Source organism: Treponema socranskii subsp. buccale (assembly GCF_024181585.1).
GTDB classification, from domain to species: domain Bacteria; phylum Spirochaetota; class Spirochaetia; order Treponematales; family Treponemataceae; genus Treponema_D; species Treponema_D buccale.
This window is the reverse complement of record NZ_CP054258.1, coordinates 2,017,954-2,805,741: the sequence shown is the minus strand read 5'-3', so window position 1 is coordinate 2,805,741 and position 787,788 is coordinate 2,017,954. Positions and strand designations below refer to the sequence as shown.

The 787,788-nt window shown below is 48.7% G+C and carries 668 protein-coding genes, 9 tRNA genes, 3 rRNA genes, 7 pseudogenes and 1 CRISPR repeat array; of the genes and pseudogenes, 460 read left to right on the top strand and 227 right to left on the bottom strand.

The window, feature by feature from the left end:
* The first annotated feature begins 365 nt into the window (after positions 1–365).
* The 3 genes from msrB to gyrA all read left to right on the top strand — a co-directional run bounded on the left by msrB (position 366) and on the right by gyrA (position 6,548).
* Positions 366–1,445 (top strand): peptide-methionine (R)-S-oxide reductase MsrB, encoded by a 1,080-nt coding sequence (gene msrB, locus HRI97_RS12550; RefSeq protein WP_253725856.1) that lies wholly within the window; start codon positions 366–368, stop codon positions 1,443–1,445.
* A 609-nt stretch (positions 1,446–2,054) separates the two neighbouring features.
* On the top strand, positions 2,055–3,974 hold the full coding sequence (gyrB, locus tag HRI97_RS12545; RefSeq protein ID WP_253725854.1) for a DNA topoisomerase (ATP-hydrolyzing) subunit B: 1,920 nt from the start codon (positions 2,055–2,057) through the stop codon (positions 3,972–3,974).
* 102 nt (positions 3,975–4,076) lie between these two features.
* Positions 4,077–6,548 (top strand): DNA topoisomerase (ATP-hydrolyzing) subunit A, encoded by a 2,472-nt coding sequence (gene gyrA / locus HRI97_RS12540; protein WP_253725852.1) that lies wholly within the window; start codon positions 4,077–4,079, stop codon positions 6,546–6,548.
* 976 nt (positions 6,549–7,524) lie between these two features.
* Here the strand turns inward: gyrA and HRI97_RS12535 are convergent.
* The 4 genes from HRI97_RS12535 to HRI97_RS12520 form a co-directional block, all read right to left on the bottom strand.
* A complete protein-coding gene (locus HRI97_RS12535) occupies positions 7,525–7,833 on the bottom strand; it encodes an MGMT family protein (RefSeq protein ID WP_253725851.1) in 309 nt (102 codons plus the stop codon).
* 90 nt (positions 7,834–7,923) lie between these two features.
* The gene (locus HRI97_RS12530) at positions 7,924–8,175 is read right to left on the bottom strand and encodes a hypothetical protein (protein WP_253725850.1); all 252 of its coding nucleotides are present in this window, start codon (positions 8,173–8,175) and stop codon (positions 7,924–7,926) included.
* Positions 8,176–8,257: 82 nt separating this feature from the next.
* Entirely contained in the window at positions 8,258–9,325 is a 1,068-nt protein-coding gene (locus tag HRI97_RS12525) for a threonine aldolase family protein (RefSeq protein ID WP_253725848.1), read from the bottom strand.
* A gap of 199 nt (positions 9,326–9,524) precedes the next feature.
* A complete protein-coding gene (locus tag HRI97_RS12520) occupies positions 9,525–9,956 on the bottom strand; it encodes an Hsp20/alpha crystallin family protein (RefSeq protein WP_180487419.1) in 432 nt (143 codons plus the stop codon).
* 661 nt (positions 9,957–10,617) lie between these two features.
* Between HRI97_RS12520 and HRI97_RS12515 the strand changes: the two genes are divergently transcribed.
* The 10 genes from HRI97_RS12515 to cas2 all read left to right on the top strand — a co-directional run bounded on the left by HRI97_RS12515 (position 10,618) and on the right by cas2 (position 21,495).
* Entirely contained in the window at positions 10,618–11,634 is a 1,017-nt protein-coding gene (locus HRI97_RS12515; RefSeq protein ID WP_253725846.1) for a helix-turn-helix transcriptional regulator, read from the top strand.
* 485 nt (positions 11,635–12,119) lie between these two features.
* Complete coding sequence (locus HRI97_RS12510; RefSeq protein WP_253725844.1) at positions 12,120–12,446, top strand: hypothetical protein; 327 nt, start codon at positions 12,120–12,122, stop codon at positions 12,444–12,446.
* A 76-nt stretch (positions 12,447–12,522) separates the two neighbouring features.
* Entirely contained in the window at positions 12,523–13,551 is a 1,029-nt protein-coding gene (locus tag HRI97_RS12505) for a hypothetical protein (RefSeq protein ID WP_253725842.1), read from the top strand.
* A 217-nt stretch (positions 13,552–13,768) separates the two neighbouring features.
* Positions 13,769–16,069 (top strand): CRISPR-associated helicase Cas3', encoded by a 2,301-nt coding sequence (cas3, locus tag HRI97_RS12500; RefSeq protein ID WP_253725841.1) that lies wholly within the window; start codon positions 13,769–13,771, stop codon positions 16,067–16,069.
* A gap of 16 nt (positions 16,070–16,085) precedes the next feature.
* Positions 16,086–16,847 (top strand): type I-C CRISPR-associated protein Cas5c, encoded by a 762-nt coding sequence (cas5c, locus tag HRI97_RS12495; protein WP_253725839.1) that lies wholly within the window; start codon positions 16,086–16,088, stop codon positions 16,845–16,847.
* Positions 16,844–18,643, top strand: a complete 1,800-nt coding sequence (gene cas8c, locus HRI97_RS12490) for a type I-C CRISPR-associated protein Cas8c/Csd1 (protein ID WP_253725838.1) — start codon at positions 16,844–16,846, stop codon at positions 18,641–18,643. Before cas5c ends, cas8c begins: the two co-directional genes overlap by 4 nt.
* Positions 18,636–19,508, top strand: coding sequence for a type I-C CRISPR-associated protein Cas7/Csd2 (gene cas7c, locus HRI97_RS12485; protein ID WP_253725837.1), 873 nt, complete (start codon positions 18,636–18,638; stop codon positions 19,506–19,508). The genes cas8c and cas7c overlap by 8 nt, the downstream gene beginning before the upstream one ends.
* Entirely contained in the window at positions 19,508–20,146 is a 639-nt protein-coding gene (gene cas4 / locus HRI97_RS12480) for a CRISPR-associated protein Cas4 (RefSeq protein WP_253725836.1), read from the top strand. The genes cas7c and cas4 overlap by 1 nt, the downstream gene beginning before the upstream one ends.
* Positions 20,147–20,160: 14 nt before the next feature.
* Complete coding sequence (gene cas1c, locus HRI97_RS12475) at positions 20,161–21,192, top strand: type I-C CRISPR-associated endonuclease Cas1c (protein WP_253725834.1); 1,032 nt, start codon at positions 20,161–20,163, stop codon at positions 21,190–21,192.
* A gap of 15 nt (positions 21,193–21,207) precedes the next feature.
* Positions 21,208–21,495 carry a CRISPR-associated endonuclease Cas2 gene (gene cas2 / locus HRI97_RS12470; protein WP_016521200.1) on the top strand — a complete coding sequence of 96 codons (288 nt, stop codon included), beginning with the start codon at positions 21,208–21,210 and terminating at the stop codon, positions 21,493–21,495.
* A 183-nt stretch (positions 21,496–21,678) separates the two neighbouring features.
* A CRISPR array of direct repeats spans positions 21,679–27,511; the repeat unit is 31 nt; unit sequence GTCGCTCCCTTACGGGAGCGTGAATTGAAAC.
* A gap of 104 nt (positions 27,512–27,615) precedes the next feature.
* On the opposite strand, the gene HRI97_RS12465 is transcribed toward cas2, so the two are convergent.
* Positions 27,616–27,993 (bottom strand): type II toxin-antitoxin system HicB family antitoxin, encoded by a 378-nt coding sequence (locus HRI97_RS12465; protein WP_253725832.1) that lies wholly within the window; start codon positions 27,991–27,993, stop codon positions 27,616–27,618.
* Positions 27,990–28,175, bottom strand: coding sequence for a type II toxin-antitoxin system HicA family toxin (locus HRI97_RS12460; protein ID WP_253725830.1), 186 nt, complete (start codon positions 28,173–28,175; stop codon positions 27,990–27,992). The genes HRI97_RS12465 and HRI97_RS12460 overlap by 4 nt, the downstream gene beginning before the upstream one ends.
* A gap of 480 nt (positions 28,176–28,655) precedes the next feature.
* Here HRI97_RS12460 and HRI97_RS12455 point away from each other — a divergent pair, with 480 nt between their 5' ends.
* The 3 genes from HRI97_RS12455 to HRI97_RS12445 all read left to right on the top strand — a co-directional run bounded on the left by HRI97_RS12455 (position 28,656) and on the right by HRI97_RS12445 (position 30,278).
* Positions 28,656–29,489, top strand: coding sequence for a hypothetical protein (locus tag HRI97_RS12455; protein WP_253725828.1), 834 nt, complete (start codon positions 28,656–28,658; stop codon positions 29,487–29,489).
* A gap of 214 nt (positions 29,490–29,703) precedes the next feature.
* Positions 29,704–29,901 (top strand): type II toxin-antitoxin system VapB family antitoxin, encoded by a 198-nt coding sequence (locus tag HRI97_RS12450; protein ID WP_021329616.1) that lies wholly within the window; start codon positions 29,704–29,706, stop codon positions 29,899–29,901.
* A complete protein-coding gene (locus tag HRI97_RS12445; RefSeq protein WP_021329701.1) occupies positions 29,898–30,278 on the top strand; it encodes a PIN domain-containing protein in 381 nt (126 codons plus the stop codon). The genes HRI97_RS12450 and HRI97_RS12445 overlap by 4 nt, the downstream gene beginning before the upstream one ends.
* Before the next feature lie 32 nt (positions 30,279–30,310).
* Here HRI97_RS12445 and HRI97_RS12440 read toward each other — a convergent pair whose 3' ends face one another.
* The 3 genes from HRI97_RS12440 to HRI97_RS12430 are packed head-to-tail and all read right to left on the bottom strand — an operon-like array spanning position 30,311 to position 32,179.
* Complete coding sequence (locus HRI97_RS12440) at positions 30,311–31,084, bottom strand: DeoR/GlpR family DNA-binding transcription regulator (RefSeq protein WP_253725827.1); 774 nt, start codon at positions 31,082–31,084, stop codon at positions 30,311–30,313.
* A 16-nt stretch (positions 31,085–31,100) separates the two neighbouring features.
* The gene (locus tag HRI97_RS12435; RefSeq protein WP_253725826.1) at positions 31,101–31,595 is read right to left on the bottom strand and encodes a VOC family protein; all 495 of its coding nucleotides are present in this window, start codon (positions 31,593–31,595) and stop codon (positions 31,101–31,103) included.
* 35 nt (positions 31,596–31,630) lie between these two features.
* Complete coding sequence (locus tag HRI97_RS12430) at positions 31,631–32,179, bottom strand: SIS domain-containing protein (RefSeq protein WP_253725824.1); 549 nt, start codon at positions 32,177–32,179, stop codon at positions 31,631–31,633.
* A gap of 163 nt (positions 32,180–32,342) precedes the next feature.
* Between HRI97_RS12430 and HRI97_RS12425 the strand changes: the two genes are divergently transcribed.
* The 5 genes from HRI97_RS12425 to HRI97_RS12405 all read left to right on the top strand — a co-directional run bounded on the left by HRI97_RS12425 (position 32,343) and on the right by HRI97_RS12405 (position 38,165).
* Positions 32,343–33,281: a sugar ABC transporter substrate-binding protein gene (locus HRI97_RS12425; protein ID WP_253725822.1), complete on the top strand. Its 939-nt coding sequence runs from the start codon at positions 32,343–32,345 to the stop codon at positions 33,279–33,281.
* Between the two features lie 67 nt (positions 33,282–33,348).
* Positions 33,349–34,869: a sugar ABC transporter ATP-binding protein gene (locus HRI97_RS12420; protein ID WP_253725821.1), complete on the top strand. Its 1,521-nt coding sequence runs from the start codon at positions 33,349–33,351 to the stop codon at positions 34,867–34,869.
* Positions 34,870–34,890: 21 nt separating this feature from the next.
* Positions 34,891–35,868, top strand: coding sequence for an ABC transporter permease (locus HRI97_RS12415; protein ID WP_301338893.1), 978 nt, complete (start codon positions 34,891–34,893; stop codon positions 35,866–35,868).
* Between the two features lie 68 nt (positions 35,869–35,936).
* Positions 35,937–37,421 carry a xylulokinase gene (gene xylB / locus HRI97_RS12410; protein WP_253725817.1) on the top strand — a complete coding sequence of 495 codons (1,485 nt, stop codon included), beginning with the start codon at positions 35,937–35,939 and terminating at the stop codon, positions 37,419–37,421.
* 66 nt (positions 37,422–37,487) lie between these two features.
* Positions 37,488–38,165 (top strand): fructose-6-phosphate aldolase, encoded by a 678-nt coding sequence (locus HRI97_RS12405; RefSeq protein ID WP_253725815.1) that lies wholly within the window; start codon positions 37,488–37,490, stop codon positions 38,163–38,165.
* Positions 38,166–38,199: 34 nt separating this feature from the next.
* Here the strand turns inward: HRI97_RS12405 and cls are convergent, their stop codons facing one another.
* Entirely contained in the window at positions 38,200–39,789 is a 1,590-nt protein-coding gene (gene cls / locus HRI97_RS12400; RefSeq protein WP_253725813.1) for a cardiolipin synthase, read from the bottom strand.
* Between the two features lie 28 nt (positions 39,790–39,817).
* Positions 39,818–40,357, bottom strand: a complete 540-nt coding sequence (gene rbr, locus HRI97_RS12395) for a rubrerythrin (protein WP_180487199.1) — start codon at positions 40,355–40,357, stop codon at positions 39,818–39,820.
* Between the two features lie 313 nt (positions 40,358–40,670).
* On the opposite strand from rbr, the gene HRI97_RS12390 reads away from it, so the two are divergent.
* The 4 genes from HRI97_RS12390 to HRI97_RS12375 all read left to right on the top strand — a co-directional run bounded on the left by HRI97_RS12390 (position 40,671) and on the right by HRI97_RS12375 (position 45,306).
* Positions 40,671–42,299, top strand: coding sequence for a LysM peptidoglycan-binding domain-containing protein (locus HRI97_RS12390; RefSeq protein WP_253725811.1), 1,629 nt, complete (start codon positions 40,671–40,673; stop codon positions 42,297–42,299).
* Between the two features lie 21 nt (positions 42,300–42,320).
* Positions 42,321–44,417, top strand: a complete 2,097-nt coding sequence (locus tag HRI97_RS12385) for a flagellar assembly lytic transglycosylase (RefSeq protein WP_253725810.1) — start codon at positions 42,321–42,323, stop codon at positions 44,415–44,417.
* Between the two features lie 105 nt (positions 44,418–44,522).
* Positions 44,523–44,771 carry a NifU family protein gene (locus HRI97_RS12380; protein WP_180487196.1) on the top strand — a complete coding sequence of 83 codons (249 nt, stop codon included), beginning with the start codon at positions 44,523–44,525 and terminating at the stop codon, positions 44,769–44,771.
* Positions 44,772–44,781: 10 nt separating this feature from the next.
* Positions 44,782–45,306: an FKBP-type peptidyl-prolyl cis-trans isomerase gene (locus tag HRI97_RS12375; RefSeq protein WP_253725809.1), complete on the top strand. Its 525-nt coding sequence runs from the start codon at positions 44,782–44,784 to the stop codon at positions 45,304–45,306.
* Between the two features lie 127 nt (positions 45,307–45,433).
* Here the strand turns inward: HRI97_RS12375 and HRI97_RS12370 are convergent, their stop codons facing one another.
* Positions 45,434–46,015, bottom strand: coding sequence for a shikimate kinase (locus tag HRI97_RS12370; protein WP_253725807.1), 582 nt, complete (start codon positions 46,013–46,015; stop codon positions 45,434–45,436).
* 57 nt (positions 46,016–46,072) lie between these two features.
* On the opposite strand from HRI97_RS12370, the gene HRI97_RS12365 reads away from it, so the two are divergent.
* From HRI97_RS12365 to HRI97_RS12350, 4 genes are all read left to right on the top strand, one after another.
* The gene (locus HRI97_RS12365; protein WP_253725806.1) at positions 46,073–46,960 is read left to right on the top strand and encodes a PrsW family glutamic-type intramembrane protease; all 888 of its coding nucleotides are present in this window, start codon (positions 46,073–46,075) and stop codon (positions 46,958–46,960) included.
* Between the two features lie 469 nt (positions 46,961–47,429).
* Positions 47,430–47,502: transfer RNA gene (locus HRI97_RS12360), tRNA-Met, on the top strand.
* A 132-nt stretch (positions 47,503–47,634) separates the two neighbouring features.
* Positions 47,635–47,829 carry a hypothetical protein gene (locus HRI97_RS12355; RefSeq protein WP_253725805.1) on the top strand — a complete coding sequence of 65 codons (195 nt, stop codon included), beginning with the start codon at positions 47,635–47,637 and terminating at the stop codon, positions 47,827–47,829.
* A gap of 155 nt (positions 47,830–47,984) precedes the next feature.
* Positions 47,985–48,830, top strand: a complete 846-nt coding sequence (locus HRI97_RS12350) for a DUF262 domain-containing protein (RefSeq protein ID WP_253725804.1) — start codon at positions 47,985–47,987, stop codon at positions 48,828–48,830.
* Positions 48,831–48,930: 100 nt separating this feature from the next.
* On the opposite strand, the gene rpoN is transcribed toward HRI97_RS12350, so the two are convergent.
* Positions 48,931–50,403, bottom strand: coding sequence for an RNA polymerase factor sigma-54 (rpoN, locus tag HRI97_RS12345; RefSeq protein WP_253725803.1), 1,473 nt, complete (start codon positions 50,401–50,403; stop codon positions 48,931–48,933).
* Between the two features lie 45 nt (positions 50,404–50,448).
* On the opposite strand from rpoN, the gene HRI97_RS12340 reads away from it, so the two are divergent.
* Positions 50,449–51,765: a DUF1015 domain-containing protein gene (locus tag HRI97_RS12340; RefSeq protein ID WP_253725801.1), complete on the top strand. Its 1,317-nt coding sequence runs from the start codon at positions 50,449–50,451 to the stop codon at positions 51,763–51,765.
* Between the two features lie 100 nt (positions 51,766–51,865).
* A complete protein-coding gene (gene radA / locus HRI97_RS12335) occupies positions 51,866–53,221 on the top strand; it encodes a DNA repair protein RadA (protein WP_253725800.1) in 1,356 nt (451 codons plus the stop codon).
* Positions 53,222–53,273: 52 nt separating this feature from the next.
* Here radA and HRI97_RS12330 read toward each other — a convergent pair whose 3' ends face one another.
* On the bottom strand, positions 53,274–53,501 hold the full coding sequence (locus tag HRI97_RS12330) for a YdbC family protein (RefSeq protein WP_253725798.1): 228 nt from the start codon (positions 53,499–53,501) through the stop codon (positions 53,274–53,276).
* A 317-nt stretch (positions 53,502–53,818) separates the two neighbouring features.
* Between HRI97_RS12330 and HRI97_RS12325 the strand changes: the two genes are divergently transcribed.
* The 10 genes from HRI97_RS12325 (at position 53,819) to HRI97_RS12275 (ending at position 71,182) form a co-directional block, all read left to right on the top strand.
* Positions 53,819–55,558: a flavocytochrome c gene (locus tag HRI97_RS12325; RefSeq protein ID WP_253725797.1), complete on the top strand. Its 1,740-nt coding sequence runs from the start codon at positions 53,819–53,821 to the stop codon at positions 55,556–55,558.
* A 456-nt stretch (positions 55,559–56,014) separates the two neighbouring features.
* Positions 56,015–56,923: an arginase gene (rocF, locus tag HRI97_RS12320; protein WP_253725796.1), complete on the top strand. Its 909-nt coding sequence runs from the start codon at positions 56,015–56,017 to the stop codon at positions 56,921–56,923.
* A 792-nt stretch (positions 56,924–57,715) separates the two neighbouring features.
* On the top strand, positions 57,716–59,794 hold the full coding sequence (gene htpG, locus HRI97_RS12315; RefSeq protein WP_253725795.1) for a molecular chaperone HtpG: 2,079 nt from the start codon (positions 57,716–57,718) through the stop codon (positions 59,792–59,794).
* 274 nt (positions 59,795–60,068) lie between these two features.
* A complete protein-coding gene (locus HRI97_RS12590) occupies positions 60,069–62,198 on the top strand; it encodes a sigma 54-interacting transcriptional regulator (RefSeq protein WP_301338892.1) in 2,130 nt (709 codons plus the stop codon).
* Between the two features lie 197 nt (positions 62,199–62,395).
* Positions 62,396–63,568: a MalY/PatB family protein gene (locus HRI97_RS12300; RefSeq protein WP_253725793.1), complete on the top strand. Its 1,173-nt coding sequence runs from the start codon at positions 62,396–62,398 to the stop codon at positions 63,566–63,568.
* A gap of 74 nt (positions 63,569–63,642) precedes the next feature.
* Positions 63,643–64,788, top strand: coding sequence for a M20 metallopeptidase family protein (locus tag HRI97_RS12295; RefSeq protein WP_253725792.1), 1,146 nt, complete (start codon positions 63,643–63,645; stop codon positions 64,786–64,788).
* A 9-nt stretch (positions 64,789–64,797) separates the two neighbouring features.
* On the top strand, positions 64,798–66,345 hold the full coding sequence (locus tag HRI97_RS12290) for an AbgT family transporter (RefSeq protein ID WP_180487071.1): 1,548 nt from the start codon (positions 64,798–64,800) through the stop codon (positions 66,343–66,345).
* Positions 66,346–66,359: 14 nt separating this feature from the next.
* On the top strand, positions 66,360–67,298 hold the full coding sequence (locus tag HRI97_RS12285) for a C39 family peptidase (RefSeq protein WP_253725791.1): 939 nt from the start codon (positions 66,360–66,362) through the stop codon (positions 67,296–67,298).
* A gap of 281 nt (positions 67,299–67,579) precedes the next feature.
* Positions 67,580–69,361: a flavocytochrome c gene (locus HRI97_RS12280; protein ID WP_301338891.1), complete on the top strand. Its 1,782-nt coding sequence runs from the start codon at positions 67,580–67,582 to the stop codon at positions 69,359–69,361.
* Positions 69,362–69,373: 12 nt separating this feature from the next.
* Positions 69,374–71,182, top strand: coding sequence for an FAD-dependent oxidoreductase (locus HRI97_RS12275; RefSeq protein ID WP_253725789.1), 1,809 nt, complete (start codon positions 69,374–69,376; stop codon positions 71,180–71,182).
* A 158-nt stretch (positions 71,183–71,340) separates the two neighbouring features.
* On the opposite strand, the gene HRI97_RS12270 is transcribed toward HRI97_RS12275, so the two are convergent.
* The 4 genes from HRI97_RS12270 to HRI97_RS12255 all read right to left on the bottom strand — a co-directional run bounded on the left by HRI97_RS12270 (position 71,341) and on the right by HRI97_RS12255 (position 76,955).
* On the bottom strand, positions 71,341–74,424 hold the full coding sequence (locus tag HRI97_RS12270; RefSeq protein WP_253725788.1) for a TOTE conflict system archaeo-eukaryotic primase domain-containing protein: 3,084 nt from the start codon (positions 74,422–74,424) through the stop codon (positions 71,341–71,343).
* Positions 74,425–74,525: 101 nt separating this feature from the next.
* Positions 74,526–75,068, bottom strand: coding sequence for a glutathione peroxidase (locus HRI97_RS12265; RefSeq protein ID WP_253725787.1), 543 nt, complete (start codon positions 75,066–75,068; stop codon positions 74,526–74,528).
* Positions 75,069–75,162: 94 nt separating this feature from the next.
* Complete coding sequence (locus tag HRI97_RS12260; protein WP_253725786.1) at positions 75,163–75,738, bottom strand: uracil-DNA glycosylase family protein; 576 nt, start codon at positions 75,736–75,738, stop codon at positions 75,163–75,165.
* Between the two features lie 101 nt (positions 75,739–75,839).
* Entirely contained in the window at positions 75,840–76,955 is a 1,116-nt protein-coding gene (locus HRI97_RS12255; RefSeq protein ID WP_253725785.1) for a DNA adenine methylase, read from the bottom strand.
* Between the two features lie 159 nt (positions 76,956–77,114).
* Between HRI97_RS12255 and HRI97_RS12250 the strand changes: the two genes are divergently transcribed.
* The 3 genes from HRI97_RS12250 (at position 77,115) to HRI97_RS12240 (ending at position 80,708) form a co-directional block, all read left to right on the top strand.
* A complete protein-coding gene (locus HRI97_RS12250; protein ID WP_253725783.1) occupies positions 77,115–77,744 on the top strand; it encodes an ECF transporter S component in 630 nt (209 codons plus the stop codon).
* Positions 77,745–77,807: 63 nt separating this feature from the next.
* Positions 77,808–79,253 (top strand): NAD-binding protein, encoded by a 1,446-nt coding sequence (locus HRI97_RS12245; protein ID WP_253725782.1) that lies wholly within the window; start codon positions 77,808–77,810, stop codon positions 79,251–79,253.
* Between the two features lie 9 nt (positions 79,254–79,262).
* On the top strand, positions 79,263–80,708 hold the full coding sequence (locus HRI97_RS12240; protein WP_253725780.1) for a TrkH family potassium uptake protein: 1,446 nt from the start codon (positions 79,263–79,265) through the stop codon (positions 80,706–80,708).
* Positions 80,709–81,031: 323 nt separating this feature from the next.
* Here HRI97_RS12240 and HRI97_RS12235 read toward each other — a convergent pair whose 3' ends face one another.
* From HRI97_RS12235 to HRI97_RS12215, 5 genes are all read right to left on the bottom strand, one after another.
* Positions 81,032–82,144: an ABC transporter ATP-binding protein gene (locus HRI97_RS12235; RefSeq protein WP_253725779.1), complete on the bottom strand. Its 1,113-nt coding sequence runs from the start codon at positions 82,142–82,144 to the stop codon at positions 81,032–81,034.
* A gap of 478 nt (positions 82,145–82,622) precedes the next feature.
* The gene (locus tag HRI97_RS12230) at positions 82,623–83,063 is read right to left on the bottom strand and encodes a YbaN family protein (RefSeq protein WP_253725778.1); all 441 of its coding nucleotides are present in this window, start codon (positions 83,061–83,063) and stop codon (positions 82,623–82,625) included.
* A complete protein-coding gene (locus HRI97_RS12225) occupies positions 83,060–84,766 on the bottom strand; it encodes an amino acid ABC transporter ATP-binding/permease protein (RefSeq protein ID WP_253725777.1) in 1,707 nt (568 codons plus the stop codon). The genes HRI97_RS12230 and HRI97_RS12225 overlap by 4 nt, the downstream gene beginning before the upstream one ends.
* Positions 84,763–86,499, bottom strand: coding sequence for an ABC transporter ATP-binding protein/permease (locus HRI97_RS12220; protein WP_253725776.1), 1,737 nt, complete (start codon positions 86,497–86,499; stop codon positions 84,763–84,765). Before HRI97_RS12220 ends, HRI97_RS12225 begins: the two co-directional genes overlap by 4 nt.
* Positions 86,492–86,827: a nitrous oxide-stimulated promoter family protein gene (locus tag HRI97_RS12215; protein ID WP_180487399.1), complete on the bottom strand. Its 336-nt coding sequence runs from the start codon at positions 86,825–86,827 to the stop codon at positions 86,492–86,494. Before HRI97_RS12215 ends, HRI97_RS12220 begins: the two co-directional genes overlap by 8 nt.
* 224 nt (positions 86,828–87,051) lie before the next feature.
* Between HRI97_RS12215 and HRI97_RS12210 the strand changes: the two genes are divergently transcribed.
* From HRI97_RS12210 to HRI97_RS12155, 12 genes are all read left to right on the top strand, one after another.
* The gene (locus HRI97_RS12210; protein WP_253725775.1) at positions 87,052–87,447 is read left to right on the top strand and encodes a hypothetical protein; all 396 of its coding nucleotides are present in this window, start codon (positions 87,052–87,054) and stop codon (positions 87,445–87,447) included.
* A gap of 37 nt (positions 87,448–87,484) precedes the next feature.
* Positions 87,485–87,769 (top strand): transcriptional repressor, encoded by a 285-nt coding sequence (locus HRI97_RS12205; protein ID WP_253725773.1) that lies wholly within the window; start codon positions 87,485–87,487, stop codon positions 87,767–87,769.
* 50 nt (positions 87,770–87,819) lie between these two features.
* A complete protein-coding gene (locus HRI97_RS12200) occupies positions 87,820–88,359 on the top strand; it encodes a MotA/TolQ/ExbB proton channel family protein (RefSeq protein ID WP_180487396.1) in 540 nt (179 codons plus the stop codon).
* Positions 88,356–88,763, top strand: coding sequence for an ExbD/TolR family protein (locus HRI97_RS12195; protein ID WP_253725772.1), 408 nt, complete (start codon positions 88,356–88,358; stop codon positions 88,761–88,763). Before HRI97_RS12200 ends, HRI97_RS12195 begins: the two co-directional genes overlap by 4 nt.
* A complete protein-coding gene (locus HRI97_RS12190; protein WP_253725770.1) occupies positions 88,747–89,439 on the top strand; it encodes an energy transducer TonB in 693 nt (230 codons plus the stop codon). The genes HRI97_RS12195 and HRI97_RS12190 overlap by 17 nt, the downstream gene beginning before the upstream one ends.
* Positions 89,440–89,582: 143 nt before the next feature.
* Entirely contained in the window at positions 89,583–91,616 is a 2,034-nt protein-coding gene (locus HRI97_RS12185; RefSeq protein ID WP_253725768.1) for a TonB-dependent receptor plug domain-containing protein, read from the top strand.
* Between the two features lie 11 nt (positions 91,617–91,627).
* A complete protein-coding gene (locus HRI97_RS12180; protein WP_253725767.1) occupies positions 91,628–92,617 on the top strand; it encodes a calycin-like domain-containing protein in 990 nt (329 codons plus the stop codon).
* A gap of 89 nt (positions 92,618–92,706) precedes the next feature.
* The gene (locus HRI97_RS12175) at positions 92,707–93,477 is read left to right on the top strand and encodes a hypothetical protein (protein WP_253725765.1); all 771 of its coding nucleotides are present in this window, start codon (positions 92,707–92,709) and stop codon (positions 93,475–93,477) included.
* A 32-nt stretch (positions 93,478–93,509) separates the two neighbouring features.
* Entirely contained in the window at positions 93,510–95,000 is a 1,491-nt protein-coding gene (locus tag HRI97_RS12170; RefSeq protein WP_253725763.1) for a leucine-rich repeat domain-containing protein, read from the top strand.
* A 636-nt stretch (positions 95,001–95,636) separates the two neighbouring features.
* Positions 95,637–96,356 (top strand): InlB B-repeat-containing protein, encoded by a 720-nt coding sequence (locus tag HRI97_RS12165; protein WP_253725762.1) that lies wholly within the window; start codon positions 95,637–95,639, stop codon positions 96,354–96,356.
* Between the two features lie 397 nt (positions 96,357–96,753).
* Positions 96,754–99,387 carry a cadherin-like beta sandwich domain-containing protein gene (locus tag HRI97_RS12160; protein ID WP_253725760.1) on the top strand — a complete coding sequence of 878 codons (2,634 nt, stop codon included), beginning with the start codon at positions 96,754–96,756 and terminating at the stop codon, positions 99,385–99,387.
* 88 nt (positions 99,388–99,475) lie between these two features.
* On the top strand, positions 99,476–100,114 hold the full coding sequence (locus HRI97_RS12155) for a hypothetical protein (RefSeq protein ID WP_253725759.1): 639 nt from the start codon (positions 99,476–99,478) through the stop codon (positions 100,112–100,114).
* 106 nt (positions 100,115–100,220) lie between these two features.
* On the opposite strand, the gene prtP is transcribed toward HRI97_RS12155, so the two are convergent.
* The gene (gene prtP / locus HRI97_RS12150) at positions 100,221–102,128 is read right to left on the bottom strand and encodes a dentilisin complex serine proteinase subunit PrtP (RefSeq protein WP_253725758.1); all 1,908 of its coding nucleotides are present in this window, start codon (positions 102,126–102,128) and stop codon (positions 100,221–100,223) included.
* Between the two features lie 10 nt (positions 102,129–102,138).
* On the bottom strand, positions 102,139–104,013 hold the full coding sequence (gene prcA / locus HRI97_RS12145; protein WP_301338918.1) for a dentilisin complex subunit PrcA: 1,875 nt from the start codon (positions 104,011–104,013) through the stop codon (positions 102,139–102,141).
* 256 nt (positions 104,014–104,269) lie between these two features.
* Here prcA and HRI97_RS12140 point away from each other — a divergent pair, with 256 nt between their 5' ends.
* Together HRI97_RS12140 and HRI97_RS12135 are read left to right on the top strand one after the other, a co-directional pair.
* Positions 104,270–105,061: a class I SAM-dependent methyltransferase gene (locus HRI97_RS12140; RefSeq protein WP_253725755.1), complete on the top strand. Its 792-nt coding sequence runs from the start codon at positions 104,270–104,272 to the stop codon at positions 105,059–105,061.
* Positions 105,062–105,150: 89 nt separating this feature from the next.
* Entirely contained in the window at positions 105,151–105,774 is a 624-nt protein-coding gene (locus HRI97_RS12135; protein ID WP_253725754.1) for a class I SAM-dependent methyltransferase, read from the top strand.
* A gap of 228 nt (positions 105,775–106,002) precedes the next feature.
* Here HRI97_RS12135 and eno read toward each other — a convergent pair whose 3' ends face one another.
* From eno to HRI97_RS12110, 5 genes are all read right to left on the bottom strand, one after another.
* A complete protein-coding gene (gene eno / locus HRI97_RS12130; protein ID WP_253725753.1) occupies positions 106,003–107,304 on the bottom strand; it encodes a phosphopyruvate hydratase in 1,302 nt (433 codons plus the stop codon).
* A gap of 334 nt (positions 107,305–107,638) precedes the next feature.
* Positions 107,639–108,595: a BsuBI/PstI family type II restriction endonuclease gene (locus HRI97_RS12125; protein WP_253725751.1), complete on the bottom strand. Its 957-nt coding sequence runs from the start codon at positions 108,593–108,595 to the stop codon at positions 107,639–107,641.
* The gene (locus tag HRI97_RS12120) at positions 108,586–110,064 is read right to left on the bottom strand and encodes an Eco57I restriction-modification methylase domain-containing protein (RefSeq protein ID WP_253725749.1); all 1,479 of its coding nucleotides are present in this window, start codon (positions 110,062–110,064) and stop codon (positions 108,586–108,588) included. Before HRI97_RS12120 ends, HRI97_RS12125 begins: the two co-directional genes overlap by 10 nt.
* A 397-nt stretch (positions 110,065–110,461) precedes the next feature.
* Positions 110,462–111,637, bottom strand: a complete 1,176-nt coding sequence (locus HRI97_RS12115) for a MalY/PatB family protein (RefSeq protein ID WP_253725747.1) — start codon at positions 111,635–111,637, stop codon at positions 110,462–110,464.
* Positions 111,638–111,769: 132 nt separating this feature from the next.
* Positions 111,770–112,609: a DUF3737 family protein gene (locus tag HRI97_RS12110; protein WP_253725745.1), complete on the bottom strand. Its 840-nt coding sequence runs from the start codon at positions 112,607–112,609 to the stop codon at positions 111,770–111,772.
* 78 nt (positions 112,610–112,687) lie between these two features.
* Between HRI97_RS12110 and HRI97_RS12105 the strand changes: the two genes are divergently transcribed.
* From HRI97_RS12105 to holA, 5 genes are all read left to right on the top strand, one after another.
* The gene (locus HRI97_RS12105; RefSeq protein WP_253725744.1) at positions 112,688–114,607 is read left to right on the top strand and encodes a sigma-54-dependent Fis family transcriptional regulator; all 1,920 of its coding nucleotides are present in this window, start codon (positions 112,688–112,690) and stop codon (positions 114,605–114,607) included.
* A gap of 72 nt (positions 114,608–114,679) precedes the next feature.
* On the top strand, positions 114,680–115,669 hold the full coding sequence (gene hprK / locus HRI97_RS12100) for an HPr(Ser) kinase/phosphatase (RefSeq protein WP_253725742.1): 990 nt from the start codon (positions 114,680–114,682) through the stop codon (positions 115,667–115,669).
* A gap of 33 nt (positions 115,670–115,702) precedes the next feature.
* Positions 115,703–115,969, top strand: coding sequence for an HPr family phosphocarrier protein (locus tag HRI97_RS12095; protein ID WP_253725740.1), 267 nt, complete (start codon positions 115,703–115,705; stop codon positions 115,967–115,969).
* Between the two features lies 1 nt (position 115,970).
* Positions 115,971–116,582: a transcriptional repressor LexA gene (gene lexA / locus HRI97_RS12090; protein ID WP_180487371.1), complete on the top strand. Its 612-nt coding sequence runs from the start codon at positions 115,971–115,973 to the stop codon at positions 116,580–116,582.
* Between the two features lies 1 nt (position 116,583).
* A complete protein-coding gene (gene holA, locus HRI97_RS12085) occupies positions 116,584–117,597 on the top strand; it encodes a DNA polymerase III subunit delta (RefSeq protein ID WP_253725739.1) in 1,014 nt (337 codons plus the stop codon).
* A 30-nt stretch (positions 117,598–117,627) separates the two neighbouring features.
* Here holA and HRI97_RS12080 read toward each other — a convergent pair whose 3' ends face one another.
* The gene (locus HRI97_RS12080; protein WP_436411280.1) at positions 117,628–118,464 is read right to left on the bottom strand and encodes a C45 family autoproteolytic acyltransferase/hydrolase; all 837 of its coding nucleotides are present in this window, start codon (positions 118,462–118,464) and stop codon (positions 117,628–117,630) included.
* A 417-nt stretch (positions 118,465–118,881) separates the two neighbouring features.
* On the opposite strand from HRI97_RS12080, the gene HRI97_RS12075 reads away from it, so the two are divergent.
* Positions 118,882–119,091: a hypothetical protein gene (locus tag HRI97_RS12075; protein WP_253725738.1), complete on the top strand. Its 210-nt coding sequence runs from the start codon at positions 118,882–118,884 to the stop codon at positions 119,089–119,091.
* Positions 119,088–119,765, top strand: coding sequence for an orotate phosphoribosyltransferase (gene pyrE, locus HRI97_RS12070; RefSeq protein ID WP_253725737.1), 678 nt, complete (start codon positions 119,088–119,090; stop codon positions 119,763–119,765). The genes HRI97_RS12075 and pyrE overlap by 4 nt, the downstream gene beginning before the upstream one ends.
* 134 nt (positions 119,766–119,899) lie before the next feature.
* Here the strand turns inward: pyrE and HRI97_RS12065 are convergent, their stop codons facing one another.
* The 8 genes from HRI97_RS12065 to HRI97_RS12030 form a co-directional block, all read right to left on the bottom strand.
* Positions 119,900–121,072 carry a phosphoribosylaminoimidazolecarboxamide formyltransferase gene (locus HRI97_RS12065; RefSeq protein WP_253725736.1) on the bottom strand — a complete coding sequence of 391 codons (1,173 nt, stop codon included), beginning with the start codon at positions 121,070–121,072 and terminating at the stop codon, positions 119,900–119,902.
* Positions 121,073–121,190: 118 nt separating this feature from the next.
* Complete coding sequence (locus tag HRI97_RS12060; RefSeq protein ID WP_253725734.1) at positions 121,191–121,421, bottom strand: hypothetical protein; 231 nt, start codon at positions 121,419–121,421, stop codon at positions 121,191–121,193.
* A 249-nt stretch (positions 121,422–121,670) separates the two neighbouring features.
* Positions 121,671–122,138 (bottom strand): heavy metal-binding domain-containing protein, encoded by a 468-nt coding sequence (locus HRI97_RS12055; RefSeq protein ID WP_253725732.1) that lies wholly within the window; start codon positions 122,136–122,138, stop codon positions 121,671–121,673.
* Between the two features lie 25 nt (positions 122,139–122,163).
* Entirely contained in the window at positions 122,164–122,820 is a 657-nt protein-coding gene (locus tag HRI97_RS12050) for a DUF2715 domain-containing protein (RefSeq protein ID WP_253725730.1), read from the bottom strand.
* Positions 122,821–122,996: 176 nt separating this feature from the next.
* Entirely contained in the window at positions 122,997–124,088 is a 1,092-nt protein-coding gene (rfbB, locus tag HRI97_RS12045; protein ID WP_253725728.1) for a dTDP-glucose 4,6-dehydratase, read from the bottom strand.
* Positions 124,073–124,672 (bottom strand): dTDP-4-dehydrorhamnose 3,5-epimerase, encoded by a 600-nt coding sequence (gene rfbC, locus HRI97_RS12040; protein WP_436411279.1) that lies wholly within the window; start codon positions 124,670–124,672, stop codon positions 124,073–124,075. Before rfbC ends, rfbB begins: the two co-directional genes overlap by 16 nt.
* A gap of 100 nt (positions 124,673–124,772) precedes the next feature.
* A complete protein-coding gene (rfbA, locus tag HRI97_RS12035) occupies positions 124,773–125,645 on the bottom strand; it encodes a glucose-1-phosphate thymidylyltransferase RfbA (RefSeq protein WP_253725724.1) in 873 nt (290 codons plus the stop codon).
* A gap of 179 nt (positions 125,646–125,824) precedes the next feature.
* Positions 125,825–126,424 carry a flavodoxin gene (locus HRI97_RS12030; protein ID WP_253725722.1) on the bottom strand — a complete coding sequence of 200 codons (600 nt, stop codon included), beginning with the start codon at positions 126,422–126,424 and terminating at the stop codon, positions 125,825–125,827.
* Positions 126,425–126,638: 214 nt separating this feature from the next.
* Here HRI97_RS12030 and HRI97_RS12025 point away from each other — a divergent pair, with 214 nt between their 5' ends.
* Positions 126,639–127,109 (top strand): YbhB/YbcL family Raf kinase inhibitor-like protein, encoded by a 471-nt coding sequence (locus HRI97_RS12025; protein WP_253725720.1) that lies wholly within the window; start codon positions 126,639–126,641, stop codon positions 127,107–127,109.
* A 149-nt stretch (positions 127,110–127,258) separates the two neighbouring features.
* Here the strand turns inward: HRI97_RS12025 and HRI97_RS12020 are convergent, their stop codons facing one another.
* Positions 127,259–127,699 (bottom strand): Dps family protein, encoded by a 441-nt coding sequence (locus HRI97_RS12020; RefSeq protein WP_180487359.1) that lies wholly within the window; start codon positions 127,697–127,699, stop codon positions 127,259–127,261.
* 230 nt (positions 127,700–127,929) lie between these two features.
* On the opposite strand from HRI97_RS12020, the gene HRI97_RS12015 reads away from it, so the two are divergent.
* Positions 127,930–128,850, top strand: a complete 921-nt coding sequence (locus HRI97_RS12015) for a ribokinase (protein ID WP_253725719.1) — start codon at positions 127,930–127,932, stop codon at positions 128,848–128,850.
* Positions 128,851–128,922: 72 nt separating this feature from the next.
* Here the strand turns inward: HRI97_RS12015 and HRI97_RS12010 are convergent, their stop codons facing one another.
* The 8 genes from HRI97_RS12010 to HRI97_RS11975 all read right to left on the bottom strand — a co-directional run bounded on the left by HRI97_RS12010 (position 128,923) and on the right by HRI97_RS11975 (position 138,234).
* Positions 128,923–130,551 carry a response regulator gene (locus HRI97_RS12010; RefSeq protein ID WP_253725717.1) on the bottom strand — a complete coding sequence of 543 codons (1,629 nt, stop codon included), beginning with the start codon at positions 130,549–130,551 and terminating at the stop codon, positions 128,923–128,925.
* 1 nt (position 130,552) lies between these two features.
* Positions 130,553–132,007 carry a sensor histidine kinase gene (locus HRI97_RS12005; RefSeq protein WP_253725716.1) on the bottom strand — a complete coding sequence of 485 codons (1,455 nt, stop codon included), beginning with the start codon at positions 132,005–132,007 and terminating at the stop codon, positions 130,553–130,555.
* Positions 132,008–132,016: 9 nt separating this feature from the next.
* A complete protein-coding gene (locus tag HRI97_RS12000) occupies positions 132,017–133,003 on the bottom strand; it encodes an ABC transporter substrate-binding protein (protein ID WP_253725714.1) in 987 nt (328 codons plus the stop codon).
* 90 nt (positions 133,004–133,093) lie between these two features.
* Complete coding sequence (locus HRI97_RS11995; RefSeq protein WP_253725712.1) at positions 133,094–134,125, bottom strand: ABC transporter permease subunit; 1,032 nt, start codon at positions 134,123–134,125, stop codon at positions 133,094–133,096.
* Positions 134,122–135,210, bottom strand: coding sequence for an ABC transporter permease (locus HRI97_RS11990; RefSeq protein WP_253725710.1), 1,089 nt, complete (start codon positions 135,208–135,210; stop codon positions 134,122–134,124). Before HRI97_RS11990 ends, HRI97_RS11995 begins: the two co-directional genes overlap by 4 nt.
* Entirely contained in the window at positions 135,197–136,726 is a 1,530-nt protein-coding gene (locus tag HRI97_RS11985) for a sugar ABC transporter ATP-binding protein (protein ID WP_253725708.1), read from the bottom strand. Before HRI97_RS11985 ends, HRI97_RS11990 begins: the two co-directional genes overlap by 14 nt.
* Before the next feature lie 134 nt (positions 136,727–136,860).
* Positions 136,861–137,829, bottom strand: a complete 969-nt coding sequence (locus HRI97_RS11980; RefSeq protein WP_253725707.1) for an ABC transporter substrate-binding protein — start codon at positions 137,827–137,829, stop codon at positions 136,861–136,863.
* 204 nt (positions 137,830–138,033) lie between these two features.
* A complete protein-coding gene (locus HRI97_RS11975; protein ID WP_253725706.1) occupies positions 138,034–138,234 on the bottom strand; it encodes a hypothetical protein in 201 nt (66 codons plus the stop codon).
* A gap of 194 nt (positions 138,235–138,428) precedes the next feature.
* Here HRI97_RS11975 and HRI97_RS11970 point away from each other — a divergent pair, with 194 nt between their 5' ends.
* Complete coding sequence (locus HRI97_RS11970) at positions 138,429–139,781, top strand: MATE family efflux transporter (RefSeq protein WP_253725704.1); 1,353 nt, start codon at positions 138,429–138,431, stop codon at positions 139,779–139,781.
* An 85-nt stretch (positions 139,782–139,866) separates the two neighbouring features.
* Here HRI97_RS11970 and HRI97_RS11965 read toward each other — a convergent pair whose 3' ends face one another.
* The gene (locus HRI97_RS11965) at positions 139,867–140,352 is read right to left on the bottom strand and encodes a flavodoxin family protein (protein ID WP_253725702.1); all 486 of its coding nucleotides are present in this window, start codon (positions 140,350–140,352) and stop codon (positions 139,867–139,869) included.
* A gap of 167 nt (positions 140,353–140,519) precedes the next feature.
* Here HRI97_RS11965 and HRI97_RS11960 point away from each other — a divergent pair, with 167 nt between their 5' ends.
* The 10 genes from HRI97_RS11960 to efp all read left to right on the top strand — a co-directional run bounded on the left by HRI97_RS11960 (position 140,520) and on the right by efp (position 152,896).
* The gene (locus HRI97_RS11960) at positions 140,520–142,844 is read left to right on the top strand and encodes an ATP-binding cassette domain-containing protein (RefSeq protein ID WP_253725701.1); all 2,325 of its coding nucleotides are present in this window, start codon (positions 140,520–140,522) and stop codon (positions 142,842–142,844) included.
* Positions 142,841–143,401 (top strand): NUDIX hydrolase, encoded by a 561-nt coding sequence (locus HRI97_RS11955; protein WP_253725699.1) that lies wholly within the window; start codon positions 142,841–142,843, stop codon positions 143,399–143,401. Before HRI97_RS11960 ends, HRI97_RS11955 begins: the two co-directional genes overlap by 4 nt.
* 2 nt (positions 143,402–143,403) lie before the next feature.
* Positions 143,404–143,928 (top strand): hypothetical protein, encoded by a 525-nt coding sequence (locus HRI97_RS11950; RefSeq protein ID WP_253725698.1) that lies wholly within the window; start codon positions 143,404–143,406, stop codon positions 143,926–143,928.
* 81 nt (positions 143,929–144,009) lie between these two features.
* Complete coding sequence (locus HRI97_RS11945; RefSeq protein ID WP_253725696.1) at positions 144,010–145,323, top strand: SH3 domain-containing protein; 1,314 nt, start codon at positions 144,010–144,012, stop codon at positions 145,321–145,323.
* A gap of 11 nt (positions 145,324–145,334) precedes the next feature.
* Positions 145,335–147,338 carry an ABC-F family ATP-binding cassette domain-containing protein gene (locus HRI97_RS11940; RefSeq protein ID WP_253725695.1) on the top strand — a complete coding sequence of 668 codons (2,004 nt, stop codon included), beginning with the start codon at positions 145,335–145,337 and terminating at the stop codon, positions 147,336–147,338.
* A gap of 192 nt (positions 147,339–147,530) precedes the next feature.
* Positions 147,531–148,670, top strand: a complete 1,140-nt coding sequence (ychF, locus tag HRI97_RS11935) for a redox-regulated ATPase YchF (RefSeq protein WP_253725693.1) — start codon at positions 147,531–147,533, stop codon at positions 148,668–148,670.
* Positions 148,671–148,997: 327 nt separating this feature from the next.
* Positions 148,998–150,476 (top strand): phosphohexomutase domain-containing protein, encoded by a 1,479-nt coding sequence (locus HRI97_RS11930; RefSeq protein WP_253725692.1) that lies wholly within the window; start codon positions 148,998–149,000, stop codon positions 150,474–150,476.
* Positions 150,477–150,506: 30 nt separating this feature from the next.
* Positions 150,507–151,142: an SGNH/GDSL hydrolase family protein gene (locus HRI97_RS11925; protein ID WP_253725690.1), complete on the top strand. Its 636-nt coding sequence runs from the start codon at positions 150,507–150,509 to the stop codon at positions 151,140–151,142.
* Positions 151,139–152,272 carry an elongation factor P maturation arginine rhamnosyltransferase EarP gene (earP, locus tag HRI97_RS11920; RefSeq protein ID WP_253725689.1) on the top strand — a complete coding sequence of 378 codons (1,134 nt, stop codon included), beginning with the start codon at positions 151,139–151,141 and terminating at the stop codon, positions 152,270–152,272. Before HRI97_RS11925 ends, earP begins: the two co-directional genes overlap by 4 nt.
* Positions 152,273–152,326: 54 nt before the next feature.
* Positions 152,327–152,896 (top strand): elongation factor P, encoded by a 570-nt coding sequence (efp, locus tag HRI97_RS11915; protein WP_021330369.1) that lies wholly within the window; start codon positions 152,327–152,329, stop codon positions 152,894–152,896.
* Positions 152,897–153,050: 154 nt separating this feature from the next.
* Here efp and HRI97_RS11910 read toward each other — a convergent pair whose 3' ends face one another.
* The 5 genes from HRI97_RS11910 to HRI97_RS11890 form a co-directional block, all read right to left on the bottom strand.
* Positions 153,051–154,601 carry a tripartite tricarboxylate transporter permease gene (locus HRI97_RS11910; RefSeq protein ID WP_253725687.1) on the bottom strand — a complete coding sequence of 517 codons (1,551 nt, stop codon included), beginning with the start codon at positions 154,599–154,601 and terminating at the stop codon, positions 153,051–153,053.
* 12 nt (positions 154,602–154,613) lie between these two features.
* The gene (locus HRI97_RS11905; RefSeq protein WP_180487340.1) at positions 154,614–155,084 is read right to left on the bottom strand and encodes a tripartite tricarboxylate transporter TctB family protein; all 471 of its coding nucleotides are present in this window, start codon (positions 155,082–155,084) and stop codon (positions 154,614–154,616) included.
* A 96-nt stretch (positions 155,085–155,180) separates the two neighbouring features.
* Entirely contained in the window at positions 155,181–156,155 is a 975-nt protein-coding gene (locus HRI97_RS11900; protein WP_253725686.1) for a Bug family tripartite tricarboxylate transporter substrate binding protein, read from the bottom strand.
* A 219-nt stretch (positions 156,156–156,374) separates the two neighbouring features.
* Positions 156,375–158,123, bottom strand: a complete 1,749-nt coding sequence (pheT, locus tag HRI97_RS11895) for a phenylalanine--tRNA ligase subunit beta (protein ID WP_253725684.1) — start codon at positions 158,121–158,123, stop codon at positions 156,375–156,377.
* A gap of 130 nt (positions 158,124–158,253) precedes the next feature.
* The gene (locus tag HRI97_RS11890; protein ID WP_253725683.1) at positions 158,254–159,810 is read right to left on the bottom strand and encodes a phytoene desaturase family protein; all 1,557 of its coding nucleotides are present in this window, start codon (positions 159,808–159,810) and stop codon (positions 158,254–158,256) included.
* Positions 159,811–160,032: 222 nt separating this feature from the next.
* Between HRI97_RS11890 and HRI97_RS11885 the strand changes: the two genes are divergently transcribed.
* The 21 genes from HRI97_RS11885 (at position 160,033) to HRI97_RS12585 (ending at position 178,857) form a co-directional block, all read left to right on the top strand.
* Positions 160,033–160,464: a helix-turn-helix domain-containing protein gene (locus HRI97_RS11885; protein ID WP_180487336.1), complete on the top strand. Its 432-nt coding sequence runs from the start codon at positions 160,033–160,035 to the stop codon at positions 160,462–160,464.
* 189 nt (positions 160,465–160,653) lie between these two features.
* Positions 160,654–160,947: an HPF/RaiA family ribosome-associated protein gene (locus tag HRI97_RS11880; RefSeq protein WP_180487335.1), complete on the top strand. Its 294-nt coding sequence runs from the start codon at positions 160,654–160,656 to the stop codon at positions 160,945–160,947.
* A gap of 192 nt (positions 160,948–161,139) precedes the next feature.
* The gene (locus tag HRI97_RS11875) at positions 161,140–161,397 is read left to right on the top strand and encodes a phosphopantetheine-binding protein (RefSeq protein WP_180487334.1); all 258 of its coding nucleotides are present in this window, start codon (positions 161,140–161,142) and stop codon (positions 161,395–161,397) included.
* 10 nt (positions 161,398–161,407) lie between these two features.
* Complete coding sequence (locus HRI97_RS11870; protein WP_180487333.1) at positions 161,408–161,656, top strand: acyl carrier protein; 249 nt, start codon at positions 161,408–161,410, stop codon at positions 161,654–161,656.
* Between the two features lie 67 nt (positions 161,657–161,723).
* Positions 161,724–163,838, top strand: coding sequence for an AMP-binding protein (locus HRI97_RS11865; protein WP_253725681.1), 2,115 nt, complete (start codon positions 161,724–161,726; stop codon positions 163,836–163,838).
* 75 nt (positions 163,839–163,913) lie between these two features.
* On the top strand, positions 163,914–164,279 hold the full coding sequence (locus tag HRI97_RS11860) for an ApeI family dehydratase (RefSeq protein ID WP_253725680.1): 366 nt from the start codon (positions 163,914–163,916) through the stop codon (positions 164,277–164,279).
* Between the two features lie 3 nt (positions 164,280–164,282).
* A complete protein-coding gene (locus HRI97_RS11855) occupies positions 164,283–165,086 on the top strand; it encodes a glycosyltransferase family 2 protein (RefSeq protein WP_253725679.1) in 804 nt (267 codons plus the stop codon).
* A complete protein-coding gene (locus HRI97_RS11850) occupies positions 165,079–166,077 on the top strand; it encodes a lysophospholipid acyltransferase family protein (protein ID WP_253725677.1) in 999 nt (332 codons plus the stop codon). The genes HRI97_RS11855 and HRI97_RS11850 overlap by 8 nt, the downstream gene beginning before the upstream one ends.
* A 13-nt stretch (positions 166,078–166,090) precedes the next feature.
* Entirely contained in the window at positions 166,091–166,516 is a 426-nt protein-coding gene (locus tag HRI97_RS11845; protein ID WP_253725676.1) for an acyl-CoA thioesterase, read from the top strand.
* Between the two features lie 32 nt (positions 166,517–166,548).
* Positions 166,549–167,178, top strand: coding sequence for a LolA family protein (locus HRI97_RS11840; protein ID WP_253725674.1), 630 nt, complete (start codon positions 166,549–166,551; stop codon positions 167,176–167,178).
* Positions 167,150–169,507 (top strand): MMPL family transporter, encoded by a 2,358-nt coding sequence (locus HRI97_RS11835; RefSeq protein WP_253725673.1) that lies wholly within the window; start codon positions 167,150–167,152, stop codon positions 169,505–169,507. The genes HRI97_RS11840 and HRI97_RS11835 overlap by 29 nt, the downstream gene beginning before the upstream one ends.
* Positions 169,508–169,517: 10 nt before the next feature.
* A complete protein-coding gene (locus tag HRI97_RS11830) occupies positions 169,518–169,943 on the top strand; it encodes a hypothetical protein (protein ID WP_253725671.1) in 426 nt (141 codons plus the stop codon).
* Between the two features lie 164 nt (positions 169,944–170,107).
* Positions 170,108–170,416, top strand: coding sequence for a type II toxin-antitoxin system RelE/ParE family toxin (locus tag HRI97_RS11825; protein ID WP_253725669.1), 309 nt, complete (start codon positions 170,108–170,110; stop codon positions 170,414–170,416).
* The gene (locus HRI97_RS11820; RefSeq protein ID WP_021330949.1) at positions 170,400–170,693 is read left to right on the top strand and encodes an addiction module antidote protein; all 294 of its coding nucleotides are present in this window, start codon (positions 170,400–170,402) and stop codon (positions 170,691–170,693) included. The genes HRI97_RS11825 and HRI97_RS11820 overlap by 17 nt, the downstream gene beginning before the upstream one ends.
* A 139-nt stretch (positions 170,694–170,832) precedes the next feature.
* Positions 170,833–173,379 (top strand): leucine-rich repeat domain-containing protein, encoded by a 2,547-nt coding sequence (locus HRI97_RS11815; RefSeq protein ID WP_253725667.1) that lies wholly within the window; start codon positions 170,833–170,835, stop codon positions 173,377–173,379.
* Positions 173,380–173,650: 271 nt separating this feature from the next.
* Positions 173,651–174,241, top strand: coding sequence for a hypothetical protein (locus tag HRI97_RS11810; RefSeq protein WP_253725665.1), 591 nt, complete (start codon positions 173,651–173,653; stop codon positions 174,239–174,241).
* An 11-nt stretch (positions 174,242–174,252) separates the two neighbouring features.
* On the top strand, positions 174,253–175,170 hold the full coding sequence (locus HRI97_RS11805; RefSeq protein ID WP_253725664.1) for a Ppx/GppA phosphatase family protein: 918 nt from the start codon (positions 174,253–174,255) through the stop codon (positions 175,168–175,170).
* 24 nt (positions 175,171–175,194) lie between these two features.
* Positions 175,195–176,190, top strand: coding sequence for a Bug family tripartite tricarboxylate transporter substrate binding protein (locus tag HRI97_RS11800; protein WP_253725662.1), 996 nt, complete (start codon positions 175,195–175,197; stop codon positions 176,188–176,190).
* 75 nt (positions 176,191–176,265) lie between these two features.
* Positions 176,266–176,844: a tripartite tricarboxylate transporter TctB family protein gene (locus HRI97_RS11795; protein WP_253725660.1), complete on the top strand. Its 579-nt coding sequence runs from the start codon at positions 176,266–176,268 to the stop codon at positions 176,842–176,844.
* A gap of 10 nt (positions 176,845–176,854) precedes the next feature.
* Positions 176,855–178,390 carry a tripartite tricarboxylate transporter permease gene (locus HRI97_RS11790; protein ID WP_253725659.1) on the top strand — a complete coding sequence of 512 codons (1,536 nt, stop codon included), beginning with the start codon at positions 176,855–176,857 and terminating at the stop codon, positions 178,388–178,390.
* Between the two features lie 5 nt (positions 178,391–178,395).
* Positions 178,396–178,857, top strand: coding sequence for a leucine-rich repeat domain-containing protein (locus HRI97_RS12585; protein ID WP_301338890.1), 462 nt, complete (start codon positions 178,396–178,398; stop codon positions 178,855–178,857).
* Positions 178,858–178,926: 69 nt separating this feature from the next.
* On the opposite strand, the gene HRI97_RS11780 is transcribed toward HRI97_RS12585, so the two are convergent.
* The 3 genes from HRI97_RS11780 to HRI97_RS11770 form a co-directional block, all read right to left on the bottom strand.
* A complete protein-coding gene (locus HRI97_RS11780; protein ID WP_253725656.1) occupies positions 178,927–179,190 on the bottom strand; it encodes a DUF2442 domain-containing protein in 264 nt (87 codons plus the stop codon).
* Between the two features lie 10 nt (positions 179,191–179,200).
* Positions 179,201–179,443, bottom strand: a complete 243-nt coding sequence (locus HRI97_RS11775) for a DUF4160 domain-containing protein (RefSeq protein WP_301338917.1) — start codon at positions 179,441–179,443, stop codon at positions 179,201–179,203.
* A 282-nt stretch (positions 179,444–179,725) separates the two neighbouring features.
* Positions 179,726–182,116, bottom strand: a complete 2,391-nt coding sequence (locus HRI97_RS11770) for an efflux RND transporter permease subunit (RefSeq protein ID WP_253725654.1) — start codon at positions 182,114–182,116, stop codon at positions 179,726–179,728.
* A 276-nt stretch (positions 182,117–182,392) separates the two neighbouring features.
* Here HRI97_RS11770 and HRI97_RS11765 point away from each other — a divergent pair, with 276 nt between their 5' ends.
* The 6 genes from HRI97_RS11765 to HRI97_RS11740 all read left to right on the top strand — a co-directional run bounded on the left by HRI97_RS11765 (position 182,393) and on the right by HRI97_RS11740 (position 191,385).
* A complete protein-coding gene (locus tag HRI97_RS11765; protein WP_253725652.1) occupies positions 182,393–183,595 on the top strand; it encodes a dicarboxylate/amino acid:cation symporter in 1,203 nt (400 codons plus the stop codon).
* Between the two features lie 230 nt (positions 183,596–183,825).
* Positions 183,826–185,055, top strand: coding sequence for a TetR/AcrR family transcriptional regulator (locus HRI97_RS11760; RefSeq protein WP_253725651.1), 1,230 nt, complete (start codon positions 183,826–183,828; stop codon positions 185,053–185,055).
* An 87-nt stretch (positions 185,056–185,142) separates the two neighbouring features.
* Positions 185,143–186,585 (top strand): TolC family protein, encoded by a 1,443-nt coding sequence (locus HRI97_RS11755; RefSeq protein ID WP_253725649.1) that lies wholly within the window; start codon positions 185,143–185,145, stop codon positions 186,583–186,585.
* A complete protein-coding gene (locus HRI97_RS11750; RefSeq protein WP_253725647.1) occupies positions 186,582–187,511 on the top strand; it encodes an efflux RND transporter periplasmic adaptor subunit in 930 nt (309 codons plus the stop codon). The genes HRI97_RS11755 and HRI97_RS11750 overlap by 4 nt, the downstream gene beginning before the upstream one ends.
* Positions 187,512–187,608: 97 nt before the next feature.
* Positions 187,609–190,764, top strand: coding sequence for an efflux RND transporter permease subunit (locus HRI97_RS11745; protein ID WP_253725646.1), 3,156 nt, complete (start codon positions 187,609–187,611; stop codon positions 190,762–190,764).
* Positions 190,765–191,073: 309 nt separating this feature from the next.
* A complete protein-coding gene (locus HRI97_RS11740) occupies positions 191,074–191,385 on the top strand; it encodes a PG0541 family transporter-associated protein (protein ID WP_253725644.1) in 312 nt (103 codons plus the stop codon).
* A gap of 484 nt (positions 191,386–191,869) precedes the next feature.
* Here the strand turns inward: HRI97_RS11740 and HRI97_RS11735 are convergent, their stop codons facing one another.
* The 3 genes from HRI97_RS11735 to HRI97_RS11725 form a co-directional block, all read right to left on the bottom strand.
* A complete protein-coding gene (locus tag HRI97_RS11735) occupies positions 191,870–192,637 on the bottom strand; it encodes a class I SAM-dependent methyltransferase (protein WP_253725642.1) in 768 nt (255 codons plus the stop codon).
* Between the two features lie 119 nt (positions 192,638–192,756).
* On the bottom strand, positions 192,757–193,410 hold the full coding sequence (locus HRI97_RS11730) for a cupin domain-containing protein (RefSeq protein WP_253725641.1): 654 nt from the start codon (positions 193,408–193,410) through the stop codon (positions 192,757–192,759).
* Positions 193,411–193,553: 143 nt separating this feature from the next.
* Positions 193,554–194,249, bottom strand: coding sequence for a Crp/Fnr family transcriptional regulator (locus HRI97_RS11725; RefSeq protein ID WP_253725640.1), 696 nt, complete (start codon positions 194,247–194,249; stop codon positions 193,554–193,556).
* Between the two features lie 257 nt (positions 194,250–194,506).
* Between HRI97_RS11725 and HRI97_RS11720 the strand changes: the two genes are divergently transcribed.
* From HRI97_RS11720 to HRI97_RS11660, 13 genes are all read left to right on the top strand, one after another.
* Positions 194,507–194,692 carry a hypothetical protein gene (locus HRI97_RS11720; protein ID WP_253725638.1) on the top strand — a complete coding sequence of 62 codons (186 nt, stop codon included), beginning with the start codon at positions 194,507–194,509 and terminating at the stop codon, positions 194,690–194,692.
* A 394-nt stretch (positions 194,693–195,086) separates the two neighbouring features.
* Entirely contained in the window at positions 195,087–196,037 is a 951-nt protein-coding gene (locus tag HRI97_RS11715; protein WP_253725636.1) for an ABC transporter substrate-binding protein, read from the top strand.
* Positions 196,012–196,770: an ABC transporter permease gene (locus HRI97_RS11710; protein ID WP_253725634.1), complete on the top strand. Its 759-nt coding sequence runs from the start codon at positions 196,012–196,014 to the stop codon at positions 196,768–196,770. The genes HRI97_RS11715 and HRI97_RS11710 overlap by 26 nt, the downstream gene beginning before the upstream one ends.
* Positions 196,748–197,428, top strand: coding sequence for an ABC transporter ATP-binding protein (locus HRI97_RS11705; protein WP_253725632.1), 681 nt, complete (start codon positions 196,748–196,750; stop codon positions 197,426–197,428). Before HRI97_RS11710 ends, HRI97_RS11705 begins: the two co-directional genes overlap by 23 nt.
* 65 nt (positions 197,429–197,493) lie before the next feature.
* Complete coding sequence (locus tag HRI97_RS11700) at positions 197,494–198,228, top strand: DUF3261 domain-containing protein (RefSeq protein ID WP_253725631.1); 735 nt, start codon at positions 197,494–197,496, stop codon at positions 198,226–198,228.
* Positions 198,225–199,433, top strand: a complete 1,209-nt coding sequence (locus tag HRI97_RS11695; RefSeq protein ID WP_253725630.1) for a beta-ketoacyl synthase N-terminal-like domain-containing protein — start codon at positions 198,225–198,227, stop codon at positions 199,431–199,433. Before HRI97_RS11700 ends, HRI97_RS11695 begins: the two co-directional genes overlap by 4 nt.
* An 81-nt stretch (positions 199,434–199,514) precedes the next feature.
* Entirely contained in the window at positions 199,515–200,018 is a 504-nt protein-coding gene (locus HRI97_RS11690) for a hotdog family protein (RefSeq protein ID WP_253725629.1), read from the top strand.
* A 60-nt stretch (positions 200,019–200,078) separates the two neighbouring features.
* Positions 200,079–200,819 (top strand): 3-oxoacyl-ACP reductase FabG, encoded by a 741-nt coding sequence (fabG, locus tag HRI97_RS11685; protein ID WP_253725627.1) that lies wholly within the window; start codon positions 200,079–200,081, stop codon positions 200,817–200,819.
* A gap of 61 nt (positions 200,820–200,880) precedes the next feature.
* The gene (locus HRI97_RS11680; RefSeq protein ID WP_253725626.1) at positions 200,881–202,149 is read left to right on the top strand and encodes a beta-ketoacyl-ACP synthase; all 1,269 of its coding nucleotides are present in this window, start codon (positions 200,881–200,883) and stop codon (positions 202,147–202,149) included.
* A gap of 473 nt (positions 202,150–202,622) precedes the next feature.
* The gene (locus tag HRI97_RS11675; protein ID WP_253725625.1) at positions 202,623–204,002 is read left to right on the top strand and encodes an MATE family efflux transporter; all 1,380 of its coding nucleotides are present in this window, start codon (positions 202,623–202,625) and stop codon (positions 204,000–204,002) included.
* Between the two features lie 144 nt (positions 204,003–204,146).
* Entirely contained in the window at positions 204,147–205,727 is a 1,581-nt protein-coding gene (locus tag HRI97_RS11670) for an HAL/PAL/TAL family ammonia-lyase (RefSeq protein WP_253725623.1), read from the top strand.
* A gap of 125 nt (positions 205,728–205,852) precedes the next feature.
* Positions 205,853–206,827, top strand: coding sequence for a hypothetical protein (locus HRI97_RS11665; RefSeq protein ID WP_180487301.1), 975 nt, complete (start codon positions 205,853–205,855; stop codon positions 206,825–206,827).
* Entirely contained in the window at positions 206,824–207,522 is a 699-nt protein-coding gene (locus tag HRI97_RS11660) for a LysM peptidoglycan-binding domain-containing protein (protein WP_180487300.1), read from the top strand. Before HRI97_RS11665 ends, HRI97_RS11660 begins: the two co-directional genes overlap by 4 nt.
* Before the next feature lie 146 nt (positions 207,523–207,668).
* Here the strand turns inward: HRI97_RS11660 and HRI97_RS11655 are convergent, their stop codons facing one another.
* A complete protein-coding gene (locus HRI97_RS11655; RefSeq protein WP_253725621.1) occupies positions 207,669–208,229 on the bottom strand; it encodes an NUDIX hydrolase in 561 nt (186 codons plus the stop codon).
* Between the two features lie 145 nt (positions 208,230–208,374).
* Between HRI97_RS11655 and HRI97_RS11650 the strand changes: the two genes are divergently transcribed.
* From HRI97_RS11650 to HRI97_RS11595, 12 genes are all read left to right on the top strand, one after another.
* Entirely contained in the window at positions 208,375–209,199 is an 825-nt protein-coding gene (locus HRI97_RS11650; RefSeq protein WP_253725619.1) for a cytidylate kinase-like family protein, read from the top strand.
* A 436-nt stretch (positions 209,200–209,635) separates the two neighbouring features.
* Positions 209,636–211,172 (top strand): 16S ribosomal RNA (locus tag HRI97_RS11645).
* Between the two features lie 142 nt (positions 211,173–211,314).
* A tRNA-Ile gene (locus HRI97_RS11640) sits at positions 211,315–211,388 on the top strand.
* A 143-nt stretch (positions 211,389–211,531) separates the two neighbouring features.
* Positions 211,532–214,476, top strand: a 23S ribosomal RNA gene (locus HRI97_RS11635).
* A gap of 127 nt (positions 214,477–214,603) precedes the next feature.
* A 5S ribosomal RNA gene (rrf, locus tag HRI97_RS11630) occupies positions 214,604–214,714 on the top strand.
* The 16S, 23S and 5S rRNA genes sit together here with 1 tRNA gene alongside, the layout of an rRNA operon.
* Positions 214,715–215,039: 325 nt before the next feature.
* A complete protein-coding gene (locus HRI97_RS11625) occupies positions 215,040–216,059 on the top strand; it encodes a LacI family DNA-binding transcriptional regulator (RefSeq protein WP_253725617.1) in 1,020 nt (339 codons plus the stop codon).
* Positions 216,060–216,294: 235 nt separating this feature from the next.
* Complete coding sequence (deoC, locus tag HRI97_RS11620) at positions 216,295–216,930, top strand: deoxyribose-phosphate aldolase (RefSeq protein WP_253725616.1); 636 nt, start codon at positions 216,295–216,297, stop codon at positions 216,928–216,930.
* A 101-nt stretch (positions 216,931–217,031) separates the two neighbouring features.
* Entirely contained in the window at positions 217,032–217,970 is a 939-nt protein-coding gene (gene rbsK, locus HRI97_RS11615; RefSeq protein ID WP_253725614.1) for a ribokinase, read from the top strand.
* Entirely contained in the window at positions 217,967–218,365 is a 399-nt protein-coding gene (gene rbsD / locus HRI97_RS11610; RefSeq protein WP_253725613.1) for a D-ribose pyranase, read from the top strand. Before rbsK ends, rbsD begins: the two co-directional genes overlap by 4 nt.
* A gap of 14 nt (positions 218,366–218,379) precedes the next feature.
* Positions 218,380–219,873 (top strand): sugar ABC transporter ATP-binding protein, encoded by a 1,494-nt coding sequence (locus HRI97_RS11605; protein ID WP_253725611.1) that lies wholly within the window; start codon positions 218,380–218,382, stop codon positions 219,871–219,873.
* Complete coding sequence (locus HRI97_RS11600) at positions 219,870–220,835, top strand: ABC transporter permease (RefSeq protein ID WP_253725609.1); 966 nt, start codon at positions 219,870–219,872, stop codon at positions 220,833–220,835. Before HRI97_RS11605 ends, HRI97_RS11600 begins: the two co-directional genes overlap by 4 nt.
* 91 nt (positions 220,836–220,926) lie before the next feature.
* A complete protein-coding gene (locus HRI97_RS11595; protein ID WP_253725607.1) occupies positions 220,927–221,913 on the top strand; it encodes a substrate-binding domain-containing protein in 987 nt (328 codons plus the stop codon).
* Between the two features lie 201 nt (positions 221,914–222,114).
* Here the strand turns inward: HRI97_RS11595 and HRI97_RS11590 are convergent, their stop codons facing one another.
* Positions 222,115–222,306 carry a helix-turn-helix domain-containing protein gene (locus tag HRI97_RS11590; protein ID WP_253725606.1) on the bottom strand — a complete coding sequence of 64 codons (192 nt, stop codon included), beginning with the start codon at positions 222,304–222,306 and terminating at the stop codon, positions 222,115–222,117.
* Between the two features lie 81 nt (positions 222,307–222,387).
* Between HRI97_RS11590 and HRI97_RS11585 the strand changes: the two genes are divergently transcribed.
* A complete protein-coding gene (locus tag HRI97_RS11585; RefSeq protein ID WP_301338889.1) occupies positions 222,388–222,552 on the top strand; it encodes an alanine:cation symporter family protein in 165 nt (54 codons plus the stop codon).
* Positions 222,542–222,799 carry a pyridoxal-phosphate dependent enzyme gene (locus tag HRI97_RS12670; RefSeq protein WP_436411266.1) on the top strand — a complete coding sequence of 86 codons (258 nt, stop codon included), beginning with the start codon at positions 222,542–222,544 and terminating at the stop codon, positions 222,797–222,799. The genes HRI97_RS11585 and HRI97_RS12670 overlap by 11 nt, the downstream gene beginning before the upstream one ends.
* Here the strand turns inward: HRI97_RS12670 and HRI97_RS11580 are convergent.
* The 6 genes from HRI97_RS11580 to HRI97_RS11555 form a co-directional block, all read right to left on the bottom strand.
* Positions 222,796–224,325 carry a hypothetical protein gene (locus tag HRI97_RS11580; protein WP_253725604.1) on the bottom strand — a complete coding sequence of 510 codons (1,530 nt, stop codon included), beginning with the start codon at positions 224,323–224,325 and terminating at the stop codon, positions 222,796–222,798. The genes HRI97_RS12670 and HRI97_RS11580 overlap by 4 nt on opposite strands.
* Position 224,326: 1 nt before the next feature.
* Complete coding sequence (locus HRI97_RS11575; RefSeq protein WP_253725603.1) at positions 224,327–225,082, bottom strand: outer membrane lipoprotein-sorting protein; 756 nt, start codon at positions 225,080–225,082, stop codon at positions 224,327–224,329.
* A gap of 237 nt (positions 225,083–225,319) precedes the next feature.
* A complete protein-coding gene (locus tag HRI97_RS11570) occupies positions 225,320–226,654 on the bottom strand; it encodes an ABC transporter permease (protein ID WP_253725602.1) in 1,335 nt (444 codons plus the stop codon).
* Between the two features lie 10 nt (positions 226,655–226,664).
* On the bottom strand, positions 226,665–228,188 hold the full coding sequence (locus HRI97_RS11565) for an ABC transporter permease (RefSeq protein WP_253725600.1): 1,524 nt from the start codon (positions 228,186–228,188) through the stop codon (positions 226,665–226,667).
* A 19-nt stretch (positions 228,189–228,207) separates the two neighbouring features.
* Positions 228,208–228,960 carry an ABC transporter ATP-binding protein gene (locus tag HRI97_RS11560; RefSeq protein WP_253725599.1) on the bottom strand — a complete coding sequence of 251 codons (753 nt, stop codon included), beginning with the start codon at positions 228,958–228,960 and terminating at the stop codon, positions 228,208–228,210.
* 82 nt (positions 228,961–229,042) lie between these two features.
* Positions 229,043–229,606 (bottom strand): hypothetical protein, encoded by a 564-nt coding sequence (locus tag HRI97_RS11555; RefSeq protein ID WP_253725598.1) that lies wholly within the window; start codon positions 229,604–229,606, stop codon positions 229,043–229,045.
* Positions 229,607–229,651: 45 nt separating this feature from the next.
* Between HRI97_RS11555 and HRI97_RS11550 the strand changes: the two genes are divergently transcribed.
* On the top strand, positions 229,652–231,481 hold the full coding sequence (locus HRI97_RS11550) for a hypothetical protein (RefSeq protein ID WP_253725596.1): 1,830 nt from the start codon (positions 229,652–229,654) through the stop codon (positions 231,479–231,481).
* Here HRI97_RS11550 and HRI97_RS11545 read toward each other — a convergent pair.
* Together HRI97_RS11545 and HRI97_RS11540 are read right to left on the bottom strand one after the other, a co-directional pair.
* Complete coding sequence (locus HRI97_RS11545) at positions 231,471–232,022, bottom strand: MBL fold metallo-hydrolase (RefSeq protein ID WP_253725594.1); 552 nt, start codon at positions 232,020–232,022, stop codon at positions 231,471–231,473. The two genes, HRI97_RS11550 and HRI97_RS11545, sit on opposite strands and share 11 nt — an antisense overlap.
* Entirely contained in the window at positions 232,019–232,684 is a 666-nt protein-coding gene (locus HRI97_RS11540) for a pentapeptide repeat-containing protein (RefSeq protein WP_253725592.1), read from the bottom strand. Before HRI97_RS11540 ends, HRI97_RS11545 begins: the two co-directional genes overlap by 4 nt.
* Before the next feature lie 53 nt (positions 232,685–232,737).
* On the opposite strand from HRI97_RS11540, the gene HRI97_RS11535 reads away from it, so the two are divergent.
* From HRI97_RS11535 to HRI97_RS11525, 3 genes are read left to right on the top strand one after another with little or no spacing between them, the layout of a single operon-like run.
* A complete protein-coding gene (locus HRI97_RS11535; protein ID WP_253725590.1) occupies positions 232,738–233,022 on the top strand; it encodes a hypothetical protein in 285 nt (94 codons plus the stop codon).
* The gene (gene murI / locus HRI97_RS11530; RefSeq protein ID WP_253725588.1) at positions 233,019–233,858 is read left to right on the top strand and encodes a glutamate racemase; all 840 of its coding nucleotides are present in this window, start codon (positions 233,019–233,021) and stop codon (positions 233,856–233,858) included. Before HRI97_RS11535 ends, murI begins: the two co-directional genes overlap by 4 nt.
* 9 nt (positions 233,859–233,867) lie before the next feature.
* Positions 233,868–234,644 (top strand): alpha/beta fold hydrolase, encoded by a 777-nt coding sequence (locus tag HRI97_RS11525; RefSeq protein ID WP_253725587.1) that lies wholly within the window; start codon positions 233,868–233,870, stop codon positions 234,642–234,644.
* 46 nt (positions 234,645–234,690) lie between these two features.
* On the opposite strand, the gene HRI97_RS11520 is transcribed toward HRI97_RS11525, so the two are convergent.
* The 3 genes from HRI97_RS11520 to HRI97_RS11510 all read right to left on the bottom strand — a co-directional run bounded on the left by HRI97_RS11520 (position 234,691) and on the right by HRI97_RS11510 (position 238,362).
* Complete coding sequence (locus HRI97_RS11520) at positions 234,691–234,834, bottom strand: hypothetical protein (protein WP_253727340.1); 144 nt, start codon at positions 234,832–234,834, stop codon at positions 234,691–234,693.
* A gap of 32 nt (positions 234,835–234,866) precedes the next feature.
* The gene (locus HRI97_RS11515) at positions 234,867–236,783 is read right to left on the bottom strand and encodes a leucine-rich repeat domain-containing protein (protein ID WP_253725585.1); all 1,917 of its coding nucleotides are present in this window, start codon (positions 236,781–236,783) and stop codon (positions 234,867–234,869) included.
* A 673-nt stretch (positions 236,784–237,456) separates the two neighbouring features.
* Positions 237,457–238,362, bottom strand: coding sequence for an Rpn family recombination-promoting nuclease/putative transposase (locus tag HRI97_RS11510; protein ID WP_253725584.1), 906 nt, complete (start codon positions 238,360–238,362; stop codon positions 237,457–237,459).
* Between the two features lie 465 nt (positions 238,363–238,827).
* On the opposite strand from HRI97_RS11510, the gene HRI97_RS11505 reads away from it, so the two are divergent.
* Entirely contained in the window at positions 238,828–239,034 is a 207-nt protein-coding gene (locus HRI97_RS11505; RefSeq protein ID WP_253725582.1) for a hypothetical protein, read from the top strand.
* Between the two features lie 237 nt (positions 239,035–239,271).
* Here HRI97_RS11505 and HRI97_RS11500 read toward each other — a convergent pair whose 3' ends face one another.
* From HRI97_RS11500 to HRI97_RS11490, 3 genes are read right to left on the bottom strand one after another with little or no spacing between them, the layout of a single operon-like run.
* On the bottom strand, positions 239,272–241,008 hold the full coding sequence (locus HRI97_RS11500; protein WP_253725580.1) for an AMP-dependent synthetase/ligase: 1,737 nt from the start codon (positions 241,006–241,008) through the stop codon (positions 239,272–239,274).
* A 59-nt stretch (positions 241,009–241,067) separates the two neighbouring features.
* Positions 241,068–241,280: a BrnA antitoxin family protein gene (locus tag HRI97_RS11495; protein ID WP_253725578.1), complete on the bottom strand. Its 213-nt coding sequence runs from the start codon at positions 241,278–241,280 to the stop codon at positions 241,068–241,070.
* Positions 241,277–241,567, bottom strand: a complete 291-nt coding sequence (locus HRI97_RS11490) for a BrnT family toxin (protein ID WP_253725577.1) — start codon at positions 241,565–241,567, stop codon at positions 241,277–241,279. Before HRI97_RS11490 ends, HRI97_RS11495 begins: the two co-directional genes overlap by 4 nt.
* A 116-nt stretch (positions 241,568–241,683) precedes the next feature.
* Between HRI97_RS11490 and HRI97_RS11485 the strand changes: the two genes are divergently transcribed.
* Positions 241,684–242,937 (top strand): C40 family peptidase, encoded by a 1,254-nt coding sequence (locus tag HRI97_RS11485; RefSeq protein ID WP_253725576.1) that lies wholly within the window; start codon positions 241,684–241,686, stop codon positions 242,935–242,937.
* A gap of 76 nt (positions 242,938–243,013) precedes the next feature.
* Positions 243,014–244,237 carry a chloride channel protein gene (locus HRI97_RS11480; protein WP_253725575.1) on the top strand — a complete coding sequence of 408 codons (1,224 nt, stop codon included), beginning with the start codon at positions 243,014–243,016 and terminating at the stop codon, positions 244,235–244,237.
* A gap of 191 nt (positions 244,238–244,428) precedes the next feature.
* Here HRI97_RS11480 and HRI97_RS11475 read toward each other — a convergent pair whose 3' ends face one another.
* Both HRI97_RS11475 and ettA read right to left on the bottom strand, forming a co-directional pair.
* Positions 244,429–245,238: a hypothetical protein gene (locus HRI97_RS11475; RefSeq protein WP_253725574.1), complete on the bottom strand. Its 810-nt coding sequence runs from the start codon at positions 245,236–245,238 to the stop codon at positions 244,429–244,431.
* A 188-nt stretch (positions 245,239–245,426) separates the two neighbouring features.
* Positions 245,427–247,187: an energy-dependent translational throttle protein EttA gene (ettA, locus tag HRI97_RS11470; RefSeq protein WP_253725573.1), complete on the bottom strand. Its 1,761-nt coding sequence runs from the start codon at positions 247,185–247,187 to the stop codon at positions 245,427–245,429.
* Positions 247,188–247,849: 662 nt separating this feature from the next.
* Between ettA and HRI97_RS11465 the strand changes: the two genes are divergently transcribed.
* The 12 genes from HRI97_RS11465 to HRI97_RS11410 all read left to right on the top strand — a co-directional run bounded on the left by HRI97_RS11465 (position 247,850) and on the right by HRI97_RS11410 (position 273,478).
* Positions 247,850–249,208, top strand: a complete 1,359-nt coding sequence (locus HRI97_RS11465; RefSeq protein WP_253725571.1) for a tetratricopeptide repeat protein — start codon at positions 247,850–247,852, stop codon at positions 249,206–249,208.
* 6 nt (positions 249,209–249,214) lie between these two features.
* On the top strand, positions 249,215–249,850 hold the full coding sequence (locus HRI97_RS11460; protein WP_253725570.1) for a tetratricopeptide repeat protein: 636 nt from the start codon (positions 249,215–249,217) through the stop codon (positions 249,848–249,850).
* A complete protein-coding gene (locus tag HRI97_RS11455) occupies positions 249,847–251,268 on the top strand; it encodes an Ig-like domain-containing domain (RefSeq protein WP_253725568.1) in 1,422 nt (473 codons plus the stop codon). The genes HRI97_RS11460 and HRI97_RS11455 overlap by 4 nt, the downstream gene beginning before the upstream one ends.
* Complete coding sequence (locus HRI97_RS11450) at positions 251,244–252,749, top strand: Ig-like domain-containing domain (protein WP_253725566.1); 1,506 nt, start codon at positions 251,244–251,246, stop codon at positions 252,747–252,749. The genes HRI97_RS11455 and HRI97_RS11450 overlap by 25 nt, the downstream gene beginning before the upstream one ends.
* 12 nt (positions 252,750–252,761) lie before the next feature.
* Positions 252,762–254,141 (top strand): TolC family protein, encoded by a 1,380-nt coding sequence (locus HRI97_RS11445; RefSeq protein WP_253725564.1) that lies wholly within the window; start codon positions 252,762–252,764, stop codon positions 254,139–254,141.
* Positions 254,132–255,478 (top strand): efflux RND transporter periplasmic adaptor subunit, encoded by a 1,347-nt coding sequence (locus HRI97_RS11440; RefSeq protein ID WP_253725562.1) that lies wholly within the window; start codon positions 254,132–254,134, stop codon positions 255,476–255,478. The genes HRI97_RS11445 and HRI97_RS11440 overlap by 10 nt, the downstream gene beginning before the upstream one ends.
* Positions 255,475–258,519, top strand: coding sequence for an efflux RND transporter permease subunit (locus HRI97_RS11435; protein ID WP_253725561.1), 3,045 nt, complete (start codon positions 255,475–255,477; stop codon positions 258,517–258,519). The genes HRI97_RS11440 and HRI97_RS11435 overlap by 4 nt, the downstream gene beginning before the upstream one ends.
* Entirely contained in the window at positions 258,516–261,446 is a 2,931-nt protein-coding gene (locus tag HRI97_RS11430) for an efflux RND transporter permease subunit (protein WP_253725560.1), read from the top strand. Before HRI97_RS11435 ends, HRI97_RS11430 begins: the two co-directional genes overlap by 4 nt.
* A 199-nt stretch (positions 261,447–261,645) precedes the next feature.
* Positions 261,646–270,354 (top strand): hypothetical protein, encoded by an 8,709-nt coding sequence (locus HRI97_RS11425; protein ID WP_253725559.1) that lies wholly within the window; start codon positions 261,646–261,648, stop codon positions 270,352–270,354.
* A 1-nt stretch (position 270,355) separates the two neighbouring features.
* Positions 270,356–271,171 carry an SH3 domain-containing protein gene (locus HRI97_RS11420; protein WP_253725558.1) on the top strand — a complete coding sequence of 272 codons (816 nt, stop codon included), beginning with the start codon at positions 270,356–270,358 and terminating at the stop codon, positions 271,169–271,171.
* Between the two features lie 221 nt (positions 271,172–271,392).
* Complete coding sequence (locus tag HRI97_RS11415) at positions 271,393–272,511, top strand: hypothetical protein (RefSeq protein ID WP_253725557.1); 1,119 nt, start codon at positions 271,393–271,395, stop codon at positions 272,509–272,511.
* 577 nt (positions 272,512–273,088) lie between these two features.
* Positions 273,089–273,478: an NADase-type glycan-binding domain-containing protein gene (locus tag HRI97_RS11410; protein WP_436411278.1), complete on the top strand. Its 390-nt coding sequence runs from the start codon at positions 273,089–273,091 to the stop codon at positions 273,476–273,478.
* Between the two features lie 116 nt (positions 273,479–273,594).
* Here HRI97_RS11410 and HRI97_RS11405 read toward each other — a convergent pair whose 3' ends face one another.
* The 5 genes from HRI97_RS11405 to HRI97_RS11385 all read right to left on the bottom strand — a co-directional run bounded on the left by HRI97_RS11405 (position 273,595) and on the right by HRI97_RS11385 (position 276,650).
* Entirely contained in the window at positions 273,595–274,419 is an 825-nt protein-coding gene (locus HRI97_RS11405) for a 4Fe-4S binding protein (RefSeq protein ID WP_253725555.1), read from the bottom strand.
* On the bottom strand, positions 274,412–274,594 hold the full coding sequence (locus HRI97_RS11400) for a CD1871A family CXXC motif-containing protein (protein ID WP_021331527.1): 183 nt from the start codon (positions 274,592–274,594) through the stop codon (positions 274,412–274,414). The genes HRI97_RS11405 and HRI97_RS11400 overlap by 8 nt, the downstream gene beginning before the upstream one ends.
* Positions 274,584–275,081 (bottom strand): TlpA family protein disulfide reductase, encoded by a 498-nt coding sequence (locus tag HRI97_RS11395; RefSeq protein ID WP_253725554.1) that lies wholly within the window; start codon positions 275,079–275,081, stop codon positions 274,584–274,586. Before HRI97_RS11395 ends, HRI97_RS11400 begins: the two co-directional genes overlap by 11 nt.
* 102 nt (positions 275,082–275,183) lie before the next feature.
* Complete coding sequence (locus tag HRI97_RS11390) at positions 275,184–275,951, bottom strand: tetratricopeptide repeat protein (RefSeq protein WP_253725553.1); 768 nt, start codon at positions 275,949–275,951, stop codon at positions 275,184–275,186.
* An 18-nt stretch (positions 275,952–275,969) separates the two neighbouring features.
* Positions 275,970–276,650 (bottom strand): tetratricopeptide repeat protein, encoded by a 681-nt coding sequence (locus tag HRI97_RS11385; RefSeq protein ID WP_253725552.1) that lies wholly within the window; start codon positions 276,648–276,650, stop codon positions 275,970–275,972.
* A 515-nt stretch (positions 276,651–277,165) separates the two neighbouring features.
* Between HRI97_RS11385 and HRI97_RS11380 the strand changes: the two genes are divergently transcribed.
* The 13 genes from HRI97_RS11380 (at position 277,166) to HRI97_RS11320 (ending at position 290,314) form a co-directional block, all read left to right on the top strand.
* Positions 277,166–278,200: a TIGR02757 family protein gene (locus HRI97_RS11380; protein WP_253725550.1), complete on the top strand. Its 1,035-nt coding sequence runs from the start codon at positions 277,166–277,168 to the stop codon at positions 278,198–278,200.
* A gap of 58 nt (positions 278,201–278,258) precedes the next feature.
* On the top strand, positions 278,259–280,322 hold the full coding sequence (gene dnaX, locus HRI97_RS11375; RefSeq protein ID WP_253725548.1) for a DNA polymerase III subunit gamma/tau: 2,064 nt from the start codon (positions 278,259–278,261) through the stop codon (positions 280,320–280,322).
* Positions 280,323–280,634: a YbaB/EbfC family nucleoid-associated protein gene (locus tag HRI97_RS11370; protein ID WP_180484906.1), complete on the top strand. Its 312-nt coding sequence runs from the start codon at positions 280,323–280,325 to the stop codon at positions 280,632–280,634. It abuts the gene before it with no gap.
* A complete protein-coding gene (gene recR / locus HRI97_RS11365; RefSeq protein ID WP_180484907.1) occupies positions 280,631–281,221 on the top strand; it encodes a recombination mediator RecR in 591 nt (196 codons plus the stop codon). Before HRI97_RS11370 ends, recR begins: the two co-directional genes overlap by 4 nt.
* 120 nt (positions 281,222–281,341) lie before the next feature.
* On the top strand, positions 281,342–281,806 hold the full coding sequence (locus tag HRI97_RS11360; RefSeq protein ID WP_253725547.1) for a Fur family transcriptional regulator: 465 nt from the start codon (positions 281,342–281,344) through the stop codon (positions 281,804–281,806).
* Complete coding sequence (locus HRI97_RS11355; RefSeq protein WP_253725545.1) at positions 281,794–282,117, top strand: hypothetical protein; 324 nt, start codon at positions 281,794–281,796, stop codon at positions 282,115–282,117. Before HRI97_RS11360 ends, HRI97_RS11355 begins: the two co-directional genes overlap by 13 nt.
* An 88-nt stretch (positions 282,118–282,205) precedes the next feature.
* A complete protein-coding gene (locus HRI97_RS11350) occupies positions 282,206–283,255 on the top strand; it encodes a metal ABC transporter substrate-binding protein (protein ID WP_253725543.1) in 1,050 nt (349 codons plus the stop codon).
* 82 nt (positions 283,256–283,337) lie between these two features.
* Positions 283,338–284,048 carry a metal ABC transporter ATP-binding protein gene (locus tag HRI97_RS11345; protein WP_253725541.1) on the top strand — a complete coding sequence of 237 codons (711 nt, stop codon included), beginning with the start codon at positions 283,338–283,340 and terminating at the stop codon, positions 284,046–284,048.
* Positions 284,045–284,899, top strand: coding sequence for a metal ABC transporter permease (locus tag HRI97_RS11340; RefSeq protein WP_180484912.1), 855 nt, complete (start codon positions 284,045–284,047; stop codon positions 284,897–284,899). Before HRI97_RS11345 ends, HRI97_RS11340 begins: the two co-directional genes overlap by 4 nt.
* Positions 284,896–285,405, top strand: coding sequence for a hypothetical protein (locus tag HRI97_RS11335; protein ID WP_253725539.1), 510 nt, complete (start codon positions 284,896–284,898; stop codon positions 285,403–285,405). The genes HRI97_RS11340 and HRI97_RS11335 overlap by 4 nt, the downstream gene beginning before the upstream one ends.
* Before the next feature lie 718 nt (positions 285,406–286,123).
* Positions 286,124–287,248, top strand: a complete 1,125-nt coding sequence (locus HRI97_RS11330) for a YibE/F family protein (protein ID WP_253725538.1) — start codon at positions 286,124–286,126, stop codon at positions 287,246–287,248.
* Between the two features lie 117 nt (positions 287,249–287,365).
* The gene (locus tag HRI97_RS11325) at positions 287,366–289,273 is read left to right on the top strand and encodes a bifunctional metallophosphatase/5'-nucleotidase (RefSeq protein ID WP_253725536.1); all 1,908 of its coding nucleotides are present in this window, start codon (positions 287,366–287,368) and stop codon (positions 289,271–289,273) included.
* A gap of 204 nt (positions 289,274–289,477) precedes the next feature.
* Positions 289,478–290,314: an NYN domain-containing protein gene (locus HRI97_RS11320; protein WP_253725535.1), complete on the top strand. Its 837-nt coding sequence runs from the start codon at positions 289,478–289,480 to the stop codon at positions 290,312–290,314.
* Between the two features lie 31 nt (positions 290,315–290,345).
* Here HRI97_RS11320 and HRI97_RS11315 read toward each other — a convergent pair whose 3' ends face one another.
* Together HRI97_RS11315 and HRI97_RS11310 are read right to left on the bottom strand one after the other, a co-directional pair.
* On the bottom strand, positions 290,346–291,200 hold the full coding sequence (locus HRI97_RS11315) for an Rpn family recombination-promoting nuclease/putative transposase (protein WP_253725533.1): 855 nt from the start codon (positions 291,198–291,200) through the stop codon (positions 290,346–290,348).
* Positions 291,201–291,397: 197 nt separating this feature from the next.
* Positions 291,398–291,727 (bottom strand): YhbY family RNA-binding protein, encoded by a 330-nt coding sequence (locus HRI97_RS11310; protein WP_253725532.1) that lies wholly within the window; start codon positions 291,725–291,727, stop codon positions 291,398–291,400.
* A gap of 172 nt (positions 291,728–291,899) precedes the next feature.
* Here HRI97_RS11310 and uxuA point away from each other — a divergent pair, with 172 nt between their 5' ends.
* The 6 genes from uxuA (at position 291,900) to HRI97_RS11280 (ending at position 301,855) form a co-directional block, all read left to right on the top strand.
* The gene (gene uxuA / locus HRI97_RS11305; RefSeq protein ID WP_253725531.1) at positions 291,900–292,970 is read left to right on the top strand and encodes a mannonate dehydratase; all 1,071 of its coding nucleotides are present in this window, start codon (positions 291,900–291,902) and stop codon (positions 292,968–292,970) included.
* Entirely contained in the window at positions 292,957–294,576 is a 1,620-nt protein-coding gene (locus tag HRI97_RS11300; protein WP_253725530.1) for a mannitol dehydrogenase family protein, read from the top strand. Before uxuA ends, HRI97_RS11300 begins: the two co-directional genes overlap by 14 nt.
* Positions 294,577–294,590: 14 nt before the next feature.
* Positions 294,591–296,015 (top strand): glucuronate isomerase, encoded by a 1,425-nt coding sequence (uxaC, locus tag HRI97_RS11295; protein WP_253725529.1) that lies wholly within the window; start codon positions 294,591–294,593, stop codon positions 296,013–296,015.
* 158 nt (positions 296,016–296,173) lie between these two features.
* Positions 296,174–297,445 carry a TolC family protein gene (locus tag HRI97_RS11290; RefSeq protein ID WP_253725528.1) on the top strand — a complete coding sequence of 424 codons (1,272 nt, stop codon included), beginning with the start codon at positions 296,174–296,176 and terminating at the stop codon, positions 297,443–297,445.
* Between the two features lie 13 nt (positions 297,446–297,458).
* Positions 297,459–298,382 carry an efflux RND transporter periplasmic adaptor subunit gene (locus tag HRI97_RS11285; RefSeq protein WP_253725527.1) on the top strand — a complete coding sequence of 308 codons (924 nt, stop codon included), beginning with the start codon at positions 297,459–297,461 and terminating at the stop codon, positions 298,380–298,382.
* Positions 298,379–301,855, top strand: coding sequence for a PG0541 family transporter-associated protein (locus HRI97_RS11280; RefSeq protein WP_253725526.1), 3,477 nt, complete (start codon positions 298,379–298,381; stop codon positions 301,853–301,855). Before HRI97_RS11285 ends, HRI97_RS11280 begins: the two co-directional genes overlap by 4 nt.
* A 70-nt stretch (positions 301,856–301,925) precedes the next feature.
* Here the strand turns inward: HRI97_RS11280 and HRI97_RS11275 are convergent, their stop codons facing one another.
* Positions 301,926–302,996, bottom strand: a complete 1,071-nt coding sequence (locus HRI97_RS11275; protein ID WP_253727321.1) for an MraY family glycosyltransferase — start codon at positions 302,994–302,996, stop codon at positions 301,926–301,928.
* 47 nt (positions 302,997–303,043) lie between these two features.
* Positions 303,044–304,690 (bottom strand): hypothetical protein, encoded by a 1,647-nt coding sequence (locus HRI97_RS11270; RefSeq protein WP_253725525.1) that lies wholly within the window; start codon positions 304,688–304,690, stop codon positions 303,044–303,046.
* An 80-nt stretch (positions 304,691–304,770) separates the two neighbouring features.
* On the opposite strand from HRI97_RS11270, the gene aroA reads away from it, so the two are divergent.
* From aroA to HRI97_RS11185, 17 genes are all read left to right on the top strand, one after another.
* A complete protein-coding gene (gene aroA / locus HRI97_RS11265) occupies positions 304,771–306,150 on the top strand; it encodes a 3-phosphoshikimate 1-carboxyvinyltransferase (RefSeq protein WP_253725524.1) in 1,380 nt (459 codons plus the stop codon).
* 132 nt (positions 306,151–306,282) lie between these two features.
* The gene (locus HRI97_RS11260; protein ID WP_180484925.1) at positions 306,283–306,495 is read left to right on the top strand and encodes a FeoA family protein; all 213 of its coding nucleotides are present in this window, start codon (positions 306,283–306,285) and stop codon (positions 306,493–306,495) included.
* Positions 306,496–306,556: 61 nt separating this feature from the next.
* Positions 306,557–306,778 (top strand): FeoA family protein, encoded by a 222-nt coding sequence (locus HRI97_RS11255; RefSeq protein WP_180484926.1) that lies wholly within the window; start codon positions 306,557–306,559, stop codon positions 306,776–306,778.
* A gap of 72 nt (positions 306,779–306,850) precedes the next feature.
* The gene (feoB, locus tag HRI97_RS11250; RefSeq protein ID WP_253725523.1) at positions 306,851–309,037 is read left to right on the top strand and encodes a ferrous iron transport protein B; all 2,187 of its coding nucleotides are present in this window, start codon (positions 306,851–306,853) and stop codon (positions 309,035–309,037) included.
* A 178-nt stretch (positions 309,038–309,215) separates the two neighbouring features.
* Positions 309,216–309,416: a FeoB-associated Cys-rich membrane protein gene (locus tag HRI97_RS11245; protein WP_180484928.1), complete on the top strand. Its 201-nt coding sequence runs from the start codon at positions 309,216–309,218 to the stop codon at positions 309,414–309,416.
* Between the two features lie 3 nt (positions 309,417–309,419).
* Positions 309,420–309,992, top strand: coding sequence for a DUF3793 family protein (locus tag HRI97_RS11240; protein WP_180484929.1), 573 nt, complete (start codon positions 309,420–309,422; stop codon positions 309,990–309,992).
* Between the two features lie 31 nt (positions 309,993–310,023).
* Entirely contained in the window at positions 310,024–310,440 is a 417-nt protein-coding gene (locus tag HRI97_RS11235; protein ID WP_253725522.1) for a flavodoxin, read from the top strand.
* Between the two features lie 277 nt (positions 310,441–310,717).
* A complete protein-coding gene (locus HRI97_RS11230; protein ID WP_180484931.1) occupies positions 310,718–311,092 on the top strand; it encodes a heavy-metal-associated domain-containing protein in 375 nt (124 codons plus the stop codon).
* An 84-nt stretch (positions 311,093–311,176) separates the two neighbouring features.
* Positions 311,177–313,195, top strand: a complete 2,019-nt coding sequence (locus HRI97_RS11225) for a S1 family peptidase (RefSeq protein WP_253725521.1) — start codon at positions 311,177–311,179, stop codon at positions 313,193–313,195.
* Between the two features lie 242 nt (positions 313,196–313,437).
* On the top strand, positions 313,438–314,262 hold the full coding sequence (locus tag HRI97_RS11220) for a YARHG domain-containing protein (RefSeq protein WP_253725520.1): 825 nt from the start codon (positions 313,438–313,440) through the stop codon (positions 314,260–314,262).
* 180 nt (positions 314,263–314,442) lie between these two features.
* Entirely contained in the window at positions 314,443–315,498 is a 1,056-nt protein-coding gene (locus HRI97_RS11215) for an SH3 domain-containing protein (RefSeq protein ID WP_253725519.1), read from the top strand.
* Positions 315,499–315,634: 136 nt separating this feature from the next.
* Complete coding sequence (locus HRI97_RS11210) at positions 315,635–315,868, top strand: CopG family transcriptional regulator (protein ID WP_253725518.1); 234 nt, start codon at positions 315,635–315,637, stop codon at positions 315,866–315,868.
* Positions 315,861–316,133 (top strand): type II toxin-antitoxin system RelE family toxin, encoded by a 273-nt coding sequence (locus HRI97_RS11205; protein WP_253725517.1) that lies wholly within the window; start codon positions 315,861–315,863, stop codon positions 316,131–316,133. The genes HRI97_RS11210 and HRI97_RS11205 overlap by 8 nt, the downstream gene beginning before the upstream one ends.
* Positions 316,134–316,409: 276 nt before the next feature.
* A complete protein-coding gene (locus HRI97_RS11200) occupies positions 316,410–316,604 on the top strand; it encodes a type II toxin-antitoxin system RelB/DinJ family antitoxin (RefSeq protein WP_253725516.1) in 195 nt (64 codons plus the stop codon).
* A gap of 109 nt (positions 316,605–316,713) precedes the next feature.
* On the top strand, positions 316,714–317,271 hold the full coding sequence (locus tag HRI97_RS11195) for a hypothetical protein (RefSeq protein WP_253725515.1): 558 nt from the start codon (positions 316,714–316,716) through the stop codon (positions 317,269–317,271).
* A 260-nt stretch (positions 317,272–317,531) separates the two neighbouring features.
* Complete coding sequence (locus HRI97_RS11190) at positions 317,532–317,780, top strand: BrnA antitoxin family protein (protein WP_253725514.1); 249 nt, start codon at positions 317,532–317,534, stop codon at positions 317,778–317,780.
* Between the two features lie 181 nt (positions 317,781–317,961).
* On the top strand, positions 317,962–318,579 hold the full coding sequence (locus tag HRI97_RS11185) for a hypothetical protein (RefSeq protein WP_253725513.1): 618 nt from the start codon (positions 317,962–317,964) through the stop codon (positions 318,577–318,579).
* A 196-nt stretch (positions 318,580–318,775) separates the two neighbouring features.
* Here the strand turns inward: HRI97_RS11185 and HRI97_RS11180 are convergent, their stop codons facing one another.
* A complete protein-coding gene (locus HRI97_RS11180; protein ID WP_253725512.1) occupies positions 318,776–319,960 on the bottom strand; it encodes an iron-containing alcohol dehydrogenase in 1,185 nt (394 codons plus the stop codon).
* Positions 319,961–320,158: 198 nt separating this feature from the next.
* Between HRI97_RS11180 and HRI97_RS11175 the strand changes: the two genes are divergently transcribed.
* Both HRI97_RS11175 and rlmB read left to right on the top strand, forming a co-directional pair.
* Complete coding sequence (locus tag HRI97_RS11175) at positions 320,159–320,662, top strand: YchJ family protein (protein WP_253725511.1); 504 nt, start codon at positions 320,159–320,161, stop codon at positions 320,660–320,662.
* Positions 320,663–320,755: 93 nt separating this feature from the next.
* Positions 320,756–321,583: a 23S rRNA (guanosine(2251)-2'-O)-methyltransferase RlmB gene (gene rlmB, locus HRI97_RS11170; RefSeq protein ID WP_253725510.1), complete on the top strand. Its 828-nt coding sequence runs from the start codon at positions 320,756–320,758 to the stop codon at positions 321,581–321,583.
* A 57-nt stretch (positions 321,584–321,640) separates the two neighbouring features.
* Here the strand turns inward: rlmB and HRI97_RS11165 are convergent, their stop codons facing one another.
* Both HRI97_RS11165 and HRI97_RS11160 read right to left on the bottom strand, forming a co-directional pair.
* A complete protein-coding gene (locus tag HRI97_RS11165) occupies positions 321,641–322,204 on the bottom strand; it encodes a hypothetical protein (protein WP_253725509.1) in 564 nt (187 codons plus the stop codon).
* Between the two features lie 264 nt (positions 322,205–322,468).
* Positions 322,469–323,371 carry a M15 family metallopeptidase gene (locus HRI97_RS11160; RefSeq protein ID WP_253725508.1) on the bottom strand — a complete coding sequence of 301 codons (903 nt, stop codon included), beginning with the start codon at positions 323,369–323,371 and terminating at the stop codon, positions 322,469–322,471.
* Positions 323,372–323,560: 189 nt separating this feature from the next.
* Here HRI97_RS11160 and HRI97_RS11155 point away from each other — a divergent pair, with 189 nt between their 5' ends.
* The 6 genes and pseudogenes from HRI97_RS11155 (at position 323,561) to carB (ending at position 334,064) form a co-directional block, all read left to right on the top strand.
* On the top strand, positions 323,561–324,928 hold the full coding sequence (locus HRI97_RS11155; RefSeq protein ID WP_253725507.1) for an MATE family efflux transporter: 1,368 nt from the start codon (positions 323,561–323,563) through the stop codon (positions 324,926–324,928).
* A 30-nt stretch (positions 324,929–324,958) separates the two neighbouring features.
* The gene (locus HRI97_RS11150) at positions 324,959–325,456 is read left to right on the top strand and encodes a GNAT family N-acetyltransferase (RefSeq protein WP_253725506.1); all 498 of its coding nucleotides are present in this window, start codon (positions 324,959–324,961) and stop codon (positions 325,454–325,456) included.
* Between the two features lie 530 nt (positions 325,457–325,986).
* Entirely contained in the window at positions 325,987–326,880 is an 894-nt protein-coding gene (locus tag HRI97_RS11145; RefSeq protein ID WP_253725505.1) for an Rpn family recombination-promoting nuclease/putative transposase, read from the top strand.
* Positions 326,881–326,911: 31 nt separating this feature from the next.
* A pseudogene (locus HRI97_RS11140) lies at positions 326,912–327,193 on the top strand (hypothetical protein); the annotation flags it as partial.
* A gap of 365 nt (positions 327,194–327,558) precedes the next feature.
* Positions 327,559–329,490, top strand: coding sequence for a leucine-rich repeat domain-containing protein (locus tag HRI97_RS11135; protein ID WP_253725504.1), 1,932 nt, complete (start codon positions 327,559–327,561; stop codon positions 329,488–329,490).
* A gap of 365 nt (positions 329,491–329,855) precedes the next feature.
* A complete protein-coding gene (gene carB / locus HRI97_RS11130) occupies positions 329,856–334,064 on the top strand; it encodes a carbamoyl-phosphate synthase large subunit (protein WP_253725503.1) in 4,209 nt (1,402 codons plus the stop codon).
* Between the two features lie 232 nt (positions 334,065–334,296).
* Here carB and HRI97_RS11125 read toward each other — a convergent pair whose 3' ends face one another.
* From HRI97_RS11125 to HRI97_RS11100, 6 genes are all read right to left on the bottom strand, one after another.
* Positions 334,297–334,791: a hypothetical protein gene (locus tag HRI97_RS11125; RefSeq protein ID WP_253725502.1), complete on the bottom strand. Its 495-nt coding sequence runs from the start codon at positions 334,789–334,791 to the stop codon at positions 334,297–334,299.
* 305 nt (positions 334,792–335,096) lie between these two features.
* The gene (locus tag HRI97_RS11120) at positions 335,097–336,467 is read right to left on the bottom strand and encodes a sodium-dependent transporter (RefSeq protein WP_253725501.1); all 1,371 of its coding nucleotides are present in this window, start codon (positions 336,465–336,467) and stop codon (positions 335,097–335,099) included.
* A gap of 125 nt (positions 336,468–336,592) precedes the next feature.
* Positions 336,593–337,447 (bottom strand): lysophospholipid acyltransferase family protein, encoded by an 855-nt coding sequence (locus tag HRI97_RS11115; RefSeq protein WP_253725500.1) that lies wholly within the window; start codon positions 337,445–337,447, stop codon positions 336,593–336,595.
* Positions 337,444–338,112, bottom strand: a complete 669-nt coding sequence (locus HRI97_RS11110; RefSeq protein WP_253725499.1) for a beta-ketoacyl synthase chain length factor — start codon at positions 338,110–338,112, stop codon at positions 337,444–337,446. The genes HRI97_RS11115 and HRI97_RS11110 overlap by 4 nt, the downstream gene beginning before the upstream one ends.
* Positions 338,113–338,114: 2 nt before the next feature.
* Positions 338,115–339,251 carry a methyltransferase gene (locus HRI97_RS11105; protein WP_253725498.1) on the bottom strand — a complete coding sequence of 379 codons (1,137 nt, stop codon included), beginning with the start codon at positions 339,249–339,251 and terminating at the stop codon, positions 338,115–338,117.
* Positions 339,252–339,346: 95 nt separating this feature from the next.
* Positions 339,347–339,604, bottom strand: a complete 258-nt coding sequence (locus HRI97_RS11100) for a SemiSWEET family transporter (protein WP_021331602.1) — start codon at positions 339,602–339,604, stop codon at positions 339,347–339,349.
* 329 nt (positions 339,605–339,933) lie between these two features.
* Here HRI97_RS11100 and HRI97_RS11095 point away from each other — a divergent pair, with 329 nt between their 5' ends.
* From HRI97_RS11095 to HRI97_RS11080, 4 genes are read left to right on the top strand one after another with little or no spacing between them, the layout of a single operon-like run.
* Positions 339,934–340,959: an ABC transporter substrate-binding protein gene (locus HRI97_RS11095; RefSeq protein WP_180484961.1), complete on the top strand. Its 1,026-nt coding sequence runs from the start codon at positions 339,934–339,936 to the stop codon at positions 340,957–340,959.
* 42 nt (positions 340,960–341,001) lie between these two features.
* Complete coding sequence (locus tag HRI97_RS11090) at positions 341,002–342,147, top strand: ABC transporter ATP-binding protein (RefSeq protein ID WP_253725497.1); 1,146 nt, start codon at positions 341,002–341,004, stop codon at positions 342,145–342,147.
* Positions 342,144–343,871 (top strand): ABC transporter permease, encoded by a 1,728-nt coding sequence (locus HRI97_RS11085; protein WP_253725496.1) that lies wholly within the window; start codon positions 342,144–342,146, stop codon positions 343,869–343,871. Before HRI97_RS11090 ends, HRI97_RS11085 begins: the two co-directional genes overlap by 4 nt.
* 4 nt (positions 343,872–343,875) lie before the next feature.
* Complete coding sequence (locus tag HRI97_RS11080; RefSeq protein ID WP_021331606.1) at positions 343,876–344,985, top strand: ABC transporter ATP-binding protein; 1,110 nt, start codon at positions 343,876–343,878, stop codon at positions 344,983–344,985.
* Positions 344,986–345,171: 186 nt separating this feature from the next.
* Here HRI97_RS11080 and HRI97_RS11075 read toward each other — a convergent pair whose 3' ends face one another.
* Positions 345,172–346,341, bottom strand: a complete 1,170-nt coding sequence (locus HRI97_RS11075; protein WP_253725495.1) for an ATP-binding protein — start codon at positions 346,339–346,341, stop codon at positions 345,172–345,174.
* A 264-nt stretch (positions 346,342–346,605) separates the two neighbouring features.
* Between HRI97_RS11075 and HRI97_RS11070 the strand changes: the two genes are divergently transcribed.
* The 33 genes and pseudogenes from HRI97_RS11070 (at position 346,606) to HRI97_RS10915 (ending at position 385,268) form a co-directional block, all read left to right on the top strand.
* Positions 346,606–348,873, top strand: a complete 2,268-nt coding sequence (locus tag HRI97_RS11070; RefSeq protein WP_253725494.1) for a helix-turn-helix transcriptional regulator — start codon at positions 346,606–346,608, stop codon at positions 348,871–348,873.
* Positions 348,860–351,034: an extracellular solute-binding protein gene (locus tag HRI97_RS11065; RefSeq protein ID WP_253725493.1), complete on the top strand. Its 2,175-nt coding sequence runs from the start codon at positions 348,860–348,862 to the stop codon at positions 351,032–351,034. The genes HRI97_RS11070 and HRI97_RS11065 overlap by 14 nt, the downstream gene beginning before the upstream one ends.
* 48 nt (positions 351,035–351,082) lie before the next feature.
* On the top strand, positions 351,083–351,661 hold the full coding sequence (locus HRI97_RS11060) for a TetR-like C-terminal domain-containing protein (protein WP_253725492.1): 579 nt from the start codon (positions 351,083–351,085) through the stop codon (positions 351,659–351,661).
* 334 nt (positions 351,662–351,995) lie between these two features.
* On the top strand, positions 351,996–353,369 hold the full coding sequence (locus HRI97_RS11055; protein ID WP_253725491.1) for a radical SAM protein: 1,374 nt from the start codon (positions 351,996–351,998) through the stop codon (positions 353,367–353,369).
* Between the two features lie 15 nt (positions 353,370–353,384).
* Positions 353,385–353,513 (top strand): annotated as a pseudogene (locus tag HRI97_RS12665) (S-adenosylmethionine synthetase N-terminal domain-containing protein); the annotation flags it as partial.
* Between the two features lie 308 nt (positions 353,514–353,821).
* Positions 353,822–354,538 (top strand): MmcQ/YjbR family DNA-binding protein, encoded by a 717-nt coding sequence (locus HRI97_RS11050; protein WP_253725490.1) that lies wholly within the window; start codon positions 353,822–353,824, stop codon positions 354,536–354,538.
* Positions 354,539–354,555: 17 nt separating this feature from the next.
* A complete protein-coding gene (locus tag HRI97_RS11045; protein WP_253725489.1) occupies positions 354,556–355,422 on the top strand; it encodes an NAD(P)/FAD-dependent oxidoreductase in 867 nt (288 codons plus the stop codon).
* An 80-nt stretch (positions 355,423–355,502) separates the two neighbouring features.
* The gene (gene pyrG, locus HRI97_RS11040) at positions 355,503–357,116 is read left to right on the top strand and encodes a CTP synthase (protein ID WP_253725488.1); all 1,614 of its coding nucleotides are present in this window, start codon (positions 355,503–355,505) and stop codon (positions 357,114–357,116) included.
* The gene (lptC, locus tag HRI97_RS11035) at positions 357,113–357,694 is read left to right on the top strand and encodes an LPS export ABC transporter periplasmic protein LptC (protein ID WP_301338888.1); all 582 of its coding nucleotides are present in this window, start codon (positions 357,113–357,115) and stop codon (positions 357,692–357,694) included. Before pyrG ends, lptC begins: the two co-directional genes overlap by 4 nt.
* Complete coding sequence (locus HRI97_RS11030) at positions 357,675–358,490, top strand: LptA/OstA family protein (protein WP_253725486.1); 816 nt, start codon at positions 357,675–357,677, stop codon at positions 358,488–358,490. The genes lptC and HRI97_RS11030 overlap by 20 nt, the downstream gene beginning before the upstream one ends.
* Positions 358,483–359,223: an LPS export ABC transporter ATP-binding protein gene (gene lptB, locus HRI97_RS11025; RefSeq protein ID WP_253725485.1), complete on the top strand. Its 741-nt coding sequence runs from the start codon at positions 358,483–358,485 to the stop codon at positions 359,221–359,223. Before HRI97_RS11030 ends, lptB begins: the two co-directional genes overlap by 8 nt.
* 163 nt (positions 359,224–359,386) lie before the next feature.
* Positions 359,387–360,457: a hypothetical protein gene (locus tag HRI97_RS11020; protein ID WP_253725484.1), complete on the top strand. Its 1,071-nt coding sequence runs from the start codon at positions 359,387–359,389 to the stop codon at positions 360,455–360,457.
* Positions 360,457–363,639, top strand: a complete 3,183-nt coding sequence (locus tag HRI97_RS11015) for a FlgD immunoglobulin-like domain containing protein (RefSeq protein WP_253725483.1) — start codon at positions 360,457–360,459, stop codon at positions 363,637–363,639. The genes HRI97_RS11020 and HRI97_RS11015 overlap by 1 nt, the downstream gene beginning before the upstream one ends.
* 253 nt (positions 363,640–363,892) lie before the next feature.
* Positions 363,893–364,909, top strand: coding sequence for a TRAP transporter substrate-binding protein (locus tag HRI97_RS11010; RefSeq protein WP_253725482.1), 1,017 nt, complete (start codon positions 363,893–363,895; stop codon positions 364,907–364,909).
* A gap of 379 nt (positions 364,910–365,288) precedes the next feature.
* Positions 365,289–365,780, top strand: a complete 492-nt coding sequence (locus HRI97_RS11005) for a TRAP transporter small permease (protein WP_253725481.1) — start codon at positions 365,289–365,291, stop codon at positions 365,778–365,780.
* Positions 365,780–367,066, top strand: coding sequence for a TRAP transporter large permease (locus HRI97_RS11000; RefSeq protein WP_253725480.1), 1,287 nt, complete (start codon positions 365,780–365,782; stop codon positions 367,064–367,066). The genes HRI97_RS11005 and HRI97_RS11000 overlap by 1 nt, the downstream gene beginning before the upstream one ends.
* A gap of 95 nt (positions 367,067–367,161) precedes the next feature.
* Positions 367,162–368,511 carry an electron transport complex subunit RsxC gene (gene rsxC, locus HRI97_RS10995; protein ID WP_436411265.1) on the top strand — a complete coding sequence of 450 codons (1,350 nt, stop codon included), beginning with the start codon at positions 367,162–367,164 and terminating at the stop codon, positions 368,509–368,511.
* On the top strand, positions 368,511–369,473 hold the full coding sequence (locus HRI97_RS10990) for an RnfABCDGE type electron transport complex subunit D (RefSeq protein WP_180484981.1): 963 nt from the start codon (positions 368,511–368,513) through the stop codon (positions 369,471–369,473). The genes rsxC and HRI97_RS10990 overlap by 1 nt, the downstream gene beginning before the upstream one ends.
* Positions 369,470–370,045: an RnfABCDGE type electron transport complex subunit G gene (locus HRI97_RS10985; protein ID WP_253725478.1), complete on the top strand. Its 576-nt coding sequence runs from the start codon at positions 369,470–369,472 to the stop codon at positions 370,043–370,045. Before HRI97_RS10990 ends, HRI97_RS10985 begins: the two co-directional genes overlap by 4 nt.
* A gap of 13 nt (positions 370,046–370,058) precedes the next feature.
* Positions 370,059–370,700, top strand: a complete 642-nt coding sequence (gene rsxE / locus HRI97_RS10980) for an electron transport complex subunit RsxE (protein WP_180484983.1) — start codon at positions 370,059–370,061, stop codon at positions 370,698–370,700.
* The gene (locus tag HRI97_RS10975) at positions 370,697–371,272 is read left to right on the top strand and encodes an electron transport complex protein RnfA (protein ID WP_180484984.1); all 576 of its coding nucleotides are present in this window, start codon (positions 370,697–370,699) and stop codon (positions 371,270–371,272) included. The genes rsxE and HRI97_RS10975 overlap by 4 nt, the downstream gene beginning before the upstream one ends.
* A 17-nt stretch (positions 371,273–371,289) precedes the next feature.
* Positions 371,290–371,571: a (Fe-S)-binding protein gene (locus tag HRI97_RS10970; protein ID WP_253725477.1), complete on the top strand. Its 282-nt coding sequence runs from the start codon at positions 371,290–371,292 to the stop codon at positions 371,569–371,571.
* 149 nt (positions 371,572–371,720) lie between these two features.
* Positions 371,721–373,064, top strand: coding sequence for an APC family permease (locus HRI97_RS10965; RefSeq protein ID WP_253725476.1), 1,344 nt, complete (start codon positions 371,721–371,723; stop codon positions 373,062–373,064).
* Between the two features lie 176 nt (positions 373,065–373,240).
* A complete protein-coding gene (locus HRI97_RS10960) occupies positions 373,241–374,824 on the top strand; it encodes a peptide ABC transporter substrate-binding protein (RefSeq protein WP_253725475.1) in 1,584 nt (527 codons plus the stop codon).
* Between the two features lie 83 nt (positions 374,825–374,907).
* Complete coding sequence (gene oppB / locus HRI97_RS10955; protein WP_253725474.1) at positions 374,908–375,837, top strand: oligopeptide ABC transporter permease OppB; 930 nt, start codon at positions 374,908–374,910, stop codon at positions 375,835–375,837.
* A gap of 18 nt (positions 375,838–375,855) precedes the next feature.
* Positions 375,856–376,905 carry an ABC transporter permease gene (locus tag HRI97_RS10950; RefSeq protein WP_180484987.1) on the top strand — a complete coding sequence of 350 codons (1,050 nt, stop codon included), beginning with the start codon at positions 375,856–375,858 and terminating at the stop codon, positions 376,903–376,905.
* A 7-nt stretch (positions 376,906–376,912) separates the two neighbouring features.
* Positions 376,913–377,929: an ABC transporter ATP-binding protein gene (locus tag HRI97_RS10945; RefSeq protein WP_180484988.1), complete on the top strand. Its 1,017-nt coding sequence runs from the start codon at positions 376,913–376,915 to the stop codon at positions 377,927–377,929.
* Positions 377,926–378,927 (top strand): ABC transporter ATP-binding protein, encoded by a 1,002-nt coding sequence (locus tag HRI97_RS10940; protein ID WP_253725473.1) that lies wholly within the window; start codon positions 377,926–377,928, stop codon positions 378,925–378,927. Before HRI97_RS10945 ends, HRI97_RS10940 begins: the two co-directional genes overlap by 4 nt.
* Before the next feature lie 180 nt (positions 378,928–379,107).
* Positions 379,108–380,229 carry an ABC transporter ATP-binding protein gene (locus HRI97_RS10935; protein WP_253725472.1) on the top strand — a complete coding sequence of 374 codons (1,122 nt, stop codon included), beginning with the start codon at positions 379,108–379,110 and terminating at the stop codon, positions 380,227–380,229.
* A gap of 218 nt (positions 380,230–380,447) precedes the next feature.
* Complete coding sequence (locus HRI97_RS10930) at positions 380,448–382,094, top strand: ABC transporter permease (protein ID WP_253725471.1); 1,647 nt, start codon at positions 380,448–380,450, stop codon at positions 382,092–382,094.
* A gap of 302 nt (positions 382,095–382,396) precedes the next feature.
* The gene (locus tag HRI97_RS10925) at positions 382,397–383,461 is read left to right on the top strand and encodes an extracellular solute-binding protein (RefSeq protein ID WP_253725470.1); all 1,065 of its coding nucleotides are present in this window, start codon (positions 382,397–382,399) and stop codon (positions 383,459–383,461) included.
* Between the two features lie 215 nt (positions 383,462–383,676).
* Positions 383,677–384,966, top strand: a complete 1,290-nt coding sequence (locus HRI97_RS10920) for a leucine-rich repeat domain-containing protein (protein WP_366794087.1) — start codon at positions 383,677–383,679, stop codon at positions 384,964–384,966.
* Positions 384,909–385,268 (top strand): leucine-rich repeat domain-containing protein, encoded by a 360-nt coding sequence (locus HRI97_RS10915; protein WP_366794547.1) that lies wholly within the window; start codon positions 384,909–384,911, stop codon positions 385,266–385,268. The genes HRI97_RS10920 and HRI97_RS10915 overlap by 58 nt, the downstream gene beginning before the upstream one ends.
* Before the next feature lie 130 nt (positions 385,269–385,398).
* Here the strand turns inward: HRI97_RS10915 and HRI97_RS10910 are convergent, their stop codons facing one another.
* Complete coding sequence (locus HRI97_RS10910) at positions 385,399–386,130, bottom strand: hypothetical protein (protein ID WP_253725468.1); 732 nt, start codon at positions 386,128–386,130, stop codon at positions 385,399–385,401.
* A 100-nt stretch (positions 386,131–386,230) separates the two neighbouring features.
* Here HRI97_RS10910 and HRI97_RS10905 point away from each other — a divergent pair, with 100 nt between their 5' ends.
* Both HRI97_RS10905 and HRI97_RS10900 read left to right on the top strand, forming a co-directional pair.
* Positions 386,231–389,110, top strand: coding sequence for a PD-(D/E)XK nuclease family protein (locus HRI97_RS10905; protein ID WP_253725467.1), 2,880 nt, complete (start codon positions 386,231–386,233; stop codon positions 389,108–389,110).
* Positions 389,111–389,124: 14 nt separating this feature from the next.
* Positions 389,125–392,811, top strand: coding sequence for a UvrD-helicase domain-containing protein (locus HRI97_RS10900; RefSeq protein ID WP_253725466.1), 3,687 nt, complete (start codon positions 389,125–389,127; stop codon positions 392,809–392,811).
* 46 nt (positions 392,812–392,857) lie between these two features.
* Here HRI97_RS10900 and HRI97_RS10895 read toward each other — a convergent pair whose 3' ends face one another.
* From HRI97_RS10895 to HRI97_RS10880, 4 genes are read right to left on the bottom strand one after another with little or no spacing between them, the layout of a single operon-like run.
* The gene (locus HRI97_RS10895; protein WP_253725465.1) at positions 392,858–393,541 is read right to left on the bottom strand and encodes an MBL fold metallo-hydrolase; all 684 of its coding nucleotides are present in this window, start codon (positions 393,539–393,541) and stop codon (positions 392,858–392,860) included.
* Positions 393,542–393,571: 30 nt separating this feature from the next.
* Positions 393,572–394,375, bottom strand: coding sequence for a DbpA RNA binding domain-containing protein (locus tag HRI97_RS10890; protein WP_253725464.1), 804 nt, complete (start codon positions 394,373–394,375; stop codon positions 393,572–393,574).
* A 28-nt stretch (positions 394,376–394,403) separates the two neighbouring features.
* A complete protein-coding gene (locus HRI97_RS10885) occupies positions 394,404–395,309 on the bottom strand; it encodes a GNAT family N-acetyltransferase (protein WP_253725463.1) in 906 nt (301 codons plus the stop codon).
* Positions 395,310–395,315: 6 nt separating this feature from the next.
* On the bottom strand, positions 395,316–395,939 hold the full coding sequence (locus HRI97_RS10880; RefSeq protein WP_180487612.1) for an ATP-dependent Clp protease proteolytic subunit: 624 nt from the start codon (positions 395,937–395,939) through the stop codon (positions 395,316–395,318).
* A gap of 353 nt (positions 395,940–396,292) precedes the next feature.
* Between HRI97_RS10880 and HRI97_RS10875 the strand changes: the two genes are divergently transcribed.
* From HRI97_RS10875 to HRI97_RS10850, 6 genes are all read left to right on the top strand, one after another.
* On the top strand, positions 396,293–396,502 hold the full coding sequence (locus tag HRI97_RS10875; protein ID WP_253725462.1) for a hypothetical protein: 210 nt from the start codon (positions 396,293–396,295) through the stop codon (positions 396,500–396,502).
* A 133-nt stretch (positions 396,503–396,635) separates the two neighbouring features.
* Positions 396,636–397,100, top strand: a complete 465-nt coding sequence (gene mntR / locus HRI97_RS10870; protein WP_301338887.1) for a manganese-binding transcriptional regulator MntR — start codon at positions 396,636–396,638, stop codon at positions 397,098–397,100.
* 235 nt (positions 397,101–397,335) lie between these two features.
* Positions 397,336–398,286 (top strand): metal ABC transporter substrate-binding protein, encoded by a 951-nt coding sequence (locus tag HRI97_RS10865; RefSeq protein ID WP_180484996.1) that lies wholly within the window; start codon positions 397,336–397,338, stop codon positions 398,284–398,286.
* A 13-nt stretch (positions 398,287–398,299) separates the two neighbouring features.
* A complete protein-coding gene (locus HRI97_RS10860; protein ID WP_253725460.1) occupies positions 398,300–399,190 on the top strand; it encodes a metal ABC transporter ATP-binding protein in 891 nt (296 codons plus the stop codon).
* 30 nt (positions 399,191–399,220) lie between these two features.
* Positions 399,221–400,102 carry a metal ABC transporter permease gene (locus HRI97_RS10855; RefSeq protein WP_253725459.1) on the top strand — a complete coding sequence of 294 codons (882 nt, stop codon included), beginning with the start codon at positions 399,221–399,223 and terminating at the stop codon, positions 400,100–400,102.
* 175 nt (positions 400,103–400,277) lie between these two features.
* Complete coding sequence (locus HRI97_RS10850) at positions 400,278–401,171, top strand: metal ABC transporter permease (protein ID WP_253725458.1); 894 nt, start codon at positions 400,278–400,280, stop codon at positions 401,169–401,171.
* Here HRI97_RS10850 and HRI97_RS10845 read toward each other — a convergent pair.
* The 7 genes from HRI97_RS10845 to HRI97_RS10815 all read right to left on the bottom strand — a co-directional run bounded on the left by HRI97_RS10845 (position 401,168) and on the right by HRI97_RS10815 (position 410,117).
* On the bottom strand, positions 401,168–402,061 hold the full coding sequence (locus tag HRI97_RS10845; protein WP_253725457.1) for a YitT family protein: 894 nt from the start codon (positions 402,059–402,061) through the stop codon (positions 401,168–401,170). The genes HRI97_RS10850 and HRI97_RS10845 overlap by 4 nt on opposite strands.
* Before the next feature lie 120 nt (positions 402,062–402,181).
* Positions 402,182–403,213 (bottom strand): extracellular solute-binding protein, encoded by a 1,032-nt coding sequence (locus tag HRI97_RS10840; protein ID WP_253725456.1) that lies wholly within the window; start codon positions 403,211–403,213, stop codon positions 402,182–402,184.
* A 62-nt stretch (positions 403,214–403,275) separates the two neighbouring features.
* Positions 403,276–404,934 (bottom strand): ABC transporter permease, encoded by a 1,659-nt coding sequence (locus HRI97_RS10835; RefSeq protein WP_253725455.1) that lies wholly within the window; start codon positions 404,932–404,934, stop codon positions 403,276–403,278.
* Positions 404,921–406,054, bottom strand: coding sequence for an ABC transporter ATP-binding protein (locus HRI97_RS10830; RefSeq protein ID WP_205075770.1), 1,134 nt, complete (start codon positions 406,052–406,054; stop codon positions 404,921–404,923). The genes HRI97_RS10835 and HRI97_RS10830 overlap by 14 nt, the downstream gene beginning before the upstream one ends.
* A 252-nt stretch (positions 406,055–406,306) precedes the next feature.
* Complete coding sequence (locus HRI97_RS10825; protein WP_253725454.1) at positions 406,307–408,253, bottom strand: DUF4139 domain-containing protein; 1,947 nt, start codon at positions 408,251–408,253, stop codon at positions 406,307–406,309.
* A gap of 168 nt (positions 408,254–408,421) precedes the next feature.
* Positions 408,422–409,369, bottom strand: coding sequence for a ParB/RepB/Spo0J family partition protein (locus HRI97_RS10820; RefSeq protein WP_253725453.1), 948 nt, complete (start codon positions 409,367–409,369; stop codon positions 408,422–408,424).
* Positions 409,362–410,117, bottom strand: coding sequence for a ParA family protein (locus HRI97_RS10815; protein WP_016521991.1), 756 nt, complete (start codon positions 410,115–410,117; stop codon positions 409,362–409,364). Before HRI97_RS10815 ends, HRI97_RS10820 begins: the two co-directional genes overlap by 8 nt.
* A gap of 45 nt (positions 410,118–410,162) precedes the next feature.
* Here HRI97_RS10815 and HRI97_RS10810 point away from each other — a divergent pair, with 45 nt between their 5' ends.
* Positions 410,163–411,512 carry a class I SAM-dependent methyltransferase gene (locus HRI97_RS10810; protein ID WP_253725452.1) on the top strand — a complete coding sequence of 450 codons (1,350 nt, stop codon included), beginning with the start codon at positions 410,163–410,165 and terminating at the stop codon, positions 411,510–411,512.
* 147 nt (positions 411,513–411,659) lie between these two features.
* Here the strand turns inward: HRI97_RS10810 and HRI97_RS10805 are convergent, their stop codons facing one another.
* The 3 genes from HRI97_RS10805 to HRI97_RS10795 form a co-directional block, all read right to left on the bottom strand.
* The gene (locus HRI97_RS10805) at positions 411,660–412,394 is read right to left on the bottom strand and encodes a head GIN domain-containing protein (RefSeq protein WP_253725451.1); all 735 of its coding nucleotides are present in this window, start codon (positions 412,392–412,394) and stop codon (positions 411,660–411,662) included.
* 38 nt (positions 412,395–412,432) lie between these two features.
* Complete coding sequence (locus HRI97_RS10800; RefSeq protein WP_253725450.1) at positions 412,433–414,004, bottom strand: hypothetical protein; 1,572 nt, start codon at positions 414,002–414,004, stop codon at positions 412,433–412,435.
* Between the two features lie 107 nt (positions 414,005–414,111).
* Positions 414,112–414,954, bottom strand: coding sequence for a Cof-type HAD-IIB family hydrolase (locus tag HRI97_RS10795; RefSeq protein WP_253725449.1), 843 nt, complete (start codon positions 414,952–414,954; stop codon positions 414,112–414,114).
* Positions 414,955–415,111: 157 nt separating this feature from the next.
* Between HRI97_RS10795 and HRI97_RS10790 the strand changes: the two genes are divergently transcribed.
* From HRI97_RS10790 to HRI97_RS10770, 5 genes are all read left to right on the top strand, one after another.
* Entirely contained in the window at positions 415,112–415,606 is a 495-nt protein-coding gene (locus HRI97_RS10790; RefSeq protein ID WP_180485007.1) for an Lrp/AsnC family transcriptional regulator, read from the top strand.
* Positions 415,606–416,793, top strand: coding sequence for a pyridoxal phosphate-dependent aminotransferase (locus HRI97_RS10785; RefSeq protein ID WP_253725448.1), 1,188 nt, complete (start codon positions 415,606–415,608; stop codon positions 416,791–416,793). Before HRI97_RS10790 ends, HRI97_RS10785 begins: the two co-directional genes overlap by 1 nt.
* A gap of 3 nt (positions 416,794–416,796) precedes the next feature.
* Entirely contained in the window at positions 416,797–418,140 is a 1,344-nt protein-coding gene (locus tag HRI97_RS10780; protein WP_253725447.1) for a tetratricopeptide repeat protein, read from the top strand.
* Between the two features lie 181 nt (positions 418,141–418,321).
* Positions 418,322–421,195 (top strand): peptidase M16 family protein, encoded by a 2,874-nt coding sequence (locus HRI97_RS10775; RefSeq protein ID WP_253725446.1) that lies wholly within the window; start codon positions 418,322–418,324, stop codon positions 421,193–421,195.
* A gap of 733 nt (positions 421,196–421,928) precedes the next feature.
* Positions 421,929–423,185 (top strand): OmpP1/FadL family transporter, encoded by a 1,257-nt coding sequence (locus tag HRI97_RS10770; protein WP_253725445.1) that lies wholly within the window; start codon positions 421,929–421,931, stop codon positions 423,183–423,185.
* Between the two features lie 81 nt (positions 423,186–423,266).
* Here the strand turns inward: HRI97_RS10770 and HRI97_RS10765 are convergent, their stop codons facing one another.
* The 16 genes and pseudogenes from HRI97_RS10765 to HRI97_RS10690 all read right to left on the bottom strand — a co-directional run bounded on the left by HRI97_RS10765 (position 423,267) and on the right by HRI97_RS10690 (position 445,076).
* Positions 423,267–424,892, bottom strand: a complete 1,626-nt coding sequence (locus HRI97_RS10765; protein ID WP_253725444.1) for an alpha-amylase family glycosyl hydrolase — start codon at positions 424,890–424,892, stop codon at positions 423,267–423,269.
* Positions 424,893–424,896: 4 nt separating this feature from the next.
* The gene (locus tag HRI97_RS10760) at positions 424,897–425,784 is read right to left on the bottom strand and encodes a sugar ABC transporter permease (RefSeq protein WP_253725443.1); all 888 of its coding nucleotides are present in this window, start codon (positions 425,782–425,784) and stop codon (positions 424,897–424,899) included.
* The gene (locus tag HRI97_RS10755; RefSeq protein ID WP_253725442.1) at positions 425,781–427,724 is read right to left on the bottom strand and encodes a carbohydrate ABC transporter permease; all 1,944 of its coding nucleotides are present in this window, start codon (positions 427,722–427,724) and stop codon (positions 425,781–425,783) included. Before HRI97_RS10755 ends, HRI97_RS10760 begins: the two co-directional genes overlap by 4 nt.
* Positions 427,725–427,961: 237 nt before the next feature.
* Positions 427,962–429,149, bottom strand: coding sequence for a sugar ABC transporter substrate-binding protein (locus tag HRI97_RS10750; protein ID WP_253725441.1), 1,188 nt, complete (start codon positions 429,147–429,149; stop codon positions 427,962–427,964).
* Between the two features lie 88 nt (positions 429,150–429,237).
* The gene (locus HRI97_RS10745; protein WP_253725440.1) at positions 429,238–429,699 is read right to left on the bottom strand and encodes a hypothetical protein; all 462 of its coding nucleotides are present in this window, start codon (positions 429,697–429,699) and stop codon (positions 429,238–429,240) included.
* A 14-nt stretch (positions 429,700–429,713) separates the two neighbouring features.
* Positions 429,714–431,855 carry a glycogen-binding domain-containing protein gene (locus HRI97_RS10740; protein WP_253725439.1) on the bottom strand — a complete coding sequence of 714 codons (2,142 nt, stop codon included), beginning with the start codon at positions 431,853–431,855 and terminating at the stop codon, positions 429,714–429,716.
* Positions 431,856–432,009: 154 nt separating this feature from the next.
* Positions 432,010–433,767 carry a glycoside hydrolase family 13 protein gene (locus HRI97_RS10735; protein WP_253725438.1) on the bottom strand — a complete coding sequence of 586 codons (1,758 nt, stop codon included), beginning with the start codon at positions 433,765–433,767 and terminating at the stop codon, positions 432,010–432,012.
* 28 nt (positions 433,768–433,795) lie between these two features.
* A complete protein-coding gene (locus HRI97_RS10730) occupies positions 433,796–435,025 on the bottom strand; it encodes a M20 family metallo-hydrolase (RefSeq protein WP_253725437.1) in 1,230 nt (409 codons plus the stop codon).
* 33 nt (positions 435,026–435,058) lie between these two features.
* Positions 435,059–436,045, bottom strand: coding sequence for a UDP-glucose 4-epimerase GalE (gene galE, locus HRI97_RS10725; protein WP_253725436.1), 987 nt, complete (start codon positions 436,043–436,045; stop codon positions 435,059–435,061).
* Between the two features lie 142 nt (positions 436,046–436,187).
* A pseudogene (locus HRI97_RS10720) lies at positions 436,188–436,433 on the bottom strand (hypothetical protein); the annotation flags it as partial.
* A 305-nt stretch (positions 436,434–436,738) separates the two neighbouring features.
* Positions 436,739–436,996: a type II toxin-antitoxin system RelE family toxin gene (locus tag HRI97_RS10715; RefSeq protein ID WP_253725435.1), complete on the bottom strand. Its 258-nt coding sequence runs from the start codon at positions 436,994–436,996 to the stop codon at positions 436,739–436,741.
* A 5-nt stretch (positions 436,997–437,001) separates the two neighbouring features.
* On the bottom strand, positions 437,002–437,232 hold the full coding sequence (locus HRI97_RS10710) for a hypothetical protein (RefSeq protein ID WP_253725434.1): 231 nt from the start codon (positions 437,230–437,232) through the stop codon (positions 437,002–437,004).
* A gap of 259 nt (positions 437,233–437,491) precedes the next feature.
* The gene (locus HRI97_RS10705) at positions 437,492–441,142 is read right to left on the bottom strand and encodes an SUMF1/EgtB/PvdO family nonheme iron enzyme (RefSeq protein WP_253725433.1); all 3,651 of its coding nucleotides are present in this window, start codon (positions 441,140–441,142) and stop codon (positions 437,492–437,494) included.
* Positions 441,143–441,351: 209 nt separating this feature from the next.
* The gene (locus tag HRI97_RS10700; protein ID WP_253725432.1) at positions 441,352–442,320 is read right to left on the bottom strand and encodes a formylglycine-generating enzyme family protein; all 969 of its coding nucleotides are present in this window, start codon (positions 442,318–442,320) and stop codon (positions 441,352–441,354) included.
* Between the two features lie 976 nt (positions 442,321–443,296).
* Positions 443,297–444,523 (bottom strand): YkvA family protein, encoded by a 1,227-nt coding sequence (locus HRI97_RS10695; protein WP_253725431.1) that lies wholly within the window; start codon positions 444,521–444,523, stop codon positions 443,297–443,299.
* Positions 444,524–444,545: 22 nt separating this feature from the next.
* Complete coding sequence (locus HRI97_RS10690) at positions 444,546–445,076, bottom strand: DNA-deoxyinosine glycosylase (RefSeq protein WP_253725430.1); 531 nt, start codon at positions 445,074–445,076, stop codon at positions 444,546–444,548.
* Positions 445,077–445,222: 146 nt separating this feature from the next.
* On the opposite strand from HRI97_RS10690, the gene HRI97_RS10685 reads away from it, so the two are divergent.
* From HRI97_RS10685 to HRI97_RS10645, 10 genes are all read left to right on the top strand, one after another.
* Positions 445,223–445,870, top strand: coding sequence for a TetR/AcrR family transcriptional regulator (locus tag HRI97_RS10685; protein ID WP_253725429.1), 648 nt, complete (start codon positions 445,223–445,225; stop codon positions 445,868–445,870).
* A gap of 345 nt (positions 445,871–446,215) precedes the next feature.
* Entirely contained in the window at positions 446,216–446,737 is a 522-nt protein-coding gene (locus tag HRI97_RS10680; protein WP_180485024.1) for an SRPBCC family protein, read from the top strand.
* A gap of 221 nt (positions 446,738–446,958) precedes the next feature.
* Positions 446,959–448,644: an EAL domain-containing protein gene (locus HRI97_RS10675; protein WP_253725428.1), complete on the top strand. Its 1,686-nt coding sequence runs from the start codon at positions 446,959–446,961 to the stop codon at positions 448,642–448,644.
* A gap of 215 nt (positions 448,645–448,859) precedes the next feature.
* The gene (locus HRI97_RS10670) at positions 448,860–450,695 is read left to right on the top strand and encodes a phosphoenolpyruvate carboxykinase (GTP) (protein WP_253725427.1); all 1,836 of its coding nucleotides are present in this window, start codon (positions 448,860–448,862) and stop codon (positions 450,693–450,695) included.
* Between the two features lie 582 nt (positions 450,696–451,277).
* Positions 451,278–451,351, top strand: a tRNA-Ala gene (locus HRI97_RS10665).
* Positions 451,352–451,914: 563 nt separating this feature from the next.
* Positions 451,915–452,040: a hypothetical protein gene (locus HRI97_RS12580; RefSeq protein WP_301338886.1), complete on the top strand. Its 126-nt coding sequence runs from the start codon at positions 451,915–451,917 to the stop codon at positions 452,038–452,040.
* A 61-nt stretch (positions 452,041–452,101) separates the two neighbouring features.
* Positions 452,102–453,124 (top strand): M23 family metallopeptidase, encoded by a 1,023-nt coding sequence (locus tag HRI97_RS10660; protein WP_253725426.1) that lies wholly within the window; start codon positions 452,102–452,104, stop codon positions 453,122–453,124.
* Positions 453,125–453,127: 3 nt separating this feature from the next.
* Entirely contained in the window at positions 453,128–453,541 is a 414-nt protein-coding gene (locus tag HRI97_RS10655) for a bactofilin family protein (protein WP_180485028.1), read from the top strand.
* Positions 453,538–454,071, top strand: a complete 534-nt coding sequence (locus HRI97_RS10650; RefSeq protein WP_253725425.1) for a YaaR family protein — start codon at positions 453,538–453,540, stop codon at positions 454,069–454,071. Before HRI97_RS10655 ends, HRI97_RS10650 begins: the two co-directional genes overlap by 4 nt.
* Before the next feature lie 60 nt (positions 454,072–454,131).
* The gene (locus HRI97_RS10645; protein ID WP_253725424.1) at positions 454,132–455,058 is read left to right on the top strand and encodes a PSP1 domain-containing protein; all 927 of its coding nucleotides are present in this window, start codon (positions 454,132–454,134) and stop codon (positions 455,056–455,058) included.
* Positions 455,059–455,083: 25 nt separating this feature from the next.
* Here the strand turns inward: HRI97_RS10645 and HRI97_RS10640 are convergent, their stop codons facing one another.
* A complete protein-coding gene (locus HRI97_RS10640; RefSeq protein WP_253725423.1) occupies positions 455,084–455,815 on the bottom strand; it encodes a class I SAM-dependent methyltransferase in 732 nt (243 codons plus the stop codon).
* A 227-nt stretch (positions 455,816–456,042) separates the two neighbouring features.
* Between HRI97_RS10640 and rplM the strand changes: the two genes are divergently transcribed.
* The 4 genes from rplM to HRI97_RS10620 all read left to right on the top strand — a co-directional run bounded on the left by rplM (position 456,043) and on the right by HRI97_RS10620 (position 459,927).
* Complete coding sequence (gene rplM, locus HRI97_RS10635; protein ID WP_253725422.1) at positions 456,043–456,471, top strand: 50S ribosomal protein L13; 429 nt, start codon at positions 456,043–456,045, stop codon at positions 456,469–456,471.
* A gap of 14 nt (positions 456,472–456,485) precedes the next feature.
* A complete protein-coding gene (gene rpsI / locus HRI97_RS10630; RefSeq protein WP_180485033.1) occupies positions 456,486–456,878 on the top strand; it encodes a 30S ribosomal protein S9 in 393 nt (130 codons plus the stop codon).
* Positions 456,879–456,881: 3 nt separating this feature from the next.
* On the top strand, positions 456,882–457,490 hold the full coding sequence (locus HRI97_RS10625) for a regulatory protein RecX (protein WP_253725421.1): 609 nt from the start codon (positions 456,882–456,884) through the stop codon (positions 457,488–457,490).
* A gap of 178 nt (positions 457,491–457,668) precedes the next feature.
* Positions 457,669–459,927 carry an FAD-dependent oxidoreductase gene (locus tag HRI97_RS10620; protein ID WP_253725420.1) on the top strand — a complete coding sequence of 753 codons (2,259 nt, stop codon included), beginning with the start codon at positions 457,669–457,671 and terminating at the stop codon, positions 459,925–459,927.
* 156 nt (positions 459,928–460,083) lie between these two features.
* Here the strand turns inward: HRI97_RS10620 and HRI97_RS10615 are convergent, their stop codons facing one another.
* Positions 460,084–460,821 carry a hypothetical protein gene (locus HRI97_RS10615; RefSeq protein ID WP_253725419.1) on the bottom strand — a complete coding sequence of 246 codons (738 nt, stop codon included), beginning with the start codon at positions 460,819–460,821 and terminating at the stop codon, positions 460,084–460,086.
* Between the two features lie 353 nt (positions 460,822–461,174).
* Between HRI97_RS10615 and HRI97_RS10610 the strand changes: the two genes are divergently transcribed.
* The 5 genes from HRI97_RS10610 (at position 461,175) to HRI97_RS10590 (ending at position 467,630) form a co-directional block, all read left to right on the top strand.
* Complete coding sequence (locus tag HRI97_RS10610; RefSeq protein WP_253725418.1) at positions 461,175–462,404, top strand: dicarboxylate/amino acid:cation symporter; 1,230 nt, start codon at positions 461,175–461,177, stop codon at positions 462,402–462,404.
* A gap of 253 nt (positions 462,405–462,657) precedes the next feature.
* Complete coding sequence (locus HRI97_RS10605) at positions 462,658–463,710, top strand: leucine-rich repeat domain-containing protein (protein WP_253725417.1); 1,053 nt, start codon at positions 462,658–462,660, stop codon at positions 463,708–463,710.
* A gap of 278 nt (positions 463,711–463,988) precedes the next feature.
* Positions 463,989–465,518, top strand: coding sequence for an ABC transporter ATP-binding protein (locus HRI97_RS10600; RefSeq protein WP_253725416.1), 1,530 nt, complete (start codon positions 463,989–463,991; stop codon positions 465,516–465,518).
* Complete coding sequence (locus HRI97_RS10595) at positions 465,515–466,693, top strand: ABC transporter permease (protein WP_253725415.1); 1,179 nt, start codon at positions 465,515–465,517, stop codon at positions 466,691–466,693. Before HRI97_RS10600 ends, HRI97_RS10595 begins: the two co-directional genes overlap by 4 nt.
* 1 nt (position 466,694) lies before the next feature.
* Positions 466,695–467,630 carry an ABC transporter permease gene (locus HRI97_RS10590; protein ID WP_253725414.1) on the top strand — a complete coding sequence of 312 codons (936 nt, stop codon included), beginning with the start codon at positions 466,695–466,697 and terminating at the stop codon, positions 467,628–467,630.
* A 143-nt stretch (positions 467,631–467,773) separates the two neighbouring features.
* On the opposite strand, the gene HRI97_RS10585 is transcribed toward HRI97_RS10590, so the two are convergent.
* On the bottom strand, positions 467,774–468,529 hold the full coding sequence (locus tag HRI97_RS10585) for an RsmE family RNA methyltransferase (protein WP_253725413.1): 756 nt from the start codon (positions 468,527–468,529) through the stop codon (positions 467,774–467,776).
* A 126-nt stretch (positions 468,530–468,655) separates the two neighbouring features.
* Between HRI97_RS10585 and HRI97_RS10580 the strand changes: the two genes are divergently transcribed.
* The 3 genes from HRI97_RS10580 to HRI97_RS10570 are packed head-to-tail and all read left to right on the top strand — an operon-like array spanning position 468,656 to position 472,051.
* Entirely contained in the window at positions 468,656–469,987 is a 1,332-nt protein-coding gene (locus tag HRI97_RS10580; protein ID WP_253725412.1) for a hypothetical protein, read from the top strand.
* A 33-nt stretch (positions 469,988–470,020) separates the two neighbouring features.
* Entirely contained in the window at positions 470,021–470,836 is an 816-nt protein-coding gene (locus HRI97_RS10575; RefSeq protein ID WP_253725411.1) for a CheR family methyltransferase, read from the top strand.
* A 36-nt stretch (positions 470,837–470,872) separates the two neighbouring features.
* On the top strand, positions 470,873–472,051 hold the full coding sequence (locus tag HRI97_RS10570; protein ID WP_253725410.1) for a protein-glutamate methylesterase/protein-glutamine glutaminase: 1,179 nt from the start codon (positions 470,873–470,875) through the stop codon (positions 472,049–472,051).
* Positions 472,052–472,200: 149 nt separating this feature from the next.
* Here the strand turns inward: HRI97_RS10570 and HRI97_RS10565 are convergent, their stop codons facing one another.
* Genes HRI97_RS10565 through HRI97_RS10555 form a run of 3 tightly spaced genes read right to left on the bottom strand, consistent with a single transcriptional unit; the run spans position 472,201 to position 474,246 of the window.
* Positions 472,201–472,617 carry a SoxR reducing system RseC family protein gene (locus HRI97_RS10565; RefSeq protein ID WP_180485063.1) on the bottom strand — a complete coding sequence of 139 codons (417 nt, stop codon included), beginning with the start codon at positions 472,615–472,617 and terminating at the stop codon, positions 472,201–472,203.
* Entirely contained in the window at positions 472,614–473,150 is a 537-nt protein-coding gene (locus tag HRI97_RS10560) for a tetratricopeptide repeat protein (protein WP_253725409.1), read from the bottom strand. The genes HRI97_RS10565 and HRI97_RS10560 overlap by 4 nt, the downstream gene beginning before the upstream one ends.
* The gene (locus tag HRI97_RS10555; protein ID WP_253725408.1) at positions 473,143–474,246 is read right to left on the bottom strand and encodes a polyprenyl synthetase family protein; all 1,104 of its coding nucleotides are present in this window, start codon (positions 474,244–474,246) and stop codon (positions 473,143–473,145) included. Before HRI97_RS10555 ends, HRI97_RS10560 begins: the two co-directional genes overlap by 8 nt.
* A 244-nt stretch (positions 474,247–474,490) precedes the next feature.
* Between HRI97_RS10555 and HRI97_RS10550 the strand changes: the two genes are divergently transcribed.
* Together HRI97_RS10550 and HRI97_RS10545 are read left to right on the top strand one after the other, a co-directional pair.
* Positions 474,491–475,102 carry an RlmE family RNA methyltransferase gene (locus HRI97_RS10550; protein WP_253725407.1) on the top strand — a complete coding sequence of 204 codons (612 nt, stop codon included), beginning with the start codon at positions 474,491–474,493 and terminating at the stop codon, positions 475,100–475,102.
* 156 nt (positions 475,103–475,258) lie between these two features.
* Entirely contained in the window at positions 475,259–476,275 is a 1,017-nt protein-coding gene (locus tag HRI97_RS10545; RefSeq protein ID WP_253725406.1) for a M23 family metallopeptidase, read from the top strand.
* 25 nt (positions 476,276–476,300) lie between these two features.
* Here the strand turns inward: HRI97_RS10545 and HRI97_RS10540 are convergent, their stop codons facing one another.
* Together HRI97_RS10540 and hflX are read right to left on the bottom strand one after the other, a co-directional pair.
* Entirely contained in the window at positions 476,301–476,798 is a 498-nt protein-coding gene (locus HRI97_RS10540) for a flagellar basal body-associated FliL family protein (protein WP_253725405.1), read from the bottom strand.
* Positions 476,799–476,801: 3 nt separating this feature from the next.
* Positions 476,802–478,049, bottom strand: a complete 1,248-nt coding sequence (gene hflX, locus HRI97_RS10535) for a GTPase HflX (protein WP_253725404.1) — start codon at positions 478,047–478,049, stop codon at positions 476,802–476,804.
* Positions 478,050–478,194: 145 nt separating this feature from the next.
* Between hflX and HRI97_RS10530 the strand changes: the two genes are divergently transcribed.
* The 4 genes from HRI97_RS10530 to HRI97_RS10515 all read left to right on the top strand — a co-directional run bounded on the left by HRI97_RS10530 (position 478,195) and on the right by HRI97_RS10515 (position 482,752).
* Positions 478,195–480,546, top strand: coding sequence for a hypothetical protein (locus tag HRI97_RS10530; RefSeq protein ID WP_253725403.1), 2,352 nt, complete (start codon positions 478,195–478,197; stop codon positions 480,544–480,546).
* A gap of 92 nt (positions 480,547–480,638) precedes the next feature.
* Positions 480,639–481,064, top strand: coding sequence for an acyl-CoA thioesterase (locus tag HRI97_RS10525; protein ID WP_016521914.1), 426 nt, complete (start codon positions 480,639–480,641; stop codon positions 481,062–481,064).
* Positions 481,064–482,086 carry a methionine ABC transporter ATP-binding protein gene (locus HRI97_RS10520; protein WP_253725402.1) on the top strand — a complete coding sequence of 341 codons (1,023 nt, stop codon included), beginning with the start codon at positions 481,064–481,066 and terminating at the stop codon, positions 482,084–482,086. Before HRI97_RS10525 ends, HRI97_RS10520 begins: the two co-directional genes overlap by 1 nt.
* A gap of 3 nt (positions 482,087–482,089) precedes the next feature.
* Positions 482,090–482,752, top strand: coding sequence for a methionine ABC transporter permease (locus HRI97_RS10515; protein WP_253725401.1), 663 nt, complete (start codon positions 482,090–482,092; stop codon positions 482,750–482,752).
* A 129-nt stretch (positions 482,753–482,881) separates the two neighbouring features.
* On the opposite strand, the gene HRI97_RS10510 is transcribed toward HRI97_RS10515, so the two are convergent.
* Positions 482,882–484,426, bottom strand: a complete 1,545-nt coding sequence (locus HRI97_RS10510) for a DUF5312 family protein (protein WP_253725400.1) — start codon at positions 484,424–484,426, stop codon at positions 482,882–482,884.
* Positions 484,427–484,987: 561 nt separating this feature from the next.
* Here HRI97_RS10510 and HRI97_RS10505 point away from each other — a divergent pair.
* The 3 genes from HRI97_RS10505 (at position 484,988) to HRI97_RS10495 (ending at position 486,728) form a co-directional block, all read left to right on the top strand.
* Positions 484,988–485,131, top strand: a complete 144-nt coding sequence (locus HRI97_RS10505; protein WP_253725399.1) for a hypothetical protein — start codon at positions 484,988–484,990, stop codon at positions 485,129–485,131.
* A 93-nt stretch (positions 485,132–485,224) separates the two neighbouring features.
* Positions 485,225–486,304: an acyltransferase family protein gene (locus HRI97_RS10500; RefSeq protein ID WP_253725398.1), complete on the top strand. Its 1,080-nt coding sequence runs from the start codon at positions 485,225–485,227 to the stop codon at positions 486,302–486,304.
* Positions 486,297–486,728, top strand: coding sequence for a helix-turn-helix domain-containing protein (locus tag HRI97_RS10495; protein ID WP_253725397.1), 432 nt, complete (start codon positions 486,297–486,299; stop codon positions 486,726–486,728). The genes HRI97_RS10500 and HRI97_RS10495 overlap by 8 nt, the downstream gene beginning before the upstream one ends.
* Positions 486,729–486,845: 117 nt before the next feature.
* On the opposite strand, the gene HRI97_RS10490 is transcribed toward HRI97_RS10495, so the two are convergent.
* From HRI97_RS10490 to HRI97_RS12660, 5 genes are all read right to left on the bottom strand, one after another.
* Positions 486,846–487,160: a TfoX/Sxy family protein gene (locus HRI97_RS10490; RefSeq protein ID WP_253725396.1), complete on the bottom strand. Its 315-nt coding sequence runs from the start codon at positions 487,158–487,160 to the stop codon at positions 486,846–486,848.
* Positions 487,161–487,219: 59 nt separating this feature from the next.
* A complete protein-coding gene (locus tag HRI97_RS10485; protein WP_371922147.1) occupies positions 487,220–487,540 on the bottom strand; it encodes a hypothetical protein in 321 nt (106 codons plus the stop codon).
* Between the two features lie 349 nt (positions 487,541–487,889).
* The gene (locus tag HRI97_RS10480) at positions 487,890–488,825 is read right to left on the bottom strand and encodes an acyl-CoA thioester hydrolase/BAAT C-terminal domain-containing protein (RefSeq protein WP_187381295.1); all 936 of its coding nucleotides are present in this window, start codon (positions 488,823–488,825) and stop codon (positions 487,890–487,892) included.
* Between the two features lie 115 nt (positions 488,826–488,940).
* A complete protein-coding gene (locus tag HRI97_RS10475) occupies positions 488,941–489,315 on the bottom strand; it encodes a hypothetical protein (RefSeq protein ID WP_253725395.1) in 375 nt (124 codons plus the stop codon).
* A 205-nt stretch (positions 489,316–489,520) separates the two neighbouring features.
* Positions 489,521–489,727: a DUF4368 domain-containing protein gene (locus tag HRI97_RS12660; RefSeq protein ID WP_436411277.1), complete on the bottom strand. Its 207-nt coding sequence runs from the start codon at positions 489,725–489,727 to the stop codon at positions 489,521–489,523.
* Between the two features lie 301 nt (positions 489,728–490,028).
* Between HRI97_RS12660 and HRI97_RS10470 the strand changes: the two genes are divergently transcribed.
* A tRNA-Asn gene (locus HRI97_RS10470) sits at positions 490,029–490,101 on the top strand.
* 295 nt (positions 490,102–490,396) lie between these two features.
* On the opposite strand, the gene HRI97_RS10465 is transcribed toward HRI97_RS10470, so the two are convergent.
* The 4 genes from HRI97_RS10465 to HRI97_RS10450 are packed head-to-tail and all read right to left on the bottom strand — an operon-like array spanning position 490,397 to position 495,658.
* Positions 490,397–492,091 (bottom strand): peptide ABC transporter substrate-binding protein, encoded by a 1,695-nt coding sequence (locus HRI97_RS10465; protein ID WP_253725394.1) that lies wholly within the window; start codon positions 492,089–492,091, stop codon positions 490,397–490,399.
* Positions 492,075–493,493 carry a TP0584 family protein gene (locus tag HRI97_RS10460; RefSeq protein ID WP_253725393.1) on the bottom strand — a complete coding sequence of 473 codons (1,419 nt, stop codon included), beginning with the start codon at positions 493,491–493,493 and terminating at the stop codon, positions 492,075–492,077. Before HRI97_RS10460 ends, HRI97_RS10465 begins: the two co-directional genes overlap by 17 nt.
* Before the next feature lie 51 nt (positions 493,494–493,544).
* Entirely contained in the window at positions 493,545–494,720 is a 1,176-nt protein-coding gene (locus HRI97_RS10455) for a DUF8086 family protein (protein WP_253725392.1), read from the bottom strand.
* Complete coding sequence (locus HRI97_RS10450; RefSeq protein WP_253725391.1) at positions 494,717–495,658, bottom strand: hypothetical protein; 942 nt, start codon at positions 495,656–495,658, stop codon at positions 494,717–494,719. Before HRI97_RS10450 ends, HRI97_RS10455 begins: the two co-directional genes overlap by 4 nt.
* Positions 495,659–496,067: 409 nt before the next feature.
* Here HRI97_RS10450 and groL point away from each other — a divergent pair, with 409 nt between their 5' ends.
* The 6 genes from groL to HRI97_RS10420 all read left to right on the top strand — a co-directional run bounded on the left by groL (position 496,068) and on the right by HRI97_RS10420 (position 503,559).
* Positions 496,068–497,696, top strand: coding sequence for a chaperonin GroEL (gene groL / locus HRI97_RS10445; RefSeq protein WP_253725389.1), 1,629 nt, complete (start codon positions 496,068–496,070; stop codon positions 497,694–497,696).
* Between the two features lie 265 nt (positions 497,697–497,961).
* Positions 497,962–499,548, top strand: coding sequence for a pallilysin-related adhesin (locus HRI97_RS10440; protein ID WP_253725388.1), 1,587 nt, complete (start codon positions 497,962–497,964; stop codon positions 499,546–499,548).
* Between the two features lie 56 nt (positions 499,549–499,604).
* Positions 499,605–501,083, top strand: coding sequence for a S41 family peptidase (locus HRI97_RS10435; RefSeq protein WP_353934668.1), 1,479 nt, complete (start codon positions 499,605–499,607; stop codon positions 501,081–501,083).
* 3 nt (positions 501,084–501,086) lie between these two features.
* Entirely contained in the window at positions 501,087–501,887 is an 801-nt protein-coding gene (locus HRI97_RS10430) for an RsmE family RNA methyltransferase (RefSeq protein WP_253725387.1), read from the top strand.
* Between the two features lie 173 nt (positions 501,888–502,060).
* Complete coding sequence (locus HRI97_RS12655; protein WP_366794056.1) at positions 502,061–502,630, top strand: TetR family transcriptional regulator; 570 nt, start codon at positions 502,061–502,063, stop codon at positions 502,628–502,630.
* A 203-nt stretch (positions 502,631–502,833) separates the two neighbouring features.
* Complete coding sequence (locus HRI97_RS10420) at positions 502,834–503,559, top strand: DUF6796 family protein (RefSeq protein WP_253725385.1); 726 nt, start codon at positions 502,834–502,836, stop codon at positions 503,557–503,559.
* Positions 503,560–503,713: 154 nt separating this feature from the next.
* On the opposite strand, the gene HRI97_RS10415 is transcribed toward HRI97_RS10420, so the two are convergent.
* On the bottom strand, positions 503,714–503,992 hold the full coding sequence (locus HRI97_RS10415) for a co-chaperone GroES (protein ID WP_021329442.1): 279 nt from the start codon (positions 503,990–503,992) through the stop codon (positions 503,714–503,716).
* Positions 503,993–504,229: 237 nt separating this feature from the next.
* Here HRI97_RS10415 and HRI97_RS10410 point away from each other — a divergent pair, with 237 nt between their 5' ends.
* The 3 genes from HRI97_RS10410 (at position 504,230) to HRI97_RS10400 (ending at position 506,011) form a co-directional block, all read left to right on the top strand.
* A complete protein-coding gene (locus HRI97_RS10410; protein WP_253725384.1) occupies positions 504,230–504,874 on the top strand; it encodes a 5-formyltetrahydrofolate cyclo-ligase in 645 nt (214 codons plus the stop codon).
* Positions 504,875–504,948: 74 nt separating this feature from the next.
* Entirely contained in the window at positions 504,949–505,575 is a 627-nt protein-coding gene (prcB, locus tag HRI97_RS10405; RefSeq protein WP_253725383.1) for a dentilisin complex subunit PrcB, read from the top strand.
* The gene (locus HRI97_RS10400; protein WP_253725382.1) at positions 505,535–506,011 is read left to right on the top strand and encodes a methylglyoxal synthase; all 477 of its coding nucleotides are present in this window, start codon (positions 505,535–505,537) and stop codon (positions 506,009–506,011) included. Before prcB ends, HRI97_RS10400 begins: the two co-directional genes overlap by 41 nt.
* A 167-nt stretch (positions 506,012–506,178) precedes the next feature.
* Here the strand turns inward: HRI97_RS10400 and HRI97_RS10395 are convergent, their stop codons facing one another.
* Entirely contained in the window at positions 506,179–507,213 is a 1,035-nt protein-coding gene (locus HRI97_RS10395) for a sugar kinase (protein ID WP_253725381.1), read from the bottom strand.
* Between the two features lie 27 nt (positions 507,214–507,240).
* Positions 507,241–508,263, bottom strand: a complete 1,023-nt coding sequence (locus HRI97_RS10390; protein ID WP_253725380.1) for a sugar kinase — start codon at positions 508,261–508,263, stop codon at positions 507,241–507,243.
* Positions 508,264–508,943: 680 nt separating this feature from the next.
* Between HRI97_RS10390 and HRI97_RS10385 the strand changes: the two genes are divergently transcribed.
* The 12 genes from HRI97_RS10385 (at position 508,944) to HRI97_RS10330 (ending at position 522,344) form a co-directional block, all read left to right on the top strand.
* Positions 508,944–509,534: a DUF937 domain-containing protein gene (locus HRI97_RS10385; RefSeq protein ID WP_253725379.1), complete on the top strand. Its 591-nt coding sequence runs from the start codon at positions 508,944–508,946 to the stop codon at positions 509,532–509,534.
* A gap of 18 nt (positions 509,535–509,552) precedes the next feature.
* Positions 509,553–510,284: a hypothetical protein gene (locus HRI97_RS10380; protein ID WP_253725377.1), complete on the top strand. Its 732-nt coding sequence runs from the start codon at positions 509,553–509,555 to the stop codon at positions 510,282–510,284.
* 128 nt (positions 510,285–510,412) lie between these two features.
* The gene (locus tag HRI97_RS10375; protein ID WP_253725376.1) at positions 510,413–511,804 is read left to right on the top strand and encodes a PP2C family protein-serine/threonine phosphatase; all 1,392 of its coding nucleotides are present in this window, start codon (positions 510,413–510,415) and stop codon (positions 511,802–511,804) included.
* A gap of 1 nt (position 511,805) precedes the next feature.
* Positions 511,806–513,959 (top strand): PP2C family protein-serine/threonine phosphatase, encoded by a 2,154-nt coding sequence (locus tag HRI97_RS10370; protein WP_253725374.1) that lies wholly within the window; start codon positions 511,806–511,808, stop codon positions 513,957–513,959.
* Positions 513,960–513,974: 15 nt separating this feature from the next.
* Positions 513,975–514,301 (top strand): STAS domain-containing protein, encoded by a 327-nt coding sequence (locus HRI97_RS10365; protein ID WP_253725373.1) that lies wholly within the window; start codon positions 513,975–513,977, stop codon positions 514,299–514,301.
* 237 nt (positions 514,302–514,538) lie between these two features.
* Positions 514,539–515,687 (top strand): lipoprotein TP_1001-related protein, encoded by a 1,149-nt coding sequence (locus HRI97_RS10360; RefSeq protein ID WP_253725372.1) that lies wholly within the window; start codon positions 514,539–514,541, stop codon positions 515,685–515,687.
* Positions 515,688–515,914: 227 nt separating this feature from the next.
* Positions 515,915–516,433, top strand: coding sequence for a flavin reductase (locus HRI97_RS10355; protein WP_253725371.1), 519 nt, complete (start codon positions 515,915–515,917; stop codon positions 516,431–516,433).
* Between the two features lie 197 nt (positions 516,434–516,630).
* Positions 516,631–517,824, top strand: coding sequence for an ABC transporter ATP-binding protein (locus tag HRI97_RS10350; protein ID WP_180485104.1), 1,194 nt, complete (start codon positions 516,631–516,633; stop codon positions 517,822–517,824).
* Positions 517,821–518,768 carry an ABC transporter permease gene (locus HRI97_RS10345; RefSeq protein WP_253725370.1) on the top strand — a complete coding sequence of 316 codons (948 nt, stop codon included), beginning with the start codon at positions 517,821–517,823 and terminating at the stop codon, positions 518,766–518,768. The genes HRI97_RS10350 and HRI97_RS10345 overlap by 4 nt, the downstream gene beginning before the upstream one ends.
* Positions 518,765–519,637 (top strand): ABC transporter permease, encoded by an 873-nt coding sequence (locus tag HRI97_RS10340; protein ID WP_253725369.1) that lies wholly within the window; start codon positions 518,765–518,767, stop codon positions 519,635–519,637. The genes HRI97_RS10345 and HRI97_RS10340 overlap by 4 nt, the downstream gene beginning before the upstream one ends.
* Before the next feature lie 110 nt (positions 519,638–519,747).
* Positions 519,748–520,812: an extracellular solute-binding protein gene (locus HRI97_RS10335; RefSeq protein WP_253725368.1), complete on the top strand. Its 1,065-nt coding sequence runs from the start codon at positions 519,748–519,750 to the stop codon at positions 520,810–520,812.
* A gap of 206 nt (positions 520,813–521,018) precedes the next feature.
* A complete protein-coding gene (locus HRI97_RS10330; RefSeq protein ID WP_253725367.1) occupies positions 521,019–522,344 on the top strand; it encodes an OmpA family protein in 1,326 nt (441 codons plus the stop codon).
* A gap of 52 nt (positions 522,345–522,396) precedes the next feature.
* On the opposite strand, the gene HRI97_RS10325 is transcribed toward HRI97_RS10330, so the two are convergent.
* Positions 522,397–523,296, bottom strand: coding sequence for a M28 family peptidase (locus HRI97_RS10325; protein ID WP_253725366.1), 900 nt, complete (start codon positions 523,294–523,296; stop codon positions 522,397–522,399).
* Positions 523,297–523,377: 81 nt separating this feature from the next.
* Complete coding sequence (gene rbp / locus HRI97_RS10320; RefSeq protein ID WP_180485110.1) at positions 523,378–523,668, bottom strand: RNA-binding regulator; 291 nt, start codon at positions 523,666–523,668, stop codon at positions 523,378–523,380.
* Positions 523,669–524,079: 411 nt separating this feature from the next.
* On the opposite strand from rbp, the gene HRI97_RS10315 reads away from it, so the two are divergent.
* Positions 524,080–525,579 (top strand): glycine hydroxymethyltransferase, encoded by a 1,500-nt coding sequence (locus HRI97_RS10315; protein WP_253725365.1) that lies wholly within the window; start codon positions 524,080–524,082, stop codon positions 525,577–525,579.
* Positions 525,580–525,675: 96 nt separating this feature from the next.
* On the opposite strand, the gene HRI97_RS10310 is transcribed toward HRI97_RS10315, so the two are convergent.
* Positions 525,676–526,203, bottom strand: coding sequence for a hypothetical protein (locus HRI97_RS10310; protein ID WP_253725364.1), 528 nt, complete (start codon positions 526,201–526,203; stop codon positions 525,676–525,678).
* Positions 526,203–527,171 carry a hypothetical protein gene (locus tag HRI97_RS10305; protein ID WP_253725363.1) on the bottom strand — a complete coding sequence of 323 codons (969 nt, stop codon included), beginning with the start codon at positions 527,169–527,171 and terminating at the stop codon, positions 526,203–526,205. Before HRI97_RS10305 ends, HRI97_RS10310 begins: the two co-directional genes overlap by 1 nt.
* An 811-nt stretch (positions 527,172–527,982) precedes the next feature.
* Between HRI97_RS10305 and HRI97_RS10300 the strand changes: the two genes are divergently transcribed.
* From HRI97_RS10300 to HRI97_RS10290, 3 genes are read left to right on the top strand one after another with little or no spacing between them, the layout of a single operon-like run.
* Complete coding sequence (locus HRI97_RS10300) at positions 527,983–528,762, top strand: ABC transporter permease (RefSeq protein WP_180485115.1); 780 nt, start codon at positions 527,983–527,985, stop codon at positions 528,760–528,762.
* Positions 528,749–529,462 carry an ABC transporter ATP-binding protein gene (locus HRI97_RS10295; protein ID WP_180485116.1) on the top strand — a complete coding sequence of 238 codons (714 nt, stop codon included), beginning with the start codon at positions 528,749–528,751 and terminating at the stop codon, positions 529,460–529,462. The genes HRI97_RS10300 and HRI97_RS10295 overlap by 14 nt, the downstream gene beginning before the upstream one ends.
* A 26-nt stretch (positions 529,463–529,488) precedes the next feature.
* Positions 529,489–530,418 (top strand): ABC transporter substrate-binding protein, encoded by a 930-nt coding sequence (locus tag HRI97_RS10290; protein WP_253725361.1) that lies wholly within the window; start codon positions 529,489–529,491, stop codon positions 530,416–530,418.
* Between the two features lie 440 nt (positions 530,419–530,858).
* Here the strand turns inward: HRI97_RS10290 and HRI97_RS10285 are convergent, their stop codons facing one another.
* The 5 genes from HRI97_RS10285 to HRI97_RS10265 all read right to left on the bottom strand — a co-directional run bounded on the left by HRI97_RS10285 (position 530,859) and on the right by HRI97_RS10265 (position 533,732).
* The gene (locus tag HRI97_RS10285) at positions 530,859–531,755 is read right to left on the bottom strand and encodes a hypothetical protein (protein WP_187420507.1); all 897 of its coding nucleotides are present in this window, start codon (positions 531,753–531,755) and stop codon (positions 530,859–530,861) included.
* A 101-nt stretch (positions 531,756–531,856) separates the two neighbouring features.
* Complete coding sequence (locus HRI97_RS10280) at positions 531,857–532,282, bottom strand: type II toxin-antitoxin system VapC family toxin (protein WP_253725360.1); 426 nt, start codon at positions 532,280–532,282, stop codon at positions 531,857–531,859.
* On the bottom strand, positions 532,275–532,514 hold the full coding sequence (locus HRI97_RS10275) for a DUF6364 family protein (protein ID WP_253725359.1): 240 nt from the start codon (positions 532,512–532,514) through the stop codon (positions 532,275–532,277). The genes HRI97_RS10280 and HRI97_RS10275 overlap by 8 nt, the downstream gene beginning before the upstream one ends.
* A gap of 43 nt (positions 532,515–532,557) precedes the next feature.
* Positions 532,558–533,070 (bottom strand): hypothetical protein, encoded by a 513-nt coding sequence (locus HRI97_RS10270; protein WP_253725358.1) that lies wholly within the window; start codon positions 533,068–533,070, stop codon positions 532,558–532,560.
* 89 nt (positions 533,071–533,159) lie between these two features.
* Positions 533,160–533,732 carry an SAP domain-containing protein gene (locus tag HRI97_RS10265; protein WP_253725357.1) on the bottom strand — a complete coding sequence of 191 codons (573 nt, stop codon included), beginning with the start codon at positions 533,730–533,732 and terminating at the stop codon, positions 533,160–533,162.
* A gap of 102 nt (positions 533,733–533,834) precedes the next feature.
* Between HRI97_RS10265 and HRI97_RS10260 the strand changes: the two genes are divergently transcribed.
* From HRI97_RS10260 to HRI97_RS10250, 3 genes are all read left to right on the top strand, one after another.
* Entirely contained in the window at positions 533,835–534,785 is a 951-nt protein-coding gene (locus HRI97_RS10260; RefSeq protein WP_253725356.1) for a magnesium transporter CorA family protein, read from the top strand.
* Positions 534,786–535,032: 247 nt separating this feature from the next.
* Positions 535,033–535,995, top strand: coding sequence for a formylglycine-generating enzyme family protein (locus tag HRI97_RS10255; protein WP_253725354.1), 963 nt, complete (start codon positions 535,033–535,035; stop codon positions 535,993–535,995).
* Between the two features lie 236 nt (positions 535,996–536,231).
* On the top strand, positions 536,232–537,605 hold the full coding sequence (locus HRI97_RS10250; RefSeq protein WP_253725353.1) for a TDE2508 family outer membrane beta-barrel protein: 1,374 nt from the start codon (positions 536,232–536,234) through the stop codon (positions 537,603–537,605).
* 222 nt (positions 537,606–537,827) lie between these two features.
* Here the strand turns inward: HRI97_RS10250 and HRI97_RS10245 are convergent, their stop codons facing one another.
* Complete coding sequence (locus tag HRI97_RS10245; RefSeq protein WP_180485127.1) at positions 537,828–538,520, bottom strand: metallophosphoesterase; 693 nt, start codon at positions 538,518–538,520, stop codon at positions 537,828–537,830.
* 505 nt (positions 538,521–539,025) lie between these two features.
* Between HRI97_RS10245 and HRI97_RS10240 the strand changes: the two genes are divergently transcribed.
* Entirely contained in the window at positions 539,026–541,134 is a 2,109-nt protein-coding gene (locus HRI97_RS10240) for a methyl-accepting chemotaxis protein (protein ID WP_253725351.1), read from the top strand.
* A 23-nt stretch (positions 541,135–541,157) separates the two neighbouring features.
* Here HRI97_RS10240 and hisC read toward each other — a convergent pair whose 3' ends face one another.
* Entirely contained in the window at positions 541,158–542,306 is a 1,149-nt protein-coding gene (hisC, locus tag HRI97_RS10235; protein ID WP_253725350.1) for a histidinol-phosphate transaminase, read from the bottom strand.
* Between the two features lie 310 nt (positions 542,307–542,616).
* Here hisC and HRI97_RS10230 point away from each other — a divergent pair, with 310 nt between their 5' ends.
* The gene (locus HRI97_RS10230; protein ID WP_253725348.1) at positions 542,617–544,509 is read left to right on the top strand and encodes a hypothetical protein; all 1,893 of its coding nucleotides are present in this window, start codon (positions 542,617–542,619) and stop codon (positions 544,507–544,509) included.
* A 268-nt stretch (positions 544,510–544,777) separates the two neighbouring features.
* Here the strand turns inward: HRI97_RS10230 and HRI97_RS12715 are convergent, their stop codons facing one another.
* Entirely contained in the window at positions 544,778–547,645 is a 2,868-nt protein-coding gene (locus HRI97_RS12715) for an InlB B-repeat-containing protein (protein ID WP_495574011.1), read from the bottom strand.
* A 340-nt stretch (positions 547,646–547,985) separates the two neighbouring features.
* Between HRI97_RS12715 and HRI97_RS10215 the strand changes: the two genes are divergently transcribed.
* The 3 genes from HRI97_RS10215 to mnmE all read left to right on the top strand — a co-directional run bounded on the left by HRI97_RS10215 (position 547,986) and on the right by mnmE (position 552,476).
* The gene (locus HRI97_RS10215) at positions 547,986–548,420 is read left to right on the top strand and encodes a single-stranded DNA-binding protein (protein WP_180485131.1); all 435 of its coding nucleotides are present in this window, start codon (positions 547,986–547,988) and stop codon (positions 548,418–548,420) included.
* A 334-nt stretch (positions 548,421–548,754) separates the two neighbouring features.
* Positions 548,755–551,082 (top strand): putative glycoside hydrolase, encoded by a 2,328-nt coding sequence (locus HRI97_RS10210; protein ID WP_253725347.1) that lies wholly within the window; start codon positions 548,755–548,757, stop codon positions 551,080–551,082.
* 8 nt (positions 551,083–551,090) lie between these two features.
* Positions 551,091–552,476: a tRNA uridine-5-carboxymethylaminomethyl(34) synthesis GTPase MnmE gene (mnmE, locus tag HRI97_RS10205; protein ID WP_253725346.1), complete on the top strand. Its 1,386-nt coding sequence runs from the start codon at positions 551,091–551,093 to the stop codon at positions 552,474–552,476.
* Between the two features lie 128 nt (positions 552,477–552,604).
* Here the strand turns inward: mnmE and prmC are convergent, their stop codons facing one another.
* Together prmC and prfA are read right to left on the bottom strand one after the other, a co-directional pair.
* Entirely contained in the window at positions 552,605–553,594 is a 990-nt protein-coding gene (gene prmC / locus HRI97_RS10200; protein ID WP_253725345.1) for a peptide chain release factor N(5)-glutamine methyltransferase, read from the bottom strand.
* Positions 553,595–553,626: 32 nt separating this feature from the next.
* The gene (gene prfA, locus HRI97_RS10195) at positions 553,627–554,718 is read right to left on the bottom strand and encodes a peptide chain release factor 1 (RefSeq protein WP_253725344.1); all 1,092 of its coding nucleotides are present in this window, start codon (positions 554,716–554,718) and stop codon (positions 553,627–553,629) included.
* A gap of 162 nt (positions 554,719–554,880) precedes the next feature.
* Between prfA and HRI97_RS10190 the strand changes: the two genes are divergently transcribed.
* Positions 554,881–556,311, top strand: a complete 1,431-nt coding sequence (locus HRI97_RS10190) for a prolyl oligopeptidase family serine peptidase (RefSeq protein WP_253725343.1) — start codon at positions 554,881–554,883, stop codon at positions 556,309–556,311.
* A gap of 207 nt (positions 556,312–556,518) precedes the next feature.
* On the opposite strand, the gene HRI97_RS10185 is transcribed toward HRI97_RS10190, so the two are convergent.
* The 5 genes from HRI97_RS10185 to HRI97_RS10165 all read right to left on the bottom strand — a co-directional run bounded on the left by HRI97_RS10185 (position 556,519) and on the right by HRI97_RS10165 (position 562,911).
* On the bottom strand, positions 556,519–557,529 hold the full coding sequence (locus HRI97_RS10185) for an ABC transporter permease (protein ID WP_253725342.1): 1,011 nt from the start codon (positions 557,527–557,529) through the stop codon (positions 556,519–556,521).
* Positions 557,530–557,541: 12 nt separating this feature from the next.
* Positions 557,542–559,041, bottom strand: a complete 1,500-nt coding sequence (locus tag HRI97_RS10180; RefSeq protein ID WP_253725341.1) for a sugar ABC transporter ATP-binding protein — start codon at positions 559,039–559,041, stop codon at positions 557,542–557,544.
* 170 nt (positions 559,042–559,211) lie between these two features.
* Positions 559,212–560,159 carry a sugar ABC transporter substrate-binding protein gene (locus HRI97_RS10175; protein WP_253725340.1) on the bottom strand — a complete coding sequence of 316 codons (948 nt, stop codon included), beginning with the start codon at positions 560,157–560,159 and terminating at the stop codon, positions 559,212–559,214.
* A gap of 303 nt (positions 560,160–560,462) precedes the next feature.
* Positions 560,463–561,704, bottom strand: coding sequence for a nucleoside hydrolase (locus tag HRI97_RS10170; protein ID WP_253725338.1), 1,242 nt, complete (start codon positions 561,702–561,704; stop codon positions 560,463–560,465).
* A 271-nt stretch (positions 561,705–561,975) separates the two neighbouring features.
* Entirely contained in the window at positions 561,976–562,911 is a 936-nt protein-coding gene (locus HRI97_RS10165) for a helix-turn-helix transcriptional regulator (RefSeq protein WP_253725337.1), read from the bottom strand.
* 103 nt (positions 562,912–563,014) lie between these two features.
* Here HRI97_RS10165 and HRI97_RS10160 point away from each other — a divergent pair, with 103 nt between their 5' ends.
* Positions 563,015–563,638 carry a peptidase E gene (locus HRI97_RS10160; RefSeq protein WP_253725336.1) on the top strand — a complete coding sequence of 208 codons (624 nt, stop codon included), beginning with the start codon at positions 563,015–563,017 and terminating at the stop codon, positions 563,636–563,638.
* Positions 563,639–563,778: 140 nt separating this feature from the next.
* Here HRI97_RS10160 and HRI97_RS10155 read toward each other — a convergent pair whose 3' ends face one another.
* Both HRI97_RS10155 and hisG read right to left on the bottom strand, forming a co-directional pair.
* On the bottom strand, positions 563,779–564,402 hold the full coding sequence (locus HRI97_RS10155; protein WP_253725335.1) for an imidazoleglycerol-phosphate dehydratase: 624 nt from the start codon (positions 564,400–564,402) through the stop codon (positions 563,779–563,781).
* A gap of 58 nt (positions 564,403–564,460) precedes the next feature.
* Entirely contained in the window at positions 564,461–565,315 is an 855-nt protein-coding gene (hisG, locus tag HRI97_RS10150) for an ATP phosphoribosyltransferase (RefSeq protein ID WP_253725334.1), read from the bottom strand.
* Positions 565,316–565,636: 321 nt separating this feature from the next.
* On the opposite strand from hisG, the gene HRI97_RS10145 reads away from it, so the two are divergent.
* Together HRI97_RS10145 and HRI97_RS10140 are read left to right on the top strand one after the other, a co-directional pair.
* Positions 565,637–566,290 (top strand): DUF4230 domain-containing protein, encoded by a 654-nt coding sequence (locus tag HRI97_RS10145; protein WP_253725332.1) that lies wholly within the window; start codon positions 565,637–565,639, stop codon positions 566,288–566,290.
* 424 nt (positions 566,291–566,714) lie between these two features.
* Positions 566,715–568,028 (top strand): solute carrier family 23 protein, encoded by a 1,314-nt coding sequence (locus tag HRI97_RS10140; protein ID WP_253725330.1) that lies wholly within the window; start codon positions 566,715–566,717, stop codon positions 568,026–568,028.
* A gap of 121 nt (positions 568,029–568,149) precedes the next feature.
* Here the strand turns inward: HRI97_RS10140 and HRI97_RS10135 are convergent, their stop codons facing one another.
* Entirely contained in the window at positions 568,150–568,848 is a 699-nt protein-coding gene (locus HRI97_RS10135) for a Bax inhibitor-1/YccA family protein (RefSeq protein WP_253725329.1), read from the bottom strand.
* 387 nt (positions 568,849–569,235) lie between these two features.
* On the opposite strand from HRI97_RS10135, the gene HRI97_RS10130 reads away from it, so the two are divergent.
* From HRI97_RS10130 to HRI97_RS10100, 7 genes are all read left to right on the top strand, one after another.
* Positions 569,236–570,372, top strand: coding sequence for an Mbeg1-like protein (locus HRI97_RS10130; RefSeq protein WP_253725328.1), 1,137 nt, complete (start codon positions 569,236–569,238; stop codon positions 570,370–570,372).
* A 69-nt stretch (positions 570,373–570,441) separates the two neighbouring features.
* Positions 570,442–573,540 (top strand): endopeptidase La, encoded by a 3,099-nt coding sequence (lon, locus tag HRI97_RS10125; protein ID WP_253725327.1) that lies wholly within the window; start codon positions 570,442–570,444, stop codon positions 573,538–573,540.
* Positions 573,541–573,790: 250 nt separating this feature from the next.
* A complete protein-coding gene (locus tag HRI97_RS10120; protein ID WP_038081449.1) occupies positions 573,791–574,015 on the top strand; it encodes a DUF6364 family protein in 225 nt (74 codons plus the stop codon).
* Positions 574,008–574,430, top strand: a complete 423-nt coding sequence (locus HRI97_RS10115; protein WP_253725326.1) for a PIN domain-containing protein — start codon at positions 574,008–574,010, stop codon at positions 574,428–574,430. The genes HRI97_RS10120 and HRI97_RS10115 overlap by 8 nt, the downstream gene beginning before the upstream one ends.
* Before the next feature lie 158 nt (positions 574,431–574,588).
* Positions 574,589–574,942, top strand: coding sequence for a PM0498 family protein (locus HRI97_RS10110; RefSeq protein ID WP_253725325.1), 354 nt, complete (start codon positions 574,589–574,591; stop codon positions 574,940–574,942).
* Positions 574,943–574,977: 35 nt separating this feature from the next.
* Positions 574,978–575,403 carry a hypothetical protein gene (locus tag HRI97_RS10105; protein WP_253725324.1) on the top strand — a complete coding sequence of 142 codons (426 nt, stop codon included), beginning with the start codon at positions 574,978–574,980 and terminating at the stop codon, positions 575,401–575,403.
* 197 nt (positions 575,404–575,600) lie between these two features.
* On the top strand, positions 575,601–576,368 hold the full coding sequence (locus tag HRI97_RS10100) for an LD-carboxypeptidase (protein WP_253725322.1): 768 nt from the start codon (positions 575,601–575,603) through the stop codon (positions 576,366–576,368).
* A 119-nt stretch (positions 576,369–576,487) separates the two neighbouring features.
* Here HRI97_RS10100 and HRI97_RS10095 read toward each other — a convergent pair whose 3' ends face one another.
* A complete protein-coding gene (locus HRI97_RS10095) occupies positions 576,488–576,856 on the bottom strand; it encodes an EXLDI protein (protein ID WP_253725321.1) in 369 nt (122 codons plus the stop codon).
* A gap of 240 nt (positions 576,857–577,096) precedes the next feature.
* Between HRI97_RS10095 and HRI97_RS10090 the strand changes: the two genes are divergently transcribed.
* From HRI97_RS10090 to HRI97_RS10020, 16 genes and pseudogenes are all read left to right on the top strand, one after another.
* Positions 577,097–577,390: a S66 peptidase family protein gene (locus tag HRI97_RS10090; protein WP_253725320.1), complete on the top strand. Its 294-nt coding sequence runs from the start codon at positions 577,097–577,099 to the stop codon at positions 577,388–577,390.
* A 40-nt stretch (positions 577,391–577,430) separates the two neighbouring features.
* The gene (locus tag HRI97_RS10085) at positions 577,431–577,946 is read left to right on the top strand and encodes an HD domain-containing protein (protein WP_253725319.1); all 516 of its coding nucleotides are present in this window, start codon (positions 577,431–577,433) and stop codon (positions 577,944–577,946) included.
* 162 nt (positions 577,947–578,108) lie between these two features.
* A complete protein-coding gene (locus tag HRI97_RS12650; protein WP_366794543.1) occupies positions 578,109–578,294 on the top strand; it encodes a type II toxin-antitoxin system RelE/ParE family toxin in 186 nt (61 codons plus the stop codon).
* A gap of 2 nt (positions 578,295–578,296) precedes the next feature.
* Positions 578,297–578,581, top strand: coding sequence for a hypothetical protein (locus HRI97_RS10080; RefSeq protein ID WP_253725318.1), 285 nt, complete (start codon positions 578,297–578,299; stop codon positions 578,579–578,581).
* A gap of 117 nt (positions 578,582–578,698) precedes the next feature.
* Positions 578,699–580,342: a hypothetical protein gene (locus HRI97_RS10075; RefSeq protein ID WP_253725317.1), complete on the top strand. Its 1,644-nt coding sequence runs from the start codon at positions 578,699–578,701 to the stop codon at positions 580,340–580,342.
* Between the two features lie 71 nt (positions 580,343–580,413).
* Positions 580,414–580,999, top strand: a pseudogene (locus tag HRI97_RS10070) (SAP domain-containing protein).
* 24 nt (positions 581,000–581,023) lie between these two features.
* Positions 581,024–581,380: pseudogene (locus tag HRI97_RS10065) on the top strand (tyrosine-type recombinase/integrase); the annotation flags it as partial.
* A gap of 197 nt (positions 581,381–581,577) precedes the next feature.
* The gene (locus HRI97_RS10060) at positions 581,578–582,069 is read left to right on the top strand and encodes an NUDIX hydrolase (RefSeq protein WP_253725315.1); all 492 of its coding nucleotides are present in this window, start codon (positions 581,578–581,580) and stop codon (positions 582,067–582,069) included.
* 56 nt (positions 582,070–582,125) lie between these two features.
* Positions 582,126–582,377, top strand: a complete 252-nt coding sequence (locus tag HRI97_RS10055) for a type II toxin-antitoxin system Phd/YefM family antitoxin (RefSeq protein ID WP_253725314.1) — start codon at positions 582,126–582,128, stop codon at positions 582,375–582,377.
* 3 nt (positions 582,378–582,380) lie between these two features.
* On the top strand, positions 582,381–582,677 hold the full coding sequence (locus tag HRI97_RS10050) for a Txe/YoeB family addiction module toxin (RefSeq protein ID WP_253725313.1): 297 nt from the start codon (positions 582,381–582,383) through the stop codon (positions 582,675–582,677).
* Positions 582,678–583,457: 780 nt separating this feature from the next.
* Positions 583,458–587,075 (top strand): hypothetical protein, encoded by a 3,618-nt coding sequence (locus HRI97_RS10045; RefSeq protein WP_253725312.1) that lies wholly within the window; start codon positions 583,458–583,460, stop codon positions 587,073–587,075.
* Between the two features lie 669 nt (positions 587,076–587,744).
* Positions 587,745–588,590: an Lcl C-terminal domain-containing protein gene (locus HRI97_RS10040; RefSeq protein WP_253725311.1), complete on the top strand. Its 846-nt coding sequence runs from the start codon at positions 587,745–587,747 to the stop codon at positions 588,588–588,590.
* Between the two features lie 3 nt (positions 588,591–588,593).
* Positions 588,594–588,818, top strand: a complete 225-nt coding sequence (locus HRI97_RS10035; RefSeq protein ID WP_253725310.1) for a hypothetical protein — start codon at positions 588,594–588,596, stop codon at positions 588,816–588,818.
* Between the two features lie 105 nt (positions 588,819–588,923).
* Positions 588,924–589,742 (top strand): leucine-rich repeat domain-containing protein, encoded by an 819-nt coding sequence (locus HRI97_RS10030; RefSeq protein WP_253725309.1) that lies wholly within the window; start codon positions 588,924–588,926, stop codon positions 589,740–589,742.
* A gap of 128 nt (positions 589,743–589,870) precedes the next feature.
* On the top strand, positions 589,871–590,815 hold the full coding sequence (locus HRI97_RS10025) for a hypothetical protein (RefSeq protein WP_253725308.1): 945 nt from the start codon (positions 589,871–589,873) through the stop codon (positions 590,813–590,815).
* A gap of 154 nt (positions 590,816–590,969) precedes the next feature.
* Positions 590,970–591,170, top strand: coding sequence for a hypothetical protein (locus tag HRI97_RS10020; RefSeq protein ID WP_253725307.1), 201 nt, complete (start codon positions 590,970–590,972; stop codon positions 591,168–591,170).
* Between the two features lie 132 nt (positions 591,171–591,302).
* On the opposite strand, the gene HRI97_RS10015 is transcribed toward HRI97_RS10020, so the two are convergent.
* The 4 genes from HRI97_RS10015 to HRI97_RS10000 form a co-directional block, all read right to left on the bottom strand.
* Positions 591,303–592,196 (bottom strand): PfkB family carbohydrate kinase, encoded by an 894-nt coding sequence (locus tag HRI97_RS10015; protein WP_253725306.1) that lies wholly within the window; start codon positions 592,194–592,196, stop codon positions 591,303–591,305.
* A gap of 154 nt (positions 592,197–592,350) precedes the next feature.
* Positions 592,351–593,061: a transposase gene (locus HRI97_RS10010; RefSeq protein ID WP_301338885.1), complete on the bottom strand. Its 711-nt coding sequence runs from the start codon at positions 593,059–593,061 to the stop codon at positions 592,351–592,353.
* A 119-nt stretch (positions 593,062–593,180) separates the two neighbouring features.
* Entirely contained in the window at positions 593,181–593,912 is a 732-nt protein-coding gene (locus tag HRI97_RS10005) for a transposase (protein WP_253725304.1), read from the bottom strand.
* 214 nt (positions 593,913–594,126) lie between these two features.
* Positions 594,127–594,588, bottom strand: coding sequence for an IS110 family transposase (locus HRI97_RS10000; protein ID WP_253725303.1), 462 nt, complete (start codon positions 594,586–594,588; stop codon positions 594,127–594,129).
* A 337-nt stretch (positions 594,589–594,925) separates the two neighbouring features.
* On the opposite strand from HRI97_RS10000, the gene HRI97_RS09995 reads away from it, so the two are divergent.
* The 6 genes from HRI97_RS09995 to HRI97_RS09970 all read left to right on the top strand — a co-directional run bounded on the left by HRI97_RS09995 (position 594,926) and on the right by HRI97_RS09970 (position 598,518).
* On the top strand, positions 594,926–595,138 hold the full coding sequence (locus HRI97_RS09995; RefSeq protein ID WP_253725302.1) for a hypothetical protein: 213 nt from the start codon (positions 594,926–594,928) through the stop codon (positions 595,136–595,138).
* A gap of 133 nt (positions 595,139–595,271) precedes the next feature.
* Complete coding sequence (locus HRI97_RS09990) at positions 595,272–595,574, top strand: hypothetical protein (protein ID WP_253725301.1); 303 nt, start codon at positions 595,272–595,274, stop codon at positions 595,572–595,574.
* A 162-nt stretch (positions 595,575–595,736) separates the two neighbouring features.
* The gene (locus HRI97_RS09985) at positions 595,737–596,525 is read left to right on the top strand and encodes a TIR domain-containing protein (RefSeq protein ID WP_253725300.1); all 789 of its coding nucleotides are present in this window, start codon (positions 595,737–595,739) and stop codon (positions 596,523–596,525) included.
* 101 nt (positions 596,526–596,626) lie between these two features.
* Positions 596,627–597,229: a hypothetical protein gene (locus HRI97_RS09980; RefSeq protein WP_253725299.1), complete on the top strand. Its 603-nt coding sequence runs from the start codon at positions 596,627–596,629 to the stop codon at positions 597,227–597,229.
* Between the two features lie 18 nt (positions 597,230–597,247).
* Entirely contained in the window at positions 597,248–597,772 is a 525-nt protein-coding gene (locus HRI97_RS09975; RefSeq protein ID WP_253725298.1) for a DUF1697 domain-containing protein, read from the top strand.
* A 104-nt stretch (positions 597,773–597,876) separates the two neighbouring features.
* The gene (locus tag HRI97_RS09970; protein WP_366794028.1) at positions 597,877–598,518 is read left to right on the top strand and encodes a transglycosylase domain-containing protein; all 642 of its coding nucleotides are present in this window, start codon (positions 597,877–597,879) and stop codon (positions 598,516–598,518) included.
* A 394-nt stretch (positions 598,519–598,912) separates the two neighbouring features.
* On the opposite strand, the gene HRI97_RS09965 is transcribed toward HRI97_RS09970, so the two are convergent.
* Positions 598,913–599,881, bottom strand: a complete 969-nt coding sequence (locus HRI97_RS09965; RefSeq protein WP_253725296.1) for an alpha/beta hydrolase — start codon at positions 599,879–599,881, stop codon at positions 598,913–598,915.
* Positions 599,882–600,011: 130 nt separating this feature from the next.
* Here HRI97_RS09965 and HRI97_RS09960 point away from each other — a divergent pair, with 130 nt between their 5' ends.
* From HRI97_RS09960 to gpmA, 8 genes are all read left to right on the top strand, one after another.
* Positions 600,012–600,386 carry a desulfoferrodoxin family protein gene (locus HRI97_RS09960; RefSeq protein ID WP_253725295.1) on the top strand — a complete coding sequence of 125 codons (375 nt, stop codon included), beginning with the start codon at positions 600,012–600,014 and terminating at the stop codon, positions 600,384–600,386.
* 14 nt (positions 600,387–600,400) lie between these two features.
* A complete protein-coding gene (locus HRI97_RS09955; protein ID WP_253725294.1) occupies positions 600,401–601,054 on the top strand; it encodes an HAD family hydrolase in 654 nt (217 codons plus the stop codon).
* Between the two features lie 139 nt (positions 601,055–601,193).
* Positions 601,194–601,598, top strand: a complete 405-nt coding sequence (locus HRI97_RS09950; protein ID WP_253725293.1) for a rhodanese-like domain-containing protein — start codon at positions 601,194–601,196, stop codon at positions 601,596–601,598.
* An 88-nt stretch (positions 601,599–601,686) separates the two neighbouring features.
* Positions 601,687–603,738 (top strand): elongation factor G, encoded by a 2,052-nt coding sequence (fusA, locus tag HRI97_RS09945; protein ID WP_253725292.1) that lies wholly within the window; start codon positions 601,687–601,689, stop codon positions 603,736–603,738.
* A gap of 30 nt (positions 603,739–603,768) precedes the next feature.
* Positions 603,769–604,995, top strand: a complete 1,227-nt coding sequence (purA, locus tag HRI97_RS09940) for an adenylosuccinate synthase (protein ID WP_253725291.1) — start codon at positions 603,769–603,771, stop codon at positions 604,993–604,995.
* A 213-nt stretch (positions 604,996–605,208) separates the two neighbouring features.
* A complete protein-coding gene (locus tag HRI97_RS09935; RefSeq protein WP_180486758.1) occupies positions 605,209–605,541 on the top strand; it encodes a metal-sensing transcriptional repressor in 333 nt (110 codons plus the stop codon).
* A gap of 13 nt (positions 605,542–605,554) precedes the next feature.
* On the top strand, positions 605,555–608,179 hold the full coding sequence (locus tag HRI97_RS09930; protein WP_253725290.1) for a heavy metal translocating P-type ATPase: 2,625 nt from the start codon (positions 605,555–605,557) through the stop codon (positions 608,177–608,179).
* 210 nt (positions 608,180–608,389) lie between these two features.
* Complete coding sequence (gene gpmA, locus HRI97_RS09925) at positions 608,390–609,136, top strand: 2,3-diphosphoglycerate-dependent phosphoglycerate mutase (RefSeq protein WP_253725289.1); 747 nt, start codon at positions 608,390–608,392, stop codon at positions 609,134–609,136.
* Positions 609,137–609,591: 455 nt separating this feature from the next.
* On the opposite strand, the gene HRI97_RS09920 is transcribed toward gpmA, so the two are convergent.
* The 3 genes from HRI97_RS09920 to HRI97_RS09910 form a co-directional block, all read right to left on the bottom strand.
* On the bottom strand, positions 609,592–611,142 hold the full coding sequence (locus HRI97_RS09920; protein ID WP_253725288.1) for a hypothetical protein: 1,551 nt from the start codon (positions 611,140–611,142) through the stop codon (positions 609,592–609,594).
* Between the two features lie 18 nt (positions 611,143–611,160).
* Positions 611,161–611,976: a hypothetical protein gene (locus tag HRI97_RS09915; protein WP_253725287.1), complete on the bottom strand. Its 816-nt coding sequence runs from the start codon at positions 611,974–611,976 to the stop codon at positions 611,161–611,163.
* A 563-nt stretch (positions 611,977–612,539) separates the two neighbouring features.
* Positions 612,540–612,610, bottom strand: a tRNA-Gly gene (locus HRI97_RS09910).
* A 165-nt stretch (positions 612,611–612,775) separates the two neighbouring features.
* On the opposite strand from HRI97_RS09910, the gene HRI97_RS09905 reads away from it, so the two are divergent.
* Together HRI97_RS09905 and HRI97_RS09900 are read left to right on the top strand one after the other, a co-directional pair.
* Complete coding sequence (locus tag HRI97_RS09905; RefSeq protein ID WP_253725286.1) at positions 612,776–613,525, top strand: RluA family pseudouridine synthase; 750 nt, start codon at positions 612,776–612,778, stop codon at positions 613,523–613,525.
* A gap of 34 nt (positions 613,526–613,559) precedes the next feature.
* Positions 613,560–614,462 carry an omptin family outer membrane protease gene (locus HRI97_RS09900; protein WP_253725285.1) on the top strand — a complete coding sequence of 301 codons (903 nt, stop codon included), beginning with the start codon at positions 613,560–613,562 and terminating at the stop codon, positions 614,460–614,462.
* On the opposite strand, the gene HRI97_RS09895 is transcribed toward HRI97_RS09900, so the two are convergent.
* From HRI97_RS09895 to hisD, 7 genes are all read right to left on the bottom strand, one after another.
* Positions 614,444–615,730 carry a hemolysin family protein gene (locus HRI97_RS09895; protein WP_253725284.1) on the bottom strand — a complete coding sequence of 429 codons (1,287 nt, stop codon included), beginning with the start codon at positions 615,728–615,730 and terminating at the stop codon, positions 614,444–614,446. The two genes, HRI97_RS09900 and HRI97_RS09895, sit on opposite strands and share 19 nt — an antisense overlap.
* Before the next feature lies 1 nt (position 615,731).
* Positions 615,732–617,027: a hemolysin family protein gene (locus tag HRI97_RS09890; RefSeq protein WP_253725283.1), complete on the bottom strand. Its 1,296-nt coding sequence runs from the start codon at positions 617,025–617,027 to the stop codon at positions 615,732–615,734.
* A gap of 3 nt (positions 617,028–617,030) precedes the next feature.
* On the bottom strand, positions 617,031–618,035 hold the full coding sequence (locus tag HRI97_RS09885) for a thioredoxin family protein (protein ID WP_253725282.1): 1,005 nt from the start codon (positions 618,033–618,035) through the stop codon (positions 617,031–617,033).
* A 55-nt stretch (positions 618,036–618,090) separates the two neighbouring features.
* Positions 618,091–622,089, bottom strand: coding sequence for a phosphoribosylformylglycinamidine synthase (locus HRI97_RS09880; RefSeq protein WP_253725281.1), 3,999 nt, complete (start codon positions 622,087–622,089; stop codon positions 618,091–618,093).
* A gap of 60 nt (positions 622,090–622,149) precedes the next feature.
* Positions 622,150–623,214 carry a methionyl-tRNA formyltransferase gene (gene fmt / locus HRI97_RS09875; RefSeq protein ID WP_253725280.1) on the bottom strand — a complete coding sequence of 355 codons (1,065 nt, stop codon included), beginning with the start codon at positions 623,212–623,214 and terminating at the stop codon, positions 622,150–622,152.
* A 183-nt stretch (positions 623,215–623,397) separates the two neighbouring features.
* Entirely contained in the window at positions 623,398–623,976 is a 579-nt protein-coding gene (gene def, locus HRI97_RS09870; protein ID WP_180487674.1) for a peptide deformylase, read from the bottom strand.
* 159 nt (positions 623,977–624,135) lie between these two features.
* A complete protein-coding gene (hisD, locus tag HRI97_RS09865; protein ID WP_253725279.1) occupies positions 624,136–625,503 on the bottom strand; it encodes a histidinol dehydrogenase in 1,368 nt (455 codons plus the stop codon).
* Positions 625,504–625,638: 135 nt separating this feature from the next.
* Between hisD and HRI97_RS09860 the strand changes: the two genes are divergently transcribed.
* Positions 625,639–627,747, top strand: coding sequence for a formylglycine-generating enzyme family protein (locus HRI97_RS09860; protein WP_253725278.1), 2,109 nt, complete (start codon positions 625,639–625,641; stop codon positions 627,745–627,747).
* Between the two features lie 136 nt (positions 627,748–627,883).
* On the opposite strand, the gene HRI97_RS09855 is transcribed toward HRI97_RS09860, so the two are convergent.
* The 3 genes from HRI97_RS09855 to HRI97_RS09845 all read right to left on the bottom strand — a co-directional run bounded on the left by HRI97_RS09855 (position 627,884) and on the right by HRI97_RS09845 (position 632,168).
* Positions 627,884–630,355 carry an AAA family ATPase gene (locus tag HRI97_RS09855; protein WP_253725277.1) on the bottom strand — a complete coding sequence of 824 codons (2,472 nt, stop codon included), beginning with the start codon at positions 630,353–630,355 and terminating at the stop codon, positions 627,884–627,886.
* 97 nt (positions 630,356–630,452) lie between these two features.
* Positions 630,453–631,571 (bottom strand): hypothetical protein, encoded by a 1,119-nt coding sequence (locus HRI97_RS09850; RefSeq protein WP_253725276.1) that lies wholly within the window; start codon positions 631,569–631,571, stop codon positions 630,453–630,455.
* A gap of 9 nt (positions 631,572–631,580) precedes the next feature.
* Positions 631,581–632,168 carry a TP0733 family outer membrane beta-barrel protein gene (locus HRI97_RS09845; RefSeq protein WP_253725275.1) on the bottom strand — a complete coding sequence of 196 codons (588 nt, stop codon included), beginning with the start codon at positions 632,166–632,168 and terminating at the stop codon, positions 631,581–631,583.
* Between the two features lie 112 nt (positions 632,169–632,280).
* Here HRI97_RS09845 and folD point away from each other — a divergent pair, with 112 nt between their 5' ends.
* Complete coding sequence (gene folD / locus HRI97_RS09840) at positions 632,281–633,159, top strand: bifunctional methylenetetrahydrofolate dehydrogenase/methenyltetrahydrofolate cyclohydrolase FolD (protein ID WP_253725274.1); 879 nt, start codon at positions 632,281–632,283, stop codon at positions 633,157–633,159.
* Positions 633,160–633,663: 504 nt separating this feature from the next.
* The gene (gene miaB, locus HRI97_RS09835; protein ID WP_253725273.1) at positions 633,664–635,040 is read left to right on the top strand and encodes a tRNA (N6-isopentenyl adenosine(37)-C2)-methylthiotransferase MiaB; all 1,377 of its coding nucleotides are present in this window, start codon (positions 633,664–633,666) and stop codon (positions 635,038–635,040) included.
* Between the two features lie 111 nt (positions 635,041–635,151).
* Here miaB and HRI97_RS09830 read toward each other — a convergent pair whose 3' ends face one another.
* The 3 genes from HRI97_RS09830 to radC are packed head-to-tail and all read right to left on the bottom strand — an operon-like array spanning position 635,152 to position 638,738.
* Entirely contained in the window at positions 635,152–636,402 is a 1,251-nt protein-coding gene (locus HRI97_RS09830; RefSeq protein WP_253725272.1) for a S1C family serine protease, read from the bottom strand.
* An 18-nt stretch (positions 636,403–636,420) separates the two neighbouring features.
* Positions 636,421–638,055: a PEGA domain-containing protein gene (locus tag HRI97_RS09825; protein WP_253725271.1), complete on the bottom strand. Its 1,635-nt coding sequence runs from the start codon at positions 638,053–638,055 to the stop codon at positions 636,421–636,423.
* Between the two features lie 14 nt (positions 638,056–638,069).
* Positions 638,070–638,738, bottom strand: a complete 669-nt coding sequence (radC, locus tag HRI97_RS09820; protein WP_180487672.1) for a RadC family protein — start codon at positions 638,736–638,738, stop codon at positions 638,070–638,072.
* A gap of 208 nt (positions 638,739–638,946) precedes the next feature.
* On the opposite strand from radC, the gene HRI97_RS09815 reads away from it, so the two are divergent.
* The 7 genes from HRI97_RS09815 (at position 638,947) to HRI97_RS09785 (ending at position 647,119) form a co-directional block, all read left to right on the top strand.
* Positions 638,947–639,594 (top strand): glucosaminidase domain-containing protein, encoded by a 648-nt coding sequence (locus tag HRI97_RS09815; RefSeq protein ID WP_253725270.1) that lies wholly within the window; start codon positions 638,947–638,949, stop codon positions 639,592–639,594.
* Positions 639,595–639,697: 103 nt separating this feature from the next.
* The gene (locus HRI97_RS09810) at positions 639,698–642,463 is read left to right on the top strand and encodes a valine--tRNA ligase (RefSeq protein WP_253725269.1); all 2,766 of its coding nucleotides are present in this window, start codon (positions 639,698–639,700) and stop codon (positions 642,461–642,463) included.
* A gap of 33 nt (positions 642,464–642,496) precedes the next feature.
* Entirely contained in the window at positions 642,497–643,111 is a 615-nt protein-coding gene (locus tag HRI97_RS09805; RefSeq protein WP_180487671.1) for a hypothetical protein, read from the top strand.
* A 98-nt stretch (positions 643,112–643,209) separates the two neighbouring features.
* Positions 643,210–643,281: transfer RNA gene (locus tag HRI97_RS09800), tRNA-Glu, on the top strand.
* A gap of 4 nt (positions 643,282–643,285) precedes the next feature.
* Complete coding sequence (locus HRI97_RS09795) at positions 643,286–643,870, top strand: HAD family hydrolase (RefSeq protein WP_253725268.1); 585 nt, start codon at positions 643,286–643,288, stop codon at positions 643,868–643,870.
* 6 nt (positions 643,871–643,876) lie between these two features.
* The gene (locus HRI97_RS09790) at positions 643,877–646,333 is read left to right on the top strand and encodes an ATP-dependent DNA helicase (RefSeq protein WP_253725267.1); all 2,457 of its coding nucleotides are present in this window, start codon (positions 643,877–643,879) and stop codon (positions 646,331–646,333) included.
* 51 nt (positions 646,334–646,384) lie between these two features.
* The gene (locus tag HRI97_RS09785; protein WP_253725266.1) at positions 646,385–647,119 is read left to right on the top strand and encodes a lysophospholipid acyltransferase family protein; all 735 of its coding nucleotides are present in this window, start codon (positions 646,385–646,387) and stop codon (positions 647,117–647,119) included.
* Between the two features lie 73 nt (positions 647,120–647,192).
* Here the strand turns inward: HRI97_RS09785 and HRI97_RS09780 are convergent, their stop codons facing one another.
* Positions 647,193–647,366, bottom strand: coding sequence for a hypothetical protein (locus HRI97_RS09780; RefSeq protein ID WP_180486733.1), 174 nt, complete (start codon positions 647,364–647,366; stop codon positions 647,193–647,195).
* A gap of 235 nt (positions 647,367–647,601) precedes the next feature.
* Between HRI97_RS09780 and HRI97_RS09775 the strand changes: the two genes are divergently transcribed.
* Together HRI97_RS09775 and HRI97_RS09770 are read left to right on the top strand one after the other, a co-directional pair.
* Positions 647,602–648,729, top strand: coding sequence for a PTS sugar transporter subunit IIC (locus HRI97_RS09775; protein ID WP_253725265.1), 1,128 nt, complete (start codon positions 647,602–647,604; stop codon positions 648,727–648,729).
* Positions 648,730–648,859: 130 nt separating this feature from the next.
* Entirely contained in the window at positions 648,860–650,479 is a 1,620-nt protein-coding gene (locus HRI97_RS09770; protein ID WP_253725264.1) for a Na+/H+ antiporter NhaC family protein, read from the top strand.
* 49 nt (positions 650,480–650,528) lie between these two features.
* Here the strand turns inward: HRI97_RS09770 and HRI97_RS09765 are convergent, their stop codons facing one another.
* Positions 650,529–651,284 (bottom strand): NAD-dependent protein deacylase, encoded by a 756-nt coding sequence (locus tag HRI97_RS09765; protein WP_253725263.1) that lies wholly within the window; start codon positions 651,282–651,284, stop codon positions 650,529–650,531.
* A gap of 449 nt (positions 651,285–651,733) precedes the next feature.
* Here HRI97_RS09765 and HRI97_RS09760 point away from each other — a divergent pair, with 449 nt between their 5' ends.
* From HRI97_RS09760 to HRI97_RS09750, 3 genes are read left to right on the top strand one after another with little or no spacing between them, the layout of a single operon-like run.
* Positions 651,734–652,528 carry a formylglycine-generating enzyme family protein gene (locus HRI97_RS09760; RefSeq protein WP_253725262.1) on the top strand — a complete coding sequence of 265 codons (795 nt, stop codon included), beginning with the start codon at positions 651,734–651,736 and terminating at the stop codon, positions 652,526–652,528.
* A 17-nt stretch (positions 652,529–652,545) separates the two neighbouring features.
* Positions 652,546–653,715, top strand: coding sequence for an ISAs1 family transposase (locus HRI97_RS09755; protein WP_253725261.1), 1,170 nt, complete (start codon positions 652,546–652,548; stop codon positions 653,713–653,715).
* A 12-nt stretch (positions 653,716–653,727) separates the two neighbouring features.
* Positions 653,728–653,961, top strand: coding sequence for an SUMF1/EgtB/PvdO family nonheme iron enzyme (locus HRI97_RS09750; RefSeq protein ID WP_253725260.1), 234 nt, complete (start codon positions 653,728–653,730; stop codon positions 653,959–653,961).
* Between the two features lie 57 nt (positions 653,962–654,018).
* Here the strand turns inward: HRI97_RS09750 and HRI97_RS09745 are convergent, their stop codons facing one another.
* The 8 genes from HRI97_RS09745 to prs form a co-directional block, all read right to left on the bottom strand.
* Positions 654,019–654,717, bottom strand: a complete 699-nt coding sequence (locus HRI97_RS09745; protein ID WP_253725259.1) for an ABC transporter ATP-binding protein — start codon at positions 654,715–654,717, stop codon at positions 654,019–654,021.
* The gene (locus HRI97_RS09740; RefSeq protein WP_253725258.1) at positions 654,710–656,350 is read right to left on the bottom strand and encodes an ABC transporter permease; all 1,641 of its coding nucleotides are present in this window, start codon (positions 656,348–656,350) and stop codon (positions 654,710–654,712) included. Before HRI97_RS09740 ends, HRI97_RS09745 begins: the two co-directional genes overlap by 8 nt.
* Positions 656,347–657,381 carry a thiamine ABC transporter substrate-binding protein gene (locus HRI97_RS09735; RefSeq protein ID WP_253725257.1) on the bottom strand — a complete coding sequence of 345 codons (1,035 nt, stop codon included), beginning with the start codon at positions 657,379–657,381 and terminating at the stop codon, positions 656,347–656,349. Before HRI97_RS09735 ends, HRI97_RS09740 begins: the two co-directional genes overlap by 4 nt.
* A gap of 342 nt (positions 657,382–657,723) precedes the next feature.
* Positions 657,724–657,797 (bottom strand) — tRNA-Arg (locus HRI97_RS09730).
* Between the two features lie 33 nt (positions 657,798–657,830).
* The gene (locus HRI97_RS09725; RefSeq protein WP_252722131.1) at positions 657,831–658,685 is read right to left on the bottom strand and encodes an MBL fold metallo-hydrolase; all 855 of its coding nucleotides are present in this window, start codon (positions 658,683–658,685) and stop codon (positions 657,831–657,833) included.
* A gap of 53 nt (positions 658,686–658,738) precedes the next feature.
* A complete protein-coding gene (locus HRI97_RS09720; protein ID WP_253725256.1) occupies positions 658,739–659,395 on the bottom strand; it encodes an HAD family hydrolase in 657 nt (218 codons plus the stop codon).
* Complete coding sequence (locus HRI97_RS09715; protein WP_253725255.1) at positions 659,392–660,615, bottom strand: xylulokinase; 1,224 nt, start codon at positions 660,613–660,615, stop codon at positions 659,392–659,394. Before HRI97_RS09715 ends, HRI97_RS09720 begins: the two co-directional genes overlap by 4 nt.
* Complete coding sequence (gene prs, locus HRI97_RS09710) at positions 660,612–661,871, bottom strand: ribose-phosphate diphosphokinase (protein WP_180486800.1); 1,260 nt, start codon at positions 661,869–661,871, stop codon at positions 660,612–660,614. The genes HRI97_RS09715 and prs overlap by 4 nt, the downstream gene beginning before the upstream one ends.
* A 112-nt stretch (positions 661,872–661,983) precedes the next feature.
* Here prs and HRI97_RS09705 point away from each other — a divergent pair, with 112 nt between their 5' ends.
* The gene (locus HRI97_RS09705; RefSeq protein ID WP_253725254.1) at positions 661,984–662,907 is read left to right on the top strand and encodes an MBL fold metallo-hydrolase; all 924 of its coding nucleotides are present in this window, start codon (positions 661,984–661,986) and stop codon (positions 662,905–662,907) included.
* Between the two features lie 155 nt (positions 662,908–663,062).
* Here HRI97_RS09705 and rpmB read toward each other — a convergent pair whose 3' ends face one another.
* The 4 genes from rpmB to HRI97_RS09685 form a co-directional block, all read right to left on the bottom strand.
* Positions 663,063–663,317 carry a 50S ribosomal protein L28 gene (gene rpmB, locus HRI97_RS09700; protein WP_253725253.1) on the bottom strand — a complete coding sequence of 85 codons (255 nt, stop codon included), beginning with the start codon at positions 663,315–663,317 and terminating at the stop codon, positions 663,063–663,065.
* 64 nt (positions 663,318–663,381) lie between these two features.
* Positions 663,382–664,284, bottom strand: a complete 903-nt coding sequence (locus tag HRI97_RS09695) for a CobW family GTP-binding protein (RefSeq protein WP_253725252.1) — start codon at positions 664,282–664,284, stop codon at positions 663,382–663,384.
* A 304-nt stretch (positions 664,285–664,588) separates the two neighbouring features.
* Positions 664,589–665,644 carry an NAD(P)-dependent alcohol dehydrogenase gene (locus tag HRI97_RS09690; RefSeq protein ID WP_253725251.1) on the bottom strand — a complete coding sequence of 352 codons (1,056 nt, stop codon included), beginning with the start codon at positions 665,642–665,644 and terminating at the stop codon, positions 664,589–664,591.
* Positions 665,645–665,771: 127 nt separating this feature from the next.
* The gene (locus HRI97_RS09685; protein WP_253725250.1) at positions 665,772–667,118 is read right to left on the bottom strand and encodes an FAD-dependent oxidoreductase; all 1,347 of its coding nucleotides are present in this window, start codon (positions 667,116–667,118) and stop codon (positions 665,772–665,774) included.
* Between the two features lie 102 nt (positions 667,119–667,220).
* Here HRI97_RS09685 and HRI97_RS09680 point away from each other — a divergent pair, with 102 nt between their 5' ends.
* On the top strand, positions 667,221–667,505 hold the full coding sequence (locus tag HRI97_RS09680) for an NfeD family protein (protein WP_253725249.1): 285 nt from the start codon (positions 667,221–667,223) through the stop codon (positions 667,503–667,505).
* A 29-nt stretch (positions 667,506–667,534) separates the two neighbouring features.
* Here the strand turns inward: HRI97_RS09680 and HRI97_RS09675 are convergent.
* Positions 667,535–667,607: transfer RNA gene (locus HRI97_RS09675), tRNA-Thr, on the bottom strand.
* Positions 667,608–667,667: 60 nt separating this feature from the next.
* Positions 667,668–667,901 (bottom strand): hypothetical protein, encoded by a 234-nt coding sequence (locus HRI97_RS09670; RefSeq protein WP_180485135.1) that lies wholly within the window; start codon positions 667,899–667,901, stop codon positions 667,668–667,670.
* Between the two features lie 212 nt (positions 667,902–668,113).
* Between HRI97_RS09670 and HRI97_RS09665 the strand changes: the two genes are divergently transcribed.
* The 3 genes from HRI97_RS09665 (at position 668,114) to HRI97_RS09655 (ending at position 671,544) form a co-directional block, all read left to right on the top strand.
* Positions 668,114–668,830: an AzlC family ABC transporter permease gene (locus HRI97_RS09665; RefSeq protein ID WP_253725248.1), complete on the top strand. Its 717-nt coding sequence runs from the start codon at positions 668,114–668,116 to the stop codon at positions 668,828–668,830.
* Positions 668,827–669,159: a branched-chain amino acid transporter permease gene (locus HRI97_RS09660; RefSeq protein ID WP_253725247.1), complete on the top strand. Its 333-nt coding sequence runs from the start codon at positions 668,827–668,829 to the stop codon at positions 669,157–669,159. The genes HRI97_RS09665 and HRI97_RS09660 overlap by 4 nt, the downstream gene beginning before the upstream one ends.
* Positions 669,160–669,339: 180 nt before the next feature.
* The gene (locus HRI97_RS09655) at positions 669,340–671,544 is read left to right on the top strand and encodes a peptidase U32 family protein (RefSeq protein ID WP_253725246.1); all 2,205 of its coding nucleotides are present in this window, start codon (positions 669,340–669,342) and stop codon (positions 671,542–671,544) included.
* A 133-nt stretch (positions 671,545–671,677) separates the two neighbouring features.
* On the opposite strand, the gene feoB (HRI97_RS09650) is transcribed toward HRI97_RS09655, so the two are convergent.
* A complete protein-coding gene (feoB, locus tag HRI97_RS09650) occupies positions 671,678–673,528 on the bottom strand; it encodes a ferrous iron transporter B (RefSeq protein ID WP_253725245.1) in 1,851 nt (616 codons plus the stop codon).
* Complete coding sequence (locus tag HRI97_RS09645) at positions 673,525–673,755, bottom strand: FeoA family protein (protein WP_253725244.1); 231 nt, start codon at positions 673,753–673,755, stop codon at positions 673,525–673,527. Before HRI97_RS09645 ends, feoB (HRI97_RS09650) begins: the two co-directional genes overlap by 4 nt.
* A gap of 277 nt (positions 673,756–674,032) precedes the next feature.
* On the opposite strand from HRI97_RS09645, the gene amrA reads away from it, so the two are divergent.
* The 16 genes from amrA (at position 674,033) to HRI97_RS09565 (ending at position 694,641) form a co-directional block, all read left to right on the top strand.
* Positions 674,033–675,454 (top strand): AmmeMemoRadiSam system protein A, encoded by a 1,422-nt coding sequence (amrA, locus tag HRI97_RS09640; protein ID WP_253725243.1) that lies wholly within the window; start codon positions 674,033–674,035, stop codon positions 675,452–675,454.
* A gap of 35 nt (positions 675,455–675,489) precedes the next feature.
* Positions 675,490–676,458: a DNA-methyltransferase gene (locus HRI97_RS09635; RefSeq protein ID WP_253725242.1), complete on the top strand. Its 969-nt coding sequence runs from the start codon at positions 675,490–675,492 to the stop codon at positions 676,456–676,458.
* Entirely contained in the window at positions 676,445–677,290 is an 846-nt protein-coding gene (amrS, locus tag HRI97_RS09630) for an AmmeMemoRadiSam system radical SAM enzyme (protein WP_253725241.1), read from the top strand. The genes HRI97_RS09635 and amrS overlap by 14 nt, the downstream gene beginning before the upstream one ends.
* Positions 677,291–677,864: 574 nt before the next feature.
* A complete protein-coding gene (locus tag HRI97_RS09625) occupies positions 677,865–678,986 on the top strand; it encodes an ABC transporter ATP-binding protein (protein WP_187420481.1) in 1,122 nt (373 codons plus the stop codon).
* A gap of 117 nt (positions 678,987–679,103) precedes the next feature.
* On the top strand, positions 679,104–679,340 hold the full coding sequence (locus HRI97_RS09620) for a hypothetical protein (protein ID WP_253725240.1): 237 nt from the start codon (positions 679,104–679,106) through the stop codon (positions 679,338–679,340).
* Positions 679,315–679,734, top strand: coding sequence for a type II toxin-antitoxin system VapC family toxin (locus HRI97_RS09615; protein ID WP_253725239.1), 420 nt, complete (start codon positions 679,315–679,317; stop codon positions 679,732–679,734). The genes HRI97_RS09620 and HRI97_RS09615 overlap by 26 nt, the downstream gene beginning before the upstream one ends.
* A 187-nt stretch (positions 679,735–679,921) precedes the next feature.
* Positions 679,922–681,298, top strand: a complete 1,377-nt coding sequence (locus tag HRI97_RS09610; protein WP_253725238.1) for a hypothetical protein — start codon at positions 679,922–679,924, stop codon at positions 681,296–681,298.
* Positions 681,295–683,193 (top strand): ribonuclease catalytic domain-containing protein, encoded by a 1,899-nt coding sequence (locus HRI97_RS09605; protein WP_253725237.1) that lies wholly within the window; start codon positions 681,295–681,297, stop codon positions 683,191–683,193. The genes HRI97_RS09610 and HRI97_RS09605 overlap by 4 nt, the downstream gene beginning before the upstream one ends.
* Before the next feature lie 396 nt (positions 683,194–683,589).
* Positions 683,590–684,300, top strand: coding sequence for a DNA-binding domain-containing protein (locus HRI97_RS09600; protein ID WP_253725236.1), 711 nt, complete (start codon positions 683,590–683,592; stop codon positions 684,298–684,300).
* Between the two features lie 335 nt (positions 684,301–684,635).
* Entirely contained in the window at positions 684,636–685,745 is a 1,110-nt protein-coding gene (locus HRI97_RS09595) for an IS110 family RNA-guided transposase (RefSeq protein WP_253725235.1), read from the top strand.
* Positions 685,746–685,792: 47 nt separating this feature from the next.
* Positions 685,793–688,339, top strand: coding sequence for a DUF4959 domain-containing protein (locus HRI97_RS09590; RefSeq protein ID WP_253725234.1), 2,547 nt, complete (start codon positions 685,793–685,795; stop codon positions 688,337–688,339).
* A 94-nt stretch (positions 688,340–688,433) separates the two neighbouring features.
* Positions 688,434–688,871, top strand: a complete 438-nt coding sequence (locus tag HRI97_RS09585; protein ID WP_253725233.1) for a hypothetical protein — start codon at positions 688,434–688,436, stop codon at positions 688,869–688,871.
* 380 nt (positions 688,872–689,251) lie between these two features.
* Entirely contained in the window at positions 689,252–690,577 is a 1,326-nt protein-coding gene (locus tag HRI97_RS09580) for an aspartate kinase (protein ID WP_253725232.1), read from the top strand.
* A 63-nt stretch (positions 690,578–690,640) separates the two neighbouring features.
* Positions 690,641–691,414 carry a 4-hydroxy-tetrahydrodipicolinate reductase gene (dapB, locus tag HRI97_RS09575; RefSeq protein ID WP_253725231.1) on the top strand — a complete coding sequence of 258 codons (774 nt, stop codon included), beginning with the start codon at positions 690,641–690,643 and terminating at the stop codon, positions 691,412–691,414.
* Positions 691,415–691,621: 207 nt separating this feature from the next.
* The gene (locus HRI97_RS09570; RefSeq protein ID WP_253725230.1) at positions 691,622–693,097 is read left to right on the top strand and encodes a M16 family metallopeptidase; all 1,476 of its coding nucleotides are present in this window, start codon (positions 691,622–691,624) and stop codon (positions 693,095–693,097) included.
* Positions 693,094–694,641, top strand: a complete 1,548-nt coding sequence (locus HRI97_RS09565; RefSeq protein ID WP_253725229.1) for a M16 family metallopeptidase — start codon at positions 693,094–693,096, stop codon at positions 694,639–694,641. The genes HRI97_RS09570 and HRI97_RS09565 overlap by 4 nt, the downstream gene beginning before the upstream one ends.
* On the opposite strand, the gene nudC is transcribed toward HRI97_RS09565, so the two are convergent.
* Complete coding sequence (gene nudC / locus HRI97_RS09560) at positions 694,638–695,384, bottom strand: NAD(+) diphosphatase (RefSeq protein WP_253725228.1); 747 nt, start codon at positions 695,382–695,384, stop codon at positions 694,638–694,640. The two genes, HRI97_RS09565 and nudC, sit on opposite strands and share 4 nt — an antisense overlap.
* 413 nt (positions 695,385–695,797) lie before the next feature.
* On the opposite strand from nudC, the gene HRI97_RS09555 reads away from it, so the two are divergent.
* The 7 genes from HRI97_RS09555 (at position 695,798) to HRI97_RS09525 (ending at position 700,918) form a co-directional block, all read left to right on the top strand.
* A complete protein-coding gene (locus HRI97_RS09555; RefSeq protein ID WP_253725227.1) occupies positions 695,798–696,853 on the top strand; it encodes an NAD(P)H-dependent glycerol-3-phosphate dehydrogenase in 1,056 nt (351 codons plus the stop codon).
* Between the two features lie 122 nt (positions 696,854–696,975).
* Positions 696,976–698,346, top strand: coding sequence for a signal recognition particle protein (ffh, locus tag HRI97_RS09550; protein ID WP_253725226.1), 1,371 nt, complete (start codon positions 696,976–696,978; stop codon positions 698,344–698,346).
* 52 nt (positions 698,347–698,398) lie between these two features.
* Positions 698,399–698,935 (top strand): YkgJ family cysteine cluster protein, encoded by a 537-nt coding sequence (locus HRI97_RS09545; RefSeq protein WP_253725225.1) that lies wholly within the window; start codon positions 698,399–698,401, stop codon positions 698,933–698,935.
* Positions 698,936–699,063: 128 nt separating this feature from the next.
* A complete protein-coding gene (locus HRI97_RS09540) occupies positions 699,064–699,819 on the top strand; it encodes a hypothetical protein (RefSeq protein WP_253725224.1) in 756 nt (251 codons plus the stop codon).
* A gap of 107 nt (positions 699,820–699,926) precedes the next feature.
* The gene (locus HRI97_RS09535; RefSeq protein ID WP_187420468.1) at positions 699,927–700,256 is read left to right on the top strand and encodes a hypothetical protein; all 330 of its coding nucleotides are present in this window, start codon (positions 699,927–699,929) and stop codon (positions 700,254–700,256) included.
* A 154-nt stretch (positions 700,257–700,410) separates the two neighbouring features.
* Positions 700,411–700,689, top strand: coding sequence for a BrnT family toxin (locus HRI97_RS09530; protein WP_253725223.1), 279 nt, complete (start codon positions 700,411–700,413; stop codon positions 700,687–700,689).
* On the top strand, positions 700,670–700,918 hold the full coding sequence (locus HRI97_RS09525) for a BrnA antitoxin family protein (protein ID WP_215905301.1): 249 nt from the start codon (positions 700,670–700,672) through the stop codon (positions 700,916–700,918). Before HRI97_RS09530 ends, HRI97_RS09525 begins: the two co-directional genes overlap by 20 nt.
* A gap of 111 nt (positions 700,919–701,029) precedes the next feature.
* Here the strand turns inward: HRI97_RS09525 and HRI97_RS09520 are convergent, their stop codons facing one another.
* The gene (locus HRI97_RS09520) at positions 701,030–701,740 is read right to left on the bottom strand and encodes an early set domain-containing protein (RefSeq protein WP_253725222.1); all 711 of its coding nucleotides are present in this window, start codon (positions 701,738–701,740) and stop codon (positions 701,030–701,032) included.
* Positions 701,741–702,157: 417 nt separating this feature from the next.
* On the opposite strand from HRI97_RS09520, the gene flcA reads away from it, so the two are divergent.
* Both flcA and HRI97_RS09510 read left to right on the top strand, forming a co-directional pair.
* Positions 702,158–705,934, top strand: a complete 3,777-nt coding sequence (gene flcA, locus HRI97_RS09515; protein WP_253725221.1) for a periplasmic flagellar collar protein FlcA — start codon at positions 702,158–702,160, stop codon at positions 705,932–705,934.
* Entirely contained in the window at positions 705,931–706,551 is a 621-nt protein-coding gene (locus HRI97_RS09510) for a diacylglycerol/polyprenol kinase family protein (RefSeq protein WP_180485160.1), read from the top strand. The genes flcA and HRI97_RS09510 overlap by 4 nt, the downstream gene beginning before the upstream one ends.
* A 2-nt stretch (positions 706,552–706,553) precedes the next feature.
* Here HRI97_RS09510 and HRI97_RS09505 read toward each other — a convergent pair whose 3' ends face one another.
* Entirely contained in the window at positions 706,554–707,369 is an 816-nt protein-coding gene (locus HRI97_RS09505) for a hypothetical protein (RefSeq protein WP_253725220.1), read from the bottom strand.
* Positions 707,370–707,451: 82 nt separating this feature from the next.
* On the opposite strand from HRI97_RS09505, the gene HRI97_RS09500 reads away from it, so the two are divergent.
* The gene (locus tag HRI97_RS09500) at positions 707,452–708,159 is read left to right on the top strand and encodes a DUF2259 domain-containing protein (RefSeq protein WP_253725219.1); all 708 of its coding nucleotides are present in this window, start codon (positions 707,452–707,454) and stop codon (positions 708,157–708,159) included.
* Between the two features lie 123 nt (positions 708,160–708,282).
* Here the strand turns inward: HRI97_RS09500 and HRI97_RS09495 are convergent, their stop codons facing one another.
* Complete coding sequence (locus tag HRI97_RS09495) at positions 708,283–709,794, bottom strand: IMP dehydrogenase (protein ID WP_253725218.1); 1,512 nt, start codon at positions 709,792–709,794, stop codon at positions 708,283–708,285.
* Between the two features lie 259 nt (positions 709,795–710,053).
* On the opposite strand from HRI97_RS09495, the gene nifJ reads away from it, so the two are divergent.
* The gene (gene nifJ, locus HRI97_RS09490; protein WP_253725217.1) at positions 710,054–713,587 is read left to right on the top strand and encodes a pyruvate:ferredoxin (flavodoxin) oxidoreductase; all 3,534 of its coding nucleotides are present in this window, start codon (positions 710,054–710,056) and stop codon (positions 713,585–713,587) included.
* 241 nt (positions 713,588–713,828) lie between these two features.
* Here the strand turns inward: nifJ and HRI97_RS09485 are convergent, their stop codons facing one another.
* Positions 713,829–714,776 (bottom strand): WD40/YVTN/BNR-like repeat-containing protein, encoded by a 948-nt coding sequence (locus HRI97_RS09485; protein ID WP_253725216.1) that lies wholly within the window; start codon positions 714,774–714,776, stop codon positions 713,829–713,831.
* 155 nt (positions 714,777–714,931) lie between these two features.
* On the opposite strand from HRI97_RS09485, the gene HRI97_RS09480 reads away from it, so the two are divergent.
* The 4 genes from HRI97_RS09480 to HRI97_RS09465 all read left to right on the top strand — a co-directional run bounded on the left by HRI97_RS09480 (position 714,932) and on the right by HRI97_RS09465 (position 720,359).
* Positions 714,932–716,740 (top strand): alanine--tRNA ligase, encoded by a 1,809-nt coding sequence (locus HRI97_RS09480; RefSeq protein ID WP_253725215.1) that lies wholly within the window; start codon positions 714,932–714,934, stop codon positions 716,738–716,740.
* An 86-nt stretch (positions 716,741–716,826) separates the two neighbouring features.
* Positions 716,827–717,930 (top strand): MOSP complex formation periplasmic protein, TDE1658 family, encoded by a 1,104-nt coding sequence (locus HRI97_RS09475; RefSeq protein ID WP_462708935.1) that lies wholly within the window; start codon positions 716,827–716,829, stop codon positions 717,928–717,930.
* 9 nt (positions 717,931–717,939) lie between these two features.
* Positions 717,940–718,422, top strand: coding sequence for a transcription antitermination factor NusB (gene nusB / locus HRI97_RS09470; RefSeq protein ID WP_253725213.1), 483 nt, complete (start codon positions 717,940–717,942; stop codon positions 718,420–718,422).
* A gap of 20 nt (positions 718,423–718,442) precedes the next feature.
* A complete protein-coding gene (locus HRI97_RS09465; RefSeq protein ID WP_253725212.1) occupies positions 718,443–720,359 on the top strand; it encodes a tetratricopeptide repeat protein in 1,917 nt (638 codons plus the stop codon).
* Positions 720,360–720,399: 40 nt separating this feature from the next.
* On the opposite strand, the gene HRI97_RS09460 is transcribed toward HRI97_RS09465, so the two are convergent.
* The 4 genes from HRI97_RS09460 to HRI97_RS09445 form a co-directional block, all read right to left on the bottom strand.
* On the bottom strand, positions 720,400–720,543 hold the full coding sequence (locus tag HRI97_RS09460; RefSeq protein ID WP_253725211.1) for a hypothetical protein: 144 nt from the start codon (positions 720,541–720,543) through the stop codon (positions 720,400–720,402).
* 479 nt (positions 720,544–721,022) lie between these two features.
* A complete protein-coding gene (locus tag HRI97_RS09455) occupies positions 721,023–721,595 on the bottom strand; it encodes a hypothetical protein (protein WP_253725210.1) in 573 nt (190 codons plus the stop codon).
* Between the two features lie 14 nt (positions 721,596–721,609).
* Positions 721,610–722,221 (bottom strand): response regulator transcription factor, encoded by a 612-nt coding sequence (locus HRI97_RS09450; RefSeq protein ID WP_253725209.1) that lies wholly within the window; start codon positions 722,219–722,221, stop codon positions 721,610–721,612.
* A 34-nt stretch (positions 722,222–722,255) separates the two neighbouring features.
* The gene (locus tag HRI97_RS09445) at positions 722,256–723,338 is read right to left on the bottom strand and encodes a sensor histidine kinase (protein WP_253725208.1); all 1,083 of its coding nucleotides are present in this window, start codon (positions 723,336–723,338) and stop codon (positions 722,256–722,258) included.
* A gap of 89 nt (positions 723,339–723,427) precedes the next feature.
* Between HRI97_RS09445 and HRI97_RS09440 the strand changes: the two genes are divergently transcribed.
* The 4 genes from HRI97_RS09440 (at position 723,428) to HRI97_RS09425 (ending at position 727,430) form a co-directional block, all read left to right on the top strand.
* A complete protein-coding gene (locus HRI97_RS09440) occupies positions 723,428–724,051 on the top strand; it encodes a GIY-YIG nuclease family protein (protein WP_253725207.1) in 624 nt (207 codons plus the stop codon).
* A 40-nt stretch (positions 724,052–724,091) separates the two neighbouring features.
* Positions 724,092–726,458 (top strand): InlB B-repeat-containing protein, encoded by a 2,367-nt coding sequence (locus HRI97_RS09435; protein ID WP_253725206.1) that lies wholly within the window; start codon positions 724,092–724,094, stop codon positions 726,456–726,458.
* Between the two features lie 391 nt (positions 726,459–726,849).
* On the top strand, positions 726,850–727,122 hold the full coding sequence (locus HRI97_RS09430; RefSeq protein ID WP_253725205.1) for a type II toxin-antitoxin system Phd/YefM family antitoxin: 273 nt from the start codon (positions 726,850–726,852) through the stop codon (positions 727,120–727,122).
* Positions 727,110–727,430 carry a type II toxin-antitoxin system RelE family toxin gene (locus HRI97_RS09425; protein WP_253725204.1) on the top strand — a complete coding sequence of 107 codons (321 nt, stop codon included), beginning with the start codon at positions 727,110–727,112 and terminating at the stop codon, positions 727,428–727,430. The genes HRI97_RS09430 and HRI97_RS09425 overlap by 13 nt, the downstream gene beginning before the upstream one ends.
* A gap of 23 nt (positions 727,431–727,453) precedes the next feature.
* Here the strand turns inward: HRI97_RS09425 and HRI97_RS09420 are convergent, their stop codons facing one another.
* On the bottom strand, positions 727,454–728,359 hold the full coding sequence (locus HRI97_RS09420) for an alpha/beta hydrolase (RefSeq protein ID WP_253725203.1): 906 nt from the start codon (positions 728,357–728,359) through the stop codon (positions 727,454–727,456).
* A 107-nt stretch (positions 728,360–728,466) separates the two neighbouring features.
* A complete protein-coding gene (locus HRI97_RS09415; RefSeq protein WP_253725202.1) occupies positions 728,467–729,285 on the bottom strand; it encodes a TM2 domain-containing protein in 819 nt (272 codons plus the stop codon).
* 197 nt (positions 729,286–729,482) lie between these two features.
* Between HRI97_RS09415 and HRI97_RS09410 the strand changes: the two genes are divergently transcribed.
* From HRI97_RS09410 to HRI97_RS09400, 3 genes are all read left to right on the top strand, one after another.
* A complete protein-coding gene (locus tag HRI97_RS09410; RefSeq protein ID WP_253725201.1) occupies positions 729,483–729,884 on the top strand; it encodes a hypothetical protein in 402 nt (133 codons plus the stop codon).
* 4 nt (positions 729,885–729,888) lie between these two features.
* Positions 729,889–730,998, top strand: coding sequence for a radical SAM protein (locus HRI97_RS09405; RefSeq protein ID WP_253725200.1), 1,110 nt, complete (start codon positions 729,889–729,891; stop codon positions 730,996–730,998).
* 72 nt (positions 730,999–731,070) lie between these two features.
* Positions 731,071–732,018 (top strand): AEC family transporter, encoded by a 948-nt coding sequence (locus HRI97_RS09400; protein ID WP_253725199.1) that lies wholly within the window; start codon positions 731,071–731,073, stop codon positions 732,016–732,018.
* A 116-nt stretch (positions 732,019–732,134) separates the two neighbouring features.
* Here the strand turns inward: HRI97_RS09400 and HRI97_RS09395 are convergent, their stop codons facing one another.
* Genes HRI97_RS09395 through fliS form a run of 3 tightly spaced genes read right to left on the bottom strand, consistent with a single transcriptional unit; the run spans position 732,135 to position 733,594 of the window.
* A complete protein-coding gene (locus HRI97_RS09395; protein ID WP_253725198.1) occupies positions 732,135–732,653 on the bottom strand; it encodes a dihydrofolate reductase in 519 nt (172 codons plus the stop codon).
* A 6-nt stretch (positions 732,654–732,659) separates the two neighbouring features.
* Positions 732,660–733,139 (bottom strand): flagellar export chaperone FlgN, encoded by a 480-nt coding sequence (gene flgN, locus HRI97_RS09390; RefSeq protein ID WP_180485179.1) that lies wholly within the window; start codon positions 733,137–733,139, stop codon positions 732,660–732,662.
* 14 nt (positions 733,140–733,153) lie between these two features.
* Complete coding sequence (gene fliS / locus HRI97_RS09385; protein WP_180485180.1) at positions 733,154–733,594, bottom strand: flagellar export chaperone FliS; 441 nt, start codon at positions 733,592–733,594, stop codon at positions 733,154–733,156.
* 186 nt (positions 733,595–733,780) lie between these two features.
* Here fliS and ftsH point away from each other — a divergent pair, with 186 nt between their 5' ends.
* From ftsH to clpB, 18 genes and pseudogenes are all read left to right on the top strand, one after another.
* Positions 733,781–735,811 (top strand): ATP-dependent zinc metalloprotease FtsH, encoded by a 2,031-nt coding sequence (gene ftsH, locus HRI97_RS09380; protein ID WP_253725197.1) that lies wholly within the window; start codon positions 733,781–733,783, stop codon positions 735,809–735,811.
* A gap of 162 nt (positions 735,812–735,973) precedes the next feature.
* Positions 735,974–737,119 carry an ABC transporter substrate-binding protein gene (locus tag HRI97_RS09375; protein WP_253725196.1) on the top strand — a complete coding sequence of 382 codons (1,146 nt, stop codon included), beginning with the start codon at positions 735,974–735,976 and terminating at the stop codon, positions 737,117–737,119.
* Between the two features lie 446 nt (positions 737,120–737,565).
* Entirely contained in the window at positions 737,566–738,489 is a 924-nt protein-coding gene (locus tag HRI97_RS09370; protein WP_180485182.1) for a branched-chain amino acid ABC transporter permease, read from the top strand.
* A gap of 53 nt (positions 738,490–738,542) precedes the next feature.
* The gene (locus HRI97_RS09365; RefSeq protein ID WP_253725195.1) at positions 738,543–739,541 is read left to right on the top strand and encodes a branched-chain amino acid ABC transporter permease; all 999 of its coding nucleotides are present in this window, start codon (positions 738,543–738,545) and stop codon (positions 739,539–739,541) included.
* Positions 739,531–740,328, top strand: a complete 798-nt coding sequence (locus HRI97_RS09360) for an ABC transporter ATP-binding protein (protein ID WP_253725194.1) — start codon at positions 739,531–739,533, stop codon at positions 740,326–740,328. The genes HRI97_RS09365 and HRI97_RS09360 overlap by 11 nt, the downstream gene beginning before the upstream one ends.
* A 393-nt stretch (positions 740,329–740,721) precedes the next feature.
* Positions 740,722–741,426, top strand: coding sequence for an ABC transporter ATP-binding protein (locus tag HRI97_RS09355; RefSeq protein WP_253727317.1), 705 nt, complete (start codon positions 740,722–740,724; stop codon positions 741,424–741,426).
* Between the two features lie 412 nt (positions 741,427–741,838).
* Positions 741,839–742,483, top strand: a complete 645-nt coding sequence (locus tag HRI97_RS09350; protein ID WP_253725193.1) for a CBS domain-containing protein — start codon at positions 741,839–741,841, stop codon at positions 742,481–742,483.
* Between the two features lie 52 nt (positions 742,484–742,535).
* Complete coding sequence (locus HRI97_RS09345; protein WP_253725192.1) at positions 742,536–743,993, top strand: hypothetical protein; 1,458 nt, start codon at positions 742,536–742,538, stop codon at positions 743,991–743,993.
* A gap of 31 nt (positions 743,994–744,024) precedes the next feature.
* On the top strand, positions 744,025–745,995 hold the full coding sequence (gene tkt, locus HRI97_RS09340; RefSeq protein WP_253725191.1) for a transketolase: 1,971 nt from the start codon (positions 744,025–744,027) through the stop codon (positions 745,993–745,995).
* Between the two features lie 174 nt (positions 745,996–746,169).
* Entirely contained in the window at positions 746,170–748,032 is a 1,863-nt protein-coding gene (locus HRI97_RS09335; protein WP_253725190.1) for an FAD-dependent oxidoreductase, read from the top strand.
* 237 nt (positions 748,033–748,269) lie between these two features.
* Positions 748,270–748,956, top strand: coding sequence for a hypothetical protein (locus HRI97_RS09330; RefSeq protein ID WP_253725189.1), 687 nt, complete (start codon positions 748,270–748,272; stop codon positions 748,954–748,956).
* Positions 748,957–749,017: 61 nt separating this feature from the next.
* The gene (locus HRI97_RS09325) at positions 749,018–749,473 is read left to right on the top strand and encodes a hypothetical protein (protein WP_253725188.1); all 456 of its coding nucleotides are present in this window, start codon (positions 749,018–749,020) and stop codon (positions 749,471–749,473) included.
* 108 nt (positions 749,474–749,581) lie between these two features.
* Positions 749,582–750,910, top strand: a complete 1,329-nt coding sequence (locus tag HRI97_RS09320; RefSeq protein WP_253725187.1) for a flagellar motor switch protein FliG — start codon at positions 749,582–749,584, stop codon at positions 750,908–750,910.
* 3 nt (positions 750,911–750,913) lie between these two features.
* Complete coding sequence (locus tag HRI97_RS09315) at positions 750,914–753,916, top strand: insulinase family protein (protein ID WP_253725186.1); 3,003 nt, start codon at positions 750,914–750,916, stop codon at positions 753,914–753,916.
* Positions 753,917–753,938: 22 nt separating this feature from the next.
* On the top strand, positions 753,939–754,160 hold the full coding sequence (locus tag HRI97_RS09310) for a hypothetical protein (protein WP_021330761.1): 222 nt from the start codon (positions 753,939–753,941) through the stop codon (positions 754,158–754,160).
* A 20-nt stretch (positions 754,161–754,180) separates the two neighbouring features.
* Entirely contained in the window at positions 754,181–755,350 is a 1,170-nt protein-coding gene (locus HRI97_RS09305; RefSeq protein WP_253725185.1) for a hypothetical protein, read from the top strand.
* A gap of 43 nt (positions 755,351–755,393) precedes the next feature.
* Positions 755,394–755,741, top strand: a pseudogene (gene vapC / locus HRI97_RS09300) (type II toxin-antitoxin system VapC family toxin); the annotation flags it as partial.
* A 317-nt stretch (positions 755,742–756,058) separates the two neighbouring features.
* Positions 756,059–758,644 (top strand): ATP-dependent chaperone ClpB, encoded by a 2,586-nt coding sequence (gene clpB, locus HRI97_RS09295; RefSeq protein ID WP_253725183.1) that lies wholly within the window; start codon positions 756,059–756,061, stop codon positions 758,642–758,644.
* Between the two features lie 376 nt (positions 758,645–759,020).
* On the opposite strand, the gene HRI97_RS09290 is transcribed toward clpB, so the two are convergent.
* Positions 759,021–759,464: a helix-turn-helix domain-containing protein gene (locus HRI97_RS09290; protein WP_253725182.1), complete on the bottom strand. Its 444-nt coding sequence runs from the start codon at positions 759,462–759,464 to the stop codon at positions 759,021–759,023.
* Between HRI97_RS09290 and HRI97_RS09285 the strand changes: the two genes are divergently transcribed.
* The 29 genes and pseudogenes from HRI97_RS09285 (at position 759,463) to HRI97_RS09145 (ending at position 786,607) form a co-directional block, all read left to right on the top strand.
* A complete protein-coding gene (locus HRI97_RS09285; RefSeq protein WP_253725181.1) occupies positions 759,463–759,618 on the top strand; it encodes a hypothetical protein in 156 nt (51 codons plus the stop codon). The two genes, HRI97_RS09290 and HRI97_RS09285, sit on opposite strands and share 2 nt — an antisense overlap.
* 7 nt (positions 759,619–759,625) lie before the next feature.
* On the top strand, positions 759,626–760,231 hold the full coding sequence (locus HRI97_RS09280; protein ID WP_253725180.1) for a transcription termination/antitermination NusG family protein: 606 nt from the start codon (positions 759,626–759,628) through the stop codon (positions 760,229–760,231).
* Positions 760,232–760,562: 331 nt separating this feature from the next.
* A complete protein-coding gene (rfbF, locus tag HRI97_RS09275) occupies positions 760,563–761,336 on the top strand; it encodes a glucose-1-phosphate cytidylyltransferase (RefSeq protein ID WP_253725179.1) in 774 nt (257 codons plus the stop codon).
* A complete protein-coding gene (gene rfbG, locus HRI97_RS09270; protein WP_253725178.1) occupies positions 761,315–762,406 on the top strand; it encodes a CDP-glucose 4,6-dehydratase in 1,092 nt (363 codons plus the stop codon). The genes rfbF and rfbG overlap by 22 nt, the downstream gene beginning before the upstream one ends.
* Positions 762,399–763,727 carry a lipopolysaccharide biosynthesis protein RfbH gene (gene rfbH, locus HRI97_RS09265; RefSeq protein ID WP_253725177.1) on the top strand — a complete coding sequence of 443 codons (1,329 nt, stop codon included), beginning with the start codon at positions 762,399–762,401 and terminating at the stop codon, positions 763,725–763,727. The genes rfbG and rfbH overlap by 8 nt, the downstream gene beginning before the upstream one ends.
* Positions 763,728–763,748: 21 nt before the next feature.
* Positions 763,749–764,777, top strand: a complete 1,029-nt coding sequence (locus HRI97_RS09260; RefSeq protein WP_253725176.1) for a hydroxymethylglutaryl-CoA lyase-like TIM-barrel protein — start codon at positions 763,749–763,751, stop codon at positions 764,775–764,777.
* A gap of 1 nt (position 764,778) precedes the next feature.
* Positions 764,779–766,581 carry a thiamine pyrophosphate-binding protein gene (locus HRI97_RS09255; RefSeq protein WP_253725175.1) on the top strand — a complete coding sequence of 601 codons (1,803 nt, stop codon included), beginning with the start codon at positions 764,779–764,781 and terminating at the stop codon, positions 766,579–766,581.
* A 13-nt stretch (positions 766,582–766,594) separates the two neighbouring features.
* Positions 766,595–768,079, top strand: a complete 1,485-nt coding sequence (locus HRI97_RS09250) for a phosphoribosyltransferase family protein (RefSeq protein WP_253725174.1) — start codon at positions 766,595–766,597, stop codon at positions 768,077–768,079.
* A complete protein-coding gene (locus tag HRI97_RS09245) occupies positions 768,066–768,743 on the top strand; it encodes a cytidylyltransferase domain-containing protein (protein ID WP_253725173.1) in 678 nt (225 codons plus the stop codon). The genes HRI97_RS09250 and HRI97_RS09245 overlap by 14 nt, the downstream gene beginning before the upstream one ends.
* Before the next feature lie 26 nt (positions 768,744–768,769).
* Positions 768,770–769,684 carry an NAD-dependent epimerase/dehydratase family protein gene (locus HRI97_RS09240; RefSeq protein ID WP_253725172.1) on the top strand — a complete coding sequence of 305 codons (915 nt, stop codon included), beginning with the start codon at positions 768,770–768,772 and terminating at the stop codon, positions 769,682–769,684.
* 26 nt (positions 769,685–769,710) lie between these two features.
* The gene (locus tag HRI97_RS09235; protein ID WP_366793984.1) at positions 769,711–770,361 is read left to right on the top strand and encodes an HAD family hydrolase; all 651 of its coding nucleotides are present in this window, start codon (positions 769,711–769,713) and stop codon (positions 770,359–770,361) included.
* Positions 770,362–770,617: 256 nt separating this feature from the next.
* Positions 770,618–771,601, top strand: coding sequence for a glycosyltransferase family 2 protein (locus tag HRI97_RS09230; protein ID WP_253725170.1), 984 nt, complete (start codon positions 770,618–770,620; stop codon positions 771,599–771,601).
* Between the two features lie 59 nt (positions 771,602–771,660).
* Entirely contained in the window at positions 771,661–772,278 is a 618-nt protein-coding gene (locus HRI97_RS09225; protein ID WP_253725169.1) for a CatB-related O-acetyltransferase, read from the top strand.
* A gap of 181 nt (positions 772,279–772,459) precedes the next feature.
* Positions 772,460–772,780, top strand: a complete 321-nt coding sequence (locus HRI97_RS09220; RefSeq protein ID WP_253725168.1) for a hypothetical protein — start codon at positions 772,460–772,462, stop codon at positions 772,778–772,780.
* A 33-nt stretch (positions 772,781–772,813) separates the two neighbouring features.
* Positions 772,814–773,062: a 30S ribosomal protein S16 gene (gene rpsP / locus HRI97_RS09215; protein WP_021330539.1), complete on the top strand. Its 249-nt coding sequence runs from the start codon at positions 772,814–772,816 to the stop codon at positions 773,060–773,062.
* A gap of 18 nt (positions 773,063–773,080) precedes the next feature.
* Entirely contained in the window at positions 773,081–773,314 is a 234-nt protein-coding gene (locus HRI97_RS09210; protein WP_016521604.1) for a KH domain-containing protein, read from the top strand.
* A gap of 6 nt (positions 773,315–773,320) precedes the next feature.
* Positions 773,321–773,905, top strand: coding sequence for a ribosome maturation factor RimM (gene rimM, locus HRI97_RS09205; protein WP_253725167.1), 585 nt, complete (start codon positions 773,321–773,323; stop codon positions 773,903–773,905).
* A 4-nt stretch (positions 773,906–773,909) separates the two neighbouring features.
* On the top strand, positions 773,910–774,701 hold the full coding sequence (trmD, locus tag HRI97_RS09200; protein WP_253725166.1) for a tRNA (guanosine(37)-N1)-methyltransferase TrmD: 792 nt from the start codon (positions 773,910–773,912) through the stop codon (positions 774,699–774,701).
* A 1-nt stretch (position 774,702) separates the two neighbouring features.
* Positions 774,703–775,041, top strand: a pseudogene (gene rplS, locus HRI97_RS09195) (50S ribosomal protein L19); the annotation flags it as partial.
* 237 nt (positions 775,042–775,278) lie between these two features.
* On the top strand, positions 775,279–776,607 hold the full coding sequence (locus tag HRI97_RS09190) for a TP0910 N-terminal domain-containing protein (RefSeq protein WP_253725164.1): 1,329 nt from the start codon (positions 775,279–775,281) through the stop codon (positions 776,605–776,607).
* A complete protein-coding gene (locus tag HRI97_RS09185) occupies positions 776,604–776,855 on the top strand; it encodes an EscU/YscU/HrcU family type III secretion system export apparatus switch protein (RefSeq protein WP_180485364.1) in 252 nt (83 codons plus the stop codon). The genes HRI97_RS09190 and HRI97_RS09185 overlap by 4 nt, the downstream gene beginning before the upstream one ends.
* 123 nt (positions 776,856–776,978) lie before the next feature.
* Positions 776,979–777,254, top strand: a complete 276-nt coding sequence (locus tag HRI97_RS09180; RefSeq protein ID WP_253725163.1) for a phosphohydrolase — start codon at positions 776,979–776,981, stop codon at positions 777,252–777,254.
* Between the two features lie 39 nt (positions 777,255–777,293).
* The gene (locus HRI97_RS09175; protein WP_253725162.1) at positions 777,294–777,662 is read left to right on the top strand and encodes a YraN family protein; all 369 of its coding nucleotides are present in this window, start codon (positions 777,294–777,296) and stop codon (positions 777,660–777,662) included.
* Positions 777,659–777,850, top strand: a complete 192-nt coding sequence (locus HRI97_RS09170; protein WP_180485370.1) for a hypothetical protein — start codon at positions 777,659–777,661, stop codon at positions 777,848–777,850. The genes HRI97_RS09175 and HRI97_RS09170 overlap by 4 nt, the downstream gene beginning before the upstream one ends.
* Positions 777,851–777,860: 10 nt before the next feature.
* Positions 777,861–778,355 (top strand): hypothetical protein, encoded by a 495-nt coding sequence (locus HRI97_RS09165; RefSeq protein WP_253725161.1) that lies wholly within the window; start codon positions 777,861–777,863, stop codon positions 778,353–778,355.
* 92 nt (positions 778,356–778,447) lie between these two features.
* Positions 778,448–779,431: a bifunctional 4-hydroxy-2-oxoglutarate aldolase/2-dehydro-3-deoxy-phosphogluconate aldolase gene (eda, locus tag HRI97_RS09160; protein ID WP_253725160.1), complete on the top strand. Its 984-nt coding sequence runs from the start codon at positions 778,448–778,450 to the stop codon at positions 779,429–779,431.
* Positions 779,432–779,437: 6 nt separating this feature from the next.
* Positions 779,438–780,148, top strand: coding sequence for a tRNA 2-thiocytidine biosynthesis TtcA family protein (locus HRI97_RS09155; protein WP_253725159.1), 711 nt, complete (start codon positions 779,438–779,440; stop codon positions 780,146–780,148).
* A gap of 167 nt (positions 780,149–780,315) precedes the next feature.
* On the top strand, positions 780,316–783,258 hold the full coding sequence (gene uvrA, locus HRI97_RS09150; RefSeq protein ID WP_253725158.1) for an excinuclease ABC subunit UvrA: 2,943 nt from the start codon (positions 780,316–780,318) through the stop codon (positions 783,256–783,258).
* Between the two features lie 7 nt (positions 783,259–783,265).
* The gene (locus tag HRI97_RS09145) at positions 783,266–786,607 is read left to right on the top strand and encodes an LPS-assembly protein LptD (protein ID WP_253725157.1); all 3,342 of its coding nucleotides are present in this window, start codon (positions 783,266–783,268) and stop codon (positions 786,605–786,607) included.
* Between the two features lie 157 nt (positions 786,608–786,764).
* Here HRI97_RS09145 and HRI97_RS09140 read toward each other — a convergent pair whose 3' ends face one another.
* A complete protein-coding gene (locus HRI97_RS09140; RefSeq protein WP_180485381.1) occupies positions 786,765–787,448 on the bottom strand; it encodes a hypothetical protein in 684 nt (227 codons plus the stop codon).
* A gap of 198 nt (positions 787,449–787,646) precedes the next feature.
* Between HRI97_RS09140 and HRI97_RS09135 the strand changes: the two genes are divergently transcribed.
* Positions 787,647–787,719, top strand: a tRNA-Lys gene (locus HRI97_RS09135).
* Positions 787,720–787,788: the final 69 nt, after the last annotated feature.

Below are 787,788 nucleotides of genomic sequence, written 5' to 3'. Positions count from 1 at the left end.
AGAGGTTAATTATAAACGAAAGTTCTCATATCTGTCAATTTTTAAAACGCATTAGAATAACCGCACCGGAAAGTGTGTTCTCTAAAAAATGGCATATAATGTAAAAATTGGCTACACTCCCGGCAGCAGCCCTGCCGTTTGCCGCGGCAGACCGTAATAAGAATCGGACTGCGCAAACTTTTTTATCAAAAAAGTTTGCTTGCCATCGGTCTGAGCGGCTCGGCGGCAGTTCCGCTGCCTCGCGTTCCGCCTTTTTTGTTTCATTTATAAGCTTGTTTTCCGTGTACACATTTTTGCTACGGTTACTCTGTCGACTGTAACTATTATTCTATGTTATTATTTATAAAATAGACCGAGGTATAAATATGAAACGATTACAATGTATTAAAACGACTGTCGCATTTTTATGTGCCTTTGTATTGTGTGCGTCTTGTGCAAAATCGCAGGAACGAACTGTTTTGAAAAATGCTCAAAACAATGTAACATTAGGCGGTAAAACGATGAAACACGAAAAAGAAATCTTCCTTGCAGGCGGCTGTTTTTGGGGCGTCGAAGCCTATTTCGAGCGTCTTCCCGGCGTCGTGCTCACCGAAACGGGATACGCAAACGGAAAGACCGACAAAACTTCGTATTACGAATTATCCGAAACCGATCACGCGGAAACCGTCCGCATCGTCTACGATCCTACGACGATTACGCTGGAAGAATTACTTGCGCATTATTTTAGAATCATCGATCCGACTTCCGTCAATCGGCAGGGAAACGACAGAGGCCGCCAATACCGCACCGGCATTTACTATACCGATGCATCGGATAAAAAAGACGTGCAGGCATTTTTGGATTTTATGCAAAAAAAATATTCCGAACCGCTCGCTGTTGAAACGGGTGCGTTAAAAAATTTTATCCGCGCCGAAGACTATCATCAAAAATACCTCGATAAAAATCCCGGCGGCTATTGCCACATCGATTTACGCCTCGCGGAAAAACCGCTGTACGATGAAAGCCGTTTTGCAGTACCGACAAAAGACGCGCTCAAAAAAAAGCTTTCCCCGCTGCAGTACGACGTAACGCAGCGACAAGCGACCGAACGCCCCTATACGAGCGAATACGACGCTTTCGATGAAAAAGGCATCTACGTCGACATCGTAACGGGAAAACCTCTTTTTTCTTCAACCGACAAATACGACGCGGGCTGCGGTTGGCCGAGTTTTACGAAACCCATAACGACCGATGCCGTCGGCTACGAAAAAGACACGAGTCTCGGCATGCTGCGCACCGAAGTGCATTCCCGAACGGGGGACTCTCATTTGGGACACGTGTTCGACGACGGGCCGGAAGATGAGGGCGGGCTTCGTTACTGCATAAACGGAGCTTCTCTCAAGTTTATCCCCTATGCCGACATGGAAAAAGAAGGTTACGGCGATTATTTACCTTACGTAAAATAAAAAATTCCGAGCGCGTTTCCTACAGCGGTTACATGAGGGGGCAGCCTGAAAACCGAAATTCTCAGGCTGCCCCCTCTTTTTTCCCGCTTCTTGCATTTATCACAATTATTTCACCATTACATATACTCCTCAAATCCCGGCGGAGTTTTATCAAAATCGGGGGCCATCCGTATTTTACCCTTTAAAATCCCGAGTCGGCGTTTCGGCTTTTTAACCTGCGAACCGACAGTTTCGGTTATTTTTATATTTTTAAATTATCCGCAATTATTATATACGTGTGCGCTTACGCGCACGAGTGCGGTAGTTTCGAAAATTGACATTTTCTGCAATACCGCACTATATAGGGATGGTAAGGGGCTGTCTCAAAAGTCGGTTACTTTCTCGACAGCCTGTCGAGTTTAAAATTAAGTCTTTATATTATAATGACTTAATTTTAAACGTCGCACATTAAATCAAGGAAACTTTCCAAAAACTGAAGTTTTTGAAAACCGCGAACGACCACTGCTCGGATTTTCGTGTTCTTTACTTTTTTCTCTTTTTTTGCTATAGTGAAGTATCAATTTTTTCTATAATATATACAAATATACTGAAAATCATTAAAGGTAAAGCATGAGTCAATCACCGGAACATTATTCAGCGGGCAGCATTCAAGTTTTAAAAGGTCTCGAAGCGGTGCGCAAACGGCCGGGTATGTACATCGGTTCGACCGGGCCGCAGGGGCTTCATCATCTCGTATATGAAGTCGTAGACAACAGTATCGACGAAGCGATGGCGGGTTTTTGCGATCGGATCATCGTTGCCCTCGAAAAAGACGATATCGTACGCGTCGAAGACAACGGCCGCGGCATCCCCGTCGGCATGCATCCGACGGAGCACGTGAGCGCGCTGGAACTCGTTTTAACGCGTCTGCACGCCGGCGGCAAATTCGATAAAGGCGCGTACAAAGTTTCCGGCGGTTTGCACGGCGTCGGCGTCAGCTGCGTCAATGCGCTTTCCTCATGGATGGAAGCGACGATCGATTCCGACGGTAAACGCTGGTTTCAGCGGTACGAAATCGGTGTACCCAAGACGAAAGTGCAGGAAATCGGTACAACCGACCGCCACGGTACTCAAATACGCTGGAAAGCCGACAAAACGATTTTTACCGAAACGACGACTTACGATTTTGACGTTCTTGCAAAACGCTTGCGCGAACTCGCGTTTTTGAACAGCGGCATTACGATCGTATTCCGCGACGAGCGGCTCGAAACGCCGAAAGAGGTCGTCTTTAAATTCGACGGCGGCATCCGCCACTTCGTATCCTATCTCAACGAAGGGAAAAATGTCATTCCGGCGGAACCGGCTTTTATCGAAGGCGAAGACAACGGCGTTATGACCGAACTCGCGCTCCAATACAACGACGGCTATAACGAAACGATTTACACTTATGTCAACGATATCAATACGGTCGAAGGCGGAACTCACCTCGACGGCTTTAAAATCGCGCTGACTTTCGTACTCAATAAATTTTTGGAAGCGAATCAAAAACTTTCCAAAAAAATGGACGAAAAGCTCACCGGCGAAGACGTCCGTGCCGGCATTACCGCCGTTTTATCGCTCAAAGTGCCCGAACCGCAGTTTGAAGGGCAGACGAAAACGAAGCTCGGTAACAGTGAAGTGCGCACGATCGTTGATTCCCTTGTCAAAGAAAAATTGACGCTCTTTTTCGAACAGCATCCGCAGGATTTGGAAAAGATCCTCGAAAAAGCGGTCGGAGAAGCGAGCGCGCGGATCGCAGCTCGGCGGGCAAAAGAAGCGACGAGGCGTAAAAGCGGTCTCGACAGTTTCGGTCTTCCGGGCAAACTTTCCGATTGTTCGTCGAAAGATCCCGCCGAATGCGAAGTGTACATCGTTGAGGGCGATTCCGCAGGCGGTTCGGCCAAAAAAGGCCGCGATTCGAAGCGGCAGGCCATCCTTCCGCTGTGGGGCAAAATGCTCAACGTCGAAAAGACGCGGATCGACAAAGTGATCAACAACGACAAACTTGAACCGGTTATCGCGTCTTTGGGCGCCGGGATCGGAAAAGATTTCGACATATCGAAGCTCCGCTATCACAAGATAATCATCATGGCCGATGCCGATGTCGACGGTTCGCACATCCGCACGCTGCTGTTGACGTTCTTTTTCCGCTATATGCCGCAGATCATCGAAGACGGTTATGTGTACCTTGCGATGCCGCCGCTGTACAAAGTGAGCTGGAATAAAAAAGAGTGGTACGTATACGACGACAACGAAAAAGCCGAAGTTTTGAAGCAGCTCGGCGACAATGCGGCAAAGGCTTCCGTTCAGCGCTACAAAGGTCTCGGCGAAATGGACGGTACGCAGCTGTGGGAAACGACGATGGATCCCGCGAGACGAAAAATGAAGCGCGTGACGATTCCCGATGTCGTCGCCGCCGACAAAATGTTCAGCGTGTGCATGGGAGAAGCGGTCGAACCGCGCCGTAAGTTTATCGAAGAAAACGCCGTTTATGCCAATTTGGACGTTTGACGTTTTGCGCTTGTCATCCGCCGGCTCGATCGCTCGCAGCTCGTGTTTTCGGCGGCAAAACGCAAGCATAATGACCCGATAAAATCAATAAGGATTGCAATTATGGAAGAGATACAAACACCGGAAGGCGGTACGCTGATACCGATTCCTATCGATGCGGAAGTCAAACAGGCGTATATCGATTATTCGATGTCGGTCATCACGAGCCGCGCGCTCCCCGACGTCCGCGACGGATTAAAACCCGTTCACCGCCGCATATTGTACGCGATGGACGAACTCGGTCTTCGAAGCAGCGGTGCGACGAGAAAGTGCGCAAAAATCGTCGGAGACGTGCTCGGTAAATTCCACCCGCACGGAGATGCTTCCGTCTACGACGCGATCGTTCACTTGGGTCAGGATTTTTATCTGCGCTATCCGGTGATCACGCCGCAGGGAAACTTCGGTACGATTGCCGGAGATCCTGCCGCCGCATACCGCTATACCGAAGCGAAGATGGCAAAGCTTGCCGAAGAGATGGTCGCGGACATAGACAAAGATACGGTCGATTTTGTTCCGAACTTCGACGAAACGGCAAAAGAGCCGACCGTGCTCCCGTCGAAACTGCCGTATCTGCTCGTAAACGGTGCGTCCGGCATCGCAGTCGGTATGGCGACGAATATGCCGCCACACAATCTCCGTGAAATCGCGTCGGCCGTATCGGCCTATATCGACAATCCCGACATAACGATAGAAGAATTGAGCAAAATCGTGCGCGGCCCCGATTTTCCGACCGGCGGCATTATTTTCGGGAGAGGCGGCATCAAACAGGCGTACAAAACGGGTCGCGGCAAAATAATCGTGCGCGGCCGGTTCAATATCGAAACGGCAAAAGGCGGCCGAGAGTCGATTATCTTTACGGAAGTGCCTTACGGTGTAAATACGAAAGTGCTGTGTGAACGCATCGGCGAACTCGCACGCAACAAAGACATCGACGGTATAACCGGCATAAACGACGAAAGCTCCGACCGCACCGGTATGAGGATCGTCATCGATTTGAAGCGCGGCGCGATTACGAAAATCGTATTGAATCAGCTGTTTACGAAGACAGCGCTTCAATCGAATTTCGGCGTCATCAATCTCGCGCTCGTCGGCGGGCGGCCGCAGATTCTCACGCTCAAACAGCTTGTACAGCACTTTGTCGAACACCGCGATCAGGTCGTCACGCGCCGCACGCAGTTCGAACTCAACAAAGCGCTCGCGCGTGAGCATATTTTGCAGGCGCTCATCGTCGCGATCAACAATATCGACGAAGTGATCAAAATAATCCGCGCGAGCCGCGACACCGAAGAAGCGAAAAACAATCTCAAAAAGCGTTTCGATTTCGATGACGTGCAGGCGCAGGCGATCGTCGATATGCAGTTGAAACGCCTCACACATCTCGAAATCGACGATTTGAAAAAAGAGCTTGCGGAACTTGAAGCGCTTATCGCACACTTACGCGATCTCCTTGCGCATCACGAAAAGCTGCTCGCGCTTGTCAAAACCGAAACGAACGAACTTGCCGAAAAATACGGCGACGACCGCCGCACCGATATCGTTGCGGATGAAATCGAAGAGATCAACGTCGAAGACATGATCAAACAGGAAGACGTCGTTATCCTCGTTTCAAAGCTCGGCTATATCAAGCGACTTGCCGCGACGCAGTATAAAAGTCAGGGGAGAGGCGGCAAGGGCAGCTTCAGCGCAAACCTCGTCGAAGACGATTACATCAACCAGATTTTTATCGCATCGACGCACGACTGTATCATGTTTATCACGAACGAAGGAAAAGCGTATTGGATAAAAGTCCACGAAATTCCCGAAGCGTCGAAGATGAGCCGCGGTTCGCATATCAAAAGCCTGCTCGCCGTTTCCGCCGATGAAGAGATTACGACGACGGTGACGGTAAAAGAATTCAGCGGAGATAATTACGTGCTCATGGCGACGACGAACGGCGTCGTCAAAAAAACAGCGCTCAGCGATTTTGCAAACGCAAAGACAAAGGGCGTCATCGCGATCAGACTCGACGGCGGCGACAAGCTCGTCAGCGCGATTTTGACCGCCGGCAAAAACGACGTATTTTTCGTTTCACGCAGAGGAAAAGCGCTCCGCATATCGGAAGACGACGTGCGGCCGATGGGACGGGCGAGCCGCGGAACGCGCGGTATGAAACTTGCCGAAGGAGACGAGATCGCGGCGGCCGTGCGGGCGGAAGCGGGTAAAAGCATCATGCTCGTCACCGAAAAAGGCTTCGGCAAGCGCATCAATCCCGAAGACTTCAAATCGCACGGACGCGGTACCGGCGGCCAGCGGTGCTACGGCAATACCGAAGAGCGCGGCGAAATAATCGGCGCCCTTGCCGTTGCCGACGGAGATGAAGTGCTGTGCATCACGAGCCAAGGAAAAACGCTTCGGGTTGCGGCGGGCGATATCAAAGAGCAGGGCGCATCTTCAACCGGAGTGTCCGTCGTCAAAGTCGATGCACCCGATTATCTGGTCGGCATCGACCGCGTAGCCGATGAAGAAGCGGATAAAGACGATACAAAAAACACGTAGTCATATGTATTTTCTTGTAATACAAAGAAATAGACGGTTTTATCGGAATCGATCTTTTTAAGAAATTTCGTATTTTTTTTAAGAATATGCTGACAAAAATGCAGTATTGCCGTATAATGTGATAATACGGGACAACCGATGTTGCGCATTTTATACGGTTGCGGGTGGTCATCAGGCAAGAGCCGGATCGCGGAAAGTGGTCCGGCTCTCTTTTTTTATCTACGGGCTTTTGATATTGCCGATACGGACGCTGCTTTCCGCGAATTTGAAATACAGCACAAACCTGTGAACTCGGAACGACCGTAATCCTTGCAGGGTTTTCAACAATGGGCATAACTTGTGGAAAAAGTTTATCGGTTACTTAATGTTTCACGTGAAACATTTTATATGTACTTTATACAGGCAGCGGCAAGCGTGAGCAATTGTTGCCGAATGTTTCACGTGAAACACCCTCTGCGCGCTGAGGCTGCTGTGGGACAGGTAAAGCGTATTCGCCGCGAGCCGTTTTACCGGAGCAGACGGGAATCGGTATTCGGCCGATATGTTTCACGTGAAACAATTGAGAAAGCAAACACGATAATACAAAGTTAGGGGTGAATGTAAGGTCGAAGGTTTTTAAAATACGGCGGGGGGTACAACGCTTTCGGCAGGCACAGGATAGGGTAGTTTTATAAAAGAGGTACCGAACAGCTTTCGGTGTGCGGTAAAACTTTGCCGATGTTTTGATCGGGCGTATCAAATGTTTCACGTGAAACAAAAAACTTATCCACAGGCTTTCAACAATGTGGATAACTAACGAACGGTTGTTTGTATGAAGGCTTTCAAAACCTTCTGTCTTTGGAATCTTTCTTTTACAAATCCAACCGAGTTTTTAAAGATACCTGTATATCTCCAAACGATCGTTCGTTAGTTCCGTTATCACCGAAATCAAATCGGCGATTGAATTATTTACCGTAACGAACGTCCGTAAACGTTTCTATATTTTCCAGCGGTGCTTTTCCAAATCGACGCAGGTGTCGTTTTTGAACGCAACGCCTTCGACAAGGAGGCGATTTTTTTGCTCGGGAAAATTCGGCGCAATGCGGCCCGAATGATTGACGACCCGATGACACGGATAATCGCCGTAATCTTCGGCACGGCTCAACACCTTTCCTACAAGGCGCGCGTTTTTATCCCTGCCGATGAGGCGTGCGATTTGCCCGTAGCTTGCGACCTTGCCTTCGGGGATTTCTTCGACCGCTGAAAGGATTTCGTATACCAAATCTTCCGTTACGATTTTCCGCAAGATGAATGCTCCGTTTATATAATTTGCAAAAACTCGGCCAGCGTATAAACGGCAATTTTAGAAGCAAGAAAATCAACAATGACATTGGTATCAAGCAAGATTTTCATATTTTTTCAATATGGCGTTGCCGGCTTCCGCTTTGTAATCGATATCGGCAGGTAAGCAGCCCGTATAGTTTAATAACTTTCGGTATGCGTCGGCTTTTGCTTTTTTAGAAGACGGAGCCGATATGCCGCTTTGAGATGTTTTTGCTTTGAAGAAAAGATATTCGACGTAATCCTGCACTTCGTTTTGCAGTTGTTTCGGAAGCGAATCGTATTTCCGTAAAAATACATCGTTCATGCATACCTTCTGCTATTTTCAATTATATCACAGCTTTTTGATTTTTATAAGGCTCTATTTGCAAAACCGGCTGTAACTATTATTACGATTTTCCGCAAGGCGAATGTTCCGAAAGCTCTTTCAACAGTCGTTCGACCTGCTCGTCCGTCGTTGCCCAGCTTGTCGCAATGCGGGCGACGGTGTGCGCTTCGTCCGCTTTTTCCCAAAAAGAAAGACCGATTTTTTTAGAAAGCAGGGCGTAATCTTCGTTTTTTAAAACGATAAAAATTTGATTTGTCGGGGAGGCGAAATACTGGCGGAAGCCGTGGGCATCGAGGAATGAGCGGATTTTGTCTGCCGCGCGGATCGCGTTGCTTCCGATACGGAAGTACAGGCCGTCTTCAAAAAGCGTTTCAAATTGAATGCCCAAAAGCCTGCCTTTTGCAAGAAGTGCGCCGTGTTGTTTTATCGTCGTTATAAAATGAGGTAAGCGGTTTTTATCGGGAATGACGATCGCTTCGCCGAAAAGAGCGCTGCACTTTGTCCCGCCTATGTAAAAAGCGTCCGAAACGGCCGCAAGGTCGGAAAGCGTTATGTCGTTTTCCGGAGAGGCGAGCGCATAGGCAAGCCGCGCTCCGTCGATGTAAAGCGGAAGATTATATTCGCGGCATAGGACGGCAATTTCGGAAAGGTCCTTTTTCGAATAAAGCGTGCCGCATTCGGTCGGCTGGGAAATATAGACCATGCCGGGCTGAACCGCGTGCGCTCTGTTTTCATCGGCATAAAAATCGTGCAGATACCGCTTGAGCGTTTCGGCCGAAAGCTTTCCCGCAATGCCTGTGAGCGTGAGCACTTTGTGACCGTCCGCTTCGATCGCACCCGCTTCATGCACGGCGATGTGTCCCGTGTCCGCCGCGACAACTCCTTCGTACGGGCGCAAAAAAGCGTCGATGACCGCCGCGTTCGTCTGCGTTCCGCCGACAAAAAAATGAACGGCGGCATTCGGACAGTCTGCGGCCGTTCGTATCTGGTTCCGTGCGCGTTCGCAGTGTTCGTCCGTTCCGTAGCCGGAAGTTTGCTCCGTATTCGTTTCCGCGAGGCGCTGCAAAATTGCCGGATGAGCACCTTCCAAATAATCCGATGCAAAGTTCGGTTTATTTTTTGTTTGCATAGCGGGTGTATAATATCACAAAAGCTTTGCAAGGGCGAGAGCGGTGTTGACGTTGCGTATCGATAGTATATCGTACGGCTTATTAATAAAAAACACCCGCCGCGCAACGCGCGGCGGGATCTCTCTGAAAATTTTACTCGTACGGCACGATCTGTGTACCGAGGGATGCGTCCGTGCCGTATCTTTCGTTCACCTTTCGTCAGTCGGCGGAGATCGCTATCCGTTTGGGAGCGGAAAGCGCTTTGCGCGGTATGGCTACCGTAAGCACTCCGTTTTTAAAGGACGCGGCAACCTGTTCGCCGTTGACATCGTCGGGAAGCGTAAAGCGGCGGCTGAACTCGCTGACGCGGCGTTCGCGGATGAGCCATTTGCTTTCATCCTTTTTCGCGTTTTTATTCTGCTCCTCTTTTTTCTCTTCGTGATGCGAAGAGATGGTCAAAACGTTGTGATCGAGTTCGACATTTACGTCTTTTTCGTTCATGCCGGGCAAATCCATTTCCAGCGTGTACGCGTCTTTCGTCTCTTTTACGTCGACTTTCGGCACGTTGAAAGAAGTACCGAAATTGAAATCGCCTACCGTGTCGTTCAGCGCGTGATTAAAAAAGCTGTTGAAAAGTGCCAATTCGTTCATATAAACCTCCAAATGTTTTTGTAATTCACGGAAGCCGCTTTGTAGAGCCGTTTCCGAGCGGGCTGCGATCCTTTCGATTTCGCAGCTCTCACCTATCTTTATTGCAATTTTTATGCCAACTGTCTAAAAAAAGGTAAAAGCAGTAAAAAACGCCGATTTTATCTCGGATGAGGCGGTAATAATCGATAAAACGGCATTTTTGTCGGAAATTTCGCATCGAAACGGGATAGTTGCTTTGTGCGCGCGGTAAACGGTACCGATTTATTTGCGGATTCGGAAAAATTCTGTCAAAAATATACATATTGAATCGTTTTGGCGCACTTATATGTGTCAAAAGTATACGCTTTGATGTACCTGTCGGGGACGATTGTGCGTATTCTTAATCGGCAAATTCCGTTTCCACTGCTGCGCGATACGGCCTACGCCGCCGTGAAGCCGTGCCGAAGGCAGCGACCGGAGCGGAGCGAGGACGCCGCGCGTGAGCAAGCGGCGGAAGGGCGGACGGCAAAAAGGTTTCGTCCCGATTAAAAACAAAGAGCCGAAACGACGCGGTAAAGTCTGCGCGCCGCGACATTATCGCGGGCGGGGAAAATCGGCGGGCGGACAGGGGCGGGAAATATTTTCTGCGCGTTTTATAAAGCGGTGCTATACTGATAACGTTATGGCAAAAAAGTTGAAAAAAGACCGTGAAGAAAAAGTAAAAGTTTTTCGCATTCTCAAAATCGACGAAATTATCCGCAGCGGGAAATTTCCGAACGCATCGTATCTGTGTAAAAAGTTTGAAGTGTCGCGCAGTACGATTATGCGCGATATCGATTTTTTGCGCGACCGGTACAACGCACCTCTTGAATACGATGAGGCAAAGCGCGGGTATTATTATACCGATCCGACGTTTTTTATAAAAAGCGTCATGCTTTCCGAAGGCGATCTGTTTGCGGTGTCGGCGGTTATTCCGCTGTTGGAGCAATACCGAAATACGCCGCTCGAATCGTCTATGAAAAATATTTTCGATACGATTATAAATCTTATGCCCGAAGAAGTTTCCGTCGATTCGTTTTTTTTGTCGGGCGATTTAAGCTTTATAAGCGATCCGCTGCCGCAGATAGACAACGGCGTTTTTTATGCGATTTTCGAAGCTTTGAAAATGCAGAGTACGCTTGCATTCGAATACAAATCGCTCGGAGATAAAACCTACCGTGTGCGGCTCGCCCAGCCCTATCATGTGATTTGCCAAAAAGGGAACTGGTATATGCTCGCGTATTGTTTGAAACACAAAAAGTACAGGATATTCGCATTTTCGCGGATGAAAAATCCGAAAACGACGGAAGAGCGTTTTGACCGCCCGAAAGATTTTAATCCGAAAAAATATTTCGACAGCGAATTCGGCGTTTGGAATACCGCCGGCGCTCCGGTAAAGATAGAGCTTTTGTTCGACGAAAAGATAAATACGTATATTTTGGAACGCAGCTGGCACCCGACGCAATGCTTGCGGCACAACAAGGACGGCAGCGTATATCTTTCATTTAAAACGAATCAGCTGCCGGAAGCGCTTCATTGGGTTATGAGCTTCGGGAGCGCGGTTACCGTGCTCAATCCGCCGGAGCTTATCGAAGCGGTAAAAGCGGAAGTTCGAAAGATGGGTAAATTGTATTGGGCATCTCGAAAAACTCACCTTTAGCGACTTTTTCGAGATGCTGACGAGTTGTAACTCGCTGTATTATCGCGAGTTACAACATCGCATTTTCAAAGTTACCTCGAAAAACTGCAGTTTTTCGAGGTTCCCTATTGACGGAACGGAGCAAGTGCGCAAACCGCCGCCCGTGATTTTTTTAGAAAACGCAATGTATTTTTCCTTCGGCTACCGGCCGAAAAATATCCGCTTTTAAAGCGACCTTCGGGAGGGAGAAGTCTCTCCCTTCGAGCGCACACGGTTGCGCTCTACCCTCTCTGCGGGGATACCCCGCAACGCCCCCTTCGCTTGTCATCCGATCGTTATCATCAGATCGATCGAAGCGAAAATCGGATAAAAAAAATAATAAAACGGTTCACCTGTATCACTTGTTGACACACCCCCTGTTGTATACTTTCTTCGTAAAGCTCTTACAGCACTGTTACGGCAATGATCGTGCCGCAGCGATTCGGCACTTTATATCGGAGGTTTGTATGACGCAACAACAGATGAAAAATCGAAAGATGCTTCAGGACGGAGCGGCTCTCACGGCGCTTGAATGCCTGGATGAGTCAGGCGGAGATATGGACTATGCTTGGGAGAGTATTCAAGGTTATTGTCTTACCTATGCGGAAAACACTCATATCATTCACGAAGCAAAAAGAGCGTATAAGCAAGTTCTTAGAATGCGGGAAGAGGAAGAACGGAGCAGAAGGGAATTCGAGTTATCGGCATGGGGCGAACTCATCGGCCTTTTGATTGGTTTCGGCGGCTTTGCCCTCTTTTGTTCATGGGTTTGGCGAGCATGTACTTCTTTTTGAAAAGGCTGCGTATCATCGCTGACGGCAGGCGGAATCGCGTATCCGGAGGGATTGTAATCGACTATCGGAGGTTTGTATGACGGGACTGAAAAATCGAAACGAGGCGGATGTCATCGTTCGGGCGGAAGGAAAGACGGATTCCCTTTATTGGGGTTTTAATCGGACGGGGACGGGACAGCTTGATTTTTGCGGAAAGCTCGAAGACATAACGGACGGACTGCTTGATGCGAGACAGACGCTCGACGGAAGTCCGTATTTTTCGAGCGCATGGTATACGTATGCGGACGAAGCGCTTTGCAGGGATATCCGCGTGTATCTTGCAAACGATTTTGAAATCGCGGATGCCGATACGTTTGCGTTTTTGATCCACGTCGGCGCGCTTTTGCTTGCGGTCGAAAGCGGCGATTCTTTGCTTGCCGCGGAACTGCTTGCACGCCGGACGGCTTTGTTTATGAAGTTTCCGCAGCTTACGCTCTTTATCGTAAAACCGGTTGCGGCGGAAGCGCTTTTTGCGTGGCTATACGGGCGCACGCACAGCGATACGGCCGCCTTTACCGCGCTGTACAAAACGAATGCGCTGCTCGGTGCGGGCAAAACGGATACGGGGTTTTTGCTGTATTGCGCGGCAAAAGATGTTTTAAAACCCGATACCGCAAATGAAACGCCCGAACAGATGTTTATACGTTATTTTAAAAATCGCAATGCGGCGTTTACGATCGGCATTGTCGGGACGAACTTTTACGGTTGGAACGACGGATCGGATTTCCTCGACGATACGCTTTCCGAAAAAATCGGCGACGATATTTTAGTCGGCACGCAAAAAGTACGCGACGCAAAGAAAAAGCTCTATGCTTCGCTCCGTGTGAGCGTTCAAGCCGAACCCTATAATCCGCACGATGCCAATGCGATTTCCGTTTCGGCGGAAGATGTTTGCGCGAAAGTCTTGGGCAATGCGGGGTTACAGCGTGCCGGGTACATCCGTGCGACCGGAGCTGCGATCCTTCGCGCCGCCAAACCGAATACGTTCCGTTTTAACGCGAGCCTTGCGCGTATCGGCGATATGCAAAATGGTCGCGGCGGTATCGTCGTGCGGGTGGAAGTGTGAGAGGGGATGGAAAAAACGAAGGAACGGTAAAATCTGGCGGTATTCGTACTGCGGATACTTTTAAATAAGGGAGACGGTTGCATGATAAATATGTTTTTCTTGCGTTTATACGAGAACGTATTATACTGGTGTTATCTATGAATTTGTGGGCGCGATACCGTGAGTCTGACGGCGGCTATCAAAAACTATATAATGAAAATAAAAAAAGAAGGTTTTCATGGGGTGTACTGAAATCATTGCGCATATTACCGAAAACGGAAAAGTCCAAACATTATCGGAACATGCAAAGGCTGTTGCCGAATTGGCCTCAGGTTTTGCAGCGGAATTTAATAATGCCGATTGGGCTGCGGCTGCGGCTATGTGGCACGATTTAGGAAAAGCGCATCCTTTATGGCAAAAGTATATACGAGGTGAGGGGCAGCGAACGGTAAACCACAGCGAAGCGGGCGCGCAGTATGCATATTGTAACATGCAAACGAGAAAACCGCTTGAAAAAACGATTTCATATTTGATTGCCGGCCATCATGCAGGTTTGCCCGATTGGTACGCGGGTTCGGGTAAAAACCTTAAATCGATTTTCGATCGTAATGATTATGAAGAGATTATAAAAATACCCGAAATTAAAGATATTTGTGATTTTAAGCTCCCTTCATCGATGCCCTTCGGTCTTAATAAACCGTCTCCGGATTTATTCGAACATCTGCATTTGTGGGTGCGTATGCTCTATTCATGTCTTGTCGATGCGGATTTTCTCGATACCGAACGATTTATGAATCCGGAGCAATTTAAACTTCGCGGTAAGTTTGTCGACTTAACTGAGTTAAAAAAAAGATTCGACGTTTATATGAACGAAAAAACCGCACACACACAGGCATCAAGGCTGAATGAAATTCGCGTAGGAGTTTTAGCATCATGCAGAAAAAAAGCTCGATGCAAACCCGGCTTCTTTTCGCTGAATGTTCCTACCGGAGGCGGAAAAACGCTTTCTTCTATGGCCTTCGCATTGGAACACGCGCTTGCACACAATAGGCGGAGAATTATCGTTGCGATTCCGTATACCAGTATCATTGAACAAACGGCAAAGGTGTATAAGTACGGTACCGATGTTGATATGCTTATTGAAGAATATAAAAAGCAAGATAAATATCTTTTCGGCGAAGAAAATGTGCTCGAACACCATTCGAATTTCGATTTTGATAAAAAGAATGAAGCTGACATTTTGCAGCGGCAAAAACTTGCAACTGAAAATTGGGATGCTCCGGTTATTGTAACGACGAATGTGCAGTTGTTTGAGTCGCTGTTCAACGCGCATAGTGCGCATTGCCGTAAATTGCATAACATAGTCAATTCGATAATTATACTGGACGAAGTTCAAATGCTTCCCCCGGATTATTTAAAATCGATTTTATCCGTTCTGCGAGGATTGGTAGAATATTTCGGCGTAACGGTTGTACTTTGTACCGCAACACAACCGGCTTTTGAAGGGACAATAGGTTCCGATACAGTACGCTTTGACGGAATTCCCCGTGATTTAATAACTCCGATTATCGATAACTCTGAAGAATTGGCAAAAGAATTAAAACGGGTAAAGATCAATACCGATTACGTACGCGAAAAAATACCCGACTGGCAAGGCGTTGCCGACAAGTTGTGTTCTTTTGAACAGGTGCTTTGCATTGTGTCAACCAGAAAAGATTGCCGGGCACTGCATACCCTTATGCCCGAAGGAACAATCCATCTCTCGGCGCTTATGTGCGCGGAAGAACGCTCCGAAATTATTTCGGATATAAAAAATAAATTGCGAAACGGTGAAACCGTTCGCGTGGTCAGCACTCAGCTTGTGGAATGCGGCGTTGATATGGATTTTCCCGTAGTATTTAAAGCTTTGTCGGGGATGGATTCTATCGCTCAAGCTGCCGGAAGGTGCAACCGTGAAGGCAGTATAAAAGATTTAGGGGCTGTCTCTGTATTTTCTCCGCCGTCGCGTATTCCTCCGGGATTACTTAGGAAGGGGGCTGATGCAACAAAGTCCATTCTTGAAAAGTATGATTATAAGGTTGAACTTACGCCGGAACTCTATAAAGAATATTTTAAACTGTATTTTGGTTCCGTAAATGATTTTGATAAACCGGATTTTGAGTCCGCCATGAAAAAAGAATCGAAACACGAAAACTTTCAGTTCAGAACTTTGTCGGATGCTTACCATCTGATAGACAGTAGTTATCAAGGTTCGGTTATAATACGGTATACATCGCCGAAGACGGGGAAAAGCAATGCCGCGCTCATAGACAAGTTGATTGCCGACGGACCCGACAGAAAATTGCTGCGGGCCTTAGGCAGGTATTCGGTAAATTTACCTTTAAAAGAAATAACGCAGCTGCTGGGAAAAGGCCGTTTAATTCAACCTTTCGACGATATAGCCGTTTATGTCCAAAATCAAACCGACCGGAATTTATATCAACCGGGACTCGGACTTGTTGCCGATTCGCTCGAGTCGTTCGGTACCTATATATTCTAGCAAAAGGGAGGAAGAGATGCAGGAATATTTTGACAAAACATTTTGTCTTGAAGTGTGGGGTGATTACGCGTGTTTTACCCGACCGGAGATGAAGGTCGAGCGTGTAAGCTACGACGTTATAACTCCTTCCGCTGCACGAGCCGTGTTCGAAGCAATTTTTTGGAAGCCGGCTTTTTACTGGAAAATAAAAAAAATCGAAGTGTTGAATAAAATAAAATGGATAAATCTGCGGAGAAACGAAGTCGGTGCCGTTGCAAGCGATAAAAGCGACGGTATCTACATAGATGAATTGGATAGTCAAGGAAAATTAAAATATCGGCAGCAGCGTGCGGGTCTTTTTTTGAAAGATGTAAAGTATCGTATATATGCGGACTTGGTTTTTATTCCGCCTAAAAAGAGAAAAGAGATTGATAACCCTCTCCCCGAATATCTTGTAGACGCTGATGAAAAAGAGCAGCTTCTTTCTCATGGACTGGCGGAGGAGCACACACACGAAAACCCTGCAAAATACAACGCAATGTTTGAGCGCCGCGTAAAAAAAGGGCAATGTTTTTTTCAGCCGTATTTGGGCTGCAGGGAATTTTCCTGCTTTTTCAAATTGATCGACTTTGAGCACGATACGGCAACCCCTATAGATGAAACGAGAGATTTAGGGTTTATGCTGTACGATATGGATTATTCCGATTGCGAAAATATCAAGCCCGCTTTTTTTCGTGCAAAGCTTGAGCACGGAACCGTCGTCGTCCCAGAATGGAACAGCGAGGAGGTGCGTAAATGATTTTGCAGGCATTGTATGAATATGCGAAGCGCAAAGGAGATGCACTTCCTGAAGACGGCTTTGAGCAGGTTGAAATAAAATATTTGATTAAAATTCGTGAAGACGGTTCTTTTGTAGATTTGGTTTCAACTATAGAAGATAAAAAAGGAAAGGCCTATTTGCTTCCTCAAAAAGTTGGTCGTTCGGGATCGAAGTCGTGGCAGTCGCCATTTCTTTTGTGGGATAATATCGGCTTTGTGTTGCGGGAACCGAAAGAAATAAAAGATGATGAAAAAAAACAAAAAGAAGCCAATGCATATGCGGAAAATCAAAATAATGCGTTTATAAAAAAAATAGAATCGCTGCCGGAAGATGTAAAGGAAGACAGGGGCGTCGCTGCCGTACTGAAATTCTACACTTCAAATAAAGTGAACGGTTTTGATAAAGTTCGCTCGTCGGAATATTGGGAAGAATGCAAAAAATCTAACGGGAATCTTTCTTTTATTTTGAATGCGGAAACGGACTTGGTAGCGCAGACTCCCGCAGTTACGGCATATCAAAAAAGTCTGACGATACAAAATGATGATGTTGAAGATCCCGGAGCAGAAAAGGTTGTCGGAACTTGTTTGATCACCGGAGAAAAATCTCTTATCGCGCGGCTTCATACGGCAACCCCTATTTCAGGCGCAAAAAGCATTGCAAAATTTGTAGGTTTTCAAAAAAACAGTGGATACGATTCATTCGGGAAAGAGCAATCCTATAATGCGCCCGTTTCGGTGTCGGCGATGAATGCATATACGAAAGCGCTCAAATATCTTATAAAAACAAAACACAATCATTTTAGACTCGGTGAAGATACGATTGTGTTTTGGGCGGAAAAAGAAAACAAAGAATACGATTTTGAAGGAGTATTTTCCGTTTTCTTTTCAAAAGATTTTGATTCGGACGATCCTGATAAATCCGTAAAGGAAGTTAAGAATTTATTTGCGGCGATTTATACCGGAAAACTCGAACGTATCGATTCGAATTTTTATGTTCTTTGCCTTTCTCCGAATGCGGCTCGTATTTCCGTTCGTTTTTGGGAAACGGGCAAAGTAAAAGACTTTGCGGAGCGTATTCAGCAGCACTTTGTCGATTTTGATATTGTTCATGCGTCTGGTACTTCCGAATATTTGAATTTATATCAAATACTTTCTGCAACTGCGCTGGAACATAAAATGGATAACGTTGCGCCGAATCTTATCGGTTCAGTCTTGCAATCGATTTTAAAAGGTACACCGTATCCCGTTTCTTTACTGCAGCAGTGTATCCGGCGAATCAGAGCGGAACATAAAGATCCGAAGCGGTCAAAGGTAACCCGTGAACGGGCTGCAATACTAAAAGCGTATATCAATCGATATAATAGATTTCATGGTATAAATGAGGAGGTTACTGTGGCTTTGGACAGAAATTGTAAAAACAAAGGCTATCTTGTCGGACGGCTTTTCGCAGTCCTTGAAAAGGTTCAGCAGGATACGCATCAGGGGTTGAATGCAACAATCACCGATCGTTACTACGGTGCGGCATCGACGAATCCGGTAACGGTTTTTCCACAATTGCTTAAATTGAATCAACATCATTTAAGTAATTACGGGAAGGAAAAGCAAGGTTTGAAAACCGTCAGAGAAAAAGAACTCGGCGAGATTATAAATGCTCTGGATGCTTTTCCGGCACATCTTACTTTGGAAGAACAAGCTCGGTTTGCAATAGGATATTATCACGAAAAACAAAGTTTTTTTGAAAAAAATAATAAATCAGAAGGAGAAACTCATGAGTAAGCTTGAAAAACGCTATGATTTTGTATTGTATTTTGATGTAAAAGACGGGAACCCTAACGGTGATCCCGATGCGGGAAATCTTCCTCGTATCGATGCGGAAACGGGAAACGGCATTGTTACGGACGTGTGTTTAAAACGTAAAGTAAGAAATTATGTTCAAACGGTAAAAGGCTGCGAGGCAGGCTATGATATTTTTGTAAAAGAAAAAGCCGTTCTCAACGATGCAATCAATAAGATGCATGAAGAACTGGGAATCGATGTAACCAAGAACAAGGATAAAAAGGCAAACGGTGGTGATATAGAAAAAGGGCGGGTAGGTATGTGTAAAAAGTTTTTCGATATTCGAACCTTCGGTGCCGTTTTAACTACCGGAGCAAACGCCGGGCAGGTTCGGGGTCCGGTACAGTTTACGTTTGCGCGATCCGTAGAACCTATTGTATCATTCGAATATACTATAACGAGAATGGCCGTAACAACAGCGGATGAAGCAGAAAAGCAAGGCGGTGATAATAGAACTATGGGGCGTAAGTATACCGTTCCCTACGGATTATACCGAGCCTACGGTTTTATCTCGCCTCAGTTTGCTTCAGCTACAGGATTTTCACAAGAAGATCTGGAACTTTTGTGGCAGGCGCTTGAAAAAATGTTTGAATATGATCGTTCTGCTGCGCGCGGGCTTATGACAACAAGACGGCTTATTATTTTTGAACACGCTTCTGCACTCGGTTCAAAACCTGCCGATGAGTTGTTTAATCGGATAAAAGCGGAACACACGGGAAATACTCCCGCACGCGATTTCAGCGATTACACGATTACGCTCGACGGTAAGCCTTTAAGCGAAGTTGTTACCAAAATCGCACTCTAATGTACCTCGAATCCGACTACCTGCTGCTCAGTGGGCTTCAGCATTTGCGCTTTTGTCCGCGGCAGTGCGCGCTTATACACATTGAACAGCAATGGAGCGAAAACTTTTTTACGGCGGCAGGCCGGGTTCAGCACGAAAAAGTTCACGGCAATACGGCGGAGTCGCGTAAAACCGTAAAAACCGAGCGCAATCTGAAAATTGCCTCGGCTCTTCTCGGCGTTACCGGCTGTACCGATGCCGTGGAATTTTATTCCGACGGAAAAATCATTCCGGTAGAATACAAGCACGGAAAACCGAAAGAAAACACAAGCGATGAGGTACAGCTGTGCGCTCAAGTTATTTGCCTTGAAGAAATGCTCGACCGCACAATAGATGAAGGAGCGCTGTTTTATTTTAAAATTCGCCGGCGCATTCTCATACCCATTACCGATGAGCTGAGAAAAGAAACGATCGAGCTTGCCGAGCGCTTCCATCGTTTCGTTGCGGACGGAAAAACGCCTGCGGCCGTCTATTCAAAAAAATGCGAAAGCTGTTCGTTTATCGACGAGTGTTTTCCCGAATCCGCCGGCAAAAACAAATCGGCAGTCGATTATATCAGGGGTAGATTGCGACAGGCTGTTTCCGCGCTCGACGAATAATATACGGAGGATGTATGCAGCGCTTTCTTAACACGCTTTATATTACCACGCAAAAAACATATCTGCATAAAAAGGGGGAAGCGGTGGAAGTCGTTGCCGACCGCAAGGTGCTTGCGCTGATTCCTTTTATAACGCTCGACAGTATTATTTGTTTCGGGAATATTTTCGTCAGTCCGTTTTTGTTGGGCGCTGCGCCGAAGTATAATATTACGATAAGTTTTTTAACGGAAACGGGAAAATTCCTTGCACGCGTGCAGGGGCCTGTTGCGGGAAATGTGTTGCTTCGAAAGGAACAGTACAGAATTTCCGACGATAAAGAAAAGTCCGCTGCGCTTGCAAAATATTTTATTATCGGAAAATTGGCCAATCAAAAAACCGTGCTGCAGCGCTCGCTGCGCGATCACGGTGAAAAAATCGATGTCAAGAGAATGCAAGATGCCGTTGCGCTTTTGGGTTCGAATATCGATAAGGCGGAAAAAGAATGCGACTTGGATGTCTTGCGGGGAATTGAAGGCGATGCGTCGAAAGCATATTTTTCAGTCTTCGATGAATTAATTATTTCTCAAAAAGACGGATTCAAATTTGAAGGACGTAACCGGCGTCCTCCGCTCGACGCGGTAAATGCAATGCTTTCGTATGTGTACACGCTTTTGTATCACGATATGATAAGCGCTCTGGAATGCGTCGGTCTCGATCCTGCCGTCGGCTTTATGCACCGCGACAGGCCCGGCCGTTTAAGTCTTGCCCTTGATCTTGCTGAAGAGTTCCGTTCTTTTTTTGCCGACCGATTGGTTCTTTCGCTCATCAACCGAAATGAAGTTACCCCCGAACAATTTGAAAAAACCGCAAGCGGCGCCGTCAGCATGGATGAAGCGGCTCGCAAAACAGTAATTACCGCGTATCAAAAAAAGAAAGAAACCGTTATACAGCATCCATATGTAGAGAAGAGAATGCATCTCGCAATTTTGTTCCATACCCAAGCGCGGCTTTTGGCCCGGCACATACGCGGCGATATTGATGGCTACCCGGTATATCTTTGGAAATAAAAGAGGGGGCGCGCGATGATGATGCTGGTAAGTTATGATGTGGCAAAAGATGAAAAAGGGGAAAAGAGGCTTCGGCATGTGGCAAAGATTCTTGAAAATTACGGACAGCGCGTTCAATATTCCGTCTTTGAATGCTTGGTCGACCCTGCGCAATGGGTTGCGCTGAAAAGTAAATTGCTCAATGAAATAAATCCGAATTACGACAGCATCCGCTTTTACGCGCTCGGTGCAAATTGGGAGCGTAAGGTCGAACACGTAGGACAAAAAAAGCCGATCAATCCGCAAGGGGTTTTGATTTTATAATCGGATTTCCGGCTTTTCGGCTTTCCGGCCGCGAACGGGAAGCACACATTGGTTATTCATTCCGCTTGAATTTTATAACTTGTTATATTATAGTGAATTAGATATTGGCATTATAGTGTCCGAACTATGTTCGCGGAAATTATAGTGTAAATATCGATATTACAAAAAAATAACTGCTATACCGTCGCTCCCTTACGGGAGCGTGAATTGAAACATAACAGAAACGCCGAGCTGATAAAATTTACCGGGTCGCTCCCTTACGGGAGCGTGAATTGAAACTGATTTTGAGCGCTCCGTTGAGCGTTTGGATCCTGTCGCTCCCTTACGGGAGCGTGAATTGAAACTTACAACGAGGAGATGCTCCGACTGCTGATGTATGTCGCTCCCTTACGGGAGCGTGAATTGAAACCGGCTCTTCGTCTTCTGGTGGTGCCAATATCGGAGTCGCTCCCTTACGGGAGCGTGAATTGAAACTACTATTAAAGAGGTAAAAAATAGTGATAGTACGTCGCTCCCTTACGGGAGCGTGAATTGAAACACGATCTTTACCTTCAGACACCAATTTCGCGGGTCGCTCCCTTACGGGAGCGTGAATTGAAACCGCTGGTCAGACATCTACCCCTATACAGGCAACGTCGCTCCCTTACGGGAGCGTGAATTGAAACATGCGTTTTACTCTCCGTGCCACACGCTTTACAGTCGCTCCCTTACGGGAGCGTGAATTGAAACACGTGAGGATTGAGATGATAAAACCTAATCCGACGTCGCTCCCTTACGGGAGCGTGAATTGAAACGCTTTTTTAAGCTCGAGAGCGTTTGCAAGATCCGGTCGCTCCCTTACGGGAGCGTGAATTGAAACTACCCCTATACTCAGTCGCGCTATTTTGCCGCTCGTCGCTCCCTTACGGGAGCGTGAATTGAAACGCATACATGGCGGCGGCCTACGGGCTCGGAAAGAGTCGCTCCCTTACGGGAGCGTGAATTGAAACGAAACTTCGGCAAGATCAACTCCTTTTTTACGAGGTCGCTCCCTTACGGGAGCGTGAATTGAAACTGAGCTTCCCGTCGGCGCAAAGGCAAAAGGAAGTCGCTCCCTTACGGGAGCGTGAATTGAAACGCGCTCTAATCCTGTCTGCTTGCTAAAGTCCCGCGCGTCGCTCCCTTACGGGAGCGTGAATTGAAACCCGACCGTGCAGTTTCCGCGCTTTTACTTGGTGTCGCTCCCTTACGGGAGCGTGAATTGAAACGTTTATCACCAAAGCGATAGTTACTTCCAGTATCGTCGCTCCCTTACGGGAGCGTGAATTGAAACTAATCAGTTTGCCTCTGACGATCGTACTGTTAAGTCGCTCCCTTACGGGAGCGTGAATTGAAACTTAAAAAACGCTTAACAAGCGCCTTAATAACGAGGTCGCTCCCTTACGGGAGCGTGAATTGAAACTGCTAAGTCTGCTGATGTCTTTAAAGTGATGAGGTCGCTCCCTTACGGGAGCGTGAATTGAAACTGCTAATACTGGCGCTAATAACCTTGCTGCTCCTGTCGCTCCCTTACGGGAGCGTGAATTGAAACGACAATATGCGCTATCGATCCAATACGATACATGGTCGCTCCCTTACGGGAGCGTGAATTGAAACTATTGAAGAAGTTAAAAACAGTGACAGTACCGCGTCGCTCCCTTACGGGAGCGTGAATTGAAACTCAAAATCGTACTATTGAAGTCCCTTGTGGTAACGTCGCTCCCTTACGGGAGCGTGAATTGAAACAACATCGATTGAGCCGATCGAGCAAAGCTCGATGTCGCTCCCTTACGGGAGCGTGAATTGAAACGTATAATGCATCCCAGCAGCAGTTTGTTGAAAAGCGTCGCTCCCTTACGGGAGCGTGAATTGAAACTTTGGTTTATCTGATCGTGCGGTTTCCGCTTTATGTCGCTCCCTTACGGGAGCGTGAATTGAAACTAATCTTTTAGGTGCTACTCCCCCTGTACATTTGTCGCTCCCTTACGGGAGCGTGAATTGAAACAACATCGATAGATCCGATCGAGCAAAGCTCGATGTCGCTCCCTTACGGGAGCGTGAATTGAAACGCCGAATCTTGCGACTGCAACATTGGATATCACCCGCGTCGCTCCCTTACGGGAGCGTGAATTGAAACGCTTACGCTCGCGTCGTTGCGCGGTCTTGTTATGTCGCTCCCTTACGGGAGCGTGAATTGAAACGCCGTCTCAATGAAGTTGTTGAAAAGGATTTGGGTCGCTCCCTTACGGGAGCGTGAATTGAAACCCAAGCTCCAGAAGCCGTGAACGGGCTTTTTTGTCGCTCCCTTACGGGAGCGTGAATTGAAACGTATCAGCAGAACCCGAAGGCCAAGAAGGAGTTGTCGCTCCCTTACGGGAGCGTGAATTGAAACGTGGTAAGCAGGTGTTTGCTTGTTTGCGTCGTGGTGTCGCTCCCTTACGGGAGCGTGAATTGAAACTTATTACATAGTTTGCGACTTGGCTACAAAGGTGCGTCGCTCCCTTACGGGAGCGTGAATTGAAACCCCTTGTCATACTTTGTATAAGAGATGGCGTACGGTCGCTCCCTTACGGGAGCGTGAATTGAAACTCATTTCTAAACTCCTTATAACATTGTAATAAGTCGCTCCCTTACGGGAGCGTGAATTGAAACTGGCAAGTTTTATCAGCTCGGTGTTGCTATTCGGTCGCTCCCTTACGGGAGCGTGAATTGAAACTTGTCTATAGCAGGTTGCGCAACTTGCGTTTGATGTCGCTCCCTTACGGGAGCGTGAATTGAAACTGATAAGACAAATCAAACAACGATCGCGGCGGAGTCGCTCCCTTACGGGAGCGTGAATTGAAACTTAAGACTAAAAATCATGAGTGGTTGCTTGCGGTGTCGCTCCCTTACGGGAGCGTGAATTGAAACAATAGAAGATATTTTAACAAGCGTTTAACAAACGTCGCTCCCTTACGGGAGCGTGAATTGAAACATATTTGGCTTCTCATACTTCGCAAACTGTGACTCCGTCGCTCCCTTACGGGAGCGTGAATTGAAACACCGTCTCAACGAAGTTGTTGAAAAGGATTTGGGTCGCTCCCTTACGGGAGCGTGAATTGAAACGCGGCACCAGTGCCAGCGTCAGCAAGCATATCGGCGTCGCTCCCTTACGGGAGCGTGAATTGAAACTTTGCGTTATATCGCGTGCGGTGAGTACGGCGAGTCGCTCCCTTACGGGAGCGTGAATTGAAACACGACTATACAACGGAACGACCTGAGGAAGCACGTCGCTCCCTTACGGGAGCGTGAATTGAAACTCTTGAACAACTGAAAATGAAACTTGAGGCTCAAGTCGCTCCCTTACGGGAGCGTGAATTGAAACTGGCGGAGCCAATCTCGGAGTTAATATTCTTGGGTCGCTCCCTTACGGGAGCGTGAATTGAAACTTTTGTGACTGGCGGCCGTACTGGCACGGATAGGTCGCTCCCTTACGGGAGCGTGAATTGAAACAATAAAGCGCTCAAAATCAGATCTAATCGGATAGTCGCTCCCTTACGGGAGCGTGAATTGAAACACAAAATCCTGTTGAGATTCATTATACGCATTGGTCGCTCCCTTACGGGAGCGTGAATTGAAACTGAGGCAAATACTCGGGTGCATACGTAAGCGTAAGTCGCTCCCTTACGGGAGCGTGAATTGAAACTTGGTTTGTTGCGTAATCATGAGTTGTACGCTCTTGTCGCTCCCTTACGGGAGCGTGAATTGAAACCGTATCGTGCTGTTGCGTCTTTAGCTACATGAGTCGCTCCCTTACGGGAGCGTGAATTGAAACATATGATCTTCCGATCGGTTTTGATTTGTCTAAGTCGCTCCCTTACGGGAGCGTGAATTGAAACTAGTCCGCTTGTGGCTGCTGGTACCTCTGCCGGGTCGCTCCCTTACGGGAGCGTGAATTGAAACTTAGTCATAACAAAAAACCTCCGCAACAAAATGTTGCTCCCTTACGGGAGCGTGAATTGAAACTTTTTTCCAGATTTTAATAACTTACTACCAAGCGTCGCTCCCTTACGGGAGCGTGAATTGAAACTACGAGATACAGGCAGGGATACACCGGTATCCCGTCGCTCCCTTACGGGAGCGTGAATTGAAACGTTCGGATTTTACTGCCTTGACTTCTGCCGAATTAGTCGCTCCCTTACGGGAGCGTGAATTGAAACATTTTGAGTTGCTCAAGAGAAGCAGATATCTGCTGAGTCGCTCCCTTACGGGAGCGTGAATTGAAACATTTTTATCAGCCATCTGACCGTGTATCGTATTAGGTCGCTCCCTTACGGGAGCGTGAATTGAAACTTTATCGCTTGGTGCGTCGAGTTTATTACATTATGTCGCTCCCTTACGGGAGCGTGAATTGAAACCGTGCGGTAATTGTTGTAACTGTCGTGCTCAAAGTCGCTCCCTTACGGGAGCGTGAATTGAAACTGTTGCTGAACAAAATCAAATTACTCGTGATCGTCGCTCCCTTACGGGAGCGTGAATTGAAACCAAATCAGCAGATATCTGTTGAGACGCAATAGGTCGCTCCCTTACGGGAGCGTGAATTGAAACATTTTCAAACTCCTCACAAAATCAAAATCATTACGTCGCTCCCTTACGGGAGCGTGAATTGAAACTATTTTGGACGGAAACTCCAAGTTGGTAAAATTTGTCGCTCCCTTACGGGAGCGTGAATTGAAACACGCGGCGGAGAAACGTTTTATATTTTCGAAAGGTCGCTCCCTTACGGGAGCGTGAATTGAAACTACATCTTTAAAATTTTTTCTGCTGTGTATTACGTCGCTCCCTTACGGGAGCGTGAATTGAAACCGATTGGTTTTGATCTGTCTAAAACTCATATATGTCGCTCCCTTACGGGAGCGTGAATTGAAACAAGAATAGACTGCGCAATCACGAGACCACGCAAGTCGCTCCCTTACGGGAGCGTGAATTGAAACAAGAATAGACTGCGCAATCACGAGACCACGCAGTCGCTCCCTTACGGGAGCGTGAATTGAAACATTACACATAATAAAATCGGAATCATCATCAGGAGTCGCTCCCTTACGGGAGCGTGAATTGAAACATACGTTGTGTCGTTTAAGGCTCCCATTGTGCGGTCGCTCCCTTACGGGAGCGTGAATTGAAACAGCATTACAAACGGACACGGGGATATAATGCGTGTGGTCGCTCCCTTACGGGAGCGTGAATTGAAACGTCGAACATATCAATCACGACGCCGTGCTGTAAGGTCGCTCCCTTACGGGAGCGTGAATTGAAACTCGCACTCGGCGGGGGAGTATACGCAGGGGTAAAGTCGCTCCCTTACGGGAGCGTGAATTGAAACGCGGTGTCGGTATCGAACTACGATGGCAAATGGTAGTCGCTCCCTTACGGGAGCGTGAATTGAAACCTGCGTCCGCCCGTTTTTGCGGATATACGTTAGTCGCTCCCTCACGGGAGCGTGAATTGAAACTTATACTGGTATTTTATTTTGTTTGATTGTTTGTCGCTCCCTCACGGGAGCGTGAATTGAAACAGAAACGTTAATCTTGCGTATGTTTGACAGAGGTCGCTCCCTCACGGGAGCATGAATTGAAACGCTGTCGGCGAGGGGCGCGCGAAACGGTTTATGTCGCTCCCTCACGGGAGCGTGAATTGAAACCTGCGTCCGCCCGTTTTTGCGGATATACGTTAGTCGCTCCCTCACGGGAGCGTGAATTGAAACTTATACTGGTATTTTATTTTGTTTGATTGTTTGTCGCTCCCTCACGGGAGCGTGAATTGAAACCAGCCACCACTTTGATGTCTGAACGTTCCCGCTTGTCGCTCCCTCACGGGAGCGTGAATTGAAACGTAAATGTCTGAAATTGATCGCACTAGCAAACGTCGCTCCCTCACGGGAGCGTGAATTGAAACGGGACAACGTCGAACGATGCAGGCGTCCATGTGGTCGCTCCCTCACGGGAGCGTGAATTGAAACGCAGCTGGATGCAAAGGATGCGGCACAATTACTTGTCGCTCCCTCACGGGAGCGTGATAGCGATATTGCACCGACAACTATAATGCAGCTTTAAGCATTTATTGTCAAACAACGACATTCAGTTTTTTGCACAATGCGTCTTGTAAGGTCTGACTGAAATTGACTCCGGCTTTCTCCGCTTGAATATTAAGCCAAAACGGAATCGTTAAGGTTTTTTTTACTGCTTTCTCATTTACTTTAAATTCGCCACAAACAAGAGATACGAAACTCTTTTTATCGGTTTTAATTTTGTTTGCCGCCGACACCGTAGGTAAGGTATCGATCGTATAATCATCTTGCAAAAAAAGCTCCATTGTTTCAACAGCGTTTGCATACGCCTCGGATTCCGTATCGCCCTGCGTGAAACAACCGGGCAAATCGGGAAACTCTACCCAAAAACCGCCGTCTTCAGCGTGAAAAATAGCAGGATATATAACTTTCATTTCTTTACCTCCAAACCGGTTTCTTTCAGAATTGCCCCCAAAAGACCTTTCTTGACATCTTTACCGTGTACGGGAACCGAAACGGTTTTTCCGCCTTTTGCGAGTTTATGATGGCTGCCTCTTATTGATACTAACTCCCAGCCGTCTTTTAATAATAACTTCAAAAGGTCTTTGTCTTTCATGCTGAATGCAGTTATAACACGTATAACACGTGTTGTCAATAGGTTTTATGAAGTTAATAATAATACCGGATTATTGCGCAGTGCGGCGCTCGCGCGTATATCTTTATAAGCACGTAAAGCGGATAGGGGTATTTCACTTTTCCGGCAAACGGCAAAAAATACCCGCAATTCGGGCACAGTGGCCACTCGAGGTTATCTATGTTAAAATTATATCATTGTATCCTTTTGGGTGTAACAGCGTCGCTCCCTCACGGGAGCGTGAATTGAAAACATCAAAACTGCCGAAGCGGGAATGCTCGATTTCGTCATTTCCCTCGCTTGATCGTAAATTAAAACTATCCTGAAGACGAGACGACATGACTCGGCACTGTCGCCGGGCGTTTTCAAACTTTTTGACAAAGGCCGCCGATTACGTGTATAATAACTTGAAATTTAATTGATAAAAAGCGATTACAACGATTCGGTAATTACGGGGGCTGTATGAAAAAGATGTTCGCTGCACTGACTGCAGCTGTCATGTGCGTTTCTGTGTTTGCATTCGATGTCACGGAGTATGTTCCGCTCAAAGGTGCGGTGAAAAAGTATACGCGTATCGATTACGGCATTACGGCGAAATTCGGCGAGTATTTCCGTACACCCGAAATGAAAATCATTCACGTATTCGACAGAGCGGGACGGGAAATCGAATCGTCCGAGATGACGGGACGCGGAACGCTCGTCAATAAAATCAAAAATACCTACGACGCGTCGGGAAAACTTACCGCACAGGACGGCTACAATGCGGACAATGCGCTCATTTGGAAAAGTGCCGTCACGTATGGTGCGGCGGGAAATAAAACCGACGAATCCGAATACGGAAAAGACGGCGGATTAAAAAATAAAACGATGTACACGTATACCGGCAGCCTCCTCACCGATGAATCGTACTACGGCGCAGGCGGCGAGCTCGTGTGGAAAATCGTATATGCGTACGACGATGCAGGCAGGCTTTCGGTCGAAAATCATTATTATGCGGACGGTTCGCTTGACGAAGAGATCGACTACGCGTATACGGACGGCGGCAAAATCGACGCGATTACGTTTATCGACGGGACGGGCGCGGTACAAAAGCGCAGTTACTTCCGTTACGGCAGCGACGGCGTGCTCAACGAAATCACGACGAGCGACGCCGAAGGAAAAACGATCGCCCGTGAAATTTACAAATACGACACCGCCGGCAATATCGCACGGATTTCTTCGTATGCAGTCGCAAAAAAATTCGGCACGACGGTTACCGAACTCGTCGGTATGTCGGAACTGACGTACGAGTATTGACGATAAAGCGCCGCATCCGTAAACGGAGCGGAAAACCGTACGACAGGCGGCGGTGTTTTAAAAGCGGGCGCGAACTTCGTTTCCGTCCGCGACGCCGCGGATTACACGACGATCAGCCGTACATTGTTTTCGGATGATAAATCTGCGCAAAGAATACGCACTTATCATAGACAATGCAGATAGTCTGTTTTAATAATATGTAGACGGAGGGTATATGAAAACAACGATTGTACTGGAAGACGTAAAACTTAAAAAGGCTTTTGCCCTTACAAAAATTAAAACAAAAACCGAATTAATCGATGTTGCTTTAGATAATCTTATAAAGAGATATCAAATACAAAATATAAAGAAATATTTCGGAAAAAGCGATTTAAAAATCGATCTTGATTCAATGAGGAAAAGAGAACAATGATTCTCGTAGATACCTCGGTATGGATTAATTATTTTAAAGGTCGTGAAGAAGTAAAACGGCTCGATACGTTTATAGAAACCAATTCTATTGTCGTAAACGATTTAATTTTAGCAGAATTGTTGCCGTTTATAAATCAAAAGAAAGAATATGAATTACGAAATCTACTTTTAAATATTGAAAAAGTCGTCTTACATATAAATTGGAACGAAATTATTAAAATGCAGACGGAAAACTTGAAGAACGGTATCAATAAGGTCGGTGTACCGGATTTGGTTATAGCACAAAATGTAATACAACATAACCTATATCTGTATTCAATGGATAAACATTTTAAATTCATGAGCAAATTATTTCCGATCAAACTGATAGAATTTTAATCTCGTATGTATATTTGAAAACGGTATGACGGCTACACGACGATCAGCCGTACATTGTTTTCGGCGATCTGTTCGGCGTATTCTCGGGGAATTCCCGAATCGGTGATGACCGTCGTAAAATCGCTTATCTTTGCGAACGAACATGTGCTCACCAAACCGAATTTCGACGAATCGATGAGGAGCACTTTTTCTTTGCTCGATTTGATGATCGCGTGCTTGAGCGGTGCGTCTTCGACGTATGCGCATGTCGGCCCCATTTCAAGTTCGTAGCCCGTCGCTCCGATAAAGGCGATGTTTGCGCGGTAGCGCTGTATCGCTTTGATCGATTCCTGATCGTAAAAGACTTTCGGTTTATGCGAAAAAACGCCGCCCGGGGTAATAACGGTGCTGTTCGGCAATTTCGTCAAAATGCTGAGCGCGTTAAAGCTCGACGATATCGCGGTACACGAAAAATCGTTCGGCAGCTGTTCCGCCAAAAGTTGTACGGTCGATCCCGAATCGAAAAAGATGACGTCGTTTTGACGGATAAGCGTGGCGGCTTTTTGAGCGATAAGCAGTTTGAGCGCTTTGTTTTTTTGCTGCTCTTCATCCGCGATATAAGCCGTATCGTTTTGTTCCGCACCTGAAACCGGTACGACGCCGCCGTACACTTGAGAGACGAGGTTGTTTTCGCCGAGCAGCTGCATATCTCTGCGGATCGTCATCTCCGATACGTGTAAAAATTGCGAGAGTTGCTTAATCGTTAAAAATTGTGAATTTTTTATTAATTTTGCTTCTTGTATTTGCCGTTCGTTCAATAGTTTCATAACGTGCCGGTTGCTGTCACGGAAATACGGCTTCCGGCTCGTGTCTGCGAAGCGGCCGCTGTATCAGTTCATAGGTTATGCCGTATACCTCTTCCGTATCAAGATACGCAAAATGACCGTCGCCGTCAAGCCCGAAACCGCCGCCTTCCATAACGACGGAAAAGCCGGCTTTTCGTGCGGCTGCGAGTTCTTTTTGTATGTCGGCGACATAGATTCCCAAATGCTGAACGCCGTATCCGTGCTTTTCGATAAAATCGGTATAAATCGTTTTCCCTTCGAGGTTTTGTATCAGCTCGATTCTCGTTTTGCCGAAATAGCTGAGCGCGATCTTTGCTTTGTAGCGAATCGGTTTTCCCCGGTAATTCATAAACGAAAGCAGCGGTGCGCCGTACGTGTAGACTTTCCAATCGCCGATCCCGAATTTTTCATAATACGCTTTTACCGCCGCATCGACATCCGGTACGACGTAACCGATTTGCCCGATCGACAGATCCAAAAACGACGCTTTCATAATGCCTCCATTGTGATTTTGCGAAACGACAGCCGCTATTCGACGTTCGTATGCCGCTTGATGATTTGTTCGACCGGAATATCGCCGCTCATCTTTTCGATTATCGCCTCTCCGATGATAAAGACGACCTGCTCAAACAGCGTCCGCATCAGCTGCCGGCTGCAGCCGCCCGTTCCGTCGAGCGTATATGCGGTCGGAATGCGCAAAACGGTGTCTGCGACATTTTGCGGGATCGGATTCGGAGAGGCGGTGAATAAAAAGATATCGACGCCGACTTTTTTTAATCGCTCCAGCACGGCAATGATGGAAGGCGTTTCCCCTGAACCGGATGCCGCAACGATGAGATCGCCTTTTTCTGCCGGCGGACAGGGGATATTTCCTGCGACAAAAGCATTGTACCCCAAGTGGTTCAAACGCATGCAAAACGCTTCCAGCATGATTTTCGACCGCCCCGCGCCTATGACGAACACGTTTTTTGCCGATTGTATCTTTTGAATGAGGATGTCCACTTGAGAGATGTCGATTTGTGCGAAGGTATCGCTTATTTCGCCTATAATCGACATACCGCATTGCTGTATCGTCATCGCGGAAGCCTCCTATGATGATAAAGTAATAACATAATTATCACATATAATGATAATTATGTCAATAAAAATATATTTTTGGTATTATTTAAACTTTTTACTTGACAGATTACCATTTTCATGTTTGAATATTAACATAATGGTATAATCCAGGAGGACTACTATGAAAAAACTTCGTATAGCGGGCGTCGTGCTTGCGCTTATTGCGTTCGGTACGGCGACATTGACGGCTACCGGAACTGCGGATTCCGCCAAGAGCGGGAAAAGGGTGTTCGGTTTAACATATTGGGCTGCGAGCGATTTCTTTGAGACGATCGCGAATACCGTAAAAGCCGCGGCGGAAGCGAACGGTGATGAAGTTATCATTATCGAAGCACAGCAAGACAACCTCAAACAGCTTAACATCATAGAAGACTTTATTACTCGCGGCGTTGATGCGGTGTTTTTAAATCCCGTTGATCGCGATGCCATCAAACCGGCGCTTGTCAATTTGCGAAAAGCGGGTATTCCGGTTATCAACTTCGATACTTCTGTTGCCGATTTATCCTATGTCAATTCTTATATCGCATCGGATAACGTAGGAGCCGGCGTTCTTTGTGCACAGGCTATCAACAAGCAGTTTCCCGCCGGCGGAGAAATAGCGATTCTCGATTATCCTGCAAACAGCGCTTGCCTTGATCGCACCCAAGGTTTTATGAAAACGATCAATAAAAACTTTAAAGTCGTCGATCAATTCGACGCACAGGGCAAACCCGATCCGGGTCTTGAAAAAGCGACTGATATTCTTACTGCGCATCCGAATTTAAAAGCGATTTTTTGTGTAAACGATCAGTGCGGCATGGGTGCTTTCGGTGCTATTCGAGCAGCCAATTCCAAAGTGGTCGTTGTCGGTGTCGACGGTGCGCCGGAATCGAAACAGGTTATCGTACAGGGGACGCAGTTTATCGGTACGGCGGCGCAGTCGCCGATCGCGATCGGAAAAAAATCCATAGAAGTTGCATATAATATTCTCGCAGGGAAACCATACGAAAAAGAATTTTATGTTCCGACTTTTTGGATCGATAAAAACAATGCCGGAAAATATTTGAATTCTTGGCAATAAGCGATTGATAATCGGCGGATTTTGTAAAAAGATTCGCCGATTTTTTCAAAATTATAGAAATACGGGCATGGCAATACACGATACGGAAAATCGGCAAATAAAAGGAAAGCTTGTCCTGGAGATGAAAAATATCTGCAAATCATTTCCGGGAGTTAAAGCGCTTGATAATATAAATTTTGATGTACGTTCCGGGGAAGTTCACGCACTGCTCGGAGAAAACGGTGCCGGAAAATCTACGCTCATAAAAATACTCGGCGGCATTTATCCTGCCGACAGCGGTTCGATTTTTATCGAGGGCAAAGAAGTGCATATCGCCGATGCGCATTCCGCTTTTTTGCACGGCGTAAGCATCATCCATCAAGAACTGATGATTTTGCCGGAATTGACGATAGCTGAAAATATTTTTCTCGGCAAGCAGATAATGAAAAATCGTTTCTTTATCGATTCGCGTACGATGAATAAAGAGACGGAAAAGATGCTCGGCGATTTTGACTTGCATTTTTCGCCGACAATGAAAGCCAAAAAATTAAGTATCGCAAATCAACAGATGATAGAGATTATCCGTGCTATTTCCTTCGGAGCCCGCATAATAGTCATGGATGAACCGACTTCCTCCATTTCGGAAAAAGAAGTCGCAGTTTTGTTTGAAACGATTCGAACACTGGTGTCGAAAAACATCGCGATCATTTATATTTCGCATCGTATGAACGAACTCAGCAAAATAACGGATAGAATCACCGTTTTACGCGACGGACAGTATATCGGTACGGTAAATACGAAAGACACTACAAACACCGAACTTATTTCGATGATGGTCGGACGAAAGTTGACAAACTATTATACGAAAGATGCGTCTCATGCCGGAGATGTTATTTTAAAGGTTTCTCATTTGAGCGATGGAGAGCTGGTACGCGACGTAACATTTGATCTGCGAAGAGGCGAAGTGCTCGGTTTTGCCGGTTTAATCGGTGCAGGCAGGTCGGAAACGATGAAGTGTCTTTTCGGCTTGACGGAAAAACGGTCGGGAGAAATCGAACTCGAAGGAAAACCGCTTTATATTCGTAACGTTAAAGATGCCGTAAAATTCGGATTCGGACTTGTTCCCGAAAACAGGAAAACGGAAGGTATCTTTCCCGTAAAAGATATTCTGTTTAATACGACGATAGAAGTGCTCGATTCTTTTATTCACGGAATTTTTGTCGACGCCGAAAAAGAAACGGAAACGGCGGAAAAATACAGTACAAAGATGAAAGTAAAAGCGACTTCGCTTAAACAAGCTGTAAATAAATTAAGCGGCGGTAATCAGCAAAAAGTGGTTATTGCTCGATGGCTTGCCGTAAATCCGAAAATATTAATTTTGGACGAACCGACACGCGGAATCGATGTCAACGCAAAAGCGGAGATCTATTTTATAATCAACGAGCTTGTCAAAAACGGTATGTCTATTATATTGATTTCTTCCGAACTTCCCGAACTTATCAATATGAGCGATAGGATCGTCGTGATGAGCAACGGTTTTGTTACGGGTATTTTGGATACGGATTTTACGCAAGAAAAGATAATGAAGCTGGCTGTGCAGGATATGTAAAACAACGTAGGGGTATATAGTATGAGTGATGGCAAAGTGTCAAAGTTACAGCGCATACCGGGCTATGCGAATATTAAAGAGCAACTCGGGATTATAATCGGGTTATTGCTTTTATGCGTATTACTGAGCGTGCTTTCGAGCGTTTTTTTAACATCGAGAAATTTTTTCAATGTCCTCTTACAGCTTGCGAATAATATGTTTTTATCATGCGGTATGCTGCTTGTTATTTTAACGGGAGGTATCGATCTTTCCGTAGGTTCCACCATTGCGGTTACCGGTTGTTTTGTCGCCGGTTTTATCACAAATTACAATATGCCGGCTGCAGTTGCCGTTTTGCTGGCGCTGCTTATCGGAGTTTTGATCGGTATTATAAATGCAAGCTTGATTTCTTTTACCGGAATACCGGCATTTATTATCACGCTTGCAACGATGAACATCGGGCGCGGCGTTGCGCGGCTGTATACAAGTTCAAAAACGATAACCGTCGATAATGATTTTTTTGCATTTATCGGAACAGGCTATCTTTTTAATGTTGTACCCATCCAAGTGGTTTACATAATTCTCGTTTGCACGGTTACGGGAATTTTATTAAATAAAACGAAATTCGGACGAAGCCTTTATGCTACCGGAGGTAATCCTGTTGCGGCGTCTTTCAGCGGTATCAATACAAAACGGGTAATTTTTACCGTTTACGTATTCAGCTCGCTTATGGCGGCGATTGCAGGCATTTGCCTGGCTTCACGGATGTACAGCGGCACATCAACGTCGGGACAGAGCGCTGAAATGGACGCGATTGCAGCTGTTGTTCTCGGCGGTACGAGTATGACCGGCGGTATCGGTAATTTATTCGGTGTTATCATCGGCGTTTTGCTTATTGCGATTTTGAGTAACGGATTAAATTTGCTCGGCATCGATTCTTCGTGGCAGCTCGTCGTAAAAGGTATCGTTATTATTATCGCCGTGCTGCTTGACTTTTTTAAGAAAAAACGTGAAATCTGATCTGGCGGGCACCGCTAAAAACGTGCCTGTGTTTTCGGAGATGCTGTCACAGCAATAGCGGAGATCGTATGTATTTTTTGGGAATAGACTGCGGTACGCAAGGCACAAAAGCCGTCATCTTCGATTCCGAAAAAGGAACGGTTTTATCAAAGGGCTATGCAAAACACGATATCATTGCGGATGATCGCGGGGTACGTGAACAAAATGCACTTTGGTGGATAGACGCACTTAAGGGCGCTGTTCGCAAAGCGCTTGTACAAGGTAATATCGACGGAAAAAAAATTGCCGCCTGTGCCGTATCGGGACAGCAGCACGGACTTGTTTTGCTGAATAAAAACGGAGACGTGATCCGTAACGTAAAATTATGGAACGATACGTCGACTGCATCGTTTAATGATAAGATCATCGATGAAATCGGTTCCGCCGATGCGGTACGAGCCGAAATAGGTACGTCATTTCCTGTCGGGTTCACGGCAAGTAAGATACGATATGTATGCGAGCAAGAGCCTGATATATGGGGACAGACAGCGCACGTTTTACTCCCGCACGATTATATTAATTATTACTTGACCGGAAAATACGCTACCGAAAGCAGCGAAGCGAGCGGTACCGGTTACTACGATGTCGTACATAAATGTTATTCTGAAAGGATGATGAACGCTGTCGATCCGACAGGTAAACTTGTTCGGTGTATACCGCCGGTTATTCCGTGGGATGTGCCTCTCGGTAAAATCACCGCCCGTGCGGCAAGCGATCTCGGGCTTTCGATGGATACGATCGTTGCTGTCGGCGGCGGTGATAACACGATGGGTGCGGTCGGAACTTCGGCAGTCGTTCCCGGACATTGTACGATGAGCTTGGGAACGAGCGGAACGGTATGTCTCTTCTCTCCGACGGTTAAAACAGGAACCGATAATCTTATCCAAGTGTATGATGTGTTAAACAGCTATCTTGCGACGGTATGCACGCTCAATGCAACATCCGCAGCAAATATCGTGCAGGATTTGTTTAAGCTATCTGTAAAAGAATTTGACGAGCATATCGATAAGGCGCATCCGGGCAGCGAAGACGTTTTCGTGTTGCAATATTTCAACGGAGAGCGGATGCCGCCGCTTCCTCATGCGCGCGGGCATATTAAGCATCTTACGATGCAAAATTGCAAGGCTGAAAATATTATCAGAGCGACGGCGGAATCCGTTATTTATACATTGCGGTGGGGTTACGATAAATTATTGAAAAGCTTTCCTATGCCCGAGAAATTTATTATTACAGGCGGCGGCGGAAATTCGGCTCCGTGGCGGCAGATCGTCGCGGATGTGTTCGATATGCCGGTACACGTCATGAAAAGCGATGAAGGCGGCGCATTCGGAGCTGCCCTTCAAGCCTTGCATATACTCGACAAAAGTAAAACGCTTTCGACATTTTGTGAACAATATATCGCTTTTGATGATGCAAAAAAAGCATTTCCCCGAGCGGATGTCGTCGAAAAATATAAAGACTGTTTTGCGGAATTCAAAGAACTTGTTTCTTCCGAATATTCGATAGCGATGTAGACAAAGTTATATTTTGTACTATCCTAAAATCCGCGTTTCAAGTACAGTGATCTACGGAGGTATGCAATGGAACTCATGCTCGATACGGCAAACATCGACGAAATTACGGAAGGAATCGGCTGGCTTCCGATTTCGGGCATTACGACGAATCCGACGATCCTAAAACGCGAACGGCCTGCGGATTTTTTTGCGCATTTGAAAAAGATCAAAAGCCTATGCAAAAACATCTGTCCGCTGCACGTGCAGGTTTCCAGCGGCCGCTGTGACGAAATGCTTGACGACGCCGAGCGGATTATTCGTGAACTCGGCAGCGACACTTTCGTTAAAATACCGGTTACGCAGGACGGACTCGCGGCGATAAAAGCGCTTTCCGCAACGGGACGGCACGTCACCGCGACGGCGATCTATTCGACGGTGCAGGGCGCGCTCGCGATGATGAGCGGGGCACAGTATCTTGCGGTGTACTACAACCGGATTATGAACATCGGCGGTGATCCCGACCGCGTCATCCGCGAGCTTTCCGGTTTGACCGCGTCTTCGAACGGCGATTGTAAAATTCTCGGAGCAAGCTTTAAAAATACGGGACAGCTTGTCGCCGCGTTCGTAAACGGAGCGGAAAGCTGTACGGCAAGCTGCGATATTTTAAAAGCCGGCGCGAACTTCGCTTCCGTCCGCGACGCCGTGGATGCGTTCAACAGAGATTGGAAATCGATGTACGGCGACAAGACGATCGCAAAATTGTAATATTTATTAATTATTAATTTCTTACCGTGCGCCGCTAGAGAAGCGGCGCGAACACTCTGAATATGCGTCCGATAATGCGGCGGTAGATCGGTGTCTTTTTGTATGTCGCTTTCGTTATTTCGGCACTCTGCGCTTTTGCTTTTTGAAAGTCGGCTTCGATCTCCGCGACGACCGGAAGTTTGTAGATAAACGCCGCATCTTCAAACTGGTCGAAGAGGCTTCGGTAATCGAGATTGATCGAACCGACGACGGCCGTCGTATCGTCGGAGATGAACATCTTCGCGTGAATGAAGCCGGGCGAAAACTCATATACGCGCACGCCGTTTTCGACGAGCGTATTGATAAACATGCGTCCCGTACAAAACGTGACAAAGTGATCGATCGTACGCGGAACGATCAGCGTCACGTCCACTCCGCGCCGCGCGGCAAAGATGAGCGCGTTCATCATTTGGTTGTCGATGATGACGTAGGGCGTCGTTATATGCACGTATCTTTTTGCCTGCGTGACGATATAGTAATAGACGTTTTCCGCGATGTCCTGATTATTGTAAGCATTGTCGCTGTACGGAATGACGATTCCCGGCACGTCGTATTTTTTATAACGCAAGTCGAGATAGGTGTTGATATCCTCTTTCGTTTCGGTGACGATATCCCAGAGTTCCAAAAACATGCCGGTAAACGAGCGCACGGCCGGCCCCGACACGCCGATAACGGTATCTTTCCAGTAGCCGTATTTATGCGTTTCGTTGATATACTGATCGGTCAAATTGATGCCGCCGGTAAATGCCGTTTTCCCGTCGACGATGCAGATTTTTCGGTGATCGCGGTTGTTGAGATATGCGGTGAATATCGGTATGACCGGTGTAAAGATTGCCGCCTGCAAACCGAGCGAACGCAGATATTTTTGATAGCTTCGCGGAGAAAGCGGCGCGCAGCCGAAGCCGTCGTACATGATGCGGATTTCGACGCCTTCATTACGCTTTTCAATGAGAGTATCGAGAATCGTTCCCCACATGAGGCCGGGGAAGATTGCAAAATATTCCATAAAGATGAATTTTTTTGCAGCCTTCATCGCTCGTATCATTTCGGGAAAGGCGTCTTCGCCGCTCGGATAATATGTGATGTCGCTGTGCAAATACGGTAAAAAAAATGCGGAATTTTTCAAATAAGTTACGATATCGCGTATTTCCGGATACGGAAGTTTTTCTTCTTTGTATGTTGAATTAATAATTTTTCGTGCGGCGTTTTTATCCGCGCGGGAAATCTGCTTTTGCATTTTGCTCGTCAGCGTTTGATAGTGTACTAAAATGTAAAAGCAGATTCCGCTTAGGGGAAAGATAAAGATCGGAAGCAGCCATGCGAGTTTGTATTCGTTTTTGCTTTCTCTGTTTATTAAAAAAACAAAAAATACGAGACTCGCACAGAGGCTGACGGCAAGGAAGTATTCTATGGACGAACCGAGCCATAGAAAAAAACCGACAAACAGCAAAAGCTGCAAAACGAGCAGCAGAATCATAAAGACGAGCCTGCCGTAAATCAGCGACTGCACGATCGGCATGGTAAGCCATTTGTGATACTCGCTGTCTTTACTTCGGTCGATTTTTTTTCTTCGTTTTGCCGTCATATACCCCCGATTACCGGCTTTCCGTTAATTAATAATTTTCAGCGCGGATTTCGAAAAAGCTTTGCGGATGCGCGCACACCGGGCAAACATCGGGAGCTTTTTTCCCGACGACGATGTGTCCGCAGTTCCGGCATTGCCAAATCCGATCATCGTCTCTCGAAAACACGATACCGTCTTCGACGTTTTTAAGCAATTTTCGATAACGCTCTTCGTGCGTTTTTTCGATCGCACCGACTCCTTCAAAGAGTTTCGCGATTTTATCGAAGCCTTCGTCTTTTGCGACTTTCGCAAATTCGGCGTACATATCGGTCCACTCGTAGTTTTCGCCGGCTGCAGCGATTTTTAAATTTTCCGCCGTCGTACCGATGCCGCCGTTGAGCAGCTTATACCATATTTTCGCATGCTCTTTTTCGTTGTGCGCCGTCTCTTCAAACAGCGCGGCGATCTGTTCGTATCCGTCTTTGCGCGCTTTGCTCGCAAAATAGAGATACTTCGTGTGCGCTTGCGATTCTCCGGCAAACGCAGTTTTAAGATTTTCTTCTGTCTTTGAACCTTTCAGTTGTGCCATAGCAACCTCGAATAACATATTATGAGCCGCGCGCCGCGACGTTTGCCGAAGCGTTCATCACTGTGCGAACCGTGTTTTGCAACGCAAAAACCGGAAATAATAAAAAATTTTATTACGGCTTCGTCCAATATACATAGCTGTAGTCGATTATACTGTGAAACACGGCATAAGGAAAGAGGCAATGATGCCGACAATATAATAGATTGAATATCGAGTTTCGAAAGTATTTCTGAATAGCCGAACCTGATAGTACGGACGCATTGCGTTATATTCGGTTTCAGTGTATCATAGTTGTGACAGTTGAGGGTGTTTTATGAAGATGATCGGAATCAAACTTGCGGACGGTTCGTTTTATCCGCTGCTCGAAGAAGGCGTATCTGCAAAGAAAACGCTTGACTTGACGACGGCGCGTGACAATCAAACCGCTATCGTGGTCGATTTATACCGCTCGGAAACGAATTCCATGGAAGGTGCGGAGTATGCGGCGACGTTGCGGATCGATAACCTCGTCGCTCACCCGAACGGCGAGCCGGACATATCGTTTACCGTCGCTCTCGACGAAGAAAATAAACTTTTTGCGGAAATCAACGACGGCGAATCCGGGAAGCACAATACGGTTACGGTCTCCCTTGGCGAACGAACCGCCCCCGAGCATACCGGCAGCGATAATCGATACGGGCCTGCGATTACGGCGGGAGCCGCGCTTGCAGCCGGAGGATTGATGCATGCGGCGTCAAATGAAAAATCTGAAGACGATGCGCTCGATTTCAGCGATCTTGATTTGCCGGAAGAATTGGATTTGACAAAACCGGATACGCAGGATTCCGCCGGCGATGCGGTTTCAGCCTTTTCCGATGCGGCAAACGATGCCGCCGATATAATGCCGGAAAGCGATATGTTTACGCCGCCGGTTTCTTCGACGGAAGCGCCGGAGAAAAACGGTTTCGATACGAAATCCTTTGATGCCTCCGATGATGTGCGGTTCGGCGATATCGATATTTCGACCTTCGACGCGGTGCCGCAGACGGAACAAACGCTTGACGGAAGCGGCGACTTTCATTTCGATGCGGTGGATCTGCCGTCGTTTGATGAACTGGCGGCGCAAAAATCAGATGACAACACGTCATTCGAATCTTTTGAAGATAATAGCGTTTTCGGATCCGAGGATATTCCCGTTTCGAAAGACGCATTTTCTGATACGGAATCGACTGCAGATGTACAAGCGGCATCCGACAGCACCGATGACTTTCATTTCGATGCGTCGGCTTTGCCTGTATTTGATGAAACGCCGCCCGCACAAAGCGATGTTTCGGATATCGGTGCGGCATCCGGCAGCGATTCTTTTTCGGATGATTTTTTTGACGGCATCGATATACCGACAAACGAAACGGACGGTGCCGCACGGAATATCGATTCGCTCGATGATTTGGAATTCGGCGAAACCGATGATACAAAAACACAAGAGGGGACTACCGCTACGAAATACCAACCTGAAAAAACGATCAAAAAAAAGACAAAAGTGCCTGTGCTTATCTGCCTGCTGTGCGCGTTAATCTGCGTTATAGCGACGATATTGATTTTGTTTGTGATACCGTCAAAGTACAACGTACTCTTATCGCGGGCGTCTCATCAAAATAATATTTTCGTTTTGCCGCCGAAAGATACGGCAGCAGCTCCGCAGGAGACGCAGGTTTTGCCCGCAAAGCCTGATGAAATCGTCGTTGCACCGAAAGCCGAAGCGCTTGCACCCGTACGTCCTGCCGCCGCTTCGAAATCGACCGGAGACATCGTGTACCGCATCAAATGGGGCGATACGCTGTGGGATATAGCCGACGCGTATTATAAAAATCCGTGGCGCTATCCGCGGATCGCCCGGTACAACAATATCAAAAATCCCGATTATATCATTTCGGGAACGACGATACGCATTCCGGCAGAGTAATCTCCGTTTCGCAAAGCAGCCGTGCGGAATTTTCGTTTATTAAAATTATTAATCTGTTTTATACTCTTTACCTTTGCCGCTGTTTTTTCAGGCTGCGGCGAAAGCGGTTTCGATTCGCTTCGCAGACTGTACGGAGAAGATGCGAATTACTATATCGGGCTTCGAAAAAAAGCGGAAGGTGAAGAAAAAGCGGCACGGCAGCTTTTTCTGCGATGTTTAAAAAAAGGTTCGTATTATGCGGCGCTCCGCAGTGCGGAAGAACTCATGCAGCTCGGTACGGTACAGGAGCGGCTTTCGGCGTGTGAAAAACTCTTGGCGAAATACGGCGATGAAGATGCGATTTTGATTGCACTCGGCGCGTATGAAAATGCGGGCGAATATTCGAAAATTCTTACATTGACCGAATCGATTGATATGACATCGTGCAAAAACGATATCGCACGCATAAGGCTCGGCGCGTTATTTAAAAGAAACAACCGGCAGTTCCAAGACGAAGCATACACATGGTATACGTCGCGGCCCATGACGCTTTCGATGAATCGATTATATCGGGAAACGGTAACCGAAGGCTTACAGTCGGCAAAAAGCAAAATTATTAATTTTAGAATCGACGTATACAACGCGAATTACAATTCGGCGTATGAGCGGTTTTCCGAAATCCGCGAAACCGTAATAAAAAACGGTACGCTGCCGCTTACGGCGCAGATTGTTTCGGATATGGGAAAAGCCTGTCTTTACGGCAGTTCGAGTTATATAAAAAACGCAAAAATTTTTACCGAAATTGCGGCAAAAGAAAAAAACGATAAGGACATCGTTTATAACGCGTATTTTTATGCGGGCAGGCTTTACGATAAAGCCGACTCCGATTACGCAGCGGCGGAATCCTGTTTTGTTCGTGCTATGAATACCGTGCAAAGCGGAATCCGATATGACAACGCGCTGTGGTATTTGCTGAACGGGAGCCTCCGCACGTCGGTCGATACCGCAATGGAAGTGTTCAAAACCTATCGCACAAATATAGACAACCCCGCATACTTTGACGATTTTTTTGAACTTATCGTACCGCTGCTTCTTTCGCAGTCGCGTTGGAGCGATTTTAAAAGAGTGTATGAGGCTATTGACGGTTATGCGTCGGATGTGTCGATCGGGCGTTTCGCGTATTTATACGGACGGCTCGTGCAGGAGGGTCTGATCGCTTCCGCCGCTCCGCGCGATGAAGCCGAAAATGCATTCCGCCGCGTGCTTTCTCTCAATTGCGATACGTATTATAAAACGCTTGCGGCGGTAAAACTCGGTCTCGATGATGAAGCGGCAAAAGACGCAATTCGTCGTACGGGAATTAATAAAAATTTTACAAAGGATGAAGAGGTCGAGCGGCTGCTGCTCGGCTATGCGCTTTTCGGATTGCCGGAAAAAATTTATCCCGAATGGCTTTCGTTTACGTCCGACGGCAAAGCGATAAGCGTTTCGTGTGCCGCAGCTCTTTCGACTTTTTTAAATAAAGGGGCATCAGGCGCGGATGAATATTATGCGCAGAGCCTCAGAATCTTTGCAAAGGCCGCGGCGTCCGCCGATGTGCCGCTCGGTGAAGAGGCGTGGAAACTTTTATACCCGCGCAATTATGCGAAAGAAGTTTCAACTTCGTGTGAAACGTTCGGCATCGATGAAGCGGTTTTGTACGCGCTCATCCGCACGGAAAGTTTTTTCAGCAATAATGTCATAAGTGCTGCGGGTGCGCGCGGTTTAACGCAGCTCATGGATTTGACGGCGGATGAAATCGCGATGCGTTTGAAACGAAGCGATTACGATTTGCTCGATCCTGCGACGAATATCGAATTCGGTGCGTATTATCTCGCGTATCTTACGAAGCGCCTCGACGGTTCACCGCTCACGGCATTTTTCGCATACAATGCGGGAATCGGGCGCGTACGCCGTTGGCTGAACAATTCGCATTTGGAACTCGGCAGGCATGCGGCAAGCGATTTGTTTCTCGAAACGATTCCGTATTCGGAAACGCGCGAGTACGGACGAAAGCTCATCGCCGCGTCGGTGATGTACGGTATTTTATACTACGATACGCCGATTCAAACCGTTGTGAAAAAAATCACAAATCGATAAAATTACAGTATATTTACAGTATCAGGTTGAATGACGAGGTTTGAAAGTATCGGTTACTAAACTCATGCTTTCGGCGATGATCCGTCGGAACCGCTAGGAGATCGTATGGCAAACGAAAGACTTGAAGCTTCGATAAAAGAAGCGCTCGATATGTTCCGCCCGCAGCTGCAGGCAGACGGCGGCGATATGGAATATATTTGCTTGGATGAACAAAATCGTGTTCATTTAAAATTGGTCGGCGCATGCGGCAGCTGTCCCATGGCGCTGATGACGCTTAAAATGGGCGTCGAGCGTTATCTGAAAGACGCCTGTCCCGAAGTGACGGAAGTCGTTCAGGAAGAAGAAACGGAATAAGGAATTGCGTATGTGCATTGCAAAAAACAGGATGGTAAAAATACACTATACGCTGAAAGATTCCGACGGCACCTTGATCGATTCGTCTTCCGGGCTCGCCCCGTTCGAATACCTGCACGGGAACGGCAATTTGATTCCGGGGCTGGAAGCGGAACTTGAAGGCAAAAATCCCGGCGATACGTTTACGGTAACGGTTTTGCCGAAAGACGGCTACGGCGAATACGACCCGAAGCTGCACATAGAAGTACCGCGCGATCAGTTCGACAACGGATCTCCGCTTGAAGTCGGTATGAAATTTCAAGCTCAGACGGCAGGCGGCCCCATGACCGTGACGATACAAAACATAACCGATAAAACCGTCACTGTCGACGGCAATCACGAATTGGCGGGAAAAACGCTCGTGTTCGACGTCACCGTCGTCGATGTGCGCGAGGCGACGGACGAAGAGCTTATGCCGGAGCTGTCCGGCTGCGGCGGGAGCTGCGGAAGCTGCGGCGGCGGTTGTGGCGGTTGCGGACATCACGATTATTGGTAATCAGTAAATGCGATTTTAAATTTAATAATTATATGTTTTATAAGCCGTGCGGTTTTAAATTCGAAGTCGATTTTTTTACTGCACGGTTTTATTTTTTCGCAGTCCCTTCGGGTTTTTCAGAAAGCGTCTATACTATGCCGAGCGCGCCGCACAACGTTTTAAAATTTTCTTCTTCGGAAACGGCGTCGAGCGGGACGATCGTATCGACAAAGGATCGATAGCGCGCCGTCCGATCGGTAAAAACGTCGTGAAAAATCGATCTCACTTCTTCTTCGGTTTTCGGTTCTTTACGCGCGATATATGCGGGCAGATTCGCGATCGAGCCGTCGTCGTTGAACTTTATTTTTTCCAAAATCCTGTCGAATGCGATTTGCTCGGACACTTCAAGAAAAATAAACGTTCCCAAATCGCGTAAACGCATGAGCGCCGGAGCGTTGTCGCATATACCGCCTCCGGTCGCGATGACGATCTTTTTACCGAAACATTTTTTTTCGAGCACGCTGCAAATTTTTTCTTCCGCACTCATAAATTTTTCCGGCCCGTAATCGAAGTATATTTGACGCGGCGTAAAGCCCGTCTGCTTTGTAATGATTTCATCGATATCCACAAAGGGAAAAGAGATCTTTTTTGAAAGGAGACGGCCTTGCGTCGTTTTTCCCGAATGCTTTATGCCGAAGAGGATATATGCCGGATCAGGAACTGTTGTCATGCCGTCAGTATATTGCTTGTAATTGCAAAAGTCCATAACTTACAGTATGCTTTTTGTATGAATATCTATGCGGCGCTTGCCCTTTGCTTTGTTCCCCTTTTTGTCATGTTTTCGGCGATACGTCGCTTCGCTCACGTCGGGATCATCATAATGCTGTATGCGGCACTGCTCGGATTGCTTGCCGTAGCGCCGATTTCAATTTTGCAATTTTACGCAGCGGATATTCCGTTTTTGCATTCGGATCATTGGATCACGCAGCTTTTGCGCGCGATTTTATTTAACGGCTTTATAGAAGAATTTATTAAAATTATCTTTATACTTTTTTTGCCGTCAAAGCGGCTGTCGCTCGGAAAGTTTTTTTTGTGCGCGTGCATCTGCGGCATGAGTTTGGGCTGCTTTGAATCGGCGATTTATTTTTTGCAGCACTTACAGCAGGCCAATACGATCGGCGCGCATCTCATCTATGTTCAAATGTTTGAACGTATGTTCACGAGCGATGCGGTACACGCTTTATGCGCGGGATTGGGAGGTCTGTTTATTCGGTCGGTAAAGCGTATGCGGATCGATATCGCAGCGGTTTTGTTTGCGCCGTTGCTGCACGGTCTGTACGATTTTTTCGCACTCTACGACGACTTCAAACGGTTTTCCGTCGCGGCGATTTTGCTTTTGGCCGTTCAGTGCAGGATCAGCTATAGGATCCAAGCGGATGAAGGGCAAAAGGCGGATGTAAAACAGCCGCCGAAAAATCCGGCGGAAAAAATATCGGAAAAATCGGAGACAAAAAGAACAACCAAAGATAAAATCGAAGGGGAAAAATCACAAAAAGCGTCGAAGGGTGCAGCCGGTACCGGAAAGATACCGAAGGAAAAGAAGGCTGCGGGAAAATCGATAAAACAGGAAAAGAAGGAAAGCTCAAAAAAAAGATACGAAAAGGAAAAGCGGTAAAAACGGAACCTCCGATAGAAAAAAATTGCCGAAAGAAAAATACGAAAGGGAAAGCGGCACGAACCGGCTGAAAATTCGGCGAATTGAGCAAAACGTCGATTGACGCGACGAATGAAGCGCGTTACGCGGAACGTTTTGCGTTTGCGTGCGTATTGCACTTCACGCGGGGGACTTCGCGCTTCGTGCTCGTTGCAAGTTGCGCGGGGAACTTCGCATGATGCACGGCAGGGATGCCGTGTCGCACTTTCGCATAACATTTGCGCATTTTGCGCAGCAAAATGCGGTAGTGAGCGATACAAGGATGTAACGCGAACGGACACTGCTCGGAATTGCTCTAATAAGTCCGGAGTCGAAAAACGCTAAATCGTTTTTCTTTTATAGGAGACGCACGGCAATTCCTGCGCACTGCTCGGAATTGCCGTGCTCTTGACTATTTACCCGATAAGCAATACTATAATCGAACATACGACGCGGGGTAGAGCAGTTGGCAGCTCGTCGGGCTCATAACCCGGAGGCCGCAGGTTCAAGTCCTGCCCCCGCTAAACTGTAAATCTTTGTGTTACAAAGATTTACGACACTACCAACCCTAAAAAAGTAAGGCTTGGCGTGAAAAACATACAGATTTTATGCAACGGTTTTATGCACCCGTTGAAAAGGTCTATGCGAGGTTTTTCATGGCTAAGCCTTATTCATTTTCCACTAAGCGCATCGGCGGAAACAGCTGCGTTCAATTCGTTCTTCCCGGCGGAGGGCGAACCTATCAAAAAAGTACCGGAACAACCAATCGAAAAGACGCGGAAAAAATTGCTAAGGGCTATTTTGATGTAGATTTTAAAAGTATTTTACAATTCGCCATTGGTGCATTATAATAAAACGGTTTGTAAATGAATTTTCTGCAAGATATTCCCAAGAAATGGCCAAATAAACAATTTGATAATTTTAAAGAAAAAAACGGAGCACAGATGTTGCTATTCCATAAGAGATATATTTTTGCGGGAAAAACAACATAACAGGAGACGCTTTAATGACATCGGAAAAATTTACCCTTCAGCAATATTCAATCGGTGCGATTCTTGGACTTATCGAAGCGAATGATTTTGTTATTCCGGAAATCCAACGTCCCTTTGTTTGGAAAAAGACTCAAGTTAGAGATTTAATAGATTCACTTTATAACGGTTATCCGACAGGATATATCATTGTTTGGAAAAATCCCGATGTTCAGACTAAAGAGGGAACTAAAGCAAACGGGAAAAAAGTTCTCATTGACGGACAGCAGCGTATTACCGCACTTATGGCCTCCATTGCCGGCAAAGAAGTTCTTGATTCCGATTTTAACAAGGACAGGATTAGAATCGCATTCAATCCGTTTCCCGAAGATGAAACAAAGCGATTTGCAGTTCAAGATGCCTCACATTTAAAAGATAAACGTTGGATACCCGATATTGCTGAAATTTTCAAATCCGATTTTAAACAAATGAAGTTTTTGTCCGATTATGTAAAAGATAATCCGTCTGCCGATATGGACGACCTTGCAGAAATCATTACAAATCTCAAGGGGATCGGTAATCGTCAGATTGGTGTCATAGAGCTTGATCAGGTAGCAAATTTTACCTATCTTGATACACAGGTCAATAAAGCCGTGGGGGAAAATGCGCCTAATGTTTATTTCGGAAAAGTTTTAAGTCAGTGTAAATCCGGAAATATTGAAATAGGAAATATAAATTCGGAAGAAGAGCTGTATAAGAATTTAGAGGAAAACTGTATTCCGAAAGAAATTGTAAATATGACTGTTAAAGATTATGATGAATACCTTATTGAACGCCGAAAACTGATGGCTAAGCTTATTGAAAAGTATTACAAGGGATTATGATTTTTTATAAGACATCGAATCCTATGCTGAAATTCTTTTTGCGAGGCTCGCGCACTAATTGCACAGCTCCTAAATCCGAAGATTTACTCGCTGTGCAATTTTACGGCTTCGGCATTTTTCCGCGTGTATACGACGAGCCGATCGCAAGCTGCGTGCGGTATTTTGCGACGGTGCGGCGCGCGACGTGTAGTCCCTGGGCGGCGAGTTTTTCGACGAGCTCTCTGTCAGACAGCGGTTTTTTACCGCTTGCGCGATTTTCGATAAGCTGACGCAATGCGAATTTTACTTTGTCCTGCGAATTCGTAAAAAAATATTTCAGCGGAAAAAGCTGTCTCCACGGCGTCTGCATGAATTTTTCGTTCGCCATACGCGACACCGTCGATTCGTTGACGCCGAGTATGCGCGCCGTTTCGCTCTGTGTGAGCTCTTCAAGGTAGCCTTTCCCGTGCGATGAAAAAAAACCGATCTGTGTTTTGACGATGATCTCGCATGACTGCAGAAGGAGCGATTTGCGGTATGCGAGGTTGTCCAAAAATTGTTCTGCGGCTTTAAGATTTTTTTTTAGCTCTTTATGACGCTGCGCGTTGAAACCCGGAACGATCCGAACGGAGGGAATGGCACCTTTTGCAAGCGTTATGCGGAAATACTTTTCGTGCGTATTTTCCACGAACATTTCATTTTCATCGGACGTGTTCGGCACTTCTCCCTCGGCTTCGGTCACCGAGATGTCCGGCGAAATGTAGTGTGTCGGAGCTTTGCCGTAACCCTGCGCGGGATGCGGGTTTAAGCGGGAGATAAAGGCGATCGCATTTTCCACATCGGCTGAAGTTATCGTAAGTGAATCGATTACCCTCTCGCCGCCGAAAGATTCGCGCTTCGACGCTTCCTGCAATTTAATAATTTTTCGTTTGATGCGCTCTATATCGGGTGTCGCGTCGTTCGAATACAGCACGTCGATGTGTCCGTCAAGTATAAAAAGTGCGAGCGGCGGAGCGTCGCCTGCGATTTGTGCCTGCACGTAGAGGCTTTCTTCCATATTGTTGCAGCACGTGCCTTCAGGATCCATGCACCGGATGATGTGCAGCATTTTATCGAGCATAGCCGTATTCTGTGCGGGGCGCGATTTATCGAGCAATGACGCGGGAGCGAGGATGTGCCAGCCGTTTTCGTTCAGGTTTTCGATGAGCGCTTTTCCGAGCGCTTTTTCATCGGGGGAAAGTTTCATTACGTTCAGCTGAAACAAAAGGTGCGCCTGCAGCGTTTCGCGCGTATCGGCGGCGTTTTCGTATGCATCTTGAAATTTTTGCGCCGCTTCGTTGCCTGCCTGAGACGCATAAGAAGTGCGCGTATTGTCGTACGGAAGGGACGCGCGCGACGCGTCAGCGCTTGCCGCAGCTGCAGTATCGCGCACGATTTCGAGTGCGGGATTTTCGTTTACCGCTTTTCGGATTTCGGCGTTCAAATCTTCGCCGCTCATCGCGAGCAGTTTCAGCGATTGAATCTGTTTTTGCGACAGCACTTGCCGCTGCACTTGCGAAGTCTGCTGCACTTGTCCGTAAGAAAAATCGGGCATAGCGTAAGTATAGCACAAAAAAATACTTGGCGGTATACTTTCCATATGAACACATTTTCGGATTTCGCCCTTTCAGTACCCGACATTTTGCTGCCGAAAAATATCGACACGACAAGCTGGTCGTGCATCGCGTGCGATCAATATACGCAGGACAGAAATTATTGGAAAGAGGCGGAAAAAGCGGCGAGCGGAAAACCGAGCGCGTTGAACCTCATTTTGCCGGAAGTCTATCTCGGCGACGGCGATAAAGAATCGCGTATCACCGGCATACAGGCGGCGATGAAGCGCTATATCGATGACGGTCTCTTTGAAGAAAAACACGGCTTCGTCTATGTCGAGCGCACGACGGCGTTCGGCCGTATGCGGCGCGGTCTTATCGCCGCAATCGATTTGGACGACTACGAGTGGAAGCCTTTTTCCAAAGCGCTCATCCGTGCAACCGAAGCGACGATTCCTTCCCGCATTCCGCCTCGCAAAGCGATCAGGAGCGGCGCCCCGCTCGAAGTACCGCACATCATGCTCCTCGTAAACGATGCGTCGGATTCCCTTGTCGGAGGTACGGGAAAAGTCGTCAAAGCGTCCGGAGCCGCTCCTCTTTATTCGGGAAATCTCATGATGAAGGGCGGAAGCATAAAAGGTTGGCTTGTACCGGAATCTTCGGAAGGTGCAATTCTCTCATCTCTTGAAAAAATCGCGGAGGCGAATACCGAAAGCGACGGCAGCGTGTTTATGTTTGCAGTCGGTGACGGAAATCATTCGCTTGCAACCGCAAAAGCCGTGTGGGACGAATACAAACAAAGGCTCGGCGAAGAAGAGCGCAAGACAAGCCGCGTACGTTATGCGCTCGTCGAAATTGTCAACATATACGATGCGGGTCTCACGTTCGAACCGATTCACCGCGTGCTTTTCGGAGCGGACGCGGCGGAATTGATTTTGCGCTTGACTTCTCAATTCGGCGGAGAGGTTGTGCAGTGTCGGTCGTCCGAAGAACTCGAAAATGCGGTAAAAAAATCGAGGGCATCGTTCGGCTTTGCAAGCACGTCCGGCGGAAAAACGTCGTACACGCTTTTAAAAACGAATATTTCTTCGCTCGCGGTTTCCGCTTTTCAACCGGTCGTCGACGATTATATAGCTGAAAAAGCGAAAGCCGGAATCGACATAACGATCGATTATATTCACGGAGATGCGGAAACGATGCAGCTCGGCGCCGAAGAGGGTACGACGGGCATCCTCCTTCCTCCGATCGACAAAGCAAGCTTTTTTGCGACGATCGAAAAAAACGGGCCGCTCCCGCGAAAAAGTTTTTCGATGGGCGAAGCCGACGAAAAGCGCTTTTACCTCGAATGCCGAAAACTGTTTTAGCGGGAATCGCCGCGTTCGGACGGGACATCGCCTCGTACTGACGAAGCGCATGAAAATTAATTAAATCGATATTCGACTTATTGATTTATGAGGAATTGCGATGGCAAAAAAATCCGGTACGATCGTGTACAAGTGCTCATCCTGCGGTTATTCGCAGCCGCGCTGGCTCGGCCGCTGTCCGCAGTGCGGAGAATGGAACACGCTCGAAGAATGCATACTCGACGCGAACGCCGTAAGTCCCTCCCGTTCCGGCGTTTCCGAGCGCGCAAAGCCTGTACCGCTTTCGCATGTGGAAGCAAAGGCCGGTATGCGCCTTGCAACCGGCATCGCGGAATTCGACCGCGTGCTCGGCGGCGGAGCTGCAATGTGTTCGGCGGTTCTTATCGGCGGAGAGCCGGGCATCGGAAAATCGACGCTGCTTTTGCAGACGGCTTCTCTCGCGGCGAAAGCGAACGGCAATGCGATGCGCGTACTCTACGTGTCGGGCGAAGAATCCGCCGCGCAGATAAAAGAGCGGAGCGAGAGGCTCGGCCTTGCTGCCGCCGGCATCGAGCTTTTGTGTACGATGCGTCTCGAAGATATGCTCGCCGCGCTCGATGCGCAAAACCCCGTACTCGTGATCGTCGATTCGATTCAAACGACATATTCGGTGCAGGCCGGTTTGATTCCGGGAACGGTCAATCAATTGAAATACTGCGCGAACGAATTGATAAGCTGGGTCAAAGAGCGCGACGCCGTTTTAATAATGGCCGCGCACGTGACGAAAGAAGGGTTGATCGCCGGCCCGAAATCGCTCGAGCACATGGTCGACACGGTGGTTTCATTCGAACGCAGCAACGACGAATACCGCTTTTTGCGCGCGGCGAAAAACAGGTTCGGCTCGGTCGATGAAATCGGCATCTTCGAAATGACGGAAAAAGGCTTGACCGAAGTCGCCGATCCGTCGGTGCTCTTTATCACGAGGCGCGACGGCAAGCAGCCCGCGGGCGTTGCATGTACCGCCGTGTTCGAAGGCAGCCGCGTGTTTATCGTTGAAATACAGGCGCTCGTCGTGCCGGCAAAGGCGTCTCTTTCCCGCGTCTATAGCGATAAAATCGATTCGGCGCGCGTGGCGCGCGTGGCGGCAGTCCTCGAAAAACGGACGGGCCTGCGTTTTTCCGATCAGGATTTATACATCAATGTGGCAGGCGGTATGCGCTTGACGGAAGGCGCGATCGATGCGGCGCTTGCGGCGGCGCTGTATTCCGCACGTACCGACATCGCACTCGCAGCCGAAACGGCGGTGATCGGCGAGCTGAGTCTTGCCGGAGAAATTCGTCCCGTGCCGCGATTGACGCAGCGCGCAAAGACGGCGCAGAATATGGGCTTTTCGACGGTTATCGCGCCGGAAAAAAGCAAGGGCGTCTCTCAGGCGCGCGACGTAAAAGAGCTCGTAACGCTTCTGTTCGGAGCATAACGAAAGAGCCGATTGCGCGGGGCGGCCGTACTGCAAAGCCGCCGGTGCGGAATCACTCCGCCGGAAGAGATGCGATGAGTTTTCCGAGAGACGTGAGTTCTTCTTTCGTAAGCGTCAAACCCTTGCCCATTTTTTGATGGTCGGGCGACCAGCTTCTGACGTCGTATTTTTCGGGGCGGCCTCCCCATGATACGAGGTTGAGCTCCATCTTCCATCCGCCTTTTCCTTCGGAGACGACGCCGATGTTTTTCGTAATTTCAAAAGTAAAATCATCCGCCATAATTGCATCCTCCGTACATAAGGGATTTCAATGCGTGCCGATCGTTTTGCGTTTCGAATTAACCGGCGCTTTTAATATAATAGCACATTTCTTGCCGCTCGTCGCCTGCGATGCGGAGTTGCTGTAATACACTGTCGTACGGTGGTCCCGTTTTTTTCATCCTGCACCCGTATCGTGTAATATTGCACCCTGCATAAAAATTTGTTATATTTTAATCGAAAAGCGGTATAGTAACACGTACGCAGGAGCGGCTGCGAGATGCGCATCGTCTCGTCCGCTTTTTAATAATTATGCGCACATGCGCAAAGGGAGCTTCTATGAACTCAAAAAAGACTATCGGCATTGCGATCGGCGTTTTTGTCATTGCGGCTGCCGCAGCGATCGTAATCAGCAGCAGAGGGAGAGCGAAGGGAAAATTCGTTGACGGTGAATGGCCCGGAATGGGTGAAGGCCGCAACGGTCCGATCGAGCTGACACTTTCCGTAAAAGGCGGAAAAATTACCGGCGCAAAGGTGACGAAAGAATCTGAAACCGGTTTCGCACAGCCTGCGGAACAGTTCGTCATCGATCAGGCGGTCGCAAAGCAGTCGGTCGAAGGACTCGATATCATGTCGGGTGCGACGATCACGTCGAATGCGACGATGGCTGCGCTTCAAGCTGCACTCAAAGCGTCGAAAGGCGAAACGGCCGCGGCGGAAAAAGCGACGGATACGTCGTGCGATATCGTCGTTATCGGTGCGGGCGGCGCGGGACTTACCGCTGCAACGGAGGCGGCGCATCGCGGCGCGAAAGTTATCGTCCTTGAAAAGATGGGTATCGTCGGCGGCAATACGAACAGCGCGACCGGCGGTTTGAACGCCGCGTATACGAAAGAGCAGGAGAAGCTCGGCATTAAAGATTCGAAAGAACAATTTTTCGAAGATACGATGAAGGGCGGAAAAAATCTCAACGATCCCGCGCTCGTTCACACGCTCGTGGATAATTCCGCAGCGATCGTGGAGTGGCTGCAGTCGGACATCGTCGGTGCGGATCTGAGCGACGTCGGTCTTTTCGGCGGTGCGACGAACAAACGCATCCACCGTCCGCAGGGAGGTGCCGCGATCGGCTCTCACCTCGTTCCGCTTTTATACGCTGCGGCGCAAAAACAGGGCGCGGATATCCGCCTTAACAATAAAGTGACCGATATCTTTGCGGAAAACGGAAAGCCCGCAGGAGTTACCGTCTCGTCTCCGAACGGCGACTATAAAGTCAGTGCGAAAGCGATCATTATCGCGACCGGCGGTTTCGGTGCGAATTCCGACATGGTCGTAAAATATAATCCGAAGCTTGCGGGATTCGGTACGACGAATCATCCGGGCGCAACGGGCGACGCGTTCGAATGGATTAAAAAGTTCGACGGTGCGCTTACGCAGATGGATCAGATTCAAACGCATCCGACGGTCGTCCCCGGCAAGGGCATTATGATCACGGAAGCGGTGCGAGGCAACGGCGCGATTCTCGTAAGCCGCACGGGCAAGCGCTTTATCAACGAAATGGAAACGCGCGACGTCGTATCCGCCGCGATTTTAAAAGAGCCGAACAAAACGGCTTTTCTCGTTTTCGATCAGGACGTACGTGATTCTCTGAAAGCGATCGAAGGCTATGCAAAAAAAGGTTTACTGACCGAAGCCGCGACGCCCGCGGAGCTTGCGCAAAAGCTCGGCATACCTGCGGCAGAGTTTGAAAAGACGCTGAAAACATACGCCGGCTATGTGCACAATAAAAAAGATGCCGACTTCAACCGCAATCCGAACGGCTTGGAGCGCGATCTGACGAAGGGACCGTACTACGCGATCGAAGTCGGGCCTGCCGTGCACCACACGATGGGCGGCATCAAAATCGATACGAAGACGGAAGTGCTCGACACAAAGGGAAATGCGATTCCCGGTCTCTTTGCGGCGGGAGAAGTGACCGGCGGCGTTCACGGTGCGAACCGTTTGGGCGGCAACGCGGTCGCGGATATCGAAGTGTTCGGCAAAATTGCCGGAGACGAGGCCTGCGATTATATTAAAAAATAAACGGAGGGTTAAACGAAACGCTGAAACGGCGCGTTTCGTTTAACGGCGAGTTTGCCGAAAGGCAAACATCGCATATTAACATGTGCGCCGCTCGAAACTTCGCGCTTACGCGCTCGTTGCGGGGCGTGCGCACCAATTGCACATTTCCTAAATCTGAAGATTTACTCATGTGCAATTTTAAGGACGGTTAAACGAAACGCTGAAACGGCGCGTTTCGTTTAACGGCGAGTTTTTGAAAATATCGTTCGGCAAAGGTGCGAACGGGCGGGAGTTCCGTCCGTTCGCGTGCCTGCCGGCGTACAAAAATTAACAACCCGAAATCGACAGCCGGTACGGTTCGTGTATCGGCGCGGTTTCGGTTTTTTTGCTCAGGACTTTCCGTGATGCGCCGATCGCACTCTTCGGCGCCCTGCGTGCGTATTGTCCTAAAGCGCCTCTTCGCATTATACTGCTTTTATGAATATTCACATCATTGAAATGCCGCTCGATTTCGGAGCTTCTCGCCACGGCAGCGATATGGGGCCGTCCGCAATACGGCTCGCGGGTTTACGCGCAAAACTCGAATCGCTCGGTCACACTTTGGTCAAATACAATTCGCCGATGCACATACATCCTCAGGAGTACGAAGAGGTCGGAAACCCGAAAGCGAAATATTTAAAACCGATAGCGGCCGCCTGCACGCAGCTTGCAAAAGAAGCGGATGAGTCTTTTGCCGCGGGAGAATTTCCGCTTACGCTCGGCGGCGATCACTCGATCGTGCTCGGCACGCTTGCCGGAGCCGCCGCGTCCGCAAAACGCAAGGGGCAAAGACTCGGCGTACTTTACGTCGACGCGCACGGAGATTTCAACACGCCCGAGACGACGCTTTCCGGCAACATCCACGGCGAATGCCTTGCCGCTTCGTGCGGACTCGGTCTTCCGGAATTGACGAATTTATATTTTGACGGACGCAAAGTCGATCCGCGCAACGTGTGCTTCGTCGGCATCCGCGATTTGGATCCGGGCGAAAAAGAGCTGATGCGCAAATCCGGCGTCACGGTTTTTACGATGAGCGACATCGAACGGCAGGGCTTTCCGTCCGTCGTCAAACAAGTCGTACTCTTTTTTAAAACGCACGCGGACGTCGTGCACGTGTCTTTCGACATGGACGTGCTCGATCCCATGTTCGCGCCCGGCACCGGCATTCCGCTTCCCGCCGGCATGACGAACCGCGAAGCGCTTTTGCTCATGGAAGAGATGAGCGATACCGGTATCGTAAAATCGGCCGACATCGTGGAAGTGAATCCGATCCTCGACGTGAGAAATCAAACCGCAGTGCTTGCCGTTTCTCTTGCCGCCCGCCTGCTCGGCGAAAAATTGTATTGACGCGCGGAAAATTTTCCGGCACGGAGCGATATAATAATTATTAACTGATATTTTCGAAAATCGGCTTATTAATTAATAATGATGTTTTCTGCCTTGTAGACAATAAGATTATTGTGCTTGCAGAGCACCAATCGACAATAAACGAAAATATGCCCAGTCAAGGAATATACTTCCGTGTACATTCCTTGACTTCGAGTTTTAGGCTTACAGCCTAAAACATCGTGTACTTGCGGCTTTTACGGTGTCCGTGCCGTAATGCCGTAACCTTAATTAAAGAAGACCGGGTTCTTAGGGCGGAGCCCTAAGCAGTGCGGGAAGAAGAGAGAGGGTTTTAGGGAGAGAGAGGAAACCTTGCTCTGAACGAGGTGTCCTCTCTCCCTAAGAGAGCGGCTTTACCAATGCGGTAAAAATTTGTATAGAAAAGGGAATCCTAAAAGAATATTTACAGCGGAAATCGCGGGAGGTACGATAAAAAGCATCGGCTGAAATAGTGCCTCCGCTAAAGTCCGGAGCCGAAAAACGCCGAAGCGTTTTTCTTTTATGGGAGACACTCGCGATTTCTGTGCATTGCTCGAAATCGCAGCGTTCTTATCTCGAGTTTGCGTCGCAAACTCGACTATAGTACGGGTGCGCTCATGCGCACAGAAAAAACTTTTTCGGAAGTTGATACTTCCTGCAATGCTGCATTTTAAGGAATGTTTTCTCGCTTGCCGAAAGCCGCCGTTTATCAGTACATTAGAAGTAATCTGCGAATTTTCCGCACTATTTTTCAATTTCTAAAAAGAGGCTTGTATGGCAACGTATCAATTTCAAACCGAAGTAAATCAGCTTTTAAAACTCATCATCCATTCGATGTATTCGAATAAGGATATTTTCCTCAGGGAAATCGTTTCGAACGCATCGGATGCACTCGACAAACTCAAATACCTCACCGTATCCGACGACGCATTCAAAGACGTGCATTTTGCGCCGCGCATCGACATTTCGTTCGAAGGCGGGGACGAGGGCAAAGAAAGCGTGCTCACCGTACAGGATTCCGGCATCGGCATGACCGATAAAGATTTAACCGATAATCTCGGCACGATCGCGCGCAGCGGCACGAAAGCGTTTTTTGAAAAATTGAACGAAGCGGCGTCGAAAGATTCGGCGCTCATCGGGCAGTTCGGCGTCGGCTTTTATGCGGCATTTATGGCGGCAAAAAAAATCGACGTATACACACGCAAAGCGGCCGATCCGTCCGGAAAAATTTGGCACTGGTCGAGCGACGGCACGAACTCGTACGATATCGAAGAAGTCGCATGCGACAGCGAAGAAGCGAAAAAATACGGTTTCGATAAAAGCGAAAGCTGCGGTTCCGCCGTCGTCATGCATTTAAACGACGACAGCAAAGAGTACGCGAGCCGCTGGAAGATCGAAGAGCTTATTAAAAAATACAGCGATTATATCGCGTTTCCGATCTATCTTCACTATACGCAAAACAAATACGACGACAAGGGTAACGTTACGTCGAGCGAAAATAAAGTCGATCAGGTAAACAGCGCAAGCGCCCTGTGGAAACGATCGAAGAGCGATTTGAAAGAATCGGACTACAACGAATTCTACAAAACGATGAGTCACGACGGCGACGACCCGCTCATGTACGTCCATACGCACGCCGAAGGTACGCAGGAATATACGACGCTCTTTTACGTTCCGAAAACCGCACCCTTTGATATGTATCAAGCCGACTACAAAAGCGGCATAAAGCTCTACGTCAAGCGCGTGTTTATCACCGATGACGACCGCGAACTGCTTCCGGCATACCTCCGTTTCGTGCGCGGCATCATCGACAGCGAAGATTTGCCGCTCAATGTGAGCCGCGAAATCCTGCAGCAAAACCGCATCCTCGAAACGATCAAAGCGCAGTCGGTAAAAAAGCTGCTCGGCGAATTTAAAAAACTCGGAGACGAAGCCGATAAAGCGCGAAAAAGCGAAAAGCCGACCGACGCCGAAAAAAAGGCGATCGAAAAATGGAATACGTTTGTTGCACAGTTTAACCGTCCGATGATGGAAGGCCTGTACTCGGATTTTGCAAACCGCGCGGAAATTGCGGAAATCGTACGATTTAAAACGACGTACAAGCCGGATGTAAAAGACGGTGCAAGCGGTACAAATGCTGCAGGGAAAGATGCGGATGCCGCAAAAAAAGACGCGGGTGCTTCCGGTCAAAATGCGGCGCTCGAAAATAACGGCGACGAATGGACGAGTTTTGCAGACTACGTGCAGCGCATGAAAAGCGGTCAAAAATCGATTTACTATATCACCGGCACGGACGAAAAAAATCTGCGTTCGAGCCCGCTCCTCGAAGCGTATACGAAAAAGGGTTTTGAAGTTTTAATAATCGCAAGCGACATCGCGGATATCGTTATCCCCGCGCTCGGAAAATACAAAGACTTTGAATTGAAATCGGTAAACAGAGCCGGCAGCGACGACGAACTCGGCGTCGATAAAGCCGAAGCCGAAAAAAAAGAAAAAGAATTTAAACCGATCGTCGAAAAAATTAAAGAAGCGCTCGGCGACAAAGTCAAAGAAGTAAAACTCAGCAAGCGCCTTTCGGACAGTCCTTCGTGTATCGTCGTCGACGAAAATGATCCGTCCTTCCAAATGGAACGCATGATGAAAGCGATGGGGCAATCCGGCGTCGACGTAAAGCCTATCCTCGAAGTGAACGGCGATCACCCGATTGTGCAAAAACTCAAAGACACCGACGACAAAGAACGCATCGCCGATATTTCTTTCGTGCTGCTCGACCAGGCGCTGCTCGTGGGCGGTGAAGAGCTGAAAGATCCTGCCGATTTCGTAAGGCGCATGAACAATCTTTTGAGCAAGTAGATCGCCCGTTCGTTATGTAATTCACGTTTTCGGGAGGGAACGTGGATTGCAATCGGTAATAGCATTGCGCGTATCGTGTGCGTTTTAAAGATAAAATAAAAATTAAAAAAGTCGTCGTGAAAATGACGGCTTTTTTTGTATATTTTTCGAGATCTTATTTGACGACCTGATATACATAGGTTATACTTAAAAAACAAAACGGTATGTTTTAAACAATACACTGCATTGGGTATCCATAATAAAAATACAGTATTCGAGTAAAAAGGTTGTTCTTATGAAAACAATCGCGGTTATTGCATATGACAAAGTCTCTGCAGATGTGTATGCGGAGCAAGTACGATATTTTATGGGCGCCAAAGCAAGTGTCTTTTCATACAGTACACGAGAATATTTCAACGATATTCGTCCCGCCGACCTGTATTTGATTTCGACCTGCGCGTGTACGGATCTCAACAATTTACAAAAACAGCTGCCTTCAAACAGCGAAGTGACCATTATCCAAGTAACGATACGAAAAGAAAGTTTAAAACAATTATTAAAAATTCCGCAGGGAACAAAAGCGCTTGTCGTCAATCTCAGCCATAAAATGGCGATCGAAACGATGGCTCTGTTCAATCGCTTCGGCATCGACAATATCGAATGTTATCCGTGCAGTCCGAACGAAACGTATAGACCGGACATTACCTTTGCCGTGACGCCCGGCGAAAGCCGTTATGTCCCGAAAGAAGTGACCGATGTTTTGGATATCGGGCCGCGTCTTTTAAGCGGTGACACTGTTGTCGAACTCCTGCTTAAATCCGACTGCGAAGAACTTCTCGAAGAAGAAAAAATCAAAAAATATCTTAAAGATATCGTCGATGATAATTATAATTTCAACCGTATGTTTTATCGTTCCATACGGATGGAAGGACTTTTCGACAATCTTCAAAATATGCTCGATATCGGCATTATCTGCATCGATGCGGAAGGAACGGTATTTTATTTAAATAAAAAAGCGGAGGAAATACTCGCCGTATCGAAAAAGGCGGTTGTCGGCAAAAAATCCGACGGCGTGCTTCCGTTTATTCCGTTCGGTGATTTTTTGGTTTCACAAAAAGCTGTAAAAGAACACATGCTCAAAATACGCAATGTCGATATGACACTCAATATTACGCCGATCGTCAAAGGCAATTCGTTTGTCGGAGCCATGGCGGCGATTCAGCGTTTCAGTGACGAAGAGTACCGCCAGCATAAACTGCGCCGTCAGCTTATGAATAAAGGACATGCGGCAAAATATACATTCGATTCTATAATCGGAAGCAGTGCCGCCGTGCGTCGTGCAAAGGAAGTTGCCGCGAAAATGGCATGCCGTACCGCTCCCGTTCTTTTAACCGGAGAAAGCGGTACCGGCAAAGAGCTTTTCGCACATGCAATTCATGCGGCATCCGAACGGCACGGATATCCGTTCGTCGCGATCAACTGTGCTGCCATTCCCGACAGCCTTATGGAAAGCGAATTGTTTGGCTATGAAGAAGGCGCTTTTACGGGTGCGAAAAAAGGCGGCAAAATGGGATTTTTCGAATTCGCACACCGCGGTACGCTTTTTCTCGATGAGATCGAAGGCATGAGCAAAGCGCTGCAGCTGAAGCTTTTGCGCGTTATCCAGGAAAAAGAAGTGCTGAGGATCGGCGGCAACAGCGTTATCAACGTCGATGTGCGCATTATTGCCGCAACGAATGAAAATCTCGGCGAATCGGTACGGCTCGGAAGATTCAGAAAAGATTTGTATTACCGGCTGAACGTATTGAGTTTGGAATTGCCGCCTTTGCGCGAGCGGGGAACGGATGTTTTGGAATTGATCGATAATTTTAAAAAACGTCTCCATTCCGATTTTACGCTCGCAAACGAAACGGAGCGGATACTGCTCGATCAAGAATGGGACGGCAATATCCGGCAGTTGAAAAACTGCGTTGAATATCTTGCCTGCTTGAATAAAGCCGAAATCGTACCGGATGATTTGCCGGCGGATTTGCAGATAAAGCGGAAAAAAACGGAAACACTTGAACGCTGCTTTGAAGCACAAGGACGTTCGGAAGTTTCCGTACCGCACCCTGCTTTTTCGTCCGTATCTTCAGCTCCGCATTTTGAAACCGAGAGCGTCCGCTTTTTTCCTTCCGACGGCTCGGTAAAATACGCACAGCTTTTTTTACTCGAACAAATAAAGCGTCGTGCAAAAGAAGGAAAAAGCTGCGGCAGGCGGTTTTTATTGCAGCAAATCAGAGATGCAGGTTATATCGTCGGAGAAAAAGAAGTGCGTGATTTGCTGCAGGATATGGCCGCGAAAAGGTTTATCGATGTAAAAAAAGGCAGAAACGGTGCACGGATAACCGAAAACGGGTTAAAATGGTTTAATGTAAACAAATAATGGGGTAAATGGGTTTTTAAACGAAGATACGAAGAGATGCATCCGTAATGATTTCCTGAATTCCGTAGAATTTCCGTTAAATCTCAAAATACTCTCATAAAAATCATAATTAAAACCAATATCTCTATTATTATTTATTGGCATATAAATTGCATATAGTTAAAAAATCGATACATACCAATATAAGGGAGAACGGAATGATATATGATTTCGATGCGATAACGGACAGAACGCACAGCAATTCGGTGAAATATGACGAGGCCGAAAAAAAATTCGGTACGAAAGATCTTATTCCGTTGTGGATTGCCGATATGGATTTTCCGACCGCTCGGCCGATTATCGATGCGATGGCGGAGCGGAATAAAAACGGGATTTTCGGCTATACGTCACGTCCCGATTCGTATTTTGAATCCGTCCGGGACTGGCAGGCAAAAAGGAACGGGTGGACATTCGATACCGCCCTCGCATCTTTTTGTCCGGGGGTCGTACCCGCTTTAGCTGCTATTGTGGATCGGTTCAGCGGCGAGGGCGACGATATTTTATTTTTGACGCCGGTATATTCGGAATTTTTCAGCGTTACGCAAAACTGCGGCAGAAACCCGCTTACCGTTCCTCTTATTCAAAAAGACGGCGGTGCGGTCGATATCGATTTCGACGCATTCGAAAAAGCGCTGCAAAAAAAGCCTGCGTTATTTATTTTTTGTCATCCTCACAATCCGCTCGGCCGCGTCTGGAAAAAATCCGAACTGCAGAAAATAGCCGAGTTGTGTATCCGCTATAAAGTGCCGATCATATCCGACGAAATTCATGCGGATCTTATGCTGTGGGGGAACAAGCATATTCCCTTAGCTTCCGTCGGTCCGGAGGCGGCTTCCTGTACGATTACCTGTACATCGGCGACAAAAACATTCAACCTTGCAGGCTTGCAGGCATCGACGATTATCTTTCCCGATAAAGCGGCAAAAGAAAAATTTGACGCATTTTGGCACCGCATAGACGTTCATAGAAACAACTGTTTCAGTGTCGTTGCGGTCGAAGCCGCCTTCAGATACGGTGAAGAATGGCTTGGACAGGTACTGCATTACATTGAAGCCAATATGAAATACGTAAAGGAATATATCGATACGAATATTCCCCAAATAAAAACCTATATACCCGAAAGTACGTATTTGATGTGGCTCGACTGCCGCGGACTCGGCTTTACCGGCGACGAACTCGCGGAATTTATGGCGAAAAAAGCGCGTTTGGGATTAAACGACGGACGCGCATTCGGTGCCGAAGCCGGATATATGCGGATCAACGTCGCCTGTCCGCGCTCGATATTAACAAAAGCTTTGGCACAGCTTAAAGAAGCCGTCGAAAGAAAATAATCGGACGCCTTAAAATCCGAAGTTTTCGGCGTCTGCGAATTATACGATGCGGTTTTTCCGCAAAGGGAAATATTATGCTGAAAGATATGGAAGAATACGTTATCGCACTCAGGCGAAAATTTCACAAAATTCCGGAAATTTCTTTAAAAGAAAAAGAAACTTCCGAATATATCCGGCGCGAACTTGAAACGTTGGGTGTTTCGTATGAATCCGTCGGCGAATACGGTACGGTCGCAAGTATCAAAGGCGATCTGCCCGGCAAGATATATGCGTTCCGATCCGATATCGATGCGCTGCCTATAAACGAAGATACGTTGCTCGAATTTAAATCAGAGCATGCGGGCTGTATGCATGCGTGCGGGCACGACGGCCACATCGCAATTCTTTTGACCTTTGCGCGGGAACTTGCGGCTATGAAATCGGAACTCAAAGGAACCGTTTACCTCTGTTTTCAGCAGGCGGAAGAAATCGGCAAAGGGCATCGGGAGATTATCGACTATCTCAAAACCGTCGGAAAAATTGAAACGATGGTGAGCTCTCATCTTTGGGCGGATATTCCCGTCGGAAAAATATCGCTGCAGGCGGGAGCGGTGATGGCGGGAACGACGAGCTTTCACCTGACCGTAACCGGAAAAAGCTGTCACGGCTCGCGCCCCGATCAAGGTATCGACCCCATCAACGCCGGTGCAATGATCGTCGGAGAAGCTTTCCGAATTAAAGACAGGGAATTCAGTCCGCTTCAGCACAATACGCTGAGCTTCGGATTATTTCACAGCGGTACTGCGACAAATATCATTCCCGATCAGGCGGAACTCGGCGGAACGATGCGTTTTTTTTCGGACGCCGAACGCACGCAATTATTTTCTGTCCTCGACAGAAGCTGCAAAGCGGCGGAAATACTGACCGGTGCAAAGGCGGAATGGAAGCCGCTCGTCGGTCTTCCTCCCGTTGTAAACGATCCGGCAAGTATTGCAAAAGCGCTTCCGTCGGCACAGGCCGTTTTCGGAGATAAAAACGTCATCCGATTTGAAAAGATTATGGGAGCCGATAATTACGGTTGTTATCTGCAGGAGTTTCCGGGCTTCTATGCATTTATCGGTATCAGAAACGAAGAAAAAGGAATTTGCCACGCACATCACAGCAGTAAATTCGATATGGACGAATCGGCGCTGCCGAATGCCGTTCGTTTTTATATCGATTTTATACGCAAAAATATGTAGGAGGTATCTATGGATACTGCAAATCGGAAAGCCGAAAATAAGCGACAGCTTTCGGGTATGTTGGGTTTTATCGAAAGGGCGGGAAATAAAATTCCGCATCCGATTTATATGTTTATCGTGTTTTTCTTTTTGACGCTGGTTCTTTCGGCGATCTGCGCCGCGGCAGGAGTCAAAGCGGTTAATCCGGTAAATGATAAAGAAGTCGCCGCCGTCAATCTGCTTACGGCGGGAGGTATTGCCGATATTTTGAAAAGCTTTCCGTCGGTGTGGGCAAGTTTCGCTCCGATAGGCGCGGTGTTTATCGCGACATTGGGACTCGGCGTTGCAAACGGCAGCGGATTTTTAAAAGGCATTCTGTCGCTTGCAAGCAATTTCAAATCGAAATTCATCGTAACGATGATCGTTGTTTTGATCGGCATCAACGGAAACCTGATCGGCGACACCGCGTTTGTCGTATTTCCTCCGCTCATTGCGATCCTGTATATAAATTTGAAACGCAATCCGCTGGCGGGACTCTTTACGGCGTATGCATCGGTGGCTTGCGGATTCGGAGCCGCCTTGGTCGTCGGAAACGGAGACGCCATGCTTGCAGGTATGACCGAAGCTGCCGCGCGTTTGGTGGATCCGGCGATGGTCGTTTCACCGGCGAGCGGATATTATTTTATGCTCATATCGACGATTTTGTTAAGCCCCGCAATCGCATGGGTGTCTATCAAATTCGTAGAGAAAAAACTCGACGACACGGGCATGGGAGTCGAATTCGAACTTAAAGAAGAAGAGCATATAAAAGTTTCGCTTTCAGCCGTGGAAAATAAAGCAATGAAATCGGCGGCATTGGGGTTGGCGGGGCTGGTTTTGGTTCTCGTTGCCATGGGATTCAAAGGAATGCCCTTTGCGCCGCCCGAAGGAAAATCTTTTGCATTCAGCCCGATGCTCCGAGCCATCCCTGCCGTTATCCTGTTTGTGTTCGCCGTTCCCGGCTACGTATACGGAAAAATTACCGGCTCGATTAAGGAATTTAAAGACATATTCGCTATGATGACGAACGAAATAAAAACGATTGCGCCGTTTTTCCTCATTTGTTTTTTTGCGAGCCAATTTATCTCCGTATTTGCAAAGAGCAATTTGGGAACGATCATCGCAATCAAGTGCGGTCTGTTTTTGAAGAACAGCGGCATTCACGGCGTCGGTCTCTTTATCGCCTTCGTATTCCTTATCGCGATCATAAACCTCTTCGTCAGCAGTATGAGCGCGAAATGGGCGGTGCTCTCTACGGTTTTCGTTCCCATGCTTTTGATTGCCGGCATAACTCCTGCAGCAACGCAAATGGCATATCGCATCGGTGACAGCTTGACAAACAATATTACGCCGACGTTCGCATACTTGGGCATTATCCTTACCTATGCGCAAAAATACGATAAACGTGCGCAGACCGGTACGGTTATGGCATATATGCTGCCGTTTTCAATCGCGTTTACGCTCGTGTGGGTTCTTTTACTCGTATTGTGGACGGTTTCCGGTCTCCCGATCGGACCGGGATATCACGTATTTATGTAGGAGGTACGATAAATATGAAAAAGGTAATCGTATTGTTATGTGCCGCATCCCTTGTGTTTGCGGCGGTAACAGGGTGCTCTTCGCCGATGTCTGATAACAACGACGATCGATTTCTTCCTGCGGAAGACATCGACCCGAACGGTGGTGCGGATATTCACGGCGCGAATAATCACAAAAAATCGAAATATTGGCTGCATCCGGATTTTTATAATATGGAAAGCGATGACCAGGTAACGATTATATCGCATTTTAAAACCATGCAGCAAACGACCGAATACAGCTGCGGTCCTTCATGCGTTACGATGGCCCTCATGCATTTGGGCATACCGATGACCGAATGGGAAGCTGCAGTCGGTATGCACTGCAATATGGATGAAGACGATCCGGACGCAAAACCGGGCAGTGCAAACAACTGGTACGAACCCGGTGCAAATGTCGGAAAAATCGTCAAGTTTTTAAAAACGCTTTCCGATGTGAAGATTGTCGAAGCGAATTACAAAGAGCATCCGCAGCCGGACGATTTCGTGACGGAAGAAGATACTAAAAACTTGAAGTATTCTCCGGCTATGGTTGGTAATTATAAAAGATATTTTGAAGCCGTATCCCTTTACTCGAGCGAAAATAAAGCGGATACCGATAAATGGGTTACGGATGCAAAAGATTCGTTTTTTGTAAAATGGCTGACCGGTCATTTGAAAGACGGGCATCCGATTATCGCTCATACCAATCTGTGGAACGGGCATTATGTCGTAATTGTCGGCTATGATAACGGCGGAACACCGCAGCTTGGTGATGACGTTTTAATTATTGCCGATCCTTATGATACATGGGATCACTGGCAAGACGGATTTATCGTACTGCCGCTTGAAAAATTTTTTTATGAATGGAATGATTTTAATATTGCGGCGAAACCGTATCAGCTGCAGCCCTTTGTAGTAGTAGGGAAAAAATAAAAAACAAATTCTTGCACGGTATTGCCGTATCGTATTACATAATATTGCAATACCGTGTATAGAAACTATCCTGTAAAGTATCTTATCAAACAATTTTTATTCCGGAAACAGCAAGATTAACCGGCGATGTCTTACGGTGTGTTATTTTTTTCTATAGCAAGTATATATTCCTCTTTCGGTCGTATACAGGGCCGATGAAGAGCGGCCTACCGCATCATTGACGCGGTATCTCTTTTATCGTATGGTGTTGTTAAGGAGACTTCATTTTTGCGGAGGATTGTATGGAGAACGCGATGAAAAAAATGCTTTTAACCGGATGTGCGGTTTTAGCGTTGTGTCTGGCCGGATGTGCGAAGAGCGCAACGTATACGGCAGGTACGTACACCGCAAGCGCAAAGGGAATGGGCGGAGATGTCAACGTTTCCGTGACGTTCAGCAAATCGGCAATCACTAAAATCGAAATCGGCGAGCACAATGAAACGCCCGGTATTTCCGATACGCCGATAAAGGAAATTCCCGCACAAATTATTAAAACGCAAAGTTTGGCCGTCGATACGGTGAGCGGCGCGACTTTTACGTCCAAAGCGATTTTGGAGGCCGTTGCAAATACTGTTGAACAGGCGGGCGGAGATGTCGCCGCGCTTCAATCGAAAAAAGCAAAAGTTAAAGCGGGAAAAGCCGTAAAAAAGACGACCGATGTTGTCGTTATCGGGGGAGGCGGCGCGGGTTTGACGGCCGCGGTCGAAGCGGCAACGAACGGCGCGAAAGTTATCCTTATCGAAAAAATGCCCATACTCGGCGGTAATACGCTTTTGTCCTATGCCGAACTTGCCTGCCCGAACAATTGGCTGCAGCAGGAAAAAGGGATTAAAGACAGCCCCGAACAATTTGCAAAAGAGATGTATGAGGGCGGCGGTAAATTAGCAAAAAAAGAATTGGTCGATATCGTTGCAAACAACGCGACGGCGGGAGCGCTGTGGCTTCGCGATGTTATCGGCGTAAAATATCAGGATTATCTGGTACACGAAGGCGGACACAGCGTTCCGCGTGCGGTCGAACCGATCGAACTCGGTGCGGGCATGATTACGCCTTTAAAAGAATACGCTGAAAAAATCGGAGTGGAAATTCTTTTGAATACGAAGGGCGAAGAGCTGATAAAAGACAAGTCGGGGAAGATCGTCGGTGTACAGGCGGTGCAAAAAGACAATACCCCGATCGTGCTGACTGCAAAGAGAGCCGTTGTGCTTGCGACCGGCGGTTTCGGAGCGAATGTTGAAATGCGTCAAAAATACAACAAGCGCTGGGAAACGCTCGACGCATCGGTTAAAACAACCAACTCCCCCGCCATCGTCGGCGACGGAATTGTCATGGCCGAAAAAGTCAACGCGAATTTAATCGGCATGGAATACATTCAGCTCTATCCGTTTAACAATCCCGTTACCGGCGTGTTCTACGGCATTGAAGCGCCGAGCTGGTCGGGAGAAGGTTTGATTTACGTCAACAAAGACGGCAAGCGTTTTGTCAACGAAGTCGGCATGCGTGATGTGCGCGCGGAAGGCATTCTCGCACAGGGCGGCGTTGCATACGCGATCTACAATCAGGAAGTCGCCGATCGTCTGCACCTTGAAGAAAAATTTAAAGACGAATACGCAAAGACTTTGGCGGACGGCGTCTTTTTCAAAGCCGACACGCTCGAAGAAATCGCAAATCATTTCGGCATCAACGCCGCAAACCTCGTCAAAACTATGGACGCGTACAACAAAGGCATCGAAAATAACAACGACGAATTCGGCAGAAAGACGAGTATGGTTACGATGAAGAGCGGCCCGTGGTTTATTTTGAAAGGCGTCGTTTCCGTGCATCATACGATGGGCGGTGTTGAAATCAACGAAAAAGCGCAAGTGCTCGACGTCAACGGAAAACCGATTCCCGGTTTATATGCGGCGGGCGAAGTAACCGGCGGCATTCACGGCAATAACCGCGTCGGAACCTGCGCGATTTCCGACATCGTCGTATTCGGCAGAATCGCCGGTACGAACGCTGCAAACACGGCGCAGCAATAGGCGGTACTACATATGAAAAAATATTTTTATGTATTCGGTTCGCTGTTGCTCGCTGCTTTTACGGCGGTCGGCTGCGCAGGGAAAAATGCCGTAAAAGACGGCGATTACGCGGTGAGCGTTACGGGACATAACGGTCCGATCGAACTTACGGTAAACTTTTCGGCTAAAAAAATTTCCGGCATTACGATAACGAAGGAAAGCGAAACTGACGTGCTGTCGGATCCGGCGCTTATCGATTTGCCGAAAAAGATAATCGAAACAAACAGCCTCGCCGTTGATTCGGTATCCGGCGCAACGGTTACATCAAGTGCCGTTAAATACGCGGTCAGACAGGCGATTGCACAAGCGGGCGGCAATCCCGCAGACTTTGAAAAACCGATAGAAAAAGCGCCTGTAAAAACCGAAAATCTCAGCGCCGACGTCGTCGTTATCGGTGCGGGCGGCGCGGGCGTAAGCGCTGCTTTGCGTGCCGATCAACTCGGTGCGAAGACAGTGCTTTTGGAAAAAACCGGCATGATCGGAGGGGCTCTCGTCGTCAGCGGCGGCAATCAGGTTGTCATGGGTTCAAAACTGCAAAAAGAAGCCGGTGTCACAAATGATTCGGTGCAGAGCATGGTTGCCGACTTTATGAAAAACGGCGCTCGCAAAAACAACGAAGCCTCCCTTACGCTTTTTGCGCGGAATGTCGGAGCCGCGAGCGATTGGCTCAACGAATACGCCGGCGTTCAATTCGACATGAAAGGCGGTCTGCACAAACTTGCCGAATATTCGAACGACAGGGAATTGGCCTACCTCGGCGGCGGAAGCGGTTTTATGAAAAGTATTTTGCAAAAGCTTTCGTCAACGAATATCGATCTGCATTTGAATACGAAGGCGACCGAATTAAAACGCGACGGCGGTACGGTTGTCGGAGTAATAGCCGAAGATTCCGGCGGCAACACTTACGACATAACGGCAAAGTCGGTCGTAATCGCAACCGGCGGATACGGCGCGAACAAATCGCTTTTGTCGGAAGATCTGCAAAAATCGCTGTACTACGGCAGATCGAACGCGACCGGCGACGGTTTGATATTGACCGATGCGGTCAATGCACAGCGGCAGCTCATGCAGTACGGAAAACGCTATCCGAACGGTATCGAAGTTGCTTCTGGCATGGCGAAGTCAACGATCGCCGGAAATATCGTTGCGTTTAATTCGGGCAGTGCGATTCTTATCAATAAAGAAGGAAAGCGCGTCGTAAGCGAAAAAGCGTCGAATCGCACGATTCTCGAAACCGAAGTCAAACAAACCGACGGAATGCTCTTTTTATTCATGGATCAAAAAACTTTCGACATGTGGAAGGAAAGGCTTGCAAACGCGGGCATTTCGGAAGAAAATATCGACTCGTGGCTTAAAAACAACGGTTCGCACGAGCCGATTTTCATACGCGGAACGACGGTCGAAGAAGCTGCCGGCGCTTTGAATATGGATGCGGCGGCTCTTAAAGCTACGATCGATACGTACAATTCTTCTGTCGCATCGGGAACCGATTCGGCTTTCGGACGTCCGGCAAACTTTATGAAAGCGAAAATCGAAGACGGTCCTTATTACCTTGTCGAACAAAAGCCGCGCTTTGCAACGACGATGGGCGGCTTGGTTTTGAATGACAGTGTGCAGGTTATCGACACGGACGGAAAAATCATTCCCGGACTTTATGCCGCAGGCGAAGTCGGCGGCGGTGTTATGGGTGACGATTCTCCTTCCGGTGCAAACAATGCATGGGCAATTACGTCGGGAAAACTTGCCGGCGAAAGCGCTGCAAAAAACGCATCGGAAAAATAGCGTTTGACGATTGACGCGGCGGCAAACTGGCGATCAACGTGGCGAGCAATTAATGAGTGACGCGGCGACACCTTGCCGCTTGCCGCGGACACGCCGCACCAAAACCGTGTCCCTTCGATAACCCCGCCGGTATACGTATGTATATCGGCGGAATATTGTCATTTAATAATTTCCGCTTCTACAGCCGACGCAACCTCCGCATTGCAGATACGGATGCTGCAGTCTTCCGCTTCCGAATATCCGAGAAAGTCGATGCTGCCGTACCACAAAATTTTTTCATCGAAAACGGCAAGCCGCTGCGAAACATTTTCTTTCGCAAAAACGACAGCACCCGCAGCTTCGAGCATATCGATATACGGCTGTTGCTTTTTGCGTCGATCTTTATCTTCATGCAACCTTGTCGTGATAAAGATTTTGCACCCGTTTGAAAGTATTTTCGGTACAAGCGGTAAAAATTTTTGTACTTCGGTTTTGGAAAGATACGGCGAGCAAATGACGGCCGATTTTTTTGCGCTTATGCAGTCTTTAATAAAATCGGTTTTACAGTTGTCGACGGAATACAGCTTTGACGGTGCCGCTCCGTTTTGAGCCGAATCGGAATCAGGCTTTATCGTATAACCGAGCTGCTTGTAGCCTTTGAGGCGATTCCGGTACATGTGATCGAAAACTTGAATACGGAAGTCGACGTAGTCATAAATCAATACTTCTTCTTTCCCCGCAAAATTTCTGTGCAGGCGTCCGCAGTATTGTGCAAGCGTGCCCTTCCAGCTGAACGGCATTGCAAGCATAAGCGTGTCGAGCCGCGGATCGTCAAAGCCTTCTCCGGCATACTTTCCCGTCGCAAGCACGACAAGCGATTCGGATGCGGGAACTTTGTTGAGCGCTTCCAACTGTTCTTTCTTTTGCTTTTGTGTTCCTTTGCCGGTAATCACGATGACATGGAGGGCAGCGTCTTTGAGGTAATTTTTTAATAATTTTAAATGTTCGATCCTGTCGGAAAGGATAAGCGGTGTCCGTCCTTCTTTAACGGCGTCTCGTACATCGGAAACGATTAACATATTCCGCGCTTCCGCTTGTACCATTTCGGAATAATAATTTTGAATTGAGGACTTCGAAAGCTCCGCATTTTCTGCAGCGATATGAAAGTTCGTAAAACGCGGAATAAAATAGTGTTCAAAGTTTTGTACGCTGTTCATCTGTTTCGCAGTCGTCGCATAGAGGATCCGCCCGCACTGCATAAAGATAATCTTTTGCCTGCCGTCGCGTCGTATCGGCGTTGCGGTCAATCCGTACACGTATTTTGCACGAAAGCTCTTTACGAGGTTTTCCGTCCCGAATGCCGATACGTGATGACACTCGTCGACGATAAGCATGCCGTATGTATGCCGCCGCGGTTTTACCGCATCGGAATTCTTTTCCGTAAGCGACTTAATAATTGCGATATCGATAATCCCCGTCAACGTATCTTTTCCTGCGGCGATAGTTCCCGCTTCGTAATTCAAAAACCGCTTGACGGCCTTTTTCCACTGTTCCAAAAGCGTATGTGTCTGCACGAGGATCATCGTATTCGTTTTTCGTTCCGCAATGAGAGATGCGGCGGTTACCGTTTTTCCGAAACCCGTTCCGGCGGATAAAATACCGATATCCGATTTAAGCATCGCCTGTAAAGCCGCTTTTTGTTCATCGTACAGTTTTCCGGTAAAATTGATTTCAATGCGTATTCCCTGTTCGCGTTTATCCGTAATTTCGTAATGCGTATTGCAATCATTTAATAATTTTTCGATTTGAGCGAGGTTGCCGCGGGGCAAACGCAAAGCGTTTTCCGTTTTACCGGAGCAATCGATATAACGAGGAATATTATATAACGGAAGCCGCATTTGAAGTTTTTTAAAATATTCGGGATTTAAGAAAACCGCCGTCCGTCTGAAAATCCCCAGAGCCCGCTCCGATATTCCGGCTTTTGCAATTTCGATTTGATTGGAAAATGTAATGTGCACGATCGAAGAAAAATCTTTTTGCGTCAGTCGAGCATTTTGTGCCGGTTGATTGTTTGATTGCGCGTTCGGATCGCTTGAATAAACGTTCAATAATTTATTCCGCGCTGAATTATCGCTCGGCGGATTTTTAATAATCTTATACGTTCTTCCGAATTTAATAATATTGTCTGTTTTATTAATTTCGTCGGTATTGAAATCGTCCGGTTTATTGATCCCGCCGATATCGAAATCGTTCGGTAAAAAACCGGACACGGTCTTTGCAATTTCGGTACAGCGCGCCTGCACGGCTTTTTCGGACAATTTTTTGACGGAACTTAAATATGCCCACTGGTCGTCAAACGGAATAAAATCTTCGTCCACAAAAACGGAACACTTATTTTTTACCGCCTGTCCCTGCAGCGGCAGAGCGATTAAATTACCGTAGCCGCCTTTCGGTATCGTATCCTGATTGGGAAACATACGGTCGAATGATTCAAACGGAAGTGAATGCCGTTCGTTCATCGCAGCCTGTAAAATCAATGTCCCGAAATTGCGCGCACGTTTTGCGGCAATGTTTTCGCTGAAAAAAATCCAAAGGTGAGCGCCTTTTCCCGACCGCGATATTTCAACTGAAACGGGAACCGAAAACGCAGTACAGGTTTTACGTACGGCCGCCGCATCTTTTTTCCACGCATCGGAACTTCCCGTATGCGAGTCGAAGTCAAATGCGAGAAAGCGGCATACGTCTCCTTCCATAAGCGGATATAAACCGACGACATCACGGCAGGCGGAATCTTTTCCCGCCAAGTGATTAAAAATATAGCCGTCGGAAAGCGGAACAGGAAGTTTAAACGGACAGGAGGCGCATGAATATTTTTTCATATCGCATTTCCCGCTCTGCCACTTGTTTTCGCATACCGGCGAATAGCCGCTTTTCTCGGATTTTGCGTTGTACCAGCGCAGCGCAAAGACATCCTGTCGGCCGACAAAGAGCGATGTATATAAATCGATTTTTTCCTGCGGCGTACTGTTTCGAGTAACAAGGACTTGTGATGACGTTGTGGATATGTCCGCTTCCGGCAGTTCCGGTGGTGATTGTGCGAATATATCGGCCGGTTCCGCTTTTGTGCTTACGGCGCCGGCTTTTTTTTCAAGTGTGCATCGAATATCTTCATGTGTCGCGGCGAAATAATTTATTAATTCGATAAGTTTTTCACGAGAAAGCGTTTCCAAATATGATAAAACGGCAGACGATATATCGGACATTGTGTACGAATTATGTATCGGTCGTATGATAGAAAAAGGTAATATAGATAACCGATACCTAAAGCAAATCTTGTCGTTACTTTACATTATAAAGCTGTATTTTACATCAGCTTTGCAACGCACGCTTCAACATCGGCCATAGGAGCAGGCGGTTCAAAACGTGCGACGACAGTCCCGTCACGCGCGACAACGAATTTGGTAAAGTTCCATTTGATGTCGGAATTGTTTTGATAATCGGGATTGCTTTTGGTAATATAATCATGCAGCGTCTGCGCCGTTTTGCCTTCGCCGAAACCTTCAAATCCCTTTTGCGCTTTCAAATATGTATACAGCGGCAATTCGTTTTTACCGTTTACGTCCGACTTTTTCATTTGCGGAAATTTCGTGTTGTAATTGAGCGAGCAGAACTCGCTGATTTGTTCGTTCGTACCCGGTGCCTGCCCCCCGAATTGATTGCACGGTACATCGATTATTTCCAAGCCCTGCTCATGATATTTTTCGTACATTTGTTCAAGTTCTTTGTAGTGCGGCGTAAACCCGCATTTTGTTGCCGTATTTACAATCAGCAAAACCTTCCCTTTATAATCTTTCAGAGGTACATTGCCTCCTTGTGCATCCTGTACCGAATAATCGTAAATTGTCATTTTCTTATCTCCATCGGACTTTAATACTACCGAAAACACACTCTTTGTACTATTCCCGGTGTTCTATTTTAAACAATAGCGATAGTATAAATCTTTAGCCTATCGCTCTTTGTACGGCCTCCTGCAGTACCGGAATTACTTCTTTTTCGAACCACGGATTGCGTTTCCTCCAGCCGAAATTGAGCGGGGAGGGATGCACGAGCGGAAAATACTCGGGCAGATAATTATTAAATTCTTTCACCGTTTCGGTCAGGCTTTTTTTCGCCCGCATTCCCAAATAATATTTTTGGGCGTACGCTCCGACTAAAATCGTCAGGCGGACGTCCGGCATAAGCGCCGAAAGCTTCGGGTGCCATGTTTTTGCAAATTCTTTCCTCGGCGGCAAATCGCCGTGAGCGCCTTTTCCCGGATAATAAAAATCCATCGGCATAATTGCAAACAGATCGGGGTTATAAAACTGTTCGTCCGTTACGCCGAGCCATTTTCGAAGCAGCCGTCCGCTTGCATCGTTCCACGGTTTTCGTGTTTCCTGTGCGATCCGGCCGGGTGCCTGCCCCACGAGCACGATGCGCGATTTCGCCGATGCGGTGTAAACGGGAGCGAAACCTTTAGCGCGCAGGTGAGCATTCATTTCATCGCGGTCTATTTTATTGTAAAGAAGCGGAAGCATAAGCGTATAACTCCGATAATAAACAGCGCCGATTTTATGTTTTTTGGTTTATGTTGTTCAATGCGTTTTCGCAAACTGTCATGTCGGCGCATAACAATTCCTTATTTTTGTAAAATAAATAAATATTCACAAACGTGTATGTCTCTGTTTTTTAAATTTCTGCTTCCGCGAAAAGCGTTGTATCGGATTTCCCGTGTTTTACATTTTCCGTATTTATGCAGCATGGCTCGCATTTCATCAAAGGATATAAAACCTTCCGAATTGTAAGAGATGATCACGAATTTGCTGTCCAAGTTGGCGATTATTTTTTCCATCGCGTGTAATGCGGAATACGGTTTATTAAATACGGAGCGATTCCAGTCTTGCGTTATTCCGCTGACTTTGCTTATTTCCACGTCGAGTTTGTTTATTAAAATAAGGTTCAACATAAAATAATTCGATCCGTACGGATGTTGATTGTACGGAGGGTCGAGATATGCTATATCCAAATCTTTTAACTCTTTGGAAAGCTGTACCGCATCTTTTTGATATACATGCAGCTTCGATTCATAATTACTGAAAACGGGTTCTTTCAATTCTATCTTACCGAAAATTCTGGAGAGGGCATTTTTACCGGCAGCCCCGAAGCAGCCGATCCCCGTATGTTTGTCTTTGTAAAAGCCTTTGAAAACACCGCTCGTATTGACATGAACGGATGCTTCGGTAATTAAAGGTGCTAAAAAAAATTTTTTTAATGTATCTTCTTCGACGACTTCATCGATCAGTTTTCTGTACGTATCGATCAACACGGCATTTTCATGTGTGTAAAAAACTCTTTCACCCGGTAAAATATCATTATCGTTTTTCGGCGCATAATTTTGTGAAATTATTCCGCGGTATTTTTTGTGTATGCTTTGATTTTCAATTTCGCTTCTGAGTGCGGAACATTTTTTTTCGGGATAGTCTTTTTTATTTATTAAATAGCAGCTGTTTATTACGGCGGAATAATTTTCCAAATCGTTTACGATCAGTGTATCGGAATGTTTTTTCAGCATGCGCGCAACGATGCCCGATCCGGAAAAAATATCCGCGCACATCATTTTTTCTTTTTGCAGTTTTTTCGATATCGTATTTACTTCGTTTTCAATATTGCCTATTAATAAGCGCTTGTTTCCGAGATAGGTAATTATTTGCGTGGTGAGAAAATCGTTGTTTTCTTTGTAATTTGCATCTTTCATACAAACTCGGAGATTTCATTACACGTATGACTATAACATATAAACACGTGTAAGTACATATTTTACAATAGAGAGCGCCGCACTGCATATTTTCCGTTTTGTATTTTTATATCTTGCCGCTCGTTGTCAGATATATAACAATTTGCTATGATACAGCATATGGAAAAAACGGTATCGCGAAACAGAAAAATCGCATTGACGGGCGCGCTCTGTGCGCTTGTCGTCGTACTCGGTATGCCGCCGCTCCACCTCGGCATGATTCCTCTCGGCCCGAATGCATCGATTACGATCATGCATATTCCGGTTTTGCTCGCCGTCATGCTGACGGGAGGTGCATCGGCTCTCGCTTCGGGGATCGCCGTCGGCACGGTGTTCGGCGTGTTCAGTTTAATCCTTGCGGCCATAACGCCGACCGGCGCGCTCGATCCGCTTTTTATCAATCCCGCCGTTTCGGTTTTGCCGCGTGCGCTTCTTGCCGTAGCCGCTTGGCTTTTATGGCGGCTTTTGTCGCTCATTCCGCATTTGCCGAAAACGGTTTCCGCCGCGCTTGCCGCGTTTATTTCGACGCTTGCGCATACGTGTTTTGTCGTCGGCGCGCTGTATGTTTTTGCGGGCGGCAGGATGATGAGCGCGATGGGAGGCAAAGGTTTTATCGCCGTGCTGCTTTTACTGCTTCCGAACGCTCTGCTCGAAGCTGCGGCTGCGGCGATCGTGTGTGCGGCGGTGATCGCGTCGGCAACGGTCGTTGCAGGGAAAAAATCGAAATTGTCGCAGGAAGATAAAAATTAATATTATTAATGTCGCTTAATAAAATTCGAAATTATATATAATAATTAATAAGGAATATATTCGATGCGGATCGTTATTATCGGTGCCGGTTTTACCGGCGTGCAGCTTGCAAAATTATTGATCAACGAAAAAAATACCGTCGCGATTATCGACAACGATGAAAACAATGTGCGTCACGTTTCGAATCAGCTTGACTGTACGGTGATGCTCGCCGACGGCAACGATTTGGAAACGCTCGAAGAAGCGGGTATCGCGAAAGCGGACGCGCTCGTATGCGTTACGGAAAACGACGAAGTGAATATGATAACCTGTTCGCTCGTCGATGCGGTATATCCCGATATCGTAAAGATCGCGCGCGTACGCAACTACGCGTACTACGTCAACACGGCGGCTGCAAAAAAGAGTCACGCGGATTCGTTCGGCGGAAAGCATCGTCCGCTGTACGGAATCGATTATATGATCCATCCCGACGTGGAAGCCGGCGAAGCGGTCGTTCAAGCGGTCGAAAACGGCGCGGTGAGCGATGTGCAGGTTTTCGGAAACAATGCGTACGAGCTGACGCGCATGACGGTCGCAAAAGGAAGCAAGCTTGCGGGGCAAAAACTGCAGACCGTCCGTACGCTCATCGATAAGCCGTTCCTCATCGCGTACGTCGAAGAAAACGGCAAAACCTCTCTTCCGAGCGGCAATACGCTTCTCAATCCCGGCGACAGCATCGGCGTGATCGTCGCAAAAGAAAACGTTTCCGAACTGCTCGCGCTCTGCGGTTCCGAGCAAAAAGAATTGAAAAACATCGCGCTTATCGGAGCGGGAAGAATCGGCACGATCATCGCGGAACGATTGATTCCGCCGAAAGAAAAACGCTCGCTCTTCGATCTGTTTTCAAAGCAGGTGATCAAGCGTCCGCAAAAATTCGTCATCATCGACAGCGACGAAGAGCTGACGAAAACCGCATCCGAGCGCTTCCCGTCGGCAAAGGTTTTTTGTGCCGACGCGACGGACGAAGCGTTTTTGCAGGAAGAAGGGATCGCGTCGTTCGATTTGGCGATCTGCGCGACGCACAATCACGAAATGAACATGGTGCTCGCAGCCTACCTCGAGTCGCTCGGTGTCGGCAAATCGATAAGCCTTGTCACGAGTTCGGCCTTTTCGGCGATTGCGCGGAAGCTCGGCGTCGACGTACCCGTTCCGATCCGCGATGCCGTCGTCGATTCGATTATGAGCCATCTGCGGGGAAAATTTGTTAAAGAAATTCACACTGTGACGACCGGTGATTTGGAAATCATCGAGTGCGTTCTCCCCGGCGATTCGAAGGCGATCAATAAAACGCTCCGCGACATCGCAAACCCCGGCGTGTTTTTAATCCTTCTTATCAAAAAATACGATTCGCCGATTTACGAAATACCCGTCGGCGATACGCGCCTCAATGCGGGCGATCACGTTATCCTTATCACCGTCGCGGAAGAAAATGGCAATGTCGTTTCGTTTTTCGGCGGCAGCGTAAAATAGGGGCGCATCATGGCGGTTTTAACGTTTTTAAAAATCATATCGATCATCGTCGCATTTATCGGTGTTTCGTTTTTAATTCCGATCGGAACGGCGCTTGCGCTCGGAGAGACCGCCGTCATCGCTTCTTTCGCCGTTCCGATGATAGCCAGCTGGATTGCGGCGATCGTCATCTTTATCGCCGGTCGAAAGACGGAAATACGCCTTTCGACGCGCGGCACTTTCGTCATCGTCGCACTCGCGTGGATTTGCGGAAGCGTGTTCGGTGCGCTGCCGCTTTATTGCAGCCGCGCGATTCCGCACTTCGCCGATGCTATCTTCGAAAGCGTCAGCGGCTTTTCGACGACGGGGGCGACGATTTTGAGCGAAGTCGAATCGCTGCCGCGAAGCATCAATCTGTGGCGGTGCGAAATGCACTGGCTCGGCGGTATGGGTATCGTCGCGCTCACCGTCGCGCTTTTGCCTCTTCTCGGCGTCGGCGGCTTCCAGCTCATTAAAGCGGAGACGACAGGTCCTGAAAAAGGCAAAGTGACGCCGAAAATTACGACGACTGCAAAGATTTTGTGGCTTTCCTACGGCGTACTTACTGCCGTGCAGACGGCGCTGCTCTTGTTTGCCGGTATGGATTTTATCGACGCGCTTTCGCACGCGTTTGCGACGCTCGGCACCGGCGGCTTTTCGACGAAAAATTCGAGCGTCGGTACATACGGTTCCGTTTCGATCGACGTCATCTGTACGGTGTTTATGTTTTTGTCGGGAATCAACTTCAGTTTATACTACTACGCCGTCACCGGAAAATTTTCCGAGATCCGCGATAACTCGGAATTAAAAGCGTATTTCGCCGTTTTTATTGCGGCCACGCTCGGTATTGCATTCGTTATCGCTAAACAGTACGGTTCGTTTTTGCAGGCGCTCAGATACGGTTCGTTTCAAGTTGCGTCGATTTTGACGACAACGGGATTCGCTACCGCCGATTTTACGACGTGGGCGCCGACTGCACAATTATTAATTTTTATACTCTATTTTTTAGGCGGCTGCGCAGGCTCTACCGGAGGCGGTATAAAAGTCGTGCGCTGGGTCGTCCTCGCAAAACAGCTGCACAACGAAACCGAAAAAATGCTGCACCCGCACGGTATATTCAATATTCGCTTAAACGGAAAAGTTGCCGGCAAAGATTTGGTGCCGAACGTCGCCGCCTTCGTTTCGCTGTATCTTTTGCTCGTGTTTATCACGACGGCGATCGGCTGCCTTTTCGATTTGGATTTGTTCAGCGCTTTGACGGGTGCGCTGTCGATGGTCGGAAACGTCGGGCCGGGTTTCGGAAAATTGGGACCGGCGTGCAATTACGGTTTCCTCCCCGATGCGGTCAAATGGTGGTATTCGTTTGCGATGCTCGCCGGACGGCTCGAACTCTATACGATGATTTTGTATTTCCTGCCCGCATTTTGGAAAAAATAAAACCGGAACGCAAAGCCGCGCTCCGGTCGTTTTAATAATTAGCCGGAATTTCGAGTTTGCCAGAACTCGAAATTTTCCAACCGTTTCGCGCATCAATGAATGGCGAGTTTGGAAAATAAATAAAAGTATGTTTGCGGCGAGGTTCCGGCTGCGTGCCGTTTCGAGCGTTAGGCTTGCGGAAGCCTGTCTTTAAAAGCTCGACCGCGGCTTACACGGCGAGTTTGCAAAGCAAACTCGGTAGTGAGGCGAAGCCGAACGAAGTTCTCGCCGTAAACATAGCGCTATTAGCTGATACTTTCCAAACTCGATATTCAGGTCAATTATTATTTTACCTTGACGGAGCCGAGGCAGATATTTTTTTTCGTTTCGGTATCGAAGACGATGATATCGTCGCCCACGATGTCGAAACGGATCGGCTTATCGACCGCATAATCGATCGAACCGAATACGACGGAAGATAAAATATCGCCCTTGAGGTTGATTTTGACGATCGTTTCCATACCCGACGGAAGCGTCGAATACGCAAGCCCCTCGATTGCGCCGCTGTCCCTGATCGGAAGAAATTCCGGACGGATACCGATGATGACGTCTTCTCTTTCAAGCTGCACGTCTTTTTCGCACGCGAAAACCGCATCGATGCCGAAAAATTGTACCGCGAGTTCGTTTTTCGCCGTCTGCTTCGCTTTTGCCGGAACGAAATTCATCGTCGGGTTTCCGATAAAATCCGCAACGAACAAATTCGCCGGCCGATTGTAGACGACGAGCGGCGGATCGTACTGCTGCAGGTCGCCCTTTTCGATTAAACAGATGCGCGTCGCAAGCGTCATCGCTTCGAGCTGGTCGTGCGTAACGTAGACGAAAGTCGAGTTCGTATCCGAATGCAGACGCTTCAATTCCGTGCGCATTTCGCTGCGCAGTTTTGCGTCGAGGTTTGAAAGCGGCTCGTCCATAAAAAGCACTTTCGGTTTGGGCGCGAGCGTCCGTGCGATTGCGACGCGCTGCTGCTGTCCGCCCGACAATTCGGCCGGATAGCGGTCTTTGAATTCTTCGATTTTTAAAGTCGTTAAAACTTCCCGTACGCGCTCTTCGATTTTGCTTTTCGGCCATTTTAAATTTTCAAGACCGAAGGCGATATTTTTATACACAGTCATGTGCGGCCACAATGCGTAGTTTTGAAACAAAAAGCCGATATCGCGTTTGTCGGGCGAAACGTTGATGCCTTTTTCCGAATCGAAAACGACCGTATCGCCGATGGTGATCCTGCCCTCCGTCGGCGTTTCAAGCCCCGCGATCATGCGCAGCGTCGTCGTCTTTCCGCAGCCGGACGGACCGAGCAGCGTGATGAATTCTCTGTCTTCGATAACGATATTGAGGTGATTGACTCCGACAAAATCGCCCCATCGTTTTGAAACATCGTGTAATTCTATCCGCGGCATATAGTAACCTCCGGTGTTTTAAATAAATTTTTTTTGACCATAATACATTTTCCTCGCAAACTATAAAACGATAAATAGAATACAAGCACGCATCCGTTTGTGTAAAACAGATGCATAAGCGATTGCGCCTGTGTTTTTACCGGATTGTGTTTCAGTATAATTGAGAAAAATCCCGTTGTCAATTGACCGCATTCGAAAATAGTAAAAGCGCACCGCCTTTATGCTCGAATGCAAAGTTACGGTAATCGAACACGGTGTCGGCGGCTTCCGCTTGCCCGGGGCGAAATACGATTAATAATTAATAATTTTCAGGGCGTGTCCCTCGCTCCGCTCGGGTCGGGCTTTTCGAGGTTCCGCGCTCACGCGCTTCATTCCTCCGCTCGCTCATCGCTCGCTCCGGAACTTTCGCCTCTCCAATCCCTCACGCACGACAAGCGAAAGCGGCGTCGGCCTTCGCGTCCGCTGCGTTTCGTTTATTTTAAACGGCTCTATCGTTTTCCGAATCTTGTGCCGTATCGATATCGCCGCATCGGTTTTGCTCTTCGTTACGCAGCGTTTTTACGCCGAACAAAAAGTAGACGATGTGGCATATCCACACTACGGCGAGACAAATCCTTCCGACGGGTACGCGCTTCATCATGATAAAGCCCGTAAGCATCACCGCCGTCACCGTAGCGATAACCGAAATTTTCGTTTTCAGCGTCATCGCTTTATGCTCGACGAAACTTTCCAAATGCTTTTTATACAGCGATGTGCCTATAAACCAGTCGTGTAATCTTTTCGAACTTTTGGCAAAGCAAAAAACGGTTGCCAAATAAAACGGTACGGTCGGAAGAATCGGCAGTGCGATACCGACGGTGCCTAATCCCAGTGAGATAAAACCGAGTATTATCCACAAGATGCGAATCGGGTTTTTCATGTTGATTCCTTTTGCATTTCAAAGATGCTGTGTGCGATATTCAGCGTCGACATTCGATGCGATACGATGACGACGGTTTTACGTTTTGATTTTTCGTTGAGCGATTTTAAGATAATGCCTTCGTTCAGCGAATCGAGGTTGCTCGTCGGTTCGTCCAAAAACATGATCGGCGCATCGTGCAAAAAGGCGCGGGCAAGTCCTATGCGCTGCCGCTCTCCGCCTGACAACGTGCTCCCCAGTTCTCCGACTTCCGTGTCGTATCCGTCGGGAAGCGAAGAGACGAATTCGTCGAGCGACGCTTTTTTCGCGGCATCGATTATCTCTTTTCGAGACGCGCCGATTTTGCCGATTGCGATATTGTTCGCAATCGTATCGCGGAAGAGGGATGTTTCCTGCGTGACGTAGGATTCCGCAGCTCGGAGGGATGCCGTATCAATCGTCCGTATGTCTTTTTTCGAAAGCGAAACGCTTCCCGACTGCACGTCCCAAAAGCGCATGAGCAATTTTAAAAGCGTCGATTTGCCGCAGCCGGACGGCCCGTGAATGCCGAAAATCTTTTGTCCGGGAATTTTGAGCGAAAAATTCGTCAGGATGTTTTCCGCGCCGTAAGAAAAATCAGCGTTTGCAATATCGATGCCGTTTACGGCAAAAGCTTTTTCGGCGGTTTCGTCGTTCGTACTGCCGCTTGTCACTTCTTCGACGACAGGTTTTTCATCGAGCAGGGAGAGGACTCTCTTTCCGCTTGCAAGCGTCTGCATCAAATTATTCGAAAGATTCGACAGCGCGACGACCGGCCCGAACGAACTCATCAAAGCGGTTGTCGTTACGACGACGCTTCCGAGCGAAACGCTGCCGGTAAAAAAAGATCGGAGTAGCAGGCAAAAAGCCGCCGCGTCGAAGGCAAGTATGACGAAATCGGTAATGGCGCGCTGATAGGATTCGAGCGCCGAAAGTTTTTTTTGCGCAGCTGTCAGTTCCTGCGAGCGCTTTATCAATTCGGATAAGCGCTTTTTGCCGCAGCCGTATTGAATCGTTTCGTCCAGGCCGCGAAGCGAATCGAGCACGAAGCTTCCGAGCGCTCCGAACGCGTTTCGAAACTTGAGACCCTCCGCACCTCCGAGCTTTGCGTTCGTGAGCGGGATGACAAAGCCGATCGTTATATACGCACATAGAGCGATGATGCCGGCCGCGGCGCTTCCGTGCCATATAAAGACGGTCATGCACGTCGACACGATGAGCGCGATCGCTACCGGTGAAATCGTGTGCGCGTAAAAGACTTCGAGCAGTTCGATGTCCGACGTTATTATCGAAATGAGATTGCCTTTGTCTCTGCCTTCGAGCTTTGCGGGGCAGAGTTCGCGGAGTTTTGCAAAGATGCGGTGCCTGATGACCGCAAGCAGTTTGAATGCGATAAAGTGATTGCAGTACTGTTCCGCATAGTGGAAGACGCCGCGGCACACTGCAAACGCGATCAAAAAGTACGGCAAGACCCGAAGCGGCAGCAGGGGCGCGCTTTGCCCGGTGATGCCCGCGATTCCGGAAGCTGCCGACACCGTTACGGCTATCGCGCACAAGTGGCCGATGCTGCCGAAAAAGATCGCAAGCAGCATGACGGGAAGGAGCGTTCGTACGAGGACGATGAGGCGCGCCATAATCGAAAATGCGTTTTTTCCGTCCGTGCGGCTGTGAAAATTTCGGTTCATCGTTTTGCCTCCTCCGCATAGGTTTCGAGTTTATGCTGTGCGTTGTACATGGCGGCATAGTTACCCTTTGCTTTTATCAATTCGTCATGCGTACCCGATTCGACTATCGCGCCGTCGTCGAGCATGTATATGCACGAAGCGCCGGTGATATTCGAGAGTTTATGGGAGATGACGATAACGGTTTTCTTTTTTGCCAAAGCTTTGACGACGTCCATAATCATCGCTTCGCTTTCCGCATCGATGTTCGAAGTGGCTTCATCGAATACGTAGACGGCGCTGTCGTGAAGCAATGCGCGGGCGAGTGCGAGGCGTTGGCGCTGACCTCCCGACAAATTGTCTCCCTTTTCCGAAAGCTCCGTTTTAAGTCCCTTTTGCGTTTGCAAAAAATCCCACAAGTTGACTTTTTGCAATGCGTTCTGCATATCCTTTTCCGAAGCGTCCGCATTTCCCATGTGCAGATTGTATTCGACAGTTCCCTTAAACAGATAACTTTCATGCGTGACGAGCGTCGCCGCGTTCATAACGGCGTCTTCGCGTATCGAAGCGAGTTCCGTTTTATTAAAACGGATACTGCCCGAATAACCTTTATTGCGCGTCATAATAAGGGAAGCGATCGTGCTTTTGCCCGAGCCCGATTTTCCGACGATCGCCGTGAGCGATTTCGGTTTGCACGCGAGCGAAATATCTTTCAATATATTCCGCTCGGGAGAATATGCGAACGAAACGTCCGAAAACTCGACGGCGACGGAAGCGCCTGAAAGGACGGCGGGACGCTCGTTTTCTTCCGGCAGATCGAGCAGCGCGAATATTTTATCGGATGCCGCCATACCGTTCATCGCAACGTGAAAAAAAGAGCCGAGCAGTCTCAACGGAATAAAAAATTCCGCAGCGAGCAATACGATCATAAGGCAGCCGCCGAGCGTAACTTCTCCGCGCGCGAATTCGCCGAGAGCGATGATCATGCCGATTGCCGCTCCGCCGTACGCCATAATGTCCATAACGCTCGTGCTGTTCAGCTGCATGGAAAGCACTTTCATCGTAATCCGTCGGAAGTTTTCGGCCTCCCTGTCCATTTCGGCCGCCTTTTGTTCATCGGCGCGATAGATTTTCAATGTCGTCAATCCCTGCAAATTTTCCAAAAAGCCGTCACCGAGTTTTGCATAGAGTCCCCAGTATTTTCGCAAAAGGTATTTTGCGATTTTCATGATGAGTGCGATCGAAAGGGGAATGAGCGGTACGCACAAAAGCAGTACGGCGCTCGCCTTTATGCTGACAAAGGATAAAACCGCAAAGAGCGTTAAAGGCGCGAGCAGACTGTAGCCGAACTGCGAAAGATATTTTCCGAAATAGATTTCGAGCTGTTCGACGCCGTCGGAAGCGAGCTGTACGATTTCCGCAGTCGGCGCGGAGTTTCGATATGAAGCGCCCAAGCGCAAAAGCTTTTCGTACATGTGCTTTCGGAGCGTTATTTTTACATCGGCGCTCGCTTTGTGCGATGCGGCGACGTAGAAGCGGTCGGATGCGAAGCGGATGACAAAGCAGCACAGTGCCGCACCGGCGTACAGCGGGGCGAGAGGGGCGATCGACTCATGAACGAATAGTTTTTGTACGATATCGCTTATAAAAAAGACGATCGCTATTTGGCAGAGCAGCGAAATCCATTGGCAGAGCACTTGCAAAAGCACGAATTTTTTTGCGTGCGACAGCAATTTTATTAAACGAATTTTAATCATGCGTTTTCCTTGTTTGCATACCGACGATCATGTGCTTTATGACGAGGATCGGGTGATATAACAGCATCCGCGGTCCCGAAAACCGCATAACCGTTTTGATTTTATTTCTCATCTCCTGCGAATAACAGTGCACTTTACATGCCGAGCAAAACGTTTTTTCTTTCATAAACGGACACTTGTCGATTTTTCCGAGCGCATACGCATAGAGCGCGCCGCACTCGGAGCACAACGATTTTTTCATGCCGTGTTTTTTTCTGCAATACAGCCGTATCATTTCTCCGACGATTTCTTTTTCATGCGCCGTTTTCGCTTCGATGGAGTTATCCATTGCTAACGATACTAGCGGATAAACATTTGTACGTCAATCGAAAAAAGAGGAAATTCTGTTGACACGAAAAAGATAATGGGATAGCATAGGCTAACTCATTGTATGGATTTACTCGCTGTATAATTTTAAGGAATGACAGTCTTTTATATTCTGTAAAGATTTTCAGGAGGCATCTTATAAAAAAATCGATTTTTTTATGCATATACGCTGCTTTTATTGCAGCGATGCTGTTTGCAGGGAGTGCCGCCGGCGCTGATGCCGACGATATGCCGCCGCAGGAACTGCTCGGCTCGTATTGGGGCACGATGGAAGTATTCGGAAAATCCTACGATATGTGTCTTGTCATAGAAAAAAACTCCGTCGCAATACACAGCGATAAAAGAGGCAGAAGCTATCCGCTTATAAAATATACGGATAAAAAAGACGGTACGTGGCTTGTTTCCTGTTACAATGCGAAGGAAAATAAAAAAAAGCCCGTACCGCGCATGACTGTTACGATAAACCTTGCCGAAAATCCCGCGTCCTGCAAAGTGTGGATACATTTTATGTCGGATGCGGGATTTATGAAATTTCCCGATTGCCGAAAAGGTGAAGATTACGACGACAGATTTACACACTGATCGGGACATAATTGTAAAATAATTTTTTGAGATATGTATGAAATATCTGTTCGATGAAATACTTGCATCTTTCAAAGAAAGGGGGATGCGCATAACGAATCAGCGCAGGCAGCTGCTTTCGCTCATACTGCAAAACCCCGATATATCGCCGAAAGAGTTGTTTTACCTCGCGCATAAAAAAGACAGTTCGATCGGACGGGCGACCGTATACAGAATGGTACGTTCGCTGCAAGAGCTCGGGTATGTTCGGCAGCAGTATGTTAAAATAATTCCGAAACGACAAAACGCGGATGCTCGGATCGCCGCATCGAGCTCTCCTTAAAATGCAGTGTACATAAGCGAATTTAACAATAAGGAAAATCAGGTGTTGTTATGAGATTGGTTGAATTTATTAATTTGGGAGGCCCGATCAACTGGGTGCTCGCCGTAATCTTGTGTTTTTGTTTTTGCCAGTGTCTCGAACGCTGCATATATTTTTTTCAAACGCGAAAAGGTTCGAAAAACGACGTAGTCAAGCGTTTGCAGGAAAAGGCGGCTGCAGTTGCCGCATTGCCGGAGGCGCAGCGCAATGCCGAGCTTACAAAAGAAAGCACGCTTTTGTATTACGAGATGAACCGCGGACTGTGGCTGCTCAATTTTATCAGCGCGGTATCGCCTTCGATAGGGCTGCTCGGTACGGTTACCGGTCTTATCGGCTCGTTTTCGAAGATGGCGGAAGTGGGCGCTGCGGTGAATATTCAGGATCTGTCCGGCGGTATTTGGGAAGCGATGCTCACGACGGCATTCGGCATGATCATTTCGATACCCGCGCTTTTGTGTTATCGCACGTTCAAGCGCATCATCGAAAAGCGCATGATGTTTATGCAGCTGTACGGCGAAGAAACCGATCGGAAAACGACGGAGGGTAAATGATGTTCGCTCCCGGTTCTTTTTCCCGCTACGACGAAGAGCTTGTCGTAAACATCACGTCGCTCATCGACGTCATCTTTATTTTGCTCATTTTTTTTATGGTATCGACCCAATTTAAAAGAAGCTCGCTTCCGCTCGACTTGCCGAGAAGCGAAGACGCGACGCAGGAACGCAATACGACGAAGGTGCTTGCCGTTACCGCCGACAGAATGGAATTGGACGGAGACGCCGTAACGCTTGAAGCGCTCCAGGATACGCTTTCGTCCATGTATGCGCGGGAACCGGAGCTTGCGCTTTCGCTCGAATGCGAGCGGACGGTCGAGTTCGAACGGATCGTACAGATATTGACAAAGGTGCAGGCCGCGGGGATCAGCCGCATAGGTATCGTGCATGAGCCGCTGGATTAGCTCCGCCCTGTGTACGCTCGTGATCGTCGCAGTGCTGTTTTGTCTGCCCTTTTGGGGTATACGGAGCGCTTCGTCGTCTCAAGCGTCGATCGTGTCGGATACGACGGTGTCGAATGTGCGTATCGTGCAGCGGCCGGCAAAAAAAGCGCCGAAAGCCGTGCGAAATAAAAGCGCTCCCGCAGTTCCGGCAACGCCGGTCGAAACGATCCCTTCTCCGAAACCGGAAGCGCCTGCCGAAAAACCCGAGCAAACCGAAGCGCCGGAAGAACCGTCCGACGAAACGGCCGAAGCGGTTGATGAAAGCTCGTCGGCGGATGCGGGCGAAAGTGCGGCAAGCGATGCGGCGAATGCGGGCGGCACAGTCGATTCGTTTTCTCATACGCAGGGAGCGAAGGCGGCAGCAACGTATAAATCCTATGTGCTCGGGCGCATCGCGTCGAAAAAAACATACCCCTACGCCGCCCGTTCAAACGGCTTGGAAGGGAAAGTGCGCGCGCGGATCGTCATCAATCCCGACGGAACGCTTGCCGAAGCCGTCATCCTCGAGCCGTCGGAGTACGAAGTTTTGAACAATGCCTGTCTTGCCGCGATTAAAAAATCGGCTCCGTTCAGAAAAATGACGAGCGGGGCGAGCGCAATGACGCTCTCATTCGTTATGGATTTTTCGCTGCATTGACTGCAATCGAAGCAAGCAGCGAATCTTATTAAAAACACAGCTTATTGATATTTTTTCTCAATAAGACGGGGTTTTCTTGCGTAAAGTAAAAAAATCCTTTAAATATTTTGTTAGCAATATCTAACTAAAATTGAGGTATATTTTTGAAACGGTGTATTTTTTTCTGTATCATAGTTTTTTCGGTACAGCTTTTATTTTCACAGGAAGCGGAAGACGATGTCATCGTCGTCGATGCGGACAAGATCGAACAGAAAATCGATGAGTCGGTCGAACAAAAAAAGACAATCACCGGAGAAGACATACGAAAGTCCGGATCGAAAACCGTCGGCGAAGCTTTAAAAACGCTTCCCGATGTTGCAGTCAGCGGCGCTACGGCGGGCAACGCGAACGAATCCGTCACGATGCAGGGGCTCGGAAACGGTTATGTGAAGATTATGATAGACGGCGTGAGCGTTTCGACCGATATATCCGGTTCCACGCCGATCTTTCAGATTCCCGTTGAAAACATCGAGCGCATCGAAGTCATCAAGGGCGCGGATTCCGTTTTGTACGGCAGCGACGCGATGGGCGGCGTCATCAACATCGTAACGAAGCGCGAGCAGACGGATTCCGAAAAAGAAACTGCGGGCGATTCGAAAAAAAACGATATCAAATTGTCGGGCAGCGTTACCCACGAGATCGGTGTTATGCCGCTCGTACTCGGTTGGAAAAATTATATCGCCGGAAATTTTTCCGTTTCGGGAAAGCATATTTCGAATACGCTGATCGGAAGTTTCGATTTGAATCCCGGCAGAGAAAAGATGACCGAAGACGCTCTTGCCGGAAAAATCAAATATTTTAAAGGGACTCGAAAAATACTCGGCTTTGTACGGGACACGCTTACATGGAAAGATTCGTGGGGGGCGGTCGGCGCATACGGAGTGTACGGCGGTTCGCATCAAATAAGCAATTATACGAAAACGGGATTCGACAAAGGCACCGATATGATTTACAACACACATCGCGGCGAATTCGGTTTTACGGGAAAATATATCTGCAGCGAAAAGTTCTACGTCGACGGTTTTCTTTCCGGAAAATTGTATTTTATGGATACCGTTTACAATGTAAAGGCCGGCGCACACTCTTCGTCGACGGGGACGCATTCGAATTCGTTTGATGTGGAAAACGATGTACGCCTTCACTGGAAGCCGAACAAAATTAACGATATCACGTTCGGGGCGAACGTCGATCTCGAATCGATGAGCGGTACGTCGTTCGAAAAACGGAAATACGCTTTGGAATCAGCGCTCTTCGCGCAGGACAGTATTTCTCTTTTCGATGCGAAACTTACGCTTGTGCCCGGAGGACGATTGGATTTTTCTCCGCCGCTTCAAAAGGGCAGCGTTTTATTTATGGCGACGCCGAAACTCGGAGTCAAATACAATCCGACCGAAAAGACGGCACTCAGGCTCAGCTACGGCATGGGCTATAAAATTCCTACGCTGAAAGAAAAATATTGGATTTTCAAACACAGCTACGCGCCCGGCGCCGGAAACTTTATCCTCTACGGAAATCCGAATCTCGTTCCGGAAAAATCGCACAGTTTCAATATCGGCGTCGAGCAAAACGTAAAAAATCTTTTTAAATTTTCCGTCGGCGGCTATTTTAACTACATACTCGACCTCATCGACAGCGTCGTTACGGACGGCGTTTCTTCGCCGCAGATACGCGAATATCGAAACGTGGACAAGGCGATGACCTACGGAGGCGATATTTTAATAAGCTCGGATATGGACAGGCTCAACGTAAAAGTCGGCTACGCATACACTGGAGCGAAATTTTTTGATAAAGACAACGGGCGATGGGAAGACCTCGCGCTGCGCGTCGCACACAGGGTAACCGCGCACGTCGCCTACCGCATTCCCGTCATCGAAACGACGGCCGCTTTGAACGTGCAGTGGAATTCGCCTCAGCTTTTGACGGCAAAAAGCGGTTATTATACGCCCGATTATTTTATGGTCGGCTTTGACGTTTCGAAAAAGTTTTTGGATGAAAAGCTTGAAGTGTACGCAGGGTTGGACAATATGCTGAACAACGTCCATTTTATAAAAGGAAGCAACAACGAAACGCAGGAATACTATTACGGGCTCGCCGAGGGGATCGGTGTGCGCGTCGGCGGTAAATATAAATTTAATTGATAGGGTGTAGTATGAAAAAAACGGTAAATGCTTTTTTTGTCGCTGCAACGATTGCAGCTTCTTTACTCTTCGTTTCCTGCGACGCGATTGCGGACGCTTTTAGAGACGAAACGCTTGAGAATATCGATATTTCCGAACTGTACGGCTATACGTATTACGGAAACATTACGTCTTCGGGCGGCAGTACGTTGACGCCTTCTCTCACGATTTATAACAAAGAACGAATCGATTGGAATATGAGCGTCAACGGCATGACCGATAACCAGTTTTATTATTATGCCGAAAAAAACTCAAAAAACAATTATACGCTGTATTGGTTCGGCGGCGCGGATTACGGCGCAGCGATGACCAAAGACGCTTCGAAAGCTGCAATGACCGTCCAAATCGGCATAAACAGTACGGACGGGATCATTATTTTGCTTACCGGTGACGGTCTTACCGGAATCGGAGCGATGTCGAATACGCGTGTGCCCATGGCAAAGCAAAAAAAGATTCCGCGCAATACCGATGCGCCTAATGTTGCGTTCGATCCGAGCATTCAGGATGTTACGATCAAAATTCCCGACGGTGCGTCGGATGCCGACTGGGAAGGTGCTGCTTCGTATACCGGAACATTCGACTATCTGGTCGGTAACGACGGAAATATGGCTCGGGGACACGGGTCGTGCGGCGACGGAAGCGAACCGAATATTGTCCTTGTTCCGGACGGCGGCGGAACGCATACGGTAAAAATTAAAACACATCGGTTTGCTTACACGGCAATGATGACGATACTCCCTTTTGTCATTGACGGCATTAAAGTGAAAAAAGACGGCGATGTGTATTATCTTGATCGCGCTGCCGTATCCATCCCTCATGTTAAAAAAGCGGACGGCACGGAAGTCACATTGAACGATGTAACCGTTCGCGGAAAACTTGAAAACGGCAAACTGACGCTGCGCATTTCGTTCAAACCGGGTCTTATGCCGTTTGCTATTGTGGAAGTGTTTAAAAGCAACTAATTACCGGTTACCGTACAAGGAATCGGGCGGGCGGACTTTCCGTTTGCATAATCGTATAAGAACTTCATAAAAAGTGCAAGGAGGTTTTTATGAAAAAAACATTGTTTGTGTTGGCGGCTTTGGCGGCCGTCCTTATCGGGTTCAGCGCATGCAGCAACGGCTCGTCGGATGACAATACGCCGACGGTACCGCGCGAGGTGTTCGCTACGTACTGGGGTACGCTCACCGTTAAAGGGACAGACTATCCGATGTGCGCGATGTTAGGTGAAAAAAATCTTGCAGTATACAGCAAAATGAAGTCGTTTTCATATTCTCAAGTAACGTATGCTCACAAGGGCGACGGAACATGGCTTGTATCTGCGTATGCGGATGGAAAGACGCCCGGTACGGATGCTGCGGATGTGACGGTAACCGTCAAAACGACTGCCGATCCGTATACAGCGGATGTCGAGATCGTCCCGATGAAAGTAACCGTTTCCTGTACAAAAGGGAAAAACTATGACGGGAGCTTTACGAAAGAAGAGGATCTGTACGGTACGTACTGGGGCTATTTAGAGGTCTCAGGGGGAAAATTCGACATGTGTATGGAGATAAAAAAAGACTTTGCCGGTATACACAGCGATCAAATGGGTTTTCCGTACTACGTGATAACTTTTACGGACAACAAAGACGGAACATGGCTTGTCGGCTGTTATAACACAGGCGAAGACACGTCACAGCCGTCAAAGCATGTACGTATTACCGTCGATACGACAAAGCTTCCGTTTTCCTGTAAACCGTACGTCGTGCCGATGGGGGATTTTACGAAATTCAGCGACTGCATAAAAGGCAAACCGTATAATAACGAATTTCAATTTTAACCCAATAGCATACTATAGATAGGAGAAAAACAATGAAGACAGCTATTTTGAGACGGAAAGCGATTGCTTTCCTTGGAGCGGCTGCGGTTTTGTTTGCTGCTGCGGCCTTTACGACGGGCTGCAATGCGAATGCAGGCGGAGACAGCGGCGGCGATATACCGCCTGCGGAGTACACGAAGGTTGCTTTCGGCACAAACGGCGAGGGCTTAAAAAACTACCTTAAAACGAAGGCATCGGCTGCCGGCATAAACTACTTGGAAGTAACCGGTCTGTCTGCAGCAGATGTAAATATAATGCTAACGGGTGAAGCTCTGCTCGGCAAAATACTGAACGGCAGCGAAACAAAAAAAGTTGCGTTCAAATTCGGCAGCGACCTCACCGGTGTTACGGATATGAGCGGCTGCTTTTTCGGGTGCCCAGGTCTTGTGCAGGTGTCCGGAATACCGGCCGGTGTTCAGACTATGATGGGTGTCTTTTACGGCTGCAAAAATCTTGTAGAAGCTCCGGAGATACCAAACAGCGTTACGAATATGGATCGCTGCTTTGCTGACTGCCAAAAGCTTGTAAAAGCTCCTAAAATACCAGAGAGCGTTACTAATCTCGAGAACTGCTTTGACGGCTGCAAAAGCCTTACGCAGGCACCCGTGATACCGGAGGGCGTTACGAGTATGGACGAGTGCTTTAAAGGCTGTAAAAGCCTTACGCAGGCGCCTAAGATACCGGCAAGCGTTAAGGGCATCGGGGGCATAGACAGTTGCTTTGAAGACTGCACGAGTCTTACGCACGCTCCTGAGATACTGGCAAACGTTGAGCAGATGAAGGCCACCTTTAAAAACTGTAAAAGCTTAACTCAAGCGCCTGTGATACCGGCAAGCGTTGAGGCTATGGAGAATACTTTCCTCGGCTGCACAAGCCTTACGCAAGCGCCGGTGCTGCCGACAAACGTTACTATGGTAGGCGGCACTTTTGAAGGCTGCACAAGCCTGACTCAAGCTCCTGAGATACCGGCAACCGTTACGAGTATGATCGGCTGCTTTAAAGGCTGCACAAAGCTTACGCAAGCTCCGGTAATACCCGCAAACGTTATATATATGGGTAGTTGCTTTGAAGGCTGTACAAGCCTGACTCAGGCGCCGGTACTGCCGACAAATGTTGAGCAAATAAGCAGCTGTTTTAAAGGCTGCACAAGCCTGACACAGGCTCCTGTAATACCGGCAAAGGTTACGACGATGCCCAGCTGCTTTGAAGGCTGCACAAGCCTGACACAGGCTCCTGAGATACCGGCAAGCATTACGGAGATGCCCAGCTGCTTTGAAGGCTGCACAAAGCTTACAGCTGCAACGCTCAAGTGCAATTATAATCCTGCAGTGCTGTATGGGGATGTAACAGCTTTTAAAGACGTGTTCAAAGGCTGTACAAGCTTAAAAAACAACAGCGTAAAAGTTCCTTCAGCACAGGTGGCTGCGTATAAAGCCGGTGCAGGAACGATGGGTGCGAACGAGAACTGGTTTGCAGCGGAATAAGTAGGTTAAAAGCGCCGCTAAAATAGCGCGGCGGCTTTTAACTTCGAGTTTTTTTCGAAAACTCGCTCATATACGTGTGCGCGCACGCGCACGAATTGCCCGGCTCCTAAATCTGAAGATTTATTCGCTGGGCAATTTTACGGTAGGTTAAAAGCGCCGCTGAAATAGCGCGGCAGCTTTTAACTTCGAGTTTTCTTCGAAAACTCGCGGATATACGTGTGCGCTTTTGCGCACTAATTGCCCGGCTCCTAAATCTGAAGATTTACTCGCTGGGCAATTTTACGGTAGGTTAAAAGCGCCGCTGAAATAGCGCGGCAGCTTTTAACTTCGAGTTTTCTTCGAAAACTCGCGGATATACGTGTGCGCTTTTGCGCACTAATTGCCCGGCTCCTAAATCTGAAGATTTACTCGCTGGGCAATTTTACGGTAGGTTAAAAGCGCCGCTGAAATAGCGCAGCAGCTTTTAACTTCGAGTTTTCAAAAGAAAACTCGCGGATGTACGTGTGCGCTTTTGCGCACGAATGCGGCATTTTCGGAAATTGATTCGAAGTCCGCGAAAGCGGACACGTAGAATCGATTCTTTGCAGAACGAGTCGAAGGCTCTAATTTCCTGCAAAAGTTTTATAGGAGTGTTTTATGAAAAAAACAGTGTTTGTTTTGGCGGCTTTGGCGGCCGTCCTTATCGGGTTCAGCGCATGCAGCAACGGTTCATCGGACGACAATACGCCGACGGCAAAAGAGTATACCGTTACGTTCGGCGTTGACGGTGAAAACGGCGAGCTTACCGCTGCAGTGGACGGAAAGGCTATAACTTCAAGCGCACGAGTGCGAGAAGGCAAAACGGTAAAATTTACCGCAAAAGCAAAGGCGGGCTATGCCGTCAATACATGGACGATAGCAGGCGGCGCATTTGAAGCCGATACGGGAAAAGACGGAAGCGATACCGCGTCCGTAAAAGTGGATACCGATATAACGGTAAAAGTAAGTTTTAAAGCAGCGGCGCCGGTACCGTCCGTTCAGCAGAGCGATCTGTACGGCTCGTATTGGGGTTCGTTGACTATGATGGGCAAGGATTTTCCTTTGTGCCTCGTCATAGAAGCCGATAAAGTTGCGCTGCACAGCGATGTGATGGGAATGGAGTATCCGCTCGTAAAATATAAAGACGAGGGCAACGGAACATGGACGATCGGCTGTTACGATGATGGAGAAGATACGACGAAGCCTACGACCCATACAACTGTTTCGGTCGACACGAAAGCATCTCCGTTCATCGCTAAGGCGACCATCATACCGATGCATGTCACGTCAGCGCCCTTAAAGAAGGGAAAAGCTTACAACAACGAATACACACACTGAAATCAAAGAAGCTGTGCAAGATATGTAAATACGTTTGCCGCAAAATTGCGGGAGGCGTTGTAAAACTCCCGTGTTTGTAATATACGCATACGTTTGCCTGAAAAAGCGTTCCTTAAAATGCGGCATTGCAGAAAATATCAATTTTCGAAAATGCCGCAGCCGTGCGCACGAGCGCACATGTTAATATGCGACGTTTGCCTTTCGGCAAACTCGCCGTTAAACGAAACGCGCCGTTTCAGCGTTTCGTTTAACCGTTCGTTTTTTCAGGCGGTGTTTTTTACTGAAGCGTAAAAATACCGGACGTTTATTGATTAATAATTAGTTTTTGTAAGGAAATGTATATTATGCAGCTTGCTGCCGAGCAATGAGCTGCAAGGATTATATAATAGGAGCATATATGAAAAAATTGCAAAAATTCTTTTATGCGATTTTACTTTTTTCAGGTATAGCGATGAGCTGTAATCAAAGCATCTCGTCCCCGGGCGGGCAGGAACCGAATCCCGGTAACGCCGGCTGGGAAAAAGTAAAAATTTCCGTACTGGACGGGAACAATCAACCGGCTGCGTTGACCGACAGCGGAAACGAACGGTTTACAACGATAAAAACCGAAAAAGCTACGGTTTCCGTCGGCATTCCTCTCGGCGCACAAGTACAAATAAACGGTGAGGCGACGCGGGCTAAAGAACTTACGTTTACGACAAACGGAGAAGAACAAACGGCCGATATTACCGTTACTTATAACGGTACTTCGCGAAATTATAAGGTAAAAATTCGTTATTACAGAGGCGCGATAAAAAAGGTTACGGTTACGGACGAAGAAAGCAAGCCCGTATCGGTAAGTTCTCCCGATGCGTTCAGTTATTTGGCAAGCGTCGGAACGAAAAAAGCAACCGTTGCCGTTGAAACCTTCGATTCTGCCGACACGGTAAAAATCAACGGCGAAGAAACAAAGACGAAACAAGTTGAATTCGAAGCCGACAACAAACCGATAACGTTGACGGTAAACGTTACTCACGAAGGCAACGAAGAAACTTATACGGTAAAAATTATCTACAGCGATCCGAACGCCGTGCCTAAAGAGCCGGTGCTGAAAAGCATTACCGTAAAAAATGCGGAAAATACAAGCGAAACCTTTGCGCTTGCACCCCGATTTATTCCGTACAATACCGAGTATAAAATTTCGGTTCCGAACAGCGTAAATAAAATAAAAGTGGAAGCCGAGGCGGAAACCGGTATCGATGTTATCGTTGACGGAGGTGCGGAACATACGCTTGCAGTGGGCAACAACAGCATAACGGTAAAAGCGGTACAGACGGGAAATACCGTCAATGCGTTTGAATACAAAATACAAGTCCAAAAAGCTAAAACTGCCGCTTCAAGCGATGCGTTTCTTAAGTCTTTAACTTTGGACAGCAAATGGGGAGGTCAGCATAGAGATTGGAAGAGCGCTCCTGCGCAATTCGCTAAAGAAATATATACGTACACGTGTATGATGGATGCGCACTGCGACGAATTTTTTATTAAAGCCGTACCCAATGAAGCGCATGCCGTTATGACGGTACAAGCAAACGGTGCCGCAGCCGTTCCCTTGACGTCCGGCGAAAATAAAAAGTTTGCGCCTTTAATAAACGGCATCAACACCTTTGTTATTACGGTTACCGCCGAAGACGCTTCCGCCGTAAAAACCTATACTATAAAGGCTGAAAAAAAAGAAGGCAGCCTTGTACTGAAAACCTTTACGGTGAGCGGGGTGCCCGATTTTTATACGGAACGTTACGAAGAGTATAAAAAAACCGGCCGCTTCGGTTCAAAACTTTTTAAGATAAATGTTCCCGAAACGGCAATTCCGGTAACCGTAACGGCGATACCCGAATTTCCCGCAACCACTACAATGAAAATCAAAATCGGTAGCGGAACGGAAGAAGAGTTTAACGGCACGAAGGTCGTCGATTTTACGGATAGCGTACTTCTGACAATAACGCTTGCGTCGTCCGTAACAAGCGGTTGGGATGATACGTACCGTTTGTCGTTGAATAAAACAAAGGCGGGGGGGAGCGACGATAATACGCTCAAAAACCTTGAAGTGCAGTACTACGGAAACGGCTTTAAATTTTATAAGACCGAGCTGGATAAAACTTTTGTGCCCGGTACGACCGACTATTCGATAACGTTGCCGTTCGGAGTTACGGATATCAGAGTGACCGCGACGCCGAACCATGAAAAAGCGTATATAGACGGCTGGAGCGGAAGCGATACAAATGCTTTTTTTGCTCCGTTCGACAAAGTACGGATTCCCGTCATTGCCGAAAACGGTGCGCGAAAAGTGTATGAGATTACGGTTAAACAAAAACCGAAGACGACCGTAAAGATCAATAATATTGCGGAAAATCAGACTATTGACTTGCAGGCGCTGCCGTCGGGTCTTTCCGTAACCGGTGAGTTTGAAGATCCCTCCGGAGATGTGGCTAGTATTTGGGTCGGGTCTTCGGGGCTGCCGATACAAAAAGATAAAGGCGGCAAATGGGTAGAAGCCAGAATAAACGGTAACACATTTACCGCTGTTTTGCCGCCGGAGGCGCTGAAAGACCTTCCGAACGGTTTGCGCGATATAAAAGCGGGCGCTTTTGATCTTAGAGGCGGCACCCTAGCCGTAACCCGTGTGCCGATCACCGTAACGGGAAATACCGTCGCAACTGCTCCGCTTACCGTCAGGATAAAAAAGGCTGCAACGCTTACCGAGTCCATTTCTGCAAACGCTTCGATGAGCATCATCGCTTTGGATCAGGCGTTTTTTGATCAAGGCGAAGACGTTGTCTATGCAAGTAAAGCGTTAACTCCGATCGGCGCTTTGCAGTTCCCCACAAATATACCGCTTGCCGGTGTAAGGGCGGGAACCGAGTGCCGCGTGGAAGTATATGTATACGAGCGAGTGCTTAACAGGGATGTACTGCTGTATTCCGGCGTCGGAAAGGTTCAAGTAACAGGCGGAACAAACAATACGTGTACGGTTGAACTGAAAAGTCCTCAATAAGCGCGGTATTCAACAGTACAAATAGCGCAAAATTATGAGGGCTGCCGAAACGGTAAGAGCCGGCGGCAGCCCTTTTTCAGAGGTAATTATGAAAAAACATACGTCTTTTTTGATCGCCGCATTTTTTACGGCAGTGTTTGCTTCTTTTTGTTTTTCGGCATGCGGAGGACCGAACATCGTTGAAGAAAATAAACAGAACGATGAAGGTTTTCTTCCGCCGCTTCCGCCCGCCGCCGAACGGGAACCTGTAACCGAAGCCGATATTTTAGGCGACTATGACGGAGCCGTTATACCGGTAATGAACGGTATAAAATTTCCGAATGCCGTACCTGAAAAAATCAGGATCCAAAAATCGTCGGCAACTCCTCCGACAATTACGTTTATAACCCGAGAGAAAACTCCGTATCACGCGCTTATGCATAACATGGATTTTAGCTATACATTTAAAGAAATCACGCTTGTTCCCGCTGCGGACGGAAAAGCGTATTTTTTCAGCGGGACCGGCGGTGATTTGCGTATGCATGCACCGACTGAGCCAATCACAAAAGGAAGCAAAATTAGTACAAATACCGCCCTTGAAAAAGGCTCCATTTATAAAAAAGGCGGAAAATTGTATATCAGTTATATCGTCGTATACGATATGGCTGATATACGAGAGATGATTCCCTTGCTGCCGGAGAATCATAAATCATTGGTTGCGGTTATGCAAAAAGGCGAAAAAAAATAAGGAAAAAAACGACGGGCTGTCGAGAAAAAAAAACGACCGCTCAAAAAAAGCCGCCTTTTGCGAGGCGGCTTTTTAGTCGGGGAAAATGTCTTTGATCACTGACGGATTACTTGTTCAGCTCAAAGTCGATATATATGTCGGAGTCGGCCGGTGCGGTAATCGGTTTTGTCTTATAGGTGCCGTTATCGTTTATGCCGACTTCATATTCGGTACCCGTTTTTAATCCGTAAAACCGTATCGTCCCGTTCTTTTCATCGGTCATGCCGGCTGCAGCGCATAAGCCGCTTTGTTTTTCGTATAACCACACTGTTTTATTTTTCTGCACGGCGCCGCCTTTTTTTACGGTTATGATTACCGCTTTTTCCGAATACGTGTGGCCTGGGGCGGGAACGGAACCGTTTTTAATCGCTTGAGCGGCTTTCAGAACGTTTACCCTGCCGTAGCCGTACCACTTCGAAAAACCGCGCGCATCGTATCTGCCGTACGGAGAGCCCCTATCTATTTTGTCGGCGGTATTTTCCAAAAGCGTTTTGATTTGGTACGGGCTCATGTCCGGATTCATTGATAAAAGGTATGTGATCGTTCCGGTGACAAAGGGCGTTGCCATCGAGGTTCCGCTCATCCACGTATAACTTTCGCGCAGCGTCGGAGATAAGGTGTTCGACCAGTCCGTACCGTTGTTATAACAGCTGTAAATGCTTTCTCCGGGAGCGCACACGCTTATCCATGAACCGCCGTTACTGAACGGAGCTTTCGTATCGTCCATAGATGTCGCACCTACGGCCAGTACGCCTTGAAGCGCGGCCGGGTACGATGCGACCGTTTTGCCGTCGTTTGCCATTGCGATAACCGGTAAAATACCCGCGGCGAGCGCCTTATTCATCATTTCCACTTCGTACGGGTGTATCGAATAGCCGCCTAAAGATATGTTGACGGGTACGGTTTTTTGTGTCAGCTTCGGGTAATTTTGTACGTCGGCCGGCAGTCCTGTGAAGACCGATTTGTTGCGCGATGCAGGTTCTTTTCGCAGTTCGGTAATGATTTCGGCAAGGTCGCCGAGGCACGAATACACCGAATATGAAGACCCCCCCGTCCTGCTCAATCCGCGGTATGCGATAAGTTTCGTGTTCGCATGAGAAACGCCGCAAATACCTTTGCCGTTGTTTCCGACTGCCGCAATCGTTCCCGCGCAGTGCGAACCGTGTCCCACGTCGTCCCAATTGTCGTTTATCGGAACGGGCTCGAGCGGATCACATATCACGTCGCTTCCTCTTTTCAGCGACGATTTTGCATACAGGACGATGGAGTGATCGCCTTTGTCATAAAAATCTTCGTGCAGACTGTTTACACCGCTGTCTACAATGGCGGTAAGCACCGGATGTACCGCATCGCTTGCATCGTATGCTTTAAATGCTTCAAGCGCATGGGCTGCGGTTAAGCCCCAATCCGCAAGGTCGGCTTTCGGATCTTCGTTTACGTTACCGTCACCTGTGCCGAACGGTTTTAACGCGCCGGGATGAACGGAAGCACGCGCTTTCGGTGTGCGGTACGGCGGCTTTTCATCTCTTTGTATTGCCTTCGGTGCGTCATATCGGTAGTCCGGCTGCGCATACAAAATGCCGTTCAGTTTTCGTACTGCGGCGCGGAATTGCGCGGCATCGCCATGGGATTTTACCAAAAAGTATACGTAGCCGTCATGTAAATCCTGGCGGGATTCGGCTGCGGTGTTCAGCGCCGTAAAGACATCCGCCGTTACAAAATCGGCAGCTTTAACGATCGAATAGCCTTCGCTTACCGTTTCGTCTTTGCCGCGGCCTTCCTGCTGCTCTGCGATCCATTCGGCTCCGAACGAATGAGCTCCGCCGTCGGAAAAAGCGCCGGCTGTTCCGCCGCTGCCCGTTTGAACAAAGCCTGTCGGACAGCCTGCGAGCAGTACGGCAAAAGCCGCCGCTGCAAGTATCGGTACGGCCGTTTTTAAGGCGTGTTTTTGGTGTATTGTATTTTTTATCTGCATATTGTGCCTCTCATTCATCGGTTACTTTAAAGAAATACTGCCCGTTCAAACTGCTTGCATAGCGGATGGCGTTTGCAAAACTTTCGCTCGAACTGAGCGGTTCAATGTCCGTGCCTATTTCGTTGCCGTCCACGTCTTTGCTTTTCCATGCGGCGGAAAATGCCGCAGGTTCGTCGTCGTATGTTTTTTTGAGCTCTTTTCCCCAGTCGAAGATGTCCCACGCGTAGGTAATGCCCGTTTGAAACGTTTCGTCTTTGCACTGCGGGTGATTGAAGCCCTTCGTTGTATGGAAAAGATATGCCGGTTTAATCGTTATAACACCGTTCTTGTACGAAATAAAATCGTCTTCCGTAAGGCTCGGAGCAATCACACCTCTTTTTTGCAATTCCTTAAAAGAATGTTCTTGCGGATTTCCCGACATGGCATACTGCAAACCGAGTTTTTCACCTTTGCCTTTTTTAAGATAAAAAGTCGCCTTTCCTGCAAAGATAATCTTTTGGTCTGAAGTTTTTTCGGTAATGAACAGTCCGAACGAAAAAGCGTCGGCAAGCTTTTGGTCCCAAATGGCGGCATTCGTCAGCCGGAACGAAAAACTCAAATTGTTGAGTTCCGATTTTTTTACAAAGCCGTTGTCGGCAGGGCTTTGCAGTTCGATAGTATTCGCCGGTAACAGACGCGCGGTTGCCGTCGGGGAATCGAGATGATGTGTGCCGTCGGTAAAAGGGGCAACTTTATATTCGTAGGTTACGTTTTCTTTAAGCGAAGTGTCCGTGTCGTAGCCGAGATGAATCCCTTTATATGACAGCCAGTTCGAATTATTTTCGCCGGCGTAGTCTGCAGCATATTGTCTTTGTCCTACGCGCGTCCATTCCGTTTGTCCCTGAACCCTCCGATAAATATCAAAGCCGCGGATGGGTAAATCTTCCGCTCCGCGATCTTTTACCCTAAAGTACAGCAGCACTTCGTAGGTATTGCTTTCGCCGTTGTGCGTGCCGATACCGAAAGGCCTTATTGCCGATTGTTCCGGCAGGCTGAAAAGCTTTAACGAATGCGGAAAGCGGTGCATTTCAACCCGAAAGTCTTTAACCGAAGCTCCGCTTATATCTTTAATCGCCGGGCGGCGTTCTTTAAATTCGACGGAATTGATATGGCGTTCTACGCGGTTTCCCGCAGCATCGTAAGCGGTAATGATAAAGTCGTCTATTTTATTCGGAAATGAAATTTTGTTGAAATTGAAGCGGGCGGTACACGTCCAGCTGCCGTCGGGCGCTTTTACGCAGTCGGGCGAAACGGAAGCGATGTTGTTGCGTGAAGACGGGGATGAGCCGACCGCAACGGCACATCCGAAATTTCCGCTCGCGTTGGCAACAATTGCGCGTGACGGGCAGTGGAAAACGATTTCCAATCGCATTGGTGCATCGCCCCCTCCTGACCATATGCCGCTGTCTTCAAACGGTATCCCGTTCAATTTGACGGACTGTACGCTCGGAGCTTCCGTCAGTGCGCCTTGCTGCGGTACCCGCTGGATCATCGTAACGGTTTGCCTATCGGATTTAACCCAATAATTTTCAATGACCGATGCGGCGAGTTTGTCTTTTATACCGCTTAAGCGCAAATCATAGCATTGGTCTTTCGACAGGTACAGCCGTGCGGTGCCGCCGACAACCGGAACCGATGTGTATTCCAAAATCGTCGTACCCGCCTTATATGCGGCGAGGGTTGAACTTTCCCTGACGGGAGTGCCGCCTACGGAATCCAGAACAGTAACGGTAACGAGCGTACCGCCGAAAGTACCTCCGGCTCCGTTCGGGCACGATGTAAAAAAACATACGAACAAGCATAATATACACGGCAAGACGTATATCTTAAATAGACGATTATTCATAATTTCTCCCATAAAAAACTATTTAAATATATAGTTAGCTAACGGTAACTTCTTCGATATAGGGCGTATTGTACTGAAGTCGGTATATGAGGTCAAGATACGATATTCGTTTTACAGCGTATTGCAAAGATTTTGACAGCGTACGGCGGTTATATGGAGAATCGGATACGGGTTAAAAAAATTAGTTCTGTCTAACTGATTGAAATTATCAATAGAAATCGATATAGTTTTTACGAATACAATCACGGAGGAATCTATGAAACCCGATTATAAAAACTGGGTGCCGAAAGAAGTGCTCGTCCTTTTTACCGCCTGCACATGCGTTTCGTTTATCTTGCTCGCCGTTTTCGGAATTGCCGGTGTCGGCGTTTCGGGAACATTCAGGACCGTGCTTTCGGTGCTGTTTGCGCTCTTTTTTATCGGCTTCGGTGCCGCTGCGGTATTGTTTTTGCGCTGGTACCGTGCATTCGATTATAACGGCAAGCGGCAGATGGCACGCGGTATTATCGAAGGGACGGCGAAGTATGTGACGCTGCCCTCAGGCGGTACGGGACTCGATGTCGGCTGCGGCAGCGGCGCGCTTACGATTGCGTGTGCAAAGCGGAATCCGCAGGGGACGATGCTCGGCGTCGATCCGTGGGGTGCGGAGTACCGATCGTTCAGCAAAGCGCTGTGCGAAAACAATGCAAAAGCCGAAGGCGTTTCGAATGTACGCTTCGAAAAAGGCAACGCGGTGAAACTCGATTTTCCGGACGAAAGCTTCGATGCGGTTACGAGCAATTACGTATATCACAATATTACCGGTGTAAATAAACAGGAGCTGCTTTCGGAAACGCTTCGCGTGCTGAAAAAAGGCGGCGTCTTCGCGATTCACGATCTGATGTCCCGTTCCCGCTACGGCGACATGGATGCCTTTGTCGCGGACTTAAAAGCGAAAGGCTATGAAAAGATTGAGCTGATCGATACGACGCAGGGCATGTTTATGACGCCGAAAGAAGCGAAGTCGTTGCAGCTTGCGGGCTCGACGTTGCTCGTCGGCAAAAAATAGTTTTCACGTTTTACGCGGACTCTGCCGGCGGCGAAAGCGAACGCGATAAAGCGTACATGCGGAACCGTATTTTATAACGGAGGATGCAAATGGGCATTTTGAAAAAAGTATTCGGTAATACGAAAAAGCCCGAAGGCTTTTGGGGTAAGCTTATGGTCGACGGCATGAACCGCGGACACGCACCGCTTGCCGATTGGGGAATGAGCTTTTTCGGCGACATTCGGCCGAAAGCGATTTTGGACTGCGGCTGCGGCGGCGGACGAAACGTCGCGGAATTGTTAAAACGATACCCGCAGGCGGAAGTTACGGGGCTCGACTATTCGGAAGTGTCGGTTAAAAAATCGCAGGAAGTAAATACCGATGCCGTACAAAACGGCAGGTGCCGCATCGTGCAGGGCGACGTTTCCGCTTTGCCCTTTGTCGACGCTTCGTTCGATTTGGTGAGCGCGTTCGAAACGGTTTACTTTTGGCCGGGTCCCGATCGAAGTTTTTCCGAAGTATTTCGTGTGCTGCGAACCGGCGGCGTTTTCATGGTCGTCAATGAAGCGGACGGCAAAAACAAAGCCGATGAAAAGTGGACGACTATCATAGACGGTATGAAAATCTACGGTAAGGAAGAATTGGAACGCTATCTTCGAGAGGCGGGATTTACGCGAATTGAAACATATCGAAACGAGGGAAAGCACTGGCTCACCGTCCGTGCGGTAAAATAAGCGTTTTCCGATATTCGGCGGAATTTCGAAACGTATCGGAAAATTATTAATAAAAAGGCGCACGGGCGGCTTTGTTATAAGCCGATCCGTGCGCCGTTCGATTGCGGGACGAGCAGCCTACGCCTGCGTGGAGTACCGCGAAGCGTCCGCGCGTGAGCGCGGATGAGGGTTACCGAAGTACGGAAGGCAGGTTCTTCCGTTCCGTGTCGTCCGTACGTTTTGGAAAATTTATCCGTTGCGTTTTACGTTGAATGCGCCGAATCCGGGGTATACCGCGCCGGCTCCGAGATCTTCTTCGATGCGGAGGAGGCGATTGTATTTTGCGACGCGTTCGCTGCGGCTCGGAGCACCCGTTTTAATCTGGCCTGCGTTGAGCGCGACTGCGAGGTCGGCGATCGTCGTGTCTTCGGTTTCGCCGGAGCGATGCGATATGATTGCCGTAAAGCCCGCTTTGTGCGCCATCTTTACCGCGTCCATCGTTTCGGAGATGGAGCCGATTTGGTTCAGCTTGATGAGGATGGAGTTGCCGCATCCGTTTTGAATGCCTTTGATGAGGCGTTCGGTGTTCGTGACGAACAGGTCGTCGCCGACGAGCTGCACGTTTTTGCCGAGTTCTTTTGTCAAATGCTGCCAGCCTTCCCAATCTTCTTCGTCGAGGCCGTCTTCGATGGAAATGATCGGATATTTTTCGACGAGCGATTTCCAGTGCGCGACGAGTTCGCTCGACGTAAACGTTTTGCCGCTTTTGGGCTGTTTGTATTCGCCTTTTTTGCCGCCCTTCCATTCGGAAGAAGCCGCGTCCATAGCGAGAAGGAAATCTTTTCCCGGAGCGTAGCCGGCTTTTTTGATCGCTTCGAGGATCGTTTCGATCGTTTCGTCGTCGCTTGCGAGATCGGGCGCAAATCCGCCTTCGTCGCCGACGGCCGTCGCGAGTTTTTTCGATTTTAAAATGGATTGCAATGCGTGGAACACTTCGGTGCACCAGCGGAGTCCTTCTTTAAAAGACGGAGCGCCTGCCGGCATGATCATGAATTCCTGCGTGTCGACGCTGTTCGTCGCGTGTGCGCCGCCGTTTAAGATGTTCATCATCGGGACGGGGAGATTCGTTGCATTGATGCCGCCGAAAAAGCGGTAGAGCGGAATGCCGATGGAAGCGGACGCTGCACGTGCGCTTGCGATGGAAACCGCAAGGATCGCGTTTGCGCCGAATTTCGATTTGTCTTTCGTGCCGTCGGCAGCGATCATTGCGCGGTCGATCGCGTAGATATCGGATGCGTCTTTTCCGACGAGCGTTTCGTTGATTGCGCGGTTTACGTTTTCAACGGCTTTTAAAACGCCCTTTCCGCCGAAGCGCTTCGGATCTCCGTCGCGCAGTTCGAGGGCTTCATAGGTACCCGTCGATGCGCCGCTCGGTACGGCTCCCGTTCCGACCGTTCCGTCGGCAAGCGTCACTTCGGCTTCGACCGTCGGATTTCCGCGCGAGTCGATAATTTCTCTTCCCGTTATCTTTGTTATAAGGCAAGATTTCATACGAACACTCCTTAAAAATGAATTGCGATTGATAAATTCGGTTTGCAGAATTGCAAAGCAGGTTGAACACCGCTTTATTTACTATATATAAAAACGGAGGCTCGTGTCAATGTGCGGGGAGTGACGCGTGCCGGTTCGAGCGTTAGGCTTGCGGAAGCCTGTCCTGAAAAGCTCGACCGCGGCATACACGGCGAGTTTGCAAAGCAAACTCGGTAGTGAGTGCAACGAACGAAGTTCTCGCCGCAACGTAACTTTATCAGCTCATACTTTCAAAACTCGACATTCGTTTTACTATATATAAAAACGGAGGCGCGTGTCAATGCGGGGATTTTGTTTATTTATGCGTCCCGATAAATTTATCACCGTTAAAGTGAATCATGTGTGTCGGATTATCTGCAATCCATACCTCCGTTTCCCATGCTATGTCGCCGATATAGTGCGCAAATATCTTTTTATCAGGAAAAGCAGAAATATATATTTTATCAATCATGACAGAAGAAAAGAGTTCTTTAAGTTCAATATAGCGTTTGCTGTCAACCGGTCCATGCGAAGTAACGGATTCAATAAGTACAAGCAAGGCTTTTTCTTTCGCGTATAAAATTACGTCCGGCATTTTTCCATGTTGCTGTATATTAAACAATAAATTTCCGGCAAGTTCTTGATCGTAATACCCCCACTTTTCACCGGTATCACCTACGTATACAAGTAAACTTTCGGGTAAAAACCGAGGAGCCATTTGTTCAATAATATCCCGAATTAATTCGCTATGCTTTCCCGGCGAAATCTGAATTGAATGATTTTCTTTTATTTTGATCGAAACCATCTTCATTTGACGTTCATGTGCGTATTGCTGTACAAGTGTCGGTTGTTGTTTTATAAAATTACCGAGCATTTTAGTAAAATCTTTTGTTTTATATAATTTGATTATCTGCAATGCTTCGTCTGATATTTGATATACGGCATTAGGACTATTAACCGGTCGTGCAGGATCGTCCGGATTATAGAGAACTATTCCTGCTTGTACCATTTGATGAGTACTAAATATTCTGAACGTTTCTCGTGTATTTGGAGCATATATTTTATTATAATATTTTTTTGCAAAGCTTATCATTGGGGTGATACCCATTAACGGATTTTCAGCATTTTTCCATTCTTTTTCCGGTGTCATATTTAATAGTGAAAGTAGGCAATACGCTGTCCGTTCATTTTGCTGTGCTTTTGGCATTCCAAACAAAGTAAGAAGATTAATTGCCTCTTCAATTTTTTGTTGTATTTGTTCCTTTAATTGCATAATACGATAGACTCCGCGAGTGAATCAAAAAGTCGTTGATTCCATTGATTTGATTGTTGCAGCCGTTTTCCCAGTTCTTTTAATTTCTGTAGATTAGGATACGGGATATTTCGTAAATCTGTTGCATTTACTTGGGTATGCCCGCTAAATAGTCGGAAATTTCTATCAATATATGTTGAATTAAGCCAGCAAATTAAACCGTATGCAATCTCTTCAGATAAAGAAGCTTTATTTATATGAAAAATATTCAGATGATTTTCAAACGCAATACCGTCAGTGATAAAATCTTGCGGAGTAATGAGTGAAGCAACAATCCGTTTTGTTTCTTCTTTCGTTGAGAATCGCTTTACCGCGACATAAAAACCTTTCGGGAACAGTAATTTAGAAACATCTTCAGAATACAAAATTGCATTCGGCTTTTTTGATTGCTTCGGCCATTCAAGACGGAAATGCCGTAAATGAATAGGATATACCAGCGGATAAGCTCCGGTTTGATAGCCTTGTAGTAAAAAATCCCGTTTCCTAAAATCAACAACCGGTCCGGTAGAAACATTGATATGTAAATCTTTCAAACTGGAATAAGCGGAAAATGTTTCTGTATATATCTTCTTTTCTTCCGGAATACGCAAGTATTTTTCTTTATCCGAAGGATTAAGAATTTGAGTAAAATCTGCATCAAATACTTTAAAATCTACAAATGACTCATCCGTACAATAGGATACTCTTACCGATTCTTGTTTTCCTTTTTTTTGCAGCATAATAATAATATTTTCCTGCAAAACAGCTTCATCCTTAAATGCTTTATTTCGCGATTTAAATAGATGGATATATTTTATTGCACAGTGCTTTAAAATAAACTTACGAAACGGTTTGTAATAAACACCATTACAGAAGCTTCTTGGAATAATAGCAACAATATAGCCTAAGTCTTCAGTAATTGTAATAGCTGCGCCGACAAAGGCGGTGTATGAATTAACTGTTTCAAGTCCAAAGACGCGGGCAGAATGCCGTTCTGCCGAATGAGTTGCTATTTTTTTATAGGGCGGATTCATAATGACATGAGTATATGTTTTATTTATATTCCATGTGAATTCAAATGCCGTTTTTGCAAGGAAATCTTCAGAAACTATTTCATAGTCGGCTTTATTAAAACAGGCAGTTGCCCGTATTATATTTTTCTCTAATGTTTGTAATACGGATTCATCAATGTCGTATGCAGAAACAAGAACTTCCGACGCTTTCCAGTTTTCCTGCCGAATCCGTTCCAGAAAAGAACAGGCAAGTGTCCCGAATCCCGCTCCGGGATCGAGCAGCCGTATATTTTGATCAGTAACCGGAAATAAAGATGCCATAAAGCGGGCGATCGGATAGGGTGTAAAATATTGCCCTAAACGTACCTTGTGCTCTATAACGGTATTTACCGCATGAGTAAGTCTTTCTTTTTCCAATGTTTCTGCAAGTGCAAACATACCACTTTTATAGCATATTTTTTGACTTTCAGGGAGAGTATACTAGCCCTATAAATCATAGTGGGCTTAAAAGCTTGTTGGAAACGACATAATCGAACTGCGATAGAGCGGCGGCCGAAAAGACTGCGGTTTTTTCGGATTTGCTGTGATCGACTATCAGTATGATTTTGTCGGTCGCTTTGATGGCGGCTTTTTGAAATAACGCGTCGTCTTCGTTGTAGGCGGGACGAATATATTTGCACTCAGGACGGTGCTGCTTAAAAACGCTTTGTCGACGCGATTGCTCTACGATTGTCTCTCTTTCCGTGCATATAGCGTCTTCTTGCCGAGCGTATCGATCGCGGAAAATACCACGCACGCTCGCGGAAAATGCAGCGGTCGTCCGGCCCCGTACGCACTATCCTTTCCTGCTGCAATATGCATGCACACCCGCTTTCAGCCGCGCAAGTCCGTCGCTCACCGTCGATCTCGGACAGGCGACGTTCATGCGGAGAAAAGTGCGGCCGTTTCCGCCGTAAATCGCGCCTGCGGTAAGGTAGAGTCCCGTTTCGCTTCTGATAAAATGCGCAAGGTCGTTCGAGTCGTCGGTGATTTTCGAACAGTCGAGCCACAAAAGATAGGTCGCGTTCGACGGAACGGCAAAGATTTCGGGAATTTCATTTTTAATAAATTCGCGCACCGCTTTTTTATTTTCGAAAATGTACGCGCGAAGTTCGTCGAGCCATGCCCCGCCTTTCGTAAATGCCGCAGCAGCAGCGATACATGCGAATACGTTGGGCTCCGCGACTTCATCGGTGTTGAGCTGACGATCGATCTTCGCGTGAAGCTTGGGATTTTTTGAAAATACGGCTGCGGTGTGCAGGCCTGCGATATTGAACGCTTTCGACGGCGCGATGCAGGTGATGCTGTTCATAGCGCAGGTTTCCGAAACCGATGCGAAAGGTACGTAGGAGGCGCCGGGATCGGTGAGGTCGCAGTGGATTTCGTCGCTTATGACGGTGACGCCGTGCTTCGCACAGAGTTGACCGATGCGTTCAAGCGTTTTTGCATTCCAAATTTTTCCGACGGGATTGTGCGGGTTGCACAAAATAAAAAGCGACGTTTGCGGATCGGCGAGCTTTTTTTCGAAATCGGCAAAGTCGATTTCATACGCGCCGTCTTTGTACACGAGCGGGCTTTCGAGAATGCGTCTGCCGTTGTTGACGATCGAATTGAAAAAAATATTATATACCGGCGTCAAAACGACGACGTATTCGGCGGGCGTCGAAAACTTCCGTACGGCGCTCGAAAGAGCGGGCACGACGCCCGTACAAAACGAAAGCCGTTCTTTTTCAATTGCGAAGTTGTGCCGCGTTTTCCACCAGCCGATAAGGGCGTCGTACCAATCGTCTTCGATGATCGGATAGCCGAACACGCCGTGCTTTACGCGTTCCGAAAGTGCATCGATTATTTCCGGCGCGGCCTTAAAATCCATGTCGGCGACCCACATAGGAAGTTCACCGTCTTTTACATCCCATTTATACGACGCCGTATGTTTCCGATCGACGATCGTATCGAAATCGTATGCTGCCATTTTAACCGCTCCTGTATGTATGCGTTTCAGACTGTCAAAAACTTTCGGTTTCGACAGCCGTATTGATTTTATTAATTTTTATTCGATCGGATTATTAATTTTTTGCGCACCGCCGTTTATCGATTGTCAATTTTATTCCTTGCAGATAATTTTCGTTTTTGCCGGATCGACTTTATCTTTTTCGACGATGAGCTTTCCGATGCGCTCGGCGCGTATCGTGCCGCTTGAAGGATTAAAGACGCTGTCTATCGTATTCGTTATGTCGGCATCTACGGACGAGTATTCGAAAGCGAGGGTCGTATTGATGAGTTTGCAGTTTTTCATGATGAGGTTGTCGATGTAACACATACCCTGCAAGCTTTCGATCGTGCAGTTTTCAAACGTCAAGTTTTTCGAATTCCAGCCGAGATATTCGCCCGATATGAATGAATTGCGAACGACGATGTTTTCGGCGTTCCACAGCGCATCTTTTGAAATGAGTTTCGAATTATTGATTTCGATATTTTGCGCGCCGTCGAAGGGATAGTTTCCGTCAAGGATGAAATTGTCGATTTTCATGTTCCGGCTGTTCATTGCAAAGTAGTCACCTTTTGCTCTGACGTTTTCAAATACGACGCCGTCGCACGACCAAAACGTTTCCGCCGCGTTCGGAAAGTCCGCGTTTACGATGCGTACGTTTCGACATCTGCGGAAATTTTTAGGCGCTTCGATGACGCTGTCTTCGACCGTGACAGTATCCGTGTACCATACGCCCGCGCGCGCCGTTTCAAACCACGTGCAGTTTTTTGCAGTGATGTTTTTACCGTACCACAGCGGATATTTCCATTTGAACATACAGCCGTCAAGTTCGATATCCGACGCGTGCTTCAGCGGCGATTCGCCGTCGGCAAAAATCGTGTCTATGATTTTCATGTCGTGCGCTTGGAACAGTGCGCGTTCGCCCGTTAAAAATTTTTGTTTGATTTCTTCCATATCGCAATCCTTATGTGGGTACGTATAAAATATAATGAAACGGAAACGAAAGAGCAAATACGTGCTATACTTGTACGCATGAGCGATATCGTATTGATTGCACCGTATGAAAAAATGCTTTCGGATGCGAAACATGTTATTGAAAAAAGACATTATACGAATATCACTGCGGTGTTCGGCGATTTGTCCGCAGGCCTTATCGCGGCTTCGGATGCCCTTAAAAACGGTGCGAAAATTCTTATCAGCAGGGGAGGAACATATTCTCTCATTCAATACGTTTCACCCGTTCCCGTCGTTGAGATAAAAACGAGTCCGATCGATTTTGCGGAGACGATCAGAGCGCTGCAAAATATCGACGATGTTATCGGAGTCGTCGGCTATGCGAACAGTATGAACGGGTACGAACTGCTGAAAGAATTGGGAAAGCGCGTTATCAGAGCGGAACTGAAAAATAATAATGATTCGGTCGAAGATAAAATAAAAGAATGCGTCGCTTCAGGCGCAAAGGTGATTGTCGGAGATGCGGTCACGTGCCGTACCGGAAGTGCTCTCGGCTATACGTGTTTTTTGCTCGAAAGCGGAGAGCGATCGCTCGAAGATGCGTTCGATGAAGCCGAGCGGGTTCTCGATGCGATAGAACGCGAAGAAGAACTCATCGATCGGTATCGCACACTTATGGATTCCGTTCACGACGGTGTGCTTGCGACCGATGAAAATAACAGGATCGTTGCGGTCAATGCGCCGGCGTGCCGCATCTTCGGTATGGAGCAAAAAGATTTATCGAATATGCCGCTCGGCGTCCTCGATCGGTACGGTGCGGTTATTCGAGAAATCGCGGACAATGTGCCGCTTTCCGACGAACTGCGCCGAATCGGTTCGTCGAAAATAGAAATCAGCAATTATCCGATTCAATCCGGCGGAAAACAACACGGTTCAATCGCGGTATTTCAGGATATTACCGATGTGCAAAGCCGTGAAAAAAAGATACGGCAAAAACTCGTGCAAAAGCGGCTTACGGCAAAGTATTCGTTTGCGACGATAATTTATAAAAGCCGCGTTATGGGCGATTGCATCGCGATCGCTCAAAAAATCTGCAATTACGATTCCGCCGTTTTGATCGAAGGCGAATCGGGCGTCGGAAAAGAATTGTTTGCACAGAGCATTCATAACGGAAGCAAACGCCGGCTTGCACCCTTCGTTGCAGTCAGCTGTGCCGCCCTTCCGCCCGCGCTTATTGAAAGCATGCTCTTCGGATATGCGGAAGGCGCGTTTACCGGCGGTGTCAGGGGCGGAAAAGAAGGTGTCTTTGAAATGGCGCATACGGGGACTCTTTTTCTCGACGAAATCGGAGAGCTGCCGCTTGAATTGCAGGGACGCCTTTTACGTGTGGTACAGGAACGCGAAGTGATGCGTATCGGAGGGGATGCGAATATTCCGCTCGACGTACGGCTCATCTGCGCGACGAATAAAAATCTGCATGAACTCGTCGCGGACGGAAAATTTCGCAAGGATTTATTATATCGATTGAATACGCTGCGTCTGTATATTCCTCCGCTGAACGAACGTGCGGAAGATATTCCCGTTTTGGCGGAATCCTTTTTACGGAAATACAACGGACGCTATACGAAACGATTTGCGGGATTTACCCGTGAAGCGCTTTCGTTTTTGAAGCGCTATGTGTACGAAGGAAACGTACGCGAACTGCAGGGTATGATAGAGAGAGCCGTTATCATCGGCGAGGGGGATTTCATACAAGAAGAAGATTTGTGCGCGGGACTTCCCGATCCGTTTTACGGCAGGCATATGCAATCGAAATTCGATACGGACGGAAGCGAGAGTACCGATCGGCTTTCTCTCGGTGAAAAAAAGGTGTCGCTTAAAGAAGCGGAAGATCGATATATCAAGGAAGTTTTTGCAAAGACCGGCAATTCGGTTTCGGAAACGTGCCGCATACTCGGCATCAACCGTTCGACGCTGTGGCGGAAAATGAAAAAATAATTGATAGGGCGAAAGGCGGGTTTGCCGTTTTTAAACCTTGCGCTTTCATCAATATATGTGTATAGTATAATCATGGCCGATAAGAAATTCACCGTCCTTGATTTGCTTGAGCTTGACCTGCCCGGGCACGACGCGCTGTATTTGACGTGCATCGCGGGACGGCGCGGTTTGCCCCGCGCGATGACGGCTCCCGACATCAACCGTCCGGGTCTTGCGCTTACCGGTTTTTACGAATCTTTCGCTTATCAGCGCGTACAGCTTTTCGGCCGCGGCGAAAGCGCGTATCTGCAAAAGCTCCACGCCGAACACAATCTCTCATCGCTGAAAGAGATTTTCGAATACGATATTCCTTGCTGCGTTTTTTCGTACGGCATACAGCCGCCGGAAGATTTTCTTTCGATAGCGGAAGAAGCCTTTTGCCCCATTTTACAGACGTCGCTCGAATCGACCGAATTTTCAAGCCGCCTCATTCGCGTTTTATCGAATACCTTCGCGCCGAAAAAAACGATGCACGGCGTCCTCGTCGAAGTGTACGGCATCGGTATACTGCTCGTCGGACACTCCGGTGTCGGTAAAAGCGAAACCGCGCTCGAACTCATAGAACGGAGCCATCGCCTCGTTGCGGACGACATCATCGAACTGCGGTGCGTCAACGGCAATATCCTGCTCGGACAGGGTGCAAATCGATTTATCAGCCACCACATGGAAATACGGGGACTGGGCATTATCAACGTATCGCAGCTCTACGGCGTCGGCGCCATCCGCGATCAAAAAGAAGTGCAGCTCGTCGTCGAACTCGAAGATTGGGATCCCGATAAAGTGTACGACCGCCTCGGCACGGATCAAAAATACATGGATATACTCGGCGTCAAAATTCCCGTTCTCGAAATACCGGTGCGGCCGGGGCGGAACCTGCCGATTATCATCGAAGCTGCGGCGATGAACGAACGCTTAAAGCGCATGGGATACAATTCCGCACGTGACTTCAATCAAAACGTGCTCAAATGGATCGAAACGGGAGAAGCGCAGACTGCATACAACAGCAGCGATGATTCCTATTAATTATTAATTTTGTTTTTATTAAAGGATGACGATATGATTGAAAAAACGCTGATCGTAAAAAATCGTGCAGGCATTCACGCGCGGCCCGCTGCGCTCATCGCGCAGACCGCAAATAAATTCAACTGCGAGCTTACGCTCGTTCTCGGCGACACGGAAGTGAATGCAAAATCGATCATGGGTGTCATCACGATGGCGGCGGGTTACAATACGAGCATCACGCTGAAAGCGGACGGCTCCGACGAAAAGGAAGCGGTGCAGGCGATCGAAGCGCTCTTCGATTCGAAATTTGCGGAAGAATAGCATGAAGGAAATTACTGACAGACAAAAACAGGTTTTAACGTTTATCGCCGATTTTGCGGAAGAGAATTCGTATCCGCCGACCGTGCGCGAAATAAGCGATCACTTCGACGTATCGCTGCGCGCCGTGCAGGATCACATAGCGGCTTTACAGCGCAAGGGATTTTTATCGCTGTGTCGAAAACGATCGCGTTCGATCCGCGTGCTTGCCGACGGCGAACTCAAGGATCCACGTCCCTACGTCGACAAAGTGCCGCTTCTCGGAACGGTCGCCGCAGGTAAGCCGCTCCTCGCCGCGGAAAATCTCGACGGCTATGTCAATTTGACCGAACCCTTCGTACGCCCGGGAAAGCGTTATTTTGCCCTTCGCGTGCGCGGACAGAGTATGATCGACGCGGGTATTCTCGAAGGCGATTTGGCGGTCGTCGAGCAGACGTCGGATGCGGAAAACGGACAGATCGTCGTCGCCGTCATCGACGAAGCCATCACTTTAAAACGGTATTACAAAGAAAAGAATCGTATCCGATTGCAGCCGGAAAACCCCGCATTCAAAGCGATCTACAGTCAGGATGTCCGCGTCGTCGGCATCTTATCGAATATCGTCCGCACCTATTGATATGGATACACCGATCTACCTTTACACCGGACCCGAATTCGGCGAACGGAACGATGCTGTTTCCGCCGTAAAAGAGGCGATGCGAAAAGCGCACGGAGAACTCGACGAATACCTTTTTTATGCGAACGAAACGCCCGTTTCGGAGATAGTGACGATTTTGCAGAGCGGCTCCCTCTTTACAAACGCATCGTGCGTCGTCGTACGTTCCGCGGAATCGATCAAAAAAAAGGAAGACGTCGGTGCGATATCCGCATGGGTAAAGACCGCAGGGGAAGGGACGAGCGCGCTCATCCTCGTATCGGATGAAATCGCCGTCGACGCAAAGCTCGAAAAACTTGTGCCTTCCGCGCATAAAAAAATATTTTGGGAAATGTTCGAAGACCGGAAAGTGCCGTGGCTTATAAACTTTTTCCGAAAAAACGGATACCGCATCGGTGAAGAAGCCGCCGAAGATATCCTCGACATGATCGAAAACAATACACAGGCGCTCCGTTCCGAATGCGCGCGATTTTTTTTGCTCTTTCCGAAATCGCACGAAATCACGCCCCAAGACGTCGAAGCGGTGCTTTCGCACAACAGAGCCGAAAGCGCTTTTACGCTCTTCGCGGCGATGGCATCGAGTGAAAGCGCATCGCGAAGGCTCGAACTTTCGCTCGACGTACTGCAAAAAATCCGTCTTTCAAAAGATTCTTCTCCGGTGATGATACTCGCGGGGCTCGCTTCGTGTTTCCGCCGCCTTGCGCTGTGGCACGCGCTCGCGTCGTCGGGACAAATCGACGATTTTACGTTAAAGACGCACGGCTTTTCGAGCAAAAAAGCGAAAGCGCAGTACAGCCGCGCCTCTTCGATTTGGACGGCGGGACAGACTGCGGCGATCCTTGCCGGCATCGCAAGCGCCGACATGGAAATCCGCTCGAGCGGTGCGCTTTTCGAAGACGTTCTTTTGCAGCGCGTCGTCTACGAAACGGTCGTCAAAAAAGGTGCGTCCTGTGCCGCGTATGAAAGCGCGGTGTAATACATCTCAAGGCGTGCGTTGTATAATGTATTAATAAATAAATCGTAACCGCGCGTCCTCTCTGAATCGCTTTCTGCAGGGATTCCCTTCTGCACGATATATTTTTTTATGTTTGATGTCGTATACGACTGACCAAACGGTATCGGCACCGGTCTTCCTGTCATACTGACACATAAATCCGAAGCGCCCTTTTAAAATCGATTCCGCCAATTCGGTTGAAAAACAGCGTCGGTTTTCTTTCAGTGCCGTACGGGCAACTTCATAGCGCTCTTCCGATCTCCAATCGTCGATACCGTGCTTTTCGTACAGTTTCATTTTTCCGGAATGGAAACCGTTCGTCGCTGCAATAAAATTACAATCGGCAGTCGGTTTTATGATTTCGATTCGGCGGCAATTACATTCTATAACTGCCATCGCTCCGGTATTATCGATAACGGAAATTGTCTGTTGAGATGCGATCGGCAAAGTCCGTATACACGCGATCGCTTCTTCCGTCGTTTTGCATTTTTCGAGTATATAGCGTACCAGCATACCCGAATTCAATCCCGCATTTTTTATGACAGGATACACAAAAGTCAGCCCCGCAGCTAAACCGTATTCGTTTATTCCGTCTTCCATTTCGATAAACGCGGTCGTGTTTCCATTAAACGCGTACGCACCGTCGAGCGCATACATGCAGTTCATATACAGCTTTTCCAGTTTGACAAGGAAATCGCTGTTCCGTGCAAATACGATATGCTCGTCATCCTCAAAGGCAAAACATGTACATCGATTGGAAAATTCAAAGCAGTACATACTCAGCAAAAACGTATAAAAATCTTCATGCGGACTGCGCTGCCCGTCCGCAAGCCCTTTGATCTCATCCAGTACTTCGGGATAATATTTTTCATATATCGGAAGGCACGCATCGGCAAATTCTTTCCGTTAAAACAACCTGCACGGAAAACGGCAAAATACTGTTGCCCGACGGGATAACAAAGGTTATACTTAACAGCAGGGCAGCAGCAAAAACGCAGAAACCGGAACTTCAAGCGTTTTTAGAGTATATGAATGGGAAGAAAAGTAACAGTGATTTTATTATCGAACTCGAAAACAAAGTAAACGAGATAAAACAAAACGACAAAAGAAGGCGAATAAAAAATGCCGGCTGCAATAGCGCCGACACTTTTTATCTCGAGTTTGCCTTGCAAACTCGTAGATTGTCTGTGCGCTCGACGCACACGGCTAAAAACTTTTTCGGGAATTGATATTCCCTACAAAAGTTTTTATAGGAGGCGCGAATATATGATAATGAGTGCATTTGAAGCGGATGCTCGGCGTGTAGGAATTCTTGAAGGCAAGCAAGAAGGTATCTCCGAAGGCTCATATCAAGCGAGGCTCGAAACGGCAAAGAACTTAATTGATATGGGGTTGTCGATTGAAAATATCGCAAAGGCAACCGGACTCGCACAAAAAGAAGTGGAAAAACTGCAGCCGAAGTCGGAAGCGCTGTGACCGATTATCAAAAAGAATTTATCGATTTTATGGTTTCGTGCGGCGCACTCGCGTTCGGATCGTTTACGCTCAAAAGCGGGCGGCATTCCCCGTTTTTTATCAACGCAGGCGCATACGTGACGGGTTCTCAGCTTTTACAGCTCGGCAAATTTTATGCGAAAGCGATTCACGACAATTTCGGCGACGATTTCGACGTGCTTTTCGGTCCTGCGTACAAGGGCATTCCGCTCGGCGTCGCGACGGCGATAGCTTATGACGAATTGTACGGCAAAGCCGTTCGCTATTCGTCGAATCGTAAAGAAGCGAAAGACCACGGAGAAGAAGGCATTTTGCTCGGCGGAAAAATTTCCGACGGCGACAGAGTTTTAATAATCGAAGATGTGACGACGAGCGGCAAATCGATCGAAGAGACGTATCCGATTATCAAAGCGCAGAGTGAAAAAGCGAAGATCATCGGTTTGATCGTATCGATAAACAGAATGGAAAAGGGACTTACGACGGACAAAAGCGCGCTCGACGAAATCTCGGCATCCTACGGCTTTCCCGCCCGCGCGATCGTTTCGATGGACGACGTTATCGACGCGCTTTACACGCACGGCGATAAAACGATCATCACCGACGACATCAAAAAATCGCTCGACGGCTACTACGCCCGATGGGGTGCAAAGCGCTGAAAACGCGGAGCCGCCGCAAAAATGCGCGCGCTCTGCATGATCCGTAAAATGTCGAGCGGCGGCCGATCGGCAAAACGGCGATACATCGCCTGCGCGCCGCCGAATCGTACATCGGGAAAAAAGTCGCGCCTTGTTCAGTGGTGAAAAAGGCGCATGCCGGTAAAGGCCATAACCATACCGTATGCGTCGCACGTACGTATGACATCGTCGTCGCGTATCGAACCGCCGGGTTCGGCTACGACGGAAGCTCCGCTTTTATGCGCGCGCTCGATGTTGTCGCCGAACGGGAAAAATGCATCGCTTCCGACGGCGACACCGGTATTTTTCGAAATCCATATGCGCTTTTCTTCTTCCGTAAAAACGGGCGGTTTCGTTTTAAATACTTTTTGCCACACACCGTCCGCAAGTATGTCGCCGGATTCGCTTCCGACGTATACGTCGATCGCATTGTCGCGCTCGGCTCGCTTTATATCGTCGCGGAATTCAAGTGCGAGCGCTTGGGGCGACTGGCGGAGCCACCACGTATCCGCTTTGCCGGCGGCAAGGCGCGTGCAGTGAACGCGCGACTGCTGCCCCGCACCGACACCGATCGCCTGCCCGTCTTTGACAAAGGCGACGCTGTTCGACTGCGTATACTTGAGTACGATGAGCGAAATTAATAAATTCAATGTATCGGTATCGGAAAGCGTTTTGTTTTTCGTTACGATATTTTTCAAACACGACGAGTCGATGACTGCGTTGTTTCGTCCCTGTTCGAACGTAATACCGAACACTTGTTTCCGTTCGATTTCTTCGGGCACATAAGAGCCGTCTATTTGAAGGGCGACGTATGCGCCTTTTTTTTTCGCTTTTAAAATATCGAGTGCGGCGCCGTCGTAGCCGGGCGCGATAACGCCGTCGGACACTTCTTTTGCGATGAGGCGAGCCGTCGCTTCGTCGCAAGGATCGGACAGTGCGATAAAATCGCCGAACGACGACATACGGTCGGCGCCGCGCGCACGGGCATAGGCGGAAGCGAGCGGCGAAAGTTCGACATCTCCCGTAAAATATATGCGCTTGAGCGTATCGGAAAGCGGCAAACCGACGGCGGCTCCCGCAGGCGACACGTGCTTGAACGAAGCCGCGGCGCTTATACCGCTTACGGCACGCAGTTCTTTGACAAGCTGCCAGCCGTTCAGCGCGTCGAGCAGATTGATATAGCCCGGTTTCCCGTTTAAAACGGCAAACGGCAGCTCTCCTTTTTCCACGAACACGCGGGAAGGTTTTTGGTTCGGGTTACATCCGTATTTGAGAAGTAATTCCGTCATAATTAATAATTTTCCTGCCGACGATAAAATAAAAAAACTTCGTCCCCTCGGAACGAAGTTTCCCTTGCGAATCAGTTGCGGAATAAAACAGGCTGCGATCTACCGTTCGAAAGAAAAATCAGCCCCTTTCCGCGTCGGTAAAAATCGATTCCACTTCGTAGTTCGCGATAAAATCCTGTACGTCTCCGTCACTCATCGTAATGCCGTATGCGACATCGCTGCCCGGTTGTATATCACCGCTGACACCTTTGAAATCCGCATAACTTATCGGCGTACCGGCAAGCGCACCTTTGTTGGACGCTCTGCTGAATCCCGATTTTCCGTTATAATTGACATAAATATCACTCATACCCACTGTACCCCAATATAAAATTGATACATTCAGTATACACGATTGCGGACTATAAATCAAGGTGATTTTCAATAAATCAAAAATAAAAATCGGCACAAAAATCTGCCGAAAAAGCGCTTTCGTGCGGCTTCGGACGGACTTTCATGCCGAATTGAGCGGTCGAATCGTTTAAAAAACGTTAAACGGAACGCACTTTTCAACGGCTCGTTCGGACTTTCGTTTTTTCGACCGCATCGATATTCGATTTTACTTTAATTTTACCGCTAAACCGCTTATGTGAACGGAAACCGTTCGCTTGCCTTTGTCATCGGTTATCTTCGTTTTTGTGCGTACGAAAATAACCGCATCGGCTTGGAGTTCGTCGGCGCGTTCGACCATTTTGTATACCGCATTGGCAAGCGCCGCGTCGAACGGCGTCGGCGGAGCGATTACCGTTTTTTCGCTGATGTTAAGGTAGATGGCGTCGAAATTATCCAGGCTGCCGTAATTTCCGGTATCGCCCTCAAATAAACCGGTCGATGTCCGTACGCTTGAAACGCTCCCTTCTCCGCTTACGCGGCCGACTGCCGTATACGCTTCATAAGGAATTTCCGACATTACCGGTTCGTTGTGCCGCATTCTGTTTATTTCACTTACGGAAGGCGGAATGCTCGAACAGGATGCCAAAATCAATATCGTTGCCGCCGCCGAAAAAAGACTGAAAAATTTTTTCATATTAATGCTCCTCAAAATAAATTGATTATAATTTAAAAATCGGTCCGAGTTTTATGCTGAAAGCGTTCATAAAGCCCGGCGAATATCCTACCTTTCCGTATCCCAATCCGTCCGTAATGCAGGCCGTTATGCCGACTTTGCCGTTGAAAAAACACGCATAATCGAAGCGAAATGCGAGTGCTGCGAATTCGGCTAAAACTGCATCTCCGAATCCGAATGCCGTTTGCAGCCCCGCCCCGAAATCGAATTGGTGATTCCTTGCCGTTTTCGAATATCCTAAAAGGAACTCGCCCGCCCAGCCGGATACGAAACCGCCCGCCCTATACCTATCATAATAGTATGTATGTGTATAATAATCGTATGTATATGTGCGAGTCGTATAAATAGCATTCCCTAAAATGAGAGCGTTGTTGAACCAAACGGTAAAGCCCGAATTTCTGCGGTACATAAAATCCAAGCCCAATAACGCCGCATTTGCATTACTTTCACCCGGAACAACATAATTTTCATATCCGATGATCGGCGTAAGAAAACGCTGCCCCCGTATGCCTCCGCCTTTGCTTATTGCGGACATACCGTTTTCAAACGGAGAACGATACGTCCCTTTCGGCAAAAAGTTTTGCGCAAAACAAAACGGCAATACAAACAAGAGCATTGCCGAAACCGCACAGAGTTTTTTCATTTCCTATAGCCCCCTTGTATTATACTTTCTACTATATTACCCCCCCCCCCCCATTTTGTCAAGAAGAAATTTAATAACGATAAAAGAAAATTATCTGCAAAAAAATAAAATTGACAATGTGAAAACTATTGATATGCGAAAATATATTTTTTATTCAGCAGCTTTATATCTTTTTCTCACCGCTTCGTGTAATTTTCCGCAATCCAGGTTTTGTATTCGCCGGAGAGGATATGATCGATCCAATCCCGATGCGAAAGATACCACGACACCGTACGGCGAAGTCCTTCGTCGAACGAAACTTTACGCTGCCAGCCGAGTTCGGTTTTGATTTTCGTGCAGTCGATCGCGTAGCGGAGGTCGTGTCCGGGGCGGTCTTTTACATGGACGATCGTCTTTTCAACGTCGGCGACGTCTTTATGCAGTTCGCCCGCCGTAAGCTCGATGAGTTTTTGCAGCAGTTCGATATTTTGCAGTTCGTTTTCTCCGCCGATATTGTATTTTTGTCCGGCCTCGCCTTTTTGCAAAATAAGCCAAACCGCGCGGTTGTGATCTTCGACGTAAATCCAATCGCGCACGTTCTTACCCTCGCCGTATACCGGAAGCTCCTTTCCGTCTCGGATATTTGCGATCATGAGGGGAATGAGTTTTTCGGGAAACTGATAGGGTCCGTAATTGTTCGAGCAGTTCGAAAGCGTAAGCGGCAAACCGTACGTGTGGCTGTATGCCGACGCGATGTGATCGCTCGACGCTTTGCTCGCCGAATACGGTGAGCGCGGATCGTAGGGCGTCGTTTCGGTGAAAGCTCCCGTCGCTCCGAGCGAGCCGTACACTTCGTCGGTGCTTATGTGATGAAAGAGCACGTCTTCGCGCATCACGCCGTCCGGCTTTTGCCAAAAATTGCGTGCGGCATCGAGCAGCGTAAAGGTTCCCATGACGTTCGTTTTAATAAAGGTTTCCGGTCCCAAAATGGAACGGTCGACGTGGCTTTCCGCCGCAAAGTGCACGATAGTGTCGATATCGTATTGTTTTAAAATACGCTCGATTTCCGCCCTGTCGCAGATGTCGGCCTTTTCAAAAAAATAGCGCGACGAGCCGTACTCGGTTTCGATGTCGGAAAGGCTTTCGAGGTTGCCCGCATAAGTGAGACAATCGACGTTGACGACGCGCCCGGCAAAACCGCTTTCGTTTCCGAGCAAAAAGCGAATAAAATTACAGCCGATAAAACCGGCACCGCCGGTGACCATGATATTCGTTAATTTCCGAGCCATATACCGTCCTTTGAAAAATAGCGTGTATCTTTATCGAATGAGGGATGTTTTTTATCCTTTTCCGAAAGGAGCGGCGTCATACCCGGAGCCGCGCGCTCCCAATCGATTCCGATCGTTTTGTCGTTCCACATAATACCGCCTTCACCTGTAGGATCGTAAAAATCGGTACACTTGTACGCAAAAATCGCCTCACCGCTCAACACGTAAAATCCGTGCGCGAAGCCTTTCGGAATGTAAAATTGATTTTGCTTTTCTCCGTCAAGCACCACTCCGCAATATGTTCCGAAAGTCGGAGAATCGTTTCGTAAATCGACAGCGACATCGTATACGCTGCCCGATATGACGCGCACGAGTTTTCCCTGCGGATGTTTCGTTTGAAAATGCAGACCGCGCAAAACGCTCTTTGTCGATCGCGACTGATTGTCCTGCACAAAGCGCGCATCGATCCCTGCGGCGGCAAAGTCGCGCGCGCTGTAGGATTCGAAAAAATACCCGCGCGCATCTCCGAACACTTTCGGTACTATTTCAAAAAGCCCCTCAATAGGGACTCCGTCAATCGAGCATTGATTAAACGCGAACGACACCGCACTCTCCAAAATTAATAATTTATATCGTATCGCACGAGGCGCATATCAGCAAAAATGCGTATACCTTTCAGCGCCCGCGCCGTGCGTACAGACCGCATCACAAACTTGCGATGTATTCGAGATATCTGCCGTAATCCGTTTTGTAGCCGTCCGCGAGTTTTAACAAATCGTCCCGTGAAACCCAGCCGTTCCGATACGCGATCTCTTCGATGCACGATACGTACAAACCCTGCCGCCTTTCGATCGTCGCGATAAAGTTGCCCGCTTCGAGCAAATCGTTGTAGGTGCCGGTGTCGAGCCAGGCCATGCCGCGACCGAGCAGTTCGACCGACAAAGCGGAGCGTTCGAGATACGCGTTGTTTACCGACGTGATTTCGATTTCTCCCCGCGCCGACGGCTGTACGTTCGATGCAATGTCGACGACATCGTTATCGTAAAAATACAAACCCGGCACCGCGTAATTGCTTTTCGGATGAGCGGGCTTTTCTTCGATGCCGACCGCTTTGCCGTCTGTATCGAATTCGACGACACCGTATGCGCTCGGATCTTTGACGTAGTAACCGAAAATGACCGCACCGCCTTTTGTTTCGACTCGTTCAACCGCGTTTGAAAGATTGCGCGAAAATCCCTGCCCGTAAAAGACATTGTCGCCGAGCACCAGCGCGACCGTATCGTTTTTAATAAAATTCTTTCCGACGATAAAGGCGTCCGCAAGTCCGCGAGGTTTGTCCTGTACCGCATATTCGAAACGCATACCGAGCTGCTTTCCGTCTCCGAGCAGTTCTTCAAAGACAGGCAGATCGCGCGGCGTTGAAATTATTAAAACTTCACGGATTTTCGAAAGCATGAGCGCCGACAGCGGGTAATAAATCATCGGTTTGTCGTAGAGCGGCAAAATCTGTTTTGAAACCGCTTTCGTAATCGGATAAAGGCGCGTACCCGATCCGCCTGCAAGGATGATACCTTTCATAATAAAAAAATATATCACAAGAAGAGCGAATGCGCAACGATAGTATTTTTTTATTTTTTTGAGGGGAAAAGCCTTTCCCCTCGGTTCAGAGCTTCGCTCTTCACCCGACCCCTTTCGAGCGAGGGCGGATTCTATGTGCTCCTGCCCCCGCAACGCCCCGCAGAGAAAAAATTAATAAATTACGGTATAAAGCGCAGCGTCAGCTTGAGCCACGTCGTTACCGCGATATCCGCTTTGTGTCTGTCGTTTTGCGCGACGTGACCGAGCACCGAAATACCGCTGTTTACCGTCGAATGCTTAAACATGCGGCGGAACACGCGGGCGGTTCCCGCCATACCGCTTCCTTCGTGCGTACAAAACGGAATGATCATCTTTCCGTCCATATCGTGTTCTTCGATAAACGTATACACGACCGGCGGCAAGTCGCCCCACCAAATCGGATAGCCGATAAAGATCGTATCGTAAGGCGAGATATCGACATCACCCGTATAGGCGGGACGTGCATTATTCCGCTGTTCGTTTTTTACATATGCGACGCAGCTTTCGTAATCGGCGGGGTACGGTTTTTCCGGTACGATTTCGAATACGTCCGCGTTCATTTTTTCAGCGATGAGTTTTGCAACGATCGCGGTATTGCCTTCGGCTATGTAGCCGACTTTGGAATTTTCGTCCGCGCGGGAAAAATAGACGACGAGCGATTTCCGTTCTTTCGGCTGCGCGTGTACGCCGAGCGCCGCAAAGACGAAAACAAAGGCGGCGATGATTTTCAGTTTATTCATACCCAACTCCCGAATGCGCTGCTCTGCATCGATTTCGTTCGCGTATTTCGTTTCCGCAAGGATAACAAAAGGATACCGAGTATCGGTGTCTTATACAAGCGGTGAGTTTTTTGTGTTTTTTTATCGATATCGTTTTTACGCTGCCCGCGGGATACTGCGGCACAGCGCGTGTGTTGACTTTCCGCGCACTTGCGATACAATGAAAAGCGGAGGTATGGAACGCTTTATGAAATTGACAAGTACGGCCTTTGCCGACGGTAAAAAATTGCCGAAAGAATTTGCAAAAATGGGAGCGAACCGCATTCCGCCGCTGAAAATCGAAGGTGTGCCCGGCGGCGCAAAGAGCCTTGCCGTCATCATGCACGATCCGGATGCACCGATGGCGGGAGGTTTTTATCATTGGACGCTATGGAATATCCCGCCCGAAACGGCAACGATAGGGGAGGGAGCCGTTCCTCGCGGCGCCCTCGAAGGGAAAACGAGTTGGGGTACGTGCGGCTACAACGGCCCGCAGCCGCCGTTCGGTACACACCGCTATATCTTTTACCTCTATGCGCTCGACGCGGTGCTCGATCTTCCCGCAGGCAGCGACGTGCAAGCGCTCAAAAACGCGATTTCGGGGCACGAGATCGAAAGCGCATCGCTTACCGGTATGTTCGGTGTTTTGGATAATTTTCGAAAATAACGTTATCTTACGCGAAGGAATCGACATACCTCGACGCAAAGCGACGGGGTATTAAATCCTCCGTACGAATAAAAAACGCGGCACCGCTTTCAATGAAGCAAATGCCGCGTTTTTTACGTTTTCCCGCATTTTCGCGGAAAAGACCGTTATCAGCTGTTATACGCTTTCAACATCCACGCCAATTTTTGATATGCTTTCGTGTAGCCGTTGAACATATCGTTGGTAACGCTGTCGCCCTCTTTGTCCGCAAGATCGGCGATTTCTTTCGAATCTTTGATCCAATAGTCGGTGTCGGAAATAAGGGCGCGGATCGTTTCGTCGGCGGATTTCGGACCGTCACCGAGTTCTTTGATCGTCGCCATCTCGAGCGCTTCTTTCATATTTGAAACGGGATTGCCTCCGAGGGCGAGAATGCGTTCGGCAACTTCATCGAGGATGTCGCCCGCTTCTTCGTACAACTCTTCGAGTTTTGCATGAAGGGTAAAAAACTGAGTACCCTTTAAGTTCCAATGGAGATTATGTTTTTTGACATAATCGATCATCTGATTTGCAAGATACAGATTTAATTTCGATTCCAATTCCTTTGACATATAGACCTCTTGTTAAAACGTTTGATTTTTGTGCAATCTTGAAAAGACTACATAAACCTGTCTTTATTAAGAATAATAAAAAAAACTCCGGCTGTCAACAAAAAATTTATTGACACAGGGAAAATAAGAAAACACAATTTTAATTAAGAATATCGCGGTATCCTGCTGTTCCAATCGGTACTTCATGCGGTATACTGTAACAAAAAGAGCTGTCGGGTTTCGGAGGAAATATGAAAATAGTCAATTTCGGTTCGTTGAACATCGATTATGTCTATACGGTGCCGCATTTCGTGCGTCCGGGAGAAACGCTTGCGGCCGTGCGGCGCGACATATTTCCCGGCGGCAAAGGATTGAATCAGACGACGGCGCTTACCCGCGCGCTCGGCAAAGCGTCCGGTATTGAAATCTGCATCGCGGGCGGGATCGGTAAAAACGACGGCGCGATTTTAAAACAGGCGATCATCGATATGAACGTCGACACGGCTTTGCTCGGCGAATACGATGCGCCGTCAGGACACGCGCTTATCCAAGTGGACGCATCGGGGCAAAACAGCATCATCTATTACGCCGGAACGAACAAAATGCAGACGAAGGATTTTGTCGACGGCGTGCTCGCTCATTTTTCAAAAGGTGATTTTATTATCCTCCAAAACGAAATAAATATGCTCGATTACATCATCGAAAAGGCGCATGAGCGCGGACTCGTGATTTTTTTCAATCCGTCGCCGTTCGAAAAAAGCATTCTCGATCTGCCGCTGCACTATGTCGATTGTTTTCTCGTAAACGAAGTGGAAGCGGCCGATATCGCGGAAACGCCTCTCGGAGACGGCGATGAACTCCTTCGCGCCGTGACACAAAAATTCAGCAGCGCGTCGGTCGTGCTGACACTCGGAAAACACGGCGTCGCCTACAAAGATGCGAGCGGCACGTACCGCCACGGAGTTTACGACGTGGACGTTGTCGACACGACGGCGGCCGGCGATACTTTTACCGGCTATTTTATCGTGTGCCGCGCACTCGGCATGCCCGTCGAAAAAGCGCTCGAATACGCATCGAAAGCGTCGTCCATTGCGGTGTCACGAAAAGGCGCATCCCCGTCGATCCCGACATTCGACGAAGTTGAACGGTGTACGCTCGCGTTGAAAAAATGATCGCTTCCCGGACAATATGAAAAAAATAATTAGCCGTGCCTTTCCAAGCATCCGACCGTGTTTTAGAAACGCTCAACCGTTGTCCGAAACCGAGCCGGATTGCCGCGGTGCGTATGTATCGTTTGTCGGATCGGCTCGGTATTCGCGCGGCGAAAGCCCGGTCACTTTTTTGAAAATAAAACTGAAGTAGTGCGGATCGTTGAAACCTGTTTTGTATGCGATGTCCGCGCTTTTCATATCGGTCGATTTTAATAATTTTTTTGCGCGGGCAATCCGCACTCCCGTTAAATATTCGATAAACGTCGTATTGCATTCCTGCGAAAATATCGTGCTGAAATGATTCGGACTGAAATGCACCGCGTCCGCAACCGAACGCAGGCAAATGTCGGGGTCTGCAAAATTCGCGTCGATATATTTTTTTGCGCGAAGGATGACGTCGGCGTAGTGTCCGCGTACGTGCTCGTTGCGGTAGCGCAGCACGGAAACGAGCACTTTTTCGATTTCCGCGATAAAGGTTTTTTCGTTCTGCACGGCGGCGTCGATAAACGCGTGCGTGAGGATTTCCGGCATAACGCTTTGAATGTTTCCGCCGAACTGTTCGATTATCTTCGACACCGCCATGATCACGTCGACGAGAAGATAGGATGCGATGATCGAAAAGCGCTCCCGATTGTCGCCGAGCAGCGCTATGTATTCCCGTATGATTTGATCGATTTCGCTTTCGTCGGCATAATTGAGGCGTTCGACCAGCGGATCGTTTTCCTGCAGCACGATGGAATTATTTTGCGATGCGTCGATATCGCCCGCACTTATTATTTTATTTTTGTCCGAAATGCGGCAGCGTTTTAAAATCGACGATGCGTCTTGAAACGAATTGACGATGTGCGATATGTGTTCGGCGACCGAACCGATCGCGGTAATGACCGTGCACGTCGTGTTTTTTGCGATTTCATGCCGGATCGTGTCGGCGATGTTGAACGCCGCCTCTTCGCACGATTCTTTTGCGCCGCTTTTGATGATCGAAACGAAGGTATCGGGCGCGATAAAAAATCCGATGCTGTCGGGCATGCTTGCGCTTACCGACAGGACAATCGATTTTGCGGCGATCAACGCATCGACCGTATCGTCCGCGTTTGCGATCGTGCTGACGCTTACGATATAAAAGCGCGCGACGAGATTGATGCCGAGCGCTTCCGCTTTTTGGATGGCCGTATGCGTATCGAGTGCGCCGAGTACGATATCCGAACAAAGCTTTTCGCGAGCGAGCACGATATTCGATTCGAGTTCCGCTTTCATCCGCGAGATGTCGGTAAATTGCCGGCGCTCCAGGTCGAGCTTTTCGGCAACGCGGTTTAAGCAGCGAAGAATTTCGTCGAGCGTAAACGGTTTTAAAATATAATCTTCCACACCGATCGAAATCGCTTTTTTTGCGTAATCGAATTCGTCGTGTCCGGACAGGATGATGATCGATATTTTCGGCTGCAATTTTTTTACCGCCTGCGCGAGTTCGAGCCCGTCCATAAACGGCATTTTGATATCGGTGATGAGGATGTCCGGCTTTATATCCTGTATCATCGAAAGCGCGATTTCTCCGTCGCCCGCTTCGCCGGCAAACGAAAAGCGCGACTTTTCCCAATCGATTTTTGTACGGAGACCTTCGCGGACGATCATTTCATCGTCGACGATAAAAACGCTGTACATATTATCCCCCGCTCCCGTACGTTTCGACGGGCACCGTAAACGAAACGCGCGTCCCTTTGCCTCGTTCGCTCGTTATCGAAAGCGACACCGACGTATCGTAATACAGATTGAGGCGCTTGTTCACATTGTACAGACCGTATGTGTGCAGGTTTTCCGCAGGAGACGTTTGCAGCAACTCATCGCGGATGATTTTAAGCCGCTCTTCCGTAAATCCTATGCCGTTATCTTCGACGGTAAATCGTATGCGCGTATCGCCGCCGTCCGCTGCCGCAGTTTTTTTTGCCGTTACCGAGATAATCCCCCGCCCTCGTTTATTTTTGATACCGTGATAGATCGCGTTTTCGACGAGCGGCTGCAAAACCAATTTAAGGACGGGGATGTCGCCGATCCCTTCGTCGGCATCGAGCGTATAGTCGAGGATGTCGGCATAGCGGATACGCTGGATCGTCAGGTAATTCCGCACGTGATCGAGTTCCTGCGCGATCGTTATCCACTCGTGTCCCTTGCTCAGCGAAATGCGAAAAAAATCGGAAAACGCGCGCGTTATTTTTATGACGGCGTCTTTTTTTTCCGATTCGGCGAGCCAGATAATCGTATCGAATGTATTGTATAAAAAGTGCGGTGTAATCTGCGCCTGCAGCGTTTTCATTTCCGCCTTTTGCAGATTTTGCTGCTCTTTAATATTTTCATCGATGAGGTCGGTTATCTTTCCCGCCATAATGTTAAGATTGAGCGCAAGGTTGTCGAGCTCTTCTACATAGGGCTTTTCCGCACGCGCGCTCAAGTCTCCGTTCGCGATGCGCGACGACAGTATTTCCATGTCGTGGATCGGACGCCGTATGTTTTCCGATACCGAAGTGAACGCGTACACGGAAATCATAATAATAATTATTATGATGCCGATCTGTATATACATAAGCGTGATCGACGAGTGTTTTAAACTTTCGTTCGTATTCGTCGACGATTCGATTTCCGCGACGATGTAATCCTGCAAAATGTCGTAGATGAGCGATGATACGCCGCGTATTTCATCCATCGTCTTTTCGTTTTCGGCGACCGTTGTGCCCGAGTCTATTTGCCTGCCGAGCATATCGACGTAATTTTCAAGCGTTTTTTCCGCCCGCGAAACGACGACAAGCAGCTGCCGGTTGTCATCGCGTATCGTCGAGCGCGCGATCTCGGCGATGCCCGACCGTATGCGTTCGAGTATGACGTATTGCCGTCCTTCGGCAAAATCGACTTTTCCCGCAACGATGTTCCATATTTCGTCGGAAATTTCGGTTTTGACGATTTGGCTCAGCCTGTTCGCACGGCTCACGTTGGTAATGATTTTATCGTACTGCAGCGTGTACATGCGCTGCGCAATTATGGAATAAGCCGTCGGTATGATCATGAGGACGATGATGAAGATATAGGAAAAGCTCAAGTGCTTTTTTATGCTGTTCGTTTTTTGCATGATCGTATATCAATAACCTCGTGGCGGCACATCATCGAGATTGTCGTTTTCAGTAAACACCCGCTCGGGTATATCGGTACGACGCGGAATGGATTTTCCCGCCGCCAAAAGTTTGACGAGTTCCATAACACGCTCACCGCTGTCGGGATTGCATTCGACGACACAGTTGATCTCTCCCGCCCTCAGCCTATCGAGCGCTTCCTGTTCCGCGTCGTAGCTTACGACGACGATGTCCTTTCCCGTTCGGATTCCGTGTTCGCGGAGCACGTCCAAAAAACCGAGCGTCATCCCGTCGTTGTTGGAGACGATTATATCGATCGGCTTTCCGTCTATTGAAAGGGAGCCGTTCGCCGCTAAAATCGTCTTTGCGATCTCTTTTCCCCGCGACCGGATAAAGTCTCCGCTTTCGCTGTATACGATCGAAAAGCGGTCATCGTCCCCGAGCACTTCCCGAAAGCCGCTTGAGCGGCCGTCCGATGCGGATGACCCGTCGGTACCGCGTATTTCGAGGATATTGAACGGGCCGCCCTTGTTTTTAAATTTACCGAGCAAAAAACGCGCGGCGGCGCGCCCTTCTTCGACGCTGTCCGTTCCGATGTATCCGGCATAGAGATCTTCGTTCGACACGGTGAGCTTTCTGTCGTACACGATGACGGGAATTCCCGCGTCTTTCGCTTCGCGCAATACATTGTCCCACCCGTCCTGCACGATCGGAACGAAAACGATGACATCGACTTGATAAACTATAAACGAACGGATCGCTTTGATTTGATTTTCCTGCTTTTGTTCGGCATTTTCATACAGGAGCCGGATACCTGAGCGCTCGGCGGCAAGGCGCATCGATTTTGTATTGAACGTGCGCCATGCGCTTTCCGCGCCGATCTGCGAAAATCCGAGTATGATACTGCTTTGCGCCCGCTCTTCGTTTGCTTTTTTTGTACAGCCGGAGAGCGCACACAAAAACGCGGCTCCGATACAAAGGCTTATGTTACGCATAATACTTTCCGTATAGCGCATTATACACCGTAACGGCTGCAAATACAAACGATGCGGACATACCGAACGCGCCGATGCGCGCATTTACACTTACTGCCGCTTTTGATTTTTCATCATGATAAATACGCTCTGCAACACGATGAAAAAACAGAGCAGTGCGGACAGCACGATTTTATTCCACCACGACGAAAGCGTTCCGTTGCACCGGATATAGGTTTCGATCGTCGCTTTGATGAGCACGCCGAAAAAGGTTCCGACAACGGTGCCGACGCCGCCGGTAAGCATCGTACCGCCGATAACCGCCGATGCGATGGCATCCATTTCAAAGCCGCGCGCCTGTTCGACGAAACCGCTCGTCGTGTTGAGACAAAAGACGAATCCCGCAAGAGAGGCGAGGAATCCGTTGAGCATATACGCGAGGAATTTCGTTTTGCGCACATTGATACCCATGAGCAGAGCCGACTGTTCGTTGCCGCCGACCGCAAAAAGATTGCGTCCGAATTTCGTATACTTGCAAACGTACCAGATAACGGCCATTGCGGCGAGCGCGATGATAACGCTCGGATGGATAAACGGATACATCTTTACACCGCGTCTGTTTACCGTCGCGCCGATAAGCAGACGGATATCTTTATTCGCGATGGCGAGAAAGGTTCGGTTTTCGGTGATGGCGATTTGGTTGACGCTGATGATCGCCGTCAGTCCGCGGCAAAAAAACATTCCCGCGAGCGTGATGATAAAGGGCTGCAGCTTCATATAGGCGACGAGAAATCCCTGAACCGCTCCGAATGCGACACCGAACAGCAGTACGAAAAAAATCGCAGCCCACGCATTCATCCCCATGTTTTGCATGGAATACGCGAGCATCATACACACAAGACCGACGACCGAACCGATGGAAATATCGATGCCGCCGGTGATCATGATGATCGTCATACCTGAAGCGGCGATTATCAATCCTGCATTGTCGATAAGCATATTGCAAAACGTTTGAAATTTACCGAAACCCGCATCGGCAAAGATGATGCAGCCTGCGATATACATTATGACGAACAGAACGATCGTGACGAAAAGTAAAAAATTGCTGCCGTCGAGTTTTCGTTTGAACAGCTGAGTTTTCATTGTGATGCCTCCATCGTTGCGCTGCGGGCATGTCTGCGCTTCAGCTTATACACCGCACGGATCCGTTTGAACTCCTCCGACTGCAGCGTCACGATGAGAACGACGACGATCGCTTTATATACGGGAAGCTGATCCGCCGAAACGCCCACGGCATAGAGTCCCGTCGTGAGCGCTTGAATCGTAATCGCGCCGATAACGGAACCGGCAAGATTGAATTTACCGCCGCCGAGACTGTTGCCGCCGAGGGCTACCGCGAGGATCGCATCGAGCTCCATGTAGAGTCCGATATTGTTTGCATCGCTCGAATAGATACGGCTCGACGAGATGAGGCCTGCGAGCCCCGATGCGAGTCCGCAAAACACATAGCAAAAAAAGATGACGAGCGTCGAATTGATGCCGACGAGCCGGCCCGCTTTCGGATTTATGCCGACCGTTTCAATATACATGCCGAGCGCGGTTTTTCTGAGCAGCAGCGTCGTCGCGATGACGAAAGCGGCGGCGATAAAAACGGGCGTGGGAATGACGACGCCCGGAATAAAACCTCCGATGTATTTAAACGATTCCATACGCACGTAGAGAATTTGACCGGGCACCATGACGCCGTTGATCTCCCGCGCGCTCAACAACTGCGCGATGCCGCGCCCTGCGGTAAACAGGATAAGTGTGGCGATCATCGGTTGTATACGAAGGCGAGCCACGAGAAACCCGTTGAACGCGCCGCACGCGACGCCTGCAATCAGACATATCACCGCCGCGAATGCGAAAGGGACGGCATACGCGTCGTAGCTTGAACCGAGCAGGCGGACGCAGACTGCGGCCGCGACCGCTTCGACCGCACCTACGGAGATATCCGTACCGCGTGAAGAAGCGACGGCGAGCGTCATGCCGATCGACAAAATGACCAATTCGCACGCACGGTTTAAAATGTCGATCGTATAGCCGTACAGCACACCGTTTTGAATGGATATTTTAAAAAACGACGGCGTAATGATTACGTTTACGCAAAGCATGATGATAAGCGCGGCGACCGGCAGCAGCAGAGGATTGCGCGCTAACGATTGCCGCAGCGATTTATTCGTTGCCATTGTTTTCTCCTCCGGCTATCGCCGCCATAACGTCGTGCTGCGTGAGGTCGTCGTTTTCGAGTTCGCCGACTTTTTTTCCGTCGCGAAGTACACACAGACGGTTCACCGTACGGAGCATTTCGTCGATTTCGGAACTGATAAACATAATAGTCATGCCTTGCCCTGCAAGCTGAACGATAAGTTTTTGAATTTCCGTTTTTGTTCCGACATCGATGCCGCGCGTCGGTTCGTCGAGAATCAAAAAATCGGGATGCGTTATAAGCCATCGCCCGATGATCACTTTTTGCTGATTTCCGCCCGACAGCTGACGAACGAGCGTTTCCGGTGACGGCGTTTTAATATTGAGCGCTTTGATGTACCGTTCGGCAAGTTCGTTTTGCTTCGCCGCCGGCAGCAGTTTGAAAACGCCGGTTTTAGCCTGCAGCGCGATTATTAAATTTTCTCGCACCGACAGATCGGCGATGATGCTTTCATCTTTGCGGTCTTCCGGCAAAAACGCCATTCCCGCGCGCATGGAGTCGATCGGTTCCGACGCTTTCAGTTTTTCGTTTTTGAAAAACAGCGTACCGGTATCGACTTTGTCCGCACCGTACAGGGTGCGCGCAAGCTCCGAGCGGCCGGAGCCGAGCAATCCCGTCAGCCCGACGACTTCACCCTGCTTGATTGCGATATCGAACGGCTTTATCGTACCCGTGTGAGAAAGTCCGACCGCACGAACGACTTCCGCTGCGTGATCGGAACGATCGCTGCCCTGCGTATTGCTGCGGATGGACGCGAGCTCGTCGAATTCGTGGCCGAGCATCGTTGCAACGAGTTTGACACGCGGCAGTTCGCCGATAGGAAATTCGCCTTCGAGCTCTCCGTTGCGAAGCACGGTAATTCTGTCGCACACTTCGTATACTTGTTCGAGAAAGTGCGTAACGAACACGATACCCGTTCCCTGCGATTTTAATTTTTTCATAACCGCAAAGAGATTTGCGACTTCACGGTCGTCGAGCGAACTCGTCGGCTCGTCGAGGATGAGCACTTTGCAGTTGAAGTTGACCGCGCGCGCGATGGCGATCATCTGCTGGATCGCAACGGAGTATTTGCCGAGCGCGCGCGTTACATCGATATGCGAAAGTCCGACATTACCGAGAATTTCTTTTGCCGTCTCGTTCATCTTTTTCCAATCGATGGCAAAATGTTTTTTCGGCTGATGTCCGACGAAAATATTTTCGGCAACGGAAAGATTCGGACAAAGATTTACTTCCTGATATACGGTACTGATGCCGTTTTGTAGCGCTTCTTCGGGCGAACGGTTGTCGATTTCTTTGCCGTCTAGCAGTATCGTCCCTTCGTCCCGCGTATGTACTCCGGTGAGAACTTTGATAAGCGTACTTTTTCCGGCGCCGTTTTCTCCCATCAGCGCGTGTATTTCTCCGCGGCGCAGCGTGAAATCGACATGCTGAAGCGCTTTTACGCCCGGAAATGTTATGGAAATATTTTTCATAGAAAGCATAACATCGCCGTTCATAGTTCCTCCGCTGTTGCGATAAGACATCTCGAAAAACTCGTCTTTAGCGATTTTTTCGAAATTTCGACTAATTGAAAATGCCGGAGACGCGCAGAGTTTCGGCGTTCCGGCAAATTTATTAATATATTGTGCAATTAATATTTGCGGTTCGGTAATTCTTTTGCAGCATTTGTCTGATCGAACACGCCTTCGACGACGTACTGAATCTTTTCAACCTTTTTACCCTTTTCAAGTTTTTGAATGATTTCGGCGATACGCGGTCCGTGAAGCGGATTGCATTCGACCGCGCAGTTGAGCTCTCCTGCGATCATTTTATTAAACGCTTCGTGAACGGCGTCAAACGAAATGATGATGATGTCTTTGCCCGGGCGTTTGCCGGCGGCTTTGATGGCATCGATTGCGCCGAACGCTTCGTTGTCGTTTTCACAGAATACGACGTCGATTTTCGGATACGCTTTTAAGAACGATTCCATCACTTCCTGTCCCTTGGCCTGCGTGAATTCGCCGGATTGTTTTGCAAGCAGATGATATTTGGGATTTTTCGCGAGCCCTTCGGTGATGCCCTGCGTGCGTCCGACCTGTGCGGAAGAACCGATCGTTCCCTGAATGAGGACGACATTCAAATCTTCTTTATCACGGCCGATTTTTTTCAAATATCCGTTGAGCCACGTGACCGCATCGTTTCCTTCTTTGACGAAATTTCCGCCGACCCAGCAGACGTACAAGCTGTTATCGGAAACTTTCATTAAGCGGTCGGAAAGCAAAACGGGGATGCCTGCGCGCTTGGCTTCGTTGAGAACCGTTTCCCATCCCGTTTCAACGACGGGAGCGACGACGATATAATCGACATCCTGTTGGATAAAATTGCGGATCGCTTTGATTTGATTTTCCTGTTTTTGCTGTGCATCGTCGAAGATCAGTTTATAGCCGTTCGCTTTGGTGAACGTGCTTTTAAAAGATTCCGTGTTCGCCATCCGCCAATCCGATTCGGCGCCGACCTGCGCATAACCGACCGTGATGACGCCCTTAGGTCCGGCTGCAAACGCGCCCGCCATGCAGATGCTTGCCGCTACGATGCAGCTTATCGTTTTAATCAATTTCATAAAGTTCCTCCTATAAAACTTTTCTATAAGAACCGATAAATCGATTGTACGGCGGTATTTTAAAAAAGTACATAAATAATTTTATCGATTTCGGTTTAAGTTTTTTTGAACGGAGGGCGGTATCTGTGCGATTGCATTTACGGCGGTGTTGCGCCGACGGAAACGTTTGTTTTTTTCCGAAAAAAGGTAGATAATTTACCGCTCTTACTTCCCCGTCTCCGCTTCTTTTTTCAGCCCCTCGTTTTCGGCTTTATCGAAATCGATCGGTGCGAAAGGCATGGCAAGGGCATCCGTTGCTTCCTGTGCGGTTTTTTCCGACGATTTCGCCGTGCATGCCGCAGGCAGAAATGCGGACATACATATACACAATATCGAAATTGATAAAACGATTTTTTTAATAATCATGCCGGCCTCCGTATTATCATAACACGGATTCGTACGCGCAATCAACGTATGATCTCGGTTGAACGGCGGTTTTTTTTACGGTGAAAAAATACCATTATTAAAATAATATTGCCGCCGCCGGAATCGATTTTTAATAATCGGTTTGACGGATAATCGATTTGACAGAGCGCGCCGTTCTCTATACACTCATAGAAATGCAGGAAAATAAAATGGGCACGATGCCCGTGACCAAGCTCATCTTGAATATGTCGCTTCCGATGATGTTTTCGATGTTCGTGCAGGCGCTCTACAATATCGTCGACAGCGTGTTCGTCGCACAGATAAACGAAAATGCGCTCACGGCGGTATCGCTCGCTTTTCCCGTTCAGGGACTCATGATCTCAGTCGGCGTCGGAACGGCGGTCGGCGTCAATGCCCTCCTTTCGATGCGTCTCGGACAAAAAAAACAGGACGAAGTAAATGCGACTGCCGAAAACGGACTCTTTCTCGCCGTGTGCAGCTTTATCGCGTTTTTCGTTATCGGCCTCTTTTGCATGCACCCTTATCTTACAAGCCAAACGGCTGACAGCGAAATTATCGATTTCGGCATGGAGTATTTGAACGTCGTCGTGCTCGGCTCTTTCGGTATGTTTTCCGCAATCATGCTTGACCGCCTTTTGCAGGGGACGGGGCGCACGGTTTTTACGATGTATTCGCAGACGGCGGGCGCACTCACGAATATCATCCTCGATCCGCTGCTCATCTTCGGCATCGGCCCCTTCCCGCGCATGGGTATGACGGGGGCTGCGCTCGCAACGGTTATCGGGCAGTGGCTCAGCATGTGCCTGTCGTTCGTTTTCAACGTGAAAATCAATACGGAGATTCAATTCCGCTTGTCGCGCTTCCGTCCCGACGCGTTCGTGATACGGCAGATTTATAAAGTCGGCGTGCCGTCGATCCTGCTCAATTCGATCACGTCGGTTACGACGTATTTTTTGAACCTCATTCTCGGCTCGTTTTCGTCGACGGCGATCGCGGTGTACGGCGTGTACTTTAAACTGAACAGCTTTATCTTTATGCCGGTTTTCGGTTTGAATAACGGCATCGTTCCGATCATCGCGTACAACTACGGAGCGGAACACAAAAAGCGTATCGTGCAGACAATCAAAAACGGCACACTCCTCGCCGTCGGCATTATGGCTTTCGGTACGCTTATTTTCGAAGTCTTTCCGGTGCAGCTGCTGAAACTCTTTCAAGCGTCCGATGCGATGCTTGCGATCGGAGTGCCCGCGATGCGCATCGTCGCGTCGAGCTTTGTCGGTGCTGCCGTCGCGATTTCACTGTCGTCGATCTTTCAAGCATTCAGCTCGGCGATGTACAGCATGTTCGTTTCTTTTGCGCGTCAGCTCCTCGTTCTTTTGCCTGCCGCCTATCTTTTGTCGCTCGCCCGCAATATCGACGATGTATGGCTTGCTTTTCCGATCGCGGAAGTCATGTCGGTCGGTCTCTCGTGCTTTTTTATGGTGAAAGTATACCGCACGAAAATCAAGCCTCTTTCGGAGCGATAAGGCGGGCAACCGTTTTTTCGATTATTGTTCTCTCTATATAAACCGAATCCGTTTTTTGCGGTATTTTCCGCGTGCGCTTAAAACTTCAACCGGACAGAGCGGAGACGATCTCGTCGATCGCGTCGTCGACCGCTTTTCCGCTTTTGAACGCGGGATTTATAAAAGATGCCCGGCAGAGAATTTCATTGCCGGCGAGGAGCGACTCCATTTTGTTAAAACAGGTTTCCGCTTGTCCTCCGCCCGAACATGCAAAGAGCGCGATGCGTTTTCCGTCAATCTTTGTACGCCGCAAAAAAGTATTGATTGCCGGAGCGGGACGGCTTGCCCAGACGGGAGTACCGATGACGATGTTGCGGAAAGGCGCAAGATCGGGGAGCGGAGACTTCAATTCGGGCTGCACGCCGCAGAGAGCGTCGCGTCCTCCGATAAAAAATTTTTTGAACCCTTTACGCGGGTACGCCCTTTTCGTTTCAAGCCGTACGAGTTTTGCGCCCGTTTTTTCCGCAATGCGCCGGGCGACATGGTCGGTATTTCCGTCGAGCGAATAATATATGATTACCGTATCTTCCATACCGATAACAATACCGCGAATTCGCTTGCCGGTCAAATGCCGCGCCGAATGCGTGTCCGGTAAGATACGAACCGACGTATGCGCAAATCGGTAAACGTGCGAAAAAATACCGCGCACGCTGAACGCGCGAATTGGCTTTTTCCGCCGTTTCGGATATGATAAACGCGATGCGAGTTCTTTCCGTCGATCACGTAAGCTACACTTATCCGCAGCAAAATATGCCGGCCGTCAACGATGTCGATTTTTCGCTCGAACACGGTTCGTACACGGCCGTCGTCGGATTGAACGGAAGCGGAAAGAGTACGCTTGCGCGGATTTTGTGCGGTCTCCTCGATGCCGACTGCGGCGAAGTTTCGTATGCGAGCGGCGTTCGCTCGGCTCTCGTATTTCAATCGCCGAAAGATCAAATCATCTGCAGCGTCGTTTTCCGCGATACGGCTTTCGGCCCGCAAAACCTCGGCCTCTCACCCGATGAAGTCGAACTCCGCACGATCGAATCGCTTACCGTCGTCGGTCTGCTTCATAAAGCTTCTTCGCCGTCCGTAACGCTGTCTCTCGGGCAAACGCAAAAAGAAGCGCTCGCCGGCATCATCGCGATCGATCCGGACGTGATCATACTGGACGAAGCGCTTTCCATGCTCGACCCCGATTCGAAAAACGATATATTTGCCTTCCTTTCGTATTGGGTTCGAAAAGGGCGGACGGTCGTCCACATCACGCATGATACGGATGCGATCCGAAAAGCGAAGGATGTCATCGCGATGGAAAAGGGGAAGATCGTATATTCGGGAACGACGGATGATTTTTTTACCGATACCGAACTGTGTGAACGCATTACGGGAGAAAAAATCGTAAACTCCGTTTTTAAAAAAAATAATAAAAATGCGATGAAATTTTCCGCCGTGTCGAATATGCCCGATGCCGAAGCGATAAATGCATCATCGCTAAAAGAAGCCGCGCGTCGGACGATTGTGTGCGATGATGCGGCGGAAGCGTATGCGGCACATGCCGTAAAAAAATCCGAAGCCTCTCTTGCCTTTTGCAATGTCGGATTTTCCTACGGTGAAAACGTCATTTTTAACAATATTAATTTTTCGCTTGCAAAAGGAACGCTTACCGCACTCACCGGCGTTTCGGGCAGCGGCAAATCGACGCTGTTGGAAATGGCGGCGGGTTTGCTCGCTCCGTCTTACGGCGAAATTCGCTGCGATTCGCGTCCCGCTTTGTGCAGGCAAAACAGCGACGCCGCCCTTTTCGAACGCTTTGCCGCAGACGATGTCGCCTTCGGACCCGGAAACCGCGGTGTTCGGGGAAAAGCGCTCGTTTCGCTCGTAAAGCGCTCGATGGATGAAGCGGGCATCCCGTACGCCGAATACGCGGAACGCCAGACGGCAGAACTTTCGGGCGGTGAAAAACGGCGGCTTGCCGTTGCGGGGATCATCGCGCTCGACGCTCCGGTGCTGCTCTTCGACGAACCGACTGCGGGGCTCGACGGCCCTTCCCGCGCAAAGACGATAGCGCTCCTTCGCTCGCTGGCCGTTTCGGGACATACGGTGCTGTTCAGCACGCACCGCCCGGACGAAGCCGATTTTGCCGACGAAGAGATATCCGTTCGGGACGGCGAGCTTTTTCTCGTTCGAAGTAACGCGGCTTCATCGAACGGCGAAAAAATTATTAAAAAGGGAAAATCCGATGCGGACGGTGCCGCAGGTTTCGACGCGCAGATGAATCGGTATACGCTTCCCGATACGGTACAGATGCCGCTTGAAGGTGCGAAATTATTAAATTCGATCCGTGCAGCTTCGGCGAATACGGGGAACGTCAAAAAAAACGGCAGTATAGCAGCGAAACTTCCGCCGGCAGTTAAATTCATCGTTTTTATCGCGCTCTTTGCCGCCTCTCTTGCCGTCCGACCGCTTTCGTTATGCGTGTGTATGTTTTTGCTTTCGCTCGTCTACGCGTTCTTGGCAAAGTATCCGAAACGGCGCCTTTTTTTATCGCTCGTAAAGACGGTTCCGCTTTTGCTGTTTTTTTGCATCTTTCAGATGATTTTTTATCCGCCGCTTGAAGGCGAACGGATGCTCCTCGCTTATCGATATTTTACCGTTACGCCGTCGAAGCTTTTGCTTTGCCTTACGACGCTTATCCGCACCGAAGGGGCTATCGCATGTATACTTTCGTTTTCATATACGACGCCGGAATACGATATCGTCGACGGTCTTTCGGTTTTGTTAAAGCCGCTTGCAATATTTCATATTCCCGTGCGATACGTTATCATAATAACGGAAATAGTTTTTCGCTTTATGCCCCTGCTTTTGGATGAAGCGTCGGAAATTATTAAAACGCAGCTCATCCGCGGCGGGCTAAAGGATGCGAAAGGATTTTTCGGCCGCGTGCGTTCGCTTATTCCGCTTTTTGTACCGCTTATCATGCAGACGATACGGAGGTCGGAAGCGCTCGCGGATGCGCTGACCGAAAGGTGTTTTTCATGAACTGCAATAATAATTTTAATTTGTGCCCCATGTGCGGCGGAAAAAATATCGGCTTTGTCGATAACAAAAAATGGTTTTGCTCCGACTGCGCTTTTACGCTGTATCACAATGTCGCCGCCGCCGTGTGCGTCATCGTCGCCGACGGGGAAGGAAATGTGCTGCTTGAAAAAAGGGCAAAAGAGCCGCGCAAGGGATTTTTCGCGCTGCCCGGCGGTTTTATCGATCCGGACGAAAGCGCCGACGAAGCGGCTCTTCGCGAATGCAGGGAAGAAGCCGCTTTGGAAATACGGCGCGTGCAATACCTGTGCTCGTTTCCGAACACGTATGAGTATAAACGCATTTTGTATAAAACCTGCGACGTGTTTTACCGTGCATCCCTTCCGCGCGGCATCGAAACGATCGATGCGTTGATAAAAAATCTTCGTGCGCAAAAGAGCGAAGTCGAAAGCTTTACGGCGGTGCGGATTTCGAACGATGCCGAGCTTGCCGCCGCTCCGCTCGCATTTGAAAATTCGCGCCGCGCGCTCGGCGTCTGGCTCAAGCGGAGGCGGCGGTAAAAATGGACACAACGATAACGAAAGCCGTGTACGCCGCGTCGGCGGTTTTGTACTCGCTGCTCGTTTTAACAATTTTTTTGCGGAAAAAATCGATTTTAAAGCGCGCGGGAAAATGCGTGTTTTCGGCGCGGCCGCGTCCGGCAAAATTCTCGGCGGCGATCATCGTGTGCGCTCCCTTTATCATGCTTTTCAGCGCCTTCGTCGATCTGCGCTTTTATTTTAAGTGGATGCTCTGCGCCGTCGCATTGCTCGCAACGGAAATCGCCGTCCGAGAAGCTTCGACGTTACGTTCGTCGGGCGTGTATGAAAACGGTGTCGTAACGGAAGGCGAAGTCATTTTGTTTAAGGATATCTGCGTCGCAAAAAAAGGCTCGGAAACGGGCGAAATACGGGGAGAGTGCATTATGGAATTGGAAGTCCGCGGAAAAGGGATGCGGCGCATCACCTATGCCGACGAAGGCGAACGGGACGCCGTATTGAAAGCGATATTCGAATGTCGTCCGCAATTAAAACGCGGCACGGTATAAAAATCGAGTGCTGAAAATCCGTGCGTAAAAGCATCCCTCTCACCGATGACTTTTTTACCGTGCTGTGCTATGCTGTATTCTATGATTTGTTTGACGAAAAAATACGGATTGATTGCGCTCTGCTCGATTTCGTTTGCGCTCGCGTCCTGTTCACGCTTTATGGGATACGGCATGCTGCTGTGGGATATCCCCGAGAGAGATCTCCGAGACGGCGATATTCTCCCCGTGTATATCCGTTCAAATATTTCTCATACTTATGCCGTATCTGCGCCCAAATCGAAAGATCGTTTCGATATTCCGCTGTGGCAGATTACGCCGCCCGCTTCCCGCCGCGAAACGAAAAAGATAAAGCTCCGATATGCGGAATTCCTTCATCGCTATGCATCGGTAAAGCTCGACGGGCTTCCGATCAGAGCGGAACCGGTTAACACTGCGAGACAGGTGTACCGTCTCAGAAAAGGCGAAATTATTAAGATTTTGTATAAGGGAGAGGGGCAGGCGGTTATGACCGGATCCGATGCGCTTGAAGGAAATTGGCTGCGCGTTTTGACGTCGAGCGGTACACAGGGCTGGTGTTTTTCATATAACCTCGAACTCTTTGAAATGCAAAAGGGAGGAGAAGCTGCAGCGGGTGAGGGGAGCGGAGATGAAGAAAAAGACGACGCTTTTGAAAAGCTCGCCGGGACGATATGGTATCCCGATTATTACCGCTCGATGATACGCGAAAAGAGAATCGATCCGATTCGTATGAATGCAGCTTATTGCTTTACGGTCGATGCCGAAAATCAAAAAGTGTCGCTGAATCTTCCCGAACGTTACGGTTCGTGGGAATACGGAGCGGCGATGAAAACCGCCGACGGCGAATACACGTTTACCGATACACCCGTAAAGGTTTCCGTTAGGGACAATTATATCGCCGTTACCTGCGCCGACGATGCGGGCAGACCGCGCGATTATAATTTTATCGCACTCGGAGACGATATCGATATAGCAGCCCTCGTTGCCGAAGAAAAAGAGCGGCGCGGCGCCGAATATGCGCGCATCGCAGCGGCGGGACCGAATTTTAAAAGCGCCGCATACGGACAGCTTTCGCTTAAACGCGACGGCTCCTTTACGTGGCGGGGCAACCGAAGGCTCGTTCCGTCTCTCATCGCCGAAAGCGCGAAGGGCGGCGGTACGGTCGGAATCGATTATTTTATCGACGCGTCGCTTTCGCCGCAGTACGACGGTGTGCTTTCATTTTCCTTTGAAGGTATGAAAGCCAAAGTGAATTTTTTGTATAAAATCGAAGCGAACGGCATACGTCTTGAAGATGCGTCCGAAGCGCGCTTCGAAGGCAATACCCTCGTGCGGCGGGGAGCAAGTCCGCTCGTCATCTTTTTCGAAAAAAATTAGCAGCGGTTGTCATGGCTTTCGTTCAGTTTTCAAAAGTATCGCTCGCGTTCGGCGACCGCGACATATTAAAAAACGTTTCGATCAATCTGCAGTCGGGTACCAAAGCCGCTCTTACGGGCGCGAACGGGGAAGGAAAGTCGACGCTCATCAAAGTGATGGCCGGTCTCATTCCCTGCGACAGCGGAACGAGAGTCGTGCAAAAGGATGCGCGCATCGGCTACTTGCCGCAGTCGGGGCTTACGCACGCGGGACGCACGCTGCTTGAAGAAGCGGATACCGCGTTTCAATTCGGCTACGATATGCAGGCGGAAATCGATCGGATAGGCGATGAACTTTCGCTGCACCCGGAAAACGCAGGCGACCTTGCCGAGCGTCAAGCTTCTCTCATTGCCGCGCTCGACGAAAGCGGCTGGCACAGGAGGCGGGCGCAGGCGGAAGCGGTGCTTTCGGGGCTCGGTTTTTCGCGCGAAGATTTTGCCAAACGGACTGAAGCCTTTTCGGGCGGCTGGCAGATGCGCATTGCACTTGCAAAAGTGCTCATGCAAAATCCCGACATACTCCTCCTCGACGAGCCGACGAATTACCTCGACATAGAAGCGCGTACTTGGCTCGAGCGGTTTTTGCAGTCGTTCAAAGGCGGATTTTTGCTCGTCAGCCACGACCGCTATTTTCTCGACGTCAGCGTTACCGAAGTGTACGAACTTTTCGGCGGCGAACTCAAACGCTATCCGGGAAACTTTACGCACTACGAAGCGGTACGCAAAACCGAATTGAAAACGCTCATCGCCTCTTACGAACAGCAGCAAAAGGAAATCCGTCACCTCGAAGAATTTATCAGACGTTTCGGCGCAAAAGCGACAAAGGCATCTCAAGCGCAGGAGCGGCAAAAGCAGCTCGATAAAATACAGCGCATCGAGATTCCCGAATCGATGAAGAAAATACGCTTCGTTTTTCCTCCCGCTCCCCATGCGGGAAAGGTCGTGCTCCGCATAAACGGCGTAACGAAAAGTTATGACGGAGAACACAATGTGCTCGATAAGCTCGACGTGACGATCGAAAACGGGGATCGGCTCGTGGTTGCGGGGCACAACGGAGCGGGCAAATCGACGCTCCTCCGGATCATCGCGGGGGAAGATACTGCTTTTTCGGGCGAGCTCGTATTCGGGAGCGGCGTGCGCACGGGGTATTTTTCTCAGGACAGTTCGGAAGAAATCTCCGGCAGCGAAAGCATCATCGATTATATAGAAAGTGTCGCTCCGCTTGAAATGATTCCGAAAGTGCGCGACATGCTCGGTGCGTTTTTGTTTCGCGGAGACGACGTATTTAAAAGTTTGGACGTGCTCTCGGGCGGGGAGAAAAACCGCATCGCCCTCTTAAAGCTTTTGCTCGAGCCGGTCAATTTTCTCGTGCTCGACGAACCGACGAATCACCTCGATATGCATTCGAAAGACGTGCTCATGCAGGCGCTCAAAGATTTCGGCGGTACCGTCGTATTCGTGAGCCATGACCGCGGTTTTATCGAAGGGCTTTCGACGCGCGTGCTCGCTCTCGAATCGGGACGCTTTCGCATTTTTCCGGGCGATTATGCGTATTACCTTGAACGCATCGAAGCCGAAAAAAACGGAACGGTTGCAGGTATGCCTTTTGCATCTTCGGCCGACGGAAAGGCGCAATCCGTCTCTCGTGCTGCCGGATCGGGGATGGGCGAAAAGCTTTCAGGTACGAACGGTGCGCTCGCGGGAGGACAGCTTTCGTGGGAAGAAGCGAAAAAGCGAAAAGCCGAACAGCGCAAACTCGAACGCGAAGTCGAACGGCTCGAAACGGAAATCGCCGCGCTCGAAGCGCAAAAGGCCGAATGTGAAAACGAACTTGCCAAGCCCGAAGTGTATGCATCGGGAGAAAGATCACGCGTCGTGCAAAAGCGCCTCGCGGATACGGAAGCGCGTCTTACTTTACTCGGCGAAGAATGGGAGGCGGCCGCCGAAAGTGCGGAACGTGTAAAAGCGCAAAGCTGACGATACCCTGATAATTCTTCGAACTGATATAATCCGCAAATAAAAAAACATACCTCGATGTTTTACGTCGGAGATATATTGATTCGTCCGTCTTTGCGATAATGTTTTTGCCTTGTTCAGCGCCGCCAAATCATATATACTGAACACTCGATTTTACAGTGCAATTTTTTTGCACGCTTTTACGGAGGAATCATGTCACTCGATTGCGGAATCGTCGGGCTGCCGAATGTCGGCAAGTCTACGATATTTACGGCGCTGACGGCAGCTCCCGCCGCTGCGGAAAATTTTCCGTTTTGTACGATCGATCCGAACGTCGGCATTGTCGATTTGCCGGACGAGCGCCTCGCTTTTCTCGCAAGCGTTTTTCAGCCGAAAAAGATTACGCCTACGTCGGTAAAGATCGTCGATATCGCAGGTCTTATTAAAGGCGCGGCTCAGGGCGAGGGTCTCGGCAATCAATTTTTGGCGAATATCCGGGAGACGGCGTGCATCGCACACGTCGTTCGCTGTTTTGACGATGCCGATATCATGCACGTCCGCGAAAATGCGAATACCGTCGTGCCGATTGACCCGAAAGGCGATATCGAAACGATCGATATGGAGCTCGCGCTTGCCGATTTGGATACGATAAAAAAGCGGCAGGAAAAAGTGACGAAGGCGAGCCGCGCGCTCGGAAAAGAGGAAGAAAAAAAATATGTGCATTGGACGAGCGCGGTTGCAAAGATCAAACCGCTGCTTGAAGCGGGAAAATGCGCGCGGCTCGCCCTTCTGACGCCGGAAGAAAGGGCGGCCGTGAGCGATATGTTTTTGCTTACGATGAAGCCGACGTTTTACGTCTGCAACGTTTCCGAAGATGCGATCGCTGCAGGTACGAACGACTATGTTGAAGCGGTAAAAAAAATCGCCGCCGAAGAAAACGCGGAAACCGTCGTCATCTGCGGAAAATTCGAATCCGATTTGGCGGAAATCAAAGACGAAAACGACCGCAAAGAATTTATGGAAGCCGCCGGCCTCAAAGAATCGGCGCTTGCAAATCTTGCGCGGACGGCGTACAAGCTCATGGGGCTGCGCACTTTTTTTACTGCGGGAAGCGACGACTGTCACGCATGGACGATCCGCGCAGGAGACACCGCTCCGAAAGCGGCGGGCGTCATACATACGGATTTTGAAAAAGGTTTTATCAAAGCCGAAGCCTATTCGATCGACGATTTGCGTACTTACGGCTCGGAAGCGAAGATCAAAGAAGCGGGAAAATATCGTATTGAGGGAAAAGATTACGTCGTGCAGGACGGCGACGTATTGTTTATTAAATTCAATACCGCAGGAAAATAATAATTAAATTGAATGTCAAGTTTGGAAAATGTTAACTAATAAAGCTATGCTTACAGCGAGAACTTCGTTCACTGCGCTCACTACCGAGTTTGCTCCGCAAACTCGCCGTGTATGCCGCGGTCGAGCTTTTAGGGGCAGGCTTTCGTAGGCATAACGCTCGAAACGGCACGCAGCCGGAACCTCGCCGTAAGTATAATTTGATTTGCTTTCCAAACTTGCCATTCAATCGGTGAGCGAAACAGATGGAAAATTTCGAGTTTAGAAAACTCAAAATTGAACCTATTAATAAAACTTAATAAAACCGTACGCGGTTTTTTTAGGGAAAATATGGCCGATAATGCACTTGAAAAAATCGCGTATGAACTGTTTCACGCTTTCGATATCAGAATCGATGCCGAACGGCTGAGCGATGAAACGGCGTCCCGTCTGTGCAATGCGCAGGCGTGGTATTTCAGAGAATGCCTCGACACCGACGAAATCGTTTTGTGCCGGGATACGCGTAAAAAAGGCGAGCACTTTTTGCAGCTCGCGATCGACACTTTTTCCGCGATGGGATTTCGCGTGTATACGAACGTGCTGCCCGTTTCGACGTGTCAGTTTTATTTCAGCTGTATGCAGCGCCCAAGCTGTGCGGGAATCATGTATACGGCGTCTCATAATCCGAAAAATTATACCGGACAAAAAACGGTCGGGCCGAACGTGAGACCCGTCGCCGAAAACGTCGGGCCGGAAGGCGGACTTACCGCCGTCCGCGATGCGTTTTTAAAAGGAAAAACCGTTTCCGCAAAAGAGGGCGGCAGCGTTACGGTCATCGACGACGGCGATGCATACGTGCGCGCCTGTTTGGATTTGGCACGGATCGGAAAAGACGAACTTTCCGGTATATCCGTCGTCGCCGATTTTTTATCGGGCAGCGCGGGAAGCGAAGTGATGCGTGCCTTCCGCTATGCGGGCATTTCATGCGTTCCGCGAAACGTTGTTCCCGACGGCAATTTTCCGAGCGGCGCGCCGAACCCCATTATTAAAGAGAATATCGAAGGTACGCTCGACTATATACGCGCACATCCCTCATCGGTCGATTTTTGCTTTTTATTCGACGGCGACGGCGACCGCGTCGATACGAGAAGCGGCGACGGTACGGAGATTTCGCCTTCCGTGATTATGACTTTTTTGTCTTCCGTACTCACGTCGATCGTACCGCATACGGGGGAAGCTCGGATCGGAATCGACTCGAAAGCGTCTCCCGTCGTTCACGCGGAACTGAAAAGCGGCGGCAACAATCCGCTGCTCGTTCCGAACGGGCATTCGCAGATAAAGAATATTTTGCTGCAAAAAAAAGCGATCGTCGCCGTCGAAGAAACCGCGCATTATTATCTGAATTTTCCGAACGGCGAAAACACGGTTCCGATGGAAAGCACGCTGCTCTTTTGTCTTTTGTTTTTGAAACGCTGGAAAAACCATAGAGCTGAATTCGATGCGCTCGTCGCCCGTCAAAACAGCGTGCTTCGCGAACGCGAATGGGGCTATACCTATGCGGATGAAAAAGATCGGGACGATGTGCTTTGTGCGACCGAAAATTTTTTTACGAAAAGAGGATACGTGCCGCTTAAAACGCTTGAAGACGGCTCTCCGCTCGGCACGACATTGTTAAAACGCGATTGGGACGGCGATAAGTGGTGCTGGATCGCACAGCGCGCGAGCCAAAGCGAAAAAGGTGTTGCCCGCTGGATGGTGACGTCTTCCGATGCCGATGAATTGCAGCTTGCCGTTGCGGCGATAAACGAAGCGGCGCAAAAAAAATTGTAGTATACTGTAAAAAAACAAAGAGGTACTTTTATGTTTACCTTTTCGGTTATGGGAGATTCCATTTCTTCGTTCGAAGGAACGTCGCCCGAAAATTATGCGGTCGCGTACCCGATGCCCGATTCCGGCGTTTACCGCAGGGACGATATGTGGTGGGCGTATTTTGAACGGCTGACGGGAAACACGATGATCTGCAACGATTCGTACAGCGGAAGCCGCGTTTCGGAAACCGGCTCGCGACCTCTTTGGTCCGCCTTCGTTTCCGATTCGCGTATCGCGCGTTTGAAAGGAGACGCGGTGATCGTGTTCGGCGGTACGAACGATTTCGGTCAGCGCGCGGAAGGCGCTGCGCCGCTTGCGATATTCGAAGCTGCCTATACGCTCCTTATTAAAAAAATACGAAAAGCGCTGCCGCACGCCGTCGCATATTTTTGCGTGCCGCCCGTACGTTTGGATTGGGAGCTGACGGAAAAAAACGACTGCGACTGGACGCAGCTCGATCTGCAGCACAGCGTTCGTTCCGTCGTCGTAGCCGCACATGCTGCCGATCGGAATATCCGTGCGATCGATTTATCGGAAATCGCGGTAGAGGATATGCTCGCCGACCGGCTGCATCCGAATAAAAAAGGCATGGAAGCGATTGCATCCTGTATCGCCCGGCATATATGACGGATAAAACGCGCCCGCTCGATATCGCGATTCTCTGCAAAGTCGTTGACAATTACGGCGATGTCGGATTTGCATACCGCCTCGCGCGCGCTCTTTCGGCGCTTGACGACAGCGTGCACATTCGATTCGTCATCGATGATCTTGCGTCTTTCGCTTTGCTTGCGCCCGGAATCGACTCTCATGCGGCGGTACAGCAGTACGGAAATTGGACGGTTTTCGATTGGAATGCCGGAGATGCGTGTACCGCTTCTTTTTCGAAAGCGATGCCGAAAATCGTTTTGCAGTGTTTTCAATGCCCTTATCCCGAATGGCTTGAAGCGCTTTTATTCGATAAAAAAAATACCGCCGTCGTTCACGTCGTCAATATCGACTACCTTACGGCGGAAGATTACGCCGAAGAATTTCACTGCCTCAAGTCGCTCACGCGCTCGTCGCGCGTACAAAAAGTCAATTTTATGCCGGGCTTTACTTCAAAGACGGGAGGACTTATCCTCGACCGGAAGCCCGCGTACGTGCCGGCAAAAAAAAATCCCGATGAATTTTCGGTTTTGATTTTCGGTTATGTCCGCGATTACGCTCCCGTCGTCCGCGCCCTTTGTGCATTTGAAGCGGAAAAGCGAAAGTCGGACGAGCGCTTTAAGCTTTGCGCCTGCGCCGCTGCGGGGCAGGCGCAGGATGCGTTTATGAAAGCGTACGCGGATTCGAGTGCGCATTTTGCTGCGGAACGGCTTCCGTTTTTAGTGCAAAACGAATGGGACGATCTGCTCCATGCTATGGACGCGCTTTTTATACGCGGGGAAGATTCGCTTTCGCGCGCGTGCCTTTCGGGCATTCCCTTTGTGTGGCAGGCATATCCGCAGGAAGACGATTATCAACTCGTAAAAGTCGAAGCGCTTTTGCATCGCATAAAAGATTTTTTTCCGCGTGACGATTTTGCGATCGTCGAAAATGCGTGGACGTTGTACAATGTTTCCGGCACGGTTTTTTGCGATACGGAAAAAGCGCTCTTCGCCTTTTTGGAAGCTTCCTGTCGGATAAAAAAATATTTTGCCGCATTCGCATCCGCGCTTATTGCAAACGGCGACTTTGCCCGCCGCCTGCTTGATTATTTGCGGCATTTTGCATTATAATCATATACACTTTTCAATTTTGTCAAATCTTATTAATTTATAGAAGGTAGAAATATGGTTACAACATCGGAAATCAAAGTCGGTTCTGCGTTTATGTATGAAAACAATCCGCTTATGGTACAACGTATGCTCGGCCAAAAATCGGGCCGCGGCGGTATGGTGACAAAGCTGCGCGTAAAAAATATCGTTACGGGACAGACGCAGGATCTCGGCCTCGACGCCGGAGAAAAATTCGATGAAGTCGATCTCGACGAAAAAACGATGAAGCTTTCCTACATCGAAGGCGATACGTACGTGTTTATGGATCAGGAAACTTATGAGCAGCTCGAAATGACAAAAGAAGATTTGGGCGACAATGCGGGTTATCTTTCCCCCGACGACGACATCGACATATCGATTACGTTTTACGAAGGAAAGCCGGTCGGCGTCAAACTTCCCGTCAACGTTACGCGCACGATCACGTACTGCGAGCCGGGCGTAAAAGGCAACACGAGCGGCAAAACGTTTAAGCCCGCGACGCTCGATACGGGCATCGAAGTGAACGTTCCGCTTTTTTGCAACGAAGGCGAACGCATCGTCATCGATACGCGCGACGGCTCTTTTGTCGAGCGCGCAAAAGACTGATTCGTGCGGATCATTCGCCGTTTGCGGTATTTTACCGAATCGAATTATTGATTATTAATTTTTAATGATATGACATTTACAAAAAACTGCCGACGCACGCCGGCAGTTTTTTTGTAGCGGCGGCTGCAGGATCGCAGCCGAATGTCTGCAGCGGTTATTCGGATTTTTCCGCTTCCCTTCGTGCGATTTTTCGTTGATTGTAAAATGCGGTAATAAGCGAAACGAGCGCAAGCAGGAAAAATACGATACAGATGGGACGGGAAAAAATCGTGACGAATTTTCCGTCGACAATCTGCATGTAGCGCCTGATATTCGATTCGCTCATCGGTCCTAAAATAAGCGCAAGCAAAATCGGTGAAAGCGGGAAATCGTATTTTTGCAAAAGGTATCCGATAACGCCCATAACGATTGCAAAGTATACGTCGAACATGCTTTGGTTGATTGCGTATGCACCTACGAGCGACAGCACGAGTATGCACGGAATTAAAAAATATTTTTCAACCGAAATGATTTTCGAAAAAAGATTGACACCGAGCATACCCACAATGAGGAACGCGAGATTTGCCGCAAGTATTGCGCCGAATACCGCGTATACGATATCGAGGTGCTCGACGAACATCATCGGGCCGGGTTGGAAACCGTGCATGATAAAAGCGCCCATGAGCACTGCCGTGTTCGAGTCGCCGGGGACGCCGAGCGAAAGCATCGGGATCATGGCGCCGCCGGAACATCCGTTGTTTGCGGATTCGGCAGCGGCAATTCCTTCGGGTGCGCCGTGACCGAAAAGTTCGGGATGCTTGCTGCTGCGTTTTGCTTCGCTGTATGAAACGAACGCCGCGATATCGCCGCCCGCTCCGGGGATCGCGCCGATAAAAGTGCCGATAAGACTGCCTTTGAAGATGTGCGGTAAAATCGTTTTTATGTCGCGCTTTTCGGGTAAAATATTTCCGACAACGGATTTTAAATAGCGCAAAACGGGATTCGATGCGGATGCCGTTTTTACGCGCGTTTTACTTTCCTGTTTGCTTTGCAGCAGATGTTCGAAGTTTGCTATGACTTCGCTGATTGCGAATAAACCGATGAGAGCCGGAATAAACGGAATGCCGTCGTAAAAGCCCTGCAGCTTAAAAAAGCGCAAGTACGCACAGGTTTTATCCATGCCGACTGTTCCGATTAAAAGGCCGAAAGCTGCAGTGATGAGTCCTTTGATGAGCGATTTTCCGGAAATGGAAATGATGACCGACAAACCGAACATCGCAAGCGCAAAGAATTCCGCAGGCCCGAATTTCAACGCCATCTTTGAAATGAGCGGCGATAAAAAAGTCATGACGAGGGCGCCGATGATTCCTCCGCTGAAAGAGGAAAACAAAGCGATCGTCAGTGCGCGGCCGGGTTCCCCCTTTTGTCCCATCGGGTATCCGTCGAGTACCGTCGCCGCCGCAGCGGGAGTGCCCGGAGTGTGGATGAGGATCGCCGCTATGGAACCTCCGTACATACCGCCGCAAAATATACCGAGCAGCATTGCAACTCCCGGAATAAAATCGAGGCCGTAGGTAAACGGGATGAGCAGCGCGATACCCATCGTCGCGGTTAAGCCCGGAATGGCACCGATGAGAATGCCGCCCGTCGCTCCGATAAGCGTATAGAGCAGCGTGGAAGGCGTAAACACTTGTCCGAAACTGGACGCAATTAATCCGAAATCCATACTTCGCCTCCTTTAAAACAGCTCTTCCATAAAGCCGAGCGGCATCTGAATGCCCAGCAGACATTTAAATGCGAGAAAGACGATTGCCGTCGCTCCGACCGCAATGATGATCATCTTTATATACTCCCTTTTTCCGAGCAGCAGCGTCATTAAAAATATTGCAATCGGCGTGATTATTAAAAAACCGAGGACTTCCCACAGCAGCGCATATGCGACGACGATTGCGAGTCCCGCGAGCGCTTTTTGCATACCGCGGTTTTTCAAACTCATCGTCGGAGCCGATTTTTTATTTGCTTCGGACGTTTTTAAATTTGTTAATAATAAAAGTACACAGAATATAAAAAGTGCGATGGCAAGTACGCGCGGAAAAAACTCCGGCCCTACAGGTACGTTTTTGAACTGTTTGAAAGTAAGGGTATATCCGAATGCGGCTGCCGAAACGATCATGCCGATAACCGCCGATATGATATTGGCTTTTTTCACAAGAACCTCAGCGGATTGAACTGTACCGCTTTATTATAAAATGGAAACCGACCGGCGGAGCGCCGGCCGATTTTTGACGGTTGAACTTTTGTATGACTAGTCGATCAGACCGATGGATTTCATCGTCTTCGTAACCGCTTCGAAGTTGCTTTTTAAGAAAGCGGCGAACTCTTGGGGATTTTGATATGCGAGCGTTTGGTTGAGATTTTTTGCGGTCGCAATAAACGCAGGATCGTTTTCCGCTTTTGTAAACGCTTCTACCAATTTCGCTTTGATTGCGGGATCGACGCCTTTCGGCAATGCAAGTCCGCGCCATGTCGCATATTCGATATTGTATCCCTGTTCTTTGAACGTTTTGATATTCGGGTACGCTTCGGGGCGTTTTGCCGCCATAATGCCGAGCACTTTTACATTGCCGGCGTCATATTGTGATTTGACTTCTGCAAGCGAAACCGTAACGGCTTGAATGTGTCCGCCCGCTACTGCCGTAACCGCACCCGCCGCGCCTTCGAACGGAATATGTTTTACTTTGATGCCGGCCTGATCGGCAAGCAATCCCGCACCGATGTGCCACACGGATCCGGGCGCCGAGTTTCCGATGGAAACTTCACCGGGATGCGCTTTGCAGTAGTTGACGAATTCCTGCACGGAATTGTACGGTTCGTTTTTTCCGACCGTAAGCGTCGCAGCGTCGGCGTTGACGCGGATGAGCGGATCGAAATCGGCATACGTGAAATCGATCAAACCCTGCTGCGGCAGCGAATTCAATTCGAAGGTTATCATACCGACCGTATATCCGTCCGGTCTCGCGTTTTTGATTGCAGCATGACCGATAGCGCCCGCACCGCCCGTTTTATTTTCGACGGTGATCGTCGTACCGAGGTACTTTTCCGCAGTCGAACACAGCGCGCGCAAAATCGCATCCGTACCGCCGCCGGCGCCCCACGGACAGATTACCGTAATGCCTTTTTTCGGATAATCCGCAGACTTTTCTCCTTTTTTTGCAAAGGCGGAAGAAATTAAAACGCTTGCAGCGATGATTCCCGCCGCAATCTTTTTTCTTGTTTTCATACTGTCCTCCATAAATTTTAATTGAAAATATAATGATTAGCGTGCACGGCAGTACACGACATTGATATGACTATTCATTATATGTCGAACTTCGAGCTTTGTCAATTTTTTGGATATGTGTGTGTTGAATATGTGTGAAGTTTAAAATCCGTCCGGCCGAGTCGGAGACAGCTCCCCGACCGAACGCCGGTTTCAATGAGCGGACGGCGCTCTTGCCGTTTATACATCGCTCCGCATCAACGCTTCCAAATCGATTTCGCCCGCAGCGCAGGGTACCGTAACCGCCCAGTTTTCGAGCACTTGCGGATTGACTTCGCCGAAAACACCGACTGCTTTGCCACCTACGATAATGGATGCTTGACGGCCGACGATAAAGCGCGGATCGGCGCTTTCTTGTACTTCGTACGTGTGGTCGAGAAAATACAGGAGTGCCGCGACTTCGCTTGCCGCGTCGTTGAAGTTTGCATTTGCCGCCGCCGTCAAAAAGCCCAAGTGCGTTCGTGTGCGCGTGCCGGTGTTTTCTTCGCCGCAGAGATAGGCGACTTTGCCGATTTCGAAAATCTTGTGCGGGAACTGCGCGTTCGCCGATTTGCTTTCCGCGCGGAGCAGCGAAGATATTATCTCCGGTCTGATAAATTGATAATTTTCGCTCATCGGATTTGCGATTTCGATGACGCTCGATTCGTCGATGAGCATATTGTCGATGTAATCGCGGCGGCTTCCGACATAGTTGAAAATCATCTCCTGATAGCCGAGCCCGACCATAAGCGTTTTCGCTTTACGGCTGAACTGCGTTATCGGTAAAAGTCTGCCGATCGTAAAATCGCTCGGGCTTTCCGGTTCGAACGAAGCGATATCGCGCCCGATCATGACGTCTTCGATCACATCGGCTTCGTGTAAAAAATCGTTGCGGTAGGGCGGCGGAAAGAGCGTAAACTCAGCATCGTCTTTTCCGTCGATCGTCAATTTTTTTACCGTCGTTTCATCGCCCATGCGGTAGAGCGCGGCGCACACTTCGTCCGCCGTAAAGGACGAGCCGAGCATTTTGTTGATATGCGAAAGATAAGCTTTTGTCGGAACTTGAAAATAATACGGACACACGACGGTTTTGCCGAATTTCGTTTCATAAGGATAGTCGACGCGCATCGGAAGAATTTCGTAGCCGCTTTCAAAAAAATCGCACGCGACGATGTTCGCCGCGAGCATGAGGCTTTCCATATCGTCGCCGGTCAGCTCGACCATTAAGCCCGTGTCTCCGACTTGCACCGCACCGAGCGTTGCACTGTTGATGATCGGCGCCATCGACATGATTTCGCCTTTGTCGTCGACGAGCAGCGGAAATTTTTTAAAGTCTTTTAAAATCCAACCGTATTCTTTTCCTTTCGGATGTTCGCTCAGGATTTGCCGGCACGTCATCGGCTCTGCGCACTGCAGCGGCACGAAAGAGGTTGCGTCCGGATCGACGGCTTTATAATGCACGGGAAATGCGATATCGGAAATACGGTACACGCCCATCGAAATCGTCTTCCGCTTGCGTCCGAAATTCCACGCGAGTTTTTCCTGCGTTTGGATGATGTCTTTCAGCATCGCCTCGTCGATCGCTTTTCCGGAAATAACGAAGGCGACGATATACGGACGGATGTGCTGCAGTTCGGCGTCCACGGTGACGATGCGGTTGGCCGGATCTTTTATCGCATCGGGAGCCGACATGAATTTTTGATAATCCGCGTGTTTTGCGCCGTCGTGCAGGGCGATCTGCCGCGCGACACCGACCGTCGACCACAAGTCGGGACGATTGGTATCGTTGAGTTCGATTTTAATAACGCGCTCATCTTCAGGCTTGGACGCGTCGGGTTTTTCATCGAGTTCGGCTTTTGCGCACGGCAATTTTGTTTCAAGTGTATCGTAATCGTATTTTTTCCCGAGCAAAGCGAAAAAACTTTTTTCGTTGACTTCGATTTTAGGCATTTCTATCCTCGCAATTCTCGGCGGTTATTATAAAACATCATATCGATTTATTCAATTCGCACTATGCCGCCTCTTGCGCATCCCGTTCATGCAAATCACCGCTGAGCTCAAAAAATTATCGCCGATTTTTTCAATCGTGCGCGATAAATTCGGTACGCGTATCTTTGCAGATTGTCTGCGCCGCGCGTCTGCCCGCCCATCCCGCGATTATAAGGCCTCCGGGCATCATCGAACGCTCGCTTGCAAAGTAGAGCCCCCGTACCGTCTTCGATTTTGCAGGCAGTATGAACATCGGATCTCGGGGTTTCCACACGCTCATCCAGCTGCCTTCAAAGCTCGCCGTATAGCGCTCGTAGGTCAAAGGCGTGGCCATATCGGTTACTTCGATCGCGCCCTTCGTTTCGGGAAAACGGCTTTCGATTATTTTAATAAATTTATCGATAATTTCTTTTTTGCATTGCCGGTATGTGCCGTCGGCTTTTTTCGCTTTCCACCAATCGTAGCTTCCGCCGAGCAAAAGGCAGGTGAGTGCGGTACAGCCTTCGGGCGCATGATTCGCATAGCCCGCGTAATTGTTCAGGCGGATTTCCGTAAAGCGCAGACCCGCCGCTTCCAAGGGTTCGTCGAGCAAAAGTACGGGGCCTGTCGGTCTGTTCGACAAATCGGCTTTTATGCCGAGGGCGATAAACATATTTTGTTCGGTCGTTACGATTTTGCGCATCTGCTTCGCCCATCGCTCTTCAAGCGGTTTTGCAAAAAGCGAATCGACTGCGCGTCTCGTGTCGAAAGCGGCAACGACAAAATCCGATTTAATAATTTCCGTTTCGGAGTTTTCAGCCGGGTGATCGAAGCCGTCCGCCGTATACGGCAATGCGCCGGCTTTCGTGCGCGCGATTTTGACGCCGGAAATTCGCCGTCCCTCCGTTACGATGCCGAGCACTTTTGTCCGGTATACGATTTTTCCTCCGAGCGAGGCGAAGGTGTCGGCAATGTTTTGTGCGAGACGCAGCGAACCGCCTTCGGGGTATCCGCAGTCGCCTGAGGCGAACGATGCAAGCGTATAGACAAGCGACAGCGCGTTGAATCTCGTACCGATGACGGAATGCAGCAACGCGCGCAGTTTTTTGTTTTTAAATCGGGAGAGATAGTCGTCGTATGATACGTTTCTGAGGTAAAGCGCGGGAATCGCGGCGGGCGCCATGGGAAGCAATTCTTTCAGTGTCGGAATTGCGGGAGATTTTGTTTTTATCCACGGTATGTCGCGCAGGACGAAGTGTACCGGCAAAAACGTTTTGATATCGCGGCAGAGCCCTTCGATCGCCTTGCGGTCTTCGGGTGCGGCATCGATAAATTCTTTACGCATTTTATCGATATCGCGGTAGAGGCGGATTTCCGTTTTTTCGTCGATGAGCGTATACAGCGGCTCACGGTAACGGACGGGGTTATTTTCTTTGAGCGCGCCGGTTTCTTTCCACACGCGGTTCAAAACAAGCTTTTCGGACGAACCGGTAAGCCAGTGCATACCCCCTTCGAAAAGATACCCTTTGCGCGACCAGCTTGTCGAAAGGCCTCCGGGAATCTCATGCTGCTCATAAATCGTTACGTCAAATCCCGATCGCTGCAGATAAACGGCAGCCGAGAGCCCTGCGATGCCCGCGCCGATAACAACAACGGATCGCTTTTTCATAAAACGAGTATATCGACAAAAAGGAGAAGGAGCAAGCTGCCGCATCGGAAATTCCGTTTATCTTTTACATCTTGTATAAAAATCGCGCTTTGAACGTGGTATATGCATTTTTCGGATAATACGCAAAGCGATTTTAATCGTACTTAAAACTTTATGTCGTTATTATAACGCAATACGGTAAATAAATCCGTGCGGATATATTTTTTGTGGTAAACCTGTGGTATGCACATATTCTGGAAAAATGTTTACCGGATAATCAATTATAGAGGAATCAATTTAAAAACGCTTGCCGCGCTTTCGGATGTACCGTATTCGACGATTACAAACGGAAAAAATAAAGGGGAAGGACAGCCGTCCGTCGGAACGGCATATAAAATCGCGTCGGCTTTGAACGAATCGATAGAATCGCTTATGCGCGATACGGTACAATCGAAAAGCGGACATATCCTCGAAGTAAAGAATTCCCTGCCGAAAAACGATGCCGCGCGCTACCGCCGATACGAACGCATTATCGATGCCCTTGAAAAACTCCCCGTCAATACCCGCGAATCGATTACGGATTTAATTCTCACCGTCGCTTCGGGAGGCGAAACGGATTCGGAAGTCGAAGTGAAAAAAACTTCCGAAAAGCGAGTATACCGCGTTCGGCACTGATACGCCGTATATGGCGCGGCAGGATTTTTATAATGGAATTTTATAGACACATGTCTGAAACTGCCTCTGAAACTGTGCGCTTATTTTTATTTTGCTTTTTTACACATTCCGCTGTATACTATAAACGACGGCTCAATCGCCGCGGCCTGTGTTTCAGGCGTACCGAAAACACGTACAGAGGAGGGCTGCATGACAAAAAACGTATCGGCAGTCGGTTTCGAGTTTGAAAAAAAACAGTCTGACATGATTGAGACAAAGTTAAAGCGCATCGCTTATGCCGAAGATTTAATCATCGATTTTACTTTGCGGGTAAAATACGATAAAGAGTATTCATTCGATGCGACGTTCAATTTCCGTTGGGGAACACAGGGGCACGTAACAAGCAAAGATTACAGTTTCGATGCCGGTCTCAACAAACTTATGGATACGCTCGATACGAAGATAAAAAAAGAAAAAGATAAAATCCAGGATCACACAAAATAATAAAGGCTCCGGCTGCAGGTGCGGCAGCCGGGCTTCCGCTCATAGTTCAAATTATTACCGTATTTTTTTTCCATAATTCCCGCTTCAAAGCAGGCATTTTCGTTTTGATACTGCCTTGACGTTCTGTTGCTTTTTTTTATATGTTTGTTTATAATTATATAAATTTTGTAATAATCGGGTTATACTATTGTTATGGATGATTTGAAACGACAGATTAAAGAAGTGATTGTATCGTCGTTACAGCTTGAAGACGTAAAGCCGGAAGATATCGACGACGCGGAGCCGCTTTTCGGAACGGGCTTGGGGCTCGATTCGATCGATGCGCTTGAATTGGGCGTAGCGTTGAAAAAGAAATTCGGCGTAAAGCTTTCAGCCGAAAGCGCTGATAATAAAAAGCATTTTGCATCGGTCGATGCATTAGCTGAATATATTGCTGCCGAAAAGGCGTAAGAGGAATTGTATGACTAAAGAAGAGATTTTCGACAAACTGAAAGCGGTCCTTTCAAAAGAATTTGAAATCGAAGAGGATAAAATCACTCCCGCGGCAAAGCTTGCCGACGACCTTGAGCTCGACTCCATCGATTCGATCGACTTGATCGTAAAGATGAAGGATTTTATTCCCGGCAAAGTCGATCCCGCGATTTTCAAAACGGTGAAGACGATGCAGGATGTCGTCGACGCGCTGTATCCGTATACGCAGCAAGCTTAACAAAAGTGAACGCGGCAGGCTTTTGCGGCCGGCCGCTTCGTTTTTTAATCGATACCGTTTTCCGTCGATGAAAAAAATTGTTAAGGTTCTGTTTTATGCGGTTGCGGCGCTGTATCCCGTCCTTGTTTTTACTTTCCTTGTCGTATTAAAGCTTCCGGTCAGGATTTTATCGCTGTGCATCGTCGCACTCGCTTTCGCGTTTTTTTTAAGCGCGACGGGGCGGGCGCGGAGTGCGGACGGAAAGGAAAGAAGGTCGGCGAAACGGAACGGCCGAAATGACGCGCTTCGAAAGGATGAAGTGCGGGAAAACGATGCGCAAATGCGCGGGACAAAAATCGGAACGGCAAAAGTCGGCGCGCTGTCTTTCGATTGGAAGCCGCTTGCGCAGTCCGCACTTTTTCTTGCAGCCGGTTTATTTTGTTTTTTTACGAATCGGACCGTATTTTTAAAATTGTATTCGGTTGCGATCAGCGCAACGCTGCTCGTTGTTTTCGGCAGTACGCTTTTTTTGCCGCCGAACATCATTTTCAGATTTGCGTGTCTGCAGGATAAAACGATACGCGGCTCTGCGGCGGAAAGTTCGATAGAGCGGTACTGCCGCAAAGTGACCCTTGCATGGTGCGTTTTTTTTATCTGCAACGGAAGCGTGTCGGCGTTTACGGCGTTTTTTTGCTCCGATACGGTGTGGTCGGTATACAACGGCGGCATTTCATACGCGCTTATGGGCTGTATGTTTGTCGTTGAATTTATTATCAGAAGGCGGGTACAAAGAAAAATGCCGGAAGCGCATACGATCAGCACATTTACGGCGGATTCCCGCCCCGACGATTTTATCGTCTGTTACGAACGGAAGTGGTCGGACGGCGCGTATAAAACGTGGCGCGATTTTCTTTCCGATTCGGCAAAGCTTCGAAAATTCATTTCCGAAAAATCGGCACAAAAATATATTCTACACTGCGAAGATTATTGGTATTTTTTGTGCACGTTCATTGCGCTTTTGCAGTGCAAAAAAACGGTGCTTTTGACGCAAAACGTTACGAGCGAATTCATCGCGGAAATCAAAACGGACGGCGTCGAATTTTTAACCGACCGCGATATTGCCGATTCGATCTTTATCCCCGATGTCGTCGAAAATGCGGCTTCTCCGTCCGAAAGCGATATGCGCTCGTTTCCGAAAATCGTCGCGGACGATACGGATATTTTGCTCTACACGTCGGGCAGCACCGGAAAGCCGAAAGGTGTCCGCCAGCGCATGACCGAATTTGAACTCGACAATGCATTCGTCTTTTCGAAGTGGGGCGCGGAATTCGCAAAGCGAAAACTCGTTACGACGGTGAGCCAGCACCACATCTACGGTTTTTTATTCGGTATCGCGCTTCCGTTCGGGTACGGCGTTCCGTTTCGCCGCACGCGCATCGAATATCCCGAAGAATTTGAAACGCTTTCCGACGAATCCTATATGATCATCGCGACGCCCGCATTTTTAAAACGCGCCGTTGAAACCGAGCGGAAACTGCCGCTCGACAATTGCTTTATCTTCACAAGCGGAGGAGCCGTTTCGAAAGAGCTTGCCGAAAAGACGGAAGCCGTATTCGGTTTTTGTCCGCTTGAAGTGTACGGTTCGACGGAGACGAGCGGCATCGCGTACCGGCAGCAGACGAAGGACGGACTTACGTGGACGCCCTTCGACAATGCGAAGATTTGGAAAGGGGAAGACGGTTGTCTCGTCATCGTCTCTCCGTATATCAAAGACCCGAAAGGTTTTGCGACCGCCGATTTGGTAGATCTCCTTCCCGACGGCAGATTCGTCATGAAGGGCAGGGCCGACTCGATCGTAAAGATAGAGGAAAAACGCATTTCGATGACGGAAGTCGAAAACAGGCTTTTGCAGAGCGGCTTCGTCTCCGATGTAAAAGTCGTCGCGCTCGAAGATGTGCGCCAGTATCTTGCGGCGGCACTCGTACTCAATGCTGACGGCAAGCGGAAATTTCAAAACGAAAAAAAATTGACGATTAATAAATTCTTTCACGATTATCTTATGAATTATTTTGAAAACGTCGTCATTCCGAAGCGCTGGCGCTATGTCGCGTCTCTTCCGTGCGATGTGCAGGGTAAAAAGCATAAGGAAGATATCGCAGCTTTGTTTGCAACGCGCGATGCGTCGGATGCGGCCGTACGATAAAAACGGCACGGAGGCGTGATGCCGTGCGGGCGGAATACGGCGCGGCGGCGTATATGAAAAGGGGGCATGATACATATGAATGAAAATCTGCACGATATCGTCGATGAAAAGATACTTTCACAGAGCGGAGATTCCGCGGAAATCGAATTTTTTATTCCTGCTTCGAGCGATTTTTTCGACGGGCATTTTCCGGAGTTTAAACTGCTCCCGGCCGTCGCACAGTTTGAAATTATAACGCGGTTTTCAAAAAAATATTTCGGCACGCAGCGTTATGTGCCGGAAATCAAACGCATTAAATTTTCCGCGCCGATCAGACCCGATACGCTTGTCCGCTTAAAGCTCGATTTCAATCGCGAAAAAAAATCGATGTCCTTTTTGCTTCGGGATGTAAAAAAATCCGACAAAGCGTATTCGTCGGGAATCTTCGTCGCTGCGGTGTAATCGATGGATGCGGTACAAAGTTCGTCGCAAAACGATGCGGCGCAGAACGCTGCGATAAAGCTCGGCTTCGTCATCCCCGTGTACAATCACGGTTCGACGGTCGGCTCCGTTATCCGCTCTCTTGCCGTATACGGCCGGCCGATTATCGTCGTGGACGACGGTAACGATGAGGCGAATAAAATGCAGATCCGCGCGGCGGTCGATTCGTGTCCGCTTTCTGTGCTCGTCGAACGGAAAAAAAACGGCGGCAAAGGCAAAGCGATGACGAGCGGCGTTTTAAAAGCGCACGAACTCGATTTGACGCATGTCTTTCAAATCGATTCGGACGGACAGCATGACGCCTCTCGCGCTTCTTTCTTTATCGAAGCGGCGGAAGAAAATCCCTCCTGCCTTATCTGCGGTACGCCCGTGTTCGACGAATCGGTGCCGACTTCGCGAAAAAAAGGCAGAGAGATTTCAAACCGCTGGGCCCGCTTTGTGTCTCTGAGCGATGAAATCGTCGACGCCATGTGCGGCTTTCGAATCTATCCGGTAGAACCGTATTGCCGCCTGCTCACTCACCGCGCGTGGGTCGATGCGCGTATGGGATACGACGCGGACATCCTCGTACACTTCGTATGGAGCGGCGTGCATATAAAATCCTATCCGGTGCGCGTAACCTATCCCGCAGACGGCATTTCGAATTTTCGTATAGTGCGCGACAATATCCGCATATCGCTGTCGTTTACGAAATTGTTTTTCGGCATGATCGTACGCTTGCCGTTTTTGGCGTTCCGCGCGATTTGCAGAAGAAGGGCTCATGGCTGAACTTGCGGAAAGAACGGACGAGCACTGGACGCAAAAGAGAGAAGAAGTATCGAGCAGCCGTCCGATCGTATTTCTTGTGTGGCTCGTTTCGCATCTGCCCTTGTGGTTCGTCGGTTTGCTCGCGTTCCCCATTTCATTTTTTTATTTTGCCTGTTCGAAGCGTGCCCGAAACGAATCGCGCGCGTATCAAAATCGACTGCTGCGGTATACCGCGGGCAAGGATGATCGCATAAGGCGTCCTCATATCTATAGGCACATCGTGTCGTTTGCCTTGTGCATTATCGAAAAGATCGAAGGCTGGTGCGGTAAAATCGATTTTAATAAAATCAAGCTTCACGACGACGACGTTACATTGCTGATCGAAGAGCTCGATCGAAAAAAGGGAGCGCTGCTTATCGGCTCGCATTTGGGCAATATCGAAATGCTGAGGAGTCTTGCAGAATACGGCCGCACCGGCGTGTCGCACTATGTGCCCGTTACGGCGATTTTGAATTTGAATACGACACAAAAATTCAACAATACGATAAAAAAAATCAATCCGCACGTGCAGCTCAATATAATAAATGCGGATGAAATCGATGCCGGAACGATTTCGCTTTTGATGGACAGAATCGACGAAGGCGGGCTCGTCGTTATCGCCGCCGATCGCACCTCTCTCAATACCGTAGACAGGGCGATAACCGAAAGCTTTCTCGGTAAACCCGCGCGGTTTTCATACGGAGCGTTTTTGCTCGCAGCGCTTTTAAAAGCACCGACGTATTTCGTGTTTGCGCTCCGTGAAAAAACGCTCATGCTCACTCCGCGCTATTCGATGCGCGTACATAAAACGGACATTACTTTCGATTGTCCCCGCGCCGAAAGAGAGACGCGGATCAAACGTCTGTGCGGTGAATACGTCGCGCTTCTGGAAAAGTATTGCACAATGTATCCTCTGCAGTGGTATAATTTTTTTAATTTTTGGGTTGAAGACGAAAATCGCAAGGAAGCATGAAAGGAAGCATGATATGAACGGTTCGCTCATTTCGGAAGAGATGACATTTAAAATCGAATTTTACGACGTCGATTCGATGCGCGTTGCATGGCACGGAAATTACGTAAAATTCATCGAACGCGGCAGATGCGCGCTGCTCGATAAAATCGGCTACGGCTATCTGCAGATGGTCGAAGACGGCTATGCGTTTCCGGTGACGGCGTTGAATATAAAATACGTGCGATCGCTCGCATTCGGAGACGAAGCGCGCATTACAGCCTCATTGATTGAATACGAAAATCGTCTTAAAATACGCTATGAGATTTACAACGCAAAAACCGGCGTCCTTGCGACAAAGGCGGAAAGCACGCAGATGGCGGTAAAGATAGAGACGGGTGAAACGTGTTTTGTGTGTCCCGAAAAATTAATCGCCTGCGTTGAAACATTGTTAAAAAAATAACGGCGTCGGACAGGCGCTTGCGGAGGTATTGTATGAAAAAGATAATTATTAATTTTATATGTGTTCTTGTTTTTGCGGCGATGCCGCTCTTTGCGGCGGATGCGACATTCGATACCGTATGTGCCGATCTGGCGCGTCATCCGAATACGACCGGAAACTTTACGCAGGTGCGCACGATTTCGAAAGTGAACCGTTCGCTCACGTCGAGCGGAACCTTTATATTCAGCCTCGACGGCATTATGTGGAAAACGTTGAAGCCCTTTCCGTCGTCGCTCGTCGTCGGTTTGACGAGTGTTATTCAAACGACGCCCGACGGGAAAAAAACCGTCATCGACGCGTCGAACAATCAAATCTTTACGAGCATTTCGACGACGCTCTCTTCGATTTTTTCCGGCAATGCAAAAAAATTGTATGAAAATTTTTCCGTCGCATTTTCTTCAGACGGAAACAAATGGAATGCCGTTCTTACTCCGAAAGACAAAACGGTCGCCGCTGTCATGAAATCGCTCGCACTCGGCGGAACGGGCGCATCCGGCGGAGCGGAATTCGATACGATCGTCATGACCGAAGCGGGCGGCGACACCATCACCTATACGTTTTCGAATCAAAAGTATCCGAAGGAGCTTTCTGCCGATGAAAAAGCCGTCTTTGCCGCGAAATAAAACTTTCGCATTTACGTGGCTCGTTTTTCACGCGCTCATTCTCATTCCGTGCCTTTTTATCATTGCGCGAGCGGGCAGGGTAAACCTCGACGCCGATCTTTTCAATATGCTGCCCAAACCGGATATCGGCAAAGCGATGGGCGTCGCCGACGAGCGTCTCACCGAAACGACGGGTCAAAACGTATTTATCCTCGTGTCGCATAAAGATTTCAATACGGCGAAGGCGGTTGCGGAAACCGTGTACGGAAAGCTCGAATCGAGCGACGGTTTCAAATCGGTATCGCTTTATTCCGATGCGGCGATGCTCGAAGGCGTGAAGAAGTTCGTTCACGAATACCGCTGGAATCTGCTCGACGATGACGCGATCGAAACGCTTTCATCTCCGGGCGGCGCGGAAAGCTTTGCGGAAAACGCACTCGCGAAAGCGTACGGCGCCTTTACGTTTTCTTCTCTTGAAAATCTCGACGACGATCCTTTTATGCTCGACGAATACATATTGCAGTATTATCTTGCGTCGCTCGAAAATTCGGGAACGTCCGTTTCACCGAAAGACGGCGTACTCGCGACGGAATACGAAGGCGTCTGGTACGTGATGATTCAGGGCATTTTAAGCAAAGAGGGAGCGGCGCTCGCAAGCAAGTCGAATGCCGTCGTGCGGATTTATGAAGTCTGCGAACCGCTTGAAAAAGACGGTGTGCGCTTTGTGTATTCGGGTACGCCCTTTCACAGCCACAAAAGTTCGACATCGGCGAGCAACGAAATTTCAATCATTTCGACCGTGACGCTGCTCGGTATTATTATTTTACTGCTGCTCGTGTTTAGAAATCCGCTGCCGATCGTTTTGTCCATCATGTCGATTTTGCTTTCGATTGCAGCCGCATTTGCGATGACATACATGTGCTTCGCCCGGATTCACATACTGACGCTCGTGTTCGGAACGTCGTTGATCGGTTCATGTATCGATTACAGTCTGCATTTTTTTATCCACTGGAAAGCGAACCGAACGCTTGCGAGCGGAGCGGAAATCCGCCGACATTTGATGACCGGTCTTTTGCTGTCGCTTATCTCTACCGAACTCTGCTACCTTATCCTCGTATTTGCGCCCTTCGGATTGCTCAAGCAGATGGCGGTGTTTTCGCTTACCGGCATTTTCAGCGCATTTTTAACCGTCGTAAGTATGTATCCTTTGCTTGCGATTCCGGCCGATGCGAAGCGTGTCATTCCTCTTGTCAATATGATTTCCGCGCCTGCCTGGTACGACAAAAAGAAAATCGGACGGATTGCAGTAGCCGCCGTTTTTACGGTGACCCTTACGACGCTTTTCATCAATCGGAAAAATATTAAAATAGAAAACGATGTCAATAAATTGTACGAAGCGCAGGGGCGCGTCCGAGACGATGCCGTCATTTCGTATAAAGTGCTTAACTACAATCCGACCGGCTGGTTTATCATAGCCGGAGATACGGTTGAAAAAACGCTTGAAACGGAAGAAGCGCTGTGTGCGCGCCTGACCGAAATTAATAAAGGCAAAGAGCTCGGCGGTTACGTTGCGACATCGCAGTATATTCCCTCTGCGGCAAAGCAAAAAAAATCTCATGAAGCGGCGGGAAGGCTTTTGGCGCTCGCGCCTGTCCAATACGAACTGCTCGGCTACGATGCTTCTCTTGCTGCGGGATTGCAAGCGTCTTACGATGCCGACGGTGAAAAATACGTCACGCCGGAAGGCGATATCCCCGAATACCTTAAAAAAGCGATATCTTCCGCGTGGCTCGGCGAAATCGACGGAAGATATTATTCGATCGTGCTTCCCATGTCGATTACCGATGAGGATGCATATATACGCATAGCATCGGAAGATCCGAATGTTTACTTTGAAAATAAAATCAAAGATATCGGACGCGATTTGGACCGCCTGACGAAAACGATTTTGATGCTGTTTGCAATCGCATACGTTGTCATCGTCATCGTGTTGAAGATTTTTTACAATTGGAGACACACTCTGAAAATCGCGTCGATTCCGCTGCTCATCGTGCTTGTCATCGCGTCGATTTTTTCAGCGCGCGGCATACCGCTCGAATTCTTTTCAATCACCGGCATGATTTTGGTTTTCGGACTCGGTCTCGACTACGTCATCTATATGATCGAAAATGAAAAACGCAGCGACACGTCCGTGAACGCGCGGCTCGAACCCTTTGCGATTTTGCTGTCGTTTTTGACGACCGCCGTTTCTTTCGGTGCGCTCGCACTCAGTTCCTTCGTGCCCGTACATATGCTGGGCCTTTCGATCTTTTTGGGTTTGACGACCGCGTTTTTGTGTACGGTGCTGTAGGAGGCGATTTATGAAGCGCGTCGGTATCGTGTTTGCGATATTTTTTATTGCGGTGCAGGTAATTTGTGCGAATGAACCGTTTAAATATTATTCCGATTGGGAAACCGGGTATAAAGGTTATGCGAAAGCAGAGTATATAGGGAAGGGCGATTCTGAGCGATATCTTGAAGAACTTGAAAAAGCTAAAGAGGAATTGCAAAAAGTTTACTTAGACGGAAAATATGATGTTTCCGATATATTAAAACTTACCAAAGAGGATTTATGGCTGTGCCGATCCGCTTTGTCCGAATATGATTTGGAAGACGGAGAAATATACCTCGTATATTGGTATCGTACGCCGGATCAGGATACCGTTAAATTTTTGATAGCCGTTATAAAGGATAACGGAAATTCGTTTGCCTATTATTTTGCAAAAGCTGTAACTGAAAAAGAGTAGTATTATTTTTTCGTTAATCCTCTAACCGAAGCAGGCGACTTTTCTTGCTGTTGCGGCAACCTCATTGATTATTTCATCGGCTGTTTATCTTAAAAGGTTGGTGTTTCGGGCGATTTTTAGAAAAAACTGTTGACGAAGTGTATACTATGCTATACAGTATAATTGTGTATAAGGTATTACAGACAGAAACGTATAAGAAATGGTTTAAAAAACTCCGTGATGAAAGAGCGAAATTCGCCATAGGTCAAAGAATTGCAAGAATGACAGTCGGCAATTTCGGAGACTCAAAGTCGGTCGGCGGCGGAGTTTTTGAGCTGAGGATAGATGTAGGAAAAGGCTACAGGGTTTATTTTACGAACAATGGAAAGCGGATTGTAATACTTCTTGTAGGCGGTGATAAATCAACACAGGATGAGGATATAAAGACCGCCAAGAAAATGGCCGGGGGTATCGATTATGGAAAAATTGACTGAATTTGATATGGCAGAATATCTTGATACCGAAGAATTACAAAAAGGCTATCTTGACTATAATGCCAAAGAGGGGACACCTGAAGATTTACTCCGTGCAATAAACGCAGTGGCAAGAGCAAGGGGAATGACAAAGACGGCAAAGGAAGCGGGCATTACAAGAGATGGGCTTTACAAGGCACTTGCCCCCGAAGCGAACCCCGCTTTTTCAACGGTGTTTAACATTCTCCACGCTATCGGCTATACGCTCACGCCTACACCGATAGCAAAAACGATGTAACGAATCGGAATATTAATCCTCTAACCGAAGCAGGCGACTTTTACATTTTTCGGTACTGCCCCGTACGGCGACGGATACAACGGTTTCGTGGTCGGTAAGCGGTTCCTCCGTTTCGCTGAGCGCATCGACCGGTTCAAGCGTGACCGTAACGGCAAAAGACGGCGGTACGGCGACCGTGACGGCACAGGCGGGGAATAAAACCGCTTCATGCACGATAACCGTAGAAGAACCGCTTTCAGTTCGGGTGACGCGGGCAGACGGTTCTCGTTACACCGTTTCCGAAATAGACAAACTCGATTTAACAAAAGAATCCGATCGTGTCGATATCGCGATCTTCGGTGCGTGGCTGAACAGTGATGTAAGCACGCTCGGCAGCAAAATAAAAGACTCGAACGCAAACGTTTCTCTCGATATGACCGCGGCGATAGGTATAACAAAGATTGTCAGCGGCTTTTTCAGAGGATGTTTTCAAAACTGTGCAAAGCTGACGAATATTCGACTGCCCGTCAGCGTCACGGAAATTCAATCGCAGGCATTTTCGGGGTGTACGGCATTGGGCGAACTTACGCTCGGAACCGGGGTAACGAAAATCGCATACGATGCGCTTATCGGCTGCACAGGGTTGAAAAATTTTTCGATTTCCGACGGTACGCTCATTACGGGTGGTTATTACGCAAGTCGGTTGTTAAAAGATTGTACGAATCTTGAGTCCGTTACGGTTACCCATACCGACGGCAATACGACGGGTATCGTACAAAAAATGTTTGCAGGGAAAAATATAAAAACGCTCGTCGTGTCGGACGGTGTCCCGAAAATAGGAGGCGAAATGTTCGAAAACTGTGTATCTCTTACGACGGTTTCCGTTGCCGGCAGCGTACAATCGATCGGTAGGAGAGCATTTGCAGGCTGTGCCGCGCTTTCGAATTTAACGCTCAATGACGGGCTTGAGACGATAGGATCGAGCGCATTTAATGGCTGTGCCGCCCTTACCGACATAACGATACCGGATTCGGTAAGGGTAATTGATGAAAGCGCATTTAACGATTGCAGCGCGCTTACGAAGGCGACGTTGGCTAAAAATCTTACGGCGCTCGGCAGCAACTCATTTGCAGGGTGCGGAGCGCTTAAAACCGTTGTCTTTTCGGAAGCGGGCGGTTCGGGTACTCTGACCGTCGGAGACAGGGCTTTTGTAAATTGTTCGGCGCTTACCGATATTTCGCTTCCCGCGAGCGTAACGAAGGTAGGTGTCAGGGCGTTTGAGGGATGCACTTCGTTGGAATCGATAAGTATCTACGATTTGTGTACAACGGATGATTTTTATTTGTATGATAATGATGAACCGCTCTACAAGTGTCCGAAGCTGAACAAAGCCGTGGTCCGTCATGCGGAAGGAAATACCGAAGGCCGGCAAACTAAATTCTTTTATCAATCTGCGGTAAAAGAAGTCGTCATAGAAGAAGGAGTTACGAGCATATCTAAGGAAGCTTTTGCGTATTGTAAAAACCTTACGGCGGTTACGATTCCTTCGACTGTAGAGAAGATCGGAGAACGCGCATTTGGTTTTTGTGAAAAGCTCACTGCCGTAACGCTGCCGAAAAAGCTCAGCGAACTGGGCGACAGCGCTTTTTATAAGTGTACGGCGCTTTCTTTATTGAAGATGAACGATTCGCAGCTTTCCGTTTTACATGAATCCGTTTTTGGGGGATGCAGTGCTTTAACCGCCGTAACGCTCCCTGCCGGTATTATATCGATAGGGGCGAATGCATTTTCAAACTGTACAAAGCTGGACATAGAGACGCTTCCGCCGAATTTGCAAACGATCGGGAAGGAGGCCTTTTTGGCGGCGGGACTGAAAAAAGTTATACTGCCCGATACCGTGACGAGCATAGGAGAAAGAGCGTTTTATTGTTGTGAGACGCTTAAAACGGTTTCTATCGGAAAAGGAGCCGTAACCGTCGGAGAAGAAGCGTTCCGCGGATGTCCGGCGCTTGACGATCTTACGATTTCCGAAAGCGCTGAGAACAGAACGCTAGAGGACCACGCATTCGACCACTGTAAGTCGCTTTCCGCCGTCGTTATTCCGAATAAGGTAACGGTAAAAGACAATGTATTTTTATACTGTACCGGTCTCCGCAGCATAACGCTCGGTAAAGATACCGTTGTTGAAGGAAAGTATGGGACTGCAGGATTTCCGGACAATATCGAAGTGCACTTTACCGGAACGCTTGCGGACTGGTGCAATGAAGCGACCCGTATTGATACACTGTCGAGGTCGTATTCGTTGTATGTTATGCGTAATAATAAGGATACGCTCGTTGAAGATATTTCGGACAGTACATTAAAGGATGTTGTATTTATACGAGATTGTGCATTTCAGAATTGTAAGAGCGTGAAGATGTTTAATCATCGTTTGGTTGAGTCGATTACGCATTTCGGTAAGAGCGCATTTGCGAATGCATCATCCATAACGTATTTTGATCTTCAAATGGGTATATCATCCGAGTTTCGTATTACTTATACTTGGTATAAAACAGAGGATAAAGCAGTGTGGAAAGCGTCCGATGTGTCAAAGGCGGAAAAAATCGATTATCTAGCCAATCTCGATTTGGGATCTCCGGAAAAGGCTTTTCCGATTTATAATAAAGATGCCGGCTATTATTGGTTTGCCGTAAAGAATCCCGAATAAAATAAAAAAACCTGCCGCGGTTATAGCGGCAGGTTTTTTTATCAGGCATAGTGTATATGCGGCAAAAAAATCACGGAGCACGGTACGTGCACGTTATCGTATATATGCTGTCGATTTCTGCTGTCGATTTCTTGTTATTTTAATATTTTCATGATATAATTTTCCTGTTCATATTGATAGAATTGTGCATCAATTTTTGCGTCTTGCAAATGAAGTGTTATCATACAAGTGCAGATCTAAAAACCCGAAAATAAAAGAATTGGAGGATACAATGGGAAAGATTATTCCACGTTGGGAATGGAGAACATTCGGAAAGGAATTCGGTGAGGGGGAAGCCAGAATCAAGGCTCATGAGCTGGCGACATTCAAGAAGAGTTCAGAGAAGTACATACTCTCAAAAAACAGCAACGAGAACTGCAAGATACGTGATGATCTGATGGATATCAAGTCACTCAGACAGGTTAACGCAGACAAGCTTGAGCAGTGGTACCCGACCGCAAAGCTCTCCTTCCCGCTTTCAAAGGAGAATATCACAGATCTGTTCAAGAATTATTTCAAGGTTGAAGTCCCGAAGCTCGAGAGAGACGAATACACCTATGAGCAGTACCTTGATGAGCTGGTTGCAAAGACCGAGGATCTCGAGATTGTTGATGTGTACAAGGAGAGATCCATCTATGATATCGAGGGAACCACTGTTGAGATTGCGGAGACGAAGTTCAACGGTGTTCCAAACAGGACGATCTGCGTTGAACACATTGATCCGGAACTGGTTATGAAGGTCGTTCGTGAACTCGGGGTGCAGGGTTATCCGAACATCAATTACCTGCGTGCCATGAAACAGGCTGTCGGTATGGAGAGTTAAAGGAGAAGCCCGTGAGCAGAAAAGCAATCATTGACATTGGGTCCAACTCAATCAAGTTCTTTGTGGGAGAGCTGGCCGCAGACAGAACCATAAAGACAGTGCTGGACACAAATGACATAGCCCGTCTTGGTGAGGGCCTTGATTCCACAGGAGCAATCAGTCCGGAGGCGATGGAGCGTAACGTCGCTTCTGTTGCGGCCTTTGCGAAACAGGCCAAGGAACTTGGTGCAGACCGGATTGTGAGCGTCGGAACAATGGCTCTCAGAAAAGCAAGTAACAGCGCTGAATTCGTGGAGAAGGTCAAGAAAACCTGTGGTATTGAGGTTCAGATCATCCCCGGAGAGGAAGAAGCCAGACTAAGCTACCTTGCGATCCTTTCAGGCCTTCCGCTGGAGAAGGATGCGGATCTGGTGGTCTTTGACACGGGAGGTGGAAGCACAGAGTTCATCTACGGCAAAGGCACACAGATGGTCAAGAGGTTCTCGGTCAACTTGGGTGCAGTCAGGATCACGGAGAACTACCTGAAAGCGGATCCCGTCTCCCCTGCAGATGTTCAGGCGGCCATTGCACAGATAGACAAGGAATTCAAGGAAGCCGGAGTCAACGGGAAACCGGCGCAGCTTGTCGGAATGGGCGGAACAGTCACCAGCATGGGTGCAGTGAAGCATAAGATGGTCAAGTATGACCCGTCGGTCATCCAGGGCTCACGTCTGACAAAGAAGGATATCGAAGAACAAATTGAAGAGTACTCAAAGCGTACAGTGGAGCAGAGAAAGGAGCTTCCCGGACTGCAACCCAAGCGTGCAGATGTGATTCTTGCAGGAGCCTGCATTCTGAAAGTCATTACGGACAGACTCGGCGCAGATGGGCTGACAATCTCAGACAGAGGTCTCCGACACGGTCTGGCCTTCGACCTGTTCCGGAAATAAGCAATGCAAACAAGGAGGTAAAGAATGAGAAAAGCATTAACTGTACTATTGATTTTGATCGTGAGCCTTACAACTCTATTTGCAAATGGCGGCAAGGAGAGTGCAGCAGACGGAAAGGAATGGAAGCCCCGTCAGCCGATTACAATCATGAACCATGTGGCAGTAGGAGGGGCGATGGACCTCTACTCAAGAAAGTGGGTTGAAATCGCCGCAAAGTATACAGATGCCACATTCGTCGTTGATAACAACTCAGGTGCCGGCGGGCTCACCGCCGGTGAATGGGTTCTGAACCAGGATGCGGACGGCTACACCGTCTTCGCACTGGCTCCAACCTACCTCGATGCCGTCATACAGGCAGAGCTTGACTGCTCAGAATATGTCGATGGTTTCATCTACATCTACAATCTTATGGCAGACCCGTACTGCATACTCGTCCCTAAGACTTCACGGTTCAGAACCTTTGAGGAGCTGATACAATGGTCAAGGGCAGGAAACCTCATCACGCTGTCAGAACCCAACTACGGAGCAAAATACATTGATGCGGTACAGGTCTTCGGTTCCATTAAAGGCGTAAACTTCAAAGCCATCTCCTATGAAAGCGCAAAGAAGAATTTCGCTGCACTGCTGGGCGGTCAGACAATAGCATCTGTCGGAAACCCCGGAGACACGAAAAAGTATGAGGTGAGAGCTCTTGTAATCGGAACCCCAACCCCTGTCCCCGGACTTGAGCATGTTCCGAACTATGAGAAGCTCGGCTATTCAAAGGAACTTGATACCATATCCATGTGGAGAGGTTATGCCGTCAAGAAGGGTACACCGGCAGGTATGGTCGCATGGTTCCAGGACATCTGCGACAAGGTTTCAGCTGACCGGGAGTGGATTGACTACATGACAGTAAACAAGCTTACAGTGCTGACCGAGAGGACTAAGGCCTTTACGGCAACAGTTGAGAAAGAAGTGGTCAGCACAATTGAGGTTCTCAAGAGCGTTGGCCAGATCAACAAGGAGTACAAGAGATAATTCTGTCCTGAAACCGAATTATACTTTCACCTGAAGGAGGCTTGTCCTCCTTCAGACCTTTTACAGGGAAAACCTATGGAAAGCTTTTCAAAATGGCTGACCGGCCTTAGCTATTGGTGGATCTTGGCAGCCTTCGCTGCAATCATGGTCGGTCTGTACTTTCTCTTCAACGGCATGAAGATGACAAGGAACGTAAAGTGCCAGTTGCTTGTGCTCTGCGGCATGGATCTTGTCACGCTGCTGTTCTATCTTCTCACCTTCAACCTGAGAATCAGCAAGCTCGCGGCAGAGGCCGGAGTGACACCGAGGACAATGCCTAGGTTCTGGGCACTGTTCATGCTTCTCTGCTCAATCGGAGCATTTTTTGCGATCATAAAACAAGGGGCAAAGGAGGATGAGAAATTCAACAAGTGGGTCTTCTCCCTTCTTGTGGGATTGGGCTCTATCTTCAGTGTGCTCCTGTTCAATTACATCGGCTATTACATCTCAAGCGCAATCTTCATATTCGTTGTGATGGTTGCAATGGGAGAGAGGAACAAGCTCCAGCTGATTCTTGTCCCCATCATCTGGTGCCTGTTCACGTATTTTGTTTTCTACAAGCTGCTGTACATCAAGCTCCCTTTTGGAAGCCTGTTCAACGGATTGGTTAGGTAAGGATGTCCACATGGGTAATATCTTCGGAAATCTTGCAATGGGCTTCGGAACCATCGCCAACATACAGTCTGTCCTGTTCATTTTGCTTGGAGTGATTGTAGGGATTCTGGGAGGGGCAATACCGGGGATCTCACCGTCAATGGCGGTTGCTCTTCTTTTGCCGATCACCTACTCCCTTTCACCGATAACCGCAATGGTCATGCTGATGGGGATTTACATCGGCGCGAACTATGGCGGCTCCATCACAGCGGTGGCAATCAACACCCCCGGAACACCGTCCGCAACCGTTACAGCCTTTGACGGCTATCCAATGCTCAAGAACGGCAAAGCCGGAGAAGCAATGGGGATCTCTCTGTGGTCTTCAGTAATCGGAGGTCTGATCGGGACATTGATTCTGATCTTCTTCAGCGTTCCCTTATCACAGGTGGCCCTAAAATTCTGGCCCTCCGAGTACTTCGCGCTCTGCATAATGGGCCTGACCACAGTAGCCACACTTGGAGGAAAGCACTGGGAGAAGGCTCTTGTGACATGTGTTTTCGGTCTTCTGCTCAATACCATGGGGCTTGACCCGACCTTTGGAATCAAACGTTTCACCTTTGGTGTAACGAAGCTGTTCGACGGCTTTGAGATGGTTCCTGTCCTGATCGGTCTTTTTGCCCTTGGAGAGGTCCTCAACAACCTTGAGCACTATAAGGCAGGACAGAAGTCTACCCATGAGAAGGTTGACTACAAGCTTCCAAAGCTCAGATACTACTGGAAACTGAAATTCTCCATCCTACGCTCCGGTCTCATTGGCTGTATAATCGGGATATTCCCAGGCGCGGGTGGAACGATTGCCTCGTTCCTTGCATATGACGTTGAAAAGCGTATGGGCAAACACCCTGAGGAGTTCGGAAAGGGTGCCCCGGAAGGTGTTGCCGCTGCGGAGGCGTCAAACTCCGGATCCGTAGGCGGTGCAATGGTTCCACTGTTGACCTTAGGCATCCCGGGATCTTCAACCGCAGCGGTTCTGCTCTCCGCACTGATGATCCACAACCTGAACCCCGGACCGAAGCTGTTCACGGACGAGCCGGCGCTGGTCTATGGCCTCTTTGCCTCGATGTTCATCGCAAACGCCCTGATGATTTTCGTAGGAACCTATGGCGCAAAGATCTGGGTAAGAGTCGGATACGTCAAGAAGACCATCCTATATCCTCTGATCTTCGCCTTTGCAATTCTTGGAAGCTATGCAATCAAGAAATCAATGTTTGACGTAGGGACTTGTCTTGCATTCGGACTCATAGGCTGGATGATGAAGAAGTTCGATTACCCTGCCTCCCCTCTTGTGCTTGGAATTGTACTTGGAAAGCTCATCGAGACGAACTACGTCCAGACCTTGATGGTCACCGGGCCGATTGGATTCATACAGAGACCTCTGACGGTCATCCTGTTCGTGGTCTCCATCGCTGCGATAGCATATCCCATCATCGCGGGTAGGCGTAAGGAGAAAAAGCTTCACTTGTTCCGGGAAAAACAAGGAGAATCCGAAGCGGATTTCAAGAACTGAAAGCATTGAGGAATCGTGATACAATACAGAACTGGTGTAACATTAGCTTTGAGGGACCGGATGCGAATCCTCTAAAATACGGACACCGGCTGTATATCGGCAAGAAAGTTAACTGGAATGAATGGTCTTATGAACCGGTTACTGAGCCGGAAGTTCCGATACTGCATACATATAAACACTATGTTTTCTACGGAGCGAATTTTACCAAAGTAACGTTTGCAGCCAGCAGCAAAGTGATTCCCGACTATACTTTTGCCGAATGCAAGGAATTGACGAAGGTTACGATTCCCTCATCTATGAAAACGATAGGACAAAGCGCTTTCAGTAATTGTACGAAGCTTACGACAATCGAATTCGAAGGTACGTCGGCGGAATGGAATGGAATAAAAAAAGCAAAGGAATGGAACATGGGCATTCCCGCGACGGCGGTAAAGTGCCTCGGCGATAACGTCAATGTCCGGTTGTAAAATACCGTAATAACCGCATTGCAAGCTCGAATGTCTCGTCACCCGCACGAAGGCATTCGGTTTGCGTAATTATAATGCTTTCGTTTTTATTAATTTCCCGTTACACGCGACGCTTTCGGCATACAGGGTTTCCGGTGCCATATCGATTTCATCGCTCCAAACGACCGATCCCCGCGCTATTTTTGCCTGTGCGAAAAACGATTTATTTTTGAGTTTTGTTAAAGCTCCGTGCCGTATGTCATTTTGTGCATCATATATTTTTTTTTCGCCGTTTGAAAATGTTATGAGTAAAGTATAATCGTACAGATATTTTACCGCAACGGGAATAATCATAACGTACCTCCTATTTCAACGGGTTTATTTTGAACAATACTTGTTTTTCTTTCGCGAGTTGCCAATTAGCCGAAAGTTCTTCCCGATGTAAAATAATCCATGCTTCGACTAATTTACGTTGTTTTACCGGTAAGTTTCCATCCGTTATATTTCCGTCAAAGTCCATAACGGCATTATATTCGGCGTATTGGATATGAATATGTGGAGGATTATGTTCCTTATAAAACATACTGACAATAATTCCATAAAACATGGATAAAACAGGCATGCGGGTTTTCTCCTTCGTTTTATTTTGATAAGTATATCATAAAGATTCGATTTTTACAAATTTACGTTATCATAATTTTATATAACCGTTGATATATATGAGGCAGTCATGTCGTAAAAATCTGTTATCGTTACTGTCTTCTTTACAGAATCGCGGTAGTTTTTGCGGCGAGTCGTATAAAAGGCGGTTCGTTTTTGCAGGGGTGGGTATTAATTTCTCACGCGCAAACGCTCCGCAAAACTGCGGGGCGTTTGCGTCGATTGTCGATCAGCGCTTTCGTTCGATCCCGTCGAATTCTTTTCCGAACGGTTTCGTCACGTAGATAAGCACGGGTGTCAGAAGATAATCGGCGGCCAAAGCCGTTGTCAAACCGACGATCGAAAGCATTCCTATGCGGTGCATCGTGTTCATCGGACTGAACGCGTAGATGAGGAACATGGCGCAGATGATTACCGTTGTCATGCACATCGTCTTTCCGATTTCAAGATACGTACGCAAAATCGCGTCTTTATAATTTCCGTGCACTTCGTAATAATATTTGACGTGATTGATAAAGTGGATCGTATCGTCGACGGCGATACCGAGTATCATCGGCATAACCGTCATCGTCATCATATCGAGCCGGAAGCGGAAATAGCCCATAATTCCCGCAAGTATGATGACCGGCGTGACGTTCGGGATCATTCCGATAAGCCCCGTTCGAATACTCATAAACACGAGGATGAGCATAGCCGCGATCATAATGAACGATCCGGCAAAGGATTTCAATTCTCCGCGTACGATTTTTCCGTTCATCTCCGCAAATTCGGCTACCGCTCCGATGGCGGAAACTTCAGCGCCGGGGAAAAGTTCTTCGGCGGCTTTTTCCGCATCCGCGACGTTCGATGCGATTTGACTGCTGTCGTATGTTGCGAGATCGACGTTGACGTAGACCATATTGTAATCGGCGTTGAGCCAATCGTAGAGCCGGGAGCCGCCGGTTATTTCGTACAGAAAGAGTTCCTGCGTCAAAAGGTCTTCATCGTCGGGGATCGAATAATATGCCGGGTCGTCCCCGTTCAGCATACGGTTCGTTTCTTTTACGATATCGAGCACCGATTTGACGCGGGGCTTGCCGTTCGATTTTCTCGTCAAACTTAAATTGCCGAGCGTATTTTCGAGCTTTTCGAGTGCGAACATGCGTTCCGGTTTTTTGAATTCATCGACGTCCGGATATTCGATTAAAATCTTATACGAATACACCGAACCGAGCTGCGTATTCTGCAGTTTTGCCAAGCGCGCGATATAGGGAATCTTTAATCCGAGCATTTCGATATAGTCGAGCGTTACGCGGATTTTAAAAATTCCCGGAATAAAGACGATGATCATCGCGAAGCCGACGATGAGGACGGCTTTGCTGTGTTTCAACACGCGCATTCCGAACGACTCGAACGCGAGGTCGGTCTTCGTCGTTTTTTGCATCGTTGCGTTTGGTTCCGTTGTTTTATCTTTTCCGAACGAAAGCAGTACGGGGATCAGGATGATCGCGTAGAGGAATATGACCAAAACGGTCGCCGACGATGTCAAGCCGAGCCATTTGAGCGGACCGATGTCGACGAGGGCGAAAGAGATGAGAGATGCGATCGTCGTGAGCGCGGTAAAGAAAAGCGGCCAGCCGGTTTCTTCGACCGACATGATGACCGATTCTTTTCGAAGCCCCGTCTGTCTGAAATGCAGTTTGAACGAATTGATGTAGTGGATCGAATAACCGACCGACAGCGCCATGCCGAGCAAAATCGGAATCGTCATCATATTCTGATCGGCTACGATACCGAAGTACGACATAAAGCCGAATACGACGCCGATACCGCCGACGGTCGAAAAAAGCGGGACGATGAGGCCGCGCAGAGAACGGACGAATAAAATCAAACAGATGATCATCGCGATAAAACCGCTTATAAGGTTGCGCGACATTTCTTTTTGCATGACGTCGGTTTCTTCGCATTCCGTGTACGGAGTGCCCGCGCAGATCAGATTCCATTTATCGCTTTGCCACTTCGGATCGTCGAGCAGCTTGTGTGCGGCTCTGCCGGCTTTGTACATACCGGTGCGAGCTTTATTGTCTTCATCGCCGTAGCCGTACAGGTAGAGGATAACCCATGTTTCGGTCGAATCTTCGGAGACGAGTTTGTTTGCAATCGCTTCGCGCGAGAGGAGAAATTTTTTGATAGATTCCATCTCCGCTTTGCCTTCGGCCGTGTGCGTGTCGGGTATGCCGTCTTCAAACGGCGTGACGACTTGCATACCGTCATCGGTACCTTTTGCGACCGAAACTTCGACGACGGACATGACATCGCGCGCGTAGGGGATCGTTTCCATCATTTCGTTTCCGAGCCGGTCGATCATGTTGAGCACGTCGGAATCGAACACGTCTTTTGTCTGAACCAAAACCGTGATGACGTCTTCGTTGCCGAACGTCTCTTCAAAGCGGTCGGTTGCGAGTTTGATTTTCTCTTTGTCGCCGAACCAATCTTCCTGCAGATCTTCAGCGACGAATTTTCGCAAACCCGAAAGCCCGACTGCGGTGATGACGAACATCGCGAGCAAAAAAAGCCATCGAAATTTTACTTGGATTTCTCCGAATTTTCGAAACGCTTTGTTTATTTCCAGTACTTTCATAGTTACTCCGTTACTCCTGTTGTGTAGTTAGCTTATGCTAATTCAGCCGCCGTGTCAAGAATCGATCTGTCTCGAGCAGTGCGGCCGCATCGGAAAGGTGCATACGCAAAAGACGGAATACAAGTGCGATGCTTTGTACCGTATCGCAATTGCATAAAAAAATTGACAATAAAAAATTTGACAATTGAAGAAAGCGGGTATATACTTCCTACATATGCGGTTTCGAGCGCTTAAGCTGACAAGCGTTCAGGCATATCGGCTAGGAGGTAAGGTATTATGGAAAAACAAGGCGGTTTTAAACTGGGATTGCTGCCGCAGCTCGGCTTGGGAATTCTTGCCGGCGTACTGCTTGGATTGTTCGTACCCGCTTCGGTGATGGGCATCATTGCGACGATTAAAAAATTGCTCGGCTCGCTCATCTTTTTCGTCGTTCCGCTCGTCATTTTCGGCTTTATCGCTCCGGCAATCTGCGACTTAAAAGCGAACGCCGGAAAGATGCTCGGTTCGTTTTTGCTCATATCCTACGCTTCGGCGGTCGGCGCATCGCTGTTTTCAACCGTGGCGGGCTATATACTGATTCCGTTTTTGCATATTCCGTCGCAGGCCGCCGCACTGCTTGAAGTGCCGGCGACTCCGTTTGCATTGAATATCCAGCCGATCATGCCGGTTATGACGGCTCTGCTGCTCGCAATTTTGGCGGGTATTTCGGTTATTTGGACAAAGGCTGTGACCGTTGAAAAACTTTTGAAAGAAATACAGGCGATGGTACTTGCTGTCGTCAACCGCGTTATCGTGCCGGTATTGCCGTTCTTTATCGCGACGACTTTTGCCGAACTCGCATACAACGGAAGTTTGACGCGCCAGCTTCCGGTATTCTTAAAAGTTATCGTCATCGTATTGATCGGGCATTTTATTTGGATGACGCTGCTCTATCTTATAGGCGGCGCGGTTTCAAAGAAAAATCCGCTGGAAGTCGTAAAGCACTACGGCCCCGCATATGCTACGGCTGTCGGCACGATGTCGAGCGCGGCAACGCTGCCGGTCGCTTTGCGCTGCGCGCATAAATCGAGTGTTTTGCCTTCGGATATCGTCGACTTTGCCATTCCGCTCGGCGCGACGACGCACTTGTGCGGATCGGTTTTAACCGAAACGTTTTTCGCCATGACGATTTCCCAGATGCTCTACGGTTCGGTTCCCCCTGTCGGAACGATGATTCTGTTTTCATTCCTGTTCGGAATTTTTGCCGTAGGCGCGCCCGGCGTTCCCGGCGGAACGGTCATGGCGTCTCTCGGTATCGTTATCAGCGTGCTCGGTTTTAACGAAATCGGTACGGGATTGCTGATCGCGATTTTTGCGCTGCAGGACAGCTTCGGTACGGCATGCAACGTAACCGGCGACGGCGCGCTTGCGCTGATTTTGCGAGGCATCTTTTATAATTCCGATGGGACTGCAAAAAAGGCGGCAAAGGCCGTCGATTGATCGCTTTCGTCGTGTCCGAAGTATTGTCTGTGGTATCGATTTCGGATAGAGTCGATACCGCAGCATCCGCGGATGTCCGATTTTTCCCGCAACGCTGCGTATATAATACGTTTTATTTCTCCTGACATATTTTTTTAATTGCTCTTGACAAAATTTAAACAACTCTCTATAGTCCTGTAAGTTACCGAACAATCGGTAACCTTTTTCATCCGTAACTGTTTGGGAATTGTATGAAGGAAGGCGTTTCGACGCGGGACAAAATAATCGACGCTGCATTTTCGTTTTACCGCAAGCCGGTGTTTACGAATATTTCACTGTCGCAGATCGCGCAAAAAGTCGGTATCAGTAAAGCGGCTATTTTTAAACACTTTCCGAGCAAAGCGTCGCTCAAACAGGCCTTGTTTGAACGTATGTTCGACGGCATCGCAGAAGTCATGCGGCGGATGTTCGGATGCTATCGAAACGGCAAGCGCATCGAAGCGATGTCCGAGGCGGTTGATTTTCTCGTCAATCACCGCGAATACGTCATGTATTTTCAATCGCAGCAATGTATCGTAGACGAAGGCGTCTTCGTACGGGAATTGCGGAAGCGCAGCATACGGGTGTTCGATTCGCTTTTTACACGCGACGGCTCGATTAAAGATATCGACCTCTATGTGACCGGCATCTACGTCGGAACGACGATTTTTATTTTTGCGCTGCTCCGTTTCGACGCGCTCGATACGAATGTACCGGGACTTGCGGACTCCGCCGCTTTTGCCGATAAGATCGCATGGTTGATCGAAAACGGTATCGGAAAAAATATTCCCGAACGGCAACGGCTCACACAGCTCGACGCGCGGTTTAAATCGGCGATGCAAAAAAAAACGCCGCTCACCGACGAAATACTCGCGCTCGCTTCCGTCGTGTCCGAATACGGGGCGGCCGGTATTACGATCGAACGCTTGGCAAAAAAACTGCATTTGGCAAAAAGCTCGCTCTATTCGCGCTATAAAAATAAAAGCGAAATGGTCGAGTCGCTTATAAAAAATGAAGTCGTTCGGATGTACGCTATGATCGCCGAAAATATGAACGATTTGACGACGGGCGAAGAGTGTACGTACGCCGTTTTACAAACGGAACTGCTGTATTTTATACGGTATCCCGAGACAGTCGGTATCTGTTCGAATCTTATCGGTATCAACGATTTTGTCGATCGTGCCGAAGCACCGGATTTTGTCGATACGATATACGATTCGGTTTATTGGAAGCGTTTTATCGCTTCGCTTCCCGATATCGGTATGCCCCCAACCTCTCAACGCGTTCTCGGCTGGTTTTTCGCGATTGTCGTTACGATGTTTATCCATTGCCGGAGGCTCGGTTTTTCGGACAAGCGTATGTTTGCCGCATTGAAAAAATTATACGCGATGACGGAATCGGGAATCGGCAACACTGCCGTTCATAAGAGGGGCGGAAGCTGACGATCGCGGCACTTGCAGAGGCTGTGTTCGAACGGCGCGAAAGTCGGCTGCGGTGAACGCCGGGGCGGCTGCCGTTCGGCGTTTTGTATGCGGTTAATAATTTGTATGTATTTGGGAGCTAAGATGATTCTATATAATAAAAAATACAAAGCGATATTATTAATTTTTTTAAGCGTCGTGCTGCACTCGTTTGCCCAAAGCGGCGAGACGGTAACGTTGACGATCGATGAAGCGGTTGCCTATGCGCGTGCCCACAGCCGCACGCTCAAAAGCGCGGATATCGATTTGGAAATGGCCAAGCGCGCGTCCGACAACGCGTGGAACGTATTTTTGCCCGACGTGCAGGCGACGGGAACGCTTAACCGTACGACTGATATCAGTTCATCGATCGAGCAGCAAAATCTTTTTCGTAGACTCTCCCTTCAGCCGCCGATTTCGGAAACGGAAAGCATGCACTGGGCGGCTGTCGGGAACTTGAGCGCGGGACTGAATTTAAGCCTTGCGTACATCGGTCAAATACGTGCGGCAAAGGCAGGCTACGAAGGCGGCAAAATCACGCGGGAACAAACCGAGCGAAAAACGATTACCAATGTTAAAAAGCTGTTTTTCGGTCTTTTGCTGCAGCGGGACAACCTCGCGATTCAGCGGGAAACGCTCGAAAACGCACGGCGGCGGAGCGTGCAGGCGGCGGTGAATTATCGAAACGGGAGGATTCCCGAACTGCAGCTTTTGCAGGCGCAAGTGCAGTATGAAAATCAAATTCCCGAAACGGAGCAGGCGGAAACTTCTCTCGCGCAGCAGCTCGATATGTTCGTGTTTTTGCTCGGCATGCCTTCCGGCACGAAGATCGAACTTGCGGGTTCGATCGATCCCGCTCTTATCGATGTCGATGCCGACGATTTGATCGCGACGTACGGGAACTCGTCGCTCGCTCTGCGCTCCCTCGACAACAATATCGAAACGCTCGAGCACAATCTTTCATCGCTCGACTTTGCAAGTTTTTCGCCGGCTCTGTCTTTGAATTGGAATTACCAGCCGATGCTGCGCGACGCCTTCGATTCGAATTGGTTCGATAAGGATAATTGGAACGATAACGGCGCGTTCAGTGCGACGCTCGCGTGGAACGTCACGAATATGCTGCCGTTTTCGTCGAACCGCCAAAAAGCGAAAGACCTTCGCGCGAATCTCGAAAAGCTTAAAATCTCGCGCGAACAGCTTACTGAAAATCAAAAGCTCGAAGTGCGCACTGCGATCAATACCCTCGATCAGGCAAAACGCCAGATCGCTTCGATGCAGCGCAACGTCGAACTCGCGCAGCGCTCGTATGCGATGACGCTGCGTTCGTATCAAAACGGTACGACCGAACTGCTCGACCTCCGCGATGCGGAACGTCAGCTCAATCAAGCGCGGCTCGGTTTGGCGAATCAGCGCTATCAATATATTACGGCATTGCTCAATCTCGAAGAAACGTTGAATACGGATTTGACGGTAAAGAGCGCCGCAGCAACGACAAACGGAGGAACTCGATGAAATATTCGAATCGCTTTATACAAATCGCCCGCATCTTATCGCTCGTTTTAATAATCGCTTCGATCGCGGGCTGTAAAAAAAATACGGCTGCCGCCGGCGGTGAAGGAGACGATATCGTTTACGCCGTTAATACGTATAAAATCGAAAAGGGCAACCTCGATCAATATCTCGAATTCGGAGGAGACGTCGCATCGGTTTCGGCAGTCGACGTGCTGCCGGACATGAGCGGAAAAATTTCGCGCGTGCTTTCGAACATCGGCGATACGGTTGCAAAAGATCAAGTGATCGCATACGTCGACGCGAGCCGTCCCGGCATGTCGTACAGCGAAAGTCCCGTGCGCGCTCCGGTAAGCGGAAGGATCATCACATCGATGCCGTCGGTCGGTGCGACGGTTTCTCAGACGATGCCCGTCGTGCAGATCGGCAGCACGGACGATTTGGAAATCCGCGTCAATATTCCCGAACGCTTTGTGAGCCGCATTCAACGCGGCCAGTCGGCGACCGCGCAGTTTGCAGCCTATCCCGGCATCGACTTTACGGCAAAGGTCGTCGAAGTGTCTCCTGTCCTCGATACGACGACGCGGACGATGGCGGTAAAGCTGCATCTTTCTCCGCCCGATGAACGCATTAAAGTCGGCATGTACGGAAGCGTCCGCCTCATCACCGACAGCATACAAAACGCGATCGTCGTCCCGTCGGGAGCGGTCATCACGCGGGCGGGTAAGCCGTACATATTTGCAATTGCGTCTCAGGCGCAAAGCGATAAAACCGCCGTCGTAAAAATGCTGGCGGTAACGGAAGGTATTTCCGTCGACAACCGCACGGAAATTACGAGCGGGCTTTCTGCAGGCGATGAAATCGTCGTAAAAGGGCAGACGCTCTTAAACGACGGCGCAAAGGTAAACATCATCGGTGCCGCAAACTGAAATAAGATTAGGTCAATTTCGAGTTTTCTAAAATTCGGAATTTTCCAAGCGTTTTGTGCATCGATATTCAATTTATTAATTATTAAGGAAGTCGTAAATGACATTATCGGAATACTCCGTCAATAAACCCGTTACCGTGCTGCTCGTATTTATCGCGCTCATCGGGCTCGGCATTTACTGCACGACGCAGCTGCCGGTCGATATGTACCCCGATATGAAGCTGCCCTATATGCTCGTCCACACGGATTATAAAAACGCGGGACCTGAAGAAGTCGAGCAGAGTTTGACTCGCGTATTGGAAAGCGTGCTTTCCGGCGTGACCGGTTTGAAAAAAATGCAGTCGCAGTCGTCGTCCGGTTTGAGCCTTGTCTTTATGGAATTCAATTACGGTACGAACCTCGATGCGGCGGTCGCCGAAATACGCGATAAAATCGATTTGGTGCGGAGATATCTGCCGACGGGTGCATCTTCGCCTACGACGATCAGAGCCGATCCGTCGCTCATGCCGATCATGGCGCTCGCGCTGCAGGGGAACAGAACGCCCGAAGAACTCCGTCGATACGCAAATGATATCGTGCAGCCGCGCCTCGAACAGATCGACGGCGTCGCGTCTGCACGGATCGTCGGCGGCCGTGAAAAATCGATCAACGTCGACATACCGCGCGACCGGCTCGAAGCGTACGGGCTTTCGATCACTTCCGTCGCGCAGATGATTGGTTCGCAAAACGTACAGAGTTCCGGCGGTACGATTACGAGCGGCGATATCAATTACACGATAAAAACGAGCGGCAAATACGCGAGCGTCGAAGATTTGAAAAATACCGTCATTTCGTATAAAGCGTCGGCCGCTCCGAAGTCTGCGAGGCCGCGCATCGCAACGGTACGCCTCCGCGATGTCGCCGACGTGTACGAAGGTTACAAAGACGAAAACACGCTCGCCTATCTGAACGGAACACCCTGCGTTATACTGAACATCCAAAAACAGAGCGGAAAAAATTCCGTAAACGCGGCGCACGCCGTGCGCAAGGCGATCAAGGCTATAAAAGTCGAATTGCCGTCCGACGTCGATGTCATCGAATCGTCGAACTATACGGATATCATCGAGCAGACGATTGCGGAAGTCGTAAAGTCCGTCATACAGGGAGCGCTGCTTGCGATCATCGTGCTGTTTATCTTTTTGCGTTCGATTAAGAGTACGGTCATCATCGGGCTTGCGATCCCCGTGTCGGTCGTCATCACGCTCTTTCTCATGTACTTTACGAAAATTTCGATCAACATGATCTCTATGGCGGGTCTGCTGCTCGGCATCGGTATGCTCGTCGACAACTCGATCGTCGTCCTCGAAAACATCTACGCGTACCGGCAAAAAGACGCAAAGCCGCGCGTTGCCGCGGTGCTCGGCTCTCAAGAGATGATCCTTTCGATCAGCGCGAGTACGTTTACGTCGGTGTGTATTTTTCTTCCGATGCTCATGTTCAAAGGTCAGCTCGGCATTATGGGACAGATTTTCAGCGATCTCGCGTTGACGATCATCTTTTCGCTTTTGTGTTCGCTCGTCGTCGCGATCGTCCTCGTGCCCGTGCTGAGCTCGAAGTATCTCCGCATCGATAAACTCGCGGACAGAGGCGAAGGCGTGCGGTTCGAAATCAACCGCCGGTTTACGCGCTTTTTTTCGCACCTCGACGACGTGTACGCGCGCGGCGTCAAATTCGTTTTGCACCGCCGGAAATTGTGCATCTTTTCGCTCATCGCTCTGTTCGTGCTCTCCGTCGCTGCCGTCAAATTCATCGGCTTTATCTTTATGCCGGAACCAGCATCGAATACCGTTGCCGTCAAATTCGAACTGCCGAAAGGGACGCGGCTCGAAGTCACCGACGATACCCTTCGCGGCTTTCAAACGACTGCGGCACAGGAATTAAAGGGCGTCAAACATTCGTCGACGACGGTCGGCGGTACGGATATATTTTCATCGACGTCGGGGTCGAATACCGGAACCGTGACGTTTACGCTGTATCCGGCGGAGGAGCGAGAGACCGGCTGGGACAACGAAAAGTCGGCAAAGGCGAAGCTTCGAAAATATTTTAATAAAATACCGGGTGTTAAAGTGAGCTTCGCGCAGAATCAAAACGGTATGTCCACCGGCGGTATAAGCATCAATGTCAAGTGCGACGATCTGAACAAACTCCGCACTACCGGCGCTCAGCTTGAAGAGCTTTTAAGAGAGCAGGCGCAGGATGTCGTTACCGAAGTTTCAAGCGATTTGGAAGACGGGCTGCCGCAAGTCGAATTGGTATTTGACCGCGAGCGCATGTACGAACTGGGAGTAAACGTATATACGGTCGGAAACGAAGTGACGGCGCTCATCAACGGTACGACCGCGAGCCGTTATACCGACAACGGCGACGACATCGACGTCATAGTGAGGCTTTCGAAAAAAGACAAAGCGAAGCTCGCCGATTTGGATTTGCTTTCGATCGTAAACGCGTCGGGTGAGCGCATCCCGCTTTCGAATTTCGCGCACTATGAAGAGACGACTTCTCCCGTAACGATTTTGCGCGAAAATCAGGCGCGCGTCGTTCACATCACGGCAAAGCCCGTGGCGGGACTTTCGCTTGATAAAGTGCAGGATACAATTCAAAAGCTTATCAATGAAAATATTCCGAAAGACGAAAACATGCGCATCGGATTTTCCGGCGACTATGAAGATATGATGGAAGCCGTGAGAAATTTCGCTTTGATTATCATGATGGCGTCGATCCTCGTGTTTATCGTCATGGCGAGTCAATTCGAATCCTTTATGGATCCGTTTATCGTTTTGTTTACGATACCGTTGTCCTTTATCGGCGTCATCGCGATCTACGCGCTCAACGGTTCGCGTTTGAGCGTCGTCACCGTTATGGGCGTACTCGTTCTCGTCGGTACGATCGTCAACAACGGTATCGTCCTCGTTGACTACACGAATCTGCTGCGTAAGCGCGGCCTTGCGCTCGAAGACGCGTGCGTCGAAGCCGCGCGAAACCGCCTGCGCCCCATTTTGATGAGTACGCTTACGACCGTCATTTCGCTCATGCCGATGGCGTTTTTTCCCGGCGAGGGTTCGGCAAGTATGCAGCCGATAAGTTTGACGGTGTTCGGAGGCATGACCTTCGGTTCTTTGATGACGCTCTTTGTAATGCCGACCGTGTATTATATCGTCAATTCGAGACGGCAGCGGAAGCTTGAGCGAAAACTGCTTCGTGCGCGCGAAGCGTAACGGAGGTATGATAAAAAGTGTCGTCTGAAATATCGCCGACACTGGAGTCTAAAGCCGAAAAACGCCGAAGCGTTTTTCTTTTATGGGAGACACTTGCGATTTCTGCGCATTGCTCGAAATCGCAGCGTTCTTATCTCGAGTTTGCGCGGATGTTTGCAGAAGACGTGTATGTGGCGTTTCGATAAAAAACGCATGAATACGATACGCTTTATTTTGCAAACTCGACTATTGAACGTGTGCGCTTACGCGCACGGCTAAAAACTTTTTCGGAAATTGCTATTTCCTGCAAAAGTTTTTATGGGAGTCAATATGAACGAAACAAACGGAATACGGCGCGTTCGAATGGAAATCATATTTTCGCAGGCGCTGGAAGAAGATTTTCAACAGGAATTTGCCGAACGCAAAGTCGGATTGCACTTTACGAAAATTCCTTCGGTGATGGGTGCCGGTTACGGTAATCCGCGTCTCGGAGATTCGGTGTGGCCGCAGCTCAATGCGATGTACATCATCTACTGTGACCGCGACGAAGAAGTGGAACTGAAATCGATTATTAAAAAACTGCGCGAAAAATATCCGACCGAATGCGTCGGTTGTTTTATAAGCGAAGCGGAAGAGTTTTAGCGGAAAGAGGAGCGGAGATATTTTTAATAAGGTTGATAAAAATATTCTTCCGTTTCTATGAGGAGATATCCGGTGATTACATTTTGCGATAGATCCGAATACTTTGTAGAAAACTGCAATACATATTTTACCGCCGTGCGCGACGGATTTTATAAAGGGAATAATATTTTATATGACGACTACGAATTTATTTTCGACGGCGATATATATAAAATTAATAAAAAGCGGATTTGTAAAAGAGTGGTTTATGCAAAATCGCAGGTACGAAAGTTGGGCAGCGATCGTGCTGTGATTTCATTTGAAATCGTGATTTCTTTTTCTCAATCCGGGATATTACGATATACATCGTCAAAGAAGCGAAGTAAGAGTCTACGAGATTTTAACGGCCTATCGCGGAGATCGTTCGTTGTGATATGAACCGAACAGAGAGCGGTTTTTTTTCACCGTTCGTGTTTTGCCGCTGTTTCCGTTCCTCCATTTCCGCTTATACTTTATTTTTTGTCCCGAAGCTGCAGATGTAGGCGAGGTCTTTTTTGTGTCCGTTGAAAAAGCGGAACATTTGTTTGAACATCGCCTTGTTTTCTTTTTTCATCGCGTTGCGTATGATTTTCAGCGCACCGGCAAGGCCTTCGTCACGGATCATGCCGCGCGGGCTCATCAGCGTCATCTCTCCGCATTTTTGCGTAACGGAAAACCCGTTTTTGCAAAAGAGCGCTTCCCAGCCGGCGGCATCGAGCGGCTCAACGCTCACGTTTATGGCTTTGCTTAAAGCACTCCGCAGTTTTTTTTGCTCGGCGGAATCGGATGTCCTGAGAGCGACGTCGTGCGTTAAAAGCAGTCCTCCCGGCTTGAGTACGCGAAAATATTCTTTGAGCGCCTTGTCTTTTTTGTCGCCGATAAGCATCGTCAGCATCGCTTCGTTGACGACGATGTCGAAACTTGCGTCTTCAAACGGCAGCGCGAGCGCATCGCCGTGAATCAGCGTCAGCTTATCTTCAAGATGATTTTTTTTGATATTTGCTTCAGCTTTTTTGAGCGCATCTTTATCGAGATCCACGCCGGTGATCTTACAGCCGAATTTTTTCGACAGCTGAATCATCGTCCTTCCCATATTGCACGCGACTTCAAGAATTTTCGTATCGCTTTTTATATTTGCCTGTTCGATGAGCCATGCGGTCGCATCGATTCCTCCGGGACGCAGCGTCGTTTTGCCCAGCCTTGCCAAAAATATATGCCCCGCTTCACCGTACATACTGTCTCCTTTTTTCTGCGCGTACAGCTGCCGCAAAAGCAATCGGTTTTTTTTGACAAATCGCCGAGTTTAAAAGTAAGTCAGCTGTACGCTATACATCTCTGTGGTGCAAACTGCAATCAGTCGCGGACGAGCAGCAAAGCCATTTTGAATTTGCCTTCCGCTTTGACGTAGTGCTTGCCGTTTTTATCGAACTTAAAGTTTTCGCCTTCATGAATACGGTATTCTTTTCCTTCATATCCGATAATGCCCTCGCCGTCCATGCAGAATATAATCGCGTCTCCGGGGGCGGAATGTTCGGGTAATCCCGTTCCCGCGTCGAAAGCCATAATCACAAATTTGGTTTTGTTGCTGTCGACGAGGTCCATGTTTACAATCTTTCCGTCTTTATAGGGGAGAAGATCTTTTAATGCGAAAATTTTTCCGCTTTTTAAAATGTCGTTCATAACACACTCCTTATCTAAAAGTATTTCCGAATATATGCATCCCGTTTTGCTTCGTATGCCGACGGGAATGTTTTGCGGTACGATAAAAATGTCCCCTTTATGAAGAGCCTGCGTTTCCGCCGTCAAATACAGTACTTGTGCATCGCCTTCTTCGATCTTCCAGATTTTCGGATAATCGTAACTTTCAGGACTGATGTTTGTGCCCGCAGCAATCGAAAAAATATTCATGCTGCACGCAGTGCCTTGCAGCACGTTTTCCGATACCGTACACCCTTCTACCGGTACATTGTCTTTTGCGATGGAAAATATATGTTTGCTTTTCAGCATATCACACCTCCGTTGACAGACTCTCGGGTTTGATAGCCCTACGCGTTTAGTCTTATCTAACTTATACCGAATTTTCTCGCCGCCGACTGTTGCTCGGGCAACAAATTATTCAAAAAATAGGGGAATTTACCGCGAAAGCTTGTTTAAAAGTCCGTTTTTTGCTCATCCGTGTCTTTTGGCATAAGCGTTATCGTTTTTCCTTCAATTTGAATAATTCCTTCGCCCTTCATGCGGTTCAGCTCGCGCGAGACGGCGCTCCTGTCCGCCGATATGAATTGCGCGAGTTTTTCGCGTGTAAACGGCAGCGTAAACGAATTGCGGTGCAGCGTGTTTTGCGTAAGATGCAGATAAAACAAAAGCTTGTCGCGGAGCGTCGGCTGCGCCAAAAGCTGAATTTTCGTGTTGAGGTGCTGAATGTCGCGCGCCATTTCGCGCAACAGATTTTCGAGTACGATTATGCGGTAGGGGCAGCCGCACCGATTTGTACCGTCTTCCGAGGGAAGTTGAATAAACAAAACCTTTGTCTTTTCCGCGCTGATAATGCGCAAAAACGGGTTCGCCTGTCTGAGACAGCACAGCGCTTCTCCGAAAGATTCTCCTCGCCCGATTTCTTTGAGCAGCACGGTTTTGCCGTCAACGCCGATTTGTTCGGCGTGAACGCTTCCTTCGACGACGATTCCCGCATGAGAGACTATATCGCCGGAACGGTATATCTCTTGCCCGCACTCGAAAGCGCGGTAAAATCCGCGCAGGCAGGTGATCGCTTTGTCTATGTCTTTGGCGGGAATCCCTTTGAATACCGCCGTTCGCGCTAAAAACGACGTGTAAAAATTCAGCATTTTTTCCCCGTTTGTTGCTGCGGCAACGGAATTTATTATTCGTGCGGAGGATTTAATACCCCGGCGCTCGGCGCCGTAACAAAGGGGATTAAAGCCGACTGCAATACCTTTTGAGAACGACATACCTCACCGGTTTACGGCGAGGTATGTCGATTAGTTTATGCTAACTTTCAGACAGTGTCAATCATTATATAAATCATCCGTAAATTCAGTTTCAAAATATTGACGGATAGCCTATCTCATATATAATATAGATTATGAGCATATCAAAAGAAGATAAAATTTCAATAAATCAGTTTATAGCTTCGGCGATCGGTGAAAAGCTGTCCGCAATGCAAACCGCAGCCTATCTTCAAAAAAGGGCGGAAAAGGGGTCGCGGGAAAAATTTCTGTCGGTTTTAAATAACGCGCCGAATACCGAACCGGAAGAGTGTGATAGATAAACTGATATGAGATTATCGTATAATGCTCCCGTGTCTATATATTCCGTATCAATATATATGAAACGTTTATCGATCCTGAGTACGGTAATATGGCGGTTATTTCAAAAATAAGCGATCAAACAAAACTTATTGCGGTAAACTATGAAATAAAAGACGGTTCACCGAATACTCTGTATACCAGCAAGTATATCGTGCTGCCGGCGGAAGGGAAATTTTTTAAACAAAAGAAGATCGGTCCGAATCCTAAAATAAAATAATAGTTACAAACGGCTTTTCCGACTCTTTATTTTCACAAAAATTCAGCATTTTTTCCCCGTTTGTTGCAGCGGCAACGGAATTTATTATTAGTTTATGCTAACTTTTAGACAGTGTCAATCATCCGGAGGTATCAGAGATGAAAAAAATACTGTCTGCCGCGGCCGCGCTGTTTATTGCGCTGAACTGTGCCGCCTTTGCAAAGGAACAGGTGATCCGCATCGGTATGCCGAAAGCGCCGCCCGCTTTGCCCGTTTTGCGCATGATCGAATCGAATGCGCTCGGCGAAAACGTCAAAATCGAATATACGATTTGGGATGCGCCGGAAAAACTTATCGCGATGGTGCAGAGCGGCGATTTCGATATGTTTGCGTTTCCGCTGACGGTCGTCGCAAAACTGTACAACAAGGGCGTTCCCGTAACGCTGACGAATGTGGACACGTGGGGCGTTTCGTATTTTTTGACGACCGATCCCGCGCTTAAAACCTGGTCGGACTTAAAAGGGAAGACCGTGTACGTTCCGCTGCAGTCTTCTCCGCCCGACGTTATCACGCAGTTTTTTATGAAAAAAGCAGGCCTTACGCCGAAAAAAGACGTAACGATTATCTACTCTTCGCGTCCGGAAATCGCGCAGATGATGGCTGCCGGAAAAATTCAATATGCGACGATGATCGAGCCGCAGGTTACGGCGATTTTAATGCAGAATAAAAATGCGCGTGTCGCGTTTTCGTTCGAAGAAGAATGGAAAAAAGTTACCGACGACAACACGATTATTCCGAATGCGGGCTTCGGCGCAAAATCGAAATTCATAAAAGACAATGCCGACCTTGTCGCACGCTTTGAAGCAGAATACGAAAAGGCGCTGAACTGGGTGCTGCAAAATCCCGACAAGGCGGCAGCTCTTGCCGATTCCAAGCTCGGTATGAAAGCGCAGGTTGTGCAAAGAGCGATTCCGCGCATGGGGCTTATCTATAAAAACGCATACGATGCGAAAGCCGACTTGCAGCAGTTTTGGCAGCTTTTAGTCGATTTTGATCCGGCGACGATCGGCGGAAAAGTTCCCGATGAAAAAATCCTCTATAAAAAATAACTGCATAGCGGCGCTCGCCATGCTTGCACTGTGGCAGGTACTCTCTTTGGTGTACCCGCCGCTTGTAGTGCCGCCGATTCCGGCCGTCGGTAAAATACTTGCGCGTATTTTGTCCGCTCCCGATCTTTTGCACGAAGCGGCAAAAACTTTGGGCAGGCTTGCCGCCGGGCTTTTTTTGGGCATTGCCGCGGGCTGTCTCGTCGGCTATGTGTGCGGCGTGTGCAAAACGTGCCGGGAACTGTGCAAACCGGTTCTCGGCGTACTGCAGGTTGTGCCGCCCGTTGCGCTGCTCGTGCTTGCGATTATCTGGTTCGGTTTTAACGGAAAGCCCGCCGTCCTTATCGTCGCGGTTGCGATTTTTCCGATCATCGCGATTTCGGTGCAGGATGCGGTTTTGCACGTAGACCGAAAACTGCTTGAGATGGGAACCGTCTTCAAATATACGAAAAAGCAGCGCTTTTTTTTAATCACGTGGCCGTCCGTAAAGCCGCAGTTTTATTCGGGCTTGCGGATCGCCTTGGGTACGGCGTCCAAAACGGTCGTTATGGGCGAAGTGCTGACGACTTCTTCCGGTATCGGCGGGCAAATTGTGAACGCGCGTTTGAACATCGAGCCGGAAGCGATTATCGCGTGGACGGTCGTGTCGGTGTGCATGTACTATGTGTTGGAAGCCGCCGTTGCTCTGCTGTTTGTGCCGAAGGAACAAAAATATGCTCAGCGTAAACAATCTTAAAAAAATCTACAACGGCAAAACGGTTATCGACTGTCTTTCTTTTTTTGTGAACGGCGGCGACATCGCCGTTATCGTCGGGCCTTCCGGCTGCGGAAAGTCGACGCTGCTCAATATTGTTGCCGGTCTCGATACGAATTTTGAAGGTTTGCTGCAAACGGGCGGAAAAAAAATCGGCTATGTGTTTCAGGAAGACAGGATTCTTCCCTGGCTGACCGTCGCGCAAAATATCAAATCGGTAAATCCCCAAGGCGACGATAAAGAAGTGCAGCGCTTTATCGATATGGCGGGCCTTACCGGATTCGAGCGCTATTATCCTGACGAACTGAGCGGCGGTATGAAGCAGCGCTGTTCGATTGCGCGCGCCCTTTATTACGGCAGCGAGCTTTTGCTTATGGACGAACCGTTCAAGTCGCTCGACTACGGTATCAGACATAAGATGATTGCCGATTTGCTTGCGATCCATCAAAAAGAAAAAAATACGATTTTATTCGTTACGCACGACATCGAAGAAGCGCTTTCGGTTGCCGACGTTATTTTCGTGTGCAAAAAAAATCCGATGCGCCTTGCCGACACCATCGACCTGCACGACAAAAGCGAACTTACGCCCGCAAAAAAGCAGGAATTAAAAGACGGGATTTTACGGATAATAACGGCGTAAAACCGGTTGCCCTTTCCCTTTCCCCCGAGTTTGACAAAGCGCGCCATACAATTTACAATGGGCGCATGATTACGCAAAAAATGCGCACGGCCGAAACATCGCGTTTCGATGTGTACGCTGCCGAACGATCGTGCGCCCCCGCATACGCTTTCCGCTTGCTCGAAACATCGCGCGAGCATATATGCAGCCGCCGTTTCCGTACGTTTGAAAAAACGCATGCGCCCGTTTTCAAAAATGCGATACTGTGTATGCTCGGGGTATCGCTGCTTGCGATTTTTGTTTCCTGCGCTACGGTACGGCCGCGCGGCATACGCTATCCCGTGCACGTAACGAACGCGCGCGTCGTCGATCTGCTTCCGCCCGATGATATCGCTTTCCCGATCGAAGGGTTGTATATGTTTACCGCGAGTTTCGGCACTTCGTCCTTTTATATGCAGGCCTTTATACAGGCGAACGAGAGCGGTATTTTTATTAATCTGCTGAACGATTTCGGTTCGGATATGGGTACGCTCACGTATACGGGAAGCGAGCTTTCGCTTGCATCGGCGGTGCTGCCGGCCTCTCTCAAAGCGCAGTATATCGTCGCTGATATTCAATTTGCGTATTACGATGCGGACGCGGTCGCCGAATCGCTGCGCCGTGCGGGGCTCGATTTTATCGTTACGAAGGACGGCGATATCGAATTGCGGAGGATCATGAACGGTAAAAAATGCATCGAAGAGATATCGATTACATCTTCTTCGGTGAGTATCATCAACCATCTGCGGGGCTACGAATATCACCTCACGGAGGCCTTGTGACGGATCCGGTGTATCTTTCAAAGCCCGGCGTCGTATGTGCGGCGGGTTCTTCGGCCGATGCATTGTGGCGCTCGTGCGTTGCAGGCGATCGATCGGGCATAAAAAAAGTGCGTTCTCTTTCCGGCAAAGAATTTTTTGCGGGACGGGCGGACGATAAGGTTTTGCATAAAACGGCGGCACGCTTCGATATGCGAAGTATCCGCCTCGAAGACGCGGCGCTCGTACAGATCGAGCGAGATATATTCGCAGCTCTTTCGGCGTACGGTCCCTCGCGCGTCGCCGTGTGTGTCGGTTCGTGCGACAACGGCACGGAACTTTCGCTTCCGGCTCATGCGGCTTTTATCGCGGACGGAGCTTTTCCCGCAGGGTATACGCTTGAAGTGCAGGGCGCCGATTATGCGGCGACGTATGTGTCGGAAAAGTACGGCATACGCGGACCCTCGCTCGCATTCAGCACTGCGTGTTCGTCGAGTGCCGGTGCGATCATCAAAGCTGCGGAATTGTTAAAAAGCGGACTTGCGGACGCGGTGATTGCAGGCGGCGTCGATGTCGCATCTGATACGGTGCTTCTCGGTTTCGATTCGCTCGAAGCCGTTTCGCCGGAGATAACGAACCCGCTCAGCGCAAACAGATGCGGCATCACGCTCGGAGAAGGGGCGGCGTTTTTCGTTATGACGAGGGATGCTTCGAAAGACGGAGAGCCCGTGCGTCTTTTCGGTTGGGGAGAAAGCGCGGACGCCTACCACATGACGTCCCCCGATCCTTCGGGTGCGGGTGCCGCGCGTGCAATGAAAGCGGCGCTCGTTCGTGCGGAACTCATGCCGGATCAAATCGACTATATCAATCTGCACGGAACGGGCACGAAATTCAACGATGCGATGGAAGCGAAAGCCGTTGCCGAAGTGTTTGCAAACTGCGCCGTTTCCGTCGGTTCTACAAAACCGCTTACGGGGCATACGCTCGGCGCGGCAGGTGCATTGGAAGCTGCAATATGCTATACTGCATTGGTTGAAAACGCGGGAAAAGCGGAAGGCGATATCGTGCTGCCGAAGCACGTGTGGGACGGCGTGCGCGATAAAGAGCTGCCGCTTTTGAATATTGCGGGTGCCGTCGGTGCAAAGCAGACCGGGCGCGTAAAAATCTGTGTGTCGAATTCCTTTGCGTTCGGCGGTGCGAATGCGAGCTTAGTGCTGGGTTTGACGTGATTGTGTCCGGTGAACCGCGATCGCGCCGCGCGGCGTGTACGGAGCGATTGCGTGCAGTGTGTACGGGGGGCGAGGAGAACTATGGAAAGCGAAACGATACGTGAAAATTTACCGCAGCGCATCGAGCGCGATGTGCTGATCGATCTCTTGCCGCACAAGGGAAAGATGTTTTTGCTCAGCCGTGTAACGCAGCACGATACGGAAGCGCATACGATTACGAGCGAATACGATATTACGCCGGAGTGCATCTTTTACGAAGGCGCATCCGACGGCGTGCCGACGTGGGCGGGTTTCGAATTTATGGCGCAGGGTATTTCCGCGCTGACGGGCATCACGAATAAAGCGCTCGGCCGCCGTCCGCGTCCCGGCTTTATTTTGAGCGTCAGCAAATTCAAAGCGGCCGTACCGTATCTGAAAAGCGGCACGACGATCGTGATGAAGATAAAAGAAGACTATCGTTCCGAAATGACGTACAGCTACAACTGTGAGCTTTTTGCGTCGGCAGGAGACGACAAGCCTGTCGTTTCTTCGACGATCACCGTTATGGAAACGGAAGATATTACGAATTTGTTTAAAGACGAATAACCGAAAACAAATCAACGATTTGCCGCAAGCGGTGCGGTAAAAATCGAATCAGGAGTTTTTATGGCGGATGAAGCGAAAAAAATAATCGTTACCGGAGCGTCGGGCGGGATCGGCCGTGCGATTGCAGTGGAAGCGGCAAAAGCCGGCTACTATGTTATTTGCCACTACAATCACGGAAAAGAAAAAGCGGAAGAAACGCTTGCTCGGATTACGGCTTCCGGCGGAGAAGGTGAGCTCGTACAATTCAACGTCGCCGACAGGGCGGACTGCAAAGCGAAGCTCGACGCGCTTACTGAAAAACACGGTGCGCTGTGGGGCGTCGTGAGCAATGCGGGTATTACGCGGGACAACACTTTCGTCGGACTGACCGGAGAGGATTGGGATGCGGTGATCCGCACGAACCTCGACAGCTTTTTCAACGTGATCCAACCCCTTGTCATGCCGATGGCGCGCAAAAAGAAGGGACGCATCATCGCCGTGTCGTCGGTGAGCGGTATCATGGGAAACCGCGGACAGACGAATTACAGCGCGTCGAAGGCGGGGATCATCGGAGCGGCAAAAGCGCTCGCGGTCGAACTTGCGAGCCGCCGCATTACCGTAAACACGATCGCTCCCGGCGTTATCGAAACGGATATGACGGCCGCGATCAACGAAGAAGCGAAAAAGATCATCATGCAGACCATTCCGATGGCGAGGGCGGGAAAGCCCGAAGAAGTCGCGTCTCTCGCGGTGTTTTTGCTGTCTGAAGGCGCATCGTATATTACGCGGCAAGTGATCGCTGTCGACGGCGGCCTTCATTAATTAATAATTAATAATATCGTGCCGGAACGAAAATGCGGCGCGGTATTGCGTAGGAGACAATATGACGTATACGAAACCGAACGGAAAGCGGCGGGTCGTCGTAACGGGCGGCGGTATGCTGACCGCTCTCGGCCGCGACTGGCCGACGGCTTTTGCGAAGCTGCAATCCGGCAAAAACTGCATCAAATATATGAGCGATTGGGAACGCTACGAAAAGATGAACACGCGCCTTGCGTGCCCGTACGAAGAAGCGCTCCCGTCGTACCCGAGGAAAAAGATCCGAGGTATGGGACGCGTCGCGCTGCTTTCGCTCGTATCGACCGAAGACGCGCTCAAGATGGCGGGATTGTTAAAAGACGACGGAGATGTCATCGACGAATTGAAAAGCGGCCGCACCGGCATCGCATACGGCACGTGCATGGGAAGTATGGATGCGATCATGGATATCGCCGATATGATGAGGACGGGCGACACGTCGAAGCTTGATTCGCAGACCTATATCAAATCGATGCCGCAGACGAACGCGTGTAATTTGAGCGTCTATTATCAAATTCGCGGCCGCATCATCGTAACCGATACCGCGTGTACGTCGGGAAGTCAGGCGATCGGTTATGCGTACGAAGCGATCGAAGACGGCAGAGCGGAAATCATGATCGCAGGCGGAGCGGAAGAACTTTCTCCTCCCGACGCGGCGATTTTCGATACGCTCGGCGCTACGAGCATCCTCAACAAAACGCCCGAAGCGACGCCGAAACCTTTCGACAAAGACAGAGACGGCCTTGTCATCGGCGAAGGAGCGGGTACGCTGATTTTGGAAGATATGGAACACGCCGTAAAGCGCGGTGCAAAAATGTATGCTGAAGTTGCGGGCTTTGCGACGAATGCGGACGGCACGCACATCACGAGTCCGAACGCTGCAACGCAGGCGCTTGCGCTTTCGATGGCGCTCAAAGACGCCGGTGTCGACGAAAGCAAAATCGCGTACATCAACGCGCACGGCACGGCGACGAGCCACGGTGACATATCGGAATCGCAGGCGGTGTATTCGGTGTTCAATCGGGCGGTACCGATCTCTTCGACGAAGAGCTTTATCGGTCATACGCTCGGCGCGTGCGGCTGTGTGGAAGCATGGCTTACGATCAATATGATGAACGAAGGCTGGTTCCATCCGAACTGTAATCTCGTAAACGACGATCCCGAATGCGCGCCGCTCGACTACATCAAAGGTGCGGGGCGTGAAATCTCGTGCGACTGTGTTATGTCGAACAATTTCGCGTTCGGCGGCGTCAACACATCGCTCGTGTTTAAAAAGATCGAAGGTTTAAATTGAACGTCTGAAATAGCGCCGTTCAATTTAACTTCGAGTTTCCCTTCGGAAAACTCGCGGATATACATGTGCGCTTGCGCGCACTAATTCAACAGTCTCCAAAATTGATATTTTGTTCGACTGTTGAATTTTATGGACAATAAAAGAACATGCAGAGGTTTGCGGGGAAACGACACCGACGGTTTCTTTTCCCCGCGCCCTTATTCGTGCGGAGGGTTTAATACCCCGACGCTTTGCGTCGGGGTTGTTGATGCTTCCCTTTCGCAGGTTAATAATTTTTACAATGTGAGCGACGGCGGCGCATAAGCGCGCGTTTTCAATTCGTTGTCGAGCAAATACGGGGCTTTCGCGTCGGTTTCCGAAAAGATCGTATTTTACAGATACTATTTCTTAATAAAATCCGATATTCGTCGGACACTTAACGTAATCGATCAAAGTCACTATAATACGCCGAATGTTTTCTCAAAGGAATTTATATGTCAAAACATACCTGCTTCGGCACGACGCATTTTTACACTCGCGCGCTTTCGATTGCACTGCCGGTTATGGCGCAGCTTTTGGTACAAAGCTTTGTTTCGCTGATCGACAATTTTATGGTTGCCGGTCTCGGCGATATAAAAATGGCCGGCGTAAATACAGCGGGGATGATTATCTTTGTCTTTATCATCTTCGTAAATACCCTTTGCTCTGCAGGCGGTATTTTTATGTCGCAATTCAGAGGGGCGAAAGACAGTGAAGGCATGCAGCAGAGCCTGCGCTTTAAACTTTTGCTCACCGGTACGGCGGGACTTGCGTTTACGATTATCGGTTTGATTGCACCGCGAGGTTTGTTCCATCTTATGCTGACGGTGAATACCGATGCGGAGCCGATTATCGATCAGGCCGTACGCTACTCGCGCGCGGTTGCACTTTCATGGATACCGATGGTGTTTTCACAATCGCTTGCTTCTTCTTTGCGCGAAATCGAAATCGTCCGCCCTCCGTTGGTTATCTCCGTTATTGCAACGCTTGTAAATACATTCTTTAATTGGGTTTTTATTTTCGGAAACCTCGGTTGTCCGCGTCTTGAAGTTGAAGGAGCCGGAATCGCAACAGTCATTGCGCGATCGGCGGAGCTGATATTGTTTATTGCGTATGTTGTCGTAAAAAAGCCGCCGTTCCTTTTCAATATATTCAAACTCTTCAAAATAAAAGTGCGGCTGTTCGGAACGATTATCAAAAAATCGACTATGATTTTATATTCGGAGCTGACATGGGCTTTGGCGGAAGCCGTTTCAACCGCTTTGTACAATACGCGCGGAGGAGCGGAAGTCGTCTCCGGTATGTCGGCGGGTTTTGCGATTGCAAATCTCTTCTTTATCTGTTTTTCAGGAATCGTAACGGCTTCGTCGGTTATATTGGGACAGGAACTGGGGGCGGGCAGACTTGAAGAAGCAAAAAAATATAAAAATTGGATACTGTCCGGTTCCGTACTCTTCGGTTTTATATTTATGGCAGCCGGATTTTGTACGGTAGGTTTAATCCCCTTTGTGTTTAAAAATTTAAGCGGCGGTTCTCAAGCTATTGCACGCGGTCTTATTATCACCGCAGCTGCATACCTCCCGCTTTGGGCATATTTAAATGCACAGTATGCGATTTCACGCACCGGAGGCGACACGACGATGGGTGTTATCTGCGATACTATTGCCAATATTCTTTTTGTAGGCGGCATCTTTCTTTTAGTACGCTTTACCGCACTCGGTCCCGTTGCGATGTATGCGATCGTTAAAACCTCCGATGCGGTCAAAGCCGTCATCGCGCATTTTTGGCTCAAAAAAGAACGTTGGCTTGTGAACTTGACTTCCGATAAAAAGTAAAATCGCTGCGCGGCCTCTGCATTATTAAACGGGACGCGCAATTTCAGACGTTCAATTTAAACCTTCGAATAAAAATAATTTCCGCATTCGGCAACTTGTGTATTAACGCGATATGGTATACAGTAATTCAAACAAGGGAATACAATGATGAAAACGATAACGGTTGACGGCGGGCATCTTACAATCGACGATGTGTGTGCCGTCGCATACGGTAAAAGTGCGGTTTCGTTTCCGGAGGACGACGCGTTTTTCGAAACGCTCCGCCGGTCGCGCACATTTCTTGAAGAGTATATCGCAAAGGGTTTTCCGACATACGGCGTAACGACGGGTTTCGGCGATTCGTGCGGAAACCAAATCAATCCTTCACGCGCGGCAGAGCTGCAAAAGTCCATCGTGCGCTTTCACGGCATCGGGCTCGGTAAAAAATTTTCGCACGAAGAAGGACGCGCCGTCGTACTGTGCCGATTGAACTCCGACGTAAAAGGCGGGCATTCGGCGATTAGGCCCTCCCTTGCAGAAATGCTCAAAACCCTGCTCGACAAAGATATCGTTCCCGTGATCCCCGAACTGGGATCGGTCGGCGCATCGGGCGATTTGACGCCGCTGTCCTATGTGGCTGCCGTCGTCATGGGAGAGCGCGAAGCGTATTACAAAGGAAAAATTGTTCCGGCTATCGATGCGCTCAAAGCCGAAGGAATCGCCCCTCTTCCGCTTGCGGCGAAAGAAGGACTTGCGATCATGAACGGTACGTCGGTGATGACGGCCGTCGCCTCCCTTTCGTGGAAGCGCGCGCGGAGGCTTGCGAATATCTGCGATTTCGTCACCGCTGCAACTGCGGAAATCGTACGCGGCAACGAAGTGCCCTTCCGAAAAAAAGTTTCGGAGATGAAAAATCATACGGGACAGATCGAAAGCGCGGGCTATATTTACGATATCGTAAGAAACTCGAAGCGCGTGTATCGATACGAAGACCTGCTCGAACGCATCGGATCCATCGGCGACGCGCAGTTTGAAAAGCGCTTTGTCAAAATTCAAGACCGCTATTCCATTCGCTGCTCTCCGCAGATAAACGGCGTTCTGCGCGATACGCTTCGGATTGCGCGGCAATGGATCGAAGAAGAGCTCAACTCCGCGAACGATAATCCCCTCGTCAACGTCGATACGGGAGAGCTTTACAACACCGGCAATTTTTACGGCGGACACATCTGCGCCGCCTGCGATTACCTGCGCATCGCGCTTGCGAACATCAGCGATTTGGCGGATAAACAGGCGGAGATCATAATCGACGGAAAATTCAACAGCCTCACGGAAAACCTGATCCCGTTTACCGACGATACCGACGAACGCGCGGGACTGCGATTCGGCTTTAAGGCGGCGCAGATCACGATGTCGGCGATTCGTGCGGAAGTGCAGCATTGCTGTACGGCCATGAGTATTCAGTCAAGTCCGACGGAAGCGCTCAATCAGGATAAAGTTTCCATGGGTACGATTTCGGCGCGAAAACTGCGCGACCAAATCGATCTCATCTATCTGCAATACGCCGTACACATACTCGCAGTGTGCCAAGCGGTCGATTTGATAGGCGCTTCGGAGTTCGGCGAATTTACGCAACGAGTGCATGCCGAAGTCCGCGCCGTTTCCGCTCCGCTCGTGGACGACCGCCGGCTCGATGAAGACGCGGAAAAAGTCGCGCGGTTGCTCGAAGCGACGGAACTCTTTGAGTAAACGAAGAAATATCCGAGAAAATGTCTTGACATCCGCATTGCGGAAATGCTGAAAATGCGATACAATGATTTCGGTGTATTGCCGTACTAAAGGCAATTTAGCAATGAAAATTATGGAGGCAGAACGTGAAAAAGTGTTATATAATTTTTTTCAGTACTGCGTTGGTACTCGGTTTCGTATCGTGTAAATCAACAAAGCAGGACAAAGCGCCGAGCGTGCCGACTGCGGAACAGCCGGTAACGGACGTGCCTGTCGCGGCGGACAATTCAGCCGCCCTTGATGCGGCGGAGACCGCACGTCGTGCCGCCGTTAAAGCGGGAGCCGATAAAGCGGCACCCGATCAATTCAACGATACGGATGCGCGCTACAACGAACTTATGAAGCGGAGCAAGGCGGGCGAAAACGTAACGGTTGAACTGGCCGACGTAACGGCGCGGTATCGTGCGCTTGAAGAGTACACGAAAGCGGCTGCGCTTAAAAACCGCATCGACGAACTCGGCTTTCAATCTTACGATAAGATGAACTACAACAAGGGTGCGAACGCGCTGAGTGCGGCGGAAAAACTTTCGGCGGATAAATCGTCGACGGGCGCGCAGCTCTATGAACAGGCGCACACGGCTTATGCGTCGCTCGGTACGGCGCTCCAAAATGCATTTAGAACGCGTGCACGTGAAGAGCGGACGGCGGCATTCACCGCGAAACGCAATGCCGACAGCGTGTATGCGGCGGTCGCGGAAAAGAAAGCATATGACGGCGGTGTTGCGGATTTCCGCAGCGGAGACACGAGCTATGCGCAGCAGGATGCCGAAAATGCGTTGAAGCACTACGGTGATGCGCGCAAAACGTTTGAAAAGTTGTATGCCGATATTTCCGAAAAACGTGCGGCTGCGCAGGAAGCGATTGAAAAAGCAAAAGCGAAAGTTGCCGAAACGTCGGAATACGCGGTACAGGCGGATAAAGACGCTCCGCTTTCGGGCAGCAATATCAAAGGCATCGAAGACGAAAATGCGGTTCTGCTTAAGGCTGAAACTTACGATGATCCTGCAAAGGCCGCGCAAGCGGTACCCGAAACGATCAGCGATACGGAGGCTGCAAAATGAAAAAATTATTAATTATTATCGCTTCGATTGCTTTTGTCGGAACGGTTGCGTTCGCTGTAAGCTACAAAAACAATACGTATCAAAAGCTTGCCGACGAATATACGCGTCAAGCGCAAGCCGCGCTCAATGCCGGCCGCTATGACGAATCGATTGAGCTTTCAAAAAAAGCCGAAGAAAACGCGGCGCTTTCCCGCGCATACATCGATATGATGCTCGCAAAAAAGGCGGCCGACGATGAAATGAAAATTGCGCAAAATAAAATCGCGTGGGCAAAGAGCATTGATGCGGATAAAAATTTTCCGATGGCGTTTACTGCCGCGCAAAACAAGTACTCCAGTGCAGAAAAATCCTACGGAGGCGAAGACTATAAAGCCGCTGCGAATTACGCGCGCGAGTCGGTCGCCCTGCTTGACGGTGTGCGAGAAGTAACTCCGCTTCCGGAATTCTATGTCGTTCGTCCGTGGGCGGATACGAAGGATTGCTTTTGGAATATTTCGGGGCGTCCGTATATCTACAACAATCCGCTTCTGTGGGAAAACCTGTATCAGGCGAACAAAACGAATATCCCGCGTCCGGAAGATCCGAATTTGATTTTGCCCGGTATGAAGATGCAGATTCCGAGCTTGAGCGGTGAAATCCGTTCCGGCGTCTACGATCCTGCGAAGGCTTACGATCCGTACAACGTCGCGCGCTGATTTCGCATTCAACGGCTATATTTAAATGTAATCCGGTCGATGTGTGTCTGTACACCGACCGGTTTTTTTATTGCGCTTAATAATTCGGAAATAAAACCGTCTTACAAGTTTCCTTGTTGTGTATTGTAAAAACAGTTCGCTTGCTTTTACGCTTTTTCTTTTCGGCGCTGATAGAGGGCGACGGCTGCCGCCATGAGTGCGTGCGAATATTCTTTTTTTGAGCCGAGGCCGGCGATTACTTCCTGTTGATCGAGTTCGAGGTAATGCACGTATTCGTCTTTATCCAAATGCTGTTTGTGAATATTCGTCAAATCTTCCGCAGCGAAAAAATGCACGTGATTAGACATGAGTGCAGGGTTCGGACTCATCGTCCCGAGATAAATGAGCCGTCCTGCCGTGTGTCCCGTTTCTTCGAGCAGCTCCCGTGCGGCAGCCTGTTCGGGTGTCTCTCCTTCGTCCATGACGCCGCCGGGGAACTCGATACTCAGCACGCATTCGGCGTGCCGCCATTGTTTTACCATCAGAAATTTACTGCCGTGTACCGGTATGACGATCGCCCAATCGTGTCCCGGTTCGATGACCATATAATTTCCTTTTTGTCCGTCGGGTGCAACGCTGTCCGTTTCGGTTACCGTAAATACCGGTGTTTTTAATAATACGCGTTTTCCGTTTTCCTGCCAAATAAGCGCGCTGTCGTCAGTATTCATATCCGATTGCTCCCGTAACATTGATGCATAAAGTTTAACTCCGTCCGTTTCGCATTTGCCCGATAAAATAAATTGCTTTATTTTTCGGTTATGTTGAGTTATACTGTATTTACGAAAATTATAAAAGCGTGTATGGGAGGAGTATATGGCTATTGTTGCAATTTCTCGACAGCTTGCGGCGCTCGGCGATGAAATCGCTGCGATCGCGGCGGAAAAACTGGGGTACGTATTTATCCGCAGGGATGAACTTGAAAAGCGTATCGTGGAGCTCGGATTTCCCGCCGAAAAGCTCGGCAAGTACGATGAAAAAAAGCCGGGCTTTTTTGCGGCGCTCGTCAAAGACCGCGACGAATACCTGCACTATCTGCAGACGGCGGTGCTCGAGGTCGCAAGCCAAAACAACTGCGTGCTTATCGGGCGAGGCGCATATATTATATTGGAAGACGTTCCGAATGTCGTTTCATTTCGTCTTGTCGCGAAAGATTCCCTCAGGCTGCAGCGGCTCGAAAACGAATTCGCGTGTACGTCGAAACAGGCGCAACAAAAAATTGATGAAAGCGATAAAAACAGAAGCGGTTTTCATAAGAGTTTTTTCGATGTCGATATAGCCGATCCGACGCATTTCCATTTTGTGCTGAATACGGGACTTATCGGTGCGGATGAAAGCGGAGCGCTTATCGCCGATTTTGTTAAATCGCATATTTCATCCGAACGCGACGCGCAGGGAGCGGAAAAAATAAAAACGCTTCTTTCGGCACAACGACTTGTCAATACGCTCGTATTTACGCATAAAGTCAATATAGAATTTTTGCATGCCGAGATCGACGGCAAAACGATTGTGCTGCAGGGCGTTGCGGATTCTTCGGCCGTCGTTGAACAAGCCGTCGCGCTTGCAAAAAAAGAGATGTCCGGATACGATGTAACCTCTCGCGTAAGTATCGTGCAGGATTTTAAAGCGCATCCGAAATGATTTTGAATTAATTCTTGCGGTGTTTTTGACAGAAAGTTCAAGCGTGTTTATTAATAATAAATTTGTTATTAATTGATAATAAAGAGTCTTTTTATCCGGGATAAAATTAATAATTATTAAACTGTACTCAAGTGCGCGGTATTCCGTTTTTCGTGCGCGCTGCTTTCGAGGCGGGTACGATGAGCGTGCCGGCGGGCGCGGCAGTGCAGGGTGGTGGTGAAAAGAGCATGAAAAAAGAGTAGCGAGGTACTTGACACGCAGGGGGAAAAAGAAGTAAATTACAAGCTACCCGCTCAAACTGTGGGTATGCTGTTTGACAGGCAAAGGGAAGGAAAGAAAGCAAGACGCATGCGGAGACACAAAAGTCTCCCGAATTAAGCGAGAGCAAGCGGGGACAAACGAACGGAATTAGCCCCGGAGTAATCCGGGAAAAATAATGATGGAGAGTTTGATCCTGGCTCAGAACGAACGCTGGCGGCGCGTCTTAACCATGCAAGTCGAGCGGCAGGCAGCAATGCCGAGAGCGGCGGACTGGTGAGTAACACGTGGATAACGTACCCCGATGCCCGGGACAGCCTGTAGAAATAGAGGGTGATACCGGATAGATCACTGTTTACGGAAGGTAGACAGCGGGAAAGGAGCTTCGGCTCCGCGCCGGGAACGGTCTGCGGCCCATCAGCTGGACGGCGGGGTAACGGCCCGCCGTGGCGAGGACGGGTATCCGGCCTGAGAGGGCGGACGGACACATTGGGACTGAGATACGGCCCAGACTCCTACGGGAGGCAGCAGGTAAGAATATTCCGCAATGGGGGGAACCCTGACGGAGCGACGCCGCGTGAACGAAGAAGGCCGGAAGGTTGTAAAGTTCTTTTCTGTCCGAGGAATAAGTTTTGGAGGAAATGCCAAGATGGTGACGGTAGGGCAGGAATAAGCACCGGCTAATTACGTGCCAGCAGCCGCGGTAACACGTAAGGTGCGAGCGTTGTTCGGAATTATTGGGCGTAAAGGGCATGCAGGCGGGTCGCCAAGCTTGGTAAGAAATACCGGGGCTCAACTCCGGAGCTATATTGAGAACTGGCGAGCTAGAGTTGCCGAAGGGTATCCGGAATTCCGCGTGAAGGGGTGAAATCTGTAGATATGCGGAAGAACACCGATGGCGAAGGCAGGATACCGGCGGACGACTGACGCTGAGGTGCGAAGGTGCGGGGAGCAAACAGGATTAGATACCCTGGTAGTCCGCACAGTCAACGATGTACACTGGGCGTGTGCGCAAGAGCGTGCGTGCCGAAGCAAACGCGATAAGTGTACCGCCTGGGGAGTATGCCCGCAAGGGTGAAACTCAAAGGAATTGACGGGGGCCCGCACAAGCGGTGGAGCATGTGGTTTAATTCGATGGTACGCGAGGAACCTTACCTGGGTTTGACATCAAGAGGGATCATATAGAGATATGTGAGCGTAGCAATACGGCTCTTGACAGGTGCTGCATGGCTGTCGTCAGCTCGTGCCGTGAGGTGTTGGGTTAAGTCCCGCAACGAGCGCAACCCCTACTGCCGGTTACTAACAGGTAGAGCTGAGGACTCAGGCGGAACTGCCTGCGACAAGCAGGAGGAAGGCGGGGACGACGTCAAGTCATCATGGCCCTTATGTCCAGGGCTACACACGTGCTACAATGGCCGCCACAGAGCGGGGCGAAGCCGAGAGGCGGAGCAGAACGCAGAAAAGCGGTCGTAGTCCGGATTGAAGTCTGAAACTCGACTTCATGAAGCTGGAATCGCTAGTAACCGCACATCAGCACGGCGCGGTGAATACGTTCCCGGGCCTTGTACACACCGCCCGTCACACCATCCGAGCAGGGGGTACCCGAAGCCGGCAGTCCAACCGCAAGGGGGACGCTGTCGAAGGTACGCTTTGTGAGGGGGGTGAAGTCGTAACAAGGTAGTCGTACCGGAAGGTGCGGCTGGATCACCTCCTTTTCCAAGGGAAGAGGGACGCGCAGTGTACGCGCGTAACCCGCATGTGTCAGGCTGTTCGAGCCGTATCGGTTTGAACAGTATTCGCTTTCTTTCTTTCCTTGTGCCCCTTGAGCAGCAAGTACGTGCGGCTATTATCAAACACGGGACAGTAGCTCAGTTGGTTAGAGCACCGCTCTGATAAGGCGGGGGTCAATAGTTCAACTCTATTCTGTCCCAGATTCAAAAAGGACAGACGTGAGAGGGCCGTCTCAAAAGTCGATTACTTTTTCGACAGCCTTATGCTCTTTGAAAATATAGGGAAGGGAAGAAGGTTTGAGCGCTGGAGCGGTTGGAAGCTTTAGGCGCGGGAAAGAGAATATGGTCAAGCAAGAAGAGGTTTGCGGCGGATGCCTGGGAGCTGTCCGGCGAAGAAGGCCGCGGTAAGCTGCGAAAAGCTGCGGGGAGGAGCACACATCCTGAGATCCGCAGATAGCCGAATGGGGTAACCCGTATGCCGCAAGGCATACACCGCGCGCGGGAAGAAGATACTGCGGCGGAGCGATACTGCGTGAAGTGAACCATCTAAGTAACGCGGGAAGAGAAATCAAAAGAGATTGCGCAAGTAGCGGCGAGCGAACGCGCAGGAGCCTAAACCCTTTTGTAGGGTGTTGCAGGGCCGCACGGGGATGACCCGTGGAGTTGGTGAGAAAACCGATATTTAGCGGAAGCGTCTGGAAAGGCGCGCGAGACAGCGTGAAAGCCGCGTATGCGAAAGATATCGGACTCCATGGTGCGGTACCTAAGTAGGGCGGGGCACGAGAAACCCTGTTTGAATCCGGGTCGACCACGATCCAAGGCTAAATACGAGACAGCTACCGACAGCGAAGAGTACCGTGAGGGAACGGCGAAAAGAACCCCGGTGAGGGGAGTGAAAGAGAACCTGAAACCGCAAACCGACAAGATGTCACGGCGCGCGAGCGTTGTGGCGTGTCTTTTGTAGAATAAACCTGCGAGTTGCGCTGCGCGGCGAGGCTAAGGGTTGGAAGATCCGGAGCCGGAGCGAAAGCGAGTGTGAAAAGTGCGAAAAGTCGCGTGACGCAGACCCGAAGCCAAGGTGATCTAATTATGGGCAGGCTGAAGGCAGGGTGAAACCTGTTGGAGGGCCGAACAGTAATCTGTTAAAAAAGGTAGTGATGACCTGTGATTAGGAGTGAAAGGCTAAACAAACCTGGAAATAGCTGGCTCTCCCCGAAATGCCTTTAGGGACAGCCTCATGCAAAGCGGAAGGAGGTAAAGCACCGGATGGGATAGGGGGCGTCACAGTCTACCGACACCAATCGAACTCAGAATGCCATCCGCCAACGCATGGGAGTGAGACTGTGTGCTCCAAGGTTCATAGTCGAGAGGGAAACAGCCCGGACCGACGGCAAAGGTCCCAAAATAACGCTCAGTGTGAAATGAGGTGCGTCTGCACAGACAGCCAGGAGGTTGGCTCAGAAGCAGCCATTCCTTAAAAGAGTGCGTAACAGCTCACTGGTCGAGCAGGCGTGCGCAGACAATGTAACGGGGCTAAGCGTTATACCGAAGCCGCGGGCCCGCATTGTAAGAGATGCGGGCGGTAGGGGAGCATTGCGCTAACCGAAGAAGGCGTACCTGTGAGGGGCGCTGGAGGAAGCGGAAGAGAGAATGCAGGCACAAGTAACGAAAAGACGGGTGAGATTCCCGTCCGCCGAAAGCCTGAGGATTCCCGGGTAAAGGCAATCTGCCCGGGGTAAGTCGGCCCCTAAGGCGAGGACGAAAGTCGTAGTCGATGGGAAATCGGTTCAAAATCCGATACCCGGCTCAGTTTTGAAGGCAGGACGCATGAGGTGAAATCCGGCAGAAGAACGGTAGTTTCTGTCCAAGCGGTAAGGTGTTGAGAGGGCGGTTAAAAGAGCCCTTGAGCTGAGCCGTTACGGGGAGCGGAGCGCAGGCGAAGCGAAGCGGATGTAATCAAGGTGCCGGGAAATACTGTCTAAAGCTAGGCTGAGTCGGACCGTACCGGAAACGGACACACGCAGGCAGGATGAGTAATCTAAGGCGCACGAGCGACCCCGCGTTAAGGAACTCGGCAAAAAGCACACGTAACTTCGGAAGAAGTGTGGCTCACGCTGATAAGGATGTGAGCGGCAGAAAGCAGGCCCAGGCGACTGTTTACCAAAAACACAGCCATCTGCGAACCGGCAACGGGACGTATAGGTGGTGACACCTGCCCGGTACCGGAAGGTTAAGGGGAGGGGTTAGCAGCAATGCGAAGCTCCGAACCGAAGCCCCGGCAAACGGCGGCCGTAACTATAACGGTCCTAAGGTAGCGAAATTCCTTGTCGGGTAAGTTCCGACCCGCACGAATGGTGTAACGATTCTGGGCGCTGTCTCAACGCGGGACTCGGTGAAACTTATATTCCGGTAAAGAAGCCGGATACCCGTAATTAGACGGAAAGACCCCGTGAACCTTCACCGCAGCTTATCACTGGGATTCTATCCGCCATGTGTAGGATAGCCGGGAGGCTGTGAAGCGTGCGCGTCAGCGTGCGTGGAGCCGTTGGTGAAATACCGGCCCTGGCGGATGGGATTTCTAACTCCGGTCCGTGAAGCCGGAAGGGGGACAGTGATTGGCGGGCGGTTTGACTGGGGCGGTCGCCTCCTAAAGGGTAACGGAGGCGCGCGAAGGTCTCCTCGCGGTGGTTGGAAATCATCGTACGAGTGTAAAGGCACAAGGAGGCTTGACTGCGAGTGAGACATCACGAGCAGGTGCGAAAGCAGGTCTTAGTGATCTGGCGGCGGCAAGTGGAAGCGCCGTCACTTAACGGACAAAAGGTACTCCGGGGATAACAGGCTGATTTTCCCCAAGAGTTCACATCGACGGGAAAGTTTGGCACCTCGATGTCGGCTCATCGCATCCTGGGGCTGGAGCAGGTCCCAAGGGTTTGGCTGTTCGCCAATTAAAGCGGTACGTGAGCTGGGTTCAGAACGTCGCGAGACAGTTCGGTCCCTATCTGTTACGGGCGTTGGAAGTTTGAGAGGAGCTGCTTTTAGTACGAGAGGACCGAAGCGGACGAACCTCTGGTATACCGGTTATCCTGCCAAGGGTAAGTGCCGGGTGGCTACGTTCGGAAGGGATAACCGCTGAAAGCATCTAAGCGGGAAGCCCGCCTCAAGATGAGACATCCCTGAGGGTATAACCCTCCTAAAGACCCCGGAGACACTATCCGGTTGATAGGCTGCAGGTGCAGGCACGGCGACGTGCACAGCCGAGCAGTACTAATAGGTCGTGAGGCTTGACCATATTATCGTTCCCGTGCTATAGCGCGAAACACTATACATACAGCACATAAAAGCTCGTGTGAAACGACGGCAGGTGCTTTGTTTTACCCCTGCCCCTTCTTCCTTTTCTTTTTTTACGGCAATTATTGCCCGGTGGCCATGGCGGGGAGGAAATACCCGTTCCCATTCCGAACACGGAAGTCAAGCTCCCTTGCGCCGATGATACTGCTTCCAAGCGGGAAAGTAGGTAGCTGCCGGGCTTTTTTTTAACAAAAATCAATCTAAAAAGAACTCGAGTATGTGAACAATGCCGTGCATAATCCGCTACGCGTCTTATGCTGGCAATAAGAATGTCGTCAGTCCCGCTGTCAGTAAGGAAGCTTATCCGGAATTTGGCACCTTCAGTGTCAGCCGGCCACAGTTTTAATACCTCTTTCTTGTCTTCCCAATTGATTCAAGGGCTGCATAAAGGGCTTTGGTGATATTCTTTCCGTCCTGCCTTGAGTTAATATACAGGTGTTTACAAAACAGGAATAATAGTGTAATCTTATATGTGTAACCGGTTACATAAAAAAAGGAAAAAAAATGAACATCAGAGATATTGCAAAAAAAACCGGCGTTTCTTCTACGACAGTTTCCAGAGTTTTAAATCGGTCCGGCTATGTAAAGGAGGACACCAGAAAAAAAATTCTGGAGACGATCGATGAGACCGGCTATGTTCCGAATGCGATCGCAAGAAGCTTGAGTGTAAGAGGAACTTCTAGCATCGCAATCATTGTTCCGGACATTGCCAACGAATTTTTTTCGAGTCTAATCAGCGGAATCGGGGCATTGGCGGAAACCGAAAGCTACAATATGGTGCTGTATGATACCAATGAATCCGGGGAAAAAGAACATAATGCACTGGCCGGGGTAGAGAGCCAGTATATGGCAGGGGTCATCATTACACCGGTATCGGAGCAGGACGGCGATACTAGCCGGAGGCTGATGGAACTGCGGGCGAAGAACATTCCTGTGGTGCTGGCAGACAGGGATATTTTTGGAGCGGAGCTGGATGGCGTGTATACGGACAATATTAAGGGGAGCTATGAAGGGGTTGAGGCGCTGATTCGGGAGGGACACCGACGAATCGCAGTAATCGCGGGGCCGAGCACGTCTCTGCCGGGGCGAGATAGATTGACGGGCTATAAGCAGGCGCTGCGCAGCTATGGGATTTCACTTCGGGAAGAGTACATTGTCTTCGGGGACTTTCGGATTGACAGGGCATATGAAAGAACCGGAGAACTGATGTCGCTCAAAGAGCCGCCGACAGCGATTTTTACCTCGAACAACAAAACAACCCTTGGTGCTCTGAAATATTTTACGGAGCACCGTATCAAAATAGGAAGAGATATTTCTATCGTGGGATTCGATCAGATCGAAGCGCTGAAGCTGATTGAATATCCGCTTTCTACTATAGAGCGAGACGCTCAGCTACAGGGACGAGAGGCCATGAGGCTTCTCCTGAAAAAACTGAAGTACAGAGATGCTGTCGGAGAGAAAAAGCAGGTTTTTGTACCGCACAGCGTAGTTTTGCGCGGATCCGAAAAATACGCGGGGCTTTGACTGAGAAGGGCTACATAAAGGCTCTGCGTGCCAGCATGGAAGAACAATGTAAAGATTTGTTCTTTTAATATGTAACCGGTTACATATTAACGCTGAAAATCCACAAGGGAAGGCACAGCGTCAATGATGCGGAAGATATGAATAGAGGGTATTCACGGCAAAGCGGAAAAAAAGAGAAACTGAAAACATTGTAAGCAAAAACGGAACAGAATAAGGCGAAGCAGGAGGAAAGAAAATGAATATTGCAGGGATGATCGATCACACGATGCTTAAGGCGGATGCAAGCTCGGAAACTATCAGGCGATATTGCAGGGAGGCAAAGGAACATGGCTTTGCATCGGTATGTGTGAATACTTGTCATGTACCGCTTGTTGCAAAAGAACTGAAAGGAAGTCCGGTAAAGGTTTGCTGTGTGGTGGGCTTTCCACTCGGCGCGATGCTTAGCACAGCGAAGGCCTTTGAGACGGCGGAGGCGGTAAAACTCGGTGCGGAAGAGGTGGATATGGTCATCAACATCGGAGCTATGAAGGATAAAAATTATAAGTTTGTCAGAGAGGATATACGGGCTGTAGTGAAAGCTGCCTCAGGGAAAACGGTCAAGGTGATTCTTGAGACCTGTCTTCTTGATAAGGAAGAAATCATAAAAGCCTGTGAACTTTCCGTAGAAGCGGGTGCTGATTTTGTAAAGACCTCTACAGGCTTTTCGACCGGCGGGGCGAATGTGGAAGATGTAGCGCTTATGAAACATACGGTAGGAGAGAAGGCTAGGGTGAAGGCAAGCGGAGGAATCCGCACGCCGGAGCAGGCAGAGGCGCTGATCCGGGCGGGTGCAGATCGGATCGGAGCCGGAAATGGACTGGTGCTGCTGTAAGGAAGGCCGACGCAGGTCACTGAACAAATATTATAGCAGATAGCGCGAGGCACCGCGGTGAGTGTGAAACTGACCGCACGGCTGGTAATCAGGAGGACGGTATGGGAAAAAAGGTCATGGTTTTTGGAAGCTTTGTAGTGGATTTAATGAGTAGAGCGCCGCATTTGCCGGTTCCGGGGGAGACGGTGAAGGGAAGCATCTTCAAAATGGGTCCCGGCGGCAAGGGCTTTAATCAGGGAGTTGCGGCACATAAGGCGGGCGCGGATGTTGCCATGGTGACGAAACTCGGAAAAGATACCTTTGCCAATGTGGCGCTTGACACCATGCATGCGCTGAGCATGGATACTGCGCATATTTTCCAGACAGAGGAAGCGGAGACCGGTGCTGCGCTCATTATGGTTGATGAGAAAAGCAGCCAGAATAAAATCGTAGTGGTGCTGGGGGCATGCAACAGTATTACAGAGGCAGAGGTGGAAAGCCTTTCCGGATTGCTTTCTGAGTCGGAATACCTTTTGACACAACTTGAGACCAATGTTTCCGCAGTGGAGAAATTGGTGAAAATGGCGAAGGAGCGCGGGGTGAAGGTTATCCTGAATACGGCGCCGATTCAACCGATCAGCGATGTGCTGCTCTCCGGAGTGGATCTGATTACGCCGAATGAGGTGGAAGCTGAGATCTTGACCGGAGTACCGATCACGGATGAAGAAAATGCGGGAAAAGCAGCAGATTGGTTTTTTGCCAAAGGCGTTAAGGATGTTATGATAACATTGGGCGGAAGAGGTGTGTACGTTGCGGCTCGGGAAAAGCGCGGGATAGTTCCGGCGTTTCGGGTCAATGCCATAGATACCACCGGGGCGGGAGACGCCTTCAACGGAGGGCTTGTCACTGCGCTCGCTGAGGGGAAGGACCTTTGGGAGGCGGCTATCTTTGCAAGCGCAGTGGCGGCTCTGTCCGTGCAGAAAATAGGTACTACACCCTCCATGCCGACGCGAGAGGAGATTGATGCATTTTTAGAAAAACACAGGGAGGAGATTTTATGATCAGAGATGGGATTTTTCATCCGCAGTTGCTCCGTGTTATGGGAGAGCTGAGACATAGAGATATGTTGGTAATCGGAGATGCAGGACTTCCTGTTCCGAAGGGCGTAGAGCGGATCGACCTGGGTTGGAAGGCGGGAAGTCCCGGATACTTAGAAGTGTTGGAGGAGCTTTTAAAGCATCTTGTGATAGAGGAGGCATTATTTGCAAATGAGGCTAAAAGTGTGTCGCCGGAGTTTCATGAAAAAGCGCTTATGCTTCTTCCTGAAGGATTGAAGGTAAGTTATGTTCCGCATTCAGAATTAAAAAAGGAAAGCGAGCGAGCGAAGGCGATCATTCTGACCGGAGAATTTACGGGCTATACAAATGTAATCCTTACCTGCGGCTGTGCCTACTGACAGGAGAAGTACGAATGGATGAATGTGTATTGAGGGTAGAATCGGTAGTGAAAACCTTCCCGGGTGTAACGGCTCTGAAAGATGCACATCTTGAGATCAACAGAGGTGAGGTGCATGCGATCTGCGGTGAAAACGGCGCCGGAAAATCAACGCTGATGAAGATCATTGCAGGTGCACAGCCCTATACTTCAGGACATATCTATGTTGACGGACAAGAGGTTGTGTTCCATTCCACAAGAGATGCGGAAAAGCATGGGATTGCAATGATTTATCAGGAATTCAATATGGTTCCGGAGCTGACGACGGCAGAGAACATGTATTTGGGACGTCTGCCATTGAAAAAAATGGGAATGCTTGACTGGGAGAGGCTGTACCGGGATGCTGAGGAAACGCTGAAACGTCTCAGGCTTCGGATCGACGCCAAAACAAAGGTGAAGAACCTTAGTGTTGCAGAAGCGCAAATGACGGAGATTGCGAAATGCCTCACAATCGGAGCAAAGATTATCATTATGGATGAGCCGACGGCTGCGCTGACAGATGAAGAAATCAAGGTACTGTTTGAAATTATAGGCGATCTGAAAAAACGAGGCATCTCGATTATCTATATTTCGCATCGTATGGATGAAATCTTTCGGATTGCAGACAGACTGACGGTATTCAGGGATGGCTGCTATATTGACACCAAGGAAATCGAAGCTACAGATTATGCCGAGGTGGTTTCTCTGATGGTAGGCCGGAGTGTGGACTGTCTGTATCCCAAAAGAGAGTATACGCCGAGGGAAATTGTCTTTGAGGCAAAAAATATTATCGGAAGAGGCGTGTACGATGTCAGTATCGCTCTGCATAGAGGAGAAATCCTCGGAATCTCCGGATTGGTGGGCTCCGGTACCATAGAACTGTCCAAAATGATTTACGGTGCGATACCGATGAAAGCGGGAAAGGTTTTTGTCCATGGAAAAGAAATTGACAATTCCAGCCCTGATAAGGCAATCGCCGGCGGAATTGGATTTGTCTCGGATGACAGAAAAAATGAAGGGCTTGTACTCGGACGAAGCATCCTCGAAAACATCACGCTTTCCTCTCTGAAGAAGTTTACAAAGGGTGTGCAACTACAGAAAAGGGAGGAGCAGCGGGCGGTACAGGCAGAGATCGGAAGGTTAAACATCAAAGTCAGCAGTCCGCAGCAGCTTGCGGGACGACTGAGCGGAGGAAATCAGCAGAAGGCCGTATTTGCCAAGGTACTGGAAGCGGATACGGAAATTTTAATTCTGGACGAGCCGACGCGAGGTGTAGATGTCGGCGCTAAGGCGGAGATTTACAGTATCATGGATCAGATGACAAAGGAAGGGAAGAGCATCATCCTAATTTCGACGGACATTCCTGAGGTAATTGGCATGAGCGACAGAGTCGTCATCATGAGAGGGGGAGTTCAGGTTCTGGAACTTGGTAAGGGAGAACTGATTCAGGAGAAGATATTGGCCTATGAATCGGGAGGAGTCGAAGAATGAATAAATTAAATAAGCGAGTGCTGATATCACAGGTCAATATCTATCGCTCGGTATTGATTTTACTGTTCATCTGTGTTGTTGCAACCATTCTGTCAAAGAATTTTTTGAGCGTCAGCAACCTGTTTAATGTAATTCGTCAGGTAGCGGTGGGCGGGCTGGTTGCCTGCGGGATGACTTTTGTGATTCTGACAGGAGGAATAGATCTGTCCGTTGGTTCGATTGTAGGGCTTACGGGTGCTCTGTCCGCAGGTGTTCTTCGGACAACAGACAATATACTGCTGGCGGTTTTTGTAGCAGTGATGGTGGGTGTCCTCTGTGGTATGGTCAACGGCTTCTTTGTTTCATACTGCGGCATCCCTGCATTTATTGCGACGCTTGGCATGATGACCCTGCTTCGGGGCTGCGTACTGGTCTATACGCGGGGCTCTCCGATTGCCGTTAAAAATGCAGTGTATAAGTTTATCGGAAAGGGGAGTTTCCTTGGAGTCCCGCTGCCGATTGTGCTGGTGATTATTTTCTTTCTGCTTGGACACTATGTGCTTACACAGACTCCGTTTGGAAGAGCGGTTTATGCACTGGGCGGTAGCAGAGAGGCGGCGAGGCTTGCCGGAATCCGTATCAGAGTAACAGAGTGGATGGTATATACAATCAATGGACTGATGTGCTCTGTTGCGGGTATCGTGCTTACCTCGCGGCTTGCCTCTGCGCAGTCTACCGGAGGAGAGGGTATTGAAATGGATGCGATAGCAGCAGTGATTTTAGGAGGAACCAGTTTGAGCGGCGGCAGCGGCTTTATTCTGCCGACAGTGGTTGGTGCAATTATCATGGGCATTATTGACAATCTTTTAACGCTGATGAAAATAGATCCGCATGCTACCAATATTGTAAAGGGCATAGTAATTTTGTTGGCTGTACTTGCGGATAAGAAGGTCAATGAGCTTTCCGCAAGAGCAGAGGTGTAATGCATACCACAAGCGGCATGGAAATCATAGATATAACCCTGCGTGCAGGGGAACAAATAAAAGAAATCGAAGGATTCAAAGGAGGATCGAAATGAAAAAAAGGCTTATGACAGCAGCGTTAGCAATGATTATGGCAGTCTCCCTGATCGGCTGCCGTGCCGGAGGAAAAGCGGCAACTCAGGCAAAAAAAAGCGGTACTGCAGACGGGATGATGATTGGGCTTTCCATGAACACACAGACCAATCCCTTCTTCGTATCGGTACAGCAGGGTGTAAAGGATGCGGCTTCGAAGTATGGCATTGAAATTGTGGCAACGGATGCACAGGACAATCCGGCCATTCAGGCAAAGGACGTCGAGAACCTGATCGCTATGAAACCGGCGGCAATCATTGTAGATACCTGTGATTCCGATGCCATCATTCCTTCCATTGAGGCCTGCAATGAGGCAGGAATTCCGGTCTTTACCATGGACAGAAAGTCAAATGGCGGAGAAGTTGTGGCGCATATCGGCTATGACGCGATCAAGTCGGGAGCCATGGCGGCAGACTATCTTGCAAAAGCTCTTGGAGGAAAAGGGAAGCTGGTGGAGCTTCAGGGCATCATGGGCAGCAATGTTGCGCAGGACAGACATCAGGGATTTTCGGAGCGGATCAAAAAGTATCCGGAGATCAAGGTAGTGCAGTCCGAGGTTGCAAACTTTGATAGAGCAACAGCCATGAGCGTGATGGAGAATATCCTTTCTGCAAACCCGCAGATCGACGGTCTGTATGCGGCAAATGATGAAATGGCGCTTGGAGCTGTGGAGGCAATTGAGGCTGCAGGGCGTCTGGGTGAGATCACAATAATCGGTTGTGACTGCATCGACGACACCATTGATGCAATGAAGGAAGGTAAAATCGAGGCGTCCATTTCCGAACCGCCCTATGGACTTGGCGTATCCATTCTGGAAGCTGCGCATACCTACCTTGAGGGCGGAGAGGTTCCCAAGAGCGTCATTCTCGGAAATCAAGTACTGGAGGCTAAGGATGCCGGAAGCTATGATTCGAAGAGAGAAGTCAAGATTGTAAGCCAGCAGTAAGAGAACAACGTCTGAAAGTGGGTTACAGGCAAATCTAAGGAAACACTGATTAATTCGAATGCGAATTAATCAGTGTGAATGGAGTTCGCCTTTCGCCGCCGCACGATTTTTCGTAATACGTTTCTTCGTCGGTATTCGCGGAGATATCGTCGGCGCGTTTACCTGCGCTGTTTATCGGCACAAGAGAATAAAAATGAACTATTATTTGAGATAGTTGTATATGGTATAGCGGGTAAGTCCTAAAAATGCCGCTAGTTTGTTGGCGGCTTTTTTTATCAGAAAGAATCCCTTATTATTTAAATATTGTACGATTTTAATTTTATCTTCTTTTGTCAAATCTTCCTTGGTTTTGCCTATATTAAAGACAGCATCTATCATCATTTCTTCAAGCAAATCGTCTATATTCCCGGAAAAAAATTCTTTTTTATCACTTTCATTTAAGGCGGTAAAAGAGTTTATAAAAGTCCCGAATTTTTGGCATTAAGATACGGCTTGTCCAGAGGAACCGCTTCAAACGAAGCGGGAATGGGTTCCGCTCCCTTTGCCCATGCATCCGCACAAACGGATTTTCCTGCCAGACAGGGATTATGGGGTATATACGATAGCGACTGCCATAGCGGATCCATTATTGTCTTATAACGACGACGACACTCACACTTTGCAGGCAATATATGCATCCCGAGGTGCTGCAATTTCCGTTTCGGAAGAAGATATAAAAAACAGTCGCTCATTGCTTGCAAAGCAGGAGGGTATATTTTGCGAGGCTTCGTCTGCCGTTTCATATGCCGCTTATAAAAAAGATTCGGAAAGCGGTTGTATATCAAAAGATGATAAAACAGTGTGCTTAATAACCGGTCACGGTTTAAAACAAAAGACAAGTTATTAAAACTTTCCGCCGCCCATCTTTACGGTTAGGTTGAAGCCGGCGGTGCTTTTTACCTGGGATTCGCGGCTCAGGGGGTAGGTAAAAGCAGGGCCTATATCGAAGCCGATAAGGCGGTTCGGTTTCCACGAAAAAGTCAAAACGCTCATGCCCTGAAGCTCGGAAATTGCAAACTGCTGAAACAGCCGAGCCCGCAGTTTTTCCGTTCCGATTTTGTTTTGAGAAAGCGTACAAGCGATGTAATGCTGCCCGATATATCCCATGGAAGTGATATTTTCCGCCGCTCGAACGGAGCTATGTAAAAAATTCCCTTTTTGTGCTTCTGCAAAACCGGTTTTTATAATTGACTGCACTTCTTTTGTGTCCCGATAGCCGAAGCCGTTATAAAAATACTGGGCTGCCACGCTTGTGTACGTTTTGGCATTGCTGTACGAAGCTCCGGCCGTTGCCTGAAAAAAGGCTTTGTTTTTTTCCTCGTATCCGCTGTTGTAGTCGCCGTTTTTGTAATACGTGTAATCGCTTCCCCATGCAAAGATGCCTTCGGCGAATACGGCAACCTTTCTCGCAATGCTTCCCGACAGGGTTGTAATCAGTTTCGGCGCCTGCTCGTACCTGTAGCGTCCGCCGATTCCCCATTCCCAGTTTCCGAACACGAATTCCGCCTTTGCCGCCACAGCCGTGTTTTCGATTTTAAAGCCGCTGTCCGTAGGCGGTAAGAGATAGAACCACAAGTTGTGCTGAGTTCCGGGAATCACAATGTGCGTGCGAAGAGAAAGAGGGCCTTCTTTATCGGCTTCCGGATCCTGCGGGTCAATCCGCGAAATATTGATAATATCCGCAGGACTGTAAAAATACCCCGTACCCCATTTTACCGCGTGCTTTCCGAAGCGGAAAAAGGCAATATCTTTAAGCGAAAAGTCGGTATATAATTCGCGGATGGAAATATTTACCGCACCGGGAACATTTACAAAAGCGGGAAGCTGTGCGCCGCCGGGGATGAGTGAGGGCGGAACAGCAATGACTGCCTGTCCTGCAAGGTTTTTTTCAAACGGAAAACCGAAGCGGAATTTACCGTAGATTTTTAAATTTTCGACAGGGCGCGCATCAAAAAAAAGATTTGCATTTAAGGTTGTCTTCAGTGTTGAATCGGGCTTCGGCTCATAGGGTTCCGTCCAGTTACAGCTTAACTTTAAAGACGAATCGAGCGAACCGCCGATACGGAGTTTTTCTCCTTCAAGAGAAAGCATAGCCTTTTGTAAATCGGCTTGAAATTTAAGCGGACGGTCGTCTGTTGGCGAATCGGAATCCGTTGAGCTCGACGCGGTGTGCGCTTTATCGGGGGAAACAAAAAGGTCTTCATCGCCTCCGAACAATTCATCTTCCAAAGAAGCGCTTTCGCTTGCTTTCTGTGTATCTTGTGCATACAAACCGCCCTGTAAAAAAGGCGCGCCGTGCGGTATAAGGACGGGCAATAACAAGAGGACTGCCGGTAAAAAAAGAGCCGGCGGCAAACGTATTGATTTTTTCATATCAGTTTATTTTCTCCAAATAGGCCTTTGTAAAGACGACGTCGGGGATTTTCGAATTGTCGAAGTCTGCAAAAATTTGCGTCGTCTTTTCTCCCTTTACCAATTCGTTTATGTGAATTTGATGGACGGGAAGGGGTACCCCGTTTACCTTTGCATATTTGGGAACGAGGGTAGTCCTCATGTGGCGGCCGCTTGCTCCGTAGCTTTCGACTTTTAAAATCAAGCCTTCGTCTTTTCGCACAAAAAACTTTTCCTGCGCATAAGAAGCGTCTTTATCGAGGGCTTTGGCGGTTACCGCGTATACGTCGAATTTGCCGAGTTTGCTTTCTTCTATGTTAAGGATTTCCCACGAATCTTTAAATTTTTCTTTTTTGTTTACATCCGATATTTTCGCATCGCTGTTGCCCAAATTACGTTTAAGGGACGAGTGCGTAAAACTGCGCGATATGGGGTCGTATGCCCACAGGTTGTTTTTTTCCTGAAGGTAGCCGACACCCTTGTCCGCTTCGGGCGCAATTTGCACAAGGCAGGTTTGATCTTTTACGTCGCGCCGGAATAATTTGAATTGGGCGGCTTCTTTCGGTTCGTTCGGCTTTTCGATAATCAACGAAAGGGTACAGGTAAAGTCTTCCAAAAAGTTGTTGTTAACAAAAGCCTTATCCATAATAGCGTACATCGTTTCGGTATCGGGCACTTGTGCAAAAACGAAAGGCGCGCACAAAAGTGCGCAAAATACAATTATTGTTTTTTTGAACATATCGTCTCCCATAAAAACTTTTGCAGGAAATATCAATTTCCGAAAAAGTTTTTAGCCGTGCGCAAGAGCGCACACGTTCAATAGTCGAGTTTGCAAAATAAAGTATATCGTATTCATTCGATTTTTATCGAAACGGCACGTATACACGTCTTCTGCAAACATCCACGCAAACTCGAAATAAAAAGTGTCGGCGATATTTCAGACGACACTTTTTATCGTACCTCCTGATTATAATTTTTATTTTCCCGCCCGCAATGCTTCGGCCGGAACCATGTTTGCCGCCCGGGAGGCGGAGCCCGCTACCGTCAGCAATGTTAAAACCCACACGGTGAGGAATTTTATAACAACCGGCACAAAGGATAGAATCCATGTAAAATGTCCGTTTTTTGTAAAAACTGCAAACGAAGAATCTTTTGCAATCGGTATAAGGGTAAAAATCTGCATAATAATAAGAGCAAGTACAAAACCCGCGGCGGCTCCGATAATCGATAAAAACGAAGCTTCGGCGATAAAGAGAGCCCGTATACTGCCGCGTCCGACGCCGCAGGAGCGCATAGTACCGATTTCGCCCTTGCGTTCGTGTACGATTATTTTAAAGGTGTTTGAAATACCTATCATCGTAATAAGCAAAAGGGCGGCTAAAACACCGAAGCTTACAAACTGCAATGTGCACATAAGGGTTGCCATTTGCGGTGCAAAGTCGAAAAAGGTGATAACGCCGTATTTTGTACCTTCCCATTTTCCCTCGTCCAGTTGTGAAAACATATAGTTGCCGGGATTTGACGGGCTGGTTTTTTTTGCAAGCGCTCTGTCGATAACCTCGGCAGTTTTTGCAAGTTCTTTTTCAATTTTGTCGGCAAGAACTTCCTGCATATCCGGGTTTTTAAGAAAAAGCGCATACACTTCGACTACCCCTTCAGGAAGCTGACTTATAGTACGTGCATATTCAAAATTGATATAATTCGTAATGCCGCCGAAAGCCGAGCGGTCTACGGCAATACCTTCAATTTGCAATTCGGCAACCGTCAACTGCCCCGATGCCGTTTTTGTTTCATATAAAACTACATCGTGAAGTCCGGCGTTTAAAGCTTTGGCGGTTGTTTCGGAAATTAAAAGGGCGTTTTCCTTTTTCATACCTTCCCAGCTTCCTTCTTTAAATAAAATACTGTCGTGCAGCAGTTTTTCGCTTTCAAAGTCGCAGCCGTCGATTTGCGAACTTGCTTCTTTCCCTTCGAAAATAAGTTTGCCGTCATTGCGCATCCGCTTGATAACGTACTCGGCTTCTATGCCCGTTTGTTTGACAATGCCGTCAATCAGGTCTATTTCTTCGCGGTTTAAAGTTTTAAGCGATTCATCATCCTCATCTTTGTCGGGTCCTTTTTGTGCACCGATTATGTATACGTGGCCGCCCACAATCTTTGCGATTTCTCCGGTCATGCTTTTTAAAGCGCCGGCGGTCATTCCGTCCATAAAAACAACGACTAAAAATGCAAAGGCAACGGCAAGCAGGAGTAAAATACTTCGCCTTTTTTGCCGGTTTAAGTTTTTGAATGCAATTTTCAATATATTCATCTGTTATTCCTTAACGGTTTATCGCTTCAAGCGGACTGATTTTCAGGGCCAGCCGCACCGGATACCAGTTTGCAACGACTCCCGCCGCAAACATCGAAAACATTGTTCCGACAATCGACAACATGGAAATATGTATGCGCATTCTTTTGCCGCCGAACATAGCCGAAAGCGTTCTGTTCAATTCTATGTTCAACGAATTGACAATGAGGGCGGCTATAAGCGCAAGAATCACGCCGATACATACGCCCGCAATGGACATAAAAAAGGATTCGGTAAAAAAGATTTTACGCACAAAACTTTTTTTAGCCCCGAGTGCCCGCATCGTACCGATTTCCGCATTGCGCTGCATAACCGCGACAACCAGCGTATTCATAATCACGATTAAAACCGTAACCGAAAGGATTACCAGCATGGTGATAAACAACACGCGGGTCGCTCCTATTGCCCGAACATATGAATGCATGCCGCCCTTCCAATCCAAAGCTTGCGCACTGATATGTTCTTCGGTAAACCAGATATTTAAATATTTTATAAGGCTTGCGGTTTTTGTCGAATCTTTAAGCTTTATTGCTATGTGATGCCATGCTTCGTTGTCCGCAAGATTCAGCCTGTCGCGCAGTTCCGTACTTCCCAAAAGGTTGTCGAAGTCGGTTTTGTTTTCGGCGGAAGCGTCCGCTTCAAAAATCGAAAAGGCATCGTCGCTTCCGAACAATTCGTCTTCCGATTTTTCCGAAAGACTTAAATCGATTGAATCGGGAATGTTCGAAGCGGTGCGCGCACCGAGGGTCATGCCGGCAAGAATGCGGCCGGTGTCCGTGTCGGTGTACGCAATATCGGATATGGCCGTATCAGGATGCGCGTAAGTAAAAAAGCCCGTTACAAAAAGCCGCTGCTGCTTTGCCTTTTTTCCCATAAGGGCCGTCATAATAATTTCATCGCCGACTTTTAATTCGCGTCCGTAGTATTTTTCATATTTTTCTTTTACTTCCGAAGGAATCAAAACGAATTTTTCATCATCGGAAGAAGGATAAGCGCCCTCATATATGTGAGCGGTTTGAAAAACCCTGCGGTATTGTTGCGGTGCTATGCCCAGTGTATACATATAGGGGCTTTCCCGCATATCGGCGGCCGAAGGTTTCCACGAATCGGGTAAATCGGCCGGTTTGAGAACGCTCAGGGCAACCGTGGAAGAGGTAAAATCCTTTATTTCCGGCATTGTGCGCAGTTTGTCCGTAATTTTTTCAAAGGGCAGTACATAGGGCATTTTCGGTAAATCCATGCTTATAGCGGCGTTTTGATACGCGCCCAAAAGCTCCACAGTGACACCCTTTTGATCGCTTTTTCCCGTAATTAAAATATCGCCGGTAAAATCGCTTATGCAAACATCGCGGGTTTGCTTCATCGCAAAATTTAAAATACCCAAGCCCGATATAACAAAAAAAGTTCCCAAACCTATGAGCGACAGGGTAATAATCAGCTTTGCCTTATTTGCAAAAAGATTTTTTACCGCCATTTTTAAAACTATCGTATTCATCGTATTTCGTTTGTGCCTCTTATGCGTTCATCTTTATATCTTCGATGACAAGACCGTCCAAAATCTTAATGCGGTGGTTTGTCATATCGACAATCTTTGCGTCGTGGGTTGAAAAAATAAAGGTGGTTTTTATTTCTTTATTGACTTCTTTCATCAATTCGAGAATCTGATTTCCCGTTTTCGAATCGAGGTTCGCCGTGGGCTCGTCCGCAAGCACAATGTGCGGCTTGGTAACGAGGGCGCGCGCAATTGCAACACGCTGGCGCTGACCGCCTGAAAGTTCGTTCGACTTGTGATGCTTCCATTCGGTAAGGCCGACCTTTTCGATAAGATAGTCTATCCACTCGCTCATCTGTTTTTTGGTTCCTTTGGGCATACCGAACAAAAGCGGAAACTCGATGTTTTCATACACATTCAATACCGGAATCAGGTTGAACGATTGAAAAATAAAGCCCAAATACTCGTGGCGAAGCGAGGTCATTTTTTTATCGAGCCTGCCGGGAATCTTTACCTTTTTATTTTGGTTTTTCGAAAGCGAGGTAAAATCAGCTTCGCCGTAGATATTTTCGTCGTTGATGATAAGAGAACCGCTTGTGGGCGTGTCGATCAAACCTATCATATTTAAAATAGTGGATTTTCCCGAACCCGAGGGACCCGAAATCGAAACGAATTCGCTCCGTTCAATCGAAAAATCCACACCCTTTACCGCTTCAACCTGCACCTTTCCGAGCGGGTAGGTTTTGCGTAAATCCTTTACCTGCACTATGGCCATATATCCTCCGCTATACATTGAACAATAATTGGAAAATAACGAATAATACTAATATAACAATAATCGGCACCCTTGAATGAAATCATCGCTGTATTCTTTCCGTTTTTACCCAAAGCGATGTGTGTACGCGCCACGTACGAAGTTCCGCATCGTCCGTATCGCCGGAATTTGCGGATGTGTCTTCTGTGCATTTATCGGCGATTTTATCGGCCGCATTTTCATCGTTTGCGGTTTTGCGTTCGCCGATCTCCGCATCCGCGATCCTGAATACGCTGCAGGAGTACGGAAAGCGGGCGAATATTTTTTTTTCATTTTCGCAGGCACAGGGCGAATCGGCATCATCATCCGTTTTTTTTCCGGCGAGTATTTTTCCGCGGACAGTCTCCCCGTTTCGGAAACGCAATACTGCAGGGAAAAAGAATTCTCCGTTTGAAATTTCCGGCACACTGATCGTAAACGATGCGATCGCGTCCCGTATCGTTTTCAGCTGCTGCGTTCGGTAATCGAAATTATTAAAAAACGCCCACAGCGGAAATATCGGAATCCAGCGGGAGTTTCCCGCTTCGGCATTAAGGCGCGAAAGCGTCGCTTTTTGCGTGCGCGACAGGATAAGCGCTTCCGTCGGATGGGGTATAACGGCGAACATAACGGCAGTATAGCTATTTTTATAAAAAAAATGTAGTATTGCCCGATGATGTCTTTTTTTAAAAAATTAACAATAAAGCAAAAAATTCTTTTAAGCGCGCTTACCGTATTGCTCGTCTGCGATATCGGTCTGCTTGCAAAAAAATATCTGTCGAAAACCTCTTCGCTTTTGCTCGCCTTTCCGGAAGAGCTGCAGGTGCCCGCATCGAGACTTACGGCGTTGAACGCAAATGCGAAATCGAAACAGGCGCAGTCGGGCTACGCATATTATCGATTTACGGAGGAGCAAAAGCGGTTTCTCGATTCGTACATTGAACGCTTCGGAGATGCCTCTCTTTCGGTACGCATACGGATCGTGCGTAATGAGGAGGCGGACGCGGATAAAGCGTTTATGCTCGGCTTTTTATTTGCCGACGATTTTACGTTTCGCGGCGCGTTGCAAAAGAAAATTGAAAAGCGTCCGCTCGCAAGCCTCGTCGTGCAGAATCTTTCCGAATTCGCTCTCGCGTTTTCGATTGAAAAAGACGAAATGAAAAACGGCAAGAACATCCCGTGCGGTTTTTTCGTGTACGCCGCCGTCCCCTCTTTGATTGTCTCGGCGGAAATTCGAAGTGCGGCGATAGGCTGGGATAAAAGCGCTTTTGTGCCCCTCTTTGCGTTCGCGCCGAACGGGGGAGTGATGCACGAGACGCCCGATGAAGCGGATTTTTCCGGCGCGTCGCTTGTCTTTCCGTCGCAGAATACGGACACGGCCGTTATGCCGAAGATCGTCGCGGCGTTTTATGCGCCTGAGGATTGGGGGACGGCGCAAAATCCGGTAAAGACGGAACTGAATGCGGGCGGTGAAAAATTAACAATTTTTCGTACGAATAAAGTGCATGTATCGGGTTCCGTAAAAAAAACGTATGCGTACGATATACCGACGGCGCCTCTTGCAAACCCGTTTTCGACGGTTTCCTGTCGTGATAAAATTAATAATATTCCCGTCCTCATGATGACGCGGAACGATGTCAAAAACGAATTGAATGCGGGCGGAAGAATTTTTGCGCCTTTTAGAACCGATCCGGGTTTGATCATTTCGTGGCCGCGGGCGAAGTGGCGCACGAGCGATTATGAACTTTTCGAATGGGACAGATTTCCCGGCGTGCTCTTTATCGATACGAAAGACTTTGCCGTGCAAGACGATTTTTTTAAACGTCTCGCATTTTTTTCCGAAAAGATGGGCTACCGCGGAACGCTCCTTACCGATGAAGAGCTCGAAAGCATGCACGGTTTTAATGCGCACGATTACAGCGCCGCATCTCTTGCAGCGTTCTTTACAAAAACAAAAGCGGATGATTTTCAGCTTAATGAGCGGGAACTTCTTTTACGCGATATCCTGCTTGCAAACGGCGTGATAACAGCCGACGGCGCTTCATTCGCCGCGGGACGGGGAGCTCTCATTTCGATTTCGCAGGAATCGCCCGAATGGCTTCGCAATCGCTATATCGCGCACGAAGGCTGGCACGGTATTTTTTTTACCGATGAAAATTTTCGCAACGCCGCGGCCGCCGTTTTTTATACGACGGATGAAGCTTCGCGCGATTTTTTAGCGGGCTATTGGCATTTGCATCCGAATCTCAACTACGATTTAAATGACGAATATCTCGTACACAACGAATTTATGGCGTACATCATGCAGCAAAACGTTTCCTCCGTCGCCGCATATTTTGTCAATCTCGCGAATTGGACGTCGGTACAAAAAGAAATTCCCGAACTTGCAGCGCACGTACGGCAAACCCGCGGTATTCCGTTTGAAGATGCGGCAAAAGTATTCGACGAATATGCGTTCGACAACTGGGGGCTTTCGTGCGGCCGCGTGTGGCTCATACGATAAACATGCGCTCGGCTCCGACGCAGGTCGGCGGTCCGTGTCCCGGCATGATGACGGTCGCATCGTTTTCCGACAGTATTTTTTGTTCGATGTTCCGTCTGAGCACGAAATCGGAATAGCTGCTGTTCGTGCTTCCGGTTTTTCCCGCAGAGAGGCTGTCGCCGGTAAAGAGGACGTTTCCGATTTTATAGACCATGGAATCTGCGGTATGTCCGGGCAGCGCCATATAGCGCACCGTAAGACCCGCAATGCGGATTCTACCGTCGCCCGTGATGACGTGCGTGTCGTTTCCCGCGACTTCCCAATCGGCTGCATAGACGGCGGGCGTATATATTTTGCGCAGCGTTTTTAATCCGTGCACGTGGCTTCCGTGGTTATGCGTGATAAAGACACCCGCGAGTTTGTACGATTCGTCTTCGATGCGTTTGATGATGTCGTCCGTAATTTTTCCGGGATCGATGACGATCGCTTCTTTAGTAAATTCGTTTTCGATGATGTAACAGTTTGAAAATCCGCCGATATTGAGATGAAAATATATTTTCATACGGGTACCCTGTTTTTCGATTCGATTCCCTGAAAGAGTTCGCTGCCCTTGCGGTCGAAAACGGCTTCCCTCGTGTTCGACATTTTCATTGAAACGTTTTCGCACGTGCATTCGAGAAACAGCGTATTTTTGATATTGCAATTTCTGAGCGACGTGTCGACGAGACGCGCGCCGATAAAACGCGAATTGTACAAATCCGAATCGTCGAACGACGATTGGAAGGCCTGCACGCCGTTGAAATTGTTTTGCACCATGTCGCTGCCGGTGAATATCGTGTGCGAAAACGTACAGCAGGCGAACGAAGTAAACTGCACGGTGGATCCGGTGAGCGTGCAGTCGGCGAAGGTCGCAAAATCGAACATGCACAGTTTGGCGCGCAAACCTTCCGAACGGAGATCGGTAAACGTGCAGTGCTGGAAATTGCAGCCGTAAAATCGTTTGTTCGATAAATCGATGTCGCGGAATATAATGCCTGACGCATTTAAGCCGACGATCGTATCGTGCGTTGTAATATAATCGTAAATCGATTTTTTTGCGCGTCCCGGATCGGGCGTGTGATTGAGACAGTATCCTCGCTCTTCGGTTATGTCGTTTATTTTATTGAAAACGGAAAGCGAAAGATTTTTGCACGAGTGAACGAGGCACTTGTTCAGCGTAAACATGGTTTTATCGTACGCTATTGCGTTTGTTTAGTCAAACGATTACAATCGATTATATGTGCTGGAAATGCAAGCGCGCGATACGCAGTTCCGAAAAAATATTCAGAACGTCGGTATGCGAATTTTGCGGAGCCGATTTGCATGTCTGCCGCAACTGTACGTTTTATTCACCGGGCGCACATTACGACTGCCGGGAAACCGTGGAAGAGCTTGTCGCCGACAAAGAGAGAGCTAATTTTTGCGCATCGTTTTCACCTCGCACCGATTTTGCAACGGCAGACGATAAGGCGGCAAAAGCGCGCGATGCGTTCAACAGTTTATTCGGCGGTATCGTTTTATGAATTTTGCGTTTTTGGATTCGGGTACCGGCGGCATCCCCTATATGCTCCGGCTCAAACGGCTCGCCCCCGACGCGACCTGCGCCTACCTCGCCGATACCGTGCATTTTCCGTACGGAGAAAAAACCGTCCCCGAAATAATCGAATACGCGACGGCTGCCGTTTCGCGCGTCATCGATATGTGGCGTCCGGAAACGATCGTCGTTGCGTGCAATACGATTTCCGTTTCCGCTCTCGCCTCCCTTCGCGAACGGTTTCCTTTCGTTCCGTTTATCGGTACGGTGCCTGCGATAAAGCTCGCCGCTTCGGTGACGAAAAATAAAAAAATCGGTTTGCTTGCGACGAACGCGACCGTGCGTGACGCATACATACGCGAGCTCGAAAAAGGTTTCGCGTCCGGCTGTACGATATATTCGCGCGGAGATGCCGATCTCGTTTCGTTTATCGAACGGAAGCTTGTTACCGCCGACGAAAACGAAAAGATGCGTGCGGTTATGCCCGCACTCGATTATTTTGCGAAAAAAGGCTGCGACACGATCGTACTCGGCTGTACGCATTTTACGCACCTTGCGGATATCATGCAAAAGGCTGCGGGAAAAAACGTAAGCGTCGTCGATTCTCGCGACGGCGTTGCGCGCCGTGCGATCGAAGTACACGACAATCTTATTAATTCGAAAAAAGAAAAAAGCGAAAATATTCTTACCGCGGCCGCCGATTTTCTTTCGGAAGTGCCGGACGAATCGTTTTTCGTTACCGGTATTTCGGACGACAAGGCGAAAGCGTATTATCGGGCGTTTTGCAAAATGCTCGGAATCCCTTTCGGAGGGACGCTCGCATAAGGGGCAAAAATGACCGTTCATGAATTCGGAAAGGGAAATAAAGAACTTCTAATTTTGTTTCACCCGCTCGGCGCGCGGTGGGATATTTTCAATTATGTAACGCCGATATTGGAAAAAGACTTTCATCTCGTTATTCCCGCAATGCCCGGTTTTGATCCGGATGCGCCGAAAACGGATTTTACCGGTGTGGAACGGATCGCCGACGAAACGGCGGCATGGCTTATAAAGCACGGGCATGAAAGCATTACCTGCCTTTACGGCTGTTCCATGGGCGGAGCTGTCGCGGCACGGATGCTTGCGGCCGGAAAGATACGCATCGACTGCGCCGTACTGGACGGCGGCATGACTCCGTATCGGTTTTGGAAGCCGCTGACCTACCTCATCGGCATCCGTGATTTTATAATGCTGGAGATCGGCAAGCATATGAGCGTTAAAGCGCTGCGGAGCATGTTCGACCCGGAAAAATATACGGAAGAGGATCTCAAATACATCAAGACCGCCATGAACGGCATGAGCGCGAAAACAATTTGGCGCTCGTTCTATTCCTGCAATAATTATTCCATGCCGGATCCCGTTCCGCCCGTCAACTGCCGGATAGCGTATTGGTACGGCTCCGATGAAAAAAAAGCGCGGGAATGGGACATCGCGTATATCCGTAAAGCGTTCCCGCATGTGCAGATTGTCGAAAACGCGGGAATGAATCACGCGGAATTTTTTACGCTGCACCCGAAGGAATTTTGTGAAGAGCTGAGTGCATGGATCCGTTTGTCCGATTCAAGTAATTAACTCAACGCTGTTTCGCTTGTCCGTTTATACTTTCCGCAATTCCGGATCAGGGTGCGGGAAATCCGGCTTCGCTGCCGAGTCGGGTTTTCTTCCTCACTTCTTCCACAAAGCAGCTGTATTCTTCAAGAAGTTTGCACGTCGTCAAAACTCGCGGCTGAAAATCCGCTTGCGGATTTTCAGCCGTTTTCAAACCCTCGCCGTATGCCGTTTAGGACGGCACCGTCAATACTCCACAATCGTGCCGAAGTCTTTCCAGCCTTCTGCGGCTTGGTAGAGTGCTTTGGAGCCGGCGGGGACGCGGAGCGTTGCGGAATCGATGGGAGTATTTTTAAACGCGTTGCCGTCAATGACCGGCGGATGTACCGCTTTGCACGTTACCGCCTTCAGTTTAGGATCGTACACAAGGACATCCCCCCTCATTTCGGTAAGCGTTGAGGGGAGCTCGACCGACGTCAATTCAGGACAATAGGAAAGAAATAAGTCCCAAAGCTGCGTTATGTTTTCCGGCACAACCATTGAGCTAACCTTTATAAACCCCAGCGAACGCCAGCCGATAGATTTCAGCGAAGACGGCAGGTTAAGCACAACAAGGTTTTCGCAGTTCCAAACCGCCTTATCTCCAATAGTTTTTAAGCCGTCAGGCAGTGTAAGGGATGTCAGTGCGGCAACTTGGGAAAAAGAGCCCTCTCCCAGTTCTGTTACGCTTGCAGGAACGGTGTAAAAAACATCCGGTTTACCCGGCAGATAGCCTAACAGTACGGTTTTATCTTTGTTAAAGATAACGCCGTTTTCGGCCAAAAGGTAGGTGTTATCGGATGCGACCGTTACGCTTTGCAGCGTAGTTCCCCAAAGGTTGGGGCGCTCTATGCCCGTTACCGTATAGGTTATGCCGCCGTGGGTAACTTCCTTAGGTATGGTAAGCGATGGTACCGTATACGGCTCGTAGATATAATGAGCTGTCTCTGCGGTTACGCTCACCTCTCGGGCGGTTTTGTCCGTTATGCGGTAGCGCATGCCGCCTTCTTCAAAGTAGTCTTCGTCCGGTTTTACGGTGATGAGACCTGAAAAAGCGGTTTGCCCGCTTACTTTGTCGGTTATCTTTATGCGCGTTGAGCCTGCTTGTTTGCACTGTACCCGGATTTTACCCTGACTGTTCAGGTTGTGTAGGATGAGATATAGGATGTTCGGCGTTTCCGCTTCCGCCGTGTAGCTGCCCGATCCTGATGTTATGAACCGGTGTTCAAAACTATTTCCTGCCGTTTTGGTAAATGCCGTTGTATTTACCGTGAGCGCAGGTCCGGTATAGGTACTTTTAAACTTTACTTTGATATTTGCCGCTGCCGTTACGGTGTGGTTGTAGGTTGTGTTTGTTCCCGCTGCGGCGATGGGCGTTCCGTTGTTCGTCCATTGTTCCACTTTACAGCTCGAACCGGCAGGCGTTGCCTTAAAGACGACGGTTTTGCCGTGTTCCACCATATCGCCCGAACTGATTTCGCTGCCGTCAACTTTTGCCGTGAGCGTGCCGCCCGTGCCGTCTACGCCGAAATCGATTTTACACAGTACCTGCTTAAAGGTAACCGTTACGGTAACGGCTTCGGTGATTTTAAGCGTTGCGCTCGTGCTTCCGTCTGTGCCGCCTGCTGAAAATGAGCCCGCCGAAACCGTCCACTTATCAACCGCATAGCCTGCATCCGGTTCTGCCCTAAAGATAAGTTCGGTACCTTCGGGCACTTGGTGATGGCCGAACGGGATTACCGGCACAGTATCTACACTGCCGTGCTCCGGCTCGGTAAGCGTTACCGTGTGCAGGGCAGGAAGCGGCTCACCGTTCGTTTTGAAGAATACCTCAACCTTTGCCGCCCGGGTAACTTTGAGCGTGTAGGTAAGCGCTGTGCCGTTTACCGCCGTGCCGTCAAGCTCCCACTTTTCAAGATCGTAGCCTTGAAGCGGCGTTGCCGTAAAAGTGAGCACGGTGTTTTCGGCTGCCATGCCGTCTTCGCTCAGTGCGGGTGTTACTTTTACATTGCCGCCGACGGTGCGGTCAAGCTCTACTTTGTACTTTGTTACCGGCGGTGTTTCGCCTCCCGAATCGCTGCCGTTGGAACAGCCTGTAAAAACGAGCGCTGCGGCAAAAAGCAAAGCGCCCGCTGTAATCGGTACTTTTTTTAAAAGGGCTTTATCGAGTACCCCCCCCCCCTATACAGATGTACAGGGTTCGATTTTACTTTGTTCATCATAAACCTCCCATAAAGACTTTTGCAGGATGCACGTCTTCCGATGTCGAACACTTCCGCTATCCTATGATTATTATAACATATTCCGCTGATTTTCACAACTTTTATTAATCGAGGACACAGGGCTTACGCATGAGAATCTATATTCCTCAAAAAATAACCATTACCGTAAAAAATCGGCTGCACTCCCGGCAGCAGCCCTGCCGTTCGCCGCGGCAGACCGTGATTGGAATCGGACTGCGCGAACTTTTTTACCAAAAAGTTCGCTTGCCATCGGTCTGAGCGGCTCGGCGGCATTGCCGCTGCCTCGCGTTCCGCCTTTTTTATTTTATATTATGTCTCTTTTCTGTGTATACATTTTTCATGCGTAATCCCTGTCGAGGACACGTGATATTTTTGTTTTATTAATTATTGGAACCTCTAAAACTGCAGTTTTTAGAGCTAACTCTGAAAATGTGAAGCGTTTTCAGAGCGGTTGCACCGGAAATGTATACACGGAAAAAATCATGTAAATGAAAAGAGGTAAAACGAGAGGCGGTCGAAGATGTGACGAATTGCTGCCGCGCGAGCAGCTCGGTTTACAGCTGTTTGATTTCTTTTTCGGTAAGGCCGGTCGCTTGGGCAATCTTTTGTATGGGATCGCCTAGCTGTTTTAAGATTTGAGCCGTTTCAAGCGCTTTTTGATGTGAGCCGGCGGAAATGCCTTCCTGTTTTCCCTGTGCGATACCAAGCGAAAAACCTTTCGCTTCGCCTTCTTGTAATGCTTCCTCCCGCTGCACGGCAATGTCCACGTCGTAATCGTATTCAGCTATGAGCATATTCATCACCTCCCGACTTTTTCTTTGTAAATACTCCCGCAGGATGTCGTTTTGTATGCACTCTTTGATCGCGTTTCGAAAGCCGTTTTCGCTGTCGAGCTTTGTGTGTCTTCTCACGGCATCTACGAACAGCGTGTACTCCTTCAGCGGTTTACACGTATGTAAGATTTCATTACCCTTATTATAATTGATATTCGTCACGCTGACAACGAGTTCGAGGCTCGGTTTTTCGGGCGCCGCTATAAAAGCGTCGGACAGACGGAGGGTCGTGCTTTCCGGGTAATCTTCTTCGCCGTTGTAGAATACGTAGAACTCCGGCGTAGGAATCTTCTTCAGGCGTCTCAGATAGCGGTCGCGCGGGTTTTGAATGCGCTCATAAAGGCGTGCGGCGTACTGCAAAAAGCGGAGCGGCATGTTGGCGTTGATTGTGGATTGGTGTTCGATCAATACGATGATTTTCCTGTCGACGAGACAGGCGACGTCGTTGCGGAACGCCATATACATCACCTGTTCGAGACGGAGCGGTTCGAGTTCCGCCGATGATGCGTCAAGTTCTGTTCCATGCAATGCGTTGTAGAGCGAAAGAAAGTTTGCTTTCGCATTTTTATCTTCGCCGAAAAAATCGACAAAGACCGAATCTTTATACCGACGATTGTGTGTTGCCATAATACCTCTCAAAAAACTTTTGCAGGAAGTTGCAACTTCCGAAAAAGTTTTTTCTGTGCGCGCGCCTCGCAACGAGCGCGTAAGCGCGAAGTTTCAAGCGGCGCACACGTTCAATAGTCGAGTTTGCAACGCAAACACGAGATAAGAACGCTGCGATTTCGAGCAAGGCGCAGAAATCGCGAGTGTCTCCCATAAAAGAAAAACGCTTCGGCGTTTTTCGGCTCCGGACTTTAGCGGAGGCGCTATTTCAGCCGATGCTTTTTATCGACCTCCCTACTTATATATCGCGGAGATGTTGCGATTTCGGAGTTTTTTGAAGCGATTTTGGAGAAGGAGCTGCGGAACCGCCGTTCGTGGCAGTTACGTGTATTTTTCATAAAAAACCGCGGAATTTACAGTTTTACAGGTGATATATATTGCAGAGACTTTCCTGCCGGCTCTATCTCAACAATCGAAGGTATCCCCATGGAATATATTCCTAAACCCGTCGAAGAACTCACCTTTACCGACGACTTTATGTTCGGTACGGTCATGAAGATGAGGTATAAACTTACGCCCGGCCGGAGCGGTGCCGCAGGCAGCCACCGGAGCGAGCGCAAGCGAGCGAGGAGGCCGAGCGTGAGTGAGCCGCGGAGGGCGGGATCGCAGATACGTGTCGTCCGAAAAAATTAATAATTAATTTTATATCGCATTAAAGCCGGTTTCGGATCGCGTCGATAAATTCCCACGAGTTGAGCACGCGCTCGGGAACAGGATTTGCGATGCGCACAGTTGTGTCAAGTAGTTTGCTTTACTTGTATGCGCTTTTATGCGAGGAAGTGTACTGTTTTTATCGGTGCGCTTCTCTATCATCACTAATACAGTATAGCATATTTCATCGCTTTCCACAACTTTTCGAATTATTAATTATTATTTTTTGTAATTCCGTTTTACTTTGAGCGTCGTCGTCATTTCCAGCGGTTTGTCGAGAATCGTTATCTTCGTGATCCGCGCATAAGGCTGCAGCGTGTGATTTACCGCATCGACGTCGGCTTGGATCAGATGCCGTATATCGTCATTCGAAAAAGAATCGCCTCGTTCTATGCCGAGTTTTTTGAACGCTTCGTCGCTCGGATAAATCAGCGCTTCTATACTTTCCGATTTCGATTCGTCGTCTTCGACATAACCCTGCGCCGTGATCTGCTGAATATTGTCGTAGAGCTGAAACGCGTCTTCGATCTCTTCGGGATACACGTTTTTTCCGCCCGACGTGACGATGATGTTCTTTGCCCGTCCGCACAGCGAAATATAGCGTTCGTCGTCGATTTTGCCGACATCGCCCGTTTTGAAAAAGCCGTCGTCGGTAAACATTTTCGCCGTTTCTTCCGGCATATTGTAATAGCCTTTCATTACCATCGGGCCTTTCACGGCGATTTCTCCGATACCGTCTTTATCGGGATTGATAATTTTAACTTCTTCGTACGGATAAAAATCTTTGCCGACGCTTTCGATTTTAAAACGTTCGACCGGATTCAGCGCGATGATGGGACTCGTTTCGGTCAAGCCGTACCCTTGAATAAAATTGATGCCCGCGGCGTTGTACGCTTTGAACACGCTCGAAGAAAGCGGTCCGCCTCCGCAGATTGCGACGCGCAGCGTGTAGATGTTCGCCTGTTGGAGTACCGCTTTGAACAGCACTTTTCCGGGATTTTTTCCGGTGAGTTTTTTGACGAGATAGGAAAACCCCATGAGAAAGCGCATAATGCCTGCGACGAGTACGCCTTTTTCGCGTATGCCTTTTTTTATGCCGGCGAGCAGTTTGTTGTATAAAAGCGGCACACCGAGCATAACGGTAATCTTGCCTTCGCGCAGTTCTCGCATGAGGCGGGAGACGGCCATATTTTTTCCGAATACGATTTCGGCTCCCGTCGACAGCGGATTGATAAACGCCGCCTGCATCGTGTACGCGTGATGAATCGGAAGGAGCGCGTAAAACACGTCTCCGTTGTAGTGCCTGAAATTCAGCTGTGCGATATAGCAGTCGCTTATTAAATTTTCGTGCGTGAGCATGACGCCTTTGGGCGTACCCGTCGTTCCCGACGTAAATAAAATCGCCGCGACATCGCCGCTTTCGGCTTCCCTGTTCGGTTCGATTTTGCCGTCGGCTTTTAAATTACAAACATAGGTTTCCGGGTACTTCGGACTCAGCGACATGACTTTCAAAGAGGCGGCATTGCGTGCGAAGTATTCGTATTTTTCTTCGTCGACGAAGATGATTTTCGGATCCGATACGCGCAAAAGATTGTCGACTTCGTTGTCGCGCAGCGCGTAATCGATCGGGACGACGATACCGCCGGCAAAAAGGATCGCCAAATATGCGATCGCCCACTCGGGCGAATTCTTTCCGGTTACGGCAACCCGATCTCCTTTTTTAATGCCGTTCGCCGTGAGCCATACCGCAAGCGATTCTATATTTTTCAGCGCTTGCGCGTAACTGAAAGACCGTTTTGAAGCGTTCGGGCCGTCGAAATCGGTAAAGCACGGACTGTCCGGAAACCGCTCTGCGGAAATCCGGAACACTTGCGGAAAAGTCGGCCATTCGCCGTCGAAAACTTTGCCTCGGTATGAATCGAGAAACGACCAGGGAAGATTGTTTGTGTTTGTCATATTATACTATTTTATCACACAATTGCGAAATCGGGGGGATAAATTTATGCAACGAACATTTACTTGCTGAACGTCAATTCAAGACGCCGCTTTTCTTTTACACAATCCAAAAGATAATAATTAATGATGTTTTGATATGATATTCCCGTTCTTTTCGCCATATCTTTAAAATAATCGATTACACTGTCATCCAACCTGATCGTGATTTGTTTTTTTAATGTATCTGCATAAGGGTTTTTTATCCCTTTCGAAAAATCATAATGGCTTCTCATATTCGTCCTCCATATTCTTTTGATTCTTTTAAATTCGCTTTTCGGGCAGAAATAATTCTAATTCTATCGTTTTCTTTATAACAGTGACATACCAACAACATATGCAATTCTGTGCTTAAACCGAGTATGATGAAGCGGTCTTCAGCCTGGTTTGAATGATCGGGATCTGCAATCAATATGGCATTTTCATCATAAAATACCGTTTTCGCTTCGTCGAATGTTACTTTATGTTTTGCATAATTTAAATCCGATTTAAGCGGATCCCATTCAAACAGTATTTCATCCATAATTATATTATAATTATACTTCGATGAATCTGTCAACAAAAAATTTGCGATTCGATCATGTTGTCGCATTATAAAAAATCGCTGAAAAAATTCCCTTTTTCGCCTATAATAGAAGTATGGGAATAGTACGAAGCCGTCTGTATTTCGGCATAGTTTTGTTTGCACTTTGCGCGGCGGTATCCGCCGAATCGAAAACGAAAGCGGCGCAGGCGAAGCGCGAAGCGCTTATTGCGGAAGCAAAAAAATATATCGGCTCGCCCTATGCTGCAGGCGGGGTAGGACCGGAATCCTTCGATTGTTCCGGCTTTATCTATTTTATCGCGCGTAAATCGGCGAAGGTGCAGCTTCCCCGCAGTTCACATGCCATATATCGATTTGTCGAGCATATTTCGGACGATGAAATCGAAGCGGGCGATTTGCTCTTTTTTTCCGCATCGTCGTCGGGGCGCATGACGCATGTCGGTTTGTATATCGGAGAGGGTAAAATGATCCACGCGGCGAGCGACGGTCCGAAAACGGGAGTTATCGTTTCGTCTCTCGATGAGCATTATTGGAAAACGTATTATGTCGGCGCGGGGCGATTTGTTCCTTCGGCAAAAAGCGCGGCGGGCGGAAAGACTTCGAACGGTTCCGATAAGCAAAAAACCGGCGCACCTTCTTCCGGTGAAAATTCCGAAAAAAAAACAAACGGCACGACGGCTGACGCGGAAACGGCGGCTTCCGGTAAAAGCGATAAAGAATCGGGCGAAAAAACGGTTGCCGACAGCGGTGAATCGGGCGGGGATGAGTCGTCCGAGTTCATACGTACAGATACGGTAAAAGTCGACGCCGATCCGAAAAAGACCGGATCCGATTCCGGTAAATGTATCGATAATTTTATCTGCAGTTTTTCTATGGCGATAGATTGGTCGTTTTTCGAACCTGAGCGTTTTTTCGCGAATTTTCGAGGCATCGATTCCGGTGCCGACATAACGTTTTCAAAATGGAAGTTCCGTCCGGGAATCGGAACGATGATCAAAGGATATAACGGAGGTGCCGTTTTGGTTCCGCTCGTGTTTATTTTGGAGCTGAACGACAATATTCGCGCTTATGCCGGCCCTGCCGTTACGCTCGGCGCTCCGACGTTTTTCGGCGAACGTACGGCTTCTCCCGCTTTTTCGGGAACTTTCGGTGTATCGTTTTGTACGCCGCCCCATGCCGTAGGCTCTGTCGGTATTCGTTTTATGCAGGATATCTCTTATACGATTTTTAAAAAAAGCGACGGATCGATGTTTTCTTTTGCGAGTGCGTTTTGTGCGGGCTTTGCACTTGTGACGGGCATACGCATAAGTCTTCCGATGCGCGCCTTTGCCGGCGAGCGCGGCACATGATGCGTTTTCAAAATAATTTTTCAATTTTTTTCAAAGCGATAGACGCGGAATTGTGAAATAATTATAATTGTAAGTTATGCGCACGTTTCATATATGGCGGTATCGAATTTTATCCGTGCTCAAAATAGGCGCGCTGTCCTGCGCGGTCGGCGTGTGTTCCGGTGCCGTGTGCGCGGTATTCGGACGAGGCTTATTGTTAATTAATAATTTTCGAGACGCGCATCAGATGATTTTAATTCCGCTTTTACCGCTGCTCGGGCTTTGCATCGTGTTCGTATACGACAAGTGGGGCGGCGGCGCCGAAGAGGGTATGAATCTCGTGTTCGCCGCAGAGTTCGACGACGGACGCACGATTCCGTTCCGCATGGTGCCGCTTGCCGTCGGTGCGACGTGGCTCGGACACGTCGGAGGGGCGAGTGTAGGGCGGGAAGGAGTTGCCTGCCAAATCGGAGCGGTGATCGGATATACCGTCGGAAAGCTCGTAAAAAACAAACGCCTCGCGCAGACGTTTATCATTGCAGGGATGGCCGGCGGTTTTGCGGGTTTGTTCCGTACGCCCGTCGCCGCGGTGTGCTTTGCGCTCGAAGTGATGATCACGGGTCGCCTTTTTTATTATGCGCTCGTGCCGACGATTATCGCAGCGGGAAGCGCGTCGGCCGTTTCGGGGCTCTTCGGCGTTACTCACGAATATTCGCCGCTTCCCGATATGGGCGAAGCGGCTTTTACGCTGCCCTTTGTCGCAAAGCTCACAGTGCTCGCCCTGCTCTTTTGCGCGGTCGGTCAGCTTTTTGCATGGCTTTTAAAATACTGCCATGAGCGTTTTCAAGTTCGGCTACCGAATAAATACAAGCGGGTTTTTATCGTCGGCGCGGTTTTGAGCGCGCTGCTCCTTGTCGTTCATAAGGGAAGATACGCGGGATTGAGTTTTCCGATAACCGATGCGGTTTTTGAGGGCGGAGCCGTGTTTGCCTACGATTGGATTTTAAAATTGCTGTTTACCGTTGTCTGCCTTTCGGCAGGTTTTCAAGGCGGAGAGCTTACGCCGCTTTTTATCATCGGTTCGGCTTTCGGCTATGTCGCTGCCCCGCTTTTCGGCTTGCCCCCGCTTTTGGGTGCGGCGCTCGGTCACGGTGCGGTGTTCGGCAGCGCGACGAATACGCTCCTTGCGCCGATCGCGATTACGGGAGCGGTTTTCGGTTTTCAATATACGCCGCTCTTCGCGTTCGTGTGTGCGATAGCGTTTTACTGCAACGGAAATCACAGCATCTACCGCTTGCAGCGTGCGGCAACCCGCTGGTAGTTTTTCCGCCGGTTTCCGCGTGCCGTGCAGCAGGTTTGACCTGCCGCGTGTTTCGCTCTCCGTGATTTTTCCTGTCCGTATTAAAAAATACTTTCGAAGCTTGTTCGGCTGAAAAAAATCGGGGCTGTCCGTTTTCGGACAGCCCTCGTTGATTTACAAAAAAGTATCGATTTCGGAATTTGCCGAAGCGATTATTCTTCTTCCGCAAAGAGCGCGCCGACCGTAACTTTATCGTTAGACACTTTCCATTTTGCGGTCAGACTGTTTGCGGGATTTGCATTTGTCGGGTAGATGACACCGTACGATGCGATTTTTCCGATGACGCAGCCCTTCGTTTTTGTCTGTACTTTTTCGACATCGACTTTATTTTTGAAACCGTCATAACTGTGCGCACCTGCGGCTTTTGTGATTTTTACTTCCTTGTTGCCGACTTTTACGGTAATATCTCCGTTCGTATCGGATACGACGGAGATTTTTACGGTAAGTATATCTTTTGCGATATCATAGGTATAACTGTTCGCATCGAGTGGCTGCCAGCTTCTTTCCGTCCATGTAGCATCTTCTGTTCCGAGGTTGGGGATTGTGCTTGATGTCAGCTCGGATTCTTGAAAATCCGTAAAATGGCTTACGTAGTATTGTTTTACTCCGCCCGATACCCGAACGGCGGCGACAAAGGCCGACATCTTTTTTGGGTCGTCTTTGTCGGTGTGGATCCCGAACATAAACCCGGCTGCCGCCGCGGACGAAGAGCCCTTTTTGCTTCCCGTAAGCGTTATGTCGCAGTCCGCAGCATACACGTTTTCACTCTTCCCGAACTGCTTATAAAAGCGCGTATACGTTTGGCTGTCGATCGCACCTTTTTTTTCGGTTGCAGACTGTTCGCGCTTTCCTTTGCTTTCGACATCGTCGGCGTTTCCGAGAAGGCCTTTGCATCCGACGAACAGCGTCATCGCTGCAGCAAAGACTGCGGCTGCGGCAATAATTCTTTTGGTAAGTTTCATCTGTACTCCTTTTGCAGCCATCGCTGCAAAATATGTGGTTGTTATACGGACGCTTTGCCGCGTCCGACCGGTGACGAAATAAAAACTTTGCTCTCGCCGTCAGCAGTATAGAAGTTTTTTGTTAAAAATGTCAACGGGAGGATCGGACGTTACAATGCCCCGCACTCAAGCGCTCTTCGCCGCCCGCGCTATCGCGTGAGCTTTCTGTACACGACTCTGCGCGGTACTTCGACATCGTCTCCGAATTGGGCTTTCCGCCACGCCGCGTACTCCGACCAGTTGCCTTCGAAAAAGCGTACTTGACTGTTGTTTTCAAAGGCGAGTATATGCGTACAGATCCTGTCCAAAAACCAGCGGTCGTGGCTGACGACGAGCGCACATCCGGCAAAGTCTTCGAGGGCTTCTTCAAGCGCGCGCACCGTCTGCACATCCAAGTCGTTCGTCGGTTCGTCGAGCATTAAAACATTACCCGCTTCTTTGAGCATCATGCCGAGATTCAGCCGATTTTTTTCGCCGCCGGAAAGTACGCCGATCTTTTTATTCTGTTCCGCGCCGGAAAAATTGAACCACGAACAGTAGGCATGCGCGTTCACTTCGCGAACCCCGCCTTCAAGCGCCCTGCCTTTTTCATCGACCGCTCCCAGCTTGATGATATCCTGTCCGCCGGAAAGCAGTTCGTACACCGTTTTGTCGGGATCGAGCTTCGAGCGGAGCTGATCGACGTAAACCAATTTTACCGTCGAGCCGATTTTGATTTCACCGGAATCCGGTTTTTCTCCGCCCTCTTTACCGTCGAGCCGTTCGGCAGTTTGACCGGCCGCATCCGCGATCAATTTGAAAAGCGTCGTCTTTCCCGCGCCGTTCGGTCCTACGATGCCCACGATCGCGCCCGCCGGAATATGAAACGAAAGATTTTCGAACAGGAGTTTGTCGCCGTACGATTTTGTTAAATTTTCCGCATCGATGACCGCCCCTCCGAGCCTGGGACCTGCGGGTATCGAAATCTGCGTGTCTTTGAGCGCGGTTTTGCCGCTTTGCGAAAGCAGTTCGTTGTAGCGCGTAATGTGTTCTTTGTGTTTTGCCTGCCTGCCCTTCGCACCCATGTGGATCCACTCGAGTTCGCGCTGCATCGCTTTGCGCCGTTCGCTTTCACCCTTTTCTTCCAGCGCAAGACGCGCTTCTTTTTGCTCAAGCCAGCTCGAATAATTGCCTTTAAACGGATAGCCTTCGCCGCGATCGAGTTCCAAAATCCAACCGGCCACGTCGTCGAGAAAATAACGGTCGTGCGTGATCGCGATAACCGTACCCTCGTAATCGTTCAAATGCTTTTCAAGCCACGCGACCGTTTCCGCGTCCAAGTGGTTCGTCGGTTCGTCGAGCAAAAGGATATCGGGCTTTTGCAAAAGCAGCCGGCACAGCGCAACGCGCCTGCGCTCGCCGCCGGAAAGCACGTCGACGATCTGATCTCCCGGCGGACAACGCAGCGCTTCCATCGCGAGTTCCAAATTCGCATCGAGATTCCACGCATCGAGCGCGTCGAGTTTTTCCTGCAGCTCTGCCTGCCGCGCGCCGAGTTTGTCGAAATCCGCGTCGGGATCTCCGAACGCTTCGTTTACTTTATCGAATTCCGCAAGGAGATCGGTAATCTCTTTGACACCTTCGCCGACGATCTCTCTGACCGTTTTCCCCGCTTCGAGTTCCGGCTCCTGTTCGAGATAGCCGATCGAATAGCCCGGCGCGAGATGCGTTTCGCCCGTAAACTCCGTATCTCGTCCCGCAAGTATTTTAAAGAGACTCGATTTACCCGATCCGTTCGGCCCGATGACGCCGATCTTTGCACCGTAATAATACGAAATACCGATGTTTTTCAAAACGACTTTTGTGCCGTACGCGCGGCTCACATCGTCCATCGTGTAGATGATTTTTTTATTGTCAACCGTCTTTGCCATGCGCACATCATATCTGAAAAAATCGAATACTGCAAGTTTTCGATTGCGTTTTCCGATTATTAAAATTTAATAATATCGATTGACAAATTATTAATATATTTCGCCGCCTGCATTTTTTGTATCGTCTGTTCGGGTGTTTATTAATTTTCAGGGCGTGCCCCTCGCGTTTCTCGGGTCGGGCTTTGCGGGGTTCCGCGCTCGCGCGCTCCATTCCTCCGCTCGCTCATCGCTCGCTCCGGAACTTTCGCCCCTCCAATCCCTCACGCTCCGTTCCCTTACACCTTATATTTCTATAAAAAAAACGCTTTTAAATCCGCGTAAAAAATGCATTTGCACACGATATATAGGCGGAATGTCGAGTTTCGAAAGTATTTCTAAATAAAGCTGTGCTTTCGGCGAGGACCCGTCCGCTTAGCCGGGGTCGAGCTTTTTAGGCAGGCTTCCGCAGGCCTAACGCTCGAAACGGCACGCAGCCGGAACCTCGCCTCCGCTCATTTTTATTCATTTTCGAAACTCACCGCTCATTGGACTGTAAGTAAGGTTGGAAAATTTCGAGTTTTCTAAAACTCGAAATTCAGGCTATATAGGCGGGCTGCAAAGTGCCGTGCGGAAGAGCGCGTGATACATGCGTTTCCGCGCGGTATGCGGCTTTGAGGTGCAGTATGAAAAAATCGACGCTTTTCCTTGCGCTGTTTGCATTGTTCGCATGCGGCTGTGCGGAAAAAAAATCCGGCGAATATGCGGCGCTTAAAAATTCCGGCTTAACGGGAGAAGCGCTGTATGAAAAACTTATCGCCTTTGACGAGGAGCATCCCGTCTCTTTCGACTCGAAGCTCGACTTGGCTTCATATTATTTTATTTCGGGAAATCGCGTCGATGCATGGAAATACGCATTGAAAGCCGAAGGTTTGCTCGTATCCGTAAAAAGCGTGGTACCGCAAAAACGGGCGCTACTTTTCGCCCTTCTTTCGGCTTTGTATGCGGCCGATGAAGATGCCGATAAAGCTCGGGCGTATGCGAAAAAAGCTTACGAAGTGCCGAACTCCGGCGCGGAATACGGATATCTCTATGCGAAAATGCAGCTTTTGCACGGCGCCGAAAGCGAAGCGCTCGCTTTGTTCGATAAAACGTACTCGCGTTATCCCGATCGCATTGCACCCGATGAACTGCGTTCGTATATGTATTTGCTTGCCGATGCCGGCGAGTTTCAAAAATGCGCCGAACTGCTCGAACCTTATTTTGAAACCGGCGGTTTTTTCCCGGGGTTGGGTCTTTTCGCATCGACCGTATATGAAAAAATCGGCGATACCGAAAAAGCGGTGCTGTGCGCCTTCCTCGATTACGAATACGCAGCGAACGGAAATACCTCCGCCGATGCGTTTTCGGCAAATCTGCAATCGGTTGAATCGCTGCTTCCGTCAGGCGGCGCTTCCGAAGCGCTTGAAAGCATCAAAGCTTTGTTCGATATGCGGCTCGAAGCGAAAGCGCCTTCTTCGCCGTTTTTCATTTCCGACTACGTTTATTGTAAAGCGAAACTGCTGCGAAAAGATTTTTCCCCCGCCGATTTTTCGGCGCTTTTGCAGCTTGAAAAATATTTTTCGCGCTTTCCTTCGTACTATTGGACGGTGTGGGAAGCTGTCCGTGCGCTCGAGCCTGAAAACCCGAACGATTGGCTTCGTGTACTCGAAAAGACGATCGCGCTTACGCCATCGTCTTCTTACGCGACGCTTGCAAGAGAGGCGCTGGCATCTTGTATCGGCATCGAGACAAAAAACGCGGCCGCTTTGCTCATGCCTCAGGAAGTAAAAGCCGCGCTTGAGGCTTTTGCGTCGACGGCGGACGAGGGCAGGCTTTTTCCTCTGTACGCTTTATTGGATCTCCCCGACTGTTCATATGTCTATGCCGGCGTGCAGATGGTAAAGACGGCGGCTTCCGAACCGATCGTTCGCGCCGCGCTCGTAAAAAAGTTCGACCGGTCGTCGGGGCGGTTAAAAGACCGGCTCGCATTTATTTTATCGTGAGGCGCTATGAAGCGAAAACTTGCATTCCTTTTGACATGTACGGTTTTTTTCTTTTTTTCGTGCAGAGATTCGCGAGGGGCGGAAGCGCTGTACGCACGCGCGACGGATGCGTACATACGCGAAGATTTTTCGAATGCCCTTGCGCTTTCGGATGAAGCTTTGCGCGCCGACGGAAATTGTTTTCAGGCAAAACTGCTCAAAGCGAAAGTATTGATTTTTACGGAAAAAATCGATGATGCGGAAAAGATTTTGCGCAGCCTGTGCAAACGGTATCCCGAATTTACCGAAGCGCGGCTGTGGTATGTGCGCACTTTGATTATGAGCGAACGCTGCGATAAAGCCGAAGCCTTTCTTGAAAGGGAACTCTCGCTCAATCAAACGGACTGGCGTTTTTATTATCAATACGCGCTTTTGGCGCAAAAACAAAATGCGCTTGATAAACGTCTTGCGATATGCAGAAAGGCGGAGCAGGCTCTTTGCGATTCGGAAAAGCTGTATATCGAAACGGCGGATATATGGCTTATGCTCGGCATCCGCGCGAATGCGCTTGCCGCACTCGATAAAGCGCTTGCCGTTTCATCCGAACCGTCCGCGGTCGCGGAAATAATAGATTTTATTAAAAAAGGAGACGACATACGATGAAACCAAGGGTTTTCGGTGCAATGCTGCCTCTGCTTCTTTTTTCATGCGCTTTGATTTCATTCGACGAATACGGCGTTTCGTGCAGCCGAAATCCCGCGGCGCGGTACTTTGAAGGCGAGCGTATCGATTTTTCATTCAACTGCGATGTCGTTCATTATTATGCGGAACAGGCCGTAACGATAAAATCGGGGAACCATCGCTATGATGCCGAATATGTGTGGGACGGACGTTCTTTGTCCGTAAAACCTGAGGCCGGATGGATTCGGGGAAAGCCGTATCTTGTGAGCATCGACGGTCTCATGCACACGGAAAACGATGCGTCGTTTCAAGCGTATGCGGTATGCGCGTTTATATACGGAAACGAAGCTGATCGCTTTTTTGCACTTTCACTTCCCGAACGTCGGTACGATACCGATCTGCAAACAAAACTCGTATTTTCATTTAATAAAAAAATAGAAGAATCGCAGTTTGAAAAAGCCTTTTCCCTTTCACCCGCTGCCGAATATACGACGGCTTTGTCTGATGACGGAAAAACGGTTGTCGTTTCGCCCTCTCCGAACTGGAAGATGAATACGACTTATGCGTGGACGGTAAAACGGCTTTTTTCGTCGGACGGTTTCGAAATGCAGGAGACGCTTTCGAATACGTTTTCGACGAAAGAAGATCCGGAAAATCCCGCACTCGCCGCTTTATGTCCCGTAACGGATATGTCGCCCGATGCTCCGTGGCTTACCGATATTCCTCTCGATAAAAACATTTCGGAAAAACAGGCGATCGGTTTTGTGTTTTCAAAGCCGATGGATTTCGATTCGGTAAAAGACGCCGTTTCGATTTCTCCTCCGATATCGGGTTATATGATCCGCTGCGGTGATTCTTCCGAACGTTTTTTATTCGTACCGGAAGAGCATTATAAAAGCGGCGTCGAATATACGCTTTCGATTTCCGCTTCGGCTCAAGACAAAAACGGCATGCCGCTTTTTGAAAAATATATTCATTGTTTTTATGCCGCTGACGTGCACTTTTCTGTCATCGGTCTTTTGCTGGATGCCGATGCGGTTTCCGATTTTTCCGGCGGCTGTATCGAACACGTGTTTTATAAAAATGCCGACGGCGACGGGGAGTTGACCGCGCATATTCTTTTTTCGCACGCGCTTGCCGACGATTTTTTGACGGCAGCTGCGAATGCGGTAACGGCTTCGCTCCTCTTTCCGTTTACTTCGTCAAGTCCCGTCAAAACCGCTGTGTTTTGGAACGAAGACAGAACGCGGCTTACGGTAACGTGGACGCGCTTTACGGTAAGCACGAGCGATGTATTGTCGTACTATCGATTGAAAATCGCAGGCGGGCCGTCGGGTATAACCGACGGACGCGGCGGCTATATGGAGAAGGATATATGCATAAATCTTTTGGCAAAATAAGAATTGCGGAATTAATAATTTTTTCGGCTATGCTTACGGGCTGCGCTTCGCTTTTGCTTCCCGAAATGCGGGTCGAATCCTGCACGTGGGACAAAGAATCCGTTTCGATCGTATTTTCTCTTGAACCCGATATGACATCGATCGTAAAAGCGTTTTCGCTGACGGAAGACGAACAGCCTTCTTCGGGGATTTTTTCACGTTCGGGAAAAGAAGTGCGCTTTTTTCCGGTCGGCGGCATTAAAACAAATTACGATTATGTGCTTACCGTTTCGTCTTCCGCCGAAAGCGAAAAAGGCTATTCGCTCGGCGCCGATTATTGCAGAACTTTTTCGACCCGTACCGATAGTGTACGTCCCGAAATAATTTCCTTTGCGCCGTCAAACGGCAGTTTCGTTGCCGACGTTCCCGATATAACGATTTCGTTTTCCGAACCCGTCGCTCGGGAATCTTTCGAAGCCGCCGTTTCCGTGAGTCCGCCGTTTTCGTATGCAAAGATTTTTTTTGACGGTGACAGAAGCGTTCGTCTTGTGCCGACTGAAAAACCGAAAGCGAATACGCTGTATAAAATTACGGTTTCGGAAAGCCTTGAAGATTGCGCGCGCAATGCTCTTGCAAAAGAATTTCATACGTCGTTTTATTACCGACACGATTCCGATTTGCCGCTTTGCACTTTTTCGCTCAAAAATAAAAAAGGTTTTCAAACGGAAGTCCTTTCCGGCGGCGTATATTCTTCCGTTCCGAAAGACTGCATTATCGGTATGGATTTTTCGAAAGAGATGAATATCGATTCGCTCTCTTCTTATGTTTCGATCATACCGACCGCATCGTATTCGATAAAAACAAATGCGCTTGATAAAACGCATGCCGAGCTTGTCTTCGATGCTCCCGCTTGGGGAAAGACGTATACGTTCCGCATGCGGAAAGGCGTGCAAGCCGTATCGGGTAATAAAACCGAAAGCGATACAAATTTCGATATATGTTTCAATGCGGAAGGGGACAAGCCGGTCGAATTTGTTAAAGGATTTTTGCAAACCGGAGTTTGGAGTGCGGGTAATCTTTCCGAGGGTGTGCATTATAAAACGATAAACGGCGAATCGAATTTTTCGGCGCTGCTTTTCGATCCCGTTTTCTTTCCGGTTTCGTCGGACACGGCTTGTACGCTGTATCTCGTGTTTTCCGTTTCGCGGGAATCCGCCGGTATCGATATGCTTTCGATGTTCGATTCTCTTTCGATTGCGGCGACGAACGGCTGTTGTTCGGCGGTGATAAAAACATTCGCCGTTCTCTCCCCCGATGACTGCGCTCAATTTCCGGTAAATGAACTTATCGCCCTTACGGACGGTATGAGCATCGTAAAAGCGGGACTCGAAATTAGAAACGGCAGCAAAGCCGGCATAGTTACGATAACGCTCGGAGACGGTATAAAAGATTCGCTCGGAAATACGATGAGGGCGAAACGGGTTTTTACGTTTACGAAGTGACGGGGAGACGGTATGAAAGACGGATTTAAATCGATTGTTCCGCTTCTCTTTTTTTGTACCGCAGCACCGATGTTTTCCGACACGGTTTTCCGTTCGGCTGAAGAAGCGGCTTTGTACGCCGTATCGCATTCGAAAGAATATCTGCTGAAAAAAGAATATGTCGAAGCGGCGTACAAAGCTGCCTGTCGGGCAGTGCAGGATTTTTTACCGTCGCTGAACATGTCGTGGTCGGAAAACGATGCCGTCAAAATCGGAGGGGCTGATTCGCGCAGCAAATCGATACAGCTTTCCGTTCGGCAGCTTGTTACCGACGGCGGCCGCCGTATCGTTTTATACAATATGAATAAAACCGATGCGTATTATGCGGTAAAGGCCTATGAGCAGGAATTGCAGGCGTTTCAATCGTCCGTCATAGATCAATACGGTGCCTGTCTGCAACAAAATGAAATTATTAAAATTAAAAGCGATTTGGAAAAGAACGCTTCCATGCAGCTCGAAATTATTAAAAAAGAGTATGATCTCGGTCTCGCTCTTGAAAACGATTATTTGGAATATCTTATTTCGTTCAAAACGATTCAAAACGACAAAAAGAAAGCCGAGCGTGAGCTTAGGACACGGATGCGCACGCTGAAATCGCTTATCGGTATGGATATCGATGAGGATCTGCGCATCGAAAATACTTCGACGGAACAAAGCGGACTTTCGTATCTCGAAGGGCATATGGCCGAACTGCGGCGTATGACCGACGAGCGCAATCCCGCCGTAAAAAAAGCTGAAGCTGCGCTGCATTATGCCGAACGCCGCTTGGCGTATGCGAAACTGTTTTTTATTCCCGAAGTGAGCGTCGAGGGCGGCGTTTCATTTTCCGGTACTGCTTATCCGCTGAATAAGCCTTCGTATTCGATAAAACTGTCGGTGAGTTTTTCGAATATGCCGTTTGTGCCGACGACGGCCGGCAACGGATACGGTTTTAATAAAAGCGGACTCGGAGGCATCGATAATTCTCTCTCGGCGGGTTTTGTGCCCGACATCGGTTACTTTATTAAAAATAATATTAATAAAATTTCGGTTAAGCGCGAAGCGGAACAGCTGCGTTTGCAAAAGCATGCGTTGTATGAACGGCTTTTTGAAAAAACAGCCGCCTATGACGACGGTAAAGATTCGATCGCCCGTATTTCGGAATCGATCGCTTTGCGCGAACGGCGTATTGCCGTCAGTGCCGAACAGGTTGAAAAAGGTGAAATGAAGCGAATCGATTACCTTGCCGAGTTGATGGAAATCGCGGAAGAAAAAGTCAAACTTGTCGCCGCGCAAACGGCCGTCCGTGCCGCCGCGCGCGATATAGAGATTATGATATGCGTTCCGTTTGGAGGGTTGGAAAAATGTTTTTAATAAAATACGTATGTTGCGCTTTGTTTATTGCGTTTTGTTTTTCGTGCGCGCCTTCCGGTTTGAAAAATGAAAATACCGATAGTGCGGCGGAAGTGTACGTCGTTCGTGCGGATGAGAGGCCACTCGACGATGAGCTTAAAAGCTTCGGTTCGATTTCATATAAAACGAAAACCGATGTTACGTGTATGGTCGGCGGAACGATCGTGTCGTTTTTTGTAAAAGAAGGCGATGCGGTGAAAAAAGGGCAAAGGCTTGCACAGCTTCGCAACGTTCAGCTTGAACTGCAAAAAGAACAAAACATGAGTGCGCTCGATGCGGCGAATGCAGCTCTCAAACTTGCATATGCGAAGCTTCGTGAAGAAACGCTTGCAGCCGAAAGCCGCCTCCTTGCCGTAGAAAAATCGAAAATGAATATAGTGCAAAAAGAGCTCGAATCGGAATTGTTGAAAAATACGCTTTCGAATAAATCGCGGCTTCACGAACTCGGCGGCGTTACCGACTCTTCGCTCGAACAGTTGAAACTGCAAGTCCGCTCGATGGAAACGGAAATCGCAATTTTGAAAAAAGAACTCGACGCGCTGCTTTTGGGTTTTCGCGATGAAGATTTGATAAAAGAGGGGATTGTTCCTTCTCCCGATTCGGACGTGCGGAAAAAACAGCTTATCGCACTCAATACGAAATCGGGCGGCGCGGAACTTGCATCGGTCGAAGCGCAGGTAAAGACGGCAGGGCAGCAGCTTACATCCGTGCAAAAGCTTATCGACGAGCTTACGATACGCGCTCCGGCGGCGGGTATCGTCGGCGCGCGTTATTACGAAAACGGCGAATATGTAAAAGAAAATGAAAAACTCGCAACGCTTATGGATACGTCGTCCGTTTTTGCGGTGCTGTCAGTACAGGAGCAGGACGCCGTCGGTTTTATGCAGGGTACGCGAGTTTCGCTTTTTTTGCCGTCGCTCGGAAAATCCTATGAGTCCGTCATTGCCGAAATATCGCCGGCGGCGGATCCTCAAAGCGGAAACTTTTCGATTAAAACCGAAATCGATAATAAAAACGGCGCAATCAAACCGGGTATGTTTGTACGATGTGAAATCGAACGTTCGGCTGCAAAAGATATGCCGTGTATACCTGAGAGCGCATTGCTCGTGTCCGATGAAAAAAACGGAAAGATTTTTTCGGTTGTAAACGGCTATGCAGTGCAAAAAAATATTTTAATAAAAGCGCATCGCGACGGTTTTGTGTGGGCCGGCGGCGGTCTTTCCGTCGGAGAAATTATTATCGATAAGCCTTCTCCGTTTTTGCGCGAAGGGCAGGCGGTAACGGTAAAAGAATTATGATAAAAAAGATCGTTTCGTTTTCGGTATATCATCCCGTCTCTGTGTTGATGCTTTTTCTTGCATCGGCATTGTGTTGTTGTATAAGTCTTGTCCTTATTCAGTTCGATTTTATGCCGAAAACGGGAGAACGATTTTTGCTTGTCGCAACCGATTTTACCGGAGTGAACGCGGACGATATGCGATCTCTTGTTACGCTTCCGGTGGAAGATGCTGCGGCTTCGCTCAAAGGGATAAAAAATATTTCATCGGTAACGCGCGACGGACTTTCGCTTGTCATCGTCGAACTGCATTGGAACGTCGATGCCGATCTTGCCCTTACCGAATGCCGCGAAATTATCGATCGGTGCTACGAAGCGCTTCCGAACGGATGTGCGAAACCGACTGCATCCGTTTTCAATCCCGTGCATCGGGAACTTCTTACGCTTGCCGTTTTTCCGAACGACGGTGATTTGGAATACGCCCGTCATATCGTCGATTCGGATATACGTCCGCATCTTCAGCGCGTCAAAGGTGTCGCTTCCGTTTCCGTTACCGGCGGCGTAAAGAGCGAAGTGCAAGTGCGGCTCGACAAAGCGAAACTTGAAGCGCTCCCGTTGTCGCTGCAAACGGCGGCCGATATTTTAGCGCAGTCCAATTTCGAATATCCGTCGGGAAATGCGCGCGACGGAAATAAAGAGCTGCTTTTCAGAACTTCGGGTTTGTTCACATCGCTTGACGATATTGCCGATACGCCTGTCTTTTACGGCGACAGCGGCGTGCTGAAAATAAAAGACATCGGAACGGCGGCATTCGGCACCGAAAAAAAACAGAGCTTTTTTATATACAACGGCAGAGAAGCGTTATGTGTAAAAATCTATAAAAAAGCCGATGCGAGTCCGCTTTCGGTTTCAAAAAAATTAATAAAAGAGATTGCGGAGCTTGAAAAGCTCTACGGCGGAAACTTTACATTGAAAGTCATTTTCGATTTATCGGATGAACTTACGGCGTCGATAAAAAATTTATGCGCGTCTGCCCTTGTCGGTGCGGCCATAAGCGCCCTCGTGCTGTTTTTGTTTTTGCGGTCGCTGCGTATTTCCTTTTTGACGGCAAGCGTTATGCCGTTTTCGATTGTTTTTTCCGTATTCGTTCTTTTTCTGTGCGGCAAAACGATAAACGTATTATCCGTTTCGGGTATTACGATAGGCATCGGTATGGTAATCGATCCCGCCGCGGTCGCTATAGAAAATATATCGGAAAAAATAAAGCGACAGCCGACATCCGATGTTTCGAATGCGATTATTCAAGGAGTTTCCGAAACGGCTCTTTCTTCGTCCGGCTCGGCGGTAACGACTATAGCGGCTTTTTCTCCGTTGTTCTTTTTTCCGGGATTGTTCGGAAAACTCTTTTCCGACATGGCTGCAGCCGTTATCGCTTCCATTGCGTTTTCGTTCGTACTCGCTATGACCTATATTCCCGCGATGACGGCATTTCGGCCGAAGCTTTTAATAAAATTATGCAAACCCGATCATCGTATCGCGTATTTTGAAAAAATATACGGCGGCTGCTTAAAAACCGTATTTGCAAAAAAGCATATTCTTTTCGTTTTGCTTTCCGGCTGTATTTGCGTCGGCATATTGAGCGCCGTGTTCTTAAAAAAAGAACTGCTGCCGAGCATGTCGGGCAATGCAGTTTCGGCGACTGTCCGGTACGGCGCTTCTCCTTCACTTGACGCACTTTTTTCCGATGCCGCAGTTATGCACCGGCTCTTATCCGCGGACGCTTCCGTCGATACGGTGTGCATATCGGGCGGAATCGAAAAAGACGATTACGAATTTCTTGCAGATCCAGGAGCGAAAAAGGAAACGCTCCGTATAACGTGCAGCGGAAAACATCCCGAAAAAATCGCTTCTCTCCTTAATAAAATTTTACGGGAAACCGATATGCCCTATACGATCGAAAGCAGGCGCAATCTGCTTGAAGAGACGATCGCATCCGAGGGCGCGCCGCTTATTATGACGGATTCTTCTCCCGAAGCGCTGAGAGAAAGGGCGCTCGCTTTTTTCGATGAGCGGGATGTAGTGCCTTGCGATATTTTGCCGGAAGCCGTTTTTGTTCCCGATCGAAGCGCATGCGCGAGGTTTTCCGTTTCCGCTTCTCAAACCGCTTCCGCAGCCTATGCTGCGCTTGAAGGAGCGCCGTCAAATGTCTTTTATCGAAACGGGAGAAAAATACCGATCCGCGTATCGTTTACCGCGGGGACATATACCGCAGTTGAAGATCTCATGTATACAAGCGTCGTTTCCGGAAATCTTGCCGTACCTCTTTTTGCGCTCGGTACGATCGAGCGCAGAACGAATGAAAAAACTTTGTTCCGTTGGAACAGAAAAGATGCAAAAAAAATTAATAATGTAAAAGGCGGGAAATTAATCGACAGCTTTACCGCAGAGCAGCAGGGTATTAAAGCCTCCGCACGACTTAACAACCTCGACGCAGAGCGCCGGGATATTAAAGCCTCCGCACGAATAAAATCCGTCGGTCTTATCCCGCTTCGGGATATGAGGATGAAAGAACTTTTCAAAAGTGCTGCAGTACTGCTTGTCATCGTATTTCTTTTGCTTTATTGCATTATGGGCGCACAATTCGAATCGTTTATCGTTCCGCTTCTCATGTTCGCTTCGATACCGCCGGCCTTTGCCGGTGCGTTCTTTTTACTTTTTTTGTGCCGCCGTTCGCTCAATATAAACGGGATAATCGCTCTTGTCGTGCTTTTCGGAACGGCGGTCAACAACGCGATCATTCTATATGAAAGCATCGTCCGGCTGAAAAAAATTACGGAAGACGACGTTATTGCGGCAAGCGTTTCGAAACTGCGTTCGATTTTAATAACGACGCTGACGACGATATGTGCCGTTATTCCGTTTGCGTTCGACCCGTTCCGTAAAAACCAACAATCGTCGATGGCCGTTGCCGTTATCGGAGGGCTTGCGGCATCTTTTGTCGTCGTACTCGCCGTTATGCCGCCGCTTTTCCGTGCGGTTTTACAAAAGAGGAGAAAGCCGTGAACGCCCGCTCGTGGTACAAACGTCCGAAGCTCGCATTTTTCGTGTTCGCGGCCGTAACGGTGTGCCTGATCGCATGCGCGATCCGAATCGAACTCGGCGAATCGAATGACAGGCGCACTACCGTGTTTACCGTCGAATTCGATTATTACGGAATGGACGCCGATAAAATCGAGCAGCTCGTGACGATTCCGCTTGAAGAAAAAATATTGCCGCTTTCGGGGCTTTTGGAACTCGACTCTTCGGCGGAAAACGGCAAATCGGTGACGACGGCGTATTTTAATAAAAATATTTCATCGAAAAATACGTATCTTGCTCTCAGAAACGGAGTCGATACTTTGTATGCATCTCTCCCGCGCGATGTGCAAAAGCCGCGCATATATGCATCGGACATGCATTCCGGCAGTGTTTTGTGCGTTGCATTTGAAAAAAAAGACGAGCGTACGAGAGAAGCGATCGAATCGGCATTGAAGAAAAAAATCGAAAGCGTGCGCGGTGTTTCCGAAGTGATTATAAGCGGCGGAGCGCAGAACGAAGTACTCGTGTCATTCGATCCGGAAAAAGCGTCGGCTTCGCTGCAAAATCCGTCCGATTTTTCGGCGGTCGTCCGCGACGGCAATACGGTGAGCCCCTCGTGCACGATACAAAGCGCGAGAAAAAACGAATCGATCGTATTCGACACGAAGCTGAAAAGTCTCGACGAACTCCGCTCTCTTCCGATAAGGGCGGGTAGGGGGTATTCGAATTTCGGTTATCTCGCGGATGTACGAATGCGCCCGCGGGAGCCTGACGGGATCGTGCGAATTGACGGGAGAGAATGTATTGCGTTGAATGTAAAATGCGCATCGGACGGAAACGCCGTCGCGCTTTCTTCGGCTTGCAGAAAAATTCTTTCGACGGCCGACTTGCATGATATCGATTATACGATTTTATACGACAGCGGACGCGAACAGCTCGAACTTATCAAATCGGTTGCATGTGCATTTTTGCAGAGCTTTATCTGCGTCGCTCTTATTGTTCCGTTCTTTTATAAATCGATTTCGATCGGATTCTTTGTTTTATTATTATTAATTACCGACAGCGTATGGACGATCGGTATACTGCAGCTTTCTGGTTTTACGCTGAACTGTCATACGATTGCAGGTATATCGATCGCGCTCGGTCTTATCTCCGATCCGGCTCTTATTATCAGCGAGCTTGCCGAAACGAGTTCGACAAAAGACGAGTTTTTACACAAAGTCCGAAAAACGTACGCGCCGCTTGCCGCTGCCGGATGCACGACGCTGCTTGCCGTCGTTCCGCTTTTCTTTTTCGATGCCGTTGTGCCGGGTACGAAAAATATTGCGGCGGCAATGTGCATAATGATTTCGCTTTCGGTAATTATAACGGAAGTTTTCCTTCCGTGCTGCATTTACGGAAAAAATCGATTTTTTCCGGAACTTATACCGTACCGCAAAATCGAATCGGTCTATGTGCGAGCTTCGTATTACGCTGCACTAAAAAGCGTTTCACACCGTCGTGCGGTATGTATAGCATATATATGCTGTATTGCGATTCCTCCGTTTTTATTTTTGGCGAGCGGAAAAAATCTTTCGTCGGAAGAGCGGGGTGCTATCGTATTTGCATCGGTCGATTACGAGCCGGAACTCGGAGCGGCGTATATAGATGAAAGCATAAAACGGATCGTACCGTATTTAAAAGAACATACGGACGTTTCGTTCATCCGCACGGAAGCGAAGAGGGGTTCGGCGGATATCGAAATCGGATGCAAACGTTCTGCAGATACGGCTCGCATCCGCGAATATGCGGCCTCCTGTTCACGCTTTATTCCCGACGGATTTTTCCATGTGCCCGGAGGAAAAAAAGCGCCGCGTAAAAAATTTGCGCGTTTGAAAATTGCAGCCGTCGGAGACGAATCCGAGATGTGCCGAGCGTATGCCGAAAAAGCCGCCGCCGCACTTGCGCCGTTAAAGCAAGTCGATTCGGTTGTACTCAATTTTAAAAAAGCGGAAAAAGAATACGTCTTCGTTCCCGATAAAACGTTTCTTATTAAAAACGGATTGACGGTCGAATCGGTTGCGTCGAATCTGCGCTGGCTTATGTTCGGTCCCGTTGCGGATAAGTGGCTTCAAGACGGCAGAGAATACGATATCCGCATTGCGGGGAAGAATTTGCAAAAGGCTTCTCTCGCACAAATCGAAAATATTCACTTGCCGATTTCGTCGGGCAGCGTCAAATTCGCTTCCCTCGGTTCGATAAAATCGATTGATAAAATTAATAAAATCTACAGAAAAGACGGAAGACGGTGTGCCTATTTTACGGCGGAACTGAGCGGCGTGAGTACCGGCACGGCCGCATCTCTCGTGTCCGAAAGGCTGGCGGTTTTGCCGCTCGAAAAAGGGTATCGCTTTTCGTTCGAGAGAGACGTCGCCGAATTGAATAGGGATTACGGGACGACGGCAGGGGTACTTGCGCTTTGTGTTGCGGGGATTTTCATATTGCTTACGGCGCTGAACGAGCGGTTTAAATTGTCGGCACTCATCGTTTCGATTATTCCCGTTTCTCTCGTGCTGCCTCTTGCAATCTGTTTTATGTCCGGAGTACCGCTTGAACTCGGCGATATTACGGGGATGGTCGTCCTGTCCGGCCTTGCCGTAAATAACGCGATTTACATAACCGAATCGAAAAAAAAACGGATCGTGTTTTGCGTACGGAAAAAAGCGCGCAGCATTTTGGTTACTTCTCTTACGACGATCGTCGGCGCCGTCCCGCTGTATCTGTTCGGAGGAGATTCCTTTTCGCGCTGTCTCGCGTTTTTTATTATTTTCGGAATTATCGATTCGACGCTCGTATCGTTTGTATTGTTTCCGGGCTGCGTTGCACGGATTTTTGATAATTTTATAGGGGGTACGATCCAAAGCGCCGTCTGAAATATCGCCGTCGCTTTGGATCTCGAGTTTGCGTGGATGTTTGCAGAAAGACGTGTATACGTACCGTTTCGATAAGAATCGTATGAGTACGATACACTATATTTGCAAACTCGATTATTGAACGCGTGCGCGTTTGCGCACGGCTAAAAACTTTTTCGGAAATTGATATTTCCTGCAAAAGTTTTTATAGGAGGTATGTATGAATGAAAAATTGACAAGGGCGACGGCTGCCCTGCTTATGTTCGTGTACTGCGCGAGTATTGTTCCCGCGCACGAAATCGCATCCGGTCTTGCGGCCGGAAAAGTCCGCATCGACTATTATTTGAATCGTGCGGAAAGAACTTACGACGAAAACGAATGGAAACGGCTTGCGGAAGAAGGGGTGCTTGCTTCTCTTGCGGCATGGGAACGTGCGACGCTCGCTCTAAAAGAACAGAATGCCGACGAATGGAATGCATTGCGTACGGAAGCGAAGCAGTATTATGAAAATACGGTTGCAAAGCGATATGCGGATATGATCCGCGCTCGTTATACGCGTTCACATGAAGCGAAAATATCTTCCGAGCTTACGCGCCGTCTTAAAGAAAAAATTAATAATTTCGATTCATCGGGATACACGCTTGCCGAAACGGCAAAGCTCTATGATGATTGGAATGAAGAAAGCCGAAAAATTATCGATGAATATCTTGACGGATACGGTACTGAAAATTTTTCGAAAGCGGTACGGCGCGAAGCGGAGATGCTTTCGATGATTGAAGGAAAGCGCTTTATCTCCCGTTTTATGAAAGACAAACATTCGCTTAAAGCGGAAAAAGCGAAAGAAGCGGCAGCTGCGATTGCGGAAGATTTGACGAAAAAAACGTACGGTGAAACCGAACGGGATATGAACGAACTGTTTGCCGCATTCGAAAAACGAATAACGGCGCCCGATGCGCAATCGGCCGATAAGGATGCCTTTCTTTCGCGATTTAAAGAAGTTTTCAATAAAGGGCTTGCAAAGTGGGAAGATGCCGAACGCGCATTTTTGAAAGACCGCCTTTCGTGGGAAAACGAAGCGCAGCAAACCTACGAAGAGGGTGAAAAAATTTGGGAAGCTGCGAAAAAGACGCTTTCTGACAAAAAGGCGGAATGGGAAAAAAGTATCGAAGAGCGCATACGGAAATTCGAACGGGAAATCGCGGGAAAAAATAAAGAGTATGAAAATGAAATAAACGCTCTGCTTGAAAATTATCGGGCGACGCTCGAAGAAAATGCGTCGAACCGATACGCCGCGATACGGATGCAGGAGTCGATTTATAAAAATATGCGCGATATGCTTGCTTCTTCACACGACGGTATTAAAAATTGGGGCGCGCTGTGGGGAACGAAGTATAACGGCGTTTATTCGTATTGGAAAACGGAAGATGCATCCGGTGTACTCTACAATATTATTAACGGAAATAATAATATAAAAATCGATGTCGAAACCGCGAAGCGCCTTCGCAAAGATGTCTATGATTGGCAGGATTTGTACATACGCCTGCTCGCACGGGAATACGATACCGTTACGGCGCAATATGTAACGAAAATCGAAAATCTGCAGCAACGGATTAACAGCCGTCTTGGAGACGGTATTTCTGATAAAATCGATTATACCAAAGCGAAAGAAGATAACAGAAAAATTATAGAAGAAGCATACGCCTATTCAAGAATATTTAAAACCGGATATTTGAACAATTCCGAAGTACAGGAGTTTTTCGAGTGTTACGATAAAATCGAAGCGCTCAAACAATACGGCAATAACAAAGAAACGTTTTGTGCACTTATGGCATCGGAAAATGTGAGGAATTTGGAAAAAGAACTCATCCTTTACAAAGATGTCGATGAATCGGCCGTCGACGAACAGACGAAGGCGTATATCGATGATATAAAAAAATGGCTTGCAATTCAAAAAGAAAAAGCGGCAGGCGGCAACGGTTCTCAGCAGTTCGGCGCGTATTTGGAAGAGATAAAAGACGCCGACAAAACCTTATCGAAAAATAATAATTTTATCGTACTTGCGGAAGAAATCGAGGCGGGTACGACGCTTTTGGAGCGGTACCGGATTGCGCTTTCCGATAAAATACGTCTCGACAAAACGATGGATAATCTTTTTTCCCTGACACAAGGAGAAGCGATCGGATACGGAGAAGCGGAATCGGCGCTGTTGAAATTGAAAGCGCTCGCTCGGGCGGCGGAAGAAGAATACGAAATTGCAAAAGCGGTCGATGATTATGCGTCGGTGACGGATGCGTCGCGCGAAGCGAAGGCCGAAACGGAGCGGCGTTTGCATAATGCGGAAAATGCATATAAAGCCGCATATAACGAGTATCGAATTCTGTGCGAAAATCTTTCCGACGACGATATACAACGTGCGCGGGAAAAGCTGCAGGCGGCATATAAAAATCTGGAAGATGCAAAAGAAGGCCTTTCCGAAGCGGAAAAAGAAAACGCTTCGCTTGTGTCGATGAAGTCTGCAGCGAGGCGCGATATGATCGAGCGGATGATTTTACTGTTCGCGGATACGTATTTGGAAAAAAATACCGCTGTACTTCAGGCGGCGCGCAATTATTATCTTGCGAAATTTTCGGAACTTGAAGAACGGGATTTATTAAAAATTGAAGGAGAAAATGCCGATGAAATGCGGCGGAATTATAAAGCTGCAAAAAGTGCGGTCGCGGATGCGATTCGGAAAAATGCCGCAGCTCCCGCCCGAGCGGAAAAAGAATCGTACGGTAAAGTTATCGATTACATAAAGGAGCTGAGTGTCCTTTCTTCGGGGCTTACCGACGGTGCGCGCCAAGCGCTTGCCGAATATACGGAGCTGTATTCGGACGCGGAAGCATACAGATATGCGGATCTTTCTGGTACCGACGGAAAGGCAGAAGCGGCGAAGCTTGCGGAGTATTGCGAAAAACTTGCGCAGTATGAAGACGTTTTCGATGTCGATACACTCGATGAAGCGAAGAAAGCGGAACTGCATACGCTCATCTTTGAAAGTAAGTTTTTGGAAAGCGTCGTACGGTATGCGAAAAAAACACGCGGTACGTGGAATGAAAAATTATTAAAAAACGGATATTTGCATTCGACGGTATTTTCTTCGGCTGAAGAAAAGGAAGCGATACGGAAAGTGCTTGTCGAAAGCGATGCTGCCGACTTGCAGATGAAAGCGGATACGGCCGATGCCGCGGCGGCTTTCTTTTTGCAAGCCGATTATACGGCGGGAGAGAAAACGTCGGCGGAATTGTACGGAACGCTTACGCGTGCCTTTGAACAAAAAGACGATTCGACGAAAAAACTCGAACTCTATGCTGAGCTTTTTTCGCTTTCGTATGCGGGTAATATGACGGCACGCATTACCGAAAGTTTTGAAAAAACGGCGGCCGCTCAGCGTGCGGTTGTCGCCGCAAATGAATCGTATGAAAAAGCGCTTTCGGAAGTGAAATACGCGGAAGCCGAATATGCGAAAAAGGTTGACGAGTGCAACGCGTCGTATGCGGCACTTGAAAAATTCCGGACGGCAAAGCGCTGTGCTCAAGCGGTATACGATTGGGCGGCGGGCATCTATCTTGAAAATATCGGAGTCAATACGCATGAAAGTTATATCACGCCGAAAGAGCGGCTTTCAAAAGCGGCATACGCAAAAGAGCGGGCGGCATTTTCGATTCGTGTGTTGGAAAATATAATTGCGGAAAAACGCGGAACGGACGATCTTCCTGCAGAGAACGATGAAATAGAAGCGTATAAAAAAGCCGACCGCGCGTATTATGAGCGCCTTGTCCTTCAGTATGAACTCCACAAAGATTCCCGGGAAAAAGAGAAAAAACTTTTCGATGCGGAAGCTGCCGAACTCGAAGCTCGTTCGGCCGTGAGCGTAGCGTCGGATTATACGAATGAAGAAAAACTCGTACATATTTCAAAAGACGGAAGCGGATGGAACTATGCGCTTTCTCATCGTATCGTTGCCGAAGAAAAAAGCGAAACGCATTTTGAAAAACGCCGGCAGCTCAAAAATTACGTATCCGATGACGAAGAGCCTAAAGAGAGCGATTATGAAGAAATTGAGGTTCCCGTTACCAGAAGATGGACGGAATACAATATCTGTCCGACTTCTTATGCGGACGTCGACAACGATGCCGAACAAAAAAAATATTTTACCGACGGCGACGAAGCGGCTGTAGACACCGTATCGAGAGGAAGAGTTAAGCGGACGGCTGCGGAGAGCGAAGCCGTACGATGGCTTTCATCGCTGTGGAGCAGGGGGCATCGGTACGGTGAAAGCGTGATTCTTGCCGCGATGTATCTGCAGTACCGCTGCGGCAATAAAATAACAATTTTACAAAGCTCTTCCGAACATCGTTTCGCCATACCGAATGTCGGATCTGAACACGGAATCGATGTATATGGAAAGTATAAGCAGTATCGCGAAGATGTTTTATGGGATGCATACGATTCGGTTATCAAAGCCGGAGGCGAAAGCGATATAGCGAAATGTATTTTATTCAGAAACAACGGCAATATCCTCGGTACGGGAATCGAAGAATATGAAGCGAATATTTTAAAAGAGCGCTCCCTCGAACGGCTCGGTGATGCCATGTATCGCATAGAACGCAATAACACTTATTTGAAATGGCTTTTATGGGGAATCTTTTCGTTCCGCAACGCGGTCGGAAAATATGCGTATTCGGTTGTAGGAAAATGCTATTCCTATCGAAATAGTGCGGCGGCGGCCAATATCAAAAAACGCGAAAATATCACCCAAGCGCTCAATATGCTGAAAGAAGCGGAAAATACGCGAAAAGCCGCTTCGGCCGATTATGCCGCGCTTTATAAAGGTACGCCTCAAAACGGAAAACAGGCTGCAAAAGCAATGCGGGATATGTTCGGTGAGAGCGGTACGGTTTCCCGCACGACTCTCGATGAAATGGTCGAGGCGGCGGATGAAAGCGAAAGCTATTCGAACGCCCTCGATTTTATCGATAAAACGGTAAACGCGTATAAAGCGAAAAAAGACGAAGCCGCACTTGTGCTCGCTGAAAAACGGACAGAGCTTTCGGATGCGCAAAAAAAAGCTTCGGCCGTCTATTACGCATACGGTGAAAAAAATAAAACGATAGACGAAGAAACCCGCGCCGAATTGCGGAAACTCGCTTTGGAATCGTCGGATATTCGCTTGAGTGTCGAAGCGCGTAAAAGAGCCGCTGAAAAATATGCGGTATCGGCTGCGGAAAAATTCTCCGTGACGGAAGAAGAAAAACGGCTGCTCGCAGAATATGCCGAAAAGGCATGGGGGAGGGGTACGTACGACAGCATCGGTTTTATTAAATCGCTCGGAAATTATTATAACGATTATCGTGAAAATAACCGGAATGATTTTTCACGTACGGCGGAGACTTACGATGAGTATATCGGAAACGAGCTGCTTCGTTTTGCCGAAGTCAAAATCGGAACGGAAAATGCATGGCGCTACGATGCGTATAAAATCGAATTGACGAAAAACGCGGATGCGGCGAAGACGGAATATAAAAATGCATTGGAACAGCTTAACGATATTGCCGTGCTGGCAAGCGACGAGTGGACAAAAGCGCAGGAAAGAATGAACGTGCAATACAACACGTGGCGGCACGAATTTGTGCAGGCGTATAAAGCCGCTCAAAGCGAGTGGGAATCGAATTACGATACGTTTCTGTCGCAAAAACAGGAATGGATAAACGGAATGTATTCCGATGCCGCAGCCGAAACGGATCTGCGTCAGGATGAGGGAGAACAAAAACGAGCGGAAAAACTTGCCGAAGCGCGGAAAGCCGTGCGGAAGACGCTTCCGAAAGCGTTTGTCGACGGTAAAAAATATATCGAAGCGCTGCTCGGAGAGACGCTTATCGGTAAGCTCGAAGCGCACAGCGGTGTTTTGGAAAACCGCATAGAATCGGTTGCATTTGCCGCCGCTCGCCACGGCCCGCTGTCGTCCGATATCGAAATCGCATATCGTGCGGCGGAAGTGCTTGCCGCAACAAATCGAGATTTGCAGCAGGCGGCTGTCCGCATCGCCGCGCAGCAAGCCGAACAAAATCTTATAAAAAGCCGCGATCGATATGCCGCTCTCGTTCACGAACAGAATCAAAAGATTGAAAATTATGTATTCGATACCGTACTCGATTCGGGATATACGGTGAGCGGTAAAATTATTAAACGGCGTGCGGTTATCGATTCGAATTTTTGGGGCGTTACGGAAGTCGTGCAGACGGTACATCCGTACGAGTGGTATGCAGGTGCGGCTCCGGACATCGGCATAGATACGAAAGCGCTTTTAAATGCCGATACCGCCGTTGCCGATTATCTTATGGCCGCGGCGCATGAAAATCTTTCCGCATGGTATGAGCGCGTTTTCGGTGAAGGCGGCGAATTTGAAAAGCATCGAGGAAAAGCGCCCGTATTTAAAAGCGGTGGCGATTTCAATATTAAAAAAGGCCGGGATGCAAATATTGAAACACAGGGTAGCGGCGAAATCGGCCTTGTCATGCTGGATATTTTATGGAATGATATTGAAGAGAATTATGGCTGGAACGAACTTGCGAAACCCGATTGGGATCAAAAGTTGTGGAGCGGGAATTCCTTTTTAGGTATGGATCCGCCGAGCGTACGGACGGTGACGACGGTTGCCGCAGCCGCCGCGGCGACGATTGTAAGTGCGGTGTGTACGTGGGGTACTGCCGCACCGGTAGTGGCCGCCTTGTGTTCGGCAGCGGTTGCAAGCGTGATAACGATGAGCAACGAGCTTTTGTTTGCCGCCCTCGATTTCGGCGGCGGTTATAAAACTGCGGACGAGATCGGCAAGAGCCTTGCGATGAGCGCGGTTACGAGCGTAATCGGTATGGCAGGAGGAGCCGGTGCCGCGGGAGCCGGAATTTTGGGCGGCTTCGCAGGCGCGGCTCTGAAAACCGGTATCAGCGTGTCGGGCGGACTCACGGGAAAATTCCTTTCCGGCGGGATCGCGACGAATTGGAATTGGAGCGAAATGGGCAAACAATGGGACGATTGGAATGATTGGAAAGGAATGGTGATAGATACGGCCGGAAGCGTGGTGACAAACAGCATGGAAACGGCGATGCTCGGAAATACGATGACAACGAACGGACGGATAAGCGGCTACACGAAAGCGGCGGGATTCAACAGCGCTCAGATCGGACAGATCAAAACGCTTGCGGGGACGGTAGGCAATCTCACAGCAAGCGCGATGGAACTCGGTATAAGCGGTGAAACGACGGTAAACATATTGAATACGAGCGACTTATTCAGGAAAACGAAATTTGCAGGAGCGTCGAGCGGATTGCTTGCATTGACGTTCGGAAAAGACGGCGTTCATACGGAAATAAGTACGGCAGGGCGCAATTACAGTATTACGGAAATTGCGAATACGATAGGCGGTACGAAAGCGGCGGGTATTGCTCTTCGGACAAATGCGTATGAGCGGAAAAACGGAGCGGGTACCGGAACGGCGCTTCGAAGTCAATACGGCTTCGGAGACGGAAGAGCGCGGCAGCAAGCGGATGATATCCTGTACGGCAGAGCCGAGCTGATAAAAGACGACGGTACCGTGACGGCCGGAGGCCGCGCAAAGACCGTATGTGACGGCAGACGAAAAATATATGTCAACGGGAATACTTTCGACGGGACGGTTGAAAGCGCCCTCGCGATGGGTATAGCGCTGCAGCACGAAGCGTATCGGGACGGGGTTACGGGATCGAGTGCGGCACAACAGGCGGAGACGATGCAGACCGTCTACAAGCACACGGAGATGGCGCTTCGGATGACGAGTGACGGCATGGCCGGCAAGATGATGAACGGAGTATTGTCGTATATGCCGGAACTGAAAAGCGATGTCGGAAACTACAATCGATATATGTTTGCAATGGCGCAAGCGGGAGAAGACGAGGCGAAACGGAGGGAAGCGTACGAGCGGTATGCGGCGTATGTGAACGGAGCGTATGATTCGAGCGGGGATTATTGGAAGCTGCTTGATGATGGAACGCTTGTATGGGACGGAAAGAGAGATCTTGTAAATGAACGTGGTGAAATTATAAGACTGGATAAAACTAAGTCTTATAGTAAGTCTTTATTAAATTGGTTAGGTAATGAAGCGGCTATTGCTTTTTTGACGAAACAAGGTATTGATACAACGGGTATGTCTCGGGATAAAATTGCTGAATCTTTGTTCACTAGTCTTGGTATACAGTGGGATAATAATGCTGTAAGCCCATTAACAGGAAAAGCGACTGGAGCCTGGGTTGATTTGAATAATAATACAGATTTATCTTCCTTTATGCGATTCAAATTATCTGAAAAATATGCATTTCATCTTGGTAAAATAAGCCAAGAAAGTCCCGATATCGCTTATTGGGTTGGATCCGATGAAAAGAAAGTTAATGCAATGAAAGCAACCGGTTGCTACTATATGGCAACATTGGGAGCTGTTCAGACTCAGGCAGATAAATTGCTATCAGCGGAAGATATAAATTATATAACAGCAATAGCTCTTGAAAATAATTGGTTACAAACAAATGATGTCAGTATTTGGCCGAATGGAGCGGAAGCCCGCGAATCTATCTCTAAATTAGCGTTTATGCGACTTGGAAAAATCGGGTATGGATTAAAATTTGTTAATCCGAGAAAGGTGGCAGGCAAGATAAATGTTGGCCAAACAATATGGGGTAATAATCATGCGACAGAATGGAATTTAAACCAATTATTATTTGATCCATATCAAGGCATACGTTATTCAAACGAGACGAAAGAATCTTTATATTATTCTGTAACAAAATCGATAAGACATGGTACGAAATCATGGTATGCTTGGAAAGATTCATTTGTAGATAAATACAACAGGAGATAATATGAAACGTTTTATTTTGTTATTTATAGTATTTGTAGTTTGTCGCACAATAAATGCAGGAGATACTATCCGCATCGACAGAAAGATCGACCCGTTTAATATTAATGAGCTGTCCCATTGTGCATGGGTTGGGAGTTTGACGGGTTCCAGAACAGAGCGGAAGTTAATGTTTGGAACTACAGCATTAACACGTTCACCGTATATTATCTTTGAAAAAGATGCGGATATATGGTATCTGTATTACGGCGATTCCGAAGGAGGGCCGGCTTTTGATAAGTTTGTCGGCAAAATCATTGATGTGAAACACGGTAATGCCGGATATACTTTACGATACCGACAAGTTCTGAATCTCGGAGATGCTAAAGGTACATCGTTATATGCGAATAATAAACATATATTTGAATATGCCGATTATGCAGCTGTTATATCATTTAAAATTATTGATCATAATACTATGATACTAACCGATGAAGCAAAATTAGGTTATTCCGTCATAGCAAAGGGTACGACTTTTTACAAAAATATATTCAACGTTAATAAATTTGAATCTCGAATTACGGAAAACGGTGTTAGGATTCGTTCTCAACCGTCACTGTTGGAATCCGTTCTTGCTGTCGGATCCAAAGATGAAAAGGTTCATTTATTATCGAAGTCGATCAGAACGCAGACAATACAACGATGGAATGACTATTGGTATGAAGTTGAAACGCATAAGGGAGTGATCGGTTGGGTATATGGAGCTTTTATCGACAGCAGTTTAAAAGACAGTGTTCCGACAAATGAGCAGGGGATGATGGTATCGGAAAGTGAAAAATGATTACCGCCGTCATTACGCGGCGCGATTAGCGCGACCGAGCGGCGTATCCGCTTGCCGCTCGGTTGCTTTCTTCGGATTTTGATCGGCGTATCCGCCGCATTCGTTTGCGGCGGGAAACCCGCGCGCGATTCAACATCCGCGCCGTCTATTTCAATGCGCCGTATCTGCACCGTGTGCGGCATTCCCCGCAGCGGATGCACTCGCGGTCGTTTACTTTGCACGTGTCCATTTTGCACGAAGCGACGCATGCGTTGCAGTGTACGCATAAAATCATATTCGACGGCAAAAAAGAATTAAGTATCGATTATGTAAATGAAAAAGGAGAAGTAATCAGTACGATGAAACCCGACGGCCAGGATATGAGCGATGTCGGTATGGCAGGTTCGTTGGTAAAAATATTGGGCATAGAACGTGCAGAGCAGCTGCTCGGAAGCAGTTATCGTAACACGGATTTATACAGTGCGCAGACATTGAAGGATGTCCTAAATCTGTCCGACGATCAAATAGCCCGTATACGGCGCAGCGGTTCGCTTGCCGGCATAAAACTGACGAATTCGCAAAAGCAAAGTCTCTTAGGAGAAGCGTTGATGAATAAAGCCGGTGCGTCGTGGGAAGCGGGTAAAGGCTGGCAAAATACGTCGAATATTGCGATGACGATTGTAAACGGTCAAGTTGCCGGTAATATTATGGCGGAAGTACGGAACGGAAAATATCTGTATTCCACCGTCAATGCGACAGTATATCGCAATCCCGATTCATGGAAATCCGTTTCAAGCGATGACGGACAATCATGGAAAGGGAATACCGAGTATTACGGACGTGATTATATCTTATATGAAAAACAGGGAATAAATTACGACGGGTACGATTCGCTGCTTTTGGGTAAATACCAAACCGTCGATAATTTGACAGGTAATGATGATAAACATAATCGAAATCAAGCGTATTATGATGAGGCGAGACAAACATGGATTCAAGGAAATACGGTGAATTCTTCTTTCAATATGGGGTATTATACCGATTGGAGAGGAACTTCGTGCTTTGAAAATAGGGTGCTCGTGTTAAACAATACGTCGACGATTGGCGGAACGATGATCGGAAACTTCGGCTGCGAATATAACCTTTATACCGATAGATGGCTTGCACATGATGATTCGCGTAATCTTGATAATATTTGGACAGCTTGGAAGCATCAATATTCCGACGGCTGTTTTGTAACTACACGCGAAAATCAAAGACGCCTTTTGGAAAAATTGCAAAGATGGGGATTGTCGGGAGGCTATCAAATAGCCGGTACCATAGTGGAACAAAAATACAGAAGATATAACGGGGTGAAATAACATGAAAAAAATGTTTTTGTCGGTAATGTTTATTTCGGTTTTTCTCTGTTTTGCTAATACAGAAAGTACACAGGTACAAATCGATGTATATAATCGCATCGATAAAGAATTCGATTTGGGTAAACGTTGTTTAAGGTATACGGAGATAGGAGCGGTTTCTAAAAGAGATAATATCGTTATTATTAAAACGTGGTCCGATAATTATTATATCAAAAAAATCGATTTGGATAATATCGATAAGGATATGTACGGCTATTGTTTTTTTGAATATAATAAACGGAAATATCTGGCAATCTACGGATCGAATATGTTTTTTTCATTCGATTATTTATCTCCGAATATATCGAATGCTTATGAGCCGGGCTTATCGATTAAAGAAGCACCCTTTGCCTTTATGCAGTATATAAAACCGAATGATTTCGAATCATTTGTAAAAGAGGTGGCTCGATATAAAAGGGATGCTTTGGAATCTTGGAATGCGATACCTAAGTTTTCGATAAAGAAAATTATGGCATCATCATGGTATAATGAGCCGACGAAATCAGGAATTGTTTCTTATAAACCCGATTACTTGAACATGATTTTTCATGAAGAAGCGTTTTTAACTAATTTCCTTCTCCGCAATCCGTGGGTACCGGGAAAGGAAAACAATCCGGCCGGTATCGGAGAATCGCTTACGATCGAATTTGCCGAACCGAAAGATAATATCGTCGTTTTGAACGGTTACGTCGATTTGGAAAAGCGTTACCTTTACAAAGCAAACAACCGCGTCAAAACCGCTGTCGTCACTTCGCTCGATGAAGGCAATCCGTTCGAATTTGAATATCGGTTTGAAGATTTTGTGCATTTTGCGGAGATCGATTTTCCGGCAAAAGTTTCCAAAGTGCGCTTTACAATTAAAGACGTATACAACGGCGAAAAATGGAATGACACGTGCATTACCGCCGTCATTACGCGGCGCGATTAGCGCGACCGAGCGGCATATCCGCTTGCCGCTCGGTTGCTTTCTTCGGATTTTGATCGGCGTATCCGCCGCATTCGTTTGCGGCGGGAAACCCGCGCGCGATTCAACATCCGCGCCGTCTATTTCAATGCGCCGTATCTGCACCGTGTGCGGCATTCCCCGCAGCGGATGCACTCGCGGTCGTTTACTTTGCACGTGTCCATTTTGCACGAAGCGACGCATGCGTTGCAGTGTACGCATTTCGATTCGTCTACGCGGATTCCGAAAATTGCGAATTTATTAAAAAAAGAATAGATCGCACCGAGCGGACAAAAAAATCTGCAAAAGGGGCGGAACATAAAAACCGACCACGTGATAAATACGGCGGCGACTGCAGCTTTCCATGTAAAAAGCATGCCGGCCGCGCTTCGAAGCTGTTCGTTCAGCAAAACGAGCGGTGCGCCGGCTCCGACCGTTCCCGCGGGGCACACGAGTTTGCAAAAGAAAGGCGCGCCGAGTCCGTCTTTAAAATAAAACGCGAGCGGCAGCGCAATGCACAAAACGAGCAAAAGCGCGTATTTGAAAAGCGAGAGCTTTCTCGTAAGCGCGAACGTTCGTTTTGTCTTTTTTATTTTTTTTGACGGGATTTTATACAACAGTTCCTGCACCAATCCTGCAGGGCAGATAAAGCCGCACACGACGCGCCCGAAAAGCGTTCCGACGAGCAAAAAAAAGCCGGTAATAAAAAACGGCAGCTGTCCGTTTGCAAGCGTGTTTTGCAGGGAGCCGAGCGGGCATGCTGCGATCGCGCCGGGGCACGAATAACAGTTTAAACCGGGTACGCATACGGTTTTTAACGGCGAATGCGAAATGCCGCCTGAAAACCAGCGTTTGACATCCGCGTTGTATATGAGCATGGAGATGAATTGAATCGCCTTTCTGCGTCTCGTCTGTTTTTTATCCAATGCCGATACACTCCATGCAGATAAAAACGGCTTTGCGGAAAATCGAATCGTTGTCGCCGCGGAAAACGCCGACGGTAATAAATACGACCGCCGCGGCTATCAGAGCGATGCGCAGCAGCGTATGTTTTTTTTCGGAGCGGCCGTCTTTTACGGAAAGCTTTTTTTCAGTTTGCATATTTTCCGACAAAACGCTGCAATTCCGCGGGGGACATCGCACCGACGCGGATTTTTTCGATTTTTCCGTCCGGCGAAATCAATATGCTCGTCGGAATGCCCTGAATAAAATACGAACCAGCGATGGAACCGTCTTTGTCGAGACCGCCGGGAAACGTATAATTATTCTTTTTCATAAAAGCACTCTGCGATTTTTCCGTGTCGGAAATGCACACTGCAAGGAATGCGATGCGCGAAGACGAGTCGAGTTTTGAAGCGAATGCGTTCATTTCAGGCAATTCGACGCGGCAGGGTCCGCACCACGTCGCCCAAAAATGAAGCAACACCGCTTTTCCTTTGTAGTCGGAGAGCTTTACCTGTTGTCCCGTCGAGAGCGTGAGCGAAAAATCGGGAGCCGTTTTGCCTTCTTTGACGCTTTGCGCAAAGATCGGAGATGCTGCGGCGATCACAATCGCCGATGCGATTAAAAAAGATTTTAAATGTTTCATGTATGAAAAGATAACAAATATGGAACGAAAAAGCAAGTTTAAAATATCGTTTGGACCGGGGATTTATATCATTTTCATTTTAATCGAAAAAACTCACCCATACTATTTACATTCTTTTATCTTTTGTTCACATAATTCTCTATACTCTTTTGTTTTATAAAACTCGTCATTCAATTTTTTGAAATCGACTGACGCTTCCTCATATAATCCGCACGCCAATTCGCTGCGTTCCTTATTATAATAAAAAAGATTATTTGTAATATACCGCTTGTTCTTTTTTGCGACGGACAACGCCGTATTATAATCATGTAATGCGTCACGATATTCTTTTAATTGAAAGTATGCATGTCCTCTAAGAATATATGCGTTTTCATGTTGCCCATACTTCAAATAATCGGTACAGGCACGGATTGCAGCAAGATAATTTTTTTGTTCGAATTCCGCATTTGCAAGCAGATAGTAACAGTACGATTTCAGTTTTCGATTAGCGGTTAAATGCAACGCTTTCTGTATATCACAAATCGCCTCGGAATATGCGCCTCCTTCATATAAAATCTCACCTCGATGAAAAAAGTATTCCGCATTTTTGGGATACAGATCGATCAGTTTCGAAATATCTTTTTCGGCTTCAACATAATTTTCGAGAAAAGAATAACACATACTTCGTTTTAATAAAGCCCATTTATTTCGCGAATTGACTACCAGTATCTCGTTCAGTATTTGAATAGCTTCATCATAGTTTTCATTTGTTATACGGACACTCGCTGCAAATTCCTTTTTTTGTATACTGATACAACTTTGCAAAATAAGCGACAAAGCAAAGATTCTTGCAACCATATGGCCGATTGTATTTTTTTTCATCACTTTCATTTCGCTCCGTCTAAGAAATTATTTATCCGACGCGCCGCTGTCTGTTGACGAAGAGGCTTCTGTAAGTTTCTGCTTGCAAAATTCCTTATATTCCTTCGTTTTATAAAAATCTTCATCCAGCTTTTCAAAATCATCCAAGGCTTCCTTGTACCGGCCGCACATTATTTCGGACATACCTTTATAATAATAAAAAAGGCTGTCTTTGATTTTTCGTTTATTTTTTTGTGCCGTTGCAAGCGCCGTATTGTAATCATCCAATGCGCGCCGATATTCTTTCAACTCGAAATATGCATCGCCGCGCAAGATATATATACCTTCGTGTTCCCGATATTTCAAATATTGTATGCAAGTTTGAATTACCGCCGGATAATTTTCCTGTTCGAATTCCGCATTTGCGAGGGTATTCCAGCAGTATAATTTCAGTTTTATGTTATCGGCGAAGTGCAATGCATTTTGTAAATCGGAAACCGCTTCAGAGTATCTCTCCATCTCATATAAAATTTGGCCCCGATAAAAAAGATATTCCGCATTTTTAGGATACAGATCGATCAGTTTCGAAATATCTTTTTCTGCTTCGCAATAATTTTTCGTAAAACGATAACAAAAAACACGTTGCAATAGCGCTTTTTCATTATTCGGTTCGGCCGTCAATATTCTGTCCAAAATTCGAATTGCTTTATCGTATTCTTTGTTCTTCATACGTAACTGTACCGAACTAAGCGATGCTTGTATTTCTCTTTGCCGTATACTGTTGCAACTCGATAATACACATATAATAATTAACGAAAATAAAATACTCTTTTGTTTTTTCATATTCGTTTCCTCATAAGATAAATTATTTACTTTACAAAAAAATCAGGGCATGCCGCTCGCAAAGCATGTATATCCGCAAAAACATACGTCGACTGCACGCGATATTTGCCGAGCGTCGTCTCAATAATCATACTGTCCGCTCTATGCGTTTGACAAGGGAGAGGCGCTTTATACCCGCTGCTATATCGTTCGCGTCTTCAGTATATCGTGTGCATACCGCGCTCTTCGGTTTTTCGTTTCGATTTTTTCAGGGGCGGCTTTTTTCGATTGCATCGAAAAAACCGGGCTTTTCGGAGTTCCGCCTTTCGGCTCCATTCCTTCGGAACGGCTCCGCCGCTCCTTCAATCCCTGCCGCTTTTACCGGCTTTTGTAAAAGCGGAAAAAAAATTATAATCGCACCGATGGCAAATGTAAAAATCGCTTCCGAAATACACAAGCTTGCCGCAGACTCGAAGCGAAGCTTCAAACGGAGGCGAAGTATTGAAGTTTCCGCTCGAATAAAAAAACTTTTGCGCGAGCTTGCGGACACATACGAAACCCGCGAGTTTTCCGCAGGCGATCCGAGCCGCATAGTGCGGCAGTACCGTTCCGCGCGCGATATTGAAGTCGCCGCGTTTATCACGGCAATGCTGTCGTTCGGAAAGCGTGAACAGTTTTTACAAAAAGCGGGGATGATTTTTGTACTTGCCGGAAAGCATCCCGCGCAGTGGATACGAAGAGGCGCATGGCAAAGCGATTTTCCGCACGGCACTCGGAAATTTTATCGATTTTTTTCATACGACGATATGCGTGATATTTTCGCCGCGCTGCAAAACATATTGGAAAAGCATTCATCGTTCGGTACTTATGTAAAAAAAGCGTACGAAGCGGAATGCGCCGTTCGGCGGGAAATCTTCCGAGTACACGGCGTCGGCATAAAAAGTGCAGATCGCACGGAAAGCGAACATAACGTATCCGCTGCCGGCATAAAACTTGCCTCTTGTAAACTTAACAAAAAAAGCGAAAGCGGCGAGCCGAGCGTTACCGGCATAAAAACTGCAAATCGTAAAGCCCGTCAAGCTGAATTCTTTTCCGCGTCTTCCGCGCTTTTACAGGTTATCGCCGATGCGTTTCCGCAGTGCCGCGCCGTTCCGCAAAAAAGCGCTTCGGCGAACAAGCGTACGAATATGTTTTTGCGCTGGATGGTGCGTACGAACTCCCCCGTCGATGCCGGACTGTGGACGTGGTTTTCACCTGCGGATCTGCTCATACCGCTCGATACGCACGTGCTTCGCCAAGCGAAAAAGTTCGGTCTCATTTCCGAGCGGAGTACGGCAACGGAAAAGACCGCGCGCGAACTGACCGATACGCTGAAACGGATTTGGCCGGACGATCCCTGCCGCGGCGATTTTGCGCTGTTCGGACTCGGCGTATCGGGGGGGAAATATTTCCGATAAGCTTTATTAAAACGTTTTTCCCGTTGCCGATTTCGGCGTTTTATATTACACTCATTTTATGGCTTACGAAGTTACGGCGACGCGTCGGCGGCCCAAGCAATTTGCCGATTTGGTCGGGCAGGAATTTGTTGCGGAAACTTTGAAAAACTCGATCTCGTCGCATCAGATCGCTCATGCGTATTTGTTTTCCGGTCCGCGCGGCTGCGGCAAAACGTCCACGGCGCGCATCCTCGCAAAAGCGCTCAACTGCGAAAACGGACCGACGCCTGCTCCGTGCGGCACTTGCGCACATTGTACGGAAATCACGAAAGGCGCGAGTCTCGACGTTATCGAAATAGACGGCGCGTCGAACACGAGCGTCAACGACGTGCGCCAAATCAAAGACGAAGTGATGTTTCCGCCGAATTCGTCGCGTTATAAAATCTATATCATCGACGAAGTGCACATGCTTTCGACGAGCGCGTTCAACGCGCTTTTAAAAACGATCGAAGAACCGCCGCCCTACGTCGTATTTATCTTTGCGACGACGGAGCTGCAAAAAGTTCCGGCTACGATCAAAAGCCGTTGTCAGCAATTCAATTTCCGTCTCGTTTCCGCCGAAAAGATAAAGGATTTGCTCGCCGATGCGGTACGTGAATTATCGATTCAAGCCGACGACGAAGCGCTTTATTGGATTGCACGAGAGGCGACCGGTTCGATCCGCGACGCGTATACGCTTTTCGATCAGGTTGCGGCGTTCAGCGACGGCGTCATCACGTACGACAAAATCCGCGACAAGCTCGGTCTCGTCGGCGTGGACAGACTCAACGAATTGTTTGAAAAGTGCGCGGCGGGCAAAGCCGACGACGCGATCGGCGTACTCGACGCGTATCTCGAATCGGGCGTTTCGATCGAACAGCTGATCGCAAACAGTACGAATTATATCCGAAGCCTTTTATTAATTAAAAACGGCATTACAAAGGAATCGCTGCTCGGCAGTTCGGCCGAACGCTACAGTTCCGCCGTCATCGAAGCGTGGAATACGGTGCAGGTTGAGCGCGCACTTTCGATTTTTTTGCAGCTCTACCGCGACATCCGTTATTCGCTTTCGCCGCGCTATGAACTCGAACTTGCATTTTCGCGTTTGTGCTGGCTTTCTGAGTACGTGTCGCCGGCCGAAGTCAAATCCGCGATCGATTCCGCCCGTTCATTGTTGACGGCGGGATCTCCCGTGCATTCGGTGCAAGCGGCGGGGCTTCCTCTGCAAAACGATGCGGCGACTGTACGGACTGCGCTTCAATCGATCGAAAGCAATGTCGCGCATACGCAAGCTGCCTCTCCCTTGGTACCTGACGGTATTGCCGGCGGAAACGGAGGAAGTTCGCAAAATACGGCTCAAAACGCTTTTGCGTCTTCGGCGCAAAGCCGTGCCGCTTCGGAACTGCCCAAGACTATGCCGCGGTTTTCAGCGTTGGCGGAACAGGCGCCGGAGAATGAAAGCCCTTTTTATAACGGCGGGGCCGTGCCGCCTGAACAAGCGGCGGAGAAAAGCGGCGGGCGTTCGGCGGCGCAAAGCGATGATCGATCGGAAGTACAGGCGTCGTCTCAAAGCGTCCCTTTATGGGAAGATGACGGTATTTCCGACGATTTTGATGACGGCGATTTCGACGATACCGACGATGCGAATGAAACTTCGGACGATGCGGATGCAAGGGACTCTTCCGGAGTAACGGTTTATATTCCGCCTCTGCATGTTGAGCGTACGGGCGGCGCGGCGGATGAAGCGCAATCCTATGTAACGGGCGGCGGCCGCACGATTAGTTTCGCGCAGCTTCGCGGGAGCGTTATCGCCGAGCTCGGCATATACGATGCGCCGACGGCGGCAGCGCTCATGACGACGACCCCGTGGCAAATTTCAGGCAATGTGATTTCGACGCAGGCCGCAACGGCGTATCAAAAGACGCAGCTTGAACGACAACGCGACGCGATTTTACGGACGCTTGAAAAAGTGTGCGAGCGGCGCATGGATTTTTCGGTGAGCTTAAAAGAAACCGAAGAAGCGGCGGGGCCGGCAGAAGTGCCGCCGCAGATAAAAATTCTGTGCAGTGTTTTTAAGGGAAGCATAGTAGGGGGAAAAATATAGATGAATCCGTTCGAATTATTGCAAAATACGGCAAAGCTCAAAGAAGAAGCGCAAAAGATGCAGGACGAACTCGCCGCTTTATCCGCCGACGGCTCGTCCGGCGGTAAAATGATTACCGTTACCGTGAACGGAAAAATGGAAATGACTGCGATTCACATCGATCCTGTCTGCGTCGACAAGCGCGATGTCGCGATGCTCGAAGATTTGATCGTCGCCGCTCACCACGATGCGATCGCCAATATACAGGAACAAATCAAAGCGAAATCCGGTTCGCTCTTGCAGGGGCTCAATATCCCCGGATTGAATATATGAACGCGCTCGAAGAACTCGTCGATTCGTTTGCGCATCTTCCGGGTATCGGGAAAAAGAGCGCGTCGCGCATCGTGCATTATTTATTAAAATCCGATCGCGCTTATGTGAATCGTTTTGCCGAACAGCTTTCCGTTCTTCAAGATAGAATCAAACAGTGTTCGGTCTGCGGTTCGTGGACGGAAGACGATCCCTGTCCTATCTGCTCGAATCCGCTCCGCGATAAAACCCTCATCTGCGTCGTCGAGCAGCCGCAGGATGTGCAGACGATCGAAAGCGCACACGAATACACCGGTCTGTATCACGTGCTCGGCGGCGTGATTTCTCCGATCGACGGCATCGGCCCCGATCAGCTGCGTATCGCCTCTCTCCTTTCCCGCGTAAAAGACGAACACATCGAAGAGATAATCATCGCGACGAACCCGACGGTCGAAGGCGATACGACTGCATTGTACGTGCAGCAGCTGCTTGCAAAAACCGGCGGCGTAAAAGTGACGCGCCTCGCATCGGGCATTCCCGTCGGCGGCGATTTGGAGTATACCGATAAACTGACTTTAATGCGGAGCTTCCGCGGAAGGATTGCGCTGTAATCGAGTGCACTTCGTCATGCGCGCATACCGCCGTGTGCGAAAACCTCCTCTCCCTCTCCTTGACAGCATCTTGCGGAATTCGGTAAAATGAGAATCGTTCTCATTTTGGGAATTGCGCGTATGAATACGAAAAGTCAATACAAAACAAAACAACACGAAGAATTGCTCGCATTTTTGGAATCGATGAAAGGCACGCACATTACGGTGCATGCGGTCTGTTCGTATTTTAAATCGCACGGCAAAGCGATCGGTACGGCGACGGTATACCGCCGGCTCGAACACATGGTCGAAGAGGGCATCGTCAACAAATACATCATCGACGCCAACAGCCCCGCCTGTTTCGAATACACCGGCGGTAAAAAACGGTACGGCGCGGAACCGTTTTTTCACTGCAAATGCAAAGACTGCGGCAAGCTGATCCACGTGCGCTGTTCGAAATTTTCGGCGATGCAAAGCCATCTGCTGGCATCTCACGGATTTAAAATCGATTCGTATCGGACGGTGCTTTACGGAACCTGCGGCGAATGTTCGGGGCGGAATCCCGCACGGTGTTCGGCGGAAAAACGAAACGTATGCAGAGATTGAGTTACGTTTATGCGCGAAAAGCGGCGCGAAACGATCGGGCGGTATTCGCCTATGCCGTATTATTTTTGATAACGATCGTTTCCGTCGGGTACATAGTTCACGAAAGCGTTCACGTTTGCAGCGGAGAGGATTGTCCCGTGTGCGCGTGTATCCGTTCGGTAAAAAACAATTTATTGCAGCTGAAAATCTATTTGGCCGAAACCGCGTATGTCGATGCTCCCTCGTATGAGCGGGTGGAAGCGGTAATATATTTTTGTGTCTCGGCATTTTGTTTGACGCTCGTCTCGCAAAAGATTAAATTGAATAATTGACGAAAGCTTTCGATTGATTGCCGCCCTCGCTTGTCGATTGTGCGGTTTCGTAAAAAGAAAACAATTTGAAAGAGGTTATAAAATTATTATGAAAAAAAATATTGTTAAGATTGCAGCTGCATTATTTTTTGCAGCGCTTGTTGCAGGTGTCGCGATCGCGGCGCCCGCTAAAAAAAATGCTTCATCAGGTACGGTAAAAATCGTTACCGATATTTTCCCCGTGTACGATTGGGTTCGCGAAATAACGAAAAACAGCGCGGCGAAAATCGATCTCACACTGCTGCTCGATAACGGTGTCGATCTGCACAGCTATCAGCCGGCGGTTGCCGATGTCGCAAAGATTGCCGAATGCGATCTCTTCGTCTATGTCGGCGGCGAATCCGAAGGGTGGATGGACGACGCGTGCAAAGAGATCAAAAATAAAAACAGCGTCGTGCTGAAACTCCTCGATTCGCTCGGAGATGCGGCGAAGGAAGAAGAAGTCGTCGAAGGCATGGAAGCCGATCACGATCACGAAAGCGCGGATGAGCATGATCACGAGCATGAACACGAAAGCGCCGGCGAACATCATCACGAACACGGTGAAGATGAAGAGGGGCCGGAATACGACGAGCACATTTGGCTGTCCGTGAAAAATGCAAAAATTTTGTGCAATACGATTGCCGAAAAAATTGCAGCGGTCGATCCGAAAAATGCGAAAACCTATCGTGCAAACGCGGCTTCTTATGGCGCAAAACTTTCGTCGCTCGATGCGCAGTATCAAAAAATCGTCGATGCGGCGTCGAAAAAAACGGTTCTCTTCGGCGACCGCTTTCCGTTCCGCTATCTCGTAGACGATTACGGTCTTTCGTATTATGCGGCCTTTGTCGGCTGTTCCGCGGAAACGGAAGCGAGTTTTAAAACGATTTTATTTCTTGCAAAAAAAGTCGATGAGCTGGGCATTCCCGCCGTGCTGACGATCGAAAAGTCGGACGGAAAAATTGCCAAGACGATTATTAAAAATACGAAAGCGAAAAATCAAAAGATTTTAACGCTCGATTCGATGCAGTCGACGACGTCGAACGACATAAAAAAAGGCATCACCTATCTGTCGATTATGACGAAAAACGCCGACGTGTTGAAATCGGCGCTGCAGTAAAGCGCTTCAGGCGGAATGCCCTGCGGGTGCGTTCCGTCTGCGGGGCGTTTTGCATTTGCAAACGCGCGTTTTTGGAGGCTGTATGGCATTGCTCGCTTGTCAAAACGTATCGTTGAAATACGACGCAAACGTGATCGTGCGCGATATCACTTTTTCCGTAAACGCAGGCGATTACCTCTGCGTCGTCGGCGAAAACGGTTCGGGCAAAACGACATTGATAAAAACGCTGCTCGGACTTCACGCCCCTTCAAGCGGTACGATTGTGACGGGCGACGGTTTGAAGCGGAACGAAATAGGTTACCTGCCGCAGCAGACGCTCGTGCAGCGGGACTTTCCCGCGTCGGTGTACGAGATCGTTCTTTCCGGCTGTCAGGGAAGGTGCGGTATGCGCCCGTTTTACAACAAAGCGGAAAAGCGCCTCGCATTAGAAAGTATGGAACGGATGGGCATCGCGCGTTTTGCAGGCCGCTCGTACCGCGATCTTTCCGGCGGGCAGCAGCAGCGCGTGTTGCTTGCGCGGGCGTTTTGTGCCACGCAAAAACTTTTGCTTTTGGACGAACCGGTATCGGGGCTCGATCCGAATGCGACGGAAGATATGTATCGATTGATACAGGAATTGCACGACGACGGCGTTACGATCATTATGATTTCGCACGATATCCCTTCGGCTCTGCGTTATGCGACGCATATCCTGCACATAGGGGGAGAGCGTGCAACGTTTCAAACGAAGGAAGCGTTCGTACAAAACGGAGCGGGCGGTTTGTCGCCGGAAGCGAGGAGCGAAGCGCAATGAACGGCATGATAGAAGAAATTTCATTTTACGTAGGCTATCCTTTTGTGCGCTATGCGTTTATCGTCGGCATTTTGATCGCGCTGTGTTCGTCGCTGCTCGGCGTAACCCTCGTGCTCAAGCGCTTTTCGTTTATCGGCGACGGGCTTTCCCACGTCGCATTCGGTGCGATGGCCGTTGCAACCGTTTTGCATTTTTCAAACAATATGCTCCTTATGCTGCCGGTAACCGTTCTCTGCGCGATCCTTTTGCTGCGTACCGGACAAAATACGAAGATAAAAGGCGATGCCGCGATTGCGATGATTTCCGTCGGCGCGCTTGCGATCGGCTATCTCTTGATGAATATATTTTCGACGTCGGCAAATTTGACCGGCGACGTATGCAGTACGCTCTTCGGTTCGACATCGATTTTAACGCTGACAAAATCGGAAGTGATCGTATGCGTCGTGTTGTCGATCATCGTCGTCGTACTGTTTGTGCTGTTTTACCAAAAGATTTTTGCCGTCACCTTCGACGAAAGTTTTGCGCGCGCGGTCGGCACGCAGGCGGGCGTATACAACTTGCTCATTGCAGTCGTTACCGCGATCGTCATCGTGCTTGCGATGAACCTCGTCGGTTCTTTGCTCATCTCCGCGCTCATCATCTTTCCTGCGCTGTCTGCTATGAGGGTTTTTAAAAGCTTTAAAGCCGTTACGATCTGTTCGATACTGCTGTCGGTCGGCTGTGCATTTTTCGGGCTTGCGATTTCGATCGTCGCCGGGACGCCCGTCGGCTCGACAATCGTCGCCATTCACATTATAGTATTTATTGTTTTTTCCTGTATCGAAAATTTGAAACGGAGGCGTGGGGCATGAAAAAAATAATCGATAATCTCGTCGCAGCGCGCCGGTGTATTGTATCCTCCGCACGAATAAAATTCTGTGTTTTGCTTACCGTCGGAATGCTGTCCGGCTGCGCAAAAGCTTTGCCGGCTCAGGCTAAAAACGCGCTGTTTCCCAAAAAGCAAAATACGGGCGTCGTCGATTTGACGCGTTTGAGCGCGACGATGGTGTATGCGGAAGTTTTCAATATGATGGTCGAGCCCGAAAACTACGTCGGCAAAACGATAAAGATGAACGGTTTGTTTTACGTGTATCCCGATGAAAAAAAAGGTACGTATACGTTCGCGTGTATCATCATGGATGCGACTGCGTGCTGTGCGCAGGGAATCGAATTCCGACTGCGCGGAGAACATGCATACCCCGCCGATTATCCCGAACCGAATACGAATATCACCGTGCAGGGGACATTTTACACCTTTGAAGAAGACGGATTTACGCACACGCTTTTGATCGACGCCGATATGACCGTTCGGAAATAGATCGAGCGACGCAAACGAAGCGGCTTTTATACTGTCGGCCGTTTTTGGCGAAGGTTTAAAAGCACCGCTCAAATGGCGCGGCGCTTTTAACTTCGAGTTTCCTCTCGAAAACTCGCGGATATACGTGTGCGCTCGTGCGCACCAATGCGGCATTTTCGAAAATTGATATTTTCTGCAATGCCGCATTTTAAGGAAGGTTTAAATTGAACGTCTGAAATAGCGCCGTTCAATTTAACTTCGAGTTTCGGACGAAGCCGAAACATCGCTTATTAACTGTGCGCTTACGCACACCGATTCAACAGTCTCCAAAATTGATATTTTGTTCGACTGTTAAATTTTAAGGAAGGTTTAAAAGCACCGCTCAAATGGCGCGGTGCTTTTAACTTCGAGTTTCCTCTCGAAAACTCGCGTATGTACGTGTGCGCTTGCGCGCACCAATGCGGCATTTTCGAAAATTGATATTTTCTGCAATGCCGCATTTTAAGGAAGGTTCAAACGAGACGCTGAAATAGCGCGTCTCGTTTAACTTCGAGTTTCGGACGAAGCCGAAACATCGCTTATTAACTGTGCGCTTACGCGCACTAATGCGGCATTTTCGAAAATTGATATTTTCTGAATGCCGCATTTTAAGGATATGTTTTTCGGCGTAGTTTTTCGTTGCCGCAGCGCATAGCGTTGACGGCGCGGCAAATCAGGGTTTATAATTCAACCGTAAAATATGCGTGAAAAAGTTTTTGCAGGGGCGGTGCTGATTGTTACGGCACTCCTGTGCATTTTTATGCCGAAAATTTCAAGTAAACTCAAGCCGAAACCCGTGTTCACGCAGGAATTTGCCGTCGGTGTTGTGGAAGAAGTGTTGGAAGAAGATCTTTTTCCCGACCCCGCCGTGAGGGGAAAATTCCGCGGAACGCAAAAACTGCGCGTCAAAATCATTAAAGGAACGTACAAAAATCGGGAATTCGACATATACAATACCTTGAGCAGTTTGCACAGTACCTACGCATACAAGGGTCTTAAAGCGGTTTTTACGCTGCGCGAAAGCGGCGGCAAAACGGCCGTGTGGTTGTATAATCTGAAGCGCGACACCCATGTCTATGTTTTGGCGGGGCTGTTTTTTGCGGCTCTGCTTATTCTCGGCCGCGCACAAGGGCTCAAGTCCTCTTTGGCTTTGGTGTTTACCTGCGTACTTATCGTTACCGTTTTAATTCCCGCTTTGTTTGCGGGGCTTGCGCCGGTGCCCGTTTCGATTCTCCTTGTGTCGGTTATGACGATTGTGAGCTTTATTTTAATCGGCGGCTTTACGCGCAAAACGTATTGCGCCATAGCGGGCACCGTATGCGGCGTTACGATTGCGGGCATAATTTCGGCGATTGTGTCTTATTCGGCGCAGCTTTCCGGCGTAAATATGGAAGGAGGGGAGCAGCTCCTCAATTTGGCGCCCGATTACGCTTTACGCCTCGACGGGCTTTTGTTCACTTCGGTTTTGGTTGCCTCTCTCGGAGCCGTTATGGATGTGAGCATGTCTATCGCATCTTCGGTTCAGGAAATCGCAAGCGCAAACCCGCGCTTGAGCAAAAAAGAACTTTTTATGTCCGGCCTCACCGTCGGAAAAGACATTACCGGAACGATGAGCAATACGCTTATTTTGGCTTTTGCGGGCACGTCCCTTCCTTTGGTTATGATGATTTGGGGCTACGGCATGAGCTTTATGCAGTTTATCAATATACCGCGCATTGTTATAGAAATTATGCACGGGATTTCGGGGAGCATCGGCATTATCGCGTCCGTTCCGTGTACGGCGCTTGTTTCCGTTTTTGTGCTTAAGCGCCCGCGCGGGCGGTAATTGCGGGTTTTACTCCCGCACAGGGTGTCGGTTAAAAGAGTCGGCGTTTAATATGGCAAGCGCCGGTTTTTTCGGCAGCGTATGCTGTCTTGTAAAATTTTTATCAGGAGACTCAAAATGAAAAAGAGAATCTTGCGGTTTGCCGCTCTTATGGTCGTTGTTTTTTCGCTCATTTCCTGCGTTGAAACAAAGGGCGCGGCAAAAGGCGTGAAACAGCCTGCTGTCCGTACCGCAAAGGCCCGCGGCAAGCAATCGGATGAGGTAAGGCTTACTCATAAGCTTATTCAAAAAGGGCAGGCGGGAAGCGATGAAGTTACGCTCAGTTTCGGCGTAACGGGCGACGTTCACGGCAGACTGTATGCATACGATTATGCCGTGTGCGAAGCGGTTGCCGGCGCGGGCTTTGTCAAAACCTATGTGCTCGCTCAGGAGCTGCGCAAAGAAAACCCGAACGCGGTTTTAATCGACGTGGGAGATACCGTGCAGGATAACAGTGCGGAGCTTTTTAACGATCTTGAAACGCACCCGATGATTCAAGCGCTCAACTATATGAATTACGACGTGTGGGTTTTGGGAAATCACGAATTCAATTTTGAAAAAGAATTCCTTGCGCGCAACATACGCAATTTTAACGGAGCGGTGCTGAGCGCGAATATCAAAAATACAAAAGACGGCAGCGATTTTGTGTTGCCCTATCAGCTTTTTAATATTGAAGGCGTGCGCGTTGCGGTCGTCGGCCTTGTGCCGCCGCATATTCCCATGTGGGAAGCGTCTTCGCCCTCGCACTTTAAAGGTTTGGAATTCCTCGATCCGATCACCGTTTTGCGGGAAACCGTCGATTCGCTTAAAGGAAAATACGACGTGCTTGTCGGCGCCTTTCACCTCGGACGCAACGGCGAATACGGTTCGACCGGGGGCGTTATCGAAATCGCAAAACAAATTCCCGAATTCGATTTGATTTTCGGCGGACACGAACACGCCCGCTATGCAAACGAAGTTGACGGACAAAACGGCGATAAAACATGGATAATAGAACCCGGCTGTTACGGATGGGCTTTGGCGGTCGGCGAAATAAAGGTAAAAAAGCAAAACAATACGTGGAAGGTTGTTTCCGTAAAGGCCGAAAACCGCGAAACCGCGAAGGTCGTTCCCGACACGGTTATGGAAAAAGAATTCGAGTTTGTGCACGATACCTCCGTTGCCGATGCGAACGAAATTGTCGGAAAGGTTACCGAAGACTTTGTTCCGCGCGTGGACTATATTACCGGCGAAGAAAAAGTTACGACCATGCCTACGATTCAGCTGGAAGATTCGGCCTTAATCGATTTAATCAACGACGTGCAGCTGTATTACACCAAAGCCGACATATCTTCGGCGGCGGCTTTCCGTTCGGATATGAATTTGAAAAAAGGCGATTTTAAGAAAAAGGACGTCGCTTTTATCTATAAATATTCGAACACGCTCATGGGCATCAATATGACCGGCGAAAATCTTTTAAAATATATGGAATGGTCGGCATCGTATTACAACACGGCCCAAAAAGGCGACGTAACGATTTCGTTTAATCCGAACGTGCGCAGCTACAACTACGATATGTTCGAAGGCATAGACTACGACATCGATATTTCGCAGGAACCCGGCAACAGAATCAAAAACGTCAAAATAAAAGGGCAGAGCATCGACCCGAAAAAAGTCTACAAACTTGCCGTAAACAACTACCGTTTCGGTACGCTCCAAAGTTTAAAACTTGCGACCCCGCAGGACGTGTACTTCGATTCGTATGAAACGATGCAGGATGCCGGACGCATTCGTGCCTTAATCGGAAAATACGTTAAAGATGTGGACAAAGGCGTCATCAGTCCCAAAGTGAATAACAACTGGAAAATCATCGGTTTTGATCCGGACGTCGAAGGGCGCGATAAGATTTTGGATGAAATCCGTGCAGGCACCATAAAGATTCCCGCCTCTGCGGACGGAAGAACACCGAACGTAAAGTCTATCAATATATACGAGTTGAATAACTGAAGTTAAACCTTCCTTGAAATTGTCCGGCGAGTAAATCTTCGGATTTAGGAGCTGTATAATTCGTGCGCGTAAGCGTACACGTATATCCGCGAGTTTTTTACGTGATGAACGGCTTTTTTCGGTTGGATTTAACGTGATGGAATGCGGCCGTAGTTGCACACGGCCGTAGTTACAATCGGCTGAAAATATGCTATACTCGTCGTCATGGTAGATATAGACGAACAAAAAAAGATCGCAGTGCTCATAGATGCGGAAAATATTCCGCACAATAAATTGCCGGCGATCCTCGAAGAGATGGCGGTGCACGGTCACGTCATCACCAAGCGCGCGTACGGCGATTTTTCGAGCGACAAGCTCCGCGCATGGAAAACCGTTTTAAATGAAAACGCCGTTTTGCCGATACAGCAGTTCAGCTATACGCAGGGAAAGAATTCGAGCGATTCGGCGATGATCATCGATGCGATGGATTTGCTCTATACCGAAAAATACGATACTTTCGTGCTCGTTTCCTCCGACAGCGATTTTACGAAACTCGCATCCCGCCTCCGTGAATCGCAGGAGTATGTGTTCGGTGTCGGCGAAAAGAAAACGCCGGTGTCGTTTGTAAACGCGTGCGACGAATTCATCTACATAGAAAATCTGCACGGCGTTGAAGATTCGTCGCTGCCGGAAAAAATCGATGTCGCGCACAAGCGGCGTGCAAAAGTAAAGCGCGCGGCTCCCGCAGGAGGAACGGCTGCCGCCGGCGCTACAGTCGGCGTCAACGCGGACGGCGACACGATGACCGACAAGCAGTTCCGCCAGATTTACAAGCTGCTTACAAACGCGTACGAAAAGTACGCCGACGATACCGGCTGGGCGCCCGTCGCTGCGGCGGGTTCGCTGTTTAAGCGGCAAAATCCCGGCTTCGACACTCGCGATTTCGGATTTAAAAAGTTGTCGGATTTGATCGCTTACCTCGACGACGATTTTGAAATGAAGGGCTCGGGTTTAGGCGGCCGCGGCGGAAACAAAATATACCGCCCCGTCGAAAAAGAATAATTAATAAACGGGATGTCGGAAGCGAATAAGATCACAGTTTTTTGATTTCCGCTTCCGAGAGACCGGTCATAAGGCGAATTTCAGAAAGCGGGTACTTGCGTTCAGCCATCAGCTTTGCCGTTTCTCGCTTTGCTTGATACGATCCTGCAGCGATACCGTCGCGTCGACCTTGTAAGAGTCCGTCTCTTCTGCCTTTGCGTATCCCCCGCTCAAAACCGATTTTTTCCCCTGCCATGCGTAAGTCATCTTCCCGTATATTTAACGACATATACCAGCTCCTGAACTTTTCGTTCCGTTTCGCTTTTTCGACAAGTGCATCAATCCGCTGCGTAAAACCGCTCGTCGCCCGCCTCTCGCAGAGATACTGCAGCAAGGCGCTCAATTCAGGCTCATCCTCTTTACCGTAGGCACCTACATTATAAAATACTTTATACGATTTGTCATCAAGAAGAATACTGCCGTCCTCACCGCATACACTGCGGAAAGTATATACGGGCAAGCCTTTGCCGAAGGGATCCTGCGTACAGATAAAGATGACATAGCTCTCTTTCAGTTCGGCATAGCTTTGGCCGCGTAAGAGGTTATCGACATCCATGAGACTTTGATAATAACGCGTACGCTTGGGAAGAGAAGGCGGAATCGACGTTTGTATTTCGATATCGAAGACGCGATCGGGGTCTGAGACATAGACGTCGAGGCGTATACCCTTGCTTTCGTAAAACGGAGTGATCGTTTTTTGTAGGGAGGGATATTCTATTTTGCCGACTTTGATATGCAGGAGCCGTTCGATGACGCCCTTACATATAAATTGATTTTTCATGACCGTGCCGAACATAAAGTCATCGGTAAAGGTGAGTTCTTCGACGGGTTTATGGGTATATTTCATGGGGGATATCCTCAGTTGTTGAGATAGTGCAGGCAAGAAAGCCGCTGCAATATATATCGCCCGTAAATTAACAAATTACGCGTTTTTAAAGAAATGTATAAGAGATAGGCTTGTTCTTTCGAAATTTACCTGTCGTTTCGTATATCAACAGAACGATGAACTTTGAAAATGGCAGCGCCGTATCGGTTGACGGTGTTTCAAATGCTTTTTTTCACTTTCGTTTTTTCGAGCGCTTTTTCGTATTTTCTTTCGTCCGCTTTTTCTGCAGGGCGGTACAAAATCGCTTTGTTGCTGATGACGCGCACGAGAACGGCGGAGCAGGCTTCCGACAATGAAGCGGCGAGATCCCGCTTTTCCTCTTTGAATTCGTTGAAGCTGATTTTAATAAGTTCGTGAGCGGCGAGTGCGGCATCGGTCATCTTTTCGACCGCTTCGGTAACGCCGTTTTGTCCGACGATGACGACGCTTTGCAGGGGCTGCGCATATTTTTCAAGAATTTTTCTCTGCTTGCTTGAAAGTTCAATCATATTTGAAATACTAGCGGTATTCTCCCGATTGCGCAACAGCGGAAAAGCGTAAAAAACAGCCGCCCTGCATTATACAAATCGACGGTGCAAAAGGTTTCCCTTGCAATGACATTTATTTTCTTTTATCATAACCTTGTCTTTACATTTCAATTTTTACGGGAGTACAACGGTTATGAAAATGACGATGCGCTGGTACGGAACGAAATTCGATTCCGTCACACTGCAAAACATCAGGCAGGTGCCCGGAATTGCGGGTGTTATCACAACCTTATACGATATTCCTGCCGGCGAATTATGGCCGCTTGAAAGAATCAAAGCGATTAAAAAAGAAGTCGAAGATGCAGGTCTTCAAATATGCGGTATAGAAAGCGTTAACATTCATGACGATATTAAAATCGGTTTGCCGTCGCGCGACGGCTATATCGACGCGTATATCAAAACGCTCGAGCATCTCGGGCAGTGCGGCATCGATATGGTGTGTTACAATTTTATGCCGGTCTTCGATTGGACGCGTACGGATTTGGCAAAAAAGAGAGCCGACGGTTCGACGGTTTTGGCTTACGATCAAAAAGTCGTCGACAGCATCGATCCCGAAAAATTTATCGAAGGAACCGATAAAAGTTCGAACGGTTTTATCATGCCGGGATGGGAACCGGAGCGGCTTGCGCATGTCAAAGAATTGTTTGAAAAATATAAAGACGTCGACAATGAAAAGCTTTTTAATAATCTCGTATATTTTCTCAAAGCGATTCGGCCGGTATGCGAAAAATACGATATAAAAATGGCGATTCATCCCGACGATCCTGCGTGGCCGGTTTTCAATTTACCGCGCATCATCACGGGCAAAGAAGCGATATTGAAAATGCTGCATGCCGTCGATGCGCCTTTTAACGGGCTTACGTTTTGCACGGGTTCGCTCGGTACGAATCCTCAAAACGATTTGCCCGGCATTGTCCGCGCATGCAAAGGCCGCATTCACTTCGCTCATGTGCGGAACCTGCACCATTATGCGCCCGGCGTCTTTGAAGAAGCGGCGCACCTTTCATCCGACGGCTCTTTCGATATGTATGAAATTGTTAAAGCGCTTTATGAAACGGGATTTTCCGGACCGATCCGTCCCGATCACGGGCGTATGATTTGGGGTGAAAAAGCTATGCCCGGTTACGGTTTGTACGACCGCGCGCTCGGCGTTGCATATATCAACGGATTGTGGGAGGCGATTGAAAAAAATGAAACTCACTGAGCGCGGCATTGCCGATACGCATGCATGGAAAGGCTATGCGCTGCCGAAATTCGATCGTGCAAAGATGATTGCGGCGACGAAAAAAAATCCTACGTGGATTCATTTCGGTGCGGGAAATATTTTTCGCGCGTTTCAAGCGATGCTTGCACAAGAGTTGCTTGAAAAAAATCTTACCGATACGGGAATCATCGTCGCCGAAGGTTTCGATTTGGACATTATAGATAAAGCGTACCGGCCGTACGACAATCTGTCGCTGCTCGTTACGCTCAAAAGCGACGGAAGTATTACGAAAACCGTTGCGGCATCGGTTGCCGAAAGTTATAAATGCGATTCCTCTTTTCCGGACGATTGGAATGCGCTTGCGGAAATCTTCCGAAGCAAGTCTCTCGCGCTTGTAACTTTTACGATCACCGAAAAAGGATACGCGGTAAAAAATTCCGACGGAAATTTTCTTCCCGCATACTGCGCCGATTTTGAAGCGGGTCCCGATAAAGCGAAAATGTTTTTATCCCGCTTGTGTGCGCTTTTGTACGGCCGCTATCTTCATGCGGACAAGCATCCCGTTGCGCTGGTGAGTACCGACAACTGTTCGCATAACGGAGAAAAACTTCAGGCGGCGGTTCGAGCGATTGCCGGCGAATGGCAAAAACGCGGCTTCGTCGACGAAGGTTTTATCGATTATATTTCATCGCCCGAGTCGGTGAGTTTTCCGTGGAGCATGATCGATAAGATTACGCCGCGTCCCGATGCCGGCGTGCAGGCGCAGCTTAAAGCCGACGGTTTTGAAGACGCCGAAATAATCGTCACCGACAAACACACGTATACCGCTTCTTTCGTAAATGCGGAATCTCCGCAGTATCTCGTCATCGAAGACGCGTTCCCGAACGGGCGTCCGCCGCTCGAAAAAGCGGGCGTGTATTTTACGACGCGCGATACGGTAAATAAAGTCGAGCGGATGAAAGTGTGTACGTGCTTGAACCCGCTGCATACGGCGCTTGCGATTTACGGCTGTCTGCTCGGATATACGCTCATCGCGGATGAAATGAAGGATGCCGAACTCAATACATTGGTACATCGCATCGGCTATGACGAAGGGCTTCCCGTCGTCACCGATCCGAAAATAATCGATCCGAAAAAATTTATCGATGAAGTCGTTACGGTACGTATTCCGAACCCGTTTATGCCGGACACGCCGCAGCGCATAGCATGCGATACGTCGCAAAAACTTTCGATCCGCTTCGGCGAGACGATTAAAGCATATGCCGCAGATCCCGCGCTGGGTACGCACAAGCTCAAATATATTCCGCTCGTGCTTGCCGGCTGGTGCCGCTATCTTATGGCGCTCGACGACGAAGGTAAAAAATTCGAATTGAGTCCCGACCCGCTGCTCGGCCGCGTATGTCCTTTTGTCGAAAAAATCGAACTCGGCCGAACGTATACGGCGGAAGCTCTCGACGGATTTTTGCACGGACTGCTTTCCGACGCATCGCTGTTCGGTGTCGATCTTTACGCGGCGGGGCTTGCTCCTCTCGTGCTCGAATATTTCGGCGAATTGACGGCAGGCAGGGGTGCCGTGAGAGCGGCGCTGAAAAAACATATACGCTGAAAGGGAGGGCGATTATGCCGTTTATGGATGCCGATTTTTTATTAAAAAATAAAACCGCGCGTATGCTCTTCGACGCATGTGCGTTCGAACCGATTTTCGATTACCACTGTCACCTCGTGCCGAAAGAGATAGCGGAAAATAAACGCTTCGACAATTTGGCAAATCTGTGGCTCGGAACGGGAGGGTGCGGCGATCACTATAAGTGGCGTATGATGCGCGCATGCGGCATCGATGAAAAGTTCATTACGGGAGACGCTCCTCCTTACGAGCGATTTTTAAAATGGGCGGAAACGATTGAAAATCTCATCGGTAATCCCCTGTATCATTGGACGCACTTGGAGCTGCAGCGTTATTTCGATATTGCCGAACCGCTTACCCGTGCGTCGGCGCCCGTCATTTGGGAAAAGGCGAATGCGCTGCTTTCCGACGGAACGGTTACGGTAAAAAATATTTTTAATAAATTCAATATATATGCCGTGGGTACGACCGACGATCCCGCCGATACGCTCGAGTATCACAAAGCAATCGCATCGGGCCTTGCGCCGATCGGAAAGATTGCGACGAAAGTGATGCCTTCCTTCCGCCCCGACAATGCGCTGCATATAACGAAGCCCTCGTTCGCATCCTATATCGGTCGTCTTGCGCAGTCGGCAAAAACCGATATACGCAGCGTCGACGACGTGATTGAGGCTCTTATAAAACGGCTCGATTTTTTCGTTTCCTGCGGCTGCCTTTGTGCCGATCACGGCCTTCCGTATGTGCCGTTCAACGTTCAATCCGATAAAAAAATACAGGCGACCTTTGAAGCCGCACTCGGCGGAAAAGCGATCGACGATTCCGACGCCGAAGCGTATATGACGAAAGTGCTGGCTTCTCTCGCCGAAGCGTACGCGAAACGGAATATCGCAATGCAGCTGCACGTGAATGTGTGCAGGAACCTTAACTCGCGCGCATTTGCCGCTTCGGGCGCCGACTCCGGTTACGATGCGGTCTGCGATTACGGCGTTGCGGACAAACTTGCGAAATTTCTGGACTTTGCAGAAACGCGCGCAGGTCTTCCGAAAACGATATTGTATTCTCTGAACCCGAAAGATTATTATCCTTTCGCAACGATTATGGGCTGTTTTCAAAAAGCGCCCGTTCGCGGAAAAATGCAGCTCGGTTCCGCGTGGTGGTTTTGCGACCATAAAGACGGAATGGAATATCAGCTTTCCGTACTTGCAAGCATCGGCATGCTGAGCGCTTTCGTCGGTATGCTTACGGACAGCAGAAGTTTTTTGTCGTATCCTCGGCACGAATATTTTCGCCGTATTTTATGCAATCTTATCGGTACGTGGGTCGAAGACGGCGAATACCCCGATAATAAAGACGACATCGTCCGTATCGTAAAAGATATTTCTTTCGGCAACGCGCTGCGCTATTTTTCCGATGGAAAATAATAATCGGTTGTATTTGAAAGCCTGAACTCTTTTGAAAAACCGACATTGTCCGCTGAAAAAAAATAACAATTTTTTATCTCGTAATAACAGTTTGTTCTTATGATTTGCTTGTAACCTTGTCATAGTTTAATTTATAATAAATAAAAGAGGATGGCGGTATGGTTTTGAAAAAGATTGCGGCGCTGCTTGCCGCCGGGCTTTGTTTTGCCGGAGTCTTGTCTGCCGAAGAGCTGACGGTCGATCGCGCGGTGAAGTATGCGCTGGAAAACAATATCTCCGTACAAAAAGATAAAATTACGCTCGACGCGCTCAAGCGCGAAAAAAATCATTCGTGGAACGGTGTGAGTCCGAGCGCGTCCGTCAGCGCCAATATGCTTTTTCCCGCTGCGGGCGATGCGCGTCAATACGATTACAATTTTTCGATACAAGGCTCTCTCAACTTTGCGCTTTCTCCGTCGATCTATTCGTCTATAAAGAGCGCTTCGCTCAATTATGAAAACGGACTTCTTACTTATGACGAAGCGCTGCGTTCGATCGAACTCAATGTTCGCAGCGCATTCTATCATCTCCTGTATGAACTTGAATATATAGAACTGCAGCGGCGCAATCTTGAAACCGCCGGTCAGCAGTACGAACAAAACTCGAGAAAATATAAAAGCGGTCAGCTTTCGGAACTGGATATGCTGTCGAGCCAAGTAAAATACGAACGGCTTAAGCCGACGCTCGAGTCCGCCGAGATAACTTTTGCCAACGATTCGGCGTCATTCAAACAGATGCTCGGGATCGATCAATCGACCGAAGTCGTGCTTTCCGGTTCTCTTGCCGACGCGCGTTCTTTCGGCGATATAAGCGTCGAAGTCGATGCCGAAGATACGCCTGTTGTCCGCGCCGGAAAAAACGGCGTAAAGATCGCTCGGGCGGCGCTGCTTGCGCGGCGCTTTGCCGCATGGGGGCCGACGGTGAGCGCGGGGTGGACGTACGGCAAATCGAAAACGAATATCGCAAATGATTTTTCTACGACGAATGCGCTTTCGATCGGCGTTTCGATTCCGCTCGACGGATATCTTCCGTGGTCGAAGGGCGCCGACTCGGTCGCATCGGCAGCGGATAACGTAAAGACGGCGGAGCTTACGCTCGAAAACAGCAGGACGACGGTTGCAATTCAAATCGATAATTACATCAAACAGATACGGCAGATACAATCGCAGATCGCATCGCTTCAGGCAAATGTCGATTTGGCGAAGAAGTCGTACGATATGACGAAAGATGCGTATAATCACGGATCGCGCGATTTGCTTTCGCTGCAAACCGCATCCGATTCGCTTTTGAATGCGCGTACCGATCTTGCGCAGCAGGAGTATACGCTTATCACGAAAATTATTAATCTTGAGTATACGCTCGGAGTTCCGTTCGGCTCTTTAGGTCGATGAGGAGAATGATATTATGAAAAAATCGGCGATGATCGTAATCGTTGTACTTGCTGCGGCTTTGGGTGTCGTCGTTTATGCTGTCTACAGTATGCGGCGTGCGGCAGTTATGCGCGGCAGGGCGCCTTCTCAAACGGTTTTGACCGTGCGCACGCAGATTGCGGCAACGGCGACGCTGCACGACTATATCAATACGAACGGCGACATTGAAGCGGTGAACTCCGTTTCCGTGTATCCCGATATCGGCGGAAAAATCGTGAGTACGAACGTAACGCTCGGCTCGCCCGTCAGGAGAGGAGACGTGATCGCTCGAGTCGATCCGTCCGAGCCGGGTAGCAATTATGCCCTGAGTCCCGTTCTCGCTCCGATCAACGGCAGCATTATTAAAACACCGCTTAAAGTCGGAACGAAGGTTACGACATCGAGTACGATTACAACGATCGGCGATATTGCGAGCTTGCAGATCACCGCGAAGATTCCGGAACGTTACGTCGCTTCTCTTCGCACGGGATTGAAAGCGGAGATATCGCTTGAAGCCTACCCCGGCGTCGTGTTCGGTGCGACCGTGACACACGTGTCGCCGGTACTCGATGTCAGCGCGCGCACGAAAGAGATCGTTTTGACATTTGACGAAAACGATTCGCGCATCAACGCCGGTATGTTCGGCAAAGTGAAGCTGTATACGAGGGACTACGGAGGCGCCGTTGCGCTTCCATCCGATGCGGTCGTTACGAAAGGCGACAAACCGTACCTTTACGTCGTTAAAGACGACGATACCGTCGAACAGCGCGAAATAACGCTCGGGCAATCGGTGGACGGCGTCGTGCAGGTTTTGTCGGGCATAAAAGAAGGAGAACGCGTCGTTGTCGAAGGCGGTCAAGTGCTTTCGAACGGAGCGAAAGTGCGCGATATATCGAATGCGGCCCGAGGTGAAAAATGAGTTTATCGCGGAAAACGCTCGAACATCCCGTTCTCGTACTCATCGTATTTGCGCTGCTCGGTATCATCGGCATATCGAGTTTTAATAATATCGCGATCAGCCTCTTTCCCGATATCGACAGCCCCTATGTTATGGTGTTGACGACTTATTCGAACGCCGGCCCGGAGTCGATGGAAAAATCGGTGACGAAAGTGCTCGAAAGCAGTCTCGTGAGCGTCAACGGCCTCAAAGAGCTGTCATCGTCGTCGTCGGAAGGTTCGAGCATGGTGTTTCTCGAATTCAATTACGGTACCGATTTGGAATCGGCCGTAAACGACGTGCGCGATAAACTCGACAGGGTCAAGCGTTCATTGCCCGACGGCGCATCGACTCCGAGCATCTTTAAAATGGACGCATCGGCTATGCCGATTATGCGCATCGCGATGCGGGGAAACCGTTCGACGGACGATCTTCGGCAGATAGCCGAAGACGACGTTATCGATATTCTCGAACAGACGGACGGCGTCGCCGAAGCGAGCGTTTCGGGCGGACGTGCGAAAATCGTCCGCGTTGAAATTTCGGAAAACAGGCTTGCCGCTTACGGTCTCAATATCTCTACGGTGTCGTTCGCGCTTGCAAAGCAAAACTTCGAACTCGGCGGCGGAAAGATTACCGAAGGAAAAATGAATTACGTCGTGCGTACGACCGGCGAATATTCGACCGTCGATGAAATAGACGATACCGTTATCACAACGGTAAACGGATACGACGTAAAATTGCGCGATATCGGAAACGCGTTTATGGGCTACGAAGACGCATCTTCGACGGTTTACATAAACGGGGAGCCCGGCGTGTACGTTTCGATCACAAAGCAGTCGGGCACGAATTCGGTAACCGTTGCGAATGCGACGTATAAAAAGATCGAACAAGTGCAGGCGACTCTGCCGTCCGATATTACGCTTGAAATCATCTCGGACGATACGACTGCGATCCGCGATACGATCAGTACGCTTGTGACTTCCGCGTGGCAGGGATTGCTGCTCGCGGTTATCATCTTGTTCGTCTTTTTGCAGAATTTTAAAAGCACGCTCATCATATCCATATCGATTCCGCTTTCCCTCGTTATCACGATCATGTGTATGTCGTTTGCGGGGATTACACTCAATATGATGACGTTGACCGGTCTTATACTCGGCGTCGGTATGATCGTCGATGCGTCCATCGTTATCATAGAAAATATCTATGCGTACCGCTCGCGCGGCGCAAAACCGAAAATCTCCGCCGTACTCGGTTCTCAGGAAATGCTCATGTCCGTCATTTCCGGAAACCTCACGACGATCTGCGTATTCGTTCCGTTTTTATTTTTTCTCAAAGACCTTGAAATGATGGGACAGATGTTCAAAGGTATCATCTTTACGGTTGTCATCGCCCTCGTATCGAGCTTGTTCGTCGCGATCTTTCTTGTACCCGTACTCGCCGGTAAATTTTTGCCGCTTTCGAACAGGGCGGAAAAACCGGTACAAAACCGCGTTTTAAAAGCGATGTACGCGTCGTTTCAAAATATCATAAACGCTCTCACGAAAGTGTACCGCAGAGGATTGAAGAGCGCTCTCGATCACAGAGCGGTGACGATCGTCGTAAGCGTAAGCGTTCTCTTTATGGCGCTCGCGCTGTTCCCGACGCTCAAAATCAATATGATGGGGCGGGGCGGCGGAGACGACAGCGTGACGCTCAACGTGACGATGCCGACCGGAACTTCGCTTGCGGAAACGACGAAAGTCGTGCAAGCGTTCGAAACGATCGCAAAGGAAGAAATACGGGGTTACACGACGTTGATCATGAGCGTCGGAACGGGCGGCAGACGGTCGAGCGCGTCGACGTATACGGGCTCGCTTTCGATCCGCCTTCCCGAAACGAGTAAACAGATCGACACATCCGAAACGATTCAGAAAAAGCTTCGCGCGCACTTCGACGAATTTGCGGACGCGCAGCTTTCATTCGGTGCGGGCTGGCGCGGTCAGATTTCGGGAAGCGACATCGTCATAAAGATCCGTTCGGACGACCTTGAAACGGCGCTTTCGGTTTCCGACAAAATAAAAGACGTAATGGAAAAAATCGATGCTATAGGCGAAGTGACGATCGACACAAAAAAGGGTTTGCCGCAAGTCGAAGTCGTCATCGATCGGCAGCGGGCATACGCGTTCGGTGTCGACGTTACGACGGTTGCGCGGGAAATCAATTACGCGATGAACGGAGTTACCTCGACGGTGTTTCGTTCGAACGGCAAAGAATACGATGTCGTCGTCATGTACCGGCCGGAAGACCGCGACAAAGTTTCCGACCTCGAATCGATTTACGTGCGCGGTACGAACGGCATGGTGAGCGTTGCGAATTTCGCTTCGCTTAAAAAAGGACTCGGACCTGTCAGCATCAATCGGGAAAATCAAAGCCGCGTCATAGAAGTGTCGGCAGATATCATATCGGATGAAAATGCGAACGTCGTCGAAAACGAAATCAAGTCGCGCATCGCCGATACCTTTGTCATTCCCGAAAACGTTACCGTAAGCTACGAAGGTTCATGGAGCGACGTGCAAAAACAGAAAAATGTTTACGGTTTGATTGCGCTTATGGCGCTCCTTCTCGTGTTCGGCGTTATGGCTGCGACGTATGAATCATTTAAAGCGCCGCTCATCAATATGATGACGATTCCGTTTTTAATAATCGGCGTCGTCTTTATCTACAAGTTTACGGGACAGACGATGGCTATGACATCGATGGTCGGTATCATCATGCTTGTCGGTATCGTCGTCAATAACGGTATCATCCTCGTCGACTATACGAACCTCCTCATTGACCGCGGCATGAAGATAAAAGAAGCCTGTCTTGAAGCGGGGGCGAGCAGACTTCGTCCCGTACTTATGACGACGCTTACGACGATACTCGGTACGCTTCCTATGTGTTTTCAATTCGAAGGAACCGCTCAAATGGTACAGCCGATCGGCCTTTCGATCGTCGGCGGCTTGACGTCGAGCACTTTCGTCACGCTCTTTATTATCCCCGTGCTCTATTCGCTTGTCATGAAAGAAAAGAAGTCGGTCGATACGGGTGTTGCCCAAGCGCTTGCCGATTTTATCATCGGCGAAGGCGGTGATATCGAAACGGGCGCCGTGCAGACGTCCGCGAATGCGGTTCAAAGCGGCGATGTGCCTGCCGAACAGGATTACGTGCAAGCCGGTATCGTCGCAAATCAATCCGTCGAAGACGATATCATCGAAACGCTTGAACAGGCTGTTCCCGATATCCGCTATACGATCATTCCTACGGTAAACGGGCGAGGCGGCGACAACTATAAACTCGGAACTGCGACATGGCCCGAACAGAATTTTATGATGATCGCGTATATGAAACGAAAAAACGTCGCGACGGTTTCAGCCGCCGTTCGGATGCTGAAGAAAAAATTCCCGAAAGAGGGGATAAAGCTTTTTCTCGTGTGAGCGATGCGCGTGCTCGACGCCGCTGCGTTTGCAGAGCGGATGAGCGCCTGCGCGGACGGCGTACCGAACGTCAGCGCACTTTAAAGAATATGCCGATCAGCGCTACCGTTATGAGCAGCTGCATGATGACGAATTTGATAAGCACTTGCGTCGGCGACCATCCGCGCTTTTTGCGCATTTCGTCGTGCAGCGGAAAACGGATGTCGTTGAATATGCGTATGTGAAAAAAACGCAGCAGCGCGACTTTCAATAATCCCATGCCGCCGTTTACCGACATGATCGTCGATGTCGCCAAAATCAAAAACGGATTGCCGCTGACCATAACGCATACGCCGATAAAAAAACCGAGCGCGCGGCTGCCGGCGTCTCCCATGAGCACTTTGCTCGGATACGCGTTGTGCCAGAGGTATCCCATAAGAGAGCCGGCGAGCGCAAAACTTATGACCGCCCAGCTTGCGCCTTTCGGCAAATGCGGGACGAGCAGGTATTCGGCTATATTGACGTGTCCGAGCACAAAGTAAAAAATCGTTCCCATCGTGATGAGCGCGATGAGCACGAGCGTGCCCGAAAGTCCGTCTACGCCGTCGGTGCAGTTCGTCGTATTGATCGATGCCCACAGCATGACCGTACACACGATCACGTATACGGCGACGTTCACCGAAACCGGATGCGTGATGAAAGGCAGCCAAAAATAGACACGTCCGTCGATCGATGCGCTTTTGGTGCAATAAAAAAGCAGCAGCGCTTCGGCAAAACTTACGATAAAGTCGAGCAGCGCTTTGCGGTATTCGCCCCAGCTCGCCGTGCTTTTGTCGTCGAAAAATCCCGTGAGCATCATAATCCATGTGAGTATAAGCGTGCCGCCCTGTAAAACCGTAAGCGGAGTACATAAAAACGCGATGACGATGAATACCGTGATAAAGACGATGCCCGCGCCCGTCGGCTTTCCTTTTGAAGCCTCTGCGTTGAGCGTAAACTCCCTGCCTCTGTCGTGCGGCAAGCGCGCATAAAAACGCGGCAAAAGACGCATCGAAGCGATAAAGCCCGTATAGAGCGCGAGCGTTATGAGTACCGTGTAGGATTGGAGGAGCCGCGCCGGCCCGAAAAATTGCTGCAGATATGCACCGAAATAATATATCATCACAACCTCGATTTTATTAATTGATCAAATGTCGAGTTTTGAAAATATCAGCTCGAAATTGAACCCGGTCGGCGATCGATTTTTATGCCCGTAAAAACCATCGCAATGCCGTGTTCGTCGCAAAAGGCAATCGATTCGGCATCGGTATCGGTTCTGCCGGGCTGCACTATGAGGCGTATGCCGCTCTTTGCAAAACGGTCGAAACCGTCGTCAAAAGGCAGCGCGCTTGCGCTTACGAGCGTTTCGGCAGGCCTTACGCTTACCGGAATTTCGGCATGCCGAGAGCCGTTCGTCGATTCACTTTGCATATTGTTTGCCGTTCGATTGATTGCGGCAAAACACGCATCCGCCGGTGCGAGCGCCGCGCAGCACATGCCGACAGTCGTCATGTTTTCGATAACGGCGGCCGCGTCGCGTTTTGCGCCGAGCATGACGAGCTGTCCGAAAGCCGCTTCGTCGGCTTGAAGCTGTGTCGGCCGCGCTTTTGTGACGACGTTCCACGAATCGAAGAGTGTAAGAGTATCTTCTTCGACGATGAGACCGCCGTTGAGCGAACGGATAGTGTACGATATCGTCGCAGGCGCCGACATTGTGATGAGGCGGATATCTTTCCGCTCGGCAAGCAGCGCCTTTGCTTCCGCCGTAAAGTCCGGCGCGACGACCGCTGCCAAATTCGATTTTATTAATTCGTTCGCGGCGCTTTCGTCGACGACGGCGCTGAATCCTGCGACGGCGTTATCGAAAAACGCTTTTCTGCAGCCGAACATCTTTCGAAACGATTCGGCTGAGTTCGAGCCGAGTGCGGCGCTGATCGGAATACCGTGCTTCGACGAACACGTGAATACCGATTCTGCGGCGGGCGTAAAGCGCATTTCCGTTTCGGTACCGCTTCCGCTGCGTTCGGTCACTGTCGGGGGATTTTTTAACAATACGGAAAAATTGCTGAGGCTTTCCCATACCGCATCGATATTGACGCAGAGGCTGTATAAAAGTTCTCCGCCTTGATTTTTCCGCAAACTGTCGAGCGCTCCGCCGTGCGAAAGCGTATAGAGGCAGGCCGAACGGTGCGACTGCTCTTTGTTTATGAGCTCTTCGGATTTTTTATACGGCAGCATAAAATAGCGCGGATAGGATTTATCTCCCGTCTCCTGCAAAATCGCGTTTCCCGCCGCAGCGGTGCAAGCCGAAACCATATTGAACGCTTTTGCCGCAAGGTAGAGGCGGAATTCTTCGGAAACGCTCTGCGTCTCTATTTTGACGATCGCTTCTTCATAATCGGCGGGATCGGTGAGCACGAGTATGTTTTTATAATTTTTGCACGCCGCTTGAACGAACGACAAAGCGTGCATATCGATTTTGTCCGCGACGGAATCGGGTGCTTTATAATTTTTATGCGCAGGGGATGCGGGTTCCATATTGATGCACACGAGGCGGATCGCGTCCGTTTCGTCGGAAGGACCGTATTCGTTTTGCCTGCCGCTTGCGACGATCGATTGCAGCATCGCCTCGTAGTCGCCGAAAGTGCGCGGCGAATCGTCGAAAACGGACACCGCCGTATAAGCGATACCGGCGTCCGCGAGCAGCTTTCCGGTTTGTCCCGCAGACAGAATTTCGCAGCCGTGTTTTATAAGGCAATGAACGAGAGCTGTGAGATTGTCGGTGTCGTCGGTATACAAAAGCGCCCGATTTTTCATACTTCAAATAATAACATAAAAAGTATCGGTGCACAACAACGGTATACAATCCGTCCGAACATATGTTAAAATAATAAACTATGGATATCGTGTCGAGTAAACGAAATCTGAGCGGATCGATCACCGTTCCCGGTTCGAAAAGCCATACGATACGCGCGCTTTTGCTTGCAGCCCTTGCAGACGGTACGTCGCATATTTTCAATCCGCTTCCGAGTGCCGACTGCCTGTCGGCGAGCCGTGCGATTCCGCTTATCGGCGCGGATTTTCATTCGGCCGATTCGGTGTGGACGGTTTCCGGCGCGGGGAAGTGCGCACATCTTCCCGACGATGTCGTCGATGTCGGAAACTCCGGATCGCTTTTGTATTTTTTATCGCCGATCGCGGCAACCTTTTCCGGTTGGAGCGTTTTTACCGGAGACGAATCCATTCGGAAGCGCCCCGTTTCCCACGTCGTCGATGCGCTCAAGCAGCTCGGCTGCGAAGCTTACGTTTCGCGTCCCGGTATCGACGCTCCTCCTCTCATCATCCGCGGGCCCATTTCAAAGCGGAACGTCGTCACCGACGGAAGCCTTTCGCAGTATGTGAGCGGCATGATGATGGCGGCTTCCCGCCTTGACGATACGCTTGATATTACGCTTACAAATCCTAAAGAGACGCCCTATCTTTCGATGACGCGCTTGTGGCTCGAAGAACTCGGCGTGAAGGTGAGCGTGTCGGACGATTTCAAACGCATTTGTGTAAAGGGAGGCGTCACGCTTCCGCATTTCGACGAAACGATTCCGTCGGATTGGGAAGCGCTCGCATTTCCTCTCGTCGCTTCTCTCATATCCGACAGCGAAATAATAATTAATAATATAGACGATTCGGGCAGTCAGGGCGACGACGCGATCGTGGATGTACTTGAGTCCGTCGGCGCGGACATCGAACGCGACCGCATCCGGCATACGCTTACCGTGCGCGGCGGAAAGTGTGCGCGTTCCGTAAAAGGAGAAGTGCCCGGCAGGTTATCGGCGGAAAAATTGCCGCGCGGAGAATTGCGCGTGAATATTTCCGGTTTTCCCGATGCGATCTGTGCGCTCGCCGTCGCCGCGTCGTTTATCGAAGGGACGACGATTATAGAAGACGTCGGCGTGTGCCGTAAAAAAGAAACCGACCGCGTCGAAGTGATGAAAAGCGAATTGACGAAACTCGGCGTCGAAATCGAAGCCGAAGCGGATTACCTTGTGATTCACGGACACGCGCCGCTTAAGGCATCCGGCGAAAAAAACGATGCGTTTGCGATTCACGGCGGTACGGTCGAAACATACGGCGATCACCGCGCTGCGATGGCGCTTTCGTGTTTCGGTTTCGGACTGCCCGAAGGAGAAGCGATTACCGTAAAAGACGCCGAGTGCTCGGCCGTTTCGTTTCCCGATTTTATCGATGCGATGAACGGCATCGGTGCGGGCTTCGTCGTATAAGTATCCGGGAGACTGCCGCTTTCGGTTGTCTCTTAAAAGTTAGCACCTGCTATTGACAGTTTCAGCCGGTTAGCGTATATTAACTGTTGGAGGAATGCGTATACTTGAACTACGCGTCCGAACAGGAAAGTTATGATGCCTTTATCGATGTGTGCGATCGGTGAACAATGTACGGTAAAAAAGGTCGGCGGTACGGCGGAAGTCAAACAGCGTCTCAATGAAATCGGTTTCAATGTCGGTACTCCCGTAACCGTCGTCTCTACGACTGACGGAAATATTATCGTACAGGTAAAAGAATCTCGAATTGCATTAAACCGCGCGATGGCTAACCGCATTATGGTGTGAGTGCGAATTTTTTACGGTGTGATTTATTAAGGCCGTCAAGCGGTCAAGGAGTTGTTACTGAATGAAAACATTGCGGGATGTTACCGTCGGTGAAACGGTAACGGTCAAAAGGTTGGATGGGGAAGGTGCATTGAAACGCCGCCTCATGGATATGGGTTTTACCAACGGATGCAGTGTGTATATCCGTAAAGTCGCGCCGCTCGGCGATCCGGTCGAAGTGACGATCAGAGGATACGAGCTGAGCGTTCGCAAAGACGATGCCGAATGCATCGAAGTGGAATAAGCGCTTTCAAACGATTGTGTACGTGTCTTGTATTGAAAACGACGAAAAACTTTTGTAGCTTGTGGAGGAACTATGGCAACAATTAAGATCGCGCTTGCAGGAAACCCGAACTGCGGCAAAACGACGATGTTCAATTCGCTGACGGGGGCGAACCAGTATGTCGGCAACTGGCCGGGAGTAACGGTAGAAAAAAAAGAAGGCCGAATGAAAGGCGAAAGCGATATTATCGTTACGGATTTACCCGGTATCTATTCGCTTTCTCCGTATACGCCGGAAGAAGTCATAAGCCGCGATTACCTTGCGGGAAACGATCCTGCGGCGGTTTTGAATCTCGTCGATTCGACGAACATCGAACGAAATTTATACTTAACGACGCAAATTCTCGAGCTCGGTAAGCCCGTCGTCATTGCGCTGAACATGATCGACGTGCTGAAAAAATCGGGCGATAAAATCGATACTGAAAAACTGAGCGAAGCGCTCGGCTGCAAGATAATCGAAACGTCCGCCTTGAAAGGTACGGGCGTCAAAGAAGCTGCCCGCGCTGCAGCGGAAGCGGCTCGCAACTCGAAGACGATTATGCCGAAACAGTGCTTTTCCGCGAACGTCGAACAGGCGATTTCAAAAATGGAAGCGCTTGTTCCTTCAGATATTCCTGCAGAACTCAAACGCTGGTATGCGATCAAGATGATCGAGCGCGATAGTGTTGTGCTGGAGCGTCTGCACCTTTCGGCGGGAGACGCCGCAAAAGCGGAAGAGATCACAAAAGCGCTTGAAGCGGAGTACAACGACGATTCCGAATCGCTCATCACGAACGAACGCTACGAATACATTACGAAGATGTTGAAAGGCTGCTTAAAGAAATCGGGCAATAAACTGACGACATCCGATAAGATCGATAAAATCGTAACGAACCGATGGCTCGGCATTCCGATTTTCCTTGCCGTCATGTGGGTTATTTATTATATTTCGGTGACGACGGTCGGTACGTGGATGACGGACTGGACGAACGATTCGTTTGTCGCGGGTATTCAGGGTATCGTTTCCGGCTGGATGGAAAATGCAGGCGCAAACGAAGTGCTCACCGACTGCGTCGTCAACGGTTTGATCGGCGGCGTCGGTACGATACTCGGTTTCGTACCGCAGATGGCCGTTCTGTTTTTGCTGCTTTCGATCGTTGAAGATATCGGTTATATGGTACGCATCGCGTTCGTCATGGACCGCGTGTTCAGACACTTCGGACTTTCGGGAAAAAGCTTTATTCCGCTGCTCATCTCTTCGGGCTGCGGCGTTCCCGGTATTATGGCGTCGAAGACGATCGAAAATGATAACGACCGTCGCTTGACGATTATGACGACGACGTGGGTGCCCTGCGGTGCAAAGCTTCCCGTCATCGCGCTCATGGGCGCGGTTATGGTGCAGCATATATCGGGAATGAACTCGGCGTGGCTTGCTCCGGCTATGTATGCAATGGGCGTCGCGTGCGTGCTCATCGCGGCTATTATGCTGAAAAAGACAAAGCCTTTCCACGGAGAAGCGGCACCCTTCGTTATGGAATTGCCGCAGTATCATATTCCGCAGCCGAAGACGGTGCTGCTCCATACGTGGGAACGTTTGAAAGGCTTTATGATCAAAGCGGGTACCATACTCTTCCTCATGTGCTTGGTCATGTGGTTCCTGTCGAGTTACGGTTTCGGAGAAGACGGCTTCGGTCTCGTCGATCCGGCGGAGTCCATGCTTGCCGCGGTCGGCAACGCCCTCCGCTGGATATTCATACCGCTCGGCTTCGGAGGCGAAGTCGGGGGCTGGCAGGCGGCCGCTTCGGCGATTTCCGGTTTCGTTGCGAAAGAAGGTATCGTCAGTACGATGGGCGTTCTCGCAAACGTCGCTGAAGACAGCGTTGAAGAAGCGGATGCGGTTGCAAGCGCAGTCGCTACGTGGTTCCCGACGATTCCCGCAGCAATCTCCTACTTGGTGTTCAACCTGCTCGACTCTCCGTGTATTGCGGCCATTTCGACGATGGCGCAAAACCTGCAGAGCAGAAAGTGGTTTTGGTTTGCGGTTCTGTTCCAAAACGTATTCGCATACGTCATTTCGCTCTGCGTCTACCAGTACGGTATGCTCTTTGTGACAGGTGCTTTCGGAGTCGGAACGGTGTTTGCGATTCTCTTTACGATTGCGATCCTCGTTATGTTGTTCCGGCCGGATCCTTATAAGAAGCAGGAACGCATGATGAAAGGGCGTGCGTTTGCCGCTGCGTAATGCGGTTGTGTATATTATATGGCTGTGTAAAAAGAAAACATACGCAATGTAAAAAAAACTGTATATAACAGGATAATCGGCTGCAGCGCCTGCCCGACGGACGTTGCAGCTTTACGGTGAACGGTTTGCGGGGTGAGCGGCGTTCGCCGGTAAACCGTGTGCGGTTTCGGAGGTTGGTATGATTGCAAATATTATTGCAGTGCTTTGTATCGGTGTATGGGGATTCTTTGCGGTGCGTGCCGTCGTAAAAACCCATCACGAAGCGAAGATTACCGGTAATCCGGGTTGTCTCGGGTGTACGGGTTGGTGTTCGTCAAAAGGCGGCTGTCACGAATTTTCGAACGTGGAAAAATTTTTGGCGGAACACGCAAAGAAATAGACTATGAGCTTTGAAGAGGCCGTCATACAGTGCGGTGCGCCCGCGCTGTGCGGCATTAAACCCTCGTGCCTTTTTTCGATACGGAAAGAAGTGTACGACGCGTACAAAAGCAAAGTGAAGGAATGGCACAGCGCTTTTGCCGGAGAGGGCAAATATATCGTCGCGCTTCCGCGCCCGAATGCGCAGGTACTGTTTTTCGTGTACGATAAAAACCTGCTCGAACGGCAGTGCGGCGATTGTTGTATACGGCGGTATCTGAAAGAAAAAGCGTATCCCGTCGAATCGGGATTTTATGCGATGCTTTCCGAGCTGCTGCATCGCCTTGCGGGGGAAAACGGTTTTCCTCACGAGGTCGGCGTCTTTCTCGGCTATCCGCTTGAAGACGTCGTGCAGTTTGAAAAAACTGCGGGCGGAAATTACCGATATGCGGGTTTTTGGAAAGTATACGGAGACGTGCATTCCGCGCGAAAGCGGATGGAACGGTATAAAATATGCAGCGCGAGCTGCCGTGAATTATTAAAGCAAGGATTATCCGTACCGCTTGCGGCGAAAAGATATGCGCGGGCGATACGTTAATACATAATTATTGTTTTTATGGAGGTATGAAATGACAAAAGCGATCGTATATGCGAGTACGACGGGGAATACGGAAGCGATGGCTCAAGCGATCGAAAAAGGTGCGAAGAGTTCGGGAGCTGCCGTCATAATGAAAAAAGCGGATGAAGCGTCCGCGGCGGATATCTTAAAAGCAGATGTGATCATTCTCGGCAGCCCCGCGATGGGTGCGGAAGTCCTCGAAGACAGCATGGAATCGTTTTTCGCATCGATCGAAGGCAGTTTGAGCGGAAAAAAAGTCGCGCTCTTCGGTTCCTACGATTGGGGCGACGGGCAATGGATGCGCGACTGGGCAGCCCGCGTTAAAAGTGCGGGCGGTACGATGGTAAACGGCGAAGGCTTGATCGCTCACCTCGAGCCGGATGCGGATGCGATCAAAGCGTGCGAAGATCTCGGCGCGAGCGCATAACGAAAATACGGCACCGCTTGTGCTGCATGATTTGCGGCGAGCGGCGAAAAAATCGGAGCGAATTAAACGTGTCGGTGAATCCGATTACGATCATCGGCACAATTTTAACATCGGTTCTTCTGCGTGCAAGGGGGTTGTCAATTCTCTTGTACGGGACATAGCTACAAAGTAAAAGTTTCCAGCTTTTCACAGGGTCTGCTGCGTACGCCACAAGCGCACAGGCCCTGTTTTTTTCGAAAGTCTATCGGAATCGGAAAAATTAACAAGGCGGTTTGCTATGGCGGTAAATATAATTATCGGTTTAATAATCGCAATCGGAGTCGTGTTTGGAGTACGCTCTGTTTTGCGAAGCGCTTCGGGAAAGAGCTGTTGTTCGGGAGGCGATTCCATCGTAAAAATAGAACCCTCCGACACCGATCGTTCGCATTATCCGTACCGTGCGGAAGCGGCGGTAGAAGGCATGACGTGTAAAAACTGCGCGCAGCGTGTTACGAATGCGTTAAACAGCCTCGACGGCGTATGGGCGACCGTACACTTCAGAAGAAAAGCGGTGACCGTTTTGCTCAAGCAAAAGGAAGCGGAAGCGGCGCTCATCGAGGCGGTTTCAAAAGCCGGCTATACGATGAAAGACGTGCACATTTCGGCAGTGTGATAGACGCTCGCGATTTTTCCGCAAACGAACATTGTGCAAAATCGTGCTCTGGAAAAATTCAAAAAAGAGTGCTACAATCATCTTATGAAAAACACACGAAAACTGTATCTTGCCCTTGTCGTTTGGACGTGCGCGTTTGTTTCGGTTTACGCGCAGACTATCTTGGAAAGCGCCGTTTTGCAAAAAGTGCAGGCGGCGGTATTTGAAGTCGTCGTCGAAAAACCGGCGGAGGGAAATCTCACATACGAAAAAAAACTTCCGCTTGAACGTATTCCGTTCGCGATCCGCAACGATGCATACTTGCCGATCGGTACGGCGTTTTTGATGAACGACGGAAAATTTTATTCGGCATCGCACGTATTTTCGCTGTACAAAGAAACGCTGTATACGAATTATTTTTTGCGCGGCAAAGACGGCAAAACGTGGAAAATTTCGTCGGTCACGAAATTTGCAACCGACCGTGATTTTATCTGCTTCGATGCGGAAAATTTCACCGCCGATAAAAACGCAGGTCTTTCCGTCGCGCCGGATGCCGCGCTGAACTCGGCGGTGTTTTCCGTCGGCAACGCGCTCGGTGAAGGCATCGTCATCAGAAACGGCGTGCTTACGAGCCGTACGCCCGAACAGGAAAACGGTGAGTGGCAGTGGCTCCGCTTTTCAGCGGCAGCGAGTCCGGGAAATTCCGGAGGCCCGCTTGTTACCGAAAAAGGCGATGTGCTCGGTATCATCGCGATGAAAAGTCAAAATGAAAATTTAAACTATGCGCTGCCTTTTGCGGAAACGAAAAACGTCGCCGACAACACGGGTGTCGTGCATATTCCCTTTTACTATCGGCTTCCGACGATTTTGACGGAACGCTTTTATCATATTTTCGATGAAAAGCTTTCGCTGCCGCAAAATCTCGGCTCGCTCCGCAAAGAGATCACGACGCGTTACGGAAACAATACCGATAAACTCGTGCACGATTTGAGTGAACGCTTTGCTCCCGATGCGAAAGAAGGTTTTGCCCGAGCAGCGGGCTTTGCGGAAATGCTTTCGAATTCGTATATGGCGAATTTTCCCTATACGATATATCTGTCGGAAGCGGGCAAATGGGATTACACGAAGCCGAAAGATATTTCGACGCATCAGCTCGGCGATAACGGCTTTGTAAATTTCGGCGCTATGCTCGGCTATACGTTCGCGTATGTCGTAAAGCCCGAATCGATCGCACTGAAAGACCTCATCGCCTCTCCGAAAACATATATCGATTATATCCTTTCCGCAAGCAAAATCACGCGGAACGTCGCCGGCGAAAAAATCGCAATCACTTCTCTCGGCGATCCGTGCAAATCCGACCGGCATATCGACCGTTTCAGCCGTACGTGGCTTGTCAACTATTGGGAGCTTCCGTTCGTCGATTATATGGCGATTGCGTATGCGCTCCCGATGCCCGACGGCGTCTACGTCATGCTCAAGTTCGATTCGTACGGCGACGTTTTAAACGGACATCGGCAGGATATGGCGTTCGTCGCCGATTATGCGTACCCGTCGTATTCGGCGGAATTGAAAAATTGGAAAGAATACCTTGCGCTTTCGGAAGCCGAAGCGGGAAAACGGGATCCCGTTGTCGAATCGATTTCGCTCGACTATTCCAAAAAGCACATCGCTCTTAAAACCGGCTCGTATTCCGTCGATCTGCCGTCTTCTCTTTTGGCGTCGTCCGACGACACGACGTTCGCTCTTTCGATCGGCTATGCATTCAAAGACGGAAAACTCGTGCAGGAAGAAAGAACGCTCAGTCTGTCTACGAATAAGCGCGCGGAAAATTATCGCTTTTTATTTATTTCCAAACAACCCAAGCCCGATGCAAGTGCGCTGAAAAATACGACTGAAAGCTGGGAGCAAAAGCGCGACGGTATTGCGCCGTATGACGGAAAACCCTACGACAGCGAACAATACACGTTTATCGATAAAATTATCTATCCGAAAGGCGTCGGCTATAAAACCAGAAGCGCTGCGGACTGCGTGTATATCCTCGGAGGAGGATTGAGCGGACAGGGGAAAAAGAGCGAAGCGCTGCGCTTTATCGCGGCGACGGAAAAGAGCGTCCGTTTGCGCTAAAACCTCCGCTATGTAAGACCTGCCGATTTATTCGCCGGAGGGTTAATACCCCGATGCCGCTTGAAGCTTCGCTGCCGGGCTGCCGTCGGGTTTTTTGATTCGAATGCGGATAGATCGGCATTGCTTGAACTTTCCAATACCGATCATCCCTTGTTGTACTCGGATGCCGCCGGTGCGATTTAAAATAATATTCGGTTGATTGGCTGAAATATAATAATCAGTTTATATGCGGAGGCTGCAGGATGAAAAAAGTATTGGCAGTACTGATCGCATTTATATTAACAAATAATATTTTTGCGGATCGTACTTATTTTGATTTTAAAGATTTTTTTAAAGCAAAATATATTCTTAACGTTTCAAAAAAAATTCTGGATGTATCATTAAATGAATTCTCAATAGCATATTTATCTAATGAAGAATGCAGATTGTTGAGAAATAGTATTTTTTATTATCATGGTTATAAATTTAAATCGGAAGACTTGATTGAATATTTTAATAATTACTATTCTCTCGCTATGGAAGATTCTGAAAAAACTTCTCAAAAGGAGCTGTCTGAAACTGATAATAAAAACGTAAAGCTTTTTCAATTATATGAAAAAAGAGAGGAAAAAACAGAAGCTGAATTACAGAAAACAAATATTTCCGATGAGTATGTAGGAGCATGGTATTTAGAATCATTTATTGTCGGAAATGATACATCCGCTTGTCTTATGATAGAGAAAGATAATACATTTTCTCTTTCCCCTTTGTTCAACGGAGGAAGCAGTAATTTCAGACATTATTCCGGAAAGATTTATATAAGCAATAAAACAATGTATCTTTATATTGATAGTATTATTTTTTGTTCCGAAGGCCGTATGGGATATTTTAATCCTTTATATAATTATAATGCAAAGGAAGATAGTTATACAATGACCTTAGATCATCACATGGTTTTATCCTTTCCAATAACTTTGCCGGAACGCTCTGAAGCAACTATACTTGGTCCCAATGACGAAGAAGTTTTAGTTGATAAATATATTCATATGAATCTTGGTTCTATGATATTTTTTAAAGAAGAAAAATAAATGAGTAAAGAAATCGGACGACAAAACTTCGTAGAAGCTGTTTGCGGTTTAAAATAATGTTATGTCTACAAGCCCGTGGAACCGTTTTTGGGGGAATAAATGCATGATTTCGCCGCTTATAAATAAAAATTGTTCAAAATATCAAGCAATCGAATTGATATTTGAAAAACAGGGGATTGCATGAAACGTTTTTTTATATTATTACCGTTTGCTTTTTTTTCTTTTTTCGCCTTTGCGCAAACAAAATTGGAATTATATAAAGATATGGTCACGACCGATAATTTGCGGCTTAGAACACCCTATGCCGAAAATAAAATTATAACGGTTTTAAATAAAGGAACCAAAGTAAAAATTATCGATATTGAAGATGAAAAAGAAACGATTGACGGGATTACAAGTAATTGGGTAACTGTCGAAGTTCAAAAAAATGCGAAAGACAAAGATGGGAATCCTGTTAAATATGCAGTTGTCGGCAGATGTTTTGCCGGTTATCTGAAAGAAACTCCGCCGATTTCTTATGTTCCTAACTACGAAAACGGAAACGGAACGATAATTGAGCAAACGGGAGATAAAGATTTTTATATTCTAAAAAGAAAGCATCGGCAAAAATTGAAACTCGGAGAAATGGCCGATGATTATAATATTTATAAATATATTAATAAAAATCAAGTTCTGGTCAAAGTAACTTTGGATGACAGGGTTGATGTTGAAGAATTATGGCTGGTACAGTCTAAAAAAGATTTGCTGCATTATGTATGGCTTAAAGTTTCTTATAATGGAGTGCGAGGATTTGTTTATTATTCCGGCGCCTATTACAGTAATTATTATAAAAAATATATTGACGGCTATTCGGATCCGTATCAAAACAACCGTTGGGAAATTCTTGAAAAAATTAACGTCGGAAACAGAACTTGGACTGTAAGAAAGGTTTATCAAGGTCTTTCAATTTTTTCGGAAAATAATTTTATTGAAGTTCGCGATAAGCCGGGGGTAGTAGATACGACGGTAATAGCTGAAATTCCTTCAAGTTATAAAAACGGAAACAGGCAAACAAATATCATAACGGAAGCAATTACGGAAGAATACGATGGTTCATATAGAAATCGTTGGGTAAGAATTACCGTAGACGGCAAAACCGGCTGGATTTCCGGAGCATATCTTTCTGCAGAACGCGGCGGTCCTACTTATTATATCCCGGAAGACTGGATTGCTTTCCTCAAGGGAGATGCACCTTAATCAAATGTCGCTTTATGTTTACGGTTTAAAGCAATGTTAGGTTGATGCTTTCTGTTCGATTCAAAATCATTGAATTACAGAAGTAACCGGTTGACATTTTGAATATAAATGAATACATTTGAAGCAGGGGCGTAAAATGGCAAAAACAATTACCGTTCGTATAGATGACAGTACCTATGACATTTTCAAATTGGCTGCTGCAGGGCAGAAAAGAACGATCTCAAATTATCTGGAATATGCAACGCTCAATTACACTATGAATGAGACATTTGTCGATGATACGGAAATGAATGAAATACTCAAGTATGGGAAAGATATTAAAAAAGGTTTATCCGATATTTCAGCCGGAAGGTATCGAATAATTGACTAAGTATCGAATAGCGGAAACCGAAACATTTGAAAAGAAGATAAAATCTGCAAAATATAAATCTTTATACAAAAAGATTACGGAATATGTATATCCGGTATTACGTGAAAATCCCTATTTTGGCCCCAATATTAAAAGACTCAAAGGAAATTACAAAGACCTATATCGTTTTAGAATAGGGGATTATCGGCTGTTCTATAAAATATTAGAAGATACGGTTATCGTATTTATAGTGAATATAGAAGCGCGGAAAGATGCTTATAAATAATATTTCCTAATACCGTTTCCAGCGCTGACAAACGGGACTGTGCTCGTTTGCAGGTTAAGTGAATGTTATACTCACATGCCGTTGGTATGGTAAAGGAAAATATAAAAATGATAGCTTTGCTTCGCGGTGTAACACCGAGCGGAAAAAATTAGTAGGTTGAATAGTTGATATTTAGACGCGTGTGTAGTATACGTAGTAAGGAGTATTAAGATGACTACAATATCAGCAAAAATTGCAAACGAAGATAAAACAAGGTTTGAATAAATATGCGACTCTATGGGAATAAATATTTCTTTGGCAATAAATTCTTTTGTAAAAGCTACAATTCGGGAAAACGGTCTTCCGTTTGCGCTGAAAGCATCCGAAGATCCGTATATTTATTCGGAAGAAAATATGAAATATTTGCGTAAAAGTATACATCAGATTGAAACCGGGAAATGTCAAATTCATGAATTAAAGGAATCCGATTGATGGTAAAGGTTTGGTCTGATATTGCATGAAAAGATTATTGCGAACTTTTTGATAAACATCAACAAAAATTGATAAAAAGAAAAAGTATTTAACAAAAAGAGGCTATTCTTTGTTAATAATATTTTTTTCATTACTGAGTTGCTTGTTCGGTTCATGTTCAATCCTTTCTGTCTCACAAGAGAAAATTGATGAATTAACGGAAAAATTTGATAATAATTTACTTCAAAAAAACGAAAAAAAAGAAATTAAAAGTATTTATAAAGATATGATATGGGGAGGGAAATTTATTTCCCCGGAAGCATCAAAAATTTTAAAATATTACATATCAGACCATACGGATGATTTATATATTAATTCCGAATATTTTTATAAATCCGAGTATATAAAAAAAATACTGAAAGAAAATGAGAATAAAGAAATCATCGGTCCGGTATATTTGAAAATAAAAGATGATGCAAGAATTGCATATGCGGTTAACGATTTTTATATAGATACAAATAAAAAGACCGTATATCAATATATAGATTTCGCACCAAGAAATGATAAATCCACATATACATATTTTGATCTTCCCAAAAGGAGATTAAAAATAGCCGATAGATTAATCAGGGTGTTTGAGGAAGACGGAGGTTGTAAACCTTTTACGGTTTATATACGGTATGAATAATAAACACATAACACCGTTTTCAAAGCCGACAAACCGCTCAAGCCGGTTTGCGGTTTAAAATATTGTTTGACGGACGTGCCGCCGGCGTACTTGGAGAAAAATGGAATTTACAATGTTTTTTGTAAAACAGTTTGTTGGCATATACATAAAATAGTATGTATAATATATATGTGTATGACCTTTGACGGTGCGTTTTACAATACGCGGTCAGAATATTAGAATTTTCGGCGCAGGATATTGGCGTCAAGGAAAGAAACTCTATGAAGAGCATTTACAGTAATCCCGAAAAATCAGTAATGGAAGCATTGGATTCCGCCGTATTAGTGGCGGATTTCCTTCCTCCTCCGGCAGAGCTTGTAAAAAAATCAACAAAAGAAAAAATAACAATTTCAATTGATTCCGATTGTATTAATTTTTTCAGAACGGAAGCTAAGAAAAATCATACAAAATACCAGACTATGATGAATGAAGTACTTTCGCAATATGCAAAGCATTATGCTGTAAATTGAATTGCGGGATAGAACAATCATCTGACATCGGTTCCAAAGCCGACACGCGGTCAAGCCGCCTGCGGTACAACCGGTTGTTGGTCGGACAGCTCCCCGGCAGGAGAGGAATAGTAAGTACACGATTTTAGTTACTTATTTAAATTAACAAGAATTGAGCGAGATAAAATCCGGAGGTTTAAAGATGAAAAAATTTTTATTTGCAGTTTTTATATTTTGTATCGGAGATGTATTTTATAGTCAGAAAAATCCTTTTCCCAAAAAGATGGAAGTTTATTATTTTCCAACTAAAGATGCGGCTAAAATCATAGAATATGATTTTAGATTTGATTTGAATATAACAGATTATGAAAAAGCGTCTTTGGATTTTAAGAAAAAAATCAAAGCAAAAAAATATTCAAAAGAAAAATATACTTTTAATATTTATAAAGTTGTAAAAGAAAACTACAGATATAAAAAAGATACAAATCAGTCTAAAGTAATTATTTCTCTTGCATGTAAAAAGAAAAATAGTACAGATGTAAATACATATTGTTCAGAAATGGAAGAACTGTTTTCTAATGCCCTTGGAAGGGAAGTACGTGTCTCTATTAAGTTTCCGGATGTTTATGTTTCATTCGATACTAATAATGCAGATTTTTCATTTGGCAGCAGTGCACAAGAAACTTTATATGAAGGAACAACAGTTACTTTAAAATGGATACAGCCGATTTATTACATGGAATTGGTTATACAGTACGATGATGCAAATCCGGATGCTGTGGATGTTTCGAAATATCTAAAAGAAGATATCGGAAAATAAAATAATTACGGAATATCCGCCTGCCGTCCGGCGCACAGCGCTGTCCAAAAACTGAAGCTTTTGGACAGCTTCTTTGATTTTAATTTTGACGGGCTGTCGAAAAAGTAACCGGCCTTTGTGCCGGCCCCGTTTTTTTTGTTATCCGGTTATATTCGGAATGTGAAATATTTTCCGTACGGTCCTTTTAAGGATCGATTTACCGGTCGTTCGCCATTTTATAAATTTCGAACATATCGGCTTCGTATAACACTTTTGCCGAACCGCGCTTTCCTCCCGTTGCGAGACTGCATTTGTGCGCGAGCGTTTTCATCTGTTCTTCGGAAAGACTGATGCCGAGTTCTTTGAGACTTGTCGGCATTTTGATTTTGCGGAAAAATTTTTCCATCGCTTGGATGCCGCGCATTGCGATCTCTTCCGGCGTACCGTCGGCAATCCCCATGACATTGACGGCGAACTTATGGAAGCGCGGAAGACAATCTTTATATACGTAGCGCGCCCAGCTTCCCCAAATAGCCGCGAGTCCTGCGCCGTGTGCAACGTCGAACATACCGCTCAATTCGTGTTCGAGCGCGTGCGACGACCAATCGCCGCCGCGGTCGTTTCCGCAGCCCGTGAGTCCGTTGTGCGAAAGGCTTCCCGCCCACATGATTTCCGCGCGCGCATCGTAGTTCTTCGGTTCTTCGCACAGGATCTGCGCATTTACCATAACGGTGCGCATGAGCGCTTCGGCGATGCCGTCGGTGATTTCCATGTTGCCGCCGTTCGTAAAATAGCGTTCCATCGTATGCATGAGGATATCGGTACAGCCGCACGCCGTTTGATAATCGGGGAGCGTCATCGTCAATTCGGGATTCATCACCGCAAATTTCGGCCGGCAAAAATCCGTATTGCAGCCGCGCTTTATCTGCCCTTCTTCTTTTGTGATAACCGAGCTGTTGCTCATTTCACTGCCGGCGGCGGCTATCGTCACTATGACGCCGATCGGCATACACGCTTCCGGCAGCCGCGTATGTTCATAGAAATCCCACACATCGCCTTCGTTTGCGGCGCCGTAGCCGATCGCTTTCGCCGAATCGATAACGCTGCCGCCTCCGACTGCAAGGATAAAATCGACGTTTTCTTTTTTAACGAGATCGATACCTTGATATACGAGCGAAAGACGAGGGTTCGGCACGACGCCGCCGAGTTCGATATACGAAATCTTTGCTTCGTCGAGCGATTTTTTTACGCGGTCGAGGAGTCCCGACTTTTGTACGCTTCCGCTTCCGTAATGAATGAGGACTTTTTTGCACTTTTGTTCGGCGACGAGCGAACCGATTTGCGTTTCCGTTTCTTTTCCGAAAACGACTTTCGTCGGCGTAAAATATGTAAAATTGAACATACAACCTCCCATACACTCAAAGTAAGACACTGCGATTTCAATGCTTCCAGTATATAGCGATTGGGCGGCGCGCGCAATAAGGTTTTACGATTTCATAGCGTGTTAAGATTGAAAAATTCGGCGATCCGTAACGGCGTTTCGTTCGGCGGCCGATCCGCGATTATTGCTCCGACCGAATGTTCATGCTATACTCGTGCTATGACCAACGAAAAAATTGATATGTGTCCGTGCGGTTCAGGCAAAAAATATGCCGACTGCTGCGAACCCGTTATCACCGGTAAAACAAAGGCCGCTACGGCGGAAGCGCTCATGCGCGCGCGGTACACGGCATACGTTGTACATGAAATCGACTTTATCGTAAATACGTGTAAAGAAGGCGAAGGGCGCGGCGACATAGACCGCAAAGCGACGGAGGATTGGAGCAATCAGTCCGTGTGGCACGGTTTGAAAATTCTGCGTACCGAAAAAGGCGCGGCGGGTGACTCTGAAGGCATCGTCGAATTCGAAGCCGACTATACGCGTCACGGGCTTCGCGATAAACATCATGAAACCGCAGCGTTCGAAAAAACGGACGGCGAATGGCTGTATACGACGGGCAATCTCAAAACGACGACGATTCGGCGGGAAGGCAAAAAAATCGGGCGGAACGATCCTTGTCCCTGCGGCAGCGGAAAAAAATACAAACAATGCTGCGGACGGTAAGCGGAGTTTCGGCGTCCGCCTTTTGCACTTTTTGCAAAACGGCGTACGGCTGCAGGAAGCGCGGATACGGAAAATACGGTGCGGCGGTACGATATGGCTGAAAGAATCGTTACGGGATTTCATGCAATCGAAGAGCGCATACGGAGTGATTCGCGCGGAAGCGGCCGGATGCGCATCTTCTGGAGCAAAGCGGGGCCGCGCGCGAAAAAAATCATCGCGCTTGCAAAGCAGGAAGGCATTCCTTGCGAACAAGCGGACGATGCCGCACTCGATTCGCTTACCGCACGTCTCTCCGAAACCGCACGCGATCACCGCGGCATCGTGCTCTGCGTTTCGGGAGAATCGGAGAATGCACATAATATCGTCGATTTTGACGAATGGCTCGCATCTCTGCCGTCCGATTATGACGCTTCATCGGAACAAAGCGGACTTTTACAAAACAGCGGAGCGGAAAATCTGTGTACGACGGTGCTCGTACTCGATTCGGTGACCGATCCCCACAACGTCGGCGCGATTATCCGGAGCTGCGATCAGTTCGGTACTTCTCTCGTTATCTTACCGCAGGCTAGAAGTGCAAACGACATAGCACACAACGAAGTGGTCGCCCGTTCAAGCGCGGGAGCCGCCGCGTGGGTTCCCGTGAGCATCGTGCCGAATGCGGTGCGCGCGGTTCAGCGATTGAAAGACGCGGGCTTTTGGGTATACGGCGCAGATGCCAGCGGAGAGGCGCTCGGTTCCGTCGACTTTGCACGGAGAACGGTCATCGTCATGGGGAGTGAAGGAAAAGGCATTTCGCCGCTTCTTGCAAAACAGTGCGATGCGGTCGTATCCATTCCGACCTGCGGGAAAATCGACAGCTTGAACGTATCCGTCGCTGCGGGCATTTTGCTGTATGAGCGATACCGGCGTTTTACGTGCTGACGAATGCATAAAAAAAGCGGGCTGCCTGTGCAGCCCGCTTTTGCATACGTAAAACCGTTATTTGTCTCCGATTCTGAAACCGATTCCGACATAGGGTCTGATCGTCAAATACGTTACCTTTTGCTTTTCGACGAATTCGTAAAAGTCATACGAAACGTTGATTCCGCCGACCAGCGCGGCCGATTCGCCGAGTCCGATCTGTACGCTGCCGGTCGTACCGACGCCGATCATTGCCTCTTTAAAGTCGATCGGGAATTTTGCATTCGCGCCGAGTCCGAGCTGAATGGCAAGGATATTGCCGAGCGGGATGCGGAATGCGGGCCCGAGATTGAAATCGAGTATGCCCCACGTGTTGAATAATTTATTTTTCGGAAAAATAAGTGCGGCATTTCCCCACAGACCGGTAAATCCCGACGTATAACTGAAAAACGTTACGTCCGGACCGAAGCTGTAATCTTTGTTGTCGATGCTGTTTCTGATAGCTTCTTTTTTGAATTCTTTGATGTCCGTCCAATACGACAGTTCCGCCGTTCCTCCGAGCGACAATGTCGTTTCGACTGCGGACAATCCTGAAATTGCGATTCCCGCAGCGAGGACTGCTGCGATAATTAATTTTTTCATTTTATACCCCCCGGCAATAATTTTTTATGACCGGTTGCCTCTGCAAACGATTCAAACGATTATTGCCTGTATTTGCATGATTATGCTACCGTATATTATAGCATATTTTTCAAATCAATTCAAATCCGCGCACGAGCGATAGGCGATTTTCCGCAAGTGCGCATTGCGACTCCGCGCGATACGGTATATCGCCTGATAGTGTGTGTCGGGCGATTTTCCGCAAGTGTGTGCTCCGATCCGTGTTTTTTTTCTTCAAACCCTCCTCTATCCGTTCAGGCTGTTCGCGATCAATTCGGGATGATATTCGAAATGCATATTGTCCCAAATCGGCCACTTACCGCCCCAGATAAATCCTTCCGATTCGAACGCTTCGATTACGCCGGCAGGCGGCATCCAGCGTTTTTCGAGCGGCAGCGTCATCCATCCGTCGGGATCGATATCGCGCCGCCATGCCCAGTAGATATTTTTTTGTCCCCAGCCCCGCGGCAGTACATCGAGGGCGATACCGTAGCTGTGAAACGAACGCGATGCGCGGTCGCCGATTTCCCTCCAGTTGTAGCTGTCCACGCGCGCCAATTCATCGATGAAGCGCTGCACGGCGGCATCGGTTTTTGCGCGCTCCCGGATTTTGTTTTCGACGCGTGCAAGCGGTGTAAAAATCCGTTCATGTGCATTCGTATATTTTCCGAGAAACGACACGCGTTTTATATGCGTTTCGGTCGATTGCCGTGTCGCGCAGTCATAAATCGCATTGAAAAAATAGGGCGATGTGCCGGCCTGCCGCGAGCGGTTTTCCGCCGAAGAAAAATTGCGCAGGCGGCGTACATCCTCTTCGGTAAATTTTGCAGGGTCGGGTACTTCTTTTGCGTAGGGGTAGAAGAGCGGCCAGTATGATTCGCGTTCGGCGAGTTTGTCCGCGGGAAGCATTTTTCCGTCCGCCCAATACAATGCCGTCGTTTTTCGTTCCGCGCCGCGGTTTTGTACGATATCGATTTTAAAATCGGCGAGCGCGGAATCGTATGTTGCCGCAAATGCGATATCGGGATATGTGCGCCTGAGAATGCCGAGTTCTTTCGGTTCGGGCGGTGCGGCGAAAAGAAAAGCGGTAAAAAATAAAAGTGCGAGCGTCGCCGCAGCCGGTTTAAAAAAACGTTTTACGGTATGCATCGGTACTCCAAAAAGGCACAGATAAAATACGCTGCAATAACATAAGAAATATAACGGCGGTAAGTTACGCGAGGGCGGTATTGTTTCGATAAATGTTTTGTTATATTGTAGAACAATGCGGATTTTGCATTGTTTGAAATCCGCCGCTGCGCTTTGTTATATGCGAGCGTAATTGCGTGAGGTGCGATTATGACTGCTTTGCCGGGATTTTACAGTACGCTTTTTACGATCGCGCTTCCGATTGTATTGCAGAATTTTCTCCAAACCTTCGTCAATATGCTCGACACCGTTATGGTCGGCAGGCTCGGTGCGGCCGAAATCGTAGCAGTCGGTCTCGGCAATCAGATTTTTTTTATACTCAATATGATACTCTTCGGTATTTCAAGCGGCGGCGCTATCTTTGTCGCGCAGTATTGGGGCAAAAAAGATATTGCAGGAATCCGCCGGACGCTCGGTATTACGCTTGCGCTTTCGTTCGTCCTCTCGCTCGTGTTTACCGCCGCTGCGCTTTTTTCCCCGCGCGAATTGATTGCGCTGTATTCTTCGGACGAACGGGTAATCGCCCTCGGCGGCGCTTACTTGCGCCGAATCGCATTGAGTTATCCCATGCTTTCGCTGAGCTTTGCATTTCAGCTGGCTTTCCGCGCAACCGAGCATGTCATCCTTCCGACGGTGAGTACCGCCGTTTCATTTTTCATCAATGCCGTTTTCAATTATCTTTTGATCTTCGGCGCTTCCGTTTCCGTATTCGGCTCTGTGCTGACCGTACCGGCGATGGGAGTGAAGGGTGCTGCGATCGCGACGCTTGTTTCCCGATTCGTGGAGCTCGCGATTACGGTCGGTTGGGCATATCGGAAAAAATATGAAGCGTGCGGCGGTTTTTCCGAACTCTTTTCGTTCAACGGCGATTTTCTTGCGCGCTTCATCAAAATCGCACTGCCTGTCATTATAAATGAAACGCTGTGGAGTTTGGGCATTACGACGGAAAATTCGATTTTTTCGCACGCGAGTACCGATGCGATTGCGGCATTCAATATAACCGGAACGATTTCGCAGCTGACGTGGGTATTTTTTATCGGTGTCGGAAACGGTGCAGGGATTATCATCGGCAAAAAAATCGGTGAAGGTGCTGAGGCGGAAGCGCGGCTGTACGCGAACAGATTCGCGTGGTTTATGCCCGTGATGGGTGTCGTCATCGGGTCGCTGCTTTTCCCGCTTTCATTCGCGCTTCCCGCTTTATTCAATGTCGGGCCGTACATCATTCGACAGGCGAGGCTTATGCTTCGCATCCTCATGTGCGTCTACCCGGTAAATGCGTTTAATATGTTTTTCATCGTAGGTATGTGCCGATCGGGCGGCGATACCGTTTACGCTGCAGTCAACGACAGCGTGTGGATGTGGTTTGTCGCAATTCCGGCCGCATGCATTGCGGCTTTTGTGCTGCATGCCGACCCGTGTATTATCTATGCCTGTTTGCAGATCGATCAGATTTTGAAAGCGTGCGCAGGCTTCGTCCGCGTGCGTAACGGTAAGTGGCTGCATAACGTTACGCGATGAATTTATTAATTATTAATTAAAGGCAAAAAAATGACGATTCGACAGGCCGAAGAAAAAGATTTTTTCGACATACTGCGCATTTATGCCCGTGCGCGCGAATATATGACGGCGGACGGGAATCCGACTCAGTGGGGAAAATCCTTTCCGCCGGAAAATTTAATAAAGGATGATATCCGTAAAAAACGCAATTATGTCGTCGAAGCGAACGGCGGCGTACACGGAGTGTTCGCCTTTATCCCGGGCGACGATCCGACGTATGCGCGAATCGAAGGCGCGTGGATGAGCGATGCGCCGTACGGCACGATTCACCGCATTGCAAGCGACGGTACGGTCAAAGGCGTTTTTGCCGCTGCGATCGCGTTTTGTAAATCGCGCCTTTCTCACATCAGAATCGATACGCATGCAGACAACAAAACGATGCGGTGCGCGATCGAAAAAGCGGGATTTAAAGAATGCGGCATAATCCGTGTCGCCGACGGTACTCCGCGCATCGCTTATGAGTTGATCGTGGAAAAAGATATACGCTGAAAAATCTAACCGAGCAGGCTGTTTTCCTCGAGCCTGACAAGACCCGCTTTTTCGTCGAGCGTTTTTACCGTAGGCACCGACATTCTAAAATACTTTATACGATTTGTCATCAAGGAAAATACTGCCGTCCTCACTGCATACGTTCCAGAACGTATATACGGGTAAGCCTTTACCGGAAAAACTCCGAAATCGCAATATCTCCGCGATATATATATTTAGTGAAGTATTATCAGGATAACCGCACCGAAAATCGTATTCCTAAAAAATAGCGTATAACATAAAAAATCGGCTGCACTCCCGGCAGCAGCCCTGCCGTTTGCGCGGGGAACTTCGCGCTCCGCGCTCGTTGCAAGTGCCGCGGCAGACCGTAATCGGAATCGGACTGCGCAATCTCTTTTTACAAAGAGATTGCTTGCCATCGGTCAAAGCGGCTCGGCGGCAGTTCCGCTGCCTCGCGTTCCGCCTTTTTTATGTAAGTACGCGCTTCTTTTCTAAGTATCCATTTCCGGTGCGGTTATCCCGGAGGTCTTATGGCAACATACAATCGTCGATATAAAGATTCGGTCTTTGTCGATTTTTTCGGCGAAGATAAAAACGCGAAAGCGAACTTTCTTTCGCTCTACAACGCATTGCATGGAACAGAACTTGACGCATCATCGGCGGAACTCGAACCGCTCCGTCTCGAACAGGTGATGTATATGGCGTTCCGCAACGACGTCGCCTGTCTCGTCGACGGGAAAATCATCGTATTGGTAGAACATCAATCGACTGTCAACGCCAATATGCCGCTGCGCTTTTTACAGTATGCCGCACGCCTCTACGAACGCATTCAAAATCCGCGCGATCGCTATCTCCGCAGACTGAAAAAGATTCCTACGCCGGAGTTCTACGTATTCTACAACGGAGAAGAAGATTACCCGGAATCCGCAACGCTCCGTCTGTCCGACGCTTTTATAACGGTGTCCGAAAAGCCGAGCCTCGAAGTCGTTGCCAGCGTGACGAATATCAATTATAATAAGGGAAGCAGAATCTTACGTACGTGTAAACCGCTTGAAGAATACACGCTGTTTATCGAAGCGGTGCGGAAACATACCAAGCTCGACAGCGAAAACGGCTTTCGGAACGCGATTAAAGAGTGCATACGAAACGACATCCTGCGGGAATACTTACAGCGGAAGTCAAAGGAGGTGATGAATATGTTAATTGCCGAATACGATTACGATGTGGATATAGCTGTGCAAAGAGAAGAAGAAAGAGAAATTGCTCTGCAGGAAGGCATCGCACAAGGCGAAGCGAAAGGTCTTTCCGAAGGCTCATACCAAAAAGCGCTTGAAACGGCGAAGAATTTACTCGTCTTGGGATTGTCGGTCGCAAACATTGCCCAAGCGACCGGTCTCACCGAAGCGGAAGTTGAAGCTCTTTAAAGTAACCGCTGTTAATCATTCCCTGCTTAATAAGAACGCGATCAAAGAGTGCATACAAAACGACATCTTACGGGAATACTTACAGCGGAAGTCAAAGGAGGTGATGAATATGTTGATTGCCGAATACGATTACGATGTGGATATAGCTGTGCAAAGAGAAGAAGAAAGAGAAATTGCTCTGCAGGAAGGCATTTCCGAAGGTTCATACCAAAAAGCGCTTGAAACGGCAAAGCTCATGCGAACGCACAACTATCCGATTGCCGAAATCTGCACGATGACCGGCCTTACCAAAAAAGAAATCAAACAGCTGTAAGCCGAGCTGCTCGCACGCCAACAATTCGTCACATCTTCGACCGCCTCTCGTTTTACCTCTTTTCATTTATATGCTTTTTTCCGTGTATACATTTCCGGTGCAACCGTTCTGAAAACAATAATTAATAAAACGAAAATATCACATGTCCTCGATAAATAATTAATAAAAGTTGTGAAAATCAGCGGAATATGTTATAATAATCATAAGATAACGGAAGTGTTCGACATCGGAAGACGTGCATCCTACAAAAGTTTTCAGAGGAGGTTTATGATGAACAAAGTAAAATCGAACCCTGTACATTTGTATAGGGGGGGGAGCTCGGTAAAACCCTTTTAAAAAAAGTACCGATTACAGCGGCCGGCATTTTGCTTTTTGCCGCAGCGCTCGTTTTTACAAGCTGCTCCAACGGCAGCGATTCGGGCGGCGGAACACCGCCGGTAACAAAGTACAAAGTAGAGCTTGACCGCAATATAGGCGGCAATGTAAAAGTAACACCCGCACTGAGCGATGACGGCATGGCAGCCGAAAACACCGTGCTTACCTTTACGGCAACGCCGCTTCAAGGCTACGATCTTGAAAAGTGGAAACTCGACGGCACGGCGGTAAACGGCACAGCGCTTACCTACACGCTCAAAGTTACGGCAAACGCACAGGTTTTTGTATTCTTTAAACGGAACGGTGAGCCGCCTCCTGCCATGCACACGGTAACGCTTACCGAGCCGGAGCACGGCAGTGTAGATACTGTGCCGGTAATCCCGCCCGGCCATCACAAAGTGCCCGAAGGCACCGAACTTATCTTTAGGGCAGAACCGGATGCAGGCTATGCGGTGGACACATGGTCGGTTACACCCGAAGGCGATCTGGAAGCAGGAGGTAATGCCGGCAGCAGCACGGCAACGCTGAGCGTAAGCAATGACGTTACTGTAACGGTTACCTTTAAGCAGGTACAGTTCAAAATCGATTTCGGCGTAGACGGTACGCTCGGTACGCTTACAGCAAAAGTTGACGGCAGCGAAATCAGTTCGGGCGATACGGTCGAACACGGCAAAACCGTCGTCTTTAAGGCAACGCCTGATTCAAACTGCGCGGTCGAACAATGGACAAACAACGGAACGCCAATCGCCGCGGCGGGAACAAACGCAACCTACAACCATACCGTAACGGCAGCGGCAAACATCAAAGTAAAGTTTAAAAGTACCTATACCGGTCCTGCGCTCACGGTGGATACAACAGAGCTTACCGGAACAGCAGGACATGATTTTGAATACCGGTTCGTAACGGCAGGTTCAGGCAACTACGATGCGCACTCTGAAAATGTGTCCATCCTCTGGGTTGCTAAGACGACGGATCTGAACAGTCAGGGTAAAATCGGGATACGGTGCGTACAAGCCGGTTCAACACGCATAAAGATAACCGACAAAGTAAGCGGACAAACCGCTTTTTCAGGCCTCATTACCGTAAAACCGGACGAAAATTACTTTGAAGAAGGCGGCGTGCGCTACCGCATAACGGACAACACCGCCGGAGCGGAAAAGGTGAGCGTAACCGCAGGTACAGGTCCCCAAACTGACGTGGAGTACACGGGAACATCGCTTACCATACCCAAAGAAGTTACCCACGGCGGCGTAACCTACACAGTAACGGGCATAGAGCGCCCCGACCATTGGGGAACGACGCTGCAAAGCGTAACGGTCGCATCCGATAACGCCTACCTTTTGGCCGAAAACGGCGTTATCTTTAACAAAGATAAAACCGTACTGTTAGGCTATCTGCCGGGTAAACCGGATGCTTCTTACATCGTTCCTGCAAGCGTAAGAAAATTGGGAGAGGCTTCTTTCAGAAATATTTCTGCACTCACTGCCGTTACGCTGCCAAACGGCTTAAAGACTATTGATTGGTATGTATTTTATAAATGCCCCAACCTTGCAACACTTAACTTGCCGTCTTCGCTGGAATCTATCGGCGATGATTCGCTGAGAGAAATAAAAGTGAGTTCGATAGTTGTACCGGAAAACATAACAGCGCTTAATGACAGCTTCCTTTACTATTGCCCCGAATTGACGTCGGTCGAGCTCCCCTCAACGCTTACCGCAATATGGAGGTATTCATTTTCGTACGATCCTAAACTGAAGACGGTAACGTGCAAAGCGGCAACTCCGCCGGTCATTACAGCTGGCCGAGGAGTGTTTGAAGGCACGCCCATCGGTTCTGCAACGCTCAAAGTGCCCGCCGGCTCCAAAGCGCTCTACCAAGCCGCAGAAGGCTGGAAAGACTTCGGCACGATTGTGGAGTTTTGATGGTATCGCACACAGTCGGTTTTCAGCTCGCAATTGTATGAGAATTGCACATCCGTGTGCGGTGGCTAAAGATAACTTCCCGCTTTTCTACGGGGTTTTTAGGGGTGGAACCCCTAAACAGTGCGAGGAAGAAGGATGGGGTTATAGGGGCAGGGAGAAACCCCTGCCCTGAACGGGGGTGTCGCCCTGCCCCTATTTGATTACAAATTAAACTAATCTGACCGCTCTCAAGTTGGAGGAAACTCCGGCTTGAGAGCGGTTTTTTTTGTGCGTGTTGTAAGCGGTGTGCTGCTGTGGAAGTACCGCTGTCGGGGGTATTCATTTTTTTTATAAAAATATATAATTGTATTTTAAGAGGATGCCCTATGCCGTTAAATACATCGATTCGTAAAGTTATGGTTATCGGTTCGGGGCCGATCGTCATCGGGCAGGCCGCCGAATTCGATTACGCGGGTACGCAAGCATGCAAAGCGCTCAAAGAGCAGGGCTTGAGCGTCGTCCTCGTCAATTCGAATCCTGCAACGCTCATGACCGATCGCTCCATGGCGGACGCGGTGTATATCGAACCGCTTATTCCCGAAACGATCCGGCGGATTATCGAAAAGGAAAAGCCCGACAGTTTGCTTTCGACACTCGGCGGGCAAACAGGCCTCACGCTGAGCATGGAGCTTGCCAAATCGGGATTTTTAAAAAGTCACGGAGTGCAGCTTTTGGGCGCGCGGCCGGATACGATCGATAAAGCGGAAGATCGGCAGATTTTCAAAGACACGATGCTGTCCATCGGCGAACCGTGCATTCCGTCAAAAGTCGTGACGACGCTTGAGGACGCCGTCGATTTTGCGGAGCATGAAATCGGATATCCCGTGATAGTGCGCCCCGCATTTACGCTCGGCGGCACGGGCGGAGGCATCGCGGAAACGAAGAGCGAGCTCGAAGAGATTGCGCAAAACGGGCTGCACCGTTCGCCCATCCATCAGATACTCGTCGAAAAATGTATTGCCGGCTGGAAGGAAATCGAATTCGAAGTCGTGCGCGATCACAGCGGTAACGCGATCACCGTGTGCTCTATGGAAAACGTCGATCCCGTCGGCATCCATACCGGCGACTCGATCGTCGTCGCTCCGACGATGACGCTTTCCGATAAAGAATATCAAATGCTGCGTTCGGCTTCTTTCAATATCGTCGGTTCGCTCGGCATGGAAGGCGGCTGTAACGTTCAGTTTGCGCTGCACCCTTCGACTTCCGAATATGCGGTCATCGAAGTGAATCCGCGCGTATCCCGTTCGTCGGCGCTCGCATCGAAAGCGACGGGCTATCCGATTGCGCGCGTTGCGACGCTCATCGCGATCGGCTATAACCTCGACGAGATTCCGAACTTCGTGACGAAAAAAACGTCGGCGTATTTCGAACCCGTCGTCGATTATGTCGTCGTAAAGATGCCGAAATTTCCGTTCGACAAATTCGTATATGCAAAGCGCACGCTCGGCACGCAGATGAAAGCGACGGGTGAAGTGATGTCGATCGGGCGTACGTTTGAAGAAGCGATTATGAAAGCCGTACGCGGCGCCGAAATCGGAACGGATTCGATGCGCTTAAAACAGTTTGTAAACGAAAGCGATGAGCGCATCAAAGAGCGCATCGGAGAATGTACCGACCGCAGAATTTTTGCGATCTACGAAGCGCTCGTGCGCGGCATCATGTCGATCGACGAAATTAATAAAATTACGAAAATCGATATATGGTTTTTGGCAAAACTGCAGCACATCGCGTTCCGTGAACTCGAACTCGCATCGATAAAAACCGGCAAGCAACAGCTTTCGCCTCTTTTGTATCTTGAAGCGAAAAAAGACGGCTTCCCCGATAAAACGATCACCGAGTTGAGCGGAGTTGCGATCCCGGGCGGCTCGGGAATTATTAAAGAAGCGAAAAACGCCGCTGCGCTCGTAAAGCAGGGTAAGCTCGCGCACATTCCCGCAACGTATAAAATGGTCGATACCTGCACCGGTGAGTTCAGTGCGGAAACGCCGTATTTTTACGGCGGCTACTATGAGGAAAACGAAGCGGCGGGTTTTCTCGCCGAACATGCAAAATCGAAAAGCAAAAAAGGTACGATCATCGTGCTCGGTTCGGGTCCGATCCGCATCGGTCAGGGAATCGAATTCGATTATGCGTCGGTGCAGTGCGTGTGGTCGCTGAAAAAACTCGGCTACGATGTCGTGACGATCAACAACAATCCCGAAACGGTTTCAACCGATTTCGATACGTCAGACCGCTTGTACTTCGAACCGCTTACGCCGGAAGACGTGATGAGCGTCATCAATACGGAAAAACCGATCGGTGTCGTCGTCGCTTTCGGAGGACAGACGGCGATAAAATTAACAAAATTTCTCGATGAACAGGGCATAAAAATTCTCGGCACGAGCGCCGAATCGATCGACATCGCGGAAGACCGCGAAAAATTTGAAGCGCTTTGCGTCAAACTCGGTATCAATAAACCCGCAGGGGAAACGGTTTTGACGACGGAAGAAGCGATCGCGTCCGCCCGGCGCATCGGCTATCCGATTTTGCTCAGGCCCTCTTACGTGCTCGGCGGACAAAATATGATCATCGCGTGGGGAGACGCCGATGTGCGCGAATACATGGGCATCATCCTTTCGCAGGGCATCGAAAATCCGGTGCTCATCGACAAATACATGGGCGGCACCGAACTCGAAGTCGATGCGATCTGCGACGGCAAAGACATTTTGATTCCGGGTATCATGGAGCACATCGAACGTGCGGGCATTCATTCCGGCGATTCGATCGCCGTGTACCCGTCGTGGAATCTCAACGATATCCTCCGGCAAAAAATTATTAAGCAGTCGCGCGAACTCGCGCTTGCGCTCGGCACGAAAGGGCTTGTCAATATTCAATATCTCATCTACAACAACGATCTCTATGTGATCGAAGTGAATCCTCGTTCGAGCCGCACGGTGCCCTATATCAGCAAAGTGACGGGCGTGCCGATGGTCGAACTTGCAGTGCGCGCGATGCTCGGCGAAAAGGTAAAGAGCTTCGGTTACGGTACGGGGCTGTACCGCATTTCGCCGTACTTCGCCGTAAAAGTGCCGGTGTTCAGTTTTGAAAAACTCATGGACGTCGATACGCATTTGGGACCGGAGATGAAATCGACCGGCGAAGTGCTCGGCCTTGCCTCGACGATGGAAGAAGCGATTTACAAGGGACTTATCGGCGCGGGTTACCGCATGAAAAGAAGCGGCGGCGTTTTGTTTACGGTGCGGAAAACCGATCAGTTTGAAATCCCCGACCTCGCGCGGAAATTTTACGATATGGGATTTACGCTGTACGCGACCGAAGGTACGGCGGGCGTTATTAAAGACTTCGGCATGGAAGTGACGGTCGTAAACAAAATCCACGAAAATCCCGACGACAATCTTTTGACGCTCCTCGATACCGGTAAAATCGACTACGTGATTTCGACGAGTACGAAGGGGCGCAATCCGCATGCCGACAGCGTGCGGATGCGGCGTCACGCCGTAGAGCGCGACATACCCTGCCTCACCGCAATCGATACGGCGAACGCGATTGCGAACTGCCTCATGAGCCATTACAATGCGGAAAACGTCGAACTCGTCGATATCAATGCGCTGCGCGAATCGAAAGAAAAACTGCGCTTTTGCAAAATGCAGAGTACGGGAAACGATTTTATCCTCATCGATGCGAGGAAGCAGGCGGTATCGAATCCTGCGGGGCTTGCCGTCCGCCTGTGCAACCGCCGCATGGAAATCGGCGCCGATTCGCTCGTGCTTGTCAAAGATTCGGACAAAGCGGACGCGTATATGCAATTTTTCAATCAGGACGGAAGCGAAGGGCGCTTGGCGGGAAACGCGATCCGTGCCGTCGCAAAATATCTGTACGACAACAATATCAACGGCGTAAAAGACCGCGGAGATGCGGCATCCCCGACGGCATCCCTTTCGATCGATACGGCGAGCGGTACGAAGTCGCTCGTGCTGTATAAACTCGACGGAAAAGTTTCTTCCGTCACCGTCGACATGGGGCGCCCGCTTTTCGATGCCGCATCTCTTCCGACGACGCTTTCGCCCGTTCCGACTTCGAGCGAATCGCTTGCCGCTCGGCTTCCTCAAAAAGCGATCGTCAATGTGCCGCTTACCGTAGACGGTACGAACTACGACGTTACGTGCCTTTCCGTCGGTACGCCGCACTGCGTCGTATTTTGCGGCTTTGTCGATAAAGTCGATGTCGAAAAAATCGGGCCGCTCTTTGAAAACAACGCCGCTTTTCCGAATCGGACGAATACGGAGTTCGTGCGTGTCGTCGGCCGGAACGAATTGAAGATGCGGACGTGGGAACGGGGCAACGGGGAAACGCCCGCCTGCGGTACCGGCGCATGTGCGGCCGCGATCGCCGCCGTGCTGAACGGCTATTGTCCGATGGATGAAAACATCACCGTGCAAGTGCGCGGCGGCACGCTCATCGTAAAGTACACCGGCGATACCGTCTATTTGACCGGACAGAGCGACACGGTTTACGAAGGCGAAATCGAGATTTAATCGGCATATCCGAAAAAAGCATCGGATATGTTGTCCTAAAAAGGTGATTGCCGCCGTCGGCAAAGTAGCGGCCGGTAAAACCTTTGCACGAATAAAAAAACGCGGGATGGTTGAACCTCGCGTTTTTTGTTAAATTCGAAATTGAATCGATTGTTAAAATTTTTGCACCGCATCATCGGCCGTTCGGCAAAGGGGGCGGAGACGCTCTGATTTCAGAGCTTACTCAATACGTTTACTTAACGATCTGTGCAAGAATTTTTCCCCAGTCAGCGAAAGAGCCGAGTTCCGTATATTCGTCCGTCGTAAGACATTCCGGCGTACCGGTTTGTTTTCTGGAAAAATTTCTTGCAAGACCGATGGCGCCCCAAAGCGTATCGTTGATCTCAACGGTGACGCCCCCTGCGGTTTGTTTTGAGTCTTTCGGAAAGTTTTTAATAATATACGTTTTGACGGTAGCGCCGGTTCCGAATAATTTTACGGCCGCCTCATCAGACGATGCATTGACTACAATCGTAAGTCCCGGATCGATCCTTGCTTTTTTCGTCGTCGTTCCGCTGTCCGAATAATAGAGGTAGTACATAAGGGAAACGGTTTCGCTTTCGACTTTATAATCGATAGGTTCTTTAATCCACGTGTCTTTCGGCGAGACTTCTTTCAATACATGGTCGCAAGATGCAAAAACGAATACCGCCGCGAGTACCGAAAAAATTGCCAAATTTTTTTTCATACCAACCTCCCATAAAAACTTTTGCAGGAAGTTGCAACTTCCGAAAAAGTTTTTAGTCGTGCGCAAAAGCGCACACGTTCAATAATCGAGTTTGCGAAACTATACCGTATCGTATTCTTTCGATTTTCATCAAAACGATACGTATACATAGCTTCCGCAAACATCCGTGCAAACTCGAGATAAAAAGCGACGGCGATATTTCAGACGGCGCTTTTTATCGTACCTCCTTGGTTCGGATATATTTCTTTGTCTATATATAGTATAGCGTATTTTTATAATATTACCATGGATTTTCCGCGTCGGCATCAGAAAAATTTGTCTTTTATACCGATGATAAATATCGATATGATGATGACCGGCAAAATATACGTCGTATAAAAACGCAGCCAATTCGGCAGCTTCGCTCCGTCTCCCGCGTTCGCTTCTTCGGTAAATTTTTTCCATCCCCAGCCGCTCTTCGATACACAAAACAGCAGATAGATGAGAGAGCCGAGCGGAAGGGCGATATTGCTGACGAGAAAATCTTCCAAGTCGAGGATGCCCGAACCTTTGCCGAGCGGCTGTACGCCCGAAAGCACATTGAAGCCGAGCGCGCACGGCAGAGAAAGAATTATCATAACGAATATATTGACGACGGCGATTTTTTTTCGCGACCGGCCGGTCAAATCGATATTGCACGCGATGATCGTTTCAAAGACGGCGATAACGGTTGAAAAAGCCGCGAAAGCCATAAAGAGGAAAAAGAGGCTGCCCCAAATTCGTCCGCCTGCCATATTGTTGAAGATATTCGGCAATGTGATAAAAAGCAGGTTCGGCCCGCTTCCCGCATCGACGCCGAACGCCGAGCACGCCGGAAATATGATGAGACCTGCAAAAAAAGCGATAAAAGTGTCGAGGGCGGCGACGCGTATCGATTCGCCGAACAGCGAATGTTCTTTTCCGATATAGCTTCCGAAAATCGCCATGGCGCCGATGCCGAGGCTCAGCGTAAAAAACGACTGATTCATCGCGGCGACAACGGTAGCGACGATGCCCGTTTCCTCCATCCGCTTGAAATCGGGAAGGAGATAAAATTTCAAACCGGCGCTTCCGCCTTTTAAAAAGATGCTGTGGATCGCAAGCACGAGCAGGAGCGCAAAGAGCGCGGTCATCATTATTTTGGTGATTTTTTCGACGCCTTTTTTCAAACCCGCGGCGCAGATTGCAAAGCCCGAGACGACGACGACGATCATCCAAAACGTCATAACGCCCGGCTTTGAAAGCATTGCCGGAAAAAACGCGCTCACTTGCTCAACGTTTTTACCGTCGAATGCGCCCGTTACGCTGAGATAAAAATAGTGCAGCATCCAGCCGGTAACCGTCGTGTAAAACATCATAAGCAGGTAATTTCCCGCGAGCGCCATATAGCCGTGCAAGTGCCATTTTTGTCCCGGTTTTTCAAGCACGTTGAATGCGCGGAGCGGACTTTTTCTGCTTGCCCGCCCGACGGCGAATTCCATCGTCAATATGGGGATGCCCATGATGATGAGGAAAAACAAGTATACGAGTACGAAGGCGCTTCCGCCGTGAAAGCCCGTGATATACGGAAACTTCCAAACGTTTCCGATTCCTATTGCGCATCCTGCCGAAAGAAGAATAAATCCGAGCCTCGAGCTGAGGTTTTCACGTTGTTCCATAATGAACTCCAAAATTAATAATTATTATTTTCGATTTTATAAAAATCGATATGAATTTTTCGGTTAATAATCCGCCTTGTAAAATCCGAAAACCGGAGGCTTTCGGCCGGTTTAAGGCGATTGATTTATACCGTGCGATTGTCGACGAGCAGGGCTTTGTCCGCAATCGTTTGATGTATTTTTTCGGTAATGTGTTTCGCTGCAATCTGCGGTTCAAGCGATTCGTAGTCTGCGATTTTGATTTCATCGAGCATATAGATGTTATAGCGGTACACACCCGATCGCGCGTATGAAAAAAATGCGTCGTGTTTACCGAGTCCGTATTTATCGCTGCCGCCTATGTATACCGGCAGGATGTCGCAGTGTGTGTCGAGTGCCATACGGGCGGCTCCTTTTTTGAATGCGTTCGTACCGTTGCGGGGCGTCCGCGTACCTTCGGGAAATACGATGAGGTTCGTGCCGGTCTCAAGCGAATTTTTGCAAAGTTCGATCATCTCTTCATAGCCGAGCGTATTGACGATGTACAGCTGTCTGATGACGCCCGCATACAGCGAATTGGCAAGACTTCCGCGCACGATACAGTCCGCATTCGGAATGAGGGAAATGAGAAACACGACATCGAGCATGGACGGGTGATTTGCGACGACGATTTTCGACGAGAGGCTGCGGAATTTTTCTTTATCCGCCGCTTGAAAGCGCAGGACGCCCAAAATGCGAATGAAATTGATAAAAAATCGAAACGCAAATGAAACCGTTGCCCGCGCCGCTTTTTGAAATCGCGCTTTCGGATGGATCAAAAGCCGTTCGATCGGCAAGACGATGAGACCGAGCAGAATGCTGCCCGTGCCGAAAAATGCATAGAAAAATAATTTTATAACCGCTCCGTATACGTAGAGGAGCGGATTTTTTATCGGCGGTAAATCACCGAGGGATGTGCGGATTTCGTCGGGAGCTGTTTTATTATTTGTTAATTTACTCAAAATGCTGTGTCCTCTAAAATAATATTCTTTAAAAAATCCGCGGCTCGTTCGGGAACTGCGGACACGTCGGAAATAGCGACACCGTTTTTCGAAAGAGAAAGGACGGCTGCAAACGCAAGCGGTTCGAAGTTTTCCGTGCCGAGAGCTTTGTATGCTTCGGGAACGAGTTCGTCCGCGTATACGAGCATGACTTCTTTTTCTTCGCCGGAAAGAATCGGCGCGCAGGCTCCTTCAAAGGCGTTTCGGAAATTGCCGTGAGACGGAAAGATAGCCGAATATCCTCCTCTCAAACCGAAGGCAATCGTTGCAAGCGCGATCGGAGTGTTGAACACGGAAAGCGAAAAAGCCGCAGGTGACACTTCTTTTTCTTCGACGAGTTTTTTGCTCACCGAAAATTCGCGAGCGAGTTCACCTCGGCAGGAGACGAAGGTTTGCGGCATATCTTTTGCCGCTTCGGATTTTTCGAGCAGGTCGTGAATGACTTGAATCGTCATTTTGCTTATTTGGCTGAGCCTTCTTCGGAAAATGGCATCGGTGTATTCGAGCTTCGGTGCGTCGTTTGTCGGTAGAATCGATTTTTCACCGCGCGCCCATTTTTTCCAATCTTCGTTCGACTCGAGTCCGGACGCCCACGCTGTTATGTTTGAAACGACAATCCGTGCCACGTCTAGGCCCTCTTGCGGAACACGAGCAGCGAATAGCTGTTCGATCCGAGATTGTGATGTTCGTGCTTCAGTGCAAAGCCTGCCGCTTCGACGGCATCGACGAGTTCGCGAAAGCGGTACATTTTGCTCGTGCCGTTCGCCATGCACGTAAAGTAAAGCGACGTCGCCTGCAGCGAATACGAGCTCGCTTCAAAGCGCTGTTTGTCCCACAGCGGCTCGAGTACGTACACATTCGTTTCGGGCTTCGCCGCTTTATATACTTTCGTTAAAATTTTCGTCACCTGCGGAAGCGAAAAACAATCGAGGAATTGACTCATCCATACGGCATCGGGCGACGCGGGGAGCGATGTCGTTTCGTCGAGCACGTTGCACGGGTGAACGGCGATCCTGTCCGCGAATCCGGCATTTGCCGCATTTTTTTCGGCGACGGCCGTCTGTCCGGGTAAATCGACGATCGTCACATGTACCTCTTTGTCATAGGCGCAGCATGCAACTGCCCACTTTGCGGTGTTGCCGCCGATGTCGACGAGATGCTGCGGCTTGTCGCCGAATACGATAGGCAGCGCTTCCGGAAAAGCGATGTCGCTGTAAAAGTGGTCGAACGCGAACCAGCTGTGTTTTGCCCGGTCGGGCAGCGAAGAGAGCGCTTCGTAGATCGTCGCCCACTGCGTGCCGAAATATTTCAATCCTGCCGGTTTTCCCGTTCGGATCGATTCATCCAAATCGTAAGCGCCCATATAACAGATATCGTTTGTAAAATTGAAATTCACCTTTGTTAAATCATCTTCGAGCAGCATCCAGCCGATTTTTCCGATGATAAATTTTTCGGTTTTGCCGGCATCGGCGCTGCCGTCCGCTATGCTGTCTTTTGTGAGTTTTATGACATTCATGCCGAGCGCCATTTCGCAGAGCACTCCGACGCCGTATTCCGAAACGCCCGTTTTTTCGGCGAGGGCCGCTCTCGTGATACCTTTGTCTCCGGCGCTTTCGATTGCCCGCAAAATATTTAAGTCGATCATGGTGCGTATCGCTTGAAATGCGAGCGGGGCGAACGCTATCTTTTGCGCTTCGAATTTCGCGTCGACGGCGCGGATATCGTCCGTTGTAAATTTTTCCGCATTATAGAGAGCTTTATCCATAATATGCAAATAATTTTATCATAGGGCGCGGCATGCGTCAATGCAGCGGAATTTATATGCGGTGATGTATGCGAGCCGTAGGCGTACCGGTTCGATTAAAAGGCAGCGAATGTTGCAATTAGTCCGAAGATAACGCCGGGCAGATTTGCCGCCGATAAAGGATAGTCGCGTTTTTCTTTTAAAAGTCCGTAAGCCGTCCATATAGTGCAGTTAACCGCGGCAGCTAAAGGCTGTATAAACGGCGTTTTGTGTCCGTGAACGTCGCCCCATATTTGGGGAATATATGATACATACATAAACACTGAAAGTACCGTTCCGATCCAGCCTAAAATTTTTAATTTTTTTTCGCTCATCCTGTTCCCCTTGCGGATCCTGTACCCGCATATATGCGCCACTATATCGTAATTGTAAAAAAGATACAATCAACAACCCCGACGCGGCATGTGAGATAACCCTCCGCACGAATAAATCGCGTTATCGTTTCGATTCGCACAGGTCGTACTCCGGCAGCGGTCATTCCGTTTGCCGCGGAACCTTTATCATTTGCTGAATTCGCGGTTTAAAAAACGGTTTTTTCGCCCGATATCCGAAATTTACACTGGCAAAATACACGATATGATATATACTGTATTTATTCGTTTTATCATCGGATAAAATATCGATCACATTTCAGGAGAATGATATGCACAAGCGAATCGCAGTCATATTGACGGCAATCATGTTCATCGCGGGATTGATCTCGTGTTCGAAAAAAAGCGCGGAAACTTCCGAGGGTGCGTCGTCGCAGTCCGGATCGGTCATGTTGTATTCGTCGCTGAAAGAAGCGCAGCTCATCGCGGTAAAAGAAGGGTTTACCAAAAAATACCCGAACATCGTTATGGATTATTACGCTGCGGGAACGAGCAAAGTCGCGACGAAGATGGCTGCGGAAAAGCAGTCGGGGCAAATCGCCTGCGATTTGGTATGGGTCGGCGATCCGTCGAACTATATTACGTTCAAAGAGCAGGGCATCCTCGAAGCCTATGCGTCTCCCGAAGCCGCTCACGTCGACGCGTTGTATAAAGATCCCGAAAATTATTATTGCGGCGGCCGCATGGTCGTCATGGGTTTCGCATACAACACGAATACGGTAAAACCGGAACAGGCGCCGAAAACGTGGAACGATCTGCTCGATCCGTTTTATAAAAATCAAATCGTTATGACCGATCCCGGCGAATCGGGAACGACGTTTTACGCGGTTGCGGGCTTGCTCGCCGACGCGAAATACGGCGAAGCCTATTTTAAAAAATTAAAAGCGGCGGGCACCGAACTTGAAAGCGGTACGACGTCGACGCATACGAAAGTCGCTGCGAGTGCATACAAAGTGTGTATCGCCGTCGACTACGTTACTCAGACGCTTGAAAGCGACGGTTCTCCGATCAAATTCGTGTATCCCGAAACCGATCTCGTCGCCATTTCGAGTCCGATCGCGCTCATTAAAAATTCCGCGAATCAGGAAAACGGCAAACTTTTGTACGATTACATCCTGTCGGAAGAAGGTCAGAAGATTTTGAGCGAACACGGCTGTGCGTCGATCAGAGACGACGTTCAAAAAGAGGGCAGTCTCCCTCCGTCGGAAATCGCCAAGCGCGCTATGAAAATCGACGACGCGGAAATTGCAAAGCACAGCGGCGATGTTCTCGCCGTCTTCGACAAAATCTTCAAATAAAAACTGCACGGCGGCGTTGCTCGTTATCGCGGCGGCCGCCGTATGCTGCGGTTTTCCATAAACCGATTCGGTACGTATATGGCTCAGATAAAATTCGATTCCGTTACATTCAGATACGGAACGCACACGATATTCGAGGATTTTTCGCTCACGGTGGACGAAAGCCAAATCCTCGGCGTCGTCGGTCCGTCCGGCTGCGGCAAAACGACGCTCATCCGCTGTCTCTGCGGATTTATTAAACCGGAAAAGGGCGAAATCCACATCGGCGACACATGTGTGTTCAGCGCAAAAAAGCGTATCAATGTTGCGCCCGAAAAACGCAATATCGGCGTCGTCTTTCAGGATTACGCGGTGTGGCCGCACATGACGGTGTGGGAAAACGTCGTCTATCCGATGAAAAAGAAAAAGATGTCGAAAGACGAAATACAAAAAAAAGCGGAGTTCGCGCTTTCTCAAGTACGGATGGAAAAATATAAAAATCACTTGCCGTCTCAGCTGTCGGGCGGACAGCAGCAGCGCGTTGCGATCGCGCGTTCTCTCGTGTCGTCGGACGATGTTATCGTACTCGACGAGCCGATTACGAACCTCGACGCAAAGCTCCGCGAAGAGATGCTCGTCGAAATACGGCAGATCCAGCGGACGGTCGGTACGACGATTTTATATATAACGCACGATCAGCAGGCGGCTTTACAGCTTTGCGATAAAATCGCGGTGATGAATCCCTCCGGTGCTTTAAGTCAAATCGGCACCGACGAAGAGATCCTGCTCACCCCCGCCGATAAATTCGTCTTTACGTTTATCGGCGTATCGAATTTTATTCCGGTAAAGAAAAAATCGGACGGTATGTATTTCGATCTGAACGGCAAAGAGATACGCTACGCCGATGTCCCCGAATCCGCGTTGCCGTCCGATGTGACGAACGGTGAATACGATATGGGCATCCGTCCGTCCGACATCGTTTTCGATGAAACCTCTTCCGTGCGCGGTACCGTAAAGAGTTCGAGTTTTCTCGGAAGCGAAAGCACCTACTTCGTCGATTTCGAAGGCAAGGAAATACGCGTCGAACAGGGTACGCTCGACATGCTCAATTCCCGCGAGTATGCGCCCGGCGACGTTGCGGGGCTGAAGTTCATCAATCCGAAATACTATGCGCGGGAAAAAACCGCCCGGGCGGCGGAGGCTGTATGATGTTTAAAAACCGCAATGCCGATTTGGCAAAGCTTGACGGCAAACGTTTTGCCTTGAATCTCGACGGTGTCATGACGGCGCTCAGCTTTGTGATTTTGTTTATCGTTGTCATCATTCCGATCTTTATGATCATCTACAACGCGTTTTTTTACGAACACCGATTCGACTTGGGTTTGTTTGCACGCGTCATCGGCAACAAAGACAATATCGGCGCTATGTGGAATACGATCGTCATCGCGTTTTGGGTGACGGTGCTCGGTACGATCGTGGGGCTTTTTTATGCGTGGCTGCTCGGCAGAAGCGACATCCCGCTCAAAGGCCTCATGCGCAGCCTCTTTACGATCCCGTATATGTTTCCGCCGTTTTTCGGAGCGATGGCGTGGGACTTGATGCTTTCATCTCGCGGCGGCTATATCAACAATTGGATTATGTCGACTTTCCATTTGCAAAAGGCGCCCGTCAACATCAATTCGGTGTGGGGTATCATATTCGTCGAAGTGTCGTATTATTTTCCGTTCGTGTTTATGCAGGTCGTCAGCGCGCTTGAACGCATGGATCCGACGCTCGAAGAATCCGCGCGCATCGCCGGTGCAAAGCAGGGCTACGTTATCAGGAGGATTACGCTTCCGCTCGTGCTGCCTGCCATATCGTCGGGTGCGCTGCTCATCCTCATTTCATCGCTCGCGCATTTCGGCGTTCCGTCGATTCTCGGGTTTTCGCAAAATATCTATACGCTGCCGACGAAGATTTATCAGTTGATAAACCGTGCGGCCGGCGATTTCAACGGCATCCGCGAAGGGGCGGCTCTTTCGGTTTTGCTCGTCATCGTCGTGTCGGTCGCTCTCGTTATTCAAAAGCTCGTGTTGCGCTCGGGCAGTTACGATATCATCAAAGGAAAGAGCATGCGCCCGACGCTGATCAAATTGCGCCACGGAAAATATCCGTTGCTGGTTATCGCATTTTTGTCGCTCATCGTCATCGTGCTCGTACCGCTCGTCATGATTTTTCTCGTCGGATTTTTGAAAGCGTACGGACTGCCGCTTACGTTTGCAAACTTTACGTTTAAAAATTATGCGAACATATTGTTCGGCAATAAAATGGTGACGGATTCGATCCGCAATTCGCTGTTTCTTTCCGTTTCCGCCGGCGTGTTGAGTATGTTCCTCGGCGTTATGATCGCGTACGTTGTCAACAAAATCAAACCGAAGGGCAAGGGCATTTTGGAAATCGTTTCGGTACTTCCGTATTCGATTCCGGGAACGGTACTCGCCATCGGCGTTATTCTCGCGTGGTCGGGCGTTATTTTCCATATCAATTTATACAATACGATTTGGATCATTCTCATCGCGTACATCGCGCGTTATCTGTCGTTTTCGATGAAGTCCGCGTCCGCATCTCTGCAGCAAGTGCATCCGTCTCTCGAAGATGCCGCGCGTTCGTGCGGGGCGTCTCACAGCGAAGCGCTCAAAGACATAACGCTGCCTCTTATCCGGCCGGCGATGGTGTCGGGATTTTTCCTGATCTTTTTGCCCGCCATGCGCGAACTCACCACATCGGTGCTGCTCTACGGTCCGTATACGCGGACGCTCGGAGTGGCGATTTACTCGCTGCGCAGCGACGGTTATATCCAGAGAGCTTCCGCGCTCGCTTCGGTAGCCATCATATTGATCATCGTGTGCAATACGATCGTCACGCAGATTACAAAAGAGAGAAAAGGAAGGTAGCGCCGTGGCTCAAGTCGTATTAAAACACGTTACGAAAAAATTCGAAGAAAAATCGATAGAGTCGGTTGTCGCGGTAGACGACTTCAATCTCGAAATTGAAGAGGGTGAATGCTTTTCGTTTCTCGGCCCGTCGGGCTGTGGCAAAACGACGACGCTCCGCATGATCGCGGGCTTCGAAGATTTAACCGAAGGCGAAATTCATTTATGCGGGCGGCCGGTGTCGGTCAAAAGCAAAAACTTGTACGTGCCGCCGGAAGAACGCGGATTGGGCATGGTGTTTCAAGCGTTCGCGGTGTGGCCGCACATGAACATTTTCGAAAACGTCGCGCTGCCGCTCAAAGTGCAAAAAGTCGCACGAAACGAAATCAAAGAGCGGGTTGCCGCAGCTCTTTCGTATACGAATTTGGACGGATTGGAATCGCTCTATCCGGGGAATCTTTCCGGCGGACAGCAGCAGCGCATCGCTCTTGCCCGCGCGATCGTGACGAATCCGAAAGTCATGCTGCTCGACGAACCGCTTTCGAATCTCGATCCGAAACTGCGCGAGTCGATGCGTTTCGAAATCAAAGAGCTGCAGAAAAAATTCAATTTTACGATCATTTTCGTCACGCACGATCAGTCCGAAGCGATGGCGCTGTCCGACCGCATGATGGTCATGGACATGGGAAAGATCGTCCAAATCGATACGCCGCGCAATCTCTACAACAAACCGGTGAACAGATTCGTGCACAGCTTTTTGGGAAAATCGACCTTTGTCAAAGTCGAAATCAAAGACGGCAAAGCGTATCCCGACGGCGATTATTCGCAGGCCATTCCGTGCCGGCTTCCCGACGACGCGTCGAACGGGGAAAAGCGTTTTATGGCGGCGCGCCCGAATGCGATCAATCTGAATAAATCGGTCGGATATAAAACGAAAATCGAAAAGCGCGTGTTCCTCACCGATTGCACCGAATACTACGTAAAAGTCGGCGGACAGATGCTCCTCGTGCAGACACCGCACCGCGTCGTATTCAGGCAGGGAGAGGAGTGCCGCGTCGATTTGGTCGGCGTCATGTGGTATAAAGACGACGATAAAAACTCCGAAGAAGAGCGCGCCCGTCGCCAACTCGTATAATTGCGCGGAGTGCTTGCGTAAAGGGGCTGTCGCAGAAGCCGGCCGCTACGGTGTTGTGCAGCGACGGGCATCAAAGGATAATGCTTGCGGGGCGGATGCTTTGTCGTATGCTTTTTGTGCTCGTGCGTGATTGAATGCTGCCGTTACGGTATTTGACGACTTTATAGCCGCTGTTCGGAAAATAAATCAATTAAACACTTTATTCCACGGGATAACCGTTCCGTACTTTGTGGCGAAGCGTTTTTTTCCGGCATAGATAACGGTTTTAGCGTTGCGCGTATTTCCCGGAAGTTTTGCCCATTTTTCCATGTTTGAAAAATAGTCAAAGCTCATCGTTTCGCCCGATTTGATTTCATACGCTTCAATAGTTTCCGTACCGTCTTGTGTGATGCCGGTTTTAAGCAAATCGATTTCAAGCCCCGTTTTATCGCGCCAATAGGAAAAATCGGGTTCGTTGCCTCGGTTGTATTCGTTATAGACAAAGGCGTTGATAACCGTGTTTTCAAAAAGGTTTCCGCGAAGATAATGAAAAGCAAGCTGCTCCGCATTTTTTAATCCCAACAAATAGCACGCCAATCCCGTATCGGTAAAATACAGCTTAGGCGCTTTCATAAGACGTTTGCTGAAATTTCTAAAATCAGGCTTTAACTTGTAAATTATAAAACTTGTTTCAAGTAAAGAAAGCCATCTGGTTGCAGTTGTCGACGAGATTCCGCAATCGTTTGCCAATGAACTTATGTTTACAAGCTGACCGATTCTTCCCGCGCAAAGTTTTATAAATCTTGTAAAAAGCAAAAGGTCTCCTATGTTTTCCAAATTTCTGATGTCACGCTGCACATAGGTTTCAAAATAATCGGCATAATATCTTGCAGGCGGAATATGTTTGTCATAGATTCGGGGATAGCCGCCCGTATATATGTACTCGTAAACATCTTTAGGTAAAAGGCGGGCGCTTTGCAATTCTTTTTGAGAAAAAGGCAGTAGTTTCAGTACGGCGCATCTTCCCGCGAGAGATTGCGAAATCGATTTCATCAGTTGAAAATTTTGAGAACCTGAAAGCACGTATTGTCCGGATTCTCCCGATTTATCTACCTGCGTTTGGAGATAAGAAAAAAGTTCGGGAACCCGTTGCGCTTCGTCAATAATCGAATGTTCCGGATGAGAAGATAAAAATCCTCTGGGGTCGGTTTTGCAAAACTCGCGTATATCGGGGTCTTCAAGCGAAATGTAATTCCAATCCGGCAAACTGTTTTTTAAAAAAGTTGATTTTCCCGATTGCCTCGGTCCGGTAAGAATCGTTATCGGATAAAATTGCAATGCATGTAAAAACGTTTCTTTTATCTTTCTTTGTATCATGGAATCATTATACCGGACAAATCCGATTTTGAAAAGTGAATTTGTCCGAATGTCACAGTTTGAATTTAAAGAAGGCCTCGCGTTCATTGTAAGCGGCACGGGGAACTCCGCGCTCGCCGCAAGTTGCGCAAATGCCCTGCACTCGTTGCAGACTATGCAGGGAACTCCGCGCTCGCTGTAAGTTGAAGCGGCGGGGGTCGAGTGCTGAAAAAGCGGCGCGTTTGTGCTATACTTATTAAAAGCAGGTTTTTGCTTTCGATGAGTATGAAAAGTTCTACTTCGTATTACGCGGCATTTACGTGGCTGTTTCACTTTCTCACTGCAGCTCTGTCCTTTGTCGTCGTCGTTGCGATTTTGAGCGCGGCGCACGAAAAAATGGTACTGCGCGCCATTTCCAATATGACCGGCGAACTCGTGCAGTATGCCGACAGCACGGCAAAACAAGTGCACACGATGCTGACCGCCTGCACATATCAGAACTTTTACAATCCCCAAGTAACGAAACTGCGCACACAGGCCGACGTTTCCAATTTTGACGCGATACTCGCGATCAGGGTATTGAATTCGTTTACGAGCTCGAACGGCTTTATCGATTCGGTGTACGTGTACAACGCTCGCCGCGCATACGTCTATTCGACAAAGGAAACGGGTTCCGATACGTGCGGCGATTTTCCCGACAGGGGGGCCGTCGAATTGCTGACCTCAAAGGACGCGAGGTATCCGTATTTGATTTGGAGGGGCGATGTGTATTCGCTTATCATTTCGGAAACGGACGCCCGTGGCGTATGCACGAATGCGATGATGGTCAATTTCGACGCAAAAGAATTTAATAAATTGTATTTTCAATTTCCGTACGACAACTGCGTGCTCTACCGCCTCGATACCGATGAAATCGTGTTTCCCGATGTCGTTTCCGAAAATACGGCTTCCTGCGATTTTTCGGCGATACGGAACGCTTCGGCACTTTCGGGCTACATAACGGTAAAACCGCGCGCATCGGGGTATGCGGCGGGAAAGAAGGTGAGAGACACATCGTTTATCTATTCGTATCTTGCAGACCCGCAGCTCTACTATATACGCTGCATCGACGCCGATAGGCTTTCGTATGAACTCGAAAGCTTTCGGACGACCGCCGTACAGGTTGCCGCGATTATTCTCGTAAGCTGGCTTTTCGTTTCGCTGCTCATATTGATTCGCTTTTACGTTCCTCTGAAAAAAGTTGTTAATTTTTTAGCCGTGCAGATCGGACAAAACGCTTCGAGCGGTGATGCGGTTTTTAATAATATCGATCAGTATCTTCAAAAAGAGCTCGTAAGCAAAGAAGCATCCGTTTCCATATTGAAGCGCGAATACTTAAAGCAGCTGCTTACCTCTCCCGCTCCGGACGATGCCGATTTGCAAACGGCTTTCGGCGGATTCGAAACCGAACTCGACACATCGCGTCCTTTGTACATCGTTTTGACCGCGTCCGAACTTTTGCCGGGTGTCGAACGAACGGCAGCGCAACCGGCATCGACGGCGGCAGAAAAATCCGCCGCCGAATCTGTAAAATGTGCGCCGGCGGAAACCGCGCGGCAAGGGGATGCTCCGTGTGCGGCGGAACGCGTTGCCGTCGACGATCTCTTTGCGTTTATCGTTCAGTTTTCGAGCGAAGAAAAAGCGTCCGCATATTTTGAGCGCATCGCGGGGAACGAAAAAGCCTTTGCGGTTATTTCCGAAAAAATCTGCGGCGCGTGCGATATGTACCGTTCTTTTACACGGCTTCGGGAATTGTATGCGGCGCGCATCTTTTACCGCGAAAAAGGGGCGGCGTATGAGCGTTATATCGATACGCGGAAAAGCGGCATGCGCTATCCGGAAGCGATCGAAGCGAAATTGATGCAGGCGCTCCGGGCCGGTAACCGTGCGGCGGCGGAAGCCTCTTACGGCGATACGGTACGCGAACTCTGCGAATACCGATACGCCGCGATCGTGTTTAATTTGAAGCGCCTTTATGTAAACCTTACGGCCGCGTTGGACGGTACGTCCTCCGCCGAAAAAGAGGAACGGCTGTACGACAGCGCCGACCGCATCGCTTTAGTCATCGAACAGGCGAAAGATATTTCGGACATAGATACGGAGTATTATGCGCTTATGGAAAAGATCTGCGCGCAGAGCGAAGAGCAACATAAGCAAAAGCAAAAGAAAACGGCCGAGCGGATCAAACGGATCGTCGACGAGCAGTTGTACGATGCACAGCTTTCTTCAAAGGCGATCGCGGACAGTCTCGGCCTGTCCGATACCTATGTTTCGAAATTGTTTAAAGCATCGGAAAATATTTCGATCGCAAATTATATCAATGAAGCGCGGATGGCGCATGCAAAGCGGCTTTTGCTGGAAACCGATTTGACGATAAAAGAGATCGCCGAGCGGATCGGCATATCGAACGGACAATATTTTTACGTGCTGTTTCGAAAATATTTCGGCGCATCTCCGGCGCAGTTCAGGATGCGGCCGGAGCAGCGGACGGAAAAAGTGCATGGCGACGATTAAAGACATTGCAAATCTTGCAGGCGTTTCTCACGGAACCGTTTCGAACGTGCTCAATAAAAAAGGAAACGTCAGCGTACAAAAAATCAATCTCGTCGAAAATGCCGTGCGGCAGCTGGGGTTTAAACCCAATGCGCAGGCGAAGCAGCTGAAACAGGGAAAGACGAACAGAGTCGCAATCATCGTACCGAAGCTGCATATAAAACGATACGGCGATCTGTATGCGGGCGTCGCCTTTGTGCTGAACGATTCCGATTACGATCTTACGATTTACAGTACCGACGATTCCGGCGAAAAGGAAACGAAGCTCGTCGATACGATATGCGCGGAAAATCCGAGCGCGCTCATCGTCATAAGCGCTTCCCTGCAGCGTATTGCACGGTATAAAGATTCGATGCTTTTTTATGTGGAACGCCGCGTGTCCGATCCCGACGCGTTTTTTTACGCTTTCGATTTTGAGCGTGCGGGTACGGAGCTTGCCGAAAGCGCCGTAAAAAACGGACGGCGGAAGGTTGCCGTGTTTTGCGGCCCGGCACGATACAGCTGCAACGAAGACTTCGTCCGCGGCTGCATTTCGGTTTTAAAAAATGCCGGCTGCCGCTGTTCGGTTTTTTATTCGGAAGAGTCGATGTGCGCGAATACGGCGTTTGCGATCGTATCGGATGATGCCGCGTTCGACGCCGTACTCGTTTTCGGACATGAAAACGAAGAATATGTGAAAACCGCTCATGCGTATTACAATCCCGCCTCGCCTTTGCAAATTTTTACCGTAACAAATAAATCGATGATGCGCGGATTCGAAACGTCAGCGTATGAATTGAATTATAAATATCTCGGCTGTCGAATCGCACAGCGTATTTTACATAAAACGTCGGAGGCGGAAAAAGAATGTATCCTTCCGGCCGACGGTTTTTTAAATCCGAGCGAAGCTCTTCGCCGCATCGCAAAGCGCGAGCAGATCAATTTGCTTACGCTGAACAGTCCTACGGCCTATGCGCTGAAAGCTCTCGCTCCCTCTTTTGCCGCGAAGACGGGGATCGCGCTGAAAATCATCACGATGCCGTACGACGAATTGTACAAAGCGGCATTGGAGAGCAGGGACAGCAAAGCGTACGATTTGATACGGCTCGATATGGCGTGGCAGACCGAAATCGGCGGAGCGATTTTTTTGCCGCTCGATCTTTCGTCCGATCCGTATAAAACGATTTCCGAATCTTTTTCGACAAAAATTCCGCGCGATTATTATTATTCGGACAATAAAATCGTCGCCTTGCCCTTCGATATAAGCGCGCAGATGCTGTACTATCGGAAAGATCTGTTTGAAGACAGTCTCATACGCCGCTCTTTTTTTGAAACGACGAAGCGGCAGCTTACCCTTCCGAAAACCTATGCGGAATACGATGAAATCGCGTCGTTTTTTACGAAATCGCGGAATAAAAAATCTCCGACCGATTACGGCACATCGTTGGTGATCGGTTCGTCCGTAACGGCGGCTTGCGAATTTTTGCCGCGCTATCGTTCATACGGCGGACGATTTTACGACGATACGGGACATATAAAGGTTACCGATCCGCTCTTTCGCAAAACCTTGATCGAGCACATAAAAAGCGCCGAGTGTATTCCGAAGCATACGCTGAACTGGTGGTCGGAAGCGATGAACGAATTCGCGTCGGGAAATACGGCTATGACCGTCGTCTTTTGCAATCACGCATCCGCGATCATGCACTATAAAAATTCCGAATTTGTCAATAAAATCGGTTTTTCGCAAGTACCCGGCGGCTTTCCGCTTTTGGGAGGGGGCAGTATCGGCATTTCCAAAAATACCGTGAAGCTCGATGCCGTCCGCGAATTTTTTTTATGGCTGTATTCGGATCACACCGCTTCGATGATTTCGTATCTCGGCGGCTATATCAACAATAAAAAATTATTGTCCGATATCGATATTTTGAGTTTGTATCCGTGGATAGCGGGGGTTGACGCGGCGATGGCCGACGGACGGCGCCACGACGAAGTGCCGAACGCCGCATTTAACGAATATCGATTTGAAAAGATACTCGGCTCGTCGATCCGTTCGGCGCTGTTCGGTATTTTGGACGTCGATTCCGCGATCGCCGAAGCGCAAAAAAATCTCGATGCCGCATTTAATACAAAAATATATAGCTGAGTTTATGGCTAAAGTTTTTCGATAGAAACGATCATAGGAGGCCTCAACGTGAAAAAACTAACTAAGGAAGCCATATCGCGCTCTTTTGAGACCATGCTGGATAAGATGCCGTTCGATAAGATCACGGTATCGGCACTTGTCAAAGAATGTGGCATTAATCACAATACATTTTACTACTACTATCAGGATATTTATCAGCTGCTGAACGAATGGATCACGCAAAAACTGGGCAAATATGCGCAGAATGATACCGCTGACGACTTGGAAGAGGGTATCAAGGCTCTGTTGCACAGCTGTCAATTGCATAAGAAAACCATCTACCATATATTTGATTCTTTGTCCCGCGATCATTTGGAACGGTATTTGTTTTCCTGTGCTGATGATATTCTGTACCGCTTTATCTGTCACCAGGCCAATGGAAAGGAAATCACTGAAGACCAGTTGCAGAATATTGCCAGCTTCTGCCGTTATGCGCTAACAGGTTTTTTTCTGCGTTTTCTTTGGGATGGTATGCAGGCGGATGTCGAACAGAGCATAAACGCTCTGAGCCCAATGTTCCGTGGCTTCATCGCCCAGAGCATTAAGCAGTTTGCTTGCCCAGACTTGGAATCTCCCGCTGCGAACTGAATAGATAATTCGAACCAGACAATTTAATTGTTTTCTCTGTTTTTCAGAGAGATTGCGTTTTTTGTATATACCTTTCCTGCCCGCGAACTGATATATTAATTATTAAGGAAGTACAATAAAAAGTACGGCTGAAATAGCGCCGATACCGGAGTCCGGAGATAAAAAACGCTGAAGCGTTTTTCTTTTATTCGTGCGGAGACTTTCATACTTCATTCTTTCGGATGTAATAAAAGGTATGAAAGCCGACTGCGATTCCTTATGAGAACACACAGTGCGACGTTTACGGCGCGCTGTGTGATAGGAGACACTCGCGATTTTATGGGAGGTAAAAAACATGAACATTTCCGCTACACTAAAGAAATTCGGGTTAGAAAAGACGTTCGACTATCTGTATAAGGAGCCAGAGAAAAACCTGCGCACCCTGCTGAACTGGGGCGACAAGATGGTGGGTAAGATGTTTTCTACGCAGCTTGCCCAAGTGCGGGAAGCGGTTGAAAACCCCAATCATCCTTTCTACAGCTATATCCGTCATCTGATTCACGATGTAGACCCTGACGTTCTCAAGGCAATCGTCGTCAACTTTTTTATCCATCAAAACATGATCGGATGGTCTAAACAGGAAAACTTGAGAAAGAAGTACCGCTGCAATATCCCATGGGCAGTTCTCTTAGATCCGACATCCGTTTGCAACCTGCGCTGTACTGGCTGCTGGGCTGCGGAGTACGGCAACCGTCTGAACCTGACGTTTGATGAGATTGACGACATCATCCGTCAGGGGAAAGAACTGGGCATATACATGTACATCTACACCGGTGGCGAACCGCTGGTACGGAAAAATGACATCATCCGCCTATGTGAGAAACACGACGACTGTACTTTCCTTTGCTTCACCAATGGCACATTGATTGATGAGGACTTCGCAAACGAGATGCTTCGCGTTAAAAACTTCGTGCCGGCCATTTCGCTGGAAGGTATGCAGGAAGCGACGGACAGCCGACGCGGGTCGGGCGTGTTTGATCAGGTGATTCGCGCTATGGATATCCTGAATAAGAAAAAACTGGTTTACGGCGTTTCTTCCTGTTATACCAGCGCCAACTATGATTCTATCACGTCGGAGGAATACTACGATATGCTGATTGAGAAAGGCGCCTGTTTTATCTGGTATTTCCACTATATGCCAGTAGGCAACGACGCAGTGCCAGAATTGCTGCTTTCCCCTGATCAGCGTGAAACGGTATATCGGCGCATCCGGGAATACCGCACCCGTAAACCACTGTTCGCCATAGATTTTCAAAACGATGCCGAGTTTATCGGCGGCTGTATCGCTGGCGGCAGGCGGTATCTGCACATCAACGCCAATGGCGATATCGACCCATGCGTGTTCATCCATTATTCAGACAGTAATATTCGAAAAAAGTCCTTACTTGAAGCCCTTCAGTCGCCGTTGATGATGGCCTATCATGATGGCCAGCCCTTTAATGACAATATGCTCCGACCCTGTCCCATGCTGGAGAATCCGCAGAGCCTTCGGGATATCATAAAAAGAACCGGTGCAAAATCCACCGATCTTCAATCGCTGGAATCCGCCGACCACCTGTGTGCCAAGTGCGACCATTACGCTGCATGTTGGCAGGAAAAAGCAGAGGTACTGTGGGAAGAACGGCTTGAACAGCGCAAGCATGCACAGCACGAGGAGTTTTCAAAATGACAAGTTTATTTTACCTTTGAGTCCGTTACTTGCGGTCACCCAGACAAAGTGTCCGCAAGTATTGCCGATCGCATCTTTGATGAAATACCGGCACAGGATCCTCTTGCCCATGTGGCATGTGGGGTAACCTGTGCAATCAATTAAGTGTATATTTTTGGCGAAGTGACCACGAGTGCCAAGGTGAATTATGCTTCTGCCGCCCGCTGTTTCAGCCGCTCGGTATAGTCATCAAAAGCGCAAGTGATGAAACAGCGACGACAAATGCTGAAGCTATGACATTCGTATATTCGGTTGTGTTGATAATTATTTCATCGGCGGCATTGTATTTCGCTCAGCGATTAATGCAGCGGCATAAAAAAGCGAAGTAAAAACAGCGGTAACTTTTCGCCGCCGCGCCGGTTTTATCGGCGGGCGTTGACGCGCGCGGGAAGAGGGGCGTATACTGATCTTGCATGACGATCGAAGAAGAAATCTTTGCGCGCTCGATTCCCGATTTTGCAAAACTTGTGAAATTCGGTTTTGTTAAAAAAGGCTCGAAGTATTCGTTTTCCGGAAAATTTTTGAACGGCGATTTTACGGCCGACGTCGTTGTCACAAGCGGCGGAGATGTCAGCGCTTCGGTGTTCGATGTACAGGCGGGCGAACGCTATCTTCCGCTCAGGGCGAAAAGCCGGCAAAGCGCGTTCGTAAACGAAGTGCGTGAAAGTTACCGAGCGTTTTTGCGGGAAATTAAAAACGCGTGCTTTGTGCCGCAGCTGTTTTTGACGGATCAGGCGAACCGGATCGCGCGCGAAGCGGAAAAACTTTTCGGCGATAAAATCGATTTTCCGTTTTCGACCGCTCCCGACTACGGCGTATTCAGAAATCCCGAAAACCGCAAGTGGTACGGAATCATTATGAATATACCGAAAAGCAAAATCGAAAAGCAGGGGCGCGCTGCCTCTCTTTCGGCGGACGATGCGATCGTCGAAGTCATCAACGTAAAAATCGATCCTGAAAAAAGTATCGAGCTGAAAAAGCGGCGCGGTTTTTACGATGCGTATCACATGAGCAAAAAAAATTGGATAACGATTGCGCTCGACGGCAGCGTTTCCGACAGCCTTATCGTCGATTTATTAAAAAAAAGCCGTGCGCTCGTATCGCCCCGCCCTTGTCGTGCGCGCTCATAAATACGTATATTTAAAGCATGGAACGATACGACATCGCAATAATCGGGACGGGGCCGGCAGGCTTGTCAGCTGCGCTCACCGTAAAAATCCGCAATAAAAATTTCGTGCTTTTGGGCAGCAAGCGTTTAAGCGAAAAAATCGAAAAAGCGCATGCGGTGCAAAATTATCTCGGTTTGCCGAATATTACCGGAAGCGATATGCAAAAGGCGTTTTATGCGCACCTCGATGCGATGGGGATCGAGGTCACGGAAGCGCGCGTGCAGGCGGTATATCCGATGGGCACTTATTTCGGCTTACAGACGTCGATCGGCATGCTCGAAGCGGAAGCCCTTGTTTTGGCGACGGGCGTCGTCGCGGCAAAGCCGTATCCGGGAGAGGAGCGCTTTCTCGGCAAAGGCGTAAGCTACTGTGCCACTTGCGACGCGCCGCTGTATAAAAATAAAACAGTTGCCGTCATCGCGTTCGGCGCGAATGAAGAGAGCGAAGCGAATTTCCTCGCGGGTCTTGCGGCGAAAGCGTATTATATTCCGATGTACAAAGGAGATGTGCACGTGTCGGATAAAATCGAAATCGTGCGCGAAGTGCCGAAATCGATCGAAGGCGATACTTCCGTGCAAGCGTTGGTAACCGACGCGGGAAAGATCCGCACGGACGGCGTCTTTATTTTGCGCGAAGCGATTTCTCCGAGCCGGCTCGTATCGGGCATCGAAGTCGACAACAACCACGTGCGCGTAAACCGCCGCATGGAAACGAGCGTCGCCGGCTGCTTTGCGTGCGGCGATCTCGTCGGTCCGCCGTATCAGTACAGCAAGTCGGCGGGCGAGGGGACGATCGCCGCCCTTTCTACGGTAAGCTATCTCGATGCGAAAAAACGGGGCGCGTAAATCGTATGTTGAACGCTGTCTTGTAAAATCGGCCGGCATTCTCTATTGACGAAGCGCGGAGTAAATGGGAAAATCGCGCTATGAGCAAATATATACTCGTGACCAGCGGCGTATGTTCCAGTCTCGGTAAAGGGGTTGCGTCCGCATCTCTCGGAAGTCTTCTCGAATGCAGCGGACTTTCGATTTCGATGATAAAATGCGATCCGTACATCAACCTCGACGCGGGAAACATCAGTCCGTTTCAGCACGGCGAAGTATATGTTACCGAAGACGGCGCGGAAACCGATTTGGATTTGGGCAACTTTGCGCGCTTTACGAGCGTCAATGTCGCCGAACACAACTGCATTACGATCGGAAAAATTTACAACCAAGTGATTCAAAACGAACGCGCCGGCAGATACAACGGACGCACGGTGCAGGTCATCCCGCATATTACCGACGAAATAAAGCGCAATATTCTTGCCGTCGGCGAGCGTTCGAATGCGGACGTCGTTATCGTCGAAATCGGCGGCACCGTCGGAGATATCGAATCGATTCCGTACCTCGAAGCCGCCCGGCAGCTCATCCACGAACTCGGCAAAAATGAAGTGTGCGCGATTCACATAACGCTCGTGCCTGCGATCATCGGCGGCGAATTGAAAACGAAGCCGACGCAGCATTCGGTGAAACAGCTGCAAGAGGCGGGAATCCAGCCGGATATTCTTTTGTGCCGTACTGCAAACGAACTCGATATGCCGATCAGAAAAAAAATCGCGTTGTTCTGCAATGTCGCTCCCGACGCGGTTTTTTCTTCGATCGATGTGCAAAAATCGGTATATGAGCTTCCGGTTATTTTTCATAAAGAAGGTTTCGACGCGCGGGTGCTCAAAAAATTCGCGCTTACCGCCGAGCGCTGCAATATCCGCCCGTGGACGGCATTCCTTGAAAAGCTCAATGCCTGCGGTCCCGCCGTGTGCATCGCGGTCGTCGGCAAAAAAGATTACCTTGACGATTGCTATAAATCAGTGCGCGAATCCCTGTTTCACGCGGCTGTGACGCAGTACGGCGCGGAGCTGAAACTCCGCAAAATCGACGCGGAAACACTCGAAAGCTGCAAAAACGAAAAAGAGGTGCGAGCTGCGTTCAAAGATGTCGACGGCATCGTCGTACCCGCGAATTACGGGCAGCGCGGATTTCTCGGTCTTCTCGTCGCGGTAAAATATGCGCGCGAAAACGATATACCCTACCTGGGTATCGATTTGGGTATGCAGCTCATGGCGATCGAGACGGGACGTTCTCTGTGCGGCTGGGCGGATGCGGACAGCACGGAATTTATACAAAACAGCGCCCATGCGATTATCAGTTTGCCGGAAGAGCAGACGGGGCTTTCCGCCGCCGGTACGATGAAGCTCGGCGCGGGAACCGTCCGCATTATTAAAGATACGAAGCTTGCCGGTATCTACAAAAAGCTCACGATAACCGAACGGCATCGCAATAAATATACTTTCGATAAAAAATACACCGCCGATATGACCGAACACGGTCTCATCACGTCGGCCGTCTCCGAACCGGATAATTGCACGGAAGCCTTCGAGTGGAAGGATCACGCGTGGGGTATCGGCGTGCAGTATCATCCCGAATTCGTTTCGCGTCCGATGAAACCGCATCCCCTTTTCGTCTCGTTTATCGGAGCGGCGCTCGGTAAAAAACGATGAAGTCGATTTTTTTCGCCGCGGCGGTTTTATGTTCTTTGCCGTTTATCGCGGCCGGGTGCTCTTTGAAATATTCCGAGGGTCAAAAAAACGTCGATGCGGAAGTTCCGGAATTCGTTTTTGAAAATACCGATTTTTCGCGCTGGGAAAAAAATCAAAAGATGCTTTCGATGCGCGCACAAACGCTCGAACAATATAAAAGCGGCGGTACTTATGCGGATTCGGTTTCGTTTACCGCTTACGCGGACGACGGCAGCGCGGAAACCGAAGGCTCATGCGCTCTTATCGCATTCGATCCGAAACAAAAGATGTATTCGCTTTATGACGGAATCGAGCTTACGAATGCGCCGAGAAACGTAACGATCGCTGCGGACGAACTGCGCTGGGACGGAAATACCGAACAGCTTACGAGCCGCCGCACCGATACGATTACGATGAAAAAAAACGGCACGATTATCCGAGGTTCGGGATTTTCGGCAAGCGGAGTAAGCAACCGTTTCGTATTTACCGGCGCCGTATCGGGAACGGTTGAAACCGATGAAAACGCGGAGGAAGGCGGCAATGCGCAAAATCGTCCGTAACGGACAGATAATCTTTTTATTAATTTTATACGGTATCGCTTCGATGCTTCCGGTATGGGCCGAACGCATTACGTTTTCCGCGAACAGTATGACCGGTACCGCAGGCAATACGTCCGATACGACAACGCTTTCCGGGAGCGCATACGTTCTTACATCGTCTATGGAAATAGCCGCCGACTCGATTACGATGAGCGGAAAAAATTTCCGCTATATCGAAGCGGAAGGAAACATCACCGGAAAAAATATCGAAACGAAAATGGAGTTTACGTGCGCGAGTCTTTCGTATGACCGCCGGACAAAAATCGCAACGCTGAAAGACAATGTGCACCTTGCCGATACGGAAAACGGCGTATCGGTCGAAGCTCAGCTTATCGAGTATAATCAAAATACCGACATTGCACGAATTCAAATCGGTATAACGATCAAACAAAAAGACAATGTCTGTTCGTGCGCGTACGCCGTGTACCGCAAAAAAAATAAAATGCTCGAAATGAGCGGCAATGCCCGGATCACTCAAGGCGAAGATACTTTCCGTGCCCAACAGATTACGCTGAATCTTGATACGCAGGAGATAACCCTCGACGGCCGCGTCAAAGGTTCGGTCGTCGACGATAAAAGCGCCGAGCAGGATAAAGATACGAAAAAAGATTCCGCTGCCGGCATCGATACGTCGGACAAAGACGATGCCCCTTCGAGTGACGGGATGCCTTCCGGAAAAGAAGGCGGCGCGGATCGGAGCGGAGATGCGGAAAGCGGTGCAAACGCTTCGCCCGGCAAACGGAGGACGGATGGCTGACGAAATGCGGCACGTACTGCAAGTTTCAAGTCTGTATAAATCCTTCGGCAAAAAACGCGTCGTGCAAGGCATCGATTTTTCAATGCGCACGGGCGAAGTGCTCGGTCTTCTCGGCCCGAACGGTTCGGGCAAGACGACGACCTTTTATATGATCGTCGGCTTTTATCGTCCGACTTCGGGCGATGTGTTTTTGGACCAAGAGCGGATTACGGCGCTTCCCATGTATAAGCGCGCGAAGCTCGGCATCTCGTATTTGCCGCAGGAGCCGTCCGTGTTTAAAAAGCTGACGGTCGAAGAAAATATTTGGGCGATCCTTGAAACGAGACGCGACCTTTCATTCGATGAAAAAAAGATGAGACTCGAACAGCTCATAAGCGAATTCGATATCGGAAAGATCAGAGCACAGCAGGCGATCACGCTTTCAGGCGGAGAGCGGCGGCGTACCGAAATCGCCCGATCGCTTGCAATCGAACCGAAGTTTTTGCTTCTCGACGAACCTTTTGCCGGTATCGACCCGATTGCGGTCGCCGATATCAAAGGTATGATCAAACTGCTTTCGGAGCGCGGCATCGGTATCCTCATTACCGACCACAATGTGCGCGATACGCTCGAAATCACACACCGCGCGATCATCATCAGTACCGGACAAATCATGATGCAGGGCACGAAACAGGAAATCCTTAATTCATCCGTCGCCCGCGAAATCTATCTCGGTAAAGATTTTTCGATGTAGGCGCGTGCGTAGATTTATTGTGAAAATAACTGTAAACTATCGCAGTTTCGTTTGTTTAATAATAGGTCGGGTGTCGAGTTTTGTTGAAACGCGGCATTGGATTTATTAATAAAAGTATCGTAAGCGGTTTACGGGAGTTTATTGCAGTAGCAAGGAGTGTACGATGAAAAGAATTATGATGACGGCAGGGGCTCTGTGTTTCGCCTCTGTGATGTTTGCCTATAATCCGCCGATCAGCGGAGAAAGTCTCGACAGGCTTGTAAGCCCGACGCAGCTTACGTATGCGTCTTCGAGCGCAGGCGGGGGAATTTTTACCGCCGGTTCCGATGCGATCGTTTTCAATCCTGCGCTTATCGCATCCGAACAGCGCATCACGCTCGATGCCTCATACACCGCGATTTTTTCTTCAAACGGCGGAGCGAATGTTTTCGGTTCGGCTTTTCAGACCGGCATTCTTATTCCGTGGAAATACTTTGCCGTGAGCGGCCTCGTCAAAGGCGTATTTCTTCCGCTCGATAAAATCGATGTCGGCAATACGCTCAGTACGAATATCGGCATTGCAAAAGAAGTGAGCGAGCGTCTGTCCGTCGGACTGGGAATCGCGGGCGGTTTGTATTGGGGATACGGAAGCGATTGGTCTTTGAGTGGAAATATCGGAGCGATGTATCGCATACCGCATGTGGGTTTTATGAAAGATTTCAGAATCGGCGTGTCCGTACTCAATCTCGGCAAAAATTATACGTCGACAAATGTCATCGGCATCGACGGCAAAAATACGTCGGATATCTTTCCGATGCTCGGCACGATGCACATCGGAGCTGCGGCTCTTTTATTTGCGAACGATTATATAAAAGGCGGGGCTTCGGTCGAATTGATTACGCCGGGATTTCAAAATCTCATCGTTGCGGCGGGATTTCACTTTGCCGTAAACGACGCGCTCTATTTGCGCATAGCGGAAGAAATCAATATCCGCGAAGCCGTCGTGCTTGCAGACCGCGGTGCCTACGGCAATTTTATGCCGGCGATCAGTCTCGGCTATCGTTTTACATTTAAAACGAAAAACAACGAATATATGAAACGCAACGGCTGGGGCGAAAGCGATATCACGGTGAATGCCGGATGGCAGCAGCTTTACGAAACGGTACACGCCGTTTCGGGCAACGTCAAATTCAATTTGGGACTGGCGGATACCGATCCGCCGGAAATCGAACTGTGGGCGGGGGAGGATAAATAATGAAACGGATATCTGTGCTTATCGCGGCGGTACTCTTTTTGTTTTCCGCCGCTTCGGTCTTTGCCCAGCGGCAGCCGAAATATATTTCGCCGAATAACGACGGCGTTCAGGATTCGCTTGACGTTCCGCTGCGAATTTCCGACAGGCGGTATGTCGTTTCGTGGAGCTTTGTCGTCGAAAACGAAAGCGGCAGCGTCGTGCGCACGATCGGAAACAAACTCGCGTTTACGGAAAAGCTGACGTTCAAATCGTTTTGGAAACAGCTCTTTTCTGCAAAAAAAACGATCGATATCCCCTCCGTCGTTTCTTGGAACGGTGTTATGGATAACGGCGAAACGGCTCCGGACGGAACGTATAATTATTATTTTACGGCGACGGACGATAACGGTAATGTCGGCAAAACCGGCAAATATACGGTCATCGTCGATACGACGCCGCCTTCCATCGCGCTTACTCAGCCGACCGATAAGATTTTCGGCGAAGGCGCTAAATCCGTATTTTCCGTGCGGCAGTCCGGTTCGAAAGAAGACGAATGGAAAGGCGTTTTCGCCGGAGCCGACGGAAGCGCAGTCAAAACCTATTCGTGGAAAGATACCGAGCCGCCCGCGTTCAATTGGAACGGAACGGGAGACTCGGGAAAGCCGGTTGCCGACGGCATCTATTCGTATACGATTAGTGCGACGGACAGAGCGGGAAACACTTCTCCCGCCGCTTCCATATCGAATATCATCTTTTCTGCGGAAAAACCCGCGACGAATATTGCGATTTCAGGCTCTCCTTATTTTTCTCCGAACACCGAAAGTAAACAAAAAGCGGTTACATTCAACGTAACGATCCCCGTTCCCGACGCGAGCACCGGAAACAAGCTTACCGAATGGGCGGTAAGCATAGTCGATGCAAACGGCAAAGTCTACCGTACATTCGATCAGTCTTCGTCGGCCTTACCGCCTGAAACGATCGTATTCGACGGAACGGGAGCCGACGGCAAAACGCTCCCCGACGGACGCTATCAGGCGCGCGTTACGGCAAAATATCTCAACGGTTACGAGCCTGCTCCGATTACTTCGCCGGTCTGCGTCATCGATACGAAAAAACCGCAGGCTCAGCTGCGCGTATCCGATAAAGTATTCGGCGCGGGTTCGAAGAGCACGATTACAATAAATGAAACGATTGTGCCGAAAACGCTTGCGGCGGTTCCCGCATGGACGGGGCGCATCTACGCTTCGGGCAATATGACAAAAGCCGTGCGTGAGTATTCGCTCGGCGAATTCCCGCCGGAAACGGTTTCGTGGGACGGTCTCGATGATGCCGGAAAAATTGTACCCGACGGTTCATACGTGTACGAGCTTTCGGCAACCGACTTGGCGGGCAATACCGTAGCCGTCCGTTCCGATGCGTTCAATTTCGACACGACGAAGGCGACGCTGCTTCTTGCAATGCAGGACAGCGCGTTTTCACCGAACGGCGATAAAGTCAAAGATACGATTTCCTTTACGCCCGTCACGCATGCGGGAAGCGGCGGTATCGTAAAGTATGCGTTTAAAATTATGAAGGCGGGTTCGAGTACCGCGCTTAAAACGCTGAGCGAAAACAAAGACGTTCCCGCATCGTTTGTGTGGGACGGAAGAGACGACAAAGGCGCTCTCTGTTCCGACGGACAGTATATCGCTTCTCTTGAAATAACGTCCGCAAACGCTTCGACGGCATCGGCTTCGACGCAGGCTTTTGCCCTCGACACGAAAGCACCGTATCTTGCCGCGGAAATTCCGTGGATGTCTTTTTCGCCGTCAGGCGATTCGAGTCAAAGCACTTTGCCGGTCGATGTCCGCGACTGCACGACGGAAAAACTGTGGACTGCCGAAGTGCGCAATGCGCGCGGTACCCTTGTCCGGAAATACACGTGGGCGGGCACCGTGCAGACTGCAGGCAAAGCGGGATTCGCATGGAACGGTGCCGACGAATCGGGCAATACGGTTCCCGACGGCACGTATACGCTTTCCATCGCTTCGACGGATGAAGCGGGCAATGCGTTCGGCACATCGATTCGAGGTATCTCTGTCGATACCCGCGACGTAAAAGCGTACGTGACGACGGCTTACGACGGTATCTCTCCGAACGGCGACGGTATACTTGATTCTCAACGTTTTGATATCCGCACATCGGTCAGCGACGCGATTTCGTCGTGGAATTTCGACGTATGCAGAGAAGACGGAAAAGCGGTGCGCAGCTGGTCGTCGAAAGACGGTGCGAGCCTTCCCGCATCGATTATGTGGGACGGTTTGGACAGCGCGGGAAAAGCCGGTGAAGGTACTTTTATCGGAAAACTCGGCATCGTATATCGAAACGGGCGGAGCGTTTCCGCCTCATCGTCTCCGTTTGTATGTTCGGCCGTTCCTCCCGAACTCAGCGTCCGCACGACGCCTTCATACTTCAGCCCGGACAATGACGGCGTTGACGACGATTTGTTTATCAGATTGAACGGTTCGACAAAAGGTAAAATTACCGCATGGTCGTTTACAATCAACGATCCGAACGGACGCCGCTTTTGGCAGACGGGCGGAACGTCGGCGATTACGGAACGCATCGTGTGGGACGGTTTGAGCAATACGCAAAAGACCGCGTCGGGCATGGCGGAACGCGTTCAGTCGGCGGTCGATTATCCGTGGGTGTTTACCGTTAAAGACAATCTCGGCATGACGTCGACGGTGCGGGGGATCATCCCCGTCGACGTGCTCGTCATCCGCGAAGGCAATGTGCTTAAAATGGCCGTTCCGTCGATCATCTTCCGTCCCGACAACGCCGACTTTAAAGTCGAAAGCGCGCCCGGAAAACGCGACGGCGTTACGGCGGAACAGGCGGCAAACAACGAACGCATCCTCAAGCGCATTGCGGAAATCCTGAATAAATTCAAGGAGTATAAAGTTGCGGTCGTCGGACACGCGAACCGTACGACGGAAAACGAAGCTGAAGAAACGCAGGACAATCCGCGTCAGTGGGGACCTGCGCTGATTCCGCTTTCGCAAAAACGCGCGGAATTCGTAAAATTCTATCTCGTCGATAAAGGCATAAGCGCTTCCCGTCTTTCTACCCAAGGAAAGGGCGGTACGGAGCTTGTCGCCGATTGGCGCGATAAAGATCAGAACTGGAAAAACCGCCGCGTCGAATTTATTCTGCAAAAGTAAGCGTAAAATACGCGAAACGTAAAACGGGGCTGCCGTAAGGCGGTTCCGTTTTTTTTATTTGTGCGGAGGGTTTAATACCCCGATACCGCGTGAAGCTTCGCTGCGAGGCTGCGTCGGGGTTGTTGATTGCGAACGGCGATGTGATTGCCTTATTAATTTTTTTATATTGATTTTAATTTTATTCCATTATATGATATACCGTAAATGTTGTTAAAAACGACGACAACAGAAAATCGCGTTTTTTGGAGGAACTATGAAAAAAATCGTTGTTTTTGCCGCCGCACTGATTATTGCAAGTACGGCATTTGCTATCGGAACGGCGGACTCGAGTGGAAAACCTCTTGAATTGATTGTCGCTCATAATCAAACTTCGCTTGAAAATCCTTATGCTTATGCGATTATTAAATTTAAAGAAGTTGCGGAAGCGGAGTCCGGCGGCAAAATCAAAGTTATCTGCCACCACGGTACGATGGGTGAAAATGAAAATGAATTGGTGGAAAAACTTGATATGGGCGCTCTTCAACTTTGTGTCGCTTCTCCCGGATTTATGGCTGCAATCGGCGTTCCTGAAGTAAATATCTTTGCGCTTCCGTATTTGTTTAACAGCTTTGCGCATTGGGAAAAGTGTCTCGACGGAGAATTCGGTACGGCTTTAAAAGACGTGGTTTTGAAAAAGACAAATAACCGTTACCGCATTATGGGATATTGGACGGCTTCGGTTCGCGATTATTACGGTAAAAAGCCGATTAAAAAACCGGCCGATCTCAAAGGTATGACAATCCGTACGCAGAATTCGCCGGTTCAGCTCGATTTTTGGAAAGGCTGCGGCGCCATTCCGACGAGCGTAGCATGGGGCGAATTATATCAGGCGCTTCAGCAAGGCGTTGTCGATTCTGCGGAAAACGATTACACCAATTTTATGCTTAAAGAGCATCATAAAACTCCCAACGGAAAATACGTTTGTGAAACGCATCATGATTTTACGACGCGTTTATTTCTTATGAACGGAAACTTCTATGATAAACTCACGGAAGAGCAAAAAGGATGGATCAATAAAGCCGCAGCAGCAGCAACGGCCGAAGACCGAAAAGTCACCTACGCTATGTTTAATTCTTCAAAAGCGAAGGTCATCGCCGACGGTGCGGTTGTAACCGATTTTAAAGATATGGATATCGCCGCTTTCAAAGCGATCGCCGTTCCCATTCAGGATAAATTTGCAAAAAACAACGATATGACAAAATACATCAATATGGTACGCAGCGCAAAATAGTTTCGGGTTGCGGGCATCCTTCCGGTAACGCATACGCGATATCGGAAGGTTTAAATTGAACGTCTGAAATTGCGCCGTTCAATTTAACTTCGAGTTTCGGACGAAGCCGAAACATCGCTTATTAACTGTGCGCTCTCGCGCACTAATTATACAGCTCCTAAATCTGAAGATTTACTCGCTGTATAATTTTAAGGAAGGTTTAAAAGCACCGCTCAAATGGCGCGGCGCTTTTAACTTCGAGTTTCCTCTCGAAAACTCGCGGATATACGTGTGCGCTTACGCGCACGAATTGTCCGGCTCCTAAATCCGAAGATTTACTCGCCGTACAATTTTAAGGAAGTTTTTTATATCACAATTTATAGAATGTTCGGGAAATTATATGCGAAAAATTATTGCAGGTATGCAAAAAATTCAAATCCTTATAGGCGGTCTTTTCCTTTTGCTTTTTCTTATCACCGTTGTAATACAGATGTTTACACGATATACGGGAATCATTGCTACGTGGACGGAAGATGTCGAAATGTATTCTTTTATTTGGGCCGTATTTATGGGAGCCGGTGCCATGGTGTATGAGAAAAAGCATTTTGCTTTTACGGCTCTAAGCGATTCTTTAAAAAAAGCGGAGTCGGTAAAAAAATTGTCCATTATTATTTCCGTTATCATGATGATATTTTGCATGCTAATGACATATTACGGCATTCGGTTGACAAAGCAGTTTTGGAATTATACGTGGGTGAATATTCCGAAATTCAAGCGCGGGATTACGTGGATTTGCGTTCCCATTGCGGGAATTACGTCTTCAATCTATTTGTTGGACAGTATCGTTGCGGATTGTATTTCATTGGCAAATTGTAAAAACGGAGTAAAATAATGGCAGCGTTGTTGGTTGTATTATTTATCGTCCTCATAGCGATAGGCGTTCCGATTTCGTTTTCGTTGGGTGTGGTTTCATTTGCGGGAATTTTTGCTCTCCCTCAAATTCCCAACGCCGTTGTGTTCAGCAAAATGTTCAACGGTCTCAACAGCTTTACATTGCTTGCGGTTCCGCTTTTTATCCTTGCCGCAAACCTTATGAATGAGGGTGCGATTACGGATAAACTCATAGATTGTTGTACCGCTCTTGTCGGCCGTTTCCGCGGAGGACTTGCCTATGCGAATATCCTCGTTTCGATGATCTTTGCGGGGATTTCCGGATCTTCGCAGGCGGATACAGCCGGCGTCGGAAAAGTATTTATTCCTGCGATGGATAAACAGGGATACGATATGGAAACCTCCGTGGGTGTTACCGCGACGTCGTCGACGCTCGGTTCGATTATTCCTCCGAGTATCATCATGGTCGTGTATGCCGGCGTCGCAAATGTAAGCACGGGCGCTTTGTTTATGACGGGAATCGTTCCGGGAATTTTACTCGGACTCGCAATGATGCTGGTTGTAAGGTTTTATTCAAAAAAAAAGAATTTCCCTATCGGCGAAAAAGTTCCCCTGACGGCCGCGCTTAAACAAACTGCGATTTCTTTACCGGCGCTTTTTACGCCCATTCTTTTGATCGGAGGGATCGTATGCGGCTGGTTTACGCCGACGGAGTCAGCCGCATTTGCTTGTATGTACGCTCTCGTCATCGGCATTTTCTTTTATAAGTCGATAAAACTTTCTCGGCTTCCTCATATTCTCATCGAAACGATGAAACTTTCTTCGCTTTCGCTTTTTGCGCTTGCATCCGCAAATGCGCTCGGTGAATTGTTAAGCTATTACCAGTTGAATATGATTATCCGCAATTTTTTCGTTGCGCTTCCCGGCGGAAAAATATTCTTTCTTTTTATTGTAATCGTTTTCTTTATGTTTGTCGGAACGTTTATGGACGCAGTCCCTGCCGAAATTTTATTTGTCCCGATTATTCTTCCCGCTGCGGTCAGTCTGGGGATCAGTCCGATAATGCTCGGCTTGATTACGGTTTGTACGCTTTCACTCGGACTGGTAACGCCTCCGTACGGTTTGTGTTTGCTTTTAGCTTCTTCGATCGGAAATCTCAGCATCGAAAGATCTTTTAAAGGCTGTCTGCCGTATTTTATTTCATCGCTTGTAATTCTCGTATTGCTCGCGCTGTTTCCGGATTTTTGGCTGATGATTCCCGCGTCATTATTTCCCAATTTGTTTTGAAATGCTCGCAAGGAATATCGCCGACGTACCGCTTACAACGTACCGTTTACAGTTTGACCATTCCGAAAGAATATCATACAATAGCGGCTATGCGTATGTTTACATTTAAAGGCGGAGTCTATCCGCCGGAGCGGAAGACACACACTCGCGACGGGACCGTCGAGGATGCGTTTCCTTCCTCTAAGCGAGTGACGATCCCCGTCACGATGGGCGGTTCTCCGAACGAATGTACCGTAAACGTCGGCGACCGCGTTGTCAAAGGGCAGGTTATCGCTGCCTCCGACAAATACATGTCCGTTCCCGTACATGCGTCGATCGCGGGGACGATAGCACAGATCGCGCCGCACACTGTGGCAGGCGGCGCGCAAGTTCCCTGTGTTACGATCGAATCGGACGGAAGCGATGAGACGTCGTATATGAGTCCGCTCGATCCGTTTGCGTGCGATACGAAAGATGCGCTCGATCGCATCAGGAACGCGGGCATCGTCGGTATGGGAGGCGCGTCGTTTCCGACCTATGTGAAACTTTCGCCGCCCGACGGTACGAAGATCGAATACGTTATCGCGAATGCGGCGGAGTGCGAACCCTATCTCACGGTAGATTATCATACCGTAAAGGAATCGTGCAAAAAGATGATCGACGGGCTTGCGATCGAAATGCATATCTTGGGGGCACGAGGTATCGTCGCGCTCGAAAACAATAAACTCGATCTGATAAACGTCATCAACGAAGCGATCGCCGAAGCGAATCATACGAACGATATAGAAATCAAAATCGTTAAGACGAAGTATCCGCAGGGCGGTGAAAAAAATCTTATTACCGCTATTTTAAAGCGTGAAGTACCCGCAGGCGGTCTTCCCGCTCACGTCGGCTGCATCGTTTCAAACGTCTGTACGGTCTGCGCAATTTCGGATGCGTTTCGGCTCGGTAAGCCGCTCATCGAGCGCGCGTTTACCGTAAGCGGAGGTGCGTGTGAAAATCCTGCGAATCTGCGGGTTCCGGTCGGTACCCTTGTTGAAGATTTGATCGGAGACGTCATCCGCATAAAAGACGACGAACTCGTGCAGATCCTTTCCGGCGGCCCGATGATGGGTGTCGCTTCGGCTGACGCTTCTTTCCCCGTTGTAAAAGGTACGAGCGGCGTTTTATTTTTAACAAAAAAAGAAATTCATATCGGCGAAGAAGGGCTTTGTCTCGGCTGCGGCAGATGTATTCCGCCTTGTCCGATGCGGCTCTCGCCGGTTATGATGGCGCGTTCGCTGAAAGCGAACGACTACGATGCCGCCGTACGATTCGGACTTATGGATTGTATCGAGTGCGGAAGCTGCGCATACGTTTGTCCCGCGCGCGTCCGTTTGGTGTACCGATTTAAACTCGGCAAAGGCGTCGTCAAAGCGCGCGCTGCAAAGAAAAACGCTGCGGGTAAAGCAGCTGGAGGAAAATAATGAGCGAACCGGTGAAAAAAGAAATGTACGTGTCTCCCGCCCCGCATTTTGTCGAAGGGGTGTCGACGCGCTTCCTTATGTGCATGCTGATTACGGCGCTGCTGCCCGAAACGGTATACGGTGTTATGCTGTTCGGTTTCCGCGCGCTGTTTGTCGTGCTCGTTTCCGTTGCGGGAAGCGTCGTCTTCGAAGCGGCGTTTCAAAAACTGACAAAACAGAATGTCACGGTAAACGATTGTTCGGCCGTCGTCACGGGATTGCTGCTTGCGCTCGTACTGCCGCCGACGGTTCCGCTGTGGCAAGTGCTGCTCGGCGATCTCTTCGCGGTCGTCGTCGCCAAGGGATTTTTCGGCGGACTTGGGGCGAACGTGTGGAACCCCGCGCTTACGGCGCGTGCGTTTTTGTTCGTCAGCTTTTCCGCCGCGATCGGTGCGTCCTGGCTTACTCCGGGAACGGATGCGGTAAGCGCTGCGACTGTCCTTTCCAAGCTCAAAGAGGGAGCCGTCGCCGCAAATGCGGATATGTATCTTGAAAGCTTTTTGGGCAACACGGCCGGCTGTATCGGCGAAACGAATGAATTGCTCATTTTGATTTCATTCGCATTTCTTGCTCTCACGCAGGTGATCGACTGGCGTGCGCCTGTTGCGATGGTCGCGACGGTTGCGCTTTTGACCTTCGTTTCCGGAGGGGACGTCGTTATGGCGCTCACATCGGGAGGTCTCCTCTTCGGCGCTACCTTTATGGCGACGGATTACGCGACGACGCCGGTTACGAAAATCGGACGCGCGGTGTTCGGCGCGGGCTGCGGACTTCTTACCTTTTTAATAAGAAAATTCGGCGGTTATCCCGAAGGCGTTATGTTTTCGATTTTATTTATGAATTCGCTTTCGACATTCCTTAATAAATTGACGCCGAGAAAATACGGCTGGGGCAAAGCGGCGAAAAAGGAGGCAGCACAATGAAACATATTTTAAAACTCGGGCTTACGCTTGCGATCTTCGCATCCGTTTCGTGCTTTTGTCTTGCGCTCGTCAACCACATCACGGCTCCCGTCATCGAACAGCGTCAGGCGGATAAAGCGAGTTCCGGTATGAAAACGGTATTTGCCGACGCGGATTCGTTTGAAGAAGTGACGGATTTTAAAGCGAGCGCGGTGCCGGCGATCAGTATCGACAAAATGTATCTTGCAAAAAAAGGCGGCAGCGTTATAGGCGCCGTCGCGCAAGTGACGGGTCCGACTTACGACCGATCGACGATCATTTTCGGTATAAAAAAAGACGGCGTACTCACGGGTATGCAGTTTCTCGCATCGAGCGATACGGCGGGCTTCGGCTTAAAAGCGAGCGATCCGAACTATACGGTTTCGAGCGGCAAAACGTTTTACGGGCAGTTCGAAGGTAAAAATGCGAACGACGGTTTCGTTCCCGGTCAGACCTTCGAAGCGGTATCGGGTGCGACGATCACGAGTAAAGGCGTTGCCGAACTTTTGACGCAGGGAACGCAGAGCGCGCTCGCCTGTCTTGCTGCGAAATAGGAGTGAAAACGAAATGCAAAAAAAACAAAGCAGATTATCGATTTTTACAAACGGACTCGTAAAAGAAAATCCGCTGCTCGTCCTTTCTATCGGCTTGTGTTCTTCGCTTGCCGTTACGACGAACGTGTTCAACGGCATCGGTATGGGATTTTCGATGATGTTCGTTCTCGTTATGAGCGAATTAATAATCGCGATTTTTCGTAATGTCATTCCGGAAGACATACGCTTGCCGATTTTCATCATAGTCATCGCCGCGTTTACGACGATCGTGCAACTTTTGCTTGAAGCGTATATCCCGTCGCTGTCCGCGTCGCTCGGCGTATTTTTGCCGCTCATCGTCGTCAACTGCATCATCATGGGGCGCGTCGAATCGTTCGCGTCGAAAGAGAGTCCGCTTGATGCGGTGACCGATGCGTTCGGCATGGGCTTCGGATATACGTGGGTGCTCTGCGTTATTTCGATCGTGCGCGAGCTTTTGGGAAGCGGTTCGCTGTTCGGCAAAGTCGTTATCCCCGAAGCGTATACCGTAAAATTTTTATCGGATGCGCCGGGAGGATTTTTCGTGTTCGGTTTGCTTTCCGCGATAACGCTCGCGGCGGAACGTGCGGCGAAGATCAGAAAAGCGAAAGCAAAGACAAAGGGAGGTGCGGCATGAACAATTTACTCGGTATTTTTATTAAATCGATGCTTATAGACAACGTCGTCTTTATTCAATATCTTGCGATCTGTCCGTTTATCGGTATGACTGCGGAGACGGATAAAGCGACCGGCATGGGGATCGCGACAACATTCGTCATCGTGCTCGCAACGGCCGTCACCTATCCGCTCTACTACGGAATCATGGTGCCGTTGAAGCTGCAGTATTTGCAGACGCTCATGTTCATTCTCGTCATCGCCGCTCTCGTACAGCTTGTCGAATTTTATTTGAAAAAATCGATTCCGGGATTGTACAGCGCGATGGGCGTGTATCTTGCGCTCATCACGACGAACTGTGCGGTGCTCGCCGTTACGATTACGTGTATCAATAAAAATTATAACTACATCGAATCGCTTGTATACGCGCTCGGTGCGGCGCTCGGATTTTTAATCGCACTTGTGATCATGTCCGGCGTGCGCGAACGGATCAAAAGTGCTCCCGTTCCGCTTTTTGTTAAAGGAAAGCCGATCCTGTTCATCACTGCGGGTTTGCTTTCGCTGTCGTTTTTAGGCTTCAAAGGTTTGATCTGAAAAGGAAGGGGTGCATTATGATTGCTATACTTACGGCCGTTGCAGTTTCGTTTGTGCTTGCGTTTGTCATCGGTGTGCTGCTCGGCATTTTTAAAAAAATATTTTATATTCCGGTCGATGAAAAAGCGGCTGCGATCCGCGCCGTATTGCCCGGCATAAACTGCGGAGCCTGCGGATATCCCGGCTGCGACGGATTTGCAGCGGCGGTTTCAAAAGGTGAGGCGCCTTCCAACGGCTGCCGCGCCGGCGGTCCGAAAGTTGCGGCTGCCGTCCTGCAGGCGCTCGGCGGCGCTCAGTAAAAATATCTGCGCGCGTCCGGCGAGGCGTTCGGCTTCGTGACGGGAGCGGGGAAGTATACATGCTGTGAAAAAGGGGCTGTCTCCGAAGTTATTCAAAACTTCATAAAAGACAGCCTTTTTTTATCGAAACGGCTTCAACCGGTTTAACAATGAATACGAAAAACGCGAAAAAAGGTTTGTCAAAGTTCGACGTTCTCAATCTCGTAATCGGTTCGATCATCGGTTGGGGTTCGTTTATTTTGCCGGGCACTTTTTTTCTGCCGAAAGCGGGCGTTTTGAGTACGGTAATCGGCCTCGGACTCGGCGGATTTTTTATCGCGATCATTCAAAAAGCATATCAAGTGATGCTCGCCCGCCACGTCGGTGAAGGCGGCGAATTTTCGTATGCGCTTTCGAATCTCGGAAAGATTCACGGTTTTATCGTCGGCTGGTCGCTGAGCCTGTGTTATTTGAGCATGATACCGCTCAATGCGACCGCATACGTTTTGATTTTGCGCAAAATTTTCGGAAGCGCGGTGTTGTGGAAACACCTGTATACGATCGGCGGAACGGACGTGTACGCTTCGGATATCGTTATCGCGTCGGTGCCCATTATCGTTTTTACGCTTGTCAATTTGCGCGGTCTGTCGCTGAGCGCCCGCATTCAAAACATCATGAGCACGTCTCTCGTCGTCATCGTCGTTTCTCTCTTTTTTATCATCCTCGGTAAAAGCGATTTGGAAAATTTTTCACACAATTATTTCGGCGCATCGCAGATTTCGCCCGCAAAAATCGCTTCGGTCGTCGCGATCGTTCCGTTTTTGTTCGTCGGTTTCGACGTGATACCGCAAGTGTCGAACGACCTCCGTTTTTCGCCTGCAAAAGCTCATGCGACGGCGATCGTCGGGATCGCGTTCGGCGTCGTCATCTATGCGCTTTTGAATATGATCGCAGGCTTGAGCTACGGCCCCGAAGAAGCGGAGAGGCTCGAATGGGCGGTTGCATCTTCGGTGACGGAAAAGACGGATACGGTCGGTTTCGTGTTTATGCTTGCCGCACTTTTTTCGGCGGTCACCGGCGGCATCAACGGCTTTATGATCGGCAGCAGCAAACTGCTCGGCGCCGTTGCAAGAGAAAAATTGAGTCCCGCGTTTTTGGGAGAAAAAAACGAAAAAGGCTTGTACCCGAAAGCGATTTTATTTATCGCAGGCATCAGTTTAATCGGCCCGTGGATCGGCAGGGAAGTGATCATCCTCATTGTCGATATGGCGTCCGTGCTTGCGGCTTTAGCGTACGGATACGTAGGCTTCATCGGCATAAAAAAAAGCGTTTCCGTTTTCGAAAAAGCGGTGTGCGCTCTCGCGTGCGGTATCGCGCTGCTTTTCATCGCGCTGCTCTTGTGGCCGACTTCTCCCGCACGGCTGAAAGGCGGGTCGATCGTTTTTTTAATCGTGTGGACTGTATTGGGGATATTGTTTTACCGCTTCGGTACGCAGCGGAGATCGGAGGCATAGCGCAAAAATATCGGCAGGGTATTGTGTCTTTCGACCGATTTTTTGCGTGTGCGCGGTTACGGTTGACGAATTTTGTTTTCGATAAGCGGGCTTTTTTCCTCGACATTTAATCGAATATTTTGTACAATATACTCGCAAAAGTTTTATGGAGATTTATGGAGATCTATGGAGGTTGTATGAAAAAGCTATCGGTATGGGCTCTTGCGCTCTGTGCCGCCGTGCTGTGTTTTTCGGCGTGCGGTAAAAAAAGCGCTTCAGGTGCCGAGTTTACTATCAGCAACGGTGCCGAACCGCAGTCGATCGATCCGACGCAGATTGAAGGCGTGCCCGAGCACCGCATTTTTTTGGCGCTGTTCGAAGGACTTGTCGGCTACGACGTTAAAACATGCGAAGCCGTTCCGGGCGTTGCGGAAAGCTGGGAGCGCAGTGCGGACAATACGGTTGTAACGTTTCATCTGCGCAAAACGACGTGGAGCGACGGTACGCCGATTACGGCGAAAACCTTTGTCGATTCGTGGCTCTATTATATGTCGCCGAAAACGGCTGCCGTCTACGGCTATATGCCGGCATTGGTTATCAAGGGTGCAAAAGAATACAACGAAGGAAAAGCGCCCGAGAGTTCCGTAGGTATCCGCGCCGTCGACGATTATACGTTTGAAGTGACGCTCGTAGGTCCCGTTCCCTATGCGGTCGATATGATGGCGCACTATGCATTCTCGCCGCTTCCGATGCACGCTATAGAAAAATACGGTTCCGAATGGATTAAAAAAGAAAACTTCGTCGGCAACGGTCCCTTCGTACTCGAATCGTGGGTGCCGCAGGATAAGCTCACTGTCGTTCCGAACGATAAGTATTGGAACAAAGAAAATATATTCCTGTCGCGCATTACGTTTTTGCCGATCGAAGACAGCGTTACCTCTTACAATAAATATAAAAACGGTGAAATTGATTGGAACTCTTCGAGCGCTCATATTCCGCCGGATTTAATCGACGAAGTTGCGCTCCGCGACGATTATCAGTGCGCGCCGTACCTCGGTTCGTATTACGCGTTTTTCAACGTAAACAATAAAACGCTCAAAGACGTCCGCGTGCGTAAAGCGCTCATCCTCGCTCTCGATACGAAAGAGCTCGTCGAAAAAGTGACGAAGGGCGGAGAAATGGCTACCGGCACTTTCGTTCCCGAAATGGCGGGCTATACGCCGCCGAAGGGTTTTTCATTCAACCCCGACGAAGCGAAAAAGCTGCTTGCCGAAGCGGGCTATCCCGACGGTAAGGGCTTCCCCGTGCTTACGTATATTTTCAATACGAACGAAAAGCACAAAAAAACCGCCGAATGGGTGCAGCAGCAGTGGAAGAAAAATCTCGGCATCAATGTCGAACTGCAGAACATGGAATGGAATTCGTTCCTGACAAAGCGGCAGGCGAACGACTTCGAAATCGCGCGCGCGGGCTGGATCGGCGATTACAAAGATCCGTCGAACTTTCTCGAACTTTTGACTACGGGCAGCGGAAACAATGACGGACGCTACAGCGTTCCCGAATTCGATAAGCTCGTCAGCGACGCCGCCCGCATGCCGGCGGGACCTGAACGCATGAAAGTGCTTGAAAAAGCCGAATCGATTGCGATCGCACGCGATGCGGCGGTTATTCCGATGTACATCTACGTTTCGCAGTGCCTTATCGATTTGAATAAATGGGACGGCTGGTATTCGAACGTCCTCGATATCCATGCGTATACGGGCATAAAACCCAAAAAATAAATTGCAGAAAATGTAATTTTCTGGTACAATGAACGGAACGGCCTGAAACGGCTGTTCCGTTTTTTTTATGCCGGAGTAATTATATGGGAAAATTTATTATAAAACGTTTGCTGGGTCTCATTCCGACGCTTTTCGTTATCGTAACTCTGAGTTTTTTTATCACTCGGCTTGCACCGGGCGGTCCGTTCGCAAGTGAAAAAAAAGTACCTCCGGAAATCCTCGCCAATCTCGAAAAGCAATATCACATGGATGAACCGCTGTTTAAACAGTATTTGCGTTATGTCGGCAATGTCCTCCACGGCGATTTGGGGCCGTCGTTCAAAAACAAAGATTTTACGGTCAATCAGCTCATCGGTTCGAGTATGCCGAACTCTCTTTTGCTCGGAGTCATTTCGCTTGCTTTTGCGATGCTCTTCGGCATTACGTTCGGACTCATCTCCGCGGTAAAACAAAATACGTGGATTGATTACTCGACGATGTCCTTTGCGAGCGTAGGGCTTTCGGTGCCGCTTTTCGTCGTAGGGCCGGTCGCGGTTTTTGTTTTTGCGCTTACGCTCAAATGGCTTCCGACGTCCGGCTGGATTACGGGGCGCTACGGCTGGAAAACGCTTATCATGCCGGCTTTTACGCTTGCCCTTCCGCGCTTTGCGTCGATCGCACGCTTGACGCGCGCGAGCGTGCTTGAAACGCTCCGTTCCGATTACGTACGTACCGCGCGTGCAAAGGGTTTGAAAAATTCGGTCGTCATGGTAAAGCACGTGCTCAAAGGCGCACTGCTTCCGGTCGTGAGTTATCTCGGCCCCGCGTTTGCAGGCATCGTTACCGGTTCGGTCGTCGTCGAACAGGTGTTTCTCGTGCCGGGTATCGGAAACTTTTTCGTCAAATCGGCGCTCAACCGCGATTATACGCTCATCATCGGTACGGTTATCGTGTATTCGGGCATTCTTATCGTTATGAATCTCATCGTCGATATTTTGTACGGATTCCTCGATCCTCGAATTTCTTATAAATAACGGGAATATTAAAACGCTATGGTTAAAAAAGAAAAAAAGGCGACGAACGAATTTAATCAGGAAATGAAATCGGTGTCGCTGACGGCGGATGCATGGAACCGTCTGCGAAAAAATAAAATGGCATACGCGAGTTTTTGGATTGTCGTCGTTTATGCCCTCGTCGCGCTCTTTGCGCCGGTGCTGCCTTTTTATCCCTATGCACAGCAAAATCTCAACCATACGAATCTTCCGCCGTCGTTTCAAAAAGCGGGAGACATGGAACTTGTAACGCGCAAAGCGTATTTTGCAAAAGTGATGGCAAAAGAAAAGCGCAGTGAATACAATGCCGAAGAGCAGGCGGCGATCGCTTCCATCGAAGAACGCAATAAAACCGATCCCGAACAGAATCGGAGATATTTGTTGGGTACCGATTCTCTCGGCCGCGACATGCTGTCGCGCACGGTGTACGGCGGACGCATTTCCATGATGGTCGGTCTCATCGGTACGGTAACCGCGCTTCTCATCGGTATCGTCATCGGTTCGATTGCCGGTTACGCGGGCGGCAGAATCGATTCGTTTCTCATGCGCTTTGTCGATGTCATGTACGGACTGCCGTATATGCTCGTCGTCATCATTATGATGGCGATCGTCGGACGCAACGTCGCCATCCTCTTTATAGCGATCGCGCTCGTGTCGTGGCTTACGATCGGACGCGTCGTGCGCGGACAGGTGATGAGTTTGAAAAATATGGAATTCGTCCTTGCCGCCCGTTCGATGGGAGCCGGTCCGTGGTATATCATCATGCATCACCTCATTCCGAATACGGTCGGCATCATCATCGTGTATACTGCGCTGTCGCTTCCGTCTTTTATCATGAGCGAAAGCTTTTTGTCGTTTTTGGGACTCGGTATTTCGGCGCCGCTTGCGTCGTGGGGTTCTCTTATCTCCGACGGCGTGCAGGGCATGGCGCTCTATCCGTGGTGTCTGCTCGTTCCGGCAATCGTCATGACGGTGTTTTTGTTTGCAATGAATTTTTTAGGCGACGGCGTGCGCGACGCATTCGATCCGCAGTCGAAAAACAGGGTGTGAGGCATATATGACGGATGAAGTGATTTTACAGGTAAAAGACCTCCGTACCTATTTTTATACCGATGCGGGCGTTGTAAAAGCCGTCGACGGTTTGACTTTCGACCTGCACAAAGGCGAAACGCTCGGACTCGTCGGCGAGTCGGGTTCGGGAAAGAGCGTTACAAATCTCTCCGTTATCAAGTTAATTCAAACGCCGCCGGGAAAAATCGAAGGCGGGGAAGTGCTGTTTAACGGCGAAGATTTATTAAAAATGAGCGATGCGCGCCTGAGAGAAATACGAGGCGACAGGATCGCGATGATCTTTCAGGATCCGATGTCTTCTCTTAATCCGTACCTCCGGATTTCGACGCAGATGATCGAAACGATATGTCTGCATCAGGGCCTTAACAAAAAAGCCGCAAAAGAAAAAGCGATCGAAATGCTGAAGCTTACCGGCATTCCCGCGGCGGAAAAACGCATCGACGGATACCCCCATCAGTTTTCAGGCGGTATGCGCCAGCGCGTCATGATCGCAATGGGCCTGTCGTGCAATCCCGACATACTCATTGCGGACGAACCGACGAGCGCGCTCGACGTGACGATTCAGGCGCAGATACTCGATTTGATGCAGGATTTGACACACCGTCTCGGAACGGCCGTCATTTTGATAACGCATTCGCTCGGCGTCGTCGCCGGCGTGTGCGACACGATCGTCGTCATGTATGCCGGCCGCATCGTCGAACGCGGTACGACCGAAGATATTTTTTACGATACGAAACATCCCTATACGCAGGGGCTTATCAAATCGGTGCCTCGCCTCGACCGCGACGATGAGGACAGACTCTTTTCAATTGAAGGACAGCCGCCGAACGTCGTCGATTTGCCGGACTGCTGTCCGTTTTATCCGCGCTGTCATAAGGCATTGCCCGTGTGCAAAAACCGCTATCCGCCGGTCGTGCGGTTTTCCGATACGCACTGTGCGGCGTGCTGGCTCTATGCACAAAAAGACGGCGGAACGTTTACCGCAGAGGACACGACAAAATGAGCGACAATATCCTTGAAGTACGCGATTTGAAAATGCATTTTTCCGACGGGAGCGAAGGCCTTTTCGGCGGCAAAAAAAAGTATATCTACGCGATCGACGGCATCAGCTTCGACATAGCGAAGGGCGAAACGCTGGGACTCGTCGGCGAATCGGGCTGCGGAAAATCGACCGTTGTGCGGGCGGTTTCGCACTTGTACAAACCGACGGCGGGAAAAGTGCTGCTCGACGGAAAAGATTTGACGAAGATGAAAAGGGCGGAAATGATCGCAGTCCGGCGCGATATGCAGCTCGTATTTCAGGATCCCTATTCGTCGCTCGATCCGCGCATGACGACGTCGGAAATCATCGCCGAACCCATGCGTATCTACAAAAAATACGGACTGCTCGACATAGCCGAAGCCGACATCACCTCTCGCGTCGAACACCTCATGGAACTCGTCGGTCTTTCGAAATTTTTCAAAAACAGATTTCCGCACGAATTTTCAGGCGGTCAGCGGCAGAGGATCGGTATCGCACGCGCGCTTGCGCTGAAGCCGCGCCTCATACTCGCCGACGAACCCGTTTCCGCCCTCGACGTTTCGATCCAAGCGCAAGTGCTGAATCTTTTTAAAGACATTCAAAAAGAAATGGAGCTGTCGTACCTGTTTATCGCGCACGATTTGGCCGTCATCAAATACATTTCCGACAGGATCGCCGTCATGTATCTCGGAAAAATCGTCGAAACGGGCGGCTATAAAGACCTCTATGCAAATCCGCTCCATCCCTATACGAAAGCGCTGCTTTCCGCCGTTCCGATTCCCGATCCGAAAGTCGAGCGGCAGCGCCAGCGTATCATATTGAAAGGCGACGTGCCTTCTCCCGACACGCAGCGTCCGGGCTGTTATTTTTACGATCGCTGTCCGAACCGCATGGAAAAATGCAAACAGTGCCAGCCGAAGTTCGTAAAACCCGCAGGGGCGGCGGCCGATCACAGCGTTGCGTGCTTTTTGTACGAGTGAGGAAAGGCGGGAATACCCGCTTTTTGTGCGGCGGCTGTTCCGGTTTTGCCGGAAGCGATGTCCGTCCGCATGTTAAAAGCGGGAGGAAAACGCTGCCGTTTTTTTACGACGATGTGCATCGGTATGCTTTGCGACACGATTGATAGTTTTTAATAATTAATAATTTTACGGAGGACTGCAATGAGTGTAGCGATTACGGTGCAGAATGCGCTGAAAAAGTTTGAAGACGGCAGCGTCGTTATCCCCGACCTTTCGATCAAGGTTCGCAACGGAGAATTGTTTACGCTGCTCGGTCCGTCCGGCTGCGGTAAAACGACGCTTTTGCGGATGATCGCCGGTTTCAACAGCATTGAAGGCGGTAAAATTTATTTTGACGACCGGGAGATAAACGATGTCGATCCCGGCAAGCGCAATATCGGTATGGTGTTTCAAAACTATGCGATTTTTCCGAACATGACGGTGCGTAAAAACGTCGCTTTCGGATTGCGCACGCGGAAGCTTCCGCCCGACCGAATCAAAAAAGAAACCGACACGTTTTTAAAACTCGTACACGTCGATCAATACGCCGATCGCATGCCCGACAGATTGTCGGGCGGGCAACAGCAGCGTGTCGCACTTGCCCGCGCTCTTGTCATACAACCGGATGTTCTGCTTATGGATGAACCCTTGTCGAATCTCGATGCGAAGCTGCGGGTTGAAATGCGTTCCGTCATAAAAGAAATACAAAAAAATGTCGGTATAACGACGGTCTATGTAACGCACGATCAGGAAGAAGCGATGGCGATTTCCGACAGAATCGCCGTTATGAAAAGCGGTGTCATACATCAGTGCGGCCGTCCGCAGGATATCTATATGCGTCCGGCAGATACCTTCGTCGCGGGTTTTATCGGAAAGTCGAATATGATGGAAGCTTCGTTGAGTTGGAACGGAGAAGACGCGCGGTTGGAATTTGCCGGCGGTTACGCCGTTTCCGTTAAAACGATCGATCCCGCAAAAAAGCTGACGGGCAAAGTGCTCGTTTCCTGCCGCCCCGAAGAGCTGATCATCAATCAAAATAAAGACGACAGCGGCATACCGGCGGAAATCGTCGACAGCGTATTTCTCGGATTGAATACGCATTATTTCGTGCAGTTTGCGACGGGAGAGCGTACCGAAATCATCCGCGAATCCGATGTCAATAAAATGATTCCGGTCGGAACGAAAATATCGCTGAAAATCAATACCGAAAAAATCAATATTTTCAATGCGGATTCCAAAGAAAGCATTATGCAAGGCGTAAAACGAATAGACGAAGGAGAATGATCAAAAGTGACGGCGATATTTCAGACGGCACTTTTGATTTCGAGTTTGCGGGGATGTTTGCGGAAGATATGTACACGTATCGTTTCGATGAAAATCAAATGAATACGATATAGTATGATTTCGCAAACTCGATTTATTGAACGTGTGCGCCTATGCGCACGGCTAAAAACTTTTTCGGATGTCGAGACATCCTGCAAAAGTTTTTATGGGAGATATGCATGCATAGACGGAAAGTGTTCGAATTTTGGAATATTATTGCGATCGTCATATTTTTCCTTTTTGTTTTATTTCTTATCTATCCGATCGGCGGATTGCTTCGTGAAGCGGCGTACGTAGACGGCAGCCTTTCGTTCGATGCGTTTGCCCGTTTTTTTGCAAAAAATTATTATTATTCGACGATATTCAACAGCTGTAAAATTGCTGCGGTAGTCATGCTGTGCTGTCTTTTGCTCGGCATACCCTTTGCGTATTTTTATACGTTTTTCAATTTGCGCGGCAGGAAATTCCTCTTTGTGATGAGCCTGCTCTGTACGATGTCCGCGCCCTTTATCGGCGCATACGCATGGATTTTGCTTATGGGCAATAACGGACTTGTAACGCGCGTATTGCAATCCTTCGGTATTCCGCACGTCACGATTTACGGTTTCGGCGGTATCGTGTTCGTACAGACTTTGAAGCTTTTTCCGCTCGTGATGATTTATATGAACGGCGCTTTCCGCGATATAGATCGCTCGCTTATGGAAGCTGCGGAGAGCATGGGCTGTAAAGGAGTCGATCGTTTTTTCCACGTACTCATGACGCTGACCATGCCGACTATTTTGGCGGCGGCGCTCATCGTGTTTATGCGCTCGTTCGCGGACTTCGGCACTCCGCTCCTTATCGGGCGCGGTTATACGACGTGCCCCGTTTTGATTTACAACGCATACCTCGGCGAAAACGGTGCGGACAATCACTTTGCTGCGGCGATCAGCGTGCTCGTCGTGCTTATAACCGCACTTATTTTTCTCATTCAAAAACTTGCAACGAATAAATTTAAATTTACGATCAGCGCGATGCACCCGATCGAAGTGAAAAATTGCCGCGGCGTTAAAGGGGTGCTGATGCATATCTATTGTTATGTGCTCGTTGCGATCGCCATGCTTCCTCAGTTTTACATCATCTACATATCGTTCAGAAATTATAACAACAGCATTCAGCTGCCGGGTTATTCGCTTATTAATTATCAAAAGGCATTTCAAAAAAATTTGTTTCGCGCTACCGGCAACACGCTGGTAGTCGGTTTTTTTACGCTCGCGATCATAATACTGATTGCGGTGTTGATTGCGTATCTTGTGGTGAGACGCAGCAGTATCATGAGCCACACGCTTGATACGATTTCGATGCTGCCGTATATCATGCCGGGTTCCGTAATCGGTATTGCGCTTGTCATTGTGTTTTCCAAGCCGCCGTTTGCTATTGCCGGTACGCTCGGTATTATGATTGCGGCTTTGGCTATACGGAGGCTGCCGTTTACGAGCCGATCCGCCGCTGCCGCCATGATGAAAATAACGCCGAGTATCGAAGAGGCGGCGCTGAGTCTCGGAGCGAGTAAAGTAAAGACATTTGCGGGAATTACCGTGCCTATGATGTCGAGCGGCATCATCTCCGGTGCGGTTTTAAGCTGGGTATCGATTATTACCGAAATGTCGAGCGGTGTCATTTTGTATAACAACAGAACGATGACGCTTACGATCGGAACCTATGTACAAATCAATAACGGCGTTTACGGAGTTGCCGCCGTGTTCGCATCCGTTACTACGATTTTAACAATTATTTGTTTGGCGGTATATTTGCGTTTTACGAAACTCGAAGATGTGCAAGTGTAACGACCGCTATTTGTTTTTTGTTAATCGATCGGAAGTCTTTTCGATTTATTATGGTAAACGGCATAAGCCGTAATTATGAAGGAGGTGATACAAAGCGCCGTCTGGAATATCGCCGTCGCTTTGCATTTCGAGTTTGCGCGGATGTTTGCAGAAGGTTTGTATACATATCGTTTCGATAGAATCGTATGCGTATGATACAGTGTGTTTTGCAAACTCGTCTATTAAACGAGTGCGCTCTCGCGCACGGCTAAAAACTTTTTCGGAAATTGATATTTCCTGCAAAAGTTTTTATAGGAGGTTTTATGAAAAAAACATTGTTCGCTTTTATGCTGCTTGCAGCGGGAATGTGTGTGTATGCACTGGGGTCGAACGATTCGAAGGCGGCGGAAAACGCAGGTCCTCGTCCCGCATGGGCAAAGAGCGCCGACGAAGTTACCGGTGTCGTAACAATCTATACGACCTTTGAAGAAACGCAGCAGCAGATTATTCTCGATCTCTGGAACAGACTCTATCCGAAATGCAAAGTCGAAATCGTAGCCGATTCCGTCGGTACGCTTGTAACGAAGATACGCGCGGATGCGTCGAGCAAGGCGGACTGCATCGTCGGCGGTATGTTCGCCGCGGACGGTACGAAGTATCACGATGTGCTTCAGCCCTATACATCGACCGTCGAAAACGAACAGCTCTTTCACGACAAGTCCGGCTACTATACGTATTGGGATGTTCAGCTCATGTGTCTCGTCGTGAATCCGAAGATCTTAAAAAATTTGGGTGTTACGGTAAAAGGTTATCAGGATTGTCTCAATCCGAAGCTCAAGGGTAAAATCATCCTTGCAGACCCCGCGGCGGCTTCATCCGGCTGGCGGCAGCTTCAGACCATGCTCGCGTGCATGGGAGATACTTTTGACGATGCGAAAGGCTGGGCCTATGTCGAAAAAATTATGGGGCAAAGCTTTAAAACCAATTCTTCGAAGGACGTGTTCAATCTTGTAAACGAAGGCGAATATGCGGTAGGGCTTTCTTACGAATCGACTCCGGCGGGTATCATTTCGCTCGGCGGCGCGGTTATGGAAATCGTCTATCCCGTCGAAGGAAATACGGCGATGGCGTCCGGCGGTGCGTTATGCAAAAACTCGCCGAACGTTACGGCCGGAAAAGCGATGCTCGATCTGTGCGCATCGAAAGAATTCCAGGATGAACGCGCAAAAATTTTCGGCCGTCCGACCAACAGCAGGTGCAAGCCGACGAATATGCCCCCGACGGACAGCTTTAAGCTTATCGAACTCGATCACGATTACTTGAGTAAAAACAAAGATAAGATGATTGAGCACTGGAACGATTTGTGGGCAAAGGTAAAAGGCCGTTAATTACATACTGCCGTCTCCGATAGTCCGATCGGTTTTCGGAGACGGTATGCCGATCAAGGAAACCGAGTTTTCTTTTGAAAACTCGCATATCAACGGGTGCGCCGATCGAAACTGCGCGCTGACGCACTTGTCACGAGATATGCGTACAACTAAAAACTCTTTCGGAAGTCACAGTTTGCTTGAAGCTTAGCTGCAAGCATCCGTAAAAGTTCTTTATGGAGGAAAATATGAAGCGATTATGGATTGCGCCGGCACTCGTACTGCTGTGCGCGCTGTTTATTACGGGCTGTCCGCAGTCTGCAGAACCGAGCGGTCCCGGCCCGAATTTGAAGATCGAAAACGGCGTACTTAAAGGCGGGCAAACGCCCTCGGGCACTCTCGTCATACCGGCGGACGTTACGGAAATAGCGAGGGAAGCTTTTAAAAACCGCACGGATTTGCAGGCGGTGGATTTTTCTTCGTGTACCCGCCTTACAAAAATCGGCGCCGAGGCGTTTTTCGGCTGTACGGGCTTACAGAGCTTGAGGTTACCTGCAAGTCTTAAAACGTTGGAATACTGTGTTTTTTTCGGATGTACGGAAATAAACGGCACGGTAGTTTTGCCGGCAAATCTTGAGACAATCGGCGATGGTGCTTTTTACCTGTGCAGCAATGTTGACGGCTTTGATTTTTCAAAGTGTACCAAGCTTAGCTCAATCGGCAGTATTACGTTTGCAAAATGTACGAAAATAACGGAGATGAACTTACCCGCAAGCCTTAAAACGATTAAAGGCGACGCCTTTGATGACTGTCCGGAACTTACAAAGCTTACGGTGCATTCCGATAACAAGTCTCTTAAGTCTGAAAATAATATTATCTACACTTACGATGAAAGGCAGGCGTTGTGTTGTGCTCGGACGATACCGTCGGTTGACTTCCCTCCGAGCCTTACGCAAATAGCCGACGGGGCTTTTAAGTATTGTAAAAGATTAAAAGAGTTAAAGTTACCCGATAATGTTGAAACGCTGGGTTTTCAGGCATTTTACGGATGTGACGGAATAATGGGAACGGTGCATCTGCCTAAAAATCTTAAGACAATCGGTATCGGTGCTTTTGATGGGTGCAACAACGTTGCCGGTTTTGATTTGTCAAAATGTAGGGAGCTTACCTCGATCGGCAGTCGTGCGTTTGCAAACTGTATGAAAATAAAGGAAGTACACTTACCCGAAAAACTTGAAGAAATCGTCGGCAATGCCTTTTCGGGCTGTACGGAACTCGCAACGATTACAGTGGATTCTGCAAATGCATCCTTTACGGTTAAAGATAATACCGTTTACGATAAAGGCGGGAAAAAACTATTGTGCAGTGCGCGGGCGATAACATCGTTTAACTTTCCGGCGGATATTACGGAAATAGGGAGAGGAGCCTTTTCGGGTTGTGAGAAGTTAACGGCGGCAAATCTTTCTTCCTGTACCGCTCTCTTAAAACAATCGCTGCCGATGCGTTTTTCTACTGTACGAGCTTAAAGCAGTTGATTTTACCTGCAAGCCTTGAAACGTTGGAAGAGGAGGTTTTTTTCGCCTGTAGGGAAATGAGCGGAACGGTGGTTTTGCCGGCAGATCTTAAGGAAATCGGCGAGAACGCTTTTTTCCAGTGCGGTAAGGTTAAGAACTTTGATTTTTCAAAGTGTACGGATCTTATTTCAATCGCTGGAGGTGCGTTTACTGAATGTAACGCGGCTGCGTTTACGGTAAAAAAGGGCAGCGCAATAAAATCAATGCTTATAGCATGCGGCGTTGCCGAAAGTCAAATATCCGAAGTTGATTGAGCGGTAAAAATGCGCGCATAGTATATTAAGGAAACTGTCCAAAAACTGAAGTTTTTGGACAGCCCCCTAGCGAAAGATTTTAATATACCTAAGCAAAGCGCGTGTTCCGTGCGCTTGTTTACACCACTTGTCAGCGCACCGTAATGATAAAGTCTTTATTCGCTTTTTTAAAATCGTATGCGTATGTTTTTCCGCTGCGCGAAACGACGGCGAAATAAGCGTACGACGGAAGCGAATCTTCGAGCGGAGAATCGACCGTGTCCGTATCGCCGAAGCCTTTTAAAACGGCGACGCCTGCTTTTTGCCACGTACCGTTTTTATCGTTGAACGCGTACAGTGTGAACGAAATATTTTCATCGCGCGTTTCGCTCACGAATTTGACGTTGTCTTTGAAAACGCCGGGAACGCTCCGTATGTCGGCTATCACCGCGTCTTTTTTATAGCTTTCGTCGGTCGATCCGTCAGGCGAATAGACTTTGATGCGCAAGTCGTTGTGCTTTTTTTCGGCTTCGTATCTGTATACACCGCTTCCGTCGGGAACGACGGCGACGTATTCTACTTTGCGTATTTTGCCTTCAAAATCCGAATCGATAGTATCGCCGTCGTAAAATTCTTTAAGCAGCGCTTTGCCGTATAAATTCCACGACGCTTTTTTTGAATCGTAGATGTACACGCAAAACGAAATATTTTCGTCGTCCGACAGATTGATAAGTTTGATGTTGTCTTTCATTTTGCCCGGAACTGCGGCGGACGAAACGTCGATGACGGATGCTTTCGAGTCGTCGAAGGTCGGCGCATTTCGCTGTGCGAACGCTCCGCATGCGATCGCCGCTGCAAGCCCTGCGATTATTAATTTTTTCATAAAACCTCCTTACGGTAATTTATAGCGCGTGACAGGGCACCTGAATCATGCCGTATCTATAAAATGCTTTATGTGCTATACTGGTTACAGCAATATTATTATGAAACGTATTGAACTTGAACCGGCGCGCATTGCGGATGTGCTGAAAGAAAATCTCAAACATAAAGATACGATTTTTGTCTTTTCGACCGATGTCGCCCTCGTTTCGTGGGCGGAATGGTGCGTAAAAAATCCTCAAGCGTCGGGCGTAAAGGCGGTCGCACTCGAGCGCTTTATCGCGTGGGATACTTTTAAAGAAAAATACGCCGTCGCAAAAGAGAGCGGCCGTCATGCCGTACCTGCCGTGCTCCGAAAAGTGTTCGTCCGGAATCTTATCGAAGAAAATGCAGCCGGTGTCCGAAGCGGCAAACCGATTCTTAAAAGCATCGTGAACCCGCAGTTTGCAGACGACGCCGATTCGTTTGCCGATTGGATCGCAAAAAATCTTCCGCTTTTGAAAACGTGGTATGAAAAATTTTCCCGCTATGCAAGCGATCATCCCGAAGCGGCAGACGATGAAGATGAAGACTACCTCACGCTCTACCGGCGCTATGTCGATTTTTTGGGAGAGTCGATGTTCGAGCCTGCATGGCTCATGCCTGATTTTACGGAAGAGCGTAAAAAATTTATTATTTTTTATCCGGAACAGCTTGAAGATTTCGATGAATACAAAGCGGTCTTTGCCGCAGTTGAAAACATAACTTCTTACGTGCTTCCCGAAAAAGAAGTGCATACGGGCGAAGTGTTCGTCTATCCCGATGCGAGGACGGAGCTTCGAAGAACGGCGCTCTGCATTCGGGACATCATCGGAAAAAGCGGCGGAGAGCTTTCGTATGAAGATATCGCGCTGCACGTTCCCGAACTCGAAACTTACCGGCCGTATATCGAACGGGAACTTGCGAACTACCGCATTCCCTTTGTCGTGCGAAGCGGCGAGCGCTTTACGGTCGGCAGCGCCGGAAGCATTTTTGAAGATATCGACGAATGCCGCAAAAATAATTATTCGTACGACAGCGTGCGCCGCCTCGTGCTCGACGGGCGCGTGCCGTGGAAAAACAAAGCGCTCAACGAAAGCCTCGTGCGCGAAGGAAACCGGCTGCACTGCATCTGCAATTACGGTGAAAAAGACGTGTGGCTCGAAGCGCTCGGTAAATCGGGGAAAAGCGAGCGCGAGCTTGAATTGTACAAGCGCTTGAAAAAATCGATCGAAGCCGTTACGGGGGCGAAGTCCTTCGAAGGCTTGCGGACGGCGTGGCTTATATTTAAAAACGAATTCCTTTCCGACGACGAGTTCAGCATCGAAGCGAACAATATCCTCGGTCGCTGCATTGCCGAACTCGAAACGCTTGTCGCTATCGAAAAAGATTATATCGAACCGCTCGGTTTAAAACTGCGCTCGCCGTTTTCTTTTTTTATCAACGAGCTGCGAAGTAAAACCTATCGTCCGCAGGATGCGCTTTCGGGCGTTTCCGTCTTCGATTATAAAGTCGCGGCCTGCGCCGCCTATCCTGTCAACATCGTCATCAACTGTACGCAGGACGCTCTCACCGTCGTCCGTAAGCCGCTCGGTTTTCTCAATACGCAAAAACGCCGTGCGCTCGGCATACGGGATTCCGATGCGGCGTCTACCGCCTTTATCAGACTGTACGGAAAATTTAATAATGCGGGCGGCGCGCGGAGTATCTTTTCGTGCAGCGAACAAACTTTCTCAGGTTTTGCGATCCCGCATACGTATTTCAATATCGCTCCCGTCGAAAAAAATCACACGCCCTTCGACGAACTCGATGCAGACGATTTTATCCTTAACGAAAGAAAATGGTTTTTATCGGAATCGGATGCTCCCCGTGCTTTGAGCGATCTGCAAAAAGCGCAGTATGAAAACTGGAAAGCGTCTTCCGATTTTTCCCTAAACACTCCCTGCGCGCAATCCGTAGATACCGGCGTCAAAAAAATAATCGATTATGTTTTAAAAGAGCGCCGCACATTGAACGGCTCTTCAAGTGAAGATGCTTCGGTAGTAAAGATCACCCAAAGCGATATGCGCGATTTTTTTCCGTGTCCCCGGAAATGGCTGTTCAAATCGGTCGTCAAACTCCGTGAAGATTCCCTCGACGCGTCCTTGTTCGAAAAATACGATCAGGGAAATATCAATCATAAAATCCTCGAACTGCTTTTTAAAAGCTTTGATACGCTGCCGGTTACGAGTGAAGACGGAACGTTCGGAGAGCGTGAAAACGACATACGAAAATTAATAAAAGAAAAAACAGGAGAAGCGATCTGCGACAAGTCGTTCGATTTTTATCAAAGCCCGATCGCGCTCCGCGTACTCGAAGCGCAAAGCGGTAAATTCGAAAAAATCATCATCGATTTTTTGCACGAGTTTTGCAAACAGGGGAAAGGATTCGGCGGCTGCCGCGTCGTTTCGACGGAAGCGTCATGTGAAGCGTGGGAGAGCGGAAAGCGCTATAAGTATTTCGGAAAAATCGACTGCGTTCTTTCCGATGACGCGGGCAGGATTATCATCGTCGATTATAAAAATACCGTTCCCCCGTCGATCGTTTCGTGCCGCGCGGATGAAACGACGGGTACGCTTAAAAATTTTCAATGCGCGATGTATGTAACCTTGTGGAATCTTACCGATCCCGTTAAAGTCGATAAAATGGTCTTCTGTTCGATAAAAAATGCGGGCGACAATACCGTCGTCATCGACTACGGCGACGATAAAAAACTGCCGGAGTCCTATGCGCCGACGCTTTCGGTATTCGACCGCTATGCTTCCCTCTTTTACGAAACCGTCGAAAACGGAAATCCGGAACCGCTTCGAGGAGTGCGGCACGGAGACGACGCGCTTATCGTACCCGACGTGTATTCGGACTGTATGGCATGCGATTTTAAAACGATCTGCCGCACGGCCTATACGGTCGCATCTCACAAACTGTAACTCGGGAGCCTGCGATGAAAAATGATTATGCATACCTTGATCTTTTGGAACATCCGCTCGACGATCAGCAAAAAAAAGTGTGCTGCTCCGTAAAAAACGCCGTCGTCGCTGCGGGAGCGGGTTCGGGTAAAACGCAAGTGCTCGCGACGCGCTTTGCGTGGCTCGTTATGGAATTCGACGATATCAGAGCGCCGGCTGTTTTGACACTGACGTTTACGAAAAAAGCCGCCGCCGAAATGTATGCGCGCATTTACAAAACGCTCGTCTTTTTTTCAAAAAACGAACGGGTACCCGAACGCCAAAGAAAAAACGCCGCACGGGCGGTAAACGAATTTGCCGACGCCCGCATCCAAACGCTCGATTCGTACTGCGGCGCCGTCGTGCGTCAAGCTGCGAACCGTTACGGCATCCGTCCGGATTTTACAACGGGAAGCGCGGACAGCGAACAAAATATTAAAAAAATTGCGCTGCCCTTTGTGTTGAAAAATCTTTCGCGCCCGTGCATCCGCCATTTTGCCGAAGCGGGCAAAGTGCAGGAGTTTTCCGATTCCCTTGTCGCAAAGATTATCGGCGACTACACTTCTCTTGCAACCGAAAGCGGACGGTTTACGCGCTCTCTCGAAACGCAAAAATCGATAATTTCCGATGCGTGGAAAAAAATCGTAAACGATAAAGGGGAGGGCTCCCTCATCGATATCGCTTCAAGCGCGCTTGCGCTGTGCAATGAGGCAAAAAGCGATGCGTCATGCAAGTGGCAAAAAAACGCCGCCGCCGTAAAACTTTTTTCCTTTTTCGAAACAGAGCCGCTTCCCGATTTCGCTTCGACGGTGTTTTCACCCGAAGACGTGGAGGCGAGCGAAGCGTTGTACGAAAAAATTTTTCCCCTTGCGAATTGGGTCGCAGTTTTATCCGCCTTTAAGCCCGGAAACGCATCTGCCCCGCTCAAAGCGATACGAGCGTGTACCGGCGGCTTGCAGCAGTATGCCGACGAACTTGCGTCGCTTGCCGTGTATGTCAAAGAGTTTCCGTATATCAAAGATATGTGCAGTCTCTTCGATGAACTGCTCGAACTTGTAAACCGGCAAAAGCGGACGTCGGGCGCGCTGACGTTTAAAGACGTGAGCGATATGGCGTTGAAAATATTGATCGAACAAAAAGATATCCGCAATCAGGAAAAGGCCGCATTCAATAAAATCATGATCGACGAATTTCAGGACAACAACGGTCGAAATCGCGATCTTCTCTTTCTCCTCGCCGAACGCCTCGACGAATATACTGAAGTCTCCACAGATGATCCGGCTGCGATTCGAAAAGCGCTCGTGCCGAATATTGCCGGCGATACATTATTTTTTGTCGGCGATGAAAAACAGTCGATCTATAAATTCCGCGGAGCCGATGTGTCGGTATTCAATGAATTGAAGCGCGACCTTGCCCGCGGCGAAGACGAAGCGGAACTCCGCATGGTGTACAATTACCGATCGTTTCCGGAACTGCTTACGAGCTTTAATCAAATCTTCGGCGGTTTCTATAAATCAGGCGATGACTATGTTCGTAAAGACGGTGTGCCCTCTCTTTTTCCGCAAATCTTCGGCGCTCCTTATGAAGCGCTGTACACGGAAGATACCGTCGCCCGCCATGTCGATAAAAGCACTCACGAACGCAAAGCTCCGATTGCGCTCGATAAATCGAATATCCGATCTCACTTCGCGCTTTTGCCGTACAATAAAAACGATTACGCTCTCGAAAAGGAATCGGGTCTCGTGCCCGACGTGCAGGAACAGCTCGCGTATTACATCGCGGAAAAAATTGCTAAAATGCATGAAGCGGGGGAGCCCTATGCGTCGTTTGTCGTACTCGACAGGTCGCGCACGCACAGAAATTATTTGAAGCGCCGGCTCGAACGGTTTCACATTCCGTACGTGATTGACCGCCAAATCGACCTCTTTGCCGATGCTCCCGCAAACGATATATACGCATTCCTCAGGCTCTGCGTTTATCCGTCGGACATGAATGCTTTTGCGGCATTTTTGTGTTCGCCCTTCGTAGGCCTTACCGAAAACGATGTGAAAATCATCTTGGCAAACTCGACGGATTATCGCAGTAAAGATTTTATATTCGCCCCGTTTTCGGACGATAAAAAAATTATCGATATATTTGCCGAGGGGTCGATCGAAAGAGAGCGCTATATCCGCGCAGCGGATTTTTTTAAAACGCATAAGGAGCGCGTGCTCGCCGAACCGCTCACGAAAACGCTCAATACGCTGTGGTACGATATGGGCTATCGCTATGAAACGATGCTGAACCGCGCGGTGAGCCTCTTTGCCGAACAGTACGATCTGCTGTTCGAAGCGGCGCGGCAGGCGGATGCGGACGGAAAAGATGCGGCGTATTTTGTCGATATGCTCGCATCTCAAAAAGAAGCGGATAGAGGCTTCGGCAACGACGATACGGGAGTAAGCGACATATCCTATCCGCTCGAAAAAATCGACGCCGTGCAGATAATGACCGTTCACAAAAGCAAGGGCTTGCAGTTCGATCACGTGTTCGTTCTCGGCGCTTTCGACAACGTAAAAAACGACAGCGAAGAAAAATATTTTTTCAGCGAAGAAGCGGGCGTTTCGCTGAAACCCGCCGAAGGGGAGCGAAATTATTTTTTTATCAAACAGCGCGACGAAAACCGTGCGAAAGACATCGCCGAATTCCGCCGCCTGATCTACGTCGCTGCAACCCGCGCGATCAAAGATTATTATTTTGTCGGAACGTATTCGTACGACAAAGATCACAAACACCGCGTAAGCGATGCGTCCGTTTTCGATCCTGTCATCGCATATTATTATCCCGATTTTCTCGACTCGGACGCTGCGGTGCAATATTCAAGCGGCGCGCCCTTCGACCTTGAGCGCATCGAAAAAAAATCGAAGCGGGAAATATACGCGGGATCCCGCATGAGCGAACCGATCGATGCGGTACGGCATCGTAAAATACGGGATGCCGACGCGGTCTTTTCGTCTCCCGATATCGATTTTATTAAAATGCCGGAAGTGCTTTCGAAACGCATTACGCCGAGTTCGTTGGAAAATCTTTATGACGCAGAGACCGGCCGCACGGGAGAACCTGCGCGACCCGAGCTCTATCCCGAAATCGACGAACTGCTTGGAAAACTTACAAAAGAAAACGTGCGCTTCGGTTTCGACGAATTCGGCACGCTCGTTCACGCCTGCCTTGAAAACGCTATGAACGGTTTCGATCCCGCCGAGATAAAACTCTCTTCCGAAAAATATATGCGAAAATTGTCCGAAGCGCAGCGAAACAAACTGAGCGCCGTGTGTGAAAAAATCTGTGCGCGCTTTGCAGCGTCCGAATACGGTGCGCGTGCCCTAAAAGCGCGGGAAGAAGGCGCGTGGTTAAAAACCGAATACGCCTTTAAGATGTGCATCGACGGTTACATCGTCACGGGTTCGATCGATTTGGTTTTCGACAACGGAGAGGGCACGTATACGATCATCGATTACAAAACCGATCACGAAATCGATCCTGCGCGGTATTACCGTCAGCAAGCGTGCTACAGAAAGGCGGTCGCAACTCTCCTCAATGTGCCGGAAAAAAACGTACGCTGCGTGCTCTACTACGTCAGACATGACGAGTTTTCGGAAATTCCGCACGGAGATTTTTCACTCGAAGACATCGCAACCGGCCTGTGAATTGTGCGGGCGCTCGAATCGGCCGGCGGAACTCTCTCAAATTATATTAATAATTTTTCCGAATCGGAAAGCCGCAGTAGTCGTGGCCGGGATATACGAGCGTTTCAGGCGGAATCGTTTTTTTGATCGACACGAGGCTTGCAATCATCGCGCGCTCATCTCCTCCCGGTAAATCGGTACGGCCCGAGCTTCGGTAAAATACCGTATCGCCCGAGATGAGTTCGTTCCGCGCGGCGCTGTAGAGGCAAATCGAACCGGGCGTATGTCCCGGCGTATGCACTGTCTTCCACTGTGAAAGAGAAGCGCGCACGTCCTCTTTTTCGCAGGGTATGACTTCTCCGAGCGTCTCTCCTCCCGAAAACGTCAGATCCGGAGGCGGCATATCGCGAAGGGCAGCGGCTACGGCTTCAAGCCCCATGAGGCGAAGCGATTCGATTTGAACCGAAGCGCCTCCGAGCAGGCACGCATCGTCTTTGTGAACGGCGATCGGACAGGCGGGGTAGGCACGCTTTAAAATCGGAAGCCCTAAAATATGATCGAAGTGCCCGTGTGTCAAAACGATAGCGCGCGGCTCTTTTTTGTGTTCGGCGAGCCATCCGGTAATTTCCGTTTCATCGCCGGAAAGGGCGCAGGCGGCGGGATCGACGATGCATACCGCATTTCCTGCAAGCGGCACGATGTACGTGTTTACACCGAGCGGTCCCGTCCGTAAAATCGTTAATGCTTCCATATGAAGACGATTTTTACGAATGCGATGCAATCAAACGAGGTAGCCGTCGCCTTCCGCATTTTCGTCTTCACTCTTGTATGAAGGAGCGGTAAAAGGCTCTTTGTCCTGAGCGGCCTTTTCCGCAGCGGCGTAGGCTTTCGCGTCTTCGGTCGTTTGCATCGTATCGTGCACGTCATCGGAGGGATATACGTTTCCGCCGTTTTCAGATGCGTCGTCTCTTTGGCGGGAAAAACTTACCGCGAGTTTCCGTCCGCGGTAATCGTAGCCGTTGAGCGCGGCGATCGCTTTTTCCGTGTCGTCTTTGAACAGCTGCACGAACGAATAATTTGCAAGTACGCGGATATCGCCGATTCTGTCCCGATCGAGGCCGGCGACGCTTACGAGGAGGCCTACGAGATCGCGCGGATACACGCGTCTGTTCCGCCCGATGCTGATGAATATCGTCGCGGCAAGCGATTCGTCGATCTGCACGCGCGGGTGCGGGGTATGCGCTTCGGCGCGGAGTTCATCGGAAAGAGATTCTCCGTTTCCCCTCCGGTCGTTGTATGAGGGTCTGCCGTAGGATGCATCTTTAAAATTTCTTCCGCCGCGCACGCCGTGCATGAAAATGTCGTTTCGTCTCGCGTTCGGAGCGCCGTGAAATCTTCCCTGCATCTCTTTTGTCAGATATGCGGCGACGTACATGCGTTTCGAAAACGGAATCGTCCGTTTGAATATTTTCTTCAAATCGTTGAGCAGATCCGGATTTTCTTCGGTCATCACTTTGTTCAGCGCGTTTTTCAAAAAAGACGTTACGCGCTCTTTGTCGATTTCAATCTCTCGTTGGAATGCCATATCATTACCTCTTCAAATCAAAATAAAATTACTGAATCTTCGCTGCAAAACCCGAGCCTGTTTTTTGAAAACCGTTGCGCTCGAACAGAGCGACGAGGCTGTCGGGTATAATCGTGTTTGCAGTCACTACATAACGCTTGCCACGCTTTTGAAGGCCGGCGAGGCACAGTGAAAAAAGTTCGCTTCCGATGCCCAAGCCTCGATAGCTTTCGGGCACGAAAAAACTTGTTAAAACGGCCGTCGTTTTCGTTCGGGACGAAACGTCCGCCGCCGTAATACATCCGGCAAAATCGCCGTCCGGCGTGCGGCAAACGAATCCGATTTGATGTGCGGATTCTCCGAATGCGAAAAGCTGCCGCCATAATTCGTCTGCCGCTTTTTCGATTTCATCGCAATCCGTATCGTCCGGCAAAGCGGAATAAAAACCGCGCACGCATACCGAATGAAGGATGCAATCCGCGTCCCGTGCGGAATCGTATGCCTGAAATGTGAAGTCGTTTCGAAGCAAATCGTCGTATTCTTCAACGATATGATCGAGCTTTTCCAAACCCCATATTTCACGCAAATCGTTGTACCATCCGCCGATGTATTCACGGAGCTTTTTGTTTTTGAATCGATGCCACCGTTTTTCGACTTCAGGAAATTTTTTTAAGACAGTCTTGAAATTTCTGAATACCCCCCTTCCCGAATGCAAAGCATCCTGCAGCTCGGCACGAACAAGCGGCGCATATACGGAAGCGGCGAAAGCTTCCCGCAATGTAAAACCTGCCGCGGAATCCCATTCGGGCAATGCATAGTAGCGTACTTCATCCGCTTCGACCGAAGCCGCATCCGAAAGCTCTTGTTTTTCAGCGTCCACGACGAAACGCCGTTCTTGATTTTCGAGCGCGGATACGATTGCGTCCGCAAGCTCTTCGGTCAAAAGGAATGTCATATCGATTTATTTCGCGCCGGAATCACCTTTGACAATTTCCGCCCGCGTTTTAACGACACGGCTGATAAGACCGTATTGCTTCGCTTCGTCGGCGTCGAGCCAGTGATCGCGGTCGGTATCCTTTGCGACCTGCTCTTCGCTCGTACCCGTTTCTTCGGCGATGATGCGGTTGAGTTTCGCGTGCGTTTTTGCGAGCTCTTTCGCGTGGATTTCGATGTCCGTCGCGACGCCTTTCATGCCGCTCATCGGCTGGTGGATGAGATAGTGGCTGTTCGGAAGCCCCGCGCGCCTGTCTTTCGGAACGGCGAGCAGCACGAGGGCGGCCGCGCTTGCAACCAGTCCCATGCCGATGAGGACTACCGGCGCTTTGATAAAGCGGATCATATCGAAGATCGCAAAACCCGCATCGACATCTCCGCCGGGCGAATCGATATACATATAGATAGTTTTTTTATCGTCTGCCGCTTCGAGCACGAGCAGCTGGCGCACGACTTTATCCGCCAAATCTTTATTGATTTCGCCCGACAGGATAATCTGCCGCGTCTTTAAGAATTTTTCCGTAAGCGGATCGGGCATCTCCGGCATCTTTTTCTTTTCATCATCGTCTTCATCGTCGCATCGAGGCGACATCGTCACATACTTATACACGATTGCTCCTAATAATTCCAACTTTCCGTCAGCGCATCAGCTGAAGGTCGAGTTTTGAAAATAAATAAAATCGTGCGGAGGCGAGGTTCCGGCACACAGGCGAGTTTGCAGAGCAAACTCGGTAGTGAGGCGAAGCCGAACGAAGTTCTCGCCGTAAGCACAGCTTTATCGGTTAACATTTTCCAAACTCGCCATTCAATCTAATAATATACTGAAATAATGCATTGTGAGCAAGGCGGGATTTTCGTCGGGTTCGTACGCCCTGATACTGCAATAGGGGAAAAGGAAAACTTGCGTTATAATCGATATATCCCGATGTAAAGCGAAGGTGAAATATGGCATACGAAACGCTTTTTGAGCAGATAAAGGCGGTACCGCAGGAACACCTTGCGGATATCGAAAATTATGTCGAATATATTTTGTACCGTTACAAAAAGAATACCGAACAAATACGGGGACATGATTTATCGCAATATTTCGGCAGTGTAAACATACGGCGCGACGGTCTTGCAATGCAAAAGGAAATGCGGCATGAATGGGATTGATTGTCTGGCGGACACCAATGCGCTTATTGAACCGACGCTTTCATACGCATACTTCAAAACGACGATGAACCCTCCGCTCTCGGCCTTTTGAAAAAAAACGATTTATAGTGTATAATGCAAAATCCTTTTTACGATGCAGTATGCCGGAAAGGATTCGAACGATACGGAGACGGAGCGCATAATGCCGGAAGAAAAAACGGAAGCATCGCTTGCTTTTTTACGTACCCGCGCCGATCACGCGGCGGAAACACTCGAAGATTACACCGAAGTTATCGCAAAAATAATTAAAGAGGCCGGCGAATGCCGCGTCATGGATCTCGCGCGGTATTTCGGCGTGAGTCACGTATCCGTTATCCAAGTTTTGCAGCGGTTAAAGGCCAACGGTTTTATAGAAACCGAAGCGCGCAAACCGATAGTCCTCACAGCTGACGGCTATGCGCTTGCACGAAAATGTACCAAGCGGCATGGTATTGTCCGAAATTTTTTACTGAAAATCGGTGTGAGCGAAAAAACCGCCGTCATCGATTCCGAGGGTTTGGAACATCACATCAGCGCCGAGACGCTCGAGTGTATGAAAAATTTTATAGCCGAGCATTAAATTCCATATCAATTTTTTATATAATTTTTAAGGTTTACCTCTTGACAAAGTGAGGTAGTATGTACTACATTTATGGCGGGCAGTATGTAGTACATACTACATTATCGGAATACCCCGGCTGCTACGAGTGTCGACAGAGGAGAAGTCCGGCGTTATTATGTAGTATGTACTACGTATATTGCCGGGGGTATGATAAAAAACGGCGCCTGAAATAGCGCTTGTTATAGGAGTTGATATGAAAAAAAACATAGGGTTCACCGCCGCTTCGATTGCCGCGGCGGCAGTGTTGTGCGCCGTCTGTATTACCGGATGCGCAAAAAAAAGTGCGGATGCGGCGAGCGCTCAGGATTCGGCACGTCCCAAGCGTGTCGTAACGACTTTTACGATCTTGCAGGATATGGCGCAAAATATTGCGGGCGATAAGATTCTCGTCGAATCGATTACAAAGCCCGGTGCGGAAATTCACGAATACGAACCGACGCCGCTCGACGTCGTAAAGGCGCAGTCTGCGGATTTGGTTTTGCGTAACGGCTTCGGCCTTGAGCGCTGGTTCGAAAAATTTATGGGAAGCGTTAAAAACGTCCCGAGCGCAACGCTGAGCGAGGGCATAGAGCCGCTGGGTATCGGCGAAGGTCCGTACAACGGCATGCCCAATCCTCACTCGTGGATGTCGCCGAAAAACGCCCTCGTCTATGTCGAAAATATCCGAAAGGCCTTTGTCGCTTTGGATCCTGCCAATGCCGAAACGTTTAACGCAAACGCGGCATCCTACAGCGAAAGCATTAAAAAAATCGACGGCTTTTTGGCGGACAAGCTTTCCGAAATCCCCGAAGAGCAGCGTTGGCTCGTAACCTGCGAAGGCGCTTTTTCATATCTTATCCGCGACTGCAATATGAAGGAATTGTACCTGTGGCCGGTAAACGCCGATGAAGAAGGCACACCGCAGCAAATTCAAAAAGTTGTGGACACGATACGGAAAAATCACATTCCCGTCGCATTTTCCGAAAGTACGATCAGCAATAAGCCGCAGCTGCAAGTGTGCAAAGAAACCGGCGCTTATTACGGCGGTGTTTTGTACGTCGATTCTTTAACCTACGAAGACGGGGATGCGCCGACCTATTTGAAAATGCTCGAATACAATGCGGATACGATTGTAAGGGGATTTCAAGACAGTTTATCAAAATAATGCGAGGCAAAATATGAATACCGATAGGGAGGTTCCCGTTGAACTTGCGGTACAAAACGTAAGCGTCGCGTACAATAACGGCCACGTTGCGCTCTACGATGCGTCGTTCCGCTTGCAAAAAGGAACGATTACGGCGCTCGTCGGCGTAAACGGCAGCGGCAAGTCCACGCTTTTTAAAACGATAATGGGTTTTATTAAACCGATGAGCGGTTCCGTAACAATCTGCAGCGAGCCGGTGAGGGTGGCGCAAAAACATCACTTGCTTGCCTACGTGCCGCAGTCGGAAGAAGTGGACTGGTCGTTTCCGGTAAGCGTATGGGACGTCGTTATGATGGGGCGCTACGGTTATATGAATTTTTTGCGCATACCGAATAGGGAAGACAAAGAAATTGCCGAACGCAGTCTTGAGCGCGTGCAAATGCTCGAGTTTAAAGACCGCCAAATCGGAGAACTTTCCGGCGGGCAAAAAAAGCGGGTCTTTCTTGCGCGCGCTTTGGCGCAGCGGGGAAAAATCATCCTGCTTGACGAGCCCTTTACCGGAGTCGACGTTAAAACCGAAACGGCGATAATCGATCTTTTGCGTGAGCTTAAAAACGACGGACACTTGATTTTCGTGTCGACGCACGATTTGGGTTCTGTTCCCGAATTCTGCGATCACGTCGTGATTATCAACAAAACGGTGCTTGCCGCAGGCCCGACGGAAACGACTTTTACGGCCGACAATCTTATAAAAGCGTTCGGCGGCGCGCTGCGCAGCATTAAACTCGATCACACCGACAATCCCGAAGACAGTACGCACGAGTTCAGAGTGTTTACCGACGATGAAGGCGCCCTGATTACAAAGCGGGAAGGTAAGCCCTATCGGCGCGGCGTCAGAAATATTGAAGCCGCTTTGCCGAAATAATCGGCATAAGGGAATTGCGGAGGAATATGAATGCTTTCGAATTTATTGATTCCGTTTCAATATGAATACATGGTAAAGGCGATCCTCGTCAGCGGCTTTATCGGCGGTGTGTGCGCGCTGCTTTCGTGCTTTGTCGTACTCAAAGGCTGGTCGCTGCTCGGCGATGCCTTGTCGCATGCGGTGGTTCCGGGGGTTGCCCTTGCGTACATAATCGGCATACCGTTTTCGGTCGGCGCGTTTATAAGCGGTATGCTCGCCGCCCTTGCGATGGGCTTTATAAAAAAGCGCACGAGGATCCGAGAAGACGCCGTTATCGGAATCGTGTATACGACTTTTTTTGCCTTGGGCGTTTTGCTTATTTCGCTGTTTCCGAGCAACATAACGCTTTCGACGATCGTTATGGGAAACATTCTCGGCATCGCCGACCGCGACATCGTTCAAACGCTGATCATCGCCGGAAGCAGCCTTGCGATTATTTTGCTCAAGTGGAAGGACTTGCGCCTTTTTTCGTTCGACCCGGCGCAGGCGCGCGCGATAGGACTCAACACGAATGTCTTGTACCTCTTGCTGCTTACGCTGCTTGCCGTTACGGCGATCGCCGCGCTGCAAACGGTCGGCAGTATTTTGGTCGTCGCAATGCTTGTAACGCCGGGAGCAGCCGCCTATTTGCTTACGGATACATTTCCTTCGATGATGCGCCTCGCGTCGATTATCGGCGTGCTTACGTCTTCCGCCGGCGCGTATATCAGTTATTTTTTGAACGGGTCGGCAGGCGGCTGCATCGTTGCGCTGCAGTTTTTGTTTTTTTTAGCCGTCCTCTTTTTTGCGCCGCGTCACGGAATACTTGCCGCAAGGATGAACGCGGCAAAGGCTGTAAGGGATTTTTTTGCGAAAAGGACGATCGAAGGCTGAAGGTACTTTTTGCGGCAGGGATTGGAGCACCGCCGGAGGCGTTCGCCGGATTGCAAAGCTGTGAACCGGCGAATGAAGCGAAAGCGGAAGTGCGGAAAGCCCGGCGGTTTTCGCTGGCGCGAAAACCGCGCCGCCCGAAAAAAAGTAATAAGCGGAAGTCTGTTGGGAGAAAGGTATGTTGTGGACAAAACTTATCGAACCGTTTATGTACGGCTTTATGGTAAAGGCGCTCGTGATTGCGGCTTTGGTCGGCTGCGTGTGCGCAGCCGTTTCGTGCTACCTTATTTTAAAGGGATGGTCGCTCATGGGAGATGCGATTTCACACGCCGTACTGCCGGGAATCGTCGTCGCTTACCTCGGTCATATTCCGCTGGGAGTGGGCGCCTTTGCGGCGGGCTTGCTTAACGCGGCCGCCACCGGTTGGATAAAAGAGCGGAGCCGCATCCGTGAAGATTCGGTTATGGGCGCGGTCTTTACCGGCATGATGGCGCTGGGTTTGATTCTCGTTACGAAGGTGAGTTCGAACATCCATTTTATGCACATTTTGTTCGGGAGCCTTTTGGGAATTGAAAAGCGCGATATGATACAGGCGGTTGTCTGTTCGCTTATAACGCTTGTGCTGGTCGTCGCCAAGCGCAAGGATATTCTTTTGTATTTGTTCGATCAAAATCATGCGAGAGCGATCGGGCTCAACGTAGCGTTTATACATTATCTTTTTCTTGCGCTTACGGCGCTGACGATCGTCGCTTCGCTGCAAGCAGTCGGGATTTTGCTTACGGTTGCAATGCTGATTATACCGGGCTGCATCGCCTATCTTTTAACGGACAGACTTGACCGCATGCTTTGTCTTGCCGCGCTGTCGGCTGCATCGAGTGCGCTCGTCGGCACTTACGCAAGCTATTTTTTGAACGGAGCGACCGGCGCGTGCATTATTTTAACCGAAGCGCTGTTTTTCGTTTTTACGATGATTTTTGCGCCGAAGTACGGCATGATTGTACGCCGAAAATTGCGGAAGCGTTCTTCCCTCTCTCTCGGCATGGGAAAAGCGCCGAACGCCCGATTGTTTTAATCGTTCGGACGAAGGAAAAATCGGCCGAGAATTTGCTTCGAGTGGAGGATATTGATAAAGGCGAGCGTATCGACTTCTTTTATTTTCCGCGCAACTTTTTGCACTTCGTCGGCGGCGACGACCGAATATACCAAATCGCGCTCGGCTCCCAGATAGCACCCCTTGCCTTTGAAGACCGTCGCATCGTGGTTCGTAATTTCGTGAATCGTTCGATACACGTCGTCAGGGCGGTTCGTAATGACAAAGAGTGTCGTCTTTTGATAACGCTTGTATATGGAATTGAGCAGCTGCGTCGCTGAAAATTGGAAAAAGATCGAATAGAGCGCGCGCTCCCAGCCGAAGATAGCGCCGGCGACCAAAAGGATCGCAGCGTTAAAGACGAGCATATAATTCCACGCATCTCTGCCGTATTTTTCGGAAATGAAAATGGCGATGAGTTCCGTGCCTCCGCCCGACGCTCCGGCTCTGAGACACAGATACCCGCAAAACGCCACAATGATACCGCCGAAAACGGCACACAGCAGCACGTCGTCGATAATCGCAAAATCGGGAAAGAGGTCGACGAGTACGGAAGAGGTGACAACCATGAGACAAGTGTACAGCGTAAAGCGTCGGCCGACATATTTAAATCCGATGACGATAGGGATGACGTTCATGACGAGCATGACGGGACTGTACGGAAGATCAAGCGAAAAATACGTGTGCGCAACGTGCCGGATGAGCAGCGTCAAGCCGGTAAAACCGCCGGGAAAGAGATCGCCCGCACGGATAAAGGTTTTCATATTGAGTGCGGAAATGACCGCCGCAATGAGAATGAGCGTTATCCGCCGAAGGTTCGCACCGACGCCTTCGATGCGCTTTTTAACAATTTTATGTACCGCCTGTCGCATAGGCGCAAGCATATAGTATTTTTGCATTCGTGGCAAATGAAAATGAAAAAAGGGGCTGCCCAAAAACTTCAGTTTTTGGGCAGCCCCTCCTCATGTAAAGCGCTTTTCGCAGCGTTTTCCTTATTTATGATTCGACGTGTAAATCGAGTTCCACCGTTCAAGCACCGCTTTTTTATTCGCGATAAGCCAATCGATATCGCGGCTCACCCATTTCACGTCTTTACTTGCGGGCAGATACTTCGACGTATACGTCGCTTTCGTATTCGTCAAGCGCAGCGTCTGCAGCGCGTTGCCGAGTTCCGTTTCGCCTTCCGGGCTCATCAAAAATTCTATGAGTATTTTTGCGCCTTCGGGATTTTTGCAGCCTTTAATCATCGCGCAGCCGAACGCCGATGCGGACGTCCCTTCTGCCGGATACACCATTCTGATGTTCGTTGCACCGGATTTCAGCAGCGTCGAAGCGCCGTCTTCATACGTCAATCCGACGACATATTCGCCCGTCTGTACGCTTTTGAAACACACGGAAGACGACGTCGAAACGACGAGGCCGTTTTTAATAAGTTTTTCGATGTAATCCCATGCCTTCGGGCTGTCGTTTCCGTACACGGACATGATATTGCACACATTGTTCCACGCGGCGGACGACGAATTGGGATCCGAAAAAACGATTTTGCCTTTTAATTTCGGATCGAGCAAATCGGGATAACCTTTGATGTTCAAACCGAGCTGCTTTTCCAAATCGGTGTTGACGCAGAACACGACGGTCGAAAGGTGATCGAGATTGTAAAAACCGTTGTTCGATCGGTAGTCGGCCATGATCTCCGGTTCGTACTTCGTCAAAAACGGTTCGAAGAGATCGGCATTGATTTTACCGTCACTGTTCGAAAGACCGCCCCACATGACGTCGCCCTGCGGATTGTTTTTTTCCGCGCGGATCCGCGCGGTCAATTCGCCGGCAGAACCGTTGACGACTTCGATCGTCATTCCCGGATTTTTCGCTTCGAATAATTTCGTTAAATTGCCGATATCGTTTTCAGTCATCGAAGAATACAAAACGATCCTGTTGTTCTTTTTGTCGGATTCTCCGAGAGAAAAAACCGGAAGACACAGACTCGCCAACAACGCGGCAAAAATTATCGATTTCGTTTTCATAAATACCTCCATATTTTGTAAATTTGAAAACTAATTTGAGAACCTCAAAAGTACAATGTTTTTTATACCTGTATATCCTCTGCGCCGCTCACTTTCAGGTAGACGAGCAGCGATACGAAAGTCAAAACCGTCAAGATGGACGAAAATGCACACGCCATCCCGTAATTTCCCATCGCGATAGAAACGTATGCGGACATCGTCAGCGTGATCGTGCTGTTGTTGTACAGGATGATGGAACTCGACAGTTCCGTTACGAGCGAAACCCAGCTCAAAATCGCACCCGACAAAATGCCGTTCGTCATCATCGGTACGGTGACGGCGCGGAAGGTTTTCAGCTTTGACGTGCCGAGACTGATGGACGCTTCTTCGATGCTCATCGGGATTTGCATAAGGTTTGCCGTCGCCGAACGTATCGTATACGGCATACGTCGTATGACAAACGAAATGATCATGATGAGCATCGTCCCCGTCAGCGCCAGAGGTTTATTGCTGAACGCGATGACGAGCGCAATGCCGATAACCGAACCGGGGATAATATACGGGATCATCGAAATGGAATCGATCAAATTGTTCCAGAGATTGGAACGGCGCACGACGAGGTACGCGATAAAGATCGAAAGCAAAATAATGACGAGCAGTGCAAGACCGCTGATAAGCAGAGAATTGGAAAACGAACGGAACAAGAGCCGTCTGGCCGCAGCACGGTAGCTGTCGAACGAAAAGCCAGGTTTGAACACAGCCATATCGCATTTTTTAAACGACAGATAGATGACATAGAGCTGCGGCAAAAACGAAAACGCAATGATGAGGTAGCAATATGCGTTCATCAAAATACCGCCGAACAATCCGGGATTTTTCTTTTGTACGGGGTGCAGCGCGTTGATCGAAAATTTGAATTTATTCGTGCCCCACTTCTGCAATGCAAACACGAGCGCCGTGATGACAATTGCGATGACGCTGATCGTCGCCGCAAAATGAAAATCGGTTCCGTTTTCGCCGAGGTACTGATTGTATATCTCCACCGGGAACGTCCGGAATCCTTCGCCGAGCAAAAGCGGCGTTCCGAAATCCGCGAACGATCGCATAAACACGAGCAGCGATGCTGCGAGAATCGTCGGCATACAGAGCCGCAGAATGATTTTGAGCAGACGGTTTACGCCGACACAGCCGAGGTTTGCGGATGCTTCGAGCAGACTGTTATCGATGTTTTTAAACGCGCCGTTCATATAGATAAACACGAGCGGAAACAGTTTAAGCGTTTCAACGAGGACGATACCGCCCATACCGTAGATGCTGCCGAACATTTTTATGTGCAGCGTGTTTTCCAAAAAAACGGTGAGCACGCCCGACCTGCCGAGCAGCAGAATCCACGCGTACGCGCCGATAAAGGGAGCCGACATACAGCACAAAATACTCAAAATGAAAATCGTCTTCGCGCCTTTTAATACGTAAAACGAATAAAAGTACGAAAACGGAATACCGATGAGGAGTGAGCACAGCGTAATTAAAACGGCGAGCTCGAAACTGTTTAATATCGTACGACTGTAGTACGGCTTCGAAAAAAACGTCGCAAAGTTCTGCAGCGTAAAGCGTCCGCTTTCGTCGAGCACCGCCAGCCTGAAGATCTTTATCATCGGATAGAGCAGCGTCAATATAAACGCCGCCATGATGACGAGAGACACAAATGTCCAAACATCAACTTTTCGTTTATTGTGCAGCATGTACGCTCTCCGTGTCCGCATTGTCGTCTTTTACGCCGGACAAAATATTGTGTTCTCCGTCGGCGGTAAAAATATTGATCTTATCGATATCGAGACCGAGCTTTATATCGCTGTCTTTTTTTAATAAATCGTCGAGCGCCGAAATTTGAATCGTTTCGATTTCCATGCCGTCGGGCAGCGTGATGACAAAGTGCGTGCTCAAACCGAGGAAAATGCAGTCGAAGATCTTTGCGGATATCCCGTCTTCGCCATGCTTCCGCATAAGGAATTCTTCCGGCCGTATGGAGACGACGACATCCTGATCGTGCTTATACCGATCCTGCACGTTTTTCACTTCGACTTCGTAATCGAATACCGACAAAAAGCACGAGCCGCCGCGGACGGTGAGTTTACCGTTTATTAAATTGCTTCTGCCGATAAACGAAGCGACGAACATATTGACGGGGCGCTGATAGATCGCTTTCGGCGTTCCGATATGCTGGATAACGCCGCCGTTCAAAACGGCGATCCTGTCGGAAACCGCCATCGCTTCTTCCTGATCGTGTGTAACGTAGATCGTCGTAATGCCGATTTTTTTCTGCATTTCGCGGATAACCGAACGCATTTCAACGCGGAGCTTCGCGTCGAGATTGGAAAGCGGTTCGTCCATCAGCAAGACGCTCGGTTCGATGCAGAGTGCACGCGCGATCGCGACGCGCTGCTGCTGACCGCCGGAAAGCTGGCTCGGCATCCGTTCCGCGAACTGATCGATCTGCATCAATTTTAAAAACTTTTCCGCTTGATTATGTATTTCCGTCCTTGTCAATTTTTTATTTTGCAAACCGAATTCGACGTTTTTTCTGACCGTCAAATGCGGAAAGATCGCATAATTTTGGAACACCATACCGATATTCCGCTTCGAAGGATCCAAATCGTTTATGCGCTTATCGTTAAAATAGAAATCGCCGCCTTCGATGGAATTAAAACCGGCGATCATGCGCAACAGCGTCGTTTTGCCGCAGCCCGACGGGCCGAGCAGCGTAAAAAATTCTCCCGCACGGACACCGACATTCAATTTGTCGATTATCGTTTTACCGTCAAAAATTTTTACCGCATCCTTAATGGTAATACTTACACTCATATAATAACTCCACTTATGGTATATTTTTCCATTATATTTCAAAAAGAGCGTTTGTCAAGTTTTTTTAAGATTTAGTAAGATTTAGTAAGCTTTCTTTGCGGATTTGATCGTATTTTATATGAACGGTATTCGCCGCACGTACATTCGCGAGTTACAACATCATATTTTCAAAGTTACCTCTAAAAACTGCAGTTTTTAGAGGTTCCCTTCAATTAAACGGCGCCGTTTCAGCCGCTCAATTCAAACTTCCGTTCAGCCGGCTTTTACCGTTTTCAGATAATCGGAAAAATCTTTTTCGGCTTTGTCGAGATTCGCGCGGGCACCTTCCGTCTTCGTTTTAAGCGAATCGAGTTCGCTTTCGAGGCGCATCAGTTTGTCGAGGAATTGTTTGCCCTGCGCAGTCGAAGAACCCGTCGCTTCGAGGTTTTCGCGCGCGCGTCTTTGCTCGTCGTCGGTATTTTTGCAGTCGGCGGAAAGCTTTTCGTAGGCGCTCTTCGCTTCGTCGAGCTTTGCCTTTTTTGCCGCGATGTTTTCAAACGCTTTCCGCACCTCTTTCGGCATATCGGCATCGCTTGAGCAGGCGATAAAATCGTTTGCGTTCATCTTTATGAGAGCGGCGGTAGTTTCGACGATTTCGCTTTCGCTTACCGTGAGCGTTCCGGTTGCATTTTTATCGACCGAAAGTGTAAAGCGGTAGAGGGCGGGCGTTTTTTCAAGCAGCGCTTTTGTCGCAACGAGGGCGGCATTGCCCGTGATCGGGTGTTCGATGAGGACTTTCCGCGATTTTGCGGCGGAGTTTTTTACCGTATACGTCGAATCGTAAACGCGTTTTTTCGTAGTGCGCAAAAGTCCGCCTGCGATCTTTACCGTATCGATCGATGCCGAAGATTTTTTCGTTAAGCTGCCGTTTACTTCCATATCGTCGCCGTAGCCGATAATGCGCGTATCTCCCGCAGGCAAAAATTCGAGCACGGCGTCTCCCGCATACGCGCCTTCTGACGAAACGGAAACGGGACCTGCCGGGAATTTCATACCGGACGTATTTTCGATGCGGACGCAGAATTTCGGATGCGTGTTTTCTCTGAGGCGCATATTCGAAAAAACGGAAAACTTTTCGGCGGGCAGTTTTACCGCGGCGATAGGAATCATAACGCTTTCCTGTCGGCCGATCGTAACGGGTTTTACCGGCGTAAACGTAAACATTTCGGCGGATGTATCGGATGCCGCGACGTTCCGGTTTACGGTGTCCCGAAACGAACCGTCGTAATCATCGTAACTTGAACCCATTTTCGCTTCGGCGGCGACTTTGTTCATGGACATCATCATGCGCGGAGACGAAGCTTCCGCGTACGTTTCATCGGCTTCTCCGTACGCGGAAGTGTAAGTTTCCGCAGCGGCCGCCGCACCTGCCATGAGAGGCAGCGTCGGACGGTACGTAAAATACGGCGGATAGAGATTCTGTTTAAATCCGACGGGACGTCCGGTTGTCAGCGTCAAGCGCACCGCGTTCCAGTCGATGTCGGTCGAATTGTCGACGATTGCCCACGCTTGAAATTCGGCAGTGCCGGAACCCGCGTCGATGCGGTATGTCGGCTTCCACACGGGGGATTCCATAACGTATGCGAGGCGGACGTCGCGCTTTCCCGCAGCATCGATGAGAATCGAAAGATTTTTTTTCGAAGCGGATGAAGAACGAAGTAAAACGGAAAGTGCGGTATTTAAATCTTCCCCGCGCTTCGGATCGGTAAAGCGAAACGATTTTATTTCTTTGAACGGAATGATGTGAACGCCGTCGGAAGCAAGGAGCGAAAGCGTATCGCCGCCTGATTCGCGCTCGCATCTGTCGACCGTCAGAATTTTTCCGACGATCTTTTCGGCTGCCTTTTCTCCGGTGGCAACTTCGATCTCCGCACCGCGCTGGGCGTACAATATATCGGCCAAATCCGAAACTTCGCTCAGGTTGACGCTCAAGCTTTCAAGGATTTTCCGAAGCGCGTCTTCCGACTGATAGGCGACCGAAATATTTTTTGCCGCCGAATCGGAAACGATAAGCGATTTTAAAACGTCGTTGATCTGTTCCGGCGTAAACGATAAGCCGATGCGGGAAGCGCCCGATGCTTCTCCTTCGTGTTCGTAATAGGCGACGCCCGACGAATACAGCGTCACGTTTTTCAGCGGAACCGTCGTGTCCTTATACATAGCCGCTCCTTGTGCAAAAACAGCTGCAGATGCAATCGATAAAAAAATTAATAAAATATGTTTCACGGCATCCTCCGTAGAAAAACAGATGCGCGCGTATGCAGTTACAAAAAGAGGCCTACGTTTCGGTACCGCAGTTTTCGGCAGCGCCGAACGTAAAACGGAAAATTATGTTCCGGAGATGAGGGCGTACAGTCTGTCCAAATCGGCGCGGCTGAAATAATCGATTTCGATCGAACCCTTTTCAAGCGTCCCGTTGATTTTGCACTTTGTACCGAGCTTTTCGATAAATCTTTGTTCGATTGCGGCGATATCGGTATTTTTTACTCCGCGCTTTTTTTGCTTTTTTTTCGCGTCCGCAGCTCTGCCCCCGCCGTTGAACGATGCGGCACTTTCTTCGGCTTGACGCACGGAAAGACCGTCCGCGATAATTTTATTAAAAAGCACGCGCTGGTCTGCGGGGTTTACGACCGAAAGCAGCGCACGCGCATGACCTGCCGTGAGCTTTCCTTCGATGAGAGAAGCCTGCATATCGTCGGGGAGCTTTAAAAGCCGAAGCGCATTCGCAACGGTTGAACGTTTTTTGCCTACGCGCTGCGCCGCTTCGTCCTGGCTCAACTCTCCCATCTGCATGAGATTGTAATACGCCGCAGCTTCTTCGATAGGATTCAAATCGGTACGCTGTATATTTTCGATGAGCGCGATTTCGAGCTTTTTTTGATCGTTGTAGCGCCGTATCTGCACGGGAACTTTTTGAAGCCCCGCAAGCTTTGCCGCGCGCGTACGCCGCTCACCGGCGATGATAAAAAAGTTTTTTTCACCTGCGGGTTCGACGATGATCGGCTGTACGATGCCGTGCTCTTTGATTGAAGAAGCGAGTTCTTCGAGCGATGCCTGATCGAATTCTTTGCGGGGCTGGCGGGGATTCGGCTGTAAAAGCGCGACGTCCGCCCACAGCGCGCCGTCCGCATCCGATTCTATACCTTCGGGCAATTTTGCACCGGCGGCGATATCCGATACGGATACGATATCCGCGCCGCCGGAAGCGTTTTCTCCGCCCGTTTTCATGAGCGCGTCGAGTCCCCGTCCCAATCCGAGTCCGCCTTTTTTAGCCACGGCGCATCACCTCTTCCGCAAGTTTTTTATAGCTGACCGCTCCGACGCACGACGGATCGTATTCGCAGATGGGCTGACCTCTGGACGGCGCTTCGGAAAGCCGCACGTTGCGCGGGATGATCGTAGAAAAAACGAGATCTTTAAAATACGACTTTACCTGCGTTACGACATCCTGTGCGAGACGCGTGCGCGAATCGTACATCGTAAAAAATATACCGCCGATCACAAGATTTTTGTTGATGCCCTGCTGCACTTTTTTTACCGTCTGGAGCAGGAGCGTAATGCCTTCGAGTGCAAAGTATTCGCACTGCATCGGAACGAGCACCGCGTCCGCGGCGGCAAGACCGTTCAGCGTCAAAATGCCGAGAGACGGCGGACAATCGATGAGAATGTAATCGTATTCGTTCTTTAAGTTTTCGAGCGCTTTTTTGAGGTAAAATTCGCGGTCGCTTTGATCGACGAGTTCTATGGCGGCTCCCGACAAATCGATGGAAGCGCTGACGGCGTCGAGATTTTTTACCGACGCGTGTTTGATGACGTCGGCGGGAGATGCGAGGTCTGCGATGAGTTCGTAAACGGTCGGCTTGTCTTTCGATACTCCGACGCCGCTGGACATATTGCCCTGCGGATCGAAATCGACGAGGAGTGTTTTTTTGCCGGCGAGCGCCATGTATGCGCCGATGTTGATAACCGACGTCGTTTTGCCGACGCCGCCTTTTTGATTTACGAATACGAGACATTTACCCATACGCTTTACTATATCATTTTTTCGGAAAATAGTATACTCGATAGTATGATACTTTCGGCAACGTTTTCAAAACCGGTAAAAAACGTCGAAACGATTTTAGGCAGACCGTACACCCGCATAAAAATAAAGCGGCACGCAGCTTCTTCGGGCAAAGCGTATTTTGCGGAAAAATTTACCGCGACGCAGGCCTTTCAGGAGTATTACACGGAAGAAGAATTCGGCGATTTTTTGAAAGCGCACGCGGGTACGACGTTTAAAAACTGCGTCGAGCGCACGGAAACCGAAATCATCACGATACTCGGAAATAAAAACGGAAAAACGACGGCGCTCCGAAAGTCGATCGAAAACGGAACTCGCCGGCAATTCGGTTCGAAATGCGGTGATACGGAATGCGGCGGCGCGGGGTGCGGAAATTCCTGCGCCGCACAATCGCGTGCGAGAGGACACAACCGTACAAAAAATTACCTCATCCCCGAAGGAAAGCCCGCGCCGTTTTTCGTGCTTCTCGGAGTGATGACGGCCGAAGGAAAAGTCATTGCATCAAAATACGATAAGTTCAGGCAAATAAACCGTTTTCTCGAATTCATCGACGATATCATTCCCTCGGTTATGCGCGCGGCAGGCACTTCGCGCCCGCTGCGCATCATCGACTTCGGTTCGGGAAAATCGTACCTCACCTTTGCGCTTCACTATTATCTCAAAGAGATAAAAAAAATCGACGCGCTCATTACAGGACTCGATTTGAAAAAAGATGTCGTCGCTTATTGCAATAAAACGGCGGCGGCGCTCGGAGCGGAAGGGCTCGACTTTGCCGCAGGCGATATCGCCTCTTATGCGGACGGAGATAAAGCCGACATCGTCATCACGCTGCACGCATGCGATACGGCAACCGATTACGCGCTCGCCTATGCCGTGAACTGCGGCTGCAAAGCGATTTTAAGCGTACCCTGCTGTCAGCACGAACTGAACGCCGCGCTCGATAAAAATACCGCGGACGCCGCGTTCGCTCCGCTTTTAAAATACGGCATCATCAAAGAGCGTTTTGCCGCCCTTGCAACCGATGCGCTCCGCGCAGAATACCTCGAAAAAGCGGGATACGACGTCAAGCTCCTCGAATTCATCGCGCTCGAACACACGCCGAAAAATATTTTGATCCGCGCCGTCAAACGGGAAGCGGGCGGCGGTACAAAAGGAAGTGCGCCGGCAAAAAGAGCAAGCGAAAAAGCGAAAGCTGCCGCCGCTCAAGCGAAATCCCGCGCAAGCGAAGAAGCGAAAACACCGGCAGCCCGCGCAAGTGAAGAAGCGAAAGCGCTCACCGATGCACTGCACGCCGAGCCGATACTGCGGAAGTTACTGCAGGAATCGGGCGCTGCCGAACAGGGAACAAAACACTGAATCCGCTTCGATGCTGCAAAGTGCGGGCGTCACCGATTAGCGCTGCAAGCGGTTACGGCGTCCGCTTGCGGCGGACAGCGTTCAAGTTTATAACCGGCGGCCGCCGAAATGCCGAAGATGATCCGATGAAAAGACGATGTACGCGCTTCAGGGGATTTGGATTATCTTTCCGCTGCCTGAAATATGTGGTGTCAAATTCGGGCTGCCTTTGTAATAGATTGTACCCGAACCGCTTACGACTGCGTTTAATGTATTCTTTGCCCAAACTTCCGCAGAACCCGATCCCGAAATATCGACCGAGGCATCGTTTGCTTCCAATCCGGCGGCTTCCATTTTGCCGGAGCCGGAGATAAAAGCGTTTATGCTCCCCGCTTTGCCCGACACCGAAACGGTTCCCGAACCCGATATTTTCAGCTCTGTTTTTTCTACGGTAAGATTTTCGACTTTGATTTTCCCCGAGCCGGAAACGCTCAGCGCCAAGTTCATTCCTCGCGTATTGCATTTCGGTATAAACGCTTTGGCGGAACCCGAAACGTGCAATCCCTCCAAGTCCGGCAGAGTAACGGAAACTTCTTGTTTGGTACTTTTCAAGTTGTATGTGCTTTTTACTTTGATATGCAGTATTCCGAGTGAAACATATATGTCAAAAAACGGAAATAAATTTTCATCCGATGTAACTTTTACCGCAAAGGTGTCGCCCTGTTCGACGTTTACCGTCCAGCTGCCCGAACAGGAAATTGCAGTAAAATTTTTCAGATCAAAACTTTTCGTTGCAATATTCCCGTTTCCGTCGACGATATGTAAAAGTTCACAACCCGTACAGCTGAGCAAAAAGAACACTGCCGCCGCAAAAATCACAGTACCTATTGATTTCGTTTTCATGGTTAATCTCCCGTTTTCGATTTTTTTTATGTTATACGTTATTCTACCTGTTTGCAATAACCGCTGAATACCCACCCTGTAGTTTCATTTTTATTAATGCCGTAAATTTCTATACCCTCGGTGTTTATTCTTTTTAATTTATTTTCCGGAACTTTTATTGGAATCCAATATCCATGAATACCGTCAATTATATCATCATAACAGCTTTCTGTTTTACCCGTTTGAATTAATTCAGTTTTATTAACAACCCAACCGATTTTTATTCCATAAGGTCTTGAACGGATGTTCAATCCTTCCGGAGTATTTACAATCCACTTAATTTCTTTAAAAGGTTCATATTTATTATTACTTTTATCTTCATAAACTGTATAATTAAAATCCAGTATATGATTATAATCAATTATAGCATTTTCTTCCGAATAAAAATCAATATGAAAGGTCATCTGATTTTCTATAGAGAAAACAAATCGATTCATATTGTTTATTGAAGTCAGAACTTTATAATTTGCAAAAGGGATATTTTGTACATAGGAGCCGTCATATACATAAGTTTGGTTTGAAAAAATTACCGAATCATTTGTATTGCCGGTTTCACGATTTATTTTGGAGAAATATAAAACAAATTTTTCGTTTGTATTTATTGTGCTTCTCGAATAAGCAAACGGATTCATTCTGTTTGCTTTCTTATCTTCTTCTTCGGAGAAAATAACAATTCTATTTGACGGGGCAATTGTGAAGAGTCGTTCTAACAGGCATATATCTTTTTCTTTTGAAACTAATTTTACAGAATAATTAAGAACGGCTTCTTCGTAATAAGAATTACAAAATAAAACATTATATTTACTTCCAAACTGTTTATTCTGTTCATAAAAATCTCTTTCATCATATAATTCTTTTGAAAACTCTTTTTTGAGGACCGAAACTTTTACTATAAATGGACCGTATTGAATAAAATCTTCTGGAGTTACTTGTATTTTCAAGCAATCGTCTTCATAAAATATATCCGTTCGTTCTATCGGTTTTCCCGGTTGGAAATCAGTATCATAATCGTCGTAACACGTATTTATAATACTATGAATTTCTATATTAGACGGAAGTGGTATTTCTTGAGCCGTATTATAAGTTTTTATGCCATGCTTTTCCGTAATCTTAAGTTTTTCAGTTTTCTCTATATTTTCCGTATCGGTTGTCTCCCTTGCCGATTCTACCGGAAGTTTTTTCCCGACAGAATATTCTTTGTTTACCTTTTTATTTTTTATGGAAGAATATGTTCTTTCACTGATTTTATATATGTTTATAAATAAGACAGCGCAAAGAGCCGTCACAATTAAAGCAATTATATTTCTTGCAGGTATTTTCTTTTCACTTATGATTTCTTCTTTCTGATTTATACTATCTGATATATTTGTTTCTATTTTTGATAGTAAATCAAACGCAAAATCGACGCTTTTTTCAGGAACCGAAATTGAATATTTATAAGAATCAAAATCATCTGTACTGTCTTTTTTATTTACAGAGAAATCAATTTTTGAAGTTCTTAAAATTGAAATAATTTCATTTAATTCTTCTTCCGAATTACAGAAATAAATTTCCTTAAAGATATCTATCATTTATATCATCCCTATTAATTTTTTAATTCAAGCGGACTCAGTGATTCGTGTACCTAACATTATTTTAAATCGCACAAAAAATCCTGCGCCGTTTTTTTGCCGAACCGCTACAGTACGAATGCTTCGAGAAAGTCCGCGATGCCGTCTTCGTCGTTCGTTTTCCGCGTTACGTACGCGGCGGCATCCCGAATCGCAGCCAAGCCGTTCAACATGGCGACACCGTGTCCGGACATGCGTATCATGGATTCGTCGTTCATGCTGTCACCGAACGCCATCGTTTCGCTCCGATCTATGCCGAGCATATCCGAAAGAAAAGCGATCGCTTCGCCTTTGCCGCAGCCGGGAGGCATCACTTCGAGAAAAAAAGGTTTGCTGATAAAAAAGTCCGCGGCGCCGGAAAACTTTTCGCGCAGTACGGGGAGAAAGGAATCGACGTCTTTCGGATCCGCCGAAAGGATCATCTTCGCATAACCGTTTTTGACGAGCGACGGAAAATCTCGGACGACTTTGAGCGTCAGTCCGGAAAGATCCGCGTCGATACGCGACCACTTAGTTTCTTCCGAAACGCAGATAATCGATCCGTCGTATATTTCCGCGCACAGTCCGCGATCGTGCGCTTCGGAAAAAATCCGCTCGAGTACATCGCCTGAAACTTTTTTAGAAAAAATCGTCCGCCGCTCATGCAGGTCGAAGATAACCGCTCCGTTGAGGGCGAGGATGTAGCGCCCCGCTTCCAAGCCTGCAATGTCGAGCGCTCTGACAAAGGGCAGAATGGCGCTTTCGGGGCGGCCGGAAGCGATGACGACGAAGATGCCTAGCGCGGCGGCCCGTCTCAGAGCGGAAACCGTGCGAGGAGAGATCTTCAGCTCCGTATTTAAAAGCGTGTCGTCCAAGTCCAGGGCGATGAGTTTGACGGCAAGTTTTCCGTGCGGCAATTTTTCGTGCATCATGAGCAAATGGTATCGTTCAAGTGCGCCCGTGTCAATGTTGCGCTTTTGCGTGTGTTTTGTATGGAAAAACTTTGCGTGTGCCGGTATATTTTCTTCGCACATTGTAAGCCCCGTTCAAATATGCTATAGTTATTTAATACTTTTGAGGAGCCGTGGTATGGATATTGCCGAAGAGATTCTCGATTTGCTGCGGGAAAACGCGCGTCTTTCCGTTGAAGATATTTCCGCGATGACGCGAAAGACGGAAGACGAAGTACGCGCCGTTATTAAAAAACTCGAAGACGGCGGCGTTATCATGAAATATGCGGCTATCGTCAATCCCGAAAAAGACGGCGAATTGAAAGACCGTGTGCACGCCGAAATCGAAATACAGGTAACGCCCGAGCGCGACAGGGGCTTCGATGCGATCGCCGACAGGATATGGCGCTTTCCGCAGGTAAAATCGCTCTATCTCATGAGCGGCGGTTACGATCTCAAAGTGATCATCGAAGGCGATACGCTGAAAGAAGTTGCGCTCTTCGTCGCGAGCAAACTTTCGACGATCGAAGGCGTGCGCTCGACGAAAACGCATTTTATTTTAAAGACATACAAAGAAAACGATATCGTCTACGTCGAGCAGGATCGCGACAGTCGGGAAGGAGTGACCGCCTGATGAACACGCGCGACGACCGCTTTTCAAAAAAAATTCTCGCAACTCCTCCGTCGGGTATTCGCAAATTTTTCGATTTGATAATCGGCAGGAACGATATCATTTCTCTCGGTGTCGGCGAGCCCGATTTTCCGACGCCGTGGCAGCTCCGCGAAGAAGCGTTTTATCATCTCGAAAAGGGGCAGACGTCCTATACGTCGAATTGGGGACTGCTCGAATTACGCGAAGAGATCGCGCGCTATCTTGCGCGTTACGGCATGTACTACAATCCGAAAAACGAAATCATCGCGACGATCGGCGGTTCGGAAGCGGTGGACGCGGTGCTCCGTTCCGTTTTGAATCCCGGCGATGAAATCATCGTGTGCGAACCGTGCTACGTTTCGTATCAGCCGCTTTCCGAACAGTGCGATGCAAGCCTCGTTCACTTGGACACGAGCGAAACGGATTTTATTCCGACGGCGGAAAAAATCGAAGCTGCGGTTACCGAACACACGAAAGCGCTCATGCTGTGCTCTCCGTCGAATCCGACGGGACGCATGATTCCGAGCGACGAACTTGCAAAAATTGCGGAAGTCGTCAAAGCGCACAAGCTCTGGTGTATCAGCGATGAAATTTACGGAGAGCTCGTATACGACGGACGCAAGCACGTTTCGATCGGCAGTTTTCCGGGCATGAAAGATTACGCGGTCATTATCAACGGATTTTCAAAATCCTTTGCGATGACGGGATGGCGTATCGGCTACCTCGCCGCAAATGCTGAATTGACAAAACAAGTGTGCAAGCTGCACCAATACTCTACGATCTGCGCTCCGATCATGAGTCAATACGCGGCGATCGAAGGCTTGAAAAACGGATGGAACGAAGTCGAGAGGATGCGCCGGAGCTATGAGCAGCGGCGGAACCTCATGTATAAAGCGTTTTGCGATATGGGACTCCCGTGCACGGAAGGCGAGGGGGCCTTTTATCTTTTTCCCGATATCCGTTCGACGGGTTTGTCGAGCGAAGAATTTGCGACGCAGCTTATCGAAAATTATCAAGTGGCGGTCGTGCCGGGTACTTGTTTCGGAAAGGGCGGCGAAGGATTTATCAGATGCTGCTATGCGACCGATATTAATAAAATAAAGATTGCCGTTTCGCGAATCGCGGAACTGGTGGCCGAGCTTCGAAAAAAGCGGGAGGCAAATCGTTAACACATGGATGCAGCCATACCGATTTTAGCAGCAATCGTTTTTGCGGCCGTCGTCGTTTCTCTCGTTTCGGTGCTTCGCTCGGCAGCGGCACGGGGTGTCGGCGCGCGCGGCAAACAAAAAGCGAGACGCTTCATTATCCGCGAATGCTCGAAAAAACTCGCGCACGATCCGCGCAACGTGCAGGCGCTTACGACGCTCGGAGATCTGTATTACGACGAGCAGAATTGGGATAAAGCGTTTCCGCTCTACAATCTCCTTTTCGATTTGATACCGACGCACGTCGAAATCGATGCGGGAAAGACCGCGGCGCGGCAGGGCATTTCCGCTTTCCATATAGAAAGATTCGAAGACGCCGAGCGAGGACTTTTAGCCGCATGCAAATTCGAACCCGACAATTTCGATGCAAACTTTTATCTCGGTCGGCTCATGTATCAAAAAAACGAATACGAAAAAGCCGTTCTGTGTCTCAGAAAAGCGAGATCTATCAATCCCGATGCGGCGGAAACGGACGAGCCGCTCGGGCTTTCGTATTTTAAATCGCAGCACTACCGTGAAAGCATTCCGTTTTTGCGCCGCGTGCTCGATGAAAACCCTGCCGACAAAGACGCGCTTTTTGCGATCGCGACGGCGATGGATAAAACGGGTTACGGCGATAAAGCGCTCAAAGTGTTTATGCATTTGCGCCCCGATCCGCAGTACGGCGCCCAATCCTGCCTTTCGGCGGGTTTGATTCACGAGCACGCAAATCAATATCAGCTTGCCGAGCAGGATTACGAAATCGGCTTAAAGCTCGAAAACGTTCCCCTCGACCTGGTGACGATGCTGCGCTACCGGCTCGCAAACGCGCATCTCGCGCAAAAGAATATCGGCAAAGCGCTCACGTATCTCAAAGAGATACAGGATACGGTGCCGGGCTATAAAGACGTGCCCGCCCTGATCCAGCGTTATCAGGAACTCAATACGAACGCAAATCTGCAAACCTATATCATGTCGCCGACGGCCGATTTCGTCGCGCTCTGCCGCCGCTTTGTCACTTCGTATTATTCCGATGCGACGGTAAAGATCGAAGACGCTACGGTGACGCAGGAGTTCGTCGAAATCCTCTGCACCGTCGATACGCCCCGCTGGGAAGATTCCGAGCTGTTCCGTTTTTACCGCAGTACCGGAGCGATCGGCGAATTGTACGTGCGTGAATTTCATTCAAAGCTCCGCGACATAAAATGCGACAAGGGCTTTTGCATAACGGCGGGCGCCTTTACCGAAGGTGCGCATAAATTTTCCGAAGGCCGCCCCATCGACTTGATCGAAAAAGACCGCCTCGTTTCGATGCTGAAAAAACTCATGTGATCGAACAGGGCGGGTGCAAAAAACCGAAGGCGATCGTCGTATTCCGTGTATCTTTATCGCACCGTCATTGTATATATTGTAGGGTATCGTATTCGAATGCGGGGCTTGTGCGAAAAATGCGCGCGGCTGTCGGTCGAAGGCTATGCTGTTGAAAGCATATACGATATGATACAATAGCTTTATGATGTTCCGACAATCGATTCGCTCTTCCGTTTTTATTTTTCTCTTTGCGTTCTGCATTTTTTCCGCTGCAGGCGCCGACGGATTTTCTCCGTCGAACTTTGCCGAATATACGCTTGAAAACGGTATGCGCGTCTTTGTCCTCGAAGATTTTTCGGCGGCTCCGATAAGAATCGAATACGCGGTACGTGCGGGCACAAACGCTCAAACTCCCGAAACGGCCGGTTTTTTCCCTCTGTATGCGCGCCTCTTCACCCGTGCGGGGCAAGCGTCCGATCCGACACGGAGCGGCAGCGATATGCTTTCGGCTGCAAAAGTTTCCTGTACGGTCGATGCCGTCCGCTGTACTCTGACGGCGGCTCCTTCGGATCTTGAAAAAACGCTCGAAGCGCTTGCACATTGCGCGTTCGATCCTTCGTTCGACGACGAACTCATCCGCACGCACTTTACCGCGATGAAAAACGAATCGATGAATTATTCGCTCAGCGCGGCGGGTTTTATCAATTCGAGTATGGATGCGCGTATATACGCCGGCGAACCGTGGAAGCAAAACAGCGGCGTATATCCCGCACTCTTTATGAAAATGCCGCTTGCCGGTGTCCGTTCCGTTCTTATGAATATTGCCCGGTCATATTACGTACCGAACAACAGTGCGCTTTTTATAAGCGGCGGTATGCAAAAGACCGCGATGCTTAAAGCTGCGGAAAAAACGTTCGGTTTACGGCCGTCGCTTACTGCGGAGTACATATCACGCGGGAAAAAGAGTGCGGCGGAATCCGGCGGTAATAAAGCGCGGCAAAAAAAGTTTGTCATAAGCGATCCGCTTTTTTCTTCGGACTTGACGCAGATCGTCGTACAATATACGGAGCTTTCCGCATCGGAAGCCGATATTGCAGGCGCGGCATTTAACGAGCGCGCATCGTCTTTTAAATCGGCGGTGCTGTCTCATAAAGAGCTCGGTATCCGCTCTCCCGACTACATCGATGCGGCTGCCGTTCATAGCGGCGGAAAGGCGCGCCTCGTTTTTCAAGCGCTTTTTGAAAAATCGAAAACATCTCCCGTAAAACAGAGCGCGGCATTTCTTTCATGTATAGAAAACGCCGCGAAAGCGCTTTCAAGCGACGAACTCATATATGCGAAAGAAAATCTTATCGCATCGTATCGGGAGCTCTTCGGAAATCCCGGAGCGCTTATGACGGCTCTTTCCGAACTGTGGGCGGCGGACCTATGCCGTTCCGAGGAAGAAAAAGCGATGCCGCTTATCGAACGGCTTTTTTCACGAACCGATACTATTATTAATTTTGACGTCCGGGCGTTTGAAGATGCGTATTCCGAAGAATCGCCCTTTGTGTTTGTACTCGTCAACAGCGGCATCTACAAGCGTTATGCAAAAGCGTTCGCCGCTGCGGGCTACGAATCGATAACGCAAAAAAACGGATCGTGGTATACGCAGGAATTGTATAAAAACATTCAAAAAAACAATATCGCCGAAGAAACGGCGGATAAAAATGAAAATGAGATTTCCGGTGCGGCATTTTACCGCGCACAAAACCGCGCCGCGTTTTCATCGTTTACGCTTGCAAACGGCATTCCCGTCGTATGCAAACAAAACGATTTTTCATCGACCGCTCTTCTCATGCTTTCCGTAAGCGGCGGCGAGCTCGGTTCCGCGGCGAATCCCGGATTTTTTTCCATACTCATCTATGCGCTTGCGGACAATATTCAAAAAGAAATCGATATGCAAAAAAAACTCGGTACGATCGACGGTACTCCTTCCGTTCGTGCGGAAATCGATTTGACGAGCGGAACGATTTCGGTCGAAAGTTTTGCGGACGATATGAGCGTTATTATTCCGTGCATATCGCACGCGCTCATCTACGGCGATATTCAGCCGTCTCAAGCGGACGGACTTGTGTACAATGCGCGATCGCAAAAAAGACTGCGTGACGGAAACACCGCAAATCAATTGTACAGCCGCGCCGTCGCCGCTCTCTTTCCGGATACTCCGTACACCGCGGTATTCGACAGTAATCGGGATATTCTCGAAGGAACGCAATATGCGGCAGTCCTCGCAGCTTATCCGTCGCTTCTCGATGCCGGGCGTTATACGCTTATCGTTACCGGCAAATTCGACGTTCCCCTTATACGCGACGCTCTCGCTTCGTCGCTCGGTATGCTTGCCGAACAAAAACCGAGAAACGAAAGAACGTCTTTGACAGCGGTTCCGGTTTTTCCGGATAATAAAAAAATTTTCGTCGCGCTCCGCCATCTTTTTTTTACCGATGTCGCGGCAAAAGATGCGGGCCCCCGTCCCGAAACGCTTGTTCCGACGACCGATTTTTCGGATCCCGTACAGTATTGGCTTCCTTCTCCTCCTGCGGGCACGGACGATTGTACCGTATTCAATGCGTTCCTGTATGCGCTGTGCGCCCGTCTCCAAAAAGATGCGCGCCGCATATCAGCCGATACCGCCGTACACGCGGACGGTTCGACGTATGCGATGCAGGCTGCCGTCATAACTTTTTCTCACGCGCGCCGTACTTCCTCAACCGATAAAATGTATGCAAGTGCGGTTGCCGCGTTCGGCAAAGAATTGGAAAACGAAACATCGTTTCCGCAAATCAAAGAAGAGCTGCTGAGAAATTGGGTGATCGAAAAACTTTCGGGGACGCAGACAAACAGGGGAACGGCGCTTCTTATACACGAAGGGCTTGAAGCGGGAGCGAAGGGCGATACGCTCGCCGATGCGCGCTCGTACCTTGACGCATACGAAATTATCGACGAGCTTACGCGGGAAAAAGCGTTGAGCGTGTATAAAGCATATTTTTCCGAAACGGCGCCGCTCGGCCTTTATTCGAAAGATTCGAAGCGGTAACAGCCGATGTTTACGGGTACCGAGGTTTAAACGAGCCGCTGAAATGGCGCGTCTCGTTTAACTTCGAGTTTTCTTTCGAAAACTCGCGGATGTACGTGTGCGCTTGCGCGCACGAATTGCACGGCTCCTAAATCCGAAGATTTACTCGCTGTGCAATTTTAAGGAAGGTTTAAACGAGATGCTGAAATGGCGCGTCTCGTTTAACTTCGAGTTTTTTTTGAAAACTCGCGGATATACGTGTGCGCGCTCGCGCACGAATTGCACGGCTCCTAAATCCGAAGATTTACTCGCTGTGCAATTTTAAGGAAGGTTTAAAAGCGCTGCGCCGCAGACTCTGACATTCCGTATAAGGTTTTTATGAGGAGGTGCGATAAAAAGCGCCGTCTGAAATATCGCCGTCGCTAAAGTCCGGAGACAAAAAATGCCGAAGCGTTTTTTATTTATAGGAGACACTCGCGATTTCTGTGCACTGCTCGAAATCGCAGCGTTCTTATCTCGAGTTTGCGCGGATGTTTGCAGAAGATGTGTATACGTAGCGTTTCGATAAAAATCGTATGAATACGATACGCTTTATTTTGCAAACTCGACCATTGAACGTGTGCGCGGTGTGCGCACGGCTAAAAACTTTTTCGAAAGTTGATTCGAAGTCCGCGAAAGCGGACACGTAGAATCAGTTCTTTGCAGAACGAGCCGAAGGCTCTTACTTTCTGCAAAAGTTTTTATGGGAGGTAATATGAAGAAATCGATCATTGTCGCAGCGCTCATCGCTGCACTTGCCGGAGCCGCGGCTTTTGCCGACGGTGTTGAAAACAAAACGAATATGAACCCCGGATACTTACGAAATCCGAGCCGCAATGCGGAAGCGAAACGCCCCGAAGCGGTCTTTTACAATATCGCGGGTACGGGCTTTTTGGAAGACGGTTTGTACTTCGATGCGGGCAATCAATTCGTATTTAAAAAATACACGAACTCGTTTCCAAAGGGTGCAATTCCGCTCTATCCGAACGGAAAAGATTTCAGCGATAAGACGGCCGTATGGCTCTACCCGAACGCCGATATCGTATACAAACACGGACCCTTTGCCGTATTCGGAAATTTCGGTATCTACGCCGGCGGCGGAAAACTTTCGTACAAAGACGGTACGACCGCAACTGCTGCCGCATTAGCAACACATTTTCCCTCATCCGCACGAAATCATTCGGTAGAGCTTTCGTCCATGACTTACGGAGAGCAGGTCGGATTTACGTACTGCCTGAAAAATTTCATCTCGTTTTCCGGCGCGCTCCGCCTGCTCCAGGCGACGCAATCGATGGAGTTAAAGAGCGATGATGCAACTTTTGTCGGCGTTAATCAGGGAAATAAAATCAGCTACGATGCGAGCGCTTTCGGCATCGGCGGCGTGTTCGGCATCAACGTGCGCCCCTTTCCCGCCCTTACGCTCTCGACGCAGTTCCAACTCCATTCCGATATGAAATACGAAGTGAAAAACGCCAAAGGAATGCTCGGCAGCAACCTCGGAATCGTTGACGGTGAAACGTTCCATACCGATTTGCCCGCGGCGTTGAACATGGGAGCGGGCTATCAAGTGCTGAAGCCGCTGTACGTATCCGCAAGCTTTAACTACTACTTCAACTCGTTCGCTCAGCTCAATTCGGTGTTCGGCAAATCCGACTACAGCGATTCATGGGAATTGGCGGCCGGAGCGGACTACGACATCAACGATAAAGTGACGGCGAGTTTGGGATTGTCCTACGGCAACCGGGGGACAAAGGACACGGTAAACAGCGCTTTTAGCCCCGTGTTGGACAGCCTCGCGATCGGTACCGGTGTCGAATACCGGCCGATCGACAATCTTACGCTCACGCTCGGTCTTATGTACATACAGTATTTTAAGCAGGATTATTATATCGGAGGCGGAGCCGTAGAAACTAAACTCAACAAGCAGGTCTTTATAACGAGCATCGGCGCAGCTTACCGGCTCCCCATATAAGCGATATCAATCGATAAAACCGTTGAAAAAGGGGCTGTCCCGGAAGTGATTGAAAACTTCACAAAGGACAGCCCCTTCCCGTCACCTGTTTTTTGCAAGGACGACCGTACACAGAGGAGGAATCGTAAGGTTTCCCTTGTCGTCGAACACAGTGCCGGGATATGTCGAAAATACGACAGGCATAAGGTATTCGCGCGGAAGGGGAACGGCGGCCGTTTCCGGTGAAAGATTGTGCAGCACGAACGCCGTTTCCGTTTCGCTTTTCATAGCCCACGAAGAAACGAATTCGTTTCCCGTGTTGACGGCGGTAAAGCGGCCGGCGAATAAAGCCGGATGCGCCGTCTTTACCCTGATAATGCGTTTGTAAAATTCAAGCAGCGAATCGGGATCTTTTTTCTGTTCCGCAACGCTGAGCGTATTTTTATTGTAACGCGACGTTTCCCACGTCGTCTGCAGCTTGTCTTTGCCCGCCTTATTCCACAGCATCGGCGTTCGGATCTGTTCGTCGGGCTTTGCGCCCATCATACCGATCTCTTCTCCGTAGTATATAAACGGTATGCCTTCCGCAAATATATACATCGCCGCGGCGAGCTTCAGCTGCGCCGTGTTTCCGCGCAGATATCCTGCAATGCGATTTTGATCGTGATTTGTTAAAAACGGCGCATCGATATAATTCGGATTCGATTCGGCATACCGTTCGTATTCGCTCTGCAGCGCATTTGCGAAATTATTATTCGCAGCGCTCCCGCTTCTCACTTCATCGATAATCTTCGTTCCCATATCGAAATGAAACGTCGATCCCAAACCCGCCATATATTCGGCGCGCGTCGAAGTCGCCTCCCATACTTCGCCCACTATGTACGCGTCGGGCTTTACGCTCTTGTCGTAACCGACGATTTCTTTCCACCACGCGACGCCTTTTGCAACCGAATTCGTACCCGGAAGCGTCTTTGCGCTGTTATACACATGACTTGCGGCATCGTAACGGAAACCGTCAACGCCCTTGTCGAGCCAAAACTTCATCACTTTTTTAAATTCCGCTCGAAGGGCGCCGTCGTCGAGATTGTAATCCGGCATATTCGGAGAAAAAATCCCCGAATAATAATAGCCGTCTGAATAATTCCATACGTTGTGTCCCCAAATCTGCTGACGCATATTATAGCGGGTGTCGTCGGGTGAAATCCATCGATACCACGTGCGGTGACTGTCTGCGGGATTGCGCGAATCGATAAACCACTGATTGTAAACGGACGAATGATTGCACGTCATATCGAGTATCACCGAAATACCGCGCTTTTTGCATTCGGCGAGCAGTTTCTCAAAATCCCCCATCGTGCCGTAATCGGGGTTGACGTTATAATAATCGTCGACGTCGTAACCGTGATACGACTGCGACGGATAGATCGGCAAAAGCCAAATACCCGTGATACCGAGGTCGTCCGTCGTTGCGTCGTCACCGTCGTTCAAATAATCGAGTTTTTTGATAATGCCGGCAAAGTCGCCGATTCCGTCGCCGTTCGAATCGGCAAAGGAGCGCACGAAAAGACTGTAGTACACGCCTTCCGACGGCTTATCCGCCAAGCGTACGATAGGTGAGGATTTTTCGGAAGCGTGCCGCGAGCGGGAAGCGCTTTTCGGAGAAGAGCTGCACGAAAAAAACGGCAGCATACCGCAGAGCGCAAGCGGCAACAGTAATACGCGTTTCATGTGATTATTCCTTCCCGCCCGTTCCGGCGAGGGATTGAATGAGCGCTTTTTGTCCGAGCATAAATAAAACGGTAAACGGCACTGCGACGAGAAGCGCTCCTGCTGCGAACATCGTAAAGTTATCGGCAGCGCGGCCGCTTATCATTTCGTAGAGACCGACCGCAAGCGTTTTTTTGTCGTCGCTTCTGAGCACGAGGCGCGGAAAGATAAAGTCCATCCACGGCCCGGTAAAACTCGTAAGCGTAAGGAATACGAGCTGCGGTTTTGCGGCCGGCAAAACGACACGGGCAAAAGCCGTAAACGGAGAAGCGCCGTCTATATACGCCGCTTCCGCGAGTTCTTTCGGAACCGTATCGAAGTAGCCCTTCATAAGCCACGAATTGAACGGCAGGCTTCCCGCGGCATAGACGAGCACGAGTCCCCACAAGGTATTGAGGCCGTTGATTTTCCACAGGATGACATAGGTCGCGATCATTCCGATAAAGCTCGGAAACATTTGGAGAATGATCATCGACGCCATAACCGTTTTGCGGAACGGAAACGTAAAGCGTGAAAAAATATACCCGACCGTACTGCACAGGAGAACCGTAAGCACGGTATTCATACATGCGATTTGCAGCGTATTCAGATACCAGTGCACGTAATTGGTACCGAGCACGTCCGTCGTACCTTTAACGAATTGATTGGCGGGCGTCAGCAGGCGCCGGAACTGGAACAGCGACGGATTGCGGGGGAAGGGTACGATCGATGTCGCCGCAAGTGAATTCGATTTTGTAAAGGCCGCGCTGATCGTAAACGCAATGGGATACAGCACGACGATGAGCTGAATTACCAATATGATTGTTAAAAAAACGGTTACCGGAGAACGGCTGTTTGTTCTGTCTTGTTTCATATTTCGCTTTCCTTGAACGATTTCGTCCGCATAAAATTGTACAGTGCAAACGGCACGAGTACGATAAAGACCAAAATGGAGAGCACCGATGCGATGTTGTACATATTCGGCGTATTCATCGTCAATTTAAATATCCACGATATGAGGATATCCGTAGATCCCGCCTGCGTCGAAATCGTGTCGGGCAGATTCGGCCCTCCGGCGGTCAGGAAAAACACCGCACCGAAGTTGTTGATGTTTCCTGCGAACTGCATGATGAGAATCGGTTTCAGCTGGTACATCACGAGCGGGAAGGTAATGCTTCTGAACTGTTCCCACTTATTCGCGCCGTCGATAACGGCCGCTTCGTACATCGAATTTGAAATAGCAGTCATACTGCTGGTGATGAGGATCATGCTGTACGGAAATCCGATCCAAATATTGACGAGTATAAGCGTCAACTTTGCCATCATCGGATCGGAGAGCCAGGGTATGCCTTGTGAAATGATTTTGAAAAAGATAAGCGTGCGGTTTATCGGCCCGAAAGTTCCGTTCAGTAAATTCGCCCAGATAAAAAGCGAAAGCATTTGAGGGATCGCATACGGAAGGATAAACACCGTGCGGTACAGTTCCGGAATCTTTATGCGCTTGTCCTGCAGGATGACGGCAAAAAAGAATCCCGTAAAAAAGCAGGTAGTCGTCGAAAGAACCGCCCAAACGAGCGTCCACAGCGCAACGCGGGAAAAAGTGTTCGCCCACTGCCCGCCGCTGCTTCCGTGAGAACTGAACATCGTTACGAAATTTCTGAAACCGACCCAATCGACGAGGCTGTTCGGAGGAATGTGATCCGGCGAAGAATAATTCGTAAACGCGACGAGCGCCGAAAACAAAAGCGGTATGACCGTAAAAAACGCTATGAGGATGATGCACGGCGTAATTCCGATCACCGCAAACGAACGCTGCGAAATATCGTTGCGCGTTTCGCGAAGCGTCGGAAATTTATTGAATTTTATTATTTTTTCGGCATCTTCTTTTGCCGATTTTATATTGTATGCATAGGTGATGAAAAAAATCGCAAGGACGATGAGGCAAAGCAAACCGTTTATCATCATAAAGATCGAATGGTCGGCGTATTTCGCTACCGTCGTCGCCTGCGGAGAACCGAGCGTAATCAAGCCTGCTATTGCGGTAACGATGGGGCCTCGGAAAAATGCGCGATGTCCCTGCGTTCTGCGTCCGGCTGCGGCCGCATGTTTGCAAACGGCGCATCCGTCGTAATTTTCGTCGAACAATTTCATTTCGCCGTTTGCGAGCGCCGTTTTTGCCGTCGCTTTGGAAAGTTTGCGATCGTATTTTGCGGCCGCCGCGGCGTAACGGTCTATGAATTTTTCTCCGGCACGGTCGATTTCATCGGCATAGGCATCGTCCGCTTTATCCGCAAGCTGAGATTGAAAATCATCGACTGCGGTATTGACTTCATCGACAAAACTGAAAACCGCATCTTCGACGGCATAGGGATCATCCCAATCGACCGAAGCGAAAAAGCCGGGAATAAAATCGTCGAAATGATTTTGCACCGCAGCGCCGAGTGCGGCATCTTTCTTTTTGTAATAGCGTACAATGGAACGACTCCACGATTGCACGCTGTTTTGCACATAGGTGCGGATTTTTTCTTTGCGCGCAAGCACGATCTCTGCAAGGTTCGGCCAGTCGTTCGCTTCGAGATAATCGATCATCTCGACGGTATCGGGAGCGCTCTGCATATATTCGTAGGCGCTCTGATCTTTCGGTATGATTTTTTTTGTACCGAAGATAACGCAGCAAAGTATGACAACTTCAAAGAGCGCAAGGATGATACCGCGCAGGTATTGTTTTAAGTACAGGATTTGCCCGAGCCCCATAAAAAAACACGAAGCGACGGGAGCTCTCCTCACTTTGTCAGGGTTTACCCTATTGTTCATTTTTTATATCCCCTTTTGAAACCGAGAACGTACATTCGGAATCGTATCGCAAAATCGTACTGTAAAAAATTGCGGTTTAATAATACGAGGAGCACACCGGTGAAAAATATGCCGTGAAGTCTAAAGCGGAAAAACAAAGCTGCGCAGAAACGGCGAAACGAATGCAAAGCAGCGTACGGACAAGCGTACTTTGCATTCGCCGGACTGCCGGTGCGCTCCCTTTTTATCGATAACCGATCAGCGAGCGGCGTCCATTGCGGCGGCCGCAGCGTTGAGGTCTTTTTCAACGTTATCGCCGTCCCAAATGCCGGCATAGGCCGCATTCATCGCCGACCAATACGTACCCATTTGAGGAATCGTCGGCATGGGAATGGCATACTTTGTCTGCGCCAAAATTCCGTTCGAAACCGGATCGTTCGTCGTGATGTCCATTCGCGGCGGAATCTGTTTGGTGATTTCGAAACGTTTCATAAGCGCTTCTTTGCTCGTAATAAACGCGGCGAATGCGGCCGCTTCTTCCGCATTTTCGGAATACGAGCTGACGAACGCGAGACGTACGCCGGAAAACGAAGTTGCCGGTTTATTTTGTCCCGGAAATTCCGGAAGCGTCGTGATGCCGAAGTCGACACCGGATTTCGTAAAGTCCGAGATCTTCCACGGTCCGGTGATGATCATAGCCGCCTTTCCTTCGATAAACGAAGAATTGCAAAAATCTCCCGTCATATCGGCGGACGGAACGTCGAGGATCTTTTTACGCAGATTTTGCAGATAAGTCAAGCCTTTTATCGCAGCAGGGCTGTTGATATTGTGCTGCCGTCTGTCGCTGCCGTTCGGTCCGAAAAGCTGCGCGCCGAATGCGCTCATAAACATATATTCGTAATAGCCGTCGCCGACCGGCCACACGAGCGCATATTTGTTTTGCGCTTTGTTGTTATACGTCTTTGCAAAGGCGACGATGTCTTCCCACGTTTTGGGAGGCGTTTTGATAATTTTTTTATTATAAAAAAGACCGTAGGTTTCAATGCCGAGCGGATATCCGTAGACTTTGCCTTTATACGTCGCGGCCGTTTTCGCCGCCGAAATAAACGGATCGAGGTAGCCTGCCGTCGTATTCGCAACGACGTGTCCGCCGTTTACAAGAGCCCCGATATGATCGTGGGGAGCGACGAAAACGTCGGCACCCACGCCCGCCGGTCCGTCCAATTCGATCTTTGCACGCGTGTCCGTCGATCCGACGGGTTCGTACGTGATCGTTGTTCGGTTATGCGTTTTTCTGAATTCTTTTATAGCCCAAACGATGAACTCCTGTTCCGGGCCGGCCGATTCCCATACTTTAAGCGAAATACGCTTTGCGGGCGCCGCAGATGCCGCAGCCGTGCACAAAGCCGCCGCTGCGAGCGCACATAAAAATCCTCTATGTTTCATACTGTTTCCTCATTTTTTATAAATGCATAGTAAATTCGGGAAACTGTCCGAAAACTTCGGTTTTCGGACAGTCCGTATACGAAGCCTTTTATTCGAATTTGACTTTTATAATCAGCCCGCTGGCGGTAATCGTGATCTTATACTTCGTGCCGACCGTCAATCCGTCAAGCACGATATTATTGGCGCCTCCGACATCCGTAACGAGCTCCGTGCCCGCTGTGAGCGGCGTAGTGCTGTTCGTCGCCCACGCCGTAGCTCCCGCTTCGTCGAGCAAAAGCTTAAACGATGTTTTACCGGGACCGTTGCCCCATGCGGTCTCTTTTTCCGCCGAATGTGTAAACTCGTATGTCGCTTTTCCCGCGGCAAACGTAATCGGCACGCGCATTGTGCTCCACTGCTCCGTGCCCGCCGCATCTCCTGCCGTCGCGCCCCCGATGATATATGCGGGCTTGACCGATACCGGTAAGTCGGGATCGCCCGTCGTGCATCCCGTAAAAACGAGCGCCGCTATCGCTGCGGCGATAAGTGCCGCTATTGTCATTTTTTTCATCATTTTCCTCCCGATTAGAGATCCCACACGAGACCTATGCGAATTGCCGTTTCACCGTCATAGTCCTTTCGGTCGTCCGTGTTGCGATACCACGTGTAGCTGTCGGTATTGTATCGATAGGCCGTCGGTCCGTCGTTGAATTCTTTGAACGGATCCATACCCGCCAATACGTAGCAATACGCGGTCGGCTTGTAAATGGCCGCAACGTTGAGCTTTTTCCGAGCACCGATAAAGAATGCAAACGGATTCAAAATATCGTCAAAGGTTTTCGTTCCTTCCGTGCGGACTCCGATACCGCAGCTTGCCACGATGTCGCGCAAAAGCGAAACATCCGCCGAAAGCGTATTGAATACGTATTCGCCTCCGAGATTGTCGAACGCGTAGGTCGCAGTCAAACCTTTTACGACTGCCGTATCGAAGGTTTGGTTATAACGCACACCCGCTTCCGCAACGATAAAGGCGCTCTTGTCTTTGCGCACAAATTCGTCGTCGCTTTTCGTAACCGCGTCGAATCTGATATAGCCGTCGAGCTTTGCGGGGAAATCGAAGTACGGATTGAAGTCGTACGCTGCGCGCGGTTTTATTTTAATGAGAGCCGTATCTTTGTTGTTGAATTTCTTTGCTTCATCATAGTAATAATCGTTGTCTTTGTTGAACACCATCGTAAGCTGCGCGTCCAAGCCGACGGTAAGCGCGTTATCGAGCAGCATGACATCGGCGCCGCCGAAGATCACTTGCGTATTGCGGAAACCGAGCTGATCGGTGATATTGCTATGATCGTCCGCTCCTTGTTCGACATACATCATATTCGCCTGAATACCGCGGTACCGATAGCCGACCGTCGCTTTGACCGTATCCGAGCTGTATGAAACGTTTACGTTGGAAGCGGAATTATCGCCGAAGTTTTTATTTTCGTCGTGAACCAAACCGACATCGGATGTCGCCGGTGCGTACAGGGTTTTCGTTCCGTCGCCGTTGTCGTACGAACCGTAGCGGTTCCAAAGAGCGTTCGCTTTTACGGTAACGGGTCCGTAAATACCCTGATAACCGAAGATGATGTCGTGTTCCATCACTTCTTTGAAAATCGTATCATAGGTTTTGCCGTATGCGCCGTTATATTGGAGATCGATATACTGCGGGAAATCGGCGATGTTAAAGCGCGACCAACCGTAGGCGTACATACCGTACTGCGAACCCGCGCGGTCTGCAGAGCGGTTCGGAGCGACGACGACATCCGCTTCAACGCCGGTATCTGCGAGCAGTTTTGCAAACAGCGGTGCAAAATCGAATTGGTTGAAACCGCCGACTTCATTGTAGCCCGCTTCCCATTCTTTATCGACCGTGTTCCAGTTTACGTTTTGATGAGGCGAAAGCTTCGCGTATTTATAGCCGGTCGTCCAGTTTACAATCGGCGTATTCAATCCCATTTTGAGGTGCCCGAGATAGGTTTTCGCCTTATCCTGTCCTCCGTAATAATAAATCGGATCGAAAATCGTGTCGACCAAAAGATTTTTCCAGCCTTCGTCCCAATTTCTGACATTGCGTTTATACAGATTGTCGAAACCTTTTTGTTCGGCAAGCGCCACTTCGATGTAAATAGGCAGCCGCGGAAGCGCTTCGCCGCTTATTTTAAGATACGAAGTGAGATTCAAACCGGCACTGTCGAGGTCGTTTTTGGTGTCTTTCTTACCGTCGCCCCATTTCATCTGATAGCCGAGCATACCCCATGTTGAAAATTTCAGATTACCGGCGCGTTTCGCACTTGCACCTGCAGCGGCATTTTCCGACTTGCTTTGCGCCGCAACCAAAACGTCGACATCGACAAGACCGTTATGTCCGCCGAAACCGTCATCCACTTTGTCCGGCTCGCGTAAGTCTTCCGTCCAGTTTCCGTCTGAAATAAATTTATATTTCATAACGGTTCCCGGCGGAACGATACGGACATAGGTCCATCCCTTTTCACCTTTTGTCATCGGCAGGGCGCCGTTTTGCCAATCGGTAAAGTCTCCTGCGAGGACAACCTCTTGTGCGCGCGGATTTCCATAGAAGAACGTCACTTCTATGTTTCCGTCTCCGAGTTTTTTTACCGATACGTCCGCCGATGCGTGAACGGCGAGTATCAGTAAGACAGAGATGAGAGCACAAAACTTTTTCATTAAAGCCTCCTTCTAAAGCCTTTTTAGTTATAGTAATTATCTTTCGTTATTTTTAATCTGTCAATAAAAATTTTCTTACAAAGCGGAAAAAAATCGGCTTTACGGGCTTTTCAGTACGATATAAGCGGAAAACAAGTGAAAAATAAGCGAAAAATTATGCAATCGTTACGATGAATCCGTCCCTATGCAGTATACCCGATTCGTACGCGCCGCTCATTACCGGTTTTCCGCCTGTATCGGCGATACTGACGTCTTCACATCCGAAATTAAACACGATATCCGCCGTTTCCCCATCGGCAAATTTGCGTATATGCACAAGGCGGGAATCGGCTTTTGCCGCTCCTTCATATATAAAGCGCAGGTCGGCGCTTCGAAGTGCGCGGTGCGTGCGGCGGAGCGCGATCAACTTTTTCGTAAAATCGATTTGCTCGTCGTATTTGCCGCTTTCGATTTCTTTCCACGGCATACACCGTCTGTTGTCGGGATCGTGGGCTCCTTCGAGAAGCACTTCGGTGCCGTAATACATGCATACGCTGCCGGGCATCGCGAACAAAAACACAAGCTGCTGCAACGTTTTGTCGCGGTTTTTCGTCTTTGTAACGAGCCTTACCGTATCGTGGCTGTCCAATAAATTGAACTGTACGCGAGTCGTCTGGCTGTAATACATCGTAAGGCAATAATTGATATTCCTCTCAAGCGTCCGCGTATCCGTTTCAGGCGAAGAGGCGAAATCGAAAACGGCATTCGAAAGCGGATAATTCATAACCGCATCGAATTCGTCGCCGCGCAGCCACGGCATCGAATTATGCCATATTTCCCCGACGATATAAAAATCGCTTTTCAGTTTACGCATACGCTCATGCAGTTCGCGGCAGAAAACGTGCGACAGTTCGTTTGCAACATCCATACGAAGCGCATCGATATCGTATTCTTTCACCCACGTTTCGCACACGTTCAGCAAATATTCCCGTACTTCGGGATTGTTCGTATTGAGCTTGGGCATGCCGTCCGCAAATGCAAACGTATAATAATCGCCGTGCCGCGCTTTACCGCTGCCGGCGAAATTGAAATTATTGACGATATACCACGATGCGTATTTCGATTTGTCGCGGTTTTTAAGCACGTCTTGCCATGCAAAAAAATCCGTGCCCGTATGATTGAAAACACCGTCGAGCATAACGCGGATGCCGCGCCTGTGCGCTTCCGATACGAGGCGCTTCATATCGTCATTCGTACCGAACGATTCGTCTATCCGCAGGTAATCGGTCGTATCGTATTTATGCTGCGACGGAGAGCGGTTGACGGGATTGAGATACAAACCGGTTATGCCGAGCCGCGCAAGGTAATCGAGCTTGTCGGTAATACCCTGCAGATTACCGCCGTATCGCTCTTCATTCGTTACCGTTTTGTCGGGAGGCGCCCATTTGCGATACGCATTTGTATCGGCTTTGCCGCCCCTGCAAAAACGCGACGGAAAAATTTGGTACCACACCGTATTTTCCGGCCATTCGGGCGGCGTACAGATATCGGCTTCGTTCATCCACGGAAATATAAATATGAAAGGAAAAGTTTGCTTTTTCAAATCCGCTTGCGTAAAAAAACCGTTTTCGACATAGCACAGCGTTTGCCCGCCGTCGTCGAGTTCAAAATAATATTGACATCGTTTGAATTCGGGCTTTACCGTGAGAGACCACCACAGGTGATCGGGCAGCTCACGTACGTCCGTCATTTCCGTGCGTTTTCCGATCCAATTCCACGCACCTCCCATGAGGCCGCGGTCAAACGGATCGCCCCAAACAAGCGTTACGCGCCGAATATCTTTTCCGGTGCGTATGTGTATCGAAAGCGTATCTTTATCAAGCGGATAACAGTAATTGTCAAACGAACGGTGTTCAATTGCGGCAAAGTTCATGATTGCTCCTGTAAAAATTGCGTGCCGTTCAGGCGCCGAACAAAAATGCGAGCGTCTGCGCGTCGGAAACGATATTGTCGAGGATGCAGTATTCATCGGGTTGATGAGCCATGTCGTCTAGCGTGCTCCATACGGCGGCGTTGTAGCCGAGCTCCCGAAGCGGAGCTGCGACGGTGCCGCCTCCGATACCGATCGTGCGTGCGGTTTTTCCGTGCACCGCTTTCAGCGCTTCGGAAAGCTTTTGCACGACGGGAGCGTCGACGGGAGTCGCGGGCGATTCGCCTGCCTGCGGCATCGTATATTCGATTTTTACGCCGTATTTTTTTTCTATCGCTTTGCAGCGCGTATCGACTTCAGCGTACACTTCTTTGAGCGTGTAGCACGGGATGATCCTGCAGTCCATGCAGAACACGTCTTCTCCCGGAATGATATTGATGCTGCCGACGTTTTGCATCCGCATCGTCGGCTCGAAGGTCGAACAGTCGGGCGTAAAAAGCGGATCGCGTTTGTTGAACACGTCTTTCATATCGTGGAGCGAAAGCGCAAGGGCATCGGAGGCAAGACAGGCGTTGCATCCGGTGTCTGGACGCGAGCCGTGCGTCTGTTTGCCCGTTACGCGGAAGCGGAGCCATAAAATATTTTTTTCGGCGACTTCGATCGTTTCTCCCTTTGCGTCTCCGCCGTCGGGAATGACGATGATGTCTTCTTTGCGGAAAAGCTTGTGCGCTTTTAATAAATATTTTATGCCGTATTCGCTGCCCACTTCTTCGTCGGCCATAAATAAAAGTTTGACCGTGTGTTCGGGGACGATGCCGCACTTCATATACGCGAGGGCTGCAAAGACGCCGGACGTGAGCCCCTGCTGATTGTCTTCGACGCCGCGCCCGTAGAGCTTGCCGTCTTTTTCGACGACTTTCCACGGATCGGAATGCCACAGCGATTTTTCACCGACGGGTACGACATCCAAGTGCGCCATAACCCACACCGAAAAATCGTCCGATTTGCCGGGAAGGGTCGCGACCGCGTTCGGGCGGATGCCGCTTGCAACGCGCGGATCGGGCGCGTCGTATCGTTCGATATTCGTAAAACCCTGTTCGCGGAGCCACGCGATAAGCGCTTCGCATTTTTCGATTTCGCCCTGTCCGCCGTTTTCCGGAGCGAGGGAGGGATGGCTCGTCAAAAGCGTTTCGAGCGCAACGATATCGCGTTTCGAAGATGCAATATAATCGAAGAGTTTTTGTTTCGTATCGTTATTCATTTTTTTGCCTCATAAGTGTTGCCTAAAAATCGGTTAGTTTTTAACAAGCCCGTTGTATTTTTGATATGCGTTCCACGTCGTTCGGACGAGCGTATCCGTATCGGAATACTGCGCTTTCCAGCCGAGCTTTTCGTACGCATATTTGCTCGTCGCAACGAGAGATGCGGGATCTCCTGCACGGCGCGCGACATAGTCGGCGGGAATCGGGCGGCCTGTGATGCGCCGCGCGGCTTCGACCATTTCCGTCACCGTCATACCTTTTTCGCTTCCGAGATTTACCGAAATGCTTTCGTCGTGTTCTGCGATGTATTCGAGCGCTTTTACGTGGGCGGCGGCCAAATCGCTTACGTGCACGTAGTCGCGGATACAGGTTCCGTCGCGCGTATCGTAGTCGCTGCCGAATATTTTGAGCTTTTCGCGCATACCGCAGGCGACTTCCATGATCACCGGCAAAAGGTTTGCGGGATTTTGTTCGAGGCCGCAGAGTTCTCCGTCGACGTCGTAACCTGCCGCGTTAAAATAGCGGAGCGCTGCAAAGCGCAGGCCTCGCAGTTTTTCGTACCACGCCATAAACTCTTCGATCGAAAGCTTCGTATAGCCGTAATAATTTTCGGGATGTTTCGGATGGCCTTCGTCTATCGGAAGATACTGCGGTTCTCCGAATACGGCTGCGGACGACGAAAACACCATGCGCTTGCAGCCGTGAGAGACGGCTGCATTTAAGATATTGAGCGTGCCGTTGATATTGTTAATAGAATATTTTTCGGGAGCGATCATCGATTCGCCTGCCGCTTTGAAAGCCGCCAAGTGTATAAAGGCGTCAAAGCCTTTTGCAAAGGCCGCGTCCAAATCGCCCGGGATCAAAATCGTTCCGTATATGAATTCGTTTTCTTTAAAAAGATTTTGGCGCAGACCGCTCGAAAGATTGTCGAAAACGGTTACGCGGTGCTTTTGCTTCATCAATTCTTTAACGACGTGGCTGCCGATATATCCGGCGCCGCCGATTACCAATACGTTCATGTATGCCTCCGCTACGGCGGTCAGTATAGCGCATTTTCACCGTCTCTGCCATAGTTGCTACACAAAAAAAACCGCCCCGAAGCCGAAGGTTCTTCCGGCTTGGGGCGGCAGTCTTTGCAAATTGGTAATCGGTACCGTGTAATTACTTCAGTGCTTCCACTTCTTTTTTGCTGAGGCCGGTAACTTGCATTATCTTTTTTACGGAATCGCCGAGTTGTTTTAAAACCCGTGCCGTTTCAAACGCTTTTTGACGGGAACCGTCGGAAAAACCTCGTTCAATTCCTCGTTCAATTCCTTCGGCAAAGGCTATTTCACGTTCTTCAGCTCGTTGTACGGCTATATCAGTTTCATAATCATATTCGGCTAGTAGCATATTAACGACCTCCTTAAAACTTTTTGCAGAAAGTTAGAGCCTCCGGCTCGTTCTGCAAAGAACTGATTCTACGTGTCCGCTTTCGCGGACTTCGAATCAACTTTCGAAAAAAGTTTTAGCCGTGCGCGAGAGCGCACACGTTCAATAGTCGAGTTTGCAACGCAAACTCGAGATAAGAACGCTGCGATTTCGAGCAGCGCGCAGAAATCGCGAGTGTCTCCCATAAATAAAAAACGCTTCGGCGTTTTTTGTCTCAAGACTCCGGCGGAGGCGCTATTTCAGCCGATGCTTTTTATCGTACCTCCCGTGACTTTCTCTGTTCATCGATACACCGTTGAGCGGTGTCCGATTCCGATGACAGTGATAATTAGCTTATCGTCATGGATGCGGCATAAAATGCGGTAATCGCCGATGCGGTACCGCCATAGTCCTGAAAGATTTGAAGTAAGCGCTTTCCCCCGGGAACGCGGATTATCAAGTGAGGCAATTTCACTCATATATTTTTTGATTCGGTTTTGAAGCGGCTTATTGAGCCGTGAAAATTGCTTGCTCGCTGTCGGAGCATATTCGACTTTCATTTTAGTTATAGTCCGAGCTCTTTATACAGAACGTCGGCAGGTATTGCAGCTTCCCCACTTTTTTCAAAGTCAGCCCACGCTTTTTCGGCAAGGTGGGCATCTTCGGCATCTTCTTGCAATTCGGCAAGGTAGCGGCTAAGGGCGTTTTCCAAGACGGTATCTTTTGGCACTCCAGTCATTCGGGCTGCCTGTTCCAATGCTCGATACAGTTTATTTGGCATAGTCATTGTAGGCATATCATACCTCCTGTTTTTTATTATACCACAACTTCCCGGGTTTTATAAGAACGCCCTCAAAAAAAACCGCCCCCGAAGCCGATGGTTCTTCCGGCTTGGGGCGGTTTGACCTTTTCGGTCAGGTATTTTAATCGCTAATCAAATTGGGGCAGCCCCGCTTAGGGGCAGGGTTTTTTCCCTGCCCGCTTTCACTCCTCCCGTACACGGATGTGCAATCCTCATACAATTACCGATTATCCATTGGAATGAACTATAACCCTTACGGCCGCTTTACTACGCGCAAGCCGACATCCTTATCACCATTCCACGACTTGTCTCGGAAGGCACACTTGATCCCGGAGGCGCTGCTGTTATAACTGCCGCCGCGTATAGCGTGCTTGTTTCCCGATTGCGCTCCGGTCGGGTTTATGCCGCCTGCGGGTGTGGTATCGGTGTACCAATCCCAGCACCATTCAGCCACGTTGCCCGACATATCGTATAAACCGGTGTCGGTCGACCGCAGATTTTTCACTTCGCGCGTTTTGGTGCTATTGGTTTGGTGCCACGCGTAAGTGCCGACACTACTTTCGTCGTTCGTGCCCGCCCACGTACGCCGCTTCCCTTGGTCTTGGGCAGCCCATTCCCACTCGGCTTCGGTCGGTAAGCGGAAGCCCCGTTTTTCCATCCTCATTTCAGGCTCTTTTCCATTTTGGAGGGCGTTGAAAGTGTATACTTGCCCTTCACACCAATACACGCACTCGCTTTCCGGCAATCCCGCCTTTTCGGTAAGCTCATTGCAAAAGAGAACTGCCTTGTACCAGGTTACATTTTCTACCGGACGCTTTTCCTGCACGTCGCCTGAAAGAGGATTGTCATTATAGAAGCTCGGGTTATCTCCCATAACCGCCTGATACAACTCCTGCGTTACTTCGGTATCTGCGATGTAATAGGTGCTTAAGCTGATCGTATGCTCATGGTTGTCGTCTACATCGTTTGAGCCGACCGTTCCGTTTTCTACCGGGGCAATACACCTCATCTTGAAGCGTACGCCCGCTGCCGTAAAGAATTTATCCCAGTCGGGTTCGCTAAAGTATACCTTCACGAGCGTTTGCTGCATGTCGGTATGCGCTTCTACGGTACGCGTGTACTCGATGCCCACGCCGGTCTCCGTAAGCTCTGAGCCGTTGAGCTCCCATTTGTCGATCGCACTATGATCGAATGGCCATGCGCTAAAGCGTACTTGCGTGCCGTGAGGTACAGCCGTGCCCGATTGAATTTCGTTTCCGTTTACGTAAGCTTTAACCCGGCCCTTACCGCTTGCTTTACAGAAAACGATCCAAGCATTATTGAGGAGGAAGTGCGCTTTTACATCGACGTCGGAATTTACCGTGTACGTGTACGTCGGCGCAGTTCCGGCGTCGTAGACTTCGTTTCCGTTGCGCGTCCACTTTTTGAGCCGATAGCCTTCGTTCGGCGTTGCGCTAAAGACTACCTGCTTGCCTTCGCGTACTTCGCAAGGCGACGAAATGCTCGTGCCGTCTACCGTTACGCTTACCGTACCGCCGCCTTCCGCGCCGAAGCGCACCGTATAAGTTTTAGCTTTAAACTGTACCCGAATATCCGTATCTTCCGTTGCGTAAAGCTCGTAGCTCCAGCTTGTGCCGTTACAGGTTGCACCGTTGTTTGTCCACTTGTCTACCGTGTAGCCGCTTTCGGGCTTTGCAATAAAGTACACATTACTCCGGAGCGGCACTTGTTCACCCGACAAGATTTCTTCATTTGTGTTCTTTTTATACGCTTTGAGCGTGCCGTGTGCGCCGTCTACGCCGAAGCTTATAACCGGCGGGTCTTGAGGCTTAAAGCTTACTTTTATGTCGGCATCCGCCGTTACCGTATGATTGTACACGACAGCGTTGCTCGCTTCGGCGATAACCGCTCCGTTGTTTGTCCACTCTTTAACCACATAGTCCGATTCGGGATGTGCTTTAAACGTAATGACGGTATCTTTTTCCTGCCGGGTGGAATGTGTCCACTGACTGACGATTTCGCCTGCAACGGTCGCGCTCAGCGAACCGTGCTCATCCGCGGCACCGAACTGTACCGTATACCACGGCTTAAGCGAAGGCGGATTTATAACGCCGTACGCTACGCGGATACCGATATATGAACCTAAATCGGGAGGAAAGCCCGACCGTTTTGCGCATGCGGCATGGTCCGTATCGTATAAAACGCTTCCGCCGCGGCAAATACGATCGCTACCTTCGACAGGGCCTGCATAATCATCCGGCAGCGGATCGGGTAACTCGCCCTTTTTATCCCAGCACCATTCGCCTACGTTACCGCTCATATCAAAAAAGCCTAAAGCGTTTGCGTTTTTCTTTTTTACTTGGTGAGTCAACATGGAACTGGGGTTTACGTAGTACCACGCATAACTTGCAAGAGCGCTTTCGTTGTCGGTACCCGCCCATTTGTGCCGTTCAGAGCCGCCTTGTGCCGCCCATTCCCATTCGGCTTCGGTCGGCAAACGGAAGCCTTTTTTGCTCCACCGCGGCTGGGGTATTTTTTTCGCTCGTGCGTCGTCGGCGTTGTAGATGTGCCCGTCAACCCAATACACGCACGCATCATCGCCGAGCATTGTTTTTTTTGTCAGTTCATTGCAAAAGGCAATCGCATCGTACCAGCTGACTTCTTCTACCGGACGCTGTGCCTGTACTTCGCCGGTAACGGGCGGTTTGCCGCTGCCCTGATAGAAACTCGGGTTGTTCCCCATAACCGCTTCATACAGTTCCTGCGTTACTTCGGTTTCTCCGAGGCAATAGGAGCTCAAATTGACTTGGTGCGGAGGATTTTTGGTAGGGGCAGCGGCTTGGTCGCTGTGCCCGATAGTGCCGTTCGTTACCGCGTCTATCTTTTTCATCGTGAACTTTACGCTGCCGACCTGTCCCGCACCGGTGTCCTTGTTATAACTGCCGGTAAAGGGTTTGCCCTGTTGACGGCACACAAGACGGAAGCCCAGGGTGTTTTCCGCCTTAAAACCTTCAAGACCGCTGCGGAACGCACAGGCGGCATTCGCGGCGTCTTCCTTCCAACTGCCCCCGCGCACCGACCGCTTGGTACCGCCCGCTTCTCCGGTAGGATCCTCTCCGCCGCCGGGCGTAAGATCGCTATACCAATCCCAGCACCACTCTTGTACGTTGCCCGACATATCGGAAAGGCCGAAAGCGTTTGCGCTCTTTTTTCCTGCCGCGTGCGTTTTATCGCCGCCGTTTGCGCGGTACCACGCGCAGCTTGCAAGCGCACTTTCGTCGTTAGCACCCGCCCATTTGCGGCGCGCACTGCCGTCTTGTGCCGCCCATTCCCATTCGGCTTCGGTCGGCAGACGGAAGCCGTTTACACTCCAGTCGGCGGTAACGGCATTCCAGTCTGTATTGTCAGTCGTCGGAATTTGACTTACCGTAAGCGATTCAAAATCGACCGGAGTTCCCCCGACCGTAACCGAATACACCGGAGCGCGGCCGAGCTTTAAGCTGAGCTTGTTGCAAAAGGCAATGGCAGAGTACCAGTTTACCTGCTCCACCGGACGAGCCCCCTGCGTTTCGCCCGAAGCAGGCGGATTTGAGCCGCCCGAAAAAGCGCTCGGATTGCCGCCCATTACCGCTTCCCACAGATCCTGCGTTACTTCGGTTTGCCCGATGTGGTAGGCGGTAAGCGACACCGTCCGCTCGCCGTTGTGCTCCTGATCGGCATGCCCGATCTTCCCGTTCGTTACGGCGGCAATGCCTTTCATCGTAAATTGAATACCCTCCACGTTTTCGGTTTTGTCGGCCAAAGCATCGCCGCCCCCGCCCGCAGCATTCGGGCAGCCGGTCATACCGAATAGCGCAATGAGCGCTAAACCGATAAACAGGATTGTTTTTAATTTGTGTTTCATAAACACCTCCTTACTTTAGGGGGAGAGAGTACCCCGGGTCCCTTACGGGCTTTTTCAAGTCAGAGCAGGGTTCTCTCTCCTTATAACCCCCTCTTTTTCCCGCACTGCCAAAGAGGCCCCCCTTTGGAATCCGGCCTTATTGCTCATGTTCCGACACGGGGCCGGAAACGCTGTATGTAGCGAACTTAAAGCCGGTTATCTGCGAGCAATTAGGGGCGGCAAACCACACGAAAGCCACGACTCGTGCTGGTGTCAAAAGGCTTGTTGCCGTTCCGATAAGCACAAGCGGCCTTATCCTCATTGTCGTACCAGCTGCCGCCGCGGATGATGCGGAAAGTACCGTCTTCTACACCGATCGGGTCAGTCTGTCCACTCGCGGGTGTACTGGCGCTATACCAGTCCCAGCACCATTCTTGGACGTTCCCGCTCATGTTGTATAAGTCGTAGCCGTTCGGTTGCTTCTTCTTTACTTCGTGCGTTTTGCTACCGCTGTTTGCATTATACCACGCATAGTTTTTAAGCTTGCTTTTGGTATCCGTTCCCGCCCATTTGTCGTCCGTGCCGCCTTTGGCTGCCCATTCCCATTCGGCCTCTGTCGGCAGTCGGAAGCCGTTTTTACTTCCGTCAAATGCGGTGTTATTCCAGTCCGCATTATCTATTGCAGGTATAGCGTTGTATGCAAGCGTTGAAAAATCTATCGGATTTCCGCCAACCGTTACCGTATAACACTGCTCAAGTCCCAGCTTCAAGCTCAGCTTATTGCAAAACGCTATACAATCATACCAGCTTACTCTTTCCACCGGTCGTTTTGTCTGTTCCTCGCCGCTTTCAGGATTGTCGTTAAAACTGCTCGGTTTATTGCTCATCACCGCTTGATACAATTCCTGTGTTACTTCCGTCTCTCCTATCAAGTACGCGGAAAGGCTTACCGTATGCGGTGCATTCTTACCGCCGGAAGAAGGATTACTGTAATCGGAGTGCCCCACGTTTCCGTTTGTTACGGCGGCAATACCTTTTATCGTAAAGTTTACGCCGTCAACTGTGTAGGTTTTGTCGGCGGGCGGCAGGGATGGTGTTCCTCCGCCCGCGTTGTTCGGGCAGGCGGTCATGCCGAATAGCGCAATAAGCGCCACCAACGCGGCTGTGATGAGCGCCGCCCCTCTTTTTTTGTGTTCCATAAACACCTCCTTAAAAAATGCTTTATTCTCAAGGGAGAGAGAGGACACCCCGTTCAGGGCAGGGTTTCATCTCTCTCCTTCCCGCACTGCAAAAGGGGACACCTCTTTGAAATCCCCGGCTTTTACGGTTTTAGTCATACATCCTCATATGTGAGCAATTCTTCAGAATTGCGAACTTAAAGTCATATGTCTTGCGAGTTTGCGGAGCAAACTCGGCGCCCAAGCGAGCGGCGCCATTTGAGCCGTGCGCTTGGGTACGGCATGGATGCCGACAGAGTTGTTCGCCCTGCGTCTTTTATGCCCCGTGCAAAAAGCGTACCGACACAGCAAAAAAATATTTGTGCCGAAAGACTTGGCACGAATGTGCGGAAATAGCGTATTGAAATCGGCGGAAGGCGAGGCTCCGGCTGCGAGGCGTTTCCCTCTGCATGTCCCGGCATGTTTGCCGTTGTGCGTTCGTTCGCGTAAAGCGGACACCAAACTGCGTAAAAGCAAGAAAGCGGAGCGGCTGCAGGGTTCCGCTGCGAAAAAAATTCTGCACAAGCGAAGCGCGGAAGCCTTTTTTCGCAGCGGGTTCGTGCGGCCGCGATTGTTTAATTGTTTTACGGATTTTGTGTTTTGGGCATGAGTTACGCGAACGGACGAACGAACGAACGAACGAACGAACGAACGAACGAACGAACGAACGAACGATTATACGGCGCGCGCGGACTTTGTCAAGTACTTGGTCGCTTTTTTGCACATTTTGCGTGAGCGATATACAGGCTGTGCCGGTCTTACCGTACATACGTCCCTCGTCATAAGGATTTGCGGGAAAAACTTGAGATGACTGATATATTTATTATAACCTGTATTCACACAGATTTCAACTTTTAAGAAGGTAAATTGAACGGCACAATGATTTTACTGTTCCCTGATCGGAGAAAATATTCTGAAAATATTGACCGATAGGAAGTGCTGCGGTACGCTCGGCATTTCAGTGAAAAAAATCTCGAATATAGATAAAGGGGTAGGCGAGCAGCTCCGGCAGCGTATAGTCGGTTACGGCGGGCAAAAGGAAATTCCGCACAAATACATGGTACACGATGAGGTAGCCCGAAATCGTTCCGATAAAGATAACGATGCGCGATTTGAGCGCGTTCCACAAGTGTTCGGCCATCGCGCGCTTTCGCGGAATCCATGAGGGCAGTTTACCTTCGTTCCACGTACGGAAAAAAAACGCATACAGCGATTTTTTGTGTTTCGATTCGGCATAGACATCTTCGGCCAGCGCCGTGTAAGCGGCTTCCGCAAAAATATCTTGTACTCGCAGTTTTTTATAGCGCGGATTTGCGAGCGCATTTTGCGCTTCGCGGGTGCGGATTTGCTTGAACGCCGGAAAAAAATTATTAAAAAATTTAATACACGAAATACAAGATAATGAAACGGAGATGATAAACCATACGGCGAGAATTATCAACAGAACGGACGCTGCGATTATACCCGGCGCCCATGAGGGATTCGATACGGAAAGAAGCAGCATCGATACGGTAAAAAGAGAAAGTTTTACAAGCGAATTGAAAAACGTCCGCGTGCAGTACCGTTGGAACTGTTTTCCGATCGACGCGGAAACGGCGTCTTCGGTGATACGCCCTATCTGCTCGGATGCCGCATCTCCGACGCTGCGGATACCGTTTTTTACCTGCGCGGACATTTTCGGAATCGTTTCGGTTATGATGTCTTTGCACTGCGCGTAGATAAAAGCGATGACCGCGGCATCGTCGAGCAAACCGCCCGGCAGTAAAAAATCGGGTACGATATCGAAGGGACTGACGAGGTACGCAAGCGCGCCGATTATCATAACTTTCGTTTCGGTCGGAATATCCGGCGATTTGAAACCCGCCCACAGCGCTTCGACGATGTGCCATAAGTCGGCGACAGGTCCGCGCTTCATTTTTTCAAGGCGGGAGCCGATTTTTTTTACATCGCGTTCTTCGGCCGCCTTTCCGAGTTCGTCCGCTTTTTTTATCGCTTTTTTATTGACGTCGTCCTGCCGCTCTCTGTGCGTTGCAAAACGGTGCCGGACTCCGCAGCGCTCTTGTTCTTTTTTATCGCCGAAACGATTTTGCACCGTGCCGCCGCATCGGCTTTGCGTATGCGATTTCGCATCGTCTACAATGCGGTGCGCATCATTTTGTTTATTAATTTTCCGAAAGAAATTCATTGTACTCCGCGGTTATGTGTTTTCAATCAAATAAAGGACGATACGCCGCAATCAATGCGTCGAGCGGCCAACGGCCGCGGTTCGCGCTGCTCGTCGACGGAAGGCATACCGCGCGTATGCGCGTCGTTTTTTCGCAGAGCTTTGTGTAAAATGTATATGCCGCCCGCCCCGTACAATATATACGCCCGATATGCGACGATGCAAGGATCTTTGAAAAATCGTTCGGCACGGGATTTTTTATGCTCGTGTCGGCGGCTCCCCTTATATCGCATGAAGCAAGTACGTCCCAGAGCGCGATGCCGTGCCGCAGCACAAGCGCTCTCCGTTCATCGACGGCTTTACTTCCTCCGTCGTTCGGATACAGGAACTCTTTTCCGGCAAGAGACGCGATAACCGGCCAAAACCTGTTTTGTCCGTGCATATAGTAAAAGCCCGCCGTTCGGGAGCGCGGAGAAGGCATGGTTCCGAGAACGAGGACGCGGCTTGCGGAATCGTATACCGGTGCAAACGGATGCCGAACCCGTGAAGCGTCGGACGGATTTTCAGTGCGCATGTATATATAGTAATAACAAGCGTTTTGTGCGTCAAGAAAACAAAAATCCGACAGAAAACGAAAATCCGAACGTCCGGCACTTGCATTTTATAGAATAATATTCTATACTGTTTGTAGAATATCGTTCTACAAAACGGGAAGGGCACATGTCCGATAAAAACGAAGACAGAGAGAGCCGGAAAAATCAATTGATCGATGCGGCGACAACGCTGTTCTTTTCAAAAGGCTATACGAACACTTCGGTACGGGATATTTTGGATGCGGCAAACGACCGGACGTCTTCGCCGAGCGTTTTTTATTATTATTTCAAATCGAAGGAAGCGATGTACCGAGCCGTTTTGCGCCGTTATTCCGAGCGCTATGTAAAATCTGTGCAGGATGCAATCGACGCGTACAAAGACGATGCGCAATCTCTTATGACCGAAGTAACGCGCCTGTTTTTAAAAACGGTAAAAGCCGACGCGCACGGAAAAGAAGCCGCCGCTTCGCCCGATAATCTTTTGTACGCATTAAAATTGAAAGAAGAACTGACGCAAAAATTTGTTGAAGTTTGGGAACTGTTTATCCGCTCGCTGGATTGGTACAAAGCGGATGCCGAAACGGTTCACAAAACGGCCGTTTTTATTGCCGGCGGCATCGGAGAGATGGTGTACGATTTCGGCTATGTTCACGAAAAAAAAGAGGGCAGCGCCCGAAAACTCATGGACTGCATGATTGACTTTTGCGCCGGTGTTTTGAACGCTCCGGCTGCGGAAAAAGAAAAATACAGGAGGTATGATAAAAGCGACGTCTGAAATATCGCCGTCGCTGGAGTCTAGAGCCGAAAAACGCTGAAGCGTTTTTCTTTTATCGGAGACACGCGTGATTTCTGCGCATTGCTCGAAATCGCGCGTTCTTATCTCGAGTTTGCGTGGACGTTTGCAGAAGACTTGTATACGTACTATTTCGATAAAAACGGGATAGATACGATACACATTATTTTGCAAACTCGACTGTCTGCCGTGTGCGCTTGCGCGCACGGCTAAAAACTTTTTCGAAAGTTGATTCGAAGTCCGCGAAAGCGGACACGTAGAATCAGTTCTTTGCAGAACGAGCCGGAGGCTCTAACTTTCTGCAAAAGTTTTTATGGAGGATGGTGTATGATAACTTTGCATGAACAGGTTGATATTCCCGCGCCGTTTGAAAAACTGTGCGCATGGGCCGACAATTTCGAAGAGGAATTCGTCAAGTGGAGTCCGTATCATTTGGAGTGCGAACTGTACGACGGAAACGTACATGCGGGCAGTAAAGTCCGCTTTTATGAAATCGTTATGGGACTCGACTACGACGTAACCGGTACCATCGTAACGAGCGAACGCGACGATAATCATTTTCGCTTCGTATTTAAAAGCGACAAGGGAACCGCTTTTATCACCTTTGAAGGAACGCGGACAAAAGACGGCTGCCGCTTTTCGCACACGGAATCCTTCGGCATAACGACGCCCGTCATCGGGCCTATTATGAACTTTTTGCTGTTCAAAATCATTTTCCGTAAAAAATGTAACTGGCAGCTTATCCGCGACGATATGATTTTGGACAATAAGTATTTAACCGAAATTCTTACCGAAGGGAAATATCCCGAGCGCATTCCCGTCGAACGCTTAAAAACCGGAGCAAAATAAAAGTCCGGGGCTGTCCAAAAACTTCAGTTTTTGGACAGCTTCCTTGATTTTATGTGCGACGTTTAAAATTAAGTCATTATAATATAAAGACTTAATTTTAAACTCGACAGGCTGTCGAGAAAGTAACCGACTTTTGAGACAGCCCCTCTGCAGCAAATTCAAAAATCTTGCAATATTGTATAAGGTATTGTATACTATAACAGTACAGCAGGACAAAGAATTTGCCGCACGAAATTGATTTAAATATCGTAAAAAATATCATATCGCTTCTTGAAGTCTGTACCGATTCGTTCGCTTTCGTATACGATATATCTTCCGATCTGTTTTTTATCTCCGAGCGTACTTTGGCTCACTACGATTTGCCCGGCGCGCGGTTTTCCGGCGCGATAGGCAAAATCATTATGTTCATACATGAAGACGAACGCGTTCGCTGTGCCGTCGATATCGAATCGATTATATCAAATAAAAAAGAGAGCATCCGCTCGTCGTACCATATCCGCAACAGATACGGCGAATATGTTCCCGCCGAAGTCAGAATGCGGCGCATGTCCGAGGCGTGGGGAGAAATAGTCGCCGGCTCGATCAATCCTGCGGAAAAGCATGCGTTTTTTGAAGACGACAGCCTTGCCTCCGAACGCGACGCACAGTTCGATTTCGATACGGCACGCATGAACGAAGGTTCGCTGAGCGGTTTTGCCATGCAGATCGAAGTCGATAATTTTATTTCGATAAACGAACATGCGGGTTTTGAAGCGGGCAATGAGATTTTGAGCATCCTTGCGCAGGCGTGTAAAAAGCAATGCGTAAACGGCACAAAAATCTACCTGCTTTCGGACAGAAAGTTTTTACTGATGAATTTTACGGGCGGGAACGCGGACGAAATACGGCGCAGCTACAGCGGCATAAAGCAGAGCATACGTGAAGCCGAATACGAATCGGGCTATAAACGTATGTTTACCGTTTCCGCGGGCGGTATCGCGTTTATCAACGATACGAGTTCGCTTACGGAAATGCTTGCAAAACTCATGTTTACCGTAGAGACGGCGAAAAATAACCGAAAAGATACCTTGTGTCTGTTCAACGCCCGCGAATATGCGCTTTATCTTCGTGCGCTTGAAATCGAAAGCGCCATACGCGATTCCATAAAAAACAAATTTGAAGGATTTTCGCTTTTATTTCAGCCGATCGTAAACGCGAAAAAAGTGCAAAAAAACGCAAGCGGCTCTTTGTCGAAAATCGTCGTCGGTGCGGAATCTCTTTTAAGATGGAAAAACGATCGTTTCGGCACGGTCGGCGCAGGTGAAATCATCCCCATACTTGAACGGAGCGGACTGATTGTTCCGGTCGGGCGATGGATACTCATGAAAGCGTTTGCGCAGTGCGCCGCTTGGAACACGCTCTTTCCCGATCTCTACGTGAGTGTCAATATTTCATTCGTGCAGATTTTGCAGTCGAATCTTGTGAGCGAAGTGCAGATTGCCCTCGAGCGTACCAGAGTCAATCCGAAAAACATCGTGCTTGAAATAACCGAAAGCGGAAATATCGACGATGAAGAAATTCAATCGATGCTTCCCGAGCTGTCGGCGCTCGGCGTCAAAATCGATATCGACGATTTCGGCACGGGCTTTTCCAATCTCCGCTATCTGCAGGATATTCACGCGAATACGCTTAAACTCGATTATACGTTTATCCAAAAAGCGCTCTCGGGCGATATGAAAGATTTGAAGATAATCGAATTTATCGTCGATATGGCGCATGCGCTCGGTATGACGGTATGTATGGAAGGCATCGAATCATACGACAGCGTGGAAAAACTGCTTCCGTTCGCCCCCGATAAATTTCAAGGCTACCTTTTCAGCCGTCCCGTCGATGCGCGTACCTTTGCAAAAGGAAATCTGCATCGGTAAAAATCGGGACTTTTTTGCCGGCGCGCAGCGAGCGCGAAAGGTAAGGCTGCAGCCGATTTGTTTTTAAAGAATACGGTTTCCGGCCGGCTTGGGCTGTACGGTATGAATCGCAGCATTGTCAAAATCCGGTAAATGCGCTATATTTCTTATAAAGTCGGTAAGGAATCATCACCGTTGAATTTTTCGTAAGTATTTTATATTTATAGGAGTTCTTTATGGAAATAAAAGATTTGAAAAACGCTAAAATCAAAGCGTGGGTTGAAGAATGGGTTAAATGGTGCGAACCGGACAGCGTCTATATCTGCGACGGTTCGAAAGAAGAGTACGACAGGCTTATGAAAGAGCTCGTCGATGCGGGGCTCGCGACGGAACTCAAAAAAAAGCCGCACAGCTATCTTTTCCGCTCGCTTCCGTCGGATGTCGCGCGCGTCGAAGCGCGTACCTTTATCGCGTCGAAAAAAGAAGAAGATGCGGGTCCGACGAATCACTGGATAGATCCCGAAGAACTCAAAAAGACGATGAAAGCGCTGTACAAAGGCTGTATGCACGGCCGCACCATGTACGTCATTCCGTTCAGCATGGGGCCGGTCGGTTCGGCGATCGGTAAAAACGGTATCGAAATCACCGACAGCGCATACGTCGTGTGCAATATGGACATTATGACGAGAGTCGGTACGAAAGTCCTTGACAATATCGGATCGGACGGTGCATGGATTCCGTGTATGCATTCGGTCGGAAAGCCGCTCAACAACGGCGAAAAGGATAACGGCATTTGGCCCTGCGCCGACATGGAGCACAAATACATTTCGCAGTTCCCCGAAGAACGCACGATTTGGTCGTACGGTTCGGGTTACGGCGGAAACGCTTTGCTCGGCAAAAAATGCTTTGCGCTTCGCATCGCGACGGTGCTTGCGCGCGATGAAGGCTGGCTTGCCGAGCACATGCTCATCTTGAAATTGACGAACCCGAAAGGCGAAGTAAAATACATCACCGGCGCGTTCCCGTCCGCTTGCGGCAAAACGAATCTCGCGATGCTGCGCCCGACACTGCCCGGCTGGAAAGTCGAAACGGTCGGAGACGATATCGCGTGGATGAAATTCGGCAAAGACGGCCGCTTGTACGCGATCAATCCCGAAAACGGATTCTTCGGTGTCGCGCCGGGAACGTCGGACGAATCAAACTACAATGCGATGCGTGCTGCGTCGAAGAATACGATCTTTACGAACTGCGGCCTGACCGAAGATGGAGACGTTTGGTGGGAAGGCATCGGCTACAAACCGGAAGGCAAAGAGATCGTCGACTGGCACGGAAACAAACGCCCGTGTCCGGAAAACGACAAAACGCCGAAAGACAAAGAACAATGCATCGCGCACCCGAACGCGCGCTTTACCGCGCCCGCACACCAGTGTCCGTGCATCGCGTCGAATTGGGAAGATCCGAACGGCGTACCCATCAGCGCGTTCCTGTTCGGCGGACGCAGACCTTCAACGATTCCTCTCGTGCATCAGGCGAGAAATTGGAACCACGGCGTTTTCCTCGGTTCGATCGTCGGTTCGGAAGTGACGGCCGCCGTCATCTCCGATCAGGTCGGACAAGTGCGCCGCGATCCTTTTGCGATGCTTCCGTTCTGCGGATACAATATGGGCGACTATTTCGCGCACTGGATCGACATCGGTCACAAATCGACCGAAGATAAACTGCCGAAGATTTTCTACGTAAACTGGTTCCGCAAAGACGCCGACGGCAACTTTATGTGGCCGGGCTACGGCGAAAACAGCCGCGTCCTCGCATGGGTATTCGACCGCTGTGACGGCAAAGACAACTACATCGATACCGCGATCGGCTACATGCCGAAAGAAGGCGCAATCGATACGACGGGATTGAGCGACGAGTACAAGAAAAATATGTCCGCGCTTACGTCTGTCGATGTTGACGGCTGGAAAAAGGAAATCAAAGACATCCGCGAAAACCACTATCCCAAATTCGGAAAGCATTTGCCGAAAGAGCTGAGCGAATGTCTCGACGATTTGGAAAAACGGCTGAATAAATAATACGGTTGAATGTCGAGTTTCGAAAGTATCAGCTGATAAAGCCATGCTTTCGGCGAGAACTTCGTTCGTTGCACTCACTACCGAGTTTGCTTTGCAAACTCGCCGTGTATGCCATGGTCGAGCTTTTTAGGTCAGGCTTCCGCAAGCCTAACGCTCGAAACGGCACGCGGCCGGAACCTCGCCTTGAGCATATTTTTATTTCTTTTTGAAACTCGCCGTTCATTTGCCGCGTTAAACATGATTAGGCTCAGCTGTATTTAGAGTGCCAGGGATTACGCATGAAAAATGTATACACAGAAAAGAGACATAATATAAAATAAAAAAAGCGGAACGCGAGGCAGCGGCAATGCCGCCGAGCCGCTCAGACCGATGGCAAGCGAACTTTTTGGTAAAAAAGTTCGCGCAGTCCGATTCCAATCACGGTCTGCCGCGGCGAACGGCAGGGCTGCTGCCGGGAGTGCAGCCGATTTTTTACGGTAATGGTTATTTTTTGAGGAATATAGATTCTCATGCGTAAGCCCTGTTTAGAGTGCGCCGTATCCTTGACAGTGCAGCCGAAATTTTGTTATAGTAAACAAACACGGGGGTGTAGCTCACCTGGCTAGAGCGCTTGCATGGCATGCAAGAGGTAGTCGGTTCAAGTCCGATCATCTCCAAAAAAATAAAGGCTGACCGTTATATGCGGTATATTACGTGCAGCTGTCGATTTGCAAAGAACCGACTACCGAAGTACGCGCCGAGCAGGTGCGAGGGAAAGGCGGCAAGGATGCCGCCGACAGCGTACGGAGGCGCCCTGAGGAAGGCGCAGGAAGCGCCTGAACGAAGGGGTCGGTTCAAGTCCGATCATCTCCAAAAACGCGGAAGCTTGTCCCTTATTCTATCGCATATCAAATTCAACTGTAAATTTGTAAAGAACCGACTACCGAAGTACGCGCCGAGGAAGAGCGAGCAAATCCGAGCAGTGCGCGACTTGCAACGAGCGCGGAGCGCGAAGTTCCCCGCGCAGGATTTGCGAGCGTCTCCTATAAAAGAAAAACGGCTCTGCCGTTTTTCAACTCTCGACTTCAAGAATGATTCCGAGCAGCTGTCGTTCGCGGTACATCCGTGTACCGCTCACTACCGTATTTTTGCTTCGCAAAAATACGCAGCCGTTTTGCCAAGATACGACACGGCATCCGTGCCGTGCAGTACATGAAGCGAAGTTCCCCGCGGAGGATCTATGAAAGAAAAACGTGTCAAGCGTTTTTCGCCTCCAGACTTTTTCAAGGCGGCAGGGATGCCGCTAATGTACTTGCTTAAAAATGGAGATTTTAACTATTTGACACAAAGGCGTCAAATGTGCTAAAATAGAGCGTTGGAGCCTGTATATTAGCAGGCTTATTTTCGGGTGGAACAGGAGCGAGATTGTGGCTCGGACGCAAAAATATAAAAAGCTGGAAAAAAAGGTTGCTTCAAAAACGAGCAGCGCGTTTTTTTCTTTTTTGACTTTCATAAAAGATGCGGTACTCCGCATATTTAAGGTACTCGACGGCAAGCTGACGATAATGATCGTTCCGCATTCGCAGAGTAAAGTTGTTAATTTTCAAACGAACGTTTTCGCGCTCGGTCTCGGCGTCGTGCTTGTCTTCGGTATTGTCGCATCATTTTTTTACTTTGACCGAAAGGCGATCGGTTCACGCGCAGAGATATCGCGCCTGTCATCGCAAAACCGTTTGACGCAGGCGAGTCTCGACGAATTGCGCGACGAAAATATGAATCTCATGCAGGCGGCAAAACGTTTCCAAACGTCCTTGTCGCAGTCGCTTGCGCTGCTCGGCATTACCGACAGTTCGAACATTGCGCGTGCGTCGGTTTCGAACAGCGACCTTTCTTCGCTTTTCGGCACGCAGGAAACGGCAGCGGGTTCCATGCGCGAAACGGAAGATGTCAAGCAGCTTGCATCCTACCTTGAAAATGCGGTACAGCCTGTCGAGCAAATCGGTAAAATGCTCGAAAATCAAAATACGCTTTTTACGGAGATTCCGAGTATCTGGCCGCTGAAAAACGTCAACGCGCATATTTCCATGGCATTCGGTCCGAACGTGCATCCGATTTCGGGGCAGTGGTACATTCATAAGGGTATCGATTTTTCGACCTATCGTTCGGGTGATCCGGTCATCGCGACGGCGAGCGGACAAGTCGTTACGGTAGGTTACGATGCGAGCTACGGCAACTATATTATTATTAAACATAAGCACGGCATCTACACGCGCTACGCGCACCTCATGTCATCTCGCGTGACGAAGGGACAGTTTATTTCTCAGCGCGATGTCATCGGTTATGTCGGCAACACGGGCGTTACGACGGGACCGCATCTGCATTACGAAGTGCACATCGGTTCGGATGTCGTGGATCCCGCAAAATATATCAACGTAAAGCTTTCGAACTGATTTATGGCGCTGCGCTCCGACGACTTTTCGATCAACACGGTTATCGGTGAAGGTTCGGCTGTTTCAGGCGATCTGCGGATAAACGGTTCAGTCCGTTTGGACGGCGACGTGCGCGGCGATCTTTATACCGACGGTAACGTGCAGATCGGCGAGCGTGCTCGGCTGTGCGGCAATCTTACCGCGAAGTCCGCGATTGTCGGCGGCATCGTACTCGGCGATATCATTGCAAAAGAAAGCGTAACGCTGCTTTCCTCGGCCGCCGTCATCGGCGATATCATTTCACAAAAAGTACTGATCGAAGAAAAGGTGATTTTTCACGGTCATTGTATTTCCATCAAAGACGAAGCGAAGTACCTTGCGTCGTCGGAACGCTACCTCGAAGCGAAAGCCATTCGCACAAAGGCGGCGTTTGCATGAATACGGTCGACCCGCTTAATCAATCGCTTTATTTTACCGCAGTGTCTTCGGCTGCGGGAGAGGCGGCGCGGGAAGCGAAAAAAAAAGAAAAATCGGGTGCGCAGCAAAAAGCGGGCATATTTTCCGCAATGCTGAAAAAAAACGAAGAAGCGAATGAACTTGCGTCGGCGGGACTTCCGGCCGAAATTGCGGGTATGTCCGCTGAAGATGCGGTCGTTTTTTTGAAAGACCGTGTGACGACCGCCGGTGACAAGCTTGTCGATTCCATGTCGGAAGATGCCTTTGTCGAATACCGGCGTGCGGTAAGCGCTCTTATGAAATACGTTGTAAAGTACAGCTTTGAGCTTGAAGAATTTCGGATGCCGAATCGGCGGACGAAAAAAGAAAAAGTTGTTGTGCAGCTGCGGATCGTCGATGAAAAACTCAACGATCTTGCGTCGGAAATCCTTGCGAATCAAATCGACAAACTGCTTATTTTGAAGCGGGTTGAAGAGATTCAGGGATTGCTCGTCGATGTATTGGCATCCTGATGTTGCCGTAAAAATTAATAATCAGATTGTTAAAACCGAAAACGTGCGGAAGAGGCTGTCATGAGCGATATTTTTGAAAACGATATAGATGACGAGAGAGAAAATCTTGAAGCGCTTGAAGATGCTGCGGATGAAAGCGAGCAGGGAGAAGCGGATTTTACTCCCGATAAACCGCTGTATCATTTAAAACTCGAATATTCGCGCGAGAGCATCTATGCGACGGCGGAAAACGTGCAGGGCGTAAAAGCGGGTATGCGGGTTATCGTTCCGACGCGGTACGGACGCGATATCGCACTCGTGCTCGGTGAAACGAAAAGACCGCGCGGTGTGCGCCGAAACGATATCGTCGATATAGACCGTATCGTATCGAAAGAGGATGCGAAGCGCGCGGAAGAGCTGCAAACCAAAGAAAAAGAGGCGGTCGCGGTCTTTAAAGAAAAGGTTACGGCACATCATCTCGATATGAAATTGATTCAAGTGCATTTTCTCGTTGCCGAGCAAAAAGCGCTGTTTTTTTTCAGTTCCGACAACCGCGTCGATTTTCGCGAACTTGTCAAAGATTTGGTTTCCGTATTTAAAATGCGCATTGAACTCAGGCAGATAGGCGTACGCGACGAAGCGCGCATCACCGGCGGGCTCGGCGTCTGCGGCCGCCCGTACTGCTGCCATTCCGTTTCCGATAAAATAAGACCGGTGTCCATCCGCATGGCAAAAGATCAAAATCTTTCACTCAATTCGATGAAGATTTCGGGGCAGTGCGGCAGACTTTTGTGCTGTCTTTCGTACGAATTCGATTGGTACAGCGATGCGCGGAGAAATCTGCCGTCCGAAGGTATTCATCTGTTTTATGACGGAACGAATTTTAAAATCACCGAAGTAAATCCGCTTACATCGATTGTAAAAATGCTCGGAGAAGACGGGCGGCTGCTCGAAGTGAACGCAAAACGCTTTACAAAAGATTCGAACAATCGCTGGCGCATCGGCTGACGGCCGCTGTACCGCGCGATCGTTTTTACCGTATGAGACAGACGAGTTCGTTGTCCGCTTCGTTGAATTCGTCCATGCCGTATGAACCGTAAAACGAAAAATCCGTAAAACCCGCTTCCCGCGCGAACAGGATGATTTCGTCTTTTACGAGCGGATACAGTTCTTCGTTTTGCATAACGGGAAGAATTGTGCCGTTTCCGGTTTCGAGCGTTTGATTTAGGAAAAATCTATCGTCTTTTCCTGCCGAAATCGAAGATGAAAGTTTTACTCTGATGCTGCTGCGGTAGGGAAGAGCGGTTGTGCCGCTTTTTAAGACCGTCGAAAAATTATAGAGATGGAGTACGAGCGTACCGCCTTCGGAAAGCAGCGCTTTGCAATCGGAAAAAAATTTTTTCAACAGCATTTTGTCTTTGATAAACGCAATGCGGCTGTTCAAGCACGAGATAACATTGTAAAAATTTTTTCCGAGAAAACGTTTCATGTCGAGCGTTGAAAGCTGAAAAAAACGTATGGGCATAAGCTGCGTTCTTCGGCGCAGAGTCGCTATTTCGATGAGATCTTTTGAAACTTCAATGCCTGTTACATCCGCTCCGTCTTTGACAAGAACGTGTTCCAGTGATCCGGTACCGCAGCCGATTTGTAAAAAACGCACGGGCGCGGGATAGTTTTTTCCGATGCGTGCGTAAAAATCTTTTTGTTCGGCGGTTACGGGGTATAATTCATCGTAGTATTCGGCAACATTTTGTATTGAAGTCATAGCGTTATTATAAACTATCCTGTCGGAAAAGCAAGAAATATTCGGTAAATCGATTTTATGACGAGACGGCAATATACTGTCAACAATATACTTGACTAAGCGATAAAAAATAAGATACAATAAGCTTCCCCGTATTGAAAGACGTCGGCCGCTCACCGCCGTCTTGCGTTCGACGGCGCGATGCATCGTTATCGAACGCGCATACTTTTATTTTGTAGGATTTTATTATGGATACGATTTTTGTAAAAGCGCAGGATATAAAACGCGCATGGTACGTGATCGACGCTGCGGGTAAACCGCTCGGCCGTGTCGCCGCGAAAGCCGCTTCTCTCGCGCGCGGCAAACACAAGGCGGAGTATGCGCCTCACCAAAACACGGGTGATTACGTCGTCATCATCAATGCGGACAAAGTTGCCGTTTCCGGCGGAAAAGAGCAAAAGAAAATGTACTACAACTATACCGGTTTTGTCGGCAACCTCAAGCACTATACGTTTGAAAAATTGCTTGCCCGTCATCCGTCCGAGCCGCTCGAGCGCGCCATCAAAGGCATGCTTCCGCACAACAGACTCGGCCGCGTGCTCTTCGAAAATGTAAAAGTGTATGCAGGCGCGGAACATCCGCATAAAGCGCAGAATCCTCAGCCGCTTGAAGTTTGATCAGGAGTTTCAATATGGTAAAAAATTTGGCAATCGGTACGGGAAGAAGAAAGACTGCGGTCGCGCGTGTTTTCGTGCGCGAAGGTTCGGGTAAAATCGTAGTCAACGGAAAAGAACCGAAAGATTATTTTATCACTGAAGAACAGGTGCAGATCGTCCGCCGGCCGCTGCTCGTCACGTCGAACGACAACAAATACGATATCCTCATCACCGTTGAAGGCGGCGGTATGAACGGTCAGGCTGCGGCTTGCCTCCACGGCATTTCGCGCGCACTCGTTCAAATCGATCAGGATTCCCGCACGGCGCTTAAAGCGAACGGATACCTGACGCGCGATTCCCGTATGCCCGAACGTAAAAAATACGGTCAGCGCGGCGCACGCAGAAGATTCCAATTCAGCAAGCGTTAAGCGGTGGTCGTTTCAAAAACGAAGCAGGTATCCTCCGGTTGTATAAAAATTACGACCGAAGAAGGACCTGCTTTTTTTATCCGCGAAGCGTATTTGACGCGCGTCATCCCTGAAGCGATTTCAGACGGCGGCGTTTTTTCCGGCGAAGATGAAGAAGACATTATCGACGCGGGATTTTGTTATGCGGCGGAATCGAAAGCGCTTTCGTATTTGGCGCGGGCGGAACAGTCGCGCTTTAATTTGACGCGGAAACTCGGTGCAAAAGGTTTCGAAAGGCGCCATATCGAAAAAGTGCTCGATTACCTCGAACGCGAAGGCTTTCTTTCCGATGCGCGCTTTGCGCGCGCGTGGCTCAATGCGCGGAAAATCAATCACTCGGAGGGAAGGGCGAGACTCTCTTCCGAACTTGCTTTTCGCGGCATAGCGCGCGATGTCGCCGATGCGGCGCTCGACGAATTCTTTTCGGAAAATTCGGAAGAGGCGATTTGCAAAAAAGCGCTCGAAAAATGCAAGCGCCGCCGCATGCGGGAAGATAAAATTATCAATTATTTGCGGCAGCACGGCTTTTCGCAAAAAACGATACGGAGCGCTGCGGGTAAAAGCGAGCTTTGACGGGACGCCGCGCGGTGCGTCCCGTATTCGTTTTTAAATGCCGAGTTCTTCGAAGCGGTAGGATTCGCTTTCCGTATTCGCTTTCGTATTCTGGACAAAAATATGCAAAAGACATATAATATCATAAAAATGTGCTCGCGCGTATGTTTTGGCAAGGTTTTATATTAGGAGGCCTTATATGAAAGTATCGGACAATCGCGTTTTATCAAAAATTGCGGTTTTATCTGTGTGCGTTGCAATGATGCTCTCACTTGCTGTGGGCTGCGGCAGCGGCACAAAAGTCAAATGGGACTACCAGGCCGATGTCGTCATCATCGGAGCGGGAGGAGCGGGTTTACCCGCCGGTCTTAAAGCGATCGAAGACGGCGCATCCGTTCTTTTCGTGGAAACGAACTGGGATGTCGGCGGACACGCGGCGGTGAGCGAAGGTCAGCTTCACTCCGGTGGCAGCACGGTTTCACAAAAAGAATGGGGCATCGAAGATTCGGCCGACTTGTACTACTACGATCATACCAGAGGCGAAGCGGTCGATGCGCGCTTTAACGAATTTTCCCAAGTCCGTTCCGTTGCGAACAGTATGGCAAAAGCGTACGACTTTATCTTAAAGAACGGCGTAAAGGTATTGGAAATCGAACCGATGGTCCGCAACTACTACCGCGACGGCGGAACGGATCCGGACAGCGTCGGACGCATGACCTATTCCGACAGCGGCGAATGGAAAAACGAATACACCGGCACGACGGCTGCAGGTGTTGCGGTTACCCGCCCGCTCGAAAAATCGGTTCGCGAAAAGGGTGCGAAATTCCTGCTCAACTATCACATGGACAAAATCTACCGTGAAAACAGTCAGTCGGGAAAAGTGCTCGGCGTGCAGGCTCACTATACGCCCCACGTTCTGCCCGGCGAAAGCAAACCGCTTACAAGCCTTATGTCGGACGGTAATATCGACAGCACAAAAGAAATGCTGAACATCAAAGCCAATAAAGCCGTTATCATCGCAACCGGCGGTTCGACCGGCAACGTGCAGTTCCGCACGATGTTCGATCCGCGCCTCGGTCCCGAATACGACGGCCTCGGCGGTATGCCCTTCTCCGATCAGGATGCGTCCGGTGAAATCGCCGCGATGGAAATCGGCGCGGCTCTTTTGTCGGCGTCGTCCTACCAGATGTCCGAAGGCGGCGCGCAGATGAAAGCGCCGAGCCGCATCGGATGCCAGTACGGCTACGGCCGCGGCTTTATGAAAGACAGCAAACTCTGGGCGCTTTCGAGAGCGACCGGTATCGAAATGGATCTCAACAGCATGATCGTCGTCAATATGCTCGGTCAGCGCTTTGCCAATGAAGACGATTACCGCGGAGTATTCCCCGGTTCCGAATATCAGAACTTCTTTAATAAAGCCGCATCGAGCGTATTTATCGATGCGGACGGCGACGGAAACGCCGAATGCTACGGCGGCCCGGTATGGGCGATCGTCGACGATGCGGCAGCGAAACGCAACGACTGGGTTATGGAACAGGGCGTTCTCGACTTCGACGGCGGCTATGCGTTCAAAGCCGATACGATCGAAGAACTCGCACAAAAAGTCGTCAACAAATACTACGAAAACATCAAGATGGATCCCAAAATCCTCGCCGACACGGTCAACCGCTACAATTCCTTTGTCGCGGCCGGAAAAGACAGCGACTGGGGAAAGAAGACGCTCCAGAACCAAATCAAAACCGGTCCCTTTTACGCGCTGTGGGCGGTGTCGAACATTCACGACACGCTTGCAGGTTTGCGCGTCGATGACAAAATGCAGGTTGTCGACATGCACGGAAAACTTATTCCGAACCTTTTCTGCGCGGGCGAATCCGCCGGCGGTATGAGAGTGCACGGACTCGGCCGCGTCATCACGGCGGGCTACATCGCAGGCCGCTCGGCCGCGTCCGTCGATAAAGACGGATTTGCGACGGCGAGCACGGCGCTCGATCCCGCATTTGCCGGAGACGAAACGAACTACAAAACGAAGACCGACAAAGCTTCGTACTTCAGCGACCGCGGTTCTACGCGTGCGACGAAAACTCAGTCCGAAAAAGAAGCCGAATTGGCGGCAATCGCATCCGGTCAAAAAACCGCCCCTGCCTCCGGTTCCATCTTCAACTATACGACCGCCGTACAGGTCGTCGCAAACAACACCTTTACGGGCGCATCCGACAAGGGTATGGGCGGAACGGTTCGCGTTCAGATCACCGTTAAAGACGGCAAGATGACGGACATCAAAGTGATCAAACACGCCGAAACGCCCGGCATCGGCCCCGAAGCGATCGCAAAGCTGACCGAGCAGGCGCTGCAAAAACAAAGCGCGGATCTCGACACGATTTCCGGTGCGACGATGACGTCAACCGCGTTCAAAGAAGCGCTCGCGACGGCAATGAAAAAAGCCGGTTTAACAAAATAAATTTAATAATTCTCTACGTTCGCTTTGCTCCGCTTTCTGCGGTGTAAAGCGATGTGCGGCGGCTTCGATTCGTTCGGCCGCCGTATTTTTTTTGCATACGAAAAAACCCCGATGCCCGTATAAGGGTATCGGGGTCGTTTTTCCCAAGCGTTTTTGCTATATAAAACGCGATAAAAGTCCCGGCGCTTTCGATCCGGCTTTTATCCAAGAAAGCGACTGTTTTGCACTGCGCCTGCTTTTGGCGCCGTCGAAGACGGCGAGGTAATCGGCGAGCCACGATGCGAGAGCGCCGTCTTTTTCGGCTGCTTCATTTTGGACGTCGCATGAGACGAGTACGACCGAAACGTTTTGCTTGTCTCCGGCATACGCTGCGATATTTTCGGCAAAGGCGATAAACGCGGCTTCGGCACTGCTGACAAAGGGGCCTGCAGCGTTTGCGGTGCTGCTCCGAAGCGCTGAAGAGCGAATGACGTCGGCCATGTTCGGATGATGACGCACGATATATATGAGTTTGCCGTTTGCTTTGCGCTGTTCGATGCGGTTTAAGATTTCCATCGTTACATAGCAATAACCCGCAATCATCGTGTCGATCGCGCGCGTGCATTCTTCGGGCGAAAGCGCCGTAAACTGCTGCGCGTATACGGCTGCATCGAAATAGAGCACCGTTTCATCGATGACCGTAAATGTGTTTTCCGCCTGCAGCACGAGGGAACGGGCGGACACGGACGAAGGTCTGTTCCACGATGCGATGACGATATCGCCTGCCGTAACGGAAGCGCTGTCGCTTTCGGGGTTGCCCGTCACGACAACATTGTATCCCGCAAGCGCCATGCCGTCGGCAAAGTCTCCGCCGTAAGGCAAATCTTTTCCCGCAATTAAAATTGTCTTTTCCATAGATGCGACAGTATACCACACTCTTGTGCAAATAAAAAGCCGTCGTTCGCATGTATCCGCTTGATGTCGTTCCAACCGATAGTTCGGACGGCGCCGTTTTGCCATCCCGCCTTCCGTACTTCGGTAACCCTCATTCCCGCCGCCGCTCCCGCTCGCGGCGGGAACGCTTCGCGGTACTCCACGCGGGCGTAGGCCGGAACGACAACGTACGGTGAACGGAAGGGCTGCTGCCGGGAGTGCCGCCGATTTTTTATATCGCTCTTGTTTTCGTATATATACCGTTTCCGCTACACCTGCCCCGTACGGCGTGCATGCGATTGTACGAAAGGCGGGCGCTGTGCTATACTGGCCGTATGAAACTTTGGCTCAAATATTTGATCGGAGCGCTGCTCGGTATCGCGCTTTCGTTTGCCGTGCCGTCGACTTCGGAAGCGGCGTCTTCCGCGCTCGCTTTTATTACGGAAGTGATCGTCAGATTCGGCAGGTATATCGTCGTGCCGCTTATTTTTTTTACCGCGATGACGGCGGTCAACAAACTGCGCGAATCGAAGATGATTTTAAAAACCGGCATATGGACGGCAGCCGTAACGGTCGTTTCGGCATTGCTTTTGACTTTTATCGGCCTTGTTGCGATTTTGGCGATCCGTCTGCCGCGCATTCCCATCACTGCGGATAAAGCCGCCGAAGCCGCTTCTCTCAACATAAACGATTTGATACGCGCGCTCTTTCCGTCGTCCGCTTTTGAAACGCTCATAAACGGTACGTTTTTGTTTCCCGCATTTTTGTTCGCGTGTTTTTCAGGCGGCGCGTGTACCGGCGATCAGGCGGCGTTTCGTCCGATCGTGACGATTACCGACGCGCTTTCAAAGCTCTGCTACAATATCGTAACGCTCTTTACCGAAGTCCTTTCGATCGGCATGATAGCCGTCATGTGCAGCTGGGCGATTCAGTTCCGCACGGTCGTCACAGGCGGCACTTTCGTTCCGCTCATCCTCCTCCTGTTCGGCATATTCATACTCGTCGCCGGAGGCATCTACCCCGTGCTCTTGCATTATATTTGTCACGATCCGCACCCGTACCGCGTGCTCTATGCGAGCCTCTGTTCGATCATTACCGCGTTTTTCAGCGGCGATACGAACTTCGTGCTGCCGATCAACATGAGAGCGGGTAAAGAAAGCCTCGGCATCAGGCGCAGAATCAACGGCATCGCGTATCCGCTCTTTTCGATTTTTGCGCGGGGAGGAGCGGCGCTCATCGTGACGGTCGGTTTCGTCGTCATCTGGCGGTCATACGCATATCAGAGAATTCCCGTAAGCAATATCCTGTGGATTTACTGCATGTCGATCGGTTTATCGTTTTTGCTCGGCGGACTTCCCTCCGGCGGCCCCTTTATCGCGCTTACGGTGCTGTGCACGCTTTACGGCCGCGGCTTTGAAACGGGCTATCTCCTTTTGCGCCCCGTCGCTCCGATCCTCTGTTCGTTTGCCGCAGCTTTCGACGTTTTAAGCGCGATGTTCGGAAGCTATATCGTCGGTGTGAAAACGAACATGATAGAGCATCATTCGGTACAGCATTTTATTTGACGGAAAAGGGCGGTGTAAAGATACCGAATATTTTACTTGCCGATTTTCGTTCTTTGTCTTATACTAAAGCTATGAGAGAGTACAGACTGCATCTTTCCGCGTATACGCCCGCCCGCCCGTACATAAAGGGCGCACAACATATACACCGCACAATACGCACGAAGGGCATATCGCCCCCGTGTATTTTTTTATATCCCTACGCAAACGGATATCGGAATTGTCCGGTATCAATTAACAAGAAGGAGGTTGTTTTATGAAACACACGATAAGAACGTTTTTTACGTTCGCTTTGGCGCTGGCGCTGTTCGGCATAACCGCATGCAAAGGTCCGAGCGACAACAACAGCGGCGGTACGGACGAAGGCGTAAGGCCATGGACGGCTGAACTTACCCTCAGTTCCGATAAGCTTGGCATTAAAGTTACGGTCACAACCGACGACGGCACTCCCGTTACGGTAGAAGGCTGTACCGAAACGGAACTCAAAAGCGGTATCGAAACCGACCTGAACGCAAACGGCACGACGGTAAAGCTTACGGGGAAAATCACCAAGCTGTCCTGCGGCAGCAATAAGCTTACCGGACTTAACGTGCAAGGCGGTAAAACCGCTTTGAAAGATCTGCGCTGCGATGACAATAAGCTTGCCGCTCTCGACATGCATGGCTGTACCGATTTAACGGGTCTAAGCTGCGATGGAAATGAACAACTTATCTCCCTTAACGTACAAGGTTGTACCGCTTTGACAAATCTGTCCTGCCAAAACAATGGGCTTTCCTCTCTCGACGTGCAAGGTTGTACCGCTTTGACAAGTCTGTCCTGCCAAAACAATGGGCTTTCCTCTCTCGACGTGCATGGCTGCACCGATTTGGGAAGTCTGCGCTGCGATGAAAATAAGCTTACCTCTCTTAACGTGCAGGGCTGTACCGCTTTATTCTGGCTGGGCTGCGCCGGCAGCAAGCTTGAAACTCTTAACGTGGAGGGTTGTACCGCTTTGTCAATGCTGTCCTGTGCGAAAAATAAGCTTACTTCTCTCAACGTACAAGGCTGTACCTCTTTGGGATTTCTGGACTGTTACGGCAACAAGCTTGACGCAGCCGCATTTACAAAGATTTTGAACGCCTTACCTGTACATGCAGGCGGACAATGTACACTGTACACTGAACAAACCGGCGTTACCGAAGGCAATTGTAAAGACTTTACTTCAGCAACTGCCCCGGCGAATCTGAAAGCAGCCTTTACCAAGGCAAAAACCGAAAAGAAGTGGACGATGAAAAAGTATAATGGAAGCGGAGACTCGGTTGAAATTTAATGTAATTAACGGGCACATGTGCGAGGTTCCGGGGACGCGGATGCTTTCAAAATCTCACTATCGGACGGAAGAGAATTCTATCATGATGCCGTCATAACGCAGCAGTTGAATTGCCAAATATGGAGAAAATATTGAGGCGGCATTCGGTGTAAAAGCCGGAGTGCTGCCTCGATTTTTATCTGCCGCATATCACACACAGCCGCAAAAAATCCTATACCGCAATTTCGCAATCTGTGCTATACTGTTATGTATAATCTCTGTACAAACCGGAGGCGTGAATGGACGGCGATAATTACGTAATCGAAATGCTTCACATCAGAAAGGAATTCCCCGGCATCGTTGCAAACGACGATATCACGCTGCAGGTAAAAGACGGTGAAATCCACGCGATACTCGGCGAAAACGGAGCGGGCAAATCGACGCTCATGAGCATTTTGTTCGGGCTCTATCACGCCGACGACGGTACGATAAAAGTACACGGTAAAGAAGAGGCGATCAAAAATCCGAACGATGCGACGAGATTCGGCATCAGCATGGTGCATCAGCATTTTCAGCTTGTGCGCAATTTTACCGTCACCGAAAATATCATCCTCGGAAACGAAGGCGCTTTCGTGCTGCGCCGGAGGGAAGCGTCGAAAAAAATTAAAGCGCTGAGCGAAAAATACGGACTCAACATCGACCCCGATATGAAGATCGAAGACATTTCCGTCGGTATGCAGCAACGCGTCGAAATACTTAAAATGCTCTACCGCGATGCGAAGATATTGATCTTCGACGAACCGACGGCAGTGCTCACGCCGCAGGAGATCGACGATCTCATGCAGATTATGAAAAATCTCGCCAAAGAAGGCAAATCGATTATCCTCATCACGCATAAGCTCAACGAAATAAAGACGGTCGCCGACCGGTGTACGATTATCCGGCGCGGCAAAATGATCGGCGTCGTCGATGTCGCATCGACGAGTATGCAGGACATGGCGGCGAAGATGGTCGGTCGTCCGGTAAATTTTAAAGTCGATAAAGCGCCGTCGCATCCGGGGCGTGCGATCCTTGAGATTAAAAATCTTTCCGTCATGAATGCGAAAAACGTCGCCGGTGTCAAAAACTTTTCGCTTTCGGTACACGAAGGCGAAATCGTCGGGCTTGCCGGCGTCGACGGAAACGGGCAGAGCGAACTCGTCGAAGCGATCACGGGTTTGACGCCGATCGCAGGCGGTTCGATTTTTATCGACGGGGAAGACGCAAGCGCTTTTACAATTCGCGAGCGCAACGAAAGCGGCATCGCGCATATTCCGGAAGACCGGCAAAAGCGCGGTATCATCCCGACCGAATCGATTGCGGAAAATATCGCCGTCAAAGATTTTTACCGCTGGCCTTTCAGCAAGCGGGGCATCCTCGACGACAAATATATCAATTCATACGCCGAAGACGTCGTCAATAATTTTGACGTTCGCTCGGGTGAGGGGATAAAATCGCCTGCGGGAAAACTTTCCGGCGGAAACCAGCAAAAGCTCATCATCGGCCGCGAGCTTTCCGTTAAACCGAAACTGCTCATCGCCGTTCAGCCGACGCGCGGACTCGATGTCGGTGCGATCGAATATATTCACAAACAGATCGTCGCTCAGCGTGACAAGGGAAACGCCGTGCTGCTCGTTTCGCTCGAACTCGACGAAGTGTTCAATTTGTCCGATAAAATCGCCGTTATAAGCGGCGGTGAACTTATCGATATCGTAAAAACACAGGAGACGAACGAACACGCGGTCGGTCTTATGATGGCGGGCGTCAAACACGGAGGAGCGCAGCGATGAAGCACGGGGCAACGCATATCGAAAAACGTGAAAAAGCACAAAAACGGAAGGGTGAAAAAAACGAAGAACGTAAAAGCGGACCGTTTTTAATTGCGCTGAGCGCCGTCGTGCTCGGTCTTGTTGCAGGCGGCATTCTCATGGCGGTTATCGGAGAAAATCCGCTCGAAGCGTATCTCTATATGTTCCGCGGCAGCCTTATGAATTCGGAGCGCGTCGGAAACATGATCGCCGTTTCGACGACGCTGTTTTTTACCGGACTCGCATTTGCGTTCGCGTATAAAACGGGCTTGTTCAATATCGGCTGTTCCGGGCAAATGCTCGCAGGCGGTATAGTCGCGACGATAGCCGCGCATTATCTCTTTTTGCCGCGTCCGCTCTATCTCATTGCATTGATCCTGTGCGCAGTGCTCGGCGGCGCGCTGTGGGCTGCGATCCCCGGTTTTTTTAAAGCGAAATTCAACGTGCATGAAGTCGTATCGACGATTATGATGAATTGGATCGCTTATTGGAGCGTGTATTATTATATTCCCGCATATCTCAAAGGGCCGTCGCTTGAAACGGAAAGTTCCGCAATCGCCGTAACGCAGTCGCTCCGTACTCCGTGGCTTACGAATCTCTTTGCCGGTTCCACGTACATCAATTTAAGCGTTTTTATCGCTATCATCGCCCTCGCCGCCGTGCAGTTTTGCTTGAGTAAAACGACGCTCGGTTTCAGTTTAAAAGCCGTCGGCGCAAATAAAAGCTGCGCGGAATATGCGGGTATCAGCGTCAATTCGAGCATCGTTTTGTCCATGATGATTTCGGGTGCGCTTGCAGGACTGGCCGGTCTTTCCTACTACACGGGCTATTCGCTCAATATGCAAATCGGCGTCATGCCGTCACAAGGCTTCGACGGCATAGCGGTCGCCTTACTCGGCGCTTCGACGCCCGTCGGTGTTTTGCTCGCGTCGATATTTTTCGGCATACTGCAGTCGGGCAAAGGATTTATGAACGCGATGACATCCGTTCCGCCTGAAATCGCCGACACGATCATATCCGTCATCATCTACTTTACCGCGACGAGCATTTTGTTCGAACGGCTGTGGAACGGCGTTTTCCGTGCCATGCGCGGAAAGCGGAAAGCAAATAGTAACAATGCCGATAGCGCGCAGCGTGCGGCGCAGGGAGGCCGCTGATATGTGGGAACTTTTATCGCAGATTTTTCCGTACGTCATCGCATATACGATTCCCATGCTCGTCACGAGCTTGGGCGGGCTCTACAGCGAACGTTCCGGCGTTACGAACTTGGGGCTTGAAGGACTCATGCTTTCAGGTTATTTCGGAAGCGCATTCGTCATCAAACTCACCGAAAACGTATTGCCGCACGGCGCGTATACCGCCCTCGGTTTGGCGGCGGGAGTGCTGTGCGGCATACTCGTCGCGTCGCTTCACGCGTTCGCATCGATCAATCTGAAAGCCGATCAGACGATTTCCGGAACGGCGATCAATATGCTTGCGGCCGCTCTCACCGTGTACGTCGCGCGCCTCGTCACCGGAAGCGGCAATATTCCTATCGTCATGGGCATCGTGCGCGACGACATTCCGTTTCTTTCAAAGATTCCCGTACTCGGCGCGCTGTTTTTTTCGCGCTCGTACTGGTCGACGTGGCTCGTGCTTGCTGTTTGGGGATTTTCGTTTTGGCTTTTATACAGCACGTCCTTCGGTTTGCGTCTGCGCGCCTGCGGCGAACATCCGTCGGCGGTAGAAAGCGCAGGCGTCAACGTGCACAGGATGCGCTGGTTCGGAGTGCTCGCAAGCGGTGCGCTTTCGGGACTCGGCGGCGGCGTTATGCTCGTCACGTACAGCGGCGAGTTCAACGGCAGCGTCGCAGGTCTCGGCTTTTTGTCGATCGCGGCGCTCATCTTCGGGCAGTGGAAGCCGCTCGGTATTTTAGGCGCGACATTCTTTTTCGGATTTTTTACGACGCTTGCAAACGTGTCGCAGGCGATCCCCGCGCTCAACGTCGTGCCGACGGTCATCTTCAAAGTGTTCCCGTACATCGTCACGCTCGTAGCTCTCGTCTTTTCATCGAAGCACATGTCCGCACCTGCAGCCGACGGAATTCCGTATTGATATCTTTGCCGAAAAGGGCGGCGCTTTTTCGGCAAAGCCGCATACGATAAGCTTCCGCGTACAATCGTTTTTTACGTACCGCCGATTCCGTGTACAATTTTTTTTCCGCGTGCCGACGTCTCTGCGTACCGCTGCGTCTCCGCCTATCCCAATATTCCCATTGCCGCCAAAATGATCGAAGCTGCGGTCGTCGTCGCGGTTTCCGTGCGTAAAATCCGCTCGCCCATCGAACAGCGCGTATAACCGCAGTTTTCGAAACGCGCGCGCTCGGCATCCGTCCATCCCCGCTCGCTTCCGATTGCCGCGATAACGGGACACGGAAAAAGTTTTTCACCCTTCTTTTTCGAAAGAAAGGCCGTAAGCGAAAGAAGCGCGTTTACATTATCGAGCGCAATTTTAATCGCACTCTCTTTATCCGCGGCGGCAATACATTCGGCAAGCGTTTTATGCAGCGAGAGGCAAGGCACGTGAGTGCTTCCCGCCTGAGCGCTTCCGTCGAGGAGCATTTTATACGCCGCTCCCCGCTCGACGAGTGACGAGTGCATATAGGATTTTTCACCGAGCTCCGTTCCCGTCAAAAAAATGTGCGAAGCGCCGAGACCCGCGACGTCGCGCAAAAGACGCTTGAGCTGGATAGGGCGCGGAAAGCCGACGATGAGCGTAAGAGGCGAAAGGGGCTTTCCGTCCGTTTCGGGCGTAAACGAAAATCGTATGGCGCCTCCTTCCGTTCCGGAGCTTATATCCGTAATCAAAGCTTTTCCCGCCATTCCGCCGATGACGCCGGCGCTGAATGTGTCGCCCGTTTTTTTGTGAAGGATCTTTACGATATGCCGCGCGCGTTCGTCGCAAAGCGGAAGCGGATTATTGATTTCGTCGGCGGTAAAAAGACAGATATTCATGATTTTAAAAAACGGCGCAAATACACCTCAAAAAAGTTTTTTGGCGTTATTTTAAAAGCCGCCGCGGGAAAATCCTAATTCAATCGGTCGATTTAATCAAGCGCAAAATCGTGCTATAATGACGCCATGCGAAAAAATCGATTCAACGATATGACGTGGCCCCTTATGCTGTCCGCGTTTTCGAAAAATACGGATTTTCCGATCGCATCATATCACCGCATCCTCTCTTCGGATTTTCCCGAATTTATTAATAAGTATGTCGATCTCCCGATTTTGCAGCGGCTTTCGGGCATAGGGCTTTTGTGCGGTACGGATTGGACGCCGCTCTATCGAAATCGATTTTTTTATTCGCGGCTCGATCACAGCGTCGGCGTTGCGCTCATATTGTGGCACTTTACGCACGACCGAGCTGAAACGCTCGCAGGCTTTTTGCACGACGTTTCGACGCCCGTTTTCAGTCACGTTGCGGATTTCAGAAACGGAGACGCGCTTACGCAGGAATCGACGGAAAACGAAAACGAATCGATGATCCGAAACGACGATGCCCTTTACGCTATGCTCAAATCCGACGGTATTTCGATCGATGCAGTCGCCGACTATCACGTCTATCCGCTTGCGGACAACAAGCTCCCGCGTCTTTCGGCTGACAGACTCGAGTACATGTTTCCTTCGGGAGCCGCGCTCGAAGGAAGCTGGACGCTTTCCGAAATCGCAGAAGCCTACGGCGACATCGCGATCTGCATCAACGAAGACGGAGAACGTGAGCTCGGCTTTCGAACGCAAAAAATTGCGGAAACCTACTGTGAAAAAACTTGCCGTACGGGACACATTCTGCAGCTCAACGAAAACAAACTTGCACTCAAGCTGCTTTCGGATATCGTCGACCGCGCGATCGCGATCGGTTTGATCGCCGAAAAAGACTGCTATGAAAAAACCGAGCGCGAAATCGTCGCCCGATTCGATGCTTTCAGTGAAAGCGTGCAAAGCGAAAATGCGGCGAACGATACTGTACACGGCGGAGCTGCGGCAAACGGGGATTTGCACGGCAAAGGTGCGTCCGGATGCAACCGTGATATTGTGTGCGCCGCTTCCCGGAACGTACGTACGCTTTCCGACACGGCAAGTGAAGATTTTCGTGACGCCGCTTCCCGTAACCCGTCGGCTTCCGCTCCGCAAAAAGAATTCGTTAAGCGCTGGCGAACGTTCCGAACGATGACGCGCATCGAACATACGGATGACGCATTGCCCGATCACTTTTGCGTATCGCTCGACGTAAAGATGCGCTATATCGACCCGCTCGTCATCGGCGACGGCGAAAGTGCCGCCGGAGCGCGGCGGCTCACGAGCGTTTCAAAAAAATCGGCTGGTCTCGTCGAAGATTTCCTTTCGTGGCGCGATACGAAATACGGATGCGCCGCGTACGCATTTCCTTTGCGTTTTGCAAAAAAACATTACTAGCTATAAAGCAAAAAATACGGTAAGATAACGTTTATGCCGGATCTATTGAGCGATGCGGAATTTGAAATGTTTCGTAAGGTTATCTACGACGAAAGCGGTATTACATTTTCAGGGACGAATCGTTCCGTTTTGGACAGCCGCATCAGAGAACTTTTACGGCAAAAAAAACTCGATTCCGTAGCAAAATATTATACGCTGATTTTACAGAACAAAGAAGAGATGAAAGAGATGCTCGATTCGGTAACGACGAATCTGACGCATTTTTTTCGGACTCAGCCTCATTTCGATGCGCTTATCAATTATGTCGTACCGCATCTCATCGATTATAAAAAGCAGCACGGATCCGATGTGATACGCGTGTGGAGTGCGGGCTGCTCGACGGGCGAAGAACCGTATACGATCGCCATGATTTTAAAAACGATTTTACCTCCTCCATTCACGTTTAAAATTACCGCGTCCGATATTTCTCTCAAGTCGCTCATGGTGGGACGGCTCGGATTTTATGCGGACAACCGTATGGACGGCGTGCCGGCCGACTACCTTGCAAAGTATTTTACAAAATCGTCGGGCGGATACCAAGTCAATCGAGACATCATGGACACGATCAATTTCGACTATCACAATCTCAGTCACGATTCGGGCAAACGCGATTTCGATATCGTATTCTGCCGTAATGTGCTCATTTATTTCGATGAAGCGGCGCAGGCGGCGGTCATCAAGCGATTTTGGGACGCGATGGCGCCGCATTCGTATCTTTTTATCGGGCATTCGGAATCGCTTTTCGGTATGAAAACGAAGTTTGAATTTTTAAAAACCGACTGGGCGTGCTTGTACCAAAAAATGGAATAACGCTGAACGGGGACATATATAAAACAGGAAGATAAAATGGACGACATCGAAGTACTTATTTGCGATGATTCCGCGTTGATACGCAATTTAGCGACGCGCATCGTTGATGGAATCGAAGGTTTGCACGTTGCGGCGACGGCGATGAACGGACAGTTTGCCGTCGATAAAATTCCGCTCGTAAAACCTGATGTAATTATTCTCGACATAGAAATGCCGGTGATGGACGGCGTCGAATTTTTAAAAGAGCGCAAAAAACGCGGCTGGGATATCCCTGTTGTCATTTTGTCGAGCCTTGCAACGGAGGGAGCGGCCGTCACGATGGAATGCCTCGAACTCGGTGCAAGCGATTTTATCACAAAGCCCGGCGGAACCGTTTCGACGGATTTGACGGCGATTTCCGAACACCTCATAGAACTGATCGCTTCTTACGGCTGCGCATACGCGCGCTCTCACGGAAAAGATACGCACGAGCCCGATTATTTTTTGCATCAGCTGAAGATGCGTGAAGCCGAGCGGTTCGTCGCCGAAAAAAAAGGTATCGACGCTTCGAAAAATCCTGCGATTGCGCCCGCGCTGTGGAATGCGGAAAAAAACAAGGAACCCGCCGTCATTGTGCCGATTCGCGAAGGCGGCCGTATCGAAGTCGTTGCGATCGGGATTTCCACGGGAGGCCCGAATGCGCTCCGCGATATTTTTAAAGACATCGATGTGCACTTTCCGCTGCCGATCCTCGTCGTGCAGCATATGCCGGCGGGCTTTACCGCCGAATTCGCAAACAGTCTCGACCGAATTTGTCCGCTCGACGTTACGGAAGCGAAAGACGGAGATCTTATTTTGCCTGCCCACGTCTACATCGCGCCGGGCAATTATCATATCTATGTCGCACGTCAGGGAACGGACTTTGTTATTAAGCTTTCGCAGGATCCGCTGAGAAACGGGCATCGTCCTTCCGCCGATTACCTTTTCGAATCGGTTGCGAAGGTTTACCAAAATCATGCGCTCGGCGTGATCATGACGGGTATGGGAAGAGACGGAGCTGCGCAGCTTGCCGAAATGCGCAAACAGGGTGCGTGGACGATCGGTCAGGACGAAGCGTCGTCGATCGTATACGGTATGCCGAAAGTCGCATGGGAATTGGGGGCGGTACAGGAACAAGTGCCGCTCGAGCGCATGGCCGAAAAAATAAACGAACTCGTTCGCGCGCATTTGAAGTGAGCGATACGCGCAGAATACGGCAACGTAGGTGTGCCGTCGATAGGGGTGCCGGTGCTATCGATACACGGCGGAGTCCGCGTTATTGATATGCCGGTTCTCGATACATTGTAATCCCTTCGGCTCCGATTCGGAGCACATCGGTATTCGCGTTATCGATACACGGCCGCGATGTCGAGCTTTTCGGGGTTCCGTCTTTTTTTTGCGAAAAGCATGACGGAAAAACCGGCGGCAAAAAGGAAAACGAGTACGCAAAGAGCGCGCAGCTGTTCGGTTGCAGGTATATTGAAAAGGGCCGCGATCGGGGATGCGGCGAAAAACCCCAAAACGGCGGCAAGTACGGGAAGGGCGAGCGACAAAAAGCTCTGCCGAACTTCGTCTTTTGCGGACAGTCCGATACGAACTTTTTGACCGGGCTTTACGTCGAATCGTTTTGTGTTTGCCACAGTGATGTGCAGTGCGCACGATTTGCAGTTTGCGTGACAGGTTGCGCACGCGCTGCCGTTTTCCGCAGGCGTTACGGTAACGGTATTCGAATCCGCTGAGGTGACGATGTATTCCGTGTTCATTTCGGTACTCCGTGTTTTTCGATTTCTTTCATACGTCTTGAGCATTCTTTTGCGCCGTTTTCGTTTCCGAGTTCTTTGTACGTGTCGCGGAGATTGAAAAGCGCGTCGTAATAATAGGGATTGAGCGCGACTGCGTGTTCGAACGCGTCGCAGGCTGCGGTAAGCATTTGCCGGTTAAAGCAGATGACGCCGAGCGTATTCCACAGATGCGGATTTTCCGGATTGTACGCAAGTCCCTCTTCGCAATAATAGAGCGCGGCGGCAAAATCGCCGAGTCCGAAGCACACGAGTGAAAGCGCTTCGACGATTTCTTCGTCGGTATAGTTTTGCGCATAGGCTTTTGTAAGCGCGCCGCGTGCATTTTCCAAATTGCCCGCGTCGCGGTACGTGATGCCGAGGTTGAACCACAAAAGTGAATTGTCGTTTTCTATCGTGAGTGCGCGCACAAAGCATGCGATCGCTTCGGTGTAGTCTCCGTGCGAAGCGAGGATGATCGCCTGATTGTTGAGCTTTTCCGCCGTTTCATTAAGCATGCATTTTCTCCCGTACATAATCCGCTTCCTGTTTTTTTATCATTGAAGCGAATAAATCGATGATCGGCTGCGGCGTTGTATCTTCGCCCGATGCGCCGTAAAGCGAAGCAAGTTCGGCGCTCTTTTCCTTGACAAGCGTTTTCCCTTTTTCAAACGCCTTTTCGACGGCGCCGCTTCGTTCGATGAGCGAAATGCACGCTTCGACCGCAGGCGAATCGATGCCGCCGTCATGCGCTTCGGCAAAAAATCGTGCGATGCGCGCTTTATCTTCGGGGTGCGATTCTATGTGCAGCAGCACCGGCAGACTTTTTTTCCCTTCGACGATGTCGTCGCCTCTTTTTTTACCGGGGTTTCCCGTAGTGAGATTTTGTACGTCGTCGAGTATTTGAAAAGCCTCTCCGATTTCGGCGGCCGTCTTTCCGGCACGTTCGATCTCTTCATCGCTTCCGCCGCCCGCAAATGTGCCCGCTTTTGCCGCGAGAGATGCGAGCGTTCCCGTTTTATTTTGCACCATCGCCGAATACTCTTCGATCGACGGAAAAAGCTCCCGATTTTTGTGCCACAAAATATCGGCTGCCTGTCCGAGATGGAGGCGGCGCACTTCGTTCGCATAAAGCGCGTAGAGTTTCGCCTTTACTTCGGGGGAAGCTGTGAGGCGGTCGATACACACGGGCGCTTCGAAATAGAGCCATGAAGCGGCATTGAGCGCGGCGTCGATACCGTAGGCGATGTGCGCTGCGGGCTTTCCGCGCCGCATATCGGACGAGTCTTCGATATCGTCGTGGATGAGGCTTGCCGTATGCACGAATTCGACGAGCGGCGCAAGCGAATACGTTTCGTCTTCGGTGAGGAGAGAGCGGCTGCCGTAAAAAGCGCGCGCGTGTTCGGCACACAGCACGAGCAAAAGCGGCCGCCAGCGTTTTCCTCCGAGCGCGATGAGGTTTTTGCACGGTTCCGTAAGGCAATCGATGTGTGTGTCCCGAACGCCGCTTGAAAGAGAGCCGAAAGAGGCGAACTTCCATGCCGCATCCGATGCGAGCGCGTTTTCGAGAGAGGTTTCGATCCGTGCAAGGCGTGAAGAAAATACGCTGTCCATACATATAATATACAACATTAACGGGGCGCAAACAACGCCTTCCTTTGGATGCGCGCGGCGGTGCGGCTTCTTAAAAAATGCGCTGTGTTCACGTTACGCCTACGCCCGACCGGAGTAACGCGAAGCGGACGCGAATGCGGCCGGAGCGGAAGCGGAGTTACGGAGGGCGGGATGGCAGATACGCGTCGTCCCTTAGATTGACTTCCCTCATGAAATATCCGTTTTATGCCGAAATTCATATGATATGTCTGCAAAACGATCGAAGGCTTACGCGGAGCCGGATTTTTGGTCGAAAAAAGCGTTTTCCGAAGGATATCCTGCGCGGTCGGTGTACAAGCTGCAGGAGATCGACGAAAAATTCGACTTTATTCGGAATCCGAAAAACTGCACTGCACTCGATTTGGGGGCGGCTCCGGGCAGCTGGACGATGTTTTTACTGCGGAAGTTTAACGGGGAAGGGCATATCGTTTCGTGCGATTTGAACGAGCTTGCAAAAAACGTCAAGGGCGATAATGTAACCTTTATTCAAGGCGATTTGAACGATGCGGCGGTCAGAGAAAAGATACGATCGCTCGGGCCCTACGATATCGTTGTGAGCGATGCCGCCCCGCTTACGACGGGCAACCGCATCGTCGATACGGCTCGCTCGGAACAGCTGGTCGATATGGCGTTGTGGTATGCCGAAACGATGCTGAAAATCGGCGGCAATGCTGCGGTGAAGATTTTTCAAAACGGCAGTCAGCAGGCGCTGCTGCAAAAGATGCGCGGTATGTTCGAATCGGCGAAGGGGTTTAAACCTTCGGCGTGCCGTTCGGAATCGTTCGAAACCTACCTTGTCGGTATCGGGAAAAAGTGACGTGCTGCCGCGGTACTTGCAACGAGTGTGAGGTTTTCCGCGCAAACGGCAGGGTGCTGCCGGAAGTGCGGCGGCGGGCGGATACGCGATTGATATTTGCGGCGATTTGAGGTAAAATCTATGTTCATAGACTGTGTAAAAAAAGCGGCGGACAGTATGATAAAAAAGTTGCGCGATGTATTGTATACGCTCATTCCCTCTCCGCGCGGACGGCTCGTGTTCCGCAGTGTTGCGGCGTTTTGTTTCGGAGCTGCCGTCTGTGCCGCGGGTGCGGCGCTCATCGGCGGAGCTCGAACCGAAAACGGCGTCGGCGGACTTGAAACGCCGGGCGTTCCAAAATTTTCCGAAGATGTCCTCTCTGTTACCGACTCCTCCGCTTCCGACGAAGATATCGCTTCGGCTGCCGCGCTGCTTCCTGAAAGCGAAACGGCGGCAAAGGAACTTACGTATTTTACTTACCGCGTCAAATCCGGCGACATGATCGGTATCATCGCCGATACGTTCGGCGTAACGCAGGATACGATTATCAGCGTAAACGCCATCCGTCAATCGCGTCTTTTGCAGGTTGGGCAATATTTGAAGATCCCGTCGATGCCCGGCATTTTGTATACGGTCAAGAAAACGGGAGAAACGCCCGAAACAATCGCTGCGAAATTCGAAGTGAGCGCGGATAAGTGTGCGCTCGTCAATTCGCTTTCCAAAAATGCGGCGATGGATTCCGGCGTTACGATTTTCGTTCCCGACGCGGAGCTCGATTGGGTTACAAAACAGGAGATCAACGGGGATTTGTTCAGGAGGCCGCTGCACGGACGCTATTGGCTGTCGTCGTATTACGGTTGGCGGAAGAGTCCTTTTACCGGTTCCCGTTCGTTCCATTCGGGTATCGATATGGCCGCTCCTCACGGTACGCCGGTGTATGCATCTCTTCCGGGGCGCGTCGCCGCCGTCGGCTACAACGAAACTTACGGTAATTATGTCATCATCTCTCATCATTCCGGTTATCGAACGCTTTACGGACACATGAGTGCGGTGCTCGTCGTGCGCGGACAAAACGTCGACATGAATACGCGCATCGGCCGCGTCGGCAATACGGGGTTGAGTACGGGACCGCATTTGCACTTTACGGTTTTTAAAGGCGGAAAGACGGTAAATCCGCTCGGCCTGCTGCGATAGGGGCTGTTTCAAAAGTCGATGACGTCTACTCGATAAAAAGATAATCCGAAAAATAGATCGCTTGAATTTTGTTGAGCGAAAGGCGTTCGTTGAGTGCTGCAAGCAGGTCGGCTTTGATTTTTTCTTCACCGCGTGAGAGCAGTTCGTCTTCCGTGTACTTTGAAAAATATTCCGTGATGACGGCTCTCATGATCGTGCTTTTTTGCGAAAGCTCTTCGTAAAAAGCCCTGTCGCCTGCGGGATAGGGAAACCACGGAGTGACGACGAGGGGAGTTCCGCCGGCCGCTTTTTTCGGATCGGGCTTTGTCGCCGCGCGCAGCCTTCCGAGTCCGGTAAAGGCGTCGAGCTTTGTGTTGTCGGGCGCGCTCATCGACGAAACGGCAAGCGGGGACGGGTCGGGAGTGCGGATATTTTTTCCGGGGTGCGCTTTTTTCAGCGCGAACGACACGAGCGTTCCGATGACGATCGCCGCCGCCAAAAGAGAAGCGATGACGGCGAGCACGCGATTTAATATCGATTGCATACGTTACTCTACCAGATACGGCGCGATGAGGGCAAGTGATTTCCCGCGTACATAGGCCGTTACGTGTACGCCGTCTTCGAGCCATTGCTCGCTTAAAATGCGGCCGCTTTTGCGTATGCCGGCAAGGAGCGGGCTTTTGTCCTGAGGCAGTACGCATTCGCAGCGTTTTCCGAACAGTGCGCCCGCAATTTTATCGCCGAGTTCGTCGAAGCCCGTCTTTTCTTTTGCGCTTATGGACAGAGAATCGGGAAATTGCGCGCGCAGTTCGGCAAGTCTTCCGCCGTCTTTTTCGAGCGCGTCGATTTTATTTAATAATACGAGACGCTCGTTTTCGACCGCTCCTATTTCGCCGAGTACGCTGCACACGGTTTCGTATTGATTTTCCGCATTCGCATCCGAAGCGTCTATGACGATGAGCAAAAGATCGGCGCGCACCGCTTCTTCGAGCGTCGATTTGAACGAGTTGACGAGCGTGTGCGGAAGATTGGAGATAAAGCCGACGGTGTCGGTAAGCAAAATCTCGCCCCCGTCTTTTATCCGCATGCGCCGTGTCGTCGGGTCGAGCGTCGCAAACAATTTGTTTTCGACGAATACGTCCGCTCCCGTAAGCGCGTTCAATAAGCTCGATTTTCCGGCGTTCGTGTAGCCGACAAGCGCGCACGACGGAACGGAAACTTTGCTTCTCCGCTTGCGCTGCGTATCGCGCCCTGCGGCGACGCTTTTGAGTTCCCGTTTGACGCGGAAGATTTTTTCGCGCACTTGGCGCTGATCGAGTTCGAGCTGTTTTTCTCCCGAACCTTTCGCGCCGTAATTGCCGCCCCTTTGCCTTGCCAGATCGCCGTACATATGCGCGAGACGCGGCAGCGAATATTCGAGGCGGGCGAGTTCGACTTGCAAAACCGCTTCATGCGTTTGCGCGCGCGAAGCGAAGATGCGCAAAATCACTTCTTCCCTGTCGAAAGAAGGCAAGCCCGAAAGCTTTTCCCAGTTGCGCTGCTTCGTCGGCTCGAGCGTAAAGTCGAAGACGATGCAGTCCGCTTCGCATTCTTTCGCACCCGCTGCGATTTCTTCGGCTTTGCCTTTGCCCATGCCGTATGCCGGCTGTACTTCAAGGCGTGAAAGCGTAATCGCCGAAACGGTTTCCATGCCGAGCGTGTCGATAAGGCTTTTGAGTTCTCGAAGATCGTTGCCCGGCTCTCCGACGAGCACGCAGCGGATTTTTCGTTCCGCTTCTTTTTGCAGTTCTTCCATCGCGCCATTATACGGATAAACGCCGCGTTTTGAAAGTATCGGAGAATACGTAATTACGGCGATGTTTTGCCGTGCGGAACGGACGGGAAATGCCGCTGGATTTTTATCCGTTTTATGCCGATACTGTAAGAGGAGATAGGACGAAGTGACTTCAGGACAAAAAATCGCCGTAAGCATTGTAACGACAGTCGTTATATTTGCATGCTTTGTCGTTGCGGCATTTGCGGGGCTTTTTTCCAAAATCGAAGCGCGGTTTTACGAGCCGGCGAAGATAGCCGATATTCGAAAGCAGCTCGATTCGGTCGCGGAATGCAGCGAAACCTACATCAATACGCTTCTCGAACAATTCGATACGGGAGAAAACGCATATCTATCCGATCGATCGATCGCTTCGTATGCGTTAACCTCTCCGACGGACAGCGACGTGCAGCAGCGTACGCGCAGAACCGCCGCTCTTTTTTCCGAAGTGAGCGGACTCGACGGAATCCGTCTCATCGACGCTAACGGACGCAGCGTTCATTTCAGCACTTATCCGTCGGACATACTCAAGCAAACCGACAGCATGCGCATATATAAAAATTACGATGAACTGCGCACGCCGCTCGGCGACGACGAATTCGCGTTTTTTAAAGTTTCGGTGCCCGATACCGTCGAAGGACAGCGGTATCGTATCGTGTTCGACGGGGAAGACAACCGAATATTGTTCGCGTTTCCGTTTTACGATCCGTACGGTGTATATCGCGGTACGATGATCTTTTACATCAACGCACAGGATTTCAATCGCATGCTTATCGCGCGGAATCTTACGACCGTCGCGAATACGGGCGATCTGATTTCCGACAGCAGCGGAGCGATCGGCGGATTCGTGTTCGGCATGCCCTCCCTCGGACGCGACGACATCGAACGGGAAGCGGTCGCGCGCTGGAGAGACAATTCGACGGGTCCCGATAAGATAGCCGTGATCCCTGCAAGCGGCGGTGAATCGAAAGAATCGTATTGGATTTTGATTTCGAGCAACCGCAGCCGATTTATTAAAACGGCAGGCATTTACCGCGATTCGATATTTATCATGCCGCATACGGTACAGTTTCTTTTACTTACGTGCGTTTTTATTACGCTCTTTCTCACGATCTTTATGCTGTTCAATCTGCGCCGCGACGATATGGTCGTCATCCGCGACAGAGTGAAACGCTTTCAGCTTGCGCTCATCAACGAATATTTTGAAAATAAAGAAAATATAAATTGGGCTGACGTCTCTCAAAAAATCGCATCTCGAAAAAACGACGTTTCCGAAGCTATTAAAGAGAGTCTCGGAAAGCGGGCGAAACGGCATTCCGAAGAAACGAATGCGCTTATCGATAAAAGCTGGGAAGAAATCATCGGTGCGCTGAGCGTCAAAAAGGATGCGTCCGAAACAAGCGCTTTGCAGGATTCGAAAGAGATACGCAGAATGCTCGAAGAGATTTTGCGCAGCGGTGCGGTACGGACTCCGTATAACGCCGCGCCGGAAAAAACGCCCGACGAAAAACCGACGGAAATATCGCTCGGAAGAGAAAGTATCGAAGCGGACGGATTTTTTGAAACGAATACGGAGATAGTAAACGCGGCGACGGAAACGGAAGAAGCGTTCTTTGAAAATGAGAGCGGAGCGCAATCGCGTGAAAAAAACGGATCGGACGAAAAAGCGGCCGCTGAAAACCGAAGCGATGAAGACGTGCACAAAAACTCCGAACGCGAAACTGCGGATACGGCGGATTTTAAAGCATGCGATGAAGAAATCCCCGAAGATGAAAAAATCGATGCGTTCGGTGAAATACGCATGGGTGAAGAAAGTGCGACGAGCGACGATTTATTCGACGGAAATATCGAACCGGTAAACGCTGCGGCGAAAGCAGAAGGCGCCTTTTTTGATAATTTGATCGCCGCGGAATCCGCACCGCTTTCGAAAACCGATACCGTAATGCCCGCAATGGAAGACGTCGATATCGATTTGTTTATGGACGGGGCGGGCGATATTTCCTCACCCGAAGAGGATATATTTGCCGAACCGCTGCAGTTGGGCGAGCCGAAAAAAGCCTGCGTCTCGCAGGAAGAAGCGAAACCGATCGATTTCGATGTCGTTTCCGCGCCGAACTTTTTATTTCTCGATGAAGAACGGAAAGAAGACGAAAGCCGGAACTCTCCGAAAAAAGAAGATGCCGCGTATGCCGGCATTCCCTTTGCCGCGGATGTAAGCGCGGAAAGCCGGATGGCCGCTGACGGCGATGCCGGCGATGCGGAGGATATTCAGCCCTTTGAAAAAGAAAAAGGCGCCGTTCCGTTTTCGTTTACGTCGTTTGCATCGCATGAAGAAAAAATACAAAACCTCTCGCCCGCTTCGGAGAACGTCATCGTCGAAGGAAAAGACGGCGTTTTTTCGATCGCTTCCGGCATAGCCTTCGACGGCGTCGTGCAGGATGAAGCGTTTAAACGCTTGGTCGATTCCGTTATTAAATGATAACGGGGTAACGGATACCGGCCTGATTACCCATTACCAATTACCCATTTTTATGTGTTGTCGCGCGTGCGCTTTTTATTTATACTGTCGGCATGAAATATACGGCACCTCTTGTCGTACGCACTTATGAATGCGATGCGTACGGCCACGTAAACAATGCGGTTTATTTGAACTTCCTCGAATACGGAAGAATGGAATACCTGCATCAAATCGATTTCGATTATAAAAATCTCGTCGCGGACGGCTATTATCTGTATATCACACATATCGATATCTATTATAAAGCGTCGGCTTTTCTCGACGACGAGTTGTTCGTCGATGTCGAACCGGTAAAGCTCGGCGTCATTCAGGGAACCTTTCATCAGGTCGTGCGCAAAAAAGACGGAACCGTCTGCGTCGAAGCCGATGTCACGTGGGCGAGCGTCAAAGACGGCAAGCCTGCGAAGATCCCCGAAAAATATATGGTCGACGGCTTGTATCCGGACGGAGACGCGCGAAAACAAAAGGCGGCGCATTGATGGAAATCCGCTTAAAAAATCTTGTTAAAACCTATGAAGGCGGTGCGCACGGTTCCGAAATAAATGCGGTGCGCGATATAAGCCTTTCGATTCCGTCGAATACGATTTTCGGCATTATCGGAAAAAGCGGTGCGGGAAAATCGACGCTCGTGCGTTTGATAAGCCTGCTCGAAAAACCGGATTCGGGTGAAGTGTTTTACGACGGAAATCGCGTCGACGATCTTTCGCCTTCGGATCTCATTGCCCGGCGCCGGCGGATCGGCATGATATTTCAAAATTTCAATTTATTCAGTTCGCGCACTGCGGGGCAAAACGTCGCGTACCCGCTTGAAATATGCGGTACGCCGAAAGCGGAAATCGCTTCTCGGGTGACGGAAATGCTTTCCATCGTCGATTTGGCCGACCGCCGAAACGCTCCGATCAGCACGCTTTCCGGCGGACAAAAGCAGCGCATTGCGATTGCGCGTGCGCTTGCGGCAAAACCGGATATCCTTTTTTGCGATGAAGCGACGAGCGCGCTCGATCCGCAGACGACGGAATCGATTTTAAATTTAATAAGAAAAATACAAAACCAAATGAATTTCACCGTCGTGATGATTACGCATCAGATGGAAGTCGTGCGCGATGCGTGCAGTTATGTTGCGGTCGTCGATAAGGGGAGCGTCGTCGAAGAGGGCACGGTAAACGATATCTTTTTGCATCCGAAAAGCGATGTGACGAAGGATTTTTTGCTGAACTTGACGCCGACGAAAGAAGCGGGTGCCGACGGCGGCATCGTACGCTGGTCGGAGTGCGGCGGCAAATACGTTTTGCGCTTTACCGACACGCTCACCGACGAGCCCGTGCTGAGCCGCATGGCGCAAAAATTCAACGTCGAATTCAACATACGCGCGGGCGGTATACAAAAACTTTCGGAAAGCCGCGTCGGCACGCTTATAACCGATATCGCAGGCGATGCCGATGAAGTTGCAAAAGCGATCGCGTATTTGAAAAGCGAAGGCGTTTCGGTCGAAGGAGAATGACGGATGAATATCGATAAAATAATAATTCTCGTACGCGATGCTACGGCGCAGACTGCCGTCATGGTCGTTTTTTCGACGCTGTTCAGCCTTTTGCTCGGTTTTCCGCTCGGCATCCTTTTGTGTACGAGCGATCCGCAGTCGGGAATCCGTCCGCGTCCGGCGCTGTATCAGATTTTAACGAGGGTCGTCAATGCGCTCCGCTCGTTTCCGTTTATCATTTTGATGATCGTACTCTTTCCGCTCTCCCGCGTTCTCGTCGGAACGAGCATAGGAACAAAGGCGACGATAGTTCCGCTTTCGATTGCGGCCGCTCCCTTCGTTGCGCGCATTATCGAATCGGCGCTCAAAGAAGTGGATCGAGGCGTCGTACAGGCCGCCCGCGCGATGGGCTCGACGACGATGCAGATCATTTTTAAAGTGCTCATCCCCGAAGCGCTGCCTTCTCTTATCGACGGTGTGACGCTGACGGTCATCAACGTGATCGGTTATTCGGCGATGGCGGGCGCTATCGGCGGCGGCGGGCTCGGAGATTTGGCGATCCGCTACGGCTACCAGCGCTTTCGCTCCGAAATCATGGCGATCGCCGTCATCGTGATTTTGCTGATGGTCGAATTGATTCAAATGCTCGGCACGGCGCTTTCGCATAAAGTGGCTGCGAAGCGGTAAAAGCGCTTTCGTAAAAAGCGATTGCGCACTTGCAGCGTGCGCGAAATTCCCGGCGCCGCTTGCAACAAGTGCGGAACGGCATTTCCGTACCGTTTACGGCGCACTTGCAGCGAGGAGTGAAACGGTCCCTTACTGCGCCGCTCCGCCCATGCAGGTTTGCATGAGCAGTGCAAACACGTAGATTTTTTGATAGACGGCGGCTCCGATCTCATAGGGCGGCTTGTCGGAAACGCGTTCGATTTCTTTCCAGTTCGTGATCACTTCCGGCGATTTTTTCTTTTCGTCTTCGATGAGCCATCTTATCATCTTACCGATAGTGACGAGATTGCGCGTCGCCTTTACGATGTACGCTTTTGCCTGTGCGTTCGATTCGCCGACGAGCCGGTTGATGATCGCCGCCGCATCGGACGCGTGCTGCGTGCGCGGAAGCAGCGTTTTGATTTTCATGCCGACCTTTCCGTCGTCGGCGAGGTCGTCGTCGAAAGCGGAGATCGCTTCGGATGCGGAAAGCAGATCGTTGTATGCGTTCGACATGGGCATCGACACGGGAGTTGATACCCACGCGCCGCGCACGAGGACGAGGTCGCAGTATTCGCGTATGTCTTTTTTAACAAATTCGGTGAGAAAGCCTTTGACGTAATTGAGCGCATCGCAATAGAGATAGCCGGCAAGTTTTTTCTTTTCAAGCGTGGAACTGTTTTCAGCGATATAATTTTTCAAATATGAAACGGATGCCGTATTGAAAAGCTTTACGAGCAGCTCGTTTACTTTGCTGTTTGTCGCAGCCGATTCGAGTTTTTTTAAGGCAGCCGTCGTTTCGAGTTTGAATTTGTTGATAAAGGGTTCGACGATATTCGCCGAAACATCGTTTAAAAGAGGAGTGTAGTCGGGATCCTGCGTGATGAGCCGGACGATCATATCGAATACACCCGTCGCCTGTATGTGCTGCATTTTCGCGGCGATTTTTTTCCATACGCCGATTGGAACGGGTTCGACTCCGCGTATGTCTTTGAGCATTTTTATCATGGGCGCCCAATCGATGTTTCCCGTTATGTTCCACATAAGCGTCGTAAAATCTTTGATATCGTCGGCGATGTATTTGCCGTCGATTTTTTCAAACTGCGGCGGTACGGAAAAATCGCGCTCGATAAGAGACGCGTTGAATTTTTTCAGCGTAAAATAATAATCGTAAGAACAAAAATCTTTAAAGTACATGAGCTCTTTATAACGCCGTTCGATTATCGCGGTGCGTTCGTCGGTAAATCCGTCGATAAACGCTTCGAGCCGCTGCTGCACGTATGCCGTAAATTGAGGAAGCGGCATCGTTTTGCTTTTTTCGGCGATGGCTTCCTGTGTCAGCTCTTCTTCGATTTTGCGCTGAGTGTCGGAAAGAAAGTGTTCGATAACCGCCGTTTTCATGGCGTTCGGGTTTTTTATGTTTTGAAAGAAAACCTGTGCGGGCGATACGGCTTTGTAGATTTCGTAGAGGAGCTTCGGAAACGGCGGAAGCATTTCGCCGCTGTTCGGTTTGTAAAAATGATAGTGCGATTTCGAAAGGCGTTTTGCTATCGCTTTGAGCCGTCGTTTTTTTTCGTATTCGGGATCGTCGGAACCTAAAATGGATGCGAGTATTTTTTGAATGAAATTTCCGCCGGATGATTTTGCTTTTGCCATAGCGTCCGTTTATATCATAACTTGAACGGAGGTTTTTGTAAATGCGCTTGCAGAGCGAGGGTTCCGGAAATGCAGACATTAAAAAATACTATGCAATGTAAAAGAACGGCGGAACTTCCGGCAGCAGCCCTTCCGTTCGCCGCGGCTGACCGTAATCGGAATCGGACTGCGCGAACTTTTTGAAAAAAGTTCGCTTGCCATCGGTCAGAGCGGCTCGGCGTCAGTTCCGCTGCCTCGCGTCCCGCCTCTCTTATTTCATTAAACACTTTTTTCTGCATATACATTTTCGGTTCCCTTGTTCCGAGACGGCTGACACGATAACGGTACAGAAAATCATGCGTTCTGAAAACGGCATGCAATGTAAAGGAACGGTTAAACGAAACGCTGAAACGGCGTGTTTCGTTTAACGGAGGTTTGCCTTTCGGCAAACTCGCATATCGTCATGTGTGCGCTCGCGCACCAATTGCACGGCTCCTAAATCTGAAGATTTACTCGCCATGCAATTTTAAGGAACGGCGGAACTTCCGGCAGCAGCCCTTCCGTCGGGAACGGGGAGCGAGGATGTATGCGGTCACATACGACATACGCCCGGCCGGAGCGGTGCCGAAGGCAGACGCGGAGAGAGCGAAGCGAACGGAGCGGCCGAGCGTGAGCGGGCCGCGCAGGGCGGGATGGCAAAACGGTGCCGTCCGCAACGAAAGCTGACAAAATAATCGCATGGGGTTATGTTCTGTTGATAGACGTGCCGTTGCACTGCGGTTATACTGTGTCAATAATAATTGCAAAGGTGTGAAATGTATGAGAAGGCATTATTTGGACAATATCCGATGGCTGACGGTCGCTTTGGTCGTTCTGTATCACGTGATTTTTATTTACAACGCGGTTATGCCGCCGTATACCCTTATCGGCGCATTTTCCGCAACGCAGGTGCAGGACGCTTTGCTGTATATTTTGTATCCGTGGTTTATGATTTTGCTTTTTATCGTTGCCGGAATAAGTTCGCGCTGCTACCTTGAAACGCATTCGATCTGCGATTTTGTGCGCACGAGGACGAGGAAGCTGCTTGTGCCGTCGACGATAGGCTTGCTCCTTTTCGGCTGGATTCAGGGCCTGCTGAATATGAGCCTTGCCGGCGGATTTGACGGAATTCCCGATACGATGCCGCGCGTCGCCGTATTTGCGATCATGGTCGCATCGGGAACGGGCGTTTTGTGGTTTATACAAATGCTGTGGCTTTTTTCGATGCTGCTTGCGCTTCTAAGAAAATTCGAAAAAGGCGGCCTGTACGAATTGTGCGGTAAAGCGAATGTTTTCGTGCTCCTTCTTTTGGGTGTTCCTCTTTATTTTTCGGGGCTTATTTTAAACACGCCTGTCGTTACGGTGTACCGCTTCGGCATTTACGCTTTTGCCTTTTTCATGGGCTATTTTGTATTTTCGCATGAAAATCTTATCGATCGGCTCGGTAAAATCGACATCGCACTCGGTATTGCGGCGCTGTTGTCGGGAGCGCTGTATCTGTATCTGCATTTCGGTGATAAGTATGCCGTTATGCCGACCGTCAATTCCGTTTCGGCGGTCGCTTACGCGTGGCTTGCTTCGCTTGCGCTTTTAGCTCTGATGAAGCGCCGTTATGACCGCGAGTCCGCCTTTACGCGCTTTATGACAAAACGGAGCTTCGGCTTATATGTGTTTCATTATTTTCCGTTGACGCTTGCGGCGTGGCTCCTTGCGCGGTACGCAAAGATTCCCGCAGTGTCGACATACGCGATTGCGACTTTTGCTTCTTTTTTCGGCGCCTTTGTACTGTACGAAGCGACGGTGCGTATTCCCTTTGTCAGGTGGTGCCTGCTCGGCATAAAAAAGAGGAAATATGCTTAAAGATAATATCGTTCAGCTGCGTAAACTGCGGAACTTTACGCAGGAAGCCCTCGCCGAAAAGGTCGGCGTAACGCGCCAAGCGCTCGCAAAATGGGAAGCAGGCGATACGCTTCCCGATTTGGAAAAAAGCAAACTGCTTGCCGAAGCGCTGGACGTATCGCTCGACGATCTTGCAAACCATGAAGCGAAATCGAATTTCGGGCTTGCCGTTCCGCCGAAAGGAAAGCATCTTTTCGGAACCGTTACCGTCGGCGATAAGGGGCAGATCGTGATTCCTGCAAAAGCGCGCAAAGTGTTCGGCATAAAAGCGGGCGACGCCCTGGTGGTTTTGGGCGATGAAGACAAGGGCCTCGCTCTTTTAAAAGCCGACGATTTTTTGGCGATGGCGGAAATGATCCGCGAGGGAAGAAAAATCGATACGTGATGCAAAAAGAAAAAAGCGTGTCCGCCGGAGTCTATGTGCGCCGTGCCGTTCATATTTAAACTCCTTACTGTTTCGCAAATTGCTATATTCAATTGGATAAACTGAAATGTATCTTTCTCATCTGGCTTTTGCGGGTTTCTTTTCCGGAAGCTCCGTATACATACCATCCAGAAGTTCCAGAACAAGCGCCGTATCTTCAAATCTATCAAATACATGCATCAGTGTCTTTGAGCCTTCATACGGATAACGCAATTCGGAATCCGCAAGCAGCCTGTCCGATGTCGGCGTTCTCTTCAAAAACAGTTCATTATCGCCAATGTCACCTATCAGCTTGCCATTGAGGTATACAAGATATCCGCCCATCATGGATTTTATGACAATATCACCTGCTGCGGAAAAAACCTCACGAACATATTCGTTAAATTCATTCACTATGATTACCTCCTTCAAATTTTAATTTAACGCACCGTAGATTGTCTTCATCTTACACACTATATCTGAAATACCGTTATCCAAAAACATATTCCGGCAATAAGTGAAAGCGGAGTCATAACATATTTTTCTTTCCTACTTTTTGAAATCATGTTCATAATAGTATTCAAAGATAGATAAGCGGCAAAGAAGAAACAAATATATTTAGTAACCTTAAAAGAAAACCACAAGGAGATAAAACCTCCGGCTTGCAAAATAATTATCATTGCAAAAATTTGGATAGCCACCGAAATGACTGCCGCAACTCTCAATTTCTTAGGTAAGATTTTATGTTGTCCGCCCATTGTAAATTCGCCCAAAGGCAAGCCGCATTTTGTTATACGGTGGCCGGCTTTGACACAAACTCCTTACCGAACTTTTTGTTCGAAGAAAAACACTGCCTTCCACCGGCTCCCCAGTCCCGTCAAACTAGGGTATCACTTTTCACTCGTATTTTCTAATCGTAACAACTCCTTTACAAGGGTCATGCCCTTACACAAAATGGCGAACTTATGCCCGGGTTCCGCTGAATCACTTCAGTCCATCACATTACCGCTTGTTCGTTTAGTTTTTATCATGCCTCCTTTCCATTTTTTGAATTTTTGACAACAAAAAAGGAAGTATCGGCAATTTGCTTTTGCTTCCTCTTGGTAATATCCTATTTGATTTTTTACTTCGACAAACCGGGATTTATGAAGCTGAATTTATCCACTGCTTTAGTTCCTCCGATAAGCGCTCATCAACATCAATCCTCGTCTGCTTACACTCTTTCGGATACTGCTTTGCCTCCTTAAAAGCCATGCTGATAAACAGCCCGGAACCCACGGGAAGAATGCCTGTTAACATGGTCTGCGGAAATATAAAATGCGTTCCATGTTCATAGGTCATGAGAACTACACTGTTATCCGCGTCCCTTTCTTTCAGCCTGTTTTCCATTCTACGAATGTATTTGCAGGTATCCCAAAGTACATCATCCTCCGCACCAATCAGCAGAATGCGGCCCTTTATATTCTCCACCTTTATTTTCTCGGCTTCCTGCACGGGATGCCTTTTCTCCGATTCATCGAACAAATCGCGACTGGCAACCATCGCGCCGCGCCGTTTGGATTCCTCAGATATTTTCTGCCAGTATTCCGGATGGCGATACGCATAGGGCAGATAAGGAAGCGGCTTACCGTGATACGAAACAGATGACTCTCCGTCTCCCGGACGTTCGTGAGCCCCGTCTTTCCCATCCTGATAAAAACCTTCCATCACAAAATCAGAAGGAGAAATGGCTATCGTAAGCGTTATTTCCGAAAAGTATGACGCTGCGACAAGCGCAAGCATACCAGTTGTCGAGGCACCCATAATACCGATTTTTTCATTGCCCATCGTCTTCAGAAATGCAAGTGCCTTCTCAAAACGTTCGAGTGGATAGTTATGGTGACCGTAATCTTTTGGGGCCGGTGACATTGTGAGGACGTTCAGACCTTTCTTTTGAAGCCATTTGACGCCACCCTTTGCCATCATGTCTTTTGTATCATCACCAAGCATGGCAATCATGCAATATTTACTGCCGTTCGGATTCGGCCAGTATACGCCGTTATATCCATCTTTCTCTATTGTTTTGATTTCTTTCTTCATGGGAAAGTTTCTCCTCTTCAAATTCAAATTTGTCAATTTCTCGTCCATCCTACTATACCACTTTTCTCATATTTTTCCAATTTGACGCACTGTAGATTATCCTCGTTTTACATATCTATATCTGAAATACCGTTATCCAAAAACATATTCCGGCAATAAGTGAAAGCGGAGTCATAACATATTTTTCTTTCCTACTTTTTGAAATCATGTTCATAATAGTATTCAAAGATAGATAAGCGGCAAAGAAGAAACAAATATATTTAGTAACCTTAAAAGAAAACCACAAGGAGATAAAACCTCCGGCTTGCAAAATAATTATCATTGCAAAAATTTGGATAGCCACCGAAATGACTGCCGCAACTCTCAACTTCTTAGGTAAGATTTTATGTTGCCCGCCCATTGTAAATTCGCCCAAAGGCAAGCCGCAAGCAACAAGAACTGTCATAGTTGCTATAGCTCCAAATAATACTGCACCTAATATTGAAATCATAAATCAATATTCTCCCTTCACAAAACACAAAAAATTTCAGTTACAAATTCTAATTTGTCAGTTTCTTATTCATCCCATTATATCACTTTTCCTATAGGTTTCATCATCTTCTCTTACTTCTGAAGCGTCTATCATATCAAGGAGCGTTGCGAAGTTCTTTTCTTCCTCCTGTTGCTTCATAGACTACTAGGTCGAAACTCACCATTCAGTTGGTGAACGAAACGGATGGAAAAGGGACTGTCTTAAAAGTTACTTGTTTTTTCGACAGTCCTGCGAGTTTTAGAAAACTCGAAATTGGACCTACTACTTTTTCTATATATTCATTTATCATTGGTACTGTAAGTTTTTTAATATCGGTATATTTTTCTATCATTTTTAGAAATTTATCGATGTCAACTTTTTTTCTGCTGATAACTTTCTATTTTTTCTTCAAAATACTGTATTTGTTTTTCTAAGTCTTGTTGCTCCGTATCAATAGATATTGAATAATCTATCAAAGTGTTTTACAGGAATTTTCCCAAGTGCGTGGTCTTCATATAACTTTGTAATGAGGGTGGTTAATTCTTCATTTCTTGATGATGGTTTTTCTAATTTTGGGTTAGATTTTTACGTTATGAACAGCTTTCCCTTCGGTTAGATTTAACGTGAGGCAATGCGGCATATTGACTTTTTTTTACGCTTTCACTACTATTGTTTTTACGTTTGAAAAACGTGCTCCCTTAGCTCAGCTGGTAGAGCAATGGACTGTTAATCCATGTGTCGCAGGTTCAAAACCTGCAGGGGGCGAACAGCTGTCGTAACCCGACAGCTGTTTTTTTTATTTAACAAACAACGGTGTATCGCCGATACGTCAGGTTTTGAACCGGAGCTGCCGCGCGAAGCGGAAAGCGCACAGGATGTGCGAGCCTCAGGGAAAAAGCCTACGCCCGCGTGGAGCGGTGCCGAAGGCAGCCGCCGAAGCGAGAGCAGCGAGTGAGGCGGCCGCGCGTGAGCAAGCCGCGAAAGGCGGGATTCTTCCGACCGTTTCGTCCGTATAAATAATATTTTAAAATTCGATGTGCGAAACGGAGCGAGCGGATTTTTACCGCGAAACGATGTTCGGGAGCGGGCTTGTCTTTCGCTTTTTATACAGATATTTGAACGGGTGAATGTCGAACGCATTCGACGACCAGCCGCCCGTCGTTTCCAAATCGATGACGTTGAGGCTCACCGGATGCGAAACGGGGATCACTTCGCCCGAATCGAGCAAAAGCTGTTCCGCCCGTGCGAGCAGCTTTGTCCGTTCTTCGCCCGTGTAGAGCGCGGCTTCTCCGAGCAGTTTATCGTATTCGGCGTTTTTCCACTGCGCGACGTTGAGCGTCGATGCCGATCGGAAGAGTTCGAGGAATGCGAGCGGGTCGGCAAAATCGCCGATCCACGTATACGAAAAAAGATCTGCGTTCCACGACGGAATGCTTTCGAGGTAGTTCTTTATCGGTGAAGTTTGTATCGACACGTCGACACCGAGCGCCTTCCATGCGTCTGCCAAAATCGCCGCCTGCTTTTTCATATAATCGGTATCCGGAATTCCGATCACGAGCGGGAGTCTCCTGTTTTGCGGAATGCCCGCCTTTTTTTTCGCGTCGGACATAAGGGATGCAGCTTCGTCGGGGTCGGTATAGGTAAAGCCTTCGACCTGCGGGTAACCGTTTATCGGATAGACGAGGGTCGGCGCTTTGACGAACGCTTGCGAACGGAGTTCATCCCACGGTACGGCTTCGAGGAGGGCGGCTCTCAGATCGGGATTGTTCCATACGCTTTTTTTCCGACTTTTGAAAAATAAATATTCCGTTGCGAATTCCGCGTTGATCTGCGCGCAGTCTTTGTCGAGCAGTTTTTGAACGGTGACGTTTCCCGCTATCCAGTCGGCGCTTCCCGTGTTGAATAAAAATGCGTTTTCATCGGCGTCGTCGCTTTGCACGATTGCGATCCGCTCGATGTGCGTGTGTTCGGCGTCCCAATAATTATTATTTTTTATTAAAATCATCTCTCCGTTCGAGTTCCGCTGCATGGAAAATGCGCCGCTTGAAATGCCTGTATCTTTTTTATATACGGAGAACGCACTGTGGCACAGTACGCGCGGCAGATATCCTGCAGGAGAGACGAGCTCGACGACGAGCGTCGTGTCGGAAAGTGCGCGTATGCCGACCGCGCTCCGCTTTCCCTTGCCGTTTCGATATGCGGCCGCTCCTTCTATGATGTCGAGCATGGACGAATAGGGCGCGCGCGGTTCCGCAAGCAAATCGAGCCATGCGTCGCACACGTCCCGGGCCGTGATCGGCGAGCCGTCGCCGAACTTCGCGTTTTTACGGAGCGTAAAAGTCCAGCGCTTTTTATTGCGCGAAATGCGGTATCGGACGGCGAGTGCGTTTTTCGGTTCGAGCGTTGCGGGGTCGTAGGAAAAAAGCCCTTCGTAGAGCGATGAGAGGATTTGCGATTCGGAACTGTAGGAGGCCGTGTGCGGGTTCAAATCGTATTCGTGCACCGGAACGATGATCGTAAAATTGTGCTGCAGTGCGGGATCGATCGTCTCCGTTTCGAAAAAGTCGTCGGAACCGTCGATTCCGGGAATGTCCGTATCGGGGAGGGCATCGTCGTGCGTTTGCGGGAAGAGAGAGGCCGTACAGAGCGCCGCTGCAAAAAGCGCGGTGAGGCATTTTTTTATAAAATAGATTTTATTTCGATAATACTTTCGAAACTCGATATTCGGATTATTGAACTCAACGCGCATCTTCATCGATCCCCAATTTTTCCAGCTGCATTTTTTCTTCGGCGACGGACACGTATTCGGCGCGCTTTTGATTCGCCTTGACGAGCGTATTTTTCATCGTAACGAGTTCCATCTTCATCCCTTTGATTTTGTCTTTATTTGCTGCGGACGCCTGTGATTTGAAATATTCGTCGAGCGCATTGAGCTCCAAAAGAATTTCCCTGTTGTCGGCGAGCTGCCGGTTGATAAAACCGAGCACCGTCTCTTCCTGCGCCGCCGCAATTTTTCGGAACTCGTCGCCCTGCGTATCGGCGAAGGATTGCAAAAACTGCTGTTTCCGCACGAGGAGCGCGAAAAACGTATGGTATTCGATTTTTTTCGTCGTGCGCGCTTCGTTTTTTTGATTTACGATGACCAGTTCGTATTCTTCGGGAGCGGCTTTGAGATTGAACGCTTGCCTGAGCGCGCGTTTTAATTTATCGAAAAAGCCGTTGTGCTCGGAACTCAGGACGGCGTGATTCGATTCGACCTTTGAGACGACCTGCTCGTATTGCGGCGCAAGCGCCGAAAGCGAAAGCACGATATCGAGCAGCATGGCTCTCGTGTCCACTTTTCGCTTTACTTCCCGCACTTTTCTTTCCGCGATGCGCAGACGTGCGAGCGCTTGCTGCCGGAATTGTTCTTTTTCGGGCGCATAATCTTCTTTGACGATTTCCTGAATCAATTCGCTGTAGTATTGCTTTTGGGGAAGCAGTTTCGGAAAGAGGCGTTTGATTTCCGCGAGTTCCGCGCTGAACGAAGTGAGCGTCGTTTTATCGAACGCCGGATTTTCGATTACTTTTTTGCGCACTTCAAACTTATAGGATTCACGTTCGAAATTTACCAAATCGGTCAAGCCCGAATAAATCGCCGAAACGGCCGTACTGCTTTTGTTGAGCGAATCGCTTATGAGACTCAAGACCATCTGCGGTGCATGAATGTGCGCTTCGTTTACGAGCGTCGCGAGTCCCCTCGTGTTTACCTTCGAACTGTTGATAGAAAACGCTCTCCAGTCGATGCAGGTCGCCAAATCGAGCAGGCGTTTTGTCTGCGTCAAATCGAGCCGGTCGGTTGAAAATTTATAATACGTGCACACGAATTCGAGCATACTTTCATAGTCGGAAAAGCGTGTACCCATGACGATGGAACGTTCGTTTTCCATATACGCCGATTCGTCCGGCAGTACGATTTCCGTGATTTTTTTTTCAAGCTTGTACGGATCGGGCTTAATAAGCGCTCTCTGAACGAGCATGGCATACATGTTTTTGACGCAGGTATGGAGCAGTTGAAAATTCGAAAGCACGCCGGGCAGCACTTTTGCATTTAAGTTTTCCGTTTTTTCCGCAATCGCCGTTTCGAGCGCGCCGAAAAAAGTCTGATTATCGCTCATACTTCTATTATCGTAAGTTTTTTATGAAAAATCTACCGGAAATGCGAGTGTTTACCGGGCCGCATCGGAAACGCTTCCGTAGAGGATCGCGTCCAAATCGACGGAGAGAAAACCGCTTTTGCCCGTTTTATAAAAATCGCTTTCTTCCCACGCCGCGTACATCGTCGTGCCGGAAACGGCGAACGCCGTGTATGCGAAGCCCTCGGGAAGTTTCGGCAATCTGAATGCGACGGGTTTTCCGTCGTTTACGATATGCCGTCCGTAGAGCGCGCCGCTTGCGTACGTGGTACCGTCTCGAAACATGAGACACGCGTAAGTGTCGGCGATGAGCGCGTTCGCCGAAAGCGGGGCGGTATCGTCGTTTTGCTTTTGATTCGTGTAGCGCCTCGGCGAGTGTCCGCCTGCCGTTCGGCATTCGACGAAAAACGCCGTATCTTCGTCGACGAGCGATGCGAGTTCCTGCAAACGTTTCGGTGCGAACGTGATATCGACAGGGGTTGCCTGCGAGCGGTATGCGTCGGCGTCCGTTTCGGAGATGAGAAGATCGCTTTTTGCCGAAGCAGGCGAAATCGAAAGAAGCGGAATTTTCGGCTGTACGGAAAGATATGAAAAATCCGTTTTTTCGTCTCCCGATTTTTTTACCGAACACACGAAAACGTTTCCGTCCCACACGAAGTCCGTTATCTCCGATTCTGCGGGAAGGGCGAGAGCCGTGCACGTGATGAGCGGGTAAAAGACGCTCGACGCCGTATCGAAGAGCACGAGGAACTGATGTACGCCGCCTGCAGCATTGTTTGCGAGCGATGCGTTGAAAAAGGTACTTTTATACAGGGAAAAAATAGGCGTGTCGTTTTGGAATACGAGATTGCCGGCCGTTCTGTCTGCGAAGACGGCTGCATCCGTATACAAGCGGAAGGTGCTGCCGGTAAAGACGACCATGCCGAGCCTGTTGACGACGGCGTATGCGCAGGGCATTTCGTTTCCGTCTCCGAGTGCGCTCGATGCCGATGAAATGCGTACGGCTTCCGTCCACGGCTTTTCCGCCTGCATCGGTGCGCGCTTTACGTCGTCGATTTCTTTTATCGCTCCGCCGTCAAAACAATACCACGTGTGAGCTTTTTTCCCCGCCGCGGCGTCCGAAGAAGAGAGCGCGGTTTGCCGATTTTTTCCGCGGCACGAAGCGAGCGAGAGGAGGACGCACAGTACGGCTATGTATCTGCATTTCATTGCTCCCCAGTGTATAGCGGTACGGCCGATATTGCAAGTGCCGGAAAGCCGTCCGCGCTGTACTGTACCGCCGCGATGCTTTGAATCGTGTACAGCCAGCTCGTGACGCCGATTTTTTTGACAAGCGTTTTTCCCGTTTTGCGCTGCGTGCGGTACAGCGGGATATACTGCGGAATAAAAAGCGCATGCGCTGCTCCTTCTTCGGTATGTACTTGGTGCTCGCCGGTTTCCGTACCGCCCGACTGAGCGCCTGCTTCCGCACTGCCGCCCGATTGCCGTTCACCGGTTTCCGTACCGCCCGATTGCTGCGTGCCTAGTTTCTTTGCTTTTTGTTCGAGTTCCGATATTGCAATAAGCGCCGTCTTTTTCATCGAAAGGAGCGACGCGCCGAACGAATGTTCCGCGATCGCAGTGCAGACGGCTTCCGTATCCGCTTTCCACGGATCGTAAGGGCGTTCCGTGTCGGCAGATTTTTCGGCAAGGGCATCGCATAATTTTTTCCAATTGAATGTCGCAAGGTATGCGCCGTTCGCCGCTTCGTTTGACGAGTAGAGCCGCATACACACAAAAGCTGCAAAGCCGCTTTCCCAGCCGAGTTTTCTTTCGTGCGGAAAGATGCAGCCCGCGGGTTTAAAAAATAAGGCGGCCGTTTCGCCGTGACGGCTTACGGGCTGAGCGATTACGGCGAGCGGACGGTCGGCTGCGGCTTCGAGCGTTAGGGTTTTCGCTCCCGCTTCAAGGCGTATGACGCGCCCCGCTTCCGCGCTTCCCGCGTACCGTATTTCCCAATAGGCGAGCGGCGGAAATTCGGTGCACTCGTCCGGCGGCCATGAAGGAAGCGAAAACGAAAAAACTTCCGTTCGGTCGAGCGGATTTTTGCACGACGCTATCCCCGCTCCGAGGAGGATAAGGGCGAATAATATCGATATCTTTTTCACGCACTATAAATCGTCGAAATCTTATCGTTTTACGCGGTTTTTTTATCGATTTTCCGTAAAACCTGTTGCCATATTGAGAAATTTTTTATATCTTTAATTATAAGGTCGAATGTCAAGTTTTGAAAGTATGAGCTGATAAAGTTGTGCTACAGGCGAGAACCCGTCCGCTTAGCCGCAGTCGAGCTTTTTAAGGTAGGCTTCCGTAAGCCTAACGCTCGAAACGGCACGCAGCCGGAACCTCGCCTTTCACACAATTTTATTTACTTGCAAAACTCGTCATTCATTTGGGTGCGAAACGGAAGGAAAATTTCGAGTTTTAGAAAACTCGAAATTGAGCCTATAAGTCAGCATTAATTGTAATTGTGAAAAACGATGCATTAAAGACGATTTAGTAAGGAGTTGCATTAAAATGGCTAAACAGTTGTTATTCAATGAAGATGCCCGCAAAAAATTGCTTGCGGGAGTTGAGCAGATTTCGAAAGCGGTAAAAGTAACGCTCGGACCCTGCGGCCGTATGGTTATGTATGACAAAAAATACGGTTCGCCGGTTATTACGAAAGACGGCGTTACCGTTGCAAAAGAGATCGAACTGCAGGATCCCTATGAAAACATGGGCGCTCAGTTCGTGCGCGAAGTCGCATCCAAGACGAACGACGATGCGGGCGACGGCACGACGACGGCGACCGTTCTCGCTTATGCGATGGTCCGCGAAGGTGTAAAAGCCGTTGCGGCCGGCATGACGCCGATCGAAGTAAAACGCGGTATGGACAAAGCCGTCAAGCTCGTTGTCGACGAAGTCAATAAAAATGCAAAACAGGTAAAAGGCGAGGAAGATATCACGCACGTCGCGACGATTTCCGCAAACAACGACCCCGAAATCGGTAAAATGCTCGCCGACGCGATCGCAAAAGTCGGAAAAGACGGCGTCATCACCGTCGAAGAATCGAAAAACATGGATACGACGGTCGACACCGTAGAAGGCATGGAATTCGACCGCGGTTATATTTCGTCGTATTTCGTCACCGACCGCGAACGCATGGAAGCCTCTTACGACGACGCGTATATTTTGATCCACGACAAAAAAATCTCCACGATGAAAGATTTGCTTCCGATTCTCGAAAAAGTCGCGAATGAAGGAAAGGCACTTATTATCATCGCTGAAGACGTCGACGGAGAGGCGCTCACGACGCTCGTACTCAACACGATCCGCGGCACGATCAAATGCTGCGCGGTAAAAGCGCCCGGTTTCGGCGACAGACGAAAGGATATGCTGCAGGACATCGCGATTTTGACCGGCGGACAGGTTATCACCGAAGAAGTCGGTCTCAAACTCGAAAGCGCCGAACTCAATATGCTCGGCAAAGCGAAAACCGTCAAAATCGACAAAGACAATACGACGATCGTCGGCGGTGCGGGCAAAAAGAGCGCCATCAACGAACGCATCGAAGAGATCAAAATGCAGATCGAAAAGACGACGTCGAGCTACGATAAAGAACAGCTGCAAAAACGCCTCGCAAAACTTTCCGGCGGAGTTGCGGTCATCAACGTCGGCGCGACGACGGAAACGGAAATGAAAGAAAAGAAATTCCGCGTCGAAGACACGATCGCGGCGACCCGCGCGGCTCTCGAAAGCGGCGTCGTTGCAGGCGGCGGTCTTGCGCTGCTCGAAGCGTCGAAAGTGCTCGAAGCGATTCCTTCCGAAATCAGCGAAGATGAAAAAGTAGGCTTTAAGATCGTAAAGCGCTCGTGCGAAGAACCGATCCGCCAAATCGCGGACAACGCGGGCATCGACGGTGCGGTTGTCGCGGAAAAGGCGAAAGCCGAAAAGAAAGGCGTCGGTTACGATGCGGCGAAAGACGAATGGAAGAATCTCGTCGAAGCGGGCATCATCGATCCGGCAAAAGTTACGTGTTCCGCGCTCACGAACGCGGCGTCGATTGCGGGTACGCTTTTGACGACCGAATGCGCAATCACCGATATCCCCGAGCCGAAAGCGCCGCCGGCAGCTCCGTCTCCGGATATGGGCGGCATGTATTGATAAGCGGATGAACCTGTGCGCGCACGCGCACAGGTTGCTTTGTAAACTCGGCAATCCGAAAGGGGCTGTCTCAAAAGTCGGTTACTTTCTCGACAGCCTGTCGAGTTTAAAATTAAGTCTTTATATTATAATGACTTAATTTTAAACGTCGCACATAAAATCAAGGAAGCTGTCCAAAAACTGAAGTTTTTGGACAGCCCCTTTCAAGCTTTGCTTTTTTTCCGAACACTTGCCCCATGCAAGTGTTTTTTTGTATAGTAGCTGTATGGCATCAAAACCCGCTCCGTCCGCCCGACGCGGTGTAAAATCGAAAAACGGAAAACTCAACAAAGCGATCCCCGTGCTTTTTATAATCGCGGCGTTTGTCATCGCTTTTCTCTTCGTCGCACGCATTTTTATCGGGCAGGAGTCAGAGCGTCTTCCGCGCGCGAGAATCGTAACACCCATCGCTCCGGGAGAAGCCGAAAATCAATCGTCGGGCGATGCCGTCTCGTCCGACAACGAAGCGATGACTTCGTTCATACCGCTTTCGCTCAATGAAACGCTTATCAGCACGCTGTCCATCGATTTAAACAACGATATGAAAGAGGATCAAGTCGTCGCCGTTCGCAAAGAGGGCGTTCCTTACCTCGTGCTCATCGTCGGCATCTACGATGCGGAACGGAACGCGTATGTCCGCACGGCCGAAATCACGACGGAGATTTCCCGTACGCGCACCTTTTCCTATACCGGTATCGATATGCTCGGCGAACATCAAAACGCGCTCGTGTATCAAGGCGTCAAAGACGACGGCACGAGCGTTTTGGCAATTTACATGATGCGCAAAGAACGCAGCAAAATCGAACTCGCTCAGATCGGCGATTTCGAATCCGACGGCACGATCTTTATTCAGCAGGACGACCGTTCGATGTCGTACGAACTTTCGCAGTCGCGCGGAGAAAGTTTTCCGGTATGGGTGTACAGTTCCGCAAAGGATTCCGGCAGCGGCGAAAATACGAATTTGAGTCAAATCCAAACCGAATACCGCTGGAACGAAAAGGAGCAAAAGTATGTCGAAACGCGGCAAGTGCGTGTGACGGGAAGCAGGATCGCCGCCCGCGAACTTGCGCGCATTCAAGACGGCACCGTCGAAACCTTTGCCGATTTTCTCGACGGTCTGTGGTATAAGACGTCGTCCGCGCAGTCCGGTATACGCTATCTTTTTTTCGATCATGCGCAAAAAGAAGTGATTTTCCTCTATGACGACACCGAAGAAGTGTACGCATGGGAAGACAGCAATCTGCGAAGAAGCGGTATTTACATTACGACGACGAATAAATCGATTACGAATATGCAGCGTCGCTGCGATATTTCGCTCGCGGGCATCGACGAAGTGCGCATTCACATCATCGACGACGTGCGCATGATTATCAAAGAAAATAATTTATGGGACGGCAGCTACCGCAAGATGACCGCATTCACGTCCTTTACGTCCGACGCGCTGCGTCAAGACGAATACGAAACGGCGTTTGCAAAACGGTCCGAGTGGAAAACCGACAACGGCCTCGTTATCACATTCGGGAAAACGACGTATACCGTTTCGGGCGATAACGCATACGACGAAGGCATCTATGTAATCGGTACCGTCGCGGGAAAGCACGTCGTACAATTCCGATCGTCTTTGAACTCTCAGCTCCTTTCGAGCGCGTATGAAATGCGTTTTAAAACCGTAACGATTCCCGCCTCTTCCCGTCGTCCGGCCGAAGTTCAAACCGACTATCATACGCTCTCTCTCGATCCCGTGCGCATTGCGCCCGACGCGTGTTATCCGGTCGAAGGACGCACGTTTACGCTGACGCGCGAAAAAGATTGATACGCGTGTGTACGCGTGTGTTGCAATTTTTAGCCCGGCGTCATACAATGACGCTTATGGCTATCGTTAAAATACACAATAAAGCAATCCGTTTTGCCGTCTCCGTTATATGTGCATTCATCGTTTCCGCAGCGGCTTCTCAATGTTTTGCCGAATCGCCTGTCGGCGGTGAAGCCGTTTCGAATTTTCAGTACATGAAAAAAATCTCTGCGGTATTCGATTTCGTACAGCAGAATTATGTCGATGAAATCGATCCGAAAGTGCTTTACGAAGGAGCGCTCAAAGGTATGCTCGATGCACTGAAAGATCCCTATACGCAGTACCTCGATCGAAATACGATGCGCCCGCTCTCCGATACGACTGCCGGTAATTTCGGCGGCGTCGGCCTTTCCATCAGTAAACCCCTCGAATCGTCGGTCGACAAACCCGCATACGTCGAAGTCGCTTCTCCGATCGAAGATACGCCCGGTGCAAAGGCGGGCATCCTGTCGGGCGATTATATCACTGCAATCGACGGAGAGGCTACGCCTCCGATGACGATGGAAGAAGTGCTCAACCACTTGCGCGGCAAAGCGGGCACTCCGGTTACCGTTTCGATTTTGCGCGGCAAAGATATCAGATTCGACGTAACGCTCGTCCGCGCGCTCATCGAAGTGCCGACGGTAAAGTACGGCATGATAGGTGCGACGGGTTATCTCCGCATTATCGAATTTACGCCCGATACGCCCAAGCGCGTACAGGAAGCGCTCGACTCGTTCGGAAAAGCGAAATATAAAAATTTAATAATCGATCTGCGCGACAACCCCGGCGGACTCATCACGAGCGTTGCCGATGTCGCGGATAAATTCATCGATTCGGGAACGCTCGTTTCGACGAAGAGCCGTCTCGCATTTGAAAACAAAGTCTTTACCGCGAGCGCGAAAAAAACGACGGTTCCCGCAGGTCTTCCGATAGTAGTTCTTATAAACCGCGGATCGGCGTCGGCATCGGAAATTTTGGCGGGGGCGCTCAAAGACAATCACCTCGCATACCTCGTCGGTCAGCGTACCTACGGCAAGGGATCGGTACAGCAGGTCATCCCGCTCAGCAATGCGGACGGTTTTAAAATTACGATGGCGCGCTATTATACTCCGAGCGATACGAATATCGATAAAGTCGGTATTCCTCCCGACAGAGAAGTGCTCTATCCCGAATTGAGCGAAGCGGAAGAAAAAGCGTATGCGGAACTTATTAAATCGAATGCGATCGCATCCTACGTCGATTCTCACAGCGGCATGACCGAACGCGATATCGCCTCTTATGCGCTCGTTTTGCAAAAAAAATATCCGCTCAACGCGGCTTTGCTTCGCCGCCTCATCCGCGTTCGCGTAAATCGCTTAAAGCCCGCGATGCTTTACGATTCGGATTACGACATTCAATTGAACGCTGCACTTGAAATTTTGAAATCGAACGATTTTAAAAAGCTCGTCCGATCGGCGAAGACCTTGAAAGAACTGCAGGATGAAGCCGAAGCGAAAAAGAAAACGGAGACTTAAAACGTGCGGCAATTTATCGCCGATACCGCACCCGATGACAGGGGACTTCTTTCCGTTTCCGGAAAAGATTTTACGCATTTGTGCCGCGTCCTCCGCGCAAAGCCTGGCGATATGCTCGATGTGCGGATTCCGGGCGGATTTCTTTTTCCCATGACCCTCTGCCGTATCGACGACGTCCGGGGCATTGCCGTATTGCAAAAGTGTGGAAGCGAAGGCGTTTCCGTTTCCCGCGGAGTCGGAGCCTCTGCCGTCGATAAAAATCGCCGTGCCGTCGAATATGCGCTTTTTCAATTTGTCGCAAAGCCTCAAAAAATGGAAATAATTGTGCGGCAGGCTTGCGAGTGCGGAGTGAAGACGATCGTTCCCGTCGCAGGCGAGTATTCGCAAAAGGGCAGCATCGCTTCTCTCGCGGGCAAAACCGAACGATTTACAAGGATCATCAAAGAAGCTCGCGAGCAGAGCGGTTCACCTGTGGAAACCGCCGTCGCCGAAACCGTCGATGTGAAGGGAGCCTGCGAAACGTGGAGACGGGTGAGCGAAAAAGTGCGAAACGCGTCGGCCGCCGTCGTCCTCTCGGAGCGGAACGATTTTTGCGTACCGCTTTCGGATGCGGTTTTTACAGGCGTCACATGCGCGGCGATCGCCGTCGGGAGCGAAGGCGGCATAAGCCCTGACGAAATGACGGCGCTTCGAAACGCGGGATTTACGCCCGTTCACTTTGCGGGAAATATTTTGCGATGTGAAACCGCAGCCCTGTACGGCATCGCTGCTCTTCAAACCGCGCTCGCCGAATTTGCAAAATAATCTCGATACGGCTGCTGTGGATAAGCGATCGAAAAAGGTCTTCCATGATAGGTTGGATTTCGCTTTGCCGATGCGTTCGGCAAATAAGTCGATTGAATATTACTGTATTTTTTGCTATAGTTTTTATACGCAACCGACTTTTACGGCAGTAATAAAAAAGGACGGCGAACGGATTGCAGCGTGATGTAAGGGCGGTTCTTTTGAAGACCGCAACGGAGGAATTCCTTAAAAAGGGATATAAAGGCGCGTCTGTACGGACGATCTGTTCCGGAGCCGGAGTAACTACCGGTGCTTTGTATTTCTTTTTTCAAAACAAAAAAGATCTTTTTGAAAATATTGTAAAAGACACATACAGGCGCCTGTTGGAGATGCTGCGTCAAAGCAGTGAAAGCGAACTGGCGGATATGACTTCCGGGGAGCAAAGAGAACTTGAGATTATAGAATACCTGGTATCGCATCGAAAAGAAGTCAGACTGCTTTTGGAGTGCTCCGAAAAAACGGCCTACGGCAATTTCCAAACGCTGTTGGAAAATAAATTGCGGAAAAGCTTTCGAACGTTCTTTGAAAAATTCAGCCGACAGAAAACGGATCCGGCGTTGATACGGGTTTTGGTGAAAATGAGAATGGCCGGATATCGGGAGCTGGTATACGGGGCGTACTCTTTGACCGAGGCAAAAAAATTGGTACAAAAGATGAGGATATATGCGGATGCGGGATTTTTCGCGGTGCTGAAAAAAAACTGAAGACTGCGAAAATCTCCAATCGATTCGAATGAGAAATGCACGCTGTGTATTTCTCATATTTTTACAACAGAACATAACACTTGTTATGTAAGAAGGAGTAATAAAATGAAAACGTAAATTGTAGTGCAATGCCGTATTAGTGCGCACGCACGTTCGGAGAGATTTTTTAAACTGTCAAAAAAATAATAACGGAGAATAACGCTATGAAAGAAACAATGGAAAAAACAATGCCGGCGATTGCGGACGAGGAAAGAGAAAATCGGCACTATCGATTAGGACTGCTTATCGGTTTGGCGGCAGCCTTGGTCACGCTTGCAGGGGATTTGCTTTTGGGAGCCGTCAGCTTAAACGACGGGGATGCTTCCCGGTATCGGCTGATGGAGTATGCGATACGAATTTCTGAAACCCGAATCATAGTCGGAGGGTTTTTGGGCGTCATAGGCATTGCGGCGGAATGCATCGGATTTTATCAAATCTATCTGCTGATGCGGAAAAACAGCCCGATACTGTCAAGATTGTTTCAGGCGGGAATGTATGCGTATCTGGCATGGGCATGCTGCGGCGTCCATTTGAACTGCAGCGTGCTGATGTTTATCTTTAAGCGGGTATATGTGCTCGATGCCGCCGCCGCTCTTGCCATTGCAAAGGATTTTCAGTATCGTTTTTTATTACCGGTATATGTCATCTTTATGATCGGTTTTATGACGATGAATCTTTCCCAGTTCATTGCATTTTTTTCTAAAAAAACGCCCTATCCCCGCTATGCCGCTTTTTTTAATATTTACGTGGGGATCCTATGTACGTCTCCGATAACCCTTCTGCCGGGGAGTTCCGCCTTTGAAAACGGCATGCTTACCGCAGAGATCAGCATCGGAAATATTTGGATGTTTTTGATGCTCTTGCTTTGCCGGCCGAAGCGCATACGATAGTTCGTATGATAGTAAATTGTTTCCGCCCGATTATTTTAATGTTTTTCCACTGAAATGTTGATGCAACTGTCTTATCTTAAATTTTAAGTTTTACGGCGAAAGCGAAAATAAAAAAACCGGCTTTCGCCGGCTTTACGATGAACGCAGCTTGTAATTATTTGTCTTCGATGACTGCGATGATATCGCTCATTTTGAGGATGAGGTGGTCTTCGTTGTTGATCTTTATCTGCGTGCCGGCGTATTTGTCGTACATGATGCGTTCGCCGACTTTTACGGTGATTTTGTCTTCTTCGGTACCCGGTCCGACTGCGACGACTTTTGCCGTCTGCGTTTTTTCCTGCGCCGCTTCGGGGATGATGATGCCCGATGCCGTTTTCGATTCCGCTTTTTCGTTTTTGACGAGAACCCTGTCCGCTAAAGGTTTGATTTTCATGCTATGCTCCTATGATAAAAGCTGCCGTCAGCTGCGCGCCGAAAAGCGCAAACCGCAGTTTCCGCAACGCAAAAACCGCAGTCGATAAAAAGCATCCGCTTTTTAGACGGCTTTCGTTTGTGTAAGCAGTATATAAAGCCTTACAATCTTTATATATTTATAATATACTTATTTTATGTCCGCATCGTCAACAGGGAGCGGGCGCTTGCTTGCGAAAAGAGGATTTTCCGGCGGATTATGGAACAATCGGACGAAACGGAACTTACGGGAAAAAAACGCATTGTGCGGCAGGCGATGCGGCAGGCGATTTTTGAATTTACCGCCGAAAAAAATCGCGCGGAAGCGGCGTCGAAAAAAATCGAACGCATTTTACTCGGCTCCGAACTCTACGCGGCTTCACATACCCTTTTTATATTCGTATCCGATCCGAGCGAAGTCGAAACGAGGGGCATCATCGCATCCGCGTTGAAAGATAAAAAGCGGGTTGCGCTCCCGCGCTGTATCGATGCGGCAGGTACGATGGAATTTTATTATCTCGATGCAGCTCTTCCGTTTGAAGCGCAGACGGAAATCGGTGCTTACGGCATTACGGAACCGAAAACCGTTCTCGAAAAAGTCGATACGAAGGACTTTCCGCACGCCTCGCTTTTTCTCGTACCCGCTCTCGCTTTTTCTCGCGACGGCAGGCGGCTCGGAAAGGGAAAGGGATTTTACGACCGCTATATCGCGCGGATTTCCTATGCGTTTCCGGTTTTGGCAGGTCTCTGTTTTTCCTGCCAGATCATAAGCGATGTCCCCTCCGGCGTCCGCGACGCGCGAGTTTCGCATATCGTGTGCGAGGACGGTATCTTTCCGTGCGTGCCGCCGCATGACGCGGATTGACATCGTATCGATTGCGCTTTGTACGCCGGTACGAATATTGATAAAAAAAACGATATATGCTACTTTCCGAAGAGATGACAAAATATATCCTTTTGATCGTTTTATCGGCTTTTTTTTCGAGTGCGTGCAAATCGATTCCGGTAAAATTGCATACCGCCGCGGCCGAACCGTCCGTATCGGTCGGACATCTCCGGCGTGCATCCGCACAAAGCGGTAAAAACGCCGATCCCTATCCCGAAACCGTTTTGACCGAGCGGGAAGGGTGTGTGGAAACTTCGTACGAAATCCTTGCAGAAGGAAGTTACGGTGCGGAATTCGTCACTGCGGTAATCGAAAATCAAGCCGATTTGGATAAGCTCTATTCGCTTTTGCACGGCCGCGCGGACGACTCTCCGAAAATCGATTTTAAGCGGAAAAAGGTAATCGCCGTATGTGCAGGCCGTTTTAATACCGGCGGTTACGGCATACGATTGCATTCCGCGGTATACACGAAAGACGGTTTGGAAACGGTGTTCGCGATAAGCGCTCCCTCTCCGTCGCAAATGGTAACGCAAGCTTTTACAACGCCTTACCTCATAATCGGCATAGATACACATCCTTCGGAGCGGGTTTCGGTTGCGGTACGCCGACTCGAAGGGGTTAAACTTGGAGGATCATCGTATGAAACGGAAATTACGGATCGCGCTCGTAGCGCACGATAACCGCAAAGCCGACATTGTCGACTGGGCGTTGAACAATTCCGAAATGCTTTCGGCGCACAAACTTTTTTGTACGGGAACGACGGGCACGCTCGTGCGGGAATCGTTTATAAGGCACGGCATCGCAAGCGATATAACGTGTATGCATTCGGGACCGATGGGCGGGGATGCGGAAATCGCGGCGCTCGTCGTTCGAAAGGAAATCGATTTTGCGGTTTTTTTTATAGACGATTTGAATCCGCAGCCGCATGAAGCCGACATTCAAATGCTTTTGCGCCAGTGCAGGATTCACAATATACCGATCGCGTGCAACCGCTACAGCGCCGATCTGATGATTACGAGTTCGCTGTGGGACGATGCGAGCTATGTGCCGAAGGATCCCATCTACGCGCCCTTCGACAGAAAGGCGTTCGAAGAAAATCTCAAAGCAGGCAAGTGACGTGCAAAGCGGCCGCGGGAAAAGGGATGTCTGCCGCGCCGCCGGTCCGATTTTAAAAGACGGCGTTCCGTATCGATGTTTTTCAATATAGAATTAATAATTATTAATTTTATGGACTGCGTCCGTGCGGCATATCCTGTCCGTGCGGGTAAAAACGGCGGATCGTTTCAGCGCCGGATGCTTCCCGTCGTTTCACCTTTGACGAGAGATTCCAATTCTCCTTTTCGGAAAATCGCGATGTCGCCGGGGATCGTGTGCTTAAAGCTTGCGGCCGCCGTCGCGAAGTCGAGGGTGTACTGCGTGTCTTCGAAGTGATGAAAACCGTGTATGAGTCCCGCCGCAAACGCATCTCCCCCTCCGACGCGATCGACGATATTTTCGATGTGATATTTTTTTGATACGAAAAACGTTCCGTTTTTGTCGTGCAGGAGCGCCGAAAAATCGTTGACGTCCGAAGTGTACGTTCTGCGCCTGGTCAGGGCGACGGTGTGAATATTGGGGTATTCGCGTTTTACGGCGAGCGAAATCTTTTCAAAATATTCGTCGGGCAGTCCTTCTTTCGACGTATCGTAGCCGGGAACCGTGATGCCGAGACAAAAGCGTATGTGCCCTTCATTCGTGATGAGAACGTCAGCCGATTTGACGATTTCTTTTACAGCATCTTCCGCCCGCCGTCCGTAGCGCCACAGTTTTGCGCGGTAGTTGATGTCGAATGAAACGGTGATATTCCGTTTTTTCGCTTGGGCGATCGCTTCGATCGTCGTGCGGTATGCGTTTTCGGAAACGGCAGGAGTGATGCCGCTTATGTGAAACCATGACGCGTCCGCAAAAACAGCTTCCCAATCGAAATCGGACGGAAGCGCCTCGGCGATGCAGCTGTTTTCCCTGTCATAGACGACATTCGACAGACGCCGGTATGCGCCCGTTTCGAGAAAATAGATGCCGATTCTGCCGTCCTTTCGGATCACCGTGGAAAGATCGACGTCGTATTTGCGTACTTCCGAAAGAGCGGCTTCTCCGATTGCGTTGTCGGGGACGGCGGTTACGTAAGAAGCTCTGTTTCCGAGCTGCGCGAGTTCGCATGCGATATTCGCTTCACTCCCGCTGAATGTCGCTTCAAAATTCGGCGACTGGAAAAAGCGTTCGTGCCCCGGCGCGCTGAGCCTGAGCAGCAATTCTCCGAGCGTAACGATTTTTTTCATAACCGCCGTCCTCCGTTGTACGTGATGTCAGCGGCTTACTCTGCCGGACGCATCTCCGCCCATAAGCTTTTCCGCTTCTCCTACGGAAATGTGATTGAAATCGCCTTCGATCGTCTGTTTTAAGCAGCTCGCGGCGACGGCGAAATCGACCGTCTTTTGCGGATCGAAACCTTTTACGTTTCCGTAGATGAGTCCTGCGCCGAAACTGTCGCCGCCTCCGACGCGGTCTACGATGCGGATGAGATATTCTTTGCTGTAATAATAATTTTTACCGTCATAGAGAAGGGCTGCCCATTTGTTGTCCGATGCGCTCAGCGACGTGCGGAGCGTGATCGCAACCTGCCGCAAGTGAAATCGGTCGGCCAACTGTTTTGCGACGTCTTCATAGCCTTTTTTATCGAGCTTACCGCCGGTAACGTCCGTGTTTTTCGCCGAAATGCCGAAAACCTTTTCCGCGTCCTCTTCGTTTGCAATGCACACGTCGATATATTCCATAAGTTCCGCCATGACTTTGCCCGCTTTTTCCGAAGTCCACAATTTTTTGCGGAAATTCAAATCGCAGCTCACCGTGATGTTTTTGGCTTTCGCTTTTTTGCACGCTTCGAGACAGATTGCCGCGACATTGTCTCCGAGCGCGGGCGTTATGCCGGTAAAGTGAAACCACGTTGCGCCGTCGAATATCGCCTCCCAATCGAAGTCCTCAGGCGATGCCGTTTGAAAAGAAGAACCCGCTCTGTCGTAGATGACAAAAGAGCCGCGCTGGCTTGCGCCTTTTTCCGCGTAATAAATGCCGAGCCGCTCTCCGCCGCGCGCAATCAATTTCGTATCGACGCCGAATTTTCGCAGTTCGTTGAGCGCCGCGTCTCCCATCTCGTGTGCAGGAAGCTTTGTGACGAACGAAACCGGCACATCGAAATTTGCCAAAGAAACGGCGACGTTCGATTCCGCGCCCCCGTATACGACGTCGAATTTATCCGCCTGTACGAAACGCTTGTAGCCTTCCGGCGCGAGGCGCAGCATGATTTCTCCGAACGTGATTACCTTAGACATACGATCCTCCAAAAATTGATACGGAACTTCCGTGTGTCAGTAAGTATAAACGTATGCATCGTTTTTTGCAACGCGATTGATTGACGGCGGATAACCCGCTCGATATAATTTTCATCGGAGGAAGATAAAAAGCGATACTGCAAAAGTTTTTATGGAGGTACGATAAAAAGCGCCGTCTGAAATATCGCCGTCGCTTTTTTATCTCGAGTTTGCTTGGATGTTTGCAGAAGACGTGTATACATGGCGTTTTGATAAAAATCGCATGAATACGATACGCTTTATTTTGCAAACTCGACTATTGAACATGTGCGCGCACGCGCACGGCTAAAAACTTTTTCGGAAATTGATATTTCCTGCAAAAGTTTTTATGGAGGTACGATAAAAAGCGCCGTCTGAAATATCGCCGTTGCTGGAGTCTAAAGCCGAAAAACGCTGAAGCGTTTTTCTTTTATCGGAGACACTCGCGATTTCTGTGCATTGCTCGAAATCGCAGCGTTCTTATCTCGAGTTTGCGCGGATGTTTGCAGAAGACGTGTATACATGGCGTTTTGATAAAAATCGCATGAATACGATACGCTTTATTTTGCAAACTCGACTATTGAACATGTGCGCGCACGCGCACGGCTAAAAACTTTTTCGGAAATTGATATTTCCTGCAAAAGTTTTTATGGGAGGAAGATATGGATGCATCATCGATATTGACGACATTGTTGGGTTCATCGAGCGTTTCGAACATCGGTAAACTCTGTGACACCGACAGCGGTACGGTGAGTACGGTTCTCGCCCAAGCGCTTCCGGCGCTTTTAAAAGGTGCCGACAAACAGGCTTCTGATAAAGAATCCGCAAAAGGTTTCGCTTCCGCGCTCGCAGAACATGCCGGCGTGAGTACGGCGAATCTCGGTGCTTTTATGAAAAACGTCGATTTGGACGACGGTGCGAAGATCATCAAGCACTTGCTCGGATCGAGTGCCGCTTCGACGACGAAATCGATTGCAAAAACGGCGGATACCGATACCGGTACCGTATCGGCGATCCTTGCCGCCGCAGCTCCGCTTTTGATGAGCCTTCTCGGAAAAACCGCCGGAAACAATACTTCCGGAGATGCGCTTTCGGCTTTGATAGGCGGCGTTATGAAAAACGTAAATGTCGGCGACGTGCTCGGAGGACTTTTAGGCGTATCGGGTGCGAAAACGCGGGGAAGCACAAAAAAATCCGGCACATCCGGCACTGCGAAGCTCGCAGGCAATTTACTCAAGGGATTGTTAAAATAAATAATTTGAGGAGTGTATATGGCGGTAAAACATAGAATCGTATCGGCGTCGACCGGAAAAACGGTAAAGACGGCGTCGAACACAAAGGGAGAGCGGGGGAGCGCGCTGCCGCTTCGAATAGGTGCTGCGGCGTTGTGGATTTTCGCGATCGTTCTTGAAGTGCTTGCATTGTGCGCGATGACGGAAAAGATCGTCATTCCGTTTTTAGTAAAGCTTTCTCCGCTCGTACAGGGAATCGTCCTTCTCGTCATCGATTTTATTGCGGTTGTTGCGGGTGCGCAGCTTTGGAAAAAAGCGAACCGCATCGCACCGGCATCGGAAGCGAATGCGCTGAAGTTTTGGCTGTGGAACAATATGGGCGTCATTGCGTGTGCGGCGGCCTTCGTTCCGTTTATCGTCCTTTTGCTTTTGAATAAAGATACCGATAAACGCACGAAAGCGGTTGGCATTGCCGCGGCGGCGATCCTGCTCATCATCGGGGGGCTTGCAAGCTACGATTTCGATCCCGTGTCGGCGGAATCCTACGCGCAGGCGGCGGGTACGCAGCAAGTGTATTGGACGCCGCACGGCAAACGCTTTCACACGCACGAAGACTGTCCGGCTTTGAGTCGAACCGAAGAACTTACTGCGGGAAGCGTGCAGGAAGCGATCGATGCGGGCAGAGAAACGATGTGTAAAATCTGTGAAAAGCGCGACGGCGCCTTGATGGAAAAAGTAAAACAGGCGGCAAAAGAAAAAGACGCCGCATAGCGATCGGCGGGCGCTTTTGAAATTTATTCGGTATTTTCGGAAGCGCCCATCTATGCGAATCTCTCGATAATGTGCTATACTATGCGAATAAGAATTACGGAATATTTCATAATGTTATCGAGGTATTTATGTATAAAACGCGCAAGCGGCTGATTTTTCTTTCGGTCAATGCCGCCATTTTAATCCTCTTTATCGGTATTTCGACGATGCTCCTGCCCTCTCGGATAAAAGAGTATTCGTTTTTTTTGCTTATATCCATTCCCTCGGTTATCTTCGTTCTTTTGCTGATCGGCGGAGAGTTCGTGCGTTCCGTGCTCGACGCAAGACTCCATCGCAAGATTTTCGAAAAGGGCGAAACGCGCTATTTGACACGCTTTATCAACAGGCTGCGTTTTTGTTATTCGCTCGACGATCTCTATAAGGTTTTTGCCGATATTCTGGAAAGAGAAGCGGGTTGTTCCGTACTCTTTATCGACAGAGAAAAAAATTATATTTTGTACAACAGCCCCGACCGTTTGACATCTTCTCAATCGGTGCGCGATACGCTCGAACGCAATTTTCCGCTTTCGTGGCCGGAAGGTTTCTACCTTATCGACGATTCGTTCGGTATCATATCGCATTCCAAAGATGCGCGCGGTTTTTTCTTCGTATGCGGCAAACAGCATCTTTTTATTTTTTGCCGGTACACGAAACTCTTCGACGCGGACGCTTTCCGGCAGTTTTATGAAGAGTTTTCGCGCTTTCAGTCGCGTTCCCGTACGATTGCAAGCCTTACCGAAATTTCCGATCTGACAAAGGAATGGCAGCTGCTTGCGGATACGCAGCGTTCGTTCCTTCCTCAAAAAATGCCTTCGATCCGAAAGCTCAAACTCGCCGCGTATTACAAACCGCTCATAAACGTGTCGGGCGATTATTATTCCGTTTTGCAAATCGATAAAAACAAAACGCTCCTTCTCCTCGGCGACGTTTCCGGAAAAGGTCTTGCCGCGGCGCTCATCATGGGACTCGTCGTCAATACGCTGAAAATTATCGACGATAAAGAAAACCTTGAAGCCGTTATCCGCGAAATTGACCGCGCTATAAAAAATATGAAGCTCCAGGATAAATACACGGTATTGTTTATCGGCATCATCGATACCGATAAAATGACGCTGCGCTATATCAACGCATCCATGTCCGACCCGCTCGTTCTTTCGCGTGCGCCCGACGGCTATAAAATAAAATCGCTCGCATCGAATGCGAGTCTCGTCGGCATCATCGATTTGGGCGATATCACCGTCGAAGAGCGAAGGCTTTACCGCGGCGATATGCTCCTTATCGCTTCCGACGGTTTGTCGGAGATCATGGATTCGAACGGTATTCAGCTCGGAAGCAGCGATATTTTTCAAGACACGCTTCGCACAAGCGCCGACAAAATGCCTGAGGAATTTATCGACGATATCGTGCGCCTTATCCCCGAATACAACGGCGGTGCGCGTCTCCATGACGACGTCACGATGATGGCTGCGAAGGTAGGCTGATATGGCGTTTATCATTCTCGATTTCGGATTTGCCGCATTTTTTATCTGGCTTGCCGTCTATACGAATTATCTGCACCGTACAAAGGGTATACACGGTGAACGGTTTATTGACAACGTTTTATTGGGAGCATGCGTTTCGGTGCTGCTCGCCGTCACATTGACGTTTCCGTTCAGCGAAGGCCTGTTCGGCATGATTTCAAAACTGCTTTTCGTTATGGAAGCCTTTTTTTTGACGAATGTTTCGTTTTATTTTATTTTGCGGAAAGTAAAACGTACGCTGCCGTTCGTCGTCGTTTTGAAGATATTTTTCTTCGTACTTGCGTTATATATCGTATTTGCAAAATTTCAAATGATCGTCATTTCTCCCGATGTCGGCGTAAGGATAATTGCCCGATATATTTTCCCCAATGAGCTTCGGGGAATTTTTACATGGGATTGGCTTGCGGTTTTTATCGTCCTGTATCGATTTGTGCTGCCGGGCTTCTGTACGCTCGTTATGCTGCTGCTTAACGAATACCGCTCAACGCGTCTTGAAAGGTATCGGGGATATATCGAATTTTTTGCAGTCGTCGTCATGTGGGCGAGTTTTGTGTTTTTGAATTTCCTGTCGCGCAATATTCCCGGTTTTGCGCTTCTGTACCCGATTGCGTATTCGTCTCTTTTGCTTCTTTTGCTGCGTTCGGAAATGATCGAAGCGCTGCCGTCGGCAAACGACGTCCTCGTTTTTATTTTGAGGCTTTTGTTCGCGTACATCATTCCGAGCGTATTTGTCGTGTGTGTGTTTATTCTGCTCTATCCGTTTTTCGGCGGTTTGACATTGCCGTTCGATATTATTTTGATCGTCGGTACCGCCTTATCGCTCGTGTTTATTTGGGCTGTGTCCACGTATCTTACGACTACGCGCCGCCTTCGTCCCGCCGACTACGAAAGCGCATTCGAGAGCGATTTGGCATCGATCGACTACAGCGGCGAAATGGACGAAATTCTCATGAGCGTGCATAACATATTTACGAGAAATCTGCAGTGTTCGTCCATGTCCGTATTCGTCAACAACGGCGAAGCATATCTTGAAAATGCGTTTTCATCCGCTGTCGGCCTCGCGTCCGTCCGTGCGGATAACCCCGCATTCGATGTACTGCTCAATGCCGGCCGCAACGTCATTTCGGTTTCGGACATAGATGCGCGAAGCGATGTCGCCGAAGCACGGGATGCCCTTGCCGCTCTTTTTGCGGACACGCAGTCGGATGCGCTCATCCTTTTGAGCGAAGGACGGAACCTCCTCGGCTGCATTACGCTCGGTTTGAAGACGAGCGGCGATCATTATACCGATTACGATATTTCCATTCTTACTCACTTATATTCGTACTTTTTCGTATTCGGCTATTATATGCGCAATATTTCGAACAGAGAGATCATCGGTACGGTCAATCGCGAAATCCGTATGTCGTCTCAAGTCATCGCTTCCATTCAGGAAGACGTTAATGCGGTGGAAAACCCGAAAGCCGATGTCGGTTATATCATGAAATCGGCGCACAATATCGGCGGCGAGTTTATCGATCTGATCAGGATCAACGATCATACGCATCTTTTCGTTATCGGGAGTTTGAGCGGTCAGGGAATTGCGGCGAGTATGAATATGGTCATTTTAAAATCGATTATACGAACCTTTCTTTCGGAAACCCGCGATTTTAAATTGCTCGTCAAAAAAGTCAATGCATTTATCCGCGAAAACCTTCCGAAAGGTACCATCTTCAACGGCACTTTTGCGCTCATCGATTTTTCAAACGACGTGATGTACTACATCAACTGCGGCATTCCCGCGATTTTTGTATATACGCAATCGTACAACAACGTTATAGAAATTCAGGGACGCGGTCACGTGCTCGGCTTTGTGCGCGATATCGCTCCGTATATTTCGGTACGGCAGATAAAGCTTGCCAAAGGCGACGTCGTCCTTTCGTGTACGAACGGCGTCCTTACGTCGCGTTCGCTCCGCGGGGAAACGTTCGGTAAAGAGCGCGTACAGCAGATTATGCTGTCGAATTTGACGTACCCGGCTTCGCGTATAGCGCAGTTCATCTATGACAATCTCGTTAAATTCATGTCGAAAGAAATCGAAGCGGACGTAAGCGCCCTCGTTATCAAATACGTGTAATATTCGGAGATACTTATGGAGCAACTGACGATTACGGAAAAGAGCGGCGCGAATTACGTGTTGTACGAACTCAAAGGCGCGATCATCGCATATACGATCGGTGAATTTCAGCAAAAGCTGTACGATGAGATCGGACGCGGTAACGTCGTACTCGATCTGTCGCAAGTTTCGGAAATCGATTATTCGGGCATGGGAACGATTATGGCAGCGTTCAACGACGGAGAAGATAAGGGACATACGCTCTATTTGCTCTCTCCTTCGCCGGAAAGCCGCGATGCTATCGAAGCGACCGGATTTTCAAATGTGCTGCATATTATCAGCTCGGTAACCGAAGTGCTTTAGCGCGCATCCTGCGGCATACACGGTGAATTTGCGAAACGAACTCGGTAGTGAGGCGGAGCCGAGCGAAGTTCGCGTCGCAAGCATATCTTTATTTAAAAATATTTTCAAAATTCGGCATTTACGGCTTATAAAAACTCCGTTTTTGAAAAAATTTCCCGATTTATTATACGACGACAAAAGCCGCGTTTTCGGTTCGCATGAGGATCGAAGGGGCGGCTCCGTCGTCGGGAGGTCGAAATGAAACGGAAATCTTTCCGAGTGTGGATATGGCTTTTGCAGACGGCTCTTTTATCCGCCTGCATTCTGTTTTCGCTTTGCCCCGTGTCGTGCAAAGTGACGGACGAAGGTTTACAGCTGCTTCGAGGCGATTATGAAGCTCCCGTCCTTGAATCTTACACAGCCAAAAGCGAACGGCATGTGACGCTTTCGTTTTCCGAGCGGGTTACGATTACGGGGGCGGTCATTACCCGCGCCGCATCTTTTTCGGCCGGTGAAGCGTTTTCGGAGCAGGACAAAATATCGCCGATTCTGAAAGCCGCGTCGGGAGAAACGGGAGGAATTCCCGTGAGCGTGTCGTACGATGACGGGAGCAAAAGCGTGATAGTCGAAGCTTCCGAAGCGCTTGAAGCGGGTGCACATTATGCGCTGTACGGCGAAGCCCGAGATGAAAACGGCAATTCGCTCACGTTTTATGTTCCGTTCGTCGGTTTTAACGGACGTATTCCGAAAATCGTTATAAGCGGCATTCATCCTCAGTTTGCATCGGCGTCGAGCGGAGGAAAGGATGCAAAGTGCGAGTTTGTCGAACTCTATGCGCTTACGGGCGGAAACGCTGCGGGGCTTACTCTTCAAAGCGCGTCCGACGGAAACGACCGGGCGTTTACGCTTCCTTCTGCGGAAGTAAAAGCCGGCGAAACCGTAATCGTTCATTTGCGGACGAAGGGGGAAGGTTGTGTGAGTGAAACGGGCAGCGATCTCGCACTTTCTTCCGGATGGTATACGTCTCCCGTGATGCGCGATATTTGGTCTCCGAATGAAAAAGCGTGTTTGGGTGATAAAGAGGATGTACTCATGCTTGTCAATTCTTTTACCGGTGATGTACTCGATGCCGTATTGTATGCGCCTGCAGGGAGCACGGCGTGGAGTAATGAAAATATAAAAGGGGCGGCACAGGCGATGTCGGCAAAAGGATTTTGGAAAAGCGATCTGCCTTCGGATGCTGCGAGTACCGCCGATTTGACCGCTTCGAAAATGCTCAAGCGGTCGGGCTGTATCGCGCTCCGTCGTAAAGCCGAAAACGGCACGCTCGGCGATATTGTTTTGCATACGAAAGAAAATTGGCGAGTTGAAAAAATCGTAAAGGGTGCGGTAAACCCAGCGGAATAACGCACGGAAGCTCCCTGTCGGAAAATATCGAAACGTGCCTTTATAACACCGAGCGCGGAGTTTCCCGCTCAAGCGACAGGGGGCTGCCGGAAGTGCAGTCGATTTTTTACGTTGCACACTGCTTTTCGGAAAATACGGTTTTCGGTGCCGTTGCCCTGTTGTATCGATTTGCAGGATTGACGAGAGCCGTATTGACGCCGGAGATGTGATGATTTAAAATAATAACTATGAATACGCTTTCGTTTCGTGAAATATCGACAGACGATCTTTCGTTTAATCCCTTTTCGAAAGTTTTAAAACAATGGATGCTTATCTCCGCCGGAACCGAAAAAGACTGCAATACGATGACTGCGAGCTGGGGTATGTTCGGCGGCTTGTGGCAAAAAAACGTGGTTGAAGTTTTTATCCGGCCGCAGCGCTTTACAAAAACTTTTATCGATTCGTACGATTCGGTAACGCTCTCTTTTTTGCCCGACGGGTATCGTGACGCGCTGAAAATCTGCGGTACGATTTCGGGACGCGATACGGATAAGTGGAAAAAGGCGGGCATCAGTCCCTATCCGATAAGCGGTACCGTCGCCGTAGCGGAAGCCGAGCTCGTCATTGTCGGGAAAAAATTGTATTCGCAGTATATCGATCCGAAACTTTTTGTCGATAAAAATATCGATGCAAGCGTTTATCCCGACAAAGATTACCATGAAGCGTACATATACGAAGTGTGCCGCGTTTTTGAAAAAGCGCGGTAGCGCACGGAAGCGTTCTGATAAGTCGAGAGTCGAAAAACGGCCAAGCCGTTTTTCTTTTATAGGAGACGCTCGCGATTTCTCCGCACTGCTCGAAATCGCTCGCTCTTGAATACCCCATTCCCTTTGTATATAATGTGCCTACATTTGAGCCGTTTTGAATACGGCTCTGTCATCACATTGTACCGAGGTTGCTTGAAGTGAAAGGGAGCCGGGTTACCATTGAGCATGTCTCGAAGAGATTCGATAACGGTTTTATCGCTCTCGACGATATCAATATTACAATCGAGCCGGGAGAATTTTTTTCCCTCCTCGGTCCTTCAGGCTGCGGTAAGACGACGCTTTTGCGTATCATCGCGGGTTTCGAATACCCCGACGAAGGCGCGGTACTGTTCGACGGAACGAACGTCGTCTCTCTTCCGCCGGACAAGCGCCATTCGAATACGGTTTTTCAAACCTATGCGCTTTTTCCGCATCTTTCGGTATACGAAAACGTCGCGTTTCCGCTGCGCTTGAGAAAAGTGCCGAAAGAAACGATCGACGAAAAAGTGAAGCATTACATTCACCTCGTTCAGCTCGATCAGCACATCCATAAAAAACCGAATCAGCTTTCGGGCGGACAAAAGCAGCGGGTTGCGATTGCGCGCGCGCTGATAAACGAGCCGAAAGTGCTTTTACTCGACGAACCGCTTTCCGCGCTCGACGCAAAGCTTCGCGCAAATCTCCTCATCGATCTCGACAATCTGCACGATAAAATCGGCATAACGTTCATCTACGTGACGCACGATCAAAGCGAAGCGCTTTCCGTGTCGGATCACATCGCCGTTATGAATGCGGGGCACGTGCTGCAAGTCGGAACGCCGTTCGAAATTTACGAAAGCCCTGCGACGCAATTCGTCGCGCAGTTTATCGGCGAAACGAACCTCTTCGAAGCGCAGGTCGTCGATTGCGTACCGCATCAAACGCCGGGAAAAGATCCGGACTACATGGTTACCTGTTCCGTTCCCGCGCTCGGCCATCAGGCGCCGCTTGCGAGCGATACCGAAGCGACGGCAAGCCTCGACCGCTATATGCAGGTAACCGACTACGGCCCGACGCAAAAGGGGCAAAAGGTCGCTTTTACGATCCGCCCGGAAAAAATCCGCATTACGAAAGAGCCGCCTGAAACGCACGGACGCACCGATATCAACGTGTTCAAAGGCATCGTCGAAGAACCGGTGTATTCCGGATTCCAATCGAAATTTTACGTTCGGCTCGAAAACGGCGCGCTCGTCAAAGTGTTCAAACAGCATACGATTTATTTCGACGACGGACCGGCCATCCAATGGAAAGACGACGTCTATATTTCGTGGGCGGCGGAAGACGGCTATATCGTCGAGGATATACAAAAATGAAAACGACGGATACGAAACCTCCCGCGGTAAAAGACGGAGCGGCCAATCAGGGCACGGCATACGCGTGGCCGATGGGCGTTTGGCTCTTTGTATTTTTTATCGCACCGCTTCTCATCATCTTCGTGTACAGTTTTTTAAAAAAAGGATTATACGGCGGTGTCGAAGGACAGTTTTCGCTTGCAGCCTACCGCCGAATGTTCAATCCCAATTACGGCATACTCGTGCTTCGAACGCTCAAGATCACGATCATTTCGACTGTGCTCACCGTGCTCATTGCCATTCCGTGCGGATACGCGATAGCGAGAAGCCGCCGTCAAACGCTTTTGCTTTTTTTAATAATCATTCCGTTTTGGACGAATTCGCTCATCCGCGTTTTTGCGTGGATGTCGATCCTCAACAACGACGGCATCTTAAATCAAATTCTCATATCGCTCGGCATCACAAAAGATTACATACAATTTTTGTACAATCAAAACGCGGTCATCCTCGTTTCGGTGTATATGTATTTACCGTTTGCCATATTGCCGATCTTCACCGCAGTCGACCGCTTCGATTTTTCGCTGCTCGAAGCGGCGCGCGATTTGGGCGCGAACAAAATACAGGCTATGATCAAAGTGCTCATTCCCGGTATCAGAAGCGGCATCGTAACGGCCGTCATCTTTACGTTCATCCCGATTTTCGGCGCTTACGCCGTGCCTCTTTTAGTCGGCGGCAAAGATTCGTATATGCTCGGAAACGTCATTGTCGATCAAGTACAAAAGGCGCGCAACTGGCCGCTGTCCGCCGCTTTTTCCATGATCATAACGTTCATCAGCATTGCAGGTATTTTGTGGATGAGCCGCGCGAATAAACGCGACGCCAAACTCAAATCTTCGAATGTAAAAGATGAGGTCTATTCGGTAAACGGAAATGCACACGGTTTTACGAGAGGGATGATAAAATGACGAATATATTTTTCTTTTTATTTCCTGCGGTAAAAAAACGGCGGCAGTCCGAGCCCGCGCGGCACGCGAAAAAATCGTGGAAGCAGCGCGCTGCAATATTTTCATTTGCAAATGTAATGCTCGCGCTCACGCTCGTTTTTTTGTTTCTGCCGCTCGTCGTTATCATCGCGTATTCGTTCAACGACAGCAGAGGCGCCGAATTTACGCGTCTTTCGCTTACGTGGTATAAAGCGCTTATCTTCGACTCCCGCCCTTTGTGGGAAGCGCTTTTAAACAGCCTCATCGTCGCTTTTACATCGGCCGCCGTTTCGACGCTGCTCGCTTCTCTTGCGGCGATCGGCTGCAGTTGGTATACGTTTCGCGGGCGGAAAATCATCGAAGGCGTTACCTATCTGCCGATGATTTTGCCCGAAGTCATCGTCGGTATCTCAACGCTGATATTTTTCAGCCGCGTGCACATACCGCTCGGACTCTTTACGATATTTGCGGCGCACACGACGTTTTGTCTGCCCTTCGTCTATCTCATGGTAAAGGCGCGCCTTGACGAATTCGATTTTTCGATCGTTGAAGCGGCGCACGATTTGGGTGCGACGGAATTGCAGACGCTCGTCAAAGTCGTCGTTCCTTCTCTTTTGCCGGGTATCCTGTCGGGCTTTCTCATCGCGATCACGATGTCGCTCGAAGACTTCGTCATCACCTTTTTCGTGTCGGGACCGGGCTCGACGACGCTGCCGCTGTACGTCTATTCGATGATACGCTTCGGCGTCTCTCCCGTCATCAATTCGCTTTCGTGCGTGATGATCCTTGCAACCTGCCTTATCGCCTTCGCGCTTCGAAAGGGACTCAAAACGGTAGCGGCTTCTCATTAAATATTCTCTTTGCTGCAGCCGGTATTTCGTATCATAATGACAAACGGTCCGGTGCATGATGCAAAGACGGCGCACCTTTCGCGGCGCTATTTTATTATTTTGAGGAAACTATGAAAAAAATCATCGACGGCATTTTGATTGCAGCGCTTGTATGCTGTGTTTTCGGTTTTGCATCCTGCTCGAAAGAAAGCGGCGGACGCAAACGATCGAACGTGCTCTATCTTTTTACATGGACATACTACGTGCCCGAAGCCGCACTCCGCCGATTCGAAAGCGAATACGGCTGCCGGGTAAAAGTCGATACCTACGACTCGAACGAAGTGATGTATGCAAAGTTCATGGCCGGTGCGTCCGGCTACGACATCGCCTTTCCGTCGCAGGACTACGCGTCGATCATGCTCAAACAGGGAATGCTGAAAGAGATCGATTTGAATCGATTTGAAAATAAAAAATACATCAACCCGCTCGTTCTCAAAAAAGCCGTATACGACCCGACGATGAAGTTCTGCGTTCCGTACTATATGGGAGCGGCGGGCATCGCCGTAAACAAACTGCACTTTTCAAATTACGAGCGGAGCTGGAGCATCTTTTCCGACGCGCGCATACGGGGGCATGCTTCCATGATGGATGATATGCGCGAAGTTATCGGAGATGCGCTCGCGTATCGGGGGTATTCGGTCAATTCGACGAGCGATGCCGAACTTAAAAGCGCCGCGAATTTAATAATAAACGATTGGAAGCCGAATCTTGTTAAATTCGATGCGGAAGGATTCGGAAAATCTTTTGCCGCAGGAGATTTTTGGGTGTGTCAGGGATACGCCGAAGTCGTATACGGCGAAGTTCCCGCCGATAAACAAGCCGACACGATCGACTTTTTTATACCGAAAGAAGGCGGCCCCATGTATATCGATTCGATGGTCATCTTAAAAGGCGCAAAGCATTACGACCTCGCGATGCGGTTTATCGATTTTATGCATCGGCCGGAAATATATGCACAATTCCTCGACCGGTTCCGTTTTCCTCCCTCGGTCAACACGGAAGCTGCGAAATATATGACGACGACGCCGATGTACACGACCGAAGAGATGGCGCACTGCGAGCTGAAACTCGATATCGGCGAAAACCTCGAAAAGTACGACGAGCTGTGGCAGAAAATTCGCTTTTCGGCGAAATGATTGCGGACTTGAACGGCCCCTGCGCGGGAATTTTAAAAGCGCATCGATAGCTGCGGAATTTTTTGCCCGTGCTGCGGTGCGTTTCCGAGGGGCATTTCAATTAAGTCTTTTTTTGGTGATGCACTCTCTAAAAATATGTCCCCTTTTCGCCGATAATGATAGCAACGTATTCTGCCGGATGCGTAAAAGTTTTTATCGGAGTTGCCATGTCCTTTTTTTCGATCGATAAAAAGATCCGCTGTATTGTCTGGTACGTTTTTGTGTCGGGCGCGCTGCTCTTTCCGCAGGCGGCGGGAAGCGGAACCGTCGGAAGCGCTCAAAACGAAACGCTTATCACGCAGGGCGTGCCGCCCGTTATCTTATCGTTTAAATACAAAAAAGGCGATTCGTACCGCACGCTTTCGAAAGTCCACGAAGACGTTTTCGTCAACAGCAAAAAAAATCACCACGCGGAAATCGTAACGCGCATTTCCGCAAAGATCGTCGACGTACACACGGACGGGGGCGGCGTGTGCGAAGCGACGTTTATGTCGTCCGAAGATTCGACGAGCAGTGCAAACGGCGCACATTTTTCGTGGGGCGACGAATACAAAAGCGTATTTACGCGGAGCGCGCGCGGCATATACGCGATAGCCGATATATATTTTATGCCGGTCGTCCGCGACTGCCCCATTTTCCCCGAAACGCCCGTCAAACCCGGCGACACGTGGAGCGCCGAAGGACATGAAGCGCACGACCTCAGGCGTACTTTCGCGCTGCAAAAGCCGTTTACAGTGCCGTTTACCGCTTCGTACGGCTACAAAGGAATTGTTAAAAATTCCGACGGCAGAATTTTCAACGTTATCGACGTGCAGTACAATCTGTATTTCGAAAGTCCGAAAATCAATGTACGGCAGGGAGATGTTTCCGCACGGACTGCGGAACTGCTCAATCGCCCGAAGATTACGATGGGGCATTCGCATCAAACGCTCTACTGGGACAACGAGCGCGGCGAAATCGATCACTATCATGAAAATTTCAAAATTGTCATCGAAACCTATTACGGCGACACATTCACGTTTCAGGGAACGGCGGAAGCCGAAGTGACCGAATTCGAACGTGTCAACGACGACAGCACGGTGCAGAAAATTCAGGACAGTGTCGCAGAACTCGGGCTCGAAGACGTATCGGTAAAAAAAGGCAAAAAAGGATTGACGATCAGCCTCGAAAAAATTCAATTTCTTCCCGATTCGGCCGTCCTCCGCGAGAGTGAAAAACGCAAACTTGAAAAGATAGCCGACATCTTAAAAGCGTATAAAAACGATTTGCTCGTCACGGGACACACGGCGCTAAGGGGAACCGAAAAAGCGCGGCAAATACTTTCCGAAGAACGTGCCCAGTCCGTCGCCGATTATCTCGTCGCACTCGGCGTGCGCGATTCGTATCACGTGTTTACGCAAGGGAAGGGAGCGGCGGAGCCGATTGCGACAAATCAAACCGAAGAAGGCCGGTCGCGAAACCGCCGCGTCGAAATCACCATCATGGACGAGTAGCCGAGCACATCCCGTTCGCACAGTAGGCGGAACGTTTACGCGGTGCGATATTTCAGCTTACAAGCGTCTTTTCGTCGGCGAGCGCGTCGAGGATCGATGCAAAAACGGTAAAGCTTTCGGGGGTCAGCGTCCGCTCGGTATCGTTTTTCGTATTTATCAGCCGCCACGTTTGAGGCACCAGCGATTGCAATTTTAATAATTTTTCTTTCGCTTCGGCGTCGCTTTTCGCATCGACGGTGTGATTGACGATATAGTTTTCGAGCGATTTTTCTTTTATGAGCGATGCGAGATATGCATCCGCTTCGTCCTCCGGCAGCATCGTTACGGCGACGGCGGGAATACCGCACGCGATAAAACCCGCATTGTCGCTGTATGCGAACGGAAGCGTAAGCCATCTCCGCGAAGTCCGACGCAACAGCGATTCCGCGCGGTCTTCGAGCGCCGCAAAGCGCGTTCGAAGCTCGTACGGTACGGCGAGCGGTAAAATCGTTTTTCGGAGAATCGGAATCGTGCCGCGCCCCATGCAGTCGAACACGTACACATCGTCGTTTGTGATGCCGAGTCGTTTAAAAAGGGAAGCGAGCGAAAACGCACCTTGAGAAGCGACACCGCCGGATGCGAACTCTTCGCCGTCAGAAAAGAGCAGACGGACATTGTGAAAATCGACGCGGCTCTGCAAACGCGACGCCCAATCCATAAGACAAAAATTCGCCGCACTGTTGTCGTTCGCTCCGGGACTTCCGAGAGAGCGGTCGTAGTGCGCGATCACCGTTTTGATTCGGAACTGAGGATTGTACTGCGACGTCGGAAATTTAACGTATACGTGATTTTTTCCGGCAACGGGCATCACGACGCTTTCAACGCCGTGCCCTGCGAGGTAGGAGCCGATAAAGGCGCACCTGTCGCAGTCGTCCGCGATATAGTCGGAAAATCCTGCAGGAAGGAAATGCATAAGAAGAGTATAGCATAAAAAAAGCCGGCGTGCATCACTGCAGCCGGCTTTCCGATTTTCGATGTAAAACGAAGCGAGCGACTATTGACGGTCTCCGCCGTTGTCGAATCTCGGGCGGCGCGGCGGGCGCTCTTCGGCGACGTTGACGCGCACGCGGCGACCGTCGATCTCTTTGCCGTTCATATCGGCGATCGCTTTATCCGCGGCACCTTCATCCGTCATTTCGATAAAGCCGAAGCCTTTCGACTGATCCGTAAAACGGTCTTTAATAATTACTGCTGAAGCGACTTCACCGAAAGGAGCGAAGCTGTTTTTCAGAGTATCCTCCGTTGTGGCATAGTTAAGGTTGCCGACGTAAATTTTTTTGGACATATACGATGTTCCTCTTGCCGAATACGGCGTTTTTTATTTGCTGATGCCAGCTGCAATCTGCGTTTTCTGAATACCGTAATCTGAAGAAACATACATTCATACGAAATAAAGCTTTATCAGAACTGTCTTTAGAGAACCAGAATCATATTAAAATTAGTCGAAAAAATAAACCGTGTCAAGTATGCGATCCGATTTTTGCAATTCGATTTCACGGCACCCGTACCGGGAACCGTATTCGCGCAAAAATAATCGTAACCATAAAAAACGGCGGCACTTTCTGCAGCGATTGAAAATACCCGTTTTGCAGATTGCTTTTTTCCGCCGATTCGATTATGATTCGCGTGTTAAATTTGAGGAGAACGATAAAAAGTGACATCTAAAATATTGCCGTCACTTTTTATGGGAGAATTTATGGCAAGTCCTTTGGAAAATTACCTTACATCGTGCAACGGAAAACCGAACGCCGCGATGGCCTCTTACGTCGCAAATTTGCAGCAGACGGCGGCGGTCGCACCCGAAATCGCATCGAGCGTCGTCAAAGAGCTCGAAACGCAGAGAGCGCACTTAAAACTCGTCGCAAGCGAAAATTACTGTTCGCTCGCCGTGCAATCTGCGATGGGAAATCTCCTCACCGATAAGTATGCCGAAGGCTATCCCGAACACCGTTATTACGGCGGCTGCGAAAATATCGATGCGGTCGAGTCCTGCGCGGCGAGGGAAGCCGAAAAACTTTTCGGCGCGGATTACGCGTATGTGCAGCCGCACTCGGGCTGCGATGCGAACCTCGTCGCCTATTGGGCGATTCTCAATCATACAATCGAAATGCCGACGCTTGAATCGCTCGGCGTAAAAAGCGTGTCGGATTTGACGGAAGCGCAGTGGGAAGAACTGCGCAAACGATTCGGCTCGCAGCGTCTCATGGGACTCGATTATTATTCGGGCGGGCATCTCACGCACGGATACCGCATGAACGTTTCGGCAAAGATGTTCGAAAGCGTTCCGTACACGGTCGACAAAGAAACGGGGCTCCTCGACTACGACGCGATTGAAAAGCAGGCGATGGAAGTAAAACCGCTCATTTTGCTCGCAGGCTTTTCCGCTTACCCGCGCAAAATCGATTTCAAACGGTTTCGCGAAATCGCGGACAAGTGCGGCGCCGTACTCATGGTCGACATGGCACACTTCGCGGGTCTCGTTGCAGGCAAAGTGTTTACCGGGGATTACGATCCGGTAGCCTTTGCGGATATCGTCACATCGACGACGCACAAAACGCTGCGCGGCCCGCGGGGAGCGCTCGTGCTTTGCAAAAGAGAATTCATCGACGACGTAAACAAGGGCTGTCCGATGGTTTTAGGCGGCCCGCTCGGAAATATCATCGCGGCAAAAGCGGTCTCGTTCAAAGAAGCGCTTACGAGCGAATACCGCGAATACGCGCACAATATCGTCAAAAATGCGTGCGCTCTCGCAAAAGAATGCGCTGCACTCGGCATGAAACTGCAGACGGGCGGTACGGATAATCACCTCATGCTCATAGATGTGACCACTTACGGACTGACCGGACGGCAGGCGGAAGCGGCGATGTTTCAGTGCGGCGTTACGCTCAATGCAAACTCGCTTCCTTTCGACAAAAACGGCCCGTGGTGGACGAGCGGTATACGGGTGGGTACTCCGGGCATCACGACGCTCGGCATGACGGAAGCCGATATGAAAGAAGTCGCTTCGATCATCGATTCGGTGCTGAAAGGAACGAAGCCCGGCATGACAAAAGACGGAAAACCCGCAAAAGGAAAAATCGTCCTCGATCCCGCCGTGCAGGAAAAAGCGAAAGGGCGAGTGCAAGCGCTCCTCGCAAAGCATGTGCTTTATCCCGAACTCGATCTCGCGTTTTTGAAAAAAGAATTCGTCGGATAAATTATCAGCCGTCAAAACCGCGGCGGAAACCGCGGGCGGTGCCGGTCAATGGAATCGAGAGTACGCGGCGAGGTAACGCTGCGGTGCGAGAGCCGCTCACTTCGCATATACGCCGTAGGGATCTTCCCAAACGCCGCCGTCATCGTATTCGATTTTGCTCACGTATAAAAAATCGATTTGATACGCTTCGTCGGGTACTTCGGAAATATAATCGTCGAGGCCGAACTCCGCTCGCACTGCAGTGCGCGGCGCGATGTTTTCATCGTATTCGAGCGTAACGCAGTTCCCTTCCGTAAAGGGAGACTCTCCGTCGCTTCCGCTTAAAAAAACGACGGCAAAAAATTTTCGAATCGTTCGTTTGCTTGCGTTGTAAAATGTCAGCGCGATATATCCGTATTCGTAAAGCTCTGCATCTGCGCCGACGGATACTTCGCCTTGTATGCGGTACGGAGTATGCGCATAGAACGGAAATACAAAGCAAATAATATACATTGCAGCGAACGCGAATTTCAATTTTGCAGAAGCGTGAAGTCCGCCGGTTTTCTTTGCGCTGCATCCGTTTGTCGATCCGGTTTTTTCGTCCGCCGCACCGCGTTCGATCCCGATTATCGATTTGTTTTTCATCACATCGTCTCCGTTGCAAATTTTCTTCCGCGTAAAAGAACTCCTTCGCCCGATACGGCAGGTTTCGCCGTACGGGGCAGGCGAGAATGCCGTTTCAGCGATTTCAGTATTTCAGCGGCGACATTCGTACAATGCGTAAACGACTCGTCTCTATCGGGAGCGGGTGAGCCGCCGTCGCTCGGTATTTCGAACGGACACGCCGGGAAGGCGATGTCGAAAAGCAAATGAATGTCCCTCCCGTCGTATAAAAGCTCGTGTGCGATAATACAGCGCACAAGCGACGCGATATCGCCGGACGCCGCGCGATATTTTTTAAGCGCGGCAACTGCGGACGCGACGTCGGATGCGGCAAGGAGTGCAAAGACAAGGGTATCCGCACGCGCCGTTTCGATCGCCGTATGCACGCTCTCTTCGTCGTGCAAGTACAGTATGCACGGAGGCTTTGTGCGCGACGCTTTTCCCGTCCGCCGCATATCGGAAAAGATCGATATCGCAGCCGTCGAAATACGACGCTCATCCGGCGAACAGAAAATCACGAGACCGTTTCGCTGTGCACTCAATTTTCGAAGCGCTTCTATCTGAGCACCGCACAAGCCGAGCCCTTCAGGCGGCGGCAGAGCGCGCGGACAGCCGCGTATGCGAAGCGCAATACCGCCCTGTACGGCAGCGGCATATAGCAAAACGGGATGCGCACCGAAATGAACGAATTTTCCGTAAAGCCGTATGCGTCCGTCAATTTGCGAAAGCGATGCTATGCGGCGCATGAGCGCTCTCGTATATTCCGGCGCGAGCGTCATTTTTTCATAAAACGTCCGATGCGTTCTGAAAACGACGGTCGTTTTTCCGATAACGATTTCACGAGCGGAAAGGGAGCGCGCCTGCTTTACAATCGCTTCGAGCATGTCGTCCGCGTGTAAATCGACGTACGCGGTAAGATCCGCCGCATGTATACTGGTATCCGTTTTCATCACAGTATAAATCGTCGCAGAGTGTCAAAAAACGGAAGTTTTTTTGTGCGGATTTTTTATATTTTTATGTCGCGTCTAAACTGCACCGTCGCGGAAAAGGGGAATAGGTTAAAAAAACGTCCGCGTTTTACTGAAAGAATTTTATAATCTAAGTAATTGACTAGGTAATTAGTTTTTGCTACTCTCTGTTAACGTAGATAAACTTTATGAACTTTGTATTTATAAATCCCGTTTCTAAAAATATGTATGATGAGAAGGAATTAAACAGATTTATTTCGGCTGAGGGTTTTGAAATCGTTGAGTGTAAAACCGACTGGATAAAAAAAGTTATCGACAAATACAAACAAAGGGTTTCGTCTGCAAATAAAACCGTAATGGATATGCGCTGCCCTTTTGCCGTTCAATTAGTAAAAAATTCTTTTCCGAACTTGGATGTCATATATCCTCCGATAGAGCCGATTTTGATTCACTGTGCCGAAGAAATATCACGGAACTATGGAGATAAAGGAAAGATATTTATAACCACGCCGTGTAAATCTTTAGCGGAATACGGAAACGCCTTAAAATTACAAAACACGGTTTTTGTTACGTGGAATGATTTTGCTCAAAAACTTGACTGTAGTTTGCAAAAAACGATTCTCCGCAAAAGTCCGATCCCTCCGGGCTTTTTTTCTCCTCTTAAAGTAAAGACAAAAAGCATAACCGGGAGCGCGAAAATACGGAATTTTTTTAAATCGAAAGATGTGTCCGGCTATACATTAATTGAAATGCTCTATTGCAAAAACGGCTGCAATAACGGGGACGGCGTTTTATGAAAAAAAGAAAAATCGGCTCGTTGAAATTTATTCCTGCGATACTCACTGTTTTTTCAGTTGTGCTTGTTTGGTCTGTCGTATGCAGATTGGGAATAATAAGCTCTTATATACTGCCGTCGCCCGAAAGATGTTTTAACAGCCTTATCGCAATGATAAAATCCGGAGATATTTTTGTTGACATCGGGATAAGCCTTTCGCGAGTGGCAAGGGGATTTTTGCTGGCGTTTATCATCGCCTTTGTTTTAGGAATGATAAGTTCGGTAATTCCGTTTTCAAAAAATTTTTTTGAATATTTAATTCAATTTTTTAAAAACGTTCCTCCGATCAGCATGATTCCTCTTCTTATTTTGTGGTGCGGAATCGGAGAAACCACCAAGACAATAATAATAATTCTCGCTTCGTTTTTTCCTATGTATATGAATATCGTTAAAGGCTTTACCGGTTGCGACAAAAAATTGATAGAAGTCGGAAAATCTTTCGGATATTCACGCTTGGAATGTTTTTCAAAAATTATTCTTCCGAATGCAATTTCCGACATTTTAGTGGGAATGAGAGTCGGGCTCGGCTACGCATGGAGGGCGATAATCGCCGCGGAAATGGTTGCGGCCTCTACAGGGCTCGGCCACATGATTTTATTTTCACAGACAATGTCCAGAACGGACAGAGTGATAGTAGGGATCGTCGTAATAGGGTTGGTAGGCTATCTTACCGACAAGATTTTCGGACTTGTCTTAAACAAAGTTCTGAAAGGAAAGGCGGAAAATGGCTGGAATTAATCTAAAGCACATAAAAAAATCATTTACTGTCGATTCAAAAAAAATTGATGTACTCAACGATATAAATTTGGAAATTCCGGAAAATAAAATAACCGTATTGCTCGGAAAAAGCGGCTGCGGTAAAACAACGCTCTTAAGGCTTGTCGGCCGGCTCGAAACGGCGGATTCCGGTGAAATTGAGTTTACGAAGGATTTTAAGACGACCTTTGTTTTTCAGGAACCGAGATTAATGCCGTGGCTCAACGTACTCGGGAATACAAAGTTCGGTCTGAAAAAAGCGGAATACAATAAAGAAGAAGTGTTCAGGCTTATAGAAATGGTAGGACTCAAGGATTTTATAAAAGCGTATCCGTTTCAGCTTTCAGGGGGAATGCAGCAGAGGGTTGCGATAGCAAGGGCGCTTGCCTATAAGGCCGATTTTATAATGCTCGACGAACCGTTTGCCGCTTTGGATTATTTTACGCGCGCGCAGATGCAAAGAGAGCTGATTTCAATAGAAAAAACGGAAAACAAAAGCCTTTTGTTTGTGACCCACAGTATAGACGAAGCGATAACTTTGGCTGATAAGATTGCCGTAATAGAAAAGGGCAGGGTAAAACACGAATTCGATATTGATTTTGAAAAAGAAAATAGAAATCTCATGGACGAGTATTTTTTAAATCTTAAGCGGCAGATTATGGCGCAATTGGATTTTAATTAATAAATAAATTTTTTATAGGGGGTTATATGAAAAAATTTATCATTGTGTTGTCGGCAGTATTGATGGCAACATCGTCAGTCGTTTTTGCTAAGGCAAAAGAATTAAAGAAGCTTACGTTCACTTATGTAACTTCTCCGCTCAATATTCCTTCAATCATTGAAAAAGATCAGAAGATTTTTGCAAATGAATTTAAGGGAACTCCTGTGGAATACGCGGAAATCACTTCCGGTGCGGAACAGACTCAAGCCCTTGCTTCCGGCGACGTGCAGATTTTGTACGCTGTAGGCGGTTCTTCCGTAATACTTTCTGCGGCAAACGGCGCGGACATCAAAGTTCTTAACATGTACAGCCGCGCGCCCAAAGCGTTCTGTTTGTATTCAAAGGACGCTTCGCTCAATTCCCCCGAATCGCTTAGAGGGAAAAAAATTGCAGGTCCCGCAGGAACGAACCTTCACGAACTTTTAACTGCGTATCTGGCTTCTGCCGGAATGAAAATCACGGATGTCAGTTATGTGAGCATGGGGATCCCCGCAGCAAAAGCCGCTTTGGACGGCGGCAGCATCGATGTAGCGCTTCTTGCCGGCGCTGCAGCATATAATGCAGGAGCTCAGGGCTACCATAAGGTTACGGACGGCGACGGATATATCGCCGCAATCATTGCAGTTGCAACAACGGAAAAGTTTTACAAGCAAAATCCCGATGTGATAAAAAAACTGGCTTCGGCACAGAAAAAAATTGCAAACTACATAGCAAAAAATAAAGACCAAGCGTTTGCAACAACGGCAAAATATCTCGGTCTTACGGAACAGGCCGTAAAAGATATGTCCGCAGCTTACGATTTTTCAACGGAACTTACTCAGGCGGATATGGAAGGCTGGCAGAAAACCGCCGACTTTATGTACGCTTCCGGAATGATCGACAATAAGTTTGACGTAAAAAAACTTTTTATAAAATAAAATACGAAGCTTCAAACGGCATCATCGGAATTTACGACGGCAATGAACTTCTTCCTTTCAATTGTGCCGACTTAATAGGGTATCATTGCCCTGAATTTTCCGACGGTGTCCGTTTTTATTTAAACCGTGCCGTTTACACGCTTTTTTACAGGGTCGGAAAAAACGAATACTGTCATATCTTTAAATGTTTCCATTTACAAAAAGCAATTGATACATAATAAATAACGTCATCATTGTCATCAATTATTTTAGGGAAATCTTTGAAGCCTGATTGCTTTGAAAACGGTATTATGCCATTATTTAATAATCCTTTTTATGAATAAAATTATTCTTAATGTCTTTTTGAATTTATCATATTAGATGTTATAACATTCTAACAAAGGTTTGTACCGCAAATCGGCTTGCCCCGTTGTCGGCTGCGAACCTCATGTTATGCGACTTCATTTCATAGCATCGGCTTTTTTCTGATGTTCTGCCATTATTGGATTCCAATATTTATGATAATTTTTCTCGTAAGAAGTTCCATCTGCTGATATTCCCCAGCTTATAGCTTCCATAATTATTTCTTCGATCGATCTAACATTATAAGGACTCCAATCTTTAATTCCGGCATAATAAGTTATGTAATTTCCTTTACTTGTAACAGAATATAGCGACCAATTTTTTTTGCTAAATCTCGGGTAACAATAATTGATACTTTTTCCGGAAGAATAATTAAATGAACCATCTTTTTCAAACTTAAAAACCAGTTCCCAAGAACTGTCTTCCTCATATTCCATAACATAACTTGTATGAAAGTAAACTTTATTTTTTGAAAGAGTCTTCCAATTACCACCTTCGCCTATGCCAGAACCTTCACCACCGTGCCAGAAGCTTCCATTTAGAAGGTTAAAACTAAATACATAATAGTTTGTTTTATTGTTTTCATATTCATCCCAATATTCCACAGATGATAAATACTGTTGTAATTCAGCTGCATTTTTTGGAGGGACAAAATCAGGCTGTTTTGATGACAGATAACCGCCAAAAGCCCACCCGTATTCGGCTTTATCACTTTTCCATTCATAGCAAGGAATCAGAATTTCTACCCATGGAGCTGTAATTCCATCAATTGTTTCTTCTTTTCCGATTGCGACAACTTTTACAGGAAGACGATGTATTAATCCGCAAAGTCTGTTGGATTTTAAAGATGGATAATCACGAACCTTTAATCCATCCTCAGAATCAACATACATTGTATCAATTACTTTTCCATTTTCATAAAAACGATTTTTATCTGCAAAAATTGAACTTGCTATAGCTGAGAATAAAAATAATATACAAAATATTTTTTTCATTGTTTACTTTCCTTGCACCGCTGTGCGGGCGCCCGTCTAACTAACGCTTAATCTGCAACCGGGCACCGTCCCATTTGTCGACTGCAAAGCATTGTCAGGTTTTATTTTTTGTTATTAAGCCCCTCTATATATTGCTGAGGAGTCTGCACAATCAATTTTGGATTCTTATAGTCGCGAACATTTCTTGTGATTATAAATTCTATCTTGCCGTCCAATGCCGTAAAATATTGCAACGCGTCTTCAAAATCTGAAAGCTCTGAATTTAAAGCCAAATCGACTTCCTTTGCATTCACGGAAATCACGTCTACAATAATCCTGAGTTTCCTTAGATTTTCTTTTGCCTTTTCAATCCCTAAATGCTTACGAAGCAAGTAATAAATATTCGCAAACGCTAAAGAAGTTGTAACAAGCTTTACCTTCTTCTCATCACCCAAAGAAAGAATTTGAGCGGAATATTCATAAAATCGCTCACGCTTTTCAAGCACATCTAAAATGACATCGGAATCGACAAAAAGCACTTTACTCATACTTTGCTTCCAAGTAGTTTATATAATCGGCTTTGTCATTTTTTTCAACAGGTATTATTCCGCTTAATTCTTGAACCAGCGGAGATATTTTTTTATTCTTCGATTGAGAAGAAAGCAAATTTCTGAAAAATGATTCAACAATCTTTGATATGCTGGAATTATTTTCGGAAGCATATCCCTTCATTGAAGAAATAACGGAACTGTCCATGCTTAAAGTTAATTTTGCATCCATATGAGCCTCATTACGTATAGAATAACGCAATTTATACGTACTGTCAAATAAATTTGAATAAAGCATTAAAAATCCGAGAAAAAATATTTTCTTTGGGTTTTTCGTCCATTGTTTTTTTACTCATAATTGAAATACCGAGTATTTCTTGAGAATTTGAAATTATATAAGGAGCGGAAAGTATTTGAAAAGCCTTTAAATATGTATCTTTCCCTTCTCGAGAAGAAAGGGATTTCAGTTTATTTTTAATATAGTCTTTTACAACTATACATGCCTCATCGTAATCATCGATCAGAATATATAACTTTATTTTAAAAACAGTTGTTATAAAAGTTGCAGTACCTCCGTAAATTTTATTCATATTTTCACCTTCAACATAGGTTGGAATTTTCATTGAAGCTAAAATACTTCGAATAAACATACAATCCAATTGAGAACTTAGGTTTAGAAAATGCTGATATTTTTTCCCTTTTCTGACATTTTCGAAAAAAGATTCTTCAAACTTACCGTAATCGATATTTTTTTCATTTACATTTGTTTCATCAATATTGTTATCCATTTTTAGTTCCCACGCGATTCGGTAAGCCGTCACATTCGCTTAACCTGCATTACAATGTCAGCGTTGAAGCGGGTGTTGGATGAAATTTTTTATGTAGTTTTATTCTTTTTCCACGTTATATAATCTTTTTTTGCCTTCATATCTTTTAACTTATTCCATGCTTTCAAAGCATCTTCTCTTGTTACATTTTTTTCATTCGCCAGATAATTACTTATAAAGTTATTAAATTTACAGGATGGAATTTGCGGAAGCCTTCCTTCAGTTTGGTTTAACCGAATATATTCACAAATAACATCATCATAAGTTATTTTCTCACCATGAGAAAGTTTATTTTCAATCCAGCGATTAAGCCAATATTTTGCACCCGATTTCGGTTTTAATCCCCGAACTCGTTTATCCATTTCACTGTGTATGAATGCCCATGTTTCTTTTTTGTTGCTGAAATTTTCAACATAAGTATGATTATTCAATATGTCTCTATTCCGGCTTTTACTCCGATAGCTATTTTTTTTATTCGCCGTTCCGGTTTTCAAAAATTGAATAATCAACGCCTCAAGTTGATCTTTTCGTATTTTTGAATCAACAGGTATTTTAAGCGATTTCGCCAATGCTTTGAGTTCACTCATGTACCAATATGTATTCTCAAATTCTTTTATTGTCATCATATTACTATATCACAGCATCACCCGAAAAGACAACATTTTATATTGCTGCATTTTCGTTCATTGCGCTTTGCGCTTTTTTCTGCTAAGATTTCACCCGCGATGATTTCTTATTGGCAGCAAAAAAACGGACAATTCATCCGCGTCCCCGGAAAACGATTGAACACCGAAAACCGCACATGGGTCGATGCCCGCAACGTTTCGAGCATCGACGCTTCACTTCTCGAAAAGAGCTGCGGCATAGACTACGATCACATCGTCGATGTTCTCGACCCCGACGAACTTTCGCGCATCGAAGAGGGAGACTCGTACGTACTCATCATCATACGCATGCCTATGTACGATCCTGCCGCCGAAGTGCCTTTTTATACGATTCCTCTCGGCATCGTCATCGAAGGAAATACGATCATTACGATCTGCTCTTCAAGCTGCGACATGCTCGGCGGTATCGCGTCGGGACAAGTAAAGGGAATCTCGCTCGACGATTTTCCGGCTTTTATCATCAAACTGATGAGCCGCGCCGACACGACGTTTTTGCGCTATCTCAAAGAGATAAACCGTCAGACGACCGCCATGCAGCGCGAACTGCAGGGACCGATCGAAAACAAAGAAATCGTAAAGCTTCTCAATTTGCAAAAGTCTCTCGAATATTTTACGACGTCTCTTACAAGCAATCAGCTTTTGCTGCAAAAACTGCGCCGAACGAAATTATTAAATCTCGACGAAGACGATTACGATTGGCTCGACGATGTCGACATCGACAACAAGCAGGCGATCGGTATGGCCGAAACCTACAACAATATCCTCGCGGGTCTTATGGATACGTTTACGTCGGTCATCTCAAACAATTTGAATGTCAGTATGAAACGCCTCACCGTTATCAACCTCGTGCTCATGGTGCCGACGTTTATCACGAGCTTTTTCGGCATGAACGTACCGCTGCCGTTTTCAAGCAGCGGATGGATCGGCATGTTCGTCATTTCAGGCGGCTGCATCATCACAACGATCATTACCGCGCTCATGCTCCGCGACCGCACGTCGATAAAAAAATAATCGGCACCGCATCCGCGCTCGGCCTGCAGGTTCATTCGGTGATTCGTGCTTGATCGAGCCGTGATCGTATATGTTGTCTCCGCACTTGCCGGCAGACGCATACGGCCGCAGCGATTTCGCGTTGAAACCTTTCGTAATTTTTTATATTTTAATAACGAGAAGATATGATAAAAAAACGCCGTCCGAAATATCGTCGTCGCTGAGGTGGGATGCAAAAATCGCTTGAGCGTTTTCTTTTGGAGAACTTATGAAAAAATATGCTATCGTACTGATTTCAGTAATTTTTTGTACCGCGTTTCCGCTCTGCGCGAAAGGTGGAAGCGATACATTCGGCGGCATCGATATGACGCGGCCGGCCGACGGAAACGCCGCCCGTACTTTCATCATCGGAGAAAACAGTCAAACCTATACGGCCGCCCGTACCGTTTTGCCGTTTAAAATCAATAAATTCGAAACGACATACGCGCTTTGGTACGCCGTGCGTATAGACGCGGAAGGGCGAGGCTATGTTTTCGCAAACCCCGGACAGGGCGGCTCGGAAGGCAGACGCGGCGGCGAGCCGACGGACGAAGATAAATATTTTCCGGTTACGGCGATAAATTGGTACGATGCGATCGTGTGGTGCAATGCGCTCAGCGAAATCGAAAATAAAACGCCGTGCTATTCGTATAAAGGGAAAGTGCTGCGCGATTCGACCGATACCGCTTCGTGCGACCTGTCCGAATGCGACTGGAATGCCGACGGTTATAGGCTGCCGACGGAAGCCGAATGGGAGTACGCCGCCCGCATAACGAAAAGCGGCATACAGCGAGGCGATAAGGCGAGCGGCGAAACGGGGGGTGAAGGGAGAGATGACGCGTCGCTTGTCGCATGGGACTCCGGCAATGCGGATGCTACTCGGATCGTCGGAACGGCAGGCACGGTATTTACGCCGGAAGCGCCGCCTGCTCCCGGTTCGGGAAATGCAAACGGAGCGGGCATATACGATATGAGCGGCAACGTACTCGAATTCTGTTGGGATTGGTTTGCCGATTACACGGAGCAAAAAAAGGGAGCCCCCTATGCCGGCCCCGCATACGGTTCAAAGCGCGTAAGCCGCGGCGGAAGCGTTTCGGAATACACGCCCTTTATCAACGCGGGCGACCGCTACGCATTCGATCCGAACGAAGCGTATAATTACATGGGATTCCGCATCGCCGGAAGCGAATAAAGGTTTTTAAAACGACGCTTTCGGTTCGGCCTGCAAGTGTAAAAAATCGGCGTTTTTCGCAGATGTTTTTGCAATTTTATGTAACTTTTCCGTCTCCCTTGAGGTTTTTCGCTTTCACTTTTTTGTTCTTGACAATATCCGTTTTCGGGGCATATACTTATGCTAATGTTCGGCGTGAAAACTGTCCGCCGGATAAATTCATAAGTTTTGCAGCGAAAGCGCAAAAAGGAGTAAAGATGAAATTGCTGAAAAAGATTCTTATCGGTGCCGTTTTCATGACGGCGGGATTTGCATTTGCTCAAACGTCCATGATGAAGATCAGCACGGCGAACCTTTTCGGAAACGACGTCGACGATTTTATGAGCGTAAACGACTGGCAAAACGTCCAGCCGAAAAATATGTTCGGCTATCTCGGATACGGACAGACGGGAAAAAGCAATATAGAATTGGGGCTTTCGCGCATGTTCGATCCGTTTTATATGGGTGCATGGTTCGGCGGCAGCGTGGGCTGGACTTCTAAGACAGATTCCGGCGGAAATATTAATAATAACACAAAAGATCCGACTGCTGATAATGATCGTGAAGCTCACGGAAAAGTGATTTTCGGTATAAACAATTTGGGTTTCCTCGCCGACGTCAGATTCAAACCGAACGCCGGCAACAAATATGAAAAAAGCGGTGCAATAGAAACGACCGCCAATAAATTTGAATTGGATACGACGATCAGAGCCGGTATGAACATCCCCGCAGGGGAAAAACTCTTTAAAACGTCGGCGGCGCTCGGTCTGCGTTCCAAGGCGGATAAAGACGAAACAAAAAATGACGGCAAGATCACGACTCTTACCGATAAGGGTTATACCATACTCGACATAGACGCGGGCGTATCGTTCGACTTTTACAAAAAAGGAGCCGTAACGCAAAACGCCGCCCTCGCCCTCGACACCGATTGGACATTCTTTCCCATAGATACCGCAGCTCTGGGCGTCAATACGAAAACTTTCGGACAGGCGAATAATAAGATTGCGCTCGAACCCCGCTGGGAGCTCACGTTCGAACCCGATGCGAGATTCGCCTTTAAAATGGGTTCCGGTGTGAATATGGCGCTGAGATTTGAGTCGGACTCTAACTACAGTGAATCGTCAGGTACGAAGACATATAACACTAACAGAAATCACAAGACGACGCTCTTTTTTATGCCCGATCTTGAATTGGGTATGTCGTATTTTATCGTGCCTGCGAAATTCCGCTTTAATGCGGGTGCGAGTTTTATAATGGCAGACTACGATTCGGCGACTAAGGAATACTCACCTTCAATCGGTTGGACATTCACTAGAAATGAAACGCGCAATTCGTCGAACGGTTCGGTTACTTCTTCTTCGGGAGCCACAGAATGGAAATTCGATAATCAAACCGGCAAGGTAAAACTTTCTTCAGGCTTTACGTGGTATTTTTCCAAAAACGTAACGGCTGATGTGTATTGGAACCTGCTCGGAAATGTATTCGATGCTTTCGGCTCGAAGTTACTTGAAGGCAACGGTATATCGATTTTGAATACGATGAACCAACTTCTCATTCACAACTTCGGCGTTTTGATAGCCGTCAAGTTCTAAAAAACGACGTACTCCGTTTCAAAGGGGCTGTCCGTTCGGACAGCCTTTTTTATTGTACGGAAGTTTTAATAATCGGCGCTTCGGAGCGGAGTTGTTGATTGCACCGCGCGGGCGGCTTTCGAAAGAACGGCAACTGCACCGAACAAGCCGAGCGACTGTCTGTCTCGCTCTTTTTCCGTCGATCGTCTTTTGCCGGTGTTTTAATCGAGTACCGTTTTGCTTTCAGTCGAGCGTTCGAAGCTCCGCAAAAACGATGCGCATCGCTCCGTCTTTTTCGGCCGTTTCCATAACGGCGTATTTTCCGTCGAGAAGCGCTCCGGGATTGATTATCGTCGTAGATCCGATCGTATCGATTGCAGCACCTTCGTGGATGTGCCCGGTAACGACTGCGAGCGGCGAAAGGCGTTCTATAAGCTCGCGGAACTTTTGCGAACCCGCGTGCAAAGCGGGATTTACCGCATCGCATTTCGTGTCTTTCGGCGGATTGTGCGAGATGAGGATGAGATTGCTCCAAGCGCCTTTTTTGTCGGTACCGCCGGAAGCGTGTTCGACGACGGAAAAATCCGAGAGGAGCTCTTCTTCCGTCCGCTCGTTCGGCGTCGTGCCGGTAAATTTGCTTCCGCCGCCGCTTCCCGCAATGCAGACGCCGCCCAAGTACGCGAGCGTGTTTTCGACGCTGACGTCCCGTTTTTCGAGTTCTTTCAAAAATTCCGGTTCGTCGCAATTTCCGATGACGGAAAAAATAACATCGTGCTTTTTGCACAGCGCTTCAAGGGCGGGCAGACCCGTTTCCGTGTGATTGAATGCGGCAAAGTCTCCTCCGAACAAAACCGCGTCCGCCGCCTTAAACTCTCCGTCGAGCTTTTCAAGTGCGGAAATATTCCCGTGCAGATCGGATATAATTAAAAATTTCATACGATTCCCCCGTTTCCCTCAGTATACACCGTTTCGCCGAAAAAAAACACCCGATAATGAGTGCCGCTTGAGCAAGGTTTACGCATGAAAAATGTATACACAGAAAAGAGAGATAGTATACAATAAAAAAGGCGGAACGCGAGGCAGCGGCAATGCCGCCGAGCCGTTCTGACCGCCGGCAAGCGAACTTTTTTGCAAAAAAAGTTCGCGCAGTCCGATTCCCATTACGGTCAGCCGCGGCGAGTGGCAGGGCTGCTGCCGGGAGTGCAGCCGGTTTTTTATAGTACATGCGATTTTTTGGAGAATATAGTTTTTCGTGCGTAAGCCCTGAATGCCGAGATTAACTGATAGACTAAATAGGAAAAATGGCTTATACTTATTTACTAAGGTTAAATACCGAAATTGAACTTGACAATGTAAAAGGGTGTTTGCTTTTAAAAGGGGTTCCGAAGAATGAACAAAGAGAGTACCGACACTTTTCTTTTAACAAATCGGGGGCGCGCGCATGAGTGATACGGCAGAAACAAAACGCTTTTCAATCCGCAGAAAATTAACAATTATTTTCGGGCTGTTGCTTTCCGCCGTTTTGATCGGGGAAATCATCTTTGCGATCAGTACAATGCGTAAAACCGTAACCGGTCGGATTCAAACGCATTTGACGGATAAAGCCGCCGACGTTGAGGAGATCATAGACGGAAGAATCAGAGCATGGTTTCAGCTGATCGAGGGTATGGCACGGATACCCGACTTGATAGACTCCTCTGTTTCTCTGTCTGAAAAGCTGAGGATCCTGGAACGGGAGGCTATGCATAATCCGAAAATAATGGAGATGAGCATAACGGATATGAACGGTTACCGCCGTACGTTTTCGGGCAAAACCGCTTTCGTAGGAGATCGGGAATGGTTTTTGCAGGCGCAAAGCGGTAAGCCTTTTATTTCAGACCCCCTTATCTCCCGTGCGTCCAATAAGTTTGTTATCGCCATCGCCGTTCCGCTGCGCAACGAACGGAATGTTATCGTCGGCGTACTCGGATGTACGGTTCTGGGCACCTCGCTTTCGGATATTATCGATGATATCGTCGTCGGAAAAACGGGAAACTGCTATATTTTGGGAGCGACCGGCAATAGGATCGCGGATTCCGATCGGGAATATGTGCAGTGGCAGTTCAACGCCGTCGAAGCATCGGAAACGGATCCGAGTTATAAATCGTTAGCGGCGCTTGAAAAAATTGCAATGGAATCGGAAATCCCGGGAGTCGGTTACTATACGTATGAAAACACGCTGCATATAGCCGCATACGCAAAAAGCAAATTATCCGGCTGGACGGTGATCATCAAAGCTCCGTACGAAGAATTCATGGACTCTGTCAATAGGTTGAGCATCGTCATGGATATTATGGCGCTTGTCGTTTTGATTTCCGCATTGATAATTCTCTATTTCATTGCACGTAAAATGGTGCAGCCTATTCAGGGCGTCGGCCGCGCTTTAAAAAATATTGCGGAAGGGGACGGCGATTTGACCGTCCGATTGAAAATCACCGGCAACGACGAAGTAACCGAACTTTCGGCATACTTCAATCAAACGATAGAAAAAATCGGTAACGCCATAAAATCGATCGGTGAAAATACCGGTATAATGCAAGCATCCGGAAACGAGCTTGCATCGAATATGAGCGAAACCGCAAGCACTATTCACCAAATAAACAGCAATATCGACGGTATCAAACAGCAGGTGCTCACTCAGGCTGCGAGCGTTACCGAAACGGCCGCTACGATCGAAGAGATTATCAGAACGATCAAACAACTGAACAACAGCATTGAAATTCAGGCTGCGAGCGTAGCGCAATCTTCGTCCGCCGTAGAAGAGATGGTTGCAAATATCGGTTCCATCGGTCAGACGCTTGACAGAACAGACAGCGTCGTTGGAGATCTTTCTTCGGCAACGGGAGAAGGAAAAGACACGCTTGTCAATTCAAGCGGTATTACGCAGCGTATCACCGAAGAATCGGGAACGCTTATGGAAGCGTCGAGCGTTATCCAGCATATCGCAAGCCAGACGAACCTGCTTGCGATGAACGCCGCAATCGAAGCGGCTCACGCAGGGGAAGCCGGACAGGGCTTTGCCGTCGTCGCCGGTGAAATCAGAAAGCTTGCGGAAGATTCTTCGATGCAAGGCAAAAGGATAACGGCGACGCTGAAGTCGCTCGGCAACGAAATCGGTATGCTTGCCGCTTCTTCCAAAATCGTCGAAGAAAAATTCAATATCATTTTTACGCTGGCGGAAGAAGTAAAATCCATGAGCAGCCGTCTCACCGAAGCCATGCGCGAACAGGAGACGGGCAGTAAAGAAGTGCTCGCCGCAATCAAAGACATCAATTCGGTAACGACGGAAGTGCAGACGGGATCGGAAGAGATGTTGAAAGGCGGCGAACAGGTTGCCGGCGAAATGCATAAGCTCGACGAATTGACGCGTCTCATCACGGACAGCATGAACGAAATGGCTTCCGGTGTGATGCAGATCAATAACGCCATACAGGATGTCAATTCGCTCACCCAAAAAAATAAAGCGAGTATCGAAAGTCTTGCCTCTGAAGTCGGAAAGTTTAAAGTCTGATACGGGACGGGAGACGTCGGATCTTACAGCGTTTCGATCGTTTCCCGGAGCGTGCGCATTTGGTCGGGAGTGCCGATCGTGATACGGAGATAGTCTTCGATTCCCTTTGTCGCAAAGCGGCGGACGAGAATACCGCGCTCTTTTATGCGGCGGTACGCATCTTCTCCGGAAAGTCCGTCTTTTCGAGCAAAGACGAAATTCGTTAAAGACGGAATGCAGTCCCAGCCGTGAGCGGCGAGGAAAGCCGAAAATTTTTCACGTTCGGCGGCAATTTTTTTTGCACAGTCGGCGTAGTATGCATCGTTTTCGCACGCGGCGATACCGGCGATTTGAGAGATTGCGTCGATCGGAAAATGATTGAGCGAATTTTTTACCGTTGTAACCGTCTGCACGAGTTCGGGAGATGCGACGATGTAGCCGAGCCGCATACCCGCTCCGCAAAAACTTTTGCTGAACGTACGCACGACGACCAAATTGGGAAAGTCCGCGAGAAGAGGGATGCAGCTTTCGCCGCCGAAATCGACGTAGGCTTCATCGACGACGAATACCCGTTCACGGTTTGTTTTTTCGAGCATGGCGCGTACTTCGTTCCGCGAAAGCGAACGTCCGGTCGGTGCGTTCGGATTTGCAAATATGATGCCGGAATCGTTGCTTTTTTCCCGTTCGACCATGGTTTTCGTGTCGAGCGTCCAGTCGCTTTTGAGTTTGACGAAATCGAGAGGAATATCGTAAAAGCCGCCGTATACCGGATAAAAGCTGTAGGAAAATTCCGGCGTAACAAGTTTCGTATCTGAATCGAAAAAAGCATAAAACACGAACGAAAGCACTTCGTCGCTTCCGTTACCCGCATAGATCATATCGGGCGTTACGGTAAACGGAATCCTGTCCACGGCGGCAGGCCGGCATTTTTCATTTTCGGGGACGGCGCGTACAAGGACGCCGCCCGTTCTGTTCAGCATATCAGCGATCGCTTTTCGAAGATTGCCGGCGTCGGGATCGGGATAAAGCGCAAGTTTTTCGGGATGCTTTTTAATAAAATCGGTAACGGCTGAAATTACGTTCGGACTCGGCGGATAGGGGTTTTCGTTTGCGTTGAGTTTGATGTATGTTCTGTCGACAGGCTGTTCGCCGGGTACGTAGGGATGCAGCTGCGCCATTCGCTTTGATTTCATAGTCTTTATTATAATTGATATTTGTCACGCTGACAACGAGTTCGAGAGTCGGCTTTTCGGGCATCGTTATAAAGGCGCGCAGGGAAGGGTACGGGGCGTTGCGGGGTGTCCCCGCAGAGGGGGCAGCGAACGGCCGTATGAACGGAGCGGGCTGAAACGGGAGTCTCCGCCCGTGCAGTGAAAAGGCCGGGAGCGAGGGGGAGACTTCCCCCTTTGGATATATTTGACTTTTTAACATCAGTGAAAAACTTCAATGAAATTTCAATAAATCGTGTTGTCGAAAAACGACTTCTCTGGTATACTAAAAGTTATGTCGGTGATAACAAATTTCGGCACGCTTCTCCGTTCGTATGCGAACAAACAAAAATCCGCTTTTGTTAATTTGCGCGATTTTTGCGATTACATAAAAAAATATGCGCAGCACTATATCGAAGAAGAGCCCGGCTTGGATGTGTATCTCGGCAATACGGAAGATACGGTTATCGCCGAATTGCAAAAGCTTGAGAGCAAGCACCTCGTTTCCGTTCTCGAACGCGACGGTGAAAAACAAATTATTATTGTCATCATGTATTATACGGTGAGGTTTGCGCAGCGTTATAAAGAGCTTGCGTTCAATCCTGCCGTCCCCTTTCCGACGATGGCGGATTTGCCGAAGCAGCTTTCATCGGACGCACTTGAAAAACGTCCGGCATCCGATTTGCTTGCGTCGCTGTTTGCAAAACAGGATTTGAAATCTCCGAGACTCTATGTCGTACAGCTGCCGCGCAATGTGCCTTCCATTCTGTTTCCCGAATGTGTACCCGTACAGATGCTCACCGATGCGGCGCTGTCGAAGATCCGTGCGATGCTCAAAAAAGAAGAGTACCACGATTATTTTTTGAAAAAATTGCGCAATGCAAATCCGGGAAAAGAGATTTCGATAAAAACTTTTTTTGAGCAGTTCGTTTCGCGGCAGGACAGTCCGTCACAGCTCTTGGAGTCTTCGCCGAGCTCCTTTTATTCGTGGAGTCAGTTGTGTTATTTTATCAGGCAGGATTTTGAAAAAGTAAAAGATACGACACTTGAAGATACGAATCTTTTGCAGGCGGTGTCGATTGCGGAATTGCATCTTGTAATGCTCAAAAATAAAGTGCAGGAACGGCAGCAAAAAAACGAAGCGCTGGAATTGCTGGAAGCTTCTCTCGACAAGCCGCCGTATTTTTATCCGATGAGCGCGATCGTCAAAATGACCGATTCCAAAGGTATGCCGCTCAGCAATCGTTACAGCGATGCCGATTTGAAAAAATTTCTCGATCGGCTTACGACGGAAAGCGAAGACGGAGATTTGCCGCGCCTTCTTGTTTTTAAGGTCGATTCGGGTACGCGCTACTTCGTTTATAAGACAAAAGTGTTTCCGCTTATCATACGGCTGTGCAACGAAGCGCACAGCGCCATAAAGCAGAATCTCACAAACAAATGGTATAAGGCGCTTAAAAATTTTGAAAAGCTTCCCGAAATGCACGACAAGCAGCGTTTCGAATCGGTTCTTAAAACTCAGGTCGAAAAAACGTCGCCCGTTTTGTATGCGCTGCTCAACGCCAACTTTTTGACGCTGCTTGACGTCGAATTGCAAAACAGTACAAACGGCGGAAATTTCCGGCTCTTTTCAAACGGGCGGCTTTTGCCGTATACCGAACTGCTCATGATAAGCAACGCTGCGGTGCTTTCAAACGCGAAAATCCTCCTGCCGTTTTGGTATTCGATTCCGATCGTTTCGCAGATTATCGGTTTTTTTATGCGCGGTCCGAAAAAGAAAAAAAACAATGAAGAGACGGAAGAAGTTCGAGATACGCATTCGACGAATAAAAATATACGCCCTGCGACAAAGCGTGAAGCGATCATGCAGGCTGCAAAGACGGTTGAAAACGATCTCGTGCCGGAAGGTTCGACGGTTGATCGCGAGCTCGATTCGTACTGCAAACAGTGGAATAAATTGATATCGCCGGATGCGCACCGCCAGCTTACCGAAGACGTCAATTCCCTGATTCGCGGTTATATGCGCAGGGTTATCCATACGATTTCGGCTCAGACGTTTACGATCGAACGCGTGAGGAGTCTTGCGGAATCCCTTATTAAAACGCCGAATATGCAAAAGATAAGCGAACAGGAATCGCTGTTTATGTATGTGCAGCTGTACATACTGCGCCTTATCAGTAACGGCTAGTCGATGGGGATCGTACTCCAAGCGCAAAAAATACCTGCAGAAAAACTTCCGGTAATGGCTTAAATTGCGAGCGGCGCGGGGAACTTTGCGCAGTGCATTCGTGTAGCGGCGGGCGTACTGCAGCCGAAGAAGATACGGTGTTCTTGTTTAATAATGTGTAAAACGCTTTCGGATTTTCAATGCTTTTCACTTCAACGCGGCAGGTGAGATTCTCATCCGTAAAAAAAACAGCCCCGGCCGCTTTGAGCAGACCGGAGCCGGTATGCATTTAGTTCGCAGGCGCTATTTTTATCGAGTAATTTTTACTATTCAAAATGTTACCATTGTGTATGACCAATGTATAAGTTCCCGCTTGTAACTTCAATGTGTAAGTCTCAGCTGTTAGTTTCGTTTTATCTGAAATCCTCGTGGCTTTGCTGTCATAAAGCCAAAAATCGAGACCGCTTGAGCCGCTTGCAGTGGCAGTGAAAACCAAGCTTTCTTTGTTTAAAAGCTTAAATGTGAAGCTGTGCTGAGAACTTGAGTAAACTGTGCCTTCCTTATCTAAAATTGTACCGTTCAGTTTCCATACGGCATAGAAAGTTTGGTCACTTCTAAGTTTTATAGCCGCTCCCGCCCTTTTGCTTCCGTAAACAACTGAGTGCCACTCTGTAAGGCTGTAGTAAGTCAATGCGGGTGTAGGAACGCCTTCTAAAACATAATCAATAGTTTCGCCGTATTTTACTGCGGTGTTCGGTACGGTTTTTACAATGTCCGTGCCGTTGCCGCCGAGATTGTATGTTACCGTATACGTTTTCGGATTCCAGACGGCATAGAGTGTAAAGCCTTCGGTATTCGGCAACTGTGAAGGCGAAAGGGAAACTGTCAATCCCGCACTCATTATTTCTCCTATCTGGTAAGAACTTGGTTTTTTGTCAGTGCTCCAACCGGTGAAATTTCCGTTTGAATTCGTAAACGTGTTTGCAGGTAACGTTCCCTCGTATTTCAGCGTGGTCGCGTTCAGCGAAAGATTTTCGGTAAACGGAGTTCCGCTTCCGCCGTTTTCGGTATTCGGGTCAAATCTTACCGGAACGGATTCTTTTGCCCATATTGCATACAAAGTTTTACTTTCTGAAGCGGATGCCGATTCTCCTGCCTTGTACGACGCATCTTTGGAACTTGCGGAATTTCCCCATCCGATAAAGACGTACCCGGTCTTTGCAAACGTGCTTTCCGGGACGGTAAATTTGTACGAAGAACTTGCCGTATCGTATGCTATCTTTTTTGTAAAATCGCTGCCGATTCCTCCGTTCGCGTTGAACGTCAAAACAATATCGTCTTTCCAAACCGCATAAAGCCTCGTATCTGCATAAATAGATATGCTTGCTTTATCGGTGTATTGAGCAACCGTTCCGCTTGCATATTTATTCCAGCCTAAAAATGTGCTTCCGGCTTTTGTAAACGGATTTTCATTCAATGCAGTGGAAACTCCGTAAGGAATGCTTTGTGTTGTCGTCGTTTTTCCGTCCTTTGTGGAGCCTCCGTTTCCGTTGAATGTGATTACCGGATTTGCCTTCCACACGGCGTAAAGCGTAACGGCAGGTTCGGAGAATTTTACGCTTTGTTTATCGTTATATTCTCCGAATGTTGCGTCGCCGGTTTTAGCCCAGCCTGCAAAATCGTAATTTTCTTTTGCAAATGTGTTTGCTTTTAATTCAGTGTTAGTGTTTGCGGTTATAGTCTGCGTTGCGGTAGTGTTTCCGTCGGAATCTTTTCCGCCGTTTCCGTCAAAAGTGATAACAACCGGTCCCTTGTACAGCCAGACGGCATACAATGTCGTGTTGGAGGTAAAGTAAACATCTGTTTCAGCATCCTTGTAAGTTGCGCTTGTTGCGGAAGAAGATGTTGCCCAGCCTAAGAATTCGTAATTTTCCCGAGTGAACGTATTGGGTTTGAGTTTATTGTAGTTTACTTTCCAACTCCAAGGCGATTTGCTTCCGTATTTTACGTACTGACTTGTTTCTTCAGGAATTGTTGTTCCGTCATTTTTGTTGAAAGTAAGTTTTACCGCCTCCGAAACTTTGTCTTCAAGCCAGCAGGCGTATAAGTTTTCATCCGTTTTCAAAGTGATTTTTGCTTCGTCCGTAAAAAACTCTGACACCGTTCCGAAATCTTCCGGAAGATGGCTTGAAGTGTACCAACCGTAGAAAACGTAGCCCGTGCGTTCAAAAGTATTTTTCAAAAGGGTTCCCGTCGCACCGCTTTCCGATTTTGCTAAAGTCTGTTCTTTGTAGTCGTACGTTGAACCTTTGAAGTTTGAATAGTAGGTGATGACATAATGTGCGTCGTCGTGCCAGAGTGCGTAAAGAGTCATGTCGCTTTGTGCATTAGAATCCCAGACACCCGCTTTGTCGTCGTATTCTTTTTTCTTTGAACTTTTTGATTTTGACCAGCCGGCAAAAGACATTCCGTCTCTTGTAAAAGTATTTGCCCGCAGTGTGAAAAACTTTCCTTTTTCAATATAATAAGATATTTCTTCCGGCGTTGCCGTTCCGTCATTTTTGTTGTACGTAATCTTGATTGATTTTGACTGTTCGAGCCAGAGCGCATAAAGCGTTGTGTCTTCGTAAAAATATTCCACACTTTCTGCATCTTTGTAGTCAATCATATAAGAATAGTACAGAGAAGTTTTTGTTTTACTCCAACCCGCAAAAACATAGCCCGTGCGGGTAAACGTGTTTTTATCCAATGTAAATTTTTCACTTGATGAAGAAACGTTTACCGTTTGAATTTTCGTTTCCGCCGCACTGTCGCCGTCTTTTATAAATCCTGCGTCAAAAGTAACTTTAAAGGATTCGACTTTTTGCCATAAAGCGTAAAACGCAAGGTTCGACTCGACTTTTACGCTGCCGCCTCCGGCGTATTCGGGTGCCGTTGCATCCGCTGTTTTTGCCCAGCCCAAAAACTTGTAGCCTTTCCTCAATTGCGTGGGAAGCGTTGAAAATTTTCCTTCTTCACAGTAAAACGAAAAACTTGCAGGATCCGCACCTTCGTAGTTTTTATAAAACGTAACAGTGTAATGTGTTGGTCCGGAGTCGGAACCGACATCGCCGTTACAACTTGTAAAAAATGCCTGAGCCGCAAGGGCTAAAAGCATAACCGTAAAAAAACGTATCGTTTTTTTCATAAAACACCTCCACGAATTTCTCGTATAAAACCACTATACAAAAAAAAAAGTGGTTTTGCAAGATTTTATTTTTGAAGTGCTGCCGACGGATAGGGCGGATATGTTTACAAAAAATTATCTCTTTTTGTCCTAAAAAACTCCGAAAATGAAAAATTTCCTCGATATATAAAATGCGCGCTGCAAGGAAAAACTTTTGCCGGCCGGCAATATAGGCTTGGGCGTCTCCGAAAATCCGACCGAGTTTTCAGAGGTGTCCGATTGGTTTTGAGACGGTGATACGGTTTGAAATCGGTATGACACAGGAGTTTTTATGAATCAATTAAATTCGATTATTCTCGAAGGGAACATTACGCGCGATGTCGTATTTAAAGAAACACCGCACGGCTGCAAAGTATGTACGATACCGCTTGCGGTAAATCGATGGTACAAAAGCGGAGACGGAAGGGGCGTCGAAGAAGTTTCGTATTTCGATGTGGAAGCGTTCGGCAAAATGGCGGAATACTGCGAAAAACGCGTTACAAAAGGAAGGGGGCTGCGCGTCGTGGGCAGGCTGAAGCAAAGCCGCTGGAAAGGAGCGGACGGAAAAAATGCGAGCCGCGTTACGATCATAGCCGAGCATATCGAATTCAAACCGCAAGTCGGACAAAGAGCCGATTCGAATGCGGAGCTTGCAGGCATAGCGGAGGCGACGGCGGCATCGGCGGAAGAATTCGAAGAAATGGAAGAAGAAGCGGCGGTATTTTAAAAAAGGGCTGTCTCAAACCTTCCTTAAAATTATACAGCGAGTAAATCTTCAGATTTAGGAGCTGTATAATTTGTGCGCGAAAGCGCACGCGTATATCCGCGAGTTTTCGAGAGGAAACTCGAAATTAAAAGCGCCGCGCCATTTCCGCGGTGCTTTTAAACTTTCCTTAAAATTATACAGCGAGTAAATCTTCAGATTTAGGAGCAGTATAATTCGTGCGCGAAAGCGCACCCGTATATCCGCGAGTTTTCGAGAGGAAACTCGAAATTAAAAGCGCCGCGCCATTTCCGCGGTGCTTTTAAACATTTGTGAAGGGCTTGCCGATAATCGATATATGGTTCTCTTACTTTTTTTTATCGCATCGATTTTTTGTATTGCCCCGGCAAAAGGTTTTGCTCAGGATGCAAAGCCGCTCTACGAACTGCCGGATACCGCAGACCCCGGGCGGGAAGCGGCATTTCTTGCAGGTTCGGATAAGGGTTTATATAGGATTACGTCATCGAATACCGCGATCCCTTTGTGGACGGGCGGAAAGGTCGAGCAGATCGTGCGTATTGAAGCGGGCGGAAATTTCGGCGAGCGCTGGTATTTTCGCACGTCGAAGGGAATCGTGTACAGCGAAAATCTTGTCGATTTCGAATTGCGCAACAAGGGCATCGCTCCGCTCATTATTAAAAAATACGACGGAAAAACCGTGACGCTTACGGAGCAGGTTCCGATTCTCAAAGACTTGGCTTTCGATCCCTTAAATCCGCTGAACATGGCGACGGCGACCGAAAACGACGTGTACATAACGAGCGACGGCGGAAAGGAGTGGAAAGCGATCGGCTCGACGAGCAAGATAACGCCGGGCATCAAAGCGATTGCGATTGCGACGCTGGAAGGGGGAGCGCTCGTCGTATTCGAATCGCATCCGATATTCGGCCTTTCGTACATATTTCCGTATGCGAAAAACGCCGTGTGGCAGGATGTCCCCAAGGGCATTAAAATACCCGCGTCGCTCACGTCGCCCGATGAGATTTCGGATATCTATCCGCTGGTTAGAACGGAAGCTGACGGAACGAAGTACGTCGAAATTTATTTTGCGCAGTCGTATTTGCCGAATCTCTATCGATTCGATTGGAACTCAAAAACATCCGTGTGTATCTATCAGGGAACGGAACCCGCCGACAGCATCGAAAGCATTGCGAGCGTCGGAAGCGTTCTCGTTTTTACGCGCATAGAATCTCTCGGTTCGATCGATGTCGCATCTTTGCAAAGTCCCGGCATCCCTGCAAACTTTGAAAGCTGGAAGCGGAGTTTTTCATGCGTTCCGGGCATCGTCAACGCGGCGTGGGTGCCGAAAAGCAAAAGCGGCCTTGCAGAAGGTCTTTTGCTCGGAGAGTTGTGGATGCTCTATCCCGGCACAATCAACACGCCGTACGCGGAAAAAGCGAACCGGAAAAAAGGCGTATATATGCCGCCGAACCGCGGCAGCGAGCAGACGGGAATCGATAATTTCAGAAAATTAATAAATAATAATAATTTGAATGCGCTCGTTATCGATATGAAAGACGATTACGGTCTTTTGCGCTACAAGCCGCGCGATCCGTTCGTCGCGGAAAAAGCTCGCGTATCGCAGTACGCCGTCGATATCGATCACTTTGTCTCCGAGTTTAAAAAGGATAAGGTATACCTCATTGCACGCATCGTCGTATTTAAAGACCGGAATCTCGCCAAGTATTCGGGTGGCAAGTACGCGGTGTGGGATTCGAAAACGAAAAGCGCGTGGGTCGGCATTAAATCCTATGATGACGGATCCGATTCGGCAGGGAAAAAGACGGCGTCGTATTACGATGAAAATTGGGTCGATCCGTATTCCGAAGAAGTGTGGGAATATAACGTCGCCGTCGCAAAAGAGCTTATCGCGCGGGGTTTCGATGAAATCCAATTCGATTATATCCGCTTTCCGACGGACGGCTTGAATTTGAAGAGCGCGTCGTACCGCTGGCAAAGCAAGGGCATGACGAAAGAGAGTGCGCTCATTTCATTTCTTTCGTATGCGCGTGAAAATATCGATGCGCCGATCGGAATCGATATTTACGGTGCCAACGGATGGTACCGCAGCGGTACGCGCACGGGGCAGGATGCGGAAATGCTCGGCGAATACGTCGATGTCATCTCGCCGATGTTTTATCCCAATCACTTCGAACAGGAGTTTATGAACCGCGCGCCCTATGCGGACCGGACGTATCGAATTTATTATTACGGAACGTTTCGCGCATCGGTGATAACGAGGAACAGAACGATCATCCGTCCGTGGGTGCAGGCGTTCCGATTGAACGTGAGCTACGACCGGCAATATTACGGCAGCGAATACATTCAAAAGGAAATTTTCGGCGTGCGCGATTCCGTCGACCGCGGTTATCTGTATTGGAACAATCTCGGCGCCTACGATTATATTCTTCCCGACGTGACGGCCGAATCGAAGTATATCGGTACGGCACCCGAAGCGGATGAAAAGTTCAGAAAGCCCGCGTTCGGAAGCGCGGTAAAGCCGCCCTTTGCCGATGAAACGGTTTCCGCTCTCGACAGCGTGCTCTATCAGGAGAAAACGCGCAAAAATCCCGAAGCGGCAGGTTATACGCCGTTTCTCTATATTCCGTTTATGCGCTTGCGCTGAGGACGCCTATGTCGGGAACCTATACGCCTGATGAACCTATAGCCGCTATAGCGACGGCGCTTGCTCCGAGCGCGCTCGGCATCGTGCGCACTTCGGGAAAAGGCTGCATTGAACTCGTTGCCGAACTGTTTTCGCGTTCCGACGCATTGTTGAATGCCGGAGGGAACACGATCGTGTACGGCTGGATTTCGGACGGAGATAAAAAAATCGACGAAGTGCTCGTGTCGGTTTTTCGCGCTCCGAAAAGTTTTACCGGCGAAGATATGGCGGAAATATCGTGCCACGGCGGACCTGCGGTTGTAAACGCGATTAATAAATTGCTGCTTGCAAACGGATTCCGCGAAGCCGAGCGCGGAGAGTTTACGTTCCGCGCTTACATCAACGGAAAAACCGATTTGACAAAAGCGGAAGCGGTGAGGGAAATCATCGAAAGCCGCACCGACGCATCGAGAGGCCGGGCTGCCGGAAGGCTTTCGGGTTCCCTCTTCGACGAAATCGATTCGATAAAAAAGCTGCTCGTCGATACGCTCGCGTCTATCGAAGTCGCCGTCGAATATCCCGAAGACGAAGAGACGATAGCGGATTCTTTCGACCGTACGGACATCGAGCGGGCGATATTTTTTTTGCAGTCTCTCGTCGATTCGTGGAAAAGCGAAAAGCTCTATCAGGACGGAGCGCGCGTCGTTTTGTGCGGAAGGACGAATGCCGGCAAATCGAGTTTATTCAATACGCTTTTAAAAGAAGAACGCGCGATCGTTTCCGACATCGCCGGTACGACTCGCGACTGGCTTGAAAGCTGGGCGGATTTCGGCGGCATACCGGTGCGCCTCTTCGATACGGCGGGCTTACGCGCGACGGCGGATATCGTCGAAAAGCAGGGCGTCGAATCCGCGCGTTCGCTCACAAAAGATGCGGACGCCGTGCTCTATCTCGCCGACAGTACGGCGGGTTTTACCTCCGACGACGAAGCTTTTTTGAGAGACTGTGCCGAACCCGTCGTGTTCGTATGGAACAAAAGCGATATCGAAGGTGAGAGGCGGCTTTCCGATGAACAGAAAAAAATGATCGCGGATCTCCGCGCGGAAGCGGCCGTGAGTGCAAAAAAAGGCGACGGAATCGGAAAGCTCGTCGAAGAAGTAAAACGCTCTCTTGTTTCGGGGACGGATACGGATCGGAAGCAGGCGGGGCTCGGCTCGGCCAGACAAAAAAAATCGGTCGAAGAAGCGCTTTCAGGCGTGCGCCATGCGCTTGAGAGCGCCGACGAAGACTATACGCTCGATGCCGTCGTACAGGATTTGGAAGACGCGATCGCTTCTCTCGGCGAAGTTACCGGAGAAGTGACGCCGGAAGACATACTCGAAAGCGTATTCGGCAATTTTTGCGTCGGAAAATAAATGCATTTTTCAGGACTGTAATCCGTCTTCATTGCATTTTTGCATATACCGTCGATTCGGGCGGCGTAGAGCTGCTGTTTTTTTAATAATTAATAATATGTAAAAACCGCTGTCTTATTAATTTTTTCTTATCGCATTCCCGTTGTGACGCGCGGCTTGCCCGACAGATCGCAGTGCGTTTCGACGCGGACAAAGCCCGCTTTTTTCATCAGGTGAGCGGCTTCTTGTGCATTGTATTCGCCGCTTTCGAGAAAAAAAACGCCGCCTTGCGCGAGGTGCTCGTACGCTTGCACTGCGAGGCGTCTCGTGATCGCAAGCCCGTCCGAGCTTTGCCGTACGCCGAGCGCGCTGTCTGTATCTCCGTCGAGGGCGAGAGCCGGATCGCCTCTTCCGTCTTTTAATAATTTCGTCGTTTCATCGGACGGCACGTAAGGTGGATTTGCGAGTATCGCGTCGAAGCGTACGTCGGATGGAAGCGCGGCAAGCAGATCGCCCGAGACGAATGCCGTGCGTTTGAATTGCGCTTTCGTTAAAAGCCGTTCCGCGTTTTGCTTTGCGATTTCAAGAGCGCGGGGAGAAATGTCGGTAAGCGTAAGCTCGCAAAAGATTCCGCACTCGTTCAATTCACGAGCTGCCGCAATACCGACGCAGCCGCTTCCCGTGCATATATCGGCGATGCGGAACGTATCGTCGGTTTGTCCCCCTTCGTTTTGTTCCGTCGTTTCGGCGTTCTTTTTCGACGCTTCGACAGTCCGTACCGCTTTGCCGGTACTCGTCGTTTTATTTCGTACAATCTCTTTGATGCTTTCGACCGCTTTTTCCACGAGCGTTTCGGTGTCGGGTTTCGGAACGAGTACGTCTTGTGTGACGATAAAATCGAGCTTATAGAATTCTTTGTGTCCCGTGATATAGGCGACTGCAAGCCCCGTTTTGCGCTTCTCAATCGCGGACATAAATGCGCCGTACTGAGCATCGGTCAAATCGTCGTTTCGGTGTGCGAGTAAAAAAGATTTCGAACGCTTGATCGTGTGCGATAAAAGAACGTCCGCATCGAGCGGAGCCGTCGGAGAATTTATTAATTTTTTTATCGCTTCGTCTCTTGCGTTTTTGATGGTCACGTTTTCGTTCCGCCGCTGTGCGCTCTTATCCGCTAATCGTGTTCGAGTTCGCTTACGTCCGCTTTCAGCTGCTCTTCTTTTGCGTACACGTTGAGCGCGTCGAGCATTTCGTCCATATAGCCGAGCATGAATTGATCGAGTTTGTACAGCGTCAAATTGATGCGGTGATCGGTTACTCTGTTTTGCGGAAAATTGTACGTGCGGATGCGTTCGCTTCTGTCGCCGCTCCCGACCATCGATTTCCGCGCCGCGTCCCGCTCCGCCCGTTTTTTGCTCTCTTCCAAATCGAACAGGCGCGCGCGCAAAACGCGAAACGCTTTCGCTTTGTTTTTGATTTGGCTTTTTTCGTCCTGTTGAATGACGACAAGCCCCGTCGGAATATGCGTGAGGCGTACTGCGGAATCCGTCGTGTTGACGCACTGTCCGCCGGGTCCGCCCGCCCGCATCACGTCGATGCGCACGTCTTCCGGCTTGATGACGATATCGGTTTCGCTCGCTTCGGGAAGAACTGCGACCGTCACCGTACTCGTGTGGATTCTCCCCTGCGCTTCAGTCGCGGGAACGCGCTGTACGCGGTGCACGCCGCCTTCCCACCTCAGCGTGCCGTATACGAATTTGCCGGAAAGCGAAAACGAAATCTCTTTATAGCCGCCCACTTCCGTCTGCGTCGAATTCATGATTTCGTATTTCCAGCCTTTCATTTCCGCAAAGCGCGCGTACATTTCGTAGAGGTCGGCGACGAACAGCGACGCCTCGTCTCCGCCGACGCCGTTTCGTATTTCGACGATGATGTTTTTTTCGTCGAGCGGATCGGGAGGAATGAGTTGTAATTTTATTTTTTCTTCGAGCAGCGGTTTTTGTTCTTCGAGCGATTTCAGCTCTTCCCTCGCCATCTCTTTCAGATCGTGGTCGTCTTCGTTCGTGATCAGTTCGGTATCGCTTTCGATGCCGTCGAGCATTTTTTTGTATTCGCCGTATAATTCCATGAGTTCGGAGAGATGACCGTGTTCGCGCATGACGTCTTTGTATTTTTCGACGTCTTTAACAAGATCGGGATCCATAACGCGCGCGCTTAATTCGTCGAAGCGTTTTTTGCAGTCTTCGAGTTTTTTCAGTAAATCCATAGCGTTTTATTGTATAGTTTCCGAACGATTTTTGCAATGAAACGGAAAAGGAAAAAATATTGATGGAAAATGTTTTCCGTCCCTTCGTTGTTTTGCGTATACGTCATCTCCGTCGCGGCGTTTGCTGTAGCGGTACGTATGAGAATAGTATATACTTGTTTTATGAGCAAAACGAATAAGATTTTTATTGCAGTATGTTTATTGCATTTTTGTCTCTTTCCGTTTGCTGCGGAAGAAGCGGACTCGGTTACGGTTCTTGTAGAAGCTGCGGAGCCTGCAAAAAATCGATATGTGCTTGTCGTCGGCGCCTACGATTGGGGTCCCGTCGCCGACACGGTGATACTGAATACCGGCAAAACTTTTTCGGCCGATGCCGTCAAAGCAAAAGATTTTGAAGTTACGAGAATTTTCGCGCCGGAAGAGCAGGCACGGCGCGGTTCCGGTTTTTCAAAAGGCGAGCGCGATGTTGTCGACGCGTATCTTTCCGACTCGCGGGGTAATAAAATCGAGGGCGAAGGAAATCATATAACGCTGAAACTTTCCGTTGAACCGGAGGAATCTTCCGGAAATCCTTTTATAAAAGCCGTCTTCTATACAGGGACGCTCTACGGTTTAAAAATTGAAAACGAAAAACTCGGTTTTACGATAAAAAAGCGAAATGCCGCCGTATGTCCTGAGGCTGCGCGCTTTACGATATCGGGTTTTACATCAGGCGATACGGATCTGCGTTATGCGTTTTGGACGCCGACAAATTCCGATCAAAGCGATAAAAAAATTCCGCTGATCGTTTGGTTTCACGGTATAGCCGAAGGCGGCAATAATCCGTATATGCCGATTTTGGGCACGAAGACGGTGAACCTCGCGGGGCAAAAAATACAGTCGTATTTCGAAAACGGCGCGGCAGTCCTCGTTCCGCAAGCACCGACGGCGTGGCTCGAATCGACGAGTGCGGGTGCGGGAGGAACGCGGCTTTGGGTTCCCGTCGATATTGAAGGAACGGCTAAAAACATACTTAATCCGTTTCTCAAAACAGCCAATGCTTTTTTTAAAACCGATTTGAATGTCAAATCCGATAAAAAAAATCCCGCAGCAAGCGTTTCATATTACAGCGAGGCGGTAAAAGGATTGATCGACGAATGTATCGCAAAGCATCCGTACATCGACCCGGATCGCATATATGTCGGCGGCTGTTCGGCCGGCGGTTATATGACGCTCAATATGCTTCTGCAATATCCCGATTTTTTTGCGGCGGCTTTTCCCGTGTGCGAAGCGTATCCCGATAAAAAAATTACGGACAGCCAGCTCGGCGAACTTGCGAAAGTTCCGCTGTGGTTTACGCGGGCAAAAGACGACGACACAATTAAGATGGAAAAGTACGACGGCGCGACCGTATCGCGTCTGCGAAAGCTGCATCATAAAGATTTGCATTACGTCGTTTACGATGACGTCCGCGATCTAAGCGGCGTCTATAAAGACAAAAAAGGCAATCCGTATCGCTTTGACGGACATGCGTCGTGGATATACGTTTTGAACGACGATGTCGAAGATGAGGGCGTAAAGCTGTTCGCGTGGCTCGCTTCACAGCGCCGCTGACGCATGTATCGGCGTTTTTTATAAATTGTGAACGAGGCTTCCCTTTTCGTCGACCGTTCGACGTGAGCGACATAGTTTTATAGCAGCGAAACACGTGAGGCTTTTTCGTTTCGAAATCGTAACCGGTCGCATGGACTGACCGTACGGAGCGGATAGGCTTGCGGTTTTTGGACAGCCCCGGGTGAATAAGATTTTTTTGCGGTATATTTACTGCAGTTTGCTGATTCTGTCGATAACTTTGCTGCGATACGTGTCGAGCACGACGGCGAACACGATGATGATGCCCGTTACGATCTGCCGTGCGAAGTCACCGAGCCCCATGAGCAAAAGTCCGTTGTTTAAAACGCCCAAAATACAGGCGCCGAGCAGCGTTCCGGTTAAAGAGCCCTTTCCGCCGTTCATGCTCGCCCCGCCTATGACGACGGCTGCGATCGCCGTGAGTTCAAAACCGTTGCCGAGGATCGGACTTGCGATATTCAAGCGCATCATGTACAGCGTCGATGCGATCCCGACGGTCGCGCCGCAGATCACATATGCGGAGATTTTATAAAAATCGACGTTGTGCCCGGACAGCCGTACCGCTTCTTCGTTGTTTCCGATAGCGTAGAGCAGGCGGCCGTAGACGGTACGATTTAGGATAAAAGAGCCGATGCATATCAGCAGCAGCGAAATGATAAAAATGATGGGGATTCTGAATACGGTGAGGGCGCCGATACGGTTGAACGCTTCAGGAAATCCGAATATCGTCCGCGAATCGCTTATCGTCAGCGCGAGACCGCGCGCGATGTTCAGCATACCCATTGTTACGACAAAGGCGGGAATCTTCCAGTGCTGAGAGATAAAGCCGTTGAAGAGCCCGCACAGCATGCCGATGCCGATCCCCGCGATGATGCTGAGAAAAATCGCCGTTCCGGCAGAAAGATTTTCGCTGACGATTATCTTCCCCGATATGATCGTACACAGCGCTAAAACGGAACCGACGCTCAAATCGATTCCTCCGAGGAGGATGACGAAGGTCATGCCGAGCGCGATCACCGTATTGATGCTTATCTGCGTAAAGATGTTCGAAATATTTGTCATCGATCCGAATTTGGGCGCAACGAACGCAAAGATGACACACAAAACCAAAAGCACTGCCCCGATGCCGCCTTCCTGCAGCATGATGTACGTTATTTTTGCAGACGTATTGCTTTTTTTTATCGGCTGATTTTCCTGCATGACAAGTACCTCTTATTTCAAATATTCCTGATATGCCAACGACAAAATTTTTTCCTGACTGAAATCTTCGCGCGAAACGATACCCGTAATCTTTCCCTTGGAAAAGACCGCAATCCGATGACAGATTCCCAAAAGTTCGGGGATGTCGGAACTCACGAATATAATGGCGGCTCCCTCTTTTGCCATTTTCCAAAGCAGCAGATATATTTCATGCTTTGCATTTACGTCGATGCCGCGCGTCGGTTCATCTAAAATGATGACGCGGGGTTTGCGTAAAAGCCATTTCGCTATGACGACTTTTTGCTGATTGCCGCCGGACAGATTACCCGCCGCCTGCGCGAGACTCGATATTTTGATCGCCAAGTCGTCGACGAGTCCCTGTGAAACATCTTTTTCTTTCGATTTTATTAATTTTCCCCGTTTCGAAACCTGCTTTAAATCGGTGAGGACGATATTGTTCGAGCAGGAAAGCGGCAGCACGAGCCCCTGTTTTTTTCGATCTTCCGTCAAAAGACAGATGCCTTCTTTTACGGCGTCTTCGGGGCTTTTGATATGCAGCGTTTTTCCTTCGAGTACGATCGAACCGCTTTGTATCGGATCCGCACCGAAGATACCGCGCATCGCTTCGGTACGCCCCGAGCCGATAAGACCTGCGACTCCGAGAATTTCCCCTTTTCGCACGCTGAACGATACGCCTTCCGGACTCGTGGAATTTTTTAAATCCCGTACCCGCATCATTTCGTTTCCGACGGGAGAATCGGTAAGGAACGGATAATTCGAATCGATATCGCGGCCGACCATTTTCGAAACGATCTCATCGACCGAAAGATCTTTTACATTCCACGTTCCGATGTAGTTTCCGTTCCGCAAAACGGAAAGCCGGTCTCCGATCTGCTTGATTTCCTGCAGCCGATGCGATATGTAGATGATCGTGACGCCCTGTTGTTTCAGCTTGCCGATAATCGCGAACAGCTTTTCGATTTCCGGCGGAGTGAGCGTCGCCGTCGGTTCGTCCAAGATGAGGACGCGGCATTTTCGCGAAACGGCTTTTGCGATTTCTACGAGCTGTTTTTGCGCGATACCGAGCACTTCCACATTCGTCTTCGGAGATAAATCGGGTAAGCCGACTTCCGCGAGCAGTTTTTTCGTGTCCGCGTACAGCGCTCTATAGTCGACGATACCGCGGTGCTGCGGCAGTTTTTGAAAAAAAATATTTTCCGCTACGGACATATATTCCAAAAGATTGAATTCCTGATAGACGCAGCTGACGCCCGCGTTGATGGCATCGAGCGGTTTTTGCGGCGCATACGGTTCGCCGTTATATAAAATGCTGCCTCCGTCCGCTTTGAATATGCCGCACAGCAATTTTATCAACGTGCTTTTTCCCGCTCCGTTTTCCCCGACGAGTATGTGGATTTCTCCGCGTTCGATTTCGAGATGTATTGAATTGAGCGCAACGACGCCCGGGAATTTTTTTGTTACATTTCGGAATTCAAAAATAGTATCCGGCATGAAAAATCCTTTTAGTACGCGTATGCGTACCGATATATCCGCATAGTAAATCAAGGAAGCTGTCCAAAAACCGATTCGTTGTTCGCGTTAGCGAACTTCTTAAAATAATTTCCTTACAGAACAAGCCGATAGGCTTGCAGTTTTTGGACAGCCGCATACATTTCTCAGAGTTATTTTAACGTTTCTTTCGTTACCAGTTTAACCGGCGTCTTTTGCCAACCGGAGAGTTTTTTGCCGCCGAGAATATCCAAACCGGTTTGAATGCCCATAGCCGCTTGATCCGGTCCGAACTGATCGACCGTCGCGAGTACCTTTCCCTGCTTGATCAAGTCCTGTACCGCTGCGATATTGTCGAATCCGACGACTTGTACGTCTTTCCTGCCGGCTGCATCGAGCGCTTTAACAACACCGAGCACCATCGAATCGTTTGCGCACATGACGCCCTGTACGTCGGGATAGCGCAAAAGCAGATTCGTCATTACGCTGTTCGCTTCTTCCGTTTCCCAATGTGCCGTATTCGATGCAAGCAGATTGAGACCGTATTTTTTTACCGATCGTAAAAATCCGTTTTTCCGCTGCGTCGCGTTGTCGGCGCCGGGATTACCTTCGATGATAAACACTTTGCCGCCCTTGCCGAGCTTTTCGCCGAGTGCATTTCCTGCGAGTTCCGCACCGTCCGCGTTATCGGGACCGACGAACAGGAAGTCTTCGGGCAAGCCCGCTTTTTTCAATGCACCGACGTCGAGTTTTACATCGATGTTTACGACGGTGATTCCCGCATCGACCGCTTTTTTTACGGATGCGACGAGACCCGTGCTGTCTGCAGGAGCGATGACTAAAAGGTCGACGCCTCTGCTGATAAAGTTATCGATCGCGTTTATCTGCGTATCGATATCCGTTTCGCTGTTCATTCCGACACTTGTCAGTGCGAACGTACCGTTTTTCCGTTCGTACGCTTTTGCGCCTTCTTCCATCGTTTTGAAGTATTCGTTTGCCAACGACTTCATCACGAGGCCGACTTGCGGTTTTCCGCCGGCTTTCCCGTCCGTTGCGCCGCCGGCAAATGCTCCGCTTACGGCGATCATTGCCGCCGTTACACATACCAATGTTTTCTTCATCTTTTTGCCTCCCATAAAAACTTTTGCAGGAAATATGAATTTCCGAAAAAGTTTTTAGCCGTGCGCGTGTGCGCACACGTTCAATAGTCGAGTTTGCAAAACAAAACGTATCGTATTCATGCGATTTTTATCGAAATAACACGTATACACGTCTTCTGCAAACATCCAAGCAAACTCGAGATAAAAAGTGTCGGCGATATTTCAGACGGCGCTTTTTATCGTACCTCCTGGACAATTATTAATTTTCAAAATCCACAACAACAATATACACGTATCGGCTGTGATTATCCGGAGATACCGCTTTTATTTTTTTGCGGGATCTTTCAGCAGCGGATATACGATTTTATTCCAGAACGTATCTTCGTCGATAAAATTCTGGATCGCGGCTTTTTGCGTTCCGATCGGCCCCTTATCTCTGCGATAGGCGAGGGAGCGGCCGTAGTTCGGTCCTTCTTCCGCGTCGACATCGACATAGACGCCGTAAATCTTTTGCGGTTTTCCATCCGGCGAAACGGGATCGTCGTTCCACGAAAGAACGATAGAAGGATCGATTATATAGCCGATCGCGAGCACATCCCAAATATTATTCGGAGCGGTTTTGTTATAGTTTTTAATAAACAGTTCGCGCAGTCCCGGATACGTCGTTTCGACGACTTTGTCGAAAACGGCCTGCGGCATACCGTGCGTGTGTTCGTTCGCTTCAAGCCCGCTGATCATTTGGTTGCCGTACGCTTTGTAAGATTCGGACTTGGTATCGCCCCATACGGCGCGGATACATATCTTTGCCGCGTCGGGATCCGCCCACCAGTTGAACTCGGCGGCTGCGGAGGAATTACCCGGAATGTAAAACGCTCCTCCCATATACACTATCTCTTTTACTTTCGAAGGGAGAGCGGGATCGCGCATGATCGCCCGTGCGATATTCGTGAGAGGGCCGATGGCGGCGATCACTATTTCGCCCGGATATTTATTGACCTGCTCGACGATAAAGTCGACGGCATCTTTATTGCCGTTTTTGTCGGGAGAATCGGGACCGTAGACATATTTGTAGGTCGGTTTGGAACCGTACTTTGCCGTGTAGGCATCTTTCCAATCCGCCATAGGATCGAACAACACGCCTTTGTATTTTTTCGGATCGCGGTAAGTGCGGAAATAGCCCGCCCATGAGACTACCGGCGCGAAAGCTTCTTCGGCTTTTAAAAATTCTTCGTCGCAGCGATATTGGCGGATCCCTTTTCTGCTGCCCTGATAGATCGGTGTTTTCGAATGTACGATCTCCAACTGCTTTGCGCCGCTTGCCGTGCCGTGCGGCATGGACGTATTGCCTGCGACTATCGTTACGCCGAGCAAATCGATATTCGGGCTTTTTTCGAGCACCAGCATGGCGATGCCGTCGTCGAAACATTCGACCATATCGGTGTCGAGGATCACTTTTTGTTTCGGCGGCGCTGCAAAGAGAGCGGATGCAGCGGAAAAAGCGACCAGCATTATCGCTGCTTTTTTCTGCAGTCCGACGATTTTTCGTCCGTTTACGGATACACTCATAATTACCTCCAAAAAATTTTACAGAAAACCGATAAGCAAAACTCACTTCGTTTTTTGAAAAAATTTTTTGTCGCATACGCAAACGCCTGTTCGTCACCGATAGGATATATATATACACAGGCGGATAAAAAATCGTACAGAGAAAAGGTTGAGATGAAAGTTTCTCTCATCGGTATAATTGTCGCACGGTTTTATTGCAATGTCAAGAAAAATACATCTGCGAAAAAAGCGTCCGCCGTACCGTTTACTTTGTGTTCACTGCGTTTTACTTTTATGTATACCGACGTGAGAGGCTTTTCAGCCGCGCGGCGATGAGTTTTTTTAATGCAGCCGGTTTTACCGACAAAACGTTTTCCCCGTAACCGATAAAATACTGCGCGATAAACGCTTCTTCGCCCTTGTTATAAAATCCTTTGACGATATAGGCGCCGTGTTCCGCATACAGCTTCATCGACGGATAGTGTTCTTTATAAAAGAGATCGGCTCCATTTTCCGATACGGCAACTTCGAATTCGACGGCACCTTGAGTTTTGTACAGCGCATCGGCGTTTTTTATAAATTGTGAAAGAGGCTTCGCTTTTCGTCGACCGTTCGGTACGAGCGACATAATTTTATCGCAGCGGAACACACGAGGCTTTTTCGTTTCGAAATCGTAACCGGTCGCATACCACTGACCGTACGAAGCCGATATGTCGAAAAATTGAACGACGTATGCGGTTTTTATGCCGTCTTTCGCGTAGCTGACGGAACATACCCGCCCTTCGACGGCGGATCGTAAAACCTCGCGTAAAAAGCGGCAGCGATGATTGTGGCGCACAGCGCCGAATGTAAAAACTTTTTCCATGCGGCGCAACATCCGTATCTTTTCGGGTGCAAGGCATTTTTCGAATTTTTCTTTCAGCTTATCGACGCTCAGATGAAAGGGCGTCGTTTCGTATGCTTGAAGCGTGCACATGGAAAAATAAAGGGCGAACACTTCGTCGAGCGTAAAAAGGATCGGAGACAAGAGCTTGTTTTGCAGTATGCGGTAAGCACCGTTTCTGCCGTGTTCGGCATATATCGGCATGCCGATGTGTTCGAGAGAAGCTGTGTCGCGGAGCGCCGTACTTTTCGATATGCCGTAGCGACGCATTATGTCGGCGAGGTGAAACGAATTTTTATCATTTAAAAAGAGCATCATATTGTGCAGGCGTTCCGATTTGTTCATGGCAAACCTTCCTGTAACAAAATTTTTAAAGGTGCCGTAATATGACACCTTTTTGCAGTATACTGCGATCGTATGATAAAATACAGAGGAGTGTGATCATCGTATGAAAAAATTGTTTTTATCTTCATCTTTTGTCGACGTTGCAGACCTGCTGCCGCTTTTTGAAAAAGAACTTACGGGAAAAACGGTATCGTTTATACCGACCGCGAGTACCGTAGAAAAAGTTACGTTTTATGTAAAAGCGGGAAAAGAAGCGCTTGAACGCTTGGGTATGATCGTCGATGTCTTGGACATATCGTCGGAAAATCCCGATGAGATCCGCCGCAGGATCGCTGCAAACGATTGCATTTACGTTTCCGGCGGCAATACGTTTTTTTTATTGCAGGAATTGAAACGGACGGGAGCCGACGCCGCCATCGTTCGCGCGGTACAAGACGGAAAGCTTTACATCGGAGAATCGGCAGGATCGATCGTCGCGGCGAAAAACATCGAATATGTAAAAGCGATGGACTCAAGCGCCAAAGCGCCCGAATTGACGAATTTCGATGCGCTGGGTTTGACGGATTTTTATACGGTACCGCACGTCCGGAATTTTCCATTTAAAAAAGCGGCGAAAAAAATAATCGACGAATATTCGGCTTCGCTCGATTTGCTTGCGATCGCCAACGATGAAGCGATAGTGGTCGAAGACGATGCAGTACGCATCGAACACAGGGCGCGAACGTGATCGGAATATAGGCGTTCACGCTATATGCCGAGCATCGCCTTTGTGATGCCGAACATCGACTCGGCAGTCTGAAATAATATAGAAGCTTTTCGATATCGACGATCGATGCGGGAGTTTTTTATCGCAAGGCAAACAAATCGTCAGACGATGACGCCTTTCGTCGAAGGAATTTCCCCGCACCTTCGAACGTCGAGTTCGACGGCGTTCCGTATGGCGCGGGAAGCGGCTTTAAACATCGCTTCGATTTTGTGGTGATCGCTTCTGCCGCGGAGCGTGTCCAAATGCAGATTGCATTTGGCGCCTCCGACAAAGCCTTGCCAAAAATCTTCAACGCAGTCGGTTTGAAAGCTCGCTTCTTTTTCGTCGTCGCCGAGCGACACGAGGGGGATGCCCGAAATTTTTCCGTCGAAGACGAGGTAGGAACGTCCGCCGAAATCGACTGCGGCACGCGAAAGCGTTTCGTCCATCGGGTAGATAAAAAATCCCGAACGGGAAATACCCGCACAATCGCCGAGCGCTTTCGCAAAGCAGCTTCCGAGTACGATACCCGTATCTTCGATGAGGTGATGCTGGTCAACGTTCAAATCGCCTGAAAGCGTGCCGCTCAAATCGAAGAGACCGTGTTTGCAAAAAGAGCGCAACATATGATCGAAAAATCCTATCGGATTTTCTACCGTATATTTTCCGCTTCCGTCGAGGCCGAGGGTAAGCGATATCCGCGTTTCGTCCGTGTTCCGTTCTATCGATGCGATTCGTCCCGCCATAACACGCTCCGTGATTTATTAATTATTATTTTCACAACCCGCCGTTCGGCCTGTTGATTTATGCCAGCACTTTCCGAAGTTCGTATTCGAGGATATCGGCCGCTCCGAGTTTTTTCAGCTTCGGCAAAAGGAGCGGTACTTCGGATTTATCGACTGCAATTTTGACCGCATAGCCGTCGTCTCCGTACAGCGGAGAAACGGTCGGGCTTTTCATCGCGGGGATCTCTTTGATAAGCGTGTCGAAGATGTCTTTCGGACAGTTCATTTCGAGCATCACCTTATTGCGCGCATTGAGCACCGCTTCGAAAAGCATTTTCAGTTCGGCGATCTTTTGTTTTTTTTGCGGATCGGCGAGCGCCGCCTTCGATGCGAAAAAACACGTCGAACTTTTCAAAATCGTATCGACGATACGGAGTCCGTTTTCCTGCAGCGTGCGCCCCGTCGCCGTATTGTCGATGATCATATCGGCGTCGTCGGGCGGGAACACTTCGGTCGCACCGTACGTCCGCACGATGATACTGTCGATTTTTTTGCTTTCGAGCCACTTGCGCGCAATCTGTTCGTATTCGGTTGCGACGACGACTTTCTTCGTTTGAAGCGTGTGATCGTCGAGCGCATTCGGCACTGCCGCGACGATGCGCACTTTGTCGAAACCCAAATCCATTATTTCTTCGACATCGGCTTTCGTCTCTTCGATCCAGTCGCGGCCGGTAAAGCCCGCATCGTGAGAACCCAGCTCGAGCAGTTTGCCGATATTTTGCGGTTTCATCACTTTCGCTTCCAAATCGCTTTGATTGACGATGGGGCGGTACGCGCGTTCGGGCAAATCTACTTTGATACCCGCGCCGTTTAAGAGGCCGACAACGTTTTCGTAAATTCTTCCTTTGGGAAGGAGCAGTTTTAATTTTTCCATATATTTAAAACTATAGCCGAAAGGCCGGGATAAATCAACTCGAAATAATTGCAGGGGCAGGACGACACCCCCGTTCAGGGCAGGGGTTTCTTCCTGCCCCTGCGACCCCATCCTTTTTCCCCGTACTGCCAAAGGGGAAACCCCTTTGGAAACCCCGTGCCGGCGTTGCAATCGAATGCCGTTCGGGAGTCTTTGCCGCTGTTCGAGCATGGCTTCGCGGAACGCTTCGGGCGGAAAATATGTTTTCCAAAACAATAACCGATGGTATAATCAAAGATGCAGTGCGGCAAGTTCGTGCAAACGTTTTTATGGGAGATTGTTATGGAAAAAAAGAACTTATCGGTAGAAACGAAAAAGACGAAGGCGGGCGAAACGGGCAAAAAAATTATTAAAGCGGCTCAGCTTCCCCTACGGTACCTTTTGTTGAAAATCGTCCTTGCCGCGCTTCTTTTGTGCGCACTCGGAGCGGGCGTGTATTTCGGCAGGAAAAAAATCACTGAAATAAAACTTGCAAAAAAATATATGAGGATCGAACGGCAGCTCGTGCTGTGCCGCGAACTCGTTACGGTAAAACTGCGATACAGCGAAATCGTGAGCATAAAAAAAAGCGGTGCGCTCGGCGTCGCAAAAAGTTACAGCATCGTCAAATATTCAGGTATAGCGCGGGCGGGTATTGCCGACGTTTCAAAGATCGCTTCGACCGTTTCGAAAGACGGAAAATCCGTTTCGCTTACGCTTCCGAAATCCGAACTCCTCGGAAACGAAATCGCGTCGCAGGAAATCTTCGATGAAAAGCGCAGCATCTTCGTGCCCATCACGATGAAAGAAATCTTCGACGGGATCGAAGAGAGCAGAGCTGCCGCCGCGGAACGTCTTGTCGCCGAAGGTCTTTTGGATGACGCGGATGCGCAGGCACAGGCCGTCCTTCGCGCGTCGATGATCGCGCTCGGCTTTGAAAACGTTGCGATACGCTGACGAGAGACTGCGTTTGATTTTTTTTCGCGAAACGATAAAGGCCCGCTGCCCGCAAAGCGTGCAAGGGAGTGCGCGCGAAGGGAAGTCTTTCTCCTTATAAAATAAATTAATAAAAATTTCAAAAATCGATTGAAAAATAACCGCGTTCTTTTCAAAAAAAAACGCTTATGCTATACTGTGCCGATTCGTATCACACAGGAGACATGATAAAAAGCGCCGTCTGAAATATCGCCGTCGCTTTTTATCTCGAGTTTGCGCGGATGTTTGCAGAAGATGTGCATGCGTATTGTTTCGATAATAGACATATGAATATGATACACTTTATTTTGCAAACTCGATTATCTGACGTGTGCGCTTACGCGCACGACTAAAAACTTTTTCGAAAGTTGCAACTTTCTGCAAAAGTTTTTATGGGAGTTTCTTTATGAATTCATCGAAAATTTTAGGACCTCACGACAAACCGCCGCTCGCGCAGTGGATCCCGTTGAGTTTTCAGCACGTATTCGCCATGTTCGGGGCGACGATCCTCGTGCCGCTTTTGACGGGTTTGAGTCCGTCGACGGCACTTTTTACCGCGGGCACCGGAACGCTTATCTATATCCTTATTACGGGAGCGAAAGTGCCGGCATTTTTGGGATCGTCGTTCGCGTTTATTCCGGCGCTCATCGGTATCGGCGAGCAGTACGGCGCGGCCTATGCGATGGGAGGCGCGATCTGCGCGGGAATCTTTTACTGCGTCGTCGCATTGATTATTAAATTTACGGGCAAAGGCTGGATCGATAAAGCGCTTCCTCCGGTCGTTATCGGCTCGGTTATCGTCGTCATCGGTATGAATCTTGCACCGACGGCGATCAAAGAAGCGATGTACGTCGGATCGAGCGGTGCGATGCAGGATTATTCGCTTGTGTATCTGAGCATCGCCGTCGTAACGCTCGGCATCGCGATCGTCGCGACGATTTTTTTGAAAGGTTTTTTCAACACGATTTCGATATTGATAGGTCTTGTCGGCGGCTATCTCTTTGCTCTCGTTATGGGAGCCGTTTTCCCCGCATACCGCGTTATCGATTTTTCCGTCGTGCGCGAAGCGAAATGGTTTGCCCTTCCGTTTTTACAAACCGACGCGGCGGGAAAGTATTTTTGGCTCGCGCCTAAGTTCAATTTCGTCGCATCTCTCACCTTTGTGATCGTCTCGCTTGCTACGATCTGTGAACACTTGGGCGACACGCTGACGACTTCGCGCGTCGTCGGAAAAGATTTTTTGAAAGATCCCGGTTTGCACCGCACGCTCGTCGGCGACGGTCTTGCGACCGCGTGGGCTGCCGTGTGGGGCGGGCCGCCGAACACGACGTACGGAGAAAACATCGGCGTTATGGCGATTACGAAAGTGTACAGCGTGTGGGTTATCGGAGGAGCTGCGGTCATCGCCTTTGTGCTGTCTTTTTGTCAAAAATTCGGCGCCGTCATCCAAACGATTCCCGGTCCCGTACTCGGCGGCGTTTCGATGCTTTTGTACGGACTTATCGCATCCAGCGGTTTGCGTACGCTCGTCGAAGAAGGCGTCGATTACAAAGATAAACGTAATCTGACCATTTCATCGGTCGTCATGGTTATCGGTATCGGCGGCGGCATTTTGCAGTTTACCGTCGGAAGCGATTTCGTGTTCAGTTTGGGCGGAGTCGCGCTCTCGACCGTTGTCGGTATCATCTTGAATTTAATAATTCCGAAAACGGTGGAATAAGCACCGCCTGTAAAATAAAGCGCCCGCGCATCGGCTGTCCGATTGCGGGCGTTTTTTGCGTTTAATATCCGGCGCAAACCGCGCGGAGCTTATTATCTTAAAACTTCTTTCCGTATGTGTTTTACCGTCTGCGTCCGAAGAGGCGCAGGAGGGCGAGGAAGATATTGATAAAATCGAGATAGAGTTCGAGCGCGCCGATGATCGACGCTTTTTTGAACGTATCCGATCCGTCAGAATACTCCGCCGCCCTTAAAATCTTTTGCGAATCGTATGCGGTGAGCCCGACGAACACGACGACGATGATGAGCGAAATGAGCCACGAAAAGCCCGACGAGCGCAAAAATAAATTGATGAGCGAAGCGATGATGATACCCCACAGCGCCATTATCAGATAGCGGCCGAAAGAATTGAGGTTTTGCTTCGTCACCGCACCGTAGAGACACATACCGCCGAACATTCCCGCGGCTGCGAGAAAGGTATAGGTTATCGCCGTGCCCGTGTAGACGAGAAAGATAGATGAAAGGGTCAAACCGTTCAGCGCCGAATAAACGATAAACGCGACCGATGCCGCAGCGGGAGAGATTTTTCGGATGGACGCCGAAAGCCACCACACGAGCGCTATTTCTCCGATCGCGACGACCCAAAAGCCGATGCCGCTTCCTCCGAACAGGAGCTTCAGCAGCGCTGTGTTTCCCGCCGTAATATATGCGCTTGCCGCGCTGATGACGAGCGCGAGCGCCATCCATCCGTACGTGCGTGTAAGAAATTTGCGTTTTTCGTTTTCTACCGCACGTGTGCCGATCGAATCGTATTGTTCCATATCTCTATGCTCCTCTGTGCAATTCCGATTTTCCCCGACGGGGATCTGTTATAAATATACACATAGATTATACCATAAGATATAATTTTCTGCTATAATTAAATATACAAGTGAGAATTAGGGCAAGGACACCGGAAGTGTATACTCACAAAAGAAGCGATACATAAAAAAAGGCGGAACGCGAGGCAGCGGAACTGCCGCCGAACCGCTCTGATCGATGGCAAGCAATCTTTTGTCAAAAAGATTGCGCAGTCCGATTCCGCTCACGGTCAGTCGCGGTGAACGGCAGGGGTGCTGCCGGGAGTGCAGCCGTTTTTTACGATGACGTTTTTTGAGAAATATATAGTTTTCGGTGACCTTGCCATCAAGCGAGAATAGTGAGGTTGTATGGCAAATATCATCGACTATATTGCGTGGCGCGGCGACTTGCCGTTTTCCGTCGTTCCGTTCAACGATATCGATTCGCTCATCCTGTGTCAGATTTCATATCTCGATTTCGGCGGCATCGTAAGTGAAAGTTTTAAAGAATGCGTAACGCTGAAGGATGCAGCCGAGCGGTTTCGAAACGCGAAGGATTTTTCGGCGCGGCGCAAAGTCGGCGCTATGATCAATTCTCTCACGGCGGATCTTTTGTTCGCCGCCGCTTTTTCGCGGCGTTTCGGGGATGTAAAAGTCTGCGGCTATACGGCGCGCTTCGATCCGAAAAAAGAAGAGCAGTTTTCCGCTATGACTTTTTTGACCGGCGATAAGTACGCCTTTGTCGCGTTCCGCGGTACCGACGATACGATAATCGGCTGGAAAGAGGATTTCAATATGGGCGTCCTCAAAACCGTGCCGGCTCAAATCGATGCGCTGTGCTATTTGACCGAAGCGATGACATCGATACGTATTCGTTTCCGTGCAGGCGGGCATTCGAAAGGCGGAAACCTTTCAATCTATGCCGCCGCAAACGTCGATCGTAAATTCAAAAAACGCATTTCCTGCGTATACAATAACGACGGTCCCGGCTTCCGCAAAGAGACCGTCGCCTCGTCCGAATTCCGCGAACTCGTACCGAAAATACGTTCGTTTTATCCGCAGCTTTCCATCGTCGGCATGCTCTTTTCGCACGCAGGCTCGTACACCGTCGTCGAAAGCGAGCAGTCGGGCATTATGCAGCATGATCCGTTTTCGTGGCATTTGACGAAAGACGGTTTCGTTTCGCTTTCGGGATTCGATCCTGCAAGCAAATGGTTTCACGACACGTTCAACGCGTGGTTCCTCGAATTGCCCGATGCCGAGCGTTCGCGTTTTGTCACTACGCTTTTTAAAGTGCTTGAGGCGACCGACGCAAAGACGAATTCGGAACTCGAAAAAAACTGGTGGCAGAATTCCGCAAAGATCGTCGGCGCGTTTGCAAAGCTCGACGGTCCGTCGCGCGACAATATCATCAAAACGGTGCAGCTGCTGTTTCAAATCGGACACAGACATTTGCCGCAGGCACGATTTTTGCCGCACGATGCTTCGAAGAAAAAAAATCGATAAATTTCCGGAACGGATAAGAATATAATTTCCGGCGTAGACTATTTCATATTTAGGGAGTATATTTGTTCTATGGCAAAGAAAGATATTGACAATAACGATTCAAACGTATCGATTTCACAGTCTGAACTGGATAAGGCTTTTAACAACAAAAAAGCGGCTTCCGACGCGCCGGCGGATAAAAAAATTGTAAAAAAACCGTCGTCGACAAAGGAGATCCTTCCTGCAGATCAGGCGCTTCCGGTAAAGCTTTTGCTCATTCCGCTGCAGGGACGTCCGATTTTTCCGGGCATCTTTACGCCTCTTATGATCAGCTCTTCCGACGATACGAAAGTAATCGAAGAAGTGTGTTCGGGCGACGGCTATATCGGCATCGTCATGCTGAAAAACGAAACGGAAAATCCGTCGGTGTCCGATCTCTACGAAGTCGGTACGATCGCGCGGATTATTAAAAAAATCAATTTACCCGACGGCGGGCTCAACGTATTTATTTCGACGCTCAAGCGCTTCCGCATTCGAAAAGCGCTGCACGCGACGACGCCGATGGCGGCTGCAGTCGATTACCTCGACGACGAAGAGGACGATACGTTTGAAGTGAAAGCGCTCACGCGCGCGCTGTTGAGTGAAATGAAAGAAGTGTCCGAAAACAACCCGCTCTTTTCCGAAGAGATGCGATTGAACATGGTGAACATCGATCATCCCGGAAAAATCGCCGATTTTATTGCGTCCATTCTCAATATCGATAAAGCCGATCAGCAAAAAGTGCTCGAAACGGTAAACGTACGCCGGCGCATGGAGCAAGTGCTCATCTATATTAAAAAAGAGCAGGAGCTTTTACGCGTTCAGAAAAAAATCCAAAACGAACTCAACGAACGTGTCGAAAAAAATCAGCGCGAATATTTTCTCCGCGAAGAGCTGAAGTCGATTCAGGAAGAGCTCGGCACGGACGCCGAAGGCAACGCGACCGATTATCAAAAGTTTAAAAAGAAAGCGGAGGAATTTCATTTTGAAGGCGAGATAAAAGAAACGGTCGACAACGAACTCGAAAAATTCAATCTCATGGATCCGAATTCCGCCGAATACATCGGCACGCGGAATTTCCTCGAACTCGTCACGCAGCTTCCGTGGAACGACAAACCTGCGGAAAATTATAGCCTCGACGAAGCGAAAAAAATTCTTGAGCGCGATCACTTCGGCCTCGACGACGTAAAAAAACGCATCATGGAATTTTTATCGGTGCGTAAACTCAAGCAGGATGCGAAGGGCAGCATACTGCTGCTCGTCGGTCCTCCGGGCGTAGGCAAAACGAGTATCGGGCATTCGGTTGCGGATGCGATGCACAAACCTTTCTATCGATTTTCCGTCGGCGGTCTTCGCGACGAAGCGGAGATCAAAGGGCACCGCAGAACTTATATCGGCGCGCTGCCCGGAAAAATCATCCAAGGTTTGCGCACGACGAAAACGAGAGCTCCCGTCTTTATGATCGACGAAATCGACAAGATGGGGCAAAGCTATCAGGGAGATCCCGCGAGCGCTCTGCTCGAAGTGCTCGATCCCGAACAGAATGTCGGCTTCCGCGACAACTATCTCGATTTGCCGTTCGATATCTCCGACATATTTTTTATCCTCACCGCGAACACGCTCGATTCGATCCCCGAACCGCTGCTCGACCGCGCCGAAGTCATTCAGCTGCCGGGCTATATCGATCAGGAAAAAATTGAAATCGCAAAGCGCTATCTCATTCCGAAAAATCTTAATAAAAACGGACTTGAAAAAAATCAAGTGCAGTATACGAAAGAAGCTCTTTTGATGATCGCCGAAGAGTACGCGCGCGAAGCCGGTGTGCGCAATTACGAAAAGAGCGTCGATAAAATCCACCGTAAGATCGTCACCGAACTCATGGAAGAAGCTGAGAAAAAAGCGGAAGCAGCGGCAGCAAAAAAGAAAAAGGAAAAGGAGGCCGAACTCGCTGTAAAAAAAGCACAGGGCGAGCGTATCCTCACGCAGGCGGAAATCGACAAACTCGTCAAAGCGAACCGCGATTTGACGCAGGCGGAAATCGATTCGCTCGTGGAGTCCCGTTGGAAGCTTTCGCAGGACGACATCGATCTGCTTGTAAAGAAAAATAAAAACCTCACGCAGGCGGAAATCGATAAGCTCGTAGCCGCAAAACGCGAAAGCGAAAAGGTGTCCGCCGCCGATTTCGTCGACAGAACGAAAAAATATACGATCGATGTGAAAGCCCTTGACAAATACCTCGGCAAACCCGTCTTCGACGAAAGCGAAATCAAAAAGGCGGACGTCGCGGGAACGGCGATCGGTTTGGCGTGGACGAGTATGGGAGGGGACACGCTGCTCATCGAAAGCATCGCGTATCCGAGCGCAAAGGGCGGACTGCAGCTTACCGGCCAAATGGGCGACGTGATGAAGGAGAGCGCGCAGATCGCGATCAATTGGGTAAAAGAGCAAGTGCTTTCGAAAAAATTAAAGAGCGAAGAGTGGTTTGAAAAGAATATAATTCACTTGCATATTCCCGAAGGCGCGGTCAAAAAAGACGGACCTTCCGCCGGCATTACGATGGCGACGGCATTTATGTCGCTGCTCACCGGAAAAATTATTAAGGGGCATCTTGCGATGACGGGCGAGCTTTCGCTTACGGGGCAGGTTTTGCCGATCGGAGGTCTCAGGGAAAAGACCGTCGCGGCCAGGCGGAACGGCATCAAAACGATTTTGATTCCGAAAGCGAACGTGCGCGATCTCTCCGATATTCCCGATCACGTAAAGGCGGGTATTACGTTTATACCCGTAACTCGCGCCGAAGAAGTGATGCAGCACGCGTTTTCCGGAAACGGAAAGGCGGCATCGTTTTCCGCGACGCCGGCCGTGAAAAAGAGTGCGGTGAAAAAAAGCGCGACGAAAAAAAGTATTCGGGCGGAACGCGCGGTAAAAAGCGGTACAGTCAAAACGGCCGAAAAAAAATCGCCGGCGAAAAAATCCTCAAGAAACGCTGACGGCGGAAAGTCGTCGGCGGCAAAAAAGGATACAAGCCGGCGCGGGAAATCACCTGCAAAACAAAGCGGCGGGAAATCGTCCGCTTCGAAAAAGGGCGCAGTGAAGGCGAAAAAGCCCGCCGTAAAAAAAGACACGGGAAAATCGCGTAAAGGAAAATAAAGCTTGCCGTTCGCGCGGGTGTTTGAACGGCACCCGCCGTCGGCGTGCGGCGCACGCGGTACTTGCGGGGTGCGATGTTTTGGAGGGAAATCTATGAAAATTGTAACTTTTTGGGAAATTAAAAAGTATTTTCTTACAGATTAGAAAATAAACGAATAACCATTAATCTTAATTTAAAAATCTGTTTTTTATCTATTTTCTCTTGACTTTATCAATGTGCGCACTTAAACTGTGTTAGCAAGGAGTGTTTATGAAAAATATAACTCTATCAATTGATGAAACTGTTTTACAGGCAGGCCGAGAATACGCCAGGAATCATAATATCTCATTCAATTCTCTTGTAAGAAAACTTGTCGAGCAAACGGTTGTGACCAATAAAGATTACTGGCTTCATGATACTTTTTCACTTATGGACACATTAAATGCAACATCAGGCAATGAGAAATGGACAAGGGAAGAATTATATCGTGTCTAAAGTATTTATTGATACCAATATACTTGTTTATACACTTAACTCAACAGATTCATATAAGCAGACTAAAGCTCGGGAAATAATGGAGAAAGTCGTAGATTTTCATCAGCCGGTAATATCAACACAAGTACTTAAAGAATTCTATGTAGTTGCAACAACTAAATTGAAGGCGGATCGAATAATTGTCAAAAATATTATACACAATTTTTGTAATATTGAAATTGTTCAAAATGATTTGGAACTGATAGAACAAGCAATAGATATCAGTGTCATTTCACAATTATCATTTTGGGATTCATTGATAATAGCTGCTGCAGAGAAAGCAAAATGTGAATTTATTATTTCCGAAGATTTAAATCCGGGACAGACATATCGTGGAGTAATGGTAATAAATCCATTTAAAGAAGATGTGTTCTAACACCTGCTTCAATGCTGACATTGCGGACAAGCCTTGTTGCAGGTTAAGCGGAAGTTATGGCGACCACTTTTGGGTGCGAGGCTTTATAAAAAGATATGAATTGTTTTAAGACTATTATCGAATTACAAGATATTCTCTTCCCGAAATTTTATACAGCAATGGATTCTGAAAAGAATGAATATATATTTTTAAAAACTCAAGATTCAATGATAAATTTATTGGATAAAGTATCTGATAAAACACAATTAGAGGCCTATGAAAATCATATTCATATTTGCGGTAAAGTTAAAAAACGTGCTCAACATATAGCCATAACTTCTGCAAAATTAATTACGAAAAATTTAATTGAAAATTTAAAAACAAGTTTTCCAAATAAAAATTTTTATGTCTATTTGGATTGTGATTTTAACGATCGTATTATAGTAAGATTTCATCAATTATGGGAAAATGAAAAACCGTATTATGATGTAAAAGATTTTCCAAATATCGAAGTATTTAAAATTGAAGCGTAGCTTTTAAAAATATAGATGAGGATAAAAATAATTTTATGGTTTTAAAAAATTTAATAATTCCATTTACATTAATAAATAAAAGAAAACATAATTCATTAAAAATATCTGATTATCCGGTGTTTTATTATAAAAATAAGAATGCTCAGCAAGAAAATATAAAATTTGGTGTGCGAATCCTCTTTTGGACCGGAATGGTTGGATACGGTAAAAATTTCAAAGAAGCATTTGGAAAACTTTCTGAAAAGTTCGATTTATACAAAAAAAATAATGAATATTTACCAAAACCATGGGAAAGAAAAAGATTGGAATTTGCATCAGATGAGAAAATTCTAAAAAATGAATGTTTTGCAGTAGAATTTTTTGATAAAATTCTTGGTATGGATTTTTACAAAGGATTTTTTTCTGATGAAACATATCTGGAATTCTTCTATTGTGATGTTGATGATGACAAGAAAGAATAAAAAAAGGAATCATAGAAAAGGTAAAATCATATTATGGTGTCGATATAAGAGATGTTTATGATTTTGCTTTGCCGGATGTATTTGAGTTTATAGATAAAAATCGTATAACATGAGATTTGTAACCGACACATGGTCAAGCCGCGCTGTGGCACAAGCAATTGATAGTGGACGCCCGCACCGGAGCACCGGAGGTAAAATTGATAAAAAAGGTAGCAATAATAAGTCTTTCAAGCGGAATTCTCGGAGAACCGTTTGTTCGGCATGAAGTAAAGATTGGGATGAAAAGGCTCCATGATTACGGTCTTGAAGTCGTTACTACTGAAAATGCCTTAAAAGGAATCACGTATTTGTCCGAGCACCCTGAATCAAGGGCAAAGGATTTGTTAAATGCTTTGAACGATAAATCCGTAGATATGATTTTATGTGCGATAGGCGGAGATGATACATACCGTCTTTTACCGTATCTTTTTGAAAACGATGAGCTTAAAAAAGCTGTTGAAAATAATAAAAAAATATTTTTAGGCTATTCCGATGCAACAATAAATCATTTTATGCTGCATAAAGCAGGTTTACATACTTTTTACGGTCAGGCCTTTCTTCCGGATATTTGTGAACTTGATACTGAGATGCTTCCGTATACGAGTAAGTATTTTGAAGAATTGATTCGTACCGGAACGATAAGGGAAATACGGCCGAGTGAATATTGGTATGAAGAAAGAAAATCATTCGATGAATCTCAAATCGGTGTTCCCAAAAATAAACATAAAAATTTAGGCTTTGAACTTTTACAAGGCAGTGCTGCATTTAACGGGCAAATTTTAGGCGGCTGCATAGAATCCGTTTATGATATGCTTGATAATTCCCGTTATTCCGACACAGTTGATTTGTGTACAAAATATAATTTATTTCCGGCACCGGACGATTGGACGAATAAAATTCTTATAGCTATTATTCTATCTTTATAATCACACACAAGCTGTGCTTCAAGCTCGTTTCGACAAAGTGTAACAGTATAATTATCCAAGTTTCTTATATATCAACCTGAAAAGGTTGCTTATATAATTAATTATAAGTAAATACAGTACTATATATCCAATCTTTCTACGATCTCTCCATTTTTTTCTTTCAGTATGAGCTTTTTAATAATCTTTTCATCAAGGTACTTTGAAAACGAATTTAAGTCCTGTGATACCTCAAATACGGTATTTCGTTTCATTTCATTTGTATCAAAATTAGAATCATATTTTCTCTTACCACTCCAATAATTCCAATTCACATCTGTTCTTTCATAGTAAACATAATTTTTCTTTTTAGTACTATAAATCCTTTTAGATGTCAATGTCTTTTTGTCTTCAGATGTAAAAACATCAGAATACAGCTTTATTCCATAAAAAACTTTGTATTCGCTGATTTTATCATTGGAAACATTTAGTTTAATTTCTTCATACTCCATCTTATGCTCCCTCCATATATTTAAATATTTTTAGGTAAAGCCGGTACTTTTTAAGACTTAATATTCAATATATTTTTTTTTTATTCTAATACTATAAGTGTATAATATTTACAGCAAAAAGACAATATATTATGCACAAATAATGATTTTATTAGCTCAAGTATTGATTTTTTTAATGTGCTGACCCAATTTTGAGCATTAGAAATTCGGATATTTTAATCTATTTTTCATACTGGTCCTATGCTTCTCGAATCGAGTGAAGAGAAAGCTCCTCCTGAGCTATATAAAAAGATGCTGATAAAACTGAAAGAAACAGGTATCTTTTCCGTAATAAAGGGAATTATCGTCGGCAAACCTATGGATGAAGCGTATTATAACGATTATAAAAAAATGCTGATTGAAATAGCAGCAGATTCAAATCTGCCGATTGTTTATAATGTAAACATAGGACATTCGTCTCCGAAATGTATTATTCCTTTTGGCGTAACGGCTTACGTCGATACACGAGAGCAAGTCATTAGATTTGAGGAATAGTATATAATATGCTGAAAAACAGCGAAGGGAAAATCATAGAATGGATTCGTCGGAAAAACGGAAATTAATTATTAATAAAATCAATTACTGTGAAAAGAACGGCAGATTTTCACTTGAAAAAGAATTTATTCAGCATGGTAATTTTTCAGTTTATAGGCACAGCATTAGTGTTGCAATTTTGAGTTTGGACATTGCAAGTAAATTTAATCTTCGAGTTGACTATGATAGTTTAGTTCGGGGCGCACTGCTGCATGATTATTTTCTATATAATTGGCATACGCATAAAACTTTTCCTTGTGCTCATGGATTTGCACATCCGTTTATTGCCTTAAAAAATGCGAAGGAAGATTTTTCTCTTACCAATCATGAAAAAGATATAATAGTGCATCATATGTTTCCTTTGGTTCCGTTGCCGCCGCTCACACCGGAAGGCTGGATAGTTTGTATTTCAGACAAGATATGTGCCGGCTATGAAACTGTCTATGCAATAGGAATAGCTTTGAAAAAAATGGTATATTTAATTTATTTACAAACAAAAAAGCTGTTTGTATTGTGAAATCACATAACGTCGTTTTCAAAGCCGATAAATCGCGTTACGGTTTAAAATAATGTTATGTGCATAACGCGGAGAGTTGGAATGTAAATATAAAATGGTAAAAAAATGGATAGATAAATAAGTTGAGAATATTTGAAAATATGAAAAGATTGAACAAAGGGAATCGAGTTTGTAAAAGTAAAGCCTCTTCAGAAAAAGGTTTATGAAATTAAATCAAATGAACTCAGGTCTTTATTTAAGTACAAAGAAGGAAGAATTATTGTAATAGGAGTTGTGTTTGTAAAGAAAACACAGAAAACTCCAAAAGAAACTATAAAACTTGCGGAAAAACGTTTGAAGGAGGTCTGATCATGGAATATGTATATGTAAAAGATTCGGAAGGTTATGTTTTTAAGAAATTGGAATCAGAACTTTCTCATGATGAAAAAATTATTTCTGAAAAGGAATATTTGAAAACATCCGGGCTTGCTGCGTATGCGAAAGAATTTGGATATGGCGGTGCAAGAAAAAATGCCGGAAGAAAAAGGAAATTCGGCTCTCTTTTGAAATTTCAAATTCGTGTAACGCAGGAAGAAAAAGATTTTATTACTTATGCAAGAGAAAATCATATAAACTATACTGCAATGATGAAATAAATACCGTCTAACACAGCTTTCAAAGCCGACAACGCAGTCGAGCTACGTGCAGTACAGGTAATTGTTAGACGGACGGCTGCTAGCGTGAAATATAATAAAAACAACTGGGAGCTTGAAATGATTTCAATTGAAATAATAAAAAAAGGAATCGAAAAATTAAAAATTTTACCTCAAACATATAAAAAAATTAAAGTAACAGAAATGATGTCTGTATACATAAATAAAACTTTAGATTATTGCAATGTGGGCGTTTTCCCAGCTCTTATTAGTAATTGTTATATATCTCAAGCGTTAGATTCTAATAACTGGGATTTATCTTATGGAGATGGATATCCGGGATTTTCATATATCGATGATAATTATATTTACTCAAGGACAAATACTGATAATATAGAGCCGCTTATTTTATTACGAAATTTTCAAGGAATCTACAGGGAACAATTAGAAATATGTGAAGAGTTTCGGCTTTATCATAATTTACATACGGATGATGGAAAATCTTATTATAAAATTGAATCAGACGGCTCTTCCAGTTTAGTTGCAAAAATCGAATTAACTAAAAATGAACAGATTGTATCAATTCGTCTTTTCGAACTTAAACAGTTTTTAGCAGCTAAAAATATGGTTCTTTCTATTCAATTTGATGGAAAGATATATTCTCCATTCTCTTTAGAATGCTTAGCTCTTAGCGAAATTAATGACAGTGTAGCCAATTCTATTGAAAATTACTCATGTGTATTAAAAGATACTGCCAATCTATTATGTCCAGAATATCAAAGTTGTTTATATTTATTAGGAAAAATATTTATTAGCTCATTTGAAAAAAATAAATGTGGAATTTGGCCATATAATGAAAAGAAAAAGTATGAAAATTATATAATAGGCATTGACGATAATGGTAATGAAATTATCGCAAATTCGAATCCAAAGGATTTAGGAAACTTTTTTCAAAGTAATAATGAAAATCCTTCATATTTAACACCAGTCTTTTTTAATAAAGAAGTACTTGATAAATATTACAAACATTCAACTATGTATAATGTAGAAGCTGGATTTGTAGGATGTGGTGGTCTTTGGGGACTTCCGATTGATAATGATATTCCAAATAATAAAATTGTAGTTTGGCTTGGAGATTTAGGACAAAATTTACCCTATTCAGAACAAAAATATTGGCGAGGTTTCAATATTGTTCCAGACGGTGGTATAAGTAAAGCATTTTTTAATCAACAGATTCTAGGAAAATGGTGTACTTCAAAACAACCTGATTTAGTATTTAAATCAAAATATTACAAATTGTATGATAAATCATTTAAAATATGGGGTTGGTATTTTTATTTACCTTTGTTACATGGAGATGAGCATTGCTTCTCAGATATAAAGATACCAACTTCTGATGAGAATTCAGAATTTGATTCTCTTATTTTATGTCTTACAAAATGTTTAATTGACTCTTTGAATGAAAAAGACATGAAAAAGAAATTAGCTCCGCAGGATTTTGATAAACCGGGAATTGAAAAAGTAATTTGCTTTTTAGAAGAAAATAAAATTGTTATAGAACAGGAAAATATATCCTTCCTTAAAAATTTACAAGCTCTTCGTTCATCTTTATCTGCACATAGAAAAGGAGAAAGATTTTTTAAGTTAATGAAAAAGTTAGGATATGACAAATTGTCGAATAGAGATATTTTTATTGATTTATTAAATAAAGCAAATTTATATTTAGATTGGCTCGATGAAATTATTGAAGAAATATCCGTCTGACACCGTTTTTAAAGCCGACAGGCAGTCAAGCCTCGGGTAATTAATCTATAGTAAAGGGACTGTCCTGAGTTATGACAATAAAAGAATTCGAAAATAAATATCGGTATATGAGTGAACGCAAAGTATTGGCAAAATCGCTTGAAATTCCCTTTGATTCAAGAACACGAAAGGATCAGCTCGAAGAGCTGATTATTCAATTTTTGCAAACCGGAACGGTAAATCAAAAGAAACATTTTCGGAGTAAAAACCGGAATACAGATATATTGAATAATAGCAGTTATGTTGAAAATTTCAGCAACAAAAAGGAAACAGGGGAATTCATACATGGTGAAATGGATAAGCGAGTCCGGGGACTGAAACCGAAATCGGGGGCAAAGTATTGGCTTAATCGATGGATTGAAGACAAACTTTCTCATGATGAAAAAATAACGTATAACGATGTGGTTTGTGAGTATATTCGTTTAAATAAAACCGAAGGGAAGCTTCCGCAAATTCCATCCTGCAAATTCAATAACTTTATAAGTGATTATCTCGCAAATGAAAAAAGATGCAACAAGAGAAGATGCTTTGGGAGACTGGGATAGACTGAAAGATATGAAGGTTAAAAAAGATTATGTAACTTGGAAAAAGAAACAATATACTCCGACGCACGAATAAACATACATAGAAAATTCCATCTAACCGTTTGCTTTTGCAAAAAAATATCCCAATGCCGGCAAAACTCAGTTCCGGCAGTGGGTGTTTCCTCAAGCACGCCGATGGCGTAACAAAGAAACCGGCGAGCAAGGGCGCCACCATATCGATCCTTCGGTTATTCAGCGTACTCTGCATGAAGCTGTTTTAAAGTCCAACATCCCAAAACCAATCGGCTGTCACACTTTCCGCCACTCATTTGCAACGCACCTGCTTGAAGCTGGCTACGATATCCGCACTATCCAAGAGCTTCTCGGCCACAGCGATGTTAAAACTACTATGGTTTACACCCATGTCCTAAATCGCGGCGGTCTAGGCATTCAAAGCCCTATAGACAGGATGTAATTTTTCTTTGCTCCGTTTAGCGAAGATAGGCCTAATCAGCCGATTGTTGATTTATTTTTGTGAACAGTTATGGTAGAAAGATCTGATTTTTTGATCCGCAGCAATTTAGATGGAAAAGCATAGGTTTTTGTGATATTATAAGGAAAGGTCGAAATGATGTTATGTGGACTACACAGGGCGTAGCAGGGGGAAAAATAATGGAAGTAGATTGTTGTTTTACTAATGAAAATAACTGGTTCAGATATAGAACTGGAGCAATTATTATTGAAGATAGTTGTATTCTTTTTGCAGAAAATAAAAGCTTTAATTATCTATACACAATCGGCGGCGGTGTTCATATAAATGAAACTTCTGAATCATGTGTAAAGAGAGAAGTTCTTGAAGAAACGGGGATTGAATACGAGATTGACCATCTTTCTGTAATTTGTGAGAACTTTTTTAAAGGACATGGCAGACATGATAATAAAAACTGTCATTGTCTTGAATTATATTTTTTCATGAAAAGCAAAGGCTCTAAAAAATTGAATGAGAATTCTATAAATGCAGATGGCGAAAAAGAATTTTTAAGATGGATACCATTAAATGAAATTAAGACAGCAAATATAAGACCATCTTTTCTTAAAGATAAAATCTATGAAATTATTGAAAGTAAAAATGCTTTCCATATTATTACAGACATAGATAAGTAATATTGAATATTGACGTACGTAAAAGCGTACGTTATATTGTATATGAGAGGTACTGTATGAATGCAATAAATGTAACGCAGGCAAGAGCACATCTTTTTCAATTGATTGCTAATGTAAATCTTAATTCAGAACCAATTACGCTAACTAACAGTAAAGGAAAAAATGCTGTTCTTATTGGAGAAGATGACTGGAATGCTATTCAAGAAACATTGTATTTGAATTCTGTTTCCGGACTGTATGATTCATTAAAAAAAGGTATGGAGACTTCTTTGGAGCATTGTATATCTGAAAACGATGTTAATTGGTAAGTGATGTTTAGAATAGTTTATGAAAAGCAGGCAATAAAAGATATTGCCGATTTAAAAGCAGCTAGACTGGATAAAAAGGCAAAGAAATTAATCGAAATTGTAAAAAATAATCCTTTTCAAAATCCTCCGCCATTTGAAGCGTTGGTTGGAAATTTAACAGGATTGTATTCAAGACGGATAAATATACAGCATCGATTTGTATATCAAGTTTATAATGAACATATTACTTTTGAAAATATGGAATATGAAGGAGCTGTCAAGATAATAAGAATGTGGACTCATTATGAAGACTTAAAATAAGAAATCACATAACACCCGCTTCAACGCTGACATTTGTTTTGTCACAAAAGTTGCTTGGGCGGTCGCTGCTTGCGCAGCTCCCTTTTTTATGCAACTTTTGCGCCAACTTTGCCGCCGCTATGCGTCGGCAAAGCCGCAAATGCAGGTTAAGCGCATGTTAGATTGACCTGCCTTGAGGCAGGCTGGTACGGAACCAATCAAAGCAGACTTTCGACTAAAAATAAAAATAATTGCAATGCAAAAAGAGAGCGAAAATGAAAAAAGATGGGCATACATATTAATTAGGAAATGATAAGACAGGAAAAAAATTTACTTTTCAGAAAATGATTTCGTATATTATACTAGGTGAAAAATCGGAAAAGATAAACTGCAATAGGAGTTTTGATCTTGATATATCATATGGTCTAAATTGGTATAAATCAATTTTTAATAACCCGTAGTTTTCAAGAAAAATAAGAAGAATATACTTCCATATGAAGGATTGTTCTGATAAATTATTTAAAGATAGTGATATATGTATTCAGTCGTCGCATCTTGATGAAATAGCAATAGCTAAAATAATTCAAGAGCTATCTGAACGATTTATAATATTAAAGGAGTATCTTTTCTAATTCAGTAAATCGTGATTCCGAAAAAAAATACCCCCATTGCATCACTTGACTGACAATAGTGATTATTTATTGGAAAATGATAAATCAAAAGAAGGGGAATATCAGCTTGAGAGAAATGCCATGATTTTGTCAACCATATAATAAGTAAATAGGGTAGGTAAGGGGAAACATGTTAGCATATCATGAAAAAGATAGTTTACAAAAAACAGCAAAAGCATTACTCGATGACAGAAAAAATTATTATATTCCAGATGAATTGAAAGATAACGAATATTCTTGGAATATAAGTCTTTTTGTATCGAAAATATTATTTCATTCTCATCAGATGTTACCTCTAAATAAACAAGTATTAGATATAGAAATAGATAATTATAATAATAGCCATAAAACATCTGTAGATAAAATAAAATTAGAAAATAATTATTGGATTCGTTATATTTTTGACGAAGTAAAAATTCCAAGTTTAGTATTTTCATTTTGCAGAAAACTTTACAGCGATCCAAATGAACTAAGAAAATATAGCAATGGAAACAATATTGATGAATTACTTTTTCTTGGATATTTAGCAGAAAAATATGGCTACGAAGATTCTAGGTCATTTGTAATTGATACTAAAGATTTTAATGACATTTATAATACTTTCAAAAAAATATATCCAAATATCAAAACAAAATCAGAAGTTTTAAAATTACTTAAAATCGAGAGGATGAGAAATCAACCTGTTTATCAATATAAGCCTTTTCATATACGAAATTCTGTTTTTGACGAGAAACTTGCATATTATATTTGGAAAGACATTTCCGCTGCGAATACCGATATTACAGAAAGTATAAAAAAATGGGCTGTCATTCTTGAACAATTTGGAGGAGCAGATTTTGTAAATCTATTAAATGATCAAGAGCAAGATGAATTCTCAGATAATGCTATAGCCTTAATCCTTAAAGAAAAAGATTTAATCCTTGATGAGAAAAATGAATATAACAAACTCATTTGTGATTTAACTTATTTTAGTCGGTATGAAGATAATATTTTTCTCCAACCTCAAAAAAGAATCTTTGAAATAAATTATCACGATTATTTTTTAATGTGGGTTACTGACAAATCAACAGATGGCGGATGCGAGCTATTATGTCAGAATTGCAGAAAATTATATCTACTTCCGTTAATATCATTACTACATACTGAAAATTATTCAATGTACATCGATCAGTTACTATCTAATGATAAAAAACGCCCATTTTTATTTATTGAAATTTTATATAATCTAAAAAATAATAATCCGGAATATTTACTAGATTTTATAGATGAAGAAAATTATGGTTTGGTTTTTTATATTACTTTTATTGAATGCTGTTTAAGTAAAATTATTTCTCCACAAACTGAATTGCTTGAAGAATCCATAATTTCTTTGTTAAAGAAAACTATTGATATTTTTGTTGAAAAAAATTTTAAATTATATCCATTTAGATACAAGCAGTTTTCTAGGATTCTCATGTGGATTGGTCAATTTAATTTTCAAATAGATAGAAGCCCTGCAATTATTAAAATAAAAAAAGATATTTATAACTATCATAAAGAATTATTACAAAAGTATTTTTTATCTTTGAGACAAATATCAGATTTTCAACAATTAATTAACAACTTTCATAATGAAAAAGATTATATACTTCCAATTCATGGGGATATTGGTATCTCTCAGTTTTCCTATCTTTTTAATATTTTGGAAATTGCTAAAGAACAAGAGAATAAAGTTGCCAGTGATTTAATTGTAAATGAATTAAAAGTTCTTTATACAGAAAATATTCTTCATCAAAATAAATTATTTTTGACACGTGAATATATGCAGATTGAAAATTATGATTGGTCTTTGTTTTATGATCCCATTTTTGATAAAAATGAAATTCAGTGTTTTTGTAACAAGACAATAGAATCTTATATAGTATCCTATGGGACGGAATCAGATCTTTTTTATATTAATCATACAAATGTCGATAGATTTAAATTTCTATTAAAAACTTTGTGTTTGGCATATAAAAAGTGTAGAAACAACAAAAAAAATTATGAAGAAATTATATTAGGTTTACTTATTTATTGTTTTAGGGATGATTTAGCTGATAAAAGTGTTAATATTTTTTCTTCATTATACGAATCGTCTTTCAATGAAGATACTAATACATCAATTTTTCCTGAATTAATAGAAATTGTGAATACTTTTACAAAAGAGGGACAAACAAAATTTATAAAATTTGTACTTGAAAATGGAAATTTTAGACTCTTATTTAAGGCGTATAATCTTATAACTTTTGAAGAAGGTCATAACCAAATAGAAGAATTCATTAAAAATTCAGATTTTTCTACAAAAATAGATGAGATTTATACCATCCCTGATTTTATCGAAATAGTAACAAATGTTACTAATTCAAGAATCAGTGATAAATTTGAAAAATTATTATTTGAAGAACTTAATAGTATAATTACAAAAAAAGCACAAATCGGATATATAAGTCAATATACTTACCAAGCGGAACTGTTAAAACTTTTTCATTTTTATAAGATGAAAGACATTGAATCTTTGAAATCATATCAATTCCCTTTTAAAGATGAAGGTTATAAGTATAGTAAATATAAAAAAAGACTGGAATCTGACAAACTATTCTACACAGCAATGTTGAATATGGAGGATAAAAAATATTCTGAAGCTCTTCATATTCTGGATTATATTTGCAAAAAGTTTCCGGAGAATTTACAATATAATATTTATAAAATATATGTAAAATCTTATACATTGGAGGGAGATGAAAATAAAGATAATAGAAACAACTTATTAGCAGAGATTGAATCGTTTGAGAAAAAAGAAATTCAAAATATTGAGCTTTTATTATTCACAAAACTTAGAATATATATATTAAATGATAATTATGATTTAGCATTCTATTTTTATCAATCTCTTGATAGCGAGTTGAAAACAGATATTGATTTTTCATATTTAATTATTAATGAATTGATTAAAAAAAATCAATACGATATTGCATTTAATATTTTTAATAATATCAATCTTAGATTTGTAAAGACAAGAGAATACGATGAGTTAAAATCATTGCTTCCAACAAATCTATTACTGCCTGAACTCCAAAAATCTTATGTAAAAATTTTAACTGCGTTGACTCCTGATAAGCGATTCTTGGTGTTGCCAGCTTCTATCAATGATCATAATCAAGACTTAGGAAAATATATATTAAATGAAATCAAATGGGCTTTGCATAAAACTCTTAAAAAAATAGATCTTATTCAAAAAATTAGTGCTGCAAATCTTTCAGAGGATAATATTTCTGATTTACTTGAATTAGAAATTAATGGAAGATTATCCATGCTTGGTTATAAATTAGAGAATCAAGATAGAAGTGGTAAATCTTCTACAGGAAAAAATGCAGGTGAATTGGATTTAGAAATAAATTTTAATGATTTTTCTATAGTTATTGAAGCTGTAAAGTACAGTAGTGGCACAACAAAAAGGAAAGAGCATATCGTAAAAACATTTAAATATGACTCATCGGTAAAGTATATATATAATTTAATTTATTTTGATACTAACGAAGATTTTACTGCTGCTTGGGGAAAGATAAAGAATGATATTGATAATGCATCTTATCCCTCAGCTTTTAAAAAAACGAATACAGAAGAATTAGAATCTAATAATGCAGGAATAAAAATTATAAAAAGTGAACATGAAAATGAACTGGTTTATTATCATATCATGGGAAATTTTCACTATGCAGAAAAAACTTAATATAAATCACTCAGATGATATATTTTAATGTGTCTTTGTATGCAAGACTTAAATTATTTCTTGTAGACATTTCATCTCAATTAAAGAATTGCCTGAAAACTGATATAATAGCTGGACTCTTATGGGGTATTCCACGCAGCGAAGGAAGGAGAAGGTTATATGATAGAGTACAACCTAGAAAAGATGATTTCATGGCAGATATGATTTTACGCAATAAAAGATGTAAAACTTTTTTTTATAGAACTTAGAGATGCAACAAACGAAAGCATTTTTGGAAATATTCCTAGGTATTATACAGATTGAGGTTCTCGGTTGGAACACGGTCTAGCCTAAATAATAGGTTTGTTCTGAAAATTGAGTGATATGGAAAAACTGATGATTTTGATGAAGAAAAGAGTGGTGTAAATTATACTTATCATAAATAATTCATTATTGATAGAAACCAATTTATAGATGCAAAAGATTATAAGATACTAGAATACTGGCTCTCGAAAACGATGGTAAATTTCAAGCTCATAAAATGTATTACATATGATTAATTGTTTGAGATATTTAAAAACATGATAATCTAACACCCGCCTCAACGCTGACAACAAGGACAAGCCTTGTTGCAGATCAAGCGAATGTTAGATTGATGGCTCTACTAGGGCTGCTGGATTGGAGGATATAATGAAACGCATTTTCTTACCGATCATGACTTTGCTTGCACTCGCAACGATTTCTGCGAAAGAACAAAAATGTTTCGGTGAAAAACCGCATCCCGACACCGTGGGCGACATAGTGTTTGCAGACGGCACGGCGATGGCGCGGCGAGAAGGGTTTTCCTTCACCGATGAGCAAAAAGCGGCTGCAATCGCAGTCATCTTCTATGTGGGATCGGAATGTTCCAACGACGGGCGAGAGCGGATGCTTGGCGTGGGATTGGTCCGCTCTAATGATTATGTCGGATGGTGTGATAGTGATGCATGGGCATACTGCGAATATATTAAACCGATAGAATGTTCCATAAACGGCTATATCGGTAAATACACTTTTGAAGGAGATACCGACGGAAGCGATAACCTTGAACAAATCGGTGCATGCCTTTCTACGCGGGCTCAGAATCTTACGGACGACGAAGTCGCTTATTGGTATCCGGCAGGAAGACCTTTTGATGATACGGAAAATGAAAGCCTTTACCCTGCATTCTACTTTGCAAAAAACTATGCAAAACAAAGCAAAAGTCATGTCTACGGAACGCGCTACGAGAAAGGCTGGTATCTTCCATCGATTGCGGAACTGTTCCAGATATGGAAAAACAAAGAAACTGTGGACGCTGCGATACGGCTTTGCGGAGGAGATGAATTTGGAGAATGGCATTATTTGTCATCGACACAATTTACCGATAAAACGGATTATACTTACGAACTCTACTTTTTTACGGGAAGTGAGCATGGACGCAAAAAATACTTTGGAGAATTTGTCTGCGCAATCCGCGAATTTGACGGACGGCGTCCGGCGCCGCAGGAGAGATAGAAAATGGTTTATAAAATCAATCTTGAAAAAAAGAAAGAATTTGAAAGTTTTAATTTTCGTCAAGTGTTAAAACGGTTTTGTCTTTTTGAAACAGCAGCAGATTCAAATCTGCCGATTGTTTATAATGTAAACATAGGACATTCGTCTCCCAAATGTATTATTCCTTTTGGCGTAACGGCTTACGTCGATATACGAGAGCAGGTAATTAGATTTGAGAGCATCACCTAACGCCCGCTTCAACGATGACAACGCGGATAAGCCGCAAATGCAGGTTAAGGGAGAAGTTATGTACACAGCGCTGAGCGTTGGATTTAGGCGAAAGAAAAAATTAATATGATTTATCCAAAAAGTAATCGAATAACTCTTGAATGTAATGAAGAAATTAATAAAAGCTTACAAGCTCTTTTGAATTATCCGGAACTTGAGTCGATACATATTGGTTCACCTCGTAAAAAAATCAAATATAATTCATCAATTTTTAACAATTTCAAAGATTTAACAGAACTTGGTTGTGATCTAGAAAATGTAAAGTTAAATCTTCCAAAGTTAAAAAGTTTAGGTTGTGGTTTTGGGAAAAATACGGAAATAACTCCTGAATGTAAACAACTTGAAAAAGTTTCCATTTATAGATGTAAAGATTATGAAAATTTTTGGTTACAGATGCAAAAACTTCCTTGTGTAAAAACGATTCATATAGGTTTTGGGAATATGTTAAATCTTTCTTCTATTTGTGAATTACCAAAACTTGAGGAACTTAGGTTTTTTTATATCAAAAATCTTAATGATATAAAAGGTATAGAAAAGTTAAAAAAAACATTAAAAAGGCTTTGGTTTGAAGAAGGTGCAGGAAAAAATATTTCAGATTGGTCAATTCTTGGAGAACTTACCGAATTACAAGAACTTGTAATAGGAAATAATTCAAAAATTTCTAATCTTCATTTTCTTGATACATTAAATAAATTAAAAAGTTTTAGGTTTGTATCAGTAAAAATTACAACAAAAGATTTATCACCACTAGATTCTATTCCAGAAGTAGCATATTTCCATACAGGTATTGATAAAGAACTTGATTTATATTTAAATGAAAAACAAAGAGAATTAAGAAGTAAGATTCAGAACAGAGTAAAAGAGCTTGGGGAAAAATACAAATAAATAAAATTAAAGGAAAAACACATAACACAGTTTTCAAAGCCGACAGGTAATCGAGCTGCCTGCGGTTTAAAACAATGTTATGTACACAACGCTATAGGCGTGGTTTTTAGAAAAAAGGGGTAAATAGAATGGTTTTTCCGGGTTTAAAAAAATTGAGCCAAGAATTTGGTTTCAAAAATAACGGAACATATTTTTATGGATTTATAAATAATACATATGTTATGTTTGCAGATGGGGCGAATCGGGAAAATGTAAGTTTCAGATTTCCAATTGAATTAAATGAAGATGATAAAAAGAAAATTTTATCTTGGAAAAGGAAAGGATATGCAAAAAGTATAGATTTTTTTGATGATCAGTCATTTGATGTTTATATTGTATTTACGGAATATTTTTTACCTTTCAAAATTTCAAAAATAAAAGAAGTAATTGAAGACATAACTGGTTATATTAAACAAAAATACCCGCAAGAAAAATCAAAATGCAGTGGAGATAACTGTATAGAAACGGATGGACTTAATATATTTGATATTGATGGTATTCCGTTGCCGATGTGTTCTTCTTGTGCAAAAAGATTAGAAACTAAAATTGAAAATGCGTATGAAGATTTTAGGCTCCAACCAAATAATTATCTTCAAGGTTCAATAGCAGCGATAGTTTTTTCTATTCCTGGAATATTAGTAACATTCATTTTATTTTTGTTAGGTAGAATTGCAGGTGCATCAGGTTTAATATATTTTTATCTTTCACAAAAAGGCTATGTTTGGGCAAAAGGCAAAATGAACAAGATAGGTGTACTTATAATTTCTTTAATAAGTTCGGTATATACGGCTGTCGGAGTATATTTAAGTTATATTGCTGTTATTATAAAAGAAGTATTAAAGTTTCCGGAAATAAAAGGTTATCCCATATTTGAAATTGTAAAGCTTTCTTTTGAATCAGTAAAAGAACCGGAAGTCAAAAAAGAATTACTTACAAATATATATTTATCGTTGTTTTTGTGCGGTATTTGTATTTTAATAAATATGATTCAGTTATTAAAATCAACTGGCAAGGTAAAAATAAAAAAAGCATAACAAGGTTTTCAAAGCCGATAAAAACTTTGTCACAACAGTTACTTTCCGCAGCTTTTCGCCGCTGCAACTTTTGCACCAATTTTGCGCGTTGCGCAAAAACGTTTTTACGGTTTAAAACGCTGGTTATACGGACGGCCGACGGAGCGGCCGCAAAATGGAAAATATAAAAGAAATAAATGTTAATTATAATTTCACAACCGATACACATGGTTTTTGGGATGATTATCGGTTAAACAGAAAAGGGCTTGGAATGTTTAATAATGGTTGTGATCCTGATTCAAAATATAAACAAAAGTACGTAAAATTCTTGTCGTCATATTTACACTGCTCGCAAAGTTTCAGAAAAAGCGGATAGACAATCAACGCTATCCATATTTGTGTTTTGACCGCATTTTCCTTGAGCCGAGTGACGAACAGAACGCCATTTTCGCAGAAATTGCCGAAGGTTTTATAATTACAGTCCCAACTATACCGCGAATTACAGACTTTAAAAAGTATCTTCTTTATCTTGGACGTAGTGAAATTTATTTAAAAGCTCTTCGTCGTATTCGGGAATTGCGCCTTGATGCGCACAGACATAATCCGCAAGGGTTGATCCGAAAGCCAACGCCTGCTGTAAAGGAGCACCTTTAAGCATCATGTACAAAAAACCTGCGGATAAACTGTCTCCGGCGCCGACCGTATCTACGACGGTTATGTCTTTACAGTTCTGCCGGAAAATTTTTCCGTCCTTCGTACAGCAAACCGAACCTTTTTTTCCGAGAGTTACTAAGATTATATCGAGCGGGTATCGGTGAAAAAGCTCCGCTATCGTTTCATCGAAATTCTTTTTACCGATGTCTGCGGCGTTCGCTATAACGGGAATTTCATCGTTATTCATTTTAACGATGGTGGCATGTAGAAGCCCTTGATCGATTATTTCCTTGCTGTAAAAATTTTTACGGATATTTACGTCGAAAAATCTTACAGGTACGTCAAGAGAGTCCCATATTCGGCAGAGGGCTTTTCGGTTTTGTTCGCTGCGCTGTGCAAGAGTTCCGTAACATAGAACGTCAAACGGTCCTTTTAGCTCATCGGAAATTTTTATGTCGTCCCAAGCGCACGGCTCGTTAAAAGCGTAGTCGGCTATTCCGTCGACAAGAAAAACTTCGGCCTTTCCGGTAGGAAATTCGCTTATATGAATATGCTCGGAGCCTATTCCGAATTTTTTAACGGTGTCCAACGCCGACCGCCCCAGTTCGTCGTCTCCTACCGCGCTGACGATAGTTCCCGTTGCGCCGAGTTTTTGAAAATGCGCGGCCACATTTAACGGGGCGCCTCCGATTCGCGCCGAATCTTTGAATATGTCAAAAAGTATTTCTCCGAAACAGATAAATTTCATATTATTCAATCATTATAACATAGGGGCTGTCCAAGAAGTTATTGCCAACAGCAGTAAGGACAGCCTTTTTTTGTGAAAGGTTCGATTTTCGATTTTTTTTTGAGCGTCGTTTTTTTGTTTTACGCGTTCATCATTCGGGCAAGCTGCTTAAAGTCTATCCAATCATCAATAAGCCCCATTCGGTTCCCACTTTTTCATTCCCACGAAGATAAAATCTCCTAAAGTGTAAATTACCTTTTATCTGTCCAAAAACCGTTTCACATTCGGTAGAACGCTCCTTCATAAGTTTCTTGTATTCGTATGTTGCAAGCAGTTCCTTTACTTTTGCTTTCTGTTCAAGCCGGTGTTCGTTTCGCTGAACCATACGGCCGTATTCAGATTTTGTACACAGTGCTCGGAATGGACATCCTTCGCAATTATCACACCGGTAGACTTCATAAGTTTGCATATAGCCCGATTCATTTTTCTTCGTTACGGTCTTTTTGTAGGGGACCGGATTTCCACACGGACAGGTATATTCTTTCTGTTCTGCGTCATACTTCCAGTTTTCAGCATTAAAGATTTTCTTCTTGAAACTCCTCTTTGTTTCTTTTTCATAACTTGGGTATTTTACAATTCCTGTAATTTCTTTTTCTTCAAGATAATCATAATTCTCCTCGCTCCCATAACCGGCATCTGCAATAACTGTTTTAAATTTACATTTTAATCGATTCTGAACATTTTCAAGATGAGGGATAAAGGTTCTTGTGTCCGTTGGATTTGGAAAAACATCATAACCTATGACAAAATTGTTCTCCGTCCCGACCTGGATGTTGTAGCCGGGCTTGAGCTGCCCGTTGAGCATATGATCTTCTTTCATTCGCATGAAAGTTGCCTCTTCATCTGTTTTTGAGTAACTGTTTCTGCCCTTGAAGGTCGCCTTTGCCGTTTCGTACTTTGTTTTGCGTGGAAGGTAATCAGTTTCAATCTGCCGTTTTGCCTTTTTCAGTTTTTTTTTACGTCTTTTAATTCTTCAGCATCAAGGTTATTTATTTCGGCAAGTCTCTGTTTGATTTTTTCGGCTGCTTCCTTTATATCTTCGCTTGTTACAGGATCATCAGTTCCTGTTTCTGCAAAATCCTTATCCCCGTAAACTTGATCTTCTTTACGAGTGATTTCTTCTACATCATTCAGAAATACCTTGAGCTTCTCATCGAGCTTTTTCTCGTTTTTCTCAACAGCCTTTTTCCAGACAAAGGTGTATTTATTTGCAGCACTTTCGATTTTTGTTCCGTCTACAAAATATTTCTCAAGACTGACATAGCCTTTTTTATTCAGGAGCTGTACCGTCGCGATAAAGATTTCTTCGATTGAGTCTTTTAATTTTTCACTTCGGAATTTATTAATTGTCCGGAAGTCCGGTTTCTGAAATCCTGTCAGCCACATTACCTGTACATTTTCACGGCACTGCTTTGCAATCTGCCGTGAAGAATAGGTTCTTGTCATGTAGCAATAAATCAATACCTTCACAAGCATCACAGGATTATAACGGCTTGCTCCGCCTCCTTTCGTATATTTTGCAAATACTTCTTCTATCCCAAGCTCGTCTACTGTTTTACTAACAATTCTTACAAAATGATTTTCCGGTACAAGTTCATCCAGGCTCGGTGGCAAAAGCCACTGTTCATGCTGATTGTACGGCTTGAATGTGATTTTATCGCTTACTCCTCTGCTCATACTTAAATTTTAGCACAGAACAAATCTTTTGTCTTTAAAAATAATCAGGGCTGTCCTTTCTTTTTGGACAGCCCCATCGTTGCCGTATCGTTGCCGTATTATTGCCGCCTGTTCCCGCCGGATTATTGGTGTCCAAGCGGCGGCAGCAAATCGGCGCCGCTGAATTTTTAAAAGACGAACGGCAACATACTCCGTCTAAACCGCAAAGTTTATATCAAGGAATATACATTCGCTTCTTCGCATCTCTCGCTCTTGTATATTCCTTTAATGCTTCCATTGCTTCACTGGGAAGATATACCTGTCGGTACGATTTATATGCAAGAATCCGTGCTATTGCTCTTGCGTCTATTCTATCGGTTTTTACACGTCTTTTCCCCTCCGGATTTGCCATTGTTGTCGGTGCCATGACAACGCATCCAAAGCCTGCTTGCTGCAATCCCCGGCAAAGTCCATACCCTGTCGGTCCCGCTTCATAGCCGCAGACAAACAGTAGTTCTTCCCGATGCTTCTGCTTTATTGCCTCCAAATAGCTTATCACTGCTTTTGTTGTCCCCTTAACGATCATTTCATCTCTAAGTTCATTCCGCTGGAAATCAAAGCAACACAGTGCATACGTGTCCTTATGAACATCAATCCCTACATACAAAACTTTTTCGTTTTGTGTTATACTTTCCATGTTGTGCCTCCTTTTTGTATGAGGTAATACCTCTTTCCGGTAAGCATAGCGTTTACCGACTTGTTGTTAAATCCTCGTCGTTACAAACGGGCTGGCACAACATATTGTCTATGGGCTAAGCAGTAGATAGCTACTGTGAATTCCCGCGTAATAGACAGAAAGAACTTTTGGCGGATCATTGACCTGTCGGTAACAGTTGAAACGAAGTTTCAGCTTAAATCCACGAATATCAGAATGGTCTGGTGCCGAAAATCTTGGTTTCTAAAACCTTTTCTTTTTTTATATTTATTTTGTTTTGCTATTGACAAATGGCACAACATATCAGGAGATGTAAATTATGTTTTTCAATGTAAAAGGTTGTGATTCTTTCAAACTTGCATGTGGTTATCAAGCTCCGACTCAAATGTCAATAAAAACAGAAGATGTTGAATCATTTATAAAGCTTGATCGTGGAGATGAATATAAAACCGGTTTGAGTATAAGATCTGGAAACGGAACTTCAAGATCTATTTACATTACTGAAGATTTTGATTCATTTCAGCAAAGGTGAACTAATTATTTATGGTTCTAAGGAAAACCTATTTTCTTAGAACCATCTTTTTAATTTTTGAATTTAATTGAATAACAAAAGTAATGTTAATCATAAAAATGATGTTTAGCTAACTAACTGAATGGAGGAAAATATGAAAGAAAAAAATGAACTAGAAAAAATACTGATAGATATAAAGAAGAAAACAAGCACTGCAGAAACTCTACAGAAAAAAGCGGATAGAAATTACGCTTATTTTAAAAATGAAAATTATGGCGATCCTGATGAAAAGATGAGAATATCTCAGAAATCTTATCAAAAAGCTTTTGAAATAGCAGCTAAGGTTTTAAAAATTATGCAAGATAACAATATTCACGATGAGCTGTTAGAAAAAAGAAATAATGATATTGTTGTCAAGCATAAAAAAGTTGAGCAATTAAGAAAAAATAAAAAATAATTACTTTAAATAATAATTTGTGTAGAAAATAGTTGCAAATATTGATATAAAATATTTAAAATAAGAATTAACCTAATACCCGCTTCAACCTGACATTGCGGACAAGCCGCAAATGCAAGTTAAGCGGTAGTTAGACCGATGCTTCGCACAGAGGAGGAAATAATGAAGAAAAATGAAAGAATAAACAAAGTTATAAAAACTATTGATTTACTAATAGAAGAATTGAATCGGAAAAATACTGATAACTATTTTGCATACAAAAATACTTTACGATTGTTAGTTTTTAAGAACGGATTTGAATTAGAAGATTTATTTCGAGAATATATTCCAGCTGAAAAACTTGGGCTATTTGATACTGTTTTTCGTACATTTGTTAGTAATCCATCTTTCATGGGTAATCATGAAGAAGTAGTTCAAATGTTACTCGGGGCTAAGCAACTCATTAAAGATTATTGCCAATATAAAAATCTTCATGTTTTTTACTCTTGGCAATCAGATATTGCAAATAATATCAATCGCGGATTCATACAGAAAGCTATTCAGGATGCTATTGAAGAAATCAATCAAGAAAAAAAATTGGAGATATTTCTAGATCAAGACACTCGTGGAGAGTGCGGCTCTCCCGATATTGTCAATACAATATTAAGAAAAATAGACAACTCAGATGTTTTTATTGCGGATGTAAGTTCTATTAGTAATAACGATAAAAAATCATTCCCTAATCCAAATGTTATGTTTGAGTTAGGATATGCTTATAAAACTTTGGGTGATAGTAGAATTATTATGGTATACAATGAATCAAGCGGTGATATAAATAATCTTCCATTTGATTTGGGATTGAAAAGGCAAATGGTTTATAAGTGTTCTGACTCGGATGAAAAAAGTAAATTACGTGAAGGTCTCAAGACAAAAATAAAATCAGCAATAATTGGAATTTTAGAAGCAATGTAATGTATAACCCCCTGCTTCAACGCTGACAAACGGGTCGAGCCCGTTCGCGGGTTAAGCGCATGTTATGGCGACAGCCTATCGGCTTGCTTTTTAGGAGGAAAATGAAAAAAGTATTTTTGGTATTTTCAGCATTGATTGTCATATCTTTATCGGTTTTTGCGCAAGAAATAAAATTTAGAATCGATGGAAAACCATATAATAAGCAAATATATGACGAAAACAATAATCAGATTACAAATTTTAAGAACCGGGAACTAATTCAAGATTTCTACATTTCTCCTGACAATAAAAAAATGCTTGTTTATCATAGACCTGATAAGGCTAAAGCCTTCCTTATGACATTATATAATGGGGGAGGAATAAGATTTGAATACAGGAGCTACGAAGATCTTTCTATTGTCAGAGTAGTAAGCTCATACTATCCATTTGAAGATGTCGAAGGCAACATTTTAATTAACCCAGACTCTATGATGAAAAAGATTGTATTTTACCATTATTCTGATGGGACTGAAATAAAAACAATTGATTGTATAAAAGAATTAGTAGATAAAAAGATTTATGCTGGTTGGATACAAATCTATGAAGTTAAAAAAGTAGGAAAGCAGAAATATAAATTTTATATTGAAGGCAATCTAAACATAGAAGGAAGACAAGAAGAGGAATTCAAAACCGTTATCGAAATTGAAATAAAATGTAAACTTTAGGGCGGAACAAGGATTATTATGGATTATATAGCATTGCTCAGAGGGATCAATGTCGGAAACTCGGTAAAAATCAATATGAAAGAATTGAAAATATTGTTTGAGCAATGCGGTTTTTCAAACGTTTCAACATACATCAATTCCGGGAATGTGATTTTTAAATCACATGATAAGAAAAACAGTATCACGGAGAATATTGAAAAAGCATTACATATAACGACCGGGAATGAAGTAAAAGTATTGGTAAAGACAAAAAGTGAGATGGTGAAAATAGCAAACAGCATCCCCGGTGATTGGCAAAATAATGATGATCAAAAAACCGATGTAGCGTATTTATTTAAATCAATAGATACTGAAAACATAATAAATGAATTGCCGATAAAAAAGGAATATATACAATTACTATATGTTAAGGGTGCGTTAATTTGGAATGTTCGACGAAAAGATTATAATAAAAGTCATTTGAATAAAATAATATCGCATAAAGTATATAAAGATATGACTATACGAAATGTTAATACGGCTCGGTATCTTGCAACGTACTGATAAAAAAACTTACCTAACACCCGATTCGATCTGATATTGCTTCGCAATGCAGGTTGAGCGAGTCTTGGATTGACACCGTACTGCAACGCTAAGGAAGAAAAAGAATGAAGTTGGCCGTAAGTAAAAAAAATATAAAATCTTTAATTATAAAAATGTTTTTTTCTTTACTTTTATTTATGTTATTATGTTGTTTGTGTGTATATATTTTTTTGAATATATATATTAATAAGAAAGGTATAAAAATAAAGTATGAGAATATAAAAAACGAAACTACAATTGAACTGACTGAAAAGCAAATAGAGATCGTAAGTTATATTTACACGAATGATAAAAATCCGAAATTAAGAAAACTTCCTTTAATTACGGATTTTGTTTTTTCAAAAAATAAAATGGCATATATAATGGCAACATTTTATTTTGAAAAGAATGATGAAAGAAATAAAAAAATTAGAACAATGGATCGGAGAATTATAATTTTCGGAACTATGAGAAATATTGAAAAAAATATTAATTATAAAGATTGTTATAATTATATAATTTCAAATACCTATTTTGGAAACGGAATAATCGGACTTGCTGATGCATCTGAATTTTATTTTGATAAAGATTATAATTATTTAAGCAATGAAGAATTTATAAAATTAATACTAACTGCAATAAATCCAAGCAGGTATAATATAAAACTTGGAAATAAAAGGCTTATAGAAGAAAAAGTTAACGAGATTTCCAAGTATATAAACGAATAATACCTGACGCGATTTTCAAATCCGATAAACGCCTCAAGTTTACAGTGTGCGCATCGCGTTCTTGTGCGGACGAGAAAGGCTTTCATTCGGCATATATGCTAATTCTGCAGCATGCCGTTTTCTTCCATCCGTTTCGCGTATCAAGCGAATGGCAGGTTTCGAAAATAAATAAAATTATGTTTACAGCGAAGTTGCGACCGTATACCGGAACCGCTTGACGTGTGCGGGATGCGGCGTAACAGCGGGAGACACGCGTGCGACTTTGTGCGTTCAGCTTGCGGAAGCCTTGCTTAAAAGCACAACCGGAGCGTAAGCGAGGATTCCGCTGTGAGAGCCGCGTTTGGACACGATTACGAATAATTGTACAGTAGCCGTTCCCGCCGGAAGTATAGCTTTATTGGCTGATACTTTCAAAACTTGCCATTCGATCTTTTAACCACGCCTCCATGTCTTCGTTCCAGTGTGTCTCTTTCATAAAGGCGCCCTCGAGCATACCGAAGCCGTGTCCGCCCGTTTCGTATTGCGCAAAGCGGCACGGTATATTTTTCGCTTTGAGAGCGGCGTACAGGAGACGGCTGTTTTCGAATTTAACGACGGGATCGTCGCGGCAGGCGAGGATGTATGTCGGCGGCATTGTCGAAGGGATTTGCTTTTCCATGGAAAAGCGTTCTTTTCGTTCTTCGCTCATATTTTTCCCGAGCAGGCTTTTCCGCGACCACTTGTTTGCGATATCGTCGCGCATCGAAACGACGGGATAGATCGCCATGACGAAGTCGGGACGCAGGCTTACTTTCACATCGATACCGAGCTTTGCAAGTTCGTTGCCGCGTTCGGCAAAGGCGCCTGCCATCGTCACTAAGTGTCCGCCTGCGGAAAAACCGATTGCGCCGACTCTGTCGGGATCGATGCCGTAGTCGCGTGCGTTTTCGCGTACGAGCTGGATCGCCCGCTGTATGTCTTCGAGTTGGGCGGGGTGATGAGCGCCTCCTTGGGCGACGCGGTAGCGCAGTACGAAAGTCGTAACGCCGAGCGCGTTGAAACGCTTTGCAGTACAGTGCCCTTCATTGTACATACCCAAGTGGTGATAGCTTCCGCCGGGACAAATGATGAGAGCTGCCCCGTTTGCGTTTTCTGGCCTGCTCATAAACATAACCGAATCGCAGTTTTTCATGCTCCGCACGCCCTGCCACAAAAAAACGGCGCGGCGGGAAGCGGAGAGGGGAAGGGCGGAAAAGACAATAAAAAGAACCGTACATACCGTACGAGCGCGGCACATATTTGTTTTAATAATTTTTTTACCGTTTGCAAAGAAGCGGGATGCCGTTATATGGAAACGATACAAGCTTTCGATTTTTTTATGCATGGTAAAAATTTACCCGAACCGCGCATTTCCGTCAATGAGCAAAAAAGTGAAATAAAAACAAAAATAAAATTATTTGCTTTTTTTTGTTTTTTCGGTATATTATATATGATACTATGTCTTGGAGGACACTATGCAATTTTATATATGCAGACATTGCGGCACAATCGTCAGCATGATTCACAAGGGAGGCTGCCTTCCGTCCTGCTGCGGAAAAGAGATGCAGGAGCTCAAAGCGAATACAACCGATGCTGCGCAGGAAAAGCACGTGCCGGTCATCACGGTAAAAGGCAGCGAAGTTCACGTTGCCGTCGGTTCCGTAGCTCATCCGATGGAAGCCGATCACTATATTCAGTGGATTGCGATAGAAACCGAACAGGGCGTCCAGCGTAAAACGCTTAAACCCGGAGAAAAGCCCGAAGCGTCGTTTGCGCTCGCCTCAGGCGACAAATTGATTGCGGCATACGAGTATTGCAATAAACACGGACTTTGGACGGCAAAAGCCTAAGCGCCGGAACACCGATGACGATGAAAACTTTTGCCGCAGTGATTTTCGATATGGACGGGGTTTTGCTCGACAGCGAAACCGTCTGCGACCTTGTGTGGCGTAAAGCGGCAAAAGAGTGCGGCATTGCCGATATCGAGTATCTTATCGAAAAAAACCGCGGATGCAATTATGCCGATACCCGTGCCTCGCTCGAACACGATTTGCAAAGCGTATCCGCGGCCGATAGATTTATGAATCGTACCGCGGAGCTTTTTAATAAAATCGAAACGGAAGAGGGGCTTCCTTCGATGAAAGGCGCGCGTGAGGCGCTTGAATATTTGACAAAAAAAGGCTACCGCGTCGCGCTTGCCTCTTCCACCGAGGGAGATGCCGTACGCCGTCAGATGAAAAACGCCGGCTTTATCGATTTTTTCGAAACGCTTACGACAGGCGATACGGTCGCTCGCGGAAAACCGGATCCCGAAATCTACGAGCGCGCCTGCGCATCGCTCGGTCTTTCGCCCGATGTCTGCTGTGCGATCGAAGATTCGCCGAACGGTATGCGGAGCGCGTACGGAGCGGGACTTTCGTGCATCATGGTGCCCGATAAAATTGCGCCCGACGATGAAATGAAAAAAATCGCGATGTGCATATTACCGTCTCTCGACGCAATCGGCACGGTTTTGTAATCGCCGCGTCGAACGCGAGGGCTTCTGCCGGAAGTGCAGCCGATTTTTATATTATATGCCGTTATATGCCGTTTTTGGAAAATACGGTTTCCGGTGTTGTTGACACGGATCATATACTATTTTGATAAGGATTGAAAATATGAATACACGAACGATAGGAATTATTATTTTTATGGGGGCGATAATGTTTTTTTCATGCTTTGCAAAAGAAAATGAAAAAAAAGCGGCAGAGCAATTTACATCGATTTCGATGGATGAAGCTGCAAAACTTATGGAAACGGAAAAGGATTTTATCCTCGTCGACGTCCGCCGTCCCGATGAGTACAAGGCGGGTCACATTCCGGGGGCCGTCCTTTTGACGAACGAAACGATCACCGAAGAGAGCGCCGCGCGCATTTTGAAAAATAAAAATCAAAAAATTCTCGTTTACTGCAGGAGCGGACAAAGAAGCCGTGTTGCCGCCGGAAAACTTTCGTCGATGGGATATACGAACGTCGTCAATATCGGCGGCATTATGAGCTGGAAAGGCAAAATCGAAAAATAGCGCGCAGGATATTAATTCGCACGATAACAAACTCCGGCCCGCTCTTCGTTCGCTTGCTCCTTCTTTCTCTTTTCTATATACTCGCGTTATGCAGCTGAATAAAATACGAAATATCGGAATCATGGCGCACATCGACGCGGGCAAAACGACGACGACGGAGCGCATTCTCTATTATACGAAAAAAATTCACAAAATCGGCGAAATCGACGACGGTCAGGCGACGATGGATTTTTTGCCGCAGGAACAGGCGCGCGGCATTACGATTGCGAGTGCGGCGACGACGACCGAGTGGAAAGGCTTTCAAATCAATATCATCGATACGCCGGGGCACGTCGATTTTACCGCCGAAGTCGAGCGCTCGCTGCGCGTGCTCGACAGTGCGGTCGCCGTCATCTGCGCAGTCGACGGCGTGCAGCCGCAGACGGAAACGGTGTGGCGTCAGGCGGACACGTTTAAAGTGCCGCGCCTGTGTTTTATGAATAAGATGGATCGCGTCGGCGCCGACTTTTTCGGTTCGATGGAAGACGTGCACGAAAAGTTCGGTGTCGAATGCGTCGCTCTCCAGATCCCGATCGGGGAAGGAAGCGATTTCGAAGGCGTCATCGATCTTTTGACGATGCAGGAAATCCGCTGGAACGAAGACGATGACGGAGAAACTTTTTCGTTTTCCGATATCGCTCCCGAACGCAAAGAAAAAGCGGACGAATGGCGGGCGAAGCTCGTCGATCAGGTCGCGTCGGCTGACGATTTTCTTGCGGAATTATACCTCGAAGGAAAAGAGATAACGACGGAACAGCTGAAAGATGCGATACGCAAAGAGACGATAGCGCGCGCAATCGTTCCGTTTGTGATGGGAAGCGCCCGCCGCAATCAGGGCGTGCAGCCGCTCATCGATGCACTTATCGATTATCTTCCGGCACCCGACGAAGTGCCGCCCGCCGTCGGTCTGCACATAAAGCGCGACAAAGAAGAAAAGATCGAAGTGCCGTGTAAAGAAAGCGGAGCCGCCGTCGGTTTGGTGTTTAAAATTCAGCACGATCCGAATATGGGACTCCTGTGTTTTGTGCGCATGTATTCGGGAAAAATTGCGAGCGGCACGCAAGTATACAACGTCAACAAAAAAAAGCGCGAGAGAGTCAACAGAATTTTCAGAATCAACGCGGATAAAGAAGAACCGATCGACAGTATCGCTGCAGGCGATATCGCGGCATTTATCGGATTGAAACTCGCACAGACGGGCGACACGCTCGGCAGCGAGGGGATGCCGGTGCTCCTTGAAAAACCGCAGTTTCCCGAACCGGTCATATCGGTTTCTCTCGAACCCGAATCGCTCGCCGAACGCGACAGGATGAATGATACGCTTGCGATCCTTTCGCGGGAAGATCCGACGTTTACGTATCACGAAGACGCGGAAACGGGTCAGCTGATAATCAGCGGCATGGGAGAGCTGCATCTCGATGTACTCGTCACGCGCATGCAGGACGATTTTAAAGTGAAGTGCCGCGTCGGCTCTCCGCAAGTGACTTACCGCGAAGCGGTGACCGCAAGCGCGGACGCGAGCGAAAGCTACAGCAAAGTGCTCGGCGGAAAAGAAAATACGGCGGGCATAACGGTTCACGTCGAACCTCGTCCTCAAGGAGCCGGAAACTCCTATGCGTGTACCGTAAAGAAGGGCGATATCCCCGACGAAATTTTCGAAGCGATGGAAAGCGCGTTCGAAAGTTCTTTCCAATCGGGAATCAAATTCGGTTATCCCTGTACCGATACCGCCGTCACCGTAACCGATGTCGATTACAGCGAATTGACGTCGACGACGTTTGCATTCGAAGCGTGCGCCGCCGCGGTTTTCGACAAAGCGTGTTCGGCTGCAAAACCGGAATTGCTCGAACCCGTTATGGACGTCGATATTTCCTGTCCGAAAGAATTCGTCGGAGACGCGATGAATCAGATGACCGGCCGCGGCGGCATTATCCTCGGACAGGATTCGAAGCAGACGGGCGAAATCGTTCACGCGCAGGCACCGATGGCGAAGATGTTCGGTTTTTCGACGAGTCTCCGTTCGGCGACGCAGGGCAGGGCGTCGTTTTCGATGGAGTTCAGCCATTTTCAAGTAAAGCCCGGCGGATTGAACGCGTTTTAAGTCAGCCGGCCGATCATAGAGGAGGAAGCGATGAACGTTGTCGTTATAGGCGCTCAATGGGGTGACGAAGGGAAGGGGAAAATTGTCGATTTTCTCGCGCAGGACGCGAAGTACATCGTGCGCTTTGCAGGAGGTGCGAATGCCGGTCACACGATCGTCGTCGGCGGAAAAAAGTACGCGCTGCACCAAGTACCCTCGGGTATTTTATATCCCGATAAATCGGTATTCCTCGGTTCGGGTATGGTCATCGATCCGGAAGCGCTTTTTGCCGAGCTGCAGATGCTTACCGACAACGGCATTTCGTGGGAAGGCCGCGTATTCATCTCCGACCGCGCGCACATCGTTTTGCCCGCATACCGCAGGATTGACAAAGAGCGCGATGCGTCCCGCAAACGTCCGATCGGAACGACGGGGAGAGGTATCGGTACCGCGTATTCGCAAAAATCCGAACGCGACGGAATCAGGCTCGCCGATTTGGATTGGAAAGAAAAGACGGCGGATCTCGATGCCGAAGACAGAAAATTCATCGACACTTACGCTTCAAGGCTCATTGCCATGCGTGTCGATATCGCTTCGAAGCTGTGGGAGCACCGCAGCGAAAATATTTTATTTGAAGGAGCGCAGGGCGCGCTGCTCGATTTGGACAGCGGAACGTATCCGTACGTGAGTTCCGGCGCATCGTGTTCGGCAGGAGCGGCTTTGGGCTCGGGCATCGGCCCGCGTGCAATAGACAAAGTGTACGGCGTTTTTAAAGCCTATGAAACGCGCGTCGGAAACGGTCCGATGCCGACCGAGTTCAATAACGATACCGAAAGCGAGCTTTGCAATTACGTGCGTACGACCGGAAACGAATTCGGTGTAACGACCGGCAGGCCGCGAAGATGCGGTTATCTCGATTTGGTTGCGCTCCGCTACGCGTGCCGCGTCAATTCCATCGATTCGCTGGTTTTGACGCACCTCGATATCTATGACGAAATGGAATCGATTGAAGCCTGCATCGCATACGATATCGGCGGAAAGATCGTCACGGATTTTCCGGCCGGCATTCCCGCTTTGAATGCGGCGCGTCCTGTCCTCAAAAAATTCGACGGATGGAAAAGCGATCTGCGATCGTGCGCTTCATACGAAAAGATGCCGGCAAACGCAAAAGCGTATGTGGAATTTATCGAATCGTTTACCGAAACGCCTGTCGGAATCGTATCCGTCGGAGCGGACCGAAACGATACCTGCCTTCGCATACATCCGTGGGCAAAATGAAGGTTCCTCCGGGCTAAGAGAGGTGAAAACCCGTCTCTGAATCGTCTATAAATTTATTAAACTATCGATAGGCGGTGTTAAAACCTCCGGAAACGGATTTGAGTTTTCGGAGGCTTTTTTATTTTAGTACAAAGCTCACTACCCCGATATTTTGATTCTTGACATATACCCTATAGGGGTATTATATTGAATGTGAGCTTTTACGGGGGAATTATGGCAAAGGACGGTAAAAAAAAGGCGGTGTCGAAAAAGACGTGTATGCACTGCCAATACAAACACACGCCGCGCGAAGCTGCGTCGGTGCGTGCGCTTCATTCGCGCTTGAATCGGATTATCGGTCAGCTGAACGGTATCAAATCGATGCTCGACGAAAACCGCTACTGCGGAGACGTGCTTATCCAAGTTGCCGCTGCCGAAAGCGCGCTTCGCACCTTCGGCTATGTGATTTTGCGCGACCACTTGGAAAGCTGTGTTACGGAAGAGATAAAAAAGAACAATACGAAAATCATCGATGAAACGATGTCTTTAATAAAAGGGCTCAAATGACGAGGCGATATATATGACAAAATTTTCGGTAAGCGGTATGACGTGCGCTGCGTGCAGTGCCCATGTCGAAAAAGCGGTCGCTGCAGTTCCCGGCGTCGAAAGCGTTTCGGTAAGTCTTTTGACGAATTCGATGAACGTCGATTTCGCAGCCCCGGCAAGTGCCGAGGCGATCTGCGCTGCAGTCGATAAAGCGGGTTACAATGCTTCCCTCGATACGAAAGATGTGCGTTCGGCGGATGCGGCGTCCAAACGCGCTTCCTTCGAAGACACGGAAACGCCGCACCTCATAAAGCGCCTTATCGCGTCTCTCGTTTTGCTTGTGCCGCTTATGTATGTGTCAATGGGGCACATGATGTGGAAGTGGCCCGTTCCGCTCGCCGTCCACAACAATCCTGCATCGATCGCGCTCTATGAAATGCTGCTTGCGCTTTCCGTCATGCTTATCAACAGGCGATTTTTTACGAGCGGTTTTAAAAGCTTTGTACACGGAGCTCCGAATATGGACACGCTCGTTGCGCTCGGAAGCGGAGCTTCGTTCGCATACAGCACAACCGTTTTGTTTTTGATGACCTTTGCGATGGCTTCGGGCGATATGAAGAGCGCATATGCGTACCTGCACGATCTGTATTTCGAATCGTCGGCGATGATCCTTACGCTCATCACCGTCGGCAAAACGCTTGAATCCTACAGCAAAGGAAAAACGACGAATGCGATCAAATCGCTTATGGATTTGGCGCCGGAACAAGCGCACGTCATGCGCGATGGAAAGGAAGTAACGATTCCCGCGTCCGAAGTAAAAGTCGGCGACCTGTTTATCGTGCGGCCGGGAGAGCGCATTCCCGTAGACGGAACGGTGAGCGAAGGGGCGAGCGCGGTAAATGAGTCCGCTCTTACCGGAGAAAGCCTCCCCGTCGATAAAACGGAGGGAAGCTGCGTGAGTGCTGCGACATTGAATCAAAACGGATTTCTCACGTGCCGGGCGACCCGCGTCGGAAGCGACACTTCTTTAAGCAAAATTATCGATATGGTCGAAACCGCCGCCGCAACGAAAGCGCCCGCGGCAAAGCTTGCTGACAAAGTATCGGGCATCTTCGTCCCCGCCGTCATCGTTTTGGCGGTCGGTACGGGGATCGTGTGGCTCGCTGCGGGCGCGGAAGCAGGCTTTGCGCTCGCGCGGGCGGTGAGCGTGCTTGTCATCAGCTGCCCCTGTGCGTTAGGCCTTGCAACTCCCGTCGCGATCATGGTCGGAAGCGGACTCGGTGCAAAGCACGGTATCTTATTTAAAACGGCCGCCGCCCTCGAAGCCTGCGGAAAAACGGACGTCGTCGTACTCGACAAAACGGGGACGCTGACGGAGGGGAAGCCGCGCGTCACCGACATATATACCGACGAGAGCGAAGAAAAATTATTAAAAATTGCCGGAAGCCTCGAAGCGAAGAGCGAACACCCGCTTTCGCGCGCGGTGATGGAAGCCGTCGCCGAAAGGCGCATTGCCTACGAAACCGCAGACGATTTTACAGCTCTTCCGGGATTCGGTGTTCGCGGAACGGTCGCGGGCAAGAGCGCGTTCGGCGGGAATGCGGCGCTTATGGAAGAGCATCATGTACTTTCGGCAAGCTTAAAAGAAAGGGGCGAAGCCTTTGCCGAAGAGGGGAAGACGCCGCTCTATTTTGCCGAAGACGGAAAAGTGCTCGGTATCATAGCCGTAGCCGACGTTGCAAAATCCGACAGCGGTGAAGCGGTCCGCGCTCTGCACGATGAAGGCATTGCCGTCGTCATGCTCACTGGCGACAACCGCCGTACCGCGCGGGCGGTTGCAAAAACGGTCGGCATACGCTCGGTCGTGTCGGACGTGCTTCCCGACGGAAAAGACGAAGTTATTTCGCGTCTTCAAACATACGGACGCGTCGCAATGGTCGGCGACGGTATAAACGACGCTCCCGCTTTGACGCGGGCGGATATCGGTATCGCGATCGGAGCCGGAACCGATGTCGCCCTCGATGCGGCCGATGTCGTGCTTATGAAGTCGACGCTTTCGGATGTAAAAGCTGCGGTAAATCTGTCGCGCGGCGTTTTGACGAACATTAAAGAAAATCTTTTTTGGGCGTTTTGCTACAACGTCATCGGCATCCCCGTTGCAGCGGGAGCGCTGTTTCCCGCGTTCGGCATCGCGTTGAATCCGATGCTCGGCGCGGCGGCGATGAGTTTGTCGAGCTTTTGCGTCGTCACGAACGCGCTGCGCTTGAATCTCTTCGATATATACAAAAAACGAAAATCGAAAAAGAAGCCGGTCGAACTGCCGGACGAAGCGTTTACGGCGGACGGTAAAGCTGCAACTGCGCCTTCGCCTGCACCGGACGGCAAAGCGGCAAATACGTTTCCAGCCGCAGACGGCGCTGTAAACAAGGATATAACGGAGGAACCGAAAATGACAAAGACGATTACAATCGACGGAATGATGTGCGACCACTGCCGGCAACATGTCGAAAAAGCGCTTTCGGCGATCGACGGCGTGACGAAAGTAGCCGTAAGTTTAAAAGATAAAAACGCGGTCGTTACGCTTTCAAAAGATGTGGAAGAAAAAACGCTTTTCGATGCCGTAAGCGAAGCCGGCTATACGCCGCTCGGCGTCCGCTGACGAACAAGCGCTCGGCATACGTGTGTGACGGTGTACATTAAGTTGCATCCGTTGACGAGGGGCGGGACACCGTCGTGCAAGGGTGCGGGCGTGCCGTAAAATGGGGCAGGGCAATTGCCTCGGAAAATATATTCTCTAAAAAAACGTATACGCTCCGGTTGCCCGACACGGCGCAATGCGCTATGATAGCGTAAAGCATTTGGAGGCAATATGAAATTGGTACTTATTCGGCACGGTGAAAGCGAATGGAACAAATTGAATCTTTTTACCGGCTGGACGGATGTGGAATTGTCCGAAAAGGGGCAGGAAGAAGCGAAACAGGCCGGCCTGACTTTAAAGCAGGAAGGCTTCGATTTCGACATTTGCTATACGTCGTTTTTAAAACGCGCGATACACACGCTGAACTTTGCGCTCGCTTTGATGGATCGCGAATGGCTGCCCGTCATAAAAACGTGGAAGCTGAACGAACGACATTACGGCGCGCTGCAGGGAATGAACAAAGCCGAAACCGCCGAAAAATACGGCGAAGCTCAGGTAAAAATCTGGCGCCGCTCTTTCGACGTAACGCCGCCTGCTTTGACCGAAGACGACAAGCGCAGCCCCCGCTTGCAGGAAGCGTACCGCACGGTAAAAGACAAATCGGTGCTGCCCTTGACCGAAAGCCTTGCGACGACAATCGAACGCGCCGTTCCTTATTTTGAAAGCGAAATCAAACCGCGCATGCAAAGCGGAGAGCGCGTGCTCATCGTTGCGCACGGCAATTCGCTTCGCGCCCTCGTAAAATATTTTGAAAACCTGACGAAAGAAGAGATTTTGGAAGTGAACATCCCGACCGGCGTTCCCCTCGTATACGAATTCGACGACAACTTCAAAGTGATCGGGAAAAAATACCTCGGCGACGAAAAAGCGATCGCCGAAAAAATGGCGGGCGTCGCGAATCAGGGCAAAAAGAAATAACCGCACTTCAACGGAACGGCGGATTTTGAGAACCTGAGTTCTTAAAGGTATCCGATAAAACGCGCGAATTTTTTAACCTTGTCGTAATTGCATTGACGCGCTTGCCGGCCGCTTGCACAGAAATCCGAAAATTAATAATACGGGCGTCTCCCGCCGCACTTCGTGCGGCGGGCTGCGTCTTTCAGGGTTCCGCTTCCGCGGCTTTCCAAAAACTTCAGTTTTTGGAAAGTTTCTTTGATTTACTATGCGATGTTTAAAATTAGGTCATTATACTGTAAGGACTTAATTTTAAACTCGACGGGCTGTCGAAAAAGTAACCGACTTTTGAGACAGCCCGGCCTTCGGCGCCCTTGCCGCCGCTGACGCACGGCGGCGCGAAGCGCCGCCTATACAAAAAGCCCGCACGTGTTGCGGGCTTTTTAATCGTAACGGATTAAAACTGCAGCACTCGGTGCTTACTTCCACTCGACATCGAAGGAAAGTTCCATATCGCCCCAACCAGCTTCTTTTAAAAAACCGACCCAGTCCCAAATATAGGCTGAAATAACGATTGTCATTGTAGATTTTTTCCCGTATTTCAATTCATCCATCTTTACGGATTTTATTTTCCATTTCCCGTCGTTATCCTTATAGGATTGCAGTGAATTTCCCGTTAGCTTCCATGAATCGCTTACGGTATCGTACGTGATGGTAAACAGAGGCTTTTCATGTTTTATAATAACATCGTCCGAATTTCCTGCCAAAGGATCGACTTCCCAAATATCGGCGCTTATGATAAGTGAATGACCGTTTTCTTTCTGGTTTTCTATTTCATGCAAATAATTACCGGACAATTCTTTTTTTGCACCGACATCTATAGACAATTTATTACCCTTGTTTGTTGCAAACGTATACCAGTCTTCGCTGTTATAGCGCGCTTTAAGCTCATATTTAAATTCCGCTTGTGAGGTACTACCATTGAATGGATAATCACCGTAGACATCTTTTACTGAAATATTTTTAAGTAGTATATTCGATATGTTAATCGCAGGTTTTTTTGCATCACCCACAAAACCGATATACGGAGACTTTCCGGTAAAAGCTGGATCATAGTTACCACTCCCTAAATTTCCCTTATATGTATCATTCAAATGAAAAACGCCGTCTTCGCTTACATAACCGGCAGGATCGTATTGATAGAAGCGGTATTTTTTTTCTCCCGGTCCGGCGGAGTGCGTATCTACTGCAGCCCATTTTGTCGGCACTTGATTGCCGAGTACGCTTTTAAATTCGATAGGTTTTGCAAACGCAAATACCAATTTTGCATACGTGTCGACGGCAACAAGGTAATTATCCAATCCGACGATTCCGCCGCCTTTTCCCGTAAATCGGTAAAATATAAAGCGTTTCATAAGCGCTTCTTTTTGACCGGTCGGTTTGCCGTCTTCACCGTATACGTCGTATGTTTCGGATGTATACAGATTAAAGGGATTTTTACCGCAATAGCGGTAATATGTTATAGAAGATATGGAATTTCCGCCGGCGGAAGCGCTTTCGTTACCGCCGTATTTTTCACGTTCGGGATTTTTATTTTCGGGAGCGCTTTCCCATGTTACGGTACCGCCGTATTTAGGTTCGGGAACATTGCTTGCTGAAAAATTGCTGCCGAATTTCCAATTGTCGAATTTCGATGTCGCAAATGTACCGAACGGAAAGCCGTCCGAAACGTTTAATTTTGCGGCTAATTGATCGTGAACGGTTGTAGCGTTATTCGGTTCGACAAGTTTACCGTCAGGCAGGATAACCGAAAACATACTGACAGTTCCCGGTTCCAGAGGATCAGGCTCCGAAGGAATAGGCGTATCCCCGTTTCCCGGATCTTCCGGTTCGTTTCCGCCCTCATTCCCTGCGGAACGGTTTTGCTGTTGTATATAGTAGCTTTGCAAAAACGGCGAGGGGCAGGATGTAATTATCAAGCAGACGAAGACAAGTGCCGCACTCAGTTTGTATATGTTTAGGGGTTTCATAATCGCTCTCATTAAAATTTATAGTTTAAACGCAAGACCGAGGTTTACGCCGAAGTCGAGTGAATTGAGCCAATAATCCGGAAACGGCTGTGTAATATCGCCTCCGTTGGCGGCTGCAAGATCGGCAAGTGTTTTCGGTGCGGTCAAATATTTCGGCTGATAGAGATTGAATCTTGTATACCAGCCGAATACGATATCCGTCGTTTGCATGAGCGAAATATTGTATTCGATTACGGTTGCAGCGGAAAACATAAACGGATTCATCTTTTTCATCATATCTTCGGTGACGATGATATGCCCGACTTCGGTCTTTATGACGCCGTTACTTGAATACACCAAATACTCCGGACTGAAATCGGTTATGAGACGGCTTCCGAGCGAGGCTCCGAGTGCGAGTCTGTTATGAAAAAAATATGCTTTTGCAATTACACCGAAATTGACGACAGGCGTAAAATTGACGATCATAAAAGTATCGAATGTGTTTCCGGATACGACTGCCGATACTTTTTGCGATGTGTTCCCTTGCCCCATGCCTATATATGCGAAGACGCCGAGAGCGCTGAACGGGTGCCCCTTCGAAAGGCCGAAAAAACGGTTCGAATCGAAAACATAACCGCCTTCAACTTCGCCGCTTATAAGCAAACCGCTTGTCATGCCTGTCATTTTTACGGCATCTTTATTGAATTGTTTTAGACTCTCATCGGAAATGCTCGGCAAAGACAAGCTCCCGCCGAAACCGGCGTGAAGATACAAGAGCGGTCCGCCTTGAAACGCCGCCGCCGGAAAAATCGAAAAAACCAGTATGAGTATGTATAGTAATTTTATCTTTTTCATAACTATGAATGATACAATATGATGTACATATCTGCAAGTGTCTTTTCGATTTGTATAGTCCTTCCTTGCACCTGCGCCGCGCGCGCTCCGCGGTTCAACTCCCAATCGTCTTGTTATTATATATTATTCTGTCAATAAGTAGCTTCATCGCAAATTTTATGTTTTAGCGGCTGGGGGGAGTTGAAGCGTTCCTCTCGCGGACTTCCTGTCCGCTCCTTCCACGCCGTCTCCGTGCGCTGTCGGCGGCCTCCTGCCGCCTTTTCGGCGCACCTGCGCCGCGCGCGCTCCGCGGTTCAACTCCCAATCGTCTTGTTATTATATATTATTCTGTCAATGAGTAGCTTTATCGCAAATTTTATGTTTCAGCGGCTGGGGGGAGTTGAAGCGTTCCTCTCGCGGACTTCCTGTCCGCTCCTTCCACGCCGTCTTCGTGCGCTGTCGGCGGCTTCCTGCCGCCTTTTCGGCGCACCTGCGCCGCGCGCGCTCCGCGGTTCAACTCCCAATCGTCTTATTATTATATATTATTCTGTCAATGAGTAGCTTCATCGCAAATTTTATGTTTTAGCGGCTGGGGGGAGTTGAACCCCTACACCAAGCTTGGGAAGCTCGTATACTACCGCTATATTACAGCCGCGTCGGTATAAAACCATCATAGCTGAAAAACGAAGGGAATGCAAGCATGTACTGCCGCACGCACTGCCGCTTGCAGTTCCGGCGGTGCGGAAATTGGTGCGGAAATTGGGCTTATCGTTTGCCGCCCTCCTTTCATACACGAGGGTATTCTGTTATACTGTTTTTTATGAAAGCAATACCGCCTTATACGGTGCTCTATGCGGACGAGGATATCGTCGTGCTGAATAAAAAAAGCGGCCTGCTCATCGCGGCGGACAGGTACGATGAAACGGCTCCGCGGCTCGATATCGAAGCGGAAAGCGAATTCGGAAAGCTTTTTGCCGTACACCGCATCGACAAAGATACGTCGGGCGCGATTGCGTATGCGCGCAATGAAAAAGCGCACCGTTCTCTTTCGCTTCAGTTCGAACACAGAGAAGTTGAAAAAATCTATCACTGCCTCGTGTACGGACGACCCTTGTGGGAAACGCTGCATGCAGATGAAGCGCTTCTTCCGGACGGAGACGCAAAGCACCGTACCGTCGTGAATAAAAAAAGCGGCAAATACTCCGTCACCGATTTTCGTCTTATCGGTGTCTGCGGTCAATACGCATGGATTGAAGCTGTTCCGAAAACGGGACGTACGCATCAGATTCGAGCGCATTTGGCGGCACACGGATTATACATCGTCTGCGATCCGCTGTACGGAGGCAACCGTAAGCCGGTGCGCTTGAGCGATTTCAAAAAAAAATGGAACGGCGATGCCTTTGAAGAGCGCCCTCTTTTAGCCCGTCTCGCGCTGCACGCGTACAAATTAACAATTGCGCATCCGGCAACGGACGAACGCATGACGTTTTGCGCACCCTATCCGAAAGATATGGATGCAACGCGCAAACAGCTTGCAAAACTGTATAAGGTCGATCCCCTTGCCGTTTAATCGTCGTACAATAAAATTATTTATTATTATTTTTATGTTTGCACGGATTACGCAAAACCTTGCCGCAAGAGATTGGTGTATTTCCGTTACGCCGATTTTTTCGGTCGGTTTCGGCACGATAGGGGAGTATGTTTACATCAAAGATGTTTCCGGCACGAACAAAAAAATAAGCGAACTTGATTGGGATGTAAAGCCTTCTTTGCAGTACGGCGGCCGCGTCGGCGTCTCATGGAAAGCGCTTGCAGTCAGCGGATTCGCGTTCGGCGCCGTTCCGATGCGATCGGGCGCTATGAAAGATTCCGATTGGGATGAAAACGGCATAAAAAATATTTTTTCGGTACACGAAAATGCCCTCGCGTCTTCATATTCGTTCGGCGGCCGCATCGCATATACGTTTAAGCCGCTCGATTTTTTTTCGATCAGTCCTTTTATCGGAACGGATTATGTATATATTTCGATGGAAGCTCGAAACGGCCGCGCGTGGGACGGAAGAGATGCGGGCGTTTCGTGGGATGATCCTGCCGCAAAGCAATACAAGACGATGGGTATCGATTATATGAGGGAAGAAGTCTGTACGCATACCGGCATTTCTTTCGATGTTAAAATTAATAAATTTTTATTCGCGCTTTCGATCGCCCTATCGCCTTATACGTATATGCAGTCGCTCGACCGGCATCACGGCAGAGGTTATTATATCGATATTATGCACGGATGGTTTTCCGTGTATCGATTCGGTACCGAAGCCGCTTATATTTTTAATAAAAATATTTCGCTTTCGCTTGCTCTCTCATGGACATTTACACGGATTATAAAGGGTGCAACATATCATTCGTCTCGCACATCCGGTCCTTGGTACAAAATAGACGATACCGAAGGCGGCGCTTCGCGCAGTACGGCGGAGATTTCGATCGGCTGCACTTATCGATTGAATTTTTGAATTCGGACGGCTCCTTTTTTTATGCGCACCGACAAAATGCGGCGCCTTGCCTGATCTTCAACGATGTACGCCGTCGTCCCGTCGATATACGCTTCGCCTGCCGACGGCAGGTAACCGAACTTTTCGAGCAGCCAGCCGCCGAGCGTATTGAAATCTTCCGATTCCAAATCGAGCTTCAGAATCGCATTTACATCGTCGAGCCTCATATCACCGGGCACGATGTATTCCGATTTTCCGACGAGCGTAATCCGTGCTTCGGGCGCTATATCGGATGTCGGATTCTCATCGGTCATGCGGCCGAATACGACGCGCATCACATCGTCCGTCGTAACGATGCCTGCGGTGCAGCCCTGTTCGTCGAGCACGACGGAAAAATCGGTGTGCGCTTTTTTGAAATCTTCGAGCATTTCAAGGGCGGTAAAAGTTTCGGGAACGAAGAGCGCCCTCGACATTTTCCGGCGGATAAAATCGCTCCGCTTCGTTTCTTTTTCGGAACTGAAGAGCACCGATTTGTATCCGAGCACGCCGATGATCGCATCGGGTGTGTGTTCGAAAACGGGAATGCGCGAACAGCCGGTCGTCAAAAAGATATCGGCGACGCGTTCATAATCGCTGTCGACGGAAACGGTATTTACGAGCGAGCGGTGCTTCATGATATCGTGGACGCGCAGATCGCTGAATTGAAATACTTTTGTCAGCATTTTGCTTTCGCCTTCTTCGAGCGTTCCTTCGCGCTCGGCGACTGCAATCATCATTTTGATGTCTTCTTCCGTCACATCCTCTCCGTCGTCTTTCCAAAATCTTCCGACGATGAACGAAGTGCCGCGTGAAATTCGAGAAAAAACCCACACGATCGGAAAAAATATTTTTTCAAGCGCGCGCAAAAGCGGTGCAAAACGCAGCGCCGCCGCGTCCGGATGCAAAACGGCGGCCGTCTTCGGGATGATTTCGCCGAAAATCGTTACGAGAGAAGTGATAACGATCGTCGCAATGCCGACGCCGCTCGAACCGACGATCGAAACGGCAAGCGCGGTCGCAAGGGACGCGGCGAAAGTATTGAAAAAATTGATTCCGACGAGCACGAGCGTCAATAAGGTATCCATATCGCTTCGAAGTGCAAGCGCGGTTTTCGCACAGCGTTTTTTAGCCTGTACGAGTTCTCGCAGTTTTATTTTCGAAAGGGAAAGATACGCCGTTTCCGACGCCGCAAAAAATCCGATAAGCGCGACGAGTACGATTAAAATTATTAATATGAAAACGGTATTCATATCATTCATCTCCGTCGTCGCCCGCGATACGTCGGACGCGAATTTTATTAATTCTTCGATCTTTTATCGAAAGCACGGTAAAGCGCCGGTTCCCGTATTCGATACTGTCGCCTGCGTGCGGCATGTCGCCCAGTCTTTCGGTGATCCATCCGCCGAGGGTTTCGTTTATGTCCGACGAAAACGGTACGTGAAGTAAATCCTGCGCTTCGCTCAGCAGCATATCGCCGCCGGTGACGAAGTCGGACGTGTCTTCGATTTTTACCGGCGGCAGATGTCCGCTTTCCGGTGTATTCGAATCGGTTATACCGAAAATTTCGCGGGCGATGTCGCTCTGCGTAATGATACCGTCGGTGCCCGAATATTCGTCGACGACGATTGCAAGGGACTGCCGGTTTTCGCGGAGCACTTGCTGAACGGACGACATCTTTTTTGTGCCGAGGATAAAAATCGGTTCGTGCATGACGCTTCGCACGGAAAACGTATTCGTCTTTCCTTTATACGCGAGCAAATCTTTTATGTAGACGACGCCGATGATATCGTCGATGTCTTTGCGATAAACGGGAAAGCGCGAAAAGCGCGAGCGCTCGGCTTTTTCGATGATATTGCGCCAGCTTGCGTCGACGGATACGGCGACGATTTTCGTACGCGGTATCATGACGGCACGCGCTTCCAAATCGGTGAATTTGAAAACGCGGTTCATGATGACGTTTTCGTCTTTTTCGAGCGCACCGCTTTCCGCTCCGACGGCGATAAAGGTTTTGATCTCTTCTTCGGTATACGACCGATCGGGCTTTTTCGTGCTGACGCCGGCCAAGTGCAGCACCGCATGAGCGACGGCGGTAAAGGCGAGCGAAATCGGTTTGAAAATAAAGACGGTGACGGAAACGAATTTCGAAAGCGCGTACGCGAACACGTCGGGGTGCCGCGTCGAAACCGCTTTCGGCGTTATCTCGCCGAAAATCAATAAAAGAACGGTTGTCGTAAACGTTGCGATGCCGACGCCGTTTTTTCCGAAGAGCGCGATTGCGGCGGCGGTAAGGATCGCGGAAAGGAGTATGTTGACGAGATCGTTTGCGACGAGGAGCGAATTGATAAGCACGTCTTTTTTTTCGAGGAGCTTTGCCGCCCGAAGCGCTTTTTTATCTCCGCTTTTTCGCTTTATGCGGAGACGGAGTTTGTTCATGCCGAGGAACGAACTTTCGGAAATAGAAAAGAGTGCGGACAGCGTTATTAAAACGGCAGCTGCGGCGACAAGTAAAACGACGGTTACCGGATTATCGGGAGGTTCGTTTTCCATAATTTATCGCTGCTTTCCGTCGCCGGAAGTTCGTTCGATCTCTTCCTTTAAGGCGACAAGCATTTTGGCTATACGCGGCGCATATTCGCTTTCGGGATCGGCGTCGTAGGCTTTTTGAAAATAATCGAAGACGGCTTTATAATCGGTACTGCCGGTCGTTGTCAACAATTCGCCCGCATAATAATACGCATGCTGCCGATCGCGTCCGTCCAGCCGCTTGTCTTCTGCGGCCGAAATGAGCGCTTGAATCGCGGAATCGAAATCGCGCCGCATATAAAATGTCGATGCATCGAAAACGGCCGTGAGCAAAAGGTATTTTCCGACAAGCCCCGTTTCATCATTCGGATCGAGGGACGGGATCGTACGGAAAAGATCGGCCAAAAGCAGGCGCCGCGTATCGTCCGTCGCTTCCGAAAGCGCATCGATCGCGCGCGCTTTTTCAACACCGGACGCCGCACGCACCGCATCAACCAATGTATTGATTGTATCGAGATCGGCCGTTTTGCTTTCGATGAGCTTTATATACGCTTCGGGAGTAAGGTCTTCATCGGAAGTTTCGACCTTTGCCGCACAGTAGCCTTCTTTCGTTGCAAGAAAAACGGAAGGGATGGAATCGACGTTATAGAGAGAGGCGACGTAGCCCATGTAGTCGATTTTCCGCTGCCTCTCTTCCGCCTCTTTTTTTTGTTTTTCGCTTTGCTCTTCATCATCGTCGGAAGGGGCGGCCGAAAAATCCAAATTGACGAGAATAAAGCGCTTCGAAAAATCGGACACGAATTTTTTCGTGTTGAACACTTTTTCTTTGAGTGTCCGGCTCTCCTCGTCGTTGTCATCCACGGAAAAAAGGATGAGGAGATTTTTATTTTTTTTCTGCGCGGCTTTTTTTGCCTCATCGTAATCGACGTACCAGCCGTTTTTGACGACTTTTGCGGAAGCGGAGCAGCCGGTAAAAAACACTGCGATTGCCGCAGCGCCGATGATTGCTTTAATCGTTTTGTGAAACATCATACACCTCGTAGTATCGGCAGTTTCCGGAAATTTCAATTTTCAAGAGCGCCGATTATTAATTATTAAAATATCGTACTCCCGCCGCAAAGATATTTTGGCAGGAAGTTTCATATTCGTTTGTAAGCGGATCGCCTGCGACGTTTTTGATAAGGTCGCGCGAAGCGCCTCCTCCGTCGATGCCGATCGTGCGCTCGCTGTGTCCCATTTTGCCGAGCACGCGGCCGTCGGGACTCGTAAGCCCTTCGATTGCAAAGAGAGAGCCGTTCGGATTGTCCGGCTCGGTTACGGCGGGTACACCGAGAGCATCGACGTATTGCGAAAACACCTGTCCCGAAGCGAAAAGCTGTTCCGCAAGAGAGGCGTCGACAACGATGCGGCCTTCCCCGTGTGAAACGGGAATCAAGTGCACCCGCTCGTCGATAACCGTCGCATCGAACGCCCACGGACTCAATGCGCTCACCGTGCGCGTGCGGGCGATGCGCGAAATGTGACGTCCGACGGTATTGAACGTGAGCGTCGGCATATCGGCGGTCATCGTGCGGATTTCACCGAAAGGCACGAGCCCCGTTTTGATGAGGGCTTGAAAACCGTTGCAGATGCCGAGGATGAGACCGTCCCGCTTTTTAATAAGCTGCATCACTTGCTCGGCGATGCGACCTTCGCGCAAAACGTTCGCGATGAATTTACCTGAACCGTCGGGCTCGTCTCCTCCGGAAAATCCTCCGGCAAGCGCTAAAATCTGTGCGCCTTTCAATTCCCGCTCAAGCATTTCGAGCGAGTCTTCGAGGGCTAGGGGAGTATTGTTTGCAAAGACTACGATCTTCGTTTCGGCTCCTGCGACGGCGAACGCGCGCGCCATATCGTATTCGCAGTTCGTTCCCGGAAAAACGGGGATGAGTACGCGCACTTTTTTTGTCGGAGCGGCAAAGCTTTTTTTGCCGAGCGAAACACAGCTCCTCAAATCGGCAAGCGAAGGATGTGCTGCAAGCGCAAAGGAGGGAAGCGCAGGCGGAGCGGAGCTTTCGGATACGGGAGGGAATACTTCGGAGAGTTTCGATTCCCACGCTTTTTCGGCATCCGAAAGCGAAATCTTCGTGTGCGGAATTCCCGCATGTTCGTCTTCGACGACGATTTCACTTTCGGCTATCGTCTCGCCGATTTTAACAATCGTACCGGAAACAAAACCCGCTTTATCGATTTCGCTTTCCGTTTCGGGTGCAGCTTCCAAGATGATCGAACCGTACTGCGGCGTAAAGAGATCGAACGAAGACGCTTTCGCACCCGGTATGTGCGCCCTCGTAAACGAAAGCGGCACGGCATCGATGCGTCCTCCGATACCGTTTCCCATCATCATCTTCGTAAGAGCTTCCGCGATGCCGCCAGAACCGACGGGATACATCGCGCGTATGGCGCCGGATGCGTTCAAGCGATAGAGGATTGCGGCATTTTGCATAAATGCGGTGAAATCGGGAGCAAGGAGCGGCGAATAGGGAGTGCCGACGAAATAGATCGCGCTCCCCGATTTTTTAAACGAACCGCTCGTCACTCGCTCAGCTTTATCGTGCGTTACGGCGAACGACACGAGCGTGTGCGGAACGTTTATATTTTCGAAGGTACCGCTCATACTGTCTTTTCCGCCGATCGACGCACAGCCCGTCTTCTTTTGCGCGTCGAGCGCGCCGAGCAAAGCCGCCGCAGGATAGCCCCACGTCTTTTCATCGACGGCGCGGCCGAAGTATTCTTGAAACGACAGGCGGCACGAAGCGGCGTTTCCGCCGATGCACACGATCTTTGCAAGAGAGGAAAGCACCGCCGTTTGGGCGCCGTGCCATGCGCTCCATTCGCCGACGAAGGGATCGAAGCCGAAAGACATCATGCTCGCCGTCGAGGTTTCACGCGGAGAGGCGACGGGAATTTTTGCCGCCATAGCCGCTTCGGGCGTACGCTGATATTTTCCGCCGAACGGAAACAAAACGGTTGCAGCTCCGATGGAACCGTCGAAGCGTTCGGAAAGGCCGCGTTCGGAACAGCAGGCCAAATCGTTTATATTTGCAAGCCATGCATCCGAAAGCGATGAGGACAATTTTTTTGAAACGGTTTCGAGCGGGCGGACAAGCGGCGACGTTTCGGGCAGCGCGGGGTTTTCAATGTACGCACGCGCTTTGTGAGGAGCGCCGGCAGCGTCGAGAAAGTCGCGGGAAAGATCGACGATCGTTTTGCCCCGCCATTTCATGACGAGACGATTCGTGCCGGTCACCTTTGCGACGACGACCGCACGGAGATTTTCCTTCGCCGCAAGGTCGATAAAAGCGCGCGCATCTTTTTCGCGTACGACGACCGCCATGCGTTCCTGCGATTCGGAAATCGCAAGCTCGGTACCGTTTAAGCCGTCGTATTTTTTCGGCACCGCATCGAGGTCGATGTCGAGCCCCGCCGCCAATTCTCCGACCGCGACGGACACGCCGCCTGCGCCGAAGTCGTTCGAACGGCGTATCATCAAGCTCACTTTTTTATTGCGGAAAAGTCGCTGTATCTTTCGTTCTTCGACGGCGTTGCCTTTTTGCACTTCCGCACCCGCGCTCGTCACCGATTCTTTGGTGTGCACTTTTGACGAACCCGTAGCCCCTCCGATGCCGTCGCGTCCCGTACCGCCGCCGAGCAAAATGACGACATCGCCCGCTTCCGGTCTTTCGCGGATAACGGAGTTTGCGGGAGAAGCCGCGATGACCGCCCCGCATTCCATGCGCTTTGCCCCATAACCCGGATGATACAATTCCGCGACTTGTCCCGTCGCAAGCCCTATTTGATTACCGTACGAAGAAAATCCCTGAGCCGCTTCCCTGCACAGCTTCATCTGCGGAAGTTTTCCGGGAATCGTTTCGGAAATCGGTACGGTCGGATCGGCAGCTCCCGTTACGCGGAGCGCTTGGTATACCCACGCTCTTCCCGAAAGCGGATCGCGGATCGCCCCTCCGATACATGTCGCAGCTCCTCCGAAAGGTTCGATCTCCGTCGGATGATTGTGCGTTTCGTTTTTAAATAACAGCAGCCATTTTTCCGTTTCGCCCGGAGAATCGGGAGAGAGCGGTTTGCCGTCTTTGTCCGTCGTATAATGCACGTCGATAAATAGCGAACAGGCATTGTTTTCTTCGGAGGCTTCCATATCGTCGAGTTTGCCGTGCTTCCGCAAATACTTTGCACCGATGACCGCCATGTCCATGAGCGTCACGGGTTTTTCCGCTTTTCCGTACACGTCGACGCGCATATCGGTATAGGTTTTAAGCGACGAAGCGAAAAGCGGAGCATAGGCGCCGTCTTCGATTTTAATGTCCGTCAATTCCGTAAGGAATGTCGTATGCCGGCAGTGATCCGACCAATACGTATCGAGTACGCGGATTTCAGTTTCCGTCGGATCTCGTCCTTCCTTTTTAAAATAATCCTGCATGAATTCGACGTCGGCCGCATCCATTGCAAGCGCCATGCGCTTTCGAAGAGAGGTGAGCTCGCTTTTATCCATGCCGATAAATCCCGCAACGGACGGAATGTCTGAGGGGGGAGCCGCTTTCAATTCGAGCGTGTCGGGGACGGCGTCTCCTGCAAGACGGGAATCGACGGGATTGATAAGATAGCTTTGAATGCGCTCGATGCCGTGCGCGCTCACCTCGCCTGAAAGGAGGACGACCTTTGCGCATCGCACACGGGGCGGCTTCGTACCGCGGCTTTTTTCGGGAAGGCTTTCGCGCAGGAGCAAAAGACACTGTTCTGCGGAATCGGAGCGTTGATCGTATTGACCGGGGAGGTATTCCCACGCGATCGCCGTTTCACACGGACGCAGCGGCAGCGTATCGAAAATACATTCGTCGCTTTGCGGCTCGGAAAAAATTCGATGCGCCGCCTCTTTCACTTCTTCGTCGGAAATATTTTCGACGTCGTAGCGATTCAAGTACCGAACGCCCGTAACGGACGGAATCCTCAAAAAATGAACGATGTCCGATTTGATTCTTTCGGCTTCATTTTGAAAACCCCGCTTTCTTTCCACATACAAACGGAACATTGTTACAGTATAAACGATTTGCGAGATTTCGAACAGGGCGCTATGCAAAGCTGCAAAAAATCAGTGCAGCACGGTGCCGACAAAATTCCGCGCGCCGTTTATAAAGGAGGAAGCATCGAGCGCTTTTTTTCCCTGCCGCTGCAGTTCCGTTACGGCGATGATGCCGCTTCCCGTTTGAACGAGGATACCCCGCTTTTTATCGAAGGAAAGCACGGTGCCCGGAACTTGGGACGAAGCGGCGGTATCGCCTGGAACAAGGGCGCACTCGGAATCAAGCGGTTCTGCGTTTTCGGGAGCTGCATCGTTTTCCGAAACGGTATTTTTTTTCGATCGGCAGGCTTCCGTTGCGAGCGGATTTTCGCCTTCGTAAATGCGGGCGGATAGAATTTTCAGCGGAGAGCCGTTTTCTTCCGTCCACGCTCCGGGCTCCGGAAAATACGCGCGGATTTTCGCATCGATTTCCGCGGCGCTTTTCATCCAATCGATACGGCAATCGTCCTTTGCAATGATCTTCGTATACGAGGCTTTTCCCGTCTGCTTTTTTCCTTCGGGAAGCTTACCGTTCGAAGCGCATTCTTCGAGCAGTTTTTTAATAATTTCGGCTCCGCGAGATGCACAGTGATCGAGCAGAGAGAAAGAAGTTTCGGTGCCGTCGAGTTCGACGATCTCTTGGGCAAGGATATCGCCTTCGTCCATTGCAAGCGAAATCGTCTGTACGGTGACGGCCGTTTTTGTATCGCGGTTCAGGATCGCTGCGTTTACGGGAGCAGGCCCCCGGTATTTCGGAAGCAGAGAGGGATGCAGGTTGATGCCGCCGTGAGGAAAGAGCGAAAGAAATTTCGGACCGAATATGTGACCGTAGGCAAAGCACACGAGGATGTCGGGCCGGATACCGGCGATTTCTTCGCGCGAAGCGGCATTCAAATGTTCGGGCGTAAAAAGCGGAATGCCGCGCTCTTCGGCAAAACGCGCGACCGGAGTCGATACGGGCGTTTTATGCCTTCCCTGCGCGCTCGGCGGATTTGACAAAACGCCTGCAATTTCATAACCGTCCGCGCCGTCAAAAAGCAGCGAAAGCGTTTTTGCGGACGCTTCGGGACTTCCCGCATACAGCACTCGAATCATCGCTCGTTCCTTTTTTAATTATTAATTGATAAAACTTCTTTGAACTGCGGCATCGCAAAAAATATCGATTTTCGAAAATGCCGCAGCCGCACGCGTTTTTCGCAACGAAGAGCTTCGCTCCGACGTTTCAAGCGAGCGCACACGTATACCCGCGATTTTTACAACCGGCCGATTACAAAGCGCTTATGAACCGCTCGCGGATTTTTTCGCTTCTTTTGCGGCTATCTTCGCGGCAATGCGGCTCTTTTTCAATTCTTTTTCCGCGCGCCGCTTTGCAGCCTTTTCTTCGCGCTGCTTAAACTGCTCTTTTGTCTTTTCGGCAAATTCGGGATCCCCCCTGTCGATAAACAAAATGCCGTCCAAGTGATCCGTTTCGTGCTGGATGATCCGCGCGAGCAGACCGTCAGCTTCAAGCGTAAACGGCTTTCCGTTTTCATCGAGCGCCTGCACCGTAACGCGCACGGGACGGCGTATGGTTTCATACACGCCCGGTATCGACAGACAACCTTCTTCGTAATCGCCGACTTCTTCCGACGTCGAAACGATCTGCGGGTTTATAAAAACACGCTTTACGTCGTCGTCGGCGACGGCGACAAAGAGACGCAGTTTTTTTCCGACTTGAGGAGCCGCAAGTCCGACGCCGTTCGCATCGATCATCGCTTCAAACATGTCGCCGATGAGCGTTTTAATTTCATCCGTCACTTTTTCGATCGGCACCGCTTTTTCGCGCAGCACTTCTTCTCCGAGTTTATAAATCCGTATCACATCGCACTCCGGAAATCGATATATCGTCGAGTTCGTCGTAAGCACGGCATCATTCGCTGCCGCTTTCCGAACTCACCATTCGATCAATTAAGCTTAATTTCGAGTTTTTAAAAATTCGAAATTTTCCATCCGCTTTGCTCACCATTTGATAAATTATTAATTTTTCAAACGCAGACGGGCGGCTCTCGCGTGAGCGGCAAGCCCTTCGGCGTCTCCCAAACAGGCGGCCGCTTCGGCGCACCTTTTCATTCCTTCTCTTCCTTTTTCGCACCTCAGCGTCGTCACCGTCTTTAAAAAAGTGCGCACGCTCAAGCCGCCGGTAAAACGCGCCGAGCCCGACGTCGGCAGTGTGTGATTCAGCCCCGCAGCATAATCGCCGAACACTTCGGCCGCATAGTGACCGATAAAAAGCGAGCCGTAATTGTGAACGAGACAGGCGAGCTTATCGCATTCGCTCCCTTCGGAAACGGCAAGCTCCAAATGTTCGGGCGCTTTCCGGTTTGCAAGTTCCGCCGCTTCTTCGAGCGAGCCGGTGATGATGATCCTCCCGCACGAGGAGATGCTTGCTTCGGCCGTCGTCCTTGTCGGAAGAGATGCAAGCTGCGCTTCGATTTCGGCTGCGACACGTTCGGCGAGCTTTCCGTCGGGCGTCGCGAGGACGGGCTGCGCGACCGGATCGTGTTCCGCCTGCGCAAGCAAATCCGCCGCAAGCCACGCGGGATCCGCCGAGCTGTCGGCAATGATAAACACTTCCGTAGGACCTGCAAGCATATCGATGCCGACCGTACCGTAGACTTCTTTTTTTGCGGCCGCGACGAATGTATTGCCCGGGCCGACGATGACATCGACTGCCGGAATCGATTCCGTACCGAAAGCCATCGCGGCGACCGCTTGGGAGCCGCCGCATGCGAACACCGTTTTTACGCCGCAGATAAAAGCCGCCGCCATAATGCCCTCGTCCGCATAAGGCGCTCCTCCGACAAAAGGCTTGCCCGCTTTTCCCGTACCCGACCGTTCCGCTTCACGCATATCGTTCGGATGAACGCGGGGCGGTGTGCAAATCACAAGATTTTTTACACCCGCCGCAAGAGCGGGAGAAGCCGTCATAACGACCGTCGAAACGAGCGGAAACCTTCCGGCCGGAATATAAGCGCCGGCGTTCTCTACGGGAATCGTCTTTTGCCCCGTAAACACACCCGGCTCAAGTTCGACTTCAAAATCGGAAAACGATTCCTTTTGCTTTTTTGCAAAACGCAGCGCCGAATCGAAAGAATACGAAAGCGCATCGTAGAGGGCAATCCGTTCACGCTTGAGCTTTTCCGCCGCCGCTCGCAATTCGTCCTCCGGCAATAAAAAAGATGCGGGAGATGCCGTGTCGAATTTTTTCGCGTAATCGCGGAGCGCCGCGTCTCCCCGTTTTTTTACATCGGCGATAACCGCTCTCACCGTTTCCGCCGAACCGGAAAAACTGCGCGGCGCAAAAAATTCTTTTTCGACTTCAGATGCGTATTGAATCCTGATCATGATAAAATCAGTATAGCAAAAAAAATAATATTATGCACGCTCGTTCGTTCCGATTCGGTTTTATCAAATAGAAACATTATGCGATATATGTTATACTATGGTAACGATCTATAAAATTATTTTTAAAGATATAGTATGGAGGATACGATTATGTCTACTGCAAAAAAAATACGGCTCGGCATAGCGTTTGCCGCCCTTGCAATACTCGCAGGATGCGGCGGCCCCGACGAATCCGGTTCGCCGCAACAAGGCGGCGGCTCAACGCCTACGCAAATAACGATAACCGTTGCTGGGGATGAACACGTTACGCTTAAAGCGGAAAAAACGTTTACGGCGGACAAGGGCAAAACCTGGCACCAGTTGAAAGCCGCAGCGGAAGATAAAATTGACGGCTATGCTCCGAGCTACGGATTTGATACATGGAAACTTACCGGTGCTTCAGGCGCTCCTTTACTTGACGACTATGTTTTTAATACAAACGAAACCGTTTTTGTTGTGTCAAAACAAACGGTTGTGCCCCCGCCGCCTAAAGTAACGATAACGGTTAAGGGTGATGAGAACGTCGAATTGATTTCTACCGCACCCGATTTTCCCACGTTTGAAGTGGAAAAGGGCAAAAGATGGGATGAAATTGAGTCGCTCGCAAAAACTAAAATTAAAAAATATAAAGATAACTATAAATTTAAAGAATGGCGCCTTACGGATGCTTCAGGTACGCCTTTGAATAATAGCTATACGACTCCGTTTGATAATAATGAAACTGTTTTTGTTGTGTCTGAGCCTGTAATGATAACGCTCACTATTACCGGAGATCACGTCGATATAGATCCTCCTGCTTCCATTACGGTTCAAAAGGGAAAAACATGGGGCGAGGTTAAGGATCTGGCAAAAGGTCTGCTCCGTTATCACACAAATTATGAATTTAAACAATGGAGAAGAAATGGCCCAAGCGGTGCGGTATTGTCAGCGGACAATCTTCCTTTAGGAAGCAATATGACAATATATGCGGAAGCAAAACAGAAAAATGTCACCATCACGATAAAAAGCGACGATCATGTTCAGCTGGCAGCAGATCCTAAAATTACAAAGCCGTATGGTGTAACGTGGGGAGCAATAAAAAACGAAGCAAAGAAAAAAATAACCGGTTACGATACGGGGTTCGTATTTGCCTCATGGAAAAAAGGGAGTACGGACGGAGTCGAATTGGCAAACAGTGATGAATTTGAGGAAGATACGGATGTCTATGCAATAACGCAAGCCGTTCCGGTTTCCGTCGGTGTAAAAGTGCCTGCGGCAACTATTACCGGGCAAAATGCTGCTTATGCACTGCCTAAGAAAAACGATTCGGATACCCTCTGGCGGGGTGTGTTCCCTAATGGTCGCACAGTCAATTTAAGCGAATATACAATCGGAAAATATGAAGTGACAGTCGAACTATGGAAACCGGTATACGAGTGGGCAAAAGAAAACGGCTATACATTCGAATATGATGATGAAGAAAAACACTATAACGATGCTAAGCAACCAATGACGGATATGAGTTGGCGTGACTGTATAACGTGGTGCAACGCATACACCGAAATGAAATTCGGAAGTACAGAGCAATGCGTATACCGCAAAGATTCTGAAACCGGTGCTGCCGTAAAAGATGCAAATACCGAAGCCGATGATGCTTATTGCAATCTTGCAAAAAAAGGCTATCGGCTGCCTACCGAAGCCGAATGGGAATATGCCGCGCGTTATCAAAACAACAACACCAATGCCGAACAATACGGCGCAGTCTATCTAACCAAATTGGATTCGGCAAGCGGTGCAATAAAACCTATCGGCTTTAAGGGTATGACAGGGTCCCCAGACTACTTTGCCGACTTACGCAAGGAAATGGCACGGGTTGCGGTTTTCAACAAATATTACAACGGTACGACGTTTGTAGAACAGTCTCCGGCTGTAACCGGCTTAGCAGATGTCGGAACCAAAGACGCGAATGCGCTCGGTATTTTCGATATGAGCGGCAACGCATTAGAGTGGTGTTGGGATAAGTACTCCGCAACAGTATCTTCCGGTACGGTAACGAATCCGCAAAGCGCTTCTTTATCAACGACAACTAAACGTGTTTTGCGCGGCGGTAACTGGTCGAAAGATAAAGCAGATGCCGTATATGAATGCATGGTTGGTAAACGGGAGTATGACACTGCAAGTGCGGACGATCCCCTTATAGGCTTTCGCTTAGTGTGGAAAGAATAGCCGTGACCGTAAGGGGGCAGTTTGTCTCTCTACGGCGAGCTGCCCCTTTGTTTTATATGCTTTATAAGTCCTGAGTTTTTTCAGCGGGTATGTGAAGCAGGGCGTAAAAAACCGTACTTTCGGAAATTGCGAAGTTTTACCGATTCTGTGTTCCGTCCGCTATCGTAAAAAATGCGGTTTCGCTTTCCCAATCGAAGACCGTGTTTTCTCGCGCACTTTCGAGGAGACGCACGATTTTTTCAAGCTCTTTCGGAGAAAGCGAACGTGCTATCTGCGCGCCGTATGCGGACGACTTCGCATCGAACCACTTTGTAAGTTCCTCTTCGGTGATCCGCCGTTTTTCGACAAAGCGGCGCGATAAGCTTCGTACGGTAAAGCCTTTTTTTTCGAATGTGCGGACGACGGACGACGCATCCCAGTTGAAAAGCGGGTTTTCCGTATCGCCGAAAAATTCGTCTTCCGCCGCTTTCATTTTTGCAAGCGTATCTTCGTATGCGCCGAGCGTTGCGGGCGTGAGTATCTGCGTTTCGACGATGCGGCTCAAATACTGAGCGTTTTTGGGAATGCGCTGCGCGACGACGGCAAGCCAGTCTTCGGCGAACACCGCTTCACCCGCCTGTTCGCTTTCGGCAGGGGAGGGCGCTTCTTTTTTTCGCCCCATGTACGAAAGAGAAGAGGCAAGGGATTCGATCGATGCGGGTGAGATAAAAGGATTTCGGAAAAAGAGACGATCGAATTCGGCGCCCCGATATGCGAACTGCAAGACGACATCGGAAAAGATTTCGCTTGTAATGCCTTCTCCGCCCGCTCCTTCGGGGAGCACTTGCAGGACGGGTTTATCCAAATCACCGAGCGTCCTTCCGTACTGCTCGAGAATTTCTTTTCCCTTTTCGGTACGGCAGAGTCCGCACGTCATCCCTTCGGGTGTTTTCCGCGCGACGTCCCACAGTAAAAGACCGTCGTCCGCGTTCCACACGAGCGAGCGGTGATGACGGAGAAGGCCTGCGAGTTCGGTCATCGTATCGCGCACGGCCAGCAGCACTTCGGCACGATTCGAGTCGAGACGCGCCCGCCACGATTTATCGGCTCTGTCGAGCGCCGTCTCCTTTGCCGCGTCTGCGGGGCTGAAGGTGAGGTGTTCGCCTTTTTTATTGTTAATAAAATGTACTGAGTCGGGCTTCGTAGCGGCCGCCGTTTTATACTGCGCGCTTTCATCGCCGCCGGCCGAGGGCGCTTCCCGTTCGAGGAGCGAAGCGATTTGGATTTCGCGCCTTGAAAGCACGTCTCCTCGTATCGTCTTTTCGTAGCCCTGCGTACCCGGCGTATAAAAGACGCGGCCGACGAGAGCGTCGGGTAAATACTGTTGTGCGACCCAGTGATCGCGGTATGCGTGCGGGTAGAGGTAACCTTCTCCGTGACCGAAACCTTCGGCATCGCGGTTTCCGTCGCGCAAGTGATTGGGCACTTCCGCATCTTCTTTTTCCACCGATGCGAGCGCATCGAAAAATGCCATACTGCTGTTCGATTTCGGCGCCGTCGAAAGATAGAGCGCCGCATGTGCGAGAAAGTAGCGCCCTTCGGGCATGCCGACTCGATCGAATGCGTCGGCGCAGCTTGCGACGATGCTCACTGCGTTCGGATCTGCAAGCCCCGTGTCTTCACAGGCCGATATGAGCATTCTCCGGAAGATAAAGGAAGCGTCTTCTCCGGCGGCGACCATACGTGCGAGCCAATACATCGCGGCGTCGGGATCGCGCCCTCTCAGGCTTTTAATAAACGCGCTGATGATATCGTAGTGATAATCGCCGTCGCGGTCGTAGAGCACGACTTTTTTTTGAATCGATTCTTCGGCGGTTTCGCGGCTTATGTAGATCGTCGAACCCCACGCGGGAACGGGAGGTGAGGCGGCGGCGTCCCATTTTTCGGGTGTCGTTTCTACTGCGAGTTCGAGCGCGTTCAGCAAACTGCGCGCGTCTCCGTTCGCCGTTTCGATCAAGTGTTCGAGAGCGCCTTTTTCAAATTCGACTTTCCAATGACCGTAGCCGCGCTCTTTGTCGCCGAGCGCCTGTTCTGCCGCTTTTCGCAAATCGTCGTTTGTCAGCGGTTTCAGTTGAAATACGCGGCTTCTGCTCACGAGCGCTTTATTGACTTCGAAAAACGGATTTTCGGTCGTCGCTCCGATTAAAATGATCGTACCGTTTTCGACCCACGGCAGGAGGGCGTCCTGCTGCGCTTTGTTCCAGCGGTGCACTTCGTCGACGAATAAAATCGTGCGGCGGCTGTAAAGACTGTAAAAGTCTTCGGCCTGTTTGATCGCCGTTCTGATGTCGGCGACTCCCGTGAGCACGGCGTTCAGCGTGATAAAATTGCTTTTCGTATGATTTGCGATGACGCGGGCGAGCGTCGTTTTTCCGCTTCCCGGCGGCCCGTAAAAGATAACCGACGAAAGCTGATCGGCTGCGATCGCGCGCCTCAAAAGCCTGCCCTTGCCGACGATGTGATCCTGCCCGATGTATTCGTCGAGCGTCCGCGGTCTCATCCGTGCGGCCAGCGGTTCGCGGAGCGCGTGTGCGTTTTTAAAAAGATCGGCATCGTTCGATTCGGACATAGTATCAGTATACTGCGTCTCCGTCCGTTTGACTATCGGAAAGAATCGATATTTGGCCTTCGGCGACCATTTTTGAAAATCGACTGTTTTTTAAGGATTATTCCCTGTTCCAGTTGCCGCGTGACGGATAATACGACCAGAGGCCGACGTCTTTGTAGTTGCCGCCGCTCGAATTCGATTTCCGCTTAAAGTCCGCTGACGCGTAGAGCTTCGCGCCTGTTTCCGGTGCGGCGGAGTCGATGCAGAGCATCGCGGGGATGATGTACGGAGTGTCGAGGGCGGAATCCGCGTTCGTGGAAAAGCTCGAGAGCGAAGAGCCGGGCACGCCGCTTGCATTTGTCGTCTTTTGAAGGCCGCGTCCGTTCGTTCCCAAAAGGATCGCGTTGCTCGTCGCGGCTATCGATGTGATGTTTACAGAACAGCTTACCGCACTCGTTCCCGATGAAGCGGCTGTTCCCGCTGCAACGTATTTTAGCGTAGAACCGCTCGCCCAATAGACATGCGTCGCTGCAGTCGTCTCTGTTTCATTTGTTGCCGAACACGAATTGAAAAAATAAACGCCGCTTGCGGTATAGGCGGCAGAGATCGTGGATGCACCGGGCGCATCTCCCAATGCGGATGATGCGGGACCTTGGATAAATGCAGCGCTCGAAGGCGTGTTTTTCAATTCACGTACCGTACCGTTCATGCGGATATACGCCGCCCGCTTCGTCGCATCGATCGTATTTGTACAGAATATCGTCGTCGTACCCGAAGTCCCGGTAACCTCTCCGTCGCATTGCGTCCATGAGCTTCCGCTGAAATAATACAGGTAACGGCTTCCCGTAGTATTTTCGCCGTCGTCGTTTTCTCGTATGGAAGTACCGAGCGCATAGAGCGTATTTTCCGTTGCGGCAAGCCGGTAGATGTAGATGCCGTTGAATTTTTTATCGTAATAACTGTATTCGAGTTTCGGAAGTCCGTCCGATTTTTCGATCCAATCGCCGTGCGACTGCGAAGAGGCGGGTTTGCAGTACACTCTGCCGTTTTGGATAAAAACGTATTCGGTTCCCGACATTTTATAGCGGACAATCGAATTGATGCGTCCGCTTATCGTCGCATCTTCGAGTGCGACTTCGCCCATAATTTTGGCGAATATGACATCCTGACAGCCGGTAAAAAAAACGGTGCATACGAGTGCTGAAAAAATTATTAAAATGAAGAATGTGCGCTTCATGTACAATCCTTAAAAATGATAGCGTGCCGAAAGAGATGCGGTCAAAAAGAGGCCGTCGAAATTATATGCCGGATCGCGGTACCACTGCGGCATCCATAAAAAGACGCTTCCGATTCCGAACGACCAGCTTTCCGACATACGGTAAAACATACCGATTTCGGGTCTTACCACGAGTCCCGGAAAATATCGTCTGCTCTGATAGGTTTCGAATGCGATACCCGCGCCGACGGAGATCGGAAATTCGAAGCGCCACAGACTCGGCTGAAATGTAACGCTTGCCGTTACGGGCCAAAAATTGAATATATTGCTGCCTATCGTCGGATGATAGCCGACCATGATATTGCCGCCGACGGCAAACAATCCGTTGAGAAAGCGCCGGTAGCCCAAATCCGCCGCGCCTCCGACATACATTTTGCCTTTGAAATTGAGCGGAAAACTCGGCATAACCGAGATTTGAATATATTGATCGCCGGCTCCGTTCATCGCATAGCGGAATTCCGTACCGTCATCGTATTCGTCGCCTTGAGATTTGCCGGCGGCAAAAAGAGCGGCGGCGCAAAAAAACAATATGCAACACAGCGGTACAATCCGTTTCATTTTTCCTCACATAGATAGCATATTTTTATAAAAAAAGATATAGTACCCAGTATATCTTTTTTAAGCGGTTTTATCAATGATAAAACGATGCGGAATCGGGGCAGGTTACACGATGAGCGCAGTGATTATCGACGGAAAAAAAACGGCGGCGGAGATTCGGGAGCGCATCGCCTCTCGGACGGCGGAACTGAAATCGAAAGGTATTGTTCCCTGTCTCGCCGTTATCCTTGTCGGAAACGACCCCGCAAGCCTTTCATACGTGCGCGCCAAGCGGAACGCGCTTTCGGAAGCGGGCATGAACGACCGTTCCGTCGAGCTTCCCGAAAATACAAGCGAAGCGGAATTGCTTTCGCTTATCGGAGAACTCAACCGAGACGAAAGCGTCCACGGCATTCTCGTGCAGCTGCCGCTTCCGAAGCACATCGACGAACGTAAAATACTCTTTGCGATTTCGCCCGAAAAAGACGTCGACGGTTTTCATCCTGTCAATATCGGAAAGCTCGTTATAGGCTGTGATGCGCCGCTTCCGTGTACGCCGCACGGCATCGTCGTACTCCTCAAATCGATGCACATTGAAACTTCGGGTGCGCGCGCGGTCGTCGTCGGTCGATCGAATATCGTCGGAAAACCGCTCGCCCTCCTTCTGTCTCGCAAAGACTGCAATGCGACGGTGACGCTCTGCCATACGGGAACGAAAGATTTGAAAGCGATTACAAAGGATGCCGATATCGTCGTTTCGGCGGCGGGCGTGCCGAATACGATCCGCGCGGATATGGTAAAAGAAGGTGCCGTCGTCATCGATGTCGGCGTAAACCGCATTCCCGATGCGTCGAAAAAGAGCGGTTTCCGTTTGACGGGCGATGTCGATTTCGATGCGGTAAAAGAAGTCGCATCGTATATTACGCCCGTGCCCGGAGGAGTCGGCCCCATGACGATTGCGATGCTCATGCAAAATACGCTTGAAGCTGCGGAGAGAGGGCGTGAGCGCTGACGTACAAAGATCCGGCCATGTCGATGGAATTGACTATGACGTACTTTTTTGAAACATACGGTTGCCAAATGATGAGGCGAAGCAAGTGCGTACGCCGATTCCCGCGTCAGCGGCCGAAGGCGAGACAAAAAAAATTAAAGTGGAATGCAAATGACGTATTATTTTGAAACCTATGGATGTCAAATGATGAGGCGAAGCAAGTGCGTACGCCGATTCCCGCGTCAGCGGCCGTAGGCGAGACAAATAAAACACGAGTGGAATGCAAATGACGTATTATTTTGAAACCTATGGATGTCAAATGATGAGGCGAAGCAAGTGCGTACGCCGATTCCCGCGTAGCGAAGTGGAGCGGCCGAAGGCAGGGCAAAAAAATTAAAGTGGAATGAAATATGACATACTTTTTTGAAACATACGGATGTCAAATGATGAGGCGAAGCAAGTGCGTACGCCGATTCCCGCGTCAGCGGCCGAAGGCGAGGCAAAAAAATTGTAAGTGGAATGTAAATGACGTATTATTTTGAAACCTATGGATGTCAAATGAATCTCGCCGAGTCCGCGTCGATCGAACGGCTGTTTATCGCGCGCGGATGGCAAAAAGCCGAAGACGCGCAAGTCGCCGACGTCGCGGTTATCAATACCTGTTCGGTGCGCGCGACTGCCGAAAACCGTGTCTTCGGCAGGCTCGGCTGGTACGCGGGTTTGAAAGCCCTGCGGCAAAAGACGCCCGGCGCAAAATCGAAAACGCTCGAAAAGGCTGAGGATTTTGTCCGCGACGGCGCAAAGCCGCTCACGCTTGTGGTTACCGGCTGCATGGCCGAACGCCTTCTTACATCGCTCAAAGAAGAGTATCCGTGTATCGATTACGTTGTCGGAACTTTTGCAAAAAAATATTTCGGCGATATCATTGAAGCTGTGGAAAAAGGGGTGAGTGCGGCTCCTCTCGACGATTCGCCGTCGTATACCTTCGCACCGATTTCCGCCGAGCCGGGAGCTTTTTCGACCTTTGTGCCCATCATGCACGGCTGTAATAATTTTTGTACGTATTGTATCGTGCCCTATGTGCGGGGGAGGGAAGTGTCGCGCCCCGTCGAAGAAGTGCTTTCGGAACTCGATGCGCTTTCATCGTACGGCGTAAAAGAAGTGACGCTGCTCGGACAAAACGTCAATTCGTATTGCGACGCCGATGCCGACTTTGCAAAATTATTAATTATTATTTCCGATCATCTTAAAAAAAACAATTCGCCGATAGAGTGGGTACGCTTCGTTTCGAGTCATCCGAAGGATTTGAGCGATGCCCTTATCGACGCGATCAAGCACAACGATGTGCTGTGCCGCCACATCCATCTGCCGGTGCAGCACGGTTCGACGAAGATATTGCACGCGATGAACAGGCGCTATACGCGCGAGCAGTACCTTTCGCTTGTCGACCGCATAAGGGCCGCGCTTCCCGACGTATCGCTTACGACGGACGTCATGCTCGGCTTTCCGGGCGAGACGGATGAAGATTTCGAAGAAACGCTCGATCTGATGAAGACGGTGCGCTACGAAAACGCGTTTATGTACTATTATAATCCGAGAGAAGGAACGCCTGCGGCAAAGATGCAAAACCAGATTCCGCTCGAAGTAAAAAAAGCACGGCTGCAAAAGATCATCGATATGCAGCTTAAAATTACGGCGGAAGAAATGCAAAAGCGAGTCGGTTCGACGGTAAAAGCTCTCGTCGAATCGGTGAGCCGCGACGACGAAGCGGAGCTCCTTGCAAAGACGGAACGAGATGAGAGAGTCGCATTTAAAGCGGAAAAATCGCTTATCGGAAAATTCGTCGAGCTTCATTTGACCGAGCTTTCGGGTCAGACGTTTAAAGGCGCGCTTTTGAAATAGGTTTTCGAAAGCGCACGGGCGGTCGTTTTGCGGCAGCCCTGCGGTATGATCGACCCGAACGAAGTTTTCGCCTGAAACCCGGTATTATCGATATTTTCGGAATTCGGTTTATTAATTTGACGCTTGAGGCGGAGCGAGCGTCACTTTGACGGTCAAGTCTCTGCCCTTTCGTCTGATCGTCATCGAAACCGTATCTCCGGGGCGCTTGTCTTCGAGCGCGGAAAAATAATCGGCCAGAGAGGCGACCGCGATGTCGTCGATCTTCGTCACGATATCGCCGCCGAGGAAAATTATCGAGCGTCCGTAGTTTGCCCGCTGCGTACCGCCTCGTATACCGGCTTTGTCCGCGTTTCCGTTTTTCGTCACTTCCGAAACGAGTACGCCCGCCGACACATCGAGTCCCGCATACTGTACGATCGTCCGGTTCAGCTGTACGATCGACATTTGAACGACGCCGCGGTTTACGCGTCCGTAGCGTATCAAATCGGAAACGACGCGTACGGCGGTTTCCGCCGGGATCGCAAAGCCGACTCCTGCGGAGCTTCCCGAAGACGATACGATCATCGTGTTGATGCCGACCATGCGCCCGGCCGTATCCAAAAGCGGGCCGCCGGAATTGCCCGGATTGATTGCGGCATCGGTTTGGATCATATTGCGGATAATTCTGTTGTTGCTGTTGCGCACGGGACGGGCGAGTCCGGAAACGATTCCCGTCGTCATCGTACGGTCGAGGCCGAACGGATTTCCGATCGCGATGACTTTTTGTCCGACTTTGAGTTTGCTCGAATCTCCGAATGAAATCGTTTTTAAAACCGTGCCCGCAGGCGGCGTGAATTTAATAACGGCCAAATCGCTTTCGCTGTCCTGTCCGACGATTTCCGCTTCGTACTGCGTGCCGTCGGAAAGCGATACGTAGATTTCCGATGCGTTTTGGATAACGTGCACGTTCGTGACGATGTATCCGCGTTTGTCGATGATCGAGCCGCTTCCCGTTCCTCCGTCTTCGACCGTCGGTTCGAGAAACCAGTTTATGCCGGCGATCTTCGTGCTTATGTTTACGACCGATTCCGCGCACTTGTCGTATACGCCGATGTTCTGCTGTTCGCTTTCGGTAAAGCGCGATGCGTCGGCGATCGGCCGTACAGGCAGGACACCGGTGTCTTCAAAAATCGACGGCGTTTCTTCTTCCGTCCGATTGTTAAAATCGATTTTTTCGGAAGAAAGATTTTCTTCCTGCGTGCGGGAAACGGCAAGGGAAGCGAAAGATGAAAAGTTTCTGTCTATAAAAACCGCAAGGGCTGCTGCGAAAACGGCCGCTCCGATTGCAGCGCATAAAAGCTGTGTCTTCGAATATAACTTCATACCGTAAATAATAACAATTTAAAAGAGATACGTCAAACCGATGCCGCTTGAAAAATACGTTTTACCTTGCATATAGATGAGCGCCGATCCCCTCAAATTGAAAAAGGCTGAAGATGAGCCGAGCTTCCATGTGATGCCGCCGCCCGTATCGATTGCGCGGAACCAGTCTATGCCGGCATTTCCTCCGAATGAGCTGTGGAGCGCGCACCACGCTTTGAACGTCATAAAGGATACGGCACGGAATTCGACCGCCGCTCCGTTTTTCCAAACGCTGTTATTTCCGTTCGGATTTTTACGGAAAAAATCGTAGACGTATTCGCTCGACATACCGACGTATGTTTTTTTGCCGTCGATGCCGAAAACAAAACCCGTGCCGAAACCGTTGCCCGTATCGGCGCCGAAAGGTTCATAGAGAGCGCTGTTTGTCGTATAGCCGAAGCGCATAAATCCCGCAAAGCATGCACGGCCGTCTTGTCCGATTTTCGTCGACGAACCGAATTTCATCGATGCGTTGAGCGAAATCGGTACCTCTTCCATGCCGGCGTGGATGCCGAAAGAAAACATACATTCGAACCACGGTACCGGCGTTATGCCGAAAAACATATTGATCGGAATAGCGTAGAGCGAAGTTCCGCCGCTCCGGCCGGAAGTAAAAGTCGGGAAGGCTTCAATGCCGATAACGGATGCGTGTTCTCCCGTCGTATATGCGGCTGCAAGCGTACCGATGCCTCCTCCCGATTTCGAAGCGTCCGGTATACGGTAGACGAGCGAAGAGTCGATTTCAGTGCGCGCCGTCCGTACGTATGAAGCCGCGCTGATTGTCGCCGTGTATACGCCGTCTGCTGCGATTTCACCCGCATCGTCGGTGCCGTCCCATGTAAATCGCTGATCCCATGTCGTAAACTGCGGAAAGCGATAAGTACGCACGGCTTTTCCCGATACGTCGGTTATGACGAGCATTGCGTTTTCAGGCGCGGTTACTCTGAACGAAAAAGTGCACGAACCCAATTGCCCGCCGTACGACGGATTGAAACGCTCTTTCGATACCGCAAAACCTGAAAGCGAAAACTGCGCCTTTGTCATGCGCACTTCGAGGGGCGCGACAAGACGGCGCATAACGTAGATGCGCGATGTAAAATCGTTATAGCCGAATTTTTTCACCGAAACCGTATGATAGCCTTCATCCGCTTCGAAGGGCATTTGCGTTATAAGAGCGCGCGATGAAAACGAAAGCGCCTCTCCGTCGATATACACCGCGCTTCCGTCCGGCACGCCCGACAGCAAAATAAAGCCCGATGTTTTTTCAAGCTCGATGTAAAACGATGCGTTTTGTCCCGCATTTAGGTTGATAAAAAACGATTTCGATTCATATCCCCGTTTTGCGATTTCGAGCGAGTGTACGCCCGGCGCAATATTCGTAAAAGAGCACGGCGTCTGTCCCCGATACGCTCCGTCGATATACACCGCCGCGCCCTGCGTATTCGTGCGGATCGAAAGCGACGTTTTATATTCTTCAATAAAAATAATACGTTCGGCCGAAAGATATATTTGCGGAGAAGGATCGTTGGGCATATCGTTTTCCGAAAGCGCTTTTCCTTCGGCGGCTGCGAAAACGAGCCATATACAGATGAGCAGATGCCTGTAAGATTTCATTCTTCGATTATAACTTATTCCGAAGGAGTGAACAACAGATCGTGTTCGAGAAAGCTGAAATACGAATCCCTGTCCAAAATGATGTGATCGAGCAGGGTGATGCCGATGATCTTCGACGCGTCAATGAGCGTCTTCGTCGTTTCGATATCTTCTCTGCTCGGCGTGCAGGAGCCGGACGGGTGATTGTGGCACACGATTATCGCCGCGGCGTTTTCGACGAGCGCTTCGGAAAAAATTTCGCGCGGATGGACGATCGTTCGGTTAATCGTACCGACGCTTACGACGCGTATCTGTATGATTTCGTGTCCGCCGTTGAGCGTTATGCACAAAAAGTGCTCTTTCGGCAGTACCGAATAATTTTTTACAAAAGGAACGACGTCTTTCGGCTGCGTGATGACCGAATGCAGGTGCGCATTCCGTCTGCGTCCGAGTTCGAGCGCGGCAGCTACGGCGAGGCTTTTTCCCGTTCCCATGCCTTTGATCGACAAAAGATTCGACACGATGTTCTTATCGTCCGATTCGTACAGCGCTTCGACGACGCTTCGCGCGAGGCGGCGCACGGGAGATTTTTTCGTGCCGCTTCCGAGTACGAGCATGACAAGCTCCTCATCGCTCGGATATGAAAATCCGTGTTTTAAAACCTGTTCGCGTATGTCCGGTTTTGCATTTCGGTGATAGTTCATCACATAATAATCGAAAAAATGTTGCGATTTCGGAGTTTTTATTCGGAGTTTTTACGATAAAATTGTGCATTTGTTTGTATGCACGTGCGCGGTATGTGCACATCGGCGTTTTGCCGCCCTCGTTTGCGCGGTATCCGTACCGCGGACAGTCCGCAGACGTTTGTACGGGGCGCTCACGAAGAAGGGACGCGGTGCCGAAAATATCGATATGACGACATTTGTAAAAATATCGGCGGAAATAAAAACCGCGGGGAAAAATGCAGCGGCGCTGCTGTGTTCGGTTGCGTTTCGTTTTACCGCAGTATCGTGTATCTCTGCCGCGCTTTTCGTTTCGTGTGCGACGCTTCCGCTTGAAAGACCGGCAGCATCGCGAAGTCTTACGGGACAAGGCGTTTTTTCAGCGGCGGAACTCGCATCGTTTTTACGCTCTCATAACCACGCGATACGCAAAGGGGATGCCCTCTATATTGCGCAGTGTTATATTTCGGAAGCGCACGACGAAGGGATCAATTCCGACGTCGCCTTCGCGCAGATGTGTCTCGAAACGGGATTTTTGAAATTCGGCGGAGCGGTTACCGAAGACATGCACAATTACTGCGGACTCGGGGCGGCCGGAAGCGGAACGGCTCCCGACCGTTTTCCGACGATACTGCTCGGCGTGCGCGCGCATATCCAGCATTTGAATGCGTACGGAGATACCGACGAACTCGTCAATCCCGTCGTCGATAAACGCGCCAAATTCATCTCTCCGCGCGGCAAAGCGCCGACGGTTTTCGAGCTTGCAGGGACGTGGGCGTCCGATAAAAAATACGGTGAAAAGCTCGACGCGCTTCTTTCCCGCATGGAGCGGACGTAGGGCTCCTTTTGTAAGCGTGCGATTATTCGCTTTATGAAAAACGTTGCGTGCTTTGTAATGCGCGCATTGTGTTTGTCGGATCAATTTGTTATAATATTTTTTTATGAAAGCGATAGAGCTTGAAAAAGCGTATAACCCGAAAGATTTTGAAGACCGCATATACAAAGCGTGGGAAGAGGGCAATTGGTTTAAACCCGCGTCCGATCCCGCCTCTCCCGTTCACGCGGAATACGAAAAACGTATGGCGGGCAAATCTCCCGAAGAGATTAAAGCTGTGACGTTTTCAGTCGTCATTCCGCCTCCGAACGTGACGGGTGTTTTGCACGTCGGACACGGGCTGAACAATACGCTGCAGGACATCGTCGTGCGCTATCACCGTATGAAAGGCGACAACACGCTGTGGGTGACGGGCACCGATCACGCGGGTATCGCGACGCAAAACGTCGTCGAGCGCGCGCTGAAAAAAGAAGGCACATCGCGGGGCGACATAGGCCGCGAAAAATTTCTCGAGCGCACGTGGGCGGTAAAAGACGACCACCATGCGACGATCGTCAAACAGCAGCGGAAGCTCGGCAACAGTACCGATTGGGATCGCGAGCGCTTTACGATGGACGAAGGGCTTTCGCGCGCGGTGCGCGACGTGTTCGTAACGCTCTATGAACGCGGACTCATCTATCGCGGACATTATCTTGTCAATTGGTGTCCCCGCTGCGGCACCGCGCTTGCGGACGACGAAGTCGAACACACGGATACGGCCGGTGCGATGTATCACATCTATTACGAATACGCCGACGGACCTGCGCCCGACGGTTCGACGAAAATCGAAATAGCGACGACGCGGCCCGAAACGCTGCTCGGCGATACGGCTGTCGCCGTAAATCCCTCCGACGAGCGCTACAAGGGTATCGTCGGAAAAAAATTAAAACTGCCGTGTACCGACCGCGTCATTCCGCTCATCGCCGACGCGTATGTCGATAAAGACTTCGGCACCGGTATGGTAAAGATCACGCCGGCGCACGATCCGAACGACTGGCTGGTCGGAAAGCGAAACGATCTCGACGTTATCAATATATTGAATCCCGACGGTACGCTGAACGATAACTGCCCCGAACGCTACCGCGGACTTTCCTGTGCAAAAGCGCGGGCTCTGATCATCGAAGATTTGAAAGCGCAAAATTTATTCAAGGGTGAAGAGAAGATTACGCACGCGGTCGGACATTGCTATCGCTGCAATACCGTCGTCGAACCGTATTTGAGCGATCAGTGGTTTGTCAAAATGCAGCCGCTTGCACAAAAAGCGCTCAGTGCGTGGAAAAACGGCGATATCGAATTTTTCCCGCGCAAATGGGAAAACACATATAAAGTATGGCTCGAAAATATCCGCGATTGGTGTATCAGCCGCCAGCTGTGGTGGGGTCACCGCATTCCGGTGTGGTACTGCAAAAAATGCGGAAAAGCGATCGTTTCGCGCGAAGACGTGCACGTCTGCCCCGTGTGTTCGTCGACCGAACTCGAACAGGATCCCGACGTGCTCGACACGTGGTTTTCTTCATGGCTGTGGCCGTTCAGCACGCTCGGCTGGCCGGAGGAGACCGACGATTTTGCAAAGTTTTACCCGACGAGCGCGCTCGTCACCGCCTACGACATCATCTTCTTTTGGGTGAGCCGCATGATTATGGCGGGCATCGAATTTACGGGCAAAGCGCCGTTTCACGACATCTACATTCACGGGCTCGTGCGCGACAGGCAGGGCAGAAAGATGAGCAAGTCGCTCGGCAACGGAATCGACCCGCTTGAGATCGTCGATATGTACGGAAGCGACGCGTTCAAATTTACGCTCGGCTTTATGTGCGCGCAGGGGCAGGACGTTTTAATCGACAGGGAATCGTTTAAGCTCGGAAGCCGTTTTGCGAATAAAGTGTGGAACGCGAGCCGCTATATACTCGGAAATCTCGAAGGGCGGAATCTCGTTCCGGTGCGCGACGAAGATTTAACCGAACTCGACCGGTGGATTTACACGGAGCTCGACAGGTGCGTGCGAGCTGAGCGCGCAGCGCTTGAAAGCTACCGCTACAACGATGCGGCTTCTTCGCTCTACGAATATTTTTGGAACGAATACTGCGACTGGTACGTGGAAGCGACAAAGCTTTCATTTAAAAACGGAAGCGATACGGAAAAAGACAGAGCTGTTTCGGTTTTGCTCAACGTGCTCGAAGAAAATATCCGCCTCCTCCATCCCTTCCTCCCCTTTGTGACCGAAGAGATCTACGCAAAACTTCCGCTTGCCGAAATTGTTAAAAATAGAAAACTCGCAGGTGCGAATAAAATCCTTTCGACGAGCGACTATAGCGGTATGCTCATCGCATCTCCTTTTCCCGAAGCAAGCGATGCTCGCGTCGATGAAAGCGTGACGCGGCGTTTTAACGTGCTTCGCGAACTCATAAAAGGCGTTCGCGCGCTTCGCGCCGAGTGCGGCATCGATCCCGCTTCGAAGATACGCCTTGCGCTTATGATCGAAAAGGGCAGCGCCGCGGAAGTTTGTGCTGAAAAATCCGATATCATCATGCTGCTTGCGGGAATCTCGCACATCGATTTTGTCGCCGAAAAGCCCGCCTCTTCGATCGGTACCGTCGTACCGGGCGCCGAAGCCTTTTTGCTCATAGACGAAAGCATCGACAAAACGCAGCTCGCTTCGCGCTTCCAAAAAGAAAAAGCCGAAGCCGAAGCGATCGCCGCCCGTTCGGAAGCGAAGCTTTCGGGCAAATTCGCGGAGCACGCTGCGAAAGAGCTCGTCGAAGCGGAAAAGGCGAAGCTCGAAGAAAACAGGCGCCGCATCGAAAAACTTGCGTCGTATATGCAAAGCTTGTAAGAGGCGGAGCCGATGAAACGATTGAAGTACAAAATGCATGTCGACCGATCGGGCAGGATGGACAACAAATCCATGCGCCAGTTGAAAAACATTTACCTCGCGCCGTACATGCAGCTTGCGACGGTACTCATCGGCAAAGCCCGTCACGCCGGCGGCAATATGTTCCGTCATCAGCTCGACACGATGAGTATCCTCATCGACTACGGCTATATCGATTCGGTGCTTTTGAAAGCGTCGTGCATTCACGACGTCATCGAAGACGTGCCCGGCTTCGATCCGAATTTAATAATCGATATCGACGAAGACGGGCCGAAAGTGTATAAGCTCGTCCTCGAAGTGACGCGAAAAGAAGGGCAGCCGAAAAGCGATTACCTGCGTACCATCATCCAAAGCGGAAGTCAAAAAGCGAAAATATTAAAATGCGCCGACAGGATCAGCAATATGATAAGCCTCGGCTTTGTCACCGATCCCGCGTTTATCGAGCGGTACTGCGACGAAACCGAATTTTTCGTTTTGCCGATTGCGCTTGAAGTCGACTACAATATGTATCAGGAACTCATCGGACTGGTCATATCCCGCCGCCGCTACCTCGAAGAAAGCGGTTACATAGACCGGAAAAAGAAAAACGAATCGGCGCAAAACGACTAGCGGAAACGCGGCGAGAAAACAGCGAGACAGAAAACAACGAGACTGTTGACACGGTGCGCGCCGTCATGCTATAGTTCCCGTACAGCTCCGTGCTGTATGTCTCCTTCGTCTAGTGGTTAGGACATCGGGTTTTCATCCCGACAACAGCAGTTCAATTCTGCTAGGAGATGATTCATGGATATAATCGTTTTCGATCTCGGTGGCGTTTGTATTTTCAATTTTCAAACAATCGGAAAAATCGCTTTACACTATCACCTCAAAGAAGATGACGTATATGCCGAATATATGCGCTCGGATATTCCGCTTATGGAAGGCATCATGACGACAAAGGAGTGGTGGAAAACCGCATCGGAAAAATTCGGCCTTAATTCGGATGCCGACCCTCTCGTCGATCTCTTTACACCTTATCCGAACCTGCCTGCTCTTGCGCTCGTCGACGAACTTCGTTCGCGCGGAAAGAGGGTCGTGTGCGGTTCGAATACCTGCGAGGGGCATTGGCAAAAGATGAACGCGTGCGCTTCGCTTGAGTCGCACTTCGACCGCTGCTATCTTTCCCAGCGCATGGGGCTTGCAAAACCCGACGTGCGTTTTTTCGATTATATTTTGCGCGCCGAGGGCGTAAAAGCCTCCGATGCGCTTTTTATCGACGATACGAAAGCGAATATCGAAGGCGCCGAAAAAGCGGGTATGCGCGGTTTTTTGTTCCGCGACGAATTTTCGTGGGCGGCTCTCGATAAACTTCGAAGCATCGTTCTGTAGTCTTCGATGGACAGTCGAAAATATTTTTCAGATTCGGTTATCGATGAACTCAAGCGCGCCGTCCGAGAAGCGGGCGGCAACGAAGTGTTTTTTACCGGCGATATCGATTCCGAGGGGATCGTCGTTTCGGTAAAAGTCGGCGCCCGCGGCAACGAGAGCGAAGTTCCCATAAATCAAAATGACGTGCGAGAATGCGCGGTTCTCATCCACAATCATCCGAGCGGATATCTCGAACCCTCCGACGCGGATATGGCGGCCGCTTCCGCAGCCTCCGAGCGCGCGCAAGGTTTTTACATCATCGACAACAGCGCTTCCCGAGTTTACGTCGTCATGGAAGCGGTCAAACCGAAATCGATTAAAAAACTCGATATCGATGCGGCTTCTCTGTATCTCGAAAACGGCGGTCCGCTTTCGATGCAATCCGAAGGCTACGAAGAGCGCCCCGTGCAAATCGCCCTGCTTCGAAGCATCGCCCGATCCTTCAATGAAAATTCGCTCGGCGTATTCGAAGCGGGAACCGGTGTCGGAAAATCCTACGCGTACCTCATCCCCGCGATGCTGTGGGCGCTTTCGAACGGCGAGCGCGTCGTCGTTTCCACGGGCACGATCAATTTGCAGCAGCAGCTGTGCGAAAAAGATATTCCCGCGGCGGAGAAGATAATCGGAAAAAGGTGCAAAGCCGTTCTCGTCAAAGGCAGACAAAATTACGTGTGCCTCCGCCGTCTTTCGGATGCGGGAAGCGAGAGAGAGCTTTTCGGAGACGATACGGAAACCTTCGATACGATAGCCCGGTGGGCCGAAAAGAGCGCGACGGGAAGCAAAAGCGATTTACCCTTTATGCCCGGAGAAAAGATATGGTCGCGCATAAAAAGCGAAAGCGATGCGTGTATGGGGCCGCGCTGTCCCTTTTACGCGCAGTGCTTTGTCATGAAAGTGAGAAAAGAGGCTTCCGCCGCCGATCTCATCGTCGTAAACCATCATTTACTTTTCGCCGACATCGAGTCGCGCATGAGCGGAGCTGGCTGGGACGATCAGGCGGTTTTGCCGCCGTATCGGCACATCGTATTCGATGAAGCGCACGGTATCGAAAATGCGGCGACGAGTTTTTTCAGCGGTACGGCGAACCGATTTGCGCTTTTGCGTCAAGTAAATCTTTTGTACCGCAGACACAAAAATTCCGAAGCGGGATATATCTGTACGCTTGCAATTTTGTCGTCGAACGAAGAGCGTGCGGCGGATGCGGGCGGAATCGTGAGCCGTGTTAAGTCGGCGATTGCGGATTTGGAAACTGCGGCGAGAGATATATTGCAGGACGGCTACACGATCCGACTTTCCGATGCGACTTCTCGCGATTTCGGGCCGCTTCTTTCTCTTGCCGCTTCTCTTGCGTCTTCTCTTTCATCGCTTATCGCCCTCGTAAGAGAATTGATGGAAGGTATCACGGACGAAGACAAAGCGGCGGGCGCGTATTGGGAAGCGAAGCTCGTTGTTCGCAGGCTCGAAGCGGCTTTACTTTTGTTCAACGACTTTACTGCGTGGGATGAAAAACGCGATTCGGTGTTTTACTTGCAAAAAAAATATCTTCCGAGCGATGCGCTTTCGGCAAAAGACGAAGATAGGCAGTATACGCTGTTTACGAAAATGCCGCTCGACATCGCGCCTCTTATGAACACGGGCGTATTCGAGCCGATGCAGTCGGTCGTGTGTACGTCGGCGACGCTTTCGATACACAAAGATTTTTCGTGGTGGATGCGGCGTACGGGCGCTTCCTTTGCCGACGAAGATCGCATCCTTACGGGAGATTTTCCGTCTCCGTTTCCGTATAAAACGAATCTGCTTTTTTCGGTTCCGTCCGACGCGCCGCTTCCCGAAAATGCCGTCGATTTCCAGCGCTTTGTCGTGTCGGCGGTGAGCCGCCTCGTTTCGGCTGCACGGGGCAGGACGCTCGTTCTCTTTACATCCTACGATATGCTTCGAAACACTTTTACCGATGCGGCTCCCTTTCTTTCGAAGTTCCGCCTTTTAAAGCAGGGTGACGACGATGCCGCCCGCCTCCTCGATGCGTTCCGTGAAGATATCGGGAGCGTGCTCTTTGCAACCGATTCGTTTTGGCAGGGAGTCGATGTGCCGGGCGCCTCCCTTTCGCAAGTGATCATCGCAAAGCTGCCTTTTTCCGTACCGAACGATCCCGTTTTTACCGCTCGATCCGAAGCCGTCGTAAAGCGCGGCGGAAGCCCGTTTATGGAGCTCAGCGTTCCCGAAGCGGTGATCAAATTTCGGCAGGGATTCGGACGCCTCATAAGGCGGAACGACGACCGCGGCTGCGTCGCGCTCCTCGATAAACGCATCTACGAAAAGCGCTACGGCACGATATTTTTAGGCAGCATACCCGAATCGAAACGCCTCTACGAAGATCTCGATACGATCGTATCGGAAACGGAGCGCTTCCTATTTGACAGCTGAGACTTTTCATTATATTATGATGCCATGTCGAGCCTTATTACATTATGCTGCATGTTCGGGATGGTTATCCCGCCGTCCATCTTCAATGTAATTTTATATCCTATATCTAAAAAAGCGAGCGCCGTTTTTTCCGATTACATCGTTCGTACGGTATCTCCGCGTCTTTTTTCGATTTTATCGTGCTATAAACATTTCCGTTTTATAGGCGACAAGCGGCGTTTCAGCGAACTTCCGCCGCAGTTTATCGTCATTTCGAATCACCAAAGCCTTCTCGACATACCTTGTTATATGAATTATTTCCGCGATAAAAGTCTGCGTTTTGTTGCAAAGGCGGAGCTCGGCCGCCACATTCCGCTCGTGTCGGAAATGCTGCGCGCTCAGGAACACTGTCTTATCCCTCGCCGGGCGAGCCCCGTAACGGCGATGAAAACGCTCGAAGATTTTGCAAAGCGCGTGCTTGATCGCGGTCAGATTCCGGTACTTTTTCCGGAAGGTTCGCGGACGCGGAACGGAAACGTCGGGAAATTTTATTCTGCGGGATTTCGAAAGCTCGCCGAAGCGACTGCTCTTCCCGTCGTCGTGTGCGCTCTCGACGGAGTTTGGGAAATCGGCAGGCTCCGCACGATTATGACGAATTTGAAAAACGGCAATTATAAAGTGACTATCGTAAAAATCTACGACGCTCCGAAAACGAAAGAAGCGCAAAACGCGATTTTGGAAGAAGCGCCGCGTCTCATACAAGCGCAGCTCGACGCGTGGCGGACTGCGGCTGAATCGGGTAAATAAAAAAAAGGCTGTCCAAAACTTCGGTTTTCGGACAGCTTCCTTGATGTACTATTCGCATTGTCGAACAAAAGAATTATTTGAAATCTTTCGGCCGCCGTTCCGTCCGTTTGCACTTCGAGCATTCGGCGACGTTTTTGATTTTTCCTTTTTCGAACATGGTCTTCATTATGATTTCTCCGCCGCAGTCGGGACACATGAATTTATGCGTCGCAACCGATGTACGGGAGTTTTTACTTGCTCCGGCCATAGCATTCCTCCAAAACGAATTTGATTAAATATAACGATAAAAAAGCGATATGTCAATTATGGCCGCTTGCCGTTCATGCGGAGAAGCGCTATACTTTTCAGCGCAGATGTTACGTTTGTGATAGCCTACAGCCGAATCCCTTGCGGCGGCATTACCGGCGCCCACGGCGCGCCGCGTATCAGCATCGACAAAGTATATCAACTACCTACATTATTATTTTTCCTCGAGGTGTTCTATGAACAAGTACTTTAAACGGTATGTAGTCGATGCGTTCGGCGGAATGTCGCTCGGCCTTTTTTCCACGCTCATCATCGGATTGATTATTAAGCAGATCGGCGGATTCTTTCCGTCCGCAGTCGGTTCGGGGGGCGCAGGAGGTGCGAGCGTCTATGCATCTCTTGTGTATGCGGGAAGATTTTTTATGCTCACGGGGCAGGTGCTCACCGTACTCACCGGAGCCGGAATCGCGTGCGGAGTTGCGCATTCGCTCGGTGCGCCGAAGCTTGCTTTGTACGGAAGCATCCTCACCGGCACGATCGGTGCGTATTCCGTAAAATGCGCCGCCTATTTGAGCGCCGGGCAGGCGGCCTTTATCGCGGAAAACGGAAGCGTGCTTTTGGCGGGACCGGGAGATCCGCTTTCAGCTTTCGCTGCGGCTTTAGTCGGCGCCGAATGCGGAAGGCTCGTCGCGGGAAAGACTAAAATCGATATCGTCGTCGTACCCGCCGTTACGGTTATTACCGGCGGCGCCGCCGCATTGCTCTTCGGGCCCGCCCTTGCATCCGCATCGGCAGCTCTCGGAAGCGGCATACAGAAGGCGACCGAACTCGAACCGTTTTGGATGGGCATTGTGCTCTCGGTCGTCATGGGGATGATTTTGACGCTGCCCATAAGCTCCGCGGCTATCGCGATCATACTCGGTATGACGGGGATCGCGGGAGGAGCTGCGACTGCCGGCTGCTGCGCGCAGATGATAGGCTTTGCCGTCATCAGCTTCCGCGACAACGGCTTTAACGGTTTTTTCGCGCAGGGACTCGGAACGTCTATGCTGCAGATTCCGAACATCTGCAAAAACCCTTTTATATGGATCCCGCCGACTCTCGCTTCGGCGATCACCGGCCCCCTAGCGTCGTGCCTCTTTAAGATGCGCACGCTTCCTGCGGGAGCGGGTATGGGGACGAGCGGACTTGTCGGGCCGATTATGACGTTTCAAGCGATGCAGGGAGCGGAGAGCGCCCCTCTTATCATCCTAAAGATAATCGCAGTCGATGTGATTCTTCCTGCCGTACTCGCATACGTTTTTTATGCGGTACTCCGCGCCCGGGCTTTGATCCGCGACGGGGATATGAAACTCGACGCATAGCGGAAATCCGTACGATGGTGTGCGGTTCATCCGCGTCCGCGGCACGCGCCGGAGGACATCCGTACGGAAGACATAAAGAAGCGAATATGCTAAAATAGATCATTCTGTCATATCCGGTTGGAGGATCATAATGACCAGTTTCGGTATGTGGGGCATCATTCCCCCGCTTTTAACAATCGTGCTTGCCTTCGTCACCAAAGACGTGATCGTATCGCTCTTTTTGGGCATTTTGTCGGGCACGCTTATCGTCGCGGGGGGCAATCCCGCCCTTGCGCTCATGCATCTCACCGATGCGCTCGCTGCTTCTCTCGCCGACGGATGGAATATCCGCATTTTCCTTTTTTGCGCGCTCCTCGGAGGCCTTGTCGGTATGCTTTCGAAAACGGGAGCTGCAGGCGCCTTCGGCAGATGGGCGTCGCTGAAATTGAAGACGGGCAAAGGATCGCTTCTCATGTCGTTTATCTTCGGATTGATAATTTTTATCGACGATTATTTCAATTCGCTTACCGTCGGTACGATCATGCGCCCGATCTGCGATAAGACGAAAGTCGCGCGCGCAAAACTTGCCTACGTGCTCGATTCGACCGCCGCTCCCGTGTGCATCATCGCGCCGATTTCAAGCTGGGTCGTTACCGTCATGTCGATCGTAAAGGGTGCGGAAGGCTTCGATGCGATGCACATGACGCCGTTCGAATTTTTTATCCGCTCCATACCGTACAACCTGTATGCGCTCGGTACGCTCGTTTTCGTACTCGTCATCATTTTAACAAAACGCGATTTCGGCCCGATGAAGTCTTCCGAAGCGCGCGCGGCACAGGGAAAACTCTTTTATGAAAGAAAGTACGGAGCGGTTGCGGGCGAAGTCGAAAACACCGTAAACGATTCGGCAAAGCCTGCCGACATGCTTTTTCCGATCATCGTTCTCATTGCGACGGCGCTGATCTTTTTTCCGGTGACGACGTGGATGAGCGCGGTCGACGGAAAATCGATTATGTCCTTTGCCGATGCCGCGAAAACGATCCCGCTCGGAGACGCATTCAAAGATACCGACGCATCGGTCGCGCTTTTTTATGCAATCATCTTTACGATCTTCGCTACGTATATTTATTATATTGCAAGAAAATTGTTGAACTTGAGCGGAGCGGGTGAAGCGCTCCGTGACGGCATCAAATCGATGATACCGGCGCTGATCATTTTGTCGATGGCGTGGACGATCGGAACGATCATCAAATCTTCGCCGTCGGACGGAGGACTCGGACTCGGCGTCTACCTTTCGGAAATCGTCGTGAAGCAGCGCTTTCCGCTCGAACTCATTCCCGTCATCGTCTTTGCGCTTTCGGCTCTCATTTCGTTTGCGACCGGCACGAGCTGGGGCACGTTCGGCATTATGATTCCGCTTGTCATGCCGATCGCGACGGGACTTGCGCAGGCGAAGGGCTTGCCGCAAGAGGCATTCGTCAACGCGTGCATGATCTGTATTGCTGCCGTCGTCGGAGGCGCCGTATTCGGCGATCACGCATCTCCCATTTCCGATACGACAATCCTTTCGTCTACGGGAGCGGGCTGTCCGCACCTCGAACACGTTGCAACCCAGATGCCGTACGCGGTGTTTATCGCGCTTTGTTCGGCGATCGGTTTTATCGCAGGCGGTTTTTCGGAAAATATAATTGCCGCGTGGCTTTCGTTCGCGCTTGTCCTCGTTATCGGCATCGTGTTTTTGCCCAAAACGGTAAAATCGAAAGCGGACTGAAAACGACCGGCGTGCTTTTCCGTGTAAGCGATACGAGTGCGGCGGACGTTTATGCGGTTTTTACGGCGCCGAGCACTTTTCCGATCGAATCACGGATGACGAGCGTTGCGATCGCATCGCCTCCCGTCGCGGTTTTATTGATAACGACGAGTTTGTTTCCGCGGTAATAGTTTACGAGACTTGCCGCGGGGTAGACGACGAGAGAGGTGCCGCCGATGATGAGCATGTCCGCATCCCGTATCGCGCGGACTGCGCCTTCGATGCAGGCTCCGTCGAGACCTTCTTCGTAGAGCACGACATCGGGCTTAACGATGCCGCCGCACTTTGTGCAGTGCGGTATGCCGTCGGGAGTGTTCGCGCTTTCGGCGATAAAATCGATATCGTAGGGAGCGCCGCATTTCATACAGTAATTGCGCAGCGTGCTTCCGTGCAGTTCGAATACGTTTTTACTTCCCGCCGCCTGATGCAGTCCGTCGATGTTTTGCGTAACGACGGCGGTGAGCTTTCCCGCCTTTTCGAGTTCCGCAAGTTTTTTGTGCGCCGCGTTCGGCTTTACGCCTTTGACGATGAGCTTTTCGCGGTAAAAGCGGTAAAACTCCGCGGGGTTCGCGTCGAAAAAACTCCTGCTGAGCATCTGCTCGGGAGGATAGTTCCATTGTTGGTGATACAGACCGTCCGTACTTCTGAAGTCGGGGATACCGCTTTCCGTCGAAACGCCCGCTCCGCCGAAAAATACGATGGAGCGGCTTTCGTCTATCATGCGCTGCAGTTTTGCAATCGCTTTATCGAAATCGTTATCGTTCATAGCTTACAGTATAGCGTGTTTTCGGCTCGGCGTCAGTTCCGTCTTGTAGGGGCAGGACGACACCCCCGTTCAGGGCAGGGGTTTCTTCCTGCCCCTACGACCCCATCCTTCTTCCTCGCACTGCTTAGGGCTCCGCCCTAAGAACCCTAAAGAGCGGGAGGCGTTTATGGAAGCTTCGGGCGGAATGACCGCCGGAAGACGCGGGTAAACCGTAAGAAGAGCGGCGCGTGTAACCGGGCGGTTTAACTTTTGAGTGTCTTTTTCACCTCCTTATGTATCGGTTTCCGAGGTACGCAAACGCGCATCCCGTGCTCGTTGCAATTAACATGAGAAAGTATAAAACGTTTTTCCGTTATAATGAAAGTTACTTTCTTATTTGGATTTTTGTTTATAAAGTGAATAGTTTCCCTCTTTGCTTCCACAACGCAACCGTATCGAGGAGGTTATTTATGCGCTTTATACGGAAAAGATACTGTATTTCGGCGGCAGTCATAGTTGCGGCTGTCATTTTTACCGCATGCGCCGATCCGTCGACGAATTCATATACCCCGCATTTCGATGCCTCATCCGGCATAGGCGATGTCGGCGGCATCAGCTTTAAGATGATCAAAATAGCCGCCGTAAAAAACGGCAGCGTTGGGAATGACTCGGAAACGACAAATCCGGTGCACAAAGTGAATCTGCGCTCGTACATGATCGGAGAAACCGAAGTTACGCAAGAGCTGTGGCAGGCGGTCATGGGAACGAATCCGAGCAACTCCATTAAGCCCGCCGCTTCCGGCGAAGTGCAGAGCAAGCGTCCGGTAGAAGAAGTGAACTGGTTCGATGCGATAGCGTTTTGCAACGAACTCACCAAAAGAGTATACGGATCGGATAGAGAATGCGTCTATCATCTCAAAGGCTCGCCTTCCGTCATTTATGCGCCCCATCATGCGCCGAAAAGGGGAGAGTACGCAAAGTATATGCCCGAACAGGACATGAGCAAAAAAGGTTTCCGCCTGCCGACCGAAGCCGAATGGGAATGGGCGGCGAAGGGCGGACAGGATTTCAAATGGGCGGGAACCGGCAACAAAGATCAGCTCAAACACTATGCGTGGTACGGATATATTTACGATGAAGACCAGGAAGGCGGAGAAGCCGGCGGTAAAACGCATCAGGTAAAATTGAAACGGCCGAACGGCTACGGCCTGTACGATATGAGCACGGAAATCAATTTTCAAGCCCCCTATTTAAAAAGTCGATAAAATGCTAAAGTAAGAGCATGAGGTGGGAAACATTAGAAGATGCACTTGCAGTGCTTGAGACGGAACGGGAATACGACGGGTATTTTTGCAGCGTACAAGATGCGGTTATCATCGTGATTTTGGGAAGCCTGTGCGATTTGCAAAGCGTAAAGAAAATCCACGAATGGGCAACAACCGAACATGTCAGAAAGTTTCTGGAAGAAACCTTCGGGATCAAACGGATACCGTGCTATTGGTGGCTGTTAAGCCTGCTTGCAATCATACGTCCGGAATCATTGAATGAGTGTATGAAACAATGGGTTGCTTCGGTTGTACCGGATCTTGCAGCAAAACTTGAGACGGAAGAGGAAGAACAAAGCAAGAAGAAAAAGAAGCAGCCGTTGACGATAGCCATAGACGGAAAAGCTATCCGTTCAACGGGAAAGATGAAAAAATACGACAATCCCTTGCATATCATCAGTGCACAGATCGGAGAATTGGGATTGACACTTGCCCAGAGAACAGTCGAATCAAAGAGTAATGAGATTCCGGCTGTACCGGAATTGATAAAAGAGCTTGAAATTAAGGGCTGTATGGTGGTTGCAGACGCAATGAACTGTCAAATAGAGACTGCCGAAGCGATAATTGGGGCGGAAGCGGATTATTTGTTAAGCGCGAAGGGCAATCAGGAAGCACTTATGAACGATATCGCGGAGTATGTTCAGGATACGAAGCTGAGAGCGAAGATGGACAGCATCACGCGAACGGAAAAGGGACATGGTCGGAAGGAAAGGCGCAGTGCGTATACGAGTACAGATGTTTCATGGCAGCCGGGCGGCAGAATATGGCCGGAACTCAAATGCATTGGAGCACTTCATACGCGATTTGAGACGAGCAAAGGCGTGACGGAAGAATGGCATTATTATATTTCAAGCAAAGCGTTACGAGCGGAAGAGCTGCTCCATCATGCAAGAAAGGAATGGTCGGTAGAAACGATGCATTGGCTGTTGGATGTACATTTTGACGAGGACAGATGCAGGGTGCAGAGTAAGAACATACAGCAGAATCTCAATATGCTGCACAAATGTGCGCTTAACATAATCCGCATACACAAGCGGGAGACACAATCGAAGCTGCCGTTGAACGGTATTATGTTCCGTGCTCTTATGAATCCTCAAGCATTATTACCGCTTTTGGGCAAAACTTGATTTCCGTGCGATATGAGCGGCAACGTATTCGAATGGTGTTGGGACCGATATGAGGATGACGATAGTATTCCCGATCCGGTACCGCTCGATTACGCGGGCGAGACGGGAAGTACCGATGACCGCCGCGTTCTACGCAGCGGCGGTTTGTGTTACGGCCCGAAAGAAGCGGCTTGTGCGTTCCGCACTCGGCGAGGTCCCGATTATTGGACATTCGATACGGGTTTGCGCTTGGTGTGCCGCCCTTGACGCGGGTTTCACACGGTGATGACGGCATCGCTACGATGCGGCTCGGAACCCTTGCCGCTATCCGAGCATCGATTCGTTAAAGTCTTCGGGCGCTCCTTCCCATTTTTTTTTGCCGTTTTCCATTACGATAACAGTGTCCGCGACGGCTTTCGCTTCGGCTATGTCGTGCGTAACGAAGATGCCGGTAAAGCCTTCTTTCTTTTGGCTTTTGCGGATATCGGATGCGAGTTTTTTCCGAAGCGGCGCGTCGAGCGATGAAAGCGGCTCGTCGAAGAGGACGAGGGGCGGCTTTACGATGAGCGTCCGCGCGAGCGATACGCGCTGGGCTTCGCCGCCGGAAAGCGTTTCGGACATGCGTTTTCCGAAGCCTGCGAGCGCGAATTCCGCAATATATTTTTCGGCTTCCGCTTCGGCTTCTTTTTTACCCATACCGCGGCTCCGAAGTCCGTATGCGACGTTTTCCGCAACGGTCAAATGCGAAAAAAGCGCGGGGCTTTGAAAGACCATGCCGATCCCGCGTTTTCCGGGTGCGGTCTTTGTTATTGTTTTTCCGTCGAGCCTTACGGTGCATTCTTTTCCGTCGTTCCGCCTGTTCGGCTCTTCGAGTCCCGCGATGAGGCGGAGTACGGTCGACTTTCCGCTTCCGCTTTTTCCGACGATGACGGTCATCGTTCCCTTCGCCGCCGTAAATGAAAAGTCGACGGTAACCGAATCCCATACGCGATAGAGATTGTCCGCGCAAAAATAATTATCCATAGAGCGATCCGAAATTATTGATTTTATTGCCTAATGCAAAGACAAGAGCGCATAGAGCGCAGAGGATCGTGCCGCAAATGCACGCGTCGGAAAATCGGTATGCGGACGCGAGCCGGTACGTATACAGCGACAAAGTGTCGAAGCGCGGTACGGAAAGAACGAGCGGAAGAGCGGTGTCTCCCATACTTACGGCAAAGCAAAAACCGAATGCCGAAACGATTCCTCTTTTTGCCGACGGGATCATGATGCGGAATATCATGTCGGGTGCGACCGGTGAAAGCATGCGGCCTGCGTCGATCGCCGCCTGCGGTACGGCGCACAGCGATGCGTAGATTTGCCGGAACGCGAGCGGCCACGCGAGGGCGGTTTCGGCTAAAACGAGCGTCGCTATGGAAGCGCGGCGCACGGCGATAGTCATACCGACTCCCATGACGACCGAAGAAAGCGCCATCGGAAGCATGGGGAGCGTTTTGAGTATTTCGGATTTTCCGAGCGGATCGCGGAGGCGGATATATGCCGCGTACGTGAATCCCGCAGCGACGCATAAAAGGGCGGTGCAGGGGGCGGTCATACACGTGCCGAAAAGCGCGCTTTTGAATCCTTTCGAAGTTATAATTTTAATAAACGATAGGATTCCGCCCTTTGCCGAAAATCCTCCTGCTGCTATCCCCGCAAGCGGTGCGAGAAAAAAAAACGCTACGAGGACGGCGATGACTGCGGCAAAGGCGTATTCGATTATTTTCGTACGCTTTTCTTCATAAGGCGCGCAGCCTATCGGAGGCGCGTCTTTTTTTTCAGTACGTTCAGGGGTTTCCGTTCGGGCAGCGCCTTTGCGTGCGCCGTAGATAAAGAGTACCGTCATGGCGCACAGCGTTTCGATGAGCGCAAGAGCGGCCGCCGTTCTGAAGTCGAGGGAAGCGCGCGCGGCCCGGTATATTTCCGTTTCGAGCGTCGAAGAACCCGGGCTTCCGAACAGGAGTACGATCATAAAGCTGAAAAAACAGTAGAGAAATACGGGAACGCAGGCTGCCGCTATCGCGGGGGAAAGTTCGTGCAGCGTTACGGTAAAAAAGATGCGCCTCTCGTTTGCTCCGAGCATGCGCGCGGCATCGCGTTTTACGAGCGAAAGGGCTTCCCAAGAAGATGAAACGACTGCGGTGACGAGCGGAAAATTGTAAAAGCCCTGTACGATGACGATGCCCGCCGTCGAATAGAGGAACGGGAGCGGCGCATTTTTCAAATGAAAGATTTTTATTAAAATTGAATTGAGCGTACCGTTGATGCCGAATACGGCGACAAAGCCGAGCGCGATGATCAGCGACGGTACACACAGCGGGACGGCGGAAAGCGAAAGGATAAAGCGCTTTCCCGGAAAGCTTCTGTTTGCGGTAAAAAAAGCCGCGCCGATGCCGACCGCCGCCGCCGTCAGCGTGGAAAAAAACGCGATAGCGAGGGTACGGAGCGCCGTACGGGCTATATACCCGCCTGCGATGCGCGCGCTTTCGGTTTTTACAAAGAGCGGTGAAAAAGAAGCGGCGAGGGGGACGGCAAAGGCTCCGATTATTAAAATGAAAAGCGCCGAAGCGAGTATGCATACTCCGTATTCGACGCTTCCGGTGCGGCTCTTTGTCATTTGCCGAGCGCTTCGATGATGTGCGGTACGGCTTTTTCGACTGCAAGCGCGTCGTATGTAAGCGTTTTCGATTCCGGAGGCGTTGCGAGCGCATAGCATTCGGGAAGAACGACGGTTTTATTTGCAGGGTACATCCACTGCGTGAGCGGTATCGCGTTTTGCGCTTCGTTTCCGATGAGGTAGGCGATAAACGCTTTCGCACCTTCCGCATTCGGCGCGCCTTTTACGATACCCGCGCCTTCGATCTGTTCGACGTGCCCTTCGTCAAAGACGAGCGCCCGATAACGGTCCGTTTTGTCGGCATAGACGTGATAGGCGGGACTCGTCACGTAGCTTACGACGAGCGGCGCTTCCCCCTTTGTGAAAAGACCGTAACCGCTGCTCCAGCCGGACGCCATCGTCAGTACGGATGGTTTGAGTTCCTGCCAATAGCGTTCGTAATCGCTTCCGAATACGGCGAGCGTCCATGCGGCAAAGCCCAGTCCCGGCGTACTCGTTCTCGGATCCATGAGGATGAGTTTTTTTGCGTATTCGCTCTTTGTTAAATCTTTAAGGCTCTTCGGCGCGGGCGTATTCGACTGCGTGTCGTAGATGATCGCGAATTTGCTCCAGTCGTAGGGTGTAAGGAGCCAGTTGCCGCCCAATCCGTCGGAAAGCTCCGAGGGGATGAGGTCGTCCGCGCCTTCGGGCTTAAAAGGCGTGAGGACGTTTTCTTTTTTCGCTTTATGTATTAAATTGTTGTCGATGCCGAGGAGCACGTCCGCCTGCACTTTGTTTTTTTCGAGGACGGCTTTCGAAAGGATCTGCGCCCCGTCTCCGCAGTTTACGTATACGGCGGAAAAGCCCGTCGCTTTTTCAAAGCCGCTTGCGATCGCGCTTCCGGGGCCCCATTCGCTCATAAAGGAGTCGTAAGTGTAGATGACGACTTCCTTTTTTTGTGCATTCTGCGCGACAGTTTTTTTACTGCACGCAGCCGATACGAAAAGATTGGTAAAAAATAAAATTGAAAGAATAAAACGATGAGCGTTCATAGTCTTCCTCCGCCGGCATTATCCGGATCAGGTTGGAATACCGTACGGTATTCTGCGGGTATAATCTCAGGTCGCGGCACTGCCGTTTCCACCCCGGTTACGGCGTCAGTATAGTAAAAGATTTTTTTTGCGTCAAGACTAGGGTTTTGTGATTAGGGTTTTGTGTGACATTTTGCAAAAAATGCGCGGGCTTGGGCGCACGCGTTAGGCGCCGGAGCAACGCGAAGCGGTCGCCGGAGCGAAGTATACGAGCGAGGCGGCTGGAGCGGAAGCGGAATTGCGCAGGCACCGGCGGGCGAAGCCCGCAACGCCCTATTTCCGAATTTTAATAATTAATAATTACGGCCCATACGCGATTCGAACGCGTTACCTATTGCTTAGGAGGCAATCGCTCTATCCAGGTGAGCTAATGGACCAAATCTATTTTTTGCGCGTCTGCAAGAGATGCGTTATTTTCCGAAATCGTAATAGACGCCGCGCTTTGTGAATCCCGCAAAGCCGTCTTTTTTCGCGTCGTACTGATCGACGTTGTCGCCGTAGTGGCACAAAAGCATTTTCTTTTTCATGTCGGCCGGAAGCGTTTTCAAGTCTTCGTAATACGCGTGTACTCCTCCGGGGAAAAATTGACAATCGTGAAAGATGTATTCGACATCGTACGAACCGCACATCCAGTCGAGGAGCTCCCTGTCGAACTGCGTGTCGCCCGGAAAGAGGATGCGGTCGTCGATCAGCACGCCGACGGAATAAAAAGACGTACGCCATGAACCGGTTTTGTCCGGGATGTGATGTGTGCGGTAGAGTTTGATATTGATGGAGCCGACGTTCGCTTCGTAGAGCGGGCGCGGGAGGCGCGCGATTTGACGCGGCGTTATCTGGTCGAAATAATCTTCAAAGGTCATAAAGGCGCCGTCGGTGTATTCGCCGTATGCGCAGCCGCCTTTGAGCGATTGGTTCCATAAAATTTTTTTATATTGATCGGTGATGACCATCTTCGGACGGATCTTCGTCGTGTAGCGGCCGACGAGCGCCACTTCTTCGAGCCCGCCTATGTGATCCGCGTGCGAATGCGTGATGAGCAAATTTCTTACGGACGCGATGGACGAATGATAGGTGTACATCGCGTAGGGACAGACGGCTCCGCAGTCGACGAGCACGTGATCTTTGCCTTTTATGATCAGCACGTTGTTTTGAAAATACTTTTTCGCAAAGGCGCTTCCCGTCCCGATAAAAAAGAAGCGGAGGCTGCCGTCGCTCGTAAATTCGATTGTCTGCTCAAGCTTTTTGATTTTCACGATAGACCTCATATCTTCATATTATACACGGTAAACGAAATAAAAACAATTTGTCCGCCGAAAAATTATTTACGCGGAAAATTCAACACATTCGGCAGTTCGTACACGTCCGAAACGCCGTCGACGAGGATTCCTCCCATGCCCAGGTCAAGCGGCAGAACGATATCGATGTCGTAGCGGTCTCCGACGCTGAGGCATTCTTCGATTGCCGCCTCCGTTTTGCGTGCGGCTTCTTCGAAGGGTTCCCGCGCGGGTTTCGATTTTCCGAACGTATCGAGTCCGATGACGTAAGCGATGCAGTCTTCGACGCCGAGTACGGAAAGCGTTTTACGTCCGACACTTACGGGATTGTTCGTAACGCAGACGAGCGCGTACGATTTTTTAAGCGTCTGCAAAACGGCGATGAGCTTTTCGTCGCGCGATAAAAAATCTGCCGGTTCGATGAGCTCGTTCCGCCATACGACGGTCGTTTCGATCGGAATGCCGAGCGCGGCTAACGTATTGCTTTCGCTGATTTTTTTCCCGCCGTGCGTTTTCGACCATTCGCTTCGGTAATCGTCGAACATCGTCCGGGCTTCTCTTTCGGATATGCCGCGCACGTTGGCGAAGCGGCGGAGCTGGACTTCGCTTTGGTGAGATACGTACGCTTCGTTCGTATACAGCGTCGAATCGATGTCGAAAACGATCGTCTTGAGTTTTTTCGGCACGCGATATATTTTCATAAGGCGTTCCGCGGCTTGTATGTTTTAATAATTTTTACGAGGGAAGAAGCGGCTTCTTCAAGCGATCCGTATACGCCCAATCCCGTAAAGGCGGCCGCCGCATCTCCTATAAGCTCGGCGTCGGGGCACGCGGTGAGCGCAAGCGGAATACGGGCGTAATCGCATTTCATCTGCATCCATTGTTCGTTTTTCGTCTGGCCGCCGGTTACGACGACGGGAAGACGAACACGGATATTGTTTTTTTCGGCTGCCGCGAGCAGGGCGGAAAACGACCGATGTAAATTTTCTGCGATGAGCGAGAGGATTTCGAAACCGTCGCTTTCGGGGTGTTCGAGGCAATAGGCGATGAGCTCTTCGTATGAAAACTCTCTTTCCATGATCGCTTCGACGATCGTCTTATAGTTGACGAACATACGCCCGCTTTCGGTTTGCAGCATGGACGCGTTCCAAAGGCCCGGTATGACGGACGGCAGGGAGCGGACTCTCTCTTCGTGCAGCGGAAAGGGCGTACAGATATTGATGCCTTCGCTTGAACCTGCGCGGTCGTATATTTTCCCGACGGAGAGGGTATTCGTTCCGATCATCGCGGCGATAAAATCCGGTCCCCCGCAAAAAACGCGTACCGGTTTTTTTAAGCCGAGGGAGGCCGTCGCCTCTTCGTTCGTCGCACCCGCATCGCTTGCGAGCGGAACGTAGGGCGGGAGTTTGCCTTCGGGTACGGATGCCGCCTCGAGCTGTTCGCGCGTCCAATATGCGCTCTCGTAGCGCGCTTCCGGTAAAATCGTCAAGCTTGCCCCGGTGAGTTTATGAATGAGGTATTCCGGCCCTGAATAGATATACGGGGAAGCGTTCCATTCGGCGGGAAAGAGTTCGCGAAACGCCGCTATGCGCGGGATAAAAAGCGAATGTGCGGCGAGCGTTCCCGCGATCGGTGCGGGCTTTATGTCCGCATTCCACAAGAGCGTCGTTCCGTCTTCGGAAACGATCGTCGGTCCGTTTCCGGAAATGCCGATCGCCGCTATATCGTCTTCGCCCGCCGCATCGATGAGTTTTTTTACCGCGCTGCACAGAGCGGTAAACCATTTTTGCGCGATATACCGTTCATCCGGCTTTTCAAACGATTCTTTTGCAAATGCTTTGACTTTGCCCTCATCATCGATCAGTGCGGCTTTCAGCGATGTCGTTCCGATGTCGGCCGAGAGTACGGTCTTTTTCGTCATGTTTTCGGCTGCAGCGGCTGCGTCTGCTTTTCCATCTTTTCGATGAGCGTGCGGTTTTCGAGCAGACTGCTCAGCGATTGGTTATAGTGAACGCGCATGATGACGTTTGCAAAGAGGCCGCTCACGCTCGTGTTGATATACCATTCACGTTTACACAGCGCTTCGTGATAGACGGCGTTCGTTCCGATGATGCGGTAAAAAAGCCCCTGCCGGTACGCTTCGTCGAAGAGATCGATCGCGTTGCCGGTAAAGAAGGGCAGGCTGATCGCGGCGATTACTTTCGTCGCACCCTGTTCTTTCAAAAAGGCCATCGCTTTTAAAAGCGTGCCGCCGGTACCGAGCATATCGTCGGCGAGAAAAGCGGCTTTGCCGTGTACGTCGCCGAGCAGTTTTATCGATTTGATGTTCGTGTTTTTTGCGTTTTGTGTGACGATCGAATAATCGCGCTCTTTGTAGATCATCGCGAGCGGCAGCTTCAATCCGACCGCGTAGAATTTGTTTCTGTCGATGGCACCGGTGTCGGGAGACACGACGACCAAATCCTCCGTTTTGCCGGTCAAGTCGACGATCTTGCTCAGTTCTCGGATGATTTGATAGCTTGCGTGCAGGTTTTCGAGATTGAGGGAACTGAACGCGTTGACGATTTCCCTCGAATGAATGTCAAGCGTGATGATCCGCGATACGCCGAGCCATTCGTAGATGTGGCCGAGCATACTTGCAGTCAAGCCTTCACGTCCCTTTTTTTTGTGCTGGCGGCTGTAGGGGTAGGCGGGTACGACGAGCGTGATGGCCGCAGCTCCCGCCTGCCTGACCGCATCGATCGTTACGAGCATGGACATGACGTGGTCGTTGACGGAAAGGACGGCTTTGTTCGCGCCGTCGTTCAGCGAAAGCTCTTCGTGATTTTCTATGTCCTGGAAGATATAGACGTCTTTTCCGCGTATCGATTCGAGCAGTTCGGTTTTGAATTCGCCGTTTGCAAAAAACGTAAAGCGCGCGGGAATTTTAAAAGACGGCGCGCGGTATTTCGTCACATCGCCTTTGATGTAAAGTTCGGGAGCGTCGATATCGTTTTCGAAATTGATTTTTTTGACGAGATCGTCTTTGTTCATCTCGTAGCGTTTTGAAATAACATCATTTTTAAGCGTAAAACGATGCTTGTACATGTGCTTCAGATGCGTAATCACTTCGTCGGCGAAACGTTCTCCGCCCGGACATGCAACGACGGCCAGGTTCATCGGTTCGGAATACGGCATGATTCAAGACCCCTCTTTCGCGATTTCGCGCGTCGTTTTCATAGTATCATTTTTTTTGCGATGTGACAATCGGACGATTGCTTCCCGTGCCGATCGGCGTTATACTGACCGTATGCGGATGATTTTAACCGGCACCGGTACGAGTCACGGCGTACCTGCGATTTCCTGTCATTGCAGCGTGTGTACTTCGCTCGATCCGAAAGACAAGCGCTTTCGGTGCAGCGCGTACATATCGCATCGAAACGCCGACGGAAGCGAAACGCACATCGTCATCGATACGGGGCCTGAGTTCCGCATGCAGGCGCTCGCGCATCATATCGATTCTCTCGACGCCGTGCTTTTGACGCACGCCCATGCCGATCACATTGCGGGGCTCGACGACCTGCGCATCTACAGCCACACGAAATCCGAGGGAGCGTTCCGCGGCACGCATCGAGCGGAGACGGACGAATCGCCGGGAGCGGGGCTTCCGGTATATGCGGATGAAAATACGATTTCGGGCATACAAAAGAGATTCGACTATATCTTTAAGCCGACGCAGATCGGAGGGGGGAAGCCCAAGCTGCATTTGATAAACGCATCGCGCTTTTCGGGAAAGAAGCCGCTTTATATCGGAGAAGTGCGCGCGATTCCGATTCCGATGTTTCACGGCGAGCTCGAGACGACGGGCTGGCTTTTGAGCGTCCGAGACGGAGCTTTATTCCGTTCGATCGCCTATCTCACCGACTGCAGCCGCATACCCGAAAGCTCGATTGAAACGCTCGTCGCATACGGCGGAATCATAGAACACGCGGTCATAGACGGACTTCGCGAAAAGCCTCACCCGACGCATTTTTCGTATTTCCAAGCGATGGAAAGTGCAGCTCTTATCAGGCCGCGCCGTACCTGGCTTACGCACATGAGCCACAATATGAGCCATGTCGATATAACGCGGTACTGCATACGGCGGACGGAAGATCTTCCGGTTTTGTCGGAAATAGTAAAAGCGGGCGGTTCGGTGCTTCCCGCATACGACGGTCTCGTCCTCGATGTGTAGCGGCGTTCGGGGAAAAACGTCCGTGAGGCGGGTATCGGAAAACTTCCGTGTGTTCTTTTTTGAAATACGTTTTACTCGGTCGCTGCCGTTTTTTAAAAGAAAAAACCGCCTGAGAGGCGGTTTGTACGATTACGATAAAACGATGAGGCGAAATGCTATTGCGCTTCGGCGGCTTTTTTATCCTGCTCGGCGAGAGCCGTGCGCACGTCTTTAGGCATGCGCACTTTTTTGTCGATATAGTCCGAGCGGATGCAGTTTGCGCACACGTTGATCGTGCGCGTCGTTCCCTCGACGATCGCCTTTACTTTGTGGATATTCGGCCGCCACGTGCGTTTCGTATGATTATATGAATTGCTTACTTTGTGACCGTACATGAGCGATTTTCCGCAAACATCACAAGTTCTGGACATATTTGTACCTACCTTTACCGAATTGTACGATATTTTATCACTCTATCGGAAAAAGACAATTCTGTCAACAGCTGAACAAGAGCTTGAGCGCGTTTTTGTCGAGGTCTTTGCCGATGACGGTAAGTTTCGATTCGCTCATCGCATCGCAGGTTTCGATGTTGTAGCGTTTGTCGACGACGTCGAATTTCGCCCACTGTCCGTTTATCGGGACAAAGCCTTTGACGCGGTAGACGCGGCCGAAGCGCTCGGCGATGAGCGCCGAAAGACAGCTTATCAATTCTTCTATAGATTGAATAGCGATGCCGGTAAAGCTTGCCGTTTCCAAATCGGGGGCGGCCGAAAGCGGAAGCGGGAACAACGTGGTCTTACCGGTAAACGCGTTTTTCATCACATCGAAGAGTTCGCCCCACCATGCTTTTTCGATTTTGTCGTAGGGCTTCGCCGTTATGTCCGCTTGGGGATTGATGCTTTTGAGTGTACGGACGGCTTTTTCGATTTCCGCTTCGGTTTTATTTTCGGTTTTTGATATGACGATATGTGCGGCATTTTTGATTTGATCGGCGTAAAATTTTTCAAAGGTCGCAAGATACGAATCGATGCAGTCGATATCGACTACGGTAAGGGGTTTTAAAAGCCGTATGCGCTCGTATTCGATTTTATGCAGATTTGCGACGACGGAACTCAACAAGCCGACGCCGGTCGGTTCTACGACCAAATATTCGGGATCGACGGTATTTGCGATCGTCAGCACGGACATCGCGAAGTCCGATTTCAGCGAACAGCAAACGCAGCCTTCGGTCAGCTCCCACACTTTTAAGCGATTTTGCTCGAGCAGGTTCCCGTCTATGCCGGCGCCTCCGTATTCGTTTTCCACAACGGCAAAGGGCTTGTCGGATTTTTCGGCAAGCTTTCGGATAAAGGTCGTTTTTCCGGCGCCCAAAAATCCCGAAACGATCAATATATTCATATTATTAGGTCGAAAGTCGAGTTTCGAAAGTATTTCTAAATAAAAATATGCTTTCGGCAAGAACCCGTCCGCTTAGCCGCGGTCGAGCTTTTAGGGCAGGCTTCCGCAAGCCTAACGCTCGAAACGGCACGCAGCCGGAACCTCGCCTCCGCATCATTTTATTCACTTTCGAAACTCGCCGTTCAGTTGGTAAACGAAACAGTCGGAAAATTTCGAGTTTTGGAAAACTCGAAATTGAACCTATTAAAAAAGGGAAGGAGGCGGCGTGAAATCGCTCGCCGCCCCCTCCGCATATAGTTTCAGATCAGATGATGACGACCGGTTTGATCAGATCGGCCGGCTTGTCTTTCATCAACAGCAGCGCTTTTTCGACGTTTTCAAAACCGTTGAATTTATGCGTGATCAGTTTGGAAAGATCGAGTTTGCCGCATGCGACGAGACTGCCGAGCTTTTCCATTCTGAGTCTGCCGCCGGGCATGAGACCGCCGTTGATCTGTTTGTGTCCCATACCGACGCCCCATTCGACGCGCGGAATCTTAATCCAATCGCCGGAGCCGAGGTAGTTGACGTTTCCGATTTTTCCGCCGGCTTTTAAAGATTTGACGGCTGCGTCGAAGGTATCGACCGTACCGCCTGCGATGATGACTTTATCGACGCCTTTGCCGTGCGTTAAGTCTAAAACCTGCTTGTCGATCGGGCCGTTTTTGTAGTTGATGATATCGGTCGCGCCGTAGAATTTTGCAGCTTCGATACAGGCGGGGCGGCTTCCGACTGCGTAGAGTTTGGAAGCGCCGCGGAGGTTCGCGCCTGCTACCGACATGAGACCGACCGGCCCTATTCCGATAACGAGAACGGAATCGCCGTACTGAACGTCCGCGAGTTCGGCTCCGTGGAAGCCCGTCGGGACCATATCCGAAAGCATCGGCGCATACTGCACTTCGATGCCGTCCGGCAAGTGCGCGAGGTTTCCGTCCGCATCGTTTACGTGAAAGAATTCGCCGAATACGCCGTCTTTAAAGTTCGAAAATTTCCAACCGGCGAGCATACCGCCCGAATGCATCGAATAGCCTGCCTGCGCTTCGAGGGAGTTCCAGTCCGGCGTGATCGCGGGAACCAAAACCTTGTCGCCCGGTTTGAAATCTTTGACCAATGCGCCGACTTCGACGACTTCGCCGCAGCCTTCGTGGCCTAAAATCATATTGTGTCGGTCGCCGATTGCGCCTTCCCAAACGGTGTGAACGTCGGACGTACACGGGCTGAGCGCAAGCGGTTTACAGATAGCATCCATCGGGCCGCATTTCGGGCGGTCTTTTTCGATCCAACCCGTTTGGCCGATTTTGAGCATTGCAAATCCTTTCATATTAAGGCCTCCTATTTTTTTTCCGGTATACCGAAGTATACGAAACATATAAACAGTATATATGAGGACTGCGTATTTTGCAACAAAAAAATACGCAGTTTTGTCCCGTACCTGCACGATCGGTATGCTAGAGCGAAAACAGATCGTTTAATCCTTCCGACATCGTCGGATGCGTGTAGATAAAATCGCGAAGCGCCGTATACGGCAGATTATTGTCCATGGCGAGCTTTATCGCATTGATGATTTCGTGGGATTCCGCGCAAAAGAGCGCGGCACCTACAATAGAGCCGGTTTTATTGTCGATGAGCGCTTTGAGCATGCCTTCGCTTTTTTTCAAAACTTTCGCTTTCGGAATTGCCGCCGCATTCATTTTGACGATACGGCAATCGAGCTTTTTTGCGTTCGCTTCTTTTTCTCCGAGCCCGGCTTTGGAATACGGCGGGTCGATAAAAACCGAATATGTAAATGCGCCTCTGTTTTTTGTCGTACGCTCTTTTGTCCCGTACATATCCGATATAATGATTCTCGAGTCGTCGAGCGAAATATACGTAAACTGCATATTGCCGCACACGTCTCCCGCCGCCCAAATATTCGGCACGGATGTCCGCAAATGCTCGTCCGTCGCGATTCCTCCTCTTTCGGTAAATGCAATGCCCGCTTTTTCCGCGTGCAGTGCATCGACATTCGGCCTCCGGCCGACCGCCAAAAGCACGGCGTCTCCCGCAAGGCTGTATTTTTTCCCGTCTTGTATATACGTGAGATTTGCGTCGTCGATGCGTTCCGTTTGCGCACCGGTGATAATCTTTACGCCCCTGTTTTCGAGCACGCTCCTGATACTCTGTGCAACGTCTGCATCTTCTCTCGGAAGAAATGTATCTTCCTGCTGCACGATCGTTACCTTTGAGCCGAAGTTCGCATACATTGAAGAAAATTCCAAACCGATATATCCGCCGCCGATGACGGTCAACCGTTCCGGCAGTTCGGTTAAGTCCATGATACTTTCCGAAACGTAGACATGAGGATTGTTTTCCGTCCGTAAAGCGGGCGGGACAAACGGATACGAACCCGTGTCGATGACGAACTTTTTCGCTTCAATCGGCTGCACTTTTCCGTCGGAACTTTTTACTTCGACGGAAGATGCATTTAAAAATGAAGCCGTACCGTCAATGACGTCCACGCCCGATTCGATGAGCTTATTGTAGTTGGCTGCCCGCAGGGCGCTTGTCAGCGTGTTTTTATTTTCGATCGCCGCCTTATAGTATTGCTTTTGCAGCGCGAAATTTTCTTTGGGAGCAAGAGCCGCTTCGGTGATCAGCCGTTTCGACGGAATGCAGCCGACGTTGATGCACGTGCCGCCGTACATAGCCGAATCTTTTTCGACGAGGGCGACGCGTTCTCCTTTTTTCGATAATGCTGCGGCAAGCGTTTTTCCGGCTTTGCCGAAGCCGATGATAAGAGTATCGTATGTTTTCATACGGTCATTATATCGCTTTTGGCAGCAAATAAACAGCGTACCGTGCAAAAGCGGAACGCACGATACGTACACAAAAAACAGTTTTTATGCTATACTGCATCCATGCCGATGCTCATTTTAAATAATTTGCCGTGGTTTTGGCTCATCGTCGTCGTCCTCTGCATCGTCATCGAGTCGCTGACGATGGCGCTCACAACCGTTTGGTTTGCGTGCGGAGCTTTTGCGATGATTTTTTTGTCGCTTGCGCCGATTCCGTTTAAGTGGCAGCTTTTTATTTTCGTCGCGATTTCGCTCGCGCTGCTCATCTTTACGCGGCCGCTGGCGGCGAAAAAACTTGCAAAAAAAATGCCGACGAATGCGGACAAATCATTAGAACGTCTTTTGTAATTGTAAAGAAACAACGATACGATAAAAAAAGCCAACTACCGGACTTGAACCGATCACCGCCGCATTACGAATGCGATGCTCTACCGGATGAGCTAAGTTGGCAAATATGTGCGAACTATAGCATAATTACCTGATTATGGCAATATGCTTTTTCCGATCCGCTTATTTTTTCTCTTCGCGTTCGCGCGCTTCTCTTTCTTCGCGTGCAGCTTCTTTTTTATCTTTGATATCGGCAACACCGATAAACAGACAGATAAGCCCGACAAGAGCCGAAAGGACGGGCAGACAGCCTCTGAGAAAGGCAAGTACGTCCGCGCCCCAGTTGAGCGGAAAGGAAGGAAGCAATGCAAAAAAAGTAAATGCGATAAAAATGATCCCTGCAATCAACGACACCATAAGAACTCCCGTAACATTGTGTATTGGAATATAATAACTCGAATACGAAGTTTTGTAAATCACCGGACAAAGCCTGTCAAAGCCGGACAAAGCGTGTCAAAGCAAGAGTACCGAAGCGGAACATGAATGAAAATGCAAAACTCCTGCGCTCGACTTAGTTTTTGCAAAACGATATACTGCAAATCGATTTACATAAAACGGCGGCACAATTGATGGAGCGCAGATATTTCGTCGAAGCGGCAAAGATCACTATTCCGGTATTGTTCGGTTATCTTGCAATCGGTATTCCGTTCGGACTCATGATCGTAAACGCAGGGTATCCCGTGTGGATCGCTCCGATTATGAGCATAACGATGTATGCGGGAGCCGGACAATACGTCGCCGTCGGTTTGTTCGCTTCGGGCGCGCCGCTTGCTGCGATCGTTTTCACCGAACTCCTCGTCAATATCCGCCACATAGTATACGGGCTTTCGCTCATCACGCGATTTAAAAATACCGGCAAGTGGAAGCCGTATTTGATCTTCGCTCTAACCGATGAAACGTATTCGCTGCTGACAAGCTGTACCGTTCCCAAAGGCGCCCGTGAAGGCGCATTCTACGGTACGATCGCCCTGCTCGATCATCTGTATTGGATTACGGGCGGCGTCATCGGAGCGGTCGCGGGCAAATTTATTCCTTTTTCGTTTGCCGGCGTCGATTTCGCCCTTACGTCTCTTTTTATGGTGCTGCTCATCGAACAGCTTGCAAAATCGCGCGACGCCGCTCCTCCTCTCATCGGAGCGATTGCCGCCCTCGTCGCCGTCATCCTTTCCCGCATCGGAATTCTTCCGTCGGAGCATATCCTCATAATCGCCATTGCGTTCGCACTCGCAGCGCTTGCAGCGGTAAAAGGTAAAAAATTTAAAAGCGAAACGGAGACATCCCTATGACACCGCTTACGCTTAAGGCCGCGCTTGTCGCAACGTTTATATCCGCGTTTGTCGTTTTTTTGACGCGGGCTTTTCCGTTTATAGTTTTTTCATACCGCGATCCGCCGCGCGTCATCTCCTTTATCGAAAAATATATTCCGCCGATGATCATGGCCGTTCTCGTCGTCTACTGTTTTAAAGACGTGGAATTCGCATCCCGCCCGTGGGGACTTCCGTCAATCATTGCGCTCGGCGCGACGGCGCTTCTGCACTTATGGAAACGGAATGCGATGATAAGTATCTTCGGCGGGACGCTCCTGTATATGGCACTCTCGCGTTTACCGTATTGACAGGATATTCGATATACGCAAAATCGATCCGCGTACACGCACATCCGCGAGTTTTTTGAAAACTCGAAGTTAAAAGCGCCGCGCCGTTTCAGCGGCGCTTTTTAAACGTGCAGCCGAAAATCTCCCTGTGCCGAAAATCTCCTGTGGCGCTTCGTTTCGATTTCTGCTATAGTTGCGCGTATGGCAGAATTATTGGCGCCGGCGGGTAATATCGAATCGCTCGATGCGGCTGTCGGCGAAGGAGCCGATGCGGTATATCTCGGTCTCAAAAGCTTTAATGCGCGGCTTCGCACGACGAATTTTGCATGGAATCAATTCGAAGCGGCTGTCGATGCCCTTCATCGGCTCGGCAAAAAAATATACGTTACGGTCAACACGGTGTGCGAAGAGCACGAGACGGAAAAGCTGTATCGGCTCTTGTGCTACCTCGACAGGGTAAAGCCCGACGGGCTCATCGTGCAGGATTTCGCCGTCATCCGCATGGCGCAGCAGTTTTTCCCCACGATGGAACTGCACGCATCGACGCAGATGAACGTCGAAAGCGCGGCGGGCGTAAATCTTTTGAGCAGGGAAGGCGTCAAGCGCGTCGTTCTTGCGCGCGAACTCGGCCTCGAAGAAATCAAATCGATAAAAGCTGCGACGACGGCGGAACTCGAAGTGTTCGTACACGGCGCACTGTGCGTGAGCGAATCGGGACTCTGTCTTTTTTCAAGTTTTCTCGGCGGTAAGTCGGCAAACCGCGGTATGTGCACGCAGGCGTGCCGCCGCTATTATACGGCGGAACAGCGCGGCGGCGTTTCGGAAGGGTATTATTTTTCACCGTGCGATCTCGAACTCATCTCGAAGATTCCCGACCTTGAAGAAGCGGGCGTCGCCTCATTTAAAATCGAAGGGCGTATGAAAAGTGCGGAATATGTCGGCGCCGTCGTCGCCGCTTACCGCTATGTTATGGATCACTGGAGAGAAGACAAAAAAGGCGCGGTCATAACGGCGAAGCGTATGCTCGCATCCGATTTTGCGCGATCGAAATCGTCGTATTGGTACAATTTTAAAACGCAAGCCGAAGGCGTCGAAAAGGCGGGAGAGGAGATATTGAATCCCGATCAGGCGGGCGGTACGGGCATCTATCTCGGTACGATCGCCGCGCTGAAACCCGCTCCCGCCTCTCTCGTCGAAGCGGAAAAGAAAAACGCTGCGCCCGGCACTCCGCCGGAACAGCTTCGCGTGCAGATGGCGCGCTTAAAAGGCGGCTCCTACGATCCCGATCAAGGAGATTCGATCCGACTGCACCGCAGGGACGATTCCGGCCGCATGAGCCGCAAAGTGCGCAGCGTAGAGACGGCGGACGACGGTACTCGATGGATAGACGTACCCGGCGGTTTTCAAGTTGGTGACAGCGTCTACCTTTTACAAACGAAAGCCGCATCGAAGCGTTATCCGCGCGTCCTCACACGCGACATATCGCAGTATCGGAGGCAGCCCGGAGACGAAAAGCTTCCCGTGCTCGACTTGACGAGCGTCGGCAAAAACGAATTGCAGTTTTTCTCCGAAGGCTTATACGTGCAGGTGTCATCCGTAGCGGACGTGTTCGTCGTTCAATCGGCACATCCGGTAAGAGTTATCATCGAACTGAACGGCGAAACGTTGTACGATCTTGTAAATCACAAAACCGTGCTGCCGCTTTCCAAAAAGCAGCTCATCATTTCCCTCGATCCCTTTTGTCCGCCCGAAACCGAAAACTCATTGCGGCAAACGCTCGATGCGCTCATCGGCGACGGCTTTACGACGTTTATCGCAAACAATATCGCACACATCGCGCTGCTCAAAAGCAAAAAAGACGTCAACGTCATCGCCGGTCCCTATCTCTATACGTTCAATCGATGGGCGGTTTCGTGGCTCGAAAATCAAAACATCGGCGCCTTCGTCATGCCCTATGAAAATTCGCGGAAAAATCTTTTGGCGACTTTTCCGCCTTCCGTCCGTTCCCGCATCCTCGTGCCCGTGTTCGCGTACCCTGCGCTTTTCCGCCTGCGCTTTAAACTGCCGCCTTCATACGATTTTACGTATTTTACCGATAAAGAGGGCGCTTCGTTCAAAGTCAATTCGACGCCGGACGGTTCGTTCGTCATGCCCGAAACCGCATTTTCGGTGACGGATAAATGCGATCTCCTCTACGGCGACGGCATCAAGCGTATTTTACTCGACTTTTCGAAGACGAAGGTGACAAAGCCCGAACTGCGCGAAGTGATGAATTCGCTTATTAAAAAAATTCCGCTCCGCGGCGCGTATCGCTTCAATTGGAAAGAAGGCTTTTATTCGCCGAAACGCGTCGAGGAACAAAAATCGCGGGGAGCGGAAGCTCGCTCCCGAACAAAAAAGAAATAAACAACCTCACCGTAGCGCAGCGAAATTGTTGCTCGCAAAAGGCATTGCAGTCGGATAAAGGATGCCGGGCTTTTGCCTTTTCCAAAGCGGAACGGGGCTGTCGAAAAATCGACGATTACCCGGTATCAATTAATTACATCACCAAAACCGCGATGTGATACACGATGAACGACAGGACGAGCGCGCTTGCGATATAATAGAATGCGATCGATGCCGTCCATTTGAGCGAATGCGTTTCGCGATATGTCGCCGTAACTGCCATGAGGCAGGGCACGTTGAACGAAACGGCGAACATAAACGCGAGCGCTTCCGCTTTTGAAATCGCCTCGGGCAAAACGGCTGCGAGGTTTCCGCTTGAAGCGCCTGCGGTCTTTGCCAAAAAAGTCGCCGTCATAACATCGCCCGTTCCGACATAGAGCGAATTCAATACTCCGAGTACCGCTTCTTTTGAAACGGCGGACGCGAGAAAGGCGATAAAAGTCTGCCAGCCCAATCCGAAAAAGCGCGTAACCGGTTCGATGTACGTGCCGAATCGGTAGATGATGCTGTTTTCCGCGCGTCCCGTCGATGAAAACGACAGCGCCCAAAAAATTACCGAAATCAAAAATATGACGCGGAGCGCCCTCTTAAAGATGTCCCACGATTTTGCAAACGACGTATAGAGCACGTTCCCCCATCTGGGCCGGTGATACGGCGGAAGTTCCATGAGCATACCGGTACGCTCTGCGGCGGGCGAAAGCTTGTTGCCGAAAATCTTTGCCGTGATGAATATCATAAAAAACATATACGCATAAATGCCGAGCATGACGAGGATGCCGTGCGCGCCGAAAAAAATCGTCGCAAGCGTCGGCATGATGGTCGCTATGGCGGCGCAGGGTACCGCCCACGTAAGCATAATCGTCAGTATGCGCTGTCCCCAATTGTCGATGACGCGCGCGCCTGCGGCTCCTCCGATCGTGCAGCCCAAACCCATCAGCATGGGGCAGATGCTTTTTCCCTGCAGTCCGAGCTTCGTCATCGTTCCGTCGAAAGCGTAGGAAATGCGCGCCAAAAATCCGGTCTCTTCGAGCGCCGTAAACGTAAACGCTACGCCGACGACAAAGCCCGCCATCGCGGCGGCAAAGTACACGACATTCGGGATCAAATCGGCAGCGAGCGATTCCAAAAAAGGAGCCGCGTGTCCGGCCTGCATGAGGCGATGGAGGAGGGGAGATGCGAGACGAGGAATAAACGATCCGAGTCCCATGAGCGGTACGGCCATGATCATCGACGCGACGAAAGCGAGCAGCATGACAGCGACTGAAAGCGGCTTTCCCCAGCGGCGGCTCGTAAAGATGCGGTCGGCTTTTGAAAGCGCTGCGCGCTTTTTTTCGCCTGTGACGACGCCGTCGAGCAGCGCTTCGATCCATTGAAAGCGGGCGTTCGCAAGTTCCATTTCGCTTTTTGTACCGCCGCACAGAGCGTCGAGTTTTTCCGTATCGATTTTTTTCGGATTATTAAATTCGTTTCGGAGTATATCTTTCAGTTCGGGATATTTTTTTCTATCGGCGGCGACAAAGGGAACGACGGTGATGCCGAGCCGCTTTGCAAGGAGTGCCGTATCGATCGATTTTCCCTGCAGTTTTGCGACATCCATCATATTGAGAATTAAAACGGCCGGCACGCGCATCGGTGCGAAGTCTGCGAGCATGTAGAGATTTCGCCTGAGCTGAGAGGCGTCGGCGAGTATGCAGACGATGTCGGCTTTACCGGATGCGATGTAGACGCGCGTTATCTCTTCTTCCTGTGAACCCGCCGAAAGGGAATAGCTTCCCGGAAGATCTGCGACGATGTATCGCTCTCCGTCGATAGTGAAATAACCTTCTTTTTGTTCTACCGTTTTTCCGGGCCAGTTGCCGACGTGCTGGTGCGAGCCCGTAAGTCCGTTATACAGCGTGGATTTTCCCGAGTTCGGCTGTCCGAGCAATGCGATTGTTTTTGTCATAATCGGTTCTCCGCTTCTACGAAAATTTTATCGAGATCGCCGCAGCTGATCGCGATCAGCGTATCGCGCGCTTCGATGAGTATGGGCTGTTTTTTTTCGTGCCTCACGACGGTGAGCGGACAGCCGACCGTAAGCCCCATCGACGTAACCCTTCCGATAAAGTGCGCATCTCCTGCGATATCGGTTATCGTTCCGGAAAATCCTTCCCGCGTTTCGCTCAGCGACATAACACCTCCTGCACGGCTTGAAAACGCGCCGGACGCGCAGTCAAAAAGATAGCCTATGCTAATATTACTATAACACAGATTTTCAAATCGTGCCATATCGATTAAAAATTAATTCGCTTTTTACGGCTCGGCGATTTTTACGGTGCCTGTATGTTTTCTTGTCGATTTCGTCAAAATGAAGTACACTTATACGTGTGATTTTTATTTAAAATTGCGGAGAAAAATGCCGCGTTTTTGCAGAGGCGGCATGGAAAATAATTATTAAACGGGAGTTGCTATGGCGATAATCGGTGCGTTTACGGTTCCGCATCCGCCTCTCATCGTGCATGAAGTAGGTAAGGGCAGGGAAAATGAAATCGCGGCGACAATTGCCGCGTATGTGCAGGTTGCAAAAAAAATCGCGAATCTGAAGCCCGAAACGATCGTCGTCACGTCTCCGCATGCACCGCTCTATCGCGATTATTTTCATATATCGCCGGGTACCGAAGCCTTCGGTGATTTTTCCGATTTCGGTGCGGCGGAAGTGCGCTTTCATCTTTTTTACGATGCCGATTTTGTTAAAGCCCTTTGCAGCGAAGCCGATAAAGCGAATATCGCTGCAGGCACGAAAGGCGAAAAGCGGGCGTCGCTCGACCACGGTACGATGGTGCCGCTGTATTTTATTAATAAATATTATACCGATTATAAACTCGTGCGTATCGGTCTTTCGGGGCAGTCGTACAAAGCGCATTATGCGCTCGGCGAATGCATTCGTCGCGCGGCGGAAAAGACGGGAAAGAGCGTTGTCGTTGTCGCAAGCGGTGATCTCTCGCATGTGCTGAAATCGGACGGACCCTACGGGTATCGTGCGGAAGGCCCCGTATACGATGAGCGCATTATGGACGTTATGGAAAGCGCCGATTTCGGAAAGCTTTTTTCGTTCAGTCCCGATTTTTGTGAAAACGCCGCGGAGTGCGGGCACCGTTCGTTTATCATTATGGCGGGCAGCCTCGATCGCACGGCAGTCCGAGCGGAAAAGCTTTCTTACGAAGGACCTTTCGGCGTCGGCTACGGGATATGCGCCTATGAAGTGACGGGGCGCGACGACGTGCGCAATTTTTTGGAGCGGTACGAAGCGGAGGAGAGGCGCTCTCTCGATGCTCGGAAAAGAAACGAAGACGAATACGTCCGCCTCGCAAGGCTTGCGGTCGAAAACTATGTGCGAACAAAAGGCGCGCTCCGCATCGAAGGCGGTGCGGCCGTGAGTTCTAACGGCGTCGAGCGGATGGAGCTTTCGGACGATTTGCTCAAAAACCGCGCAGGAGTTTTCGTATCGCTGAAAAAAGACGGCATGCTCCGCGGCTGTATCGGAACGATCGCACCGGTGCGGGAGAGCATTGCCCAAGAGATCGCGCACAATGCGATAAGTGCCGCCGCTTTCGATCCGCGCTTTTCCGAAGTGACGGAAGACGAGCTTTCATCTCTCGTCTACAGTGTAGATGTCCTTTCGAGCCCTGAAAAAATTTCGTCGAAAGAAGCGCTCGATGTAAAACGCTACGGCGTCATCGTGACGAAGGGAAACAGGAGAGGCTTGCTTTTGCCGAACCTTGAAACGGTAAACACGGTCGACGAACAGATCGAAATCGCGTGCAAAAAAGGCGGCATCGACAAAAGTGAAAATCCCGAACTCGAACGCTTTGAAGTCGTGCGCCATTATTAAGTCGAAATTGAACCTATTAAATTCCTGGTATTGCAATGAAAGATGATGCTGGTACAAAAATACTTTCGCCGAGAAATCATACGACGGTCCTTACGGCGGACGACAGAAAATTATTAAAGCCGCTCATCCGCCGCGCGGCAGCCCCGCTTTCGAAAGATGAAATCGTCGATTCGATATTCAACGGCGACTTGCTCAAGACGATCGATTTTTTTCCGTCGGAATCGGTCGATCTCATGATAATCGATCCGCCGTACAATATCACGAAAAATTTCGGCGGCGTAAAATTCGCGTCTCGCGGAGACGAAGCGTATGCGGACTACCTTGCCTCGTGGTTTCCGCGTGTCGTTCGGCTCCTTAAAAAAAATGCGAGCGTTTATATTTGCGGCGATTGGAAGAGCGCGGCATCTGTGTACACGGCGGCAAGCGGTCTTTTGACGGTGCGGAACCGCATTACGTGGCAGAGGGAAAAGGGACGCGGGGCGAAAGCGAATTGGAAAAATTGTTCGGAAGATATTTTTTTTGCGACGGTAAGCGGCGATTATTATTTCGATGCGGATGCGGTTAAGCAAAAGCGGCGCGTCATAGCGCCCTACCGCAAAGACGGAAAACCGAAAGATTGGGAGGATGGCGACGGCGGAAAATTCCGCTTGACGGGCGCGTCGAATTTTTGGGATGACATCACGGTGCCGTATTGGTCGATGAGCGAAAACACCGAGCATCCGACGCAAAAACCCGAAAAGCTTATCGCAAAATTGATATTGGCGAGTTCGGAAAAAGGCGCGCTCGTCTTCGATCCCTTTCTCGGTTCGGGTACGACAGCCGTCGTCGCAAAAAAGCTCGGGCGCAGGTATTGCGGCATCGAAATCAATGAAGACTACTGTTTTCTTGCATTGAAGCGCCTTGCGCGGGCGGAGCGCGATACGTCGATTCAAGGGTATACGGACGGCGTGTTTTGGGAACGCAACACGGGAAGGGAACAGGGAGAGTTTCGTGAAAAGCGCTGAGTCCGAAATGCGTGTGACGTGCGACACGTGCTTTTACCGCTGCTCCCTCGCCGAAGGTCAGGCGGGAAAATGCCGCGCCCGAATCAACAGAAGCGGAAACATCGTTCCGCTCAATTACGGACGACTCACCGCGCTCGCCCTCGATCCGATCGAAAAAAAGCCGCTGTATCGATTTTTTCCCGGAAGCATGATTTTGTCGGCGGGAAGTTTCGGCTGCAATATGCACTGTCCGTTTTGCCAAAATGCGGAGATTTCGCAAAGCGGCGGCGACATCGAAACGGCATATGTTTCACCCGAATCCCTTGCCGAAAAAGCTTTGTCGCTTGTTCCTCGCGGCAATATCGGAGTCGCCTACACGTACAACGAACCGCTCGTGTCGTGGGAATACGTGCGCGATGCGTCGCGCTGTGTACGCTCTCTCGGTATGAAAAACGTCGTCGTCACAAACGGCTGCGTCAACAGCACTGTGATCGAAGCAGTGCTGCCGTACATCGATGCGATGAACATCGATCTGAAAGGATTTACGCGCGAGTGGTACGAGGTCTTGGGCGGCGATTTGGATGTCGTCAAAGATACGATTGCGCGCTCGGCGAAGAAGACGCACGTCGAAGTTACGACGCTCATCGTTCCCGGAAAAAACGACGGGGAAGAGGAGATACGCTCGCTCGCGCAGTGGGTTTCGAGCATCGATAAAAAGATTCCGCTGCACATTACGCGCTTTTTTCCGCACTGGCGCATGCCGGATGCGGAGGCGACGCCGGTCGACACGGTGTACCGTTCTGTTTCCGCCGCGCGCGAATACCTCGAATACGTGTACCCCGGCAACTGCTGAGCGGAAATTTTTACGGGATGTTTCAGCCGCCTAAGAAAATATCCAATTTTTCGATATTACCAGGGCTTACGCATGAGAATCTATATTCCTCAAAAAATAACCATTACCGTAAAAAATCGGCTGCACTCCCGGCAGCAGCCCTGCCGTTCGCCGCGGCAGACCGTGATTGGAATCGGACTGCGCGAACTTTTTTACCAAAAAGTTCGCTTGCCATCGGTCTGAGCGGCTCGGCGGCATTGCCGCTGCCTCGCGTTCCGCCTTTTTTATTTTATATTATGTCTCTTTTCTGTGTATACATTTTTCATGCGTAATCCCTGTCGATATTACCTGTTCGCCTTGTCGATTTACGGCAAATAGTATACCATGGCGGTGCATATCCTGCGATAAAACTTGCGCAAAATCGGTACGGGGCGTTGCGGGGTGTCCCCGCAGAGGGGGCAGCGCACAACGAAGTGTGCGCGAGGGGGAGGCTTCCCCCCCCCTCGGATTAAGAATATTTAAAAAAAATCGTTTGACAGCTCGTATTTTTTGCCGTATACTTATTCGTATAATATAACCCCAAGGGAGGCCTTTTATGGCAAAAGTTGAACTGAAGGGTGTCGGAAAAGTATACGAAGGCATGACGCGTGCCGTCACCGACGCCAATATCACGGTCGAAGACAAAGAGTTTTGCGTTTTCGTCGGTCCGTCCGGCTGCGGAAAATCGACGACGCTCCGCATGGTTGCGGGTCTTGAAGACATTACCGAAGGCAAGCTGTACATCGACGGCGTGGAGATGAACGATGTTCCGCCGAAAGACCGCGACATCGCTATGGTGTTCCAAAACTATGCGTTGTACCCGCACATGACGGTGTACGACAATATGGCTTTTGGTTTGAAGATCCGCAAAATGGATAAAGCGGAAATCGATCGCCGCGTAAAAGATGCTGCAAAGCAGCTCGATTTGACGCAGTATTTGAACAGAAAACCGAAAGCGCTTTCCGGCGGTCAGCGCCAGCGCGTTGCAGTCGGCCGTGCGATCGTGCGCAATCCGAAAGTATTCCTCTTCGACGAACCGCTGTCGAACCTCGACGCGAAGCTCCGCGTTACGATGCGTTCAGAACTCGCTTCTTTGCACCAGAGGCTGCAGGCGACGATGATTTACGTTACGCACGATCAGATCGAAGCTATGACGCTCGGTACGAAAATCGTCGTTATGAAAGACGGATTTATTCAGCAGATCGGTGCGCCGCTTTATTTGTACAATTCGCCGATCAACAAATTCGTCGCGGGATTTATCGGCACGCCGCCGATGAATTTTATGACGGTTAAAGTCGCCGAAAAGGGCGGAAAGATCGTGTGTGACGAGGGTTCGTTTGAAGTCGTTCCGACGGACGCGCAGGCGAAAGAGCTGAAAGCTTTCGTCGGCAAAGAAGTATCGTTCGGCATCCGCCCCGAAGACGTTGCGTTTTCTGAAAAACCTGCCGCGTCGAACAATATGCAGATGAAGCTTACGAACAAAGAACCGCTCGGCTCGGAAACGCACCTCTATGTCGTTACGACGAAGGGACAAAACCTCATCGTCAAAACGTCGGCAAATGCGGACTTCCGTCTCGGCGATACGCTCAACTTCGTTCCGAATATGGAAAAGGCGAAATTCTTCTCTATGGAAGAAGGCGAGCCGAATATCTGCGATAAAGTCGAAAAGAAGTGGTAAACCGATTTATCGATTGAAAAACCGCCGCAGTGTTGCGGCGGTTTTTTTATCTCTGCGCCGTTCGAATTGTTTATTTATAAGCGAATGTATGTTATAATTAGGGATTAGGAGGAATGTATGTCCGATTCGGCATTTAATTATTTTAATCGATTGGATTCGCTTGATTTATCGGATTTGGAAATTCTTTCCGACAAAATAACCACATTGATTTTTAAAAAAAAGAAAACCGATACCTTGCAGATTAAAGAGGGATTGTCTTTTTTTAATAATATAAAAGGTAGTGTGAATCGTAAAATCGATGAAAAGCAAGAATTGAAAGAAGCCTTGGATGAAAAATACTCATATTCTACTTGATACGAATATCGTACTCGATTTGGTTCAAAAACGGGAACCGTATTCGGAAAACGCTTCTAAAATAATCAATTCTTGCGTTATCGGAGAAAATATCGGATATTTTTCAGCGCATTCATTGTCGGATTTGTTTTTTATTTTGCGTAAAGATAAAACCGTTCAAGAAAGAAAAGAGTTGATTTTAAATCTGTGTAAATTTTTTACAATAATTTCAGAACGAGAAGATTTTTTTGTTTCGATCTGTACCAATTCGGATTGGGATGATTTGGAAGACGGACTTCAAATAAAATGTGCGGAAAGTGAACACTTGGATTATATTATTACACGCGATAAAGAAAACGGATTTAAGAACTCACCCATAAAAATTATCAGCCCGGAAGAATTTTTAAAATTATAATTGCCTTGCATATTTTCAAAACCGAATTTCCAGACAAGTCCCTTCTTTATCTCCGCGCCGTGCGAATTGTTTATTTATAAGCACCCCATTGACGGCGTATTCCGTTTTATATAGAATTCGCAAATGATCTGCGGCCATATCCGAAAGCGGAAGCGTTCGAATGTGTTCTTTGATCGGGAGATATACTATGAAAAAATTATGCATGATTTTTGCCGCGGCGGGTTTTATCGCCGCTTCGGTTCAAGCTCAAGTACTTCAAAAAACGGGAGTTGAAAATACGGTGTGGACGGGATTCGGCGGACCGCTCGGCTCTCAAAGCGCAAAATACTACGGCTTTATCGATACGCTGCAAGCGCGTGTCGATGTCGGTATTTTTACGATCGACGGTATGATCAACTGGGGCGCGCTCGCGCGCTGGAACGACGGCGATAATACGCTCGATAATTTTTCGATCGAAAATACGGAACGTTCGGCGCTTTCGTACCACTACTACAACGGCGGAGAAAATACGAATACTACGCCGCGCATCGGAGGCGGGGGTACTTATAATAACGCCGCGAACGGTCATTTGAATACGCGATCCGATCCGTATTATATCAATTTTTTGATGCATCCGTTTAAAGGCTTCGATGCGGGTGTCGGTACGAAACTCAATTGGTCGGTCGGTCCCGCACCCGGCTACGGTGCATGGGTATGGGAAGCGGGAGCGCATATACGCGCCGGCGGTTTCAGCACGTCTTATGACGATCGGCACGGAGTCGCGCAGGGAGGGAGCGATTGGAATGTATGGAGTGCGAGCGCTCACCGTTACCGCTATACTCCCGATGCACCCGGTTCGTACGATGTCGTCGGTTTCGTTCCCGTCGCGAATAAATACGCGAAGACGGCAATCGCTGCGCGTTACCGCTATAAAGATGTTTTTCAAGTAGGTATTGCCGTTCCGAGCGGAGCGAATACCGATGCTCCGATTATGAACTTCGGAACGGAAGTACATCCGGTCGATTTTTTGCGCGCATCGTTTGCATATGAAGGGATATTTCAACAGGACGGCAATCTGTATACGGGCATATCGCTTGCCTTCGACAAGCGCTTTGTTATCGACGCATGGTTCGGCTGGGATTCGATCGATGCCGATAAAAACGATGCGGATATGGCGTGGACGACGGGAGGGGCGGTTACGATCTCCTTTCCGAAAATCGATTTGACGATCCGTCCCGAAGCGGGTTTCAATTGGTTTGAAAATGTGAATTACGGTCCCGCCGTTTACACGGGTATCCTCGCGCGCTTTGCGGTTTCGCACAATGTGGTTTTAAGCGCATGGTCGTCCCTTGCGTGGGGTTCTTATGACAAACGCTGGGGCGATAAAAGTTATGCGATGTACTCGGCGACGAAAGATTATACCGGCGGTTTTATTTTTGACATCCGTCCGGAGGCGACGTTTTTGTTTAATACCCGCCATTCGCTTTCGGTCGACTTCGATTATGAAAGCCGCACGGCCTTCGACGGCAAAAATCGATCGGCGTGGTCGTTCGGAATTTATTGGACGTATAAATACGGCGTATGATTCGAAAAAATGCGGTCGTACTCTATAAAAATCAATGCGCCCTCGTCACCGATGTCGAAGGCGACAAGTATGCGATCCAATACTGTCCTTCGGCGACCGCGGCGGGAAAAAAATCATACGTATCGCTGAAAGTGCGCGAAAAAGATATCGTGCCGCTGCATGAAGGACCCGCTTCGAGTCTCGATGCGCTCCTTTCGTTTTCCGACGGCGCGATTCCGTCACAGGTTTCCGAAGCGTACGAACTCCTCCGCTCCGATCCTGAAACGGCTTCATCGCCCGTATCTTTTTCGGATATCGCTTCGCTCATGCGCCCGTCTTTTTCGGCGGACGAAAGTTTTGCCGTCTATAAAGCGATTTCCGAAAGCGACGAGTTCGCCCTCGATGCCGCATCTTTTAAATCGGGTACGATTGCGTTTGTGCCGCGGAGCGAAGAGGAAATAGCGGCATTAAAACAAAAGGCATACGAAAAGGCGCATGAAGGAGAACTGCGCGCAGCCTTTATCAAGCGGCTCAAACAAAAAAAACTCGAACTTCCCGGCGACTCCAAGTATATGAGCGAAGTCGAATCTCTCGCGCTCGGTCAGACCGATAAATCGAAGGCTATGGCGGAGGCGGGTTTTTCGCAGACGCCCGAAAAAGCGCACAAGCTGCTCATCGACACGGGCGTATGGCCTCTTACGCGCAATCCGTACCCGACGCGCTACGGGCTTTCGATGACGTCGGCAGCGGAGGGGCTTGCCGTTCCGCCCGAAGAAGAGCGGCTTTTCGTGCAAAGCAGGGCATACGCGATCGACAATGCGTGGTCGGAAGATCCCGACGATGCGATTGCGTGGGACGGCGAATACCTGTGGGTGCACGTCGCCGATCCCGCTTCCAGCGTTATGCCCGACAGTTCGATCGACAAAACCGCGCGAGAACGCGGAACGACGCTGTATCTCCCTGAAGGGACGAGCCGCATGCTCGCCGAAACATCCCTTGCCGATTACGCGCTCGGTTTGAATGAAACGAGCCGCGCGCTTTCGTTTCGGATCCGATTGGACGACAAGGGCGGCATCGACGACTGTGCGGTTTTCAAAACGCTTGTCAATGTCGAACGCCTTACCTATGAAAAAGCGGATGCGCTGAAAGATTCGCCCGAATTGAAGCCCTTGTTCGATATCGCAAAACGCAATATCGAGCGGCGGAAGAGAGCGGGCGCCTGTTCGGTCGATTTGCCCGAAGTGCATATCAGCGTCGATGAAGAGACGAAAAAAGTTTCGATCGAACCGGAAATCCGCTACGAATCGGGCGATACGGTGCGAGAGATGATGCTCCTTGCAGGAGAAGGCGCGGCGCGTTTCGCGTTTAAAAACAATATTCCCTTTCCGTACGTGAGTCAGGAAGCGCCCGCTATTCCCTCCGATCTGCCTCCGGGACTTGCCGGCGATTTTCGTTTGCTTCGCTGTATGCGAAAGCGCAGCGTCGGCATTACGCCCGCGCCTCACGCTGCGATCGGCGTTTCGATGTACAGCCAAGTGACCAGTCCTCTCCGCCGCTACGGCGATTTGATTGCACACGAACAGCTGCGCGCGTTTATGGCCGGCCGGCCGCTCATCGACAAAGACGATATGCTCACGCGCATCAGCGAAGGCGATATCGCGTCGATTGCCGCACGGAAAGCGTCGCGGTGCAGTGAAACGCACTGGAAGCTCGTATACCTCTTGCAAAATCCCGAGTGGACGGGGAAAGCTGTGTGCGTCGATAAAAAAGACAAACAGATTCAGCTCTATATTCCGTCGCTCGATATGCAAACCTTTATCGTACCGCAAAAAAAATATGAACTCAACGATACGCTTGAAGTCAAGGCGACGAATATCGATATTCCGCAGCAGACCGTCGTGTTTGTGCCGCTGTAAGAGGGGAATCAATTACCCATTACGAATTACCAATTATTAATGCCTTTACTTTTCCGCGCATACGGCATATACTGTAGGCGATGAAAAACGTATTTGCAGCGTATATGTCGTACGGAGTACTTGACACGCATACGCGCATCGCGCAAAATTCACGGCTTCACGGCTTCACGGCTTCACGGCTTCACGGCTTCACGGCTTCACGGCTTCACGGCTTCACGGCTTCACGGCTTCACGGCTGAGGGCGAACTCTCTTTAAATAAAATCCGACATCGTTATCTCATATTCTGCGCGCGGAGCGGAAACGCTTTCTCCGCGCGTTTTGCAGTTTCCCCTTCATTGTTTGTATGCCGCTTTCCGTTCGCGGAAGCGGATGGTTTCATACAAGAGGAGGTTGGTATGTTGAAGTATGCATTGCGCGAAAATTTGCTGACGCCGGCGCCTGATAAGTATATGGCGCAGACAGCGGATGTGAGATCGTACACGCTTGACGAAATCATCAGCTTGATGATGGAAAAGGGTTCGTCGGTAACCCGAGCAGATGCGGCGGCGGTACTGCAAGTGTACGGGGAAGTGTGCGCCCTCGTCATCGCCAACGGCAGCGCGCTCAATACGCCGCTTTTCAACACGAGCATGAGCATTTCGGGCGTATTCGACGGAGCGAACGACTCTTTCGACAAAAAGCGTCACGCGGTAAACCTCAATATGACGGCGGGAACCCTCCTTCGCGATGCCCTGCAGGAAGTGAAGTGCGAAAAAACGCAAATTGCAAGCACCGATCCGTATATTACCGAAGTAAAGGACGTCGTATCGGACACGGTAAATACGGTGCTGACGAAGGGCGGCATCGTGCAGATAACGGGGAGCCGTTTGAAATTCGACGCGAAAGACGAAGCTCAGGGTATCTTTTTCATCCCCGAAACGGGAGAAGCCGTGCGCTGTTCAGTCATCGCCGAAAATAAGCCCGCCCGCCTTACGGCGCTGATACCGAACTCGCTTTCGGCGGGAACGTATTATGTGGAAGTAAGGACAAAACTTGCCGAAGGCGGAAAACCGCTTAAAGCGATGAAAGCCGGACGTTTTGCAAAGCCGCTTACCGTTACGGCGTAAGTGTAGGCACCCTGCACGCATAGGTGTAGGATGCTTACACACATAGGTGTGGACACCTTACACGCACAAGTGTAGGCAGCCTACACGTATAGGTGTAGGTAATATTTAGGAGGTATGATAAAAAGGAAAACGAACAAGTGGTAATGTGATAAGCTGAACAAAGAAAGAGTTCAGCGGGAACCAGGCAAGAGTTCGACATATTTAGTGGAGGCTATGACCTTCGGTTAGGAGAATGAAGAGCTATTGCCGCACCATACGATAGTCGTAAGAGACTGAATGGGAGAATGGAACACATTACCGAATAGACTTTCCGCTGAGTGAGAACGGAGGTCAAGATGACAGTTTACATTGGCGTTGATTTGCACAAAACACAGTTTACCGTGCATGAGCGGACAGAGGAAACGGTTGAAAGCATTGAGCAGATCAAACAGTATCCGACGACAGAAGTTGGGTATGCGGCATTTCTTGCGAGAATAACGGAGTACAAGATAGGCGGTTTCACTGTGAAAATCGGAGTTGAATCAACCGGCAACACAAGATTCTTCAAGGCTCAGGTAGAAAAAGTGGGAGCGCACGTGACGGTAATCAATACGTTGAAATTCAAGGTAATCAACGAATCGACGAAGAAAACCGACAAGCATGATGCTTCGACGATTTCAGAGTTTCTATCAAAGGATATGCTTCCGGAAAGCTATCTGTGCAGTAAGGAAACGGAAAACTTGAGACGGCTTTTGAAATCAAGGGAGCGGCTGGTTCATTCGATTGTCGGACAAAAGAATGAGATTCATGCGCTTCTGGTGAGTATGGGGCTACAGGATGAAAGTCGAAGCCTCCAAAGTAAAAAAGGGCGCCAGGAAGTTCTGGACGCCCTGTCGTCGCGTAGCGACCTCGTGCTCGAAGCACAATCAGTAAAACTGATGATTGAAATTATAGAGCAGATGAGCCAATCGGTCAAGCTGATTGAAAAGCAGTTAAGCGAATTAACGAAAGACGATGAAATGGTTAGTCGTCTTATGACGATTCGAGGCTGCGGAAAAATCACGGCATGGATAATCCGCTCGTACACAGAAGATATAGGTAGGTTTGCCAGTGCGAAGAAATATGCGGCCTTTTGCGGGCTTGTGCCATGGGTACAGGATTCAAATGAAACGGTGAGACATGGCAGAATAACCAAGCGCGGTCCTCAGGAATTGAGAACGGCGTACGTACAGTTGGTGTTGGGAATTCGTCGTTGCAAGGATACTTCGGGATGGAGGATCATGCAGCGACTGGATTATATGAAAAAGAACAAAGGCAGCGGCAAATCGATTGTTGCAGCTGCAAGGAAGATGGCAGAAATCGTGTGGGCGTTGCTCACGGGAAAACAGGACTTTGATTCAACAAAGATGATGGGCAGATATAAACCTATGAGTCTTGCTGAACAAGCCCTCGTTGCCATGAATTAAACAGCTTAGAAAGTCACCTTGTTTATTGACTTTTTATGGGAGACAATATGAAGACGAATCGAAAAAAATGTTTTGCGTTTTTCCGTCAGGTTGCGGCGGCTTTTATCGCGCTTGCCGCAGTATTTTTGCTTGCAGGCTGTCAGCAAAATGCCGAAACGCCGGCACCTATACAGCCGCCGAAGGACACGACGCCGCCAGCCGAAGTTGCAAACTTTACGGCGGTTGCAGGAAGTGCAAGCGTTATCAATTTGAGCTGGAAAAACCCTGCCGACGGCGACCTCTATCAGGTCGAAATCACGGCCCTTCCTGCGCACGGCTCGCTTAAAACTGCCATATACCTTGCAGCCGAAAAAGGGAAAGTCGTAAGCTATAGTGCGGATGCTTTGAGCGCCGACACGGAATATACCTTTACGATAAAGACCGTCGACAAATCGCTCAATAAAAGCGCGGGCACAGTGAAAACCGCACGCACGCAAACGGCATCCGTACCGGGCGCTCCTATGGTGATCACACTCACTCAAAGCCCCGCGACCCCGACAAACGGAAACGTTACGGTAACGGTTGCATCGAGCACGTCGGTGAAAACTGCCAAATGGGCAGCGGGCATAAAAACCGTAGACGAAGTTTTGGCAAACGGTACCGATATTACCGGCAACAGCTTTACGGTGAGCGAAAACGGCACCTATACGGTCGCGGTAGTTGATAATGACGGCAGGCGCGAGATAAAGACGATCACCGTCGGCAATATAGACAAAACCCCGTCCGCAAAGGTGCAAAACCTTTCGGCATTCTATAGTTCGGTAAGTCAAAAGATCATCGTTTCGTGGACGAACCCCGCGGACGCCGACTTTGCGGGTACCGTTTTACGGTATAAAAAAGGTGCGGAAAGCGAAACGACGGTAGAGCGTTCAAAAACCGAAGCGCGCTATGAAATAACGGGCATACTTTCCGACAACAGCGAATATACGATATCCCTTGCTGCAAAGGATGAACTCGGTAACGAAAGCGAAAAAGAAAGCGTAACGGTGCGCTCGACCACTGCTCCGGAAGTAACGGGAATAAACCTCGACCGCACGCACTTGGATACGATTATGACAAACCGTTCCATAGCGGTAACCGTAACGGGAAGCAATTTCAATATGCTCTCAAGCCTTTCGATAGAGGTTACCGGAGACGATACGTCTTTGCCTCCCGTTACCGCGACGATCGATGCGGCGAACAATAGAGCGACTGCGACTATTACGGCGCCTCTTCCCGCATATCCTTCGGAAGCGGGAACGGTCTATACGGTAAAGGCGATTGTAAACGGTACGCCCGCACAGACGACCGCACGCTTTACCGTTTCGACCCCTGCGAAGGTAAAAGAAATCATCCTGTCGCCCGCGCAAATCAAATTCGGCTCGGTGTCAAACGTTTCGGTAAGGGTAACGGGAGCGAATTTCGATATCCGCGGCGAAACGAAGATAAAGCTGTTGAACTCTGCGGGGCAGGAAGTAAGTGCGAGCACGATAACGGTCGCTTCAGGCGCCGGGACCGCATCGGAGTTCACCGCTTCCGTCCCGCTGCCGGCCGAAAGCGGCTTTTATACCGTTTCGGTGTGGTTTTCGAATGTACAGGAAGCAAAAATCGCAACGCTGCAGCTTTACGGCGACCCCGTCATTACGGAAGTTTCTATCCCTCGTGCGGGAACGCTCTACGGCGGAAAACCGCTTCCGGTAACGATAATCGGAAAAAACTTTAAAGCTCCCGGCATAAGCGAAGCCGACTTCAGCGGTACGGGCGCGCCCTTTTCAAATTTTAAAGTCATAAGCGATACGAAGGCGATTGCGGAAGTAAGCTGTCCGAGTATTGTAGGGAACAGGACGATTACGGTACGCTGTAAAAGCGCAAACAAAACGGGCACGATTTCCGTACAAGATTACAGCGGAAGCTATGCCCCGGGTGAAATCGTACTGGCGGACGGAACGCGCGTTACCAAAGACGGCTTTACGGCAGTAGATCCGAGCAATCCGCCGATTGCGGTCATCTGCGGAAGGAACGGTTACGGCGCTCCGTGCGGCATCGCACTGCATAAGAGTACAGCTTTCTTGCAGTGGGCAAAAAACTACACGACGGGCTATACCACGAAATTCGAAGGGATCATCTGCACGCCGAGTGTAACGGGAAGCGGAGCCGCCGTTTCGGCGACTTTTACCGGAGATACGGGTGGGAGCAACAACTGGGACTATATATGTTCCGTAGACCCCGAAGGGACAGCCGATGCCGCAACGAATTACCCCGCCTTCGACTGGGTAAATAAATACAATACAACGTACTCCGATAAGCTCGGGGGCGCCCGGCCCGCGTGGTATATGCCGAGCATAGCCGAACTCTCGGAAGTGTATAAAAATAAGGATGCGATAAATGCAAGTCTTTTGAAAATAAACGGGCTTGACGGTACCTACGCGGATGCAAATCTCGGAACAGGGTTCTGGTCGTCGTCGCAGCATTCCTACTTCAATTACACTGCGTGGCTTGCGGCATTCGGCCTCGGCAACCTTCTCAACGACGGCAAGAATATCAAGTTCAATGTATGTTGTATAGCCGCTTTTTAAGATAAAAAACGATTTTGCAGTATCGGCGGTTTTCCGTTGGAAGCCCGCCGGTAGAGAAAACGGTAAAATCAAATAAACTTATGGGAGAAAAACTATGACAATCACTATCAATGTTCCGGCAAAGGCGGAAGTCTTTAAGCGCAGCATACCCGTAAAGGTTGCAAAGGACGGAGAGTCGTGGTCGGAAAAGCAACTCGGCGAGTATGCAAAAAAGCCCGGAGTATACGTGCACGCTTTTAACAAAGAGATCTTATACGTGGGTTTGGCTTCGGGACAAGAAGGCTCAAAGTACGGCATCTTCGGCGCGCGGCTTCGAAGGGAGTTCACCTACAAAGGGGCGAAAAAGAAAGACTTGTACGATCTGCTCGCTTCCAAAAAGGGACTTATAGACGTATGTATGTTCGACTATACCGAAATCGACTCGCTCGTAACGAGCGACAAGCCCAAGCTCTCTTCGAAAGCTAAAGCATTCATATTCGAGCAAGCCCTCACCGCAGCCTTTGATCCCCCGGGAAACAGATTGCAAAAGTAAGAACATAAATGCCTAAATTAGTACGGCGCTGTATTACGAAGTTCCGGTCTTTAAAGACGTCTGTAAGATGACTTTGCGTATCTTTGAGCTTACGGCACATTTTTGCCGCGAATACGAATTTACGTTGGGGCAGGACTTAAATCGCGGCTGCATACTGCCGGTGCGGAACATCTGCGGTGCAAATAAGTGATGGACTTTCATATACCGCTCGGATGCCTGAACCTGCAGTGCCAAGGTGCTGCAGGTCTATGTTGCCATCGACGAGCTTAAAGTAAAGCCCTCTGAATTATCTCCGTATCGAATTAAGCAGCAAAAGCGGCATCAGTCCGTAAACCGTCCGTAAACTTGCAAAAGACTGCGCGCATTGTTATAGTACAGCTATGATAGTTATGAAATTCGGCGGCTCGTCGGTCGCAAATGCGGAGCGCATCCGGCATGTCGCATCCATTATTAAAGCGTATCAAAAGAGCAGGCCGGTCGTCGTGCTTTCCGCGATGGGCGATACGACCGATCACCTCCTCGAAGCGGCCGATAAAGCGCTCGGCGGAGTCGTGAGCATGGAGCGTATCGCTTCTCTTCATTTTGAAACTTTGCGCGAACTCGGATTGCCGAGCGGCACAATTGAAGATTTAATAAACGAATTGACGCAGCTTTTGACCGGCATTTCGATGATAAAAGAATTGACAAAACGCACGCGCGATTATCTCGTGTCGTTCGGCGAACGCATGTCGGTGCGCATCGCGGCCGCTTATTTGACGAAAGAAGGGATTCCCGCTTTACCTTACGATGCATGGGATATCGGCATCGTAAGCGACGGCAATTTTATGTCGGCGGAACTGCTCGATGAAGTGTGGCAATCGATACCGGAGCATTTGCATGCATATTCCTCCGGAAAAGACGAGCGCATTCCGGTCGTGACGGGTTTTATCGCAAAAGACAAAAGCGGAAATATTACGACGCTCGGGCGGGGCGGAAGCGATTTGACTGCGACGATCATCGGAGCGGCGACGGGCGCGGAAGAGATTCAAACGTGGAAAGACGTCGACGGTATCATGACGACCGATCCCCGCATCTGTCCCGACGCCAAGCCGGTACGCGAAGTGACCTACGAAGAAGCGCAGGAGCTTGCGTTTTTCGGCGCACAAGTGCTGCACCCGCGTTCGATGCTCCCGTGCCGCCGCACCGCAACTCCCGTCCGCGTAAAGAATTCGTACAATATCGAAAGCCCGGGTTCGATCATCGTCGAAACGCATAACGGAAAAGCGTCTCCCGTCTGCGCGATCACGGGCGTCAAACACGTAACGCTCATCGATATCGCTTCGACGCGCATGCTCGGCGCGGTCGGCTTTCTCGCGCACATATTCAATCAGTTTTTAAAATGGAATATCAGCATCGACGTGATTGCGACGAGCGAAGTGTCCGTTTCGCTGACGGTAAATACTAAGACCGATCTTTCGGGTTTGATCCGCGATTTGAGCGACGTAGCCGAAGTGCGGACACGGAGCGGAAAAGCGATCGTGTCGATCATCTGCGACGCGCTGCATTCTTCGGCGATCCTCGCGGCGGGATTTAAAGCTTTGTCGGATGAAAATATCAACGTGCAGATGATCAGTCAGGGCGCGAGCAAAGTGAATATCAGTATGATCGTCGACGACGAAGAAGCCGATAAAACCGTGCGCGTGCTGCACAAAGCGTATTTCGCTTGACCTCCGGCGTTTCGAATCTGAAGGTTGATCTGAAAATTAATAATTAATAATATTGGAGTATGTATGAATATTGCGATCGTCGGCTACGGAAAGATGGGGCACATGATTAAAAATGCTGCGGAACGGCTCGGTCACCGCATTGTTCTTACCGCAGATCCGGCAGCCCCCGATGCCGATGTAAAACCCGCTTCGGCGGAAGATACGGCTCGTGCGGTAAAATCCTCCGGAGCCGAAGGCGTCATCGAGTTCAGCCGGCCGTCGGTTGCCGTCGAAAATATGCACTCGCTCCTTCCGCTTTCGATCCCGCTCGTCGTCGGAACGACGGGTTGGACGGAGAGTCTTCCGGCTGTGGAAAAACGTGCCGCAGATACGGGCGGCGCTTTACTCTATTCGTCGAATTTTTCCATCGGCGTCAATATGTTTTACAAAATCGTCTCCGAAGCCGCCCGTCTTATGAAAGACTGTTCCGACTACGACGTTGCGGTGTGGGAAGCGCACCACAATCAAAAAGCCGACAGCCCGTCCGGTACGGCGCTCGAAATCGCACGGCGCATTATGGCCGAATACACGGTGAAAACGAAAATCGTCTCCGACTCCTTTCACCGAAAGCCCGAAGAAAACGAACTGAGCCTTGCGAGCACGAGGTGCGGTTCGAACCCCGGAGAGCATACCGTGTTTTTCGACGGACAAGCCGACACGATCGAACTTACGCACCGCGCTCGAAGCCGAGAGGGATTTGCTTTCGGTGCCGTCCGTTCTCTCGAACGGTTTTCTTCCGCGTTGAAAACCGGAACGCTGCAAAAAGGCCGCGTGTATACCATGCAGGATATATTTTAATAATTATTAATTTCGGCGTCCCCTGCCGTGCGGCAGGGCGCGTCCTGCAGGATTCCGCTTTCGCTTCATTCCGCAGCGGCTCTCGCCTTCTGCGGAACGCCTCCGGCGTCCTTCCGGCCGCTGACGCTTGGAATATATGCGCTTTTATCCGAAGCATATATCGATCCCGTCGTTGCGCGCCCGTGCGTCCTTTGTTATACTGCCCGTATGACTGTTTTTAAACGCACCGTACTTTCCCTCTTTTTTTCGGCGGCGGCCTTTTTTTCTTTTGCGGAAAAGACGCCGATCAAAAACGTGCACCGTTACAAGCTTGAAAACGGACTTGACGTATACGTCGTCGAAAATCATGCGGCGCCTCTTGCGTATATCGAAATCGCGGTAAAGGCGGGCGGCATCGCGCAGACGAGCGAAAATGCGGGACTCTTTCATCTCTACGAGCACATGATGTTCAAAGGCAACGCGAAGTACCCGAATGCCGCGAGCGTGCAGCGCGCCATAAGCGATATGGGAGTGCCCGATTGGAACGGCACGACGGGATCCGAGTGCGTCAATTATTATTTTACCGTACCGTCGGCACTCCTCCGAGAGGGGATGGAGTTTTGGAGCTATGCGATCAGATCACCGCTTTTGGACGAAGCTGAATTCGAGCGCGAAAAAAAAGTCGTGCTTTCGGAAATCGAAGGAGGGCTTTCTGATCCGAACACGATTTACCGCTACGATATTCAAAAGACGCTTTTTCCGAAATATCCGTGGAGATGCGATCCTGCGGGCTCTCCCGCCGTCGTGCGGAATGCGACGCTCGATCAGATCCGCGCTATTCAAAAAAACTACTACATACCGAATAATGCCGCTCTCTTTATTGCAGGCGACGTAAATCCCGAAGAAGTGCATGCGCTTGCAAAGGAATTGTACGGTTCATGGGAACGCGGAAAAGATCCGTGGGTTCCGCCGATCGAACAACAGCCTGTCAATCCGCTTCCGCACACGACCTTCCGCGTTATGCCTTACGACCGGATTTCGATCGATACGGCGCAAGTGTCCGTCATCTGGCGCGGCCCCGATGCGGGCTATGACAGAAAGGCGACTTATGCCGCCGATATGCTCGGCTACTTTTTCGACGATCCTGACGGCATCTACGTTCGAACGATGATGCAAAACGAAGCGCTCGGCATTCCCGATCCCGACTACCTGTGGGAAGGCTATATGACCACGCGCGCGACGAGTACGCTGTCGTTCGGCGCTTTGCTTCTTTCGCCTGAAAACGATTTGCCGCAGCGCGCAGCTCTTTTTTATACGGCGCTTACGGAAAACATCGTGGAGCGCATTAGGAGCGACTCGTCGATTTTTTCGAAGCGGCAGTTTTCGCGCGTATATCAAAAGATAAAGGATACCTTTATCGACGACGCCGAAACGGCCGAGCGTGTAAAGACGAGTCTCCGTTTTTGGTGGATCACTGCGGATACGGATTATTATTATAGCTATCTCGACAATATGATGAAAATAGATAAAAACGATATCGACCGTTTTTTGACGGAATATATTTCGGAGCGTAACGCGCTCGTCACGGTGCTCGTTAATCCCGCCGTGTACGAAAAGCAAAAAGAAGCGTTCGCCGCGGCGGGCTTTTCTGAGATCACGGCTGACACCGCATTTTGGTATAAAGACACGGAGGCGGTAAAATGAAAGGATTTTATATGCGTTCGTTTTTTTATCGTTTCGATTTGCGTGTGTCCGCGAGGCGCGGCGGCGAGAGATACGCTTTCTTTCGGCACACGTGGTTCCCGCGCCGTGTTCCCGTGTCGATCCGCTCCGCGCGGTTTGCTTTCTTTCGGCGGATATCGATTCCGTTTTGTGCGCTCCTGTTTTCCGCTTTTATCCTTTCGTGCGCGTCGGTAAAAACCGATAACGCGAAAGCCGCCGAGGGATGCGTTTCCGTCCGAAAGGATGTGCGGGAATTCCGCCTTTCGAACGGCATCCCGCTCTACGTCCGAAAAAACACTGCGAACAGAAAACTCTCTCTTTCCGTCATCGTCAAAGGAGGAACTTCCTATCTTTCTCCCGAAACGTCCGGTTTGGAAAAGGCGCTCTTTGATATGATGACTCGCGGTTCGGAAAAGTACACATACGACGAACTCCGCGCTCTCGCGTATGAAACGGGATTTTCGATTTTGCCGCAGGTTTCGCGTGAAGGCGCAGTCCTTTCGATGAGCTGTATCGATTATTATTTCGACAAAGTGCTGCCGGTTTTTGCGGATGCGTTTTTGCATCCTTCGTATAATCCGCAGCAGTATAAAAATCTTATGACCGATTACGTGCAGGAAATGCAGTGCTTCGAAAGCGATCCGGAAAGCATGCTCGCCTATCGGATGATGCGGACGATTTTTAAAGATCATCCCTATGCGGCAAGCTCGTCGGTAAAACCCGAATCGATCGGCAATATTACGGTTGAAGCGATGCGCTTCCTGCATGAGCGCGATACGGACGCACGTCGCATTATGATCGTCGCGGTCGGAAATTACGATGAAAGAAAATTATTAAAAAAGCTCGACGCCGCTTTCGGTTCGATTCCCTCTCGGTCGTACGATCTTCGCTCCCCCGACGTACCGCCGCTTACCGTATCGGGAGAACCGATCGTCATCGGAAGCAAAGCCGCTTCCGGCACGGGCTATCTTGAAAAAGCGATGAGCGGCCCCTCGCTCTTTGACGATGATATGCTTGCGGCATCTCTCGCCGCTTCCATGTATTCGCAAGTGCTTTTCAACGTCGTGCGCGAAAAATACGGCGCGTGCTATTCGCCGAGCGCATCCGTCACTCCGATGCGGGCGGGACTTGCGAACGTGTATATATTTAAGGCGAGCGATTTGGCGAACGTCGTGCGCTACGAAAAAGAAGCCCAATCGATTTTCGCAGCGGGCAAAGTGATCGACGGAAAAAACGATGACGGCACGTATATTTTTTCGTCCGTCGCCGACAGGCTTCGAGGCTATAAAAATCAATATGTCAATTCGTTTTACGCTTCGTCCGTGACGAACGCCGGCGTCGCTTCGCGCCTCACATACAGCCTCCTCATGTTCGGAGACCCGTATGCGTACGACGAAAAAATCGCCGAACTTTTTTCGGTGAGCGCCGACGATGTGCTCCGCGCATTTCGAAAGTATTGGGTTGCAGGCGGCGGCAGATGGTTTTGCGTCGTCGGCCCGGAAGATATCGATACTGTTAAATTCTAGCCGTATACGCCCGTGATGAGGCGCCAGCCCATGCTCCCCCGTTTCGGGAAAGGCGGAAGCGCGTCTTTCGTAAACCACTTCGCTTCGACGAGTTCCGATTCCTGTACGCGAATGTCGCCGCTTTCGTATTCGGCGCGAAAGCCGAGCATAAGCTGGTCGGGAAATGGCCAGCCCTGGCTTCCGACATAGCGCAGGTCTTTTATTTCGATGCCGACTTCTTCGTGCACTTCGCGTACGACCGCCTGTTCCGCGCTTTCGCCGATTTCGATAAAACCCGCAATACACGTATGGATGTTTTGATTGCGGGTACGGTGTTTTGCGAGGAGAAGCTTATCGCCCTTTGTTACCAGTACGATGATGCACGGTTCGATGCGCGGAAAAAACTGCGCGCCGCAATTCGTACAGTTTCGAGCGGAAAGCTTTTCGTCGTCGGCGAGATGCGCGCCGCAGGAAGGGCAAAAATTATACGAAAGGCGCCATGCGAGCATTCCCTTTGCTCGTGCGGCGCGGGCACCTTCGCTTTCGTCGTGTTCGGCAAAATAGCTTCGAATCGGGATAAGTTCGTAATTTTCGTCGACTGCGCCGTCTTGAAGGAAGGCGGCTGTGTATGCGTACGGCGTTTCCGAAAAAATATCGCGGACGGCATTCGATTCGTGCAAAGCGCGCCACGCTTTTTCGTCGGGAAGCGCGTGCGAATCTTTACGTACGAGCAAGTCGTTGCTGCGGAAAATATAGTAGTCCATAGACAGGCTCACTATATCGATCGGACAGTCTTTTGTAAACGCCGCTTACTTATAGGGGCAGGGCGACACCCCCGTTCAGGGCAGGGGTTTCTCCCTGCCCCTATGACCCCATCCTTCTTCCTCGCACTTCCAAAGGGGAAACCCCTTTGGAAACCCCGGCAGAAATGTCGTATTGACTTTTCAAAAGGTTTCTCACTAAGCATTGTACAGGGAAAACAGGAAGGTATTTGCAGCCGACTTTTTATGACAACGATTATTTTTTGGCAATATGGTTCATCATGCGTAAGCCGAGCACCGCTGTCTATCGATTGCACAAGACGCTATGCACGTGTATACTGTCATCGAACCGGATAGGCAGTTCCGTACTTCGGTACGTCACATACAAGATGACATTATTAAAATAAGGAATCGCTATGGAATCGAAATCTGTCGGCATTCTCGGAAGCGGTGCATGGGGTACGGGTTTGGCGCAAGCGCTCGCACGCGGCAATCATCGGATACGGATGTGGGCGCGCGAAGCGGACGTCGCCGACTCGGTCAACAATGATCACGAAAACAAACGGTATCTGCCGGGCTACAGACTGTCGGAAAACATCACCGTTTCAAACGATATCGCCGAAGTCGCTTCCGACAAAGAATTTTTAATAATCGCTTCTCCGTCGCTGTATATCGCCGACACGGTAAAAAAGATTACCGCTCTTCCCGGTATCGCAGACGGCAGTACCTGCATCGCCGTTCTTACGAAGGGCTTTGTGCCGGCCGCCGACGGGCCGAAGCTCGTGCTTTCGACGATCGAAAATCTTTTGCCCGGCATCTACAAGGGATGTACGGTCTACGTGTCGGGTCCGAGCCACGCGGAAGAAGTTGCAGTCGGGAAAATTACGGGACTCGTCGCCGCGTGCGAAAACCCTCGCAATTCGATCAGAGTGCGGGAGCTTTTGCGCGTGCCGGGGATTTTGCCGTATTCGTCGTTCGACGTCGTCGGCGTGCAGATCTGCGCCGCCGCGAAAAACGTCATCGCCGTCGTATACGGTGCGATGGATGCGCTTGCCGAAACGTCGGAAGAATTCGGCGACAATGCGGAATCCCTTTTGATGGCCGCAGGCTTAAACGAAATTCAAACGCTCGGATTTGCGATGGGCGCGACGCACGCGGAAACTTTTACGTCTATCGCGGGTGTGGGTGATTTGGAAGTAACGTGCAAAAGCAAATACGGACGGAACCGCCGCTTCGGGCAGGATTTGATTAAAAAAGATATCATGTCGCAGTTTTCGAATCTCGACGATTTGATCGAAAATATGACAAAGCTCGGCTATCTTTCCGAAGGGGCGATCGCGTGCAAATACGTGCACGAAATCGCGCAAAGAAAAAATCTCAAGCTGACGATCTGCGACGGACTGTACCGCATATTGAATAAGGAGATTTGTCCGCGCGATTTTATCGCACAGCTTTTAACGCAGGAAAAATAAGCGCGAGGACGAACGTACGGGCATTCCGTCCGCGTCCGCAGTACGGCGCACTCGTTCCGTGGGGCGCGTTGTTCGGAGCGCGTCGCATTGCAAAAAAGAGGCGGGGCGGGTATAATCGGCCTATGCTTGAAAAATTAACAAATACCTTTTCATCGATTATCCAAACGGTGAGCGGAAAATCGACGATCACCGAAAAAAATATTGAAGATACGGTTGAGCGTATTAAGACGGCGCTCCTCGAAGCCGACGTCAATCTCCGCGTCGTTCGCCGCTTTGTCAATTCGACGATTGAAGAAGCGAAGGGTGAAAAAGTTCTTCGCGCCGTCGATCCCGGCGAACAATTCGTTAAAATCATTTACGACAAACTCGCCTCTATGCTCGGAGATGCGAAAACCGATCTGCATTTAAAAGGGCCGGACACGCAGTCGGTGATTTTGCTGCTCGGTTTGCAGGGGTCGGGTAAAACGACCGCAGCGCATAAACTCGCATACCGCTTGGCAAAAGAAGGACGGAAGCCGCTGCTGGCCGCGTGCGATTTGGTCCGCCCTGCCGCCGTCGAACAACTTTCGCAGCTCGGCGAAAAAATCGGTGTGCCGGTATTTAAAGAAGAAGGCGTATCCGCCGTGCGCGTTGCAAAAGATGCGCTCGACTATGCGCGGAAAAATTCGCTCGATACGCTTATCGTCGATACCGCGGGGCGCTTGCAGATAGACGAAGCGATGATGAGCGAACTCGTCGATATTAAAAAAGCGCTTTCGCCCGACGAAACGATCCTCGTCGCCGATGCGATGACCGGTCAAAACGCGGTAGACATCGCAAAAACGTTCGACGAAAAGCTTTCGCTTTCAGGCGTTATTTTAACAAAATTCGATTCCGATGCGAGAGGCGGTGCGGCGCTTTCGCTTAAAACGATGACCGGTAAACCCATTCTGTTTATCGGTACGGGCGAAAAAACCGAAGACCTCGAAGTCTTTCACCCCGACCGCATCGCAAGCCGCATCCTCGGCATGGGCGATATCGTTTCGCTCGTCGAAAAGGCGCAGGAAACGGTCGACCGCGAAGAAGCGGAAAAGCTGCAAAAAAAGATGGCGCGCAACGAGTTTACGCTCGACGATATGCTCACGCAGTTTCGGCAAGTGCGCAAGATGGGCAGTATGCAGCAGCTTATGGAGATGATGCCGGGCATCGCACAGCAGATGCAGGGGCGCGATTTCGATACGGACGGCATGAAAAAGCAGGAAGCGATTATCTTGTCGATGACGAAAAAAGAGCGGGCGAATCATTTTATCATCGGGCCCGCGCGCCGTAAACGCATTGCAAAGGGGTCGGGGACTTCGGTCGCTGACGTCAACAAATTGATAAAGCAGTTTGAAAAGACGAAGCTCGCGATGAAAAAGCTCAGCAAAAATCGCGGCATGCAGGCGCAGTTTATGAATCAGCTCGGCGGCGCCTCCGCTGATATGGAAGCGCTCGCAAGGAAATTCGGCAGATAGCGGTATCCGCGAAAAAGTTGTTAGGCGGGCTGGGGGTGGCGAGGTATATAAAGTGGATTTACCAAATTTCACGCAAGAATTTGTATCTCAAATTAATAACAATCTAATTTTATTACAAGATCGTAATATTGATGTTTATAAAAAACTAGAAGCTGTTTATAACGAATCCGATAAAGTTAATGCTTTCCTAAGTCCATACTTTTCATGTCATGCAGGATGCTCATTTTGTTGCAAATATGATGTTCTAATTACTGCTTTTGAAGCAAATTATATTGCACAAAAAATTCATTATCCAATTAAAAATGAAAAATTATCTATCAAAAATAACAGTTTTTGCCCTTTCTTAAAAGATAATATTTGTTCAATTTATAAATATCGACCGCTTATCTGTCGAACTTACCATGTAAGAGGAAATCCAAAAGAATGTGAATGCGACTATAATAATGCAGTATCGAAAAGGCTCGAACAGTATGGTACAAAAATCGGAGGGTATGGAAATAAAATTTATAGTGAGTTCGCTGGATTTATTGATTATGTAAATATATCAATTTTTAAGGGTGAACTGAAAGATATTCGTAATTATTTTTAATAATATAAAATTTTGCACTTTTATTTTGGAATATATAATGCAGCTCAAAACCGACAAACCTGTTAAGCCGGTTTTCGGTTTAACAGCGTAGTTGGGCGGATATGACGTACTGGAGGCTTGAAGGAAAAATGAAAAAAATAAATTTTGAAATTATAAAGAAAGTTGATTATTTATTAGTATTTATTGCTGCTGTTATTGGACTTATTGCTTTGCTTGTAAATCTAATTTCTGAAATCTTTCCAATTCGTTATTCTCAACCGGCTCATATTGAAATAATAGATTCTAAAGATGAAGAAGCTGTCTCAAAAATAACAGAATCAATTGATTTTCTGGAAAAAATAAAAGATGTATATGTTTTCTCTGTAAGTACATCTGCAATAAAATCTGATGATTTATCTAAATCAAATTTAGAAGCGAAACAACTTTCAAATATAATTCAAAAAAGTTCTTCTGCATCTAAAATAATAAACTTTATTTTTGTAAAGGATGAACAGGAAACACTTCTTTTCCCTTCAAAAGTATTTATTTATAAATATCAACTATCAAATGATAATTCACCGAATGATATCAATACTTCTGCAATACATAAAAATTTACATAATTTTAATATTTATGCAGTAATAAAAGAAGATACGAACGGAGATAAGCAACTCGACAGTAAAGATAAAATTGCTTTGTATGTATCCAATTATGATGGAAAAAATTTAAAAGAAATATCATCTTCAGTTTATTATTTAGATTGTATAGATAAGAATACATTCCTGTTTGCTGAATACGAAGATGGAAAAGTTACTTTTTATGAATATGATGGAAATTTTGAAAAAGTGACTTTAATAAAAACTATTCAACAAGAGTTGTCGGAAAAAAGAATTATTCTACGGTAAAATAAAGCCTAACACGCTTTTCAAAGCCGACAACGCAGTCGAGCTGCATTGCGGTTTAAAACAATGTTATGTGGACGCCCCTATGGGGTGCTGTAATGGGATAACAAATGAGAAAAATTACGGTTATATTTATATTATTTTGTATAATATTTGTTTCATGTTCACAAAAACAGATTCCATTTAACAAAAAACAATGGATGAGAGAAAAAAATCGATTTTATATGACCGATTCGCTTATTAAAAAATTAAATGAAGATAAACCAAAAAGAACTGAAATATTTGATTTGCTGGGAAAACCAAAACTTGAAGGTAGAATAAGTGATAATGAAGTCTCTTATTGGTTAAAATCAGACGGTTTCCTTGCTATGTGGGAATTATATATTTATTTTGATGATAATGGAAATTTTGAATCTGCGGAGGTTGTATATGCCGATTAAAAAACAAAGGAGTATCTTTTCAGTAAGTCAAGCTTGCTGAAAAGATGCATTGAGCTTTAATAAGGTAATTTAAAAAGCTTTTTCAAATTACATACTCACCGCTTTTTATAAAACAGTTTGTTGACAAATACATAAAATAATATGTATAATATATATGTATATGACCTTTGAGTGGGATGAAAATAAAAACTCTGAAAACATTCAGAAGCATAAGGTTTCTTTTGAAAAGGCGCAGGATACTTTTTTTGACGTAAACCGTATGATTTTAGAGGATGTAAATCATTCCGTTTCAGAAAAACGTTATTTTTGCATTGGAAAAACAGACAAAGAAATTTTAACGGTACGTTTTACAATACGCGGTCAGAACATTAGAATTTTCGGCGCAGGATATTGGCGTCAAGGAAAGAAACTCTATGAAGAACATTTACAGTAACCCCGAAAAATCAGTAATGAAAGCATTGGATTCTGCCGTATTAGTGGCGGATTTCCTTCCTGCTCCATCAGAGCTTGTAAAAAAATCAACAAAAGAAAAAATAACAATCTCAATTGATTCCGATTGTATTAATTTCTTCAAAACAGAAGCCAAGAAAAATCATACAAAATATCAGACTATGATGAATGAAGTACTTTCTCAATATGCAAAGTATTATGCGGTAAATTGAATCGAGGGATAGAACAATCACATAACGCCGTTTTCAAAGCCTACAGCGGGTTAAGACCGTCAGCGGTACAACCGATTGTTCCGCTGACACCCGTGTCGTTTTCCGTATCGACTACGGCACCGTGATGACCGATGCGACGCGTCCGTCTTTTGTGTACGCTTTGTTCGGATTCGTCGAGTCGGTGAGCGCATCCATTCCCGAATAATAATTATAATAATGCGTGCCGGCGGGCAGGGGCAGTGCGATTTCGTATAAGCCGCGCGACGTTTCTTTCATTTCGTAAATCCACGGATCCCAATTCGTAAACGAGCCTGCAAGGTATATCTTTTGATGCGTATTTGCGCGGCAGATAAAACGTACGATTTTTTCCGATGACGCGTTTGTTGCGGCGGGCGCGGTTTTTTGCGGCAGGTCGGAAGCGAAAGTAAAGCGCGAAAGAGAAATGCCTTCTTTTTCGTCGTAGTAGCTGTCGGGGTTTGCGGGATCGGTCGTCCACAATCCGTCGATGATGAGGCGGTATGAAACCGAACGGACATTACCGGGGCGATTTAAAATAAAAAACAGCACCGAACCTTTTACCTTTCCGTTCATATCGCGCATCGTGTGTATGCGGAACGGATGAATCGTTTTGTATCCTTCAAAATCGAAGGCGATGCCGGTAAAGCGCGATTTCGCGTCGGCGGTAAAAACGACCGCACCGTCTTTTTCGTACGGGGCTGCGACGCCGCGGATTTCGAGAACGGTTTCGTCGTTATAATCCGCAGCAGAGACGGCGGAAAGCAGGGCTTGAATCGCGCAGAGCAAAAAAAGAAAGCGTTTCATATTACGATTATCGGCAAAACGGCGCCGAAGATTTACCGAACCGGCAAAAGCAGCTGTATACGCCGAGCGAGACTTTTCTAATGTACGCGCAAAAATCATCCGTTATTATAATAGGTCGAAAGTCGAGTTTCGAAAGTATTTCTAAATAAAGATATGCTTTCGGCGAGAACCCGTCCGCTAAGCCGCGGTCGAGCTTTTAGGGTACGCTTCCGTAAGCCTAACGCTCGAAACGGCACGCAGCCGGAACCTCGCCTCCGCATCATTTTATTTACTTTCGAAACTCGCCATTCAGTTGGTGAACGAAACGGATGGAAAATTTCGAGTTTTAGAAAACTCGAAATCAGACCTAATAGAGAATACGCAGGGCAAATACTTGTAAAGACGGGCGTTTTAGCGATACAATAAATTGGGTGGATTATGCCGGGGTTAAGCCAGCTAAAGAAATTCAATTCAGATATTCTCGCACTCGGCAATGAGATACATGCGCGCGCGTCCCGCGGCGAAAAGCCGATTATAATTCCGATTCCGAAAACGGTACGGGATGTCGATGATTCCGAAGATTTCGTTCTCGGTATACCGGAGAGCCCCGAGTCGACGATGCCGGCGTTGAGTTCGTCCGAAGCGGAAGATTTTTCCGATATCATCGGAACGGGCAAAAAGGGTGCGGCACCGAAAGAGAGCGCCGAATCGTCTTCAACCGGCGTTCCCGATCTTTCCGATTTGCTCAATCCCGTTATTCCTTCCGCGTCGGCAGGAGAGGCGAAAATGCCCGACCTTTCCCAATTTGCCGATGAAGCGGAACGAAAAATCGAAAACGCTGAGCACGAGGGAGTGTCGATTGCCGATATGAATCTCGACGACCTGCTCGGCGATATGGGCGGTAAGGAAGAGGAAGCGAGCGATGTGCTGCCGGAAGAGAGCGCATCCGATGTATTGTCCGGCAAATCCTCATTGAACCGAGGCGGCGTCGCATCCGAAACGCGAAGCGTGCCGCAGGATCCGTTTTCGCTTCCGCCCGCAGAAGGATTTTCATCTGCAGTACCGGATATCCCGCTTCCTCCCGATGTTCACGCTCATACCGTACCCGATCTTCCTTCTCTCGATGAATTGCCGCCGCCCGAGCCGGAGTTTGCGTCGCCTTCGCCGCCTGAAAGCAGTGTGAAGACGGCTGCCGCAAAAGTGCCCGCCGCCCCTTCGCGCGAAAAAATTCCGAAACAAAAAACGCCTGCGTCTTCTCCCGCAGCGGTCGACTCGTCCGTTGCCGATTGGACAGATGATTTCGATACCGCCGGTCGGACGATCGATATGAATATCGAACTGCCGGAGGATATGCCCGAAGTCGAAAACGGAGATGCGGCGCAGGATGCGGAAGCGGCGTCAAAAAGCGATGTCGATCGTGCATCCTCTTTCGGTAAAACGTCTTTTGAACAAAAGATTGCCGATACATCAGGCGAAGATAAAATACCGACCGACTCGGGGGCGGACCGAACGCAGGAGAATGCGTCCGATACAGATACGAACGCAGGGCAGCTTTCCTCCGATACCGACGCGAACAAAAAACCGATTTCTCCGCTTGATGCGGATGCGAACCGCAGTCCGATTTCTTCCGCCGATGCGGCTCAGGACGGTTTTGAACTTCCCGATTTCGATTTCGCGTCTATGGTCGATGATGACGGACTTTCGCCTGCTGCCGGCATTCCCGAACAGGAAAAAACATCTGCCGGATCTTCCGAATCGTCAGCCGATGCGGCTTCCGTTCCCCGTGAAATATCTCTCGGCGGCGATGCGGCCGAAGAAAGCGGAGAAGTATCTTCGAATACGTTTGCCCCTCATCCGTCGCCGGAAAGCTTTGATCCCGATACTTTCGATTTCGATTTTGATATGGGAGACGGAGAAGAGGGGGCGGCAGGCGAAACGACATCGGGCGATGGACGTTTCGGCGATGTGCCCTCGGAAGAGAGCGGCGAAGAAATCATTCCGATAGAACACTTCGATACATCCGAAATGGAAGGCCTCGACTTTACGGTCAAAGAGCCGGCAAAAGCCGAAGCGGATAAAAACGATTTCGAACTCGGCCTGCCCGGCGATCTCGGCGATTTTGAAATTCCCGGTTTTTCCGATACGGCGGAAGTGAAAACCGATAAAAGCGGTCGAATCAAAATCCCCATGTCCGATTTTCGCAGAGCCGCCGAAGGCGGAAAGGCGCCGAAAAATACGCTTACCGATGCGCAGTATGAAAAATTTCTTGCAAACCTCGCGCTCTATCCGCTCAACGTACGCCTCGCCGTCGAAAATCTGCTCGTCGCAAACGAATTCACGGACGACGCGCAGTTTGAAATCGTTGAAAAAATTCTCAACAAAGCGCCCGCGCGTCAAGTTGCTGCAAGCCTCGAAAAGATGCTCGACATCGCGATTCCCGTTCCGCGCGATTTTGAACGCCGCACCGCGGCCGAATACGATGCGTACAAAGCGTCTCTTGAGTATCAGCTGCGAAACAGGATCGTTCCGGGTATCGTACTCGGTTTGCTCTCTGCCGCCGCAGTATTCGGATTGATAATTTTTACGCTCAATTTTATTTGGCGTCCGCTGAACGCGAACGGTCTGTATAAACAGGGCTACGCGCTCATTCAAGCGGACGAATATCCTCAATCGGAGATGCTGTTCAATGAAGCGGCCGGCAAGCAGCTGCAAAAAAAATGGTTTTTCAAATATGCGCGCGCATACCGCGAACGAAAGCAATACTTGCGGGCGGAACGGATGTACCGCAATATCCTTTATTATTTTAATTACGATAAGGAAGCGGGCATCGAATATGCGCGCATGGAATGCGACGATTTGGCAAATTATGAAAAGGCCGAAGAGATCGCGCGGCGAAGCGTACTTGACTATCACGTAAACGATGCCGACGGTATACTCCTGCTCGGCGATATCTACCTCGAATGGGCGACCGAAAAAGATTCTGCAAAATTCGAAGAAGCGCGCAAACAATACGCATCCCTCGTGCAGCTCTACGGGCAGACCGATAAATACCTCGCGCGCATGATGCGCTATTTTGTGCGTACCGACAATCTCCGCGAAGTGCTGCAGCTCAAAGACCGATTTTACCCGAAAGCGAAATCGCTCGATGCCGAAGATTGGACGGAGATGAGCGGATACCTTCTCGATAAATTATACGGGCCGCTTCCGCCCAAAGACGAATACCTTCGCACGAAGATCGAAGACGTGCGCGATATGCTCGACCGCGCAGTAAATGCAAACCCGTCGAATCCCGTCGCATTTTACAATCTTTCGCGCTATTTTGTACAGATGCACGATTCGGAGCGAGCGGTGCGTATGCTCGAACACACGGTCAAGTTGTTCGAAGAAAAGTCGCAAACTCTCCGCCGCCGCGATATCTACAAGCAGATCGATTCATACCGTCTGCTCGGAGAACAGTACGTTTCGGGGAAAGAGTATTTGACGGCCGAAGAAAAATATACCGACGGGATTTCACTGTACGAACGCGAAAAGGAAAACAGCGGTTTTGCCGGAAATGAAAACATCGGAAAACTCTATGCCGATTCGGGCGACATCGATTATTTTATCCGCGGGGATTACGAAGGCGCATATAACGATTATCTTTCGGCGATCCGCACGCACTACGATACGGCGTCCCTGCATTACCGTGTCGGCTTTATTCAGTATTCCAAAAACGATTTGGACGGCGCGATCGGCTCGTTTATCAAAGCGGGAGCCGAAAAGCCGGAAGACGATCACTTGCTGCTCGCGATGGGCAATACGCTTTCGCTTCGCGATGCGAACTATGCGGCCGAGGGTTATTACAAACAGCTCGTAAGCAATCTCGATGCCGAGTTCGCAAAAAAAGGAATTGCGTTTACGCAGACAAAAGCCGCCGAAGACGCGCTCACGGAACTTTACCTGAAGGCGGCGAATAATCTCGGCGTTACGCTTTTCCGCCTTGCCCGCCGCACGGGCAACAGCAGGATGAATGCCGACGCGATGGTACAGCTTTCCGTGTCGATGCGCGCGTGGGATGCGCTCACGCGAAACGAAGCGACGATGGTACGCCTTCCGGGCGGCAATCTTGCCGAACAGAATATGCGCTATATGAGCCATCCGATGCCGGATTACGAACCCGCAATCTATACGGATATTCCGAAGATTCTCACCGGTGAAAAGGAACTGACGCAATGAGCGCGGACGAAAACAGAGCCGGCATACTGCAGGCGCAATATAAAAACAGCATAAAAAAAGAGCTCGTCCGAAAATCGATCCACATCTGCAGCGCGCTTATCCCCTCTTTTCTCACCTTTGCGTATTGGCCGGTTATCGCCTGCCTTACAGTTGTTCTTGTGTTCTATATCGCATCCGAAACGCTCAGAAAGTACGGCGTCTCCGTTCCCGTCGTATCGCACATAACCGAAGTCGCTTCTCGAAAGCGCGATGAAAATAAATTCGTGCTCGGCCCCGTGACGCTTGTGCTCGGTATCATCGTCACAGCGCTTTTGTGGAAACCGGAAGCCGCACGCATCGGTATCTACGCGCTTGCGTTCGGCGACGGACTTGCGAGCCTCGGCGGAAAACTCTTCGGGCGAACGGTCATTCCGTTTACGCACGGAAAAACGGTCGCGGGAAGCCTCACGTGCTTTTTTGCGGTGCTCTGCTCATCCTTTGCCGTGTGCAAAAACGGATTCGTATCGCTTGCTTTGGCGCTTTCCGCGATGGCGATAGAACTCATCCCTCTCGGCGATTTCGATAACCTCGTTATCCCCGTTGCGATCGGCGGACTATCAACATTATTAATGCGCTGATTTTACTGCCACAGGTATTTTCGGTGCAGACTTTTGAGGTATACCGCCGTTCCCCCGAAAAGCAATATGCCGCCCGCAGCTGCCGCCGCGTATGAGGTTGCATAACACGAGAGTTCGTATCCGAGTGCGAGAGACGCAAAGCCGAAGGGGGACGCATCCTTCGTTCCGAGCGACCATGCGTTGACGAAGAGCGAAAGAATCGCTGCGGCGAGGATGAGCGCGCGAATCGCGAGGAACGTTTGTCCGTTGCCCCATTTTATGCAAAAGTTCGGGAGTACGACTGCGGTGTCGAGCGGCATCAGCATCGAAACCATGACGGAAAGCACGATGAGTATGACGAGGTTCCGCTCGACGTGCTGGCGCGCTTTCGTTCCGCTGAAGACCGCGTCGAACAGCAGCGCCGTCGGAGCGAGCGTTCTCGCGAAGAGGACGACCCTTCCTGTAAAAAGCAGAAAAGCCGAAAGTTCGTGCCACAGATTGAACAGCGGCACGCACAGCCGCACCGTTTCCGCAAAACAGCCGATGAGAAACAGTGCGAAAAAGATCACTTCCGTTGACTGTGTTTTTTCGAATTGGACATAGAGATAGATGACGGCAAGCAGTGCATACAGCGCGAAGATAAAAAGAGAGGCGATCGTCGCGATAAACGAATAGCCCTTCGTATAAAAACCCGCTATGCGCTCGGCCGGAAAAACGTCGGGGCGGGTAAGCGTGTCGGTGTAAATCGAATATCCGAGCATCGCGGAAGCACCTAAAAGAAATACCGAAAAGACGATAATCAGAGCGAGAAAAAAATAATTCCGCGTTTTAATAGTCATAGAAACGATAATACCCGCAACGGAAATAATAGTAAAGACTTGCTTTGAAATTCCGACAATGTAAAAGACGGGAGGATGCCGTATGAAAAAAATTATTGCAGGCGGATTGATTTTTGCGCTCTGCCTATATTGTGCGCTTGCCGGCGACGCCGCGGTTTTTGTCGATGCGGGATTTTCATCCGACGGGTCGATATATCTCTTCGGTCAATACGGCAAAACCGATAAATCGTTTCGGGGCTGGGCGGAAATCTATACGGTCGATGTCGCAAAAAACGATTTTGTTAAAGGCGGCACATATAAAATACAGCCGTCTTCCGTTACGGCGGGAAAATCGGGACGCGAAGTATACGATTCTCTCGCTGCAAAAAGCTATTTCGATACGAAAAAATATAATTGTACGCCCGCATCTCCCGATCAAATCCTCTATATCTGCGGCGATGAAAACAAAGACGGAAGCGATGAAATCGTCTTTAAAGATTTTGCCGGAAAACTCGGAAGCAAATCGACATACCGCATTCGACTCATCCCGACGGTGCGCGGTACGGGCGAAAACGCAAAGTCGTCGTTTTACATTTTAATGGAAAAGCTCGATGAAAACGGCAGCGTCGTAAGCCGGCAAAAAATCGGCTCTCCCGATGTCGTCAGAAAAGGTGTGACGTCGTACAAGATAGAAAAAATACTGTGCAATAAAAGCGGCGACGGCATCGCCTTTATCGTCGCGAAAACAATGGAAGATAAAACGGGTGTACTCATCCGCTACATGGCGGAAACTGCAAAACTCTTCGGTTGAATATAGGGTTTCGGAAACATCGGCGGAAAAGCCGATGAACGGGGCATCGTACAAACGCGAAGTGCGATGTTTTTTCAGCCCCGCGTTTTGTATACGATGCTTATCGTTCGGCACGTTTGCCGCTTAATCAGCGCGGATGCTCGTGTTTTTGACGATAACGTCGTGCGCGGAACCTTCGCGGATCGACGCTTGACTTACGAGGGTGATCTTCGCTTTTTGCTGCAGTTCGGGAATCGTGAGCGCGCCGCAGTTGCACATCGTGTGGATCACTTTGCTCGTCGTCGTCTGCACGTTGTCGTGGAGGCTTCCGGCGTACGGAACGTAACTGTCGACGCCTTCTTCGAAGGCCATCTTTTTCGCCCCGCCCAAATCGTAGCGCTGCCAGTTGCGCGCTCTGTTCGATCCTTCACCCCAATATTCTTTTACGTAATTGCCGTTGATGATGAGTTTGTGCGTCGGACTTTCGTCGAATCTTGCGAAATATCGGCCGAGCATGACGAAGTCCGCGCCCATCGCGAGCGCAAGCGTTATATGATAATCGTGCACGATGCCGCCGTCCGAGCATATCGGAATATAGATGCCGGTTTTTTCATACCACTCGTTGCGCGCTTTCGCCACTTCGATCGTTGCGGTTGCCTGACCTCGCCCGATTCCTTTTTGTTCCCGAGTGATGCAGATGGAACCTCCGCCGATTCCGATTTTAATAAAATCGGCGCCGGATTCGGCGAGAAAGTTGAAACCGTCTCTGTCGACGACGTTGCCGGCACCGACTTTGACGTCGTCTCCCCATTTTTCGTGGATGTCTTTGAGCGCGCGGCGCTGCCATTCGGTAAATCCTTCCGACGAGTCGAGACAGAGCACGTCGGCGCCCGCATCCAAAAGAAGAGGTACGCGTTCCATATAATCCCGCGTATTGATGCCGGCTCCGACCGTATAGCGTTTTTGCGTGTCGTGAATTTCGAGCGGGTGCTCTTCGCGGTTTTCGATATCTTTTCGGAACACGAGCGCCTGCAGATTGCCGTTTTTATCGACGATCGGAAGCTGATTGATTTTGTGTTCCCAAATCAAATCGTTCGCATCGTCGAGCGAAATGCCTGCTTCCGCTTTTATTAATTTTTCAAGGGGCGTCATATAGTCGCACACTTTTGCGCCTTTTTCGCAGCGGTTGATACGGAAATCTCTCTCGGTGATGATGCCGGCGAGCTTTCCGTTCGGGCTTCCGTCTTCGGTGACGGCGACCGTCGAGTGTCCCGTTTTTGCGATGATTGCGGTGAGCTCTTCGAGCGTTTGATCCGGACGGATGTTCGAGTCCGACGGCACGAATCCCGCTTTGTATGATTTGACGCGGGCTATCATCGCCGCCTGATCCTCCGGTGTCTGCGAACCGTAGATAAAACTGATACCGCCTTCCTGTGCGAGCGCGATCGCAAGCGTGTCGTTTGAAACGGACTGCATGACGGCTGATACCATCGGTATGTTCATCATGAGCGGACAGGCATCTCCGGCTTTTTTGTTGTATTTGACGACGGGCGTACGCAGCGACACGTTTGCGGGAATGCAGGTTTCGGACGTGTAGCCGGGAATCAAAAGGTATTCGTCGAATGTGTGCGAGGGTTCGTCAAAAAAATATGCCATGGAAACGCTCCTTGGAAAATGAGTATATGTCATATCGTTTGAACCGTCAACGTGTCGCATTATGGAGCTTTTTCGCCGCATTATTTGCCGGAATGATAAATTGTAAAAATACAAAGACGGAACACACGAAAAACCTTTATGCTGAAACTCTGAAAAACGGCATTTCGCGCTCTTGCAAATCCCCGCCATCGGGTGTAAAATACAAGGTGCGAATTGATACTCGTTTCACATCAATACATTTCAAGAAAAGGAAGCTGCCATGGCAACAGAAGAACAGAAAGTAACGCTCGACGCCAACACTGCGGTCGGACGCGTTGCGCATGCGCTGAGCGAAGTAATTTCGATTTATCCGATTACTCCGTCCAGCCCGATGGGTGAGGTTGCCGACGATCTGTCGGCAAAGAACGAAAAAAATATTTGGGGCACGGTGCCGACGGTTGTCGAAATGCAATCGGAAGCGGGAGCTGCGGGCGCCGTACACGGTGCGCTGACGGCGGGAGCGCTGAGCTCGACGTTTACGGCTTCTCAGGGCTTGCTCCTGATGATTCCGAATATGTACAAAATCGCAGGCGAATTGACGAGCACGGTATTTCATATTGCGGCACGTGCCGTCGCAACGAGCGCCCTGTCGATTTTCGGCGATCATTCGGACGTCATGGCTTGCCGTCAAACCGGCTGGGCTATGCTCGCATCGAACTCCGTGCAGGAAGCGCAGGATATGGCGGTCATTGCGCATTCGGCGACGCTCCGTTCGCGTGTTCCGTTCCTGCACTTTTTCGACGGATTCCGCACATCGCATGAAATCCAAAAATACGATGAAGTGTCGTTCGAGCAGATGCGCGGCATGGTCGATGACGACCTCGTGCGCGCTCACCGTTCCCGCGGTTTGAATCCCGAGCGTCCTGAAATCCGCGGTACTTCGCAAAATCCCGACGTGTACTTCCAGAGCCGCGAAGCGGTCAACAATTATTATAAAGCGGTCCCGGCGATCGTACAGAACGAAATGGCGAAGTTCGCAAAGCTTACCGGCCGCAAATACAAACTCTACGATTACGTCGGCGCAAAAGACGCAAAATCGGTTATGATCATCATGGGATCGGGCGCGGACACGGCTCACGAAACGGTCGAATATCTGTGCAAACAGAAAGGCAAAAAAGTCGGCGTCGTGAAGGTGCATCTGTACCGTCCCTTCGCTGCGGATAAATTCCTCGCGGCGATTCCGGAAACGGCGAAAAAGATCGTCGTACTCGACCGCACGAAAGAACCCGGTGCTTTGGGAGAGCCGCTCTACGAAGACGTGTGCACGGCTTTCGAAGAAGCCGGACGCAAAGCTCTGATTGTCGGCGGCCGCTACGGTATCGGCTCGAAAGAGTTTACGCCTGCGATGGTCATTTCGTGCTTCGAAAATCTCGACGCGAAAGATAAAGTGAAAAATCACTTTACGATCGGCATCAACGACGACGTATCGAAGACGTCGCTGAAATACGATCCCGACTTTTTCATCGCCGAACAGGGCATGACCGAAGCGATGTTCTACGGACTCGGTTCCGACGGTACGGTCGGCGCGAACAAAATCGCAATCAAAATCATCGGCGACGCGCGCCCCGACCTCAACGCTCAAGCGTATTTTTCGTACGATTCGAAAAAATCCGGCGGCATCACGGTGTCGCACCTGCGCTTCGGCAAGCGGACGATCCGCCGCCCGTATCTGATTACGGCCGCCGACTTCCTCGCCTGTCACAAATTCGCATACATGGACGTGTACGACATGCTCCAGTATCTGAAAGAGGGCGGAATCTTTTTGCTCAACAGCCGTTTCGATAAGGAGCATGTTTGGGAGGAAATCCCCGTCGAACAGCAAAAGCGCATCCTCGCAAAAAAAGCGCAGTTCTACGTCATCGACGCGTTTAAAATTGCGGAAAAAGCCGGCATGGGCAACCGCATCAATATCGTCATGCTCGCTGCGTTCTTTAAGATTTCGGGCGTTTTGAAAGAAGACGTCGCCGTCGAATACATGAAGAAATTCATCGCGAAAACCTACGGCAAAAAAGGCCAGGACGTCGTCAACAAAAACATTTCGACGATCGAAATGGCGCTTGAAGCCGTCGAAAAAGTCGATCTCAAAGGCAAAAAGGTCGGCGGCAATTTCCACATGGAATCGGCGATGAAAAATACGAACGATTCCTTTATCAAAAACGTGCTCGGCGCTATGGCCGCTCAGGAAGGCGACAAACTGCCGGTCAGCAAATTGCCCGCCGACGGTACTTTCCCCACGGCGACGACGCAGTACGAAAAACGCGGTATCGCCGAACGGGTAGCGTGCTGGGATGAAGCGACCTGTATTCAGTGCGGCAACTGCGCTCTCGTGTGTCCGCACGCCTGTATCCGCATGAAAACGATGACCGACGAGGAAGCGGCAAAAGCTCCGGCGGGATTCAAGAGCGTCGAGATGAAGCCTGCAAAGCCCGGACAGAAATTCGTGCTCGCTATTTCCGCCGACGACTGTACCGGATGCGGACTGTGCGTATATACGTGCCCGACGCAGCCGAAAAAATCGCTGCACATGGAACTCTTTACGCCCGAATACAAAGAAGCCGAAAGCAAAAAGTGGGATTACTTCCTCACTCTGCCCGAAGTGGATGCTTCGACGCTCAACCTCGCGACGGCAAAGGGGCTTTCGATGAAGCGGCCGCTCTTCGAATTCAGCGGCGCGTGCGCGGGCTGCGGTGAAACGGCGTATATCAAAACGGTGAGCCAGCTTTTCGGCGACCGCGCGATGATCGCAAACGCGACAGGCTGTTCTTCGATTTACGGAGGCAATTTGCCGACGACACCGTACGCGCAGAACGCGAACGGACAGGGCCCGGTATGGAGCAATTCGCTCTTTGAAGATGCGGCGGAATTCGGTTTCGGTATGCGCCTTACGGCGGAAAAACTTGCCGAATACGCGCGCGAAGTTGCAGCCGAAGCGAAGGCAAAGGGCATCGCCGCCAAAGAGATCGATGCACTTCTTTCGAATACGCAGACCGACGATGCGGCGATCGAAGCGCAGCGCAAAAACGTCGCGGCGCTGAAAGCGATTTTGAAAGACAAAAAAGACGCTCTTTCGAAAGAGCTTTTGTCGCTTGCCGATCACTTTATTAAAAAGAGCAACTGGATTATCGGCGGTGACGGCTGGGGCTACGATATCGGTTTCGGCGGCGTCGATCACGTACTCGCTCAGGGACGCAATATCAATATCCTCTGTCTCGACACGGAAGTATATTCGAATACCGGCGGTCAGATGTCGAAAGCGACACCCTTCGGCGCGGTTGCAAAATTCGCGGCGGCGGGAAAAGACATCGCGAAAAAGGATTTGGGTATGATCGCGATGAGCTACGGCTACATTTACGTCGCAAAGGTTGCGATGGGTGCAAATGCCGCTCAGACTATCAAAGCGATCCGCGAAGCCGAAAGCTACGACGGTCCGTCTCTCATCATCGCCTATTCGCACTGTATCAACCACACGATCAACATGAGCGACGGCTTGAAGCTGCAAAAGCAGGCGGTCGAATGCGGACTGTGGCCGCTGTACCGCTACGATCCGCGCCGCAAAGAGCAGGGACTCAATCCCTTCCAGCTCGATTCGCGCGAACCGAACTACCAGCTTGCCGACTATATGTACGCCGAAGGCCGCTTCAAAGCGCTGAAAGCCGCGAACCCCGAGCGTGCGAATATGCTGCTCGAAAAAGCGACTGCAGCCGCAAAGCGGACGTGGCAGGAGTACGACTATCTTGCGAAGCGCCCGTTCTGATCGGCGTATGCGCAGAGTGCGCGTAAAGCGCATAAAAATCGTACGAATGTAATGTAACGAAAACGGCCGTCCGAAAGGGCGGTCGTTTTTTTATGATACGGGGCGTTGCGGAGTATTTATCGAACTCCGCATTTTTCCGGTGCTGAAACCAAAGATGTCACCGGCGAAGCCGACCGTCGTAATGCCGCCTATAGATTATAAGGGCATGAATGACTTTTTCGAAGAGTGGACTGTGTAACCGTTACCACAGCGCGGTGTCGGTGCTCATGAGGATAGTACCTTTATTTCCAACTATACCCCATGTGTTGCCGTTACAGGCGATGTCGAGTAAATATTGTGTCGTTCCGCTTGCTTTTTGCGCAAACCTATTGCCGTTATCGGTGCTCATGAGGACAGTACCTCCCTCCCCGACTATACCCCATGTGTTGCCGTTGCAGGCGATGTCGGTTAATGCCTCTGTCGTTCCGCTTTCTTTTTTTATAAACGTCTTGCCGTTATCGGTACTCATGAGGACAGTGTCCCCAACCCCGACTATACCCCACGTATTGCCGTTGCAGGCGATGTCGAGTAAACGTCTTGCCGTCCCGCTTGATTTTTGCGTAAACGTATTGCCGTTGTCGGTGCTCATAAGGATTATATCGTCATTCCTAATAATACCCCACGTATTGCCGTTGCAGGCGATGTCGGCTAACGTCTCTGTCGTTCCGCTTGCTTTTTTCGTAAACGTATTGCCGTTGTCGGTACTCATGAGGATAGTACCCCCAATTCCAACTATACCCCATGTGTTGCCGTTACACGCAATGCCGTATAACGCCTGTGTCGTTCCGCTTGCTTTTTGCGTAAACGTATTGCCGTTGTCAGTGCTCATGAGGACAGTACCTCCATCCCCGACTATACCCCATGTATTGCCGTTGCAGGCGATGTTGAGTAAATGTTGTGGCGTCCCGCTTGATTTTTGCGTAAACGTATTGCCGTTGTCGGTACTCATGAGGATAGTACCTCCCTTCCCGACTATACCCCATGTATTGCCGTTGCAAGCGATGCCTATTAAAAGTTGTGTCGTTCCGCTTGATTTCTGCGTCCAGTCCGCGTTGCCGTGATAGATATTGCCGCAGGAGGTGATATTGCCCAGTACGAACAGACCCGTGAGTCCGCCGGAAATCATAGTCCATAATTGCTTCTTTTTCATAATGCCTCCATCGCCGCCCATTATAACGAGTTCGCCGCCATTCGAGCAAGGACGCAAAACCAAAAATTGTTATCGTCATAACATAGCGGTTTTCGCCTCGATAAACGGTTTTCGCCGCCTTGACATTGAAGCGGTGAATTTATAGTATTAAATTTATGACTGTAAATGAACTTCGATCCAAATATATCGCGTTTTTTAAAAGTAAAGGGCATGCGGAAATAAGCGGTCAGTCGCTCATTCCCGACAACGATCCGACCGTTTTGTTTACGACCGCCGGCATGCAGCCGCTCGTTCCCTATCTTTCGGGGCAAAATCACCCTGAAGGAACGCGGCTCACCGATTATCAAAAATGCGTGCGCACCGGTGACATCGATTCGGTCGGAGATGCGTCGCACTTGACGTTTTTTGAAATGCTCGGCAACTGGTCGCTCGGCGATTATTTTAAAAAAGAATCGATCGCTTTCAGCTGGGAATTTTTGACGGGTAAAGAATGGCTTGCGATTCCGCCGGAAAAAATTTCCGTGACGGTGTTTGCGGGCGAAGATGCGGTGCCGCGCGACGACGAAGCGGCCGCCATTTGGGAAAGCTGCGGCATTCCGCGCGAGCGGATCTTTTATCTGCCGAGGAGCGACAACTGGTGGGGACCCGCGGGTTTGACCGGTCCCTGCGGTCCCGACACGGAAATCTTTTACGATACGGGGAAAGAAGCCTGTTCTTCTCACTGCCGGCCGGGCTGCCCGTGCGGTAAATACGTCGAAATCTGGAACAACGTATTTATGCAGTACAATAAAACCGCAGACGGTACCTTCGAACCCCTTTCGCGAAAATGTGTCGACACCGGCATGGGAGCCGAGCGCACGGTCGCGATGCTCGGCGGTATGAAGTCCGTTTACGAAATCGATGTCTTTGTTCCGATTATCCGCTGTATCGAATCGCTTTCGGGAAAAAAGTACGGCGAAAACGAAGACGTCGACATATCGATCCGCATCATTTCCGATCACGTGCGTACGGCGACTTTTATTTTGGGCGATCAAAAAGCGGTGACGCCGAGCAATGTCGGCGCGGGCTATATTCTGCGCAGGGTCATCCGCCGAGCGGTGCGCCACGGACGGAAGATCGGCATCGAAGGCGCCTTCCTCGCAAAGCCTGCGGACGTCGTCATCGGCGAATACGTTAAAGCGTATCCCGAATTCGAAGGCAAAAAAGATTTTATTTTCGAACAGCTCGGCGCGGAAGAAGATAAATTCCTCGCAACGCTGAAAAAAGGCGAAGCGGAGTTTGAAAAGCTTTTGCCGAATTTATTAAAAAATCCGCATAAAACGATTCCGGGCCGCGTCGCTTTCAGACTCTACGATACGTTCGGCTTTCCGATCGAACTGACCGAAGAGCTCGGCCGCGAACACGGTATGACGGTCGATATCGATTCGTTCAAAGAAGAGGAAAAAAAGCATCAGGAAGAATCGCGTACGCTGAGCGCCGGCGCTTTTAAAAGCGGTCTCGGCGATCATTCGGAGATTTCGACGAAATATCATACGGCGACGCACTTGCTGCACGAAGCGCTCAAGCGGGTGCTCGGGCCGGAAGTCGCGCAAAAGGGTTCGAATATTACGCCCGAACGCCTCCGCTTCGATTTTTCTTTTTCACGTGCATTGACGAAAGAAGAAGTGCAAAAAGTCGAAGACTTGGTGAACGAACAGATCGCGCGCGACCTTCCCGTTACGGTTGAAGAGATGAGCCTCGACGACGCCAAAAATACCGGAGCGCGCGCGCTTTTCGGCGACAAATACGGCGAACGCGTTACGGTGTATTCCATCGGAGACTTCAGCAAAGAAGTGTGCGCTGGTCCGCACGTCAAGCATACGGCGCAGATCGGGCAGTTTAAGATAACGAAAGAGCAGTCGTCTTCCGCAGGCGTGCGCCGCATCCGTGCGGTCATCTCGGGCGGGCTGCCGCTCGGAGCGTAGCAGCCAGCGTGTCTTCGTTCAGCCGGGCATCTCGTGTAACGCACTGCAGTGCAATTTGTTATTATTGAAAGAAGGACTTAGATACAATGAAAGTAAACCGTTTTACCATCTTCTGTTGTATGTTGATGATTTCGGCCGCGTCCGTTTTCGCGCAGTCGGATTTGCAAGTGCTTGCGGTTATAAAGCTCAACAAAAGCGAATCGATTACCGTCAAGCAGCTCAAAACGCGCGTCGGCATGTACGAAAAACAGGCGGGCAGGGTGCTGACCGTCGACGAGCGCAGACAAACGCTCGACGCTCTCATTTCCGAAAAGCTCATCAATCAGGCGGCGCAAAAAGCGGGCATTTCCATTCCCGACAGCGCGGTAAATCAAAACTTTCTTCAAACGATGTCGCAGATAATCGTCGGCAGAAATGATACTCTCACCGAACAGGAACTCAACGCTTTCGTGCGTCAGCAGACGAAGACGTCGCTCGACGAATTTATGAAGCAGCAGGCGGGCATGTCCATCGCCGAATATAAGGATTATTTAAAAGCGCAAATCACGGCGCAGCAGTATATCCAGCAGCAGCGTGAAGCCGAGCTTCGCAACGTCAAACCGACGGACGAAGATATCCGTTCGTTTTACGAAATGAATAAAGCGAATTTCGTGTGGAGCGATATGCTTCGTCTCTTCCTCGTTATTGTGCCGAAAGGATCGTCGCCGGACGATGCGAAAGTGAAAGCGACGGAGATGTGGAATACGCTCAAAAACGCAAAGGATCCGTCTTCCGTACGTACGCAGATCGGAGTCCGTTCGCAGGCTGAAAAATCCGGTTTTCAAGCGGGCGAAATGCTTATCAATAAAACCGAAACGAGCGCCGTACAGCTCGGCATATCCTACCGCGTACTGCTCGAACTTTTTTCCCGCACTCCCGGATATATTTCCGACGTGCAGGACAACGAAACGAATTATCAATTTTATTCCATCGTAGAAAAATACGATGCGAAACTGCTCGGCTTGAGCGACGTCGTCCGCCCGGGAACGACGATCACCGTCTACAATTACATCAAGGAGCAGCTCGGTCGGCAGCAACAGATGGCATATATGTACAAGGCCGCAAACGAGATTGCCAAATCGCTTGACGTAAGCGAAAACGTCGACCGCAAAAAAACCGGCGCCGAATTGGATAAACTTTTAAGCTGGTAAGGAAATCCCGTGTCGCGCAGAAAGGGCCGGGTGCTGGCATTTCAAACGCTGTATTCTTACGAAGTGGGCGACATCCCGCTTGAAGACCTGCTTTCATTTTCGTGGGCGTCGGAAAGCGGCGTCCCTGACGAAGACACGAACAAAGAAGAATACGCGTTTGCGCGTCTTTTGGCCGCCGGCACGGTCGAGCATCTTTCCGAAATAGACGAAAACATAAAAAAACACCTCGCTGCAAATTGGGATTTCAACCGCGTAAACAAAGTATCGCTGTCGATTTTGCGCATGAGCGTGTATTCGCTCTTATATCAAAAAGACGTCGGCGCTTCCGTCGTCATAGACGAAGCCATTCAGATCGCAAAGGAATTCGGAGCGGACGATTCGTTCCGCTTTATCAACGCGGTGCTCGATAAGATCGGTAAAGCGTCTTCCGCTTCGCCGTCACCGGCCGAAAAAATATCCGCGCCGTCTTCCGCCGAAAAACTCACCGAATAGCGGGCGGAACGAGGGGCGTTATGGAAAAAAAGTTCGTGTATTTCGGCGTACGCGATTTTTGCCGCCGGCGGAATTCCGCTCATCTTCCGAACGCGTTTTGTTTTCTTTTATTAATTGTTAATTTTTGTTTTGTCGTATGTGCCGCATCGTGCAGGATGAGCGCGTCCCGTTCGTCGTTTACCGGCATGCTCGATGAAATCGACGCGCTCAACGAACAGGGGCAGGACAGGGATGCCCTTTCGGAATTGAAAAAAGCCGAAAAATACGTATACGATTCGTGGTCGCGCATCGGCATATACCGCCGCTATTTTGAAATGGGAGAGACGGCTCTTGCGGAAAAGACGCTCGTGCGCGGATTGAAGCGCAATCCGAAAAACCCCGAAATGTCCGCGGTGTACGCGCAGTTTTTGATGCGCTCCGGAAGGGGAGCGGAAGCGGTAAAGATTGCCGAATGCCTTCGCGGTACGCGCTTCGGCTCCGTGTACTCCGAAGCGTACTTGCGCGAGCTTGCATCCGAAAAAGGAGCAAGCGCTTCCGAATATTTCGACAATCGATTTTTTTCGATCTTTTGCGACGCATACGCCGGCTCGAAAGACGGGTACTGGCTCCGAGATGCGGCGCTTATCTGTTTGAAAGACGGCAATTACGATACTGCGTATTCGATAAAACCCGCCGACTGCTTTGAAGTCGAAGACGCGTTTTTTTGGAGTCTCGTCATGTTCGATTCGCGCCGTTTCGGAGAAGCGGCCGCCTATGCCGAAAAAGCGCATTCACTCTACCCGACATCTTCGATCCGTTCCCGTCACAGAGTGTCGCCCGTCGAAATAGCCGCCGTTCTCTCCGATTCGTATATTGCGCTTTCGGAGACGGAAGAAGCCGAGCGTGCGAGGCGCAGCGTCATCGCCGAAATGGAGCGGAATACCGGCGGCATGAACATAGCGGACGAAACTGTGAGCTCTCTTTTACCTTCTCTCTTTGTCAACAGCGCGCTGTACGCCGAAGCGAACGGCAACGACGACGAAGCGAGCCGCCTTTTGACCGATACGGTAAACGCGTGGCCCGATTATGCGCCCGCTCTCATCGCGTATGCGGACTTTGCACGGCGGACGAGTATGCCTCCGGCGGAAGATATGCAGGAACTCACGCTCAGGGACAACGGCCTTGCGACGCTCAAAATGGAAGCGTACGACAGGCGCGCAAAGATTCCGGTGAGCGATGCCGAATACCGCATCGATCGAAGCCTCGAGAGAATTAATAATCCCGTATTGTATATCGCGCGCTTGCATTTAAAATACGAAACCGATTTTTCTCTGACAACGGATGAAAAAATATCCGACGTATGGAACGAACTCGAACGCAGCAGTGTCGGCGCAAACGTCTATCCCGACGTTATTTTCGAATTTGCGCTGAACCGCCTTTTAGCCTACCGGCGTTACGACGACGCTTTCCGTCTTTTTCGAAAGAGCATGGCCGCAAAATACGGTTTTGACCCGTCGCGCGATTTTTGGGAATCGTGCGCTTCGAATGTCCGCGACATGACGATCCGCGAAGCCGAATATGCGGCGTGGTTTGCAGCTTACGGCAGGCTTGCCGATACGGCGATACGACTCTACGAATACTGCGTGTACGAAAGCGGCGGCGGCACGGACGGCAAAACGATTTCCTCCCTCGTCTCCACGCCGTCGTGCATGAACCTCGCGATGCTATACGAAAGCCTCGGCTCGAACATACAGGCGCTCGATCTCTATGCGGCCTCTTCCGTCCGTGCGGCGGACGCTGTGCAGCGGGCTGAAATCCAATACCGCATGGCGCTCATCTACAGTGCACAGGGCAAAACGAGGGAAGCGCTCCGTTCGGCAGGTTACGCGCTCGCCCTTGTTCCGACTCATGCCCGCGCAAAATTGTTAAGAGACCGTCTCGCCGAACAAAATCGATAAGCGTTTCGATTGCAGCAAAGCCGATGTTCGCGCGGGCAGTTCAGTTAAGATCTAAATGCAGGATAACCGTTCTTCCGCCGTTGTCGCATACTTTATAAAAATATTCGGGAAAGCGTTTTGACGCATAAATCCGCGCCGCCATCGGGATAAGCATAGTATCGGCTACACCGTTAAATTCGTTCATAGATTTTTTATTGCACCTCCGTAAAATATTATACAAGTTAAAGTTCGGTTTAAGTCAAGGGGGAGAGAACGGAAAATCAGGGATTACGCATGAAAAATGTATACACAGAAAAGAAACAAAGTATAAAATAAAAAAGGCGGAACGTGAGGCAGCGGCAATGCCGCCGAGCCGCTCTGACCGGGTTTAAACGGTACGCTGAAATATCGCGTACCGTTTAATTGCAAGTTTGCTTTGCAAACTTGTACATACACATGCGCGCTTCCGCGCACAAGTGCGGCATTTTCGAAAATCGATATTTTCTGTAATGCCGCACTATAAGGAATGGCAAGCAAAATTTCGAAGAAATTTTGCGCAGTCCGATTCTAATCACGGTCAGCCGCGGTGAACGGCAGGGCTGCTGCCGGGAGTGCAGCCGATTTTTTACGGTAACGGTTATTTTTGGGGGATATAGATTCTCATGCGTAAGCCCTGCCGGAAAATTATCTTTTGTGTCGCATTATAAATCGATATACAAACAAGCTTACTGCAGCACTGAAAACTTTGTCGATCAGATTTGTGACTGTTCCGCCGAAGTAGGCGGCAAACTTTAAACTCTTTGTCACAACATATATCCCTTGCACAGCGTTGTCTACTTGCGGAATGGAGGTATTTGCCGAGTAGAAAAAATAAGAAATCGTATCGCCCAGCACCGAATTGGTGACGGCTGATATCAAACCTATCCACATAAAATTTTCGGTTGTATAAGAAAAATTTGTTTTTGAAAGGGATGCGGCTTTTTTTCGCTCGAAATAAAACACCAGATATGCGACTACTGCGGTAGAGATATGACACAACGTAAAAAGAATACCCGTGTTTGCAAAAATGCACAAAAGGACGTTGCTTCCAACTGCGCACACAATTCCCGGAACAAGACCGCATAAGGCCGTTACGGCGATAGTAAGCAGTGAATCCAAATACAGCGGAAAAGCGATGAGCCCTGCAAGATATGAACAAAGATAATTAATCGAAATGCCTGTAATCGTGAAAACGATTGTAAAAATTCTTTGTTTCATTGAACTTTTTTTCATTAAAATATCAACCCTAAAAACTTTGCTTTTTCAATCAAATCGTGCCGGTCGCGAATAAACATTTTTTCGTAAACCGCAGTCCGCTGATTCAGAATTGTCTTTTTGGTTTTTCCGAGCCGCGTCGCAATTTCAACGATATCAAGACCTTCGGCAAGATGAATGAAAACTTCCCGCTCTTTTTTTGAAAGACTTTTGTAATTGTCGAAAAGATAACTTTTTTCGTCACGAGCGATATGCTTGCCTTTATTCTGCGGTAAAAGGGCGTACAAGATTTTGCTTGCCGCGCTGTTATAGTACGTGTTCCCGGAACCTACTGCAAGAATCGCTTTTTCAAGTTCGTCGACCGAAGCTTCTTTTGTGATAAAACCTTGCGCGCCCATCAAAAGCGCATTTTCTACGTGAATATCATCATTGTACATAGTGTAAACCAAAATCAAAATATCGGGATTCGCTCCTTTTATTTTTGAAACCGATTCAAGTGAATTTTCACCGTCGAGATTCAAATCCAAAATCACAATTTTAATATCTTTATGTTTAGTAAGTTTTTTGACCGCTTCAGGGATTGTCCCCGCACCTGTTATGGAAAGCGACGGATTTTTGTTTTGAAGCATAAAAATCATTCCGTCCCGCAAACCTGTGTGGTCGTCAACGAACAGAATCTTTAACGGTGACTGCAATTGTAAATCCTCCTTCGTTTATAAAATCGGCATTGCCGCCGATAAGCTGGGCACGTTTTTTGATATTGGTAAGTCCGTAATGTTTTACGGCATCTTTTTGATTTTTAGTTTGAACTTCGGTTTTTTCAAAACCTTTTCCGTTATCGCAGATTATAAAACGGAAGTCATCGATCCCGTCCACGATTTTTATTTCGACTTGTGTCGCATCGGAATGTCGGGAGATATTGCTCAACGCTTCCTGCAGAATTCTGATAAGATGTGTTTTTTGCGTTTTTTCAAGTTTCAGTATTTTTTGACTTGCAACGTAAAGATGCGTTTTTATTCCGAAATTCGCTTCAAACGCAATGCAAATCTCACGTACGATTTTTTCAAAATCTTCCGTAAACGCAATACTTCCGGAACCGATCATATACCGGATTTCGTTCAGCGCCTGATTCGCATAGAACTTTGATTTTGAAAAATCTTGTTTTTCAAGGTAGATTTTCAGTGCGGCAAGATTTTGTGCAACTCCGTCGTGAAGATCGCGGCTGAAATTATTCTGCTCTGCCTGCATTGTTTTAAGCTGTTCGAGCTGCATTGCATTTTTAAAGAATTTTTCAAGGATTATAAAAGCTGCAATCGCAATCAAAAAAAGCGCGCTGTATAAAAGCGAGTCGTAGCCGAGATTCAGCCTTGTCTGCGTCTCATGAATGCGGTTTTGAAAGGCGATTACGGCATCAGGGTTCCGCTTACCGCTTTGCAGGTTTTGAATGATCGCTTCAAGTTCTTTTTTTAACGGTGCGTCAAAATAGGTGAAAGCTTGGTAGTCCGATCGCAGTTTACGCGCTATGTCTTCAAAGTCTATCGGATTATCTGCCGAAATGCCGAAGTTATCACCGCCGCCGACCATGTGCTGCGGGTTCATCTGAAACAATAACATCTGCGTGTCGAGTTTTTGAATAAGGTTGTTGCTTGTCCTCTTAAAAAGAATTGTGCAAAAAAAGATTGCGAGCGCTATGCAGATAAATATCGACTCGATTTTAAAAATTTTCTTAATAATACCCGGCAACATGATTTTTGAGTATAACACGAACTTTTATTTTTGTTTTGGGAAAAATTCCCGAAATTTTTAGGAAAAAAGACCAAAGGAATATGTAGAAGGTGAAGTATAATACGAACGAAAAATTAGCCTATGATGCCGATTGGCGGAAAAACGGAAAGCTTAAAATAATTTGCAAGGAGAATGTAAAGATGGAGAAAAACGCCTTAATTACTATCTTAAAATCACAGAAAGAAGAAGAACTGAAGTTCTTAAAGGATCTTGATTTTGAGAACGATTTGGAAAGTCCTAAAGAAATAACGGGAAATCAAAAGAAAATAGAGGCTGAAATCAAGAAATTTGATAAGAAAGAATGGGCAATTTATTTGTTTTTTGTCGGTGAAAATTTTAAATTCGACCTTGCAGAATACAGCAGGGCAAAAGGCAATTATCAGATGGCACGCTGTCCCGGAGAAGAAGATTTAAAAGAACGTCAGAACGAAGCAAAAGACGGGTGTTTATATGTAGGCAGTTCTCAAAATCTGATTTCCAGACTTGAACAACATTTAACAGCTAAAAGTAAAACCGTATATGCGCTTCATCTTTCGGAGTGGTTTCCCCAAGATGAAGAACTCAGGCTCATCGTAATTAAAATGAAAAATCAAGATGCAGAGAAAATGCAAAAATACGAAGATTACCTTTGGAATCACTACAAACCCTTGTTGGGTAAACAGGGGAAAAAATAAAAATCCGGGAGATTTGTATTAATGATTTTGGAGAAAACATATGAAAACAAATAATACACAACACAAAACATTTGCCTTTTTGGGAGCGGCTTTTGCGCTGCTCATCGCACTGCTGTTTACCGCTTGTCCGAACAATGCGGGTGATTCCGGCAGCGGCAACTCAGGCGGAGGCGGCGGGACGCCCGTTTCCAAGTACGCCGTCACCTTCGGTGTAGAAGGTACCGGCGGAACGCTTAAAGCAAAGGCAGACGGAGTTACGGAAACGGAGACGAGCCCCATAACGGTTCAAAAAGGCAAAACCGTAACCTTTACGGCAACGGCGGCCGCGGGCTATGCGGTAAAAGAGTGGAAGGTAGACGGCGCAGTTGTTACAGACAACACATCAAACACTTATACCTGCACCGTAACAAAAGCGGTAACCGTTAAGGTAAGTTTTCTTGCAGGCGAAACTTCGTATACGGTAAAACATTATCAGGAAAAAGCGGAAGGCGGATACCCTACAGAACCGACGGAAACCGAAAATAAAACCGGTACGGTCGGAACAAATGCCGCATACACGCCGAAAACCGGCGGAGCCTACGAAGGCTTTACCTACAAATCGAATCTTACCAAAGTAAACGGCACCGTACAGCTAAACGGCACAATAGCCGCCGACAACAGTACCGTCGTAGAACTCTTTTACGAGCGCAATACGGTAAACGTAACTTTTAATCTTGCAGGCGGCAACGTTTCAGGCAATGCCGGGCCTATCGTAAAAACAGGCAAATACGGGGCACCCTTAACAGCCCCCGCTCCCGTAAAAACGGGTTTCGTTTTTAAAGGATGGAATCCCGAACCGCCTACACCGTTTCTCTATCCTGCAGCTAATGCCGAATACACCGCACAGTGGGCACCGCTTTATGCAATCACATTCGGGGTAACAGGTACGGGAGGTACGCTTAAAGCAAAGGTCGACAGCGGCACGGCAACCGATACAAGCCCCATAACAGTCGAACAGGGCAAAACCGTAACCTTTACCGCAACGGCAGCTGCGGGCTACGAGGTAGATACGTGGACGGTAACGCCCATATCAGCCTTGCAGCCCGGTACGGGAACAATCGGCAGCGCAACGGCAGCAATAACGGTAAGCGCCGCAACGGAAGTGAAAGTAACATTTAAGAAATTGGCATATTCCATAACCTTCGGGGTGGACGGTACACCGGCGAACGGTACACTCAAAGCAACAGTCGACGGCAACGAAATCCATACGGGCAGCAAGGTTGAGCACGGCAAAATCGTTGAGTTTACGGCAGTTCCGAATGCGTATTACTATGTTAATCAATGGGCTGTAAGCGGCGGCGAGTTTGAAGCAGGAACCGGAATAATCGGAAGTACGGTTGCAAAAGTGAAAATTACCGGAAACGTAACGGTAAGTGTGAGTTTTAAGGCGGAAACTCCTCTTGTCGAAATTTCAAGCGTAATTATACCAAAGGCCGGCACCTCTTACGGCGGAAATAAGCTCCCTGTAAAAATTACCGGCAAAAACTTTAAAGCATACCATGTAAGCCAAGCGAATTTCAGCGGAAGCGGAGCAACTTTCTCGAATTTCAATATTGTAAGCGACACTTTTGCAATGGCAGAAGTGGAATGTCCGTCAGTTGTCGGAGATACGACTGTTACGGTAACGTGCAAAACGGCAAGCAAGACGGGAGTTTTGAGCGTAAAAGACTACAGTACCGGCTACGAGGCAGGAAAGATTGTGCTTGCGGACAAGAGCCTTGTCGAAAAAGACTCCTATACAATGGTAGACCATGCTAATCCGCCGGTAGGCGTTATCTGTGGTTATACCTACGGAGTGCCGAGAATGATTTCACTGAAAAAACACTATGAAAGATTGAAATGGGCAGAAGAGAGTACCACTGGTTACTCTGAGAAGCTTGAAGGCATCATCTGTAATCCGAGCCAAACGGGAGACGGGGCTGCTTCAACTGCAACGTTCACGGGTGACATAGACGGAAGCGACAACTGGGAGTACATAAAGTCAATAGACCCCGTAGGAACGGCGGATGCTGCAACGAACTATCCTGCGTTCAACTGGGTTAATGAGTACAACACAACTTACGCTTCACTACTCGGCGGAAAGAGTTTTGCATGGTATATGCCGAGCCTTGCGGAACTGTGCGAGGTATATAAAAACCGTACTGCAATCAATGAAAGTTATAAAAAAATACGCAATCTTAGCTCTGCTTATGTCTCGGGAGAGCTTTTTGATTATCATTGGTCGTCGTCACAGTATTTCGACTCGTCGTCGTATTACGAACACCGCGACAACGCGTGGCTTGTGGGTTTCATGACCGGCAAACTGAGCTACCAGCAAAAGAATTACTATTTTAGTGTCTGTTGTCTGGCAGACTTTTTAAATGAGTAATAGACATATTAAGGCATCGATAAGCCGATAGTGGGTCTTATGTCCGTCTCAAGTTTTGCATGGCGGCAAAATTTGTAAACTTGTGGCAGACTGGGAAGAAGTAAAAAGTGAAAAACCGATTATCCGGTCTGCCGCCTGCTACCAATAGGATGGTGTGTATGGGCTTACGCACGGGCGCATACACACACTCGTTTACGTGCGGAATGCTCTGCGCTCAACACGGGGCGGCGCCGTCCCACACAGCGTTAGTATCGTATTTTTACTATACAAGTTAAAGTTCGGTTTAAGTCAAGGGGGAAGAATGAATTTGCCGCGGCAGTCGCATTATTACCGGCTGTTTGTACTTGTATTTTGTGCAAAAATATGTACACTATCTGCGGAGGAATCGACAATGATTACGCCGATGACAATTACGGAAGCCAGAAAAAAAATCACTTCCCTTGAACATACTATGGATTATGACGATACAATTTCCATTACCAATCATGGTAGAGAAGTGTTTGCTTTAATAAAATGGGATACCTATGAGAGTATTCGCGAAACGCTCGAAATTTTATCCGATAAGGAGCTTTCCGAACAGCTTGCTGTCGGTATTCGGCAAATCAATCAAAATAAATTAGTCGATTTCGATTCATTTAAACAAAAGCTTTTATGTACTCGATAAAACTGACGCGGATTGCAGCCGATTATATTGCGTCATTGGATCAAAAATCACAAACGCTCATTTTGGAAAAAATTGAAATTTTAAAATCCGAACCGCTAAAAGTCGGAAAACCTCTGAAGGGTAATTTACAAGGATATCGTTCAATCCGTTCGGTCGGACAGCGGTATAGAATTATTTATCGAGTGCGAGAGACGGAAATAGAAGTCATTGTTGTTGCCGTCGGAATAAGACGCGGCGGAGACCGAAAAAACGATATTTATGAATTGATGAAAAAATATATTAAGAGCGGCTTATTAAAGGATGAATAATATATGTCATCGTCGGACAATGGTCATCTTGTCCCTAATTCCTTCACCTTAAATGCTATCGGCGCGCCCGTTTGCGCAGCAGCGATTTCGCCGATTATGCTTTGCACAAAGTGTACCGCATCTTCTGCGGCTTTCCGCATTGCGTTTCCGTAAAAGACGTGACCTGCGCCGTCAAGCGTTATGAGTTTCGCGTCGGGGAAGGTTTTAATCGCCCGTTCCGAATACGACAGCGGTACAAGCGAGTCGGCGCTTCCGTGGATGATAAGCGTTTTGCCGGAATACTGCGGCATGAGCGCATAAATATCAAAGGACAGTACATCTTTATTATAAATGCGCCCGACGGTTTTTCCGAGCAGCTTCATTGTGTCGGGAATTCGTTCCGGATCGGGTGTGCGCCGCCGAACGTAATCATGAATCACAAAAGCGGGATATAATAAAACCAAGCCCGCGACATCGGCGGGACGCAGTGCGGCAACATAGGTCGAAACAAATCCGCCTTGGCTTTCTCCGAACAAAAAGATTTGCTCCGCCTTAAAACGTGTGTCGGTTTTTAAGTTATCAAGAATGACGGCTAAATCTTCGGCTTCGGTGAGAACCGACATGTCGGTCATTTTTCCGTCGCTTTTGATATGCTCGCCGCCGCCGATAAAGTCGAAAATATATGCCGCAATACCGTGTTCCGCAAAAACTTTCGCATAGCTTTTAACGCCTCCGCGGTTTCCGCCGAATCCGTGCGCAAGAATGACCAAGGGCACCGGCGATGCGCGATCGGGAATAAAAAGTTCACCGTATATTTTCATGCCGTTTCTTTGGAAGCTACGTTCCTGCACCGTAAAGGCCGCCGCAGGCACGCCCGCTTGCGCCGCCGCGATTGTTCCGATGCCCCCGATGCAGAGCAGCAGCGTTAACAAACAAAAGGATTTTTTCATGATTAAGCCTCCGTAACGGTTTTAATGATTTTTGCAGGTACTCCGCCTGCAACCGTATTCGGCGGGCATTTCACACTTTTGCGGAATACCGATACGCGTTTTCTTTTTTACCATATTTTGATTTCCTTTTTCTCTCCGTCCTTCATTTTTCCTGTTGCTGCAAGAATAAAATCGATCCAATTCCAAATGACGACGGCAAAAATAAAAACGGCGCCGGCTATCTTACCGGCTATCTTAAAAAGAGGAAAAGCAATAAATAAAAACAAGAATTCTTGAAAGAAAAAATACTGCGACAGCAGCCCCGCGATCAGCACTAAGCCGCATAGCGCTTTCAGCGTTCCGATCGTTTTTCTGCCTGCATAAAAACGATCGACGCCCAAAAGTCCTAATAATGCCGAGAGGCATACCAATGAGTTTCTGCTCTTCGATGAAGCGTTTTTCGCTTGTGTTTCCGTAACGGGCGCGTCTTTACAATACGCAATAGAGCTTCCGGCGGACAGGAGAAACAGTGAATTTGACAATAATAAAAAGGGGAATGATACATGGGCAAAAAACGAAACGAGCGCATTGTAAACAGCGAGGTAATCGGCGCCGTATGTTTGCGCTTTGAACGTTGTGATAAGGATATTCGTCAGCGGATTTGTCAGCAGCACCGTTATATGCATATAAAAATAGAGAATAAGGAGTACGGTCGTCTTTGAATTTTTTTTACCGGTAAAAAGATACGATCCGATAATAATGGTCGTAAGCGTATACTGAATGAGCTCTCTCCATGGAATAATAAAAATATGCTCAGGCTGCCCGCTCGCATGAAAATAATATGCCAAACACGCTTTTTGAAAAATCACGATAAAAACGGCTGTAATCAATAAAGCGATGCCGCTCCAAAAGGCAATAGCGGCCGTCATTTTTGAAAATCTGTTCATCGGCTTTCTCCGAAGTTTCGAATCGTGCCCGTAAGGCATCCTGTTTATTTTATCGATTTAATACCGGCCGGACAACTGTCGCCTTTACATTGTCGCCTTCGCCTTTACATTATTTTGCCGATTTTTACATCCGTACCCCCGTCGCGCCCCCGCGGGGTAATTTACAAAAATCGGCATTCGCGGTATACCGTGACTCTATGACCTATACGGAAAAATTCCTGAGCGATATCGCGCGTGCGACAAAGCGCGAACGGGCGGAAAACGCCGGCCGTTACGACGCGAAAAAAACGTGCGAAAAAATCGCGCGCTCCCTCGAAAACGCGATCCGCGACCTCGGCGATCTTCCCCGCGCGGCCGGGGACTATTGGCTCGCCGAGTATATCGATTCGTCTTCCGATATCGAAAACGAGCCGACGGGGGAGCACGCCGAAAAACTTGCCGCGATACTTTCGTTTTTGCGCGGCGAAGGCGACACGTCGAGCCTCTCTCCCCGCGACTGGAAAAATCTTGCCTCTCTCGTACAGGATGAAGCCGAAACGCTTCCGATCGAATCGCTTTCGTCGCTCATGGCTTCTCTCGTCGAACAAAAAGCGGTGTAGCCCTATGTCGCAATCCTCTCGGACGGAACGGGTCGAAGATCCCGCTTTGCAGGGTTCCGCTCCGCTTCATTGCTCCGCTTCGCTCCGCAACGGCGTTCCGCCGCCCTTACAATCGGGCGTAGGCGCGTATGCTCCGTGCATGCAGTGTCCCAGAAAATGCGCCGCCGACAGAAAAACCGCGCGCGGATTGTGCGGAGAAGGAGATGCCCTCCGTATCGCATCCGCGTGTCTGCACTTCGGCGAAGAGCCGCCTGTTACCGTGTTCGGCGGAAGCGGTACGATTTTTTTTACGGGCTGTACGCTTCGCTGCGCTTTTTGCCAAAATTATCAGATTTCGCAAAACGGCATGGGGCGCGCCGTCGACAGAACCGAATTTGTTAAAATCTGCCGGGCGCTCGAAGACGCGGGCGCTGAAAACATAAACCTCGTCACCGGAAGCCACGCGATCCCGCTCATCGCTTCGTATTTGAAAAGCGCGCGCGAAGAGGGCGTGTCGATTCCGTTTTGCTGGAATTCTTCGGCATACGAATCGGTCGAAACGCTCGAACTGCTCGAAGACCTCGTGTCCGTATGGCTGCCCGATTTGAAAACGCTTTCGCCCGAACTTGCAAAACAGCTCTTCGGTGCGGAAAATTATCCCGAAGCCGCCGCTATCGCCGTCCGATGGATGATCGACCGTTTTCCGCTTACTCTCGTGCAAAAGACAAAAGGCGGAACCGAAAAGGAAAAGATCGAGCGCGGCGTCATCGTGCGTCATCTCTTTTTGCCCGGACGCTTTTCCGAAACGGCCGATACGCTCGCATGGCTCAAGCGTTATGCCGACGGCAGAGCGCTCGTTTCGCTCATGTCGCAGTATACGCCCGTACCTTTTGAAGAAAACGAAAGCGTGCGTGCAAAGCGGCTGGGCGCTTTGTCGGCGATCGAAAACCGCCTCGTAAGTAAAGCCGAAGACCGCGACCTCCGAGACCTCATCGAAGCTCACGGTTTCGAATACCTTTTTTATCAGGAACTTTCCGACGATACGAGCTGGCTCCCCGATTTTAACCGCACGCAGCCCTTTTCAAACGCGCTCGCAAAACCCGTGTGGCATTGGAAAACGGGTTTTGCCGTGTAGAAAAACCGCAGGCAGGCGGCTGTCGATTGCCGAGCGGGCATCACATCGCTATGATGAATTGTAAGGAAACCTATGGCACCGCTCGTATTGAAACAGCTCGTAATTATGCTGTGTATCGTTTCGGTATCGTTTTTCTTTGCACGGAAAATAAAGCCCGGAAAAACCGAACAGCAGTTTTTAAGTAAAATTCTCCTCTATCTGGTCGCCCCGTGCCTTTTGCTGCACATACTCGATGCACCCTATGACGGCGAAAAAATAAAGCAGTTTATCGTTATCGCCCTCGTGAGTGCGGCCATGCACGTGCTCTCGGCTTTTGTCGCGCGTATTTTTACACGATCGAAAACGGCGCAAGGGAAAGCGCTCGACGGTATCGACCGCATCGCCGTCGTGTTTACGAATTGCGGTTATATCGGTATTCCGCTCGTACACGGAGTGTTCGGCGATGAAGGCGTTTTTTATCTCACGGGATTTATCGCCGTATTCAATATCGCTATGTGGTCGTACGGAAGTTTCGAAATGTCCGGCAAAATCGAACTCAAAAAAGTGCTGCTCAATCCGAGCGTGATCGCCGTCGCGGCGGGCTTTATTCTTTTTTGCCTGCCGTTCAGATTGCCGCAAGTCATCGCTCATCCGGCGGCACTCATCGCGAGTATGAATACGCCGCTTTCAATGGTGATTCTCGGAATATTATTTGCGGACTTCCGCATTCCGTCGGAAAGCGCATTGTACATCGTTCACGCCGTAAAAGTCGTACTGCTTCGCCTCGTGGTATCTTCGTTCGTCATGCTCGCGTTTATGTTCATCGTACTCCGTCTTACGGCTGCCGTTCCCGACGCGAAAAAAATCGCGTTCGTGCTTTACATCGCAAGCCTCTGTCCGTCGGGTATGGTCACGACAATGTTCGCCGCCGTCTTTGAAAAAGATACGTCGTATGCGAGTCTCGTCGTTTCCCTTACTTCCGCGCTGAGCCTTGTCACCGTTCCTCTTTTTGTGCGTTTGGCGGAAGCGGTGCTCCGGTAACGGAAGCGCGTGCAAGTACGCGGCAGGCGATAACGCGGAATGCGTTTGTTGCGGCGCTGTACAGGGCAGTGTAAGGGCGCGAAATCCGCCGCACGAAACGATCCGATGCGGAAAAATCAATCGCGCTCTTTTTTCGTGTACAGGATATATGTGTAGGGCAGGGTATCGTCGTCTACCTTTTTAATAATTTTTTTTTCGAAAAGCGTTTCGTCGAATTCCGGGAAAAAAGTGTCGGCATCGACGTATGCGTCGATTTCCGTTATATAAAGCGCGCTGCAAAGCGGCAGGGCTTCTGCAAAAACCGCTTCGCCTCCCGCAAAAAAGATATCGGCAGGGGGATCGCTTTTTGCCGAAAGCGTTTCCGCAAGCGAAAGCGCTTCCCTCATGCTTCGCGCTTCGTAGAGCTTTGCTTCGGGCTGCCGTTTTTCGGAAAATATTTTGTTTTTTGAAAGGACGATCGTCGTTCTGCCTTTAAGCGGTTTTCCTATGGACTCAAATGTCTTTCGTCCCATGATTACGATATTGCCCGCGGTTATATCGCGGAAATGATGCAGTTCGTTTATTAATTTCCACGGGAGTTTGCCGTCTTTTCCGATCGCGCGGTTTTTTGCGTACGCTGCGATGAGTGCGATCATGCCCTCTTACGCCTGCACTTCGACAAAGCTTCCGACGCTTTGCTTTTGCGCGTACACGCTTCTGTTGCCGCGGTAGGGGTTTTTAATACGCTCCATCTGCTTTTGAATATCGGCGATGTGGACGCGGAGCAGGCTGCGGTTTTTTTCGTTTTGAGCGAGGACTTGCGACTGCAAGTGCGCGAGGTCTTTTTGAATCGATTCGAGTGCGCGGGTTTCGCCTTCCGGAGCGGAACTTCTGATCGACGAATACATTTCCGCCATCGGCACGATCACTTTTTGCAGGCCGGCGATATTCGAAACGACCTGCTGTTCGAGTTCCGTGTGCGCGATGAGCGCGTCGGTATTTTCTTCCGTAATCGACGTTTGCTGTTTTTCAAGCACTGAAAGATATTCGCGGAATTTGTCGCGCTGCCGTTCGAGCAGCGTTTTAAATCGTTTGAGTACGGCAACCCGTTCGTTTATTTCGTTTTGTGAAAGTTTCTGCATGATCACCTCTCGGTTCAGCCTTCTATATTCAATGCATTTGCGACCGTCGCCGCCGGCGCATTTGCCGTGCTGCTTGCCGCCTGCCGCCACGCGCCGGAAAGTTCCGTCATCATCGACAATACAAAATCGATCTTTTTTTTATCGCGGTTGATGTTTGCCGACATGAGCTCGTTATTGAAAAATATGTACAGCGACATGAGATTTTTTGCGATTTCTCCGCCCCTGTCCATATCGAGCGACACTTGCAACTCCGTGATGATCGCCTGCGCTTTTTGCAGACAGTTGTTGAACTTTTCGATATCGCGCGCTTTTACGGTGTTCGCGGCATCGAACATATCGGCAGCGGCCGAGAGCTGGCGCACCGCTCCTTCATAGAGCAAAACGACGAGGTGCCCCTGACTGGCCGTGCGGATATTGGTATTTTTATATGCATTATACGCTTGATTATAGCCCATGTTCAACCTCCGTGTACCCATGCAGCAAATAATTTCCCTGAAATAACAGTCATCCGTATATCAGTATCGGTATTTAAAAATGAAACTTTATATAAAATTTATTCGGCGGGAGTATTTTTTCTGTCGACAAACCTGATGATATTTCGTATATTTAAAGTACCGGAATGTATCCCAGTGAGGTTTTTGATGAGCGATAAAATCGACGATAAAAAAGACGACAATAAAGACGATCCGTACAATTTTTTTAAATTTGCCGGACCGGATAATAACGATAAAAAGAAAAAAGACGACGATAATAACCGTTCCCGTTTTCCGTTGTGGGCGCTTATGCTCCTCGTGCTTGCCGTCCTCGCGCTGGTCAATATGTTTGTCATGTCGAAGCCGGATAATCTCATCGATTTTTCGGAATTCCGCAGTCTCATCGAAGACGGAAAGATCGTTTCGGTCGAACTCGGCGAAACGTATTTTACCGGTTACGGTCCCGAGCGCGCCCTGTCTTCCGAACAGAGCACAAAAGGCTATATGCTCTTTCCCGTTCAAACGCGCAGCCGGCAGGAATATAAAACGCTCGGCGTACTGGGCCTGAGCGAAGGGCTCATTGAACTGATGAACGAAAAGGGTGTCGATTATAAATTCGTGCTTCGGCAAAACAGTTATCTCCTTCCGATCCTCGCCAATCTCATACCCATCGTTTTTATTTTCCTTATGTACTTTTTCGTGCTCCGAAAGATGGGAAGCGGCATGGGCGGCGGTATGGGAAGTATTTTCGGTGCGGGGCAGTCGCGCGCAAAAGCCGTCGAAGAGGGCAAAGTGAAGACGCGCTTTTCCGACGTCGCGGGCGTCGACGAAGCGAAAGAGGAGCTCGTCGAAGTCGTCGATTTTTTAAAGCAGCCGAAAAAATACACCGACATCGGCGGTAAGATCCCGAAGGGCGTGCTCCTGGTCGGGCCGCCGGGTACGGGTAAAACGCTCCTCGCGCGCGCCGTAGCGGGAGAAGCGGGCGTACCGTTTTTCCGCATTTCGGGTTCGGACTTCGTTGAAATGTTCGTCGGCGTCGGTGCGAGCCGCGTTCGCGATCTCTTCCGCCAAGCGCGCGAAAAAGCGCCGTGCATCATCTTTATCGACGAACTCGACGCGATCGGCAAAAGCCGCATGAACAACCTCGGCGGCAACGACGAACGCGAACAGACGCTCAACCAGCTCCTCGTCGAAATGGACGGTTTCGACAACGAAAAAGGATTGATCATTTTGGCGGCGACGAACCGCCCCGACATACTCGATCCCGCGCTTTTGCGCCCCGGCCGCTTTGACCGCCAAGTGCCCGTCGAACGTCCCGACGTCAAGGGCAGGGAAGAGATTTTGCGCATCCACGCGAAAAACGTCAAACTCGATTCCGACGTCGATTTCGAATCCCTCGCCCACGGTACGATAGGTTTCGCGGGGGCCGACCTTGCGAACGTCGTAAACGAAGCGGCATTGCTCGCCGTACGCAACGGACACGCGAAAGTGACGATGTCCGATTTTAACGACGCGATCGACAAAGTGAGCATCGGTCTCAAAAAAAAGACGCGCAAGGAAAACGAAAAAGAACGGCGCATCGTCGCGTTCCATGAAACGGGGCACGCGCTCGTCGGCGCTTTTACGCCCGACTATCCGCCGGTTAACAAGATCACCGTCGTTCCGCGCTCGCACGGTATCGGAGGCTTTACGCAGTACCGTGAAGAGGAAGAAAAAACGATGCAGACGAAACGCGATTTGATCAACGAAGTCGATGTCCTCCTCGGCGGACGTGCTGCCGAACAGGTCATCTTCGACGAGATTTCGACCGGAGCCGCAAACGATATCCAGCGGGCAACCGACACGATCCGCAAAATGATCACCGATTACGGTATGAGCGACCGATTCAAAAACGTTACGCTCGGAAAATCGGGGCAGGGATACGGGGCTACCGAACCGCAGCTTGTGCGCGAATATTCGGAAGAAACGCAAAAATACATCGACGAAGAGATCGCCCGCGTTATGGCCGAACGCTATAAATCCGTCGTCGCGCTTTTGAAAAAACACCGCGAGCTGCTCGAATACATCGCGAAGTATCTGCTCGAAAAAGAAACGATGGAAGGCAAAGAATTCGAAGATATCGTCAAAGCCGAAGCGCACGCAAAAGCGATCGAAGACGCGTCAAAGCCCGCCGCAAAAAAATCGGCAAAACGCGTGTAAGCTCAGCGGCGGGGTGCGGCAGCTTATCGTAGCGCGTGTGCAAGCCCCGGCGGATTACTGCGGTCGTGTGCTGTGGCCCTATGCAATCGGTGCCCTTGACAGACTTCAGTATTTTTGAATATATTTACTCATACTTAAGGTTATACCTCGGAGGTATTCGATATGAAAGTGCTCGGTAAATGTGCAGGTTTTGCGCTTGCTGCAGCTTTGGCGCTTTTTGCAGCGGGCTGTTCCAAAAGCGAAAGCGATACGATTGCGATAGGCGGCATCTTTCCGCTGTCGGGCGACGTCGCCGTATACGGCGTCGAATGCAAAAAAGGCATCGACCTCGCTATCGATGAAATAAACGAAGCGGGCGGCGTAAACGGTAAAAAACTCGTTCTTATCGGAGAAGACGATGAAGGCAAGCCCGACAAGAGCGTCAACGCGTTCAAAAAATTGACGACAAAAGACAAAGTGAAATTCATTATCGGTTCGCTGACGTCAGGCTGCGTACAGGCGGTAACGACGCTCGCGCAGGCGGGCAGAGTCATTCAAATCGCACCGGCGGCGACGTCCCCCGCGATCACCGAGGCGGGCGATTATATTTTCCGTGCGTGCTTTATCGATCCGTTTCAGGGAACGGTCGGCGGCAAATTCGCAACGGATACGCTCGGTGCAAAGCGCGCCGCCGTTTTGTACGACATTCAAAACGATTATTCCGTCGGGCTCGAAGAAAATTTCGTCAAAGCGTTTGAAGCCGGCGGCGGAACGGTCGTCGCGCGCGAATCGTATTCGACCGGCGATAAGGATTTCAATGCGCAGCTTACGAAGATTAAAAACGCGGCACCCGATGTCGTCTATATTCCCGATTACTACGGTACGGTCGCGCTCATCGCGCGCCAGCTCCGTATGCAGGGCATAACGACGCCGATCGTCGGCGGGGACGGATGGGACGGACTGGCCGGAAATGCGGGAGACGAAGTGCTCAACGGATTTTATTCGAATCACTATGCGGTCGATTCGGAGGTTCCTGCGGTGCAGAAATTCGTTTCGTCCTTTAAGACAAAATACAATTCCGCGCCCAACGCGTTTGCGGCTCTCGGCTACGACAGCGTGTACATGCTGCGTGACGCGATCGCGAAAGCGGGAACCCTCGACGTCGCTTCCGTCCGCTCGGCTCTTGAGCAGACGAACGGCGATTACGTTACGGGGCATTTGACTTTCGATGCGCTTCATAATCCCGTCAAGTCCGCCGTCATGCTCGAACTCGTGCGAAGCGGCGACGGAAAGTTGACGAGCGTGTATAAGACGACGGTCAATCCCTAAAGCTTTTTTGCACGGCAAGAGGCGCCCCTTCCTTTGCGAAGCGGCGCCTTTTTTTCATCTGTACGCAGTATGCAAGTTATTAATGCAGGCAACCGTCTCGGAAATGCGCGCATATAAAAAAAGTGTACAGACAGACAAAAAAGGCGGAACGCGAGGCAGCGGCAGTGCCGCCGAACCGCTCTGACCGATGGCAAGCAATCTTTTTGTTAAAAAAGATTGCGCAGTCCGATTCCGATTACGGTCAGCCGCGGTGAACGGCAGGGCTGCTGCCGGGAGAGCAGCCGATTTTTACATTGCACGCTATCTTTTAAAAGGCATAGTTTCCGGGACGGTTGCCATGAATTATTAATGAGCGTTTTATTGAATAATCGGCGCGGATATGGTACTGTAAAACTTATCGTTTAATACAGAAAATAAAAAGGTTGGAAAAGGTTTGGTAATCGGCTATGAATAACGGTTTACTGTTTTTACAGCAGCTCATCAACGGGCTTTCGCTCGGCAGTATCTATGCTCTCATCGCGCTCGGTTATACGATGGTCTACGGCATTGTAAAACTTATTAATTTTGCTCACGGAGATGTCGTCATGATGGGAGCGTACGCGGGCTACTTCGTGCTTGTCGCGCTCGGATCCGCGCCTTCGGTCGCAGCAAGCGTCACTCCCGTAAGCCTCGTGCTCGCCTTCGCCGCGGCTATGGTCGTTTGCGCCCTCCTTTCGCTCGTCATCGAGCGCTTTGCCTACCGACCGCTCCGCTCGGCTCCGCGCCTCAATTCGCTTATCACGGCGATCGCGGTCGAACTCATTTTGCAAAATACGATGCGCGTGCTGCCCTTTGTCGGTCCCGATCCTCGTCAGTTTCCGACGATTGCGGTAAAAAACTTTTTGCTCGGCTCTCTTGCCGTATCGAATATCCAGTGTATCGTCATCGCATCGAGCGCGTTTTTGATGATCGTTTTAAATTATATCGTAAACAGGACGAAGACGGGCAAAGCGATGCAAGCCGTTTCGTTCGATATGCAGGCCGCTTCTTTGATGGGGATCAGCGTCAACCGTATCATCGCGGTCACTTTCGTTATCGGCTCGATCCTCGCCGGTGCGGGCGGCGTTTTGTATGCGACCGCCTATCCGCAAGTCGATCCGATGATGGGTTATATGCCCGGTCTCAAAGCCTTTATCGCGGCTGTTCTCGGCGGCATCGGTTCGATCCCCGGTGCGATGTTCGGCGGTATCCTGCTCGGCATCGCGGAAACGCTCACGAAGGGCTTTCTCTCTTCGCAGTACGCGGACGCGATTTCTTTTTCGATTTTAATAATCGTCCTTTTGGTAAAGCCGTCGGGCATATTCGGAAAAAGCCGTACGGTAAAAGTGTGATGCGCCAAGCGTAGGAATACGGCTTCCGCATCGCATAGGAGTTATTATTAATTATGAAAAATACACTGCTGAAAAATATGCTCGTTCCGGGTGTGTGCGCGCTGCTCGCCGTCGCGCTTCCCGCCCTCCTCATACGCTTGGAAATCATCGATGCGTATACCGCGCAGATACTCACGCTGTCGGCGGTCAACGCGATCATGGCGCTCAGCGTCAATATGATCTGCGGCATTACGGGGCAGTTGTCGCTCGGGCAGGCGGGCTTTATGGCGATCGGCGCGTATGCGACGATTTTGCTTTCGACGAGTGCGCATGTGCCGCTGCCCCTTTCGATCGTTTTAGCCGGTATCCTTACGTCGTTTTTCGGATTTCTCATCGGCTTTCCGACGCTCAAACTCGAAGGTGATTACCTTGCGATCGTAACGCTCGGCTTCGGTGAAATAATCCGCGTCGTACTCGTCAATTTAAAACGATGGACGGGCGGCCCGAACGGTAAACAATTTCCGACCGCGCTTGCCCTCAATCCCGCGCTCGCGTATACGGTTATCGTCGGAACGCTTGTCGCCCTCATCATTTTGGTGCAAAATTTTATACGATCGACTTACGGTCGCGCGATCCTCGCCGTGCGCGAAGACGAAATCGCCGCGAATGCTGCGGGCATCGACGTGTTTAAATATAAGATGCTCGGTTTCGTCGTCGCCTCTTTTGTCGCGGGTATCGGCGGAGCGCTCTATGCGCCTTTTATCGGATTCGTAAAACCCGACCAGGCGTCGTTTACGAAGAGCATCGATTATCTCATCTTCGTCGTACTCGGCGGCATGGGGTCGACGACCGGAAGCGTGCTCGCGGCCTTTGTGCTCACCTACGTGCAGGAGTTTTTACGCTTTTTGCAAAATTACCGCCTGCTTATTTACCCTGTTATCCTCATCATCGTGATGATATTCCGCCCGCAGGGACTCATGGGGATGAAAGAATTTTCATTTGTCCGCACCTTCGATAAAATCGCTTCGATTCTCGCGCGCGGCAAAAAAACGGAGGCGCACAATGGCCGATGAAAAAAAACTCGTGCTCGAAGCAACCGACGTTTCGATCATCTTCGGCGGCTTGTGTGCGGTGAGCGAATTTTCGTGCGAACTGCGTGAAGGAGGGCTCTACGGTTTGATCGGCCCGAACGGCGCGGGAAAGACGACGCTGTTCAATATGATCAGCGGTATCTATACGCCGACTTCCGGACAGCTTTCGTTTTGGGATAAAAACGGCAAAGTCCGCATCATAAATAAAATGAAGCCCGCCGAGCTCAACGCGATCGGCATCGCGCGCACCTTTCAAAACATCAGGCTTTTCGGAAATCTTTCGGTGATCGACAACGTGCGCATCGCGCTGCACTCGTCGCGTACGGTTTCTCCTCTCGACGTGCTGCTGCGTACTCCGAAGTACAGGCGCGACGAAAAAATGATGAGCGAACGGGCGATGCATCTTTTGCAGCTGTTTAAAATCGACGGCAAAAAAGACTCACTCGCGCGCAACCTGCCCTACGGCGAACAGCGCAAATTGGAAATCGCGCGCGCCCTTGCATCGAAGCCGAAGCTGCTTTTGCTCGACGAACCGGCGGCCGGAATGAATCCGCAGGAAACGGCGGAACTCATGCGTATGATCGATTTTATCAGAAAGGAATTCGATTTGACGATTTTGCTCATCGAGCACGATATGAAGCTCGTCATGGGAATCTGCGAACACATCATGGTGCTCGATTACGGCCGCGTCATTGCAGAAGGAAAGCCCGAAGAGATTCGGACGAATCCGCAGGTCATCAAAGCTTATCTCGGCCGGGACGCGTCATAAACGAGAATCGATTTTTATTAATTGTCAGCTTGGATTTCGAGTTTTCTAAAACTCGAAATTTTCCAACTGTTTCATGTATCTATGGATGGCGAGTTTTGAAAATGAATAAAATTATGCTTACGGCGAAGTTTTCATCTGCGTGCAAAATTGCTTGACGCGTGCGTGACGCGGCGTAGCAGCGGGAGACACGCGTGCGACTTTGTGCGTTCAGCTTGCGGAAGCCTTGCTTAAAAGCACAACCGGAGCGTAAGCGGGGATTCCGCTGTGAGAGCCGCGTTCACATACGTCTACAAAGATTGTACGTCGGTCATTTTCGCTGAAAGCATCGCTTTATTTCGCTGGTATTTTCAAAACTCGACATTTAACCTATTATAAGGGGGCACGATGAGTACGCTGCTCGAAGTTAAAAATCTTACCGTCTCATACGGCGCGATCAAAGCGCTGCACGATATTTCGTTTTCGGTCGAAGACAAAGAAGTCATCACGCTGATAGGATCGAACGGCGCGGGAAAGACGACGACGCTGCACGCCGTTTCGAATATTTTGAAAAAGGATGCGGGAAGCGTTTTTTTCGACGGAGAAGACATCACCGATTGCGCGCCCGACAAAATCGTCGAACGCCGCTTGATTCAGGTGCCGGAAGGCCGGCGCATTTTTCAAAACCTTTCGGTACGCGAAAACCTCGAACTCGGCGCCTATTTGCGGCGTGACAAGGCGGAAATCCGGCGCGATACGGAAAAAGTGTTCGCTCTTTTTCCGCGGTTGAAAGAACGCGTAAAGCAAAATGCGGGAACGCTTTCCGGAGGCGAGCAGCAGATGCTTGCGATGGGCCGCGCACTTATGGCTTCTCCGAAACTGCTTTTGCTCGACGAACCTTCTATGGGGCTTGCGCCGATCCTCGTCGACGAAATCTTTTCGATTATTAAAAAAATCAGCGCGGAAGGGACGACGATTCTGCTCGTCGAACAAAATGCGTATAAAGCGCTTTCCGTTGCCGACCGCGCGTACATCCTCGAAACGGGCGCAATATCGAAGAGCGGTAAGGCGGCCGATCTCGCTGCCGATCCCGCAGTAAAAGCGGCTTACCTCGGCGGTTAGCTCATCGCGCGGCGGCGGTTGCAGCGTATGGGGCGGATTTTTTTTGCGGTACCGGAGCATAGCGGCTCATAAAAAAAATCGCAACGTGGCGGTAAAATCGCGCGGAATGTGTTATAATACTAAGGAAATGCAGAACAGGGCAACCGAGTCGGAAATGTATTAGGTATGAAAATAGTGTATGCGGGTACATAAAACGCGGCGGAACGCGAGGTAGCGGCACTGCCGCCGAGCTGCTCAGACCGATGGCAAGCAATCTTTTTTATAAAAAAGATTGCGTAGTCCGATTCCGATTACGGTCTGCCGCGGCGAGCGGCAGGGCTGCTGCCGGGAGTGCAGCCGCTTTTACATTACATGTTATTTTTTAGATGACATAGTTTCCGGCTCGGTTGCCTTGGGGTGCAGGAGGATTTGTATGATTGTAAAAGATGTGATGACGCGAAACCCGGTGTACGTTTCTCCGGAGACGACGCTTACGGAAGCCAAAGCGCTTATGACGAAAAAGGCCATCAACAAGCTGCCCGTCATCGATAAAAACGACAGACTTGCCGGCATCATCACAAAAAACGATTTGGCGAAAGCCGGTCCGTCCGACGCGACCACTCTCGATATGTATGAAATCGGCTATCTGCTTTCGAAGCTTACCGTCGAAAAAATCATGACGAAAAAAGTCGTCACGGTTTCCGAAAACGAAATCGTCGAAGAAGCGGCGCGTATCATGGTCGACAATCAAATCGGATGTCTTCCCGTTATGAAAGACGATATCCTCATCGGTATCGTAACCGAAAGCGATCTGTTTCACCTGTTTACCAATATGTTCGGTGCCCGCCACGAAGGAGTGCGCGTGACGATAAGCAGCGCCGACAAGCCCGGTCAGCTCGCAAAGATCGCCGAAAAGATCGCGGCGCTCAACGGCAATATCGTTTCCGTCGTTACCGACGAACTGAAAGAGCCCGGCGTGCGCCGCCTTACGATAAAAGCGACCGACATAACGCTCGAGCGGATGCAGTCGATACTTTCGGATTGCGGCGTTTCCGTAGAAGATATCCGCGTCGTGTGACAAAGTGCGCAAAGATTTGCTTTTGCGGCGGACTGTCAGTATTTTATAAACGATGAAAGCACAGGCGAAAACGCTTATCGACAGATTTCTCAGAACCTACCGCGACGTTTTTTCCGATAAGGATTTTGCACGTATCCTCGGCAAAATGGGTATGCGCGCGACGCGTACGATGTGCGAAGATTACCTCGTGTCAAGCGATTACGTTTTTATGATCGACGACGGGCTCTATATCACGCGAGCGGGAGCGTTTTCGAACCGTTGGTTCAGTTTTAAGCCGACTCGCCGCGAAGTCGAACACAAGTGTTTTGCCGCGGGCGCGAGGTGTATGCCCTTCGTCGATCCCGAAATGCTTCCGTCCTCGCTCACTTTTACGTACAAAGGTGAACTGCTTTCGCGCCGCGTCGCTGTCTTTGCAAGTACCGATGCGGCCGATCTCTTTGCGCTCTACGGTTCCGAATTCGCTTCTCAATATATCGCTGCCGATCCCGCGAACGAGGGGATGGATTTGGCGTCGCAGGATTTCGAGCTGCCGCCCGAAGTGCGTCTTACGGTCAATTCACTCGAGCCGCTCGTCAAATACTGCGGATTCAAATACGGCGATCGTCTCTTGTGCCGCGTCGTCGATTGGGATTTCGGGCAAATCGAAGTCGTGCCGGTAAAGCGCGATGAAAATTCGATGCGTATGCAAGCCGACGATCTTGAACGGCAAAATTGGTATAACAGGATCGAAGCCGACCTTCTCGAAAGTTTCGACGCTACAGGTCCCTGCGCATCGATCGAAGAGCAGCTCGCCTGCATTTTCCTCGACGACGGAGATGCGCTGTGTACGACGCACTGCGGTTCGGTCGAAGAGTTTCTGCTGCAAAGCCGCAAAGTCGCATATGAGCCTTTCGGCGTTGAAACGCGCTTATGGAAAGCCGGAGAAGAAGTTCCCGCCGTCGGGAAATGGAATAATTTTTTGAACGTCGATACGGATTCCGATGGTCCGATATTTGAAGATATGGCCGCTCCCGATTTTGTTTTCGACGCCTATATCGAAGATCAGCTTTTCGAAAAAAAATACGACCCCGACATTGTTCTCGACCGAATTTTGCCGGACGGCGTTCATTTAAAACCGGAAGAGCGAAAAATCCTTTTATTGCATATCGATTCGTGCCACGCCATAATAAAAAAAGATTACAACTGGTTTGCCGATTTTCATATCGGGCCGCTGCGCCGCCGCGCGCTTGCACTGTACCGGAAGGCGAGCCGGCTCGTGTTGGAGATCGATCGATCCGCCGTAAACCTTGCTCGCTACCCGCAGCAGGAGCTCGTCATCCTGTCGCAGATATACAATCACGTTTTGCGCATGTTGGAGATGATCGAACGGGAGCCCGCAGCTGCAGCCGAAGATGCCGATGAGATCGCGGCATCGCTCGACGGCATGGAATGTAATTTTGAAGATATCAGCGGCGAACTTACTGATGCCGTCAAATCGGAAAGCGGCAACGGCTTTATCGTCGTAAAATAATAATTATTAATTATTTTTGATAGGAGCGATTATGAACGAAAAAGCGATTAAGGCCGTTGCGGCGAGCGTACGCAGCCTTTCGATGGATGCCATTCAAAAGGCGAATTCGGGGCATCCGGGTATCCCGCTCGGAGCTGCGGAATTGGCGGCCGTTCTTTACGGCGACATATTAAAGCACAATCCCGCCGATTCGAAGTGGGCAGACCGCGACCGTTTTTTGATTTCCGCGGGACACGGCTCTATGTGGCTGTATGCGATTTTGCATCTTGCGGGCTACAAAGTGACGCTCGACGACATAAAGAGTTTTCGCCAAGTAGGTTCGAAGTGTCCGGGTCACCCCGAATACGGCGCGACGGACGGCGTTGAAAACACGAGCGGCCCGCTCGGACAGGGTATGGCGATGGCGGTCGGCTCGGCAATCGCGGAAACGATGCTTGCCGCGCGATTCAATACGGCTTCTCGTAAAATCGTCGATCACTATACGTATTCGCTCGTCGGCGAAGGCTGCCTCCAGGAAGGCGTCGCCTCCGAAGCGTCGAGTCTCGCGGGACACTTGAAGCTCGGAAAGCTCATCGTATTTTACGACGAAAATAAAATCAGCATAGACGGTTCGACCGATATCGCTTTTACCGATGATATCGAAAAGCGCTACGAAGCGTACGGCTGGCAGATTTTGAAAGGTTCGATGTACGAACCTGAAAACATTATTAAATTGACTGAAGAGGCGAAACAATGCACCGATAAGCCGACGCTCATCATGCTTACGTCGGTCATCGGAAAATACGCACCGAAGCAGGGCACGCCCGACGTACACGGCGCTCCCCTCGGTGCCGATGGCGTAAAGGCTGCGAAGGAAGCGATCGGTTTGCCTTCCGACAAAGACTTTTACGTGTTCCCCGAAGCGTACGATTATTTTGCCGCAAAAAAAGCGGTGTACGCGGAGCGCGAAGCGGAATGGAAAAAAGAGTTCGAAGCGTGGTCTGAAGAAAATCCCGAACTTCGAAAAGAGTGGGATGCTTTCCATACCGACGCTCCCACGAGCGACGTTCCGGACGTTTCATTCAAAGTCGGAGACTCTCTTGCAACGCGCGATGCGAGCGGTAAAGAGATCGTCGTGATCGCAAAGCGCTACGGAAATGTCGTCGGCGGCTCGGCGGATTTAACCGGGCCGAATAAAACGAAGATTGACGACTTGGACGGAGTTTATTCGCCCGAAAATCGAAAAGGGCGCATGATCGAATTCGGCATCCGCGAGTTTGCGATGTCGGCGATCAGCGCGGGCATCAGTCTGCACGGAGGTCTTCGCCCGTTCTGTGCGACTTTCCTCGTGTTCAGCGATTACCTTCGTCCCTCGCTGCGCGTCGTCTCCCTCATGAAGCAGCCGGTCATATACGTTTTTACGCACGATTCTATTTACGTCGGCGAAGACGGACCGACGCACCAGCCGGTCGAAACGCTCGCTTCTCTCCGTGCGATCCCCGGCGTACAAGTGCTCCGTCCCGGCGATGCCGAAGAGACGGTCGAAGCGTGGAAGATGGCCTACGAAAGCAAAGATCATCCGGTTTGCCTTGCGCTGACGCGGCAAAAACTTACGGTATACGAAAAAGCCGACAAAGACTGGAAAAAGACGATCCGCACGGGCGCCTACGTCGTGCAGGAAGGAAGCGCCGCTCCGGATATTACCGTTCTCGCATCGGGCTCCGAAGTGAATACGGCGCTTGAAGCGGCAAAGCTCGTTCCCGAAAAAAAGATACGCATCGTATCGGTTATCGATTTGAAGCGATTTTCCGAAGCGGACGATGCGGTGCGAAACAAAATCATCGGAAGTGCGAAGCGCGTCGTCGCCGCAGAAGCGGGTATCGGTACGGAGTGGTTCCGCTTCGTAAAAGATCGCAGCGATATCTTCTGTATCGAAACCTTCGGCGAATCGGGGCCGGCGGAAAAAGTTGCGGAGCATTTGCACTTTACCGCTTCCGATCTTGCAAAACTGCTGAAGCGCTAACGCGGTATCGCGGGTAAAAACGCCGCTTACGCTGAAAGCGCAAAGTAAAAATTGCGAGGCGGCAATAAAACGAATTTCGATTTTATTAAATTAATTTCGAAATGCAATCTGTTTGTGCAGGTGTGATGCGAAGTACAGTCTGCAATATCGCACGTGCTTTGTACGGGAGTATGTATGAAAAAACTTGTAGTATCGTTTGCCGCTGCGGCCGCATTCGCGTTTTTGGCGGCGGGCTGTTCCGGCGTAAAAGCGGGAACTTATTCCGCTTCCGAAAAAGGTTTCGGCGGAGAGGTTACGGTATCGCTGACGCTCGATGCGTCGGGCAAAATCACCGATGCCGTCATCGCGGCTCCGAATGAAACGCCGAACATCGGCGGAGCGGCGGCGGAAAAGCTTGCGCGTTCCATCGTTTCGTCACAGACGATTGCGCTCGACGGCGTTTCCGGTGCGACGCTTACGAGTAAGGCGGTGTTTTCGGCTGCCGAAGCCGCGCTTAAAAAATCGGGTGCAAAACTTGCCGCGTATAAAAAATCCGTTGCAAAAAGCGGTGCCGACGAAGAGCTTACGGTCGATGTCGTCGTTGCAGGCGCGGGAGGATCGGGAACGGCTGCGGCACTTGCCGCTTCGGAAGCGGGGGAGCGTGTTGTGATTCTCGAAAAGCTTTCGAATTACGGCGGCAACAGCCGGCTCGCTTCGGGATTTTTTGCAGTCGATTCGAAACTGCAGCGGGCAAAGGGTATGCGCCTTTCCGAAGACGTCGCCGTGCACCGTCTCCTCGAATTCAATCAATACCTTTCGAACGGGCCGCTTACCCGCGCCGTCGTCTATAAATCGGCCGATACGATCGATTGGCTTACGGGCTACGGCATGACCTTTCACTTGCAGGATAAAACGACGCAGTTTGCGCACGAAGGCGATGCGTACGAAGCCTTTTGCTATCACAAATACGACGACAGCGCTCAGGGCTTCGACAATCTCTATGCGAATCTCAAAAAGATGGGAGCCGAACTCCGCACGAATACACGTCTCACCGAAATCATGCAAAATGCCGACGGTACCGTTACCGGCGTAAAAGCCGAAAAAGAAGACGGGGGCGTGCTCACCGTTCACGCGAAAGCGGTCGTCATCGCAACCGGCGGCTTCGGCGGAGACGTCGAGCGCGTGCGGCGGGAACTCAAAACGCCGTACCTCAATTTTATCGGCATGCCGAGCATGGGCGAAGGCTTGGATGCTATGCTGAAAGCCGGAGCGAAGGATTGGGATGCGACGCCGCTTTTGCACGGCTGTCAGCTTGCCGAAAGCACCGTTGCGAAAGAGTCGAGCAGCGAACACCTCGCAGGTTATTCGTCATCCGCGCTCACGTGGCTGTTGCAGTCGCCGCTTTTGTGGGTCGACGGAGAGGGCAGCCGCTTTGTGAACGAAGACGTCGTCTACGATACGGCGTTTTGGGCGAATGCCGGCTATGCCGCGGGCGGACGCTATTTTATCGTCGCGGATCAGGCGACCCTCGACAGTTACACGAACGGCGATACGCTTCGCCTTTCGTACAGCGGACCAGGACCGAGCAAAGAAGGCGGAAACTTGACCGAACTTGCGGAGCTTGCAGTACAGGGCAAAACGGCGTGGAAGGGAAATACGCTTTCAGAGCTCGCATCCGCAGCAGGTTTCGATGAAAGAAGTTTCGCTGCTTCCGTCGACCGCTACAATACGATGGTTTCGCAGAGGAACGACACGGATTACGGAAAGTCCGCAAAGTCGCTCCGCTTCGGCGTATCGCAAGGACCCTTTTATGCGTTCGACTGCCGCGCCGTATTTCTCGGAACGATCGGCGGCGTAAAAGTCGATGAACATTTGCGCGTGCTCGACGTCGAACAGTACAAACCCATTCCGGGGCTCTTTGCCGCGGGAACGAGCGCCGGCGGCTACTATGCGGGCAGGGGCTATCCTCCGTATGAAGGACTTGCGTGCGGATTTGCATGGACATCCGGGCGCATCGCAGGCGAAAGCGCCGCTTCTTACGCTAAAAGCGCAAAGTAAAAATTGCGAGACGGCGATGAACGAAAATTTCGATTTGATTAATAATTAATCAAAATTATTAAACCGCAGGGGTTTTTCTCTGCGGTTTTTTCTTATCGGATAAAGTTCCGGCTTGGGGCGTTTTCTTTCTTTACTTTCTATAAAAATTTATGTATATTCAGTACGGTACTTTGAATGTTCCGGCTTTTGCCGAAAAATAATCAAAGTACGAATATTTTTTCATTAGGGAGGAGCTATATGAAAAAACTTTCAGCCTGTTTAGCGGTGGCAGCGTTGTTTTGGGCGCTGCCTCTTTCATTTGCCGCCGCCGATTCGGCAACGGACGTCCGTATCGATTACCGTATGAACATTGCAAAATCCGACTATACGGCAAATTATTTTAACTGGACGGTCGGAAAACAGCCTGCCGTAAAAGACAAATTCGATACGGCATCGAGCGCAAGCGTAAAAGGTTCTACAAAAGCGTTTAACAGTGTCCGTTATGCGGAACCCGAAGCCGACAAAAAAGCCGCAATTCCCGCAGGTTTGCGCAATTTGTTTTTGTATCCCGTTGCGAATTTTGATGTTGCGCAATTCGATAATCTTACCGTAACCGAAAACGGCGGTGTCGTGACTGTTCGTTTTGTGCACCGCGGCACGGCGTATGAATTGACAACGGACAAAAAAGGAAACTTCGACGTTTTAACCGGCGCAAAAATTGCACGCAATGTCGGCGACAACAACAAGAACGTCTTTACGGTAAAACCCGAATACTTAAAAGCGGGCGGAAATGCGGCAAAAATGTCCGATATGGATTGGAGCAAGGTGCAGCTTGTAAGCGACACGTTCAGCCCCGAATCCGCCTATCATTACGAAGGCACGTTAAAATTTACTTTTAAAAATAACATTTTAATCGTTACCGGTACGCTCAAGCGCAGCAAGTAACGCTTTTGCAAAACGCCCCCGAATCGAAAAAAGTTCCGTCGGGGGCGTTTTTATAAAAAACATGCTCGACGCGATGATCGAAAGGGGAGATATTAAGCCGTTGATTGTCGTCGCCGCAACATTTGACAACGAAAATGAGGTGCAGGATTTTGCCCGCAGTGTCGAAGAATTAAGCGTGTTTCATAACGATCTTATCAAGTATTTTCTCCCATTAAGCGGCGATTGCTGGATTATGGGAACCTACGGCGGGCGCTATCGGCCCGAGGAAACCGCCGACCGTCTTGAACAAATTATCCGGGAAAAAAGATATACCGCTTCGGATTATGAAATCTACGCCGCAGTCGGTACACGCGATCCTATCTGGGATCAGGTAAACAACCGGCTGACCGAAATGTTAGCTCGCCGCACATTCAGCGGGGGCAATGTACGCTATGCCGTTAAAGAAGGCGGTCGCCACGACTATGATGCAATCGCCGAATACCTGTACAACGCACTGCCGCTGTACTTTAAAATCTAACCCTCTGTACGGAACAAGTCGCCTGCGTGTTATTTGCAACGGGAACTTGGCTTGTAATTTTTATCCATAGCCTTGCCCGATATTTTATTTCATTATATTATAGACGCTATGAATCTGAACGATATTCGGGCGAACGCATATAAAAACGGTGCGCGGAAGGGAGAGCGTTCCGCGGATGAGAGTACGATGAAAGCTGCGGGGATGCAGGTGCCGAACGAAGAAGACAGCGTACGGCTCTCACAATCGGCAACCGGCAGCGGATCGAACAAGCCCTTTGAAGGCGTCAATCGAAAAATTGCAAATATTTTTTCCGAAAGTAAAACGCTTTCGAAACAGGCGGCTTTGCAGAACGCGCGTAACGGAAACGCAAGCGGAAACGAAGGACTTTCCCGTGCGGCGGACACGCTGAAAAAAGGCGGCTTGTTAAAAATACCGGAAAGCTCGTCGGGCGACAGCGTCTACCGCCGCGTTGCAAAATTTCTTTTAATAATCGGCGTCGATGAAGCTGCAAAAGTCATGCGGCACTTGACCGAAGAGCAGACTGAAAAAATCATTCCGGAAATCGCGTCGATCAGGAGCGTCGATCCGAAAGAAGCGTCCGAAATACTTTCCGAATTCGAAGGCTTGTTAAAACAGGCGCGGCAGAGCGGAGGTGCGGACATCGCGCGGGAAATGCTCGAAAAAGCCTACGGTGCAGAAAAGGCCGAATCGATGCTGCAAAAGGCGGTTTCGCTCTCGGGCGGAAAACCCTTCGAATACCTCAACACGGCGGACGACGAGCGCGTGTATTTTTTATTAAAAGACGAATCGCCTGCGGTACAGGCGCTCGTGCTCTCTCGCATAAAGCCTGAAAAAGCGGCCTCCGTTATCGGGAAAATGGACGTCGATGTAAAGCGCGATGTGATTTCGCGCCTTGCGAAAATGCAGCCGATTTCTCCCGATGTGCTGGCCCGCACCGACAAAGCGATATACGAAAAATCGCTTTCGATTGCTGCGGAAAAAGCGGAATCGATCGACGGGAAAAATGCGCTTGCCGAAATCCTCAGGCGCATGCCGCTCGCATCGGAAGACGAAATCATCGAAACGATTTCCGGAGAAGATGCCGATTTGGCAAACGACATACGGAAGCGGCTCTTTACGCTCGAAGACGTCGAAAAATCGGACGACCGTTTTATCCAAGAGCTTTTGAGATCGATGAGCGAAAAAGAAGTCGCCTATCTCATCGCGGGAAAACCCGAGCCGTTTCGAAAAAAAATTTTATACAACGTTTCGAAGGGCAGGGGAGATACCGTTCTCGAAGAAGAGCAGCTTGCAAAGCCCATGTCCAAGCGCGACTGCGACGACGTAACCGGAAAATTTTTGGCTGCGATGCGGAGCGCGTATGAACAAGGTACATTTAAAATCGACGGCCGGGACGACGGCGAATACGTGGAGTAACAGTTGAAACAATTTTATAAAGGCTTCGACCTCATATCGATTTCCGATATCCCCGACTGCGAATCGAAGGGATTATATCTCCGCCATAAAAAGACGGGACTCGAAATTTTTCACCTAGTAAATAACGATGAAGAAAATCTCTTTGCCTTTGCGTTCCGTACTCCCGTCGCCGATTCGACGGGAGCTCCGCACATACTCGAACACTCTGTTTTTTGCGGTTCGGAAAAATTTCCCGTCAAAGAACCTTTTGTCAATTTGATGAATCAAAGCGTGTATACGTTTTTAAATGCGATGACTTATCCCGATAAGACGGTGTATCCCGCGAGTTCGGCAAACGAAAAAGATTATTTTCATTTGATGGACGTATACGCCGACGCGGTGTTTTTTCCCTTGTTAAAAAAAGAAACATTTTATCAGGAAGGGCACCGCCTTGAAGAAGACGGGAAGGGCGGCTATTCGATTCAGGGCGTCGTGTATAACGAAATGAAAGGAAATTATTCGTCGTTCAATTCCGTCGCTTTCGACGAACAATTCAAAAGCCTGTTTTCAGGCACATGCTATGCAAACGATTCCGGCGGCGACCCTCTCGTCATTCCGTCATTTACCTATGAGCGCTTTAAAGATTTTCATCGCTCGTATTACAGTCCGGCTAATTGTCTTTTGTTTTTATACGGAAATATAAAGACGGAAACGCAGCTCGATTTTATGCAGCAAAGCTTTTTCGATCGCCTTGAAAAAATCTATCCGATCCCCGATGTGCCGAAAAGTTTTCCCGCGTTCGGCGAAAACTTCCGAAAGCTTGAAGAGCCGAAAGCGATGAGTGAAGAAGCGATCGTCTATGCGGCCGGCCCCGCGTCGGACGCGAAAAAATCGAACGTAACGCTCAACTGGCGATACGGTCTTTCATCGAATATCGACGATACGATGGAAGTGATTTTTTTGCTGCAGCTTCTCGCAGGAAACGACAGTTCTCCGGTCGCAAAGGCTTTGACCGATTCGCGCTTGGGCGAACGCTTGGTCGCAGGCGGAGGCGCCGAAGCGTTTTGTCAAATGCTCTATTTCGGTTTGAGCGGCGTCGATAAAAAAGATGCCGATGCGGTAAAAAAATTAATAATTTCCACACTTGTCGATTTGTGCAAAAACGGTATTCCGAAAAACGATATCGATGCGGCAGTCCTTGCCGTCGATTTTGCAAACCGCGAAGTCGTGCGCGTGCGGGGCGATCCCTTTTCTCTCGAACTCGCCGATCGTGCACTGAACGGCTGGAACTACGGCGCATCTCCCGCATCGACGCTCGGCTACCGCTCAGCTTTCGATAGGGTCAAACGAAAAATCGCCGCAGATAAAAACTATATCGCGTCTCTCATACGGCGCGTTTTTTTGGACAACACCGCCCGCTCTTTCGTCGTCGTAACGCCCGCTTCTTCGTTTTTAAAACAACGTGCGAAAAAAGAACGCGAGCTTATCGCGTCTCTTGCAAAAGGCGCGGACGCCGGTGAAGTGCGGCGGAACACCGAAGCGCTGCACGCCTATCAAAAACGGAAAGAGACGGAAAAAGAGACTGCGTGCATTCCGTATATTCTTCCGTCGGATTTGAAAAAGAAAGTCGAGCCGATTGCAACCGACGTGTCGTCATGCTTAGGAGCGGACGGAAGCGAAGTAGCGCTTTTTGTAAACCGCGAAGCGACGGGCGGTATCGTCTATATCGATGTGTGTTATCCTGCCGATGCGCTTCCCATAGGTGCATATCCCTATATTCCGGCCTTTGCCGCCTGTACGACGAATACCGGCTGGAACGGAAAAAAATGGGACGAGTGCGCCGCAGCCGCTTCCCTGTGCTCGGGCGATATGGGAGTGCGCACGCTGACCGGCGACTCGTATAAAAGCGCGTATGCGCAAAAGGCGGCTTCTTCGGTTCGCGACAAACACTATATCGGCCGCGATTGGCTTTCGTTCAGCATCAAGCTGCCCGTCGAAAAAACGGATGAAGCGCTTGCGCTTTTCGGAGAAGCGATCGCGTTTACGGAATTTTCGGATGAAAAGCGGGTCAAAACGATTTTGGATGAAATGAAAAACGATATCCGTTCGTCCGTCATTCCCTCCGGTTCGCGCTACGCAAAACTCAGAGCATCGCGGAATCTCGGAAGGTCTTCCGCCGTCGAAGAAGCGTGGGGAGGTGTCGCGCAGGTTTTGACGATCGAAAAGATCTGCAAAGAAAATCCCGGTTCGGTCGGAAATCGTTTTTCCGATATGGCAAAATCGATTCGAAATGCGGGAGGTCTTATTCACATCACGGCCGACGAAGCGTCGCTTAAAACCGTGCTTCCGCGTATTCCCGAATTCGCACGGAAGGCAGGCTTGCATGCGCTCTCGCCGCTTGTCCGCCCGGAAAACGGTGAATACTATGCGCTTGTAAAAACGGCCGGCGAAGAAGACGGCGAACGCTTTGAAACGTGTACGCTTTCGTCGCAAGTCGGCTATGCGGCGCAGTCGGTATATCTCGACGGATTGACGATGCGGGAAAAAGCGGCGCTTACGGTGCTCTGCCACTGGATGCGCGGCAATATCCTTTGGGAGCGCATACGGACAACCGGCGGCGCATACGGCGCATCGGCGCTCTTTGATATTTCAACTGAAATCTTTTCGATGAGCACCTACCGTGATCCGTCTCCACTTGAATCGATAAAAACATTTAAAAGCTGCCTCGAGGACGTGTGCGCTATGCGTTTCAGCGATACCGATGTTTCCCGCGCGGTGACGGGAACTTACGGAGACGTGACGAAGCCTCAGTCGCCTCAATCGCGCGGTGCGCGCGGGTTTTTGCGGAAGCTTTACGCGATGACGCATGAAGAATGGAGCGAATACATAGCGGCGATCCTTTCGGTCGATGCCGCTTCTTTGCGTACGGCGGCCGAAAACGCCCGTGCGATCGCCGAAGGAAATACTGCGGTAATCTGCGATAAATCGGTAAAAGGCACTGGCTTTATTATCGATTTGTCGCTATAATACTCAAAACGAGGTGTCGTCTATGATGGACAAAAAGACAAAAGAATGTATACGGATGCTGCGTAATCTCGTCTCCGACGTGCAGGGCGCCCCGTATCCCGGTGATGATATAAAGTCGGAATTGTATACGATATGGTACGAACACGCACAACGCGCAGCCGTCGAATGCTTTGAATTTCTCGACGCCAATTTTCCGCGCGACAAAAAAGCGATTACCAAAAGTATCGAAAAAATTCTCGGATAATGTAAGACCGGAGATTTGCAATGACAGCTCCGAAAAAAATTATTAATTTCAGCAGATTTAAACCGCATTCGGCGCTCAAAAAAAACGGCATCGTGTGGGCGCGCTATGTTTTTACCGGTATCGATGCGCTCTCCGGTGCGGAGCAGCTTTTTTTTATCGAATGGGAAATGCTCAATGCCGCTCTCTCTCCGGACGAAAGCGTACTCGGTTTTAAATCGCGCACTTCTATCTCCGAAGACGATCTGCAGTATGCGCTTGCGGGAACGGAAGCCGCTCTCAATCTGCGCGCCGAATCGATTGTAACGCCGTCGTACGTCGCCGTGCGTGCGGGAACTTTCGGTGCAAAACCGAAACAGATTTGCGGCTATTACTCGCTGAAAGATGCTGCGGGCGGATTTCGGCTTTCTCCGGTTGCCGTCGGAAACTGTTCTTTCGACGACGGGAGACTTTCCGGCTCTCTTTCGTGCACGGCAAAAGAGCGTGCGGCTCATCCCGAATACTTTTGCAATGCGGGAGAGATTTCGTGGGAGCTTCGCTATGAAATCAAAAAGCAGTTTGACGCGGGCTATAAAAAGAAAACCGAAGAGTGGATTCCCGCAGGAGTGCGTACGGCATTTTCGGGAAGCGTTACGCTCGACGGCCGCGAATACAGTGTGCTTCCGAAAAAATCCTACGGCTATATCGACGCTCATTTTCTTCGTACTCTTCCGGCTCCGTATTTTCATATTTCGTCGTCGAATTTGACGAGCCGAATCAGCGGAAAGGCGTTGTTCAATTCAAGCTTTACCGTGCAGGGAATTTTTGAAGACAGCCTTGCCCTCGCGCTGGAGTTTGAAAATACGGACATCGCGCTTGAGGCGAAAAAAAGAGGCGCTTCGGAAAAAATTTTATGGGATTGTATCGAAATGCCCGCCGACGAAGAAGGCGAGCGGCTGCATTGGTCGGTGAGCGCCGATACGAAAAAATGGGTTATCGATATCGATATCGTGTGTCATACGTCGAAGCTCTTTGTCCGCAATATCGAACTTTCCGAAGGAAATCGAAAAGTGATGAAATTGCTTTCAGGCGGAAGCGGAACGGGAGAAATCAAATTGTACCGCCATATCGGCAAAAACCTCGAAATCATCGAAGACGCGCACGTCGCTTTCGCGCTGTGCGAATTCGGACAAGTCGAAGCAGGAGAAATCTGAGCCTTGCCGTCTTCTATTATAAAACTGATGGGGAAGAGAAACTAAAGGAATAAAATTTCTCGATAATTTGATACAAAGTGAAGAGCCTTTCTGTATTAATGAGTTTATTTATCAGGAAATTTTGCAAGGTTCAAAAGATGAAAAAGAATTTTCAACCTTAAAATCTTATTTGAAATATATCCCCTTGTATTCGCTTAAACTTGGCGTACAATCATTTGAAAATGCCGCCCAATTGAATTTTAGATGCCGAAGAAAAGGCATTACAATCCGCAGCACAATAGATTTGCTTATTGCAGAAACTGCGATTGAGAATAACATTGCTCTTTTGCATGATGATGAAGATTACGTAAATATGTCGAAAGTCATTACTGAACTTAAACTCGCTGTATAATGGCTAACACGAAGTTCAATGCCTACACCGCAGTCAAACTGCAGTGCGATTTCGATTACGGTCTGCCGCGGCACTTGCAACGAACGCGAAGCGCGAAGTTCCCCGCGCCACTTGCAACGAGCACGGAGTGCGAAGTTCCCCGCGCCACTTGCAACGAGCACGGAGTGCGAAGTTCCCCGCGCAAACGGCAGGACTGTTGCTGCCGGGAGTGTCGCCGATTTTTTATGTGCACTCTATTTTTTAGGGAATACAATTTCCTATATCGTTGTCATAGATAAATTCTTGCTTTATTCGCAATTCATGAGTATGTTTAAAGCATGGATTACGAACATTTTACACTTAAAACGCAGGACGCGCTGCAGCAGGCGAGCGCTCTTGCGCAGCAAAACGATCACAGTGAAATAGGACTCGAACACATACTCGACGCGCTTTTAAAGCAAAAGGACGGTATCGTTCCGCCCCTTGTCGAGCGTATCGGCGTGCCTGCCGAAACGCTGCTTCGGGAAAACGACGCATTGCTCGCTTCTTACCCGACGGTGAGGGGCAACGTGCAGATGTCGCTTTCATCCGAAGCGCAGAAAGTACTTGCAAAAGCCGAAAAAGCGATGGCGGATCTGCACGACGAATACCTTTCGACCGAACATATCTTCCTTGCGATGAGCGAGTCGGACGGGCGTGTCGGCGATATGCTACGAAGGCACGGCATCGACCGAAAAGCGGTTTTGGGAGCGCTGAAAGCACTTCGCGGCAATCAGCAGGTGAACAGCAACGATCCCGAATCTTCGATGCGCTCGCTCGAAAAATATTGCCGCGATTTGACCGCTCTTGCACGGCAGGACAAAATCGATCCGGTTATCGGACGCGACGAAGAGATAAGGCGCGTCATGCAAGTGCTCTGCCGCCGCACGAAAAACAATCCCGTACTCATCGGAGAGCCGGGTGTCGGAAAAACCGCCATCGTCGAAGGACTTGCGAGACGCATCGCGGCGGGAGATGTTCCCGAAAGTTTGAAAAACAAGCGCCTCCTCGCCCTCGATTTGGGTTCGCTTGTCGCAGGCGCGAAATTCCGCGGGGAATTCGAAGAGCGGCTTAAAGCCGTCATCACGGAAGTGCAAAAAAGCCAAGGGCAGATCGTGCTCTTTATCGACGAACTGCATACGATCGTCGGTGCGGGCGCGTCCGAAGGTTCTATGGACGCTTCCAATTTATTAAAACCGGTGCTTGCTCGCGGAGAGCTTCGGGCGATCGGAGCGACGACGCTCGACGAATATCGGAAATACATAGAAAAAGATGCGGCGCTCGAACGGCGCTTTCAGCCGGTTTATTGCTCGGAACCGTCGGTCGAAGATACGATCGCGATTCTTCGCGGTCTGCGCGAAAAATACGAAATTCACCACGGCGTGCGGATCGACGACGAAGCGCTTGTCGCGGCGGCAGTCCTCAGCAACCGCTATATTACAAACCGCTTTATGCCCGACAAAGCGATCGACCTCGTCGACGAAGCGATGAGCCGGCTCAAAATGGAAATCGAAAGCCAGCCGACCGAACTCGATCAAATCGAACGGAAGATCATGCAGCTGTCCATCGAAAAGCAGTCGCTTGCAAAAGAAGACGATGAAGCGTCGAAAGAGCGGCTTGCAAAGCTCGAAAAAGAACTCGCCGATCTTTCGGCGAAACGCGATGCGATGAAGCTCCAGTGGCAAAATGAAAAAGCCGATATCAACAAGAGCCGCGATATCAAAGAAAAACTCGAACAGGCCCGCTTCAATGAAGAAAAATATACGCGCGAAGGAGACCTTGCGAAAGCCGCCGAATTGAAGTACAGCATTATCCCCGATCTGCAAAAAAAGCTTTCCGCCGCAGTGGAAGCCGGAAGAAAAAACGAGAGCGGGCGCGAATCGCTTTTGCGGCAGGAAGTGACCGAAGAAGACATCGCGCGCGTCGTCAGCGAGTGGACGGGGATCCCCGTCGCAAAGATGCTGTCGAGCGAAAAGCAAAAATATTTGCAGCTCGAATCCGTACTGCACAAGCGCGTCATCGGGCAAAACGATGCGGTGCAAGTCGTCTCCGACGCGATCCGCAGAAACCGCTCCGGCTTGAGCGATCCGAATCGTCCGCTCGGAAGCTTTTTGTTTATCGGCCCGACCGGCGTCGGAAAAACGGAGCTCGCGAAAACGCTTGCGGACTTTTTGTTCAACGATGAAAAATCGCTTACGCGAATCGATATGAGCGAATATATGGAGAAGTTTTCCGTTTCGCGTTTGATCGGCGCTCCTCCGGGATACGTCGGCTACGATGAAGGCGGACAGCTTACCGAAGCGGTGCGCCGCCGTCCGTACAGCGTCGTGCTTTTCGACGAAATCGAAAAAGCGCATCCCGACGTATTCAACGTGCTGCTCCAAGTGCTCGACGACGGACGCTTGACCGACGGACAGGGGCGCCTCGTTGACTTTAAAAATACGATCATCATCATGACGAGCAACCTCGGAAGCGACGTGATCCTCGATGCCGATACGCCGGAAAAAATGCATGAAGCGCGCATAAAAGTGAGCGAACTGCTTAAATCGACGTTCCGCCCCGAATTTTTAAACCGCATCGACGAAATCGTCATGTTCGGCCGCCTCGATCAAAGCTGCATTTCGGGCATCGTCAAAAACCAGCTCGAGCGCGTATCGCACAGGCTCGATGACAGGCGGATCAAAATTTCGTTCGACGACAAAGCTGTCGCCTTCCTCGCCGATAAGGGCTACGATCCCGCGTTCGGTGCGCGGCCGGTAAAGCGAGCGATCCAAACCTACGTGGAAAATCCGCTCGCAAAAGAGCTGCTCGAAGGAAAGTTCCCGGACGGGGCTGCGATCAAAGTGACGGCAAAGCCGGGTGCGAGCGGGCTTTCGTTTGAATGACGGAAGCGGGCGGCAGCGTAAATGTGCCGCTGCTTGTGAGAGGGCGGCTGCCGTGAGTGTGCTGCTGCCTGCGGCGTAGCGGTTGAGTGAGTTTTCCGCTGTGCGAGAATGCACTGCAGGCAAGCTCGCGCTTGAATGAGGTGAGGGGTATGACTGAGATGCTGCAGGGGGTGTGAGTATGTGCAACGGGACAACAAGAGGCGCGGTGCGGCAACTCGCACTATTGCATATAGCGTGTGTTGAGAACGGGGGAAATCCGCATTTTCGAGCCGTGATTTTTCCACCGGTATTTGAGAGGGAGTGGACTTTCTTAAAAAACTCAATTTTTGGGCAGGCTGTCGAACAACTAAGCGTCTTTTGAGATCGTCCCCTCTCTTTAATCATCATTTTTCATAACATAGTGTGCAGTATGCTCTTTTGTTGATACTTTTTTCGATTCACGTTCCGGGTCGGTATTTCTTCCGGCGACGGTTAAAATAAAATTGATAATCGATTCGCGTGTGCCGGCGGGAAGCTTTTCGAGATAAGCGATGATGCTTTCGTATTTGCGGTAGAGGGCGATATCGTTTTTGCGGAATGATTTTTTTAATTTTAAAACGCTGCATTCACTTTGAAGCCGTGCCGTATCGCACATAAGAGACTCGATCGACTTATTCAACGCCGAAGCGATTTTAGATGCCGTTTCGACCGACGGCTGCCGTTCTGTGTTTTTTCCGTTTGTGACCGTCGAATACGGTACGTCCGCAAGAGACGCAAGCATCTTTAAAGTGATCCCACGATAATCGATTATGCTGCGGACGTTTTTCCAAAATATGTGCATGGGAAAGGTATATCATAAAAACGAGGCGCGTTTAATCGGTTACGGCAGTATGCTGAAAATAGAATCGGAAAAAGTTGATATTTGGGAAGATTCGTGCTACATTAAAATAGAGCGAGACGGATATGTAACGATACACGTTTATATGAAAGATTAAACGTTTCGTGATAGATGTTACAGATTTAGAAATTATATTTGATAAAAATAGTATATGCGGTCATTGTCATACTTTTGATAGAAATATTACACCGTACTGGAAATCTGTTATGGAATATTACTGTATAATGATTTTTACAGGAGAAGAAGAAAAATTTAAGGAAAGAGCAACCGAAATATTAAAAGCGAAATATCCTTCTGTACATTTCTATTTTTTTCAAAGAAAAATGTATACCGAAAAAAGAGGTTGGTTTTTAGGAACCCTTTTTTCGGTATATCTGTTTTTCCAAATCGAAGAATTGACGGCAGATTTTTTTACCGAACTCCGTGCGATAAAAGGTTTTTGCAGAATTTTGCGGGATAATCAAAATCCGACCAGAATAACAGGATCCGCATTGGAAGAATTGAAATTTCTGATACATAACGGCGAAGTCTTAGGAGTTTCAAAGATACGGTTTCTTCCCAATCAAAAAATAAAAGCACTGGCAGGACCCTTCGTGGGATATGAAGGTAATATTGTCAAAGTCAATAAAAAGCAAAAACGAATTACAGTCCGTTCTTCACTCGTAAATAACAGCCTGTCATTTGATTTAAAATATGAAGAGTTGGAGTAGTTTTTTTCAAATTCCGATAAATTGACGATAAGAATAAACCGTGCTATGATACTCGCAATTCAGTTGCAAACTGTTTACGTAGGGAGCTTGTCCCATAAATAAGCGCAATGTCTACACATCTCGGAAAATGTACGGAAAAAACCGCGCCGGTATATGGAGATACCGTGTTCGTTGACTTTTTATACGGGAGGAATATGATTTTCAAAATTACTATATATGCGATTTTTTGGGGGAATAACAGAAATCACATCGTAGACACTCTTGAAGGTATCTGTATTATTTTTGTGATTTTCCGCCATTATAATTCGACCAAACGAGGACTCGTTGATTTATGAAAGTCGTTATTTTAGCCGGAGGTTACGGAACTCGAATCAGTGAAGAGTCTCATCTAAAGCCCAAGCCGATGATTGAAATCGGAGAGATTCCGATTATCGTGCATATCATGAAAGTCTACGCTGCTCAAGGTTTTAAAGAATTCATTATCTGTGCCGGATACAAACAGCATATCATCAAAGAATATTTTTCAAATTATTTTCTCTATAACAGCGATGTTACGTTTGATATGAAGGATAATGCATGCATATTCCATAACAAACCGAAAGATGAATGGAAAGTCACTGTTGTCGACACCGGTTTACAGACGATGACCGGCGGACGAGTTAAACGCATAAAAGAATATATCGGAAATGAACCGTTTATGCTCACTTACGGTGATGCAGTAGGCGATATCGATATGGCGGCATTGCTCGCATCGCATAAAAAATCCGGCAAGCTTGCAACGATGACGTGTTACAATCTAGGTCAGAACAAGGGAATCGTTGAAGTTGCGAACGGATCCGTAAAATCATTCCGAGAAAAAGACGATGAGGATGGGGATCTTATCAATGTCGGCTTTATGGTATGCGAGTCCGGAGTGATGAATTATATCGAAGGTGATGCGACCGTTTTTGAGCAGGCGCCGTTAAAATCGCTGGTTGCGGATAATCAGTTGAATGCGTATATTCATCGCGGTTTTTGGCAATGCATGGATACTCTGCGGGAAAAAGAAAAGCTCGATCGGCTTTGGGTAAGCGGCGCCGCACCGTGGAAAATTTGGAAAGACTGAGCATGAATTTATCGTTTTACGATGGAAAGAAGATATTTATAACGGGACATACGGGCTTTAAAGGAACGTGGCTCTGCCGTATTTTACTCAGCGCGGGTGCTCGTGTTGCAGGGTATTCTCTTGAACCGCCTACAGTACCGAGTCTCTTCGTATCGACAGGGACAGCGAAAGATACCGACAGTATAATCGCCGACATCCGCGACGGAGCGAAGCTCCGCGATGCGGTAAATACCTTTCGTCCGGATATTGTCTTTCACTTGGCCGCCCAACCGATTGTTCGTACGAGCTATAAAGAGCCGGTCATTACATATGAAACAAATGTGATGGGGACGGTAAATGTTCTTGAAGCCGTGCGCAGCTGTGACAACGTGCACTCATTTGTAAATGTCACAACCGACAAAGTGTATCTCAATAGAGAATGGGCGTGGGGTTATCGTGAAAATGAAGAGCTGTGCGGCTTTGACCCCTATTCCAATTCCAAGTCGTGTTCCGAGTTGGTTACTTACAGTTATAAAAATTCGTTTTTTACGGAGCGGAACAGTGCGGCCGTAAGCACAGCCCGAAGCGGTAACGTCATAGGCGGCGGAGACTATGCGCCGGATAGGATTATTCCGGATTGTATCCGCGCTGTGGAAAGCGGTAAAGAGATAATACTTCGCAATTCAAACAGTATACGCCCCTATCAGCATGTTCTTGAATGTTTGCGCGGATATCTTATGCTTGCCGAAATGCAATACGAAAACAAAGAAAAATACGGCGGAAGCTATAACTTCGGGCCCGATGATGAAAGCTGCATTACGACGGGTAAGCTTGCGGATTTGTTTTGCGGCGCGTGGGGAAGCGGCGCATCTTGGAAAGTTATAGAAGAAGTTGATGCTCCTCATGAAGCTAATTTTTTGAAACTCGATTGCTCAAAATCAAAAACCGTCCTCGGTTGGTATCCGAAGTGGAACATACGAACGGCAGTGGAAAAAATTGTCGAATGGGAAAAAAGCGTTTCAAGCGGCAATTCTGCAAAGGAAATGACCGATAGACAGATAAAGGAATATTTCGAGGAATACCATGTTTGAAAACAACACAAAAGAACAAGCGGCGGAGCAGATTCTTTCAGCCGTAAAAGAATATTACAAGAAATTCATGGTAAAACCTGAATACAAGGACGGCGACCGTATCAGCTATGCAAGCCGCGTGTTCGACGAACAGGAAATGATGAATCTTGTGGACAGTTCCCTTGAATTCTGGCTTACGAGCGGACGTTACACAGACCGATTTGAAGCGCAGCTTGCAAAGTATCTCGGCGTGCCGTTTTGCTCCCTCGTCAATTCAGGGTCAAGCGCCAATCTCTGCGCATTTATGGCACTTACATCGCCGCTTTTAAAAGAACGTCAGCTGAAACGAGGGGACGAAGTGATTACTGTTGCGTGCGGATTTCCTACGACCGTAACGCCGATCATTCAATACGGTGCGGTCCCCGTTTTCGTCGACGTAACAATTCCTCAATACAATATCGACGTAACAAAACTCGAAGGGGCGTTGTCCGATAAAACAAAAGCCGTGATGATTGCGCACACACTCGGAAATCCGTTTGACTTAAAAACCGTAAAAGAATTCTGTACCGAACACAACCTTTGGCTCATAGAAGATAACTGCGATGCACTCGGCTCGGAATACACGATTGACGGTAAGACGTATAAGACCGGAACCGTCGGCGATATCGGTACGTCGAGTTTTTATCCGCCGCACCACATGACGATGGGCGAGGGTGGAGCCGTATATACCCGCGATCCGTTACTGCATAGGATTATTCGATCCCTGCGCGATTGGGGGCGCGACTGTATTTGTCCGAGCGGGGTGGATAATAAGTGCGGACATCGTTTTGACAAGCAATACGGAGAACTTCCGCTCGGATATGATCATAAATATACATACAGTCACTTCGGCTATAATTTGAAAGCGACGGATATGCAGGCGGCGATCGGCTGCGCGCAGCTTAAAAAAATTCCCTCTTTTATAGAAAAGCGCCGTTGGAATTGGCAGTATTTATACGACGGTCTTAAAGACCTTGAGGATAATCTGATTCTGCCCCAGCCCGTAGAACATTCCAAACCGAGCTGGTTCGGGTTTATGATAACCTGTAAAGAAAAAGCTGATAGAGATAAACTGGTACAAAATCTTGAAAATAGCCGCATCCAAACGCGGGCTTTGTTTGCAGGAAATTTGATTAAGCATCCGTGCTTTGATCAGATTAGGGGGTCGGAACTGTACCGTGTTGTCGGCGATCTTAAAAATACCGACACTATAATGAATAATAGCTTTTGGATCGGCGTATATCCCGGTATGACAAAAGAAATGCTCGATAAGATGATACGGGTGATTTGTAAAAATACCTGATGTTAAGTGGAAATTGAATTTATGAGTAAATATAATAATATTAAAGTTCTGGATTGTACTTTACGGGATGGGGGACATGTTAATAATGCAGATTTTGGGAAAAAAATTATTTCGTTGATTATTGATTCATTGATTAAGTCACGTATTGATTTAATTGAATTAGGTTTTTTACGAAATGGAGTATTTACAGAAGATCAAACAACTGGTAATACCATACAGGAGACCGAGTCATATATAAAAATAGGAAACCCTAAGACTGATTTTTCTGTGATGATTCGACCGGATTGGTATGACATCAGGCAATTAACCGAATGTACAGGTAAAATAAGATTTATCCGGTTTGCATTTTATTATAAAGATATTGACCTTACTGAGAAATATACAAAATATGCACGAGATAAAGGCTATAAAGTAATTTTGAATCCCGTAAATGTAATGGGATATGATGAAAAAACACTTATTGATTTATTGAAGCATATCAATGATATCCGGCCGTATGGTACAACAATTGTAGATACATTTGGAGCACTCCAACAACCGGATTTGATGAGAATATACAACTTTTATGAAAAATATATATCAGAAGATATGACAATCGGTCTACATTTGCATGAGAATATGTCGACTTCTTTTTCGTTAGCACAATATTTTCTTTCTGTTCTAAATCCGAATAGATCTATTATTATTGATGCTTCGCTGCTTGGTATGGGGAGAATACCGGGAAATCTTTGTATTGAAATTTTACTTGATTTTCTCAATACGAATTATTCAAAAAATTATGATTTATTGCCTATATTAGCTGCCATTTCATCTTATATACAGCCTATTAAAGATAAAATTCCTTGGGGGTATTCTCCTGCATATTATTTTACGGGGAAATATGCAATGCATAGATCTTATGCTGAATACTTATTGACAAAATCTGATATTGATTTAAGTGATATATTTATTATCCTTAATGAGATAAAGAATTCGGCTTATGCAAGTAGCTATAATGAAGCATATGTGAAAGACGTATATACAAAATATAAATCGCGATCGGAGAAATAATATGAATGTAAAAGTTTCGGATTATGTTGCTGATTTTTTTGCAAAAAGAAATATAACACAAGTGTTTACCGTTACAGGCGGCGGTGCAATGCATCTTAATGATTCATTTGCACGCAATCCTGCTATTAATTGTATATATAATCATCATGAACAAGCATCTGCAATGGCTGCGGAAGCATTTACACGATTGACCGGAAATGTTTCCGTTTTGTGTGTTACTACAGGCCCGGGCGGAACAAATGCGTTGACTGGAGTAATGGGGGCGTGGCTTGATTCTATTCCTGTTTTTGTAATTTCGGGACAGGAAAAGTGTAGTTCTATTGTGAGTTCTACAATCTTACCTCTTCGTCAGTTGGGGTTTCAGGAATTTAATATTATAAATTGTGTAAAAACAATGACTAAATATGCTGTTGTAGTTAAAGATGCAGAGCTTATTGCTTACTATCTTGAAAAGGCTCTTTATATTGCTACCCATGGCAGATGTGGTCCTGTTTGGTTGGATATTCCACTTGATATACAAGGTGCCGTGATCGATACTTCACAGTTAAAATATTATAATGAAGTTGAAGATATAAACATTTTACCACCTAAAATTACTGCAGAAAAAATAAATCATATTATGCATGCAATAGAAAATGCAAAAAGACCGGTTATTCTTGCAGGAAACGGAATACGTCTCGGTAATGCGCTAACCGAATTTTATGAAGTTATTGAAAATATGCACATACCGGTAGTTACTGCATGGAATGCCCATGATTTAATCGCCGATGATCATCCCTTGTGTGCCGGTCGTCCCGGTACAATCGGTACGCGAGGGGGTAATTTTGTAATTCAAAATAGTGATTTATTATTATCGCTTGGTTGTAGAATGCACGTAAGATTAATAGGATTTCAAGAAGGCAATTTTGCAAAGAATGCTTATAAAATTGCCGTTGATATAGATAAGGCTGAGTTATATAAACCAACATTGCAAATAGATTATCCGGTACATGCTGACGTAAAAAATGTATTGGAAGAGCTACTTATGCGAAAGAAATGCTTTTCTCCCAAAACAGACTGGATCCAATGGTGTAAAACAGTAAATAAAAAATATCCTGTTGTTTTGGAAGCATATAGAAAAACTGTCGGATATGTTAATCCCTATTTTTTTATGGAACGGTTATCTTCCTTTTTAAAAGATTCAGATGTTACTGTAGCAAGTAACGGAACTGCCTGTGTCTGCGCTTTGCAGGTAATTGAATTGAAAAAAGGACAGAGAATGTTTACAAATGCAGGAGCTTCCAGTATGGGATATGGATTACCTGCAGCAATTGGTGCTGCACTTGCAACCAAAAAAGCAGGGCATATTATTTGTTTGGAAGGTGATGGAAGTATCCAAATGAATATACAAGAACTTCAAACGATTAGTCATCATAAGTTTGATATAAAAGTATTTTGGTTAAACAATGGAGGCTATCATTCCATACGACAAACCCAGAAAATACATTTTCATGGGGAAACGGCAGGATATTACGGTATTGATGCAAAAAGTGGATTAAGTTTTCCTGATGTAGAAAAAATTGCGTATGCATATGGGTTAAGATATTATTTGCTTGATAGTCAAACAAATATTGATAAGATATTAGCGTCTGTTTTTAGTACAACAGAGCCTGTTTTATGTGAAGTCGTGTTAGATACTAAGCAAGAGTTCGCTCCGAAGTTGACATCAAGAATATTACCTGATGGCAAGATTATATCTCCATCTTTAGAAGATATGAGTCCGTTTTTATCTGAAGAAGAATTAAAGAGTAATATGCTCAATTAGAAATAGATATGTTATGACAGAAAAAAAAATACTTATACTAAGTTATAAAAATACTGATATTCTCTCTCTAAAATTATATGAAATATTGAAAAAGAATTTTTCAATATTAATTACTCAGAATATTACACTTGATTCTGTATTTTATAATCCATCCTTAAATGATAAAGAGGATGTTTTTATTTTTTTAGAATATCATAATATAAATTTAGTATGTTTTACCTCTGAACTTATCGACTACTTAATTTCTCTGAATAAGGAAGCATATCTTTTTCAGATTATAGACTATTGTGATCAGAAAAATAAAAGAATCTTGTATGTGCACATTAATAATGAGGTGAGCATACAAGAAAATACAATATCGCTTAAGTTTAATTTTTTTGTACATCAAAATATATACTCATATATATTAAATAAAAATCGTAATAACTGTTGTATAGTTGTTTCTACAGTTTATGGAAAAAATGATTTGTTTCCTCAAAAAACGGTATTTGAAAATTTGTTGGAAGTTGTTAAAAGAAGAAGTATACGGATTATTAATAATAAAATTAAACTTATTCCATTGCTTATCGATGAAATTGCTTTAAAGATATCCGTATTACTTAAAAACAATGAACTTTTTGGTGTAATTTTATTTAAAAGTGATATATCTTTATCTTTGTATGACTGGATTGTAGAAATTTCAGAAGAAAATGATTTAAAAGTGGAAATAATCGAAGTTCGAGAAAATCAAGTAGATAACCATGTTGAAAATAATATCTATCCATTTATTAATAATGATCGTCGTGTTATTAGTTTTACCGATTTTTCGGATGTTACAAAAGGGATGCGGATTATCAAAGAGCAAGAGGGGTGTTGCTTTAAAATAATTTATAAAATGTCTCCGACTGATTATTTTAATAATAGAGTAATTGCAAATTTTAGAATAAAATTAGGACAATGCCTGGCAACTTATATTGATAAATCGTTAATAAACAGGATTGATTATGTAGTGCCTGTGCCGGAAACAGGAATCTATTATGCGATTGGCCTTGCAGAATCCCTTAAGAAACCGTATATGCAGGCATTATCAAAACAAAATAATGCGATGCGCTCTTTTCAAATTCAAAGTACTGATGTTCGTAAAAGAATTGTATGGAATAAGATTCATCCTATACGAGAATTGTTGGAAAATAAAATTGTTGCAATTGTTGATGAAGCAATCTTTACGGGAACAACTCTAAAAATTGTCTGTGAGTTATTGCATCAATGCAAGGTAAAAGAAATTCATTTAGTAATACCAACTCCTCCCTGTATGAGACAATGCCCGTATTATGTTTTACCTGAAAGGGCAATGCTGTTGGAGTATGTGAGACTGGATATGCTTTGTGAATATTTTAATGTTGCTTCAATAACTTTTCAGCGATTCGAGCAATTTAAAACAATTGTAGAGCAATATTCATGTTCGTGCTATAAATGTTTTGAACCGTATCAAGAGAAGGGAGAAAATGGAGATGAATAATATAGCTGCAATAATACCGGCACGTGATGCTTTTTTGCACAATACATCATTATGTAAAGATACATTGCCTTTTGCGGATAGTAACTTACTTGAATATAAGATTAAACAATTAAAAGAAGTAATCGGTCTGGATATAATTGTAACAACGGCAAGTGAGTTGATTGCGAATATCGCTGCACAACAGAAAGTTGATGTATTATATAGACCGAGGGAAATTGCTTTAGAAAATACACCATTCGCCGAGCTTGTAGATTTTGTTTGTTCTCATATATCTCATGAACATATATTATGGGCATGTGTTACCTCACCATTAGTCGGGCCTACACTATATCAAAAGGCTATAGAGTTATATTTTCGTAAATTACAAGATGGGTTTGATTCTCTGGTAACCGTACAAAAATTGCAAAGATATTTATTTGACAATAACGGCACACTTAATTTCCGTATAGGAGAATTAAAAGCTATCGAAAATCTACCTGAGCTATATGTTTTTACTAACGGTATTTCTCTTGCACCAAGATTAAAAATGAAAACATGGAAATATACAAGCGGTTATCGGGCATATAAAATGGTACTTGATAAGCGGGAAGCAATTGATATTTGTGATCTTTTTGATTACGAGTGTGCAAAATACTTTTTAAATTTTCAAGAAAATAATTATTAAGCGTGGTATCTTAAATGCGAAATGTTGTGATTACAGGTGCAACTGGTGCTATCGGTATGGCTCTTATAGAAAAACTTATCCAAGAAAAAGTCAATATACTGATTCTTGCTCATAAAAATTCTAATCGTAATTTCTATATAGAGGAGTATAAGTCGACAACAGATTCTTTTTCGATTGATATACAATATTGTAACCAGAATGAATATAAAAACTTTGAATCAAACAAAAAGTATGATGTGTTTTATAATTTTGCGTGGGAAGGTGGTAGAGATAGAGATAATGTATTATTGCATTATAGTAATGTGCAATATGTTTTGGATGCTGTTGATTTAGCCAAGCGATTAGGTTGCCATACTTTTATCGGAGCTGGTTCTCAAGCTGAGTTTGGTAATGCCGGTGTACCGTTGAATGACTCTATAGCTCCATTCCCTCAAAATGCTTTTGGAGCCTCAAAGTTATATGCGGGTTTGATGAGCCGATTTTATGCACAACAACAAGGTTTAAGACATATTTGGGCAAGGATACTTAGTGTATATGGCCCTTATGACGGCTTAGAAACAATGATTATATCTACTATACATAAATTATTAAAAAAAGAAACGCCCGTCTTTACAGCGGGTATTCAATTATGGGATTTTATATATAGTTCAGATGCAGCCAATGCACTATATCTTTTAGGAGAAAAGTCGAGGGGAGGGGGGGGGTATTGTATCGGAAGCGGCCACGTATTGCCTTTAAGGTCATATATAGAAATGATACGAGATTGTATTGATCCGGAATTAAAGTTGGTATTTGGTGAAATACCCTATAAAAAAAATGATTTAATGTACCTTTGTGCGGATATTACAGATTTAGAACGAGAATTTGGGTTTCAACCGGTAATATCCTTTAAGGAAGGGATAAAAAAAACTATAGCCTGGGTACAATCTGTAATTGAATAAATTATTAATATATCAGAGAGTATATAATGAAATTTTTAATATGGGATATGGATGGAACACTTATTGATTCAAAGAAGGATATACTTCTATCACTAAGAACTGCTTTTGACATATTAAGAATAGACACGAGCACACAAAGTAAGGAGTTAATAATAGGACCGCCTCTGCGAGAGGCTTTACTTCAAGCCTTCCCTAAAAACTTTCTAAGTAATACCGATATAGAAAAAATACTGTCTGTATTTAGACATATTTATGATACGTGTGAATATCCGAATACTCATCTGTATGAACAGATTGATACCATTGTAAAAAATACCGAATTCTATACGCATTATATTGTTACCAATAAATCCGATGTGGCAAGTAATCGGATTATAAAAAAATTAGGTTTAACAGATTTCATAAAACAAGTTATTACACCCTATACTTTTCCGAACAAGCTGAGGTCAAAATCAGAAATTTTTAAATATCTGATTGAAACAGAAAATTTAGTAAAAAATCATACCTATGGTATTGGTGATATGTATACTGATTATCTTGCAGGTCAATCTGCCGGAATACAAACAATCGGTGTACTGTGGGGTAACGGAACAAGAGAAGAATTGACTGCTGCCGATTGTCTGTGTTCTACGGTATCTGAATTGAAGGTGTTATTGGAAACGGTATGCAAAAAATAGTTATATCAGGGGCTACCGGAATACTCGGCTCTGCTCTTATACGCTGTGCGAAAAAATGAGGATAGGATATTGTTTGTATAGATAAAGGATATCTTAATAAACTTTCTGCTTTTTTTAAGTTTACTTTAAATTGGCAAGTTGTTACCTGCGAATTTTTTCTTTTGCGGGTTTTTAAGTATGCAGATATTAGAAGCCCTATTGCATATTTAATTTTTAGACATTGTAAAAACGCTTGGTATAGTGCAGAGGTGATAAAATGAGAGAAAAGCCATTGTTGAGTATTTGTATACCTACTTATAATAGAGTTCAATACCTTACAAAAAGTTTAGATTCACTTGTATGTCTACTGGAGTTTAACTCATCTGAAGTTGAAGTTATTATTTCCGATAATGCATCGACAGATAATACTCAGGAAATGGTTAAAAAATATACGACCGAATATAGTAATATTCATTATTATCGGAATAATGAAAATATTAAAGATAAAAATTTTCCTACAAGTATAACACGTGCTAATGGAAGGTTTAGAAAGCTTTGTAATGATACGTTAATTTATTCTGGCGGTTACCTAGCCTATTTACTTAATAATATAAAGCTTTATCAAAAAGATAAGCCATTCCTTTTTTTTCCAAATTACAATTTAGGGAAAAAACAGAAAGATAAGTATGACTGTACTAATATTAATGATTTTTTAAGGGTGTGCTCGTTTTATATTACATGGATTGGTGCATTTGGTTTTTGGGAAAATGAGCTTTTACTTGTTGATGATTGGTTTGGGGGATGTGAGACCTCTTTATGGCAAGCAAAGGTATTATTGGAAATACTCAGCAAAAAAAATAAAATAGTTGTCTTAAACGAACAAAAGGTGTCAGTTCAAGAGGTGAAAAAAAAAGATATTTCTTATGGTTTATATAACGTTTTTTATAAAAATTACTTAAAATTGATTAGTGATAAAGTAGAATCCGGTGTTGTAGATCAATCATGTTACAATTTTCTACGGAAAGATATATTGTTAAATTTCTTTTCTATATGGGTTGTTAATCATAAGTTGAATAAGCAGAAATATCGAATGTCCACATGTGAAGAAAATCTTGAAGATTTAGTAGCTGAGGAATACAAAAACGAGAGCTATTTTATCTTTTACTTTTGCAAAGTAAGATTCTTACTTTATAAGCAAAAGCTAAAAGAATTGATTCGTACGAGGGGTTATCTCACATGCCGCGTCGGGGTTGTTGATTAAGAGATAAAGTGCAATAATTATGCTATTAGCTCTTTTGAAACCATATTTTTGAGGTTCCTATGTTTATAAATCGTATAAAACTCTATCTTTTTAAAAGGCTCTATAGAAAACATAATACACATAATGAAACGTGTATTGCTAATTTTTGTGATATTTCCAGAATACATGTAGGCAAAAAAACATACGGAACACTGCATGTTGTTGATTCTACTCCTGAAGATGTAAAATTGGTTATAGGAAGTTACTGTTCTATTGCCGAAGGCGTACAATTTTTACTTGGCGGTGAGCATGAAGTCCATACTATTTCAACTTATCCCTTTAAGGTAAAAGTGTTTGAGTATACATCTGAGGCTGGTACAAAGGGGAGTATTATTGTGCAGGATGATGTATGGATAGGTATTAATGCTATTATCTGTTCAGGAGTGACGATAGGGCAGGGTGCTATTATTGCTGCGGGGGCTGTCGTTGCAAAGGATGTTGCGCCGTATACGATTGTCGGCGGTAATCCGGCAAAGGTTATAAAGTATCGGTTTGATGAAGGAATAAGAAACAAATTATTGGGTATAGATATAGTTAGGTTGTTTGATGGATTTGTTAAGGATGATATATCTTTTATTTATCAAAAATTAGATGAAAATAAATTGGATATTGTATTGAAGAAATATGGTGTTAGATAATAGAGCAAAATTGATTGCAATAAAAGATTTACTATTCAATATAGAGTTCTTTTTATGATTCCATTGTATGCTTATTTTTTCATATATTTATTTGTTTCTGTTCTTACTAATCATAGTAACGAGTATGTTTCGATGGTATTTCCTAGAAAATTTGGATCAGAAATTAATGTAGGAGTAAAAAGTGAAAATTACGATCTTGTTTCTAGGGAAATCCGGTGGAACTTGTATTTACATTAATGGAAGTTTGTATCAACCGGGTAATAAGCGCGATTTTATCAATAAGATCAGGGATTTATACAAAGATAGAAAAAAATGCTTGAGCATAGCTGAAAATAATGTAGAAACTGCTGAAAAGTATTCAATGAAACATGCAGTAAAAAAAAATGGCCGGAATTTATGCAAGCATTTTCCCTCCGATGCATTTTTCCTCCGATTGACGCTCTCCCCCCGCTTCCGCTATAATAAATCTTCGCACCGATGGGTGCGCTATTTTAGGACTTGACCCCGTTCGGTTCGAGTTCTACGGAGGATTACAGTGGTCAAAATCAGACTGAAAAAGTTCGGTACGCAAAAACGTCCTTACTATCGCGTCGTTGTCATGGATGAGCGTTCTCCGCGCGACGGCCGGGCGATCGAAGAAATCGGTACCTATATGCCGATCGAAGCTGCTGAAAAGCAGATCAACATCGACGTCGAACGCGCAAAGTATTGGCTCGGGGTCGGTGCACAGCCGACGGACATTGTCGGTAAGCTGCTCAACAAACAGATCCGTTCCGCAAAGTGATTGCATCGAGGCGGCTGAATGGAAAAGGATTTAATCGAATATATTGCAAAGTCGCTTGTCGATGATCCTTCCGCGGTTTCGGTGACCGAAGCGGAGGGCGAACGCGGGCCTGTTTTGCAGCTGAAAGTGGCCGAAAGCGATATCGGTAAAGTGATCGGCAAATACGGCCGTATCGCAAAAGCGATGCGCACGGTGTTGAGCGCATCGGCGGCGAGGGACGGAAATCACTACAGTCTCGATATCTTAGACTGAAGGCCGATGAAAGATCAGCTTGCAGTCGGCTTTATCCGCGGTCCGCATGGGATTACGGGTGAATGTAAAGTGGAGAGTGCTTCCGGCGCGTACGAACACATCGTTTCGCTCAAGGATGTCACTTTACGGCACGGCGAGAAAACCGAACGGCACAGAGTCGAATCTGCCGACCGGGGCGGTACCTGCGTGCTTATGAAATTGGCGGGGATCGATTCTCCCGAAGCGGTGCGAAAGTACAGCGGATGGGAAGTGGTCGTGCCGCGCGAGTATGCATATCCTTTGCAAAAAGGAGAATGGTACATCGAAGATTTGAAAGATTGTTCTCTCGTATATGAGAGGAAAAACGGATCGGCGGCTTCGGCCGCGCCTGTCGAAACGATAGGCAAGATCACGGACGTATTGGAAGGCGGAGCGGCGCAGCTTTTGGAAGTGCGCATCTCCGAGGCTTGCAGCGTTCTTGCGGACGATGTCAAACGCACCGTTTCGGGAAAACCGAAAACGGTCTATGTTCCTTTTACAGAGGAGCATATCGGCGCGGTCGATATCGAAGGCAAAACGGTGGAGCTGATGCACCTCTGGATTCTGGAGTGATTCCATGCAATTTACCGTGCTGACCTTATTCCCGGATATCCTGCGCGCGTACTTCGAAAATTCGATTATGGCGAAAGCGGTTGAAAAGGGAATTGTTTCCTGCGTCTTGACGGATATCAGGGATTTTGCCCGCGATAAACACCGCTCCTGTGACGACGGTCCGTACGGCGGAGGTGCGGGGCAGCTTATGCTCGCCGAGCCGCTCGGAGAAGCGCTGGACAGCGTAGAGGCGTACAAAAAGCGCGTCATCTATGTGACGCCCGGAGGAAAGCCTTTTACGCAGGCGAAAGCGCTTGAGTTGAGCAGGGAAAGCGAAATCGTCATTATCTGCGGACGGTACGAAGGGATCGACCAGCGGATAATCGATCGATATGTCGACGAAGAGATTTCGATCGGGGATTACGTTATGTCGAGCGGAGAGGTTGCGGCGGAAGTCGTCATCGACACGGTGTACCGCCTGATCGACGGCGTCATTTCGGCGGAATCGCTTGACGAAGAAAGCTATTCGGGCGGACTGCTTGAATATCCGCAGTATACGCGGCCGCAGAATTATCGGGGAGAAGAAGTACCCGAAGTGCTGCGGTCGGGAAACCACGAAGCGATACGCGCGTGGCGGCTGCGAAAGAGCGTTGCGAAAACGCTTGCCAATCGGCCGGACTTGATAGCGTCTGCGCGCAGCGCGGGTACGCTTTCATCGGAAGCCGAAAAAATTATTAAGGAAATTACGGAGCAGGTTTCGCTTAAAACCGCCGGAAAAAAGAAGCAGGCGAAACGGACTCGGAAAGCTGGAGACTGAGATGGATATCATTAAGGGTATTGAAGAAAAACAAAAGCGTGCGAGCGCTATGGGATTTAATGTCGGCGATACGGTAAAAGTTTTCTTTAAAATCGTCGAAGGTAAAACGGAACGTATTCAAGTGTACGAAGGCGTCGTTATCGCGAAAAACGGCGGCGGTACGCGTGAAACCTTTACGGTCCGTAAAGAATCGTACGGCGTCGGAGTCGAGCGCGTATTCCCGATGCACTCGCCGCGCATCACGAAAGTAGAGATCGTACGTCCGGGTAAGGTCCGCCGTGCAAAACTCTATTACCTCCGCGATGCGGTCGGTAAAGCGAAGCGCATTAAAACGCGCGTCGGCGGAAACATCGCCACGGCTCTTGCCGAACGCAACGCTCGAGCCGAGGCCGCGGCCGCAGCTCAGGAAGCCGCAATCAAAGAAGAGCAAAAAGAAGAACACGCAGCGGAAGCGGCTGAAAAAGCGAAAAAGAAATAACGTGTCGCTTTTGAAAACTCAAGCGGTTTTTAGAAGCGGATGGGGCTGTCTCAAAAGTCGGTTGCTTTTTCGACAGCCTGTCGATAATTTTTCCGGCGCATGGATACGATTTCCCGCGTATATGTTCAGACGGCTTCCCCTTCCGGTATGCCGAACCGGTACGAGCTTCGCGAAGGGGATGTCGTTTCCGTGCGTATCCTTTCACAGACGGGGCAAAACTCGTATATCGCTTCTTTTGCGGGCGGCAGGTTTTCCGTTACGTCGGAAAGGGCGTTTGCCCCCGGCACTGTTTTTTCCGCTTCCGTTTCGCTCAAAGACGGAACGCTCGTCCTTTCACCGCTTATCGCGGATGCGCCATTTTCAAACGAACATCTCGTAACGACGTTTTCGACGGCGCTCAATCCCGACGGAACGCTCTCCGATGCGGAGCTTGTCCGCTATTTCGCCTCTCTCAATCTTCCCTCCGATTATATCACCGCAGCTTTGTTCAGTACGATGCAGTCGCTCGGCATGAAATTCGACGAGAAGATTTTTAACGATGCGCGCCGCATCGCGTTATCGTTTCCCCGTCGTGAAAAAGAAGCGGCTCAAGCGGCCCTTGTTTTGGAGGAAAAAGGTATCCCTATGGGAAAAGATGCCGTCGCTGCAATCGTCGGAGCAAACGAAAAGAGCGATAAGGGTTCCGAAAGCGATGCGGATTCTCACAGCGGCGGACGTGCAAAGAGAGGAGGGGCGGACGGAAAGGACGATGGCGATCGACGTAACGGCGGAAAAAACGAAAGTGCGGAATCGAGCGATTTTCCGAAAGGCGGAGCTGCGCACGTGCAAAGCGGGCGGAAAAGCGGATCCGATGCGGGGCGGCCGCTGAAAGCGCTCGTTTCGGAAATAGAAGCGGAAGTGCGGCGATTTTTTTTCGGCATACTGTCGGGATCGAGAACTGCAAACGGTGCGGTGCAGGGCGAAGCCGCAGTGACCGATACGGAAGCGTCCGATGCGGCATACGATGTGAGCGCGAAGCCGGCGCTTGAACGACGCAAAGGCGGCGTCCTCACTCTTTTCAATCATCGCGGATTTTCTCCCGGCGCAAGCTGGATTCAGCTCCCCTTCGAGATTTCCCTCGACGGCGGTGCGGAGACGGGAAGCGGCGTGCTCCGCTTTTTTTTAGACGTGCGGCAAAAAAAAGCTGAAAAATGTACGGCGCTGCTCGATTTCGGTGGGAAATTTTATTGTTTTGTGATATACTTACATAAGGGACGCGTGCTCTATGCCGTATCGGGCGAGGAGCGTGCGGGCGAAAGTGCATTGCTCGAAAAAGCGCTCGAAGCGGCGTTCGGCGGAAAATCGTTCAGCGTCGAACGGGCGGAAGCCGGCGTGCTTTCGGGCTTTTACGAAGAAGACTGTATTTCCGCCGCGAGGGGCAGCGTATGAAAAAAGCGGTCGCGCTGAAGTACCCTGAAGGAGCGCCTTCGCCTTTTATAACGGCGTCCGCTCGGGGCGAAGCGGCTGAACGGCTTGCCGAAATAGCAAAAGAGAGCGGCATCGCCGTCGTTGAAAATGCGAACCTCGCCGATGTTTTGACGCTTGGGGAAATCGGCTCCTATGTGCCGGAAGAAACGTGGAGCGTACTCGCGGGGATATTCGCCTTTGTGCTGCAAGCGCAGGCTAAAAAACGATAAAAGAGCATCGCTGAAAATCGCTCGGTTTTTTAGCGTGGAGCGTAAATTATTAAAGGCTTCGATTTCGAGTCGATGTTTTCAAAACTCGAGGTTCGGTCTGAAAGAAATACGGGGGGAGATGTTATGGCCGGTTTTTTAAAACTTACGCAAAACGATATTAAAGAGGGTATGCGTTTTTCCGCGCCGGTATTTTTTGACGACGGAAGAAACATGTTTCTCGCCGCGGGAAAGCCGGCGAAACCGTATCATCTTGCCGCGCTTAAAAATTGGAAGGTTCCGTTTTTGCTCACCGTGGGGCACGTGCTTTCGCAGGCGGAAATCGACGCGCAGGCGAATGCGAATCTCGAAGACGTGGACGAGCTCGAACCCGTCGACGACGATATGCCGGTAAACGCGTAACGGGGATCGTATATCGTTCAAAGCGAGGCCAATCCGTCCGTGAGCATTTCAAAAAAATCGATCGGAAAAGCGGGAGAAGCAAAAGCCGCGCGTTATTTGACCGAAAAAGGCTATTCGATCGTCGCGCGAAATTGGCAGACAAAAAGCGGCGAAATCGATATAATAGCTTTGTCGAACGACGTGCTCGTTTTTGCCGAAGTGAAGACGCTTCCGAACGGAAACGCCGATATGTTGTCGCACGTACTCGACGGCCGGAAACAAAAAAAAATTATAGAAACGTCTAAACGTTTTCTCGCAATCAATCGACAATATAGTAAGCACTATATCAGATACGATGTGATTGTTGTGGATATGCCGTCTTTGCCGGCCGTATATCACATTGAAAACGCTTTTTCGGAGCTTGTATGATTTCCGGTCTGAAAACAACTACTCTCGTCCTTGAAAAACAAAAAGCGGACATACCGCCCCGCCTGCTTGCGCTGCGGGAGATGATTCGGGACTCGGAGTATATCGATACGGCCGTACAGAGGATCGCTCAGGTTATCAGCAAAAAATTGATCGAAAACCCGGAAGACGATCCGCTGTTTATGGACTAACGGAGCGGATATGGGAAAAAATACGAAGCGCGGACGTGTAAAACGGGATTGGAAAAATCAAAACGCTCAAAATCTCCGCTTATCCGCTCTCAAACGGACGGACAATAAGAATACAAAACTCCGAGATGCCGCCGTTCAGCGTCATCTCTACGAAAATATCGCCGCACAAAAGGAAAAAGATGAAGCTATCCGCCACCTCAAGCAGCGCCGCGTTGTCTGTCCCGTGTGCGGAAAGGATATCGAAGATATGGCGAGCGCCGTCGTCGATAAAGCGTCGGGAAAGCCCGCACACTTCGATTGTATTTTGGATCAGCTGCAAAAAACGGAAACGCTCGGCGAAAACGAAAAGATCGCATATATCGGTCAGGGGCGCTTTGCGCTTTTGCGCTACGAAGATCCGCGCGACGTAAAATCATTTAAAATTATTAAGACGATAGAGTGGGAAGGGCGCGACGCAAAACTTCCGTGGCGCAGCGAACTGAGCGGTCTCTACAGTCAAGTCTGACGTACCGCGTTTAATTTTTATTCATAAGATATCTCAAAAAATCGGTTGCATTTTTCAGCGCTTCCCGATATTATTTTCGCGGGGGTGTCGATATGTTTGAAAAAGAATACGATGTATTGCATAAGACGGGTATCGTTCCCGTCGTAGCGCTTGATTCGCCGGATGACGCAGTTCCGCTTGCGACGGCTCTCCTCAAAGGCGGCATCACCGCGATGGAGATCACGTTCCGCAACCCGTCCGATTATGAAGGGACCGCACGCGCGATACGCGACGTACACGAAAAAGTTTCCGCGATGACTGTCGGAGCCGGTACCGTGACGAGCGTCGATCTTGCAAAAGCTGCGATCGATTCGGGAGCGAAGTTTATCGTCTCTCCGGGATTTAAAGAAGACGTCGTCGATTATTCCATTGCGCACGGTATCGTCACGTACCCCGGAGTTTCTACGGCGAGCGAAATTACGGCGGCCGCTGCAAAAGGACTTTCCGTGCTCAAATTTTTCCCTGCAGAAATTTCAGGCGGCGTCGCTGCGCTCAAAGCCTTTGCCGGTCCCTTTCCGCGTATAAAATTTCTTCCGAGCGGCGGATTGAATCTCGACAATATGGGAAATTATTTTGCGCTGTCGAACGTCGCGGCCGTTTCCGGCAGCTGGATGGTGAAAGGCAGCCTTATCAAAGCGAAACAATGGGATGAAATTACGCGCTTGTCGAAAGAAGCGGTCGAAGCTTCTCTCGGATTCGGTTTTGCTCATGTCGGCATCAATTTTCACGGAGACGGTGAATGTGCGGAAGGTGTCAAAGAATTCGAAGCGTTCGGCTTTAAAGGCGTCGAAGGAAAATCGTCGTGGTTTTGCGGAACCGAATTCGAATTGATGAAAAACGGCGTAAAGGGCAAAAACGGACACATCGGAATTTTGACCTACAATATTGAACGCGCTCTCGCATACCTTGCCGATCGCGGTTTTAAACCCGTCGCCGACAGCGCGCAGTGGACGGGAGAGGCGGAAAAGTCGCCGCTGAAATTCATCTATCTCGACAAAGAGATCAACGGTTTTGCCGTCCATTTGAAAAAGCGCTGACGCGCGATGGCTTCTCATCCGAAACTGCAAAGTCTTATCGATAAAGCCGTTTTCGATTACGCGATGATCGAAGACGGCGACCGCATCCTCGTGGGCGCGTCGGGCGGAAAGGATTCGACCGCGCTCGTTGAGTATTTTGCGCTCCGCTCCCTGCGCCCCGATTGTAATTTTTCATATAAAGCCGTCGCCGTACAAAGCGATTTTGCACCCGCTTTTCCCGAAGGCATCGCGCACTTATTTTGCGAGCGGGGAGTGCCCTTTGAAATCATCGGCGTCGACGTGCTCGCTCGGCTCAAAAAGGGACAAAAGATGAACTGCTGGTGGTGTTCGACGCAGCGGCGGACGGAACTTTTGAATTATGCGATCGAACATAAATTTAATAAAATCGCGCTCGGTCATCACCTCGACGATATCCTCGAAACGCTTCTCATGAATATGCTCGAGCGGGGCGAACTTTCAACGATGCCGCCGAAACTTTCGTATAAAAATTATCCCGTTACGATTTTGCGCCCGCTGTGCTATGTCGGCGAAAAAACGCTCGTCGATTATGCCCGGCTGAAAGGTTTTGCATCTTCCGTCTGTACCTGCGATTATCAGGATAATTCGGGAAGAAAAAAAGCGCGCCTTTTGCTCGAAGGGCTTACCGACGGAAACGATGCGAAAAAGATGCGCCTCTTTTTATCGCTGAAAAACATCCGAAGCGAATACCTGCCGTAGAGTATACTTTGCGGAACATCCGCTGCGGAACATCCGCTGAGGGGCGGCCGATTTTTTCGTTATATGCTATTTTTTAGAGAATATAGTTTTTGATGCGGCTGCTTTGTTTTCCATAGATGTCCGCCGCCTTGAGCGCGAAGCTCTTATGCGCTATACTTATGTGTACTATGGCATCATCCGCATCTTATCAATTGAAAAAATATGCGAAAAATATCGCGCCCGTCACGGGCGAAAAAATAAGTATCAGAGGCGCGCGCGAGCACAATCTGCAAAACGTCGACATCGATTTGCCGCGCAATAAACTCGTCGTGCTTTCCGGTCTTTCAGGTTCGGGAAAATCTTCTCTCGCGTTCGACACGCTCTTTGCCGAAGGGCAGCGGCGTTATATGGAAAGCCTTTCGTCGTACGCGCGCCAGTTTTTGGGTACGATGGACAAACCCGACGTCGATTTGATCGAAGGGCTTTCGCCTGCGATTTCGATCGAACAAAAATCGACGAACAAAAACCCCCGTTCGACGGTCGGCACGATCACCGAAATCTACGATTATTATCGCCTTCTCTTTGCACGCATCGGGCATGCACACTGTCCGAATTGCGGACGCGAAATCGCCGAACAGTCGATCGACCAAATCATCGACACGATGATGAGCTGGCCGGAGGGTACGAAGGTGCAGATACTTTCGCCGGTGGTGCGCGGAAAAAAAGGCGAACATCAAAAAGTGTTCGAAGACGCGCGAAAGGCGGGTTTTGCGCGCGCGCGGGTGGACGGCGTTATGGCCGATTTGGAAGATACGGTCAAACTCGACAAGCAAAAAAAACACACGATTGAAATCGTCGTCGACAGAATTATCATTTCGCCTTCCGTGCGCAAGCGTTTGGCGGATTCGGTTGAAACCGCGCTCAAAAGTTCGAACGGTACCATCATCGTCACGAAAAAAAACGATGCTGCAGGCGGGGAAGCATCTTCGGAAGCCGAAGTGTTTTTTTCGCAAAAGAACGCGTGCCCCTCCTGCGGTATTTCGATTCCCGAACTGCAGCCGCGCCTCTTTTCATTTAACAATCCTTTCGGTGCTTGTCCCGAATGCACCGGTTTGGGCGAAAAGATGGAATTCGATTTGAATCTGATGATTCCCGACGAATCGAAATCTTTCGACGAGTGGGCTATCCTTCCGTACAATCCTTCGTCCGCGTGGAATACGGCGCGCATGCAGGGGCTGGCGGACGCGTATAAATTTACGCTGTCGACGCCGATCGAAAAATTGACAAAAAAGCAGAGAGATGCGCTTTTGTACGGCACGAAAGACGCTATCCACTGGGAATACGAAAAGCAGAGCGGGGAAGGGTATTCTGTGTACGATCAGGCGTGGCCGGGTCTCTTCGACGATATGAAGCGGCGCTACACGGAAGCGTGGGGCGACCAGATGAAGACGAACCTCGAAAAATACATGTCGCACCGCGAATGCGCCGCGTGCCGCGGAAAAAGACTGCGCCCCGAAGCGCTCGGAGTGACGGTCGGCGGAAAAAATATTTGGGAAATCACCGAACTTTCCGTCCTCGATTCGATCGATTTTTTCGACAAGATACGATTGACGAAATCCGAAAGTGAAATCGCGTCCCAAGTTTTAAAAGAGATACGCTCGCGCCTGCGCTTTTTGAAAAACGTCGGACTCGATTACCTCACGCTTGAGCGTGCGGCGGAAACGCTGTCGGGAGGCGAAGCGCAGCGGATCAGGCTTGCCACGCAGATCGGAAGCGCCCTCGTCGGCGTCATGTACATACTTGACGAACCGTCGATCGGACTGCATCAGCGGGACAATCAAAAACTGATCGACACGCTGACATATCTCCGCGACGCGGGCAATACGGTTATCGTCGTCGAACACGACGAACAGACGCTTCGAACCGCGGACTACCTCGTCGACTTGGGACCTGCGGCGGGCGTGCACGGAGGCCGCGTCGTTGCGGCGGGAACGCCCGAACAGGTTTCGCGCGTCGCCGAAAGCGTTACGGGGCAATACCTCGCGGGAAAATTGCGCATGGCGATTCCGGCAAAACGGAGGGGTGGCAACGGGAGCTGTATCGAACTTACGGGAGCGGCCGAGCACAATCTGAAAAACGTTTCCGTAAAGATTCCCCTCGGCACTTTTACGTGCATAACGGGCGTTTCGGGATCCGGCAAATCGACGCTGCTTTCCGACGTGCTCTATCCCGCGCTCAGCAATAAGCTTATGCGCACAAAATACTCTGTCGGCAAATTCGAAAAGATCGAAGGCGTTTCGAATATCGACAAAGTTATCAATATTGATCAAAGCCCCATCGGGCGCACGCCTCGGTCGAACCCCGCGACATACGTCGGGCTTTTCAGCGGCATACGCGATCTCTTTGCATCTCTTCCCGAAGCGAAAGCGCGAGGCTACGGCCCGGGGAGGTTCAGCTTTAACGTAAAAGGCGGCAGGTGCGAAAATTGTCAAGGAGCGGGGACTATCGTTATCGAAATGAATTTTTTGCCCGACGTGTACATTCAGTGCGACGTCTGCGGCGGAAAGCGATTTAACAAAGAGACGCTCGACGTAACGTATAAGGGCAAAAACATCAACGACGTGCTCAATATGACGATCGAAGAAGCGTGCGATTTTTTTGCGGGCATCCCGCACGTCGCGCGCAAACTCGAAACGCTGAAGTCGGTCGGTCTCGGCTATATCCGGCTCGGACAGTCGGCGCTTACACTTTCCGGCGGAGAAGCGCAGCGCGTAAAGCTTGCGACCGAACTCGCGCGCACTTCGACGGGCAAAACGATGTACATACTCGACGAACCGACGACCGGTTTGCACTTTGCCGACGTCATGCTGCTCATGGAAGTGATTCAGCGCCTCGTCGACGCGGGCAATACGGTGATCATGATCGAGCACAACCTCGACGTTATCTGCCAAGCCGATTGGATAATCGATTTGGGGCCGGAAGGCGGTTTCCGCGGCGGCAACGTTATCGCGACAGGGACGCCCGAAGAAGTCGCCGAAGTCAAGCAGTCGTATACGGGTTCTTATATCAAAGAGATGCTCGAACGTGAAAAGCGCCGTCCCGCCGTAAAAAAATCGACACGGAAAAAATGATTGAAAGATGATTGCGCCGAAATGCCGTATTATAAAATTATTAATTTTTTCGCTTATCTTTTTTTCTGCCGGCGCGCAGCGTGCGAGGGCGGCGGATGAGGCATCCGTGCCGCGTACGGCGCAGGATGAAAAGACCGTCATCACGATAGAGCATTCGCAAGCGACATCGTACGAAAAAAACAAAGAGACGGGAAACGATACGATCGTGCTTTCGGGAGCCGTCCGTATTTCCGTTGCAAAGGGAAACACGAAGACGACGATCCGCGCCGAGAGAATCACCTACGACAGAAAGACGCAGATGATGTACGCATCCGGCGGCGTGTCGATGGAACAGACGGGAGGCGCGGCCGGCAACAGTACGGCGAGCGCGTCGTCACTCATGTTCAACACGTCGACGCTCGAAGGCGTGTTCGACGACGGGCGCATCGTGCAGACGCAGACGGATTCGATCAATTTGCCGTCTGGTTCGACGCTCATCGTCGCATCCGACATGTTCGGCAGAAGCGAATCGAATACGGTCGCTTTTAAAAACGGAAGTCTCACCTTTTGCGACGACGAAAATCCTCACTGGCACATCGATGCGACGCGCATTTGGCTGCTTCCCGGCGGCGAGTTTGCGTTTTTCAACGCGCTGCTCTATGTCGGCGTCGTGCCCGTGCTCTACCTTCCCGCATTTTATTATCCGAAAGACGAACTCATCTACAATCCCGTATTCGGTTACGACGTGCGGCGCGGATATTTTATTCAGACGACCGCCTATCTTTACGGGCGAAAGCCGCTGTACGTTCCGAAAGATACATCGAAAAAGAAAGAAGAAAGCGATGACAGCGATAATCTGAAAGCGCTGTTCAATTTTATACGACCCTCGACCTTGAAAAAACAAAAGCTCGAAGGGATTGTGCTGCACAATCTCGACGAAGACTATACCGGCAGTACGGCGAATTATTTTAAGATTACGGGCGACTGGTATTCGAATCTCGGATTTGCGGCCGGTTTCGAAGGCGCTTTTAAACCGAACGATTATATCACCGAAGTTACTTCATCGGTTCGTCTTGCGTTCAGCAATACCGTGTTTCGGGATTCCCGAGGAAGTTATATTCCCTATGCGGCTTCAGGGAAAAAATATTCCGACGGATCTAATTTTTTAGGACTTACGCTGCCGTTCCGTTACGGTGCGAACTTCAAATTTACGCTGAGTAAACCTTTTTCGCTTGCGCTGTCGATGCCGCTGTATTCCGATCCCTTTATCACCGATGATTTTTCGGAGCGTAACGAAACGATGGATTGGATCGGCTATCTCACGTCGATGGGTACCGATACGGGTGAAACGAAAACCGTCAACGAAATATCGTCCTTTTCATGGACGCTCGCGAGTTCCTATTCCCTGCCGTCTTCCGTTCCCGTCGCCCCGTATATTTCATCTCTGTCGCTTTCGCTCAACTCATCGGTCGTATACAGTTCCATTGTTAATAATTCGCTTTCAAGTACGGACAAGTTGGATACATATTCTCCCGAGCGGAAATTTTATTATCCGTCGCAGATTACGCCGGCCGCGGCTTCTCTTTCGCTTTCGGGAACGATTTTTTCGTATCCGGCGAGGGAAACGAATGCGGCAAAAAAGAATGCACCTGAAGTGCCGCTCATCGCTCCCGACGAATTGAAAACGGCAAAAGAGATCGCCGAAGAAAAAGCGAAAGTCGAACAAGCGGCAAAGGCTGCAGCAAAGGCGGACGGCGCGGCTGCCGATACGGCGGATGCCGCGCTCGCAGTTTCGGATACGGCGCAAACCGAAAACTCGGACGGCACGAACGCGGAAGACGATGCGAAGTTTTTCGAAAAAGCGCTTCCGTCTCTTACGGTTCCGTCTCTTTCAGTTACGGCGATTCCCGGCTTCGACTATAAACTTACATATTCGCTGAAACCTTCTTTTACGTCGCAGCTTGCCTATTCGTCGACGGGTTTGAATAAAAGCGAAGATTTCAAATGGGATGCCGTGCGATCTTCGATGTATACATTTAAAACTCCGTTTTCGATCGATTCGGCTGCAAGCTACGGCGGCGGTTTTTTCAATCTTACGAACGGCGTGTCGTATAATCCCGTTATACAGCGTCATCCGTATATTTCGACCGATACCGCAAAGGGCGGTTATACGTCTCAGGCGGCGGATTCCCTGAAAGTCGCGGATTTGAAAGCGTCGACACAGGAAATCGTCAATACGAATGCGCTGAGCGTCAAACCGTTTTATTATATCGGCATGTTTAAAAATACGAGCTTTACGTACAACTCGACGATTAAACTGCTCAGAAACGAATTTACGGGCGATGTCGACAATCCCGCATGGGAATATCACGGGCCCGATTTTACCGATAAAAATTCGGTAACCGCTCATCAGCTTGCGTTCACTTATGCGATGAACGAAGGGGAGACTTTTTCGCAGTCGCTTTCGCTTTCAATGACGCTCCCTCCGCAAGTCGACGAATATACCGGTACTCTTTCTCTCGCCTTTCCGTATACGACGTTTTCGCTTACGACGGGATTTAAGAAAAAGAGCGCTGCGGATGACGAGTGGGAACGAAAGCTTGTGCAGCAGACATGTACGCTTTCGCTTTTTAACAATACGTTGAAATTTACGCAGTCATATAACTATAATTGGGATAAATATCGGCATGATGCGCTGCGACTCTCTCTTTCGTGGCGGGGCTTGCAGGCTTCGTATGCGATGTCGTATACGAAGGGCTACGATTTCAAGAACGATCCGTCAGAGAAGGGATGGAAAGTGCGTTCCGAAGAAGAGTTTTTGCCGTATTCTCTTTCGCTTGCATATACTTTGCCTCAGGATACGTTTTACTTTTGGAAAAACCGCATCAAAATCGCACCCGGACTTTCGACGAGCATAGTTGCGGATCTCCTTCGTCCGACAAACAGCTATTTTCTGTTTACTCCGTCGATCAATTTCGAAATTAATAAATTCGTCAAATTCACGTTTTCTTCGACATCGCGCAATTCCGTGCTGTACCGCTATTTTCAAAAGATGTTCGGAGCGGAGGGACGCATTCCCGGAGAATCGAATATCTTTATCGACTTGCTCGATTCGTTCAGGTTCGACGACGAAAGCAAGCGCAAATCTTCCGGATTCAAACTGCAGAGCTTGAACTTTACGTTTACGCACGATCTGCACGATTGGGATTTCAATACGACGTTTAAAGTTGCCCCGCGTCTTGTGACGGATAGCGGTAGAAAACATTACGATTTCAATCCCTACGTGACCGTTTCGGTCGTGTGGCGCCCGATGGAAAGCATGAAAACGAAAATCGTCGATAAATACGGAGAGTGGGAGTTGAACCCGTAGGCCGATTGTCATGGTCGGCAGGGCAGGACGGACATCGGCTGTTTGCAAAATCGTACCGGGCTTTTTTCACCCGTTTTATGCATCAACTGAATGGCGAGTTTCGAAAGCATATTTTTTATTTAGAAACACTTTCAAACCCGCCGTTGCGCTACACGATTTATTTTACACGGGAGAGCGTGCCTGTGATGCGAAGCACATTATTTTTCAACGTAAACTTTACGTTGCCGTCGTAGTGATAGGCGGCGTCAGGACTGAACGCGTCCTTTTCAAGCGGGATCTTGCTCCAATCGATGTCGGCCATATTGCTTGCGTCTCCGCCTTGTTTTAAGTATTCGGGTTTGACGACAAAAGCGTCGTCTTTTTTGTCGGTGACGTTTTTTGCGATCTTCGATCCGGTCAGCAGGTTGAAATTTCCCTTTTTATCGGTTTTCAATTCGAACGCGTTCGTTTTGCGGACGAAACGTACGGTTATGACACCTGCGTCTTTCGTCACTTGGAGTCCGTGACTTTTGACAAACGACGGATTTGCAATTGCAAATAAAAATACGCTGCGAAGCCCTGCGGGCATGGAAGCTTTTCTGTCCTTCGTCGGTTCGGCGAAGCGGACTGCGTTGAACGCTCTCGTGGAGCCGTTGAGACTCGCGCCCGATGCGGCGTCGAATTTGTCCTGCACGGTTTCGTTTCCGACCGTCCACGTAAAATAATCGGCATCGTGATTTTTTAAGGAAAGATCCATTTTGTAATCGATCTTTACATCCGTCGCAGGATCGGCTGCGGCAAACGAAAGCGCCGTCGTTAAAAGCACTGCCGACAATATGCCGGTAATCGCCGTTTTTTTCATATAACCTCCGTAAAACTTGTGTATCAAGTTTCGACTATGGTATAGCGAATTTTACAAATGTTAGCAATAGGTAACATTGCCGATGTATACAAGCCCGAATATCGGATGAAATTCCTTTACAATTTTTTTGACACAATTTTTTTGCCGGTTATTGACACGGAAGGGAAAAAATAATATAGTAACCTCTATGTTATGCGCGGGCTATTAGCTCAGTAGGTAGAGCAACGCCCTTTTAAGGCGTGGGTCTGCAGTTCGAATCTGCAATAGCTCATTTTTGCGCGCTTCGGTTGTTTCGAAGCGCGTTTTTTTTTGAGCAGCACCGTTATATCGATCGTTTTCT

What these genes read in the sequence shown, in the direction of transcription:
- msrB (WP_253725856.1), top strand. Translation starts at nt 366, where the DNA reads ATGAAACGATTACAATGTATTAAAACGACTGTCGCATTTTTATGTGCC.
- gyrB (WP_253725854.1), top strand. Translation starts at nt 2,055, where the DNA reads ATGAGTCAATCACCGGAACATTATTCAGCGGGCAGCATTCAAGTTTTA.
- gyrA (WP_253725852.1), top strand. Translation starts at nt 4,077, where the DNA reads ATGGAAGAGATACAAACACCGGAAGGCGGTACGCTGATACCGATTCCT.
- HRI97_RS12530 (WP_253725850.1), bottom strand. Translation starts at nt 8,175, where the DNA reads ATGAACGATGTATTTTTACGGAAATACGATTCGCTTCCGAAACAACTG.
- HRI97_RS12525 (WP_253725848.1), bottom strand. Translation starts at nt 9,325, where the DNA reads ATGCAAACAAAAAATAAACCGAACTTTGCATCGGATTATTTGGAAGGT.
- HRI97_RS12520 (WP_180487419.1), bottom strand. Translation starts at nt 9,956, where the DNA reads ATGAACGAATTGGCACTTTTCAACAGCTTTTTTAATCACGCGCTGAAC.
- HRI97_RS12515 (WP_253725846.1), top strand. Translation starts at nt 10,618, where the DNA reads ATGGCAAAAAAGTTGAAAAAAGACCGTGAAGAAAAAGTAAAAGTTTTT.
- HRI97_RS12510 (WP_253725844.1), top strand. Translation starts at nt 12,120, where the DNA reads ATGACGCAACAACAGATGAAAAATCGAAAGATGCTTCAGGACGGAGCG.
- HRI97_RS12505 (WP_253725842.1), top strand. Translation starts at nt 12,523, where the DNA reads ATGACGGGACTGAAAAATCGAAACGAGGCGGATGTCATCGTTCGGGCG.
- cas3 (WP_253725841.1), top strand. Translation starts at nt 13,769, where the DNA reads ATGGGGTGTACTGAAATCATTGCGCATATTACCGAAAACGGAAAAGTC.
- cas5c (WP_253725839.1), top strand. Translation starts at nt 16,086, where the DNA reads ATGCAGGAATATTTTGACAAAACATTTTGTCTTGAAGTGTGGGGTGAT.
- cas8c (WP_253725838.1), top strand. Translation starts at nt 16,844, where the DNA reads ATGATTTTGCAGGCATTGTATGAATATGCGAAGCGCAAAGGAGATGCA.
- cas7c (WP_253725837.1), top strand. Translation starts at nt 18,636, where the DNA reads ATGAGTAAGCTTGAAAAACGCTATGATTTTGTATTGTATTTTGATGTA.
- cas4 (WP_253725836.1), top strand. Translation starts at nt 19,508, where the DNA reads ATGTACCTCGAATCCGACTACCTGCTGCTCAGTGGGCTTCAGCATTTG.
- cas1c (WP_253725834.1), top strand. Translation starts at nt 20,161, where the DNA reads ATGCAGCGCTTTCTTAACACGCTTTATATTACCACGCAAAAAACATAT.
- cas2 (WP_016521200.1), top strand. Translation starts at nt 21,208, where the DNA reads ATGATGATGCTGGTAAGTTATGATGTGGCAAAAGATGAAAAAGGGGAA.
- HRI97_RS12465 (WP_253725832.1), bottom strand. Translation starts at nt 27,993, where the DNA reads ATGAAAGTTATATATCCTGCTATTTTTCACGCTGAAGACGGCGGTTTT.
- HRI97_RS12460 (WP_253725830.1), bottom strand. Translation starts at nt 28,175, where the DNA reads ATGAAAGACAAAGACCTTTTGAAGTTATTATTAAAAGACGGCTGGGAG.
- HRI97_RS12455 (WP_253725828.1), top strand. Translation starts at nt 28,656, where the DNA reads ATGAAAAAGATGTTCGCTGCACTGACTGCAGCTGTCATGTGCGTTTCT.
- HRI97_RS12450 (WP_021329616.1), top strand. Translation starts at nt 29,704, where the DNA reads ATGAAAACAACGATTGTACTGGAAGACGTAAAACTTAAAAAGGCTTTT.
- HRI97_RS12445 (WP_021329701.1), top strand. Translation starts at nt 29,898, where the DNA reads ATGATTCTCGTAGATACCTCGGTATGGATTAATTATTTTAAAGGTCGT.
- HRI97_RS12440 (WP_253725827.1), bottom strand. Translation starts at nt 31,084, where the DNA reads ATGAAACTATTGAACGAACGGCAAATACAAGAAGCAAAATTAATAAAA.
- HRI97_RS12435 (WP_253725826.1), bottom strand. Translation starts at nt 31,595, where the DNA reads ATGAAAGCGTCGTTTTTGGATCTGTCGATCGGGCAAATCGGTTACGTC.
- HRI97_RS12430 (WP_253725824.1), bottom strand. Translation starts at nt 32,179, where the DNA reads ATGACGATACAGCAATGCGGTATGTCGATTATAGGCGAAATAAGCGAT.
- HRI97_RS12425 (WP_253725822.1), top strand. Translation starts at nt 32,343, where the DNA reads ATGAAAAAACTTCGTATAGCGGGCGTCGTGCTTGCGCTTATTGCGTTC.
- HRI97_RS12420 (WP_253725821.1), top strand. Translation starts at nt 33,349, where the DNA reads ATGGCAATACACGATACGGAAAATCGGCAAATAAAAGGAAAGCTTGTC.
- HRI97_RS12415 (WP_301338893.1), top strand. Translation starts at nt 34,891, where the DNA reads ATGAGTGATGGCAAAGTGTCAAAGTTACAGCGCATACCGGGCTATGCG.
- xylB (WP_253725817.1), top strand. Translation starts at nt 35,937, where the DNA reads ATGTATTTTTTGGGAATAGACTGCGGTACGCAAGGCACAAAAGCCGTC.
- HRI97_RS12405 (WP_253725815.1), top strand. Translation starts at nt 37,488, where the DNA reads ATGGAACTCATGCTCGATACGGCAAACATCGACGAAATTACGGAAGGA.
- cls (WP_253725813.1), bottom strand. Translation starts at nt 39,789, where the DNA reads ATGACGGCAAAACGAAGAAAAAAAATCGACCGAAGTAAAGACAGCGAG.
- rbr (WP_180487199.1), bottom strand. Translation starts at nt 40,357, where the DNA reads ATGGCACAACTGAAAGGTTCAAAGACAGAAGAAAATCTTAAAACTGCG.
- HRI97_RS12390 (WP_253725811.1), top strand. Translation starts at nt 40,671, where the DNA reads ATGAAGATGATCGGAATCAAACTTGCGGACGGTTCGTTTTATCCGCTG.
- HRI97_RS12380 (WP_180487196.1), top strand. Translation starts at nt 44,523, where the DNA reads ATGGCAAACGAAAGACTTGAAGCTTCGATAAAAGAAGCGCTCGATATG.
- HRI97_RS12375 (WP_253725809.1), top strand. Translation starts at nt 44,782, where the DNA reads ATGTGCATTGCAAAAAACAGGATGGTAAAAATACACTATACGCTGAAA.
- HRI97_RS12370 (WP_253725807.1), bottom strand. Translation starts at nt 46,015, where the DNA reads ATGACAACAGTTCCTGATCCGGCATATATCCTCTTCGGCATAAAGCAT.
- HRI97_RS12365 (WP_253725806.1), top strand. Translation starts at nt 46,073, where the DNA reads ATGAATATCTATGCGGCGCTTGCCCTTTGCTTTGTTCCCCTTTTTGTC.
- HRI97_RS12355 (WP_253725805.1), top strand. Translation starts at nt 47,635, where the DNA reads ATGGCTAAGCCTTATTCATTTTCCACTAAGCGCATCGGCGGAAACAGC.
- HRI97_RS12350 (WP_253725804.1), top strand. Translation starts at nt 47,985, where the DNA reads ATGACATCGGAAAAATTTACCCTTCAGCAATATTCAATCGGTGCGATT.
- rpoN (WP_253725803.1), bottom strand. Translation starts at nt 50,403, where the DNA reads ATGCCCGATTTTTCTTACGGACAAGTGCAGCAGACTTCGCAAGTGCAG.
- HRI97_RS12340 (WP_253725801.1), top strand. Translation starts at nt 50,449, where the DNA reads ATGAACACATTTTCGGATTTCGCCCTTTCAGTACCCGACATTTTGCTG.
- radA (WP_253725800.1), top strand. Translation starts at nt 51,866, where the DNA reads ATGGCAAAAAAATCCGGTACGATCGTGTACAAGTGCTCATCCTGCGGT.
- HRI97_RS12330 (WP_253725798.1), bottom strand. Translation starts at nt 53,501, where the DNA reads ATGGCGGATGATTTTACTTTTGAAATTACGAAAAACATCGGCGTCGTC.
- HRI97_RS12325 (WP_253725797.1), top strand. Translation starts at nt 53,819, where the DNA reads ATGAACTCAAAAAAGACTATCGGCATTGCGATCGGCGTTTTTGTCATT.
- rocF (WP_253725796.1), top strand. Translation starts at nt 56,015, where the DNA reads ATGAATATTCACATCATTGAAATGCCGCTCGATTTCGGAGCTTCTCGC.
- htpG (WP_253725795.1), top strand. Translation starts at nt 57,716, where the DNA reads ATGGCAACGTATCAATTTCAAACCGAAGTAAATCAGCTTTTAAAACTC.
- HRI97_RS12590 (WP_301338892.1), top strand. Translation starts at nt 60,069, where the DNA reads ATGAAAACAATCGCGGTTATTGCATATGACAAAGTCTCTGCAGATGTG.
- HRI97_RS12300 (WP_253725793.1), top strand. Translation starts at nt 62,396, where the DNA reads ATGATATATGATTTCGATGCGATAACGGACAGAACGCACAGCAATTCG.
- HRI97_RS12295 (WP_253725792.1), top strand. Translation starts at nt 63,643, where the DNA reads ATGCTGAAAGATATGGAAGAATACGTTATCGCACTCAGGCGAAAATTT.
- HRI97_RS12290 (WP_180487071.1), top strand. Translation starts at nt 64,798, where the DNA reads ATGGATACTGCAAATCGGAAAGCCGAAAATAAGCGACAGCTTTCGGGT.
- HRI97_RS12285 (WP_253725791.1), top strand. Translation starts at nt 66,360, where the DNA reads ATGAAAAAGGTAATCGTATTGTTATGTGCCGCATCCCTTGTGTTTGCG.
- HRI97_RS12280 (WP_301338891.1), top strand. Translation starts at nt 67,580, where the DNA reads ATGGAGAACGCGATGAAAAAAATGCTTTTAACCGGATGTGCGGTTTTA.
- HRI97_RS12275 (WP_253725789.1), top strand. Translation starts at nt 69,374, where the DNA reads ATGAAAAAATATTTTTATGTATTCGGTTCGCTGTTGCTCGCTGCTTTT.
- HRI97_RS12270 (WP_253725788.1), bottom strand. Translation starts at nt 74,424, where the DNA reads ATGTCCGATATATCGTCTGCCGTTTTATCATATTTGGAAACGCTTTCT.
- HRI97_RS12265 (WP_253725787.1), bottom strand. Translation starts at nt 75,068, where the DNA reads ATGACAATTTACGATTATTCGGTACAGGATGCACAAGGAGGCAATGTA.
- HRI97_RS12260 (WP_253725786.1), bottom strand. Translation starts at nt 75,738, where the DNA reads ATGCTTCCGCTTCTTTACAATAAAATAGACCGCGATGAAATGAATGCT.
- HRI97_RS12255 (WP_253725785.1), bottom strand. Translation starts at nt 76,955, where the DNA reads ATGAAAGATGCAAATTACAAAGAAAACAACGATTTTCTCACCACGCAA.
- HRI97_RS12250 (WP_253725783.1), top strand. Translation starts at nt 77,115, where the DNA reads ATGGAAAAAACGGTATCGCGAAACAGAAAAATCGCATTGACGGGCGCG.
- HRI97_RS12245 (WP_253725782.1), top strand. Translation starts at nt 77,808, where the DNA reads ATGCGGATCGTTATTATCGGTGCCGGTTTTACCGGCGTGCAGCTTGCA.
- HRI97_RS12240 (WP_253725780.1), top strand. Translation starts at nt 79,263, where the DNA reads ATGGCGGTTTTAACGTTTTTAAAAATCATATCGATCATCGTCGCATTT.
- HRI97_RS12235 (WP_253725779.1), bottom strand. Translation starts at nt 82,144, where the DNA reads ATGCCGCGGATAGAATTACACGATGTTTCAAAACGATGGGGCGATTTT.
- HRI97_RS12230 (WP_253725778.1), bottom strand. Translation starts at nt 83,063, where the DNA reads ATGAAAAACCCGATTCGCATCTTGTGGATAATACTCGGTTTTATCTCA.
- HRI97_RS12225 (WP_253725777.1), bottom strand. Translation starts at nt 84,766, where the DNA reads ATGAACCGAAATTTTCACAGCCGCACGGACGGAAAAAACGCATTTTCG.
- HRI97_RS12220 (WP_253725776.1), bottom strand. Translation starts at nt 86,499, where the DNA reads ATGATTAAAATTCGTTTAATAAAATTGCTGTCGCACGCAAAAAAATTC.
- HRI97_RS12215 (WP_180487399.1), bottom strand. Translation starts at nt 86,827, where the DNA reads ATGGATAACTCCATCGAAGCGAAAACGGCGCATGAAAAAGAAATCGTC.
- HRI97_RS12210 (WP_253725775.1), top strand. Translation starts at nt 87,052, where the DNA reads ATGCTGTTTGCAGGGAGTGCCGCCGGCGCTGATGCCGACGATATGCCG.
- HRI97_RS12205 (WP_253725773.1), top strand. Translation starts at nt 87,485, where the DNA reads ATGAAATATCTGTTCGATGAAATACTTGCATCTTTCAAAGAAAGGGGG.
- HRI97_RS12200 (WP_180487396.1), top strand. Translation starts at nt 87,820, where the DNA reads ATGAGATTGGTTGAATTTATTAATTTGGGAGGCCCGATCAACTGGGTG.
- HRI97_RS12195 (WP_253725772.1), top strand. Translation starts at nt 88,356, where the DNA reads ATGATGTTCGCTCCCGGTTCTTTTTCCCGCTACGACGAAGAGCTTGTC.
- HRI97_RS12190 (WP_253725770.1), top strand. Translation starts at nt 88,747, where the DNA reads ATGAGCCGCTGGATTAGCTCCGCCCTGTGTACGCTCGTGATCGTCGCA.
- HRI97_RS12180 (WP_253725767.1), top strand. Translation starts at nt 91,628, where the DNA reads ATGAAAAAAACGGTAAATGCTTTTTTTGTCGCTGCAACGATTGCAGCT.
- HRI97_RS12175 (WP_253725765.1), top strand. Translation starts at nt 92,707, where the DNA reads ATGAAAAAAACATTGTTTGTGTTGGCGGCTTTGGCGGCCGTCCTTATC.
- HRI97_RS12170 (WP_253725763.1), top strand. Translation starts at nt 93,510, where the DNA reads ATGAAGACAGCTATTTTGAGACGGAAAGCGATTGCTTTCCTTGGAGCG.
- HRI97_RS12165 (WP_253725762.1), top strand. Translation starts at nt 95,637, where the DNA reads ATGAAAAAAACAGTGTTTGTTTTGGCGGCTTTGGCGGCCGTCCTTATC.
- HRI97_RS12160 (WP_253725760.1), top strand. Translation starts at nt 96,754, where the DNA reads ATGAAAAAATTGCAAAAATTCTTTTATGCGATTTTACTTTTTTCAGGT.
- HRI97_RS12155 (WP_253725759.1), top strand. Translation starts at nt 99,476, where the DNA reads ATGAAAAAACATACGTCTTTTTTGATCGCCGCATTTTTTACGGCAGTG.
- prtP (WP_253725758.1), bottom strand. Translation starts at nt 102,128, where the DNA reads ATGCAGATAAAAAATACAATACACCAAAAACACGCCTTAAAAACGGCC.
- prcA (WP_301338918.1), bottom strand. Translation starts at nt 104,013, where the DNA reads ATGAATAATCGTCTATTTAAGATATACGTCTTGCCGTGTATATTATGC.
- HRI97_RS12140 (WP_253725755.1), top strand. Translation starts at nt 104,270, where the DNA reads ATGAAACCCGATTATAAAAACTGGGTGCCGAAAGAAGTGCTCGTCCTT.
- HRI97_RS12135 (WP_253725754.1), top strand. Translation starts at nt 105,151, where the DNA reads ATGGGCATTTTGAAAAAAGTATTCGGTAATACGAAAAAGCCCGAAGGC.
- eno (WP_253725753.1), bottom strand. Translation starts at nt 107,304, where the DNA reads ATGAAATCTTGCCTTATAACAAAGATAACGGGAAGAGAAATTATCGAC.
- HRI97_RS12125 (WP_253725751.1), bottom strand. Translation starts at nt 108,595, where the DNA reads ATGCAATTAAAGGAACAAATACAACAAAAAATTGAAGAGGCAATTAAT.
- HRI97_RS12120 (WP_253725749.1), bottom strand. Translation starts at nt 110,064, where the DNA reads ATGTTTGCACTTGCAGAAACATTGGAAAAAGAAAGACTTACTCATGCG.
- HRI97_RS12115 (WP_253725747.1), bottom strand. Translation starts at nt 111,637, where the DNA reads ATGGCAGCATACGATTTCGATACGATCGTCGATCGGAAACATACGGCG.
- HRI97_RS12110 (WP_253725745.1), bottom strand. Translation starts at nt 112,609, where the DNA reads ATGGAAGAAATCAAACAAAAATTTTTAACGGGCGAACGCGCACTGTTC.
- HRI97_RS12105 (WP_253725744.1), top strand. Translation starts at nt 112,688, where the DNA reads ATGAGCGATATCGTATTGATTGCACCGTATGAAAAAATGCTTTCGGAT.
- hprK (WP_253725742.1), top strand. Translation starts at nt 114,680, where the DNA reads ATGGCCGATAAGAAATTCACCGTCCTTGATTTGCTTGAGCTTGACCTG.
- HRI97_RS12095 (WP_253725740.1), top strand. Translation starts at nt 115,703, where the DNA reads ATGATTGAAAAAACGCTGATCGTAAAAAATCGTGCAGGCATTCACGCG.
- lexA (WP_180487371.1), top strand. Translation starts at nt 115,971, where the DNA reads ATGAAGGAAATTACTGACAGACAAAAACAGGTTTTAACGTTTATCGCC.
- holA (WP_253725739.1), top strand. Translation starts at nt 116,584, where the DNA reads ATGGATACACCGATCTACCTTTACACCGGACCCGAATTCGGCGAACGG.
- HRI97_RS12075 (WP_253725738.1), top strand. Translation starts at nt 118,882, where the DNA reads ATGATAATGAGTGCATTTGAAGCGGATGCTCGGCGTGTAGGAATTCTT.
- HRI97_RS12065 (WP_253725736.1), bottom strand. Translation starts at nt 121,072, where the DNA reads ATGACGGAATTACTTCTCAAATACGGATGTAACCCGAACCAAAAACCT.
- HRI97_RS12060 (WP_253725734.1), bottom strand. Translation starts at nt 121,421, where the DNA reads ATGAGTGATATTTATGTCAATTATAACGGAAAATCGGGATTCAGCAGA.
- HRI97_RS12055 (WP_253725732.1), bottom strand. Translation starts at nt 122,138, where the DNA reads ATGAAAAAATTTTTCAGTCTTTTTTCGGCGGCGGCAACGATATTGATT.
- HRI97_RS12050 (WP_253725730.1), bottom strand. Translation starts at nt 122,820, where the DNA reads ATGAAAAAACTCTGTGCGGTTTCGGCAATGCTCTTGTTTGTATTGCCG.
- rfbB (WP_253725728.1), bottom strand. Translation starts at nt 124,088, where the DNA reads ATGGCTCGGAAATTAACGAATATCATGGTCACCGGCGGTGCCGGTTTT.
- rfbA (WP_253725724.1), bottom strand. Translation starts at nt 125,645, where the DNA reads ATGAAAGGTATCATCCTTGCAGGCGGATCGGGTACGCGCCTTTATCCG.
- HRI97_RS12030 (WP_253725722.1), bottom strand. Translation starts at nt 126,424, where the DNA reads ATGAATAAACTGAAAATCATCGCCGCCTTTGTTTTCGTCTTTGCGGCG.
- HRI97_RS12025 (WP_253725720.1), top strand. Translation starts at nt 126,639, where the DNA reads ATGGAACGCTTTATGAAATTGACAAGTACGGCCTTTGCCGACGGTAAA.
- HRI97_RS12020 (WP_180487359.1), bottom strand. Translation starts at nt 127,699, where the DNA reads ATGTCAAAGGAATTGGAATCGAAATTAAATCTGTATCTTGCAAATCAG.
- HRI97_RS12015 (WP_253725719.1), top strand. Translation starts at nt 127,930, where the DNA reads ATGAAAATAGTCAATTTCGGTTCGTTGAACATCGATTATGTCTATACG.
- HRI97_RS12010 (WP_253725717.1), bottom strand. Translation starts at nt 130,551, where the DNA reads ATGTACAGCGTTTTTATCGTCGACGATGAAATGATCGTCCGCGAAGGT.
- HRI97_RS12005 (WP_253725716.1), bottom strand. Translation starts at nt 132,007, where the DNA reads ATGCAAAAAACGAACAGCATAAAAAAGCACTTGAGCTTTTCCTATATC.
- HRI97_RS12000 (WP_253725714.1), bottom strand. Translation starts at nt 133,003, where the DNA reads ATGCGTAACATAAGCCTTTGTATCGGAGCCGCGTTTTTGTGTGCGCTC.
- HRI97_RS11995 (WP_253725712.1), bottom strand. Translation starts at nt 134,125, where the DNA reads ATGAAAACTCAGCTGTTCAAACGAAAACTCGACGGCAGCAATTTTTTA.
- HRI97_RS11990 (WP_253725710.1), bottom strand. Translation starts at nt 135,210, where the DNA reads ATGGCAACGAATAAATCGCTGCGGCAATCGTTAGCGCGCAATCCTCTG.
- HRI97_RS11985 (WP_253725708.1), bottom strand. Translation starts at nt 136,726, where the DNA reads ATGAACGGCGATGTTATGCTTTCTATGAAAAATATTTCCATAACATTT.
- HRI97_RS11980 (WP_253725707.1), bottom strand. Translation starts at nt 137,829, where the DNA reads ATGAAATTGATTAAAACGATAAGCTGCATCGTAGCGGCAAGCATCTGC.
- HRI97_RS11975 (WP_253725706.1), bottom strand. Translation starts at nt 138,234, where the DNA reads ATGATTATTAAAAAAATCGTTTTATCAATTTCGATATTGTGTATATGT.
- HRI97_RS11970 (WP_253725704.1), top strand. Translation starts at nt 138,429, where the DNA reads ATGCAGGAAAATAAAATGGGCACGATGCCCGTGACCAAGCTCATCTTG.
- HRI97_RS11965 (WP_253725702.1), bottom strand. Translation starts at nt 140,352, where the DNA reads ATGGAAGATACGGTAATCATATATTATTCGCTCGACGGAAATACCGAC.
- HRI97_RS11960 (WP_253725701.1), top strand. Translation starts at nt 140,520, where the DNA reads ATGCGAGTTCTTTCCGTCGATCACGTAAGCTACACTTATCCGCAGCAA.
- HRI97_RS11955 (WP_253725699.1), top strand. Translation starts at nt 142,841, where the DNA reads ATGAACTGCAATAATAATTTTAATTTGTGCCCCATGTGCGGCGGAAAA.
- HRI97_RS11950 (WP_253725698.1), top strand. Translation starts at nt 143,404, where the DNA reads ATGGACACAACGATAACGAAAGCCGTGTACGCCGCGTCGGCGGTTTTG.
- HRI97_RS11945 (WP_253725696.1), top strand. Translation starts at nt 144,010, where the DNA reads ATGATTTGTTTGACGAAAAAATACGGATTGATTGCGCTCTGCTCGATT.
- HRI97_RS11940 (WP_253725695.1), top strand. Translation starts at nt 145,335, where the DNA reads ATGGCTTTCGTTCAGTTTTCAAAAGTATCGCTCGCGTTCGGCGACCGC.
- ychF (WP_253725693.1), top strand. Translation starts at nt 147,531, where the DNA reads ATGTCACTCGATTGCGGAATCGTCGGGCTGCCGAATGTCGGCAAGTCT.
- HRI97_RS11930 (WP_253725692.1), top strand. Translation starts at nt 148,998, where the DNA reads ATGGCCGATAATGCACTTGAAAAAATCGCGTATGAACTGTTTCACGCT.
- HRI97_RS11925 (WP_253725690.1), top strand. Translation starts at nt 150,507, where the DNA reads ATGTTTACCTTTTCGGTTATGGGAGATTCCATTTCTTCGTTCGAAGGA.
- earP (WP_253725689.1), top strand. Translation starts at nt 151,139, where the DNA reads ATGACGGATAAAACGCGCCCGCTCGATATCGCGATTCTCTGCAAAGTC.
- efp (WP_021330369.1), top strand. Translation starts at nt 152,327, where the DNA reads ATGGTTACAACATCGGAAATCAAAGTCGGTTCTGCGTTTATGTATGAA.
- HRI97_RS11910 (WP_253725687.1), bottom strand. Translation starts at nt 154,601, where the DNA reads ATGGATTTCGGATTAATTGCGTCCAGTTTCGGACAAGTGTTTACGCCT.
- HRI97_RS11900 (WP_253725686.1), bottom strand. Translation starts at nt 156,155, where the DNA reads ATGAAAACAAGAAAAAAGATTGCGGCGGGAATCATCGCTGCAAGCGTT.
- pheT (WP_253725684.1), bottom strand. Translation starts at nt 158,123, where the DNA reads ATGCCTAAAATCGAAGTCAACGAAAAAAGTTTTTTCGCTTTGCTCGGG.
- HRI97_RS11890 (WP_253725683.1), bottom strand. Translation starts at nt 159,810, where the DNA reads ATGAAAAAGCGATCCGTTGTTGTTATCGGCGCGGGCATCGCAGGGCTC.
- HRI97_RS11885 (WP_180487336.1), top strand. Translation starts at nt 160,033, where the DNA reads ATGCACATATTCTGGAAAAATGTTTACCGGATAATCAATTATAGAGGA.
- HRI97_RS11880 (WP_180487335.1), top strand. Translation starts at nt 160,654, where the DNA reads ATGACAAAAAACGTATCGGCAGTCGGTTTCGAGTTTGAAAAAAAACAG.
- HRI97_RS11875 (WP_180487334.1), top strand. Translation starts at nt 161,140, where the DNA reads ATGGATGATTTGAAACGACAGATTAAAGAAGTGATTGTATCGTCGTTA.
- HRI97_RS11870 (WP_180487333.1), top strand. Translation starts at nt 161,408, where the DNA reads ATGACTAAAGAAGAGATTTTCGACAAACTGAAAGCGGTCCTTTCAAAA.
- HRI97_RS11865 (WP_253725681.1), top strand. Translation starts at nt 161,724, where the DNA reads ATGAAAAAAATTGTTAAGGTTCTGTTTTATGCGGTTGCGGCGCTGTAT.
- HRI97_RS11860 (WP_253725680.1), top strand. Translation starts at nt 163,914, where the DNA reads ATGAATGAAAATCTGCACGATATCGTCGATGAAAAGATACTTTCACAG.
- HRI97_RS11855 (WP_253725679.1), top strand. Translation starts at nt 164,283, where the DNA reads ATGGATGCGGTACAAAGTTCGTCGCAAAACGATGCGGCGCAGAACGCT.
- HRI97_RS11850 (WP_253725677.1), top strand. Translation starts at nt 165,079, where the DNA reads ATGGCTGAACTTGCGGAAAGAACGGACGAGCACTGGACGCAAAAGAGA.
- HRI97_RS11845 (WP_253725676.1), top strand. Translation starts at nt 166,091, where the DNA reads ATGAACGGTTCGCTCATTTCGGAAGAGATGACATTTAAAATCGAATTT.
- HRI97_RS11840 (WP_253725674.1), top strand. Translation starts at nt 166,549, where the DNA reads ATGAAAAAGATAATTATTAATTTTATATGTGTTCTTGTTTTTGCGGCG.
- HRI97_RS11835 (WP_253725673.1), top strand. Translation starts at nt 167,150, where the DNA reads ATGAAAAAGCCGTCTTTGCCGCGAAATAAAACTTTCGCATTTACGTGG.
- HRI97_RS11830 (WP_253725671.1), top strand. Translation starts at nt 169,518, where the DNA reads ATGAAGCGCGTCGGTATCGTGTTTGCGATATTTTTTATTGCGGTGCAG.
- HRI97_RS11820 (WP_021330949.1), top strand. Translation starts at nt 170,400, where the DNA reads ATGGAAAAATTGACTGAATTTGATATGGCAGAATATCTTGATACCGAA.
- HRI97_RS11810 (WP_253725665.1), top strand. Translation starts at nt 173,651, where the DNA reads ATGGGAAAGATTATTCCACGTTGGGAATGGAGAACATTCGGAAAGGAA.
- HRI97_RS11800 (WP_253725662.1), top strand. Translation starts at nt 175,195, where the DNA reads ATGAGAAAAGCATTAACTGTACTATTGATTTTGATCGTGAGCCTTACA.
- HRI97_RS11795 (WP_253725660.1), top strand. Translation starts at nt 176,266, where the DNA reads ATGGAAAGCTTTTCAAAATGGCTGACCGGCCTTAGCTATTGGTGGATC.
- HRI97_RS11790 (WP_253725659.1), top strand. Translation starts at nt 176,855, where the DNA reads ATGGGTAATATCTTCGGAAATCTTGCAATGGGCTTCGGAACCATCGCC.
- HRI97_RS11780 (WP_253725656.1), bottom strand. Translation starts at nt 179,190, where the DNA reads ATGATTATTCCCGTTGCGGTAAAATATCTGTACGATTATACTTTACTC.
- HRI97_RS11775 (WP_301338917.1), bottom strand. Translation starts at nt 179,443, where the DNA reads ATGTTTTATGGAATTATTGTCAGTATGTTTTATAAGGAACATAATCCT.
- HRI97_RS11770 (WP_253725654.1), bottom strand. Translation starts at nt 182,116, where the DNA reads ATGAAAGTACTGGAAATAAACAAAGCGTTTCGAAAATTCGGAGAAATC.
- HRI97_RS11765 (WP_253725652.1), top strand. Translation starts at nt 182,393, where the DNA reads ATGGAAAAACAAGGCGGTTTTAAACTGGGATTGCTGCCGCAGCTCGGC.
- HRI97_RS11760 (WP_253725651.1), top strand. Translation starts at nt 183,826, where the DNA reads ATGAAGGAAGGCGTTTCGACGCGGGACAAAATAATCGACGCTGCATTT.
- HRI97_RS11755 (WP_253725649.1), top strand. Translation starts at nt 185,143, where the DNA reads ATGCGGTTAATAATTTGTATGTATTTGGGAGCTAAGATGATTCTATAT.
- HRI97_RS11750 (WP_253725647.1), top strand. Translation starts at nt 186,582, where the DNA reads ATGAAATATTCGAATCGCTTTATACAAATCGCCCGCATCTTATCGCTC.
- HRI97_RS11745 (WP_253725646.1), top strand. Translation starts at nt 187,609, where the DNA reads ATGACATTATCGGAATACTCCGTCAATAAACCCGTTACCGTGCTGCTC.
- HRI97_RS11740 (WP_253725644.1), top strand. Translation starts at nt 191,074, where the DNA reads ATGAACGAAACAAACGGAATACGGCGCGTTCGAATGGAAATCATATTT.
- HRI97_RS11735 (WP_253725642.1), bottom strand. Translation starts at nt 192,637, where the DNA reads ATGTACGGTGAAGCGGGGCATATATTTTTGGCAAGGCTGGGCAAAACG.
- HRI97_RS11730 (WP_253725641.1), bottom strand. Translation starts at nt 193,410, where the DNA reads ATGCTGAAAAGCAAACATATATTTTCCATCGCAAAAGACAATGTACCG.
- HRI97_RS11725 (WP_253725640.1), bottom strand. Translation starts at nt 194,249, where the DNA reads ATGCTGAATTTTTACACGTCGTTTTTAGCGCGAACGGCGGTATTCAAA.
- HRI97_RS11720 (WP_253725638.1), top strand. Translation starts at nt 194,507, where the DNA reads ATGAGCATATCAAAAGAAGATAAAATTTCAATAAATCAGTTTATAGCT.
- HRI97_RS11715 (WP_253725636.1), top strand. Translation starts at nt 195,087, where the DNA reads ATGAAAAAAATACTGTCTGCCGCGGCCGCGCTGTTTATTGCGCTGAAC.
- HRI97_RS11710 (WP_253725634.1), top strand. Translation starts at nt 196,012, where the DNA reads ATGAAAAAATCCTCTATAAAAAATAACTGCATAGCGGCGCTCGCCATG.
- HRI97_RS11705 (WP_253725632.1), top strand. Translation starts at nt 196,748, where the DNA reads ATGCTCAGCGTAAACAATCTTAAAAAAATCTACAACGGCAAAACGGTT.
- HRI97_RS11700 (WP_253725631.1), top strand. Translation starts at nt 197,494, where the DNA reads ATGATTACGCAAAAAATGCGCACGGCCGAAACATCGCGTTTCGATGTG.
- HRI97_RS11690 (WP_253725629.1), top strand. Translation starts at nt 199,515, where the DNA reads ATGGAAAGCGAAACGATACGTGAAAATTTACCGCAGCGCATCGAGCGC.
- fabG (WP_253725627.1), top strand. Translation starts at nt 200,079, where the DNA reads ATGGCGGATGAAGCGAAAAAAATAATCGTTACCGGAGCGTCGGGCGGG.
- HRI97_RS11680 (WP_253725626.1), top strand. Translation starts at nt 200,881, where the DNA reads ATGACGTATACGAAACCGAACGGAAAGCGGCGGGTCGTCGTAACGGGC.
- HRI97_RS11675 (WP_253725625.1), top strand. Translation starts at nt 202,623, where the DNA reads ATGTCAAAACATACCTGCTTCGGCACGACGCATTTTTACACTCGCGCG.
- HRI97_RS11670 (WP_253725623.1), top strand. Translation starts at nt 204,147, where the DNA reads ATGATGAAAACGATAACGGTTGACGGCGGGCATCTTACAATCGACGAT.
- HRI97_RS11660 (WP_180487300.1), top strand. Translation starts at nt 206,824, where the DNA reads ATGAAAAAATTATTAATTATTATCGCTTCGATTGCTTTTGTCGGAACG.
- HRI97_RS11655 (WP_253725621.1), bottom strand. Translation starts at nt 208,229, where the DNA reads ATGAATACTGACGACAGCGCGCTTATTTGGCAGGAAAACGGAAAACGC.
- HRI97_RS11650 (WP_253725619.1), top strand. Translation starts at nt 208,375, where the DNA reads ATGGCTATTGTTGCAATTTCTCGACAGCTTGCGGCGCTCGGCGATGAA.
- HRI97_RS11625 (WP_253725617.1), top strand. Translation starts at nt 215,040, where the DNA reads ATGAACATCAGAGATATTGCAAAAAAAACCGGCGTTTCTTCTACGACA.
- deoC (WP_253725616.1), top strand. Translation starts at nt 216,295, where the DNA reads ATGAATATTGCAGGGATGATCGATCACACGATGCTTAAGGCGGATGCA.
- rbsK (WP_253725614.1), top strand. Translation starts at nt 217,032, where the DNA reads ATGGGAAAAAAGGTCATGGTTTTTGGAAGCTTTGTAGTGGATTTAATG.
- rbsD (WP_253725613.1), top strand. Translation starts at nt 217,967, where the DNA reads ATGATCAGAGATGGGATTTTTCATCCGCAGTTGCTCCGTGTTATGGGA.
- HRI97_RS11605 (WP_253725611.1), top strand. Translation starts at nt 218,380, where the DNA reads ATGGATGAATGTGTATTGAGGGTAGAATCGGTAGTGAAAACCTTCCCG.
- HRI97_RS11600 (WP_253725609.1), top strand. Translation starts at nt 219,870, where the DNA reads ATGAATAAATTAAATAAGCGAGTGCTGATATCACAGGTCAATATCTAT.
- HRI97_RS11595 (WP_253725607.1), top strand. Translation starts at nt 220,927, where the DNA reads ATGAAAAAAAGGCTTATGACAGCAGCGTTAGCAATGATTATGGCAGTC.
- HRI97_RS11580 (WP_253725604.1), bottom strand. Translation starts at nt 224,325, where the DNA reads ATGAAAAAATCAATACGTTTGCCGCCGGCTCTTTTTTTACCGGCAGTC.
- HRI97_RS11575 (WP_253725603.1), bottom strand. Translation starts at nt 225,082, where the DNA reads ATGTTCAAAAAAACAATAATTGTATTTTGCGCACTTTTGTGCGCGCCT.
- HRI97_RS11570 (WP_253725602.1), bottom strand. Translation starts at nt 226,654, where the DNA reads ATGAATATATTGAAAATTGCATTCAAAAACTTAAACCGGCAAAAAAGG.
- HRI97_RS11565 (WP_253725600.1), bottom strand. Translation starts at nt 228,188, where the DNA reads ATGAATACGATAGTTTTAAAAATGGCGGTAAAAAATCTTTTTGCAAAT.
- HRI97_RS11560 (WP_253725599.1), bottom strand. Translation starts at nt 228,960, where the DNA reads ATGGCCATAGTGCAGGTAAAGGATTTACGCAAAACCTACCCGCTCGGA.
- HRI97_RS11555 (WP_253725598.1), bottom strand. Translation starts at nt 229,606, where the DNA reads ATGTTCGCCGTTATACCCCATCCGACGGAAGCGCTTATCCTGTCGCGC.
- HRI97_RS11550 (WP_253725596.1), top strand. Translation starts at nt 229,652, where the DNA reads ATGATGTCTTTTTTTAAAAAATTAACAATAAAGCAAAAAATTCTTTTA.
- HRI97_RS11545 (WP_253725594.1), bottom strand. Translation starts at nt 232,022, where the DNA reads ATGAAAATATATTTTCATCTCAATATCGGCGGATTTTCAAACTGTTAC.
- HRI97_RS11540 (WP_253725592.1), bottom strand. Translation starts at nt 232,684, where the DNA reads ATGTTTACGCTGAACAAGTGCCTCGTTCACTCGTGCAAAAATCTTTCG.
- HRI97_RS11535 (WP_253725590.1), top strand. Translation starts at nt 232,738, where the DNA reads ATGTGCTGGAAATGCAAGCGCGCGATACGCAGTTCCGAAAAAATATTC.
- murI (WP_253725588.1), top strand. Translation starts at nt 233,019, where the DNA reads ATGAATTTTGCGTTTTTGGATTCGGGTACCGGCGGCATCCCCTATATG.
- HRI97_RS11525 (WP_253725587.1), top strand. Translation starts at nt 233,868, where the DNA reads ATGACCGTTCATGAATTCGGAAAGGGAAATAAAGAACTTCTAATTTTG.
- HRI97_RS11510 (WP_253725584.1), bottom strand. Translation starts at nt 238,362, where the DNA reads ATGGCAACACACAATCGTCGGTATAAAGATTCGGTCTTTGTCGATTTT.
- HRI97_RS11505 (WP_253725582.1), top strand. Translation starts at nt 238,828, where the DNA reads ATGGAATATATTCCTAAACCCGTCGAAGAACTCACCTTTACCGACGAC.
- HRI97_RS11500 (WP_253725580.1), bottom strand. Translation starts at nt 241,008, where the DNA reads ATGACAAACACAAACAATCTTCCCTGGTCGTTTCTCGATTCATACCGA.
- HRI97_RS11495 (WP_253725578.1), bottom strand. Translation starts at nt 241,280, where the DNA reads ATGAGAAGCCATTATGATTTTTCGAAAGGGATAAAAAACCCTTATGCA.
- HRI97_RS11490 (WP_253725577.1), bottom strand. Translation starts at nt 241,567, where the DNA reads ATGGATGAAATACTGTTTGAATGGGATCCGCTTAAATCGGATTTAAAT.
- HRI97_RS11485 (WP_253725576.1), top strand. Translation starts at nt 241,684, where the DNA reads ATGGGAATAGTACGAAGCCGTCTGTATTTCGGCATAGTTTTGTTTGCA.
- HRI97_RS11480 (WP_253725575.1), top strand. Translation starts at nt 243,014, where the DNA reads ATGCGCACGTTTCATATATGGCGGTATCGAATTTTATCCGTGCTCAAA.
- HRI97_RS11475 (WP_253725574.1), bottom strand. Translation starts at nt 245,238, where the DNA reads ATGAAACTTACCAAAAGAATTATTGCCGCAGCCGCAGTCTTTGCTGCA.
- ettA (WP_253725573.1), bottom strand. Translation starts at nt 247,187, where the DNA reads ATGGCAAAGACGGTTGACAATAAAAAAATCATCTACACGATGGACGAT.
- HRI97_RS11465 (WP_253725571.1), top strand. Translation starts at nt 247,850, where the DNA reads ATGAAAAAATCGACGCTTTTCCTTGCGCTGTTTGCATTGTTCGCATGC.
- HRI97_RS11460 (WP_253725570.1), top strand. Translation starts at nt 249,215, where the DNA reads ATGAAGCGAAAACTTGCATTCCTTTTGACATGTACGGTTTTTTTCTTT.
- HRI97_RS11455 (WP_253725568.1), top strand. Translation starts at nt 249,847, where the DNA reads ATGAAACCAAGGGTTTTCGGTGCAATGCTGCCTCTGCTTCTTTTTTCA.
- HRI97_RS11450 (WP_253725566.1), top strand. Translation starts at nt 251,244, where the DNA reads ATGCATAAATCTTTTGGCAAAATAAGAATTGCGGAATTAATAATTTTT.
- HRI97_RS11445 (WP_253725564.1), top strand. Translation starts at nt 252,762, where the DNA reads ATGAAAGACGGATTTAAATCGATTGTTCCGCTTCTCTTTTTTTGTACC.
- HRI97_RS11440 (WP_253725562.1), top strand. Translation starts at nt 254,132, where the DNA reads ATGTTTTTAATAAAATACGTATGTTGCGCTTTGTTTATTGCGTTTTGT.
- HRI97_RS11435 (WP_253725561.1), top strand. Translation starts at nt 255,475, where the DNA reads ATGATAAAAAAGATCGTTTCGTTTTCGGTATATCATCCCGTCTCTGTG.
- HRI97_RS11425 (WP_253725559.1), top strand. Translation starts at nt 261,646, where the DNA reads ATGAATGAAAAATTGACAAGGGCGACGGCTGCCCTGCTTATGTTCGTG.
- HRI97_RS11420 (WP_253725558.1), top strand. Translation starts at nt 270,356, where the DNA reads ATGAAACGTTTTATTTTGTTATTTATAGTATTTGTAGTTTGTCGCACA.
- HRI97_RS11410 (WP_436411278.1), top strand. Translation starts at nt 273,089, where the DNA reads ATGATTTTTCATGAAGAAGCGTTTTTAACTAATTTCCTTCTCCGCAAT.
- HRI97_RS11400 (WP_021331527.1), bottom strand. Translation starts at nt 274,594, where the DNA reads ATGCAAACTGAAAAAAAGCTTTCCGTAAAAGACGGCCGCTCCGAAAAA.
- HRI97_RS11395 (WP_253725554.1), bottom strand. Translation starts at nt 275,081, where the DNA reads ATGAAACATTTAAAATCTTTTTTAATCGCATCGGCGATTGTGATCGCC.
- HRI97_RS11390 (WP_253725553.1), bottom strand. Translation starts at nt 275,951, where the DNA reads ATGAAAGTGATGAAAAAAAATACAATCGGCCATATGGTTGCAAGAATC.
- HRI97_RS11385 (WP_253725552.1), bottom strand. Translation starts at nt 276,650, where the DNA reads ATGAAGAACAAAGAATACGATAAAGCAATTCGAATTTTGGACAGAATA.
- HRI97_RS11380 (WP_253725550.1), top strand. Translation starts at nt 277,166, where the DNA reads ATGGCAAATGTAAAAATCGCTTCCGAAATACACAAGCTTGCCGCAGAC.
- dnaX (WP_253725548.1), top strand. Translation starts at nt 278,259, where the DNA reads ATGGCTTACGAAGTTACGGCGACGCGTCGGCGGCCCAAGCAATTTGCC.
- HRI97_RS11370 (WP_180484906.1), top strand. Translation starts at nt 280,323, where the DNA reads ATGAATCCGTTCGAATTATTGCAAAATACGGCAAAGCTCAAAGAAGAA.
- recR (WP_180484907.1), top strand. Translation starts at nt 280,631, where the DNA reads ATGAACGCGCTCGAAGAACTCGTCGATTCGTTTGCGCATCTTCCGGGT.
- HRI97_RS11360 (WP_253725547.1), top strand. Translation starts at nt 281,342, where the DNA reads ATGAATACGAAAAGTCAATACAAAACAAAACAACACGAAGAATTGCTC.
- HRI97_RS11355 (WP_253725545.1), top strand. Translation starts at nt 281,794, where the DNA reads ATGCAGAGATTGAGTTACGTTTATGCGCGAAAAGCGGCGCGAAACGAT.
- HRI97_RS11350 (WP_253725543.1), top strand. Translation starts at nt 282,206, where the DNA reads ATGAAAAAAAATATTGTTAAGATTGCAGCTGCATTATTTTTTGCAGCG.
- HRI97_RS11345 (WP_253725541.1), top strand. Translation starts at nt 283,338, where the DNA reads ATGGCATTGCTCGCTTGTCAAAACGTATCGTTGAAATACGACGCAAAC.
- HRI97_RS11340 (WP_180484912.1), top strand. Translation starts at nt 284,045, where the DNA reads ATGAACGGCATGATAGAAGAAATTTCATTTTACGTAGGCTATCCTTTT.
- HRI97_RS11335 (WP_253725539.1), top strand. Translation starts at nt 284,896, where the DNA reads ATGAAAAAAATAATCGATAATCTCGTCGCAGCGCGCCGGTGTATTGTA.
- HRI97_RS11330 (WP_253725538.1), top strand. Translation starts at nt 286,124, where the DNA reads ATGCGTGAAAAAGTTTTTGCAGGGGCGGTGCTGATTGTTACGGCACTC.
- HRI97_RS11325 (WP_253725536.1), top strand. Translation starts at nt 287,366, where the DNA reads ATGAAAAAGAGAATCTTGCGGTTTGCCGCTCTTATGGTCGTTGTTTTT.
- HRI97_RS11320 (WP_253725535.1), top strand. Translation starts at nt 289,478, where the DNA reads ATGGTAGATATAGACGAACAAAAAAAGATCGCAGTGCTCATAGATGCG.
- HRI97_RS11315 (WP_253725533.1), bottom strand. Translation starts at nt 291,200, where the DNA reads ATGAAATATACCCATAAACCCGTCGAAGAACTCACCTTTACCGATGAC.
- HRI97_RS11310 (WP_253725532.1), bottom strand. Translation starts at nt 291,727, where the DNA reads ATGATTGAACTTTCAAGCAAGCAGAGAAAAATTCTTGAAAAATATGCG.
- uxuA (WP_253725531.1), top strand. Translation starts at nt 291,900, where the DNA reads ATGAAAATGACGATGCGCTGGTACGGAACGAAATTCGATTCCGTCACA.
- HRI97_RS11300 (WP_253725530.1), top strand. Translation starts at nt 292,957, where the DNA reads ATGAAACTCACTGAGCGCGGCATTGCCGATACGCATGCATGGAAAGGC.
- uxaC (WP_253725529.1), top strand. Translation starts at nt 294,591, where the DNA reads ATGCCGTTTATGGATGCCGATTTTTTATTAAAAAATAAAACCGCGCGT.
- HRI97_RS11290 (WP_253725528.1), top strand. Translation starts at nt 296,174, where the DNA reads ATGGTTTTGAAAAAGATTGCGGCGCTGCTTGCCGCCGGGCTTTGTTTT.
- HRI97_RS11285 (WP_253725527.1), top strand. Translation starts at nt 297,459, where the DNA reads ATGAAAAAATCGGCGATGATCGTAATCGTTGTACTTGCTGCGGCTTTG.
- HRI97_RS11280 (WP_253725526.1), top strand. Translation starts at nt 298,379, where the DNA reads ATGAGTTTATCGCGGAAAACGCTCGAACATCCCGTTCTCGTACTCATC.
- HRI97_RS11275 (WP_253727321.1), bottom strand. Translation starts at nt 302,996, where the DNA reads ATGATATATTATTTCGGTGCATATCTGCAGCAATTTTTCGGGCCGGCG.
- HRI97_RS11270 (WP_253725525.1), bottom strand. Translation starts at nt 304,690, where the DNA reads ATGAAAAATCGGGCGCTTTTGTATACCGACGACACCGACAATCTCACA.
- aroA (WP_253725524.1), top strand. Translation starts at nt 304,771, where the DNA reads ATGGATATCGTGTCGAGTAAACGAAATCTGAGCGGATCGATCACCGTT.
- HRI97_RS11260 (WP_180484925.1), top strand. Translation starts at nt 306,283, where the DNA reads ATGATGCCTTTATCGATGTGTGCGATCGGTGAACAATGTACGGTAAAA.
- HRI97_RS11255 (WP_180484926.1), top strand. Translation starts at nt 306,557, where the DNA reads ATGAAAACATTGCGGGATGTTACCGTCGGTGAAACGGTAACGGTCAAA.
- feoB (WP_253725523.1), top strand. Translation starts at nt 306,851, where the DNA reads ATGGCAACAATTAAGATCGCGCTTGCAGGAAACCCGAACTGCGGCAAA.
- HRI97_RS11245 (WP_180484928.1), top strand. Translation starts at nt 309,216, where the DNA reads ATGATTGCAAATATTATTGCAGTGCTTTGTATCGGTGTATGGGGATTC.
- HRI97_RS11240 (WP_180484929.1), top strand. Translation starts at nt 309,420, where the DNA reads ATGAGCTTTGAAGAGGCCGTCATACAGTGCGGTGCGCCCGCGCTGTGC.
- HRI97_RS11235 (WP_253725522.1), top strand. Translation starts at nt 310,024, where the DNA reads ATGACAAAAGCGATCGTATATGCGAGTACGACGGGGAATACGGAAGCG.
- HRI97_RS11230 (WP_180484931.1), top strand. Translation starts at nt 310,718, where the DNA reads ATGGCGGTAAATATAATTATCGGTTTAATAATCGCAATCGGAGTCGTG.
- HRI97_RS11225 (WP_253725521.1), top strand. Translation starts at nt 311,177, where the DNA reads ATGAAAAACACACGAAAACTGTATCTTGCCCTTGTCGTTTGGACGTGC.
- HRI97_RS11220 (WP_253725520.1), top strand. Translation starts at nt 313,438, where the DNA reads ATGAAAAAAGTATTGGCAGTACTGATCGCATTTATATTAACAAATAAT.
- HRI97_RS11215 (WP_253725519.1), top strand. Translation starts at nt 314,443, where the DNA reads ATGAAACGTTTTTTTATATTATTACCGTTTGCTTTTTTTTCTTTTTTC.
- HRI97_RS11210 (WP_253725518.1), top strand. Translation starts at nt 315,635, where the DNA reads ATGGCAAAAACAATTACCGTTCGTATAGATGACAGTACCTATGACATT.
- HRI97_RS11200 (WP_253725516.1), top strand. Translation starts at nt 316,410, where the DNA reads ATGGGAATAAATATTTCTTTGGCAATAAATTCTTTTGTAAAAGCTACA.
- HRI97_RS11190 (WP_253725514.1), top strand. Translation starts at nt 317,532, where the DNA reads ATGAAGAGCATTTACAGTAATCCCGAAAAATCAGTAATGGAAGCATTG.
- HRI97_RS11185 (WP_253725513.1), top strand. Translation starts at nt 317,962, where the DNA reads ATGAAAAAATTTTTATTTGCAGTTTTTATATTTTGTATCGGAGATGTA.
- HRI97_RS11180 (WP_253725512.1), bottom strand. Translation starts at nt 319,960, where the DNA reads ATGTTCAATTTTACATATTTTACGCCGACGAAAGTCGTTTTCGGAAAA.
- HRI97_RS11175 (WP_253725511.1), top strand. Translation starts at nt 320,159, where the DNA reads ATGACCAACGAAAAAATTGATATGTGTCCGTGCGGTTCAGGCAAAAAA.
- rlmB (WP_253725510.1), top strand. Translation starts at nt 320,756, where the DNA reads ATGGCTGAAAGAATCGTTACGGGATTTCATGCAATCGAAGAGCGCATA.
- HRI97_RS11165 (WP_253725509.1), bottom strand. Translation starts at nt 322,204, where the DNA reads ATGAAAAAATTAATTATCGCAGCAGTCCTCGCTGCGGGAATCGCAATT.
- HRI97_RS11160 (WP_253725508.1), bottom strand. Translation starts at nt 323,371, where the DNA reads ATGCATACCGTAAAACGTTTTTTTAAACCGGCTGCGGCGACGCTCGCA.
- HRI97_RS11155 (WP_253725507.1), top strand. Translation starts at nt 323,561, where the DNA reads ATGACTGCTTTGCCGGGATTTTACAGTACGCTTTTTACGATCGCGCTT.
- HRI97_RS11150 (WP_253725506.1), top strand. Translation starts at nt 324,959, where the DNA reads ATGACGATTCGACAGGCCGAAGAAAAAGATTTTTTCGACATACTGCGC.
- HRI97_RS11145 (WP_253725505.1), top strand. Translation starts at nt 325,987, where the DNA reads ATGGCAACATACAATCGTCGATATAAAGATTCGGTCTTTGTCGATTTT.
- carB (WP_253725503.1), top strand. Translation starts at nt 329,856, where the DNA reads ATGCCGTTAAATACATCGATTCGTAAAGTTATGGTTATCGGTTCGGGG.
- HRI97_RS11125 (WP_253725502.1), bottom strand. Translation starts at nt 334,791, where the DNA reads ATGAAAAAAAATTTGGCAATTTTTTCGGTACTCGCGGCGGTATTCGTT.
- HRI97_RS11120 (WP_253725501.1), bottom strand. Translation starts at nt 336,467, where the DNA reads ATGGAACAACGTGAAAACCTCAGCTCGAGGCTCGGATTTATTCTTCTT.
- HRI97_RS11105 (WP_253725498.1), bottom strand. Translation starts at nt 339,251, where the DNA reads ATGGATAAAGCTCTCTATAATGCGGAAAAATTTACAACGGACGATATC.
- HRI97_RS11100 (WP_021331602.1), bottom strand. Translation starts at nt 339,604, where the DNA reads ATGAGCGAAAAAAAATTAAAAATTTTAGGCTGGATCGGAACGGTACTT.
- HRI97_RS11095 (WP_180484961.1), top strand. Translation starts at nt 339,934, where the DNA reads ATGCACAAGCGAATCGCAGTCATATTGACGGCAATCATGTTCATCGCG.
- HRI97_RS11090 (WP_253725497.1), top strand. Translation starts at nt 341,002, where the DNA reads ATGCTGCGGTTTTCCATAAACCGATTCGGTACGTATATGGCTCAGATA.
- HRI97_RS11085 (WP_253725496.1), top strand. Translation starts at nt 342,144, where the DNA reads ATGATGTTTAAAAACCGCAATGCCGATTTGGCAAAGCTTGACGGCAAA.
- HRI97_RS11075 (WP_253725495.1), bottom strand. Translation starts at nt 346,341, where the DNA reads ATGATACAAAGAAAGATAAAAGAAACGTTTTTACATGCATTGCAATTT.
- HRI97_RS11070 (WP_253725494.1), top strand. Translation starts at nt 346,606, where the DNA reads ATGAAAAGTTCTACTTCGTATTACGCGGCATTTACGTGGCTGTTTCAC.
- HRI97_RS11065 (WP_253725493.1), top strand. Translation starts at nt 348,860, where the DNA reads ATGGCGACGATTAAAGACATTGCAAATCTTGCAGGCGTTTCTCACGGA.
- HRI97_RS11055 (WP_253725491.1), top strand. Translation starts at nt 351,996, where the DNA reads ATGAACATTTCCGCTACACTAAAGAAATTCGGGTTAGAAAAGACGTTC.
- HRI97_RS11050 (WP_253725490.1), top strand. Translation starts at nt 353,822, where the DNA reads ATGACGATCGAAGAAGAAATCTTTGCGCGCTCGATTCCCGATTTTGCA.
- HRI97_RS11045 (WP_253725489.1), top strand. Translation starts at nt 354,556, where the DNA reads ATGGAACGATACGACATCGCAATAATCGGGACGGGGCCGGCAGGCTTG.
- pyrG (WP_253725488.1), top strand. Translation starts at nt 355,503, where the DNA reads ATGAGCAAATATATACTCGTGACCAGCGGCGTATGTTCCAGTCTCGGT.
- lptC (WP_301338888.1), top strand. Translation starts at nt 357,113, where the DNA reads ATGAAGTCGATTTTTTTCGCCGCGGCGGTTTTATGTTCTTTGCCGTTT.
- HRI97_RS11030 (WP_253725486.1), top strand. Translation starts at nt 357,675, where the DNA reads ATGCGCAAAATCGTCCGTAACGGACAGATAATCTTTTTATTAATTTTA.
- lptB (WP_253725485.1), top strand. Translation starts at nt 358,483, where the DNA reads ATGGCTGACGAAATGCGGCACGTACTGCAAGTTTCAAGTCTGTATAAA.
- HRI97_RS11020 (WP_253725484.1), top strand. Translation starts at nt 359,387, where the DNA reads ATGAAAAGAATTATGATGACGGCAGGGGCTCTGTGTTTCGCCTCTGTG.
- HRI97_RS11015 (WP_253725483.1), top strand. Translation starts at nt 360,457, where the DNA reads ATGAAACGGATATCTGTGCTTATCGCGGCGGTACTCTTTTTGTTTTCC.
- HRI97_RS11010 (WP_253725482.1), top strand. Translation starts at nt 363,893, where the DNA reads ATGAAAAAAATCGTTGTTTTTGCCGCCGCACTGATTATTGCAAGTACG.
- HRI97_RS11005 (WP_253725481.1), top strand. Translation starts at nt 365,289, where the DNA reads ATGCGAAAAATTATTGCAGGTATGCAAAAAATTCAAATCCTTATAGGC.
- HRI97_RS11000 (WP_253725480.1), top strand. Translation starts at nt 365,780, where the DNA reads ATGGCAGCGTTGTTGGTTGTATTATTTATCGTCCTCATAGCGATAGGC.
- rsxC (WP_436411265.1), top strand. Translation starts at nt 367,162, where the DNA reads ATGTTTACATTTAAAGGCGGAGTCTATCCGCCGGAGCGGAAGACACAC.
- HRI97_RS10990 (WP_180484981.1), top strand. Translation starts at nt 368,511, where the DNA reads ATGAGCGAACCGGTGAAAAAAGAAATGTACGTGTCTCCCGCCCCGCAT.
- HRI97_RS10985 (WP_253725478.1), top strand. Translation starts at nt 369,470, where the DNA reads ATGAAACATATTTTAAAACTCGGGCTTACGCTTGCGATCTTCGCATCC.
- rsxE (WP_180484983.1), top strand. Translation starts at nt 370,059, where the DNA reads ATGCAAAAAAAACAAAGCAGATTATCGATTTTTACAAACGGACTCGTA.
- HRI97_RS10975 (WP_180484984.1), top strand. Translation starts at nt 370,697, where the DNA reads ATGAACAATTTACTCGGTATTTTTATTAAATCGATGCTTATAGACAAC.
- HRI97_RS10970 (WP_253725477.1), top strand. Translation starts at nt 371,290, where the DNA reads ATGATTGCTATACTTACGGCCGTTGCAGTTTCGTTTGTGCTTGCGTTT.
- HRI97_RS10965 (WP_253725476.1), top strand. Translation starts at nt 371,721, where the DNA reads ATGAATACGAAAAACGCGAAAAAAGGTTTGTCAAAGTTCGACGTTCTC.
- HRI97_RS10960 (WP_253725475.1), top strand. Translation starts at nt 373,241, where the DNA reads ATGAAAAAGCTATCGGTATGGGCTCTTGCGCTCTGTGCCGCCGTGCTG.
- oppB (WP_253725474.1), top strand. Translation starts at nt 374,908, where the DNA reads ATGGGAAAATTTATTATAAAACGTTTGCTGGGTCTCATTCCGACGCTT.
- HRI97_RS10950 (WP_180484987.1), top strand. Translation starts at nt 375,856, where the DNA reads ATGGTTAAAAAAGAAAAAAAGGCGACGAACGAATTTAATCAGGAAATG.
- HRI97_RS10945 (WP_180484988.1), top strand. Translation starts at nt 376,913, where the DNA reads ATGACGGATGAAGTGATTTTACAGGTAAAAGACCTCCGTACCTATTTT.
- HRI97_RS10940 (WP_253725473.1), top strand. Translation starts at nt 377,926, where the DNA reads ATGAGCGACAATATCCTTGAAGTACGCGATTTGAAAATGCATTTTTCC.
- HRI97_RS10935 (WP_253725472.1), top strand. Translation starts at nt 379,108, where the DNA reads ATGAGTGTAGCGATTACGGTGCAGAATGCGCTGAAAAAGTTTGAAGAC.
- HRI97_RS10930 (WP_253725471.1), top strand. Translation starts at nt 380,448, where the DNA reads ATGCATAGACGGAAAGTGTTCGAATTTTGGAATATTATTGCGATCGTC.
- HRI97_RS10925 (WP_253725470.1), top strand. Translation starts at nt 382,397, where the DNA reads ATGAAAAAAACATTGTTCGCTTTTATGCTGCTTGCAGCGGGAATGTGT.
- HRI97_RS10920 (WP_366794087.1), top strand. Translation starts at nt 383,677, where the DNA reads ATGGAGGAAAATATGAAGCGATTATGGATTGCGCCGGCACTCGTACTG.
- HRI97_RS10910 (WP_253725468.1), bottom strand. Translation starts at nt 386,130, where the DNA reads ATGAAAAAATTAATAATCGCAGGGCTTGCAGCGGCGATCGCATGCGGA.
- HRI97_RS10905 (WP_253725467.1), top strand. Translation starts at nt 386,231, where the DNA reads ATGAAACGTATTGAACTTGAACCGGCGCGCATTGCGGATGTGCTGAAA.
- HRI97_RS10900 (WP_253725466.1), top strand. Translation starts at nt 389,125, where the DNA reads ATGAAAAATGATTATGCATACCTTGATCTTTTGGAACATCCGCTCGAC.
- HRI97_RS10895 (WP_253725465.1), bottom strand. Translation starts at nt 393,541, where the DNA reads ATGGAAGCATTAACGATTTTACGGACGGGACCGCTCGGTGTAAACACG.
- HRI97_RS10890 (WP_253725464.1), bottom strand. Translation starts at nt 394,375, where the DNA reads ATGGCATTCCAACGAGAGATTGAAATCGACAAAGAGCGCGTAACGTCT.
- HRI97_RS10885 (WP_253725463.1), bottom strand. Translation starts at nt 395,309, where the DNA reads ATGACATTCCTTTTGACCGAAGAGCTTGCGGACGCAATCGTATCCGCG.
- HRI97_RS10880 (WP_180487612.1), bottom strand. Translation starts at nt 395,939, where the DNA reads ATGTCGCCTCGATGCGACGATGAAGACGATGATGAAAAGAAAAAGATG.
- HRI97_RS10875 (WP_253725462.1), top strand. Translation starts at nt 396,293, where the DNA reads ATGGCATACGAAACGCTTTTTGAGCAGATAAAGGCGGTACCGCAGGAA.
- mntR (WP_301338887.1), top strand. Translation starts at nt 396,636, where the DNA reads ATGCAGTATGCCGGAAAGGATTCGAACGATACGGAGACGGAGCGCATA.
- HRI97_RS10865 (WP_180484996.1), top strand. Translation starts at nt 397,336, where the DNA reads ATGAAAAAAAACATAGGGTTCACCGCCGCTTCGATTGCCGCGGCGGCA.
- HRI97_RS10860 (WP_253725460.1), top strand. Translation starts at nt 398,300, where the DNA reads ATGAATACCGATAGGGAGGTTCCCGTTGAACTTGCGGTACAAAACGTA.
- HRI97_RS10855 (WP_253725459.1), top strand. Translation starts at nt 399,221, where the DNA reads ATGCTTTCGAATTTATTGATTCCGTTTCAATATGAATACATGGTAAAG.
- HRI97_RS10850 (WP_253725458.1), top strand. Translation starts at nt 400,278, where the DNA reads ATGTTGTGGACAAAACTTATCGAACCGTTTATGTACGGCTTTATGGTA.
- HRI97_RS10845 (WP_253725457.1), bottom strand. Translation starts at nt 402,061, where the DNA reads ATGCGACAGGCGGTACATAAAATTGTTAAAAAGCGCATCGAAGGCGTC.
- HRI97_RS10840 (WP_253725456.1), bottom strand. Translation starts at nt 403,213, where the DNA reads ATGAAAACGAAATCGATAATTTTTGCCGCGTTGTTGGCGAGTCTGTGT.
- HRI97_RS10835 (WP_253725455.1), bottom strand. Translation starts at nt 404,934, where the DNA reads ATGCTGCACAATAAACGAAAAGTTGATGTTTGGACATTTGTGTCTCTC.
- HRI97_RS10830 (WP_205075770.1), bottom strand. Translation starts at nt 406,054, where the DNA reads ATGAGTGTAAGTATTACCATTAAGGATGCGGTAAAAATTTTTGACGGT.
- HRI97_RS10825 (WP_253725454.1), bottom strand. Translation starts at nt 408,253, where the DNA reads ATGTATAAGGACACGACGGTTCCGCTGAAAAACGTGACGCTGTATTCG.
- HRI97_RS10815 (WP_016521991.1), bottom strand. Translation starts at nt 410,117, where the DNA reads ATGGGTAAATGTCTCGTATTCGTAAATCAAAAAGGCGGCGTCGGCAAA.
- HRI97_RS10810 (WP_253725452.1), top strand. Translation starts at nt 410,163, where the DNA reads ATGATACTTTCGGCAACGTTTTCAAAACCGGTAAAAAACGTCGAAACG.
- HRI97_RS10805 (WP_253725451.1), bottom strand. Translation starts at nt 412,394, where the DNA reads ATGAAAACGAAATCAATAGGTACTGTGATTTTTGCGGCGGCAGTGTTC.
- HRI97_RS10800 (WP_253725450.1), bottom strand. Translation starts at nt 414,004, where the DNA reads ATGATAGATATCTTTAAGGAAATTTATTTCTGTAATTCGGAAGAAGAA.
- HRI97_RS10795 (WP_253725449.1), bottom strand. Translation starts at nt 414,954, where the DNA reads ATGATGCACGAAAAATTGCCGCACGGAAAACTTGCCGTCAAACTCATC.
- HRI97_RS10790 (WP_180485007.1), top strand. Translation starts at nt 415,112, where the DNA reads ATGGATATTGCCGAAGAGATTCTCGATTTGCTGCGGGAAAACGCGCGT.
- HRI97_RS10785 (WP_253725448.1), top strand. Translation starts at nt 415,606, where the DNA reads ATGAACACGCGCGACGACCGCTTTTCAAAAAAAATTCTCGCAACTCCT.
- HRI97_RS10780 (WP_253725447.1), top strand. Translation starts at nt 416,797, where the DNA reads ATGGATGCAGCCATACCGATTTTAGCAGCAATCGTTTTTGCGGCCGTC.
- HRI97_RS10775 (WP_253725446.1), top strand. Translation starts at nt 418,322, where the DNA reads ATGATGTTCCGACAATCGATTCGCTCTTCCGTTTTTATTTTTCTCTTT.
- HRI97_RS10770 (WP_253725445.1), top strand. Translation starts at nt 421,929, where the DNA reads ATGAAGAAATCGATCATTGTCGCAGCGCTCATCGCTGCACTTGCCGGA.
- HRI97_RS10765 (WP_253725444.1), bottom strand. Translation starts at nt 424,892, where the DNA reads ATGAAACGCGTATTACTGTTGCCGCTTGCGCTCTGCGGTATGCTGCCG.
- HRI97_RS10760 (WP_253725443.1), bottom strand. Translation starts at nt 425,784, where the DNA reads ATGAAACAAGACAGAACAAACAGCCGTTCTCCGGTAACCGTTTTTTTA.
- HRI97_RS10755 (WP_253725442.1), bottom strand. Translation starts at nt 427,724, where the DNA reads ATGAACAATAGGGTAAACCCTGACAAAGTGAGGAGAGCTCCCGTCGCT.
- HRI97_RS10750 (WP_253725441.1), bottom strand. Translation starts at nt 429,149, where the DNA reads ATGAAACATAGAGGATTTTTATGTGCGCTCGCAGCGGCGGCTTTGTGC.
- HRI97_RS10745 (WP_253725440.1), bottom strand. Translation starts at nt 429,699, where the DNA reads ATGAAAAAAATGACAATAGCGGCACTTATCGCCGCAGCGATAGCGGCG.
- HRI97_RS10740 (WP_253725439.1), bottom strand. Translation starts at nt 431,855, where the DNA reads ATGAAAAAGTTTTGTGCTCTCATCTCTGTCTTACTGATACTCGCCGTT.
- HRI97_RS10735 (WP_253725438.1), bottom strand. Translation starts at nt 433,767, where the DNA reads ATGAACTTTGCCGCAATTGAACACCGTTCGTTTGACAATTACTGTTAT.
- HRI97_RS10730 (WP_253725437.1), bottom strand. Translation starts at nt 435,025, where the DNA reads ATGAATAACGATACGAAACAAAAACTCTTCGATTATATTGCATCTTCG.
- galE (WP_253725436.1), bottom strand. Translation starts at nt 436,045, where the DNA reads ATGAACGTATTGGTAATCGGCGGCGCCGGATATATCGGCAGCCACGTC.
- HRI97_RS10715 (WP_253725435.1), bottom strand. Translation starts at nt 436,996, where the DNA reads ATGAAAGTCGAATATGCTCCGACAGCGAGCAAGCAATTTTCACGGCTC.
- HRI97_RS10710 (WP_253725434.1), bottom strand. Translation starts at nt 437,232, where the DNA reads ATGCCTACAATGACTATGCCAAATAAACTGTATCGAGCATTGGAACAG.
- HRI97_RS10705 (WP_253725433.1), bottom strand. Translation starts at nt 441,142, where the DNA reads ATGAAACACAAATTAAAAACAATCCTGTTTATCGGTTTAGCGCTCATT.
- HRI97_RS10700 (WP_253725432.1), bottom strand. Translation starts at nt 442,320, where the DNA reads ATGGAACACAAAAAAAGAGGGGCGGCGCTCATCACAGCCGCGTTGGTG.
- HRI97_RS10695 (WP_253725431.1), bottom strand. Translation starts at nt 444,523, where the DNA reads ATGAATTTCTTTCGGAAAATTAATAAACAAAATGATGCGCACCGCATT.
- HRI97_RS10690 (WP_253725430.1), bottom strand. Translation starts at nt 445,076, where the DNA reads ATGCGCACTGAAAATCCGTCCGACGCTTCACGGGTTCGGCATCCGTTT.
- HRI97_RS10685 (WP_253725429.1), top strand. Translation starts at nt 445,223, where the DNA reads ATGTCCGATAAAAACGAAGACAGAGAGAGCCGGAAAAATCAATTGATC.
- HRI97_RS10680 (WP_180485024.1), top strand. Translation starts at nt 446,216, where the DNA reads ATGATAACTTTGCATGAACAGGTTGATATTCCCGCGCCGTTTGAAAAA.
- HRI97_RS10670 (WP_253725427.1), top strand. Translation starts at nt 448,860, where the DNA reads ATGGAAATAAAAGATTTGAAAAACGCTAAAATCAAAGCGTGGGTTGAA.
- HRI97_RS12580 (WP_301338886.1), top strand. Translation starts at nt 451,915, where the DNA reads ATGAAAGAAAAACGTGTCAAGCGTTTTTCGCCTCCAGACTTTTTCAAG.
- HRI97_RS10655 (WP_180485028.1), top strand. Translation starts at nt 453,128, where the DNA reads ATGGCGCTGCGCTCCGACGACTTTTCGATCAACACGGTTATCGGTGAA.
- HRI97_RS10650 (WP_253725425.1), top strand. Translation starts at nt 453,538, where the DNA reads ATGAATACGGTCGACCCGCTTAATCAATCGCTTTATTTTACCGCAGTG.
- HRI97_RS10645 (WP_253725424.1), top strand. Translation starts at nt 454,132, where the DNA reads ATGAGCGATATTTTTGAAAACGATATAGATGACGAGAGAGAAAATCTT.
- HRI97_RS10640 (WP_253725423.1), bottom strand. Translation starts at nt 455,815, where the DNA reads ATGACTTCAATACAAAATGTTGCCGAATACTACGATGAATTATACCCC.
- rplM (WP_253725422.1), top strand. Translation starts at nt 456,043, where the DNA reads ATGGATACGATTTTTGTAAAAGCGCAGGATATAAAACGCGCATGGTAC.
- rpsI (WP_180485033.1), top strand. Translation starts at nt 456,486, where the DNA reads ATGGTAAAAAATTTGGCAATCGGTACGGGAAGAAGAAAGACTGCGGTC.
- HRI97_RS10620 (WP_253725420.1), top strand. Translation starts at nt 457,669, where the DNA reads ATGAAAGTATCGGACAATCGCGTTTTATCAAAAATTGCGGTTTTATCT.
- HRI97_RS10615 (WP_253725419.1), bottom strand. Translation starts at nt 460,821, where the DNA reads ATGGAAAAGACAATTTTAATTGCGGGAAAAGATTTGCCTTACGGCGGA.
- HRI97_RS10610 (WP_253725418.1), top strand. Translation starts at nt 461,175, where the DNA reads ATGAAACTTTGGCTCAAATATTTGATCGGAGCGCTGCTCGGTATCGCG.
- HRI97_RS10605 (WP_253725417.1), top strand. Translation starts at nt 462,658, where the DNA reads ATGAAACACACGATAAGAACGTTTTTTACGTTCGCTTTGGCGCTGGCG.
- HRI97_RS10600 (WP_253725416.1), top strand. Translation starts at nt 463,989, where the DNA reads ATGGACGGCGATAATTACGTAATCGAAATGCTTCACATCAGAAAGGAA.
- HRI97_RS10595 (WP_253725415.1), top strand. Translation starts at nt 465,515, where the DNA reads ATGAAGCACGGGGCAACGCATATCGAAAAACGTGAAAAAGCACAAAAA.
- HRI97_RS10590 (WP_253725414.1), top strand. Translation starts at nt 466,695, where the DNA reads ATGTGGGAACTTTTATCGCAGATTTTTCCGTACGTCATCGCATATACG.
- HRI97_RS10585 (WP_253725413.1), bottom strand. Translation starts at nt 468,529, where the DNA reads ATGAATATCTGTCTTTTTACCGCCGACGAAATCAATAATCCGCTTCCG.
- HRI97_RS10580 (WP_253725412.1), top strand. Translation starts at nt 468,656, where the DNA reads ATGCGAAAAAATCGATTCAACGATATGACGTGGCCCCTTATGCTGTCC.
- HRI97_RS10575 (WP_253725411.1), top strand. Translation starts at nt 470,021, where the DNA reads ATGCCGGATCTATTGAGCGATGCGGAATTTGAAATGTTTCGTAAGGTT.
- HRI97_RS10570 (WP_253725410.1), top strand. Translation starts at nt 470,873, where the DNA reads ATGGACGACATCGAAGTACTTATTTGCGATGATTCCGCGTTGATACGC.
- HRI97_RS10565 (WP_180485063.1), bottom strand. Translation starts at nt 472,617, where the DNA reads ATGAACACGGAATACATCGTCACCTCAGCGGATTCGAATACCGTTACC.
- HRI97_RS10560 (WP_253725409.1), bottom strand. Translation starts at nt 473,150, where the DNA reads ATGCTTAATGAAACGGCGGAAAAGCTCAACAATCAGGCGATCATCCTC.
- HRI97_RS10555 (WP_253725408.1), bottom strand. Translation starts at nt 474,246, where the DNA reads ATGGACAGCGTATTTTCTTCACGCCTTGCACGGATCGAAACCTCTCTC.
- HRI97_RS10550 (WP_253725407.1), top strand. Translation starts at nt 474,491, where the DNA reads ATGTCTGCAAAACGATCGAAGGCTTACGCGGAGCCGGATTTTTGGTCG.
- HRI97_RS10545 (WP_253725406.1), top strand. Translation starts at nt 475,259, where the DNA reads ATGATAAAAAAGTTGCGCGATGTATTGTATACGCTCATTCCCTCTCCG.
- HRI97_RS10540 (WP_253725405.1), bottom strand. Translation starts at nt 476,798, where the DNA reads ATGCAATCGATATTAAATCGCGTGCTCGCCGTCATCGCTTCTCTTTTG.
- hflX (WP_253725404.1), bottom strand. Translation starts at nt 478,049, where the DNA reads ATGGAAGAACTGCAAAAAGAAGCGGAACGAAAAATCCGCTGCGTGCTC.
- HRI97_RS10525 (WP_016521914.1), top strand. Translation starts at nt 480,639, where the DNA reads ATGAAATATACGGCACCTCTTGTCGTACGCACTTATGAATGCGATGCG.
- HRI97_RS10520 (WP_253725402.1), top strand. Translation starts at nt 481,064, where the DNA reads ATGGAAATCCGCTTAAAAAATCTTGTTAAAACCTATGAAGGCGGTGCG.
- HRI97_RS10515 (WP_253725401.1), top strand. Translation starts at nt 482,090, where the DNA reads ATGAATATCGATAAAATAATAATTCTCGTACGCGATGCTACGGCGCAG.
- HRI97_RS10510 (WP_253725400.1), bottom strand. Translation starts at nt 484,426, where the DNA reads ATGGCAAAAGCAAAATCATCCGGCGGAAATTTCATTCAAAAAATACTC.
- HRI97_RS10505 (WP_253725399.1), top strand. Translation starts at nt 484,988, where the DNA reads ATGTATGCGGTCACATACGACATACGCCCGGCCGGAGCGGTGCCGAAG.
- HRI97_RS10500 (WP_253725398.1), top strand. Translation starts at nt 485,225, where the DNA reads ATGAGAAGGCATTATTTGGACAATATCCGATGGCTGACGGTCGCTTTG.
- HRI97_RS10495 (WP_253725397.1), top strand. Translation starts at nt 486,297, where the DNA reads ATGCTTAAAGATAATATCGTTCAGCTGCGTAAACTGCGGAACTTTACG.
- HRI97_RS10480 (WP_187381295.1), bottom strand. Translation starts at nt 488,825, where the DNA reads ATGAAGAAAGAAATCAAAACAATAGAGAAAGATGGATATAACGGCGTA.
- HRI97_RS10475 (WP_253725395.1), bottom strand. Translation starts at nt 489,315, where the DNA reads ATGATTTCAATATTAGGTGCAGTATTATTTGGAGCTATAGCAACTATG.
- HRI97_RS10465 (WP_253725394.1), bottom strand. Translation starts at nt 492,091, where the DNA reads ATGAAGATGCGCGTTGAGTTCAATAATCCGAATATCGAGTTTCGAAAG.
- HRI97_RS10460 (WP_253725393.1), bottom strand. Translation starts at nt 493,493, where the DNA reads ATGAGCGATAATCAGACTTTTTTCGGCGCGCTCGAAACGGCGATTGCG.
- HRI97_RS10455 (WP_253725392.1), bottom strand. Translation starts at nt 494,720, where the DNA reads ATGAAATGCAGATACATAGCCGTACTGTGCGTCCTCCTCTCGCTCGCT.
- groL (WP_253725389.1), top strand. Translation starts at nt 496,068, where the DNA reads ATGGCTAAACAGTTGTTATTCAATGAAGATGCCCGCAAAAAATTGCTT.
- HRI97_RS10440 (WP_253725388.1), top strand. Translation starts at nt 497,962, where the DNA reads ATGGCATCAAAACCCGCTCCGTCCGCCCGACGCGGTGTAAAATCGAAA.
- HRI97_RS10435 (WP_353934668.1), top strand. Translation starts at nt 499,605, where the DNA reads ATGGCTATCGTTAAAATACACAATAAAGCAATCCGTTTTGCCGTCTCC.
- HRI97_RS10420 (WP_253725385.1), top strand. Translation starts at nt 502,834, where the DNA reads ATGAAAGAAACAATGGAAAAAACAATGCCGGCGATTGCGGACGAGGAA.
- HRI97_RS10415 (WP_021329442.1), bottom strand. Translation starts at nt 503,992, where the DNA reads ATGAAAATCAAACCTTTAGCGGACAGGGTTCTCGTCAAAAACGAAAAA.
- HRI97_RS10410 (WP_253725384.1), top strand. Translation starts at nt 504,230, where the DNA reads ATGGAACAATCGGACGAAACGGAACTTACGGGAAAAAAACGCATTGTG.
- prcB (WP_253725383.1), top strand. Translation starts at nt 504,949, where the DNA reads ATGACAAAATATATCCTTTTGATCGTTTTATCGGCTTTTTTTTCGAGT.
- HRI97_RS10400 (WP_253725382.1), top strand. Translation starts at nt 505,535, where the DNA reads ATGAAACGGAAATTACGGATCGCGCTCGTAGCGCACGATAACCGCAAA.
- HRI97_RS10395 (WP_253725381.1), bottom strand. Translation starts at nt 507,213, where the DNA reads ATGAAAAAAATCGTTACGCTCGGAGAATTGCTGCTCAGGCTCAGCGCG.
- HRI97_RS10390 (WP_253725380.1), bottom strand. Translation starts at nt 508,263, where the DNA reads ATGTCTAAGGTAATCACGTTCGGAGAAATCATGCTGCGCCTCGCGCCG.
- HRI97_RS10385 (WP_253725379.1), top strand. Translation starts at nt 508,944, where the DNA reads ATGGATGCATCATCGATATTGACGACATTGTTGGGTTCATCGAGCGTT.
- HRI97_RS10380 (WP_253725377.1), top strand. Translation starts at nt 509,553, where the DNA reads ATGGCGGTAAAACATAGAATCGTATCGGCGTCGACCGGAAAAACGGTA.
- HRI97_RS10375 (WP_253725376.1), top strand. Translation starts at nt 510,413, where the DNA reads ATGTATAAAACGCGCAAGCGGCTGATTTTTCTTTCGGTCAATGCCGCC.
- HRI97_RS10370 (WP_253725374.1), top strand. Translation starts at nt 511,806, where the DNA reads ATGGCGTTTATCATTCTCGATTTCGGATTTGCCGCATTTTTTATCTGG.
- HRI97_RS10365 (WP_253725373.1), top strand. Translation starts at nt 513,975, where the DNA reads ATGGAGCAACTGACGATTACGGAAAAGAGCGGCGCGAATTACGTGTTG.
- HRI97_RS10360 (WP_253725372.1), top strand. Translation starts at nt 514,539, where the DNA reads ATGAAACGGAAATCTTTCCGAGTGTGGATATGGCTTTTGCAGACGGCT.
- HRI97_RS10355 (WP_253725371.1), top strand. Translation starts at nt 515,915, where the DNA reads ATGAATACGCTTTCGTTTCGTGAAATATCGACAGACGATCTTTCGTTT.
- HRI97_RS10345 (WP_253725370.1), top strand. Translation starts at nt 517,821, where the DNA reads ATGAAAACGACGGATACGAAACCTCCCGCGGTAAAAGACGGAGCGGCC.
- HRI97_RS10340 (WP_253725369.1), top strand. Translation starts at nt 518,765, where the DNA reads ATGACGAATATATTTTTCTTTTTATTTCCTGCGGTAAAAAAACGGCGG.
- HRI97_RS10335 (WP_253725368.1), top strand. Translation starts at nt 519,748, where the DNA reads ATGAAAAAAATCATCGACGGCATTTTGATTGCAGCGCTTGTATGCTGT.
- HRI97_RS10330 (WP_253725367.1), top strand. Translation starts at nt 521,019, where the DNA reads ATGTCCTTTTTTTCGATCGATAAAAAGATCCGCTGTATTGTCTGGTAC.
- HRI97_RS10325 (WP_253725366.1), bottom strand. Translation starts at nt 523,296, where the DNA reads ATGCATTTCCTTCCTGCAGGATTTTCCGACTATATCGCGGACGACTGC.
- rbp (WP_180485110.1), bottom strand. Translation starts at nt 523,668, where the DNA reads ATGTCCAAAAAAATTTACGTCGGCAACCTTAACTATGCCACAACGGAG.
- HRI97_RS10315 (WP_253725365.1), top strand. Translation starts at nt 524,080, where the DNA reads ATGGCAAGTCCTTTGGAAAATTACCTTACATCGTGCAACGGAAAACCG.
- HRI97_RS10310 (WP_253725364.1), bottom strand. Translation starts at nt 526,203, where the DNA reads ATGAAAAACAAATCGATAATCGGGATCGAACGCGGTGCGGCGGACGAA.
- HRI97_RS10305 (WP_253725363.1), bottom strand. Translation starts at nt 527,171, where the DNA reads ATGAAAACGGATACCAGTATACATGCGGCGGATCTTACCGCGTACGTC.
- HRI97_RS10300 (WP_180485115.1), top strand. Translation starts at nt 527,983, where the DNA reads ATGAAAAAAAGAAAAATCGGCTCGTTGAAATTTATTCCTGCGATACTC.
- HRI97_RS10295 (WP_180485116.1), top strand. Translation starts at nt 528,749, where the DNA reads ATGGCTGGAATTAATCTAAAGCACATAAAAAAATCATTTACTGTCGAT.
- HRI97_RS10290 (WP_253725361.1), top strand. Translation starts at nt 529,489, where the DNA reads ATGAAAAAATTTATCATTGTGTTGTCGGCAGTATTGATGGCAACATCG.
- HRI97_RS10285 (WP_187420507.1), bottom strand. Translation starts at nt 531,755, where the DNA reads ATGAAAAAAATATTTTGTATATTATTTTTATTCTCAGCTATAGCAAGT.
- HRI97_RS10280 (WP_253725360.1), bottom strand. Translation starts at nt 532,282, where the DNA reads ATGAGTAAAGTGCTTTTTGTCGATTCCGATGTCATTTTAGATGTGCTT.
- HRI97_RS10275 (WP_253725359.1), bottom strand. Translation starts at nt 532,514, where the DNA reads ATGGATGCAAAATTAACTTTAAGCATGGACAGTTCCGTTATTTCTTCA.
- HRI97_RS10270 (WP_253725358.1), bottom strand. Translation starts at nt 533,070, where the DNA reads ATGGATAACAATATTGATGAAACAAATGTAAATGAAAAAAATATCGAT.
- HRI97_RS10265 (WP_253725357.1), bottom strand. Translation starts at nt 533,732, where the DNA reads ATGACAATAAAAGAATTTGAGAATACATATTGGTACATGAGTGAACTC.
- HRI97_RS10260 (WP_253725356.1), top strand. Translation starts at nt 533,835, where the DNA reads ATGATTTCTTATTGGCAGCAAAAAAACGGACAATTCATCCGCGTCCCC.
- HRI97_RS10255 (WP_253725354.1), top strand. Translation starts at nt 535,033, where the DNA reads ATGAAAAAATATGCTATCGTACTGATTTCAGTAATTTTTTGTACCGCG.
- HRI97_RS10250 (WP_253725353.1), top strand. Translation starts at nt 536,232, where the DNA reads ATGAAATTGCTGAAAAAGATTCTTATCGGTGCCGTTTTCATGACGGCG.
- HRI97_RS10245 (WP_180485127.1), bottom strand. Translation starts at nt 538,520, where the DNA reads ATGAAATTTTTAATTATATCCGATCTGCACGGGAATATTTCCGCACTT.
- HRI97_RS10240 (WP_253725351.1), top strand. Translation starts at nt 539,026, where the DNA reads ATGAGTGATACGGCAGAAACAAAACGCTTTTCAATCCGCAGAAAATTA.
- hisC (WP_253725350.1), bottom strand. Translation starts at nt 542,306, where the DNA reads ATGAAATCAAAGCGAATGGCGCAGCTGCATCCCTACGTACCCGGCGAA.
- HRI97_RS10230 (WP_253725348.1), top strand. Translation starts at nt 542,617, where the DNA reads ATGTCGGTGATAACAAATTTCGGCACGCTTCTCCGTTCGTATGCGAAC.
- HRI97_RS12715 (WP_495574011.1), bottom strand. Translation starts at nt 547,645, where the DNA reads ATGCTTTTAGCCCTTGCGGCTCAGGCATTTTTTACAAGTTGTAACGGC.
- HRI97_RS10215 (WP_180485131.1), top strand. Translation starts at nt 547,986, where the DNA reads ATGAATCAATTAAATTCGATTATTCTCGAAGGGAACATTACGCGCGAT.
- HRI97_RS10210 (WP_253725347.1), top strand. Translation starts at nt 548,755, where the DNA reads ATGGTTCTCTTACTTTTTTTTATCGCATCGATTTTTTGTATTGCCCCG.
- mnmE (WP_253725346.1), top strand. Translation starts at nt 551,091, where the DNA reads ATGTCGGGAACCTATACGCCTGATGAACCTATAGCCGCTATAGCGACG.
- prfA (WP_253725344.1), bottom strand. Translation starts at nt 554,718, where the DNA reads ATGGATTTACTGAAAAAACTCGAAGACTGCAAAAAACGCTTCGACGAA.
- HRI97_RS10190 (WP_253725343.1), top strand. Translation starts at nt 554,881, where the DNA reads ATGAGCAAAACGAATAAGATTTTTATTGCAGTATGTTTATTGCATTTT.
- HRI97_RS10185 (WP_253725342.1), bottom strand. Translation starts at nt 557,529, where the DNA reads ATGCAGGAAAATCAGCCGATAAAAAAAAGCAATACGTCTGCAAAAATA.
- HRI97_RS10180 (WP_253725341.1), bottom strand. Translation starts at nt 559,041, where the DNA reads ATGCCGGATACTATTTTTGAATTCCGAAATGTAACAAAAAAATTCCCG.
- HRI97_RS10175 (WP_253725340.1), bottom strand. Translation starts at nt 560,159, where the DNA reads ATGAAGAAAACATTGGTATGTGTAACGGCGGCAATGATCGCCGTAAGC.
- HRI97_RS10170 (WP_253725338.1), bottom strand. Translation starts at nt 561,704, where the DNA reads ATGAGTGTATCCGTAAACGGACGAAAAATCGTCGGACTGCAGAAAAAA.
- HRI97_RS10165 (WP_253725337.1), bottom strand. Translation starts at nt 562,911, where the DNA reads ATGAACAAATCGGAACGCCTGCACAATATGATGCTCTTTTTAAATGAT.
- HRI97_RS10160 (WP_253725336.1), top strand. Translation starts at nt 563,015, where the DNA reads ATGAAAAAATTGTTTTTATCTTCATCTTTTGTCGACGTTGCAGACCTG.
- HRI97_RS10155 (WP_253725335.1), bottom strand. Translation starts at nt 564,402, where the DNA reads ATGGCGGGACGAATCGCATCGATAGAACGGAACACGGACGAAACGCGG.
- hisG (WP_253725334.1), bottom strand. Translation starts at nt 565,315, where the DNA reads ATGGAAAAATTAAAACTGCTCCTTCCCAAAGGAAGAATTTACGAAAAC.
- HRI97_RS10145 (WP_253725332.1), top strand. Translation starts at nt 565,637, where the DNA reads ATGGAAAAAAAGAACTTATCGGTAGAAACGAAAAAGACGAAGGCGGGC.
- HRI97_RS10140 (WP_253725330.1), top strand. Translation starts at nt 566,715, where the DNA reads ATGAATTCATCGAAAATTTTAGGACCTCACGACAAACCGCCGCTCGCG.
- HRI97_RS10135 (WP_253725329.1), bottom strand. Translation starts at nt 568,848, where the DNA reads ATGGAACAATACGATTCGATCGGCACACGTGCGGTAGAAAACGAAAAA.
- HRI97_RS10130 (WP_253725328.1), top strand. Translation starts at nt 569,236, where the DNA reads ATGGCAAATATCATCGACTATATTGCGTGGCGCGGCGACTTGCCGTTT.
- lon (WP_253725327.1), top strand. Translation starts at nt 570,442, where the DNA reads ATGGCAAAGAAAGATATTGACAATAACGATTCAAACGTATCGATTTCA.
- HRI97_RS10120 (WP_038081449.1), top strand. Translation starts at nt 573,791, where the DNA reads ATGAAAAATATAACTCTATCAATTGATGAAACTGTTTTACAGGCAGGC.
- HRI97_RS10110 (WP_253725325.1), top strand. Translation starts at nt 574,589, where the DNA reads ATGGATTCTGAAAAGAATGAATATATATTTTTAAAAACTCAAGATTCA.
- HRI97_RS10105 (WP_253725324.1), top strand. Translation starts at nt 574,978, where the DNA reads ATGGTTTTAAAAAATTTAATAATTCCATTTACATTAATAAATAAAAGA.
- HRI97_RS10095 (WP_253725321.1), bottom strand. Translation starts at nt 576,856, where the DNA reads ATGGAGTATGAAGAAATTAAACTAAATGTTTCCAATGATAAAATCAGC.
- HRI97_RS10090 (WP_253725320.1), top strand. Translation starts at nt 577,097, where the DNA reads ATGCTTCTCGAATCGAGTGAAGAGAAAGCTCCTCCTGAGCTATATAAA.
- HRI97_RS10085 (WP_253725319.1), top strand. Translation starts at nt 577,431, where the DNA reads ATGGATTCGTCGGAAAAACGGAAATTAATTATTAATAAAATCAATTAC.
- HRI97_RS10080 (WP_253725318.1), top strand. Translation starts at nt 578,297, where the DNA reads ATGGAATATGTATATGTAAAAGATTCGGAAGGTTATGTTTTTAAGAAA.
- HRI97_RS10075 (WP_253725317.1), top strand. Translation starts at nt 578,699, where the DNA reads ATGATTTCAATTGAAATAATAAAAAAAGGAATCGAAAAATTAAAAATT.
- HRI97_RS10060 (WP_253725315.1), top strand. Translation starts at nt 581,578, where the DNA reads ATGGAAGTAGATTGTTGTTTTACTAATGAAAATAACTGGTTCAGATAT.
- HRI97_RS10055 (WP_253725314.1), top strand. Translation starts at nt 582,126, where the DNA reads ATGAATGCAATAAATGTAACGCAGGCAAGAGCACATCTTTTTCAATTG.
- HRI97_RS10050 (WP_253725313.1), top strand. Translation starts at nt 582,381, where the DNA reads ATGTTTAGAATAGTTTATGAAAAGCAGGCAATAAAAGATATTGCCGAT.
- HRI97_RS10045 (WP_253725312.1), top strand. Translation starts at nt 583,458, where the DNA reads ATGTTAGCATATCATGAAAAAGATAGTTTACAAAAAACAGCAAAAGCA.
- HRI97_RS10040 (WP_253725311.1), top strand. Translation starts at nt 587,745, where the DNA reads ATGAAACGCATTTTCTTACCGATCATGACTTTGCTTGCACTCGCAACG.
- HRI97_RS10035 (WP_253725310.1), top strand. Translation starts at nt 588,594, where the DNA reads ATGGTTTATAAAATCAATCTTGAAAAAAAGAAAGAATTTGAAAGTTTT.
- HRI97_RS10030 (WP_253725309.1), top strand. Translation starts at nt 588,924, where the DNA reads ATGATTTATCCAAAAAGTAATCGAATAACTCTTGAATGTAATGAAGAA.
- HRI97_RS10025 (WP_253725308.1), top strand. Translation starts at nt 589,871, where the DNA reads ATGGTTTTTCCGGGTTTAAAAAAATTGAGCCAAGAATTTGGTTTCAAA.
- HRI97_RS10020 (WP_253725307.1), top strand. Translation starts at nt 590,970, where the DNA reads ATGGAAAATATAAAAGAAATAAATGTTAATTATAATTTCACAACCGAT.
- HRI97_RS10015 (WP_253725306.1), bottom strand. Translation starts at nt 592,196, where the DNA reads ATGAAATTTATCTGTTTCGGAGAAATACTTTTTGACATATTCAAAGAT.
- HRI97_RS10010 (WP_301338885.1), bottom strand. Translation starts at nt 593,061, where the DNA reads ATGCGAATGAAAGAAGATCATATGCTCAACGGGCAGCTCAAGCCCGGC.
- HRI97_RS10005 (WP_253725304.1), bottom strand. Translation starts at nt 593,912, where the DNA reads ATGAGCAGAGGAGTAAGCGATAAAATCACATTCAAGCCGTACAATCAG.
- HRI97_RS10000 (WP_253725303.1), bottom strand. Translation starts at nt 594,588, where the DNA reads ATGGAAAGTATAACACAAAACGAAAAAGTTTTGTATGTAGGGATTGAT.
- HRI97_RS09995 (WP_253725302.1), top strand. Translation starts at nt 594,926, where the DNA reads ATGTTTTTCAATGTAAAAGGTTGTGATTCTTTCAAACTTGCATGTGGT.
- HRI97_RS09990 (WP_253725301.1), top strand. Translation starts at nt 595,272, where the DNA reads ATGAAAGAAAAAAATGAACTAGAAAAAATACTGATAGATATAAAGAAG.
- HRI97_RS09985 (WP_253725300.1), top strand. Translation starts at nt 595,737, where the DNA reads ATGAAGAAAAATGAAAGAATAAACAAAGTTATAAAAACTATTGATTTA.
- HRI97_RS09980 (WP_253725299.1), top strand. Translation starts at nt 596,627, where the DNA reads ATGAAAAAAGTATTTTTGGTATTTTCAGCATTGATTGTCATATCTTTA.
- HRI97_RS09975 (WP_253725298.1), top strand. Translation starts at nt 597,248, where the DNA reads ATGGATTATATAGCATTGCTCAGAGGGATCAATGTCGGAAACTCGGTA.
- HRI97_RS09970 (WP_366794028.1), top strand. Translation starts at nt 597,877, where the DNA reads ATGAAGTTGGCCGTAAGTAAAAAAAATATAAAATCTTTAATTATAAAA.
- HRI97_RS09965 (WP_253725296.1), bottom strand. Translation starts at nt 599,881, where the DNA reads ATGCATAAAAAAATCGAAAGCTTGTATCGTTTCCATATAACGGCATCC.
- HRI97_RS09960 (WP_253725295.1), top strand. Translation starts at nt 600,012, where the DNA reads ATGCAATTTTATATATGCAGACATTGCGGCACAATCGTCAGCATGATT.
- HRI97_RS09955 (WP_253725294.1), top strand. Translation starts at nt 600,401, where the DNA reads ATGACGATGAAAACTTTTGCCGCAGTGATTTTCGATATGGACGGGGTT.
- HRI97_RS09950 (WP_253725293.1), top strand. Translation starts at nt 601,194, where the DNA reads ATGAATACACGAACGATAGGAATTATTATTTTTATGGGGGCGATAATG.
- fusA (WP_253725292.1), top strand. Translation starts at nt 601,687, where the DNA reads ATGCAGCTGAATAAAATACGAAATATCGGAATCATGGCGCACATCGAC.
- purA (WP_253725291.1), top strand. Translation starts at nt 603,769, where the DNA reads ATGAACGTTGTCGTTATAGGCGCTCAATGGGGTGACGAAGGGAAGGGG.
- HRI97_RS09935 (WP_180486758.1), top strand. Translation starts at nt 605,209, where the DNA reads ATGGCAAAGGACGGTAAAAAAAAGGCGGTGTCGAAAAAGACGTGTATG.
- HRI97_RS09930 (WP_253725290.1), top strand. Translation starts at nt 605,555, where the DNA reads ATGACAAAATTTTCGGTAAGCGGTATGACGTGCGCTGCGTGCAGTGCC.
- gpmA (WP_253725289.1), top strand. Translation starts at nt 608,390, where the DNA reads ATGAAATTGGTACTTATTCGGCACGGTGAAAGCGAATGGAACAAATTG.
- HRI97_RS09920 (WP_253725288.1), bottom strand. Translation starts at nt 611,142, where the DNA reads ATGAAACCCCTAAACATATACAAACTGAGTGCGGCACTTGTCTTCGTC.
- HRI97_RS09915 (WP_253725287.1), bottom strand. Translation starts at nt 611,976, where the DNA reads ATGAAAAAGATAAAATTACTATACATACTCATACTGGTTTTTTCGATT.
- HRI97_RS09905 (WP_253725286.1), top strand. Translation starts at nt 612,776, where the DNA reads ATGAAAGCAATACCGCCTTATACGGTGCTCTATGCGGACGAGGATATC.
- HRI97_RS09900 (WP_253725285.1), top strand. Translation starts at nt 613,560, where the DNA reads ATGTTTGCACGGATTACGCAAAACCTTGCCGCAAGAGATTGGTGTATT.
- HRI97_RS09895 (WP_253725284.1), bottom strand. Translation starts at nt 615,730, where the DNA reads ATGAATACCGTTTTCATATTAATAATTTTAATCGTACTCGTCGCGCTT.
- HRI97_RS09890 (WP_253725283.1), bottom strand. Translation starts at nt 617,027, where the DNA reads ATGGAAAACGAACCTCCCGATAATCCGGTAACCGTCGTTTTACTTGTC.
- HRI97_RS09885 (WP_253725282.1), bottom strand. Translation starts at nt 618,035, where the DNA reads ATGATGTTTCACAAAACGATTAAAGCAATCATCGGCGCTGCGGCAATC.
- HRI97_RS09880 (WP_253725281.1), bottom strand. Translation starts at nt 622,089, where the DNA reads ATGTTCCGTTTGTATGTGGAAAGAAAGCGGGGTTTTCAAAATGAAGCC.
- fmt (WP_253725280.1), bottom strand. Translation starts at nt 623,214, where the DNA reads ATGATTCGAGTGCTGTATGCGGGAAGTCCCGAAGCGTCCGCAAAAACG.
- hisD (WP_253725279.1), bottom strand. Translation starts at nt 625,503, where the DNA reads ATGATCAGGATTCAATACGCATCTGAAGTCGAAAAAGAATTTTTTGCG.
- HRI97_RS09860 (WP_253725278.1), top strand. Translation starts at nt 625,639, where the DNA reads ATGGAGGATACGATTATGTCTACTGCAAAAAAAATACGGCTCGGCATA.
- HRI97_RS09855 (WP_253725277.1), bottom strand. Translation starts at nt 630,355, where the DNA reads ATGTCCGAATCGAACGATGCCGATCTTTTTAAAAACGCACACGCGCTC.
- HRI97_RS09850 (WP_253725276.1), bottom strand. Translation starts at nt 631,571, where the DNA reads ATGAAGCGCACATTCTTCATTTTAATAATTTTTTCAGCACTCGTATGC.
- HRI97_RS09845 (WP_253725275.1), bottom strand. Translation starts at nt 632,168, where the DNA reads ATGAAACGGATTGTACCGCTGTGTTGCATATTGTTTTTTTGCGCCGCC.
- folD (WP_253725274.1), top strand. Translation starts at nt 632,281, where the DNA reads ATGAGCGCAGTGATTATCGACGGAAAAAAAACGGCGGCGGAGATTCGG.
- miaB (WP_253725273.1), top strand. Translation starts at nt 633,664, where the DNA reads ATGACGTATTATTTTGAAACCTATGGATGTCAAATGAATCTCGCCGAG.
- HRI97_RS09830 (WP_253725272.1), bottom strand. Translation starts at nt 636,402, where the DNA reads ATGAAGTTATATTCGAAGACACAGCTTTTATGCGCTGCAATCGGAGCG.
- HRI97_RS09825 (WP_253725271.1), bottom strand. Translation starts at nt 638,055, where the DNA reads ATGAAATCTTACAGGCATCTGCTCATCTGTATATGGCTCGTTTTCGCA.
- radC (WP_180487672.1), bottom strand. Translation starts at nt 638,738, where the DNA reads ATGAACTATCACCGAAATGCAAAACCGGACATACGCGAACAGGTTTTA.
- HRI97_RS09815 (WP_253725270.1), top strand. Translation starts at nt 638,947, where the DNA reads ATGACGACATTTGTAAAAATATCGGCGGAAATAAAAACCGCGGGGAAA.
- HRI97_RS09810 (WP_253725269.1), top strand. Translation starts at nt 639,698, where the DNA reads ATGAAAGCGATAGAGCTTGAAAAAGCGTATAACCCGAAAGATTTTGAA.
- HRI97_RS09805 (WP_180487671.1), top strand. Translation starts at nt 642,497, where the DNA reads ATGCATGTCGACCGATCGGGCAGGATGGACAACAAATCCATGCGCCAG.
- HRI97_RS09795 (WP_253725268.1), top strand. Translation starts at nt 643,286, where the DNA reads ATGGATATAATCGTTTTCGATCTCGGTGGCGTTTGTATTTTCAATTTT.
- HRI97_RS09790 (WP_253725267.1), top strand. Translation starts at nt 643,877, where the DNA reads ATGGACAGTCGAAAATATTTTTCAGATTCGGTTATCGATGAACTCAAG.
- HRI97_RS09785 (WP_253725266.1), top strand. Translation starts at nt 646,385, where the DNA reads ATGTTCGGGATGGTTATCCCGCCGTCCATCTTCAATGTAATTTTATAT.
- HRI97_RS09780 (WP_180486733.1), bottom strand. Translation starts at nt 647,366, where the DNA reads ATGGCCGGAGCAAGTAAAAACTCCCGTACATCGGTTGCGACGCATAAA.
- HRI97_RS09775 (WP_253725265.1), top strand. Translation starts at nt 647,602, where the DNA reads ATGAACAAGTACTTTAAACGGTATGTAGTCGATGCGTTCGGCGGAATG.
- HRI97_RS09770 (WP_253725264.1), top strand. Translation starts at nt 648,860, where the DNA reads ATGACCAGTTTCGGTATGTGGGGCATCATTCCCCCGCTTTTAACAATC.
- HRI97_RS09765 (WP_253725263.1), bottom strand. Translation starts at nt 651,284, where the DNA reads ATGAACGATAACGATTTCGATAAAGCGATTGCAAAACTGCAGCGCATG.
- HRI97_RS09760 (WP_253725262.1), top strand. Translation starts at nt 651,734, where the DNA reads ATGCGCTTTATACGGAAAAGATACTGTATTTCGGCGGCAGTCATAGTT.
- HRI97_RS09755 (WP_253725261.1), top strand. Translation starts at nt 652,546, where the DNA reads ATGAGGTGGGAAACATTAGAAGATGCACTTGCAGTGCTTGAGACGGAA.
- HRI97_RS09750 (WP_253725260.1), top strand. Translation starts at nt 653,728, where the DNA reads ATGAGCGGCAACGTATTCGAATGGTGTTGGGACCGATATGAGGATGAC.
- HRI97_RS09745 (WP_253725259.1), bottom strand. Translation starts at nt 654,717, where the DNA reads ATGGATAATTATTTTTGCGCGGACAATCTCTATCGCGTATGGGATTCG.
- HRI97_RS09740 (WP_253725258.1), bottom strand. Translation starts at nt 656,350, where the DNA reads ATGACAAAGAGCCGCACCGGAAGCGTCGAATACGGAGTATGCATACTC.
- HRI97_RS09735 (WP_253725257.1), bottom strand. Translation starts at nt 657,381, where the DNA reads ATGAACGCTCATCGTTTTATTCTTTCAATTTTATTTTTTACCAATCTT.
- HRI97_RS09725 (WP_252722131.1), bottom strand. Translation starts at nt 658,685, where the DNA reads ATGAGGTCTATCGTGAAAATCAAAAAGCTTGAGCAGACAATCGAATTT.
- HRI97_RS09720 (WP_253725256.1), bottom strand. Translation starts at nt 659,395, where the DNA reads ATGAAAATATATCGCGTGCCGAAAAAACTCAAGACGATCGTTTTCGAC.
- HRI97_RS09715 (WP_253725255.1), bottom strand. Translation starts at nt 660,615, where the DNA reads ATGACGAAAAAGACCGTACTCTCGGCCGACATCGGAACGACATCGCTG.
- prs (WP_180486800.1), bottom strand. Translation starts at nt 661,871, where the DNA reads ATGCCGTATTCCGAACCGATGAACCTGGCCGTCGTTGCATGTCCGGGC.
- HRI97_RS09705 (WP_253725254.1), top strand. Translation starts at nt 661,984, where the DNA reads ATGCGGATGATTTTAACCGGCACCGGTACGAGTCACGGCGTACCTGCG.
- rpmB (WP_253725253.1), bottom strand. Translation starts at nt 663,317, where the DNA reads ATGTCCAGAACTTGTGATGTTTGCGGAAAATCGCTCATGTACGGTCAC.
- HRI97_RS09695 (WP_253725252.1), bottom strand. Translation starts at nt 664,284, where the DNA reads ATGAATATATTGATCGTTTCGGGATTTTTGGGCGCCGGAAAAACGACC.
- HRI97_RS09690 (WP_253725251.1), bottom strand. Translation starts at nt 665,644, where the DNA reads ATGAAAGGATTTGCAATGCTCAAAATCGGCCAAACGGGTTGGATCGAA.
- HRI97_RS09685 (WP_253725250.1), bottom strand. Translation starts at nt 667,118, where the DNA reads ATGAAAACATACGATACTCTTATCATCGGCTTCGGCAAAGCCGGAAAA.
- HRI97_RS09680 (WP_253725249.1), top strand. Translation starts at nt 667,221, where the DNA reads ATGCCGATGCTCATTTTAAATAATTTGCCGTGGTTTTGGCTCATCGTC.
- HRI97_RS09670 (WP_180485135.1), bottom strand. Translation starts at nt 667,901, where the DNA reads ATGGTGTCGTTGATTGCAGGGATCATTTTTATCGCATTTACTTTTTTT.
- HRI97_RS09665 (WP_253725248.1), top strand. Translation starts at nt 668,114, where the DNA reads ATGGAGCGCAGATATTTCGTCGAAGCGGCAAAGATCACTATTCCGGTA.
- HRI97_RS09660 (WP_253725247.1), top strand. Translation starts at nt 668,827, where the DNA reads ATGACACCGCTTACGCTTAAGGCCGCGCTTGTCGCAACGTTTATATCC.
- HRI97_RS09655 (WP_253725246.1), top strand. Translation starts at nt 669,340, where the DNA reads ATGGCAGAATTATTGGCGCCGGCGGGTAATATCGAATCGCTCGATGCG.
- feoB (WP_253725245.1), bottom strand. Translation starts at nt 673,528, where the DNA reads ATGACAAAAACAATCGCATTGCTCGGACAGCCGAACTCGGGAAAATCC.
- HRI97_RS09645 (WP_253725244.1), bottom strand. Translation starts at nt 673,755, where the DNA reads ATGTCGCTGAGCGAAACGCGGGAAGGATTTTCCGGAACGATAACCGAT.
- amrA (WP_253725243.1), top strand. Translation starts at nt 674,033, where the DNA reads ATGGCGATAATCGGTGCGTTTACGGTTCCGCATCCGCCTCTCATCGTG.
- HRI97_RS09635 (WP_253725242.1), top strand. Translation starts at nt 675,490, where the DNA reads ATGAAAGATGATGCTGGTACAAAAATACTTTCGCCGAGAAATCATACG.
- HRI97_RS09625 (WP_187420481.1), top strand. Translation starts at nt 677,865, where the DNA reads ATGGCAAAAGTTGAACTGAAGGGTGTCGGAAAAGTATACGAAGGCATG.
- HRI97_RS09620 (WP_253725240.1), top strand. Translation starts at nt 679,104, where the DNA reads ATGTCCGATTCGGCATTTAATTATTTTAATCGATTGGATTCGCTTGAT.
- HRI97_RS09615 (WP_253725239.1), top strand. Translation starts at nt 679,315, where the DNA reads ATGAAAAATACTCATATTCTACTTGATACGAATATCGTACTCGATTTG.
- HRI97_RS09610 (WP_253725238.1), top strand. Translation starts at nt 679,922, where the DNA reads ATGAAAAAATTATGCATGATTTTTGCCGCGGCGGGTTTTATCGCCGCT.
- HRI97_RS09605 (WP_253725237.1), top strand. Translation starts at nt 681,295, where the DNA reads ATGATTCGAAAAAATGCGGTCGTACTCTATAAAAATCAATGCGCCCTC.
- HRI97_RS09600 (WP_253725236.1), top strand. Translation starts at nt 683,590, where the DNA reads ATGTTGAAGTATGCATTGCGCGAAAATTTGCTGACGCCGGCGCCTGAT.
- HRI97_RS09595 (WP_253725235.1), top strand. Translation starts at nt 684,636, where the DNA reads ATGACAGTTTACATTGGCGTTGATTTGCACAAAACACAGTTTACCGTG.
- HRI97_RS09590 (WP_253725234.1), top strand. Translation starts at nt 685,793, where the DNA reads ATGAAGACGAATCGAAAAAAATGTTTTGCGTTTTTCCGTCAGGTTGCG.
- HRI97_RS09585 (WP_253725233.1), top strand. Translation starts at nt 688,434, where the DNA reads ATGACAATCACTATCAATGTTCCGGCAAAGGCGGAAGTCTTTAAGCGC.
- HRI97_RS09580 (WP_253725232.1), top strand. Translation starts at nt 689,252, where the DNA reads ATGATAGTTATGAAATTCGGCGGCTCGTCGGTCGCAAATGCGGAGCGC.
- dapB (WP_253725231.1), top strand. Translation starts at nt 690,641, where the DNA reads ATGAATATTGCGATCGTCGGCTACGGAAAGATGGGGCACATGATTAAA.
- HRI97_RS09570 (WP_253725230.1), top strand. Translation starts at nt 691,622, where the DNA reads ATGACTGTTTTTAAACGCACCGTACTTTCCCTCTTTTTTTCGGCGGCG.
- HRI97_RS09565 (WP_253725229.1), top strand. Translation starts at nt 693,094, where the DNA reads ATGAAAGGATTTTATATGCGTTCGTTTTTTTATCGTTTCGATTTGCGT.
- nudC (WP_253725228.1), bottom strand. Translation starts at nt 695,384, where the DNA reads ATGGACTACTATATTTTCCGCAGCAACGACTTGCTCGTACGTAAAGAT.
- HRI97_RS09555 (WP_253725227.1), top strand. Translation starts at nt 695,798, where the DNA reads ATGGAATCGAAATCTGTCGGCATTCTCGGAAGCGGTGCATGGGGTACG.
- ffh (WP_253725226.1), top strand. Translation starts at nt 696,976, where the DNA reads ATGCTTGAAAAATTAACAAATACCTTTTCATCGATTATCCAAACGGTG.
- HRI97_RS09540 (WP_253725224.1), top strand. Translation starts at nt 699,064, where the DNA reads ATGAAAAAAATAAATTTTGAAATTATAAAGAAAGTTGATTATTTATTA.
- HRI97_RS09535 (WP_187420468.1), top strand. Translation starts at nt 699,927, where the DNA reads ATGAGAAAAATTACGGTTATATTTATATTATTTTGTATAATATTTGTT.
- HRI97_RS09530 (WP_253725223.1), top strand. Translation starts at nt 700,411, where the DNA reads ATGTATATGACCTTTGAGTGGGATGAAAATAAAAACTCTGAAAACATT.
- HRI97_RS09525 (WP_215905301.1), top strand. Translation starts at nt 700,670, where the DNA reads ATGAAGAACATTTACAGTAACCCCGAAAAATCAGTAATGAAAGCATTG.
- HRI97_RS09520 (WP_253725222.1), bottom strand. Translation starts at nt 701,740, where the DNA reads ATGAAACGCTTTCTTTTTTTGCTCTGCGCGATTCAAGCCCTGCTTTCC.
- flcA (WP_253725221.1), top strand. Translation starts at nt 702,158, where the DNA reads ATGCCGGGGTTAAGCCAGCTAAAGAAATTCAATTCAGATATTCTCGCA.
- HRI97_RS09510 (WP_180485160.1), top strand. Translation starts at nt 705,931, where the DNA reads ATGAGCGCGGACGAAAACAGAGCCGGCATACTGCAGGCGCAATATAAA.
- HRI97_RS09505 (WP_253725220.1), bottom strand. Translation starts at nt 707,369, where the DNA reads ATGACTATTAAAACGCGGAATTATTTTTTTCTCGCTCTGATTATCGTC.
- HRI97_RS09500 (WP_253725219.1), top strand. Translation starts at nt 707,452, where the DNA reads ATGAAAAAAATTATTGCAGGCGGATTGATTTTTGCGCTCTGCCTATAT.
- HRI97_RS09495 (WP_253725218.1), bottom strand. Translation starts at nt 709,794, where the DNA reads ATGGCATATTTTTTTGACGAACCCTCGCACACATTCGACGAATACCTT.
- nifJ (WP_253725217.1), top strand. Translation starts at nt 710,054, where the DNA reads ATGGCAACAGAAGAACAGAAAGTAACGCTCGACGCCAACACTGCGGTC.
- HRI97_RS09485 (WP_253725216.1), bottom strand. Translation starts at nt 714,776, where the DNA reads ATGAAAAAGAAGCAATTATGGACTATGATTTCCGGCGGACTCACGGGT.
- HRI97_RS09480 (WP_253725215.1), top strand. Translation starts at nt 714,932, where the DNA reads ATGACTGTAAATGAACTTCGATCCAAATATATCGCGTTTTTTAAAAGT.
- HRI97_RS09475 (WP_462708935.1), top strand. Translation starts at nt 716,827, where the DNA reads ATGAAAGTAAACCGTTTTACCATCTTCTGTTGTATGTTGATGATTTCG.
- HRI97_RS09465 (WP_253725212.1), top strand. Translation starts at nt 718,443, where the DNA reads ATGGAAAAAAAGTTCGTGTATTTCGGCGTACGCGATTTTTGCCGCCGG.
- HRI97_RS09460 (WP_253725211.1), bottom strand. Translation starts at nt 720,543, where the DNA reads ATGAACGAATTTAACGGTGTAGCCGATACTATGCTTATCCCGATGGCG.
- HRI97_RS09455 (WP_253725210.1), bottom strand. Translation starts at nt 721,595, where the DNA reads ATGAAACAAAGAATTTTTACAATCGTTTTCACGATTACAGGCATTTCG.
- HRI97_RS09450 (WP_253725209.1), bottom strand. Translation starts at nt 722,221, where the DNA reads ATGCTTCAAAACAAAAATCCGTCGCTTTCCATAACAGGTGCGGGGACA.
- HRI97_RS09445 (WP_253725208.1), bottom strand. Translation starts at nt 723,338, where the DNA reads ATGTTGCCGGGTATTATTAAGAAAATTTTTAAAATCGAGTCGATATTT.
- HRI97_RS09435 (WP_253725206.1), top strand. Translation starts at nt 724,092, where the DNA reads ATGAAAACAAATAATACACAACACAAAACATTTGCCTTTTTGGGAGCG.
- HRI97_RS09430 (WP_253725205.1), top strand. Translation starts at nt 726,850, where the DNA reads ATGATTACGCCGATGACAATTACGGAAGCCAGAAAAAAAATCACTTCC.
- HRI97_RS09425 (WP_253725204.1), top strand. Translation starts at nt 727,110, where the DNA reads ATGTACTCGATAAAACTGACGCGGATTGCAGCCGATTATATTGCGTCA.
- HRI97_RS09420 (WP_253725203.1), bottom strand. Translation starts at nt 728,359, where the DNA reads ATGAAAAAATCCTTTTGTTTGTTAACGCTGCTGCTCTGCATCGGGGGC.
- HRI97_RS09415 (WP_253725202.1), bottom strand. Translation starts at nt 729,285, where the DNA reads ATGAACAGATTTTCAAAAATGACGGCCGCTATTGCCTTTTGGAGCGGC.
- HRI97_RS09410 (WP_253725201.1), top strand. Translation starts at nt 729,483, where the DNA reads ATGACCTATACGGAAAAATTCCTGAGCGATATCGCGCGTGCGACAAAG.
- HRI97_RS09405 (WP_253725200.1), top strand. Translation starts at nt 729,889, where the DNA reads ATGTCGCAATCCTCTCGGACGGAACGGGTCGAAGATCCCGCTTTGCAG.
- HRI97_RS09400 (WP_253725199.1), top strand. Translation starts at nt 731,071, where the DNA reads ATGGCACCGCTCGTATTGAAACAGCTCGTAATTATGCTGTGTATCGTT.
- HRI97_RS09395 (WP_253725198.1), bottom strand. Translation starts at nt 732,653, where the DNA reads ATGATCGCACTCATCGCAGCGTACGCAAAAAACCGCGCGATCGGAAAA.
- flgN (WP_180485179.1), bottom strand. Translation starts at nt 733,139, where the DNA reads ATGCAGAAACTTTCACAAAACGAAATAAACGAACGGGTTGCCGTACTC.
- fliS (WP_180485180.1), bottom strand. Translation starts at nt 733,594, where the DNA reads ATGGGCTATAATCAAGCGTATAATGCATATAAAAATACCAATATCCGC.
- ftsH (WP_253725197.1), top strand. Translation starts at nt 733,781, where the DNA reads ATGAGCGATAAAATCGACGATAAAAAAGACGACAATAAAGACGATCCG.
- HRI97_RS09375 (WP_253725196.1), top strand. Translation starts at nt 735,974, where the DNA reads ATGAAAGTGCTCGGTAAATGTGCAGGTTTTGCGCTTGCTGCAGCTTTG.
- HRI97_RS09370 (WP_180485182.1), top strand. Translation starts at nt 737,566, where the DNA reads ATGAATAACGGTTTACTGTTTTTACAGCAGCTCATCAACGGGCTTTCG.
- HRI97_RS09365 (WP_253725195.1), top strand. Translation starts at nt 738,543, where the DNA reads ATGAAAAATACACTGCTGAAAAATATGCTCGTTCCGGGTGTGTGCGCG.
- HRI97_RS09360 (WP_253725194.1), top strand. Translation starts at nt 739,531, where the DNA reads ATGGCCGATGAAAAAAAACTCGTGCTCGAAGCAACCGACGTTTCGATC.
- HRI97_RS09350 (WP_253725193.1), top strand. Translation starts at nt 741,839, where the DNA reads ATGATTGTAAAAGATGTGATGACGCGAAACCCGGTGTACGTTTCTCCG.
- HRI97_RS09345 (WP_253725192.1), top strand. Translation starts at nt 742,536, where the DNA reads ATGAAAGCACAGGCGAAAACGCTTATCGACAGATTTCTCAGAACCTAC.
- tkt (WP_253725191.1), top strand. Translation starts at nt 744,025, where the DNA reads ATGAACGAAAAAGCGATTAAGGCCGTTGCGGCGAGCGTACGCAGCCTT.
- HRI97_RS09335 (WP_253725190.1), top strand. Translation starts at nt 746,170, where the DNA reads ATGAAAAAACTTGTAGTATCGTTTGCCGCTGCGGCCGCATTCGCGTTT.
- HRI97_RS09330 (WP_253725189.1), top strand. Translation starts at nt 748,270, where the DNA reads ATGAAAAAACTTTCAGCCTGTTTAGCGGTGGCAGCGTTGTTTTGGGCG.
- HRI97_RS09325 (WP_253725188.1), top strand. Translation starts at nt 749,018, where the DNA reads ATGCTCGACGCGATGATCGAAAGGGGAGATATTAAGCCGTTGATTGTC.
- HRI97_RS09320 (WP_253725187.1), top strand. Translation starts at nt 749,582, where the DNA reads ATGAATCTGAACGATATTCGGGCGAACGCATATAAAAACGGTGCGCGG.
- HRI97_RS09310 (WP_021330761.1), top strand. Translation starts at nt 753,939, where the DNA reads ATGATGGACAAAAAGACAAAAGAATGTATACGGATGCTGCGTAATCTC.
- HRI97_RS09305 (WP_253725185.1), top strand. Translation starts at nt 754,181, where the DNA reads ATGACAGCTCCGAAAAAAATTATTAATTTCAGCAGATTTAAACCGCAT.
- clpB (WP_253725183.1), top strand. Translation starts at nt 756,059, where the DNA reads ATGGATTACGAACATTTTACACTTAAAACGCAGGACGCGCTGCAGCAG.
- HRI97_RS09285 (WP_253725181.1), top strand. Translation starts at nt 759,463, where the DNA reads ATGGGAAAGGTATATCATAAAAACGAGGCGCGTTTAATCGGTTACGGC.
- HRI97_RS09290 (WP_253725182.1), bottom strand. Translation starts at nt 759,464, where the DNA reads ATGCACATATTTTGGAAAAACGTCCGCAGCATAATCGATTATCGTGGG.
- rfbF (WP_253725179.1), top strand. Translation starts at nt 760,563, where the DNA reads ATGAAAGTCGTTATTTTAGCCGGAGGTTACGGAACTCGAATCAGTGAA.
- rfbH (WP_253725177.1), top strand. Translation starts at nt 762,399, where the DNA reads ATGTTTGAAAACAACACAAAAGAACAAGCGGCGGAGCAGATTCTTTCA.
- HRI97_RS09260 (WP_253725176.1), top strand. Translation starts at nt 763,749, where the DNA reads ATGAGTAAATATAATAATATTAAAGTTCTGGATTGTACTTTACGGGAT.
- HRI97_RS09255 (WP_253725175.1), top strand. Translation starts at nt 764,779, where the DNA reads ATGAATGTAAAAGTTTCGGATTATGTTGCTGATTTTTTTGCAAAAAGA.
- HRI97_RS09250 (WP_253725174.1), top strand. Translation starts at nt 766,595, where the DNA reads ATGACAGAAAAAAAAATACTTATACTAAGTTATAAAAATACTGATATT.
- HRI97_RS09245 (WP_253725173.1), top strand. Translation starts at nt 768,066, where the DNA reads ATGGAGATGAATAATATAGCTGCAATAATACCGGCACGTGATGCTTTT.
- HRI97_RS09235 (WP_366793984.1), top strand. Translation starts at nt 769,711, where the DNA reads ATGAAATTTTTAATATGGGATATGGATGGAACACTTATTGATTCAAAG.
- HRI97_RS09230 (WP_253725170.1), top strand. Translation starts at nt 770,618, where the DNA reads ATGAGAGAAAAGCCATTGTTGAGTATTTGTATACCTACTTATAATAGA.
- HRI97_RS09225 (WP_253725169.1), top strand. Translation starts at nt 771,661, where the DNA reads ATGTTTATAAATCGTATAAAACTCTATCTTTTTAAAAGGCTCTATAGA.
- HRI97_RS09210 (WP_016521604.1), top strand. Translation starts at nt 773,081, where the DNA reads ATGGAAAAGGATTTAATCGAATATATTGCAAAGTCGCTTGTCGATGAT.
- rimM (WP_253725167.1), top strand. Translation starts at nt 773,321, where the DNA reads ATGAAAGATCAGCTTGCAGTCGGCTTTATCCGCGGTCCGCATGGGATT.
- trmD (WP_253725166.1), top strand. Translation starts at nt 773,910, where the DNA reads ATGCAATTTACCGTGCTGACCTTATTCCCGGATATCCTGCGCGCGTAC.
- HRI97_RS09190 (WP_253725164.1), top strand. Translation starts at nt 775,279, where the DNA reads ATGGATACGATTTCCCGCGTATATGTTCAGACGGCTTCCCCTTCCGGT.
- HRI97_RS09185 (WP_180485364.1), top strand. Translation starts at nt 776,604, where the DNA reads ATGAAAAAAGCGGTCGCGCTGAAGTACCCTGAAGGAGCGCCTTCGCCT.
- HRI97_RS09180 (WP_253725163.1), top strand. Translation starts at nt 776,979, where the DNA reads ATGGCCGGTTTTTTAAAACTTACGCAAAACGATATTAAAGAGGGTATG.
- HRI97_RS09170 (WP_180485370.1), top strand. Translation starts at nt 777,659, where the DNA reads ATGATTTCCGGTCTGAAAACAACTACTCTCGTCCTTGAAAAACAAAAA.
- HRI97_RS09165 (WP_253725161.1), top strand. Translation starts at nt 777,861, where the DNA reads ATGGGAAAAAATACGAAGCGCGGACGTGTAAAACGGGATTGGAAAAAT.
- eda (WP_253725160.1), top strand. Translation starts at nt 778,448, where the DNA reads ATGTTTGAAAAAGAATACGATGTATTGCATAAGACGGGTATCGTTCCC.
- HRI97_RS09155 (WP_253725159.1), top strand. Translation starts at nt 779,438, where the DNA reads ATGGCTTCTCATCCGAAACTGCAAAGTCTTATCGATAAAGCCGTTTTC.
- uvrA (WP_253725158.1), top strand. Translation starts at nt 780,316, where the DNA reads ATGGCATCATCCGCATCTTATCAATTGAAAAAATATGCGAAAAATATC.
- HRI97_RS09145 (WP_253725157.1), top strand. Translation starts at nt 783,266, where the DNA reads ATGATTGCGCCGAAATGCCGTATTATAAAATTATTAATTTTTTCGCTT.
- HRI97_RS09140 (WP_180485381.1), bottom strand. Translation starts at nt 787,448, where the DNA reads ATGAAAAAAACGGCGATTACCGGCATATTGTCGGCAGTGCTTTTAACG.